Here is a 902,369-nt window from a genome sequence, read left to right on the forward strand (position 1 = left end):
AGGCGGTGTAGGCGATGCCGGCCAGCAGCAGGCCGAAGAACAACACGAGGGTGGCGCGCCCAGGCTTGTGGGCAAGCTGCGGGCGGGCGTCGCGCTGGGCCAGGTGCGGCTGGCTGGCCAGTGACGGGGTTGCCATGATGGCTCCGGTTGGCGTTGGGCAAGTTGCCGAAGGCCTTGAGCATAGAAACAATTCGTAACCCGACCGTGACCTCGATCAATGAATTATCTAGGCTCAAGACGGACGGTAAAAGCAGGAGAAACCCATGATCCGCTGCAAGCGTGTCTACGATGCGGTCACGGGCGACGATGGCCAGCGAGTGCTGGTCGACCGCCTGTGGCCGCGCAACCTGCGCAAGGAAGACCTGCACGGGCAGTGGTTGCGCGAAGTGGCACCCTCCAATGAATTGCGCAAGGCGTTTCACCAAGGGGCAGTCGACTTTGCCGGTTTTACCCAGCGCTACCAACGAGAGCTCGCCGCTCACCCCGAGTATTGGTATCCGCTGCTGGACCTCGCCGGGAAGGGCCCTCTGACCCTGCTTTATGCAGGCAAGGACACCGAGCACAACAATGCCCGAGTGCTGGCCGATTGGCTGGAAAGCGAACTGGACCGGCATGGGCCTGGCAGTTCACCCGTGTGCTATGCCCAATGAGCGATATGGTAATGCCCCTGCAACTGATTCCCGCCAACGACAATCACCGTACGTTCGCCCGCGACCTCACGCGGCGCGCCATGCTGCCGTATTACCGTGAATTTGACCTGCTCTGGATCGAGGACGCCTTCGACCAGGCTTGGGGTTGGCGCGAGCAGTGGCTGGTCAGGGAAGGCGACAGTCTGTTGGGTTTCTGCAGCCTCAGCCAGGACCGCCAGGCGCTGTTTATCCGCGAGTTGCACCTGTTGCCCGAGCACCGCGGGCGCGGTGTCGGCAGCTGGGTATTGGAAGAGCTGGCGCTGTGGGCCAGCCAGCGGCGCCTGCCGTTGCTGAGGCTGATGGTGTTTCGCAGCAACCCGGCGCGCCTGTTGTACCAGCGCCACGGTTTTGTCGAAATGGGTGAGGACGGGTGCTTTGTGCGCATGCAACGTACGATCGGCTAGTGGCGCAATGATGGCTTGTCTCCACCGAAGCGCAGCGGCATAGTGAACCCAGGCGCTCACGGTCGCCCGCAGACGGGGCGGCAGTGGATGAGCGTGATCAGGGATAAGGAGAAGCCCACAATGAACGGGATTGGTCCGCGGCTGCGGGAAGAGCGTGAGCGCCTGGGCATGACCCAGCGCGTGTTTGGCGATATCGGTGGGGTCGAGCCCAATGCCCAGGGCAAGTACGAAAGCGGCGAGCGTACGCCACGGGTCGATTACCTGGCAGCCCTCGCGGTCAGGGGGGTGGATGCACTGTACGTGCTTAGCGGCATCCGCACGCCGGCCCCGCTGGAGGGCCTGAGCACGGATGAGTCGGGGCTGCTGGGCGCCTTCCGGCAATTGCCCATCGACGACCAGGCGGCCATCTGGCACCTGCTGGGCCGCTTGAGCAGCGATAGAAAACCCAGGCAAACAGTGAGGCCTGTCACTGTTGAGCGTCAGGCGTTTCTTACAGAAGCAATGCGTTAGACCCGTTTGGAAAAATTTTGTTAAGGTGGCGGGATCCAATCGCCCTGTTGACGAGGTGTGTGCTTGATTAGGGTCTTAGTGGTCGACGATCACGATCTGGTACGAACCGGTATCACCCGCATGCTGGCCGACATCGATGGCCTGCAGGTGGTGGGTGAGGGGGACTCGGGCGAGTCCGCGCTCAAGCTGGCCCGTGAGCTGAAACCGGACGTGGTGCTGATGGACGTGAAAATGCCCGGCATCGGCGGCCTGGAGGCCACCCGCAAATTGCTGCGCAGCCACCCGGACATCAAAGTAGTGGCCGTGACCGTGTGCGAGGAAGACCCGTTCCCCACGCGCCTGTTGCAGGCCGGTGCGGCCGGTTACCTGACCAAAGGCGCAGGCCTTGACGAAATGGTCCAGGCCATCCGCCTGGCGTTTGCCGGCCAGCGCTACATCAGCCCGCAAATCGCCCAGCAGCTGGCGCTGAAACCGTTCCAGCCGCAGGGGTCACCGTTCGACACATTGTCGGAGCGGGAAATCCAGATTGCCCTGATGATTGTCGGCTGCCAAAAAGTGCAGATCATCTCTGACAAGTTGTGCCTCTCGCCCAAGACCGTCAATACTTACCGTTATCGGATCTTTGAAAAACTCTCGGTCACCAGCGACGTCGAACTGACCTTGCTGGCCGTTCGCCACGGTATGGTCGACGCAAGCCTGTAAAACCTCATGTCCCAAGCTTTTGATGCCAGCGCATTCCTGGCGACCTGCAGTGGTCGCCCGGGCGTTTACCGAATGTTCGACGCCGAAGCCCGGCTGCTTTACGTGGGCAAGGCCAAGAACCTCAAAAAACGCCTGGCCAGCTATTTTCGCAAAACCGGCCTGGCGCCCAAAACCGCCGCGCTGGTAGCCCGTATCGCCCAGGTGGAAACCACCATCACCGCCAACGAAACCGAGGCGTTGCTGCTGGAGCAGAACCTGATCAAGGAATGGCGGCCGCCGTACAACATCCTGCTGCGCGACGATAAATCCTACCCCTACGTGTTCCTGTCAGACGGCGAGTTCCCGCGGTTGGGCATTCACCGTGGGGCGAAGAAGGCCAAGGGCCGCTACTTTGGCCCATACCCCAGCGCCGGGGCCATCCGCGAAAGCCTCAGCCTGCTGCAAAAGGCCTTTTCGGTGCGCCAGTGCGAAGACAGCTACTACGCCAACCGCACCCGGCCGTGCCTGCAGTACCAGATCAAACGCTGCAAAGGGCCCTGCACCGACCTGGTCACCGCCGAGGAATACGCCGACGACGTGCGCCATTCGGTGATGTTCCTTGAAGGCCGTAGCCAGCAATTGGGCAACGAGCTGAATGCCGAGATGGAGAAGGCCGCCATGGCCCTCAATTTCGAAAAAGCCGCCGAGCTGCGCGACCAGATTGCCCTGTTGCGCCGCGTGCAGGACCAGCAGTACATCGAGGGCGGCAGCGGCGACGTCGATGTCATCGCCGCTTTCGTGAACCCGGGTGGTGCCTGCGTGCACCTGATCAGCGTCCGCGGCGGCAGGGTGCTGGGCAGCAAGAACTTCTTCCCGCAGGTGGGCATCGAGGAGGAGGTGGCCGAGGTCATGGCCGCATTCCTCTCCCAGTACTACCTGGGCAACGCAGAGCGCGAACTGCCCGGCGAGCTGATCGTCAACGTTGTTCACGAAGACTTCGACGCCATCACCGAAGCACTGCACACGCTGCGGGGCCGTGAACTGACCATCAGCCACCGGGTACGCGGCACGCGCGCCCGTTGGCAGCAGCTGGCAGTGACCAATGCCGAGCAGGCGCTGAATGCCCGCCTGGCAAACCGCCAGCACATGGCTGCACGCTTTGAGGCCTTGGCCGAAGTCCTAGGCCTGGACGAAGTGCCGCAGCGCCTGGAGTGCTACGACATCAGCCATTCCAGTGGCGAAGCCACCGTGGCCAGCTGCGTGGTATTCGGCCCCGAAGGCGCGCTCAAGTCCGACTATCGCCGCTTCAACATCGAAGGCGTCACGGCCGGCGATGACTACGCCGCCATGCACCAGGCCCTGACCCGCCGTTACGGGCGCATCAAGGACGGTGAGGGCAAGCTGCCTGACGTGTTGCTGGTGGACGGCGGCAAGGGGCAGCTGAACATGGCTCGCGATGTGATGCAGGAACTGGGCTTCACCGACCTGACCTTGCTCGGTGTAGCCAAGGGCGTAACCCGCAAGGCCGGTTTTGAAACCCTGTACCTGAACGACGTGCACCACGAGTTCACGCTGAAAGGTGATTCACCGGCCCTGCACCTGATCCAGCAGATCCGCGACGAAGCCCACCGTTTCGCCATTACCGGCCACCGCGCTCGCCGCGGCAAGGCCCGCCGGGTGTCCAGCCTGGAGGATGTAGCCGGGGTAGGGCCCAAGCGCCGGCGCGACCTGCTGAAACATTTCGGCGGCCTGCAGGAGCTCAACCGCGCCAGCGTCGATGAAATCGCCAAAGCCCCCGGCATCAGTAAAAAGCTTGCCGAGTCGATTTATGCCAGCCTGCATAGCGAGTAGAATGCCGGGCTCAACTTGCAGCCAGTCGTACCGATGAATATTCCAAACCTGCTCACCGTTCTACGCGTCCTGCTCATTCCGTGCTTCATTCTGCTGTTCTACATGCCCTATCACTGGAGCTACATGGCAGCCAGCAGCGTGTTTGCCGTTGCCGCCGCCACCGACTGGCTGGACGGCTACCTGGCGCGTCGCCTGCAGCAGAGCACGCCGTTCGGTGCGTTCCTGGACCCGGTGGCCGACAAGCTGATGGTGGCGGTGGCTTTGGTGCTGCTGGTGCAGACCCACGCCAACTTCTGGCTGACCCTGCCGGCGGCGGTCATCATTGGCCGCGAAATCGTGGTGTCGGCCCTGCGCGAGTGGATGGCCGAGCTGGGTGCGCGGGCGCACGTGGCGGTGTCCAACCTTGGCAAGTGGAAGACCGCGGCGCAGATGCTGGCGCTGGTAATCCTGCTGGCCAACCCGCCAGCGGTAACGTTCTGGGTCATTCTGGGCTACGGGCTGCTGCTGGTGGCGGCGGGGCTGACGCTGTGGTCGATGGTGCACTACCTGCTGGCCGCCTGGCCGCACCTGCGCGAAGGCTCCGAGCAGAAATAAACTTTTTTTGAATCAAGGGGTTGACGCTGTTTTAGAAATCGCTAGAATGGCACCCATCACGACGCGGGAATAGCTCAGTTGGTAGAGCACGACCTTGCCAAGGTCGGGGTCGCGAGTTCGAGTCTCGTTTCCCGCTCCAAATTCGATCCTCAGTGCGTCGCTGGGATCAAGAAAGAAGAGGCCATAGGGCCTCTTTTTTTATGCCTGCATTTTATTGATGTTCTCCTTTCTCAAGGCAAACACAAGCCCTGTAGCAGCAGCCTTGTGCTGCGAAGAGGTCATTGCAGCCGAAGATAATCTTCAGCCTTACCGGCCTCTTCGCAGCACAAGGCTGTTCCTACAGGTTGATGCGTTAGTCTGAGTGATGGTGCAAGACCGTTGCTCCGATAGCCCCGCGCAGGGTTGCCGGGCTATTTCAGAAAGTTCAGGTCCAGTGGGTAGTCCAGAATGATTCGGGTCTGGTCCAGGTCATTGGCGATTGCGCCGTAGTCGCCGCCCGTGCGCATCGACGCATGCAGCAGCCGCACGGAAAGGTTTTTCGCAGGCCCTGACTGCACCACGTATTTCACCCACAGGTCCCGTTCCCATTGCGACCCGTCGCGCACCGCCTCGAACCGTGTATAGGCACCCCCGGCATCGCGGCCATCGATATCGGTACCGCGTATGTAGCGCGCTGTGAAGCTCAGCCCAGGGACGCCAAAGACGGCAGCGTCCAGGTCGTAACGTGCGCTCCAGGCCCTTTCGTTGGGGCTGTTGAAGTCGCTGCCTTGTGAGGCCGCATCCAGTTCGATGTCGAAACTGTTCCAGACATAGTCGAAAGGCTGGTCGCCGTCGATGCGGGTATAAGCAACTTCGAACTTGTGCCCGCCCTGTGCGTAGCCCACCCGGGCACTCCAGGCATCGTTGCGTATGTCGCCAAGCAGCGAGGTGCCGGTGTCGCGCGTGCGGTAGTAATTGGCGCCGGTATTGAATACGCCACCCGCCTTCAAAGGCACCCGGTATTCGATCGATGCAAATTGCTGGTTCCAGATATTGTCAAGTTCCGACCCGAACAGCTTGATCTTCACATTGTCGAGGCCGGTGTAGATACCGCCGTAATAACTGACAAAGTCACTGTCGGCCTGGCGACCACCGTAAGCGGTACCCAGCTTGCCGCCGTGATTGGTTGCTGCCCGGTCGCTGCTGGAGGTAAAGCGCCCTGCATTGAGGGCCAGCCCGGCGAAGGTATGATCGGTGACGTTCCAGCCTCGGAGCGTTTGCGGCAGCAGGCGGATATCACCGTACTTGAGTACTGGCGAATCCGGGAACAGGTCGCCATAAGCCAGTTCGGTGCTTCCAACCCGCACCTTTACCGCGCCACCGGCCTTGGAGTACTCATGCTTGGGATCGCCCTGGTTGTCGCGCGCGACGATGCCGCCATTGCCGATACCGTCGCCAACCCGGCCCTTGCCACCGTCGAGCTTTATTGCGCCCATGTAATGCAAGTCGAGGCCGAACCCTACCAGCCCTTGGGTATAGCCGGAATTGAACTTGGCCAGCACACCTTGCGCCCATTCCTGGCGATAACTTTGCCGCTCGCCGGCCGGGTTGAGGTAGCTGCCGTTGCGGTTGTCGGCGTTCCAGTAGAAGTTTCGCAAGCCGACCGTGGTGGTACTGTCTTCAATAAAACCATGGTCCGATTCAGCCGCGCAGGCGATCGAGCCAAACAGGCAGGCACTCGCGCCTGCCATCCCCAAGGTGAAAGTTTTGAACGACATGAAGACTTCCTTATTGCCAGATTCAAGAACGGCAGCGTGAAGATTTATTGTTATTGCCCCTGCGTCTGCGGCGGGCAGCCGGGGGCCTGATCGCTAACTTGCGGGTGCGGCAAGTTGCGCTCTTTATTGTTGTATTGCTCGGTAGGCCGGGTTGCTCGAGGCAACCCGGAGCACATCGGGTTTTGCCTCAGGCAGTCATGCCGGTAAAGAAGCGCGCGGCATTTTCATCCAGGGTCGCAATGTCGTAGCCACCCTCCTGGACCACCACGCAAGGTAGGCCCAGCGCCTTGATCCGCTGCCCCAGCAGGCGGAACCCTTCATGGCTGACGTGTACCTTGGACTGCGGGTCGTTTTCGTAGATGTCAAAGCCCAGCGACAGCACCAGCACGTCCGGGGCGAAGGCGCGCAGCGCCGTTGCCGCCTTGTCCATGCAGGCAAAGAAATCCGCTTCGCTGGCGCCATGGGCCATGGGCAGGTTCAGGTTGAAGCCAGCCCCTGCGCCAGCCCCGGTCTCATCATCGAACCCGGCGACCACCGGGTAGAAGTTGGTCGGGTCGCCATGAATCGACACGTACAACACATCGTCCCGTTCGTAGAAGATTTCCTGGATGCCTTGGCCGTGGTGCATGTCGGTGTCGAGCACTGCGACTTTGCCGAACTTGCCACGCAGCACCTGGGCGGCGATTGCGGCGTTGTTAAGGAAGCAGAACCCACCTGCCGCTTCGGCGCGGGCATGGTGCCCTGGTGGCCGGCACAGGGCATAAGCGGCCTGGTCGCCTTCGATCACCGCATGTGCCGCGGCCACCGCGCTCTGCGCCGACCAGTAGGCGGCCTGCCAGGTGTGCTCGCCGATCGGGCAGCTGCCATCGGCCAGGTAGCGGGCCGTCTTGCCGAGGATACCGCGCAAGGGGTTGCCTTCACGGATGTAAATGTTCGACATCACCTCGTCGCCCCAGTCTTCCGGCACTTCGTGCCACTGCTGGTAGGCGCTGCCCAGGTAGTCCAGGTACGCCTGGCCATGCACGGCCGCCAGCGGGGCCAGGCCGTGGTCGGCGGGTTCGAAAAGCGGGTAGCCGAGCTTTTCGACTACTGCCAGTAGCGGGTCGATGCGGGCCGGCACTTCCTGCGGTTGGCGCATCTGGCCACGCGACAGGTAGGAGCGGGGGTGGTGCAGGCGTTGAGCAGGATGGAAAAACGTTTTCATGAATCACCTCTTGGTAACGCGTGCGGTCAATAACCCAGTTCGGGATCGACCAGATTGTTCAGTCCCAGCCCGGCACTCAGGCGCGACACGTTGTCGGCCACTTGCCGGGCGATGCACAGGTCGGACGCGGCCGAGGCCATGTGCGGTGTCACCCACACGCCGGGCGTGTGCCACAGCGGCGAATCGGCAGGCAACGGCTCCTGTTCGAACACATCGAGCAAGGCGCCGCGCAACTGCCCGCTGGCCAGCGCCTGGCGCAGGTCGTGCGGGTTGAGGTGCTGGCCACGACCACAGTTGATCAGCGCGCTGCCTTCTGCCATGTGCCGGAATACGGCATGGTTCAGTACGCCATGCGTGCTGGCGGTGAGGGGCAGCAGGTTGACCAGCACATCCAGCCCGGCGAGGAAGCCTTGCAGTGAAGCCGGGCCTGCGAAGGTGGCTACGCCATCGACCTGGCGCGGCGTGCGGGCCCAGCCGCGCACGTCATAACCCGCCGCCGCCAGCCGCTGCGCCACCGGTGCGCCAATCGCGCCCAGGCCCATCACGCCGACCCGGAAATCCCCCGCCTTGCGCTGCACCGGGCGCTGCCAGTGCTGGCTGGCATTGCCGGCGATCACCCGGTCGAAGCCCCGGTGAAAGTGCAGCACGCCCCAATGCACGTACTCGCTCATGCCCTGGGTGTGGTCAGGGTCGACAACCCGGCACACGGGCAGCGACGCATCGCGTGAGCTGTCCTGCGCCAGGTGATCGATGCCCGAGCCGATCGAGTGCACCAGGCGCAGGTTCGGCAAGCGGCCAAGGCTACCTTCGGGCGGGAACCAGCACACGGCCACTTCGGCGTGCCTTGCGCCGGCATCTTCCGGGCGCAACACGTTCAGCTGCGGGGCGTGCTCGGTGAACAGCGCGGCCAGCCAGTCAGTCAGCGCCGGGTTCTGGCAAAGCAATACGAGGCTGGCCATGTCAGCTGCACCACTCGCTGCGCTGCGCGTCGATCAGGCTGAGCGCGGCCTGCCAGGCCATGTCGATGATGCCGTCGATGCCATCGCGCCCGAACTGTGCGGCGGTGTGCCGGCACACTTCCTCGCTGGGGATGTTCAACGCCACGCCGGCAGACATCGCCTGGATTTGAGCCTGGCAAGCGCGCTCCAGGAAATAGATTTCGTGGAACGCTGCCGCCACGTTGCTACCTGCGGCGAGCAGCCCATGGTTGCGCAGGATCATCGCCTTGTGCGCGCCAAGGTCGGCCACCAGCCGTTCGCGCTCCTCCAGTGACAGCGCGATGCCTTCGTAGGTGTGATACGCCAGGTTGCCGTAGAACTTCAGCGCGTGCTGGGTCAGTGGCAGCAGGCCGTCACGTTGTGCTGCCACCGCCATGCCCGCTGCCGTGTGGGTGTGGATGATGCAGTGCAGGTCCGGGCGCGCCTCGTGGATCGCCGAGTGGATGACGAAGCCGGCCGCATTGACCTTGCCGCCGTTGAAATGGCTGTCGACCACGTTGCCGTCCAGGTCGATCAGCACCAGGTCGCTGGCGCGCATCTTCTCGAATGCCACGCCATAGCGGTTGATCAGGAAGTGCCGGTCAGGCCCGGGTACACGCAGGGTGATGTGCGTGTCGATCAGGTCGGTCATGCGGTAGTAGGCGATCAGGCGATACAGCGCAGCCAGCTCGCAGCGTGCTTGCCATTCGGTTTCTGACATGGCGTGAGGCTTGTTGCTCATCAGGCGATTCCTTGCGAAGTGGAGAGGGCGACCGGCCTGGCGCTGGCGTTGCGCAGGTGCGAGAGCCCCAGCACGCCGGCCAGCGACATCAAGGCCAGCACGCTGAAGAACAGCGCCAACGGTACCCATTGCCCGGCGAACTGGCCGGCAACGAACGTGCCCAGCATTGGCGTGAGGCCACCGGTCAGGCCGCTGCCCAACTGGTAGGCGATGGAAATGCCCGAGTAACGGACCCGGGCCGGGAACGCTTCGGCCATGTAGCCGGCAATTACCGCATACAGTGCCGACAGCATGACCACGGCCAGGGCGATGCCGGCCGTCATGTAGATCACATTGCCGGTTTGTACCAGCAGGAACATCGGGTACGGCACCACCATGCACAGTGCAGCGACCCAGGTCAGGAAACGCCCTTCGCCCAGGCGCTCGGCGAGCATGGCCGAACAGGGTTGTGAGAGAAACTGCAGGATGGTGACCACGAACAGGCAATCGAGAATGGTGGTCTTGGCGATGCCCTGATACTGGGTGACGTAGGTGATCATGAAGGTGTTGGTGAAGAAGAACCCGCCGGAGCCGATGGTTACGGCCAGGGCTGCGAAGACGATGTTCCGCCAGTGGTTGCGCAACACTTCGCGCACTGGGTTGTCGCTGGTCTGGTCGCTGTCCTTGACCTCGGCAAATTCTGGTGACTCCGGCACGCCGAACCGGATCAGCAAGCCGACGATCATCAGCAGCCCGCTCATCAGGAACGGAATACGCCAGCCCCAGCTCATCAGGTCTTCCGTCTCCATTGCAGTAATGAAGCGGAAGGCGATCAGCGCCAGCAGCAGGCCCGCCGGGCTGCCCCACTGGGCAAACGAAGCGAAGAACACCTTGCGGCCCTTGGGCGCATGCTCGCTGGCCATCAGCACCGCGCCGCCCCATTCACCACCGACCGAGATGCCTTGTAGCAGGCGCAGGAATATCAGGCCGATGGGGGCCCAGATACCGGCTTGTGCGTAGGTCGGCAGCAGGCCGATGCAGGTGGTGGCCACGCCCATCAGTACAATCGTGACCAGCAGCATTTTCTTGCGCCCCAGGCGATCGCCCAGGTGGCCGAACACCATGCCGGCGAACGGCCGTGCGATAAAGCCCACGGCAAAGCTGCCGAACGCGGCCATGGTGCTGAGCATCGGGTTTTCGCTGGGGAAGAACAGCTGCCCGAGCACCAGGGCTGCGGCGAAGGCGTAGATGTAGAAATCATAGAATTCGATGGTGGTGCCAATAAAGGCAGCCGCCGCGGCACGACGCGGGGTGGGGGTATTGCTCTTCATCTGAGGCTCCTGGGCGTCATTGTTATAGGCAGGAGAAGGAGAGCCCTGCACGGGCAGGGCAAAGGCACTCTGGCGGTGCGTTGCTAGATGTTGAGCCAAGTCCTATGCTAGGAAAAGCTTCTAATTTAAATACTCAAGTATAAGACCAACAAATAATGACGCCGACATCGACGCCCCCGGCAAGAGACCCGGAAGCCAAGCGTTTCCTTAACGACCGCCTTGACTGGAACCTGTTGCGGACGTTTCTGGTAATCGGCCAGGAGGGCAGCATCAGCCGGGCTGCGGCACGCCTGCACCTGAGCCAGCCGGCCGTCAGCCAGGCGTTGCGGCGTTTGGAGGAGCAACTGGACAGTGCCTTGGTGGTACGTCGTGGGCCACGCATCAACCTGTCACAGGCGGGGGAGGAGGTGATGCAGATCGCGGCCGAGCTGTACGGCACGGTCTCGCGCCTGGGGCCTGCGCTGGACAGCCCGGCCGAGACAGTGACGGGCAAGATCCGCCTGCTGAGCATCAGCCGCATCCAGTCCCGTGCCTACGACGACTTCCTGGCGCAGTTTCACAGTGACTACCCGCAGGTGGAACTGGAAATCGATGTGCTGCGCAGTTCGGATGTGGTCAGTGGCCTATTGCAGAAGACCGCATCATTCGGTTTGAGCCTGTGTCGCACACCCCAGCCAAGGCTGGAGCAACGGGTGCTGCTAGAACAGCGCTACGCGTTTTTCTGTGGCAAGCGCCATCGTTTTTTTGGTCGCAAGAACCTGACCGTCGCGGACCTTCAAGGCGAGAACTTTGTCAGCTTCACCAGTGACCAGATGGGCGGTAACCTGTCGCCGCTTACGGTGTTTCGCGATCAGCAGGGCTTTACCGGGCGCATTGTCGCGTCGTCTCCGAGCCTGGATGAAATTCTTCGGCTGGTGGGGGCTGGTTATGGCATCGGCTGCCTGCCGGAGCACATTGTTGCGGCGGATGTGCTGGCCAACGAGCTCTGGCGTCTGCCGCCATGGGACGGGGTGATCGATGTGAACGTGTACCTGCTCTGGAACCGCGAGCAGAAGTTGACTCAGGCCGAGTCGATATTCTTGGAGCGGTTCCAGCAGATGCTCATGACCACAGACCCGGTCGAGCGGTTTTAATTGGCATACAGAGGCGTGCGGTAGATCGTTATGGTCCCGATTACACCGCTCCTAGAAAAGGTTCGCAAGCTCAATGGCAAAGTAGATGAGTTTGTTGGAAGCATCGAAGCTCTGCCCCCCATGATTACGAGATGCAGCACTAATATGAAACATCCACTTCGCTACCTAGGATGATCAGGGGTCGCTAGCTGGATCACTGATCCTGCCACAACTAGGGATAGGGATTTGAACCCGCCGACGATCTCAATAGACCTCCCGAGGCCAGCAGAAACGGCTATTCTCACCCTAGCGGATGTCCTGTATATTCTTTACACGCTAGGACTTCCCTAAATTTGCCCTTAGAAATCTCGTATCTGGAGCATGCGCATGGATGACCAAGCCTCAACCACAGCCGACACCCTTGAGCTGTTGCATCTGAACCAAGTCGCCATCAGAGCAGCTCTGGAGGAGCTCTCGCTGTGGGTGAGCCATCGCGGCTCAGTCCACATACATGAGAACGTCATGGCTGCGCTAGCGACTCTTGATATCCATTCTGAGGCGATCTCAGCCGGGGTAGAGCGCCTGCGGGCGTGAGCGATCCAAAGTATAGAGGTGGTCTAGCACAACGAGCCCATCAGTCATTGGTTCAAATTCACTCGCTTCGGGGGGGCAAGGCTTTTGGCGGGGGTTCGCCCGGATATCTTTCTAAGCTAGGTTCCGACGATCCGCGATAGTTATCAGAGCCGCAGACTGGTGTGCAATATGATATACCCGATTTGCACGTCGCAGCACTTGAAACTGCACCCGGAAGTCCAAATCCTAGAGGGCTTAAAAGGTCACTTATGGACGTGCGTAGGTGGCAGAGCACGTCGAATAGTTATCTGTTTTGAAGTGCGTGGGTTGAACCTTAAAGCACGCATTGGTAATTTAGCCAATGTCCTAAGTGTGAACCGCTAAAATGCAATTATTACGTTGACGTTGGCACACTAGAGGCTCGCATTGGTTTGGCACTATCTGATCGATCCTCTGGTGCAACATTGGCTGTTGGTGAGGCCCGCTGAAAATCAGCTTGAGCAAACAGAAAGCCCGCATTTTTTGTTCGGTAACGAATAGACAGATGACAGCGCCTACTGTTGATTGCGTGACTGGATGCTCGAGAACTTCGAATGAGAGGCTTGACCCCAACATGCAACCAGCCCTGCAGTGCAGGGTTTAATCATACTGAGTGACGCGCCAAGTAGTGTATCTATGAGAAAGCCTCATCGGTAAGCCTCCCAAAGTTTTGCCTAATCCTCGGCAGAATTTAGCCGGATTCGGTTCAAAGATGTGATCGGGCTCGCGCGGCGGGCCATCGCCTGCACGGGCTTCGCTTCACAATTGAAGTGCGTAGCTCAGGCCCAGAAGCCAAGCAGCACCAACGCCGCCACGCCAAGCCCAACCGCAACCGAACAGCCGCCCAGCGACAGCGCTGCCCGGCCTTGCCGATACCAGCCGTCATGGCCAAGCTGCATAGCCGGTGCCAGCAGGCTGCGCCAGCGCAATTCTGTCTCGTGAAACGCCTGCAAGTTCGCTTGGTCCGCATCCAGCCAGCGACGAAAGTCGATCCGTTCGCAAGCCGTCACCTGTGGGCTTTGCAAGCGCACGTACCATTGCCCGGCAACACTCGCCAGCACATCCCGGCGCGAGCGACCGGCCTGCAGCGCCTGGTCCATGTTCCGCTCGATGCTCGCCAGGGGCAGGTCGAGGCGGGCGGCGATGGTGGCGAAATCCAACTGGTCGAGGCGGTTGAGCAGGAATACTTGCTGCACGCGGCGGGGCAGCCGCTTCAGGGCATGCAGCAGGGCGTGGTCGGCATCGTCTTCGGCAACAGGCGTTGGGTGTTCAAGCGGCAGTAGCAGACGGGTCATGGACAGCTCCTTGCTTGAAGGGGAGGGGTGGGGGCATCTTCCTTGATGCGAGACCAGCGTAGGCGAAACGAGATTGATTCTCAAGTGCTGATTCCGCAAAGTTTTGTAATGAGCGTTCACGCCCTGAAACACCTTTGCTATCATGCGCGCCATCACGATCTTCATTAGCCTGAAGAGCAAAAAAAAGACCCGGCAAAAAGCCGGGTCAAAAACCGTGATTAGCCTGATGAGGAGATAATCTGAGAGCGACCTAAGCTCCAGGTTATCCAGCAGATCTCGCGATCAGCTGAGTGCAATAATAATCGTTATCATTTGCCAGTCAAATGAATTTTCGCTAATTCGGTAAAAAAGTTTTACCGATGCGCTTCCTTGTCCCGGCAGTCGGGGCCTCTGCCGTTCGCGGCCATCACGTTCTCTCCCTCCTTTTTACTCAGAAATCCGGATCTGCGGCGCGCTTGTGCTCCAGCAGGGCGCGGGCCATGTCCATCATGTGCATCAACGCGTAGGTCAGCTCGCGCTGGCTGCCGTGCTGGTGGCTGGCGGTTTCCTGCGCTGTAGCGGCGGCGCAGCGCAGCAGGGCGATGGCGTGCTCCCGGGCCTGGTCGCCGGTGACGCTCTCGTGCAGGGCCCAGATCTTGTTGTCGAGGGTCGGGCGCTGCGGCTTGGGGTTGAGGTAGTAGTCGAGGGCGCGGCGGGCGGCTTCGCTGTCGAGATCTGTTTCGTCGTTTTTCGGTGGTTTCATCCTGATACCTGCTAGAGCCAGTAGGGGAAGGGGTCCGACCGATAATAATACCTAGGGTATTTTCGCGCCCTTTGATAAATAATACTGAATGTTTATTGAGCGGCTAAAGGCAGTCCGTATCGTGCCAGCGATGAATATGGATAAATGGATTGCCCTCGTCCGTGACCGGATGGAGGAGCTTGGGCTCACTCAAGAGCAGCTTGCCGAGCGCGTTGGCGTGTCTCAAGGCAGCGTAGGGCATTGGGTGAACAAGCGGCGTCAGCCGAAGATCGAGTCGATGAACCGTACGTTCGTCGAGATTGGCATGCCTCACTACAACGTCAGCCTGCAACTGCGCATCCAGGGGCAGGTTGGCGAGGAGCGTGGCGTTTATCAGATGGATGACGCCGATGACGATCTGGACCTGATGCAATACATCGTGTGTTTCCGCTACCCGGTGTTTGCCTGGAATGAGCTAGGTGTTGCAGAGCGTGAGGAGCCGGGGGTGTTCGAGCAGACGGACTACCTGGCCCAAGGCAAGGCGTTCTGGTTGCCGGTTGAAAATGACGCGATGAGCGCTGTCAGTGGTCGCAGTGTGCCACAAGGCATGCGGATGCTGGTCGACCCAGGTGTGGAGGCTGAGGCCGGGCGCTTGGTTATCGCTCGTCAGCCGGGCAAGCCGGCGATTTTCCGCGAGCTGGCCGAGGAAGGTGGGCAGCGTTATTTGAAGGCACTGAACGGCAACTACCCGGCGCTGTTGTGCGAAGAGGGCTGCGAGTTCCTGGGTGTGGTCGTGCGGGTGCATGGGGCCTTTTGAATGGGTTTGAGTCATTGATGTTGTTTGAAGGGGCACGTCTTGGTTGTTGTGTCGTCCTCAAGATCGAGCGCCGCCCGCGCGGCGCATCGCGAGCAAGCTCGCTCCTACATCTGTTTCGGGCCAGGTATTCCTGAGGCAGGCGCGCGCGGCCCCTTGGCGTCCACCTCAATATCACGTGGAACAAACAAGGCGGTCGCGCGTGTTTGCGCAGGCGTTACTGGCCCGAAACAAATGTAGGAGCGAGCTTGCTCGCGATGCGCCGCGCGGGCGGCGCTCGATCTTGAATCCCCTACAAATCTCTAGCCAACCGCCTCAACATCACTCAGCCAGTTCGACCAGCACCGTCCCTTCGCTGACCATATCCCCTTCCTGGCAGAACAACGCCTTCACCGTCCCTCCATGCGGCGCACGAATGCTGTGTTCCATCTTCATCGCCTCCAGCACCACCAGTGCCGTACCGGCTTCAACCACCTGCCCCGGCTCGACCAGAACCCGCACGATGCTACCGTTCATGGGCGCACCCAGGCCGCCTTGATGACCATGGCTGGCCTCGGCTTCGGCAATCGGGTCGAAGGCCTGAATGGCGTGCATCTCGCCATCCCAGTGCAGGTACAGGGTGCCATCGCGGCGGATTGCCAAATGCTGGCGGCGCACGCCTGCCTGATCGTGCACCAGTTGCTCACCCGCTAGCTGCCAGGTGGACGCAGCGCTGCGCTCCAAGGCAACCGCCTGGTCCTGCCCGGCGCTTGCCAGATGCAGGCTGCTGCGTGCCGGCAGGCCCAAGCGCAGGCCGTTGTGCGCACCCCACGGCGAACTGCGGTCGTCATTGCGCTGATGCTCGGGCTGCCCCTGCAGCCAAGCTTCGGCCGCTGCCTCCCAGAAGCCCGCCGGCAGCGCATGGGGCGCCGGCAGCAACACATCCTGGTGGCGGGGAATGAAGCCGGTGTCCAGCTCTGCCGCCACAAACGCCGGGTGGGCGAGAATGCGGCGCAGGAAAGCAATGTTGGTCTTCACCCCGCCAATGGCGAACTCGTCGAGCATGGCCAGCAAGCGCAGGCGCGCCTGTTCGCGGTTTTCACCCCAGGCAATCAGCTTGCCCAGCATCGGGTCGTAGAAGGGCGACACCACGTCGCCTTCGCTGACCCCGCTGTCCACCCGCCGGCCTTCGCCTGGCGCCGACTCACGGTACAGCGCAAGCGTGCCGGTCGCGGGCAGGAACTCGTTGGCCGGGTCTTCGGCATACAGCCGCACTTCGATGGCATGGCCAATTAGCGGCACCTGTTCCTGGGTGAGCGGTAGTTGCTCGCCGCAGGCCACGCGAATCTGCCAGGCCACCAGGTCCAGGCCGGTGATGGCCTCGGTGACCGGATGTTCCACTTGCAGGCGGGTGTTCATCTCCATGAAGAAGAACTCGCCACGGGCATCGAGCAGAAACTCCACGGTGCCGGCACCCACATAGCCGATAGCCTGCGCCGCACGCACCGCCGCTTCGCCCATGGCCCGGCGCAGTTCGGGCGACAGGCCGGGGGCAGGGGCTTCTTCGACCACTTTCTGGTGGCGGCGCTGAATCGAGCAGTCGCGTTCGTTGAGGTACAGGCAGTTGCCGTGCTGGTCGGCAAATACCTGGATTTCGACGTGACGCGGCTTGAGCACATACTTTTCCACCAGCATGCGCGCATCGCCGAACGACGACTGCGCCTCACGCTGGGCCGAGGCCAGGGCGTCAGCCAGCTGGCTTTCTTCCTCGACCACTTTCATGCCCTTGCCGCCGCCGCCGGCGCTGGCCTTGAGCAGCACCGGGTAGCCGATGCGTTCGGCGGCGGCACGGAAGGTGTCCAGGTCCTGGGCTTCGCCGTGATAGCCCGGCACCAGCGGCACGCCAGCGGCGTCCATCAGCGCCTTGGCCGCCGACTTGCTGCCCATGGCGTCGATGGCGGTGGCAGGTGGGCCAAGGAAGATCAGCCCGGCCTGTTCGATAGCGCGGGCGAAGCCAGCGTTCTCCGACAGAAAACCATAGCCCGGGTGAATCGCCTGGGCACCGCTGGCCTTGGCAGCGGCCAGCAGCTTGTCGACCAGCAGGTAGCTTTCGGCGGCCTTGGTGCCGCCCAGGTCGACGCGGATATCCGCTTCGCGGCTGTGCCGGGCGTCACGGTCGGTGGCGCTGTGCACGGCAACAGTGGTCAGGCCCATGGCCTTGGCGGTGCGCATTATCCGGCAGGCGATTTCGCCACGGTTGGCGACCAGCAGGGTGGTCAAAGCGGGGCGGCTCATGGGCGCGGTTCCTTCTTGTCATCGGTTTGCCAGGCGGGGCGGCGTTTTTCCAGGAAAGCGCGCAGGCCCTCCTGGCCTTCGGCGCTGACGCGGATGCGGGCGATGGTGTTCTCGCAGTAGCGGCGCAGGGCCGGGCTGAGTTCGCCGTCGTCCACTTCGCGCAGCAAGTCCTTGGTGGCGCGCAACGCTTGTGGGCTGTTCTGCAGCAGGTTGTTCACCCACGCTTCGACCTGGGCGCCCAGCTCACTGGCCGGGTACACCTCGGCCAGCAGGCCCAGCTCGCGGGCCCGTATGCCGCTGAAACGCTCGGCAGTGAGGGCATAGCGGCGCGCGGCGCGTTCACCAATCGCCTTGACCACGAACGGGCTGATGACTGCGGGCGCCAAGCCAATGCGGACTTCCGACAGGCACAACTGGGCGTCTTCGGCGCCGATGGCCATGTCACAGCAGCTGATCAGGCCCAGCGCGCCGCCAAAGGCTGCACCTTGGACCACGGCCAGGGTAGGCGCCTTGAGGCGGTGCAGGGCGTACATCAGCTCGCCCAGTTCGTGGGCATCATCCAGGTTGGTGTTGAAGTCCAGCTGCGCCGACTGCTGCATCCAGGCCAGGTCGGCGCCGGCGCTGAAGTGCCGGCCACGGCCGCGCAGCAGCACAAAGCGCAGGCCGGCGTCTTCGGCCAGGCGGTCGATGGCCACGATCAGCTCGCGGATCATCTGTGCGTTGAAGGCGTTGTTCTTGTCCTCGCGGCTCAGCCACAGGGTGGCGAAGCCGCGTGGGTCACGGATCACTTCAAGGGTGCTGAAATCGCTCATGGGTCACATCCGGAAAATGCCGAAGCGGCTCTGTTCGATCGGTGCGTTCAGCGCGGCAGACAACGCCAGGCCAAGTACATCGCGGGTTTGTGCCGGGTCGATGACACCGTCGTCCCACAGGCGGGCGCTGGAATAGTAGGGGTGGCCCTGGTGCTCGTACTGGTCGAGGATCGGTTGCTTGAGCCTGGCCTCGTCCTCGGCACTGAAGGGCTGGCCGCTGCGCTCGCTTTGCTCGCGCTTGACCTGCGCCAGCACGCCAGCGGCCTGTTCGGCACCCATCACGCCAATGCGCGCGTTGGGCCACATCCACAGGAAGCGTGGGTCGTAGGCGCGGCCGCACATGCCGTAGTTGCCGGCGCCAAAGCTGCCGCCAATGATCACCGTGAACTTCGGCACCTGGGCACAGGCCACGGCGGTGACCAGCTTGGCGCCGTGCTTGGCGATGCCGCCTTCTTCGTACTTCTTGCCCACCATGAAGCCGGTGATGTTTTGCAGGAACAGCAGCGGGATGCCACGCTGGCAGGCCAGCTCGATGAAGTGCGCGCCTTTTTGCGCGGCTTCGGCGAACAGGATGCCGTTGTTGGCCAGGATCGCCACCGGGTAGCCATGCAGGTGGGCGAAGCCGCACACCAGGGTGGTGCCGAACAGGGCTTTGAACTCATCGAACACCGAGCCATCGACCAGCCGCGCGATCACTTCACGCACGTCGAACGGTTGCTTGGCATCGGCTGGCACCACGCCATACAGCTCGTCGGCGGCATACAGCGGCGCCACCGGGGCCAGGCGCTGCAGCTTGCCCAGCTTGTGCCAGTTGAGGTTGGCCACGCTGCGCCGGGCGATGGCCAAGGCGTGCTCGTCGTTATCCGCGTAGTGGTCGGCCACGCCGCTGGTGCGGCAATGCACATCGGCGCCACCCAGGTCTTCGGCGCTCACCACTTCACCTGTAGCGGCCTTTACCAGCGGCGGCCCGGCGAGGAAGATGGTCGCCTGCTGGCGCACCATGATCGCTTCGTCGGCCATGGCCGGTACGTAGGCGCCGCCAGCTGTGCACGAGCCCATCACCACGGCGATCTGGGGGATGCCCTGGGCGCTCATGTTGGCCTGGTTGAAGAAGATCCGCCCGAAATGCTCGCGGTCGGGGAACACTTCGTCCTGGCGCGGTAGGTTGGCGCCGCCCGAATCCACCAGGTAGATGCACGGCAGGCGGTTCTGCTGGGCGATGGTTTGCGCACGCAGGTGCTTCTTCACCGTCAGCGGGTAGTACGAACCGCCTTTGACCGTGGCGTCGTTGGCCACGATCATGCATTCCACGCCTTCGACGCGGCCGATGCCGGCGATCACGCCAGCGGCGGGCACGTCTTCGCCGTATACCTCATGCGCAGCCAGCTGGCCGATTTCGAGGAATGGCGAGCCCGGGTCCAGCAGGCGGTCGATGCGTTCGCGCGGCAGCAGCTTGCCACGCGACGTGTGCCGTTCCTGGGCTTTGGGCCCGCCGCCCTGTGCCACCTGGGCGAGCAGGCCGCGCAGGGCCTGAACCTGTTCGAGCATGGCCGCGCTGTTGCCGGCGAACTCCGCCGAACGCGGGTTGATCTGGGTGTGCAAGGTAGCCATGTGCGCCCGTCCTTTATGTTCAGCGGGTTTCGTTGAACAGTTCGCGGCCAATCAGCATCCGGCGGATTTCGCTGGTGCCGGCACCGATTTCGTACAGCTTGGCATCGCGCAGTAGGCGGCCCGCCGGGAATTCGTTGATGTAGCCGTTGCCACCGAGAATCTGGATCGCCTCCAGGGCCATTTGCGTGGCGCGTTCGGCGGTGTAGAGGATTACCCCGGCAGCGTCCTTGCGGGTGGTCTCGCCACGGTCGCAGGCCTGGGCCACGGCGTACAGGTAGGCGCGGCTGGCGTTCAGTTGGGTGTACATGTCGGCAATCTTGCCCTGGATCAGCTGGAACTCGCCGATGCTTTGGCCGAACTGCTTGCGGTCGTGAATGTAGGGCACCACCAGGTCCATGCAGCTTTGCATGATGCCGGTTGGGCCACCGGACAACACCACACGCTCGTAATCCAGGCCGCTCATCAGCACGCGTACGCCGCCGTTGAGCTGGCCGAGTATGTTTTCTGCCGGCACTTCCACGTCATCGAAGAACAGCTCGCAGGTGTTGGACCCGCGCATGCCCAGCTTGTCGAACTTGTTGCTGCGGCTGAAACCTTTCCAGTCACGCTCGACGATGAACGCGGTAATGCCGTGCGCGCCCTTGTCCAGGTCGGTCTTGGCGTAGATCACGTAGGTGTTGGCGTCGGGGCCGTTGGTGATCCAGGTCTTGCTGCCGTTGAGCACGTAGTAATCGCCGCGCTTTTCGGCGCGCAGTTTCATCGATACCACGTCGGAGCCGGCGTTGGGCTCGCTCATGGCCAGCGCACCGATGTGCTCGCCGCTGATCAGCTTGGGCAGGTACTTGAGCTTCTGTTCATGGGTGCCGTTGCGGTTGATCTGGTTGACGCACAGGTTGGAATGGGCGCCGTAGGACAGTGCCACCGAGGCCGAGGCGCGGCTGATTTCTTCCATCGACACCACGTGGGCCAGGTAGCCAAGGCCGGCGCCGCCATACTCTTCCGATACCGTGATGCCCAGCAGGCCCATGTCGCCGAACTTGCGCCACATGTCGGCGGGGAACAGGTTGTCGTGGTCGATCTGCGCGGCCCGCGGGGCCAGTTCGGCGGCAACGAAGGTGCGCACCTGGTCGCGGAGCATGTCGATGGTTTCGCCCAGGGCGAAGTTCAGGGAGGGGTAATGCATGCTGGGGCACCTTCTTGTTCTTGAAATTGGGTTACATCGCAGCTTGGGGATCCACCCCGCTCCCACAGGGGTCGGCGTGGCGCCTCGAGTGGATGTTGTTCATCACCTTTACGTTAACGTAAACCTGCATGAGGTCACTGTCAATCCACTCATCACCTTTACGTAAACGTAAATCTGCGCCAGAGTATTCCCGCTTGCTTCAGTCGTGCCCAGAACAACCACAAGAAGGGACACCCATGAGTCAACCGAGCTATACCCGCGGTCGCCAGGACCAAGCCTTGCTGACCCAGACCATCGGCCAGGCCTTCGATGCCACGGTGGCCCGCTGTGCCGATGGCGAGGCGCTGGTGTCGCGCCACCAGGGCCTGCGCTACAGCTGGCGGCAGTTGGCCGAACAGGTCGAAGTGCATGCCCGCGCGCTGATGGCCCTGGGCGTGAACACCGGCGAGCGTGTCGGCATCTGGTCGCCCAACTGCGCCCAGTGGTGCATTTTGCAGCTGGCCAGTGCCAAGGTCGGCGCCATCCTGGTCAACATCAACCCGGCCTATCGCGTAGGGGAGCTGGAATACGTGTTGCGTCAGTCCGGCTGCCGCTGGCTGGTGTGTGCAGATGCCTTCAAGACGTCTGATTACCACGCCATGGTCCAGGAACTGGTGCCAGAATTGGCCTGCGCCACGCCAGGTGAACTGGTCAGTGAGCGCCTGCCGGACTTGCGCGGCGTGATCAGCCTGGCCGCCAACCCGCCTGCCGGCTTCCTGCGCTGGCATGCACTGGCCGAAAAGGCTGGGCAGACAACGCTAGAGGCGTTCACCGCCCGCCAGCAAGGCCTGCAATTCGACCAGCCGGTGAACATCCAGTACACCTCCGGCACCACCGGTGCGCCCAAAGGTGCCACGCTCAGTCACTACAACATCCTCAACAACGGTTTCATGGTGGGTGAAAGCCTTGGCCTGACAGCCAGCGACCGTATGGTGATCCCGGTGCCGCTGTACCATTGCTTCGGCATGGTCATGGCCAACCTCGGCTGCATCACCCACGGCAGCACCATGATCTACCCCAACGACGCCTTCGACGCCGAGCTAACCCTGCGCGCCGTGGCCGAGGAGCGTGCCAGCATCCTGTACGGCGTACCGACCATGTTCATCGCGATGCTCGATCACCCCTCGCGTGCGCAGATGGACCTGTCGACCCTGCGCAGCGGCATCATGGCCGGCGCCACCTGCCCGATCGAGGTGATGCGCCGGGTCATCGACCAGATGCACATGGCAGAAGTGCAGATCGCCTACGGCATGACCGAAACCAGCCCGGTGTCGCTGCAGACCGGCCCGGACGATGACCTGGAGCTACGCGTGACCACCGTCGGCCGCACCCAGCCGCAGTTGGAGAACAAACTTGTGGACCCCGATGGCTGCATCGTCGCCCGCGGCGAGATCGGCGAACTGTGCACCCGCGGCTACAGCGTCATGCTTGGCTACTGGGACAACCCCCAGGCCACGACGGATGCCATCGACCCGGCCGGCTGGATGCATTCGGGCGACCTGGCGGTGATGGACGAGCAGGGCTATGTGCGCATCGTTGGGCGCAACAAGGACATGATCATTCGCGGCGGCGAGAACATTTACCCACGTGAGCTGGAGGAGTTCTTCTACACCCACCCGGCGGTGGCCGATGCGCAGGTGATCGGCATCCCGTGTAGCCGCTATGGCGAAGAGATCGTAGCCTGGATAAAGCTGCATCCGGGGCATAGCGCCACGGTCGAGGAACTGCAGGGTTGGTGCAAGGCACGCATCGCCCACTTCAAGGTGCCGCGGCATATCCGTTTCGTTGACGAATACCCGATGACGGTGACCGGCAAGGTGCAGAAGTTCCGCATGCGGGAAATCAGTGTGGCGGAGATCTCGGCGGTATCTGCGGGTTGTTGAGGTGTTGGGTCAACCGGCCCTTTCGCGGGGAAACCCGCTCCTCCAGGGCCCGCGCCGACCTAGGATACGGCGCAGTACGTGTGGGAGCGGGCAAGCCCGCGAAAGGGCCGAAATGGTCAACGCTCATTCAGCGCCTTGTACAGTTCGCCCGCAACCTCGGCAACGCTCAGGTAGTCACGCCGCAAACGAACGCTGTAACGCGCTTCCAGCTGCATCAACGCAAATTCGCATTTGTCCCTGTCCAGATGCGCCAACAAGATACCTGGCCCCGAGTCGACCACACCTGCATCCTGAAGCATATCGACCACTTGTCGCTCGAATTCCTCACGCTGCCGGCGGGTTGCGGTATCCACGATGAAGGAGGCTCCTGGCTTGATATCGAGAGCCTCAATCTTCAACACAATCCATCGGCACCGCTACTGGCAAAAATATCAGGTAGCGTGGTCTACCCTTAAGCCTTCACCGGTGGCTCCTGGCTCGGCGGGTCGCCCACCGTTGGCGGCATGGTTGGCTTGATCGGCAGCTCCTCCGGGTCTTCTTCCGGTACGGGCGGCGGCAAGCTGGGGTCGTCGATGTTGGGATCGGGGGTTTCCGGTGGAATGGGAATGTTCATGGCCTGACCTCGCGTGGGTGGAATGAAGAGGTGCTGCAGGCTCTGACCGCTGGCAGCTGCCGTTCGCTCAATTATTTTGAACCCCCCGCCTGTACCCGGCTCTGAACCCTTACCGCCACCAGCCTGAGGGAGCAAGGTCGATGTCACGAAACGAGCCCTTTGAAAGCGTGCCCACGGCGAACGATCACCCGGACCAGGCCATCAGCCTGTCCCAGGCGCTGCTGGCGCCGCGTATCGTGATCGAAGACACCGAACCCGCGCTCGAAGCCGGCACCTTCGCCGCCAAAGCCATCAGCGGCCAGCCAGTGGCGGTCAGCAGCAAGGTCTACAGCGATGGCCACGACCGCCTGGCGGTGATGCTCAACTGGCGCCAGGCCAACAGCCGGCGCTGGCATTGCGTGCCGATGCAATCGGCGGGCAACGACCTGTGGTTGGCCGAGTTCACCCCCACCGAACTTGGCCCGCACCTGTTCAGCATCGAGGCCTGGGTCGACCCGTTCGCCACCTATAGCCATGACCTGGAGAAAAAGTACAACGCCGGTGTCGAGGTAAAACTGGAACTGGAAGAGGGCCGCTTGATGCTGGGCAAAGGCATCGAGCTGTGCAGCGGTGCCGTGCGCGATGAGCTCGAAGCGCTACAGCAGCGCTTGGCGGAGCTGGATACCGACGGGCAGGTGGCACTGTTGCTGGGCCTGGACGTTGCGCACCTGATGAGCGAAGCGGGGCACCGCAGTTACCTGGCCCGCAGCCGCGAGTTCCCCGTCGATGTCGACCGCCCGGCCGCGCAGTTCGCCAGTTGGTATGAGCTGTTCCCGCGCTCGATCACCGATGACCCGCAGCGCCACGGCACCTTCAATGACGTGCACCAGCGCCTGGCTATGATCCGTGACATGGGCTTCGATGTGCTGTACTTCCCGCCCATCCACCCCATCGGCACGCAGCACCGCAAAGGCCGCAACAACGCCCTCAAGGCCGAACCCGGCGACCCTGGCAGCCCGTACGCTATCGGCAGTGCCGAAGGCGGCCATGACGCCATCCATCCGCAGCTGGGCACGCGGGAAGACTTTCGTCGACTGGTTGCCGCCGCCGCTGAGCATGGCCTTGAAATCGCCCTGGATTTCGCTATCCAGTGCTCGCAGGACCACCCATGGCTCAAAGAGCATCCCGGCTGGTTCAGCTGGCGCCCGGACGGCACCATTCGCTATGCCGAGAACCCGCCGAAAAAGTACCAGGACATCGTCAACGTCGATTTCTACGCCCCGGACGCCGTCCCTTCGCTGTGGCTGGCGCTGCGCGACGTGGTGCTCGGCTGGGTAGAGGAGGGCGTGAAGACCTTCCGCGTCGACAACCCGCACACCAAGCCACTGCCGTTCTGGCAATGGATGATCGCCGATGTGCGCGCCCGCTACCCGGATGTGATCTTCCTTGCCGAGGCATTCACCAAGCCCGCGATGATGGCGCGCCTAGGTAAGGTCGGCTACGCGCAAAGCTATACCTACTTCACCTGGCGGAACACCAAGCAGGAACTGCGCGAATTCTACGAGCAGCTCAACCAGCCGCCGTGGAGCCAGTGCTACCGGCCGAACTTTTTCGTCAACACGCCGGATATCAACCCGTTCTTCCTGCACACCTCCGGTCGCGCCGGCTTCCTCATCCGCGCCGCGCTGGCCACCATGGGTTCGGGCCTGTGGGGCATGTACTCCGGCTTCGAGCTATGCGAAAGCGCGCCGCTGCCAGGCAAGGAGGAATACCTGGATTCGGAGAAATACCAGATCCGCCCGCGCGATTTCACCCAGCCGGGCAACATCATTGCCGAGATCGCCCAGCTCAACCGCATCCGCCGGCAGAACCGCGCCTTGCAAACCCACCTGGGCGTGGCGTTTTTCAACTGCTGGAACGACAACATCCTGTACTTCGCCAAGCGCACGCCAGAGCGTGACAACTACATCCTGGTGGCGATCAGCCTCGACCCGCACAACGCCCAGGAGGCGCATTTCGAGCTGCCACTGTGGGAGCTGGGGCTGGATGACAACGCCGAAACCCATGGTGAAGACCTGATGAACGGCCACCGCTGGTCGTGGTACGGCAAGACCCAATGGATGCGCATAGAGCCGTGGCACCAGCCGTTCGGCATCTGGCGCATCGAAACAGCCCGGTAGAGCCAGGCACATATCTCCTTGTGGTAGCGGGCATGCCCGCTCCCACAGGTATGGGGTCAAGTCAGTTGCTTGCAGAGCAACCTAGAAAATGAAAGGAGTCACCCATGGCCAAGCGTTCCCGCCCGGCAGCCTTCATCGACGACCCGCTGTGGTACAAGGACGCCGTCATCTACCAGTTGCACATCAAGTCGTTCTTCGATGCGAACAACGACGGCATCGGCGATTTCGCCGGCCTGATCAGCAAGCTGGACTACATTGCCGAACTGGGCGTCAACACCCTGTGGCTGCTGCCTTTCTACCCTTCGCCAAGGCGCGATGACGGCTACGACATTGCCGAATACAAGGCCGTGCACCCCGACTACGGCAGCCTGGCCGACGCCCGCCGCTTCATCGCCGAGGCACACAAGCGCGGCCTGCGGGTAATCACCGAGCTGGTCATCAACCACACCAGCGACCAGCATCCGTGGTTCCAGCGGGCGCGCCATGCCAAGCGCGGCAGCAAGGCGCGGGATTTTTACGTGTGGTCGGATGACGAACAGAAGTACGACGGCACGCGCATCATCTTCCTCGACACCGAAAAGTCCAACTGGACCTGGGACCCGGTCGCCGGCCAGTACTTCTGGCACCGCTTCTACTCGCACCAGCCAGACCTGAACTTCGACAACCCGCAGGTGCTCAATGCGGTGATCAAGGTGATGCGCTTCTGGCTTGACCTGGGCGTCGACGGCCTGCGCCTGGATGCCATCCCGTACCTGATCGAACGCGACGGCACCAACAACGAAAACCTGCCCGAGACCCACACGGTACTCAAGGCCATTCGCGCTGAAATCGACGCTAACTACCCCGACCGCATGCTGCTGGCCGAGGCCAACCAGTGGCCCGAAGACACCCGCCCGTACTTCGGCGAAGGCGAGGGCGACGAGTGCCACATGGCCTTCCACTTCCCGCTGATGCCGCGCATGTACATGGCCCTGGCCATGGAGGACCGCTTCCCGATCACCGACATCCTGCGCCAGACGCCGGAAATTCCGGCCAACTGCCAATGGGCAATCTTTCTGCGCAACCACGATGAGCTGACCCTGGAAATGGTCACCGACCGCGAGCGCGACTACCTGTGGAACTACTACGCCGAAGACCGCCGCGCCCGCATTAACCTGGGTATCCGGCGGCGCCTGGCACCGCTGCTGCAGCGTGACCGCCGGCGCATAGAGCTGCTGACCAGCCTGCTACTGTCGATGCCGGGCACACCAACCCTGTACTACGGTGACGAGCTGGGCATGGGCGACAACATCTACCTCGGTGACCGCGACGGGGTGCGTACGCCCATGCAGTGGTCGCCGGACCGCAACGGGGGTTTTTCCCGTGCCGACCCGCAGCGCCTGGTGCTGCCGCCGATCATGGACCCGCTATACGGCTACCAGACGGTCAACGTAGAAGCGCAGAGCCACGACCCGCATTCATTGCTGAACTGGACCCGGCGCATGCTGGCCGTACGCAAGCAGCAGAAGGCCTTTGGCCGCGGCACCCTGCGAACCCTTACGCCCAGCAACCGGCGCATCCTCGCGTATATCCGCGAGTACACCGATGCCGATGGCAACACCGAGGTCATCCTGTGCGTGGCCAACGTGTCCCGCGCCGCCCAGGCTGCCGAACTGGAATTGTCACAATACGCCGACAAAGTACCCGTGGAGATGCTCGGCGGCAGCGCCTTCCCGCCCATCGGGCAACTGCCGTTCCTGCTCACCCTGCCACCCTATGCCTTCTACTGGTTCCTGCTGGCCTCCCATGACCGCATGCCCAGCTGGCACATCCAGGCCACCGAGGGGTTACCCGAATTGACCACGCTAGTTTTGCGCAAGCGCATGGAAGAACTGCTGGAAGCACCCGCCCGCGACACCCTGCAAACCACCATCCTGCCCCAATACCTGCCCAAGCGGCGCTGGTTCGCCGGCAAGGAGGGGCCCATTGACGAGGTGCGCCTGCGCTACGGCGTGCGCTTCGCTACCGCTACCACGCCCGTGTTGCTCAGCGAAATCGAAGTGCTCAGCGGGGGGGCGGCCAACCACTACCAGCTGCCGTTTGGCCTGCTGCCCGAAGACCAGATCAACACAGCGCTGCCGCAGCAGCTGGCCTTGTCGCGGGTGCGCCGTGCCCATCAGATTGGCCTGATTACCGATGCCTTCGTGCTCGAACCGTTTATCCGCGCAGTGCTGCACGCCTGCCAGGATGGCCTGCGCCTGCCCTGCGGCAGCGGCGCGGGCGAACTGCGTTTCGAGTGCACCGACCTGCTGGCAGCCCTTGGGTTGAACGATGAAAGCGCAGTGCGCTACCTCAGCGCCGAGCAGTCCAACAGCTCGGTGGTGGTCGGCGACCGCGTGGTGCTCAAGCTGATCCGCCGGGTCAACCCGGGCATTCACCCGGAACTGGAAATGAGCGCCTACCTGACCGCTGCCGGCTTTGCCAATATCTCGCCATTGCTGGCTTGGGTCAGCCGGGTGGATGAGCAAAACGCCCCACACCTGCTGATGATCGCCCAAGGCTACCTGAGCAATCAGGGCGATGCCTGGGCCTGGACCCAGAACACCCTGGAACGGGCTATCCGCGACCAGATGGCCCCACCCAGCCGCGATGCCGAGGCACACACCGATGCCTTGGTGGAGCTCACCGGCTTTGCCGCCTTGCTCGGCCAGCGCCTGGGCGAGATGCACCTGCTGCTGGCTGCGCCGACCGACGATGAGGCCTTCCGGCCACGCCCCAGCGATGCTGACGACAGCCAGCGCTGGGGTACGCAGATCAGCGCCGAACTGACCCACGCCCTCGACCTGCTGGCCCAGCACCGTGACAGCCTCGACCACGACAGCCAGGCCCTGATCGACGACCTGCAGCAACAGCGCGATGGCCTGGCGCAGCACATCGCCAACTTGGCGGGCCAGGCCGAGGGCGGCCTGCTGATGCGGGTGCACGGCGACCTGCATCTGGGCCAAGTGCTGGTGGTGCAGGGGGATGCCTATCTGATCGATTTCGAGGGCGAACCGTCCCGTCCACTGCAAGAACGCCGGGCAAAGCACAGCCCGTACAAGGATGTCAGCGGCGTGTTGCGATCCTTCGACTATGCTGCTGCGATGATCCTGCGCAGCGCCTCTGCGGTCGACCTTTCCGGCCCGGCGCAGCAGGCTCGTCAGCGGGTTGCCCGGCAGTACCTGCATCAGTCGCGCCACGCCTTTGTCGAAGCCTATGGCCTGGCCACCGCCGCCATGCCCCATGCCTGGCAACAGGCCGAGGGCGAGCGCGCCGCACTGGAATTGTTCTGCCTGGAAAAAGCCGCCTACGAGATCACATATGAAGCCGAAAACCGTCCGAGCTGGCTGGCCGTGCCTTTGCATGGCCTGCATGGACTGATCAGTACTTGGGGAGAGTCATAAATGAATGCAACCACGCGTGAAAACGGCGGCCTTCGGCAACGGGACCTGGATGCCCTGGCCCGCGCCGAGCACGCCGATCCCTTCGCAGTGCTAGGCCCCCACGGCGATGGCCAAGGCGGGGTGTTTATCCGCGCCTTCCTGCCCAATGCGCTGAGTGCACGGGTGCTGGCGCGCCATGATGGGCGCGTCCTGGCCGAAATGGTGCAAAGCGCAGTACCGGGCTTGTTCACGGCGCACCTCGATGATGCACAAGCCTATCTGCTGCAAATTGGCTGGGTCGGTGGCGAGCAAGTCACCGAAGACCCTTACAGCTTTGGCCCGCAACTGGGCGACATGGACTTGCACCTGTTCGCCGAAGGCAACCACCGCGACCTGTCCGGGCGCTTCGGCGCCCAACCGATCCAGGTCGAGGGCGTCGACGGCGTGTGTTTCTCGGTGTGGGCGCCGAATGCCCGGCGGGTGTCGGTGGTGGGTGACTTCAATAACTGGGACGGCCGCCGCCACCCCATGCGCTTGCGCCACAGCGCCGGGGTGTGGGAGTTGTTCGTGCCGCGCCTGGGCGTAGGCGAAACCTACAAGTACGAGGTGCTGGGCAAGGACGGGATACTGCCACTGAAAGCAGACCCGCTGGCCCGCGCCACTGAATTGCCGCCGAGCACCGCATCCAAGGTGGCCGGTGAACTCAGCCACGCGTGGCAAGACCACGACTGGATGGCACAACGCGCGCAGCGCCATGCCTACAGCGCACCCCTGTCGATCTACGAGCTGCACCCAGGCTCCTGGCGCTGCGAGCTGGACGAGGCAGGCGAAGTCGGGCGCTACTACAACTGGCGTGAACTGGCCGAGCGGCTGGTGCCCTATGTGCAGGAACTGGGCTTTACCCATATCGAATTGCTGCCGATCATGGAGCACCCGTTCGGCGGCTCCTGGGGCTATCAGCCACTGTCGATGTTCGCGCCCACCTCACGCTATGGCAGTGCCGAGGACTTTGCCGCGTTCATCGATGCCTGCCACCAAGGCGGCATTGGCGTGCTGCTGGACTGGGTGCCGGCGCATTTCCCCACCGACGAACACGGCCTGGCGCGTTTCGACGGCACTGCCCTGTACGAATATGACAACCCCCTGGAGGGCTACCACCAGGACTGGAACACACTGATCTACAACCTCGGCCGCAACGAAGTGCGCGGCTTCATGATGGCCTCGGCGCTGCACTGGCTGAAGCACTTCCACATCGACGGCTTGCGGGTCGATGCGGTGGCCTCGATGCTGTACCGCGACTATTCGCGCAAGGCCGGCGAATGGGTGCCCAACCGCCACGGCGGGCGCGAGAACCTGGAGGCCATCGACTTCATCCGCCACCTCAACGGCGTGGCTGCCCACGAGGCCCCCGGTGCATTGATCATCGCGGAGGAGTCCACCGCCTGGCCCGGCGTCAGCCAGCCGACCCAGCAGGGCGGCCTGGGCTTTGCCTACAAGTGGAACATGGGCTGGATGCACGACACCCTGCATTACATCCAGAACGACCCGGTGCATCGCAACCACCACCATAACGAGATGAGCTTCGGGCTGATCTACGCCTATTCTGAACACTTCATCCTGCCCATCTCCCACGACGAGGTGGTGCACGGCAAGCACTCCTTGATCGACAAGATGCCCGGCGACCGCTGGCAGAAATTCGCCAACCTGCGCGCCTACCTCACTTTCATGTGGGCGCACCCAGGCAAGAAGTTGCTGTTCATGGGCTGCGAGTTCGGCCAGTGGCGTGAGTGGAACCATGACAGCGAGCTGGACTGGTACCTGCTGCAGTACCCCGAGCACCAAGGCGTGCAGCGCCTGGTGGGCGATCTCAACCGCCTGTACCGCGAAGAGCCGGCGCTGCACGAGCAGGATTGCCAGCCGCAGGGCTTCCAGTGGCTGATCGGTGACGACGCGCAAAACAGCGTGTACGCCTGGCTGCGCTGGAGCAGCAGCGGCGAGCCGGTGCTGGTGGTGGCCAACTTTACCCCGGTTCCACGCGAGGGCTACCGCATTGGTGTGCCGTTTGGCGAGCGCTGGCAGGAATTGCTGAACAGCGATGCCGAGCTGTATGCAGGGTCCAACGTAGGCAATTTGGGGGCAGTGGCCAGTGAGGCAGTGGCCAGCCATGGGCAGCCACTGTCGCTGGCGCTGAATTTGCCGCCGCTTGGGGTGCTGGTAATGAAACCGGCTTGATACGTTGCCTGTACCGGCCTCTTCGCAGCACAAGGCTGCTCCTACAGGTGGGCGCATTCCCTTGTAGGAGCAGCCTTGTGCTGCGAAGGGGCCGGGCCTGCCTACCACCGCATCCGCACACCAAGGCTGCCAATCAGCCCGTTCAGGTCATTGTCATCCACATCGCTGCTGTAATCGGCGCTGACAAACAAGGCCACCGAAGGCGTCACCCGCGCCACCAGCCCCAAGCCCAGTTCCACCGTAGTTGAGTAGCGCGAGCTGGAGATCTTGTCGACCTGGTCCAGCTTCACCTCGTCGGGATTGCTGAAGTCGTACCACACGTTGGTCCGCACATAGGGTTCGATGGGCATGCCACGCACGTCGTAGCGCCCGGACAATTTCGCACCGACCCGGCCGCTCCAGCTCGGCTGGCTGTCGAAGGCCTGCAGGGTTTCTTCCTGCACCTGGTTGCCGGGGAAGAACTGCTGGTTGATCAACTGTGCCTGGGGTTCGATCACCCAGTTGCCGCCCAGGCGGATCGGGTAGCCGCCTTCCACCGAGAACGTCATCGCATGGCCGCTTTCGTCAAGGCGCTGGCCGCTTTCACCCCGGCCCATTACATCGATGCGTGAGCCCATGGCCACCGCATCCAGGTGCCAGCCCTGTTCATGGGTCATGCTCCAGTACACGCCCAGGCTTTCCCCGCTCAGGTTCACCGCGTTGCGCTGCTTGTCGCCCAACAGCGGGCGCATGCCGTTGAAGCTGCTCTGCAGGTTGTTATGCCCCACGAAAACCCCTGCGCGGTGCACGTTGCCCGCTGCAGTTTCACGCACGAACAGGTCCGGGCCGATTGTCAATTGCTGGCTGGGGGCCTCCAGTTGGTCTGGGGGTTGCGTGCCACTGCGCGAGGTGGTCGGGAAAAACTGTGCCCACTGGCTGGCGATCAGGTCCGGTGCTGTCTGCCCGTGGCGCGCGCTCATGGTTTGCGAAAACGCACTCAGGGTGCCGATGCTCAAGCCACTGGCGCTGACCGGGTCGAGCGACATCTGCGGCATTGCAGGCTGTTGCAGAAAACCGGGCGAGGTGGGGTCACCCTGCAGTTCGTACGCGAAAGTTTCCACCGGGGTTGCCAGAAGCAGCGACGTGGAAACCGCATAGAAAATGCTGTCGAAGCGCAAGGGGTTCGAGGTGCTTTTCATGGCGGATCTCCTGTTGGTTTTTGTGGGGTACAGCCCGAGGACCTGGCCTGTTGTCACGAGCTGTACGGCAAAAACAGTGGGCGACCCAAACCAGCACGCCAGCCTTTGCAAGCGCGCACGAAGGCGCGAGCTAGAGGCCCGGCGCGAGATCTTTAATGCTTGGTAATGTTCAGCTAAGGAGAGGACGCCGCTTGCGTCAAGAAAGCGTGAAAGAACTGTTCAGGTTGTGTAATTTCTCTCAAGCACTTGATTTTCCGAGAAAATCTCTAGGGTATAGCGGGGTTCGCTATTTCCCGCTTCGTGGCTATGAAGAATGATTGCTAGAGCCTGACCTCCACCGCCAACGGCAAGTGGTCTGACAGGTGCGACCAAGGTTTGTGCCCCAGAATCCGCGGCCCATGGCTTTCGGCGTTGCGCAGGTAGATGCGGTCCAGGGGCAACAGCGGCAGGCGGGCAGGGTAGGTGCGGGCCAGGTGGCCATGGTGGCGCTCGAAAGCCTCATGCAGGTCGCGTCGCAGGCCAAGGGTGCGGTTGCCGTGGCTTTTCCAGTCGTTGAAATCCCCGGCGATGATCACCGGGGCATCGGCAGGCAGGGAGTCCAGCAATTTGCGCAGCAGCAGCAGCTGCTGTTGCCGGTGGCTCTCCAGCAACGACAGGTGCACGCAGACCGCATGAACCGGGCCTTGCCCCGGCACATCCAGAACGCAGTGCAACAGACCACGGCGCTCGGGGCCGGTGATTGACACGTCGAGGTTGCGGTGTTCGATGATCGGGTACTTGGACAGCAGCGCATTGCCGTGGTGGCCGTCGGGATAGACCGCGTTGCGGCCGTAGGCAAAGTCGCTCCACATACTGTCGGCGAGGAATTCGTACTGCGAGGTCTGCGGCCAGCCCGGGTAGCGCGCGGCGTGGCGGTCGTGGCTGCCAAGCACTTCCTGGAGGAAGACGATGTCGGCCTGAGTGCTGCGCACCGCCTCGCGCAGTTCCGGCAGGATGAAGCGCCGGTTGAAGGCGGTGAAGCCCTTATGGGTGTTCACCGTCAGTACCCGCAGCCGCTTCACGGCCGCGGCCTGGTTGACGCTGGCAAAACCTGTGCTGCCGGCTTCGGGGTTCACAATTCCTCCTCGATCACAGGTGCATGTGTGTTGCCTGTACCGGCCCTATCGCCGGCAAGCCAGCCATACACAGTCGGACAGGCGCGGCCACCCCAGGTTCACTCCTCCTCGTGCTGCAACACCATCAGCAGCATCGATCGCCCCTTTACCTCGAACGTGCTGTCGAACTGCAGGTGCTGCCCCTTGCGCAACTCTGGCCGGTCGGTATCGATCAGGCAGCTCCAGTAATCACCTTCAGGTACCGTCGGCAACTTGAATGGCACAACATCATGGTGGGCATTGACGATCAGCAGTACCGTGGCCTCGGAACCCGGCCGGGCGATGCCGCTGACCTGCGCGCGACCATCGATCAGCATGCCCAGGCAGCGCCCATGCGGGTCTTCCCACTGCGCCACGCTCATTTCGTTGCCATCCGGTGCCAGCCAGGTCACGTCCTTGACCCCGATTGCCTCATTGTAGTCACCCACCAGGAAGCGTGAGCGGCGCAGCACCGGGTAGGCCAGGCGCAGGCGGGTCAGGCGTTTGACGAAGGCCAGCAGCTCTTTGCCCTCCTGGTCCAGGTCCCAGTTCACCCAGCCGATTTCGCTGTCCTGGCAGTAGGCGTTGTTGTTGCCGTGCTGGGTGCGGCTGAACTCGTCGCCGGCGACGATCATCGGCGTGCCTTGGGCCAGCAGCAGGGTGGCAAAGTAGTTGCGCATCTGGCGCATGCGCAGCGCGTTGATGTCCGGGTCGTCCGTCGGCCCCTCGGCACCGCAGTTCCATGACAGATTGTTGTCGGTGCCGTCCTGGTTGTTCTCGTCGTTATCTTCGTTGTGCTTGTGGTTGTACGACACCAGGTCGCGCAGGGTGAAGCCATCGTGTGCGGTGATGAAGTTGACCGAGGAATAAGGCCGGCGCCCGCGGTTGTTGAACATGTCGCCCGAGGCGGTCAGGCGTGCGGCGAAGTCAGCCAGCTGGCCTTCGTCGCCTTTCCAGAAGGCGCGCGCAGTATCGCGGAAACGGTCGTTCCATTCGGCCCAGCCGGGGGCAAAGTTGCCTACCTGGTAGCCACCCGGCCCGCAGTCCCAAGGTTCGGCAATCAGCTTGACCTGGCTCAGCATGGGGTCTTGGCGGCAAGCGACGAGGAAGCCGTGGCGCTCGTTGTACCCTTCGTGGTAGCGGCCAAGAATGGTCGCCAGGTCGAAGCGAAAGCCGTCCACGTGCATTTCGCCGGCCCAGTACCGCAGCGAGTCGGTGACCAGCTGCAGCACGCAGGGGTGGCTCAGGTCCAAGGTGTTGCCGGTGCCGGAATCGTTGATGTAGAACCGCTTGTCGTCCGGCATCAAGCGGTAGTACGAGGCGTTGTCGATACCGCGCATCGACAGGGTCGGCCCACGTTCGTTGCCTTCGGCGGTGTGGTTGTAGACCACATCGAGGATCACCTCCAGCCCGGCGTCGTGAAGGTGGGCGACCATTTCCTTGAACTCGGCAATCTTGCCGCTGGCCAGGTAGCGCGGGTGCGGGGCGAAAAAGGCGATGCTGTTGTAGCCCCAGTAGTTGTTCAGGCCTTTGTCCAGCAGGTGCTGGTCGTTGACGAAGGCGTGAATCGGCAGCAGCTCGATGCTGGAGACGCCCAGCTCCTTGATGTGCTTGAGCAGCTCGTCGTTGGCCAGGCCGGCAAAGGTGCCGCGCAGTTTTTCCGGCACTGCCGGGTGGCGCATGCTGATGCCGCGGGTGTGCGCTTCATAAATGATCGTGCGTTCCCAGGGGACCGACACACGCTGGTCGCGGCCCCAGGTGAAGGCCGGGTCGATCACCTTGCATTTGGGCACGAAGGGCGCGCTGTCGCGCTCATCGAACGACAGGTCGCCGTCGGGGTGGCCGATGGTGTAGCCGAACAATGCCTCTGACCACTCCAGGCTGCCGACCAGCTGCTTGGCATACGGGTCGATCAGCAGTTTGTTGGGGTTGAAGCGGTGACCGTTTTCCGGCTCGTAGGGGCCGTACACCCGGTAGCCATAGACCAGGCCGGGGTGAGCGTCGGGCAGGTAGCCGTGGTAGATCTCGTCAGTGTATTCGGGCAGTTCGATGCGCTCGAGTTCCTGTTCGCCGGTGGAGTCGAACAGGCACAGCTCGACCTTGGTGGCGTTGGCCGAGAACAAGGCGAAGTTGACCCCAAGGCCATCCCAGGTGGCGCCGAGGGGGAAGGGCATGCCTTCGCGGATGCGCGATGGTGCGACCGAGCGGGTTTTCTTTGGGGTGCGGGGGCTCATGACGATCCTCAAATGGCCGTTATGGAAGGGGAATGTGGTGTCCTGCATTGGCCTCTTCGCGGGTTTACCCGCGAAGAGGCCGGGACAGGCTTACCCGGCAGTAGGCTTTTTCACCGCGCGGGGCTTTTTCGCCGCAGCGGGCTTGCCCCCCGGCAGGGCAGCCACCTTGGGCTCGGCAGGCGCCTTGGGCTCAGCGGCTGCCTTGGGCTTGGCCGGCGCCCGCTTGCGTGGCTCGGCCTTGGGGGCCAGGGCCTCGGCCTCGGCCAACTTGCGGGCCATATCCCAGTGGCGTTCTTCCTCCCCTACGGGCTTACCTTCAGATTCCCAGATCTGGTAGGCAAATTCGCGAATACGCTTTTCATCGACACTCATCATGACGCTCCTGATGCTCAAGATTGTTGTATCAACACGTTGACCGGAAACTCCGCCAGCACGGTGCTCAACATCAACTCCTTGGAAGAGCTGACCGCCGCGCAGGGGAAAAGTCCCGTCGAGTTGGCAGGTGACAAGGCAAACGGCAGTACCAGCCGGGTGTCGTCCCAGTTCTGTGCCGGGATCAACGGTGTAGGGTTGCCACCGAGCAGGGTACTGGCCAGGCGTGGCGCAACGATGACGGCCCGCTCGCCGTCTCCCAACCGGGCAAAGGCGATCACCTTGTCAGCGTGTTTGCCCAGCACGGTCAGCGGCAGATAGGCGCCACGGCGGAACAGTTCGGCGTGCGCCTGGCGGCAATCCAGCACCCGGGCGATCAGGGCCTGCTTGATGCGGCCGTCGCGCCAGTGCGCCAGCAGCTCGGCTGGCGGCGTGGCGTCGTCCAGGGTGCGACGCCTCAAAGCGTAGTCCACGGGGCGGCGGTTGTCGGGGTCGACCAGGCTGAAGTCCCAGTACTCGTTGCCCTGGTACAGGTCGGGCACACCGGGTGTGGTCATGCGCAGCAGGGCCTGCACCAAGCCATTGAGGGCGCCGGGGCAGGCGAGTAGTTGCGCGGCATCTGCCACGGATTTGCGCAGTTGCTGGTTCTCGCTGTCCAGCAGCAAGCCATCGATGTAGCGGGCACAGGCGCCTTCGTAGGCCTCGTTGGGCGCGCTCCAGCTGCTACGCAACTTGGCTTCGCGCAAGGCCTTCTGCTGCCACTGGCGGATACGCTCGGCGTACTGGCGCAGGGCGTTGTCGTCGTGCAGGTCGAGGCCCAGCGGCCAACTGCCAAGCAGGGTTTGCAGCAGCATCAGCTCGTCGCCGGGGCTGGGTGCCAGGCCATCGTCCAGCTGCGCGCGCAGCGGCGCTGCCAGTTCACGCCAGTGTTCCACCCGGCTGGCCAGCCATGGGCCGCGTTCGCTGAGCACGGCCAGCCGCGCGCGGGTGTCTTCCCCGCGCTTGTGGTCATGGGTGGCAGTGGCGAGCAGGTTGTCGGGGAAGTCGCGCAGACGCCGCTGGGCTTCGTTATGGAAGTGCATGGGTGGCGCGCTGAAGTGCTCGGCCTCGAAGCCCACGTCGTTGCGCGACAGCAGCCGGGCGCTGCGGTAGAAAGTGGTGTCTTCCACGGCTTTGGCGGCGCTGGGCGCGGTCAGTTGCTGGAAGCGCACGCAGGCGTGGCGCAGTTGCTTGCGGGCGCGGCCCGGTGGCAACTGCCGCCAGGCTTGCCCGCCCAGCCATTGTTCAAGATGGTCCAGTAACGGCCAATCGGCTTCTCCGAGGTCGTGCCGGGCGTTGGCCAGCGCCTGCTGGAAAAACCCTTCATCTTCAGCGGGGCGCCCGCAGGCGTTGAAGTAGGTGCGGTACACCGGGTAATGCGCCACCAGTGCCTGCAACGCCCGGCGGATCGCGCCCAGGGTCAGGTCGCGGGTCATCAGGTCGTTGCGCGCAACCTGCAGCAGTGCCTGGGCCACCGATTCGCAGTCACCGGCCAGGCTGGCATTGAGCACAAGGTGCCGCGCCAGGCGCACTTCTTCAGGGAAGCCCGGCCGTTCGGTGACGTTCGCCCACAGTTCGGTCAGCGGCGCTTCGCCGGCTGGGTCATGCTGCAGCAGCGAGACCTGGTTCATGAATTCGTAGCCGGTGGTGCCGTCGGTGAGCCAGTCGCGGTGCAGGTGTTCGCCGGCGCCGAGGATTTTTTCCACGTAGATCGGGAAGTGCTCCAGGGCCGCCTGCAAAGGCCGCTGCGCCAACAGGCCATCAACCCGACGGCGCAGCTTGCGGCAGTAGCCGCGCGGGTCGGCCAGGCCGTCGATGTGATCGATGCGCAGGCCGTCCACCAGGCCGCGCTCGATCAGCTCGAACAGCTTGGCGTGGGTGGCCTCGAACACCACGGCGCGCTCCACCCTCAGGCCACCCAGCTCGTTGATGTCGAAGAAGCGCCGCCAGTTGATGTCGTCGGCAGCGGTTCGCCAACTGGCCAGGCGGTAGGTCTGGCGCTCCAGCAGCAGGTGCAGGCGCTTGAGGCCATTTTCGGCGCGGCTGTCGAATGCCACCAGCGCCGATTCCAGGTCGGCACCTTCGCGCACCAGGCGTGCCAGTTCGGTGTGCAGCGGCAGGGCATCGACCAGCGGGGTGGTCGATTCGGCCAATGCCGTGAAGTGCTCGGCCAGAGTCTTGAGCGCCGGCTCCGGGCTGAGGGCGAGAATCCAGCCATAGTCGACCGGGCACACCGGGAAGCGGTGATCGTAATGGGCGATTTGCAGCGTGCCGTGCTGCTTGTCGAATTCAATCGGTATCTCGCCGTTCTTCAGCGCTACGCCATAGTCGCTGCCAAGGAACGGCAGCAGCAGTTGCCCGGCCAGCAGAGGGTCGCTGGAGTGCCACTGTATGTCGAAGAACTCCGCATACGGGCTACGCCGGCCCCAGGCCAGCAGGCTTTGCCACCAGGGGTTGTCGGCACCGCCCACGGCCATGTGGTTGGACACGGTGTCGAGGATCAGCCCCATGCCATGCTGGCGCAGCGCGGCGACCAGCCGCTCCAGTGCTGCCTCGCCGCCGAGTTCGGGGTTGACGCAGGTTGGGTCGACCACATCATAGCCGTGGCGCGAACCAGCCCGGGCCTTGAGGATGGGCGAGGCATACAGGTGGCTGATGCCCAATTGGGCGAAGTACGGCACCAGCGGTACGGCGTGATCGAGGGTGAAGTCACTGTGAAACTGCAGGCGCAGGGTCGCGGTCAGCGGCTTCATCGGTCACGCTCCCAAGCCTGTTCGCGGGCCTGGGCCAGCAGCTCCAGGCGCCGCGCGGCATCCTCGTCATCGAGCAGTTCTGTCACCGGCCGGGTGAAGCGCCGCCGCCAGTTGGGGTGCCCGCTGGTGGTGCCCGGCAGGTTGGGCTGCTCGTCGCAGCCCAGCAGGTCTTCGAGCGGTATCAGCACCAGGGGCGCACGGGTATGGCCAACGAAGCGGATGGCCGCATCGATTACTGCGTCGTTGTCCTTCAGTTCACCGTAGTTGGTCTCCAGGGTACGGCGCAGGCCGTCGTGTTCTATCTGGCGGCCTTGGCGCCAGTGCAGTTCGGTGGCAGCGTCGATCAGTTGCAAGCGGTGGCTCCAGTCGATGTCGCGGTTTTCCAGCCAGCCGGCCAGCGGTGCCAGATCGTGGGTGCCGGTGGTGGCCAGGGCGTTGTCCGGCCAGTCCAATATCGGTTTGAACCGGCCTGGCTGAGTTTGCTCGAACGGCAGCACGCGCATGCCCAGCACGGCCTTCTCGGCCAGTGTTTCGCGCAGGCCGTCGGGCACGGTGCCCAGGTCTTCACCGAGAATGATCGCCTGGTGGCGCACCGACTCCAGCGCCAGCAGGCGCAACAGGTCGTCCACCGGGTAATTGAGGTAAGCGCCTTCGCTGGGCTTGGCCCCCTGCGGGATCAGCCATAGCCGGCGCAGGCCCATCACATGGTCGATGCGCAAGCCACCGGCATGGGCCAGGTTGGCCCGCAGCATCTCGATGAAGGCGCGGTAGCCGTTGCGCTTGAGGCCTTCGGGCGAGAACGCACAGATGCCCCAGTCCTGCCCGGCGCGGTTGAGGATGTCGGGTGGCGCGCCTACTTTCAGGCCCGCCAGCAATTCGTCCTGGCGGCTCCAGGCCTGGCTGCCGGCACCGTCGGCACCCACCGCCAGGTCGGCGATCAGGCCCACTGCCATGCCGTTGCCGCGGGCTGCTTCCTGGGCACGTTGCAGGCCACGCTCGGTCAGCCATTGGCAGAAGGCATGGAACTCGACCTTGGCCGGGTAGGCATTGGCAAAGGCTTCAACTTCCGGGTGGTAGGGGTCGTGCCAGGCCTTGGGCCAGTTGCGCCAGTCGGCACCCAGGCCGTGCTCCACCGCCTGGGCTTGCAGCACCTCGAAGCGGCAGTGGTGCTCCAGCGCCTGGCCGCCAGCTTCGCGGAAGCTGTCAAAATCGCTGCGCAGCGGGTGGTCGCCCTGGCTGAAACCCTGGTACAGCGCTTCAAGCAGGCGCAGGCGGGCGCTGGCGGCGCGTGGCCAGTCGACCAGCGGGCGTTGCTCAAGTTCTTCCAGTTGTTGCTCCAGCCCGCAGGCTTCGATGGCCATGCGCACTTCCCGTTCGCCCAGCAGGGCGGCGGGGCTGGCGTACAGGGTGTTGAGCAACAGGCGGCTGGAGGGCGAGTAGGGGCTGTAGTGCTCCTGGTCAATGGCCGACAGTGTATGGATGGGGCTGATGGCCAAGGCATCGGCACCGCGCTCGGCAGCCGAGCGGGCCAGTTGCTCCAGCGCCAGGCAGTCGCCGTAGCCGCCGTCGCCGGGGCGGCGCAGGCTGTACAGCTGCACCGCCAGGCCCCAACAGCGTGGTGGTGGCTGTTGCACCGTGTCTTCGAGGCTGTGGCAGCGGGGCGGGGCCACGGCCACGGTGAAGTGGCGGCTGTCGATTTCCACCTGGTGGTAGCCGATTGGCAGCTCACCGGGCAGGCGTGCCTGGTCGTCAAGTTTCAGGGTGAGTGAGGCGTGGTCTTCCAGGGTGCAGTGGGCGACGCTGGCGGCGCTGAAGTAACGCGCCAGCGCCAAAGGCTTGCCCAGGTCTGCGGTCAGCAGGGGCGGCAGGTGTTCGCTGTCTTCGGCCGCTTCAACCGTGCGCAGGCTGATGGCGATGGCGTCGTCGTCAGCGGCAGCGTGGCCCAAGCCTTCGAGAATGGTGCGCAGCACCTGGTCACTGACGCGCTGGGGCCGGGCATTAGCGTCGATCCAGTCGCGGCTCAACCCGACGCGGTTTGCCAAGCGGTGCAGGGCGGTTTCGCTCATGGGCGCTCCTGGGCAGGGGGAAGCAGGCTGACCACGCAGCTGTACGCGGCCAGTTGACTATCAGGGTGTTGGGTATCGCTGGTGTCGAACAGCCGGGTGGCGGCAGCGGGCAGTTCGACCGCCTGCGCAGTTGGCGCCAGGTTCAGGTCGATGCGCAGGGTATTGCCATTGCCCAGCCGCCAGCGAGCGGTCAGCGCTTTGTCGCCGTGCACCTCGGCGCCCAGTGAACGGCTACCGGGCAGGTGCGGGATGACGTGGCGGCGGCGCAGGGCCAGCAGTTGCTGATACAGGCCGTGCCAGCCGGCGATCACCTCCTTGTTTTGCGGGCGTGAAGACTCGAAGGTCTGCTGGGCGTTGGGGTCAGGAATATGCTCACGCTGCTCGGGGTCGGCGAAAGCAGTGAAGTGGGCGAACTCACCACGGCGGCCTTCGCGCACCGCGTCGGCCAATTCGTCATGGAAGTCGGTAAAGAACAGGAACGGCCGGCAGCTGCCGTCGTCGTCGCCCATGAACAGCAGCGGAATCATGGGGGCCAATAGCAGCAGGCCGGTGGCCGCACGCAGGGCTGGCGGCGGGCACAGGCGGGTCAGGCGTTCGCCAAGCGCGCGGTTGCCGACCTGATCGTGGTTCTGCAAGAACAACACAAAGGCGCTGGGCTCCAGGTGCCCGCTGGGTTCACCGCGGGGCGTGCCGTGGCGATTTGCCTGGCCCTGGAACACGAAGCCTTCAGAAAGGCAGCGTGCAAGCTGGTCGATGGGGCGCTTTTGGTAGTCGGCGTAGTAGCCTTCGGTTTCGCCGGTCAGCAGTACATGCAGGGCATTGTGGCCGTCGTCGTTCCACTGGGCGTCAAAGCCCTGTTCCAGCAGGCCGGCCTGGTTGTGCTCATTCTCCAGCACCAGCCACACATGGCGGCCCGGCTCTACGGCGGCGCGTACCCGCTGGGCCAGCTCGATCAGGAAATCGGGCTGGTCGATGGCATGCACGGCATCCAGGCGCAGGCCGTCGCAGCGGTAGTCGCACAGCCACATCAGCGCGTTCTGGATGAAGTATTCGCGCACCTGCGGGCGGCGGAAATCGATGGCCGCGCCCCAGGGTGTCTGCCGGTCTTCGCGGAAGAACGGGCTGGCGTACTGGTGCAGGTAATTGCCGTCGGGGCCGAAGTGGTTGTACACCACATCCACCAGCACCATCAGCCCTTGGCCGTGGGCCTGGTCGACCAGTGCGCACAGCTGCTCGGGGCTGCCGTAGGTGTTTTGTGGCGCGTAGGGCAGCACGCCGTCGTAGCCCCAGTTGCGCTCGCCCGGGAACTGCCCCAGCGGCATCAGCTCGATGGCACTGATGCCCAGCTCGGCCAGGCGCGGCAGCTGCCTGGCAACCCCGGCGTAGCCATCAAGCAAACCGACATGCAGCTCCTGGATCACTGCTTCGTGCCAAGGGCGACCTTGCCAAGGGTGTTGCCACTGGTAACCGGCCACATCCACAACCTGGCTCGGGCCTTTTACGCCCTCAGGCTGGTAGCGGGAGGCCGGGTCGGCCACTTGCAGCTCACCGTCGATAAGGTAGTGGTACCGGTCACCGGCCTGGCACGGAGCCACTCCGGTGTACCAGCCATCGTCGTCGGGCAGCAGCTCGATGGCCGGCTGTTGCTCCAGTTCTACGCTCACGCTGCGCGCATCGGGTGCCCAGAGGGCGAAGCGCGCCGACGTGGCGTCCAGTAAGTGTGCGCCATGCCTGTGCATCTTCCAGCCCCCGCTCAGTAGTGGCTCAGTTGTGCCTGCTTGACCAGGTCCTCGTAGAGGCGGGCGTAGGGTTCCACCGCCTGGCACCAGTTGAATGGCTGGGTCATCGACAGGCAGCGCATGGCGTTCAGCAGGTCCTTCTTGCCGTATACATAGAAGGCACGGCTGAGTGCCTCGCGGTAGCTCTCCACCGTCGACTCGTTGAACAGGAAGCCCGTGACGCCGCACTCGATGGTGTCGGCCAGGCCGCCGGTGTTGCGCGCTACCGGCAGCGAGCCGAAGCGTTGCGCGTACATCTGGCTGAGGCCGCAGGGCTCGTAGCGCGACGGCATCAGCAAGAAGTCGCTGCCGGCGAACATGCGCCGGGCGTCGGTTTCGTTGAAACCGATGCGCACGCCGATGCGGCCGGGGTGGCGCAGCGCCAGCTCGCGCATGGCCTGTTCTTCTTCCGGCTCGCCACGGCCGATGATCGCAATCTGCCCGCCTTGTTCGACGATGTAGTCGGCCACACCCAAGGTCAGGTCCAGGCCCTTCTGGTACACCAACCGTGATACCACGGCGAACAGCGGTCCGTCAGAATCCTCCAGACCGAACAGAGCGCGTACCTCCTGAGTGTTGCGCGCCTTGCCTTCCCAGTCGTTGATGCTGAAGTTGTGCTGCAGATGCTTGTCGGTGGCCGAGTCCCAGCTTTCGTCGATACCGTTGGGGATACCGCCGAGCAGGCCTTGCTGGGCTTTGCTGGCGAGGAAGCCGTCCAGGCCGCAGCCGAATTCCGGGGTGGTGATTTCCCGGGCATAGGTGGCGCTGACGGTGGTGATGTGGCTGGAGTAAGCCAGGCCAGCCTTGAGGAACGACAGCTTGCCGTAGAACTCCATGCCTTCCTGCTGCATGGCGTGGTCGGGAATTGCCAGCTCCGGGCTGCAACCACGGCTGTACACCCCCTGGTACGCCAGGTTGTGAATGGTGAACAGGGTAGGCGTGTTCAACCCGCGCCAATGCATGTAGGCAGGCGCCAGGCCAGCGGGCCAGTCATGCGCGTGAACCACTTCCGGTTTCCAGTGGATCTTGCCTTCGCCTGCCGCGATTTCGGCAGCCGCCAGGCCCAGGCGGGCGAAGCGGATGTGGTTGTCGGGCCAGTCGCGGCCGTTGTTGGCACCATAGGGTGTGCCGTCGCGCTGGTACAGCTCGGGGCAGATCAATACATAGATGACCAGGCCGTCAGCCATGTCCATGCGCCCGATCTTGCAGGGCGGCAGGGCCGCGTGACCGCCCAGTTCACCGACGATATGGATCGGGTTGTCGCTTTCCATTACCTGGCGGTAGCCAGGGATCAGCACCCGTACATCGTGCAGGTGGGCCAGGGCACGGGGCAGGGCGGCGGACACGTCGCCCAGGCCTCCGGTCTTTACCAGGTCTGCGATTTCCGAGGTGACGAACAGAATCTTGCGCATGTTCGGGTTGTGCTGGCGCTGGGCGCCGGGTGCCTTGCCTGTCGTGGCGAAATCCGGGGTGAGCGGCTCGCGGTTGTCCGGTTTGAATGAATCTACGTGAGGCTCGACAGCGGCACTGATCATACTTCTCTCCGTCCCTATGCTTGGCCGGGTGCTGGCACCCGTGAAGATATTTCGTGTTGGTTCTCTCTAATTCGAAACTGCTTAGTGCGTTCCATGCCCCAGGGTCGTGCGCGCAGGCACAGCGCGATCGGCATTCCGGCCGAAGGCGATTGGACTGTTTGGGGTGTACGGGCTCAGGATCGGGATAGCCCGATGCGTCTGGCCTGTTATGTTGATGACCCGCCGGGTTTCCTGAAAGTTCGACTTTTTTTGGGTCACTCTTCCACTGAGCAATTGGCGGGCCGAAAACCGAGTGTAGGAGAGAAAGTGATAAAAAGGTGACCCACTGGTCACTATTGTTATGTGCGCAATAGACGCAAACGTTGGCGTTTGTGACCGGTTGTGAAATGGTTTGGGCGACGGTGGTGCGGGGTGGTTGAGGGGTGGGCCAAAATGTGGCTCGCCACCGGTAACGCACCTTGATGGTGCGCAACAAGTTGAATGGGTAGCTTTGAAAGCGGCGAGTGGGAGCCAGGCAGCCCCCACAAGAGGGAAAAAACTAGAGGCTTGTAGCCTTGTCGCCAGCGCGCTGTTGCGCCAGCAGCAGGTTCAACTGGGCGACCTGTTGGCGCAGCTGGTCACGTTCGTCTTTCAGTTTACGCAGCTCATCACGGCGCACGGAGACATAGAGGGTCTGGGTTGGGGTTGCAGGCATCAAGGTACCCATGAGCACACCTCGCGGTTTTGGCTGGTGACAAGTCAAAGCGTAGACGCTTCACGCGGGGCGCATTCTGAATTCTTTTGCAGTTGGTGGGAACTTTTTTGTTTATCGTGGTCTTGCCGTTCGTCGCTGAACCCTCGGGCGGCATGCTGGACTAATCTGAAACGCTGGACTGTGTTGTCATCCATTTCGTAAGGGAGCATCGGCTCATGCAATTGGGAATCGTCGGGCTGGGCCGCATGGGCGGCAATATCGCAAGGCGCCTGATGCGCGCCGGCCACCGCACCGTGGTGCACGACCGCAACCGCGAGGCCATTACCGGGCTGGAGGGCGAGGGCGCGCAAGGCGCGCACGACCTCGGTGCGTTGGTACAAAAGCTGAAAGCGCCGCGCGCAGTGTGGGTAATGCTGCCGGCCGGCGAGCCCACCGAGCAGACCATCGCGCAGCTGGCCGAGCTGCTGGAGCCGGGCGATGCGATCATCGACGGCGGCAATACCTTCTACAAGGACGACATGCGCCGCGCTGCCGAGCTGGCAAAACGCGGCCTGCATTACCTGGACGTCGGCACTTCTGGCGGCGTATGGGGCCTGGACCGTGGCTACTGCATGATGATCGGCGGCGAAAAGGACGTGTTCGAGCGCCTGGAGCCACTGTTCAAGGCGCTGGCCCCGGGCGTGGGTGACATCCCGCGCACGCATGGCCGCAGCGGCGAGCACCAGCGCGCCGAGCATGGCTATATCCACGCTGGCCCACCGGGCGCCGGGCACTACGTGAAAATGGTGCATAACGGTATCGAGTACGGCCTGATGCAGGCCTATGCCGAAGGCTTCGACCTCCTGCGCAGCAAAGGCGGCAACGAGCTGCCGCAAGACCAGCGCTTTGACCTGAACGTGGCCGAAATCGCCGAAGTGTGGCGGCGTGGCAGCGTGGTGACCTCATGGCTGCTCGACCTCACCGCCGATGCCTTGGTGGCCGACCCGCAGCTGTCGCAGTTCAGTGGCTCGGTATCCGACAGTGGCGAAGGCCGCTGGACCATCGATGCCGCCGTCGAGCAGGCGGTGCCGGTGCCGGTGCTGTCCAGCGCACTGTTTGCGCGCTTCCGCTCGCGCCAGCAGCAGGGCACTTATGGTGACAAGGTCCTTTCGGCCATGCGCCTGGGCTTCGGTGGCCACGTCGAGAAGAAAGGCGAATGACCAAACAGACCATTCCAGCCGCCCCCCCTTGTACCCTGTTCCTGTTTGGCGCCAATGGCGACCTGGTCAAGCGCCTGCTGATGCCGGCGCTGTACAACCTCAGCCGCGACGGTTTGCTGGACCGCAACCTGCGCATCGTTGGCGTGGACCACAACCCGGCCAGCGCCGAGGAATTTGCAGAGCGCCTGCATGCGTTCATGCTCGAGCGGGATAAAGGCGGCGAGGGCAGCGCCAAGTGCCTGGACGAAAAGCTCTGGGCACGCCTGGCCAAGCGCCTGGATTACCAGACGGGCGATTTCCTCGACCCGGCCACTTACCAGGCCCTGGCCAAGCGCATCGACAAAACCAGCCACGGCAATGCCATCTTCTACCTGGCCACCTCGCCGCGCTTCTTCCCCGAGGTGGCGCAGCGCCTGGGGCAGGCTGGCTTGCTCGACGAGTCTGGCGGCGGCTTCCGCCGCGTCGTGGTCGAGAAGCCATTCGGCACCGACCTGGCCAGCGCCGAGGCGCTCAACGCCTGCCTGTTGAAAGTGATGGGCGAACGGCAGATCTACCGCATCGACCATTACCTGGGCAAAGAGACGGTGCAGAACATTCTGGTCAGCCGCTTCTCCAACGGCCTGTTCGAATCGTTCTGGAACAACCACTACATCGACCACGTGCAGATCACCGCTGCGGAAACGGTCGGCGTCGAAACCCGTGGTGCGTTCTACGATAGCACCGGGGCCCTGCGCGACATGGTTCCCAACCACCTGTTCCAGTTGCTGGCAATGGTGGCCATGGAGCCACCGGCCGCGTTCGGCGCCGACGCGGTGCGCGGCGAAAAGGCCAAGGTGGTCGGCGCCATTCGCCCATGGTCGGCGAAAATGGCCCTGAAAAACTCGGTGCGCGGCCAGTACAGTGCCGGCAAGCAGGGGCGCAAGCAGCTGCCCGGCTACCGCCAGGAGGCCAACGTGGCGCCTGACAGCCAGACCGAAACCTACGTGGCGCTGAAGGTGATGATCGACAACTGGCGTTGGGCTGGCGTGCCGTTCTACTTGCGCACCGGCAAGCGCATGAGCGTGCGCGACACCGAAATTGCCATTTGCTTCAAGCCCGCGCCCTATGCGCAGTTCCGCGAGTCGGAGCTGGAGCGGCCCAAGCCCAACTACCTGAAAATCCAGATTCAGCCCAACGAAGGCATGTGGTTTGACCTGCAGGCCAAACGGCCCGGCCCGGAGCTGGTGATGGAGAACGTCGAGATGGGCTTTGCCTACAAGGACTTCTTCAAGATGACCCCGGCGACCGGCTACGAGACGCTGATCTACGACTGCCTGACCGGTGACCAGACCCTGTTCCAGCGGGCCGACAACATCGAGAACGGCTGGCGGGCGGTGCAGCCGTTTCTGGATGCGTGGGCGCAGGCCAGCGAGGTGCATGAGTACCCGGCTGGTGAAGACGGGCCGGAAGCCGGCAATGAATTGCTGACCCGCGACAAGCGCGAGTGGCACCGCTTGGGGTGAGACTTTTGTAAAGCCTGTGCCGGCCCTTTCGCGGCTAAAGGGCCGGCACAGGCAATCACATCAAGGAGACCTAATGCCTGCCCACATCGAAGACTACGCCTTGCTGGGCAATTGCCGTAGCGCCGCCCTGGTCAGCCGCGATGGCTCCATTGACTGGCTGTGCCTGCCCCGCTTCGACGCCCCCGCCGTGTTTGCGGCCCTGCTGGGCAATGAAGAAAACGGCCGCTGGCGCCTGGCCCCCTGCGACCCGGTCGAGCACACCAGCCGGCAATACCTGGAGGACACCCTGGTACTTGAAACCACTTGGGTCACCGCCTCTGGCCGGGCACGGGTGCTCGACCTGATGCCCCTGGGCGAGGTCAACTCGGTGGTGCGCATCGTCGAAGGCCTGGCTGGCGAAATCAACTTCGAGATGGACCTGGTCCTGCGTTTCGACTACGGGCGCAGCGTGCCTTGGGTAGAAAAGCTCGACCCCCTGACCCTGAGCGCTGTGGCCGGCCCCGACCGCCTGATCCTGTGCAGCACGGTCCCCTCGCACGCCCGTGACCACCACACCGTTGCACGTTTTCGCGTCTGTGCGGGGGAGCGCCATGTGTTCAGCATGCGCCACCAACCCTCGCACCTGCCTGTGCAGCCCGATTGCGATGTCGAGGCTGCGCTGCAGCAAACCCTCCAGCAATGGCAGGCCTTCGCTGCCCGGTGCCCGCAGGTAGGCCCCTATACCCCGCTGGTGCGCCGCTCGTTGCTCACCCTCAAGGCCATGACCTACGCCCCCACTGGCGGCATCGTCGCCGCCGTCACCACCTCGCTGCCCGAGCGTGTGGGCGGGGAGCGCAACTGGGACTACCGCTTCTGCTGGCTGCGCGACGCCACCATGACCTTGCTGGCGTTCATGAACCTCGGCTACTTCGACGAGGCCCAGGCCTGGCGCGAATGGCTGCTGCGCTCGGTAGCCGGCAACCCCGAGCAAATGCAGATCATGTATGGCCTGGCGGGCGAGCGCGACCTGCAGGAATACACCTTGCCGTGGCTGGCCGGTTACGAGCATTCGCAACCCGTGCGGGTAGGCAATGCCGCATCGCAGCAGATGCAGCTGGACATCTATGGCGAACTGGCCGATGCCATGTCCCAGGCGATCAAGGGCGGCCTGCCGCGCCACCCGCGCAGCGCCGCCATCTCCCGCCTGATCATGCCTTATCTCGAAGGCATCTGGCGCGAGCCGGACGAAGGCATCTGGGAAGTGCGCGGCGGCCGGCAGCAGTTCGTCCACTCCAAGGTGATGGCCTGGGTCGCCTTCGACCGTGCTGCGGGGTTGGCCGACACCACTGAAGAAGGCCGCGAGCGCGGGCAGCATTACCGCCAGGTGGCCGACGAGATTCACCGCGAAGTCTGCGAGCAAGGCCTGGACCCCAGCGGCCAGTTCTTCGTCCAGGCGTATGGCTCTACCGAAATGGACGCCAGCCTGTTGCAAGTTGCCCTGACCGGCTTCCTGCCGGTGGATGACCCCCGCTTTTTACGCACGCTGGAGCAGGTCGAACGGCGCCTGCTGAAGAACGGCCTGCTGATGCGGTACGACAGTGACAGTTGCAGCGATGGCCTGACGCCGGGGGAGGGCACCTTCCTGGTGTGTTCGTTCTGGCTGGCAGACGTTTATGTTTTGCTGGGCCGCCAGGCTGAAGCCGAAGCGCTGTACCAGCACCTGACCGGCCTGACCAACGACCTTGGCCTGCTGGCCGAACAATACGACCCGGCCGGCCAGCGCATGCTCGGCAACTTCCCCCAGGCGTTCAGCCATATCGGCATCATCAACACCGCACTCAATCTTCATCGCGCACAGTGCCCGGTGCGCGACCGGGCGAGGTGCGGGTAGCGGATGAACGTAGCAACTGCCTTGCTCAATATCTAGAATCGCGTGAGATCCCTGTGGGAGCGGGTTTACCCGCGAAGAATACAACGCGCAGCATGGCACCGGCTTCGCCGGTGTTCGCGGGTGAACCCGCTCCCACAAGGTGCGCGATAGGCTTGGTACTCCGTCAATTGTGACGCATTGCGTCACATATATTGTCTGTATGAGTGTGATGTGTAGGGTCACACTAGGTGCGTACACCTAGTTCGGAGAGCTGTTCATGACTTTGCACAATCCGCCACATCCTGGCGAAACCTTGCGCGAAGATGTTTTGCCAGCGCTTGGCCTGACGGTAAAAGCCTTCGCGTCGCACCTTGGGTTTTCCCGCGAAGCGCTTTCGCGGGTACTGCATGGCCGCGCGGCAATGTCTCCGGACCTGGCTGTACGCCTGGAGATGGCGGGTATCAGTACCGCCCGCCTATGGTTGGCCATTCAGGCTGATTACGATATCTGGCAGGCGCGCCACCGCCATCAGCCCGTGATTACCCGGTTGTTTCAGGCCGCCTGATATAAAAGTGTGAAACGAGCGGAGTAGACTAGGCCAAACCCCTTCGGCACGGAGCACACATGGGCATTCGCGGTACTGACCGGCAAATCGACAATATCGAGTTCAGTGACGGCCGGTTGACCGGTGGCTTGGCGGTGTGGGCGGCCCAAGCCTGATGGCCAATCACAAGATCGAAATTCGCCGACGCAATATCGAGAAAATCTTGCAGGCGGCGGAAAAGGTGTTTGCCGAGAAAGGCTACGGCGCCACCTCCATGGGGGACATCGCCGAGCAGGCCGAATTGCCACGCTCCAACTTGCATTATTACTTCAGCACCAAGGACGAGTTGTTCCGTGCGGTGCTGCAGGACCTGCTGGATGTGTGGAAGCAGGACGCACTGTGCTTCGAGAACTTCGACGACCCGCGCGTGGTGCTGACCAGCTACATCAGGGCCAAGATGGGCCACTCGCGCTCGCGGCCGCTGGGCTCGAAGATCTGGGCCGAAGAGATGCTGCACGGGGCGCCGGTGCTTGGGGTGAACCTGGATGACAGCCTGGTGCCCTGGGCGAAATTGAAGGAAGCCAAGATTCGCCGTTGGGTGGAGGAGGGGCGTATTCTGCCGGTGGAGCCGTCGGCGTTGTTGTACATGATCTGGGCGTCTACCCAGCACTATGCCGACTTTGGTTACCAGGTGCAGTTGCTCAATGGTGGTGAGGTGCTTTCGGACATGGCGTTCGAGAGTGCGGTGCAGACGGTGACCAGCGTGATCTTGCGGGGGATCGGGCTGGAGCCCTGACCCGAGGTTCCTGCCTGACGCGGTCCATTATAGGAGCGGCACAAGGCCGCTCCTATACCGATCGCGTTGCTGGTTCAGGCAGTGAGCTACCTCAACTGGCCTCGCGGTAGGGGTTACGCGGGTCCTGCGTCCAGTTCAGGTACGGCTTGCCGGTATCCTGCGCCTGCATCTCGATGCAGTTTTCTACCGGGCAGGTGATCTGGCACAGGTTGCAGCCCACGCATTCCTCTTCGATCACGCTGTAGGCATGTGTGCCATCTGCCTTCAGCGTGCTGGCAATGGCCTGGTGCGAGGTATCCTCACAGGCGATGTGGCAGCGCCCACAGCCAATGCACGCCTCCTGATCGATGTGCGCCACCGATTTATAGTTGATGTCCAGGTACTTCCAGTCGGTGGTGTGCCCCACCGCCTGCCCGCGGAACGCTTCGACAGTGTGATGCCCATGCTGGTCCATCCAGCGCGCCAGGCCGTCCTTCATGTCCTCGACAATACGGAACCCGTGCAGCATCGCCGCGGTGCACACCTGCACGGCGCCACTGCCCAGGGCGATGAACTCAGCCGCATCACGCCAGTTGCCGATGCCGCCAATGCCGCAGATCGGCAAGCCGTGCGTTTCCGGGTCGCGGGCAATTTCCGCCACCATGTTCAGGGCAATCGGCTTCACTGCCGAGCCGCAATAACCGCCATGGGTGCTCTGGTCACCGACGATGGGGTGGGCGACCATGCGGTCCAGGTCGACGCTGGTGATGGAGTTGATGGTGTTGATCAACGACACCGCATCGGCCCCGCCGCGGTGCGCAGCGCGAGCTGACTGGCGGATGTCGGTGATGTTCGGCGTGAGCTTGACGATCACCGGCAGCGAGCAGTACGTCTTGCACCAGCGGGTGACCAGCTCCACGTATTCCGGCACCTGGCCGACTGCCGCACCCATGCCACGTTCCGGCATGCCGTGCGGGCAGCCGAAGTTCAGCTCGATGCCATCGGCACCGGTGGCTTCCACCAGCGGCAGGATGAACTTCCACGAGTCCTCCACGCACGGCACCATCAGCGACACGATCAAGGCTCGGTCGGGCCAGTCTTTCTTCACCTGGGTGATTTCGCGCAGGTTGATTTCCAGCGAACGGTCGGTTATCAGCTCGATGTTGTTGATGCCCTGCACCAGGCGGTTGGCGCCGTAGTGCGCCGAATAGCGCGACGACACGTTGACCGCCGCCGGGTCCTCGCCCAGGGTTTTCCAGACCACGCCGCCCCAGCCGGCCTCGAAGGCGCGGACCACGTTGTAGGCCTTGTCGGTTGGCGGTGCGGACGCCAGCCAGAACGGGTTGGGTGCCTTGATGCCGGCAAATACGATAGACAAGTCGGCCATTTACGCTGCCTCCACGTTGAGCATGAGTTGGGCATGGATGGCTTCGGCGGCCAGCTTGCCGTGCTGCACGGCCTGGACGGTAAGGTCCTGGCCCAGGGCGGTGCAGTCGCCGCCGGCATACACGCCCGGCAGGCTGGTCTGCAGGGTTTCGTCAACGCGAATGCGCTCACCCTCGCGGGCCAGTTGTGCGGCCACCGGGTCGACGAGGCAGGCATCGTCGAAGCGCTGGCCGATGGCCTTGAAGATGGCATCGGCGGCCAGCTCGAAGGTTTCGCCGGTGTCGCGCAGGCGGCCGTCCGCCAGTTCGGTGCGGGCAAAGCGCATGCCGCGCACCTTGCCGGCGTCGTCCAGCAGCACGGCGTCGGGGCGGGCCCAGGTGTGCAGGCGCACCTGGTTGGCCTTGGCGATGTCCTGCTCGTGGCCGGTGGCGCCCATGTCGGCGTGGCCACGGCGGTACACCAGGTTGACGTCGCGGGCCCCCAGGCGGCTCATCTGCACGGCCATGTCGATGGCGGTATTGCCAGCACCGATCACCAGGCAGCGGTCGGCCAAGGGTAGCTGGCTCAGGTCATCGGCCTGGCGCAACTCGCGGATGTATTCGGTGGCGGCGAGCACGCCAGGGGCTTCTTCATCGGGCAGGCCCAGCTGGCGCACGGCGTTCAGACCGAGGCCGAGGAACACCGCGTCGTACTGATCGCGCAGTTCGCCCAGGCTGAGGTTGCCGCCCAGGCGCTGGCCATGGCGTACTTCGATGCCGCCAATGCCCAGCAGGAACTCCACTTCACGCTGGGCGTAGTCGTCGACCAGCTTGTAGCGGGCGATGCCGTACTCGTTAAGCCCGCCGGCCTTGTCGCAGGCCTCGAACACCACCACGTCATGCCCGTGCATGGCCAGCCGGTGCGCGCAGGACAGCCCGGCAGGGCCGGCGCCGACTACGGCGATGCGTTTGCCGGTAGCCGGTGAGCGCTTGAACGGGTGTTCGGTGAAGTGGGCGTTGTCAAGGGCGTAGCGCTGCAACTGGCCGATCAGTACCGGTGCACATTCCTGCGCGTTGTTGCGCACGCAGGCTTGCTGGCAGAGGATTTCGGTGGGGCAGACGCGGGCGCAGCTGCCTCCCAGGATGTTGGCCGAGAGGATGCGCTCGGCGGCGCCTTGCAGGTTTTCGTCGCTGATGCGGTGGATGAATGACGGGATGTCGATGTCACTGGGGCACGCGTTGACGCAGGGGGCGTCGTAGCAGTACAGGCAGCGCGCACTTTCGACGGCGGCCTGGCGGGCGGTGAGGGGTGGGGCCAGGTCGCTGAAGCGCTCGGCCAACTGGTCGGCACCGGCCCGGGGGCGCGGCAAGTGGTTCAGGGCGTCGATCACGGTTGTAGCCTCTCTCTTTATTATATTTGGCTTGAAACGGGGGCGCTGTGCGCCCAATCGCCGGCAAGCCGGCTCCCACAGGGAGCCCACAGGCCTCGAGAGCTGCGCGGTCGAGGTGGGAGCTGGCTTGCCGGCGATGGAGCAGCCCCAATGGCCTCAGCGCTGAACGGGCGTCGGGCGCTGCTGTTCGGCGCGTCGCCCCAGCACCTCGTACACCGACGGATACGCCGGCCGTTCCACATACCGCCCCGCACCGGCCTCGGCGCGCAGGTCGCCATTGGCCCAGAGCACCTTGCCTTGGCTGATGGTGTGGCTGGGGACACCGCGCACAGTGCGCCCTTCGAAGATGTTGAAGTCCACCCGCTGGTGGTGGGTCTGGGCCGAGATCGTGCGGGTGCCCTGCGGGTCCCACAGCACCAGGTCGGCGTCGGCACCCACGCGGATGGCGCCCTTGCGCGGGAACAGGTTGAAGATTTTCGCCGTGTTGGTGGAGGTCAACGCAACGAACTCATGCATCGACAGGCGCCCGCTGTTGACCCCGGCATCCCACAGTACCGCCATGCGGTCTTCGATGCCGGCGGTGCCGTTGGGGATGCGGCTGAAGTCGTCGCGGCCCATGGCTTTCTGCTCGGCGCAGAAGCAGCAGTGGTCGGTGGCCGTGGTGTGCAGGTTGCCCGACTGCAAGCCGCGCCACAGCGCCTCCTGGTGTTCGCGCGGGCGGAACGGCGGGCTCATCACGTAGCCGGCGGCAGTGGCCCAGTCCGGGTCACGGTAGACGCTGTCGTCCAGCAGCAGGTGCCCGGGCAGGACTTCGCCGTACACCGGCTGGCCCTTGGCGCGCGCATAGGTGATTTCATCCAGCGCTTCACGGCTGGAAATGTGCACCACATACAGCGGCGTACCAATCGTTTCGGCAATGCGGATGGCGCGGCTGGCCGCTTCACCTTCCACTTGCGAAGGGCGCGAAAGCGGGTGTGCCTCCGGCCCGGTCAGGCCCTGGGCCAGCAGTTTTTTCTGCAGGTGGTAAACCAGCTCGCCGTTCTCGGCATGCACGGTGGGCACCGCGCCCAGTTGCAGGCAGCGCTCGAAGCTGGCCACCAAGGTATCGTCGGCGGCCATGATCGCATTCTTGTAGGCCATGAAGTGCTTGAAGCTGTTCACCCCATGCCGGGTCACCAGTTCGCCCATCTCCTCAGCCACCTGCTCACTCCACCAGGTGATGGCCACATGGAAGCCGTAGTCGCTGGCGCTCTTTTGCGCCCAGCCGCGCCAGGTCTGGAAGGCCTCCAGCAGCGACTGCTGCGGGTTGGGGATGACGAAGTCGATGATCGACGTGGTGCCACCGGCCAGGCCCGCAGCGGTGCCACTGAAGAAATCCTCGCTGGCCACCGTGCCCATGAATGGCAACTGCATGTGGGTATGCGGGTCGATGCCGCCGGGCATCAGGTACTGGCCGCTGCCGTCGAGGATCTCGCAGTCGGTGGGCGGTTCGAGGTTTTGCCCGATGGCACGGATCAGGCCATCGGCACACAGGACATCGGCGGGGTAACTCTCTTCGTGGGTAACCACGGTGGCGCCACGGATCAACAGGGACATGCCGTTTTCCTCGCAGGCTGACCGGTCTGGGCCGGTTCTTGGAATTGTTTCGGGTGCAGGGCAGGCAGGGTGGTTAATCCTGTCAGTCCTGACAAGATTCGAGGCTAGATGCTGTTCTGGGAATCTTCAAGAAAATTTTCCTATAAATTTTATGGTTTTTAAATATCTGATATTTAAGGATTAATTTTTAAAGACCCGCTGACTTCGGGCCTTTCAGGGGTTGTTGACTGACTTGACAAGATGGAATTCTGGTCAAGATTTCTAAGCACAAATACGCGTGTGTACTCCGGCCATCGAATTAGCCCGATGAGCAAACAACTACAAGAAAATCTGGAGAAGGGCCCATGCAACAGAGCAGATCGGAAGTGGTCGAGCAGGATGGCCTGTTTGAGCTGTCCGAGGGCAGTGATGTCCTCGACAGCCCGCGCTACAACCACGACATCGCACCGACCAAGGTGCACCAGCGCACCTGGAACAAATGGCACATCACCGCCTTGTGGGTGGGCATGTCCATCTGCGTACCCACCTACACCCTGGGCGGCGTGCTCACCGCCTACTTCGGCCTCAGTGTCGGCGAAGCGCTGCTGGCGATCCTGCTGGCCAACGTGATCGTGCTGATCCCGCTTACCCTCAACGCTTTCCCCGGCACCAAGTACGGCATCCCGTTCCCGGTGCTGCTGCGCTCGTCGTTCGGCATCCTCGGCTCCAACGTACCGTGCCTGATCCGGGCCGTGGTTGCCTGTGGCTGGTTTGGTATCCAGACCATGTTCGGCGGGCTGGCCATTCACCTGTTCCTTGGCTCGGTGTTCGATGGCTGGAAGGCCTTGGCCGGCACGGGCGAGGTGATTGGTTTCATGATCTTCTGGTGCCTGAACCTTTGGGTGGTGCTGCGCGGCGCCGAGTCGATCAAGTGGCTGGAAACGCTGTCAGCACCGCTGCTGGTGGCGGTGGGCGTCGGCCTGCTGTTCTGGGCCTTGCCACACATGTCGATGACCGAACTGCTGGCGCAACCACCCAAGCGCCCGGAAGGGGCGAGTGTGGTCGGTTACTTCTGTGCAGGGCTTACGGCCATGGTCGGCTTCTGGGCCACCTTGTCGCTGAACATTCCCGACTTCAGCCGCTACGCCCGCAGCCAGAAGGACCAGATTCTCGGGCAGATCTTCGGCCTGCCGCTGACCATGTTCCTGTTCGCTTCGCTGGGGGTGGTGCTGACCGCCGCCTCGGCGTCACTGGTGGGTGAGACGGTGTCAGACCCGGTCAGCCTGATCGGCAGGATCCACAGCCCGTTCTGGGTGGCCCTGGCCATGGCGCTGATCGTGATTGCCACACTGTCGACCAACACGGCGGCGAACATCGTGTCGCCGACCAACGACTTCCAGAACATCGCCCCACGCCTGATCGGGCGCACCCGCGCGGTATGGCTGACCGGCTTTATCGGCCTCGTGCTGATGGGCCATGAGTTGCTGAAGAAGCTTGGCCTGATCGTCTCCGACCTGAGCCTGGAGAGCGTGTATTCCAACTGGCTGCTGGGCTATTCCAGCCTGCTCGGGCCGATTGCCGGGATCATGGTGGTGGACTACTTCCTGATCCGTCGGCAGCAGCTGGACCTGGCCGGGTTGTACCGCGACGACGTGTACCCGGCGTGGAACTGGCCCGGGTTTGCCGCCTTCGGCTTGCCGGTGGCGCTGACGGTCATGGCGATTGGCAACAGCAGTTTCAGCTGGTTCTACGACTACGGCTGGTTTACCGGCTCGCTGCTGGGCGGCGCGCTGTACTACGTCTTCGCCAGTTTGGTTGTGGGCGCGGGTTCACCCGCGAAGAGGCCCGCAGCGACAACAAAAAAAGCCTGAAGGAGAAACCCGTGACCCCAGTCAAAGAGATCCTCAAGACCACTGCTCGGCATGTCGACAGCAACCGCCTGTGGCAGTCGCTGATGGACCTGGCCCGCCTCGGTGCCACCGCCAAGGGCGGCGTCTGCCGCCTGGCCCTGACCGACCTCGACCGCCAGGCCCGCGACCTGTTCGTGCAGTGGTGCGAGGCCGCCGGTTGTACGGTCAGCATCGACGCTGTCGGCAACATCTTCGCCCGCCGCCCGGGGCGTAACCCCAAGCTGCCCCCGGTAATGACGGGCAGCCATATCGACACCCAGCCCACGGGCGGCAAGTTCGATGGCTGCTTCGGGGTGATGGCCGGGCTGGAGGTGATCCGTACCCTGAACGACCTGGGCGTGGAAACCGAAGCCCCGCTGGAAGTGGTGGTGTGGACCAACGAAGAAGGCTCGCGCTTTGCACCGTGCATGATGGGTTCAGGGGTGTTCGCCGGCAAGTTCACCCTGGAGGAAACCTTGGCCAAGCGTGATGCCCAGGGGGTCAGCGTCGGTGAAGCCTTGAACGCTATCGGCTATGCGGGCCCGCGCGCGGTGCTGGGTCACCCGGTCGGGGCCTATTTCGAGGCCCATATCGAACAGGGCCCGATCCTTGAGGACCAGGCCAAGACCATCGGCGTGGTGCTCGGAGCGCTGGGGCAGAAGTGGTTCGACCTGACCTTGCGCGGCGTTGAAGCCCACGCGGGGCCGACACCCATGCACCTGCGCAAGGACGCCTTGGTCGGCGCTGCCGCCGTGGTGGAGGCGGTCAACCGTACCGCCCTCGGCCACCAGCCCCATGCCTGTGGCACTGTGGGTTGCCTGCAGGCGTATCCAGGCTCGCGTAACGTGATCCCGGGTGAGGTGCGCATGACCCTGGACTTCCGCCACCTGGAGGGCGAGCAACTGAATGCGATGATCGCCGAGGTGCGCGGGGTGATCGAGGCAACCTGTGCCAAGCATGGCTTGAGCCACGAACTGGTGCCTACGGCCGACTTCCCGGCGTTGTACTTCGACAAAGGCTGTGTCGATGCCGTGCGCGCCTCGGCGCAGGCGCTGGGGTTGCCGCACATGGACATTGTCAGCGGCGCGGGGCATGACGCGATCTTCCTGGCCGAACTAGGGCCAGCGGGGATGATTTTCGTGCCCTGCGAAAACGGCATCAGCCACAACGAAATCGAGAACGCCACGCCCGATGACCTGGCGGCGGGCTGCGCAGTGTTGCTGCGGGCGATGCTGGAGGCGTCGGAAGCGATTGCCAGCGGGCGCTTGGCGGCCTAGCCAGAGATTGATGTTGCCTGCACTGGCCCTATCGCCGGCAAGCCAGCTCCCACAGGTACAGCGCCGCCCTCAGGCCCGGTGATACCCCTGTGGGAGCTGGCTTGCCGGCGATCAGGCCGTAACAGGCGATGAAAGGCTCGCCAGAAACACCGCGATCTGCCGCTCACCACGCAGATGCACAACCGGCACCTGCGGCCCGATTGCCTGGCGGTTCGCTTCGATACCTGGGCGATAGCCCCGGTCGAACGTCCACACAAACTTCAGGAAGGTCAGAAACGCCCGGTCCAGCCGCTCTGTGCACCCGGCCGGCAGGTCTGGCCGTGGCTTGTTCATCACACTGCGCAGGATGACCCGCTTCAGGCATGTCAGCCGTGGTGTATCCAGCCAGATGACCAGGTCGGCCCTTGGCAAGCGCAGGTCGAAGGTGCGGCGGCTGTAGTTGCCCTCGCATACCCACGCTTGCCCGCTAACCGCATCGCGTACCCGGCTGCGAAAGGTCTCGGCATCCGGTTCTACCCAACCGGCCTCCCAGAACAACGTGTCGAGGTGTACCACCGACGTCCCAAGGCGGGCGCCGATCTGGCGGGCCAGGGTTGATTTGCCACTGCCGGCGTTGCCCAGAATCACGATGCGTTGCATGGCCAAGTCCTTTTGGAAAACCGGCCATGCTAATTCATCCGGCTGGCTCAAGACAGCCATCACGGCCAATGCGATAGCGCTGCAGGTCCTGCGCCAGGATCAGTTGCCCGTGGTAGTGGGCGAGGGCTTCGTCACGCACGTTGTCGATATTCGGGCTGCGCCGCGGGTCGTTCTGGTAACGGGCGCTGAAGTGCGTCAGCACCAGGTTGCGCACGCCTGCGCTTTCGGCAAAGCGCGCCACCGCCGCCGCGGTACTGTGGCCGAAGGTGACCCCGGTGCGTTCGACCACGGCCTGGGTGAACGTGGCTTCGTGCACCAGCACATCCGCGCCTTGGGCAGCGTCGGCCAGCAGCTCGGGGGTATCGTTGTCGCCGCAGACGATCACCCGCCGCGGTGGCCGGGAAGGGCGCAGGTAGTCGTTGCCGTTCAGCAACTGCTCGCCATGCTGTACCGTCAAACCCTTGGCCAGCTCGCCCCACAGCGGGCCACGCGGTATGCCTTCGGCTTCCAGGCGGGGGATGTCCAGGCGCGGTTCGGGGTTGAGTTCGGTGAACACGAATCCGACGCTCGGCACGCGGTGTGACAGCTGAACGGTGGTCACCTGCAGGGTATCGTTGCGCCATTCGACCAACTCTTCCACGGCCAGCAGGCGCAGTTCGAACGGCAGGAAGGTGTCGCTGGCTACCAGGCCCTGGCGTACCCAGTCATGCAGCGCAGCCGGCAGGATCAGCTCCAGCGGTTGGGTACGCCCGCTCATGCCGGCACTGGCCAGCAGGCCGGGCAGGCCGAAGCAATGGTCGCCGTGCACGTGGGTGATGAAAATGGCGCGCAGGTCGCGGATCGACAGCGGGGTCCGCAGCAGCTGATGCTGCGTGCCTTCGCCGCAGTCGACCAGGTACCAGCCGCTGCCATTGGCCTCGATCACCGCCGTGGCGCTGACATTGCGTGCCTTGGTTGGCACCCCGGCGCAGGTGCCGAGGAACAACAGGTCCATGCTCAGGTTCCTTGTTTCAACCCAACAGCGCCAAGTCGTGCAGCAACGCCTGCAGCCCTTGTGGCACCAGCGGGCAAGTGCGCTCGAAATCGGCGCTGTCGCACCAGCGGGCGCGGAACGGGCTGCCGTTGGACTCGTGGCCGTCCAGCCAGGCGCGCTGGTACAGGCTGGCGTCGTCGCAGCGCGCATCGTACACCTGCACGACCTCATGCCCCGGTTTGCCGGCATAGGTGAACAGGCTTTCTAGGGTGCCGAGCAGGCGGACATCACTGATCGGCTGGCCCAACTCCTCCATGATTTCCCGCGCGATGGCATCGCGGCCCAGCTCTCCGAACTCGATACCGCCACCCAGTGGGCGGGACAGCGTCTGGCCGGTGACGGGATCATCGAACACGTTGACCAGAATCTTGCCCTGGTGATGGAACACGCACAGGGCAAGAAAACGGATGCGGGGTGCTGACGGCGGCTTGGTATTCAACGGTCTCGTTCCTTCGAGGCGAGAAAGGGCGCACACCATAGCCGGATTGCCGCCAGCCGTCGACCGCCTGCTAGTCTCCCTGCCGCCATATGAGCTTGCTGGTGTCATACCCTTGCTCCCGGGCGATGGTCAGCAGTTGCTCGCGCTGCTGGTCGGTGACCGCAGGCGTGCGTGAAAGCAGCCACAGGTACTCGCGGTTGGGGTGGCCGACCAACGCCACGCGGTAGTCCTTGTCGTGGTACAGCACCCAGTACTCGCCCTTGGTCAGGCCCGGTGCCAGGCGGCTGAACCAGTTGTCGAAGCGCACCCACAGCTTGTCGGTGCTGCCCGGCTGCTGGGCCTCGGCGATGCCCTTGGCTTCGTTCCACTGGCCGTCCTTTTCCTTGCAGCGGTTGGTCACGTCGATCCGGCCATCCGGGCGCAGACCATAGTGTGCCTCGGACTGCACGCAGTTGCGCTGGAAGAACATCGGCAGCCGGCCCAGTTCATACCAGGTGCCCTGGTAGCGTTGCAGGTCCACCTGCTGGGTGTGCGGTGGTGCCGGTTGATCGTTGCCGGCGCAGCCGAGCAGCGCCAGGGTCATGCAGGAAAGCAGCAGCGTAGTGCGCAGCGCCATGGTTGACCTCCTTGGAGCGGATAGGGGCTTCCAGTGTTTCGATGCCTGCGCGGGGCAAAAGTTGTACGGGATTACACCACGTCGAATGAACCGGTCTGCACCTGGCCTGCGCGCACGTAGCGGCTGATGATCACACCCTTGGGCGAGACTTGCGACTGCTGCAAGGTAAAGGCCGCTGCTGCTGCGTCATGACCGAACAGGCGTTTGCCGTGGCCGAGTAGCAGCGGGTGGGTCAGCAGTTGCAGTTCATCGACCAGGTCTGCCGCCAGCAGTTGCTGCACCAGTTCGGCGCTGCCCTGGGTCAGCAGGTTGGCGCCGTCCTGTTGCTTGAGCGAGCGTACCGCAGCGGCGATGTCCGTGCCGAGAGCGTGGCTGTTGTGCCAGTCGAGGGTGGCAGGGGTGTGGGTGGCCACATGCTTGGGCACGCTGTTGAACAGGTTGGCGATGGAGAAGTCTTCGGCGTTGTCTTTGATGTTTGGCCAATAGCCGGCAAAAATGTCGTAGGTGCGCCGGCCCAACAGCAGCTCAAATGGCTGGCTGAACAATGCCTGCATCGCCTGGCCAAACACTTCCTCGGCGTAGGGCACGATCCAGCCGCCGTAGGCAAAACCGCCGCTGGTGTCTTCCTTCGGGCCGCCGGGAGCTTGCATCACGCCGTCGAGGCTGATGAAGGCGGCTACGATGAGTTTGCGCATGGGGACTCTCCTGTTGGCAGCCCGGTGGCTGCTTTAATGGGTAGTCGAATGGCACCAGGCAGAATCGACACAGGTCTCGAAAGTGATGCAGTTCCTGTGTAGGAGCGGCCTTGTGCCGCGAACGGGCTGCGAAGCTGCCCCAGGATTTCAGCGCAAATGCACAAATTGCCGGGGCTGCTTCGCAGCCCGTTCGCGACACAAGGTTGCTCCTACAAGAGACTGAATTAGCCGATCACAAGGGGCCCGTGCAGGTTTACATCACAGCCAGTAGGTCACCGCCCACCAACCCAGCCCACCCATCACCACGGTATAGGGCAACGCCATCCACACCATCCGCCCGTACGACAGCCGGATCAGCGGCGCAATCGCCGAGGTCAGCAGGAACAGGAACGCTGCCTGCCCATTCGGCGTTGCCACGCTGGGCAGGTTGGTGCCGGTGTTGATTGCCACCGCCAGCGTTTCGAAATGCTCGCGGCTCATGCTGCCATTGAGAAACGCCTGCTTCACCTCGGTTATGTAGATGGTGGCGACGAACACGTTGTCGCTGATCGCCGACAGCAAACCGTTGGCCAGGTAGAGCATGCCCGGTTGCTGCTCGGCCGGCAGCGTCAGCACCCAGCTGATCAATGGGCTGAACAGCTGCTGCTGATGGATAACCGCGACCACGGCGAAGAACACCACCAGCAACGAGGTGAACGGCATGGCGTCCTGGAAGGCGCGGCCCAGCCGGTGTTCATCGGTGATACCGGTAAACGCCGTGATCAGCACGATCACCATCAGGCCAATCAGGCCCACTTCAGCCACATGCAGCCCCAGGCAGACGATCAATATCAGCGCTGCAAACCCTTGCACCCACAGCGCGATGCGCTGGGCCTGAGTGCGCGCGGCGTCGTCCTCGGCCGCGTAGGCGGCCAGCACCTGGCGCACCGGCTCGGGCATCAAGGTGCCGTAGCCGAACAGGCGCAGTTTTTCCAGCAGCACACAGGTCAGCAGGCCGGCACCCAGCACTGGCAGCGACACAGGTGCCACCTTGAAGAAGAAGTCGGCGAAGTGCCAACCCATCTCGTGGCCGATCAGCAGGTTCTGTGGCTCGCCCACCAAGGTGCACACGCCACCCAGGGCGGTACCCACTGCGCCGTGCATCAGTAGGCTACGCAGGAAGTCGCGGAACTGGTCGAGGTCTTCGCGGTGCAGGTGGGCGATCTGCTGGTCGCTGTCCACCGCGCTTTCCTCGCGCGGGTTGGCGCCGGACGCGACGCGGTGGTACACGGCGTAGAAGCCGACCGCAGCGCTGATGATCACCGCCGTCACGGTCAGCGCATCGAGAAACGCCGACAGAAACGCCGACAGCACACAGAACAGCAGCGCCAGAACTGCCTTCGAGCGTACCCCGAGCAAAATGCGCGAAAACAGGAACAGCAGCAGCTCCTTCATGAAATGGATACCGGCGACCATGAACATCAGCAGCAGGATCACCGGGAAGTTGTGTTGCAGTTCCTCATACAGCGCCTGTGGCGTGGTCATCTGTAACAGCAAGGCTTCGATCAGCAGCAGGCCGCCAGGCATCAGCGGGTAGCACTTCAGCGCCATGCCCAGGGTGAAGATGAATTCGAGCACCAGCGCCCAGCCTGCTGCAACCGGGCCAACGGTAACCAGCAGCAGCGGGTTGAGCACCAGGAACAGGCAGATGACCGCCTTGTACCAAAGCGGCGACTGGCCCAGAAAACCGTGGGCGAGGGCGCCGGACAGGGAGCGTGACATGAATATGTATCCTTATGATTCGGCGATGGCGCACGGTGCAGGATTGGCGCGTCTTAGGCAAGGCGTGCAGTCCCGTTTTTGGCACAAGTACGGCCATCGGGCTGGGTTAACATCCACGCCATGAATCCTTCACCCGCAGGAGTGCCGCCCGTGAACGAGTACAGTGCGTTCAAGGTTGAACTGACCGACAACATCGCCCACGTTCAGATCAACCGCCCGGAAAAGGTCAACGCGATGAACGCGGCCTTCTGGGAAGAAATCATCACTATCTTCCAGTGGATCGACGACACCGATACCGTGCGGGCGGTAGTGATCAGTGGTGCAGGCAAGCATTTTTCCGCAGGCATCGACCTCATGATGCTGGCCTCGCTGGCTGGGCAAATGGGCAAGGACGTGGGGCGCAATGCGCGCTTTCTGCGTAGCACCATCCAGCGCCTGCAGGCCTCGTTCACCGCCGTGGACAAATGCCGCAAACCCGTATTGGCGGCCGTGCAGGGCTACTGTATCGGCGGCGCCATCGACCTCATCTCGGCGTGCGACATGCGTTACTGCAGCAGCGACGCGCAGTTCTCGATCAAGGAAATCGACATGGGCATGGCCGCCGACGTCGGCACACTGCAACGTTTGCCACATATCATTGGCGACGGCATCATGCGTGAGCTGGCCTTCACCGGGCGCAACGTTGCGGCCGACGAGGCCCTGCGCATCGGCCTGGTCAACCGGATCTATGATGATCAGGCCGCACTGCTGGACGGTGTCTTTGCCATCGCCCGGGAGATTGCTGCAAAATCGCCGATCGCCGTGGCCGGCACCAAGGAAATGCTCAGCTACATGCGTGACCATCGCATCGACGATGGCCTGGATTACATCGCCACCTGGAACGCCGCGATGCTGCAGTCCGAAGACCTGCGCGTGGCCGTGGCGGCGCACATGAGCAAACAGAAACCGACGTTCGCCGACTGATCGGGCCGGGGGACGCGCAGTCAAGGAACCCCCGACATGTCAGCACGCTGGACTACTGCAGTACTCGACCCGCAGATCACCGGGGGCGTGGCCGTGGCCCGCAGCCCGGAAGGGTTTCTGGTGGACGACAACGGCGCGCTGTTCCCCCGCGACTGGCTCAAACGCCAGGACCTCGACGTGTTATGCGAGCATGGCATCGGCCATTTCGACGGCCAGCCGGTGTTCCTGCTGGAGCTGCGCAGCGCCACCGACGTGCCCGGTTGCCACTGGCGTGGCCTGCGGGCATTCATGCTCCAAGGCGACTTCGACACCTACAAAGTACTGGGTTATGCCGCGCAGATCGGCACCTGGGCCCGCGAGCACCGTTTCTGCGGCAGCTGCGGCCAGGCGATGACGCAAATTCGCTGGGAGCGGGCGATGTACTGCCAGCCATGCGACCTGCGCAGCTATCCGCGTATTTCGCCGAGCATGATCGTGCTGGTGACCCGTGGCGATGAAATCTTGCTGGCGCGCTCGCCGCGCTTCGTCACCGGGGTGTACAGCACCTTGGCGGGCTTTGCCGAGCCGGGTGAGTCGGCAGAAGACTGCCTGGTGCGCGAAGTGCGTGAAGAGGTGGCGGTGGACGTGCGGAACATCCAGTACGTCGGCAGCCAGTGCTGGCCATTCCCGCACTCGATGATGCTGGGCTTTCATGCCGAATACGCGGGGGGCGATATTGTCATGCAGCCGGACGAGATCGAGGACGCCCAGTGGTTCAGCGTCCACGACCTGCCACCGTTGCCGGCCGGGCGGTCGATTGCCCGGTACCTGATCGATCTTTATGTGGCCAGGCGCTTAGGCTTGCCCGAACCAGTGCTGCCACGCTAGGCGCACGGTCAAGGCGAGCACCACGGTGATGAACACCGGGCGGATGAATTTGCTGCCGCCACTGATCGCCGTGCGTGCGCCAAAAAAGGCACCAACCATGACCGACAGGCCCATGCACAGGCCGACGACGTAATCCACCTGCCCGGAAATGATGAACACCGTCAGCGCCGCGATGTTGCTGACGAAGTTCATGCTACGCGCCACGCCGCTGGCGCGGACCAGGTCGATGGGGTACAGCAGCAGGGTGCTGACCGTCCAGAACGCCCCGGTACCCGGGCCGGCCACGCCGTCGTAGAAGCCCAGGGTGAAGCCTTGCGGCACTTGCCACTTCTTCTTGATCGGCGCATCGGCATCCAGCGGCGCCTTGGGTGTGCCGCCGAACAGCAGGTAGATGCCACAGGCGAAGACGATCACCGGCAGCATCTTGTTCAACCACTCGGCTGGCATGTAGTGGGCGATGACCGCACCCAGCAACGCCCCGGTCAAGGTGGCGAACAACGCCGGGCGCCACTGCGCCGGGTGGAACAGCTTGCGCTTGTAGTAGGTGAAACCTGCGGTGGCCGAGCCAAAGGTGGAGCTGAGCTTGTTGGTGCCCAGTACCAGGTGCGGGGGCATGCCGGCGGTGAGCAGGGCCGGGGTGGTGAGCAGGCCCCCGCCACCGGCGATGGCATCGATGAAACCAGCGACGAAGGCGACCAGCGCCAGGATGAGCAGGGTTAGGGGTTCTACGGTGAGTTCGAAGGGCATGGGGGTCTTGGCAGGCAGGGAGGCAAGGTGCGGCAAAGGGCCGCGCTATAAGGGAGACATGGTAAGCCTGGGAGGGGTGTGTTGCCAGTGCCGGCCTCTTCGCGGGTAAACCCGCTCCCACAGGTTCAGCGTAGAACCTGAGGGCAGCGCTGTACCTGTGGGAGCGGGTTTACCCGCGAAAGGGCCGTTACAGGTGATTACATCAGCTACGGATAAACGCCAGCAAATCCGCATTGATCACATCGGCATGAGTAGTGGGCATGCCATGCGGGTAGCCTTTGTAGGTCTTCAACGTGCCATTGGGCAGCAGCTTGGCCGACAGCACCCCGGAGTTTTCATACGGCACGATCTGGTCATCGTCCCCATGCATCACCAGTACCGGCTGTTTTATGCCTTTGAGGTCTTCGGTGAAATCGGTCTGGGAAAACGCCACGATGCCATCGTAATGGGCCTTGGCACTGCCCATCATGCCTTGGCGCCACCAGTTGGCGATGATGCCTTCGCTGGCTTCGGCACCGGGTCGGTTGTAGCCGTAGAACGGTCCGGCTGGCACATCCCGGTAAAACTGCGCCCGGTTGCTGGCCACCTGGTTCTGGAAATCATCGAACACCGACTTGGGCAGGCCACCGGGGTTGCCGGGGGTTTGCACCATCAAGGGCGGTACGGCGGCGATCAGCACGGCTTTGGCCACGTTGTCCTCAGGGTACCGAGCCATGTAACGCACCACCTCGCCACCCCCGGTCGAGTGGCCGACATGTACGGCGCCCTGGGTGCTCAGGTGGGCAACCACGGCGGCTACGTCGTCGGCGTAGTGGTCCATGTCGTGGCCGTCCCATACCTGGCTGGAGCGGCCGTGACCTCGGCGGTCGTGGGCCACCACGCGATAGCCCTGGGCGAGGAAGAACAGCATCTGCGCGTCCCAGTCGTCGGCACTGAGCGGCCAGCCGTGGTGGAAGTGGATCACCGGTGCATCGCGCGGGCCCCAGTCCTTGTAGAAAATCTGTACGCCGTCCTGCGTCGTTACATGGCTCATGATCGTGTCTCCTGTATGCAGGAACCGAAGGGAGCTATTGAGAATAGGGCAGATTTCGGCGAAGCAAGCGCCGGCCGTCTTCAGAGCGTGTCGCGCATTCTGTACCAGGCCTTGGCGGCGGCTTCCAGCGGTGCTGCGAGCAGGTCCCCGCCGGGGAAGCGGCCGTTGTCGATGCCTTGGTACAGCGCCAACAGGTCTTCATCGCCGAGAATGGCATCGCTGACCGCACGCGCCGCCGCCAGGGTCGGCAGTACGCCATGGCCGGAGAAACCCTGCAGCCAGTAGCGCTGGCCCTCGCGGCCGACGTCCGGGGTGCGTTGTATGCTGCAATCAATATGGCCGCCCCAGGCATAGTCGATGGCTACCCCGGCCAGTTGCGGGAACACCCGCTCCAGGTACGGGCGGGTGGCGCTGGCGACGTTCTTGGGAATGCCGCCCAGGTAAGTGCAGCCGCCACCGAACAGCAGGCGGTGGTCCGGGGTGAGGCGAAAGTAGTCGGGTACGAACTGGTTGTCGATCACACAACTGTTGCGAGGTAGTAACGAATGGGCGAAGTCGGCATCCAGAGGCGCAGTGGCGACCTGGTAGGAACCGACTGGTAACAGGCGACGCGACAGGCTGCGGTCAAGGCGGTCGATGTAGGCGTTGCAGGCCAGCACCAATACCTGGCAGCGAACTTCGCCACGGTCGGTACGGGCGACATAGCCGTCGCGAGCCTGCTGGTAGCTGAGCACCTGGCTCTGTTCGTAGATTTGCCCGCCGGCAGCCTCGATGGTACTGGCCAGGCCTTGGGCCAGCTTCAGCGGGTTGAGGTGGGCGCCTTTGGCGTCATACAGCGCAGCCTGGTAGCGCGGGCTGTCGATCCATTGTGGCAGCTCGTCGCGGCCGATCAGGCGCAGGGCGTCGTAGCCCCATTTGTGTTCTGCATCGTGCAGGGCCTCTTCGAGCATTTTCACCCGGCGCGGCAATACCGCAGTCCACAGGCTGCCCTGCCGGTAGTCGATATCGAAGCCGTGGCGTTGTGGCAGTTCGCGCATCTCGTCGGCGGCCCAGCACATGCTGGCCCACAGGCGCCGGGTGCGTTCCACGCCCAAGGCCTTTTCCAGTGGCGGCATGTCGCAAGACCAGCCCAGCAGTGCCTGGCCACCGTTGCGCCCGGAAGCAGCCCAGGCCACACGGCTGGCCTCCAGCAGTGTTACGCGTTTGCCTGCCTGGGTCAGGCGCAGGGCGGTATGCAGGCCGCTGAAACCGGCGCCGATGATCAGCACGTCGGTGTCGTGGGTGCCTTGCAGGGTAGGGCGCAGCGGGATGTTGGCGGGGTAGGTCTGGGCGTAGTAGCTGGCGACGTGCTGGGCGGATTGTTTGAACATGCAGAAGCCTCGTGAAAATTATTGTGATTATTTTCATGAAAACTTAGCAGGGAAATTTCATGGTGCCAATGTGTCAGGCAGGGTTTGGTAGTTTACCTGTTATTGATGTGCTGCCTTAGCTGGCCCTATCGCCGGCAAGCCAGCTCCCACAAGTACCCAATGGGCATCAGCACCTGTTTAAGACTTAGGCTCTCAAGACCTGCACTGGCTTCAGTCCTTGTACAAGACTTGTGGGAGCTGGCTTGCCGGCGATAGGGCCTGTGATGCCAGTGCAGAAGCTTCAGGTTGTCGCTTTTTTTCGGGGCTGACGCGGCTTGCTTGTTGCCGATTTGCTTCCGGCTGCTTTGCTTTTCCCACCTCCACCGCGACGCTTCTTCTTCCAGGGCGGCGCTGCCCCGGCTGCCGGCCCGCTGATGGTCATGCGCATGCCGCTGCAACGCTCGACCAGCTTGCCCATCCACGCCGACTGTCGGGCCACGAATTCTTCCAGGCTCATCTCGCCGCTTTGCACCATGTCCAGCGCCTGCTCCCAGATCGCTGTGGTGCCGGGGTCGGCGATGGCGCGGGGGACGGCATCGATCAGGCTGAAGGCCGCAGGTGTGGCCGCCAGCGCTTTGCCGTTTTTTACGAGATAGCCGCGGTCGAGCAGGCCCTGGATAATGCTGGCGCGGGTGGCCTCGGTGCCGATGCCGGTGGTTTCCTTGAGTTTCTGCTTCAGCCGAGGGTCATCCACCAGCTTGGCCACGTTTTTCATCGCCTTGATCAGGTCGCCTTCAGTGAACGGCTTGGGCGGCTGGGTCCACAGATCTTTCAGTTGCAGGCCTTGCACGGTGCAGTCCTGGCCTTCGCTCAGCGCTGGCAGCACCTGGGCCGGTGGTGCTTCGCGGCCTTTGGCCGGGGTCAGCGCTTCGGGCAGGGCGCGGCGCCAGCCCGGCTCGACGATCTGCTTGCCCACCGCGCGCAGGGCATGGCCGGCGTAGTCGAAGTCGGCCTGGGTGCGGTCATATTCGTGGTTGGGCAGGAACTGCGCCAGGTAGCGGGCGCGGATCAGGGTGTACACCGCCTTGTGCTTGGCCGGCAGGCGCGACGGGTCGCTGGCGGCGGCAGTAGGGATGATGCCGTGGTGGGCGCTGACCTTGGCGTCGTTCCACGCCCGCGAGCGGCGCTGCGGCTCCAGGTGGGGCTGCAGCGGTGCGAGGCTGGCATCGGCCCGTTGCAGGGCGGCGAGAATGGCCGGTGCTTCGGCGTGCTGGCTCAGCGGCAGGTAGCCGCAGTCGCTGCGCGGGTAGGTGATGAGCTTGTGGGTTTCGTACAGGGCCTGGGCAATGTCGAGGGTTTCCTGGGCGCCGAGGCCGAACTTTTTCGAGCACAGCTCTTGCAGGGTGCCGAGGTCGAAAAGCAGGGGCGCGGCTTCACGCACGCGCTCGGTGGTCACCTTTACGGCCCGTGCCGTGCCAGCGTTACCGATGGCGGCGGCGGCCTGTTGCGCCAAACTCTGGTTCAGGCAGCGACCTTGGTCGTCGCAGGCGTCCTCGGGCGCACGCCACTGGGCGTTGAAAGCTTGGCCTGCATGTTCAAGCTGGACGTCGATGGCCCAGAACGGCACCGGCACAAAGTCGGCGATGCTGCGGTCGCGGTCGACCACCAGGCGCAAGGTGGGGGTTTGCACCCGGCCCACCGGCAGCACGCCCTGGTAGCCGGATTGGCGGCCAAGCAGGGTGAACAGCCGGCTCATGTTCATGCCGATGAGCCAGTCGGCGCGGGAGCGGCCCAGCGCCGAGTGATAAAGGTTGAACGTTTCGTGGCCGGGCAGCAGGCGTGCCAGGGCCTTGCGGATGGAGGTGTCGTCGAGCGCCGACAGCCAAAGGCGCTGCACCGGGCCGCGGTAGCGGCAATGCTCGACCAGCTCGCGGGCAATCATTTCGCCTTCGCGGTCGGCGTCGGTGGCAATCACCAGCTCCCGCGCTTCGCCCAGCAGGCGCTTTACCGCCTTGAACTGGCTGGCGGTCTTGGGCTTGACCAGCATCTTCCACTTGTCGGGGATGATCGGCAGGTCGGCCAGGTTCCAGCGCTTGTAGCGTTCGTCGTAGCTGTCGGGCGGGGCGGTTTCCAGCAGATGGCCGATGCACCAGGTTACGCAGACGTCAGTGCCTTGCCAGCAGCCGTCGCCCTTGCGGGTGGCGCCGAGCACTTTGGCGATGTCTTTTGCCTGTGAGGGTTTTTCGCAGAGGAACAGGCGCATGGCCGGGGACGCTTCATCGGGGGTGATGGGCACTAGGATGCGCAAGCGGGGGCGCGGAGGCAAGTTTTATCTGGATGGATGTACAGGTTTTTGTCAGGGGAAGTGTGTTGAGCCTGTACCGGCCCTTTCGCGGGTAAACCCGCTCCCACAGGGGCCGCACATTTTTCAGAATGTGTGGGGCGCCTGTGGGGAGGTGATGGATCAGACGCGCGAGTCGCGCACCATGTCCACGTGCGGGATGCCGGCTTCGAGGAATTCCTCGCTGACTATGCGAAAGCCGAGGCGCTCGTAGAACGGCGTGGCGTGCACCTGGGCGCTGAGCATCTGCTGCTTCAGGTCGCGGTTTTGCGCTTCGACGATCACTGCGTTCATCAGCGCGTCACCCACTTTCAGGCCGCGCCAGTCCTTGAGCACCGAGATGCGCCCGATGGTGCCGTCCGCCAGCAGGCGCGCGGTACCAATCGGGTAGTCACCCTCCATGGCCAGGAAGTGCAGGGCGTCCTGGTCTTCCGAATCAAACTCCAGCTCTGGCGGAATGTGCTGCTCGGCGACGAACACCGCTTCACGGATACGGCGGATGTCGGCGTTGTCTTTCTGCCAGTCGGCGAGGCGAACGCTGATCTTATTCATTGGCGAATCCCAGGCTCCCTTGTTTGACCAGCTGCTGTAGAAGCATAAGGCCATCTTCGTCCTGCAGCCAGTCTGCGAGGTTGTCGCTGTGCAGGGCGTCTGCCGCGCACACCAGCTTCAGCAGCTCGCGCAGTTTGCCTGGCAGCGGGCAGCTGCGGCCGCTGGCGAACAACAGCAGGTCGTCCTCGAACTCCGACCAGGCCATGCGTGCGCTTGGGTTGCGGATCAGGATGGCGCCTTGCTCGAGGGCGTCCACCAGCTCTTCCTCGCTCAGCTCTTCGCCAACGATCTGCTCAGGGTAGCGCGGCTCGGTCATGAACTGGCCGAACCAGGTCAGCAGCAGGTCCTTGTCGCCCATGTGCTTCTCGAGCAGGGCCTTGAGGCGGTCGAGGGCGTCGTGCTGGATCTGGTGGGGGTCGCTGACCGGCTGGGCGTCGGCGTCACTGTAGCGCTCTTCGTCCGGCAGGAACTGGCCGAGGAAGTCGGTGAAGTGGGTCAGCACTTCGGCGGCGCTTGGCGCGCGGAAGCCCACCGAGTAGGTCAGGCAGTCGTCCACGGCTACGCCGTAGTGAGCCAGGCGTGGTGGCAGGTAGAGCATGTCACCTGGCTCCAGGGTCCACTCTTCGCTCTGCTCGAATTCGGCAAGGATGCGCAGGTCGGCGTGCTCCAGCAGCGGGCTGTCGCTGTTGCACATCTGGCCGATCTTCCAGTTGCGCTCGCCGTGGCCTTGCAGCAGGAACACGTCGTAGTTGTCGAAGTGCGGCCCAACGCTGCCACCGGGGGCGGCGAAGCTGATCATTACATCGTCGATACGCCAGCTGGGCAGGAAGCGGAAGTTTTCCAGCAGTTCGGCCACCTCCGGGACGAACTGGTCCACCGCTTGTACCAGCAGGGTCCAGTCTTTTTCCGGCAGCTCGGCGAAGGTGTCTTCGTTGAACGGGCCGCGGCGCAGCTCCCACGGGTGGGCGCCGTGCTCCAGCACGATACGCGACTCGACTTCCTCTTCCAGGGCCAGTCCAGCCAGTTCGTCGGGGTCGATTGGGCTGATGAAGTCGGGGAAGGCCTGGCGCACCAGCAGGGGCTTCTTCTGCCAGTAGTCGCGCATGAATTCGCGGGCCGAGATGCCGCCGAGCAGCTGCAGTGGAGTATCAGGATTCATGTTCAACCTATTGAAAAAACGTAATTTTCGTACGGGAATAAAAACGCCCGGCCAGGCCGGGCGTTGTACGCGACGGTCAGCTTAGATGCGTTTGGCCTGGGCTGCCGCGTTACCGATGTAGGTAGCGGGGGTCAGCTGCTTGAGCTCGGCCTTGGCTTCGGCTGGCATGTCGAGGCCGTCGATGAAGGTGAGCAGCGCGTCCGGGGTGATGCCCTTGCCACGGGTCAGCTCTTTGAGCTTCTCGTAGGGGTTTTCGATGTTGAAGCGGCGCATTACGGTCTGGATCGGCTCGGCCAGTACTTCCCAGCAGGCGTCCAGGTCGGCTGCGATGCGGGCTTCGTTGACTTCCAGCTTGCCGATGCCTTTCAGGCTGGCTTCGTAGGCAATGACGCTGTGGGCAAAGCCCACGCCCAGGTTGCGCAGCACGGTGGAGTCGGTCAGGTCGCGCTGCCAGCGCGAGATCGGCAGCTTGCTGGCCAGGTGCTGGAACAGCGCATTGGCGATACCCAGGTTGCCTTCGGAGTTTTCGAAGTCGATCGGGTTGACCTTGTGCGGCATGGTCGACGAGCCGATTTCGCCGGCAACGGTCTTCTGCTTGAAGTAGCCCAGCGAAATGTAGCCCCACACATCACGGTCGAAGTCGATCAGGATGGTGTTGAAGCGGGCGATGGCGTCGAACAGCTCGGCGATGTAGTCGTGCGGCTCGATCTGGGTGGTGTACGGGTTGAACTGCAGGCCCAGCTCGTCTTCGATGAAGGCGCGGGCGTTCTCTTCCCAGTCGATCTGCGAGTAGGCCGACAGGTGGGCGTTGTAGTTGCCCACGGCGCCGTTGATCTTGCCCAGCAGCGGTACGGCAGCAACCTGGGCGATCTGGCGCTCCAGGCGGTACACGACGTTGGCCAGCTCTTTACCCAGGGTGGTCGGCGAAGCCGGCTGGCCGTGGGTGCGCGACAGCATCGGCACGTCGGCGTGGGCGTGGGCCAGGGCGCGGATGGCGTCGGCGATCTGGCGCATCAGCGGCAGCAGCACGTCGTCACGGCCGGCGCGCAGCATCAGGCCGTGGGACAGGTTGTTGATGTCCTCGCTGGTGCAGGCGAAGTGGATGAACTCGCTGACCTTGGCCAGCTCAGGCAGCTTGGCGGCCTGCTCCTTGAGGAGGTATTCGATCGCCTTGACGTCGTGGTTGGTGGTGCGCTCGATTTCCTTGACGCGCTCGGCGTGCTCAAGTTTGAAATCGGTGGCCAGGTTGTCCAGCAGGGCGTTGGCTTCGGCGGAGAACGCCGGCACTTCGCCGATCTGCGGGTGGGCGGCCAGGCGCTGCAGCCAGCGCACTTCGACCAGGGCGCGGAAACGGATCAGGCCGAATTCGCTGAAAATGGGGCGCAAGGCCTGGGTTTTGCCGGCATAACGGCCGTCTACAGGGGAAACCGCAGTGAGCGAAGAAAGCTGCATGGGGTGTTCTCGGACAGTCAGGCTTTTGGAAGGGCGCATATCATACATGAAAATTGCGCCCAGGTCGGGTGGCTGACCAAAGGTCGGCCCTATAAAACAGGTCGCGGTCCTTATGTAGGAGCAGCCTTGTGCTGCGAATGGGCTGCCCAGCAGCCCCAGGATTCTGGCCATGGCACAGATTGTCGGGGCTGCTGCGCAGCACATTCGCAGCACAAGGCTGCTCCTACAAGGGCACGGCGTCGCTTTTTCAGGAAGGCGAACGCATCATGTCGTACAGTTCGTTCAGCAGCTTGCGTCGGCTGAACACCAGTTGCCAGCGGTGACCGCCCAGCTGGCGCCACAAGCGTGCGGCGCGGATGCCGGCCAGCAGCAGGGCGCGGATTTTCGAGGCGTTGCTGGCCTGCTGCAGGAAGCGCATGTCGCCATGCACCTGAATGCGCTGACGCAAGGTACTCAGGGTGTCCTGGTACAAGGCGCCACTGGAAGCAATGACGTTTTCATGAACCAGGCCAAAATGGTCAGCCTGGGACTGGATTTGCGGCAGGCGGTTGCCGATGGTATCGAGCAGGTCGCCGCGCTTGTTCAGCTGGCGCTCCAGGCCCAGCATCGACAGGGCGTAGCGCAGTGGCTCGCGCTGCAGGCTGTTGGGGTCGCGCTCCAGGGCGCCGATCAGCGCGCGGTAGCCGTCGCGCAGGTTCAGGTCGTCACCGCCGAACACCTCGAGGGTGTCCTTGGGGTCACGCACCAGCAGGCTGCCGAGCATGCAGCCGATGTTGGCCTCACTGGCCTGGCCGGTGCGGGCGATGCGGTCCACCAACACGGCGGCCTGAAACACACCACCCAACGCAATCAGCTGCTCCTGCAGGTTGCTCATGTGCGCGGGCTCCACGGCTCGGCGGCTTCGATCACGCCGCCGCCCAGGCACACTTCACCGTCGTAGAACACCACCGACTGGCCTGGGGTAACGGCGCGCTGCGGCTCGTCGAACACCGCGCGGTAGCCGCTGGCCGTAAGTTCCAGGGTGCACTGCTGGTCGCTCTGGCGGTAGCGTACCTTGGCGGTGAGCTGACGCGGGCTGCTGAGGTCGATGGGGTTGACCCAGAAGATTTCCGAGGCGAGCAGGGCGCGGGAGAACAGCCAAGGGTGTTCGTTACCCTGGCCGACCACCAGCACATTGCGGGTCAGGTCCTTGTGCAGCACGTACCAGGGCTCGTCACCGGCATCCTTCAGGCCGCCGATGCCCAGGCCCTGGCGCTGGCCGATGGTGTGGTACATCAGGCCATGGTGGCGGCCGATCACTTCACCGTCGGTGGTTTCGATTTCGCCCGGCTGGGCTGGCAGGTACTGTTTGAGGAAGTCGCTGAAGCGGCGCTCGCCAATGAAGCAGATGCCGGTGGAATCCTTTTTCTTGGCGGTGGCCAGGCCGTGCTTTTCGGCGATGGCGCGCACTTCCGGTTTTTCCAGCTCGCCGACCGGGAACAGGGTGCGGGCGATTTCCTTGCCGCCGACCGCGTGCAGGAAGTAGCTCTGGTCCTTGTTCGGGTCCAGGCCCTTGAGCAGTTCGGTAAGCCCGTCGGTGTCGCGGCGGCGCACGTAGTGGCCGGTGGCAATCAGGTCGGCACCCAGCGACAGGGCGTAGTCGAGGAACGCCTTGAACTTGATTTCGCGGTTGCAGAGGATGTCCGGGTTGGGCGTGCGGCCGGCCTTGTATTCTTCAAGGAAGTGCTCGAACACGTTGTCCCAGTATTCGGCGGCGAAGTTGGCGGTGTGCAGCTTGATGCCGATGCGGTCGCACACGGCCTGGGCGTCGGCCAGGTCTTCACGGGCGGTGCAGTATTCGGTGCCGTCGTCTTCTTCCCAGTTCTTCATGAACAGCCCTTCCACCTGGTAGCCCTGCTCGATGAGCAGAAGGGCGGAGACGGAAGAGTCCACGCCGCCGGACATGCCGACGATGACGCGGGTCTTGGCGGGGTCTTTGAGTGCTGGGCTGGTCATGGGTACCGGTGTGTATCAAGGGAAAAACGTCGATTCTATCAAACCCGTGGCGACGCGTCAGTCGCGGAGCAGGGTAAGGCTGTGCAAGGGGCCATTGAGGTAGTCGTCGAGGCAACGTGGCACCAGCTCGCTGCGCCAGCGGGCCGGGTCGGCCAGCAGCTCGTCGCGGGTCAGCCACACGGCGCGGACGATGTCGCTGTCCAGTGCCAGGTCGGCGTGGTGGCGCACCGGGCGGGCGGCGAAGCAGATGCGCTGGTAGGTCACGCCGTTGCTGGGGGCGGTGTACAGGTAGATGCCGACCACGCCGGTGAGCTCGACTTCCCAGGCGGTTTCCTCCAGGGTTTCGCGCAGGGCGGCCTGGGGCAGGGTCTCAAAGGGTTCGAGGTGGCCGGCAGGCTGGTTGAAGACGTGCTGGTTGGCTTTGAATTCTTCGACGAAGAGGAACTTGCCTTCGTGCTCGACGATGGTGGCGACGGTGATGTGGGGTTGCCAGGTCATGAGCATTTCCTATGGTTGGCACGGGCCCTGTAGGAGCGGCCTTGTGCCGCGAAAGGGCTGCGAAGCGGCCCGAGGTAATCAGCTTCGCAGCAAAAAACGCCGGGGCCGCTTCGCGGCCCTTTCGCGGCACAAGGCCGCTCCTACAGGGGGCCGTGCAAGCTCTTTCAGAAAGCAAAAACCCCGGTGCGTGGCCGGGGTTTTTGCTGTTACTTCAAGCGAACCTTACAGGGCAGCAATGGCGCTGTTCAGGGTCTGGCTTGGGCGCATCACCTTGGCGGTCAGCTCGGCATCCGGGGCGTAGTAGCCACCGATGTCGGCTGGCTTGCCCTGAACGGCGTTGAGCTCGGCGACGATGGTCTCCTCGTTCTCGGCCAGGGTTTTTGCCAGCGGGGCGAAGCGTGCCTGCAGGGCAGCGTCGTCAGCCTGGGCAGCCAGGGCCTGGGCCCAGTACAGGGTCAGGTAGAAGTGGCTGCCGCGGTTGTCGATACCGCCAACTTTGCGCGAAGGCGACTTGTTGGTGTCGAGGAACTTGCCAGTGGCCTGGTCCAGGGTGTTGGCCAGCACTTTGGCACGCGGGTTGTCGTAGGTGTTGCCCAGGTGCTCCAGGGAAGCGGCCAGGGCCAGGAATTCACCCAGCGAGTCCCAACGCAGGAAGTTCTCTTCCACCAGCTGCTGCACGTGCTTGGGCGCCGAACCGCCGGCGCCGGTCTCGAACAGGCCACCGCCGTTCATCAGTGGCACGATCGACAGCATCTTGGCGCTGGTGCCCAGCTCCATGATCGGGAACAGGTCGGTCAGGTAGTCGCGCAGCACGTTGCCGGTCACCGAGATGGTGTCCTTGCCTTCGCGGATGCGGGCCAGGGAGAACTTGATGGCGTCGACCGGGGGCAGAACACGGATGTCCAGGCCGGTGGTGTCGTGATCCTTCAGGTACTGCTGCACCTTCTCGATCATCACGCCGTCGTGGGCGCGGGCCGGGTCCAGCCAGAACACCGCAGGGGTGTTGCTCAGGCGGGCACGGTTGACGGCCAGCTTGACCCAGTCCTGGATCGGCGCGTCTTTGGTCTGGCACATGCGGAAGATGTCACCGGCTTCGACGTTCTGCTCCAGCACAACGTTGCCCTTGCCATCGACCACGCGCACGACGCCGTCGGCCTTGATCTGGAAGGTCTTGTCGTGAGAGCCGTACTCTTCGGCTTTCTGCGCCATCAGGCCAACGTTCGGCACGCTGCCCATGGTGGTCGGGTCGAAGGCGCCGTGCTGCTTGCAGTCTTCGATGGTGGCCTGGTAGATACCGGCGTAGCAACGGTCCGGGATCACGGCCTTGGCGTCTTGCAGTTCACCGGCGGTGTTCCACATCTTGCCCGAGTCACGGATCATGGCCGGCATCGAGGCGTCGACGATAACGTCGCTCGGTACGTGCAGGTTGGTGATGCCTTTGTCGGAGTTGACCATGGCCAGGGCCGGGCGCTGGGCGTACAGGGCCTGGATGTCAGCTTCGATCTCGGCCTGCTTGTCGGCTGGCAGGTCCTTGATGCGGGCGTACAGGTCGCCGATACCGTTGTTGGCGTTGAAGCCTACTTCGGCCAGGGCTGCGGCGTGCTTGGCCAGCACGTCGTTGTAGAACTCTTCGACGATGACGCCGAACATGATCGGGTCGGAAACCTTCATCATGGTGGCTTTCAGGTGCACCGACAGCAGCACGCCGGCGGCCTTGGCATCGGCGATCTGCTCGGCGATGAAGGCTTTCAGGGCCTTGCGGCTCATGGTGGCGCAGTCGATGATTTCGGCGGCCTTGACGGCGGTCTTTTCTTTCAGGACGGTGGTGGTGCCGTCTTTGCCGACCAGCTCGATGCGCAGGCTGTCGTCAGCTTCGATCAGTGCGGCCTTCTCGCTGCCGTAGAAGTCGCCCTGGGTCATGTGGGCAACGTGCGACTTGGAGTCGGCGGCCCAGGCGCCCATCTTGTGCGGGTGCTTGCGGGCGTAGTTCTTGACCGACAGCGGCGCGCGGCGGTCGGAGTTGCCTTCGCGCAGCACCGGGTTCACGGCGGAGCCCTTGATGCGGTCGTAGCGGGCACGGGACTCTTTTTCGTCCGCGGTGGCCGGCTCGTCGGCGTAGTCAGGGATGTTGAAGCCCTTGCCTTGCAGTTCCTTGATCGCGGCCTTGAGCTGCGGTACCGAGGCGCTGATGTTCGGCAGCTTGATGATGTTGGCTTCAGGGGTGGTAGCCAGCTGGCCCAGTTCCGCCAGGTGATCGCCTACTTGCTTCTCTGCGCCCAGTTGCTCCGGGAAGGCGGCAAGGATACGGCCGGCCAGGGAGATGTCGCGAGTTTCGACGGCGATGTCAGCTGAAGCGGTGAAGGCTTCGACGATCGGCAGCAGCGAGTAGGTGGCGAGGGCGGGGGCTTCGTCGGTGAAGGTATAGATGATCTTGGAACGGGTGGGCATGCGGGTTAACTCTCTGTGTGCTGAGCGTGCTCGAGTCTCGTGGTGCGCAGGGTAGGCGCATCGCCCTGGCAGCGCCATGAGCGGAAAGTCGAGAGGCTGCGAGCGGTGATGGTGGATGCATCAGTCGAGCGTCAATGCTGAGCTGCGGTAACAACCCAGGCTTTTCGGCCATTCATGGCCAAGGGCGGTCCGCATTTTCCTGGGATTCGCCCCGATGACCCTACGGTCGCGGCGGAGTATACCAAACCATTCGGGCTAATCAGCAAGGCCAAGTGATATCGGCCCATTTATAAGACCAAAGACGTAGCTGCAATGTGGCGGGTTGTCGCATGCCTTGCAGGTCGGCAGATGTGGTTTAGGCTCAGTGGATCGCACGATGTCCAATCACACCCGACAGCGGAGTAGTGCAAGCATGGGATACCAGAAAATCAAGGTTCCGACCAACGGCACCAAGATCACCGTTAATGCAGACCATTCGCTCAACGTTCCTGACAACCCCATCATTCCTTATATCGAAGGCGACGGGATTGGCGTCGATGTCTCGCCGGTAATGATCAAAGTGGTGGATGCGGCCGTTCAGAAGGCTTACGGCGGCAAGCGCAAGATCGCCTGGATGGAGGTATATGCTGGCGAAAAAGCCACCCAGGTATACGACCAGGACACCTGGTTGCCGCAGGAAACCCTCGATGCCGTGCGGGACTACGTGGTGTCGATCAAGGGCCCGTTGACCACCCCGGTGGGGGGTGGCATCCGTTCGCTCAACGTAGCCCTGCGCCAGCAACTGGACCTGTATGTGTGCCTGCGCCCGGTGCTGTGGTTCCAGGGTGTGCCGAGCCCGGTGAAAAAGCCCGGCGATGTCGACATGGTGATCTTCCGCGAGAACTCCGAGGACATTTATGCCGGTATCGAGTGGAAGGCCGGTTCGCCTGAGGCGAACAAGGTGATCAAGTTCCTCAAGGAGGAAATGGGCGTCACCAAGATCCGCTTCGACCAGGACTGCGGCATCGGCGTCAAGCCGGTATCGCGCGAGGGCACCAAGCGCCTGGTGCGCAAGGCCCTGCAGTACGTGGTGGACAACGACCGCGAGTCGCTGACCCTGGTGCACAAGGGCAACATCATGAAGTTCACCGAGGGTGCCTTCAAGGACTGGGGTTACGAAGTGGCCCGTGACGAGTTTGGTGCCGAACTGCTCGATGGCGGCCCGTGGATGAAGTTCAAGAACCCGAAAAGCGGCCGTGAAGTCATCGTCAAGGACGCCATCGCTGACGCCATGCTGCAACAGATTTTGCTGCGCCCGGCCGAGTATGACGTGATCGCCACCCTCAACCTCAACGGCGACTACCTGTCCGATGCGCTGGCGGCGGAAGTGGGGGGTATCGGCATTGCGCCGGGCGCCAACCTGTCCGACACCGTGGCCATGTTCGAGGCTACCCACGGCACCGCGCCCAAGTATGCCGGGCAGGACAAGGTAAACCCGGGCTCGGTGATCCTCTCGGCAGAGATGATGCTGCGGCACATGGGCTGGACCGAGGCGGCCGACCTGATCATCAAGGGCACCAACGGCGCCATTGCGGCCAAGACCGTGACCTACGACTTCGAGCGCCTGATGGACGGCGCCACGCTGGTGAGCAGTTCAGGCTTTGGCGACGCCATGATCAAGCATATGTAAGGCAATATAAAACCGGCCGCTCCTGTAAAGAAGCGGCCGGTTGTTTCGTATACCGGCACAGCGCAGGCAGTCAGGCTTTGGCAGTTTCGCTCTGCGGCTCGCCCAGGGTTCTGTCGGGCTCTGCCGCGGCCACCGCAGCGTCCTTGATTTCGACGGCGTGCAAACCTTTGGGGCCCTGTACGATGTCGAATACTACGGATTGGCCTGCCTTGAGGGTTTTGTATCCGTCCATCCGGATGGCCGAATAATGGGCGAACAGGTCATCGGATTTACCTTCCTCATTGATGAATCCATAGCCCTTGGCATTGTTGAACCACTTGACTTTACCGCTTGCCATCCCTATGTCCCTCTGCAAAGGACTCCATCACTGGAGTATCATCCACTTCATCCGCATACGAACCTTGCGAAAAATCTGGTTGACTGCGCGGATCTTTATCGACCACGGTGGGTTCTTATTGGTTGTAACACCGTTTTGCCGATAGTCAAGGTCGCCCGGCGCCTGCGCCGGCCGTGGCCTATGCCGTCAACCCACAACCTTAACCTGACGCTCATGATGAAATTCTTTCCATGCATGCACCTAGTGAGATTCGACTAACATTCAATCAGGATCGCCCGCAAACGAATGAGGACGACGGCTCGGGTCTTGCAGTCCAGGAAGCCAAGCCGATCCTGCAGGCGCCACCGATGTACAAGGTGGTTTTGTTCAACGATGACTACACGCCAATGGATTTCGTCGTCGAAGTGCTCGAGACGTTCTTCAGTCTGAACCGCGAGCTGGCGACAAAGATCATGCTGACCGTCCATACAGAAGGGCGGGCAGTGTGCGGATTGTTTACCCGTGACATCGCCGAAACAAAGGCTATGCAGGTCAACCAATACGCCAGGGAAAGCCAGCATCCGCTACTCTGTGAAATCGAGAAGGACGGTTAATCGCCGACCACTTGGGTATGAGGTGAAGCTATGTTAAACCGCGAGCTCGAAGTCACCCTCAATCTGGCCTTCAAGGAGGCCCGTTCGAAACGTCATGAGTTCATGACCGTCGAACATCTGCTGCTGGCACTCCTTGACAATGAGGCTGCCGCGACCGTTCTGCGCGCCTGTGGCGCCAATCTCGACAAGCTCAAGCACGACCTGCAAGAGTTCATCGATTCCACCACGCCGTTGATTCCTGTCAACGATGAAGACCGTGAAACCCAGCCGACCCTGGGTTTCCAGCGCGTACTGCAGCGTGCCGTGTTCCACGTACAGAGCTCTGGCAAGCGCGAAGTGACCGGCGCCAACGTGCTGGTGGCGATCTTCAGCGAACAGGAAAGCCAGGCCGTGTTCCTGCTCAAGCAGCAGAGCGTAGCCCGCATCGACGTGGTCAACTACATCGCCCATGGCATCTCCAAGGTGCCGGGGCATGGCTCGCAGTCTGATAGCGACCAGGAAATGCAGGACGATGAGGGCGGTGAAACCTCCTCTTCGAGCAACCCGCTGGACGCCTATGCCAGCAACTTGAACGAGCTGGCCCGTGCCGGCCGTATCGACCCGCTGGTAGGCCGCGAGCAGGAAGTTGAGCGCGTGGCGCAAATCCTTGCCCGTCGGCGCAAGAACAACCCGCTGCTGGTGGGTGAGGCTGGCGTGGGCAAGACGGCCATCGCCGAAGGCCTGGCCAAGCGCATTGTCGATGGCCAGGTGCCCGACCTGCTGGCGCAGAGTGTCGTGTACTCCCTCGACCTTGGCGCGCTGCTGGCGGGTACCAAGTACCGCGGCGACTTCGAGAAGCGCTTCAAGGCGCTGCTCGGTGAGCTGCGCAAACGCCCGCAGGCGATCCTGTTCATCGACGAAATCCACACCATCATCGGTGCGGGTGCGGCGTCAGGCGGGGTGATGGATGCCTCCAACCTGCTCAAGCCGTTGCTGTCATCTGGTGAGATCCGTTGCATTGGCTCGACCACCTTCCAGGAGTTCCGCGGCATCTTCGAGAAGGATCGTGCCCTGGCACGGCGCTTCCAGAAGGTGGATGTCAGCGAGCCGTCGGTCGAAGACACCGTGGGCATTCTGCGCGGCCTGAAGGGGCGCTTCGAAAGCCACCACAATATCGAGTACAGCGACGAAGCCCTGCGCGCCGCCGCCGAACTGGCCTCGCGTTACATCAATGACCGGCACATGCCGGACAAGGCCATCGACGTGATCGACGAAGCCGGTGCCTACCAGCGCCTGCAACCGGAGGCCAACCGCGTCAAGCGTATCGATGTGCCGCAGGTCGAAGACATCGTCGCCAAGATCGCGCGAATTCCGCCGAAACATGTCAGCAGTTCCGACAAGGAGTTGCTGCGTAACCTCGAGCGTGACCTGAAACTGACCGTGTTCGGTCAGGATCAGGCCATCGATTCGCTGTCTACCGCCATCAAACTGTCCCGCGCTGGCCTCAAGTCGCCAGACAAGCCTGTCGGTTCGTTCCTGTTCGCTGGCCCTACCGGCGTCGGCAAGACGGAAGCGGCGCGGCAGCTGGCCAAGGCGCTGGGCGTGGAGCTGGTGCGTTTCGACATGTCCGAGTACATGGAGCGCCACACCGTGTCGCGCCTGATCGGTGCGCCTCCTGGTTACGTTGGCTTTGACCAGGGTGGTTTGCTGACCGAGGCGATCACCAAGCAACCGCACTGCGTATTGCTGCTCGATGAAATCGAGAAGGCCCACCCGGAAGTCTTCAACTTGCTGCTGCAGGTGATGGACCACGGGACCCTGACCGACAACAACGGGCGCAAGGCCGACTTCCGTAACGTGATCCTGATCATGACCACCAACGCTGGCGCGGAAACCGCGGCACGGGCCTCGATCGGCTTCACCCATCAGGACCATGCTTCCGATGCTATGGAAGTGATCCGCAAGAGCTTCACGCCAGAGTTCCGCAACCGCCTGGACACCATCATCCAGTTCGGCCGCCTGAGCCACGAAACGATCAAAAGCATCGTCGACAAGTTCCTTATCGAACTGCAGGCGCAGCTGGAAGACAAGCGTGTGCTGCTGGAAGTCAGCGATGAGGCGCGCGGCTGGCTGGCGGCGTCGGGCTACGACGTGCAGATGGGTGCGCGGCCGATGGCGCGGTTGATCCAGGACAAGATCAAGCGGCCGCTGGCCGAGGAGATCCTGTTTGGTGAACTGGCCGAGCATGGCGGTGTGGTGCACATCGACCTGCGCGATGACGAACTGGTGTTCGACTTCGAGACCACGGCTGAGGTGGCGTGATATTGGGGCCGCTTTGCGGCCCGTTCGCAGCACAAGGCCTTTGTAGGAGCAGCCTTGCGCTGCGAATGGGCTGCAAAGCAGCCCCTTGCAATCTGACAGGCACAAAAAAGCCCGGCACATGGCCGGGCTTTTTCATGGCTGGAGCTTAGCGCGCACGGTAAGTGATGCGGCCCTTGCTCAGGTCGTACGGCGTCAGCTCGACGCGGACCTTGTCGCCAGTGAGAATACGGATGTAGTTTTTGCGCATCTTTCCGGAGATGTGCGCGGTTACGACGTGCCCGTTTTCCAACTCCACGCGGAACATGGTGTTGGGCAGGGTGTCGACGACAGTACCTTCCATTTCGAAGCTGTCTTCTTTCGACATGCAGTTGAGCCCTCGGATCCAGTGTTAGCCCGACGCATATCCGCACCGGGCAAAAAAGTGGCGCCGATTATGCCGGAAATCTGCGTGTCAAGCCAATGCTTTCAGTTGAGGGTGACCCAGCGCTGGTTTATCAGCAACTCGATGGGCCGATACTGCGTCTTGTAGTTCATTTTCTTGCAGTTCTTGATCCAGTAGCCCAGGTAAACCGCCTCCAGGCCCTGGCGCACGGCCTCGGTGATCTGCCAGAGGATGGCGAAGCGGCCAAGGCTGCGTCGCTCCTCGTCCGGCTCGTAGAAGGTGTACACCGCCGACAGGCCATTGGGCAGCAGGTCGCACACTGCCACCGCCAGCAACCGGCCTTCCAGGCGGAACTCGTAGAACCAGCAGAACGGCAGGTCGCGCACCAGAAAGGTAGAAAACTGGTCGCGGCTGGGCGGGTACATGTCACCGTCGGCGTGGCGCGTTTCGATATAGCGCCGGTACAACTCGAAGTACTCCTCCTTGAGCGTCGGGCGCGCGGCGCTCACGGTGAGGTCGGCGTTGCGCTTGAGAATGCGCCGTTGCTGGCGGTTGGGAATGAAGCGCGCCGCCGGGATGCGCGCCGGCACACAGGCGTTGCAGTTCTGGCAGTGGGGGCGGTACAGGTGGTCGCCACTGCGCCGAAAGCCCATTTCCGACAGGTCCGCGTACACGTTCACGTCCATCGGCTGGCTGGGGTCGAGGAACAGTGTGGTCGCCTGCTCGTCAGGCAGGTAGCTGCAGGAGTGGGGCTGAGTGGCATAAAACTTCAACCGCGCCAACTCTGTCATGATCAACCCCTTCGGTGAGACTTTGTTTTAAGTGTAAGCCAGCTATGGCAACTCGCCTAGGCAACCCACGTTGCGCTGTTGGGCTGGTCGAGGTGGCGTGCCAGGTAGCCGGCGAACTCGGCGCGGCTGATGGCATGGGCGCCCAGGCTGTGCAGGTGGTTGGTGGGCATCTGGCAGTCGATCAGCACGAAGCCGGCTTCGCGCAGGTGGTTGACCAGGGTCACGAAGCCAACCTTGGAGGCGTTGTCGGCGCGGCTGAACATCGATTCGCCGAAGAACAGCTGGCCCATGGCCAGGCCGTACAGGCCGCCGACCAGCTCGCCGTCCTGGCGTACCTCCACCGAATGCGCGATGCCACGGCTGTGCAGTTCGCAGTAGGCGTTGCGCATGGTGTCGGTGATCCAGGTGCCGTCGGCGTAGTCGCGTGGTGCAGCGCAGGCAGCGATGACGGCGGCAAAGTCGGTGTCGAAGCTGACCTGGTAGCGGCCCTGGCGCATCAGCTTGGCCAGCGAGCGGGAAACATGCAGTTGGTCGGGCAGCAGCACCGTGCGCGGGTCGGGTGACCACCACAGGATCGGCTGGCCGTCCTGGTACCACGGGAAGCAGCCATGGCGGTAGGCCTGCACCAGGCGCTCGGGGCTCAGGTCGCCGCCAGCGGCAAGCAGCCCGTTGGGGTCGTGCAGGGCCTTTTCCAAGGGCGGGAAGGTCAGCGAGTCGCGGGTCAGCCAGGTGAGCATGGTCTATCGTGCGGTGGGGGAGGGGAGAGGGCAGCATGGCGCGGGTGAAAAGCAGGGTCAATCTCTTTGGCTGCCTCAACGCCAGCGTTGCAGTTTGTAGGAGCAGCCTTGCGCTGCGAAGAGGCCGGTGCTGCCACAGCAGATTCATGGCCTTACCGGCCTCTTCGCAGCACAAGGCTGCTCCTACAGAGAGGCAGTGCAGTTTCGGCAATTCTGGGCAATTTCCTGCACATTCATGAAACCGCAGGCACCATCCGCAACATTTGCGGTCACACCTGTGCAAAAACACAGCATAAGCCTTTGTCACAAAAGAAAATGCATGCTCAAATTGCAGCCATGTGAAAGTCACCCCCGGCAAACCCCCCATGCGGCGTGCCGCCATGGCGGCTGGCGGGCAGTAATGTTAAAAGTAGTGGTTCATTGGCCGCACAGCTGGCCGATCACTATTGGACGCGCACCACGCGCAGGAATAGACGCGTTTTGAAGAAATCCACCGCAACCCCAGCTCCTTTGCCTGTGCCCCTGTGGCGGCAGCAGCTGCATTACCGCCTCAAGGAAGGTGCGTTGATCGCGATCGGCGCCCTGTGCCTGTACCTGTGGATGGCGCTGCTGACCTACGACACCTCCGACCCGGGCTTCAGCCACACCAGCAACGTCGACCAGGTGCAGAACGCCGCCGGGCGGGCCGGTGCCTACTTCGCCGACATCCTGTTCATGGTGCTGGGTTACTTCGCCTACATCTTCCCGCTGTTGCTGGCGGTCAAGACCTGGCAGATCTTCCGTGAGCGCCATCAGCCGTGGGACTGGAGCGGCTGGCTGTTCTCCTGGCGATTGATCGGCCTGGTGTTCCTGGTGCTGTCCGGTGCAGCGCTGGCGCATATCCACTTCCATCCGCCGGCGAGCATGCCGTTTTCCGCGGGTGGCGCGCTGGGCGAGAGCCTTGGCGAGCTGGCGCGCAACCTGCTGAACGTGCAGGGCAGTACGCTGATGTTCATTGCCCTGTTCCTGTTCGGCCTGACCGTGTTCACCGATTTGTCGTGGTTCAAGGTGATGGACCTGACCGGCAAGATCACCCTCGACCTGTTCGAGTTGGTGCAGGGCGCCGCGAACCGCTGGTGGGAGGCGCGCAACGAGCGCAAACGCCTGGAGGCGCAGCTGCGTGAGGACGAGCCAGTCTTCAAGGCACCGCCGACGGCTGCCGACAAGCGGGAACCGGCCAAACCGGCGTTGCGCGAGCGCATCTTCAAGCGTGAAGAAACGCCCGCCCAGCCTGTTGTGCAACGCGAACCGACCCTTGCCCGTGAGCCCGTGGTGCCGCGCGAGCCGGTAGTGGCGCGTGAAGCCGTGGTGCCCCGCGAGCAGCCTGCGGGCCCGACCATCGTGCCACCGGCAGCGGCCAAGGCACCTGAGCCGAGCAAGCGCGTGATGAAAGAGAAGCAGGCGCCGCTGTTCGTCGACAGCGCCATCGAAGGCACCCTGCCGTCGATCTCGATTCTCGACCCGGCCGAGCAGAAAAAGATCGAGTACTCGCCAGAATCCCTGGCCAGTGTCGGCCAGTTGCTGGAAATCAAGCTCAAGGAATTCGGCGTTGAAGTGGCGGTGGACTCGATCCACCCAGGCCCAGTGATTACCCGTTATGAAATCCAGCCGGCCGCTGGCGTGAAGGTCAGCCGCATCGCCAACCTGGCCAAGGACCTGGCGCGTTCGCTGGCCGTGACCAGCGTGCGAGTGGTTGAGGTAATCCCTGGCAAGACCACCGTGGGTATCGAGATCCCCAACGAAAACCGGCAGATGGTGCGCTTCTCCGAAGTGCTGGCCACGCCGCAGTTCGAGGAGCAGAAATCGCCGGTCACCCTGGCCCTGGGCCACGACATCGGCGGCAAGCCGGTGATCACCGACCTGGCGAAGATGCCACACCTGCTGGTGGCCGGTACCACCGGCTCCGGTAAGTCGGTGGGTGTGAACGCGATGATCCTGTCGATCCTGTTCAAGTCTGGCCCGGAAGACGCGCGGTTGATCATGATCGACCCGAAAATGCTCGAACTGTCGATCTACGAAGGCATCCCGCATTTGCTGTGCCCGGTGGTTACCGACATGAAGGACGCTGCCAACGCCCTGCGCTGGAGCGTGGCCGAGATGGAGCGGCGCTACAAGCTGATGGCGGCCATGGGCGTGCGTAACCTTGGCGGCTTCAACCGCAAGATCAAGGATGCCGAGGAAGCCGGCGAGGTCATCCATGACCCGCTGTTCCGCCGCGAGAGCATGGACGACGTGCCGCCTGCGCTGAAAACCCTGCCGACCATCGTGGTGGTGGTCGACGAATTCGCCGACATGATGATGATCGTCGGCAAGAAGGTCGAAGAGCTGATTGCCCGTATCGCCCAGAAAGCGCGGGCGGCCGGTATCCACCTGATTCTTGCCACCCAGCGCCCGTCGGTGGACGTGATCACCGGCCTGATCAAGGCCAACATCCCGACCCGCATGGCGTTCCAGGTGTCGAGCAAGATCGACTCGCGCACCATCATCGACCAAGGTGGCGCCGAGCAGCTGCTGGGCCACGGTGACATGCTGTACATGCCGCCGGGTACCAGCCTGCCGATCCGCGTGCACGGTGCGTTCGTCTCCGACGACGAAGTGCACCGCGTGGTGGAAGCGTGGAAGCTGCGCGGCGCGCCGGACTACAACGACGACATCCTCAACGGCGTGGAAGAGGCCGGCAGCGGCTTTGAAGGCGGCGGCGGTGGTGGCGATGGCGATGATTCGGAAAGCGACGCCCTGTATGATGAGGCCGTGCAATTCGTGCTGGAAAGCCGCCGTGCGTCGATCTCGGCCGTGCAACGCAAGCTGAAGATCGGCTACAACCGCGCCGCCCGCATGATCGAAGCCATGGAAATGGCTGGCGTGGTCACCCCGATGAACAGCAACGGCTCGCGGGAAGTGATTGCCCCGGGCGGCCCGCGCGACTGATGAATACCTTGCCGGGCGCCAACGGTGGCGCCCGGCCTTTTCAATGCTCAATGAGGATTACCATGCGCGCGATTCGCATGCTGTTGGTTTCTGCCCTTGCTCTGGGCAGCGTTTCGGCTTTTGCCGGTGAGCAAGATGTACAACGCCTGACCCAGCTGCTTGAAAAGTCGCAGACCATCGAGGCCAATTTCTCTCAATTGACCTTGGGTGCCGACGGCGCCAGCCTGCAGGAAACCGCTGGCCAGATGACCGTCAAGCGCCCCGGCCTGTTCTACTGGCACACCAATGCGCCGCAGGAGCAGGTGGTGGTGTCTGATGGCAAGATGGTTACCCTGTGGGACCCGGACCTGGAACAGGCCACCGTCAAGAAGCTCGACGTGCGCCTGAACCAGACCCCGGCACTGCTATTGTCCGGTGACGTGTCGAAGATCAGCCAGAGTTTCGACATCGTCTCGAAAGAGCAGGGCGAAGTAATGGACTTCACCCTCAAGCCGAAGACCAAGGACACCCTGTTCGATTCGCTGCGCGTGTCGTTCCGCAAGGGCCTGATCAATGACATGCAGCTGATCGACAGCGTCGGCCAGCGCACCAATATCCTGTTCAATGGCGTCAAGGCCAACCAGGCGGTGCCGGACAGCAAGTTCAAGTTCGACATCCCCAAGGGCGCGGACGTGATCAAGGAGTAACCGGAGCTCGTCATGGACCTGTTTCGAAGCGAACCCGTTGCCCAGCCCCTGGCCGCCCGCCTGCGCCCGTCCAACCTGGACGAATACGTCGGCCAGGAGCACCTGCTGGCACGCGGCAAACCGCTGCGTGAGGCGCTGGAGCAGGGCGCGCTGCACTCGATGATCTTCTGGGGGCCGCCTGGGGTGGGCAAGACCACCCTGGCGCGGCTGCTGGCGCAGTTCTGCGATGCGCACTTCGAGACGGTGTCGGCGGTACTGGCCGGGGTCAAAGAGATTCGCCAGGCGGTCGAGGTAGCCAAGCAGCAGGCCGGCCAGTATGGCCGGCGCACCATCCTGTTCGTCGACGAAGTGCACCGCTTCAACAAGTCGCAGCAGGACGCCTTTTTACCCTATGTGGAAGACGGCACCCTGCTGTTCATCGGCGCCACCACCGAGAACCCGTCGTTCGAGCTGAACAACGCGCTGCTGTCGCGGGCGCGGGTGTATGTGCTCAAGAGCCTGGACGAGGCGGCCCTGCGCAAGCTGGTCAACCGTGCGCTGACGGAAGAGCGTGGCCTGGGCAAGCGCAACCTGCGGGTGGGCGACGACGCCTTCAAGATGCTGATGGCCGCCGCCGACGGTGATGGCCGGCGCATGCTCAATTTCCTTGAGAACGCCTCGGACCTGGCGGAAGACGGCAGCGAAATCGACGTCGAGATGCTGCAGAGCCTGCTGGGTGACAGCCGTCGCCGCTTCGACAAGGGCGGCGAGGCGTTCTACGACCAGATTTCCGCGCTGCACAAGTCGGTGCGCGGCTCCAACCCCGATGGCGCCCTGTACTGGTTTGCCCGCATGCTCGACGGCGGCTGCGACCCGCTGTATATCGCCCGCCGCGTGGTGCGCATGGCCAGCGAGGACATCGGCAACGCCGACCCGCGCGCGCTTGGCCTGTGCCTGGCGGCCTGGGACGTGCAGGAGCGCCTGGGCAGCCCCGAGGGCGAACTGGCGGTGGCCCAGGCCATTACCTACCTGGCCTGTGCGCCAAAGAGCAACGCGGTGTACATGGGCTTCAAGACCGCCCTGCGCGAAGCGGCCGAGCATGGCTCGCTGGAAGTGCCGTTGCACCTGCGCAACGCCCCGACCAAGCTGATGAAACAACTGGGCTATGGCGACGAGTACCGTTATGCCCACGATGAACCCGATGCCTACGCCGCTGGTGAAGATTACTTCCCCGATGAGCTGGAGCCACGCCCGTACTACCAGCCGGTGCCCCGTGGCCTGGAACTGAAGATTGGCGAGAAGCTGCGCCACTTGGCCGACCTCGATCGCAACAGCCCCCGCCAGCGGAGAAAACCGTGATTGCACTCATTGCCGCCGTCAGCGCGGGCGGTATCGCCGGCACCTTGTTGCGCTTCGCTACCGCCAACTGGGTAGCGGCCCACTGGCCACGTCACTTCTATGCCGGTACGCTGGCGGTCAACCTGGTTGGCTGCCTGCTGATCGGCCTGCTCTATGGCTTGTTCTTGCACAAGCCGCTGGCGCCGGTCGAGCTGCGCGCTGGCCTGATTGTCGGCTTCCTCGGAGGCCTTACAACGTTTTCCTCTTTCTCGCTCGATACCGTGCGCCTGATGGAAAGCGGGCAAGTGCCCCTTGCCTTGGGCTATACCAGTATCAGCGTGGTGGGCGGGCTGCTCGCGACCTGGGCCGGTCTGTCTTTGACCCGATTCTGAACCAACACCTACCTATAACGAGAGAACGATATGCTCGATTCCAAACTGTTACGCGGCCAACTTCAGGAAGTGGCGCAACGCCTGGCCTCCCGTGGCTTCAGCCTGGATGTCGCGCGCATCGAATCACTGGAAGAGCGCCGCAAGGCGGTGCAGACCCGTACCGAGCAGCTGCAGGCCGAGCGTAACGCCCGTTCCAAGTCCATCGGCCAGGCCAAGGCCAAGGGCGAAGACATCGCGCCGCTGATGGCCGACGTCGAGCGCATGGCTAACGAGCTGGCTGCCGGCAAGACCGAACTGGACGGCATTCAGGCCGAACTGGACGGTATTCTGCTGACCATCCCCAACCTGCCGGACGCCAGCGTACCGGTCGGAGCCAGCGAGGATGACAACGTCGAAGTGCGCCGTTGGGGTACGCCGACCGCCTTTGACTTCGTAATCAAGGACCACGTCGCCCTCGGCGAAGTCAGCGGTGGCCTGGACTTCGAGGCCGCAGCCAAGCTGTCTGGTGCCCGCTTTGCCGTGCTGCGTGGCCCGATCGCCCGCCTGCACCGCGCCCTGGCGCAGTTCATGATCAACCTGCACACCGGCGAGCACGGCTACGAGGAGCACTACACCCCGTACCTGGTGCAAGCGCCTGCCTTGCAGGGCACTGGCCAGCTGCCGAAGTTCGAGGAAGACCTGTTCAAGATCACCCGCGAAGGTGAAGCTGACTTCTACCTGATCCCGACTGCCGAAGTGTCGCTGACCAACCTGGTAGCGGGTGAAATCCTCGACGCCAAGCAGCTGCCGCTGAAACTGGTTGCCCACACCCCTTGCTTCCGCAGTGAAGCCGGTGCTTCTGGCCGTGACACCCGCGGCATGATCCGCCAGCACCAGTTCGACAAGGTCGAGATGGTGCAGGTGGTGGAACCGGCCAAGTCGATGGAAGCCCTGGAAGGCCTGACCGCCAACGCCGAGCGCGTGCTGCAGCTGCTGGAGCTGCCGTACCGCGTGCTGGCCCTGTGCACCGGAGACATGGGCTTTGGTGCGGTGAAAACCTACGACCTGGAAGTGTGGGTACCGAGCCAGGACAAGTACCGCGAAATCAGCTCGTGCTCCAACTGTGGCGACTTCCAGGCACGCCGCATGCAGGCCCGCTGGCGCAACCCGGAAACCGGCAAGCCAGAGCTGGTGCACACCCTCAACGGCTCCGGCCTGGCCGTGGGCCGTACCCTGGTTGCCGTGCTGGAAAACTACCAGCAGGCTGACGGCTCGATCCGTGTGCCAGACGTGCTGAAGCCGTACATGGGCGGCGTCGAGGTCATCCGCTAAATGGATTACCTGCCGCTGTTCCACAAGCTGCAGGGCGGCCGCGTGCTGGTCGTCGGTGGCGGTGAGATCGCCTTGCGCAAGGCGCGCCTGCTGGCGGATGCCGGTAGCGAGCTGCGCGTGGTGGCGCCGGAGGTCGACGGCCAGTTGGCTGCGTTGGCCCGGGAAGGTGGCGGTGAGGTGCTGGTGCGTGGCTATCAGGCAGCCGACCTGGTCGGTTGCCGGCTGGTGATCGCGGCTACCGACGACCCTGAGCTGAATGCCCAGGTGTCGGCGGATGCGCAGGCACTCAGCCTGCCCGTCAACGTGGTGGATGCCCCGGCCCTGTGCACGGTGATCTTCCCGGCGATTGTCGACCGTTCACCACTGGTGATTGCGGTATCCAGTGGCGGTGACGCCCCGGTGTTGGCGCGTTTGATCCGCGCCAAGCTGGAGGCCTGGATTCCGTCGGCCTATGGTGAGCTGGCCGGGCTGGCTGCGCGTTTCCGGCACAAGGTCAAAACCTTGTACCCGGACGTCAACCAGCGTCGCGGCTTCTGGGAAACCGTGTTCCAGGGGCCGATTGCCGAGCGCCAGCTGGCCGGGCAGGGCGCTGAGGCCGAACGCCTGTTGCAGGCGATGGTGGATGGCGCGCCGGTGCAGCAGGGTGGTGAGGTGTACCTGGTAGGTGCTGGCCCGGGCGACCCGGACTTGCTCACCTTCCGCGCCTTGCGCCTGATGCAGCAGGCCGATGTGGTGCTGTACGACCGCCTGGTGGCGCCTGCCATTATCGAGATGTGCCGGCGTGATGCCGAGCGCATCTACGTGGGCAAGCGCCGTGCTGACCATTCCGTGCCCCAGGACCAGATCAACCGCCTGCTGGTCGACCTGGCCAAGCAGGGCAAACGCGTGTTGCGCCTGAAGGGTGGCGACCCGTTCATCTTCGGCCGGGGTGGCGAAGAGATCGAAGAGCTGGCCGAGCATGGCATCCCGTTCCAGGTGGTGCCGGGCATTACTGCGGCCAGTGGCTGTTCCGCTTATGGCGGTATACCGCTGACTCACCGCGACTACGCCCAGTCGGTGCGTTTCGTCACCGGGCACCTGAAGGATGGCACCAGCAACCTGCCGTGGAATGACCTGGTGGCGCCGGCGCAGACGTTGGTGTTCTACATGGGGTTGGTCGGTTTGCCGACCATCTGTGCCGAGCTGATTCGCCATGGCCGGGCGGCAAGTACCCCGGCGGCGTTGGTGCAGCAGGGGACTACGCGTAACCAGCGGGTGTTCACCGGTACTTTGGCGGACTTGCCAGAGCTGGTGGCCCGGCATGAAGTGCATGCGCCGACCCTGGTGATTGTGGGGGAAGTGGTGCAGTTGCGTGACAAGCTGGCCTGGTTCGAAGGTTCGCAGAACAGCTGAAATTGTCGGGGCCGCTTTGCGGCCCATTCGCAGCACAAGGCTGCTCCTACAGGGATCGCGTGAAGCTCTGCGTGATTCCTGTAGGAGCAGCCTTGTGCTGCGAATGGGCTGCAAAGCAGCCCCGGCTATCTCAAGCCTGCCAGATCCCTTTCCCCACCAACATCTCCCGATCATGCGGCAAGCCAAAGTCCTGCAAAGGCCCCTTAGGCACGATCCCGGTCGGGTTGATGGTCTTGTGGCTCATGTAATAGTGCTTCTGGATATGCTCCATATCCACCGTCCCCGCCACCCCCGGCCACTGGTACAGCTCACGCAGCCAGTTCGACAGGTTGTGATAGTCACTGAGGCGGCGCAGGTTGCACTTGAAGTGCCCGTGGTACACCGCATCGAAGCGCACCAGCGTGGTAAACAGGCGTACATCGGCCTCGGTCAGGTACTCACCGGCCAGGTAGCGGTTACGGCTCAGCACGTCTTCCAGATGATCCAGCTCGTTGAACACATCGTCGAACGCTGCCTCGTAGGCGTCTTGCGTGGTGGCAAAGCCTGCGCGGTACACGCCATTGTTCACCGCCGGGTAAATGCGCTCGTTCAATGCCTCGATGGTCGGCCGCAGTGGCTCGGGGTACAGGTCCAGCGTATTGCCGGTCAGTTCGTTGAACGCGCTGTTGAAGATGCGGATGATCTCCGACGACTCGTTGTTGACGATACGTTTTTCTTTCTTGTCCCACAGCACAGGCACGGTCACGCGGCCGGTGTAATGCGGGTCATCCTGTGTATAGCGTTGGTGCAGGTACTGCAGGCCGTCGAGGTGGTCACCGCTGGAGCCTTGCTGCTGGTCGAAGGTCCAGCCATTGTCTTGCATCAGCCAGCTGACCACCGACACATCGATCAATGACTCAAGGCCTTTCAGGGCACGCAAGATCAGAGTGCGGTGGGCCCATGGGCAGGCCAGCGAGACGTACAGGTGGTAACGGCCAGCCTCCGGGGCGGGCAGCTGATTGCGGCGCTGGGCGTTTTCGCGTTTGAACGTGCCGTCCTTGCCGTTTTCATACCACTGGTCGTGCCAGCGGCCGTCGATCAAAAGGCCCATGGTGAGCTCCTGAAACAAAGTTGTTTGTCGTTGGAGCCCAGTCTAGGCCAAATCGTTCGAACAAATAGCGCAAAGATCGGGGTGCTATTATCGGCTAAATCGATCTATTCCGCGTATTCCAATAGCCTTGCGCTGTCGCGAATGCCTGCTCGCGGTCTTGCCCCAGGCCACGCAGGGCCAGGGCCATGGTCGCGATCAGGGCCTTTTCGCCATAACTGTCTTCCACTTCACCGCGCCAGAACGCGCGCAGGTGCTCGGCCTGCAGGCTGCCCGGTTTGACATGGCGGCGCTCGCTCAGCGCTGGCCACTCTTCGTCCCACGCTTCGCCTGCCGTGGTGCCGTAGAGGTGGCTGATGACATCGGGGTTGACCTCGATCTCGCCGCCATCGCCCTTGATCACCACAGCATGGTCGCCCAACAGGCGGCTGGCCTCACGGTGCACGGCCTGGTAGCCAGGGTGGAAGATGCTTTGCAGGCCACAGCGTGCGCCCAGCGGGTTAAGTACCCGGGCCAGCGAATGGATGGGCGAGCGCAGGCCCAAGGTGTTGCGCAGGTCGATCATGCGCTGCAACTGCGGTGCCCAGTCATGCAGCGGGAAGAACGCCAACTGGTGCTGGTCGAGGGCGTTGCCGACGGCGGCCCAGTCGCGGCACAGCGGGATCTGCAGCAGGTCGAGCAGTTGCTCGCTGTACATGCGCCCGGCAGTGTGTGCGCCGCCGCCGTGCATCAGGATGCGCACGCCATTGCCGGCCAGGCACTTGGCCGCCAGCAGGTACCAGGGCAGGTGGCGCTTCTTGCCGGCGTAGGTGGGCCAGTCCAGGTCCACCGCAATGCTCGGTGCCTGCAGGTGGGCGCGCAGGGCCTCGGTGAAGCCGGCCAGCTCTTCGGCGCTTTCTTCCTTGTGGCGCAGCAGCATGAGGAAGGCACCCAGCTGGGTGTCTTCGACCTTGCCTTCCAGCAGCAGGGTCATCGCCGCGCGGGCTTCTTCGCGGGTCAGGCCGCGCGCGCCGCGCTTGCCTTTGCCAAGAATGCGCACGAATTCAGCGAACGGGTGTTCGGCGGGGGTCTCCAGGGTGAGGGGACGAGCTTCATTCAAGAGGGGCTGGGTCATATGCAGTTGGTCGGCTTGGGCAGGCCCGCCAGCTTGGCGGCAAGTTTGGCGGGGGTGCCATTGAACAGGCGGTTCAGGTGCGGGCTGTTGCCCTTTTCCGGGCCCAGCTTCAGGGCCGTGTACTTGATCAGCGGGCGCGTGGCCGGGGACAGCTGGTATTCCTGGTAGAACTGGCGCAGCAGTTCGAGGATTTCCCAATGGTCCGCCGTCAATGGGATACCCTCGCGCTCGGCCAAAGCCTCGGCGGCGGCGCGGGACCAGTCTTGCAGGTCGACCAGAAAGCCGTCCTTGTCCAGGGCGATCGCTTGATCGCCAACGTTGAGCGTACTCATAGCCAGCTGTTGACCTTGTCGTAATGCAGCGACAGTTCGACAAACCCGGCGTAGTCCACGGCCTTGGCCAGGTCGTTGTCGACCGCGCGGGCTTGCACATCCTCGTCCAGGGCGAACAGGCGCTGGGCCAGGCCGGCAGCTTGCAGCTGGCGGTGCGGCTCGCTGCCGCTGCGCAGGGCATACACCGCATCGCCGCACAGCAGCAACGCGTCGTCTTTGCCGAGCAGGCGCAGGCAGCTGGCCAGGCGCTCGTCGCCAAACGGGGAGTGGGCAATTACATGCAGGGTTGTCATCAGAGCGTTACCACCTGGTCGAAACGGGCGATCAGCGCGGCAAGGGCCGGGTCATCCAGCACTTGCACCGGCAGCGCCAGGGTATCGGCTGCCACGCCGCGGCGGGTGAGGCTGTGGCTGCAGGCGAACAGCTCCTCGACACCGAACATCGGCAGCGCCTGCAGGTTGGCGGCCAGGTTCTTCTGTTGCACGGCGGTGGGTTGCTGGCCGGGAGCGAGCTGGAACACCCCGTCGTCCAGGAACAGCATGCCCAGCGGCAGGTCAAAGGCCCCGCCGGCCAGGGCAATGTCCAGTGCTTCGCGGGCTGATGGGCCGTTCCACGGCGCCTGACGGCTGATGATCAACAAGGATTTGGCCATTTCAGTCGCCTCCGAAGCAGACAAGGCGGTCGGCAACCTGCGCCGCTTCATGCAGCTGGCCAAGCCCCGACAGTTCCCAAGGTTTGGGCAGGTTCACCGCCGGGCGCTGGTAACGGTTGGCTTCGGCCTCGTCGAGCACGCCACGGCGCAGGGCGGCGGCGATGCAAACCACGGCGTCCAGCTGGTGAGTCTCGATAAAGGCACGCCATTGGCTGGCCACGTCCAGTTCGTCCTGGGGCGCGACCACGTTGGCCGAGGCACTGTGCACCCCGTCCTGATAAAAGAACAGCCGGGCAATCTCATGCCCGCCGGCCAGCACCGCCTCGGCGTAGCGCAAGGCGCGCCGCGAGGAGGGCGCATGGGCCGGGGAGAACACCGCGATAGCGAATTTCATGGATAACTCATGCAAAGGAATGCCGCCATGATAAAGCAAAAAAGCCCGCGCCCGCTTGTGCAAGCGGCGCGGGCTTTCTATGTATCCGTGTGCCCTACGCGACCCCTGTGGGAGCGGCCTTGTGTCGCGATGGGCTGCAAAGCAGCCCCATGGCCCTGTCAGAAGCACACAAGACTCAAGCCTGCTCCTTGCTCTCCGGCAAGAACCAGTTCAGCACCAGCGCACAGATCCCCCCGGTAGCCACACCCGACTCCAGCACATTGCGAATCGCCGCCGGCATATGCGCCAGGAACTCCGGCACCTGCGCAACGCCCAGGCCCAGCGCCAACGACACGGCAATGATCAGCAGCGCCCGGCGGTCCAGCCGGGTGCTGGCCAGAATATTGATCCCCGAAGCCGCAACCGCCCCGAACATCACCATGGCCGCGCCACCCAGCACCGGCTCCGGCACTGCCTGGATCACCCCGGCAACGCTAGGGAACAGCCCCAGCACCACCAGCATCACGGCAATCCACAGACCAATGTGACGGCTGGCAATGCCGGTCAGCTGAATTACCCCGTTGTTCTGGGCAAAGATCGAGCTGGGGAAGGTGTTGAACACACCGGCCAGCAGCGAGTTGGCACCGTTGACCAGCACGCCACCCTTGATCCGCTGCATCCATACCGGCCCTTCGACCGGCTGGCGCGACACCTTGCTGGTGGCGGTAACGTCACCGATGGCTTCCAGCGAAGTCACCAGGTAGATCACCAGCATCGGAATGAACAGCGCCCACGAGAAGCCCAGGCCGAAGTGCAGCGGGGTCGGCACCTGGAACAACGCGGCTTCGTGCATGCCGGTAAAGTCCAGGCGGCCCATGTAGCCGGCCAGTGCATAGCCAACCGCCAGTGCAATGACGATGGCGCAGCTGCGCATCCACACTACCGGCACGCGGTTGAGGATCACGATGATCGCCAGCACCACGCCCGACAGCAGCAGGTTCTCGCCATTGGCAAAGGTGCCATTGGCCATGGCGCCGAAGCCACCACCCATGCTGATCAGGCCGACCTTGATCAAGGTCAGGCCGATCATCAGCACCACGATACCGGTCACCAGCGGGGTGATCAGGCGTTTGACGAACGGCAGGATGCGCGACACGCCCATCTCTACGAACGAGCCCGCAATCACCACGCCGAAGATGGCCGCCATTACACCTTCTACCGGCGTGCCTTGCTTGACCATCAGCGCGCCGCCCGCAATCAGCGGGCCGACAAAGTTGAAGCTGGTGCCCTGCACGATCAGCAGCCCGGCGCCGAATGGGCCAAAGCGCTTGCACTGCACGAAGGTGGCGATACCCGAGATCACCAGCGACATGGAAACGATCAGGTTGGTATCACGCGCAGAAACGCCCAGCGCCTGGCAAATCAGCAGGCCAGGGGTAACGATCGGCACAATGATCGCCAGCAAGTGCTGCAGGGCAGCCAGCAGGCCGATCAGCAGCCGTGGCTTGTCCTCCAGGCCAAGCACCAGTTCATTGGCAGGCGCCGACGCGCCTGGGCTGTGTTCGTGTGAGCTCATTGCTGAAAGCCGCCCCGGAAGAAAAAAGGAGCGCATTCTACGGGGTGAAGAGGGATTGCGGTAGAGAAAAGCACGATGGCGGCATGATCGGCGAGCATTTGCTTGTTTATCTGACTTTTTGGTCAGCAATTGCGGTTGGCGGGGTTGTGAGGGTGGGCCAGGTATCCGCCTTGAGTTATAGGGAGGGGCAGAAATCGAGCGCCGCCCGCGCGGCGGTCGATTTATCAGGCACTGAACCTCTATCGACGTACACCCCGCACCCCAGTCCCCTTTCGAAAACCCACAAAAAAGCCCGCCGAAGCGGGCTTTCTCACACAGCAATCAATCAGTCATCGCGACCCATGATGCCAAACAGCTGCAGCAGGCTGACAAACAGGTTGTAGATCGACACATACAGGCTGATGGTCGCCATGATGTAGTTACGCTCGCCACCATGAATGATCGCGCTGGTCTGGAACAGGATGCAGACCGACGAGAACAGCACGAAGCCAGCGCTGATCGCCAGTTGCAGGCCGCTGATCTGGAAGAAGAAGCTGGCAACGACAGCACCCAGCAACACGAAGAAGCCCGCAGTGATGAAACCGCTGAGGAAGCTCATGTCCTTGCGGGTGATCAGCACATAAGCCGACAGGCCACCAAACACCAGCGCAGTCATGGCAAACGCCGAGCTGACCACTTCAGCGCCACCGGCCATGCCCAGGTAACGGTTGAGGATAGGGCCGAGAATGAAGCCCATGAAGCCGGTGAGGGCGAAGGTGGACACCAGGCCCCAAGCCGAATCACGCAGCTTGTTGGTCAGGAAGAACAGCCCGTAGAAGCCGATCAATACCACAAATATGTTCGGGTAGCCGACGCGCATCTGCTGGGCCACGAATGCCATGACACCGCTGAAGGCGAGGGTAAGCGCCAGCAGGCTGTACGTGTTGCGCAGGACCTTGCTGATCTCCTGCTGCTCGACCTGCTGGCCGTGGTGGACGGCGTAATCCTGTTCGCGCATGGCGACACTCCTTGGTAAAACCTGTGGTTTCAGACGTTCAGATGCTAGGAGTCTATCAGAGCTCCTGCAACCCGCGACACAGAGAGTTTGACAGCGTGTTTCATTACGGTATTATGGCGGCCGCAAAACGAGCTGGAAGCGTGGCCGAGTGGTTTAAGGCAACGGTCTTGAAAACCGTCGATGGGCAACTATCCTAGAGTTCGAATCTCTACGCTTCCGCCATATTTAAAGCCCTGATTATTCAGGGTTTTTTGCGTTTTTGGGGCCTGTAAAACGGGCTGTTGGAGCGGGTCAATTCAAAGGAGTGAGTGAATGTCCATTGTGCCTTTTGCACGTCTGGTTGCAGCGCTTGGCGTTGCCGTGAGCCTTACAGCCATTGCCGAAGACAGGGTGCCTGAACCCAACGAAGCGAATTGCTCGGGTGAAACCTATGAGCAAATCCTGGCGAGCCTCTCCAAGGAATGGGACCGCAATGAGTTCATCGCCAACTGCAAAAGCTTCCATGCTGCCAAAAAGATGACCAAGTGGAAGTTCGAAAAGAGCCCACCTGACAGCTTCTGAGCCCAGCTCAAGCCCCGGCAGAGATGCTGGGGCTTTTTTGCATCAGGTTGGGGCTGTAGGCGCTTTTCGAGCCAATGTCGGATGCCAGGCAAATCAGCGCATCATGCCCAGCTCGGCATCATCCATCAGCGCCTTGGCCAGCGCACTCAGATAGTGAGCAGCCCAGATCATCATCGGTTTCTCTTCCATCAACCCGATAATCGTCAGCTCCCGCACGTACCCCATCAACTCCGAAGATTGCTCCCGGGCGCTTTTGCAGGGAATTCCGGCTTCGATGCGAAACAGTGGGTGGGTCTGGTTTTCACCCTGGTAGAACGTGGTCTTGCCTACTGTGGTTTGTTCGTTCGATTCGTCTGTAGTCATGGGTCCATCTCCCTGATCGGCTCAGTGCTGCATTCGCAGCTCGTTCGGCACCTGTACCTGAACCAATGCGGACTCAAGTAACGAGCGCAGGGACTCAAGTTCATGGGTCGTCGCCATCATCAGCACCGCTGCAGGTGACTTGGGCTGCATCAGCATCGCTTGTTGCGAAATGGCTAGCGCGCAGACGGCATGTTCCGCGGCTTGGATGAGGGTGTCTTCGAGGGAGTGGAGCGTGTGGGGTGGGTCGGGGACCATCTTGAGCATTGTTCAATTCCCTATTGGTGCTGCCACCTCTCAGCCGTCAAGCAAAAGGGTGGCAGCTGTACGAGGGTTGACGGACCGGCGGAATTGAGAAGCTCCGGCGCACGCAAGCGTGCCCGCACGTACAGCCACCATAAATAGGTGCCATAACTCAAAACCATCGCGGCCCGTCAAAGCCGTGTCGCTGATGAGCAGCGACCGGCCCAGACTAGAGCCCCAATAGGGCACCCGCAACGGAAAATAGGCGGCAACAGTATCTTTGGGAAATGCCCTACAAGAAAGCGAAAAATTCTGATTTTTCGACACAGATAGACATCATCTTGGGTGGGGATAGCAAGGAATCGTGCGTTGTTCTATGGGAGCGCGGCCAAGGCTGTGATAATGGTGGCAATGACAAGGGCCATACCATGCTGATCATCTCCAATAACGTGCATCTGCCGGATGCCGAAATCGAACTGACCTATATCCGCGCGCAAGGCGCAGGTGGGCAGAATGTCAACAAGGTGTCCAGCGCCGTACACCTGCGCTTCGACATCCCGGCCTCGTCGTTGCCCGAGTTCTACAAGGAGAGGCTGCTGGCGCTGCGTGACAGTCGCATCACCGGCGACGGTGTGTTGATCATCAAGGCCCAACAATACCGCACCCAGGAGCAGAACCGTGCTGACGCACTGGCGCGTCTTGGCGAGTTGATCATCGCTGCCGGCAAGACCGAAAAGAAACGCCGCCCCACCAAGCCGACCCTCGGCTCGAAGACCCGCCGCCTCGAAGGCAAAGCCAGACGGAGCACTGTCAAGGCGGGCAGGGGGAAGGTGGATTTCTAGTGCTGGTGGTGGACGTTGCTGGTTTCTGCGTGTTGCCGGGCGTTCTGGCAAGGAATGCGGTCGTTGTGCTTCGGGCCGATCATCGTCAAGCTGAGTAAGCGCAGATTGCAGGCTCGCCGGGACGGCACGAGCCAGGCGCAGGCCCCATGGGTTTTGGACCACTGCACTCGCGGGGCTTCAAAAGCTATCTACCAGGAACTGAATAGTGCGCTACGACCTCACTAGCCTTGACCTTTTCATCACCGTTGCTCAAGAGCGCAACCTCACTCGGGCAGGGCGAATCAAGCATGTCGCGGTCTCGGCCATCAGCAAAAGGATCACTGAGCTTGAGGCGCAGATCGGCTCCCCTCTGTTGCTGCGTAATGCACGCGGCGTCGAGCTGACGCCAGCGGGGCAGTCCTTGCTGTTCTATGCCAGGCAACTCAAGCAAACCATGGCGCAGCTCGACACGGAATTGAGTGGTTACGCCAGCGGGGTCAAGGGGCATATCCGCATCCACGCCATCACTTCCGCGCTGTCCCAATTCTTGCCACAGGACGTTGACGGCTTTGCCCAGTTGTACCCACAGATCAAGTTTGATATCGAGGAACGAGTGGGTTCTGCGGTGATCCGAGCAGTGGCCGATGGGCGAGCTGATCTTGGGATCATTGCAGCACAAACAGCCTCAGAGGGGCTTGAGGCGCTGACCTACAGGCATGATGAGTTGACCTTGGTGGTCCCCAGTGGTCATGAGCTAGCCACGCGTAAGGTCATCAAATTCAAGGAGGTGCTGGAGCATGAATTCGTTGGCCCTCACCTTGAAAGCTCGATGCACACCTTGCTGACAGCGGAGGCCGCCAAGCTGGGTATGAGCCTCAAGTTACGTATTCGGATTAGCAGCTTCGACTGCATGTGCAGGATGGTGTCTGCCGGGCTGGGTATCGCTGTGCTGCCTCGTAGTGTCATCAACCAGTATCTGCGCAGCCACAAGCTCAAGGCTGTGACCCTGGATGAGCCATGGGCACACCGCACGCTGTTACTGGTGGTCAGAAAGTACGAAGCCGCATCCCCCACGCTCAAAACGTTCATCGATCACCTGAAGCTACCAGAGTAGAGCAGTCCGTCAGCGTTCTCGTTTGGAGAACGCTGTTGTGGTAATTGACCAATTTTCATCCCCGCAGACTGCTCTTAGTATCGGCTCAACCGCCTAAGGCATGGCTCCGTGCATGCCTGCTAGCACTATAAGAAGCCGAGCGAAATGAGCATGACCGAGACTGCCTGCGACCTCTTTACTCCCCTGACAATCAACGATGATTCGTTCACGATTGTCGATCTGGGCAAGATGCTTGATCACAGCCAGCTGGCAAAGCTGCCGTATTCCATTCGTATCCTGCTGGAGAACGTTGCACGCTGCTCTCCAGAAGCCTTGCCGTCAGTGTTGGCGAGAGCTACCGGGCAGGGCCCGGACTGCGAAGTACCTTTCCAGCCCAACCGCCTGATGTTCCATGACACCACCTGCCTGCCTGCTTTGGCCGACTTCGCCGGCATGCGGGATGTTGTCGCCGAGCTGGGTGGCGATCCACAGGCGATGAACCCGCTGATCCCCGCTGTACTGACTATCGACCACTCGGTAATCGTCGAGCGCTACGCCGAGGCGAACGCGGTCGAGCAGAACCTGGACATCGACTTCCGCCGCAACAGCGAGCGCTACCGCTTCATCAAATGGGCTCAGAAGAGCCTGGACAACTTTGGTGTGATCCCACCGGGTACCGGCATCATTCACCAGATGAACATGGAGGCGTTGGCCCAGGTCGTTTGGGAAAGTCGCGCAGCGAACGGGGAGCGCCTGCTCCACCCTGACGACATGGTCGCCACCGACAGCCACACGCCGATGATCAATGCCATTGGTGTGCTGGGCTGGGGCGTTGGTGGGCTGGAAGGGCAGGCCGCCATGGTGGGTGAACCGGTACCGATCAGCTTCCCGAAAGTGATTGGTATCCGCGTGACCAATGCCATGCGTCCAGGTGTAACAGCCACCGATTTGTCCCTGCATGTGGCAGAAATTCTGCGTAAGCGCTCGGTCGTGGGCAAGTTCGTGGAGTTCACTGGGCCAGGCCTCTCCACGCTTAGCTGGGCAGCACGTGGCACAGTCTCCAACATGGCGCCCGAGTACGGGGCGACGGTTGTGTTCTTCCCGTTCGACAACGAGACGTTGGCCTACCTGGAGCTCAGCGGTCGTTCGGCCAAGTTGCGCGAGCAAGTCATCGCCTACATGAGCGCCCAGCCGCTGTGGCGTCGTGACGAATTGGCCGAGCCGGAATTCGACGAGCTCATCGAGCTTGATCTGGCGCGCATCGAGCCGAGTGTTGCAGGCCCACACCAACCGCACCAACGTCAGCCACTTTCCAAGGCCGCAGCGTCGTTCCAGGATGAAGTGCTGGGCGGCGGCAAGCTGATCACAGCTCCGCAAGAGCAGAGCTTCTTCGAGCCTTCTTTTGGTGAGTCGATCACTCACGGCGCTGTGGTGATGTCGGCTATTACCAGCTGTACCAACACCGCAAACCCGGCGCAGATGATCCAGGCGGGTTTGCTCGCCCGTAAGGCCCGGAGCCTGGGCCTTCAGCGTAAGCCGTGGGTCAAGACGTCGCTCTCGCCTGGCTCGCAGGTGGTCGCAGACTACTTGGCTGAAGCCAACCTGCTGGAAGACTTTTCTGCATTGGGCTTCGATCTGGCGGGCTTCGGTTGCATGACCTGCATCGGCAACTCGGGGAAGCTCGAAGAGCACGTTGAGCATTTCGCCGATCAAGGCCTCAAAGGCGTGGTCGTGTTGTCCGGCAACCGAAATTTCGAAGGCCGGGTGAACCCTAAAGTACCGGCAGGCTATCTGGCATCCCCGGCGTTGTGCGTTGCCTACGCCATCGCCGGTACCATCGATATCGACCTGACTTCGCAGCCGCTTGCCACGGATGCTGGGGGCCAGCCGGTATTCTTGCAGGATCTGATGCCAAGCGATGCTGACATTGCCGATGAGGTCGCCAAGGTGGTCAAGCCGGAGTTCTTCCAGCATCGCCTGGCAACTGTCTGGGAGGGTACGCACCATTGGCAGGCGCTTTCTGCCGAGGGTAGTGTCCAGTTTCCCTGGAGGCCCGAGTCTACCTACCTGCGTCGTCCGCAATACCTGGCGGATATCCAGGCGCAGCCCAATGCGTCCCTGGCTATCAATGGTGCTCGGGCGCTGATGGTGCTTGGCGACAACGTCACCACCGACCACATCTCGCCAGCAGGCGCGATCCCTGCCAATAGCTTGGCGGGCCAATGGTTGCTCGAACGTGGTGAGGATCCACAGGACCTCAACCAGTATTCCACGCGTCGCAGTAACCATGAAGTGATGCTGCGTGGTGCCTTCACCAACAAATCAGTTAAGAACCGTCTCCTTGGCGATCAGCAGCCAGGGCTGGGCGCCTGGGCGTGGAATGCTGACCACAGCGAATGCTTACCGCTGTACGAGGCCGCCAAAAGCTATGCCCTGCACAAGACACCGATGGTGGTCTTTGCAGGTATCAACTACGGCGCTGGCTCCAGCCGTGACTGGGCCGCGAAGGCACAGGCCCTGCTTGGGGTGAAGGCGGTGGTTGCGCAAAGCATCGAGCGTATTCACCGCAGCAATCTGATCGGCATGGGCGTACTGCCTCTGGTCTTCAAACCTGGCCAAAGCGTTGACGACCTTCGTTTGGATGGCAGCGAGCAGTTCGATTTCCTGGGCCTTGATGAGCTGGCTGTAGGCGAGAACCTGATCAAGCTGATCGTTCATCGCGCCGATGGCCGTCGTGATGAAGCCGAGGTTATTGCGCGTGTGGATTCGCAGCAGGAAGTGCGCTACCTGGCCAACGGTGGTGTGCTCCCGTTCGTGATCCGCAAGGTTGTTGCCCGCACTCGGGCTTGATGTTTAAAGGCCCCATGCGGGGGCCTACTTGGCCAAAACAATAAGAAGGACTCGTCCATGGATCGCGAACAATCCAACGTTGTTGCGCCTGACCTCGCGTGCGTCACGCACGCAGGGTTATGCCGTCGCACGCTGATCAAGCACTTAGGTGCAGCCACCGGCCTCGGTATCCTGGGCTCATTGCTACCTGCAGGGTTGGTCAGCGCCGCGAGTGCCATGTCTTCAAACAATTCTGCAAGCGGGAGTAATACCCCAATGTTCGCTTATGTCGGATCGCGCACAACCCGGGAGCGCAATGCCCGTGGTGATGGCATCACGGTCTATCGGTTGAATCAAGACGCCGGCACGCTGGAGCAGGTGCAGTTGGTCGACGACTTGGTGAATCCCTCGTTTCTTGCCCTCAATCGCGCCGGTGATCGCCTCTACACTGTTCATGGCGACCGCAGTGAGGTCAGTGCCTTCAGCGTCGACAAGGCAAATGGGAAGCTGACATTCCTCAACCGCCAAAGCTGTGAAGGAAAGAATCCGGTGCATTTGGCGCTGGATCCGAGTGAGCGGTTCCTGGTGGTTTCCAACCATATTACCGGCACCTTGGCAGTGCTCAATGTGGAAGAAAATGGCGCCTTGGGCGGTATCAATCAATTGCTCAAGCTTGAAGGCCCCACTGGCCCTCATCGGGTTGAGCAGCCATTCGCCAAGCCGCATTTCAACCCGTTTGATGCAACAGGGAACTACGTTCTGGTACCGGATAAAGGCCTGGATCGAGTGTTCAGCTTCCGCTTTGACAACGGCAAGCTGCACCCTGCCGACCAGCCATTCGCTGTTGCCCGCGAGGGTTCTGGCCCGCGTCATATCGCAATGCACCCCAAAGCCGGTTTCGCCTATGTGATCAACGAGCTGGACTCAACCGTTACCAGCTACCGTTTCGACTCGCGCAGTGGTGCCCTGCAACCGTTCCAGGTATTGCCGTCGCTGCCGGCGAGCTATACCGGCAACAGCCGCGCGTCCGAGATCGAAGTGGACCGCAGCGGGCGTTTCCTCTATGCCTCCAATCGCGGTTACGACAGCATCGCTGTGTTCAAGATTGATCAAGGAAGTGGCCTGCTGAGCCCTGTCGACTTCGTGCCTAGCGAAGGGAAAACGCCGCGTTTCTTCAGCCTGACGCCAAATCAGCGTTTCCTGTTTGCACTCAATGAGGACAGCGACAGCATCGTGTCATTTGCCGTCGATCCGCAGACCGGTGGTTTGAGCAAGACAGATTTTTCGATTTCGACCGGCAGCCCGGTCTGCATGATCTTTTCCGCCTGATACCTGCTGCAACGATAACAATTAAAGGGCGAGCTACGGTTCGCCCTAGATGAGGTCTCTATGAACAACAACAAAACTGTCGATGAGCAGGCTGTCGTTCGCAAGGTTACCTTGCGGATCATCCCGTTCATGTTCTTGCTGTACATCGTCTCCTACCTGGACCGCGCCAATATTGGTTATGCCGCGCTGGAGATGAACAAGGAACTCGCCCTGACCAGCGAGGCGTTCGGTTTCATTTCCGGGATCTTCTTCATCGGCTATTTCCTGTTCGAAGTGCCGAGCAACGTGATGCTCAACAAATACGGTGCGCGGGTCTGGATAGCCCGAATCCTGGTGACCTGGGGCCTGATTGCTGCCGCTACCGCCTTCGCCCAGACCGCCAACCAGCTTTACGTGCTGCGCTTTTTCCTGGGCGTGGCCGAGGCGGGCTTCTTTCCGGGCGTGATCGTCTACCTGACCTACTGGTTCCGCTCGAAGGAGCTGGCCACGACCGTCGCGCTGTTCACGGCGGCAATCCCGGTCAGCTACATCATAGGCGCGCCGCTTTCGACCTGGATCATGGACAACATCAAGTGGCTGGACTGGAGCGGCTGGCGTTGGATGCTGTTCCTCGAAGGCGTCCCGGCCGTGTTCCTTGGCATAGCCTGCTTCTTGTTCCTGACTGACAAACCGGAGCAGGCCAAATGGCTTACCCAGCAGGAGAAAGACTGGCTGCTCGCCGAGCTCGAGCGTGATCGCCAGAGCCGCAAGAACGTCAAGCGACTGGGTGTGTTCAAGACAATGGTCAACAAGAAGGTGCTGTACCTGGCCTTCATCTATTTCGTGTACCAGTGCGGCAGCCTGGGTGTGGGTTACTGGATGCCGCAGATCATCAAAGGCTTCTCCAGCGAGCTTACGCACACGCAAATCGGTTTGATCGCAATGCTGCCCTATATCGTTGCGACGGTAGCGATGATTATTTGGTCGCGAAGCTCTGATAGACGAAACGAGCGCAAGATGCATTCTGCGATCCCCCTTGCAGTGGCGGCCTTGGGCCTGGTGGGGGCGGGCATGTTGTCCAGTCCTGTGGCCTCGATGGCGATGATCTGTGTGGCATTGTCGGGTCTCTACAGCTTCAAATCCCCGTTCTGGGCACTGCCCACCCTGTTCCTTGATCGTGCTACCGCAGCGGTATCCATCGCAGTAATCAACTCCATCGGCAACCTGGGTGGCTTCGTTGGCCCATCAATGATTGGCGTGGTTAAAGGCAACAGCCAGAGCGCCGCTACCGGCCTGCTGTTCCTCAGCGCACTGCTGCTCATCGCGTTCCTGATGACTGCACTGATGCGTGTGACCAACAAAGAGCCCGATCAGCCAGTAGCCGCTTCAGCCCACTGACCTGCTGACAGAGTCGCTCTTACAGGGCATTCCAATCTTTGTAAGGGCGGTTCCAGACCGCGTAGCAATCCCCGTAACGAATAATTTCTTCCTGGCCCGTTCCGGGTCGGGCAGCGTCATGCCAAAAAATGGAATCGCCAGATGCACAACAACAAAAACATCCTGCGCACCCTGATCACTCTGTCCCCGTGCCTGGTCGTCGGTACCGCCGGTGCAGAAGGTTTTGCCGAGGACAGCAAGGCAAGCCTGCAACTGCAGAACTACTACTTCAATCGCGATTTTCGCGAGGGTGCCGGCCAGTCCAAACGGGAAGAATGGGCCCAGGGATTCCTCTTCGATTTCCGCTCTGGTTACACCCCAGGCACTGTGGGCTTTGGCCTTGATGCGTTGGGGATGCTGGGTATCAAGCTGGATTCAAGCCCTGACCGATCCGGTTCCGGCCTGCTGCCGGTGCATGACGATGGGCGCGCTGCCGATGAATTCAGTCGTCTCGGCCTGACCGCCAAGGTGAAGGTTTCCGAAAGCGAGCTCAGGTACGGAACACTCATCCCCAAGCTGCCGACCGTGCAGGCCAATACCGGGCGGATACTGCCGCAGACCTTCGAAGGTGGCTTGATGACCAGTAACGAAATCGAGGGTTTCACGCTGACGGGTGCACGCTTCAATCGCGTGACTGATCGTGACTCGACCGACGCTCAGAAAATCACCCTGAACAACAAGAACCGCAGGTTTACCGGTGCTGTGGAAGGTGATGATTACTGGGTGGGCGGATTTGATTACGCGGTTAATAAAGGGCTGACACTTAGCTACCAGTACGCCGAACTGCAGGACGTGTACCGGCAAAACTTTTTGGGTATCAATCACACGTGGAGCATTGGCCCCGGTAAGCTCAGAAGCGATTTGCGCTACATGCTGAGCGACGACGCTGGCAACGCGAATGCTGGCGCCATCGACAGTGGTGCGCTCAGTGGGTTGTTCACTTATAGCCTGGGCGGCCATGCATTTGGCCTCGGGCTACAGAAAATGAACGGTGACACTTCGATGCCATTTCTCAATGGCACGGATCCGTACCTCACCAACTATATCCAGATCAACGATTTCGCCGAGCCTGGCGAACGCTCCTGGCAGCTGCGTTACGACTACAACTTTGCCGCCATCGGCATTCCTGGGCTGACGTTCATGAGTCGCTATGTCAAAGGCGATCACGCTGATGCAGCTACCCATGCCGGGGAAGGCCGTGAGTGGGAGCGCAATACTGATATTGCATACGTATTCCAGTCCGGTGCATTGAAAAATGTTGGTATCCGTTGGCGCAATGCGGCCTACCGCGCGAACCTTGCGCGTGGCGCGGATGAGAATCGCTTGATCGTTTCGTATACCTTGCCAATCTGGTAAACCCCTTTCAGGAGATCCCTATGACCACCATCACCCCCGCGGTACTCGATGACCTGGCTCCAGGTGGCGTCATGCACGCTGCGATCAACTTTGGTAACCCCGTGCTCGCTCAGCGTGGCCCGAATGGCGAGCCACAAGGCGTATCCGTTGCACTTGCCAAAGCCCTTGCGCAAGAACTGGGTGTGAAGCTGGAAATGCGCACTTTCGATGCCGCAGGCAAAGTCTTTGCCGCGTTGGACGAGGGGGTATGGAGCCTGGCGTTTCTGGCTATCGAGCCGGTGCGTGAGGCGCAGATCTCGTTCAGCGAACCCTACGTCATTATTGAAGGCACGTACCTCGTTGAGCGCGACTCCCCATTCCAGTCGGTGGCTGATCTGGACCAAGCCGGGCTGAAGCTGGCAGTGGGCAAGGGGGCTGCCTACGATCTGTTTCTGACCCGTACCCTGAAGAACGCCGAGCTTGAACGCGCGGACACGTCCGCAGGGGCGGTTGATCTGTTCCTTGAACAAAAACTCGATGCGGCTGCGGGCGTGCGCCAACCCTTGCAGAAGGTAGCTGATCTCGACCCGCTCTATCGCGTGCTGGAAGACGCCTTCACCTCAATCCGCCAGGCAATGGCGGTGCCACGTGGACGGGATGCGGGCGCGGCATACGTAAGGGCATTCGTTGAGCGAAAAAAAGCTGAAGGTTTCATTCATGCGGCTCTGGCTCAGAGCGGCCAGGCGGACGTGACCGTCGCACCTTGAATCGTGCCAGGAAAGCGATAGTCTCGGGCTGAAATGGGGTGATGCCTGGGGTAGCGGCTGTTGATCGGGGCCATAGGGGGCTGCTGTGCAGCCCATCGCAGGCAAGCCAGCTCCTACAGGTACTGCGCAGCTTTCGAGGCTGGCGCATCAACCTGTAGGAGCGGCCTTGTGCCGCGAAAGGGCCGCAAAGCGGCCCCCCGGATTTTGGCGTTACATCCACTGTTGCTGGGGCTGCTTCGCAGCCCTTTCGCGGCACAAGGCCGCTCCTACAAAGGACCGCGCGTGTTTCTGAGATTTTCTGGAAGGCGGGTGCTGTCACTCGGCAGGCATTTCTCCCGAGGCATGCACAGGACCTGTGGGAGCGGCCTTGTGCCGCGAAAGGGCCGCAAAGCGGCCCCCCGGATTTTGGCGTTACATCCACTGTTGCTGGGGCTGCTTCGCAGCCCTTTCGCGGCACAAGGCCGCTCCTGCAAAGGACCGCGCGTGTTTCTGAGATTTTCTGGAAGGCGGGTGCTGTCACTCGGCAGGCATTTCTCCCGAGGCATGCACAGCACCTGTAGGAGCGGCCTTGTGCCGCGAAAGGGCCGCAAAGCGGCCCCCCGGATTTTGGCGTTACATCCACTGTTGCTGGGGCTGCTTTGCAGCCCTTTCGCGGCACAAGGCCGCTCCTACAAAGGTCCGCGTAAGGCAACAGACTGTGTAAGCCGGAAGATCACTTGATCAGCGGCACACCGCTCAGCTTCTGCAACTCGTCAAAGTCGATATCTGCACAAATCTCGACCACTTTCAGCCCTTCAGGCGTCACTTCCAGTACGGCCAGGTCGGTGTAGATGCGGCTGACGCAAGCAATGCCGGTCAGCGGGTAGGTGCACTCGGGCACCAGCTTGCTTTCGCCGGTCTTGGTCAGGTGGTCCATCATCACGAACACTTGGCGAGCGCCGGTGGCGAGGTCCATCGCGCCGCCTACGGCCGGGATCGAACCTTCGGCACCGGTGTGCCAGTTGGCCAGGTCGCCCTTGACCGAGACCTGGAAGGCGCCCAATACGGCGATGTCCAAGTGGCCGCCACGCATCATCGAGAACGAGTCGGCGTGGTGGAAGAAGGCACCACCGGTCAGCAGGGTGACGTGCTGTTTCCCGGCGTTGATCAGGTCATCGTCTTCCTCCCCCGGCGCAGGGCTTGGGCCCATGCCCAGAAGGCCGTTCTCGCTGTGCAGGAATACTTCCTTGTCGCCCAGGTAGTTGGCTACCAGAGTAGGAGCGCCAATGCCCAGGTTTACGTACGCGCCTTCCTGGATGTCTGCGGCCACGCGCTGGGCCATCTCGGTGCGGGAGAGCTTTTTGGTGATGGTCATGGCAGGCCTCAGACAGCTTTGGCGATCGAAGAAGCGGCAGCGCCGGTGACGGCAACCACGCGCTGGACGAAGATACCCGGGGTGATGATGTGCTCCGGGTCCAGTTCACCGAGTTCGACAACCTGGTCGACCTGGGCGATGGCGGTCTTGGCAGCCATGGCCATGATCGGGCCGAAGTTGCGCGCGGCCTTGCGGTAGGTCAGGTTGCCCCAGCGGTCACCCTTGTGCGCCTTGATCAGCGCAAAGTCGGCGTGCAGCGGCATTTCCAGCACGTACATGCGGCCGTCGATTTCACGGGTTTCCTTGCCTTCGGCCAGCAGGGTGCCGTAGCCGGTCGGCGAGAAGAACGCACCAATGCCCGAACCCGCTGCGCGGATGCGCTCGGCCAGGTTGCCTTGCGGCACCACTTCCAGCTCGATCTTGCCGGCGCGGTACAGTTCGTCGAACACGTAGGAGTCGGACTGGCGCGGGAACGAGCACACCACCTTGCGCACGCTGCCCGCCATGAGCAGGGCGGCCAGGCCGATCTCGCCGTTGCCGGCGTTGTTGCTGATAATGGTCAGGTCGCGGGCACCGGTTGCGATCAGGCCATCGATCAGCTCGGACGGCATGCCGGCTGTGCCGAAGCCACCGACCATGATGGTCGAACCGTCGGTGATCCCTTCCACCGCGCTGGCGATGGACTCGTACGTTTTATTGATCAAGGTGAGCTCCTGGTTGTTCCTGGAGTATGGTTGTCGGGCTGGCCGGCGCGTTTAAGCGATGAGGCCTGTCAGCGCTTGAAATTGTTTGCTGACTTTCGCTATAGCGTGCCGCAAGATAGGGCAACAGTAGAGGGGGTTTAGCGGAATTTGTGCGATTATCGAACTGTTGTGCGATGTGCGAGCAGTTCTGGCGGCTATTTGTCACATTCCGGATAAGGGCCTGATTTCATCTGGTTTGCGCCTCGTTGGTGCATTCAGGGCCTGCCCATAACCTTTCTTGCACAAGTGCTGTGCATTCAATGACTTGAATTCCCCATTAATCACCGCTCCCGCCGTTGGCGTGCGACTTGCTATCAGATTGCCATCCGATGTCGCGTATGGTGAAGATAATGTCGCTTTCCAGTGGGTCCATGGAGTTGTCATCGAGTGAAAAGGGCTGGCTGCCCTGGCTGGGTAAAACCGGAAAGCTCAGGATGGGCTGGGCATGTCACCTTAATCGGGCGAATTACCCGCAGATCGAGCAAACTTTCGAAGCCATTGCTCAAACCCGCGTGCGTTTGTTGCATGATTGGGCGTGCGAGCACTGGGAGCACTTGGCGGAACTAGCGGAACAACTCGCCCAAGGGTTCGCTCAACCCGACAACACGCTGCTGCGGGACAAGCTGGCGCAGGCCGAAGACTTTTCCGAGTTGTTTGTCGTCGATGCTGCCGGCAGCATCATCACCTCCACCTGGCCACAACGTGGTACGCCACGTATCGAGTACACTGCAGCGCTGGCCCAAGGCCTGAAGGCGCCGTTTCTGCATGGCCCCTACAGCGACCCGCTGACCCTGCGCATTGGCCCGTCGTCTTCACGCTTCCACGATGAAGTAACGCTGATGTTCTACCAGCCGGTGAAGGCCGGTGGCAAAGTGCTCGGCTGCCTGTGCGGCCGGGTGCCCAACGATGTGCTGGGCGACCTGATCCAGCGCGAGGCCGGGCATATCTTCGCCGAGTCGGGCGACAACTACCTGTTCATGGCGCAGTCGCGTTTCGATCCGTCCATCCAGCCCGGCACTGCGCTGTCGCGCTCGCGCTTCGAGGACGGCACCTTTACCCACGGCGAAAACCTTAAAAGTGGTGTGCACACGCCCTGGACCACCGTGCAGGTCCAGCGCCATACCGAGCTGGAACTGCGCTTCACCGACCCCTCCACGCGCGAACTGCACCCGGGGGTAAGGGAAACCATCAGGCGTGGTGCCAACCTGTTCGTGACTTACCCGGGCTACTCGGACTACCGCCACGTGCCGGTGGTCGGCAAGGGCGTAACGTTCCAGTTACCGGGTTCGCCCGACCGCTGGGGCATGATGTGCGAGGCGGACCTGGAGGAGGTCTACCGACGCCGCTCGCTGAGCTATGGGTTGATGAAACCCTATGTGGCGACCATGGCCGGGTTGTTCGGCTGCAACTACCTGGTGCAGCACCATGCCGGCCTGCCGCAAGGGCTGAATGACGTGATTCTGGCCGTGAGCATGCTCGGCGCCACGCTGGTGTTCGGCGTGTTTGGGCCCAAGCGCCTGGCAGCCAGGTTGAATGGCATGAGCGGCGTGCTGCGCACCATCGCCGAGGGTGAAGGCAACCTGCGTCAGCGCCTGGACACCAGCACCCTGGGCAACGATGAGAGCGGCGACATGGCGCGCTGGATCAACAGCTTCATCGACCGCCTGGACGCGGTAGTGGGGCAGGTGGTGAAGGCCAGTCGCACGGTCGGCAGCACCAACCAGATGATGCTCGGGCGCAGCCAGGAGGCGAGTGTGAGCTCTGCCGATGTGGCGGACGCCGTGCACCACATGATGATCATCATGGAGGAGCAGCTTGGTGAACTGCAGCAGGCCTCGGTCAGCGCCGAGCAGATGAAGCAGGCGATGGACGAGGTGGTCAGCCGTGCCCGCGAGCAGTTTCTGGCGGTGCAGGCAGGCACCCAGTCGATTCGCGATGTGGTGGCGCGCTCGTCCTCCAGCGTGCAGCGGCTCGACAGCCGCATGGTCGAGATCGACAACATCACCGGGTTGATCAGCGCCATCACCAACCAGACCAACCTGCTGGCGCTCAATGCTGCCATCGAGGCGGCGCGTGCCGGCGAGCATGGCCGCGGCTTTGCGGTGGTGGCCGACGAGGTTCGCAGCCTGGCCGCGCGAACCGCGCGCGCCGCCGAAGACATTCGCCACATGGTCGAGAGCCTTCAGGGCGAAACCCGCCAGGCCGTCAGCTTCATGGAACAGGGCGTACAGGACGTCGACAACAGCCTGCGCCTTGCCGAAGATGCCTCGTCCGAGAACGTTCAGCTGCACCAGGCCGTGGAGGGCATGTTCGTGATCATCCAGCAGCTCAACCGGCGTAGCGTGGAATACGGCAAGACCATCGACCAGGTCAACCAATCCTCCAGCGAGATGCGCCAGACGGCGGTGGTGCTGCAGAGCAGCGCGCAGAAGGTGCGGGTGGATGCTGGCAAGTTGCAGAAGCTGGTGGGGCAGTTCGAGGTCAGTGGCGAGGAGAAGGGGGCAGCTGCAGCTTGAGCAAAGGACCGCATCTGCGAAAGGGTTCGTGCATGCATACAAGGTATGCCTTGCCCTCTGGCATTGCATCATGCACGCCAGCTTCAGGCATCATGTACCCAGCCCCATCCACTAAAGCTGAACCCGCAGATGCCTGACTCCATCAAACCCAACCGTGCCATCTATGACCTGGACATGCTCCGCACCGTGGTCATGGTGGCCGACTGCGGCAGTTTCACCACCGCTGCCGCGCGCCTGCACTCCACCCAGTCCACGGTCAGCCAGAAGGTGCGCCGGCTGGAGGAAATGGTCGGCCAGCAGTTGCTCGACCGCAGCAACCGCGAGGTGCACCCGACCGATGCCGGGGAAACCCTGCTGGGGTATGCGCGGCACTTGCTGGCGGTGAGCAGCCAGCTGACCGAGGCCATGTCGGGTGGGGTGACGGTGACCGTGCGCATCGGCCTGCCGGACGATTTTGTCGCGGGCAAGACGATGCAGGCGCTGGCGGCGTTCAACCGGCTTAACCCGACGGTGAAGCTGGAAATTACCGGTGGGCTTAGCCGGGACTTGATGAGCACCTATGACCGTGGCGAACTGGACCTGGTGCTGATCAAGCAGCGGCGCCATAGCCGGGAGGCCAATGCGTGCCAGCCGGAGCGCATCGAATGGATCGACAGCGCCCAATACCCGTGTTTCGCCCAGGACCCGATTCCCTTGGTGACCTTTCCGCCGCGGGGGTTGTACCGGGATGACATGATCGGTGCAGTCGAGGCAATGGGGCGCAGTTGGCGGATCGCTTTTACCAGTTCGAGCATGGCGGGGATTCAGGAAGCGGTGGCGAACGGGTTGGGGGTTAGCCTGTTGCCGTCGCGGGTGGTGACGGGTGGGCATCGAGTGCTCGGGGTGGAGCAGGGGTTCAAGCCCATCAAGGTGTTTGAGGCGGCGATTTTTCATCGGCCTACGGCGGACCCTATGGTCATGGCACTGGCGGAAATTCTGATCGGGATCTTGCGGGCTGAGGCGGAATGAGCCTTTCGCGGCGAGCAGATTACCGCTGTTGTGGAATCAGGGCAGGTGGACATTCACGCTCTGAGGGCGTCCTTCTCCGGCTTAAGCTCATTCTTTTTGAATTCCTGCCAATACGCACCTTCGAAGAAGGTCATTGAGACAATGTTCTTCTGCAGAAGGCTGATGGTGAACAGGCTTCCTATTTCTTCGGCCCGCCTAGCGTCGGTGCAGCGGTCCTCGGTGCCGTCATCAATGCCCGAGGCCGGGCCTTTCTTGACTGCGTCGTACACCCTGTCGTAGAAAGTGGTGAACTCCACCGTCAGCTGATCCTTGTCACGAAAGCCGCTGTAGATGGGGATGATCGAGAAACCTTCATCGCTGTTCGAGTCGTGATCCTGCAGGTTGCCGAAATTTTTCACCCAGCCGATGTACACCTTGCGATCCTCCATGCTGAACATGTACAGGCGCTTGTTGAACAACGAATCAAGCAGTAATGCCTGGTGGGTGCTGGTTGGCAGCATGGTTTCAAGGATGAAGGAGCGTGTGAGGTAGTCGTTTTTCAGGCCGTGGCGATACCGGGTGATTTTAAAGCGGACCTTTGCCGCCAGATAGGCGTAAAGCGGTGCTGTGAGAATGGCGACAAGCATCGTCGAAAACAGATGCTGTTCCGTAGAGGTGGTAAAGCCCCGATTCTCGAAAAGGGCGGCCAAGCCATAGAAACCGTCGGTGAACCACTCGATGAAAAACGCCAACGCCAGCCATGGCGATGCGAGGACGAGCCCCCTCATTGCGATATGCAGATACAGTGACTGCCCTTCATATTTCGCGATGAGGGTCTTGTCGTAGAAGTTGTATTTACAGTAGATGAAGCCGCAGATCAGGATGGGCAGAACGAGGAGAAAACCCATTGTCGATGCCTAGTGCGTCTTCGAAATCGCTTGCTTGGCTGCCTCGCAGGCGCGCGCAAAATCAGCGTCTTGCAGGATGGTCGATGCCGAAATCGAGACGGCGCCATGGTCGCTGACCTGCACTTGTTCAGCGACCGCATTGAGCCGCCTGGCGATTGCCAGGGACTCTTCCGACGGAGGGGAAACCCATTGCAGCAGGGTTTCCCAAATGTTTTTGTGGCTCATGCAGTCACTCCTCTTCCATGCCTTGCCTGAACACGTACTTCAAGCATAGCAACGCACTTACTGAAGGCTGCTATAGGCTGCTAATCCGTGTGCGGAGGCTAGCATACCGCAACCTTTGCACCTGGATGGGCAGATGAGCGAGCAGGGGTGTTTCGTTTCGTGTCGAGGAGTGCTTTGCGTTCCGCCCCCGCCGGGGCCGCGCAGGGCTTAAGGTTTGTGTTTGCCGGTGGTTTTACCGGCGCAGTTCGGTAGCAAACTGCACTGCCTTCAACTGCAACTGCGCAGGCCTGCCCCAGAACGCGCCATGGCGCACAATCACCCGTTCATGAATGGCCGCAGCCACCGCCGCAGCAGCATTGGGCGCCTTGAGCAGAACAAAGCTCGCCTCGTTACCAACCTTCAAACCATAGTCCTGCTTGCCTATCACCCCGGCACTGGCTTCGGTCGCCATTTCCAGCGCAACCCGCAGCTCCTCGTCGGTATTGAAGCCCGAGCGGTAGCTGACCAGCATCGCCCGCTGCAGCATGTCGCCATTGCCGTAGGGCCACCAGGCGTCCTGGATGTTGTCATTGCCGGTAAATACCCGCACACCGCCGTTACGCAGGCGCAGTACGGGTGGGAAAGCATGTTCGCCGGGGGCGTTGGTCATGATGGAGATGCCGGCGGCGGCCAGCACTTCGGCGGTGCGGTCGACGACAGCGTCGGATACGTCACCCAGGCCATAGGCGTGGCTGACCGCCACCAGGCCGTGCATGCCCAGTGCCTGGGTGCGCGCGGCGATGCGTTGGAGCTGAGCGATGCAGATGTCGCCGGGTTCGTGCAGGTGGATATCAACCTTCACGCCATGGCGCTCGGCGATACCGAACACGATGTCCAGCTGGGCGTCGGCGTCGCCATCCAGTGTGGTGGGGTCGATGCCGCCGACCACCTGCACGCCTTCGCGGATGGCCGCTTCCATCACTTCAGCCGTACCGGGGCAGGACACCACACCGGCCTGAGGGAAGGCCACCAGCTCGATGTCGAGCAGGTCTTTCCACTTGTCCCGGGCTTCGAGCATGGCGTGCAGGTTGGTCAGGCCGGTGGTGGCGTCCACGTCCACGTGGCAGCGCATCGCCAGGGTGCCGAACGAGGCGGCCTGGCGCATCAGCGCATCGGCGCGCTCGACGATGGGCGGGGCGCTGGCCAGTTCGCGTTTTTCCACGGCCAGGCGCTCGCGCAGGCTGGCCACGGGTTGGTGCGGTCGCCAGCGGTCGCCGACAAAGCTCTTGTCCAGGTGGATGTGGCCATCGACAAAGCCTGGCAGCACCAGCAGGCCTTCAAGGTCGATGGTTTCTCGCGCTGGGGTGCTGGCGCGTTGCGGGCCGATGTGGGTGATGCGGCCGTTGGTTACGGCAATGTGCAGGGGCAGGCCATCGGCGTCGATGGCGTTGATGAACTCACGGTCGTTCATGATCGGGCCTTTTTTACTGAGGCTTGGTTGATGTACCACGGTAGGGGGGATGCGGGTATGTCTCCAATTAATTATCAGGATCGGGTGCAGTGCATTTCTGGATGCCGGCAACGGGCGGCGGCCTGCATTAAAAAGCCCACTGAAGTCGATGCCGATAATTAACTTTCAAAGCCTTCGATCTCGGCCCACGATTGCCTACGAGACCCGCCCAGCCGCCCGCTACGGCGCCTTCCAGGGCAGGTCGCCACACACAATAAAAACAAATGCCGTGTCGGGGTCCCCATGACGCAAGATTCCAAGCTGCTGCGTGCCGCGCTGATTTTCATCGCCTGTACTTCCTTCATCGTCTGTGGCGTACAACCCATCTTCATGGGGTTGGTCACGGAGCAACTGAGCCTGTCACTCGATCAGCAGGGCTGGGTGGTGTCGGTCGAGATGATCGGCATGACCCTGGGCACCTTGCTTTGCCCGGTGCTGATGAAGCGCCATGGCGGGCGCAGCCTGTGCCTGATAGTGGGCGCACTGTGCGTGGCGTTGAGCATTGCGACCGCCTTTGCCACCACCAACACCCTGCTGCTGATCGTGCGCCTGGCGGCTGGCACCTGTGCGGGGCTGGTGTATGCGTATGCGGTGTCCACGCTGGGCCGCTTGCCCAACCAGGACCGCTCGTTCGGGTTGATGCTGTTGCTGCAAACGCCAGAGTACTCGCTGTTTTCGGCAGCGTTGCCGTTGCTGGCCGCGCAGAGTGGCACGGTAACCGCCTTGTGCGCGTTTGGCCTGTGGTACTTGCTGATCTGCGGCGCCAGCCTGGTGCTGCCGCGTCGCCCCGCGGCGTTGCTGGCCAGTGGCGAAGCCTCGCCTGCCCAGGGTGGTTCGGCGCGCACAGGGCGCACTGCGTTGGTGGGCATGCTGTTCATGCAGATTGCCATTTATTGCGTGTGGGGCTTCATCGATCAGTTGGCGCGAGACCAGGGCATCAGCGGCGTCGATATTGGCTGGGCGTTCGGCCTGTCGGCCCTGGGTGGTTTGCCGGGTGCGGGGCTGCCTAGCCTGTTGGGTGCGCGGGTCAATCGCCAATTGATGATCGCCGTGGGGCTGGTGGCGGTATTCATTTCTATCGCCATGCTCACCGGCCATACACGCACGCCGACGCAGCTGTTCGTCGCGTTGTTGCTGATCAACTTTGGCTGGGTGCTGTCGTTGTCGTACTACATGGCGCTGATCACCACCAACGACCCGACCGGCAAGCTCACGCCGCTGGTCAGCATCACGTTGATGGGGGCTGCAGCGGTGACGCCGGCACTGATCGCCATGCTGGTGGAGGGCTCCAACCAGCAGCTGATTTTCCTGTTGGGTACCGGGGCGTTGGTGATTGCCTTTGCGGTCACTTGCCTTGGGGCAGGTCGCAGGGGGATGCCCAGCAAGGCTGCTTACTGAGCATACCCCTGGTGGCAGCCAATACCGGCCCAGGCTTCAGCCCCGGGCAATCGGCTCCGGCAAGCCCTTTACGCCGGGGTTTAATGCGAACACGCCACCGGCCAGTGGCTGGTCGCTCAGGTCAATGCCTTGTGGGCGAATCGACGTCACGAACAGCGTATCCAGCTGCGGGCCGCCGAATGCGCACATGGTCGGTTTCTTTACCGGTAGCGGCAGGGCGCGGTCCAGTTTCCCTTCGGGGGTAAAGCGCAGTACCTGGCCGGCATCGATCGCGCAAATCCAGTAGCAACCCTCGGCATCTACCGCAGCCCCGTCCGGTCGGCCGGGGTGCTGGTTCATGTCGACGAATATTCGGCGGTTGTGCGGTGTGCCGCTGTCGATGTCGTAGTCGAAGGCCCAGATCAGCTGAACGCTGGGGTGCGAGTCGGAGACATACAATGTTTTGCCGTCCGGGCTGAACGCCATGCCGTTGGGCACGATCAGCTTGTCCAGTCGTGCTTGCATTGGCTTTACCGTTGCGTCCGCCGTCGCGTCATATCGGTAAAGCGCACCCACCGGCTCGGCGCCCATGTTTGTTTGCATCGTACCGGCCCAAAAGCGCCCCTGGCGGTCGCAACGCCCGTCATTGAAACGCATGCCGGGCCTCGCGTGTTCGACGCTGGCGCGCTTGTCGGCAATCAGGCGACCGTCAGCCTGGGGGGTGAGGTGGAAGACCCCGCTCTCCAAGGCCCCAAGCCAGTGGCCTTGCTGGCTACGGACGATGCAGCCGAGCATTTCGTCTGCGGCCCAGTGACGGGTCTGGCCATCTGGTTGCCAGCGGTGCAGGCGGCCTGCCGGTATATCTACCCAGTACAAGGCATTTTCCTGCGGGTGCCAGACCGGGCTTTCGCCTGTGGCATTGCGTGCATCGGTAATCAGTTCGGCTGTCATGGAAGAATTGCGCACTCCATCAGGGTTTAGTCGCCAAAAGGGCCGGCAGCGGTGAAGGCGCCACCTTGCAGGTGGGCCGTCGGGTCATCTGTAGCGGGCTTTGGCTGCTGCTCCAGGGCCGTGCGGAAGCGCTCGGCACTGTCCTTCGGATTGAAGTCCAGGTGTGCGGCGTGGCGGTTGCTCCACCAGAGGTCGCGGTTGGCTGAGACACCGTACACCACGGTATGGCCGACGTTTTCGGCAAGCAATGCGCGCTCTACCAGATGCGCCAGGTCGCCGTAGCTCAGCCAGGTGGACAGCATGCGTACATTGCGTGGTTCGGGGAATGAAGAGCCGATGCGCAGGCTGACGGTTTCGATGCCGTAGCGGTGGAAGTAGAACGTGGCCAGGTCTTCGCCGTAGGCCTTCGACAGCCCGTAGTAGCAGTCTGGTCGGCGCGGCGAATGCGCATCTACCTGTTCGCCTTGAGGGTAAAAGCCGGTGACATGGTTCGAGCTGGCGAACACCACGCGCTTGATGCCGTGCTTTCGGGCGGCCTCATAGATGTGGAAGGTACCGACGATGTTGGCTTGCAAAATCTCTTCGAAGGCACGCTCGGTGGAGATGCCGCCCAGGTGCACGATGGCGTCCACATCCTGGGCCAGGGCCAATACGCCGGCCTTGTCGGCCAGGTCGCAGTTGATGACTTGCTCATGCTCGCCCGCAGCCGCTGCCATGGGGCTGATGTCTGAGACGCGCACGATGTTGGCGTGTGCTTGCAGTGCTTCGCGAAGCACTTGCCCGAGCCCGCCGGCGGCGCCGGTGAGCAGCAGGCGGTTGAAGGGTTTGCGGTTGGTCGTGGTCATTGTCGGATACCTTTTGCTGAAACTGCATGAGGGTGCCGTGGTGCAACGACACCGGCATGGTCGGGCGGTTGCCCTTACAGGAAGTTGTACTGGATACCCAGGCGCCAACGGGCCTGGCGATCGTCCGTGTAGCTGTTGACCTTGATGTCACCCACTTCCATGAAGGGCGCCCACTGTTTGTTGAGCTTGTACTTGATGATCAGGTTCTGCTCGTAGTCGCGCTTCTTGTTGTCGTAGCGGATGTAGTCGGTGGTGAAGTGGATGTACTGGTATTCGAATGCCCACGGGCCGCTGGGGGTGTAGCCGAGCCAGCCTTCAAGGCGGGTGGTGTTCTGGTTGTCCTTGGCGCGGTCCGCCTTGCTGTGGTCGATCTGGTCGCGGTCGAGGCTGCGTGCGTCGTGGCGCACGCGGGTGGCGACGTACCAGGTGTCGCTGAGCTTGTAGTTGTACTTCAGGCCGAACTTGTAGGTGGTCGCGTCCTTGGAGCTGTCCATCTGGAAGGCGGGGGTCCAGGTCGACTTGGGGCTCATCTTGTAGTTGTAGTCCACGGTGAACTCATGGCCGTTGTTGACCATGTTGTCGTAGGCGACGTCTTCGCGGTCGCCGGCAGTCTTGTATTTGATTTCTGCGGCAAACCCCAGGCCGCTGTCCTTGCGGTAACTCAGCTTTATCCGGTCGGAGTGAATGCTGTCGTCTTCGGTGAACGTGTGCCGGTAGTTGATGCTGGCGGAGTCTGCGCAGGCGTAGAACGACAGGCCGAGCGTACTGGCGGCGATGAGGCGGCGAAGTGTGTTGTTCATGCGATCTCTTTTTTTGTTTTTGTTGAGGACGTGATGAGGCGTGTGAGCAAGGTGGGTGAGGTGGTGAGCGCTCCGTGATTTTTAAAATAAGTTATCGTACGACTGTGGGGCTGTCTACGAATTATTGAAATGTTGTCTGATCACATGGGTGGATGGCTCTAAATCGGTGTTTATGGCTTTGTGTATGCTTTGTGATGGGGGTCGCAGGGTGGGGTTTAGCAGGCTATTCACGACTATTTCGTCGGTTTGAAGAGGTGCTTTTCAAATGTTGTATGATGACGTAGGATTGCCCTCAGAGCGTGACTCACCCGCCACAAATCCAATAAGAAGGCTCAGACGTCCATGATCATTACTGCTGTAAACGTCCAGGTGTTTTCCTACCCCACGCGCCGCGCTGTAGACAGCGCCGGCCATGCCCATCCGGGCGATGTGACCCAGGCCAAGATGGCCTTGCTACGCATCAAGACTGAGTGCGGCAACGAAGGCTTCGCCTTCGGCGCTCCCGAGCTGATCCGTCCGTATGTGCTGGATGGCTTCGTGCGCAAGGTGCTGGTCGGCGCCAATGCCTTCGACCGTGAAAAGATCTGGCACGACCTCGCCCACTGGCAGCGCGGCAGCGCAAGCCAGCTCACCGACCGCGCCCTGGCACTGGTCGAACAGGCCCTCTGGGACTGGGCCGGGCGCAAGCTCAAGGTGCCGGTGCACAAGCTCATCGGTGGCTACCGCGACAAGGTTCCGGCTTACGGTTCGACCATGTGCGGTGACGAGCTGCCGGGTGGCCTGTCGACCCCTGAAGAGTACGGCCGCTTCGCCGAGACCCTGGTCAAACGTGGCTACAAGGCGATCAAGCTGCACACCTGGATGCCGCCGGTGTCGTTCGCCCCGAGCGTGAGCATGGACATCAAGGCCTGTGCCGCCGTACGTGAAGCGGTCGGCCCCGACATCGCGCTGATGATCGACGGCTATCACTGGTACAGCCGCACCGAAGCGCTGACCGTCGGCCGTGCCCTGGAGAAGCTGAATTTCGCCTGGTTCGAAGAGCCGATGATGGAAGACTCGGCCGAGTCCTACGCGTGGCTGGCCGCCCAGTTGGACATCCCCGTGCTGGGCCCGGAGAGCCTCGGTGGCAAACACCTGAGCCGCGCCAGTTGGGTCAAGAACGATGTCTGTGACATCCTGCGTGCCGGCGTTGCCGGGGTCGGCGGTATCGCCCCGTGCCTGAAGGTCGCGCACATGGCCGAAGCGTTTGGCATGGATTGCGAGATCCACGGCAACGGCGCGGCCAACCTGGCGGTGGTCGGCGCGATCAAGAACTGCACCTGGTACGAGCGCGGCCTGCTGCACCCGTTCCTCAACTATGACGAAGTACCGGCCTACCTCAAGCGCCTGGTCGACCCGATGGATGAAGACGGCTTCGTGCACCTCTCCGACCTGCCTGGACTGGGGGAGGAGATCGACTTCGACTACGTCGAGACCAACACGCTGCAGAGTTTCTGATTCGTGCATGGCGGCACGCCTCGGTGCGTGCCGCCCGAGAGTCCAATAACTATAAAAAGGCTATCTCACATGAGCGTTCTCCCCAAATTCTGGGCGGGGGTCCTGGCCGCATCGCTGGCGATGACGTCGGTTCCTGCCGCTTTCGCCAAGACCCCCGCCGACCAGTTGATCGTCGGCATGAGCATGATCAACCTCCTGTCGCTCGACCCGGCCGCCGCCACCGGCCTGGATGTCTCCGAGGTCAATGCCAACCTCTACGACATGCTGCTGGTGCAGGACGTCAAGCAGCCGGACCAGCTGGTACCGGCCCTGGCGCAAAGCTGGCAGGTCAGCGACGACCGCAAGACCCTGACCTTCACGCTGCGCCCCGGCGTGACCTTCCAGTCGGGCAACCCGCTGACCGCCGAAGACGTCGCCTGGTCGTTGCAGCGCGTGCTCAAGCTCAATCTGGCCCTGGCCTCGACATGGAAGGCTTACGGCTTCACCGCCGGCAACGCCGCCCAGTACCTGCGCGCCGCCGACGAGCACACCTTTGTCCTCGAGCTGCCGCGGCCAACCGACCCGATGTTGGTGCTCAACACCCTGGCGACCTCGCCCAGTGCCTTTATCCTCGACCGCAAAGTGGTTCAGCAACACCAGAAGGGCGACGACATGGGCGGCGCCTGGCTGACTACCCACGCCGCCGGAAGCGGCCCGTTCATCCTCAATGACTGGCGCGCCAACGATGTGATCCTGATGAGCCGCTACGACGGTTACTGGGGTGGCCCGGCCAAGCTCAAGCGCATCGTCATGCGCAACATGACCGAGTCGCAGTCGCTGCGCCTGATGGTCGAGCGCGGTGACCTGGACCTGGCCAAGGGCATGTCCGCACCCGACATCGAAGCCCTGGAGAAGTCCGACAAGGTGCGCACCCAGACCGTGCAGCGCGGGACCCTGTATTACGTTGCCCTGAGCGTCAAGAACAAGCCCTACGATGACGCCCGCGTGCGCCGCGCGGTGCGTTCGCTGATCGACTATCAAGGCATCAACCAGACCGTCATGCCGCACTACGGCCAGCTCAACCAGCGCCCATTGCCGCTCGGCCTGCCGGCACGGCTGGACGATCCGGGCTACACCCTGAACGTCGCCGAGGCGAAAAAACTGCTGACCGAAGCCGGTTACCCGAATGGCTTCAAAACCACCATCCGCGTGCTCACCGAGCCGCCATTCATCAACATCGCCTCCAGCCTGCAGGCGACCCTGGCCCAGGCCGGCATCCAGGCGACCATCGTCACCGGCACCGGCAACCAGATCTACGGCGCCATGCGCGAACGCAGCTTCGACATCCTGGTCGGCCGCGGCGGTGGCGGGGCCGAGCGTCATCCGCATTCGAGCCTGCGGACCCTGGTGTACAACCCGGACAACCGCGACGAAGCCAAGCTGAGCAACTTCCAGGGCTGGCGCACGTCGTTCTACAGCCCCGAGCTGAACGCGCTGATCGAGCAGGCCGAAGTCGAGCCTGACAAGACCAGGCAACTGGCCCAGTACCAGCAGATCCAGAAGACCCTGGACGCGCAGGTCGGGGCGATCCTGCCGGTGTCGCAGATGACCGACACCGTGGTGGTCTACCACGATGTTCAGGATTACCAGACCCACAGTGCGGCCACCACCCGCTACAAAGACGTCTACAAGTCGCGATGAGCGGGAGCGGGGCGTGCGCGCCCCGAACGCCTCGGTGTTGGCTGAACGCATTTTCAGGAGCCTGTTATGTTAGTTTCGACTGCCTCTGTGCTGGGCACGCGCGTGTCTGGCACTGCCCGACGGGCCAGCACGGTCCTGGTGACCCTGCTCGGTCTGTTGGCGCTGACCTTCTTCATTGGTCGGGTGATGCCGCTGGACCCGGTGCTGGCCGTGGTCGGGCCGGACGCCGACAGCTCCACCTACGACCAGGTGTACCGGGCGATGGGCCTGGACCAGCCGATCTGGGTGCAGTTCGGGCTGTACCTCAACGACCTGCTCCACGGTGATTTCGGCAACGCCCTGCTGACCGGCCACCCGGTGCTGGACGACATCAAGCGGGTGTTCCCGGCGACCATCGAGTTGGCCACCCTGGCAATCCTTTTCGGCATCGTCATCGGCTTGCCACTGGGCGTGGTCGCGGCCAGTAACCAGGGCCGCCTTGGCGACCATGTGGCACGGGTGATCACCCTGTTCGGTTACTCCACGCCAATCTTCTGGGTCGGCATGATGGGCCTGCTGGTGTTCTACGCCTGGCTCGGCTGGGCCGGCGGGGCAGGGCGCATCGACCTCGCCTACGACGGCATGGTGCCGGACATCACCGGCCTGTTGCTGATCGACACGGCCCTGGCCGGCGATTGGGAAGCCTTCACCAGCGCGCTGCGGCACATCGTCCTTCCGGGGCTGATCCTGGGCCTCAACTCGGTCGCCTACATCAGCCGCATGACCCGCAGCTTCATGCTCGAACAGCTGTCCCAGGAATACATCATCACCGCCCGGGTCAAGGGCCTGTCGCGCCGCCAGGTGGTCTGGGGCCATGCGTTTCGCAACATCCTCGTGCAACTGCTGACGGTGGTCGCTTTGGCCTACGGCTCGCTGCTCGAAGGCGCGGTACTGATCGAAACGGTGTTTGCCTGGCCCGGTTTCGGTCAGTACCTGACCAGCAGCCTGATGCTCGGTGACATGAACGCGGTGATGGGCTGTGTGCTGGTGATCGGGCTGATCTTCGTCGCCCTGAACCTGATCAGCGACGCCCTGTACAAGGTGTTCGACCCAAGGACCCGTTAAGCCCCGCGCGGCCAGCGCGAACACAGTGCATGACTATAAAAACAAGGACAGCCACATGAAAACTGTACTTCCGATCCTGCGCCTGAGCCTGCTGGGTGCGATGCTGGCACTGGGGCCGATGGCCGCCGTGCAGGCCAAGACCCCCGCCGACCAGTTGATCGTCGGCATGAGCATGGTCAACCTGTTTTCCATCGACCCGGCCAACGCCCCGGGCCTGGATGCCTCCGGGGTCAACGCCAACCTGTATGACACGCTGGTCAAGCGCGACCAGGGCAACCCGGAAAAACACCTGCCACAGTTGGCCGAACGCTGGGAGATCAGCGAAGACGGCAAGCAGGTCACCTTCCACCTGCGCAGGGACGTCAAGTTCCATTCCGGCAACCCGCTGACCGCCGAAGACGTGGCCTGGTCGCTGTACCGGGTGATGAAACTCAACTTCGGCCTGGCCACCACGTGGAAGGCCTACGGCTACAGCGTCGACAACATTCAGGGGCTGATCCGCGCCACTGACCCGCATACCCTGGTGGTCGAGCTGCCGCAGCCCGCCGACCCGCTGCTGCTGATCGACTCGCTGGCGACCTCGCCCAGCGCGGTCATCGTCGACCGCCAGGAAGCCTTGAAGCACGAGAAGGACGGTGACCTGGGCGCCGCCTGGCTGGTCACCAACGAGGCCGGCAGCGGCCCGTTCACCCTGACCAAGTGGAGCGCCAACGACGCCTTGGTGATGACCCGCTTCGACGGCTACTGGGCGGGGCCTGCAAAAATGAAGCGGGTGCTGGTGCGGCACATGACCGAGTCGCAATCACTGCGGCTGATGCTCGAGCGCGGTGACCTCGACCTGGTCTACGGCATGGCCGCGCCAGACATCAAGGCCATCGAGAGCTCGCCCAAGCTGCAGGTGCAACCGCTGCAGCGCGGCACCATGTACTACGTGGCGATGAGCATGAAGCAGCCCGAATTCGCCAACCAGAAAGTCCGCGAAGCGGTGCGCAACCTGATCGACTACAAAGGCATCGACGAGCAGGTCATGCCGCACTACGGCATGCTCAACCAGCAGCCGATGCAGCTTGGCCTCGACGCCCGCCTGCCGGACCCAGGCTACAAGATGGATGTCGCCAAGGCCAAGGCGTTGCTGGCCGAAGCCGGCTACCCGCAAGGCTTCACCACCACCATCCGGACCTTGTCCGAGCCGCCGTTCATCGACATCGCCGCGCGCATGCAGTCGACGCTCGCCGAAGGCGGAATCAAGGCCAGCATCGTCACCGGCACCGGCAACCAGGTGTATGGCGCGATGCGCGCGCGCAACTTCGAGATGATCGTCGCGCGCGGTGCCGAGCGCTACCCGCACCCGTATTTCAGCCTGCGCACCTTTGTCTACAACCCGGACAACAGCGATAGCGCGGGCCTGCCCAACTTCCAGGGCTGGCGCGCGTCTTTCTTCGATCAACAGCTCAATGCGCTGATCGACCAGGCGGGCGTCGAGCGTGACGCCGCCAAGCGCGTGAGCCTGTACCACCAGGCCCAGCAGCGCTACGACCAGCAGGTCGGGCCGATCATGATGCTCTCGCAGATGACCGACACCGCGGTGAGTGCGGTGGACGTCAAGGGCTTTACCGGCGATGACGCCGAGGCGACCCGTTACCTGGGCGTCTACAAGCAACGCTGAACCTGTCCGGGGGCGCCAGCGGGCGCGCCGGGCGGCCATGATTTCACACCGAGAACATGCCGATGATTGCCAACATGTCTTCTACTCAAGCAAGCGCCAAGCCGCAGGCCGACACCACGCCGGCTTCCAGCCTCGACGCCTTTTACAAAAGCAGCCTGCGGGTGCTGCGCCACCTGTTGCGCAACCCCATGACCCTGGCCGGGCTGCTGGTGGCCGTGCTGCTGATCGTGGTCGCCACCTTCGCCCCGTGGATCGCCACCCATGACCCGGTGGTGCAGAACCTCGCCAACGCCCTGCAGGCCCCCGGTGCCGCGCACTGGTTCGGCACCGACGAATATGGCCGCGACATCTTCAGCCGGTTGGTCTACGGCTCACGAATCACCCTCTACATCATTACCCTGGTGACGATTATCGTCGGACCGATCGGGCTGTTCATCGGCACTGTGTCGGGCTACTACGGTGGCATCGTCGACACGGTGTTCATGCGCATCACCGACATCTTCATCTCGTTCCCCAGCCTGGTCCTGGCACTGGCGTTCATCGCTGCCCTTGGCCCTGGCCTGGAGCATGCCGTGGTCGCTATCGCGCTGACCTCGTGGCCACCGATCGCACGGCTGGCAAGGGCTGAAACCCTGTCGCTCCGCAAGGCCGACTTCGTTGTCGCGGTCGAGCTGCAGGGCGCCTCGTCGACGCGCATCATCCTGCGTCATATCGTGCCGATGTGCCTGTCGTCGGTGATCATCCGCCTGACCATGAACATGGCCGGGATCATCCTCACCGCCGCGGCGCTGGGCTTTCTCGGCCTTGGCGCACAGGCGCCGCTGCCGGAGTGGGGCGCGATGATCTCCACCGGTCGACGCTACATGCTCGAATGTTGGTGGCTGGTGGCGGTACCGGGTGCGGCGATCATGCTGGTGAGCCTGGCGTTCAACCTGCTGGGCGATGGCCTGCGGGACATTCTCGACCCGCGTAGCGAGTAACTGGAGGCTTTATGTCGTCGCTCAAACTCAACGTCGAAGCGCTCAACGTACGCTTCGTCAACGGCAAGAAAGAAATGCACGCGGTGCGCGATGTGTCGTTCACCCTTGGCCGGGAAAAACTGGCCATCGTCGGCGAGTCCGGCTCGGGCAAGTCGACGGTCGGGCGCAGCTTGCTCAAGCTGCACCCCGGCAGCACGCAGATCACCGCCAAGGCCCTGCAGTTCGGCGATGTCGACCTGCTCAGCGCCAGCGAAAAGGCCATGCAGAAGATCCGTGGCCAGCGCATCTCGATGATCATGCAAGACCCCAAGTACTCGCTCAACCCGGTGGTCAAGGTTGGCGACCAGATCGCCGAGGCGTACCTGGCGCACCACAAGGCCAGCCGCAGCGAGGCACGCGAGCGGGTCATGCTGATGCTGGAAAAGGTCCATATCCGCGACCCGAAACGCGTCTACAACCTGTACCCGCATGAAGTCAGCGGCGGCATGGGCCAGCGCATCATGATCGCCATGATGGTCATCACCAGCCCGGAGGTGATCATCGCCGACGAGCCAACCTCGGCGCTCGACGTGTCGGTGCGTCAACAGGTGCTCAACGTGCTCGAAGAGCTGGTGGTCGAGCAGCAGATGGGGCTGATCTTCGTCAGCCACGACCTCAACCTGGTGCGCAACTACTGTGACCGGGTGTTGGTGATGTACGCCGGGCGGGTGGTCGAGTCGCTCGCCGCGTGCGACCTGCAGTATGCCGAACACCCGTATACCCGTGGCCTGCTGGCGGCCTTGCCGAGCATGGACAACCGCCGCCCGCGCTTGCCGGTGCTGCAACGCGACCCGCTCTGGCTCACCTGCTGAGGTAACTGACATGTCCATGATCCAAGCACAATCGCTGAACCTGAGCTTCGGCGTTGGCGCCACCCTCAACCAGGTGCTGCACGACGTCGACCTGACCGTCGAGGACGGCGAGTCGTTCGGCCTGGTGGGCGAGTCGGGCTCCGGCAAGACCACCGTGCTGCGCTGCCTGGCCGGCCAGTACCGGCACTGGAGCGGGGCGCTGAGCATTGCCGGCGGTGCGTTGCAGCACAAGCTGCCCAAGGAGCACTTTCGCAAGGTGCAGATGGTCTTCCAGGACCCCTACGGCTCGTTGCACCCGCGGCACACCATCGACACCGCCTTGCGCGAGCCGCTGACCATTCACGGCATGTCTGATCGCGACGACCGGATCAACGACATCCTGGTCAAGGTCGGCCTCAATGACAGCTTCCGCTACCGCTATCCGCACCAGTTGTCGGGCGGGCAGCGCCAGCGTGTGGCGATTGCCCGCGCGCTGATCCTCGAGCCGCGTGTGTTGCTGCTGGATGAGCCGACCTCGGCGCTGGATGTCTCGGTGCAGGCCGAGATCCTCAACCTGCTGGCGGACCTGCGCCAGCGCGAGAAGCTCACCTACCTGATGGTGACCCACGACCTGGGGGTGGTCAGCCACCTGTGCGACAAGGTCGCGGTGATGCAGCAAGGGCGGATCGTCGAGCAACTGGACTGCCGGGCACTGAGCCAGGACCAGGCCACCCACGATTACACCCGTATGCTGGTGCAAGCCAGCCGCGACTTCAGCGCCGATTGTGCCCCGGCCATGTCGGCCTGAACCCGGCAATTACAAGGAAGACAAAAACATGCCGAATGCCAACCTTGCATCCGCTTCGCGGGTGCGTGCTGCCGTGGCTGCCCTGGCCATGGGCAGCAGCTTGCCGCTGTGGGCCGTAGAGGCCCCTGCTACGGTCCAGGTGCCGACGCTGGCCTACGACGACCGGCAGATCATCCTGGTGTGGGAAAAGCCCGCCAGCCATGCCGAGATCGCCGACTACCACGTGTACGCCAATGGCAGATTGCTGGGTGCAAGCAACGCCAACAACGATCAGGTCTCACCGGCCAAGCCTTACATCGACCATTTCTACCAGCAGGACCCGCAGAACTTCCACCACCGCATCGCCATTCACAGCTTCACCGCCCAGGGGCTTGCGCCCGATACCGAGTACCGCTTCACCGTGCGTTCGGTCGATCGCAACGGCAAGGAGTCGGCCGACAGCCCCGTGGTTGTGCAGCGAACCACGGCCGTACCGGCACTGTTCAATGTGCAGCGCTACGGTGCCAAGGGCGATGGCAAAGCGCTCGACACGGCCGCCATCCAGCGTGCCATCGACGCTTGCAGCAAGGGCTGCAAGGTGCTGCTGCCTGCCGGCACGTACAAGAGCGGGGCGCTCTACCTCAAGAGCAACATGACCCTGGAAATCGCCGAGGGCGCTACCCTGCTGGGCTCCGAGCGTGCCGAGGACTACCCGCGCGAAGGCTATATCCAGTACCCGTATTCCACCACCGTGCGCCCGGCCTCGCTGATCAACGCGTTGCCGCGCGACCCGCAGGCGCATCAGGCCTTCGAGAACATCCGCATCGTTGGCAAGGGCACGATCGACGGCAATGGCTGGAAGCGCAACCCGGATGTGCTCGACGAGCGCGGGCAAGCCTTGCCCTTCTACCTGCCCAGCGACAACACCCGCTACATGCACGATGGCGTGCTGGCCAGGGCCCAGGTGGAGCGGGCGGTGGCCGAGGGCATGAACGTCAAGGACGCCTACGGCCAGATGCGCTCGTCGCTGATCACCCTGCGCAATGTGACAAACGTGTTCTATGGCGGCTTCACGGTGGTCAACCCGGCCTACCACGGCATCATGAATCTGGAGACCCAGAATGTGGTGCTGGCGAACACCACGCACCGTACCTACGACGCCAACAACGGCGACGGTGTCGAGTTTGCCAACAGCCGCGGCGCGCTGGTGTTCAACAACTTCTTCGACACCGGTGACGACTGCGTCAACTTCGCCGCTGGCACCGGTGCGGGTGCGGTCCAGCAAAAGCCGCAGGAAGATGCCTGGATCTTCAACAACTATTTCCGCAAAGGCCATGGAATGATCGTGGCGGGCAGCCATACCGGCGCGTGGATTCAAAACATCCTGGCCGAGGACAACGTCTCGGATGGCACCGATGCCGGGCTACGCATGAAAAGCACCAACTTCATGGGCGGTGGCGCACGCCACGTGACCTTCCGTGATTCAGCCATTCGCAATACCGCAAAACAGGCCTTCATCTTCACCCTGGATTACAACGACCCGAATGCCAAGCTCGACTACAAGCGCTCGACGGTGGCGGGGCAGTTCCGTGACATCACGGTCAGCGACGTGAGCGTGGAAAACGCCAGCACCGCTGCCATCGAGGTGAAGGGCGATAGCAGCCATGGCGCCTGGCATCAGGGGCTGGTGTTCGAGCGTGTACGTTTCAGCGGGCCGGCCCCGGTCAAGATCGATGGCCTGAAAGATTCGCGGTTCGTCGGGCTTCGCTTCACCCACACCGGGGGCGCCAACCCTTGGCAGGTACAGGGCAGCCAAGGGCTGGCCTTCACTGATGTGGAGCCTGCGCCTTAGCTTCAGGCCTCGCTGTAAAAAGCCTGTAGCCGTTGCGCCTCACGCAGGCGCGTACGGCTGTTGCTCAGGTGCAAGTACATGGCGGCGCGCGCCGCATCAACCTGACGGCTGGCGATGGCATCGTAGATCTGCTGATGTTCGGCGTTGATACCGGCCAGGTAGGTGCTGCGGTTGCTCTGGCCGGTGTAGGCAGAGTTCATGCGCGTGCGGGGGATCATCTTGGTGCCCAGATGCTTCATGATATCGATCAGGTACTGGTTGCCTGCGGCCTTGGCAATTTTCAGGTGGAACTGGAAATCGGCGTTTGTCGTGCTGCCGGATTTTTCCGGGCCCTGCATCAGGGCCTCCAGCGCTTGCTGCAGTTCTTCGAGAGCCTGTGGCGTGGCCCGTTCGGCGGCCATGCCGGCGGCTTGCACTTCAAGGCTCAGGCGGTATTCCAGCAGGTCGAGCACATCGGACAGCAGGCTGATGGTTGCCGGCCCCACGTTGAAGCTCTCCGGTGCCGGCATGTCCAGCACGAAGGTGCCCACACCGTGGCGAGTCTCGACCAGGCCCGCGGCCTGCATGCGTGATAAGGCCTCGCGTATCACCGAGCGGCTGACACCTTCGGTTGCGATTAGCGTGGCTTCGGTGGGCAGCTTGTCGCCACGCTTGAGTGTGCCTTCGCGCATGCGCTCGGCGAAGCGTTCGACCAGCGCTTCGGCCAGGCGGCGGGGCGGTTGAGAGGGGCTGGCGGTGTGGTCTGGCATTGCTGTGCTCGCGTCTGAACAGCGGCCAGTATAGTGCGTTTTGGCACCAGGCTGCGGGTATACTCCGGGGTCTTCCGCTTATCAAGGGTTCACACAATGGCATCCGCCACCCCGGAAAAACGCCTGAATCTCGCCCAGCAACTGGTGCATGACCTGTCGCAGCAGATTCGCTCGGGTGAATTGCCAGCGGGTAGCAAATTGCCCACCGAAGAAGCTGTGACCAAAGCGCGAGGCGTAAGCCGTACCGTGGTGCGTGAAGCCATTTCGCGGTTGCAGGCCGAGGGCCTGGTCGAAACCCGCCGTGGTATCGGCACCTTCGTTGTAGACGCCATCCCGGCAGGTGACTTCCAGAGCACCAGCCCTGGAATGGGCGATGCTTACAACGAGGTGGCGATCATCGAGTTGCGGCTTTGCCTTGAGGTTGAGGCGGCTGCCATTGCTGCCCAGCGTGCCACCCCAGAGCAACTGGCTGCCCTGCGGGCGGCGCTGGATGAGGCCGTTGATACGCAGTCAGCGCCCTGCATGCGAACCGACTTCGAGTTTCACCTGCAGATAGCCCAATGCACGGGCAACAGCTTTTTCATCGACACCATGACCCACCTTGGGCATACCTTGTTTGCGGTGGCGCGGCAGGCCATGCCGACGTACGATGCTCAGCAGCGGGCACTGGAGGCGCGGGAGCGCGAGCAAGTGCATGCCGCGATCACCCGCAAGGATGCCGGTGCTGCCCGTGCGGCCATGCGGCTGCACCTGGTCAATTGCCTGACACGCGCGCAGCGAAGCATTGCCCCAGGCGAACGGGGTGCCGAGCCGTAGGTGGCGGCACGCTGCAACGCCACAACGTATCTCAGCCCAGCCGAAAAGCCGCGCAAAGGCCCAACGTCTGTGGCAGTGTTGGGTATCTGGCCAGCCCCTCAGGGACCGACATGCAAACTCGCAAAACCGGTGTTCGCGCCCAACAGGCCGACCGCACCCGGGACAACATTCTCAAGGCTGCGGTGAAGGTCTTCAGCAAGGAAGGCTTCACCGGTGGGCGTATCGAGCAGATCTCCACGCTGGCCAAGTCCAACGACCGGATGATCTATTACTACTTCGGCAGCAAGGAAAAGCTGTTCATCAGCGTGCTGGAGCATATCTACGCCAGCTTCAACCAGGCCGAAGCCAAGCTGCGCATCGACCTCGGCGACCCGGAACAGGCCCTGCGTGAGCTGGTGGCGTTCATCTGGGATTACTACGTGCGCCACCCTGAATTCGTCACCATCCTCGCCACCGAAAACCTTCACCAGGGCCAGCACGCGCGCAAGTCGCAGAACCTCAAGGCGCTGTCCGGCGAAGCGGTGGGCGTGCTGCGGCCGATCATTGAAGCAGGCCAGGCCAAGGGCCTGTTCCGCGACGACATCGACATCACCCACGCCTACCTGATGATTGCCTCGCTCTGCTATTTCTATAATTCCAACCGGCATACCCTCAGCTCGTTTCTGGCCGTGGACCTGGCCGACAAGCAGGCCAAGGCCGACTGGCTGGTGTTTATCAGCGACCTTGCCCTGCGCGGCCTGCGCCGCTGACGCTCAGTGGCTGCCGGGGTTGGCGCGCACCTGCGCGGCCTTGGCCGCCAGCCCTTGCCAGGCCGGCTTGTCGGCAGCAAAACGCTGGCGCATGTAAGCTGCCAGGTCGGCGACCTGGCGGTCCGACAGGCTGTCCTTGAAGCCGGGCATGTAGCCCAGGTCACGGGTTGCGGGGGTGGCAATGCCGTGCAACACCACGCGCAATAGGTTGTCCGGCAGGGCGCTGTGGACGTTGCTGTTGACCGCCATCGACGGGCTGACGCCAAACAGCTTCGGCCCCAGACCATCGCTGTGGCAGGCCATGCATGCGCCTTTGAATACCCGCTCGCCGTTGCTCAGCGACACTTGCGTGTCCACCTGGGGCGCGGCCTTGGCGGCCACTGCCTGTGGCTCGCCGTCGAGTGAACCGAGGTAGTGGGCAATGGCACGCACGTCGCTCTTTGGCAGGGTGGCCAGTTCGCTGACCACCGGGCCCATGGGGCCCGCCGCCACTCCGTGCTTTTCGGAGAAGCCGGTGGTCAGGTAGCTGAAAAGCTCGTCTTCGCTCCACGGCGTGGATGATTTGCCCAGGGCATTCAGGGCAGGGGCTTCCCACCCATCGACCATGCCGCCGGCCAGGTAGCTGCTGCCGCCTTTTTCCGCGCCCAGCAGGTTGCGCGGCGAGTGGCAGGCTGTGCAGTGGCCCAGGCCGTCGACCAGGTAGGCGCCGCGGTTCCACTGGGCACTGCGCTGCGGGTCGGGCTGGTATTCGCCGCGTTGCAGAAACAGCGCATTCCAGCCGGCCATCAGTGGCCGCTGGTTGAACGGGAAGCGCATCTGGTTGGCGGGTGCTTGCTGGCGTACCGGAGTTTGCGACATCAGGTAGGCATACAGCGCCTGCATGTCGGCGTCGTTGATGTTGCGAAACGAGGTATAGGGAAACGCCGGGTACAGGTGCCGACCGTCGCGGCTGATGCCTTCGCGCATGGCCCGCTCGAAGGCGCCGAACGACCAGCGGCCGATGCCGGTTTCCGGGTCGGGCGTGATGTTGGTGCTGTACAGCGTGCCGAACGGTGTTTCCATCGCCAGCCCGCCTGCATTGACCTTGCCGCCGCTGACCGTATGGCACACGGCGCAGTCACCGGCCGCCGCCACCTGGCGCCCACGATCGAGCATCGCGGCGCTCCAGCTGCCGGCGCCTGGTGGGGTTACCGGGGCGATTTCGGCGCGCCAGGGCAGGGCTGTGGCGAGTACACCCAGTGCAGCGCCGAATACCCCGGCCAGCGAGCCGAACCACCACTTCGAACGCTTGGTGGTCGGCTGCGCTGGCGCGGGCGCGTCAGGGGCCTGACCTTCGCCATCGAGGGCGGCACGCACCCGTTCTGCCGTGATGGGCAGCTCGCGAAAACGAATGCCGGTCGCGTCGAAAATGGCATTGGCGATGGCCGCCGCGCTCGGTACCGAGGCCGACTCGCCACTGCCCATCGGTGCTTCGTGCTGACGCGGCAGCATCATCACGTCGATGGCCGGCAGTTCGGGGAAGGTCAGGATCGGGTAGCCGCCCCATTCCTTGCTGGCCACGGTCGACTCTTCGAAGCTGACCTGCTCCTTGAGCACCCGGCTGGTGGACTGGATGACGTTGCCGTGGATCTGGTGGCGCACGCCCTCGGGGTTGACCATCATCCCGGCATCGTGGCCGATCACCACGCGGGTGACGGCCACTTCACCGGTGCGCCGGTCCACCGCGACATCGGCCACCCATGCCGCCCACGCCGCGCCAAAACCGGGGAACTTGCTGTGGATGTAGCGTGCATAGGCAAAGCCCCTGCCGCGCAGCACATCGCCTTCGGCCTGCGCCTGCATGGGCCGGGTATGCGGCTGCCATTCGGCGCGGTCGGCGGTGGCCTTGACCAGGTCGATGGCGCGCGGGTCGGACAGGTGCCTGAGGCGGTATTCGACCGGGTCGACGCCAGCGGCAAAGGCCAGCTCATCGATGTACGACTCGTGGGCGAAGCTGTTGGGCATGGCCGACACGCCACGCATCCACGAGGCGCGTACCAGTGGCGTCATGTCGTTGATGGTGACGCGCATGTGTTCGTAGTCATAGGGCGGTATCGACGTGCGGTCGCCCATTTCGAACAGGGCCGGCACCGGTTCCACGGCACCGGTCAGCAGCAGGGCCAGGGTAGGTGCGCCATTGGACGGGTAGCTGGTCTGGAAGTCGTAGGCGGCCACGCTGCCATCGGCGTTCAGGCCGCCGTCGATTTCCATCAGCTGCGCGGTGCCCTTGGGCTCCCACACATGCTCCTGCTCGCGGGTCAGCTGCACCCGCACCGGGCGCTGTACCGCGCGCGACAGCAGCACCGCGTCGGCGCACACGTCATCGGCACAGTTGCGGCCGTAGCAACCGGCGGCCTCCATGCGGATGATCTCGATGCGCTCCTCTGTGCACTCCAGCAGCCAGGCCAGGTCGGCGCGCAGCAGATGCGGGTTCTGCGTGCCGGACCACACGCGGATTGGCCCATCGGTGAAGTCGGCCAGTGCGCACGACGGGCCGATCGATGCGTGCAGCTGGTACGGCCACAGGTAGCTGCGGCTCAGGCGCTGGGTGGCATTGGCAATGCCGCCGTCGACATCGCCCTGGTCCAGCACGGTGCGCTGTACCCGCGGGTTGTCGCGGATGGCCTGGGCGACATCGCTGAGGTCGGGCAGCTTGCCTGTGAATGGCTTCCAGCTGATTTTCAGCGCCTGGGCCGCGCGGATCGCTTGCTCTTCGCGCTCGGCCACTACGCCGACAAAGTCGCGGATGACGACCACGGCCACCACGCCGGGCAAATGGGCGATGGACGATTCATCCACCGCCAGCAGGCTGTTGCCGACGAAGTCGCCGCTGTCATGACCGGCGTAGGGCGGGCGGATCACCCGGCCGTGAAGCATGTCGGGCAGGCGCATGTCATGCACATAGGTCAACTCGCCGGTGGCCTTGCCGGGAATGTCTACCCGTGCAGCGCTGCGGCCGACCAGGCGGTAGTCGTCGATGGCCTTGAGCGGGGCATCTTCGGCAATGTGCAACTGGTGGTTTTCGCCCTGTACCAGTTCGGCAAAACGCAGCGTGCTGCCATCGCTGGCGATGACCACGCCGTCTTCGATGCGTAGCACTTCGGGCGTGCAGCCAAGGCGATGCGCGGCCTGCTGCAACAGGTGGCGCCGTGCGGTGGCGGCTGCCTTGCGCAGGGGCACGGCGGAAATCTGCAGGGTGGCGCTGGCGATGGTCGCGCCCTGGTTGGGTGCCCGCTCGGTGTCGCCCAGTACCATGTGCACCTGGTCCATGCGCAGGTCCAGCTCTTCGGCGACGATTTGCGCCAGCGAGGTGCGGATGCCGGTGCCCAGGTCGACGTGGCCGTTGAAGGCGTAGACCATGCCGTCGTCGCTGACAGCGATGAACAACGCCAGCTCGCGCGCCTTGACCACAGGCGTCACACCCTTGGCCACGGGGCCCGAGGGTGGGGTGATCTGGTCGACGATCAGCAACACGCCAGTCTTGGCCAGCAGTTGGTCGCGGCTGGGCACCTGTTGTGAGTGGTTCATGCTTTTCTCCGGGTCTCGGCGGCGCGGCGCACGGCGCGCAGGATTTCGACGTGAGTGCCGCAGCGGCACAGGTTGCCGGACAGTTCCTGGCGAATCTGTTCGTCGCTGGGGTCGGGGATGCGGTCGAGCAGGGCCTTGGTGGTCATGATCATGCCGTTCATGCAGTAGCCGCACTGGGCTGCCTGTTCGTCGATGAACGCCTGTTGCACCGGGTGTGGCGCAGCCTTGCTGCCCAGCCCTTCGAGGGTGGTGATATCGCGACCCGCTGCGCCGGCCAGGGGGATGACGCAGGAGCGTGCGGCCACGCCGTCGATGATCACCGTGCACGCCCCGCATTCGCCCAGGCCGCAGCCGTATTTGGGGCCGTTCAGGCACAGGTCGTTGCGCAGGATAAGCAGCAGCGGGGTGTCGGGCATGGCGCTGGCTTCGACAGGCTGGCCGTTGACCCGCAGGGAGATGGTTGTTTGCATTGTTGGCTCATCTCTGGAGGTTGCTTGCGCTACCAAAGGACTCACATGACGCGAGATTTTCAGTAAGTACTCACTACATGAAATGAGTGAGCAAGAAGCAGGCCAGAGATGGTTTACCGGGCGCGTCAGCTTGTCAGCCGGGGTTTTCGTCGCTGTCGATCATCTTGCGCAGGAGGTACAAAATGGCCACGCGTTCGCCGGCATTCAGGCTGCCCATGCTCAATTCGCTGATCTGCCGGGCGCAGGGGATCATTGCGTCGAGCAATGCCGCGCCGCTGTCGGTGAGTTCGACAATGACCTTGCGCCGGTCGCCCGGGTCTGGCGACAGCTGCACCAGCTCGCGCGTTTTCAGGCGCTCGACGATGCCGCGGATGGTTGCCTGGTCCACCGCGGTGGCCTTGATCAGTTCTGCCTGGGAGCTGGGACCGTGGTCGCGCAGGGCACACAGGGTAACGAACTGGATCGAGGTAAGCTGCGGGTCGCAGGCCTGCTGTTGGAAGATCGCCGTGTGCCGTTGGTAAGCCTTGCGCAGCAGGTGGCCGACTTGTTCGGTGACGTCATAGGGTGTGGTGTCGAGCGGGGCGCTGCTGGGGGTGATTTTCTTTGGCATGGGATGGCTTGGGCTGGGTGGAAAGGTGCTGGCCGGCCGCCATTAGCGGAGCGCCCGGCCAGTATAACCACTATCGCGCCCTTGATTCCTCTGGTGCGACCACGTCGCCGGCCAGCACCACGGCCTTGTCGTCCAGGTAGATATCGCAGTTGCGCAGCGGGATGTCCAGGTGGCAGGGGGTCTTGCGCTTGCCGCCGACCTCGGTGTTCGGGCCGGTGGAGAACAGGAAGTTGCCGTAGAACGCGCGGGCGTCCATGCACATGCCGTCGTTGCGGTCGTGCAAGCCCATGGCCGTCCACTGCGCGCGCGGCTGCAGGCCCCAGCCGATGTGTGAGATACCGTACACCTCGGGGTCGTTGAAGTACTTCATGTAGTCGCGCAGGTACTCGGCCTCGAAGCCGCCGTGGATGCCGGTGATAAAGCCTTTTTCAATCTCCAGGGTGATGCGCTCGCGGCAGTAGTTCTTGAACGGCAGGATGATGTCGCCCACGTCCAGCACCAGTGTGCCCTCGGCACTGTCCTCGTTGGGCCAGGTGAACAGGAAACCGCTGGGCCAGTGGTCCCAGCGCCCCGGTTCGTCGGCATAGCCGTACTCGGTCACGGCGGGGTACTGGCCGAGCGGGGCGTGGAAGTCGCTGCCGGCCTTGGACCGCACATGCATGCTGCACGCCTGTTTCAGCAAGGTTTCAGCGGCCAGCACCCGGCGTTTGTCCTCTTCGCTCGGCAGCATGCGCGCCAGCACTTCGGGTGGCTCCACCGCCAGCAGGATGCGCGTGCCGGTCTTGAGGATCTGCTCCTGCTCGGGCGAGTGCAGCAGCATCATGGTATCGACGACCAGGTCGGCCGCTTCCAGCGCCCGCTGCGCCGCCAGGTTGCCGGTCAGTGCGGTGTCGCCGCAGTAGGCAGTCATGTCGTTGCCCATGGCGGTCGGGTGGTTGAACGCGGGCAGCTCTACCGCATACACCTTCGCCTTCAGGCGCTGCGCGGCCTCCATCGCGGCGTTGACCGTGCGCGGGTCGGAGTAGTGGCTCTTGAGTACGGCCACGCTCTGCGTCTCGTCCACGCGGGACAGCCTCAGTACGTGCTCGAACATCTGGGTCAGTTGTGCATTGCTCACCGGCATCGGGGTTCTCCTGGGTGGCGTTGACAGGGGTGCACCATGGCAGTGCCTGGCGCTTCATCGCGGTGCAAAATAATAGTGTGTACACCCTACTTTGGCAGATGAAAGCGCATCCGGACGGCAAGCGCAAGTTATCTGTTAAACGTTACCTATTCACACATCCCGCCAATGTTTGCGGTAACAGATAGCCGATATTGGCTTTCGATCAGGTGTTTGAAAAATATTTTGCTGGGCCTCTATCCAAAGTTCATTTGCAGCGTATACGCTCTAAATCGTCAGGCGGTCGAACCGCTGGCCACATATCAGAACAAGAGGAGAGATACCCATGCGTGGTAGGCAGAAAATCGCAATCGTCGGTGCGGGTCTGGGTGGGGCGGCCGCCGCCACGTTGCTGCAGCAGGCCGGGTTCGATGTCGAGGTGTTCGAGCAGGCGCCGGAGTTCACCCGCCTGGGGGCGGGCATCCATATCGGCCCCAACGTGATGAAGATCTTCCGCCGCATGGGGCTGGAGCAGAAGCTGGAGCTGATGGGCTCGCATCCGGACTTCTGGTTCAGTCGCGATGGCAATAGCGGTGACTACCTGGCGCGCATCCCGTTGGGCGAGTTTGCCCGCCGCGAGTACGGCGCGGCCTACATCACCATTCACCGTGGCGACCTGCACGCCCTGCAGATCGAGGCGATCAAGCCGGGTACCGTGCACTTCGGCAAGCGCCTGCAAAAGATCGTCGACGAAGGCGACCAGGTGCGCCTGGACTTCGCCGACGGCACCCACACCCTGGCCGACATCGTCATCGGTGCCGACGGCATCCACTCCAGGATTCGTGAAGAACTGCTGGGCGCTGAAGCGCCGATGTACAGCGGTTGGGTCGCCCACCGTGCGCTGATCCGCGGGGTAAACCTGGCGCAGCATGCCGATGTGTTCGAGCCCTGCGTCAAGTGGTGGTCCGAAGACCGCCACATGATGGTCTACTACACCACCGGCAAGCGCGACGAGTACTACTTCGTCACCGGCGTACCCCACGCGGCCTGGGACTTCCAGGGGGCCTACGTTGACAGCAGCCAGGAGGAAATGCGCGCTGCCTTCGAGGGCTACCACCCCACCGTGCAGAAGCTGATCGACGCCACCGAGTCGATCACCAAATGGCCGCTGCGCAACCGCAACCCGCTGCCGCTGTGGAGCCGTGGCCGCCTGGTGCTGCTGGGTGATGCCTGCCACCCGATGAAGCCACACATGGCCCAGGGCGCGTGCATGGCCATCGAGGATGCGGCCATGCTGACCCGCTGTCTGCAGGAGACCGGGCTGTCCGACCACCGCACCGCGTTCGCCCTGTACGAGGCCAACCGCAAGGAGCGGGCGTCCCGGGTTCAGGCGGTATCGAACGCCAATACCTTCCTCTACAGCCAGGAGGACCCGGCCTGGGTCTACGGCTATGACCTGTACAGCCAGGCGCTGAAAAGCGGGGAGGCGGCATGAGCACCTTCGTCGCCGGCGGCAACGTCTGCGCCAATGGCATCCGCCAGCATTACCTGCGCTATGGCGGCAAGGGCCATGCGCTGATCCTGGTGCCAGGCATCACCAGCCCGGCGATCACTTGGGGCTTCGTCGCCGAGCGCCTTGGGTTGTACTTCGACACTTACGTGCTGGATGTGCGCGGCCGCGGCTTGTCTTCAAGCGGCCCCGAGCTGGACTACGGCACCGACGCCTGTGCTGCGGACATTCCGGCCTTTGCCGCAGCGCTGGGCCTGGATAGCTACCACCTGGTCGGGCACTCGATGGGTGCGCGCTTTGCCATTCGCGCGGCTGCCCAGGGAGCACCGGGGCTGCAACGGCTGGTGCTGGTCGACCCGCCGGTGTCCGGGCCAGGCCGCCGTGCCTACCCGAGCAAGCTGCCGTGGTATGTGGATTCGATCCGCCAGGCCACTGTGGGCATGAGCGGCGACGACATGCGCGCATTCTGCGCCAGCTGGAGCGACGAGCAGCTGGCGCTGCGGGCCGAATGGCTGCACACCTGCCACGAGCCGGCGGTCGTGCGGGCGTTTGATGATTTTCACAACGTGGATATCCACCAATACCTGCCCGCGGTGCGCCAGCCAGCATTGCTGATGGTGGCCGGGCGAGGTGGGGTAATCGAGCCCCGTGACATCGCTGAAATATGCGAACTCAAGCCGGATATCCAGGTCGCGCATGTCGACAACGCCGGCCACATGATCCCATGGGATGACCTGGACGGCTTCTTCGCCGCTTTTGGCGACTTCCTCGACCAACCCCTTGTCTGACGGAGCACGAGACATGACCAAGCTATACCGCATCGGCCAGATCGTGCCGAGCTCGAACACCACGATGGAAACCGAAATCCCGGCGATGCTCAACGCGCGCCAGGCGATCCGCCCCGAGCGCTTCACCTTCCATTCCAGCCGCATGCGCATGAAGCAGGTGAAGAAGGAAGAGCTGGCCGCCATGGACGCCGAGTCCGACCGCTGCGCAATGGAGCTGTCCGACGCCAAGGTGGATGTGCTGGGCTACGCCTGCCTGGTGGCGATCATGGCCATGGGCCTGGGCTATCACCGGCAATCGGAAAAGCGCTTGCAGCAGGCCACCGCCGACAACGACGCGCTGGCACCGGTAATCACCAGCGCCGGGGCGTTGGTCGAGGCCTTGCATGTGATGAAGGCCAAGCGCATTGCCATCGTCGCGCCATACATGAAGCCGTTGACCGAGCTGGTGGTGAACTACATCCGCGAGGAGGGCTTTGAGGTGCAGGACTGGCGCGCGCTGGAAATCCCCGACAACCTCGCCGTGGCCCGCCACGACCCGGCCAACCTGCCAGGCATCGTCGCCGGCATGGACCTTGAGGGTGTCGATGTGGTGGTGCTGTCGGCCTGCGTGCAGATGCAATCGCTGCCGGCAGTGGCCAAGGTCGAGGCGCAGACTGGCAAGCCGGTGGTCACTGCTGCTATCGCCACTACCTACGCCATGCTCAAGGCGCTGGACCTGGAGCCGGTCGTGCCGGGCGCCGGTGCCCTGCTGTCGGGCGCCTACTGAAATCGGGAGATGGACATGAGCGACGCACAAAGCGCCCGTGACAACTATCAGGGCGTATGGGGCCAGCGCATCGGCTTTGGCCGCAAACCAGCCCTGTTGATGATCGACTTCATGCAGGGCTACACCACCCCCGGTGCACCGCTGTACGCCCCGGGCGTGGTGGTGGCGGTCGAACAGGCCGCTGGCCTGCTGGCGCTGGCCCGCGACTGCGGTACCCTGGTGGTGCATACCAACATCCGCTACCAGCCGCCGCATTTTGCTGACGGCGGCGTGTGGGTGCGCAAGGCGCCGGTGATGAAGGACATGGTCGAAGGCAACCCGCTGGCGGCGTTCTGCGAGGCCGTTGCGCCACAGGCAGGGGAGGTGGTGCTGAGCAAGCAGTACGCCAGTGCCTTCTTCGCCACCAGCCTGGCCCCGCTGCTGCATGCTCAAGGCGTGGATACCGTGGTACTGGCTGGCTGCTCTACCAGCGGCTGCATCCGCGCCAGTGCGGTGGATGCCATGCAACACGGGTTTCGAACCATCGTGGTGCGCGAATGTGTCGGTGATCGCCACAACGACCCGCACGAAGCCAACCTGTTCGACATCGACAGCAAGTATGGCGATGTCGTCACCCGCCAGGAGGCGATGCAGCAACTCAGGCGCCTGGCCGGCTGAACGCCGGGTAGCCCTTACCAATAACAATCAAGGACCGGTGCGGGAAGCCCGTCCATGACCGCCTGCTGTCCGGGTGGTCGCCCCGCAGGAGCACTCGGGGTCTTCAGGCGCTGCCCAGGCACGCCGCGTATAGTGCGCGGGGTGCCCGGCGCGTCGAACACTGCTGGCCTTAAAACAACCACAAAGTCGCCCGCCAGGAGACAGGAAATGCCAATTGCGAATGCAACCACGGTCCACAGTGACATCGACCATGGCACTAAAGCGCTGTACAGCAAGATCACCTGGAGGCTCATCCCCTTCCTGTGCTTCTGCTACCTCGCAGCTTATCTGGACCGCATCAATGTCGGCTTCGCCAAGCTGCAGATGCTCGAAGACCTGCAGTTCAGCACAGCGGCCTATGGCCTGGGTGCCGGGCTGTTCTTTGTCGGCTACATCATTTTCGAAGTGCCGAGCAACCTGATCCTGCAGCGCGTTGGCGCCAAGCTATGGATCGCACGCATCATGATCACCTGGGGCCTGCTGTCGGCCTGCACCATGTTCGTTTCCACCACCACCCAGTTCTATGTCCTGCGTTTTCTGCTGGGGGCTGCCGAGGCCGGCTTCCTGCCGGGCGTGCTGTACTACCTGACCATGTGGTACCCCACCTATCGGCGCGGGCGCATCATTGCCTTGTTCATGATCGGGCTGCCCTTGTCGAGCGTGATCGGCGGGCCGATTTCTGGCTGGATCATGGGGCATTTCGACCAGGTGCATGGCCTGCACGGCTGGCAGTGGCTGTTTTTGCTGGAGGCGATCCCCAGTGTGTTGCTGGGCATCCTCACGTTCTGGGCATTGCCTAACCATTTCCAGCAGGCCAAGTGGCTGTCGGCTGACGACAAGGCGCAGCTGGCAGCGGACCTGGCGGCTGACGATGCCGAAGGCAAGGACAGCAAGCACAGCTTTCGCGACGGCTTTTTCAACCTGAAAGTGTGGATGCTGGGGGGCATCGACTTTTCGATTTTGCTCAGCGCCTACGCCATGGGCTTCTGGATGCCGACCTTCATCCGCGATGCTGGCGTCAGCGATACCTTCCACATCGGTCTGCTGACGGCCATTCCGAGCCTGGCCGCACTGGCCGGCATGTTGATGATCGGGGCCAGCTCCGACCGCCACCGTGAGCGCCGCTGGCACATCATCGTGCCGTTCATCATTGGTGCAATCGCCATGGCCAGCAGCACGTTGTTCAGCCAGAACCTGGTGATGACCGTGGCGCTGTTCGCCATTGCCTCGGCAGCGATCATCGGCGCGGTGCCGGTGTTCTTCAGCCTGCCGGCGACCTTCCTCAAAGGCACTGCGGCCGCCACCGGCTTTGCCCTGGCTTGCTCGGTGGCCAACATCGCAGGCCTGGTGAGCAACTCACTGATGGGCCTGGTCACCGACCTCACCGGTACCTCCCACGCCGCATTGTGGGTGTTTGCCGGCTGCCTGATCCTCAGCTGCTTCCTGGTCATCGCCTTGCCGGCGAAGCTGGTCAACCGCTAGCGGCCCAGCGCTTCAAGCAACGGCAGGGCAGGCGGGCCGGGTGCCCGCCTGCCGACCCTCACTCGATGCAACCCGCACGTTGGCGGCCATACACGGCCGCCGCGCCGGGTTGCTGTTGCCCGATTCCAGGAGTCGCTCCATGCAAGGTTTCACTGCACCGCGTTTTTCTTCGTCTGCGTGCCTGGCCGGCGGGTGTATCGCCGCCGCGTTGTGCCCCGAGGCCTCGGCAGAGGAGGCCGGTTTCATCGAAGGTGCCCGCGCCACGCTGCAGGCACGCAATTACTTCTTCAGCCGCGATTATGCCGATATCAAGGGCGCGAGCACCCAGTCGCGTACCCAGGAATGGGCGCAGGGTTTTATCCTGAACGCAAGCTCCGGCTACACCCAGGGCACGCTCGGCGTCGGCGTGGATGTGACGGGCCTGCTTGGTTTCAAGCTCGACAGCAGCCCGCAGCATGCCAGGTCCGGGTTGCTGCCCAGCCTGGACAGCGGCAAGTCGGCGGACGAATACAGCCGCCTGGGGGCGGCGATCAAATTCAAGGTCTCGCAAACCGAACTGAAGGTGGGCGAGTTGATGCCCAACCTGCCTGTGCTGTTGTTCAGCGATCTGCGCCTGCTGCCGCCTACCTACCAGGGCGCGATGCTGGAGTCGCGCGAGTTTGCCGGGTTGACCCTGAATGCCGGCCAGTTCCGCTCCACCAGCCTGCGCGACTCGTCCAACAGCCAGAAAATGTACGCGCTGGTCAACGACCCGATCAACCCTGCGCGGCTGGCGCGTTTCACCAGTGACCGCTTCAACTACGTTGGCGCCGATTATGCCTTCAACGGCAACCGTACCAGCGTCGGTGTATGGCAGGCGCAACTGGAGGATATCTACCAGCAGCGCTTCTACAGCTTCAAGCACGCCGAGCCGCTGGGGGACTGGACGCTGGGGGTCAATGCCGGCTACTTCGATGCCCGGGAGGACGGGCGCAAGATTGCCGGTGACTATGACAACCATGCGCTGTTCAGCCTGTTTTCGGCCAAGACCGGCGGGCATACCTTTTATGTGGGCTACCAGCAGATCGGCGGCGATGATGGCTTCATCCAGGTGGGTGCAAACACCAACCCGATGGGTAATACGCTGCCGACCTATGAGTTCTCGGCGCCAGGCGAACGCTCGTGGCAGGTGCGGCATGACTACAACTTTGTCGCCTTGGGGCTTCCGGGGCTGACGTCGACCCTGCGTTATGTGACAGGGCGCGACGTGGACACCGGGCTGGGCTTTGAAGGGCGGGACCGCGAGCGTGACCTGGACCTGGCCTACGTGGTGCAGAGCGGGCCGCTGGCCGGGTTTGGGGTGCGCGTGCGCAACGTGATGGCGCGCTCCAACTACCGCACCGACATCGATGAGAACCGCTTGATCCTCAGTTACACGGTCAAGCTGTTCTAAAGCCGATGGACTGTGCTGCGCGCTTTGTGTATGGGTGGCCTTGTGTCGCGGCAGGGCTGCGCAGCAGCCCCAGGGTTTCAGCGAAAATGCATAAATTGCCGGGGCTGCTACGCAGCCCTGTCGCGACACAAGGCCGCTCCTACAAGTCTGGTGCATGCCTTGCGGGAGCAGTAGCGGTCACTGCAGGGTCACGGGCTTGAGGTTATCCGGCAACTGCCTGATAGCCGCCTCAATTTGCGCGATCGGCCCGGCGAGGCGGTCCGCTTCCATGTCCTTGCCCTCACTTCTCAGGCGGTCGCACTCAAGGCGCAGGTCCAGCAATTTTTTCTGTAGCTTCAGGGCCGAAGTGTTGAACGGGTCCATGCTTTTCTCGTGCTGTAGGCTTCCGTGCCGTTGTAGGAAAAATGGACCGTAGCAGCTCGAATTAACTGGAGAAACTGATGTTTCATACAGGTTTGTACCCCTACCGCGATTCTTCCCACAGCGCACAGTAAAAAGTCCTACAAACTACGTTTCAATTCATGTGCTCTCAATCGAGCTCGACATCTCGTGTCAGCTGCGTTCAGTCGCCTTTTGAAGGGCAGGCCACCCTGCGTGGTTACAGCCGGAGCCTGTAACCCGTCTTGAAAGCTCATGTAGCAATAATGTATCTGCGGCGCATCTGATCCGCTTTTTTTCCACAAACCTGAATCTGTAACCGTATCAGCCCAGGCTCGACAATATGTCCATTCCCGCATCACAACTGTAGAGGTTCCAATGGGCAAGCTGGCGCTGTTCCTGGGTGGTTTTCTGCTACTGACCATTCTGATTGGTATTCTTGGCACCATTCCGCCAAGCTGACTTCAACTGCTTTTTTCCTGCGCGGCCCGTCTATTTCAAATGACGGGCCCAATGCCTGACCAATTGGCCAGTATTCCCCCTGCTTGCACTGCTGGACCAGCGGTAGCTGCAAGTCATTCTCAAGTGCAAAAGCCTCGTGTAGTCTCCCGCCGCCGCTCATTCGGGCCGGTCTTTTTGCCGTGGAGTCGATACATCAATGGAATACAAGAAAGGCACTTCAGCCATGCTGGAGTGGCGTAGCCGTTTTCTTGCCGAAGGCACACTTGATGAGCAGGGATATGACCAGGCATTGCGCGATGCCCTGGTGCTGGAACAGGCCGGAGTGATCACCACGGCGGAGTGGATCGAGCTGGTCAAGCTGGCAAACACGGCGTTGCTGGTTGTGCGATAAGTCGTTCTTTGCGTTGGGAAATCTGTCCACAAAAAACGTGGGTAGGTCTGTGGATAAAGTGCTGTAAGCCAGGCCCGAGGCGGGCTCTGTTAAATTGAGCAGAAATTGAACAGTCATTTCGGCGGGCTGTTTTAGCAGGCCAGGCCGGCACGGCGCAGTGCCGCTAGCAGGTCGCGTACCCGCGCCGGCAGTTCGCCAGCAGGGTACACGGCATGCATTTGCGGGTCCTGGCCGCTGCTGGAAGTCAGGCGGTATTGCGGGCATACCCGGCCTAGCCGCCCGGCCTTGACCTGCGCTTCGCCAACCCAGGCAGCCAGGCGGGCGATGCCTGCCCCGGCCAGGGCGCTGTGGTACACCGCGTCACCGGAGTCCAGGCGTAGCCTCGGCCTGGGCCGCAGGCTGGTAATCTGGTCGTCGCGGCAAAAATGCCAGGCCTTGAGAATGCGCGGGGCGGTGTGCAGGATCAGCGCATGCCCTTCGAGCTCTTCAGGGTGCTGTGGTGTGCCGGCCACCGCCAGGTAAGCCGGGCTGGCATACAGGTGGCGCTGGTAGGCCCACAGCGGGTAGCCGATCAGCTCGCTCGATTGCGGAAAGGCCCCACGTACCACGAAATCGAACTTGCCTTGCAGCGGGTCGAGGGTTTCGTCGCAGTACCTTACGTCCAGGGTGACTTTGGGGTGGCAGCGGGAGAACTCGGCGAGCACCTGTGGCAGCACATGCTCACCCAGCAGTTGCGGCACGGCAAAGCGTATCCAGCCCTCGGCGCTGCCACTGAGCGCGGCCAACTCGTCGGCCGCATCACGTTGCACATCCAGCAAGCGTTCGGCATGGGGCAGCAGGCGCTCACCGGCTTCGGTGAGGGTGACGGCGTTGGCGTTGCGGTTGAGCAGCTTGCTTCCGGCGTTGTCTTCAAGGGTTTGTACCGCACGGGTTACCGCGCTGGGTGAGCGCCCCAGCGCGCGGGCGGCGGCCACGAAGCTGCGCTTGTGTGCCACGCTGACGAACGCCTGGATTTCCCGCAACATGTCCAATGCCATTGCCTGCTCCTTGTTGCAGTTTTTGCAATATGGCATTTCAACACAAGCGCAGCACTTTGATTAGCCTTGCTGGGGTCTTCTCTGCCTGGAACCGCGTCATGATGGATGTTGCTGTGCTTTCTGTGTTCGCCTTTGCCGCTGGGCTGATCGACGCCGCAGTGGGGGGCGGCGGGCTGATCCAGATCCCGGCCTTGTTCAACGTGCTGCCCACCGCGCAACCAGCGGCGTTGCTCGGCACCAACAAGCTGGCGTCTGTGTGTGGTACGGCCTTCGCGGCGCGCTCGTTCATTCGCAAGGTGACGCTGGACTGGGGGCTGATCGTGCCGGCAGCGCTCAGCGCCTTTGTCATGTCGTTCGCAGGCGCGGCCACGGTATCACTGGTGCCGCCCAGTGTGATGCGCCCGGCAGTGCTGGGGATGATCGTGCTGATGGCCATCTACACCTTCTGCAAGAAAGACTTCGGCACGCTGCACAAACCCGCGAAGATCGGCCGCAAGGAGCAGTGCCTGGCGGTGCTGATCGGTGGTGCGATCGGTTTTTACGATGGCCTGTTCGGTCCGGGCACCGGCAGCTTCCTGATCTTCCTGTTCATCCGCTTCTTCGCATTGGACTTCCTGCACGCCTCGGCCTCGGCCAAGGTGGTGAACATTGCCACCAACCTGGCGGCGCTGGTGTTCTTCGTGCCCTCTGGCAACGTGCTGTATGCCATCGCGCTGCCCATGGCGGCGTGCAACGTGCTCGGGGCCCTTACCGGCACCTGGCTGGCAGTACGCAAGGGCGCAGGCTTTGTGCGCGGGCTGTTCCTGATACTGCTGTGCGTGCTGATCGCCAAGCTGTCGTGGGACTTGCTGGCCGGTTGAGTCACACCACCTGGCGCTGTGCTTCTGCCTGTTCGACGCGGTTGCGGCCATGGGCCTTGGCCCGGTACAGCGCCTGATCGGCGCTTGCCAGCAACGTGTCCAGGCTGGGGGCCGGGATATTGGCGTCGCAGCCGGCCAGGCCGATACTCACGGTAATCTGCAGGCGCTGGTCGGCCTGCACCACGTGCAGGTCCTGTACCGCGCGGCGCAGGCGTTCGGCGGTGAACTTGGCACGTTCTGGGGCAAGGCCCGGGAGGATGACGACAAACTCCTCGCCGCCCAGGCGCGCGAGCAGTTCATCGTTGTGCAACTGGTCTTGCAGGGTGCTGGCGAACTGGCGCAGCACCTGGTCACCGACCCCGTGGCCATGGGCATCGTTGATCGACTTGAAGTGGTCGATGTCCAGCATCATCAGGGTCAGTGGCAGCGCCTGGGCATGCTGCTGGCGGCTGTCCAGCAGCGCGTTGGCGCGGCGGGTGAAGGCACTGCGGGTGAGCACGCCGGTCAGGTGGTCGATGGTGGCCTGGTGCGCCAGGCGGGCCATCAGGCTGCGGTTGGCCTGGCTGACGCAGGCCACCACCAGCGGGCCGAGCACCAGCATGGCAATGCCCAGGCGCGCCGACATCAGCGTGGTCACCCCAGGCTCGCTTTGCGGCACGCTGAAGTGCATGAGGTTTTGCGCCACCGCCACAATCAAGGTGCTGCCGGCGGTGAGTGTGAGCAGCGAAACCATGAATGGCGAGTAGGTCCAGGCACACCACAGCAAGGCGGCAATCGGGAAGGCGATGGCACCGGGGCCGCCAAAGGCAATGCTGACCGCCAGCGAGACCAGCAGCACCAGCAGCGGCGCCAGGCGGATGGCCTGGGCACCTCCGCGCACCAGGGCCCGTACCGAGGGCGCGGTGAACAGCACCGGCAGCACCAGCACGCTGGTCGAGAACTGTTCGCTGAACCAGGCCAGCCAGGTGGCGCGTAAGGATTGCTCGAACCAGGGTGCAGCCATGACCGCTGCCATGCTGGCCGCCACCATGGCGGCGGCGGCACAGGCGGCGAACACGCTGAGTACGCCGTGCGGGGTGCGCATGCGCCGGTGCAGCCGTGGCAAGCGCGACAGCAGCTGCCAGAGGGTTACTACCACAGCAAGATTGCACAGGTTGAACCACAGGGCCGGCACCCAGGCACTGCCACACAACAGGTCGGCGCCGACCATGGCCAGCCACACCAGGCTGAAGCCGGTCAGGGTGGCCAGGCGAGGGTAGCGCAACAGTACGCCGGCCAACACAGCGTTCACTGGCCAGAACAGCGACAGCGATTCGATCGGGCGTGCCAGGATGCCGCCCAGGGTGAGGGCAAAGGTCAGGCAAAGCAGAACGACATAAGGCAACAAGCGCGATTGGGCTGGAAAAACCATGAACTCGACCGGCAAGCGGAAACGAAATCCAGGACAACGCCTTGAAGCACCTGGGGCAATACCCGTAGTGTGTTTCGTCAGGCCAGTTGATGTCAATCTGCCGCGATCGGTCGAGATAATGTCAAATTGCCTCTAATCCTTGTTGCTTTCCTTTACAACCCGAAGAACCACGGCACCATCACGACGGTGACCACCATCACCAGCACGGTGAACGGCACGCCGATTTTGACGAAGTCGGCGAAGCGGTATTGCCCCGGCCCCAGCACCAGTGTGTTGACCGGCGATGACACCGGCGTCATGAATGCCGCCGATGCGGCCAGGGCCACGGTCATGGCAAACGGGTAGGGTGACATGCCCAGTTGCGCGGCGGTACTGACAGCCACCGGCGCCATCAATACCGCAGTGGCCGTGTTGGAAATGAACAGGCCAATCACCGCCGTGACGGCGAACAGGCAGGCGAGAATGGCACTTGGGCCGGCGCCACCCAGCACGCTGACCAGCCCGCCCACCGCCAGGTCGATACCACCGGTTTTTTGCAGTGCCTGGGCGAACGGCAGCATGCCGACGATCAGCACCAGGCTTTGCCAATGAATGGCCCGATAGGCGCTGTTCATGTCGATGCAGCGGCCGGCGCCCATCAGCAGGCAACCGATCAAGGCCGCGATGACATTGGGCACGGTACCGCTCACCATCAGCCCGACCATCACCGCCAGGCTAAGCAACGCCTGTGGCGCGCGGGTGCGGGCTGGCGCGACCTGGTCGATCTCGGCGGGCAGGCTCAGTACCAGAAAGTCCTTGGGCTGGCTTTGCAACTGGCGCACGGCCTTCCACGGGCCGACCACCAGCAAGGTATCGCCAAGGCGCAGCTTTTCTTCCACCAGTTGCTCTTCGATAGCGGCCTGTTCGCGGCGCAGGCCGACCACGTTGAGGCCGAAGCGGGTGCGGAAGGCCAGTTCGAGAATGCTTTTGCCGATCAACTGCGAGCCCGGCGGCAGCGAGACCTCGGCCATGCCCAGTTCCTGGGACTGATCGATGAAGTAGGCTGCCTTGAAGTGCAGGGGCTCCAGTTGCATGGCCTGGCACAGGCTGCGCAGGTCGTCGCGGTTGGCGAACAGGTCAAGCAGCAGCACGTCGCCCTGGTGCAGTACGGTGTTGGAGTCGGCGCCGATCACCCGTGTGGTGAACTTGTGCTGGCGCTCGATGCCGATCACGTTGGCGCCGTGCCGGGTGCGCAACTCCAGCTCGCCGAGGGTATGGCCGATCAGCGGTGAATCAGGGCGTATGCGCAGGCGCCGTTCACGGCCGTTGAGCTTGTAGTCCAGCACCAGGTCCAGCAGTGTGCGGCGGGTTTCCACACGGCCGTCCTTGCGTACTTCGCCGTTCAGCCAGTGGCGGGTCAGCAGCATGTAGCCGATGCCCAGCACCAGCACCACCAGGCCGAACGGAGTAAAGCTGAAGAAGCTGAAGCCCGCTTCGCCATTGCGCACCAGCTCGCTGTGCACCACTACGTTGGGCGGTGTGGCCACCAGGCTTAGCATGCCGCTGATTAGCCCGGCAAACGCCAGAGGCATCATCAGGCGGCTGGGCGACAGCTGCAGGCGCGCGGCAATGCTTAGCACCACCGGGATGAAAATGGCCACCACGCCGGTGGAACTCATCATCGACCCCAGCCCGGCCACGGCCACCATCAGCAGCACCAGCAGGCGTGTCTCGCTATTGCCGGCCCGCTCACTCATCCATTCGCCAATACGGTAGGCAATACCGGTGCGCACCAGGCCTTCGCCGATCACGAACAGGGCGGCGATCAGTACCACGTTGGGGTCGCTGAAGCCGGCCAGGGCCTGCTCCACGGTAAGGATGCCGAGTAGCGGCAGGGCCAGAATCACCATCAGCGCGACCACGTCCATGCGTGGGCGATTGATGATGAACAGAACGACGACGATGGCCAGCAGGCCGAGGACCCAGAGCAGATCTTGGTTCATGGGGAGAGGGTGTTCCTTCACACGGGGCACGATAGACAGTAGCAGCCAATGTGCCAGCTTGTGATGAAGGGGGTGTTGATGTGCTGCAACAAATAGGGCCGCTATGCGGCCCTTGAGTCAGCTGATCAGTGACGGTGACGGCGGTGCTTCTTGCTGCCGCGGTTGTCGTCACCCAGGTGGTTGCCGAGGGCACCACCGGCCGCGCCGCCCAGGCCGGCACCGACGGTGGAGCCGGTCTTGCCGCCCACTGCGCCGCCCAGCAGCGAGCCGCCAGCCGAGCCCAGGCCACCGCCGATGGCGGCTTCGGTACGGTTGCCCTTGCGTGCACCTACCGCACTGCCGGCTGCGCCGCCCACGCCGGCACCGATGGCCGCGCCGGTCTTGCCGCCGAGTTGTTGACCGACAACGTTACCCAGGACACCACCCAGGCCACCGCCAATGGCGGCAGTACCGTCACCGGCGAAAGCGCCTTGGCACAGCAGCAGGCCGAGGGCAAGGGAAGGCAGAGTCAGACGCATGATACGAACCTCAAAGGAATCATCAGGTTAAGTTGCCGCGCAACGGGCGGCAGGTCAGGGGGGTAAAGACGCTTCAGCGGTAGTCGCGGTCACCGCGGTACTGACGATTGTCATCGTCATCGCGGTCATGCCGATGGTGGTGGCGATGGCCACGGTCGCGGTCACGCCAGCCATCGTCGTCGTCATGGTAGCGATGGCTGTGGCAGCCTGCGGTCAGCAAAAATGCAGCAATCAGCGAAAGGCTTGCAAGGCGGGTCATCACGATATAGGTCCTTGATCCGCAATGGTTTACGGGACACTTCCTGAGACTGGAAATGATCCATTTGGTTTCCCGGGCGGGCAAAAAAATGGCGCTGCAGTGATGAGCGGCGTGCTTGCAGGCTGTTGTTCTGTCCCATTCGGTCAGGGTCGCGCGGGCAATGTCCCTATAAACTGTGGGGCAAGCCGCAGCCAAGACGGCAATCTGCCACTCGGTGAATCACGATGATCGCCCATACCCCACGTTGTTCGCCGCCGTTGTACTGGTCGCAACCATTCTGGCGTTCTGCCTGTTGCTGGTCGGGCGCAGCAACCGCCGTGACAACCTGCTGCTCACCGGTTGCGGGCTGCTGATGCATGCGCTGGCTTATGTCTGCTACACCGTCTATGCCCAGGCCCCGCTGTGGGTCAGCTACGGCCTGGGCAACAGCTTGCTGTCGCTGGCTCTGGCGTTCTACACCGCCAGCCTGTTCCGGGTGCGTGAGCAGGTGGTGCCCTGGCGTGTCATCTTCGTCATCTCCGCCTGCATGCTGCTGGCGACGCTGGTATTGATGCTGCAGTGCTCGATGATTCTTTACTGGGCGTGGCGCCATGCCGAGCGGCCGGGCAGGGCCCACCTGCTGCTGCAGATCGGTGCGTTGATCAGCCTGGTCGGCCTGGGCATGCGTGTGCGCGCAACCCGGCGCGCTTTGCCGGTGACCAGATCGAACTGCGCTTCAGCGTCGGCTTGTGGTGTGGTGTGCCGGGCCCCAAAGACAGCACCGCCAACCTGCTGGCCCAAGCCGATGCGGCGCTGTACCAGGCCAAGGCCGCCGGGCGCAACACGGTGCACATGGCAGCGTTGATCCAGGCGGGATGAATCAGGATGCCGGCTGAATCGCCAGCACTACCCCGTTGGTGATCTGCACCAGCACGTAGTGGTCACCCATGCGTACCCAATGGCTTTCCTTCTCGGGTGCTGGCAAGCCTTTGGCTTTCCAGTCCTTGATGGCCTCCTCGTCGCGTTTGTACTGGTCCGGGGCCTTGTCGCCCACTTCAAGCGTGCGATTGTGGGTTTCCGGGGCGGTGATGCTTTCTTCGCTGGAGGGCGCGGCGCTAACGGCCAGGGGCAGGCAGGGCAGGGCGGCGAGTAGCAGATAGTGAAGCTTCATGTGGTGCTCCTGATGGCGGTATACCTTATCTGCGACAGCGGCATGCGCGTGACAATTCACTCGCGATACCCGCCAGTGCTAGAGTCGCATCTTTTTCAATACCCTGAGGATGGAACATGCGTGCGATTCTGCCGATGGCCGCAGCGCTGATACTGGTCGGTTGTGCTTCTGCGACCATGGAGACGGCCCGCGGCGGCAAGCCGGCTGCGCAGCTCGATTCGCACAAGGCGCCGGAGCTGGTGGCGCAGTGCATCCAGTACAGCTGGCAGGAAGAGAAGGTGTTCGGCGACGATGCCAGTGGCTACCTGGAACCCCGCAAGCAGGGCGGGTTCACGGTCTATACCCGTGAGGCGGAGGCGTTTGTGGATGTTTACCCCCAGGCGGGCGGGGCGCGGGTCGACTACTACGCGCAGAAGAATGACGGCGTGGCGCTGCAGCGCCGGGCAGCGGCGGCTACCTGCCTGTAAGGGCCAGTGCAGTCCAGTTGTTTGCTCGGTGGGTGTTTTTCGGCCTTTACAATTTTTAGCAAGGCAGTGGTGTCGTAGATGAGCAGGTGGCGGCTAGCATGAGCCGTCACCACTCAAGGAAGACGCCATGGACCGCTCACTGCAACTCAACCGCACCAGTTGGGACGAACGCGCCCCGCTGCACGCTGCCTCCAAGGAATACGAAGTCGATATTCTGGTCCAGCGCCCCGGGCACCTTTCCGAAACCGTGCGCTTCGACCTGCCTTTGCTTGGCGACATCACCGGGCTGAACACCGTCCACCTGCAGTGCCACATCGGCACCGACACCTTGTCGCTGGCACGCCTTGGCGCCAAGGTCTGCGGCCTGGACTATTCGGCGGCTTCGCTGGTGGAGGCGCGGGCACTGGCCGAGCGTTGCGCGATGCCCATCGCGTATGTCGAGTCCGACGTCTATGCCGCCGACAAGGTACTGCCGGCAGGCACGTTCGACCTGGTCTACACCGGTATTGGCGCGCTCTGCTGGTTGCCCCGCATCGAGCCGTGGGCGCGTGCGGTCGCGGCGCTGCTGAAGCCTGGCGGGCGGTTGTTCCTGCGCGATGGGCACCCGATGCTGATGGCCATCAACGAAGACCACCAGGACCGCCTGCAGCTCGAATACCCGTATTTCGAGCACGAAGCGCCGACGGTGTGGCACAACGACCAGACCTACGTCGAGACCGAACAGCGCCTTGCCCACACCGAAACCCACGAATGGAACCACGGCCTGGGTGAAGTCGTGACTGCCCTGCTGGCGCAGGGGCTGCAATTGACGGCACTGGTCGAGCACCAGAGCATCCCCTGGGAGGCGCTGCCGGGGCAGATGCTCAAGGGCAGCGATGGTGAGTACCGCTTGCGCGAGCAGCCTGCACGCTTGCCCCTGAGTTACACCTTGGTGGCGGTCAAAGCCTGATCAGGACAGGTAGCCGCCGTCGACGTTGAGTGCCGTGCCGGTGGTGTAGCTGGAGGCATCGCTGGCCAGGTACAACACCGCGCCGGCCATTTCCTTGGGGTCGGCCACGCGTTTGAGCGGGATCTGCTGCAGTGCGGCGTTCAGGATGGCGTCGTTCTTCACCAGTGCAGAGGCGAACTTGGTGTCGGTCAGGCCCGGCAGCAGGGCGTTGCAGCGAATGCCGAACTGGGCGCACTCTTTGGCGAAGACTTTGGTCATGTTGATGACTGCCGCCTTGGTCACCGAATAGATACCCTGGAAATGGCCGGGGGACACGCCGTTGATGGACGCCACGTTGATGATGCTGCCGCCGCCATGCTCGCGCATCAGCTTGCCGGCTTCCACCGACATGAAGAAGTAACCGCGAATATTCACGTCCACGGTCTTCTGGAACGCATTCAGGTCGGTGTCCAGCACGTTGCAGAACTGCGGGTTGGTGGCGGCGTTGTTGACCAGGATGTCCAGGCGCCCGAACTGTTCGCGGATGCCGGCGAACACCTGCCGGATCTGTTCCATCTCACCGATGTGGCAGGCCACCGCCGTCGCCTTGCCACCCGCCGCGATGATTGCCTCGGCCACCTGTTGGCAACCGTCTAGCTTGCGACTGGAAACGATTACATGGGCACCTTGCTGGGCCAGCAGGTGGGCGATGGCTTCGCCGATGCCGCGGCTGGCGCCGGAAACGAAGGCAATCTTGCCGTCGAGGTCGAACAGGTGGGTCTTGGACATGCTTTTTTCCTTGTTATCCGTCGTCGTGGCGTTGTTCAGAGGCTGGACTTCGCGATGACCTGCAAGCTCATCTGCTCCAGCAAGCGGTTCATATGGATGAACTGGGCGAAACGCTTGTCCTGGGTCTGGCCGTGGAAGTAGCGGTAGTAGATCTGCTGGACGATGCCGGCCAGGCGGAACAGGCCATAGCAATAGTAGTAATCGAAGTTGTCCAGCGGGATGCCCGCGCGCTCGGCGTAGTAATCCACGAACTGGCGGCGGGTGAGCATGCCTGGGGCGTTGCTCGGCTGACGGCGCATCAGTTGCACCGGCGCCGGGTCGTCGGCCTCGATCCAGTAGGCCAGGCTGTTGCCCAGGTCCATCAGCGGGTCGCCCAGGGTGGCCATTTCCCAGTCCAGCACACCGATGATGCGCATGGGGTTGTCGGCGTCGAGGATCACGTTGTCGAAGCGGTAATCGTTGTGCACGATGGCGGGTTTCGGATGGTCGGCGGGCATTTTATCGTGCAGCCAGGCGGTCACCTTTTCCCAGCGCGGGGCATCCGGGGTCAGGGCTTTTTCGTAGCGGCTGGTCCAGCCCTCGATCTGGCGCTGCACGTAGCCTTCCGGCTTGCCCAGGTCGGCCAGGCCGCAGGCGTTGTAGTCCACCTGGTGCAACTCGACCAGGCGGTCGATAAAGCTTTTGCACAGGGCCTCGGTGCGGCTGGCGTCCAGGTTCAGCTCGGCGGGGATGTCCGAGCGCAGGATGATGCCCTTGACCCGTTCCATGACATAGAACTCGCCGCCGATCAGGCTGCTGTCGGTGCAGTGCACATACGCCTTGGGGCAGAAGGGGAAACCACTGTTCAACTGATTGAGGATGCGGAACTCGCGGCCCATGTCGTGGGCCGACTTGGCCTTTTGCCCGAAGGGCGGGCGGCGCAGCACAAAGTCCCGGTCTGGGTAGCTGACCAGGTAGGTGAGGTTGGAGGCCCCTCCCGGGAACTGGCTGATGCGCGGCAGGCCGTCCAGGCCGGGGATGTTGGCCTTGAGGTAAGGGTCGATGACGGCCGCGTCGAGTTCTTCGCCGGGGCGTACCTGGGTGGACTGGTCGGTGAGCGTCATGCGTTTTCCTTATTCTCGATCGCAAGGACTATTGGCTAATCTAATGGCCTGGCGGCGCTGGAACAAGCGTGCCAAGTGCCATATAGGCGAGGGTGTTGCAGGTCGATCACTGCACCGAATGCAGGGCAAAAAAAAACCGAAGCCGCCACGGCTTCGGTTTTTCGATCATCCGGTGTACCCAGCCCTCAGGACGGGAACAGCTCGCTGAGTTTCATCGACAGCATCATGTCGCCTTCAACGCGCAGCTTGCCGCCCATGAAGGCCTGCATGCCGTCGGTTTCGCCACTGACGATGCCCTTCAGGGTTTCGCTGTCCATCACCAGGGTGCAGTTGGCGTCCGGGTTTTCGCCTTCCTGCAGGTCGCAGGTGCCGTCTTTGACGATCAGCGCGTATTGCTTGCCTTCGTCGGTGATGTTGAAGCCGAACACCAGGTCCAGGCCGGCGGCAGCGGATGGGTTGAACTTCTCTTGCATCTTTTTGACGGCATCAGCTACGGAGGTCATGGCGCATTCCTTATAGAGTTATTTACACGTCCCCGCAGGGACACAACAAACCGGGCTCATCGATAGGTGACAAGCTCCGGTACCCTCAACAGCTGCACATGGGCCTGGCTGTTGAAGGAGGCCAGTGCCACGTCGCGGCCGCGGAACTTCAGCTGGCTGAGCGACGTGTTGATGATCTGCCAGTTCAGCGCGAACGCCTGGCTGGGGGTAATACGGGTAACCAGGTGGAGCAGGGCGGCGATGGTGCCGCCCGATGTGAAGATGGCGACATTGTCGCCGCTGCCGGCGGCATCCAGCACGCGCTGCAGGCCACCTTGTACACGGTGGGTGAACGCCTGCCAGCTTTCCAGGCCATCGTCGGCATGTTGGCCCGCGTGCCAGCGCTGCACCATCAAGGCGAACAGGCGCTGGAACTCGCTGCGGTGCTGCGCAGCATTGCGCAGGATGTGCAGGGCATCGGGTTCTTCTGGCAGCAGCCCGGGCAACAGGGCGCGGATGACGCCATCGGCATCGAACTCATTGAACGCGGCGTCGGTCTCAACAGCCGGCACCGGGCAGCCGCTGGCATGCAAGGCCTCCAGGGCCAGGCGTGCGGTATCCTGCTGGCGGCGCAGGTTGCCTGCCACGCAGCGGTCCAGCCGAATACCCAGTTGGGCCAGGTGCTCACCCAGGGCCTGGCTCTGGCGCACGCCCACGGGCGAGAGGACGTCGTAGTCATCGGCACCGAAGGAGGCTTGGCCATGTCGGATCAGGTAGAGGTTGCCCACGAAAGGTTCCGGCCTGTTTGGAGGTTGCTGCGAGGTTAGGATGCAGCACACGGGCTGTCAACGAAAAAACATACAAGCGTTTGAAAAGGTTGTTTGAAAGGTGTTGCCAGCGTTTACACCGGCTGGCAGCGCCTCAGGTGCAGCGGTATGCTTGCAACAGTTAAGCGCCGCTTTGGCGCAGGTATTTAAGGAGTCAACGTGGAGTTTCTTGCCGAGTACGCAAGCTTTCTCGCCAAAACCGCCACCCTGGTCATCGCCATCCTCGTGGTGCTGTCGGCCATCGCCGGGTTGCGCAGCAAAGGGCGGCGCAAGCCGGGTGGGCAGCTGCAGGTCACCCGCCTGAACGAATTCTACAAGGACCTGCGCGAGCGCCTGGAGTCCGGCCTGCTCGACAAGGCCCAGCTCAAGGCCTTGCGCAAGCAGCAGGCCAAGGCGGAAAAACAGCAGAAGAAAGGCAAGGCCGAGGAAAAGGGCCGGGTCTTCGTGCTGGACTTCGATGGCGACATCAAAGCCTCTGCCACCGAAAGCCTGCGCAACGAAATCACCGCGCTGCTGACCCTCGCCACCCCGCGTGACGAAGTGGTGCTGCGCCTCGAAAGCGGTGGTGGGCTGGTGCACAGCTACGGCCTGGCTGCATCGCAACTGGCGCGCATTCGCCAGGCGGGCATCCCGCTGACCGTGTGCATCGACAAGGTGGCCGCCAGCGGTGGTTACATGATGGCCTGCATCGGCGAGAAAATCGTCAGTGCGCCGTTCGCCGTGCTGGGTTCGATCGGGGTGGTGGCGCAGTTGCCCAACATCAACCGCCTGTTGAAGAAGCACGACATCGACTTCGAAGTGCTGACCGCCGGTGAGTACAAGCGCACCCTGACCGTATTTGGCGAAAACACCGACAAAGGCCGGGAGAAGTTCCAGGAAGACCTGGACATCACCCACCAGCTGTTCAAGGATTTTGTCGCCCGCTATCGCCCGCAACTGCATATTGATGAAGTGGCCACAGGCGAAGTCTGGCTCGGCGTTGCCGCACTCAACCGCCAGTTGGTGGACGAACTGCAAACCAGCGACGAGTACCTCAGCGCCCGCGCGCGCAACGCCAACCTGTTTCACCTGCACTATGCCGAACGCAAGAGCCTTCAAGAGCGAATCGGCATGGCTGCCAGTGGCACGGTGGAGAACACTGTGGTGGGCTTATGGAGTAAACTCGGCCGCCTGCGCTAACACCTTGAACCCGTTGAAATTTTTTTTTGTTCAGGGGGTTGCAAGGTGAAAGGAATGAAGACATAATGGCGCCCATCGAAACGCAGCAAACTTTGAAAAAGGTTCAGCGTTTCAAGGAGATAGCGAAGCGCAAGCAGCTAGATCCGACCTTTGAGGCCGAGTAGCAAAGTGGTTATGCTCCGGATTGCAAATCCGTCTACGCCGGTTCGATTCCGACCTCGGCCTCCACCATTCGAAAGCCCCGCAGATTAACGTCTGCGGGGTTTTTCTTTGTGCGCAGAAAAAGCTGAAGTGTTCCGCAACTTTTGGCATGTGTTCCGCAACCCCCCTTATTTTGTGGGGCTCACGATCTCGCCAACGCGCCGGTAGACGCGCTTGGTGATCTCTTCCTTCGAGTGCCCCAATAGCCTGCTGGCGTGCCCTATGTCTTCGATTTCAGAGGCAGCCTTCGGTCTGATATCGCGGAACTGGAACTGCCGAACTGAGGCGGCCAGGTCAGCGTTGCCGAATGACGGCACTCGTATTGATGTTCGGGTGAGGTTTTGCCGACCTGGTGGGACGCAGATGTTCTTGGGGATTTATGCCCGGTGAGGGATGGCTTTATACGAAGAGGCATTCACCTCTCAGCCAGGCGAGTCGATGACGAGGATGCTTGCCAGGGGAGTGGCTCAAGCTCGTCGCATCGCTGCCGAGGGCGCTCCTGCCGCCGATCTTCTCGCCGCCTCGAAATAGAGGGAGAGGGGTTACAGCTGGGTGGAGTGCAGGTGTACTCCTGGCGCGTTACGGCTGACTTTTAAGGGGGGGCCGAAGTCCTCAAGGAACACGGTGATCGTGTCCAGCCGAGGTGCGCCGGTGATCACCAGCTTCGTTACCGTCGAGCGCTCAACCTTCAGCGGCTTGGTCGGTTTGTTTTCTGTGGGCATGGGGATACCTCGGAGCCTGGCAAAGCCGGGCTACGCTGAATGTTACATTGGTAGAGGAGGTCCGGAGATGACTACAAAGTTCGTCTGCCAGAACTGTGAGAAAGAAACGGAAGCAGAGCTGGATCACGATGAAGAATTGAACAGGCAGGCCTTCTACTGCCAGCACTGCGGGGCAAAGCATGTTTCGGTGATGGAGTCGCGTGCACCCGGCGGTCCGGTGGAGATGCAGTTCCGAGTTGTCGAAGACTAGGCTGCAACAGCCTGGGCAGTGGCTGATCGCCAAGGAGCCGCCCTCGCCGGAGAGGCGTTATCCTTGAATAGGGGAAGGCGCTGGCTGATGGCACGGCGCCACGTTTTGCGGAGGGTGGGGAGGTTTGATATAAAGCCCGGCCATTTCCAGGAAGGAACCTCATGAAACGCACCATCATTGGCTCAGCCATCATCGCCATTGCTGCCCTGTCCCTCAGCGGGTGCTGGGAGTCCGAGGAAGAGAAGAAGGCGCAGGCACAGCAGGAAGCCAGCGAGAATCTCTGGAACATCACTCCGCCTGATGAGAGCCAGGACAAGGGATTCAAACCGTGAAGTCATGCCTTACCTCAATCCTCGCTGCGGCACTCGTTATGAGCTTGGCTGGCTGCAAAGAAGACGCCGTCGACACGGCAGCCTACGAGCCGACCAGCGAACACTGTCAGCCCGACTACCTGAAAACGCTTTCAGACAACAAGGCTCGCGAAGACCTGGTCGAGAAGTGCATGACCGGTGGCTCGTACAAGAAGTCAGAGCCGAAGACCTGGTAACGTCCGGTCTTCGTCATTCAGCGCCGCCTCATCAGGCGGCGTTTTCGTATGTGGGGAAGGCGCTGGCGTGCAGCGCTGCTGTTGTTATGCTTGGCCGCTTACCAAAGAGGAAGAGTGGTAATGCAGTTGCGTGAAAGACTTCGGGCGTTCCAGCTATGGTTCAACCCGAAGCGCAGACGGTGGGCTGGCTTGACCCTGATCACGCTTGGGGTGGTTGGGATGTTTCTCAACCCGCAAAGCCGTTGGACCCTAGTGCTGGGAACTGGAATCTACTGGTTCTTCACGGCCCTGCCGCCCGCACTCGGCGGCAAGCGTTGAGGTGCTGGCGGGCAGCGCCGGAGTGTCAGGCGGCGATCGGAAGCTCTTTGCCCAGGGCCTACCTCTGTCGCGATGACGCGGCAGAGGTAGGCCCAGTCAGGGTTCGGCTCCATGGCGCCGGGTCTTCGAGGTACACACTGATCGGGTCGAGGCCGTGCACCTCGGTGATCAGCAGCTTGGTGACGGTCGATGTCTCGACGTTCATGGCTTTGTCCATGCATGCGCCGCCCTCCGTGGCCGGATGCGGCATGGTGGCAGTGTGAATGCCGAAAAATTGATTTGGTCTGTGGCTGTTAGAGGTGAACAAGACTGCGTCGTGTTAGATTGCGTGCATCAAACAAGGAGGTTTAGATGAGCCAGAGCAGAGACAGCAAGATCGATAACATTGAGTTCAATGTAGCGAGCATTGAGCGCAGCAAGGCTTTCTACGGTGAGGCCTTCGGCTGGAGCTTTGTGGACTATGGCCCCAGCTACACAGAATTTAGCGATGGGCGTCTTACTGGTGGTTTTACGACCGGGGAGCCCGTGCAGCCCGGAGGCCCGCTGGTGATCGTGTATTCAACTGATCTCGAAGAGTCGCAACGTAAACTTGTTTCGGCGGGCGCCCGTATCAGCCGAGAAATATTCTCTTTCCCTGGAGGGCGGAGATTCCACTTCACCGACCCAGATGGATACGAACTGGCTGTTTGGAGTACCGATATTCCAGAGGTTTAGATTTGCCCCCGATGGATCTATGCATGCGCCGCCCTCCGTGGCCGGATGCGGCATGGTGGCAATTTGGTTTGGTTTGGGATGGGGTATTAGGGGTGACCGGCATGGGGCCGGGCATCGTCAGAGCCATCATCGCCTCCATTGCGTACGAAGGTGGCGCCAGGCCCGATGTCGAGTAGGTCGCATACCCGGTTGATGATCTTTTGCCTTCGACAAACATCGCCAAAAAGCCCAGCCATAGAGCTGGGCTTGTTCGTTTTAGGGATTTACTTGAGGTGGGGCCAGACTGGTAGAATTTGCGCCCCTTGAACCTTGAGATGGATCTTATGCGACAGTTTTTGGCAAAGACTTTTGGGGGGCTAACCCCGAGCTACTACGCTCGGCAGTTATTCTTCGGCGCGCTGTTTGGGGCTTTTTTCATTTACATGAAATCACGCGCTCCACTAGGTATTGATTTCGCAACGGTAGCCATCTCGGTGGTGAGTACCTTGCTCTATCCCTATTCTCGATTTGTTTACGAGAGCGTGGTGGGCTTCATCATGGGCCGCAACATGTTCTTCGTGAATGCGCTGCTGATGCTGTTTATCAAAGTGATGACGATGTTCATGTGCTGGTTCCTGGCGATCTTCATCGCGCCACTGGGATTGCTGTACCTCTACTGGCATCACAGTAGACAGCCTACCAACTAAATCCTCCGAGCCCAGCCTAGCGCTGGGCTTTTTCGCTTATGCAGATGACGCTGAAAGTGCAGTATGAGAGGGGCAGGGCGGCCGGAGGCAACGCTGTTTAAAGGCCCGTCCCCTGCTGATCACAGGCACCCTAACACGGCTTCAGCGCCGGTCATCCGCACCCATTCATGAGCGCGGCCAAGTGCCGTGTTTTTTATTGCCCGAATAGGCCCTCAAGAGGGCCGGTGAGAGTGCCGACCCCTTGGGTGTGCGATCAAGCAGCCTGCAGCGCGGTAGGTATCACCTGAAGTCGAACTCCGAACTTGGCCAGAGCTTCTTCCAGGCTCTCGAGCTTCGAGGTGTGCTCGAAGTCGACCAAGCGCCCGGCTGCGGTAGGGGAGATGCCAAGCATCGAGGCTAGGTCAGCCCGGGTCTTGCCGGAGCGGACCAGCTCATTCCACAGTGCGATTTTTGCGACCGTTACGCCAGAAAGCCGAACGATGTGATCGCCGGCTTCGGTGGCAGGTGGAATTGCTCGCTTCTGGTCCACGTAGATTGACAGCGCCAGGACGAGCCCGTCCACCGCATTTGCCAGAAGCTCCTCCAGGCTATCGCCCACGCTGTGAGCCTCAGGGATGTCTGGGCAAGACGAGGCGATACCCATCTGCTCAAGTCGGCCTGAATCCTGACAGGTCCTGACGGATGACATTCACATGGCAGCACTACGAAGCGAGGTCAAAGCCTTCATTGTTCATGCTCTGGCCTGCTTCGATACACCCAGCCAAGTGGTGGAGGCCGTCAAGAAAGAATTTGGGGTAGATGTCAGTCGCCAGACGTGCGAGGGGCATGACCCAACCAAGTACGCCGGACGGGGCCGGTTCGATTCCGACCTCGACCTCCACCATTTGAAAGCCCCGCAGATGAAAATCTGCGGGGTTTTTCTTAGTGCGCTGAAAAACCTGATCGTGTCCGCATCAGCCCTCCACTGGGTAGGGCTGAATGGCTATCAATCTGCAGGTAGCATTCAGAGCTTGTATTGAATGGTGTAGGACGCATCGGTTCTCGGTTCTATCGTAATAGGAATACCGAAGAGCTTCCCTCGACAATCACTGACAACACAGCGATACACCGTTCCCTGCTGGAGCTGGGCCCATAAGCCTTCGTCATGTATCGCGATACCTAGTACACGGTTGTTCGGATCCTCTCTGACCTGAGCAACGAAGTGGTCCAGGTCGCACCCGAACTCGGCAGTGGTAAACTCTGGATCAAAGCCGATCAGCACACCGTGCCTTTTCAGATCGTCCCTGATACGCTCAATCACGTCGTCTGCTTCTTGTTTTAGCATGATCGTTATCTCGCGGTGCTTGTACTCATCAAAACTCTAGCTGACCCTGATGATTTTCGTTGTTCATCGGTGTAATCAACGACTCACCCTCATTCCTCACATTTCCTACCGCCTTGCCGACCGGATACCACCGGAATTCCGCAGCTGGCATGCAACCTTGCCCCACGATCGCCGCAGCCCGCTCCGGCGATGTAGTCGGGTCGATCCATTCCCGCGCGAGCTCAGGGGGCAACACCAAGGGCTTCCTGTCGTGGATGTCGATCAGTCCCTGATCCGCTGCTGCGGTGATGATCACAAATCCATCGCGCTCGTCAGGCTCGGTGTTCTGGTGCACTTCTGCAAGCGCAGCGAAATAGAGCGGGGCGCCGTTGGCGCTTGTGATGTAGTACGGCTGCTTGCGCTTCGGATCCGCTGGGTCTGGTATCCACTCGAACCAGCCGTTCGCCGGCGCCAGGGCTCTACCACCTGGCCACAGGTCTTTGAAGAATTTCCCTGTTAGCACCGTTTCAGCCCGGGCATTGATCGGGTCCGGCCGCTTCCCCTTCGCCCAAAACGGCGACCACCCCCACTTGACCCGATCTACGCTGAGTCCATCGTCGACCGGGCGGATAACTTCGACGCGTGTCGACGGTGCCACGTTGAAGCGGTTGATTGGCGCGTGGTCGTAGCCATTGATCACCACCAGGTCCAGCGACAGCTGGCGCAGGTAATGATCCATCGACTCATAGATCGAGTATCGTCCGCACATTTTCCCACCTCTCGCCCGACAGATTGTTCATCACTCAGAATTTACCGGGCACCCGATGCCAGATTGGTTGTATATAAATACAGTTGTCGTTGGGCCTTTCGCACTGTGGCGAGAGACGTCTTACTCATTCGCGGGTTGGTCGGGCGGGTTAAATTCAGACCGCTTGAACGTCGATGACTCAGTGCTTGTAGAGTAACGCTTCAACTACAACGCCGAACGGCGAGTATGCTGGGGAATTGAAGCCACCGGAAACAGCAAGGTGGCGGCTAGCCCGCCGCTTGCTCGATTATGCAAATGCACCTGCCCGCCCATCCGGTCAACGATGGTCGCCACGATGGAAAGCCCAAGGCCTGCACCATTGGGACTGTTACGGCTGTAGAAACGCTCGAATACGCGCGACAGGCTGGCCTCATCGATACCCGGCCCCTCGTCCTCGACGACCAGCTCGACGTGATTCTCCAGGCGCCTGAGTGACACCGTGATGCGGCCAGCGGGCGGTGAGTGCTCCACCGCGTTCGACACCAGGTTCTGCAGGGCGATGCCCAGGGCGCCGGCATCGATTGTCAGGTGATGGTCGCCTTCACCGATATCCAACGAGGGCTCCAGGCCGCGGTCCAGTATCCACGGGGTCAGGTCAGCCAAGGTCTCGGTGGCCACTTCGGCCAGGTCGATCTCAGTACTGGCTCGCTGCCCCAGCCTTGGCTCGACACGGGCCAGCGTCAGCAACTGATTGACAACCCGGGTAAGCCGGTCCACCCCACCCATCAGAAAGCCCAGCGCTTTGTGTCGCTCGGCCTCGTTGCTGGCCTCCAGCGCGTTCTGCGCGTGCAGGCGGAGAACGGCCAAGGGTGTGCGCATTTCGTGGGCGGCATCGGCAATGAACCGATGCTCACGCCGCAACAGGTCCTCGATCTGCGCCAACAAGCGGTTGATGGCGGCCTGCATGGGCTCCAGCTCCGAGGGCAGAGGCACCAACTGCAGCGGCTCTAGCGAATCGGCGTGACGCCCACGGATGATGTTGGCCATGTTCTGCAACGGCCGCAGTCCCCAGCCGATAGCAGCCCAAACCAGCAGTGCCAACACCAGGCTGCCGACCAGGAACGGGAACAGGGTGTGGCGAACGATGCGATCGATCAAGTCGTAGCGCACATCGTCACGCTCGCCCACCCAGATCACCCAGTGTCGTTCCGGCACCGGCAGCACGAAACCGCGCCATTGCTCGCCACCGCTGGAAAAGTCGTAGAAACCGGGGACCGTCGGTGGAGGGTCGATGGTCGGCGCACTGGGTGTGTGCACCAGCAGGCCAGCGCCGTCCTGCCAGACCTGGAATGCCAGCTTGCTCTCGTAGGGGTGGCCTACCCGATGGTGGCCCGCCTGGGCCAATGCCTCGTTGAATGCCTGGTACATCGCTTCACGCGAGCCACTTTGCACCGGCAGGCTCATGACGCCCTGCAGCAAGCGAGCGTTCTGAGCCAGGTGCGCGTCGTAAACCTCGTTAATTTCATGGCGGCTGTCGTGATAGTTATAGAGCGCCAGCAGGCCGGTCCCCAGCAGCAGCAACAGCATCACCCGCCACAGGGTGCGTTGGCGCAGCGAGCTCATGCCTTGGCCTCGACCAGATAGCCAATGCCGCGCACCGTACGGATCAGCCCGTTGAACAGTTTTTTGCGCAGGTGGTAGATGTTCACCTCCAGCGTGTTGCTCTCGGGTTCCTCATCCCAGCCATACAGCAGCTGGGTCAGGCGTTCGCGGGTGAAAACCTTGCCCGGCTGCGCCAGCAACTCGTGCAACAGCATGTATTCCTTGGGGGTCAGCACCACTTCAACGCCGTTGTAATGAACTTGCTGGGTAGCTGGGTCGAGGCTGACGCCGGCATGCTCGATCATGACCTTGGCGCGGCCGGCGCTGCGCCTGAGCAACGCGCGCAAGCGTGCCTTCAGCTCGTTGAGGTCGAACGGCTTGACCAGGTAATCGTCGGCGCCGGCATCGAGGCCGGTGATGCGATCATCGAGGGCATCCCGTGCGGTGAGGATCAGCACCGGGAGGCTGTCGCCGCCGGCGCGTACCCGCCGCAGGAGTTCAATGCCATCCATGCGGGGCAATCCAAGATCCAGGATCACCAGGTCGAAGATCTCGTGTTGCAAAGCATGCAAGCCACTGACACCGTCACGCAACCAGTCGAGGGTGTAGCCCTCCTGGCGCAAACCGTCGCAGATCCCCTCTCCCAGTGCGATATCGTCCTCAACCAGCAAAAGCCGCATGTTCAGTCCTGTTTGTCCTTGATCGCCTTGAGTAAAGCATCGATATCCGCGCGACGACCCTGATCAGCCAGCTCACGCCCCGGCCGCGGTGGGGCTTGCAAGGCTTTGTGTAGGGCTGCGGTAGCCTCCGGGTAGCGTTTTTGCCGATACAGATGATCAGCCCAGAAATAGTTGCTGTCGATACCGCCGGGGCTGATCTGCAGGGCTTTGCGCAGCATCTTGTCGGCCATCTCGGCATCACCGAAACCAATCGGCCAACCGGGCACTTGATCGTACAGCGTGCCCAGGCTGGTATAGGCCGAACCCTGCAGGGCGTTGGGGTCCAGTTTCATGGCCTGCTCCAGGCTAGCCTTCGCGGCCTTGACCTTGCCTAGCGCGCCAAGGCCACCGGTGGCCCCCGCCCAGCTGCTGTTGATGATGCCCTCCCAGATCAATGGCTCTGGGGTACCGGGATACTGGTGAACGAAGGCCGTCGCGTCACTCGCCAGCTTTTCGAAGGCGTCAGCACGTTTGTCCTTGGGTAACTGGTACTGGATCTGCGCCCAGCGCTGCTGTAGCTCACTCAGGTGCTGTGTGCCGGTCTGATCCAGTGCCCAGGTGAAGGGTGCGAATGCCAGCAAGCTGGCGATGAGCAGTCGCTTCATTTGATCGACTCCTTGGAGTGGCTGCCGATGTAGCGGCGAATGACAGGCAATTGTTTGCGCAGTGCGCGGTCGACTACACCCGGCAACATGCCGTTAATGCGCACGAAGAGCTTTTCCGGCCAGCCCAGGTAAAGCTCGCTGCGTTCAGACTCCACGGCCTGAAGCACTGCACGAGCGACATCCGCGGGGTCGTCCATGCCGACTTTCAACGCTTGATTGAGCGCTGTCGCAGCACTGCTATTCATCGCGGTGCGGGTCGCGCGGGGCGCTGCATAGAGCACATTCACCGTGGTGTCGGCCAACTCGCGCCGCAGCGCTTCCGAAAAGCCACGCAGGGCGAATTTGCTGGCGCAGTAGGTGGCATAGCCGGGGTAGCCGATCGAGCCATAGGTGGACCCGACATTAACCACCAGCGCCTTGGGCTGGGTGCGCAGCAACGGCAGGCAGCCACGTGTCAGTTGCATCGGCGCCTTCAGATTGATGTCCAGCAGTTCATCGAGCTCGTGCTCGCCCAGCTGATCGAGCAAGGCGAAGCGGTTCACCCCGGCAGCGTTGATCAGAACGTTGACATTGCCCATCTCGCGGGCTCGACCAACCACTTGCTCGCGCCCTGCCTGGCTGCGCAGGTCAGCTTCTTGCCAACGCAAACGGTCCGGATACCGATTCATCAGGCCAGCCAGCTTGCCCATGTGCCGGCTGACCGCCAGCACCTGGGCACCGGCAGCGCACAATTGCCCGGCAAGCTCCAGTCCAATACCCCCGCTGGCACCGGTGAGAACCACCACGGATTCAGGCAAGCGCATGACGCACCTCGTGCTGCGCGGCGCGCGGCAAGCCCTGGAACATCTCGGTGTACAAGCGGTAGACGACCTTTGCGGCGTGGATGACAGCCTGCTGGTCGCCCTCGTCATCGAGGCGGTCCATCAACTGCTTGTAGGTCACCATGTGGTCCTGGTCGAGCGCACCATGGGAGCTGAGGTAGCTGAACGCCTGGCCAGGCAAGCCCAACGTGCTCTGGATGGTGGCCGCCGCCTGCGTGGCCAGGGCGATGCTGGTGCCTTCCAGTACGTTGACCATGCCGAACAGCCCGACAGGGTTACCGCGTGCAATCAGGTCGTAGAGGTAGGCGACCATCAGCTCGATTGGTAGCGCTGGCCGACTATCACGCACGGCCTCCCAGTCGCCGCCGCAGGCGTTGATGTCGTTGAGGATCCACTGTTCGTGGCCGTACTCCTCATCGATGTATTCGCACACGGCACCGCGCAGCCATTCCAGGCGCGACGGCAAACGCGCGCCACAGGCCATCATCAGCGGCACCGTATGGCGGACATGGTGGTAGGCCTGGGTCAGGAAGGCGACGTAGCTGTCCAGGCTGACCTGGCCGGCCAACGCGTCCCGGATTACGGGCACTGCGAATAACGCCTGACGCTCCTCGGCAGTTTGTGTTTGCAAAGCATCGAAAAATGACATGGTGAACCTCACAACGCGATGTCGGATAACAGGGTTTGGTAACGCTGCAGGATCGCCTCGCGCCGTGGGCGGCCGTTGGCAGTCAGGGTTTCATCAATGGGGCTTAGCGGGGCCGGCAAACGGCGCCAGGCATGCACATGGGCGTAATCGGGCAGTTGCGCGTTGCAGTGCCGTACGGCCTGCTCGATAGCCTCGTCGCTGGCGGCGGGGTCCAGTGGCCAGAGCAGCGCCAGGTTGTGCGGCAAGGCTTCGCCATGCACGAATGCCTGTGCAATCACGCCGCCCTGAGTCAGCTCCGACTCAACCCACTCCGGGTTGACGTTACGACCGAAGCTGGTGATGAACTGGTGCTTACTGCGCCCGTCAAGGTACAGGTAGCCCTCTTCGTCGAGGTGACCGAGGTCGCCCGTCGCCCACCACTCACCGGTCACCGGCGCCTCTTCCAGGTAACCCAGCAAGGTCGAGCCAGCCACCAGCACCTCGCCGTCGTCAGCAATGCGCACCTGCACATGGGGCAAGGGCTTACCGACGCTGCCTGGGCGAACGGCCCCCGGGCGGTTCAGCGCAACCACCGATGCGCATTCGGACAAGCCATAGCCTTCGAATACTGGCAAGCCGACGGCATCGGCCCGAGCCAGCAGGTTGGGTGATACCCGGGCGCCGCCCACGGCCACGAATCGCAGTGGGCCAACACCCATGAGCCTGCGCTCGATAGCGGTGACCAGCCCCATCAGCAGTTGCGGCACGAGGATCAGACTTTGTGCACCGCTTAGGGCAATCGCAGCGAGCAAGCGCTTGAAATCCACCTGGCTTGCGCCGCCCATGCCCAACTGTTGCTGCGGGTAGAGCTGGACGCAGGCGCCCGCCATGAGCGAGGCATATACGCCGAGGTTCTCCAGCAATACACCCAGTGGCAGTACCGCCAGGTATTGCTGAGGCTCGGTTGGTCGGCTTGCAGCTTCCAGCTCCCGCGCTACCCGCAGCATGGCCTCGGCGCCCAGGCATACGCCCTTGGGGCTCCCGGTACTACCGGAGGTGTAGGTGATCTTTGCGGTGCCCGCCGGCAATTCAGGCGCGACGACGCCATCACGCGTCAGGAAGCCTTCTACCGGCTTTTGGGTAAACCCTTGCTCAAGGAGCTGGGCGGTCCACTGCGTCTCGCACAGCACGCTCGTGGCACCACTCTGCTGCAGGCAGTGCCGGAACTGAGCCGCGCTGAAGAACGGCGGTACGATCACACAAGTGCGCTCGGCGAAAAGAGCCGCCAAGTCCCAGAAAAGCAGTTCAGGCCCGTTATCCAGCACCATGACGAACGTGCCCGCTGGCCTGGTCAGCAAGCGGGCTACACGGAATTCGACCTCGTCAAGCAATTGCCGGTAGGTGAAACACTGGCCCAGGCCCTGAACAGCTACAGAATCGGGTTTTTGCTGGGCATGCTGGAGCAACAACGCCTGAAAGAGATGCAGTTCATGCGGCATGACCGGTCTCCTGGGCCCGCTTGGGAAACCCAAGGCGTTGGAACACCCCCGCCCGGGTCAGGGCATCGAAGCCATGGCCGATGTTGCCGGCGAACACATGTGGTCGTTGGTCGTAGTACGTTCCCCACTGATTAGACTGCCCCTGCAAGCGCTCAGGATCAGCCGCAGCCAAAACGGTAGGCATCAAGCCCAGCCGTTGAAAACTGTTGATCAGTGTCGCCGCGCCGGTGAATGCCACCCACTCCAGGCCACGCGAAGCCAACAGCCAAGTCACGGCAATGATCATGATTCGGGCGCTGCCAGCACTGAGTGAGGCCAGGTTGCCCACTTCGACCATGCCTGTACGGTCCAGGGCAACACCGGCGACCTGCGAAACAGCCACCTCCAAAGGGGCGTCCAGATACCGCTCGAGAAACAGAGGCCCGTCGCAGGCTGATCGCATGCCGGCCGCTGCGATCAGGCGTCCGTGGCTGTCATGCAATGCCAGCAGCTCTGGCAAGTAATGCTGCACATCCGCTTGGTGCACGGTGGCAAAGCACTGGTGGATGAAGTGCTCCAGATCCTCGCGTGAAGAGTCGCCTGCCAGATGAAGCGACAACCGCGCGTGGTGGTCGGCATGACTGCCTACAGGAAGCGGGAGCAGGCTGCTCCATTCAGATTCGCTCATAAAACTCCCCCGATTGGGTTCGACGGAGAGAATTATCAGCGGCGAATCTGAAGGGAATCTGAAGTCAAACAGCAGAAAGCGCCTGAGATCAGGATCAGTCGCAGAAGATCGAGCACTCGGCCACTGCACCAGCTGCGTGTTCAACTTGATGACGGTGAAAACCCGATGCTGGCACCAGCGCGCTGTGGCCAAATGGATCCGACAGTCTATGCCAGGCCGCGCACTGCGTCTTGAGCACTTATCTTGAACCTCATCTCTGAGGCGATGGTCATCAGCAGGAGGGCGATTAATATCGTCTCGGCGCCCTCATTAAATATTGAAACGTTCTCAAGCTATGGTGAACTCAAGCCAAATCCAACATTGATGGAGTCAGGAAATGGATTATTCCAGCATGGTTGAATCGTTGGACAAGATGCTCAAAGACGCGGCTACAGCACAATCCGGCTTACAGGCATCAGGTGCCGGCTGTCATCGATGGATTCGCTGCCATTCGTCCGCGACTTCGCCCATCGTTGAGGGTGCCCCGGTTTTGATCCATGCCATAAAGGCACGGTCGAACTTGAATGACGCGCCACATTCACTGAGCAGAAACTGACGAACCTTCTGCGTGTTGCGGTAATGCTTGTCCAGCGGTGTGGCTCTGGTGATCGGGCCGGCGTGCCAGTCGAAGCTCATGGTCTGTTCCTTGACTGTTGAGAAGGCAAAAAGCCCGTAGAGGATCATCTACGGGCGTTGTGGTCGTGCGAAATGATCAGCTTTGAGGCAATCAACCTTCGAACTGGATCACCATACGCCCTTTGATCTTGCCTTCCAGCATCTCGTCGAAGATCTGGTTGATATCCTCGATTGGCCGCAAAGTCACCTTGGGCACCACTTTGCCTTCAGCCGCAAACTGGAAGGCTTCCTGCAGATCCTGGCGTGTCCCGACCAGCGAGCCCACCACTTCGATGCCATCCAGCACCAGGCGGGGAATGTTCAGGTCCATGGATTCAGACGGAAGCCCGACCGCAACCAGGCGCCCGCCAGCGCGCAGGGCATCGACGGCCGAGTTGAACGCGCCTTTGGCGACGGCAGTCACCACGGCGGCGTGGGCGCCACCGGTCTTGGCCTGGATAACCTTTGCGGTGTCTTCGTTGAGCGGGTTGACCACCAAGTCTGCGCCCATTTCGCTGGCGAAGCGCAGTTGCTGCTCATTGACGTCGATGGCAATCACTTTGGCGTTGAAGACGTTCTTGGCATATTGCAGGGCCAGGTTGCCCAGCCCGCCGAGGCCGTAGATGGCAATCCATTGGCCTGGGCGGATGTTGGAAATTTTCACCGCCTTGTAGGTCGTGACGCCGGCGCAGGTGATGCTGCTGGCGGCAGCGGAATCGAGGCCGTCGGGTACTTTGACCGAGTAGTCGGCCTTGACGATGCAGGCTTCGGCCATGCCACCATCCACGGTGTACCCGGAGTTCTTCACCTCGCGGCACAGGGTTTCGTTGCCGCTGTTGCAATACTCGCAATGCCCGCAACCCTGGTAGAACCAGGCAACACTGGCACGGTCGCCCGGCTTGAGCGATGTAACGCCCGGCCCGACTTCCTGAACCACGCCGATGCCTTCGTGGCCCAGCACGACGCCGGTCTTGTCACCGAAATCGCCATTTTTCACGTGCAGGTCGGTGTGGCAGACACCGCAGCATTGCATCTTCAGCAGCGCTTCGCCGTGTTCGAGGGGGCGCAGGGTTTTTTCTACCACGTCCACGCGACGGCCTGGTGCAACAACAGCAGCTTTCATAAGAGCCTCCGTGTCTATCCGAGTGAGCTTGGGTTATCGCTGGGTTAGCATAGCCCTTGCCGGGTCGGGCAAAACTGCTTCAGGTCATGCATCAAGAACACGTCGCAAAAAGAAAAGCCCGCGGCAATGATGCGGCGGGCTGCAAGAACGTACGGAGCGGGGCCAGTGTGCCAATCCGGTTGTCAGTATTTCGTGAAGCTCAGGTCATGAGGCTGTCATGCTCCCAAAGCCATAAAAAAGCCCGCCATGAAAGGCGGGCAAAAGACGTTTGAAGGGAGAGACTGCAGGCTGCGCGTGGCCGGTTAACCCAGGATTAAGCAGCAACACATTGACCTCGGAACCTGATACGCCTATACAGGCCTGCCATCACCCCAGGAGCCAGCATGCACGACGACGACCTGCACGAACCCGAGCACGATCACCTGCTTGACCATGAATTTCTCTACGACGACATGGAGCCCGAGGCGGATGCCCAAGGCGCCGAGGATGAAGTGGAAGAAGACGAGGAAACGCTGGATGACCTCGATGACGAGGAGCGTGATCACCCAGCCTGGTTCGATGACTGCGAAGACGACTGACTCAGCGCCCGTCCACCGAAAAACGCCCTGGGCCGCTCACGGCCAGCAACAGCAGGCCGCCCATGATGCTCATGTTTTTCAGAAACTGGGTCATGTTGGCGCTGCGTTCGGGGTCGACCATGTTCCAGAACGGGTGGCCCAGCAGCGCCGTGCCCAGCACGAACAGCGCAAACAGAAACGCCAGCGGACGTGTGTAGAAGCCCAGGATCAGCAGGATGGCGACGACAAACTCCATGATTACGGCAATTGCAGCCGCCAGCATGGGGGCAGGGGCGCCCAACGACGTCATGTAGCCAACCGTGCCATCAAATCCGGTGAGCTTGGCCCAGCCAGACAAGACGAACAGGATCATCAGCAATACGCGGGCGATCAGGATAATGATGTCGCGTTGGCCATCGAACAGGGAGTAGCGCATGGTGGCGTTCCAGTGGACGGGGACAAGTTCCACTCTAGCAGCTGCGCAAGACATTGCTTGCAGGCAGCAAAAAGGCGCCGCACGGGCGCCTTTTCAACGAAGTTTGGTGCGAGTGGCGGGACTCGAACCCGCAAGGCTCACGCCGACAGATTTTAAGTCTGCTGTGTATACCAATTCCACCACACTCGCACGCTTGAAAGGGCCGCAACGACCAGCTCGCTTCTAAGCAGAAGGGCTTTGCAATCAAGCGCGCTTTATAACCCATTGTTATAGTTGAGTCAACTGCAGCACCTATGATCAACAGAATGAAGGGCCGAACCACTGGATAATTGACAGCTTGCTGTCATTACGCCACTGTCACCCCTTTATTGGATCCAAGAGTATGCGGCGATGGCTCAGTCCGACGCTAGCGAGCGTGTCGTGCGCCCACGGCTGTTGTGGCGGCTGCTGTTTGCGCTGGTGATCGTGTTGGGGGCGTTTCTTTACCTCAGCCTGATCAGCCTGGGTGGCTACCTCTTGATGCTCGGTTTCGATGCCGAGCACCCACAGCCGCAGCGGTGGATGGCTCTGGCTGGCGGCGGGGGGATCATGCTGGTTGGCCTGTGGCTGCTGAAAGTTGCCATGCCACGCCGTCTCAGCCCTGCGTTGGTCGAGCCTGAACGCTGACCATTGGTAGCCAGAGGGGGCCGTTGGCGGTTACCCTCGGCTAAGCTCACATCGTCCCTCCTGCTGTGCCAGTGGAGTTTTCATGGTTTCAGCTGACTGTCTCGATCACCCCGCCATACCTGCCGAGCGCTATGAACAGCTGGTGCAGTCGGTGGTGGATTACGCCATCTATATGCTCGACCCGACCGGCCATGTGGTGTCGTGGAATGCCGGCGCGCAACGGATCAAGGGCTACCGCGCCGATGAAGTGATCGGCCAGCATTTCTCGCTATTCTTCACCCCCCAGGATTGTGCCGACGGCCGCCCCGAGCGCTTGCTGCGCCAGGCGCTGGAGCAGGGTGTGGCGCAGGATGAGGGCTGGCGGGTGCGCAATGATGGTACACAGTTCTGGGCGCTGGCCGCGCTGGACGTGGTCCGCGATGACCAGGGCCAGATCATCGGCCTGGCCAAGGTCACGCGAGACATCACCGACCGTCGCGAGTCGGCGATGCAGCTCGATGCCGTGCGCGCCCAGCTGTTCCAGGCGCAGAAGCTGGAAGCCTTGGGCCAATTGACCGGGGGGCTGGCGCATGACTTCAACAACATGCTGACCATCATCATCAGCTCGGCGCGCCTGGCGCTGGCCAGTCAGGACCCGGCGCGTATCCAGCGCATGCTGCAGCACATTCTCGATGCGGGGCAGCGGGGCACCGAACTGACCCAGCAGCTGCTCAGCTTTGCCCGTCACCGCCGGCTCGATGTGGCGTGCGTCGCACCGCAAGACCTTGTCGCCGCCACCCGTGGCCTGTTGGAGCACGCACTGCCCAGCTCGATTGAACTGCAGGTGCAGTTGCAAGCGGGCTTGCCGTTGATCGAAGTGGATGCCGGGCAGTTGCAGATGGTGCTCCTGAACCTGCTGTTCAATGCCCGCGATGCCATCGCCGGGGAGGGCCGGATAGGCCTGACGGCGGAGGTGGTCGAGTTGGCGGGCGAGGTGGAAGGGCTGCAAGGCAGCTTCGTGCGCTTTGTGGTGGAAGACAGCGGCGAAGGGATTGCACCAGAAGTATTGCCGCGCATCTTCGAGCCATTCTTCACCACCAAGCCGTTTGGCAAGGGCACTGGCCTGGGCCTTAGCCAGGTGTATGGTTTTGCCAGGCAGAGCGGTGGCGCCATTTGTGTCACCAGTGAGCTCGGCCATGGAACTTCCATGCAGCTTTACTTGCCAACGTATCAGGACAAGACCAACAGCCCACTCGACAGGTAAGCATCATGGCGCAGGCACTCAGGCGGTTGGTGACAGGTATCGAAGGGCTCGATGCGCTGCTAAAGGGCGGCCTGGTAGCCGGCGCCTCCTACATCATTCAAGGCCCGCCGGGTGCCGGCAAGACCATCCTGGCCAATCAGTTGGCCTGCGGGCACGTGCGTACGGGCGGCCGGGTGCTGGTGGCCACCTTGCTGAGCGAATCGCATGAACGGCTGTTCCAGTACCTGTCCACCCTGGACTTTTTTGACCCGACGCTGGTCGGCGACCAGATCCAGTTCGTCAGTGCCTTCGACACCCTTGAGCAGGAAGGGCTGGATGCCGTGGTGCGGCTGCTGCGCCAGGAAATCGCTCGGCAGCAGGCCAGCCTGTTGATTGTCGATGGTGTGCTCAATGCCCGGGTGCGCGCCGAAACCGCGCTGGATACCAAGAAGTTTGTCTCCGAGCTGCAGGGCCATGCGGCCTTTGCCGGCTGCACCGTGCTGCTGCTCACCAGCGCACGGCTGGACGAGGGCAGCCCGGAGCACACCATGGTCGATGGGGTGATCGAGCTGGGTGAGCAACTGGTGGGCAGCCGCGCCGTGCGCCATATCCAGTTGCGCAAGACTCGCGGCAGTGGGGCGTTGTCGGGGCGCCACGAATGCCTTATCGATGAAAGCGGCATGCACGTCTACCCGCGCCTGGAGGCGTTGTTCAGCCACCCCAGCCAGATGGGCAGCGCTACCCCGGCGCGCATCGGCAGCGGTGTGCCATCCCTCGATGAGATGCTCGATGGTGGCTTGGCCATGGGTTCGGTGAGTCTGTTGATCGGGCCGTCGGGTATCGGCAAGACTTCACTGGGGCTGGCCTTTCTTGGCGCCAGCACCAAGCAGGCACCGGGGCTGCACTTCGGCTTTTACGAAACGCCCGACCGCCTGCGCAACAAGGCCGCATCGCTGGGTTACGACTTTGCAGCCATGGAGCAGGAAGGTAGCCTGCAGTTGTGCTGGCAACCGACTACCGACGGGTTGCTGGACCAGATCGGTGCGCGCCTGCTTGAGCGTGTCGAGGCCCATGGCAGCAAACGCGTGTTGATTGACAGCCTCGGGGCGTTCAGTCGCCTCGCTGTCGACCCGACGCGGCTCAATGCGTTTTTCCGTGCCATCGCTGGCGAGCTGCGTGCGCGTGATGTGAGCGTGATGCTGACCTGGGAAATGCGCGACATCTTCGGCGCGGAAATCAGTGCCCCGGCCCCGGACCTGTCGAGCATTGTCGACAACCTGATGCTGATGCGCTTCGTCGAGCTGGATTCGCAGCTGCGACGCATGGTGTCGATCCTCAAGGTGCGTGACAGTCACCATGACCCTGCCTTGCACGAGCTGTTGATCGGGCCGCAGGGCATTACCTTGCGCAGGGCATTCGAAGGTGCATGCGGTGTGCTCTCGGGTACGCCGATACCGCAGGGGAGCGGGTGACGGATGAGCCAATGAACACCATCCTGATCGTCGATGACGAATACCTGATTGCCGATATCCTCGGTTTTGCGCTGGAGGACGAAGGCTATCTGGTGGAAAAGGCGAGCAACGGCAGCAAGGCGCTGGAGGCGTTGAGGGAGAAACGCGTTGAGCTGGTGATTACCGACTACATGATGCCTCTGCTCAACGGTGAGGAACTGGTTCGTGCCATGCGCGAAGACCCGACGCTGTGCGAGTTGCCGGTCATTCTGATGAGCGGCGCGCAGGCCAGCCAAGGATGCCCGGCCCTGTTCGCCGCAATATTCGACAAGCCGTTCGACATGGACGAGATGATCGCCAAGGTGCGTCAGCTACTGGGCACCTGAGGCTGGCGGTCGAGCGCGTCCTTGCACGCTGGAGAGGGTAGGCTCAGTGTGAGTCGTCGTGCTTTTCCGGGGCTGGGCTACCGGCCTGGATGCGTTTGAAAATTTCTTCGCGATGGACCTGGACATCTTTCGGTGCATCGATCCCGATCCTCACCTGCATCCCTTTGACGCCTAGAATGGTGACTTTGATGTCATCGTTGATGACGATGCTTTCGCCAACCTTGCGGGTGAGTATCAGCATGTAGTTCTCCTTGGTGATGTAAAAAACCGCTGGGCCAGTTGCCGCGGCGGTGGGAGCGTATCCCTCTTCCTTCTCATTAAAGACGCTTTCGGCGGATAGTAATTCCCCGACAGACAAATTCTGTTGCGTATCTTCAGTTGCAGGTGCCGAAACAAACCGCCAGCGGTTTGTCGGCCAAGGTGCTCGATGGCAAGAATAGGGGGCTTGGTGGCCAATGGGAAATTTCTTCGTATCATCGCCTGAATAGACAGGCTTAATGGCCATCCTGTTCCTCAAGTGCCTGAAGAAATAGCAACAAGGCCACTTCTTCAGGGTCCAGGCCTTTGCGCATACGGCGCTTCGGCAAGTTGCCCAGTCGCCCCTGGGCATAGTGTTCAAGTACGGCCGGGTGAATGTAGCAGCGTCTGCAGACTGCGGGCGTGTTGCCCAGCCGTGTAGCCACCTGGCGGACGATGGCAGCGACCTGGCGCTTTGCCTCGGTCTCGGGCTCCCAGGCCAAGGGCCTGAGCAGGTTCAGGGCCAGGCTGCTGCCGGCCCAGGTGCGGTAGTCCTTGGCAGTGAAGTCGGCGCCGGTCAGCTCCTGCAGGAACTGGTTGACCTCGCTGGAGCCGATGCTGTGGCGCTGGCCGTTTTCATCCAGGTACTGGAACAGCGCTTGGCCAGGCAGTTCCATGCAGCGTTTGAGCAGGTTGGCCAAGCGCCGGTCGGTGAGGGTGACGTCGTGCTCGACACCCCGCTTGCCGCGGAACTGGAAACGGATGCTGCTGCCCTTGACCTGAACATGGCGGTTGCGCAGGGTGGTCAGCCCGTAGGACTGGTTGTCGCGCAGGTAGCGCTGGTTGCCTATGCGGATCAGGGTGTGGTCCAGCAAGCTCACGACCAATGCCATGACCTTTTCCCGGTCCAGGCCTGGCCGTGCCAGGTGGGTTTCCAGTTGCGCGCGCAGTTTTGGCAAGGCCTCAGCGAAGGCCAGCATGCGCCCGTACTTGTGCTGGTCGCGCAGTTCGCGCCACTGCGTGTGGTAGCGGTACTGCTTGCGGCCACGGGCATCGCGACCGGTTGCCTGCAAGTGGCCCTGCGGGTCGGTGCAGATCCACACATCTGTGTAGGCAGGCGGAATCACCAACGCGGCTATGCGCGCAAGGGTGGCGCTGTCGCGCACCCGCTGGCCATCGGCATCCAGGTAAATGAAGCGGTCGCGCCAGCGTCGCCGGGTCAGGCCCGGCTGGCTGTCGTCAACGTAGTGCAAGCTGCGCGGCAGGGGGCAGTCGAGCATGGCGGGCAGGCCTCGATCAGGTCATTGATCAATGGACAACACCCGCGCGCAGGATGCTCAGCCCAGTAACGCCACCGACTTTATCTGGGCGAACAGCAGTTGGCCCGGGTGCAGGCCGAGCTGGTCTGCCGAGAAGCGCGTGATGCGCGCGAGCAAGGCATTGCCGCCGGCATCCAGGCTGACCAGCACATGGGCTGGGTTGTCGGCCGGGCGGCTTTCGCGCACCTGTACCGGCAGGCGGTTGAGGATGCTCGATGTGCTGTCGGCCGCCAGCGCCAGGCTGACGTCACGGGCCTGCACCTTGACGCGCAAGGTGCTGCCCATCACGTGGGCCGGGTGGGCGATGCGCAGCACCGGCCCTGAGCCGCCGGGCAGGCGCAGGTCGAGCAGGTCGTAGTGCGGGTCGTGGCCGACCACCAGGCCTTCGAACACCACGCCAGCGTCCTCGCCCTGGGCCAGCGACAGGTCGAGTCGGGCCAGGGTTTCGCCAATCGGGCCGCTGGCGACCACCAGGCCTTGCTCCAGCAACACCAGGTGGTCGGCCAGCCGCGCCACTTCATCCTGGGCGTGGCTGACATACACCAGCGGAATGTCCAGTTCATCGTGCAGGCGCTCAAGGTAAGGCAGGATCTCACGCTTGCGCGGCCCGTCGAGGGCCGCCAGCGGCTCGTCCATCAACAGCAGGCGTGGGCTGCTGAGCAGGGCACGGGCAATGCCCACCCGCTGCGCCTCGCCGCCAGACAACGTCGCGGGGCGGCGTTCCAGCAAGTGGCCGATGCCCAGCAACTGGCAGGCCTGGTCCAGGCTCACCTTGCGTTCAGCCGCCGCCACCCGGCGCCAGCCGAATTCGAGGTTGCCGCGCACCGACAGGTGCGGGAACAGGCTGGCCTCCTGGAACACGTAGCCCACCGGCCGCAGGTGCGGGGCCTGGAAGTAGCCGCGGGCGGTGTCTTCCCAGACTTCGCCGTTAACCTCGATGTAGGCGCTGGCGGCCCGTTCCAGGCCGGCCAGGCAGCGAAGGCAGCTGGTCTTGCCGGAGCCCGAGTGGCCGAACAGCGCGCTGACGCCGCGCCCGGGCAGGAGCAGGTCAACGTCCAGGGTAAAGTCGTCGCGCGCCAGGTTCAGGCGCGCCACTATCGATGCGGTCATTTCAGCTCCAGCCAGCTTTGCCGCGGCGTCCGGCGTACAGCAGGAGCAGCACCAGGAAGGAAAACACCAGCATGGCACCGGCCAGCCAGTGGGCTTGCGAATACTCCATGGCCTCGACGTGATCGAAGATTTGCACCGAGACCACGCGGGTCTTGTCGGGGATGTTGCCACCGATCATCAGCACCACGCCAAATTCGCCAACGGTATGGGCGAAGCCGAGGATGCTGGCGGTGACGAAACCGGGGCGGGCCAGCGGCAGCACCACATGAACGAAGGTGTCCCATGGGCTGGCGCGCAAAGTGGCGGCGACTTCCAGCGGGCGCTGGCCGATCGCGCCAAATGCATTCTGCAGCGGCTGCACCACGAATGGCATGGAATACACCGTCGAACCGATCACCAGGCCCGTGAAGCTGAACACCACGCTGCCCAGGCCCAGCGCCTGGGTAGCCTGGCCGAGCCAGCCGTGCGGCCCGAGGGCGATCAGCAGGTAAAAGCCGATCACCGTGGGTGGCAATACCAGCGGCAGAGCCACCACCGCGCCTACCGGCCCGCGTAGCCATGAGCGCGTACGCGCCAGCCACCAGGCGATGGGGGTGCCGATAACCAGCAGGATCAGGGTGGTCAGGCTGGCCAGTTTGACGGTCAGCCAGATTGCACCCAGGTCACTGGCGTCCAGTGGCATCAGAGTTCATAGCCGTAGGACTTGATCACCGCAGCGGCTTTCGGGCCTTTGAGGTATTCGACCAGCGCCTTGGCGGCCGCATTGTCCTTGCCTTTGTTGAGGATCACCGCGTCCTGGCGGATTGGGTCGTGCAGGTTGGACGGCACGATCCAGGCGGAGCCGTTGGTTACCTGGCCGTCCTTGTAGATCTGCGACAGGGCGACGAAGCCCAGCTCGGCATTGCCGGTGGAGACGAACTGGAAGGTTTGGGTGATGTTCTGGCCTTCGACGATCTTGCCTGTGGTGGCTTCGGTGAGCTTCAGCTTGTCCAGCACCTGGGTGGCGGCCAGGCCGTAAGGTGCCGCTTTCGGGTTGGCGATGGACAGGTGTTTGTAATCGTTTTTCTTCAGTACGTCACCCTTGGCATCTACGTAGCCTTCCTTTGCCGACCACAGGGCCAGGGTGCCGATGGCGTAGGTGAAGCGCGACCCAGGGACGATTTCCTTTTCTTCTTCAAGCTTTTTTGGGGTGCTGTCGTCAGCGGCGAGGAACACTTCGAACGGTGCGCCGTTCTTGATCTGTGCGTAGAACTGCCCAGTGGCGCCGTAGGCTGCGACCAGTTTGTGGCCGGTGTCTTTTTCAAAGTCTTTTGCGATGGCCTGGATCGGGGCTGTGAAGTTGGCTGCGACCGCGACCTGAACCTCATCGGCCCAGGCAGTGTTGAAGGCGAACAGGGTGGCCAAGGCGGTGACGGCCAGGTGGGATAGGCGGATACGCATGAAGACAGCTCCTTGGGGTTATCGTTATGTGCTGAACTATATAGCGATAGGCCATTTGCCGGGAAGGGGCTGGGTGATGCATTTGCAGGCTCGGCCTCTTCGCAGCACAAGGCTGCTCCTACAGGCGCCTGTAGGAGCAGCCTTGTGCTGCGAAGAGGCCGAACCTGTATATGAAGATGCCTAACGATTAACCAAGGCCAGTGCCTTTTCGGCAATATCCCGGGTCAGCTCCCCCGCAGGCACGTGCCGCCCCAGCCGCAACGCCTGCCCTGACCACAGGTTACTGAAGTCACTGTTACCTTGCGGATCGGTGATCGCCCGCAATGGCATCAATGCTCCACCCGCCAGCGGGAAGCGCGGTGCCAGGTCGCTCATCGGCCCCAGCTCGCGCATGATGCGGTTGTTGATGCCGCGCGCCGGGCGGCCGGTAAACAGGTTGGTCAACGCCGTGTCGCTCGCGGGCGCGCTGTCCAGCGCCAGGCGATGCGCCGACGAAACCTTGGCCTCGGGGCAGAACAGGTAAGCCGTGCCGATCTGCACTGCCGAAGCGCCCAGTGCCAGCGCCGCCACCAGGCCACGGTGGTCGCCGATACCGCCTGCGGCAATCACCGGCACGCTGACCGCGTCCACCACCTGCGGCACAAGGGCGAAGGTGCCGATCTGGCTGGTAATGTCGTCGCTGAGGAACATGCCCCGATGGCCGCCGGCTTCATACCCCATGGCGATGATCGCGTCACAGCCATTGCGTTCCAGCCAAACCGCTTCTTCTACCGTAGTGGCGCTGGACAGTACCCTGGCACCACTGGCCTTCACCCGTTGCAGCAGGTCAGCCTTGGGCAGGCCGAAGTGGAAGCTCACCACCTCCGGGCGCAGTTGCTCGATCAGCTGGCAGCTTTGTTCGTCGAACGGCGCACGGTTGGACACTGGTGTGGGGGCCGTGAAATCAGCACCCGTTTCGTTGTAATAAGGCTTAAGGGCCTGCTTCCAGCGGGCATCGCGCTCGGCATCGGGCGCTGGCGGTTGGTGGCAGAAGAAGTTCAGGTTCAGCGGGCGGCCCGGGCAAGCGTTTCGAAAGGCTGCAATCTCGCCCCGTACTTGTTCGCCTGTGAGCATGGCGCAGGGCAGGGCGCCAAGCCCTCCGGCGTTGGCCACGGCGATGGCCATCGCCGACCCGCTGGCACCGGCCATGGGCGCCTGGAGGATAGGCAACTCGATGCCCAGCAGATCGAGGATACGACGGTCGGGCCAGTTGCTCATGCAGTTCTCCTTGGCGCGCAGCCTTACAGTGCCTTGCTCACCTGAATGTCGCTGATCTTGTCGGCGTCGTCGCCGTGGATCTTGCGCAGGGCATCGAGTGCCTGTTCCTGCGACGCGTCGGGCATGACGGCGAAATCCCAGCGGCGCTCGCCGTCGAGCTTGTATTTGATGACGTACTTGATGTTCTGGGTCATGGCAGTCTTATCTGAGTTTCGACGAAGAGCGACGGATGATCTTGATCTTGTGGCTCAAGGTGGGCTTGCGTGTTACCGAGATCGGGCGGGTGGTCACGGTGTCGATGGTGATGTTCCAGAAACCGGTGCTGGGTACCGTGATTTTGGCCGGGAAGTCAACGAACTGGCCGCCATGGTAGGTGTGACGGCCGCCGTTCTTGAAGCTGCGGAAGTTGGCGTCGTTCATCAGGCGGATGTTGCAGCGCTGGGAGCATTCGATAACGACGATGTCGTCCTCGTTGAGGTGCTCGCGCTGGTGTACGAATTTCATGTGATGCTCCGCAAGGTTTGGATCTGTAAAGGCAAAAGATACCACGATGTGCCGTTACACTGGCGCGCTCGATGGCCAGGCCCCGATAAATCTGCCAATGCAGGGAGCAAAACCGCCTGGCTGCGGTCGAACAGGATTCTTGAAGGCTGAGGTGCTCTAAATGAAGTGGATGGTGGCGGTGGTGTCTGTGGCGGCGCTGGGCGGTTGTGTCAGCGTTTCGGAGCTGGAGCAATCGCACGAAACGCTGGATGTGATTTCTGGCAAGACCCCGCGTGAATATGCCGACTGCATCAAGCAGAAGCTGGCCGATACGCGCGATCCGCTGGTGGAAGAGCCGCGTGGTGACGGCCTGCGCCTGATCGTGCCGCAGAAGATCAGCTCGGGGGTAGGGCCGGCGGCACTGGTGGACATCGACAAGCGAGGCAGCGGCAGCAGCATCAAGCTGCGTGAGCGGCTGAACAACTTCCCCCTGCGCCTGGGCGATGTGCGCACCGCGGCCACCCAATGCATCTCCGGGCATTGATCTGAGGCAACGGACCTTCCTGTCTTTGCTTATATGTTTTAAGCCTAAACATATAACAAAAGAAAGGGAGATTCGTGATGACACCGTTGAGACGCGTCGTGATCGGCAGCCTGCTGATCCTGGCCTGCCCCATGGCGCATGCCGCCGATGGCCAGAAAGTCTTCACCCAGGGTGGGGCAAACCCCGCTGCCATGGCTTGCCTCGGGTGCCATGGCCCCGACGGCAAGGGCATTGCCGCCGCCGGCTTTCCGCGCTTGGCCGGGCTACCGGCTGGTTACCTCAGCAAGCAACTGCATGACTGGCGCAATGGCAGCCGCAAGCAGCCGGTGATGGAACCGCTCGCCAAGGCCTTGAGCGAAGATGAAATCAAGGCGGTGAGTGCCTACCTGGCCAGCCTGCCGGCAGACCCCGCCGGCAACCTGTGGCGCCAGCAGATTGCCGATGACCCGACCACCCGCATGGCCCTGTACGGCGACTGGAACCGGCAGATACCGGGCTGCGTGCAATGCCATGGCCCTGGCGGCGGCGGGGTTGGCGAACACTTCCCGCCTTTGGCCGGCCAGCCTGCCAGTTACCTGGTGGCGCAGCTCAATGCCTGGCGCGACGGCAGCCGCAGTAATGACCCCAACCAGCTGATGGTCGGCGTGGCCAAGGCCATGACCGATGACGAGATCAAGGCTGTCGCCGAGTTCTTCGCCCGCTCCGCCAGCCAGGAGGTCACGCCATGAAACCCTTGATTCCAGCCTTTTTACTGGTGGCCATGAGCAGCGCCCAGGCCGCCCCGATCGCCATGGAAGACCAGTCGCAGCTGAAGGTACCCGGCGTGCAGGCCGCGCCGCAGTTTGTGCCGCCCGTTGAAAGCGAGTTGCCCGACAATGCCTTTGGCAAGATGGTGCGTGAGGGCCATGCCCTGTTCGTCGATACCCGCCGGCTGATGCCCGAGGCCGTAGGCAACGGCATGAATTGCAGTAACTGCCACCTCGACCAGGGGCGCCTGGCGCATTCCGCGCCGATGTGGGGCGCGTACCCGATGTACCCCGCGTACCGCAAGAAGAACGACAAGGTGAATACCTTCGCAGAGCGCATCCAGGGGTGCTTCCAGTTCAGCATGAACGGCAAGCCACCTGCCGCCGATAGCCCGCAGATGACGGCACTGGCGACCTATGCGTACTGGCTGTCGACCAAGGCGCCCACTGGCGTGGAGATTGCCGGGCGTGGTTACCCGGAGGTGCCGCAGCCCGAGGGCGGCTATGACTTCAAGCGGGGCCAGCAGGTGTACGGCGAGCAATGCGCGATTTGCCATGGCGACAACGGCCAAGGGCAGAAGGTGGCCGGTGATTACGTGATGCCGCCGCTGTGGGGCAAGGACTCCTACAACTGGGGCGCTGGCATGCACCGCATCAACACGGCAGCGTCGTTCATCAAGTACAACATGCCGCTGGGCAAGCCGGGCAGCCTCAGCGATCAGCAGGCCTGGGACGTTGCCGCGTGGGTCAACCGCCATGAACGGCCGCAGGACCCGCGACTGGTGGAGGGCTCCATCGAGAAGACGCGGGTGAAGTTCCATGCCAATGACGGCGTGAACCTGTATGGTCAGAAGGTAGATGGGGTGCTGATCGGGCAGGGCACCGGTAGCTGATGCAGCGCCTGTGCCGGCCTCTTCGCGGGTGACCCCGCTCCCACAGATCTGTGCAGAGCTCAAGCCTGATGCGGTGCCTGTGGTAGCGGGTTTGCCCGCGAAAGGGCCGGTACAGGCACCCTGATTTTGCTGTCATCCGCCCGTCATGTATGACGGTAATATTTACGATCCCCCGGAACTATCTACACTGGGTTATCTCTATGAAGGCATCGGTCGCTATCAGGGGCATTGTAAGGTAAGTGCCGCCTGATTAGACTGCGCCGAATTCCACAGGCCTAGCCTTTGTTAAGGACGTATATGATCAAAAAATGCTTGTTCCCGGCGGCCGGCTACGGCACTCGCTTCCTGCCCGCTACCAAAGCCATGCCCAAGGAAATGCTGCCGGTGGTCAACAAGCCACTGATCCAGTATGGCGTTGAAGAAGCATTGGACGCCGGTCTGAACGAAATCTCCATCGTGACCGGTCGCGGCAAGCGCGCCCTGGAAGACCACTTCGACATCAGCTACGAGCTGGAAAACCAGATCAAGGGCACCGACAAGGAAAAATACCTGGTGGGTATCCGTCGCCTGCTCGACGAGTGCTCGTTCTCCTACACCCGCCAGACCGAAATGAAAGGCCTGGGCCACGCGATTCTCACCGGCCGCCCGCTGATTGGCGACGAGCCGTTTGCAGTGGTGCTGGCGGACGACCTGTGCGTCAACCTTGACGGTGACGGTGTGCTGGCGCAGATGGTCAAGCTGTTCAAGCAATACCGCTGCTCGATCGTCGCGATCCAGGAAGTGGACCCGCAGGAAACCAACAAATATGGCGTCATCGCCGGCGAAGAGATCCGTGACGGTATATTCCGTGTGGACTCGATGGTCGAGAAGCCCAAGCCTGAAGATGCGCCGTCGAACCTGGCCATCATCGGCCGCTACATCCTGACCCCGGATATCTTCGAGAAGATCGAGCAGACCGAGCCGGGCAAGGGTGGCGAGATCCAGATCACCGACGCGCTGATGAAGCAAGCGGCCGAAGGTAACGTGATTGCCTACAAGTTCAAGGGCAAGCGTTTCGACTGCGGTGGTGCCGAAGGCTACATCGAGGCGACCAACTTCTGCTTCGAGAACTTCTACAAGGCTGGCAAGGCTTACTGATTGGCCCAGCTGGTACGAGAGCCACCCTTCGGGGTGGCTTTTTTGTTTGCGGCGGCCAACGGCGTTATGCTGGGCGCCTGCCTAGGAGAGTGAATACATGGCCTACGATTTTGATCTGTTCGTGATTGGTGCCGGGTCCGGCGGTGTGCGCGCAGCGCGCTTTGCCGCGGGCTTTGGCGCGAAAGTGGCGGTGGCCGAAAGCCGCTACCTGGGGGGGACCTGCGTCAACGTCGGCTGCGTGCCGAAAAAGCTGCTGGTGTACGGCGCGCATGTCGCGGACGAACTGGAACAAGCCGCAGGTTTCGGCTGGACCCTGGAAGAAGGGCACTTCGACTGGGGCACCCTGATTGCCAACAAGAACCGCGAAATCGAGCGCCTCAACGGCATCTACCGCAACCTGCTGGTCAACAGCGGCGTCACCCTGCTGCAAGGCCACGCACGCCTGACCGGCGCCAATGAAGTGGAGGTGGAAGGCCAGCGCTACACCGCCGAGCACATCCTCATCGCGACCGGTGGCTGGCCGCAGATCCCGGACATCCCGGGCAAGGAACTGGCGATCACGTCCAACGAAGCCTTCTACCTCAAGGACCTGCCACGTCGGGTGCTGGTAGTGGGTGGAGGTTACATCGCCGTCGAGTTCGCCGGTATCTTCCAGGGCCTGGGGGCCGACACCACGCTGCTGTACCGTGGCGACCTGTTCCTGCGCGGCTTCGATGGCTCGGTGCGCACACACCTGAAGGAAGAACTGGAAAAGCGCGGCCTCGACCTGCAGTTCAATGCCGATATCCAGCGTATCGACAAGCTTGAAGATGGCAGCCTCAAGGCCACCCTCAAGGACGGCCGCGAGCTGGTTGCAGACTGTGTGTTCTACGCCACAGGGCGGCGCCCGATGCTGGACAACCTGGGCCTGGAAAACACCGGCGTCGAGCTGGATGCGCGTGGTTACATTCGTGTCGACGAGCAGTACCAGACGACTGCGCCTTCGATCCTGGCCATTGGCGATGTGATCGGCCGTGTGCAGCTTACCCCGGTGGCCCTGGCCGAAGGCATGGCCGTGGCGCGGCGCCTGTTCAAGCCGGAGCAGTACCGCCCGGTGGACTACCAGAACATCCCGACGGCGGTGTTCAGCCAGCCGCCTATCGGTACTGTTGGCCTGACCGAGGAGCAGGCGCTGGAGGCCGGGCACAAGGTGCAGGTGTTCGAAAGCCGCTTCCGCGCCATGAAGCTGACCTTGACCGACATTCAGGAAAAGACCCTGATGAAATTGGTGGTGGATGCCGAGACTGACAAGGTGCTGGGTTGCCACATGGTTGGCCCTGACGCTGGCGAGATCATCCAGGGCCTGGGCATTGCCCTGAAAGCCGGTGCGACCAAGCAGCAATTCGACGAGACCATCGGCGTGCACCCGACGGCGGCCGAAGAGTTCGTGACCATGCGTACAGTCACTCGTTAATGCCACTGGCCTCATCGCCGGCAAGCCAGCGCCCACAGGTATTGCACAAGCCCATGGGCCTGCGCTGTACCTGCGGGAGCTAGCTTGCCGGCGATGGGGCCAATGAATGCAGCGCAATCCTGTGCTCAGCCCATTCCCTTCTATTAATTAACCCGGGTTATAGCCAAAACCAATCACAAGCATGAGCTTTGCCAATGAGCCTTCGGCGGGATGATTAGTTAGGATTCTATCCATCAACTGATTCCAACCCCATGAAGGAGCGTCTCTCATGCCAATCATCAACAGCCAAGTCAAACCGTTCAACGCCACCGCCTATCACAAGGGCGAGTTCGTCCAGGTCAGCGAAGCCGACCTGAAAGGCAAGTGGTCTGTCGTGTTCTTCTACCCGGCTGACTTCACCTTCGTCTGCCCGACCGAGCTGGGTGACCTTGCCGACAACTACGCCGAGTTCCAGAAACTGGGTGTGGAAATCTACGGCGTGTCCACCGACACCCACTTCACCCACAAAGCCTGGCACGACACCTCGGACACCATCGGCAAGATCCAGTACCAGCTGATCGGTGACCCGACCCACATCATTTCGCGCAACTTCGACGTGCTGATCGAAGAAGCCGGCCTGGCCGACCGCGGTACCTTCGTGATCAACCCGGAAGGCCAGATCAAGATCGTCGAACTGAACGACGGTGGTGTAGGCCGCGATGCTGCCGAACTGCTGCGTAAAGTGAAGGCTGCCCAGTACGTTGCCGCCCACCCAGGCGAAGTGTGCCCAGCCAAGTGGAAAGAAGGCGAAGCCACTCTGGCACCATCGCTGGACCTGGTAGGCAAGATCTAAGGTCATGCCCATAACGCGGGCGGTAAGCAGCCGCCAAAGCTGAGATACCTACCGCCCCGTCAAACGCCCGGGCGACATCGCCTGGGCGTTTTTGTATCCGAGTTTTGAAAAAAGGAATCGCCCGTATGTTGGACGCCACGCTTAAATCGCAACTGAAAACCTACCTGGAGCGGGTCACCCAGCCGATCGAGATCGTAGCCTCCCTCGACGACGGCGCGAAGTCCCGCGAATTGCACGACCTGCTGGTGGAAATTGCCGGTTTGTCGAACCTCATTACCTTCAGCGCGGAGGGTACCGATGCCCGTCGCCCGTCGTTCTCGCTGAACCGCCCGGGTAGCGATATCAGCCTGCGCTTCGCCGGCATACCCATGGGCCACGAATTCACTTCGCTGGTGCTGGCGCTGCTGCAAGTCGGCGGCCACCCGTCCAAGGCCAGTGTCGAAGTGATCGAGCAGATCCAGGCGCTGGAAGGCGAGTTCACCTTCGAAACCTACTTCTCGCTGTCGTGCCAGAACTGCCCGGACGTGGTCCAGGCGCTGAACCTGATGGCAGTGCTCAACCCTAATGTGCGCCATGTGGCCATCGACGGTGCGCTGTTCCAGGACGAAGTGGAATCGCGCAAGATCATGGCGGTGCCAAGCATCTACCTGAATGGCGAAGTGTTCGGCCAGGGCCGCATGGGCCTGGAAGAAATCCTCGGCAAGATCGACACCAGTGCCGGTGCTCGCCAGGCCGAAAAGATCAACGCCAAGGACGCTTTCGATGTACTGGTGGTTGGTGGTGGCCCGGCCGGCGCGGCAGCGGCCATCTACGCCGCACGTAAAGGCATCCGCACCGGTGTTGCTGCCGAGCGCTTCGGCGGCCAAGTGCTCGATACCCTGGCCATCGAAAACTTCATCTCCGTGCAGGAAACCGAAGGGCCGAAACTGGCCACGGCACTGGAAGAACACGTCAAGCAATACGACGTGGACATCATGAACCTGCAGCGCGGCGAAGCGCTGATTCCGGCCACCGATGGCGGCCTGCATGAAGTACGCCTGGCCGGCGGTGCCTCGCTCAAGGCCAAGACTGTGATTCTGGCCACCGGTGCCCGCTGGCGCGAAATGAACGTGCCGGGCGAGCAGGAATACCGCGGCCGTGGCGTGGCCTACTGCCCGCACTGTGACGGCCCGCTGTTCAAAGGCAAGCGCGTGGCGGTGATCGGCGGCGGCAACTCGGGCGTGGAAGCGGCCATCGACCTCGCCGGCATCGTCGCCCAGGTGACGCTGATCGAATTCGACAGCCAGCTGCGTGCCGATGCAGTGTTGCAACGCAAGCTGCACAGCCTGCCGAACGTGAAAGTGATCACCAGCGCGCTGACCACCGAAGTGCTGGGCAATGGTGAGAAAGTGACCGGCCTGCGCTACAAGGATCGCACTACGGATGAAACGCACGACGTGGCGCTGGAAGGCATCTTCGTGCAGATCGGCCTGCTGCCGAACACTGATTGGCTGAAGGGTACCGTCGAGCTGTCGCCGCGTGGCGAGATCATCGTCGATGCCAAGGGCCAGACCAGCATCCCGGGCGTGTTTGCCGCCGGTGACGTGACTACCGTGCCGTACAAGCAGATCGTGATTGCTGTGGGTGAAGGGGCCAAGGCTTCGCTGGCAGCCTTCGATCACCTGATCCGTACTTCGGCTCCGGCATAAGCCTGTACCGGCCTCTTCGCGGCTAAAGCCGCTCCCACGGGTACTGCGCAGTTTTGAACACTGTGTAGATCCCTGTAGGAGCGGCTTTAGCCGCGAAAGGGCCGGTCCAGGAAAAGAAGAACCCGAGGGTGTCTATGATTAGTGCAGATCCCCTCAGGAATCACACCCATGACCCTGATCAGCCGCGAACCCTGGTGGTTAGTCCCCCCAAAGCCCGGTCAGCAAGAGCAGGACCTGCACTGGGGCTACCTGGAAATCTACGCCGACGGCCGCACCGTGTTCGTCGACCAGCGCCCCAGTGACCGGGAGCTGGCCGAACGCAAGAGCTGCCGCAACTTCCCCGACCGCGAGCCGTAAAGGCTCAGCCTTCCAGCTCGGCCAGGCGCGCCTCCAGCGCCGCGATGCGAGCTTCAAGGGCTTCGATGCGGTCTTCCGAGACACTGCCGCCACTGCTGCGCGCGCCACCTTCCTGCTGGCGTGCAGCGAGGATTACTTCGATTTCAGCCGGGTCGCCCAGGGCGTGGGTGTAGCGGTCTTCGCGCTGGCCGGCCTGGCGTGGCAGGTGCAATGCCAGACCGCGCGAGATCAGGCGCTCCAGTTGGTGCTGGATCTGCTCGGTGTCGTCGAAGTCGTGCAGGCGGTTGCTGCGGGTAAGCAGTTCGTTGAGGGTTTGCGGGCCACGCAGGAACATCAGGCCCATCAGTATCAGCTGCGCTGGCACCAGCTCCAGTGCCTTGTCCACCCTTTGTTCCCAGCGGTCGGCACGGCTGCCCATCTGCAGGCGGGTCATGTCCTGCCCTTCAAGGGCGCGCAAGGCTTGGCCGACCTGGCCTTGGGTCAGGTTCATCACCGGCTCGCGGCTGGTCTTCTGGTTGCAGGCCAGGACCAGGGCATTGAGGGTGAGCGGGTAGCTTTCCGGGCTGGTGGCCTGCTTTTCGATCAGCGAACCGAGAATGCGGATCTCAACGCTGTTGAAGCGGCCTTCACCTGCGGTTTCGTGTTCTGACATGGCCCTGTCTCATTACTGGGGAAAGGCCACTAGCCTAGGTAATGCGCCTGGCTTAAGCAATCACTGGCATCATTGCTTGCCTGCAAGGGGCCGCACAGCGGCCCCTTGGCCTTCAAGCGCTACGCCGCTCTTCGGCTTGGCAAGCCGCCGCTGTGAACAGCACATCGGTCGACGAATTCAGCGCCGTCTCGGCCGAGTCCTGCAACACACCAATAATGAAGCCCACCGCCACCACCTGCATGGCAATTTCACTGGGGATGCCGAACAGGCTGCACGCCAGTGGAATCAGCAGCAGCGAGCCCCCGGCCACGCCCGAAGCACCGCAGGCGCACACCGCTGCCACCACGCTGAGCAGCACGGCCGTTGGCAGGTCCACCGGGATACCCAGGGTATGCACCGCAGCCAGGGTCAGCACGGTGATGGTGATGGCCGCGCCGGCCATGTTGATGGTTGCGCCCAGCGGGATCGACACCGAATAGGTGTCTTCATGCAGGCCAAGGCGCTCCGACAGTGCCAGGTTGACCGGGATGTTGGCCGCCGAGCTGCGGGTGAAGAACGCGGTAATGCCGCTTTCGCGCAGGCACAGCAGGGTCAATGGGTAGGGGTTGCGGCGGATTTTCCAGAACACGATCAGCGGGTTCATCACCAGCGCCACGAACAGCATGCAGCCGATCAGCACAGCCAGCAGGTGCAGGTAGCCGAGCAATGCGTCAAGGCCAGACTGGGCAAGCGTGGAGCTGACCAGGCCAAAAATGCCCAGCGGGGCGAAGCGGATGACCACGCGCACGATCAGGGTCACGCCGTTGGACAAGTCTTCGACCACGGTACGGGTGGTTTCGCCAGCATGGCGCAGGGCCACGCCCAGGCCGATTGCCCAGGTCAGCACGCCGATGAAGTTGGCGTTGAGCAGGGCATTGATCGGGTTGTCGACCGCGCTCAGCAGCAGGTTCTGCATCACCTCGGTGATGCCGCCCGGCGCGCTCAACGTTGCCTCGCCAGTGCTCAGCACCAGGCTGGACGGGAACAGCATGCTGGCAACTACAGCCACCACCGCTGCGGCGAAGGTGCCCAGCAGGTACAGCCAGAGGATCGGGCGGATGTGGGTTTCCTGGCCGTGGCGGTGGTTGGCGATAGACGCCATGACCAGGACGAACACCAGTACGGGCGCTACGGCTTTCAGGGCGCTGACGAACACCTTGCCGAGAAAGGCCATGTCGCGGGCGATGGCGGGCGCGAGCAGGGCAAGGGCGATGCCGGCGAGCAGGCCGATGACGATCTGCGTCACCAGGCTGGTGCGGTTGAGGAGGCGGAGAAGGGGGGTCATGTGCAGCGGTATCTCGGAATCTGGAAAGGGCGCGACTTTACCATAGAGTACTTGTGGGGCTGTTGCGGCCTGTTCGCGGGTAAACCTGCGAACAGGCCGTCGCAATCACCAATGAAACAACTCCCGACGCGCCCCCTCGGTAATCGCCACGATCCCCGGGTGCTTGACCTTGCGTTCCACCGAAATGGCATAGAACGACTCGTGCACGGCCTCGGTCTGGCCGATCAGCGTCACGCCATACTGGCGGCACACTTCTTCGGCGATCACGCTGGGGGCAACGAAAATGCCGCTGCCCGACTGGCCGAACGCCTGCATCAGGGCACTGTCATCGAACTCGCCGACGATGCGTGGCTGCACCTGTTGCTCACTTAGCCACCGTAGCAAGCGGCTGCGCACTACGGTTTCCTGGCCAGGCACCAGCAATGGCGCATCCTGCAGGCAGGCGGGGAAGGGGCCGTCAAGGCGCTGTGCCAACGCCGGGGTAGCGAAGAAGCTTAGCCCGCACTCGCCCAGCTTCTGGCTATAACCCTTGATGTCCAGGTTGCTGGGCATGGGGCTGTCGGAAATCACCAGGTCCAGGCGCTGGATGGCCAGGTCTGCCAGCAACCGCTCAAGTTTGTCTTCGCGGCAGTTGATGCGCAGCACTTCATCCAGCTCCATGGTCGGTGCCAGCAGGCGGTAGACGATGGATTTGGGCACCACGTCGGCCACCCCCACGCGGAACAGGATCTGCTCCTGCGGGCCTGCCCGCAGCATGGCTTCCAGCTCGCCGCCGATCTGGAACATCTGCTCTGCATACACCAGCGCCTGGCGGCCGGTCTCGGTCAGCTCCAGCTGCCGGCCGGCGCGCTGGAACAATTCAAGGCCGTAGGTTTGCTCGAACAGGCTTATTTGCCCGCTGATGGTCTGCGGTGTGAGGTTCAGCTGCTCGCTGGCACGGGTGATGCTGCCGGTCTTGGCCACGGCCCAGAAGTAATGCAACTGGCGATAATTGAGCACCGTTGGTTGTCCCGATTCGTAAAAACCGAAGTATACGCCATGAAAATACGAATTTTCCTGAACTATTCGCGTCTCTAGAATGCACCGCATCAGGCGCCATGCGCCGCCGGGATATTTCAAGCGAGGACACCATGCTGCAACTCAAATCCATCGGTACCCCATTGGTGCTGGCTTTGGCCCTGTTTACCCTGGCAGGCTGCGACCAGGCCGAGAAATCCGCCCAGCAGATGCTCGACCAGGCCGCGCAGTCGGCCAAGCAGGCCATCGACGACACCAACAAGGCCGCCCAGCAGGCGTTGAACGAGGCCATCGGCGGCGAAGGGCAAAAGCCTGAAGATGCCGACAAGAAAAAAGACACCCAGGAAATCTGACCCTAAACCGCCGCTGCAGGATTTGAACAATGGAATACTTGCTGGAACTCGCCGCTAGCCCCACCGCCTGGATTGCCCTGGCTACGCTGGTCGCCATGGAAGTCGTACTGGGCATCGACAACCTGATCTTCATCTCCATCCTGACCAACAAACTGCCCGTGGAGTACCGTTCCAAGGCACGACGTATCGGTATCAGCATGGCGTTGGTCATGCGCCTGGCCTTGCTCAGCACGGTGGCCTGGATCGTACAGCTGACCGACCCGGTGTTCGAAGTGTTCGGAAACGCCTTCTCCTGGAAGGATGTGATCCTGATTGCCGGTGGCCTGTTCCTGCTGTGGAAGGCGACCAAGGAAATCCACGAAAGCGTTGACCCGCACGGTGCGAAGGAAGAAGCCAAGGTCGGTTCGACCATTACCCTGGGCTTTGCTGCGGCAATCTTCCAGATCCTGCTGCTGGACATCGTCTTCTCGGTCGACAGCATCATCACTGCTGTGGGCATGACCGAGCACTTGCCGATCATGATCATTGCCGTGATCACGGCAGTCATCGTCATGATGGTGGCCGCCGACCCGCTGGCCAACTTCATCAATGACAACCCGACGGTGGTCATGCTGGCCTTGGGCTTCCTGATCATGATCGGCATGACGCTGATCGCCGAAGGTTTTGGCGCTCATGTACCGAAGGGGTATGTGTATGCGGCCATGGCGTTCTCGACCGCGATCGAGATGCTCAACATTTTTGCTCGCCGGGCGCGATTGAAGCGTGAGGCGGCTGAAGGTTGATGTAAAGAAGGTTGATGCAAAAGGCGGGGCGCATTGCGCCCCGTTCGCGTTTTCTGAAGTCTTAATGCACCCCGGCTGGCCGCCGTGCCCGGCGCACAGGTTGCGGCTTGGCAGGGGCCTGCGGTGGCAGGTGGTGGTGGGAATGGCGCCGCACGATGCGCAGTACGCCCCACAGCATGGCGGCTGCAACGCTTAGCCACATGCCTACCAGCATGAAAATTGCCATGGTCAGGCTCATCTGTGCCTCCATCTCTACGGCAAGCGCTCGATTGGCCAGCGCTGCCTTCCAGACACTGCTTTAGTCTAGCCCTTCGCCTGTGACGTTCCATCGAACAAAGGTCTATCTCTGAGTCCGATTCGCTCCAAGCCGCTGTCGGACTATACCCGCGCCGCTGTCGGACCTATGATCGGTGGCCAGAGCCGGGCGCTGCCTGCCTGGCGTTGGAACAAGCGAGTGTCCATGCAGCAACATTCCATCAAAGCTGCCCCACGGCGGCTGTTGGTCGCCTGTCTGATGGCGGCCACCTTGGCCGGCTGTGCCAGCGCACCGCCTGCCAACCTCAAAGGCCTGCCGCAGCGGGTCGAGATCAGCAGCGTGCCGTTCTACCGTGGCAACGCCAACCACAGCGGTGCCATGGCGCTGGCAGCGGTGCTGTCGCAACAGGGCGCACCCATCACTCCGGGCCTGCTGGACAAACCGTTGAACCTGCCACAGGGCGCCGAAGCGCTGGACACTGGCATCCCTCGCGTGGCGCGGGACTATGGCATGGTGGTGTACCCGTTGGACAAACAACTGGACGCACTGCTGGCCCAGGTGGCGGCGGGCAACCCGGTGTTGCTGCGTTACGAGGAGGGTTCGGCCTGGTGGGGTGAGCCACGTTATGCGGTGCTGATCGGCTATGACCGCTACAAGCAGCGTGTACTGCTGCGCTCGGGCATGCACCGGCGGCAGGTGATGGCGTTCGATGACTTTGCATCGGCGTGGGCGAAGCAGGGGAGTTGGGCGGTGCTGGTGCAGCCACCGCGGCAGTTGCCGGCCCAGGTGGACCGCCAGCGGTGGTTACAGGCTGCGGATGAACTGGCGCGGGCGGGGCAGGAAATTGCGGCGAAGCAGGCTATCAGCAGCCTGAACAAATAGCGGTGCCAGCTCCCACAGGTAGCGCACTGGGTTCGACGCCTGTGCGGTACCTGTGGGAGCTGGCTTGCCGGCGATAGGGCCAGGCCTGCTTACATCAGAAGCCCAGGCGATCGCGCAGGCTGTAGTACCAGGCGCCAATGGCGCTGAACGGCACACGCAGCATCTGGCCACCCGGGAACGGGTAGTGCGGCAGACCGGCGAAGGCGTCGAAACGCTCAGCCTGGCCGCGCAGGGCCTCGGCCAGCACTTTGCCCGCCAGGTGGGTATAGGTTACGCCGTGGCCCGAGCATCCCTGCGAGTAGTAGATGTTGTCGCCGATACGGCCAACCTGTGGCAGGCGCGACAGGGTCAGCAGGAAGTTGCCGGTCCAGGCGTAGTCGATCTTCACGTTCTTCAGCTGCGGGAAGGCCTTGAGCATCTTCGGACGAATGATCGCCTCGATGTTGGCCGGGTCACGCGCGCCGTACACCACGCCACCACCGAAGATCAGGCGCTTGTCGCTGGTCAGGCGGTAGTAGTCGAGCAGGTAGTTGCAGTCCTCGACGCAGTAATCCTGCGGCAGCAGGGTACGCGCCAGCTCTTCGCCCAGTGGTTCGGTGGTGATCACCTGGGTGCCGCATGGCATGGACTTGGCGGCCAGTTCCGGCACCAGGTTGCCCAGGTAGGCGTTGCCGGCGACGATGATGAACTTGGCGCGCACCTTGCCTTGTGGGGTGTGCACGACCGGGTTGGCACCGCGCTCGATGCGGATTGCCGGGGTTTGCTCATAGATGATGCCGCCCAGTGACTCGACCGCAGCAGCTTCACCCAGGGCCAGGTTCAGTGGGTGGATGTGGCCGCCGCTCATGTCCAGCATGCCGCCGATATAGCTGTCGCACGCGACCACTTCACGGATGCGCTTCTGGTCCATCAGCTCGAGCTGGTTGTGACCGAAGCGTTCCCACAGGCGCTTTTGCGATTCCAGGTGGCCCATCTGCTTGCTGGTGATGGCGGCGAACACGCCACCGTCTTTCAGGTCGCACTGGATGTTGTACTTGGCCACGCGCTCACGAATGATGCGCCCGCCTTCGAAGGCCATGTGGCCCAGCAGTTGCGCTTCCTTGGGGCCGACGGTGCGTTCGATGACGTCGATGTCGCGGCTGTAGCTGTTGACGATCTGGCCGCCGTTGCGGCCCGATGCGCCGAAGCCGACCTTGGCCGCTTCGACGATGCTCACCTTGAAGCCGTTCTCCAGCAGGAACAGGGCGCTGGAAAGGCCGGTGTAGCCGGCGCCGATGATGCACACATCGGTTTCCACCTCACCCTGCAGCGCCGGACGTGGCGGCACCGGGTTGGCCGAGGCGGCGTAGTAGGACTGGGGGTAGGGGGTGTTAGCCATGCTGCAGGAACCTCGTGTTTTATATTTTTAACGAATGTACCGATGCTATCAATAATAATAAACACCCGCTAGTCGTCTGGTGAAAATCCTTTACGGCGGACCTGCCAGCGCCTCTTTATATAAAGAGTTTAAGATTCAGTAGGTTAGCTCGAAAAAAAGTGTTGACAGGGTTTTTCTAATGCGTAGAATGCGCACCACACGACAGGCACATAGCTCAGTTGGTTAGAGCACCACCTTGACATGGTGGGGGTCGTTGGTTCGAGTCCAATTGTGCCTACCAAATCGAAGAAGGGGTGATCCGAAAGGGTCATCCCTTTTTTTCATTGTCCATTTCGCGGGCATCGAAACCGCGGTATGGGCAGGCAGCGCTCATATTCGAAAGTTTTTGATTTTTCTCAAAAAAAAGCTTTACAGGTACGCATTGCATCACTAATATGCGCACCACACGACAGGCACATAGCTCAGTTGGTTAGAGCACCACCTTGACATGGTGGGGGTCGTTGGTTCGAGTCCAATTGTGCCTACCAAATCCCAAAAAGGGCGATCAGAAATGATCGCCCTTTTTGCATTTTCCGCTAGAACGCCTTTGGCAGCCACAGCGCCAGTTGTGGAAAGGCAATCAGCAAGCTGATCAGCACCAGCAAAGCCAGGCAGAACGGCAGCGCGCCATACACCACGTCCATGAAGTTGCCGCGGCCACGGATGCTCTGCACCACGAAAAGGTTCATGCCGAACGGCGGGGTGATCTGGCCCATTTCGCACAGCACGATCAGCACCACCCCGAACCACAGTGGGTCAAAGCCCAGGGCGACGACGATCGGCACGATCAGCGGCGCCGTGGTGATCAGCATCGCCAGGGTGTCCATGAAGCAGCCGAGCACGATATAGAACACGATGATCGCCAGCAGCGTGGCCGTAGGTGACAGGTTCAGGTTGGTGACGAAGTTGACCAGGGTGGTGGTCAGCCCGATGGACGCCAGCACGAAGTTGAGGAAAAACGCCGACAAGGTGATGAAGATGATCATTCCGGTGGTGCGCAACGTGGCTTCGAAGGCCTGGCCCAGGCTTTGCCAGGTTAGAGCCCGGCGCCACAGGCCCAAGCCCAAGGCGCTGAGTACCCCCAGTGCCGCCGACTCGCTGGCAGTGGCAAAACCGCTGTAGATCGAGCCGATCACCAGGGCGAAGATGGCCAGTGGCGGCAGCAGGTCGGGGATGCAGGCCAGGCGTTCTGCCCAGCGTGTGTGTTCTTTGCGCCCACCCAATTGCGGGCGCACCAGGCAGGCCAGCACGATCAGTGCGACGAACAACAGGCTGAGGATGATGCTGGGGATGGTTGCAGCCAGATACAGCTTGGGCACCGACACGTTGGCGATCAGGGCGAACAGGATCATGTTGATCGATGGCGGAATCAGGATGCCCAGCGTGCCGCCAGCGGCGATTGAGCCCAGGAACAGCGGGGCGTTGTAGCCTTTACGTTCCTGCTCCGCAATGGCCAGGGTGGAAATGGTTGCTGCGGTTGCCACGCTGGAGCCACTGGTGGTGGCAAGCAGTGCGCTGGCGCCGATGTTGGAGTTCATCAGGCCGCCCGGCAGCCAGGACAGCCATTTCTCGACCGCCTGGTACATGCGCCCGGCCACCCCCGAACACACCAGCAGTTCACCCATCAGTATGTATAGAGGGATGGACACCAGCAGGAACTCGGCGCTGGTGTTCCAGGCGATTTCGCCCATGGCATTGCTCAATGGCAGGGTCGAGAACAACTGCGACAGCGACATCCCCAGCAGGCCGATACTGACGGCGGCGGCCACGCTCAGCGCCAGCAGGGCCAGCAGCAGGAACAAGGTGATGCTCAGCATGGCGTGTGCTCCTTGGCGGTTTTGGCCGCGGGGTGCAGCTCTTGTTCGATTTCCTGCTCCACCGTGTTGATACCGATCAGTGCACTGACCGCCCCCCAGCGCCCGCGCAATAAATGCCCCAGGCTCACCAGCGCCAGGCTGAGCAGGGTCAGGGCGAAGAACAGGTAGCCGGCAAACCAGATGGATTGCGGTATCCATTGCGGCACTTGCAACGGCGTGTTGGACACTGAGCGGTATTCGATGGAGTCCTGCAGCACATTCCAGGCGTGAAAGGCCAGGGTGCTGACCAGCACGGCCATGCAGGCCAGGGCGAACAGGTCGAGCGCCACCCGTGGCTTCAGGCCAAGGCGAGCGTAGAGGATGTCGACGCGGATGTGCGAGCGCTTGAGCAAGGTGACCGGAAACGCCCAGGCGCTGGTGACTGCCAGAACATAGCCGGCAATCTCATCGGCGCCGCCCATGGAGATGCCCAGGGTCTTGCGCAAGATCAGGTCGATGCCAATCAGCAGGGCGCAGCCGAGCAGGGCAAAGCCACCTACCCAGGTGCTGGCCTTGGCGATGGCGGTGATGGGCGCCAGGCCGGAATGGGCCGTATTCATCACTGTCTGCTCCGAGGTAAAGGGCTTATGGGGCCAGGCGCATGCCGATGGCACGGCCTGCGCTGGCATTCCATTGCTCGACACAACCGGGGCCGCAACGCTTGCCCCAGTTGTTGGCGATTTCCAGCGCCGCCTGGCGCACGCGCTGCTGTTCTTGCGGGTCGGGTGCCGACGCGCTCATCTGCGCCGGTTGGTGGATCTGGCAGTCGGGGCTGCCGACATTGCATGCCTTGGCGTAACGGTTTTCCCTGGCCGTCTCCTGCCACAGGGCATCTTCCAGCACCTTCGACTGCGCCTGCAGCAGTTGCTGCACCTCAGGCGGCAACTGTTGCCAGCGCTTGAGGCCGATGCCATAGAAGCCGACCGACCAGTCCACCGGCAGGTCGTACAGGTACCCGGCCACGTCGTACCATTTGGCGGCGTTGCCCGAGCCGATGCCGGTAATGGCGCAGTCGATGACGCCGGTCTGCATGGCGGTCACCACTTCGGCAAAAGGCAGGGTGACCGGGGCAGCGCCAATGGCCTTGACCAGTTCGGCCATGTTGCGCCCGCGCGTGCGGATTTTCCGGCCCTTGAGGTCGGCCAGCGATCGCACGGGCGCGCGGCAGAAAAACACCTGCGCAGTGTACGGCACGGTGGCCAGCAGCTTTATGCCATGGCGCTCGGCCATACGCTGTTCCAGCACCGGCTTGTAGGCGTCGGCAATGCGGCGGGCGGTGCCGATGTCGGCGGCCATGCCCGGCAGGTCGATGCCTTCGAAGGTGGCATCGTCACCGGCGACGAATGCGAACACGCCCATGCCGATGTCTACCGCGCCAAAGCGCATCAGGCGGATGATTTCCGGGCCCTTCAGGCCGCTCTCCGACAGCCCCAGCAGTTGGGCGGTGACCTTGCCGTGGGATGCGGTGGGCAAGGTGTTGGTCCAGAACGGCTGTTCGACGGCGCGGAACGTGTAGTTGTGGCTGCCGCCACCAATCACGTTGAAACGGATTTGCGGGTAGTCCTGCGCCTGTGCGGCCGGGCTGCCCATCAGCGCGCCAAGCGCCAGCGGTATGAGCCGGGAGATGAGCTTCACGGTAGTCCTCTTGTTGTTGTTCAGGAGCTACTTCGGGTACGGTCTGGCGCTATTGGCGAGGGCGGGTCGCCGCCTCGATGGTCGACCGCGACCCGACGATATCGGGAAACTTCTCGCCCTTGGCCAGCCGGGCGAGGGTGTGCTTTTCGTTGCGCTGGAAGTCGATTGCCCGTTGCGCCAGTTCTACCACCTTGCCTGGGCGCAGGAATACGATGCCGTTTTCGTCCGCCACCACGGCGTCGCCCGGGTGCACGATGACCCCGCCGCACTGGATGGCAGTGCAGAACTCGCCTTCGTGGCCGATCACCCGCGTGGTGATGGCACTGGCACCGCGTGACCATACCGGTACGCCGTGCTCGCGCAGTTCGCCAAGGTCGGTGACATAACCGTCGACAATGATCCCGGCTACCCCGGCCTGCTTGGCGGCGTAGGCCATGGCCCCACCCAGCGCGGCGGTGATGCGCTCGCCGCATCGGTCCACGACGAGGAAATCGCCGGGGCGTGCGCAGCCCATAGCGTAGTGCAGGATGCCACCGTCATTGCCGGGCATGCGTACGGTTACGGCGGTGCCCACCGCCCGTACATTCTGCAAGTGTGCCTTGATTTCCGGGTGGGGTATGCCGTGGGTAATGAAATGGCCGATAGTTGCCGGTTCGGCGTTGATCAGTATTTCAAGTTCGTGGGCGTTAACCGGGGTAGGTAGAGCTTCGATGATATACATAGGGAGTTGTTGTTATGCCGGATGCTTTTTCGAAGGGTTTCGGTCATCCTAACAAGCGCCCTGAACGGTCGATAATAAAAATCCGTAAGCAGTAGCCGGAGCAGTTTTTATCATGCGTATCACGCTGATGCAGATCGAGGCATTCTACTGGACCGCCCGCCTGGGCGGTGTGCACGCGGCCTCACGGCATCTTCACCTGACGCAACCTGCGGTGTCGGCGCGCATAAAGGAAATGGAGTCGTTGCTGAGCGTCAAGCTGTTCGACCGCAGCAAGCAGCGTATGAGCCTCACCGCCGACGGCCACACGGCGCTGCGCCATGCCGAACTGGTATTGAACAACAGCACGCAGCTGGAGCAGTTCGCTGCCCAGCAAAAGCAACACCGGCGCCTGCGCCTGGGTGCAGACGAGTGCTCGGCCATGGTCGGGCTGACTGCGGTAATAAGCGAAATCAAGGCGCACTTCCCGGAAATCACCCTGGAAATCACCATCGATGTGGGCGCCGCGCTCAACCGCAAACTGAACGATCACGAACTGGACATCGCCCTGCTGACCAACCCGGCCACACGCGAGGATGTGACCGATGTGTTCCTTGGCTGGATGACATTTCAGTGGGTGGCGGCGCGGCACCTGGAGATTGCCGACGGGCCGTTTCTGCCGCAGCAGGCGCGGCAGTATTCGATCGTTACCCACAGCGCGCCGTCGACATTGTATTCGGTGGTGGACCGTTGGTTGCAGGAAAGCGGCTCGGCGAGCCACGCTTTTCATTCCAGCAATTCGCTGGCGTTTATTGCCAAGATGGTATCGGCGGGGCATGCCATTGGCATATTGCCGGTGCCACTGATTCGCGACATGTTGGCGGTGGACATGTTGAAGACATTACCGTGCGACCCGGCGATCCCTGCGGCAAAGTTCTGCCTTTCCTACTTGACTGAACGGCCGGACATGCAACTGGGTGAACTGGTATCGATCATTCGGGCGACACTGGTAAAGCAGAACTTTCTGGTGGATTAGTCGCGCGCCCGCAGGCACCGTAGCAGCCCGAAAACTGCGCGGTGCCTGCAGGCGCCGGTTGTGTGGCGTGTCAGTCGGTCAGGTGAGTGCCTGTTTTACTGTAGCGATATGTTGCCCGGCCTGGTTGAGCCATGACAGATCGCTGCCCATCAGCAGCATGTCGCTGCCCATGTCCAGCAACCGCCTGGCGGTGACCCGGTCGGCCGGAAAGCACGGCACCATCACGTTGATCGAGCGGGCATGGCATTTCTCGATCAGCAACTGCAAGCGTTGCAGCACCTCGGGGTTGCCCAGGCGGTAGTCGACCGGCAACCCGCGTGAAAGTGAGTAGTCCGCCGGCCCGAAGTGCACCGCATCGATCCCTTCCACATCGAGAATCTCATCGATGTTGTCGAAAAACTCATAGCTTTCGGCCATGGGCACGATCACGCTGCGGTCGTTTTCTGCCTGGGTGTAGCGCGCCCAGTCGAAACCTGGCCCGGCGAACCCGGCCGAGCGCACCGAGCTGTCGCCACCGCGGCGTCCCAGCGGCGGGAACTTGCTGTAATGGATGATCTGGCGCATCTGCGCGGCGTTGTGCACTTGCGGCACGATCACCCCGGCAGCGCCCATTTCCAGGGCCTTGCGTATATCCCATTCCAGCGTGCCCCGTACCCGTACCAGGCTGGGGATTGCAGCGCTGCTGGCGGCCAGCAGCAGTTTTTCCATGTGGCGGTCCACGCCCAGCGCGGTGTGCTCGGCGTCTATGAAGACGAAATCCAGGCCCCAGTTGCCGGCCACCTCGATGGCCATGCAGGCGGTGCTGTAGATGTTTATGCCGAAGGTGGCACCGCGCGCCATGCGGGCCTTCAGCAAGGTGTGTGTGGTGCTTTGGTTCATGTTCGATACCGCCTTGGGTCAGATGCGATAGGTTTCGGGCAGCCGGTCGCGGAACGGGTGCACTTCGAATATGCCCGGGTCACGGATCAGCGACTTGTTGCGTGCCTTGGCCAGGTCGATCTCGGCGGTGTACACACCGTCTTCCAGGCCGGCGCGCACCAGGGTTTTGCCGGACGGTTCGATGATGTGGCTGGTGCCGATGAACTGCATGCCCTCGTCCATGTCGTTGCGGTTGGGAGCAACGAAGTACACCATGTTTTCAGCGGCGCGCACGGTGCTGAAAATGTCCGGCAGCATGCGCGCCTGTTCTGGCCAGGCAGCAGGCAGTACGACGATGTCGGCGCCTTCCAGGGCCAGGGTGCGTACCACTTCGGGGAAGCGGATTTCGTAGCAGATGGCCAGGCCGATGCGGCCGATGTCGGTATCGAACACAGGCGCTGCCCATTCGCTGGGGCGGTCGGTGAAGCGGTCGCCGATCATGAACGGCAGGTGGCGCTTGCGGTGCAGGCCGATGATGCCCTGCGCGCCGATCAGCGCAGCCGTGTTGTACACCGAGCTGGCGTGCCGCTCGTAGAAGCCGACCACGATCAGGATGCCGGTCTGCGCCGACACCTCCAGCAGTGGCGCCAGGGCGTCGAGGCTGATGGCGCCGCGCTCGAGGTCTTCACGGCTGTCGAACGCGCCGCCAGTGATCAGGCATTCGGCAAAGGCGATCAGCCGCGAGCCTTGTGCAGCGGTCTGGCGTGCCAGCGCGGCAACCTTGTCGACGGTCAGGGCCGGGTTACCGGCCACCGGGTGAATCTGGGCTACGGAGATTTTCATGCTGTTCCTTGATGGCAGTTGAAAGGCGCCGCAATGCGCGGCGCGAGGGCGTCACTGTGGCTGGTAACCCATGGCCTGGTAGACCTTGCTGACCAGTTCGGGATTGATCTGTGCGGCGTACTTGTCGACCACGGGGCGGATTTTGGCCTGGATGCGCGCCACCTCTTCGGGCGGCAGCTGGTTGACTTGCATGCCCGCGCCCTGCAGGTCGGCGATGGCCTTGCTGTCGGCCTCCCGGGAGATGCGCCGTTGTTCCAGACGCACTTCCTGGGCAACTTCGGTCAGCAGTTGCTGCTCGTCCTTGTTGAGGCTGTCCCAGAACGTCTTGCTGATCAGCACGATCTGCGGGTTGTAGTTGTGCCGGGTCAGGCTCAGGTACTTCTGCACCTCGTTGAAGCGCGAGGCGAGGATCAGCGCCGCCGGGTTTTCCTGGCCGTCCACGGTGCCGGTCTCCAGCGCCGTGTGCACCTCGGTGAAAGGAAGCGGCGTCGGGTTGGCACCGAGTGCCGCCCACACGTCGAGGAACAGCGGCGATTGCTGGGCGCGAATCTTCAGCCCGGCGATGTCTTCCAGCTTTTGCACCGGCCGCGCATTGTTGGTCAGGTTGCGCTCGCCCAGCTCCCAGAACGCCAGGCCAACCAGGTTTTTCGCCGGCAGCTGGTCGGTGAGCATCTTGCCCACCTCGCCGTCGAGCATGGCATCGACCTTGGCGGTGTCGGTGTACAGGAACGGGAAGTCGAGGATGCCAAAGTCGGTGACGTGGTTGAGCATCAGCCCGGCGTTCCAGGTCATCATTTCCACCACGCCACCCTGCAAGGACGACAGCACCTGCACGTCGCCGCCCAAAACACCGTTAGGGAAGGTGCGTACCTTGATCTTGCCTTCGCTGCGCGCCTGAACCTTCTTGGCGAACAGTTCCATGCCAATGGCCGGTGGCGTGCCCTTGGGGCTGGTAGCGGCGAACTTGATGACGCGGGCATTGTAGTCGGCGGCCATGCTCAAGCTGCTGGACAGCAACAGGGCGGTGATGAGGGCGAGTTTCTTCATGGACAGTACCTTTATTGTTATAGGGGAGATCAATGCCCGAACCACTGGGCGGGAACGGTGACCAGTTCGGGGAAGATGACCAGCAGGGACAGCACGATGATTTCCGCGATCAGGAACGGGAACGTGCCTTTGAGCAGTGCCTCGTAACGCATGCGACCGATGCCGCAGACCACGTTGAGCACCGTGCCCACCGGCGGGGTGATCAGGCCGATTGAGCAATTGATCATGAACAGCACGCCGAAGTAGATCGGGTCGATGTTCGCAGCGGTCACCACCGGTACCAGGATCGGCGCGAGCAGCAATACGGTGGGGGTGAGGTCCATGACCATGGAAATCACCAGGATCAGCAGCATCAGCACTACGATCAGCAGCCGCGGGTTGTCCATCACTGGCTGGATCAGGTCGATGATTTGCCCGGGGATATCGGCGATGGTGATCATCCAGGCCGGGATCGAAGCGGCAGCTACCAGGAACATCACGGCAGCGGTGGTCTTGCCGGCGCGCAACAGCAGTTCGTTGAGCGACTTGAGGCTGAGCTCGCGGTAGATCAGCGACGACACCAGCAGGGCATAGACACTGGCCACCGCACCGGCCTCGGTCGGGGTGACCACGCCAAAGCGCAGGCCGACGACGATGATCACCGGCAGCATCAGCGCCCAGAAGCTGTCAACCAGGGCCTTGAGGCGCTCCTTGCCGCTGGCCTTGGGGCTCAGCTCCACATCGTTGTTACGCCGCGACATCAGCCACCAGGCCACCACCAGTGCGGCGGCGATCATCAGGCCCGGGGCGATGCCGGCGAGGAACAGCTTGGTGATCGACAGCCCCGAAGCCACGCCCAGCACGACGAAACCGATGCTGGGTGGAATGATCGAACCCAGCACCGACACCGATGCGATCAGGCCCCCGGAGCGGTCACGGTTGTAGCCGGCGATGACCATCATCGGCAGCAACAGGGCGGTCAGCGAGGCGGCGTCGGCCAAGGCCGAACCGGACAGGCTCGACAGCAGCACGCCGGCAAAAATGGTGACGTAGCCAAGCCCGCCGCGCAGGTGGCCGACCAGGGTGATGGCCAGCTTGATGATGCGGTTGGACAAGCCGCCGCTGTTCATTACCTCGCCAGCGATGATGAAAAGCGGAATTGCCAGCAGCGGGAAGCTGCCCGCCGAGTTGATGATGTTCTGCGCGATGATCTGGCCATCGAACAGGCCCAGCAGCCACATCAACGCCACGCCGCAGAGGATCAGGGCATAGGCGATGGGGGCGCCGATCAGGATGGCGGCCATCAGGACGCCGACGAAAACAGACAGGGCCATTATTCGACTGCTCCGTCATTGAGCGAAGTTTCGGTCTGGGCGGGCGTCGGGAGGTTGCCCGTGAGGTTCCTGACCAGTTGGGTGCAGATCAGCAGTGCGCTGAGGATGCAGAAGACCAGGCCTGCGCCGTAGAACAGCGCCATGGAAATACCCGTGGAGGGAGCGCCGACATGCAGGTTGATCAGGGTCTGCTTCCAGCTGCCGTGGAGAAACAGCCAGGTCACATAGAGCATCAGCAGTTGCGTCAGTGCCAGCAGGCAGCGGGCCACGCCAGGCGAGACGCGGCGGGTGACGATGTCGACGCCGATGTGGCCGTGTTCGTGCAGCATCAGTTGCGCGCCAGCAAACACCAGCCAGACAAACGCCAGGCGGGAAATCTCTTCACTGAAGAACAACCCCGAGTTGAAGCCATAGCGCAGCACGACGTTGGTGAAAATCAGGCAGGTGATGCCGACCAGGCAACCTACCACCAGCGTCTTGAGGATGATGAAGTAAGCACCGACCAGGGTTTTCATGGCGCCTCCTGGGGCAGAACTGCCCAGGAAGCGCCAAAAGCGCCCGGTGCGATCATGCGGACGCAAGCATCCACCTGTATGTATGAGCGGGACATGGGTTCACCTTTATTATTATTCGACATACGTCGTCGTATGACTGCCCCGATTCTTGTACGAAATTCCCGGTTTGCGCTGCCTCAAGTTTTTTATCAGCGGGATAAGAAATGGCGATCAGCGCCGCCGTCGGTGGTGTCGTCCGATGACTTGGTTGCAAGGTGTAACGTATGGTCGCGGTCCTTGCGCGGGGCCGTCGTGCTAGAATCCGCCCCTTCGAATCTGGAGGTACACGCGTGCGCAAACTGGCTGTGGTAATGGCAGTGCTTGCCTTGGCGGGCTGTGAGAACGAGGTGGAAGGCGTGCACAAGCAGGTGGCCGAACACCTGCACAACCCCAAGACCGCCAAGTTCGGCAACGTGCGGATCGACACCCAGGGCACCATCTGCGGCCAGGTCCGCGGCAAGGACGATGCCGGGCAGTACGAAGCCTACCGCAGCTACGTGGCCATCAAGCGCGACGGCCAGTACGACATCATCGTCGACGACACCGGCAACAACCTGCGCATCCGCGAAGTGTGCGGCGGCGCCGACCTGCAACGCCGTGCCGATGCACTGGCTGGCCAGCCGGCCCCGGAGGGCTGGGATGTGGAAGTGATCCAGGGCGCCAACATGGGCGCGCTGAGCGACATGACCGCACGGCTGATCGAAAAGGGCATCCCCTCTTCGGTGGAATACCGCAACGGCAAGCCGGTGGTGCTGATGGGGCCGTTCCCTAGCCGTGAAGAAGCGCAAGCCCGCAAGGACGAAGTGATGGCCAAGCTGGGCACCGATTCGGTGGTTATCCAGCACGGCGCAGCCCGCTAGAACTGCAGCAGTGGGTGGGAGGCCGGAGCCTTCGCGGCACCTGTGGGAGCGGGCATGCCCGCTCCCACAACATTTGCCTTCATAAGGCCGCGCCAACCGGGTGTGTGTAGCTTTGTCAGGCGTGAGTTAGACATTGTTCACACAAGTTTGGCTATGCTTGGGTGGAAGATGCCGAACGGGGAGGGGCCTCATGTCTACACTGGAGCGGGCCATTGCCGTGGCCGCCAGAGCGCATGAAGGGCAATACGACAAGGGTGGAGTGGCGTACATTCTCCACCCGCTACGCGTGATGATGCGGGTGTCCACGCCCGAGCAACGGATTGTCGCAGTGCTTCACGATGTGATCGAGGACACCCCGCTGACGTTGTCCGACCTGGCGCGCGAGGGGTTTGCGCTGAAAATCCTTGCCGCCTTGCTGGCGCTCAGTCGCCGTGAGGGCGAGCCTTACCAGGACTTCGTGGTACGCCTGGGCGACGACCCGTTGGCCCGAACCGTCAAGCTTGCCGACCTGGCCGATAATAGTGACCTTTCCCGCATTCCTTGCCCTGGCCCCGCCGACCTGGCGCGGCTGGCCCGTTACCGGGAAGCCAGCGCCTATTTGCAAGCACTGGCCTGAGGCTCAACTACACGCCTTGAGGTTGACCGGGCCCACAAACTCGTTACCTCGTCCCATCACACAGGCTACCTGCTGGTTGCGTTGCCGCTCCCATGCCTGCGGCGGGTAGGTCTTGTTCCAGGCCTCGTACAACTGGCGGTCCTGCCTGGACAGGCGCAGGTTGTACTGCTTGCTCATATAGAAGTAGGTGCGGGCGATCATGCCGCGGATCGACGGGCGTGGCATCACCTTCTTGGCCTTGAAGTCGACCTGGGTCAGGCAACTGCCATACTGGCCGCGCTGTTCTGGCAGCCAGCCGAAACTGAAGTTGCTACGGTCGCCGTTGACCTCGCCGATGCTCGGCACCAGGTTGTGCAGGTCGGCTTCGGCGCGTTTGTACACCTCGTCATGCTGCGAGCACTGCTTGCGCCCGCCGCTTTGCCAACACTGGCGCTGATGGCCGATCTGCCAGGCCGGTACGATGTGTTCCCACTCGATGCGCGACGCGCGCTGGGCATTCTTGCGCGGGGCATAGCCGCAGGACGCCAGGTCGACCTTGTTGCCCTTGTATTTGCAGCCGCAATAGAATTCGGTCGATTGCGGCGCATAGAGCTTCCAGGCGACTTTCTTGGCCTCCTGAAAGGTGCGTGGGGCATCGGCTTGCACCAGTGGAGTGGTCAGTAACAGGCAGGCTACCGCGAAAAGCGAAACTCTCATGCGCGGTCAGTCTTCCTTCGGTACGGTCCAGAAAACCTGCACGCCGCCGTCGTCACGGTGGGCGAGGGTTACGTTGTCGTTCTCGGCGATTTCCTCAAGCAAGGTTTCCCAGTCATCCGGGCTTTCCTGCTCCAGGCGAAAGATCAGCGCCGCACGGCTGCGCTGGGCGGTGGGGCTGTTGATGATCTTCTGGATGCGTACACCCAACTGTTCATAGCTGCTCGGGGTGGCGGAGGCGGTGCTGGACACAGGAAATTCCTTGTTTTGCTGTATGCGTATACAGTATTTCAGCGTAAGTAAATTCGCAACTGCTTGCCAGGAAAAATCCTGCGTTCGCGCTGCCGCTGCTGGTCTGGTGTAATGCCGGCAATTTCTGGAAGCTGCGCATGTATCGATTTCTTTCTCGTTTTCCTTCATCTACAAGCCTGGTCCTGCTGTTTGCAGGTGGCATGAGCGCCAATGGCGGTGCCAAGGCCAGTTCACCCGATGTAGTCGTCATGGACCCGTTGGTGGTGACCGGCGTCTATGCGCCCACCAGCACATTCGACCTGCCGTTTTCGGTGGATACCGTTGACCTGTCCCACGGCCCGGATGGCCAGCTTGGCGTCAACCTGTCGGAAGTGCTCAGCAAAGTACCTGGGCTGGTGGTGCAGAACCGGCAGAACTACGCGCAAGACCTGCAGATTTCTTCACGGGGTTACGGTGCTCGCTCGGCCTTTGGCGTGCGCGGCATAAAGCTGCTGAGTGACGGCATACCGGCCAGTACGCCCGACGGGCAAGGGCAGGCCGCCACGCTGAACCTGGACGTGGCCGACCGGATCGAAGTGCTGCGCGGCCCGGCAGCGACGCTGTACGGCAGCAACGCCGGTGGCGTGATCCAGATGTTTACCCGCGACGGGCAGGGGCCTGCACGCGTGGGTGCCGAAACCACCTTTGGCAGCGACGGCTTCAACAAGAACCACCTGTCGGCAGAGGGCGGCAACGACACCGCAGGTTTCGTGCTGGATGCCTCGCGCCTGGATACCGATGGCTATCGCGACCACAGTGCCGCGCGCCGTGACCAGACCTTCGCCAAGGTCAATTTCAAGCCCGATGAAGACTCGCGCATGGCGCTGATCTACAGCAGCCTTGAGCAGAACAACACGCAGGACCCGCTGGGGCAGACCTGGGATGCCTACAAGCATGACCCACGTTCCACAGCGGCAGTGGCCGAAACCTACAACACCCGCAAAAGCATCGACCACCAGCAGCTAGGTATGAACTACGAGCGCTACTTTGGCGATGCCATGCTGCAGTTCAACCTGTATGCGGGGCGGCGCAGCGTGGTGCAGTATTTGTCCATCCCCAGAACGGTGGCCTCGAACAGTCAGCGTGGCGGCGGGGTTGTGGACTTTGATCGTGAATTCCACGGCGGCACCCTGCGCTGGATCCAGCCGGTTGCCGACGTACCGGGAAATCTCACCTTCACCGTCGGCGCCGATTACGACCAGAGCAAGGACGACCGCCGGGGCTACCAGAATTTCAGCGGCGACCAGTTGGGCGTTAAAGGTGAGTTGCGCCGTGACGAGAAAGACACCGCTACCAGCCTGGACCCGTACCTCCAGGCCCATTGGGAAATCGGCAACTGGACCAGCGAGCTGGGGCTGCGCTACAGCACCATGGAAATGCGTGTCGACGACCATTACCTGGCCAACGGTGACTCCAGCGGCTCGAAGAAGTACCAGCAGGCCACGCCATCACTGTCGGTGATGTACGCGTTCACGCCGGACCTGCGCGGTTACGTGAGCGTCGGCAAAGGCTTCGAAACCCCCACCCAGGCCGAGATGGCCTATGCGCCGGGCTTGGCCGAAAGCTTCAACTTCGGCCTCAAGCCCGCCACCAGCATGCAGTACGAAACGGGTGTGAAGTACCGGCTTGGCGAGCGCACGCGCCTGAATGCGGCGGTGTATGAGATTCATACCGATGACGAAATCGTCGTTGCCAGCGCTACGGATGGTCGAACCAGCTATCGCAATGCAGGGCGTACTGTACGACGTGGCTTTGAGGCGAGCCTGCAAAGTGACTTGAGCGAGCAGTGGCAGGCCACCCTGGTGTATACCCGCACCGATGCCCGCTATGCCGATGACATCAGCCAGACCATCGAGAGTGGCAACCGCCTGCCCGGTGTGCCGCTGAACAACCTGTATGGTGAGCTGGTCTGGAAGCCGGTGTCGTCCATCAGCATGGGGGTTGAAGGGCAGTACCGCAGCAAGGTGTATGTGGACGACAGCAACAACGCCAGGGCCGCACCGGCTTATGCGGTATTCAACTGGCGGACCCGGTTCGAGCAACATGTGGGGCCCTGGACGTTCCACCAGCTGCTGCGGCTGGACAACCTGTTTGACCGGCAGTATGTGGGGTCGGTGATTGTCGGTGACGGCAACGGGCGTTATTACGAGGCAGCGCCTGGGCGGTCGTGGTATGCGGGGGCGGGGTTGGAGTACCAGTTCAGGTAGCCGGCAACATCCTCACCAGGCAGGCAGCGCGGTGTATTGCACGGGCTTGCCCACTCCCACTTGTGTCAGGCAAAACGCTCGAAGGAGTACGGGGACGGGTCGATCAGCGGGGTGGCCTGGGCCACCAGGTCTGCCGCCAGCTGGCCAGCAGCAGGCGAGGTGCCGAAGCCATGCCCGGAAAAGCCGGTGGCCAGGGTCAGGCCCGGGATACTGGCCACCGGGCCGATGACCGGGTTGGAGTCGGGGGTGACGTCAATCGTGCCGGCCCAGGCGCTGGCGATACGGGCCTGTTCGAACACCGGCCAGGCCGCTTTCAGGTTGCGCATGGCCTCGTCGTTGAGTGCCGGGTTGGCGTGCGGGTCTTGTACCCGTACACGCTCGAAGGGGGTTACATCCGTGGCCTTCCAGCGCCGGGCCAGGGCCAGGTCCTTGAAGAAGTACTTGCCAAAACTGATCCGCAAAAAGTCCCGCTGGGCACGCAGCTGGGGCAGGTAACGCTTGCCCAGCAGCAGGTGATCGAGGGTGAGGAAGGCGTCCAGCGCGCCACGCTGGGTGATGATGTAGCCGCCGTCCTTGTGCTTGCGGAAGGAAAAGTCCGGTGCGCCCACGGCGATGTCGGTCGGCCCGTCCATTGGCTGTGTGCGCAGCACGGAACAGGTCAGCGGCAAGGTCGGCAGATTGATGCCCAGGTTGCCGAGGAACTTGCGCGACCACAGGCCACCGGCCAGCAACACCTGGTCGCAGCGGATTTCGCCTTGCTCTGTGACCACCCCGCTGACACGGCCGGCTGCGGTGACCAGCGTGCGCACCGCGCAGTTCTCCACTACCACTGCACCTTTGGCGATCGCCGCCCGGGCGATGGCGCTGGCGGCCAGGTTCGGTTCGGCGCGGGCGTCGGAGGGGGTGAAGATGCCACCTGCCCAATCCGCCCGACCACCCGGCACCATCCGGGCGATTTCACGGGTGCTAAGCAGGCGCGAATCCAGGCCCAGCGCCTCGACGCTTTTCAGCCAGCCTTCATGCATGCCCATCTGCGTGTCGTTACGGCCGATGAACATGATGCCGGCTTGGCGATAGCCAACGTCGCTGCCAACCCGTGCGGGCATCTCGGCCCACAGCCGATCAGCCGCCAGTGCCAGGGGAATGTCATGGGCGTGGCGGTTGGTCTTGCGCACCCAGCCCAGGTTGCGCGACGACTGCTCGCCAGCGATACGCCCCTTTTCCAGCACCACCACCGGTATGTTGCGTTCGGCGAGGCTCAGTGCGGCGGTGAGGCCGATAATGCCGCCACCGATGATCACCACGGTAGTGGCGTCGGGGTGGCGGGTGCTGGTTTGCACAGGGGCGATCGTGGGAGACATGGCTTTACTCTTTGTTGTGCGTGCAGGGGGAGTGTTCAGCGCCAGCCGGCGGCCTCACTGGCCAAGGCGGATCAGGGTCACTTGCGCTTGCCCCGCACCGCGGTAGGCGGTGACCTCCAGCTCGACCTTGTAAACGGTGGAGCCCAGCGGCGGGCAGGTGACCGTGGTGGCCGGGTCGATGCCGCGGAACTTCTCGCCGATCACGTCCATGACCCGTGGTACATCGGCAGGGTCCTGGATGAACACGCGTGAGTTGATGACATCGGCCAGGCTGGCATCGACTGCGGCCAGCGCGGTTTCGATGTTGGCGAACACCTGGTGGGTCTGTTCGATGACGTCCTCTGGAATGACTTGGGTCTGCGGGTTGCGCCCGGCGGTGTTGGAGACGTGAATCCAGTTGTCCACCGCCACCAGGCGGGAGTAGCTGGCCATGTCTTCGAACTTGGAGCCGGTTTTCAGTTTGATGATCTGTGTCATGGGCTTTGCCTTGTTATCCGGTTGCGGGGGATCAGCTGAGAACGGGGGTTTCCCAGAGGTTGAGCTTTACGCCGATGCCTTGCTCGAGCGCCTTGCGGTACACCACGGTGCCCCAGGCCACGTCTTCGACGGGCATGCCGCCCACCGACATCAGGATGATTTCGTCGTCATGCAGGCGGCCCGGTGCGTCGCCGCTGATGATCTTGCCGATGTCTTCCACCTGCTCGGGGGCCAGCGTGCCTTCGGCAATCATGTCCATGAAGCGCACACCTACCAGCGGCACGTGGTTGTGCGCAGGCTTGGGCAGCTCTTCGAACCAGGCCTCGTAGAGGCCGGTGTTGTCCACCACCTTGCGCACGTCGTCCTGCTCCATGCCGGCGTCGATACTGCACGGGGCTGGCATGGCCAGGAACGCGCCAGGCTTGACCCACTCGCGTCGCACCAGCGGGTACTGGCTGGGGTCGCCGACTTCGCCCGAGCTGCAGTAGCTGACCAGGTCGGAACCGCGTACCACTTCTTCCAGGGTTTCAACCACCTGGACATGAGTGATTTGCGGGAAGCTGGTTTTCACCCAGGCGACGAAGGCATCCAGGTTCTTCTGGCCACGGCCCTTGACCTTGAGGGTGTCGATCAGCGGGCAGACGGCCATGAACGCAGCGACCGTGGTCTTGCCCATCACCCCCGGGCCGGCCAGGCCGATGACCTTGGCGTCCTTGCGCGCCAAGTGGCGGGCGCCGACGCCCGGGATGGCGCCGGTGCGATAGGCCGACAGCAGGTTGGCCGACATGTGCGCCAGTGGCGCGCCGGTGTCGGCATCGTTGAGGGTGAACATCAGGATCGAGCGGGGCAGGCCTTTCTCACGGTTGGCGATGTTCGAGCCGTACCACTTGGCGCCTGCGGTCTGGAAGTTGCCGCCGAGGTACGCCGGCATCGCCATCATGCGCCGGTCGGCGGTGGGCTTGGGCATGTTGGGGAATGGCGAGTGCTCGGGGAAGGTAATCATCGCGCCGTGCGAGTCGCTGTTCGGGCCGGCCATGCGGTAGTCACCCTGGTACAGCAGGCCGAACATTTCTTCCATGGTGTCGACACAGGCCGGCATGTCGGTGACGCCGGCACGGATCATGTCCTGCTCGGACAGGTAGATGAAGTCAATTCTGGTATCGAGGGTCATGGCGGGTCTCGCAGGGCTGGCTGCCGTCGGATTTGTTGTTGGTTTCGAGGCAGCCAGTTTCGCTAACGACTGGTAGGTCGTCTTGTGTCTGCCTGCCAGCCGAGTTGACCGTCAGTGCCAGGGCTTCAATGGCCCGCGAGCGAGAAGCCGGCCGGGGTGTCGCGCAGGCTGAGGGCGGTCAGCAGGCACACCACCAGGGTGCACAGCGCCAGCAGCGCGGCCCATGCGGTCGGCCCGTGGTTGAGTACCACTGCGGCCAGTGGGGCTGCGCCGGCAGACGCCGACAGCTGGATGGCGCCCAGCAGCGCTGCGGTGGAGCCCAGTGCCTTTTCTTGCGAGGCCATCACCAGCGACATCAGCGTCGACTCGGCTATCCCCAGGCCGAACAGGGCTATCACCATGCCGCCGGCCACACCTGGCAGCCCCAGACCGGTCAGTGCACCGAGCAGGCTGATGCAGGCACCGCCGGCCATGCACAGCACGCCCACCCGAGTCAGGGTATTGAGGCCCAGTCGGCTGATCAGGTGGCTGGCCGTCATGGCGCCGAACAGGATCGACACCCCGGTGGCGCCAAACAGCAGGCCGAAGGCTTGGGTGCTCAGGCCGTAGTGGGCCTGGTACACCAGGGTGGCACCGCCGATGTAGGCGAACAGGAAGAAGAATACCGCAGCCACCGCCAGGGTCGGGCGCAGGAAGCGGCGGTCGGCGAGGATGGCCAGGTAGGTGCTGCAGGCGTGGCCCAGGCGCAGGGGTTCGCGTTTGCTGGGCGGCAGGGTTTCCGGCAGGTTCAGCAGGCTGTTGACCAGCACCGCCACGCCCATGCCGGCGAGTACCAGCATCACTGCACGCCAGCCGAAATGTGCGTCGATCACGCCGCCCAGTGCAGGTGCCAGGATCGGTGCGACGCCTTCGATGGTCATCAGCAGGGCGAACAGTTTGGTCGCGGCTACGCCCTGGCTCACATCACGCACCATGCTCATGATCACCACCAGGGTCAGCGCACTGCCCAGGCCCTGGAAAAAGCGCAGCATGATCAGGGCGTCGAGGCTGGGGGCTGCGGCTGCGCCCAGCGAGCACAGGATGAACAGCAGCAGGCCGGCCAGCAGCGGCTTGCGCCGGCCGTAGGCGTCGACGAAGGGGCCGAAGATCAGCTGGCCGGCGCCCATGGCCAGCAGGAAGAAGGTCAATGTCAGCTGTACGCGGGTGAAGCTTGCCTGATAGTGGCTGGCGATTTCCGGCAGGCTCGACAGGTACATGTCGACGGCCGATGGGCCGAGGGCGCCGATCAGGCCAAGGCCCAGGGCGAAGCTGAAGGGTATGGGAGGGGAGGGATTGGCGCGCATGGTTTTCTCTGGCTAATTTTCCTCCTACCGGCCGGTAGGTTGGTGAATGTTATGCGCCGAATCGGCCAAGGTCAAACCCTTCCGCAAGGCCACTGATTCCTGTGGGAGCGGGCATGCCCGCTCCCACATTGACCGCATCGCCTTCAAGTCATGCGCATGCAGCACAAGACAGAGGTTGGTTAGCGTCGTTGCTTCAGAACGGCACGGCTACCGTCAGCTGGCTATACACATTGGTGCCATTTCCCCCCACCTGGTTGCCGCCGTTGCTCTCGTCCTTGCGCGGCTGGTACAGGCCCACCAGCGGGCTGATGATCAGGTGCTCGTTGACTGCCCATTCCACATACAGGTCCAGCTCCCGGGCATCGAGGTTGAGGCTGTCGCGGGTGCGCACGGTGTCGAAATCGAAGTACAGCGCGCCGACCGTGAGGTTTTCCAGCGGCGTCGCCTTCACGCCCACATGGTGGATGCCCGTGTTGCTGTTGAAGGGGCCGGCGTAGTTGGCAGCGACTTCACCCTGGAACCAGGTGCCGTAACCGCTGGACAGGCCGCTGAACAGCGCGTCCCAGCCTGCCGAGTAGCGGGTGTAGCGGTAGGTAACCTGCGGTGCCCACGGCAGGTCGGCGAAGGTGTAGCCGGCCTGCAGGTACCAGGCTTGCTCGGGGCCGTCGGTCTTGTCCTGCCAGGCGTATTCGAAGGCGAAACTGGCATTGTCGATGCCGGCGTTGCCTTCGCCGCGCACGCTGTACACGTCCATGCCTTCGCGGGCTTTCTGGAAGTCGCTGGCCCATTGGTCGGTGACGTCGATGCCGTGAATCCAGGTCAGCCCCAGGGTGCCCAGGGCGTGGGTGTAGTCCAGCGTGCCGGCGGCCAGTTCGGTTTCGGCCTGGGCGCGGTTGTCGGATTTCAGCCACAGCAGGCTGCCATGCAGGCCATCGCTGCCCCCCAGGCGCAGCATTGCGGTGCGGTCGAAGGCGTGGCGGGCGGCCAGGTAGTAGGCCCCGCCGCGGTCCAGCGCACCGTCGGCGACGCCGTTGCCCAGGTTCGGGCCGTCGTCGTTGATCAAAAAACCACTGCCCAGGCGAATGGTCTGGCGGCCGGCGGAAACGTCCACCCCATCCTTGCCCAGCACCGGGAACAGGTCGGCCGAGCGCCAGCCGAGGAAGGCGTCTTCGATCTTGGTGGTGCGTTCGGAGCCATCGGTGTTGCCGGCCGCATCGCCATCGCCCCAGGTGGCCGAGCTCACCCAGTTCAGGCTGCCGTACAGCGTGCCGTTGCCGGCCAGGCCCTGGTCACCGCTGAGGCCATATTTGATAAAGCCTTCACGCCAGGTCGAACCCCCTGTGGTGCCGTCGTAGTTCTTGCGGCTGTTGAACATGCCCCATACCGCCAGCATGTCGGCGTTCAGGTGGCTGTCATCGTCGGCGTACAGCTCAACGGCCGGCGCGGCCTGGCTGGCCAGCAAGGTTGCCAGGGCCAGGGTGGACAGCGTTTGCGGTTTGACCATTACACATCCCTCGTTTGTTCTCGGCGACCTTCACAGGGGCCTTTGTTGTTCGGGGGCACCCTCGGTTCTGGCGAGGGGCCATCGCGGTTGGCGGCGATGGCCTATTAGGGCGTGTGCGGTGGGGCGGGGTCTTGTTCGTGGCTGCCAAGGCGCTTGCACGCCTTGGCCACAGGCGCGGTCAGTAGCGGATCATCACCGACTTGAGCTCGGTGAAGTCATCGATGAAGGCCGAGCCGAACTCGCGGCCAATGCCGGAAGCTTTGATGCCCCCAAACGGTACAGCCGGGTCGAGCAGGGTGTGCATGTTGACCCACAGGGTGCCGGCCTGGATTTGTGGGATCATGCGCATGGCCTTGCCCAGGTCGTTGGTCCACAGGCTGGCGCTGAGGCCGTAGGGCGAAGCGTTCATCAGGTGCAGCAGTTCGTCTTCGTCGTCATAAGGCAGGAAGGTCGCCACCGGGCCGAAGGTTTCCTGGGTGAGCAGGGTGTCGCTGGCCGACCGGGCGAGGATTACCGTGGGTTCGACGAAACAGCCGGGGCCGTCGCCCAAGGTGCCGCCGTGAATGATCTGGCTGCCTTCGGCGCGGGCGATGGCGAACAGTTCGGCCAGCTTCTGCTGGTGCGGCTTGTTGGCCACGGGGCCGAACTGGGTGGCCTCGTCCAGTGGCGAGCCAATTTTCAGTTGGCCCAGGCGCTGGGACAAGGCGTCCAGTAGCGGGTCGATGCGCGAGCGGTGCACGTAGAAGCGCTCGCCAGCGGCGCAGATCTGCCCCGAGTGCAGGAAGCCAGCCTCGATGATGCCATCGACCGCTTTGTCCACGGTCACGTCGGGCAGGAAGGCCACCGCGTTCTTGCCGCCCAGTTCCAGTGTCGCGCGGGTCAGCTTGGCGCCCATGGCAGCCTGGCCTACGGCGATGCCAGTGGGCACGGAACCGGTGAACGAGACCTTGTCGGTACCTGCGTGCTCGATCAGTGCCTTGCCCACCAGGCCACCACCGGTCAGCACGTTCAGTGCACCGGCCGGCAGGCCTGCTTCGGTGGCCAGTTCGGCAATGCGCAGCAGCGTCAGCGGTGTGAATTCGCTGGGTTTGAGGATAATGCTGCAGCCGGTTGTCAGGGCCGAGGCCAGCTTCCAGATGGCGATCATGGTGGCGAAGTTCCACGGCACGATGCCCACCACCACGCCAATCGGCTCGCGCAGGGTGAAGGCGCTGTAGCGCTCACCGGCGAACGAGGGCAGCGACGGGGTGATGGTCTGGCCGGTGATCTTGGTCGCCCAGCCGGCGTAGTAGCGCAGGAAGTGCGCGGCCTGCTCTACTTCGAAGGCACGGGAAATGCCGATGAGCTTGCCGGATTGCAAGGTTTCCAGCTGCGCCAGTGCTTCGCGGTTGGCTTCCAGCAGGTCGGCCAGCTTGAACAGCACTGCGGCGCGGGCGGCGGGGCTGGTGTGCGACCAGGCGGTAAAGCCTTGGCGCGAGGAGCTGACGGCATGGTCGACATCGGCCTGGTTGGCGTCGGCGATGTGGGCGATGGTCTGGCCGTTGGCCGGGTTGACCACGGCAATGTTCGACGACGACTGGCTGGCGAGGTGCTGGCCGTGGATGAACACGCCATGCTCGCGGGCCAGGAAGGCCGTGACGGCAGGTAGGAGGGTGATGTCGCTCATGCAGACTCCGGGGCAGGTGGCCAAAGTTTGCAGCTTAGTGAGCGGGGCAGAGCGGTGCTTGTGCCTGCGTGACAGGTGCATGACTGTGGCTGCCAAGCGATGAGTCAGCCTTGCGCGATCCTTTGTAGGAGCGGCGCCAGGCTCTGGAGCTGATTGCTGGCAGGCAGCAACAAGCCCGGCGGCAGCCATCGGCAAGACGCCATGCCGCCGGCAGCGCACAGTAATCACTCGTTCAACGCCACAAAAACAAGCCGGGGCATACGATGTCACTCAATAACAAGCTCACCGAGCACCTCAACCGCGGCACGGTCGGTTTCCCCACCGCACTGGCCAGCACCGTCGGGCTGATCATGGCCAGCCCGGTGATCCTCACCGCGACCATGGGCTTTGGCATCGGCGGCAGCGCCTTCGCCGTGGCCATGGTGATCGCCGCACTGATGATGCTGGCGCAGTCCACCACCTTTGCCGAGGCTGCGTCGATCCTGCCGACCACGGGCTCGGTATACGACTACATCAACTGTGGCATGGGCCGCTTCTTCGCCATTACCGGCACGCTATCGGCCTACCTGATCGTGCATGTGTTCGCCGGTACCGCCGAAACCATCCTGTCGGGGGTGATGGCGCTGGTGAACTTCGAGCACCTCAATACCCTGGCGGAATCCGCCGGCGGTTCGTGGCTGCTGGGGGTGTGCTTCGTGGTGGCGTTTGCGGTGCTCAATGCCTTTGGCGTCAGCGCCTTCAGCCGCGCGGAGGTGATCCTCACCTTCGGCATGTGGACCACCTTGATGGTGTTCGGCGTGCTCGGCCTGATCGCCGCTCCCGCAGTGGAACTGGACGGCCCGTTCGGCGTGTCGCTGGTGGGCACCGACCTGATGACCATCCTCTCGCTGGTCGGCATGGCCATGTTCATGTTCGTTGGCTGCGAGTTCGTCACGCCGCTTGCCCCCGAACTGCGTCGCTCGGCCTGGGTGCTGCCGCGGGCCATGGCGCTGGGCCTGTTTGGCGTGGCCAGCTGCATGTTCATCTACGGAGCGGCGATGAAGCGCCAGGTGGAAAACGTGGTGCTGGATGCCGCCAGTGGCGTGCACCTGCTGGACACGCCCATGGCCATCCCGCGCTTCGCCGAGCAGGTGATGGGTGATATCGGCCCAGTGTGGCTGGGTATCGGCTTTCTGTTCGCCGGCGCGGCCACCATCAACACGCTGATGGCCGGTGTGCCACGCATTCTTTACGGCATGGCGGTCGACGGCGCGTTGCCCAAGGTGTTCACCTACCTGCACCCGCGCTTCAAGACGCCGCTGCTGTGCATCCTGGTGGTGGCGTTGATCCCTTGCCTGCATGCGTGGTACCTGGGCGGCAACCCGGACAACATCCTGCACCTGGTGCTGGCCGCCGTGTGCGCCTGGAGCACCTCCTACCTGCTGGTGACCCTGTCGGTGGTGATTTTGCGCATACGCCGCCCAGACCTGCCGCGTGCCTACCGCTCGCCGCTGTTCCCGTTGCCGCAGATCTTCTCCAGCAGCGGTATCCTCATCGGCATGGCGTTCATCACACCGCCGGGCATGAACCCTGCCGATGTCTATGTGCCTTTCGCCATCATGCTTGGCGCCACTGCGGCCTATGCATTGTTCTGGACGCTGTGCGTGCAGAAGGTCAACCCGTTCAAGCCGGCGCGGGTCGAGGATGTGCTCGAGAAAGAGTTTGCTGCCGAGCCTGGCCACCCCGTGGAGCATGTGCTGCATGATCAGAAATTTGCGTGAACGCTTGCTGGCGCCTCGGGCGCCTTCCGGCTATCGCCCAGGTGCCACGCTGGCATGCCTGGCGCGCAACCTGGGGCAGCAGAACCTGGTGGCTGCCGGGGTGATCCAAGACCCGGCCCAGGGCTGGCAGGCCAAGGTGCACGAACGCGTCGAGGCCCACCTGCTGATGCACATCGTCACCTGTGAGTTCCAGCTGCAGTTGCCTGCTCCGCAAGGGGGCGAGGTCAGCCTGGAACTGCGCCATACCGGTGCGCTACGCCGTACCGGCCTGGCCTGTGTGTACCGCAAGGGCGACCGGGCGCGCTTTGCCCGACTGCGCGACCTGTTGCTGCAGCAGGCCGCACTGGTGGCGGCGCTGATGCCGCTGGATTTCAAGCGCCTGACCTTGGCCTGGCGCGACGGCCAATGGTTGCTGACGCTGGAGCACATGGGCGGTAGCGAAGTGGTCAACCGCATGCCGGCGTTTCGCCGCTACATCCCCATCAGCCCGCAACAGCGGGCGCACCTGATGGCCAGCCTGGCCCAGTTCAACACTTTGCTGCCCAACCTTTGACGCAAACTGGCATACGCCTTGCTGTATCTAGCGACGAATGATGACAGTTGTGCGCACATAGATAACATGTTAACAATGTGCGCATAACAACAAATCCTGCGTCGAGGGCAGCCATGCATACTCAACAATCCAACCGTCAGGGGCTGGAACGCTGGACCACGGCCATGCAACAGATCTGTGGCCGTTTCGAGACGGAACTTGCGTCCAATCACTCGCTGTTCATCGGCGAGGTTTCTACCTTTTCCCGTGCCGGCTTGCCGCTGGCCAACCTGCGCACCAATGCCGGCAACATCCGCCGGCTGGGCGAAAACCCGACCCTTGACGATGACCAGCATTGTTTCCTGGTCAGCCAGCGTGCTGGGCATTCCACCGTGTCCCAGGGGGGCATGCAGGTCAGCCTGGCGCCGGGTGAGCTGCTGCTGATGGATTCGGTCGGGCGCTGCGAAATCACCCCCAGTGGGTTGATCGAACATGTCTCGCTGGCCCTGTCGCGTGAGCAGGTACGCAAGTACGTGCAAGGTAGCGGCCCGATGTTTGGCAAGATCTCCTCAAGCAACGCCTGCGGGCGCATGCTGCATGTGCTGATGGACCAACTGTGCAAGGACGGCAATGTAAGCGGTGATGGTGCCCAGGGCGACGCGCTGCAGACCGCCTTCATTGCCCTGCTGGAGCCGGGCTTCGAGCGCCATGGCGAAGCGCTGGGCAACCTTGGGGCCTTGAGCGGTGCCAACCTGCGCGGCTACGTGCAGCAGGTGATCGACGAGTCGCTGTCACAGCCTGGGCTGACCCCGTCCAACCTGGCCGGGCGCCTGAACATTTCTGTGCGTCACCTGTACCGGCTGTTCGAGGAGGAGGGCGACAGTGTCTGCCGCTACATTCAGCGGGCGCGCCTGAAGCGCAGTGCGGATGACCTGGCCAACCCGTTCTTCAGGAGCGAGTCGATTACCTCGATCGCCTACAAGTGGGGGTTCACCGACTCGGCGCATTTCAGCCGCTCGTTCAAGAAACAGTTCGAACGCTCTCCGAAGGACTACCGGGCGCAGGCGATGGCGTGAGTAAGAGGGGCTCTGGTCTCAGCGACGGCCGTTGAAGTAGCCCGACAGCTGGTGCAGGGTCTTGCCGGCAGTGAGCAGCAGCGGGCGGAAATGGTCCTTGCCGAGGATGCGCGCATGCTTGACCGAACTGACCAGGTCATAGCGCTTCGATCCCTCCTGCATACCCTCGGCGAGTATCTTGCAAATGATGTGGCTGGGCGTGACGCCAAAGCCGGAGTAGCCCTGCACATAGAAAGCGTTGGGGCGGTTGTCGAGGGTGCCTATCTGCGGAAACAGGTTGGCACTGGTGGCCATCGGGCCGCCCCAGGCCAGGTCGATGCGCACGTCTTTCAGGTAGGGGAAAATCTTCAGCATCAGGGCGCGGTTCCACGCCTTCAGGTCCAGCGGGAAGTGCTCGACGAAGGGCGTGGCGGCACCAAACAGCAGGCGGTTCTCGCGGGTGACCCGGTAGTAGTCGATCACCGGGCGGATGTCGCTGTAGGCCCCGCGTATCGGGCTGATGCGCTCGATCAGCTCATCCGGCAATGGCTCGGTCATCATCTGGAAGGCATAGGTGTTGATGGTGCGTGCGTGCAGCTGCGGCTCCAGCTTGTTGAGGAAGCTGTCGCATGCCCACAGCAGCTTGCTGGCGCGTACCGAGCCGCGGCCGGTGCGTACCGTGATGCGCTCGCCGTAGGTCACCTCCAGCGCCGGGCTGTGTTCGAAGATGCGCGCACCGTGGCCAACCAGTGCCTGCGCTTCGCCCAGCAGCAGGTTCAGGGAATGCACATGGCCACCGCCCATGTGGAGCAGGGCGCTGCTGTAGGCATTGCTGCCGATGATCTGGCGCACTTCGCTGCCACCGAGAAAACGGATCTCGTCGCGTGTATTGATCGCCTTGAATGCCTTCTCCCATTTGCGCAGGGTCTGTTCCTGGCGGCGGTTGAAGCCCATGTAGCCATAGCCGTGGCAGAAGTCGGCGTCGATGGCGTAGCGGGCGATGCGGTCCTTGATGATGCCGGCGCCCAGTTCGCTGATTTCGAAAATATCCCTCACGCCCTGATCGCCGACGCTGCTGCGGATCTTCTCCAGGTCGTGGCCGATGCCCGCCATGATCTGCCCGCCGTTGCGCCCGCTGCCGCCGTAGCCCAGGTAACGGGCCTCGAGCACGACGATATTGGTCACGCCTTGTTCCGCCAGCTCCAGGGCGGTGTTAATGCCGGAGAAACCGCCACCGATCACCACGACATCGGCCTCGATGTCGCGCTCCAGGGTTGGGAAGCTCAGGTTGTACTTCTTGGTCGCCGAGTAGTAGGTGGGGCTCTCGAGGGTGATCATGACGCCGCCTGCTGACTGGAAATGGGTAGAAATCATTCTATTAATGTATTAATGATTGTGCACTGGCATACTCGCCGGTTTGCTATTTCCAGCCTCCTTGAGCCCGCATGACCACACCAAGACCCTCCCTGACCCTGACCTTGCTGCAGGCGCGCGAAGCCACCATGGCGTTCTTCCGCCCGGCGCTGAATGCCCATGACCTGACCGAGCAGCAATGGCGGGTAATCCGTATCCTGCGCCAGCAAGGCGAGCTGGAAAGCCATCAGTTGGCGGAGCTGGCCTGTATCCTCAAGCCCAGCATGAGCGGGGTGCTCAAGCGCCTGGAGCGTGACGGCATCGTGGCGCGGCGCAAGTCGCCGGAAGACCAGCGCCGGGTGTTCATCAGCCTGACGGAGGCTGGCCAACAAGCGTTTCTGGCGATGAGCGAGGAGATGACGCACAACTACGACAAGATCCTCGCCCAGTTTGGCGAGGACAAGCTGCAGCAGCTGATGCAGCTGCTGGATGAAATGAAGAAGATCAAACCCTGACGCGCCAGGCGTCAGCGGTTGAGTGACAGCGAGTCTTCCAGCACTTTTAGCAGTGCTGCCGCGCGCCGCTCATAGGCGTCGGGGCCTGCGTACATCAGCTCTACATACAGGCTGTCGATGATGCCCAGGTAGGCATCGGCATACAGCGCCAGGCGGCTGTGCTGCTCATGCGCCCAGCCGTGCCGAGCTTGCAGGGCCACGCTGAACCCTTCGCGTATGCCGTCCAGGTATTGTTCAAAGCCCGAAGTGACAATCGGCTTGATGCCCGCCGGGGGCAGGAACGCCGTGCGCAACACGAAGCGCAGTTCGGCCGATTCGCGATAACGTTCGGCCAGGTGCAGGGCCAGCCAGTGCCCCGCCGCCAGGCCGTCGCGGGCTTCCTGCGCAAAGCCGTGCTCGACAAAGGCCGTTTCCTGCACCAGCGCACGCTGGAACACCTCCACGAACAAGGCGTCCTTGTTGGCGAAGTGCGCATACAGCGATGCCTTGCGCATGCCCGCCAACTGGGCGATTTCGTTCAGCGAAGAGGCGTCATAACCGTACTCGGCGAAGTGGCCGACGGCGGCATCGCACACACGCACCGCAGAAGGGGAAAGGTCTTTCAACAGCAACACTCCGTCAGGGGCGCGGCGGGCCGCGCGCGTCTTGAGGGTGGGATTGTGGTGATCGAAAATGCACGGGTCAATGCTTGTCGCAAGGCAATTTCCGGGCGCCATGGAAAGTGCAATGTTCCCCTCGTAACGTGCATTTCGCCACCCAATCGCCGCTCACATACTGATCGCGTCTTCGAATCCAATAAGAAAGAGACCGCTCATGAAAAAGCCAAACCCCCTGCTGGAAGACCTGAAGTCCGTCCTGCCGACCATTGCCGCCAATGCCATGCGTGCAGAGCAGGACCGCAGTGTGCCGGCAGAGAATATCGCCTTGCTGAAAAGTATCGGCATGCACCGCGCTTTCTTGCCCAAACACTTCGGCGGCATGGAAATCACCCTGCCGGAGTTCGCCCAGTGCATCGCCTTGCTGGCGGGGGCCTGCGCCAGCACAGCATGGGCCATGAGCCTGCTGTGCACCCACAGCCACCAGATGGCAATGTTCTCGCCCAAGCTACAGCAGGAGGTGTGGGGTAGCGACCCGGATGCTACCGCCAGCAGCAGTATCGCGCCGTTCGGCCGCACCGAAGAGGTTGAGGGTGGCGTGTCGTTCAGCGGCGAAATGGGCTGGAGTTCCGGTTGCGACCACGCCGAATGGGCGATTCTCGGTTTCCGCCGCAAGAATGCCGAAGGCACTCAGGACTATTGCTTCGCCATCCTGCCACGCAGCGACTATGAAATCCGTGATGACTGGTATGCCGTGGGCATGCGCGGCAGCGGCAGCAAGACCCTGATCGTGCGTGATGCCTTCGTGCCCGAGCACCGCATCCAGAAGGCCAAGGACATGATGGAGGGCAAGTCGGCGGGCTTTGGTTTGTACCCCGACAGCAAGATTTTCTACGCCCCGTATCGCCCGTATTTTGCCAGCGGCTTCTCCACGGTCAGCCTGGGCGTTGCCGAGCGCATGCTGGAGGTGTTCCGCGAGAAAACCCGTAACCGGGTGCGTGCCTACACAGGTGCTGCCGTGGGCGCCGCCACCCCGGCGCTGATGCGCCTGGCCGAGTCGACCCATCAGGTGGCCGCTGCCCGGGCATTGCTGGAAAAGAGCTGGGACGAGATTGCCGAGCACAGCGCCCGCCACCAATACCCGTCGCGTGGCACGCTGGCGTTCTGGCGTACCAACCAGGGCTACGCCGTGAAGATGTGCATCCAGGCCGTCGACCGCCTGATGGAAGCGGCCGGTGGTGGCGCCTGGTTCGAGAGCAACGAACTGCAGCGGCTGTTCCGCGATTCGCACATGACCGGCGCCCATGCCTACACCGATTACGACGTGTGTGCGCAAATCCTCGGCCGCGAGCTGATGGGCCTGGAGCCTGACCCGGCGATGGTCTGAGCCGCCACCTGTTTTCACCCATCCCCTCCAAACACAACAACAAACAGGGCAGGCTGGCAGGCCTGCCCGGGAGTCTTGCATGTCCAACGAAACCTTCGATTCACGTGCCTTCCGCCGCGCCCTGGGCAACTTCGCCACCGGCGTGACCGTGGTGACTGCCGCCGGCCCCAGTGGGCGCAAGGTCGGCGTTACCGCCAACAGCTTCAACTCGGTGTCGCTGGACCCGGCGCTGATCCTGTGGAGCATCGACAAGCGCTCCACCAGCCATGAAGTGTTCGAAGAGGCCTCGCACTTTGCCGTGAACATTCTGGCTGCGGACCAGATCGAGCTGTCCAACAACTTTGCCCGCCCGAAGGAAGATCGCTTTGCCGGTATCGACTACGAGACCGGCACTGGCGGCGCGCCGTTGTTCGCCGATTGCGCGGCACGCTTTGAGTGTGAAAAGTACCAGCAGCTGGACGGTGGCGATCACTGGATCCTGGTGGGCAAGGTAGTGGCCTTTGATGACTTTGGCCGCTCGCCGCTGCTGTACCACCAGGGCGCCTATTCAATGGTGCTGCCGCATACCCGCATGACCCAAGGCGCAGAGGGGCAGGCACCGAGCAGCCACTTCCAGGGCCGCCTACAGCACAACCTGTACTACCTGATGACCCAGGCGCTGCGTGCCTACCAGGCTGACTACCAGCCACGCCAGCTGTGTACCGGCCTGCGCACCAGCGAGGCACGCATGCTGATGGTGCTGGAGAACGATGCGGGCCTGAGCCTGAACGAGCTGCAACGCGAAGTGGCGATGCCGGCTCGGGAGATCGAGGAAGCGGTTGCCAACCTCAAGCGCAAAGGGCTGATTGCCGATGACGAAGGGCGAGTGCGACTATCGGTGAAGGGCGTGGACGAGACCGAGGCGTTGTGGACCATTGCCCGGCAACAGCAGGACAAGGTGTTCGGGCAGTTCAGTGAACAGCAGCTGGAGACTTTCAAGACCGTGCTCAAGGCCCTTATCAACATCTGAACATTGCTTTGGATGGCACCGGCAAAGCCGATGCCATCCAACCAGAAGCCTCAGTAGACACCACCCCCGGTACTGGGGACTACCACTGTATCCTTGAACTTCCCCGCCAGCTCGCGCAGCCCGCGCATCAGCACCGTGGTATCCACACCCACCGCCACAAACGCCGCACCCAACTCGATGTAGCGCCGCGCCAGTTTCTCGTCCGCGCTGAGAATGCCGGCGGCTTTGCCCGCCTTGCCAATGCGCACGATCGCGTCTTCAATCGCCGCCTGCACCTCCGGGTGCCCGGGGTTGCCGCGATGCCCCATGGCCGCACTCAGGTCCGCAGGCCCGATGAACACGCCATCCACACCTTCCACCGCAACGATCTCGTCCAGGTTGGCCAGGCCTTCCTTGTTCTCGATCTGCACCAGCAGGCACATTTGCTCATCGGCGTGGTCCAGGTAACCGGGGAGGGTATTCCAGCGCGAAGCCCGCGCCAGCGCGCTGCCCACCCCGCGAATGCCCTTGGGCGGGTAATGCATGGCCTTGACCAGCTGACGCGCCTGTTCGGCAGTTTCCACCATCGGCACCAGCAAGGTTTGTGCGCCGATATCCAGCACCTGCTTGATCAGCGCGGTATCGCCGATCACCGGGCGGATCACCGCCTGGCTGGGGTAGGGTGCCACCGCCTGCAACTGGGCGAGCATGCCGCGCAGGTCGTTGGGCGCGTGCTCGCCGTCGATCAGCAGCCAGTCGAAACCGGCATTGGCCGCCAACTCGGCGCAGTAGGCATCGGCCAGGCCGAGCCACAGGCCGATTTGCGGTTCACCGCTGTGCAGGCGTTGCTTGAAGTGGTTGATGGGCATGTCCATGGGCAGGTCCTTAAACGAAGCGGCAGGCGATGGAGCCGAGCATGTCGTAGTCGACGTGGAAGGTGTCACCTGGGCGAGCGGCGACCGGGCGGGTGAACGAACCCCCAAGGATGATCTGGCCGGGCTGCAAGGTGACGTCGTACGGCGCCAGTTTGTTGGCCAGCCAGGCAACGCCTTTGGCCGGGTGGTTGAGTACGGCGGCGCTGACCCCGGATTCCTCGATCACGCCATTGCGGTAGAGCACCGCCGGCACCTTGCGCAGGTCGATTTCGGTGGGGCGCACGGCCCGCCCGCCCATCACCACGCCGGCATTGGCGGCGTTGTCGGAGATGGTGTCGAACACCTTGCGGGTGGCCTGGGTTTGCGGGTCCACCTGCTGGATGCGCGCGTCAATGATTTCCAGCGCCGGGATCACCCACTCGGTGGCGTCCAGCACATCAAACACGGTGATGTTCGGGCCCTTCAGCGGCTTGCCGAGGATGAACGCCAACTCCACTTCAACCCGCGGCACGATGAAGCGCTCGAAGGGGATGTCGCTGCCTTCGTCGAACAGCATGTCGTCGAGCAAGGCGCCGTAGTCGGGCTCGGTGATGTTCGACGACACCTGCATGGCGCGCGAGGTCAGGCCGATCTTGTGGCCCACCAGCTTGCGCCCGGCGGCGATCTTTTTTGCCACCCAGGCGCGCTGAATGGCGTAGGCGTCTTCGATGGTGATTGCCGGTTGCTCCAGCGAGAACTGGCGCACTTGCTCGCGGGAGCGTTCGGCCTGGTCGAGGCGGTCGGCGGCGTGCTGGATGAAAGCGTTGTCTAGCATGGGGGCGGTCTCTTGATTCAAGGGTTGACGATGGCAGCCTGGGTGCGCAGCACCAGCAGGCCGCCCAGGGCGATGAAGACGGCGAGTACGTACAGGGCCAGGCTGGCGCTATGGGTGGTGTCGCGCACCCAGCCGATGAAGTAGGGCGTGAAGAACGAGGCGATGCTGCCCAGCGAGCTGATCAGGGCAATGCCGGCGGCCTGGGTACGTGCGTTGAGGAACGCCGGCGGCAGTTGCCAGAACATCGGCAGCGCAGCGCTGGCGCCCATGCCGGCCAGCACCAGGCCGGCCATTACCGGCAGCGCCTGCTCGGGGGCAATGGCCGCAATGGCGATGCCGATGGCAGCCATCAGCAGCGGTACGCACAGGTGCCAGCGGCGTTCGCGTTGGCGGTCGCTGGAGCGCCCGCACGCCAGCATGAACACGCAGCCGGCCACGTACGGCACAGCGCTGAGCAGGCCGACACTGGCGTCGCTGGCCACACCGGCACTGTGAATCAGGCTGGGCATCCAGAACGCCAGGGTGTTCACCGCCAGCATCACCGCGCAATAAACCGCCACCAGCAGCCACAGCGCACGGCTGGCGAAAATGGCGCCGAACGAGGTTACGGACTTGCGCTGTTCTTCCTCACCGAATTGCGCGCGCAGCGTGGCTTTCTGCTGCTCATTCAGCCAGCTCACCCGCTCGAAGTGCTCCGGCAAAACGGCCAGTACCACCAGGCCCAGCAACACCACCGGCGCCCCTTCGAGCAGGAACATCCACTGCCAGCCACGCAGCCCGCCCGTGTCGTGCATGAAGGCCAGGATGGCCCCGGACACTGGCCCGCCGACCACTCCCGCCAACGGCACGGCAATGGCGAACAGCGCGGTGACCTGGGCGCGGCGCCCGGCCGGGTACCAGCGGTTGAGGTAAACCAGAATGCCCGGGAAGAACCCGGCCTCGGCCGCGCCCAGGGCAAAGCGCAACAGGTAGAACGCGCTGCTGCTTTCGATCAGCAGCATGCTGGTCGACAACAGCCCCCACACCACCATCAGGCAGGCGATCCAGCGGCGTGGGCCAACGCGGTCGAGCATCAGGTTGCTGGGGACGCCGAACAGCGCATAGGCAATGAAGAACAGCCCGGCACCCAGGCCATAGACCGTGTCGGACAAGTGCAGGTCCTGGCTCATCTGCATCTTGGCGAAGCCGATGTTGATGCGGTCCAGGTGGGCGAACAGGTAGCACACCAGCAGCAGCGGCATCAGCCGCCAGGTGACTGCCCGATGGGTACTGTCGGCCCGTTCAGCGTTTGCCTCGCGCGGCGAGGCTTGTTCGAGTGTGCTCATGTTTTTGTACTTGTTCTGTAATGAGTCGGGGAGGGCGTGGTTTGAGCCGGCGCGCTAGCGGTTGAACAGTGGGTGCAAGGTGCTGTGCTTGGCGTCGTAGACCTGGGCGGTGCTGTGGTCGATCTGCACGGTGATGCCGATCGGGCGCTGTTGCAGCAGTGGGTCCAGGCGCGCTTTCAACACTGCCAGCAAGCTGTCGCCCACTGTTTTGTGCACCTCGGCGCTACGGCCGCTAGCCATGCGCAGGTTGGCGTACAAGAAGCCGTATTCGCCTTTGCCATCGGCCACCGCGCAATGGGCGGCGGGGTAGGCCAGCACGCGGGTACCGCCAGTGGGGAACACGGCTTTGCCTTCGGCATCGCGCTGTTCGAGCATGGTGTCGGCCAGGGCGCGGCACAGGCCGGGGATGTCGGCGTCGGTTTCCAGGTCGGGGGTGTAAAGCAGAACCAGGTGTGGCATGGGGGCCTCCTCGGTGAGGGGCGGCTGGCCACCCGCCAGGGCGACCAGCCGCGAACGGGTGGGTTACAGGCGGCTGGTGGGCACCACGGCGGCCGGTTTGGCGGCCTGGGCAGCGGGGATGGCACCACCGTCCTGCGGGGTGACCGGGAAGATCGCGTTGATCTGGCCGGTGCCGGAAGAGCCGAAGTAGGGCGTGACCACTTCGGCCTTGCCGTCGTAATCGGACCAGCCCAGCGCACCCAGCAGCATTGCCGTGTCGTGCATGAAGCCTTCACCGTGGCCTTTGGCGGCGTACTCCGGCAGCATCCCGCAGAACGCTTCCCACTCGCCGTCCTGCCACATTTGCACCACACGGTGGTCGAGGGTTTCGAGGAACGGGCTCCACACCTTGGTGGCAAAGTCCGGCGCCTGGCCGTTCTGCGCGAAGCGGTGCGACAGCGAGCCGCTGGCCAGGAACGCCACGGTGCCGTCGTAGTGGTCTTCTACTGCCTTGCGCATGGCCCAGCCCAGGCGGGCACTGTCGGCCAGGTAGTGCGAGGTGCACAGTGCCGAGACCGAGACCACCTTGAAGTGCTGGTCCTGGTTCATGTAGCGCATGGGCACCAGGGTGCCGTATTCCGGGGCGAGGGTTGTGGCGTGGTGGGCCATGGTTTCGACGTTGAAGCGGTTGCACTCTTCGGCCAGCAGCTTGCCCAGCTCGGGGTTACCGGGGAATGCGTAGGGCATGTTGCTGATGAAGTGCGGCAGCTCGTTGCTGGTGTACACGCCCTCGAAATGCGGCCCGCACAGCACGTGGTAGTTGGCGTTGACCAGCCAGTGCGTGTCGAACACGACGATGGTGTCCACGCCCAGCTCACGGCAACGGCGGCTGATTTCGTGATGCCCGTCGATGGCCGCCTGGCGAAAGCCCTGGCGCGGGCCTGGCAGTTCGGACATGTACATGGACGGTACATGGGTAATCTTGGCAGTGAGAGCGAGTTTGCCCATGGGGGTCTCCGATAAGACGCTGTTGTTGTTTTGGGGCTGACCCGGTCCCTTGTAGGAGCGGCCTTGTGCCGCGATGGGGCGCACAGCGGCCCCGGCGATATCTGCGGCGAGGCTGAAATCCAGGGGCCGCTGCGCGCCCCATCGCGGCACAAGGCCGCTCCTACAGGGACGGTGTAAACCGCACAGAGGGTTAAATGCCCCAGCGAGGAATGTGGTGGTTACCCATGGAAATACACACGTTCTTGATCTCTGCAAAGACCTCGAAGCTGTACTGCCCACCTTCACGCCCGGTACCCGAACCTTTCACGCCGCCGAACGGCTGGCGCAGGTCGCGTACGTTCTGGCTGTTGATGAACACCATACCGGCCTCGATGCCGCGGGCCAGGCGATGGGCTTTGCCGATGTCCTGGGTCCAGATGTACGAGGCCAGGCCGTACTCGGTGTCGTTGGCCAGTTGCAGCGCCTCGGCTTCGTCCTTGAACGGGATCAGGCACACCACCGGGCCGAAGATTTCTTCCTGGGCAATGCGCATCTTGTTGTTCACGTCGGCGAACACGGTGGGCTGGATGAACTGCCCTTTGGCCAGGTGCGCAGGCAGGTTGGCCGGGCGCTCCAGGCCCCCGGCGACCAGGCGTGCACCTTCTTCGATGCCAATGCGGATGTACCCGGTGACCTTGTCATAGTGCTGCTGGGTGATCATCGAACCGACCTGGGTTTTCGGGTCGGTCGGGTCACCTACGATCAGGCGCTTGGCGCGCGCCGCAAACTCGGCGACAAACTGCGGGTACACGCTTTCCTGGATGAAGATGCGGCTGCCGGCGGTGCAGCGTTCGCCGTTCAGCGAGAAGATGGTGAACAGCGCGGCGTCCAGCGCACGTTCCAGGTCGGCGTCCTCGAAGATCAGCACCGGCGACTTGCCGCCCAGTTCCATCGAGTACTTTTTAAGGCCGGCCGTCTGCATGATCTTCTTGCCGGTGGCGGTACCGCCGGTGAAGGAAATGGCGCGCACATCGGGGTGGCGGACCAGTGCATCGCCGGCAGTAGCGCCGTAACCCTGGATCACGTTCAGCACGCCGTTGGGGATGCCAGCTTCAACCGCCAGGCGGCCCAGTTCGTTGGCGGTCAGCGGCGACAGTTCGCTCATCTTCAGCACGGCGGTGTTGCCCAGCGCCAGGCATGGCGCGGTCTTCCAGGTGGCGGTCATGAACGGCACGTTCCATGGGCTTACCAGGCCGCACACACCCACCGGCTGGTACAGGGTGTAGTTGAGCATCTGGTCGTCGACCGGGTAGGTGTGGCCATCCATGCGCGTGCACACTTCGGCGAAGAAGTCGAAGTTGTGCGAGGCACGCGGGATCAGCACGTTCTTGGTCTGGTGGATCGGCAGGCCGGTGTCGAGGGTTTCCAGCTCGGCCAGTTTCGGCACGTTCTGCTCGATCAGCTCACCCAGCTTGCGCATCAGCCGGGCACGTTCCTTGGCCGGGGTGTTGGCCCACTTGGGGAAGGCTTCCTTGGCCGCAGCCACCGCCTGGGCCACTTCCTCGGCGCCACCGCTGGCGACTTCACAGATGGCGTCGCCGGTGGCCGGGTTGTAGTTGATGAGGGTGTCTTTGCTCTCGACCTCACGGCCGTTGATCCAGTGCTTGATCATGCTGCTCATGCCTTGTTGTTCTTGAAGAAGTCAGCTTCGCTGACGATACGGTTGACCAGGCGACCGACGCCTTCCACTTCCACCACCACTTCATCGCCCGGCACCACATCGGCCAGGCCTTCTGGCGTACCGGTGGCGATCATGTCGCCCGGTTGCAGGGTCATGAAGCTGGAGAAATATTCGATGAGGTGCGGGATGTCGAAGATCATGTCCGCCGTGGTGCCTTCCTGCTTCAGCTCACCGTTGATCCAGGTGCGCAGCTTCAGGTTGCTGACGTCCGGCACATCGGCCGCATCGACGATCCATGGGCCGACCGGGGTGGTGGCGTCGCGGTTTTTCACCCGCAGGTTGGGGCGGTAGTAGTTTTCCAGGTAGTCGCGGATGGCGTAGTCGTTACACACGGTGTAGCCGGCAACGTAGGCCAGGGCGTCCTCGCGCTTGACGTTTTTCGCCGCTTTGCCGATCACCGCCACCAGCTCGCACTCGTAGTGCATGTATTCGACATTGTCCGGGCGCCAGGTGACCTGGTTGTGGCCGGTGTAGGTGCCCGGCGACTTGATGAAGGCCAGTGGTTCGGTGGGCGGCGCGAAGGCCAGCTCCTTGGCGTGGTCGGCGTAGTTCAGGCCCAGGGCGAACATGCTGCCGGTGGCGGGTGGCAGCCAGGTGACCTGGTCCTGATGGACCAGGCGGCCGTCGGCAAGGCGCAGGTGATCGTCTTCGACCGTGACATCGTGGGCCTGGCCGTCGAACTGGATACGGGCGTGTTTCACAGGTAATTCCTCACTCGGCGACGATGTGGTTGGTCAGCTTGCCCAGGCCGTCGATCTCGATGTCGACGCGGTCACCTGGCTGTACATCGACGCGGCCCTCGGGGGTTCCGGTGATCAGGATGTCGCCGGCGTGCAGGGTCATGAACTCGCTGATTTCGGCAATCAGCTGCGCCACCGTGCGTACGCAGTTGGCGGTGTTGTTGTGCTGGCGCAGTTCGCCGTTCACATACAGGCGCAGGCCCAGGGCATCGGGGTTGGCCACTTGGCTGGCGGGTACCAGTTCAGGGCCGACCGGGCAAAAACCATCACGGCACTTGGCCTTGACTGCCGGGCGGTAGTAGCTGTCTTCGGGCAGGCTCACTTCGTTGACGATGGTGTAGCCCGCCACATGCTCCAAGGCATCGGCCACGCTGACGCGGCTGGCGTCCTTGCCAATCACCACTCCCAGCGCCGGGCCGGGTTGCACGCGCTGCACGCCGGCCGGGAATACCACCTGGCCTTCATGCTGGTTGCGGGTGTTCGGGGTCTTGACGAACAACACCGGCTTGACCGGCAGTTGCTTGTACGGTGCTTCCACGAACGCCGCTTGGTGCTGCTGCAGCAAACCCTGGTAGTTCAGCGCGACGCCGAACAGGGTGCCGCTGGCAACGTCATGCAGGGCATGGCTCATGCTCTTCTCCTGGCAGTGCAGGGCGGTGGCCGTCCTGCGGATTTCGTTAATGTGTTAATGTTATAGTTAATATGTTAACGATGGTCAAGGGGTGGCCAGTGGCGCCTGCCGGCAAGGCAAGGCACCATGGGCCATCGTCAACAGGGTCAAGCGATTTGCGAGCAAGCAGCCATGAGCGACCGGCATCCGATACCGAACATCAATATTGGCCAGGTCTACGACCAGCGCTACAGCGACAGCGAGGTGCATTACGACCGGCTGGGCAACCTGGCGGGCTTTTTCGGGCGCAACATGCCGGTGCACCGGCATGACCGGTTTTTCCAGGTGCATTACGTGAAGTCGGGCACAGTCCGGGTGTATCTGGATGACCAGCAGTACATCGAGGCCGGGCCGATGTTCTTCCTCACGCCACCCACGGTGGCGCACGCGTTCGTCACCGAAGCTGACAGCGACGGGCATGTGCTGACGGTGCGCCAGCAACTGGTGTGGCAATTGATCGAAGCCGATGCCAGCCTGCTGCCGGCGGGCGTGCAGGTGCAGCCAGCCTGTGTGGCGCTGGGCAACCTGCCGGCTGAATACAAGGCCGAGGCGCAGCGCCTGCAAGGCTGGCTGGACGCGTTGAGTGACGAGTTTGCCACGCAGCAACCGGGTCGCGAGGCGGCGTTGCAGTCGCTGACCCGCCTGATCATGATCAGCCTGCTGCGGCTGTGCCCCAACTCGCTGGAATCGACCCCGGCGCGGCATGAAGACCTGAAGATCTTCCACCGTTTCAATGCCCTGATCGAAGCGCATTACCTTGAGCATTGGCCGCTGGCCCGCTACGCGCAGCAGATTGGCGTGACCGAGGCACGGCTGAACGATGTGTGCCGGCGCATCGCCGACTTGCCATCCAAGCGCCTGGTGCTGGAACGGCTGATGCAGGAGGCCAAGCGTTTGCTGTTGTTTTCCGGCAGCACGGCCAACGAAATCTGTTACCAGCTCGGCTTCAAGGACCCGGCCTATTTCAGCCGCTTCTTCAACCGCTACGCCAAGCTCACACCCGGGGAGTACCGCCAGCGGCAGGCAGAATTGCAGTGAAATGGCCATGGCGGCTCACCCGGGTGCTGTTGTTGTTTACAGCGGATGGTCGCAGCCCGCGCGCCGGGCTTGAATGGGTTTTCCGTGGAACAGATTGCACTTTCCATCGTGCATGCCCTTAAATTCGTGAATTGAGAAAAAGCCACAGGTTTGACCATGACCAAGACGCAACCTTCGCTCACGCTAAGCCTGTTGCAGGCCCGAGAAGCCGCGATGGCATTTTTCAGGCCGCTGTTGAACCAGCACGACCTGACCGAGCAGCAATGGCGGGTAATCCGCATCCTCAAGCAGCACGGCGAGCTGGAGAATTACCAGTTGGCGGAGCTGGCCTGCATCCTCAAGCCGAGCATGACCGGGGTACTGGGGCGCCTGGAGCGAGACGGGCTGGTGCGGCGGCAGAAGGCCGTGCAGGACCAGCGACGGGTGTTCGTCAGCCTGACCGAAGGCGGGGAGGCGTGCTTTGCCTCGATGAAGGAAGGCATGGAGGCCAACTACCAGAAGATTCAGGCGCAGTTTGGTGAGGAGAAGCTACAGCAGCTGATGGGGTTGTTGAATGACCTGAAGCGCATCGCGCCATAACGTTCTTCTGGTCTTGCAGGAGCGGCCTTGTGCCGCGAAAGGGCTGCGCAGCAGCCCCGGCGATTTCTGCGGCGAAGCTCAAATCCTGGGGCCGCTACGCAGCCCATTCGCGGCGCAAGGCCGCTCCTACAGGGGATGGCTGCGAGGTACTCAGTACTCCCAGAAAATTCGCTGCAGCTCTTTGCTGTCCTGGGTCTTGGTCATGGCGACCATCGCCAGAATCCGCGCCTTCTGCGGGTTCAGGTCGTGGGCCACGACCCAGTCGTTCTTGTCATCCGGCTGTTCGGCGTTGCGCAGCACGAAACCACCCTGGTTGACGTGCGACGAGCGGATGATCTGCACGCCGTTCTTGCGCAGTTCCTGCAACGCCGGCACCACCCGCGACGACACCGAACCGTTACCGGTACCGGCGTGGATCAGCGCCTTGGCACCGTTCTGCGCCAGTGCCTTGTAGGCGGTGTCGGTCACGTTGCCATAGCCATAGGCAATGTCCACCTGTGGCAGGCTGCTGATCTGCTTGATGTCGAACTCGGAATTGACCGTGTGGCGCTTGGCCGGCAGGCGGAACCAGTAGGATTTGCCTTCCACCACCATGCCCATCGGGCCCCAGGCGCTTTTGAAGGCTTCGGTCTTGATGTTGACCGACTTGCTCACGTCACGGCCCGACTGGATCTCGTCGTTCATGGTCACCAGTACGCCCTTGCCGCGCGACTGCTTGTCGCCGGCCACGGCCACGGCGTTGTACAGGTTGAGCATGCCGTCGGCAGACATGGCGGTGCCCGGGCGCATCGAGCCGACCACCACGATTGGCTTGTCGGTCTTTTCCACCAGGTTGAGGAAGTAGGCGGTTTCTTCGAGGGTGTCGGTGCCGTGGGTAATGACGATGCCGTCGACGTCCTTGCTCTCGGCCAGTTCGGCAACCCGCTTGCCGAGCTTGAGCAAGTCCTCGTTGGTGATGCTTTCAGAGGCGATCTGCATCACTTGCTCGCCGCGTACGTTGGCTATGTCGGCCAGTTCCGGCACGCCGGCAATCAGCTTGTCGATGCCCAGCTTGGCAGCCTGGTAGGTGGCGCTGTTGGCCGCGCTGGCACCGGCGCCGGCAATGGTACCGCCAGTGGCGAGGATGACCACGTTGGCCAGCTTCTGCTGGTTTTCGGCTTCTTTGGCAGAGGCGGTGGTTGGCAGGATCAGCAGCAGGGCGAGTGCGCTGGGGGCGAAGGTTTTAAGTGCGGCATTCATCGTTATTGTTCTCTCTCTTCCTAGTGAGATAGTTATTGAGTCGCGCAGGGCTACAGGCATGTTTCATACCAGCTTGCGTGGACGGCTTTTTGTGGGAGCGGCCTAGTGTCGCGAAAGGGGCGCGCAGCGGCCCCGGATTTCGGCGTTACAGCACGCATCGCCCGGGCCGCTTTGCGACCCTTCACGGCACAAGGCCGCTCCTACAAGGGGCAGTGTTCCATTCGCAATTCCGAACAAGCATAGGAAAAGGTGTTCGGTTTTCCGGAAAAATCTGCATAATCGGCCACAGCAGTGCTTGGCCTCCGACAGCCAAACGGATTTGACAAACAGCAGTCCTGTTTCCATAGTTAGTCAACGCAAACGTTTGCGATCCGATAAAAAACACAAGATTCGGAGTCATCGTCCATGAAACTGCCGTTCCCCGGTCGTCTGCTGGCCCTCGCTGTCGTTTCCTCCCTTTCCCTCGCCCTGCCATTGTCTGCCGCCCACGCAGAAGACAAGCCCAAGGTCGCCCTGGTGATGAAGTCACTGGCCAACGAATTCTTCCGCACCATGGAAGACGGCGCCAAGGACTACCAGAAAACCCACGCCAACGAATTCAACCTGGTCGCCAACGGCATCAAGAACGAGACCGACACTGGCGAACAGATTCGCATCGTCGAGCAGATGATCAATGCCGGCGCCAAGGCGCTGGTGATTGCCCCGGCTGATTCCAAGGCGCTGGTGTCGGTGGTGAAGAAGGCCATGGACCAGGGCGTGGTGGTGATCAACATCGACAACCGCCTGGACCCTGATCTGCTGAAGAGCAAAAACATCAGCGTGCCGTTCGTTGGCCCTGACAACCGCAAAGGCGCGCGCCTGGTCGGTGACTACCTGGCCAACGAGAAGCTCAAGGCCGGCGACCAGGTGGGCATCATCGAAGGGGTGCCGACCACCACCAACGCCCAGCAGCGCACCGCCGGCTTCAAGGACGCCATGGATGCCGCGCAGATGAAAATCGTCTCGGTACAAAGCGGCAATTGGGAAATCGACAAAGGCAACGCCGTCGCCGCCGCCATGCTCAACGAATACCCCGAGCTGAAAGCCTTGCTGGCCGGCAACGACAGCATGGCGCTGGGCGCCGTATCTGCCGTGCGCGCCGCCGGCAAGACCGGCCAGGTGCAAGTGGTGGGCTATGACAACATCAACGCCATCAAGCCGATGCTTGCCGATGGTCGCGTGCTTGCCACCCTCGATCAGGCCGCCAGCCAGCAGGCGGTGTACGGCATCCAGGCTGCGCTGAAAATGGTCAAGGGCGAGAAACCTGATGTGGATGCCGACAACGTCATCCAGACCCCGGTCGAACTCATCACCAAGAAGCCCTGACGCTGCCAGGAGAAACGGCCATGCCTGCATCGGCCAACGAAGTGGTGCTCGCCGCCAGCGGCCTGGGCAAGACCTACGCCCAGCCCGTGCTCGGCGAGGTCAGCCTGAACCTGCGGGCCGGCGAAGTGCTGGCCCTGACCGGCGAGAACGGCGCGGGCAAGAGTACGTTGTCCAAGCTCATCAGCGGCCTGGAGGTGCCCACCACCGGGCACATGACCTACCGCGGCCAAGCCTACGCGCCCGGCAGCCGCAGCGAGGCCGAGCGCCTTGGGGTGCGCATGGTGATGCAGGAGCTGAACCTGCTGCCGACGCTGACCGTGGCGGAAAACCTGTTTCTCGACAACCTGCCCAGCCGTTTCGGCTGGATCAGCCACAAGCGCCTGCGCCAGCTGGCCACCGCCGCCATGGCGCAGGTCGGGCTCGATGCCATCGACCCGGATACCCCGGTGGGCGAACTGGGCATTGGCCATCAGCAGATGGTCGAGATTGCCCGCAACCTGATCGGCGACTGCCATGTGCTGATCCTCGATGAGCCCACCGCGATGCTCACCGCGCGCGAGGTGGAGCTGCTGTTCACCCAGATCGAGCGCCTGCGCCAGCGTGGCGTGGCCATCGTCTACATTTCCCACCGCCTGGAAGAACTGCAGCGTGTTGCACAGCGCATCGTCGTGCTGCGCGACGGCAAGCTGGTGTGCGACGAGCCGATCCAGCGCTACAGCAGCGCCGAACTGGTCAACCTGATGGTCGGCCGCGAGCTGGGCGAACATATCGACCTGGGCCGCCGGCAGATCGGCGCGCCGTTGCTCAAGGTCGACAAGCTCAGCCGTGCTGACAAGGTGCGCGAGGTGTCGTTTGAGGTCAGGGCAGGGGAGATCTTCGGCATTTCCGGCCTGATTGGTGCCGGCCGTACCGAGCTGTTGCGGCTGATCTACGGCGCCGACCGTGCCGACAGTGGCAGCATCGCGCTCGGCCAACCCCTACAAACCGTCACCATCGACTCGCCCAAGGCGGCCGTAAAGGCGGGTATCGCGCTGATTACCGAAGACCGCAAAGGCGAGGGCCTGCTGCTGACGCAGTCGATCAGCGCCAACATCGCCTTGGGCAACCTGGGCGCGGTGTCACGCGCTGGCGTGCTTGACGGCCAGGCAGAGCAGGCCTTGGCCGAGCGCCAGATCCAGGCCATGCGCATTCGCAGTGCCGGCGCCCACCAGGTTGTGGGCGAGCTGTCTGGCGGCAACCAGCAGAAGGTGGTGATTGGCCGCTGGCTGGAGCGCGACTGCCAGGTGCTGCTGTTCGACGAGCCCACCCGAGGCATCGACGTGGGTGCCAAGTTCGACATCTATGGCCTGCTGGCCGAACTGGCGCGCCAGGGCAAGGCGCTGGTGGTGGTGTCCAGCGACCTGCGCGAGCTGATGCTGATCTGCGACCGCATCGCCGTGCTGTCGGCCGGTCGCCTGATCGACACCTTCGAGCGTGATCATTGGAGCCAGGACCAGCTGCTGGCCGCAGCCTTTGCCGGTTATCAGAAACGTGACGCACTGCTGCACGATGCAGCCCCCAGGATGGACGCATGAAAACCACCCCGCTCGATAGCCAACGCGCCGCCCCTGTGCGCCGCAGTGGCACCTACTTTGGCCTGGGCACCTACCTGGGCCTGGCTGGCGCCTTGCTGGCGATGATTGTGTTGTTCTCGTTCCTCAGCAGCCACTTCTGGTCCTACAACACCTTCAGTACCTTGGCCAACCAGATCCCCGACCTGATGGTGCTGGCGGTGGGCATGACCTTTGTCCTGATCATCGGCGGCATCGACCTGTCGGTGGGCTCGGTGCTGGCCCTGGCGGCTTCTGCCGTGAGTGTGGCCATCCTCGGCTGGGGCTGGGACGCGCTGCCGTCGGCGCTGCTGGGCATGGCCGTGGCCGCACTGGCCGGCAGCATTACCGGCGGCGTTACGGTGGCCTGGCGTATTCCGTCGTTCATCGTCTCGCTTGGCGTGCTGGAAATGGCCCGCGGCCTGGCCTACCAGTTCACCGACTCGCGCACCGCCTATATCGGCGATGCCTATGCGTGGTTTTCCAACCCGGTTGCCTTTGGTATTTCGCCAGCGTTCATCATTGCCTTGCTGGTGATCGTACTGGCCCATCTGGTGCTGACCCGCACGGTGTTCGGCCGCTACCTGATCGGCATTGGTACCAACGAAGAGGCCGTGCGCCTGGCAGGTATCGACCCGCGCCCGTACAAAGTGCTGGTATTTGCCCTGATGGGGCTGCTGGCAGGCTTGGCTGCGCTGTTCCAGATATCGCGCCTGGAGGCGGCCGACCCCAATGCCGGCTCCGGCCTGGAGCTGCAGGTGATCGCCGCCGTGGTGATCGGCGGTACCAGCCTGATGGGTGGGCGTGGCTCGGTCATCAGCACCTTCTTTGGCGTATTGATCATCTCCGTACTGGCCGCCGGGCTGGCTCAGATTGGCGCCAGCGAGCCGACCAAACGCATCATCACCGGGGCGGTGATCGTCATCGCCGTGGTGCTCGACACTTACCGCAGCCGGCGTGCAGCCCGGCGGAACTGACAATATGGCAACCATCAAAGACGTCGCGGCACTGGCGGGCATTTCCTACACGACCGTGTCCCATGTACTGAACAAGACCCGACCGGTGAGCGAACACGTGCGGCAGAAGGTTGAAGCCGCCATTATCGAGCTGGACTACGTGCCCAGCGCGGTGGCGCGCTCACTAAAGGCGCGCAGCACGGCCACCATCGGCCTGCTGGTGCCCAACAGCGTCAACCCGTACTTCGCCGAGCTGGCGCGGGGCATTGAAGACGCCTGTGAGCGCAACGGCTACTGTGTGATTTTGTGCAACTCCGATGACAACCCACAGAAGCAGCGCAGTTACCTGCGCGTGCTGCTGGAAAAGCGTATCGATGGCCTGGTGGTGGCCTCGGTGGGCCAGGACAGCGACCTGCTGCAAAGCCTGGCCTGCGTACGCACGCCGATGGTTATCGTCGACCGTGAACTGGAAGGCGTCGATGCCGACCTGGTGCGCATCGACCACGAGCAAGGCGCCTACCTGGCCACCCAGCATCTGCTGGAGCTTGGCCACCGCGATGTCGCCTATATTGGTGGCCCCGCCGAAACCGGGGTTACCCAGCTGCGCCTGAACGGCTTCCGCCGTGCCATGGCCGAGGTCGGCGTGCCGGTGCTGGGCAGCCGTGTGCTGCACTGCGACTTCACCAGCCCGGGTGGGCATGCCGCAGCAGCGCAGGTGCTGGAGGGCAAGCGGCCCACGGCGATTTTTGCCGGCAACGACATGATCGGTTTCGGCGTGCTGCGCGCTGCGGCCGAACGCAATATCAGCGTGCCCGGCGAGCTGTCGGTGATCGGCTTCGACGACATCGAGCTGAGCCGCTACGTGTATCCGCCGTTGACCACCGTGGGCCAGTCGATTCGCGAGCTGGGCGAGAGCGCCGCCTCACTGTTGCTGACACGTATAGGAACACCCCGACAAGGCGCGGCGGAGCAACGCATTGTTGCCCCGCGCATCGTGCTGCGTGAGTCCACCGGGCCGCGCCCGGACTTGTTCAACGATTACCGCTAACGCTAAGGAAACGTCATGAATGCCAAGGTTGTGGTGGTCGGCAGCCTCAATATGGACCTGGTGGCCCGCGCCCAGCGCCTGCCCCGGGCCGGCGAAACACTCCCCGGCGAAAGCTTTTTCACCGTACCGGGCGGCAAAGGCGCCAACCAGGCGGTGGCGGTGGCGCGGCTCGGCGGCAGCGTGGCAATGATCGGCAATGTGGGTGACGATGACTATGGCCGGCAACTGCATCGGGCCCTGTATGTCGAGGGCATCGATTGCCAGGGCGTCAGCACCTGCCCAGGGGTGTCCAGCGGTGTGGCACTGATTACCGTGGATGCTGCCAGCCAGAACTGCATCGTCATCATTCCTGGCGGCAACGGCCTGCTGACGCCGCAGTCGGTACAGCGCTTCGATGCCTTGTTACAGGCTGCCGAGGTGGTCATCTGCCAGCTGGAAGTGCCGGCCGACACCGTGGCCTGGACCCTGACGAGGGCGCGTGAACTGGGCAAACAGGTGATCCTGAACCCGGCGCCGGCCACCGGCCCCTTGCCGGCGGACTGGTTTGCGCGCATCGATTACCTCACGCCTAACGAAAGCGAGGCCGAAGCCCTGACCGGGGTGGCAGTCACCGACCAAGACAGTGCCCGGCGTGCTGGCGAGCGCTTGCTACAGCTGGGGGCGGGTAAAGTGATCATCACCCTGGGGGCCCAAGGGGCCTTGCTGATTACTGCGCAGGGCCATCAGCACTATCCGGCGCTTGTGGTGCAACCGCTGGACACCACCGCTGCTGGCGATACCTTCATTGGTGGCTTTGCTGCCGGCCTGGTGCGGGGGTTGGAGGAGGGCGAGGCCATTGCCTTTGGCCAGCGTGCCGCCGCCTTGTCGGTTACCCGTGCCGGTGCCCAGCCGTCCATTCCCTACTTGGCGGAGCTGACACCATGAAGAAAACCCCATTGCTGAACGTTGCCTTGTCGCGGGTCATTGCCGGCATGGGGCATGGCGATATCCTGGTGATCGGCGATGCCGGGCTGCCGGTGCCGCCGGGCGTGGAAATGATCGACCTTGCCATCACGCCCGGTCTGCCGGATTTCGCCAGCGTGTTGCGGGTAGTGCTGAGCGAGTTGCAGGTAGAACGCCATGTGCTGGCTGAAGAAATGCAGAAAGTAGTGCCGCCTGCGCTGGTCGAGATCGAGCGACTCAAGGGCAAGCTGGGCAAGCGCGAATGGCTGAGCCATGAAGATTTCAAGGTGCTGTCGCGCAGTGCTCGCGCGGTGGTGCGTACCGGTGAATGCCAGCCTTACAGCAACATCGCCCTCATCTCCGGCGTGACTTTCTGACAGCCACCGCGCTTTTTGTAGGAGCGGCCTTGCGTCGCGATGGGGCGCGAAGCGGCCCCAGATTTTCAGCTTCGCAGCAAAACTTTCCGGGGCCGCTTCGCGCCCCATCGCGGCACAAGGCCGCTCCTACAGGGGGCTGCGGTGTGTTTGTGTCCTGTGTTCTGGCAACAAGGAGTGCCCTATGCTCAAACCCCTGCTACAAGGAATCGCTTTCATGGCCACAGCCACCACCCTCCAGGCGGCCCCCATCGACTTGATCATAGACACCGACCCCGGCGCCGACGACGTGGTCGCGCTGTTCCTGGCCATGGCCTCGCCTGACGAGCTCAATATCCGTGCCATCACCACCGTGGCCGGCAACGTGCGCCTGGATAAAACCTCGCGCAACGCCCGCCTGGCCCGCGAATGGGCGGGGCGCGAAGACATCCCGGTGTACGCCGGCGCCGGCCGCCCACTGGTGCGCGCGCCGATCTACGCCGCCGACGTTCATGGCGAAGAAGGCCTTACCGGTGTGCAGGTGCACGAGCCGAAAGCGGCCCTGGCCCAGGGTAATGCCGTGCAATACCTGGTCGATACCCTCGGCGCAGCCAAACCGCACAGCATCACCGTCGCCATGCTCGGCCCGCAGACCAATCTGGCCCTGGCGTTGATCCAGCGCCCGGACATCGCCCAGGGCATCAAGGAGGTGGTGGTCATGGGCGGCGCCCACTTCAATGGCGGCAACATCACCCCGGCAGCGGAATTCAACCTCTACGCAGACCCGCACGCCGCCGAAGTGGTGCTGGCCAGCGGTGTACCACTCATCTACCTGCCGCTGGACGTCACCCACAAGCTGCTGACCAGCGACGCCCGCCTGAAACAATTGGCAGCCGTGAACAATCAGGCCAGCAAGCGCGTGGTCGATATGCTCAATGCCTACATCACCCACGACATGGACCTGTACGGCATGCCCGGCGGCCCGGTGCATGACGCCAGCGTCATTGCCTACCTGTTGAAGCCCGAGCTGTTCAGCGGCCGACGCATCCATATGAGCATCGACAGCCGCGAAGGCCCGACCTTCGGCCAGACCATTGCCGACTGGTACGGCGTACTCAAGCAGCCGGCGAATGTGCTGTGGGTGGAGGAGGGCGATGCCCAGGGGCTGTTCGACCTGCTCAGCGCACGTCTGGCGCGATTGGAATAGCCGCGTGCGGCGCGTAGCGCTCGAACACCTGGTCGATGAAGCTGCGTGCCGCCTCGGCGCCGTTGTCCCGTACCAACAGGTCGATGGCGATCAACAGCAATTCTTCCGGTGTGCCAGGGCTGTACGCGCTCTGGCCCTCGGCCCATTTGACCTTGATGTCGGCATCGATGCTGTGGGTACTCATGAAAAGCTCTCGCTGGGGCCCGGAACGAAGGGGGAACACCTGACCCTGGTGCTCGATGGAGGCGGGATGCGCTCCACTTCTTGCAGCAAATCATGGCTTTGCGCCAGTGACCGTGCGCGCTAAGCATATGGCAAACGCAGGGGGTTGTGCAAAATCCGGTCACGATTGCTTTTCGCCTCGGTGCTAGAGTTCAGGCAGACTTGACCGGTTTTGCAACGAATACTGAGCGGAGCTGTCGGAACAGACAGTTCCCGGACCCATTTAGGAGGCTTCATGTTCCGTACCCGTGCTTACCTGGCAACCCTGGCGGTGGCTGCTGTCCTGGCTGGTTGCAGCACAGGTGGCAACGCTGGTGGCGATGCGCCGGCCGCATCGGCTGGCAACGATGGCCGCTGCGAAGCCAGCGGCGCCGATTTTGCCATTGGCAAACCAGGCAGCGCCGAGCTGCTGGAGCAGGCGCGCAAGGCCAGTGGCTCGCAGACAGCACGCATCCTCAAACCGCACGATGTAGTAACCCTGGAATACCGCTCCGACCGCCTGAACCTGAACGTGGACGAGCAAGGCAAGGTAACCCGCGTCAACTGCGGTTGATGCAGCTCCAAAGGCCCATGCGGTCCCTGTAGGAGCGGCCTCGTGCCGCGAAAGGGCCGCAAAGAGCAGCGTATACCGCCTGGTAAGCGCCCATAAAAAAACCCGCCACAAGGGCGGGTTTTTTCACAGCTTCCGAATTACTCCGGACGAACCTGAGCAGCCTGCATGCCCTTCTGACCGCGCTCGGCGACGAAGGAAACTTGCTGACCTTCTTTCAGGCTCTTGAAGCCGTCGGATTCGATGGCCTTGAAGTGAACGAACAGGTCGTCGCCGCCGCCTTGTGGGGTGATGAAGCCGAAGCCTTTCTCATCATTGAACCATTTGACGGTGCCGGTTTGGCGATTGGACATGGGATGAATCTCCAGAAACTTGAAATTTTTCGAAGTGCCTAGACGCCTGAGCTGTCTGGCACAGATGACATCATAGTCTAATTCTGCGGAAGTAGCGCCTTTTACCTTCACCGGATGTTGATCCAGCGCAAAATAATGGTCAGCCACCACCACCTTTAAGGTTTCAGCGCTTCGGTGCGCAGGCCTGTTGCACCACGGTCTGGGCCTTCTGCATCAGCTTGGCGTCAACGCCATCCTTGCTGTCCAGGTCGGCAATCTCGGCGTCGGTGAAATTCTTTTTGATCGCTTGTGCGCCGCAGTCGCAGTGCTTTTTCGCGGTGGCAGCGTCAACGCCCTGGCTGCCGGCCACTTGCGTGCACTGGGCGGTGTAGGCGGCCTCCTTCCCGGCTGGGAAGTTGCCGGCGTTCGCAGCCACGGGCAGCAGCAGGGCGCCAGCGGCCGCCAGGGCCAGAAGAGACGGAACTCGCATAACCAGTTACTCCTTGGGTTAAGGTCTCATCAAGAGTAGGTTGCTTCCCAAAGTCTGAGCGGTATTTTTCCGCGTTAGTTCACCGCTGCGGTTCAATTTCCAAATATTTCTGCCTGGGGTACAACCCGCGTGCTAGCATGCTCGGCTTGTGGTCGCGCCTGTGCCGGCTGCAGCTATCTTTTTTCTTTCCAGTCACTCTGGTTCGTCCCTTGCAAGCCGAAAGGCTTCTGCCACTGTGAGGCAGGCTTCCTTATGAAGGAAGGCAGGCCGGATCTTGTACTGGCTCATCCCAACCCACGTGACCTTTGGTAGGGGTCACCACTAGGAGAGGAGGCGCCATGCCCACTATTACTCTTCCCGATGGCAGTCAACGTTCGTTTGATCACGCCGTATCCGTAGCCGACGTTGCCGCTTCCATCGGCGCCGGCCTGGCCAAGGCCACCGTCGCCGGCAAGGTCGACGGCAAACTGGTCGATGCTTGCGACCTGATCAGTCACGACGCCACCCTGCAGATCATCACCCCTAAAGATGAAGAGGGACTGGAGATCATCCGTCACTCGTGCGCCCACCTGGTCGGCCACGCCGTGAAGCAGCTGTACCCGACCGCCAAGATGGTGATCGGCCCGGTTATCGACGAAGGCTTCTATTACGACATCGCCTACGAGCGCCCCTTCACCCCTGAAGACATGGCCGCCATCGAAAAGCGCATGATGGAGCTGATCGAGAAAGACTACGACGTGGTCAAGAAAGTGACCCCGCGCGCCGAAGTCATCGACGTGTTCAAGGCCCGTGGCGAAGACTACAAGCTGCGCCTGGTCGAAGACATGCCGGATGAGCAGGCCATGGGCCTGTACTACCACGAAGAATACGTCGACATGTGCCGCGGCCCGCACGTGCCGAACACCCGCTTCCTCAAGGCATTCAAGCTGACCAAGCTGTCCGGTGCCTACTGGCGCGGTGATGCCAAGAACGAGCAGCTGCAGCGCGTGTACGGCACTGCCTGGGCCGACAAGAAGCAGCTGGCTGCCTACGTTCAGCGCATCGAAGAAGCCGAAAAGCGCGACCACCGCAAGATCGGCAAGCAGCTCGACCTGTTCCACCTGCAGGAAGAAGCCCCGGGCATGGTGTTCTGGCACGCCAACGGCTGGACCGTGTACCAGGTGCTCGAGCAGTACATGCGTCAGGTTCAACGCGCCAACGGCTACCTGGAAATCAAGACCCCGCAGGTTGTCGACCGCATTCTCTGGGAGCGTTCCGGCCACTGGTCCAACTACGCCGAGAACATGTTCACCACTTCGTCGGAAAGCCGTGACTACGCGGTAAAACCGATGAACTGCCCGTGCCACGTGCAGGTGTTCAACCAGGGCCTGAAAAGCTACCGCGACCTGCCGCTGCGCCTGGCCGAGTTCGGTGCCTGCCACCGTAACGAGCCGTCCGGCGCCCTGCACGGCATCATGCGTGTGCGTGGCTTCGTACAGGATGACGCGCACATCTTCTGCACCGAAGAACAGGTGAAGAAAGAAGCCGCCGACTTCATCAAGCTGACCCTGGATGTTTACAAGGACTTCGGCTTCAGCGACATCGCCATGAAGCTGTCCACTCGTCCGGCCAAGCGTGTTGGTTCCGAAGAGCTGTGGGACCGTGCCGAAAGCGCACTGGCCGACGCCCTGAACGAATCGGGCCTTGAGTGGGAATACCAGCCAGGCGAGGGCGCCTTCTACGGCCCGAAAATCGAGTTTACCCTGCGCGACTGCCTCGGCCGTAACTGGCAGTGTGGTACCCTGCAGTACGACCCGAACCTGCCAGAGCGTCTGGACGCCAGCTACATCGCCGAAGACAACAGCCGTGTTCGCCCGGTCATGCTGCACCGTGCCATCCTCGGTTCGTTCGAGCGCTTCATCGGCATGCTGATCGAGCACTACGCTGGCGTGTTCCCGGCGTGGCTGGCGCCGACCCAGGCGGTGATCATGAATATCACCGACAAACAGGCCGATTTCGCCCTCGAGGTTGAGAAATCTCTGAACGGTAGCGGTTTCCGTGCCAAGTCGGACTTGAGAAATGAGAAGATCGGCTTTAAAATCCGCGAGCATACTTTGCTCAAGGTCCCGTACCTTTTGGTTATAGGGGATCGCGAAGTCGAAACGCAGACCGTTGCAGTGCGTACTCGCGAAGGCGCAGACCTGGGCTCCATGCCCGTCGCCCAATTCGCTGAGCTTCTGACACAAGCGGTTTCCCGGCGTGGTCGCCAAGAATCGGAGTAATGACTATTAAGCGTGAAATGAGAAACGATAAGCGTGCTGTACCGAAGGCCCCGATCAACGAGAATATCTCGGCCCGCGAGGTTCGGTTAATTGGCGCAGACGGCGAGCAGGTTGGCATCGTCTCGATTGATGAAGCGCTGCGTATCGCTGATGAAGCGAAGCTGGATCTGGTAGAAATCTCTGCAGACGCGGTACCACCGGTCTGCAAGGTCATGGACTACGGCAAGCACCTCTTCGAGAAGAAGAAGCAGGCCAACGAAGCCAAGAAAAACCAGAAGCAGATCCAGATCAAAGAAATCAAGTTTCGTCCAGGGACGGAGGATGGGGATTACCAGGTAAAACTACGCAACCTGGTACGTTTCCTTACCGATGGGGACAAGGCCAAGATCTCTCTGAGATTCCGTGGTCGTGAGATGGCCCACCAGGAGCTGGGCATGGAGCTGTTGAAGCGGGTTGAAGCTGACCTGCTTGAATACGGCACCGTTGAGCAGCATCCGAAGATGGAAGGACGCCAGCTTATGATGGTCATCGCCCCCAAAAAGAAGAAGTAATCTCCCGGGCACGGCAGGCCTGATGATTATTGTGTAATTTTTTTCGAATGCGGAGTTCAACATGCCAAAAATGAAAACCAAGAGCGGTGCTGCGAAGCGCTTCCTGAAGACAGCTTCGGGCTTCAAGCACAAGCACGCTTTCAAGAGCCACATCCTGACCAAAATGTCGACCAAGCGTAAGCGTCAACTGCGCGGTGCCAGCTTGCTGCACCCGTCTGACGTGGCAAAAGTCGAGCGCATGCTGCGCGTTCGTTAATTCTGGTTAAGATAGAGGAAGTTACTCATGGCTCGTGTTAAGCGTGGCGTCATCGCTCGTAAGCGTCACAAGAAAATTCTGAAACTGGCTAAAGGTTACTACGGTGCACGCTCGCGCGTATTCCGCGTAGCCAAGCAAGCGGTCATCAAGGCAGGCCAATACGCCTACCGCGACCGTCGCCAGAAGAAGCGTCAGTTCCGCGCACTGTGGATCGCTCGTATCAACGCCGGTGCCCGCAACAACGGTCTGTCCTACAGCCGTCTGATTGCTGGCCTGAAAAAGGCTTCGATCGAAATCGACCGTAAGGTTCTGGCCGATCTGGCAGTGAACGAAAAAGCGGCGTTTGCTGCGATTGTCGAGAAAGCTAAAGCCGTTCTGGCTTAAGTACCCGCGACAATCACCCGGCGGCGCTAGCGCCGTCGGGCATTGAACGTCATCGATAGGGGAAGAGCCTTCAAAGCTCTTCCCCTATTTTCGTATCTGGAGTCTGTACATGGAAAACCTGGATGCGCTGGTCTCCCAAGCCCTAGAGGCCGTGGAGCGCGCTGAAGACATCAATGCCCTGGAACAGATCCGGGTTAATTATCTCGGCAAGAAGGGCGAGCTGACCCAGGTGATGAAGACCCTGGGCAACCTGCCAGCCGAAGAGCGGCCGAAAGTCGGCGCGCTGATCAACGATGCCAAAGAGCGCGTCACCGTTGTGCTCAATGCTCGCAAGGCCGCCTTTGAAGAAGCCGAGCTCAGCGCTCGCCTGGCTGCCGAATGCATTGATGTCACCCTGCCAGGCCGCGGCCAGGCCACCGGTGGCTTGCACCCGATCACCCGTACACTCGAGCGCATCGAGCAGTTCTTCACCCACATCGGCTACGGCATTGCCGAAGGCCCAGAGGTCGAAGACGACTACCACAACTTCGAAGCGCTCAACATCCCCGGCCACCACCCGGCCCGGGCGATGCACGACACCTTCTACTTCAATGCCAACATGCTGCTGCGTACCCACACCTCGCCGGTGCAGGTGCGGACCATGGAGTCCACCCAGCCGCCCATCCGCATTGTGTGCCCGGGCCGCGTATACCGCTGCGACTCGGATATCACCCACTCGCCGATGTTCCACCAGGTCGAAGGCCTGCTGATTGATCGCGATATCAACTTCGCCGACCTCAAGGGCACCATCGAAGAATTCCTGCGGGTGTTCTTCGAAAAAGAACTGGCGGTGCGTTTCCGCCCATCGTTCTTCCCCTTCACCGAGCCGTCCGCCGAAGTCGACATCCAGTGCGTGATGTGTTCCGGCAACGGCTGCCGCGTGTGCAAGCAAACCGGCTGGCTGGAAGTGATGGGCTGCGGCATGGTGCACCCGAGCGTGCTGCGCATGTCCGGCATCGACCCTGAAGAGTTCCAGGGCTTCGCCTTCGGCATGGGCGCCGAGCGCCTGGCCATGCTGCGCTATGGCGTCAACGATTTGCGTCTGTTCTTCGACAACGACCTGCGGTTCCTTGCCCAATTCCGCTAGGCCCAATCGACGCACATTCTAGGAGAACAGCATGAAATTCAGTGAACAGTGGCTGCGCGGTTGGGTAAACCCGCAAGTCTCCCGTGACGAACTGGTCGCCCGCCTGTCCATGGCCGGCCTCGAAGTCGACAGCGTTACCCCTGCTGCTGGCCAGTTCAGCGGCATTGTCGTAGGCGAAATCCTCGCCACCGAACAGCACCCGGACGCCGACAAGCTGCGCGTGTGCCAGGTGACCAACGGCCAGGAAACCTTCCAGGTCGTGTGCGGCGCGCCTAACGCCCGCCCAGGCATCAAGATCCCGTTCGCCATGATCGGTGCCGAGCTGTCTGGCGACTTCAAGATCAAAAAGGCCAAGCTGCGCGGCGTCGAGTCCTTCGGCATGCTGTGCTCGGCGGCCGAGCTGGAAATCAGCGAAGAGAACGACGGCCTGCTGGAACTGGCGGCTGATGCCCCGGTTGGCGAAAACATTCGCACCTACCTGAGCCTGGACGACGCCAGCATCGAAATCGGCCTCACGCCGAACCGTGGTGACTGCCTGTCCATCGCCGGCCTGGCCCGTGACGTCAGCGCCCTGTACGACACCCCGGTCACCCGCCCGGTGGTGCCTGCCGTAGCGCCTGCCCACGACGAAGTGCGCCCGGTCGAAGTCAGCGCCCCGGCGGCCTGCCCACGCTACCTGGGCCGCGTTATCCGTAACGTCGACCTCAGCAAGCCGACCCCACTGTGGATGGTCGAACGCCTGCGCCGCAGCGACGTGCGCAGCATCGACGCCGCCGTCGACATCACCAACTACGTGATGCTCGAACTCGGCCAGCCGATGCACGCCTTTGACCTGGCAGAAATCAACGGCGGCATCCGCGTACGCATGGCCGAAGAGGGCGAAAAGCTCGTCTTGCTCGACGGCCAGGAAGTTGCCCTGCGTGCCGACACCCTGGTCATCGCCGACCACACCCGCGCCCTGGCCATCGCCGGCGTCATGGGTGGCGAGCACAGCGGTGTGAACACCGAAAAAACCCGCGACCTGTTCCTGGAAAGCGCCTTCTTCGAGCCGATTTCCGTCGCCGGTAAAGCCCGCTCCTACGGCTTGCACACCGATGCCTCGCACCGCTACGAGCGCGGCGTCGACTCGCAGCTGGCCCGCGAAGCCATCGAGCGCGCCACCCAGCTGCTGCTGGACATCGTCGGCGGCGAAGCCGGCCCGGTGGTCGAAGCTGTCAGCGAACAGCACCTGCCGCAAGTGGCCCCGGTCACCCTGCGCGCTGAACGCATCACCCAGATGCTCGGCATGGAAATGGACCCAGCCCAGGTCGAGCAACTGCTCAACGCCCTGGAGCTGACCACCACCAAGAGTGGCGGCTCTGAAGGTGTAGCGCAGTGGACCGTCAACGTCCCAAGCCACCGCTTCGACATCAGCCTGGAAGTGGACCTGATCGAAGAGCTGGCCCGCCTGTACGGCTACAACAACCTGCCGGTTCGCTACCCGCAAGCCCGCCTGGCCCCACAGGGCAAGCCGGAAACCCGCGGTGACCTGCCAACCCTGCGCCGCCTGCTGGTTGCCCGCGGCTACCAGGAAGCCATCACCTACAGCTTCATCGACCCGAAACTGTTCGAACTGTTCAGCCCGGGCGTAGAGCCGCTGCTGCTGGCCAACCCCATCTCCAGCGACATGGCCGCCATGCGTGCGTCCCTGTGGCCGGGCCTGGTCAAGGCACTGCAGCACAACCTGAACCGCCAGCAAGACCGCGTGCGCCTGTTCGAAAGCGGCCTGCGCTTTGTCGGCCAACTGGGTGACCTGCAGCAACAGCCTATGATCGCCGGCGTCATCACCGGTAGCCGCCTGCCAGAAGGCTGGGCCAACGGCCGCGACGGCGTCGACTTCTTCGACGTAAAAGCCGACGTCGAAGCCCTGCTGGGCTACTCCGGCGCCCTGAGCGACTTCACCTTCAGCGCCGGCAAACACCCAGCCCTGCACCCAGGCCAGACTGCCGCCATCGAGCGTGACGGCAAACTGGTTGGCTACCTTGGCGCCATCCACCCAGAGCTGGCCAAAGCCCTGGGCCTGGACCGCCCGGTGTTCCTGTTCGAGCTGGTGCTGGGCGACGTGGTCGAAGGCCGCCTGCCGAAATTCAGCGAGCTGTCCAAGTTCCCGGAAACCCGTCGTGACCTGGCTTTGATTGCAGGACGTGATGTAGCTTCTAGCGCGGTGCTTGAATTAATTCGTGACAATGCAGGCGAATGGCTCACAGACCTCAGGCTGTTTGATGTCTACCAAGGTAAAGGCATTGATCCTGATAGAAAAAGCCTTGCCGTTGGCTTGACCTGGCAGCATCCATCGCGCACTCTTAACGACGATGAGGTGAACACTACCCTGCAAAACATCCTCACCTCGCTTGAACAAAGGTTGAACACCACGTTAAGGAAATAACGGCATGGGTGCTCTGACGAAAGCTGAGATGGCCGAAAGGCTGTACGAGGAGCTGGGGCTTAACAAGCGTGAGGCCAAGGAGCTGGTCGAGCTGTTTTTCGAAGAAATTCGGCACGCACTTGAAGAGAACGAGCAGGTGAAGCTGTCCGGTTTCGGCAACTTCGACCTTCGCGACAAACGCCAGCGGCCGGGCCGCAACCCCAAGACAGGGGAAGAGATCCCGATCACTGCACGGCGCGTCGTCACCTTTCGTCCAGGGCAGAAGTTGAAGGCCCGGGTTGAGGCCTATGCTGGAACCAAGCCATAACGACGAACTGCCCCCCATACCGGGCAAACGCTACTTCACCATTGGTGAAGTGAGTGAGCTTTGTGCGGTAAAGCCGCATGTGCTGCGGTATTGGGAGCAGGAGTTCGACCAGCTTAACCCTGTGAAGCGGCGGGGGAACCGGCGGTATTACCAGCGGCAGGATGTGCTGATGATCCGCCAGATTCGTGCGCTGCTTTATGACCAGGGGTTCACCATTGGCGGGGCTCGATTGAGGCTTTCCAGTGATGAGGCTAAGGATGAATCCAGCCAGTACAAGCAGCTGATTCGGCAGATGATTGTTGAGTTGGAGGATGTGCTGGTGGTTTTGAAGAAGTGAGCTGGGCTTTTTCTGATGAGTGGAAATTTTTTTGAGAAAAAGCTTCCATTTATCAGAGGGTTAGGGTACATTCTTCAACGTTCTCGGCAAGATTGAGAACATGCTTCAAGCCCAGTCGGGGCGTAGCGCAGCCCGGTAGCGCACTTGCATGGGGTGCAAGGGGTCGAGTGTTCGAATCACTCCGTCCCGACCATTATTGAAACGAAAAAGCCCAGTCGGACACGACTGGGCTTTTTTGTGTCCGTTCCTTCCTGAAGAAGTTTTCTATCTCCCTTCCGCTATGAGGCACGTCGCGCATGAGCCAGTGGCCTGTAGCCCGGTCTGGTGCTGCTCCTCTGTGGTCCGTTAACTTGATTTTCGAGGTGAGTGCGGGCTTGAGGGAGTTGCGGCATCCGCTGAGTGCCCCGACTAACCAAGAAAGATTTCTGAGATCTAGGGCATAACGAATTCCACAACTCTTAGCGGTTAAGTCAATCCTCACTACATGTGGGAAATTTCCTCTTTTTTGGTAGGCTTTTGCAACCACCCGAGAGGAAATGTAATGCCCTTCGTCATTGTTGAAAACGACACATCGCAATGGGAAGACCAGACAGGCGCTGTCTATCACTTCCCCAAACGCTACAAGGCCTGGCTTGCTCCTGGAACTGAAGTGATCTACTACAAAGGGCGTATTAAGGACCAAGCCTTTGCTTCCGCGCGACTCAGCGCTGCGCCGCATTATTTCGGCAAGGCACGCATCGGTAAGGTCTATGCGGACCCAAAGAGTGATAAGGGTGATCTTTTTGCGTTCGTCGAAAATTTCACGCCCTTTGAAGACGCTATCGCAGCAAAAATCGACGGGATGTACCTAGAGACTATTCCTGCTACTCGCGTTAAGAACTATTGGCGTGACGGGGTTCGGCCCATCTCCCAGGCCGATTACGATGCAATCTTAAGCCATGCGAAGCTCCTACCTTCGCAGGCTGAAGCGGTCGTGTCGAGCGCCGAAGATGATGCATACATCTTTGAATCGTTCAGTGAGGGCAGCCAGACAAATTACTTCGGAACCCGCTATGAGCGCAGGAAAGATCTGAGGATGAAGGCCATTGCCTTTCACGGGCTTGATTGCAAGGCATGTGGCTTTGATTTCGAACTGGCTTACGGTGAGTACGCGAAGGGCCTTATTCACGTTCACCACGTAGTACCGATTTCGAAATTGGGAGGGGAGCAGGTCGTGAACCCTGAGACAGATTTAGTGACGCTGTGCGCCAACTGTCATGCGGTAGTTCATCGCAAGCGAGACATGACTCTGAGCGTAGCTGAGTTGATAGGGCTGTTACGCGGGCGATGGGTCAGCGCGTCTCTGTAACGTCCTGAGCGTACGCTGGCTTGAATCGATAGGCACGCGACGGACTTGTACAAAACGCGAAAGGTTTTTTTCAGCCTATCGGTGCCTTTGCGTTTCCTCTTTGATGTCGTAAGCGATGGAGCAGGATCTGGTATGGCTAAAGCAGGCCGTATAGTCGGACTGCCTCCGAGACCGGGTTTGAATTTGGTCTCGAAGACATCCGTTGAGGCAAGAGCGGTTCAGCGCATCATACCCAGTTCGGCATCATCCATCAGCGCCTTGGCCAAAGCGCAGAGATAGTGGGAGGCCCAGATCAGCTGTGGCTTGTCTTCCATCAAGCCATCCAGCGTCATATCCCGAGCGTAGCCCATCAGCTCCGATGCCTGTTCCCGCGCACTCTGGCAAGGGATCCCGGCTTCGATGCGAAACAGCGGATGGGTCTGGTTTTCACCTTGATAGAAGGTGGTTTTGCCGACGGTGAATTTGGTTTCTTCTGTGGACATTGGTCAATCTCCCCGAAATCTCTAGTGCCTGTGCTGGCCTCTCGCCGGCAAGCCAGCTCCCACAAGTGCTGCATAGGCTTCACGATCTGCGACATGGCTCAGATCCATGTGGAGGCTCGGCTTGCAGGCGTTTGGGTGCCTGGGCGACACGTCAATTAGGCTTCAATGCGAAGTCCCAGGCTCAGTGAGCATCTGCACCTGAGCTATTGCGGATTCAAGCAAAGCTCGCAGCGTTTCTAGTTCATGCATTGAGGTCATCATCAGAATCGACGCTGGCGACTTGGGCTGCAGTAGCATGGCTTGATGCACGACCGTCTCCGCACATAGTGCGTAATCCGTGGCTTGGATCAAGGTGTCTTCCAGGGAAAGAACGTGGTGGGGTGGATCTGGGACTATTTTCAGCATAAACCCTCTCAGTGCCTTAAGGGCTGCCGCAAAACCGCTGTCAAACGGAAGGGTGGCAGCTGTTTGTGGGTTGACAGACCGGGGGCACTGAGAATCCCGGCGCACACGAAGGTGCCCCACGCGCAGCTGCCATAAACTGGCATTGCACATGCTCTCAGTGAACCACGGTCTGTCAAAACCGTGCCGCCAATGGGTAGCGACAGGTCGAGACTAGGGCTGACTATTTCCATGTGCAACGAAAAACAGGCGCGAGGAGTATCTTTGGGAAACGGCCTACAAGGAAGGGGTTATTTCTGATTTTTCGACCCGCTGCTGTTCCTCAAGACGTCGACAGGAAACATGCGGGCAAAAGAAAGCCCGCCGAGGCGGGCTAAGTACTATCACGTAGGGATAGCTTGATACTGCCTAAGCCACTGTGAAAATTGGGTGAAAGAAAAGTCCCCAGAACGTGATCAACCCGCGAGGTTAGCGCGGGGCTCGCGCGCTTTACAGCTGGGCTTTCTGCCGCTGGTAGCGCTGAAAACGGGTAACAGCGATCTGGACGGCAGCTGCCACGAGGCACAGCAGGCCGATTTTCCAGCTGCCCTCCAGGCCGTAATGCTCGGCGATTTTCCCAGTGAGGAGGACGCTAACGAAGATGGCGAAAGGCAGGATCAATTTGTTCATCGGGTCTTCCAGCAGGCTACAAATGGCTTGGGTGAGGATGGAGTTCACCCCGCGGAAATGACGCGATCTTAGCAAATCCGTTTGCGGCTTTGTGGTCACATCCACAGCGGCTGCTCGGTCTGCTGTCTGTAGCGCGATACTGGCAAAGGGGCAGCATGGACTTCCGCCATTCGGCCCTCGAAACTGATCCACTCTCATCTCGACCAGGGCAGGTCATGAATAACTTGAAACGGACCACCTTTCTCATGGTAATGCTGGCAGTAGCCTCGTTGACCGCCTGCGTCCCTTGGAAACGCGAACGCGCCGCGTACGCGGACCTCTGCGAATCCGAGTTCCAGTTCAAGGTGCCAGGGCCGCAGGGTGAGACCACGCTCTACCTGGAAACCTACCTCTACGACCACGCCGCTCTATGGGGCGAAAAGGCCTACGAGCAAGCCCTGTACGTGCAGTACCCGGGCGAGAAGTACTTGCGGCAGGAATTTTATGTGCAACTGGTCGCCTACAACAAAGACCGTCAGCGCCCGTCGACTGATTCCAGGCGTGGCGAGCCGCCGATACCGGTGCTGTACGACAGCCGCCAGGCTTACATCACCTTTGAAGACGGTTCGCGGCTGAATGCACGGTCCGGGGTGTACGTTGGCGTCAACGAGACGTACGACTTTCCGTTGGTGAATGAGAAGACCGCCCGGCCTTCGCCGTACGACATCAACAGCGATGAAGTGCACCGGATGATTCCCAGGATGACCAACAACACGCGCTATGGCTCGGCGTATGTGATTTTCCAGACGGACAAGTTTGATGCGTACTCCAAATGGACGATTCATCTGGGGACACTGGATGTGCAGGGCCGCAAGGTGCAGATTCCGCCGTTGAGGCTCTGTTATCACCCTGTGAAGAAATGGATCGGGATTGAGCCGCTGATGAGGCCTTAAGGGTATCTCCGAAGTGGGCCGGGGTGGGGCCGGGCCTGAGGTCGGACAGCTATGGCCAATGGGGCCGCTTTGCGGCCCATCGCAGGCAAGCCAGCTCCTACAGGTGCGGTGCATGGCTTGGCATTTGGGGCTTGAGGCTTGGGCAGCCGTGGTCAGTCAACCCATCGCCACAGTGGCTCGTCCAGCAAACCGACCCCTCGCAACTGCGTTTGCCCGTGGTGCTTCTCAAGCTCCAGCACATTGCACCCGTCGCACGCGGTCAATGCGTCGATCAGCGGCTTGCTGTGCGACACCACCCACACCTGGCTACGTTGCGAGGCGCGGATGATCAGGCGGGCCAGCGCAGGTAGCAGGTCGGCATGCAGGCTGGTTTCCGGTTCGTTCAGCACCATCAGTGACGGCGGGCGGGGTGTCAGCAGCGCTGCCATCAGCAACAGGTACCTCAAGGTGCCATCGGACAATTCAGCACCCCCTAACGGGCGCAGCAGCCCATGCTGGTGTAGCCGCACGCTGAACAGCCCGCCCGGCGGTGCATCAATCGCCAGGCGGCTGCCGGGAAACGCGTCGTCCAGCGCCGCTACCAGGTCTTCGACATCACCTATCTCGATAATGGTCTGCAACGCCGAAGCGAGGTTGCGGCCGTCGTGATGCAGCACCGGCGACCGGGTACCCAGCTGTGGCTGTCGACAAGGCGCATCGCGGTCGATGCGAAAGTGGTCGTAGAACCGCCAGCTGTTGATGAAGGCGCGCAGCTCACCAATCTCCGGCGCCTGGCGGGGTCGGCCGACGATGTTGAAGAAGCTCTCACCGCTGTCAGCATGCTGATCCAGCACTGCCCAGCCATTGCCCTCGCGGGCCCGCACCATGGCGTTCTTGCGCTCGACCAGCAAGGAAGCGGGCCGATAGGCACCAGCGCCCCAGATGGCTTCGCACTTTATCTCAGGGTCGAGCATGAACGCGGTCGGATACGGCAGGGGAATCGGCAGGCCGAGGGAGATGGCAAAACCGTAGTCCTCGGTAGCAAAGCCCAGGCGCAGGCGCCTGGCCTCGCTAGGGTGCTGGCCTTGGATGGGCACTTCGCCGCGCTTCATCCGTGCGCTGGTTGCCGGGCCGGCCCACCAGGTCGAATCCAGCCCGCCTTCACGGGCGAGGGCTTCGATCACGCCGCCCTGGGCGGTTTCGGCCAGCAGGCGCAGGGCCTTGTACAGGTTGGATTTGCCGCTGCCGTTGGCACCGGTCACCAGGTTGAGTTGGCCCAGCGGCAGTACCAAGTGGTTGATCGAGCGGTAGTTGCCGATGGCGAGGGTAGTGAGCATGCAGTGCTTTCCAGCGTGTACCAAGCGACCGATTGTGGCCGAAGCGGGGCTGCCTTGCCAGCTTCATCAGGTGTTCAGCCGCGTGCCTGCAAGGCCGCTGGCTAGCGTTAATGCACCTGGCCAGGCCACTTGCGCTGGGTAGCCAGCGCCAACAACTCACGCTGCCCAGAAATACCCAGTTTGCGGTACAGCCGCTTGATATACGTGGCCGCACTGGACAGCTGAATGCCCATGCTCGCGCTGATGACCTCTACCTCACAACCGGCCAGCATCAGTTGCAGCAGCTCCTGGTCACGCCGGGTCAGTTCCGGGTACAGGCTGACAACCCGTTCACTGAGCAGTGCCGGCATCTCATTGGCTTCGAGATAGGCGCGTTAATGCAGGCGCGAGACTTGTACGATCAGCGGGGCGGCTGTTTCGATGACATTTATTTCGTGGGGGGCAAAACGGCCGTGCTCCCGGCCCCGGTAGAAGTTTACCGATAGCCAGCGGTTGCCTTCGCAGTGCGTGAGCAGGGCAACGCGTTCGGAAATTTGCGGCAGCTCGTAGCAGATGCGACGGTAATCGCGGTGGGCGATGTCTTCGATGCCTTGGCGTTGCACCATGATGCGCTCGGCTGTGGGCAGGGCCTGGCGCGCAGTCATCGCTTGCTGGTTGCCGTCCATGCTGTAGAAGCGTTCGGCATAGTTGCTGGAGATTCTGGGTAGCTCGATCATTCGCGCGCGGTCGGCGAATGAAATGATCTGCGGGCTGCGGTTGGGGCTATAGGCGAAAATGGTGCACTGGGCCAACGGGACCTGGGCGCTGACCAGTTTCAGCATGTCGGCGGCCAACAGCTTGCCGCGGCTTTCGCTTGTGCGGGCGAGCAGGGTGGCGGTTTGCTCGATGGGTAGGCGAAAGTCGGTCGTGGAGGGGCGTAGTGGCCAGAATTCCATGCGGTACTCCCTGAGGGCAAGGCATGACTTATTGTTTTAGGCGGCCGCTGGGGCTGGGCTGTTGGGCAGGATAACCAATTTGCAGGCGCGACGCTTAGCCTGGGGGTCTGCAAGCAGTGGCTTTGCTTCAGCTTGTCGGGTCTTGCCCCAACACCTTGCTCAACGCCACGCGTGCATCTTCCAGCTGCACCAGCGATGCATGTCGCGCCCCGAGCGCGTCGCCGTTCTGAATAGCAGTGAGAATCGCCTTGTGCCGGGGCAGGGCCAGCTGGTCGAAGTTCGGCCGCTGGTTCGAATAGCGCACCGATTCACGCAGGGCCATCGACAGCATGTTGCACAGGTAGGCGAGCAGGTCGTTATGGGTGGCATCGGCGATGCGGGCGTGGAAGTCCAGGTCGGGTTGCAGGCGCTCTTCATGAGTGCGCGCGGCTTCCATGCGCTGGTAGGCTTCGCCGATCGATGCGACATCTTCGCTGGTGGCGTTGGTGGCGGCCAGCGCGGCGGCGGCGGGCTCGATGACCCAGCGTACGCTGGACAAGGTGTTGAAGAAGTCCTTTTGCGGGGTGGCCTGCATCAGCCAGTGCAGCACGTCGGGGTCGAGCATGTGCCAGTCATGGCGGGGCCTGACCAAGGTGCCTACCCGAGGGCGGGCCTGGACCAGGCCCTTGGCGGTAAGCGCGCGCATCGCTTCACGGAACACCGGCCGGCTGATCGCGTAGCTTTCGCACAGGCTGGCCTCGGAGGGCAGCTTTTGCCCGGGTGCGAGTTGGCCGGAAACGATTTGCAGGCCAAGGTCCTGGACCAGGGTGGCGTGCATGCTTTTGCGCGTGGTGGGCTGGCGGTAGTTCATGGGGGCGCGGGTGGTCCTTCGAGCGGGGCAGGCATCATAGCATTAGTGGGTGAGGGGAGGTCTGTGAGGCAGGTTTGAGCGGGTTGGGTTTGTTCGGGGCAGGGGGGCTGGGTGGCACGGGCTTCGCCCGTGTTCGCGGGTGAACCCGCTCCTACAGGTACCGTGCTTGTAGGAGCGGTGTTGCGAGCTGGTTAGTGCGAATGCTTGGGCACCGCTGCCCCCCGGCAGCCCACCAGAAAGTCGAAATCGCACCCTTCATCCGCCTGCATCACATGGTCCAGGTACAGCTTGGCGTAACCGCCAGTGATCAACTGTGGCGGGGCTTGCAGGTCGGCCAGGCGGCCGGCCAGTTCCTCGGCGCCAATGTCCAGGTGCAGCCGGCCTTCCTTGCAATCCAGCTCGATCCAGTCGCCTTCACGTACCGCTGCCAATGGCCCGCCCGCAGCGGCTTCGGGCGCCACGTGCAGCACCACGGTGCCGTAGGCGGTGCCGCTCATGCGGGCGTCGGAGATGCGCACCATGTCAGTCACACCCTGGGCCAGCAGCTTGGCAGGCAGGCCCATGTTGCCCACCTCGGCCATGCCTGGGTAGCCCTTGGGCCCGCAGTACTTCATCACCAGCACCGAATTGGCGTCCACCTCCAGCTCAGGGTCGTTGATGCGTGCCTTGTAATCTTCGAAGTTTTCGAACACCACAGCACGCCCGCGATGCTGCATCAGCGCAGGGGTTGCCGCTGAGGGTTTGAGCACCGCGCCCTTGGGCGCCAGGTTGCCGCGCAAGATACAGATGCCACCATCGGCCACCAGCGGTTTGTCGAGCGGGCGGATGACTTCTTCGTCATACAGCGGCGCGGCCTGGCAGTTGTCCCACAGGCTCTTGCCGTTGGCGGTCAGCGCGTTGGGGTTGGGCAGCAGGCCATGTTCACCCAGGCGGCGGATCACTGCGGGCAGGCCGCCGGCGTAATAGAACTCCTCCATCAGGAAGCGGCCCGAAGGCTGCAAGTCGACCAAGGTCGGTGTGCCGCGGCCGACGCGGGTCCAGTCTTCCAGTTGCAGGTCTACGCCAATGCGCCCGGCAATCGCCTTGAGGTGGATCACGGCGTTGGTCGAACCACCGATGGCGGCGTTGACGCGGATGGCATTCTCGAAGGCTTCGCGGGTAAGGACTTTCGACAGGCGCAGGTCTTCGCGCACCATGTCGACAATGCGCATGCCCGACAGGTGGGCGAGTACATAGCGGCGGGCATCCACAGCCGGGATGGCGGCGTTGTGTGGCAGCGAGGTGCCCAGCGCTTCGGCCATGCAGGCCATGGTCGAGGCGGTGCCCATGGTGTTGCAGGTGCCCGCCGAGCGCGACATGCCAGCCTCGGCCGAGAGGAACTCGTTGAGGTCGATCTGGCCGGCTTTATAGGCCTCGTGCATCTGCCAGACGATGGTGCCGGCGCCAATGTCCTTGCCTTTGTGCTTGCCGTTGAGCATCGGCCCGCCGGTAACCACGATCGCCGGTACGTCGCAGCTGGCGGCACCCATCAGCAGCGCCGGGGTGGTTTTGTCGCAGCCGGTCAGCAGCACCACGGCGTCCACCGGGTTGCCACGTATGGCTTCCTCCACGTCCATGCTCGCCAGGTTGCGGGTGAGCATGGCGGTGGGGCGCAGGTTGGACTCGCCGCTGGAAAACACCGGGAACTCCACCGGGAAGCCGCCAGCCTCCAGCACGCCTTTTTTCACATGCTCGGCAATTTTGCGGAAGTGGGCGTTGCACGGGGTCAGCTCCGACCAGGTGTTGCAGATGCCGATGATCGGCTTGCCTTGGAATTCGTGGTCTGGAATGCCTTGGTTCTTCATCCAGCTGCGGTACATGAAGCCGTTCTTGTCGGCGGTACCAAACCATTGGGCGGAGCGCAGGGGGCGTTTGTTATCTGACATGAGCGGGACACCTAATTAGTATTACTATTTGTCGTTATGTGGCTGACTCTACCGGCTAAAAAGGCATCTGTGAAGGGTTGTTGTTTTAAATGGTAATACTATATGATCGATTCGCCAGGTTAGCGGTCTGCCAAAAAGCCCCGGCCAGGTGCTGTGCCCATTACAAGAACAATTGGAGACATCGCCATGATCCAGGAGCAGCGGCTTGTCCGCCTGATCACACTGAAACTCATCCCTTTTCTGGTTCTGCTTTACCTGGTGGCCTATGTCGATCGTTCGGCGGTAGGCTTTGCCAAGCTGCACATGGGCGCCGACATCGGCCTGGGTGACGCGGCATATGGCCTTGGCGCCGGGCTGTTCTTCATCGGTTATTTCCTTTTCGAGGTGCCGAGCAACCTGTTGCTCGACCGCTTTGGCGCACGTCGCTGGTTTGCCCGCATTCTGCTGACCTGGGGCGCGATCACCGTCGGCATGGCGTTTGTCACGGGGCCAAATGGCTTCTATGTGATGCGCTTTTTGCTGGGGGCCGCCGAGGCGGGCTTCTTCCCCGGCGTGCTGTACTACATCACCCAGTGGTACCCGGTGCGCCATCGCGGCAAGATCCTTGGTTTCTTCATTCTTTCGCAGCCGTTGGCCATGCTGATCACCGGGCCGCTTTCCGGCGCGCTGCTGGGGCTGGAGGGCAGCTACGGCCTGCATGGTTGGCAGTGGCTGTTCATCTGTATCGGTACCCCGGCGGTGCTGCTGGCCTGGCCAACCCTGCGGCTGCTGCCGGACGGCCCAGCCAAGGTGCGCTGGCTCAGCGACGAGCAACGCAACTGGCTGCAAGAGCAGTTGGCCAACGACCTGCGCGAGTTTGGCCAGACCCGTCATGGCAACCCGCTGCATGCGCTGAAGGATGGCCGGGTGCTGTTGCTGGCGCTGTTCTACTTGCCGATGACCCTGAGCATCTACGGCCTGGGCCTGTGGCTGCCGACGCTGATCCATCAGTTTGGCGGCAGTGACCTGGTTACCGGTTTCGTCTCGGCCGTGCCCTACCTGTTCGGCATCATCGGCCTGTTGATCGTGCCGCGTAGCTCCGACCGCCTGAATGATCGCTATGGCCATCTGGGCCTGCTGTACGCACTGGGGGCCATCGGCCTGTTCTTCAGCGCCTGGCTGACGGTGCCGGTGCTGCAGTTGGCCGCGCTCTGCCTTGTGGCGTTTGCGCTGTTCTCCTGTACAGCCATCTTCTGGACGTTGCCGGGGCGGTTCTTCTCCGGTGCCAGCGCTGCTGCGGGCATCGCCTTGATCAACTCGATCGGCAACCTCGGCGGCTACCTGGGCCCGTTCGGCATCGGCGCGCTCAAGGAGCACACCGGGCAACTGTCGTCCGGCCTGTATTTCCTGGCGCTGGTGATGCTGTGCGGGGTGCTGCTCACCGGCGTTGTCTACAACCGCCTGGAGCGCCGCCAGCGCCTGGCTTCCACGCGGGCGGCGCAAGCCTCCCGCTAATCTTTGCAACCGACAAGCGAGCACAAGCATGCGACTGATCCAATTCGAAACCGCTGGCGGCGAGCGCCGCGTGGGCGTGGTGGAAGGCGAGTACGCCCTTGAAGTACGTGGCGCCAGCAGTACCCGTGAGCTGGCCCTGCAGGCCATTGCCGCTGGCCGTGACCTGGCCGGCGAGGTGCAGGCCGCCGGGCTGGGCGAGCGCCATGACTATCTGGCCTTGCTGAGCGAAGGCCGTGTATTGCCACCGCTGGACCACCCGGACCCGGCCCACTGCCTGGTGACCGGTACAGGGTTGACCCACCTGGGCAGTGCCGCCACCCGCGACAAGATGCACCAGCAGCAGGCTGAGGGTGCCGTGACCGACAGCATGCGCATGTTCCAGTGGGGCCTGGAGGGCGGTCGGCCGCCGGCGGGCGAGGAGGGTGCGCAACCGGAGTGGTTCTACAAAGGCGACGGCGGCATCGTCGTGCGCCCCGGCGCCGATTTGCCGCTACCGGCTTTCGCCGAAGATGCCGGCGAAGAGCCGGAACTGGTCGGGCTGTACCTGATCGGCACCGATGGCACGCCATACCGCCTGGGCTACGCCCTGGGCAACGAGTTCTCCGACCATGTGATGGAGCGGCGCAACTACCTGTACCTGGCGCATTCCAAGCTGCGCGCCTGCAGCTTCGGTCCGGAGCTGCGCCTGGGGGCATTGCCGGCGCACCTGGAAGGCACCAGCCGCATCCTGCGCGATGGGCAGGTGCTGTGGAGCAAGCCGTTTCTGTCGGGCGAGCAGAACATGTGCCACAGCTTCGAAAACCTTGAGTTTCATCACTTCAAGTACGACCAGTTCCTGCGTGCTGGCGATATCCATGTGCACTATTTCGGCACCGCCACGCTGTCGTTTGCTGACGGCGTTCAGGCTCGCCCGGGCGATACCTTCGAGGTCAGCCTCGACGCCTTTGGCCAGCCGTTGCGCAATGGCATTGCCGCAGCGCCTGGGCAGGTTCGCCCTGGGGTAGTGAAAAGCCTTTGAGCTTGATGCCAGCCAGTCAAGGCATCCTCTTTATCTGTTACAGGAGTCAATCATGTCTGGAAGCAACTTCATTGGCGGGCAGCGCAGCGCTGCTGGCAGTGTGCGCCTGCAAAGCGTCGATGCGCGCACCGGCGAAGCATTGCCTGTGGCCTTCATCCAGGCCACCCCTGAGGAGGTGGCCGCAGCCGCCCAGGCCGCCGAAGCGGCTTTTGCCGAATACAACGCCATGGCGCCAGAGCGCCGTGCGCAGTTTCTGGATGCCATTGCCGATCAGCTGGACGCGCTGGACGATAGCTTCGTCGCCACCGTGTGCCGCGAGACGGCGTTGCCGGCTGGGCGTATCCAGGGCGAGCGTAGCCGAACCAGCAACCAGATGCGCCTGTTCGCCAAGGTGCTGCGCCGTGGCGATTACCTGGGGGCGCGCATCGACCGCGCGCAGCCACAACGCCAGCCGCTGCCACGCCCCGACTTGCGCCAGTACCGTACCGGCCTGGGCCCGGTGGCCGTGTTCGGCGCCAGCAACTTCCCGCTCGCGTTCTCCACTGCCGGCGGTGACACCGCCGCAGCGCTGGCTGCCGGTTGCCCGGTGGTGGTCAAGGCACACAGCGGCCATATGGCCACGGCCGAGCAGGTGGCCGAGGCCATCGAGCGTGCGGCGGTAGCCACCGGCATGCCCGCTGGCGTGTTCAACATGATCTACGGTGCCGGTGTCGGTGAAGCGCTGGTACGCCACCCGGCCATCCAGGCTGTGGGCTTTACCGGTTCGCTCAAGGGCGGCCGTGCCCTGTGCGACCTGGCTGCGGCGCGCCCTCAGCCGATCCCGGTGTTTGCCGAGATGAGCAGCATCAACCCGGTGCTGGTATTGCCAGCGGCGTTGCAGGCCCGCGGCGAGCAAGTGGCCAAGGAACTGGCCGCTTCGGTGGTGCTGGGCTGCGGGCAGTTCTGCACCAACCCCGGGCTGGTCATTGGTATCGCCGGTGAGGCGTTCAGCGCCTTCGTCGCGGCACTGGCTGCGCAACTGGCGGACCAGCCCGCCCAGACCATGCTCAATGCGGGCACCTTAAGCAGCTATGCCCGCGGCGTGCAGCGCCTGCAGCAACACCCGGGCGTGCGCCATCTGGCCGGTACCGGGCAGGTAGGCGAGCAAGCCCAGGCACAGTTGTTCCAGGCCGATGTGAGCCTGCTGCTCAACGGCGACGAGCTGCTGCAGGAGGAGGTTTTCGGCCCAGCCACGGTGGTGGTCGAAGTGGCCGACCAGGCCGAATTGCACCGCGCCCTGCAAGCCCTGCATGGGCAACTGACCGCCACCCTGATTGCCGAGCCGGAAGACTTCCAGCGCTTTGCCACGCTGGTGCCCCTGCTGCAGCGCAAGGCCGGGCGCCTGTTGGTCAATGGCTACCCGACCGGCGTCGAGGTATGCGATGCGATGGTGCATGGTGGGCCGTACCCGGCCACCTCCGATGCCCGTGGTACCTCGGTCGGCACACTGGCCATCGACCGCTTCTTGCGCCCGGTGTGCTACCAGGACTACCCGGACGCGCTGCTGCCCGATGCCCTTAAAAACGCCAACCCGCTAGGCCTGCAACGCCTGGTCGATGGCCAACACAGCCGTGACGCGCTGAGCTGACCCGGCGCTGGCGCTGTATGCCCGCCGGATATGCCCCGGCGGGTTTCCGACCGACACCACAAAATAACAACAAGAGGTTGCAGCCATGCCGAGTCGTTCCCTGCCCGCCGACCAGGTCGCGTGGGACTCATTGGATAATCGCCTGTTTCGCAAGATCAGCTGGCGCATCGTGCCGTTGTTCATCGTGTGTTTTCTGTTCGCCTATCTGGACCGGGTCAATATCAGCTTCGCCAAACTGCAGATGCAAAGCGCGCTGGGTTTCAGTGACGCTGTCTACGGCCTGGGTGCGAGCCTGTTCTTCGTCGGCTACTTCCTGTTCGAGGTACCGAGCAATGTGCTGCTGCACCGCATCGGCGCGCGTATCTGGATTGCCCGCATCATGGTCAGCTGGGGCTTGACCTCGGCGGCAATGATGTTCGTCACCAGCGAAACCTGGTTCTACGTGCTGCGTTTTCTGATTGGTGTGATGGAAGCCGGCTTCGTGCCGGGGGTACTGTACTTCTTCACCCAGTGGTACCCCAGCGATCGCCGTGCGCGCATCAACGCCTATTTCAAAAGCTCGATCTGCCTGTGTGGCATCGTCGGCGGTCCGTTGGCCGGGTTTATCCTCAGTCACTTCGACGGGGTAAGCGGCCTGGCCGGATGGCAGTGGCTGTTCTTGCTCGAAGGCCTGCCTTCGGTGGTGCTCGGCCTGCTGGTACTTTGGCTGGTCAGTGACCGCATCGAAGATGCCCGCTGGCTCGACGGCGAAGAGAAGCGCTACCTGCGCGCGCGCCTGGACGCCGAGCCCAAGCCCAGTGGTGGCAGCTCGATCAGGGCGATTTTGCGCGAGCCGGCTTCGCTGGCGCTGTCGGCGATTTACCTGTGCCTGGTCATGGCGCTGACCGGTTTGCTTTTCTGGATGCCTCAGCTGATTCGTAACGCCGGGGTGGACGATGCCCTGGATATCGGCCTGCTGACGATGATCCCGTATCTGCTGGCAGTGGTGGGCAACCTGCTGATCGGCCGCAGCTCCGACCTGCGCGGCGAGCGCCGCTGGCATATGGCGAGTTGCGCAGCGATAACCACCGTGGGTTATGCCCTTTGTGCCGGTTTCAACGCCCAGCTTTGGGTGCTGATGCTGGGCATGAGCCTGGTCATGACCGGGATCATCGCCTGGATGCCGATCTTCTGGACCTTGCCGCCTAAATACTTGGCCGGGTTGGCCGCTGCGGCCGGCATTGCGCTGATCAATTCGATTGGCCAGCTCGGCGGCATCATTGCCCCCTACATGGTGGGCAAAGTCCGAGAACTCAGCGGCTCGGCGACCCCCGCACTATGGCTGTTGACGGCGGTCAGCCTGCTGGCGGTGGTGTTGATTGTCTGGGCCGTGCCACGCCGCTTGTATGCGGCTCAATCTGAATCGCGCACCCACTGAGGAGGTTGCATGCAACGTGTCGTTTCTTTCGGCCCTGTTTCCAGCGCCGAGGTGCTGGCCGACCTTGAAAAGCGGTACCACTTCCGGCGTTTCGACCAGCCGCTGGCTGACCGCGAAAGCTTCCTGGCGGCCTTGGCCACTGCCGACGGAATGATCGGCAGTACCTTGCCGCTGGATGCCGCGCTGCTCGACTACGCGCCTGCGCTGAAGGTGATTGCCAGCGTGTCTGCCGGCATCGACAACTACCCTTTGGGCTATCTGCGCGACCGCGGTATTTGCCTGACCAACACCCCCGACGCAGTGACCGAAACCACCGCCGATACCGGGTTCATGCTGTTGATGATGGCCGCGCGACGGGCTTGTGAGCTGGGCCAACTGGTGCGTGACGGCGGCTGGACGTGCGCTATCGATGCTTCGCGCTTCGGCCTGGATGTACACGGCAAGACCTTGGGCATCGTCGGCCTTGGCCGCATTGGTGCGGCCGTGGCCAGGCGCGCGCACTTCGGTTTTGGCATGCCGGTGCTGTACAGCGGCAATAGCGCCAAGCCCGTATATGAAGCGGAGTTCGCGGCACGGCGTGTGCCGCTGATGCAGTTGCTGGCCGAGGCGGACTTCGTCTGCGTCTGCGTGCCGCTGAGTGCAGACACCCACCACCTGTTCGGCCGCGAGCAGTTCGCCGCCATGCGTGCGGATGCGGTGTTCGTCAATATTGCCCGCGGCGCGGTGGTCGACGAGGCCGCGCTGGTACAGGCGCTGGCCGAAGGGCAGATCCGTGCGGCCGGGCTGGATGTATACGAGCGGGAGCCGCTGCCAGCGGGCTCGCCATTGCTGGCGTTGCCCCAGGTGGTGGCCTTGCCGCACATTGGCTCGGCCACTGTCGAGACACGTGCGTTGATGGCCCGTACCGCAGCGGCTGAACTGGCGGCAGTGCTTGAGGGCAGGGCACCACAGCATCCCGTGCTGTAGGCCCTGGCTTGCCTGCGCAGCTCTGCCGCAGCAGCTTAGAAGCGGACCGTGATACCCGCATTGACCGAATGGAACCGGGCGTCCGAACCAAACTGGCCCTGGTACGACAGGCCCACCTCAGTCTGGCGGTTCAGTTGCACTTTCGCCCCCACTTCGGTCATTGCCACGTTGCGCGTCTGGGCGATGCCCTGCACCGCGAAGTCCGGGCCACCGGCAAAGGCCTGGGTGCTGCTTGGGTCCAGGTCGCCGTAGGCGCGGCGCCAGCCCAGCGAACCGTAGAACTGGGTGTCGTGGTCAGCCACGCGGGTGCGGGTTGAAGCGCGCATGCCCACGGTCGAGAACCAGGTGTCCTGCTTTTCACTGGCCACGTCCAGGGCAGCCGCACCGCCTTTTTCGTGGAAGCTGTCGGCGTCGTACTTCACGTAGGCCACGCCCACGAACGGCTCCAGCGCCACCGCACCCAGGCCGATGCGGTAAGCCGCTTCGCCACTGGCCTGCAACGTGTTGGCGTCGCGCTCGCCCTTCAGGTGGTCGTTGAACCCGGCGAAGGCCACGTTGCGTTTGCTGTCCAGCTTGTGCCAAGTGTAGCCGACGTCTGCGCTCAGGCGCAGGGCATCGAGTTGGGCACCGGTGTACAGGCCCAGGTGGTAGTTGTCGCTGTGGCCCTTGGCATCGCGGTCGTCGGCATCGAACTTGGTGCGGCTGTAGCCACCGTAAACACCGGCGCGCCAGTCCGGGTTGATGCTGCCATCGGCGCCAATCAGTACACCGCCGGTTCTCTGGTGCAGGCCGCCAGCGCCGTTGTTGCCGTCCAGCTTGGACCAGTTGCCGAAGGTTTGTGCCCAGGCACCGCCCTGCGCTTCAGGGGTGGTTGGCATGAGGTTCGAAGCACCCAACGGCATGCGCACGCTCGTGCTGTCGAACAAGTCGCGCAGGCGGGTGCCCAGCACGCCGGAAACCACCTGGCTGTTGGCGATAAGCGCGGTGCCGGTGCTGGCGTGGTAGTCACCGGAGAGCTGGTCGATGGCATTGCGCGCGCTGTCGGCATCCAGCACCAGCAGGTTGTTGTACAGGCGCAGCGGGTCGCCGCTTTGCTGCAGCACGCTTAGTGCGCCTGCGGTGTGCCACTGGTTTTCGGTTTGCGCCACGGTCTGGAAGATGCCGGGGGTGCCAGGCCCGCCCGTTTCTGGCGGCTGCACCGGGGGTAGTACGGGAGGCTGTACGGGCGGCTGTACGGGCGGCTCGACCGGGGGCTGTACCGGTGGTTGTACAGGCGGCTCGACAGGCGGTTCCACCGGAGGCGTCACCGGTGGTTCTACGGGCGGCTCCACGGGTGGTTCAACCGGTGGTTCAACCGGTGGCTCAACAGGGGGAGTGGTCTTCTGCGCGATGGTCAGGTTCAGTTCGTTGGCTGTGCGCTGCAGGCTGACGTTGAGAAACGCCGAGTTGGTGAAGGCCTGGGCATAGGCCGTGCCGGCAGCCGCACCGTCCACTACACCGCCCTGGGCCGCCAACAGCGTATAGGTTTGCCCGGTCTGGTAGCTTTGCGCGTCGTTGAGCGTGGTGACATCGACCCGTGTGCCACGCAGGGTCGCGCTGCCGCTGACGTTTACGCGGTCGGCGCCGCCATTGCCGGCGATGTCTGCGGCGTAGCGCGAGCCGTCGGCCATGTCCAGGTCGCCCTTGATCGACAGGGTGCCCAACGCGCCTTCACCCGGCGAGAGGGTACCGCCCGAGGCCACATGGGTGGTGCCGACCTGGCCGTTACCGGCCAGCACGCCACCGGCCAGCACCTGGGCGCGGTTGCTGTAGTTGCCCGAGGCGTCGGTGTGGCCCACGGTGCCGTTGACCACCAGGGTGCCATTGCCGACGCTCAGCAGCGAGGTGCCGCGTGGGTTGGTCTGGTCGACATCGCCGGCCAGCACCAAACGCCCGCCGCGCACCACCGTGCTGCCGGACATCCCGGTCAGGTCGCCGCTCAGGGTGGTGTTGCCGCTGAAGGCGTAAACGCGGCCCGCACCGCTGATGCTGTTGCTCAGTTGCAGGTCGCTGTCGGTGTGGTTGAACGCTAGCGCTCCGCTACCGGCGCCGAAGCGGATTGCCGTTTGCGGGTCCAGGCGGCCGGCGGCCTGTGCGGCGCTGGCCGTGAGGGCGTCGATATCGGTGCGGCTATCGTCTCGTACAACCCCGCCCCCGATGCTGAGGGTGCCGCGTGCGGCCGAGTTGATGCTGGTCAGCACGCTGATGTCGATGCCTTCGGTACTGCTCAGCTCGGCGCCATTGCCCAATACCAGGTTGGTGCTCGAAGTGGTGGTGCCCAAGGTCAGTGCGCGGGTGGCCAGGCGCGTGCCTTCGCCGGACACGCTCACCACGGTGTTGCGGTTCAGGTTGGCCGAGCCCAGCTCCATCGAGTCACTGGTCAGCACCGCACCGTTGCTCAGGCTGAGGTCGTTGCGGTTGCGGAAGGTGCCGGTGTTGTCCCAGCGGGTGTTGGCGCCGGACAGGTCGCTGATCGAGTTGATGGCCACACGTTCGCTGGCAAGCTGCCCGCCATCGCGCAGGGTAATGCGCGAGTCGTAAAGGAATACGCCGCCAGAAGTCACGTTGACTGCGTCCACCTTCGCACCCTGGCCACTGACCACCAGGTTCGCCCGGGACAGCGCATTGCCGGCGTTGCCGTTGTCGCTGAGCTGCAGGTCGCGCACCGATACCTGGCCGCCGTCGAGCACGTTGAGCGTGCCCTGGCCGGCGCCGCCGACCACGATGGTGTTACCCAGCACGGCAGTGGTACGGGGCACCACCCAGCGCGTACCAGGGCCCTGGACCGTGACAGTCGCCATGGCCGTACTGGCTTCGTTGTTGGTGAGCGAGCCACCGATCCGCCCACCCTTGCTGGTGAGTTCGGCGCCGTTGTTGATGGTCAGGCTGGCGGGCACGCCGTTGCCGGGGCGCAGCGACACCGTGCCATCGTAGGCGCGGTCACTGCTGAAGGTGTCCTCGCCACTGTCGAGGATGTAGTCAGCTGCTTGAGCGCTCGGCAGCAGGGCGAGGCTGATCGCGAACGTCAGCGGGGATAGTCGGAAAAGGGGATTCATAGCGACTCCAGATACTCCATTAGATGCCACGCAAGTGGCTGCCAGCCCTGAGGGCAATGGCGTTCCATATGTGCAACGGATTAACGCTGGGAGTATCGGCAAGCCCTTGCCGCGCTGAGAATAGTACGCATGTGCTAGTGGCTTGCGGAACGTGACGCTGCGCACACAGTGGGCTGTATGGCGCACATGCGTTTCTTGCCGAATGTGTGATCTATGCCACTCAGTCTTCGTCAAGCATGCGACCCCTTACCGACGTCTGAAGGGGATTGAGCCAGGGCCTTTCATGCAAACGCTGTTGAACGAGATTCTTGAAGAAGTACGCCCCTTGATCGGCAAGGGCAAAGTGGCTGACTACATCCCAGCGCTGGCCGACGTACCGGCGCAGCAGTTGGGCATCGCGGTCTATAGCAACGATGGCAGCCATTACTGTGCAGGCGATGCAAGCGTGCCTTTTTCGGTGCAGAGTATTTCCAAGGTGTTCAGCCTGGTTCAGGCAATAGGCCACTCAGGTGAAGCCATTTGGGAGCGGCTTGGCCATGAGCCTTCAGGCCAGCCGTTCAATTCGCTGGTGCAGCTGGAGTTCGAGCGCGGGCGCCCGCGCAACCCGTTTATCAATGCGGGGGCGTTGGTGATCTGCGATATCAACCAGTCACGCTTCGCAGCACCCACGTTGTCGATGCGTGATTTTGTTCGACGTCTTTCGGGCAACCCTCACATTTCGATCGATGCCCGTGTCGCCGATTCGGAATATCAGTTCCGCGCGCGCAACGCTGCCATGGCTTACCTGATGCAGTCTTTTGGTAACTTCCATAACGAAGTCGAGCCGGTGCTGCGCAGTTACTTCAGTTACTGCGCGCTACAAATGAACTGCCTGGACCTGGCCCGGGCATTCTGCTTCCTGGCCAACGACGGGTTTTGCAAGCACAGCGAAGAGCAAATCCTCACCCGGCGCCAGGCCCAGCAGGTGAACTCGATCATGGCCACCAGCGGGCTGTATGACGAAGCCGGTAATTTCGCCTACCGAGTGGGGTTACCAGGCAAGAGTGGCGTGGGTGGCGGCATTGTGGCGATTGTGCCGGGGCAATTTACCGTATGCGTTTGGTCCCCCGAGTTGAATGCTGCGGGCAACTCCCTCGCGGGCATGGCAGCGCTGGAGTTGCTGAGTTCACGGATCGGGTGGTCGGTGTTTTGATCAGTGGGCGGGCTCGCCGGTAACGGAGCCTGCTATCTCCTGAGTCACCCAGCCCTTGAACGCCTCCGCTACCGGCGACGGGTGCATGGCGCCTGACTGGGCCAGCACCACTTTTTGTGGTGACACCTCTTCCAGTAATGGCCGGCACAGCAGCGGTGTACCGTCATAGCAGTGGTCGCCGGCTGGGCGGGTGCACGACAGGGCAACCCCGTAGCCATGCGCGACCAGGCCGCGTTGCATCTCGAAGGTCTGGGTGTATTGCTGGGTGCGCGGTTGCAGGTTGTGCGCCCAAAACAGTGAAAGGAAATACTCACGCGTTTGTGCGATGTCCTCAAGAATCAGGCATTCCTGGGCCAGTTCATGCAGCGGTATCGCTGCCAGGTGGGCCAGGCGATGGTCCGTAGCGATGAGCGCGTAGGGTTTCAACTCCGCCAGTACCTGGCGCGGCAGCGAGGGATCAAGGCCGATGTCGTAAGTAAGCGCAAGCTCTGCTTTACCGGCGCTCAGGTGGCGGTGCACGCCTGCCAGGTCCGTTTCGAACAGCGTTACCTCGACATCGGGGTACTGCTTGCGAAAGCTCGATAGCAGCCGGGGTGCGAAGTATGGGCCTAAGTCTTGAAAGCAGATTAGCGACAGGTTGCCGCGCAGCGAGCCTTGCGCTGTATCGGCGTTCTGATTCATGGCGATGGCCATGCCAATGATATCGCGGGCCTGTGCGAGCAATCGCGTGCCCGCTGACGTCAGCTCCAGCCCTCGGCTGACCTGGCGCCGGAATAGCCGCTCATTCAGCGCCTCTTCAAGTTGGGCAATAGCGACCGATACCGACGGCTGTGAAACGTGGCGGGCTCTCGCCGCAGCGCTGATGCTGCCGTGTTCGGCCACGGCGACGAAGTACTCTAACTGCCGGAACGAGAAACCTATCATTTTTTCCTATACTCCGGATTAGGAAATATATTCTTTTCCTATTGGTGCCGAAACGCAATACTCGCCGTGCACCATGCTTGTCCCGCTTAACTTCTGGCAGTGGTGCTGTTGCCCAATAAAAAGACCAAAGGGTGCTTTATGAAACAGTCCGCCGAATTTCAACTCAGCGAAGAAACCATCGAAGCTTTCCAGCGTGATGGTGCTGTCTGCGTACGTAATTTGTTCACGCCGGAGGAAGTTGCACTGCTCGAAACCGGCATCGAACAGAACCTGAAAACCCCCAGCGAGCGCGCCAAAGTGGCGAGCCGCCCCGACGACCCAGGTTGGTTCTTCGAAGACTTCTGCAACTGGGGCGATATCGCGGCCTATCGCCAGTTCATCTTCGAGAGCCGGGTGGGTAGCGTTGCCGCTCAACTCATGAACAGCGAAACAGCCCGGCTTTATCACGATCATCTGCTGGTCAAGGAGCCCAACACGCGCCAGCGCACGCCTTGGCACCAGGACCAGCCGTACTACAACATCGATGGGCGCCAGAACTGCAGCATGTGGATGCCTATCGACCCTGTCGCAAGGGAATCCACCCTGGAGTTTGTAGGGGGCTCGCACCTGGGGCCGTGGCTGATGCCGCGCAGCTTCCTCGACAGCCAGGCGCAATGGTTCCCGGAAGGCAGCCTGGCCGACTTGCCGGATATCGAGGCCGACCGCAGCGCCTGGCACATCCTCGGCTGGGAGCTTTCCCCAGGCGACGCGGTGTTCTTCCACATGCTGACCTTGCACGCTTCTGGAGGTGTCGGGGGCAACCGCCGGCGCCGTGCCTTCTCGGTGCGTTTCCTGGGCGACGACATCACTCACGCACCGCGCCAGTGGAAAACTTCACCGCAGTTTCCCGGGCTCGAAACACAATTGGCCAGCGGTGCCCAGATGAACCATGAGTTGTTCCCGGTGCTGTGGCCAAGAGCTTGATGATTGAATAAGTGCGTGCCTGATTAAAACGCACAGCATCTGCGTTGTGCGGACCTGATAATAAAATCAAGAAGGTATCTATGAGCGCTCAATCTTCACAACAGCTGAAGCGGGGTCTCTCTACCCGGCATATTCGCTTCATGGCATTAGGTTCTGCTATCGGTACGGGGCTGTTCTATGGCTCGGCATCGGCAATAAAACTGGCAGGGCCATCAGTGTTGCTCGCCTATTTGATAGGGGGGGCCGCCATTTACATGATGATGCGCGCCCTTGGCGAAATGGCAGTTCATAACCCGGTGTCAGGTTCGTTCGGCCACTATGCCAGCCAATACCTGGGCCGCTATTTTGGCTTTCTGACTGGTTGGAGCTACGCGTTCTCCATGTTGGTGGTGTGCCTGGCAGACGTGACGGCGTTTGGCGTCTACATGGGGCTGTGGTTCCCCGAAACACCCGCCTGGATCTGGGTGCTTGGAATAGTGTTCTTCATCGGGGCGCTGAACCTGTGTAGCGTGAAAGTGTTCGGCGAGATGGAGTTCTGGTTGTCGTTGCTGAAGGTGACCGCTATCGTTGCCATGATTGTGGCAGGCGGGGCCGTGCTGCTGTTGGGCATCCAGCTGAACGACGAGGCAGGCACTGTTGCCGGCATCTCGAACCTGTGGAGCCACGGCGGGTTCTTCCCTAATGGCATCGGTGGGATGATTGCTTCGTTCACCGTTGTGATGTTCGCTTTTGGCGGGGTCGAAATGATCGGCATTACCGCAGGCGAGGCAAAGGACCCGAAGCGCGTGCTGCCTAAGGCCATCAACTCGGTGCCTCTGCGCATTCTGCTGTTCTATATCCTTACCCTGTTCGTGCTCATGGCCATTTATCCCTGGACCAGCATTGGCAGCCACGGTAGCCCATTCGTTCAGATCTTCAGTGGCCTTGGCATCAGCTCAGCGGCAACCGTGTTGAACATCGTGGTAATTTCCGCTGCGGTATCAGCCATCAATAGCGACATATTCAGCGCCGGGCGAATGATGTACGGCATGGCTCAAAACGGCCAAGCCCCTGGCGGATTTGCATCATTGTCGCGTTTCGGTGTGCCGTGGATGACGGTTGCAGTGATGGGCGTCGCTCTGCTGTTGGGCGTGGTATTGAATTACCTGGTGCCAGAAGACTTGTTCCTGGTGCTTGCCGCGGTGGTCACTTTCTCCATTGTCTGGGTCTGGTTGATGATCCTGCTGTCGCAGGTGGCCATGCGGCGCGGCATGAGTAAGGAGGAAGTTGCTGCACTGGGCTATCGGGTGCCGCTGTGGCCGGTAGGGCCGGCTTGCGCGATTGCGTTCATGGTGTTCATCTTTGGCGTGCTCGGTTGGTTCCCGGCCAGCCGCACCGCCATGTATGTCGGGGTTGGCTGGTTGGTCCTTCTGTCTTTGGGCTACTGGCTGTGGGGTGTACGTACACCGCGACCAGTGTCAGCCAGCGCATGAGGCATTGAACTGTGCGCGTTCCGCATTGCGAGGGGACCGGCCCCTTCGCGGGTTCACCCGCGAACACCGGCAAAGCCGGTGCCATCCAGCGCGCTGTCTCGTCCTACTGATCTTGGCCGAATCGCCAGCACCGAGTGCGGTAGTTTTCAGCAGACCTCATCCGTTGCTGGCGCAGTGCGTGACTCAAGGTCGATTTCCGTCGGCCACTGTACTTTCGGCGCCAGGCAATGCATGTGGCTCAGGCCATCGTCATCGTTCCAGTCGCGGGGTGGGTGCACGAACTTGGGCAGGGCTTCCGGGCCTTGCTGCATGAAGAGCCGGGCAATGGCCCAGAAAGCCTTGCCCTCATGCAGGGTATGAGTGAAGAAGACGCGATCAATGACTTCGTCAGTCTCAGGATTACGGACTGACAGCATGACGTTTTCGATCAGGCCACCATGGCCAGGGGCGTAGATTCGGTAGACCTCGGCGGTGACGTCGTCCCAGTTGTAGGCGACGGGTTGGACACCCCAGCGTTTACGGCTGAAGATGAAGACGCGGTCGAACCTGTACTCGTAGATGTAGATTTTTCGACGCAGGCGATTGAAGCGAATAGGTTCGTCTCTGGGGATGACCAGATCCAGCCTGATGTAAGGGATAAGTGCCCACAGCATTACGGGCGGGCCGAGTATAAATAAAATATTCATTAACCAGTCGCGCCCCCAGCCGTAGATAAATAAATCCCAGTACAAAGAAAGTGCTAGGCCGGCGCAAAATAATAGTCCAGGAACACCGACTAGCGCTGAAAACCCTCGGAGGCTTACCGTTTTTCTCGGTAATTCAAGGTGCACGTCATCAAATTGATTGGGTGGAGGGTTTACATGCGCTGTCCAATAGTGGGTTTCTGGTTTTTCTCCCACTGAAGGCAGATCGTAGCTCCAGCCTATCGCGCGCTCACTCAACACCTTAGGTTTAACTGTCATTCATTTATCTCTCGAGAGCAAATTTCAATGTAGGCGTCCGGGAGCACCCATGCTGGGCGTACTCGAACACATCCTTGTCGACCTGCAGGTTGTCGGGCGTCATGGCAATGCCCAGCAATTCTGGGTTGTTGCGGGCTTGCGTGAGGTCGACCCCCTCGAAGCGGTGCGCGGGCGCCTGGCCCTTCTTGTAGGCATTCAGCACGCTCGCCGGCCAAGGGTCGCTAGAGAAAGCCAGCCAAGCGCTGCCATACCGGTCGGTGTCAATGTTCAGGAAGGCGGAAGGGATATCGTGGTTTTCATTCACGCATTTTTCGGGCAGCGACGCGGGTAGGCCGTCTGAAGGTTCGTAGGGATTGAAGCGGCGCAGGTGGCCCTGTTCGCTGACTTCGTAGGCATGCCAGACCTGCTGATCGAGCAGTACATACAGGTAACCCAGGCGCAAGGTGCGCAGGCCCATCCTGGCTGAAACGTGCAGGCTACCGGCGACGGTGGTGACGCAACCTGGGCGCGCATCCGGGACCAGGGCGCGGCGCAGCGGTAGTATCGGCAAACCTTGCCGCTCGCAGGCCATGCAGTGGTCAGAAGGGAGCCCGGCTTCGGCTGCCGCAATGGCGATACGTTGGCTGATTGTCAAAAACGACCTCGCGTTGAAAGGGACTGTGATGGTCCCTGAACACTAACGAGGAATCGCTTGCCGGAGGTTCCTGGGGCGTCCTAAAACCTTGTAGGAAACGTCTCTAAATGAGCCATTGGATAATCATAAAACTGTCCACTGACGGGCTCTCGGGTCGCAGGCATGTGGGAGCGGGCGCGCCCGCGAACACCGGCAGCGCCGGTGCCATCCACCGCGTTGAATTCTTCGCGGGTGAACCCGCTCCCACAGGTTTTGCGTAAGGCTCGGGTTTATCGAGGCGGCCAACCGCCGGCTACAGCTTTTGTGCATGCTTTGGAACTGATGCGGGCGAGGGCAGGGGCAGCATGAAGGTCAGCAACGCGCCTATCACCAACAGCACTGCGGCATAGAGAATCCCGGCCGTGAAACTTTGGGTCAGGTCTTTCAACCAGCCAACCACCAGCGGGTTCAGCGCCGAACCTGTGTTGCCGAATGCGTTGATCACCGCAATGCCAATCGCACGCGCCTTGAACGTCAGCGCCTGGTCCGGGGTAGTCCAGAATATCGACATGGCGGTGTACGACCCCGTGGCCGCCATGCAGATGCCGCACAGTTGCACCATCGGGTTACCGGCATAAGCGGCAAACATCCAGCCGGCAGCGGCCATTAGCATGGGCAACACCAGGTGCCATTTGCGTTCCTGGCTGCGGTCGGAATGCAGCCCCCATACCACCATGCCGATGATGGTGCACACCTGCGGAATCATCGCCAGAAAGCCAATGGTGCTGTTGCTGCTGTCGGCGGCACTGATGCTCTTGATGATCAGCGGCGTCCACACGGCGATCATGGCCAGCGTGTTGACCAGGCAGAAATACACCAGGCTGAACATCAGCACCGTGGGTGAGAGCATTTCGCGCAGCAGGCTGCCGGGGCCGTCCCCTGTTGTGCGGTTGGAAGGTGGGGTGTCTGCGGCCAGGGCATTCTGCAGATGTTGCTTGTCTTCGCGGCTCAGCCAGCGGGCCTGCTGCGGCGTGTCGTTCAGGTAGCAGAACACCATAAAGCCCATGATCACCGAAGGCATGCCCTCCAGCAGAAACAGCCACTGCCAACCGTGCAAGCCCCACACGCCATCCAGGCCCAGTATCAGCCCCGAAAGCGCCGACCCGAAGCCTGCGGTAAACGGCATCGCGATCATGAACAAAGCGTTGGCCCGTGCCCGATAGGCCGCCGGGAACCAGAACGTCAGGTACAGCAGCACACCGGGCAGAAAGCCTGCCTCCGTGATACCGACCAGAATCCGCAGCAGGTACAGGCTGCTGGCATCGGTCGCGAACAGCGTCGCGGTCGAGGCCAGCCCCCAGGCGATCATCAGGCTGCCGATCCATTTGCGTGCACCAACCTTGGCCAAGGCCATGTTGCTGGGGATACCACAGGCGATATAGGCGATGTAGAACAGCGTGGTGGCCATGCCGAACTGGGTACTGCTCAGGCCCAGGTCACCCATCATGGTCAGGCCGGCAAAGCCGATGTTGATCCGGTCGAGAAACGACAGCACAAAGCACAGGAACAGAAAGCCGAGCAGGCGCCTGGACACTTTGCGCATCACGGTTTGCTGGGGACTGCTGGCGGTTTTTATCGTTGTAATGGGGGCAGTGTTCTGATGCATGTGGGCGCCTGATTATTATTGGTTTCAGCGGCACCGGCTCCGGTGCATTGGCAAGGGCAGGTACTACAGGTCTTGAAGCGCGCACTGGGCAAGTTCGGTGAAGGCTTGGGCATCGCCAAGCGCATGGGCGCTGAGCAGCGCCAGCTTGGTCAGGAACAGCTCGGCCTTGGCCGGTGTGGCCTGGTCCAAAGCGTCTGCCAGTATGTCGTAAACCACTTCCAGGTCTGTTGCGGTCAGGGTGTTCATGGCGCTTCCTCTCAGTGCTTGCCCAAGGCAGTGTCGATGGCGGATTGCAGTTGTGCGGCCGATACCTGCAGCCAGCGGGCGCAGATGTGCTGGTCTGGGCGCACCAAGTAAGCGCCATTTCGGGGGATGCCATACTTGGCGGCGATGCGGCCGGTGGTGTCGTCGATCAGTTGGTCTGCCCCGGTGATGATGGTCTGGGCGTTTTGCGCAATCGCGATGATCTGCAAGGGCACGCCGCTGCTGCGAATGGCAGTCGCCTGCTCGATCACGTCACTTGGGATGCAGTCACTGTCGGTGAAATAAAGCAGGTAGAAGCAGGCACCCAAGTGGTCGAACAGGTAGTCGTCTTCGGCCAGCCTGATGTTCAGCAGCGGGGCGCCGTTGCGCGGGCCGGCAGTGAAATGCTCATTGTCGTCAGTTGCACAGTTGAGCACCGAGTCCGCGTAGTCGTGTGGCCGCGAGGTGCGCCAGTGGTACAACGGGCGGACGAATGCCTGGGTCAGCGACAGCGACAACACCGCATCGCGTACCAGGCGGTAACCCGCAGTGGGTGGCGCCATGAACCGGGTGCTCTTGCCGGCCTCGCCGATGATTTCCCGCGCCGCACTGACGCGTTCGGTGGAATAGGACTGCAGCAGCTTGGGGCCTGCCAAACCCTTGAGGGCGAGGGCCAGTTTCCAGACCAGGCCATGGCAGTCCTGGAACCCGGTATTGGCGCCACGCACGCCGAAAATCGGCAACAGGTGTGCCGCGTCCCCGGCAAATATCACGCGCTTGTGGATGTAATTCGGCAGGGTCAGCGCCCGGGTGGAATAGACCGAGCTCCAGTCCATTTCCCACTGTGGGTCTTCAACGCCAAGCATGTGTAGCTGGGCATTGATGCGTTCGCGCAGTGACTCCGGCTGCAGCGCCTGTTCCGGGGTTTCGTTTGCGGGCAGTTGGTAGTCGATTCGCCAGATATCACCTGGTTCGCGGTGCATCAATACCGTGTTGCCCGGGTTCCAGTCCGGGTCGAAATAGGCCAGGCGCTCGGTGGGCAGGCCCAGGTCGATCTTGATATCAGCAATCACGAAGCGCCCTTCGTACGCGGTACCCTCCAGTTTCAGCGCCAGCAGGGTGCGCAGTGTCGAGCGGGCACCGTCCGCCGCTACTACCCAGTCAGCGTCCAGCTCATAGCTACCGGCTGGGGTATCGATGCTCAGCCGGGCGAAGTCTTCATGCTGCGCCAGGCCGTTTACGCGGTTGCCCCAGCGCAGGTCTACCAACGGATCAGCCTCGGCGGCCTCGACCAGCAACTGCTCCAGGCAGGGTTGTTGCAGGTTGGTCATGGGCGCGTAGCGGTCGTCAGGGTCGTGTGGGCTTTCCATACGGAACACCAGCTGGTTGCGGTAAAACGAATTGCCACAGCTCCACGGCAAGCCAAGCTCGCAGACCCGCTCGGCGACACCTACCTGCTGCAGGATTTCCATCGAGCGACGGGTGAACACGATCGCCCGGCTGCCCTCGCTCACTTGCCGTTCCGCCGCCAGTACCACGCAGGCTATGCCATGACGGGCAAGGTCCAGGGCAGTGGTCAGGCCGATCGGGCCGGCGCCTACCACCACTACAGGTTTGCGTTCAACGCGGGCGGCCCCGACGCTGGCCGTATGGGCGGGGAAGACTTGATAGTTGAAATAGAGGGAACGACGCGGCTCGCTATGGGGCTGATGCATGTGGTGCACATCCTTATTTTTGTAGCTTTTCAGGTGTGCAAGTGACTGTACTCGAGGCGACAGCCAGCGATGTCCCCTTGAGGGGACAACTGCTATTTCCACGGCCTGCAGAGCGAAGCAGGCGCTGCGCACTGTCTATAATGTGGGCAACTCTTCGCGCGACGGATGCTCACATGGCCAGATCAACAGTCCTTACAGCTGTTCTCACCTCATTGGCCTTGGCCTTTGGCCCGGCGCTCGCTGACCCGGGTAACGGCAAAGGCCAGGGCCAAGGTCAGGGGCACGGCAAGGGCCAGGCTCAACACTCCCAAGGCCAGGGTAATGCGGGCGGCCACAAGCAGAGCGCTGGCGGCAAGGACTGGCACGGCGGCCCGTCCATCGACCGTGGTGATGTGCTGGGCATTCTCGGTGGGCACCGCAGTTACTGGAGCCCAGGCCCCGCATTGCCTCCAGGTATTCAGAAGAACCTGGCGCGCGGCAAGCCCTTGCCGCCCGGAATCGCCAAAAAACTGGATGGCCGCCTTTTGGGGCAGCTGCCGCACTATGACGGCTATGAGTGGATGCAGGCGGGCGCGGACCTGATTCTGGTCGCTGTGGCGACCGGGATCATCTATGAGGTGTTGAACGGGGCGTTCGACTAGGGCCGCAGGCTTTTGAACTGAAACAGGACGAACTCGCCCTGCACGAAGCGGCCCTTCACTTGATGGTGCTGCACTTGGGTGATGGTGCAAAGAGCCTGGTCATGCCGCCCGCTTGCAACCTGGCAAGCAAAAGCCGCGAGCCCGGCCTTTTGCACCACCGGTCGAACACAAGGCACTCTCGCCAGCGGATTTCTCTCTGAACAACAAGCGCACCATCGCTGCGCTGCAATCAGGAGAACACCCATGGCAATCGACCACAATGGCCCGGACTCGCCGTACCCGGGGCCTACGGAAAATACCACCGACGCAGGGGGCCACGGCTCGGGCCTAGATCAAGCCGAGTCCGAGCCCAAGCAAGGCGTCGGTGAAGCCTGGTCCGAAAAGCGCCCGGTAGACTGGGACCCACCTCCCGGCAATCCCGGCTCGGACCAGGACGGGCAGCTCGACCGGGACAACGGTACCGCAAGAACCAACGATGAGCAGGCGGGTGCAGGTGATGGAGAGGTTCCATTACCCGCAGATGATGAAGGCCCGATTGAAGAGGAAATGAAAGACGTGCAGGCCAATAACTCGGTATCCGCCGAGCATCCTCAACCGCGTTGATGGAATTTGCCCTACAGGGCCTGATGCCAACAACTACAAGGCGTCCAGGCCCTGCCATCATGGCTTGATCAGTTGCTTCTCCATGATGATCGTGCGTTCATCCCCGTGGTATTCATCACGCACTTTGCTGTACCCCAAGCGCTTGTAGAAACCCTGCGCCGTAATCGAAGAGGGCACTCGCAACCGTTGTGAGCCACGCATCAGCGCCTGGTTTTCGACTGCCAACATCAACTTCTCGCCGAGACCTGACCGCTGATATTCGGGGGCGACGAATACGCTTCTGACTACATCGTCTGCAAGGCTGGCAGTAGCCACGACCTCATCATGATCGGCTGCAACGAAGATCAGGCGTTTCTCCAGCAGGCCAGCAATGCCCGCTTCGCTGAACGATTGCTCGACCCTGGCAATGGTCGCGGTATCGTAGTCCGCTGCATTCGTTTGCCGCAGGGCAGCGATGATCACTCGGCTAATATCCGCAGCATCTTCTGGTCGCGCCCTGCGAATCTGATACTTCATGGGGTTACCTCAATTCATTGATCTGGCACGGCCACCGTGGGGGCGGGTTTACCCGCGAAGCATCCTGCGCGGAGTATGGCACCGGCTGCGCCGGTGTTCGCGGGCAAGCCCGCTCCCACAGGTATGGCGCCAGGCTCAGACGTTGCACCGCCCCTGTGGGAGCTGGCTTGCCTGCGATGGGCTGCGCAGCAGCCCCTCTGGCGCATCAACGCCGTCGTAATACGGTAGCCAGCCCAACGGTCAGCACTACGGCGCAAAGCATGGCCAGCCCGATGGTCAGGCCAACGCCCCACACTTCGAGCAGCGCCGCCAGCACAAGATAAAACGCGATCACCCCCACCGCTCCGATCGCATTGCCCCGCACCATCGCTACCATCCCGGCCCGCCCGCCTTGTACATGGGCGAACACCATCAGCGGCCAGGCAATCACCGGTATCGGGGCGAGCATCCCGCTGGTCGCCGGGCCCAACCAACTGGCCAGGCTGGTGATCATCATCAGCAGGCAAGTAGCAGACACCATGCGCAGGGGGATCTCCCAAAATCGCTGACGGGTGCGGCTCAAAGTGTCGGGCTTGGGCTCACGGCCGCTGGCGCGTATCAGCACGCCGATCAGCACCAGTGCCACGGCAATCGACAGGTACAGGTTGCCCCAGTGGGTAAACGCATAGGCGGCCACGCCATAGCACAGCAACGCCAGCAGCACGGCTACGGCGGTGCCGAGCCTGCGCGTGGCCAACAGGTAGAAGGTGTAGGTGGCCTGCACCGCCGCCAAGCCGCCCAGTGCGCCGGGTATCGCGCCCAAGGCGAAGGCATTGCCCTGTTCCAGGCACAGGAAGGTCATTACCAGTGCCGAGGTGATCGGCAGGCCGGACAGCAACCCACCCAGCAAACCGCCCCAGCGCCGCGAGGCGAGGGAGATGGCCCACATCAGCAGGGGGGTGACGATAAGTTTCAGGTAGAACAAGGTCATTGCGGGTGTATCCAGGCTAGATGACGGTGCGCCCGCCGTCGGCATTGGGTAGGGCGCGGATGATTCACCCGCGGCTGGCCTCCAGGGCCTGGGCCAGGTCGGCGATGATGTCGTCACTGTGCTCGATGCCGATCGACAGGCGCACCATGTCCCGCGGTACACCGGCCTTTTCCAGCTCCTCGTCGTTGAGCTGGCGGTGGGTGGTGGAGGCGGGGTGGCAAGCCAGTGACTTGGCATCGCCGATGTTCACCAGGCGCACCACCAGTTGCAACGCATCGATGAAACGCGCACCGGCAGCCTGGCCGCCCTTGATGCCGAACGACAGGATCGACGCCGGCTTGCCGCCGGTGTAGCGCTGGGCCAGTTCATGCTCGGGGTGGTCGGGCAGCCCGGCGTACTTCACCCAGGCCACCTGCTCGTGCGCTTGCAGGTAATGGGCGACCTTCAGCGCGTTCTCGGTGTGGCGCTCCATGCGCAGGGCCAGGGTTTCCAGGCCTTGCAGGATCAGGAAGGCGTTGAACGGCGACAGCGCAGCGCCAGTGTTGCGCAACGGCACCACGCGGCAGCGGCCAATGAAGGCGGCGGGGCCGAAGGCTTCGGTGTAGGTGACGCCGTGGTAGGACGGGTCGGGGGTGTTAAGCAGGGCGAAACGTTCCTTGTTGTCGGCCCAGGGGAACGTGCCGGAGTCGATGACGATGCCGCCGATGCTGGTACCGTGGCCGCCGATGTACTTGGTCAGCGAGTGCACGACGATGTCCGCGCCATGTTCGAACGGTCGGCACAGCACCGGGGTAGCCACGGTGTTGTCGACGATCAGCGGCACACCGTGGCGGTGGGCGGCTTCGGCCAGTGCGGCGATATCGACGATATTGCCGGCGGGGTTGCCGATGGATTCGCAGAACACCGCCTTGGTGCGTGCGTCGATCAAGGCTTCGAGCGCAGTGATGTCGTCATGGGCGGCGAAGCGGGTTTGAATGCCCATGCGCGGCAGGGTGTGGGCGAGCAGGTTGTAGGTGCCGCCGTACAGCTTGGCCACCGAGACAATGTTGTCACCAGCCTCGGCGACGGTCTGGATGGCGTAGGTGATGGCCGCCATGCCCGAGGCCACCGCCAGCGCGCCAACCCCGCCTTCGAGGGCTGCCATGCGCTTTTCGAGTACATCGTTGGTCGGGTTCATGATGCGCGAGTAGATGTTGCCGGCCACTTTCAGGTCGAACAGGTCGGCGCCGTGCTGGGTGTCGTCGAAGGCGAAGGAGGTGGTCTGGTAGATCGGTACGGCCACTGCCTTGGTGGTCGGGTCAGGGCTGAAGCCTGCGTGGATGGCGAGAGTTTCCAGCTTCATGCAGTCGGTCCTTGAGCGTGGGGTGGAAGCGTTCGAGCATGCGGCGGTGGAGGGGAGTGGGTCAAGGACGCTTTACGGAGGCAGTCTCTCGCCTCCGCTGCGCCGTGGTGCCTGCATCGACTGTAAAGATATGCAAAGTTTCCCCGGGCCATCATGCCGCAACTCTAGAATCCGCCGGCTGCCCAACCGGCTACTTGCAGGCAGCAGACCTAACCCTGTGGAGCGTTCCAATGAAGTCGAAAGATCTTTTCCGTGCAGCCCTGGTTGCAGTGCTGGTATCCACCATGTCAGGTTGCTGGATGTTCATGCCGCCAGGTGGTGGCGGTGGTCATGGTGGTGGCCACGGCGGTGGCGGTGGCTTTGGTGGCCATCAGAGTGGTGGCCCGCGCTGAAGTGACCTCGCGGTAAAGCACAATGCTTCGGCCGAGTGTAAAAAGGCACCCGGCACGAGAGCATTTTTTACTGCTTTTCGCTTCGTGACATCAGACCTTACGCGGTATCGGCAGATTGTGCCTGCATCGCCTTAATCGTTCGAGCCATATTGGACAGCGTTTTGTGGATGTGTTGTCGTGGGACGCTGAGTGCTATTGCCTCTTCTCTGTTCTCAAAATTGTAATTATCTAGCAAAAGTTTTTTTATTTCGGGTAGAGGCTTGAGACGCTTGAGGGAGAGATGAATCTCAAAGTTATCAGATGAGGAGATAACTATGAACTTTATGCGATGCCCTCGGTGTGAAATGGCGAGCTCGACACCGGGCTGGTATTCTGCGCCACTCACCGAGCTATATTCAAGCACTTGTAATGGCGCGAGCTTCTTCTGCAATGCTGGCACCTGGAGCTGAATGTGAAGGTCATAGCTATACAACTCAGCGTGCATGCCGCTCATGCGGCTTCGCCTCAGCAAATAGATTTCGCCGTTTTGCCAGCGCAAGGCGCGCTCATTGCAGTATGCGAATACTTCTGGCCTACACACCATGATCTGGCGCCATGACTCCATCTCTTCAGCATTGGCCATAACTTCATCCAGCTGGGGCTCTAGCGGGTTGCGAAGGTCAATCTGCTCCAGCAACTGATGCAGCAGGATGCGTGCCTCTTTTTCATTCTGCCCGGCTCCCCCGCGGAGCAGTCGCTTCCAACTGGCTTGATCAGAGGCTGAGTTGCTTAGGAACGAGTAATTTGAGCCGCTGTGCAATAGGTAGTCGCCCTGCGACAGCAGCGCACGCTCCCACCGGAAGTCAGGCAAGCTGTTCAGGCCACGGGCATTGAACATGGCTTCTGCCTTGCCCAAAAATTCAGAGAACGCTCCCTGAAGCGCTTTGTGTTCTTTTGTTGACCAGGCTGCTACTTCAGACTTCTCTGACTTGGCCAACGTACCGCTGAAGTCCAGCAGAAATTCGATCTGCCCTTTGAAATAACCATGCTTTTCCGCTCGCTCGATAAGCGGAGGCCACCCTGCATGAGCCCGCAAAAGTTTGGATTTGAGTTGCTCTTCACTAATCTGCTGATGATAAAAACCTGTAGTCGGTTTTTCAGTGCCAGCAAAGAAAGCGCCGATTTCGTCAGCATGGGGCAGAAGGCACTGCACTGCCAGCATACTGCGCTGCATGTCAGCAGGGCGCTCATAGCTGGTGTTGATCGACAGGTTGTAGATTATCCGCATCCATTCCCGCAATGCCTGCGGCTCAGGCGCTCCATCCACAGCGCGGAGGAATGCAACGTATGCGAATAGTTGCACCAGATCCGTATATGCCAGGGCTGATGGATCATTGACCAACCGTTGGAAAATTGCGGCTTCGTTGAAGTACGGGTTTTCCGGGAGTAGTGGTGTGAAGCGATTGCCGTCAGTGCTCCAAGTTTCAAGCAGTAAAATCAAGGTGTCGGAGAACGCCCGCTCCAGCCATTTTGCCTTGTGGTAATACGCGTATGTCGATTTCAACGGCTGGGTTCTGAAGGTGCTGATGTCCTCCAGATAGTCAGGTGATACGGGGTCACGACAAATGAACGCCACAGCATGGAAGAAATTCATGATCGCATCGTCGAACAGGTTGGTTTCCTTGTCGCGATACGCCCAGAAAAAATCAGCCCAACACGTGTCCATGCGACGAGCAAAGTAATCGGCGACTGAAAACGCTCGGCCGCTGATCTCGCGGCTCTCGTACTCATACTGCCCTTTGAGGTCATGCTCGTAACGGGCCTTGAATGTCTCGAAAGCGGTCAACGGCTTACCGCGAGCGTTCATTTTGATGTACAGGTCATCGGACAATCCGAAGTGCTCAAGGTCAAGCAACTGGAAAGTGATTACCGGTTGCTGTTCGTCCATCAACCGTTGGTAGCCACCTCGAACATCGCCGAAATGCTCGTGAATCGCTTTGAGCATGGCCAGGCACGACTGGATGGTCGGGTCCAGGCGCCAGTAACGGAAGTACCAGGCCTGGTTAGTTACCAGCTTGTCCAGCGAAGGATTGTCGATGGTTTCACATGCTGGCCAGAAATTCACTAGTTCATCGAAAAACTCGCTGCTGCTCGGGCGAACACTGTAGGTAAAGCGTGAGCGATTACCTTCGCAGAACACTTGACGGAACTCAGCTTCGCAGCCGTCGCGCCAAGCGAGGTACCAGTGCAGCAGAAACAGGGTAGTTAGCCGTTGCTGACCATCGAGCGGTAGAAACTTGGTCCGGCCTTCAAGATCAAGGCTGCCGTAGATGAAGTCCAGGTTCAGGGGAAGGGCGGGATTGCTCGGTTTCAGCGCAAAGGCCTGCTTGAGGGTAGCGAGGAACTCTTCGCGCACACCCTCAGCAGCCGCGCGACCCTGAGCATAATCACGCTGAATCATGGGTACCTGAATGCGCTGATGGCGGTTGACCAGTTGTTTCAGGGAAATTTGAGTGCCGGATTCGCTCATTGAATCATCTCCTGGGTTGCACTGAAGAAGCCCACCAGGGCCCGGTTGATTTCGGCCAGATAGGCGTCACGGTCTTCCTGGCTCCAGAACATCACGTTGTCAGCTTCCGGGCTGTAGCATTTGAGGAATACATTGCGGGTACACAGAGGGACGAAAATTCCCGACTGGTCCAGGGCCAGCAACGCTTTGCGCTTGACCGCAAAAACGGCGTTCTTGTAGCTGCGGTTGGTGCCTTTATCCAGTAAGGTCAGGTTGCCAATGCCGTGCTCGGTCGGCGCATCTTCCTTTTCCTCAAAGAAGGCCAGCAGTTTGTTGTAGAGCGCTTCAAAGGCTTCGTCCGACTCCTTTTTCTTCGACCTCCTGATGAAGGCTTCAATGCTGACCAAAAGTTGGCGTTCTTTGTCACCCGAATTTTTAGCTAACAAATAACCTGAGCACAGAGTAAGCCAATTCACTTGATCATGTGTTCGCACAGGACGGCTGGAAGCGACTGAGCGCACATGCTCAATGTCCCACTCACCGTTTTTGAAACTGTCAAACTGGAAGCGCATGTTGCAACGTGGGCTGCTCAGCAAGGTGGCCAGATTGAACAGCAATAAAAGGGAGCGAATTTCTCCCGAGTGAGGGCCATATTCCAGCTCCTTCAGACGTTCGCTTACGCACAGCTTCAGTTTATCGGGCGTTAGTGCATCAAGGTCCTCGTCACCGATTGCGTGAGCAAACACTTCTTTTCGCAAGCTGCGCTCGAACGTGCTTTTGGTCGTCTTCTGCGAGAGCTTGCAGATACGCGCAACGTCCATGCCCTGATGGATCAGAAAACCGACGATGTGATATAGGGTGCGGTCTTCAAACCACTCCTCAAGCATCATGAAGGTCTGCTTGATGCGCAGCCATTCTTCAGTCGTTACGTCAGCAGCTTTCAGCTTTCTGCTGTAGGCATGGAAGATACTGTGATCATCCTCGGCAGCATCCTGGGCCGGGCCCTCTATCTTGGTTACCAGTTCAAACAAAAAACCGATGCGGTTCTGGGGTCTGCTCTTTTGGTTACTGAGGAAGTACCAGAACTCATCTGCCTGCAGCGCTTTTTCCAATTGGTCCCATTCGTGGGCGATTTTCAACTGCTGGGCAGTCGCGTCGTGCTCACTCGCATCACCACGCTTGAGGAACAACGCGCGGATCAATTCGTCATCAGTCAGTGGAATCTTGCCTACGTTCAGGCGGGTGAACGCGTCCACCGCGTTGTCCTGGTCCGCCAGTTCGAACCAGATAACCCGGGTTTTGTTCAGCAGCGCAGACTTGATTTCGTCCACTTCATGACCACGGCTGCTGAACCAATTTTCAATAGCCTTGATGGCACTGCGGAGATAAAAGTAGTCAACATTCTCTTCGGCAGCAGTGTCGTCCGGGGCATCCAGAAACGCCAGCAGCTGGGGGCGGGTTTCGTAGTCGAGGGTGTACAACTTCTGCCTGTACTTCTCCGACAGCCGCTCATTAAAGTGGCGGAGAATCAGCAGCAGTGTCGTCAGCCGCTGTTGGCCGTCAACCACTTCGAGTGGTCCATGCTCGGTGGCCTTGATGACCAGCGGTTGCAGGCAGTAGAAGTCTTCAGGCTGTGGGTTGCGACGCTGGCTGAACTCCCGGATGTCATCCAGCAATTGCGTCACTTGCAGGGGTTTCCAGCGATAGCCGCGTTGATAGGCGGGGATCCAGAACTGTTTCGGATTGCCAGTTTCGTCGGTAAGCAGCTCATGAATAGGTTTGAGGCATAAATCGGAATGGTTCATTCGAGTCCTTTCAAGGGATAGCCCGAGGGAGTGCCAGTTGTCAGGGCAAAGAAGGGAAATCACAGCAGAAATATTTGCGCACCTAAGTAGCATCACTGATGTGATTGCGCTTCCAGTACCTTACAGACCTGAACATTCAGCTTCACAAATTCGTCCCAGCCATACTGGCGGGCATAGTGCAATTCGTATTGCCGATCCACCCGACAGATTTCGGGTCTGTCTTCGTAGATCGTGCAGCGTTTACTGGGTACATCATGATGCCGGCAGGTACCGTCCCCCCGGTCGAGGAAGCGCGTTTCCTCGGCCAGGTGAACGTTGCGGCAGCACAGGCCGCACTGATTACATGGGAAAGGCTGCATCATTTAAACCAGTGAGGCCAACCAGTCGCGAGTGCTCGCACTGTTGCCCATTTCGAAAGGCAGTTCGATGTTGCGTTTGGCCACCTCAGCTTTCAGCACCATGCCGCGTTGCAGCTCATCGTTGCATGCCATCAGGGTGAGCGAGAACGCTTCAAGTTCATAAGCATCCAGGTTGAACTCAAGCCTGCTGAGCTCGGTCAGGTAGCGGTCCAGCTCTGCGTTCACCGACTCGAAGTGCTTCACTAGGCCGGCATGCGGCATGATTGACTCGATGAAAGCCCAGAGCTTCTGGGCTACTGGGCTATGCAGTAGGAAGTAGTTGAGGCCTAGGGTGACCACGCCAGTGACCAAGGCACTTGCGAACGCCACGAGTTCACCGCCGAACGGGAAACTACACAGAGGCAGCAGTTGGGCATGTACCATGGTGCCCACCACGGTGGCTGCACCAAGGGACATCAAGCTGGTAACGGCCTTGCAGAGGTCGACGAAGCTCAATTGCTCCGGGTTGAAGATCATCAGTTTGATCGCCTTGACCAACTGGCCCCAGACTTCGCGGATAATTTTGACCGCCATGACCTTGGTCGTGGCGAACACATTGAACAGTGTGGTGGTTGCGCTGGCCATCACACCAGCGAAAACGCCGTCCTTGAAGCCAATGAGAAAGTCTGTGAAGCGTTTCTGTACGCGTGCCCAAACGCCTTTCAAGGTGTCGTTGACGCTGTCGATGAACGTTTCGAAGTCGAACTTGTGCTTGAGCTTTTCAAGCAGCACCGGCACCTGCCCGCGCAACTCGAACCAGACTTCGGCCAGCACCAGGCCAAGCATCTGGCGCGCACCCATTTTCAGGCCGGCCTCGAGCGACGCAGAGGCACTTTGCTTCAAGAATTTGCTGCTGGTGTAATAGGTGCGGTTGATCTGTTCGTTGTAGGGGGCACGGGCAGCTTCGTCCCGCTTGCGCATTTCATCGGGGTCGATGGCCTTCAACGTTTCGATCTTGTTTTCGTCTTTGCGAATCTGATCTTCAAGCACGCGTGCATTGTGCTGTTGTTCTGGCGTGTTGCGTGGCAGGGCGGCCAGGCGTGCCCGGTCTTTTGCCAGTTTGCTCTCGCTTCTGCCAATCAGGTTGGGCAGGTCCCGCAAGTAGTCGTTGATAGGCGTCTGGCCTTTCGACTTGTTGATGCTTTCGTGGGTTGTTTGCAGGTTGCTGCTTTGGTTTGCCAGCTCCACACCGTCCAACCCGGCCAGAACGCGGCCTGCATCGTCATGTATTTCCTTGGCACTGATGACGTGATCAAGGTTGCGCTTCTGTGCCGCTGTCAGTGTGGCGTTGCGGTAAGGGTCGTGAAGGTCGCCTGCGAGGTGAGTCGCTTTATCTCGGCGCCCGGTCGCGATGTAGTTTTCGTGCTGGTGGTACGGATCCGGGTTGTAGTCGCCGCGCTGTTCGAAGCTTTGTTTTTCCTGCTCCGTTGCCCATACACCATTGCGGGCATTATGAACGGTGTTCACGTCACCGCCGTGCTTGTCCTGGAACAACAAAAAGTCCAGGCCAAAACTGGTGGCCAGGCTGTTGACCACAGTTTTTTCGAGCTCTTCAGCCCAGGGATAGTCTCGCGCTGCGGCGTGCATATTCAGATCCATGAAAGTCGAAAAGGGGACTTGGGGAGGGCGAGCCCTCCCCGGAGGGTGTCAGGCTGCTTCGAATTTCTCGGCTTCAGCGCTGGCATTTACCATCACCTTATCGAGTTCGGTCTCGTTCAGGACCATCGAGCCGTCTTTGTCCAATTCCATGGTCGGAACGCCGTCTTTATCTTTGGCGACTTGGCCGTTGACTTTCTTGAGCTTGAAGATAGGCGTGGTGATCACGTTCACCAGGATGGCCGCCAGCGCATAGCCGTTCTGAATGGTGAGTACGATCGAGTCATTGTGTTTGGCCATTTCTGCTTTGACATCGACATTGCGGCCTTTAAGGTCCTGCAGGAAGTTATCGATGTCTTTCAAACTGTCGAAATACTGGTTGAACTGGGCATAGATGGACATCAGCGAACGACGGATCTTGCGTGAGTAGTGCTCGGTTTCACCCAGCATATCAGTGGCGCGAGTAAGCTTGCCGACAGCTGCGGTAACTTCCAGGTCGGCTTTGTGAGCGTTTTTCAGCGCTTCTTCGCCATGGCTGTTGTAAGCCCAGCCGGCAATCGCCAACACAGGGGCGGCCACCGCCGCGCCCAGAATTGCAGTGCCACCTGCCATGCCCAGGCCACCGGTAGCCAACGAGCCCCCACCAATGGCGGCCAGGGTTGCGTTGGTAGCAGCAACACCAGTCAGCGAGGAAATAGCGGTACCGGTCGACGCCGCACCCAAGGCCATTACACCACCATACACGGCAAAGCCAGCCGCAGCGCCTGCGGTGCCAGCGCCCGCAACGGTACCGAGCACGCCAACGGCAGTGAAGCTGTAATTATCGACTTTTTGCAGGTTGTGTTTGGGAATGTTGACTTCAAGTTTGTGCTGGCGGCCGGCGTTTATCTGGTCCAGCAGTTTGTCGGCCAGTACCTTGAATTCGGCAAAGCTTTGACCGATTTCCAGTTCCTTTTTCCCCAAGGCTTCGAGTGCAGAAGTGGTTTTGCTTTCCTGTTCGTCAAAGACGTCTTTCTTTGCCTCATAGCGTTCTTGGGCAACTTTGACGATTTCGTCGGCTTCCGAATGACGCTGGTATCCGTCGTAGCCTTTCTTGGCTCCGTAGGCTGCTGTAACCAGAGCGGCGGCACCGAGGATGAGAGGAAGCGGCATGGCAATGTCCTTTTTGTAGATATCGATATCTGTCTAGGTTTGCGCCCCGTTTCATCAAGCTGGGGCGCGGGAAGTTGGCATAACGTATTGCGAGGGAGGTCAAGCGGGGCTAGCCTGCAGGTAAAAAGATTGCATCGAGCGCAGGCGCTTGCGGATCTCGTCGACCCACACCTGTGGGGCATGCACACGAATGTTGTCGTTGAGCGCGAATATCCACCACAGTGTTTCCCGATCCAATGGCACTTTGGCGCGCAAGCGTTTCCAGTCCTCAGAGGGAATGTCGCTCAAGTCCTGCTGGAGGCTGAGCGGTGTCTCGTGCAGCAACGTTGCTATCTGTGGATGGACATCGGCAATCAGTTCGACATGGTGGTCGGCCTGGCGCAGGTGGAACACGCCGCTGGCGATGTAGTCGTCGACATCGAAGCTGCTGTGAAACTCTGCAGGCTCACTGAGCATTTCGATTTGCTGGATGCGATGCAGCGCAAACTGCCGTAGGTCGCTGTACTCACCGACCGTCGCAATCAGGTAACTGATGGCATGGCGCGAGACCAGCCCGGCCGGATGCAGGCGAAAGGGTTTGATCGAATTTTTGCTGCGGCTTCGGTAGCTCACCTGCAGTTGGCGACGTTCCAGCAGTGCGCTGGAGACGTGTGCCCAAACCTCTGGCAACACTGCGGCAGGCATCAAGGTTTTGCCGTTGGGCAGTGCACGGACGCGCCGGGACCAGTCGGCCAGGCCGTTGGCGCCTACACCCTGCAGGTAGTTCCGAGCGCGGCGGAACTGTGGACCCAATTGGTCCAGAACAGTTTGCGGCAACAGGGTATACAGGTGGTTCTCGGACAGGTACAGCGCCAGCGCGGTAGGTGCATCCATGTCTTGCAACTGCAAGGGAGCGTTACGAGTGAAGCTCCAGCGGAAAGGCATCTCGCTGTCGTCACACACCAGGGAAAACGGAATAGACAGCCGATTCAAGTCGCGTTGAATGGAGCGCAACGTGACCGAAAAGCCTCGATCACGAAGCTTCTCCAGCAGCGTTGGAGTAGCAATCCGCTGTGGCTCGGTCGGAATTAGACGGAGTAAGGCGAACAGTCTGAGCAGCGTGTCCTTCGCTTGTGACATGAAAACAACCTTGTTCTGGATCACCGGGGGGCCGGTACGACTTTTGGCTGTGCGAATCGTACCGGTGAATGGTGGCGATATGCTAGCCTTGATGGCGGTTTAATGGCGCTTTTTGGCGTCAATATCTATAGCCATTGGTCTTGCCCAGGCTCCGCAGGCTCACTGCCTCTGCTCATTTTTGCGCTTGAGCTCACCGTACTCGCGGTACCACTCGTATCCGTTCTTTACCACCACGGCAAAGCCGATGACTGCAAACAGGTCTTTCATGTTCATTCCTCTGGCTGGGTAGCAGTAGCTTTTGCCAAGAGGGCGACAACCTGTGTCGCAGGGGGCCATGACTTACTGGCTTACCATTCGATTCGCTCGCCATCCCACCCCCAAAAACTGCCACTCTCCGACGGCCCAAGCCGCCCCACCTGTTCGATCACACACCGTGCCGCAAAACCCGGTTCAAACAGCTTCCCCTCCGGCACATTCCCTTGAAATGGCCGCGACAGCTCGGTATCGGTAGTCCCCGGATGCAGCGCCAGCACCGTGGCGTTCGGGTTCAGGCGTTTCAGTTCGATGCTTGCCGTGTGCAGCAGCTGGTTCAGCGCTGCCTTGCTGGCGCGATAGCTGTACCAGCCGCCCAGTCGATTGTCGCTGATCGAGCCAACCCTCGCCGACAGGGCTGCAAAGGTGGCGGGCTGTTTGCGCAGCAGTGGCATCAGGTGCTTGAGCAACAGGATCGGTGCGAAGGCATTGGTGACGAAGCTGGCCTGCAGGCTGGTGAGGTCCAGTTGGGCCAGTGATTTCTCGGCTTTGGTACCCTCCTGGTGGAGGATGCCGAGTGTGCTGATAACCAGGTGAAGGTGCGGGCAGGCAAGGCCCACCTCGCTTGCAAGCGCAGCCAGCGCCTGCTCGTCGCGAGCATCGTAATCCAGCAGTACCACGCGTTCGCCATGTGCCTGGGCCAGCGCAAGCAGGCCGTCAGCAGTGCGGGCGTGTCGCGACACAGCCCAGACCCGGCTTACATCATCGCGGGCCAGCAACGCCGCACACAGTGCCAGGCCGATACCTCGGCTTGCACCACATATCAGCACGTGGGCATTGTCAGATAATCCGGGGATCAGGCTCATTGGGTGCCCCTCGTGTTTCGAATGAATCTAGCCCACCGGCATGGTCTTTTGTTGTAAATATGCGTTCTAGCTCGGGTTTTCGGCGCCGCTTTGCGGCCCATCGCGACACAAGACTGCTCCTGCAGGCGATCGCGATTCCTGTAGATCCTCCGTTGGCGGTCAAGCTTTTCTAAGGTAGTCAAAGCTGAAAAGCTTGGCCGTATCAAATGGTTCACCGGTGCGGATATCCCCCATGGCAATTTTGCCGGCAATGGCCCAATCGGTCAGGCTTGCCATGCCCTTGTAGGAGCAGCCTTGTGCTGCGAAGAGGCCGGCAAGGCAAAAGATCATCTTCGCCCGCTATGGCCACTTCGCAGCACAAGGCTGCTCCTACAGGTACTTTGCATGGCTTGAAACCAGTGCCTCCTTGGCCCGGTTCAGCGGCTGGATCAGGTAATTGAACATGGTCTGCTCACCGGTGCGGATATCCATCTTGCCAATTTTGCCGGCAATGGCTCATTTGCTCAGGCTTGCCATTTCCTTGTAGGAGCAGCCTTGTGCTGCGAAGAGGCCGGCAAGGCAAAAGATCATCTTCGCCAGCTATGGCCACTTCGCAGCACAAGGCTGCTCCTACAGGTACTTTGCATGGCTTGAAACCAGTGCCTCCTTGGCCCGGTTCAGCGGCTGGATCAGGTAATTGAACATGGTCTGCTCACCGGTGCGGATATCCATCTTGGCAATTTTGCCGGCAATGGCTCATTCGCTCAGGCTTGCCATTTCCTTGTAGGAGCAGCCTTGTGCTGCGAAGAGGCCGGCAAGGCAAAAGATCATCTTCGCCAGCTATGGCCTCTTCGCAGCACAAGGCTGCTCCTACAGGTACTTTGCATGGCTTGAAACCAGTGCCTCCTTGGCCCGGTTCAGCGGCTGGATCAGGTAATTGAACATGGTCTGCTCACCGGTGCGGATATCCATCTTGCCAATTTTGCCGGCAATGGCTCATTTGCTCAGGCTTGCCATTTCCTTGTAGGAGCAGCCTTGTGCTGCGAAGAGGCCGGCAAGGCAAAAGATCATCTTCGCCAGCTATGGCCTCTTCGCAGCACAAGGCTGCTCCTACAGGTACTTTGCATGGCTTGAAACCAGTGCCTCCTTGGCCCGGTTCAGCGGCTGGATCAGGTAATTGAACATGGTCTGCTCACCGGTGCGGATATCCATCTTGGCAATTTTGCCGGCAATGGCTCATTCGCTCAGGCTTGCCATTTCCTTGTAGGAGCAGCCTTGTGCTGCGAAGAGGCCGGCAAGGCTAACGATTATCTTCGCCAGCTATGGCCACTTCGCAGCACAAGGCTGCTCCTACAGGTACTTTGCATGGCTTGAAACCAGTGCCTCCTTGGCCCGGTTCAGCGGCTGGATCAGGTAATCGAGGATGGTCTGCTCACCGGTGCGGATATCCCCCATGGTAATTTTGCCGGCAATGGCTCAATCGGTCAGGCTTACCATTTCCTTGAGCGGCCTTGTGTCGCGATGGGCTGCGCAGCAGCCCCGGTCTGCAAACGGTGCATATCAGAAGTTGTAAGTCAGCCGGGTGAAGTAGTAACCCCCGGTAAAGCCATAAGGCGAATAGGCCCCATACCCCTTGGTCATGGTCTTGCTGCTGGGGTTCTGCCGTTCCGGGTATACATCAAACAGGTTCTGCGCCCCCACGGCCAGGTTGAGGTCTTTGGTCAGTTGGTACCCTACGTCGATATCGGTGATCCAGCGCGCCTTGTACTTGCGGTCCAGGCTGCGGTCGGTCGCCGAGTTCACTTCACGCCACGAACCATAGCGGGTCAGGGTGAGGTTGCTGGTCCAGCGCTCGTGTTGCCAGTTGGCGCCCAGAATCAACTTGGTGTGCGGCTGCACCTCAGTCAAAAAGTTGCGCGCCTGGCGGTCCATCAGGCTGTAGTCCGTGCCCTGGATGGTGACGTTCTCCTTGTAGCTGAGGATCTGCGTCTGGTTCCAGTTGAAGGCAGCTGTCCATTTCAGTTGCCCCCAGTTGCCCAGGTTCTGGTCGAAATTGCCGACCAGGTCCAGGCCCTTGGTGCGGGTGCTGGCGCCGTTGGTGAAATAGCGTCCGCCAGAGGTGGAGTCGATGCCGTTGTCCAGCAGCGCCTGCGTCACTTCGTCGCCCAGCAGGGTGCCGGTGAGCGTGATGCGGTCGCGCACATTGATCACATAGGCATCCGCAGTAAACGACAGCTGCGGGGCAGGCTGGTAGGTCAGGCCCAAGCTGTAGTTGGTCGAGCGCTCGGGCTTGAGTGCGGTGGCGCCCAATGCCTTGGCTGCCGCCGAGTCCACCGGCAGTACGCCGTAGTTGATCGACTGGTATACGCCATTGACCACGCCGTAGGTGGTCGAGCGGGCGCTGAACAGGCTGTTGGCCAGCGAGGGTGCACGAAAGCCGTTGCTGACCGTGGCGCGCACGGCCAGCTCGGGGGTGAAGTCGTAGCGGGTGGTCAGCTTGCCGCTGCGGGTGGCACCCACTCCACGGTTGTAGTGTTCATAGCGCAGCGCGCTGCCCAGGTACCACTGCGGCAGCGGGTTGAAGCCGACGTCGATGTAGCTGGCCACACTGTTGCGGCTGGTGCTGGTGGCTTCGTCCGGCGAGATGCCGTTGGTGACCTGTGCACCGGAGGCGGCGCAGTCGCCGGGCGCACGGCAGTAGCCGCCGTTGGCCCACGAGGCCCAGTCGCCATCGCGCACCTGATAGGTATCACGCCGGTGTTCCAGGCCCCAGGACAGGTCAAGCGGCTTGTCCAGGCCGATGTCGAAGCTGCGTTGCAGGTCCAGGTTGCTGGTCAGCTGTGTGGCAATCCAGGTGCCCGATTCGAAATGGTTGGGCGTGGCCTCGCCCAGCGAGGCGTTCTGGTTGTGCGTGGTGCCCTGCAGCGCCTCGTTGCGCCCGTAGGTGCTGGACAGGTCCCAGGCCCATTCCCCGGCATTGCCCTTGGCGCCGAAGGCGCCCTGCACATCATCTTCCTCGATGAACCAGGTGGGCGTGTAGCCACTGGGGTAGCCGTTGGGGCCGGTGGTGATGGTGTTGGTGATGGTCGGCAGGCGGAAGTTCTGGCCCTGCTCGGCCTTGCGGTGCGAATAGGTGGTGAAGGAATACAGGGTCAGATCGTCGCTTAGCGGCAGTTCGGCGTTGTAGCCCAGGGTCAGCAGGTTGATCTTCGGCGTGCCGTAGCCGCCGTAGGTCGACTTGCCGGCCTTGTCGAAGGCTTCTGCATAGCTGTAGCCGTTGGCGCTGGCCTTGTTGTCGTCGTTCTGGCTGCGTGCATCCAGGGCCAGCTGCACGATGCCGCTGTCACCGACCTCGAAGCCCTTGTTCAAGCCTTGCTGCACGGTCTGCTTCTTGCCGTCGTAACCTTGGCCGATGTTGGTCACCGAGGTGCCAGAAGCGTCGGCCTTGAGGATCACGTTGATCACCCCGGCGATGGCGTCGGAGCCGTACTGGGCAGCTGCGCCATCGCGCAGCACTTCGACGTGGTCGATAAGGCTGATGGGGATCAGGTCAAGGTCGGTGGGCGCTGCGCCCGCATGGATGCCGCTGATGTTAAGGGTGGCGCTGGTATGGCGGCGCTTGCCGTTCACCAGTACCAGCACCTGGGCCGCATTCAGCCCGCGCAGGCTGGGCGCACGGGCCATGCCGCTGGCGTCCCAGCCGGTTTTTTCCGGCAGGGTGAAGGATGGCACGGTGGCGCTGAGGGCTTCCATCAGGCCGGGCTTGCCGGTTTGCTGCAGTTGCTTGGCGCTGATCACATCGATCGGCACCGGGCTGGTGGTGACGGTGCGTTTTTCCGAGCCGCGGTTGCCGGTGACGATCACGGTGCCCAGCTGTGACGGGGCCGTGGCCTGGGCAGCGCTCTCGGCAAATGCGTCAGGCGCGGCCAGGCCGGTGGTACCAAGGGCCATGGTCAGCAGTGCGGGTTGCAGGCGCGGGCTGGGCAGTTTCAAGGCGTGAAGCATGTTCGCTCTCCATGAGCGCTGTCGAACAGCGGGTGCACAGGGGCCGCCCGCCGGGTGGCCCCGGCAGGCAAGCAATAGGGGAAATTGGCTAGCGGGGTATCAGGGCGCTTTTGCAGCGACCGCTTCGATCTCGACCAGGGCGCCCGGCAGGGGCAGGGCCACCACCTGCAAGGCGGTGCGGGTTGGCTTTTTCGGTTGCTCGGCAGTGGCGAAAAATTCGGTGTAGGCGGCTTGCAGCCCGGCAAAATCCAGCTTGCCCTCGGTGGCCGGGTCGCCTACCAGAAACACCCTCAGCTGTACTACGTCACCCAGGCCCAGACCCTGGCTTTGCAGCGCAGCCTGGATCTTTTTCAGCACTGAGCGGGTCTGGGTTTCGGTGTTGCCATAGGCGGCAATGGTCTGTGGTGGTGCCTTGGGGTCGGCAACGTCGGGCAAGGTGCCGCTGACGAAGGTCAGCGAGGTGCCGGCGGGTACGGTAACCAGTTGCGAAATGGGGAACTTCGAACCTGGCGGGTCGACACGCTTGATGGTGTCGGCCTGGACGGTAAGTGCAGACAGTGACATGAAGGCTCCAAGCAGCAGGGCAGTCTTGTTCATCAGAGGGGTTCCTTGTTCAGGCGGCGACGCCGCGTTGCTGTTGCAGGGCGTGCCGGGCGATCTGCCCGACCACATGGCGTGCCGAGTCCGCAGCGCTGTTCTGCCAGATGCCCACCCCGCCATGGGCCAGTGCATCGCTGGCCAGCCAGGTGCGGCCCTGGGGCTGGTTGAGGTGCGAGTAGCCGGGTTCGGCCAGCACGTCGTGGACAATCCATGGGCTTTCGCTGAACGGCACCTTGGACCAGTTCACCGCCACCCCGCGCTGCAACTTGCCGGCATGGCCCGGGTGCAGCGACTCCACGGCCTGGCGCGAGGACGCCAGTTGCTGCTCTGTCGAACGCGTGGCAAATGTGCGCGCCACTTCGCCGGTGTTGTAGGTGCCCACCAAGATGCCCTGGGCACTGTTCAGGTGGTCGCTGGGGTACCACAGCAGCCGCGCTTCGTGGTTGATGTAGGAGAGACCGCCGTAGATCTGGAACTCGCTTTCCCAGAAACGGGGCGCCTGCCATGCCACCTTGTTGGCCAGGTCTGGCTTGGCCTGGGCGATGGCCGCCTGGGTCGTCTTGCCAAAGTTGTGGTCAACCCGGGCCAGCAGTGGCAGGGGAATGGTGACGATGGCGTAGTCGGCCGTTTCTACCTGGGTCTTGCCGCTGCGCCGGTCGCGCCAGGTGACTTGGCTGGTCTTGTCGCCGGTGCGGATCGCCTGCACTTCGGCGTGTAGCTGCACCTTGTCCTGCACCTTGGCGTACAGGGCTTTGGCAATCTGGTCCATGCCGCCGACCGGCTGGAACATGGTGGCGGAAAACTCCGGGATCTCGTCGAACACCAGCGGCAGCATCAGGTTAGGGTTTATCAGTTGCCTGAGTGCCACGGGCTGGCGCTGGATCGGGGTCTGGTCGCCCGCCCCGGCAAAGCGGGTATAGCCGGCCCGGACCGAGCCCTTGTAATGGCGCTGCTCGTCGAGGTCGCCGTATACCTTTAGAAAGTCCAGCAGGGCCTTCTGGTCGCCGGTGTCCAGTTCCTTGTCCAGCGCTTTGCCGCTGATGCTGCGCGACAGCAGTTCGCTGAGGTGCCCACGGGTGTCATTCACCGCCTGGCGCAGCAGCAACGGTGGTTGCGCAAGGTCCGGTTGGGCGAGGGCGTTGCGGCTGCTGTTGACCAGCACTTCCAGCGGCACGCCCAGCTCGCGGCAGTAGCCGAGGATGGTCAGGTGATGGCTGGGCAGGCGTGCGGGCCCTGCATTGAAATAGTGGCCGTTGTCGAAACGCACCTGCTGGCGGCTGCCGTCATTGTGCAGTACCTCGTCGCCGTTGCGCAGCGTCCATGCGCGCCCGCCGATTCGCTCGCGGGCTTCCAGCACGCGCACCTCAAAACCGGCTTTGCCAAGTTCATAGGCTGCCACCAGGCCGCTGATGCCAGCCCCCACCACCAGCACGCGCTTGCCGTTGCCGGACGTGGTCGGCAGGCCCAGCGGCTGGAAGGTGCTGGCCGTGGCCGCAGTAGGCAACAGGCCCAGCGCGGACAGGCTGCCAAGCGCGGCGCCGTAGCTGCCAGCGGCCATCAGGTGGGCAATAAGGTCTCTACGGGTCAAGCCCATGGTGTGTTCTCCTTGCAAGTGGAAAGTGAGTCCGTTCAGCGTGGCGCTACAGCTCGTAGCGCACACTCAGCAACACGGTGCGTGGGTCGTTGACCGAGTAATAGGCGGTGCGGCTGGCGGCCGAGTAGGCAATGCTTTGCGGGTAGGCGCGGTCGAGCAGGTTCTTGACCGACAAGGTGGTGGTCCAGTGGCCGTCCGCGCTGGCATAACTGGTGCTGGCATTCCAGAAGCCCTGGGCAGGTACTTCGTAGATGTCGGCGTTCAGCGGGTTGGCGTAGGAGCGGGTCTGGTACTGGTAGTCGGTGTTGGCCACCAGCTCACCCGGCAGGGTGAGGGGTACTGTCCAGTTCAGGCCAAGGCTGGCGTTCCATTCCGGCGCAAAGATCATTTTCTTGCCGTCGGCGCTCACGCCCGGGCCACTGGCGTTCTGGAAGTCGTCGTACTGGCTTTTCAAGTAGCCCAAATTGGCGGTCAGGCGCAGGTCGCGTGCCAGTAGCACGGTGTTTTCCAGCTCCACGCCGTAGGTGTGGGCACTGCCAACGTTGGTACGCAGGTTGGCGCTGATGGCCGGGTCCCAGGCATTGGTCTGCAGGTCGTCGTAGTCGTTATAGAAGAAAGCGATGTTGCTGCGCAGGCGGCCATCGGCAAAGTCGCCCTTGAAGCCCACCTCATAGGTGGTGACGTTTTCCGGATCAAAGCCCTGCTCGGCAGCGGCGCGGGTTGGCGCGCGGTTGTCGAAGCCGCCGGCCTTGAAGCCCCGGGCCACATAGCCGTACTGCACCAGGTTGTCGCTCCAGGCGTACTCCAGGCCGATCTTGGGGCTGAGGGATGCCCAGGAATCGCTGGTTTCGGCAGCGAAGTTGGTGCCGGTGATTACCCGGTCGGTGGTGATGGCGTAGTTGGTGTAATCGAAATTCTTGTGCTCGTGGGTGAAGCGCAGGCCGGTGGTCAGCGACAGGCGAGGGGTGAGCTTGTAATTGCTCTGGCCGTACAACGCATAGCTTTCGGTATCGGTGGTGCTGTATTGGCCGCTGGCATTGACCCGGTTTTGCGCCACCGAAAAGGTCAGGCTGTCGCGCTCGGCGCGAAAGCGCTCCTTGTACAGGTACACACCGAGGGTGTAGCTGAACCTGTCGTATTCGCCGTTTAGCTGGAACTCCTGGGTGGCGTAGCGCTGCTTGTAGGTGATCAGGTTGTTCTGGATCGGCGACGCGGTGCCGCTGTTGGCCTGGCCAGAGTTGTCGTAGTCCACCGGCTGGTCGAACTCCGACCAGCCGGTGACCGACTTGAAATTCAGGTGGTCATCGATGCTGTAGATTGCCCGCAGCACCGCGCTGCCCTGGTCCAGTTTGTTCTTCGGGTCGAGGCTGCTGTAGGTCTTGAACTTGTCGAAATGGCCGTTGACAGGGTTGAAGGGCGTATAGCTGGTGGTATCGCCACGGTCAAAGGTGCCGGCCAGGGTCAGTTGCACGTCCCAGGGCGAATCCTGCGGGGCCAGACGCAGTTTGCCGCGATACGACTGGATGTCGATGTTGTTGACGTCCTTGTGGCGGGTGCGGTTGTACACGGTGCCGTCGCGGGTCAGGCGTATGGCCGAGAAGCTGCCGAACAGGGTGTTGTCTACCAATGGCCCACTGACCAGCAGGCGCCCGTTCTGTGCGTTGTAGTTGCCGGCACCCAGCTCGACGAAGGCGCGGGCCTGCTGGGTCGGGTCGCGGGTGATTACCCGTATCGCGCCGGCTGCACTGTTGCGCCCGTACAGGGTGCCTTGTGGGCCGCGTAGCACTTCAACGCGCTCCACGTCGTTGAAGTCCAGCATCGAAGAAATCGCCCGCGGGATGTACAGGTCGTCGGCGTATACCGCAACGGCCGCTTCCTGAATCGGGTCGGTCTCGCCAATACCGCGTATGCCGTAGGTTTGTGCGCTGTAGGAAATGGACTGGCGGTTCAGGGTGAGGTTGGGCACCCGACCGGACAGGTCCCGCACGTTGTTGATCTGCGCATCCTGCAGGGTGCGCTCGTCGAAGGCGCTGATCGCCAGCGGGGTTTTCTGCAGGTTCTCTTCACGGTGCTCCGCTGTGACGGTGACTGTTGGCAGCTTGTCGCCTGGCGTTTCGGCAGGCTCGGCGAAGGCCGTTGGCGTGAACAGGGCGAATGCAACGGCGGCGGTCAGGTGATGGCAAACAGGGTAGGGCAAAGGCTTCATGCTGCAGCTTCCAGATAACCAGCATCGAGTGGGATTTCGGATACCTGGATACCGCAGCCGGGTGTGATGACCTGAGGCGCAAGGAGGTATTAGGTTCCTTTGCCTCCGCCAGTCAGGGGTCGGTCTGGTGAGAACATATCTCTATGAAAAAACGTTTTGAAATACTTTTTGTGTCTAAGCTAATATTATTAATATGAATTACTTAAAATGTTTAAAATTCAATAAATGCATTTTATGGTTGGTGTAGAGGTGGTTTTTCAGGCTACGCCACCAGTAGCGAATATGTACGCGAACTGATACGTAAGGAACAGGACCGTATGCAGCTTCGCAACCTGTTGCTTGCGGGTGGCGCAACGGCGGCTGGCGCCCGTGCCGACGAGGGTTACTTCGAATCGCTGCGGGCCAAGGTTCGTAAGCCTCAAGGATGAAAAGCACACCTCTTTGGCCAACGCAGGGGGCTAGCTGTCCCCGGTTTGCACCCCTGCGCCTGAGCGTCACTCCAGGTAAATCTTGGTCAACAACCGCAACAACTGGTCCCGCTCCTCATCATCCAGCGCCGAGGTCGCCTCGCGGTCGCTGTCCTTGGCGATCTGCTTCAGTTCCTTGAGCAGCGCTTCTCCCGCCTTGCTCAAGAAGATTCCGTAAGACCGCTTGTCCGGCTTGCACCGCACGCGCACGGCCAGGGCCCTTTCTTCCAGCTTGTTCAACAGGGGCACTACCTGCGGTGGCTCGATCGCCAGCGACCGCGCCAGGTCTGCCTGCATCAGCCCAGGGTTCTGCTCGATCACCGCCAGTGCCGAGAACTGCGCCGGGCGCAGGTCGTGCGCCGAGAGCCTGCCAATAAGGTTCTGAAACAGTTTCAATTGGGCGCGGCGCAGGGCGTAACCGATCAAGTCTTCAAGCACCCCATCCGCAGCTGCAGCGGGCATGGAAGCGGTTTCGGTAGTGCGGGCAGACCTTGCCATTTGGGTACAGGCTCCTGGCTCATGGATAAGAAAGTTACCCAGTCTGCCTGCCTTGGCGCCATCCGGCTAGGGGAGTGACTGGGAAACAACCGGCACACAGGCTCCACAGGAAAGATAATTTTCATAATAGTTAATTGACATAACTAATTTGCTCGCTTAGCTTGGTGTTCACCACCTCGAACAACAAGAGTGCAGAACCATGAGCAAATACGAAGGCCGCTGGGCTACCGTGAAGGTCGAACTGGAGTCGGGCATTGCCTGGGTCACCCTTAACCGCCCGGAAAAGCGCAATGCCATGAGCCCCACGCTGAACCGGGAAATGGTCGACGTGCTGGAAACCCTGGAACAGGACGGCGAAGCCGGCGTGCTCGTGCTGACCGGCGCGGGTGAATCGTGGACGGCAGGCATGGACCTGAAGGAATACTTCCGTGAGGTGGACGCCGGCCCGGAAATCCTCCAGGAAAAAATCCGCCGCGATGCCTCGCAATGGCAATGGAGGCTGTTGCGCATGTACGCCAAGCCGACTATCGCCATGGTCAACGGCTGGTGCTTTGGCGGCGGCTTCAGCCCGCTGGTGGCCTGCGACCTGGCCATCTGTGCCGACGAGGCCACCTTTGGCCTGTCGGAAATCAACTGGGGCATCCCGCCGGGCAACCTGGTCAGCAAAGCCATGGCCGATACCGTTGGCCACCGCCAGTCGCTGTACTACATCATGACCGGCAAGACGTTCGGCGGGCCTAAAGCTGCCGAGATGGGGCTGGTTAACGAAAGCGTGCCGCTGGCGCAATTGCGCGACGTCACCCGCGAACTGGCGCTCAACCTGCTGGAAAAGAACCCGGTTGTGCTGCGTGCGGCCAAGAACGGTTTCAAGCGCTGCCGCGAACTGACCTGGGAGCAGAACGAAGACTATCTGTACGCCAAGCTCGACCAGTCGCGCCTGCTGGACACCGAAGGTGGGCGCGAGCAGGGCATGAAGCAATTTCTGGATGACAAGAGCATCAAGCCGGGCCTGCAGGCCTACAAGCGCTGAGTTCGAGCAGGCTGGGCCATCACCAGCCACAGCCTGCGGATATTCCCTATAAGTACAACAAGAGGAATAAGCATGTTGCAGGTGCCTTTGCTGATAGGCGGGCGGTCGTGCCCCGCCAGCGATGGACGTACCTTCGAACGCCGCAACCCGGTCACCGGTGAGGGGGTGTCGCAAGCTGCCGCCGCCACGCTGGCAGATGCCGATGCGGCGGTAGCTGCTGCCAGTGCAGCGTTCCCGGCCTGGGCCGCTTTGGCGCCGGGCGAGCGCCGCAGCCGTTTGCTGGTCGGCGCAGACCTGCTGCAGGCGCGGGCAAACGAATTTATCGCGGTGGCGGGTGAAACCGGGGCCATGGCCAACTGGTATGGCTTCAATGTGAAGCTGGCCGCCAACATGCTGCGCGAAGCCGCCTCGATGACTACGCAGATTACCGGCGAAGTGATCCCCTCGGATGTGCCCGGCAGTTTCGCCATGGCCCTGCGTGCGCCCTGTGGCGTGGTGCTGGGCATCGCGCCGTGGAACGCCCCGGTCATCCTCGCCACCCGCGCCATCGCCATGCCGCTGGCGTGCGGCAACACGGTGGTGCTCAAGGCCTCGGAGCTGAGCCCGGCCGTGCACCGCCTGATCGGCCAGGTGCTGCACGATGCAGGCCTTGGCGACGGTGTGGTCAACGTGATCAGCAATGCCCCGGAAGACGCACCGGCCATCGTCGAGCGGCTGATCGCCAACCCGGCCGTACGCCGTGTGAATTTCACCGGTTCTACCCACGTCGGGCGCATTGTCGGTGAGCTGGCCGCCCGGCACCTCAAACCCGCTTTGCTGGAGTTGGGTGGCAAAGCCCCGTTGATGGTACTGGACGACGCCGACCTTGACGCTACCGTCGAAGCCGCGGCGTTTGGTGCCTACTTCAACCAGGGGCAGATCTGCATGTCCACGGAGCGGCTGGTTGTGGACAGCCGCATCGCCGACGCCTTCGTCGACAAGCTGGCGGTGAAGGTGGCCGGGTTGCGCGCCGGCGATCCACAGGCCAGCACGTCAGTGCTCGGCTCGCTGGTCAGCGGCGCGGCCGGTGAGCGCATCAAAGCCTTGATCGATGATGCGGTGGCCAAGGGCGCACGCCTGGTGTGCGGTGGCCAGCTGGATGGCAGCATCCTGCAGCCGACCCTGCTCGACCACGTCGACAGCAGCATGCGCCTGTACCGCGAGGAGTCCTTCGGGCCGGTGGCGGTGGTGTTGCGCGCTGAGGGTGACGAGGCCTTGCTGAAACTGGCCAACGACTCCGAATTCGGCCTGTCGTCGGCCATCTTCAGTCGCGACACCAGCCGTGCGCTGGCCCTGGCCCAACGGGTGGAGTCGGGCATTTGCCATATCAATGGCCCGACCGTGCACGACGAGGCGCAGATGCCATTTGGCGGGGTCAAGTCGAGTGGCTACGGCAGCTTCGGCAGCCGCACGGCCGTCGACCAGTTCACCCAGTTGCGCTGGGTCACCCTGCAGCATGGCCCGCGGCATTATCCCATCTGAGCAACATGCGATTGGCCGCCACCGGCAGCGCCGGGCGGCGGCGGATGTAAAACAAGAACAAGGAGCAACCTGCGTGAATACCGAAGCCCGCTTACGGTCGTCCGACCCTGGCCAATGCCCGCCCTACCGGCAGGTGTCCATCGGGCACCCTCAGGTGCAGGTCAGTGAAGCCGACGGCATCCTGCGCATGCAGCCGGTCGAGCCCCTGGCGCCGCTGCCTGCGCGTTTGCTCGACCGGCTGCTGCACTGGGCACAGATGCGCCCCGATACAGTTTTTATTGCCGCGCGTGAGCCTGACGGCGCCTGGCGCGAGATCACCTATGCGCAAATGCTCAGCCAGGTGCGCACCATCGCAACCCACCTGCTGGGATTTGGCCTGAGCGCCGAGCGGCCGCTGGCGCTGTTTTCCGGCAATGACATCGAGCATCTGCAGATAGCACTGGGTGCCATGTATGCCGGCATCCCGTATTGCCCGGTATCGCCGGCCTATGCGCTGCTGTCGCAGGACTTTGCCAAGCTGCGGCATGTGTGCCAGGTGTTGACCCCCGGGCTGGTGTTCACCACCGATACTCAGCCGTTTTTGCGCGCCTTCGATGCCGTGCTTGATGCGTCGGTACCCGTGGTCAGCATGCGCGGCGAAGCGCCGGGGCGTGGGCACTTGAGCTTCGACAGCCTGCTGCAACCCTGCGACACCGCTGCTGGCGATGCAGCGTTTGCCGCCACCGGGCCCGACACCATCGCCAAGTTCCTCTTCACGTCGGGCTCCACCAAACTGCCCAAGGCGGTGATCACTACCCAGCGCATGCTCTGCGCCAACCAGCAGATGCTGCTGCAAACCTTCCCGGTGTTCGCTGAAGAGCCGCCGGTGCTGGTGGACTGGCTGCCCTGGAACCACACATTTGGCGGCAGCCACAACCTTGGCATCGTGCTGTACAACGGTGGCAGCTTCTATCTGGATGCCGGCAAACCCACCCCGCAAGGCTTCGGCGAAACCTTGCGCAACCTGAGCGAAATCTCGCCAACGGCCTACCTGACCGTGCCCAAGGGCTGGGAAGAACTGGCCAAGGCACTGGAACAGGACGCCCAGTTGCGTGAGGTGTTCTTCGCCCGCATCAAGCTGTTTTTCTTCGCCGCCGCGGGCCTGTCGCAAAGCGTGTGGGACCGCCTGGACCGCATCGCCGAGCAGCACTGTGGCGAGCGTATCCGCATGATGGCTGGCCTGGGCATGACCGAAGCGGCGCCGTCCTGCACCTTCACCACCGGGCCGTTGTCGATGGCCGGTTATGTGGGGCTGCCGGCGCCGGGATGCGAAGTGAAGCTGGTGCCCCAGGCCGGCAAGCTGGAGGCGCGTTTCCGTGGCCCGCACATCATGCCGGGGTACTGGCGTTCGCCGCAGCAAACCGCCGAGGCCTTTGACGAGGAGGGCTTCTACTGCTCGGGCGATGCGCTGAAGCTGGCCGACCTGCAGCAGCCCGAGCAGGGCCTGATGTTCGATGGCCGTATCGCCGAGGACTTCAAGCTGTCGTCCGGGGTATTCGTCAGTGTCGGCCCGCTGCGTAACCGAGCGGTGCTGGAAGGCTCGCCCTATGTGCAGGACATCGTGGTAACCGCGCCGGACCGCGAGTGCCTTGGGGTGCTGGTGTTCCCGCGTTTGCCCGAGTGCCGGGCACTTGCTGGCCTGGCGGCCGATGCCAGTGATGCCGAGGTGCTGGGCAGCGAAACGGTACGCAACTGGTTTGCCGCCTGGCTTGCGCGCCTGAACCGTGACGCCCAGGGCAACGCCAGCCGCATCGAGTGGCTGGCGCTGCTCGAAGAGCCGCCGTCGATCGACGCGGGCGAAATCACCGACAAGGGTTCGATCAACCAGCGTGCGGTGCTGCAGCGGCGGGCCGCGCAGGTAGACGCGCTGTACCGCGGTGAAGGCCTGACTCAACTGCACGCACAGGGCCGGTCATGAGCAGTGCCGGCCTGTGTACAGCGTTCGATGACGCAGCCATTGTGGACATGGTGCGCACCCCCTGGGTAGACCTGGGCGGCGCACTGTCCGCTGTGTCGCCCATCGACCTGGGGATCAAGGCCGGGCGTGCGGTGCTGGCGCGGGCAGGTATCGCCCCGCAGGCGGTGGACAGCGTGCTCGCCGGCAGCATGGCCCAGGCCAGTTTCGATGCCTACTTCCTGCCGCGCCATGTGGGCTTGTACTGCGGCGTGCCGCAGGCCGTCCCGGCGCTGGCGGTGCAACGTATCTGCGGCACCGGCCTTGAACTGTTGCGCCAGGCCGGCGAGCAGCTGCGCAGTGGCGCGCAGCAGGTGCTGTGCGTGGGCGCCGAGTCGATGTCGCGCAACCCGATTGCGGCCTACGAACACCGAAACGGCTTTCGGCTGGGTGCGCCGGTCGGCTTCAAGGACTTCCTCTGGGAAGCGCTGTACGACCCCGCTGCCGGCGTGGATATGATCGGTACTGCCGACAACCTGGCGCGTGAGTACGGCCTGCACCGTGAATGCGTGGATGCCTGGGCCTTGCGCAGCCACCAGCGCGCTTTGCGCGCCCAGCAGCAGGGCTGGTTCGATGAGGAAATTGTCGGTGTTACGGCTGAGACATTCGACGTTGAAGGGTGCTTGCCACGCGGGATCGAGCTGCCCCGTGGCGTAAGCGAAATCAGCCGGGACAGCCACCCACGGACGACTGATGCTGCAGCGTTGGCCCGGCTGCGTGCCGTGCACCGTGACGGCGTACAAACGGCGGGCAACAGTTGTGCAGTAGTCGATGGCGCTGCCGCAGCTGTGGTGGGGCGCTACTCAGCCTGTACCCGGCTGCCGTTGGCGCGCTTGCTGATGGCTACGGCCGTTGGCGTATCACCGCACACCATGGGCATTGGACCTGCCCCGGCCATCGCGTTGCTGCTGGAGCGCAGCGGCCTGCGCCTGGAGCAGATCGACCGTTTCGAAATCAACGAGGCCCAGGCTGCCCAGGTGCTGGCCGTGGCCCGGGCGCTGCGGCTCGATGTGGAAAAGCTCAACGTTCATGGTGGTGCCATCGCCCTGGGCCACCCCTTGGCCGCCACCGGCCTGCGGCTGGTGCACACCTTGGCTCGGCAACTGCGCCGGGACGGCCTGCGCTACGGGATCGCCGCCGCCTGCATCGGCGGTGGCCAAGGCATGGCGCTGCTGATCGAAAACCCACAATTCACGGCTTGAACGCGAGGTAGCCCATGCCCTGGAAGGCGCCATTGGCGGATATGCAATTCGTGCTGCAACACTGGCTGCGGGCCGAGCAGGCCTGGCAGGCAATGCCTCCCTATGCAGATATGGATCTCGACCTGGCCACTCAGGTGCTGGAAGAGGCCGCCCGCTTCAGTGAACAGGTGCTGGCCCCGCTGAATGCACCGGGCGATCGCCAAGGCTGCCGTCTGGACGACGGTAATGTACGCACGCCGGAGGGTTTTGCGGCGGCCTATCGTGCCTATGTCGAGGGTGGCTGGCCGGCGCTGGCCTGTGCCCCTGAACTCGGCGGGCAAGGGCTGCCGATGGTGCTGGACGCTGCCTTGCAGGAGATGCTGTTCGCCAGCAATCACGCCTGGGCCATGTACACCGGCATCGCCCATGGCGCCTACCTGTGCCTGAAAGCCCATGCGTCTGACGAACTGCAGGCGCGCTATCTGCCGGGCATCGTCAGCGGCGAGACCCTGCCGACCATGTGCCTGACCGAGCCTCAGGCCGGCAGTGACCTTGGCTTGCTGCGTTGTCGCGCCGAACCCATGGGCGACGGCCGCTACGCCGTTACCGGCAACAAGTTGTTCATTTCTGGCGGCGACCACGACCTGACACACGACATCGTGCATCTGGTGCTGGCGCGGCTAACGGACGCGCCGGCGGGCAGCCGTGGTTTGTCGCTGCTGCTGGTGCCCAAATGGCTGGACGATGGCCAGCGCAATGCCGTGCACTGCGATGGCCTTGAGCACAAGCTGGGCATTCGCGGCAGCGCCACCTGCGCGCTGCATTTCGAAGGGGCCAGCGGCTGGCTGGTGGGACAGGCGCACGGTGGCCTGGCCGCGATGTTCGTGATGATGAACTCGGCCAGGCTGCATGTCGGCCTGCAGGGGCTGGCGCATGCGCAGGCGGCTTGGCAGTACGCCAGGGAGTACGCGTTGGAGCGCCGGCAGATGAATGCACCGGGGCAGCCCAAGGGCGCTGCCGACCCCATTCACCTGCACCCTGCCATGCGCCGCATCTTGCTGGAGCTGCGTGTGCGCACCGAAGGCATGCGGGCCCTGGGCTACTGGGCAGCCCACTGGCTGGATATTGCCGATGCATCAGCTGACCTCGCACAACGGGCCAAGGCCTCGAAGCTGGCAGCGCTGTTGACGCCCATCATCAAGGCCGTGTTCACCGACCTCGGTTTCAACCTGGCCAGCAAGGCGCTGCAGGTGTTCGGCGGCTATGGCTACACCTGCGAGTTCGCCATCGAGCAAACGCTGCGCGACAGCCGCATTGCGATGATCTACGAAGGCACCAATGAAGTGCAGGCCAACGACTTGCTGCTGCGAAAGGTGCTGGGTGATGGGGGCGAAGGCTTTGCGCTGCTGCTGGTCGAGTTGCGGCAGGAAACTGGCGTCGGCGAGGAGGGTGATGCGCTGCGCAGGGTTTGCGACACGCTGGAAGGGGTGCTTGCCAAGGTGCAGCTCAGCGCAGCAGATGACCCCGAGTACCCGTACCGGGCTGCGGGCGACTTCCTGCAACTGTGCGGCACAGCCTTGCAGGCCTATGCCTGGGCCCGCACGTGCCGCTGCATTCAGGCGCTGCCTGTAGACGCGCCGCAGCGCCTGGAAAAGCAGGAAAGTGCCCGTTACTTCTTCGACTACCTGCTGCCCGATTTCGACCGGCAGGTGGCGGCCATTGAAGCGGCCGCATCACCTTTGCCGTTTATTCACGAACCGTTCTGAACCCCACGTGCGAGGTCGCCATGAACACCGGCTGCGGTTGCCGCGCCGAGGGCCGGTAGCGCATGCACCGGTCTGCCGAGCACAGGTGCGAACCGCCCTTGATCACGGCCACTTTCACCCCAGGTTCGGCGGGGTCGAAGCTTTGGTCCAGGGTGGGGCCTGGCGGGTCGAGGGCGGCGTCACGCTGTGGGTCGTGGCCAGGACGATAGCCCGTTCGGGTCAGTTCCCACACATTTCCCCCTGCATCGAACAGGCCAAAGCGGTTGGCCGGGAAGCAACCCACCGGTGCGGTGCCGATGAAACCGTCGGCTGCCGCGTTGTGATAAGGAAACTGGCCCTGCCAGGTATTGGCCATGATCCGGCCTTTGGGCAGTTCCGTTTTGCCCCAGCTGAAGTCGGCATCCTGCAAGCCACCGCGCATGGCGTATTCCAGCTGGGCCTCGGTGGGTAGCGTGCGCCCGGCCCAGTGTGCATACGCCTGGGCATCCTCAAGCGCCACCTGCACCACCGGGTGGTTTTCCAGCCCCGCCACGCTGCTGCCTGGGCCCTGAGGGTGCCGCCAACTGGCCCCCGGCACGAACTGCCAGCCCGGGTTGAGTACATCCGGCCCTTGCTGGAACACCATTGCGCCAGGCACGCGCAGGTGCTCGGGGAGGGTAGGGTCGTCCTTGAAGCGGATGCCCCGTTCGGCATGGGTGAGGTAACCGGTAGCGGCTACGAAACGTGCAAACTGGGCGTTGGTGACCGGATGCACATCGATCCGGAAGCCCGACACGCTTGCCGCCTGTGGCGGGCCTTCTTCGTCGTAGAAACGGTCCGAGCCAAAGCTGAACGTGCCGCCTGGCAGGCGCACCATGCCGTCACGCCAGGCGCCCTGGCGCGCTGCGGGCAGGCCACTGTAGCCGTTGCACAGCAGCACCGGCGCCGGGGCTTCTGGCCAGGCGCTGTAGCCCAAGGCGAGCAGGCCGGCGGCCACCAGTGCGCAGCCGGCTACTCGGGCAATCATGGCTTGCTGGCCACGGCCGGGGTGGCCGGTTTGGCAGGGCTCGCAGGGCGGCCATCAGCGTCGATAGCGATATTGCTGCGCTGCGCATACGCTTTCCAGTCGCGCAGCATGCTGGCGACCTGCTCGGGGTGATCGGCAGCGATGTCGTGGTGCTCACCGGGGTCTTTGCCCAGGTCGTACAGGTGCCAGGCTGGCTTGCCATCGGTGGCATCCCACAGCAGCTTCATCGGGCCTTTGCGCAACGAGGCGCTGCCGTTGATTTCCCAGCCCAGGGCTTCGTCCTCGGCGTGAATTCGCGTGTCCTGACCCTGCAGGTAGCCCAACGCCGACGTGCCTTGCGGCGGCACGATATCGCGTTCCCGGTACTTGATGCCGGGCATGGGGGCACCCGCCAGTTGCAGCAGGGTTGGCATGATGTCCCTGACACTGGCCAGTTCTTCGCTGCGCCCGGGCTTGATCGTTGCCGGGTAATAGACAAAGGCGGGCACGCGGATGCCGCCCTGGTAGGTAGTCATCTTGTAGCGGCGGCTGGGCAGGGCGCTGACTTGGGCCCAGGCCGCGCCGATCATCAGGAACGAGTCACGTTTGCCGTAGTTGTCCAGGTTGTTGTCGAAATGCTGCCTGATCCAGTTCGGGTCGACGCGGGTAGCGTTTTCCGGCCCGTTGTCGGACATGAACAGGATCAGCGTGTTATCCAGCTCGCCGGCCTTGCGCAGGTGATCTACCAGCCGGCCGACTTCGGCATCCAGTGCGGCGACCATGGCCGCGTACACCTCCATGGTGCGCGCTGACTGGCGTTGCTGCTCAACGGTCAGTGACGCCCAGCTCGGCACACCCTCCAGTTGCGCTTGCCGCGGGAAGTCCGCCGGCACCAGGCCGGCCTTGCGCTGGCGCTCCAGGCGTTCGTGGGCAATGGCCTCGTAGCCCTGATCGTAGCGGCCGCGGTACTGCGCAAGGTATTTTTCAGGCGCCTGCAAGGGCCAGTGTGGCGCGGTGTAGGCGGCGAAGGCGAAGAAGGGTTTCTGGCTGGCCTTGCCTTCGTCGATGGCGGAAATCAGGCGGTCTGTGAACCAGGTGCTGGAGTAGAAGTTGTCGGGCAGTTCGACGGGTTTGCCGTTGTGCTGGAACGTTGCGCTGTAGTTCGACTGCAAGTCCATGTTGGCTTGCTTGAAGTGCGCAGCGCCCCCTTCCAGCAGCACGTAGGCCTGGTCGAAGCCGCGGTTTTGCGGCTGCTGCGCGGGCTGCATGCCCAGGTGCCATTTGCCGGAGATGTAGGTGCGGTACCCGGCATCGTGCAGCAGTTCGGCCAGGGTGGCGACGTTGGCACCGAGCACGCCTTCGTAGCCCGCACGCACTTCGGCGCCGGCCGGCAGGCGCTTGCGTGCTTCGGCCATCATGCCCAGCCCGGCAATGTGCGGGTCATTGCCCGACATCAGCATTGCCCGGGTGGGGGAGCAACTGGGCGCGGCATGAAAGTCCAGCATCAGGCGGCCGTCGGCCAGCAGCTTGTCCAGGTGCGGGGTCTGGATCTCGCTGCCCAGGGCGGACAGGTCGGAAAAGCCGAGGTCATCGGCGACGATCAGCAGAATGTTTGGTTGCTTAACTGTTTGCGCAGCCATAACCTGGCTGGCGCCGAGCATGAGCAGGCCGAGGGCGGCAAGGGGTTTGAGGCAGTTCATGTAGATGCTCTTGTTGTTTTAATGAGGGTTTTTGCACGTAAGACGGCGGGTCAGAAGCCGCGCAGGACAAATACTAGCCACCAATGGCGCCTTGTCGCAGCCCTTGTGCGCATTTGTGTTCGATCAGCGAACGCAGAATGGCGCGTGCCTCTTGCGGGCGTCGATTGGCTATTGACGGCAATATGATTAACAAAAATAATCGTTAACAGAGTTATCCAATTTTATAAAAACAAGTAAAGGGAAATTCTGATGACGAGGCCGTTGAACCGGGCGTTGGTGCCCGTTGTGCTGCTTTCGCTGTGCCAGTACGTGCAAGCGGCCAGCCCGCTTGAAGACAGCCGGCCAGGCCGGCCCGGCGCTCCGCGCTGGGTCGAGGACTACCGTTTTCTGGATGACCCCGCCAAGGCCAGCGACCCGTTCGACGGGCTGCGCTACCATCGCTTGTCCGAGTCGGCCTGGCTGCAACTGGGGGCCGAGGCGCGTTACCGCGCCGATGCGCTGAACCAGCCCTTCTTCGGCTTGCGTGGCCTGAAAGACGATTCCTATCTGTTGCAACGGTTGCAAGCCCATGCCGACCTGCACCTGTTCGATGATGCCCTGCGTACCTTCGTGCAGGTAGAGAACACCCGGGCGTTCGGCAAAGACCTGTACTCACCCAATGACGAAGGCCGGAATGAAATCCGCCAGGCATTCATCGACTTCAACCACGACTTTGCCGCAGGGCGCTATACCACGCGGGTCGGGCGCCAGGAGATGGCCTTTGGTGACCAGGTGTTCGTCACCTACCGGGATGTCCCTAACCTGCGCCTGAGCTTCGATGGCGTGCGTGCCAGCCTCAACCTCAAGGACGGGCGCAAGCTCGATGCCTTCGCTGTCAGGCCGCTGAAAACAGGCGAAGACAGTTGGGACGACGGCAGCAACAATGCGGTGAAGTTCTACGGCCTGTACGGCACCTTGCCGCTGACGGCCGTGTGGAACATGGACCTGTTTGCGTTCGGCCTCGAAACCGACGACCGCAGCCTGGCTGGCGAGACGGGGGATGAGCAACGCTACACCTACGGCACCCGCCTGTTCGGCCGCTATCAGGCCTTGGACTGGAGCTGGAACCTGGCCGGGCAGGGTGGCCACCTGGGCGGCGCTTCGATCCGTGCCTGGGCGGTGTCGAGCGACAGCGGCTACACCTTCGACCACCCTTGGCAGCCACGCCTGGGCATGCGTGTCGACGCCGCCAGCGGTGACAGTGACCTGGGCGACGGCAAGGTCGGCACCTTCGACCCGCTGTTCCCGCGTAACGGCGTTTACGGTGAGGCCAGCCTGACCACCTTGAGCAACGTGATCGTGGTCGGGCCCACGTTCGGCTTCTCGCCCTGGCGCACGGTGCGCTTCGAACAAGGTGTGCTCGAGGTGTGGAAGCAGCGCGAAGAAGATGGCGTGTACATGCCTGGCATGAGCCTGCTGGCCAACACCCGTGGCACCGGTCGGCATGTGGGCACCATCTACCGTGCCAACACCCGATGGCTGGCGACACCCAACCTCACACTGGATCTCGACATGAAGTACTACGACGTCGGTGCTGCCATCAAGGAAGCCGGCGGCGAAGACTCGTCGTTCGTTTCCTTGCGTGCCACGTTCAGGCTTTGACTTCCCGACCCATAACAACAAAAGGGGCCACACATGAGTCATTCATCCTCATCTTCAAGCAAGCCGGTACTTACGATCGGCCTGTGTTTTCTGGTGGCGCTGCTGGAGGGGCTGGACCTTCAGGCCACCGGGGTAGCAGCGCCGCACATGGCCAAGGAATTCGCGCTGACCCCGGCCATGCTTGGCTGGGTGTTCAGTGCCGGGCTGCTGGGGCTGCTGCCCGGTGCGTTTATTGGGGGCTGGCTGGCCGACCGGCTGGGCCGCAAGGCCATCCTGATCGTGGCAGTACTGTTGTTCGGCGGCTTCTCCCTGGGTACCGCCCACGCTGATACGTACACCACGCTGCTGATCGCACGGCTGATGACCGGGTTGGGGTTGGGGGCCGCCTTGCCGATCCTGATTGCCCTGGCCAGCGAGGCCGCACCAGAGCGCCTGCGCAGCACGGCGGTGAGCCTGACTTACTGCGGCGTGCCCCTGGGCGGGGCGATCGCGTCGGTCATCGGCATGGCCGGGCTGGGCGAAGGCTGGCGGACGGTGTTCTACGTGGGTGGTATCGCCCCCATCGCGATTGCCTTCGTGCTGATGGTATGGCTGAAGGAGTCCCAGGCGTTCCGTGCCCAGCCCGCGGCCAGCGCAGCCGGCAACGGCATGCTGGGCCAATTGTTCGGGCCGGGCCAGGCAAGCCGCACCTTGTTGCTGTGGGTGGCGTGCTTCTTCACGCTTACTGTGCTGTACATGCTGCTCAACTGGTTGCCGTCTCTGTTGATTGGGCAAGGCTACAGCCGGCCACAGGCGGGCGCGGTACAGATTCTGTTCAACCTGGGCGGCGCTGCAGGTTCGTTCCTCACCGGGCGAATGATGGACCGGGGCTTCGCCGGGCGGGCCGTGTTCATCGCTTATGCCGGCATGCTTGTCTCGCTGGCGGGCTTGGGGTTGTCGAGCACTTTTGGCCTGATGTTGCTGGCCGGGTTTACTGCGGGCTATTGCGCCATTGGTGGGCAGTTGGTGCTGTATGCGCTTGCGCCGACGTTGTATGCGACCCAGGTGCGCGCGACCGGCGTGGGGGCTTCTGTGGCGGTAGGGCGCCTGGGCTCGATGGCCGGCCCGTTGGCCGCAGGGCAGATCCTGGCGGCGGGTGCGGGAGTAGGTGGCCTGCTGCTGGCGGCGTCCCCTGGCTTGGTGGTGGCGGCATTGGCGGCGCGTGCGTTGCTGGGGCAGCGTAGCCGCCCGACCACCAATGCCCCGGTCGAGGAAGTTGCTCGCTAGACAGGCTGGATGGCACCGGCAACGCCGGTGTCGTCCTGCTCCTGCACAGGCGTGTCGAGCGGGGAGAGCGTCGTTGAACGCCCCCTGTTCGCCACCCCGAACGGCACATGCACCATCGGCAAATCCCCCGCCGGCGACTGCAAGTGGCTGCGCTGGTCGTCGAAGAACACATGCGGCTTCAGAATCGACAACACCCTGGGCTTCTCCATGCCGCCGAGAAAGAAGCACTCGTCCGGCGATACGCCCCAGTCCTTCAACGTCGTCACCACCCGCTCATGTGAAGGCGCATTGCGCGCCGTGACAATTGCAATGCGCAAGATCCGCTTGTAGTCCGGGTTCTCGGCCAGCTTGCGGTCCTCCAGCATGCGTATCAGCGAAAGCTTGCGGTACAGGTCCGCCAGCGGCCCTGGCGAATGCGGAATGCCCTTGTGTACACGCTCGTGCTCCTGAAAGTCATCCAGGTTGTCGTTGCGCTTGTACACGCTCTCCGCCTCGTCGTCGGCAATCACGCCATCGAAGTCGAAGGCTACGCGCAATTCGGTGTCGATCTCGTCATCGTAGATGCGCGTCGGCAGCACCCGCCCGGCCGGGTAGTTGGCGTCGATGGCTTTCTGCACGTCTTCCTCATTGGCACTGAGGAACAGCGAGGCGTTGAATGCCGGGATGTACTCGTAGGGCGAGCGGCCCGACATGAACGCCGCGCGGGTGATGTCCAACTGATAATGGTTGATCGAACGAAACACCCGCAGGCCGGTTTCCGGGGAGTTGCGCGAGAGCAGCACCACCTCTACCGGCAGTTGCTCGGGGAAGGCCTGGTTGATACTCAGGAAGCGGCGAATGAACGGGAACGCCACGCCTTTGGGGAATGGCTCGTCCAGGTTCTGCTGCTGGTGATGGCGGTACGCCTCGACGCCTTGGGTCTTGTAGATGTCGTCCGAGACCGTGAGGTCGAACAGCGCACTCGAGGCAACGCCAATGACCAGTTTCTGTTCGATGGGGTAGGGCATTGAGCAACTCCTGAGCCTGTGCTGATGGCAAGTGTACGCCTGCGCGGTGACGAAAGCCCTCAGGCCTCCGGCACCAGTCCGAGCAGCACCTGAACCTGGCGCTGCAACTGGCTCACATGCTCGCGCTCTGCACGCAGCGCGGACTGCAGCTCGCGGTTTTCCTGTTTATGGATGCGAGCGGAGCGCTCCAGCTCGCGGTCCCCTTGCAGCAGGTCCCACATCTCGCCTTGGCGAGCGTGCTGCAGACACACCAGCAGCAGGGTGATACCGCAGACGCCCAGCAGAGAGATTTCGATAGCTTCCATGTGACGCTTCCTTGGGTAGTGGCAGTTTGCCGGTAAGCGAAACGATATGTCCATAAAGGCTACATGTCGATAATGGAGACTTGTACAGGTAAAGCAATGGTGCATATCCGGCGGGCTGCTTGCGGGCAGGGTAGGATGAGTGTTGAAGGCCATTTGATATCATGGCTGCCGGCGACGCTGCGCTAGACAAGCCCTTGGCTGCAATCGCGCTGTATCACAGCGGCGATGAACGATTCTGTCAGCATATGCCTGTTTACTTTACATATCTGTCAGGCTTGATGTGCAAACGGATGGATATGTATGATCAGGCGACACGTCATCTATCAAGGTGCTTGTTGCCACCCTACAGGAGCCGACATGAAACGCACGCAACGCATGGAGCAAACCCGCTGGGACCTGGCCTTGCGCTACCGGTTGATCGAGACGGTGGTCTGGTGGGAAGGTCGGCTGACCACCAATCACCTGATCCAGAGTTTCGGCATCAGCCGCCAGCAGGCGTCGAAGGACATCAACACCTACATCAATGACTACGCGTCGAAAAACCTGGTCTACGACAAGCAGATCAAAGGCTATGTCCCGACCCGACAGTTCAAGCCGCTGTTCATCGACGACAGCGCCAGCGCCTACCTCGACCTGCTCAATCAGAACAACGAACGCGCCCCACATATCGAAGGCCTGGCCTTGGCCTATGCCCACACCGAAGTGCTGAAGGTGCCCGACCGCTCGGTCAAACCCGAGGTCCTGCGGCCGTTGCTCAAGGCCTGCCGCGAAAAGCGCCGCCTGGACATCGACTACGTGTCGTTCAACACCCCCGAACTCGAGGGACGCATCATCGCCCCGCATACGCTGGTGTACACCGGCATGCGCTGGCATGTGCGGGCCTATTGCGAAAAGAACCGCATGTACCGCGACTTTGTACTCAGCCGTTTCCGTGGTGTGCCAGATGTGCACGAAGAGCAGACCGAGAATGGTATCGAACAGGACGTGGAATGGAACACTCCGGTCGATGTGATCTTCAAGCCGGACGAACGCCTGACACCCGCGCAGCGGGCCATCATCGAGGTGGACTACGGCATGACCGACGGGCAGTTGGTGGTGGGCAGCTCCCAGGCATTGGTCAAGTATGTGGTGAAGCGCTTCGGGGTGAACCCCAACATGCATGATGCAAGGCCCGAAGCGCAGCAGCTGGTGCTGGCGAACCGGGCCGAACTGAAGCCTTGGCTGAACCTTGATTGAAGCTTGGGCAACGGCACGTAACGGGGCCGCAGGGCAGGTGCCTGTACTGCACGCGGCCACGCATTGCAGACCTCCCCGTTACCTGATCAACCACTCAAATCTCTCGTTCATCAGTGGATCCAGTGATGCCAATTTGATAGCTTTCCGCCCCTTACAGCTGTATCCGGATAGGAATTGATGAACCAGCTATACGAACACGGCATTCTGACCCCGCTCGCAAAGCCGATTGTGGACAGGGTGATCGAGACCGCCCTTGGCAATCTGGACGCTACTTCCGATAACAAGGTACTGCGTGGCCTCAACGATGCGTTGGCGGGCGAAATAGAACGTTTGAACGCAGACGTCGCGACCCCGGATGGCGACCTGCAGGGTCCACTGAGAGTGTTGCGCGAACTCAGGCAACAGCTCGACGAACTGCTGGCGCTGGCCGATGGTCATGCCTTGTGCAGGCAAGAGGTGGAGCGTCTGGCAAGTGTGCAAGGCCAGCATGAAATCGAAATGGCCGCGCTGCAGGCCAGTGCCGAGGTGCAGAACCGCAAGCTGGTGGCAAGTACCTTGGCCCGCGTGCAAAAGGAAGGGGTAATCCGCAAGAGCCTTGAGCAGTACCAGGAGCAGCTGGCCGCCAGCAACCTGGCACGGGAAGCGCTGTCTACCACGGTGACGACGGCTTTGAAGAGGCTTGCGCTGGCGACCAGCACCCAGGCTCAGCGCGTGGATAGCGTCGAGACGCATTTGGCCAGCCTGGTGGAGCGCCAGCGTGAATGCGAGCTGCAATTGCAGCAGGTGTGCGGGACGGGCTGGGCGGTGTATCTGGAGCGCAATGCAGTGCCGCTGGTGGCGTTGGCGGTGGCTGTGTTTGCGCTGGGGCTGAACCTGTTCGGTTGAACGCAACTTAAAGGCAAACTTCAGGCCTGCACGGTGCCTTTGGCAGCCTGCGTGCCCGCGAAGAATCCAGCGCGGTGGATGGCATCGGCTTCGCCGGTGTTCGCGGGCATGCCCGCGCCCACAGTGATCGCGCGAACTCTGACATTTTGAACACGGCAGTGGCTCCCGCAGGGCTCAGCGTCGAGCTGCCAGGGCCTCAGGGTTGGCAACGTTCTTTGGCTTTCCTTCGAAAAACGCCAGCACATTGTCGAAGGCATCGCCAAAGTACAGCTCGTAGCCGTTCTTCTCCACGTACCCCAGGTGCGGCGTACTGAGTACGCGTGGGTGGCGCAGCAGCGGATGGGCCGGGTCGAGCAGCGGCTCCTCCTCGTACACATCCACCGCCGCGAAACCCGGCCGCCCAGCATCCAGTGCCTGTAGCAATGCCCCTGGGGCAATCAGTTCTGCGCGGCTGACGTTCACCAGCAAGGCGTCGGGCTTCATGTTGGACAGGTCGTCGAAGGTCACCCCGTGGCGTGTCTGGTCGGACAGGCGCAGGTTCAGGCTGACAATATCCGCTTCGGCAAAGAATGCCTCACGCGAGGCAGCAGCGCGATGGCCATCGGCTTGGGCTGCGGCGCGGCTGCTGTCGCTGCCCCACACCAGCACAGGCATGTCGAACGCCTGGGCATAACGCGCCAGACGCTGGCCGATCTTGCCGTAGCCCCAAATACCCAGCAGCTGGCCGGCCAGCGCCTGGCCCAGATTGACCTGCCATTGGCCTTGGCGCAAAGCATCGATGGCCGGCACCAGTTGCCGGCGGGCATTGAGGATCAGCGCCCAGGCAAGTTCTGCAGGCGCCACCGGCGAGCCGCGCCCCTCGGTCACCGCAATGCCGCGTGCGGTGCAGGCAGCCAGGTCCAGGTGGCTGGACACCTTGCCGGTCTGGCTGATCAGCTTGAGGTTGGGCAGGCGGTCGAGCAAGGCGGCGTCGATGCGGGTACGTTCGCGGGTGAGTACCAGTGCGTCGGCATCGGCAAAGCGTGCTGCAAGTTGCTCCAGCGTGGCCGGCTGGCGCTCATGAAGCACGCTGACAGCGTGCCCGCTCAGCTTGCCGAAGCAGTCGAGCGTGCGGATCACATCCTGGTAGTCGTCGGGAATGACAATGCGCATGGTGGTCTGGCCCTGGCGGTACAGTGAAGCGTCGAAGATAACCCAACTGCGCGCATCAACGTCAGATCAGGATGTAGTCGCTGCGCACCACCACCGGCTCATGCGCCCCTTCGACCAGGTGCACGAACTGCCCGCCCACTTGGTCGATTGCCAGGCAGTCGTCGACATCGAGCAAAGCGTCGGTGTGCGGCTTCAGCCAGTGTGCCTGCATGCGCTGCTTGCCGAGGGCCTTGGCTTCGGTCTTGTTGTGGGCGGCAACCAGAAGGTAGCGGTGCGCCTCGCCGAACACATCGCGTTCGTAACCGCCGAGGTTGATGAAGTACAGATGCAGTGCGCCGCGGGCGGGGGCGTCCGGGCGCAGTTCGATCCGTTGGCCGTCCACGCCGTGCACTTCCAGCCACGAATCGATGTGCAAGCCTTTCGCGCTACCGAACCAGGCCTGGCGCAGCTGCGGGTAAGCCTGTTCGAAGGTGTCGGCCTGGGCGAATACCACGTCGTGGACTTCGATCTTGGCGCCGGGGTGGCGGCCTCCGAGCATGACGACGTAAAGCATGGGCGGTCCTTTGCGTGGTATTGAGAGAAAGTGTGCATTGTACCCAACCACAGCCAGTTCGATGAAGTGATGCCTGAGCATTGTGGGAGCGGGCATGCCCGCGAAGCAGGCCGCGCGGTGGATGGCACGGGCTTCGCCCGTCTCGCCCGCGCTGCCGTTGGATTCTTAGAATGCCACCGTGGCGCTGTGATGCCTCGCCGGGGACGAGTCCACCGATTACAAGGGATTGCGCAGGCCGCCAGACAGGTGCTCTACCAGAAAATCCACAAACACCCGTACCCGCGCCGGCATCGCCTGGCCACCGACGAACACCGCATGGATCGGCTCGCGGTCGTCAGGGTTGTAGGCCTCCAGCAATGGCACCAGCCGCCCGCTGGCCAGGTCGTCGACCACCGTGAAGGTACCGATGCGTGCCACGCCGGCACCGATCCTGGCCAGTTGCGCCAAGGCTTCGCCGCTGCTGCATTCGATATTGCCCGTCACCTTCAACGAGAATACCTGCCCGTCGCGGCGAAACGGCCAGTCGGGCGCGGCACGGCGGAAGTTGAAGCGCAGGCAGTTATGCCGGGCCAGGTCTTCAGGCTCAAGCGGGGTGCCGCAGCGTTGCAGGTACTCGGGCGAGGCAACCACCACCTGGCCGGTTTCACCAATGGCGCGGGCGCTCAATGAACTGTCCGGCAGGTGCCCGAAACGCAATGCCACGTCGGCCTGGCCGCCGAGAATGTCGGCCACTTCGTCACTGAGGGTAAGGTCAACCAGCACTTGCGGGTAACGTGCGCTGAAGGCCGCCAGTAGCGGTACCACGGTCAGCCGGGCATGGCCCAGCGCAGCGCTTACCCGCAAGCGCCCGCGCGGCACGCCCTGGTCGGTGATGGCTTCTTCCACTTCGAGCATGTCGGCCAGCACCCGCCGTGCACCGCGCAGGTACGCCTCACCCTCGGGGGTGAGGGTGATCGCCCGGGTGGTGCGTAGCAGCAGGCGGGTGCCCAGGCGCTGTTCGGTGCGGGCGATGATGCGGCTGACCGCAGAAGGCGTCAGGTTCAGTGCCCGCGCGGCGGCCGACAGGCTGCCTTCTTGCGCCACCCTGGCAAATATCTCCATCTCGCCGGATCTTCCACTGAAGTCCATTTGTGCCTCGTGCGCAAAGGTGGTTGGCAAAAAAGCAGTCTAGTGCGCTTTTGAAATGGATCGTAGCATTTGCGGCATAGATAAGGAGCTTGCCATGCGTATCAATCCACCTCTCGTCGCACTTGCCATCGGTGCCTTTGGCATCGGTGTCACCGAGTTCGCCCCCATGGGCATGTTGCCCAGTATCGCCACTGAACTTGGCGTCTCCATCCCCGCTGCCGGGCTGCTGGTCAGTGCCTATGCCATTGGCGTGCTGATCGGCGCACCGCTGATGACCCTGGCCACGGTGAAGATCCCGCGGCGTTATTTGCTAATCGGGCTGATGGCCATTTTCACACTGGGTAACCTGATGTCGGCCCTGGCCAGCGATTACACCAGCCTGCTGGTGGCCCGTGTGGTCACCTCGCTCAACCACGGTGCCTTCTTTGGCATCGGCTCGATTGTCGCGGCCAGCGTGGTATCGCCCGAGAAGCGCGCCGGGGCGGTGGCGGCAATGTTCATGGGCTTGACCCTGGCCACGATTGGCGGCGTGCCGCTGGCGACCTGGTTTGGTGAAATGCTGGGTTGGCGCACGGCATTCTGGGGTATTGCCGGGCTTGGCCTGGTGGCGATGACCACGCTCTGGTACGCGCTGCCCAATGTGCCGTCGCCCAAAGGTGACGGGGCCATGGCCGAAATCCGGGTGCTGGGCCGCGGCCCAGTACTGGCGGCGTTGCTGCTGACGGTGGTGGGTTCCAGTGCGATGTTTACGGTGTTCACCTACATTGCGCCGATCCTGCAGAGCGAGGCGGCGGCGTCCACCACCTTCGTGACAGCCATGCTGGTGTTGTTCGGTGTGGGCCTGACCTTGGGCAACGTGTGGGGCGGCAAGGCGGCAGACCGCTCGATCGACCGCACGCTGATCTTGTCGTTGGCATTGTTGATTGGCGTGCTGCTGGTGTTCCCGCTGGTGCTGGACTGGCCGCTGCCGACGGCCTTGGCGATCCTGGTCTGGGGCGCGGCCAGCTTTGCACTGGTGCCGCCACTGCAGATGCGGGTGATGGAGGCAGCCAAGGATGCGCCCAACCTGGCATCGGCGGTGAACATTGGTGCATTCAACCTGGGCAATGCGATTGGCGCGGCGCTGGGTGGCGCAGTGATCAACGCAGGTTTGGGCTACCCGGCGATTTCCCTGGCGGGCGCGGCGATGGCGGCGCTGGGGTTGGTGATGGTGTTGCTGTTTGCCTGGCGTGGGCGGGTGGTGGCAGCGGCGGGGCAGGTTGTGGTGTAACAAGCCGAGATCGCCGGGGGCGCTGTGCGCCCCTATCGCGGCACAAGGCCGCTCCTACAGGGGAATGCGATCTGTTGTGGGAGCGGCCTTGTGTCGCGATAGGGCTGCAAAGCAGCCCCGGGATCTTGCAGGTGGAACCCCTCGACACACCTCAGAACTTGCCGCGCAAGGTCAGCATGTAGTTGCGCGGCGCGCCGTACCAGTTGCCGGTGTCGCTGGCATCCACGGTCTGGTAGTAGGTCTTGTCGAAGAGGTTGTTGCCATTCAGCGTGGCCGTCCAGTGTTCATCGATGCGGTACTCGACCAAGCCGTTCCACACCGCATAACCGGCCTGGCGGAACGCATACGGGTCTTGCTGGCTGAGCCCACCGTCGGGCAGGCGGCGCTGGATGAAGCCACTCTTGTAGCTGTCGCTCTGAATGGTGGCACCCAGGCCGACCTTCCAGCGCTCGAACTCGCCGGGCAGCTGGTAGGTGGTAAAGAACTTGAACAGGTGCTTGGGTGTTTGCGTGCTCATCGGCGTGCCGTTGTTGGCGGCATTGCCGGCAACACGTTGCCTGTTGATGTTGAAGGTGTAGCCGGCCATGGCTTGCCAGCCGGGGGCCAGCTCACCGGAAATCTCGCTGTCGATACCCTTGCTGATCACCTCCCCAGAGGCGCTGTAGAATCCTTGGCCAGTGCTCACCGCTTCGTTCAGACGCTTGGTGTAGTAAAGCGCGCTGGACAGGTTGAGGCGCCCATCGAGCAACTCGCCTTTGGTACCGAACTCGTAGGTTTCGCCCTCGATCGGGTCCAGTGGCTGGCTGCTCGGGGACTTGAAGGCGGTTTGCGGCTGGAAGATCTCGGCATAGCTGGTGTACAGCGACCACTGCCGGTTCAGGTCGAGCACCAGCGCGCCAAACGGGGTGATGACGCCGCGGTTGCTTTCCTTGACCCGGGTGTCGGCATTGTTGAAGACCGGGACCACGGTGCGGGTGTTGTCACGGTAGTCGGAGTAGCGTGCGCCCAAGGTCAGGTGCAGTGGCTCGGCAAGCTGCGCCTTGAAGGTGGCATATACACCGGATTTGCGCTGGTTCCAGTCGGGATTGTAGTAGTAGCTGGGGGGTGTGCGCGGCTTGGGCATGGCGCCGGCGTCACCTGTGGTGATGTCGAAGGGCACGTTGATGTCGCTTACTTGCGACAGGTCGCTGTCGTCGGAGTAGCTGCGCATCACTTCTTCATAGTCGGCGCCGACCAGCAGTTCGTGGGTCAGGCCAAAGGCTTCGAAGGTGCCGGACAGGTTGGCATCGAACAAGTCCTGCTGGTTGTTGTAACCGCGGATGAAACGCTTGAAAGTGGTCTGGTTGGTGTTCGGGTCGACGGCGGCGCTCACTTCGCCAATGTCCTGGGTCGAATCGAACTTGCTTTTGGTGTAGCTGGCCTTGAGCTTCCAATTGTCGTCCAGCGCGTGCTCGACCTTGGCGAAGTACTCGGTGCGCTTGTAGTTGTTCGCGGACCAGTCGGCGGCCAGCGAGCGGCTGCGCGAGGTGCCGATTTCGGTGCCGTCCTTGTAGCGCACCAGGCCCCGGTCCCAGTAACCGTCCATGTCTCGCCATTCATAGGTGCCGCCGATGCTCACCAGGGTGGCCGGGCTCAGGTCTGCCTCCAGGGTGCCGAAGATCACGTGCTTCTCGCTGTCGGCATTGTCGTAGAAGTATTTCTTGTCCTCGAACGACATCGCCACGCGGCCGCGAAGTGCACCGTCGAACCCCAGCGGGCCAGTCAGGTCGACTTCGGAGCGGTAGTTGTCCCAGCTGCCGGCCGACTGGCTGATGCTCAGCTGGTTGAACGGCAAGGCGCGCTTGCGCACCAGGTTGATGCTGCCGCCCGGGTCGCCAGTGCCGCCGAACAAACCATCGGAGCCACGTAAAACCTCGACGTGGTCGTACGCGGTCATGTCGGGCAGGGTGTCGAAGGCTTCGTTGCGCAGCATCGGTGCGCCGCCGTCGGTCTGGATACTGCGGATGACGAAGCCACGCGAGTAAATCTGGTTTTTCGTGTCGTTGCCGCCGACCACGGTGATGCCGGTGGTCTGGTCCAGCACCTGGGTCAGGCTGGTGAGGTGCTGGTCATCCATGCGCTGGTGGGTCATAACACTCACCGACTGCGGGGTTTCGCGCAGGCTGCGTGGTGTCTTGCCGCCTGTGCTGATGGCGCCTGTGGTGTAGGAACCGGTGTTCTCGGTCTGCTCGCCGAGGTTGGCAGTGCCGGTCACGTTGGTCGGGTCCAGTGCCACAGCACCCAATGGCAGCGGTTCGCTGGCCGGGATCAGGCGGTAGCCGCTGTCCTGCGGCATGGCTTGCAGGCCGCTGCCGACCAGTAACTGCTGCAGGGCTTGTTGGCTGCTGAAACTGCCGCGCAGCCCGGCGCTGTATTTGCCGGCCAGGTCACCCGGGGTAAAGGCAATGTTCAGGCCGGTGCTGCGGCTGAGGGCAATCAGGGCTGCATCCAGCGAACCGGCCGGGATGGCCAGGTCGTAGCGGGTGGCGGTGCTGGCGCTGTCGGTGGCATGGGCCAAGGGCAGCGTAGCCAGGCCAAGGCTGGTGCAGAACAGGGCTTGGCGGATGGCGAGGCGCAAGGGGGCGGGTCGGGTCACGTGGGGTTCTCGTTGGCAATTTGAGTGTTCTGCTGTGTATGCCGGGCGAGATTGCAAACCCCTTCACCCGGCGAGCACTTTTTTTGCCGGGTTGTTTCAGGCGCTCAGGCGCACCCAGTAACGCGTCATTGCCTGTACGCGCAAGCCGTGGGTCTGGGCGATGAAGGCCAGGGTGGCGTCGGTGTCGGTGAGGTTGAAATTACCGCTGATAGTACGTTTCGCAACCTGTGGGTCGCAGCCAAGGTAGCCGTTGCGATAACGGCCGAGCTCGTCAAGCAGTTCGGCCAGCGGCATCGCCCTCGCGGTCAGCAGGCCGTCGCGCCAGGCGGCGGCGTCTTCGGCGTTGCCGGGCAGGCGCAGCGCGTTGTCACGGGTTACCCGCCAGGTTTCTCCGGGTTGGGCAACGGCATCGGTACCCGAGCGTGGCTGTATGTTCACGGTGCCTTCGGCAACGCCCAGGCGGCAGGCGTCGGCGTACTGACGTATGTTGCAGCGGCTGCCGTGGGCGGTGAACGTGGCAAAGGTGGTGGTGACCTGCAATGGGCGCTGTTGCAGGCTGGCACTGTCGGCACCACTGACCAGGTACAGCTCGCCGCGCAGCAGTTCGATGCGCCGGTGCCGGGCATCGAAATACACACGTACGGCGCTGTCGGTATTTAGCTCCAACTGGCTACCATCAGCCAGGGTCCAGCGCTGATGTTCGCCGACACGGGTGCTGTAGTCGGCCATCAGCCGCTGCCAAGGCGCGGTTTCGCGGCTCCCCCAGGCGGTGGTGCCGACTGCCGCGAACAGCGCCAGCAGTTTCAGCACCTGGCGCCGTTGCAGGCGGGCTTCAGGCAGTTTTTCCAGCGCCTGGCGCGCCAGCCCGCTCGGCACACCGGCAAAGTGCCCGCTCAGGCTCTGCATGCGCGCCCAGGCCAGCCGGTGGGTTTCGTCATCCGCCAGCCAGGCCTGGAAGGCCGCCCGGGTAGCAGGGTCGGGCCGGTTGTAGGTGAGACGGATCGACCATTCGATGGCCTGGTCTACTGTTGCGCCGGGTAGCGCCGGCAGTGTGCTGGTGCTCATGGCGTGCTTTCGAAGACAAGCTGATAGCAATGGCGCAAGGCTTTGCTGAGGTCTCGTTCCACGGTGGACAGCGACACCCCCAGCTGTTCGGCAATGCGCGGGCAGGGCATGCCATCCAGTTGTGCCAGCAGGAAGATGGTGCGTGTGCGTGCGGGCAGCGCGTCAAGCAGCCGGTCGATGGCCACCAGTGCCTCGATGGCCAGGGCACTGGTCTCCGGTGATGGCACTTGGGCCTCGGGCAGCTGCGCCAGCGTCTCCAGCCAGGCCCGCTCGATGTCGCGATGGCGCCACAGGTCGATGACCAGCCCGCGGGCGATCGTGCGCAAATAGGCACGTGGCTCCAACAGCGCCTTTGCCTGGCGCCTTTGCAGTACCCGGACAAAGGTGTCGTGGGCAAGGTCGGCAGCATCCGCTGCACTGTTCAGCCGATGGCGCAGCCAGCCTTGCAGCCAGCCGTGGTGCTCGACGTAAAGATGCTCGATGGGGTGTCTGCTGCCGGGCATGCCACTCTTCCGTGTTCGCGCACTAATGGTAATGACTCGCATTATTACCCAATGCCCGGCAGTGAAACCAGTGTTGTACGTTACGGCGTACCGTTACGACCGTGCAGGTGATAGGCCGGGCGTTCGCTCAGGCGTTCGTAATAATCGCGCACCGCTGGCAGGTGCGGGTGCTCGAACGGCGTTTCGAACCAGCGGTTGACCGAGAGGCCGATAGGGATATCGGCCAGGGTGAACTGGCTGCCGGCTACGTAGGCACCGGTGCTGGCCAGTTGGCGGTCGAGGATATGCATGTAGCGCGACCATTCGGCGCAACCGGCGGCCAGTGCTTGCGGGTCCTGGTGGGAGGGGGAGTGCCTGACCAGTGACATGAATGCGTAGCTCCACGAGCGGTTCAGGTCCGAGGCCTGCCAGTCGATCCACTGGTCGATCCTGGCCCGCGCCTGGGCATCGTCGGGGTAGAACGCGGTGGCACCGTAGCGGTTGGCCAGGTAGCGGATGATGCTGTTGGACTCCCACAAGGTGAAGTCGCCATCCTGGATCACCGGGATCATGGCGTTGGGGTTCAATGCCAGGAACTCCGCGCTGTCAGTGGCCTTGAAGCCAGCGCCCCAGTCTTCGCGCTCGAATGCGACCTCGAATTCGGCGCAGGCCCACAGGACTTTTCGCACATTGATGGAAGAAGCTCTGCCCAGTATCCGTAGCATGGTGTTCGTCCTGGTGTGGGGGAGGTTGATCGTCCGACACTGGCAGGTGCCGGTCAAGGGGCTGATCGGTGGCAGAGCGCCCATTTCATGGGGTTCGTGTAGTCCATTTCTGAAAGTGGTTCTTTCCATCCTGCTGGTCATTGTGATGGGGGAGGTGGCGTCCTAGGCTGGGGATGCTCATAACCCCGAGGAATGGACATGGACAACGACACCCCGAAAAGCAGCAAGCTCAATGTCGTGCCTGCAGCGAGCCGGTTTGGCAACGCCGATGCCGAACTGGTGCAGATGAAACCGCAGCTGCCAATGAGGACCGCGCTGACGGAGGCCTCGGGCATCATGGGCTGCATCACTGAAATTACCCGCAAGGCCATCGACAGGCCAGCCGACCGCAAGGTGATGATGCAGGCCACGTTCTATCTGGCCGGCATGGCCAAGGCACTGATCGATGGCCAGCTGCAGCAGGTGCGTCAGGCGCGTGAAGGTGAGCGCGAACCCTAGTCAAGCTTGCCTGGGGGCCTTTAACTTGGCACCCTTGGGCGGTTTGAATCGTCTGTATCACCACAGAAGGAAGTTTGCATTGAGCTGGGACAAGGTGGGGAAACTCCTCGTAGCCGTGCTTTTAGGCCTGATGGTGCTTTTGACCGCCTACGTGTTGCTCAGGAGCAGCCCGCGCCTGGAGGCGTCACTGACCTATGCCTACCTCACCTATCCCACCCAGTTCAGCGAGCGCATAAGCAAAGCCAGCGAGCAACTCAAGTATGAGCAGTTGCAGGGGCGTATCAACAGTATCGGCCAGGGCGGTCTAAGCCACGATCAGGTCGAACGCCTGATTGAGATGGCCCAGGCACCCTATGCGCAGTTGTTCGCCAAGCCCTTCGAGGCCGGCCTGGTCGATCACCGTACCGGCTTGCTTATCGAACTGCGCAACAGTGGTGACGCGCCGGTACGGGAGGTAAAGATCCGTCTGCCAGCCAAGGGCCTGGTGCAGGTGCGTGATGCTGCCGGCAACGACACCCTGCTGGAGACCGCTACCGCGCAGGTGGACATCCCGGCCATCGAGCCGGGTGGCACGTGCAAGGTCTGGGTCTATTTCGATGCAGACTATTTGCAGATTCGCCAGGGCGGGGTCAGCATCAGCCACGCCGACGGAGTGGCCAATGTGCAGGTGTACCACGAGGTCATCGGTTTTCCAGCCACCGTGGCCCGCTACAGCCGCGAGTTGATGGTGTTGCTGGGCGTACTGGCGGTCAGCGTGCTGGGCCTGGGTTATGCCTGCCTGGCACGGCGTAGACCGCGGTAAACGCCTCACCTGCAGGAGCAGCCTTGTGCTGCGAAGAGGCCGGTACGAGCGACACTGATGCATCGCCTGAACCGGCCTCTTCGCAGCACAAGGCTGCTCCTACAAGGAGTTGTGCAGGCTGTCAGCGTCTGTGAGCCACATTGCGTCCCAGTGGGGATAAACGCCAATCCACGCATAGAGGCTGGAGCCGCTTTCGGTGTTGGCAGATCATTACCCCGTTTCACGGCGATACGCTTGTCTGTAGGAGCAGCCTTGTGCTGCGAAGAGGCTAGTACGAGCGACACTGATGCATCGCCTGAACCGGCTTCTTCGCAGCACAAGGCAGCTCCTACAAGGAGTTGTGCAGGCTGTCAGCGTCTGTGAGCCACACTGCGTCCCAGTGGGGATAATCGCCAATCCACGCATAGAGGCTGGAGCCGCTTTCGGTGTTGGCAGATCATTACCCCGTTTCACGGCGATACGCTTGTCTGTAGGAGCAGCCTTGTGCTGCGAAGAGGCCGGTACGAGCGACACTGATGCATCGCCTGAACCGGCCTCTTCGCAGCACAAGGCTGCTCCTACAAGGAGTTGTGCAGGCTGTCAGCGTCTGTGAGCCACACTGCGTCCCAGTGGGGATAATCGCCAATCTGTGTTGCCAGACCTGCCCGCAAAGGGTTGGCAACAATGTACCGGGCCACCTTGCGTGTATCGTCCTCCATGCGCAGCGCCCGGTCATGATAGCCACGCTGCCAGGCCTGGCCTGGGCAAATGCCCGCTTTGCACAATGCTGTGCCTGAGCGGGATTTGAACTGCCGCATCAGGCTGCTCAAAGTGATGGCATGCAACTCTATCAGCCAATGCAAGTGATCAGGCATCAACACCCAGGCAAGTGAGCGGCAGTCGCCGAGGAAGTCCGAGTGCCTCAACTCCCTGATGACCAGGCGTGCCGCTCGCAGATCGTGGAATAACGGCCTGCGCTGGTGGGTAACAGTGGTTAGCAAGTACAACCTGCCAGGTTCGGAAAAACGCCCCCGCCGCAAGAGATTTGCTTCGGCTCGATCCATGTTGTGCACCTCGCATCCATTCGTTGTGAGCACCAACCATAGAGGCAGGAGCCGCTTTCGGTGGTGGCAGATCATTACCCCGTTTTACAGCGTTACGCTTGTCTGTAGGAGCAGCCTTGTGCTGCGAAGAGGCCAGTACGAGCGACACTAATGCATCGCCTGAACCGGCCTCTTCGCAGCACAAGGCTGCTCCTACAGCGAAATGTGGCATGCGTGTTCTGCGATCAAGGGTCATTTGCTTAAAACTCAATGCCCCCCCGTTGACGACGCTCTATAGTGCTCGGCATTACAAGACCCATGTCGAGCCTGCCTGATGATCCCTTCCCTGGATTCCATTTTTTCTCGCCTGCGCCTGCGTCAGTTGCGCCTGCTGATCGAGCTGGATCGCTGTGGTTCGCTGCACAAGGCGGCCGAAGCCATGGCCATTTCCCAGCCCGGGGCCACCAAGGCGTTGCGCGAGGTGGAGGAAGTGCTGGGGGTACCATTGTTCCAGCGCCTGCCCAGCGGCCTGGTAGCCAACGACGTGGGCCGTTGCGTGGTGCGCTATGCGCGGCTGATCCACAGCGACCTGGGGCATTTGCGCGAAGAGGTGCTAGGCATCGTCCAAGGTCAGGGTGGGCGTCTGGCGGTGGGCAGCATCATGGGGGCCATGCCGACACTGGTCAGGGCCTTGGGGCGCTTGCGCCGCAAGCAGCCGCAGCTGGCGGTGGAAATTGCCGAGAATACCAGCGCCAACCTGCTCGCCCAGCTGGACGAGGGGCGCCTGGACCTGGCCATCTGCCGGCCGGGGCTGGGCCGCAACGCGGCGGACTATACCTTTGTCGAACTCGCCCAGGAGCCTTTGGTGGTGGTCGCGCACCCCCAGCATCCGCTTGCCGGGGCAGCGGCACTGGCGATCAGCGACTTGAGCCATTACCGCTGGGTGGTCTACCCGGCGAACATGCCCATGCGCCAGGCGCTGGAGCGCGAGTTGAGCGAGGCAGGGGTGGAGGTGCCCCGCTACCCGCTGGAAACCTTCTCCACCTTCGCGACGTTCATGCTGCTGGAGGATGACCCGACGCTGGTCGCGGTCATTCCCAGTGCCGTGGCGGCCTTTGCCGAGCAGCGCGGGTTGCTGGTGTCGCTGGCGGTGCAGCTACGGGCGTTGAGCGAGCCGTTCGGCATCGTGCACCGTGTGGCGGCGCCGCTATCGCCAGCTGCGCGGTTGCTGGTAGAGGAATTGACGGCCAATTGAAGTTTGACGGCGCTCGCCCTCCAGCCCATTGCTGGCGGGCTGGTGGGGATAAGCGATGGTTATTGGTGGATCAGCTCTTTTCATTATCGGCGCCCCTGCCTGTGCTCTAGATTACCCCCGGCACGGCCTGCCAGTACCCCTGTAACCCCATTTCATCAAGGAGCAACCCAATGGATCTAGGCATTACCGGCCGCTGGGCCATCGTCTGCGCGGCCAGCCAAGGCCTGGGCAAAGGCTGCGCCGAGGCGCTTGGCAAAGAAGGCGTGAACCTGGTCATCAATGCCCGCACCCAAGCCACCCTGGAGCAGACCGCCAGCGAGTTGCGGGCGGCATGCCCAGGCATCGAGGTGCGTACCGTGGCCGGCGATGTGGCCGATGCCCAGGTGCGTCAGGCGCTGTTGGGGGCCTGCCCACAGGTCGACATCCTGGTCAACAACGCCGGTGGCCCGCCACCGGGGGACTTCCGTGACTGGGGGCGTGACGACTGGCTGAAGGCGCTGGACGCCAACATGCTCACCCCCATCGAGCTGATCAAGGCGGTGGTCGACGGCATGGCCGAGCGCGGTTTTGGCCGGGTAGTGAATATCACTTCTGGCGCGGTGAAGGCGCCGATCGACATTCTCGGTTTGTCCAACGGCGCCCGCAGTGGCCTGACCGGTTTCATTGCCGGCCTGGCCCGGCAGCAGCGCCTGGCGGGCAGCAATGTGACACTGAACAACCTGCTGCCTGGGGCGTTCGACACGGCGCGTTTGCAAAAGACTTTGCAGGCGGCGGGTGGCGATGTGCAAGCGACTGCCCAGGCCAGGCGCAAGGCCATCCCGGCGGCGCGCTTTGGCGATGCCGGGGAGTTTGGCGCGTACTGTGCGTTCCTGTGCAGTACGCATGCCGGTTATATCACCGGGCAGAGCCTGCTGATCGATGGCGGGGCGTATCCGGGTACCTTCTAAAGGTGTGGGGGCGCAGTGCCCCCACAACCAAGGGGGCCAGGCAAACTGGCAATGATCCGGTGAATACCGCATACTTGTCGGCAAACGCCGAAACAGGAGTATGCCATGCTTGCCGAAGTGCTTCGCGACAACGGTTACCACGAGTACCGGGCGCGCCTGCAGGCGCTGCTGGAAATACCCGAACTTGCCAGTGACTTCGAAATCCACACCCGCATCACCCATGGTTTTGCTGCCACCTGGCTGGTGAAGCTGACTGAGCGCGGTGTATTCACGCCGGTGGAGCGGGACCAGATCATTCCCCTGCGCACCCTCAAAACCCGTATCGAGCGTGACCAGCCGCTGACCGTGGAAGAGAGTGATCGGCTGTTCCGCTCGGCCCACATCACCGCCATGGCCGAAGCCGTGTTCGGCGAAGCGGACAAGGCCAAGCGCTGGCTGTCCAAGCCCAAGGAACGCTTCTCGGGGCTGACGCCGATGCAGATGCTCACCACCCAGCAAGGCACCACTCAGGTCGAAGAGATGTTGCTGCAGATTGCCGAGGGCTTTGGCCTGTGATTCTGTGGCGTATCAGCGCTTATGCAGATTTGAGCGGCACAGGGGGCTTGCGTGTAAGCGGCCGCTGGCACCAGGCGGGCCGGCCGGTAGTGTATGCCGCCACCAGCCCTTCCGGGGCCATGCTCGAGGTGCTGGTGCACCTGGAGATCGACCCCGAGGATTTTCCTACCACCATGCGCCTGATCCGCATCGAATTGCCCGAAACGGTTTCACAGGCGCAGCTGCCGGCCTTGGAGCCCGGCTGGTCCGCTCAGCCTGAGTTGACCCGGGCGCTGGGCAATCGCTTTCTGGATGACTGCTCGGCATTGTTGCTGCCGGTGCCGAGCGCGATCATGCCCAGCACCATCAACTACCTGTTCAACCCACGGCACCCACAGGCGCATCGGGCGAAAATCCAGGTCGAGGATTTTACCCCGGACAGCCGCTTGTTCTAGCGTGTGTTCACCACAGTGCAGCCGACGCCGTCGTCAGCACTCGACCAAACACTGCCAGCGCCTGGTCCACTTGCGCCTCGGTGGTGAATCGGCCGATGCTCAAGCGCACACTGTTGCGTGCCTGACGTTCGTCCAGCCCCAGTGCCAGCAGTACATGCGAGGCGGCGTTGCTCGCCGAGTTACAGGCCGAGGTGGTCGACAAGGCCAGCTCGCTGGCCAGTGCCGCGCTGTTGAAACCCTTGCTGTCGATGCACAGGTTCAGGGTGTGGGGGATGCGTTGGCTGGGGCTGCCGTTGAGGGTCACGCCGGGTAAAGCCAGCAGGCCCTCGCGCAGGCGCGTGGCCAATTGCTCAAGGCGCTGGTGCTCGCTGTCACCTGGTTGGCCGGCCAGGGCAAAGGCGCTGCCCATGCCGGCGATCTGATGGGTTGCCAGGGTGCCGGAACGCAGGCCCTGCTCATGGCCGCCGCCGTGCATCTGCGCACGCATCAGCGTACGGGCGCGTGGCCCGACATACAGCGCACCGATCCCTTTTGGCCCGTAAACCTTGTGCGCCGAGAACGACATCAGGTCCACGGCCATCGCGTTCAGGTCGATGGCGAGCTTGCCTACGGCCTGTGCGGCATCCACGTGCAGCAGGGCACCGTGGGCACGCACCTGTTGGCCAATGGCGGCAAAATCGGTAACCGTGCCCAGCTCGTTGTTGACCGCCATCAACGATACCAGGCGGGTATCGGCGCGCAACGCTGCCTGCACGCTTGCAGGCGGGATCAGGCCGGCGGCATCCGGCGTCAGGCGGGTCACGGCCCAGCCTTGGCGCTCCAGTTCGGCCACCGTGTCGAGCACGGCTTTGTGCTCCAGTTGGCTAGTGATCAGGTGCCCAGGCTGGTCGAAGCCTTGGGCAATGCCTTTGAGTGCCAGGTTGTTGGATTCGGTAGCGCCCGACGTCCAGACCAAGTTGTCGGCTTGCGCGCCGACGCGCTCGGCCACTTGCTGGCGGGCTTGCTCCACGGCCTGTCGAGCCGCCTGGCCGTAGGCGTGGCCACTGGACGCCGGGTTGCCGAAGTTGGCCTCGCTGCCAAGGCAGGCAAGCATGGTTTCGATGACCCGATTGTCGACGGGGGTGGTGGCGGCGTAATCGAAATAAAGTGGGGCGCTGGGCATTGGGGCGGGTCCATGTCTGTCGCCGTGAAATCGGCGATAGTTGGGGTAAGCGTATCCGCCATGGCTGAGATATTTTTCGCTTCCCGCCGCTTTTTTCTCAATGGGTGTGAGAAAACTTTCTCTATTTCGAACCGTTGGTAGAATATCTTTCTTCGGGAGGGGCGAGGCTGATGGGCCGCCCCTCGTAGGCAGCTTCAGGCGGGCTGCAGGGCTTTCTCTTCCTCGGCTACCACGCGTTCGCACAATTCGGTGATCTGCTCGCGCATCCAGCGGTTGGCCGGGTCCTGATCAGTGCTTTCATGCCAGTACAGGTGCGTTTCCAGTGCGGGCACCTCCACTGGCAGTGGCTGGTAACGCAACTGATGGCGACGGGCGAAACGCTCGGGAACGGTCATCGCCATGTCGGTCTGCTGCAACACCTGCGAGGCCATCAGGTAGTGCTGCGAACGCAGGGCGACCTTGCGCTGAACACCCATCTTGCCCAGCGCCAGGTCGACGTAACCCAGGCCATTACGGCGGCTGGAAATATGGATATGGGTCATGCCCAGGTAGCTGTCGAGGGTCAGTTTGCTGTCAGCGAGTGGGTGGCCCTGGCGCAGGGCGCACACATAGCGGTCTTGCATCAGCTTGACGTGGCGCACCTGCGGGTCGGTGTTCAGGGGGGCGTCGATGGCGAAGTCCAGGCGGCCCGCGGCGAGTTCCTTGGTGGTCTCGCGGCGCTTGCACAGGAAGCTTTCGATCAGCACCGCCGGCGCCAGGCGGCGCAGGCGCTGGAACAGCGGCGGCAGGATGACCGCCTCGGTCAGGTCGGTCATGCTGATGCGGAAGGTTTTGTTGGCCTGTTGCGGGTTGAAGATGCGGCTTTCCTGCACCGACGTACGCAACAGTGCCAGGGCGTTGCGCACCGGGCCGATGATGTTCTGCGCCATCGGCGTGGGCACCATACCTTGTGCGGTGCGCACGAACAGCGGGTCGTTGAAGGTTTCGCGCAGCCGCGAAAGGGCGTTGGACACTGCAGGCTGGGTAATGCCGACAATCTGACCGGCGCGGGTCAGGTTGGCTTCGGTGTAGATCGCATCGAACACGATGAACAGGTTGAGGTCGACCTTGCTGAGGTTCATGGGCGCCGCTCTTTGTTGGAATTATTGGCCGATCATATATCGGTTATGAATGTTTATACACGCGGAAAATAGACTAGGTGGATGGGGCCGCGCTGCTCTAGGCTCTGCGCATGTACTCCGAACCGTGAAGGTAGCCCCGATGGATTTCGCCTATTCGCCCAAGGTCCAGGCACTGCGCGAGCGCGTTACTGCGTTCATGGACGCCTACGTGTACCCCGCCGAAGCCGTGTTCGAGCGCCAGGTTGCCAAGGGCGACCGCTGGCAGCCCACGGCAATCATGGAAGAACTCAAGGCCAAGGCCCGCGCCGAAGGGCTGTGGAACCTGTTCTTGCCCGAATCGGAATACGGCGCCGGCCTGAGCAACCTGGAATACGCCCCGCTGGCGGAAATCATGGGCCGTTCCTTGCTCGGACCAGAGCCGTTCAACTGCTCTGCGCCGGACACCGGCAACATGGAAGTGCTGGTGCGTTATGGCAGTGAAGCGCAGAAACGCCAGTGGCTGGAGCCTTTGTTGCGCGGTGAGATCCGCTCGGCGTTTGCCATGACCGAGCCCGACGTGGCCTCTTCGGACGCGACCAACATGGCCGCCACTGCCGTGCGTGACGGTGACGAATGGGTCATCAATGGCCGCAAGTGGTGGACCTCCGGCGCCTGCGACCCGCGTTGCAAGGTCATGATCTTCATGGGCCTGTCCGACCCTGAAGGCCCACGCCACCAGCAGCATTCGATGGTGCTGGTGCCCACCGATGCGCCGGGCGTGAAGATCGTCCGCCCGTTGCCGGTGTTCGGCTATGACGATGCCCCTCATGGCCACGCCGAGGTGCTTTTCGAGAACGTACGGGTGCCTTATGAAAATGTGCTGCTCGGCGAGGGGCGCGGCTTCGAGATTGCCCAAGGGCGCCTTGGCCCAGGCCGTATCCACCACTGCATGCGCTCGATCGGCATGGCCGAGCGTGCGCTGGAGCTGATGTGCAAGCGCTCGGTGGAGCGTACTGCTTTTGGTCGGCCCCTGGCACGGCTGGGTGGCAACGTCGACAAGATCGCCGACTCACGCATGGAAATCGACATGGCGCGGCTGTTGACGTTGAAGGCGGCGTACATGATGGACACCGTCGGCAACAAGGTGGCCCGCAGCGAAATCGCGCAGATCAAGGTGGTGGCGCCAAACGTGGCGTTGAAGGTGATCGACCGGGCGATCCAGATGCATGGCGGGGCAGGGGTGAGCGGCGATTTTCCGCTGGCCTACATGTACGCCATGCAGCGCACCCTGCGCCTGGCCGACGGGCCGGATGAAGTGCACCGGGCGGCGATTGGCAAATATGAAATTGGCAAGTATGTGCCGGTGGAGCTGTTGCGTAGCGGGCGATGAAGTCGTCAGCCTGAGCCGGCCTCTTCGCGGGTGAACCCGCTCCCACAGTGATCGCACAAACTCCCGCAATGTGTAGGAGGTATCCGAATTTCGGCTGAGGCCCCCTGAATTTCCCTTGCTGGTGATAGGTTTTCAACCCTAACCAGGTACAGGGAGTTTAGGGATGCGCGTCAATTTGGAGGGAAAGGGTCAGGCGGTAGATGGTGATGTCACTACAACGGGTGCTGTCTGTATTGCGACCGGGGCGGGCTACCTGGACGAAGGCCGAATGGTGCTCCGTGAAGGCGACCACACCACGCCATGCCCTCTTTGTGGGCAGGTGGGAATTGTCGCTGAAGGTGTGGATCACTTTATTTCCGATGGCCAGCGGGTGGCCATGGATGGTGCGTTGGTTGCCTGTGGCTGTGCGCCGGGGATCAACCGGGTGGTCGCACCGTTATATGAAGCACCGCCGTCCATGTATTCCATTGCGGGGGGTACCAATACCCACTTTAATCAGCCGTCAGCCACCGCCTACCCCGGGCGCTTCTCCCGACCCGTCGTAGGGGCACTGCCCGATTCGCTAGAGCCTGGCTTCTATGTAGTTCCTCGACGCATGTCGTTCCCCCAGGTGCTGCTGCAACTGGCCGAGCACGATGCCACTTTGCCGATCTCCCGGTTGCAGCGGCTCAACCCGACGTTTGAGCAAGGCTTCAAGGCTGGGGAAATCTTCGTTATCGGTGATCCTGACAACGCCAATGCCTGTACGCGCGAAGAGGGAGAACTGATGGCGGCTGCGCAGCATGCACGACGTGCTTTGGAGGTGCTCGACTACGCCGAAGCGGATTTCATGATGCACCACCAGGCCGAAATCGCCGGCTTGCTCAGCAACGCCAGTCTGTCCATGGGCGTCGGCAAGGACATGCTCGATCAAGGTTTGAAACAGGTCAGTCATACATTGACCAGTATCGAGCAGTTGCATCAGCGGGAGTTCATGCGCCACGGCCATTTGAACAGCCCGGGCTTTTTCGCTGAACGGCGGCGGCTTCTGCAGCAGCTGGATGGACAGTTGAAAACGGCATTTTTGAACAAGCAGTTGAACCTTGGGAGCTATGAGCGCTTGAGGAGGAGCTTGAATATTTCGACCAAGAGTCTAGTCCATCACTGGTCGAAAGCGGGCGGGCCGGGGCAGATTCCGGGGTATGCAACGCATCTGGATAAGGTGGCGCGGCTGAGCAAGTATCTTGAATATGGTGGGTATGCTGCAATTGGGCTGGGGGCTACGTCATCTTATCTGAAAGTGCAAGAGGTCTGTGTTGCAGGTGAAACTGATGACTGCCGGAAAGTCCGATTCACCGAAACGGGCAGTTTCGCTGGTGGCTTAGGAGGAGGGATGGTGGGAGGTTACATCGCAGGTGCTGCCGCTGCCGCGCTATGCGGTGTTTTCGCGGTGGGTACCGGCGGCCTTGGTGTTCCCGTATGCGGGATTGTCCTGGTTAGCGCCGGCTCTGCGGCAGGTTCTATGGGTATTGGCGCAGCTGGCGAGAAGGTCGGTGAAGTGATTTATGAGGTGATGGATGATTGACTTTGATAGCTGGTCGCCATACTTGCGAATAGCTTTCTTAGTTGCGCCCTTCATTATCGGCCTTGTCGGTATCGCTATGAATGTACAGATTGCGCTGTCGACGGATTTTGATATCGCTCTTTCAGCAATTAGCAGCAATCCCTACCTGGAACAGATGAAGCCCGTGTGGGGCGGCGGGAATCTGAGGTCTCGATGTCTACTGATGAGCACGGTAAGCGCGTTGGTTACATTTCCTTGGCTTCATTTGCGCTTGGGATGGTTGGACGAGGCGGAACTTGAAAGGTTTCCGCCCAAGTTGAGGCGAAAATTAGGGGCAGCTCTTTGGCTGATCCTGATCTCATCAGTCTGGGGGGTGGTGGGTTATTTCATTATAAAGAAATGATCTCCGCCCAGATTCGTAGCTTCAGACCCGCATCTGCGGGTCTTCCTTTTTATTGCTAAATTCACCACCGGCATTCGCAGGCTGTTTGGGTTGTATCTCCGCCTTCTCCCCCCGCGTCTTCACCAACGAAACCACCACCCCACCCAGCAACAACCCGAACGTCACCCCCAACGACAGCAGCGCCGGCACCTTGCCCACCATGCCGTGATAGAAAATCTTGCAACCAATAAAGATAAGCACCAGCGCCAACGCATACTTGAGGTAAACAAACCGGTGCATCAACGCCGACAGCGCGAAGTACAACGAACGCAGCCCAAGAATGGCAAAGATGTTCGAGGTGTAGACAATGAAGGGGTCCTGGGTAATGGCGAAGATTGCGGGCACGCTGTCGACGGCAAACACCAGGTCGGCCAACTCGATCAGCACCAGTGCCAGGAACAACGGGGTGGCATAGCGCAGCGCCTTGCTGTGGCCGGCCGGGGTCTGGTGTACGAAGAAGTGCGAACCGTGGATCTGGTCGGTGACCCGCATGTGCCGGCGAACGAACTTGAGGATCGGGTTGTTGGCCAGATCAGGGTGGCTGTCTTCCTTCGATAGCGCCATCTTCACCCCGGTAAACAGCAGGAAGGCACCGAAGATATACAGCACCCAGGCAAAGTTCTGCACCAGCGCGGCGCCCACGCCAATCATGATCGCCCGCAGGAACACCACCCCCAGGATGCCCCAGAACAGCACACGATGCTGGTAGCGTCGGGGGATGGCAAAGTAGCTGAAGATCATCGCCATGACGAACACGTTGTCCATCGACAGCGACTGCTCGACCAGGAAACCGGTGTAGAACTCCAGCGCCGACTGGGCGCCCAGCTGGTACCAGACCCCGGCGCCGAACAATACGCCAACGCTGAAGTAGCCCGTGTACAGCAGCAGGCTTTCGCGCATTTCGATTTCCCGGTCGTGGCGGTGCAGCACGCCCAGGTCGAGCACCAGCAAACCGATGACGATGGCCATGAACACCAGCCACAACCAGGCGTTGGTACCGAGTACAGGGGTGGTGAGGAATGCTTGCAGAGCTGTCATGAGCCCCTCCTTGAATGTCGACGTTGCATGGCAACAGTGATCCGACATGGCGGCTTGGCAGCCGTCAGAGGGGCCCGGTATCACATGAATTTGAGCCTAGACCCGATTGCAGGAGATACCGAATGGGGAGCTGTTACATTTCTTTGCCAGAGCCCCCTGCATCAATTCAATACACCCACACCTCGACCCGCCGATTGCGCAGTCGCCCTTGCTCCAGCTCATTGCCGGCCACCGGCAGTTCATCGCCCATACCCGTCACTTCCAGCAACTCCACGCCATCGCGCGCCAGCTCGCGGCGCACTGCCTGGGCCCGAAGGCGCGAGAGCAGGGCGGCGCGGCCAGGCGTTTCCTTGGGGTCGCCAAACCCTACCAGCACCGCTTTGCTCTGCAGCTTGCCAGCCTGGCGCAGGTACTCGGCCACCCGCTGCACGTCGCGCAGGGCCTTGTTGTCGAGGCTGGCGCTGCCTTCCTGGAAACGGAAGTTCACGCTCAGCCGTTGCGCCCGCTGGGCCAGGGTGCGGTAGCGCGGCGGCATGTCGGCCAGGGGCGCTACTGCCAGGGCCTTGATCTGCTGCGAAACAAAGCCCTGCTGGGCGACGATCGCCTGGCCGGCCGGGCTCTGGGCAAAGTCGGCCAGTGCCCTGGCCTGTGGCTTGGGGTTGGCCGGCAAGTAGAAGTACAGGCGCCGTGACAGCGGGTAATCTTCACTGGCTACCAGCGCGCGCTCCGGCAGCATGGCCGGTGCGTCACCTTCGGCTACCGCCAGCACCTTGGCCCCGTGCACCGCAGCCAGGCTGCTGAAGCCGATGGCCTTGCGGTCGGTGGCCACCTGCGCGGCCAGTTCGTCACTGGACTCGAAACGCCGGGCCTTGGCTGATAGCTCGTTGTGCTGGGGCTCTAGCACCAGCGCCTTGAACGTCTCGAAGGTGCCGGAGCGGTCGTCACGGGCGTACAGGTGGATGGCGCCGCCAGCAATGCCCAATTGCTCCCAGCGTTGGATCTGCCCGGAGAAAATCTGCGCCAGTTGCTGCGTGTTCAACCGAGGTAGCGGGTTGTCGGGGTGGACGATGACCGCGACACCGTCCAGCCCGATCACTTGCTCGGCGCTGGCAGCACGCAGGTCGCCAAGGGCCTGAAGCTGGCGCACCTCGCTGTCGTTGATCGGCCGCGAGGCAGCTGCCAGGTCGGCGTCGCCACGGCCGAGGGCGGCGAAGCCGGTGCTGGACCCGTGGGCGGCGATGTCGATGCGCACGGATTGGCCATGTGCATCGCGTGCGGTGATCACGGTCTCGTTGGCCCGCTTGCCGGGTTGCTGCTCGATGGCGGTGGCTTGCTGCGCGCGCAATTGCCCCTGCACCAGCGCTGGCAGCAAGGCCGCGCCGATGGTGTTGGAGCCTTGCGCACGCATGTGCATGGGCTCGGCCAAGGTCGCAAACGGGATCAGGGTGAGCAGCAATACAAGCAGGCGGGGCATGCCGGGTGGCCCTGTGGCATAGAGTTGGCCGGCAGATTACGACAGTGGCGTGATGATAATGTGACAGTCCGTAGGGGAGGGCTCTGCCCTCCATTCGCGACACAAGGCCGCTCCCACAGGCGACCGCGATTCCTTGTGGGAGCGGCCTTGCGTCGCGATAGGGCCGCAAAGCGGCCCCGGTTATCTCAATGCGCCCCGGCGGATTTGCTCAGGTCACTCTCGGCCCACTCGGTATAGATGCACGCATCCGCCACCGCCCAGCGCACTTTCACGCTGTCGCCCGGCTGCATCGGCATGCCCGCGGCCGACAGTGCCTTCACCGTCAGCTCGGTACCCCCTGCAGTCACCACATGGCAGGTCTGGCTTTCACCCAGGAACAGCACTTCGCCAACCTTGGCACTGACCTCGTTCCAGCCCGCCGGCAGCGGCTCGCGCGCAGCCTGTTCGGCGGTCAGGGCCAGGGCTTTTTCCGGGCGCACCATGATCAGTGCATCTTGCGAGGCGGCCAGGCCCGGGGTCAGGCGAATGGCCACTGGTTGGCCCTCGAAGCTGCCGGCGCCATTGCTGCTGGCCTTGATGCGCAGGAAGTTGGAGTTGCCCAGGAATGAGGCGACAAAGGCATTCGGTGGGTTCTGGTACAGGTCGTAACCGGTGCCCAGGCCGACGATCTTGCCGTGGCTGAAGATGGCGATGCGCTGCGACAGGCGCATGGCTTCCTCCTGGTCATGGGTGACGTAGACAATGGTGATACCCAGCCGGCGGTGCAGTTGGCGCAGTTCGTCCTGCAGGTCTTCGCGCAGTTTCTTGTCCAGCGCGCCGAGCGGCTCGTCCATCAGCAGGATGCGTGGTTCGTACACCAGTGCCCGGGCAATCGCCACGCGCTGCTGTTGCCCGCCAGACATCTGCGACGGCTTGCGGTGGGCGAACTGCTCCAGCTGTACCAACTTGAGCATGGCGTCGACCCGCTTGTTGGTCTCGCTGCCGCTCAGCTTGCGGATGGCCAGCGGGAAGGCGATGTTGTCGCGCACGTTCAGGTGTGGGAACAGCGAATAACGCTGGAACACCATGCCGATGTCACGCTTGTGCGGTGGTACATTCACCAGCGACTGGCCATCGACCAGGATTTCGCCGCTGCTGGGGGTTTCGAAGCCGGCCAGCATCGACAGGGTGGTGGATTTGCCCGAGCCGCTGGAACCGAGGAAGGTCAGGAACTCGCCGTCCTGGATTTCCAGGTCGAGGTTGTCCACGGCGGTGAAGTCGCCGTAGTGCTTGTTCAGGCCGCGCAGGCTGACCAGGGTCTTGCCTGGCGCGTTGTCTTTGATCACTGCACTCATTGTTGTTTTCTCCGCGCGCTCAGGCGTTTGTTTCGGTGCGCCGGCGCAAGGCGGCGGCAATGAACATGACAAGCAGCGACAGGCCGATCAGCAGGGTCGAGGCCACGGCGATGACCGGGCTCAGGTCCTGGCGCAGGGTGGTCCACATCTTCACCGGCAGGGTCTGCAGGTCGGGGCTGGCCATCATCACACTCAGCACCACCTCATCCCACGACACCAGGAAGGCGAACAGGCCGCCAGCGATCATCCCCGGGCGAATGGCCGGAAAGGTGACCTTGAAAATCGCCTGCAGGCGCGAGGCACCGCAGATCACCGCCGCATCCTCGATCGACTGGTCGAACAGCTTCAGCGAGTTGATGATCGAGATGATGGTGAAGGGCAGGGCGACGATCACGTGGCTGACCACGAAGGCGAACAGCGTGCCGGTGTAGCCGAGCTTGAGAAACAGTGCGTACACCGCCACGGCGATGATCACCAGCGGCACGATCATCGGCATGGTGAACAGCCCGTACAGCAGCTCGCGGCCGGGGAAGCGGCCACGCACCAGGGCGAATGCGCTGGGCAGGCCCAGCAGCACGGCGGCGACGGTGGTCAGCACGGCCACTTTCAGGCTGGCCAGTGCGGCGTCCATCCACTCCGGGTTGGAGAAGAACTGGCCGTACCACTTGAAGGTCCAGCCCGGGGGCGGAAACACCAGCCACTGGGACGAGCCGAACGACAGCAACACGATGAACACCACCGGCAGCAGCAGGAAGGCCGCAATGACCCCGGTGGTCAGGTACAGGCCCGTACGCAGCGGGCGGCCCATGGCATTGGGAGACAGGAGCATGGCGGTTTACCTCGCGTTGCCAACCGGGGATTCCGGCTGCAGCTTCAGGTACAGGTAGAAGAGCACCAGGGTGATCGCCACCAGCAGTGCGGCAGCGGCGCTGGCCAGGCCCCAGTTAAGGAACGACTGCACCTGCTGGATGATGAATTCGGGCAGCATCATGTTCTGCGCCCCGCCCAGCAGTGCCGGGGTGACGTAGTAACCGAGCGACATCACGAACACCATCAGCGCGCCGGAGAACAGCCCCGAACGGCACAGTGGCAGGAACACCTTCCAGAAGTTGGTCCACGGGCTGGCGCCGCAGATGGACCCGGCCTGCAGCACCATCGGGTCGATGGCGTGCATGGTGGCCTGCAGCGGCAGCACGATGAACGGGATCATGATGTAGCTCATGCCGATTACCACGCCGGTGAGGTTGTGCACCATTTCCAGCGGGGTATCGATGATACCCATGGCCATCAACGCCTTGTTGATCACACCCGAGCTTTGCAGCAACACCAGCCACGAGTAGGTGCGCGCCAGCAGGCTGGTCCACATCGACAGCAGCACGATGTTCAGCAGCCAGCGGCCCCAGCCCTTGGGCACCAGGGTGATCGCCCAGGCCAGCGGGAAGCCCAGCAGCACGCTGATCAGGGTGACCACACCGGCCACCGAGAAGGTGTTGAACAGCACCCGTGCGTAGGCCGAGTTGGCGAACAGCTGCTCGTAGTTGCCCAGCCCCGGCGTTGGCTCCAGCACCCCGCGCAGCAACAGGCCGACCAGTGGGGCGAAGAAGAACAGGCCAAGGAACAGCAGGGCCGGCAGCAGGTTGCGGCTGCCCTTCCAGCGCTGGCTCATGCTGGCGCGGCGAGGGGCCGTCCCGGGGGCGCCGGTGCCCGTAGGGGCACCTTGCGCGTTATGCAGGGCGTTGATGGCGACTTTCATTTGACCAACCACTCATTCCAGCGGGCCGCGATGGCCTGACCGTTCTTGGCCCAGTAGGCGAAGTCGAGGGTGACCTGGTCCTGGGCGTAGGCAGTTGGCAGGTTGGGCGCAAGGTCCTTGTCCAGCTTGGCCACGCTGTCGACGTTGACCGGGGCGTAGGCGGTCTTGTTGGCGAACTCGGCCTGGCCTTCGGCGCTGCTGGCGTTGGCCAGAAACTTCATGGCCGCGTCCTTGTTCTTTGCGCCTTTGGGGATGACCAGGAAGTCGGCCATGACCAGGTTCTGTTTCCAGCTCACACCTACCGGTGCACCGTCTTGCTGCAGGGCATAGACACGGCCGTTCCAGAACTGGCCGAGCGAGGCTTCACCCGAGGCCAGCAGCTGCTGCGACTGGGCGCCACCGCCCCACCAGACGATATCTTTCTTGATGGTGTCGAGTTTCTTGAAGGCGCGGTCCAGGTCCAGCGGGTACAGCTTGTCCGGCGCTACGCCGTCGGCCAGCAGGGCCAGTTCCAGCACGCCTGGGCTGGGCCATTTGTACAGGGCGCGTTTGCCCGGGTAGGTCTTGGTGTCGAACAGTGCAGTCCAGTCCACCGGCTTGTTGGCACCGAGCTTGCCTTCGTTGTAGCCCAGTACGAAGGAGAAGAAGAACGAGCCGACGCCATGGTCGGAGACGAAGCGCGGGTCGATCTTGTCGCGCTTGATCTGGGTGAAGTCGAGGGGTTCCAGCAGGCCTTCGCTGGCGGCGCGCAGGGCAAAGTCTGCTTCGACATCGACCACGTCCCATTGCACGTTGCCGCTTTCGACCATGGCCTTGAGCTTGCCGTAGTCGGTGGGGCCGTCCTGCACGACCTTGATGTCGGTGGCTTTGGTGAAGGGTACGGCCCACGCTTCTTTCTGGGCGTCCTGGGTGGTACCGCCCCAGCTGACGAAGTTCAGGCTGTCAGCGGCCTGGGCGGCCTGACATGCCAGGGTCAGCAGGCTGGCGGACAGCACTGCGGTTACACGTTTGCTCAACAGCATGGTTACGCCCTCGTTGCTTTTGTTATTCGAGGCGGGGCTTGTGGTGCGCCCGCCAACAGTGTTCGGGGAGCAGCTAAAACAAAGTGTCTTGGTGGCCGTTTGTGATTGTAGGTGCCGGCCTGCAGATTCAAGGTCTACGGGATATCATATTATGGTATTCCAAACTTTTGGCAAGGGGTATGAGGCGACCGGCCATCACCCCGGCCTTTGCCAACTGCCGCAACCCTTTGTAGGAGCGGCCTTGTGCCGCGAAAGGGCCGCACAGCGGCCCCAGGGTTTCAGCGTCGACACACAAATTGACGGGGCCGCTATGCGGCCCTTTCGCGGCACAAGGCCGCTCCTACAAGGGGACTGTGTCAGGTCGGGAGGCCTGGCTCGAACGGGATGCTCTGCACCACCTCCAGCTCATACCCTGCCAGGCCGGCGTACTTCAGTGGTGGCCCCAGGTGACGAAGCTTGCCCACACCCAGGTCCTGCAGGATCTGCGCCCCGGTGCCTACTTCGGAGTACACCTTCGACTGCCCACGCTGGTACGGCCTTACCGGCTGTGTCAGCTGTGGTATGCGCTCAAGCAAGGCTTGGGAGGATTCATGGTTGGCCAGGATCACCACCACGCCAGCGCCTTCCTCGGCCACCTTCTGTAGCGCCGCCCACAGTGTCCAGTTGGCGGGGCCTGCGTATTCGGCACCGACCAGATCGCGCAACGGGTCGATGACGTGCACCCGCACCAGGGTCGGTTGCTCGCGGCGGATGTCGCCCATGACCATGGCCATGTGCACGCCACCTTCAATGCGGTCCTCATAGGTGACCAGACGGAAGGTGCCGTGCACGGTCGGCAGCTCGCGCTCGCCGATGCGCTTGATGGTCTGCTCGGTGCTCAGGCGGTAGTGGATCAGGTCGGCGATGGTGCCGATCTTGATGCCATGCCGGGCGGCGAACACTTCCAGGTCGGGGCGCCGGGCCATGGTGCCGTCGTCATTCAGCACCTCAACGATTACCGACGCCGGGCTGAAGCCGGCCAGGCGCGCCAGGTCGCAACCTGCTTCGGTGTGGCCGGCGCGGGTCAGCACGCCGCCTTCGCGGGCGCGCAAGGGGAAGATGTGGCCGGGTTGCACCAGGTCTTCGGGGCGGGCGTTGGCAGCCATGGCCGCCGCCACGGTGCGCGCCCGGTCGGCGGCGGAAATGCCGGTGGTGACGCCGGTGGCCGCCTCGATCGACACGGTGAACGCCGTGCTGAACACGCTGCCGTTGGCCGGTACCATCTGCTCCAGGCCCAGGCGCTGGCAGTGTTCGTCGGTCAGGGTCAGGCAGATCAGGCCACGCGCTTCGCGGGCCATGAAGTTGATGGCCTGGGCGTCGCAACGCTCGGCGGCGATCAGCAGGTCGCCTTCGTTTTCCCGGTCCTCGTCATCCACCAGCAGGACCATCTTGCCTTGCCGGTAGTCCTCGAGAAGCTCCTCGATGGTGTTGAATGCCATGTTGCACGCTCACTGTGGTGGGGTGATTTTTATGGTATACCATCATACACAAATATCGCCGTAACAGGAGAGCAGCGCATGAAGGCCTACTGGATCGCCCATGTGGACGTGACCAACCCCGAGCAGTACCAGCAGTACACCCAACGCGCGCCGGCAGCCTTCGAGGCATTCGGCGGTCGCTTCCTGGCACGTGGCGGGCGCAGCGAGGCGATGGAAGGGCGGCCTACCCCACAGCGTAGCGTGGTGATCGAGTTCGATTCGTACGAGCAGGCGGTGGCGTGTTATCGGTCCGCGCTGTACCAGGAGGCGTGCAGCCATCGCCAAGATGTGGCTAAAGCCGAGGTGATCATTGTCGAAGGGTTTGAACCCTGATGTTGAGCTGATGGCCCTTTCGCGGGTTTACCCGCGAAGAGGCCGGACCTGCCTGACGGCATTCCAGCCTCTGCCGCATGGGTGGATAAGGTTATTGAAGGTGGACTTTGAGTTCACCGGCCGCCTGGCGCATCGCCGCCTTCACTGCCGGTACCTCGCTCAGCGGGTTGAGCAGGCCGTAGTCGTGGATCATGCCGTTGTAGCGCACCGATGTAACGGTTACCCCAGCAGCGTTCAACTTGCGGGCATACGCTTCGCCTTCATCACGCAACACATCGAACTCAGCCGTTTGCACCAGCGCTGGCGGCAAGCCCTTGAGCTGTTCACTGCTGGCCCGCAGCGGCGAGGCGTAGATCTGTTCCCGCGCCTTGGCATCGGTGGTGTAGCTGTCCCAGAACCACTTCATCATCCCGGTGGTCAGAAAGTGCCCTTCGGCAAACTGCTTGTACGATGCCGTCTCGAAGCTGGCATCGGTCACCGGCCACAGCAACAGCTGGAAGCGCAGGGCAGGGGTGCCGGCCTGTTTGGCTTTCAGCGCCACGACTGCCGCCATGTTGCCGCCGACGCTGTTGCCGGCCACCGCCAGGCGCTTGCCGTCCACGCCGATCTCCTTGCCATGCTCGGCCACCCAGCGGGTCGCAGCGTAGGCCTGGTTGATCGCCGTCGGGTAGTGCGCTTCCGGCGACGGGGTGTAGTCCACATAGACCGCCACCGCACCCGAGCCGACCACCAGGTCGCGAATCAGCCGCTGGTGGGTCGGGAAGTCGCCAAGCACCCAACCGCCGCCGTGGAAGAACATGAATACTGGCAGGTCACCCTTCACATTGGCCGGGCGTACCACTTGCAGCTTGATCGACTCGCCGCTGGCCTGGACGGTGCGTTCCTTTACTTCGATACCGGAGAGGTCGACCTTGACCGAAGCCTGGGCCCCCGTCAGCACTGCCCGGGCGTCTTTCGGGCTGAGTTGTTCCAGAGGCTTGCCGCCGCCTTGTTCCAGGGCTTCGAGAAACGCCTGGGTGTGCTGCTCGACACCTGGGCTACCAGCAGCGAAAGCGCTGGAAACGGACAGGGCCAGAAGGGAGGCGGTAAGGGTTTTGTGGACAATGTTCATGAGCGAATCCTTTTCCATGCAAGTGTTGGTAGTGGGCGTCTTGCCTGGCCTGTTGGGCCATCGCTGCGACTTGTGCGTAGGTTAGGCAGATGCACTGGCGGGAAAAAGCCGCTATAAAGCGTTTTACTGTCACCATGAGCGAGACAATGAACCCCTACGAAGACATGCGCATCTTTGCCCAGGTCCTGGAGGCCGGCAGTTTTACCGCCGCCGCCGACCGCCTGGGCATGTCCAAGCAATCGGTCAGCCGGCGCCTGATGCAGCTCGAAGAGCGCTTGGGCGTACGCCTGCTCAACCGTTCCACCCGGCGCCTGGACGCCACGCCGCTGGGCCAGCACTACTACCAGTCGGCGCTGCGCCTGCTGGGCGAGGTGCAGCAGGTGGAACACGACATCAGCGGCCAGGCCCAGGCCCTGCGCGGCACCTTGCGGTTGAGCGCACCGCTGTCGTTCGCCATGTCGCACCTGGGCTGCCTGTTGACCGAGTTTTTGCAATTGCACCCGCAAGTCGATGTCGAGGTGGACCTCAGTGATCGTGCCGTGGACCTGATCGGCGAAGGCTACGACCTGGCGCTGCGGATTGGCGCGCTGGAGGACTCCAGCCTGATCGCGCGGCGTATTGCCAGTGTCGAGCGGGTGTATTGCGCGAGCCCGGCGTACCTGCAGGCGCGGGGTGTACCGCTAACACCGGAGGATCTGGCCGGGCACGACTGCCTGCCCTATGGTCATTCTCGACAGGTGCAATGGCAGTTCCGCCAGGGCGGCAAGGCGCAGGCGATTCAGGTGACAGGGCGCATGCGTGCGAACAACGGCGAGTTGCTCAGGGATGCCGCTATCGCCGGGATGGGGGTGACCTACCTGCCGACCTTCATCGTTGGGCAGGCGTTGGCGGATGGGCGGCTGGTGAATGTGCTTGAAGAGTGGACGCCGCCTGCCTTGCAGTTATCAGCGGTGTATCCGCAGCACAGGCAGGTGGCGCGGCCGGTGCAGGGGTTTGTGAGCTTTTTGCGCGAGCGCTTGGTGCAGTTGTAGGCCAGCCTCGGCACCTTGCCGCGAAGCGCAACGCCAGCGGCAAGGCGAGCGCCCGGATCGGCGCCAGGATCAAGCCAGATGGCGGCCCAGCTTGAGGCGCCAGCGCGCCGGCAAAGCGCCCAGCAGGCGCAGCACCAGTATGAAGGTGGCGGGGAAGGCGATTTCCAGCGGCCGGCGTGGCAGGCGCGCGATGATATGAGTGGCGGCGCGTTCGGCGCTCCATAGCTGGGGCATGGGGAAGTCGTTGCGGCGGGTGAGGGGGGTGTCGACGAAGCCGGGACTGACCAGGGTGACATCGATACCTTCGCCCGCCAGGTCGATGCGCAGGGACTCGACCAGATACCGCAATGCCGCCTTCGACGCGCCATAGGCGCCGGCGCGCGGCAGCGCCAACCAGCTGACCGAACTGCCCATCACCACCAGGTGTGGCTGCTGGCCGCGGCGTAGTAACGGCAGGGCGGCGGCCAGGCAAAGGCTGGTGCCGGTCAGGTTGGTACGTATCACTCGCTCGACCAGCGCCGGGTCGAAGTGCCCCGGCTCCAGGTACTCGCAGGTGCCCGCATTGAGGATCACCTGGTCCAGTGCGCCCCAGGCGCGCTCGATCTCCCCGGCCATCTGCGCCACTTGCCCAGGCTGGTCGATATCGCCCACGGTCAGCAGTACTTGCCCCGGGAACTGCGCGGCCAGTGCCGTCAGCTTGTCTGCGTGGCGTGCACCCAACGCCACCTGATGGCCTTGCTCCAGCAAGTGCAATGCCAGCGCAGCACCAATGCCGCTGCTGGCACCGGTGAGCCAGCAACGGCTCATGCCAGCCTGCCTTTGAGCCAGCGAATGGCGCTGCCCATGACCGGCACATGCTCGTACAGCAGCGCGCCGGCGTCGAAGTAATCCTGGTGAAAGTGCACCCGCTCATGCCAGCGCAGGTGGCTGCACCCCTGCAGGCTGATCAGTTGCCCACGGGCCAGCTGCGGGTGGCGATATTGCAAGGTCCAGCGAATGTAGCCGTGGCCCGGTTCCAGCTCGTCGGTGCCTTCGAAGCGGTAATGGCACTCGGGCACCTTCGCGTACAACTGGGCGAAATAAGCCCGCAGTGCGGGTAGGCCGGTTACCTGGTGCAGAGGGTCGCGAAATGCTACGTCCTCGCTGTACAGGTCGTTCAGCAAGTCGAGGTTGTGTGTATCGAGCGTGGCAAAGCGTTCGGCGAAGGATTGCAGGTAGCTGGACATGCACAATACCTGTACAAATTAGGTTCTTTGTACAAGGTATAGTGCAGGTCGCTGTAGAAATCTATACAGAATAATTTTTCTGTATAGTTTTTTTCGTTCGACATGAGATTTTCAGCGCCTGAGAGATCGAGCGCCGCCCGCGCGGCGCTTCGCAGCACAAGGCTGCTCCTACATTTGTTTCGGGCCAGTAACGCCTGTGGCTGGCGCGCTCGACCGCCTTGTTCGAGCCCTGCGCCAAGGCGTTCGCGCGAAGATCTCACAGAAATAATTGGCCCGACATAGTTGTAGGAGCAGCCTTGTGCTGCGAAGCGCCGCCCGCGCGGCGCTCGATCTCCCAGGCGCTGAAAATCATGTGGTGAACTCACCCAGCCCGATCAAACCGCCATCGAACTCATCCATGGCATCCAGCATCGCTTCGCGCAAGTAAGCCAGCGATGCCCGATCGAACAGCAACTGCAACGCCGGCCGCTCGTCACTGCCCACATTCACCACAATCACATTGATCCGTGCCGCTGAAGTCTGCGCTACCGCCCCGACCGGAAACGCCTCGGCACGTAAATCCACCCCGCACAACTTGGCCATCACCGCACTGCCATGCACCCCTGACAGCTGCAACCAGGCATGGCTGTCCTGGCGCGGCAGCAGGTAGTTACGCTGTGCATCCTGCACCCACTCGGCTTCTGCGGCAGCCACCCGTGCGCCTTCGTCGGCCAGGCTGCCCAGCAACAGGTACTCGGTCTGCGACAACCGCGCTACCCAGCCGCCGTCGTCCTGACGCGCGGCCTGGTTCGGCTGCTGAGGTAAACGGTAGCCACGTTGCTGCAGGTAGGCAGCACTGTCGCCCCCGCGAAAGCCGACCCGTGCCACATCGGTCAGGTCAGTCAACGCACAGGTGTGCAACAACTCGGCCCGCGGGCTGCGAGGGATAAACGCTTCGGCTTGCAAACTGGTCATGGCTCAGAGCTCCTGGCGCAGGTTGTCGGGATCGTGGAACGGCAGTTGCACCACCTTGGCGTGCACCATCGCGCCGCCTTCCACGCGGATCGGGATGTGCATGCCGGGGGTGGCCTGGTGGGCGCCGGCATAGGCCAGGCCGATGATTTGCCCCAAGGTTTGCGAGTACTCGCAGGAAGTGACATTGCCGGTGATGTCCGGCCCGTCCAGTACCAGGTGCCCCTCAAGTGGCTGCGGGCTGCCCTGTGGCAGGGTGAAGCCGACCAGCTTGCGCTTGAGCGGCTGCGCTTCAAGGATTTCGATGGAACGCTTACCGACGAAGAACGGCTTCTTGCGGCCGATGGCCCACTGCATGTCGATCTCTGCCGGGGGGGTCATGCCGTCGGTGTCCTGGCTAATGATCACATGGCCTTTTTCCAGGCGCAGCAGGCGCTGGGTCTCGACACCGAACGGGCGAATACCCAGGTCCGTACCGGCTTGCATCAGGGCGTCCCACAAGCGTTCGGCATGGCGCGCCGGCACATGCACTTCATAGCCCAGTTCACCGACGAAACCGACCCGCAGGATGCGCGCCGAAATGCCGGCCACCTCGCCCTGACGTACGCCGAGGTAGGGGAAGGCTTCTGCCGACAGGTCCACGTCTTCGCACACCTTGGCCAGCACCTGGCGTGACAGTGGCCCGGCCAGGTTGACGGCGGCCAGGGCAGCGGTAACGTTGGTGATGTCCACGTCCAGGCGCCACTGCGCGTTCCACTTCAGCATCTGTTGGTAGATGCGGTCGACACCGCTGGTAGTGGCGGTGACATAGAAGTGTTGCTCGCCCAGGCGTGCGCAGACGCCGTCGTCTATCACCACGCCCTGTTCGTTGGTCATCAGCGCATAGCGGGTGCGGCCGACAGGCAGCTTGGCAAAGCCGAAGGTGTACACGCGCTCCAGCAGTTCTGCAGCGTCGGGGCCGCGTACGTCCAGGCCGCCCAGGGTAGAAACGTCGATCAGGCCGACTTTTTCGCGCACATGGCGGGCTTCTTCCTGCATGCAGCGCTCACGTTCCTCTGGCTTGCCGTAGTAGGCCGGACGTTGCCAGATACCGGCAGGCATCATTTTCGCCCCGGCTTGCAGGTGGCGACGGTGCATGGGTGTTTGCCGGTATGGGTCGAAGGCACGACCGGCGACATGCGCCAGCTTTTCGGCCTGGAACGGTGGGCGCGCGGTGGTCACCCCGGTCTCGCTGATGCTGCGGCCAGTGGCATGGGCGACCAGGCGTGCAGTGGGCAGCGCCGAGTGGCGCCCCTGGGACGGGCCCATGCCGACCGTGGAGAAGCGCTTGACCAGTTGTATGTCACGGTAGCCACTGCGGGTGGCGTTGACGATGTCGCGCACTTGCAGGTCTTCGTCGAAGTCGACGAAATCCTTGCCTTTGGGGTGCGGGAAAATCGGCCAGGGGAAATTGACCTTGGCTTCGGCGCTGAACACCGGCTGCGACGGCGCTTGCAGGCCCAGCGCTGCCAGTGCATCGGCGGCCCCGCGTGTGGCATCGGCCAGCACGTTGGCCAGCGCGTGACGGCCGTTCACCGAGCCTGCGATATCCAGCCCGGCCGGCAGGTGGCTGAGGGTGAACTCGTCACGGTTGACGTCATAGGCCAGCTTGCCACCGGCCTGGCACAGCAACTGATACACCGGCATGTAGCCCGCCGACATGCACAGCAAGTCGCAGGCCAGGCGCAGGCCATGCGCGCCGACCTTGCCCTGGCCGGTGATCGGGCGAATGTCCACCCCGCTGACATGGCGCATGCCTGTTTCGTGCAGCGCTTCGTACACCGTGCTGCCCAGGTGCACGGGGATATCGCGGCGCTTCAGTTCGGCAGCCAGTGCGGCATCGGCTGGCGCTGCGCGCATATCGACCACGGCAGCCACGGCCACGCCTTGCTCCTGCAGGTCGAGGGCGGCCAGGTAGCCATCATCGTGGCCGGTGAGGATCACCGCGCGCTGGCCCGGCTTGACCGCGTACAGCTTCATCAGCCGCTGGGCGGCGCTGGTCAGCATCACCCCCGGCAGGTCGTTGTTGCGGAACACCACCGGCTGGTCGAACGAACCGGCCGCCACCAGGCAACGGCTGGCGCGTACCTTGTACAAGCGCTTGTGCTGGATCACCGGCAGGTAATTATCGGTGAACCAGCCGTTGCAGGTGGCCTCCAGCAGCACCTGGATGTTCGGGTGGCCCTCGAGGGTGGCCAGCAGCTCCTGGCGCAGGCTGGCGGCGCGGGTGCCGGCGATGTCGAAGCGGGCGTAGGTAAGCGAGCCACCCAGCACAGGCTGTTGTTCGATCAGCAGCACCTTGGCCCCGGCATTGGCCGCGTCCAGCGCGGCGCGCAGGCCGGCGGGGCCGCCGCCGATGACCGCCACATCAACGAACAGGTAGGCTTTGTCGTAGTACTGCGGCTTGAAGCCAAGGTCGAGCACGCCCAGGCCGGCCTTCTTGCGAATCAGCGGCTCCCACACCTTCCACATGCCCTTGGGCTTGTAGAAGGAGCGGTAGTAGAAGCCCACCGGCATGAAGCGTGAGAACTTGCCCAGGTAGGCGTCGCGGTCATGCGTCAGGCTGCCGTTGAAGTTCTGCCCTTCGACCACCTGGCCCTCGCGGGCGGCTTCCAGGTCGGCCAGCACGTTAGGTTCTTCAGGCAATTGCACCAAGGTGTTGGCGTCCTGGCCGGCCATGCTCAGCGGGCCGCGTGGGCGATGGTATTTGAACGAGCGCGACAGCAGCCAGCGGCCATTACCCAGCAGGGCGCTGGCAATGGTGTCACCGGCAAAGCCTTGGCAGGCCTGGCCGTCGAACTCGAAGCGCAGGGGCCGCTCGCGGTCGATCAGCAGGCCCATGGGCACGGGGAGGCGGGTAGGGCTGTTCATCCGGCGATCTCCGGGGTGGCGGCGGGGGTGAAGTCGACGCGGCGGTCGAACAGTGCTTTCGGGTCGAAGGTGCGCAGCACCTGGTCGCTTCCCGTGTGGCGCTCGGCCAGGAACCAGTAGCTGGAAGCGTTGTGCAGCCACCACTCGGTCACCACCCCGGCCAGGTTGTCGCTGTTGAACACATAGTCGGCCCACTCGGCGTCGCTGCAGCTGGCGGGGTCGGGCATGTGCTTGAGCTCGCCGCCGTAGGTGAACTCGCTGATGTTGCGCGGGCCGTTCAAGGGGCAGGTCAGGATCTTCATCGTCGTTGCTCCTAGTGGCTGGCCGCAGTGGCGCCCATTTCGTTGACTTGCTGGAAGCGGCTGAAGCGCTCCAGGGCGAAGGGGGCGATCATTTTGGGTACCTTGCCGCCGCTGGCCACCAGCTCGGCCATGGTCTTGCCGCAGATGGGCGTGGCCTTGAAGCCCCAGGTTCCCCAGCCGGCGTCCAGGTAGTAGTTGTGCACTGGCGACAGGCCCATGATCGGGCTGTAATCCGGGGTCATGTCGGTCATCCCGGCCCACTGGCGCATCAGCTTGGCGTTGGCCATGAACGGGAACATCTCGATGGCGTGGGCCAGCAGGCTTTCCTTGAGGTCGAGGGTGGAGCGGGTGTTGTACAGCGGGTAAGGGTCGGAGCCGCCGCCAAAGACGATTTCCCCACGGCTGGTCTGTTGCACATAACAATGCAGCGCCGACGAGCTGACCAGCGGATCGAGAAATGGCTTGAACGGTTGGGTGACCATGGCCTGCAGCGGGTAGGTGTGGATCGGCGCACGGATGCCTGCCTTGGCCATCAGCAGCGAACTGGCGCCGGCCACGGCCTGGACCACGCAGCCGCACTGCACCGTGCCACGGTTGGTCTTCACCGCTTCGATGCGGCCATTGCGAATCAGCAGGTCCTGTACTTCGGTCAGCTGGTGGATTTCCACGCCGCGCTTGGCCGCCTGTTTGGCGTAGCCCCAGGCCACTGCGTCATGGCGTGCGGTGGCACCGTCGATGTGCCACAGGCCTGCCAGCACCGGCAGGTGGCCAGGGTCGAGGTTGAGGCTGGGCACCAGTTCGCGAATCTGTTGGCGGTCGATCATTTCGGTGCGCCCGCCAAAGTGTTTGTTGACCTCGGCACGCTGGCGGAAGGCGCGCACGGTGGCATCGGTGTGCGCCAGGGTGAGCTGGCCGCGCTCGGAATACATGATGTTGAAGTCGAACTCGTTCGACAGGTTCTGGAACATGCGCACCGATTCTGCGTAAAAGCGCACACCCTCGCTGGTGAGGTAGTTGGAGCGGATAACCGCGGTGTTGCGTGCGGTGTTTCCGCCTCCCAGGTAGGCCTTTTCCAGCACGGCGACGTTGGTCACGCCGTGGTACTTGGCCAGGTAGTAGGCGATGGCCAGGCCGTGGCCGCCGCCGCCAATGATCACCACGTCATAACGAGGCTTGAGTTCGCACGGTGGCGGCAGGTCGACCTCCACCGGGTAGTCGGCACTCAGGCCGTATTTCAGCAGGGCGAAAGGCATGCGGTGCGCTCCTGGTGGGCGGCCTGTTGCTGCAGGTCGAGGGCGAGCAGGGTATTTTTCATCAGGTAGGCGATGGTCATCGGGCCGACGCCACCGGGCACCGGAGTAATGCCGGCGACCTGGGGCAGGGCAGCGGCGAAGTCGACATCACCGACCAGGCGGCTGTGGCCGCCATCATCGACGCGGTTGATGCCGACGTCGATCACCACCGCGCCGGGCTTGAGCCAGTCGGCACCTATCAGCCGAGGTTTGCCCACTGCGGCCACCAGGATGTCGGCCTGGCGGCACAGCGCCGGCAGGTCGCGGCTGCGCGAGTGCACCACGGTCACCGTGCAGTCGGCCTGCAGCAGCAGGGCAGCCATGGGCTTGCCGACAATGTTCGAGCGGCCGACCACCACCGCATGCTTGCCGCGCAGCTCGCCACAGGCGTCGCGCAGCAGGCGCATGCAACCACTGGGGGTGCACGGGATGAGCACATCGCGGCCCTGGGCCAGGCCACCAACGTTCTCGCTGTGGAAGCCGTCCACGTCCTTGAGCGGGCTGATGGCTTGCAACACAAAGTGCTCGTCGATGTGCGCGGGCAACGGCAGTTGCACGAGGATGCCGTTTACCTCCGGGTCGCGGTTCAGGCGGTCGATCAAGGTCAGCAGGTGGGCCTGGGTGGTGTCGGCGGGCAGGCGATGTTCCAACGAGCGGATGCCCACCTCTTCGGCGCGCAGCACCTTGTTGCGTACGTACACCTGGCTGGCGGCATCGGCGCCCACCAGCACCACGGCCAGGCCTGGTTGCACGCCGCCCTGGCGCAGTTCCTGCACCTGCGCGCGCACTTCGGCCAGCACCCGCGCGGCGGTGGCCTTGCCGTCGATCAGCTTGACGCTGGGAGGGGCGCTCATTTGAAGATCACCGTGCGGTCGTGGTTAAGGAACACCCGGTGTTCCAGGTGGTATTTCACGGCGCGGGACAGGGCGATGGTCTCGGTGTCGCGGCCGATGGCCACCAGGTCGTCTGGCGCGTAGGCGTGGTCAACGCGCTGTACTTCCTGCTCGATGATCGGGCCCTCGTCCAGGTCGCTGGTCACATAGTGGGCGGTGGCGCCGATCAGCTTGACCCCGCGCTGGTAGGCCTGGTGGTAGGGCTTGGCCCCTTTGAAACCGGGCAGGAACGAGTGATGGATGTTGATCGCCCGGCCCGACAGCTGGCGGCACAGGTCATCGGAGAGGATTTGCATGTAGCGCGCCAGCACCACCAGTTCGGTGCCGGTGTCCTCGACGATGCGCAGCAGCGCGGCTTCCTGTTCGGCCTTGGTGTCTTTGCTCACCGGCAGGTAGACGAAGCGAATGCCCTGGCGCTCGGCCATCGGGCGCAGGTCCAGGTGGTTGGAAACCACGGCGGTGATGTGCATGTCCAGCTCGCCCTTGGCGTGGCGGTACAGCAGGTCGGACAGGCAGTGGTCAAACTTGCTCACCATCAGCAGCACACGCATGGGCCGGGCGCTGCTGTGCAGGCTCCATTGCATGTCGAAGCGTTGGGCCACGTCGGTAAAGCCGGCCTCCAGCTGCGGCGTGTCACCGCTGATACCGGTGTTGAAGCGGAACACGGCGCGCATGAAGAAGCGCCCATTGTCCTCGTCGTCGAACTGCGCCATCTCGCTGATGTAGCAACCGTGCTCGGCCAGGTAGGTGGTCACCGCGGCGACGATGCCAGACACGGCCGGGCAACTGACGCGCAGGATGAAGTGATCGGGAGCGGGGTGCATGTCGGATAGGCCTCGTGATGGAGTGGGGCAGGTCGGGCACAAGGGCAAAAGAAGCTTCGCGAGAGCGCGAAGTGGTGTTTCTTCGTAGGAATATAAATTTCCTTTAGGCGATTTATAGGCGAAATGAGGGGTGCCGGTCTAGCGGTTTGTGAAATTTTTTATCCTGACAGGAAAGTTTTTTTGAAGCCTTTGCCGGGCTATGCTTGCTCCATGACTACACCACCGCCTCTGCGCCAACCTTGCCCTCCTGGTGCCTGCGACTGCGGCCGCGAATACTTGGTCGATCACCCGCAGGCGGCCGGGCGCATCCTCCTGCTGACCCGACAGGAAGAAAAGCGCCTGCTTGAACGCCTGGAAAACCTCAAGGACCTCGAGGACCTGCAACGCCTGCAGCAACGCCTGTACGAAAACCTCGGCATCCGCGTGCACATTGCCCCCGGCTACAACGAAGTGCGGACCATGCGCGGTATCGTCATTGAACTGGATGACCAGCCGGGTCTGTGCCGCAAGACCCGGCAGTCGATCCCGGCAGCAATTCGGCGCGGGCTGGAGCGCAACCCGCAGGTGGCCTTCCGTCTGCTGGATACCCACGACCTGCTGCGTGATGCCTGAAGTGGTAGCCGCTCCTACAGGGGCTCGAGTCAGGCCTACACTAATTTTTTTGCCACTTGCTACGTCTACTTGAAAGCCCCCCTGCACCAGGCGTGCGGCGGCACTTACCATTCAAGGAGACAGGCAATGACTTCCGTTTTCGACCGCGACGATATTCAGTTCCAGGTAGTGGTCAACCACGAAGAGCAGTACTCGATCTGGCCGGACTACAAGGCCATCCCCAACGGCTGGCGGGCCGTGGGCAAGAGTGGTTTGAAAAAGGACTGCCTGGCCTACATCGACGAGGTGTGGACCGACATGCGCCCGCTGAGCCTGCGTCAGAAAATGGCCGAAGCCGCTATTCAGTGACTGCCCTGAACCTGCTGTGCCTGCCGTATTCCGGGGCCAGCGCCATGGTCTACAGCCGCTGGCGGCGCAAGCTGCCAGCCTGGCTGCAAGTACGCCCGGTGGAGCTGCCCGGCCGTGGTGCGCGCATGGCCGAGCCGCTGCACATCGACATGCAAGCCCTGGCCCGGCAACTGGCCAGCGAGCAGCGCCTGGCGGCCAGTGCCCCCTATGCGCTGCTCGGGCACAGCCTGGGCGCGCTGCTGGCCTTCGAGCTGGCCCATGAACTGCAGGCATTGGGCTGCCCGTCACCCTTGGCGCTGTTCGCCTGCGGCACGGCGGCGCCCACGCGTCGTGAGGACTACGACGGCAAGAGCTGGCGCGAGCCCAAGAGTGACGCCGAGCTGATCAGCGAGTTGCGCGAGCTTCAGGGTACGCCCGAGGAAGTGCTGGCCAATGCGGAGCTGATGAGCCTGACCTTGCCGACCCTGCGTGCGGACTTTTTGCTCTGCGGCACCTACGCCTACCGCCAGCGACCGGCGTTGCAGTGCCCGCTGCACGTGCTGGGCGGCGCGGATGACCGGGCCAGCGACGAGCAATTGCAGGCCTGGCGCCAGGAAACCCACGGCGAGTTCTCGCTGCGGATGTTCCCCGGCGGCCACTTCTTCATCCATGAGCAGGAGGACCATGTGCTCGGCGCGCTGACTGCTTCGCTGGAACCGCTTCGGCTTTCTGCCTGATTGACGTCACCGCTTGCCTGGGGGAGGCTAGGCCTTTTCCCAGGCAAGGGGCGGACAATGCTGATCGATCCACACAAGGCCACGCTGCTGGTCGTCGACATCCAGGAAAAACTCATCGGCGCCATGAGCGACCCCGAGGGCACCCGGGCACGGGCGCGCTGGTTGCTGGCTGCGACTGCCGAGCTGGAGTTGCCGACGGTGATTTCCGAGCAGTATCCCAAGGGGCTGGGGCATACCGTGGCGGATCTTCTGGCCGCAGCCCCGGCAGCCGAAGTGGTGGAAAAAAGCCATTTTTCCTGCGTGGCCGCCGAGTGCCTGCCGGGCAGCCTGATGGCGCGGGAGCAGGTGATCGTTTGTGGTATGGAAACCCATGTCTGCGTGCTGCAGACGGTGCTTGGCCTGCTGGCGTTGGGCAAGCAGGTGTTCGTGGTCGAGGATGCCTGCGACAGCCGCACGCCGGCCAGCAAGGCGGCGGGGCTGGCGCGCATGCGTGCTGCCGGGGCCCAGGTGGTGACCCGCGAGATGGTGCTGTTCGAATTGATGGGCAGTGCTAGCCACCCGCTGTTCCGCCACATCAGCAAAACCTATCTGGTCGGTGAACAGCCCTGAACGGCCGGTTACTGGCTGCCGGGTTGATGGCCCTGGCGCTGCTGCAAGGTTGTGCCGGGCGCCGTGAACAAGCACCGGAAGCAGACCCGGCCAAGGTCCGCGCCCAGCTGCTGCGGTTGCTGCCTGCGCAGGCCAGGGACCGCGAGGGCTGGGCCAGGGACATTCAAGTGGCATTCGAAGCCCAGCGCATTGCACCGAGTAAAAGCAACCTTTGCGCCGTGTTGGCGGTGACCGAGCAAGAGTCGACCTTCACTGCCGACCCGCAGGTGCCCAACCTGGGGCGTATCTCCCGTGAGGAAATCGACCGCCGTGCCGCACGCCTGCATATTCCCAGGCTGCTGGTCGACGGCGCTCTGAAAACACCTTCGGGCAACGGCCAGAGCTACCAGCAGCGTTTGCAGGCAGTGCGCAGCGAGAAGCAGCTGAGCGAGCTGTATGACGAGGTCATTGCCCGTGTGCCGCTGGGCAAGACTTTGCTGGGCGGGCTGAACCCGGTGCACACCGGCGGGCCGATGCAGGTCAGCATCGACTTCGCCGAAAAGCATGCGCAGGCTTACCCCTACAGCCATGACGGCACGATTCGCCAGGAAGTGTTCACCCGGCGCGGCGGTATGTATTTCGGTATTGCCCACCTGTTGGGCTACCCGGCCAGTTATGAACGCCAGTTGTACCGTTTTGCCGACTTCAACGCAGGCTGGTACGCCAGCCGCAACGCGGCGTTCCAGGCGGCATTGAGCAAGGCGACCGGCGTGCCGCTTGCCCTCGACGGCGACCTGATTGCACCGGGGGCGATCATGCCAGGCACCACCGAGCAGGCCGCGAGAAAGTTGGGGGTGAAGCTGGGGCTGCGTAACCCGCAGATTCGCAGCCAGCTGGAGGAGGGCGACAGCCTGGCGTTCGAAGACAGCAAACTGTACAGCGGAGTGTTTGCCCTGGCGGATGCCAAGGCCGGTAAACCGGTGCCACGGGCGGTATTGCCGGGGATCGAGCTGAAGAGCCCGAAGATCACCCGCAAGCTGACCACGGCATGGTTTGCCGGGCGGGTGGATGAGCGTTATCAGCGGTGCATGAAGCGTTAGTCATGTGTTGCCTGTGCCGGCCTCTTCGCGGGTAGACCCGCGAAGAGGCCAGAGCAGGCACCGTCAGCTTTCGCCCAATGCCCCAACCACCTGGTCGACACTGGCCTTCAACCCTGCAAACGCATCGTCAGGGTCACTTTCCACCACCACCAGTTTCGCCCCGGCTGCCTTGATCACTTCGGCCACCGCCGCGTCCGGCTGTCGGTGGTCCAGCACCAGCGCCACATCCTGCGCTTTCAGATTTTCCTCCAATGCCTTGAGCGCGACAGCATCCCACTCGGCCGGCAGCGGCTGCTCCACCACGTCCAGGTTCAACCCGCTGGCGAGGTAACCCAGCCGCTCGGACAGGCTCACCACGGTCAGGTTGTCGACCTTGGCCAGGCGTGTCTGGCTGCTGGCCGAAAGCTCCAGCAACTGGCGTTTGAGGCCCGCCAGGTTGCCCTGGATTTTCGCTTTGTCACTTGGGGCCAGGCGCTCCAGATCGTTGGCCACCACATCGGCCATACGCCCCAGGTTGGTCGGGTTGAGCCAGGGGTAGGCGCCATAGGCGTCATCACCCGAGACCGCAATCCCTGGCAGCGCACCGTCCACCGGCCGTGCGGCATCGATTTCGACGATGCGGATGTTGCTGCGCCGGGCCATCGGGTACAGCGGGTCGTCACGCCAGATCGAACGCACGCCGATCACTGCGTCGGCCTGTTGTGCTGCTTTTTCCAGGCTGGCCCCGCCGCGCCCGCTGAAGTACGACGGCTGGCGGCTGGCCGGCAGGTTGGCCGGCGCCGCACGTTTTAGCTGTACGGCAGTGCCGTCGAGCAGGGCGCTGGCCAGGCTGTGGGTGACGGGCAGGGTGGTCAGCACTTGTGTGGCAAAAGACAGTGACGGCAGGCCGGCCAGGGCCAGCGTCAGTGTCAGGCGTTTGAAGTTCATGCCGGGTTTCCTTGCAGGCGGGGGACGAGGGCGCGGGCCAGGGCGGCCAGGGCAAAGCACATGCCGGCGACCAGGATGATCGCGGCGCCTGACGGCACCGGCAGGTCGAAAACGATCGGCAGCAGGATGCCAAACAGGGTGCTGATGGTGGCAATCACCACCGACAGGAAGAAAAAGCCCTTGAGCGACTGGCTGACCAGGCGTGCGGCGGCAGCGGGGATGACCAGCAGCGCACCGACCAGGATGGCCCCGATCACCTTCACAGCGGCCACGGTCACCAAGGTCACCAGCACCACGAACAGGTAGTCCAGGGTTTTCACCGCCACCCCGCGCACGGCCGCCAGCTGTGGGTTGAAGCTGGCCAGCATGATGCGGTTGTACAGCGGCAGCGCCAAGGCCAACACCAGTACCGCGACGATGCCCAACACCACCAGGTCCTGGCCGCTGACGGTCAGCACCGAGCCGAACAGCACGTTTTCGAGGATGTGCACGTTGATCTTGCCAGCCAGCATCAGCAGCAGGCTGGCGCCCAGCGCCAGCGACACCGACAGGAACACGCCGATCAGCGTGTCCGGCGACAGCCCGGTGCGGTTGCGCAGGAAGTTGAGCAAGATGCCGAACAGCAGGCAGTAGCCGAACAGGCTGCCATAGGGGCCGGTGTAGGGCTCGCCCAGCAGGATGCCGATGGCCACGCCGGTCAGCGCGGCATGGCCCACTGCCTCGGAGAAGAAGGCAAAGCGCTTGACCACCACCAGGGTGCCCAGGCCGCCCAGCACCGGGCCGATCATCATGCCGGCCAGCAGGGCGTTGACCACGAAACCGTAGGCCAGTGCCTCGGGCAGGTAACCAGCGGTAGCCCATTCCTGGACCAGTTGGCGAAATGCTTCAAAACTCATGAGGCAAGGCTCTCGCTACGCGGGTGAACAGAGAACAGGCCGAGCAGGCGCTCCGGGGTCAGGGCCTGGACGGGTGGGGCGTCGAACAGCACCTTGCGGCTCAGGCCGGTTACCCGGTCAGCAAGGCGCAGCACGGCTTCCAAGTCGTGTTCGATCCACAGCACGGTGGTGCCAGCCTGGCGCCAGCCCTTGAGCAACTGCTCGAACACCTGGATACCGGCTTCATCGAGTGCCGACATGGGCTCGTCCAGCACCAGCAACTGCGGCTCGGGGATCAGGCCCTGGGCCAGCAGCACGCGCTGGCGCTCGCCCCCGGACAACGCACCCATGCGCCGCTTGCGCTTGTCGAGCATGCCGACCCGCGCCAGCGCCGCGTCGATGGCCGGTTGCACGCGCCGCGACAGGCCGAGAAAGGCCGGGCGGCGCTGGCACATGGCGGCCATGAAGTCGTCCACGGTCATTGGCAGGCCGCGGTCGAACTCCAATGCCTGCGGCACATAGCCGATCACTTCGCGTTCGCTTGGCCAATGCAGGGTGAGTTGGCCCTGATGCGGCATCTGCCCGAGCAGGGTCTTGATCAGCGAGCTCTTGCCGCCGCCGTTGGGGCCGACGATGGCGTGCACGCTGCCAGCGGCCACGCTGAAACCGACCTGTTCCAGGATGCGTGTGCGGCCCAGCGTCAGGTCGATGCCGGCGAACTCGATGCGCGGCCCGAAGCCCGTCACCAGGTTGGCGGCGGCGGTCATGCGCGGTTCTCCTGGATGGCGCGGACCACGGTGTCGAGGTTGCGCTTCATTTCCACTTCGTACTTGTCCTTGGTGTATTCGCCATAGGAGATGTGCGTGAGCGGGTACAGACGCACGCCAGATTCGCGCTGGATGGTCTCGACGTAGGCCGACGGGAAGTCCATTTCCGAGAAGATCACCCGCACGTCCAGGGCCTTGAGCTGGTCGATGGTCTTTTTCAGCTGGGCCGGGCTGGGCTCGATGCCATGGGCAGGCTCGACCACGGCCGTCACCTCCAGGCCGAAGTCGCGTACCAGGTAGTCGTAGGCGGCATGGATGGTGGCAACCCGGAAGGTGGCGCTGGGCGCCTCGGTGACCTTGGCCAGGGCTTCGGCACGCAGCCCGCGCAGGCGCTTGGCGTAGGCGCGGGCGTTTTGCGTGTACAGCTTGGCGTTGTCCGGGTCGAGCTTGCCCAGTTCGCGGGCGATGTTGTTGACCTGGGCGATGGTGGTGCTGATCGACAGGAAAGTGTGCGGGTTGACCACCTTGCCTGCGCCACGGGCGGCAATGCCGGTGGCCGCCAGCAACGGCACGTTCTGGTTGGCTTCAATGGTGTTGATGCCGGGCTTTTCGCTGGCGGCGATCATGCGGTCGGCGAAGTCGTCGTGGCCGACACCGTTGAGCACCACCACATCCAGGGTGCCGATGCGCTTGATGTCCTCGGCCCGTGGTTCGTAGGCGTGGGGGTTGAAGCCCGCTGGAATCAGCGGTACCACTTCGGCCTTGTCGCCGACGATGTTGGTCACGTAGCTGTAGTAGGGGTGCAGGGTGATGCCGATGCGCAGCGGCTTGCCGTTATCGGCCAGGGCCATTGCCGGCAGGGCAAGGGCCAGGAGCAGGGCGAGGGCGGAGCGGAACATGGGGAAGTCCTTGGGTTCAGTGACGGTGTTCGCGGGTAACCCCGGCGTCGTAGTGGCTGACCACCTGCTGCCAGCCAGCGGCGATCAGGGCCGCCTGGCCGAGGTCGTCCGGGGTCATGGCGGCGCTGTCGCGGCGCAGCCAGACATCGGCCTGGCCAGTGCTGTCGGCCGGCAGGATCAGCAGCAGGCTGCCGGCGACTTCCGGGGCCTGGCTGCGGCCCAGGTAAGCGCCGGGCTCCAGCCACGACCATTGGTGGCCGCCGCGGCTCTGGCTGCCGGCATCGACCACGAAGGGTGGCAGGCCTTCTTCGGCCAGGGCCTGCACGCTAGGCACGGCAGCGTTTTCTTCACGCAACAGCTGGATTTCGTCGAAGGCCACCCGCAGGTCGGTGTACAGGCCTTGTTCGGCGGCGGTGAGGTCACGCCGGGCGTCGATCTGGTGGCTGGCGATGGTCTGTTCGTCTTCGCGCTCGCCACGCAGCAGCACTACGCTGGCAGCGAGCACCACAATCAGCAGGCTGATCAAAAGCACGTACAGGGTTTCGTGCCCGGCGCCGGCCGGGCGAATCACTTGGGCGCGGCTCATGGCTGGGCGATATCGGCGTAGTCGACTTCAACCACGTGCCCGGGGCCTGCATCGAACAGCACGTAGAACTCGCCGTCCGGGCGCTTGAAGGTGAGCGTCGAGTCGTCGCCAAGCTTGCCGCCGACCAGCACTTGCTCGTCATAGCCGATCACATCCAGGGTCACCCCCGGGGCACCGCTGCCGTCCGAGAAACCGCCGGTGCACTTGACCTGGCCGCCGGCCGTTTCTTCGCATTCGCACATCGGGTTGTGCGCCAGGGCGGGGCCGGCGGCCAGCACCAGCAAGGGCAGGGCGAGGGATCGCATCAGCTGTTTCATTTCTTGCCTCCTTGTTTTTCGAGCCAGGCCACGGTGGCTGGCGATGCTTTGGCCAGGGGGACCGACGCCTGGTGCATGCTGCCGTCCCAGCCTTCCAGGGTGATCCAGATCTGTGCGTCGGGTTTGGTGCGGGGCGGGATGGGCAGGTTGGTGCCCATGCGATAAGGCGCACCGAAGAAGATCGTGCCGGCGGCACGCAGGCTGCGCGGTTTGCCTATGCGCAGGTAAACGGCCTTGACGTCATTGATGCAGGCTTTGCATAGCGCCGCGTTGAAGGATTTGAAATTGCCAGCCGGGCCGTCTTGGCGTGGTGCTTCGTCACGCAGTTCAGCCAGGTCCAGGGTATAGGGGCCTGCCTGGATACCGGTGATCATGTTGGCCCCCAGCCCGGCGTCGCCACGGAACAGCTTTGCGTCGTTGAAATACTTGGGCATGAAGCCCAGCGGCACCAGGATCAACAGGATGTTCAGGTGAAAACGCCACTTCAGCCACCATTGCTTCAGTGGGCGGGCGGGCACGGCCTGGGCGTGGCTCATGGTTGGGTCTCCAGGGAGGTCTGGGCGCGCGCAGCGCGGGGTGTGCGTTCGCTGCGCTTGAGGGCGGCGGCGGTGGCCTGCGCGGTGCGTTTGGTCCAGATCAGCAAGCCGCTGAACACCATCAGGGTGAGCACCAGGCCGAAGAAGAACCAGATCAGCTTGATCGGCAGGCCGCCGAAGTCGCCGGTGTGCAAGGGGCGCATGGACTCGGTGACGAACTCCAGCGTCGAGCGGTCGCTGAGCAGGAACTGGCTGTCGACGTTGCGCGTGTAAGGGTTGACGTGGGCGCTCTGGAACATCAGCGGATACCAACCGCGCCCGCCCATTGAAACATGGCTGTAAGCGGTGGACGGCAACGAAACGAAGCTGATTTCGAGGCCCGGGATGGCCAGGCCGGCGATGCGCGCTGCCTCATCAATGTCAATGCGCGGGGCAGGGCTGCCATCGGGTGTTTGTGGCACATCTTCGCGGGCGATCACTGGCACGATGGGCCGGCTGGAAATGGTGATGTGGTTGTCGAACAGGATTGCCTGGATCAGGAACCAGGTACCGGTAATGGAAATGACCGCAATGAACCAGATCGACCAGACGCCCGCCAGGCGATGCAGGTCGCCCCAGAAGATGCGCGAGCCATGCCCCGTGCGTACCGGTTTGAAGAAGCCCTTCCAGAACTTCTTGTACACCACCAGCCCGGTCACCAGCGATGCCAGCATGGGCAAGCCGAGAATCGACACCAGGTACCAGCCCCAGCTGAAACCGTTGGTGAAGGGCACCAGCCACCAGCCGTGCAGGGCGCGGGTGAAGCCTTCGAAGTTGAAGTCGGGGGATTTGCCCTGGATGGCGCCGGTGTACGGGTTGACGTACAGCGTCGGGCTGGTGCCGTCTGGCAATGTCACATCCGCCGTGAGGGCAAAGTGAGAGCCGTCGGGTTGTCTGAGCGACTCCACGACCATGTCCGGATCGGCTTTGTGCATGGCGTCCAGCACCTGCTGGAAGCTGAGGCGCTCGGCGTCGGCGTAGGGCTTGCTGGCACGCACATCGGAGTTGGCGAGCCAGACAATTTCCTGGCTGACCACGGCGAGCATGCCGGTAAAGCAGACGATCAGCACAAAGAACCAGATCGGCAGGGCGAGCCAGCTATGGACCAGGAACCACAGCCTGGATTTGGATTTTTTCGGTGATTTGGCCATCAGACGGTCTTCTGCATTGGGTGGTCGAGCGTGTGCCCAACCAAAGAGGGCTGTACTGATAAGGACGAATGAGAATTGAAAACCTGCCGTTTTAAATGCAAGCAAATGTTTCTAAGCGCAAAGCCGGCCTGCGCGCGAGGCGTCAGCCGGCCTTGAAAGGAGATGTTGCAGAGGGGTCAGGCGCGGGTCAGGGCCACGGCAGGTTGCGGTTTGCCGTGCAGCTGCGCCAGGTCCTGGTACAGCGCACGGCCAATTTCCGCAGCGCGGGCCGGCAGCACCGAGAGCAGCGTGTCGCTCAGGCCGTGGCTGTTCTCGCAGAAGCCCTGCAGGTACACCGAGGCCTGCAGGTCGGGGCTGGCCAGCACTCGGTAGTTGCGGTCGACGCTGAAGTCGTCCAGGTAACCGGCCAGCGGTGCCAGCAAGTCACGGTGCGAGCGGCGCTCGTAGCCGGTGGCGAGAATCACCGCGTCGTAGCGGTGGGTTTGCTGCTGGCCGGTGGCGAGGTCGCGCAGGGTCAGTTCCAGGCCTTCGCGGGTAGCCACAACGGCTTCGACCTGGCGGCGGCACAGCACGTTGTGACGGTGCTGGTGGGCGACCTTCTGCCGGTACAGGATGCCGTAGATACGTTCGATCAGGTTAAGGTCCACCACGGAGTAGTTGGTGTTGTGATATTCGCCCAGCAGTTTGCTGCGCTGGTCGGCCGGTTCGTTGTAGACCAGGTCGGTGTAGTCCGGCGAGAAGATCTCGTTGACGAACGGGCTGTCGTCTGCGGGTTTGAGCGCCGAGCCACGTAGAATCATGTCGACCTTGACCGACGGGTAGCTGTCGTTGAGGTCGATGAATGCCTCGGCGGCGCTTTGCCCCGACCCGATCACCGCGATGCGCATCGGTTTGCCGGCGGTGCACGGCAGCTTATTTAGGCTGCTCAGGTACTGGGAGTGATGGAATACCCGCGGGTCGTCCTTGAAGGCACCGAACTTTTCCGGGATTTTTGGCGTGCCGCCGCTGCCGACCACCACTGAGCGGGTGCGGCGGCTGTATTCGCGGCCCTGGGCGTCGCGCGAGACCAGGCGCAGGTGCTCGACCCGGCCAGCCTGCACCTCCGGTTCGATGCGCAGCACTTCCTGGCCATACACCGCCTGGGTGGCGAAGTGTTCGGCGGCCCAGCGCAGGTAGTCGTTGTACTCCAGGCGGCAGGGGTAGAAGGTGCCGAGGTTGATGAAGTCGGCCAGGCGCTGCTTCTGGTGCAGGTAGTTGACGAAGCTGTAGGGGCTGGTGGGGTTGCGCAACGACACCAGGTCCTTGAGGAACGAGATCTGCAGCTCGCTCTGGGTGGCCAGGGTTTCGCCGTGCCAGCGGTAGTCCTGCTGCTTGTCGATGAACAGTGCGTCGAGGGCATGGCCCTGGGACTCGGCGAGTTCTTCCAGGGCAATGGCCAAGGCCAGGTTGGAAGGGCCGAAGCCCACGCCGATCAGATCTTTGATGGTTTCCTGCTGTGAGGACTGGCTCATGGCTGCGATTCCCTGAATGGTCGAATATGGACGCCCGCCGGGGCTCCGGCTCCTGCGCAAGTACATGTGTTGGAACGAGCCAGTCGCGGGGGAATTTAAGCGGGCTAAAGAACTGCGAGGGGGGGCCGATAGGGTGGTTACGGCAAGGACCTATCTTTCGGCAGGGAATCGACATGAGCGGCATCACGGCAAGCAACCTGATGATCAATGGCATTTCAGCGCAGACGCTGAGCGCGAACGCAACGACCGAACGCGAACAGGCAAAACAGGCTGGCGAGGCACTGGGCCCCTTGAGCATCAGTAGCGATAGCATGAAGGTTTCTGCGGGTAGCCAGGCGCAACCTACGGACAGTGAAGATAGTGGTGAGTCCGAGGCCGTAACCGAGCTGCGTCAGCTGATCAAGGACCTGCAGAAGCAGCTTGTCGAGGAGCAGAAGCAGTTGGCCGCATTGCAGAACAGCAAGATGGATGACGCTGCCAAGGCGGCTGCGGTGGGCGCCAAGCAGGCGAGCATTGCCACCATCAATGGGCAGATCATGGCTGCCACGGCGCAGTTGCTGGAGCTGTTGCAGCAAGAGGGTGGCAGCAGCTCGGGCGGGATGGTCAGCGCCACGGCCTGACTGTCTTACGCAACAACCTGTAGGAGCGGCCTTGCGTCGCGATGGGCCGCAAGGCCGCTCCTACACACACAGCGCCAGATACAGGCGGTTATTCGGACGCCAAGCGCCCCTTGCTCTGCCGGTCGCTCTTGTACTGCATGGCCACTGCCGGTGCCGGCTTGGCGGCACCGGTCTCTAGCCACTGGCGCATGCGGCTGGCATCGGCGAAGTGCGTGTACTTGCCGAAGGCGTCGAGGATGACCATGGCCACCGGGCGGTTGTCCATGCGGGTCAACAGCACCAGGCAGTGCCCGGCTTCGTTGGTGAAGCCAGTCTTGGTCAGTTTGATGTCCCAGTTGCTTTTGTTTACCAGGTGGTCTGTGTTGCGGAAGCCCAGGGTGTAGTTGGGCTTGCGGAAGGCCACGGTCTTCTCGCGGGTGGTCGACAACTCGCTCAGCATCGGGTACTTGCGCGAAGCCATCAGCAATTTGGCCAGGTCGCGGGCGGTGGACACGTTCTGCGTCGACAGGCCGGTCGGCTCTACGTAGCGGGTATGTGCCATACCCAGGCTGCGGGCCTTGGCATTCATCGCCTTGATGAACGCCGGATAGCCGCCGGGGTAGGCGTTGGCCAGGCTGTTGGCGGCACGGTTTTCCGACGACATCAGGGTAATCAGCAGGGTTTCGCGGCGGTCGAGCTGGCTGCCCAGGCGCACGCGCGAATACACGCCTTTCATTTCCGGGTTGTTGGCAATGGTCATGGTGAGCATGTCATCCATGGGCAGCTTGGCATCCAGCACCACCATCGCTGTCATCAGCTTGGTTACCGAAGCGATCGGCACCACGCGGTCGGCGTGGCTCGAATACAGCTCCTGGTTGGTATTCAGGTCGATCAGCAGGGCGCTGCCTGAAGCCAGATGCAACTTGGACGGGTCACGTTGGACTTGGGCCGGGGGTTGTGCAGCAGCAGTCGACGGAAGGGTCGCGGTACCTGTGAGCAACAGCAGCAGGCTGAGGATGGACAGGGATGTTTTCACGTTGAGGCTCACTAAAAGTTGGTATGTCGTTGGCTGTGCAAGGGTTTTCCCCAAAAACCGATACATTCTGGAGTATGGCTGAATTGCTGTCGAATGCCTTATGACTAAAGGGCGTAAGGTGAACGAAATTTAATCCTTTACCAATTCTGTACCAATTACGTTCTTTTCCAGTTTCGCTCGTAGAACGCCGCGAACACCTGGTTGCACCGGGAAAAGTTATCGTGCATCCACTGGATCAAGGGCTCTGCCTCTTCGAGCGTGAAGGGGTCTACCTGCTTCTATTTCTTGCGCGGCAACTCAATCGATGCCGCCGGGTTCCTGTCCACCACTTCGTCATACACTGCAGCGCATGGCCACAACCACGGCAGGCCTCGCAGCGCGGTAGTGAATAGAGGGCAGTGGGGTAAAAAAATGGAGCTTTCGTTCGTGGCCAGTGGTCAAGCTAGTTGGATAGGCCTAATTCCAAATGAAGGGGTCTGCCAGTCCGGGTTACACCAACCACCAGCCGGCGATGAAGGAGGGCTTTATGCGAATGAGGGGCCACGTGTACTGGGCTTGGGCTGACCCGACACTGCACCACCAAAGTCATGAAGAAACACTGAGTGACGGCACTCGTATTGATGTTCGGGTGAGGCTTTGCCGACCTGGCGGGACGCAGATGTTCTTGGGGATTTATGCGCGGTCAGGGATGGCGTTATACGAAGAGGCATACACCTCTCAGCCAGGCGAGTCGATGACGAGGATGCTTGCTAGGGGAGTGGCTCAAGCTCGTCGCATCGCTGCCGAGGGCGCGTCAGGATGCGATGAGGTGGGCCGCTATGCCCTTGGCCAAGCGCCAAGGTTTCCAGATTGAAAGATGATCGAACAATCGGCTGTAGTTACCCGCCAGCCCTGCAACCGCGAGGTATACAAACCACTTTCGCAGCATTCTGGAGAACTTTCTTTTAATGAATCGCAACAATCGGCACACCTTGAAAAATGGCCCTGTCGCAAAAACGAAAAAGCCCAACCAAGTGTTGGGCTTCAGGTCACTCCTCAACACCAGCAGGAATGACAGGATCGGGCAAATTTACGGCACGGCGACATGACACTGCAAGCCCTTTCGAGCGCCTGTTTCCTGCCGCTTCACCGGGCGGACTGATCCGCTGCTGCCGCTAGCGTTAAGGCAGCGTGATACCGCACATCAATCTGTGCGCAAGATCGGGAACTGCGCCGCTGGATTGCGTGATTCGGCGTTCATCAATGCGCACGCAGTCGCGGCCTCGGACTTGTTGATAAAGCTGCGCTTGAGCCGCTGTTTCTCCTGATTGTCGTAGATATCGAAGCCGCCCGAAGTTGTGGCGGCATAGAACCGGTTGCCAATGCAGAAGGACTCGCCTTCCACTGGCACAGCAGGAACGATAACGAATCTTGGTTGCATGTTTCGCGCCTCCCCAGGCAGATAGCTAATTATTAGTCTGAGAGCGGGAAGGCAACAATATGACTCATCGAGACTAATCAATGGCGTGGCGTGTCACGCGTGTCAACCACGCGCTTTTGGTCAGCCGGCATCCCGATGCAATCTGTGACGGGCGGGGCATCGGGATGCCCCTCCCGGCTTTCAAGGCTCAGCGATGGATCAGCGAGAGCTCGCTGATGATGCAGACCGAGCCGTCAGTGGCCGGCGTTGCATCGGTATAGTCAACCTGGTTGTAGATGCCGCCGTGGAATTCGAACAGGCGCGACGCCCAGGTGCTGTCGAGCTGTAAATCACCAGAGGCGCCGGACACCCCGTTGCATTTGGCCGATACATTCACCACGCCTGCAGACGTGGTGTGGATGCTCACGTTGAACTGCGCCCCCAGAGGCACCCCTTTGAGCACAGTCGAGTTTACCGGGTCGGTCTGGTTGTAGGTCTGCCGAAACCCCAGGGTGATGTTGCCTTTGTTCCAGAACACCTTCAACGGCGGGCTGTCATCCCCACGCACGTGCATCTGGGCGATCACCACCTTCAGCGCCGAGTTGACCTTGGTCAGGGTCATGGTTTGGCGATTCCAGTGATCCTGGGCGCTGGACAATGTCCAGTCTTCGGTTTCTGTCCACTCGCAGCGGGTCCTGCGGGTGCTTTTGCTCGAAGCACCTTTGGTAGGGGCTGAAAGCTGGATTGAGCCATCGCTGAGTACCGTTACCACACTCGGCAACCGCGCGATCGCTTCGGCGCCGTTGAGTTCGAGTGCTACAGGATTGGTTGAGGAGACGGCCACCGGGGTGGCGATGGTGAGGTTGCTGATGTCTACGGTCATGGGAGCTCCTGACGAAAAAGTGGCTTGAATGACGAACCGATCGAGCAGCCTTGTATCTGGCTGTCGAATTGAACATTAGCCACAAGCTAAAAAATGGTCAATAGCCAGCAGCTAAATAATTTCGCTCTGAGACAAATTACCTGCTGGCGAAATTTTTCTGTGACAGGGCTTTACGCTGGATTTGGCGGTGAGATAAGCTTTCCTCGAGCACTGTACGAATATACAGCTATCAGGATGAGAATATGTCTAAGCACATGAAGGCAGCACCCCAGCAGCATCAGGAAATGACCGGAGTAGAGCGGCTTAGCCTGCGGGTGTCGTCGATGATCAACCACCCGCTCGCACAGACGCAGCGCTGGGTCGTTGTGCATCGCCTGGATACCGACGGTGATGCGGAGTGGGAGGAAGTGATGGGCCTGCTGTCCGACACGCCAGAGTTGGACCTGACGTTCAACGACGACGAAAGCGTCACCGTGCGCTGGGAGCGTAGCAGTGTGGAGGAGCGTGACGACTTTATCGTCGAGCAGTTCAGCAAGGAGGAGGTTGAAGCGGCAGCGCCTTTCTGAGCGTTATGCAAAGCCCGCCTGGGTGGCGGGCTTCGGCTTCATACCAGGTGCGCATTCCACACCAACAGCACCCTGGCCTGAATGTAGGTTTCTTCCCGGCGAATCATGCGGTCCTTGTGCCGCGAGTTGTCGGAAATCATCTCGAAGTGGTCATCGTCAGCGATCTGCAATCGCTTGATGTAGATGTGATCACCCCAAGAGAAGAAGTAGATGCCATCGCCGACAAACTCGCGGATGCTGACATCGACGATCAGCGGGTCGCGGTGCTTGATGGTCGGCTCCATCGACTGACCCCAGCCGGTGATCATCTTCAGGTGGTGGTGTTCAGTGAACGCCACACCCAGCTCGCGAAGATGGCTGGGGCTGACGCGAACATCCTTGAACATCTCAGGGTAGTCGTGGGGGATCTGGCCGCCGCCCATGGCGGCCCGCACATCGTAGTGGGCGATCCACACTTCGTCACCGACCAGGCCCGGGCGAACAAAGTCAGCCTTTACCAGCGTGGCATCCTGCGGTTCTTCTGCAGCGGCCAGCAACCTTTGCCGGGTTTCTTCAGGGATTCCCTTGCCGCTTCGGGCAAGCATCTGCTTGACCAGGTCGGCCGCCGAAAGCTTGCCTTCGCCCGCTTCGACCGACGGCTGCACGGGGTCGCCTGCCGACAGTGCGTCGAACCAACCCCGGGGCAGGTCTTCGATGCCCTCGATTCTGCGGGCCACATCATCGCCCAGGTTTTTCGCGGTCTTGTCGGAAAGAATCTGGCTCAGGTGTGCAGGCGCCATCCCCCAGCGTTCTGCGCAGGATCCCTTCTTCTGGCTGCCGATAAGCTTGACCAGGTTGTGCTTGCGAATGTCGTAGATGTCCATAGGGCGAAGCATGCCAGTGTTTAGCTTGCTGCTAAATGTGCGCATGGCTAAATTAGCTCTTGTTGAAATGTTAGCTGTAGGCTAAATTAAATCCATCAACAAGAAAAGCCACTGAGGCATTTTTGTCCAGGGCTCGTCGCATCATCATCGGTAATGAGGTTTACATGGATCCGACCGACCTCGGCCCGGGCACAGTCACTTGGCTGAGCGGCACGGGCACTGTGTTGCTAGGTGCATTTCTATGGCTGCGCAAGTGGCTGTCCCGGGATGCAGCCGAGCGTGCGATGGACAACGCAGATATTGCAGTTATCCGCCGCCTGACCGAGTTGCTGGATAGTGAGCGGGACGCCCGCCGAGAGGCAGAAGCCAAAGCTGATCAGTTCGCCAGGGAGCGCAACGATCTGGTGCTCACCGTAGGGCGGCTGCAAGGCAAAGTACTGGCGCTGACCAGCCAGCTGCGGCGTAGCTCACAACGCTGAGCCAACACTGAGGTGACAGGGCCGGCAAAAACCAAAAAAAAAGCCCGCCAAATTGGCGGGCCATAAGGGCGTAGGGAGCAACGCACAACAAATTCGGTCAGGCAACCAGGGTGCCTGGTTGCAGCTGTTCAGCCAGGGCTTGGGCCGAGGCAAGGGATGGCATTGGCCCGCTCACGGCTTCGCCGTTGCGCACCAGGTACCAGCATGCCAGCAGGCCCTGCTCACGCAGTGAAGTGGGGACGGCGCTGCCGACAACGGACATGATCTGGATAGTGGCCATGAGGACCTCCTGTGAAACATGGCTCTACCATACGCAGCGGCCTGGGCGGTTTGAAATCAACTTCCTCGATAGTGGTCATTAGTTCTATCAACCGTTACCAGCGCGGTGGGCCGTAATACACCGGGGGCGGGCCGTAGTAGGTGCGGTAGCCTGGGGGCGGTGGCGCCGGCGCGTAGTACGGCTGGTAATACACCGGCTGCGGCGGTGGTTGCACGTACACCGGCGGCGGCGCGTAATAGACCGGCTGGCGTTCGACGTACACCGTACGGTCACGCCCGCCATAAACCGTCGCGCCGACCACTGCGCCGACCACCGCCGCACCCAGGAGCGGGCCCGGCCCATACCAGCCACCGCCGCCATGGCCGCCGTGGGCAGCAGCGGGCCCGCTGATGGCCAAGGCGCCGACCAGCAGGGCGATTCCGGGAATGTGACGGTTCATAAAGCAACCTCGCAGAGAAACCCCACGTTCGGGGCCTTATTAATATGACTCCAGTCTCTGTCAGCTGAGCACAGGGGAACGGTAAAGGTTGTGTAAGGGACGACCAGTGGTTGGCTCTGTTACGCTGAACAAACGTTTCAGTTATGACAAAGGAGCAGGTTATGTCGACAACTCCCAGCAGGGATACCGTGCTGTGCATCTCCCTGGCCGGGCGCCCCGGCACCTTCGGCGTTCGTTTTCACAACCACCTGTACCAGCAGTTGGGCCTGGACTTCTACTACAAGGCCATGCGCACCGATGACCTGCCTGCGGCGGTGGCGGGGATCCGCGCGCTGGGTATCCGCGGTTGCGGCGTGTCGATGCCGTACAAGGAGGCCTGCATGGCACTGGTCGACGAAATCGACCCGTCGGCAGCGGCCATCGAGTCGGTCAATACCTTGGTCAATACCGATGGCCACCTGAAAGCCTACAACACCGATTACCTGGCCGTGCGCCAGTTGCTGGCGCAGCATCAGGTCGATCCGGGCACCGCCTTTGCCTTGCGTGGCAGTGGTGGGATGGCCAAGGCCGTGGCCAGTGCCCTGCGTGATGCCAGCTTTGCAGAAGGCATCATCGTTGCGCGCAACGAGCAGGCCGGTCGGCAACTGGCGGATGTGTGCGGCTATCGATGGGTGGCGGAGCTGGGCGACATCTGCCCGCCGATGCTGGTGAACGTGACGCCGATCGGTATGGCAGGCGGGCCGGAGGCAGAGGCGCTGGCGTTTGCCGAGCAGGCCATAGCGGCGGCGGAGCGGGTGTTCGATGTGGTGGCGATGCCGGCACAGACGCCGTTGATCCGCCGGGCCCAGGCCTTGGGCAAGCCGGTGATCACCGGGTTGGAGGTCATTGCGCTGCAGGCGCTGGAGCAGTTTGTGCTGTACACGGGTATCAGGCCGACGCGGGCGCAGGTGGATGCCGCAGTGGCTTACGCCCGGGATATCTAGTTACTCCTGTGCTGGCCCCTTCGCGGCTTTAGCCGCGAAAGGGCCAGTACAGACCATAGAAGGGTCAGAACACCCTGTGCCCGTCATCCAGCTGCTGGTCGACCAGGGCGCGGCCATGGGCCAGCGACACATGCTGCGCATTCTCAAGGCTGGAGAAAAACTTCATCGGCATCGACAGGCGCTTGCTGGTATGCCCGTCGGGCGCGGTGATCAGGCAGCCGGCGGCATAGGGCAGGGGGGAGTCGGGGTGGGGCATCACGCTGGCGGTGATGGTGTGCTCGCGGTATTCACAGTGAAGAGATTGCATCGTCCTTACCTCGCTGTGGCATGTGAAGCAGTTACCTTCATATACCACAGCAAGGGGCCGGGAGTTCCCGGCCCGACGAGCGAACGGCGACGAACGCTTAGCCCTTGAGCTCGGTCGGCTGGATCACTTCGACCCAGTAACCGTCCGGGTCCTTGACGAAGGCCAGGTGGTTCATGCGCCCGTCCTGCAGGCGTTTCTGGAAGGGTACTTCCAGTGCTTCGAAGCGCGCACAGGCGGCGCGCACATCCGGCACGGAGATGCAGATGTGGCCAAACCCGCGCGGGTCGGTGTTGCCGTTGTGGTAAGCAAACTCGGCATCGTTTTCGGTGCCGTGGTTGTGGGTCAGCTCCAGTACGCCAGGGATCGACTTCATCCACTGGTGGCGTGCGGCGTCATCGGCGGGAATCTGCGCCGGGTCAACCAGGGCCAGGAAGTACAGGCTGAAGGCGGCTTCCGGGAAATCGCGCTTGTCCACCAGGCGGAAGCCCAGCACGCGGGTGTAGAAGTCCAGCGACTTCTCGATGTCCTTGACCCGCAGCATGGTGTGGTTGAAGACGAATTGGGCGGTAGCGGCATCCGGTTGGGCGGTGACGCCAGGCAGGGTTTGCAGATCGTGCAGGCTCATGGGAACTCCTGAGACGGGGCCGGGCGCAGGGCACCGGCAAAACAGACAGGCTGGCCATGATACGGCAGTGCGCTGATTGCGCAAATGAAAGCGCCCTGCACAAGGCAGGGCGCTAGAATTAGAGGCCCGCATGTGCGGGCGCGTGGGGTCGCTAGTCCTTTAGCTGTCTCGATACTGAGCCAGCCCTTGTGAAAAAAGTGTGAAGCAAGTGTGGACGTTTCATCAGCGTACCCAGCTTTCTACCGTGGCGCCCCCGTACTGTTCTTTCCAGGCCTTGAGGCCCCGGTGGTTGCCACCTTTGGTCTCGATCCGCTCGCCGGTGTGCGGGTTCTGATAAACCTTTACCACGCGCGGGCGGCGCTGTTGCTTGGGCGCTGTGCTGGTACCCCTGCTTACCGCCTTGGGGTCGAGGATGGCGATGATATCGCGCAGGCTCTTGTCATAGCTTTTCATCAGGCCGACTAGTTTCTGCTCGAATTCGATTTCGCGTTTGAGGCCGGCATCCTTTTTCAAGGCTTCCAGTTGCGCCATCTGCTCCTGGAGCGCTTTTTCGGCAGCACGAAACTCTGCAAGTCTGGACACTGTAATCACTCCTGTACGTCGGTCGTGGCAGGGCGTGACGAACATTGAATACGCATAAAAACGCCAGCCACGCGGGTGGGTTCCGCTGTTCGCTGATATCGAGTGTAGTCATTCATGGGTACTTGGTAAACTGCTAACTTTTGTAAGTAAGGCGGGAACTTTCCTAGTTTTGCGTGCGGTATTTTCCGGGTTTTTTGCACCTGCCCTTCGGCACGTTTAGACCATGGTCCAATGGCCTGTGCCAGAGCCTTTGCGCGATCATTTCAGATGATGGCCGGCGATTGTTCGGCCTTGTCGCAGTGCCGTGGCCAGTTCGTGCCACAGTGTGTTAACTCGCCTTTGATTCTGGATGTTTCCTCGCATGTTTTCCCCTTTCCCCCTCGCCCCTGGGCGCCGTGTTGCCGGCCTGTTCCTGTTGTGTGCCGGCGTCAACGCCCAGGCCGCCGGTTTTCTTGAAGACAGCAGCGCCAAGATTGAAGCACGCAATGTCTATTTCAACCGGGATTTTCGTGACGGCCATAGCAGTTCCAGCCAAGGTGCGTCCAAGCGGGAAGAATGGGCGCAAGGTTTCATCCTTAATGTCCAGTCGGGTTATACCCAGGGCCCGGTAGGTTTTGGCGTGGATGCGCTGGGCATGTTCGGTTTCAAACTCGACTCCAGCCCGGCCGACAGTAACAGCGGCTTGCTGCCTTCTTCCGGGCATGATCCTCGGCACTCGGCTGACCAGTACGCGAAGATGGGGCTGGCGGCCAAGGTCAAAGTGTCCAATACCGTGTTCAAGTACGGCTCGATGATGCCCGATGTGCCCTTGCTCAAATACAACGATGGCCGCCTGCTGCCTACCATGTTCCATGGCGCCATGCTCACGTCTGAGGAAGTGCGCGACTTGAAGTTCACCCTGGCCCGCCTGGACAAATACACCGCACGGGATTCCACCGACCGCCAGGACATTCGCGTGCACTGCAAGAACAAGCGCTATGCCTGCGATATCGAAGCCGACCACTTCGACCTGGCTGGTGTCGATTACCGCTTCAACGAGCGAATCAGTGCCCAGTACCAGGTGGCCAAGCTGGAAAACATCTACCGCCAGCACTTCCTCGACCTGGTCGCCAGCCAGCCGTTGGCGGTGGGCAGCCTGTCGGCCGACCTGCGCCTGATCAAGAGTGATGACATTGGCAATGCCCGCGCGGGTGCAATCGACCATCGCGCCTTCAGCGGCATGCTCGGCTACAGCCTGGGCGGCCACAAGATCAGTGCCGGCTGGCAGCGGATGTATGGCGACAGCGCCATGCCCTACCTGGATGGCAGCAACCCGTACCTGGTCAACTATGCCCAGGTCAACGACTTCGCCGCCGCTCAGGAGCGTTCCTGGCAGGTGCGTTACGACTATGACTTCAAGGCGCTGGGCGTGCCCGGCCTGACCTTCTTCACCCGGTACATCAACGGCGACAATATAAAGGTGCCGGGCAGCAGCGCCGAAGGCAAGGAATGGGAGCGCGACACCGAGTTCAAGTACCAGGTGCAAAGTGGCACTTTCAAGGATGTCAGCGTGCGCCTGCGTAATTCCACCTACCGCAGCAACTATGAAAAGTGGGCGCGTGACATGGATGAAACACGTGTCATTGTCAGCTACAACTTCTCGATCTTCTAAGCGGGCATTTTGCCAAATACCAGTAGCCGCCTGACAATGGCTGCTGGTTCCCGCAAAGGGCAGGGCGATGAAAGACCTGTTGTTGATCGGAATTGGCGCGGGTGACCCGCGCCAGATCACGTATGAAGCCGTTGATGCGCTGCGTAGCGCTTGTGTGTTCTTCGTGCTCGACAAGGGCAGCGACAAGGATGAACTGGTACGCCTGCGCAAGGCCATTGTGCAACGTTACCGTCCCGAAGGTGGCTATCGCCTGGTGCAGGTGGCCGACCCCTCGCGCGATGGCCAGGCGGATGACTACCTTGGCGCGGTGCAGGACTGGCACCGGCAGCGTGCTGCGCTGTACGCCCAGCTGATCGAGCGAGAGATTGGCGATGGGGAAACCGGCGCTTTTCTGCTGTGGGGCGAGCCGACCCTGTACGACAGCACCCTGCGTATTCTCGATCTGGTCCGCGAACGCGGCGTGGCGCTGCGCCTGCAGATAATCCCTGGCATCAGCAGTGTGCAGGCGCTGGCGGCGCGGCACCAGGTGCCGCTCAACCGCATCGGCGAGCCTCTGACCGTGCTGCCAGGGCGGCGCCTGGCCGGGCAGGGGCCTATCGACAATGTGGTGGTAATGCTCGACGGGCAGTGCGCGTTTGCCCAGCTTGATGACCCGGAGCTGGTGATCTACTGGGGCGCGTACCTGGGGACCGAGGATGAAGTGCTGATTGCCGGGCCCTTGCAGGCGGTGAAGGCACGCATACTGGAAGTGCGGGAGCAGGAGAGGCGGCGCAAGGGGTGGATCATGGATACCTATCTATTGCGCAGGGAGCTGTGAGCTGTGTTGCCTGTACTGGCCGCTTCGCGGGTAAACCCGCGAAGGGGCCGGCCCAGGCCGCCCCAATCTCAAACCGGACCGAGAATGGCCATCACCTTGTCGCGCAACTGGTCGATGCTGAACGGCTTGCCGATCAGGTGCATGCCCTCGGGCACATTGATACTGTCGGCATAGCCACTGGCGAACAGCACGGGCAGCAACGGGCGCAACTCGCGTGCTTTAACCGCCAGTACCTCACCGCGCATGTCCGGCAAACCCACATCGGTCATCATCAGTGCCAGTGTCTGGTTCGGGTCTTCGAGCACGCGCAGCGCGGCTGCGGCGTCTTCGGCTTCGATGACCGAGTAGCCCAACTCGTCGAGCACTTCGACCATCAGCATACGGACGATGTCGTCATCTTCGACTACCAGAAGGTGCATGGCTTGGGTCCTGTGCAATGAATGTCTTTAATCTGTGCTCCGGTTGGCAGCAGAAGTTCCCGAGGATACCGATCCCTGCAATCAGATGGAACGATTGGCGCACTGCGCCTTCAAATACTGGCTAAATGCCCTGCCAGACCCGGTAAAGCTGGTTAGACTCGCTTATCAGGACGGCGCAGTGGCAGATAACAACAATCCGCCACTCTTTTCCAATGGACTTTTCTTGCTCGGGCGTTTTCACATGATTCAAGCAGCCTCGATGGACCAGCGAAGCTTCCGCAAACTGTTGAGCCGTAACATCGGCCTACCCTTGGGGGTTGGCTTGCTGGGTGCGGTGGCCTTCGTCGCGGTTATCAATTACCTGCTTTCGGCCATGCAGTGGGTCGAGCATACCGACCGGGTGATCGGCAATGCCAACGAGACGGTCAAACTGTCGATCGACATGGAAACCGGTATGCGCGGCTTCCTGATCACGGGTGACGAGCGTTTCCTTGACCCCTACGAGGTGGCCAAGCCACGTATTCTCGGTAGCCTGCAAAGCCTGCGCGCGATGGTCGAGGACAACCCGCAGCAGGTTGATCGCATCGACCGGCTGATTGCCTTGCAGCACGCCTGGAACGAGTTCGGCAACGAGATGATCACCCTGCGCCGCAGCCAGGGCGATTACCAGGCCTCAATCGGCAATGGCCGGGGCAAGCGCATCACCGATGAAATCCGCAAGGAATTCGATGGCCTGATCAGCACCGAACAACAGCTGCGCATGGCCCGGAACGAAACGGTCAGCTCGGTTACTGTGACGGCGATTTCGGCCTTCGTGCTGTTCATCGTCAGCCTCAGTGGTTTGCTGGCGTACCTCGGCCGTCGAGACCTGCTGGCCCTGTCGACCAGCTACGATGAAAACCTTCAGGCCCAGCAGCGCTCGGCGCAGCGTCTGGAGCACCAGGCCTGGTTGCGCAACGGCCAGACCCAGCTGGCTCAACAGGTGCTCGGTCAACTGACCTTGCCCATGCTCGGCGACAACATCCTGCGCTTCTTCGCTTCTTATCTGGGCAGCGTGGTGGGCGCCGTGTATGTGCGCGACGAGCATGGCCGCCTGGTGCGCGTGGCCTGTTATGGCATGGGCGCCGAAGAGCAGGCCCGCGAGCAGATCAGGCTGGACCACGACGGCCTGTTGGCCCAGGCGGTGCGCGAAGGCCGCCTTTTGCGCCTGGACGACCTGCCAGAAGACTTCTATCGCCTCAGTTCCGGCCTGGGCAGCGGCTTGCCGCGCAGTGCGCTGCTGATGCCGGCCACCGAAGACGGTCAGATCAACGGGGTGATTGAGCTGGGTTTCCTGCGCCCCCTGCAAGAACGCGATGAAGAGCTGCTGGAACGCGTCGGCGGCAACCTCGGTATGTCCATCGAAAGCGCCCGTTATCGTCAGCGCCTGCAGGAAGTGCTGGCCGAAACCCAGCAACTGAATGAAGAGCTGCAGGTGCAGCAGGAAGAACTCAAGACTGCCAACGAAGAGCTTGAAGAGCAGTCACGAGTGCTTAAGGAGTCCCAAGCCCACCTGGAGACCCAACAGGCCGAGCTGGAGCAGACCAACGAGCAGTTGTCGGAACGCACCGATGCGCTCGACCGCAAGAACGATGAACTGGGCCGGGCGCAGCTGGAATTGCAGGCCCGCGCCGACGATTTGCAGCGATCGAGCAAATACAAGTCCGAATTCCTCGCCAACATGTCCCACGAGCTGCGCACGCCGCTGAACAGCTCGTTGATCCTGGCCAAGCTGTTGGCAGAAAACGGCGAAGGCAACCTCAGCGAGGAGCAGGTCAAGTTCGCCGAATCCATCTACTCGGCCGGCAACGACCTGCTCAACCTGATCAACGACATTCTCGACATCGCCAAGGTCGAGGCCGGCAAACTCGAAGTACGCCCCGAAACTACCCAGGTCGAGCGCCTGGCAGAAGGCTTGCGCGGCATGTTCCAGCCGCTTGCCGGCCACAAAGGCCTGGCCTTCGAGGTCAAGGTCGAGCCGCAGGTGCCGGCCACCCTCTTCACGGACCGCCAGCGCCTGGAGCAGATCCTCAAGAACCTGTTGTCCAACGCCATCAAGTTCACCGAGCGTGGCCAGGTCAGCATGAACGTCAGCTTCCAGGCTGGCAGCGGTATCGTGTTCGCCGTGCGCGACAGCGGCATCGGTATTGCTGCCGATCAGCAGCAGGCGATCTTCGGCGCCTTCCATCAGGTCGATGGCACCAGTAACCGCCGCTACGGTGGCACCGGCCTGGGCCTGTCGATCTCCCGTGACCTGGCGCATTTGCTCGGTGGCCAGATCAATGTCGAAAGCACCCCTGGCCAAGGCAGTGTGTTCAGCCTGATTCTGCCGGAACGCTACGCCGCCGAGGCCGAAGACATCGAGCCGCAAAGCCTGCGCCCTGCCGTCGACGCGTTGCCGCCTGCACCGCAAGTGCCGGTGTCCTCTGCTGCCATGCGCCCGGCACCGACCTTTGCCGACGACCGCGAGCGGGCACCCTTCGATACCCGGTGCATTCTGGTGATCGAAGACGAGCCCAACTTTGCCCGCATCCTCTTTGACCTTGCGCACGAACTGGGCTACAGCTGCCTGGTGGCTCATGGTGCCGACGAAGGCTTCGAACTGGCGGCCCAGTACATACCGGATGCCATCCTGCTGGACATGCGCCTGCCCGACCACTCGGGCCTGACCGTGCTGCAGCGCCTCAAGGAGCAGGCCGGCACCCGCCATATCCCGGTGCACATCATTTCGGTGGAAGACCGCGTCGAGGCGGCCATGCACATGGGCGCGGTGGGGTATGCGGTGAAGCCCACCAGCCGCGAGGAGCTCAAGGAAGTCTTCGCTCGCCTGGAAGCCAAGCTTACGCAAAAGCTCAAGCATATCCTGCTGGTGGAGGACGACGACCTGCAGCGCGAAAGCATCGCCCGGCTGATTGGCGACGACGACATCGAGATCACTGCCGTGGCCATGGCTCAGGATGCCTTGGCGCTGTTGCGCGAGAACATCTACGACTGCATGATCATCGACCTCAAGCTGCCCGACATGCTCGGTAACGAGCTGCTCAAGCGCATGACCGCCGAGGATATCCGCTCCTTCCCGCCAGTAATCGTGTACACCGGGCGCAACCTGACCCGCGAAGAAGAAGCCGATCTGCTCAAGTACTCGCGGTCGATCATCATCAAGGGCGCGCGTTCGCCGGAGCGCCTGCTCGACGAAGTGACGCTGTTCCTGCACAAGGTAGAATCGCAGCTGTCCAACGAACGCCAGCGCATGCTCAAGACTGCGCGTAGCCGCGACAAGGTGTTCGAGGGGCGCAAGGTGCTGCTGGTGGACGACGACGTGCGTAATATCTTCGCCCTGACCAGTGCCCTGGAGCACAAGGGTGCCATCGTCGAGATTGGCCGTAACGGCCGCGAGGCCATCGAGCGCCTGGAGCAGCATGACGACATCGACCTGGTGCTGATGGACGTGATGATGCCGGAAATGGACGGCTTCGAGGCCACCCGGCTGATCCGCCAGCAACCGCGCTGGCGCAAACTGCCGATCATCGCCGTGACCGCCAAGGCCATGAAGGATGACCAGCAGCGTTGCCTGCAGGCCGGAGCCAATGATTACCTGGCCAAACCGATCGACCTGGACCGTTTGTTCTCGTTGATTCGTGTATGGCTGCCGCAACTGGAGCGAATTTGATTAGCGAACGTAACACCGACATTGAAATCCGCTTGCTGATCGAGGCCATCTACCTCAAGTACAGCTACGATTTTCGCAATTATTCCGGCGCCTCGATCAAGCGCCGGATCCTGCATGCGCTGCGCCAGTTCGACTGCCTGACGGTATCGGCGCTGCAGGAGCGCGTACTGCACGACCCCGGCATGTTCATGCAGTTGCTGCAGTACCTGACGATCCCGGTCAGCGAGATGTTCCGCGACCCTGACCACTTCCTTGCCGTGCGCAACGAAGTGGTGCCGCTGCTGCGTACCTGGCCCTCGATCAAGGTCTGGATCGCGGGCTGCAGCACAGGCGAGGAGGTGTATTCGATGGCCATCCTGTTGCGTGAGGAGGGCCTGCTCGAGCGCACCATCATCTACGCCACCGACATCAACCCGCATTCGCTGGACCGGGCCAAGCAGGGTATCTACTCGATGCAGAGCATGCGCGAGTACGAGGAAAACTACCGTCTGGCCGGCGGCCGTCGTGACTTTACCGAGTACTACACAGCGGCCTATGGCAACGCCATCATGGACAGCAGCCTGCGCGACAACGTGACCTTCGCCGACCACAGCCTGGCCACCGACAGCGTGTTCTCCGAGACCCAGCTGGTGTCGTGCCGCAATGTGCTGATCTACTTCAACAAGGAGCTGCAGGACCGCGCCCTCGGGCTATTCCATGAGTCGCTCTGCCACCGGGGTTTCCTGGTGCTGGGCAGCAAGGAGTCGGTGGACTTTTCGGCCTACAGCGACCGGTTCGAGCCGCTGGTCAAGCCCGAACGGATCTTCCGGAAATCATGAACGGCGTACGCGCAGTGGTGATCGGCGCCTCGGCTGGAGGCGTGGCGGCATTGTTTGAAGTGCTCGGCGCGCTGTCACCTGCGTTTGCCCTACCCGTGCTCTGCGTGCTGCACCTGCCGGACGACCGCCATAGCCAACTGGCCGAAGTGCTGCAGCGTCGGCTGCATCGGCCGGTGCACGAGGCACGTGACAAGGAACGCATCAGCAGCGGGCAGATCTATGTGGCGGGTCCGAGTTACCACCTGTCGGTGGAGCACGACCTGACGCTGTCGCTGAGCCAGGAAGAACCCGTTCATTTCTCGCGTCCAGCAATCGATTTTCTGTTCATCTCGGCGGCCGATGCCTATGGCGACGGCCTGCTTGGCGTGCTGCTCACCGGTGCCAACGAAGACGGCGCCAGGGGCCTTGCCTATATCAAGAACAATGGGGGCCGCACGATAGTCCAAGACCCTCGCGACGCACAGGTCGCCCTGATGCCGGAGGCCGCCCTGGCCCTGCACCAGCCCGACCATATCCTTACTCTGAGTGGTATCGGGCAGCTGCTCGCGACCCTGGAATACAGCGCATGCTAAGCCACACCACCGCCAAACTGCTGATTGTCGACGACCTGCCGGAAAACCTGCTGGCGCTCGATGCCCTGATCCAGGGCGACGACCGCGAGGTGCACCAGGCCCAGTCTGCCGAAGCGGCGTTGTCGTTGCTGCTCGAGCACGAGTTCGCGCTGGCCATCCTGGATGTGCAGATGCCGGGCATGAACGGTTTCGAACTTGCGGAGCTGATGCGCGGCACCGACAAGACCAAGAACATCCCGATCGTTTTCGTCAGCGCCGCAGGTCGCGAGATGAACTATGCCTTCAAGGGCTACGAGAGCGGCGCCGTGGACTTTCTGCACAAGCCGCTCGATACCCTGGCGGTAAAAAGCAAGGTCTCGGTGTTCGTCGACCTGTTCCGCCAGCGCAAGGTGCTGGGCCGGCAGCTGGAAGCCCTGGAGCATAGCCGCCAGGAGCAGGAGCTGTTGCTCAGCCAGCTGCAGGTGGCGCGATGTGAGCTGGAGCATGCAGTGCGCATGCGTGACGACTTCATGTCGATCGTCTCCCACGAAGTGCGTACGCCGCTCAATGGTCTGATCCTGGAAACCCAGTTGCGCAAGATGCACCTGGCACGGGGCAACCTGGATGCCTTCAGCGCCGACAAGCTGCAGGCCATGGTCGAGCGCGACGAGCGGCAGATCAACAGCCTGATCCGGTTGGTCGAAGACATGCTGGATGTTTCGCGCATCCGTACCGGTAAATTGTCGCTGCGTCCCAGGCTGTTCAACCTCGGCCAACTGGTGCGCGGGTTGGTGGAAAACTTCACCGCCCAGGCGATGGCCCTGGAAACACACATCGAACTGCAGCGCTGTGAAGCATTGAAGGGTGAGTGGGACGAATTCCGGATTGAACAAGTAGTGGCCAACCTGTTGTCCAATGCCATGCGTTACGGCGAACGCAAACCGGTGCAGGTGCGGGTGTTCGAGCAGGAGGGCATGGCCTGGGTGCAGGTGCAGGACCACGGCATCGGTATCAGCGCCGCCAACCAGCAGCGGATCTTCCAGCAATTCGAGCGGGTCGCTGCCCAGCAAGCCACCGGGGGCTTGGGTTTGGGGTTGTACATCTCCGAACAGATCGTGCAGGCGCACGGTGGCCGGATACGGGTTGAAAGCGAGGAAGGCAAGGGCGCCACATTCACCCTGCAATTGCCGCTGGCAACATTCAAAGAACAAAACGACCAGGCTCGGGCAACCTCTGCGTAAGCCTGGGGTCTGATGGCCAACTGTAAGAATTTCAAGGCGTTAACATGAGTGAAGATGCACAAGATGTGGTGTTGGTCGTCGAGGATGAACCGGCGATTCGCATGATTTTGCGTGATTACCTGGCAGGTGAGGGTTACCACGTGCTGGTGGCCGAAGATGGCGAGCAGGCGTTTGCCATCCTGGCCAGCAAACCGCACCTGGACCTGATGGTGACGGACTTCCGCTTGCCGGGTGGCATCTCCGGGGTGGAGATTGCCGAGCCCGCGGTGAAGCTGCGCCCGGACCTGAAGGTAATCTTCATCAGTGGCTACCCGGCAGAGATTCTCGAGTCAGGCAGCCCGATCACCCGCAAGGCACCGATCCTGGCCAAACCGTTTGACCTGGACACCTTGCACGAGCAGATCCAGAGACTTTTGCGTTAAAGCTGGTGGCCCTATCGCCGGCAAGCCAGCTTCCACAAGTACTGCACAGGCCTTGAGATCTGCAGCGTAACCGTGGGAGCTGGCTTGCCGGCGATAGGGCCAGTACAGGCTATCGCAGGGTCCGCTCTATACCACCTGCCAACATGCTCTCCATCAGCCCCAGCCCCTGTTCCTCGGGCAATGCCTTCAACATCCCCGGCAACTGGTTCAGCAGCGTCGCCACCACATGCGCTGTGGCCACCAATGCCTGCCCCTGCAACTTCGCCTGCGGCGCGATCAGCCTCAGCAACCCCGCCTCATAACGTTTGCGCAACAAGGCCAGGCGCGCCTGCTGGTCATCGCTCAGGCAGCACAAGTCGCGCTCCGCCAGCCGAAACTGCATCGGCCGCTCGGCATGCAATTGCCAGTGTGCTGCAATCAGGCAGCCCAGTGCCGAGGCCCCGCGTGCCATGGCCCGGCGGCCTTGGTCCAAAGTGGCCTGCAGTTCTTCGTATAACTCCTCGATCAAGTCGTACAACAGGTCCTGCTTGCTGGGAAAGTGGTGGTACAGCGAGCCTGCCGTCAGCCCCACATGGGCCGCCAGCTCGCGCATGCTGACCTGGCCAAAGCCCTTTTCGGCAAACAGCGCCATGGCCCGGTCACGTCGCTCCTCAAAGCTGGCACAGCGCATTGCGGCATTGACCGGGGGCATGGCGGCTTGTCCTCAGTAGGTGAAGAAACCGCGGCCGGTCTTGCGCCCCAGCCAACCGGCCGCGACCATTTCCTTGAGCAGCGGGGCAGGTCGGTACTTGCTGTCGCTGAAGCCTTCATGGAAGGCCTCCATGATCGCCAGCAGGGTGTCCAGGCCGATCAGGTCGGCCAGGGCCAGCGGGCCGATGGGCTGGTTGCAGCCCAGGCGCATGCCGGTGTCGATGTCCTCGGCGCTGGCCAGGCCTTCCTGGCGCACGAAGATCGCTTCGTTGATCATCGGCACCAGGATGCGATTGACCACGAAGCCTGGGCGGTTACCGGCGGTGATCGGCGTCTTGCCGACCTTTTCGGTGACCACCAGTGCCTGGGCATAGGTGCTGTCGCTGGTCTGCAGGCCGCGGATGATCTCGACCAGCGCCATCATCGGCACCGGGTTGAAGAAGTGCACGCCAATGAAACGCTCGGGGTGCTCGATGCTGGCGGCCAGCTGAGTGACCGACAGCGACGAGGTATTGGTAGCGATCAGGCAGTCGTTGGCGACGTTGGCGGCCACTTGCTGCAGGATGCGCTGCTTGAGCTGCAGGCTTTCGGTGGCGGCCTCGATCACCAGCTGCGCGCTGCTGAGCTGGGCGTAGTCGGTGCTGGTGCGGATGCGCGTTTTTGCCGCTGCCGCTTTGTCCGCATCCAGGGTGCCTTTGCTGACCTGGCGCTCGAGGTTCTTGCTCAAGGTGGCCACGCCGCGCTCCAGCGCCGCGTCGGAAACATCCACCAGCAGCACCTGGTAGCCAGCTACTGCACACACCTGGGCAATACCATTGCCCATGGTGCCGGCGCCGATCACGGCGATCTGTTCAATACTCATGTGTCAGGCTCCCTCAGACGCGCTCGAAGACCACGGCAATGCCTTGGCCGCCACCGATGCACATGGTGGCCAGGGCGTAGCGACCCTGGATGCGCTGCAGTTCATGGATGGCCTTGGTCGCGATGATCGCGCCAGTGGCACCCACCGGGTGGCCCAGGGAAATGCCCGAACCGTTGGGGTTGACCTTATCCGGGTCGAAGCCCAGCTCGCGGGCCACGGCGCAGGCCTGGGCGGCGAACGCTTCGTTGGACTCGATCACGTCCAGGTCCTGCAGTTTCAGGCCGGTCTTTTCCAGCACCTTGCGGGTGGCCGGGATCGGGCCCAGGCCCATCAGCTCGGGCTCGACACCGGCGTGGGCGTAGCCCACCAGGCGCGCCAGCGGCTTCAGGCCCAGGCGACGCACCGCGTCACCGCTGGCCAGCACCAGGCCGGCCGCGCCATCGTTGATGCCGCTGGCGTTGCCTGCAGTCACGGTGCCGTCCTTCTTGAACACGGTCTTCATGCTGGCCAGTTGCTCGGCGGTAACGTCGCCACGCACGTGCTCGTCCACGGCGAACTGTACGGTGCCTTTGCGGCTTTTCAGCTCCACCGGGACGATCTGGCTGTCGAAACGGCCTTCGGCAATGGCGCGGGCGGCGCGGCGCTGGCTGGTCAGGGCCAGTTCATCCTGCATTTCGCGGGTAATGCCGTGTTTGGCGGCGACGTTTTCTGCGGTGATGCCCATGTGGAAGTGTTCGAACGGGTCCTGCAGCACGCCGACCGTGTAGTCGATGCCTTGCAGGTCGCCCATGCGCGCGCCCCAGCGTGCCTGCGGCAGCAGGTACGGGCCACGGCTCATGGACTCGGCACCGGCGGCAACGGCCACATCGGCATCACCGAGCAGCAGGCACTGGGTGGCAGAGACGATGGCCTGCAGGCCCGAGCCGCACAGGCGGTTGACGTTGAAGGCAGGTGTTTCCTTGGGGATGCCGGCGTTCATCGCGGCAACCCGCGACAGGTAGGCATCGCGCGGTTCGGTCGGGATCACCGTGCCCATGACCATATGGCCGATCTGCTCGGCGGCCACGCCCGAGCGCTCGATGGCGGCGCGGGTGATGGTAGTGGCCAGGTCGGCCAGGGGCAGGTCCTTGAGCGAGCCTCCAAAACCACCGATGGCGGAACGCACGGCACTGACGACGTAGATTTCTGGGCTGCTCATAGAGGCTCCGTAAGCTTAGGCATGGCGGGACCGGGCCAGGCTCTGCGAGAATGGCCGGCGGTCCCGGAGTGGGATCGAGTCTAGGCAAAGGCTCTGTTGCAGCCTATGCCGGATCTGTTCAAACAACCTGGCACTTTTTGCCACTCAGCATAGACAGCGAAAACCACCATGCGCGATAGCGATTCGGTCGCCGTGTACTTTCTCAATGCCATGCTCCACGCCCTGCGCGACTGCCCAGCCGAGCGTGATGCGCAGCTGCGTGCCGTTGGCATCGACCCGCAATTGCTCGAACAGCCCCAGGCACGCGTACCGGCCAAGGCGTTCTCCGAGCTGTGGTTGGCACAGATTCAGCGCCTGGACGATGAGTTCTTCCGCCTCGACAGCCATGGCATGCCGCTGGGCAGTTTCGCCCTGATCTGCCGGGGGCTGATCCTTGAACCGAACCTGGAAAAGGCCTTGCGTCAGTGCCTGGGTGGCTTCGGCCTGTTCCTGCGCGACCTGCGCGGCAGCCTGACGGTGCGCGCTGGGCGCGCGCTGATCAGCGTGCAGTCGAACATTGCCGACCCACTGACCCGGGTGTATGCCGAGGAAACCTACCTGGTGCTGATGATCGGCATGCTGTGCTGGCTGGCCGGGCGGCGCATCGCCATCGACCGCACCGAGCTGGCCGTGTCGCGCCCGGCCCAGGAAGACGACCTGCTGCTGTGGGGGCCGGACTTGCGCCTGGGCAGCGGGCGTACCGAAGTGGAGTTCGACAGCGCCTACCTGCGTTTGCCAGTGGTGCAGGACCTGGCGACCCTGAAAACCTTTCTGCGCAGTGCGCCGCAGGGGTTGGTGATCCGCTTTCGCAACCAGAACGGGCTGGTGGCGGAGGTGTACCGGCATTTGCGCGCCCGGCACTATGGGCAGTGGCCGACCTTGGCGGCGCTGGCGCAGCTGCAGGGGATCAGTGCCAGCACGTTCCGCCGGCAGTTGGAGCGGGAAGGGCGGTCGTACCAGCAGATCAAGGATGAGGTGCGCCGGGCGATGGCCTTCGAGCGGTTGCGCGAGGGGGTGTTGAGCATTGCCGAGATAGCCGAGCAGGCCGGGTTCCAGGAGCCGAGTGCGTTTCACCGGGCGTTCAAGAAGTGGACCGGGCAGAGCCCCGGCAGCTATCGGGCGCGGTTGGCCGGGCGTTGATGTGTCACCTGCAACGGCCTCTTCGCGGGCACGCCCGCTCCCACAGGCCCCCACGGGATCTGAAACCTGCGCAGTCCCTGTGGGAGCGGGCGTGCCCGCGAAAAGGCCGGTGCAGGTAATGAGGCATGATCAGGCCGGCACCATGGCAAACCCGACTCCGAAGCGGTTCCAGGCATTGATGGTGGCAATCGCCAGGGTCAGGTTGGCCACTTCGGTCGGTTCGAAGTGCTCCTGCAAGGCTTCATATTCCCCCTGGGGTGCCCCACGCTCCGGCAGGCGGGTCAGGCTCTCGACCCAGGCCAGCGCCACACGTTCACGGGGGGTGAAGTAGGCGGTTTCGCGCCACACGCTCAAGGTCTGCAAGCGTGCTTCGGTCTCACCGGCCTTGCGGGCATCGTTGGCGTGCAGGTTGACGCAGTAGGCGCAGCCGTTGATCTGCGAGGCCCGCAGGCGCACCAGCTCCAGCAGGGAGCTCTCCAGGCCGCTCTTGGCCAGGGCCTGTTCCAGGCCGACCATGGCTTTGTAGGCTTCCGGGGCGTGCTTGGCCCATTCGATACGGTTGTGCATGGCTGTCTCCAAAAGGTGTGGGGTGGGAATGGCTCTACTGTAGCGCTGCCCTTTGGCCTCCCCGATAGCCAATTGCACACATAAGCCGGAGGCCAATCGTCCATTCAGGTGGCCACTGGCAAGCATCCAATCTCTTCATTTCTGCCAGGGTTGGCAAGCCGGGATAATGGCCCGGTCCTGCTACCAGAGAACCGATGCACAATGAGAGCTGCTTTGAACCTGTTGCTGGTGATTCTGCTGGCGCTGAACCTGCGGCCGATCCTGACCAGTATCGGCCCGTTACTCGAACCCATGCGCGCCAGCACCGGCTTGGGCTACCAACAGGCCGCCCTGCTGACGGCGTTGCCGGTGCTGTGCATGGGCCTGGTGCCGTTGCTGCAGCCGTGGCTGCGACGCTGGATCAGCGAGCATGGCGGCATGCTCGGTGGCCTGGCTGCAATTGCCCTGGCCTGCCTGTGGCGCCTGCAACTGGACAGCGCCTGGGCGTTGATTGCCAGTGCGGTGGTCGCCGGCCTGGGCGTGGCGGTGGTGCAGGGCATGATGCCGGGCCTGGTCAACCGCTGGTTTCCAAGCCGCCTGGCGGGGGCGATGGGGCTGTACTCGGCAGCGTTGATGAGTGGTGGCGGCATGGCTGCCGTGCTTGGCCCGCATATCAGCGGCCACTTCGGTCACTGGCAGGTCGGCCTGGGCCTGTGGGCGATCCCGGCACTGCTGGCGCTGCTGGCCTGGGCCGTGCTGCGGCCTCGGCAGGGGCCGCCAAAGCTGGCCGGGGCCGCTGGCGGGCACTGGTTCGGCACGCGCCGGGCCTGGTTGCTGGCCTTGTACTTCGGCCTGATCAATGGCGGCTACACCAGCATGGTGGCGTGGCTGCCGGCGTACCATATCGAGCACGGCGGCAGTGCTCAGGGCGGCGCAGACCTGGTTGGCCTGATGACGGTCTTCCAGGTAGCCGGTGCACTGGGCTTGCCGCTGTTGCTGCGGTGCTGGGCTGACCGCCGCCCAGGCCTGTGGTTGGCGCTGGCAATCCAGCTGTCCGGCTTCCTTGGCCTGCTGCTGGCACCTACGCAGGCTTCGGGGCTGTGGGTTGCGATGATCGGTTTTGGCCTGGGCGCCTGCTTCAGCCAAAGCCTGACGCTGACCCTGGAGCACCTGAAGACGCCCGCCGAGGCCGGCAGCCTGGCGGCGTTCGTGCAGGGCATCGGCTTCATCATCACCGGTATCGTGCCGTATATCACCGGCTGGCTGCGTGACATGAGTGGCGACTTCCAGGCGTCGTGGACGCTGCTCACCGTGACGGTACTGGCCATGCTGCTGGTGACCACCTGCTTCAACCCGCGTGGCTATGCCGCAGCCATCGCGCGCCCAGTCCCAACAGGCAAGCCCGTGCCAGTCAACTGAGGCGTTGCAGGGTATCGCGCACCCGGTCCAGTGCCGGGTCGATGTCCAGCAGTTCAATGGCGCCGAAGCCCAGCAACAGCCCCGGGCGTACCGGCGCTTCGCTGAAGAATGGCGCCAGTGAATACAGGCCGACCTCTACCTTGCGTGCGAGGTTGGCCAGCATCTCCACATCCACCCCGGGCGCGGCCAAGGCGCTGAGGTGAAACCCGGCGCTGGCGGGGATTGCGCTGAACCATGGTGCCAGGTCGCCACCCAGGCGCGCCAGGATGCGCTCGCGGCGGGTGCTGTAGACCTCGTGGCAGCGGCGGATGTGCTTGTTCAGGTGGCCTTCGCCCAAAAAGCGCGCCAACGCCCACTGCAGCAAAGTCGGGCTGTGCCAGTCACTGAGGTGCTTGGCCACGCAAGTGGCCTGCAGTACGGCTGGTGGCAGCACGGCATAACCCAGCCGCAACTCGGGTAGCAGGGTTTTGGAAAAGGTCCCCACGTAGGCCACCAGGCCATGCCGGTCGAGGCGCTGCAGGGCATCCGAGGCTGGCCCGTGGTAGCGGAACTCGCAGTCGTAGTCATCTTCGATGATCAGTGCGCCCAGCTCGGCAGCTCGCGCCAGCAAGGCATGCCGGCGCGGCTCGCTCATGGGCATGCCCAGCGGGAACTGGTGCGAGGGCGTTACGTAGATCAGCCGGGTGCCGTCGGCGATCTGCTCCACGCACAGGCCTTCATCATCTACCGGCACCGATTGCAGGTGTGCCCCGAGGGCCAGGAACAGTTGCCGTGCCGGCGGGTAGCCGGGGTCTTCCATGGCCACCTGGCAGCCTGGCTCGACCAGTACCCGGGCAATCAGGTCCAGCGCTTGCTGGGCGCCGTTGCACACCAGCAGGTCGGCCGCGCTGCAGTGCACGCCGCGGGCGTAGGCGATGTGGTGGGCAATGGCTTCGCGCAGCTCCGGCAGGCCCTGCGCCTGGAACTGCCGCTCGGGGTGACGCTGGCTGCGGCGCAGGGCGTAATTCAGGCAGCTGCGCCATTGGTCGAACGGGAACTGCGACTTGCTCGATGCCCCGCCGACAAAGTCATAGCGCGAGGGCGTTTGCAGCTGGCGTTGGGCGAGCACGGTGGCGCGCTGCTGCCAGCGTTCAAGGGATGCGGCACCGGCCAGGGGAACGCTGGCGGACTCATGGCTGCGCCGTGGTTGGCGCGGGGTGATGAACGTGCCACGGCCGACCACGCCGCTGAGCAGGTTGTCGTAGCTCAGCCGTGAGTAGGCCTCGGCCACGGTCTTGCGCGATACGCCCAGTTGTTCAGCCAGCAGGCGGGTGGGCGGCAGTTGGGTGCCAGCGGCCAGGTGGCCGCTGTCGATACCGGCGCGCAGTTGCTGGTAAAGCTGATCGGCCAGGCCTTTGCGGCCTTCCAGACGAATGTGCAGTTCCATGGGGTGGTCCGGAGCGGGGGAGTGCTCAGGATAGCGGATTGGACAGGGAAGGGCATGGGGCTGCAAAGCAGCCCCAAAATGCTCAGAACCGGGCGGTGCTCACGGTGATATAGCCCTTGTCCGCCACCGCGATGCGGATCACTGTCTCGTCCGCTGGCGCCTGGCGGTTGCGCTTGATACGCACGCCATCCACTGCGGCAGCTTTCAGGTGTTCGGTAATGGCCCGCCCGTTCGGGTCGAAGAACACCTCGCTGGCCAGCAACTCGATACGTTCGATCAGTTGCCGAGAGTGCTCATCGGTGGCGCAGAAGAACATCACCCCCGACAGGTGGGGGTCTTCGTCGGGGTTGCTGATGTCATGGGTCAGCATTTCGCGCAGGCTGCTGCGCAGTTCGGCAATGGAGCGGGCGTACAGGTGCATACGGAACCTCCTCTGGATCGCGACCTTGCGTTGTCCAACACCGATCTTGTTTTCTGTGTGTAGAGGCAGCAAGTAGGACGGTTCTGAGAGGGCTGTGGGAAATTTCTGAATGCGCCGAACTACCTCCCTTGACTGGCAGGTGGTAGAGGCCGGCGGCAAAATTCGCCGGCCTGCACCGATCAAGTGTAGGAGCGGCGCAGCCAGGGCTAGCGTTGTACCTCCTGCTTGAAGCGCAACCGCCAGCCATGCAACAACGGTTCGGTATACCCACTCGGCTGCTCACGCCCCTTGAACACCAGCTCCCGCGCAGCGCGGAAGGCATGCGATGCCTCGAAACCGGCCGCCATCGGCCGGTACGCCGGGTCTGCGGCATTCTGCTGGTCGACCACCCTGGCCATCCGCTGCAGGCTCGCTTCGACCTGTTCGTCATCCACCACCCCATGGTGCAGCCAGTTGGCAATGTGCTGCGCCGAAATGCGCAGGGTGGCGCGGTCCTCCATCAGGCCCACATCGTGAATGTCAGGCACCTTGGAGCAGCCGACCCCTTGCTCGACCCAGCGCACCACGTAACCGAGGATGCCTTGGCAGTTGTTGTCCAGCTCGGCCTGGATATCTGCGGCACTCCACGCCCGTTCGGGGCTGACCGGAATGCTCAGCAGATCATGCAGCAACGCCTGGCGCTGGGCGCCCAGGTCAACCTGTTCAAGCGCCTGTTGCACGGCGGCGACGTCTACCTGGTGGTAGTGCAGCGCATGCAGCGTGGCGGCAGTGGGCGACGGTACCCAGGCGGTGTTGGCACCGGCCTTTGGCTGGGCAACCTTTTGTTCGAGCATGGCCGCCATAAGGTCAGGCATGGCCCACATGCCCTTGCCGATCTGCGCCTTGCCGCGCAGGCCACAGGCCAGGCCGACTAGCACGTTGCTGCGTTCGTAGGCCTGGATCCAGGCGGTGCCTTTCATGTCGCCCTTGCGCAGCATGGCGCCGGCTTCCATGGCGCTGTGCATCTCGTCCCCGGTGCGGTCGAGGAAGCCGGTGTTGATGAACACCACCCGTGATGCGGCACTGGCGATGCAGGCCATGAGGTTGACGCTGGTGCGCCGCTCCTCGTCCATGATGCCCATCTTCAGGGTATGCGCAGGCAAGCCCAGCAGGGCCTCGACACGGCCGAACAGCTGGTCGGCGAAGGCCACTTCGGCCGGCCCGTGCATCTTCGGCTTGACGATGTACAGGCTGCCTTCGCGGGAGTTGCCGCGGCGCTTGAGATCGTGCAGGCCGATCAGGCTGGTGACCACGGCATCGAGGATGCCTTCGGGGATTTCCCGGCCATCGCGGTCATGGATGGCCGGGTTGGTCATCAGGTGGCCGACGTTGCGGATGAACAGCAGCGAGCGGCCCGGCAGCGTCAGGGGTTGGCCGTTTGCACCCTGGTACTGGCGGTCGGCGGCCAGGGTGCGGCTGAAGGTCTTGCCGCCTTTGCTGACCTGCTCGCTGAGGTCGCCCTTCATCAGGCCCAGCCAGTTGCGGTAGACGTTGACCTTGTCGTCGGCATCCACGGCAGCTACCGAGTCTTCGCAGTCGATGATGGTGGTCAGTGCGGCTTCCAGGGCGATGTCCTTGACCCCGGCCAGGTCCTGTTGGCCGATTGCACTGGTCGGGTCGATTCGGATTTCGAAATGCAGCCGGTGGTGCTGCAACAGGATCGCCGTGGGTGTGCTCGGCTCACCCTGGTGGCCATGAAGTTGTGCTGGATTCTGCAACCCGACCTGGCGGCCGTCGGCCAACGTCACGTGCAGCGTACCCTGGTTGATCGCATAGGCCTTGGCGTCGCTGTGTGATGCACCGTCGAGTGGGGCGCTAGCGTCGAGGAACTGCCGGCCATAGGCAATCACCTTGGCGCCGCGTACCGGGTTGTAGCCCTGGCCGCGTTCGGCGCCAGCGGTTTCGGCAATGGCATCGGTGCCGTACAGCGCATCGTAGAGGGAACCCCAGCGTGCGTTGGCGGCGTTGAGGGCGTAGCGAGCATTGCTGAGCGGCACGACCAGCTGCGGGCCGGCTTGCACGGCGATTTCGCGGTCGACGTTGGCGGTGTTGATCTGCACGTTTTCGGGGGCGTCGACGATGTAGCCGATGCCTTGCAGGAAGTGCTGGTAGGCGGCCATGTCGTGGATCGGGCCGGGATGCTGGCGGTGCCAGTTGTCCAACTCGGTTTGCAGGCGCTGGCGTTCGGCGAGCAGGGCGCGGTTTTGCGGGGCGAGGTCGTGGACCAGGGTGCTGAAACCTTGCCAGAAGGCGTTGGCTTCGATGCCGGTGCCGGGGAGGACTTCGTCTTCGATGAAGCGCTGGAGGGTGGGGGCGATCTGGAGTTCGTTTGGCATTGTGTGTTCGCTCGATGTTCGGTCTTCGGAAATTCAGTCGCCTGTGCGGGCTTCTTCGCGGGCTTGCCCGCTCCCACAGGTACTGTGCAGGGATTCAGACCTGTGCGATGCCGGTGGGAGCGGGCAAGCCCGCGAAGAGGCCGGTACAGAATTTACAGGGCAGCAGCCCCAGCCTTGGCCACCTGGGCGTCCTGTTCGGACTTGACCCCGGACACGCCAATGGCACCCACCACCTGGCCATCCACCCGCAATGGCACGCCACCTTCCAGGCTGGTCAGCAGCGGTGCGGTGACGAATGCGGTACGGCCACCGTTGACCATTTCCTCGTAATCCCGTGTTTCCTTGCGCCCCAGCGCGGAAGTCCGGGCTTTTTCCAGGGCAATGTAGGCACTGGCCGGCGCACAACCATCCATGCGCTCCAAGGCCAGGGGATGGCCACCGTCGTCGACCACGGCGATGGTCACGTTCCAGTGTTGGGCCAGGGCTTCCTGGCGGGCGGCGGTCAGCACACGGGCGACTTCGGCCTGGCCGATAACGAACTTGCTATGCATGAGGGGTCTCCGGGTTCAAGGCTGCTTCGACGATTTCGATCCAGTGCCGTACTGGCGTGCGCCCGGCCCCGTCGAGGTGGGCCTGGCAGCCGATGTTGGCGGTGGCGATGACTTGCGGTTTGCCGCTTTCCAGTGCGTTGAGGCGGTTGTCACGCAGTTGCAGCGATAGCGCTGGCTGGGTCAGCGAATAGGTGCCAGCCGAGCCGCAGCACAGGTGGCCGTCCGGCACCGGGGTCAGGGTAAAGCCCAGGCGCGTCAGCAGCGCCTCTACCGCGCCCCCCAGTTTCAGGGCGTGTTGCAGCGTACAGGGGCAATGGAAGGCCAGGCGTTGTTCGGCGCACAGTCCCAGTTGCTCGACCGGCTCATCGCGCAATACTTCTACCAGATCGCGGGACAGGGCGCTGACCCTTGCTGCTTTGGCTGCGTAGCGCGGGTCGTGCTCCAGCAGGTGGCCATAGTCGCGCACGAACGCGCCGCAGCCGCTGGCGGTTTGCACGATGGCCTCGGCGCCTGCTTCGATGGCCGGCCACCAAGCGTCGATATTGCGCCGTGCACGTTGCAGGCCTTGCTCCTGGGCATTGAGGTGGTAGTCCACCGCGCCACAGCAGCCGGCTTGGTGGATGGGTTCGATGCTGATGCCCAGGCGGTCCAGCAGGCGTGCGGCGGCGGCATTGGTATTGGGCGACAGTGCCGGCTGCACGCAGCCTTCCAGCATCAGCACCCGGCGTACATGGCGCGGTGCCGGGCGCTGGCCGGGTGGGGTCATCCGCGCCGGCAGCTTGCGCTTGAGCGTGGCCGGCAACAGCGGGCGCAGGGCTTGGCCGCCGCGGGTCAGGGCCTTGAACAGTGCCGGGCGCGGCACCACCGCGCGCAGGCCCTGGCGCAGCAGGCGCTGGCCAAGCGGGCGTGGTACCTGCTGTTCGACCACGGCGCGGCCGATGTCCAGCAGGTCGTGGTACTTGACCCCGGATGGGCAGGTGGTTTCGCAGTTGCGGCAGGTCAGGCAGCGGTCCAGGTGCAGTTGGGTGCTGGCGGTTACCGGCTCGCCTTCGAGCATTTGCTTGATCAGGTAGATACGCCCGCGCGGACCGTCCAGTTCATCGCCCAGCAGCTGGTAGGTGGGGCAGGTGGCGGTGCAGAAACCACAGTGCACGCAGGACCGCAGGATGCTTTCGGCTTCGTCGGCGCGGGCCAGCTGGCGGGATGTTTCGCTCAGGTTGGTTTGCATGGTCTGGCCTCACAGGTCCGGGTACAGGCGGCCAGGGTTGAATACCCCCTGGGGGTCGAGCTGCTGCTTGAGGGCGCGGTGGTAACGCATCAATGCGGCGGGCAGGGGCGGGCTGCTGGCTGCACCGGGGGCGTAGCAGGTGGCGTGGCCACCCACCTTGGCGACGTGGTCGCGAATTGCCTGCGCCGGTGCGCTGGATTTCAGCCAGCGCTGGGCCCCCCCCCAGTCGATCAGTTGCCGGCCGGGCAGGTGCAGCTCGCCGGTGGCGTTGGGCAGTGACAAGCGCCAGAGCGGCGCAGGGTCGTTGAAGAACGCCAGGCGCTGTTCGCGCAGGTCGCTCCAGAAACCGCTGTCGAGGGTATCGCCGCCCAGGCGCTGACGTGCCGACTGCACCGAGCCTTCACCGCCTTCCAGGCGCAGGTACAGCGCGTCGCCGTCATGGCAGGCGGCGCTGATCGGCAGTGGCTGCTGCCCCCACTCGGCCAGCGCTTCCAATGCCAGGTGGCAGCCCATCGGCAGGCGCAGGCTCAGGCATTCGCGCGGCCGAGGCAGCACTTTCAGGGACACCTCCGTCAACAACCCCAGGCAACCAAAGCTGCCCGCCATCAGCCGAGATACATCGTAACCGGCCACGTTCTTCATCACCTCGCCACCAAAGCGCAGCAGTTTGCCGTGACCGGTGATCACCCGCGTGCCGAGCACGTAGTCACGTACCGACCCGGCCCACGGCCGCCTGGGGCCGGCCAGGCCCGTCGCGACCATGCCGCCCAAAGTGGCCTCGGGGCCCAGGTGCGGGGGTTCGCAGGGCAGCATCTGGCCAGCCTCGTGCAGGGCTGCTTCTATGTCGCGCAGCGGTGTGCCTGCCCGGGCGGTGAGCACCAGTTCGGTCGGGTCGTAACTGACGATGCCACGGTGGCTGCGGGTGTCGAGTACTTCGCCGGCCACCGGGTTGCCGAGCATGGCCTTACTGTTGCTGCCCTGGATACGCAGTGGCGTGCCCTGGTTCAAGGCCTGGTTGACCTGCTCCAGCAGGGCCTGGCTGATGTCGCGGTTCATGCTCATCAGAAGCGCTCCAGGTCGGGGAACGGCAGTTGGCCGTGGTGCACGTGCATGGCGCCGAACTCGGCGCAGCGGTGCAAGGTGGGAATGTTCTTGCCGGGGTTGAGCAGGCCCTGGGGGTCGAAGGCGGCCTTGACCGCGTGGAACAAGGTGATTTCATCGCTGTTGAACTGCGCGCACATCTGGTTGATTTTTTCGCGGCCTACGCCGTGCTCGCCGGTAATGCTGCCGCCCACCGCCACGCACAGTTCGAGGATCTTGCCGCCGATGGCTTCGGCCCGCTCCAGCTCGCCGGGCAGGTTGGCATCGAACAGGATCAACGGGTGCATGTTACCGTCGCCGGCGTGGAACACGTTGGCCACGCGCAGGCCGTATTCGCTGGACAGGTCACTGATGCCCTTGAGCACCCGCGGCAGTTCGCGGCGTGGGATGGTGCCGTCCATGCAGTAGTAGTCCGGGGAGATGCGCCCCACCGCCGGGAAGGCGTTCTTGCGCCCGGCCCAAAAACGCACCCGCTCGGCCTCGTCGCAGGCCAGCCGTACCTCGCGGGCGCCGGCTTGGGTCAGCACGGCGGCCACCCGTTCGCAGTCGTCGTGCACATCGGCCTCCACGCCATCCAGTTCGCACAACAGGATGGCCGCCGCGTCCACGGGGTAGCCGGCGTGGATGAAGTCTTCGGCGGCGCGGATTGCCAGGTTGTCCATCATCTCCAGGCCGCCTGGAATGATGCCGGCAGCGATGATTTCGGCCACCGCCCGGCCAGCGTCTTCGACACTGTCGAAACTGGCCAGCAGCACCCGCGCCACCTGAGGTTTGGGCAGCAGTTTCACGGTAACTTCGGTGACGATGCCGAGCATGCCTTCAGAACCGGTGAACAGCGCCAGCAAGTCGAAGCCGGGGCTGTCCAGGGCATCGCTGCCCAAGGTCAGGTGTTCACCTTCGACCGTGAGAATGTCCACCTTGAGCAGGTTGTGCACGGTCAGGCCGTACTTCAGGCAGTGCACGCCACCTGCGTTCTCGGCGACGTTGCCACCGATGGAGCAGGCAATTTGCGAGGAGGGGTCTGGTGCGTAGTACATACCATGGGGTGCGGCAGCCTGGGAGATGGCCAGGTTACGTACGCCGGGCTGCACACGGGCGTAGCGGCCCTGCGGGTTGACCTCCAGGATGCGGTTGAAGCGCGCCATCACCAGCAGGATACCCTTGGCTAGCGGTAGGGCACCGCCCGACAGGCCGGTGCCGGCGCCACGGGCGACCACCGGTACGTGGCGCTGGTGGCACAGCTTGAGCAGCGTCTGCACCTGCTCCAGGCGCTCGGGCAGTACTACCAGCAGCGGTACCGTGCGATAGGCCGACAGGCCATCGCATTCGTAAGGTTTGAGGTCTTCTTCGCGGTGCAGGATATCGAGGTCCGGCAGGGCACTTCGCAGTGCCTGCAGCAGCTCTGCCTGGTCCACGGCGGGCAGCGCGCCATCGACGCGTTCGTCGTACAGGATATTCATCGGCTCACTCGGCAACGGTTTTTGTTGTTGTTGGCAAAGCGGTCACCGTTGCAGCCTGCGCGTGCCAGCAGCAGTGGTCGAGCATGGCAGGCACTGGTCCTACCAGTTTTTCTTCGGTCTACTGGTTATTGATGGGTTTACCCGGCTAGATTGGAGCACGTTGTCTAACTGGTCCTACCAGCAGGAGGGTGCGCAGTGGTTACTGATGGCAAGGCCAAGGTCGCCGACCAGGTGGCCGAGCGGGTGGAGCGACTGATCGTCGACGGCGTGCTGAAGGTGGGCCAGGCCCTGCCTTCGGAGCGGCGGTTGGTAGAGAAGCTGGGTTGTTCACGCTCGGCCCTGCGCGAAGGGCTACGCATTTTGCGTGGGCGCGGCATCATCGACACCGAGCAGGGGCGAGGCTCGTTCGTTGCCGACCTGACGGGGCAGGCGGGTACCACACCGTTGATGCACCTGTTCAGCTCGCAGCCACGCACGCTGTTCGACCTGCTGGAGGTGCGGGCGTTGCTGGAGGCCGAGTCGGCGCGGCTGGCGGCGTTACGCGCCACCGAGGTCGACCGCTTGCTGATTCGCCGGCGTTATGAAGAAATGCTGGCGGCCCACGAGGCGGCAGAGGCGCTGGACGCCCGTGAGCACGCCCGCCGTGACCATGCCTTCCACCGGGCTATCAGCGAGGCGTCGCACAACCCGGTGCTGGTACATACCCTGCAATCGCTCAGTGACCTGACCTTGAGCACGGTGTTTGCGTCGGTCAACAACCTGTATTGCCGCCCTGCGCAGAAACGCCAGATTGATCGGCAGCATGCGCGGCTGTATCACGCGGTGATGGAGCAACTGCCGGAGCAGGCCCAGCGGGCGGCGCGTGAGCATATCAACGGGATACGCGACAGTTTGCGGGAGATCGAACAGGAAGAGCAGCGTTTGGTGCGGGCAACCATGCGCATGGATGGTTGGGGGTGATGCTGCCTGTGCCAGCCCTTGCGCGGGCTTGCCCGCGAAAGGGCTGGCACAGGATTGCATCAATGATCGGCTATGCGGTCATCCTGGGAAAGAATAGCCCTGGCCAGCTCTTCATCATTGGCCTGCAGCCCAGGATGGTCCTTGCGCGCCTGTTCCAGCGCCGACTCTACATAGGCGCCACGGATTGCACCGCCGCTGGCGACGAAAGCCGAAAGCTCGTCACGCGCCGGGATGATCCGTTTGTCGTCCTTGAAGGTCGAATACAGCGAAGCGGAAACACCGGCCGAGGTGGCGACGTCGCCCGCATCGACGCGGGCCAGGGCAGCACCGGCAGGCAGCAGGAGCAGCAGCGCAGGGGCGAGGAGTAGGTGGCGCATGTCGAGTTCTCCAATAGCGTGAAGCACAGGGAAATAAACCACTCAGTGTTTAAGAGGGCCGGGGGGGCGGGTAGTTCCCTTTGCTGGCTGGAGATTGTCGGGGCCGCCGCGCGGCCCCCGAGGTAGGGTCAGGCCAACTGGTAGGTGGTCTTCACCCGGGTAAAGAACACGAAGGCGCCATCGACGTAGCGGTTTTTGGTGACAAGGGTCATGCAGTGCGAGTCCTTTTCTCAGAAACCTGGCGGGCGACGAAGTCGCTGATGTTGTCCACGGCGCTGTCCATCAGCTGCTGCATGGCGTCTTCGCTGCTCCAGGCGATGTGCGGGTTGAGCAGGAAGTCGTCGCGGTCGATCAGTTCGAACAACGGGTTGCTGGGGTGCAGCGGCTCCACTTCCACTACATCCAGCGCCACACCGCCCAGGCGCCGCTGTTGCAGCGCCTGAATCAGCGCCGCTTCGTTGACCACGCCGCCGCGGCCGGTGTTGACCACGATGGCATCGGGCTTCATCAATGCCAGCTGCCCGGCATCAATGAGGTTGTGGGTTTCTGGCGTGAGCGGGCAATTGATCGACAGCACGTCGCAGCTTTTCAGCAGCTCGGCCAGCGGCCGGCAATCGGCGCCCTGGCGCTTGCCGCTGCGGTCTTCGAACAGCACCTGCATGCCGAATGCCCGCGCCAGGTGTGCCAGGCGCAGGGCAATCGGGCCGCTGCCGATGATTGCCAACTGCTTGTCGCGCACATCGCGGATGCGGTGGTTGAAGTAGATGTTCTGGTACGGCTTGTCGCCGGCATGCACCTGGCGCATCAGGCGGGTGAACGCGGCCGGGCGGCGGAACAGCTCAAGGATCATCGCCAGGCTGTGCTCGGCCACGGTGTTGGCGGCATAGCCCGGTACGCTCGACACTTCGATGCCGTGGGCTTCGCAGTAGTCGACATCGACGATGTCGCGGCCGGTCAGGGCCAGCGAGATCATCTTCAGCCTGGGCAGCTGGCGCAGGTGCTCTTCGCGCAGGGGTACGCTGCAGGTCAGCGCCACCGTCGCGTCTTTCAGGTGCTCAAGCATCTGGTCGGGGTGGGTGTAGGCGTACTGCTGCCAGGTGTGATCGCAGTCGGGGCGCTTGAGGCGGGTGGAAGGCGCCAGGCCTTCGTCGTCAAGGAAGACGATATGTTCGCTCACGGTCTTGTCCTTATTTTTTCTGCGCGGGCACGTAACCGGCGGGCGCCATGCCCACAAGCTGGCGGGTGATGAAGCCGGCATCCTGGTCGTGGTCTTCCAGCGATTCCTTGCGCACCAGTGCATCGCGAACCAGATGCGCGCCAAAGAAGCGCAACGGCTCTGGCGGCAGCAGCTTCATCTTCTGGTTGACCAGGCCACAGTTGGTCCACTCGTCGTTGGCATGGGTGGCCAAGGACTTGATGATGCGGCTGGCAAACACGGTGGTGGCCACGCCGTTGCCGGAAAAACCGATGCCGTAGCTGACGGTCTGGTGATGGTCGAGGTAGCCGAAGTTGGGCAGGCCCTTCATGGCCCGGTCAATCGGCCCGGTCCAACTGCTGACCACCGGTACATCCTGCAACTGCGGGTACAGGCGGCGCAGTTCGGCAGCGACCTTGTCGGCGGCCGGCGAGGGTTTTTCATACAGGTCGCCGATGCGTCCGGCATAGGCGAACTGGCCCAGCGGCTTGCCGAACACCACGCGCCCGTCAGGGGTGTTGCGCCAGTAGTTGAGCACGGTGCGCGAGTCGGTCATGCATTCGCCGCCGCTGAAACCGATGGCGTCGAGCTTGGCCTTGACCGGCGCGGTGGCAACCATGTCGCTGGACATGATCGCGATCATCCGGCGCAGCTCGGGAAATTGCGCGCCCCAGGCGTTGAGCGCCAGCACCACGTGGTTGGCTTTTACATGGCCTTTGGCGGTGTGCACCACCGGGTGCTTGCCACGCTGCAGGTGAGTGAACGGCGATTTCTCGAAAATCTGCACGCCCAGTTTCAGTGCCACGCAGCGCAGGCCGCGGGCCAGCATGGCGGGCTGTACGGTCGCGGCGTTGGGGTCGAAGATGCCGCCCAGCACCAGTGGCGAGCCGACGCGGCCGCGAATGGTCTGGCGGTCCAGTTCCTGGAACGGGTTTACGTCGAGTTTCTGCAGGCCGTCGGTGAGCACGCGCCAGGAGTTCATCTGCCGCTGGTTGGTGGCCGTCCACAGCCAGCCGTCCTTGCGGTACTGGGCGTCGATGCCGTGCTCCTGGCAGAAGCTGCCGATCTCGTCGATGGCCGACTCCGCCGCCTCGCAGATGCGCCGCGCCTCGACATCCCCGCAGATGGTGCGCACCGACAGGTACTTGCCCCACCAGTTGGTGGCCACGCCACCGTTGCGCCCGCTGGCCCCCGAGCCGCAGCGGTCGCGCTCGACGATGACGATGGTTTTTTCCGGGTGCGCCTGTTTTAGGCGGATGGCCGACCACAAGCCAAGGAAGCCACCGCCGACGATGCACACGTCGGCTTGAATCGAGTCCTGCAGGGCAGGGGCCAGGTCGTTGTCCAGGTCCAGCGCCTGGGCATACCAGAATCCACGGTACATGAGGGGTGCCTCTGAGCATGTTTGTCTTGTGCCTACATGATGCTCAGCCGGGGCTGGGGGCTGATATTACAGCCATGACAATTGATAGAACGGCGCCGCCTTTTGTCACGGATTTCCTATTTGTGGGGATGCATATGATATGACGGACGCAGGGCGCGCTTTAGAATGGCACCATTACCGATGTAACGAGGCCAGCGTCCATGTTTGCCGAACAACAAGAACAACCGGTACAAGCCCACGCCATCACTGCGCAGGTCAAGCCCGAACTACGGGTAGGCTTCGTGCTGATGAACCACTTCACCCTGGTGCCGGTGGCGGGGTTGGTGGACTCGCTGCGCTTTGCTGCGGACAAGTCATTCCGCAGCCAGCAGGTGTTGTGCCAGTGGGACTGGATGACGCTGGACGACCAGCCGATCACCGCCAGTTGCGGCATGCCCATTTCGCCGACCAAGCCGCTCAACCTGTTTGCCCAGTACGACTATGTGGTGCTGGCCGGTGGCCTGCTGGACGAAACCCGCAACCCGCCGGCCTGGCTGCTGGATGCGCTGCGTGAGGTGCATGCGGCGAATATCCCGATAATCGCCTTGTGCTCGGGGTCGTTCGTGCTTGGCAAAGCCGGGCTGCTCGATGGCCGGCGCTGTGCGCTGCATTTCACCTTGCGTGACGAGTTCAAGGAGCGTTTTCCACTGGCCACGGCGGTGATCGACAAGAGCTACGTGGACGACCGCGGCATCATCACTTGCCCGGGCGGCACGGCCATTGACCTGGCGGCCAACCTGATCCGCCGGCATTGCGGCGCAGTGCGGGCGCAGAAGGGGCTGGAATACCTGCTGGTGGATGAGCGCGCCGAAGAGCAGGAGAAGACGGCCAGCGAATGCGTGTACCAGAACGACCGCGTGCAGCGGGCGATCAGCTTCATGCGCGCCAACCTGGATGCCTCGATGACGCTCAAGGCCGTGGCTGAAGCGGTGGGCACCCACCCCCGGCAGTTGCACCGTGAATTTGTGGCTAATACTCAGGAGCCGCCGGCCAACTACTGGCGCAAGTTGCGCCTGGACCATGCCCGGCGGTTGCTGGTGAACACCAGCCAGAACATCACCACCATTGCGTTGGCGTGCGGGTTTTCCGATGCGTCGCACTTCATCCTGTGGTTTCGCAAGCAGTATGGCGAGACGCCGTACAGCTTCCGCAAGCGCAGGCATGAAGTGGAGCGGTTTGACTGGCATGGCGACAAGGCGGGGTTGGACCCGGAGCTCTAACAAGTTATCGCGGTCAGCGGTAGGAGCGCGTGGGTATCAGAGCTGGCCGATGGCCTGCATCCCCATCCGGCTGGTCCGTTTGCCGGGGCTGATACGTTCGATCATCTATTTGTTCCTTAGAACAGCACGTAAGTCTTGCGCAGGGTTTCGCGAATGTCCCAGACACCCTCGCAGTTCTCCGGGAACAGCACTGCGTCGCCGGCGCGCAGCTCTACCGGCTCGCCACCGTCGGGGGTGAAGGTGCACCAGCCGCTGACAATGTGGCTGAACTCACGGTTTTTCAGGTGCCGGCGGAACACGCCCGGGCCGCTTTCCCATACGCCGATGCTGGCGCCGACGGCTTCGTCGGTCTGGTCCTGGGCGGTGGCTGCCTGGGCGACGGGTTCACCGATCGGCAGGCGGGCCGGGGCAGGGGCACCCAGCGACGCGAGAGGGGCATTGCGCACGACAGTCAGTACTTGGTTCACGAAAAGGCCCCTTCAGGCTTTACGAACAGCGGGTTTGGCAGCGGTAGAGGTGCGGGTGGGGTTACCAAGCGCCGCGGCTTGCTGCAGGTCGAGCTTGCTGGTCTCGGGGGCGAGCCACCAGGAAATCAGGGCGCCGAACAGCGAGATCAGGGCGGCAGCGAACATGGTGTTGGCAATGCCGTAGGAGGCCAGGGATATCGGCACCAGGTACGTGCCCACGGCCGCGCCGATGCGTGACAACGAAGTGGCCAGGCCCACCGCTGACGCACGGATTTCGGTGGGGAACAGCTCGTTGGGGTAGACGTATTCAAGCACCTGGGCGCCGCCGATCAGCACGGCATAGGCGCCGAACAGCACCAGTACGGTGGTTGGCGAGGCATCCGGGAACACCCCCAGCAGCACCAGCGACATACCCGACCAGAGGAAGCTGTGGATCAGCATGTTGCGCCGGCCCAGGCGGTTGATCAGTTTGGTGGCCACCAGGCAGCCCAGGGTGAACAGCAAGGTGATGGCGATGGAGCCAAAGGCCGCCCAGTCGCCTGTCAGTTGCAGTGCCTGCAGCACTTTGGGGGCGAACGAGTAGATGGCGAACAGTGGCACGATCGCGCAGGTCCAGAACAGGGTGACAAAGGCCATGCGCTTGCCGTAACCGGAGTGGAACAGCGACCACACCGACACCGGTTTGTCGCTGCTCTGCTCTGGCAGGTCAGCAATGGAGTAGTCCGGGCCGTAGACTTTCTTGATCACGGCGTCGGCTTCGGCGGTTCGGCCTTTGCTCAGCAGCCAGCGAGGCGATTCTGGTGTGCCACTGCGGGCAACCAGGAACAGCGCACCGGGTATCAGGGCGCTGGCCAATACATAGCGCCAACCGTCTTCACCGCCCACGCGCAGCAGCAGTTCGCCGACCATGTAGGCCACGGCGGCACCGGCAAACCACATCAGCACCATGGCCGCCAGCAACGGCCCACGTTGCTTGCGTGGCAGGAACTCGGCCAGCAACGACGTGGCGATCGGGTAGTCGGCACCGACCGCGATACCGATCAGCAACCGCCAGGCGAACAGGGCCCAGGCCGACTCGACCCAGAACTGCGCCACTGAAAAACCGACGATGGCGACCAGGTCGATCAGGTACAGGACCTTGCGCCCGTACTTGTCAGTGAACCAGCCACCGAGAAAACCACCCAGGAAGACACCAATCAATGCTGACGCGGCGATCAGCCCTTCCCACAGGGCCGACAGCTGCAAGGCATTGGTAATTTGCAGCATGGCGACGCCGATGATGCTAAGTACGTAGCCATCGAGAAAAGGCCCGCCAGCGGAATAGACCGTCAGTTTGCGGTGGAACCCGTTGAGCGGCGCATCTTCTACGGAGCGTCTGGAAACGGACATACGGCTTACCTCTTGTTGTTATGTGGTGCACTAACGTGGCGGCACTATGGCACCGGCTGGCGCGGGCGCCCTATAACGGCTCGGACGAGTCATGGGATGGGATGACCGGGTGTGCCGAGGACTGGCGGATACCACTGGCCTACCGGCACCAGGCGGAATTGAGGCATTTCGAGGAGGATACGGCACGCGTCTGTCGGCAGCTGTAGTGGGGGAGCTGAGTCATGGGCTGTTATTTTTGCCAGTAGATCTTGTAATTGATCGAGATCATCCTCCAGCTCAGAGGACTAGCGAAGTGAGGTGAGCCGTGAGCGATGTGACACCGTTACGAACCCAGGCATATGACCCTTATGGTTTTTCTCCATTGGGCTTGGAACAGGGGGCGCTCGGTTTTAACGGGTGGTCCAGGCAGTCCATTGCTGGGCTGTATTTGCTAGGTAATGGATACAGAGCATACAACCCGGCCCTCAGGCGCTTTCTATCACCAGACAGTTGGAGCCCATTTGGTCGAGCTGAAATCAATAGTTATGTTTACTGCAAGTGCGATCCTGTCAATTTTCAAGATGACTCTGGACATATGCCTGGCAGGGAGCGGGGGCGGCCGGTTGCTCGAAACAATCACAGGCGTCTCAATTCTAGAGGCTCATCTTCGTCGGACAGCACGTCAAGATCCAGGTCACTCATTAATCTAGGTCATTACTCGACACATCCTATAGTGAGACAAAGAGGGGGCAGTCCCGTGAATAATGCGGGCCAGTCCCCGTCACCTCATCGGCGCTCGTCTTCGTCTGCAGTGATAGATATGACCCCCCCGGAGGCTTTGCAGCGAGTTCCTGTGGATATTGGGAGCTTGAGTGATTTTACTGACGTTTTTTCCAGAGAGTCGCTCGACGGTGCTGGAGGTAATTTAAGTATGCAGCGTCCTGAAAGCGCCCATTTAAATAGTATGATTAACGCCGGTTTGGGATTGGATGAGGAGCTGTTTCTAAGGAATACTGATATTCGTACGACTGCAGGTATACAAGGGGGGGAAAGCTTGTCGAGTCAAACCCTTGAAAGCATAAATCGAGAGCGTATGGACCAAATCAAAAGAAAAACGGGCTCGCAATAATTAAAAATCTATCAAGGCGAGCCATGCAGTTATCGTTCACGACAGTAGGGGGCAGTTTATCCCTCTGCCTGCCCTGAGCGTGTCAACAACCCGTCCAGCACCACTTCGCATGCCGCACCCCAGGTAGCGCTTACCGGCTGATGCATCAGCACCGCCAAACCATCAGCGGTGAAAGTGCCCGGCGTGGCAATGGCCTGGCCCAAGGCCTTCAGCGTGTACGCCGGCTGCTGCCCGGCACTGGCCACGCAGTCTTGCAGGTTACCCAGCACCAGCGCACGTGCTTCGGCTGCGGGCAGGCCTTTGTCCATCAGCCACTGTTGCAGGTCGTGTAGCAGGAAGTAGAACCAGCCATTCATACACGCCGCCACGGTGGCCAGCTCGAATTCTGGCTCGCCGTGCAGCACCACCAGTTTGCCCAGTGGCCCCAGGTACTGCGTGGTGAGCGCATCGGGTGGGCAAACCACTACCGTGGACTGGTTGTACTGCGCCGCGTACGACAGCATCGCACGCACACAGAGGGCGCCAGGGAACGCAGTGGACAGCTGTGCAAGGTTGACCCCGGCGGCGAGCGAAACCAGGCGCTGGCCGGGGCGCAGGTGTAGCTCATCTGCCAGTTCGGCGAGCGAATGCGGGCGCACGCCAAGGATCAGCAGTTCTGCCTGGTCGACCACTGCCTGGTTGCTCGGCAACACCTGGCAACCATGCTCCTGGGCCAGCAGGGCTGCCCGTTGCGCATTGCGCGGTGACAGCAGGATGGGGCCCTCGAAACCGCTGCGACGCAGGCCGATGACCACTTTTTCGGTGAGTTCGCCCACCCCGAGAATGCCAAGGCTATGCATGGTGCCTCCTTGTCAGCTTTCCAGGCCGGCACGGCGCTGGCCCCAGTGCAGGTTGAGGTTGACGCCCGCGCTCAGCAGCGGCTCCGGCGGGTTGCGGTTGGGGCCTGCGGAGCCCAGCAGGAAGTCGATCAGCTCGTCGCGTTCGCCGCTCAGCCAGTCAGCCAGCAGGCTGCCGGTAGCGGTGCCACGGGTGATGCCAAGGCCGTTGCAGCACAGCGCCGCGTGCACGTTGGGTGCGAGGGTGCCGAAGTGCGACAGGTGGTTGCGCGACAGGCACATCGAGCCACCCCAGGTGTAATCGAACGCCATGCCCGACAGCATCGGGAAGCGCCGCTCGAACGAATCGCGGTGCTGGCGCCCGGCACGGGCGATGTGGCGTGGGTTGGCGCGGCCGTCGGCATTGAAGCTGAAGCTGTTGCGCACCAGCAGGCGCTGGTCCGGGGTGCGCCGCAGGGTGCTGCCGAACGGGTCTGCCGGGATGATGCCCCAGGTGTTCTTGCCGCCCAGGCGGGCTTGTTCGTCCTCGGTCAGCGGGCGGGTCATGCTGGCGTAAGTGAAGATCGGCAGCAGGCGGCCAGGCAGGAAGCCGAAGTACGAGGCGAAGGCATTGTTGGTCAGCAACAGCTGGTCGGCGACGATCTCACCATTGGCGTGCTTGAGGGTGATGCGCCGGCCCTGCTCGATGTGGGTGATGGTGGTGCGTTCATGCAGGGTCACGTTGCCCGGCAGGCTGTCGGCCAGGCCTTTGGCCAGGGCGGCGGGTTGCAGCAACTGGGTGCCCGGGGTGTACAGCGCCTTGCGGTAGAAGGTGGTGCCGAAGTGCTCGGGCAGGTCGCGGGCATCGATCATCTGGTAAGGCTGGCCGAGTTTTTCCAGGCCGCTGCGGTAGGCTTCGAGCACCGCCAGGCCTTTGTCTTCGACGGCCGCCTGGTACTTGCCGTCCGGGCGGATCTGGCAGTCGATGCCGTGCTGGTTGATCAATTCGCGCAAGATCGCCTGCGCGCGCAGGTTGAGTTTGAGGTTCATCCGCGCCGTGGGCAGGTCGCCGATGTAGTCGGCGGCGCCAATGTCGTGGGGCAGGTCGATGGCAAACCCGGAGTTGCGCCCCGAGGCGCCGAAGCCGACTTCCTGGGCGTCGACCAGGATCAATTCGTCGTCAGGGTGATGCAAGGCCAGTTGCCGCGCGGCGGCCAGGCCGGTGAAGCCCGCGCCAAGCACCACCCAGCGCGCCTCGCTCCGCCCCTGGTGCGCGGCGCGTGGCTGGCGCGGCGGGCTGAGGTGGAACCAGCCGCAACCGTTGTCGTCCGCAGGGGTAGAGGTGTTTCTGTACATGGTTTTTATCCCTGTTGTTTTCTCCACTATGGCATTGGCGGCTGGGCGGGGACTATGACGGGAGGGACGGGGAATGGGATGTTTTGGCTGAGGGCATTGACCGTTCCGGGCCGGGCGTGATCTGCTCGGGCTTCATGATCATTCAAAGGAAATTGAAGGTCCCACCATGCCCGACTACAAGCTGCATTGCTTCGCCGAATCCGGCAACGCCTACAAGGCTGCGCTGATGCTTGAACTCACGGGCCAGGACTGGCAGCCGGTGTTCGTCGACTTCTTTCATGGCCAGACCCGGGAGCAAACCTGGCGTGACGAGGTGAACGAGCAGGGCGAGGTGCCGGTGCTGGAGCACGCGGGCAAGACCTTCACCCAGTCTGCGCTGATCCTGGAATACCTTGCCGAACAGACCGGCCAGTTCGGCCCGCGTGACGATGACGAAAAGCGCGAGATCTGGCGCTGGATGCTGTTCGACAACCACAAGTTCACCAGCTATTACGCCGCGCTGCGCTTTCTGTTCTGCCTGAAAAATACCGGCGAAACGGACGTGACCCGGTTCCTGCGCGAGCGTGCCACGGCGGCTTACCGCATTGTCGACGCGCATTTGGCGAAGACGCCGTTCATGGTTGGCGGCCGGCTGACCATCGCCGACCTGTCGTTGGCGGGGTATGTATTCATGCCGGAGGACACCGGCATCCCGTTGGCGGAGTTCACCCATATCGAAGCGTGGAAGGCGCGGATCCAGGCGCTGCCAGGCTGGAAGCACCCGTATGAGCTGATGCCGCGCACGGCATCCTGACCCCTTCGCGGGCACGCCCGCTCCCACAGGGGCAGCGCAGGCTCAACCTTTACGAGGCCCTTTATGGGAGCAGCTGTCTTGCACCATCACTCAGGTTGCCGCATCGCCTTGTAGGAGCAGCCTTGTGCTGCGAAGAGGCCGGTAATGCTAAACATTATCTTTGCCTGCAATGGCCTCTTCGCAGCACAAGGCTGCTCCTACAGGGCTTGTGTTTGCCTAAATTACACATGCACTACCAGCCTCAGATCGACAACCGCACTACCCGGTTGTCCAGCACCTGCTGTTCCTGCCCGCGCCGTTTGTTGACTACCAGCTCGCCAATGGCAATCAGCCGCGTGCGCGTGATGTTGCGTGACAACCCCAGCAACTGCGCGGTATGCACCTGGTTGTAATGGCAGAACCGATAGGCCGAGCGCAGCAGGGCGTTTTCCACTTTCTCGTACAGGTCACCCGACTGCTCCTCGTACAACCGGCTGAACGCCCGTTGTAGCAGGTCCTCCACACCATTGCCTGCCGGCTCCTCTTCTTGCCGTTCGATGCGCAGGTTGGACAAACGCAGGTCTTGTGCTCGCACCGTGCCATCGCCGCAGGTCAGCAAACTGTGGTGAATCACGTTTTCCAATTCGCGAATATTGCCCGGCCAACTGTACTCCACCAACTTGGCCTGGGCCTCGGGGCTCAGCTCCACCGGGCCGTAGCCTAGCCGATCGCTGTAGCTGCGGATGAAGTGCCGGGCCAGCGGCAGGATGTCACCTGGGCGGTCGCGCAGCGGGTGCAACTGCAACGTCACCACGTTCAGGCGGTAATACAGGTCTTCACGGAAATGCCCGGCGTTGATGGCCTTTTCCAGCTGCACGTTGGTCGCGGCCAATACCCGAACGTTGATCGGGATGCTCTTGCGCGACCCGAGCCGCACCACCTCGCGCTCCTGCAGCACGCGCAGCAGCTTGACCTGGATCGGCAGCGGCAGGTCGCCGATCTCGTCGAGGAACAGCGTGCCGCCGTTGGCCTCCTCGAACCAGCCGGCCTTGGCCGACAGGGCGCCGGTGAAGGCGCCTTTTTCATGGCCGAACAGTTCGGCTTCCACCAGCGATTCAGAGAACGCGCCGCAGTTGACCGCAACGAACGGCCCGTTGCGCCGGCCGCTGAGGTTGTGGATGTGGCGTGCCACCAGCTCCTTGCCCGTGCCGGTTTCGCCAATGATCAGGACGCTGGCCTCGCTGGGGGCGACCTGTTGCAAGTGGGCGAGCAGCGCCTGCGACCTGGGGTCTTCGAAGACCTGTGCGGTCGCCCTGATCGAGGTAGCCAGTGTCGGTGACGGGGGGAGGGTCAGCAGTTGCATGGGCAGTCCTCAGGAGTAGAAGGATGGGGCAGGGCGTTTGCCGTTGAGGGCCCACTCGCCGAGTTCGTGGATGCGGTAGTCCACCGGGTCGTGCAGGGTTTGCGTGCGCAGGTTGCGCCAGTGCCGGTCGAAGCGCAGCGAGGCATGGGTGGCACGGGCACCGGTGACTTCGAACAGGCGGTTGCAGATGTCCAGGCCGTGGCGGCTGGCGGCGACCTTGGCGGTGCCGATGGCCAGCGCGAGGTCGCCGCGCTCCTCGGCGGTGAGCGCATTTTCCTTGGCCCAGGCGGCGTCCAGTTGGCGTGCGGCCCGTTCGATCAGCAGGCGCACGCTTTCCAGGCCGATCCAGAACTCGCCGTAATGGCGCAGCACGTAAGGGTCTTCGGCACTGCTGGCGGCGCTGGAGCGGAACCACGGCCGGCTTTCCTTCAGGGTGTACTGGCGGGCTTCGTCGAAGGCGCCCTCGGCAATGCCGAGGAACAGATTGGCGAAGTGCAGCTGGGCAATCAGCGGCCGCAGGGCAGCAAACGGCGTGCTCAGGGGGCCCGGGTCGAGCAGCAGTTCATTGTGCTCGACCCGCACCCGCTCGAACGTGGCGCTGCCACTGTCGGTCTGGCGCTGGCCGATGTTGTTCCAGTCGCGGTGCAGGCTGATGCCGGTGCGGCCGCTGGGAATGGCGGCGATCAACAGTTTGCCGCCGACACGTTCGTCCACCGCCGAGGCGATGAGCATCTCCGAGTCGCTGGCGCCGGAGCAGAAGCTTTTCTTGCCAGAAAACTCGCACCAGCCGTCGAAGTGCTTGACCACCGTGCGCGTGTCCAGCGGGTTCAGGGCATTACCCCAGAACCACTGTTTGCGGGCGGTCTGTTCAAACCACGGCTGCCACTGGTCCGGACGTGCGAACAGGCGCACGGTCGCCAGCATCAGGTGGTGAAAGCCGAATACATGGGCGATGGAGCTGTCGACCCGGGCGAACTCGCGCACCACCGCGAAGGTGTCGTGCCAGTTGGCGCCCTGGCCGCCGAAGGCCTGCGGGATTGCCAGCGACAGCAGGCCGCTGCCTCGCAGGGCATCGCGCTCGGCTTTTGGCGTGCCGCCGCGCTCGTCGCGCTCGACGGCGGTCTGGGCAAACTGCCCGGCCAGTTCGCGGGCGATGGCCAGGGCCGGGCGCAGGGGTGCATTTACAGGTGCATTCATGGCCGCTCCTCAGGCGCTTTTACGCAATGCGTGGTGGGCGCCGAACAGCGGCACGGCACGTTTGGCGGCCAAGCGGATACGGGCGGCGAGGGCATCGCTGGAAACCCGGTAGTCGGCCAGTTCCGCCTGGCTGGCGAACACGCCGATGGGCAGGGTCAGGGCCTGCAGGAAGCTGAACAGCGGGCGCAGCTGATGGTCGAGCACCAATGCATGGCGTTCGCTGCCACCGGTGGCGGCGAGCAGTACCGGGGTGTCGACCAGGGCGTCCTGGCCGATCAGGTCGAACAAGTGCTTGAAGTGGCCGGTGAAGCTGCCGCGGTACACGGGGGTGGTCACCACCAGCAGGTCGGCCTTTTCCACCAGGCGCAGTTGCTGTTCGACGGTTTCGGGCAGTTCGCTGCGCCACAGGGCACTGCCTAGCGGGCGGGCGATGTCGCCCAATTCGATCAGGTGCGGCTTGATGTGCAGGTGTTCGGCCAGTTCGGCGAGGATCGCCTCGGTCAAGGCCAGGGTGCGCGATGGGCGGGAAGTGCCGCCGGACAGGGCTACGACGTTCAGTGGGGTGCTCATGGGCAGGTCTCCGGTTCTGGTTGAGCGGGACTTTGCTTGAGCAATCGTCGTGCCTGGTTTTAATGTTCTTTGGGATCAACGGGTTAGCGCAATTCCGTGTCTGCGCTGGTGTTGCCGTGCGGGCGTTCTCTGTTGATCGGGTGTTGCGCTGCAGACAGTTGGCCGGGTGTTGGCTGCTGTACAGTTGGGAAGGTTATAAAGGATTACTCTTCTCAAAAAAAAGAATAAGAAGTCATATTCTTATGCGACTAATTTGTTTTTTTGCGCCTGTCTGGGCAACGGAGGGCGGATAGGAGCGGCCTTGCGCCGCGGCGGGGCGCGGAGCGGCCCCGGCAATCTCAAGTGTGCGGCACGCCCCGAGCAGGCACCCCGCCCGCATACTCCGGCTTCAGATGCCCTTGCTCATCCAGCAGGTAAGCATCCATTACCTCGCGCACCACCGGCCCCGCCACCCGGCCCCCAGCCTCACCGTTCTCGATCATCACCGCCACCACCACACTCGGGTGGTCGGCCGGTGCAAAGCCGACAAACAGGGCGTTGTCGCGGTGGCGCTCCAGGGTCTTGTTGCGGTTGTAACGCTCACCCTGCTTGATCGCCACCACCTGCGCGGTACCACTCTTGCCGGCGATCCGGTACTGCGCGCCTGCCGCAGCGGCGCGGGCAATACCGCGCGGGTCGTGCATGACCATCTGCATGCCCTGGCTGACCTGGTCCCAGGCATGCTTGTCGTGCAGCACGATGTTGGGCATCGGGTTGGGGTCTACCGGCGCATCGCCACCCACGGTCATGGCCAGGTGCGGGCGATGCCACACGCCCTTGCTCGCCAGCAGGCTGGTGGCCTGGGCCAGCTGCAGCGGGGTGACCTGCATGTAGCCCTGGCCGATACCCAGGATAAGGGTTTCGCCCGGGAACCATGCCTGCCGCCGGGTGGCGCGCTTCCACTGGGCCGACGGCATCAGCCCGGAGGCCTCTTCGAACATGTCCAGCGACACCTTCTGACCCAGGCCGAATTCGGCCATGTAGTCATGCAGGCGGTCGATGCCCAGCTTGTGCGCCAGGTCGTAGAAGTAGGTGTCGTTGGACCGCATGATGGCGGTGTACATGTCCACCCAGCCGTCGCCACTGCGGTTCCAGTTGCGGTACTTGTGGTCGTAGTTGGGCAGCTCGTAATAGCCCGGGTCGAACACCCGGCTGCCGGGGGTGATCACGCCGCTGTCGAGGCCGGCGATGGCCACTTCCGGCTTCACCGTCGAGCCCGGGGCATACAGGCCGCGCAGCACTCGGTTGAACAGCGGGCGGTCGATGGAATCGCGCAGTTCGGCGTACTGCTTGAAGCTGATGCCCTTGACGAACAGGTTGGGGTCGAAGCTGGGGTTGCTGACCATTGCCAGCACATCGCCGTTGGCCGGGTCCAGTACCACCACCGAGCCACGCCGGTCGCCCAGCGCCTTTTCTGCGGCCACCTGCAAGTGGGCGTCCAGGGTCAGGACAATGTCCTGGCCCGGGGTCGGGGCCTTGTGGTTGAGCACGCGCATCACCCGGCCCTGGGCGTTGGTCTCGACCTCCTCGTAGCCCACATGGCCGTGCAGTTGGCTTTCGTAGAAGTGCTCGATACCGGTCTTGCCGATTGACTGGGTGCCACGGTACTCGGTGCTGTCCAGGACCTTGGCTTCTTTCTCGTTGATGCGCCCCACGTAGCCTACCGAGTGGGCGAAATGCCCAGCCAGCGGGTATTCGCGGATGAACTGCGGTTCCACCTCCAGGCCCGGCAGGCGGAACTGGTTCACGGCCACCAGGGCGATCTGCTCTTCGCTCAGGCCCACCATCAGGGTCACCGGTTCGAACGGCTTGCGGCCACGGCGCAGGTCTTTGTCGAACTGCTTGCGGTCGTCTTCGGTCAGGCCTAGCACCTGGGTGAGGGTGTCGAGCACCTTGGCCGAGTCGCCACCGGCCCGCTCGCGGGTCATGGTCAGGTCGAAGCTGGGTTTGTTGTCGGCCAGCACCACGCCGTTGCGGTCGTAGATCAGCCCGCGTTCGGGGGCGATGGGCAGCACGTGCACACGGTTGTTTTCCGACACGGCGGTCTGCTGGTCGTGCTGCAGCACCTGCAAGACATACAGCCGCCCCACCAGCACGGCGACCAGGCTGAAGACCAGGATGGCGCAGGCCAGGAGCCGACGATTGACCAGGTGTTTTTCCTTTTCGTGGTCCTTGAGGGGGATGGGTTGTGGCATCAGTAGCTCTTTTCAGCAGGTATCGCGGTGGCTGTGCGGGCGCGCGATCGGGCCGGGGATGCTACGCAACCGCTACCGCGCCCTCAAGGCGAGCGGCGGCTGGCGCTGGGTGGATAACGGCTGTTCGCCCCGCAATCAGGGCGCTGGCGGGGAACATGAAGATTTGTTCATGGCAGCTCAGTCGTTAAGGGCCAGGTATGGATTTTTAGTGTTTTATGGATCCATAGATCTAGAGTGTTCGGTAAACGAACAAAAATTGGACTAGGTGTTAAATTATTAACTCACTGATAAACAAGCCGAAAAGGTAATGAATATCAATTTTCAGCCTTGGTTATAAGAGATTTTCTGGGAGCGATCGCATGCGGCCTGTTGTTTGTGGATCCATTATCTGGTTGATTAGCGCCTGACAACGGCCGGAGCCCTCCTGCCGTACGCAATAACAATTACAAAAAGGGTTCAGTCATGAATGGCTATCCAGCGGCCCGGAACTGTCAGGGTTCCCCCCGTCTTGCCTGCGCGTGCGCATCTGTCCTCCCGCCTGTGGCCAACCGGCAGGTGACTCCATGAATACCGATCTCAAGCAACGCCTGGACAACGACCCGATGGGCCGCTTCCAGTACTTGGCCATTGGTATTTGCATCGTCCTCAACATGATCGATGGCTTTGACGTACTGGTCATGGCCTTCACTGCGTCGTCGGTGTCCGCCGAGTGGAACCTGAACGGCGCACAGGTCGGGCTGCTGCTCAGCGCCGGCCTGTTCGGCATGGCGGCCGGTTCGTTGTTCCTCGCACCGTGGGCCGACCGCTTTGGCCGTCGCCCGCTGATCCTGCTGTGCCTGGCGCTTTCCGGCATCGGCATGCTGCTCTCGGCAATGAGCCAGAGCCCGTTGCAACTGGCGCTGCTGCGTGGCCTGACCGGGCTGGGCATCGGCGGCATCCTGGCCAGCAGCAACGTGATTGCCAGTGAGTACGCCAGCAAACGCTGGCGCGGCCTGGCGGTCAGTTTGCAGTCAACCGGTTATGCCCTGGGGGCGACGCTGGGTGGTTTGCTGGCGGTATGGCTGCTGGGGCATTGGGGCTGGCGCTCGGTGTTCCTGTTTGGCGGCATTGTCACCGTGCTGGTGATCCCGCTGGTGCTGTTGTGGCTGCCAGAGTCGCTGGACTTTCTGCTGGCGCGTCGCCCGGCCAATGCCTTGGCACGGGTCAACCGCCTGGCCGTGCGCCTTGGCCAGCCGGCGCTGGCACAACTGCCAACAGCCATGGCAAGGGAGCAGGGCGCTCCCCGCGGCTTCCGGCAACTGCTGACACCTGCCATGCGCCGTACCACACTGGTGATCTGGTTGCTGTTTTTCCTGGTCATGTTCGGCTTCTACTTCGTCATGAGCTGGACGCCGAAACTGCTGGTCGCCGCCGGCCTGTCGGCACAGCAGGGCATCACCGGCGGGGTGCTGTTGAGTGTTGGCGGCATCCTTGGCGCGGCGCTGATCGGTGGCCTGGCTTCGCGCTGGCCACTCACCCGCGTGCTGGCCCTGTTCATGCTGATCACGGCGGCGCTGCTGGTGCTGTTCGTGGTCAATGGCGCGTCGGTCAGTGCCGCCTTGGCGCTGGGGTTGCTGATCGGGCTGTTCTCCAATGGCTGCGTGGCCGGCCTGTATGCCCTGTCGCCGGTGGTTTATGACGCCTCGGTGCGCGCTACCGGCGTGGGCTGGGGCATCGGCATCGGCCGTATGGGCGCAATCCTGTCGCCGACCGTGGCCGGCATGTTGCTCGATGGCGGCTGGCAACCGCTGCACCTGTACGGGGTGTTTGCCAGCGTCTTCGTGCTTGCCGCCGGTTGCCTGCTGTTGCTGCGCCCCGCGGCCAGCACGGCGCGGCCAGTGCTGGCCGACGCCTAAGCCTGGCCATCGATGATCGCCTGGGCGACCGTGGCGTAGAACCATTGCAGGGCGGCGGAGTTGTCGCTGTTGGGGTGCCAGTTCAGCGACACGTTGAACTCGGCAACCTGGAACGGCAGCTCAAGCATTTTCAAACCCCCGTCCTGCATGAACAGCCGGCCGATCTGTGCCGGCAGCACGGCGAGCAGGTCGGTGCCCGGGATGATCTTCGGCAGCACCGAGAAGTGCGGCACCTGCAGGCTGATGCGCCGCTGCAACTGCATGCTGGTGAGCACGTCTTCGACACTGCCGTGGCCGGTGGTACGGGTAACGCTGATGTGGCGCTCGGCAATGAACTGCTCAAGGCTCAGTTCATTGCCGATGCGTGGGTGGTCGCAGCTGAGCAGGCATACATAACGTTCGCGCATCAGTACCTGGCTACGCGTGCCCGGCACCGGCGGGCGGCAGATGGCGGCGTCGATCTTGCCGCTGGCCAGCCAGTCGCCCACCTGGTCGACCTGCAGTGGCAGCACCTCGACTTCAGCCTGCGGGGCATCGCGGTTCAGGCGCGCCAGAATCAGCGGCAAAAAGCCCATTTCGCCAAGGTCGGAAAGGGCGATGCGAAACCTGCGTTCGGTGGTCGCGGGGTCGAACTGGCGGGTGCTCTGCACGGCACCTTCGATGCGCGTCAGTGCGTCACGCAGGGTGCCGTACAGCTGCTCGGCAACAAAGGTCGGCTGAATGCCGTCACGCGTGCGGCTGAACAGGGCGTCGTCAAACAGTTCGCGCAGGCGGGCCAGACCATAGCTGACCGAGGGCTGGGTGACGAACAGGCGCTCGGCGGCAAGGGTGACGCTGCGGGCCTCGTACAGGGTGACGAAGGTGCGGATCAGGTTCAGGTCGATGTGGCTCATGGGGCGCTGGCTTCACATAGATAGGTTTTATTTTTAGTAAAGATAGTATCAATTTGATCAATCTGGCCGTGGCTGCAAAAGTAACCCGAATTCCAAAAACAAGCTGCAAGGGGCTTTATGAAAACTGTTCACGGCGCCACTTACGACATTCTTCGCCAGCATGGCCTGACCACCATCTTCGGCAACCCCGGCTCCAACGAGCTGCCGTTTCTCAAGGGCTTCCCGGAGGATTTCCGCTACGTCCTCGGCCTGCACGAAGGCGCCGTGGTCGGCATGGCCGATGGCTACGCACTGGCCAGCGGCCAGCCCACTTTCGTCAACTTGCACGCTGCTGCTGGTACCGGCAATGGTATGGGCGCCCTGACCAATGCCTGGTACTCGCACAGCCCGCTGGTGATCACCGCCGGCCAGCAGGTGCGCTCGATGATCGGGGTGGAAGCGATGCTGGCCAATGTCGATGCCGCACAGCTGCCCAAACCACTGGTCAAGTGGAGCCACGAGCCCGCTACCGCGCAGGACGTGCCGCGCGCCCTGAGCCAGGCGATCCACACCGCCAGCCTGCCACCACGCGGGCCGGTGTACGTGTCGATCCCATATGACGACTGGGCGTGCGAAGCGCCAAGCGGTGTCGAGCACCTGGCACGGCGCCAGGTGAGCAGTGCCGGGCTGCCGTCGCCGGCGCAGCTGCAGCACCTGTGCGAACGCCTGGCAGCGGCGCGCAACCCGGTGCTGGTGCTGGGCCCGGATGTCGATGGCAGCGCTGCCAATGGCCTGGCTGTGCAGTTGGCCGAGAAGCTGCGCATGCCGGCCTGGGTCGGGCCTTCTGCGTCGCGCTGCCCGTTCCCTACACGGCATGCGTGCTTTCGCGGGGTATTGCCGGCAGCCATTGCCGGCATCAGCCACAATTTGGCCGGGCACGACCTGATCCTGGTGGTGGGAGCTCCGGTGTTCCGCTACCACCAGTTCGCCCCAGGCAACTACCTGCCGGCCGGTTGCGAGCTGCTGCACCTGACCTGTGACCCGGGCGAAGCGGCGCGCGCGCCCATGGGCGACGCCCTGGTCGGCGACATTGCGCTTACCCTCGAGGCCGTGCTGGACGGCGTGCCGCAGAGCGTGCGGGCGATGCCCACCGCTTTGCCTGCTGCTGAACCGGTGGCGGATGACGGTGGCCTGTTGCGCCCTGAAACCGTGTTCGACCTGCTCAACGCCCTGGCGCCCAAGGACGCCATCTACGTCAAGGAGTCCACCTCTACCGTGGGGGCGTTCTGGCGCCGCGTGGAAATGTGTGAGCCGGGCAGTTATTTCTTCCCCGCAGCCGGTGGCCTGGGTTTTGGCCTGCCAGCTGCCGTAGGCGTGCAGCTGGCATCGCCTGGCCGGCGGGTGATCGGCGTGATCGGCGACGGTTCGGCCAACTATGGCATCACCGCGTTGTGGACCGCCGCGCAATACAACATCCCGGTGGTGTTCATCATCCTCAAGAACGGCACCTACGGCGCATTGCGCTGGTTCGCCGATGTGCTGGACGTCAACGATGCGCCAGGGCTGGACGTACCTGGCCTGGACTTCTGCGCCATCGCCCGTGGCTATGGCGTGCAGGCGGTGCATGCGGCCACTGGCAGCGCCTTCGCCCAGGCCTTGCGTGAAGCGCTGGAGAGCGACCGGCCAGTGCTGATCGAAGTGCCGACCCAGACCATTGAGCCCTGAACCCGACACACACGCACACCACGCGACACCCACAAAAACAAGAACCGAGGTGGCTATGAAGACGACTTCCGTAAGTGAAGTGATCGATGCTGCACCCTTCAATCGCACGCACCTGCTGATACTGCTGTGGGGCTGTTTCATCATGCTGTTCGACGGCTATGACATGGTGATTTACGGCTCGGTGGTGCCACGCCTGATGCATGAATGGCAACTTAGCGCCATCGAAGCCGGCACGCTCGGCAGCTGTGCGCTGTTCGGCATGTTGTTCGGCGGTACTTTGCTGGCGCCACTGGCCGACCGTTTCGGCCGGCGCAAACTGATCATCCTCACCACACTGCTGGCCAGCCTGGCGGCGTTCATGACCGGGCATGCAGAAACCCCGCTGGAGCTCGGTGCCTGCCGCCTGGTGACTGGGCTGGCCCTGGGCGCGCTGGTGCCCAGCGCCGTCAACCTGATCAGCGAGTTCGCCCCGCAAGGGCGGCGCAGCACCATGATCACCGTGATGTCCAGCTTCTATTCGGTGGGCGCAGTGCTGTCGGCTTTGCTGGCGATCGCGGTGATCCCGCAGTGGGGGTGGCAAGCTGTGTTCTATGTGGCTGTGCTGCCGGTGCTGGCCGTACCGTTCATGCTGCGCTACCTGCCGGAGTCGGCTGCGTTTCTTGAACTCAAGGGGCGCCGTGCCGAGCTTGAGCGGTTGCTGGCGAAGGTCGACCCGGCGTTTCGCCCGGGCACCGAGCTACATTTGGCGGGCAGCGACCAACCGGTAGACAAGGCGCGCCTGGCGCAGTTGTTCGGCCCTGGTCAGGCCCTGGCCACCTTGTTGCTATGGGTGGCGTTCGCCATGTGCATGCTGATGAGCTACGGCCTCAATACCTGGTTGCCCAAGCTGATGGCGCAGGGCGGCTACCCCTTGGGCTCGAGCCTGGCGTTTCTGGTGACGCTGAACATTGGCGCCACGGTGGGTGCATTGTTTGGTGGCTGGCTCGCCGACCGCCTGGGGGTGCAGCGCACGCTGGTGCTGTTCTTCGTGCTGGCAGCGCTGTCGCTCGCGGCGCTGGGGCTCAACCCGGGCCCGCTGTTGCTGAACCTGCTGTTGCTGATCGCCGGCGCTACCACCATCGGCACGCTGGCGGTAATCCATGCCTATGCCTCTATCGCCTACCCGGCGCACATCCGCTCCACCGGGGTGGGCTGGGCTGCGGGTATCGGCCGCCTCGGCGCCATCGCCGGGCCCATGCTGGGTGGCAGCCTGCTGTCGATGCAACTGCCGATCCAGCAAAACTTCCTCGCCTTCGCCCTGCCTGGGGTGATCGGTGCGCTTGCCATCGCCTTCATCCAGGTGCGTGCGCCACAACAGGCCAGTGAGCCTGAAGCTGCCAACAAACCTACGTGCTGACCAAGGAGCCTTGCATGTCTGCCAATTGCCCTCGTTATCAAGACCTTCAACTGCTGCCGATTGCCGGCCAGTGGCGCGCCGGCAGTGCCGGTAAGCCCCTGAATGTGTACAACCCGTACAACGACGACTTGTTGCTTGAGGTCCAACAGGCCAGTCGTGCCGACCTGGATGCCGCCTATCAGGAGGCAGCCCGGGCACAGTCGAAATGGGCGGCACTGGGCCCCGCCGCACGCGCGGCGGTGCTGTACGAAGTGGTGGCGATATTTGATCGTCGGCGCGACGAGATCATCGACTGGATCATCCGCGAATCCGGCAGTACCCGGCTCAAGGCGCAGCTGGAATGGGGCGCGGCGCGGGCAATTGCGCTGGAGTCGGCATCGTTTCCGTCGCGGGTGCACGGGCGCATCGTCGAGTCCAACGTGCCGGGCAAGGAAAGCCGCGTGTACCGCAGTGCCCTGGGTGTGGTCGGGGTCATCAGCCCGTGGAACTTCCCGCTGCACCTGACCCAGCGCTCGATTGCCCCGGCGCTGGCGCTGGGCAATGCCGTGGTGGTCAAGCCTGCCAGCGACACCCCGGTGTGCGGCGGCCTGCTGCTGGCGCGCATCTTCGAAGAGGCAGGGCTGCCAGCCGGGGTGCTCAGTGTGGTGGTCGGCGCGGGCGGCGATATCGGTGATGCCTTTGTCGAGCACCCGGTGCCGGCGCTGATCACCTTCACTGGCTCCACCCCGGTGGGGCGTGGCATTGGCCGTATTGCGAGCGGTGGCGAACACCTCAAGCACGTTGCCCTGGAGCTGGGCGGCAATAGCCCGTTCGTGGTGCTGGACGATGCCGACCTTGAACAGGCGGTGAATGCTGCCGTGTTCGGCAAGTTCCTGCATCAGGGGCAGATCTGCATGGCGGTGAACCGGATCATCGTTGACGACAGCCTCTACGACGCTTTTGCGCAGCGCTTCGTCGAGCGTGTCAGGGCGCTGGCGGTAGGCGATCCGGACTCGTCAGCTACGGTGATCGGGCCGGTAATCAATGCCCGGCAACTGCAGGGCCTGCTGGACAAGATCAGCCTGGCACGCGGCGAAGGTGCCGAGCCGCTGTACGAGGGCGGGGTCGACGGCAACTTGCTGGCGCCGCATGTGTATGGCGAGGTCACCGTCGACATGGACCTTGCGCGTAACGAAATCTTCGGCCCCTTGGTGGGCTTGCTGCGCGCGCGTGACGAAGCGCATGCCCTGGAGCTGGCCAATGCCAGCGAATTCGGCCTTTCCAGCGCGGTATTCAGCCGCAACCTGGAGCGTGCCGTGCGCTTTGCCCGCCAGGTGCGTGCAGGCATGAGCCACATCAACGACATCCCGGTGAACGACGAGGCCAACGCGCCGTTCGGCGGTGAGAAGAACTCGGGGCTTGGCCGTTTCAACGGGGACTGGGCCATCGACGAGTTCACCCGCGATCACTGGGTAAGCGTGCAGCACGTGCCGCGCCAGTATCCGTTCTGATGCATTGAGCCACTGAGTAGCGCCCGGCCCGGGCCGGGCATTCATGCAGCCATTCGACCACGGGCTCTGGGCAGCCTGCGGGGGGGGCGGCTGCGCCCAAGTAACGCGGAGAACAATAATAATGATGCACACACACTGCACCCTGGCCCGTTCGGCCCTGGCGGTTTCGCTGGCGTTTGGCCTGGGTTTGCCGGCCTGGGCCGAGGAGGGGGGCTTCCTTGAAGATGCCAAGGCCGGGCTGACGCTGCGCAACTACTACTTCAACCGCGATTTCCGTGACCCGGGGGCGGCCAAGAGCAAAGTCGAAGAATGGGCCCAGGGCTTCATCCTCAAGTTCAGCTCTGGCTACACCCCCGGGCTAATTGGTGTTGGCCTGGACGGCATCGCCATGTTCGGCATGAAGCTGGACAGTGGCCGCGGTACCAGCGGTTCCGAACTGCTGCCGGTGCACGACGACGGACGTGCGGCCGACAACTATGGCCGTGCAGGGCTGGCGGCCAAGCTGCGTATTTCATCGACCGAGCTGAAGGTGGGTGAGCTGCTGCCGGATATCCCGCTGCTGCGTTACGACGATGGCCGCCTGCTGCCGCAAACCTTCCGTGGCGCCATGCTCGACTCGCGGGAAATCGAAGGCCTGAGCCTGCAAGCCGGCCAGTACCGCGAGGTCAGCCTGCGCAACTCGTCCGATATGCAGGACCTCTCTGCCTGGGCCGCGCCCGGGGTCACCTCGGACGGCTTCAACTACGCTGGCGCCGAGTACCGCTTCAACCAACAGCGCACCCTGATCGGCGCGTGGCATTCGCAGTTGGAGGACATCTACCAGCAAAGCTACTTCAACCTGCTGCACAGCCAGCGAGTGGGCGAGTGGACGCTGGGGGCCAACCTGGGTTACTTCATCGACCGTGATGACGGCCAGGCGCGCATCGGCGATATCCAGAGCCGCACGGGCTACGCCTTGCTGTCAGCTTCGCACAGTGGTCACACGTTGTACGTGGGGTTGCAGAAAGTGAGTGGCGACAGCCAGTGGATGTCGGTGTACGGCAGCAGCGGGCGCACCTTGGGCAACGACATGTTCAACGGCAACTTCAGCAACGCCGACGAGCGTTCGTGGCAAGTGCGCTACGACTATAACTTTGCCGCGCTGGGTGTGCCGGGGTTGCTGGCCATGGTGCGTTACGGCCATGGCGAGAATGCCACCACGGCGGCAGGCAGTAATGGCAAGGAGTGGGAGCGTGATACCGAGGTGAACTACACGGTCCAGAGCGGAGCGTTGAAGAACCTCAACATCCGCCTGAACAACGCCACCAACCGGCGCAGCTTCAACAGCGATTTCGACCAGACGCGCCTGATCGTCAGCTACCCGCTGACGCTCTAAGCCGCAATATGCCCGGTGAGCACGGTCCTTGTAGGAGCGGCCTTGTGTCGCGATGGGCTGCAAAGCAGCCCCCGGGTTTCAGCACAGATGCATCAAATGAGGGTCTGCTTCGCAGCCCATCGCGACACAAGGCCGCTCCTACAGGTACCGCGCAGACTTTTAGAATTTGAGCAAGTTACCAGGCCAGCAACAACCCCTCACCTTGCGCTAAGATGCGCGCTCATGTCCCTGGAAGTAGCCTGGATGAGCAAGCCCGGTCAAATGGTGCTGGTCGCGTTGCGCAAGATGATCGCCTCGGGCGAGCTGGCGGCCGGCGAGCGCTTGATGGAAGTCCCCACCGCCGAGCTGTTCGGCGTCTCACGCATGCCGGTGCGCATGGCGTTTCGTACCCTCGAGCAGGAAGGCCTGCTGGTGCGTTTTGGTGGCCGGGGTTTTCAGGTGCGCTCGGTCAGCGCCGATGACATCGCAGGTGCGGTCGAGGTGCGCGGCGTGCTGGAGGGGTTGGCCGCTCGCCAGGCCGCAGAGCGTGGCTTGTCAGCGCAAGCACGCGCGGCGCTGCAGCAGTGCCTGGTCGATGGCGACCAGCTGTTCGACAAGGGCTTTGTGACCGAAGACGACCTGCAGGCCTATCACGACCTGAACATGCGCTTTCACCAGGTGATCATCGAAGCCAGCCACAACCCGGCCATCGCCGATGCCCTGGCACGCAACGACCACCTGCCGTTCGCCTCGGTCACCGCACTGGCCGTGGACCGCCATGACCTGGCCCGCGAGTACCGGCGCTTCAACTTTGCCCATATGCAGCATCACGCGGTGTTCGACGCCCTGGCCAATCGTCAGGGTGCTCGCGCCGAAGCGATCATGCGCGAGCACGCCAATGCCACCTTGCGCTACGCCGAAACTTTTGGTGGGGCAACGGCGGACGCGAGCATGAAAGTCATCCTGCCCTCGTCGTAAACCGGTTCAGATATCCAGCACCAGCAGGGGCGACTTCGAGCGCGAGCAGCAGGGCGTGAACTGATCGTTCAGCGCCTGCTCCTCTTCGGTGAGGAACATGTCGCGATGGTCCGGCGTGCCTTGCAGCACGCGGGTCAGGCAGGTGCCGCAAATACCCTGCTCGCACGACATGGCGATCTCGATACCGTGCTGTTCCAGTACCTGCACCACGGTCTGGTCGGCTGGCACCTCGAACACTTGCCCCGTGCTGTTCACCTGCACCGAAAAACTACCGTCGTTGCTGGCATCCACGGGCGCCGCGGCAAAGTATTCGCGGTGCAGGTTGGCCTCCTGCCACCCCAGCCCCTTGGCGCTGGCCAGCACATGCTGCATGAAACCGCCGGGCCCACATACATACAGGTGCACATCGTCTTGCGGGTTGCCCAGCACCCGGGCGATATCCAGTGCGGTTTCCGGTTGCTCGTCAAAGTGCACGAACAGGCGGTCAGCGAACGGCGCGTTGTGAATGCGCTCGACAAAGGCCGCACGCTCGCTGGAGCGGGCACAGTAGTGCAGCTCGAAATCATGGCCGCCGTGGGACAACTGCTCGGCCATGCACAGGATCGGTGTAATGCCGATGCCACCGGCAAACAAAAGGCTGCGCCGCGCGCCCTCGGCCAGCGGGAACAGGTTGCGCGGCGTGCTGATGCGCAGCCGTGCACCGGCCTGCACCTGCTCATGCAGGCTGCGTGAGCCGCCCCGCGAGGCCGGATCGTTTAGCACGCCAATCAGGTAGCGGTGGCGCTCTTCGGGGTGATTGCACAGCGAATACTGGCGCACCAGCCCATCGGGCAAGTGCACGTCGATATGTGCGCCAGCGCTGAACGGCGGCAGCAGGCTGCCATCCGCCGCCGCCAGCTCGAAGCTGCAGATACCTTGCGCTTCATCGTTACGGGACACCACTACGGCATCGATCATGTAGGCTGTTCCTCAGGCAGGGGTGGCGCTGGTAGCGATCAGTTGCGGTTGCGGCGCACGCTCTTTGGCGATGATCCGCTCCAGCACCTTGCGCGACTGCACGCCGCCAGCATCGATGTTCAGCTTCAGCAGGTTGCGCTCGGGGTAGGCCAGCAGGTTCTGTTGCTGGCGTTCGAGCATCTCCAGGTCTTCGCTGAAAATCTTGCCCTGGCCCTCACGAATGTCGTCGGTCAGGGCCTGGTCGTGCGCGGCGAAGTTGCGCGCCATGCCCCAGAAGTACCAGATCGAGGTGTCGGTTTCCGGAGTGATGAAATCGACCACGATGCTCGACGCCTTGTGCTGGGCCTCGGCGTGGTAGCCACCCTTGCCGGCATGGGCTACGCCCACTTCGATCAGCACATGGCTCGGCGGAGTGAAGCGACAGATCTGCCAGCGATCCACCGGCACGTCGTCGGCCAGGCCGTTGCCACGCAGGGCCATGCGCCAGAAGGGCGGGGCCATGATGTTTTCCATGTGCCGGGAGGTAACCACCTCGTCGCCGGTGACGGTGGTGACTGGCGGCGCCTCGTCGATTTCCTTCTGGCCGATGCTGGAGGCATGCACGTAGGTTTCGTGGGTGAGGTCCATCAGGTTGTCGATCATCAGCCGGTAGTCACAACCAATGTGGAACAGCCCGCCGCCGTACGCCCACTCATCATTCACCGCCCATTCCAGATGCGGGATCAGCGCCGGGTCGGCCTGCGCCTGGTCGCCGGGCCAGACCCAGATGAAGCCATAGCGTTCGACGGCCGCAAAGGTCTTGTTGCAGGGAAAGCCACGCACTCGCTGGCCCGGCATCGAGACGGTCTTGCCGTCGCAACCCATGACCAGGCCGTGGTAGCCACACACCAGGTTGCCGTCCTCGACATAGCCCAACGACAACGGCGCGCCGCGGTGGGGGCAGAAGTCCTCGACGGCGGCCACTTTGTTTTCTTGGGCGCGGTAGAACACGATCTTCTCGCCGCAGATCTGCCGTCCAAGGGGCTTGGTGGTGATCTCGTCGGGGGTGCAGGCGACGTACCAGGTGTTTTTGGGGTACATGGGGAGGCTCTCCAGGGTTTTGTTTTTATTTAATGGATCCATTAGAGCTTTCGTGTGAGAGCTAGGTCAACACATTCTGCATAAAAATTGCGAGCCATGTGCGGTTATCGAACGATCAGTGGATCCATTGGCGTAAATTCGTCAGGTCGCTGTCGGTAGGAAATGGGGCGGTTTCAGCAGTGGACGTGTGCCTTGGTCAAAAGGCAACGGCTGCCCCCCCTCTGTAGGAGCAGGCTTGCCCGCGAACACGGGCGGCGCCTGTGTCATTTGGTTGCGAGTTATGTCGATGACACAAGTAACCTAAGCCTTATTAGATTTCTTGTAGGCTAAAGGATCTTCCTAGTGTCAGATGATTCCTACGTGATGACTCTCGTCACGCTTAGTTGCAATACACGCCATTGACAGCGCCATCAAGCGGCTTATTGAATGAAGTGGTCGCAAACATAATAGGTGTACGCGAAGTGAGGCCCGCTAAATACAACAAAGGGGTGTTGAAGTGGATGTGGTAATGGGCTTGGTGGCAGCCTTATGTTGGGGGGCTACAGATTATTTGGTGAGCGTAAATGGCAGGTCACTTGGTATCAGGCGTTCAGTGCTCTACAGCCAGGTATTGGGATTGGTGATTCTGAGTATTTTTGCTTTGCAATCAAGCAGCCTCAATTCGATTGTCGCAGTCAGTGTAGAATCCGTGATCTTCTGTCTTGTCGCGGCGGTGTTGACGCTACTCGGCGCTCTCTCCCTGGCCAAGGCGTTAACCGAGGGACGCACCGCAATTGTTGCGCCAGTGGTCACGTCCTACGGTATCGTCACAACAATCTTGGCTTGGGCAGGGGGCGAACGCTTGACTGCCTATCAGTTTATTGGGATCGCCATCTGCGCATTTGGTGTGATGGCTGTGGGCCTGGGGCACAGCAATCCCGCGTCTCGCTTAAACCGACGCGAGGGGCAGGCAATTGTTTTTGCGCTGCTGGCAGCTGGTTTTTACGGCTTCAGTTTCTGGGTTCAAGGTAAATATGCGCTGCCCGCTGTAGGCCCAGTCAACATGCTCTGGTTGAACTACTGCGTGGGCGCTCTGTTTCTGTTGCTTATGTATCGTAATTTTCGAGGGGGTACCAATTTGACCTTAAAAGATTACGGCGCCTTGAGCGGTGCCAGTCTTTTCAATCTGGGTGGTTTCGCAGCGTTTTCATTTGGGGTGCTTGAGGGTTCGATTGCCGTTGTAACGGTTATTAGTACGCTTTCTGGCGGGGTGGCGGCCATGCTCGGCTATGTGTTCTATAAAGAGCGTTTAACGGCAGGGCAGTTGTTGGGCGTGAGTTTCGTTCTGCTAGGCGCGGTAGTGCTGCATCTGCTGTAGGCGCTACGTCAACCCAAGATGAATCATGGAGGGAAGAAAACATAACTGCGACGGGGATGACTGTACACCCCTGCGGTTCGGACCTGCTATTACTAAGCAGACGCACACCATAAAGGCCCGTCGATGCTCGCCATCGAACAGCTCCACAAATCATTCCCCACCCCCCAAGGCCCGCTCCCTGTCCTGCAGGGCGTGGACCTGCGTCTGGCACGCGGTAGCAGCCTGGCACTGATGGGCGAATCGGGCAGTGGCAAGAGCACGTTGCTGCACCTGATTGCCGGCCTGGACCGTGCCGACAGCGGCCGTATCCTGATCGATGGCGTCCCGCTCGACGGCCGTTCGGAGGCGTCGCTGGCGCAGTGGCGACGGGAGGGGATTGGCCTGGTGTTCCAGCAATACAACCTGATCAGTAGCCTGGACGTGGCGGCGAACCTCGCCTTTCAGGCCAGGCTGGCTGGCAGGCATGACCCACAATGGGTGGGTTACCTGGCAGAGCAGTTGGGCTTGGCAGGTTTGCTGGCGCGCTACCCTGAGCAGTTGTCCGGTGGCCAGCAGCAACGGGTCGCCATCGGCCGCGCCCTGGCTGGGCGCCCGGCTTGGCTGCTGGCCGACGAACCCACCGGCAGCCTTGACGAAGCCAGCAGCGATGAGGTGCTGAGCCTGTTGCTGCAACTGGTCGCCGAGGCCGGCAGCGGTGTGCTGATGGTGACCCACAGCCCCCGGCTGGCGGCACGCTTGCAGGGGCGTTGCCAGCTGCAGGCCGGTCGCGTTCAGCCAGAGTCGGGGTGATGAGGCTTTTGTCGCTGGCCCTGTTGGCGTTGTTCAGCCATTGGCGGCGCCATCGTGTGCAGTTTTTCAGCATCTTCACCGGGCTGTGGCTGGCCACGGCGCTGTGGACGGGCGTGCAGGCGCTGAACAGCCAGGCACGCAGCGACTACGCCCGCGCCAGTGCCGTGCTGGCCGGGCCGCTGCAGGCGCAGCTGGTGCCGCGCAACGGTGAGCGCTTCGACCAAGGGCTTTACGTGCAATTGCGCAAGCAGGGTTGGCCAGTAACGCCCGTGCTGGAAGGGCGCTTGCGTTTGCCTGGGGGGCCCGCGCGCAGTGTGCGCTTGTTGGGCATCGAACCTTTGAGCCTGCCGCCGGCCAGCAGCATTGCCGGTGTGCAGCCGCAAGCATTCGATGTGCAAGCGTTCATCGGCACGCCCGGGCAAGCGTGGGCCGGGCCAGACACCTTGCGGCAACTGGGCGCAGAGCGTGGGGCAGCGGTGCGCGACAGCGAAGGGCAATTGCTACCCCCCATGATCCTGCAGCCTGCATTGGCGCCTGGGGTGATCGTGGTCGATATCGGCCATGCCCAGCGGTTGCTGCACGCGCCTGGGCAGTTGTCGCGGTTGCTGGTGGCCGGAAAGCCAGGGCCGCTGCCTGCTGATATTGCGGTTTACCTCGAACTGCAACCGCAACAGGACGACGGCGGGTTGCAGCGGCTGACTGAGAGCTTTCACCTCAACCTGACTGCTCTCGGCCTGCTGGCGTTCGTCGTAGGCCTGTTTATCGCCCATGCCGCAATCGGTCTGGCGCTAGAACAGCGGCGTGGGTTGATCCGCAATCTGCGCGCCTGTGGCGTCAGCTTGAACACCCTGCTGTGCGCCTTGATGCTGGAGCTGGGTCTGTTCGCCGTCCTGGGCGGGCTGGCCGGTGTGGCCAGCGGGTATGTGCTGGCCGCGTGGTTGTTGCCCGATGTGGCAGCCAGTTTGCGCGGCCTGTACGGCGCCCAGGTTGCCGGTACCCTGAGCCTGCCCGCGTGGTGGTGGCTGGTGGGGGGGCTTGTGAGTGTGCTGGGGGCATTGCTGGCAGGGCTGGGCAGTGTGTTACGTGCAGCCCGGTTGCCATTGCTGGCGTTGGCGCAGCCTCAGGCTTGGCGGCTGGCGCAGGGACCATGGTTGAGGCGCCAGGCTTGCATAGCGGGCGTCCTGTTGCTGCTGGCCTTGGGCTGTGGCGTGCTGGGTAACCGCCTGGCCAGCGCGTTTGCCATGCTGGCTGGGCTGTTGCTGGCGGCGGCGCTGTTGTTGCCGGCCTTGCTCGACCGGGCTCTGGCCTTGCTGACGCGGTATTGCCGGCGGCCTTTGGCGCAATGGTTCGTCGCCGATAGCCGCCAGCAACTGCCGGCACTGAGTTTGGCACTGATGGCACTGTTGCTGGCGCTGGCTGCCAGTGCCGGCGTGGGCAGCATGACCGAAGGCTTTCGCAAGACCTTTGTCGGCTGGCTGGACCTGCGCCTGTCTGCCGACCTGTACGTCAGCCCTCGGGATACAGGCCAAGGTCTGGAAATTGCGCAATGGCTAGGGCAGCAATCGGCAGCCAGTGTGGTGCTGCCCGGCTGGCGGGTAGAAACGCAGTTGCAGGGCTGGCCGGTGCAGCTTCAGGGCATCGTCGATCACCCGGGCTACCTCAAGCGTTGGCCGTTGCTGCAGGAGCAGCCTCACGCCTGGGAAGCGTTGGCCGGCGGGCATGCGGTGATGCTCAGCGAACAGCTGGCCAGGCGCCTGAAGGTGCAACTGGGCGACCGCCTGGCGCTGCCTTCAGAGGCGATGACAGTGGTGGGGATCTATGCCGATTACGGTAACCCCAAGGGGCACGTGCTGGTCAATGCCAGCTGGTTGCGCACGCACTGGCCGCAGGCCACGCTGACCGGTTTGAGCGTTGATCTGCCCGCTGAGCAATTGCCCGTCATCAAGGCTGCGTTGCAGCAGCGTTTCGCCCTGGACGACAGCCGCGTAGTGGAGCAGGCGCGCCTGAAACGCTGGTCTACCGAGGTGTTCAACCGCACCTTTGCCGCCACTGCCGCGCTCAACAGCCTCACGCTTGGCGTGGCCGGCGTGGCGCTGTTCATCAACTTGCTGACGTTGGGCCAAACGCGGCTGAGCCAACTGGCACCCCTGTGGGCGCTGGGTGTGCAGCGCAGGCAACTGGTGTGGTTGAGCCTGGGGCAGACACTGATGCTGAGCAGTTTCACGGTACTGCTGGCCATTCCGTTGGGGGTGTTGCTGGCCTGGTGCCTGGTGGCGGTGGTCAACGTGCAGGCGTTCGGCTGGCGCCTGCCGCTTTACGTATTCCCCGTGCAGCTGCTGCAACTGGCCGCCTTGGGGTTGTTCTCCAGCCTGTTGGCCAGCGCCTGGCCGCTGTGGCAACTGGCGCGCCGCCAGCCCCGCGAACTGTTGAGGCCGTTTACCGATGAAGCGTAACGCCTTGCTGTTGCTATGCGGCCTGCTATGCGCTTGTGACCCGCCAGCGCCACAAAGCTATGCCGGGCTGGGGCAGCAGGCAGACGGTTTCAGCCAGGTGGCCCGCGCGCATCGCCTGGAATTCCCGCGTGACCATGGCGCGCACGATGGCTTTCGCATCGAATGGTGGTACGTCACCGCCAACCTCAAGGACGTCCAGGGGCGTGACTGGGGCGCCCAGTGGACCCTGTTCCGCTCGGCCCTGCGCCCCGGCCCTGAAACCACCGACTGGAACAGCCCCAACCTGTGGATGGGGCACGCGGCCCTGACCGGGCCGGGTGGCCACCAGTCTGGCGAAACCCTGGCCCGCGGCGGTATCGGCCAGGCCGGCGTGCAGGCCCAGCCGTTCCGGGCGTGGATCAATGATTGGTCGTTGCAGGGCAGGGCGGGCATCGAAAGCCTGCAAATGGCTGCCGGTGGCGAAGGTTTTCGCTACGCCTTGCGTTTGCGCAGTGATCGCCCCCTGGTGCTGCACGGCGACCAGGGTTACAGCGAGAAATCCGGCAAGGGGCAGGCTTCTTACTATTACAGCCAGCCGTTTTACCGTGTGCACGGGGAGGTAGAGCGTGATGGCATGTGCATCGCGGTCACCGGCCAGGCCTGGCTGGACCGGGAATGGAGCAGCCAGCCGCTGGCGGCCGGGCAAACGGGGTGGGACTGGTTTTCCCTGCACCTGGACAGTGGTGCCAAGCTGATGTTGTTCCAGGTGCGTCAGGCTGAGGGCGATGCCTACCGCGCCGGCACGTGGGTTGGCCCGCAAGGTGAAGTGGTAGCGCTGCAAGGCGCGCAGGTTCAGTTGCAGGCCCTGGCCTGGGCCGAGCAGAAGCATGGCAAACAGGTACCGACGCGCTGGCGGGTGCAGGTGCCGGCGCATGGGGTGGATGTGCAGGTCGAGGCGGTGGAACCACGGGCCTGGATGGACACACGGTTCCCGTACTGGGAAGGGCCGGTGCGGTTGAGCGGGAGTGCCGGTGGGCGCGGGTATCTGGAGATGACCGGGTACTAGTGCAACACATTCCCGCGATCATGCACCCACAAGGGACGCGTCATCGTTTCAGTCTTTGATCAGACGCTGTAGCACGGCCCGTGCTTCTTCGGTGCGCAAGCACTCGATAAACAACTGGCTTTCCCGCGCCACCGTGGCCTCCAGCTCCGCCCGCTGGCTGTCCTTCATCAGCCGCTTGCTGATGCGCAGCGCCGCCTGCGGGTAAGTTTGCAGCTGCCGCGCCAGCTTGCGCGCTGCGGCCAGGCACTCTTCGCCATCTTCATGCAGCTCATTGGCCAACCCCCAGGCCACCGCCTGTTCGCCATCCAGCAACACGTTACCCAGCAGCAGGCCAGCGGCGCGGGCCTGGCCAAGCAAGCGTGGCAGCAACAGGCTGGAGCCAAACTCCGGGCACACTCCCAACGGTGCGAAAGGCATGCGCAGCTTGGTCGAGCGGCTGACCAGCACTTGGTCGCAATGCAACAGCAAGGTGGCGCCGATGCCGATTGCTGCGCCACTGACTGCCGCGATCAGCGGCTTGTCCAGCCCCATGACCACCCGCATCAGGCGGAACACCGGGCTGTCCAGGTCAGTGGGCGGGTTGTCGAGGAAGTCGCGCAGGTCGTTGCCAGCGGTGAAGCAGTGGGCGCCACCGGTGATGATAATGGCATCGACGCCAGGGTCTTCACCCGCTGCCAGCAGCAGGTCGCCCAGTTGCTGGTACATGGCGGTGTTCAAGGCGTTGAGCTTGTCGGGGCGGTTGAAGGCCAGGGTCAGCAGGCCTTGGTCCAGCTCGCGTGTGATCAGGTCGTTCATGGCAGCCGCTTTTGTTGTTGTGGGTACGTGTGCCAAGGGTTTATCACGCAGTCCGGCTTGTTGTACAGTCGTTCAGTCCAGCCCCTGAACCGAGAACCCTTGATGAGCCAGGAAGCCCGCTACCACCGCATGCTGCCGGAATTGCGCAAGGCCAACCTGGTCGAAGCGACCCTGGTGTGCCTCAAACGCCACGGATTCCAAGGGGCTTCGATCCGCAAGATTTCGGCCGAGGCCGGGGTCTCGGTCGGGCTGATCAGCCACCACTACGCCGGCAAGGACGAACTGGTTGCCGAAGCCTACCTGGCCGTCACCGGCCGGGTGATGGGGCTGCTGCGTGAAGCCATGGCGCAGGCTGCGCCCAATGCCCGCGAGCGGTTGTCGGCGTTTTTCCGCGCCTCGTTCTGTGCAGAGTTGCTCGACCCGCAGTTGCTCGACGCCTGGTTGGCGTTTTGGGGCGCGGTAAAGACGGCCGACGCGATCAACCAGGTGCATGACCATTCCTATGGCGAGTACCGCAAGGAGCTGAGCCGGTTGCTGGCCGAGTTGGCCACGCAGGAGGGCTGGCAGGGCTTCGATGCCGACCTCGCGGCCATCAGCCTCAGTGCCCTGCTCGATGGCCTGTGGCTGGAGTCGGGGCTCAACCCCGGCACCTTCACCCCCGAGCAGGGCGTGATTATCTGCGAGGCCTGGGTCGATGGCCTGCAGGCCGGTGGTCGGCGGCGCTTCAGCCTGCCCGAGGGCTGTTGATCGTCTGTTCAGTAACGAGTACGCTGCTGGCGCGAGTGTGTAGAACAACACCAATAAAAAAGAGACAACACGCAATGACGCCTCGGGTATTGATCGTCGATGACGATCCGCTTATTCGTGACTTGCTGCAGGCCTATCTGTCCCAGGAAGGCTATGACGTGCACTGCGCCGATACGGCGGAAAAGGCCGAAGCCTTGCTCGCCAGCCAGGATGTCGACCTGGTGCTGCTGGATATCCGCCTGCCTGGCAAGGACGGTCTCACCCTGACCCGCGAGCTGCGCGTGCGCTCGGAGGTGGGCATCATCCTCATCACCGGCCGCAACGATGACATCGACCGCATTGTCGGCCTGGAGTGCGGCGCCGACGATTATGTGATCAAACCGCTCAACCCCCGCGAGCTGGTATCACGCGCCAAAAACCTGATCCGCCGCGTGCGCCATGCCCGCGAAGTGCACCCGGCACCGGCCTGCGCGCAGTCGTTGAAGCAGTTTGCCGACTGGGCGCTGGACACCGACCGCCGTCGCCTGATCGACCCACGCGGCGGGCAAACCCTGCTGACCCACGGTGAGTTCCAGTTGCTCAGCGTGTTCCTGCGCAACAGCGGCCATACCCTGAGCCGCGACCAGCTGATGGACCAGATTCGCAACCGCGAGTGGGTGCCCAACGACCGCTCCATCGACGTGCTGGTCGGTCGCCTGCGGCGCAAGCTGCACGATGACCCGGCCGAGCCGCAACTGATCATCACCATTCACGGCACCGGCTACCTGTTCACTGCCAGCGTGGCCGCATGATCCACCGCGCCCGCCGTGCCTGGGCGATGGTGCTGGCGTTGCTTGCCGTGCCAGCCGGTGCTGCAGAAACGGTGCGCTACTGCGATTACCCGGTGTACCCGCCGATGTCCTGGAGCGACGGCCACCAGGTGCGTGGCCTGGCGCCAACCGTGGTGCGCGAACTGTTCGCCCGCATGGGCTACCAAGTGCAGAACGTGGTGCTGGGCAACTGGAAACGCTGCCTGATGGACGCTGCCGCCGGGAGGGTGGACGTGGTGCTGGCCTACAACAGCGACCAACGTGACCAGCGCATGCATTTTTCCACGGAGCCGGTAATGCGCGAGGAAGTGGCTGTGTTCTACAACCGCAAACGGCCAGTGCAGTTCCAGCAGTTGGAGGACCTGGCCGGTTACCGCGGCGGCCTGTTGTACGGCGAAAGCTACGGCGCCGAATTCGACCGCTTCGTCGCCCGGCATCAGAACATCGAGCGGGTGTCTTCCAGCCAGCAGAACTTCGGCAAGCTGATCCGCGGGCGCATCGACTACGTGATCCAGGAGCGGCGCACCGGTCAACTGTTCATCGAGCACCTGGCAGGCGCGCAGGACATCCGCGTATTGCCCCGCGCGCTGAGCGTGGACTACCTGCGCGTTGCCGTATCGCGGCAATCACCCCTGAGCCAGCACATGGACGAAATCGACGCTCAGTTGCGGCGCATGAACCAGGCTGGCGAGATCGCGCGCTGGCTGGAGCAGAGCGAGGTCACCTACCGCGACATGATCAACCTGCCGGCAGATGCCCGATGATTCGCCTGCACACCGATGGCCTGCTGCGCCGCCTGCTGCGGTTCATCCTGTTGTTCAGCCTGTGTTTCACGGTGCTGGCCAGTGGCGTGCAGCTGTATTTCGAATACCGCCGCGAGATGCGCGACATCGAGGCGCGCATGGCGTTGATCCGCGCCGGCTACCTCGCCAGCCTGGAGCGCAGCCTGTGGGACCTGGACGAGGCCCAGCTTGATACGCAATTGCGCGGTTTGGTGGATTTTTCCGACGTGGCCCGGGTGCGCCTGGTCAGCGACGATTTTCAACTGCTACGAGGGGAGGCCGAACCCAAAGGGCCGCTGCGCATCGAGCGCTTCCCCCTGGACTATCAGCCCCCCTCGGGGCCGGCCAGGCACCTGGGTGAGCTGGAAGTCAGTATCGACCTGGGAGCTGTGCACCGTCGGCTTTACGCCACCGGCCTTGCCAGCCTGCTGTGGATGGGGGTGTTCCTGTGCGGCCTGGCAGTGGCGCTGTCGGGGCTGTTCTATCGCCTGGTCACCCGCCATCTGCAAGTGATGGCCGAGTTCGCCCGGCGTATTGGCGCCGGCCAATGGCAGGAACCGTTGCGCCTGGGGCGCCGCCGTTCATCGCGCCCTGACGAAATCGACACGGTGGCCAATGCCCTGGACGATATGCGCCGCGCCATCCTCAGCGACATTGAACGCCGCGAGCGCGACCGCCTGGCGTTGCAAGACAAGCGCGACGAACTGCAGGCCATGGTCGAACGACGTACCGCCAGCCTGGCCCGGGCCAAGGATGAAGCCGAGGCCGCCAACCTGGCCAAGTCGCGCTTTCTGGCGACCATGAGCCACGAGCTGCGCACCCCGCTCAACGGTATCCTGGGCATGGCCGAGCTACTACGCGGTGGCCGGCTGGATGCGGCCGACCGTCAGCGCCTGGAAGCCTTGTCCAAGGCCGGCGAGGGGCTGTTGGCGATTCTCAACGAAGTGCTGTATTTCGCCCGGCTCGAAGAAGGTGAGAGCCGCGCCGAGCTGGTCGGCTTTTCGCTGCGCCAGTTGTGCCAGGAAGTGCTGGCGCTGCTCGAACCCATGGCTGCGGACAACGGCGACACACTGAATCTGGAGGTTGATGAGCAATTAGCCGGTTACCAGCACGGCGCCGAGCAGTACCTGCGTCAGGTGCTCAGCAACCTGCTGGCCAATGCCATCAAATTCACCGAGCACGGCCAGGTGCGGCTCAAGGTACAGGTGCTGGCCAGCGATGCGACCACGCAGCGCCTGCGGCTGTCTGTCAGTGACAATGGCATCGGCATCGAGCCGGCTGTACAGGCAAAAATCTTCGACCGCTTCGTCCAGGCCAGCGAAGCCGTGGCCCGCCGCTACGGCGGCACCGGTCTGGGCCTGGCGATCTGCAAGCACCTGGTGGAAAAGCTGGGGGGCTGCATTGGCCTGGACAGTGTGCAAGGGCAGGGCAGCTGCTTTTGGTTCGAACTCGACATCGCCCTTGGGCAGCCCGTTGCGGCCAATACCCCGGCCCACTCGGTCAGCGCCAGCCTGGATATCCTGGTGGTCGAGGACGTCGCGCTGAACCGTGAGGTGGCGGGCAGCCTGCTGGTGCGCGATGGCCACCGGGTGAGCTTTGCCGAGGATGCCGGGCAGGCCCTGCAGCTGTGCGCTCAGCGGCGCTTCGACCTGATCCTGCTCGACGTTCACCTGCCCGGCATGAGCGGGGTGGAGCTTTGCCGGCAGCTTCGCGCCACCCCCGGGCCAAACCACCACAGCCGGATAGTGGCGCTAACTGCTGGCGTGCAACCGGGGCAAGTGTCGGGTTACCTGGAAGCCGGCATGCAAGGTGTGCTGGCCAAGCCTCTGCGGCTGGCCAACCTGCGCCAGGCGCTGGCCGACGCGAAGCCGACTGAAGAGGCCGGTATTGACGCGAACATGGACTGGTCGCTGCTGGCCACCCACCGCTCGCTGCTGGGCGAGCAGAAGCTGCAAGGTCTGCTGAAGGTGTTGCACCAGTCACTGGAGCAGCACGCCACGGGGTTGGCAGAGGCGCTGCCGGCCCAGGACTTTACCGAAGTGCTGCACCTGGCCCATCGCCTGGCCGGCAGTTGCGACTCCCTGGGTTTTTCTGGCCTGGCTGCGCTGTTGCGACGCCTGGAAGACGCAGCCCGCCAGCATGACGGGCAGGGGCTGAACGCACTTGCCGAACCACTGGCAAACCAGCTCGGCCAGGCCCGTGCGACCCTGGAACAGTTGATCCAGAGCTGACGTACAAAAAACTTACGACTTTTTACATCTTCGATCCGTTCGTACAACGGCACCTTACATCCGTTTCCAATAATCCATGGCAACCGTGTTGCACGCGGTCCATGAGGCTTATTGGAGACAAGAATAATGACATGCCGTAGCGCTCAGCCCCTCCTTCGTACCGCCCCCCGCACCTGCCGCAATGGCGAGGTGCGCCATGACTGACAACCACGAAAAAATCCAGCTCACCCGCGCCCTGAAAAGCCGGCATATCTTCATGCTGTCGCTGGGCGGGGTGATCGGCACCGGCCTGTTCATGGGTTCGGGCGTGACCATCAACCAGGGCGGGCCGGTGGGCGCGATCCTGGCGTACCTGGTGGCCGGCTTGCTGATGTACCTGGTGATGGTCTGCCTGGGTGAACTGTCGGTGCAGATGCCGGTGTCCGGCTCGTTCCAGGCCCACGCCACGAAGTTCATCGGCCCGGCCACCGGCTTCATGATCGGCTGGGTGTACTGGATGAGCTGGGCCACTACCGTGGGCCTGGAGTTCACCGCTGCCGGCATGCTGATGACCCGATGGTTCCCCGAGGTGCCCATCTGGTACTGGTCGGCACTGTTCGTGGTTGTGCTGTTCGGCCTCAACGCCCTGGCCACCCGCGCTTTTGGCGAGGCCGAGTACTGGTTCTCGGGCATCAAGGTGGCGACCATCCTTGGTTTTATCATCATTGGCCTGCTGGTGATCTTCGGCGCCATTCCGCTGAGCAGCGGGGCACCGGCGCCAATGCTGGACAACCTGGTGGGCGAGTCGCTGTTCCCTCACGGTCTGTCGGCGGTGTTCGCGGTGATGATGACCGTGGTCTATGCCTTCCAGGGCTGCGAAATCATGGGCGTTGCGGCCGGCGAGACCGAGCACCCGGAAAAAAGCATCCCGCGGGCGGTGCGCAACGTGGTGTTCCGCGTGCTGATTTTCTATGTGCTGGCGATTGCCGTGCTGTCGGCCATTGTGCCGTTCGAGCAGGCCGGCCTGATGGAAAGCCCGTTCGTGCAGGTGTTCGACATGGTCGGCATCCCCTTTGCTGCCGACGTGATGAACTTCGTCATCCTCACCGCCATCCTGTCGGTGGGCAACTCCGGGCTGTATGCCTCTACGCGCATTCTCTGGGCGATGTCCAAGAGCGGCATGGCGCCGAAAAGCCTGGCACCGCTGAGCAAGCGCGGCGTGCCGTTGCGGGCGCTGAGCATCACCCTGTGCTTTGCCCTGGTGTCGCTGATGACCAGCTTCATTGCCGCCGACACCCTGTTCATGGTGCTGATGGCGGTGAGCGGCATGTCCGGCACCGTAACCTGGATCGTCATCGCCCTGGCGCAGTACCGCTTCCGCAAGGCCTACCTGCGTGAAGGTGGGCAACTGCAGGACCTGAAGTACAGGGCGCCGCTGTACCCACTGGTGCCGCTGCTGTGCATCACCCTGTGCAGCTCGCTGTTTGTGTTCCTGGCACTGGATGGAACCCAGCGGCCGTCGCTGTACTGGGGCTTTGGCTTTATTGCCCTGTGCTACGCGGCGTACTTCTTCGTCAATCGCCGCCGGCAGGGTGCCTTTGAGCCCAGCGCGCCTGGCGTTTGATGCCGTGGGTCGTTGGTTGTAAGTGTTCGTCGAAACATTTTTATTGTCTGTGAGATCGAGCGCCGCCCGCGCGGCGCTTCGCAGCACAAGGCTGCTCCTACATCTGTTTCGGGCCAGTCACGCCTGTGCCTGCGCACGCGATCGCCTTGTTTGCCTGACGCGATATCGCGGTGGAAGCAAAGGGGCCGCGCGCCTTCGTCTCAGGAATAACTGGCCCGAAACAGATGTAGGAGCAGCCTTGTGCTGCGAAGCGCCGCGCGGGCGGCGCTCGATCTCACAGGCAACGAAAATGCAATGCCAAAAGAAACCCGCGTAACAGCAAAAACCGAGTTGTGCGAAGTTGTAACAGCCCATCCCGCCTTGTTGAACACTCGTTTAGTATCTCCCTCATCAAGCCCTCCCAAAACCATCACAACAACACCGAGGCCCCCCATGACCACCCCGTCGTCGTCACTGTTGAGCAAAGTCGAAGCCGGCGTTGCCTGGATCACCCTCAACCGCCCCGAGCAACGCAACGCGCTGGACATCCCCACCCTCAAGCAACTGCACGCCTTGCTCGAAAGCCACAACAGCGACCCGGCCGTACGCGTGGTGGTGCTTACCGGCAGCGGCCGCAGCTTCTGCGCCGGCGCCGATCTGGTTGAATGGGCTGCTGCCGAAGCTGCGGGCACCCTGGAAAGCTACGGCTGGACCGAAACCGCCCACGCCCTGATGTTGCGCCTGCACAGCCTCGACAAGCCCACCATCGCCGCCATCAACGGCACCGCCGTGGGCGGTGGCATGGACCTCAGCCTGTGCTGCGACCTGCGTATCGCCGCCGCCTCTGCGCGTTTCAAGGCTGGCTACACCAGCATGGGCTACAGCCCCGATGCCGGCGCCAGCTGGCACTTGCCACGGCTGATCGGCAGCGAGCAGGCCAAGCGCCTGTTGTTCCTCGATGAACTGTGGGGCGCCGAGCGCGCCCTGTCGGCCGGGCTGGTCAGCGAAGTCTGCGCCGACGAGCAACTGCCCGCCGTGGCGGCCGAGCTGGCCGGGCGCCTGGCCAATGGCCCGACGTTCGCCTATGCGCAGACCAAGCAGCTGATCCGCGACGGCGCCCGGCGCACCCTGGCCGAGCAGCTGGAGGCCGAGCGCCACGCCGGCCTGCTGTGCGGCCGCAGCCAGGATGGCGCCGAGGCGCTGCAAGCCTCGGTTGAACGCCGCGCCCCCCGTTTCACCGGCCAGTAACCCGATACCGACCCTGACCAGGACCTTCGCAGATGAATTTCCAACTGACCCAAGAACAAGAAATGTTGGTGGAAGCGGTACGCAGCTTTGTTGCCAAAGAGTTGCTGCCCCATGAGGAAGCGGTGGACCGCGCCGATGCCGTGTCGCCAGAGCTGGCCGCGCACATCCGTGGCAAGGCCATCGCCGCCGGGTTCTATGCCTTCAACATGCCTGAGGAAGTCGGCGGCGGTGGCCTGGACTACCTGTCCCAGGCGCTGATCGAACGTGAGCTGTCCAAGGTGTCCTGGGCGCTGCATGTGTTTGTCGCACGCCCGTCGAAAATCCTCATGGCCTGCAAGGACGAGCAGGTTAAGGACTACCTGCTGCCTTGCGTGCAGGGCGAGAAAACCGACTGTTTCGCCCTCACCGAACCGGGTGCCGGTTCCGATGCCAACGCCATCAAGACCCGCGCCGTGCGCCAGGGCGATGACTTTGTCATCAACGGCAGCAAGCACTTCATCAGCCACGCCGGCCATGCCGATTTTGCCATTGTCTTCGCCGTCACCGACACCTACGAGCACAACGGCCGCAAGCGCAATGCGGTCACGGCCTTGCTGGTCGACCGCGGCACACCGGGCATGACCATCCGCCGCGGCCCCAAGTGCGTGAGCAACCGTGGCTACCACACCTACGAGCTGTTCTTCGACGACTGCCGGGTGCCGGCCAACAAGGTGCTGGGCGAAGTCGGCAAGGGCTGGGAAGTGGCTAACGCCTGGCTGACCGCCGGCCGGGTGATGGTCGCCGCCAACTGCGTGGGCCAGGCCCAGCGCGCCCTCGACCTGTCGCTGCAGTGGGCCGCCGACCGCAAGCAGTTCGGCCAGGCCATCGGCAGCTACCAGGGGGTGTCGTTCAAGCTCGCCGACATGGCCACGCAGATCCGCGCTGCGGAGATGCTCACCCTGCACACCGCCTGGAAGATGGACCAGGGCAACATGACCGACGGTGAGGCCGGTATGGCCAAGCTGTTTGCCAGCGAAGTGCTGGGCAAGGTCGCCGACGAAGCCGTGCAGATCTTCGGTGGCATGGGCCTGATGGATGAAGGGCCGGTTGAGCGCATCTGGCGCAACGCGCGTATCGAGCGCATCTGGGAGGGCACTTCGGAAATCCAGCGGCACATCATCGCCCGCGAACTGCTGCGCCCGCTGCTGCGCTGAGCGCCAGGAGAACACCCATGTCGCAATCGATTCGTGACAACCTCAAGCGCCTGCTGGCGCCCCGGCACCTGGCCTTCGTTGGCGGGCGCAGCATGGCGCGGGCGCTCAAGCGCTGCGCCGAAGGCGGCTTTGCCGGTGAGCTGTGGCTGGTCAACCCGCAGCATGAAAGCCTGGAAGGTATCCCTTGCGTGGCCCGCGTGGCCGACTTGCCTTACGCCCCGGACGCGGTGTTCATCGCCACCAACCGTGAGCTGACCTTGCAGTGCGTTGCCGAGCTGGCCGCGCGTGGCGCCGGGGGTGCCATCTGCTATGCCTCCGGCTTTGCCGAAAGCGGCGAAGAGGGCCGCCAGTTGCAGCAGCGCCTGCTGGCTGCGGCCGGCAACATGGCCCTGCTCGGGCCCAACTGCTATGGCCTGCTCGATTACCTGCACGGTGCCGCCCTGTGGCCGGTGGCCCATGGCGGCCAGCAGGTGGAGAAGGGCGTGGCGATCCTCACCCAGAGCGGCAACTTTGCCTACAACCTGTCCATGAGCGACCGCTCGCTGCCGGTGGCCTACATGGCCTCGGTCGGCAACCAGGCGCAATTGGGCGTGGCCGAGCTGATGGACGTGCTGCTCGACGACCCACGGGTAACGGCCATCGGGCTGCACCTGGAAGGCTTGAAGAACGTGCCGGGCTTTTCACGCGCAGCCTACAAGGCATTGCAGCAGGGTACACCGGTCATTGCCCTGAAGACTGGCGTGTCGCAGATCGGCGCTGAACTGGCGCTGAGCCACACCAGCTCGTTGTCCGGCTCCGATGCGTTGTACGACAGCCTGTTCCAGCGCCTGGGCGTGATCCGCGTCAGCGGCCCGGTGAGCTTTGTCGAAACGCTCAAGGCCGCAGCCTGCGGACGCTTGCCGGCAGATGGCGAGCTGATTGCGCTGGCCTGCTCAGGCGGCGATGCCGGCCTGATTGCCGACTATGCCGAACGCAACCGGTTGCAACTGCCGAAGCTCGCGCAAGGGCAGGTGGCGGCACTGGCCGAGGTGTTGCCGGGCTATGCCAACCTGGTCAACCCACTGGACTTCACCACTGCCATCTGGGGCGATGAAGCCGCCCTGCAACGCATGCTCGACAGCACCCTGAGCGGCGCCGCGGGCGCGGCGATGCTGGTGCTGGACTACCCGGCGGCGTTCACCGGCGAGCGCAAGGAATGCGACCTGCTGCTTGGACTGTACTGCGATGCCGTTGAACGCCACGGCAAGATCGGCTTCGTCACCTCGGCTTTCCCGGAACTGTTGCCTGCCAGTGCGCGTGAGCGCCTGCATGCGCGGGGCATCGCAGCCCTGCAGGGCGTGGAAGATGGCCTGGCGGCCTGGGGGCGCATCGTCGCTTACCAAAGGAACCGCCCCCGCTTGCTGGACCAGGGCGAGGCTGCGCGGGTACCGCTGTGCCCGCAGGCCCTCACGGGCGAAAGCCGACTGTTGGACGAATGGCAATCCAAGCAGGCCCTGCGCGCCTTCGGTCTGCCGGTGCCGGCAGGTGTGCTGAGTACGCCCGAGCGCGCTGTGGCAGACGCCGCCTGCGTGGGTTACCCGCTGGTACTGAAGGCGGTCAGCGCACAGCTGCCGCACAAGACCGAAGCCGGTGCGGTGGCGCTGAACCTGCGTGATGCCGCCGCCCTGGAAGCTGCACTGTTGCAGATGCGCCAGCGCATCGCTGCCTACGCCCCGCACGTCGCGTTCGACCAGGTACTGCTCGAACCCATGGCCGAGCCGCCGCTGGCCGAGCTGATAGTGGGGATCAAACGTGAACACGACTTTGCCCTGGCCTTGGTGATCGGTGCCGGTGGGGTGCTGGTCGAACTGCTCAAGGACAGTGTCAGCCTGTTGTTGCCCACCACCGACAGCGCCATCCGCGCCGCACTGCTGAACCTGCGCAGTGCCAGCCTGCTGCAAGGCTTCCGTGGCCGCCCGGCCGCCGACCTCGACGCCGTGGTCGCAGCTATCCGTGCGGTGGCCGACTACGCCTGCGAAAACGCCGGGCAGCTGTTGGAGCTGGATGTGAACCCATTGATGGTCGGTGCCCACGGCACCACCGCGGTCGACGCGCTGATCCGCCTCGGCCTGGCGCAAGGAGAACGACATGAATGACCTTACCCTGACGGCCGGCCAGGCGCTGGTGCGCCTGTTGGCCAACTACGGCGTGCAGACCGTGTTCGGCATCCCCGGGGTGCACACCCTGGAGCTGTACCGTGGCCTGCCAGGCAGCGGTATCCGCCATGTGCTGACCCGCCACGAGCAGGGCGCCGGCTTCATGGCTGACGGCTATGCGCGCGTGAGCGGCAAGCCGGGGGTGTGCTTCGTCATCACCGGCCCGGGGGTGACCAACGCCGCCACCGCCATCGGCCAGGCCTATGCTGACTCCATCCCGATGCTGGTGATTTCCAGCGTCAACCATACCGCCAGCCTGGGCAAAGGCTGGGGCTGCCTGCATGAAACCCAGGACCAGCGCGCCATGACTGCGCCGATCACCGCGTTTTCGGCCGTGGCGTTGCGCGGCGATGACCTGCCCGAGCTGATCGCCCGTGCCTGGGCCGTGTTCGACAGCGAGCGGCCGCGCCCGGTGCACATTTCGGTGCCCCTGGACGTGCTGGCTGCGCCTGTCAGTCGTGACTGGAGCCATGAGGTGGCACGCCGCCCCGAGCGTGGCCAGCCGTGCCGCGAAATGCTCGACCAGGCTGCCCTGAAGCTGGCAGCGGCCAAGCGGCCGATGATCATCGCGGGTGGTGGTGCGCTGCACGCGGCCGAGCAACTGGCGCAGTTGAGCACCCGGCTGGCGGCACCGGTATTCACCAGCGTGGCCGGCAAGGGCCTGCTGCCGCCGCAGGCGCCCCTGAATGCCGGTTCCAGCCTGTGCGTGGAACCCGGCTGGCAGCTGATCAGCCAGGCTGATGTGCTGCTGGCCGTGGGCACCGAAATGGCCGACACCGACTTCTGGCGCGAGCGCCTGCCGATCACTGGCGAGCTGCTGCGCGTGGACATCGACCCGCGCAAGTTCAACGACTTCTACCCCTGTGCCATTGCCTTGCAAGGTGATGCCCGGCAAACCCTGGCCGGCTTGCTCGAACGCCTGCCAGCACTCGACCGAGACCCGGCCCAGGCCAGCGAAGCGGTGAGCAACCTGCGCCAGGCCATTCGTAATGGGCATGCACCGTTGCAGGCCACCCATCAGGCGATTCTTGACCGCATTGCCGCCGTGCTGCCCGACGATGCGTTCATCAGCAGCGACATGACCCAACTGGCCTACACCGGCAACTACGCCTTCGCCAGCCGGGCACCACGTAGCTGGCTGCACCCCACCGGCTACGGCACCCTCGGCTACGGCCTGCCGGCTGGCATCGGTGGCATGTTCGCCAGCGACCACCGTCCCGGCCTGGTACTTGTGGGTGATGGCGGCTTCCTGTACACCGCCCAGGAACTGGCCACTGCCGTCGAGGAGCTGAACCGGCCGCTGGTGGTGTTGCTTTGGAACAATGACGCCCTCGGCCAGATCCGCGACGATATGCTCGGTCTGGATATCGAGCCGGTCGGCGTGCTGCCGCGCAACCCGGATTTCATCGGCCTGGCCCGCGCCTTCGGCTGCACCGTGCACCAGCCACGCGACCTGGATGCATTGCAAGCCGACCTGGCCAGCGGCTTCGCCACCCCCGGCGTGACGTTCATCGAACTCAAACACACCTGCGTCTGTTAAGGCGCGTACAACGAAAAGAACACGAGTAACCACCATGCCCTTTCGCCGTACCCTTCTGGCTGCATCCCTGGCACTTCTGATCACCGGACAGGCCCCCCTGTATGCGGCCCCCCCGTTGTCGATGGACAACGGCACCAACACCCTGACCGTGCAGAACAGCAACGCCTGGGTTGAGGTCAGTGCCAGCGCTCTGCAACACAATATCAGCACCCTGCAGGCCGAGCTGGCCGGCAAGTCCAAGCTATGCGCCGTGCTCAAGGCCGATGCCTATGGCCACGGTATCGGCCTGGTAATGCCATCGATCATCGCCCAGGGCGTGCCCTGCGTGGCGGTGGCCAGCAACGAGGAGGCCCGCGTGGTCCGCGCCAGTGGCTTCACCGGGCAACTGGTGCGGGTACGCCTGGCCAGCCTCAGCGAGCTGGAAGATGCCTTGCAGTACGACATGGAAGAGCTGGTGGGCAGCGCCGAATTTGCCCGCCAGGCCGATGCCATCGCCGCGCGCCATGGCAAGACCTTGCGCATTCACATGGCGCTCAACTCCAGCGGCATGAGCCGCAACGGGGTGGAGATGGCCACCTGGTCCGGCCGTGGCGAAGCGCTGCAGATCACCGATCAGAAGCACCTCAAACTGGTCGCGCTGATGACCCACTTCGCCGTGGAAGACAAGGACGATGTGCGCAAGGGCCTGGCGGCCTTCAACGAGCAGACCGACTGGTTGATCAAGCACGCGAAGCTCGACCGCAGCAAGCTTACCCTGCACGCCGCCAACTCGTTCGCTACGCTGGAGGTGCCGGAGGCGCGCCTGGACATGGTACGCACCGGTGGCGCGCTGTTCGGTGACACCGTACCGGCGCGCACCGAATACAAACGCGCCATGCAGTTCAAATCGCACGTGGCGGCGGTGCACAGTTACCCGGCTGGCAACACCGTCGGCTACGACCGCACCTTCACCCTGGCCCGTGATTCGCGCCTGGCCAACATCACCGTCGGCTATTCCGATGGCTATCGCCGGGTGTTCACCAACAAGGGCCATGTGCTGATCAACGGCCACCGCATACCGGTGGTGGGCAAGGTGTCGATGAACACGCTGATGGTCGATGTCACCGACTTCCCGGACGTGAAGGGTGGCAACGAAGTGGTGCTGTTCGGCAAGCAGGCCGGGGGCGAAATCACCCAGGCTGAGATGGAAGAAATCAACGGCGCGCTGCTGGCCGACCTGTACACCGTGTGGGGCAGTTCCAACCCGAAGATCCTCGTCGACTGAAACCGCCAAAGAAGGGAGATTGCCATGCGCTACGCCAAGCTTACCCAACGCATCGCCGGCGACGGGGCTGCGGCCTGGGACATCCACTACCGCGCCCTGGCGCTGCAGGCCGAGGGCAAGGACATCCTGCTGCTGTCGGTGGGGGACCCGGACTTCGACACCCCCGCGCCGATTGTCGAGGCGGCCATCGACAGCCTGCAGGCGGGTCACACCCATTACGCCGATGTACGCGGCAAGCTGGCCCTGCGCCAGGCCATCGCCAGGCGCCACCAGCAGCGTAGCGGCCAGGCCGTCGACGCCGATCAGGTGACGGTGCTGGCAGGGGCCCAGTGCGCGCTGTACTGCGTGGCCCAGTGCGTACTGGACCCAGGCGACGAGGTGCTTGTCGCCGAACCGATGTATGTGACCTATGAGGCGGTGTTCGGTGCCTGTGGTGCCAAGGTGGTGCCGGTGCCGGTCAGGCCGGAAAACGGCTTTCGGGTATGCCCGCAAGACGTGGCCGAGCGCATCACCCCGCGCACCCGCGCGCTGGCCTTGAACAGCCCGCACAACCCGTCGGGGGCAAGCCTGCCCCGTACTACCTGGGAAGCACTGGCCGAACTGTGCATCGCCCACGACCTGTGGCTGATCTCTGACGAGGTGTACAGCGAATTGCTGTACGAGGGCGAGCATGTCAGCCCTGCCAGCCTGCCGGGAATGGCCGAACGCACCGCCACCCTCAACAGCTTGTCGAAGTCGCATGCCATGACGGGCTGGCGGGTGGGCTGGGTGGTCGGTTCGGCCGAGTTGGCCGCCCACCTGGAAAACCTTGCCCTGTGCATGTTGTATGGCTCGCCCGACTTCATTCAGGACGCCGCCGTGGTGGCGCTGGAGCAGCCGTTGCCCGAGCTGGCCGCCATGCGCGAGGCCTACCGCCAGCGCCGTGACCTGGTGTGCGAACAGCTGGCCGGCTGCCCGGGCCTGAAGGCGCTGAAGCCCGATGGTGGCATGTTCGTGATGGTTGATATCCGTGAGACCGGCGTAAGTGCCCAGGCCTTTGCCGACCGCCTGCTGGACCGCCAGGGCGTGTCGGTGCTCGCCGGCGAAGCGTTCGGCCCCAGCGCTGCCGGGCATATCCGCCTGGGCCTGGTGCTGGGCGATGCGGCGCTGGTCGATGCCTGCCAGCGCATCGCCCGCTGTGCCGACGAGCTGAAACGGGAGTACGGCCATGCGTGAGTATGCGCGGCTGTACATCGATGGCGCCTGGCAGGTGCCGAGCGGGCAGGGCATGGCTGAGGTGTTCGACCCGGCCACCGAACAGGCCATTGGCCGGGTACCCTTGGGCGCCGAGGCCGATGTCGAGCGGGCGGTGATGGCGGCGCGGCGGGCCTTCGACGGCTGGTCGCGCACGCCGTCCAGCGTGCGCGCCGGGTACATCCGGGCATTGGTCGCACAGCTGAAAAACCGTGCGGCGAAAATGGCCGAGGTTATTACCGACGAGCTGGGCATGCCGGTGCAGTGGTGCCAGGCGGTGCAGGTCGAAGGCCCGATTGTGGGCCTTGCGCAGTACGCCGAACTGGCCGGGCTGATGGATGAGGTGCGCGAAGTCGGCAATTCGCTGGTGTACCGCGAGGCCGTTGGCGTGTGCGCATTCATCAACCCGTGGAACTACCCGCTGCACCAGATGATCGGCAAGCTGGCGCCGGCCCTGGCTGCCGGGTGCACGGTGGTGGTCAAACCCAGCCAGGAAACGCCGCTGCACGCGTTTGTGCTGGCCGAGATGATCGACGCCATCGGCCTGCCGGCAGGGGTGTTCAACCTGGTCAGCGGCCCAGGTGCCAAGGTCGGTGAAGCCCTCGCCCGGCACCCGCAGGTGGACATGGTGTCGTTCACCGGCTCGACCGGTGCCGGGGTGCGGGTGGCACAAGCGGCTGCGCCGACGGTGAAGCGGGTGTGCCTGGAACTGGGTGGCAAATCACCGTTGCTGATTACCGCCGATGCCGACCTGCACGCTGCGGTGCGCCACGGCGTGCAGGACGTGATGATCAACTCGGGGCAGACCTGCACGGCACTGACCCGCATGCTGCTGCCGGCCAGCCGCTACGCCGAGGCGCTGGAAATCGCCGAGGCCGAAACCCGCGCACTGGTCATGGGCGACCCGCGTGACCCGGCCAGTTTCCTCGGGCCGATGTGTTCGGCAGGCCAGCGGCGCACAGTGCTCGAGTACATTCGCCAGGGCCAGGAGGAGGGCGCGCGCTTGTTGTGCGGTGGTGATCACGGCGGCTTCGAGCGCGGGTTCTACGTGGCGCCCACGTTGTTCACCGACGTCGACAACCGCATGCGCATTGCCCAGGAAGAAATCTTCGGCCCGGTGCTGTGCCTGATCCCCTACGCCGACGAGGCTCAGGCGCTGGCGCTGGCCAATGACTCGCCGTTCGGCCTTTCCAGCGCGGTGTGGGCGGGCAGCCGCGAGCATGGCCTGGCGCTGGCGCGGCAGATACGGGCCGGGCAGTGCTTCATCAACGGGGGCGGGTTCAACTACCAGGCGCCATTCGGTGGCTACAAGCAGTCGGGCAACGGCCGCGAGTGGGGCGAAGAGGGCCTGGCGGAGTTCGTCGAGGTGAAAGCCGTACAGTGCTGAGCCACCGCTGCAAGACAACCTGTTTTGTGTAAGGAGAATGTTTGTGAATGTACTGATCGTCCACGCTCACCCCGAGCCGCAATCGTTCACCGCTGCCCTGCGGGACCAGGCCGTGGATACCTTCCGCGCCCAGGGCCACCAGGTGCAGGTCAGCGACCTGTACGCCATGGGCTGGAACCCGGTGGCCAGTGCCGATGACTTCACCCAGCGTGAGAACCCCGAGTACCTGGTGTATGCCCTGGAGCAGCGCCAGGGGGTCAAGCGCGGCGCCATTGCCGAGGATATCCAGCAGGAGCTGGACAAGTTGTTGTGGGCCGACTTGCTGGTGCTGAACTTCCCGATCTTCTGGTTCTCGGCCCCGGCCATGCTCAAGGGCTGGATCGACCGGGTGCTGGTGTCGGGGGTGTGCTATGGCGGCAAGCGTTTCTACGACCAGGGCGGGTTGGCGGGCAAGAAGGCGCTGGTGACCGTGACCTTGGGCGGGCGGGCGCACATGTTTGGCGAAGGGGCGATTCATGGCCCGCTGGAAGACATGCTGCGGCCGATACTGCGGGGTACGCTGGCCTATGTCGGTTTCGAGGTGCTACCGCCGTTTGTGGCCTGGCATGTGCCTTACATCAGCGCTGAGGCGCGGCAGGACTTTTTGCAGCAATACCGGCAGCGCCTGGAGCAGCTCTCGGACGACCAGCCATTGGTGTTCCCCCGCCTGGCCCAGTTCGATGAGGCGTTGTACCCGCTGGTGTGATCGCCTGTACTGGCCTCATGCCGGCAAGCCAGCTCCCACAGGGAAACCACAGTCCTGAGGCCTCGTGGTTTCCCTGTGGGAGCTGGCTTGCCGGCGATGAGGCCAGTTGCCTTGTTACAAGACTTACCTGCCCAAAAACGACCACCCACACATTCGGGGTATGTTGCCCCTCGGCAAATCCCTCGATAGTGAACCCATCGGCTCGTTCCGGAGCATTCACACGATGGAGTTGCCATGCGCAAGGTACTGAAGGTGATTGGTGGTCTGCTGCTGGCGTCTGGTGCCAGCCTGGCCCAGGCGGCAGAGGTGGACAACGCCAACACGCTACGGCTGTACAACTGGACCGACTACATCGGCGAAACCACCCTGGCCGATTTCGAGAAGGCCACCGGCATCAAGGTCATCTACGACACCTTCGACGGCTACGAAACGGTACAGACCAAGCTGCTGACCGGCCGCTCCGGCTACGACCTGGTCATGCTCAACGCCTCGCTGGTCCCCCCGCTGATCAGCGCCGGCGTGTTCCAGGCACTGGACAAGCAGCAACTGCCCAGCTGGCAAAACCTCGATCAGCAGGTGGTCAACAACCTGCAGGGATACGACCCTGGCCTGAAGTACTCGGCGCCCTATACCTGGGGCAGCTCGGGGGTCACCTACAACGTCGACAAGATCACCGCGCGCATGCCCGACGCACCGATCGGTTCGCTGGCCATGCTGTTCGACCCCAAGATCGTCTCGCGCTTCGCCGACTGTGGCGTCACCCTGATGGACGCGCCCACCGAGGTCATCCCGCTGGCCCTGCAGTACCTGGGCAAGGACCCGCGCAGCGCGTCGGCCGCCGACCTCAAGGCCGCCGAACAACTGCTGCTGGGCATCCGCCCCTACATTCGCAAGTTCGACTCGGTCAACTACCTCACCAGCCTGCCCAACGGCGATGTGTGCCTTGCGCTGACCTGGTCCGGTGACTACGCCACCGCCCAGGCCCGTGCGGTGGAAGCGAAGAAGGACATCAAACTGTCGTTCTTCATCCCCCAGGAAGGTTCGCTGATCTGGTTCGACAACCTGTACATCCCCAGGGATGCGCCGCACGCGGCCAACGCCCACCGCTTCATCGAGTTTCTGCTGCAGCCGCAGACCATGGCCAAGGTCACTGACTACATCCACTACGCCAACAGCAACGCCGCCGCCACCGCGCTGGTGCGTGACGATATCCGCCAGGACCCGGCCATCTACCCCGACGCACAAACCCGTGAGCGCCTGTTCGCGCAGAAAACCCAGAGCCCCAAGGACATGCGCGCCATCACCCGGGTCTGGAGCACGGTCAAGACCGGTTTCTGAACACTGCCCAAAAGTTCTCGCCAAGGAGCTGCCCATGGCCACCCCAAGCAAAGCATTCGCTAACGCCCACGACCCGCTGGTGGAGGCCGACAAGGCCCACTACATGCACGGCTACCATGTGTTCGACGAGCACCGCGAGCAAGGCGCGCTGAACATCGTCGCCGGCGAGGGCGCCTACATTCGTGACACCCACGGCAACCGCTTCCTCGATGCCGTCGGCGGCATGTGGTGCACCAATATCGGCCTGGGCCGCGAGGAAATGGCCCTGGCCATTGCCGATCAGGTGCGCCAGTTGGCGTATTCAAACCCGTTCTCCGACATGGCCAACGACGTGGCCATCGAACTGTGCCAGAAGCTCGCGCAGCTGGCACCGGGCGACCTGAACCACGTGTTCCTCACCACCGGCGGCTCGACTGCTGTCGACACCGCCTACCGGCTGATCCAGTACTACCAGAACTGCCGCGGCAAGCCACACAAGAAGCACATCATTGCCCGCTACAACGCCTACCACGGCTCCACCACCCTGACCATGTCCATCGGCAACAAGGCCGCCGACCGGGTGCCGGAGTTCGACTATCACCACGACCTGATCCACCACGTCTCCAACCCCAACCCGTACCGTGCCCCGCACGACATGGACGAGGCGGAATTCCTCGACTACCTGGTGGCCGAGTTCGAGGACAAGATCCTGTCGCTGGGGGCCGACAACGTGGCGGCGTTCTTCGCCGAGCCGATCATGGGCTCGGGCGGGGTGATCATTCCGCCCGAGGGCTACTTCCAGCGCATGTGGCAACTGTGCCAGACCTACGACATCCTGTTCGTCGCCGACGAAGTGGTGACCTCGTTCGGGCGCCTGGGCACCTTCTTCGCCAGCGAAGAACTGTTTGGCGTTACCCCCGACATCATCACCACCGCCAAGGGCCTGACCTCGGCCTACCTGCCGCTGGGCGCGTGTATCTTCTCCGAGCGGATCTGGGAAGTGGTTGCCGAGCCGGGCAAGGGCCGCTGCTTCACCCATGGCTTTACCTACAGTGGTCACCCGGTGTGCTGTACAGCGGCGCTGAAGAACATCGAGATCATCGAGCGCGAGCAACTGCTCGATCACGTCAAGGACGTGGGTGGCTACCTGGAGCAGCGCCTGCAGAGCCTGCGCGAGTTGCCGCTGGTGGGTGATGTGCGTTGCATGAAGCTGATGGCCTGCGTTGAGTTCGTGGCCGACAAGGCCAGCAAGTCGCTGTTCCCGGATGAGGTGAACATCGGTGAGCGCATCCACAGCAAGGCCCAGGCCCGCGGGTTGCTGGTGCGCCCGATCATGCACCTGAACGTGATGTCGCCACCGCTGATCGTCACCCATGCGCAGGTGGACGAGATCGTCGAGACCTTGCGCCAGTGCATCCTCGAAACCGCGCGCGAACTGACTGCGCTTGGCTTGTACCAAGGCCGATGAACCTGGCGCAAAGGGCTGTGCGGGGGCGTGCCTGGCAGGCTAGACTGCCGGGCATGACCCAGGCCACTCCCGACACCCCGCTTACCCTGACAATGGGCGCGCTGCAGCAATGGCATGCGGCGCTGCAGCGTGCGCTGGCCAATAGCGATACGCCCGAGGCGCTGGAGTATGTGGCTGCTGCCATCGGCCAGCTGGTGCAGGTTGAATCGATGATGATCAGCCTTGAGTGCCAAGGGCGGGCGCCGCAGCTGCTGTACCAGCAAGGCATCCCCGAGCTGCACCACGCCGCGGTGCTTGAGCGTTATTTCAGTGCCGGCTACCTGCTCGACCCATTCTGCCTGGCCGTGCAAAGCGGCTTGGCCGAAGGCTTTTACCACCTGCAGGAAATCGCCCCCGACAACTTCTTCGACAGCGACTACTACAAGGCCTATTACCTGGGCACCGGTTGCAGCGAAGACAGCTACTACATCGTCGACCTCAGCCCTGGCCGCAAGTTGTCGCTGAGCCTGTTCCAAGGTTACAGCGGCACGCCTCTGAGTGCCGGGCAGGTCGACCTGCTGCGGGCGCTGGAGCCCATGGTGCGGGAACTGTTGGGGCGTTATGCCCGGCATAACCTGGAGCCCGGCGCAGCATCGGCCGAACACGGCAGCCTGCAGGCGGCGTTCGACAGCTTTGGTTGCCAGGTGCTGACCGACCGTGAGCGGGAGGTGGCACACATGATCCTGCGCGGGCACTCGGTGAAGTCGACCGCGCTGGAGCTGGGCATCTCACCGGAGACGGTGCGCATGCACCGCAAGAACCTGTACCTGAAGCTGGAGATCAACTCGCAGTCCGAGTTGTTTGCACGGTTTATCGACTGGCTGCGCGGCGATCAATCGGGGCCGTGACGTTTCGCGTAAGCCTGCTCACGAAGCCGCCAGGCGGGCTTCCAGGGCGGCAATGTGCGCCTGGAGCCGTTCATGTTCCTGGCGCTCGGCGCTGATGTCTTCGAAAACGCTGATCAGGTGTTCCGGTTCGCCATTGCCACGGCGCTGCAGCGAGGTGCGGGCGCGTACCCAGATGTACTCGCCGTTCTTGTGGCGCACGCGTTTTTCCACTTCGTAGCGCTCGGTTTCACCGGCCAGCATGCGTTGCAGCAGTTGCAGGTTCTGCGTCAGGTCGTCGGCGTGGGTGATCTGCTGGAAGGTCATGCCGTAGAGTTCATCGGCGCTGTAGCCCAGCAACTCGCACAGGCTGTTGTTGACCCGCTGCCAGGTGCCGTCCGGGTCGATGTAGGCCAGGGCACCCCAGGCCAGCTCGAAGATCGCCCGGAAGCGTTCCTCGCTCTGGCTTAGCGCCTGTTGGGCCACCTGGCGTTCGGTGTTGTCCATGCTGATGCCAACCATCTTTACCGAGCGCCCGGCGCTGTCGCGCACCACTGTGGCGCGGGAAGAAATCCAGCGGACTTCACCGTCCGGGCGGGTGATGCGGAAGTCGCATTCACAGCCACTGCCGTCGGCCACCGCATCGGCGTACATCACCTGCATGCGCTGCACATCTTCGTCGGGCAGGTGCTTCCAGAAGTCTTCGTTGTGATGGACGGGCCAGCCATAGACCTGCTCGACGTTGGGCGAGTAGGTGACTTCGTCGCTGATCAGGTTCCATTCCCAGGTAACGATGCGTGCGCCTTCCTGGGCCAGCTTCATACGCGTTTCGCTTTCCATGATCTCGGCGGTCAGGCGCCGGCGCACGTCGGTCATCGGCAGCTCGACCACCTGCGGTTGCTGGATGTTCTGCAGTGCTTCGTCGCCATAGCGCAGCCAGATCCAGTTGACCTTGAGAAAGTCGGCCAGCTTGCGCAGGTTGTCGTAGTCGATCTCGCCGCCGCGGGTCCACTTGTGCACGGCGGTGCGCGAAATGCCCAAGGCCGTGCCCACGGCTTGCAGGGTCAGCTTGTGATGCTCGAGCAGTTCCTTGAGGCGGAAGGCGAAGCTGTTTTCCAACATCGGCAGGGTGTCCTGATCTGGGCCAAGAGCCTGCCAGTATACCCAAGCTGTCAACTTTTGGTTGACGAGGCTGCGGCTTTACGCGGTCAATGGGGGAGCGGCCTTGTGTCGCGAAAGGGGTGCGCAGCGCCCCCGACAATCTCTACCCCAACGCGAGATTGATGGGGGCGCTGCGCACCCCTTTCGCGACACAAGGCCGCTCCCACAGAAGCCGTGGTGACCTGGAAAACCTGTTAAAGGTCCAAGACCAGCCGCGCAGTGCGGGCGCGGGAAACGCACAGCATGATGCTCTGCTGCGCCGCTTTCTCTTCATCGCTCAGGTACTGGTCATAGTGCTCGGCTTCACCCTCAAGGATGGCCGTCTCGCACGTACCGCACACGCCTTCCCGGCACAGGCACTCGACCTTGGCAGCCTTGGACTTCTCGATGGCCTGCAGAATGGTCATGCCTTCTTCCACCTGCAGTTCCACGCCCGATTGCGCCAACACTACGGTAAAGGCACTGCCGGTGACCGGGGTGGCGGCAAACTGTTCCCAATGCACGCGCTGCTCGGCAATGCCGGCCTGGGCGGCGCAGGCGATGACCGCGTCGATCAGCGGTTTGGGGCCGCACACGTACAAGTGCGCTTGCTCGTCCAGCCCCGCGCACAGGGCGGCCAAATCAAGCTTGCGGTCGAGGCTGTCGATGTAGAACCGCGTGTTGGCGGCGTGCGGGCCTTTGGCCAGCTGGTCCTGGAACGCGCCGTGCTCTGGCGCGCGGAAGGCATAGTGCAGCTCGTAGTCGGCGCTACCGCCTTCCAGCTCATGCAGTTGCGCCAGGAACGGGGTAATGCCGATGCCGCCGGCAATCAGCACATGGCGGCCAGCCGAAGGGTCCAGGGCGAACAGGTTGTTGGGCGAGGAGATCGTCAGGCGGGTGCCGACTTCCACCTGCTGGTGCATGAACGCCGAGCCGCCCTTGGACTGTTCTTCCAGGCGCACGCCGATCTGGTAGCTGCGGGTGTCACGCGGGTCGCTCATCAACGAGTAGGCATTGCTGAACTGGCTGCCGTCGGCGCCTTGCATCTGCACGATGACGTGGCTGCCGCCGGTGAAGGCGGGCATCGCCGCGCCGTCTTCTCGGGCCAGGGTAAAGCGCTTGATCAGCGGCGTGGCGTGTTCCACGTCGGTTACGCGTACGCTGAACATTTCATAAGTGTTGGCCATGGTTCACCTCGACTGCCTGGGTGCGCGGCAGGCCCTGCCGCGCACCTTTACGTGCAAATAAACGTGGAGCGGTTGCCATCAATCGTCGAGGTGGGCCACGGCGATCAGGTTGTGGAAGTGGGCAATGCCGTGTTCACTCATGCCACTGCGCTCGCGGTCGGCCATGATCCGGCCCTGGCCACGGTAGCCGCGCGACTTCAGGCCCTTCTGCACGCTTTCGACCAGGCGCAGGTCTTCTGGGCGGAACACTTCGCGGTACCAGTCGATCAGCTTCTGCTGCTCTTCGGTGATTTCCTTGTTGAGGAAGTAGATGTCGTAGTGCTGCAGGGTGGTTTCGGCATCGACCGGGAACTCGTAGATCACGGTCATGAAGTTGGCCCCTGGCGGCACGTTGAACATGGTGCACGGCCAGGCCCAGAAGCCGGCGAACGACGGGTCTTTCACGTTTTCGTCGAACTTGAACGACTGCTCCGAAGGCTTGGCCAGGCCATATTGCAGGGTCCAGTTACCGTGCATGGTGTGGCTGTACTGGCCGACGTCGACCGAGTCGGAGAAGCCTGGGTGGGCCGGGGCGCAGTGGTAGCACTCCAGGTAGTTGTCGACGATCGACTTCCAGTTGGCCGGGGTGTCGCTGACGAAGCGCGCCGCCAGGTGCAGGTCGTCGATTACCGCGCAGGCTTCGCGCATGCGTGCTTGCATGCCTGGCAGCTGGTCTTCGACGGAGCCCGCATCCATGTCCATGTTGATGAAGATGAAGCCGGCGTATTCCTCGACGCGCAGCTGCACCAGGGTGGAGTTCTCTTTGTCGAAATTGACCACGTTGTCGCAGTTGCGGGCGTGGGCCAGTTCGCCGTCGAGCTTGAAGGTCCAGGCGTGGTACGGGCAGGTGATGACGTTCTTGGCCTTGCCGCTGCCGCTGAGCAGCTGGTGGCCACGGTGCGGGCAGACGTTGTAGAACGCACGCAGCACGCTGTCACGGCCGCGCACGACGATGATGCTTTCGCCAATCACGTCGCGGGTGATGTAGGCATTGTTGTCCGCCACTTCGCTGCGGTGGCCCACGCAAATCCAGCTGCGGGCGAAGATGGCTTCTTTCTCGTGTTCGAAGACCGCGGCCTTGGTGTAGAAATTGGCCGGGATGGTGAAGGCCTCGTCGGCGTTCGCACAGAAATCGGCGGGCAGGCGTTTGAAGTCGTTCATGACAGGTTTCTCACAAGCTCGGTTTATAGTTATTGGTTAACGCGTATCTGTTGGTTAACAGATCAGGCAAAAAATTTTGCAGCCATTTAAAGAGGCCGCGGTACGGCCCCTATGATTCAATCAATGCACGGCAGCAGCGCTGCGCGGGGCATGGTCGGCAGGTTGCTCACCGGCCATCCGTGCAGCCTCTTCTTCGATGACGTGGGCCGGTACCTGGCCGTAGTCGGCGATCATCCACTTGAAGAAGCCATATATCTTCACCAGCAGAATCACCATGAACGGGATTGCAGTGAGCACCACGGCGGTCTTCATGGTCGACAGCGAGGCCTTGGCGAACAGCATGGCCAGTGGCACCAGGGTCAGCACCACGCACCAGAACAGGCGGTGGGTGGGTGTCGGGTCGTCACCTTCACGCAGGTTGCGGGTGCTGGTGGCAGCCACCGCATAAGCCGCGGCGTCCATGTGCGAAGCACAGAAGATGGCCATGATGAACAGGTACACACCGAGGAACACCTGGCCCCACGGCAAGGCCAGCAGCAGGTGTGTCACGGCCGATTCGCCGCCTTGTTCGGCGAGCATTTTCGGCACATCCACGGCGCCGGTGATGAACTGGTGCATGCTGTAGCTTTCCAGCGCGCCGAAGAAGAACCAGCAACCGAAGCTGCCCCCCAGCAGCAGGGCCAGGACCACTTCCTTGATCTGCCGGCCGCGCGAAACGCGGGTGACGAACATGGCCACGCCCGGGGCGTACGACACCCACCACAGCCAGTAGAACACCGTCCAGTTGCGGGTAAAGGCACCGTCGCCCGCCGGGTCGGTGAACAGGCTCATGTGCACGTAGTTCTGGATCATCAGGCCAATCGAGTTGGCAGTGTTGTTGAGGGTGAACTGGGTCGGGCCCACCAACAGCACAACCGCGGCAAACACCAGCGCGCCGATGCACACCATCTTGCTCAGGCGCTGCAGGCCACCATCGATTCCGATGTAGGAGCTGAGCGAGAACATCACCGCCACGCCGCCGATCACCATCAATTGCACGGTGAACGTATCCGGGGTGCCGGTCAGGTCATGCAGGCCGCGGGTCAGGGTAGAGGCGGTGAGGGCCAGCGACACGGTCAGTGCGCCCATCATGGTCAGCAGGAAGATCAGGTCGACGGTACGGCCCACCGGCCCGGTGGCCTTGAAACCTGTCACCGCTTCGATAACCGAAGCCAGGTTCAGGCCGCTCTTCTTGCGTACATGGAAGTGGTAGGCCATGGCCAATGAGGCCAGGGCGTAGATCGACCAGGCGCTGATGCCCCAGTGGAAGAACGAGTAGCCCACGCTGTACTCGAGTGCCTTGGGGGTGGCCGCGGCGATGTTCAGGCCCGGGGTCTGGTAGTAATAGGCCCATTCCATCACGCCCCAGTAGAGGGTCGACGAACCCATGCCGGCACAGATGAACATGAACACCCAGGTGGCGGTGGCGTATTCAGGCTTGCCACTGCCCAGGCGGATGTTGCCGTACTTGCTGAAGGCCAGGTACAGCACGGCCAGGGTACTGCCAAACACCAGCACCTGCACGCTGGTACCGAAGGTGCGGGTGGACAGCTCGAACAACTGGTTGGCGGCGCTTTCAGCCTGGGCGGGGAAGGCTGCAAGGCCTATCACGGTGAGCAGTACGGCGATCAGGCTCACGGTAATCAGGAATACATCAATCTTTTTATTCTTGTGCGACATCATCGTCTCCTGGACGTTGGCGTACTTGTTATACCCGGCAGGCATCCGGGGTGTTGCGGTACCACTCCTTCCTTGGCTGTTAACTACAAGTTAACTAATATCTAATGGTTAACAGATTTTGCATACAATCCACGCCGCTCGCAAGAGGCAAAGGGCCGATTGTCAGACACTTCTGACAATCGGCCCCAGGTACATCAGGCTTCGATCAGCGCGGTGATGGCCTGGCCCACTTGCTGGGTAGACTGCTGGCCACCCATGTCGCGGGTTACGTCACCGGCGGCGATGACCTGCTCGATGGCTTTGAGGATGTCATCATGGGCAGCGCGGTAGCGTGGGTCGGTGCCTTCGTTGCCGAGGAAATCGAGCATGAGCGCACCGGACCAGATCATCGCGATCGGGTTGGCGATGTTCTTGCCGTAGATGTCCGGGGCCGAGCCGTGCACCGGCTCGAACAGCGACGGGAACTTGCGCTCGGGGTTCAGGTTGGCCGATGGCGCGATGCCGATGGTGCCGGCGCAGGCCGGGCCGAGGTCGGACAGGATGTCGCCGAACAGGTTCGAGGCCACGACCACATCGAAGCGGTCTGGTTGCAGTACGAAGCGGGCGCAGAGGATATCAATGTGCTGCTTGTCCCAGCTGATTTCCGGATAATTGGCTGCCATTGCGGCGGTGCGTTCGTCCCAGTACGGCATGCTCACGGCCATGCCGTTGGACTTGGTGGCCGAGGTGACGTGCTTGCGCTCGCGGGTCTGGGCCACTTCGAAGGCATACTTGAGAATGCGGTCGACGCCACGGCGGGTGAACACCGATTCCTGCAGCACGAACTCGTTCTCGGTGCCTTCGAACATGCGCCCGCCCAGCGACGAGTACTCGCCTTCGGTGTTTTCGCGGATGACCACGAAGTCGATGTCGCCGGGTTCACGACCAGCCAGCGGGCAGGGTACGCCGGGGAACAGGCGCACCGGGCGAATGTTCACGTACTGGTCGAAGTCGCGGCGGAACTTGAGCAGCGAACCCCACAGCGAGATGTGGTCCGGCACTTTGTCTGGCCAGCCAACGGCACCGAAGTACAGGGCGTCGAAACCTTTGAGCTGTTCGAACCAGTCGTCCGGCATCATCTTGCCGTGGGCCAGGTAGTAGTCGCAGCTGGCCCACTCGAAGAACTCGAAGCTGATGTCCAGGCCATGCTTGCGCGCAGCGGCCTCGACCACCCGAATGCCTTCAGGCAGTACTTCGTTGCCGATGCCGTCGCCTGGGATTGCCGCGATTCTGAAGGTCTTGCTCATGGGGTGCACTCGTTGTCTAGGGAACAGGTGCTGGTCATGCTATAAGGGCTTGGTCCGGAGATAATCTGGCCAATCATGGATTCTTGGAACACGATACGTGAATAATCTGCCCAGCCTCGACGACCTCAATATCTTCCTGCAAGTGGCCAAGCGCGCCAGCTTCGCGGCCGTGGCCGACGAGCTGGGCATGTCGGCGGCGTACATCAGCAAGCGCATTCGCATGCTTGAGCAAAACCTGGAAGTGCGCCTGTTGCACCGCACCACCCGGCGGGTGACGGTGAGCGAGGAGGGCGAGCGGGTGTATCAATGGGCATTGCAGATATTCGACGCCGTGCAGCGCATGGGCGATGACATCAGTGCCCAGCACCGCGAGCCGGCCGGGCAGTTGCGCATTGCCAGCAGCCTGGGGCTGGGCCGGCGCTTCGTGGCGCCGGCTCTGTCGGAGTTGGCCGAGCGCTACCCGCGGCTGGACATTCGCCTGGATGTGCACGACCGCCTGGTGGACCTGATTGCCGAAGGTGTCGACCTGGACATCCGCGTGGGCAACGCCATCGCCCCCAACCTGATCGCCAAGCCGCTGGCCCGAAACCGCCGTGTACTGTGCGCCGCCCCGGCGTACCTGGCGCGGCGCGGCACGCCCAAGGTGCTGGGCGACCTGGGCAGCCACGACTGCCTGGTGATCAAGGAGCGCGACCACCCGTTCGGCGTGTGGCAACTGATGGGTCCGCTGGGTGAAGAAAGCGTGCGGGTGACCGGCGGCCTGTCGACCAACCATGGCGAAGTGGCGCACCAGTGGTGCCTGGACGGGCGCGGGATACTGCTGCGTTCATGGTGGGACGTGCACGACAGCTTGCAGGACGGGCGCCTGGTGCAGGTGTTGGAGGCTTATCACCAGCCGGCGGACATCTGGGCGGTGTACACCTCGCCGCTGGCCAGTTCGGCCAAGGTGCGGGTGGCGGTGGACTTTTTCCGCCAGTACTTTGCCGAGCGCTACAGCTTGCCGGAGTAGGCTGCACCCAAATCATGCGCGGTCTGCTTTTGATTTTTTGTGGGATCAACTGTCTTGCACCATCAATCAGGCTAACGCATGACCCGGTAGGAGCAGCCTTGTGCTGCGAAGAGGCCGGTAAGGCTGAAGATTATCTTCGGTTGCAATGGCCTCTTCGCAGCACAAGGCTGCTCCTACAAAAATCAAAAGCGCAGCGCGGTGGGTTTCAGGGCACGGGTATTCGGGAAACCGCCTTCACTTCGCGCAACGCCAGGCTCGACTGGATCGAGGCAATGCCTGGCTGACGGCGCAACACCTCTTCCACGAATCGCCCATAACTCTCCAGGTCATTTGCCAACACCGTCAGCACATAGTCAGCCTCGCCGGTCACCTTGTGGCAGGACAGCACCTGCGGCAGCTTCAGGATCACCTGCTCGAACTCATCCGGTGCGTTGGCCGAATGGTTGCCAAAGCGCACCTGGGCAAACGCCATCACGTCGTAGCCCAGCTTCCTGCGGTCGAGGTTGGCCTGGTAATCCTTGATGATGCCCAGCTCCTCCAGCCGTTTGCGCCTGCGCCAGCAGGGCGTCACGGTCATCGACAAACGCTCGCCCAGCGCAGCGCTCGACAGGGTGCCGTCCTCCTGCAAAAGGCGCAGCAGCTCGCGGTCGGTGTCGTCCAGTTGTTCAATAGCAAAGGCTTTGCTCATAGGTGGCCAACCTTGTGAATGCTTTGCTCAAGCATCCAGTTTGATTGAGCATAAAGCAAAGCATTTTCACCGCTCTGTCGCGAAAATTGGTTATCCGGTAACCCCTTGAAAAAGGACATTCGTGTGCTGACAGTATTTAGCAACAACCACCGCTTGCACCATGGCTCGGAACTCAAGGACGGCGCCATTACGCCATCGTTCGAAAACCCCCAGCGTGCCGACACCGTGCTGGCCCGGGTGCACAGCACCGGCCTTGGCGATGTCATTGCCGAACAGGCCTTCGACCGTGGCTGCTACGTGGCGGCGCACAGCGAGCGCTATGTAAGCTTCCTGGAAAACGCCTGGTCGGAATGGGCCGATACCGGCAAAACCCACGATGCGCTGCCGCTGGTGTGGCCAGTGCGCGACCTGGCCATTGACCGTGAGCCCGGCTTCATCGACGGCAAGCTGGGCTTCTATGCCATGGACGCGGGGGCCCCGATCACCGCCGGCACCTGGGAGGCGGTGCGCAGCAGCGCCAACGTTGCCTTGACCGGCATGCAGCGCATCATCGACGGTGCCGACAGCGCCTTCGCCCTGTGCCGCCCACCGGGGCACCATGCAGCACGGGAATACATGGGCGGCTACTGCTACCTGAACAACGCCGCCATCGCAGCCGAGCGCTGCCTGAGCCAAGGCGCCAAACGCGTTGCCGTGCTGGATGTGGACTTCCACCACGGCAACGGCACACAGAACATCTTTTACGATCGCCCCGATGTGTTCTTCGCCTCCCTGCATGGCGACCCGCACGTGTCCTACCCGTACTTTTCCGGCTACGCCCATGAACAAGGCACAGGCGCTGGCGAGGGTTTCAACGCCAATTACCCGATGGGCAAGGGCACGCGCTGGGCCCAGTACCAGCCGGCTTTGCAGGATGCACTCAAGCGCATTGTCGCGCACAAGCCGCAGTTTCTGGTTGTGTCGCTGGGGGTCGACACCTTCGAGGATGACCCGATCAGCCACTTCAAGCTCACCAGCGAAGACTTCCTGCGCATGGGCGCCGAGATCGCCAGTGCGGGTATCCCGACCCTGTTCGTGATGGAAGGCGGCTACATGGTCGACGAAATCGGCATCAACGCCGTGAACACCCTGCAAGGGTTCGAAAGCGCGCGCTAACCCGCGTAACCAGCCGTGGCGAAGCCTGTAAAGGGCTTTGTTACGGCACCGCGACATGTGACAGGCCAACAATAACAAGAGATCGCCATGCAAGACATGCCCGCAAGCCTTGAGCAAAGCAAACCGGTAACGCCCGACCGTGAAGGGCACCTGCAACGCACACTGGAAAACCGCCACATTCAGCTGATTTCCATAGGCGGCGCCATCGGCACCGGCCTGTTCATGGGCTCCGGCAAGGTGATCGCGCTGTCCGGCACCTCGATTCTGCTGGTGTACGCCATCCTCGGGTTTTTCGTGTTCTTCGTCATGCGCGCCATGGGCGAGCTGCTGTTGTCCGACCTGCGCTTCAAGTCGTTCGCCGACATCGTTGCCCATTACCTGGGGCCGCGCGCCGGCTTTGTGCTGAGCTGGTCGTACTGGCTGAGCTGGAGCGTGGCGGTGGTCGGCGACGTGGTCGTGGTGGCCGGGTTCTTCCAGTACTGGTACCCCGATGCACCGGCCTGGCTACCCGCGTTCTTCACCCTGTTCGTGCTGCTGGGGCTGAACATGCTGGCGGTGCGGATTTTTGGCGAGGTGGAGTTCTGGTTCGGCATCATCAAGATCGTCGCCATCGTGCTGTTGATCATCACAGCGGCGGTGATGATCGCCACCTCCTATACCTCACCCAATGGCGTGGTTGCTTCGCTGTCGAACGTGGTCGCGCCGGGCGCCGTGCTCCCCCATGGCATCAGCGGGTTCTTTGCCGGCTTCCCGATTGCCGTGTTTTCCTTTGCCGGCACCGAACTGATCGGCACCACCGCCGCCGAGGCAAAGAACCCGCATCGCTCGCTGCCCAAGGCCATCAACACTATCCCCTTGCGCATTCTGCTGTTCTACATCCTGGCGCTGGTGTGCATCATCAGCGTGGTGTCGTGGGCCGAGGTGCCGGCCAACCGCAGCCCCTTCGTCGAGCTGTTCCTGCTGGCCGGCTTCCCCGCGGCGGCCGGCATGATCAACTTCGTGGTGCTGACCTCGGCAGCCTCTTCGGCCAACAGCGGTGTCTACTCGGGCTGCCGGATGCTGTTCGGGCTGGCCGAGCGGCGTAACGCGCCGGCCCTGTTCGCCAGGCTTTCGGCGTTGAGCGTGCCGGTGTACAGCCTGGTGTTTTCCGGCGTGTGCATGCTGATCGGGTTGAGCCTGCTGTTCATCATCCCGGAGGTGATGACGGTGTTCACGCTGATTTCCACCGTGTCGGCAATCCTGGTGATCTTTACCTGGTCGATGATCCTTGCGGCGTACCTTGCCTATCGCAAACGCAACCCGACTGCGCACGACGCCTCGGCGTTCAAGTTGCCGGGCGGGGTGCCGATGGCCATCACCACCCTGGGTTTCCTCGGCTTTGTGCTGGTGCTGCTGGCGCTGCAGCCGGATACCCGGTTGGCGCTGTGCGTGATGCCGTTGTGGTTCGTGTTCCTGCTGCTGGCCTACCGCCGCCGCGCTCAAGCACATTCCTGAGCACAACACATACCCTGTGGGAGCGGGCATGCCCGCGAAGCAGGCGACTCGGTGGATGGCACGGGCTCTGCCCGTGTTCGCGGGCGCGCCCGCTCCCACAGGGTGCAAGGTTTGTTCATGGTGCCTGTTGCTCGATCAACCCCAGGCACCGCTGCACGATCGGGCTCACGTCACCCTTGCGCCGGCTCAGTATGATTGGGCTGACGGCGCTGCTATCAAGCAAGCCGACATACTCGATATCGGTGCGGTGCTGCTGTTGTACCGATGCTGGCACCAGGGTTACCCCCACGCCGACGGCCACCAGGCCGATGGCCGTCTGCAGTTCGTTGGCCCACTGGCTGACGCGGATGCTCATGCCGTGCTGGGCGAACAGCGCAAGCACGTGGTCGGCATAACTGGGCCGGGGGTTGGCCGGGTAGAGGATGAACGCTTCGCCAGCCAGCTGGGCGAGGCTGAGCGGGCTGCCCGCCAGCGGGTGGCCCTTGGGCAGCACGGCCACCAGCGGGTCTTCACGCAGGACCTGTTGCGCAATGGCCGCGTCCTCGATACGAATGCGCCCGAAGGCGATGTCAATGCGCCCGCTCTTCAGCGCTTCCACCTGCTGCAGCGTGGTCATCTCGCTCAGGCCCAGTTCCAGCTCGCTGTCCTGGCGCAGCTCGCGGATCAGCTCTGGCAGCACGTTGTACAGGGTCGAGGGGGCAAAGCCGATGCCCAGCCACTGGCGCTGGCCTTGGCCAATGCGGCGGGTGTTGTCGCTGATGTTCTGCAGTTGCTGCAGTACGGTGCAGGTCTGCTCGTAGAAGAAGCGGCCGGCCTCGGTCAGCCGCAGAGGGCGTTCGCGCGCTACCAGCAAGGTGCCGAGCTCGTCCTCCAGCTGGCTGATCTGCCGGCTCAAGGGCGGTTGGGCAATGTGCAGCAGCTCGGCGGCGCGGGTGAAGTTCAGGGTCTCGGCCAAGACCTTGAAGTAACGCAGGTGGCGCAGCTCCATCAGACCTCCAGGGTATGGTGGGAGATTCATTTGATATTGGACGTTCATCAGGGTCTCGCGCAATCCTTGAACAATCAAGTAATGCACCATTCGGGCCTGCAACTGGCAGCCCGACCTGACGGGACCTGGCAACAATGACAAGCGCGCTGATTGAACGTATTGATGCAATTATCGTCGACCTGCCGACCATTCGCCCGCACAAGCTGGCAATGCACACCATGCAGCAGCAGACCCTGGTGGTATTGCGTGTGCGTTGCAGCGATGGCGTGGAAGGTATCGGTGAGGCCACCACCATCGGTGGCCTGGCCTATGGCTACGAAAGCCCCGAGGGCATCAAGGCCAACATCGACGCCCACCTGGCCCCGGCACTGATCGGCCTGGCGGCGGACAACATCAACGCCGCCATGCTCAAGCTTGACAAGCTGGCCAAGGGCAACACTTTTGCCAAGTCGGGTATCGAAAGCGCCTTGCTCGATGCCCAGGGCAAACGCCTGGGCCTGCCGGTCAGCGAACTGCTGGGCGGCCGCGTGCGCGACAGCCTGGAAGTGGCCTGGACCCTGGCCAGTGGCGACACGGCCCGTGATATCGCCGAAGCCCGGCACATGCTGGAAATTCGCCGCCACCGGGTGTTCAAGCTGAAGATTGGCGCCAACCCGGTGGAGCAGGACCTCAAACACGTGGTGACGATAAAACGCGAACTGGGCGACAGCGCCAGTGTGCGAGTGGACGTGAATCAGTACTGGGACGAATCCCAGGCCATCCGCGCTTGCCAGGTGCTTGGCGACAACGGCATCGACCTGATCGAGCAACCGATTTCGCGTATCAACCGCGGTGGCCAGGTGCGCCTGAACCAGCGCAGCCCTGCACCGATCATGGCCGATGAGTCCATCGAAAGCGTCGAGGATGCCTTCAGCCTGGCCGCCGACGGCGCCGCCAGCATCTTTGCCCTGAAAATCGCCAAGAACGGCGGCCCGCGTGCCGTGCTGCGCACCGCGCAAATCGCTGAGGCCGCCGGTATCGGCCTGTATGGCGGCACCATGCTCGAGGGCTCGATCGGCACCCTGGCCTCGGCCCACGCCTTCCTCACCCTGCGCCAACTGACCTGGGGCACCGAGCTGTTCGGCCCGCTGCTGCTGACCGAAGAAATCGTCAACGAGCCGCCGCAATATCGCGACTTCCAGCTGCACATTCCCCGTACCCCAGGCCTGGGCCTGACCCTGGACGAACAGCGCCTGGCGCGCTTCGCCCGTCGCTGATCAGCAAACAAGGAGATAATCATGCTGTTCCACGTGAAGATGACCGTGAAACTGCCGGTGGACATGGACCCGGCCAAGGCCACCCAGCTCAAGGCCGATGAAAAGGAACTGGCCCAGCGCCTGCAACGTGAAGGGACCTGGCGCCACCTGTGGCGCATTGCCGGGCACTACGCCAACTACAGCGTGTTCGATGTGCCCAGCGTCGAGTCGTTGCACGACACCCTGATGCAACTGCCGTTGTTCCCTTACATGGACATCGAGGTCGACGGCCTGTGCCGGCATCCCTCGTCGATCCACAGCGACGACCGCTGATACGCACCTGTCTACCTGACAAGAACAATATGAGGTACGCACGATGACCGTGAAAATTTCCCACACTGCCGACATTCAAGCCTTCTTCAACAAAGTGGCGGGCCTGGACCACGCCGAAGGCAACCCACGCTTCAAGCAGATCATCCTGCGTGTGCTGCAAGACACCGCGCGCCTGGTCGAAGACCTGGAAATCACCGAAGACGAGTTCTGGCACGCCATTGATTATCTCAACCGCCTGGGTGGCCGTAACGAAGCTGGCCTGCTGGCTGCAGGCCTGGGCATCGAGCACTTCCTCGACCTGCTGCAGGACGCCAAGGATGCCGAAGCCGGCCTGGGTGGCGGCACCCCGCGTACCATCGAAGGCCCGCTGTATGTCGCCGGGGCGCCGCTGGTACAAGGCGAAGCGCGCATGGACGACGGCACCGACCCAGGGGTGGTGATGTTCCTGAAAGGCCAGGTGTTCGACGCCGAAGGCAAGCCGCTGGCCGGCGCTACCGTCGACCTCTGGCACGCCAACACCCAAGGTACATATTCGTACTTCGACTCGACCCAGTCCGAGTACAACCTGCGCCGCCGCATCATCACCGATGCCGAGGGCCGCTACCGTGCGCGCTCCATCGTGCCATCGGGATATGGCTGCGACCCGCAGGGCCCGACCCAGGAATGCCTGGACCTGCTCGGGCGTCATGGCCAGCGCCCGGCGCATGTGCACTTCTTCATCTCGGCACCCGGGCACCGCCACCTGACCACGCAGATCAACTTCGAGGGTGACAAGTACCTGTGGGACGACTTTGCCTACGCCACCCGTGACGGGCTGATCGGCGAGCTGCGCTTTGTCGAGGATGCTGCGGCGGCGCGTGACCGCGGCGTTCAAGGCGAGCGTTTTGCCGAACTGGCGTTCGACTTCCACCTGCAGGGGGCCACGGCGTTGGAGGCCGAGGCACGCAGCCACCGGCCGCGTGCGTTGCAGGAAGGCTGAAACCGTTGGGGCTGCCGCGCAGCCCATTCGCGGCCTTGTGTCGCGAAAGGGGCGCGTAGCGCCCCCAAAGTGCTGACCATTTTTCGCTGTGTTTTTGCCTGGGCCTTTCCGTGCGGGGAGGGCCTGGGCTTTTTGCTGTTGGGCCCGGTGATCTAGAATCGACCTTTTGCCTGAGCCCCACCCTATGCTGCCCATCGCGCTGCTGCCAACCACCGCTGACCAGGCCCCGCTGATCCGCAACCTCTACCAGTTCTATTCCTACGAGTCCTCCGACTGGGAGCAGGAGGACGTCGAAGTGGACGGCCGCTTCTATATCCACGACGAGCACCTGCACCGCTACTGGCAGGACGACGGCTGGGGCGCCTACCTGGTGCTGGCGGACGGCTTCATCGCCGGCTTCGTACTGGTGGAACGCAGCGAATTGCCGGGCATCGACGCGCTGGAACTGGCTGACCTGTTCATCCTGAAAAAATACCGCCGCCAGGGCATCGGCCAAGCGGTGGCGTTGCAGTTGCTGTGCGGCGAGGGCGACTGGTTGCTGCGGTGCTACGCACAAGATGCCCCGGCCGTGGCGTTCTGCAAGGCCGTGCTGGCGAACCTGTCGCGCCCGGCGCAGGCCATTGCCCTGGCTGATGAACCGGACCTGCTCAGTTTCCTGGTGAGCGGCGCCCGCCATTGAGGGCTTGCCCGCCTTCGTTCGTCCTTGAAGAGGAATAGCGACATTTTTGTGAGCTACTTCACAAAATCGTCATGAGCGGCATAATGCCATCAACGCTTTCAGAAGCCCGGCCACTGCTTGCCGGGGTCCCTTTTCATGCGCTTCGAAGGTTCAGGTAAAGTTCATGTCGTTAGTCGCAAGCCCCGACATCATGTACCGGCTATTGATTCAGAGTGTGGTGGACTATGCCATCTACATGCTCACCCCCGAAGGTGTCGTCGCCAACTGGAACCCCGGCGCTCAGCGTGCCAAGGGGTACCACGCCGAGGAAATCGTCGGCCAGCATTACTCGCTGTTCTACACCGATGCCGAGCGCGCCGCCGGGTTGCCCGCGCATAACCTGGAGCAGGCGCGCAGCACCGGGCGCTTTGAAGAAATCGGTTCGCGCATGCGCAAGGATGGCTCGGCCTTCCACGCCCATGTGGTGATCGACGCGGTGTACGACGATGCCGGCCAACTGGTGGGTTTTGCCAAGGTTACCCGCGACATTTCCGAACGCCGCCGTCAGGAGCTGGAGCTGCTGCAGGCCAAGGAACTGGCCGAGCAGTACAGCCAGGAAATGGCCAAGCTTTCGCAGTTCCTGGATTCGGTCATTGCCAATATCCCCGCCAGCGTCATCGTCCAGGACCTGGAGAGCCAGCGTATCCTGCTGGCCAACCAGCAGGCCGAGCGCCTGTTCGGCGGGCCAGAGCGCAGCATGATCGGCCAACTGCCTGGCGAGTGCCTGAGCCCGGCGGCTGCCGACTACCTTGAGCAGCAGCTGGCCCGTGGCGCCCGTAGCACCAAAGGCCATGCTGCCGAGACCCGGGTCGACACCGCCCGTGGCCCGCGTACCCTGCGCAGCCGTACCTTGCTCAGCCAGAACCGCGAAGGCCAGGCTGATTACGTGCTGTTTGTTGCCGAGGATGCCACCGAGGAACTGGCCGCCCACGCGCAGATCCACCACATGGCGCACCATGACGCGCTCACGGGGCTGCCCAACCGCACGCTGTTCAACGAACGCCTGCGCCAGGCGCTGGTGCGTGGCAGCGAGAACGCCAAGCTGACCGCTGCGCTGTGCCTGGACCTGGATAACTTCAAGAACATCAACGATTCCCTGGGCCATGCCTTCGGCGACAAGCTGCTGCGTGAGTTGGGTAAGCGCCTGCGCCGTGAGCTGCGTGAACACGACACCCTGGCCCGCCTGGGCGGTGACGAGTTTGCCGTGGTGCTGACCGGGCTTGATGGCCGCGATGCCGCGTGCAACACCGCACAGCGCCTGATCAATGCCATTTGCCCGCCGTTCCAGATCGAAGGCCACCAGTTCACGGTGGGGGTGAGCATCGGCGTTGCCATTGCCCCCGATGACAATGACCAGGCCGAGCAGTTGCTCGGCTATGCCGACATGGCGCTGTACGAGGCCAAGCGCAACGGGCGAAACCGCTACGAGTGCTTCGAGGTCGAACTGGACGTTGCAGCCCGCCAGCGCCGCCTGGTGGAAACCGACCTGCGTACTGCGCTGCACCTGGGCCAGTTGCTACTGCACTACCAGCCGGTGGTCGACCAGCAGACCCACTGCATCACCGGCTACGAGGCTTTGCTGCGCTGGGAGCACCCGAGCCGTGGCATGGTGATGCCCATGGACTTCATCCCCATTGCCGAGGAAACCGGGTTGATTCATGAGCTGGGCACCCGGGCCTTGAACCTGGCCTGCCAGGAAGCGGCCAGCTGGGACAGCGAGCAGACGGTGTCGGTCAACCTGTCGCCGGTGCAGTTCAAGAATGCCAACCTGGTGCAGGTTGTGGCCTTGGCCCTGGCCGACTCGGGCCTACCGGCGCAGCGCCTGGAGCTGGAAATCACCGAGTCGGTGCTGCTGGGTAACAGCGAGGAAAACGTGCGCACCTTGCGCGCGCTGAAAGACCTGGGCGTGTCCATTTCGCTGGACGATTTCGGCACCGGGTATTCATCGCTCGGCTACCTGCGGTCGTTCCCGTTCGACCGGATCAAGATCGACAAGTCGTTCGTGCATGACATGTGCGAAAGCCGTGAGGCGATGTCGATCATCCGTGCCATTACCGACCTGTCCAACAGCCTGATGATCAAGACCACGGCCGAGGGGGTGGAGTCGGAAGAGCAGATGCGCCGGCTGGCGGCGGAAGGGTGCTCGCATTTCCAGGGCTACCTGTACGGGCGGCCGGCACCGGCGAGTGAGCGGTTGAAGCAGGTCATAACGCCTAGCTGACGGCTCACGCAGCCCATTGTGGGGGTAATTGTCTTGCTCAAATTTTAAGAGCTTGTGCAATCCTTGTGGGAGCGGGCATGCCCGCGAACACCGGCGCAGCCGGTGCCAGCCACCGAGTTGGCTTCTTCGCGGGCACGCCCGCTCCCACAAGGTCCGTGTCGCGCTTACGAATTTCAGCTATTCCAGTCTGGCGCAAACGCCGGGCTCACCACCCGCTGGTCTTTCGGTAATTGGGCAATCGCCGCGCGATCCTCGTCGTCCAGTTGCACGTTCAATGCTGCCAGGTTGGCCAGCTGGTTCTCGCGGCTACTGGCCTTTGGGATCGCCGCCACACCGTCCTGGTCCAGTAACCACTTCAGCGCCACCTGGCTGGGCAGCACGCCGTGCTTGCGGGCAATCGCCTGGATCACCGGCTGCGCCACCGCCTGGCCGCGGGCCAGCGGGGTGTAGGCGGTGAGCAACAGGTCATGATGGCGGGCGTAGTCGAGCAGCGGTTGCTGGCCGAGCAGTACGTGGTATTCCACCTGGATCGCCGACAACGGCGCACCCAGGGTTTCCACCACCTGGCGCAGCAGGCCCAGCGGGAAGTTGGCCACGCCAATGTGGCGCGCCTTGCCCTCGTCACGCAGCGCTACCAAGGTGTCGATGCTGCGTGCCAGGTCCCAATCCTTGCCGGGCCAGTGAATGTGGAACAGGTCGACCTGCTCGGTGCCCAGGGCGCGCAGGCTGTCTTCCAGCGACTGGCGCATGGCCTTGGGCTCCAGGCGGTCCCACCACACCTTGGTGGTGAGGTGGATCTGCTCGCGTGGCACGTCGCTGTCGCGCAGGGCCTGGCCAACGGCCGCTTCGTTTTCGTAGGCGGTGGCAGTGTCGATGTGCCGGTAACCCACGTCCAGCGCCCGGTGCACGGCCTGGGTACATTCGGTGCCGGTCATTGGCCAGGTGCCCAGGCCGATTGCTGGCAGGTCCAGACCGTTACGGGTGGTGAGCCTTTGCATGTAAATTCCTTGTAGGGTGTGCAGGGTTCGCACTCGATGGTGGGTGATCAGCGAGGCCCGGGCCATGCGTTCAAGGCACAAAGTGGTCGATCAGCGAACAGTAATTGCAGCCGGCGTGGACAAGCGGCAAATGAACTTCCTTATGCTGCGGCATCTCTTCTAGAATTCGAGCAGTCGCATCCGCCAGGCCACGCCTGTGCGGCCTTCCCTGGGCTTGCCTGCTGGCGCGCCGTCATCGAGAGAGCCATGAGTTCCAGTACACCGCTGTCCGGCGTCAACCAACCCCTGCGCGGCATCGCCTTGGTGGTGGTGGCGACGTTGCTGTTTGCCAGCCACGATGCTTTGTCCAAATTCCTCGGCGGCCTGTACCCGATCGTCATGGTGGTGTGGGCCCGGTACGTGGTGCATACGCTGCTGATGGCCGGCATCTTCCTGCCCAAGTCAGGCCTTAACGTGCTGCGTACGCGCCGCCCGGTGTTGCAGACGCTGCGGGCCTTGAGCCTGCTGAGCACCAGCCTGCTGTTTACCACTGGCCTGCAATACTTGCCGCTGGCCGAGGCCACTGCGGTCAACTTTCTTGCCCCGGTGCTGGTCACCGCGTTATCGGCACCCCTGTTGAAAGAACGGGTGACGGTGGGGCAGTGGGTGGCGGTGGTGATGGGCTTTATCGGCGTGCTGGTGGTGGTGCACCCGGGTGGGGCGATGTTTACCCCGGCCATTCTGTATCCTTTCGGTTCGGCGTTGGGCTTCTGCTTCTATCAGTTGCTGACGCGCATTCTGGCTGCGCATGACAGCCCGACCACCAGCAACTTCTATGCAGGGCTGTGCAACACCCTGGCAATGAGTGCACTGGTGCCGTTCTTCTGGGTGGTGCCGCGTTGGGACCATGCGCTGCTGATGCTGGCGCTAGGTGGCTTTGGCATGACTGCGCACCTGCTGCTGACCCAGGCCTTCCGCCATGCGGCACCGGCGTTGCTGGCACCGTTCAGCTACTGCCAGATCGTGTTTGCCGGGTTGCTTGGGCTTCTATTCTATAGCCAGGTGCCGGATAGCCTGAGCCTGGCGGGAATTTCGGTGATCTGCCTCAGTGGGCTGGGCGCGGCGTGGATGCAGCGCAAGAAGTGAGTGATTACCTACCGGGCCATGAACTGCAGGATGCGTTCGCGTAGCCAGCGCTCGGCCGGGTCGTTGTCCTGGGCGCCGCTCCAGACCATGGACAGCTCGGCCTCGGAGATGTCGAACGGCGCCGGGTCGGCGCGCAGGCTACCGTCGTCGGCCAGGGCGCAGGCGGCGTAGTCCGGCACGGTGGCAATCAGCTCGGTGTTGCGCAGCAGGGCGCGCAGGCTGCCGAACTGCGGCACCGCCAGCACCACCTTGCGGCAACGGCCGATGCGCGCCAGGTCCAGGTCGATGTTGCCGCTCATGTCGCCGGAGAACGACACCATCACATGCGGGCGCGCGCAGTATTCGTCGAGGGTCAGCAGGCCGGGGCGGTCGTCGGCGCGCAGCACGCGCACGCCGATGTCGCGCAGCTTGCGGCGTTTGGCCGTGGCTGGCAGGTCGGTGGTGTAGCTCACACCTACCGAGATTTCGCCGCTGGCCAGCAGGCCAGGCATCAGCAGGAAGTTGGCGCGCCGCACAACCACGCTGATATCCGGGGCTTCTTCGCGCAGGGCCTGCAGCAAGGCCGGGAACAGGCCGAACTCGGCATCGTCCGACAGGCCCAGGCGGAACACATTGCAGCTGCTGGCCGGGTCGAATTCGCGGGCGCGGCTGATGGCGGCGGAAATCACGTCCATCGCTGGCGCCAGTTCGGCAAAAATCTGCAGGGCCCTTGGCGTGGGTTCCATGGCCCGGCCACTGCGGATCAGCAACGGATCGTCGAACAGCTCGCGCAGGCGGGCGAGGGCGGCGCTGACGGTGGACTGGGTGATGAACAGCTTTTCACCGACGCGGGTCAGGTTGCGTTCGATCATCAAGGCTTCGAACAGCACCAGCAGGTTCATGTCAACGCGGCGCAGGTCGTTGCGGTTCATTGGGCTCAGGTTCCGGAATAGAGGGCTTGGCGGTGTATTGAAGCACGCCGCTGGCCTGCTTGCCTTGTATGAATGTGCTGGCCTCTTCGCGGGTTCACCTGCGAAGAGGCCAGCACAAGCAAACCTGACAGAGCCAGCCTATCAACCCCTAACAGCCACTCTATTAGAACTCTGCCCAAGCTCGTCTAGTCTTTCCCGTGGCCCCGTGTAGACCTGATGAGGGGTAGCACGAGCCCACACGCTCGGCTGAAAGAACACCTGGCATAGACCGGAAATCTGGATAACCGACCCAAAGGTACCCGCAGATGTCGAACGAATCGAAATGCCCGTTCCATCAAACCGCAGGTGGCGGCACCACCAACCGTGACTGGTGGCCTGACCAGCTCAACCTTCGCATTCTTCACCAGCATTCGTCGAAATCCAGCCCCGATCCGGACTTCGATTATGCCAAGGCGTTCAAGAGCCTCGACTTCCAGGCCCTGAAGCAAGACCTGACCGCCTTGATGACCGACTCGCAGGACTGGTGGCCCGCCGACTTCGGCCACTACGGTCCGCTGTTCATCCGCATGGCCTGGCATAGCGCGGGCACCTACCGCATCGGCGATGGTCGCGGTGGCGCGGGTTCTGGCCAGCAACGTTTCGCCCCTCTGAACAGCTGGCCGGACAACGTCAGCCTGGACAAGGCCCGGCGCCTGCTGTGGCCGATCAAGCAGAAATACGGCAACAAGATTTCCTGGGCCGACCTGATCGTGCTCACGGGTAACGTTGCCCTCGAATCCATGGGCTTCAAGACCTTTGGTTTCTCTGGCGGGCGCGCCGATGTGTGGGAGCCGGACGAAGATGTGTATTGGGGCTCGGAAAAGGTCTGGTTGGGCGGCGATACCCGCTACGGCAAGGAACAGGTCAAGGCCCAGCCGCCAGGCCAGGGGGACCTGGTGGCCGAGCCGGCCAAGCACGGCGAAGAACAGAATCGCGACCTGTCGGCCGAGCGGAACCTGGAAAACCCGCTGGCCGCCGTGCAGATGGGCCTGATCTACGTGAACCCGGAAGGCCCGGAAGGTAACCCCGACCCGGTGGCCTCGGGCAAGGACATCCGTGAAACCTTTGGCCGCATGGCCATGAACGATGAAGAAACGGTGGCGCTGATCGCCGGCGGCCACGCCTTTGGCAAGACCCATGGTGCCGGCCCTGCTGACAATGTCGGCCCCGAGCCGGAAGCTGCTGGCCTTGAGCTGCAGGGCCTGGGCTGGCCCAACAAGTTTGGTACCGGCAAAGGCGGGGATACCATCACCAGCGGCTTGGAAGTGACCTGGACTTCTACCCCGACCAAGTGGAGCAACGAGTACCTCAACAACCTGTTCAACTTTGAGTGGGAATTGACCAAGAGCCCGGCCGGTGCGCACCAGTGGCGGCCGAAAGAGGGCAAAGGCGCAGGCACCGTGCCGGATGCCCACGATCCGGGCAAGAAACACGCACCGTCGATGCTTACTTCCGACCTGGCGCTGCGTTTCGACCCGATCTACGAGCCGATCGCCCGTCGCTTCAAGGACAACCCTGACCAGCTGGCGGATGCCTTTGCCCGTGCCTGGTACAAGCTGATCCACCGCGACATGGGCCCGCTGGCCCGCTACCTGGGCCCGGAAATGCCCAACGAAGAGTTGCTGTGGCAAGACCCGTTGCCCAAGGCAGATCCAGCCACGATCAGCGAGCAAGACATCGCAGATCTCAAAACCAAGATCCTGGCTTCGGGCTTGAGCGTGGGCGAACTGGTCGCCACCGCCTGGGCGTCGGCGTCGACCTTCCGCGGCTCCGACAAGCGCGGTGGGGCCAATGGCGCCCGCGTGCGCCTGGCACCGCAGAAGGACTGGGCTGCAAACCAGGGGGTAGATAAGGTGCTGGCGGCGCTGGAAAAGATCCAGGGCGAGTTCAACAACGGCGGCAAGAGGGTTTCTCTGGCCGACCTGATCGTGCTGGCCGGTACCGCAGCCGTTGAAAAAGCCGCCAAGGACGCCGGTTACACGGGCAGCGTAGGGTTCCGCCCGGGCCGCGTCGATGCGTCTCAGGCGCAGACCGATGTCGAGTCGTTTGCCGTGCTAGAGCCGTTGGCCGATGGCTTCCGCAACTTCACCAAGGCCCGCTATAGCGTCAAGGCTGAGAAGCTGCTGCTGGACAAGGCCCAGTTGCTGACGCTGACGGCGCCGGAGCTGACCGTGCTGATTGGCGGCCTGCGCGTGCTGGGCGCCAACCATGGCGGCAGCAAGCAGGGCGTGTTCACCGACAAGCCCGGCACCCTGAGCAACGACTTCTTCCGCAACCTGCTGGACATGGGCGTGGAATGGAAGCCGACCTCGGCGGACAACGAGGCCTTCGAAGGCCGCGACCGCAAGACCGGGCAGGTGAAGTGGAATGGTAGCCGGGTTGACCTGGTGTTTGGTTCGCATGCCCAGCTGCGGGCGTTGAGCGAGGTGTATGGCAGCAGTGATGGGGGTGACAAGTTTGTGCGGGACTTTGTGGCCGCTTGGCAGAAGGTCATGGAGCTGGATCGTTTTGACCTGAAGTAACGGTGTTGCGGGGGGCTGCAGAGCAGCCCCCTTGGCCCTGGTGATTCCGCCAATTCCAGGTCGGATAGATACAAAAACGTCCTCGTCGGTTCTGTTGCAATGCTTCTCAGGCGGCCGGCCTGAACAGCGTGCTCACAACGACAAGGAACCCCGACCATGCAAATGCCCAAGACCCTGAAAATCCGCAATGGCGACAAGGTGCAGCCGACCTTTTCGGCGCAGGAATATGCAGCCCGCCACGCCCGGCTGCGGGCCTACATGGCCGAGCAGGACATCGAAGCGGCGATCTTCACGTCGTATCACAACGTCAACTACTACAGCGACTTCCTCTACTGCTCGTTCGGCCGCCCGTATGCGCTGGTGATCACCCAGGACAAGGTCGTCTCGATCAGCGCCAATATCGATGGCGGGCAGCCCTGGCGGCGCACGGTCGGCACTGACAACATCGTCTACACCGACTGGCAACGCGACAACTACTTCGTTGCCATCCAGCAGGCGCTGCCGCTGGCCTCGCGCATCGGCGTCGAACACGACCACCTCAACCTGCAGAACCACGCCAAGCTGGCCGCCTGCTACCCCAGAGCCGAGTTGTTGGACATTGGCGCGCCGTGCATGCGCATGCGCATGATCAAGTCGGCTGAGGAGCAGGCGCTGATCCGCCACGGTGCGCAGGTGGCCGACATTGGCGGTGCGGCGGTGGTGGAGGCGCTGCGCGAGCAGGTGCCGGAGTATGAAGTGGCGCTGCATGCCACCCAGGCGATGGTCCGTGAAATTGCCAGGCGCTTCCCCGATGCGGAGCTGATGGACACCTGGACCTGGTTCCAGTCCGGGCTCAACACCGATGGCGCGCACAACCCGGTGACCAGCCGTCGCGTCGGCAAGGGTGAAATCCTTAGCCTCAACTGTTTCCCGATGATCGCTGGCTACTACACCGCGCTGGAGCGCACACTGTTCCTCGACCATTGCCCGGATGAATACCTGCGCCTGTGGCAGGCCAACGTGGAGGTGCACGAGGCTGGGTTGAAACTGGTACGCCCGGGCATGCGCTGCAGCGACATCGCCCGTGAACTGAACGAAATCTTCCTGCGCCACGACCTGCTGCAGTACCGCACCTTTGGCTATGGCCACTCGTTCGGCACCTTGAGCCACTACTACGGCCGCGAAGCGGGGCTGGAGCTGCGCGAAGACATCGACACGGTGCTGGAGCCTGGCATGGTGGTGTCGATCGAACCGATGATCATGCTGCCCGAAGGGCGACCGGGGGCGGGCGGGTACCGCGAGCATGACATCCTGATCGTCAATGACAACGGCGCCGAGAACATCACCAGGTTCCCGTATGGGCCGGAGCACAACATCATTCGCAAATAAAGACCGCAGCAGGCCTCATCGCCGGCAAGCCAGCGCCCGCAGATACTGCACAGCATGCAATGCCTGTGAAGTCCCGTGTGGGAGCTGGCTTGCCGGCGATGAGGCCAACCCGGACAACAAAAATATCACTGTATGACCACCAGACCCTGCCTCCAATTAAAAGAACCAGAGGGTACCCGTCATGTCCAGCACCACACTTGACCCATCCGCCGTCGCCGGTCCCGCACACAATGCCGAACGCCAGGCCCTGCGCAAGGCCGCCCGGGCCAGTTTCATGGGCAACTTCGTCGAGTGGTTCGACTACGCCGCCTACGGCTACCTGGCCACCATCATCGCCGCCACCTTCTTCCCGCAGACCGACAAGACCAACGGCCTGCTGGCAACCTTCGCCGTGTTTGCCCTGTCGTTCCTGGTCCGCCCGCTAGGCGGTATCGTCTGGGGGCACTTTGGCGACCGCCATGGCCGGCGCAACGCACTGTCGTGGTCGATCCTGATCATGTCGGTATCGACCTTCTGCATCGGCCTGCTGCCTGGTTATGCGCAAATCGGTTTGTGGGCGCCGGCGCTGCTGTTGCTGATCCGCCTGGTGCAGGGTTTTTCTGCGTCGGGCGAGTACGCCGGTGCTGCGGCGTTCCTGGCCGAATACGCGCCGCCCGGCCGTCGTGGCCTGTACACCAGTATCGTGCCGGCCAGCACGGCAGCGGGGTTGCTGTTTGGTGCGGCGTTCGTGGCGGTACTGCACGAACTGCTCAGCAGCGAAGCCCTGCATGAATGGGGCTGGCGCCTGCCGTTCCTGCTGGCGGCGCCGTTCGGCCTGGTGGGGCGCTATATCCGCATGAGCCTGCAGGACACGCCCAAGTTCCTGGAGATGGAGCAGCGCCTGGAACACAAGGCCGGCATGGCCCCGACGCCGCTGCGCGAGCTGCTGGGCCAGCACCGCCGCAGCCTGGCCATCGGCATTGGCGTTACCTGCCTGAACGCGGTGGCGTTCTACCTGCTGCTCAGCTACATGCCGACCTACCTGTCCAGTGAAATGGGCATGAGCGAGCGGGATTCATTCATTGCTTCGACAGTATCGCTCGCCACTTATATTGGCTTGATCTTCCTGATGGGGCGGCTTTCCGACCGGTTTGGCCGCAAGACCATGCTGGTGGTGGCTTCGCTGTTGTTCCTGGGGCTGACCGTGCCGTTGTTCCGCCTGCTTGACGGGCAACCGCTGCTGGTCATCCTGGCGATCCAGATTTGCTTCGGGGCGATACTGGCAATGAACGACGGAACCTTGCCGTGCCTGCTGGCCGAGATTTTCCCGACCCGGGTGCGCTTCAGTGGGTTTGCCCTCAGCTTCAATGTGGCCAACGCGCTGTTTGGCGGGACCGCACCGTTCATTGCCACCTGGCTGATTCAGGTGACTGGCAGCAAGCTGGCGCCGGCGGGGTATTTGCTGGCGGCAGCACTGGTGGCACTGGTGGCGATGCTGATGTGCCGGGAAACGGCGCACTCGGCACTGGAAGATTGATAAGCCTGTACTGGCTTCTTCGCGGGTTTACCCGCGAAGAGGCCGGCAAAACTAGTGCAAGATCTGGATCAGTGTAAAGAGGCCTGCCGCCGCTCCCCCAGCGGCGACAAGCCAAAGAACCGGCTGTAACTCTTGGAAAAATGCGCCGGCGAGCTGAACCCGCAGGCCAGCGCCACCTCGCGCACCTGCACATCGCTGCGCAGCAGCAACTCCCGCGCCCGCGACAGCCGCAGCTCCAGGTAATACTGGCTGGGCGTGCGCTGCAGGTACTTGTGGAACAGCCGCTCCAGCTGGCGCACGGTCACCTCGTTGAGGCTGGCAAGCTCCTCGAGCCCCAGTGGTTCTTCCAGGTTGGCCTCCATGATCGCCACCACCTGGCTCAGCTTGGGTTGAGCGCTGCCAAGCAGGGTGCGCAGCGGTATCCGCTGGCGATCGCGCTCGCCCCGCACCCGGTCGCACAGCAACAGCTCTGCCGCCTTGGCCGCAATGTCCTGGCCCCCGGGTTCGCGGGCCACCAGTTGCAGCATCATGTCCATGGCTGCCACACCGCCCGAGCAGGTATAACGGTCGCGGTCCAGTTCGAACAGCTGGCTGGAAATGACAATGCCGGGGAAGTGCGCCTGCAATGTCGGCAGGTCTTCCCAGTGGATGGTGCAGCGGTAGCCTTTGAGCAGTTCGGCCTTGGCCAGCAGGTAGCTACCGGTGCAGATACCGCCCAATGGCAGGTGCTGGCGGGCCAGCTTGCGCAACCAGTCGATCAGCGGGCGGCTGCTACGGCCACGGTCGATCGGGTTGGCGCCGACCACCAGCAACGTGTCCAGCTCCGGGGCGTTGGCGATGCTGTAGTCGGGCAGTACCCGCATGCCGTTGCTGGCGACCACGGGTGCCTCGTCCGCAGCAATCAGCACGCTGCGAAACAGTGGCTTGCGCGCGGCCAGGTTGGCCATGCGCAGGGTTTCCACCGCCGACGCCAGACCGATGGTGGTGAAGTTGGGCAAAATCAGAAAGCCGAAGGTCTTTACGGAACAACTCTTTACAATAGACGGCGACAGGTTTGTAGAAGCGGGGTGGACCATTGCGCTGTTCCTGTGCAAGCTGAGGCAGAGTTCGTCAGGGGCAGAGAGAAATACAGCCTCGCGTGGTTCTTGTTGTTATAGGTCGTTGCCGGGTTGATCTTACACCCCGGGCGCAGCGGCCAGGAATGGCCCCGCCGGCTGGCAGGGCCGACAGTGATTGCACAGAGAAGGTGATCGTTCGTGAACCCCGAATCCATGCTGGCGGCATTGCCAGGCTACGCCATATCGCCCGAGTCGATCCAGGTGCTGCCCGATGCCAAGGCATACCGCGCCTGCCTGCTCGAGCGCATCCGCACCGCGACCCGGCGCATCGTCATCGTCGCACTGTACCTGCAGCAAGACGAGGCTGGCCAGGAAGTGCTGGATGCCTTGTACCAGGCCAAGGCCGAGCGGCCAGGGCTGGAAATCACCATCGTGGTCGACTGGTTCCGTGCCCGCCGTGGTCTGCTGGGGGGCGGGCGTCAGCCGGGTAACGCCGCCTGGTATCAGGCCCAGCGCCAGTTGCGCGGGCTGGATATCGTCATTCACGGGGTGCCGGTGCAGACCCGCGAGCTGTTCGGCGTGCTGCACTTGAAGGGCAGCATCATCGACGATTGCGTGATCTACACCGGCGCCAGCCTGAACAACGTCTACCTGCACCGCTTCGACCGCTATCGCCTGGACCGCTACCACCTGTTCCAGTCGCCGGGGCTTGCCGACGCCATGGTCGACCTGGTACAGCGCCTGTTGCACCACACCGCCACACCACGCCTCGACTTGCCTGCACAACCTGCCACCCGCAGCCTGCGCGGCGATATCCGGCGCTTGCGAGCGCGGTTGCGGCGCATGGCCTACGAGGCACCATCCAGCGTGGCAGGGCAGGGGTTGCGGGTGATTCCGCTGTTGGGCGTGGGCCGTGGCAACCCGTTGAACCGGGCAATGTGCGCCCTGTTGGCGGCGGCGCGCACGCAACTCATCATCAGTACGCCGTATTTCAACCCGCCGCGGGTGGTTATGCGCGAGCTTGACCATGCGCTGGAGCGGGGGGTGCACGTTGAGCTGATCGTCGGTGATCGCACGGCCAACGACTTCTACATCGCCCCGGGTGAGCCGTTCAGTGCCAGTGGCGCCTTGCCTTATCTGTACGAAGACAACCTGCGTGCCTTCGCCCGACGCCGCCATGCGGCGATTGCCAGCGGCCAGCTACAAGTGCGGATCTGGAACGATCCCGGGCATACCTTCCATGCCAAGGGCGTGTGGGTCGACCAACGCTATTCGCTGCTGACCGGGAACAACCTGAACCCGCGCGGGTTCAACCTGGACCTGGAAAACGGCCTGCTGATCGATGACCCGCAAGGGCAATGGCTGGCGCCAAGGGAAGCGGAGCTGAGCGAGCTGCGCCGGCATGCGCCGAAGATTGCCTCGGCAGAGGCGTTGGGGGTGAAGGCCGAACACCCCAAGGAAGTACGCAAGCTTCTGCGGCGGTTGCGTTTCAGCCGGTTGGAGCCGTTGATCAAGCGCGTGCTCTGAGGCATTGCACCAGTCGATGCTGTACGTTTTTTGGGGGGAGCGGCCTTGTGTCGCGAAAGGCCAGTGAGGGCGTGGTATCGCTGCCGTTTCGCACCGAGCGCCTGGTGATGCTGGTGCCTGCCGGTCATCCACTGGCCGGGCGCGGGGGGCGAGACCACTGCGATTTCTGTAGTGAACACGGTGCCTTGATGTCAAAATGATATTGCTGGCATGCCTCCATCTAGAGGGGCTGGGCTATCATTTGCAGTCAACCGTGCAAGGCCCCTCTGAAAAGTCATCACGAGCGCATACAATCGGGCCTTTTCCTCGTTAACCAGATAGGCCAATGCGTATATGGCGCTAGATCCACCCACGATGCTGACCATCTCGGTCGCCCTGGCAGCTGCGGCTGCCCTGTACCTGGCGATTGAGTGGCGCAGTGTCCGCGAAACATCACTGCTGTTCTGGAGTGCCGGGTTTGCCACTATTACTGTCGGTTGTATCCTGGCCTTGTTGCGCGGGGTCGGGTTGTTGTTCATCGGTATCTGGTTTGCCAACGGTTTGCTGGTGGTGGCGCACTGGTTTTTCCTGCTAGGCGTACTGCGTTTTACCCAGGACCGCTTGTCGCGGGCCTGGCTGATTATTGTGGTGGTCTGGTTCGCCTTGCTGCTGCTGCCCGTAGGGCCGCAGTGGTCGAAGGTGATGCTGATGGTCAACTCGTTGCTGGTCGCCTCGCTGACGCTCAAGGCCAGCTTCCTGCTGCGGCCGCATGGCAAGTCGCTGAGTGTCGGGGCAGTGCAGTTGCGCTATGTGTTGTTGATCCATGGGCTGTTCTATGTAGCGAAGGCGATCATTGCGATCACGCCGGGTACGTTGATTGACCTGGCCACCTTTGGCGGGCTGATCATTCAGGTTTCCCTGGTCGAGGGGGCGATGGCGATCATGCTGATTGCCTTGTCGATGACCGGCACTGTGCGCTATCGGCGCGAGGAGCGGATTGCCCGGCTGGCAGCCCGCGACCCGCTGACCGCGCTGTACAACCGGCGCGCGCTGGAGGTGCGGGCGGGGCAATTCTTCAAGGACGTGAGCCCGGCGCAGCCTGGGGCGTTGCTGCTGATCGACATTGACAACTTCAAGCTGGTCAACGACCTGCATGGGCACATTGCCGGGGACCGGTTGCTGATTGCCCTGAGCGAGATGATTCGCACGGCGCTGCCCGAGCGGGCGCTGGCCGCGCGATTGGGCGGTGATGAGTTCGTCATCTTGTTGAGCGGGGCGAGTAGCGAGCAGGTAGTGGAGCTGGGTGGGATGTTGCGCGAGCTATTCCAGCAGTATGCCGGCAAGACCGTTCCCACCCCGCACGCGGTTACCTTGAGCATCGGCGTGAACCTGTTCGACCAGCCACCGGCGAGCCTGGCGGCGTTGATCGAGCAGGGGGATGTGGCCTTGTACCAGTCCAAACGCAGTGGGCGCGATAGTATCCGGTTTGTTGAGCGGCCGATGGCTGACCTCAACCAATAGACTAATGGGGCTGCGCAGCAGCCCCAATAGCCTGGGATGACTGTTTAGGCAGCGGGTGTCAGGTCACTACCTGGTAGCACGGCACATACGCCGCGCCGCCCGGCAGCTTCATGCGGTGCTGGTCGACGAAGGCCTGCAGCAGCCGGCCCAGTGGATCCAGCACAGCGCTGTCGCCGCGGATCTGGTACGGCCCGTGCTCTTCGATCAGGCGGATGCCCTTGTCCTTCACGTTACCCGCTACAACGCCGGAAAACGCCCGGCGCAGGTTGGCAGCCAGTTCATGGGGTGGCAGCTCGCGGCGCAGGTCCAGCTCGGCCATGGCCTGGTGGGTCGGGTCGAACGGGCGCTGGAAGCTCTCTTCGATCTTCAGCAGCCAGTTGAAGTGGAAGGCGTCGTTGCGCTCACGGCGGAACTGCTTGACCTCCTTGAGCCCTTCGACCATGTGCCGGGCAACCTCGGCCGGATCATCAATGATGATTTCGTACAAGCGGTGCGCCGCCTCGCCCAGGGTGGCGCCGACGAAGGCATGCAACTGTTGCAGGTAAGGCTCGGCGCTGCGCGGGCCGGTGAGCACCACCGGGAACGGCACGTCGTGGTTGTCCGGGTGCATGAGGATGCCCAGCAGGTAGAGGAACTCCTCGGCCGTGCCGGCACCGCCCGGGAAGATGATGATGCCGTGACCGACACGCACGAAGGCTTCCAGGCGTTTCTCGATGTCCGGCAGGATCACCAGCTCGTTGACGATCGGGTTGGGCGCCTCGGCGGCGATGATGCCCGGCTCGGTCAGGCCCAGGTAGCGGCTGCCATGCATGCGCTGCTTGGCGTGGGCGATGGTGGCGCCTTTCATCGGCCCCTTCATCACGCCAGGGCCGCAGCCGGTGCACACGTCCAGTTTGCGCAGGCCAAGTTCGTGGCCGACCTTCTTGGTGTACTGGTATTCCTCGGTGCTGATCGAGTGGCCGCCCCAGCACACCACCATCTTCGGCTCCACACCCGGGCGCAGGGTGCGCGCGTTGCGCAGCAGGTGGAACACGTAATCGGTGATGCCCTGCGAGCTTTCCAGGTCGATACGCTGGCTGGCCAGCTCGCTCTCGGTGTAGACGATGTCGCGCAGGGCGCTGAACAGCATTTCACGGGTGCTGGCGATCATTTCGCCATCGACGAAGGCGTCGGCCGGGGCATTCAGAAGCTCCAGGCGCACGCCGCGGTCCTGTTGGTGGATTTTAACCTCGAAGTCCTTGTAGGCCTCGAGGATAGTCTTGGCATTGTCGACATGGGCGCCGGTGTTGAGGATGGCCAGGGCGCACTGGCGGAACAGGGTGTAAAGGCTACCGGTACCGACTTCACTCAGTTGCTGCACTTCACGTTGTGACAGCGTTTCCAGGCTGCCTTTGGGGCTGACGGATGCATTGATGACATTGCGTTGAGGCATCTAAGTCTTTCCTGTGCGGGTAAAACATCCTTCTTTGACAACACCATACCGAGAAATGTGGACGGCAACGAGGGGGCTGGTGAAAAACCTTGAGACCGGGTTGGCTTCTTCGCGGTCCCGATTTATCCCAACAGCTTCTGCACGCCGAGGGTAATTGCCAAGCCACCGCCTACCAGCCACAGGTTCAGAATCGCCCCGGTAGCCAGCGCCTTTGGCCCGGCCTGGCGAATCTGGCTGAAGCGGGTTTCCATACCCAGTGCAGTCATGGCCATGGTCAGGGCAAAAGTGTCGAGGCTGTTCACTGCCTGGGTAACGCTACCCGGCAGTACCTGCAGCGAATTCACCAGCACCAGGGCAAGGAAGCCGAAGGCGAACCAGGGCATCGCAATGCGCCCATTGCCCTGCGCCTGGCCGGCCTTGCGCGAGCGGCTGATCCACAGGCCTACCACCAGCAGTACCGGCACCAGCAGCATCACCCGGGTCATCTTGACGATGGTGGCGATATGGGTGGCTTCAGGGCTGACGTTACTGGCTGCGCCCACTACTTGGGCGACTTCGTGGATAGTGCCGCCCAGGAAAAGCCCGGCGCCCATGGTGTCCAGGTGCAGCCAGCCGGCGTTGATGGCCAGCGGGTAGAGGAACATCGACAAGGTGCCGAACAACACCACGCTGCCGACGGCCATGGCGCTCTTGTGCGGGGCACTGCGCAGTGCCGATTCGAAGGCCAGCACGGCAGCGGCGCCACAGATGGCGCTGCCAGCGGCGGTCAGCAGAGCGGTATCGCGGTCCAGCTTGAACAGCTTCATGCCACACCACAGGCCGATCAGCAGGGTGCTGGACACCACCAGCAACGACACGAGCAGCCCCGACCAGCCGACTTCGGCGATTTCCTGCAGGCTGACCCGCAGGCCAAAGAAGGCCACGGCAATGCGCAGCAGGCCGCGGGCCGAAAAGTTGATGCCGGCAGCCCAGCTGGCCGGTACACCATCGCGCAAGGCATTGCCGTACAGCGCGCCGGCGACGATGCCGACAATCAACGGGCTGATGCCCAGGTTGGCGATGGCAGGCAAGGCCGCCAGCTGAGTGACCGCAAGCGCAAAAAGCGCGACGAACAGGATGCCGTTGAGCCGCCCTCGGGTAGAGAGGGTAGGCGAATAAGCGGGGTGGGACGGAACCGTGGCCATGTGAGTCCTCCGGACAGGTGTTTCGACAAGGCCTACGTTAATCTGGTTATAAGCTTATAAAAAATCGTAATTTGGAATGGCAAATATCCGTTTATCTGATATTTTTTAATCATGACCCCAGAACAGCTGATAACGTTTGCCACTGTCGCCGAGCACGGCAACATCAGCCATGCGGCCCAGGCGCTGCACCTGTCGCAGCCGGCGGTGTCCGGCCAGCTCAAGCTGCTGCAGGAGGCTTTTGGCGAGCCGCTGTATCAGCGTGCCGGCCGTGGTGTGCGGTTGACGGCAGCCGGCGAGCAGTTGCTGGCCCATGCCGAGCGCCTGCGCGAAACCTTCCGCCAGGCCAAGGCACTGCGTGAGGCCATGCGTGGCCTGGAGCGCGGTACCTTGCGTATCGGTGCCAGTACCACACCTGCCAGCTACCTGCTGCCTTACCTGATCGCCGACTTCCATGCCCGCCACCCGGACGTGCTGGTGACTACATCGCACGGCAACACGGCAGAGATCGTCGCTGCGCTGGACAGTGTCGACATCGCCCTGATCGAAGGGCCGCCTGGGCAGGAGTTGCCCTTGGGTACGCAAGTGACGGCCTGGCGCGAGGACGAGATCGTTGCCATCGTGCCCAGTGGTCATCCGCTGGCAGGCAGTGACCAGCAGGTCTTGGCGTCGCTGGGTGCTTACCCGTTGGTGCTGCGCGAGAGCGGCTCGGGGGTGCGGCAGATTGTCGAGCGGGCGTTTGCCCGCGATGGTGTGGCGATGCGCGTAGCGCTGGAAATTGCCGGGGTGGAAGGGGTGAAGGAGGCGGTGCGTGCGGGGATGGGGGTTGGCTTTGTGTCGGCGATGTCCATCCGCCATGAGGATGGGGCGCTGCACAGGTTGCAGGTTGCGCCGCAGCCTTTGGTCAGGCGGTTTTCCATTCTGATGCCGCATGCCGCGACGCCATCGCGGGCGGCGGCGCGGTTTCTTGAGTTGTGTGTGGGTATGCAACAGGTCGGTTGACTGTGCTGGCCTTTTCGCGGCACAAGGCCGCTCCTACAGGGGTACGTAGCAATCAATGGCTTTGTACATGCAGGAGCGGCCTTTTGCCGCGAAGAAGCCGGTGCAGGCAACCTCAATTCAAATGAAAGACATGCTTCAGATAAGCAACAAAATTCTCGTCCCGGCATTGCGTCTTGCCCGGGCTGTCGGAAATCTTCGCCACTGGCGCCCCATTACAGCCGGTCATCTTGATCACCATGTTCATCGGCTCAACCCCCGGGATATCACACGTGAGCTTGGTACCAATGCCAAAGCTCACATTGATCCGTTCATGCAACGCCCGGTACAGCCCCAGCGCCTTGGAAAAATCCAGCCCGTCGGAAAAGATCAGGGTCTTGCTCCTCGGGTCGATCCCCAGCCGCTCATAGTGGGCAATGGCTTTTTCCGCCCACGCCAGTGGATCGCCCGAGTCGTGCCGCAAGCCATCGAATAGCTTGGCGAAGTACAGATCGAAATCGCCAATGAAGGCATCCATGGTGATGCAGTCGGTTAACGCAATACCCAACAGCCCGCGGTACTCTCTTACCCAGCATTCCAGCGCAGCGGCCTGGCTGTCGACCAGGCGTGGGCCGAGCTGTTGGTGGGCCATGAACCATTCGTGGGCCATGGTGCCGAGTGGCTTGAGCTCGAACTCGCGGGCCAGGTGCACATTGCTGGTGCCGACGAAGCGCCCGGGGAAATCGTGCTTGAGGATGTGCACCACCTCTTCCTGCACGCGGTAGGAGAAGCGCCGCCGGGTTCCGAAGTCCGCCAGCTGGAAGCCGGCCAGCTCATCGGTGCTGGCTTCGGCTTTGAGCCAGTCCAGCTTCTGGTAGAGGCGTTCGCCAACTTGCTCGATCACCACTTCGCGATAGCGGTAGCGGTTGCGTACTTCGCTGATGATCGCCAGCAGCGGGATCTCATAGAGGATCACGTGCAACCACGGCCCACGTACGCGGATTGCCAGTTGCCCGGTGCCATCCAGGCCCACCTGGACATAGCGCAGGTTGAAGCGAAACAGGCTGAGGAAGCGAATGAAGTCCGGTTTGAGGAAGGGGATTTTTTCCAGATAGGCCAGTTGGTCGTGGGTGACGGTAACCTCGGCCAGTTGCTCCACCTGATAGCGGATCTCGGCCAGGTAGGGGGAAAGGTCTTCGCCATTGCGGCACCGAAACTCCCATTCCACCTCGGCGTTGGGGTAGTTGTGCAGCACCGCCTGCATCATGGTGATCTTGTAGAAGTCGGTGTCCAGCAAGTTCTGGATGATGCGTGGGCCAAAAACACTGTCGCTCATGGGCGGTCTTCCTTGATCAGGGCAAGCTGGTGGTCAAGCGCGTCCTCGTCGCCGCAGAGGATCACGCCCTCGGCGGCCAACGCACCACACGCCTCGATGGCGCCGGCCTGGGTAAGCGCGCGGCAGGCCGGCAGGTACAGCAGCACTTGGAAGCCGGCCTGGCGCAATTGGCGGGCGGTGGTCTTGACGCAGTAGTCCAGGGCCAGGCCGCCGACGATCACCGCGCCCACCTGCTGCACCTTGAGGTATTCGATCACCCCGGTAGAGCGGCGCTCGGCAAGGTCGTGGTAGCAGGCGCCGTAGGGGTGCAGGTCAGGTTCGACGCCTTTCCACACGAAGTAGTCGTAGTCGATGGGGGCGGGCAGGCCGGGCAGCAGCGCGAAGCCCGGTGTGCCGGGGACGCAGTGGCTGACCCAGGTCAGGTCGGCGTTGGCCAGTTGCAGGGATTGCAGCATGTGCGCAGGGTCGGCGACCACCCAGGCGGCGTTGGCCGGGTGCGCGTCCTTGCTGCCCAGGCGCAGGTCGGCGCGCAAGGCCATCGCATTCAGGTCATCCGCAATTTCGTCGCCTTCGGGCACGGGCAGCTCCAGCGGGGCGTTGGCAGTGAAGCCGTTTTGCGCGTCGACATCGAAACTGGCGATCTTCATGGCGGTTCTCCTTGCTGGAATGGCTATATAATTCACCTGGTGTATTAAGTATGTCAAGTGGCAAACGATATGGGGTTGGTGGTTGCCTTACTTAGATGCTCTGGTGGATTATTGTGCTACTGAACAAGGAGCTGCACGGTGAGTACAGTCGAAGTCCTGGCCAGTGTCGACATTGTCGCCCTGCGCCTGGCCCCTGATGCCCAGCATCTGCAAGTGTTGTTGCACCGTCGTGAGCGCGAGCCGCATGCCGGGCAATGGGCCTTGCCCGGGGTCATCGTAAATGGGCGTACCCCCGACACCAGCCTGGAAGATGCCGCCAGCCGGGCCCTGCACGAGAAGGCCCGGGTGCAACCGTGCTACATGGAGCAGGTGGGTACCGAGGGCAATGCATTCCGCGATCCACGAGGGTGGTCGTTGAGCACCTGTTACCTGGCGTTGCTCGACCCCGCGCAGGCCGTCGAAGGCGAGCAACTGGCATTTTTTGATCTGGACAGTGTGCTGGGGCGCAAGGTGTTGTTGCCCTTTGACCACAACCTGCTGGTGGAGCGGGCCCGCGAACGGCTGGCGGCAAAGACGGTGTACAGCAGCCTGCCGCTTTACCTGTTGGCGCAGAAGTTTACTGTGCAGGATGCGCTCGGGGCGGTGCAGGCCTGCCTGGGCCAGGCGGTGAACGGTACTTCTGTGCGCAAGCGTCTGGAGCGTTTACGCGAGCTGGGTTGGGTAAGGGATACCGGCGAGAAGCACCAGCCAAAACTGGGCCGGCCGCAGCAGTTGTACCAGTACACGCCGCAAGGGGAGCGGGCATTCATGTTTGACCGCAGTTTGTTACCTGAAGGCGGATAACTGAAGGCCAGGCTGACCTGGCAGATCTACCAGTATCGACCCTGTCATCTACCGTGTACTGTCAAACACCTCTGCTAAAGGTGACGTAGAAATGAGCACGATAGATAACAAGGTCCCCAGTGTGCGCCTGTTCTACGCCAACACCAGACTGGTTTGTTTGATCGGCTTGGAAAACACGCGGTTAATGCGTGCTGATAGCAGGGCGCTAGCCCAGTTGCAAACATCGGCCACGCTGTTGCAAAGCGACGCAGCCAATACCGTATTGGCAGCCCACGCTATTAACCTTCACGATTGCGAGGCTTATTCACCCTATGGTTTTTCGCCTGTCCAGAAAAAACTGGCAATGGTTGGTTTCACTGGCGAATGGCGTGATACACAGACGGGGTGCTATCCGTTGGGTAACGGGTATCGACTGTTCAGCCCATCACTCAGGCGTTTGACAGGGCCTGACGTATTGAGCCCGTTTGACAGAGGAGGGCTGAATGCATACGCCTATTGCACAGGTGACCCCATCAATTACTCAGACCCTTCAGGTCAGTTGAGAGTCAGCCTTTCTGGAATGGCTAAAACTTTGGGTGCAATGAAGAAGACCGGTGCTACCGCTCTGCTGCGGGAAAATAATGCGCCTATGACGCTCAAACCTTTTATCCGACATTTAGCTCAAGAACCGTCTGATGTTAACGCTTTGCTGGCCTTACCCGCAGGAAATAATCATGTATTCACAAAACTGTCCAAGGTTGAAGGGATAATTCGCTTCCAACGGCCGGATGTTGATTTTGTTGCAAACTTTGTTCCGACCGTATCTGTGCACAAAGAAGGGCAGGTCTTCGCAGTGAACAGAGGGCAGCTTCCCAGAGGGGTCAAGGGATACGAATACACATGGCATGGTAGATATAACAATACCCCTCTCTTTGCTAGAAGGCGCCCTAGCTCCTCTAGCACTGATCCTTCGCTCAATGGCCCACCGCCTGAATACGTTCCACCGCCCTCTTATGAAGATGCGACAGCAAAAGGGTTTGGCATCAGGACAGCAAGTTGATCATCCCCGCCGCCAGAATGGTCGCCAGCACGATCAACGCAGCCCCCGCCGCCATGCGCAAGCTCGGCTGGTTACCAAACAACCACCACGCGCCGATGATTGCGTACACCGGCTCCAGCGCGATATACACCGCGCTCGATCATGGCAATGAACGCCGGGAAGTCATTCCAGCGCCTTTTCCGCTGTGTGGGATGCCGAGCGTGTTCGAGCAAGGCCCCGTCCTCAAACACTTGCCTTAGGCGATAGCTGTCGCTCAACCGCATTCAGTAACTGGTCAAGCGTCCAGGGTTTGGACAGGAACGTTGAACACTCAGGCAGGCGAACGCCGGGATCAAGTTGGCCGGCCGACATCACCATCACGGCGGTGGCCGGCCAGCGATGAATGATCAGGTGCGCAAGATCCACGCCATTGAGTTGGCCAGGCATCTGGATATCGGTCAATACGAGGTCCAGGTGGGCCATTGTTTCCAGCACCGTTATCGCCTCATCGACGCAGCCACAGCTGTGCACGTCGAGGTCGAGCGATTCCAGCGCCTCGCAGGCGAGGGTTCGGATCAACTCGTCATCCTCTACTACCAATACACTGCGAGCCATAATAAAAACCCCGATCCTGTAGCCATACGGCCAGCGGCCATGACCAGTGGTTTCACGCGGCTGACGGGTGGCGCTTGGGTTGTTGGCAAGCCGAGCGATCTATACTTGCCCATTACCGTCGCGCTTAGATGGTTTTCGTCATTGCCATCGATCCAGGATCGTTGGTAAATGAAGACCCGAAACTTTTTCGATCCCTGTCCGGCACGCCCGCAGGCTCCACGGTGTCAAAAGGCGCTCTCGAAAATAATCTTCCATATTGGCCAGCTGCGGATGAGAACCCATGCATCAACTGCCTCCCGATGAAATGATCAGGCTTGCACTACAAAAGTCACAGGCCCGTTTACACAAGCAGCATCAGTTGGTGGTGGAGTATGGCGTGTCGTCGCTCAGGTCGACGAATCTCGATACTTTGCTCACGCAGGCTTGTACCGTGGTAGCCAACGGCATGAACACGCGTTTTGCCAAGGTGTTGATGCCCTTGCCTGGGAGTGACGATTTTTTGCTGACCCATGGCGTCGGTTGGGATCCCTCGGATATCGGCCACGCCAAGGTCGGTGGGGATGTGGCCAGTCCGGCGGGTTATGCCATTTCCACCTACCGGCCGGTGCTTTCCAACCATCTGGGCCAGGAACAACGCTTCCGCACGCCGGACCTGTTGAAAAAATACGGTATCGAACGCGCCATCAATGTGCCTATCCGGGGGGCGCTCAGGCCCTTTGGTGTGCTTGAGGCGGATAGCACCGACGGTGACGACTTCATCGAAAGCGACCTGGTTTTCCTCGAGGGTATCTCCAACGTCATCTCCATGGCCGTGGAGCGCCTGGCAAATGCGGCGGATGACCAGTTACCGGATCGCTATTCCGAGAGCATGCTCAATGCCAGTCCGGACTGCGTAAAGATCCTCACCACGCACGGCGACATCGAATTCATGAATGAGGCCGGGATGTGCCTCATGCACATCGGCGAGCTGGCAGAGGTGCGCGGCAAGCCGTGGACCCAGCTGTGGCCTGATGACTCCAAGGCGGTGGTGCGTGATGCCATGGCCCGTTCCGTGGCCGGCGAGCCGGCAAGGTTTGAGGCCTACTGCCCTACGGCCACTGATGAGCCGAGATGGTGGGACGTCACTATCGCGCCCATTCTGAGTACCGAGGGCAAGGTGGACAGACTGATCGCGGTGTCGCGGGACATTACCGAGCGGCACCAGCATGAGGCTCAGCTGCTGTCGCTGATTGCCGTGCAGAACACCAAGCTGAGCGACAGCCATCTCTATCTCGAAGAGATTCACCATCGGGTCAAGAACAGCCTGCACCTGGTGAACACCCTGCTGCAGCTTCAAGCCAATCTGTCGGCGGATGAGGCGGTCAAGATCCAGCTGCAGACGGCAGCCAGCCGTGTGCTGACGATTGCCAGTGTGCATGAACGCCTCTATCGGACCGCAGAAACCCAGGGCGTCCTGGCATCAGAGTATCTTGGCGCCTTGTTGAGTGACCTGGGGTCGGCGCTGGCTGAGCGAAAGATCGTTCTCGATGCCGACGCTTTCATTCTCCCTCCACAGCGGATGGCGCCGTTGGGCCTGGTCATTTCCGAGCTGATCACCAATGCCCTCAAGTACGGCAAGGGCACCATAGACGTGAGCGTCCAGGATGCAGGCGACCATGCTTTCATTACGGTAAGGGACGAGGGGGAGGGCTTTCCTGAGTCTTATCCCGAACCAAGCGGAACAGGCCTGGGCATGCGGCTGGTGAAAAGCTATTCAGGGTATGGAGCCAATGCAATCACGCTGGACCGGCTCGCCCGGAACAGTACGATTTGTGTGAAGTTCAAGCTGTAGGAGTAGGCCGCTTCCCCAGAATGCGGTCTCGACAGACGCTGAGCACTTCATCGGCCAGTGGCGAATCGTCCGGGCAAGCACGCGATAAAACCAAGGCACCAAGGATATGGGCGAAGGTATTGATAATATCCTCACGGCTTTTTGCTGGTTGTATCAAGGCCTCCAGCAAGTCCTCGATTCCGGCCGCATAAGCGGTTTTGATGTCATCAGACTGGCGTGCGGCATCTCCACCAAGGGCCGCTAGCGTGCAACCCGTACCCTTCTCGTCCCGGTGTTTTCGTGAGAGGTAGTAGCTCACGAATTCAGTCAGTTCGAGGCCCTGCACCTGATCGATCGTCTTGGCAATGCCACACGCTGCCGACTCCTCTATCAGATCCGCCTTGGATTTGAAGTGCTTGTAGAAGCCTCCATGGGTAAAGCCGGCAGCTGCCATGAGATCGGAAACACCCACGCCATCGTAACCGCGCTCACGAAAAAGCTTAGAGGACGTCTCTACGATACGGGCCCGGTTCGCCTGGGCCTGGGCCTTTGTGACCTTCATTTCTCCGCGCTCTCTGCTATCAAGCCAAGCAATAGCCTACATTGATTACGTTCATCATCAAAGTCGTTGACCAAATGGATTACGATCATCATCATTAAGCCAGGTCTTCCACCGAGAGAGCAAAACGTCATGAGCTATACCCATCTCACCGTTCCGACCCGCACAGTACAAGTAGGCGGCGACACCTTCACTTACCGCCGCTGGGGTAATGCTGCGGGTGTGCCTCTGGTCTTCATCGCCCACTTCCGTGGCGGTCTCGATCACTGGGACCCGATAATCACCGATGGTCTGGCTGCGGGCCGTGAAGTGATCCTGCTGAACGGCAGGGGGGTGGCTTCGTCGTCGGGTATTCCGGCCACGACCATTGAGCAAATGGCGGATGACATCGCAGCAGCCATCAGTGCTCTGGGGCTGACCCAGGTCGACCTGCTTGGCTTCTCCATCGGTGGTCTGCAGGTTCAGGAAGTGGCGCTGCGTCACCCTGGGTTGGTGCGCAAGCTTCTGCTGATAGGCACCGGTCTGCGCGGTGGTGATCCAAGCATGGCGGAGGGTGTGAGAGAAGCCGCGTCAAACCCTGTGCCCACCATCGAAGACTTCCTGTTCCTCTTCTTCGGTCGCTCGGATGCTGCCAGACGCGCGGGCCTGGCGTTCTGGGAGCGACGCAATCAGCGTGCCGATCAGGACGCGCCAAGTTCCGTTGAGGTTGCCATGGCTCAGGGGGCTGCTTTTGCGGCCTATGTCCAGTCGGCACAGGGTGAGAACCGCTTCTCCTACCTCAACGCACTCAAGCAACCCACCTTGGTGGTCAATGGCGTCGATGACGTCATGATCCCTTCGATCAATTCGTGGAGCCTGGTGCAGAGCATTCCAAATGCCCAGCTGCTGATCTACCCCGACTCCGGTCACGCCGCTCACTTCCAGTTCCCTGAGCGCTTCCTGAAACACGCCCTTCAATTCCTGGAAGAGTAAGGCCAGGCCGGCCTGTGCTGTTGCACACGAGGGGCAACGTGAACGGGTGAGGCCATCATTGCCTGGAGTCGGATAAATGAGGCACGTCTACATTGTGGAATCTTGAAGGTATGAAAGCGTTTCTGATTGACCGCTACGGCAAAGAGGTCGAGGGTGACATCACTGAAGTGCCACAGCCCAAGGTGGGTGATTTCGATGTGCTGGTCGAGACGCACGCTGCAAGCGTGAATGTCCTTGATATCAAAATCAGGAAAGGCGAGTTCAAGTTGATTCTGCCTTTCCGGATGCCGCTGATCCTGGGTAACGATATTGCTGGTACGGTGAAGCGGGTGGGTGGGAAAGTCAGTCGGTTCCGGGTTGGGGACGAGGTCTACGCTCGTGTAGATCAGGCGCGCATGGGCGGTTTCGCGGAGTTCGTGGGCGTCAACGAAGCGGCAGTCGCCCTCAAGCCTGCCAACCTGAGTATGCAGGACGCGGCGTCGCTGCCATTGGTGGCTCTGACGGCCTGGCAGGCTTTAGTGGAAATCGCCAAGGTTCATCCAGGCCAGAAGGTACTGATCCATGCTGGTTCCGGTGGCGTCGGTAGCATCGCCATACAGGTTGCGAAGCATCTGGGAGCATTCGTCGCGACAACCACGAGTACCGTCAACGTGCCGTGGGTCAAGGCGCTGGGTGCGGACGTGGTGATCGATTACAAGACGCAGCCGTTCGAATCGCACCTGAGTGATTACGATGTGGTGCTCAGTGGCCTGGGGGCGGACGTTCTCGATAAATCGCTCAAGGTACTGAAGCCGGGTGGTCAGTTGATTTCCATCTCAGGCCCACCCACCCCTGAGTTCGCAGAGCAGCTTCGTCTCTCCTGGCTGTTCCAGCAGATCGTTCGTTTGATCAGCCGGGGGATCCGGAAAAAGTCGGAGCAGAAGGGGGTCAGTTACAGGTTTCTGTTCATGAGGGAGAGTGGTGCGCAACTTGCTGAGCTGGCGAAGCTGGTTGAAGCCGGGGTCATCAAGCCTGTAGTGGATCGTACCTTCCCGTTGAACGCGACACGCGATGCCTTGGCTTACGTCGCGCAAGGCAGAGCTAAAGGTAAGGTCGTAGTGACGATGAAGTGACCACCTGAGCACAAAGGGGAGCGAAAGCTTCCCTTTGTGTGGGGCGATTCAGCCCTGAGTCACTGCTGTCGGAAAGACGCTCCATAAGCAGACGATGGCAGGCGGTCCGAGCGGTCATCTCTGAGGCGAGACCGGAAGGTGCCGCTTTGCGCTTATGTGATCGAGCGTGCTGAAGCGCCGGGCATGCGTGAAGGGATGCTCGTAGGTCGAGGTAACGGTAGCGCCGAATGCCAGATTCCTGGTGATCGCAGCTAGCCTCGGAATGATCATCAACGGGTCGTTCGCAGGCGCTTCTACCGCCCACTTCACTGCTGCTTCAGCGCTCCCGCCGAAGACGTCGTAGAAGCCCAGGACATCTGCGAAGAAGAGCATGTCGAGGTTAGCCTGGTCGGCGATACGGGCTTGGTTTGACCAGAAATCAAAAGTGTTGGCGGCCAGGCGCTCATCAGCTGGATGAGTCCATAGGCTGGGTGCTCCACCGCAGCCAACGCTCGCTTGTTCGTATAGCGCAAACTATCCACAGTGCATTGATCAATGCGGGCAGCGGCTGGTATCGCAATGCACGGCCGGTGCCTTGCGCGCCGCTGCCGGAAGGGTGGCCAGCACGATAAGCCCAGCACCAGCGGCCATGCGCCGCCTCACTCGTCGCTGTAGTTCATGATCGACAGCAGCCGTATGGGCACCTGCACCAACTGCTCCGGGCCGTGCGGGGTTTCGCCGTCGAAGGTCAGGCTGTCGCCGGCGTGCATGTGATAGAGCTGGTTGCCATGGCGGTACACCAGTTCGCCCTCCAGCAAGTGGAGGAACTCGGTGCCGGGGTGGGCGAAGGTGGGGAACTCTTCGCTGGCGTCGTCCATGCTCACCATATAGGCCTCGAAGTTCTTCTTCGGCCCCCTGGCGTGATTGAGCAAGTGGTAGGTGTGGCCCTTCTCGGTGCCGCGGCGTACCACTTCCAGCCCTTCGCCGGCCTTCACCAGCAGGGCATTGCCATCGGGCTGGTCATATTGGCTGAACAGCTTGGCCATCGGCATGCCCAGCACGTCGCACAGGCGGCTGAGGGTGTCGAGGCTGGTGGATACCTGGGCGTTCTCGATCTTGCTCAGCATGCCCTGGCTGATGCCGGCAATGCGTGCCACATCGGCGAGCTTGAGGGACTGGGCCTGGCGCTGGCGCTTGATCTGCAGGCCAAGGTACTGCTCCAGGCGAAGGCGCGGTTCGGTTTCAGTCGACATCGAATGTCCTGCACGGTTTCAGTTCAAGAAAAAAGTTTTCGCACTGGGAAAGTGCGAAATGCAGCTGCGCTGGCCGCTTCTTTCCTCAGGTGAAAACAAGTTTCCCACAAATAGAACAGAAAAACCTGCCTGGGTTTTGTCTTGCCTGTGCCGGCCTCTTCGCGGGCAAGTCCGCTCCCATACGGCTTTGCGGCGAATCCTGTGGGAGCGGGCTTGCCCGCGCAGAGGCCCGAACAGACACCCAAGGTCGCACCTTGAACAAACTTGGCAAGCGCATTGCATTCCTGAGAGGAAAGTAAGTTTCCCTTGCGGAATTATTGCCCCTTGCCCAGGAGTGTTCAACCATGTTGCCAGCAGAAACCCAACGCACCCTCGACCAACACGGCATCAAGTACGTGCTGGCGCAGTTCGTCGACATCCATGGTTCGGCGAAGACCAAATCGGTGCCGGTATCGGGCCTGAAGATGGTAGCCGAGGAGGGCGCCGGCTTTGCCGGGTTCGCCATCTGCGGCATGGGCATGGAGCCGCACGGCCCGGACTTCATGGCCCGCGGCGACCTGTCCACGCTGGTTCCGGTGCCTTGGCAGCCGGGCTATGGCCGGGTGGTGTGCGTGGGCCATGTCAACGGCCAGCCTTGGCCCTACGACACCCGCTACGTGTTGCAGCAGCAGGTGCAGCGCCTGGCCGACAAGGGCTGGACCCTGAATACCGGCCTTGAGCCTGAGTTCAGCCTGTTCCGCCGCGACGAAGGCGGCAAGCTGCAACTGGTGGACGCCTCCGACAACCTCGACAAACCCTGCTACGACTACAAGGGCCTGTCGCGCTCGCGGCTGTTCCTCGAGCGCCTGACCGAGGCGCTGCAGCCGGTGGGCTTCGACATCTACCAGATCGACCACGAAGACGCCAACGGCCAGTTCGAGATCAACTACACCTACAGCGATGCCATGGAGTCGGCCGACCGTTTCACCTTTTTCCGCATGGCCGCCGGTGAGATCGCCAACGACCTGGGCATGATCTGCTCGTTCATGCCCAAGCCCGACCCCAAGCGCGCCGGCAACGGCATGCACTTTCACCTGTCGCTGGCCAGCAGCACCCACAAGAACCTGTTCCACGACCCGTCCGACAGCAGCGGCATGGGCCTGTCGAAGTTGGCCTACCACTTTGCCGCAGGGCTGATGGCACACGGTCCGGCGCTGTGTGCCTTTGCGGCGCCGACGGTCAATTCCTACAAGCGTCTGGTGGTGGGCCGGTCGTTGTCGGGCTCCACCTGGGCCCCGGCCTTCGTTGCCTGGGGGGCCAACAACCGTTCGGCGATGGTACGCATTCCTTATGGTCGCCTGGAGTTTCGCCTGCCGGACGCCGGCTGCAACCCGTACCTGGTCACCGCCGCGATCATTGCCGCCGGCCTGGATGGCATCGACCGCCAGCTGGACCCGGGCGAGATGTGCAATGAAAACCTCTACAACCTCAGCCTTGAAGAAATTGCCGCACGCGGCATCAAGACCCTGCCGCAATCGCTGAAGGAGGCCGCCGACGCGCTCGAAGCCGACCCGTTGTTCCGCGAGGTGCTGGGCGCCGAGATCGTCGACGAGTTCATCAAGCTCAAGCGCATGGAGTGGGTGGAGTACTGCCGCCACGTCTCCGACTGGGAAATCCAGCGTTACACCGAGTTCTTCTGACCGCCCCCAATCCCCTGGGCGGCCAATACGAGAGCGGTCGCCCACTGCCTAGTAAGGAGCATCACCATGTGTGGAATTGTAGGCCTGTACCTGAAAAAGCCCGAGCTGGAAGCCCAGCTTGGCAAGCTGTTCGAACCCATGCTCGAAGCCATGACCGACCGTGGCCCGGACAGCGCCGGCTTTGCCATCTACGGCGACGAAGTGGCCGATGGCTGGGTCAAACTGACCCTGCAAGCGGCCGATATAAATTACCCGTGGACCACCCTGATGGGCCAGCTGGAAGGGCACCTGGGCTGCTCGCTGGACTGGTTCCAGAACGCCAGCGCCGCAGTGCTCAAGGTGCATACCGATGAAGCTGCGGCCCGCGGCGCGCTGGCTGCGCTCGCGCCGGACGTGCGCATCATGAGCGCCGGGCAGAGCATCGAAATCCTCAAGGGCATGGGCTTGCCGGCGGAAATTTCCAGTCGCTTCGGCCTGGCCGGCATGAAGGGCAGCCACATCATCGGCCACACCCGCATGGCCACCGAAAGCGCCGTGACCATGGAAGGCAGCCACCCGTTTTCCACCGGCGCCGACCTGTGCCTGGTGCACAACGGCTCGCTGTCCAACCACTTTCGCCTGCGCCAGGAGCTCAAGCGCGAAGGCATCAGTTTCGAAACCGACAACGACACCGAAGTGGCCGCCGGCTACCTGACCTGGCGCCTGCAGCAGGGTGACAGCCTGGCCCAGGCCCTGGATGGCGCATTGGAAGACCTGGACGGCTTCTTCACCTTTGCCATCGGCACCCGCAACGGCTTTGCCGTGATCCGCGACCCGATTGCCTGCAAGCCGGCGGTGCTGGCCGAGACCGAAGACTACGTGGCCATGGCCTCGGAATACCAGGCACTGGCCGGCCTGCCAGGCATCGAGCACGCCAAGGTCTGGGAACCGGCCCCGGCCACGCTGTACGTCTGGGAGCGCGAAAGCGCCTGACCTGCCACCGAACCCTTGGAGAACCTTATGAAGACGATCGACCTGTCCAGCACTTCGGTGCGTGTGCTCAACCAGTCCTTGCACGACGAGGTGCAGGACCTTGAATGGCAAGTGACCCACCCTGGCGGCAAGCACAACCTGGCTGTGGGCATCAACGCTGCCGTGGCGGTGGATATCGAAGGCCATGCCGGCTACTACTGCGCCGGCATGAACCAGCAGGCCAGTGTCACCGTGCACGGCAACGTCGGTGTGGGTGTGGCCGAGAACATGATGTCCGGTTCGGTGCGGGTCAAAGGCAGTGCCTCCCAGGCCGCTGGTGCCACTGCCCATGGCGGGCTGCTGGTGATCGAGGGTGACGCCGGTGCCCGTTGCGGTATTTCCATGAAAGGCGTGGACATCGTGGTAGGCGGCAACATCGGGCACATGAGCTGCTTCATGGGCCAGGCCGGGCGCCTGGTGGTGTGTGGCGATGCCGGCGATGCGCTGGGCGACTCGCTGTATGAGGTGCGCATCTACGTCAAGGGCTCGGTGCAGTCACTGGGCTCGGACTGCATCGAAAAGGAAATGCGCGCCGAACACCTGCAAGAGCTGCAGGAACTGCTGAACAAGGCTGGCCTTGACCACAAGGCCGCCGATTTCAAACGTTACGGCTCGGCCCGCCAGCTGTACAACTTCAAAGTCGACAACGCCAGCGCGTACTGATCCAGGAGCATTCCCATGAGCGAGCAATTCCCACCGGTACTGCGTGAGTCGGCCACCTTCGATCGCCTGACCATCCAGGAAATCCAGCGTGCCGCCGAAACCGGCATCTACGACATTCGCGGTGGTGGCACCAAGCGCCGTGTGCCGCACTTCGACGACCTGCTGCTGCTGGGCGCCAGCGTGTCGCGTTACCCCCTGGAAGGCTACCGCGAGAAGTGCGGCACGGACGTGGTGCTTGGCAACCGGTTTGCGAAAAAGCCGATTCACCTGAAAATCCCGGTGACCATCGCCGGCATGAGCTTCGGTGCGCTGTCGGCCAATGCCAAGGAAGCGCTGGGCCGTGGTGCGACCATCGCCGGCACCAGCACCACCACCGGCGACGGCGGCATGACCCCGGAAGAGCGCGGCCAGTCGCAGCATCTGGTGTATCAATACCTGCCATCGCGCTACGGTATGAATCCCGATGACCTGCGCAAGGCCGACGCCATCGAGATCGTCCTCGGGCAGGGCGCCAAGCCGGGCGGTGGCGGCATGCTGCTGGGCATGAAAGTGACCGAGCGGGTGGCCGGCATGCGCACCTTGCCGATCGGCGTCGACCAGCGCAGCGCCTGCCGCCACCCGGACTGGACCGGCCCGGACGACCTGGCGATCAAGATTGCCGAGATCCGCGAGATCACCGACTGGGAAAAACCCATCTACGTGAAGATCGGCGCCAGCCGCCCGTACTACGACGTCAAGCTGGCGGTGAAGGCCGGTGCTGACGTGATCGTGCTCGATGGCATGCAGGGCGGTACAGCAGCGACTCAGGAAGTGTTCATCGAACACGTCGGCATCCCGATCTTGCCGGCGATACCGCAGGCGGTGCAGGCGCTGCAGGAAATGGGCATGCACCGCAAGGTGCAGTTGATTGTCTCTGGCGGTATCCGCAACGGTGCCGACGTGGCCAAGGCCATGGCCCTGGGGGCTGACGCGGTGGCCATTGGTACGGCGGCGCTGATCGCCCTGGGTGACAACCACCCCCGCCTGGACAGCGAGCTGAGGAAGATTGGCTCGGCCGCCGGCTTTTATGACGACTGGCAAAACGGCCGCGACCCGGCCGGCATCACCACCCAGGACCCGGAGCTGGCCAAGCGCCTGAACCCGGAGGAGGCGGGGCGACGGCTGGCGAACTATCTGCGTGTGCTGGTGCTGGAGGCGCAGACCATGGCCCGGGCGTGTGGCAAGTCGCACCTGCACAACCTTGACCCGGAGGACCTGGTGGCATTGACCGTGGAAGCGGCGGCGATGGCGCGGGTGCCGTTGGCGGGGACGGCCTGGGTGCCGGGGCAGGCGCAGTACTGATCCATCGGTTACTGGGGTCGCTTTGCGACCCTTTCGCGGCACAAGGCCGCTCCTACAGGGGATTGCAGTGCCTGAGCTTGCGCGCTCCCCTGTAGGAGCGACCTTGTGTCGCGAAAGGGCTGCAAAGCAGCCCCACGGGCCCCCACCATTTCCACAGGAGTGACTCGATGAAGCACCTCAGCCTCGCTGTAATGTTGTTAGCCCTGGCCACCCAGGCCACTGCCGCCGAAACCACCCTGGACACCGGCAACACCGCCTGGATGATCTGCGCCGCGATGTTTGTGTTGATGATGTGCATCCCTGGCCTGGCGCTGTTCTATGGCGGCATGGTGCGTGCCAAGAACTTCCTCTCCGTGTTCACCCAGCTGTTCGCCGTGGCCGGGGTTATCGGCATCCTCTGGGTATTGTTCGGTTACAGCCTGGTGGTCGATACCACCGGCATGGTCGAGGGCCAGCTCACCTTCAACAGTTTCATCGGCGGGCTGGACAAGGCACTGATGCTGGATATCGGCCATGACAGCCTGGTCGGCACCATCCCCGAAGGCGTGTTTGCGGTGTTCCAGCTGACGTTCGCCATCATCACCCCGGCGCTGATTGCCGGCGGCTTTGCCGAGCGCATGAAGTTCAGCGCTTCGTTGCTGTTCATGGCGGCGTGGTTCGTGCTGGTGTACGCACCAATCGCCCATATGGTGTGGGGCGGGCCGGGGGCGTTGATGGTCAACTGGGGCGTGCTGGATTTCGCCGGTGGTACTGCGGTGCATATCAACTCTGGCGTGGCTGCCTTGGCTGCTGCGTTGATGTTGGGCAAACGCAAGGGCTACCCGCAGGTGGCCATGCCGCCGCACAACCTCGGCTTTACCCTGGTGGGTGCGGGGTTGCTGTGGGTGGGCTGGTTCGGCTTCAACGTGGGTTCGGGGCTGGCGGCCAACGAGGGGGCCGGGGTGGTGATGCTGGCGACCATGGTGGCGGCTTGTGCGGGGATTGTCGGTTGGTTGCTGACCGAGAAGGTGATGCATGGCCGGCCGACTGCCTTGGGTGCAGCTTCGGGGGCATTGGCCGGGTTGGTGGGCATCACACCGGCTTGCGCGTTCGTCGGGCCCCTGGGTGCGCTGGTGATCGGTGTGCTGACGGGGGCCATCTGCTTCTTTGCCGTGACCCGGCTCAAGCAGGCGCTGGGGTATGACGACAGCCTCGATGTGTTCGGGCTGCATGGCGTTGGCGGGATGGTCGGGGCGGTGCTGACCGGGGTGTTCGCAGCGCCATCGCTGGGGGGCTATGTGGAGGGCGTATCGCCCATTGGGCAGGCACTGGTGCAGCTCAAGGGGGTGGCGTTCACCTTCGTGTACTGCTTCGTGGTGAGCTGGGCGATTCTCGGGGCGATCAAGCTGACTGTCGGGCTGCGGGCCAGCCGGGAGGAAGAAGAGCAGGGGCTGGACCTGGCGGAGCACAATGAGCGGGCTTACAACCTCTGATGGATTTGCCTCCTGCCTGGCATCGCCTTCAAGCCATGTACAGGAGTTGTAGGAGCAGCCTTGTGCTGCGAAGAGGCCATTTCTGCTGAAGAAGATCTTGTTCCTTACTGGCCTCTTCGCAGCACAAGGCTGCTCCTACAAGTACTGACGTAGCCTGGGTAGGGGGCGGGCTTGCCCGCGAAGAGGCCGTTACAGGTTGAATCAGTGCCCCATGGCCAACTTGGCACTCGTCTGCCGACGACGGTAGGCACTGTCACGGCTGGCCAGCCACCAGTACAGCGGCGAGGTAATTGCCAGCCCTACCAGCCACGACAGGTCAGCCCCGTTGATGTGCTCGGAAATCGGCCCGACATACAGCGGCGTGTTCATGAACGGGATCTGCACCACGATACCTACCGCATAGGCAATCAACGCCTGTGGGTTGTAACGCCCATAGATACCGCCATCGACCTGGAAGATCGACTGGATGTCGTAGTCACCTTTGTGGATGACATAAAAGTCGATCAGGTTGATCGCTGTCCACGGCACCAGCACCACCAGCAGCACCAGCACCATGTCGACGAAGTGGCCGATGAAGTCTGCCGAGGCGAACACCGCCACCACGCAGCAGGCCGACAGCACGATCAGCGACAGCACCGCACGGCTCTTGGCAGTAGGAATCCAGCGATAAGCGAAGGTTTGCACCAGGGTGATGATCGACAGCACCGCGCCATACAGATTGAGGGCGTTGTGGCTGATGACGCTGAGCAGGAACAGCACCAGCATGATCGGGCCCAGGGTGCCGGTGGCCAGCTTGACCGCATCCATGGTGTCCATGCCTGCCGGGATCGCCAGCACCGCCACGGCGCCGAAGATGAACGACAGGCTCGAGCCCAGGGCAGAGCCCAGGTAGGTGGTCCAGAACGTCGAGCTGACTTTCACATCCGCCGGCAGGTAGCGCGAGTAGTCCGACACGTAGGGCGCAAAGGCGATCTGCCACAGCGCCGCCAGCGACACGGTGGCCAGCCAGCCGGCCAGGTTGAAGCTGCCACGGGTCAGGAAGTCGTCGCTTTGCACGTGGGTGAAGATGTAGCCGAAGCCCACCACGATGCCGATGCCCAGCACCCAGGTGCCGATACGGTTGAGCACGTGGATGAAGCGGTAGCCGATGATACCGATGATGCCCGACCCCAGCGCACCGATGACGATGCCCACCGGTACCGGCACGGTGTCTACCACGCCATGCAGCGACTTGCCGGCGAGCACGATGTTGGAAGCGAAGAAGCCGATGTACATGACGCCGGCGATCACCACCACCAGCAGCGCACCGAGGGTGCCGAACTGGGCGCGGCTCTGGATCATCTGCGGGATGCCCATTTGCGGGCCCTGGGCCGAGTGCAGTGCCATCAGTACCCCGCCGACCAGGTGGCCGACCAGGATGGCGACGATGCCCCATATCAGGTTCAGGTGAAACAGCTGCACGCCCAGCGCGCCGGTGACGATGGGCAGCGGCGCGATATTGCCGCCGAACCACAGTGTGAACAGATCCCTTACCTTTCCATGGCGGTCTTGCGGGGGCACGTAGCCGATTGTGTGTTTTTCTATCAGGGGTGCCGAATTGGCTGCACTGGTCATGACTGACTCCAAGGCAAGGTAGGGCATCGGGAGCTGCCCGGGGGCGTGCCGGCGATGGGCGACGCGTTCTTGTTGGAGGGATGATGCGGGGCGCGGGGATAACGAGAAATTAGTAAATATGTACCCATAAACCTTAAAAAACCTAAGGCTGACAAAAGCTTAAGCGGGTGACGGTAGCAAGGACGGTGCCAGTTGGCGGCAGGGCCTGGGATAGAGGGGTTGAGCCCTGTGTCGGTAGAAAGCGGTGGGCTTTGATGGTGCGTGATGCGCGTTTTCAGGGCAGCTGAATCGTTGCCTGTATCGGCCCTTTCGCGAGCTTGCCCGATGCCACAGGTATGGCGCAGCGTTCAGTACCTGTGGTGAACCTGTGGCAGCGGGCGAGCCCGCGAAAGGGCCAGTACAGGCGATGGAGCTACATCGGCAGCAACCGGTCCTGAATCACTTCTTTCATTACCAGGGTCGAGCTCAGGCGCTTCACGTTGGGAATGCTGGTCAGTTTCTCGTCGTACAGCTTCTGAAACGCCGGTAGGTCCTTGGCCACCACATGCAGCAGGTAATCCGGATCGCCAAACAACCGCTGCGCTTCGACAATCTGCGGGATCTCCGAAAGTGCCGCTTCAAAATCCGCCACTGGCTGGCGGGTGACCTCGCGCAGAGTCACGAACACCAGCGCAGCAAAGTTCAGCCCCAAGGCGCTCGGCGCCAGGCGGGCGTGATAGCCGAGTATCGCCCCGGACTCCTCCAGTGCCTTCAAGCGCCGATGGCACGGCGACAGGCTGAGCCCCACACGCTCGGCCAGCTCGGTTACCGACAGCCGACCGTCTTTTTGCAGCTCGGCAAGTATTTTTCTGTCAGTTCTGTCCATTGAGAAGGATCTTCCGGTAATTGAACGATTGCAGGGAATATACGAAAGAAAATCCCCGAGCGGAATCCGTAATCTTTCGACATCCCAAGGCAGTAGATAAGGAAGATTCAAGTGGCTATCAGTGTGCTGACGGCATTTTGGGCCGTGTCGATGCTGTTCGTGATTACCCCCGGTGCAGACTGGGCTTACGCCATTTCGGCAGGCATGCGCGGGCGCTGGGTGATGCCCGCAGTGGCGGGAATGTTGTCGGGGCATTTCCTGGCGACACTGGTGGTGGCTGCGGGTGTAGGCAGCCTGTTGGCAGGCCACCCGCTGGCGCTCACCCTGCTGACCTTGGCAGGGTGCAGCTACCTGCTGTGGCTGGGCGGCAACCTGTTGCTGAGCCCGGCATTGCCCGAGGCCGGGCAGGGTGGTGAGGGGGAGTCGGGTTCGCGTTGGGCGTTGAAAGGGTTTTGCGTCAGCGGCTTGAACCCGAAAGTGTTCCTGCTGTTCCTGGCCTTGCTGCCGCAGTTCACCGACCCGCAGTCGAGCTGGCCGGTGCCTTTGCAGATCTTGCTGCTAGGCCTGGTGCACCTGTGCAGCTCGCTGGTGATCTACTCACTGGTCGGCTATGGCGCCAAAGCCGTGCTGAGCACCCGGCCGGGGGCGGCGAAGCTGGTCGGGCGGGTATCGGGGGTGGCGATGATTACCGTGGCCCTGGGTTTGATAGCCGGGCAGATCAACTGATTTCACCCGTGACAAATGGCTTCAGATACACTCGCCGCAAACCCACGCACAACCAGGATGTGCCCCATGCCTGAAACCACCCAACTGCTTACCTTCGCCCTGATCTGCCTCGGCATGGTGCTGACCCCGGGGCCGAACATGATCTACCTGATCTCCCGTTCGATCTGCCAGGGCCGCAAGGCCGGGTTGATTTCCCTGGGGGGTGTGGCTCTGGGCTTTGTCATCTACATGTTTTGCGCGGCCCTGGGCATCACGGCGCTGGTAATGGCAGTTCCCTTTGCCTACGACGCGCTGCGTATCGGTGGCGCGCTGTACTTGCTGTACCTGGCCTGGCAGGCGCTGCGGCCCGGTGGCCGTTCACCCTTCCAGGTCCGTGAACTGCCCGCCGATAGCCCGCGGCGGCTGTTCACAATGGGGTTTGCCACCAGCCTGCTCAACCCTAAGATCGCCGTCATGTACCTGTCGCTGATGCCGCAGTTCATCGAACCGGGCCATGGCAGCGTACTGGTGCAGTCGCTGGTGCTGGGTTCGACACAGATCGCCATCAGCGTCACGGTCAACGCGATGATTGCGGTCATGGCTGGGTCCATCGCCGTGTTTCTGGCTGGCAGGCCGCTGTGGCAACAGGTTCAGCGGTGGTTGATGGGCACCGTGCTGGCAGGGCTGGCGCTGCGCATGCTGGCAGAAGGGCGCCGTTGATCGTCCATTGCGCTGCAATGGTATCAGTGGCTGCTGGCCGAGGCGTCTTCGGCCGAGGCCGCAGGCGGATCCTCCTGTGGCAGGTAAAGGGTGAAGGTGGTGCCCTGGCCGGGGATGCTTGCTACCTGTACATCGCCCCCGGACTGCTTGGCAAAACCGAACACCTGCGACAACCCGAGCCCGGTACCCTCACCCGGGGCTTTTGTGGTGAAAAACGGGTCGAAGATGCGCTCCAGCAGTTCGGCGGCAATACCCACACCGCTGTCGCTCACCGAAATCGCCGCGAACCGGGCTGGCGGTGAAGGCTGGCCGCGCAGGGCAGGCAGACGCTGGTCAGCCTGCAGGCGCAGCTGCAAGGTGCCTTCGCCGGCCATGGCGTCGCGTCCGTTGAGCATCAGGTTGATCACCGCGGTTTCCAGCTGGCTGAGATCGGCGCGGATGTGGCACGGCGCCTGCGGTAGTTGCAGCTCGACCTGGATGCGCGCCCCGGTGGCGGTGTCGAGCATGTCGGCCATGGCTTCCAGCCGTGGCCCGGCCTCGAACACTTCAGGGCTGAGGGCCTGGCGGCGGGCGAAGGCCAGTAGCTGGCCGGTCAGTTTGGCACCACGGTGGACTGTGTCAGATATGGTCTTGATGTAGCGCTCGCGGCGTTTTTCATCAAGGTTGGGGCGCTGCAGAAAGTGCAACGACGAGCGAATGATCGTCAGCAGGTTGTTGAAGTCGTGCGCCACGCCACCGGTCAGCTGGCCGATGGCTTCCAGCTTCTGGGCCTGGCGCAACACTGCCTCGGTGTGCACCAGCTGGGTGGTGCGCTCGTCGACGCGGTGTTCGAGGGTGGCATTCAGCGCCTCCAGTGCAGCCATGGCCTCACGCACTTCGGCATGGGCCTGAACCCGCTGGATATGCGCCCAGCAACGCTCGGTCACTTCGCTGATCAGCGCCTGTTCGTAGGGTGTCCATGTGCGCGGTGCGTTGTCATGGATCGCCATCAGCGCGATGAGGCGGCCGCCTTTGATCAGCGGCATGCAGATGGTGGCGGTAATGCCGATGGCCTGGAAGGTGGCGGCTTCGTCGGCGGCCAGTTCACTGAGGTTGTCGTTGATCACCAGCGGCAGGCCGCTGCGCAGGCGGCTGAGTGCCAGACGGCCGAAGTCGTGCAGTTGGTACTGGCCCACCAGCCTCGGCGAGCCGGGGGCCACCGCGTCGCCACAGATGGTAAAACCGTCCTCGTCAGCGTCCATCACCGCATACGCGCAACTGGAAAGGCTCAGGTGCTCGACCATCATGCGCGTGGTGGTGTCCAGGATCTGGTCCGCGGCGGTGGCGTCGGCTATGGCACGGCCGAGTGCGTCGAGAAAGTTGAGGCGCTTGTTGGCGAGCACGCTGGTGGTGGTTTCGGTGACCGTGTCGATCATGCCCAGCACCTCGCCATCAAGGCCGCGAATCGGGCTGTAGCAGAAGGTGAAATAGGCCCGCTCCGGGCCGCCGTTGCGGTCGATGATCAGCGGAAAGTCTTCGATGTACACCGCTTCGCCAGCCAGGGCACGGTCAGCCATGCTGCCAATGTCGGCCCAGGCTTCCTGCCACACGTCGCGGAAGGGGATGCCAAGGGCCAGGGGCTTGCGCCCGAGAATCTGGGTGAAGGCATCGTTGTGCAGGGTGAGCAGGTCCGGGCCCCAGAGTACGGCCTGCGGGAAGCGCGAGGCCAGGCACAGGGCCATGGTGGTCTTCAGCGCATCGGGCCAATGTTCCAGTGGGCCCAGGGGGGTACTGGCCCAGTCGTGGTTGCGGATGCGTTCGGCCATCAGCCCGCCGCCGTCTAGCCATTTCGCCATGTGCTCTGTCGGTCCTTTATTTCAAGGTCTTTAGGGTGCACCGAGAATAGACGGTTGGCGAGTATTTTGTGGTGGTCTGTGCTAGCGAATGAAGTGCACCTTGCCGGTGTCATCATTGCCCATGTAAATGCCATACACCCCAGCCTGCCGCTCAAGGATGTAGCGCTCGAGAATCTGCCGGATTGCCGGGTAGTAGATCTCGTCCCACGGAATCTCGTCGGGTTCGAAGAACTTGTATGCCAGGGTCTCCGGCCCGTACTGCCCGGTTTCTTCGGTGACGCTGGCGCGGAAGATGATGTACACCTCGCTGATTTTCGGCACGCTGAAGATGGAGTAGGGCGAGACGATGTCGGCACGCACGCCGCTTTCTTCCCAGACTTCGCGCAGCGCCGCCTGCTCGGTGGTTTCGCCAGCCTCCATGAACCCGGCCGGCAAGGTCCAGGTGCCGGGGCGTGGCGGGATGGCGCGCTGGCACAACAGGTATTTGCCATCGCGCTCAATGATGCAGCCGGCGATGATCTTCGGGTTGATGTAGTGGATGTAGCCGCAGCCGGTACAGTGCAGGCGTTCGTGGGTGTCGCCTGTGGGAACGCCCCGGGCCAGTTCCGTGGTGCAGTGCGGGCAATAGCGCGGGGCGGTAGGCATGATCAGCGACCTATGCGGGGTTCCTTGAGGGCCAGGGGCTCGACGATGTCGCGCACCTTGGGGTTGTCATCCTGCTTCTGGCGCAGGTAGTCCAGGGCCACCTTGGCGGCAGCGCGGACGTGGTCGACCGAAGCCTGGTGGGCCACCAGCGGGTCGCCGCCCTTGATGGCTTCGACGATCTTTTCCATTTCGCGGTTGCTGGCGCCACGGCGGTTTTCCTGCGAGACCGAGGTGGCCCGCAGGTAGCTGATGCGTGCCTGCAACTGGCGCAGCTGCTGGGCCGCCACCTGGTTGCCGGAGCCTTCCAGCAGCACATCGTAGAAACCTTGTACCGAATCCAGCACCTGTTGCAGCTCGCCTTCTTCCAGCGCTTCGCGGTTGACCTCCAACGCACGTTCAAGGGCACGAATGTCCTTGGCCTTGGCGTTGAGAGTGAACAGCTGCACGATCAGGCCCTCGAGCACGCAACGCAGCTCGTAGATGTCGCGGGCGTCTTCCAGGGTGATGATGGCCACGCGCGGGCCCTTGGCGTCGGCAAACTCCACCAGGCCTTCAGACTCCAGATGACGCAGGGCTTCGCGTACCGAGGTGCGGCTGACGCCAAGGCGGTCACAGAGGTCGCGCTCGACCAGGCGGTCGCCCGGGAGCAGGTGGAAGTTCATGATCGCCGCGCGCAGCTTGTCTAGCACGATTTCACGCAGGGTAACGGGGTTGCGGTTGACCTTGAAGCTGTCGTCGAGTGGCTGGCGTTTCATCAGGTGCGCTCTTTAAGAGGCTGTTGCGCCAACATCGCGGAACGCCCCGAACCGAGGCTTTCCATGCAGTGGTTCGAACAGCCCGTTGTTATCGGGTTGACTCCGCATCGGCTTCGGCAAACGCTTCACGGGCCAGGCGGAAACTGTCCACCGCCGCGGGTACGCCGCAATAAATACCGACCTGGAGCAGAATTTCGCGAATCTGTTCACGGCTCAGGCCATTACGCAATGCACCGCGAATGTGCAGCTTGAGCTCGTGGGGCCTGTTGAGCGCGGAAATCATGGCCAAGTTTATCATGCTGCGCTCTTTGAGCGACAAGCCTTCGCGGCCCCAGACGTGGCCCCAGCAGTATTCGGTGACCAGCTCCTGCAACGGCTTGGTGAACTCGTCGGCGTTCTGGATCGAGCGGTTGACGTAATCCTCGCCCAGCACCTGGGTGCGGATGGCCAGGCCTTTGTCGTACTTCTCGTTACTCATGTGCCGTACTCCGGAAGAAAAAAGGGAACGGGGGCCGCAAAGCAGCCCCGGCGGTCTCAAGGTCAGCCCAAGGGCGGCAGGGCGCCCAGTTTGCCCTTGTGATAAACCATCGGCGTCACCGGCTCGGCCGGCAGCACCAGGTTCTTCACTGCGCCGACGATGATCGCGTGGTCACCGCCGTCATACTCGCGCCACAGTTCGCACTCGATGATCGCCGTCGCCTTGGCCAGCAGCGGGTTGCCCAGCTCGCTCAAGTGCCACTCGACGCCCTTGGCCTTGTCCTTGCCCTTGCCCGCAAAGGCATAGGCTTCGGCGGTCTGCTCGGCGGACAGCAGGTGAATCGCGAACTGCTTGCTGTCACGCAGGATCGGGTAGGTGTCGGAGGCGTAGTTGGGGCAGAACAGTACCAGCGCCGGGTCGATCGACAGCGCGCTGAAGGCGCTGGCGGTGATGCCGACAATGGCGCCGTCGGCGTCCAGGGTGGTGACTACCGTGACGCCGGACGGGAAAGAGCCCATCACGTCTTTGTAGATGCCGGGTTCGATCATCTCGTGTTCCTCCTAGCGCATCACGAACGGGTCGGGCATCGGCGCGGTGGACAGGTTGATCCACACGGTCTTCAGCTCGGTATAGGCCAGCACCGAATCGATGCCGCTCTCACGGCCGTAGCCGCTGTTCTTGAAACCACCAATTGGCGCCATGGCCGACACGGCGCGGTAGGTGTTGACCCAGATGATCCCCGAGCGCACGTCGCGGGCCAGGCGATGGGCACGGCCCAGGTCGCGGGTCCAGATGCCGGCTGCCAGGCCGAACTGCGAGTCATTGGCGATGGCCAGGGCTTCCTCTTCGGTCTTGAAGCGGATGACCGCAGCGACCGGGCCGAACACTTCTTCCTGCATGATGGTCATCGAGTTGCTGTCGCACTCAAACAGGGTCGGCTCGTAGAACCAGCCGTCACCGTCGACCTCGGCACGCTTGCCGCCCATGTGCAATTTGGCGCCTTCAGCCTTGGCCGCAGCCACCAGGCCTTCGACCACGGCCAGCTGCTGTGCGGTGGCCATGGGGCCCATTTCGCTGGCGTCGTCTTGCGGGTTGCCGATGCGGATGCGCTTGGCGCGGGTAACCAGGCGCTCTACGAATTCGTCGAAGATCTCGTCCTGCACCAGCAGGCGCGAACCGGCCACGCAGCTTTGCCCGGAGGCGGCATAGATGCCAGCCACGGCACCGTTGATGGCGCTGTCCAGGTCGGCGTCGGCGAAGATGATGTTCGGCGACTTGCCGCCCAGCTCCAGGGAGAGCTTGGCGAAGTTCTCGGCACTGCTGCGCACCACATGGCGGGCTGTAGCGGCGCCGCCGGTGAAGGCGATCTTGCGCACCAGCGGGTGGCGGGTGAGTGCTGCGCCGGTGGTTGGGCCGTAGCCGGTGACCACGTTGACCACGCCAGCCGGGAAGCCGGCTTCGAGGGCCAGCCGGGCCAGCTCGAGGATGGTCGCCGAGGCGTGCTCGGAAGGTTTGAGCACGATGGTATTGCCCGCAGCCAGGGCCGGGGCCAGCTTGATCGCGGTGAGGTACAGCGGGCTGTTCCACGGGATGATCCCGGCCACCACGCCGATGGGCTCGTGCACGGTGTAGGCGAACAGGTCGGGCTTGTCCAGCGGCAGGGTGCCGCCTTCAAGCTTGTCGGCCAGGCCTGCGGTGTAGTGGAAGAACTCTGGCAGATAGCCGACCTGGCCGCGGGTTTCGCGGATCAGCTTGCCGTTGTCACGGCTTTCCAGCTGGGCCAGGTGTTCCTTGTTCTCGGTAATCAGGTCACCCAGGCGACGCAGCAGCTTGCCACGCGCGGTGGCGGTGATGCTGCGCCATTCCTTGCTTTCGAAGGCACGCTGGGCGGCCTGCACGGCCAGCTCGACGTCGGTTTCGTCAGCGTCGGGAAGCTGTGCCCAAGCCTGGGCGGTGGCCGGGTTGAGGCTGTCGAAGGTCTTGCCGCTCTGGGCATCGCGCCATTGGCCGTCGATGCACATCTGGAAACGAACGAGGGTCATGCAACAATCCCCTTGGCGGATTCGGTGAGGGTGCGGGCTTGCGCGAGGAAGTCCAGCAGCATCTTGTTGACTTCACGGGGTGCTTCTACCGGCATCATATGCCGTTGCTCGGCGAGGACCACACTGTGCGCACCCGGGATGCTGGCGGCGAGCTGGCGGGTCATGGCCGGTGTGGAGCCCGAGTCGAGTTCGCCCGTGGCGATCAGCGTCGGCACCTGGATGCTGCCCAGGTCGCCGGCGCGGTACATGTCCTGGGTGGCAAACAGCGAATACGTGGTGTGGTAGCCCTGCGGGTCGTTGCTCGCCAGCACCTGGCGAATCGCCGCAACCTGCGCGGGGTTGGCAGCCTTGTATTCACGGCTGAACCAGCGGTCGAGGGCGGCATCGACGTTGGCGTCGGGCCCCAGTTCGGCAGCCTGGGCGGCACGGGCGATCACGCCGGCACTCTGCTCGGGTGTGCGGTTGAACACGCTGTTGAGCACGACCAGTGCAGCCAGGCGCTGCGGGTAGTTAAGGGCAAAGGCACGAGCAACCAGCCCGCCCATGGAGAAGCCGATCACGGTCGCTTGTTGAATTTGCAGGTGCTCGAGCAGTTCGGCGAGCTGGTCGGCGTAGCCTTCCAGCGGCGTGTCGGCAGCCGGCACGCGGCTTTGACCATGGCCGAGCATGTCGTAGGCGATGACGCGGTAGTCGTTGGCCAGGCCAACGATCTGACCGCCCCACATTTCCTTGTTCAGGCCCACGCCGTGGATCAGTACCACGGGTTGGCCCTGGCCTACGGACAGGTAGCTGGTGCCGGCAGGTGTACGTTCAGCGACAGGCTGAATCATGGAGGGCGCTCCTTGAAGGTCGGGCACGGCGGGAAAGCACGCCACGCCCCGGCCCGTCTTGGTTGTTGTTATTGAGCGTTGGCTTTTTCGGCAGCCAGTTCTTCCAGGTCGATGTAGCGGTTGCCGATGCGCGGGTGCAGGCGGCCACCGTCGGCAGCGCCCAGCACCACGACGATTTCATCGGCGCGCGGGGCGTCTTCGATCTGCATTTCCAGGGTGATGTAGTGCGAACGCAGGCCTTCGTCGTCCTTCTGCATCATCGGGATCTGGATCGAAGTGCCAGGGCCGCCGCGCTTGTTGGTGAAGCTCAGGTAGCTCTTGGCCTGGACCGCTTCGCGGTAGTGGTTGCCGAAGCGCAGGGTGTGGATCACGGCCGAGGCATGCTCGATCTCGCCGTCGGCGCCGACCACGGCAGCTTTACCGTAGGCTTCGATCTTGTCGGCACCGCCGATGGCAGCGGTGAGGCGCTCGACCATCAGTGCACCCAGCTCCGAGCAGTTGGCGCGGATTTCGGGCTTCAGATCTTCAACGAAACCGCGACCGGCCCATGGGTTCTTGATCACCACGGCCAGGCCGACCATGGTCACCGGCTTGTCGGTGGCCTTGCCGCCTTCGATGCGGGTCTCTTCGGAGTAGGTGACGATCTTGCGGATTTCGAAACTCATGGGTGGCTCCTGGTGAGGGTTATCAGCTCTTGTTGTCTGATGGTATACCATAATATTTGTTGTGCAAGAGGTGTCTGGAAATTTCTCTCGGTGGGGGGACGAAAGGTGGCCTGATGCCTTGATTTCTCTGCTGTCTGTACTGGCCTCTTCGCGGGCTTGCCCGCTCCCACAGGGACTGCACAGGTTTCAAAAAAAAGCCCGCTCACGCAGGCCGAAGGGGCCCACGGGAGCGGGCGCGTCCCGCAATGATTCAGGCAATGGGAATTCAGGCGAACGCCGGCACCACTTCCTTGATGAACAGCTCCAGCGACTTCTTCTTTTCGGCGTGGGGCAGGCTGTTGTCGCACCAGAAGCTGAACTCGTCGACGCCGAGCTCCTGGTAGTACTTGATGCGCGCGATGATTTCTTCCGGGGTGCCGATCATGGTGTTCTTGCGGATGTTCTCCAGCTGGAATGCCGGCACTTCGGCAAACTTCGATTCCGGGCTCGGCTCCAGAAAGCCGTTGACCGGTACGGTCTTGTTGCCGAACCAGGCATCGAACGTCCGGTAGAAGCGCGAAATGGCCTGGGCGCCGATTTTCCAGCCTTCAGGTTCCGCCGGGCTGTGCACGTGGGTATGGCGCAGCACCATCAGTTGTGGGCGCGGCACGTCCGGGTTGTTGTCCAGGGCGGCCTGGAACTTGTTTTTCAGGTCCAGCACTTCTTCGTCACCCTTCATCAGCGGGGTGACCATGACGTTGCAGCCGTTGGCCACGGCGAAGTTGTGCGAATCGGGGTCGCGGGCGGCGATCCACATCGGCGGCGTCGCGTTGAACGGTTTCGGCACGCTGGTGGAGGTGGGGAACTTGTAGACTTCGCCGTCATGGGCGTAGTCGCCTTCCCACAACTTGCGTACCACAGGCACCATCTCGCGCAGCGCCTTGCCGCCGTCGGTGGCCGGCATGCCATTGGCCATGCGGTCGAACTCGAACTGGTAGGCGCCACGGGCCAGGCCCACTTCCATGCGGCCATTGCTGATCACGTCGAGCAGGGCGCATTCGCCGGCGACGCGGATCGGGTTCCAGAACGGCGCGATGATGGTGCCGGCGCCCAGGCGGATCTTCTCGGTGCGCGCGGCCAGGTAGGCCAGCAGCGGCATCGGGCTTGGCGAAATGGTGTACTCCATGGCGTGGTGCTCGCCAATCCATACCGTGCTGAAACCGCCGTTTTCGGCCATCAGGGTCAGTTCGGTCAGGTCTTCGAACAACTGGCGGTGGCTGACCTGTTCATCCCAACGTTCCATGTGTACGAACAACGAAAATTTCATGGGGCTTTCCTCAACGCTTGAAAGGGGCTGGCGCCTGGCAGGGTGGGCACCAGTGGTCACGATTCAGAATAGGCTTCAGGCAAAGGCCGGCAGGCTGGCCATCTTGCCGCGGCAGTACACCATCGGCCGTGGCGCTTCTTCGGGCACGATCAGGTTATGCACCTTGCCGACCATGATGGCGTGGTCGCCACCTTCATATTCACGCCACAGTTCGCATTCGATAACGGCGGTGGCGCCGGCCAGGATCGGGTTGCCCAGTTGGCTCATGGACCACTCGATACCGCTGGCCTTGTCCTTGCCCTTCTTGGCAAACGCATAGGCTTCGGCTTGCTGTTCACCGGACAGCAGGTGAATGGCAAAGCGCTTCTGCTTGATGAGCACCGGGTAGGAGTCGGAGGTGTAGTTGGGGCAGAACAGCACCAGCGGCGGGTCCATCGACAGGGAGGAGAAGGCGCTGGCGGTCAGGCCGACAACCGAGCCGTCGTCGTCCAGGGTGGTGATGACGGTAACGCCGGACGGGAAGGAGCCCAGGACGTGCTTGTAGACGGTTGCGTCGATCATCGGGAGTACCTCTAAAAGGCTGCGGTGGTCCGCGGTTTTTATCGTTGATGTGTCTGATGGTATACCGTAATACCTATTTTGCAAGCGGAATTTTCAAGCAAGGGTATTGCGCGATGAACGGCTCTAAGCCACGTGGAACGTGGCTTAGAGCGGTGAGGCGGTTTGTCGCAGGGGTTTCCAAAGCAGATCAGTGGACGCTTTTTCGTGCGGATCAGTGTTGTCAAAAGCTTGGAATACCATAATATGGTCCGCAGCTGAGAGGCCGCCTAGATGCGGTTTCCTTACAAAGATAAAAACGACCTTTCGAGCTGAATCCTATGTCCCAACCGTCATCGCAACACCAGTTTGTCGAGAATCACACGGTCGATTACGTTCCGCCTGCCGAGCGCCACGGGAAGGCGCGCGACCTGTTCACCCTCTGGTTCAGTACCAACATTGCGCCACTGCCCATCGTTACCGGTGCCATGGTGGTCCAGGTGTTCCACCTGAACTTGTTGTGGGGGCTGATCGCCATCGTGCTGGGCCATCTGGTTGGGGGCGTGGTGATTGCCCTGGCCTCTGCGCAGGGACCGCAGCTGGGCATTCCGCAGATGGTGCAAAGCCGTGGCCAGTTTGGCCGTTACGGCGCGTTGCTGATCGTGTTCTTCACCGCGCTGATCTATGTCGGCTTCTTTATTTCCAATATCGTGCTGGCGGGCAAGACCATTCACGGCATTGCCCCGAGCATGCCGATGCCGGGTGCGATCGTGATCGGTGCCCTGAGCGCCACTGCCATTGGCGTGATCGGCTACCGCTTCATCCATGTCCTGAACCGCATCGGTACCTGGGTGATGGGGTCCGCGCTGCTGGCGGGCTTCATCATGATGTTCGCCCAGGAGCTGCCGGCCGACTTCTTCAGCCGTGGTGCATTCAACCTGTCGGGCTTTATCGCCACGGTGTCGCTGGGCACCATCTGGCAGATCAGCTTCTCGCCGTACACGTCCGACTATTCGCGTTACCTACCGCGTGAAGTGGGCATTGCCAAGCCGTTCTGGGCCACTTACTTCGGTGCAACCCTGGGCACCATCCTGTGCTTCAGCTTTGGTGCCGTGGCAGTACTGTGCGTGCCGGAAGGTACCGACGCCATGGACGCAGTCAAGCAGGCCACCGGCTGGCTGGGCCCGATCCTGATGGTGTTGTTCCTGCTCAACATCATCAGCCACAACGCCCTCAACCTTTACGGCGCCGTGCTGTCGATCGTGACCGCGATCCAGACTTTCATGGCCGAGTGGACGCCGAGCATCAGGGTACGAGTGATCCTGGCCTCGGTCATTCTGGTGGGCTGCGGGATGGTGGCACTGAATGCCTCGGCGGACTTCATCGGCCAGTTCATCGGCCTGATCCTGGCGCTGCTGCTTGTGCTGGTACCGTGGGCTTCGATCAACCTGATCGACTTCTACCTGATCAAGAAGGGCCAGTACGACATTGCGTCGATCTTCAGTGCCGACGGCGGTATCTATGGCCGTTTCAACCATCACGCCATCATTGCCTATGCCTGCGGCATCCTGGTGCAGCTGCCGTTTGCCAATACTTCGCTGTATGTGGGGCCGTATTCGAACATTGTCGAAGGGGCGGACTTGTCCTGGCTGTTCGGGCTGCTGGTGACGGTGCCGCTGTATTACTGCCTGGCGACTCGCGGCAAGGCTGCCGAGCAGGCGGGGCGGGTTGTGAGTGTCAACGACTGACAGATTGATGTTGCGGTAACAGTGGCCGCTTTGCTGCCCTTTCGCGACACGAGGCCGCTCCTACAGGGCGTACGCGGTTCTTTGTAGGAGCAGCCTTGTGCTGCGAATGGGCCGCAAGGCGGCCCCAGCTGTTTTGGATCAAACCTTGAACTGCGCCACCATGCCGTTCAAATCCACCGCCAACCGCGACAGGTCCTGTGCCGCCGCGCTCGTCTGGTTGGCCCCCGCCGACGTCTGCATCGCCAAGTCGCGAATGTTCACCAAATTGCGGTCGACTTCACGCGCCACCTGCGCCTGCTCCTCCGAAGCGCTGGCAATCACCAGGTTACGCTGGTTGATCGAAGCAATCGCCTCGGCAATCACTTCCAATGCCTGACCGGCGCCCTGGGCCACTTCCAGCGTGCCCGTCGCACGCCCCTGGCTGCTGTGCATCGCCGTCACGGCCCGCTCGGTACCGTTCTGGATACCGGCGATCATCTGCTCGATCTCTGCGGTCGATTGCTGGGTGCGGTGGGCGAGGGCGCGGACTTCGTCGGCGACCACGGCAAAGCCACGGCCCGCCTCGCCGGCGCGCGCGGCCTCGATGGCGGCGTTCAGTGCCAGCAGGTTGGTCTGCCCGGCAATTGCGCCGATCACATCCAGCACGCGGCTGATCTCATTGGCATTGCTGGCCAGCTGTTCGATTTCGGTCGAGGTACCTGTCACGTCGGCCACCAGGTGCTGGATGGAGGCCAGTGCCTGGTTGACCCGGTCACGGCCATCGCGGGTGGTCTGGTCGGCGCCTTTCGAGGCATCGGCGGTGCTGACCGCATTGTTGGCCACTTCCTCGACCGCAGCGGTCATCTGGTTGACGGCCGTGGCGGCCTGGTCGATTTCGGCACTCTGCTGGTGCAGCCCGCGGCTGGTGTCTTCGGTGACCGTGTGCAGTTCTTCCGAGGCCGAAGCCAGCTGGTCGGACGACGCAGCGATCTTGCGCAAGGTGTCACGCAGGCTTCCCTGCATGCGGCCCAGGGCGCGCAACAGCATGGCGGGCTCGTCGCGGCCGGTAACGCTGATTTCGCGTGTGAGGTCGCCGGTGGCTACGCGTTCGGCGACAGCCACGGCATCGGCCAGCGGCACCACGATGCTGCGGGTGAGCACGGTGGCAATGGCGGCCAGGGCAACCATGATCACCAGCAATGAGACGATGATGGCAGTGAACGCTTCGTCGGCCACATCGCTGCTGCGCTGCGAGGCCTCTTCGGCACCTTTGCTGTTATAGGCGATCAGCGCGGTCAGGGCCTTCATCATGGTGTCGGCGCGCTGCGTGAGCGGGCCGCTTATCTGCTGCTTGGCCTCGTCCATGCGGCCTGCGGCAATGTCCTGCAGCACGCGCACCTGCAGGTCCAGGTACTGTCGGTGCGCCTCATCGAAGGTGTTGAACAGGGCGCTGTCGTCGGCGGCGATGATGGTGTCGGCGTAGTCTTTCAAGCCGTCCTTGAGCTCGGCATTGATGCCATCGAGCATCTGCAGGTTGCGAGAACGTTCGGCGGGGTTGTCGTCCAGTGCGGCGCGCAGGGTGACGGCGCGGGCGCGCCCGAGGTTGCTGCTGATCTCACCCAGCGCTACCACGGCGGGCATCCAGGTGACTCGGATTTCGTCGGTGGCCTCGTCCATCTGGCGGGTTTCGTAAAGTGCGGTAAGGCCCATGACCAGGACCAGGATGCCCAACAGGGCGAATACGCCGGCAGCGCGAATGCCGATCTTCAAATTCCGTAACTGCATGGAATGCTCCTTGACGGTGGCTGCAGGCGTCAGGAGCTGGCCGCAAAGCCAGGACACCGAGGTGGCGCCAGGCTCTTGATGCACTGCGGGTTAGTAGATTTTTCTCACCCTCTTGCATGGTTTTTCTTTAAATGATGCCATATGGCCATCATTGTTGAACAGTCATTCAATGTAACGGGATAATTGACAAAACCGTCATTTTTTGACGGTTTTGTCAGGTTCTTCACATCAAGCGATTGCAATCATCGGGTCGGCAGCAGCCAGGGCCAAGGCGCGGTCGGCTGCCGGCGGGTAGATCCACACCGAGTTGATCTGACGCTTCAGTTCCTTGCCCTCCTGGCCTTGCAGTTTCAATGCTCGCTCCCAACCTTCGCTGTACGCCGCCCCCCACTCACCCAGGTCGAGGCAGGTGACGTACTTGGGTTGGCGGTACACCACTGGTGCCACCCCAAGCAGGTCGGCCATGGCGTTGTTGCCACTGTGGCGACCCATCGGGATGGCGTGCTGGCAGGTCATCAGGGCGTGGTTGCCAATGTCGTCGACAGCAGCCCAGGCGGTATCGCCGGTCGCATAGATGTGGTCCTGGCCAATGACCTTGAGGTGCCCGTCGACCTTGAGCCGGCCGAAGTTGTCCCGCTCGCCGGCAACCTGCGCGGTCAACGGGCTGGCCTTGACGCCGACGGTCCAGATCACGGTGTTGCTGGCGATGTATTCGCCGTTGTCCAGGGTTACGCCACCGGCATCGACAGCCACCACCGAGGTGCCGGTCAGCCATTGGACGCCGGCAACCCGCGAGGCGGCCACAATCGACGGCTTGATGCCTGCCCCCAATGCCGCGCCGATGCTGGCGCCACGGTCTACCAGCAGCACCCGCACATCGGCGTCTGCGAGGATGGCGCGCAGCCGGGCGGGCATTTCGGTGGCCGTTTCGATGCCGGTGAAACCACCGCCGCAGACCACCACGGTATTGCGGGCAGGTGAAGCGGGCAGGGCGGCCAGGCTTGTCAGATGCTGCTCGAGGCGTACGGCCGACGCCATCTTGTCGACGTCGAAGGTGTGCTCGGCCAGGCCCGGGACTGCCGGGCGTGCGACCTGACTGCCAGCGGCGAGGATGAGGCGATCGTAGCTGATCTGCTGGCGCTGGCCTTGGCTGTCGATGTAGCTCACGGTGCGCGCACCGGCATCGATGGCTTCGGCGTTACCGGTGATGAAGTGCACGCCCACCGCATTGAACAGCTCACCTACGGGGGCCTTCAACGTGTGTGCGTTGGCCTCGTAGAAGCGCGGGCGAATGTGCAGTTCCGCTTGCGGCGCTAGCACGCTGATGCTCAGGTCGTCGCGCTGGGCCTGGTCGAGTAGCCGGGCGGCGCTCAGGGCGCTCCACACACCGGCAAAGCCGGCACCGATGATCAGGATGTTGGATTTCATGCAGGTGCTCCGCAAAGGTCGGGGGATGAAAAGGTGGCTTCGACCACACGATTGGTGTGCCTCGAATAACTACGACTCTATTTGTCGTAGTTTGTCTCTGCAAGTTTTTTTTCGTCATTGCGATGAGGCGAGCACCGGAGGGGGGTCAGGAAAGGCCGTATTTCGTGCTGCCGTGTCTGCTGCGGCCAAGGCCGCAAACCTTGCTATCCCCACCCCCATCCGTTATAGATAAAAAAGAAACCATAAAGAAAAGAGGCCATTTCAGCCCCCATGCACGAGATCACACGTATCTTCTCCCCCTCAGGCCCCCATTTCGCGTCCAGCGCAGATGGATACGGGCCAGCCCCCATGACCCTCTCTCCGCTTTCGAGCCTGTACCACGTGTTGTCGATCCCTCCGGTCAAGCTCCTGCTGACCCAGATGCGCAAACGCCCCGTCCCTCCACCTGCACCGTAGCGCCTGAATTCTCTATCACCCCCGGTCTTTTGCCGTTTGGGGTTGGGGAGCCTTTGCATTTTTTCAGCGTTCAACTGTTCAGGAATCACTATGACTCTTCGTGTCGCTATCATCGGTGCCGGCCCGTCCGGCCTTGCGCAACTGCGTGCCTTCCAATCCGCCCATGCCCAAGGCGCACCCATGCCCGAAATCGTATGCTTCGAAAAGCAGGCCGACTGGGGCGGTATGTGGAACTACACCTGGCGCACCGGCCTCGACCAGCATGGCGAGCCGGTGCACGGCAGCATGTACCGCTACCTGTGGTCCAACGGCCCCAAGGAATGCCTGGAGTTCGCCGACTACAGCTTCGATGAGCACTTTGGCAGGCCGATTTCCTCGTACCCGCCGCGCGAGGTGCTGTGGGACTACATCCAAGGCCGCGTGAAGAAGGCCGGGGTGCGTGACTACATTCGCTTCAATACTGCGGTCAAGAACGTCAGCTTTGATGAAAACACCCGCGAGTTCACCGTCAGCGCCCACGACTACAGCGCGGGGCTTGGCATCGAGCAGGTGTTCGATTACGTGGTGGTGGCCAGCGGGCACTTCTCTACCCCGCACGTGCCGGAGTTTGAAGGGTTCGAGCGTTTCACCGGCCGTATCCTGCACGCCCACGACTTCCGCGAAGCGATGGAATTCAACGGCCAGGACCTGCTCATTGTCGGCAGCAGCTACTCGGCCGAAGACATCGGCTCGCAGTGCTACAAGTACGGCGCGCGCTCGATCACCACGGCTTACCGTACCCAACCGATGGGCTACAAATGGCCCAAGGGCTGGGAAGAGCGCCCGCAACTGATGCGCGTCGAAAACGACCTGGCGTTTTTCGCCGATGGCTCGAACAAGCGCGTAGATGCGATCATCCTGTGCACGGGCTACCAGCATCACTTCCCGTTCCTGCCCGATGAACTCACCCTCAAGACCAACAACCGCCTGTGGCCTGCCGGGCTGTACCAAGGCGTGGTGTGGGAGCAGAACCCGCAGTTGCTCTACCTGGGCATGCAGGACCTCTGGTACAGCTTCAACCTGTTCGATGCGCAAGCCTGGTTTGCTCGCGACTACATGCTGGGGCGCATCAAGCTGCCGACCAAGGCGTGCATGCAGGCCGACAGCGCGCGCTGGCGCGAGGATGAGGAGCAGCTGGCAACCACTGCTTCGATGTATGAATTCCAGGGCCGATACATCAAGCACCTGATCGAGCAGACGGATTACCCGCGCTTCGACATCGATGCGGTCAACCGCATCTTCCTGCAATGGAAGACCGACAAGAAGCACGACATCATGGGCTACCGCGACAAATCGTACCGCTCGGTGATCACCGGCACCCAAGCGGTACCACACCATACCCGCTGGATGCAGGCGATGGACGACTCGCTGCAGGAGTACCTGCGCGAAACGAATGGCAAGCAAGGCGAGGTGAAGGTGCTGCGCGGGTAGCTGCGTGCTTTGAAGCTTCTGAAAACACCGTCCCATTGGATCACCCCTGACTTTATTGCGCGTGAGGCAGAACACAATCGTCATTGATTGCAAGCAGCACACGATCTATTGTGGTTGTTATCCACTATGCAAAATTATAATTTGCTATGCGAATAGCTTCCGCTTGTTCATGTGAAAAATGCTCGTATTCAACGGTCGGAGAACAACAACAATGAGCAGCACGAATCTTCGGTTTGACGGTGAGGTAGCAATAGTTTCAGGGGCTGGTCGTGGGTTGGGGCGAGCTATCGCGTTGAACCTCGCTGCTCGGGGGGCCGCGGTAGTCGTCAATGACCTCGGTTGCGCTTTGACGGGCGATCAAGGCGGTGACCGAGGGCCCGCCGAGGCTGTAGTTGAGGAAATTCGGGCGGCGGGTGGTGTTGCAGTGCCCGTGGTTGCCGACATCGGCAGTGCCCAGGGCGTAGCAGAAGTGGTCAAAGCCGCGGTGCAACTCGGCGGGGTCCATATAGTGGTGCACAACGCAAGTCCTGTCATGCCCATGACTTCCCTTGAACAAGCAACCGAGGAGGGCTTCAGCACGAGCCTGCGCGTGAATGCCGTCGGCAGCTGGGAACTTGCGCGTCAGTGCTGGCCTGTTTTTCGTGAACAGGGCCACGCGCGAGTCGTGCTGATCAACTCCGCTGCAGGGTTGTGGGGAAGAAAGGGCATGCCCGCTTACTCGCTGGCCAAGTCATCAATGTCCGGGTTCGCCAAATACCTGGCCAGTGAGGGTGAAGAATATGATATTCGCGTCAACTGTGTTGCCCCAGTAGCGGCAACGCGCGCTTGGGAAGGGCAAAACGTGCCTGAGGGCCTGGCTGAAATGATGGCGGTTGACTACGTTGCCGAATCCGTTGCGCTTTTCGCCCACCGGTCATGCCCAGTCAATGGAGAGCTTTTCCACAGCGTGGGTCAGCATCTTTCCAGGGTGGTCGTAGGTCAGACTCGGGGCAGGGCGTTCGACTCCGCCGAAGCGCTGCTCGACGGTTTTGATGACGTAATGAATGTGACGGATATGGACCTGCCTCGAGAATCCAACGAAGCCGGGGCAGTGATAGCTGCTCGGCTGTTTGAGCGCGCCGCTGGTTGTCGATAACCACCCAGCATGAGAAGGCGCCGCTGAGCAGGCTGCGGGGGCGGCGAGGAATAGGTTCCGGCTGTGGTCCGCACTGGGCCCCAGCCCGGTCTTAGATCAGCTTGACCATCACGTTCTATCGTTTATATTATCGACCATCGTTCACAAAGACGCATGGAGATAATATGAATAAGCACCTCCGTAGCACTGAATACCTACTGTTCAGCGTTGAGAACCGAATTGCCCGCATCACCCTGAATCGTCCCGAAAAACGCAACGCTTTGCATCCCGCGATGCTCACTGAGCTGCGCGATGCCTTGCTCGAGGCCGATGACCGTAATGATGTCACCGTGGTCATTCTTGAAGGCGCGGGTAAAGACTTCTGCGCTGGCTATGACCTGGCAGGTGCCTATGCGGGTTTCGAAGGCGGTACGCCGCCGTGGGATCAAACGCGTTACCGCACCACGAACAAGACCATCGATGACGATTGCTGGAACCTTGAGCAGACACAGAAGCTGAACATGGTGCTGTTCGACATGCACAAGCCGGTCATCGCGAAGGTGCAAGGTAACTGCTTGGCAGGTGGTACCGATTTGGCACTCATGTGCGACTTCGTGATTTGTGCGGAAAACGCCAAGATCGGCTTCCCGGCAGCCCGTGCCAATGGCACGCCGCCTGTGCAAATGTGGGTGTACCACGTAGGTCCGCAGTGGGCGAAGCGTATGTTGATGACCGGCGACAACCTGTGGGGGCGTGAAGCTGCTCGCATTGGTCTGGTGCTCGATGCCGTACCGGTAGAGCAACTGGACAGCGCCGTCGATGAGCTGGCGCGGCGTATCAGTTTCGTCGACGCCGAACTGCTATCGGCGCACAAGCGTATCGTCAACACTGCACTTGAACTGCAGGGTGCTAGAACCTTGCAACGTTTCGCGGCGGAGATGGATGCCCGAGCCCACCTGACCCAAGGTCCACGCCGCACACAATTCAAGGCGGACATGGCAGACCTGGGCCTGAAAGACGCCCTGAAAAAGCGCGACGAGCCTTACGGCGATGGCATGGTCAAAGCACACTGGTTGAATGGTGAGAAAGGAGCAGAATGATGAGTGACAACTTCCTGATTGACGAGCCGATCGAAGGCGTCAAACGCATCACCATCAACCGACCTGATGCTACCAATGCCTTTCAGTTCGAGATGTATACCGAGCTTGCGGACCTTTTCAAGCAGATCAAATACGACCCTACAGTCCGGGTCGTGATCCTGACCGCAGCGGGTAACCGCCATTTCTGTACTGGCCATGATCTGAAAAACCCAGGTAAGGCTGACTGGGTACCGGAGGGCGTGGGTAAGCCGTTCTATTCACGCTATACGATCGATGTGATCGCTTCGCTGCCCGTGTTGATGCGCAACTTGCCGCAACCGATCATCTGTGGCGTCAACGGCACCGTGGCAGGCATGGCACTGGCATTCCCACTGGCGGCCGACATCACTCTGGCGGCTAGATCTGCCAAGTTTGTCAATGCCATTCACAACGCCGGGTCGGGTGCCGAGCTGGGTATCAGCTACCTGCTGCCCCGTGCGGTTGGCGCACAGCGTGCAGCGGAGATTCTGTTGACCGCGCGGCCAGTACTGGCCGAAGAAGCCGAACGTATTGGCATGGTGCTCAGGGCAGTACCCGATGAAGAACTTCAGGATGCCTGCCTGGAAATTGCCAAGAATATCGTGGTCAACGTGCCGATGGGCATTTGGGTGACCAAGCAATCGCTATGGCACAACATGAATGCGGGCAGCCTGGAGCAGGCCATCGAGTTCGAGGGTCGAGGGGTTTACGTAGCACAGTCCACCGAAGACAAAGTAGAGAAGCAAAAGGCGTTCTTCGAGAAGCGCGCGCCAAATTTCTCTTACAAGTAACCGCGCCCTGAGGCTGCGGTTTCCCTGGGTACTGCAAGCTGGCGGCGGTGATACGCCGTCAATGAGGAGATGGAACTGTGACTTACGAAACTATCCGCTACCAGGTCGAAAACGGTATCGCCACGGTGACGCTTAACCGTCCTGAGGTGTTTAACGCAATGAACTCGCTGATGATGAACGAGCTCATTGCGCTATTTGATGAGACTGACCGGGATGACGCGGTACGCGTCGTCGTGGTGACGGGGGAGGGCAAAGGTTTTTGCGGTGGCGCCGATCTTTCCAAAGGCGCTGACATCTTTGACAAGGACAAGAATGGCAGCGCTGACAAAGATACGCCGATTCGCCCCGACGGCTCGTTCGACTACAGCAAAGAGTCGGCGCGAGATGGCGGCGGCAGGCTTGCGCTGCGCATCTTTGACAGCCTCAAACCGGTGATCGGCGCCATCAACGGTGCTGGCGTGGGCATTGGGGCATCCATGCTGCTGCCAATGGACATCCGCATTGCAAGCGAGAAAGCGAGACTGGGCTTCGTCTATGCCCGTCGAGGTATCGTGTTCGAATGCTGCTCGTCCTGGTTCCTGCCGCGTATCGTAGGCATTACCAAGGCGCTTGAGTGGAGTTACAGCGGGCGTGTCATGCCGGCCGATGAACTCAAGGCGGGTGGCCTGGTGAGTGAAGTTGTAGCGCATGAACAGCTACTGCCGCGGGCCTACGAAATCGCCCGGGAGATTGCCGATAACACCGCCCCGGTCTCAATCGCACTGATGCGGCAGATGGCCTGGCGCAGCCTCGGCATGTCTCACCCCATGGAAGCCCACCGTATTGAAAGCCGGGGCATCTGCACCCGAGGCCGCAGCCCGGATGCCAAGGAAGGTGTGCAGTCGTTTATGGAGAAACGCCTGCCGGAGTTCGCCTGCACGGTGTCTGAAGACATGCCGGACTACTTCCCTTGGTGGGACGAGCCCGCTTACTCGTAATCCTTGAAAACCCAACAATAACGCTTGGTCCAGGCCAGCGTCCAAGGACTCAGATAATGAAAACTGCGATTACCGAACTGTTCGGCATCCAATACCCGTTACTTAACGCGGGGATGGGCAGGGTCGCGTTTCCGAATATGGTTGCGGCTGTCTCGAATGCTGGCGGCCTTGGGGTGTACGGTGCGGGCTCCAATCCCCCCGAAGTGACGCGCGCCGCCATTCGGGAAATTCGCACCTTGACTGATAAACCCTTTGGCGCCAACGCGCCACTTGCGCTGCCTAACGGTATGGCTAACGCGAAGGTGATGCTCGAGGAAGGTGTGCCCGTCATCAATTACTCGATGGGCAAGGGCGACTGGATCGTCAAGGCCGCGCATGCCTACGGTGGTAAGGTCATGGCATCGGTCAGTGATGTCAGACTGGCGCAGCGGGCAGAAGCGCACGGTTGCGATGCGGTGATTGCAGCAGGCTATGAGGCCGCCGGGCATGCGGGGGAAATCGGCAGCTTCGTGCTGATCCCTCGCTTGGCTGAACTTCTAAGCATTCCCATCATTGCCGCAGGTGGCGTAGCCAACGGTGCCGGTTTGGTGGGGGCCCTGGCGCTCGGCGCCTCGGGGGTATCAATGGGTACCCGGTTCTGGGTTACCCAGGAAGGCCCAATGCATGCCAACTTCAAGAACAAAGCCTTGGAGCTGGATGTGCAGGACACCATCTTCTCGGACCGATTCGATGGCATCCCCTGCCGCCAGATGAAAACGGCAGCTGCCGAGCGTATGGTCAATGCGAAGATGTTGAATATCTGGGAGATCTTCCTCAACTCATTCACCATCGCCAAAGAGCTCAACACGCCTTGGCTAAAGCTCGTCAAGCACACACTGTCGCTGGGCCCGCGCCAGATCGAGTCAATGATGCGCATGTCCAAGATGCTGCAGATGCATGGCTTGACCATGTCTACCGGCGACCTGGATAAAGGCATGACCGCTTCGGGCCAGTCGGTTGGCTTGGTTCACGACTTGCCCACCATCGCCGAATTGATCAAGACCATTATCGCCGAAGCCGAAGCGGTTCAGCGTCGGCTTGCGCTCCAGATCCCCGTCGATGGGGTAGCCCCGCAATCCGAAATACGCTTGGTTACCCCGCGGACATAGGCTCGACGGTTTACGAAAACGCCCCTGGAGCTTGGCTCCGGGGGCGTTTTATTTGCAGTGCAGGTTATTGGCTTTAACTCTGCTTGAGTTTTTGTTGCTCGATGAACTGGGTAGCGATTGCGTGGTGTTCAGGGCTGACGGTGGCGGCCAACTGGCGGCCAAGTGTGGCGTCGAGCACTTGTGCTGCGCTGTTATGCAGGTGCAGGTTCATCAGCTTTTTGGTCTCGCGCAGCGCTTGGGTCGGTTGCTTGAGCAGCTTTGCGGCCAATGCCCGTGCCTCCTCAAGCAATTTGTCAGGCGCTACCACGCGATTGGCCAGGCCGAATTCCACCGCCTGCTGTGGAGTGATCCGGTCACCCGTGAAAATCAGCTCCTTGGCGCGTAGCAGGCTGGTGTAAAGCGGCCACGATACTGAGATACCGTCACCCACCACCAGCCCGATATTGATGTGGGGCTCGGCCACAAATGCTGTTTCAGATATCAGCACAATGTCGCACAAGGTGGCCATCGTCGCCCCCCAGCCAACGGCCGGCCCATTGACGGCGGCGATGATCGGTATCGGCAGGTCGATGAAGCTGTGGATGGTACGGCGTGCGTTCTCCTGCACACTGCGGGCGAAGTCGGTGTCGTCCAGCGTCTTGACGAAGTGATTCATGTCGCCGCCTGCGCTGAACGCACGCCCTGCGCCAGTCAGAATGGCGACCCTGGCCTCAGGGTCCTCGGCCAGGGCACGAAAAAGCTTGGGGTAAGAGAACAGCATCTCGGTAGTAGACGCGTTCAGGTGGTCTGGCCGGTTAAGCGTAATGATGCGTAGGCCGCCCTCGGCGGTGACCTGGATGTCTTCGGGAAGGTCGTAGAGATTGGTCATGGTTGTACTCTTATTGTTGGTGAACCACGAGCGATGTCGGTCATGCGTCGATCTGGATCTCTGCAGCGTGGCGCTCAATCCAGGTGGCGAAGGGCGTCAGCACGATGCCGCGATCGCCCAGTGCTTGAGTGAGCGCCGGGATATCTGCGCGATAGCCCACTTCGTTCGTCCACTCCTGGGAACGCACCCACCCGGCGAACAACCCGGCCTCGACCGCCTGCCCAGGGCTCACGGACTGGGCTGACACAGGTTTGCCCAGCGCCTGTGACAGTGCGTCTGCCACCTCTTCCATGGTGAGTGCTTCAACCGCCAGGTCGATGTTTTTACCCGAAAAATGCTGCGGATCCTTGAAGGCGGCGTGAGCAAGCCTGCCGACGTCGTCAGCTGCGACAAGCTGCATACGTGTCGCGGGGCCCAGGGCCGTGATGATCTGACCTTGCTGTAAGTGCGGGAACATGTAGCGGGCTTTGGGCTGAGCGAAGTTGTCCATCATGAAAGCTGGCTTCAATACCGTCCAATGGTTGAAGCCGGCGCTGCGTACGGCCTCTTCTACGTCCCATTTGTCGGTCCAGTACTTTTGCCACCAGTAATCATTGCCCCAGCGTGGAAATGCGGTGTGCTTGCCCGCTTCGCAGACCGAAGTGTGAACGAAATGGGTCACTCCAGCGGCTTTGGCAGCTTCAATCAATGCAAATCCATGACGGCGCTCTGCATCTGTTCCGGCAGCATCGGGTATCTGGACCGAAAATACGCCCGATGCACCTGCGACGGCGCTCGCTAACGAGGCTGCATCCTCCATGTCACCCGCCACGGCTTCAGCGCCAGCGGCGACCAGGGCTACAGCCGCTGGCGAGTCAGGATTGCGCGTCAGAAAGCGCACGCGAAAATGCTCTGCGAGCAGCGCTCGGGCAGTGGCGCCGCCTTGTGCACCTGTGGCCCCGGTAACGAGGATCAGGGGTTTGATCGCTGACATTGATAACTCCTTAGGTGATGAACAAAAGGCTGCTTCAGTCGGCCGCGACTGCAAGTTGTCTGGCCAACTCGACCAGCTGACGGCCCTCGGCCATGAGTCTTTCTTCTGGCCACTCTGCAGCAAGGCCCGATGCGGAAAGCGCGTAGACAGTGCCACTGCGCAATGAGCGGATGGGTACTGCCACCGCATTGAGGTGCTCGTGGATCACGCCAATGCTGGTGATGAACCCATGCTGCGCATACTGCGTACACGCCTGGTCGAGCAGGGCGCGCACGCTGGGCATTGCATTAGGGTCATGATGCTCAAGGGCCTCAAGGACTTCGTTGCGCTCATTCGTGTCGTAAGCGGCGAAGCAAGCCCAGCCGGTCGGCGCGGTGGCGAAAGGGCGCCGGGCGCCCACGGGGTCGTTCATGTACACGAAGTCACCATGTGTGCGCTGTATGTACAGCATCGACAGGCCGTCGCGAACGGCCAGCGACATACCCACACGCAGGCTGTCGGTGAGCGCCTGCATATGCGGCAGGGCAATTTTCGGCAGCGACTGCCGCACTAGGGCTGCATAGCCCAAAGCCAGCGCAGGCAAACCGAGCGCCATGCGGTTGTTTTCGCCTGCGCAAACGATGAAGCCCTCTTTGCTGAGGGTATGGCAGAGCCGCCAAATCGTAGGCTGCGGGAGGCCAGTCATGCGCACGATTTCCTGGGGTGTCAGCTCGGGCTTTTCATGGCTGAAGCATCGCAATATCTGAAGCCCGCGGGCCAAGGCGGTGACGTATTGGCGATCTTTCTCGCCCTCGGGTGCTGGGTTTTTCGAAGTTTCTGAACTCATTAACTTGCGCTCGACTGAGATGATCGGAGTATAGTCAAAATTCACTAAGTGGATACAGAATTTGCACAGCGAATAAAAATAGAAGGGAACACAATGACCGTATCTTCCTTGTTTGACCTGCGCGGCAAAGTGGCAATCATCACCGGTTCCAGCCGCGGCTTGGGGCTGGCCAGTGCCAAAGGTATGGCAGAGCATGGCGCCCGGGTAGTGATCTCCGGCCGCAAAGCCGAAGCCTGTGAAACAGCTGCGGCCGAGATTCGGGCGGCGGGCGGTGAAGCGATCGCGGTGCCTTGTAACATCGGCAGCAAGGAAGAGTTACAGCATTTGGTCGACACTGCCATGGCCCAGTGGGGGCGCGTGGATATTGTCATGGCCAATGCCGCGATCCACCCTTGGATTGGCTCGGTGCTGGACTTGCCGGAGGCAACCTTCAACAAATTCATGCAAGTAAACGTGCAGAGCAGTATCTGGCTGGCGCAAATGACCATGCCAGGCATGCTGGAGCGCGGCTACGGGCGTTTCATCGTGGTGGCCTCCGTTGTCGGCCTTTTAGGCGACCCGGTGACCGGCACTTATGGCTTGACCAAGGCAGCGGATATGCAGCTGGTGCGCAACATGGCCAATGAGTTCGCCAGCAAAGGCGTCACTGCCAACTGCATTGCCCCAGGTACCTTCAAGACAGAGATGGCGCGGTCGCAGTGGGAAGACGATGCGATGGTGCAATGGTACCGCGGGCGCAATCCGTCCCAGCGCTTTGGCGAGGTAGAAGAACTGGCGGGCCTGGCCGTATTGCTGGCAGCCCCCTCGGGTGGCTACATCAATGGCCAGACGATTGCGGTCGACGGCGGCCATACGATTTCCTTCCGCTGAGCGAGGCTACCCATGAATTTTAAACCCAACGCAAGCAGCGAAGCTTTCCGAGAGGAGGTCCGCACCTTCTTGCGTGAGTACCTGCCTGCCGACATGGCGTGGCGTGGCCAGCAAGGCTACTTGCCGGGCGATGATGACTCGCTGAAGTGGACAAGAATCCTGCATGAGGCCCGCGGTTGGTCGGTGCCTTTCTGGCCGAAGGAGCACGGCGGCACCGACTGGACTGCAGAACAGCGGTACATCTTTGAAGAGGAATGCTACCTGGCCGGTGCGCCATCGCCCAACCAACAAGGCGTGACACTGGTTGGCCCGGTGATCTGCGAGTTTGGCAGTGACGAGCAGAAGCGCCGATTCCTGCCGGCAATACAAAAAGGTGAAGTGTATTGGGTGCAAGGGTTTTCAGAGCCTGAGGCGGGGTCGGACCTTGCTTCGTTGCGCACCACTGCAGTTCGCGACGGCGACCATTACATCGTCAATGGTCAGAAGATCTGGACCAGTAACGCAATTTGGGGGCAGTGGTGTTTCCTGCTCGTGCGCACCGACACTGAAGCCAAGCCGCAAAAAGGCATCTCCTTTTTGCTCGTAGACCTTGCCACGCCAGGGGTGACGGTGCGGCCGATCACCAGCCTGGACGGCTGCAACCACTTGGCCGAGGTGTTCTACGACAACGTTCGGGTGCCTGTAGAGAATCTGGTGGGCGAGGAAAACAAAGGGTGGGGCTACACCAAATTCCTGCTGTTCAACGAGCGCGCGTTTCTCGGTGCCGAAGCGCCGGCGCTCAAGCGATACCTGGCCAAGATTCGCCGCTATGCCTCGCAAGAGCGAGCCGGTACGCTGCCGCTGATTCAGGACCCCACGTTCGCCAACCGCTTGGCCGAATACGAGCTGGAAGTAATGGCGATTGATATGGCTGTCAAACGGGTGTTGCACCTGGGGGTTAGTGAGCAGACCGGAGGCATGGCGATCGGCTCGATGCTGAAGGTACGCGGGTCCGAGCTGCACCAGAAACTGACCGAGATGCTGGTAGAAGTGCTGGGTGACTATGGGGCTGTCTACTACCCAGATCCGAATGAGGACCGCGCGCTGCGCGATCAGCGATTCACGGGCCCAGCGTTCGCGCCGGGCATGGCGGCTGAACTGTTCTATCGCCGGGCTTGTTCCATCTATGGTGGGGCTGCCGAAATACAGCGCAACATCATCGCCAAGGCAATGTTCAATCTTTGAGGGGAGTGGCATGGATTTCAATCTGAGCGATGAGCAGCGCATGCTCCAGGAAAACGCCAGGCGCTTCATGGAGAAGGATTACGCTTTCAGCAGGCGCAAGGCCATTGCCACCAGCGGCGGTTTCGAACCGCAGGTCTGGCGGGAGTTTGCCGAAATGGGCTGGTTGGCCGCAGGCATCCCCGAAGCGTTTGGCGGTATAGGCTTCGGCCCCGTGGAAACGGCAATCCTTGCGGAAGAGATGGGGCGGGGTTTGCTGCTCGAACCGTACTTGCACGGGTGCCTTCTGCCCGCAGCGGTGCTGCAGCATTGCGCTGATGAGGCGCAGCAAGCCGAACTACTGCCCGTGATCGGGTCGGGCGAAGCGCTGATGGCAGTGGCTTGCAGCGAACCTGAATCCCGAGGGGACGTGGCGTGGGTAACAACGACAGCGCAGCGACGGGGTGACGGCTACGACCTGAATGGCCACAAGAGTGCGGTGGTTTGTGCCGCGCAAAGCGATCGGTTGATCGTGGTCGCTCGTACTGCCGGGGAGCCTGCGAGCCTTGATGGCCTGTCACTTTTTCTCCTGGACCGAGATACGCCTGGCATGTCAGTGGAAACGGTACGCCTTCTTGACGGCACACCGGCTGCGGATTTGATCCTCGACAATGCAGTAGTCCCTGCTGATGCCCTGCTGGGTAGGGAAGGCCACGCTTATGTCGGATTGCAACGGGCTATTGATGAGCTGATCGTGCACCAGTGTGCAGAAATCGTAGGTGGGATGGAGGATGTGCTTGCGCTATGCGCCGACTACCTCAAGACCCGAAAGCAGTTTGGGGTGCCGATTGGCAGCTTCCAGGCGCTTCAGCACCGTATGGCTGACATGGCTATCGAAACCATGCAGGCGCGCGCTAGCCTGCATCGGGGCCTGGCTATATTGGCTGGCGATGCCCCAGTGCACGAGCGCAGCGCCCAGATCTCGGGTTGCAAGGCACAGGTCATGCGCAGCGCAAAATTCGTCACCGCGCAGGGTATACAGCTGCATGGCGGCTACGGATTGACGGAGGAGTTCAGGGTTGGTCATCACTACCGCCGCCTTGTGCTGAGCAATGCGTGGTGGGGCGGGTTGGAGTATCACCTGGCGCGCTACGCGCGCTCAATGCAGGGTATGGGTGCTGCTGCATAGTAAGGGCGCAATCGGGGCCTGCCGGTATGCCGGCGGGCCCTTGGCAAGTGCACGAGCGAATCAGTGCTTCAGCTGGCCCGATGCCTCAGCGGCGGTTTCCAGTAGCAATGGCCGCAAATCATTGAGCTTATGCTGCATCCGTTCAGCAGGCGCTGCGATCACCAACGCTGCGGCGACGGTGCCATCCGTGTCAAAGACGGGGGCGGCAATACCGGCTGCGCCCTCGCTGAGCTCACTGATACTGATGGAGATGCCGCTCTCGCGGATTTCCTTGAGCTGTTTCTTGAGTGTGCTGCGATCCGTGACGGTTCTCCAGGTCATCGCCTTGAGCTTGGCAGTGCGCAGGTAACGCTCTTGCGTTTTTTCGTCTTGGTAAGCCAGGAGCAATCGGCCAGGTGCCGTGCAATGCAATGGCCGAGGTGCGCCCAATGGCGATACGTAACGCACAGGGTTCTGCGAATCGATGCCATCGATATGGGTGACCATCTGGGTCTCCATGTCAATGACCGACAGGTAGATGCTTTCGCCAGTCTTACTTGCGAGGTCGTGCAGGTACGGACGCATCATCTTGGAGAAATTCCGAGTGGCCAAGATATTGCCGGCCAGCCGATAGATGAACGGCCCAAGGTGATAGCGGCTGGTTGTGTGGTTAAGGTAACCCTCGGCGACCAGCGGCCGCAGCAACGTCAGCAAGCTGCTCTTGGGAGATTCCAGGGTGCTGCTGAGCTCTGCCAGGGACATCCCGTCCGGGGATTTAGCGAGGACCTCAAAAAGACCAAGAATCCGAGTGACCGATCGAGGGCCCAGCGAAGCTGGCGTTTCAGTGGCGTCCACTTCATCTTCCCTTTTTTTCATGAATTGACCCTTGTGGGTGAAATTGTTGATGCAGCGGGCACTCAGCGGCGCCTTGCAAGTCACGTGCAGTATATCAAATACCGTTCAGTTGTGACCCTCCATTTAGATTAGTGCCGATTTCGCCCTGCGCACCGCTATTTGTCTCGCTTTCAGCATACCGTGTGAGCGGCAAGCCATAACTCAAAGGTACTTAGTAACCTACCTAATGTTTGCGTATGCGAACAACGTTCATTATTATGATTTGCAGCTGAGCTGTTGCGAGCTATCAGCAATGCATGGCCCTGTGCGCTTTTGCAGCGCGCGTACAACGTTATGGAGCAAATCATATGGCGGTAATGGTCGAAGGTAAGGTCGTTCTGGTGACTGGCGCCGGCGGTGGTATCGGGCGTGATATTGCCCTGCTGATGGCGCAGCATGGGGCCAAGGTCGTGGTCAATGATGTCGGCGCTTCTGTGTCGGGCGAGGGCGCAGATGTGGGCCCGGCACAGCGGGTGGTGGACGAGATCATTGCTGCCGGTGGCGAGGCCATGGCCAATACGGACAGTGTCTCGGACCAGGCGGGCGCTGCGCGCATGGTTGAGCAGACGGTGCAACGATTCGGCAGGATCGATTGCGTGGTCAATAATGCGGGCATTCTACGTGACCGGTTCTTCCACAAAATGAGTGCTGAAGAGTTCGATGCGGTGCTCAAGGTTCATTTGTACGGGTCATTCTACGTCAGCCGCGCTGCGGCTAACTATTTCAAGGAGCAGGAGGCGGGCTGCTTCATTCACATGACCTCTACCTCAGGGCTCATCGGCAACCTCGGCCAGGCCAATTACAATGCTGCCAAGCTGGGCATCATGGCCTTGTCCAAATCCATTGCGCTGGACATGGAGCGTTTCAATGTGCGTTCGAACTGTGTCGCGCCCTTTGCCTTCAGTCGCATGATTGGTGCCATCCCCACCGACACCCCAGAGCAGCAGGCGCGGGTCGAGAAAATCAAGCAGATGACACCCGCCAAGATCGCACCTATCTGCGTCTACCTGGCCAGCGATCAAGCCCAGGCTGTCAATGCGCAGGTGTTTGCCGTGCGCAACAATGAAATCTTCCTGATGAGTCAGCCTCGGCCGATCCGCTCGGTCCAGCGGTCCGAGGGCTGGACGCCTGAATCCTTGGCCGAGCACGGCATGCCCGCCCTCAAGGGCTCGTTCGTACCGGTCGAGCGCTCGGGTGATGTGTTCTCCTGGGACCCTGTTTGAGCCCAGCGTCATGACACTGGCAAGGTCGCTTCGCCTATATTGATGATGCGCCCGGATAGGGGCAGCAAGATGAGGACACCAATGAATCTTTCAAGCTACGAGGCGCTCAAGCTAGAGCGCAATAACGGCATCCTGACGATCACCCTGAATCGGCCGGATACGCTCAATGCCATTGATGATGATATGGATAAAGAGCTGTCGAGGGTGTTCATCGAGGCGGGTCATGATGCCGATACCCGGGTAATCGTTCTGACGGGCGCCGGGCGTGCGTTCAGTGCCGGCGGTGATATCGAAGAAATGCAGAAGGTCATCGACGAGCCTCAGCGCTTTTTCGACAGTATGCGCCGGGGCAAGCAGATCGTTTTTTCAATGCTCGATTGCCAGAAGCCCATCATCGCCAAGATCAATGGCCATGCCATTGGCCTGGGCGCGACCCTGGCGTTGTACTGCGATATCAGCTACGCGGCGTTGCCGGCCAAGATTGGTGACCCACATGTCGCTGTTGGCTTCGTTGCGGGCGACGGTGGGGCAGCGATCTGGCCTCAATTGGTCGGGTTTGCCAAAGCAAAAGAGTACTTGCTCACCGGTGATGCGTTAACCGCCGAGCTTGCCGAAAAAATCGGCCTGATCAATTACGCAGTCGCCCCCGAGGCGCTGGATGATCGGGTTCAGGAAATGGCTACGCGGCTTGCCAACGGCGCAGCTTACGCCATCCAGTGGACCAAGGCGTCCATGAACATTGTGCTCAAGCAAGCGGTGACATCCGTCATCGACGCGTCGCTGGCCTATGAGGCATTGTCGAATTTGACTGAAGATCACCAGGAAGCGGTGAACGCATTCCGTGAAAAGCGCAAGCCAGTCTTCAAAGGGCGGTGAGCGCTGTCAGGCGAATGGGTTTCAAGACAACGGGCCGCATGCGGCCCTTTGCTCAGTGTGGGAACAGTGTAATTTCCTGTTCCCACGTTACAGCTAGTAGCGTTCGAAGATTGCAGCCAACCCTTGGCCGCCGCCGATGCACATGGTTTCCAGACCGTAGCGTCCTTGGCGTCGCTGCAGCTCATGCAGCAATGTGGTCAACATGCGCACGCCCGTAGCACCAATGGGGTGGCCCAGTGAGATGCCCGAGCCATTCACGTTCAGCCGTTCGGTGTCATGCCATTGCCACCCCTTCAGAACCGCCAGCACCTGGCAGGCGAACGCCTCATTCAACTCCACCAGGTCCATCTGCTCCAGGCTCAGGCCAGTCCTTGCCAGCAGCTTGTGCACGGCGGGCACCGGGCCTATGCCCATTTGCGAGGGCTCGCAACCCGCAGCTGCCCAGCCAACCAGAAAGCCCATGGGTTCCAGCCCCAATTCGGCGAGCTTGTCCTCGGCGACCACCAAGCAGGCCGCTGCCGCGTCGTTTTGCTGACTGGAGTTGCCTGCAGTCACGGTGCCGTCACGCACCAGTGTGCGCAATTTGCCCAGGCTTTCCAGGTTGGCATCGGCACGGATACCTTCATCGCGACTGAATAGAATGGGTTCGCCCTTGCGTTGCGGCACACTGACCGGGACGACTTCGGCTTCGAACCGGCCTTCGGCCCAGGCTTGTGCTGCTCGACGGTGGCTTTCAATCGCGTAGGCATCGCTGGCCTCACGGCTGATGCCATAGCTGCGGGCAAGATTTTCTGCCGTTTCGATCATCCCGGAGATGAAGCCGAAGCGCTCTTCCGGTTGAGAGCGTTCACGCCCACGCTCGAGGCGGTCATGCAGCTTGACCGTCCCAGCCCGTGAGCCCCAGCGCATATCGGTGCTGTAGTACTCGATATTGCTCATGCTCTCGACGCCACCCGCGACCACTACATCAGCGGCGCCGGTTTGTACCATCATGGCGGCACTCAAGACCGCCTGCAGGCCGCCACCGCAGCGCCGGTCCAACTGCATGCCCGGCACTTCCACCGGCAGGCCAGCCTGCAGGCCGATCCAGCGGCCCACGCAAGGGGTTTCGCTGTTGGCGTAGGACTGGGCGAAGACGATATCGTCGATACGCGCGGGGTCCAGGCCGCTTTTGTTCAAAACTGCGTTCACTACATGGGCGCCAAGTACCTCTACGGCAAGTGGCCGCAGGCTACCCCCGAAAGTACCGACGGGGGTTCGCAAGGGGGCGACAATTGCTGCACGTCTCATGGTGGGCTCCTGTTGCCAGCTAAAGGCTGGCGGCGTCTCGTTTCAGTTGTTCGCGATAATCGGGGTGGGCAATTTCAATCATGCAGCGGGCACGCTGGCTGAGGCTCAAGCCGCGCAGGTCGGCAACGCCGTACTCGGTTACGATCAACCCGGCGTCGCTGCGCGGGGTGCTGACTGGGCCACTGAGTTGGGAAACGATACGGCTGCGCGCCCCGGCAGTGGAGGGCAGGGCAATGATTGGCAGGCCGCCCCGGGACTGTCGTGCCCCGCGCAGGAAGTCGACAGCGCCACCGAGCGCGCCAATGTAGTTGCCACCCACGCTTTCAGCGTTGATTTGCCCGGTCAGGTCAACCTCGATTGCCGAGTTGATGGCCACAAATTGATGTTGAGCCGCGAGGGTTTGCGCGCAATGGGTATAGGCGGTAGAGCGCATGCGGATGGACGGGTTGCCATGAGCAAAGCGGTGCAACGCCTCACTGCCCATCAGTACGCCAGCCACCGTGACCCCTTTGTCCAGGCGCTTACGGGAATTGGTAATCACGCCGCGTTGCATGAGCTCGGCTACGCCATCGCCGATAGTTCCCGAATGCACGCCTAGCTCGCGATGACCATGCAGGGCCTGAAGTACGGCTTCCGGCATTGCACCAATCCCCAGTTGGAGGGTGGAGCCGTGCTGGATGCGCTCGGCAACGCGCTGGGCGATGTCGCGCTCTACCGGGCCGGGCGCTATGGCTCGGCTTTGCAGTGGAGGACGGTTGGTGTGCACGATCAGGTCAAGTTCGTTGGCGTGCAGGTAGCGCTCGCCATACGTCCAGGGGCATGCCTGATTCACTTCGGCAATGACCAGCCTGGCCTTCTCCAAGGCAGGTAGAAGGTATTCGTGGGCAAGCCCAAGGCTGTACCGCCCCAATGCGTCCGCGGGAGCCAGTTGCAGCATCAGCACATCCACCTTCAGAAGGCCTTGGCGGATCAGGTTGGGAAACTCGGAATAGTGGCTTGGCAGAATCTGAAGTGCGCCTGCCTTGGCCAGCGCCCTGTTCTCGCCGCTGCCGCAATAGGAGAGGAACTCAATGCAGTCGGCATGCTCGGGGCGACAGGTGTCGCTGTCGGTTATCCCGAGGAAAACGCGAAAATTGCCGATACGCTGACGCTGTTGCATCAATGCCCGGGTCAACGCCAGGGGCTCGGCATTGGCCTGCCCCCACATCACGGTATCTCCGCGCTTCACCAGGCCGCTGAGGTCGGGTGAGTGTTCGCAAGTCAGCAATTCAGTCATGGTCATTTGTCTTGTGAGGGCGGGTCAGTTGGCCGAGACGGGTCATGGCATGGCGCGCATCATCGATGATGTCGTCAAAGATGGCCTCAACAGGCTTGATGGCGTCGGCGAATACCACAGCAGGGCCGTAGTCGAGCATGCCCAGGCGGCTGTCGCCGCTTCTATAGGCCTCGGTTGCAAGGGCGCCAACCACGTGCGGCCGGTACTGCTCGAAGTCGCTGGCCCCAGTGGCATCGAGCGCGGCAACGGCCTTGGCGCTTTCGTTGAGGAGTACCCGGTGATGGTCCCGCAGGCCGGTCTTGACCACGATGCTCTCGGTGCCGTCGCCGCCTACCACCTGGGCTTTATAGGCTTCATGGATTGCCAGTTCCTTGGCCACCAGCATGCGTGAACCCATGAGGATGGCGTCGGCACCCATGGCCAGGGTGGCCGCCAGCTGGCGGCCAGTGCCTATGCCCCCGGCAATCACGATCGGTACGCTGAGTTCAGCCGTGGCCTGTGCAGCCTGGACCATGCTGCTGATGCCATGAATGCCGGGGTGACCGCCGCAGTCGTTACCAACCACGATGACCGCATCAACGCCTAGCCGTGCGGCACTGCGCGCGTAACGTACGGCGGGTACTTTGTGCAGCACCTTGATGCCCGCGTCGCGCAGTGCCGGTAGCACTGCTTCGGGGCTGGCGCCAGCGGTTTCCACGCACTTCACGCCTTCTTCGATAAGCACCTGTATCTGCCGCTCAAGGCGTTGGGCTCCGCCAGCCTGGCGAGAGATATACAAGTTGACGCCAAAACCTTGGCCGCCTGTGAGCTGCCGACAGCGTAGCAATTGATCGCGAAACACCGCTGGGTCAGGGAAGCCGGCCGCGACCAGAAACCCCATGCCGCCCGCGTTGACCACCGCAGCTACATACTCGGCGTCTGCAAGTGCCGGGCCCAGGCCGCCACACAGAATCGGGTGACGAATGCCGAGAAGTTCTGTGATGCGGGTCGTGAACAATGACTCTCGCATTGCTGTTACCTCTGAAATGAAGCGTCCGGCGAGGCTGCCGTGGGCGGATTGAGCGCAAGCGCTGGGTGTGCTTCACGGCTCATGTAGAGGGTGCAGCGGCCGCTGGCCAACAGCGTGCCTGCGCTGTCCAGCACGCGTGCATGCGCCGTACACAGGCGCCCACCCAGATGCACCACGCAACCTTCGACGCGCAGCGCACCGGGTGTGCCTGCGCGATGAAAATCGGTTTGCAGGCTGACGGTGCTGACCCCGCGACCACTGACGCACATCGCCGCGTATCCGCAAGCGACATCGATGAGGCTGGAGATGACGCCTCCGTGCACCCGCTGCAATGCCTCGGTGCCAAGCATCTCTGGACGGCTCGGCAGGTGCAGTTCGATACCGTTCTTGCTGACCCGGTGAACACGAAGTTGCAACCAGGAGCTGAATGCATTGGCGTCGATGACCCGTTGCAGCTGCGTAGATGTCAGGGGGTGCTCTATAGCGTTCATGTGCCGCTGTGCCCTCGGCGCGCGTTCGGAAAAAGCCTGTAATGCAGTGACGAATTCAGATGAATTTATACTGAACGCCGTTCACATATCAATACGATTATTCGCTTGATGGGCATTTTAAGGACGAGCGCCAGCTAGGTTCCTAACGGGTTGATCGCTGAAACAGCTAAAGCCACGCGGCTTTGAAATTTTCCCATGCCTCCTTGCGTGCCGGAATTATCTGGTCTATTTATGGAACTCCATTCATAAATATGAATTTGCGACTGCCGTACCCTTCCAATAAAAAAGCCAAAATGGGTTATCAATGATGATGAAGGCGATGTCACCGGGGCGCTTGCAGCCCCATTTGCTGGGCGTAGCGATCGCGTGCATGACGGTAGGCCAGGCCCAGGCGTTCGAAGTTGACTTGGGTGATTCCGATTTCCGTCTCCGTTGGGATAACACGGTGCGTTACAACTGGGCCATGCGCTTGCAGGACCAGAGCCATTTGATCGACCGCGCAGGGGGTGGCGCTTACGACCAGAGCAACGCCGCGTTCGACAAATACGACACCATCAGCAACCGTCTTGACTTGCTCAGTGAGATAGACCTGAACTACCAGGGGCGTTACGGTGCCCGTCTGAGTGCAGCGGCCTGGTACGACGAGGCGTACGACGGCAAGAACCCAGCGACAGTCCCCGGTGGCACGAGCTACGTTGACAATCGATTTACCCCTATCGTAAAGCGGTATTACGCAGGCCCTTCCGGCGAGTTTCTTGACGCCTACGTGTATGGCCGCTTTGAGCCCGCAGGGCTCCCGACGGACCTGCGCCTTGGCCAGCATGCGGTAATCTGGGGCGAGGGGTTATTCGGCAGCACTAACGCAGTTTCGTACTCGCAAGCGCCGGCGGACCAGCGCAAAGCGACCGCCAACCCAGGTGCATCGGCCAAAGAAACGGCCTTGCCGATAGACCAGATATCGTTCATGACCCAGGCCAGCGACCAGATTGTCGTGGCAGGCCAGTACCTGTTCGAGTGGGACCCGAATCGTATCCCGGAAGGCGGCACTTACTTTGCGGGGAGCGATGCGATACTCGAAGGCCCCAACGTTGGCCGGGGCAAGGCTATCGAGGGCGACAAGGGGGACTACGGCCTGTCGGTGCGTTATCGACCGGACTGGTTTGATGGCACGCTGGGCCTGTACTACCGCCGTTTCGATGAAAAGTCTGCGTGGGTCTCCCAGCGTGACTTCGCCACTGGTCTGGTGCACGCCGTCTACGCCAAGGATATCAAGCTCTATGGCCTGAGCGTCAGCAGCAACATCGGGGGTACGTCGGTCGGCGCTGAGTTGTCCTATCGCGAGAACATGCCGCTCAACTCCAGTGGTGCCGCTGCTGACCAGGCTCATCGCCTGGAGGGCGCGCGCGGCTCTACGTGGCATGCCTTGGTCAATGCCGTGCAGACCTATGGTGATAGCGCGCTCTTCGATTCGGCCAGCCTTTCCGGTGAACTGGCCTGGGCCAAGCTGGACAAGGTCACTGACAACCGCAGCGCCTACCGCGCCAAGGGTTACAACGCCGGCTGCGACAGCAACGCCAAGATGCTCGGTTGTTCCGATGATGAGTTTTACTCTGTCGCGGTGGCCTTTACCCCGACATGGGTCCAGGTGTTCCCCAGCATCGATCTCAAGCTGCCGATTTTTCTTTCTAGAAACCTCAGTGGCAACGCCCCTACCAATGGCGGTGGCAGCGAAGGGTTCACCACCGCCAAGGTGGGTATTTCTGCAGAAGCCTATTCACGTCATTTCGTAGACCTCGCCGTTACCTATTACGACCAGAAGAAAAGTGACTCGGACAACCTGATTCTTGGGGCGCCGTACCTGGACAAGGCGTGGGTGTCGTTGACCTACCAGACGACCTTCTGACCTGCCGATATTCACCACGAGGCAAATCCATGTTTAGAAAAATGTTTGTAGCTTGCGCACTGGCAGGCCTGAGCAGCAGTGCCCTGGCAGCAGTCAGTGCTGATGAGGCGGCCCAACTGGGCAAGACCCTGACCTTGTTCGGATCTCAAGCCCAAGCCAGTGCCGACGGGAAAATACCCGCCTACGATGGCGGCCTGCCGACCACCACCAATCCGCCAGGCTTTGTAAAAGACAGCGGCAAATGGGTGAATCCGTACGCTGCAGAGAAGCCGATATACGTCATCACGGCAAAAAACATGGCCGAATACGCGGACAAACTGTCGGAAGGCACCAAAGAAATGCTGCGGCGTCAGCCCAGCTATCGTCTGGACGTCTATCCCACACACCGCAGCGTCAGTTACCCACAATTCATTCTCGACAAGACCCGCAACAATGCGACCCAGGCCAATCTGACCAAAGGCGGGGATGCCCTTGAAGGCGCCATTGGCGGCATTCCTTTCCCGATCCCCAAAACCGGCCAGGAGGTCATGTGGAACCACATGGCCAGGTACAGCGGGCTCGCGGTCGAAGATCACATGCGCAACTTCTACGTCGACAGCAACGGCAAATTGATCAATTCGGGTGAAATCAAGCTATCGCGCAACTTTGCGTTTCATAACCCGGAGGCAACCGCTGAGTCGGTCAAGAAGAACGATTCGTTCATCTTTCAAAACGCCTACCACTTTACCGGGCCGGCCCGCAGCGTCGGTGATGCGACCATGTATTACGACACGATAGACATGGTCGACATGCCCCGGCGGGCCTACACCTACTCGGCCAGCACGCGCCGGGTGCGCTTGAGCCCGGACATCGCCTACGACACGCCAATTGCGTCACAAGGTGGTGTGACCACCTATGACGACGCAGAGCTGTACACCGGGCGTCTTGACCGTTTCGACTGGAAGCTGGTGGGTAAGCGTGAGCTGTACATCCCTTACAACACCTATGACCTCAGCTTCAATGTCGGCTCTGACAAGTCCCTCACGCCCAAGCACGTGAACCCCGACCATGTGCGCTGGGAGCTGCACCGGGTGTGGGTGGTGGAAGGTACCCTCAAACCCGGTGTACGGCATGTGTACAGCAAGCGGGTGTACTACTTCGACGAGGACTGGTCAGGCGCAGGGGTAACTGACGAATACGATGGGTCGGGCAAGCTCTACAAATCGATGCAGCAGGGGATGAGCCAGCTGTATGACAAGCAGGCGCCCATGTCGCGTACCTATTGGGCGTATGACTTTGCCACTGGGGCTTACTCTTTTTCCCAGCACTATGCCGACCTGAAGTTTGGCTGGCGGGTGATGGATAAGCTCCACCCGCGCTCGACTTTCACGCCAGAAGCCTTGCAGGCCCGCAGCGGCCGCTAATCATCGGCGATCGCCCCTGGCGCAGTGGCGCTCGGGGCCACCTACAAGGAGTGGCCGATGTCACTGATACAACGAAATCTGGTGCTCGTTGCCGGGCTGTTGTTGAGTGTCGCTTGCGCAGCGGCAGCCCAGTTCCGCGACCCGCTGGACATTCCAGCCCGCCCCAGCACGCTTGCCCAACACAGCATGCTCACCGCTATCGCCCAAACGCCCGGGGGGCGTTGGGTGGCAGTGGGCCGCCGTGGTCACGCGTTATATTCCGACGACGGCACTACCTGGCATCAGGCCGAGGTGCCGGTCTCTGTAGACCTTGTTGCCGTGCACTTCCCCACACCGGATCAGGGCTGGGCGGTTGGGCATGGAGGCGTCATCCTGCACTCAGCCGATGGCGGCAAGACTTGGCTCAAACAGTTGGATGGGCGTGCACTGGCAGACCTGTTGATCGCGTACTGGAAGCCGCTTGCCGCGAAGGCTGATGAAAGTGATGCCGGTCCGTCATTAGCACTGTTGGATGCCGAGCGCTTCAAGGTGGAAGGGCCAGGCCGGCCGTTTCTGGACGTGCGCTTTAAAGACGCCCTGAGCGGATACGCAGTCGGCGCCTACAACCTGCTGCTCGCAACCGAAAATGGTGGGCAAAGCTGGCAGGTGCTCTCTGACAAGACCGACAACCCAGGCGGATTGCACTTCAATGCGGTCCGGTTGGGTGAAGCAGGGCAAGTCTACCTGGCGGGGGAACAAGGGCTGCTGTTGCAAAAAAATCTCCAGACCGGGCGATTCGACTCTCTCTCGACACCCTACAGCGGCACCTGGTTCGGCATGCTCGAACAGGGTAGCCGCCTGCTGCTATTTGGCCTGCGCGGCAATGTGTATGTCAGCCATGACCAGGGCCAGCACTGGCGCAAGGCAAATACCGGTACTGACAACACGATTACCGCCGCGACCTCGTTGAAGGATATGCAGGTGGTGCTGGTGACTCAGGCCGGCGAAGTACTGATGAGTGAGGACAGCGCTGCGGAGCGCTTTCGGCCGATCGTCAACCCAAGAGCCATGCCGTTGTATGGCGTAGCCCCAGCGGGCAAAGCTGCCGTGATCGCTGTGGGTGCTGGTGGGGTAGTGAATCTCGAACTTGGACGTCAGTGAGGAATACCCGCATGACCATTTTCCAAGACAGCGGCGCCGGCGATCGGCCTGCAGTCAGTGAGGCTGCGCAGTTCGACCCGTATTCAGGCAGCTACCTGGAGCAACTGCTGTTCAATCACCGTTTGTTCATCATGCTGGCGTGCGCCTTCCTGACGGTGTGGTCTGCCTTCCAAACCAGCAAACTGCAGGTGAATGCTGGTTTCGAGGAGATCATTCCGCAGTCCCACCCCTATATCCGTAACTACCTTGAAAACAAGGCGGACCTGCGCGGGCTGGGTAACAACCTTCGCGTTGTGGTCGAAAACACCCAGGGTGACATTTATGACCCTGAGTACCTCGAGGCGCTGAAGCAGGTCAATGATGCACTGTTCCTCATGCCTGGGGTAAATCGCTCTTTCGTCAAGTCAATCTGGATGCCGGTGGTACGCTGGACCGAGGTGACCGAAGAGGGCTTTCGTGGCGGCCCGGTGATGCCGGACACCTATGACGGCTCCGCTCGGGCCATCAATGAGCTACGCACCAATGTCAGCCGTGCTGGGTTGCGGGCCAACCTGATAGCCAACGACCAACGCTCGGCAATGATCATTGCGCCGCTGCTGGAGCGTTATGCTGACACCGGCAAGCCGATCAACTACGGCACGCTACACGGCCAGCTCGAAGCGGTGCGAGCGTTGCAAGATTCCGCTCTGCCAGACAAACCCGGGAAGATTCGCATCCATATCGTTGGCTTCGGCAAGTTGGCGGGCGACCTGATCGCGGGCTTGTACCAGGTCATGATGTACTTCGCTGTCGCAGCGCTGGTCACAATCGTGATCCTTTACTGTTATACCCGGTGCGTGCGCAGCACCCTGTTGGTGGTTGCCTGCTCACTCGTGGCGGTTGTCTGGCAGCTGGGCATGGTGCGGGCTTTGGGCTATTCACTTGACCCTTATTCGGTGCTGGTGCCATTCCTGGTGTTTGCCATTGGCATTTCCCATGGCGCCCAAAAGATGAATGGCATCATGCAAGACATCGCCAGAGGAACGGACAAGTATGTCGCCGCACGCTTTACTTTCCGTCGTCTGTTTCTGGCCGGTTTGACGGCTCTGGTCGCTGACGCGGTTGGCTTTGGGGTGCTCATGATCATTGACATCCCTGTCATCAAATCGTTGGCGCTGACAGCAAGCATTGGCGTGGCAGTGCTGGTGTTCACCAACCTTATCTTGCTGCCAATCCTCCTGTCGTACCTGGGCGTGGGGGCTAACGCCGCGCAGCGCAGCCATGAGTCGAGTCAGAACCCGCCGGGAGCCTGGGACGTCCTTGTACGCTTCACCGAGCCCAAGTGGGCGCTCATGGCTATCGGCATTGCCATGGCGTTGGCGGCCGCGGGCTTTGTCATCAGCTTGCAACTGCAGATAGGTGACCTGGACGCAGGGGCTCCGGAGCTTCGGCCCGATGCACGTTATAACCAGGATTCGGCATTCATTACGGGCCACTACGGGCTTTCCAGTGACCAGTTTGCGGTCATGGTAAAGACGCCGCCCGGCGGCTGCGAAGCATGGCAGACACAGATGGAGGTTGACCGCCTGGAGTGGGCGCTGCAACAGGTGCCGGGTGTGCAAACCACGGTGTCGCTGGCGGGCGCTGTCAGCCGGCTGTCTTCGGCGCTTTTCGAAGCATCGCCGAAGTGGATCACCATCAGCCATAACCAGGCCTTGGTCAACACCTCCGTGCTGCGTGCGCAGGAGGCCAACCCGGACCTGGTCAACTCGGACTGTTCGCTGGTGCCCGTTATCGCTTACCTGGCTGACCACAAGGCGCAGACCCTTGCTCGGGTCCTGACTGCGGTGGAGGCCTTTGCCCGTGAGCATGATTCCGATCAGCTGAAATTCTTGCCGGCTGCAGGTTCCGCGGGCATTGACGCGGTGACCAATATCGTCGTGCGTGACGCCAACCGCACCATGCTGCTGTTTGTTTACCTGGCGGTTGCCGCTCTGTGCTTCATCACCTTCCGCAGTTGGAGAGCGGTTGTGGTGGCGCTGGTGCCACTGGTGGTGACGTCGATCCTGTGCGAGGCGCTGATGGTGGCACTGGGCATTGGGGTAAAGGTAGCGACGCTGCCGGTCATTGCCTTGGGCGTCGGTATCGGGGTCGACTACGCACTGTATCTGCTCAGTGTGCAATTGGCACAGCAGCGCAACGGGGTGCCACTTGCAGAAGCCTACAGGCGTGCCTTGCTGTTCACCGGCAAGGTAGTAGCACTGGTAGGCATCACCCTTGCTGCAGGTGTCATCACCTGGGCCTGGTCACCCATCAAGTTCCAGGCAGATATGGGCATCCTGCTGACCTTCATGTTCCTCTGGAACATGCTGGGTGCGCTGGTACTCATTCCTGCCTTGTCCTGCTTCCTGCTGCGGAGTACTGCACGATGAAATTGGAAACTCCTGATTTGGCAGCCAATCTGCAACCTTTCCCCCGGGTCACGACCGCGTGGTACATGACTGCGGTCTTGTTCCTGCTTTATTGGTTGTCGCTGCTGGATCGGCTGGTTATCTCGTTGCTGGTGGACCCAATCCGGCGAGACCTGGGCATCACCGACTTTGAACTGTCGCTGTTGCAAGGTTTTGCTTTCGGTCTGTTCTATGCGGTCTGCGGGCTGCCCCTGGGGTGGTTGGTCGACCGCTTCAGCCGCCGCTGGGTCATTTTTGGTGGGGTAACGATATGGACGCTTTCAACCACCTTCTGCGGCCTGGCGCATAACTACTGGCAACTGTTCCTGGCGCGTATTGGCGTGGGGGCGGGGGAGGCCGCGTTAAGCCCTGCTGCCTATTCGCTCATGGCTGACAGTTTTCCCGCGCACCGGCTGACAACTGCCCTGGCGGTATATTCACTGGGCTCGCTGTTTGGAACAGGCATGGCCTACCTGATGGGTGGCGTGATCGTCGGCTTGGTGGCAGAGCATGAGTCGGTACTGCTGCCTATCGTGGGTGAGGTTCGTTCCTGGCAGATGGTGTTCATTACCATTGGGTTGCCGGGCGTATTGCTGGGTTTACTGGTATTCACTTTCCGCGAGCCGGCCAGGCGCACAACGTTGCCAGTTCGGCCTTCCACCGCGCTCGCAACTGCCATGTTCGGGGAGGTGTTCGCCCATGTACGCCGGCACGCGCGGTTTTTCTTCTGTCACCATATCGGTTACACCCTCTGTGTAATGGCCGTTGCCGGGCTGGCGTTGTGGGCGCCTTCCTACTTGCATCGCGCGTTTGCCTGGAAGCCTGCTCAGATTGGTGTGTGGCTTGGGGTGGTAGGCACTCTGGGTGGGGTAATGGGTGCTGTGGGATGCGGACAGCTCATCGACCGACAGATCGCGCGCGGGCGTTTGGACGCACATATGCGCTTGTTCTGTTTCACATCGCTGGTGAGCGTGCCCATCGCAGTCGTCGGGGTGCTGTGGCACGATCCTTACGTGTTCCTGGCCGCGTTTTTTATCATCCAGATACTGGTGAGCCCGATCATGGGAATCTCAGCAGCGGCATTGCAAATTGCCACACCCGCTGAGTTGCGTGGGCGTTTGTCCTCTGTCTATCTGTTTGTGATGATTTTGCTAGGGATTGGGGCTGGGCCGTCGGTGGTCGCGGCTTTCACTGACTTCATCTTCAAAGACGATAGCAAGGTGGGGTACTCACTGGCATTGATCTTTGCCTTGGCGTTGCCTCTGGCCGCGCTGGCCTTGCACCTGGGCAGGCCGGCGATGCGTCTGGCGGTGAAGGAAAACATGGTGCGCTAGTGTGTACGGAAGTCGCCGAGCGGCATCAAAAAAAGAGGCGTCATACTGCACGCCTCTTGAAGGGGTCCATCGAAGGGGTATTGTTTAGCGATGCGCGATGATGCTCACGGCGCATCATCGCCAGGCAGGTTAACGAATTTGAAGATACCGCTGGCAGTCGCTACCAGCCTTTCCTCGTCGTCAACCAGATCACCCTCGCAAAACGCTAACGTCTTGCTGGCGTAGCGCAGCTTGCCACGGGCTGACAGTCGACCGCCGCTGCCGCCCCCAGGGCGCAGGAAGTTGGTTTTCATTTCCACCGTGACGCATGAACGTTTTTGGCCATCAGTGGTACGCGCTGCAGCCGCCATGGCCATGTCTAGCAAGGTCATCATCAGCCCGCCATGTGCCTGAGCGGCGCCGTTGAGGTGCTTTTGCTCAAGTTCGACAACCAGGCAAGGTGGCTCTGGCTCTGGTTCGACAAGGATATCCAGATGGTCCAGAAAGGGCACCTCGACGCGGTATTCAGCATACCGTACTGCCTTGGTGGGGAGCGAACGGTGCTTGGTCATGGGGCCTCCTATCGGTGCTTGAACTGCGCTGGGCGTTTTTCGACGAATGCAGCCAGCCCTTCGCTTTGGTCCTCTGTACCGAATGTCACGTAGGCCATGCGGCGCTCGTACAGCACACCTTCGCTGAGGCTGCTCTCAAAGGCCCGATTGACGCATTCTTTTGCCAGTGCCACCACCGGCTGCGAGAACCCAGCCATTTTTCCCGCCAATGCCAACGCTTCGGACTGAAGGTCAGCCAGTGGCACAATCCGGCTGACCAGTCCGCTACGCTCGGCTTCGTCGGCGAGCATCGGACGGCCGCTGAGGATCATCTCCATCGCCTTGTACTTGCCAATGGCGCGCGTCAAGCGTTGTGTTCCCCCTGCACCTGGGATGGTGGCCAGGGTGATTTCCGGCAACGCGAATCGGGCGTTATCCGCAGCGATGATGACATCGCACATCATCGCAAGCTCACAGCCGCCACCTAGCGCCAGGCCACTCACCGCAGCAATTACCGGTTTGCGGCAGCGCGCAGCACGCTCCCAGTTGGCGGTGATGAATTGGCGTTTGAACACGTCCATCATGTTCCATTCGCGCATCATCTTGATGTCTGCGCCTGCCGCAAACGCTTTTTCGCTGCCGATCAGTACGATGGCGCCAATGGCGTCGTCGGCCTCGAGGTCGTCGAGCGCGGCGGTCAGGTCATTCATCAGCTGATCGTTCAATGCGTTGTACGCTTCAGGCCGGTTCAGGCGTATCAGGCCGACCTTGTCCTGCTTATCCAGAATCAGGGTTTCGTAAGGCATCATTCCGCTCCTGTACAGACACGCATAAGGCGCCTGGGTTGTCTTACATGTTGGGGTAGTTGGGGCCGCCAGCGCCTTCAGGGGTGACCCAGGTGATGTTCTGAGCAGGGTCCTTGATGTCGCAGGTCTTGCAATGCACACAGTTTTGCGCGTTGATCTGGAAACGCTTGCCGCCATCGTCTTGTGTCACGACTTCATAAACGCCGGCGGGGCAGTAGCGCTGCGCCGGTTCGTCAAAACGGGGCAGGTTCCAGTTCAACGGTATGTCCGGGTCGGTAAGCCTCAGGTGGCAAGGCTGCTCTTCCTCGTGATTGGTATTGGACAGGAACACCGACGACAGCTTGTCGAAGCTGAGCTTTCCGTCGGGTTTTGGGTAGGCAATCCGGGTGCATTCGGCGGCGGGTTTCAGGCAGGCGTGATCTGGCTTGGTGTCGTGAAGGGTGAAGGGCAGCTTGCCGCTGAAGATGTTCTGATCGATGAAGTTGAACGCCCCGCCTACCAAGGCGCCGAACTTATGCAAGGCTGCGCCGAAATTACGGCTGCGGAATAACTCGTCGTACAGCCAGCTGGCTTTGAACCCCTCAACGTACCCGTCAAGCATATCGCCGCCTTCGCGGCCTGCGGCCAATGCGGCCGCTACTGCTTCGGCGGCGAGCATCCCGGATTTCATGGCGGTATGGCTACCCTTGATCTTGGCAAAGTTCAAGGTCCCCAGGTCGCATCCTATGAGCGCCCCGCCGGGGAAGATCATCCTGGGCAGCGAGTTCAGGCCACCTTTGCAGATAGCCCGAGCCCCGTAGGACACGCGTTTGCCGCCTTCCAGGTATTGCTTGACCACGGGGTGGTGCTTGTACCGTTGGAATTCGTCGAATGGCGACAGGTAGGTGTTGCTATAGGACAGGTCGATGATCAAACCCACCACCACCTGGTTATTCTCCAGGTGATAGAGGAACGAACCGCCAGGGTTGTCGTCATTGAGCGGCCAGCCAGCAGTGTGGACCACCAACCCAGGCTGGTGCAGGGACGGGTCGATATCCCAGATCTCCTTGATCCCGATACCGTAGTGCTGTGCATCAGCCTCACTATCCAGCTGATACTTACGGATAAGTTGTTTGCCTATATGGCCTCGGCAGCCCTCGGCAAACAAGGTGTACTTGGCCCTCAACTCCATCCCCGGGGTGTACAGGCCATCTTTGGGCTGGCCCTCCCGGTCAACGCCAAGATCCCCGGTGACAATGCCGCGTACGACACCATCGTCATCGATCAACGCCTGCTGGGCGGCAAAGCCAGGGTATATCTCAACGCCCAGGCGCTCTGCCTGTTGGCCGAGCCAGCGGCACAGGTTGGCAAGTGAAATGATGTAGTTGCCCTGGTTATGCATGGTCTTAGGCACAAACAACCCTGGGATCTGGGTGGCTGTCTCTGGGCCTTGCAACAGGTAGATGTCGTCTCGCGCCACCGGTGTATTCAGTGGCGCGCCGAGGGCTTGCCAGTTGGGGAACAATTCATTCAGTGCTCGAGGTTCGAACACTGCGCCAGAAAGAATATGCGCACCCACTTCAGAGCCTTTTTCAACTACGCACACGCTGATTTCCTGGCCTGCCTCGGCAGCAACCTGCTTTAGCCGACAGGCAGCGGACAGGCCGGATGGCCCGGCGCCGACGATCACCACGTCGAACTCCATATACTCACGATCGGACAACAGATTTCTCCTATGCCACGTCTTCGGTGGCGTCTGGTTTCACGGTTACGGCGTGGGAACGACGAGCAGGTAGTGAGACACGCTAGGGGTCGTCCCTGGCTGCAGGTAATGCGTCAATTGTTTTTCTTGTTCTTGATCGGCGAGCGTGCTCCTGCGGCGTTGCAGCAAGTGCTCGCCCCAGGAGGCTGTGACAAAGCGTTCGCTGAATCGCTGCGGATCAGCCAGGTCTCGAAAGAGCAGCCACTGCGTGGCCCCATCGCGTTTGCGAACGTGGCCCAATCGGGAAATCAGCTGACAGAAGTCCTGCTGATGCTCGATGGCCACGTGGTAGTCGACTTGCACCACCACTGGCCCGTCATTGACATCTGGGCTGATAGCTACCCGGTGGTCAGCCCAGTGCGAGGACAGTGTGACCTCTGCCTCTCGCCCCATTCGCAAAGGGTAATGGCGGGTAACGGCCATGCCGAGGACGATCAAGCCGGCTGCCAGGGTCAAGGTCCACGACACGCCCAGTTGGTTGGCTACAGCGCCCCAGAGCATGCCGCCAATTGCCATGGACCCTTGGAAGGTGAGCATGAAGATGGCCAGCGCTCGGGCCCGTACCCAACCAGGCAGGGTTGTCTGGAAAGCCGCGCTGGTCGTCGAATTGAAGTTGATCCAGGCTGCACCCGCGAGTACCAGGGTAGCGCTGATCAATATCAAGTAGGGGGCCCAGGCGGCGATCAGCATGGCAAGCAGAAAAACCAACGTGGATAACGTCGAAAGGCGGTGAAAGTTGCTGATGCGCGGCCTTAGCTGGTTCAGGACGATACCGCCCACTACGGCACCGGCACCGAGGCTGCCAACCAGCAGGCCATAGCCGCCCACGTTGTCTGTGCCGGCAACCAAGGGAAGCAGTGCCCACAGGCTGCTCGCACAGCTGACGAAGAAAAGCGTGCGCAGGATGTGACCGTGCAGCGGGTGGGCATGCCGAACATAGCGCAGCCCTGTGCGCATGGCGGCGAGCAGGGGCTCTTTGGACGCGGGCGGGGTAGTGCCCGGTCGATAGGCAAAGACGAAGATCCCCAGAACGCTCACCAGCAGCACGATGTTCAAGGCAAATACCCATTCCAGGCTGGAATTGGCAATGATGATCCCGGCCAGGGCAGGGCCGACAGCGCGCGCAGCATTGTAGGCGATGGCATTCAGGTTGATCGCCGCGCCAAGAACCGTACGAGGCACTGCGTCGGAGGTGGTCGCCTGCCAGGCAGGGATGCTGACGGCGCTCCCGCTACCGAGGCTGAACGCCAGCAGCAAAAGCCCCCAAGGTGTCAGCTGGCCGCTGGTCAGCAGCAAGTAGAGCAGCAAAGTGGCCGCCAACATCCAGGCGTGGGTCCAGATCAGGATACGTCGCTTGTCGAGCAGGTCGGCGTAGACCCCTGCCGGCAGGCCAAAGAGAAATGCAGGCAGGGTAATCGCGGTCTGCACCAGTGCCACCATCAACGGAGACGGGTCGAACTGAACCATCAGCCAGGCTGCGGCCACATTCTGCATCCACAAGCAGATGTTGGCCGTGAGGGTTGCGCACCATACGGCGCGGAACAGCGGGTAGCTCAGCGGTGGCAGATTGACTGCCGGTGAGGCTCCAGGAGTGCTCTGGCCGTCTGGCTGCATACAGGGTCCGTGGGGCCTAATGGCCCGGTTTGTTATTGTGAACGCTGTTTATGATTCTGAATGCGTTTGCGCGATACTGTCAACCTGGCTGTTTCTGTGAAGCCAGCAATGCACGCAGTACCGACACAAGCGCAAGCGGTTGATCCAACATCAGATGATGATGGCTGTTGGGAATACCGATAGCACCGCGACAATGACGCAGCCGGGCAGCGATCCTTCTTGCACGCCAATGTTCAACGACGATGCTCTCTTCGCCGTAGACGAAATCCACCGGGACATGGATGCTCTCCAGCAAAGCATCGCCATCGGTCTCGGCGAGGGTGAATGGCAGGGCAGGGTCGAGTCGCCAGTGCCAGCCCTGCGGGCTAGAGGCGATGGTGTGGAATGCGACATGCTCGAAGGTATCGGCAAGGGGCAATGGCTGTGCGGGGATCACTCGATAGCGTTCGCGGATCGTGCGGTAGTCGGGGTAATGCCGAGCGCTGCCGCTGCGCGCTGGGGGAAGAGGGAATGCTGACTTGGGCTCATCGAGGAAGCGAACCCGGCTGTCGATTATCACTGCCTGCTGAACCAGGTCTGGGCGATTGGCGCAGACGCGCAAGGTGCGCAGTCCGCCATAGCTATGGCCAACCACGGTGGCGGGACCTAATCCGTTCTCGAGAATGGCAATAAGGTCGTCGGTGAAAGCTTGTGCGCTGTAGCTGCTGCGTGGCCCGCTTTGGCCCATACCCGAGAAGTCCATTGCATAAACGCGGTACCGATCAATGAAGAAGGGGGCGATGAAATCCCACCAGTGGCTGTTTGCCCGATAGCCGTGGGCGAATAAGAGTACCGGCTTGCTGGAGTCGCCTGCGTTCCAGCTGCGGTAGTGCAGCCGGGTATCCGTGCATTGCACATAATGAGAGAGCGTGGGCGTATTCACGGCGCGCAACAACCAGGGCTGAGCCTCGATGTATCGAGGCGCCGGTAATTCCTCGGCAGCTTCCGGCGAACTGTCCAGGGCAGCAGCCAAGCTGGCGAGTTTGGCTTTCCAGATCTTGCCCGTGCTGCCTTGGGGCAGTTGCGCCAAGAAGACGATGCGGTTAGGGCGCTTATAGGGAGCAATCAGCTCGCGTAGCGCACAATCGATCTGTTGTGCATCAATTTCGTGGCCGGGGCGAACCTCGATGAAGGCAACGATTTCCTCATCACCATCGGCAAGCGCTCGCCCAACAACACCTGAGGCGACGATAGCCGGCAGGCTGTTGAGCGCGGCCTCGACCTCGGCGGGATAGACATTGAAACCTGAGCGAATGATCATTTCCTTTTGCCGGCCTACCACCGCCACGGCGCCATCCGGCAGCCGGCGGCCCAGATCGCCGGTTGCGACCCAGCCGCCTGGGCGCAAGGTGGCGGCGGTTGCGGCCGGGTTGCGGTAGTAGCCGAGCATCGTGGCGGGGGCACGCATCCAAAGTTCGCCGATGCCGCCCTCGGGCACGTCAAGGCCGTGGTTATCGACAAAGCGAAGCTCCACGCCTTCTTCAGCAAAGCCGACAGTGCCGGGCTCGCTTGTGCGATCGGCCCGGGTACGCGCTCCCGGTGCGCATTCCGTCATGCCGTAGCCGTTGACCAGCGGCAACCCGAACAATGCCTGTACACGCTGCTGCAGCGTGTGATCGAGTGGTGCGCCGCCACTGCTGATGTAGCGCAGACGATGCCCTGACACATCGAGCTTTTGCGTGGCGATGTAATCGAGCAAACGTACGTAAACCGTCGGTACGAATGACAAGTGCGAGATGTCACCTTGGGCAATGGCGTTGGCCAGCTGTGGCAGTTCGAGTCGCCCCATCAAGCGCAGGCTGGCACCGGCGACCATCACCGACATCAGGTTCGCCACGCCCATGATATGGGCGAGAGGTGCGACGCCGTTGTAACAGTCCGTCGGGCTGACCTGGCGCGAGCGGCTGAGAATGGAGCCTAGCGCCAATAGCCCCGCATGGCTGTGCATGACCGCCTTGGGCTGGCCGGTGGTGCCGGAGGTGAAGATGAGTAGACCCACCTGGGCATCCGGCATTTGCGGTTCGGCGCGAACTTGCGCATGGGTGGCGCCTACCGCGAGCGCCCCGGCCAACAAACCCTCGACTCGCGCCGCGCCTGCGCTTTGGGCATGTGCTGCGCAAGCCATGCTGTCCGCAGTGGCATACACGCACACGCGGGGTTCAACGAGTGCTTGCAATCCGGCCAGCTCTGCCTCTGGCAATCTTGCGTTGACCACCGCCGGCCACGCTTCCAGCGCTTGGCAGGCAAAAAGTGCGACCACAGCGCCGATATTGTTCTCCGCAACAATCAGGACCCGATCGCCGACAGTGACACCCCTCGCGCTTAGCAGCTTACTGACTTCATCGATGGCGCGGGCCAGCAAACCATAGTCAAGCGCCAGGCTGGCGTCACTCAGAGCAGGTGCATGGGGGGTGACGCGAGCCCAATGACGGACGACGTCGCAGGCCAGAGACAAGCCGGGAAGAGCCCCTGGAGCGATTTGTGACGAGCTTTCTTGAGGAGTCATGGCATTCACGTTGGCAAGGTTGGCAGGTAAAGTGTTGTTCAAATATAAGACCGATGTTCTACTATGTGAAGATATTTGATGCGTCGCAGCTTCGCACTGAGCTCAGCACCAAGGCGGATTTCAATCTGGGAGCAGGGCATGGCACGGCGATGCGTCAGCAGTGAAGCCCTCCATCAATCGTTATTCTGAAGAGGATTGCCCCCCATGAGTGAAGCTCAACGCGACCCGGATGGTCGTATAAAGCTGGAGCAGCGAGGCCCCTTGTTGCTTATCGGCATCGATCGTCCTGAAAAGCGTAACGGGTTCACGCCAAAGATGTTTGCCGAGCTGGCGGCTGCCTATACCCGTCTGGAAGAAGATCCTGAGCTGCGCGTTGGCGTGCTGTATGCCGAAGGCGACCACTTTACGGCTGGCTTGGACATGCCGAAGTGCGCGCCACTGCGCAAGGAAGGTAAACCCTACATACCACCTGCCGAAGTCGACCCTTTCGGCCTGCGTGAACCGATTCGTACCAAGCCCATGGTCATGGCACTGCAGGGCATCAGCTTCACTGTTGCCATCGAGTTGATGCTGGCTGCGGATATCGTCATCGCTGCGCAGAATTGCCGCTTTTCGCAAATCGAAGTCAAACGCGGGATCATGGCCGGTTGCGGCGCCACGTTCAGGTTTGTGGAGCGTGCAGGTTGGGGTAATGCCATGAAATTGCTGCTCACCGGAGACGAGTTCGATGCCGCCGAAGCGCTGCGACTCAATTTTGTTCAAGAAGTCGTACCGGTAGGCGAGGAGTTGCAGCGCGCCATCGAGCTGGCGGAGCGCATTGCCGAGCAGGCGCCGCTGGCGGTACAAGCGACTTTGCAGAACGCTCGTACGGCGGTAAACCATGGCTGGCAAGCGGCTTATGCCTCGATTGCCAATACCCAGCGCAGGCTGTTCAATACCGAAGATGCCAAAGAAGGCGTGCAATCCTTTATCGAAAAGCGGCCTGCCCGTTTTGTTGGGCGATAACAAAAAAAAGAGAGGAAACGACGATGAGTAAGGGCCCGCTTAGCAATGTTCGTGTGCTCGACATGAGCCGCATCCTCGCCGGCCCCTGGGCCGCGCAGATGCTTGCCGACCTTGGGGCTGAGGTGATCAAGATCGAACGGCCTGGCAAAGGTGACGATTCACGCCAGTTCGGCCCGCCTTTCCTGCAGGATGCGCAGGGGCAGAACACGCGAGAGTCTTCGTTCTACATCAGCACCAACCGCAACAAGAAATCCATCACGTGTGACATTGCAAAACCCGAAGGCCAGGCGCTGATCCGCCAGTTGGTGGGCAAGTGCGACGTTCTGCTGGAAAACTACAAGGTGGGAGACCTCAAGCGCTATGGCTTGGACTACGCCTCGTTGCGGGAAGTGAACCCGCAGCTGATCTATTGCTCGTTGACCGGATTCGGCCAGACCGGCCCTTACGCTCCGCGACCCGGTTACGATTCGATCTTCCAGGCCATGGGCGGGTTGATGAGCATCACCGGCTTACCCGATGAAACCCCCGGCGGCGGCCCCATGAAAACCGGGCCGAGTCTGGCAGACATCCTGGCTGGCCAATACGCGGCCTATGCCATTCAAGCGGCGCTGTATGCGCGCGACGTCAATGGTGCCCCGGGGCAGCATATCGACATTGCCCTGCTCGATGCCTTGATCGCATCGACCTCCCACTACGCCAGCCAATACCTGGTGTCGGGCGACGTTCCCGTAAGGCGGGGCACCGAGGGCAATGGCGGCATGCCTTCGCGTATGTTCCGCTGTGCCGATGGCGACATCATGATTGTTGCCGGCAACAACGAACAGTACGCCCGTTTTTGTGAGGTGCTCGGCCATCCGGAGCTGACGCTGGATGCGCGGTTCGCCGAGATCCCCCTGCGCGTGGTCAACCGTCGTGCCCTGGGCGAGGTGTTCGAACCATTGGTGGCCACGTGGACAGTGCTTGACTTACTGCGCGCCCTGGATGAAGCAGGCGTGCCGGCGGGCCCTATCAACAACCTGGAACAAGTCTTCGCCGACCCGCATGTGCAGGAACGTGGCATGTGCGTGGAAAGTCCGCACGCCTCTTCAGCGAATGGCAAGGTCAGGATGGTCGCCAACCCGGTCAAGTTCTCGGCTACCCCCATCGTTGACTACAAGGCACCGCCAACCCAGGGTGAGCACACCGACAGCATTCTGGGCGAATGGCTGGGCCTGGATGAGACCGAAATAAAAGCGCTGCGTGAGAAGCGTGTGATCTAGCGCAGAGTGGCGCCACCGCTGTTCCGTCGTTGCCTGTACCCCACCCGGCCCGCTTTGCGTAGCCGGGTTTTCTTTTGCTGGGAATCGGCATGAATGCAGGGCAAAAAAACGCCGCCGGCATAAAGCGGGCGGCAAAAGGGTACCAAGCCAAGGTGCGCCGATAACCCCGCAGTCACCCTGGCGATGCGCACCAGGGGCTGACAGCAGTCATCGTGCGAGCATTCGGATGATCACTTCACGTATTTGCGGAACTCAGGCTTGCGTTTCTCGCGGAAGGCATTACCGCCTTCCTTGGACTCTTCGGTGTCGTAGTACATGGCCAGTGCTTGCATGGCGAATGCGCCAATGCCACGAATGTTCTCGTTATCCATATTGAAGGAGCGCTTGGCCAACGCGATGGCGGTCGGGCTCATCTGCAGGATGTCGTCACACCATTTTCTGACTTCGGCATCCAGCTGGTCTGCCGGCACAACCGCATTGACCAGGCCCCAGTCCAGCGCTTGCTGCGCGGTGTAGCGTTTGCACAGGTACCAGATTTCGCGCGCACGCTTGTCACCGGCAAGGCGGGCGAGCAGGGCGGTGCCGAAGCCTGGGTCGACCGAGCCAACCTTCGGCCCCACCTGCCCAAGCTGCGCTGTATCGGCGGCAATCGCCAGGTCGCAGAGGGTCACCAGCACGTTACCGCCGCCAATGGCGTAACCGTTGACACGTGCGATGACCGGCTTGGGGATGTCACGGATAATGCTTTGCAGCTCCTCGATCGGCAGGCCTACCACCCCGCGCCCCTTGTGCCTACCGCCGGATTGATCGCTGCCGGTGCAAAAGGCCTTGTCACCCGCGCCGGTGAGCACCACTACGCCGATGTCCTTGTTGTAGCCGGCTTGGCTGAACGCCTGTATCAGTTCCTCACAGGTGTTGGCGGTGAAGGCGTTGTAGACCTGGGGACGGTTGATGGTGATGGTGGCGATGCCGTTGTCTTCGGTGTACAGGATATCTTGGAATTCCATGCTTCACTCCTTAAAAAATTCAGGCTCAGCCGACCATCGTCAAGCCGCCAGATACGCTGATCACCTGGCCGGTGATGAACGCAGCATCGTCACTGGCCAGGAACAGCACCGTCCCGGCGATGTCGTCTGGTTGCCCCATGCGACCAAACGGCACTGCCTTGACCAGCCCGGCCTTGATCCGCTCGCCCTTTTCGCCCTGGGCGAGGTTGTCCAGCAATGCTGTTGCGGTAGGCCCTGGGCACACGACGTTGACCGGTATCTGCTGGCGGGCCATTTCCCGCGCCATGGTTTTGCTGAAGGCAATCAGGCCGCCCTTGCAGAAGGAATACACGGCCTCCATCGAGGAGCCAACGCGGCCGGCGTCGGAAGAGATATTCACCACACGGCCATGCCCGCGCTCGCTCATCCGGCGCAATACTGCATGGTGCATGTTGAGCGGGCCGTACAGGTTGATGGCGACAACCTTGTCCCAAAACGGCTTTTCGGTCTGAAGGAAGAACGCACCTGTGTCCCAGCCAGCGTTGTTGACCAGCACGTCGATGGGGCCCAGTTCTTCTTCCACGCGCGCTACTGCCGCGTGGACTACTTCATGGTCGGTGATATCGACGCTGTAGTCGCGGGCGCGACCACCGGCTGCTTCTATTTCGCCAACCAAGGCGCTTGCAGCCTGGGTGTTCAGGTCGAACACGGCCACAACCGCGCCGGCTTCGCTGAAGCGTTTGCAAATGGCGCTACCAATGCCACCCGCGCCCCCGGTCACTACTACGACTTTATCTTTCAGTCCTTTCATCACGAGTACCTTTGAGTCTTTTATCAGGGACGCGGCTGAGCCGCGGTTTCAGGATTCATGCCCTCAGCGCTTGCGTGCAGGGCAGGTGCCGGCGCCGTCGCTGCAGCCGGTGCACGACCAGCGCAAAGGGCACTGATCTGCTCATGGCTGTAGCCCAGCTCGCCGAGGATTTCACTGCTGTGTTCGCCCAGATTCGGGGGCAAATAGCGCACGTTGCCAGGGGAGGCGGAGAACTCCACGGGGATCGAGGTCATGACCAGTTCCCCCTCGGTCGGATGCTGGACTTTCTTGAAGAATTCGGTCTCCTTCAGATACTCGTCATTCATCATGTCGTGCAGTTCGCGGACCTGACCATGGGGTACGTCGGCCTCATCGAACAAGGTTTCCCAGTGCCCGGAGGTCTGCGTGGCGATCACTTCCCCAAGGATGCTGTACAACTCATTGATATGGCGCATGCGCTCGGTCATGCGGCAGAAGCGAGGATCTTCCAGCAGCTCAGGCCGGCCGATTGCGGTCAACACACGTCGCCACTGCTCGTCATTGACCGCCAGCAGGCAGATGTAGCCGTCGCGCGTCGCGTATGGCCGGCGATTGGCCGAGAACATTCGGGTGTAGCCCAGGCCGTCGGACTTGCCCAGCGCGCCCTCCCAGAGGTGTTCGAACAAGTTGAACTGCAGCATGGTCTCCATCATCGGGACGCGCACTTCCTGTCCCTGGCCGGTGCGCTCGCGGTGCAGCAAGGCCATGCTGATGGAGGAGGCCAGTACGTAACCGCAGAATTTATCGACGATGACCGTTGGGAAATAGCGCGGGCGGCCGTCGCTATCGCGGTTGATCGCCGCCAGACCGCTCTCGCCCTGGATAACGTCATCGAACGCCGGCATGTTGGCGTACGGACCGTCGCTACGGTAGCCAGGCGCGAAGGCGTAGATGATCTTGGGGTTGCGGGCGCTCAGTTTTTCATAGCAGATGCCCAGCCGCTTGGCTGCGCTCGGCCGCATGCTATGCACGACGACATCGGCTGTTTCAACCAGTTTGAGCAAAGCCTCCATGCACGCCGGCTGCTTGAGGTCGAGCACCACGCTGCGTTTGTTGCGGTTCATGATGAGGTAGAACACCGACATACCGGGATTTCGACCCGGGCCGTTCTGTCGGTTTTGATCGCCGGTTGGCGGTTCCACCTTGATCACGTCCGCCCCCATGTCGCCCAGAATCTGAGTGGCGACGGGGCCAAGGACGTTGATCGTGAGGTCGATCACACGCAGCCCCGACAGCGGGCCGGTGGGTTGTGCCAATGCCCGTTGGGTCATGATCAGTCAGCCCTGTAGTCCTTGCCTTTAACGAGGCGCAGGGGGGTGTACTCCTGCACCAGCGTGCCATCTTGCTTGTAGATGCGGTTGCGGGTACGCACCAGGCCCAGCCCAGGCCGGCCCTTGCTTTCGCGGCACTCGATGACCTCACACTCGACATGAATGGTGTCACCGACGAATACCGGGCCCTTGATGTCCAGTTCCATATTGAGGAACGCAAAACCCACCCCTTGCATGGTCGCTTGGGTAAGCAAGCCTTCTGCAAACGTGAACACCAGGGCCCCAGGGGCAACGCGGCCCTTGATGGCGGACTGTTCCTTGAGGAATTCGACATTGGTGAAAAGCACTTCGAGCATGCCGGTCACGGAGACGAAGTTGACAACATCCGCCTCCGTGACGGTGCGGCCCACGGTTTTGAAGCGGCGCCCGACCGGGAGGTCTTCCCAGTGAATGCCAAGGCCCACGGTTTCGATCTGTTCCATTCTTGTTGTTCCCTAAGGTTGGTTATTTGGAACTGCAACTGATTGCGACTTAACGGGGTTTGGCGTCGTTGCGGGCAACACGTCCGAGCACGCTGTCGGCAATGATGTTTCGCTGAATCTGGTTGGTGCCCTCGATGATCTGCACCACCTTGGCGTCGCGGAAGTAGCGGTTGATCGGGTATTCATTGGAAATGCCTGCGGCCCCGAACAGCTGCACGGCGTCAGTGGCGACTTTCATCGCCACGTCCGAGGCGAACATCTTCGACATGGCCGCCATGGGTGCGAGTGTGCGGCCGGTAACGCCGGCATCGACCATGGACGCGGTGCGATAGACCAGCTGGCGGGCAGCTTCGGTCTGGGTGACCATGTCTGCGATCATCCAGCGTATGCCTTGGAAGTCGCTGACTTTCTGTTTGAAGGTGACGCGGTTCTGGATGTAGTCCACCGAATGATCGATGGCGCCCTGAGCCAACCCCACCGCCCTGGCGGCCACCAGTGGACGGCTGGTATTGAGCGCCTCCATGGCGATCTTGAAACCTTCGCCTCCCTCGGGGCCGAGGCGGTTGGCGACCGGCACGAAGGCGTCATCGAAGAACAGCGGGCAGGCTGCTACCCCCCTGGCTCCCATCTTGTCTTCTGGCGCACCAATCGTAAGGCCGGGCGTATCGCGATCAACGATGAACAGGTTGATGCCCAAGCCCGTGCCATCCTCGGCGACAGTCTTGGCAGCGACCAGGATGAAGTCGGCGATGTTGGAGTTGGTACACCAGATTTTCGAGCCGTTCAGCACATAGCCGCCTTCGGTACGGCGTGCAGAGGTCTTGATGCCGGAGACATCCGAGCCGCTTTGCGGTTCGGTGATCGACAGGGCACCGCGCAGGTCGCCGCTGGCAAGACCTGGCAATAAGCGTTGCTTCTGTTCCTCGGTTCCGCCAGCGAGGATTGCCCCGAACGGCGTCCATTGCACAACGAGCAGGTAGCCGGTGTTGTAGCAGACACGCCCCAGTTCCTCGACGGCTATGCAGGCCGACAGCAAGCTGTTGGTGCCACCGTATTCAGTCGGAAACGGCAGGGCGAACAGCCCCAACTCTTTGAGAAGCGCGAACATGTCATGGGGGTATTGCGCCGTGCGATCGATCTCGTCTGCGCGTGGCGCAACTTTTTCCCGAGCGACCCGACGAATCAAGTCCTGGATCTCACGCTGCTCATCGGTCAATTCGTAGTTCACGGTTCTGTTGGCTCCCATCGAGGACTGCTCACCCACTGCGTTCAATGTCGTTCGGGGTGGAGTGTTATTCTGAACGCTGTTCGTAAAAGTAAACGACGTATGTTGAGGGTGTCAAGGCGCACTGAGCGGGTAAACCGTCATCGCGGGTTCTGATTTTGTACTTGAGCCAAGCCAGGCGGGTGTTCAGGCGTGTCGCGGAGTTACTGGGCTGCAGACACAAGGGGTGGGAAAGCGCAGAAAATAATGGAAACGCCGTTTGGCATAGTGCATAAGAGGAGGGGAAACGGTATCGAGCAGCTTGACGGATCAAGATGTCAGCGTTTAGCATTCGGAACATCGTTCATAAAAACTAATTCTGCAGCTCAACGGAGGGCTTATGCAAAGCCTGTTGCCAGAATCGGATTACCAACAGTTCCTCACTGAGGGGCGTTTCATGCTGCAGCGCAGTCGCCAGAACGGTGGTTACTGCTTCTACCCCCGCGTAGCTCAACCCGGTACCGGCAATACCGACCTGGAGTGGGTACAGGCCAGTGGCCGCGGTGTGGTGTATTCCTCCACCGTGGTCCGTCAGCGCCCCCCGACCCCTAACTACAACGTCGCCTTGATCGACCTGGAGGAGGGCGTGCGCATGATGTCCCGGGTTGAGGGTGTGGCGCCCGAAGACGTGCAGATAGGCATGAGCGTGCGGGCAAAGATCGTTCAGCTCGACGATGGCGCGCCGTTGCTGGTGTTCGAGCCAGCCTGACCTGACGCACGGCAAAACCATTCGCAACCTGCAGCAATAACAACAAAGGCAGGAAACTATGAAACAAAGTCTTCGTGGACAAACAGCCATCGTGGCGGGAGCCACATACGGGATGGGCGAGGCGCCAGGGCTGTCGTCCATGGACCTGGCCGCTGCTGCCAGCGTACGTGCCCTGGCGCAGGTGGGGCTGACACCTGCTGATGTGGATGGGCTGTTCGTCAGTGTGCCTGACGACATGCTCTCTGGGCTTACCTTTTCTGAGTACCTGGGCATTCACCCCCGGTTCACCGACAACAACCGCACCGGTGGTTCGGCATTCCAGATCTATGCCCATACTGCCGCGATGGCCTTGGCCTCGGGGCAGATCGATGTCGCACTGATTGCCTACGGTAGCAACCAGAAAAGCGCCTCGGGCAAACTGGTGCAGTCTTCACGCCCGTCGCCCTGGGAAACCCCCTACCGGCCGATGAACCCTGTGTCTTCCTACGCGCTGGCGGCCGCACGGCACATGCATCAGTACGGCACCACCCGTGAACAGCTTGCCGAGGTTGCCGTTGCGGCGCGTAAGTGGGCGCAACTCAACCCCGATGCGTACATGCGCGATGAGCTGAGCATCAGCGACGTGCTGGGTGCGCGCATGGTTTCTGACCCCCTGACCGTACGCGATTGCTGCCTGGTGACCGACGGTGCTGCAGCGGTGGTCATGGTTCGGGCCGACCGTGCCCGTGATCTGGCCAAACGCCCTGCTTATGTACTGGGCGCCGGTTCTGCTACCACGCACCGTGAGATTGCGTCGATGGCAGACCTGACGGTTACCGCTGCGCGGGAATCTGGCCAGCGTGCCTATGAGATGGCCGGTGTCAGCCCCTCGGATATCGATGTGGTGATGCTCTATGACGCCTTCACCATCAACCCGATTCTGTTTCTCGAAGACCTTGGGTTCTGCCCGAAAGGCGAGGGCGGGCGCTTTGTATCGGGCGGCGCGATCGCACCCGGTGGCCGGCTCGCAGTGAATACCAACGGGGGCGGCCTGTCGTGTGTGCACCCAGGCATGTACGGCCTGTTCACCATGGTTGAAGCCACCCAGCAGCTGATGGGGCAATGCGGCGCGCGGCAAGTGGCCGACGCCAAGCTGGCGATCGCCCACGGCAATGGCGGTGTGCTGTCGAGCCAGGCAACGTTGATCCTGGGTACGGAGGAGACGCTGTGAGCGAGGTCCAGGCAAATACCGACGATATTGTTCAGGTCGAGTACGACGAAGGCGTCGCCATCGTTACCTTGAACTACCCCCAGCGGCGCAACGCCTTCTCGCTGAAAATGCGCGAAACACTGTATGAGCGCCTCTATGGCCTCATGTACCACGACGCCGAATGCCAGGCCATTGTGCTGACCGGCGCCAACGGGGTGTTCTGCGCGGGTGGCGACATCTCCGAAATGAAAGACCGCACGGTGATGGAGTACCGCGAACGCAACCTGCTGCCGCTGAACATCTTCCGCCTGCTGGTTGAAGGGCCTAAAGCGGTGATCGCTGCTGTCGAGGGGTTTGCCATGGGCGCAGGCGTTTCGCTCGCCGCAGCCAGTGACTACGTGGTCTCTGCGCCCGATACCCGCTATGCCTGCGCATTCGTCAAGGTTGGGCTGATGCCCGATACCGGGCTTTTCTGGTCGCTCGCTCAGCGCGTGGGCGCTGGGAAAGCGCGTGAACTGATGCTCACCGCCGATGAATTCAATGGCGAGCAAGCCTTGCATAGCGGCTTTGCCAACCAGCTCGCGCCCGCTGGCGAAACTCGCCAAGCCGCATTGGAGGTGGCTCGCCAGTATGCGCGGATGCCACCCCTGGCTGTCGCACACCTCAAGGCTGCGCTGGCCAACGGCATCGGCTCGCTGGATCAAGCGATCGAGACCGAAGTGAACCTGCAGCCAATCATGCGCCGCAGCCAGGACCATCAGGAGGCAGCAAAAGCCTTCATGGAAAAACGCCCTGCCGTGTTCGTTGGCAACTGAGGAGAGCACGATGTCCGAACATACCGACGAACGCATTCAGGTTACCCGCGATGGCGAAGTGGCCATCATCACCCTCAACAATGCTGAGCGCCGTAATGCGATGGGGCGCCAGATGCGCCTGGCGTTGCGCGACACCGTGCATCGGCTCATGGTCGCCGACCCTGAGTCCCGGGCTGTGGTGCTGACAGGCGCTGGCGGGCAATTCAGTGCCGGCGCTGACATTTCCGAGATGACCAAGCGCACCGTACTGCAGAGCCGAGAGATCCTTGCAGAGTCCTGCGAAGTGGTGCGCGACCTGCTCGGTGGCCCCAAGCCTGTTGTGGTGGCAGTGGAAGGCGTGGCATTCGGTGCCGGCCTGTCGCTGGCCGTGGCGAGCGATTACCTGGTAGCGGCATCGAACGCACGGTTCTGCGCCGCCTTCCTGCGTATAGGGCTGATTCCTGACACCGGCGTGTTGTGGACCCTTCAAAACAGGGTGGGGCCCGCCAAGGCGCGCGAGCTGCTGTCGTTGGCGCGAGAAATTGACGGTGTCGAAGCCGGGCGCATTGGCTTGGCCAATCAAGTGGTCGAGCCAGGCCAGGCGCTGAGCGTAGCCATCGAGTACGCCAAGTCTTTGGCCAAATTACCCCCGCTGGGCGTGGCCTTGACCAAGACCGCGTTGACGTTTTCAGCAGACGAGATGGACGCTGCGTTACGCGCCGAAATCGACTATCAGCCGTTGTTGCGTCAGTCGCGCGATCACCTGGAGGCGGCTAATGCCTTCCTCGAAAAGCGCGCCCCTGTATTTACCGGCCAATAAGGAACCTGTGATGACTCAACACAGCGAAATCGTCCAGGTCGAGCATCGGGGCGGGGTGGCAATTGTCACCATGAACTATCCGGAGCGTCGCAACGCCTTCTCACTGAAGATGCGTTTGGCACTGCTGGAGACGTTTCACAGGCTTCATCATCAGGACGACACTTGCCGCGCCATCGTGCTGACCGGTGCAGGTGAACACTTCTGTGCCGGAGGTGACCTTTCGGAGATGACCACCGCACCGTCTTCGTTGCTGGACATGCGTGAGCGCATCAGCATCGGGGTCCGGCTATTCCGTCTGATTTTCACCGGCGACAAGCCTGTGGTGGCAGCTGTTGAAGGCAACTGCATGGGGGCTGGACTGTCGCTCGCCGCGGCCTGCGACCTGACCGTCGGGAGTGAGTCGGCCAAGCTGGCTTGCTCTTTCGTCAAGGTGGGTTTGTTGCCCGACACGGGGCTGTTGTGGACCCTGCCGCAGAAAGTCGGTGCCGGCAAGGCCCGCCAGTTGATGCTCAGCGCCGAACCGTTCGACGGCGTCAAAGCTGGCGAACTGGGGCTGTTCAATCAGGTGGTGGCGCCGGGGCAGGCCCTGGAGGCAGCGGTGCAGCGTGCCCAGAAGCTGGCTCAACTGCCACCTGTGACATTGGCGTTGCTCAAAGCTTCGCTGGTGCGTGGTGGTGACAGCGTGGAGGCCGCCTGGCGCCGTGAGGTCGACCTCAACCCGCTGACGCGCCAGACCCAGGATCACCAGGAAGCCGTTGCGGCCTTCATGGAAAAACGTCAACCGACTTTCAGCGGGAATTGAAGCATGTACGCAAACGACCTTTTGGCTGGCAAGAAAATCCTCATCACCGGCGGCGGCACGGGGCTGGGCAAGAGTATTGGCAAGCGCTACCTGGAGCTGGGCGCTGAGCTGGTGATCGCCGGCCGCCGCAAGGAAGTGCTTGAAGCGACTGCCGAAGAGTTCCGCGCTGCACTGCCGGGGGCACGTGTCGCCACCGTGCAAGCTGATGTGCGTGACGCCGAATCGGTCGAAGCCATGATGGAAGAGGTATGGCGCAGTGGCCCGTTGGATGTGTTGCTGTGCAACGCCGCCGCCAACTTCATCGCGCGCACCGAAACCCTGTCGCCGCGAGCAGTGGATGCGGTATTGGACATCGTCCTGCACGGCAGCTTCTATTGTGCGATTGCAGCTGGCAAGCGCTGGATTGCTGAAGGGCGCCCGGGCAATGTGATCAGTACGGTGTCCACGCCAACCATGACGGGGTCGGCCTTCACCGCGCCCAGCGCAGCGGCCAAGGCTGGCGTGCTGGCCATGACCCGCAGCCTGGCCGTGGAGTGGGGGCCCAAGGGCATTCGTCTGAACTGCGTAGCACCGGGCCTGTTCCCCACCCCAGGTGCCTGGGAGCAGCTCTATCCGCCAGGTTCGCAGGTGGAGCCGCAGGAAAAGAGCGTGCCTTTGCGGCGCTTTGGCGACCACCGAGAGCTGGCTGACCTCTACAGCTACCTGGCTTGCGATGGTTCGTCCTACATCACGGGCGAAATGGTGGTGATTGATGGCGGGCGCTGGATGCAAGGGGTTGGCGGGCCCAGCTTCCGTGCCATGCAGGACTGGAATGAAGAGCAATGGCAAGCGATGCGCGGCCAGGGGCGCAGCTGACATGGCCGGGCCACTTTCCGGAATCAAGGTTGTCGAGCTTGCCGGCATCGGCCCAGGTCCGATGTGCGCCATGTTGTTGGCAGACCTGGGCGCAACGGTAATCCGCGTCGATCGTAAACAGCCGGCCAAGCTCGGTATCGAGCGTCCGCTGCAGTACAACACCCTGCTGCGCAACCGCTACGCGGTCGCCGTCGACCTCAAGGATCCGGCAGGGGTGGAGACAGTACTGCAATTGGTGGAACAAGCCGACGCACTGATCGAGGGTTTCCGCCCTGGGGTGACCGAACGCTTGGGCCTGGGCCCGGATGACTGCCTGGCGCGCAACCCACGCCTGGTGTACGGCCGGATGACCGGCTGGGGCCAGGACGGCCCGCTGGCCAAGTATGCTGGGCATGACCTCAATTATCTGGCCTTGACCGGTATCCTCGATGCCATTGGTCGTGAAGGGCAACCGCCGAGCATCCCGTTGAATCTGGTGGGGGACTACGCGGGAGGGTCGCTGTATCTCGCGCTCGGTCTGCTGGCTGGCATCCTGGAGGCGCGTGGCTCGGGTAAAGGGCAGGTGGTTGATGCAGCCATCGTCGATGGGGCTGCACACTTGGCGAGCACCTTCTTTGGCATGTTGGCTGCTGGCATGTGGAAAGAGGGGCGGGGCACCAACATTACTGACAGTGGGTCACCGTTCTACGACTGCTACCTGTGTTCCGATGACAAGTTCATCAGCGTTGGCCCGATCGAAAGCAAGTTCTATGACGAGTTGCTGCGGCTGATGGACCTGGACCCGCAGCTCTTGGGCGATCAGATGGATCGCGAGGCGTGGGCCAATGCCAAGAAGGTGCTCGCCGCACGTTTCCGTACCCGAAGCCGTGATGAATGGGTGGCGGTGCTCGAGGCCAGCGATGCTTGTGCCACCGGCGTGCTGACGTTCTCTGAAGCCGCAGGGCACCCGCACTTGCGCGCCAGGGGCACGTTCATCGTGGTCGACGGTGTGACTCAACCTGCGCCAGCGCCCCGTTTTTCCCGCAGTGTGCCAGTTACGCCTTTCGCACCGCAGCCCATCACGCCAGCCAATACCGACGCCGCGTTGTCCGCCTGGTTCACCCCGGAGCGGGTTGAGCAATTGCGTGCCACCGGCATCATCGACTGAGGAAACCCCTATGGATTTGCGATTTACACCGGAAGAACTGGCTTTTCGCGATGAGGTCAGGGCTTTTCTGAAAACGGCAGTGCCGGCGTCGATTCGGCGCAAGGTTGAATATGGCCAGCGACTCTCGAAAGCAGAAATGGTCAGCTGGGTGCGAATCCTCAACGCCAAGGGCTGGGCCTGTCCGGCTTGGGCGCCCGAGTGGGGCGGCCAGGCCTGGAGTGCCACCCAGCACTACATCTTCAAGGAAGAGCTGCACATGGCGCCCGCGCCGGAGCCGATCTCTTTCAACATGAACATGATCGGCCCGGTTTTGATTGCATTCGGGACGCAAGCGCAGAAGGAACATTTCCTGCCGCGTGTGGCGAACATGGACTACTGGTTCTGCCAAGGGTTTTCCGAGCCTGGTTCAGGATCGGACCTTGCCTCGTTGCGTACCAGCGCCGTACGTGAGGGTGATCATTACGTCCTCAATGGCCAGAAACTCTGGACCTCCACGGCCCATCATGCTGATTGGTGCTTCATGCTGGTGCGCACTGACGCTACGGCAAAGAAACAGCAGGGCATCAGTTTCCTGCTCCTGGACATGAAAACGCCTGGCATTTCAATTCGCCCGATTGTCACCCTCGATGGCCACCACGAAACCAACGAAATGTTCCTGGATAACGTTCGGGTTCCGGTGGCCAACCTGATTGGCGAGGAAAACCGCGGTTGGGATGTCGCCAAGTTCCTGCTCGGTAGCGAGCGCGGCGGCATCGCCCGGGTCGGCCTGTCGAAATTCCGCGTAAGACGGGCCAAGCAACTGGCTCGCAGCGTGGCCACGGGCGCAAGCGTTCTGGCGGACCAACCACGCTTTCGCGAACGGGTCGCGGCCTTGGAGGTTGAACTCAAGGCCTTGGAAATGACCCAGATGCGCGTTATCGCCGACAGCGAGAAGTACGGGCACACCCCAGACCCGCGCAGTTCGATCCTGAAAATGAAAGGCTCGCAACTGCAACAGGCGGCGACTGAACTGTTGATGGAGGTGGCAGGCTACAACGCGATTGAGTACGACCAGGCGTTCGTGGTGGGTGAGCGCGAGGTACAGCATGACGATGATTGGGCGCGCACCATCGCGCCAAATTACTACTGGGTGCGCCATGTCTCCATTGTCGGGGGCTCCAACGAAATCCAGCACAACATCCTGGCCAAAACTCTGCTCGGACTCTAAGCATGAATTTCGATTTCAATGAAGAACAGCGCATGCTCAAGGACGCGGTCGACCGCCTGGTCGGCGACCGTTATGGCTTCGAGCAACGCGGTCGCTATCTGGACACGAAGGAAGGCTGGAGCCGGGAGCTGTGGGCTCGCTACGCCGACCTGGGCTTGCTGGGTCTGCCGTTTACCGAGGCCGATGGTGGCTTTGACGGTGGTCCAGCTGAAACCATGATTGTCATGGAAGCGGTGGGCCGCGGACTGTTGCTTGAGCCTTACCTGGCCAGCGTGGTGCTCGCCGGTGGGTTGTTGGCCAGTGCTGGCGATGCGCAGCAGCGGGCCGAGATCCTCCCACCCCTGATCGCCGGTGAGCGTCTGTTGGCTTTTGCCCACAGCGAAGCCCAGGCACGTTACGACTTGGCAGATGTCGCTACGCGGGCGCGCCGCGAGGGTGACCATTGGGTGCTCGATGGCTGCAAACGCTTTGTGTTGCATGGCGACTGTGCAGACCAGTTGATTATCTCCGCCCGCACCAGCGGTGAACGCCGGGACGCCGATGGCGTCGCGCTCTTCATCGTTGATGCCAAAACCGCAGGTGTTAGCCGCCGGGGTTACCAGACCCAGGATCGCCTTCGCGCTGCGGACATTACGCTTGATGGCGTGCGCCTGCCGCTGGCGGCGCTGCTGGGATCATCACGGCAGGCCTTGCCGCTGATCGAACAGGCGGTGGATCGCGCCGTGGCCGCGTTGTGCGCCGAGGCGGTCGGGGCCATGCAGCAGGCTTTCGACATGACGGTCGAGTACCTCAAGGTTCGCAAGCAGTTTGGGGTGTTGATCGGCTCGTTCCAGGCGCTGCAGCACAGCGCCGTGGACATGTTGGTAATGATCGAGCAGGCGCGCAGCATGGCCTATTACGCCAGCATGATGGTGAACGATGGCGACGCCCTTGAGCGTCGCCGTGCCATCGCTGCGGCCAAAGTGCAGATCAACCGTTCGGCACGCTTCGTGGCGCAACAGGCTGTGCAGTTGCACGGTGGAATCGGCGTCACCGAGGAATGTCAGGTGGGTCATTACATGCGCCGCCTGTCCATGATCGAAATACTGTTCGGCGATGCCGACCACCATTTGGCGCAACTGGCTAGCGATGGCGGCCTGATCGCCGCAGACGCTTGAATCGACGAGAGAACGCTATGAAACATGACGCAAACGATCCGTACCGTGAACTGCGTGACTCCCTGCGAGGCCTGTGTGGCGAATTTCCTGATGAATACTGGCGTCAGATTGACCATGCGCGGGTCTACCCTGAAGCGTTCGTCGACGCACTGACCAAGGCGGGTTGGATGGCCGCTTTGATTCCCGAAGAATACGGTGGTTCGGGGCTAGGGCTGGCTGAAGCCTCGGTGATCATGGAGGAGATCAACCGCAATGGCGGCAACTCCGGGTTCTGCCATGGCCAGATGTACAACATGAATACCCTGTTGCGTAATGGTTCCGACGCACAGAAACGCAAGTATCTGCCCAAGATCGCCAGTGGCGAATTGCGCCTGCAGTCCATGGCCGTGACCGAGCCTACCACCGGCACCGATACCACCAAGCTACGTACCACAGCGGTCAAGAAGGGTGATCGTTACGTGGTCAACGGGCAAAAGGTATGGATTTCCCGCGTCCAGCACTCGGACATGATGATCCTGCTGGCGCGTACCACGCCGCTGGCCGATGTGAAGAAAAAGTCCGAAGGCCTGTCCTGCTTCCTGGTCGACCTGCACGACGCCATCGGCAAAGGCCTGGATGTCCGGCCTATTCCCAATATGGTCAACCACGAGACCAACGAGCTGTTCTTCGATAACCTCGAGATCCCGGAGGAGAACCTGATTGGCGAGGAAGGCCAAGGGTTCAAGTACATTCTCGACGGGCTCAACGCCGAGCGCACCCTTATCGCCGCCGAATGCATCGGTGACGGCTACTGGTTTGTCGACCGTGCGACCCGGTATGCCAATGACCGTGTGGTGTTCGACCGGCCAATCGGGAAAAACCAGGGCATCCAGTTCCCCATCGCTGAAGCCTACATGGATATTCGGGCTGCCGACCTGATGCGTTACCGCGCCTGCGAGCTGTTTGACGCACATCAGCCGTGCGGGGCCGAGGCCAACATGGCCAAGCACTTGGCGGCTACTTCATCCTGGAAAGCGGCCAACGCTTGCCTGCAAACCCATGGCGGCTTCGGCTTTGCCTGTGAATACGATGTAGAGCGCAAGTTCCGCGAGACTCGCCTTTATCAGGTGGCCCCGATCTCCACCAACCTGATCCTGTCCTATGTAGCCGAGCACATCCTCGGTTTGCCACGGTCGTTTTGAGGGAGCTGGCATGAGCTACGAGAGCATTCTCTATGAGGTCAAGGACCGCATCGCCACCATCACCATCAATCGGCCTGACCAGCTCAACAGCTGGAATGACCAGGTGGCGACCGAAGTGTATGACGCCATGCAGGCGGCGGGAGCGGACAAGGGTGTGCGCGTGATTGTCTTCACCGGAGCCGGCAAGGCATTTTGTGCGGGTGGTGACATCAACAGCTTCGGCGGTGACCCCAACGGCCTGATGACCAAGCTGCCGCGGCCCTTCGACATGCGCAAGCGAGCCGACTGGCAGACGCGGTGCTCTTACTACCCGGCCATCCCCAAACCGGTGATCGCCATGCTCAATGGCGCCACTGTTGGCATCGGCCTGATCCATGCGTTGTTCTGTGATATTCGTTTCGCTGCCGAAGACGCCACGATCACCACTGCGTTCGCCCGCCGTGGCCTTACCGCTGAGTACGGCATGGCCTGGATCCTGGAGCACCATGTTGGCCAGGCTCATGCGCTGGACCTGTTGCTGTCCGGCCGCAAGATCAAGGGCGTGGAAGCACAACGCATGGGCTTGGTAAACCTCGCGGTGCCGGCCGAGCAACTGGCTGAGCATACCTATGCCTACGCTCGCGACCTGGCTCAGAACTGCTCACCACGCTCGATGCGCGTGATGAAGCAGCAGTTGTGGGAGGTGCCGTTCCAGACCTGCCATGAGGCCGTCATGAGCGCTGGTCTGGACATGCCCATTGCCAATCAGGGGCCGGATTACAGGGAGGGTATCGCCAGCTTCATGGAAAAGCGCCCACCGCAGTTCCCTGACGACGAATGCTAAGCGTACAAGGCCCAGCGCACCCCCGGTGCGTAACGGCACAACTAACAACAAGAGGAATACGCAATGAGTGGAATGGTTGAAGGCAAAGTGGTTGTAGTCACCGGCGCAGGTAACGGCATCGGCCGCGCCATCGCGCTGGCCATGGCCGCCGAGGGTGCACGTGTCGTGGTCAATGACTTGGGTTCGTCCGTGCATGGCGAGGGCCAGGATGCAGGGCCGGCCCAGCGCGTGGTCGACGAAATCAAGGCCGCTGGCGGTGAGGCGGTTGCCAGCACCGACAGCGTGGCGGGTTGGGACTCGGCACACCGTATCGTGCAGACCGCCATGGACACCTTCGGCCGTATCGACACGGTGGTGAACAACGCCGGTATCCTGCGCGACCGCATGTTCCATAAAATGGACGAGCAGGAATGGCAAGCTGTGCTCAACGTGCACCTCAACGGCTCGTTCTTCATGGCACGCGCAGCAGCGCCGCACTTCCGCAGCCAAAGCTCGGGTTGCTATATCCACATGACGTCCAATACCGGTCTGGTCGGGAACATCGGGCAGGTCAACTACGCAGCGGCGAAGATGGGGATCGTCGGTATGTCCAAGGCCATTGCGCTGGACATGGCCAACTTCGGCGTGCGTTCCAATTGCATCTCACCAGCTGCCTGGAGCCGCATGATTGGCGCGGTGCCCACCGATACGCCAGAGAAAAAACTGCAAGCCGAGCGCATGGAACGCATGATGCATCCATCGCGCCAAGCGCCACTGGCTGTGTTCCTGGCATCCGACCAGGCCCAGGATGTTTCTGGGCAAATTTTCTACGTGCGCGCCAATGAAATCATGTTGGTCAGCCAGCCTCGCGTAACCCGTTCGGTGCACCGTGACAACGGCTGGACCCCGCGCGATGTCGCCGAACACGCCATTCCGGCCTTGCGCTCGAGCTTCCTGCCATTGCACCAGACCCATGACGTCTACAGCTGGGAACCGATCTGAGCCCTACGCGACCGATCCCCATCGGCGCCGCCGGTGGGGCGAGCCTGAGACCCGACTACGAGCTAACCCTATGCTGAACTATGAACGCGTCAAGCACTGGCCCATTGAAGAGGTCACGCGCACGTACACGGAGCGCGACACCATCCTTTATGCGCTGGGTCTGGGAGTTGGTGGCGACCCTATGGATCCTGTCCATCTGCGGTTCACCTTTGAGGAAGGACTTCAGGCGGTGCCAACCTTGGCGGCGGCGATTGCCTGGCCAAAGCCATGGATGACCAACCCCGAGACCGGTGTCAATTACCTGAAACTGGTACACGGCGAGCAAGACACCCGCTGGTTCATGCCGATGCCAGTGAGCGGCACGGTCATCAGCCGCACCCAGGTCAATCGCATCTGTGACAAAGGCGAAGGCAAGGGCGCGATCGTCGAGCTGCTGCGCGATATCATCGACGCGGCCAGCGGCGAGCGCATTGCCCAGACGCGCCAGGTGTCGTTCCTGCGTGGCGATGGCGGCTACTCCGCCCAAGGTGGCCGCAGCGATGAGCCGCCGCAAAGCCTGCCAGCCGTGCCTGACCGCGCTCCGGATTTCGAGTATGAATTGCTCTCGCCTGCGCAGGCTGCGCTGATCTACAGGCTGTCTGGCGATGCCAACCCGTTGCATGCCGTCCCTGAAGTCGCCGCACGTGCGGGTTTCAAGCAACCAATCCTGCATGGCCTGGCCACCTACGGCATGGCCGCGTTCGCTGCAATCAAACGCTGCGCTGAAGGCGACGCCAGGCGGCTGAAGCGCATTGCCGCCCGTTTTACCTCGCCTGTGTATCCTGGCGAAACGCTGCGCTTTCAGTTCTGGAATGGCGAGGGTAGCCAAGTCCATCTGCGCGCTCGTGTCGACAGCCGCGATACCGTTGTGCTGAACAACGGCGTGATCGAGCTCGCCTGAGGAGTATGAGTCGATGAACTTTCAGCAAAGCAGCGAAGAACTGGCGTTTCGCCTGGAAGTTCGTGCCTTCGTAGAGCGCGAGCTACCGGCTGATATCCGTGATCGGGTGTTGGACTTTCAGCACCTGGGACGCGAGGATTACGTGCGTTGGCAGCGTATCTTGCAGCAACGGGGCTGGGGCGCGCCGGGCTGGCCGGTAGCCTTTGGCGGTACGGGTTGGACGGCCGCACAACGTAATATTTTCGATGAGGAGTGCTTCACGGCAGGTGCCCCCCGGCAAATGCCGTTCGGGTTGTCGATGGTGGCGCCGGTGCTGCAGAAATTTGGCACCCCGGAACAGCAAGCCCGGTTCCTTCCGCGCATCCTCGACATGAGCGACTGGTGGTGCCAGGGCTACTCCGAACCTGGTGCTGGCTCTGATCTGTCAGCGCTGCGCTGCCGCGCCGAAGTCAGTGGCGATGGGTACCGGGTCAATGGCCAGAAGATCTGGACCTCGTTCGCCCAGTGGGCAAACTGGATTTTCTGCCTGGTGCGTACCCATCATGAAGGCCGACAGCAGGAGGGCATCTCTTTCCTGCTGATCGACATGGCAAGCCCTGGTATCCAGGTACGCCCGATCAAGACGCTCGATGGCGGGCACGACGTCAACGAAGTGTTCTTCGATGATGTCTGGGTGCCCCGTGACAACCTGGTTGGCGAAGAGCACAAAGGCTGGGGAATCGCTAAATACCTGCTCGGGCATGAGCGCACCAACATCGCCGGTCTAGGCAACTGCAAGCGCTTCATGCGCCGACTGCGGGAGATCGCTGCCAGTAGCCAGAAGAAGGGCCGCCCGCTGCTTGAAGATGTTCGGTTTCGGGACAAGGTGGCCGCTATCGAGATGGAACTGCACGCCCATGAATGGTCACTGCTGCGTTTGATCGACCAGGAGGGCAAGGGCCAGGGCAAAGGGATTGAGGCTTCGCTGCTGAAAATCCGTGGGTCCGAGATACAGCAGCGGCTGACCGAGCTGATCATGGAGTGCGCAGGCCCTTACGCGGTGCCGTTCGTACCCCAGGCGCTGGAGGGTGATACGCAGGTCGATACTGCCAATGGGCAACTGCTCAATGCGTTGGCATCGCACTACCTGGACTGGCGCAAGATCTCGATCTACGGCGGCTCCACGGAAGTGCAGAAGAACATTATTGGCAAATTGACCCTTGGCTTGTGACCGGCGCTAACGCCCTGGAGGTTTTGCAATGGACTTCTCCCTCGATGAAGAGCAACAGATGCTCGCCGACATGGTCGCTCGCTTTGTCGAGCGTCAGTATGAGTTTGAGACCCGCCGCACCCTGGCCCAAAGCCCGCGAGGCTGGTCCGAGGACAACTGGTCGTCCTTGGCTGAAACGGGTCTGCTGGCCCTTGGCCTGGATGAGCAATATGGCGGTCTTGGTGCCGGCGCCGAAGAAACCCTGGTGGTGATGGAGGCCTTCGGTCGCGGACTGGTACTGGAACCCTTTCTCGCCACCGCGCTGGTGGGGGGGCCGTTGCTCCAGCGGGTGGGCAGCGCGCAGCATAAAGAGCGGTTGCTGCCTTTGCTGGCGCGCGGCGAGTGCCGCGTCAGCCTCGCTGCACTTGAGCCACAAAGCCGCTTTGACCTGGCGGATGTGACGTGCCAAGCCAGTGAAACGGGCACTGGCTATCGTTTGAACGGACGCAAGAGCGTGGTTTCACACGGTGACTCTGCCCACTGGTTGATCGTTTCGGCCAGAACCCGCGGGGTGCAGGACGACCATGATGGTATCAGCCTGTTCCTGGTTGAAGCAGGGTCGCCTGGTGTCAACGTGCGCAGCTTTGCGGGGCTGGATGGTCAGCGCGTTGCTGAAATAGAACTGTCCGACGTCAGCGTGAGCCGGGAGGCGCTGTTGGGCGTTGAGCACAAGGGGTTGGCGGATCTTGAGTGGGCAGCAGACCGAGCTTGCTTTGCCTTGTGCGCAGAAGCGGTTGGATGCATGGACCGCTTGATTGAGTTGACAGTCGAGTACTTGCAGACGCGCAAGCAATTCGGCAAACCCATTGGCAGTTTCCAGGCGTTGCAGCATCGTGTGGCAGAGATGCTTGGTCTGAGTGAGCAGGCGCGGTCCATTACCCATTATGCCGCCGCCAACCTCGACAATGCCCGTGCCGATGAGCGTGCGCGGGCGGTATCAGCGGCCAAGACACTGGTGGGGCGCGCGGGTAGGGTTATCGGGCAGCAGGCCACCCAGTTGCATGGTGGCATGGGCATGACTGATGAACTGGCGGCCGGTTGGTACTTCAAGCGTCTGACCACGATCGATATGAGTTGGGGGGATAGCGATCACCACACCGAGCGATATGGTTCGCTGATGTAGCCGCGGCTGCGCCTTGTTCGTACGCACATATACACCGGGCCGCCTAGCGGCCCGGTTTGCGTTGGAGGTGAATTCGCAGGGTTTAGCGGAGCATCGCCAGACTCGCAGAGGGGGTGTTGCAGGTATAAGGCTGGGCATGACATGCCGCGATGCGTGCTCGCAGTTCCATCTGTCGAGCTTCGACGACAAAGTGGGCGACGATGACCAGTGCGAAAACCGACAGCGAAAGGCTCAAGGGTAAAGATAGCTTCATGTCGTTTATACCTGCTTCTGAGCAGTGTTATTGGAATGGGTAGCGCCTGTCCCTCGGTCAGGATGCGTGGTCCCTTGGAGGGCAGGTCAGGCGCTATCCGGATCTTGCCACAGCATCAAAGTAAACTGAACGCTGTTTGTAAATATAAATAGCATGTGTGCGCAGACCTGCCAGCAGCAGAAGACGAATGGTCGCGATGCGTGCTGTTCAACCGTATCAGAAGGTTTGACAACCCTCCGAACTTTGTTCAACATTATGAATAACGTTCGTATAGATGCGAGGTTGCGATGAAAGTTCTGGTAGCTGTGAAGCGTGTGGTCGACTACAACGTCAAGGTTCGCGTCAAAGCGGATAACTCGGGCGTCGACCTGGCCAACGTCAAGATGGCCCTGAACCCGTTTTGCGAAATTGCGGTAGAAGAAGCGGTTCGTCTGAAAGAAAAAGGGGTGGCCACTGAAGTCATCGTGGTCAGCGTGGGTTCAAATGTTGCCCAGGAACAATTGCGTACCGCGTTGGCCCTGGGTGCTGACCGGGCCATCCTGGTTGAAGCGGGCGACGACCTCGGCTCCCTGGCTATCGCCAAAGCGCTCAAGGCAGTGGTGGACAAGGAGCAGCCGCAGCTGGTGATCCTCGGCAAGCAAGCCATTGACAGCGACAACAACCAGACCGGTCAAATGCTGGCTGCGCTCAGCGGGTACCCTCAAGGCACCTTCGCTTCGAAGGTCGAGATCGCTGGCGACACACTCAACGTTACCCGCGAAATTGATGGCGGCCTGCAGACGGTGGCCCTGAAACTGCCAGCGATCGTTACCACCGACCTGCGCCTTAACGAGCCACGCTATGCCTCGCTGCCCAACATCATGAAGGCCAAGAAAAAACCACTGGAAACTGTAACGCCAGATGCACTGGGCGTGGCCCTGACGACAACCTTGCAGACTGTCAAGGTCGAGGCCCCTGCGGTACGCGGTGCGGGTATCAAGGTCAAGTCGGTGGCTGAACTGGTCGAGAAACTGAAAAACGAAGCGAAGGTAATCTGAATGACTATCCTGGTTATCGCTGAACATGAGAACGGCGCCGTAGCACCGGCCACCCTCAACACGGTTGCAGCTGCCGCCCAGATTGGTGGTGATGTGCACATACTGGTCGCAGGCCAGAACGTCGGTGGTGTCGCTGAAAGTGCTGCCACGATTGCTGACGTGGCGAAGGTCCTGGTTGCCGACCATCCTGCCTACGCCCACCGGCTGCCTGAAAATCTTGCGCCGCTTGTCGTCGAGCTGGCGCCAGCGTACAGCCATGTGCTCGCCCCGGCGACCACCAACGGCAAGAACGTGTTGCCCCGTGTCGCAGCGCTGCTGGACGTAGACCAGATCTCTGAAATCACCGCGGTCGTATCGGCCGACACCTTCCAGCGCCCGGTGTATGCGGGTAACGCCATCGCGACCGTGCAGTCGAGCGCCGCAGTGAAGGTGATCACCGTGCGCAGCACTGGGTTTGATGCAGTGGCCGGGCAGGGCGGTCGTGCCAGTGTTGAAATCGTCAATGCTGTGCATGATGCAGGCACTTCTACCTTCCTTGAAGAAACATTGGCCAAGTCCGATCGCCCCGAACTGACCGCAGCAAAAATCGTCGTTTCTGGCGGCCGCGGTATGGGCAACGGCGACAACTTCAAGCACCTCTACAGCCTCGCCGATACACTCGGCGCTGCGGTGGGTGCATCGCGTGCTGCAGTCGATGCGGGTTTTGTACCTAACGACATGCAGGTGGGCCAAACCGGCAAGATCGTCGCGCCGCAGCTGTACATCGCCGTAGGCATCTCAGGTGCCATTCAGCACCTGGCCGGCATGAAAGATTCCAAGGTGATTGTCGCGATCAACAAAGACGAAGAGGCGCCGATTTTCCAGGTGGCTGATTACGGCCTGGTCGCTGACCTGTTCGAGGCTGTACCGGAGTTGGCCGCAAGCCTAAAGTGATGAACCCGGGCGTCGCAGGATTTCAGTAAACTGTGTACGCCCCTTCAGGTGGGGCAGATCCCTGCACCTTGCACGGTTGCCAGGCTGCCCACCCAGGCCTCATCAGCAAAAGAGATAATAATGAAGACACTCGGTGAGTTGCTGGAACGCAACGCGCGCCTGTTTCCCCATCAAGAGGCGGTGGTCTACGACGATCGCCGCATCACCTATGTGCAATTGCTGGAACGTGCCCGCAGATTGTCATCTGCACTTTATGTGCGCGGCATGCGCCATCAAGACCGCGTCGCGGTCCTGGCGATGAATTGCAACGAGTATTTCGACGTATACGGCGCGTGCCAGCTGACCGGTTACATCTGCGCAACTGTCAATTTTCGGCTTGCTGCCCCTGAGATCGAATACATCCTGCAGGACAGCGCCCCCCGGGTATTGGTATTTGAAGACCAATACGCCGATGTGATCGACGGGCTGCGGCCGCAATTGAAGTCTGTTGAACACTATCTGTGCATAGGCGCTGCCTGCCCGCCCTGGGCGCAGCCTTATGAGGTGGTGATGGCCGAGGCGGATACCGCCGGCGCCCCGTTGCGCGCGACGGCTGAGGATATCGTCCATCTGGTCTACACCAGTGGCACCACGGGGCGCCCCAAAGGTGCGGCGCGTAGCCAGCGTGGCGACCTTGCATTGGCGCAGAATCAGGCCGAGGTCATGGATGTGCGCATCAACGGCCGTGTCTTGGTGATGATGCCCATGTTCCATGCTGGCGGTATTTCAATGATGCTGTCGGAGTTCTGGCATGCTGGCTGCGTCGTGCTGCACCGCAAGTTCGATGCCCGCGAGGTGCTACGAACCATAGAGCGCGAGCGTGTAGTCACCGTGCACATGGCACCGACCATCGTGCAACAGGTGCTGGACCTGCCGGACATCCGCGATTACGACTTGTCCAGCCTGGAAACCATCCTGTATGCCGCTGCCCCGATGCCTGTGGCTGTGCTGCGTCGCGGTGTCGAGCTGCTCGGGCCGATATTCGTCAACTCCTGGGGTATGACTGAAACCAGCGGTACCGTCTTGCCCCGTCATCTCCACAAGCTAGAAGGTAACGAGGATGACCTGCGACGGCTGGGCTCAATAGGCCAGGCCATGGCCTATTGCGACATCCGCATTGTCGATGACCACGAGCAGGATTGCCCCGACGGTACGCCTGGCGAGATCTGGATCCGCTCGCCTGCCAACCTGGCTTACTACTGGAACAACAACGCAGCCACGTTGGACGCGCTGCGCGATGGCTGGTTGCGCACAGGGGATATGGCCTGGCGCGACGAGCAAGGCTTTTTGTACTTGGTCGACCGCAAGAAAGACATGATCATTTCCGGCGGTGAGAATATCTATTGCCAGGAAGTCGAGCAGGCGCTGATGTTCCATCCGCAGGTTGGCGACGCTGCAGTCATCGGCGTTGCACATGAAAAATGGGGGGAGACCGTAAAGGCTATCGTGGTCCTCAAGGACGGTGCCGAGTTAACCGCCGATGAGCTCATCGAGTACTCCGGTACGCGCATTGCGCGTTACAAGCGGCCCACCAGCGTGGATTTCGTGGCCGAACTCCCGCGCTTGCCCAGTGGCAAGGTCAATAAAATTGCGCTGCGGCAGTTGTTTTCTGCATAACTAGCTGAGGCTGCGCTACCGTTGGAGCTCCCCCGGCGGTAGTCCCGGTCACCCGACGTGGGCACGGGCTGGGGCTGCGATCTGTCTACCCGTTGGGTAGTGCTCGAGCATGAAATCGACGAACGCGTGGATCTTGCTCGACGCCCTCCGGCCTTGCGGGTATAGCAGCTCCATGGTCGGCGCAGTCATGGCCCAGTCCGGGAGCACCTGGCAAAGCGCGCCACTGCGCAAGTGCTCCTCCAGATAAAACCCCATGCCTTGCATGATGCCCTGCCCATCGAGCGCCGCCTCGATCTGGATGCACCCTTGGGTGATGGACAGGCTGCACGGCAGGTCCAGTGTCTTGCGATGCCCATGCTGCTCGAAAGCCCATGGGTGCATGCGACCGGTCCTGGTGTTTCTGTAGCTGATGCAGGCATGTTCAAGCAGGTCTTCTGGAACTTGCGGCATCTTGCACGTCGCAAGGTACCGAGGCGAGGCGACCGTGAGCAGCGGGGTATGGCCAAGCTGACGGGCGATCATGCTCGAGTCGCCTAATGGGCCGAGGCGCAGGATCACATCGTGTTGGCTTTCGACCGTGTCGTAAAGCTGCTCGGAGTCTGAAAAGTCGAGTTGGATATCCGGGTAGCGGCTGCGAAACAGCGAAAGTAAAGGCACCACCAGGTACTGGCTGATGATGCTTGGCGCATCGACCCGTAGCCGCCCACGGGGCTGCACGTGCGAGCCGGCCAGCAAAGACTCGACGTCGGCGATCTCGTCATGCAGATGGCGGCAATGCGCATAGTAGATCGTACCTTCATCGGTGAGGTTGATGCGCCGTGTGGTACGGTTCAGCAGCCGCACCGCCAAGGTGCGCTCAAGGTTGCTCAGATGGGTGGAAACCATCGAGGGGGAAAGGCCCAATGCAGTTGCTGCACTGCTGAGGCTGCCGTGATCGACGACAGCCATGAAAACTTCCATGCAGCGCAGCTTGTCCAAATCCCTCTCCCGCCTAAGCAAACTGCATGGATTCTAACAGGACAATCCTTGAGTACGGCTAGTGGCCGAGCGTCTGTTCAATAATTGCGAATTCATCGGACAAGGATTCAGGCACGCTGTACTGACTGATATCGCTGATCTGCTGGAAGTGTTCGGCCAGCAGTTCTGCGCTCACCGGATTGTCTCGTGGGCCCGCCCAGCCTTTCGATAGCCCGATAAAGGCGCGGGCATAGCGACCCAGCGCTGCAGAGTAGATCGCCCGTGTGCTGGAGCAGGCCTCGCTCGCGAGGTAGACCACTAACGGGGTAACGAACTCGGGCAGGTAGGAAGTGCCCAGTTTCTCACCCAAAGCGGCATATTGCGCGGTGAACGCAGCGAGCTGCTTTGGGTCCATCGCGGCCTCCATACGACTTGTGGCGACCGGCAACAAGGCGTTGCACTGTATACCGTGTGCGCGACCTTCCAGCGCAAGTACATTCATGATACCCAGCAGCCCGGCTTTGGCGGCGGCATAAGCGGCCTGCTGAGGGTTACCGAACGCAGCGGCGGCAGAGGACGTGAAGACTACCCGGCCATAACCGTGCTTTTTCATGACTTTGTATGCGGGCTGGGTGACGTAGACAGCGCCTTTGAGGTGGACATCGATGATCGAGTCGAGGGTGTCGTCATCGATGTCCTCGAAGCAAGCGTTACGCAGGTGACCGGCATTATTGATAACGATATCGACCTTGCCGAAATGATCCAGTGCCATTTGCACGATGTTCTCGCCACCGGCCCGGCTGGCCACCGAGTCGTAACTGGCGACAGCCGTGCCACCCGCAGTGCGAATTTCCTCAACTACCCGATCGGCCATGCCTGGCGAGCTACCTTGGCCATCGAAACGTCCCCCCAGGTCATTAACGACCACTGCGGCGCCTCTGGCCGCCAGCGCCATTGCAAAAGTACGGCCTAGCCCCCCCCCGGCGCCGGTGACAATTGCGACCCGGTTGGTGAAGTCAATTGCAGTCATATGATCCTCACTTTTTATTGTTGTTTTCGGGCGCACGGCACCCGCGAGCTTGCGTAACTACTCAAAAACTGGAAGCGGGCAACCGGATTACCAGCCCGTCGAGTTCTGGGGTGACCATGATCTGGCAGCTCAGACGGCTGTGCTCTGTGACGTCCACCGCGCAGGTCAACATGTCGTGTTCGTATGGCTGGGCGGCAGGCATGTGCTGGGCCCACTCCCGGTCCACGTAGCCATGGCAGGTGGCACAGCTGCAACTGCCGCCACAGTCCCCCAGGATGCCAGGCACCTGGTTGTTGACAGCAGCTTGCATGACCGAGAGGCCAACAGGGGCGTCTATCCGCTGCTCGCTGCCGTCCGGCTGGATGAAGGTGATTGTGGGCATGGCTATCCTCGTAGCGGGTTCAGGCGCGGGTCAGCAAGTCTTTGACGGGAATGGCGTCGTCAGCCAGGCGCAGAGGGTCGACATGGATACGTTCGCTGATCAGCCGTTTGGCCACCATGAATTCCGGCGCGCGGTTCACCGTATCGACGGCCAGGACCTGACCGTCTTTCAGGTAGAAGGCGGCGAAAGAGTCTGTTTCAGGTGCCCCGCGCAACACCAGTTGGTCATAGCCTTGGGACAGGCCGACCATTTTCAGCTTCAGCTGGTACTGGTCCGACCAGAACCACGGAACAGACGCATAGGCCTTGGGCTTGCCGCAAAGAGATGCGGCCACGCACCGTGCTTGTTCCAGTGCGTTGGGCACCGACTCCAGGCGCAATCGCCTACCCAGGATTGGGTTGGGGTGGTTGGTGCAGTCGCCTGCTGCGTAGATGTTCGGGTCGCTGGTTTGACCGAACTCGTCCACGACAATGCCGTCGTCCACAGCCAGGCCTGCTTGCACTGCCAGCTCGACATTGGGCACAAGTCCGATGCCGACCACGACCAAGTCGGCTGGCACGCAGCTGCCGTCAGCGCACAGCACTGCCGTGACGACCCCACCGCAGGGCGTCAGCCGCACACCCTGCACTTGGCAGTTGGTACGAATATCCACACCCGCCTGGCGATGTCGCGACAAGTAAAAGGCCGAGAGTTCCGGCGCAGTGACACGCGCCAGCACGCGCGGTAGCGCCTCCAGCACCGTGACCTGCAGGCCGACCTCTACGGCCACGGCAGCAACCTCAAGGCCAACGTAACCGCCGCCGATGACAACCAGGCGCTTTCCCGCTTCGAACTGTTGGCGAATTCGTTCGACGTCTTGGAGCGTACGCAGGTAATGGAAGTTGTTGGCGTTTTGCGCCTGCTCTATCTGAGGTATCGGAAGGCGTCGAGGCCTGCCGCCTGTAGCCAGGATCAGACGGTCGTAGTGAATGGTCGTACCGCCTGCGAGCTCGATCGTGCAAGCGCTACGATCGATCGCACTGACTCGTGTGCCGCTGATGAACTCCACATCAGCCTGGTCGAAGGTCGTTTTGGGCTTTATCAGCAGGCTTTCAGTTGTGGCAGCCCCGCAAAGGTAGGCTTTGGACAGCGGCGGGCGATGATAGGGAAGGGTGGGCTCTTCGCCAATCAGAATGATGCGGCCTCGCCAGCCATTATCACGTAAATGAGTTGCCAACTCAGCGGCGGCATGCCCCGCACCGACGATGATGGCAGTGCCTGTAACAGCTTCAGTCATATCGACACCTTTGGTCAAAGCCCGCCAACAAAGGGCGGGGAAGTGAGCAAAGTATGCCTGTTAAATAGCAGAAGATTATTCAATTTTATTGAAAGATCCTGTCAGTCGTTCTGGATTTATTCCCTCTAGGCAGTTGCATAGAGTGGCCAAAACCGATCTTCAGGCAGCGGCTGTGAATGCTCAGTGCGTGACGTCGGGACAATAAACAAAGGCGGAGAAGCAACTGATGAGCGCAGTGAGCCCAATCGAGGAATTTGATGATCCATCCTTCGATCCCTTTCTGGAGGATGCCTTGGTGTTTGGCGAGCATTTGGATCCTTATCCGAAGCTCGCCGGGTTGAGGCGTGAAGCTTCAGTGCTTCAGGGGGAATACCGCGTGCTTATGGGACTTGCTCCGGATGTCACCAGCCCCGCGGGCGCGATGCATTTTTGTGTGCTGGGCTATGACGAAGTAGCGCAGGTGCTGGGAGACCCGCAGACCTTCACCAATCACGCCTACACCTACAACCTGGGCATCAGCTTCGGGCGCAGTATTTCCACCATGGACGCTCCTGAGCATCCGCGATTTCGCAGAATTTTCCAGAAGGCGTTTCTGCCTCAGACGGTCGCTGCCTGGGGTGACGAACTGGTCGACCCCGTGGTGCATGAGCTCATGGAGGCGTTCGTTGATCGGGGCGAGGCGGACTTGGTGCAGGCATTCACCCTGCATTATCCCTTCCGGATCATTTATCGGCAGCTGGCGCTGCCGCCGCAAGATGTCGCCACCTTTCATAAGATGGCGATTGCGCAGACTGTCGTTGCCGTCGATGTGGCTCACGGCACGGAGGCGTCACGTAAGCTCGGCATCTATTTCAAAAACCTGGTCGCCGACCGCCGGCGTAACCCCGGGAGTGATTTGGTCAGCGCTTTGGCCCACGCCGAGGTCGATGGTGAGCATCTGCCCGAGGATGTATTGATTTCCTTCCTGCGCCAGTTGGTCAACGCCGCGGGGGACACTACTTACCGTGCCACCAGCGTCTTGCTGAGCGCCTTGCTGCGTCATCCACAACAGCTAGAGGCAATCCGCCAGGACCGATCCTTGATCCCGCAGGCAATCGAGGAGGCCGTGCGCTGGGATGGTCCGGTATTGATGCAGTCCCGTTTTGCCAGCAAGACGGTCACGCTCGGGGGCGTAGAAATCCCTCAAGGTGCCTTCATCGATGTCATCGCCGGCTCCGCCAACCGCGATGAGCGCAAATTCCCCGATCCTGACCGCTTCGATATTTTCCGCAAGCCCCAACACCGTCACTTCGCGTTTGCCTTTGGCCCCCACGTCTGTATTGGCCAGCATCTGGCACGTGTCGAGATGACCCGCGCGCTCAATGCACTTCTGGACAAATTGCCCAACCTGCGGCTGGATCCGGACAAACCTGCCCCACAGATACGTGGCGCCATGATGCGGGTCCCGCACTCGATCCATGTGAAGTTCGGTTAAGCCTATGAACGACTACGACTACATCATCGTGGGTGCCGGCTCTGCGGGTTGCGTCCTGGCCGATCGACTGTCCGCCAGTGGGCTTCACCGGGTTCTGCTGATAGAAGCGGGGCCTGAGGATCGCAACCCCATGGTGCGGATGCCAAGAGGCTTTGGCAAGTTGCTCAACGACCCCACTCACGCCTGGCATCTGCCCGTGACGGTGGACCCCGCCAGTGGGCGCACCCAGGAGATATGGGCGCGCGGCAAGATGCTGGGTGGCTCAAGCGCCATAAATGGCATGGTGTATATGCGCGGGCACCCTGCGGACTATGACGAGTGGGCCGCTAATGGCGCCAGCGGATGGGGTTGGGAGACCATGGCCAAGGCGTTTCGCAGCATCGAGAAACACGCGTTGGGCGAGTCAGTACTTAGGGGCGGACAAGGCCCGCTGAAGGTCGGGCCTTATGCTCAGCGTTGCGAAGTTGGCGAGGCGGTGATACAGGCCTGTGAGAGCCTGGGCTTGCCCCGCAAGCTCGATATCAACGAACTGGACCACGAAGGTGTCGCCTACCTCACCTATACCCTGTCAGGGGGAGTGAGACAGAGCGCTGCGCATGCGTTTCTCAAGCCGGCCCGAAAACGGCTCAATCTGAAGGTCTTGACCGATACCCAAGTACAGCGCGTCCTCTTCGAAGGGCAGCGGGCTGTCGGCGTCAGTGCACGCAACGGGAATGCAGAACCCTTTGAATACCGCGCGCGCCGGGAGGTAATCCTGTGTGCTGGCGCTTTGCAATCGCCTCGCTTGCTGCAGTTGTCTGGCATCGGCAACAGCAGCTTGCTGGGACGATTGGGGATACCCGTGATTGCGCACAGCCCCAATGTCGGACAGAACATGCGCGAGCACTTGCTGTGTTATCTGCAAACGCGCCTGAGCACTTGGCGCGGCAGCCAGAATCGAGAATTTTCAGGCGTGCGGCTGCTCAAGAACGTCATCCAGTATGGCCTCTCGCGGCGCGGCGTCATGGCGCTCGGGTCCTTCCCGGTCGGCGGTTTTTTCAAGACTCACCCGGATCTGGATCGTCCCGACGCTCAGCTGATGATGGCCCCTTACTCGATGGACTTTTCCTCACCGACTTACCGCTTCGAACCCCATCCGGGCATGCAGCTGTTCACCTACCCATTGCGTCCGCGTAGCCAGGGCAGCGTTACTATCGAATCTGCTGACCCTGCCCAGTCTGCGCGGATCGTCACCAACTACCTGGCCGATGAGTACGACCGGCAGGTATCGATTGGGGCTTTTCGAGTCATGCGCAAGGTCATTGCCAGCGCGCCCCTCAAGCCTCTGGTAACGGCCGAGACCTACCCCGGCGCGCAGGTGCAGAGCGACGAGCAGATTCTTGAAGAATTCCGCCAACGGGGGCAGTCGGGTTACCACGCTTGTGGCACCTGCGCGATGGGGGCGGATAGCGCCTCGGTACTGGACCCCAGGTTACGTGTCAGGGGTGTGCAGGGGCTGCGGGTAATGGACCTGTCGGTTATCCCGTCAATGGTTTCCGGCAATACCAATGGCCCGATGATGGCCATGGCATGGCGCGCAGCGGAGCTCATCCTGGAGGATGCTCGCTGAGCCCGCCTCCAGTATTGATCCTTCACTGAATTTCACGGCACATGAGAGAGGTAAGCCATGCAGCAGAACTTGGATCCGCGCGCTCAGGCGTTGGTGCAGCATGCGCTGGACCACGCGACCACTGCCAGCGGTGAGGTCGGGTTGCAGGTAGCAGCGTATCTGGACGGCAAATTGATCATCGACGCCTGGAGTGGCATTGCCGACCCGCGCAGCCGGCGCCCGGTGGACGGCGACACGCTGTTCAACGTCTACTCCGTAACCAAGGCCGTAGCGGTGACGGCCCTGCATATCCTGGCAGAGCGGGGGCATATCGAATACGACGCGTTGGTAAGCCGGTATTGGCCCGAGTACGCGGCCCAAGGTAAAGGGGCCACTACTGTGCGGGATGTGCTCACCCACAGGGCGTGTATTCCTCAGATGCCAGCGGGGGTTACGCCTGAGTTGATGTGCGACTGGGCCTGGATGACCGATGCTATTGCGCACTTGAAGCCGCTGGCAGAGCCTGGCAGCAAGACCCTTTACCTGTCCATGACGTTTGGCTGGATCGTCGGCGAACTGGTGCGTCGGGTGGACCCGGGGCAACGCTCGCTCGGCCGGTTCGTGCGCGAGGAAATCGCCATACCTTTGGGTATCGATGATCTGTGGATCGGTATTCCTGACGCTGTCGAGCACCGCGTTGCGACGCAGGTCAACGCCATGGTTGCCAGCCCCATCCAAGACCTGCCACCGCTGTTTCTGGCTTCGATGCCAGAACAGGTCGCGCTGGTGCCCGAGGTGTTCGAGCGGGCGGATGTGCGCCGGGCCGAGGTGGCAGGGGTGGGCGGTATTTTCAACGCGCGTTCACAGGCGCGTTTCTGGGCCTTGCTCGCCAATGGTGGCGTGCTGGATGGCGTGCGCTTGCTGTCAGCGCAGCGGGTGGCTTCGTTCAGCACACCCCGGGCCAACAGCCAGGAACCGGACGCTGTGATGTTTGGATTCCCTATTCCTATCACGGAAGGCGGTTTCTGGTTCGGCGGCGATCATCCACCAGTCGGCTGCGTGCACAACCCAAGAGCGATTTGCCACCCGGGGCAAGGTAATTCGATCGGCTGGGCTGACCCTGACCTGAACCTGGCGGTCGCCATTTGCCACAACCGACTGTTCAACCCTACATCTGTCGCACAAGACCCGCTCTTCCCTGTGGCGCAGGCGATTCGCCAAGCCGCCGCGCTGCTGCGTTGAAGTGATTAACCAGCCAGACAATACAACTACAAAGCTGTAAGCATCCGTGGAGGCCCCGATGATCCAACCTACAACATGGACCGTACCTGACCATGTCCCCGAAGACCGTGTGGTCGATTTTGATTTCATGAACCCGCCCAATGCAGTCAACGATGTTCACCTGGCCTGGAAAAAACTCCACGAAGGGCCGGATATCGTTTGGTCGCCGTACAACGGGGGGCACTGGATTGCCACGCGGGCCGATGACATCGAGGCCATTCAGAAAGACCATCAGCGGTTTTCTCATGCCCAGGTCAATGTACCGCCGAGCCAGGACCTGCCCCTGGTGCCCCTTGAGCTCGATCCGCCCGAGCACACCGGCTACCGTGCGCTGATTGCACCGGCATTTTTGCCACAAGCCATCGCCGAACTGGAAGATGACATTCGCGCCCTGACGGTTGAGCTGATCGAAGGCTTCGCGGAGAAGGGCGGATGCGAGTTCGTGAGTGAGTTCGCCAAGATGCTGCCCATCGTGATCTTTCTGCGACTGGTCAACTTGCCCCAGGAGGATCGACTGGAACTACTGGAAATGACCGAGTTGGCCGTACGTGGCAGCGTCGATGAACGACATCGCTCCCAGCAGATGCTCGCGGGCTACATCGGTAAGTGGATCGAGGCCAGGCGCCGTGACCCTGGCGCCGACTTGATAAGTCGGATCGTCAACGCAAAGGTCAATGGAGAGCCGATTGCACCTGAGCGTATGTTTGGCCTGCTCACCGTGGTGATATTCGGTGGCCTGGACACAGTTGCAGCAATGATGAGCTTCATTTGCCGTTTTCTGGCAGAGCATCCCGCCGAGCGCAAGCGCCTGGTAGAGCAACCAGCGCTCATTCTCACCGCAGTCGATGAATTGATAAGGCGACACGGCGTTACCAATACTGCGCGAGTGGTTGTAGAGGATGTGCAGTTCAACGGCGTGACGCTCAAGCAAGGCGACCAGATCCAGGTGCCAAATGCACTGTTCGGCCTTGATGAGCGGCGATTCAACAATCCACTGATGGTGGACCTGGAGCGCAAGCCGGTTTTGCATGCTGCTTTCGGCAACGGCCCACACCGCTGCCCTGGCTCATTCCTGGCCCGCATGGAAATCAAGGTTTTCCTGCAGGAGTGGCTCAAGCGCATTCCTGACTTTGAAACTGTGCCTGCCGACCCACCTCGCTGCGCGTCGGGCATGGTCAACGGCCTGCTCTATCTGCCGCTGCGCTGGCAAGTGGCAGGAGGGAGGATGAAATGAAACAGTGGCAATGCATATTCTGTGGGCACAGCTATGACGAGGCTTTGGGTTGGCCTGATGACGGTATCGCCCCAGGCACCCGCTGGGAAGACGTGCCTGATGACTGGGTCTGCCCCGACTGCGGGGCCACCAAAAGCGATTACACCATGGTTGAGGTCTGATCGGAGGAGGGCACCGACACATCCCCTCCATTCCCCCTTTCGTATTGCACGGGGAGAAACCGGCAGTTGTTAATGCCAGGCCAATCCCCGCCCGCCTTGTTTGCAAAGGATGTTTCGCAGTGATCAGCGATTTCTGACGCGTTGACACCCAATCTCGCCGCGTTTATAGTCTTGAACATCGTTCACAATAATGCAGGGTCGGTAATGCCGGCTCGCCAACAAAAATACGAGCCCAGGCAGCATTTCACAGGCTGCTGATGAAGGAGGTTTGCAGATGTCTGCTCGAGAATCGGCACCGAAGACCGTACGGCCTGACTTTGTACCCCGCGAAGCTTATTTGTCCAAGGATTACGTCCAGCTTGAAAAGGAGCGGATGTGGCCGAAGATCTGGCAGGTGGCCTGCCGACTCGAAGAAATCCCCAATGTCGGTGATTACGTTACCTTCGACGTCATCGACGAGTCCATCATTGTCACCCGCCTGACAGGTGACAGGATCAAGGCCTACTACAACGTCTGCCAACACCGCGGCCGCCGCCTTACCACTGGCTGTGGCCATGCCACCAAGTTTCACTGCAACTACCACGGCTGGCAGTGGAACCTGGATGGCAGCGTGCTGCGTATTCTCGATGAGCAAGACTGGGCCGGTTGCCCGAACATGAGTCATGACGAACTGGCGCTCAAGGAAGTGCTGGTCGATACCTGGGGCGGATTCGTATTCATCAATATGGACCCCAATGCTGAGCCGTTGGCCAAGTACCTTGCGCCGGTGCCCGAGATCACCGATTGCTACGAATTCGAGAAGATGCGGTACCGCTGGTACAAGTCGGTGCGCCTGCCGTGCAACTGGAAAGTTGCACTGGAAGCCTTCAACGAGGGCTATCACGTCGCAGCGACGCACCCACAGATCCTCGATACTCAAGGTGACGACGTTACCCGCAGCTTCGCCTTCGGCAAGCACGGCATGTTCGACTATTCAACTGCAACCCGCCTGCCGGGTACTCCATCCCCGCGCACTGGCAAGCCGATCCCGGATGATATCCGCCCGGGGATGGTCAAGTTCTACCAGATCATGGAAGACCAGTTGAAGGCGATTTTCACCGATCGGGACAACGAGGCGACCAAACGGTTGATGACGGAAGTCGAGCCGACTCAGGACCAGATGCTGGTGCTGGGCAAAGCCATGCAGTTTCAGGTCGAAGCGGCCATCGCCGACGGCGCTGGCTGGCCGAATATTTCCATGGAACAAATGGCTCGCGCAGGTACCGATTGGCATGTCTTCCCCAACCTGGTGTTCCTCCACTATCCAGACGGGGCACTGTTCTACCGCGCCCGTCCTGATGGCGATAACCCCGACTCCTGCATCTACGATATCTGGTCGCTGAAGCGTTATGCGCCGGGCCAGGAGCCAAAGCTGGAGCGCGAGTTCTACCACGGTGTGGACGACTGGAAGAACGACACGGTAAAGAACTTCGGTCTGATCCTCAGTCAGGACTTCCAAAACATGGGGCAAGTGCAGGCGGGTATGAAGTCACGGGGCTTCAGCGGTTCGCGTACGAATCCGTTGCAGGAATCGTCAATTTCCAACTTCCACCGTGAACTGCAGGAATACCTGTTCGGCACGGAGTCCGCGCAATGAGCCAATGGGATGAGTCGTATGATCTGGTGATCATTGGCAGCGGTGGTGGCTCCATGTGCGCTGCACTCAAGGCCAAGGAACTGGGCAAACGTGCGTTGATCATCGAAAAACAGAGCAAGATCGGTGGTTCGACGGGCTACTCGGGCGGTGTCTGGTGGGTGCCGAACAATGCGGTGATGAAGCGTCATGGCGTGGATGATTCCTACGAGCGGGCCCGGCAGTATTTCGACAGCGTCGTCACCTACGAAGGCCCATCTACCAGTGTCCCGCGCCGTGAGGCGTTCTTGCGCACGGGCCCTGTGATTGTCGACTTTCTAGAGCGCAAGGGCATGGCGTTCGAATACGCCGACGGTTGGTCCGACTATTACGATGACCGCCCGGGCGGCGAGCCACGTGGCCGCTCCCTCGTGGCCAAACTGTTCGATGTGAAAGAGCTGGGGGAGTGGGAAGGGCGTCTGTCGCGCTACCGCGGTCCCGCCATGCCAGCCAATTCCAATGAATTCCCAACCCTGTTCCTGCTCAAGCGCACGTGGGCAGGCAAGCGTAAGGCCATGCAACTGGGCTTGCGCCTGCTCAAGCAAAAGGTTCGCGGCCAGCATGTGCTAGGTGGCGGTGCCGCCATTCAGGGGCGCATGCTACAGATCGCGCTACGCGAGCAACTGCCCATCTGGACCGAGTCTCCAGTCGAAGAACTGATTGTCGAAGACGGCCGGGTAGTGGGCGTAGCTGTGCGCCAGGGCACTCAGCTGCGGCGTATTCAGGCACATGATGGCGTGCTGATCAACACCGGTGGTTTTTCGCACAATGCCGAAATGCGCAAGCGCTACCAGCCGCAACCGGCATCGGCGGCGTGGACCAACGCAAACCCAGGCGACACCGGCGAAGTGATCCAAGCCGCCATGCGCCTGGGGGCAGCCACTGATTGCATGGACGAGGCATGGTGGGTGGTCACCTCGCTCGGTCCGGGCGAAACATTGCCGGAAGGCGCGCGCACGCCCACCGGTGAACCGTTGCCGTTCATGCATCACCTGGACTTGTCCTTGCCCTACTCGATCATGGTCGATCAGGACGGCGAGCGCTTCTGCAACGAAGCCGGGTCGTACATGGAAATCGGCCAGCGCATGTACCAGCGTCAGGCCGAAACAGGCAAGGCCGTGCCAAGTTGGGTGGTGATGGACAGCCGACAGCGCAAGTTCTACCCCTGGGGCACCGCCATGCCTGGCCAGGTCCCTCAGCAATGGCTGGACAGCGGCTACATGATCAAGGCCGATACGCTCGAGGCGTTGTCGAGCAAGTGCGGCATCGATACCGGCGGGCTGCTCAGAACCGTCAAGCGCTTCAACCAGTTTTGTGTCACGGGCAAGGACGAAGATTTTGCCCGCGGCGGCAAAGCGTTCGACCGTTGCCATGGAGACCCGACCATCAAGCCCAACCCCAACCTGGGTGCGATCGAGCAAGGCCCGTTTTATGCGGTGCGCATGTACCCAGGCGACGTCGGCACTGCTGGCGGCCTGGTGACCGATGAATATGCGCGGGTGCTGCGCGAGGACGGCCAGCCGATTGCCGGGCTCTACGCCACGGGCAATGCGACGGCAGGGGTAAGCGGGCGAGCGTATCCGGGGGCCGGTACCAGCATCGCGGCATCGTTCATCTTTGCCTACATCGCTGCTGCGCATTCGGCAGGGCAAGAAAAGATCTGGTGAGTACGTACTCAGCCTTGTGATTCGGTTCGAATGGAGAGCATTGAAATGACAGCCTCAATTCCAGAAGGCGAGATCCTGGTCGGCATCTACCGGCGCATGACGCGGATCAAACAGAATGACGACCGTTTTCGTGCGGTGTTGAAGTCCGGCAAGCTGGTCATGCCGTATTACTCGCCGCGCGGGCAGGAAGTGATTCCCTCGGCAGTCTCGGCATGCCTGAACGACGAAGATTACATCTGCACCATTTACCGCGGCGTGCATGACATGATCGCCAAAGGTATTCCGCTCAAGGACCTCTGGGCCGAGTTTGGAGGCCGTGCAACCGGCACCTGCAAGGGCAAAGGCGGCCCTATGCATGTCACCCACCCGGCCACGGGCGTGATGGTAACCACCGGTATCGTCGGCAGCTCGATGCCCATTGCCAACGGCCTGGCCCTCGCCGCGCAGATTCGCGGTGAGAAGCGCGTCAGTGTGGCTTATTTTGGTGACGGTGCGAGCAACATTGGCGCCTTCCACGAAGCGCTGAACATGGCGTCGGTGTGGAAGTTGCCAGTGATCTTCGTGTGCCAGAACAACGGTTACGCCGAGCACACCAAGTATGCCTACGGCACCTCCGTGGCAAATATTGCACAGCGCGCAGCGGCTTATTCGATGCCCGGCATCACGGTAGATGGCAACGACCCGGTGGCCACTTATCGCGCAGCCCGCGAAGCAGTCGATCGCGCGCGGGACGGCCAAGGGCCGTCTCTGATCGAAGCCAAGACGTTCCGGTTCCATGGTCATGTGTTCGGTGACGCCGACGGCTACATGGACAAGGGCGAAAAAGATGCCTGGATGGCAAAGGACCCGGTGCCTCTGCTGCGTAGCTGGCTCATCGCAACTGGCCTTGCCAGCGAAGACTACCTGGCCAGTATGGAAGCCGACATCGAGCGTGAAATCGACGAGGCCGTCGAGTTTACCTTGAACAGCCCCTACCCGGATCTCGCGGAACTCCAGCGCGACATCTACAAGGATGAGGTCACTGTATGAACCAGCCAGCCAAGATCAACAGCATTCAAGCGATCAACCAGGCAATAGATGATGCCATGGCGGCCGATGTCAACGTCATCGTGCTAGGTGAGGACGTGGGTGACAAGGAGGAGGGCGGTATCGTCGGCGTAACCCGCGGCCTGTCCAGCAAGTACGGCGATTCACGGGTTCGCTCCACACCGATCGCCGAACAGGCGATCATTGGTGCGGCTATCGGTGCGGCCATTGTCGGCATGCGCCCGGTGGCAGAAATCATGTTGATGAACTTCACCACCGTGGCCATGGACATGATCATCAACCATGCCGCGAAGCTGCGCTTCATGTCAGGCGGCCAAACCCACGTACCCATGGTCATCCGCACCATGACCGGTGCGGGTTTCGGTACCGGTGGGCAGCATGCCGATTACCTGGAGGCCTGGTTTGCCCATACCGCCGGTATCAAGGTGGTAGCCCCCTCCAGCCCTGCGGACGCGTATGGCTTGATGCTTTCGGCGATCGAGGACGACGACCCCGTACTGTTCATTGAAAACATGCCGACCTACTGGGCACCCGGCCCTGCGCCTGAACGTGGAAAGAAGATCCCGTTGGGCAAGGCCAATGTCCTGCGCGAAGGTACCGACGTCACGCTGATCAGCTATAGCCGCCGCGTTCTGGACTGCTGTGCGGTGGCAGAGAAGCTGGCGGCTGAGGGTGTCTCGGCCGAAGTGATCGACTTGCGCACTATTTCGCCGTTGGACACCGGCACCTTCCTCGCTTCGGTAGCCAAAACCGGCCGTGCGGTGATCGTCCATGAGGCGGTCAAGCCATTCGGGGTCGGGGCTGAAATCGCTGCGCTGATCTACGAATCGCTTTACGGGCAGCTCAAGGCCCCCGTTCAGCGCGTAGGGTCCAACTACGCGCCTGTGCCTTTCTCCAAGCCGCTTGAAGACGCACATGTTCCCAGCCTCGAGCAGATTGAAGCGGCTGTCCGCGCAACGCTCAAGTGAAATTCAACCCAAGGAAACAGCCATGAGCACCCAGATCCTGCTGCCCAAACTGGGCTTTTCAATGAATGAAGGTACGTTGTCCGAGTGGCTGGTTGCAGACGGCGCCACCGTCGAGGAGGGGCAGATCATCTATGCCCTGGAAAGCGACAAGTCGATCCAGGAGGTTGAGGCGCCTGCGAGTGGCACCTTGAAGATCATTGCTGAGGCCGGTGAAACCTACGAGGTTGGTACGGTGTTGGCCGAGATCGTCTGAAACGTCAGGTAGGGAGAAGCTAATGAGTGTCGAGAGCCCAGCGGCCAAACAGCCCAGTAACACCCAAGCCGCTCTAGCTGAACCGCTAAAGTTCGGGAGCGATCTGCCGGCTTGGCCACAGGTCGATTTTGGCGAATTTGGCGAGATCGAGACGCGGCCGCTCAGTCGTGTGCAAGCGTTGACGGGCAAGTACATGGCGCGCAACTGGGTGATGATTCCCCATGTCACGCACCATGACGATGCTGACATCACCGAGCTCGACGTCCGCCGCAAGGCCCTCAACGAGGCCGGGGCCACTACCAGGCTTACCCTGCTGCCCTACCTGATAAAGGCCGTTGTCGGCGCGCTGCAGAGCTTGCCACAGTTCAATGCATCACTGGACGGCAGTGGCAAGAACCTGGTGCTGAAGAAGTATTTCCACATCGGTGTGGCGGTTGATACCAAGTTTGGTCTGCTGGTACCCGTGCTCCGGGATTGCGACCGCAAGACCATTCATGAGCTGGCTGCCGAGCTACAGGCCATTTCTTCCAAGGCGCGGGACAAAGGCCTGGCCATGACCGAAATGACCGGCGGTTGCTTCACCATCAGCTCGTTGGGAAGCTTCGGCGGCACGGCGTTCACGCCGATAGTCAACGCGCCGGAGGTGGCCATTCTTGGCGTCACGCGAACACAGGACAAACCCCGTCGCGGTGCTGGCGACGCCATTGAATGGCGCCAAACGTTGCCGTTGTCATTGAGCTATGACCACCGGGTAATCAACGGGGCCGATGCCGCACGTTTTACTGCCAGGCTGGCCGAGTTGCTGGCAGACCCTGCCGCCCTGGAGGGCTGAGCGCACACTGTTTGTACCCTGCATAAACGTAATCCGTTCTACAACAGCCTGATAAGAATGACGGAATATCGATGAAGACTCTTGGTGAGATGACAGAGCGCAACGCTCGCTATTTTCCTGCTGGCAATGCTTTCACCAGCGCCTCGCGCCGGGTGAGCAATTTTGAATTAGCCGAGCGTGCGCGTCGGCTTTCATCCCATCTCTATCGAGCGGGCTTGCGCCGACAGGACCGCGTGGCGATTCTGTCGACCAACTGTGTTGAATATTTTGAAACCTACCGTGCCTGTGAGTGGGCGGGATATATCGCGGCAACGGTGAATTTCCGCCTTGCGGCGCGGGAAGTTCATTACATTCTGCAGGATGCCTCGCCCAAGGTGCTGGTGTTCGAAGCGCAGTACACGGCGCTGGTCGACCAGCTGCGTGGCGAACTGCCCTCGATCGAACACTTTATTTGCATTGGCGTAACCCCGCAGTGGGCTACACCGTTCGAGCAAGCTGTTGGCGACGGGGACGAGGCGGGGCCTCCCATCCGTTCGCAGCCCGAAGATTTCGCCTACCTGATGTACACAAGCGGCACCACCGGCACGCCGAAGGGGGTAGTCCGAACCCACCACGCCATGTGCAGAACGGCAGAAAGTTGTGCATTGGTCACAGGTTTCAGCGGTGCGACGAGGGTATTGCAGACCACCCCGGCCTTTCACATTGGTGGCATTGGCTTCGTCAACTCCGCAGCGTGGATGGGTGGTTCAACGGTGGTGCAAGCGGGCTTCGATCCCCTCGCGGCAATGCGTGCTATCGAGGATGAACGGGTTTCATTCACGTTCATGGTCGCCGCCATGCTGCAGTCATTCCTTGACCACCCGCAGATAGACCAGTTCTGCCTCAAGTCCCTTGATCATGTGGTCACGGCTGCAGCGCCTATTCCAGTCCCGCTGTTGAAACGTGCCATCGACAAACTCGGCCCGATTTTCTCAGTCCAGTACGGGATGACTGAAAGCAATGCCTGTGCGTTACCACGTCATGAGGTAGACCCGTATGGCAGCGCCGACCAGATCAGACGTCTGGAATCGGTGGGTATCCCTGGCCCCGGGTTCGACCTGCGCATCGTCGATGACGAAGGCCGGGACTGTGACCAGGGTGTGCCTGGTGAGGTGTTGCTGCGCTCCGATACCCAACTGACCTGCTACTGGAACAATTCGGTAGCCACCATGGAAGCCCTGCGCGACGGCTGGTACCACACCGGTGACATGGGCTACCAGGATGCCGATGGCTACCTTTTCCTGGTCGATCGCAAGAAAGACATGATCATTTCCGGCGGTGAAAACATCTACAGCCGGGAAGTTGAAGTCGCGCTTGAGTTGCACCCCCACGTCGTTGAGTCCGCAGTCATTGGGATCCCGGACAGCAAATGGGGGGAGGCGGTGAAAGCCTTCATCGTACCCACTGCGGGAGCACACCTCAGCGAGGCCGAACTGATCGGCCACTGCAAGTCGGTCCTTGCAGGATACAAGTGCCCCAAGGCCATCGAGTTCGTCAGCGAGCTACCGCGGATCGCCACCGGGAAGATCAACAAGGTGGCTCTGCGTCAACGCGCTCAAGCTAGCCATGGTTAGGTGAAGATCATGCTGCCGCCCAGACCTACCCTCCATCGACAATGAGAGACTGCAGTATGAATTTCGAATTCAGCCCCGAGGATGAGCGCTTCCGTCAGGAAGTCCGGCAGTTTTTTCAAGAAAGCGTAAGCCCCGAAGTAGCACACTTCGGCTACGTGGGTGCACACCCTCCGCCCCGCGATGTTCTGCGCCAATGGCAGAAAACCCTTCACGCAAGGGGCTGGGGCGCGCCGCACTGGCCAGAGGCCCATGGTGGTACCGATTGGTCACCCATTCGCAAGCACATTTTCCTTGAGGAGATGCTCAACGCCAATGGCCTGGACTACGGCTGGCAAGGCACCCACATGATGGCCCCCGTGGTGATTGCGTTCGGCAACGCGTGGCAGCAGCAAACCTTCCTGCCTCCTCTGCTGGCAGGCGAGGTGTTCTGGTGCCAAGGCTTCTCCGAACCGAACGCAGGCTCGGATTTGGCCAGCCTGAAAACCCGTGCCGAACTTGACGAAAGCGGGACGCACTACGTGGTCAATGGCCAGAAAATCTGGACCAGCGATGCGACGATTGCCGACTGGGGCTTCTTCCTGGTTCGTACTGATTCGACCGTCAAGCCGCAGCGGGGCATTTCGTTTCTGCTCATCGACATGAAAACACCTGGTATTACCGTGCGCCCGATCATTTCCATCGACGGTGGGCATGGTCTGACGGAGGTTTTTCTGGAAAACGTCCGGGTGCCGAAGGAGCAGTTGGTCGGTGAGCCAGGCATGGGGTGGACCTATGCGAAATACCTTCTCGAGAAGGAGCGGACTTCCAGCGCATTCATCTACTTCAACAAGCGGGAGCTGGAAAAGGCCAAGGCCATCGCTAGATCGGAAATGATTGACGGTATACCGCTGCTCGATACCCCGGCGTTCGCCCGCAAGGTGGCGGAAATCGAATGCGACATTCTGGCGCTCGAATGGTCGGTACTGCGCATTCTCGCCAAGGAAGAGCTGCGCGATAACCTCGATGCTGTTGTCTCGACATTGAAAGTACGAGGTTCAGAACTGCAGCAGCGCGTAACAGAGCTGCAGGTCGATGCCATGGGGCCTCGCGCTCTGCGCTTCTTCACGCACGACATGCTGGAACAGGACGCACCTGAGGCTGCAGATGAAGTCTGGCCGGGCCACATGCTGGGACGTACCAACATGTACTTCTTCCAGCGCGCCGCGACCATTTACGGCGGGGCACGTGAAGTACAGAAGAACATCATCGCCAAACTGGCTTTCGGACTCTGAGGGTTTTCACATGGATTTCAATCTTTCCGAAGAGCAGTTGATGCTGCGCGATGGTGTAGAGCGTTATATCCGCGAGGATTACGGTTTTGAGCAGCGGCGGCACCAGGCGACTGCTGGTGAAGGCTTCAGCCGTGAACATTGGCAAACTTTTGCAGAACTTGGCTGGCTTGCATTGACACTGCCAGAGGATGTTGGCGGGCTGGACTGCTCATTCGTCGAGGCTGCAGTAGTACTCGAATCGTTTGGCCGGGGCATGGTGCTGGAGCCTTTCATCAGCAGTGTGATGTTGTGCGCGCGCATCGTTGACCGCTCGGGTAGCGATTACCACCGCAAGGATTTGCTGCCAGCCCTGGTCGAGGGACGTATGTTGCTTGCGTTTGCAGACAGCGAGTCGGGGTCGCGCTTCACGTTGGGGTGCGTCGACGATACCGTAGCGCGTCGTGCCGGCGATGGTTATCAGCTTGATGGCTTGAAGACACTGGTCTTCGATGCGCCCTCTGCCGACAAGCTCCTGGTCACTGCACGCCTGGATGACTATCAGCACCCGGCCGTATTCATCGTTGACCGCAAGGCCCCCGGCGTTGAGGTCATCGAATATGCGCTGGTAGATGGTACGCGGGCCGCCGATGTTCGGTTCAACCGGGTTGAGCTGGCTGCGGCGGCCTTGCTCATCGAACCTTCGCGCAGCCAGCCGATCCTTGAGGAAGCCTACGACCGTTCGGCGTTGGCCGTGGTCGCGCAGAGCCTTGGCGTGATGCACGGGGTCATGGACATGACGGCCGAGTACATCAAGACCCGTAACCAGTTCGGCCAGCCTATCGGCAAGTTCCAGGCCTTGCAGCATCGTATGGCTGAAATGTTCGTAGAAGCGCAACACGCACGTTCCATCCTGTTCCGCGGCATGGCGTACCTCGACAAGCCCGCCAATGAACGCCGCCGAGCAGTCTCGGCGGCGAAGGCCGCGACTGGCAAGGCTGGGCGGTTTGTTTGCGCCCAAGGCGTGCAACTGCATGGTGGTATTGGCATGACCGAGGAGTATCCGGTTGGCCACTATTTCCGTTTCATGACGCTGCTGGAAAAGCGCTTCGGTGACACGGATTACCATTTGGCGCGCTTCGCCAAGGGGTACTGAACGGTCGTGTAGTCACCCACCCTTTCACTCGAATGAGGACGGGCTAGCCATGAGTAAGGCAGGACGGAACACGTCGCTACTGAGCGCCACCAAGGTTCTGCTGGCGATTCCCGGATGCCCGGGTTTACGCGGCTTGGCGCAAGCCATGCGTGATCAAGGAGCGGCCTGCAGGGTACTGGACGCCGACCAGGACTTCACTGACCTTGCGGCTGTCGAAGCCGCAGTCGCTCGGGCCAAGTTGGCATTGGGGGGCATCGACGCGGTTGTCTTGGCTGTGGGTAATGCGCAGAGCCGCGATGCCCAGCCTGTGGTGGCGCTATCGCCTGAACAGTGGAGTTCGGCGTTGTTGGCCCCGCTGCGAACCAGCCGTCATTGCTTGCAAGCAGTATGGCGGGCTTTGGCCCCTGGCTCGGCAAGTGTTGTGCTGATTGGCCCTAACCTTTCACTCACGGGGGCGGGCGGGTTTGCTGCCCTGTCTGCATTGAGCGAGGCGCAGCGCGCAATGATGAAGTCGGCAGCGCGTCAGTGGGGAGGGCAAGGTATCCGGCTCAATTGGCTTGGGCTCGATCCCACTGTATTCGCGGGGCAACTGGTGGGCGCGGCCCTGCCGCTGAGTCCGGAAATGGGCCCACCACCGCCTGCGCTCGGGTTCGTCCCGGGGATCGAGACGGGGGTCGTGCAAACAATCGCGATGCTGGTCGGCGCTCGTGCCGTGACCGGTGCATCGATCCCCGTGGACGGTGGCGTATGGATGGTCCCATGAAAAAGACAATGCCGAGCAACAGCCTCGCGGGGCAAACTGCCCTGGTCACCGGAGCGGGCGGCGGTATCGGGCGGGGTATCGCTCTGGAGCTGGCCGCTGCGGGTGCGCAGGTAGTCGTGGCAGCGCGGCGGGGTACTACCGGCGAGGAGACCGCGCAGCTGATACGCGCCGAAGGGGGGCAAGCGCTGGCGATTGAGGCAGACGTCACGTGCCTGCTGGACATGCAACGTGCGGTCAATGCCGCCTTGGAGCGTTTCGCTGGGCTCGATATTCTCGTCCACAATGCCACCCACGGCGCCTCCGGCCATCCTAAGCAACTGCAGGACTTTGCAGACGACGATTGGGACGCCCAGGTCGCTGTTGACCTTGTGGGGGCACATCATTGCGCGCTTACGGCCCATGAAGCGTTAAGCGCCAGCGGCGCCGGCCGCATGATTCTGCTGTGTTCGACATTCGGCCTCCACGGCGCCGCCCTGAACCCTGCCTACGCAGCGATCAAGGGGGGTATTCGTGGCTTGACCAAGGCCCTGGCACGCGAGTGGGGGCCGCAGGGCATCACAGTCAATGCTATCTCGCCTTCAGCGCTTACGGCGGCATCGGCAGCGTTCTTCGACAGCAACCCAACACTGCGCGATGCGTACATCGCCAACTTTCCCCTCGGTCGCATGGGCCATGAACGTGACGATATCGGCAGGGCGGTGGTTGGGCTGTGTGGCGAAGGCATGGGGTACATCACGGGCCAGATCATCCAGGTCGATGGCGGGCTTTATACCGCGGTTTGAAACGGAGAACGAAGATGAATCGACTGACAGGCAAAGTTGCCATCGTGACCGGTGCTGCATGGTCGGCATGAGTCAGGATCCATTGCTGCAGCGTCTGGAGCGGGTGGAAGCGCACCTAGCCATAGGCCAGTTACCTGCACGCTATGCCTTGGCCGTAGACTCCCGCGATCTTGACGGCCTGGTTGGCCTGTTCGTGGACGATGTCGATTGCGGCCGCTGGGGCAAGGGGCGTGAGGCGCTCGCCGCGTTCTACGGCTCCGAGCCGATTCTCAAGGCGTTCCATCGCTGCGTTCACCAGATCTGCGGGCAGACCATTGATTTTCAGGATGCGGACCATGCCACCGGCACCGTGTATTGCCGGGCGGAGCATGAGGACGGCGAGCACTGGGTGGTCATGGCCATCTGTTATTTCGACCACTACCAGCGCCGGGATGGGCAATGGTTTTTCGTTCGACGCGATGAGCGCCACTGGTACTCCACCGACTGGTTGCAACGCCCTGGCAATCCCCAGTGGCAGAACTGGCCGGGCAAATACACGACCGAGCGCCACCAACCGCGCCTGCCCTCGAGTTTTCCCACCTGGGAAGGTTTCTGGTCCGGCTCTGGCAGCAATGCGCCTCGCCGATGATCTGTCACGCTATTTGAGGTGTTACTCCATGGACTCGCTACTGGCTCCACTGTTCGACCCCCTGCGCATCGGCTCGCTTCAGCTGAAAAATCGCATCGTCATGTCGCCGATGACCCGTAACTTCAGCCCTGGGGGTGTACCTGGCGAGAGGGTAGCCGGATATTACCGGCGACGTGCTGAAGGTGAGACCGGGTTGATCATCACCGAGGCCGTCGGGATCGATCACCCCGCAGCTTTGGGTGAGGCCGGGATCGGCGAATCGGATTTGCCTCACTTGTACGGTGAAAGCGCGCTAGCCGCCTGGCGCCGAGTGGTACAACAGGTCCATGAGGTCGGTGGTGTGGTCTTCCCGCAACTCTGGCACCAGGGGGTCATGCGCCGTCAGGGCACAGGCCCACACCCAGAGGTCGCCTCCATGCGGCCATCGGGCATCTGGGGACCGCAGGGAGGGCTGACCTCATCCCCGGATAGCTATGTACAGAGCCAACTGGTGCCTACCGAGCCCATGACTGAACGGGATATCGCCGACGTCATCCAGGCCTACGCACGCAGTGCTGCCCACGCCCGTGACTGCGGTTTCGATGGTATCGCCATACATGGTGGTCATGGCTACCTGATCGATAACTTCTTCTGGTCGATCACCAACCAGCGGCGCGATAGCTGGGGTGGCAACCATCGCGAACGCAGCCGCTTTGCCGCTGAGGTGGTGCGTGCCATACGCAGCGCTGTGGGCCCGGAAATGCCGATCGTGTTTCGGTTCTCGCAGTGGAAGCAGCAGGATTTCAAGGCCAAGCTGGCCTACAACCCCTCAGAATTGGAACAGATGCTGACACCGATCGCCGAGGCGGGCGTTAGCGTCTTCGACGCCAGTGTGCGCTTCTTCGACCGCGCAGAATTCCCCGATCAAGGCGGTGAAGATGGCCTTTTGAACCTCGCCGGCTGGGCTAAGAAGCTGACCGGTTGCTTGTCCATGACAGTGGGTGGGGTTGGCCTGAACAACGGTATGTATGACAGCAACAAGAAAGGCGGGGCGCAGGCCAGTGACAACTTGCCTGCGTTGATGAAGCGATTTGATCGCGGTGAGTTCGACCTGGTGGGTGTTGGTCGCTCATTGCTGCAGGACCCACACTGGGCACGCAAGGCACGCCTGGGCCTTGATTTCGATGCGTTTTCCAATGAAGCGCTGTCGGCACTTAACTGACACATCCCGCTGCGATCACCTGACGTGCATCGCCTCATTCCAATAACAAGAGGGTGCAGCATGACTGCCCAAGACAACGATCAATGGCGTATAGCCATGCGTGAATGGCGCGAGCACTGGCGCTTAGGGCTGGCGGCATTGCTAGGCACGGGTGTGTGCCTTTCGGTGTGGCCTTCGGTGTCCAGCCTGTTCGTTGCGCCGCTGCAGGCAGCGTTTGGCTGGAGCAGGGGAGACATCGCACTGGCGCACAACGCCAGTCTCGCAGCCGCACTTATCGCTCCGGTGCTTGGCAGGCTGGTGGACCGTGTCGGTGTGCGTCCGGTGTTGCTTGCGGGGGTAATACTGACCGCCTGCGCCTATTTTTCACTGGCTTTGATGCACGGACCGCTACCGCTCTATTACTTGTTGTACGGGCTGCTCAGCGTATGCGGTGCAGCGACCACGGGTTTGACCTTCACCCGGGTGGTCACCGGCGCTTTCGAGCGCTCACGGGGACTGGCGCTGGCCATCACTCGATCAGGTCTGGCGTTATCGGGCGCTTTGTTACCACCGGCGGTGTTCGCCATTATCGCCACCTATGGTTGGCGCACCGGCTTCGTCGCCCTCGGTGGACTGATTTTGCTCACCGCTTTACCTACGGCCTGGTTATGGATAAGAGGCGCGAGCGTAGCTCCCACTTGCACCCCTGTGGGTAGCAAAGCTGAGGTTTCACTATGGGGGCTTTTGAAGAACCACAAAGTGATCCTGGTGTGCCTGGCCTCGGCATTGAACTATGCCCCTATCGTTGCCTTGCTCTCGCAGTTCCAGCCGTTACTGGTAGGGAAGGGGCTGGAGGCCGCTAGCGCCGCTGCACTGATCGGGGTGGTCGGCGTATCGGCGCTCATCGGCGCCTTTGTGACCGGGACGCTGGTCGACCGGATCTGGGCACCGCTGGTGGCTTGCCTATTCACCCTGGGCCCCGCGATAGGCTGCCTGTTGTTGCTACCGGAATCGCTCGAACCCTGGATGGCGGTTATCGCGTTGGTGTTGCTCGGCCTGGGCCAGGGAGCCGAGATCGACGTCGTGGCGTTCATGATCGCGCGATATTTTGGCATGCGCTCCTACGCCTCGATTTACGGCATCAGTGTTTTCTGCATCGCCGTGATGATCGCTGTGCAAGGCTCCCTGATTGGGCTTTCGTACGATTACTTCGGCAACTATAACGTGGCATTGATGGTGGCAGCCGGCTGTTTCGTGTTGGCGGCGCTCAGTTACCTCGGTATGGGGCGGTACCCGACGGGTGAACAGATATCCGCAGCCGCGATCGCTGCACGGGGCTCACCTGACGCGAGCGTGGTGCCCTCGAAATGACAGCCAAACCGGGCCGGCATCTTCTGCCGGCCTTCGCATTCGACCAGGAGCTTTGACAATGTCTGACAATGAAAACTGGAAAGCCGGTTACGACCTGATGGTCCGCATGATGGGCCCGGAATTTGCCAAAACAATGGAGGCCAACGTCAACTCAGGGCGTTTCGCCGCTGACGTCGGACGCATGGCCGTGGAACACGCATTCGGCGCCGTATGGTCACGCCCCGGGCTGGATCTGAAGACGCGTAGCGTTGTCGTGATCAGCACGTTGATCGCTCTGCGTCAGACCGAGGAGTTGCGCAATCATTTGCGCTTCGGCATCACCAACGGCCTGACAGCCGATGACATTCAAGAAGTGATCATTCAAACCGTCCCCTATGTTGGGTTTCCGGCGGTTTCCAGCGCGTTGGCCGTAGCGGTTGAGGTGCTGCGCGAGCGTGGCATGGACGGCGGGGCTCAAACCGCTGCTGAGACAGGACTGTTGTAACCCGCAATGAGAAGGGGCGGCCACGGCCATGATCGCCCCTTCAGTGTTCAGCGTCCTACACGCTGAAACGGCCTACGGCAACCTTTAGCTGTGAAACCAACATCGACAGTTGTCGGGACGCCTCCTCGGAGTGACCAGCACCGGCGGCTGTGCACTCCCCGGCACGGTTGATTTCCACGATAGTGCAATCCATCTCCATGGCAACCGCATGCTGCTGCTGGGCTGCAGCGGCGATTTGCAGGCTTTGTTCAAGGATGCGGCCAGCGCAGGCCAGGATGTTGCCAAAGGCGCTTTCCACCCGTTGCGACTGAGTCCTGCACAGGTTCGCCTTCTCATGGCTGGCGCTCATGGTGCTGACAGCGATGCTGACCCCTTGCCCAAGTGCTTCGATCATGTCCTCGATTTCGCGAGTGGACTGCTGGGTACGCTTGGCCAGGGTACGAACCTCGTCGGCCACCACGGCAAAGCCCCTGCCTTGCTCGCCGGCTCTTGCCGCTTCGATGGCGGCATTCAAGGCGAGCAAGTTGGTCTGTTGTGCGATGCCGTTGATGACATCGACGATGCGACCTATCTCATGGCTGTTTTGGGCAAGCTGGTTGATGGCCGTGACCGACCTTTCCATTTCCCCGCCAAGGTCTGCGATCGCGCCTACCTGCGTGCCCACCAGGGCCTGGCCGGTGATGGTCTGCTGATTGACCTGCCGGGCGCTGTCCACGGCCAGTGCTGCATTCCCCGCCACTGAATCTGCGGTCGACGACATCTGGCTCATGGCCGTTGCCAGCACGCCGATCTGGTCACGCTGATTCGAAATGGCCTGAAAGCCTTGAATAGAGTGCACTTCGACCTGCGCGGTGCTGTGTGCCACCTGTGCGGCGGTGGCGCTGACACCAACGATCAGCTCTCGTATGCGGGCAAGGGCGCGAGCAAGCGTGCGGCCGAGCTCACCCAGCTCGTCCCGGCTTGGCGGGACGTAGGCGGCCGTCATATCGCCATTGGCGACCTGCTCGAGCAGCTTACCCAACCCTCGCAGTGATGAACGAATGGATAGGTAGTAGCCCCCGAACAGGTAGGCGATCGTCAATAGCAGTAACACCTGCAGGGCTACGAAGGTCAGCAAATTGGCGACCTGGCGGTCGACCCGGCGTTGCAGGTTTTCGCCAATTCGATCGATCACTGCGCTGTTCAGCTGGTAGGTTTTAGCCATCTCCTCACTGACCTGGACGAAAAAAGTCTGCCACGTACCCTTGAGCTCATCGCCTACCAGCAATTCATTGGCCAGCAGGCGCTGCTGTTGAGCCAGCGTTTGCAAGCTTTGCGCGCCTGGTTGGTCCAGCGCTGGATCGTGCAGATCCGCAAGCGTCTGGCGGTACTCGTCTTCCAGGCCGCCCAGGGTCATAAGGTTTTGTTCCAGCCGTATGGCGTTGGCTGATCCGAGTTGCTGGTCGAGCATAACCAAGGCTCCGAGCCCACGGGTCGTGCCCAGCGCTGCGACGACCCGCGGCGTACTGCTGGTCACCAGGTCGACCAATTGCCGGTTCACACGGCTTCGATCTTGTGAGAGACCGGCTTCGGAAACAATTGCCTTGTTCAAGTTCAACGCATGTGCCAATTGCTTGCGGCGGATTTCCAGTTTGGTTGACCAGCGTGCCTCTTGATTGGCAGCGCGCAGGCCTGCGACGAGTGCGTCGCGCTTCTTGCCAAGAACACTTTCCTCGCCCCAGGGTATGCCGTCCAGACGTTGTAGGGCCTCAGCTTCAAGGGCCTCAACCTGCCTGATCGCCTCGGCGGCGCGGCCTGTAGTGCCATGTACCAGCAGCAACTCAGACAGATCGACGAGTGTTTGAAGATCACGACTGACATCCAATGCCGTGCGTAGTGTGCCCAGGCTATCCAGTTCAACACGGGTTGTAGTGATTTGCCCGTAGATATCGCGGGTCAGGTAATACTCGGCTGCCAGCAATGGCAGCAGCAGCAGTGCGCAGATCAAGCTGGACTTCAGGGTGAAGCTCAAACGGTTCATTAACACGATCGCTGGGGTCAGCAAGAATTGCATGTCGGCTTCCTTTCCCGTTTGGGTATCGGTTCTTGTTGTTGTAAGGGGCGGGCACATCCAACGTGCGGTCGCACGGGTGCAGGACCGGTTGCAGGTGAGTGCGGCCAGGGGTGTCGAGAGAGGTCTTGACTGGAGCAGCCTGCCCGGGCGGGCAGGCTGCTGTAACGCGGATACCTAAGCAGTTCTGGCCGTTGCGGCCTTTTTGTGACTTGGCTCGGCTGCCGCTTCTGAGCGAATTTCTGGCGCCTCCAGGCTGGCCGCCTGTGCTTGTTGACGCTGTTCACGGCTTTGCAGCAGGAAGTACGAAAGTGCCGGAATCAGAATCAGAGCGCCCAGCATGTTCCAGAGGAACATGAACGCCAGGAGAATGCCCATGTCCGCCTGGAACTTGATCGGTGACCATGCCCAGGTGATCACGCCCGCGGCCATGGTCATGCCGACCAACGCGACGACCCGCCCAGTGAACTGCAAGGAAGCGGTGTAAGCCTGGAACAAGGTGACACCACGGCGCTGCAACAGCAGCTGCACCGACAACAGGTACAGCGCATAGTCGACCCCAACGCCAACCCCCAGTGCGATCACCGGAAGGGTCGCTACCTTGACCCCAATACCAAGCCAGACCATGAGTGCTTCGCACAGTACCGTGGTGATCAACAAAGGAATCAATGCGACCAACACGGCACGCCAGCTGCGGAACGTGATAAGGCACAGCAGGATCACACCCACATAGAGCAGCCCATGCATTTTGTAGAACGACTCTTTCACCACAATGTTGGTCACCGCCTCGATTCCCGCACTCCCGGCAGCTGGCAGGAATTGCACTTCGGCGCTGTTGTGCTCTTTGGCAAATGCTTCGGCGCGTTCCAGCACGCGGCTGAGGGTACTTGCCTTGTGATCGCTCAGATACGCCATGACCGGGAACACCGAGCATTTAGGGTTGAGCACGTCCGGATTGTTGACCAGCACTTGCGAGGCCGCGTAGCCCAGCGACCGCGGCTCGCGGATGATGCTGTTCCATTTGAAGTAGCCTTCATAGGTGCCCGCGACGCCACGCTTGGTGAGCGTGGCAAAGGACTCAGTGGCTTGCACACCCGGGACATGGCTCAGTTCCCAGCCCAGCCGATCTGCTTCGAGCAAGTTGCTGAAATGGTCACAGACGTTAGGTTGGGTCTTCACCAGGATCGCAAACTGGTCGTTGGACAACCCGTAGTTCGCCGTGACGAACGCGACATCCCGGTTGTAACGCGATTCTGGCCACAGTTCGGGGGCGCCAGCACTCAGGTCGCCGATTTGCAGGTCGTGGCGAACGAACAATGCGGCGGTGCTAAGCAGGGCAGCGACGATGACCGCGCCCCATGCCCACTTACGTTGGGTAAAGGCTGCAAAGAAGGCCCAGATCCGGGTGGGTTGGCTGTGATCGCCGCTCTGCTCGCGCAACGAGCGCTCGGCAGCGTGCTGGCCCACACCCGTGTAGGAAAGAAGGATAGGGATCAGTATCAGCTTGGTGAAAATCAGTACCGAGACGCCGATGCTGGTGGTCAGCGCGAGATCCCTGATCACCGGGATATCGACAATCATCAGCACCGCGAAACCAACAACGTTGGCCAACAGAGCTGTGAGTCCCGCCATGAACAAACGTCGGAAGGTGTAGCGCGCCGCCACATACTTGTGAGTCCCACGCCCGATGTCCTGCATGATGCCGTTCATTTTCTGCGCACCGTGGGACAACCCGATGGCAAAAATGAGGAAGGGCACCAGTATCGTATAAGGATCCAGTTCGTAACCTGTCAGATGCATGAGCCCCAACAGCCAGACCACGCCCAATATTGAAACGGCGACCAGCATAAGGGTACTGCGCAGACAACGCGTGTAGCCATATACGAACACGGTGGCGATCAATGCAGAGATGCCGAAAAACATCAGGACTTTGTCCAAGCCCTGGATCAGATCACCCACCAGCTTCGAGAAGCCAACGATGTGAATTTTGATACCGTCACGTTCCTTGCTGCGCACGTTCTCTTCAAGGGCTTGAGACAACGCTTTGTAGTCAATGGGCAACCCAGTGTCGGCGTAGCGGTCCAGTACTGGCACGGTGATCATCGAAGACTTGTAATCATTCGCCACTATCCGTCCTGGAGCCCCAGAGCGATTCAGGTTCTCGCGTAACTCAGCGAGCTTTTCCGCAGAGCCATCGAAATGGTCGGGCATGACCGGGCCGCCGCGCATGCCATCTTCGGTTACCTGGTTCCAACGCAGGATCGGGGTCCATAGCGATTTCATCCAAGGCCGATCAAGGCCGGGCGTCAGGAACACCTCATCGTTGACCTCCCGCAAGGTCTGGAGATAGGCCGGGTCGAAGATATCGCCGTCGGTATTTTCGACCACGATACGCAGGCTGTTGCCCAAACCACTCAGTTCGTTGCGGTTGTCGATGAAGTTTTGAATGTAGGGGTGTGAGGTGGGGATCATCCGGTCGAAATTGGCGTTCACGACCAGGCGTGTTGCTTGCCAGCCCAGAATCAAAGATACCAATGCAATGATCAGTATGATCACCGCGCGGTAATTGAAAATAAGTCGCTCGACGCGGTTACCGGTCTTCTCATCGAAATCTCGACGATGCGTGATCACGGGATATTTGTCCGTGGCCTGGTCCATCTTTATAGCCATCGCGGTTTCTCCGATGGGGAAGCAGGTGCTCGCGCTGTCCAGAGGACGCACGACTCATTGTTGTTCAGGGTTGCGCGACGAGCCGTACCCCATCAGGGCCGATTGCCACGAGTCCGGAACTGGCAGGGGTCACCCCATAGACAGGCATGCGACCAGCCGATAATTTGCTGGCAATGCGACTGCCGTCTGCACTGCTGACCAACAAGGTTCCACCAGCGGTGGCCAGCACGAACCTGCCATCAGCCAGCTGGGTGCCCGCGTTGATCGCGTCACTGCTACCGGTATCCAATTTGATCCAGGAGTTCCCGTCGTCACGGCTGATGAATGCATTGCCGCGTAGGCCGAAGACCACCAGCAAGCCCTCTCGGCCTGTCAGGCCAAAGAACGAGCCAGGGTAAGGGCTCTCAAGCTTGACGAAACGCTGCTGGTCCCGATCCAGTCGCATGAGTAGCCCCAATTCACCAACGATGTAGACGTGGTCGCCTACCTTTTTGATGGCATGCAGCGAGTATTCATCGGGGTTCTCAGTACGGTCCATCCATGGCTGCCAGTGTTTGCCGCCATCGTTGGTGTGCAAAATCAGGTTGTACGCGCCTATAGCCCAACCGTTTTTCTCGTCATCGAAGTACACATCCATCAGTGGCCGTACGGGCCCGCTCTGCTGCAGTGTCTGTGCGTTCTCTTTGGCCCGATCCAGGGCTTCACTGCTGCCAGTCACCCTCGCGTAATATTGAGTCGAGAGCTCGCCGATCTGCCGCCCATCCAATTGGTGTGTCCAGCTTTTTCCGCCGTCTTCGCTGTGCAAGACGACGCCGTCATGGCCCACCGCCCAGCCCTGCGAAACGGTGGGAAAATAGACCGCAGTCAAGTCGCTGCTTAGAGGTACTTTGCTTTGGGTAAAGTGCTCGCCGGCATCCATTGAGCGCAGTACATGGCCCCGTGGGCCTACTGCTACCAACTGCTTGCCACCATTACCCGCGAGCCCGTAAAGCGCCGAGCGAACAGCTCTGTCCGACATCATCGCGGGCTGATCGAGCGGGTCGGTGAAGGCTAGGGCGGGGGCTATGCAGGCACACATTCCTCCGCTCAACGCCAGCACCTTGAGTAGTGCTTTCATTATTCTTCTCCCAGTCTTGTAGAACACCGGTGCAACGTGGAACACCGGTCATCGCTATGAAAGCGGAACGACAGCAGCAGGCGAGCCTGCTGCTGTCGTATCCATCAACGCTGCGATTGACGGGCCAGCGATTCAGGCGTGAAGAACTGGACAGGTTGCATCTTGGCTTGCGGGAAGATGCCGCCGCGAGCCCCGCCGGTGATGCTGGAGTGGTAGTAAACCCCAGTGGCGAAGTCGAACAACCAGGTGGACGACGTGTGCGGGATCTGTTTGTCATACATTTGATAAGCCGGCATGTAGACGCCCTTGGCCAATTTGCCTGAAGCATCCCACGCATCCGTCATGCCAGCGCCGAGGATGTCCTCATCGTAGTAGAGGGTACGCTTGGGCTGGACGTGCCGCATGCCTGGTTTCAGGGTCAACTCGACCACGTGTACCCGGTGCAGTTCCCAGCGGGTGGCCTCAGGGTTTGGGTGATTCGGCTGGAGAAGGTCATCGGGCGAGGTCGACGCCCAGTCGTAGTTGTTATAGGGAATGATCATCTCTTTCTTGCCCACATACTTGAAATCGTACCGGTCTTGCTTGCCCGAGAAGCCGTAGATTTCGTCGTAGAGCATGGCGCCGCCCGATGTGGAGACCGGGAAGTCATACTCGGCGTCCGGCGAGCGCCGCACCCGACGTTGGCCTGGGGAGTAAGCCCACGTTGGGTTTGGCGTCGCTACCGGGTTGAGGTAGAAGCGCTGCAAGTTGCCCTCACCCACGTTTCGAGAGGGGGCCGTGTAGATGTTCAGCTGGGTCAGATAGGTGCCGATAGACGCGAACTTGTCGACATCCAGCTCCTTGTTGTAGTACTGCGCGTCGCCCCGGTTGTTGATGCCCCCTGTCAGTACGCGGCTACCCTTGGAATCGACGTACCAACCCTCACCCTTGGTAATGTTGGATTCACCTTTATATTGCAGTTGAGCATTCCAGACGACCTCATGACCTGTTTTGGGGATGGGGAATGGAACACCACCAAAGCAGCCCTCGACGGCCAAGCCGTCCTCGATGGTCTTACAGCGGGTGGCATTGGCAATACTGTTCTGATTGATCCAGTCTGGGTAGTTCGCGGTCCGGTGCGTCGGGTAAACCGGCACTTTGTAGGTATCCGGGAAGCGCTTGATCAGCGCTTTGGTGCTTTCGGACAGCTTGTCGGCATACTGATCGACGTTTTTCGCGGTGATCACGTACAGCGGTTTTTCATTGGCGAATGGATTGACCCAATGCCCGCTATCAGGCTGAAAACCTGCTGGTCTGCTTGTAGTGGGGAGGCCGCCAGTGTAGGCAGGAATGGTGCCGTCCTTGTTGCCTGCGATCTCGGCCCCCCACGGGGTGAGCGACTTACCCAGCTCGGCGGCTTCCTGCGGCGAAACGGCTGCATGAGCGGCACTGGCTGAAAGGATGGCTAAAGCCAGCGTTGGGGTCGTTAATTTCATGCTGGAACTCCCGATCAGAATGCGGTCTGGTAAGTAAGGATCAGCGTGTCACGGTCATGCAGGAAGCCCAACCCGGAGTATGCGTTGGCGCCTCCAATATTGCCGGTACGGCCATGACGTGCGGTATAGGCAAGATCAAACTGGTGCTTCATGGAGCCAGCGAAATACTCCAGGCGCGGGCCCAACTTGACCAGATAGGAATCCTCCGGTGGGATACCTGCGTTCTGGGCAGCCGGGTTACCGTACAAGCCGTAGGTGGCGAAAATTGGGAAAGATACATCCAGGCTAGGCATTACCTGTTGCCAAACCGGTGTGAACGAAACACTTGCAGCCGCAGCATTGCGCGTCGAACAGCCACGCAGCAGCTCGTTATCTTCGCAGCGCCCTGCAACCGACCCACCCTCGCTGTCGCTGGCGTTGAAGAATGACTTGTTATCGGTCACTTTGACCAGATGCATGTAGTCAAACTGAGCAGCGACTGCGCCGCTGTCGAAGAATGCGTTTTTGTTGATGGTGAACACGCCGCTGAGCAAGGCATGCACGGTATCACCGCGAGCGCCGTCCAGGTTCGAAGGTTCCGGCTGGCCGATTGCGACAAAGGTCTGCCCGGTGGTGTTGAGTGGCATATTGGTCCGGTAGTTGACTTCGGCACCGATACTGACGGACTTATAAACGCCGTTCCAGGTCAGACCGTACAACTCGATATCCTTGGCGTACACAGCCCGGGCATAGGGCGCGGTAGGGGAGTTCACGATGACTTGGTTGGCCCAGCTGGCATACTTGTCGTCGAATTTCCGATACCACAGGCCGAAGCTGCTATCCATGCCCCAGCTCGGTGACCAGCGCAGGCCGACCGCGATATCACCATTGTCGCCTTCTTTCGCATCGCGACGCGCTACACCTGGCGCCAGGAAATCCGGCCCAAGCAAAGCACCATCGGACACGGCATAGTAAGTGCCGCCTTCCGATACCCGCGATGGCTCGAAATCGTAGGTGTACTGGAACATCAGAGAGAGTTCCGGAACCAGTTGCCAGGTGGTTGCAAACTGGCCAATGGGCAGTGACGTTTCCTTGGCCGAAGCGCCTGGGCTAAGGTCGCTCAGCAGCCCATCGTTTGGTGACATGGAGTAAGACACACTGCTGCCGTTGCCAAACAGGAACTCGCCTGGTAACCAGGCGAAGCTGCCCACCTTGGCATTGAGCTCGGTAGACCCGATATTGAAGTTGCCCCACACGAAGTAGTCACGAAACTCAGCCGATGGGCCAGCGTAGTAGCGATCGACAACACTCGAGTAGCGGTTGTTGCGGTAGTTGGCCACGCCTTCGAGGCCTGGGGCGCTTTCGCTCTTGTCCGGGAAATTGTGGTCGTACCAGGCCGCGCCGCTCACCCGCAGACCGTACTTGTCCTGCCAGTTGAGGTCGAATTCGCTGAACAGATCGAGGCGCGACAGAAACACATCCCCTTTGTCGGCCAGGCGATTGCCCTCGTCAAAGCTGGGGTTGTTTGCCAGATTATTATCGCGACCATCGACGCGCCAGCCCTGGTTGTAGCGCACCGTCGTGTCCAGGCTCATATTGAGGTCGGGGTTACCGCTATCGATGCGCAAGGCGAACGCTTCATCGCTGGCCCCCATGGCCAGGCAAAGCCCAGCAAGCATCATCGGCGCTGCGGTGAGGGGGCGAGTAACTAGCATTTTCCTTTTGTCCATCTGAAGTGCCCTCTGAATTGTTGTTTTTGTTTTCATTCGAAGCGCAGTGGCGTAGAGGAGCTGCGCTCGTAAATCTGTGCAATACCAGGAGCTCTGCTTTTAACCCATGAGGCAGCTGGCTCATGACAAGCGCTCTGACTCCCGGTCCCGCGGCTGCATCCTTGTCGGCACGCAAACGGCTTTTCTTGAATCATGTTCACATACACGCACACCATTTATATGAGCAACCCGGGAGCAGTGCAAGTCCTCCCGAGTGATTGTGTGTGCTAATTTCATACGGTCGTTTCAATTGGAGTGAGGCACCTCAACGGAGGCGCTCTGTGCGCTTGCCATGTTTCAAAGAAAGGTAATATGCTGAACGTCGTTCGTAATCATGAATAAGTGGGGGTTGCGTTATGCCACAGTCCAAGGTGCATAGAGAATGCCTGGGTCCGGTCGCACTCCTGACACTGGACGGGCCTCCAGTCAACGCGTTCAACCTGGGTATGCGCCGTGAGCTACACGATGCGCTGCAATGGACCGGCGCGGATCGGCAAGTGAAGGCGGTGGTCATCACCGGTAGCGGGCGAGGTTTTAGTGCAGGGGGCGATATTCGGGAATTTGGTACGGCTGAGGCCGGTGCGCTACCCGGGCTTTCGAGCCACATCCACATAGCCATCGAACGCTCGCGCAAGCCTGTAATCGCGGTTGTGCAAGGTTTTGCCTTGGGCGGCGGCCTTGAGACCGTACTGGCGAGCCATTACCGCGTTGCCGAAACAGATGCATGGATCGGGCTGCCAGAAGTCGCTCTGGGTACGCTGCCATTGTCGGCCACACAGCGCCTGCCGCGCCTTTTGGGGCTTGTCCCCGCTGTGCGGTTGATGATCCAGGGGCAGCGAGAAAAGGTATCTGCGTTTTATCAGACAGCATTGTTTGATCGCGTTGTCGATTCGGGGCAAGGGGTCTCAAACGCCTGTGCCTGGGCAGCCGAGATGGCGGCTTCGCCATTGTGCTACGCCGATCTGAAAAGAAGGCTGGTGCGTACCCTGCCCATCCCAGGGAATGACCTGCAGCAGGATCTGATAGAGGCGAGGCAGTTATTGCAAGGCAGGACTGATGCCGCCTCACACGCGTTACTGCAAGCCGTGCAGGCGGCCGTCGATAGCCCAGACTTTGATACGGGGCTCGCTTGCGCTCGGCGCTTGTACGACCAACTCATGTCCAGTGAAGCGCTGCTGCATGGCCGTGATCGATTTCTTGCCGGGGCGCCTGAAACAGGCGTCCTGGCAGACCACAAGGCCCAATAACAGAGGATTGGCTAGCGTGCCTATCGATGAAAAGCTACTTACTCAATGGATCGGTCGCCAGCAAACCCAGCGCGACCTGTTGACGTCGGTTCCTCTTGGCGCACTCGCAGCCGTACTGGATCATGAAGAGCACGCCTATGGTAGCGATGCTCAAGTGCCGCCGCTGTGGCATTGGCTCTATTTCCTGCCCTTGGCGCGGCAATCGAATGTTGGCGCCGACGGCCATCCACAGCGGGGTGGTTTCCTGCCCCCGGTTAGCCTGCCGAGGCGAATGTGGGCAGGGGGGCGGCTCAGTTTCAGTGGCCCGTTGCCGGTAGGCTCTGAGGTAGAGCGTATTACCACGATCACTGACGTAACGCACAAAGCTGGCCGCAGCGGAGAACTGGTGTTCGTCAAGCTGTTGCACGAGCTGTCAGTGGATGGCGAAGTTCGCGTGCGCGAAGAGCAAGATATCGTCTATCGCGATGCACCTGGCCCGGATGATCCGCCCCCAACGCCTCAGTCCGCACCGACAGGTGCACAGTGGATAAAAGAGATCGTGCCGGACCCGGTTCTGCTGTTCCGTTATTCGGCCTTGACCTTCAATGGCCACCGCATCCATTACGACCGCCCGTATGCCACTGAAGAAGAAGGCTACCCCGGGCTGGTAGTGCATGGCCCATTGATCGCCACGCTACTCATGAACCTGCTGCGCGAACAGTTACCGCTGGCACACGTCACCGCATTTTCCTTCCGCGCAATGCGCCCCGCGTTCGACCAGCGGCCGCTGCGCCTATGCGCTCGCGTTGAGGCTAACAGGGTGCATTTGTGGGCGGAAGATGAGCAGGGCTTCCTGTGCATGGACGCCCGAGCAGAACTCGACTGATGCAGCGGCGCAAACCGCTGTGCACCGACCTGATTTGGGTGCTGCTGTGGGCGCTGGTCATCGTCATGACGTTAATGGGCACGAGGTGAATATGCGTTCTTGTCTTTTCGTACCTGGAGACCGCCCAGAGCGGTTTGCCAAAGCCCTGGCGGCCGGTGCCGACAGGGTCATTCTTGACCTTGAGGATGCGGTGGCCCCAGGTAACAAAGGGGCTGCGCGGGAGCACATTGCAAGGGCGGTCGAGGAGGGCGCGCAGGTCATGGTCCGCATCAATAGCCAAGGCTCAGATGCGTTTGCCGAAGACCTGGAGTTGATCCGCCGCCTGCCCGTGAAGGCCGTCATGCTACCCAAGGCGGAATCTATCGAGCCTTTGCGCGCATTGGCCGCGGTTACCACCGCCCCCATCGTACCGCTGATTGAAAGCGCGCTGGGTGTTTGGCAGGTGATGGACGTTGCCAGGGGGGTGAACGTAGAACGGCTAGCGTTCGGCTCGATTGATTTTCAGGCTGACGTCGGGTGTGCGCACACAGACGAAGCCCTGCTGTATTCGCGCTCGCAGATCGTCCTTGCATCCCGTGTGGCTGGCCTGCAAGCGCCGATTGACGGCGTGTCAGTCATACTCGATGACAGCCAGGTGATTGCTGCCGAGGCCAAGCGCAGTCGAGCACTGGGCTTTGCTGGCAAGCTCTGTATCCACCCGCGCCAAGTGCCCATAGTGAACCTGGCATTTACGCCCTCGAGTGAGGAGCTGGCCTGGGCACGTCGCGTAGTGGAAGCCAGCAGCCGATCTGCGGGTGCGGCAGTTTCAGTCGATGGCGCCATGGTCGACCTGCCGGTGCTTGTCAGGGCACGCAGTCTGCTGGCAGTCGTGGGAGAGGGCTGAAAACGCTCGCTCAGTACTGTGATGCTGGCAGCCGCACGACCAGACCATCCAGAGCGGGGCTGACAATGACCTGGCAAGTGAGGCGGCTGTTCTCGGTGACTTCCGAGGCACAGCTGAGCATGTCGCGCTCATACCCCTGAGCTTCAGGGATTTGTGCAGCCCAGTCTGCTTTGTCGATATAACCATGGCAGGTTGCACAACTGCAGTTGCCCCCGCAATCGCCGAGAATTCCGGGTACCCGATTGTTCAAGGCAACTTGCATCAGGGACTGGCCGACCTCGGCTTCAACGTGCTGTTCGCTGCCATCGTGCTGAATAAAGGTGATCGTAGGCATTCTTGTTCTCTCGCCGCCTCTTGGCTGGGGCCGGTCAATCCATGGCACCGACACCGTTGTGAAATGTGTGTGACACAGATATGTTATTTGGAACGTCGTTAGAAATACTGAACGACGACGCAGGCCGCTGTCAAACCGGCGCGATCGCGGCCTGCCCTCATTACTACCCACTGTGCAGGAATTTTCAATGACGCAGAATAATGCTTTCCGTCTCGATGATCGTATTGCCGTAGTAACGGGAGGCGGTGCAGGCATCGGCCGCGGCATCGCCGAAACCTTTGCCCTCGCTGGCGCACGTGTGATCGTGGCAGATCTGGACGCAGCTGCAGCGCAACTGACCGCAGACGCTATCACCGAAGCGGGCGGGCAGGCGCATGCAGTGGCCGTCGACGTCTCAAATGAACATGAGGTGATCGCGCTCTTTGAGCAGGTGATCGGGCAACACGGCGGCCTGGACGTGCTGGTCAATAATGCGGCGATCTTTCCCAAAAAACCATTTCTGGAGGTCGATACGGCATTCTGGGATAGCCTGCAGGCCGTCAATCTGCGTGGGACATTCCTGTGCCTGCGCGAAGCGATCCGCCATATGAAGGCGGGAAAAGGCGGCTCGATCGTGAATATTTCTTCGGTCTCGTCCATGCAGGCTGTGGTGCATCACAATGGCACCTACAACGCCACAAAGGCCGGGGTAAATAGCCTGACGCGCACCACGGCGCTCGAATTCGGCCCCGATGGAATCCGGGTGAATGCCGTGCTCCCAGGCGGGATCCCCACGCCTGGGGCGCGCACAGCATCGGCGGCCATTGAACTCAAGGGGCCAATAATGGGGGAAGGGCGCATCCCACTGGGAGGGATGGGTGATGTGCAGGATATTGCCAATGCAGCCTTGTTCTTGGCCAGCCCTGCATCACGTTACATCACTGGCCAACTATTGGCCGTAGACGGTGGGTTCCTGGTTAGCTGAGGGCGCCTGAAGGCGCGCGTCGTTCTTGTGGAGTACTCGGTACTGACTCGGACTGGTACCGGCATGCTCCTTGAACACCTTGCGGAAGGTCTGCACATCGCTGTATCCGCAGAGGGTGGCGATCTGCGCGATCGAGCGACTGGTACGCAATAGCAAGCCCTGTGCTGATTTGATTCGCAGTTGTCGAACGTACTCTTGTGGCGTGCTGCCAAGATGCCGCTGAAAATGCCGCAACACTGTCTGTTGGCTGACTGCCATGGCCTTGGCCAGCTCAGAAATGCGTACGTCCTGGGCGAATCTTTCTTCCAACCACAACTGGGCGTTCGCGGTGAGGGCGTCGTCAGCGAGATGGTCTTCAGCCGACTGATGCAAACTGGTCACATCGCTCAACCAACGGGCCAGTTCTGGCGTTGTAACATGCTCGATCAGTCGGGTGATCAACTGCATGTCCGCCGCCAGCCCACTACCAGTGATCACCCGGCCATGCTCGACCACGGCGCTGCGATGCTCGACGCGAATATTGGGGTAACGACGTCGGAAAAGTGGCAGAAGAGTACGTCCTATTGTTGCCGTACCGCCGCTTAGGAGCCCTGCTTCAGCCAAAATGAACACTGCTGAGCCGCTCGCTGAAATCAGCGCGCCGCCGGCGTGCTGGCGGATCAACCATTCACACAGGGTAGTGTGTTTGGCAAGCCAATCAGGGAGAGACAGCTGCTCGTCCAGGATGACAGCGGGCAAGTGAATCAGATCGAATTGCAAGCCGGCGTCCAGTCCGCCGTCGGAGGGCAGGGTGCGGCCTCCGGCTAATTTTGCGGCGCGGCCATCGGTTGTGAGCAAATGCACCCGGGTCTGCATGGTAATGGGTTGGCGCGTGCGATAAAGCTCCACGACTTGTCGGCCGATGAGCTCGAACGCATCGAGAAATACGCCCAGGCTGGAAAGGTATGCGCCTGTGATGCCTACTACTGCAAAGCCCGACATGGAGTGGTCCTTGGATCAGGAGAGCTGCTGCCGGAGTATGCCGCAAGCACGGTGTGAGGCGCACCCTTGGACGACTGGCAAGGGCTGGACTCATACAAATCGCGCAGGGTTCAAAACCGGGCCTGCCAGGTGCTGGCCTCCGTCGCCGTGCAGTGTTTCACCATTGACGAAGCAGCAGGCATCAGAAGCCAGGAACAACGCGGCACCACCCACGTCCTCGACTGGATCACCAAGGCGCCCCAGCGGCAGTTGCCCGATCATGAGGTCTATCACCCTGGGGCGTAAAGCATGGCAGTGTCGCACTTCGGGGGAATCGGCCAACGGTAGCAGCAGATTGGTGGTTATCTGATATCGCCCCCAATCCAAAGCGGCGGTGCGGGTCAGCCCGACAAGGCTCCAGGCCGCAGCGTTGTAAGCCGCCAGGCCTTCATTGATACCCTCTCCATAGCGGTGCCCAACGTTGATGATGCGCCCAGCGCCCGCCAATTGCATCGCTGGCACCGCGCACTGCATCGCGCAGATTGCTGCCTGCACACGTGCAAATGCCTCGTCGAATGCGGCGCGAGGCTGGTCTTCCAGAGGAGCAATGGTGGGTATTGGCAAGACGTTATTGATCAGCACATCCACACCGCTCAGCGCAGCGATAGCCATTTTCAAGGTGGCGCCCATCTGGCCGTCAAAGGCGGCGGCATACGCCAGCGCAGAACCGCCCTTGGCGCTAATGACCTCGGCGACCTCAGTGGCTGCGCTGAGCATGGGGTCCAGCACAGCGATTGAAGCTCCCTCGCGCGCCAAGCGGATGGCGATGCCGCGGCCAATGCTGTCGGCGCCCAGTACCAACACCTTTTTATCTTGCAAAGCGTTCATGGCGCGACCTTCTGGGCGGGTGATTCCAGGGCATGCAACTGAGGTAGGCCGAGCAGATTCTGACCGCCATCGATGAAAAGCGATTGCCCCGTGATAAAACGGCTAGCCTCACTGGCAAGCCCTAGCACTGCCGAACCTATGTCCTCTAGCGCCCGACCGTGCCGACGCATGGGTGTCTGCCGCGCGACGGCTTCGAGCTTTTGCATATCGTCGCCATAAAACGCTTGGTATGCGGCGCTCCAGCCGGAGGGCAGCACCGCATTTACCGTGATATTGTGCTGTCCCCACTCATTGGCGAGCGTGCGGGTCAGTCCTCGGATGGCTTCTTTGGTTGCGTTATAGGCCAAGCCGTAACGGCTGCCGTAGGCGCCATTCACGGATGCGAAGTTAATGACTCGACCGGCACCTGCCTGAATTAACCACGGCAGCGCGGCTTGCGCAGTCCAGAGCGAGGCGTACAGCCCGGAGCGAAGCGCCACATCGAGCAACCCATCATTGTCATCTGAGCAGGCATGGGCCAAAGGCGGAACCACTTGGGCATTATTAACCAGAATGTCGAGGCGCCCGAAGTGCGTAGCGGCTTCGCGGACCAGCGCTTGGGCCTGGTGTTTATGGCTCAGATCGGCCTGCAGGAAAATCGCTTGCGCACCGAGCTCGCGTAACGCCTGCGCGACTTTGTCTCCGCGCTCCCGTGAGCGCCCGTTGACGATCACCATTGCACCTTCCTGCGCGAAACGCTGGGCGATGCCTTCGCCCAACCCTTGGGTAGAGCCGGTGACCAATGCTACCTTTCCGCTTAGTCGAGTCATGCTGTTTCTCCGTCGTTCCCCATGCGCTAATCCCACCATGCCTACCCGGTCAGATTCGCATCGCCATCGATCCATTGCGCCAGCCGATCAGCGAGCTGCATATCCGCCAGCTCGACGAAATATCCCAGCTGGCTGACTGTGTCGAGGTGGATGATGGCGGGGTGGCCTTGGGCGTTGAGGTTGTCGATGGTCTCGAAGCAGACCTGCGCTCCCCCTGGCCGCTGCTCCAGATTGGACGTCGCATAACCCAGATGGAAAATGCCTTCCCCCCGACTCTCCAGCCATTCGGATGCGCTGCTCTGGCCGCTACCAGGCTCTACCATTTCCAGATAAAGATCGCCCCAGCGCGCGAACGCATTGCGGTTGGCAATCCGCTGTTCGATACCCCGGTAACGCCCGGTGTAATCAGTATCGAGCCGGCGAAAACGCCCGAGGCCGAACAGGGTTCGATAATGTTCCATGCTGGCTTCCAGATCGCGTACGACAACCCCGATCTGGTAGAGCTTTCCGTCGAATTCCATTGTGTTGATCCTTCGTTCAAACGGTGGAAAAGCGGCTGACTTCACATCAACGACCAATGCCTGTGCAGAACAGCCGTGTGTATTGTTCGATGATATGGGCCACGTCCTGTCCGGCATTGCGCTGCAGCCTCATGGCTGCGCAATGACACAGGTCGATCAGCGCGCGGACAGCCAGTGGGCAATCGATCGAGGTGTCTAACAAGCCCTGAGCACCTGCCTGTTCGAGCATTTCCTGGAGCAGCGTCCGATACTGGCGAGACTGGGCACCCACTGCCTCTTGCTGTTCCGCACTCAGGTATCGGCGTTGCTCTGCAAGCACAATCATGCAGTCCCGATGGGCATCCAGGTCATGAAGGTAAGCGTGGATAACTGCGTAGACCCTATCGGACAGCGAGGCGCTTGGCGTTTTGCTGATCTCCCGCAGGCGCGCAGTGGCCGTTTCAACTGCGTAAAGGCACACCGCATCCAATGCGGCTTCCTTGGTGGGAAAGTAGTAATACAAGCTGGCCTGTTTGAGCTCAAGCCGGTCGGCAATATCTTGGGTGCGGCACCCATGAAAGCCCTTTTCAGCAAAAACCGAGGCGGCGGCCATGAGGATTTCCAACCGGCGCTGTGTGAATTTGCCGGTGGTGGGCTTGATCGGCATCTGCAGTGTCCGCGCTCAAATTAAAAATGTCCTGCCAAGGTAAGCGACCCCTCTCCAGAAATTCAATAGTGCTATAGAAAATAATCGCTGAATGCCCTGCATGCGGGTTGACACATAAGCCGATGCTTATTCTTAATGCTGTACGGAATCCAAGTCCAAGGATACATAAGTAATGGCTTATGATGAAACGTTACGAGCGCTTGCTGATCCCAGCCGGCGAGCCCTCTATGAAAGCCTGGTGCGGGTGCCTGCCCATACCGCCGCGCTGGCCGAGGAATCACGCCTGAGCCAGCCGGCTGTATCGCAGCACCTGAAGGTGCTGCTAGAGGCTGGGTTGGTGTCTCAGCAGCGTGACGGACGGCGCACGTTGTATGCGGCAAGGCCCGGAGCATTGGACGACTTGATGAGCTACCTCGGGGGGCTGGCAGCAGCACCTGCCAACGCCGAGCGCGGCCTACCGCACACGCTTGAAGCTGATGCAATCGCCTTGGCCGCGCTGCGTTGGGCGCGGGAGTGGCCGGGCCAGGATCCGAATGTCTACGCAGTGACCCAACGCTTGCTGTTGATGGGGCGCCATGTCGAACGGGCGCTGAAGGAAACCGCTGAGCGTCATGGCCTGCAAGGCAGTGAGCTGCTGCTGCTGGATGCGATCAATCTGACTCCTGGCCATAGCCTAACGCCTTCACAATTGCAGATGCGGCTGGGGCTGACCAAGGGCGCGGTCACCAAACTGATGAACAACCTTGAACGTCTTGGGCTGATTTGCCGGTCCGCTTCCCAGCAGGACCGTCGTATCAGTCATGTTGCGTTGACCCCCAAGGCTCAGGGCATGCTGAAGACCATTCTCGACCACCACGAATACGGCGCCGACCATGCCGCCGCCAAGCGCCTCCCTGCCAACGGTCTGACCCAGCTGGCGCACCTGCTGCAACACTTTCACGGGTTGATGGAGGGTGAGTTGGCGCGCCGCGCTGCGTCAGGGAATTCTGAATAGCGTTCAAAAAACTGTTGACGATAAATGTTTCCTGGTGAACTATTGGGTCAGGCGGTTGAGACCTGTCATCTAAAAGATGGGCGGTAGCAATGCCAAACGTACTCACCTACGGAGAATAATAATGAGATCAGCGGTGTTTCACGCAGCCGGAGAGCCCTTGGTGATCGAGACGCGTCCCGATCCCGCACCTGGCCCTGATGAAGTGGTGATGAAAGTTCACAGCTGCGGTATCTGCGGCACCGACCTTCATATGACCGAGGGGCATTCGCCCGGCTTTGACTACCCAGCCGGTACGGTCCCTGGGCATGAATATGCAGGCGAGGTGGTGGCGGTGGGGGCCGAGGTTCAGGGGCTACAGATCGGCGACAGGATCAGTGCCTTGCCATTCACCGGTTGCGGCCATTGCCTGGCCTGCCAGCGCGGCAGCCCAAGCCATTGCGTAGCGTTCCGCGGGCTTGGTAGTGGCTTTAGCGAATATGTCGCAGTCAGCGAGCGCACCTCGATCAAGCTTCCAGACTCATTAACCTACGACGACGGTGCCCTGCTGGAGCCTATGGCAGTGGGCCTGCATGGTGCAGCCATGGCGGGCATAACGCCTGGCGCCACGGTACTGGTCCTGGGGGCTGGGCCTATTGGCCTGGCAGCCGCATTTTTTGCGCGCAAATTGGGCGCTGGCCGAGTCGTGGTCGCCGCCAATTCCACCCGCCGTCAGGCGCTGGCCCTGCAAATGGGCGCTGATGCATTCATCGCCCAAGGCCAGGGGCAAACGCTTGCTGCCGCGGCCACCGAGGCCTTCGGTGCAGCGCCAGACATCGTGCTCGAGTGCGCGGGCCAACCAGGCTGCATCAGCCAAGCCATCCAAGCCGTGAGCCGCGCTGGAACCGTGGTGGTGCTGGGCTTCTGTACCACAGCAGACAGCTTTGTGCCAGCGACAGCGGTATGGAAAGAAATCACGTTGCGTTTTTCCAACACATACACCGTGGGTGATTTCCAGTATGTGGCACAGGTGCTTGCGCGTGGGGCGCTGGAGCCGCGGGCAATGATCACCCAGCACGTTTCGTTGGACGAGGTGCCGTCCGTATTCGAAGCGCTGCGCACGCCCAGCGGACAATGCAAAGTCATGATTCATCCCTGGGCGTGAATCGCCGGCGGACCTGCTCCCGCTCTTTCATCCATCTATCCAGATGCGTTTCACCGGAGGTGACTGAATGAATGCTTCCCTGCAACCGTGGGCGAGCTACGTCGACCTGCTCAAAGCCGCCAGCGAAGTCGAATTACAGCTTTGGGACCCGCTTGACGAGCACTTGCGTGCCGAACTGTATCGCCAATTCGCCATGACCCTGTCGCAAGGTTACTTTCTGTATTTCCAGGCGGACCCCGATTACCCCGACTGGGCACCTTTCGAGAACTCGGTGTTTCTTGCCCAGCCCAACCCCGACGCGGTCTATCACTTCAGCGCCGTCAGCGGCGAGGGGGTCTACCGCGTGTCAGGTAACAGAGGAAATGTGCCGGTGGCGGGCTTCGCGACAGGCAAGCACATGATCGGTATGGGCAACCCACCAGGTCCGGGCTTCAACAACTACGACCTTAACCAGCTGGACATCGCCGAGGACGGCAGTTTCGAGGTCATCTTCAGCAGCGAGCGGCCAGAAGGCTATCAGGGCGACTGGTTATACCTTCACCCAGAATCACGCTTCTTGCTGTTGCGCCAGTTTTCCTACGATTGGGGGAATGAGCGCGACGTCAAGGTGTGCATCGAGCGCCTGGGGGAGCAGCCGCTAAAACCACGTATGAGCGTGGCTACGATTGATCAGCAATTGCGGGATCTGTTTGGCGGTTACGTGAAGCGTCTGTCACAACTGTGCCAAGGGATCATCGCCAACAGCCGCAGTAACCGGCCGCCGCACGAGATGAAGCTGGTCACGTTTGCAGAGCTGGGTAATGGAGATGACTGGCCACAAGCCTATTACGAATGCACCTACGACTTACAGTCTGACGAGGCGCTGATTCTGGAAACCGAACTGCCGGAACGCTTGGTGTATTGGAACGTTCAGGTCGTCGATGCGTTGTGGAATCAGGTCGAACTCGTTCATCGCCAGAGCAGCCTCAACGGTCATCAAGCTCATGTGAATGGCGACGGGAAGTTCCGCGCAGTGCTGTCCGTGGAAGACCCAGGCGTTGCGAACTGGCTGGATACCGGCGGCAATCTCAAGGGCATGTTGATAGGACGGTGGTACCGTAGCAGCTCTCATCCCACGCCCATCCTGAAGAAAGTCAAACTCGCCGACCTGGATGAGCACCTGCCATTGGATACGTTGCGCGTCACCCCGGTGGAGCGCGGCGAGGCCCTGCGCGTGCGGCGCATCGGGGCGCAATTACGCCGGCGTTGGTAGGAGGCGGCCAGCATGGAACAACTCAATGGCAAGGTGGCGGTCGTGCTGGGTGCCTCCACTGATCCGGGCATGGGCAGCGCTATCGCCCGATTGTTCGCGGCGCATGGCGCCAAGGTTGTGGTCGCGGCCAGACGCATCGCACCACTTGAGCAACTGGCATGGGACATAGGCGGCAGTTGCCTGCCTTGCGACGTGACCTGTCAGGCTGACCTCGAGCGCCTGGCAGAGGTCACATTGCAACGCTACGGTCGGCTGGACATTGCCGTCAATGCTGCGGGCATCGGTTTGAGCAAGCCGTTTGCCGAAACCCGCGAGGAAGACCTGGACCAGGTTTATCGCACCGTTTTCAAAGGCTCGTTCCAGTTTTTGCAAAGCATGCTGAGAGCGATGTCCGACGGGGGGGCGGTGGTCATGCTGTCGTCGGCCATCGCCCGTATCGGCTTCCAGGACCAGGCGCTGTATGGCGCCTGCAAGGCCGCCGGCGAGCATGTGGTCCGGGCCGTCGCCGATGAGTACGGCGTGCGCGGTATCCGTATCAACAGCATCGCCCCCGGCCTGACCGAGAGCGGAATGACCCAAGGCTTCACCGAAGTGCCCGGCGTGCGCCAGGCCTTCGAGCGGGCGTACCCGCTGGGCCGCTTGGGCACCGTGGACGATGTCGCCCAAGCCGCATTGTTCCTGGTCAGCGAGGGGTGCTTCATGACTGGCCAGACCTTGCAGGTGAATGGCGGCCTGACGCTGCGCCGCAATCCTACCTTTGCCGAAATCCAGGCAGCCATCGCTTCTGCCAGGCCCGGGTAGCTGCAGCGACTGCAATGTGGCGTCCGCCACTTTCTATCACTAGCTAACGAGATAACCATCGTGACGATATCCGCCAACTTCAAGGGCGCGGAGGGGCAGTTGCACGCCGCCGCCAGCGCCGCAACGGGTTTGACCGACTTTGGTGACCCTGCTGAATATCTCCCGGGCTTGCAGCGGCTGCTGGCTGCTCTGGATGACAATGGCCCGGTCTTCAAGCCAGGCGGCCGCGAGTTTGCCTGGAATCTGCTGGTCGGGATTCTGGTTTCACGCTTGCTCAGCGAGGAGGGCTGGAAAACACATCCAGGATGCTTGCAGCATCGCGTAACGCGCCCGCTGATTGTGATCGGCATCCCACGCACGGGCACCACGGCACTGCACAAGTTGTTGTCGATGGACCCGCAATTCCAAGGGATGGAGCGCTGGCTCACCGCGTTCCCTATGCCGCGCCCGGAACGCCACACCTGGGCCGCGAACCCTTGGTACCAGGCTTGCGTGGCAGGCCTTGAACAGTTTTTTGCAGCGGCGCCACACATGCGTGCTGCCCACGACATGCAGGCCGATGACGTGGACGAGTGCCTGGAAGTGCTGAAGCAGAATTTTTGCAGCAACTTCTTCGGCTCCTCCCTCCGTGTACCCGATTACGACCGTTGGTGGCTGGAGCAGAGCGAGGCGAGCAGTTATCGACGCCTGCGCAAGGTCATTCAGTTGATCGGCGCCAACAGCCCGGAGAAGACCTGGCTGTTGAAGAACCCTGGGCACGTGGCCCAGGTCGGCAACCTGCTGGATGTGTTTCCCGATGCTTGTGTGATCCAGACCCATCGCGCCCCGGCCAGCGCCCTGCCTTCGCTGTGCAGTGTACTTCGTGAGGCTCGCAGCATTCTGGAGGAGGGTGTCGATACGCGGGCCATCGGGGAACGAGAAGCCAGCTACTGGGGCGCGGCAGTCGAGGACGCACACCGCGCAAGGGCCAGGGCGCCCGGCCAGTTCCTGGACATCCTGCAACAGGACATCCAGCGCCAGCCGATGGCCGTGATCCAGACCATCTACCAGCACTTTGGCCTGACCTTAAGCGATCAAGCGCGCGCGCGGATGCTTGAGCGGATAAGCGCCGCGCCGGAAGCCCGACACGGTGAGCACCGTTATAGCGCTGAAACCTATGGCCTGGACCCAGACCGGGTCAATCAACGGTTCGCCCCCTATATCCAGCGCCAGGCCCTGGCCTGAGCTACTTCCTGTACTACAAGAGGTATCCCAATGCCCGATCTGACAATAGACGATGCCGAACTGGCATCACGCCTGGCAACCGCTGCCGGCGAACATCTGCTCAGGCTGAAAGAGCATGGCCTGTTATCCAGTACCTACCTTGGCGTACATGGTGATCGCCTGGCGAATACCTTGCTGACTGACTTGCTGCGCAGGCATCGCCCTGATGACGGCCTGCTTTCAGAGGAAGAGGCGTCCGACGATGCTCGCCTCCACAAGCAAAGGGTGTGGATTGTCGACCCGCTCGATGGCACCCGCGAATATGCGGAAGGCCGACCGGATTGGGCGGTGCACATCGGTTTGGTCAAGGACGGCAAAGTCGACGCGGCTTGCGCTGTGAGCCTGCCAGCGCTGGGCAGCGTGTTCAGTGCAGCTGCCCCAATCGTTCTACCGCCAGCGCCAGCGGGGCGCATGAAAATCCTGGTCAGCCGCACCCGAGCGCCGCGGGTCGCCGAGCAGGTAGCACTGCGGCTGAATGCGCAATTGGTGCCCATGGGGTCGGCAGGCGCGAAGGCGATGGCGGTGGTGCGGGGTGAGGCCCACGCCTACCTGCACGCTGGTGGCCAATACGAGTGGGATTCTTGCGCCCCCGTGGGCGTAGCGCTGGCGGCGGGCCTGCATGCTTCGCGCATTGACGGTAGCCCCTGCAGCTACAACCAACGTGAAGTGTTCATGCCTGATCTTCTGATCTGCCGGCCAGAGGTTGCAGCCGCTCTCCTTTCGACCATTGCCGAGTGCCAGCGGCACGAGGAGCTCCAACATGACTGATTTGACCCATCTGCAACGCCTTGAGGCAGACAGCATCGATATCCTGCGCGAGGCGGTATCGGAGTCAGAAAACCCGGTAATGCTGTACTCGATCGGCAAGGACAGCGCAGTGATGCTGCATTTGGCACGCAAAGCGTTCTTTCCGTCGCGTCCGCCGTTTCCGTTGTTGCATGTAGACACGACCTGGAAATTCCAGGCGATGTATCAGATGCGCGAGGAGATGGCGAAAGCGTCGGGCATGCAGTTGCTGGTTCATCGCAACCCCGAGGCCGAAGCACAGAATATCAACCCGTTCACCCACGGCTCGGCGCTGCACACTGACATGTGGAAAACCGAAGGGCTGAAGCAGGCGCTGGCCCTGCACAAATTTGACCTGGCATTCGGCGGCGCACGCAGGGATGAGGAAAAGTCCCGTGCCAAGGAGCGGGTGTTCTCATTCCGATCAGCCCAGCAACGTTGGGACCCCAAGGCCCAGCGCCCGGAGTTGTGGCGGTTGTACAACGCGCGCAAACACCCAGGTGAGAGCATCCGCGTATTCCCGCTTTCCAATTGGACCGAGCTGGATATCTGGCAGTACATCTACCGCGAGAGTATTCCCATTGTGCCGCTCTATCTCGCCGCTGAGCGGCCGGTGGTGGAGCGCGACGGCACGCTGATCATGGTCGATGACGAGCGCATGCCGCTGCGAGATGGCGAACGCGTGCAAATGCGCAGTGTGCGGTTCCGCACACTGGGTTGCTACCCATTGACCGGGGCAGTGGAATCCCAGGCAGACACGCTGCCGGCCATCATCCAGGAAATGCTGCTGTCCACTACCACTGAACGCCAAGGGCGCGTGATCGATCACGACAGCGCAGGCTCCATGGAAAAGAAAAAAGTCGAGGGGTACTTCTAATGAACGCTAACACTGCACTCATCGAGCAAGACATTGAGCAGTACCTCAACCTCCATGAGCAAAAGACGCTCTTACGGTTCATCACGTGCGGGAGCGTCGATGATGGCAAGAGCACGCTGATCGGCCGTCTGCTGTATGAAGCGAAAGCCCTGCTGGAAGACCAGATGATCACCCTGGAGGCCGATTCGCGCAAATCTGGCACCCAGGGCGACCAACTGGACTTTGCCCTGCTGGTCGATGGGCTGAGCGCCGAGCGCGAGCAGGGCATTACCATCGATGTCGCCTATCGGTTCTTTTCCACCGACAAGCGCAAGTTCATCGTCGCCGATACCCCTGGGCATGAGCAGTACACCCGCAACATGGTGACGGGCGCTTCTACCGCCGATGTTGCGATCATCCTGGTCGATGCGCGCAAAGGCCTGCTGACCCAGACGTTTCGCCACAGCTACCTGGTGTCTCTGATCGGCATCAAGCATGTGGTGCTGGCGGTGAACAAGCTCGACATGGTCGATTACGCACAGGAAGTGTTCGAACGTATTGATCAGGCCTACCGCACGTTCGCTCAGCAACTGGAATTCAGTTGCATCCAGAGTATCCCGCTTTCAGCCCTCAAGGGCGACAACATGACCGAACCTAGCCCTAATACCCCTTGGTATGCAGGGCCTAGCCTGATGCAATATCTGGAGAGCGTCGATATTGGCAATGTCAGTAACGACGCCCCTCTGCGCATGCCGGTGCAATGGGTCAATCGGCCCAATCTCGATTTCCGGGGTTTTTCCGGACGCGTGCTAGGGGGCTCGCTCAGGCCAGGTGACAATGTGCGGGTGTTGCCATCGGGCAATTGCAGTACGGTCAAACGCATCGTCACCTTCGACGGAGATCTTGATCTCGCACAGCGGCATCAGTCCATTACTGTCACCTTGGCAGACGAAATCGATGTCAGCCGCGGCGACGTGCTGGTGGCAGCAGGCGACCCGGCGGAGGTTTCGGACCAGTTCCAGGTCACGCTAGTGTGGATGGACGCCAACGAGATGCTGCCCGGCCGCCCCTATCTGCTGAAGATGGGGGCAAGCACCGTCAGCGCAACGTTCTCGACGCCGAAGCACCTTGTCGACGTGAACACGTTGCAGCACCTGCCGGGCAAGACACTGCAACTGAACGATATTGCTGTCTGCAACATGGCGCTGGACCGACCTCAGCCGTTTGATTCGTATACCCAGAATCGCGACATGGGCAGCTTCATCGTCATCGACCGCATCACCAACCTCACAGTCGGGGCGGGGATGCTGCAGTTTGCCCTGCGCAGAGCGCAAAACGTGCACTGGCAAGCCGTGGAGGTGAACAAAGCTGCCCGTAGCCGGCTCGCTGGGCATAAGCCTGTCGTGCTCTGGTTGACAGGGCTTTCGGGTACGGGCAAATCCACCATTGCCAACCTGGTCGAGCAGCAGCTTCATGCGCTTGGCGTACGTACCTACCTGCTTGATGGTGACAATGTACGCCATGGGCTCAACAAAGACCTCGGCTTCACGGCCGCTGACAGGGTCGAGAATATCCGTCGTATCGCCGAGGTTTCCCATCTGATGGTTGATGCAGGGCTGGTGGTAATCAGTGCATTCATCTCACCGTTCAGGGCCGAGCGCGAACTGGCCCGCAGCCTGGTGGAGGAGGGTGAGTTTGTCGAAGTCTTCATTGATACCCCGCTGGCAGTCGTGGAACAGCGCGATCCCAAAGGTCTGTACAAGAAAGCGCGCCAAGGAACCTTGAAAAACTTCACCGGCATCGACTCCCCCTACGAAGTGCCGCTCTCGCCGGACGTGTACATCGACACGACACGCCAAAGCGCTTTGGACGCTGCGCAGCAGATCGTTGCATGCCTGCGTGAGCGCGGCGTGGTGGCCAGGTAGGTATTGGCCGGCTTGGGCAATTTCAAACGGAGGCTATTTCCATGGCTCGAATTGCGGGAAAGGTAGCGGTGGTAACAGGGGCAGGCGCGGGTATTGGTCGGGCAATGGCGCAACGGTTCGTGCAGGAGGGCGCGCGGGTGATAGCCGTGGACCTTGATACCGTCGAACCTCTGCCTTCGGGTACGGCTGATAACGCCACGGGCAGTTTCGAGTCTTGGCCCTGCGATGTCAGTGACCCAGCGGCGGTCGAGGCATTATTTACGCATGTTCATGCGCGCTATGGCCGGCTCGATGTGCTGGCCAATAACGCCGGTATCGGGCCCGCGCAGCGGGTGCCAACGCATGAAGTGACACTCAAGGATTGGGATCGCGTCATCGATGTGAACCAGCGCGGTGCGTTCTTGATGATGAAAAGCGCCTTGGTGTTGATGATGGCCTCAGGGGGAGGCTCGATCATCAATACCGCTTCTGTCGGTGCATTTTCAGCCACCTCCAACTCCATCGCCTATCTGGCATCAAAGGGTGCGTTGCTGATGATGACGCGGGCGGCGGCCTTGGAGTATCGAGCCCATCGCATTCGCGTTAACGCAATTTGTCCGGGCATGACGCGCACGTCGATTTTTGAGGGGCTTTCCGATGAAAGCATGGCCAGCCTGTTAGCCAGAACCAGCGCCCGCATGATCGAACCGCACGAGGTAGCAAGCCTGGCGCTGTTTCTGGCAAGCGACGAGGCTGCAGGAATAACCGGTGCCATGCAGGTGATCGATGATGGGCGCACAGCAGGAGCGTAATCAATGGATACAACTAAACGACGCTTGTCGAATTCACCCCCTAATTATGTTGAATGCGACCCTAATGCCGGCCGGAAATCCGGGTCAGCATGGGACATCATCAACCTCGTTGACTGAACCCAAGTCAGAAGGAAAGACGGTGTATGAACAATAACAACGCACAAACCGTACCGTTGAACCCGCCCAGGCAAATGGGCCAATTGAAAACTGCGAATCACCTGCTCGGCGACCGGAAAGCGCTCGATCAGGCATGGGAACGCGATGGTTATTGGTACTTCAAAGGGGTCCTGGACAAGGGTGTTATCGGCGAAATGCGTGCGCGCTGGATTGATTATCTGCAGCGCCATGGCCTGATCGATCCTGGCGTTACCGAAAATCGTTATAACGGCGCCAGCTTTGAAGGCAAGAGCGTGTCCCCAGCCGAGCTCGCGCGCGTCGGTGAGTTCAACCACAACGACATGCATCGTATGTTGACCGAAAACCCCAAGATCGTCGCGACCATGAAAGAACTGCTCGGCGACGATCCGTTCTGGCTGCCCATCGCAGAATACCGAGCCAATCCACCGGTAGAGGATCCAGGCCAGAACCGGTTCATCTACCCACATCAGGACGGCTTTTACAGTCGCGGCCTGGAAATGAAAATCTGCTGGGTACCCATCGATACTGTTGACGATGAAGTCGGTGGCTGCGCCTGGGTTGAGGGCGCGCACCGCGGCCCCATCTTGCATGACGTGACCAACCCTCCCTCATTCCCTATTCCGGCCAACCTTATTCCCATTGAAGGCTGGAAACGGGCTGATTTCGAGCCGGGCGACATTGTGATCTTCGATTTGAATCTCCCCCACAGTGGTTTGACCAATCTGTCGAAAGACCGCTTCCGGATGTCCATGGATATCCGCGTCACCGAAGCCTCGGGCAAGGTGCCATCGATTGGAAAGGTACTCGGCATCACGCCCGACCAGGTTACCCTGCGTGACCAGCGCACTCAGCAGGAAAAAAGCTTTGCGATCGTCCCGCAGACCTATGTGCGCGGGACCGACGGGAAGAAGCGCGAGGGTGATGACATCCCGAAAACATTCCAGATCGGCGAGACAGTGCTAGTCAACAGCGACGATGGACTGGTCGCGACACTGGTGCGGTCGATCCACTGACCCTCTACCTGGCAGGCTAGCTACCCCGCCGCACAGCTCTTTGTTGAAGGGCGCTGCGGCGGGGCGTTCGGCTGCCGGCTGAATACCTGCTTGTATCTGGAGCGCTGAATCATGCCTCAACCCAAAAACTACAACGCAACGATGGCTGGAAAGGTCGCAATCGTCACCGGCGCTGGCGCCGAAGGCGACGGCATTGGTATTGGTCGGGCAATTGCCGTCGTCCTCGCCGGTGAAGGGGCCAAAGTGTGCCTTGTGGACCTGGATGCCCAGCGAGCGCAAGACACGCTCAAGCAGATAGAGAGCATGGGCGCAGAAGCCTTCGTTATCAGCGCAAATGTCACCCTGCGTGATGACTGTGCCCGAATCGTCGAGGAAACCATGAGCCGTTATGGCCGCCTCGACGTGCTGGTGAACAATGTTGGTGTGGCTACGCCGGTCGCTCTGGAGGCGGACGATGAAGAAGCCTGGACGCGTGTGCTCAACATCAACTTGACCAGCGCGATGCTGATGAGCCGTTACTCGGTGCCTGCGATGACCCAGAACGGTGGGGGCTCGATCATCAACATTTCGTCGATAGCGGGCATACGCGCACACGGCAGTATTGCCTACGGCCCTTCGAAAGCCGCCATGGCAGCATTGGCACGCGAGCTGACGGTGTTGTATGGCCGTCAAGGCATTCGGGCCAATACCGTTGCGCCTGGCCATGTACTCACCCCCCTGGCGATGTCGCTTCTACCCGAACAGATGCGCGTCAAGCGGCGCAATGTCGGCCCACTCGGTATCGAGGGTGATGGGTGGGATGTTGCGTTGGCCGTGCGCTTCCTGGCCAGTGATGAGGCGCGCTTCATCACCGGCGTGCACCTCCCGGTAGACGGCGGGGTGACCGAAATCGGCCCACTGTCTGCCCATGCGTTGATCGAGGCTGGCGCCGCGCAATAGCGCTGACAGGGGGTAGAGGAGACTGTCGCGTAGGCCATCAACAGCCATTTACAAACGGCACTGCGAAAGGAATTCCAACGATGAAATTCATCGCTCCAAACGCTGCGGCGCACGCAGCGATTGCCGCGACACTGCCTGATGTCAATCTACTGATCGGTGAGCGGACCATCGCGCGAGGGAGTGGTGGGACTTTCAGCCACTGCAACGCCGCCACTGGCCAGTTTCAGATGGAGATCCCCCTGGCTGGCCGGGACGAAGTGGATATGGCAGTGGCTGCTGCCCGCGCCGCATACCCGGCGTGGCGCCTCACGAAGCCGGCGCATCGCCGGCTGATTCTCGATCGTTTCGCAGACCTGATCGACCAGAACATCGACCGGTTTTCACAGATGGCAGTGGTCGAAAACGGCATTCCAATCAGCACCATGGTCGAGGGCATTGCCCCTCGTGTCATCAACTGGGTGCGCTACTACGCCGGCTGGGCCGACAAGATAGAAGGCTTGGTGACCGGGAGCCCAGCGGGAGGAGGCCACTTCGAGTACACAGTGCCTGAGCCCTATGGTGTCGTGGGGCATATCATCACCTGGAATGCGCCTTTACTGTCGTTGGCAATGAAGGTCCCGCCTGCGCTTGCGGCCGGTAATTGCGTTGTCATCAAACCGGCTGAGTTCACCCCGTTCAGCGCCCAGCTTTTCGCGGAGCTGGCGTTTGAAGCAGGTGTGCCGCCTGGGGTCATCAACGTATTGCCAGGAGGAGTAGCGGCAGGCGCAGCACTCGTGAGTCATCCTGGCGTCGACAAAATCTCATTCACTGGGGGGCCTGGTGCGGCGCGCGCAATCATGCGGTCGGCCGCGGACACCCTGAAACCCTTGGTGTTCGAGTTAGGAGGCAAATCGGCGAATGTTGTGTTCCCCGATGTGGATGTCGCGGCTACTGCCGCTTACTGCGCTACGTTTGGGTTGTCCAACAGTGGCCAAGGCTGCGCTTTGCCTACCCGCCTGATCATCCATGAGGCGATCTACGAGCGCTTTATCGATGCGCTTCAAACCACCATTGACCATATACCTTACGGTGACCCGCTTGACCAAAGCGTGATCGTGGGGCCTTTGATCAATGCCACTGCCTGGGAGCGGGTACAGGACATGATCGACACCGCGCGTGCAAGCGGCGCCGGCCGGTTTTTCGATCATGCGGTGACTGCAGGTCCCCCGGGTAACTTCATCCCGCCGACGTTGATTGCGGATGCCGACCCGTATGCATCCATTGCTCAGAAGGAAGTGTTCGGCCCTGTGCTATGTGCCTTCAAATTTCGTGATGAGCAGGAAGCTGTAGCCTTGGCCAATGCGACTGAGTACGGCTTGGCCGCCTACATCCAGACCACCAACCTCAATACTGCCCAGCGTCTGGTTGATCGGTTGCATGCGGGGACTGTGTATGTCAACCGTGCAACTCCGGCCCTCCACCCAGGCTCACCTTTTGGCGGGCTGGGGAATTCCGGATTTGGTCGCGAAGGCGGCAAAGCTGGCCTGGATGAGTTCATCCGTACCAAAGGTGTGGGTGTCAGCATTTCAACAAGCTGAAGAGCGCGAGCATTGTTCACGCCATGGTTGCGTGCTATTTTGAATGGCGTTCAAATATAAGAACAATTCGTGATCCACCGCAACAGGAGAGAGGGCGTTATGAAGACCGCAGTTACCGAGCTGCTTGGCATCCGCTACCCGATCGTACAAGGGGGCATGATGTGGGTGGGGCGCGCTGAACTTGCCTCTGCTGTTTCCAATGCCGGCGGGCTTGGCATCTTGACCGCCCTTACTCAGCCGACACCTGACGCATTGCGCGCCGAGATCGACCGGTGCCGAGGCCTCACAGACCAGCCGTTTGGGGTCAATCTGACGGTACTCCCTTCAGCCAACCCACCACCCTACGCTGACTACCTGCAGGCCATTATCGAAAGCGGAGTGAAGATCGTCGAAACCGCAGGTAATTGTCCTAAAGAGTTTTTTGATCGTCTGAAAGCGGCTGGAATCAAAATCCTGCACAAATGCACATCGGTACGTCATGCCCTGAGCGCACAGCGCAATGGCGTCGATATCATCAGCATCGATAGCTTTGAATGCGCTGGGCATCCTGGTGAGGATGATGTGGGTGGCTTGGTCCTGATACCGGCCGCGGTCAAAGCCCTGACTATTCCCGTGATTGCATCTGGCGGCATTGCCGACGGCTACGGCCTGGCGGCTGCGCTTGTACTGGGCGCCCAGGGGGTCAACATGGGTACCCGGTTCATGCTTACCCAAGAGGCGCCGATCCATTCCAACATCAAGGAATCGGTTGTTCAGGGCAGCGAGCGTGACACGGTGGTTATTTTCCGCACGTTGAAAAACAGTGGCCGGGTCTTCCGTAACGAGATTTCCGAACAGGTGGTAGCGATCGAGCGTCGGCCGGGTGGCTGCACGTTCGAGGATGTCCGACCCTTGGTGATGGGCGCGCGTGGACGCGCGACACTGGAGTCGGGCAACGTCAACGATGGATTGGTCTGGGCGAGCCAGGCGATCGGTTTGATGAATGACATTCCCACCTGCAAAGACTTGCTCGAGCGCATGATCAGCGAATGCCGCAAGCAGCTGGCTCAAGCAACCCTCTTTGCTTCGGCGTGAGCGGGAACCCGTAGGCAGTGACCGTGCTGAGCGCATTCGAGCCAAGCGGTTCAGGGTCACTGCACTTCAGAACTGATCTCTTGGAATTGCCATGTTCAAGACCAGAATTACAGAACTCTTCGGTATTGATTACCCGTTGATTCAAGGTGGCATGCGCTTCGTTTCGCGCGCAGAGCTTGTAGCAGCGGTAGCGAACGCCGGCGGGCTTGGCTTTCTTTCCGCGCACAGCTTCCCTTCACCTGGTGCTTTGCGTGAGGAAATCGAGAAGGTTCGCAGCCTCACGGACAAACCATTCGGCGTCAACCTTACGATCTTGTCCAAACTCAGCGTCAAGCCTGAGGACAGCGCGAAAGTGATTCTGGACGCTGGGGTGACATGCGTGGAAACGGCGGGTGGCAATCCCGCGTACTTTATTGCCGCTTTCAAGGAAGCCGGCATCAAGGTACTTCATAAATGCACAGCCGTGCGTTTTGCCCTGAAAGCACAGCAGCTCGGTGCAGACGCAGTCAGCTTGACCGGCTTTGAAGCGGCTGGTCATCCGGGCGAGGACCAAGTGCCCAATATGGTGCTGATCCCCGCAGCGGTCGACCAACTCACGATCCCTGTGGTAGCCAATGGCGGATTCGCCGACGGCCGTGGTTTGGTGGCAGCATTGGCGTTGGGTGCAGAAGGGATTGCAATGGGAACACGGTTTTTGATGGCCCGCGAGTCACCTATGCCCGAAGCAGTCAAAGCCCGGTATCTGGCGGCGACGGAGCGTGATACCACGCTGATCTGCCGCAGCATCGGCGACTCCACTCGCGTGCTCAAAAATGCGCTGACCGATCAGATTCTGGAGCTGGAGCGGGCAGGGGCGGACCACGACCAACTGATGACCTTGGCGAGCAGCCAGCGCTGGGTGAGTGCGGTGGAGCGTGGCGACGCGGATGATGGCGCCTACGCTGCCGGGATGGGGGTAGGCCTGATTCGCGACATCCCGAGCTGCGACACGCTTGTGCAAACCATCATTGCTGATGCCCGTGCGATCATCAATGAGCGGCTGTTGCGCTACGCAGCGCGGTAGAAGTCTGGCCTTCCCGTAGCCTGCTGTCAGGTGTCGGGAAGGGTACCCAGCAAACTCTCCAATACATCGTCCAGGCCCTCGCGCTGCGTCGGTGAAAGCGCATTGAACCCGACGTAGCTCTGAGTGAACTGCTCATGGCTGATCGCCTCGAAGGTCCGGGCGCCCGCCGCTGTCAAGCGCACCTGTACCGAGCGACGATCCTCTTCGTCACTCGTACGCTCAATCAAGCCTGCCTGTTCAAGACGGTTCAGGCGCTTCGCGATCCCCGTCACGGATATCAGCGAATGCCGACCTAATTCGGTCGGCGTGCAGGTACGGTCATTCCCGAGCCTTTTCAAAGTGCCCAAGATCATCGCTTCGCCCACATTCAGCTGGTAAGCGGCCGCGGTGCGGGCGAGCAGGCGCTCCATACGGTGACCCGCCACATAAAACCGTCCAGCCAATGAGACGGTTTGAGCGTCGACCTCGTCGTTGAGGGCTGCCCAATCCAATGTCCGTGCCCCGCCTCGTTCCTGAATGACCAGCGGAGTACGCTTCGCGTCCGTTTCGCCTGGCGCAGGGGCAACGAGCGACAGCGCATAATTGCTCATTGCCTTGAGCACCCCCTGCGATTCATCCATCACCGCATAAATGCGCTGCTGGCCCCGTTTGGCTTGTTGCACCAATCCTGCGTCCTTGAGCACCTTGAGGTGCTGCGAGACCGCTGAACGTGACACTGGCACCTGCTGTGCCAATGCGCCCACATGGCTTGGAGCCTTCGCCAGGATCTCCAGCAATGCGCGCCTGGTGGGGTCAGCCAGCGCAATAAATACAGGCTGTAGATGCTCAGATTGGTTAGTAATCACTTACGCATAAGCCTCGGGGGTGTGGTTTGCACACACTAACAGCACGCTTCGATCCTGGCCAACTCTATTTGTTTTGCAGGTAAAACCCCCTAGAGCGCTGCATTTCGTGCAGTTGACGCCGAGAATAAACGGGTATATTAATTTCCACGGGAAAACAAAACGCCGTTCACATAAAAGAACAACACTGTGAGGTAAGCAATGACTCCCGTACGTAAGCAATTGTTGTCGCACATACTCGACCCCGACAGCGCGTTCGATCAGCCGGCGGCCAACGTGCATGACATGCAGATCCAGGCTGCCCAGGAGCTGTTCCGAGAGCGCATCGAGCAGATACCGCTCCTGCGCCACCGCGCCGAGGAAGCCGGGATCACCCACATCGACAGCCTCGAACAACTGGTGCCGCTCCTTTTCTCGCACACGGTTTACAAGTCCTACCCGCAGTCCTTCATCGATAACAATCGGTGGGACCGCATGCTGCAGTGGCTGCAAACGCTATCGGTTGCTGACGTCAGCAATGTAAACGTGGACGGCGTGCGCGATGTCGATGAATGGCTCGAGCGCCTGTATGAAGCCGGCCACCGCCCATTGGCCACCAGCGGCTCGAGTGGCAAATGCTCATTTCTCAATCACACCGCCGGCGACCAGGAAAACAAGGCGCTGCATTACAAGCATGCCACCGGCTGGCCATTTGCGAAGGCGGAGCCCAATCGTGCCTTGTTCTGGCTTGGCCCGATCAAGGGATACAACAGCGCTATCGAATCGGCGCAGATCGGCCGCGTTAATTGGGGTCGGCCGGGTGCAATGTTTGCTTTGACTGAAGAGCCGTTACTGATCAGTGAAGTGAGCCGTGCTGCTGCAATGCGCAAAGCCATCGCCGAGGGCACCGCGCTGCCTGAAGAAATCCAGGCTTTTGAAGCGTCAGCACGGGTGAAAGCGCAAGAGGGCGCTGCGGCCATGCGCCTGCTTGCCGAAAAAATCCTCGACCACCGCCATGAGCCGATCATGGTCAGTGGCCTTTGGGCCCAGCACATGATGATTATCCAGTGCGCACGGGAGCGCGGTATCGGCGACGGTGAGTTCCACCCTGGGGCCATTATTCAGGCGGGCGGCGGTATCAAAGGCGTCGCACTGCCTGAAGACTACAAAGAGCAAGTGGAACGCTTCTACGGCAACGTCATCCGCCCTGCGGCCTATGGCATGACTGAAATGGCCCAGCTGATGCCCCGCTGTGAAGCCGGGCGCTACCATCGCGCCCCGGGCTTGATCTGGTTGATTACCGATGAGCCGGGGGAGCGCTTGCTGACGCCAGCAGATGCCGACGAAAACGATAGGGTCGAAGGCCGCTTTGCATTCCTTGACCTGCTGTTCGAAGGACGCTGGGGGGGCGTGATCACCGGCGACAAAGTGACCGTCGACTTCTCTGACCATTGCCCTTGCGGGCGCCACGGCCCCACCTTGCTCGACAACATCACGCGTTTTAGCCAGATTGGCCAGGACGATCATATCGGGTGCGCGGGAACGCTCGATGCCTACATCCGCGGAGCGCTTGCAGAATGACCACTTCCTCAGTTGCACAACCCGCAGCCGAAGCGGTTGCTGTTTGCCACATCATCAAGGGCGATGTGGTACTAGGCGCCGAGTCGGAGCATGGGCCTGCCCACGCGCGGTTCGCTACCCCTCGAATTGACCTCGATCAGCTGGTTTGGAAGCGGGATAAGCCTGGCCCGGCCTTCGAGACGCCAGTCAGCGAGATCATTGATGTATTGGAGCAGACCGGCCAGTGGCTCAAGGCAGACCCTGAGGGGCTGGTAGCCCAAGCCTTGGAGAACTCCCTCAAAACGGGGCCGTTGCCGCGGCATATCATGGAGTTTTCCTATGAGAATATTTCAGCGCCGTTCAATCGGGCGGGCCTGGAATTTCAGATTCGCACTGAACTGGGCGGCTCCGATGTGCTCGACGGCTGGCGCGAGATCAAGGATTCCCCCAGTGGACGGCAGAGCCGCATTCGCGCATTTCCACCCAGGTTGATTCATATCGTTGCAGGAAACGCCCCGGGCGTTTCTGCATTGACGGTTGTACGGGGAGCCCTGACCAAGGGCGTCCACCTGCTCAAGTTGCCTTCCAACGACCTGTTCACAGCGCCAGCTATTTTGCGAGCCATGGCGAGCGTGGCACCTGGGCATCCGCTGACGCGCTCGTTCTCTGCAGTGTATTGGCGAGGAGGCGATGAGCAGGTCGAGCGTGCGCTGTTCAGGCCGCAGTTCTTCGACAAGGTGGTCGCTTGGGGCGGGGATAGCGCCATCCGCAGTGTCAGCAAGTACATAGGTCCTGGTTTTGAGCTTGTGTCGTTCGATCCCAAAACCTCGATCTCGATGATTGGTCGTGAGGTGTTCGACTCACCAGAGACACTGGCGGCTGTCGCCGACAAGGCAGCCTTCGATGTCACCCTCATGAACCAGCAGGCTTGCGCCTCCAGCCGCTTTCAGTTTGTCGAGGGCACGACCGAGCAAGTCGACCGCTATTGCGCGCTGTTGCAACAGCGCATGAATGTCGACCGACCTATGGCTTCGGCAATCGGACCGCGAGTACCGGCAGAGCTGCGTGACGAGATCGACGGTTTGCGAATGCTCGAGCCCGCCTACCGGGTGTGGGGTGGCTACGGTGGGGAAGGCGTGGTTATCCGTTCACAAGATCCCGTTGACTTCCACCCTGATGGCAAGATCGTCAATGTCGTGCAGGTCCAGGACCTGCAGGATGCGATACGCCATGTGAACATCGCCACCCAGACGGTGGGTGTCTATCCAGCGCAACGCAAAGCACTGCTGCGCGACCGGTTGGCAGGGGCGGGGGCGCAGCGGGTGGTGAATATCGGCGGCTCGGCCGGCATAGAGGCCGGCTTGCCTCATGACGGCTTCAATCCTCTGCAGCGCTTCGTTCGCTGGGTGAACGACGAGGGCTGAGCAGCTGCATGCGCAGCCATGACGCCGCTGCGCGGCGTCACTCCCTCACACACGGCTCAACTCAGTGAGGGTACATAGCAACAGGAAACCTGCCGACGATCTTAGCAACCCGCAGGTTTGAAGCTGCGCCAGGTGGCGCGAGGCCTAGAGCTGACTGTGTCGAGCGCCCAAATCAGCTCGCAGACGCAACTCGCCCTAAAGTTGGCAACGCGTTCTGCAGTCGTTTTGGCAAAGGCTCTCACCTATTAGTTACATGTAACGCAAAAAAAATGCTCAGCACCAAAAAAGTGGTTAACCCCTTAAAAACCCTTACACAACAACGATAATGCTCACTGTTAAGCGGCCTATTTGTCCTACAGAGGGCTTGGCGAATTCAGCGACAGCACAAAAGCCTTTGCGTCGAAAAATAGGTGCCTTTAACCTTGCTGTATGTTTTCACGGCCTGAAACCGAGGCCTCAAAAACAAAAAGGAAAATCCCTACTGCACCTCGAATGAAAACAAGAACAAAAATTCAGAGAGCAATTCAGATGAAAAAGAGAGATGCCTGGTTCTCCTACTCCCGCTCGACCGCCTGCAACGGGTCAGGTCCACCGACAGCAGAACAATCCGAGCCGACGAATTACCAAACTGCGTTCCTATCGGGAGTTCCCGCATGAAAATAATGACTCCAACACTGGCTATCGCCATTCTTTCAGCCAGTGCCGCTCATGCCGCCGTATCACCCCAGGAGGCCGCTGAGTTGGGTAACTCACTGACTCCCTGGGGTGCTGAAGTCGCAGGTAACAAGGACGGGACAATTCCCGCCTACACCGGAGGGCTTTCCACTTCAACGAAGCCGGCTGGATTCAAGCCGGATACCGGGCATTGGGCTAACCCGTTCGCCGATGAGAAGCCGATATACGTCATTACGGGAAAGAACGTCGACCAGTATGCGGACAAGCTTTCCGAAAGCACCAAGGCCCTGCTCAAGCGCTTTCCGGAAACCTACACGGTCCCGGTTTATCCCACCCACCGGTCCGCGAACTACCCGGACTGGGTGAACCAAAACAGCGTCGCGAATGCTACCCGCTGCAAGACAATCGAGAATGGCTTAGCAGTTGAAGGCTGCTTCGGCGGCGTACCGTTCCCAATTCCCAAGACGGGCAACGAGGTCGTCTGGAACGCCTTGTTGCACTTCAAGGGCGTCTCCAACATCACCAAGGGTGAAGGTTGGTACGTCGATGCCAGAGGCAATCGCGTGCTGACCGGGGGTATCAACAACCGTGCGGACTCTCAGTACTACAACAAGGCGCTGGACATAGAGAAGTTCGCGTCCATCGGCACCTACCTGACCCAGCTGAACATATACACTGCCCCCTCTCGTAACGTGGGCGAAGGCAATCTGCAGCGGTTCTATCTCAATCCAGTCGCAACACCAAACCCTACTTGGAATTACTCCCCAGGCCAACGGCGGGTACGGCGCTCACCGGACGCCGAGTACGACTTCCCGGTTTCCACCTCCGGCGGAGCCATGCTTTACGACGAAATCTACGGATTCTCGGGCAAGCAAGACCGTTACGATTTCAAGTACGTGGGCAAGAAAGAGATGATCATCCCGTACAACAACTACGATTGGTCGGCATCCACGCCTGATGACCTCCTGAAGCCTAATCACCCCAATCCGGAAGCCGTGCGCTGGGAGTTGCATCGTGTGCATGTGGTCGAGGCGACACTTAAGCCCGGCATGCGTCATGTTCAGCCCAAGCGCCGCTATTACTACGATGAGGACATTCGCTCTGCTGGTATGTCAGATGCTTGGGATGCGTCCGGCAAACTCGCCAAGGGCATCTACATGCCTTCCTACCAGATGTATGACAAGCAGATTCCGCATGCATCGTCGACCTGGTTGTTTGATTTCGCTACCGGTGTCTACTACCACAGCAGCATCAGCGGCGGCGCACGCAACGGGATATTTCCTCAGGCCAATATGCAACCTGTTCAATTCTTCACCCCAGAGTCACTGGCTCGTCAATCCCAGCGCTGATGAATACGCCAGCAGCAGGCTCAAGTGCTGCTGGCGTTCGGCAGCATGGGCCGCGAATCGACGACGCCAGACTCTGTGTGGCGAGGAACGACCGTTCAGAAGACGCTCATAAACTATATTTGAACAGCGTTCATATAAAGGAACGACAATGCCTTTCGCGCACTGCGAGTCGACTTAGGCCATGCTCAGGTGCCAATGGGGCGACCTACCCATAGGAAAAGAAATGCAGACCACCAACCCGCAATTACAATCAGCGCCGCTCAATCTCTCGGAGCACATCAAGGCACTGGTAACTGGCGATGCTCAGTTGCGCGAGGCCATGCCCCTTACGCCAGTCAACGAAGCCAAGCTCAACCCTGCCTTAGGATTGGCGCAAACGGTCGCACTGTGCATGGAGGGCTATTCAGACCGCCCTGCATTGGCTCAACGCTGTATCGAGCGTGTCACCGACCCGGTTAATGGGCGAGTCAGCCAGCGTCTGCTGCAAGACTTCACAACCCTCTCGTACGCTGAACTCTGGAGGCGTGCCAAGGCCTTGGCCAGTCTCTGGCAGCAGGATGAAGCCCGACAGCTGGGGGCTAATGATTTCCTCTGCATTATCGCGTTTGCCGGGAGCGAGTTCGTCACCGTTGACCTGGCGGCCATTCATAACGGCGTCGTGGTCGTCCCCTTACAGACCAATGCCCCTTTGAGTCAACTGACTGAGATCGTCAAGGAAGTACAGCCGCGCTGGTTCGCCACCAGCCTGGAATGCCTGCACAATACAGTGCAGCTGGTACTGCAGGGCCATCGCCCGTTAGGCGTGCTGCTATTGGACTACGATGAGCAGATAGATGACCACCGCGAAGCATTGGCCGCCGCCCAGGCCGAGCTATCGGCGGCCGGCCTGAAGGATCTGGTGCTGACACTGGAGGACGCCTGCGACATGGGCACGAAACTCCCCGTGCCACAGCTATTCGCAGAACAAGCAACAGGCAACCGCTTATCCACGCTGTACTACACCTCAGGAAGTACTGGCCTGCCCAAAGGCGCCATGTATCCGGAATCGATGCTGATGCCTAACTGGCGTCTGAATGCTCCTATTCCTCTCATTTATATGCACTACATGCCGATGAACCACTCATTTGGCCGAAGTGGCGTATTCAGCACACTAGGCAGTGGTGGTACCTGCTATTTCACTGCGAAGAGCGACCTTTCTGAGTTGTTCAATGACATCCAGCGTGTGCGGCCAACTGTCATGGCCATCGTGCCGCGGATCTGCGAGATGGTCTATCAACACTATCAGACTCAGCTGGAGCGCCGCAGTGCCGGGTGCAATGAGACCGAGACCCTGCGAGACCAACTGATGGGTGAAATTCGAAATGTCCTGCTCGGCGGACGCCTGCTCAGCGGCAGTTTCGGTTCCGCACCGCTAGCCCCCGAATTACGCCTCTTCATGGAAAACTGTCTGGGCTTTCGGATGGACGAGTTCTATGGGGCTACCGAAGTTTCCGGCGTTTCGCGTAATAACCGTTTACTGCGACCACCGATCATCGACTACAAACTCATCGACGTCCCGGAACTTGGCTATTTCACCACCGACAAGCCACATCCCCGTGGCGAGTTACTGATCAAGACTCACTCCATGATGCTGGGGTATTATCAGCGGCCTGAAGTGACCAACTCAGTCTTCGACGAAGACGGTTACTACAAAACTGGCGATATCATGGCAGAAACGGCGGTGGATGAGCTCGTGTACCTCGACCGCCGCAACAACGTCATCAAGCTGTCCCAGGGCGAGTTCGTCGCCATCGCGAGGTTGGAGGCAGTGTTCACCAACGGTCACCCACTGATTCGCCAGGTGTATCTCTATGGCACCAGCGAGCGCTCGTTCCTGCTAGGCGTTTTAGTGGCGAACGAGCAGACGGCTCGGGATATGGGCATCAACGACGAAGCTGCGCTCAAGGCTGCGCTGCGCGAAGCGGTCAAGAAGGTTGCTCGCGACGAGCAGCTCAACGCCTACGAGGTGCCGAGGGACTTCCTGTTAGAACATACACCGTTCAGCGTTGAAAACGGCCTGCTGACTGGCATTGGCAAATACCAGCGCCCCAAGTTCAAGGAGCGCTACGCCGCCCGTCTGGAGCAGCTCTATGATGACATTGCGACCCGTCAGGCTGACAAACTTCAAGCGCTGCGCCGTGAGGGCCGCAGTGCACCGATCTTTGAGACGATTGTGCGTGCTGTGCAGGCGACGCTGGGCATGGAAGTGCTCGACCCGCAAACCCAAGCGAGCTTTACAGAGCTAGGTGGTGACTCTTTGTCTGCGCTCTCCTGCTCTGTATTGCTGGAAGACATCTACGAAGTCGAAGTACCTGCCAGCGTGATCAACCATCCGACGGGCAACCTGCGGCAGGTGGCGCAGTACATAGAACGTGCCCTGGACGAGACGTTCCAACACCCGACCTTCGCTTCTGTTCACGGTCGCGGTGCCACCGAGATTCGCGCCAGCGACCTGGTTCTTGATAACTTCTTCGATGCCAGGACACTGAAAGAAGCGTCCCATGCAACGCCACCGTCCAGGGAGCCGCGTACGGTGCTGGTCACCGGCGCGAACGGCTATCTGGGGCATTTTCTCTGCCTGGAGTGGCTGGAGCGCATGGCGGCGGTTGGCGGCCAGGTCATTTGCATCGCCCGTGGGCGAGATGCCGACTCAGCGCGCCAACGCATTGCTGAAGCGTTTGAGAGCGGCGACGCGCAGCTCAAGCAGCACTTTGAGACCCTCGCCGACAAATACCTATACGTACTCCCTGGCGATCTGGGCGAGCCGGATTTGGGTCTGAGCGCCAGTGATTGGCAGTCGCTAGCAGAGACAGTGGACGTCATCGTCCATCCTGCTGCCTTTGTCAATCATGTGCTGCCGTATGCGCAACTATTCGGCCCCAACGTTGCGGGCACCGCCGAACTGATAAGGCTGGCATTGAGCAAGCGCGTGAAGCCGATTCACTATGTCTCCACCGTAGCGGCCGCAGCGATCCCCGGCGGTGTCATTGATGAGGAAGCCGACGTCCGCGAGGCCAGCCCAGTGCGCCCCCTCGAGACTGAGAGATATGCCGACGGCTACGCAAACAGCAAGTGGGCCGGCGAAGTACTGCTGCGCGACGCCCACGAGCGCTTTGGCTTACCGGTGGTGGTGTTCAGATCGGACATGATCCTGGCGCACAGCGTTTATCACGGGCAGCTCAATGCCTCCGACATGTTCACCCGTTGGTTGTCCAGTGTAGTTCGCACCGGCTTAGCGCCACGTTCGTTCTACGCGCAGGGTACAGATGAGCCTCATTACGACGGCCTGCCGGTGGACTTCACCGCCAAGGCTATCACTGTGCTGGGCGCCGAGGCAGGCGATGGCTACCAAACTTATCACGTGATCAATCCTCACGAAGACGGCATTTCGATGGACACGTTTGTCGACTGGGCAACAAGCGCTGGGTATCCGATTCAGCGTATTGATAATTACGATGACTGGTTCACGCGCTTCGAGACTGTGCTGCGTGGCCTGCCGGAGAAGCAGCGGCAACAGTCTTTCCTGCCGCTGTTACACCAGTTGCGCAAGCCGATGCCGCGCACGGCTGGCGCTTGGGTATCAGCGACGCAGTTCCAGCGAGACGTGCGCAAGTTCGGCGTCGGCCCGGGTGGAGATATTCCTCATCTTTCAGCTGCGTTCATTGGCAAATATCTGGCGGATCTCAACCACTTGGGGCTGGTATAGGCAACTTCGACAGGTGCCCTACAGTACGGGCGCAGAGCTAAAGACCATTGATTGAAAGCGGAGGCGGCGCGTTCCCGGAACGCGCCGACATCCATTGAATTATCGCGGCGCAGCTTCAAGCAAGCTTGGCGCGGCTCAGGAGAGTGCGGGGTCAATTCGGCATGTACCACTGAGTCAAGGCTGCGGCGCTTTGCACCAATAACGCTCCACCACGGCACGGTGATGGCCGTGGTAGAGGCGCTTGATTACAAGGACCCTGGGCAATCAGTCGTATAGGATGTTTTCGCTCACTTCGCGCCAGGTATCCAGCTGGTCGCTAGTAGCCTGCAGGATCGATTTGTAGGTACTGAAAGCGCTGGGATGAACCGGCAGATGCAAGGGCGGGTGTTCTGCGTCGACTGCGGCCAGAATCGCCAGTGCCGCCTTGGCAGGGTCACCGTCTTGACGACCATCCAGTTTCGCCAGCCCGCCGCGCACTGCACCGGCCGTACGCTGGTAATCGTCGATCACCCGCTCCGAGCGTACGATGGCGTCGCCAGAAGCCCATCGGGTGCGTAGGGCGCCTGGCTCGACATTGGTAACGCGAATCCCTAGCGGCCCTGCTTCGGCGGCGAGGGCGGCCCCGAGCCCTTCAAGGGCGAACTTGGAAGCGCTATAAATTGGCATGCCGGGAATTCCCATGAAACCGGCCATGGAGGTGATGTTAACTACATGCCCCCAGCGTTTTGACCGCATCGATGGCAGCACCGCTTGAGTTGCCGCCAGGGCGCCAAAAAAATTCGTCTCCATCTGCTCACGCGCTTCGCGCTCGCTGACTTCCTCCAGAGCACCGGCAAGACCGTAGCCGGCGTTGTTCACGAGAACGTCGACCCCTCCATGCTGCTGCGCTATCTCGGTGATGCGCTCCACCACCCGTGCATAATCGCGCAGGTCCAATTCCAGCGCATGGGCGCGCCCAGGAGCGAGGGCTTCGAATGCCTGCATTTGCCCAGGCTGTCGCAGCGTACCAATGACCACATCGCCACGCGCCAGTACGGCCTTGGCCAACGCCTCTCCAAGACCACTTGATACGCCAGTAATCAACCACTTTCGAATCGAAGACATGCTAAAGCTCCTTCTCTTTTATGGATATTGCGGGCTTGATTCTCTAACATACGCATTTGTGAACACCATTCACAATACCCATCTGAAAAATTCAGAGCGGCGGAGCTTGAGCCTTAGCAAAATCGCGAACAACCAGACGTATGAAATCAGCGTCATCACTCGCACCGGCTCAGGTCAACCAAGCTTTGATACCGCCGATATAGTGATCCATTAAGGCCAATGCCTGTTCTTTGTCGCGTGCGATAAGTGCCTCAGCGATTCGTGCATGCAGACGTTTAACCCGTTTAACCACCGCATTTCGGTCATGCAAAGAGCGAAAATGGAAAGTCGAATGCGCATCCGCTAATTGCAAGACCACGGAGGTGAACAGGCGCAAGGCCGCATCGCCACACAATTCACCGAGTAAGAAATGAAACTGCAAAAGCTCATCAGCGCCCGCCCGACCATCCAACGCCTCCTCAGCTGCAATTTGCTCCCTCAGGCGCAGCTCCCCTTCGTGATTCAAACGTGCAACCACTAGATTTACAGTGGCGGCCTCCAGGGTCTGCCGCGTAGCCAAAATTTCACCTGGGCCAATTTTCGCGTACTCCAAATAAACTTTGATAGCACGTGTGGTGGCCTGCAGGTCGGGCCTAGCTACCACCAGGCCGCCGCCTGCGCCTCGTTGGACCGTCGCTATGGAATCATGCTCAAGTAAACGTATTGCCTGTCGTAAAACAGCGCGACTGACCTTGTATTCTTGCATCAAGTCCGACTGTGACCCCAAGGGCAGTCCTACGGGCCATCCGAGTTGATAGATACGCTTCATGATTTCGCCAACAAGTGCTTCAGCCTGGCTCAACCCTTGCCTTAGCCCCTTAGGTGCTTGTTCCCCGTCCGCGCTCTGTGCTCGGGCATGCAGTGCCACAGCTGCCAGCCACTGACGCGATGAGAATTCGCTCTCAGGCTGCTCGCTTCGCTGCTTGCGTCGCTGAGCTGCGAGCTCCGCAAACATTTCGGTGTCTTGCGTGGGTATCAGCAAGGACACAGTGGTAAATCCTTCAGATTTCTTTCGCGCACGAAAGCTAGCAACACGCTCTGCAGTTGATTTTGGCAAGTGAATCATCCTCTCGTTACATGTAACGATAAATATTTTTAGTACGCATTCATGAGTCTGCCTACTCAAAAACCGTTATACATCAATGGCAAGGCCCCAAGTGTGCAAGCCATTGCATTGAAATTAACCTCGGCGCATTTAGCCACGGTTCAAAAGGCTTTGCGTCAAAAAATAGGTGCCTTTAATCTTGCCACAAGCCCCAGTGGCCCGGAATCGAGACCTCACAAACAAAAAGGAAAATCTATATGGTGAACCTAACTCGCCCTCGTCGCGGCGGATTTGGCTGGCAGCCTCTCGTGAGCGCCTTTGAGCCCACCCTTGAGGACATGATGTCCAATCGCGCCTATTTCGGTATGCCACCGGAAGCCCTTTATCTGTGGGGGACGTTCCGCGACGAGGACGGTGAAATTTATACCGCCATGCGCCGCATCCCTGCTGGCCTGCCTGGAGACGCAAAAGACTCGCGCCGACGTTTTTATCTGCTGACCACAGCAGGTCATGAAGATGGTATGCACATGCATCCTGCTGGCCGCGACTCTGTACCCAACGACAACTGCCGCCGGACGCTCGAGACCGATCATGTTCACTGGCGGAGTGATCCCGATATGGCTGGCAACCCATTTCACGTTACCTGGAGTCCAGAAGACTGCAGCTGGCAAGAAGAGGGGGTCATGGACATACGCGGGACGCTCGTCAAGCCGGGCATGCACTGGTACCTCCCCGGCGCCGACGCAGGCATGTACTACGTAGCCAATATTTTTGAAATGGAAGGGACCATCCTGGGTAAAAAAGTGCGCGGGATGATCGGATTTGATCCCATCTACATGTATGAGGGCGGCGAGATCTACAAGACCAAGGACGCCTTGGTGCAGGAAAAGCTCGAGTTGGTCTGGTACACGTGGGCCACCCGTTACAAAGACGGCAGTATTGATGCCGGTCACTTCACGCTGGGTAATGATCAGTTTGGATTCGCCATTCTCACCAACGAACGAGGTGAAGTTCGCTTCACCTACGATGTCACCGGTAAAGTGGATTTCGGCGCCAATGGTTATTGGCAAGAAGGCATCCGCTACAGCGCGTTTGGTGAAGAATGGGAATTCATTCCTGACCCCAAGGGCCGCTTGGTGGGGTTGGGCACACTGAAGAATCCGCAGGTAGATGGTCGCTGGCGTCGAGTCGGGGATACTCGCGAGCCGGATGTTTGGTTTGCCTGGGGAGAGGCAGCGCCAGAAAACGGCCATCAACCGGTCAACCGCTTCATTGATCTTGGCGAGCGAATTGGTGTCGACTTCAAGAAATACTAATGTCTTGGACCCGGGACCCACTCTCAGCTGATGTAGAAGGTCAAGGCGAAGAATTCGCCCTGACCTTTCAGGTGTTTCAGAGTCTGAATCGGAGTTTGCGCTCGGTGCCGGTAAGCGGACTGGTTTCGCCCCAAGCCCAGTAAGTCTCTGGTTCCCTGGTGTCGCCTACTCGGCGCCAGCGGCCTTCGTTCTGCGGGGTGGATGGCTGAGATTTCCCAAGAAAATCAGGCATGCGCCCTTTCGGATCAGGGATGAATTCCCATAGCGAGTCCGCGGCGCGCAGGTAAATGGCCTCTGGGAAGTTTCGATCGGGGCCAGACTTTACGATGGCTTCGACATCGGTGCAGGTGGTGACTACCTGTTGGTCCGTGGTTATCAGTGCGAAACCCCATCGGTCATGTCCGGCGCTAAAGTGGCCTCCTTCAAATGAGCCATCCTTATAGCGCGTTCCCCACGTGTACCAAGTGACGTGTGTATGGTCGCCGGCCATTGGATCGCCTTTGCCATACAACATCGCGTCTTCGCGCATGAACACCGTGTCGGCGCAGACGAAGCCTCGAACATCCCGACCTGCCAGCTTACCGCTGACCTGGAACATGGCAGAAGCGTAATAGATGCCGGAGTCAGTCTGCGGCAAATACCAATGCAGGCCCGGGCCACAGAGTATACCGTCAAGTTCCATTACACCCTGCTCGCGCCACTGCAGGGTGTCCGAGCCGTAGACGATCTCATAGGCGGCGCCATCAGCGTCGGCTGGGCTACGACGAAATGCGATACCGTTCTCAACGCCGCTGACGACATTCTTGCCTGAGGCGGCGCCTCGGAATAGCGGGGTATCGAAATGCAAGCATCCCTCAGCATTGCGCGTTGACTGGATGATCAGAGTGTCACGCCCTCCCTTGCTCGTATCGCAGAAGCGCCGGGTGAGGGAATACAGATGACCTTCGTTGTCTCGCAGCGTCCCATAGTGCAGCGCGCCTTCCCAACCAAGACCAAAATAACCCCGGGTTTCAATCAATCGTTCGGGCTCATATAAATGAGGCCCGACAAGTGCCTTGTACCCGAAGTTACCTCGTTGAGGCCATTGCAGAGTGGACATGTGCAGTATTCTCCCTTATGTGAAACCCTGCAGTGGTGTCGGGATCAGTGATTGACAGGTGCACCGCAGAGACTAATCGCAGGATTCACCAAGGCCGTTCGAAGCGAGCAAGCGGGCCGCGGCTCGGACCATAATGGTACGAGGCTGTATCTTTATCAAGGGTTACTTGTACATGAAGCAGACTAACGAGCCTATTTCTGGCCACGCAGCAACAGCATCAGAGGAGCTTCACAAGCCGCGCCGAGGCCGCCCCTCGCGAGCGGATGCTCCGCGCATGGAGCAGCATCTGCTCGATATTGCTTGTCGGCTTTTCGTCGCCAGCGGATACGATCTGACAACCATGGACGCCATTGCGATGGAGGCTCGCGTGTCCAAGCGGACGCTTTATCTACGCTACCCCAAGAAAGAGCTGCTGTTTGCGGCGGTGGTGGCCGACCATACCGCTCGTAGCTTCGCTGCGGTAGAGGCGGTGCTGGAGCGATTTGCAAGCGACCCTAGCTTGAGTTTGCGTGCACGGTTACAAATGTTGGGTCATGTCTTCGTAGAGCAGGCTGTTAATCCGGACACCTTATCCTTGGATCGGAGCATGGCGACGACCGCCCAGCGCTTCCCCGAACTGCTTGATTCGCTGCACAGGGCCGGATATGAGCGAGCTACCTCCATCGTTCAGACCTTGCTCTCAGAGGCGGGGGCCAAGGAGTCGGCAATTTCCGCACAGGCGTTTTATTCGTTGCTGGTGCTCGCCCCCATTCGAGAGCGGCTAAGGGACGGGAAGCAACAGGTTCCAGACGTTGACCGAGTGGTTGACTTCATCACCGCTGGGGCTCGAATTTCGACGACATGATGAAGTTGGCATTTGCACGGGTAGAGCGCGCCTTTGAAATGAAGGTAGAAGGCGCGACACCTTTTCCTGGGCGATTCAAAAGGCTGCTCAGGATTTACAGGGTTTCCTAACGTCCCTTCAGATTGATATTCGTCAGGACCACCAACGGCACACGCTCTAGCTCATGCTGGAAAATTCACTCACCGCTGTGTACGAATGGCAGGTAGCAAGCGCACTTTGGCTGCCAGTCACGCTGGCCGATTGTTCAGCAGGGCGCGTAATACCGCGACCAGCGTAAGCGGTTGATCGAGCATTAGATGGTGATGGCCCTGGGGAATACAGATCGCGCCCCGAGAATAACGCAGAAGCGAGGCGATTCTCTCGGCGCGCCAAGGCTCTACAACGCTGCTTCCTTCGCCGTACACGTAGTCCACCGGCACGTCGATGCGTCCGAGTAACGCACTGCCGTCGCACTCGACAAGGGTGTAGGGCAGCGCGGAATCGGCGCGCCAGCGCCAGCCTCCCTCAACCTCTTCAATGGAGTGAAAGGCAACGTGCTCGAACAGATCGTAGAGGGGGAGCGGTTGTTCCGGGAGCACGCGGTAGCGTTGGCGAATGGCCTCGTAGCTGGGGTGCAGCTGGGTGCTCCCGCTTCTTGGCGAAGGGGTCGAGATAGTCTGACCGCTGTCCACGTCCAGAAAGCGCACCCGGCTGTCGAGGATAATCGCATGCTGGATCAGATCCGGACGATCGGCGCATGCACGCAGTGTGCGCAGGCCGCCGTAACTGTGGGCAATAACTGTAGCCGGGCCAAGGTCGGTCTCCAGGATGACGGTCAGATCTTCAGTGAAGGCTTCTGGGGAGTACTGCGCTCGCGGGCCGCTTTCACCCATGCCCGAAAAGTCCATCGCGAAAACCCGGTAATGATCGATGAAATAGGGAGCGATGAAGTCCCACCAGTGGCTGTTAGCCCGATAACCGTGGGCGAAAAGCAGTACGGGCTTGTTGGCGTCGCTGGCGTTCCAGCTGCGATAGTGCAGGCGTACATCCGGGTGTTGGACAAAGTGGGATATGCTCGGGGCTGAGACAGCGCGCAAAAGCCACTCGGGTGGGGCAACGTATTGAGGTGCGCCTGGTTTTTGATGCATGTGCACGCTGTCTCCTGGGTCTGTTGCCGTGATGGCCACGATATCTTCTTCGCCGTTCAACCTCGGCGGGTTAACGTGACGCCGGCGCGAATCATTATGTCCTTCTGCCGCCCGAGCACGAGCAGTGCTCCGTCGCTGCCTCCGATCCGGATCGCCACTGACGGTCCAGCGTAGGCAGGCCGTTCAGCGGTTTAGACGAGATTGCGGTAGTAGCCCAGCATCGTCGCAAGAACCCCACATCCTCAGCTGCCCAATGGGCCTGTGGTTGCGGCCTTGGTTTCGTGATTTGTATGAGGGTCGACCCCGTCGCCATGCGGCATCATGAACACTGTTCGTTAATGTAAATACAGCGAGTTTGCGTGTCAACGCGCCAGGACGCTGATGACTGAGGGTGGCTGATGTGGTATTTGTGACCGGTTACGACCGGTCACGAACGCCGCTATGGGCCTACGCCGAATCCTGCTGGGGTCGAAGATAAATGCCGTACAGCATCAGATCTATGGCCTTTTGCAGGTAGGCTTTCATCATCGTCGCATCACCCTTGGCAATCGGGTTCGCCAGTAACTCCCGCCTGGGCTGAGTGACGAGAATGTCGAAGACGATCGAGGCGGCGATGTGAATCGACTCTTCCTCGATCTCACCTCTATCGGCAGCCGAGCTTAGTAGAGACTCGATCAACGACAGTCGCCCTTTCTGAATGGTACCGGATACGCGCTGGTAGACATCGGGTATCCGGTATTGCACCAAGGCTATGAGCCGTTCCAGGCCGATCACCTCAGGGCGCAGCGAAATCTGCATCATCTCGCCGCCTAGAAAAAGCAGCTGATCTCGAAGCGTTCCGTCGGGTATCGCAGTCGAGATCGGGGTGATCAACCGCTCGATACCATGCTCTATCGCGTCCACCAACAGCGTTTCACGGTCCTTGAAGCGTGTATAGAGCGTGCGTTTGGATACCTGTGCCTCCTGGGCAATCTCGCTAAGCGTCACGCCATCAAGCCCGTGCTGGCAGTAGGCGCGCAGTGCCACCTCCAGTAGATGATTGCGTAGCTGCGCGGCAACCTCGCGGCTGGGTCGCCCCCCTTTGCTGGAACGGCCTTCAAGCAGGGCAGGCGCCTGCTGTGCCTCTTCTGTAGCTGCTCGTTTCAATCCTGTATCCCTTCAAATTGCGCCAATGATCAGCAAGTCCTTCTAGAATAAACGGAACCCGTGAGTATACTTTACGATTATGAGCCTGTAGATTCTCAGTCTGCTACCTCTGCTTGTCGCCTATGACCGACGACACCCCGAAGCACGATAATCGAAAAGGACTGATCAATGAGCGATGATTACAATTCCAAGTACACGTCCATCAAGCATTCCCATGCGGCGATTACCCTTGACGATGAGGGAACCCATTTCGAATCACTGTCCAAACCCTCTACCGAGACCGACTTCTGGGAAGAGACGGCGTTAGGTGTGGTCGGCCAGGCTGGCGATTACGACGTGCTTCTGTGGGCCGCGGGTTATGCGCTGTCGGGCAATGGCGAAGGCATCTGGGGCAAAGGCCTGAGCGCCGAGCGGGAGATTCAGCTCATCGTAGTGCCCCGGGCTCAACGAGGCACGATGAGTGACAACAACTTCCTGCGCGTGGGCTGGACACCCACAGAGCGCTTATCGATGGACCAGCTGAAGGTGACCCGTACCGATGAGAAGGTCACGTGGGACTTCAAAGGGCTGCGCTTCGAGGCGGCCCCCCCGCACTGGGCACTGAAAGGGGAGGCCGGGGGGGCCCAGTTTGACCTTGCCTATGAGCAAAACGGCACGCCGCTCTGGAACTGGGGGCCGTTCAACAACGCCGCTCAAGCGGATCGTGCTGGCTACGATACCTTCGTGAGTGTCAATGGCTCGATCACGCTACCTGAACAGACGCTGGAGCTTACAAACGCTTATGGCGTGCGCGAGCACATTCTGACGGGTCAGATGAACGACCCGGTCAAGAACCTTCCGGCGCCCAATTGGATGTGGTGGCTTTACACCATCGATGGCGACGTGAAGGTTAATTTCTTCCAGGTCAATGACACGATGCAGCTCGGTTTTGTCAAATACGGCGAGCACGAACAGGTCAATATTTCATCGCAGGGCGATGCAGGGTCGATTCGCTTCGAAGTAACAGAGAAATGGGAAGACCCGCGGACTGGTATGAACCTGCCGGTCAAATGGAGGCTGGACATGGAGCGTGAGGGTTGCAAGGTTGCCGTTGATATCGCCGCTCATGGTCGAGCATACAGCCACTGGCCGACAGCGCATGGCACACGCATGTACTGCTACCTGTTGTCGACCATGAGCGGCACAGTCGAATTGCCGGACGGCCGAACGATTCAGTTGCACCAGCACCTGACGGTAAACTCCTTCTGCCGCACGGTCCTGACAGCCACTGAGACCATCGCAGGGGCTGCTGCCAAGAAGCCTGTCTGATCGAGAACACTCAAAAGGCGATTGGCTCGGTGAGTCGATCGCCTGTCGGGCTATTTATCGACTTACAGCGCGATCGCGTTTCGCCGCAGCCAATGCTTCGGCAAATTCGGGGTTGACCGCGGCGATACCGGCCGACAGCCTCGCGCCCGATTGATCGGAGCTCTTCGGCACTGCGTAACCCGATTCATCGAGAATACGCGGCAAGGCCTCGAGCAAGCTCTCCGGCGACATCGTCTCCAGAGTGAATGAGGCGCCCCAAGGTCGGCATAAGTGCTCGCGTTATGGATCAGCATGTCAATCCTGCCCCATTGCGCGATAACCGCATCCACCATCTGTTCAGCTTGGGCACGGTCACCGATATCGCAGCAGGCCGCCATGGTTTGGCCGCCGGTGGCGCGAATTTCTGCCACCACCGAATCGGCAGGGCCAGTATTACCACCGTGCTCGCCGCGCCCATCCACACCATAGTTATTAACCACGACCAAAGCCCCGCGTTCAGCGAGTGAAATGGCATGCTGTCGGCCTATGCCGCGCCGCGCCCGGTAATGAGCGCGACTTGCCCATCGAATCTCAACATCGTGTTGTTCCCCTGGGTGATCGCGGACGGAAATGGGTTTGCCGATCAGTCAGTCTACCGTCAGCACGATCTTGCCTCTTGCCCGGCCGGACTCGCTGCGTACATGCGCCTGACCTGCTTGGGCCAGGGGAAGGACCTGGTCAATGATGGGCGTGAGCACACCGTCGTCCAGAAGCGAGGCAAGCTTAGCGATGCGTTTGCCATTTGCCGCGACCTCGACCAGCGCCGTGCGTACCTTCAGCTGTTTTGCGAGCATGGCCTCGATCCCAGGCGGTTGCAGGGTCACGATCAAGCCATCGGTGCGCAGGACTTCCATCGATTTGACTTGGGTTTCGCCGCCCAAAGTGTCAAGCACAATGTCGATGTCTTTCACGGTGCTGGCGAAGTCAGCTATTCGGTAATCGATGACCTGGTCAGCACCCAGCGAACGTACCAGCTCGACGTTGTCTGTAGAGGTTGTTGCTATGACTTCAGTGCCGGCAAGTTTGGCCAGCTGAACCGCAAACACGCCTACGCCTCCCGAGGCTGCATGAATGAGCACTCGCTGCCCCCGTTTGAGCTCGGCGTGGTCGAACAAGGCGCTCCAGGCCGTCAGGGCGGCCAGCGGCACGCCGGCTGCCTGGGTGTGGCTCAACCGTCTTGGCTTCAAGGCAATTGCATCACTGCGCACGGCGATGTACTGGGCATAGCTTCCGCCCACCTGGACGTCCCGCATGCCGAATACTTCATCGCCTGGCTTGAAGCCCTGGACGCCTGGACCAACCCGCTCGACCGTTCCGGAGAAATCCGCTCCGGGTATGAAGGGCAGGGTGAGGTTTACGAAATCCTTGAACCAGCCGGCGCGGAACTTGTAGTCGGCTGGATTGACGCCTGCGGCCTGAATCCGCACCAGGACTTCGCCTGCGCAAAGATTCGGGGCCGGTACGTCATCCAGCACCAGCAGGTCAGGGCCACCGTAGTGGTGGAAGCGGATGGCTTTCATTCCATGTCCCCTCATTAGGCCCGGGGTCAACGATCGCCCGGTAGATAATTGTCATCCCGTCACGCTGCGTACGCGCCCAGTTGTGTTGGACAGCAGAAAGCAGAGGCGCAGGTGGCATGAGGATGCTATTGTTTTCGTGTTCCACTATACGCCCCTTGTTCTGATATTCGCACGATCAGATTCAGTGGTGAAGCGAATTCTCATCAACAAAAATAAGGAAGAGCCATGAACAGCGCAGCCATTGCACCCGAACTGCAGGAACTGATTGACCGGCAGAAAATCCATGACTGCATCGTTCGGTATTGCAGCGGTGTTGACCGGTTTGACCGAGACATGGTGAGGGGCGTGTACCATTCTGATGCCATGGATGACCACGGCGCCTTTGTCGGGCCAGTCGAGGCCTTCATTGATTGGGCTTTCGCTTACCACGCGAAATACCAACACACCCACAAACACTACGTCCTCAACCACCGTTGCGAGCTCGACGGTGATACAGCGCATACCGAGACCTATTGGCTGTTTTCGGGCAAGAACCAGATCGGGCCAGGGCTGACCCTGAGCGGCGGTCGGTACATCGACCGTTTTGAGAAGCGCGACGGCCGGTGGGCAATCGCTGCGCGTAAATGCGTCATTGAATGGAACGGCGCACTGGGCGAATTTCCCATGCCTCAGGAAGCACTTGATGCGTACGCTGCAACGGGCGTCGCTTCTCGGGATAAAAACGATCCGTCCTACGAGCGTCCGCTCTGTGTAACGCGCTCCAGCACAGTATTGCCATTCTGAAGGCCCATGTCGTCCAACAATAGGGGTTTACGATGTGTTTGAAGCGCAACTGGTTGATCACAGGTATTTCAAGTGGGCTGGGCGAAGCACTGGCTAAGTCTGTATTGCCGTTGCACAGTGTCAGCGAAAATATCTTATACGACTGATCGGTTGTCAGAGGCTGGTTGAGAATAATTTGAAACCAGCCTTGGGGAGCAACGCATGATGCCTTGCTGCCGATCCTGCTCAGCAAACGCCTTATTACCCAGCGTCGTAGTGTGAGGTTTTGTGATTTCAGCGCGAGTTTTTATCCATTGCGCAATGCCTTGTGCGGCTCTAGCCTTCTGTCCATCCAATATCGCTTTGGCGAACATAACAAGAGAGGGTTTCGATGAGCCACACAGGCAAGAAAATCGCCGTAGTAACAGGCGGTGCGATGGGTATCGGTGCTGAGGCTGCCGTATCACTGGCAAAAGACGGGCATCACATCGTTATTTGCGACATCAACGTTGATGCGGCGGAGCGATTCTCTCGACAGCTCCGAGAGCAGGGCTACACGGCAGACGCTTGCCAGGTGGATGTAGCCTCGCTGGATTCTGTAACGAATGCATTTTCCTGGATCGATAGCGAGTTCGGTAGGTGCGATGTACTGGTGAATTCCGCAGGTATCGCCAAGACCATGCCGTTCCTGGAGTTTGATCTCGACGTTTTCAACAAGACCCTGCACATCAACGTCACTGGCACGTTCATGTGCTGCCAGCGTGCTGCTCAAATCATGCGAAAAAATGGCTTTGGCAGGATTATCAACATCGCGTCGGTCGCTGGCTTGCGTGCAGTGGGCAAGGGCCGTACCGCCTACGGTACTTCTAAAGGTGCAGTCATTGCACTGACCCGGCAAATGGCCGTGGAGCTTAGCGAGTATGGCATCACTGCCAATGCCATTGCACCGGGCCCGGTCGATACGCCCATGACCAAAGAACTGCACAGCGACAGCTTCCGCCAGGCGTATAGCAATGCTATCCCCGCCAAGCGATACGGAACGACTCAAGAGATTGCCGGCGCGGTCAGCTATCTCGCATCTGACGTCGCCGCTTACGTAAATGGTATTGTTCTGCCTGTCGACGGCGGATTCCTGGCCTGGGGCGCAGGCGACCTGTAATTGGCAAGATCACAAGCGCCCATACGGGCGCTTGTTTAGCTTTGAGCCATCTCTTTTTTCAACCACGTTTCCAAATCTGCAGTATCGGGACGCAGCCTTGCATTGGGTGAAACCCACAGCACCAATTTTGCTGCGCCTTGCGCAAAGCCAAATGGAGCCACCAAGGCACCACTCTCAAGCTCTGCTTCCACCAACATGCGTGGTACACAGGCGAATCCCAAGCCAAGCTTTGCTGCCTGGATCAATAAATAGAAATGCTCGAAATACTCCATTTCAAGCAGCTCTCCAGCCTCTCTATCAATGGAGGCGTACCAGGCTTTCCATGCGTGCGGTCGGGTTTTCGTGGTCAGTAAGCGCTCTTTACTCAAGTCGCTGACCTCCAGGACACCGGATGCTGCCAGATACCCAGGCGAACAGATGGCGCCTATCCATTCATTGGTCAATGGTATCGGTTCTATGCCTGGAGGTGGTTCGATGCTGTCGAGCCGTATCGCAACGCTCACGCCTTCATGCGCGAAATCAATAGGGCCGTGACCTGTCTTCAAGCCCAGTTCCATGGTGGGAAAACTGCTATGCAGCCTGGCCAGTCGAGGCAGCAGCCAATGCATCATGATCGAGGCGGAGCAGGACAGCTCAAGCGGGCGGGGGCGAACCTCATCGATACTTTCTTGTATCAAGGCAAAAGCCCTGGCCAGGCCCGAGGCGAGGCGTGATCCCTCTGGGGTCAGTTTGGTGCCGTGCGCATTTCGAGTGAGCAAAATGACACCTAACGCGTCTTCCAGACTTCGAACATGACGGCTAATAGCGCCATGAGTCACGCATAAGGCATCCGCTGCATCACTGAACGATCCTTTGCGCGCGATCATTTCAAAGGCTCGTAGAGCGTTGAGCGAAGGCCTGACTGGCGACGTCATTTATGCACCTCTGTAGGACCGGAGTCTTGAACTCGACAACAATTCTAATGTGAGTTTTTCTCACGCTCGACGGAAATCATATCGGTTGGATTGATGCAGGGTCAATGTATATTGATTTGAAACTGCCATGCGACATTCCGGGCAGATTCAAAATAACAAATAGATTTGAGGCACCCATCATGGTCGATCTTAAGGCCGGGCGAGAGGAGTTTACTGCCCGATTTTTTGTAGAGAGCAGCTACCCGATTGAACGGGTCAGCGAGGTAATCGCAGGGGAGCAATCCAGCGGTACCTTCCTCTCTCTTCCTGGCGAATCGGCGGAGCTTAAAGAACGCTCTCGTGCGCGTGTAGTCGCTATCGAGCCGCTGCCCTCCGTTTCAAGTGCTTCTCTGCACAGTGATTACCTGGCCCGCCACAACCCCTCTGAGACGTATCACCGAGGTGAGGTCACTATCGCGTTCCCCACGGCTAATATTGGAACGAACATCCCTGCGTTGCTGACCACAATTGCAGGCAATCTCTTTGAGATTGGCGAGGTCAGCGGGCTGAGGGTGCTAGATCTGGAGCTTCCCGAGCGGTTCGCATCTGGCTTCATCGGCCCGCAATTCGGAATCGAAGGCACCAGGGCGTTAGCCGGTGTTCATGACCGTCCGATCATAGGCACCATCGTCAAGCCGAGTATCGGCCTTACTCCAGAGCAGACTGCCTCTGTGGTCGATGAGCTCTGCGCCGGAGGTATCGATTTCATCAAGGATGATGAGCTGCTCATTGATCCTGCCTACGCGTCGTTTGATGCCCGGCTAAGTGCGGTGATGCCTGTCCTCCACAAGCATGCAGATCGCCTCGGACGCATGCCCATGTATGCAATCAACATCTCAGGCAGCATCGACGAGATGATGCGTCGCCAAGATGCAGTGCTTGAGGCGGGTGGTACCTGCGTGATGCTTTGCCTGAATTGGGTTGGGCACTCGGCGGTTGAGCACATCCGAAAGCATGCCCAGTTGCCAATTCATGGCCATCGCAATGGCTGGGGGGCTCTGACCCGCTGCCCCCAACTAGGGTTCTCATTCGAGGTGTATCAGAAGATCTGGCGGTTGGCCGGGATCGACCATCTGCATGTTAACGGTATTCAGGGCAAATTCTATGAGGCGGACGATTCGGTAATCGCTTCTGCGAAGAGCTGCCTTGCCCCATTTGCCGGCATGCGTCCCCTGATGCCTGTGTTCTCCTCCGGTCAATGGGCGGCCCAGGCGCCTGAGCTTTTCAACAGGCTTCAATCCGTTGACCTGATGCACCTCGCTGGCGGCGGCATCATCGGTCATCCAATGGGTATCGAAGCAGGCGTTCAAAGCATGCGTGAAGGTTGGGAGGCGGCTGTACAGCACGTGCCTCTGGAGCGTTATGCCGAGGGTAGGGCAGCCCTGTCAGCTGCCCTGCAGAAGTTTGGAGGCCAATAAGTCATGAGCTCCCAGCACGTTCCCACACTCCCGTTGGTCTTTTACGGCGATGACTTCACTGGTTCGACGGACGCTCTAGAGGTTTTGACGGCGGCTGGACTCAAGTGTGCCCTGTTCCTCGCGCCTCCAACCCCGGAGCTCCTGGCAGAACTGGGTGGATTTGACGCCATCGGTATCGCCGGTGACAGCCGTGCTTTGTCCAATGCTGAAATGGACGCGGTGCTGCCCGAGATTTTCGAAAGCATCAAACGTCTGTCGCCAGCGCTGATTCACTACAAGGTGTGCTCGACTTTTGACAGCGCCGACGCCGTGGGCAGCATCGGCCACGTAATTGAGTTGGCATCCCGCATTTATGATGTAAAAGGCGTTCCGATCATCGCGGGCAACCCTGCACTGGGCCGCTACTGCGTTTTCGGCAATCTCTATGCCTTGTCCAAGACGGATCACAAGGTTCACAGGATTGACCGGCACCCTATCATGCGTGCCCACCCGATCACCCCGATGCATGAAGCGGACTTGAGTATCCATATCGGCAAGCAAAAAAACTTGTCGATTGGCAAGCTTGATATTCGCCAACTCGAAAGTAGTGCAACGCTCGGCCGCTTGGTCGACGAGATGTCACGGCAGCACGATGCAGTGTTGTTTGATGGCACTCATGAGTCACATATGACCACCGCTGGCCAAGTGTTGACCGAGCGCTCGTCGGCGGCGGCTCCGCTTTTCATCGTCGGTTCATCCGGAGTGGAGTATGGCCTCACACAATACTGGCGTACCGCTGGGGTGTTTCCGGCACGAGCGTCGCTGGCCGTCCCTCTGGAACCGGCCGACCAGGTGCTGGTGATCTCAGGCAGTGCTTCGCCGTTGAGTCAGTCCCAGATCGAAACGGCGATCGATTTCGGCTTTGTTGAGCTTAAAGTCGATGCTGCCGCATTGATTACGGAGTCCCGAAAAAGCGCCGCGATACGAGATGTGGTCATGGCCGCAGTATCGCACCTCGAAGAGGGGCGGTCGGTGCTGATTCACACTGCCAAAGGCCCGGGTGACGCTCGGATTGAACAGATGATCGAGGCCATGCTGCAAAAAGGTTTGCCTCGGGATGAAGCGAGGGTTCAGGGAGGTAAGCAGCTAGCCATGGAAGTAGGCCACGTTGCGCTTGAAATCCTTAAAGCATTCCCATTGAAAAGATTGGTGGTTTCGGGTGGTGACACATCGAGCCAAGTAACCAAAGTACTCGCACCCGATGCTTTGGTTATCAAATCTGATATTTCTCCTGGCGCGCCTTTGTGTCAAATGCACGCGCGCGAGCCGTACCTGAAAGACGTTGAGATTGCACTCAAAGGTGGCCAGATGGGAGACCAGGATTATTTCGTCAAAGCACTCAGGGGTGTTGAATAAGCTCTGAGGATTTTTAGCAAGACAGACTTGCCTATCTACAATAACAAAAGGTGAAACCATGCATACCTCAATATCGAGCCCTGTCGAAAGTGACCTCGATCACATGGATGATGGCGAGAAAAAAACCATGAAGAATGTTGTTGCCGGAAGCCTGTTCGGAACAGCATTGGAAACCTACGATCTCTACCTGTATGGCACTGCCGCTGCCCTTATTTTTGGACCTTTGTTTTTTCCTGGGAGCGACGAAACCGTTTCCCGGCTAGCCTCTCTTGCATCCTTCGCCATTTCATTCGTCGCCCGGCCTTTAGGGTCGCTTGTACTCGGGCATTTTGGGGACAGGATTGGCCGCAAGAAACTGCTGTATCTCACCCTCATCATCATGGGTTTGAGCACGGTAGGTATTGGTCTTTTGCCCACCTACGCCAGCATTGGCATTTGGGCGCCTATCATGCTTTGCGTGCTCCGCTTCATCCAAGGCTTTGCGTTTGCGGGCGAGTACAGTGGCGCTGTGCTGATGCTCTTAGAGCATGCGCCAAGAAGAAGGAGGGGCTTCTATGCGGCGATCAATAACATTGGCCCAGTCTTTGGCTTCATTGCATCCGCTGGCATGCTTCTGGTTGTCAGTGCCTTGCTTTCCAAAGAGGATTTCACCGCGTGGGGGTGGCGCATTCCTTTCATCGCCAGCCTTGCGCTGTTGGTAGTGGGGGTGTTTGTCCGCTCCAAAGTGCCCGAGTCTCCTGTGTTCGAGAAGACGGCTGAGAAGAGGGCAGCCACGCCTGGCAAGTCGCAATCGCCCGCGCTGCGCTTGTTCACTCGCTATCCTAAGCAACTGCTGTTAGTGGCCGGCGCTAATATCTGCCACTTCTCGACGTTCTACCTGTTCACTGTATTTGCACTGAGCTATGGCCAGCGAGAACTAGGCCTGTCAAATGCTTTCGTGCTGTCAGTGGCCATGGTTGCAATCTGTACGCATTTGGTGGTCGTACCTTTTGCAGGTTCGCTGGCAGATCGTATTGGCCGCCGTACCACGATGCTCATTGGTTTTGTGGTGACCGCCCTCGCAGCGTTTCCTTTCTGGCACCTTTTTTCAACTGGCGAGTTCTGGCCAATGGTCGCTGGATCATGCATGTTCATGACGGGATATGGTTTGGTATATGGCGCGGTGCCGTCGTTTACCGGCGAAGCCTTCGGCCCGAGCGCTCGCTTCACCGGTTTCGCAATGTCTACCAACGTCGGTGGGATCATAGGCGGTGGTACTGCTCCAATCGTAGGGGCATTCCTCCTGAGCCATTACGGTACGCCGTATGCGATCTCGACGCTCACGATAGCCCTCGCGGTGTTTTCTGGACTCTGTGTATACCTGTCTGCTGAGACAAAAGACGTGGACATCATCGACGAGTGAATGAGGCAGTTTCGTGCTTCCTTGGGGGCGCACGCAGCCTCACCCGTCAACCTCATGCGCAATGGCTGGATGCTCAGCCAGCCATAAACTTTCGAACTTAGTCAGTGCGATGAGGGCATCCTCGTGCCTGAAAGGTATCGGTATGACCATCCGTAGAACAAAGATCGTTGCAACGCTAGGCCCAGCCAGTAATTCGCCGGAAGTAATTGAAGCGCTGATCTTGGCCGGATTAGATGTAGCGCGTTTGAATTTTTCCCATGGTACGCCAGATGAACACATCGCCCGAGCTCGCTTGATCCGTGAGATTGCTGCCAGACACGGTAGGCATGTGGCTTTGTTGGGTGATTTGCAGGGCCCTAAAATTCGGATTGCAAAATTCACTGACAAGCGGATCGAGCTGAAGGTTGGCGATACTTTCTCGTTCTCCACGAGCCATCCCCTTGCATCGGGCAATGAGCGAGTCGTAGGCATCGATTACCCAGATCTGGTGAAAGATTGTGGCGTGGGCGACCAGCTCCTGCTGGATGATGGGCGGGTGGTTATGCGTGTTGAGTCGACTGCGCCCGATGCCTTGAATTGTATCGTCACCGTGGGCGGGCCGCTGTCCGATCACAAGGGTATCAACCGCAAGGGGGGAGGGCTCACTGCGCCTGCCCTTACCGAAAAAGACAAAGCGGATATCAAGCTGGCTGCGCAAATGGAGCTTGACTACTTGGCCGTTTCATTCCCGCGGGACGCCAAGGACATGGAGTACGCTCGCAAGCTGCGTGATGAGTCAGGGGGGACAGCCTGGCTCGTGTCAAAAATCGAACGAGCTGAGGCCGTTGCCGATGATCAGACCCTTGATAAGCTGATCGCAGCTAGCGATGCGGTAATGGTCGCTCGGGGAGATCTGGGTGTGGAGATTGGAGATGCGGAGCTTATCGCTATCCAAAAGAAGATCATTCTGCACGCCCGGCGCAACAACAAAGCGGTAATCGTGGCGACCCAGATGATGGAGTCGATGATCTCCAGTCCGATGCCTACCCGCGCAGAAGTGTCTGACGTGGCCAATGCGGTGCTCGACAATACTGATGCCGTCATGCTGTCCGCTGAAAGCGCTGCAGGGGCCTACCCTGTTGAGGCAGTACTTGCCATGGCTCGTATTTGCAGGGGGGCTGAAAAGCATCCAACCACTGTAAAGTCCAGCCATCGATTGCATACCTCCTTTCGGCGTTGTGACGAAAGTATTGCGCTGGCCGCGCTCTACACCGCGAACCACTTTCCAGGTGTCAAGGCAATCATTTCTCTCACCGAGAGTGGCTTCACACCGTTGATAATGTCTCGGCTGCGTTCTCATGTGCCGATCTATGCGCTTTCGCCTCATCGTGCAACCCAGGCTCGCGCCTCCCTGTTCCGTGGCGTTTATCCAATAGCGTTTGATCCTGCTTCGCTGCCCTCTGAAACAGTCAGCGAAGCCGCCATTGGCGAATTGCTGAAACGTGACCTGGTACAGCCTGGTGATTGGATTATTCTCACGAAGGGGGACCGTTATGATGTCACGGGTGGCACCAATGGCCTGAAAATTCTTCAACTGTAACGCTCAGGCGCCAGAGGCGGGTTATGCCGCTTTCCTTACCGCGTCGGCACAGGGGTGCTGCCATTCAAGGCTGGAATCTGTGAAAACACTTCAGCCATAAAATCCATGAACACGATAGCCCGCGTGGGGAGCAGTCTGTTGGCGACATAAACCATCTGCACGGGGACAGGGGGGGCCACATGGTTGGTGAGAATGAACTGTAATCGCCCGCTGTTCAGCCCTCCCTCGAACAGCCACGCAGGTCCATGCGCCACACCCAGGCCTGCCGTGGCCGCCGCGCTCACAGCGTCCGGCGAGTTGACCCTGAGTCTGCCGGTAACCGGAATGTCCACGTCCCTGAATCGCCAGGTCGCCCCGGACGACAGTAAGGTGTAGATGATGCAATCGTGGTCGAGTAGATCATCCGGGGTCTGCGGAACTCCGCGTTTGGCCAAATAATCCTTACTGGCGACGAAGACCCGGTCGTACCCTCCAAGAGGCCGGGCGCGCAAACTGCTGTCTTCCAGCTTTCCTATGCGAATGGCGAGTTCGGTGCCTTCATTGACTAGGTCTACGTATCGATCGTTGAGTTGGAGATCCAGGATCAATTGAGGGTAGCGCTCCAAAAAGGCCGGCACGTGCGGCAGGACAAACGCATGTGCGAGCGCTGTCGGACAGGCTACGCGCAAAAGCCCCGATGGGTCGACTTTGTTCCTGAAGGACGATTCGGATTCATCCACCGCATCCAGGATGCGCCGGATGTCGGCATAGTAGCGTTCACCCTCCGGCGTCAGGGAGAGCTTGCGCGTAGATCGGTGGAGCAAGCGCGTTTGCAAATGATCCTCCAGTGCCGCTACATAGCGGCTGACATTGGGCTGCCCCAGCCCCAGATCGCGCCCTGCCGCCGAAAAGCTGCCGGTTTCTACAGCACGCGCGAAGCATGTCATCAACAGAAATCGGTCCACTTCGTTCCCTCTATTCATGCTTGATTTGCATGAATTATATGCGAATAGGCTGTCTTATCTACTGTTAGGCATGAGCGCATATTTCTCCATGTCGACCGCGGTGGTCGTCATTCACCGGAGAATTCAAATGTCGCGCTTGCAAGGTAAACGTACTCTCATCACTGGCGGGACCAGCGGCATCGGGCTGGAAACGGCAAAGCAGTTCCTGGCGCAGGGGGCTCGCGTTATCGTAACGGGTGTGAACCCCGATTCGATTGCCAAGGCCCAAGCCGAATTGGGCCCGGAGGTGCCGGTGCTGCGGGCCGACTCGGCCAGCGTTGAAGCACAAAGGGAGCTGGCACAAGTCATCAAGCAACACTACGGCCAACTCGACGTTGCCTTCCTCAATGCCGGCGTATCCGTCTGGGTGCCCATTGAGGAATGGACCGAAGACATGTTCGACCGCTCTTTCGACATCAACGTCAAAGGGCCGTACTTCCTGATGCAGGCGCTGTTGCCGGTCTTCGCAAATCCTGCTTCCGTCGTGTTGACCACTTCCGTAAGCGCGCATGCAGGCGCCGATCGCTCGTCCGTATATGCCGCAACGAAAGCCGCATTGCTGAACATGTCGAAGACGCTCTCGACCGAATTGCTGGGCCGTGGAGTCCGTGTAAACGCAGTGAGCCCTGGCCCCGTCGAGACCCCTCTTTACGATAAGCTCGGTATTCCTGAGGCTTATCGCGAGCAGCTTAACAAAGCGATCGCGGCAACCATTCCGCTTGGGCGCTTCGGTAGCGCCGACGAAGTGGCCAAAGCAGTGCTGTATCTGGCATCCGACGAGTCGCGCTGGACGGTCGGCTCTGAAATCGTCCTTGACGGTGGTCGCCTGCTGAATGGCTAAGCACCCAGCTTAAAAATTGCGTGAATGCCACTTCAGCTGAGCTGAGTCAGTTTGGTACTCAAAGCCCACATCTCGGCCAGTCAAGCGGGGAAGTGTTTTGCCGTACTGGCGCTCCCCGCGTATCATTTGCGACATGGTGGGTCGGAGATTGATATGTCGCTTTACAGTGCAGGCGTCGAATACGGCATCCATTGCCTGCTGTTTCTGGTAGGCGAGGGCGGTGAGAGCCGTGATTCCAGCGTGCGCGACCTGGCCGAGTTGCAGGGCGTGCCGCAGGAATACCTGGCCAAGGTTTTCACCAAGCTGGCGCGTGCCGGCTTGGTGGCCGCCACCGAAGGCGTGCGCGGTGGCTTCCGCCTGGCGCGACCGGCGGCTGAAATCACCGTGCTGGATATCGTCAACGCCATCGACGGGCCGAAGAAGATTTTCGATTGCCGCGAGATTCGCGAACGCTGCACGTTGTTCGAAGGCTCGCCGCCCGCTTGGGCGACTGAGGGCACCTGTGCGATTCATGCAGTGATGCTAGGGGCGCAGAAGCGCATGGAAGAGGCCTTGGCGCAGCAGACCATCCTCGATCTTGCGAGACGGTTCGGGCGCAAGGCCCCGGCCGAGTTCGGTCAACAGGTGAATAGCTGGATGGGGGAGCGGCGCGAGGGTAAAGGTGGCGGGGATATACCGGTCAACCAGGTCTGATCGTCTTGCCTGTACAGGAGTAACACGTTCAGCGCCCCTCATGCTGGCGCCGATACGCCCCCGGCTGCACCCCCATCGCCTTGGCAAACGCCCGGGTAAACGCTGCCACCGACTGATACCCCACTTGCGCGCCCACCTGCTCCACGGTATTGCCCGCCCGCAGCAACTGGCTGGCATGGCGCATGCGCAACGCCAGCAGCACCTGCCCCGGCGATTGCCCAGCCAGTTCATTGAAACGCTTGAAAAACGCCGACCGCGACAAGCCGGTGCAGGCGGCCATGCTCTCCAGCGTCCAGGCTTGACCCGGTTGCTCGATCAACTGTTCCAGCAGCCCGGCAAACGCTGGCTGGCGGGCGAGGGTGACCAGCCCGCCCAGTGACTGCCCGGCTATGACCTGCTGGCGCAGCACGTACAAGAACAACAGGTGCGTCAGGCGCTCCAGCAACGCCTGCGACGGGCCGGCGGTGCGCCGGCATTCTTCCAGAATCAGCTCGAACAGCGCCCGCGCCGCACTGCCGGCGGGGTCTTCGGCGCGCAGCAGGATCCAGTCGGCCAGGCCTTCGACAATCAGTGAAGACAGGCCGGACTGGAAATGGAAGAAGCCACAAACCAGCCCGACGCCGTCGCTGGCCTCGTTCTCCAGTGCCTGCATGGCCTGGCGCGGTTGGGCACAGGCGTCGACCGGGTCCTGGACGCTGGACAAGCGATAGGCAAGGTCGCGCAACAGGAATACTGCATCTCCCTTCTTTAGGCGCACCGGTTGCGGCTGGCCGTCGATGTGCAGCCAGCAATGCCCTTGGACCACCAGGTGGAAGCTGGCGCGGCCCATGCCCTGGGTGCTGGCGTGCCAGCCACCGCAGTAGCGGCCGACATGAAACAGGCTGGCATCGAGCTCCAGGCCCTCTAATAACCAATCGACAAGGTGGCTGGACGAAATCATCTAATACAAAGACTCAGGAACAAGGAAAGGTGACTGATGAATATGGAGGGTAATTCTTATAACCAACAGACTGTAGTGACACCCATCAAAAGGAGACCACTCCATGTCCTCGCGCATTACTTTACACACGCTGCAGAGTGCTCCGGAAGCGGCCCGGCCGTTTCTCGAGAATGCCCAGAAGAATTCCGGCTTCATCCCCAACCTGCTGGGCGTGCTGGCCAACGCCCCGGCGGCGCTGGAAACCTACGTGACCGTTTCGGCACTCAATGGCAAGTCCGAGCTGAGCCTGGCCGAGCGTGAAGTGGTGCAGCTGATTGCCGCCACCCGGCATGGCTGCGACTTCTGTGTAGCCGGCCACACCGCCGTGGCGCTGAACAAGGCCAAGCTGCCGCAGGAAGTAGTCGATGCCTTGCGTGCCCGCGGCGAACTGCCCGATGCCCGTTACGAAACCCTGGCCGCCTTCGCCCGTGAAGTGATCGACACTCGCGGTAACGTCAGCGAAGCCACCTACATGGCGTTCCGTGAAGCTGGCTTCAGTGAAGGCAACGCGCTGGAAGTGATTCTGGGGGTAAGTCTCGCAACCCTCTGCAACTTTGCTAATGTTTTCGCCCAGACGCCGCTCAACGAAGAGCTTGGCAAGTACCGCTGGCAGCCTTCTGCATAGCCCACGTGTGAGAGCGGCCCTGACGCGGTCGTTGTAGGAGCGGCCTTGTGCCGCGAATGGGCCGCCAGGCGGCCCCGGCGTTCCAAAAGGAGCAAGACCATGCAAGATTGTGCATTTCGACACTGGCTGGATGCCAATGCCGAGGCCATTGACCGGGGCCTGTGCGAACCGCAGCAGGTACTGGCGCAGATCGCCGAATCGCAGCTGTTGCGCATTGGTGTCGACCCGGCCCTGGGCGGCACGGGCGGGCAGGTGACTGATGCGGTCGAGGCGATTGCCGCCATCGCCAGCCGCTCGTTGGCCGCAGCCTTCGTCTGCTGGGGCCAGCGTGCCTTTATCGAATATCTGTTGCACAGCCCCAACCAGCCCCTGCGCGAGCGCCTGCTGCCGCGCTTGCTGACGGGCGAACTGGCCGGGGCCACCGGGCTGTCCAACGCCATGAAGTTCCTTTCCGGCATCGAAGCGTTGCAGGTGCGTGGCCGGCCCGCAGCCGATGGCTGGCACTTGGAAGGGCGCCTGCACTGGGTGACCAACCTGCGCAAAAGCGGCTTCGTGGTGGCGGCGGCCATCGAAGATGAAGCCGGCGACGCGCCGTTCGTACTGGCCATTCCGTCCGACGCCCAGGGCCTGGAGCGCTCCGACGACCTGCAACTGATGGGCCTGCAGTCGAGCAACACGGCGGCACTGGCCTTCCACCAGGTGCCGTTGGCCCGTGACTGGCTGCTGCACGCGAATGCGCGCGAGTTCCTGCCCCGGGTACGTCCGGCATTCCTGGCGCTGCAATGCGGCATGGCCATCGGCCTGGCGCGACGGGCGCTGCAAGAAGTTCAGGCGCACCTGCACGGCCGGGCCTCGTTCCTCGATGAAGCCCGTCAGGTGCTCAGCGAGCGGCTGGAAAACACCGTCAGCGAGCTCAAGCAGGGCCTGCTCGATGACCGTTTTCAGCAACAGCCGGCGGCCCTGTTCAAGCTGCGCATCACCTTGGCTGAATGTGCCGCCGATGCAGTACAGCTTGAGTTGCAGGCCAGCGGCGGCAAGGCCTACCTCAGCGAGTATGGCGAAGGCTTTGCCCGCCGCTGGCGCGAGTCGGCCTTTGTGCCGATCGTCACCCCCAGCCTGGTGCAATTGCGCGCCGAACTGCAACGCCAGGCGGGCGCGGCATGAGTGACGTGTTGCTCGAAGCCCGCGACATTAGCCTGGGCTACCCGCGGGAGGGTGGCTGGCAGCAGGTGCTGGCGCAGTTCGACCTGCAGCTGGCACCGGGCGAAGTGGTGAGCATTCTTGGCCCCAGTGGCGTCGGCAAATCCAGCCTGCTGCGGGTGCTGGCCGGTCTGCAACAGCCCGGCGGCGGCAGCGTGAGCCTGCACGGCCAGCCGTTGCAAGGGCCGCACCCGCGCCTGGCGGTGGCCTTTCAGGACCCGAGCCTGCTGCCTTGGCTGAGCCTGGAGAAGAACGTCGCTTTTGGTCTGGACTTCGCCCGCCAGCCGAAACTGGCCGCTGCCGAGCGGCGCGCGCGCATCGACCACGCGATTGCCGCCGTGGGCCTGGCCCACGCCCGTGGCCAGTACCCGGCGCAATTGTCCGGTGGCATGGCCCAGCGCACCGCACTGGCCCGCTGCCTGGCCCGCCAGCCCGAGGTGCTGCTGCTGGACGAGCCGTTCGGCGCGCTGGATGAAGTGACCCGCGCCGACATGCAGCAACTGCTGCTGCAACTGATCGCCACCCACAACACCGCGGCAGTACTGATTACCCACGATATTGACGAAGCCCTGCTGCTGTCCGACCGGGTCCTGCTACTGGGCAACCATCCAGCGCACATCCTCGGCCAATGGCACATCGACCTGCCGCAACCGCGCGACCACCGGGTCGAAGAACTGGGCGCCTTGCGCATCGAAATCCTCAAAACCCTTCGGCGGGCAAGCCGCACAGTCGAACCTACCTCAACCCCGTTGCCCTCGGAGGCTGTCCATGTGCTTGGATGACTGCTGTTCCTCTTCATCGCGTCGTGATTTTCTCAAGCTTGGTGCCATGCTCACGGCCGCTGGTGCGCTGCCATTGCTCTCGAGCCTGCAAGCCCGTGCCGCTTCCGAGCCGGACGCGCCAGTGCGTATCGGCTACCTGCCAATCACCGACGCCACGCCATTGCTGGTGGCGCATAACAACGGGCTGTTCGAGGCCGAAGGCATCAAGGCCGAGCGCCCGGTGTTGCTGCGCAGTTGGGCGCAGGTGATCGAGGCGTTCATCTCCGGGCAGGTGAACGTCATCCACCTGCTATCGCCGATGACCGTATGGGCGCGCTACGGCAGCAAGGTGCCAGCCAAGGTCGTGGCCTGGAACCATGTGGGCGGCTCAGGCCTGACCGTGGCGCCCGATATAAGCGACATGAAACAGCTCGGGGGCAAGACCGTGGCCATCCCGTTCTGGTATTCGATCCATAACGTGGTGTTGCAGCAGATGCTCAACGACAATGGCCTGACGCCTGTGTCGAAGCCTGCCAATGCGCAGTTGGCCGCCAACGAAGTCAACCTGCTGGTGCTGCCGCCATCCGACATGCCGCCAGCCTTGGCCAGCAAGCGCATTGCCGGCTACATCGTCGCCGAGCCGTTCAACGCCCTGGCCGAGAACCTCAAGGTTGGCCGCGTGCAGCGCTTTACCGGCGATGTGTGGCGCAACCACGCGTGCTGCGTGGTGTTCATGCATGAGCATGACTTGAACAACCGCCCCGAATGGTCGCAGAAGGTGGTCAACGCCATCGTCAAGGCCCAGCACTGGACCCGTGACCACCGTGCCGAAGCCGCTGCGTTGCTGTCGAAGGCCGGCCCCAACAAGTACACCCCGCACGAGCCCGCGGTGCTGGCCAAGGTGCTGGCGCCGGCCGCCGAGGACCGTGCCGGCTACGTTGCCAGTGGCGCCATTCGCCATCAGCAGTGGGACGAAAAGCGCATCGACTTCCAGCCATACCCGTTCCCCAGTTACACCGAAGAACTGGTCAAGCGCCTGAAAACCACCTTGATCGAGGGCGACAACGCCTTCCTTGCCGGGCTGGACCCGGTGCAGACCGCCCGCGACCTGGTCGACGATCGCTTCGTGCGTCATGCCATCGCTGCGGTTGGTGGCCCGTCGGTGTTCGGTATTGCCGACAACTTCGAGCGTAGCGAGGAGTTCGCCGTCTGATGCGCACGCATGTCGTACACGCCAGCCTTGGGCTGGCCGGGTTGTTGGCGCTGTTGCTGTTGTGGTGGGCCGGTGTTGCCGTGTTCGGCCAGGCCGACGGCCTGTCGGCGCGCTTTTCACCGGCGGCAACCTTGGCCAGCCTGGTCGAGCTGTTGGGGCAGGGCGAGGTTTACGGGCACATCTGGGTCAGCCTCAAGCGCATCCTGGTCGGGTTGCTGCTGGCGCTGCTGATCGGCGTGCCGCTGGGCTTGCTGGTGGGCAGCTACCGGCACCTGGAGGCGGCAACCACCCCGGCGTTCCAGTTTTTGCGCATGATCTCGCCGTTGTCGTGGATGCCGGTGGTGGTGATGTTGATGGGCGTGGGTGACCAGCCGATCTACTTCCTGCTGGCGTTTGCCGCGCTATGGCCGATCTTGCTGAACACCGCGGCGGGCGTCAGGCAGCTGGACCCACGCTTGCTGCAACTGAGCCGCAGCTTGAGCGCCACGCGCTGGGAAACCTTGTGCAAGGTGATCGTGCCGGGGGTGATCGGCCATGTGCTGACCGGCGTGCGTCTGGCCATCGGCATTCTGTGGATCGTGCTGGTGCCGTGCGAAATGCTCGGGGTGAGTGCGGGGTTGGGGTATTTCATCCTCGATACCCGCGACCGGCTGGCGTATTCCGAACTGATGGCGATGGTGCTGCTGATTGGCGTGCTGGGGTTCGTGCTCGATGCCCTGGCGCGTGCGCTGCATCGGCGATGGGTGCATGGCTGAAAGGCCAATGCGGCTGCTTCGCGGGCTCGCCCGCTCCCACAGGTACATCACCTAACGGTATTCCTGTGGGAGCGGGCAAGCCCGCGAACAGGCCATCGGATCAATGCACGGTCTTGCGCTGCCGTACACACTCCAGCGCTTGGGCGGCCAGCTCATCCAGCCGCTCATCGCGCATCTGCTCTGCTTCGATCATCGCATCCTCACCCTGCTGGTTAAGCAGGTAGGTGTGAATCTGCATCACTTCAGCGGTTTGATAAATCGGCGCAATGTCCAGGCGCCCGATCAGCGCACCACTGGCCTGGCCGGTACTGCTCATCAGCACCTGCGGCCCATTGGCGGCCACCACCTGCATGCCCATCGCCTCAAACCACGGCACCTGGCTGGCAAAGGCGTTCAGCTCCACGCAGGCATGGCGAGCCTGCAGGTCGCCCAGCAGGGCGCGGGCGATGCCTTGGCGGCGATGGCTGGCGCGCACGGCAAGAAAGGCCAGTGAACACGCCTGCTCATCGTCGTCGGCCGGCAGCGACAGGGCAAAGCCCAGCAACTGGTCCGGCGCCTCGGCATCCAGTGCAAGGGTCAGCGCCACGGCAAGGCCGCGGGTGCCATCCAGCGCTTGCAGGTACTGGTGCACCTCCATGCCGACGCCGTACTGGTACAGCGGGTACAGCGGGTTGTCGGCGGTAATGGCGACACTGCTCAGTTCGCCGACATGGTGGATCACCAGCTCGCGGATCTGGTTCTGGAAAGATTCGGGCGGCACGCTGTCGAGGCGGCTCAGGATGAACATCTGGGGGCGGGCTCCGGCGGGTGGGAATACAGCCCGGGCCAGGTTGGCGCGGGCTGTACAGTTTAACCGGTTTTGCCGTATCAGCCTTGTTGCTGTAGCGCACCAAGCATCAGGTCGAGGTTTTGCACCGCCGCGCCGGAGGCACCTTTACCCAGATTATCGAACACTGCGGTCAGCAAGACCTGGCCATGCTCGGGGTTGGCATACAGCGCCAGGCGCAGGTCGTTGCTGTCGTTCAATGCCTCGGGGTCAAGGTTTGCAGCTGCGCCTTGCTGATGCAGCGGCATCACCTGCACATGGCGGGCGCCCTGGTAATGCTGCTGCAGGCAGGCCTGTAGCTGTTCGGCGCTGACCTGGCCCGGTAACAGGCGCAATTGCAGTGGGATACTCAGCACGATGCCCTGGCGGTAGGCACCGTAGCCAGGCATGAACACCGGCCGTGCCGACAGCCCGGCGTGTTGCTGGATTTCGGGTACGTGCTTGTGCGCCAGCTCCAGCCCATAAAGTTGCAAGACCGGGGCCTTACCGGCACCGGGTTGTTCGTGGCGCTCGACCGCCGCGCGACCACCGCCGGAGTAGCCGGAGATGGCATGGATGCCCAGCGGGTAGTCGGCTGGCAGTAACCCGGCCTTGACCAGCGGGCGTAGCAGGGCGATGGCGCCAGTGGGGTAGCAGCCCGGGTTGCTGACGCGCTTGCTTTGGGCGATGCGCTCGGCTTGCTGCTCGTCGAGTTCCGGCAGGCCGTAGACCCAGCCCGGGGTTGTGCGGTGCGCCGAACTGGCGTCGATCACCCGCACCTGCGGGTTGTGGATCGCTGCCACCGCCTCACGAGCGGCGTCGTCGGGCAGGCACAGCAGGGCGATGTCGGCGCTGTTGATGGCCTCGCGGCGGCGCTGCGGGTCTTTGCGCTCGGCCTCGGGCAGGGTGAGCAGGCGCAGGTCGCTGCGGCCTTGCAGGCGGGCGTGGATCTGCAGGCCGGTGGTGCCTTGGTCGCCGTCGATGAAGACAACAGGGGTATGCATGGTCAGGGTCCGGTCGGGTTGGGATGGCCCATGCTCGCCTGTGGCTGGACTAAAGGAAATTTGAATATCATGATGCTGATGTTCATTTATTCTGAATATAGGCCAATAAAGACCATGCGCGAAATCAGCCTTGACCGCCTCCGCACCCTGGTGGTCATCGCCGACCTGGGCTCTTTTGCCGAGGCCGCCCGCCAGCTCAACCTGGCACCGCCCACCATCAGCCTGCATGTGGCCGAACTGGAGGCACGTATCGGCGCCCCGTTGCTCAGCCGCACCCGCGGCCAGGTGCGCCCCACGGCCATTGGCGAAACGCTGCTGGCCCGTGCCCGGCGCCTGCTGGCCGACGCCGACCTGGCGCTGGACGAAGTACGCCGACAAGTCGAGGGGCTGACCGGCCGGGTACGCCTGGGCGCATCCACCGGTGCTATCGCCCACTTGCTGCCGCAGGCGCTGGAGCACCTGCGTGCGGACCATCCGGGGATCGACGTGCAGGTACAAGTGCTGACTTCCCAGGCATCGCTGGGGCGATTGCGTGAAGGGACGCTGGATATCGGCCTGGTGGCCTTGCCGCAGGTGGCCGGCAAAGGGCTGACCGTTACCCCCTGGCGGCGGGACCCGATCCTGGCCTACGTACCGGCCGACTGGCAGCCGCCGGCGAGAGTGACACCGGCCTGGCTGGCGCAGCGGGCGTTGATTCTCAACGACAGCAGTACCCAGCTGTCACGGGTTACCGGCGAGTGGTTCGCGGCAGCAGGGTTATACCCCGAGCCGCGAATCGAGCTGAATTACAACGATGCGATCAAGAGCCTGGTCGGGGCCGGGTACGGCGCGACGTTGCTGCCCGAGGAAGGCGAGGCCGCCGAACTGGATCGGCGCATTGCGCGCCGGCCGCTGCGCCCAGGGTTGTGGCGGCAGTTGGGTATCGCCTGCCGGGAAGGCCAGGTGGAACGGGCAACGGGGTATGTGTTGCAAGCCTTGGAGCGCTTGCGACAGTAGGGCGCAGGCGTCGTACATGCCGCTGCGAGTGCGGGTTTTCATCGATTTCCTGTTCGCCGAGACCGGTTTACCGCTGGGCTGAAGCCCTGCGATTCAAGTTTCGGCCAACTATGCTGTTTGCTGCGTCGAGCAAGATACACCTCGACGAACCCTATGGTTTTCCAGGAGAACGCTCCATGAAATCCACGAAATGCATACCCTTGTTGGTGATTGCGTCCGTCCTCAGCTTTGCCGTACACGCAGACCCTGCGAGCAACTGTGAGGCCAAGATCAAGGAACTTGAAGATTTCCACAAGGCCAGCGGCCAGGCGATGCATGGCGGCATGGCCCATGACTTCAAAGTCCACCTGCAAAATGCCAAGGATGCTCAGAGCAAGGGTGATTTTACCCAGTGCCAGTCCTCGGCGGACCAAGCCAAGACGATCTATAACAAGGCGCGTAGCAAGTAAGCCTCGGTCGGCCCCTTCGCGGCGTTACCCGCGAAGGGGCCGGTGCAGGATGGCCCGCTGTCAGAACCAGCGATCGTTCTTCTTCCGCCCACGGGTCAACGCCGGCAAGATCAGCCCGGCCAGCAAGCCCGCACCGGCAATGCTGCCGCCATACACCATGTAGCGCATCATCACCTGCTTGTTCTCGTCACCCAGGCGCGCCTGGGTATCGCGCAGCTCCGACTGGCTCTGGTCGAACTGTTCATTCAGCGCCTTGTTGCGCGCTTCCAGTTCGTCGATGAGCTTTTTCCGTGAGTCGAGGGTTTCCTGCATGCCCTGTACCCGGCTCTTCCAGCTGTCGTCGATGGTCTTCAACTGCCCGGTCAGCTCCACGACCTGGGCGTCGAGTTGCGGCAGGCGCTCGTTCTGGCCCGGCACCGCTTGCAAGTCGTTGCTGAGTATCCATACCACATCGCCATTCTGCCCACGCACCTGGCTGTAATTGCCCTGGGTGCCGAGCAGGGTCAACTGTTGCCCCGACTTCAGGGTACCGACGATGCGGTGGCCGTCGGTGGGGCCGCTGCGCACATAGGTACTCAGGCTGTCGCTGACCCAGCGTGCATCGCTGGCGGGCTCTTCGGCGTGCACCGGCGCGGCAAGGGCCACCAAGGCGGCAATCAGGCCACCGCGCAGGGCAGGGAGGACGGAAGCGGTTGGGCGGGAATCGGGCATGTTGGGTCTTCGCTGAAACAGGACAAAAGTAGGCCCGATGACTGGGCCGATGAACCGGTCGCTGAGTTGACCGTCAGCCAAAGACCCTTTTTTTGTAAGCAGGTTCACTACCTGATATCGGAAATGTCTGCAGGATATTGCAGAACTCGTTCCAGAGCGCTTCGCCGCCGATGCTCTTGTGAATTCAACCGGACAGCCTTTTCATGCGCAAGGGCGGGGCTAGACTCAAAGGTCCATACCCTTCATGGAGCAAGGCCATGACTGCCAAAAACACCGTCTGCCTCTGGTACGACAACGATGCCGAAGAAGCCGCCAACTTCTACGCCAGCGTCTTCCCGGACAGCAAGGTGGTCGCACTGCACCCGGCGCCAGCTGACTACCCATCGGGTAAGGAGGGCGATGTGATTACCGTCGAATTCACTGTCATGGGCATACCCTGTGTGGGGCTCAATGGCGGCTCGACGTTCAAGCACTGTGAAGCGTTTTCGTTCCAGGTCAGTACCGAAGACCAGGCCGAAACCGACCGCTTGTGGGATGCGATCATCGCGAATGGCGGCGAGGCCAGCGTCTGTGGCTGGTGCAAGGACAAGTGGGGGATCTCCTGGCAGATCACCCCCCGTATCCTGATCGAGGCCATCGGCCACAGCGACCGCGCGGCGGCCAAGCGGGCGTTTGAGGCCATGATGCAGATGGGCAAGATCGATGTCGCCAGGATATCAGCGGCATTGAAGGGGTGAACCGTAGGCGTTTCATGGACTGTGGTTATCGATTTGCCCTGGAAAATCGCTTATCGAGGGGGCGCTGTTCCATCACTCAAGTGGCGCCCCCGAACCAGGCGCTTTACCCGCCCGCTCCTGCAAGGGACCGGGCCGGGTTGGCGTGTCAGGTTTCGGACACTTCGCCCGCTGCTACCGCCTCCTTCACCGCAGCCTTCTTCTCCTGCACCACGATGTAGAACTCCTCACCATGCTTCACCGCCCCATACAACACGGCCTTCTCGATCAGCTCGTTGCCGCGCAGGTGACGCAGCATCATCGGGTCCTTACGCAGGTCGCGGTACAGCGCCAGGCACAGCAGCACCATCACCACCACAAAGGGCAGGGCCACGACGATGGTCAGGTTCTGCAGCCCGTTCAGCGCCTGGCCCGGGTCTCGCGGGTCGCCGATCGCCAGCATGATCGCCGCCACCGTCCCGGTCAGCGCGCCCCAGAAAATCACCGTGCGCCGCGATGGCGCGGTGGTGCCGTGTTCCGACAGCGTGCCCATCACCAGTGACGCCGCATCGGCACCGGAAACGAAGAAGATGCCCACCAGGATCATCACCAGCACCGAGGAAACCGACGCCAGCGGGTAGCTGTCCAGCAGCTGGTACAGCGCGTGGTTGCTGTTGACCGCACCGTTGGCCAGCTGGAAGGCGCCTTCGCGCAAGGCATCGATGGATGCACCGCCGAAAATGGTGAACCACACCAGGCTGACCAGGCTCGGCACCAGCAGCACCCCGGTGACAAACTGGCGAATGGTGCGGCCGCGGCTGATACGGGCGATGAACATACCCACGAACGGTGTCCAGGAAATCCACCAGGCCCAGTAGAACACGGTCCAGCCGGCCAGCCAGCTGTTCATCTGATCGCCGCCGCTGGCGTTGGTGCGGGCCATCATTTCCGGCAGCATCTTGATGTAGATACCGATCGAGGTCGGCAGCAGGTTGAGCATGAGCAGGGTAGGGCCGACCATGAACACGAACGCCGCCAGCACCAGTGCCAGCACCATGTTGGTGTTGGACAGCCACTGGATGCCCTTGCCGATGCCCGACACCGCCGAGGTGACGAAGGCAATGGTCAGCAGGGTGATGATGGCGATGTAAAACAACTTGCCGGGGCTTTCGACCCAGCCGTTGTATTCCAGCCCGCCGGCAATCTGCAGCGCACCCAGGCCCAGCGAGGCCGCCGAGCCGAACAGCGTGGCAAAGATTGCCATCATGTCGATCAGGCGGCCGAGCGGGCCGTTGGCGTGCTTGCCGATCAACGGCCGGAATGCGGCGGATATCAGCTGCGAGCGGCCACGGCGGTAGGTGCCGTAGGCAATCACCAGGCCGACGATGGCGTACATCGCCCAGGGGTGCAGGGTCCAGTGGAACAGGGTGGTGGCCATTGCCACCTGCATCGCTTCGCTCGTCTGCGCGGTGGCCGAGCCGGGTGGCGGCGTCACATAGTGGGACAGCGGCTCGGCAACGCCGAAAAACATCAGGCCGATGCCCATGCCGGCGCTGAACATCATTGCCACCCAGGACACCGTGCGGAATTCTGGCTGTTCGCCATCACGACCTAGTGGCACCCGGCCATAACGGCTGGCGGCCAGCCACAGCACGAACACCACGAAAAGCGTCGAGGTGAGCACGAAGAACCAGCCAAAGTTGAGGATGACCCAGGATTGCGCGCTGGAGGCGCTGCTGGCGAGGCTGGCCTGGTTGAGAAAGCCCCAGAGGACGAACGCGATGGCCAGCAGGCTGGTGAAACCAAAGACAATCCAGTCGAGTTTGCCCTCGAAATGCCGGTCCTGGCGGGCTTCTGCGGTTTTCGAGGGGTCTGTCACGCCAAGGTCGAGTGTTTCGATGATGTGTTCCTTTGCCATGAATGATGAGGCCCCTTTGTGGTTTACCTGAACGCGCAGGCTTCTTGTTGTATGGGCGACCGAGTTCGATGACGGCCTCGGCGGGGAGATTGCCGGCCGATTATCCTGTGCCTGAAACGGCTGTACCTGTCCCGTAAACGTCCTGGGGCGTCCATTGCGCGACCTGCCAAATACTTTTAGTTCTGGGGGCGGTGGCCCTTTCTGCCTCGCGTTCTGGTACCCTGTGGGCATTACCCTGGCCTGCACATCCGGGCACCGTAGAAGCGTTGCTGCTTGTGGGCCAGGCCGCACCAGGAAACGGAGATTCGTCAATGGCCACTGACCGTGTGAGCCTGATTCATTTCGATAAATTGAGCATGAGCCCTGCCGCCGCCGATCGGTTCCAGAACGCCCTCGATGCGCTGGCAGCGCTCAAGCTGCAGGACCGTTACGTGTACCTCATCGCTCCTTATCTGGGTGATATCGCTGACGCCTCTGACGCTGAGCAACTGGACACCGCCCTGGGCCAGTGCATTCGTGTGGTCGATGAACTGCTGGCTGCCAGGTCGGTCAGCAGCGCCAAGGCTGAAGAAGTACGCCAGGTGTTCCACAGCGCGGCCGAACGTGCACGGGCAGACATGGCCGGCTGAGTGGTGGCATGGCCAAAGACATCGATAACCCCTGCGTCTCGTTATGCCAGCTCAACAGCGAGCTATGCGTGAGCTGTGGCCGCACCCGTGACGAAATTCGCAAATGGCGGGGCATGAAACGCCCGGAAAAGATGGCCACCGTGCAGCGTGCGGCGACACGGATGAAAGCTATCGCCAAGAAGGCAGCCAAGCGGCAGAATGCTGACTGAACCTGCGTGCCCTGCGCACGGCCTACCTTGATCTGCTTGACGAGCCTGAAATGGATTCTCACTCGCTGTTTGCGTTTACCCTGGTCGCCGCCATCGCGATCGCCAGCCCCGGTCCTGCCACCCTGATGGCCATCAACAACAGCCTTGCGCACGGCCAACGCAGTGCCATCTGGTCGTCGCTGGGCAATGGCTCGGGCCTGTTCTGCCTGTCGGCTGCGGCCATGCTTGGGCTGGGCGCGTTGCTGGCCAGTTCCGAAGTACTGTTCAACGCCGTGAAGATCCTGGGGGCAGGCTATCTGTTCTACCTCGGTGCGCGGCAGTTGCTGAAAAAGAGCCCGATGCTGGAGCAGGGCGCTGCCGAGGGTGCTGTCAAGGTACGGCCCACACCGCTCAAGTTGTACAAATCGGCTTTCCTCACAGCGGTGACCAACCCCAAGGCAACCATGTTCTTCACTGCGCTGTTCCCGCAGTTCATCGACCAAGGGGCGGCCCTGCTGCCGCAATTCCTGACCCTGACCGGGATCTTCGTGGGCTTGTCGCTTGCTTCGCTGAGCTTGTATGCCGCACTGGCTGCGCGGGCCAAGGGTGTACTGACCCGGCCGTCGATGTCACGCTGGGTCAGCCGGGTGGTGGGTACCACCTTTATCGGCTTTGGCGCGGCGATTCTGGCAATGCGTCGGCAGGGCGCCTGAGGCCCATGGGCCGCAACGCGGCCCCGTTCTCAAGCCTTGGTACGCATCTGCAGCAAACACCCCGAATCGGGTGCACTGCCCAGCACCTCCAGCTTTAGCGCCTGCCGGGCACTGGTAATGAACAGCGTGGTGCCATCTTCCCCGCCAAAACACAGGTCGGTCGGGCAGGGCACCGGCAGGCCGATCATGCGCTCCAGGTTGCCGTCTGCATCGAAGCGGGCCAGGCTCCAGCCGTCCAGCTGGGTGGTCCACACGCCGCCGGTGGCATCCAGCGCCAAGCCGCCCAGTCGGCCACCGCCCCGCGGCAGCGAGGCCAGCCTGCGCATGCTGCTGCTGCCAGGCTGCAGCAGCAAGATGTCGCCAGACTCCGGTGCCAAGGCATACACCGCGCTGCCCTTGGCGTCCCAGCGAAAGGCACTGACCTGCTCTGGTAACGCCCAGCCATGGCGTAGTTCGCCTTCGGCGCTCAGCTCGCCGATCAGGCAGCCACTGGCCGTTTTCCCACACGCCCACAGCGCGCCGGAAGGGTGTGTGGCCAGTGCCAGCAGGCGACTGCCGAGCAAATCCTGCCGGGGGTGTTCGTGGCCGTCCCAGTCGATCAGCGACCAACCGCCAGCCTGGGCTACCAGCAAACCGTCGGGGTGCAGTTCCATACCGCGTACGGGCAGGTCGAGGCGGGTCAACAGTCGGCTGCTGTGGCCATCCCAGCAATGGATGGCCGGTGCCAGGGTGTCTGCCCAGTACAACAGCCGCTGACCGGCATGCCAGCGCGGGAACGCCCCGTGGAATGCCCAGGGCCCAGGTAGCACGCCGATCTCGCCCCCAGCTTGTGGCGCGTTGTCCGGGCGTAGCTGTTCTCCCACCCGGCGTGCCGCCTCGGCCAGCTCCGGGCCGAGCAAGGTCAGGCGCTCCAGAGTCAGGCGGTACGCTGGCCCAGCGACGCTCAGGGCTCCCCGTACCTGCCCTTGCTTGTCGATGATCGGCGCGGCGACGCAGCGAATGCCCAGGCGGATTTCTTCATCGTCCAGCGCGTAGCCGCGGGCCTGGGTGATCTGCAATTCGGCCAGCAGCCTGCGGCGGTCGGTGATGGTCAGTGGCGTCAGCGGCGCCAGCACCAGGCCTTTGAGGATTTCGTCGCGTGCCGAGGGCGTCAGAGCCGAGAGAATTGCCTTGCCTTGCCCCGTGCAGTACACCGGCTTGCCCTGGCCCAGGCTGGCTGCCGAGCGTTGGGTGTGGGCGCCCTCACAGCGCTCCAGCGACAACACCTGGTTACCGTCGAGCACTGCCAGGTATGAGGTTTCGCCGGTCAGGTCGCGCAAGGCGCGCAGTTCTTCGCTGGCCGCCGCCACCAGGTCGGGCTCCAGGTAGGCATTGCGCACCATTTCCAGGTAGTTGAAGCCCAGCCGATAGACCTTGCGGGTCGGGTCGCGGCGGATCATGCCCCGCTCCACCAGCGTGGCGATGATGCGGTACAGCGTGGTACGTGGTAGCGGCACCTGTTCGGCCAGTTCGGCCTGGCTGATGCCGCTCGCGCTTGCGCCAATGGCCTGGAGCACGTCCAGGGCTTTTTCAAGTGCTGCAGTGCCTTCACCCGTTTTCATTGTTTTCCCACCCTTTGGAACATGGCCGCGTAAGCGTACAGAATGCCCCTTTCTCGTGGGAAATTCCGCCATAGAATCAGCCTCAGCAGGGCTTGCAATGAAAATGAGTCCCACATCGTGGGAATTCACCCTTGCAGCCCATCGGATGAAACCGCGAGGAGAACCTACAACAATGTCCGTCATCCACAACTACGCCGATGCTCACGAGAGCGTCTCCGGCAAGCAGGTCGAAGTCAGCGACGAAGTGCTGGCCAAGCTCGCCACCTGCAGCAGCGGCTCGCTGACCACCCAGTTGTTCAAACGCGGCTTCCGCCAACCGGCGCTGGTCGGCCTGCGTGCCATGACCCGTGACGTCAAACCGTTCGCCGGCCGTGCCTTCACCATGCGTTTCATCCCGGCCCGTGAAGACATCGACACGTATTCGACCATGACCACCAAGCCCAACGACGACAACCTGCAATGGGTGGGCGTGGAGCAGATCAAACCCGGCGATGTGTTGGTCATCGACAGCCGCAACGACCCGGCAGCCGCCTCGGCTGGCAACATCCTGGTAACCCGCCTGCTGGCCCGTGGTGCCAAGGCCATCGTTACGGATGGTGCCCTGCGTGACGGCAGTGAAATCGCCAGCATGAGCCTACCGGCGTATGCCCGTGAAATCACTGCCACCACGCGTATTTCCTACCACCACGTGGCCGATTTGCAGGTGCCGATTGGGTGCGCGGGCGTGGCTGTGTACCCGGGTGACATCATCGTCGGCGACGCAGATGGCCTGACCGTGGTGCCGGCGAACGTGGCTGAAGAACTGGTCGAGGTGTGCAGCGTGCAGGACGACATCGAAAACTACCTGGCCATGCGCATCGCCTCGGGTGAAGCGCTGTGGGGCGTGTACCCGCCGAGCCCGGCGTCGGTGTCCGACTATCACGCCTGGGTCGCGGCCGGGCGCCCGGCGATCCCTTCGATTATCGACAAACAGGAGGCCTGAGCCATGGCAGAGCACAAGCATGCGCAATTGATTCGTCGCTATTTCGAAGCCTGCAACGAAGGCGACTACGACAAGCTGGTGTCCTGCTTCACCCCGGACGCCGTGCATTACTTTCCGTCAGGGCTACCGGAAATTCCATGGCGCACGGCCGACACCATCGCCAGCAAGTGGGTGTGGTGCGTGGAGAACCTGGGGTCGCAGTGGACCATCGAGAAGATTCTGGTCAGCCACGACAGCAACGAAGCAGTGATCGAGTGGACCCACTGGAAAAGCAAGCTGGGCACCGCGCTGCGCGGGGATGAGTGGTACGTGTTCGATGAGCAGAGCGGGTTGATCAAGGAGATCCGTGCCTATTACGCATCACCTGCTGATAAAGACGTGGCGATCAACGAACTGGTCGATTTCGACTATGTCGGCCGCGGGTATCACCTCGAGCCGAAGGCGCGATAAGGCCACGGGCCTCTTCGCGGGCACGCCCGCGAATGGCCGCACCGCAATGTTGAAGGAGTTTTCAATGACCAACCCGCAAAACCCCGGCTTTGCAGCCATCGACGCCGTTGTCGCCAAGTCCGCCGCCGCCGCCGACTTCTGGGCCGACTCCAGCGCCACCCAGCGCGCCACTTTGTTGCGCGGCCTGGCCACCGCCCTGGAACAGCAACAAGCCGAACTGGTCGCCATCGCCGACCGCGAAAGCGGCCTGGGCGAAGCACGCCTGAATGGCGAAGTGGCGCGCACCGCCTTCCAGCTACGCGGCTTCGCCAGCGAAGTGGAAGCCGGAGTGCCGTATCGCCAGGTCGATGACCAGGCCATTGCCGGCGCTCCGCCCGCCGGCCGCCCCCGCCTGACCCGGGTGCAGCGCGCACTGGGCCCGGTGGCGATGTTCTCGGCCAGCAACTTCCCCTTCGCCTTCTCGGTGCTGGGCGGTGATACTGCCTCGGCCTTGGCTGCTGGTTGCCCGGTGGTGGTCAAGCCGCATTCGGGTCACCCCGAGCTGTCCCGCGCCGTATTCGCCCTGGCCGCTGGCGTGGTCCGCGCCCAGGGCCTGCCGGAAGGCCTGCTGACCCTGGCCGAAGCGCCTGACCGCGCCACCGGCACCTATCTGGTGCAGCACCCGATGATTGCAGCGGTGGCTTTCACCGGCTCCTACCAGGGCGGTAAAGCCCTGTGGCAGGCGGCCAATGCGCGCGCTCGCCCTGTGCCGTTCTTTGGCGAGCTGGGTTCGATCAACCCGCTAGTGGCCTTGCCTGCCGCGCTGGAAAAAGACAGCGAAAACCTGGCCAGGACCCTGGCGGCGTCGATCACCCTCGGTTGCGGGCAGTTTTGCACCAGCCCAGGCGTGATCGTGCTGCTCGATTCGCCGCACAGCCAGCGCTTCGTCGCCCAACTGGCCGAAGCCATTGCGCCGATCGCCACGCATCGTATGCTCACCCCGGGCATGCAGCAGGGGTTCGAAGCCGCTGCCGCCACGGTGGCCGCCAACGCCACGCCGGTGTTCACCGCGCATGCCGATGGCGCCGGCCCGGCACCGCGCCTGTTCGCCACCGACGCCGCTGCGTTCATCGCCAATACGCACCTGCGTGAAGAGATGTTCGGCCCGGCGGCGCTGATTGTCACTGCGCAGTCGGTAGCCCAGGTCGCCGAAGTGCTCGACGCCGTGGGTGGCACCCTGACTACCACGCTGTGGGGCCTGGACGCCGAAAGCGAAGACAACCGCCAACTGCTGCGTGCTGCCCAGCGTGTGTCCGGACGCGTGCTGTTCACGGGTGTGCCGACTGGTGTTGCCGTGTGCCACGCCCAGCAGCACGGTGGCCCGTGGCCGTCGTCCACCGCCCCGCAGACCACCTCGGTTGGCTATGCCGCCATCGAGCGATTCCTGCGCCCGGTGGCCCTGCAGGACGCGCCGGCCTGGGTGCTGGGCTGAGGAGGGCAGGGCGATGATGCGACATATCGTGCTGTTCCGCCGCCTGCCTGGCGTCGAGGCGCAGCCTGAACGGGAAGCGACATTGGTGGCGCAGATGCGTGACCTTGCGCAGCAAATCGACTTCATCCGCGACTGGAGGGTCGCCGCCAACGAGCTGGAGCGGCCGATCTGCTGGGACTACATCCTCGAGTCCAGCTTTGACGATGCCGATGCGGTAAAGCGTTACCTGCCACACCCGGCGCACCAGGCCCTGGTCGCCGACCTCAAGCAGTACTTCGAGTGGGTGGCGGTGGATTACAGCGTCTAGACCCCTGATCAGCACTTGGCCCACTGGTTGGGGCCAGGCGCTATAACAAAAAAGATCTGGCATCACCGGTGCCGGGCGGAGTCGTACATGAACAAGAAAAAGAATTATCGCTGGACGATCCTGACCATGTTGTTTCTGGCCATGATCATCAACTATGTCGATCGCGCTGCCTTGTCGATCGCCATGCCCTTCATTACCCAGGAGTACCACCTCACGCCGGCCGAGAAGGGCATGATCTTCAGCAGCTTCTTCTTCGGCTATGCGCTGTTCTGCTTTGTGGGTGGCTACCTGGCCGACCGCTTCGGACCCAAGCGCGTGCTGACCTGGTCGATGGGCTTTTGGTCGGTGCTGTGCGGTTCCACCGCACTGGCGTTCAATTTCTGGTCGTTGCTGATCGTGCGTGCACTGTTTGGCGTGGGCGAAGGGCCGGTGTCCACCACCGCCAACAAGACCGTAAACAGCTGGTTCCCGATCAAGGAGCGCGCCCGCGCCATCGGCATCAACCAGGCCGGCGGCCCGCTGGGTGGCGCCCTGGCCGGCCCGATCGTAGGCTTTCTCGCCCTCTGGCTGGGTTGGCGCGTGGCCTTCGTGGTGATCGCCGTGATCGGCGTGCTGTGGGCCGTCGTCTGGTGGCGCATGGCAGCGTCAACGCCCAAGGAGCACCCGCTGGTGTCAGCCGAAGAGCTGGCGCTGATCAACGAGGGCCGCGAGGTACCGGTCACTGCGGTGGCGGACGCGCCACGCACGCCGGTGCTGCAGATTATCCTGCAGCGTTCGGTGCTGGTCACCGGTGTGTCGCTGTTCTGCTACAACTACATCCTCTATTTCTTCATGACCTGGTTCCCCAGCTACCTGATTGACGCCAAGGGTATCGACCTGAAGGCCATGAGCATCGTCACTGCGCTGCCGTGGCTGGTGGGGACGGTGGGGTTCATCTGTGGTGGCCTGCTGATCGACTGGGTGTTCAAGCGCACCGGCAAGCAGTTGTTCTCGCGCAAGGTGGTGCTGGTGACCTGCCTGCTGATCGCCGCCGTGTGCATCGGGCTGACCGGCCAGGTGCAGAGCGTGACCAGCACCGTGGCGGTGATGACCGTGGCCATCGGCTTCCTGATGCTGACCGCACCGGCCTACTGGTCGCTGATCCAGGATGCCGTACCGGATCATCAGGTGGGAACCGCAGGTGGCTTCATGCATGGGCTTGCCAACCTCAGCGGCATCGTCGCGCCCACCGTGACCGGCTTCATCATCCAGTCCACCGGCACTTACGCCAGCGGCTTCGGACTGGCGGCGGCCCTGGGTATCCTGGGAGCGCTCATCGTTGCCTTGTTCGTCGGCCAGAAGCCGGCCAAGCAGGCCGCCGTGGCCGCCACCGCCTAAGCTGCGCGCACGCCTGGCGGCGGAATGCCGCCAGGCCCTTTGCACCACCTTTGTTTTTCGGGAATTCGCCATGCCTACGCTACTTGTCACCGGCGCCGCCGGTATCGTTGGAACCGCTCTGCGCCCTTACTTGCGCGAACGCTTCAACCTGCGCCTGCTGGACCGTCGCCCCGTCACCGACCTGGCTGCCGGGGAAACCGTGCTGGTCGGTGACCTGGCCGACCCGGCCTTTGTCCGCCAGGCAGCGCAAGGGGTCGATGCGGTGCTGCACCTGGCCTGTGCCCACGGCACTGATATCCAGTTCCAGAGCACCGTGGAGCCCAACTACCACGCCACCCTGTACCTGCTGGAAGCTGCCCAGCGCGCCGGCGCCAAGCGTTTTGTGTTCGCCAGCAGCCACCATGTGCTTGGCCAGTACCACAGCGAGGCAGCGACCCACTTCGATGACAGCCCGGTAGCGCCGGACAGCTACTACGCCCTGAGCAAAGTGTTTGGCGAGGCGGCTTGCGCGACCTTCTCGCAGCGCAGCGAGCTGGCCACCTTCATCGTGCGCATTGGTAATGCCGATGCCAAGGTGGCCGATGCCCGCCGCCTGCGCTTGTGGACCAGCGCCCGCGACCTGGCCCAGTTGGTGCTGATCGGCCTGGAGCACCCGCAGGTGCGTCACGACATCGTCTACGGTGTGTCGGAATGCCCAGACGCCTTCTTCCACAACCGCCGCGCGCGCGAACTGGGTTACCGGCCGCAGGACAATGCGGCCGATAACCTGGCAGATAATTTCCTCGCCTATGAGGCCATGGCAGCGGTTGGTTCCGGTCGCGATCATGTGGGCGGCGCCTACGCCGGCGTTCCTTTGGCCAGTGTGCTGGAGCAAGCATGAAAATCGTCCGTATCGATACGCAGATCGTCGAAATTCCCTTTCACGATGGCGGCAAAGGCCAAGGCATCACCCCGACCACCTGGCACACCCTGGAAAACGTGCTGATTCGCCTGGAGGACGAGCACGGCAACGTCGGGTGGGGTGAAGCTTTCGGCTATTTCGTCGCTGATGCCACCAAGGCCCTGATCGACCGCCTGATTACACCTTTGCTGGCGGGGCGGCAGGTGGATGATATCGCCGCGTTCAACCGCGAGCTGCAGCTGCGCCTGCACCTGTTCGGCCGCTATGGGGTGACGATGTTCGCCATCTCCGGGGTCGATATTGCCCTGTGGGATCTGGCGGCACGCCGCGAAGGCGTGCCGTTGCACAAACTGCTCGGCCAGGCCCGGCGCGAGCAGGTGGCAGCTTATGCCAGTCTGGTGCGTTACGCCGACGACGAGGTTGCCCCGGTAATCTGTGAAAAGGCCCTCGCGATGGGCTTTCGCGATATCAAACTGCATGAAGTGACGGTGCCGGAAGTTGCCGCCTGCCGCCGGGCTATTGGCTTCGATGTGCCGTTGGCCACCGATGTGAACTGCAGCTGGAGCGTGGCCGATACGCGCGAATGGCTGCCGCGGTTGTCCGAGCTGCAGTTGGCCTGGCTGGAAGAGCCGATCTTCCCGCCCGAGGACTTCGCTACCCTGGCCAACCTGCGCGGGCATGGCGTGCCTTTATCGGCGGGCGAGAACTGGTGCACGGCGGTGCAGTTCGAGCAAGCCCTGCTGGCCGGTGCGGTGGACTCGATCCAGCCCAGCGTGACCAAGGTCGGCGGTATTTCAGAGTGCTTGCGCATTGCTGCACTGGCCGAGCGGCATGACGCGGTCGTGCTGCCGCATTGTCCGTACTTTGGCCCCGGGCTGGTCGCCACCTTGCACCTGGCTGCGGTGCAGCCACGGGTGCCGCAAGTGGAATACCTGTTCGTCGAACCGGCCGGCTGGCTGTACCCGGTGGAACAGTTGCGTCAGGGCAATCAGCTGCAAATCCCGCAGGGGCCGGGCCTGGGCCTGGACATTGACCTTGCCGTGGCCGAGCGCTTCCGCCGCTAAGCCTACTTCATCACCCGTTGAGCTTCCCACCGCTGCGCTCCGGCGCAGCGGCAGGGCCATGCCGTGCCCGGAAAAGGGCACAGGAGGTTCCATGCAACCCTTGCTGCTGAGCAATGCCACCTGGTCACTTGGCCTGCTTCCGACCTGGGGCGGGCGTATCGCCCACCTGCGTGCGGACGGGCTCGACCTGTTGCTGCCGATTGCTGTCGGGTCGTTCGACCCGCTGGACTGGCCCCGGGCCGGTGCTTATCCGCTGATGCCGTACTCCAACCGTATCCGCAATGCCCGCCTGCATTTCGGGGGCCGCGATTACGCTTTGCCAGCGCACCCCGCCGCGCAGCCGCACACCTTGCACGGCGTGGCTCATGCCGTGCCGTGGCAGGTAGTGGAGGAGGGGGGGCAATGGCTGACCCTCGCCTGCGACTACCAGGGCGAACACTGGCCCTGGGCATTCCGGGCTGAGCAACGTTTCGTGCTTGACGGCAAGCGGCTGCGCATCGAGCTGGCGCTGGTCAATCGGGGGGAGACACCGATGCCCGCAGGGCTGGGGCTGCACCCTTACTTCAAGCGTCACCCCGGCATGACGGTCCGTTACCACGCAGGCCGCGAATGGCAAATCGACGACCAGTATCTGGCCACCGGCGATTTCCGGGAGATGACCCAAGCGCTGTTGATCGATGCCGACGGCGCCCAGGGGCTGGCGCACTACCAGTCATGCTGGGATGGTCAGTTGCAGCTCGACTACACCAGCGGCAGCCTGTGCCTGCAGGCTAGCGGGCCGCTGAGCCATTTTGTTGCCTTCGCCCCTGTCGGCAGCCCCTACCTGTGCCTGGAGCCGGTTTCGCACCTGGCCGATGCGTTCAATCAGCCGCGGGACAGTTGGGAGCAGACCGGTACCCATGAGCTGGCCCCCGGCCAACGCCTGCAGGCATCCCTCGATTTCACCTGGCAAGGACGCTGAGTTACTGCCCGACCGCTGTACCCGACACAAACCATAAAGAGAACAACAACAATGAAACACTCCTCGACTGGAGCGGGCTTCGCTCGCGCTGCAAAACCGTTGTCGCTGCTGCTGGGCCTGGTGCCTCTCTGTGCCCAGGCAGCCTTTCTGGACGACAGCAAGGCCAACCTGACCTTTCGCAACTTCTACTACAACCACGATCTGCGCGACTCGACCAAGCCGGCCCAGTCCAAGCTGGAGGAGTGGGCTCAGGGCTTCATTCTCAAGGGTGATTCCGGCTACACCGACACCACGGTCGGGGTGGGCGTGGATGTGTACGCGGGGCTTGGCTTGAAGCTCGATTCATCGCCTTCACGCAGCGGCACTGCTTTGCTGCCCGGTGCCTATGACCGTGCGGGCGGGCCGCGCAATGCCGACCCCCGCTCGGTCGATGAGTACTCCGAAGCCACAGCAGCGTTCAAGCTCAAGTACTCGAAGAGCGAGCTGAAAGTGGGCGGGCTGTTCCCCAAAATCCCGCTGGTCAGCTCAGGCGACGCCCGTTTGCTGCCCCAGTTTTTCGAAGGGGCCATGCTCGATATCCGTGAGCTGGACAACATCGACATTGGCCTGGGCCAGATGCGCAAGGTCAACCAGCGCGAGTTTGCCGGTGCCCGTGATATCCAGGTGGGCAACTACTACAGCGTGTTCAGCGACCGCTTCGACTACCTGGGCGGCACCTGGCGCGCCACCCCGCAGACCTCGCTGGGGTTGTGGAGCGGCCGTTTACAGGACGTCTACCAGCAGACGCTGTACACCGCTACCCAAGGCTTCAAGGCAGGTGACTGGAACCTGTCTGGCACCCTCAACTACCTCGACACTGGCGAGTCTGGTAGCGAGAAGGCCGGCACTCTGGACAGCCGCATGACCTCGGCCATGCTCAGTGCCAACCTGCGGGCGCAGACGTTGCGCCTCGGTTACCAGTACAACGCTGGCGACAGTGCCCTGCCGTTCATCCATGACACCGACCTGCCGGGGGTTGCTAATGCCGTGCAGGTGCTGCGGTTCGACCGTGCGCAGGAGCGCTCCTGGCAGCTGCGTTACGATGTGGATTTTGCAGCGTTGGGCGTGCCGGGGCTGACGGCGTTCGCCCGTTATGTGCGCGGGGACAACTTCAAGGTGGCGGGGGAGGATGGCAGTGAGTGGGAGCGCAATCTTGATGTCACGTACGTGATCCAGAGCGGGCCGCTGAAGAACCTGGCGTTGCGCTGGCGCAACGTTGAACTGCGCGGGGATGCGACCGGGCGGCGCGACGAGAACCGCGTGATCATTGCCTACACCTTGCCGCTGTTTTGAGTCTTTGGCCTGGGGCTGCTTTGCAGCCCTGTGGGAGCGGTCGTACAGCGACCAGGTCCGCGGAGAATCATCCCCCCCTTCACACATCCCCAGGAGGACACCAATGCTCCAGCCCTTGGACCCTGCCATGCAGGCCTATATCGACAACAGCAAACGCTTCACCCCGGCCGACAGCAGCCTGGGCGCCCGGCGTTCAGCATTCCTCCAAGCTTGCCGCCATTGCACCCCGCCACCGCCTGAAGGCTGGCGCATCGAGGACATCGACTTGCAGGGCCTGCGCGTTCGCTGCTATCAACCCGCTGGTCGGGCGCCCGAAGGTGGCTGGGCAACGCTGCTGTACATCCACGGCGGCGGCTGGGACCTGGGCAATCTCGACACCCACGACTGGTTTGCCTACACCTTGGCGCAACGGGTTCGGTTGGCCATCGTCGCAGTCGAATACCGCCTCGCCCCCGAATATGCCTACCCCGCACCCCTGGAGGATTGCTTGAAGGCGTGGGCGGCACTGCGAACCGGCAAAGTCCACGCCAACCTTAGCCAGACCACGCTCATGGTCGCTGGCGACAGCGCTGGCGGCACCTTGGCAGCGGGGCTGTGCAGGGCACTGCTCAATGCTGGCCAAGCGCAGCCCTTGGGCCAGTTGCTGGCCTACCCGGTGCTCACGGCCAGCCAGCACCTGCCGTCGATGCAGGAGCATGCGCAAGCACCCCTGTTGACGGTGGCGGGGCTGATGCAGTCGCTGCAAGGTTTTGTTCCCAACCAGGCCGAGCGTACCGACCCCTGTGCCATGCCACTGGAGGCTGATGACTTTGCCGGGTTAGCGCCGGCGCTGGTGGTGGTCGCACGGGTCGATCCACTGTGTGACCACGGCATCGACTATTACCAGGCGCTTTCGGCACATGGGGTGCCTGCCGAGCTGTGGGTGGGCGAGGGGATGGTGCATTCCAGCCTGCGGGCGTTCGGCGTGGCCGAGGTCGAGCAGGCCTGGGTGCGCATGGCCGCGCAACTGCAGCGCTGGGCGCAAGGCTGATACATTCAGGTACTTTCGCGCACCACCAGGCGGAATCCGACATCCTCCACGCATTGGCCGCGCCCCAGGCTGCCATCCATGCGTTGCAACAGCAGCTCGGCAGTACGCAGGCCGATGCGCTCGCCGTCAATGCTCACCGTGCTCAGGCGCGGGTGGGTGTGGGCGGCGAACTCCAGGTCGCCGAAGCCCATCACGGCGATATTCGTCGGGATTTGCAACCCCTGGGCCTGGGCTTCGGCCATGGCGCCCTGCGCCAACAGGTCAATGCTGCAGATCACCGCGTCCATTTTCACATTGGCGGCCAGCAGGCGGGCCATGGCCTGGCGACCGTGGCCCATGTTCACCGGAGCCGACTGCAACTCGCAGGCAACAATCTCGACACCCGCTTGTTGCAAGCAGGCCACACACGCCTGGCGGCGTCGGTTGGCACGGTCGTCATCGCTCCACACCAGGCCGACCCGACGATGGCCGCGCTCGATGATGTGTTCTGCCATGGCACGGCCAACGGCCTCATGGGAAAACCCCACCACCGTGTCGATCGGCCGCTCGGTCAGTTCCCAGGTCTCAACCACGGGTATGCCCCGGATCAGCAGTTTTTCCCGCGCGGCATCGCTTTGCAGGTGGCGGGTGAGGACGATGCCATCTGGGCGGCGGGCGAGGATCGTGTCGATCAGTTCGGATTCATGGCTTTCGTTGAGGTCCGACTGGCTCAGCAGCAGTTGGTAACGCGCCGCTGCCAGGCGCTTGCCCAGTTCGGTGATGGTGTCGACGAAAGCGCGATTGGCCAGGTTAGGCACCACCACGATGACCAGCCGGCTACGCTGCGAGACCAGCGCACCCGCGAGCATGTTGGGCACGTAGCCGGTCTTGCGGATGGCGTTGCGCACTTTTTTCTGGGTTTTTTCCGACACCAGTTCCGGCCGGTTGATCACCCGGGAAACAGTGATCGGCGACACCTTGGCCATTTTCGCCACGTCATCAAGAGTGGCAGGGGTGGCGATAAGGGGCTTGGGATCAGCGACGGTAGCGGGCGTTTCCAGCATCGAGGGCCTCTGCGCAGGAGCTTTGAGCGTGTTGCCAATTCTACCGGAATGGTCGCGCTTTTTTGCACTTCCTGCGTATTCCCAAAGCATGGGAATTCACCTTCATTTGCGATTTGCAAAGCCCGCTAGCTCAGGCCTAGGATGAATGACAGCGCTATCATTTGATAGCGCTGTCATTGGTCTGAGGCAGCCCGGCAAAGGGCTGCCAGCTGACAGAATTCAAAGCAGGCGCCGGTGCAAGGCTCTGTACGACGCCAATAAAAACAATGAGGCAACCGCGATGCACAACCATGACACATACGCCGCTGGGCCTGCTCCTGGCGCCGTGGCCGCGTCCAGCACGGCCACCCGTTATCGCTATCTGATCCTGGCTTTGATCACCATGGTCCTCGCGCTTAGCAGCGGGGATCGCGCTGCGCTGTCGGTGGCCGGTTCAGATATGAGCAAGGAGCTTGGCATCAGCTCGGTGGAAATGGGCTACCTGTTTTCCATCTTCAGTTGGGCCTACGTGATCTGCCTGATCCCGTCGGGTTGGCTGGCTGACCGTTTCGGTTCCAAGAAAACCATGGCGCTGGCCATTTGCGTCTGGTCGGTGTTCACGGTGTGCATGGGTCTGGTCCATTTCGTCGGGATGATCGTGCCGCTGTTGCTGGCCCTGCGTTTTCTCTTGGGCATGGCCGAGGCCCCCGTAGGACCGGCATCTACACGAGTAATCGCGTCCTGGTTCCCGTCGACGGAGCGGGGTATGGCCGGGGCGATCTTCAACAGCGCGCAATACATCTCGCTGGCGTTCTTCACTCCCTTCATGGGTTGGCTTTGCTACGCCTTCGGCTGGGAGTACGTGTTCATCGTCATGGGCACCGTCGGTTTCGGCGTTGCCGCGATCTGGTGGAAAAATTATTACCTGCCAGTCAGCCACCCAAAAATGAACGGCGAAGAGCTGGATTACCTGCGCAAAGGCGAAGCACTGGTCGACCTCGAAGCCCAGGCCGCGCTGCCCAAGGAAAAGCGCCGCAGTTCGCTGGCCGAAGTGGGCTTGCTGTTTAAGAGCCGCATGCTGTTGGGCATGTTCATCAGCCAGTACTGCGTCAGCGCGGTCACCTGGTTCTATGTCACCTGGTTCCCCATCTATCTGGTCAAGGAGCGTGGATTCGACATCCTTCAGGCCGGCCTGGTGGCTTCGATCCCGGCCATGTGCGGGCTGATCGGTGCAGTGTCGTCGGGCTTCTTCTCCGACTACCTGTTGCGCCGCACCAAGTCCCTGAGCATCGCCCGTAAGACCCCGATCATCACAGGCGTGCTGCTGAGCTCGACCATGATGCTGTGCAACTACGTCGACGCCCAGTGGTTAGTGATTGCGGTGATGAGCCTGGCGTTCTTCGGCAAGGGCTTCGGCAACCTCGGCTTCAGCGTGGTAGCCGACACCGCCCCGCGGGAAATGATCGGCATGACCGGCGGGGTGTTCAACGCCCTGGGTAACACTGCCGGCATCGTAACCCCCGTGGTCATTGGCTACTTGCTGCACTCAAGCGGCTCGTTCAGCAGCGCACTGATTTACGTCGGCGCACACGGCCTGCTTGCTGCGTTTCCTACCTGGTCATCGTCGGTCGCATACAGCGCCTGCATCTGTCCGACCTGACCGGCAAATCTTCCATTGCCCAGCGATAACAAGGACTACAACATGATCGAAAGTAACGTCGACATCGACCCGAAAATCGCCACCCTGCAACCCGGGCCAGCGACCACCGACAGCATTGCCTGGATCAAGCTGTCCTACACGGTGCTGCCACTGGGGGCGCCGATCAGCGATGCCAAGGTGCTGACCGGGCGGCAGAAGCCGCTGACCGAGATTGCCTTCATCTTCGCCGAGATCCGCACCCGCGAGGGCCATGAAGGCATCGGTTTCGGCTACTCCAAGCGCGCCGGTGGCCCTGGTATGTACGCCCATGCCCAGGAAATCGCCCCGACGCTGCTCGGGGAGGATCCCAACGATATCGCCAAACTCTACAACAAGCTGCTCTGGGCCGGCGCGTCGATGGGCCGCAGCGGTCTCACCACCCAGGCCATCGCGCCGTTCGACATCGCCCTGTGGGACTTGAAAGCCAAGCGTGCTGGCCTGCCACTGGCCAAGCTGCTCGGTGCTCACCGCGATTCGGTGCAGTGCTACAACACCTCCGGCGGCTACCTGTCGACGCCGCTCGAGAAGGTCCTGGATAACGTCGAGACCTCCCGCGGCAACGGCATCGGCGGCATCAAGATCAAGGTTGGCCAGCCAGACACCAGCATCGATTTCAAACGTGTGCAGGCGGTACGCGAGCAGCTGGGCGAAGGCTTCCCGCTGATGGTCGACGCCAACCAACAATGGGACCGGGTGACCGCCCAGCGCTTCTGCCGCAAACTTGAACAGTTCGACCTGACCTGGATCGAAGAGCCGCTGGACAGCGCCGACGTGGAAGGCCACGCCGCCCTGGCCGCGTCGCTGGACACCGCCATTGCCACCGGCGAGATGCTCACCAGCTTCAACGAGCACGCCCAGCTGATCACCGCCAACGCCTGCGATTTCGTCCAGCCCGATGCGCCGCGGGTCGGCGGTATCACGCCCTTCCTGCAGATCATGAGCCTGGCCAGTTTCAAGGGCCTGAAGCTGGCGCCGCACTTCGCCATGGAGATCCACCTTCACCTGGCCGCGGCCTACCCGGAAGAGCCATGGCTGGAGCACTTTGAATGGCTTGAGCCGATGTTCAATGAGCGCCTGGAGCTGCGTGAAGGGCGCATGTGGGTACCCAATCGTCCAGGACTGGGTTTCTCGCTCAGTGAACAGGCCCTGGCCTGGACCCAGAACAGCGTCGAGTTCGGCAAACGCCCCTGAGCAAGCCTCGGCGGTGGCGCTTCTGTCGCCATCGCCGTGTATGACATACCCATAGGAAAACACCATGAGTCACCGTGAAGTGAGCCCCGTCATTCGCCTCGATGCCGCTGACAACGTGGTTGTCGCGCGCGTCGAAATCCCCGCCGGCACCGCCATCCCCGGTGAAGGCGTGACTACTCTGCAGCCGGTGCCGCTGGGGCACAAGGTCGCTGCCCGGCTGATCGCCAAGGGCGAGCCGGTACTCAAGTACAACACAGTGATCGGCTATGCCAGCGAAGACCTGCCGCCAGGCACCTGGATGCACAGCCACAACATCGCCTTTGGTGAAACCGACCGCGACTATCGCTACGGCCTGGACTATGTGCCTACCGACATGCTCCCGCTAGAGCAGCGTGCCACGTTCCAGGGCATCGTCCGCGACGACGGTCGAGTGGCCACCCGTAACTACCTGGGTGTCTTCGTGGTTGGTAACTGCGGTGCGACCGTGGCGCGCAAGATCGCCAACCACTTCGACGAGCGCCGCCTGGCCGGCTTCCCGCACATCGACGGGGTGGTGCCCTACGTGCACGAAATCGGCTGCGGCATGGAAATGACCGGCGAGCCGATGAACCTGCTGCGCCGCACTATCGGTGGCTACATCAAGCACCCTAACACCGTAGGTGCGGTGGTTATCGCCCTGGGCTGCGAGCGCAACAACATCCACGGCTTCTTCGAGCAGGAAGGGCTGGTGGAAGGCGACATGCTGAAGAAGCTGGTGATCCAGGACGTCGGCGGGGTGAAGAGCGCCACCGACCAGGGTATTGCGCTGATCGAAGGCATGCTGCCCCAGGCCGATCAGGCTCGGCGCCAACCGGTGTCCGCCGAGCACTTGATGATCGGTATGCAGTGCGGCGGTTCTGATGGTTTCTCCGGCCTCTCGGCCAACCCGGCGCTGGGCGCGGCGGTGGACATCCTGGTGCGCCATGGTGGCACCGCGATCCTTTCGGAAACTTCGGAAATCTTCGGCGTCGAGCACACCCTGACCGCCCGCGCCGCCACCCCGGTTGTGGGCCGCAAGCTGATCGAGCGCATCGAATGGTGGCTGGAGTACAACCGCGGCCGCGATACCCAGATCAATGGCCGCGTCAGCCCCGGCAACAACGCCGGCGGCCTGGCCAACGTGCTGGAAAAATCCCTGGGTGGCGCGAAGAAGGGCGGTAATGCGCCGCTGATGGATGTGTACGAGTACGCCCACCCGGTGAGAACCCACGGCCTGGTGTTCATGGACACCCCCGGCTACGACCCGGTCTCGGCCACCGGCCAGATCGCCGGCGGCGCCAACCTGATCGCCTTCACCACTGGCCGTGGCTCCTGCTTCGGCTCAGTGCCGGCGCCGACTTTCAAGCTGGCCAGCAACTCGCCCATGTACCAGCGCATGAGCGACGACATGGACATCAACTGCGGGCAGATCATCGACGGCGACAAGACCATTGCCGAAATGGGCCAGGAGATCTTCGAGCGTTTGCTGGCGCATGCTTCGGGAGAGGCGACCAAGAGCGAGCTCAATGGCCTGGGTGAGGATGAGTTCTGCCCATGGCAGATAGGCGTGCTTGCCTGATCGGTTTACCTGTACTGGCCTGTTCGCGGGCTTGTCCGCGAACAGGTCCTCTACTGCCGCTGTTCTGACAGTTGTTGCGGTTTTCAAGGTCATGTGCGAGGAGTAATCGCCCATCGTTGGCGGTATGGCCGGCAAAGGTTTTTGCCGGCCTGTTTTTTCCGGCCGATGAAAGGACAACCTGCCAGCCGCGCATGGTCCAGACTGTCTACAGCACGCGCAGATGAATGCTGCGGTCGAGCACAAGATGTGGCAGCCTTTGGCCGCCACGCCGGGTCGCCGGATGTTACATGTGCCGAGGGTTGTAGATGATCGAGCGTTGCCTGCGCAAAGCCTTGCTGCTGTTGCCTTGCCTGTTGCTGCCCTTGGCAGGCGCAGCCGACGAGCCATGCCGACGGCTGACGGCTACCGGTAACCCTGAATACCCCCCTTACCTGTGGCGCGACCCGCAAAACCCTCAGCAACTGATCGGTGCCAACGCCGATCTGCTCAAGTACCTGGGCAAGCAACTGGGGCTGGACATCGAGTTTGTTTACGTTGGGCCGTGGTCGCGTGCGCAGGAAGAAGTGCGCACCGGGCGGATTGACTTGATGGCCGGGTATTTTATGACCGAGGCCCGCCGGCAACAGATGGACTTCATCGCCCCACCATTCCTGAGTACTCCCAGCGTGGTCTGGGTGCGCCGGGACAATGCCTTCGCCTACCAGCAATGGGCCGACCTCAGGGGCCGCAAGGGCGGCACCCTGGTCAGCAACAGCCATGGCCAGCAGTTTGATGAATACGCCGAGGCCAACCTCACCCTCGAAGCGGTGCCCGGCGCCCGGCAGGCGTTCGAGAAGCTGATGCACAAGCGCAGTGACTACGTGGTCTACGAGCAGTACCCCGGGATGGCGCTGGCGCGTACGTTGGGGATCACCGATACCGTGCAGGTGTTGCAGCCGCCGGTGTCCAGCGAAGGGTTGTACCTGGCGATGTCACATGAATCGCCCTGCAACAAGCCGCAGCTGCGTGAGGCGCTGGCGCGGGAGATGGCGAAAATCGTTGGCGGGGCGTTGCCTGAGCGACTGCTGCAGCAGAACCTGGAGCGCTTGCAGTAACAGCCCTGGTACGCCCCTACAGGGGCCGTGCCAGTTGTTGCGCTTCCTTCGCCTGGGACACGTTGACCGCACGGGGCAGGGTGACGTCGTTTTTTGCGGCAAGGATTTCGGCCATGACACTGACGGCGATTTCGGCTGGGGTCTTGCTACCAATGTAGATGCCAATCGGGCCGTGCAGGCGCTGCAGCGAAGCTTCGCTTTCACCGAAGTGCTCCATCAGCCGTTCGCGGCGCAGCTGGCTGTTGCGCCGCGAGCCGATGGCGCCAATGTAGAACGCAGGGCTGTGCAAGGCTTCGAGCAGGGCCAGGTCGTCCAGCTTGGGGTCATGGCTGACGGCGACGATGGCGCTGCGAACATCTGCGGCAAAGGCGCGGACGACGTCGTCCGGCATGCCGGGCAGCAGGTTGACCCCGGCGATGGTCCAGCCTGCCGTGTACTCCGGGCGCGGGTCGCACAGCGAAACGTTGAAGCCGTTGAACAGGGCCATGGTGGCGAGGTATTCGGCCAGGGCACCGGCACCTATCAGTAGCAGGCGGTAGCCCGGGCCAAGGGTATTGAGCATGCGCTGGCCATCGAAGCTGAACAGTTCAGGCGTGTCGGTCGCGGTGAGGCGGGCTTCACCGTTGCTCAGGTTCAGCTCACGGCGCACCAGGTTTCCGCGGTCGAGGCAGGCCAGCAGCGGGTCCAGGTGCGCCAGTGAGGGGGCGGATTCCAGCACCAGTTCCAGGGTGCCGCCGCAGGGCAGGCCAAAGCGGTGGGCCTCGTCGGCGCTGACGCCATAGCGCACCACCTGGGGCTGGCCGGTGGGCATGCCGGGGCCGCCGTAGGCACTGGTGTAACGGTGGATGAGATCGTCTTCGATGCAGCCGCCAGAGACACTGCCGACCACGCGGCCGTCGCTGCGCAAGGCCATCATCGAGCCGACCGGGCGAGGGGAGGAGCCCCAGGTGCGGGCGACTGTAGCCAGCAGGGCGCGATGGCCGCCGGCGAGCCAGTCTCGGGTGGTGCGCAAAACCAACAGATCAATGCTTTCCATGGGGTTCCATTCAACCTGATGTTCAAGGGTGGCTGTGCTGGCCTCTTCGCGGGTAAACCCGCTCCCACAGGTACTGTACAAATTTCCTGAGCGGCGTGTTTCCTGTGGGAGCGGGCGTGCCCGCGAAGAGGCCGGTGCATGAACCACGGCAAATCAGCGCATATGCAAGATGATCGGGCTGCTGCTGGCCGGGTCAGTATGACCACGCAGCTTGCCTACCGCCTGCGCATCCACCGCCCCCCCCTGGTTGCCCCAGGCCGTACGCACGAAGGTCAGCACCTCGGCAATGTCCTGGTCACTCAACTGCGCGCGGAAAGCCGGCATGCGATAGGCATCCGGCACACCGGCAGCCACCACCCGCTGCGAACCATTGAGGGTGATATTGATCGCCGAGGCGTTTTCCCTGGCCAGTGCCGAGGTGGCGCCAGCCAATGGCGGCATCCATTCGGCCTGGCCTTTGCCGTCCAGACCGTGGCAAGACGCGCAGTGGGTCACATAGGTGTGCGCCCCCGGGCTGTCGAGCCGTGCCGCTGCCGATTCGGCCTGGTACTGCCATGGCGCGCCGTCACGCTGTGGGTCGCCGGGCAGTGATTTCAGGTAGTGGGCAATGGCGGCCAGGTCATCGTCATGCATGAACTGCGTGGAGTTGTTGAACGCCTCGGTCATCGAGCCGAATACCACGGCATGCCGGTTGCGCCCGGTTTTCAGGAACTGCACGATTTCTGCCTCGCTCCAGCGCCCCAGCCCGGTGTTGTGGTCGGCGCGCAGGCTCGGTGCGTACCAGCCGTCGAGCAGGGCGCCGGCCAGGTACGGTTTGCCGCCTTCATCCAGGGCTTTTTCGTTGAAAGCCAGGCCGCGTGGGGTGTGGCAGCTTCCGCAGTGGCCGGGGCCCTGGACGATGTAGGCACCCCGGTTCCACACTGCATCCTGCCCGGGCTTGTCGGCGTAGGGCGTAGTGGCGGCGAACAGGCCATTCCACACGGCAATGGGCCAGCGCAGGTTCAGCGGCCAGGGGATGTCGCTGGCCAGGTTAGCCTGCCGGGCGGGTTGCACGCCGTGCATGAAGAACGCATACAACGCCCTTACATCATCATCGCTGAGCTTGGCGTAGGACGGGTAGGGCATGGCCGGGTACAGCCGCCGGCCACCGGGCGCGACACCCTGGCGTACGGCGCGGTCGAAATCGGCCAGGCTGTAACTGCCGATACCGCTGTCGCGATCAGGGGTGATGTTGGTGGCGTGGATGGCCCCCAGCGGGGTGGCCATTTCCAGCCCACCCGCGAAGGGTTTGCCTTCTGGCAGGCTGTGGCAGGCCACGCAGTCGCTGAGGCGGGCCACGTACTCGCCGCGGCTGATCAGTGCCGGGTCAGCGGCAGTGGCCTGCGCGTCGGCAAACGGCGAGGCCGGCTCGCGGGTGACATACCAGGCCAGCAGGCCTGCCGCGACCAGGCACGGCAGCGCCAGCCAACCAGCGGTCCTTGCGAAACGATGGGTCATGGGGCGTCCCTTGTGCAGTCAGCTGAAGGTATGGCGGCTCAGTGGCAAGCTGCGTACGCGCTGACCGGTAAGCTGCGCGACCGCGTTGGCCACTGCCGGGGCCACGGCGGGTAGCGGTGGCTCACCGATACCGCCCATCTTCGCCCCACTTTCGACAATGCGCACATGCACCCGCGCCATGCGCGAGGGGGGCAGGATCGGGTACAGGTCGTAGTTGCGCGCACGCGGCATACCCTCCACGTATACGGCTTCTTCCACCAGCGTCTGCGACAGGCCAAGGGCAACCGCGCCGTTGACCTGGTGTTCGATGATCGCCGGGTTGACGATGCTGCCCGGGTCGATGGCTTGCCAGATGTCGTGCACCTTGACCTGGCCGTTCTCGATCGATACCTCGGCGATGACTGCCGCCTCCGAGCCGAACGGTGAGGCCATGGCCACGCCGCGTGCCCGTTTGCTGCCATCCTCGGCGGTGAACGGCCCGCGTTTCCAGCCACCGGACAGCTCGGCGACCGCGTTCAGCAGGTTGGTCAGGCGCGGGTTGTCGCGCAGCAGGTGCATACGCAGTTCGAACGGGTCCTTGCCGCCTTTGTCAGCCAGTTCATCAAGGAATGATTCATAGAAGAAGTCGTTCAACGAGTTGCCCACCGAGCGCCAGTAGCCGAGCATGGCCGGGCCTTTGACGTAGATCTGGGCGATGCGCTTGTTGGCGATGGCGTAGGACTTGCCTGACAGTCCCTCCAGTGCAGTCGGGTCGATCTTTTCCCCTTGTTTGCCAGCAAGGGCCTCGGTCGGGCCTTCGGTGGCGCTTACTGCTTCGAGGGCCACCGGCATGCCGTCGGCATCCAGCCCGGCGCGGAACTTCACCACTGCAACCGGGCGCAGCACATCGCGCAGAAATTCCTCTTCGCGGCTCCAGATAAGCTTCACCGGCCGGCCAACCGCTTTGGCCAGGGCGATGGCCTGTGGGTAGGGGTTGGCCGAGTCGTACAGGAAGTGCCGGCCAAAGAAGCCGCCCAGCAGCGGCGAGTGCAGGTTGATTTGTGCAGGCTCCAGGCCTGTGCGCTTGGCAATGTCATCACGGAACATGTCCGGGGCCTGGTTGGGCAGCCAGACGTCCAGGCTGCCGTCGGGGTTGAAGCGGGCGAGGGCGGACGGTGGCTCGAGCTGGGCATGGTTGAGGTACTGGTTGTGATAGCTGGCCTCGACCTTGGTTTTGGCATTGCTCAGGGCGGCGGCGATATCGCCTTGGTTTTCTTCATCACGGGCCGGGCCCTCGACCGTGGCGAGGTGTTCACGCCAGGCATCGCTGGAAAAGTCGGCGGGCATTGGCCGCACCTTGCTGTCGGCAGCCGGCTCCTTCCAGTCCACCTGAATCGCCTCCACCGCACGCTTTGCGTGCCACCAACGCTCAGCAACCACGGCCACGGCGCCCGGCAGTGGGTGCACTGAATGCACGCCTTTCATGGCCTTGACCTGGTCTTCGTTGCGCAGGCTACCCACGGTCATGCCCAGGCGTGGTGCGTGCTGCACGGCGGCGTGGAGCATGCCGTCGACCTTTATGTCGATGCAGTACTGCGCCTTGCCGGTGGACTTGTCGTAGGCATCCAGGCGGCGCACAGGCTTGCCGATCCAGCGGAACTGGCTGGGGTCACGCAGTTGGACGCTGGCCGGGTCGGGTACCGGCAGGTCCATGGCGCGCCCGGCAAGTTCACCGTAGGGTATCGAACGCCCTGTCGTGGTATGTACTACGTTCCCTGGTGTGGTCGAGAGTTCCTCGACCGGCACGCCCAGTTGTTGGGCGCCCGCCTGCAGCAGCATGGCCCGGGCAAGGGCACCCAGGCGGCGCATGGTCGGGTAGCTCATGCGCACCGACATGCTGCCACCGGTGATGCGCATGCCGTTTTCCATCACCACGTAGGCGTCGCCCGGTGGTGCGCTATCGACCACGAAATTGACGGGGTCGACATCCAGCTCTTCACCCACAATTTGCGCCATGGCGGTGAACGGGCCTTGCCCGCCTTCCATGAAGGGGCTGAGCAGGCGGACCTTGCCATCTGGGCGAATCTCCAGAAAAGCGGGCACCTGGGTACCGCGTTCCGCGGCGGCTGCAGCCGCTGCCTGCACGCGGCCCGCCCCCATTGGCAGGCCGAAACCCAGCACCAGGGCACCGACAGCCGTGCCGGCAAGAAAGCGCCGGCGCGACAGGTTGACTGTCTCGCCCGGTTGCAGCCTGAGCAGTTCGGCAGGGGTATCTATGGGCGTGTTCATCAGGCCTGCTCCCCTTGTGCCAGCTCATGCACGGCAGCGTGAATGGCGTTGTAGGTGCCGCAGCGGCACAGGTTGACCATGGCCGCGTCGATCTGCGCGTCGCTGGGCTGGGGGGTGTGCTTTAACAACGCCGTGGCGGCCATTACCTGGCCGGACTGACAGTAGCCGCACTGGGCCACCTGGTGCTCGACCCAGGCCGCGACCACCCGTTTGCCGACGGCATCGGTTTCGATGGCCTCGATGGTCGTGACCTCACGCCCGACCACACCGGCCACCGGGGTGACGCAGGCGCGCACCACGTTGCCGTCAACCAGCACCGAACAGGCGCCGCACTGGGCCAGGCCGCAGCCATATTTGGTGCCAGTCAGCCCCAGGTCATCGCGGATCACCCACAGCAAGGGCGTGTCGGCGTCCGCCTCGACCTGGTAGGTCTGCTGGTTAATGCGTAGTTCCATGGTTCACCTGCCAGTCATCGGTTGCTGTCGCTGTGTTTTTCTGTGCGAGGAATACGTTGTTCCCCAGAGCAGAAACGCTAGCACAGCGGGATGACCGCTGGTCTGGTGGCGGGGGCAGGTTCAGAGGATCAGGCAAGCAATCCGGGGGAATGCGCAAGCGACGAGGTAAACAGGACTTCCTGGGTGAAAACCCGGATAATGCCGGCCAATTTCGTTTTGCACGCTTAAATCACGGTAATCCCGCATGGAAATCAAGGTCAATTTTCTCGACAATCTCCGTCTCGAAGCCAAGTTCGACGACTTCACGGTGATCGCCGACCAACCGATCCGCTACAAAGGCGATGGTTCGGCCCCAGGCCCGTTCGACTATTTCCTGGCGTCTTCGGCCTTGTGCGCGGCTTACTTCGTCAAGCTGTACTGCCAGGCCCGCGACATCCCCACCGAAAACATTCGCCTGTCGCAGAACAACATTGTCGACCCGGAAAACCGCTACAACCAGATCTTCAAGATCCAGGTCGAGCTGCCCGAGGACATTTCAGACAAGGACCGCCAGGGCATCCTGCGCTCCATCGACCGCTGCACGGTCAAGAAGGTCGTGCAGACCGGCCCTGAATTCGTGATCGAAGTGGTCGAAAACCTCGATGCCGACGCCCAGGGCCTGTTGATGCCGGTGGCGGACAGCAGCACCTACATCCCTGGCAAGGACCTGCCGCTGGAGCAGACCATCGCCAACATGTCGGGCATCCTCGCCGGGCTGGGGATGAAGATCGAGATCGCTTCGTGGCGCAACATCGTGCCCAATGTGTGGTCGCTGCACGTGCGCGACGCGCAGTCGCCGATGTGCTTCACCAACGGCAAGGGCGCTACCAAGGAAGCGGCGCTGGCCTCGGCGCTGGGCGAATTCATCGAGCGCCTGAACTGCAACTTCTTCTACAACGACCAGTTCTGGGGCGAAGACCTGGCCAACGCGCCGTTCGTGCACTACCCGAACGAGCAGTGGTTCAAGCCTGGCCCGCGTGACGCGCTGCCGGCCGAGATCCTCGACGAGCATTGCCTGGAAATCTACAACCCGGACGGTGAGCTGCGCGGTTCGCACCTTTACGACACCAACTCTGGCAACACCGCCCGGGGCATCTGCTCGCTGCCGTTCGTGCGCCAGTCCGACGGGCAGGTGGTGTACTTCCCGTCCAACCTGATCGAAAACCTGTTCCTCAGCAACGGCATGAGCGCCGGCAATACCCTGGCCGAGGCACAGGTGCAATGCCTGTCGGAAATCTTCGAGCGCGCCGTGAAGCGCGAAATCCTCGAAGGCGAGCTGTGCCTGCCGGACGTGCCGCAGGAGGTGTTGGCCAAGTACCCGGCCATTGTCGCCGGCATACAGGGCCTGGAAGAGCAGGGCTTCCCGGTGCTGGTCAAGGATGCCTCGCTGGGTGGCGAGTTCCCGGTCATGTGCGTGACCTTGATGAACCCGCGCACCGGTGGCGTGTTCGCCTCGTTCGGTGCCCACCCGAGCCTTGAAGTGGCGCTGGAGCGCAGCCTCACCGAGCTGCTGCAGGGCCGCAGCTTCGAAGGCCTGAACGACCTGCCGCAGCCGACCTTCGAAAGCCATGCGCTGACCGAGCCGAACAACTTCGTCGAGCACTTCATCGACTCCAGCGGCGTGGTGTCGTGGCGCTTCTTCGGCGCCAAGGCCGACTTCGAGTTCGTCGAGTGGGACTTCTCCGGCCATGGCGAGGACTCCAATGTTCAGGAGGCCGCAACCCTGTTCGGCATTCTCGAAGACCTGGGCAAGGAAGTGTACATGGCGGTGTACGACAACCTTGGCGCCACTGCCTGCCGCATCCTGGTGCCGGGCTACTCGGAAATCTACCCGGTCGAGGACCTGATCTGGGACAACACCAACCGCGCACTGTCGTTCCGCGCCGACATCCTCAACCTGCACAGCCTCGAAAGCCGCCCCCTCAAGTTGCTGCTCAAGCGCCTGGACAACTGTGATGTGGATGACTACACCACCATCACCACGCTGATTGGTGTGGAGTTCGACGAGAACACCGTGTGGGGCCAGCTGACCATTCTCGAGCTGAAACTGCTGATTTGCCTGGCGGTGCAGCGTTTTGAGGAGGCCAAGGAGCTGGTCGAGGCATTCCTGCAGTTCAACGACAACACCGTCGAGCGTGGCCTGTTCTACCAGGCGCTGAACGTGGTGCTGGAAGTGCAGCTGGATGACGAACTGGAGATGGAGGATTACGAAGCCAACTTCCGCCGCATGTTCGGCAATGCGCGCATGGACGCAGTATTGGGTTCGCTGGACGGCAGCGTGCGTTTCCATGGCCTGACCCCGACCAGCATGAAGCTCGAAGGCCTTGATCGCCATCTGCGCCTGATCGAGAGCTACAAGAAGCTGCACGCAGCCCGGGCCAAATTCGCCTGATAGCTGCTGTCCCACTCGTTGTTTGCGCTGGCTGTACCGCCCTCATCGCCGGCAAGCCAGCTCCTACAGGTACTGCACCCTGTGGGAGCTGGCTTGCCGGCGATTGGGCCAGCAGCCCTCATATAGCACTTTGATCCTGGCGCTATCCCCAAAGCGTCTTTCCGCTTCGCCTGACAGGCGAGTAAATTATTCTCCCCCAATAGATGGCGCGTTAACCGCCAGAAGGACCTCGGCCGCGCGCACGACAAGAAGGCGCAGACCATGAGTACCCCTTTGGACACCAATGCCCTTAAAGCCCGCCAGCAGGCCGCGTGGGCCAGCGGTGACTACGCGGTAATCGGCACCACCCTGCAACTGGTTGGCGAACGCCTGGCCGAGGCCTGCGACTTGCGCTGGGACGAGCAGGTGCTGGACGTTGCTGCCGGCAACGGCAACGCCACCTTGGCCGCTGCCCGGCGCGGCTGTCGCGTCACCTCCACCGACTATGTGCCCGAATTGCTCAAGCGCGGCGAAGAGCGGGCGCGGGCCGAGCACTTGAATGTGCTGTTCCAGGCGGCCGATGCCGAAGCGTTGCCGTTTGCCGACGGAACCTTCGATGCCGTGCTTTCCACCTTCGGCGTGATGTTCGCCCCTGATCAGGCGCAGGCCGCACGCGAGCTGGCCCGGGTGTGCCGGCCCGGTGGCCGCATCGGCCTGGCCAACTGGACCCCGCAAGGCTTTGTCGGGCAGATGTTCAAAATTCTAGGCCTGCATGTGCCTCCACCCCCCGGTGCCTTGCCGCCTTCGCGCTGGGGCGATGAGGAGCAGTTGCGCGTAATGTTTGAAGGGGCGCTTGGCGAACTGAAAGTCAGTCGTCAGCAGTTCAACTTCCGCTATCGCTCGGCGGCGCATTTCATCGAGGTGTTCCGCACCTGGTATGGGCCGGTACACAAGGCGTTTGCTTCATTGGAGCCAGAGGCGGCCAGTGCGCTGGAGCGGGATCTGACCCAGTTGCTGGATGAAAGCAACGTGGGTGGGTCTTCCTCGTTGGTGGTGCCCAGTGAATACCTTGAGGTGGTGATTAGCCGAGGCTGAATTCACGGGTGGGTGTCAGTTCTTGCACTTGGCCATCACTACTTGGCAAGTTCGGGGTGTGCCTCCAGAGCGGCCGGCATAGCGCATGCAATTGTTCATTGATTTCTGACGGGCAATGCTCAGGGTATTGCCCCAGGCCAGGCCGCCTTCGCCAGTCGTGGGTACAGCTTTGGCGAAGCAGTTGGAGCCTACTGCAGGCGTGGCGTAGCGCGCCTTGCTGCCTTTGCTGGAGCAACCAGCGGTGAGCGCCAGGCTGAGGGCGAGCAGGGTGGTCAGGGCCCAGGATGCGTTTGGTCTGCTCACGTGTTCCCCTTCTGCGCTTGGCAGCAAATGCCTTGCAGGATATTTCATTGTAGCGAAGCGGTGAACTATCGCGTCGTGAAGGGGCTCCTTTGCTTAGCGCACCCTGCGCTCACCTGATGGCGCAAGCCTATCAGCCCCCTGGGTCACTGAATGAAAAGGAGGCACTGTGACCGCCACTGACCAAACCCTCTACCGCTGTACCCCCAGCCCGCTGCACGCCCTGTTGCTGGCAGGCAGTGTCCCGTTGTTCCTTGGCGCACTGCTGAGCGACATCGCCTACTTCAACAGCTACCAGATCCAGTGGAGCAACTTCGCCGCCTGGCTGATCGCCGGCGGCCTGGTGTTCTGCGGGTTAGCCCTGTTGTTTGCACTGGCCAACCTGATCCGCGCCGAACGCAAGGGCGGGCGCGCCACACTGTACTTCGTGCTGCTGCTGGTGACCTGGGTGCTCGGCTTGATCAATGCGTTCGAGCACGCCAAGGACGCCTGGGCGGTGATGCCGTCGGGGCTGGTGTTGTCGGTGATCGTGACCGTGCTCTCGGTGGTGGCTGCCTGGACCGGCTTGAGCAACCTGCGTTCGGGAGGTGCAGCATGAAGCCTTTGCATGCATTGAGCTTATTGAGCATGGCGGTGTTGCTGAGTGCCTGTGGGGGGGACGGCGAGCCTACCCAGGCCCATGGGCCGGACCCGAAGCTGCCCGATCCGCAGCGCGGGCTGCTGCCGAGCATGAAGATTGCGCAGCCGGTTGCGTGGGGCGAGCAGAAACCGGCCGTGCCGGAAGGTTTCAGCGTCACGGCCATTGCCACTGACCTGAAGATTCCGCGGCAGAGCCTGGTGCTTCCCAATGGCGATATTCTGGTGGCCGAGGGCAGAGGTGGCAGCGCGGCCAAGCTCAAGCCCAAGGATGTGATCGCCAGCCAGATCAAGGCCAAGGGCAATACGCAGGTCAAGGGGGGTAACCGCCTGACCCTGTTGCGCGATGCCGACGGCGATGGCACCTACGAGGTGCAGACCGTGTTCGCGGAAAACCTCAACGCACCCTATGGCCTGGCCTTTGCCAACGGCAAGCTGTATGTGGCCAACCAGGATGCGCTGGTGCGCTTTGACTACAAGGAAGGCCAGACCCAGGCCGACGGCCCGCCCTCCAAGGTCACCGACCTGCCGGCCGAGATCAACCACCACTGGACCAAGGCGCTGACGATCAGCCCGGATGGTCGCTACCTGTACGTGGGAATCGGCTCGAACAGCAACATCACCGAGCGCGGCCTGGAGGTAGAGATCGATCGGGCCATGGTCTGGCAGGTCGATGCCGAAACCGGCGCGCACCGGCCTTATGCCACCGGCTTGCGCAACCCGACGGCATTGACCATTCAGCCGCAGACCGGGCAGTTGTGGACGGTGGTTAACGAGCGCGATGAACTGGGCCCCGACTTGGTCCCGGACTACCTCACTTCGGTGCGCGAAGGTGGCTTCTATGGTTGGCCTTACAGCTACTGGGGGCAGAATGTAGATGATCGGGTGCGGCCGCAAAACCCGGACAAGGTGGCTGCGGCGATCAAGCCGGACTACAGCCTGGGCTCGCATGTGGCTGCACTGGGCGTCGACTTCTCGATCCCTGCCATGGGCAAGGAGTTTGCCGACGGAGTGTTCGTGGGCGAGCACGGCAGCTGGAACCGGCCCGATCCGGTTGGCTACAAAGTGATATTCGTGCCGTTCAGCAATGGCAGGCCGGCAGGTGAGCCAATCGACTTTGCCACGGGCTTTCGCGGTGAGGATGGCAAGACCCGTGGGCGACCGGTGGGGGTGACCGTGGACCCGCGCGGGGCGTTGATCATTGCCGATGACCTGGCCAATACGGTGTGGCGGGTGACGCGAAACCGTTGAGTATTGGTCTGGCCCAAGTCCACGCTCCCATGGGAGTGGTTCATCCGCGAAATGCCGGCGAGGTGATGGCACCGGCAGGGTGGCGGGCAACGTCTATGCTTGTTGGCGCGTGAACAATTCGCGCCCTTTTTTAGTTGATCACATGGAAGCAGGTCTATGAATCCGATTCGCTCTCTCGCTTGTGCTGTTGCCTTGGCCACGCTGGCATCCGCTGCCAGCTTTACGGCGTACGCTGCCGATATTCCGATTGCCAGTGAGGCACTGGAAAGCCATGTCACCACGCAGGTTACAGCTATCGACCAGGCCAACCGCCAGGTCACGGTGAAAGGCCCTGATAACAAAGCGGATGTGACGTTCCAGCTCACGGATCAGGCCAAGGCTCTGCCTAACCTCAAGGTCGGGGACAAGGTCGATATCTTCGTTACCCGCGCCGTGGCCTATGTGCTCAATACCGATGTGGGTGGGGCGCCGAAGGCCACCGAGGAGTCCGGCACCATTCGCGCCACAGCGCAGAACCCCAACCCAGGCGGCGAGGCATTCCGCCAGGTCCGGGTCACCTCGCAGATCAAGAAGATCGACCTCAAGAAGCATGAAGTGAGCCTGCTGCCACCCGAGGGCAAGTTGCAGGTGGTCAAGGTCGAAAACCCGGACTTGCAGGCACGCATGAAGAATCTCAAGGTCGGCCAGACGGTCGATGCGATCTTTACCGAAGTGCTGCGCGTCGAAACCTCCCGCTGAGCATTTCCTGAGACAGGCTACGGGTTGCCCGTACATGATCCGTCGTGATGCCTTGCATGACGGCGGATGCTGTAGGCGACCCGAGCACGCAAAAATCCTCATCGCGAGCTAACCGCAACCGCTGCGAACATGCGCCTGACGAATAATCTACGTGCATACGTTCAATTTCCATCAATGGAGAGAATTTTCGATCATTGCCTGAACTTTTCAGTAATGAGGGCTGCCATGTTCAGTAAAACGCTGTGCCTTCTGGTGCTTCCCTTTGCTTTGGCGTTGCTTGCTGGGGCGGTGCTGCCGTTCCAGGCTGCGGGTAATGCCGCCGTTGGCCGTGCCCTGGGGCATTGGTTGTGGGGGGCATTCACTTCGTTGACGGTGAGTTCGCTGGTGGTAATCGCCGCACTGCTGATTCTCAAGGTGCCGGCACCGGACCTGGGCAAAGCCCTGCAGGGGCCTTGGTGGCTGTGGGTTGGCGGTGTGCTGGGGGCAATGTATGTGGCGGGTGCTGCGGCGCTAACGCCCAAGCTGGGCGCGGCGGGGTTCCTGGTGTTGGTGGTGGCGGGGCAGATCATCACAGCGGTGCTTGCCGACCACTTCGGGGTGATGGGGTTGGGAGGCAAGCCGCTGAGCCTTGCCAGGGTGGCAGGCGTAGTGCTGATCCTGTGCGGCGTACTGTTGGTGCAAGGCACCTGGTCGACGGCGCCAGCGACCAGTGCAATCACTGCGGTGAAGCAGCCAGAGGGCTGATCAGCGCCCCGGCTGACTGCAGGCCCACACGGTTTCGCGCAGCCAGCGGTGCCCGGGGTCGCTGTCCTTGCGGCTGTGCCAGGCCTGCTGGTAGTCGAACGAGGGGATGGCCAGGGGCGGCGTGAACTGGCGCAGTGTCTTGTGCTGGCGCAAGGAGCCCACTGCGCGGCTGGCTACTGTCAGGATCAGGTCGGTGCCAGCAAGTACCTCTACTGCCGCGCTCCAGTGTGGCAAGGCCAAGGCAATACGGCGGCGCAGCCCTTGGGCGGCCAGCGCACGCTCGATCTCGTCGAAGGCATCCGGGCGCATGGCCATCAACACATGCGGGCGTGTCAGCCAGTCTTCCAAAGTAAGGCCACCGCTGGGGGGCAACACCTGGCGATCGGCAACGCTGATGAAATGGTCGGCAAACAGGGGCTGGGCGGTGATGTCCTGAGGCAACTCGGGGAACAGGCCCAGTGCCAGGTCCAGTTCCCCATCGAGCAGTTGCGCCAGCATGGTTTCGCGACTGGCCTGGCTGATGGCCAGGTCCACCCCGGGTGCTACCTGGCGCAGGTGGCGCAGCAGGGGCGGCAGGATGATGCGCGAGGAGTAGTCGGACAGCGACAGCCGGAAACGGCGCTGGGCTTTGGCTGGCTCGAACTGTGGGGTGGCCAGCAGGCCGTTGAGATTGCTCAAGGCATCCTGTAGCGGTTTTACCAGCGACTGGGCACGGGCGGTGAGGGCCATGCCGCCGCCTTGGCGTACCAACAAGGGGTCGTCGAAGTGCTTGCGCAGTTGCGCCAACGCGTGGCTAACGGCGGGTTGGCTGCGGTGCAGACGCAGGGCGGCCCGGGTCACGTGCTTTTCGCTGAGCAGGGCATGCAGGGCGAGTAGCAGGTTGAGATCGATCTTGCGCAGTTCATCCATGGGGTGAATAGCCTTGGTTAATTCCGGCGGTGTTTATTAGCTTAACAAGCCTTGCGCAGTCGTTGTGGGAGCGGCCTTGTGTCGCGATGGGCCGCAAAGCGGCCCCGACGATATCTGCTACGGAGGTTAAAAGCTGAGGGCCGCTTCGCGCCCTATCGCGACGCAAGGCCGCTCCCACAAGGCTCGCGTTGACCGTTGGGGTTATACTCCCCGTCCGTTTTACTGTTATCCGAGTACTCCGATGGGTCTTTCTGCAACTGCCACACCCGAACCGCGTCGCCTGGGCGCCCCTTTGATCGCCATGGTTTTACTGCTGGCTGGCGCCTGGTTCCTCAATCTGAATGCCGGCTTCAAGCAGGTATTGCTGCTGCTGATCGGTGCAGCGCTCGGCCTGACTTTGTATCATGCCGCCTTTGGCTTCACCTCGGCGTGGCGGGTGTTCATCAACGAGCGACGAGGCGCGGGCTTGCGTGCCCAGATGGTCATGCTGGCCCTGGCGGTGCTGCTGTTCTTCCCGGCATTGTCAGCTGGCAGCCTGTTCGGCTACCCGGTCACTGGCCTGGTGGCCCCGGCGGGTGTCTCGGTCGTGTTCGGTGCGTTCATTTTCGGCATTGGCATGCAGCTGGGCGGCGGGTGCGCTTCGGGCACGCTGTTCACCGTTGGCGGTGGCAATGCGCGCATGCTGGTGACCCTGCTGTTCTTCATCATCGGCTCTGTAACCGCCACCCATCATGCTGACTGGTGGTTTGCCTTGCCGTCGTTCCCGGCAACCTCGATCGTGCAAGCCTGGGGTGTGGGGCCGGCGCTGCTGGTGAGCCTGGCAGTGTTCGGGCTGATCGCCTGGGCTACCGTGGTGCTGGAAAAGCGCCGACACGGCGCGCTGGAAGCGCCAGTTGCCAGCGAACACCAGGGCATGCGTCGCTTCCTGCGGGGCCCTTGGCCGTTGCTGTGGGGCGCTATCGCCCTGGCGCTTCTCAACTACGCGACCCTGGCGCTGGCGGGGCGGCCGTGGGGCATTACTTCCGCCTTCGCCTTGTGGGGTGCCAAAACCCTCAACGGCCTGGGCGTGGATGTCGGCAGCTGGGTATTCTGGCAGGCGCCGGCCAACGCCAAGGCGTTGGCCTCGCCGCTGTGGCAGGACATCACCACGGTGATGGACCTGGGCATCGTGCTGGGGGCGCTGCTGGCGGCGGGCCTGGCCGGGCGCTTTGCGCCCAGCCTGAAAATCCCGCTGCCGTCGCTGGTTGCCGCAGTCATCGGCGGCCTGCTGTTGGGCTACGGTTCGCGCCTGGCCTATGGCTGCAATATCGGCGCGTACTTCAGTGGCATTGCCTCGGGCAGCGTGCACGGCTGGCTGTGGCTGGTGGCGGCTTATTCGGGCAACCTGATCGGCGTACGCCTTCGCCCGTTGTTTTTCGCCGGTGAGCGGCGCCCTGCGGTGCTGACAGGCTGCTGAGGCACCGAGTGAATTGCTGCAAGAGGTGCAGAAATCATCTGCACCTCGCCTGATTGTTCAACTTTTCCCACCTGATTAGCCTGACCCGAACACCATTCAACAGGATTCGATCATGGCTACCCGTATCACGCTCAATGACACCGGCAGCGCCGATGTGATGCAACCTGAACACATACAGGCACAACCCCCAGGGCCCGGCCAGGTCTGGCTGGAGCAGACAGCCATGGGTGTGAACCCCCTCGACCTGTTGCAGCGCAAAGGCGGTGCGCCGCTGGCTTTGCCCTCTGGCCTGGGGCTGGAAGGCGCAGGCAGGGTCACTGCCGTCGGTGATGGGGTGCACAACGTGCAGGTGGGGGACCGCGTGGCTTATGCCATGGGGCCGGTCGGTGCCTATGCCAGCGGCCGGTTGTTCCCGGCCGAACGGCTGGTCAAGCTGCCGCCGCAGCTGGAGGACGAGGCCGCCGCAGCGGTGCTGTTCAAAGGCATCACGGCGCAGTACTTGCTGAAAACCACCTACGCTGTGGGCCCGGGTACCCAGGTGCTGTTGTACGGCGCCGCCGGTGCCTTGGGCCAGCTGATGGCGCCTTGGGCGCGGCATCTCGGGGCGACGGTGATTGGCGTGGTATCACGCCCGCAAAGTGTGGCCAGGGCCCAGGCGGCCGGTTGCCACCATGTGCTGGTGTTCGACGCGGCAACGCTGGCCAGCGATGTGCGCAAGCTGACCCAGGGGCAGGGCGTGGATGTGGCCTATGACTGTGTCGGCAAGGTGTCGCTGGACGCTTCGCTGGACAGCCTGCGGGTGCGCGGCCTGCTGGTGTCGTTCGGGGGCACTTCCGGTGCGCCGGCGGCGATCGAGGTGGCCACGCTCAATGCCAAGGGCTCGCTGTACCTGACCCGGCCGTCACTGGCGGCACATACCCGCACGGTAGAGGAGTACCAGCAGCGCGCCGCCGATGTGCTGGCAGCCGTCGCCGAGGGTATCATCCAGCCTCGGGTCTGGCGTCGCTACCCGCTGGCCGAAGTGGCCAGGGCCCACAGGGACCTGGAGCAAGGGCTGTCGGAGGGCGCGCTGGTCCTTACCGCCTGATGCCCGAACCCTGCCACCGAGCCTAGCCATGGATGCCTACGACAGTCGCCGCGCCGATGAACTTGCCACCTTGCTGGCCCTGCACGAGCAGGGCTCGTTTGCTGCTGCCGGGCGGCAGCTGGAGCGCCACCCCACGGTGCTGTCGAAGCGCCTGAGTGCGCTGGAGGCGCGGTTGGGCATTCGCCTGGTGGAGCGCAGCACGCGGCAGCTGCGTTTTACCGATGAGGGCGAGCGGCTGGTGGCCAAAGTGCGCGAGGCCAACCGTCTGATTGCCGAGGCGGAGCAGGAAGCTGCCGAGGGGGCGGCAACGGTACGCGGGCGCTTGCGCCTGGCATTGCCGGCGGCCATGGGGCGGCGCTGGTTGAGCGGGATGCTGGCCGACTTCGCGCTGGCCTATCCGCAGGTGACAGTGGAGGCCGAGTATGCCGACCGTTTCGTCGACCTGATCGGCGAGGGCTTCGATGCCGCCATCCGCATTGGTGAGCTGGTGGACAATCGCCTGGTGGCCAGGAAATTGTGCGATCACTTGCGCATACTCTGCGCATCGCCCGATTACCTTGCTCGGCATGGCACGCCTGCACAACCGGAACAGTTGTCTGAGCATAATTGTCTATGTTTCAGTGGCTTACGTTCATTTCCTGAATGGCGCCTGATGAGCGGTGAGCGGCAGGTGACCGTGAAGGTCGTCGGCAGCCTGCGCAGCAACGACAATGAAGCGTTGCTGGAGGCGGCGAGGCGTGGCGTGGGCATTCTTGCCGGGGGGGACTGGCTGATGGGTGAGGACCTGGCCAGCGGCCGCCTGGTACGGGTGCTGCCGCAGTGGCAGCTGGACGTGGCAGCGGGCATTTACCTGGTACGCCCGACCGCGCGGCTGAACACTGCGGCCCTGGGCGCCTTCAAGGCCCGGCTGGAAGACCGCTTCAAGGCGGGGGCACCGTGGCGGTCTTGATACTCTTCTGCAGATTAAACGAATAACCGTCTGATAAATAATAGATTATCGTTTGGCTACCGCATGCTGAACACACTGCTCATAGTAAGTTTGCTTGATCGCTGCAGGCTTCAACCGCGAGCGGCTGTTGTAAGTCTGCTCAGTAATGCCGAAGGCGGTCATGCGCATCCAGGGTTTGGGGAATTTGCGTACCTGCAGCTTCTTGCGGGTGGCATACAGGGTCACCCCGGAAAGCTTGGCCTGCTGGGCCTCGGCCGCTATCTGTGCACCCCAGCCGCAGGTGTGGCGATCATTCTGGCTCAGCGCCCGGGCCTGGGCGCCGAAAGCCAGCGTGGCCAGCAAGCAACCGGCCATCGTTGCTAGAAATACTCGCATGTTGCTGTCCTAAGCATCTGAAGAAGAACGGAGTTTGCCTTCGCTTTTCGATGCCGGGGGCCAGCAATTTGCCGTCAGATCACGGCCACGCGCAGCGGGCTGGCGGCTGGCTTGCGCACGCTCGCCCAGGCCAGGCTGGCAACCCAGATGACCGACACACCATAGTTCAGGCGTTGATACAGGCCGAATAGCTGGCCGTTTTGCGCTGCCTGGCCCATCAGCGCGACGGTAATGATCGCCAGTACCACACAGGCCAGGGAAAACAGCGCAAAGGCCCGCGAGCCGGCAATGCGATTGCCTAGCCACGCCCACAGGGCACTGGCCAGGGTCAGCGAGAGGAACATCAGCAGGCCGGACAGGTTATGCAGTTGCTGTGAGGTGGAAGGCTGCGCCGGTGTGCAACCCTGGTCACAGGGGAACCAGCCGGTGCCCAGGCTACCGACACCATGCAGTAAGACCAGGGCTGCACTCAGCATTGCCAGTTTCGACCCACGCCAGCGCCGCACCAGGCCCCAGGCAAACAGCGCGAACAGCGCGGCCAGTGGGAAGTTGTTTACCCGTGGCGACCAGCTGTGGGTTGGCGCACCTACGGCGCCGAGCTGGCTCATGGCCTGTTGCAGGTGGTCATAGCCGGGGTAAGCCTGGGCGGTGAGCCAAACACCTGCCAGCAACCAGAGGGGTATCAGCAGGCCGCTGGCGAGCAATAGGCGGTCGAGGGGTTTCATGCGGCATTTTCCTTCCATGGATGAGTGAGCGCAAAGGCGCACAGTACAGGCTTGCGTGGCCTCTGGGCCAGCACTTGGGCCGGCTTTTTCATAGGTGTGGCTTGCGAGGGAGAGCAAGAAATACCGCACCGGGTGTATGTGATCGTACAACTGCTTGCGCTATGATGAGCGCTGTCTTTCTAGGTGAAATACAGGGCAATGACAGAGCAACAGGTACAGGCAAGGACCCGGCGCAAGCCGCGTAGTCTGGCCCAGGAACTGGTCACAGTGCTGACCGAACGCATTCGCAGTGGTCAGCTCAAGCGTGGCGACAAGCTGCCGACCGAATCGCAGATCATGGTCGAAGAGGGCGTCAGCCGCACCGTGGTGCGTGAGGCGATCTCGCGGCTGCAGGCCGCCGGGCAGGTCGAGACCCGCCATGGCATCGGCACGTTCGTGCTGGACGCGCCAGCGTCGGGGGGCTTTCGCATCGACCCGGCGACTGTGGTCACCCTGCGTGAAGTGCTGGCGGTGCTGGAGTTGCGTATTGCCCTTGAAATCGAATCGGCAGGCTTGGCGGCGCAGCGGCGCAGCGATGAAGAGCTGGCGGGCATGCGTGCGGCGCTGGACGAACTTAACGAAGGGGCGGCCCATGCCAATGATGCGGTGTCAGCGGACTTCCAGTTCCACCTGCGCATTGCCCAGGCCAGCGGCAACCACTACTTCGCCGACATCATCAACCACTTGGGCACCAGCATCATCCCGCGTACCCGGGTGAATTCGGCGCGGCTGGCCCGTGATGACCAGGCGCATTACATGAGCCGGTTGATGCATGAGCACGAGGCGATTTATGAAGCAATCGCCCGGCGTGACAGCGAAGGGGCAAAGATGGCCATGCGCATGCACCTGAGCAACAGCCGGGAGCGCTTGCGTCAGGTACATGAAGAGGCTGAGGCGCAAGGGGTCTGAGGCATTTGTGACCTATACCGGCCTCTTCGCGGGCACGCCCGCTCCCACAGAATCACCACAATGCCTGAAAATTGTGCAAACCCTGTGGGAGCGGGTTTACCCGCGAAGAGGCCGGCACAGCCAAAAGAAAAGCCCCGCCATGTGCGGGGCTTTCTTGTTTCAGGCGCTCGATCAGATCGCCTGGTCACTCCATTGCCCGTTCACCAGGCGGCGCAGCGCCAATGGGTTCGCGTTGCGCAGGGCTTCAGGCAGCAGGGCCTGCGGGTAGTTCTGGTAGCACACCGGGCGCAGGAAGCGGTCGATGGCCAAGGTGCCCACCGAGGTACCGCGGGCGTCCGAGGTCGCAGGGTAAGGCCCGCCGTGGACCATGGCATCACACACTTCAACACCGGTCGGGTAGCCATTGATCAGGATGCGTCCGACTTTCTCCTCCAGCAATGGCACCAGCCAGGCGTAGGCCTCGAAATCTTCTGCTTCGCCGATCAGGGTAGCGGTCAGCTGACCACGCAGGCCGAGCAGGGCTGCGCGCAGCTGTTCGTCGTCCTGTACTTCCACGGCCACAGTAGTCGGGCCGAACACTTCTTCCTGCAGCAGCGGGTCAGACTCGACCAGCAGGCGGGCATCGGCCTTGAACAGTTGGGCGCGGGCCTGGCTGCCTTCCTGCGCCTGGCCGGCCAGGTGCTCGATACCGGCATGGGCATGCAGGTGCTCCAGCCCACCCACGTAGCTGCGCAGGCCACCGGCGTTGAGCATGGTTTGCCCGGCCTGCTGGTCCAGGTGCTGGCCAAGGTCGGCCAGTAGCTGGCTGTACTGCGGCGATTGCAGGCCGATCACCAACCCCGGGTTGGTGCAGAACTGGCCGGCACCCATGCACACGGAGCCTGCCAGTTCGCGGGCAATGGCCTCGCCACGTTTGGCCAAGGCGGTTGGCAGGATGATGACCGGGTTGATGCTGGACATCTCGGCGAACACTGGAATCGGCTGCGGGCGCTCGGCGGCCATGCGGCACAGGGCGTCGCCGCCCTTGAGCGAGCCGGTGAAGCCGACGGCCTGGATGGCCGGGTGCTTGACCAGCCACTCGCCCACACCACCACCGAACACCATGTTGAACACGCCCTTGGGCATGCCGGTGCGCTCGGCGGCACGTACGATGGCGCATCCCACCAGGTCGGCGGTGGCCATGTGGCCGCTGTGCGCCTTGAATACTACCGGGCAACCGGCGGCCAGTGCCGCAGCGGTGTCGCCACCGGCGGTAGAGAAGGCCAGCGGGAAGTTGCTGGCGCCGAACACGGCGACCGGGCCGACGCCAATGCGCATCTGGCGCAGGTCCACGCGCGGCAGCGGCTGGCGCTCGGGCAAGGCCAGATCGATACGGGCACCGAGGAAGTCACCACGGCGCAGTACTTGGGCGAACAGGCGCATCTGGCCACTGGTGCGGCCACGCTCGCCTTGAATGCGGGCTGCGGGCAAGGCGGTCTCGCGGCAGACGATGGCGACGAAGGCGTCGTCCAGCTCGTCCAGTTCGGCGGCGATGGCGTCGAGGAATTCGGCGCGGCGTGCCGGGGCCAGTTGGCGGAACTCAGCGAAGGCGGCAGCGGCGGCCTTGGCGGCCTGGTCTACTTCAGCTTCGCTGGCTTGAGCGAAGCTGTAGGGCAGGGCTTCGCCAGTGCTGGCGTCCAGGCTCTGCAGGCGCTGTGGGCCAGCGGCGCTGCGCTGGCCGGCGATGAAGTTGTGGCCGAGGATTTCAGGCATGGGGTGCTCCTGTTGGCTGAAAGACAATCTGGGGGTGTCGCATGACCTGTGGGTTCTATGAACCAGCAAGCCCTGGGGCATCAGGTAATCGGTGCCGGGTTGAACAGGGTGATGTCGTTGTGCAGCCGGTGCTGTTCGGCCCAGGGCTGCTTGCGGCCGCTGGCCACGTCCAGGTAGTAATGGAACAGTTCCCAGCCCAGTTCTTCGATGCTCGAACGGCCTGTGGCGATGCGCCCGGCGTCGATGTCGATCAGGTCGGGCCAACGCTGGGCCAGTTCGCTGCGCGTGCACACCTTGACCACTGGCGCCATGGCCAGCCCGTAGGGCGTGCCGCGGCCAGTGGTGAACACATGCAGGTTCATGCCGGCGGCCAATTGCAGGGTGCCGCAGACAAAGTCGCTGGCCGGGGTGGCGCAGAAGATCAGGCCCTTGCGCGTTACCCGCTCGCCTGGGCCGAGCACGCCCTGGATAGCGCCGCTACCGGACTTGACGATCGACCCCAGCGACTTCTCGACGATATTGGACAGGCCGCCTTTCTTGTTGCCCGGGGTAGTGTTGGCGCTGCGGTCGGCAGCGCCTTGCTGCAGGTAGCGGTCGTACCAGTCCATTTCGCGTATCAAGGCGCCGGCAACGTCCTGGTTTTCGGCCCGTGAGGTCAGCATGTAGATGGCGTCGCGCACCTCGGTCACTTCCGAGAACAGCACGGTAGCGCCGGCGCGTACCAGCAAGTCGGCGGCGTAGCCCAGCGCCGGGTTGGCGGTGATGCCCGAGAACGCATCGCTGCCACCGCATTGCATGCCAAGGATCAATTCGCTGGCCGGTACGGTTTCGCGACGGCGCTGGTCGAGCTTCTTCAGGCGGGTCTCGGCCAGTTCCATGATCTGTTCGATCATTTCCACAAAGCCCAGGCTGGCGTCCTGCAGGCGGTACAGCCACGGCTCGCTCAGGTCTACCGAAGGGTCGTTGTCGTGCATCACCTGGCCGGCTTGCAGCTTTTCACAGCCGAGGCTGATGACCAGCGCCTCGCCACCCAGGTTGGGGTTGCGCGCCAGGTTGCGCACGGTGCGGATCGGAATGTAGGCATCGCGGGCGTTGATGGCCACGCCGCAGCCATAACTGTGGGTGATGGCCACCACGTCATCGACGTTGGGATACTTGGGCAGCAGTTCGCTGCGAATGCGCTTGACCGCATGCTCCAGCACGCCGGTCACACACTGCACGGTGGTGGTGATACCAAGGATGTTGCGGGTGCCGACGGTGCCGTCGGCGTTGCGGTAGCCTTCGAACGTGAAGCCTTCGAGCGGCGGCAGCGGTTGTGGGACAGCGTCGCAGCGCGGCAGGCTGTCCAGTTCGGGTGCGGCCGGCATGGCCAGCTGGCTTTCCTGCACCCAGCTGCCTTGGCGCAGGTCTTCCAGCGCGTAGCCGATGATTTGCCCGTAGCGGCGCACGGGCTCGCCCTTGGCGATGGCCACGGCGGCGACCTTGTGGCTTTGTGGCACGCCTTCGACCAGGGTCAGGCCGTCGGCAAAGCGGGCGCCTTCGCCCAGGCCGCCGTCGTTGACTACCACCACGACGTTATCGTCGTCGTGCAGGCGGACGTAGCGGGGCGAGTCGGAATGTTCGATCAACTGCATGTTTGGGCCCTACTTGTCAGGTTCTCAGGCTTTTTTGTACATCCGCCCGCACCGGTTGCCACGGTGCGGGCGTGTTCACTCAGTGACGCGAGCTGGCCAGTTCGCCGTTGGCGGCAGGCTCAGCCTGTGGCTTTGGGTCATCATCGCGCAGCTCGATCCGCTTGATCGGGCCCACGATCACCAGGTAGCTGAACACCGCTACCAGGGCGTTGGCGCCCACGTACACCAGTGCCCACTTGAACGAGCCGGTGGCGCTGATGATGTAGCCGATCACGATAGGCGTGGTGATCGAGGCGATGTTGCCGAAGGTGTTGAACAGGCCACCGGACAGCCCGGCGATCTGCTTCGGCGAGGTGTCTGCCACCACCGCCCAGCCCAGCGCGCCAATGCCTTTGCCGAAGAATGCCAGGGTCATGAAGCCGACTACCATCCACTCGGCATCGACATAGTTGCAGAACACCATGGTGGTCGACAGCAGCAGGCCGCACACGATCGGCAGTTTGCGCGAGAACGTCAGCGAGTTGCCCCGGCGCAGCAGCCAGTCGGAGATCACGCCACCCAGCACGCCACCAATGAAACCGCAGACCGCCGGAAGCGAAGCGATGAAGCCGGCCTTGAGGATGGTCATGCCACGTTCCTGCACCAGGTACACAGGGAACCATGTGAGGAAGAAGTAGGTGATGGCGTTGATGCAGTACTGGCCCAGGTACACGCCCAGCAGCATGCGGCTGGTCAGCAGTTGCTTGATGTAGCCCCATTTTGGGCCGGTGTTGCCGCGCTTCTGGTCCATGTCCACCAGGCCGCCGTTCTGCTCGATGTGTTCGAGCTCGCTTGGGCTGATGCGTGGGTGTTGGCGCGGGTTGTAAATGGTTTTCAGCCACACCATCGAGAAGATGATGCCCAGTACACCCATGACCACGAACACGTGCTCCCAGCCGAAGCTGAACACGATCCAGCCCATGATCGGGGCGAACAGCGCAGTGGCGAAGTACTGCGCCGAGTTGAAGATGGCCGAGGCAGTGCCGCGCTCCTGAGTCGGGAACCAGGCGGCGACGATACGCGCGTTGCCCGGGAACGACGGGGCTTCAGCGAAGCCGACCAGAAAGCGCAGGGTAAAGAGGGTGACCACGGCCCAGGCAACCGGCAGGCCACCGACAAAACCCTGCAACAGGGTGAACAGCGACCAGGTGAAGATGCTGAAGGCGTAGACGTTCTTGGAACCGAAGCGATCGAGCAGCCAGCCACCAGGAATCTGGCCAGCCACGTAAGCCCATCCAAAGGCGGAGAAGATATAACCGAGGGTAACGGCGTCAATGCCGAGGTCTTTCTGCAGGCTGGAGCCTGCGATAGCAATGGTAGCGCGGTCGGCATAGTTGATCGTGGTCACCAGGAACAGCATGAACAGGATCAGGTAGCGCACATGCGTCTTCTTAGTCGCTTGCATGCTGGCAATACTCCCACTAGTTATTTTTGTGCGGGCTCACGAATTGTAACCGGAGCGGGGCTGGCCCACTCCGGGCGCGGCATGTGGCAGGCCGCGGGCGACGCTTACTGCGGGCCCATCTTGTCCATCAGCGCGGCGAGCATCTCGTACTCTTCTGCGGTGAGGTCGGTCAGCGGGGTACGCACCGGGCCTGCGTCGTAACCGGCGATCTTGGCGCCCGCCTTGACGATGCTTACGGCGTAGCCGGCCTTGCGATTGCGGATGTCCAGGTACGGCAGGAAGAAATCGTCGATCAGCTTGGCCACGGCGGCGTGATCGTCGCGGGCGATGGCGTGGTAGAAGTCCATGGCGGTCTTCGGCACGAAGTTGAACACGGCGGAGGAGTACACCGGCACGCCCAGGGCCTTGTAGGCGGCAGCATACACTTCGGCGGTCGGCAGGCCACCCAGGTAGCTGAAACGATCGCCCAGGCGGCGACGGATCGACACCATCAGCTCGATATCACCCAGCCCATCCTTGTAGCCGATCAGGTTCGGGCAGCGCTCGGCCAGTTTTTCCAGCAGGTCGGCATTCAGGCGGCAGACGTTGCGGTTGTACACCACCACGCCAATCTTCACCGATTTGCAGACTGCTTCGACGTGGGCGGCGACGCCGTCCTGGCTGGCTTCGGTCAGGTAATGCGGCAGCAGCAGCAGGCCCTTGGCACCCAGGCGCTCGGCTTCCTGTGCGTATTCGATGGCCTGGCGGGTGGAGCCACCCACGCCAGCGAGGATAGGTACCGAGGTAGCGCAGGTGTCGACGGCAGTCTTGATCACCTGGCTGTATTCGCTGGCGGCCAGGGAGAAGAACTCACCGGTGCCACCGGCGGCGAACAGGGCGCTGGCGCCATACGGGGCCAACCATTCCAGGCGTTTGATGTAGCCAGCCTGGTGGAAATCGCCCTGGGCATTGAAGTCGGTGACCGGGAATGACAGCAGGCCGTGAGAGAGGATGGATTTAAGTTCTTGTGGATTCATTGTTGTAGGCATCCTGTGGCGCTTGGGTGAAGGGTGTTGTTTTGCGTTGGAGGTAAGTTATCGTACAACTTGTGCGATGACTAGTCCTTTTTGCGAGATTTTTTGCAGTGGGCAGGGAGGAGGATCTGTTTCCTGTGCTGGCCTCTTCGCGGGTGAACCCGCTCCCACAGGCACGGCGCAGCGGTCCAGAGAGCTATGCAGATCAGTGTGGGAGCGGGTTTACCCGCGAAGAGGCCGGTGCAGGCGAACCATAACGGAAGGAAAAGACACCGATGTCAGACTATCTGCAATCAGTCATCGTATCTCTTGATAGGGGAGGAAAAAACGATCGCGGAGACAGGCACTAGGCCGCCGCCCGATTCCACGGGAAGTGTTCTGGGACCAGCAGAGGGTGACCGGGGAAACGGGGGCGGCCTTGCGCCGCCCCGCGATCAAAGCAGAGGAAACTGAAGGTCAGGCAGCGTGCTGGCGCTTGATTTGCGCCTTGCGTACCTGGGCACGGCAAGCATCGCCGAAGGCCTGGAACATCTTGATCGAATCTGGGTTCTTCGCAGCTTGCCACTCCGGGTGCCACTGCACAGCGAACAGGAAGGGCGAAATGCTCGGGGCGTGAATGGCCTCGACCAGGCCGTCTTCGGCCAGGGCGATGGCTTCGATGCCGGCGCCAAGCGTGCGCAGGCCTTGGCCATGCAGCGAGTTGACGCGAATTTCGTCGGTACCCAGGGTGTCACGCAGCCAGCTGCCTGGCTTGATCTTCACACCATGTACCTGGGCGTACTGCACTTCAACCGGGTCTTCCGGGTTTTCCCGGTGGTCGTTGAAACCAGGCTCGGCGTATACCTTCTGGTAGATGTCGCCACCCAGGGCCACGTTGATTTCCTGCATGCCACGGCAGATGCCGAAAATCGGCAGGCCACGCTTGATCGCCGCTTTCACCAGAGGGATGTCGAACAGGTCGCGGTTCTGGTCCTGGCCTTTGCCTGGGGTTTCATTCTCTTGGCCGTACAGGGCCGGGTCGATGTTGCTGCCGGCGCCGGTCAGGTACACGCCGTCGGCCATGTCCAGATAGGTGTCGAGGTCTTCAGTGCCGCAGCAGGTGGGCACCAGAACCGGGACGCAATCAGAGAACTCGACCAGCGGGGTGATGTATTTGTGGGTCATGACCTGATAGTCATGGCCTTTGCGCTCTTGGCTGCCCATGGTCATCAGGACGACGGGTTTGCGCAGGGAAGGTTGCTTGTTGCCAATGTTGCTGTTGGACATATGTCACCTTGGGACAGGTTCAGCCTGTCGTTGTTGTGCAGGTGCACGGCGCAGGGCCCTGAGTGCAGCCTGAAGCTCCGAGCACTGCCGGCTCGTCAGAGGCGACGATTCCGGTCGGGGCATGTAGATAGCTTGCCAGAGCCGTTCGATATGTCAAACGACGGAAGAGGGCTTTAACGCGGGGAATGCACCGGTTTTTGGGGGCTGAAACCGATGCGGGCCTGTGGCGGCGTGGGTTTGGCGGGGGTGTTGGTCAATAATATTTAACGACGCAGTTGGGTCTTTGCAGCGGTGCAATGAAGGGGGGCTGGAGTTTGTGCTACTGGCGCTATCGCCGGCAAGCCAGCTCCCACAGGTACTGCATCCGCCGTTAAAAGCTGCAGATATCCTGTGGGAGCTGGCTTGCCGGCGATAGGGGCAGCACAGGCATCAAACATTTTGCTCAGTGCAGTATCTGCGCCAGGAACGCCTTGGCGCGCTCGGTACGCGGCTGGTTGAAGAACACCTGCGGCGGGCTGTCTTCGATGATCTGCCCACCCTCCAGGAACAGCACCCGCTCGGCCACTTGCCGGGCAAAGCCCATTTCATGGGTGACGCAGAGCATGGTCATGCCCGTGCCGGCCAGTTGCACCAGCACATCCAGCACCTCGGCGACCATTTCCGGGTCCAGCGCAGAGGTAGGCTCGTCAAACAGCATTATGCGCGGCTTCATGCACAGTGCCCGGGCAATCGCCACGCGCTGCTGCTGGCCGCCTGACAGCTGGCTGGGGTACTTGTGCGCCTGGCTTTCGATACCCACCTTGCTCAGGTACATGCGCGCCCGTTCTTCGGCGTCCTTGCGCGACAGCCCGCGCACGCTGGTGGGTGCCAGCAGGCAGTTGTCGAGCACGCTCATGTGCGGGAACAGGTTGAAATGCTGGAACACCATGCCGATGTCGCTGCGCACCTGCGCCGCTTCACGGGTGGTGGCTGCCAGGTCGATGCCGTCCACCTGGATGTTGCCCTGTTGGGCCACTTCCAGGCGGTTGATGCAGCGGATCAGGGTCGACTTGCCCGAGCCGGACGGCCCGCACAGCACGATGCGTTCGCCTTCGCGTACCTGCAGGTTGATGTTGTGCAGCACGTGGAACGCGCCGTAGTGCTTGTTCAGGCCTTCGATGCGGATCAGCACCGGGCGTGGGTCGGGCTCGGGGGCAAGGCTTGCAAGGCTCAGTGGTGCGGTCATGTTGTTGTTCTCCCGCGTGGGTTCAGTCGAAACGGGTCGCGCTGTAGGGCGCGGGGTCGGTGAAAGGGTGCTCGCCGGTGATCAGCTCTGCCACCAGCCGGCCGCTGACCGGCCCCAGGGTAAGGCCGTGGTGGGCGTGGCCAAAGTTGAACCACAGCCCCGGGTGGCGGGCTGCCGGGCCGATGACCGGGCGCATGTCGGGCAGGCATGGGCGGCGGCCCAGCCAAGGGGTGTCGTCCAGGCGCTCACCCAAGGCCGGGAACAGCTTGCGCGCCAGCGCCTCGCAGCGGCCTAGCTGGATCTGGTTGCCAGGCGCGCTGCTGGCGTCAAACTCGATGCCGGTGGTCAGGCGCACGCCGCGCGCCATCGGCGCCAGCACGTAGCCGCCCTGGGTGTCGCAGATCGAATGCTCAAGCGCCGCGCCGTCACGGGTGCTGTAGTGCATGTGATAGCCGCGCTTGATCGCCAGCGGAATCTGGTAGCCCAGGCCGCTGAACAGGTCGGCCGACTGCGGGCCGAGGCAGGCCACCACCTCGTCGGCGGTAATCGGGCCACGGCGGCTCTCTACCCGCCATTGGCCGTTGGCCTGGCGCAAGCTGCGTGCATCGCCATGCAGGAACAGCCCACCGCGTTGCAGGAACAGCGCCGCATAGCCGCGGGTGAGGGCGCCGGGGTTGTTCACGGTCTTGGGGTCGAGCCAGTGGATGCCGCCCACCACGGTGGCGTCCAGCTGATGCTCGCGAGCCTGCAACTGCCCGCATTCCAGGATTTCAAATTGCAGGCCATAGCGGCCCAGGCCCTTGGCGTCGGCCTTGGCCTGCTCGAACAGGGCAGGGTCACGGAACACTTCGATCCAGCCTTTGGCCTGCACCAGCGCTTCAAGGCCGGCGGCTTTGATCAAGGCGTCGTGTTCTTCGACGCAGCGCTGCACTAGCGGCAGCATGTCGGCGGCGGCCCCGGCCAGGCGCCCCGGGGCTGATTGGCGCCAGTAGCGCCATAGCCACGGCGCAGCCTTGGGCAGGTGCGCCAGGCTGTAGCGCACGTCGGGCTGGCGATTCAGGCCGTAGCGCAACAATGCGCCGAACTGCCGGGGGAAGGCGTAGGGGATGACGCTGGAGCGCTCGATCAGCCCGGCGTTGCCGTGGCTGGTGCCGCTGCCGGGTTCATCACGGTCGATCAGGACGACCTGGCGCCCGCGGGCCTGCAAGTGCAGGGCGGTGCTGACGCCGACGATGCCGGCGCCGAGGACAAGGGTCTGGCAATGCATGGAACGTATCCTTCGGTCAGTTCAGGTGGCGGCCCAGGCGGCCTTCCAGGTGTTTCAGCAGGCGCCGCACCAGTTCGACGATTACCAGGTAGAGCACGGCGGCCCACAGGTAGATCTGGAAGTCGAAACTGCGCGAGAAGGCCAGTTTGGTTACGCCCATCAGGTCGTAGATGGTCACCAGCGAGGCAATTGCGCTGGCCTTGATCATCAGGATCAGTTCGTTGCCCAGCGGGCCGATGGCCACCAGCAACGACTGCGGCAGAATCACCTTGAAAAAGGTGGTCGAGCGCTTAAGGTTCAAAGCCCGCGCCGCTTCATGCTGCCCCGGCGCAACGGCCATCAGGCTGCCGCGGAAGATCTCTGCCTGGTAGGCAGCGGTGTTCAGGGTGAAGGCCAGCAAGGTGCAGAACCACGCTTCGCGGAAAAACCACCACAGGCCGACGTCCTGCCAGAAGCCCTTGAGCGAACCCAGGCCGTAATACAGCAGGAACAGCTGGGCCAGCAGGGGCGAGCCGCGGAAGAAGTACACGTAGCCGGCGGCCATGCGTTGCAGCAGCAGGCTGCGCGACATGCGCGCCAGGGCTAGCAACAGGCCGAGTACGGCGCCCAGGGTGAAGGAAATGGCCACCAGTTTGGCGGTTACCAGCAGGCCGTCGACGAAGCGCGGGCCGTAGCGTTCCAGCAGGTCGGGGTCCACCACCAGTGCCAGCAGTTGTTCAAAGCTCATGCCCGTGCTCCTAGCAGGTGGCGGTTACTGCGCCGTTCGATGAAGGCGAACACGCGCCCGGAAAGCGCTGCGAACAGCAGGTAACCCAGGCAGGCGACGCCATAGAAGAACATCGGCTCCTTGGTCACGCTGACGGCCAGATTGGTCTGGCGCATCAGGTCGACCAGCGAAATGGTCGACACCAGCGAAGTGTCCTTGAGCAGCGACAGCCAGTTGTTCGACAGGCCGGGCAGGGCGATGCGGGTCAGTTGTGGCAGCAGCACCTTGAAGAAGGCGGTGCGCTTGCTCAGGCCCAGCGCCGAGCAGGCCTCCAGCTGGCCCTTGGGCAGGGTCTTGAAGGCGGCCAGCCAGATCTCGCTTGAGAACGCGGCGAACACCAGGCTGAAGGCGATCATCGCGGCGAGGAAGGTGTTGATCAGGAATTCACCCTGATAGCCCATGGCCGCGAGGATTTTCTGCGCGGCGATCTGGCAGCCGTAATAGATGATCAGCAGTGTCAGCAGTTCGGGCAGGCCGCGGAACACCGTAGAGAAGGTGGTGGCCCAGGCCCGTGGCAGGCGCTTGCGCGAGCGCGCTGCCAGCGCTACCAGCAGGCCCAGCGGCAGACCGATGGGCAGGCAGGCCAGTGCCAGTGAAACAGTCACCAGGGCGCCGGCCAGCAGCGCCTGGCCCCAGCCTCCGCTGGCGAAGGACAGCAAGGACAATTGATCGAGCATGACGAACACCTTGTGTTGACCTTACCGGCCCTATCGCCGGCAAGCCAGCCCCCACAAGGGACTGCACATTTGTCAGGCCTTGTGCGGTTCTGTGGGGGCTGGCTTGCCGGCGATAGGGCCGGATCAGGCGAGACGGGCTCTAAGGTCAGTTGTAGATATCGAAAGCGAAGTACTTGCTGGCGATTTTCTGATAGGTACCGTTGGCCACGATCTGTTGCAGCGCGGTGTTCAGGCGCTGGCGCAGGGCTTCGTCGTCCTTGCGCACGGCGATGGCGGCATCGGCCTTGGTGTCGGCCACGTCGCCGAGGATCTTGCAGCAATCCCCGCCGTTCTTGGTCATCCACTCGTGCAGCGGGAATTTATCGGCAATTACCCCGTCCAGGCGCCCGGCGGCCAGGTCGGCGTTGGCTTCATCCATGGTCGGGTACAGCTTCACGTCGGCCCCGGCCTTGCCATACACGTCTTCGGCGTAGATAGCCTGGGTGGACGACGACTGGGCACCGACGGTGTAGCCGACGAAGTCGGTCTGGGCGCTGTCGATCTTGCTGTCCTTGGCGACTGCGACGGTCAGCGGGGTGCGGTAGTAGTGGTCGGTGAAGGCGATTTTCTTGCGCCGCTCTTCGGTATTGATCATCGACGCGACGACGGCGTCGTACTTGCGCGCCATCAGGGCGGGGATGATGCCTTCCCAGTCCTGGGCCACCAGCGTGCACTCGACTTTCATCTGTTCGCACAGGGCATGGGTGATGTCGATATCGAAGCCGTGCAGCTTGTTATCGGCGTCTACATAGTTGAAGGGCGGGTAGGCACCCTCGGTGGCGAAGCGCAGGGTTTCGGCACTGGCGGCACCCGTCAGCAGCAGGGCACACGCACCCACCAAGGCCATGGTCTTGTTCATCTCGCACCTCATTGCACTCTTGCTATTGTTGTTTGCCCGTCGGCCACGAGGTGTAGCCGACGAATTCGTTATGTAGAGCGGCAGTCGCTTCCAAGCGTTTTTCAACATCAGGCCCGAGTTTCTTGCAGACCTCGTTGACCATCAGGTGTACCCACGACAGCATCGTCGAGGTGGATTCCCAGAACAGATTGAACTCGGTGGGGATGCGGAATACCTCGTCGGCGTTGGCATCGGCCCAGTCACAGAAGGTGTCGGTCACCAAGGTGACCGCAATGCCCGCCTCGCGTGCCTTCTGGCACAGCAGCAGGGCGTGGCGGGAATAACGGCGCGCCTCGAACACCACCAAGGCGCTGTCTTCGGCACGCCCCAGCAGCACCTCGCCGAAGTGCCCGGCGCTGATGTCCACCAGTTGCACGCCATCGCGCAGGTACTGCAGCAGGTGGCTCATGCACATGGCGATGCCGCGCTCGGTCTGGAAACCGGCGATGAACACCCGCGGCTTGCTCGCCAGGCGTTGCGCTACGCTGTGCCAGGTGGGGCTTTGGCGGTACTCGTGCACACGCATCAAGGCGGCGATTTCCAGCTCCAGGCTGCCGGCGTTGTCACTGGCGTCCTGGTTCTGGCGGTAATCCTGCAATCGGTCGCCCACCAGCCACGGGCCATCGCCCAGGTCGTTCTGCAGGTCTTGCTTAAGCGCCTTGAGGTGGGCATAACCGAGTGAGCGGCAGAAGCGCCCGACGCTGGATTCGCTGACGCCCAGCTTGGCGGCAATGCTGGCCGATGTCTGGAACGGCAGTTCGTGCAGGTTGGCGAGCATGTAGGTGGCGATCTTGCGGCCCGAGGCAGCGGCCCCTTCGAGGCTGTTTTCCAGGCGTTGCTTGATCGGTTGGCTCATGCTGCGGCTCCAAGGGTAAGGCTTGGGAAGAAAATGAATGTTTTCTGTCATCAAGTCAATATTTGACAGATTGCTGTCACATGCCGGAAAGTTTTTGTCGTTGCAACGCTGTAGCCATTCCAATACCAACAAGGAGCTTCAGATGTCCGCACCTTCCACCAGCACCGTCGTGCGTATGCCTTTTACCGAGCTGCAGGGTTTGTTGCAGGCCATTTTTCAGCGCCATGACTGCAGCGAGAGCGTGGCCCGGGTGCTGGCTTACAACTGCGCCAGCGCCCAGCGCGATGGTGCTCACAGCCACGGCGTATTCCGTATGCCTGGCTACGTCTCGACGTTGGCCAGCGGTTGGGTCGATGGCCAGGCCACGCCGAAGGTCAGCGACGTAGCGGCCGGTTATGTACGTGTCGATGCAGCGGGCGGCTTTGCCCAGCCGGCGTTGGCAGCGGCCCGTGAGCTGTTGGTAGCCAAAGCGCGCAACGCGGGTATTGCCGTGCTGGCGATCCATAACTCGCACCACTTCGCCGCGCTGTGGCCGGATGTTGAACCGTTCGCGGAAGAGGGCCTGGTGGCCCTGAGCGTGGTCAACAGCATGACCTGCGTGGTGCCGCATGGCGCGCGCAAGCCCCTGTTTGGTACCAACCCCATCGCTTTTGCGGCGCCATGTGCCGAACACGATCCGATCGTCTTCGACATGGCCACCAGCGCCATGGCCCACGGTGACGTGCAGATTGCCGCGCGTGCCGGCCAGCAACTGCCGGAAGGCATGGGCGTGGACGCCAACGGCGAACCGACCACCGACCCCTTGGCCATTCTCGAAGGCGGCGCCTTGCTGCCGTTTGGCGGGCACAAGGGTTCGGCGTTATCGATGATGGTCGAGTTGCTGGCGGCGGCGCTGACCGGGGGTAATTTCTCCTGGGAATTCGACTGGTCGCGCCACCCGGGGGCGAAGACACCCTGGACCGGGCAGCTGATTATCGTCATCGACCCCGGCAAGGCAGAAGGCGAGCAATTTGCCCAGCGCAGTCGCGCACTGGTGGAGCAGATGCAGGCGGTGGGCCTGACGCGCATGCCGGGTGAGCGGCGCTATCGTGAGCGCGAGGTGGCCGAGGAGGAGGGGGTGGCGCTAACCGAGCAGGAGTTGCAGGGCCTGAAAGAGCTGCTTGCCTGACCCGGCCAATCGCCGGCAAGCAGCTCCCACAGGTACATCACCAAGCTCAAGGCCTGTGGTGTACCTGTGGGAGCTGGCTTGCCGGCGATGAAGGCATCACTGTCAGCACAAATCTTCAGCCATGCAATGTTGCATAGACAACCTTGCACAATAGTGGATGTTCCTGAGCCCACACTCCGGGTATGCTCAGGTCTGCCTTTTCGAACTGTCCTGATCCAAGGAGCTGCACGCTGTGTTCAAACATGTCGATGCCTATGCCGGCGACCCGATCCTCTCGCTGATGGAAACCTTCAAGGCCGACCCGCGCGCCGACAAGGTCAACCTGAGTATCGGCCTGTATTACGATGAGGCCGGCGTGGTGCCGCAACTGGCGGCTGTGGATGCGGTGGAAAAACGCATTGCCGGCCAGGACCACGAAGCGTCCCTTTACCTGCCGATGGAAGGCCTGGCCAGCTACCGCCAGGCGATTCAGGCGCTGCTGTTCGGTGCCGATCACCCGGCGGTGACCGGCGGTCGCGTGGCCACTGTGCAGACCGTGGGTGGCTCCGGCGCCCTGAAAGTCGGTGCCGACTTCCTCAAGCGCTACTTCCCGCAGGCCGAAGTCTGGGTCAGCAACCCGACCTGGGACAACCACCGCGCCATCTTCGAAGGCGCCGGCTTCAAGGTGCACACGTACCCGTATTTTGACCAGGCCACCCGTGGCGTGGACTTCGACGGCATGCTGGCCACCCTGCAGACGCTGCCGGCCAACAGCGTGGTACTGCTGCACCCGTGCTGCCATAACCCCACCGGTGCCGACCTTACGCAAAACCAGTGGCAACAAGTGGTCGAAGTGGTCAAGGCACGCCAGCTGATCCCGTTCCTCGACATCGCCTACCAAGGCTTCGCCGAAGGCCTGGTGGAAGACGCCTACGCCATCCGCGAAATGGCCCGCGCCGGTGTGCCGTGCCTGGTCAGCAACTCGTTCTCGAAGATCTTCTCGCTGTACGGCGAGCGGGTAGGGGGCCTGTCGGTGGTCTGCGACGATGACGCCACTGCCCAGAGCGTGCTCGGCCAGCTCAAGGCGACCGTGCGCCGCAACTACTCCAGCCCGCCCAATTTTGGCGCCCAGCTGGTTGCAGGCGTGCTCAGCGATGCAGTCCTCAATGCCCAGTGGGCCGAGGAAGTCGAAGTGATGCGCAAGCGTATCCTCGACATGCGTCAGGCGCTGGTCGATGCCCTGGCTGTGTTGCTGCCAGGCCAGGACTTCCAGTTCTTCCTGCGCCAGCGTGGCATGTTCAGCTACACCGGCTTCAGCGTCGAGCAAGTGCGCCGCCTGCGCGACGAGTTTGGCGTGTACCTGATCGACAGTGGCCGCGTGTGCATGTCCGGCTTGCGCCCGGCCAACCTGCAACAGGTTGCCGAAGCGTTCGCTGCTGTTCAGAAGTAATTTCTCAAGGGGCCCTGCGCGGCCCTTCCTGTGGGAGCGGCCTTGCCGGGGCGCTCCCACAATCATCGCCTTAGCCTGCCGGTCTGGCGTGCTTGTAAAGACAAGTGCAACCGCCCCTCGGAAAAGGGCTTCGCAAGTGCAACCTTTCCGTGCACAATCGCGCCCCTCTTTTCCGGTTGAGTTGGGCGAACGCACTGTTTCGCCATTCTCAGCCTGTTGCAGTCTTGCGAGTGGAGCTTCACCCGGAATGAATGAGCAGGCCCCAAGCGTTGAACAACGCTTTGCAGAATCGACCCCCGCCACCCTCGGCAGCTGGGCGCGTCACGACACCACCTGGATGCTGGGCCTGTTCGGCACAGCCATTGGCGCCGGAACCTTGTTCCTGCCAATAAACGCCGGCCTTGGCGGTTTCTGGCCGCTGCTGATCCTGGCTGTACTGGCCTTCCCAATGACCTACTTCGCTCACCGCGGGTTGACCCGCTTCGTGCTCTCCGGGCGCAATGGTGGCGACATCACCGAAGTGGTCAAAGAGCACTTCGGCAGCAACGCCGGTGCCGCGATCACCGTGCTGTACTTCTTCGCGATCTTCCCCATCCTGCTTATCTATAGCGTGGCGCTGACCAACACCGTGTCCAGCTTCATGGAGCACCAGCTGCACATGGCGCCGCCACCGCGGGCCATCCTGTCGTTTGTGCTGATCCTCGGCCTGCTGGCCATCGTGCGCTGCGGCGAGCAGGCCACGGTCAAGGTCATGAGCCTGCTGGTGTACCCGTTCATCGTCGCCCTGGCGCTGCTGGGCCTGTACCTGGTGCCACACTGGACTGGTGGCATCCTCGACAGCGCCACACACGTGCCGCCGGCCTCGGCCTTCCTGCATACCCTGTGGCTGGCTATTCCGGTGATGGTGTTCTCGTTCAACCACTCGCCGATCATTTCGGCCTTCGCCGTCGACCAGAAGCGCCGCTACGGCGAGCATGCCGACGAGCGTAGCGGCCAGATCCTGCGCCGTGCCCACCTGCTGATGGTGGTGATGGTGCTGTTCTTCGTGTTCAGCTGCGTGCTCACCCTGAGCAGCGCCCAACTGGCCGAAGCCAAGGCACAGAACCTGTCGATCCTGTCGTACCTGGCCAACCACTTCAGCAACCCGACCATCGCGTTCGCTGCGCCGCTGATCGCCTTCGTGGCCATCGCCAAGTCGTTCCTGGGCCATTACATCGGTGCCAGTGAAGGCCTGAAGGGTATTATCGCCAAGACCGGTGCACGCCCGGGTGCCAAAACCCTGGACCGCGTGGTAGCCGCGTTGATGCTGGTAGTGTGCTGGATCGTTGCCACCCTCAACCCGAGCATCCTCGGCATGATCGAATCGCTCGGCGGCCCGATCCTTGCGGTGCTGTTGTTCCTGATGCCGATGTACGCCATCCACCGTGTTCCGTCGATGCGCAAGTACAGCGGTGCAGCCTCCAACGTGTTCGTTGTAGTGGTCGGCCTGGTTGCGTTGACCTCGGTGGTGTACGGCCTGCTGGGCTGATTCGCTGCCTGAAATAAAGAATGCCCGGGTCGCTTGTCGCAACCTGGGCATTTTTTTGTCCACAAAAATTGTCCGGCAATAGAACAATTTCACCTGCCCCCATAGGCACCCGGCCGCCTTCATGCTTAACTCAGTGTCCTTTTCAAACCCAGCATAAGGATTTCGTCATGGCTCAAGTGACTCTCAAAGGCGGCCCGGTTCAGGTCAACGGCGAACTGCCGAAAATCGGCGCCCAGGCTCCGGCATTCTCCCTGGTCGGTGAAGGCCTGGCTGACAAGTCGCTGAAGGACTACGCCGGCAAGCGCAAGGTGCTGAACATCTTCCCAAGCGTTGACACCCCAACCTGCGCCACCTCCGTGCGCAAGTTCAACGCCCAGGCCAACGATGTGGCCAACACCGTGGTGCTGTGCATCTCCGCCGACCTGCCGTTTGCCCAAGCACGCTTCTGCGGTGCCGAAGGCCTGGAAAACGTGAAGAACCTGTCGACCCTGCGTGGCCGCGAGTTCCTCGAAAACTACGGCGTCGCCATCGCCGACGGCCCGCTGGCCGGCCTGGCTGCCCGCGCCGTGGTGGTGCTGGATGAAAACGACAAAGTGCTGCACAGTGAACTGGTTGGCGAAATTGCTGACGAGCCGAACTACGATGCAGCGCTGGCAGTACTGAAGTAAGGGTTGCGGGGCAGGGCGGCTGAGTCCTGTGGTGGCCTCTTCGCGGGTGAACCCGCGAAAGGGCCAGCCCAGGCAACCGAAACCTTTCAGCCCGCCACTACTCCAAGCAACACCCTGTAACGGCCCGGAACGCTTTCCGGGCCGTTTTCATTTAAAGTTCAGCGTCTTGGCAACGTCAGCCAAAGGTAAACCTCTGGTAAAGGCCCTTTGCTAAAACGATGCCATTGCTTATCGTTCACCCTCCCCAAGCCGCCATTCCGAACAAGGTTCGTTCAACCCATGCAAGTGTCCAATTCCCGTTCCCCCCGTCGCTGGCTCGTCGGCCTGCTGATCCTGCTGCTGGTGGCTGCCCTGGCCTGGTGGCTGTGGCCTGCAGCAACGCCTGCGCATAAAGAAGCCGGCGGCGGCGGGCGCGGTGGCAAGGGCATGGGCATGATGGGCGGCCGCCCAGGGTTCGGCGGCTCCAGCGAAGCGGTGCCGGTACGCGTCGAACCGGTACGCGTGGGCGACTTCCCCCTGTATTACAAAGCCCTGGGCACAGTCACTGCCACCAACACGGTCAATGTGCGCAGCCGCGTGGCTGGCGAGCTGGTGAAGATCCACTTCAAGGAAGGCCAGCAGGTCAAAGCCGGCGACTTGCTCGCCGAAATCGACCCGCGCTCGTACCGCATCGCCCTGCAGCAGGCCGAAGGTACGCTGGCGCAAAACCAGGCGCAGCTGAAGAACGCCCAGGTGGATGTAGCCCGCTATAAAGGCCTGTACGCCGAAGACAGTATCGCCAAGCAAACCCTCGACACCGCCGAAGCGCAGGTGGCGCAGTTCCAGGGGCTGGTCAAGACCAACCAGGCACAGGTCAACGACGCCCGGCTGAACCTCGACTTCACCCAGATCCGTGCGCCGATCAACGGTCGCGTGGGCCTGCGCCAGCTCGACCTGGGCAACCTCGTTGCGGCCAACGACACCACGGCACTGGTGGTGATTACCCAGACCGAGCCGATCAACGTCGCCTTCACCCTGCCGGAAACCGAGCTGAGCACCGTGCTGGAACGCTACCGCAGCGGCGCCATCCTGCCGGTCGAGGCCTGGGACCGCAGTGACAGCAAGCTGCAGTCCACTGGCGTGCTGGGCAGCATCGACAACCAGATCGACATTACGACCGGTACGCTCAAGTTCAAGGGCCGCTTCGAGAACAAGGACCTCGCCCTGTTCCCCAACCAGTTCGTCAACGTGCGCCTGCTAGCCGATACCCTCAAGCAGGTGGTCATGGCCCCGGCAGCGGCCATCCAGTTTGGTAACGACGGTACCTTTGCCTATGTGGTAAACGCTGAAAACACGGTGAACGTGCGCAAGCTCAAGGTCGGCGCCAGCGATGGCGAGAACAGCGTCATCCTCGAAGGCCTGAAGGCGGGTGACCGCCTGGTGCTGGAAGGCACCGACCGCCTGCGCGAAGGCACCAAGGTGGAAGTGGTCGAAGACAGCTCGCAAGTACCGACCACCCCAGGCCAGCACCTGCAAGGCCAGGAAGCCAAAGGTTCGGCGCACACAGGTGAAGCGCAGCCTGGCAACGCAGCAGGCAAGGCGGGCGCATGAACCTCTCGCGTCTGTTCATCCTGCGGCCGGTCGCCACCACGCTGAGCATGCTGGCCATCGTCCTGGCCGGTCTGATCGCCTACAAGCTGCTGCCGGTTTCCGCTTTACCGCAGGTGGATTACCCGACCATCCGCGTCATGACGCTGTACCCCGGTGCCAGCCCGGAGGTCATGACCAGCGCTGTCACCGCCCCCCTGGAGCGCCAGTTCGGCCAGATGCCCGGCCTGGAACAAATGGCTTCGACCAGTTCCGGTGGTGCCTCGGTGCTGACCCTCCGTTTCAACCTCGACATGAACATGGACGTTGCCGAGCAACAGGTGCAGGCTGCGATCAACGCTGCCAGCAACCTGCTGCCCAGCGACCTGCCAGCGCCGCCGGTTTACAACAAGGTCAACCCGGCCGACACCCCGGTGCTGACCCTGGCCATTTCCAGCAAGACCATGCCGCTGCCCAAGCTCAACGACCTGGTCGATACGCGTGTGGCGCAAAAGCTCGCGCAGATCAGCGGCGTAGGCATGGTCAGCATTGCCGGCGGCCAGCGCCAGGCGGTACGCATCAAGGTCAACGTCGACGCCCTGGCGGCCAACGGCCTGAACCTGGATGACGTGCGCACGATGATCGGCGCCTCGAACGTGAACCAGCCCAAGGGCAATTTCGATGGCCCCACCCGGGTGTCGATGCTCGATGCCAATGACCAGCTGCGTTCCCCCGAGGAATACGCCAACCTGATCCTGGCCTACACCAACGGTGCACCGCTGCGTCTGAAAGATGTGGCCGAAATCGTCGATGGCGCAGAAAACGAGCGCCTGGCCGCCTGGGCCAACGAAAACCACGCGGTGCTGCTGAACATCCAGCGCCAGCCTGGCGCCAACGTCATCGAAGTGGTCGACCGCATCAAGGAGCTGTTGCCGTCGATCACCGACAACCTGCCGGCCGGCCTCGATGTATCGGTGCTGACCGACCGCACCCAGACCATTCGCGCCGCAGTCAAGGACGTACAGCATGAACTGCTGATCGCCATCGTCCTGGTGGTAATGGTTACCTTCGTCTTCCTGCGCCGTTTCAGCGCCACCCTCATTCCGTCGATTGCCGTGCCACTGTCACTGATCGGCACCTTCGGCGTGATGTACCTGGCCGGTTTCTCGGTGAACAACCTGACGTTGATGGCCCTGACCATTGCCACCGGCTTTGTGGTCGACGACGCCATTGTCATGCTGGAGAACATCTCCCGGCACATCGAAGAGGGCGAGACGCCCATGCAGGCGGCGCTCAAGGGCGCCCGGCAGATCGGCTTCACCCTGATTTCGCTAACCTTCTCGCTGATCGCGGTATTGATCCCGTTGCTGTTCATGGCTGACGTGGTCGGCCGCCTGTTCCGCGAGTTCGCCATCACCCTTGCAGTGGCCATCCTGATCTCCCTGGTGGTGTCGCTGACCCTGACGCCGATGATGTGCGCCCGCTTGCTCAAACGCGAGCCCAAGGAAGAAGAACAAGGCCGCTTCTACCGCGCCAGCGGCGCCTGGATCGACTGGCTGATCAAACACTACGGCAACGCCCTGCAGTGGGTACTCAAGCACCAGCCGCTGACCCTGTTGGTGGCCGTGGCCAGCCTGGTGCTGACCGTGTTCCTGTACATGGTGGTGCCCAAGGGCTTCTTCCCGGTGCAGGACACCGGGGTGATCCAGGGCATTTCCGAAGCACCGCAGTCCACGTCGTTCGCCGCCATGAGCGAGCGTCAGCAGGCCCTGAGCAAGGTGATCCTGCAGGACCCTGCCGTGCAAAGCCTGTCGTCCTACATCGGCGTCGATGGCGACAACGCCACGCTCAACAGCGGCCGCCTGTTGATCAACCTCAAGCCTCACGGCGAGCGCGATGTCACAGCCAGCGAAGTCATCAGCCGCCTGCAGCCACAACTGGACCGGCAGGTGGGTATCCGCCTGTTCATGCAGCCGGTGCAGGACTTGAGCATCGAGGACCGGGTCAGTCGTACCCAGTACCAGTTCAGCCTGTCGTCGCCGGACGCCGACCTGCTGGCGCAGTGGAGCGGCAAGCTGGTGCAGGCGTTGCAGCAACGCGCAGAACTGGCCGACGTGGCCAGCGACCTCCAGGACAAGGGTTTGCAGGTGTACCTGGTGATCGACCGTGACATGGCCAGCCGCTTGGGCATCAGCGTGTCGCAGATCACCAACGCCCTGTACGACGCCTTCGGCCAGCGGCAGATCTCGACCATCTACACCCAGGCCAGCCAGTACCGCGTGGTGCTGCAGTCGAAGGACGCTTCAGTGATCGGCCCGCAGGCGCTGGAGTCGATCCACGTCAAGGCTACCGATGGCGGCCAGGTGCGGCTGTCGGCGCTGGCGCGCATCGAGCAGCGCCAGGCCCAGCTGGCCATTTCCCACATCGGCCAGTTCCCGGCGGTGACCCTGTCGTTCAACCTGGCCCATGGCGCGTCGTTGGGCGAAGCTGTGCAGGTGATCGAGCAGGTGCAGCAGGACATCGGCATGCCGCTGGGGGTACAAACCCGCTTCCAGGGCGCCGCGCAGGCCTTCCAGGCGTCGCTGTCCAGCACCTTGCTGCTGATTCTGGCGGCGGTGGTGACCATGTACATCGTGCTGGGCGTGCTGTACGAAAGCTACATCCACCCGGTGACCATCCTCTCGACCCTGCCCTCGGCGGCGGTGGGTGCCTTGCTGGCCTTGCTCATCAGCGGCAACGACCTTGGCATGATTGCCATCATCGGCATCATCTTGCTGATCGGCATCGTCAAGAAGAACGCGATCATGATGATCGACTTTGCCCTTGAGGCCGAGCGCCACCAGGGCATGAGCCCGCGTGATGCGATTTACCAGGCGGCGCTGCTGCGCTTTCGGCCGATCCTGATGACCACCCTGGCCGCGCTGTTCGGTGCGGTGCCGCTGATGCTCGCGACCGGTTCCGGCGCCGAGCTGCGCCAGCCGCTGGGCCTGGTGATGGTCGGCGGGTTGCTGGTCAGCCAGGTGCTGACGCTGTTCACCACGCCGGTCATCTACCTGTACTTCGACCGCTTGGCCCGCCGCTGGCGCCCGGCCACTGACGTGAAGCAGGCCGAGGCATGAACCTGTCCGGTCCTTTCATCCGTCGCCCTGTTGCGACCATGCTGCTGAGCCTGGCGATCATGCTACTGGGCGGGGTCAGCTTCGGCCTGTTGCCTGTGTCACCGCTGCCGCAGATGGACTTCCCCGTAATCGTGGTGTCGGCCAACTTGTCCGGCGCCAGCCCGGAGGTCATGGCCTCCACCGTGGCCACGCCACTGGAGCGCAAGCTGGGCAGCATCGCCGGCGTGACCACATTGACCAGCAGCTCCAACCAAGGCTCCACGCGGGTCATCATCGGCTTCGAGATGGGCCGCGACATCGACGGCGCGGCGCGCGAGGTGCAGGCAGCGATCAACGCCACCCGTAACCTGCTGCCCAGCGGCATGCGCAGCATGCCCACCTACAAGAAGATCAACCCGTCGCAAGCACCGATCATGGTGCTGTCGCTGACGTCGGACGTGCTGCAGAAAGGCCAGCTGTACGACCTGGCCGACACTATCCTGTCGCAGAGCCTGGCCCAGGTATCGGGGGTAGGTGAGGTGCAGATCGGCGGCAGTTCGCTGCCGGCGGTGCGCATTGCCGTCGAGCCGCAATTGCTCAACCAGTACGGCGTGTCGCTGGACGATGTGCGTACGGCCGTGTCCAACGCCAACCAGCGCCGGCCAATGGGTTTTGTCGAGGATGCCGAGCGTAACTGGCAGGTGAGGGCCAACGACCAGCTGGAAAGCGCCAAGGATTACGAGCCGGTGGTGATCCGGCAGCAGAACGGCACCATCCTGCGCCTGTCCGACGTGGCCACCATTACCGATGGCGTGGAAAACCGCTACAACAGCGGTTTCTTCAATGACCAGAGCGCGGTGCTGCTGGTGGTCAACCGCCAGACCGGTGCCAACATCATCGAAACGGTCGACCAGATCAAGGCGCAGTTGCCAGCCCTGCAGTCGTTGCTGCCGGCCAATGTGCAACTGAACGTGGCAATGGACCGCTCGCCGGTGATCAAGGCCACCCTGAAGGAGGCCGAACACACCCTGTTGATCGCTGTGGTGCTGGTGATCCTGGTGGTGTACCTGTTCCTCGGCAGCCTGCGCGCCTCACTCATCCCCAGCCTGGCAGTGCCAGTGTCTCTGGTGGGGACTTTCGCGGTCATGTACCTGTGCGGCTTCTCGCTCAACAACCTGTCGCTGATGGCCTTGATCCTTGCCACTGGCCTGGTGGTGGACGACGCCATCGTGGTGCTGGAGAACATCTCGCGGCACATCGAGGACGGCCAGCCGCCGATGAAGGCGGCCTTCCTGGGGGCCAAGGAAGTGGGCTTCACCCTGCTGTCGATGAACGTGTCGCTGGTGGCTGTATTCGTCTCCATCCTGTTCATGGGCGGCATCGTGCGTAACCTGTTCCAGGAGTTCTCGATCACACTGGCGGCGGCGATCATCGTGTCGCTGGTGGTATCGCTGACCCTCACGCCGATGCTGTGCGCGCGCTGGCTCAAACCACACCAGGCCGAGCAGGCCCGCGTGCAGCGCTGGAGCGACAAGGTGCACCAGCGCATGGTCAACGCCTATGACCGCAGCCTGGGCTGGGTCTTGCGCCACAAGGGCCTGACCCTGCTCAGCCTGCTGGCGACCATTGCTATCAACATCGCCCTGTATGTGGTGGTGCCCAAGACGCTGATGCCGCAGCAGGACACTGGCCAGCTGATGGGCTTTATCCGCGGTGATGACGGCCTGTCGTTCAGCGTGATGCAGCCGAAAATGGAGATCTACCGGCGCGCCTTGCTGGCCGACCCGGCAGTGCAGAGCGTTGCCGGTTTCATCGGTGGCAACAGCGGCACCAACAATGCCGTGGTGCTGGTGCGCCTGAAGCCGATCAGCGAGCGCAAGATCGATGCGCAGAAGGTGATCGAGCGCCTGCGCAAGGAAATGCCCAAAGTGCCCGGAGGTCGGCTGTTCCTGATGGCCGACCAGGACCTGCAACTGGGTGGCGGAGGGCGTGACCAGAGCTCGTCGCAGTACCTGTATACCCTGCAGAGCGGCGACCTGGCGGCATTGCGCCAGTGGTTCCCCAAGGTGGTTGCGGCGCTGCGTGCACTGCCGGAGCTGACCGCCATCGACGCCCGTGACGGCTCCGGTACCCAGCAGGTGACGCTGGTGGTCGACCGTGACCAGGCCAAGCGCCTGGGCATCGACATGGACATGGTCACCTCGGTGTTGAACAACGCCTACAGCCAGCGTCAGATCTCCACCATCTACGACAGCCTCAACCAGTACCAGGTGGTGCTTGAGATCAACCCCAAATACGCCTGGGACCCGAGCACGCTGGAGCAGGTGCAAGTGATTACCACCGACGGCGCTCGCGTACCGCTGTCGACCATCGCCCGCTACGAGAACAGCCTGGCCAACGACCGGGTAAGCCACGAAGGCCAGTTCGCCTCCGAAGACATCGCCTTCGACGTCGCCGAAGGCTACAGCCCCGACCAGGCCATGGCAGCGGTGGAGCGGGCGGTGGCTAAGCTGGGCTTGCCCGAAGAGGTGATTGCCAAGCTCGGCGGTACTGCCGATGCCTTTGCCAAGACCCAGCAGGGCCAGCCGTTCATGATCCTTGGCGCACTGCTGCTGGTGTATCTGGTGCTGGGCATTCTTTATGAAAGCTACATCCACCCGCTGACCATTCTCTCGACACTGCCTTCGGCAGGCGTTGGTGCCTTGCTGACGCTGTACGTCACCGGTGGCGAATTCAGCTTGATCTCGCTGTTGGGGTTGTTCCTGCTGATCGGTGTGGTGAAGAAGAACGCCATTTTGATGATCGACCTGGCCTTGCAGCTGGAGCGCCATCAGGGCATGTCGCCGGAAGAGTCGATCCGCCGGGCCTGCCTGCTGCGCCTGCGACCGATCCTGATGACCACCCTGGCCGCCATCCTTGGCGCCTTGCCGCTGCTGCTGAGCCATGCCGAGGGCGCGGAAATGCGCCAGCCGCTGGGCCTGACCATCATCGGTGGCCTGGTGTTCAGCCAGGTCCTCACCCTTTACACGACGCCGGTTGTCTACCTGTACCTGGACCGCCTGCGCCACCGTTTCAACCGTTGGCGCGGCGTGCGCACCGACGCCGCCCTGGAAACCCCGCTATGACTTTTGCCCAGACCCCACTTCACCGTGCGCTGCAAGCGCTGACCCGTGGGCGTGGCTCGCGCCTGCTCGGCGCCGGGTTGTGCGTGGCCTTGCTCAGTGCCTGTACCCTGAGCCCGGACTACCACCGCCCCGAGCTGAACAGCCCGGCGGCGCAGTTCAAACACGCCGAAGGCTGGAGCCAGGCCACGCCATCCGATGCCATCGCCCGCGGCGCCTGGTGGGAAATCTACGGCGATACCGGGCTCAATGCGTTGGTCGAGGAGCTTAACCGCAGCAACCAGACCGTGGCGCAATCAGAAGCGCAGTACCGCCAGGCCCAGGCGCTGGTGCGCAGCAGCCGTGCGGCGCTGTTCCCCAGCCTGGACCTGAGTGCTAGCAAGAACCGCTCGGCGCAGGGTACCGGCAGCTCCAGTTCCAGCTTGTCCAACAACAGCAGCGGCATCCGCAATACCTACAACGCCCAACTCGGTGTCAGCTGGGAAATCGACCTGTGGGGCAAGTTGCGCGAAACCATGAATGCCAACGAGGCCAGTGCCGAAGCCAGCCTCGCCGACCTCGCTTCGATCCGCTTGAGCCAGCAATCGGAGCTGGTGCAGAACTACCTGCAATTGCGGGTCATCGATGAGCAGAAGCGTTTGCTGGAAGCCACCGTGGCGGCCTATGAGCGCTCGTTGCGGATGACCGAAAACCAGTACCGCGCTGGTGTCTCTGGCCCGGATGCCGTGGCCCAGGCGCGTACCCAGCTGAAGAGCACCCAGGCTGATTTGATCGACCTGATCTGGCAGCGTGCGCAGTTCGAGAACGCCATCGCCGTGCTGCTGGGCAAGACCCCGGCCGATTTCGCCCTGGCTGACAGCAAGGCCATTCCGGCATTGCCGCAAATTCCGGTTTCGCTGCCGTCGCAGCTGCTGGAGCGTCGGCCGGACATCGCTGCTGCCGAACGCAACGTGATGGCGGCCAATGCCAATATCGGTGTGTCGCGGGCAGCGTACTTCCCCGATCTCAGCCTGAGCATGAGTGGTGGTTATTCCAGCAGCAGCTTCAGCAACTGGATCGAACTGCCCAACCGCTACTGGTCGGTAGGCCCGCAGCTGGCGCTGACCCTGTTCGACGCCGGCAAGCGCAGCGCCGAGGTAGACCGTACGGTGGCGGTCTATGACCAGACCGTGGCGCAGTACCGCCAGACCGTGCTGGATGGCTTCAAGGAAGTGGAAAACCTGTTGGTGCAGTTGAAGGTGTATGGCGATGAAGCGGTGGTGCGCCAGGAGGCGCTGGACGCTGCACGCGAGTCGCTGCGCCTGACCGAGAACCAGTACCGCGCGGGGCTGATTGGCTATCTGGATGTCGTCAACGTACAGACCACGGCGCTGAGCAACGAGCGCAGCGTATTGAACCTGCTGCAAGGCCGCCTGGTGGCCAGTGTGCAATTGGTGGCGGCATTGGGTGGCGGCTGGGATGCAGAGCAGGCGTTTGCCGAGCAGGACTGAAGTGAACGCACGCTTTTGTGGGAGCGGCGCAGATCTGCTTAGGGCTCGCATTGGATCCATTCCCATTCGCAAAAACCCCGTGCGTTTCGCCTAAGCTTGAGTACAATCGTCAGCTTTTGCCGGGCCCCATGTCCCGTCGCTGGAATTCCCAATGCTGACCGGTAGCTACTCCTCTTCGCTGGTGTTGATTTCGCTGTGCGTGGCGATTCTGGCGTCCTACACCGCCCTTGACCTGACCGGCCGTATTGCCACGGCCAAGGGGCGGGCGTCGTACTTGTGGATGGGAGGCGGCGCGCTGGCCATGGGCATCGGCGTGTGGTCGATGCACTTCATCGGCATGCTCGCGTTCAGCCTGCCCATCGACCTGGGCTATGACCTGGCCCTTACCGCGTTCTCGCTGCTGATCGCCGTCCTGTCCTCGGGTTTTGCCCTGTGGCTGGTGAGCCAGCCGAGCTTGCCGTGCCTGCAACTGGGTTTTGGCGCGCTGATCATGGGCGCCGGCATTGCCTGCATGCACTACACCGGCATGGCTGCGCTGCGCATGTTGCCGGGCATCGACTACGACCCGGCGCTGTTCGGGGCCTCGCTGCTGATCGCCGTGGGCGCCTCGGCAGCGGCGTTGTGGATCGCCTTCCGTCTGCGCCGGCACACCCCCTATGTGCGGCAGATCCGTGGCCTGGCGGCGGTGGTGATGGGCATCGCCATCGTTGGCATGCACTACACCGGCATGGCGGCGGCGAATTTCCCCGAGGGCAGCTTCTGCGGTGCTCTGGGTGGCGGGCTGCAGGGCGACGGCCTGGTCTATCTGGTGCTGATCACCACCCTGGCGGTGCTGGCGGTGGCCTTGCTGACCTCGGTGCTGGACGCCCGCCTGGAGGCGCGCACTGCCGAGCTGGCCCGTTCGCTGACACTGGCCAACCAGGAACTGACCCAGCTGGCCCTGCACGACACCCTCACCGACCTGCCCAACCGTACCCTGCTGGCCGACCGCATCGAGCAGGCCATCGCCAAGGTGGCGGAGCAGGGTGGCTGTTTTGCCCTGATGTTCATCGACCTGGACGGCTTCAAGCCAGTCAACGATGCCTTTGGCCATCATATCGGTGACCTGCTGCTCAAGGCAGTGGCGTCCCGCCTGCGCGGCCACCTGCACAGCCAGGACACCCTCGCGCGTATCGGCGGCGACGAATTCGTGCTGCTGGTAGAGCTGCAGGAGCCTGACGATGCCATGGACGTGGCGGTCAAGCAGGTGAACCTGGTGTCACGGCCATTCCGCGTGGCCGAGCATGACCTGCAACTGTCGGCGAGCCTGGGCATCGTCCTGTACCCCGGCAACGGCCACGACCAGCACGAGTTGCTGCGCAATGCCGATGCCGCCATGTACCACGCCAAGAGCGCGGGCAAGAATGGCTACAGCTTCTTTGATGTGTCGATGAACAGCAACGCACGCCAGCAACTGCAACTGCTGCAGGACCTGCGCCAAGCGCTGGAGCAAGGCCAGTTCCGTTTGCATTACCAGCCCAAGTTTGACGCCCAGGCCTGCCTGCCGATCGGTGCCGAGGCTTTGTTGCGTTGGGAGCACCCGCAGCACGGTCTGTTGCTGCCCGACCGCTTCATCGGCCTGGCAGAAAAGACCGGCCTGATCATCCCGATTGGTGAGTGGGTACTTGACGAAGCCTGCCGGCAGATGCGGCATTGGCTGGATCAGGGGCACGCGGGCTGGCGCATGGCGGTGAACCTGTCGGCCATCCAGTTCTGCCATGCAGGGCTGGTCGAGAGTGTGGCCCGCGCCCTGCAGGAGAACGGGCTGCCGGCCAATTGCCTGACCCTGGAAATTACCGAAACCACCGCCATGCACGACGCCGATGCCAGCCTGACGGTGCTGCAACGCCTGTCCACCATGGGTGTGGACCTGTCCATCGATGATTTTGGCACCGGTTACTCCAGCCTGATGTACCTCAAGCGCCTGCCGGCCAACGAGCTGAAGATCGACCGTGGCTTCGTGCGAGACCTGGAGCAGGACAGTGACGATGCAGCGATTGTCTCGGCAATCGTCGCATTGGGCCAGGCACTGGGCCTGCGCATTGTTGCCGAAGGGGTGGAGACCGACAAACAGCAGGACTTTCTGACCCGACTGGGCTGTGATTCGCTGCAAGGATACCTGCTGGGGCAGCCGGTACCAGCCGAGCAGTTCATGGGCAAGTTGCAGGCCTTGCGCCAGGACAAGAGCGTTGCAGGCTAAACAGCGCGGCGCAAGGAGAGGGCGGGTATGAACGCGTCCATTTCCGCTTCGACGGCTTCGATGATGCGCTCCACATCGGCTGCGGCCATGATGGCTGAACACGGGATGCCGGCGATGGCCATGAGGGTTTCGCCGGTGGCGCGGTCGAACAGCCGCGCGACCATGCTGCGCGGCGCATCCATGTTGGCTTCGAAGCCCAATGGATGAAAGTGCCAGCGCATCACCTGGCAGGCGTTTGGGAACGTCATCTTGTTCATGCCAGCCTCCTTGTCCGTGCCTGGACGTGGTGAACAGCCAGCCACGCCTATGTGGCTGCCGGGAATGTAAACATAGCAGTTGCTACGGGTGATTCTCGGCTGCAAACATGACAAATGTAGCAATCCATGACTTGGGTCACACCCGGGCGATCATGCCCATAAGCCCGCTGCGTTCAGGCAAACGTTTACTTCACGCGATAGCGCCGGTTATCCGCTTCAATCAGGCAGCCCTCGCGGGTTACCGACGAAACACTTTTCGGACGAGCGGCAGGGTCACCCCAGCAGCCCGGCCGCGATGTTGATGGTGAACCCCAAAATCGCCGTGTTGAACACGAAACCCACCAGCGAATGTGCCAGCACCACCCGCCGCAGTTGCCGGCCGGCAACGCCTACGTCGGAGGTTTGCACGGCCACGCTGATGGTGAACGAGAAGTAGTGAAAGTCCCAATAGTCCGGGTTGCGCTCGCCGTCGGCGAAACGCAACGGTGGTTCATGGTTGTGCCCGGTATAGAACAGGCGGGCGTAATGCAGGCTGAAGATGCAGCCGATCAGCAGCCAGGAGCCGGCCACGGTCAGGCCGGTGTAGAGGTAGTGCAGCGCCAGTGCAGTGCCCTGCAGGCCTTTGCTGGACACCAGTTGCAGGGTGACCGCAGCGAGGCTGGCGATGGCCGCGATGCACACGGTGAACAAGACCATGCCTGCGTTTTCGTCTTCGACGCGGGCAACCTTGCGGACCCTTTCCGGGCTGGCGTCCCAGGTGAGGTACAGCACCAGCAGCAGGTACAGCCATACGCCAAGGTTCCAGCCAGCGAGGATGTGCTGCACGGTATCATCGGCGGGGATCAGCCAGGCGCCGACAAGGCCGACTGCGGCGGCGAAACTCAGGCGGGGGTGGGTTCGGGTCAGGCGGTGGAAAGCCATGGGGCCTCATTTACTGGGGGGTTGGCTACTACTCTAGACGGTTGCAGCCGGAGTACTGGTTTACACGGTCTTTGTGGGAGCGTTGCCTGCGGTTTTCTTTGATGTCGCCCATCGCACGGCATTGCAACTCTCAGTACACTGCATGCTCAAACACCAACATCCGTTGAACTCGAGGTTTTTGCATGACGCTCAGTCCTTTGGCAGGCAAGCCGGCTCCGGCCAGCGTGCTGGTCGATATTCCCCGACTGCTCACCGCCTACTACACCGGCCGCCCCGACGCTGCCGTGGCGGCCCAGCGGGTGGCCTTCGGCACCTCGGGGCACCGGGGCACTTCGCTTGAATTGAGTTTCAACGAATACCACGTGCTGGCCATTACCCAGGCCATCTGCCTGTACCGCCAGGAAAAGGGCATCGATGGCCCGCTGTTCATCGGCGCCGACACCCACGCGCTGTCGGCACCGGCCACTGCCAGCGCCCTGGAAGTGCTGGCGGCCAATGGCGTGCAGGTAATGCTGTCCAAGGACGACGAATACACGCCCACGCCGGCCGTGTCCCACGCCATCCTCTGCCATAACCGTGGCCGCCAGCAGGGCCTGGCCGACGGCATCGTCATCACCCCGTCGCACAACCCGCCGCAAAGCGGTGGCTTCAAGTACAACCCGCCCAATGGCGGCCCTGCCGACAGCGACGTGACCAAGTGGGTCGAGGCCAAGGCCAACGAGTTGCTGGCAGCGAACCTGGCGGGCGTCAAGCGCATGGACCATGCCCAGGCGCTGCAGGCGCCGACCACCCAGCGCCACGACTACGTGAGCAGCTATGTGGCGGACCTGGAAAACGTCATCGACTTCGACATCATCCGCAGCGCCAAACTGCGCCTGGGCGTCGACCCGTTGGGCGGGGCAGGGGTGCGCTACTGGTCGGCCATTGCCGAGCACTACAAGCTGGACCTGGAAGTGGTGAACACCGAGGTGGACCCGACCTTCCGCTTCATGACTGTCGACTGGGACGGCCAGATCCGCATGGACCCTTCCTCGCCATACGCCATGCAAGGCCTGATCGGCCTGCGCGAGCGCTTCGACGTGGCCTTTGCCTGCGACCCGGACCACGACCGCCACGGCATCGTCACCTCTGACGGCCTGCTGCAGCCGAACAACTACCTGGCCGTCGCCATCGACTACCTGTTCCGTCACCGCCCGCAATGGCGCACCGACGCCGCGGTGGGCAAGACCGTGGTGTCCAGCGGCCTGATCGACCGCGTCACCCAGCGCCTGGGCCGTGAGCTGTACGAAGTCCCGGTGGGTTTCAAGTACTTTGCCCAGGGGTTGTTCGACGGCTCGCTCGGCTTTGGCGGCGAAGAGAGTGCCGGCGCGTCGTTCCTGCGCCGTGATGGTTCGGTCTGGGCGACCGACAAGGACGGGCTGATCCCGGCCTTGCTGGCCGCCGAGATGACCGCCCGCACCGGGCGCAACCCGAGCCAGGCCTACGCTGACCTGACCGAGGCGCTGGGCAAGCCGTTCGCCACCCGCGTCGAGGCCAAGGCCGATGCACGGCAGAAGGCGTTGCTGAGCAAGCTGGCGCCGGAACAGGTGAAATCGACCGAACTGGCCGGTGAGCCAATCGTGCAGATCCTCAGCCACGCACCAGGCAATGGCCAGGCGATTGGCGGGCTGAAGGTGATGACTGCCAACGGCTGGTTCGCCGCGCGGCCGTCGGGCACCGAGGACATCTACAAGATCTACGCCGAAAGCTTCATAGACGAGGCGCACTTGCAGCGCCTGGTACAGGAAGCGCAGGTGCTGGTGGATGCGGCGATTGCCTGACCGGTAACAAACCGCTTGGTGCTGCGGCGTAACGTAAATTAGAATTAATCCTATTTACGCCGCCGCAGGGCCATCCCCATGATCGACGTCGCGCCGCCACCGGAGCCTAGCCTGCCTGCCCTGTACCGGGAGCATCGCAGCTGGCTTGAAACCTGGTTACGCCGGCGCCTGGGCAATGCCTGGGATGCTGCTGACCTTAGCCAGGAAACTTTTCTGCGGGTGCTGGCCAGTGCCCAGCCATTGGCAGACATTCGTGAGCCACGCGCCTACCTGCTGACGGTGGGCAAGCGGTTGCTGAGCAACTTCCACCAGCGGCGCAGCCTGGAACAGGCCTACCTTGATGCCTTGGCGCATCTGCCCGAGCAGCACGTACCCTCGCCAGAGCAGCGCTGGCTTTTACTGGAAACCCTGCAAGCCCTGGACGAGCTGCTCGATGGCCTCAAGGCACCGGTGCGCAAGGCCTTTCTCTGGAGCCAGCTTGAAGGCCTGGGCTACGCCGAGATCGGCAAGCGGCTGGGCGTTTGCGAGCGTTCCGTCAAACGCTACATGGCGCAGGCTTACGAACATTGCCTGCTGGCCGAGTTGCAATGACCACACACTCCCCCGAAATCCGCGAAGCGGTGCGTGCTGCCGCCCGCTGGCTGGCGTTGCTGGATTCTGGCGATGCCAGTGAGACCGACTTGTTGCGCCTGGCGCAGTGGCGGGCGAGCAGCAGCCTGCATGAAGACGCCTGGCAGAAGGCATCATTGCTGCGCGAGCGATTTTCCGGGTTGCCCGGGGCGTTGGCCATGGCCACCCTCGACCGCCCGGACGCCGGCCGCCGCGCGCTGCTCAAGCAAGCCCTGGGTGTAGCGGCGCTGCTACCGGCCGCCTGGCTGGCAAGCCGGGAGCTGCCGCTGGAGGCCTGGACGGCCGATATGCGCACAGGGGTAGGGGAGCGCCGGCAGGTGCTGCTGAGCGATGGCACCTTTGTACAGCTGAACACTGACAGTGCGGTGGATATCGACTTGCGTGCGCGCCGGCTGACACTGTTGCGCGGCGAAGTGGCGCTCAGGGTACCCGATAGCCTGCGCCTGGCGGTGCAGGTGCCTTACGGGCAGGTTGCACTCAGCGCTGGCGACTTCAATGCAGGTGAAGTGTGCTTGCGCCTGGTCGATGAGGCCTGCCGGGTTTCAGTGGTCAAGGGGCTGGCCAGCCTGCAGCCACTGCGTGGCGCGGCCCGGGTGCTGCAGGCCGGGCAGCAGGCCAGTTTGCAGGTGGCTGGCGTCGGCCCGGTTAGGGCACTGGACGAATGGCTGCTTGGCTGGCGCGAAGGCGTGCTGCGCCTGGATGACCGCCCCTTGGGCGAGCTGTTGCATGAACTGCGACGGTACCGTCCCGGCGTGCTGCGCTGGTCCCCGGAACTGGAACAGCTCAGGGTCACCGGCACTTTCCGCCTTGACGATACTGATCGGGTGCTGGCCTTGCTTGCCGCCAGCCTGCCGTTGCAGGTGCAGGCACGCACGCGTTACTGGGTGAGCCTGGCTGCGCGAGAAAATCATGCATGAGGCTGTCCCCTTTTTTCCACTCGCCGGTCATTACCGGTAGAAGAAACTAAAGGGGAGCCTTGTTCAATGCCTGCAGTAATGTCTTGCCGCTTGCGCCCACTGGTGCGCGCAGTGCGGCCGTTGTTCGCCATGAGCCTGTTGTTGTCTGCACCCGCCTGGGCCGATGAGGCGGCGCGGCGTGCCTATCAGGTGCCGGCCGCCAGCCTGGGCGCCGCACTCACCCGGTTTGCCGACCAGGCCGGCGTCAGCCTTTCGCTGGACCCGGCACTGGTCCGGGGCCGGCAGAGTAGCGGCCTGTCTGGTAGCTACAGTGTCGAAGAAGGCTTCCTGCAGCTGCTACGTGGCAGCGGCCTGCAGTTGCTGCCGGTGGGCCATGGTGCGTTCACCCTGGCGCCGCAGCCCCAGGCGGATGGGGCGCTGGAAATCGCCCCGACCAGCATTGTCGGCGGCCTGGCGGCGGGCGGCGAAGCTCAGCCTTATGCCGGTGGCCAGGTGGCGCGCCAGGGCGCCCAAGGGCTGCTTGGCTCTCGCGACTTCATGGAAACCCCGTTCAGCATCACCAGCTACACCAGCGAGTTGGTGAAGAACCAGCAAGCGCGAACCTTGGGCGAGCTTATCGCCACCGACCCCTCGGTGCGCGCCACCAACCCGGCGGGTGGGCGTTTCGAGCAGTTCACCATTCGCGGCTTCAGCCTGTTCAACAGTGACGTGGCGTACAACGGCCTTTACGGCATCCTGCCGACCTACTCGATCGACATGGAAATGGCCGACCGGGTCGACATCATCAAGGGCCCCAGCCAGTTGATCAACGGCATTTCGCCGCGAGGCAGCGTGGGCGGCGGTATCAACGTGCAGCCCAAGCGGGCTGGCGACAAGCCGCTCACCGAGTTCACCGGCAGCTACGCGTCGGCTGGCCAGGCAGGCGGCGCGGTGGACGTAGGCCGGCGCTTTGGCGAAGGCCAGCAGTTCGGCGTGCGCTTCAACGGTGTGAAGCAGGCGGGCGATACCGAATGGGACCACCAGCGCGTCGAGCGCGAAATGGCGGTGCTGGGCCTGGATTTTCGTGGCGAGCGCCTGCGGTTGTCGGCAGACCTCGGCCATACCGAGCGTGACACCGATGCGCCGCAAGAGCGTGTGCTGGTTGGGGCCAACGCCAAAGTGCCGGACGCCAACGATGTACGCCACAACTATGCCCAGGCCTGGAGCAAGGCGCGCACCAACGATACCTTTGGCGCACTGCATGCCGAGTACGACGTCAGCGAGTCGCTGCAGGCCTATGGCGCGGTCGGCGCGCGCAAAAGCAACCATGATTTCCTGCGGCACAACGTGTCCATCACCAACGATGCCGGTGATTTCACCGTGCAGCCGCGCGACTTTACCCGCGATGAAACGGTGCGCACCGCCATGGCGGGTGTGCGCAACTGGTTCCACACCGGGCCAGTCAGCCACGAGCTGAACCTGGCCGCTACCTACTTCTACATGGACTTCACCAACGGCGGCGCGCGCTATGCTTCGGCGTCCAGTAACCTCTACAACCCGGTAGCGACACCGACGCCTGGTTCGCCCACCCGCATTGACCCAGAGGTCTACACGGAAAACCGCTTCTCTGGCGTGGCTTTGGCCGACACCCTCGGGTTTTTCGATGACCGTCTGTTGCTGACCCTGGGGGCACGCTGGCAGCGGGTGCAAGTGGATGACTGGAGCGACGGCGTCAAAGGCGACACCGCCTACGACGAAGAAAAAGTCTCGCCCTCTGGCGGCGTGTTGTTCAAGTTTACCGACCAGCTGTCGTTGTACGCCAACTACATGGAAGGCCTGAGCCAGGGCAAGATCGCACCGTCGACCTCGGTCAACGAAGACCAGATCTTCCCGCCGTTCACCAGCCGCCAAGTCGAGGTGGGGGCCAAGTACGACCTGGGCCAGGTCGCCTTTACCGCCAGTGCCTTCCGCATCCGCCAGCCGGCCTACGAGACCAACGCCACTTCGCGGGTGTTCGGCCCCAATGGCAAACGCGACAACCGTGGTATCGAGCTGAGCGTGTTCGGTGAGCCCGTACAAGGGGTGCGGGTGCTGGGTGGGGTGATGTATATCGACAGCGAGCTGACCGATACCGTGGGTGGCGCCGTTGATGGCAACCGCGCGCCGGCCACGCCCGAGTACAACGTCAACCTCGGCGCCGAATGGGACGTGCCGGGGGTGAGTGGCCTGACACTGACGGCGCGGGGCATTCACTCCAGCTCGCAATACCTGGACCAGAACAACAGCAAGCAGATCGATGGCTGGGAGCGTTACGACCTGGGGGCGCGCTATGCCTTCAACGTGGACGCTACCGAGGTTACCTTGCGGGCCAGTGTCGAGAACGTGCTGGATGATCGCTACTGGAGCTCGGCCGGTGCCTCGGATGACAGTGAGCCGGGGCTGACCCTTTCCACGCCGCGTACCTACCTCCTATCGGCAACCGTAGGTTTCTAGCTCAAGCAGCCGGGGCCGCTTTGCGGCCCATCGCCGGCAAGCCTACATCGCCCGCCCAAGCTTTTGCGCCTGGCCCTGCAACACACGCATCAGGTGCATCGCCGCATGCGATGGCGGCTCGAAGCGCGAATAGACAAAGCTGATGTCGAAGTGAATTTCGTCCGTCAGCGGCACCACCGCCAGGCCGCTGTCCTGCGCCACGAATTCGTCGATCACGCTGATGCCCATGCCTTGCTTGACCAGCGCCACAGCCTCGTTGGCATTGGTGAACGACAACAGTGACGGCAATTGCGCGCCGTGGCGCTCGATGTGCTCGGCAAGCAGCTTGCCAAACGGCATGTCGGGCCTGAACAGCAGCAGCGGATGGCCTTCCAGTTGTTGCAAGGTCAGCGAGGTATGCCCGGCCAACGCGTGCTCGGGTGGCATCACCACCACCATGCGCCCGCGCATGAAGGCCTGCGAATGCAGGTGATCGTGTACCACGGGCAGGGCGGCAATCGACAGGTCGACCTTCTTCGACAGGATCTGGTTGGGCATCTCGCCCATCAGCGAGGTTTGCCACTCGATGTTCAGCGAAGGCGCCTCACGCTTGAGCTGGGCCAGGGCAATCGGGATCACCACCGTCGACAGCGAGGCGCTGCACGAGATGCGCAGCTTGCGGTGGCCGCCCGCGCCCAGTGACAGGGCGCATTCGTTGACCTCCAGCGCTGCCTGGTACACCCGCTCGACTTCGCGGAACAGCACCTGCGCCTCGGCCGTGGGCACCAGGCGGTTGTTGATGCGCTCGAACAGGCGGTAGCTCAAACGCCCCTCGATGTACTGGATCAGCTTGCTGACGGCCGGCTGCGACACGTACAGCAGCTTGGCCGCCGCGCTGATCGAGCCGGTCAGCATCACCGCACGGAACACTTCCATGTGCCGCAGCTTGAACACCATGGGGCTTGCGTCTGCGCCTTCGTTGCCAAGCAGCATATCTATTACCTTCGGTTATGGTCTTTGCCATCTGGGTATGAGCGCCAAACCTGGCCACGCAGTATCGTTAACCCAGCCAAATTGCCCTTGCGGCGCACAATAACAAGATCTGAAGGCAAGCGCAGTGGCGCTGCCGGGAGTGCTGCGTGAACATCTTTGACGAACCGAAGATCGATTGCCATAACCATTTGTTTGACCCCGCCCGTTTCCCTTACCACCCCGACGCACCCTATGCCCCCTCCGGCCAGGAAGTCGCCACCCAGGAACAGTTCACCCGCGTGATGGACACCTATGGCGTGCAACATGCCTTGCTGGTGGGCCCCAACAGCGGCTACCACACCGACAACCGCTGCCTGCTGCATGCCTTGGCCACCGGGCAAGGGCGGTTCAAGGGCGTGGCGGTGGTCGAGGTGGATATCCAGCTCGATGCGCTGGCTGCGCTGCAGGCGCAAGGGGTGGTCGGTGTCGCCTTCAATCCCGCGCTGTACGGGGTAGCCAGCCTCAAGGACGTTGACGGCCTGTTGGGCAAGCTTGTCGAGCTCGACCTGTTCGCCCAGGTGCAGGTGTGCGAAGACCAACTGCTTGAACTGCGTAGCCTGCTTCAGGGCTCGCGTGCACGCTTGCTGATCGACCATTGCGGCCGGCCGGACGTGGCGGCTGGCGTGCAGCAGCCGGGCTTCCAGGCGCTACTGCAACTGGCTGACAGTGGCCGCGCCAGCGTCAAGCTGTCTGGCATGCAGAAGTTCGCGGCGGCCGATGCGTTGCTGGAGCAAAGCCGTGCCTACGTGCACGCCTTGCTCGAAGCCTTCGGCGCGGATGCCTGCGTGTGGGGCTCGGATTGGCCGTTCATTCGCCAGCGCTCGCGGGTGGACTACGGCCCGTTGCTGAAACTGGCCGAGCGTCTGATGCCGGATGCCCGGCAGCGCCAGGCAGTGATGTGGGACACCCCACGACGTCTGTTCGGGTTCGCCTAGAACCCCGTTTTGCCATTCCAATAACAAGAGAGCAACCGTCATGAACACTGAACAGAACGCCAGCCTCGGGGTGTTTGACACCCCGGCACGCGCGCAGCAACGCACCCGCACCCGCTTCATGATCCTGGCGCTGATATCGGGCGGCACCATGATCAACTACCTCGACCGCAGCGTGATGGGCATTGCCGCGCCCAGCATCAGTGCCGACCTGGGCCTGAACGCGGCGATGATGGGGGTGATTTTTTCTGCCTTCTCGTGGACCTACGCTGCCGCGCAGATCCCCGGTGGCATCCTCATCGACCGGTTGGGCACCAAGCTCACCTACTGGCTGGCACTGACGTTGTGGTCGCTGTTCACCGGCCTGCAAGGGCTGGCGCAGGGCTTTCTGTCGTTGCTGGGCATGCGCTTTCTGGTGGGCATGACCGAAGCACCGTGTTTCCCTACCAACAGCCGGGTAGTGGCTACCTGGTTCCCGCAGAGTGAGCGGGCCAGGGCGACCGGTATCTACACCTTTGCCGAATACACCGGGCTGGCGTTCCTGACGCCGCTGTTGTTCTGGGTGCTGCATGCCTATGGCTGGCGCTTTCTGCTGCTGGCCGTGGGCCTGATGGGCATCCTCTATGGCCTGGTGTGGTGGCGCAAGTATCACGAGCCGCACGAGTCGACCACCGCCAACCAGGCCGAACTCGACTACATCGCCGCCGGTGGCGGGGTGGTCGATGGCGGGCAGAAAGCCACCCAGTTCCGTTGGTCGCAGATCCCGGCGCTGCTCAAGCACCGCAACATGCTGGGCATCTGCCTGGGGCAGTTCGCCTGCAACTCTACCAACGTGTTCTTCCTCACATGGTTCCCCACCTACCTGGTGACCGAGCGGCATATGCCCTGGCTCAAGGTCGGCTGGGTGGCGGTGCTGCCGTTCATTGCCGCTTCGCTGGGCACACTGGTCGGCGGCTGGCTGTCTGACGCCTTGCTGCGCCGTGGCTATTCGCTGAACGTGGCGCGCAAGCTGCCGGTAATTGCCGGGCTGCTTACTGCTTCGGTGATCGTGCTGGCCAACTACGTCGAGTCCGACGCGCTGGTCATCACCATCCTGTGCATCGCCTATTTCGCCCAGGGCATGTCGGCGCTGGCCTGGATGATCGTGTCCGATATCGCCCCCAAAGGTTTGCTGGGCCTCAGTGGTGGCCTGTTCAACCTGTTTGCCAACGCGGCGGGCATCGTTACCCCCCTTACCATCGGTATCATCGTTTCGATGACTGGCTCGTTCGTCTGGGCCCTGGCGTTCGTGTCGTCGATCACCGTGCTGGGGGCGCTGTGCTACCTGTTCATGGTCAGCGACCTGCGCCGCTTGCCGGAAATTCCTTCTGTCGAAAATGGAGCTAAACAATGAGCCAGTACCTGCAAGGCCAGACCGCAATCGTGACCGGTGGCATGCGTGGCATCGGCCTGGCAATCGCCCAGCGCCTGCATACGGCCGGCGCCCAAGTGGTGATCTGGGACCTCGCTGTCGACGGCTGGGACAGCGTGGAAAACGGCTTTGAACCGGTGCTGCGCCAGGCGGTCGATGTGTCGTCGCTGGCCTCGGTCGAGGCGGCTTTTGCCGAGACGCTGGCGCGCTTGGGCCAAATACAGATACTGGTCAACAATGCCGGCATCAACGGCCCGGTGGTGGCGTCGTGGGATTACCCGCCAGAGGCCTGGGACAAAGTCATCGCCATCGACCTGAACGGTGTGTTCTATTGCTGCCGCACCGCCATCCCGCACATGCGTGAACGTGGCTACGGGCGCATCGTCAATATCGCCTCCATGGCCGGCAAGGATGGCGTGCAGTACATCTCGGCGTATTCGGCCGCCAAGGCCGGGGTCATCGCCTTCACCAAGGCGGCGGCCAAGGAGCTGGCGCAGGACGGTGTGCTGCTCAACTGCGTGGCACCGGCCATGGTCGAGACGCCGCTGATGGCCGAGATGACAGCGGAACACATTGCCGCGAGCAAGGCCAAGATCCCCATGGGGCGCTTCCTCAAGGCCGAGGAGATCGCCAATATGGTCAGCTGGATTGCCGGGCCCGAGTGCAGCTTTACCACCGGCTTTGTCTTCGACCTCAGTGGTGGGAGGGCGACCTATTGACTGGCCTGGGCGTGGCGCACCTGACGGCGCTGCAACTGGCGCCGGCGAGGCTGGTACGCGAGGCCCGCCGCGCCGGGTTCAGTGCGGTGGGGCTGCGCCTGCACCCGGTGATGGCGGGTGCACTGGCCTACCCGGTTGCGGCCGGTAGCCAGGCAATGCGAGAGCTGCGGGCGGTGCTGGATGGGGAAGGCGTGCGGGTGACGGACATCGAGTTCGTCTCGCTGACGGCGCAAACCCGGGTGGCTGATTACCAGGCGCTGTTGGCTGCAGGTGCAGAGCTGGGCGCGTTGAGCCTGACAGTGTCCGGCGACGATGAGGATGTTGCGCGGCTGACCGACAATTTTGCAGCGCTGTGTGAAATGGCGCGTGGCCATGGCCTGCGTGTGGACCTGGAGTTCATGCGCTGGCGGCCGGTGGGCACTTTGCAACAGGCTTGCGCGGTGGTGACGGGGGCGGGGCAGGCCAACAGTGGCGTGCTGGTCGATGCCTTGCACCTGTTCCGCTCCGGTGGCCAGGTGGCCGACATCGGCGCAGTCGACCCGCATTTGCTGCGTGCGGTACAACTGTGTGATGCACCGATGCTGGCGCCTGCAGAAGCGCTGATTATCCCGGAAGCGCGCGAGGGCCGCTTGCTGCCGGGCGAAGGGCAGCTGCCGCTGGCAGCGTTGCTGGCGGCGTTGCCGGAGGACGTGGACATCAGTGTGGAGGTGCCGTGCGCCGGCTTGCCCGCCGAGCAGCGGCTGCAAGCGGCGGCACAGGTAACCCACGCCTGGCTACACGGCAGGCGACCTGTGTCACCCGCTGTGCAGGTTGCCGGTCACGCCTGATCCGGGACCACGGCGATCACGTCGATCTCCATCAGCCACTCGGCCTGAGCCAATCCGGCGACCACCAGCCCGGTGGAGATCGGGAACACGCCCTTCAGCCACTTGCCCACTTCCTTGTACACCGGCTCGCGGAAGCGTGGGTCGGTGATATAGGTGGTGGTCTTGACGATGTGCGACAGGTCGGAGCCCGCTTCTTCAAGCAGTTGCTTGACGTTCTTCATCGCCTGTTCGGTCTGCGCCTGGGGGTTACCCAGGCCCACCAGCTTGCCTTCGAAGTCGGTGCCGACCTGGCCGCGCACATAGATGGTATTACCGGCCCGCACGGCCTGGCACAGGTCGTTGTCCAGGGTCTGGTTGGGGTAGGTTTCCTTGGTGTTGAACATGCGGATGCGAGTATGGGTAGGCATCAGTGGGCTCCGAGGGTGCTGACGTTGCTGATCGTGTTGGTTTGCTGTTCATCCGCCTCGCGCTGTTCGCGGTCGCGGTAGGCCAGGTAGGTGCGTTGCGTGGCGATGTGGCCGGCGACGTGCTTGGCGTCGTGCCACACCCCCCAGATGAACGACGAACCACGGCGCGACAACCACGGCAGGCCCAGGAAGTACACGCCAGGCTCGCGGGCTACGCCGCGCTGGTGCTGGGGCTTGCCGTTGGCGTCGAAGGTGTCCACCTGCAGCCAGCTGAAGTCCACGCCGTAACCGGTGGCCCAGATGATGCTGGTGACGCCGGTCTTGGCCAGGTCCAGCTCGCGCAGCGGGTTGCTCATGCAGGCCGGGTCTGGCAGGCGTGTGCGGGCCTCGGGTTCTTCCGGCAAGTCCAGGCCGTTGCTTTCGATGTAGGCGTCGGCGGCATCCAGCAGGGCCAGGTAGTTTTCATCGCCGCGGTTGATGTTCTCCACCAGGTTGTCCTGGAAACGCGCCACGCCGTTCTCGAACGACTGGGTAAGGCCGACCAGGGTCATGCCTTGATGGGCGAGGGCACGGAAGTCCACGGTGTGGCCGCCACGGGCGCCGCTGACGGCGATGGTGACGTGCTCGCGACCGGGCTTGGCGATTTCTGCATCCCACTCACCCAGCACACCCAGCCACCAGCAGAAATCGCGGTTGCGGTAGGCCCGTGGCGGGCGGTCGTGGGCACCGACCGACAGGTACACCTGGCGGCCTGCGCGCATCAGTTCTTCGGCAATCTGCACGCCGGAGGAGCCTGCGCCCACCACCAGCACTGCGCCCTCAGGCAACTGCCCGGGGTTGAAGTAGGCGGCGGAGTGGATCTGGTGCAGGTTGCTGTCTTTCGGTGCGATGGCCGGGATCACCGGCTTCTGGAACGGGCCGGTGGCAGCGACCACACGGTTGGCGCGGATCACCCCTTCATTGGTTTCGATGGTGAAGCCAGGGCGGTCGCTGTTGCGCACCACGCGCTTCACTTCGATGCCGGTGCGTACTGGCAGGTTGTACTTGCGTACGTACTGCTCGAAGTAGTCGGCCACTTGGTCCTTGCCCGCGAAGGCGTCGGCGTCGAGGTTGAATTCCAGGCCTGGGAAGCGGTCGTGCCAGACCGGGCCGTTGGCCACCAGCGAGTCCCAGCGGCCGGTGCGCCAGGCCTCGGCGATGCGGTTGCGCTCCAGCACCAGGTGCGGCACGCCAAGCTTGTTCAGGTGTTCGCTCATGGCCACGCCGGCCTGGCCGGCGCCGACGACGAGCGTGTCGATTTCGAGGTTGTTCAGTGTCATGTCCGAGCCCTTGTTCAGGCGGTTTTTGTAAGGTCGGTTTGGAGGACCGCCGTTGCCTGGAGCCAGACTAGGGATGCTGCACGAATGGCGAAAATAGTATTTAGCTGGTGCTTGCCGATAAAACGGCGAAGGCCTTGGATTTTGTGGTGTGTAGTGTGTGTTGGCCCAGTGCATGTCTTGGTTAATGTGGTGGTGCAGAGATCGAGCGCCGCCCGCGCGGCGCTTCGCAGCACAAGGCTGCTCCTACATTTGTTTCAGGCCAATGATGCCTGCACCAACGCGCGCGACCGCCTTGTTTACTCGACACGACATTGAGGTGAACACCAAAGGGCCGCGCGCCTCGACCTCAGGATTAATTGGCCCGAAACAAATGTAGGAGCAGCCTTGTGCTGCGAAGCGCCGCGCGGGCGGCGCTCGATCTCTGCCGGAACATATTTTTTTCCTGCCTAACCCCTCGGAAAATGTTGGTTTCGTGGGCTAGAAGGTTGCGCCCAGAATGCTCTGCATCGCACAGGACAACAGGAGCATTACCATGACCTTCTCCATCATTGGCCGCTGCCAGGAAACCGGCCAGGTCGGCATCGCCATCAGTTCGTCGAGCATCGCCGTGGGCGCCCGTTGCCCTTGGGTACGTGCGGGTGTTGGCGCTGTTTCCACCCAGAACATCACCTTGCCGGCACTGGGCCCGCAGATTCTCGATGCCCTGGAGCAGGGCCAGTTGCCGCCTGCGGCTGCGCTGGACCGCGTACTGAGCGCCAATGGCTGGAGCGAGTACCGCCAGGTCACAGTGATCGACAGCCAAGGCCAGGTGGCACTGTTCACCGGTCGCGAGGCATTGGGCACGCACAATGCCGTGGCCGGCGAGCAATGCGCGGCGGCGGGTAACCTGTTGTCCTCGACCCGGGTGATCGAAGCGATGGTCCTGGCCTTTGAAGAGGCCAGTGGGCACCTGGCCGACCGCTTGCTGGCTGCCATGCATGCGGCGATGGCCGCAGGTGGCGAGGCCGGGCCGGTGCACTCGGCAGCGTTGAAGATCGCTGGCGAGCTAACCTGGCCATTGGTGGACCTGCGCGTAGACTGGGCCGATACCGACCCGATCGGTGTGCTTGATGGCCTGTGGCAGGCGTACCGCCCGCAGATGCAGGATTACGTTACCCGCGCGCTGAACCCGACGGCCGCGCCCAGCTACGGGGTGCCGGGCGATGAGTGATTTTGCCAGCCGCGCGCTGCTGGCCCGGCTGGTCGGCTTTGCCACGGTCAGCCGGGACTCCAACCTTGAGCTGATCAGCTTTATCCGTGATTACCTGGCCGAGCAGGGGGTGGAAAGCGAACTGTTCCACAACCCGGAGCGCACCAAAGCCAACCTGTTCGCCACCATCGGCCCCCAGGGCGTTGGCGGCGTGGTGCTGTCGGGGCACACCGATGTGGTGCCGGTGGACGGCCAGGCCTGGACCGTCGAGCCGTTTGCCCTGAGCGAACGTAACGGGCGCCTGTATGGCCGCGGCACGGCTGACATGAAAGGCTTCATCGCCTCGGTGCTGGCAGCCGTGCCCGCGTTCCTTGCCCAGCCGTTGCACACGCCGGTGCACCTGGCATTCTCCTATGACGAGGAAGTGGGTTGCCTGGGTGTCCGCTCGATGCTGGCCGCGCTCGAACAGCGCCCGCACAAGCCACGCCTGTGCCTGATTGGCGAACCTACCGGGCTCAAGCCGGTGCTGGGGCACAAGGGCAAACTGGCGATGCGCTGCCAGGTGCAGGGTGCGGCCTGCCATTCGGCGTATGCGCCGTACGGGGTGAATGCCATCGAGTATGCGGCGAAGCTGATCGGCAAGTTGGGTGACATCGGTGACGCGCTGGCATTGCCGGCGCATCACGACGCGCGCTTCGACCCACCGTTCTCCACGGTGCAGACCGGGGTGATCAAAGGGGGTAGGGCGCTGAATATCGTGCCGGCAGAGTGTGAGTTCGATTTCGAAGTGCGCGCGCTGCCAGGGTTCGAAGCGCAGGCAGTGGCCGACCAGTTGCAGACCTATGCAGAGGCCGAGCTGCTGCCCCGCATGCGCAAGGTCGATGCCGCCAGTGACATTCGCCTGCAACCGTTGAGTGCGTACCCTGGGCTTGCGACATCGGCAGACAGCGAGGCGGCGCGGCTGGTGGCGCTGCTCAGTGGCACGGATGAATTCGGTACGGTGGCGTTTGGCACCGAAGGCGGGTTGTTCGACCAGGCCGGGATCCCGACCGTGGTATGCGGGCCTGGCAGCATGGACCAGGGGCACAAGCCGGATGAATTCGTCAGTGTCGAGCAGTTACGGGGGTGTGATGCCATGCTGCTGAGGTTGGTGGATTACCTGCGGCAGGCTCACGTCTGACAGGGTAAAGAACGTATGCAGGAGCGACCTTGTGTCGCTCCTGCAGGGATCGGTGTCTGCTTCAGGTTAGAAGCTGGCCTTGACCTGCAGGCCAACCACCAACGCGTTGTCGATCTTCTTCCCCGAGAACGCCCCCGGCTCGATGATGTACTGCACATCCGGGCGCAGGTTCAACCATGGCGTCGCCTGGTAGCCATAGCTCAGTTCGATCAACTGCTCGGCGCTGTCGATGTCGGGGAACTGCTGGCCAGCGTTGAAGGCAGCGTCTTCCAGCACATCACGGCTACGCGGGTTGGGCACGGCACGGCCGTAACCCAGCGCCACCGTATCTTTCGGGCGGCCTTCGAACGGCTTGTACAGCACCACGCCGGCGCCATACCACTTGGTGAACGGCGAGGCGGCCTTGCTGGATGCCGAGTACTGGCCGAAGGCATGCAGGCTGCGGCCTGGCGAGCTTTGGTCGTTCCATACGGCCTGGTCGATAAGCAGGTAGTGGCCGCCACGGCCGGATACTTCGTCATCGCTGCCGATGCGTTTCACGTCGGAGCTGTCGTAGTAATAGCCCAGCTTGTACTCGCCGGGCAGTTCACCCTGCAGCTTGTACACCAGCTCCACTGGTACCACGGTGCCGGTGGTGTGCTTGGGGCCCAGGTGCCAGGCGCGGCTGGAGTTGCCATTGCTTTCGGGGTCGACGTTGAACGCCGCCACGCGCAATTGCCAGGCGGGCGACAGGTCGTACTTCACCCGCACGCCCAGGTGAGCGTTGGGGTAGTTGGTCCAGCCGCTGCCACCGGACATGTTCAGCGGGTGGCCGCAGAAGCCGGCGTTCATGAAGTTGCACAGGATGCCGCTGTCCAGGCCGCCCAGGTCGTTACCCATGGCCATGTAGCCCAGCTTGACGTTGAGCGCCGGGGTGAACAGGGTGCGCTCGTAGCTCAGCTCGGTCAGGCGGGTGTACAGGCCACCGAAGTTTTCCTGGATCGGCAGGCGGTTGCCCACCAGGTCTTCCGAGGCACTGTTACCACGGCGGTCGTTGATGGTCAGCTGGACCTTGCCGCCGTTGTCCAGGCCATACAGTTTCGACAGGTCGAACTGCACGCCCAGCTTCAGGTTCTGCGAATAGCGCGCCGAGCGGTGCAGGCCGCCGTGGGCGTTGTAGGCGGTTTCGCCGCTGTAGTCGCCGGTGAACTTCACGCCGTCGTCTTCAAGCTGGTGGCGCAGGCCGCCCCAGTCGCCGGTCAGGGTACTGCGGGTCATCAGGTCGCCGTCGGCCAGGGCGGTGGTGCTGGCCAAGGCCAGCAGCAGGGTAGGGGTAATGCGAATTGCGGATGGCATTGCTGTGTCTCGGGTTGTTATTCAGGGCCATTCACGGATGAACCCGCGCCCGCATGGCCAGTGCTGACCTTGTGGGAGCGGGTTCACCCGCGAGGGGGGCGACGCGCTCTTACGGCAAGGCGTAAGAAATCACGTAGTCGCCGCGGTCAGTCGACTGGCGGGCGCCGCCAGCAGTGATGACCACGTACTGCTTGCCGGTCTTCGGCGAAACATAGGTCATCGGGCCGCCCTGGCTGCCCACTGGCAGGCGAGCCTTCCAGATTTCGTTACCGTTGCTGCTGTCGTAGGCGCGCAGGTAGAAGTCCTGGGTGCCGGCGATGAACACCAGGCCGCCTTGGGTCGACAGGGTGCCGCCCAGGGTTGGCAGGCCGATCTTGATCGGCAGGTGCATGCGGATACCGAGCGGCCCGGTGTCTTCAACGGTGCCCACCGGTACTTGCCAGGCCACCTGGCGGGTCTTCATGTCGATGGCGGTGAGGGTGCCGAACGGTGGTGCCTGGCACGGGATGCCGGCTACCGACAGGAAGCGGTTCTTGTTCACCGCATACGGGGTGCCCTTGAGCGGTACTGCGCCCATGCCGGTGTTCAGCGCTTCGCCACCGGAAGATGCACCACCTTTGTTCTGCGACGGAATCATCTGGATCCACAGGCCCAGGCGCATGTCGTTGACGAAGATGAAGCCATGAACCGGGTCGGTGGAAATGCTGCCCCAGTTCATGCCGCCCAGCGAACCCGGGAAGCTCAGCGACAGGTCGGTGCCCGGCGCGGTGTACAGGCCGTCGTAGCGCATTTTCTTGAAGTCGATGCGGCACAGCAGCTGGTCATACGGGGTGGCGCCCCACATGTCCGACTCGGTCAGGGTTTGCGCGCCGATTTGCGGCATGCCCACCGATTTCGGCTGGGTTGGAGAGTACGGCTCGTTCGGGATGTTGCTTGGCTTGACCGGTACTTCGTCGACCTGGGTCAGCGGCTTGCCGGTGGCGCGGTCGAGCACGTAAATCTGCCCGGCCTTGGTGCCGATCACCACCGCAGGAACCGACTGGCCGTCGTCCTTGGTAAAGTCGATCAGGCTCGGCTGCATCGGCAGGTCGAAGTCCCACAGGTCGTTGTGCACGGTCTGGAACACCCACTTCTGGTTGCCGGTGGTGGCGTCCAGGGCCAGCACCGAAGCGCCGTAGGTGTGGTCCAGCTTGCTGCGCTCTACACCGTAGATGTCGGTGGACGACGAACCCATCGGCAGGAACACGGTGTTCATTGCCGGGTCGTAGGACATCGGTGCCCAGCTGTTCGGGGTGCTGCGCACGTAGGTGCTGTCGCCCTGCGGTGCCTGGCGGTCTTCCGGGTTGCCCGGGTCGAAGGCCCAGCGCATTTCACCGGTGATCACGTCGAAACCACGGATCACGCCGCCTGGCATGTCGGTCTGGACGTTGTCGGCAACACGGCCGCCGACCACCACGGTGGTACCGGCCATCAGCGGTGCGGAGGAGAGCTGGTAATAGGAGTCCGGCACATTGCCCAGGCCGGTCATCAGGTTGACCTGGCCGTTGTTGCCGAAGCCCTGGCAGAACTCGCCATTGTCGGCGTCGACGGCAATCAGGCGGCCATCGATGGTGTTGGTCAGCAGACGACGCTGGCAGTTGGCACCGGCCGGCACGCTACCGCCGGCGACCGGCGAGCTGTTCGGCTGGGTCGGCTGGGCGATGGCTGCAGTGGCGTCGAAATAGGCCATGCCACGGCAACGCTGCCAGACCTTGGACTGGGCGTTGATTTCGTTTTTCCACAGCTCTTTGCCGGTATCGGCATCGAGGGCGATCAGGTTGTTGTGCGGGGTGCAGATGAACACCTTGTTGCCGATCTGCAACGGGGTCAGCTGGTCCTCGGCACCATTGCCGTCGCTGATGGCCACGTCACCGGTGTGATAGGTCCAGGCTACTTTCAGCTTGTTGACGTTGTCGCGGTTGATCTGGTCCAGCGCGGCGAAGCGGCTGCCACCTTCGGTGTTGCCGTAGTGGGCCCAGTCCTTCTGCTCTTTGCCAGCCTCGACCGGGGTCATGCCCGGGCCTTTGCCGGTAGGGGCGACGCTTGGGTGGGCGACGAACATGTTGCCGGCGGCGATCACCAGTGCAACGGCCATCACCCCGGCAACACCGTAGGCACCACGGCCGGCACTGGCACCGTTGGCACGGGCCAGCAGCGGGTAGACCAGCGCCACGACCATGCCGATCGCAGCAAACATGAACAGGCGCGAGAACAGTGGCCAGAACACCAGGCCGGTGTCGATCAGCGCCCAGATCGCGGTACCGACCAGGAACGCTGCGTACAGCCAGGCACCGGCCTTCTTGCGGCGGGCGATGAGGACACCGGCGATGGCCATGGCCAGGCCGCCGATCAGGAAGTACAAGGAACCGCCCAGGCCGGCCAGCTTGATGCCGCCAGCAGCCAGGAGGAGGCCGAGCAGGGCGATGATCACGCCCAGGCCGATCAGGATGATGTTTGTGGCGCCAGAAGCGCGCGGTGTTTCGTTCATGCCAGGGATCTCAGCAGGTGGAATGCGCGCAGTCTAAGCCCTTAGCTTGCTAATTAACAAGTTGGTACATAATTTTATGAGGCTGATTGTCGCAGGGCTGATCGTGCGATGGTGTGGCTAAAAGTGTAGATCAGGCGCTGAAAAATGCATTAAACGGGGTGTTCATGCGCGTTATGTAATATGCATTCATACTTTGGTCGAGTACAAAAGTGGCCAGGTATCACGCTGGCCACGGGGTGGAGCTGGTGTAGAACACTGCCAGCCAGATGGTGGCTGTGCCGGGGGCGGTCCACTCCACGCGGTGGCGGGAGTGGGGCGGGATGTCCAGGCAATCGCCCGGCGCCAGCAAGCGGGTGTGGTGCTCGTGCTCGAAACGCAGGCCAGCAGCACCGCTGAGCAGCACGATCCACTCGCCTTCGGCCTGGTCGTACCAGAAACCGGGCGGGCTGGCCTGGCCGCTGGAGACAATACGTTCCACACGCACGCCAGGGCGGCTGAGCAGCTCGTCGACACGTTCGGCACTGGTGGGGTCGCAGGGAGGCAGGGCAGTCAGCAGGTTATTCGATGTCATGGAAAGCCTCGCTTTGAAGGTGTGTTGCCACTATGGACGCAAATACCCTGCAGCGCGCTTCTTGACCCGCCCGGCTGTTTGTAAGACCTTTCCGAGATTTGGATGACGGGCAGCAAATGGACAAACTCCAGGCGATGAAGATGTTCGTGGCCACTGTCGATGCCCAAGGCTTTTCTGCCGCTGCGCGCAGGCTTGGGCTGGCGACTTCGTCGGTAACGCGCCTGGTTGATGCGCTGGAAACGGCGCTGGGCACCACGTTGCTCAACCGCTCGACTCGTCAGGTCAGCCTGACCGAAGCCGGCGCCCGTTACTATGAGCGTGCGCGGGGCATTTTCGAGGCGCTGGATGAGGCCGATGCCAGTGTTGCCGACCGTGGCGAGGAGCCTGTCGGCGTGTTGCGCCTGTGCCTGCCGGTGGAGTTCGGCAGGCGGGTCATCGCCCCGCATCTGGGGCCGTTTCTGGCACGGCACCCGGCGCTGGAGCTGGACATCGACCTCAGCGACCGCCTGGATGACCTGCTGGACGGGCGCTATGACCTGTCGATTCGCCTGGGCGACCCGTCGGCCAATGACGAATTGGTGTGTCGCCAGCTCGGCCGCTTCGAACGTTGGCTGGTGGCCAGCCCGGCTTACCTGGCCGGGCGAGATACGCTGCAGCACCCCCGGCAGTTGCTGGAGCACGCCTGCCTGCGTTTTCGCTACGGGCAGAAAGCGCGCCCCTGGCGCCTGGAGCTTGGCCAGGAAAGCCTGGAGTTGAACGTAAGCGGGCCGCTGCGCAGTGCCAATGCCGACATGTTGCGCGAAGCCGCACTGGCGGGCAGTGGCATCGCGCTGCTCGCCGACTGGCTGGTGCGCGAGGATGTGCTGGCCGGGCGCCTGCTGCGGGTGTTCCCAGGTTGGCGGGCCAGCCCTGGCACGGCCAATGACAGCATCAACGCCCTGTACCTGCCCAACCACCGTGGTTCGCGGCGGGTGAATGCGTTTATCGATTTTTGCGAAGGTTTGTTAGGCCGGCACGGCTAGCGTTGCGCTGTGCGCAAAGGCGCGTTGCGCCAGGGTTGGATTCCCGGCATTGACGCGCCTGGTTAAGGTAGCCGGCATATTCCATCCCTTGTCGAGGAACCTCGCATGAATCCCTCCCTTGCCGCCGCGCAACCTGCAGCAACCGGCCTGAGCCGGGCACTGGTCGTGCTGCTGGCGTTCTGCTGCGGCGCGATCGTGGCCAACATCTACTACGCCCAGCCCATCGTCGGTTTGATCGCCCCGGACCTTGGGTTGTCCACCGAGCATGCCAGCCTGATCGTTTCACTCACCCAGCTGGGTTATGCCCTGGGCCTGCTGTTGCTGGTGCCGCTGGCTGACCTGCTGGAGAACCGCCGCTTGATGGTCGCCACCGCAGTGCTGGCGTGTGTCAGCCTGCTGCTGGCAGGGACCAGCAGCAGCGGTCAGGGCCAGTTGTTCCTGGGCTATGCGCTATTGATCGGGTTCAGTTCGGTGGCGGTGCAGATGCTCATTCCGCTCGCGGCGCACCTGGCGCCGGAGCAGCAGCGTGGCCGGGTGGTGGGTAACATCATGGGCGGGTTGCTGCTGGGGATCCTGCTGGCGCGGCCGTTGTCCAGCCTGGTGGCCGACCACTTCGGCTGGCGCGCGGTGTTCATTGGCGCTGCCGGGGTGATGCTGGCGATCATCCTGCTACTGACGCTGACCCTGCCGCAGCGGCGGCCTGAACACAAGGCCAGCTATGCCGGGTTGATGCTGTCGTTGCTCACACTGTTGCGCCGCTATCCGCTGCTGCGCCAGCGCTCGTTGTACCAGGCACTGATGTTCGCAGCGTTCAGCCTTTACTGGACGGCGGTGCCCATGGCGCTGGCGGGTGAGCACGGCCTGTCGCAAAGCCAGATTGCCGTGTTCGCCCTGGTGGGCGCGGTGGGCGCCGTTGCCGCGCCCTTGGCTGGCCGCCTGGCAGATGCCGGGCACGCACGGGCCGGCTCGCTGCTGGCGCTACTGCTGGCCCCGGCGGCCTTGTTGCTGGGCTTGACGGCGCCGGGCTACAGCGTGATCGGCCTGGGCCTGACCGGCGTGCTGCTGGACTTTGCAGTGCAGATGAACATGGTCATTGGCCAGCGCGAAGTGTATGCACTGGACCCGGCCAGCCGCGGGCGGCTGAACGCGGTGTACATGACCAGCATCTTCCTGGGTGGGGCACTGGGGTCGGCAGTGGCCAGTACGCTGTTCAGCCAGTTCGGCTGGCAAGGTGTGGCGCTGGTGGGGGCAGGGCTGCCTGGCCTGGCATTGATCGCTTTTATGGCCAAAGCTTCCCGATCCTGACCGGTATGCGCTCCTTGTATGTTGTGCCTAGCCTGATGAGAGAGGTTATTCTCGTCAGGCTATAGAAGCACTTCCGGGGAGGCCGATCGCTCCTGAAGGCAGGGTTTGCCCCTGACCTACAAGGAAATGGCAAGCCTGAGCGATTGAGCCATTGCCGCAAAATTGCCATGGGTGATATCCGCACCGGTGAGCAGACCATCCTCGATCACCTGATCTAGTCGCTGAACCGCGCCAAGGAGGCACTGGTTTCAAGCCATGCAAAGTACGTGTAGGAGCAGCCTTGTGCTGCGAAGAGGCCATAGCTGGCGAAGATGATCTTTTGCCTTGCCGGCCTCTTCGCAGCACAAGGCTGCTCCTACAAGGGCATGGCACGCCTGAGCGATTGGGCCATTGCCGGCAAAATTGCCATGGGTGATATCCGCACCGGTGAACCATTTGATACGGCCAAGCTTTTCAGCTCTGAGTACCTTAGAAAAGCTTGACCGCCAACAGAGTATCTACAAAGACCGTGCATATCTGTCCAGGTGCTATCGGCCAAGCGGCAGCGCCACGCCAATCAAGGCAAACAGGCTGCCGCAGCAGCGATTGAAACCTTTGCCACCCTTGGCCAGCCACGGCCGGATGCGAAACGCCAGGCGGGCCAGCACATACTCGACCAGAAACTCCACACTGGCAAAGGTCGCCGCCATCACCACGAACTGCAGCATCAGCCCGCGTTGCGGGTCGATGAATTGCGGCAGGAAGGCACCATAGAACAGCAGCACTTTGGGGTTGGCGATGGCCGACAACAAGCCTTGGCGGAACAAACCCGCATTGCCGAGCCGTGCACTGCGCTCGGTCAATTCCAGATGCAGGCCCGGGCTGCGCCACAGCTGGATACCCAGCCAGACCAGGTAAGCGCCGCCCACCCACTTGAGCACGCTCAATACCGAAGCCGAGGTTTGCAGCAACGCGCTGAGGCCAAACATGGCCAGGGCGATAAGCGCGCTGAAACCAAACACGCCGCCAACAATGGTGAACAACGTACGGCGGGCGCCATACAGGGCGCCATGGGTCAGGGCCAGCAGGCTGTTGGGGCCTGGTGTCAGCGACAGGCCGATGCTGGCGAGCAGGTAGATGAGCCAGGTGTCGAGTGCCATGGTGCAACGCCTTGTTGATTTGAAGGGTGCCAGTCTAGGGCGCAGTGCCCAGTCAGCAAGGGTATGATCTGGACATTGAATAGTCGTTTCTGGACGCAATGCCATGTTGCCTGATATCCGCCTGCTGATCTTGCCGTTACCGGATTTCGCCCTGCTGCCATTCGGCGGCTTTCTCGACAAATTGCGTTTCAGCGCCGACGACGAAGACTACAGCCAGCAGCGCTATTGCAGCTGGATTGTGGCCGGGCTCACGCTCGACCCGGTACCGTCGAGCAGCGGTGCAGTGGTGCAGGTCGAGGCGGTGGCCGGCCAGCTGGAACTGGCCAGTTTCGACTACCTGGTGGTGTTCGGCGGCCGCAATGCAATGGCTACAGCTGCGTTGGCGCCGCGCTACCAAACCTTGCTCAGGCAGGCCGGCAAAGCCGGGGTCAAGCTGGTGGGGGTCGACAATGGCGCCTTCCTGTTGGCCGCGTGCGGGTTGTTACGGGGGCACAAGGTGGTCGTGCACTGGCGTCACGAAGCCGAGTTTCGCGCCGCGTTCCCACAGTTGCAGGTGCTGCGCGATCAACTCTATTGCATCGACGCAAACCGTATCACCTGTGCTGGCGGCACGGCGGCCATCGACCTGGCGGTGGCGCTGTTGTCACAAGCCTGTGGGCGGAGCCGGGCGCTCAAAGGGCTCGCCGACATGCTGGTGGACGAAACCCGCGACAGCCGCCATGCCTTGCGTTCGCTGGAACTGGGCGCCGGCCAGGGGCGCCAGGTGCAGCGGGCACAGGCCCTGATGCGTCACCACCTGGGCACCCCGCTGGCGGTCGAGCAACTGGCCGCTGAACTGGGCATCAGCCGGCGCCAGCTGGACCGGCAGTTCCACGCCAGCCACGGCATGAGCGCCAAGGCCTGGTGGCTGGAAATGCGCTTGCAGCAGGCGCGCTGGCGCTTGCTCAACTCAAGCCACAGCCTGGCGCAGATTGCCGATGAGGTGGGGCTGGGCGATGCCAGCTACCTGGGTAAATGTGTGCGGCGGCGGTTTGGTTGTTCAGCCCTTGAGTTGCGGGCAGGCAACCCCCAACCTGAAGCCGCTGCAAAGTTACTGCGGCGTCCCGAATAACCCCGTCCAGTAAATCCCTGCGTCACTCTTCGGGTCCACGGCATAGGCGGCACCCAGCTCACGGAAATCCGGGTTCATCAACGTGGCGCAATGCCCCGGGCTCTCCAGCCAGCCATCAACCACCTTGTGTGCGGTGTCACGCCCGGCGGCGATGTTTTCACCGACTTGCTGGTACAGGTAGCCAGCCAGCTCCGCCCGGTCGCCGGGGGTGCGGCCATCCTTGTCGATGTGGTCGAAGAAGTTCTGGTTGGCCATGGCCCGCGTGTGGTTGGCGGCGGCCCCGGCCAGTACCGTGCTCCAGCTCAGTGCGGGGGCTGCGGCGTACGGCTGGCCGCCGCATTGGCGCGGCACCTTGCGGGCAGCGTTGATCTCTTGCAGTACCTTCTGCCCCTCGGCCTGCCAGTCGCCCAGGCGGCCGCTGAGCAGCGGCCGGGCCAGCACGATGCGCCAGTCGCGGCCCTCCTGGCTGACGCCGATATCGACGAACTGCGGGTCTAGCACCACTTGGCAGAAGCTTTCTTCGATGGCATGCATGGCCGCGCGCGCATCGCGTGGCCCCGACAGGCTGATGGCCTGCACGTTGACCATAGGGTAGGCAGCGCGGGTCATGGCCTGCTGCAAGTCACGGGTGCCCTCTGGCGACAGTGCCAGGCGGGTGTCGCTGTTGAGCGGCGGCAGCTCCAGCGACGCTTCGCCACCGCAGGGCTGGGCCTTGCTGCGGTAGACATTGATCGAATCGATCAGTTGCGCCTCTTCGCTGGTGACAGCCAGTGCCCCGGTCGAGACGACCAGGCCCAGCGACAAGGCGGCAACGGATGACAGGACGCGCATGTGGATCTCCCTATGACTGGCAGCGTCGTGGTATGCGCTGCTCATCCTACACAAGCCGGGGGCTTTTGGCCCTAGCGGGTGCAAAGCAATGAAAACGCCGGCAATCGTTGCTGGCGGCAAAAGAGGGAGTAGACCACTGGTCGCTGGAAAAGTGCGATGAGTTGCTAATCATTCGTATCGAGCCAGGGCTTTCAGCCGTTTTGGCATCAACGGGCCAACGCCGGGTTCGGCTTGTAGAACAGGAAGTGCGTGGTCTGCGCAGTCTTGCGGTAGGCCTTGGCCCAGTCGGGGTGGACCGTACGGTCGTGGAAGTACAGCGCACCGCCGGTGGGGTCTTTCAATTGCTGGTTGAGCGCCTTGCGTGCGATCTCCTTGGCCACATCGTAGCGTTGCGCTTCCTCGACCTGGTCCGGGCGCCCGTCGCACCACCAGGAAAACTGGCAGGCCTTGGTCTCGACGCCCTGCTTGACCACGCCGCAGATGGTGTCGGGGAAACCATCATGCTCCAGGCGGTTGAGCACCACGCTGGCCACCGCCGCCATGTCTTCGGCATCGGCACCCTTGGCTTCCCAGTAGAGGGTGCGGGCCAGGCAGGTGATGCTGTCGTCCAGTGGCGCCTGGCCGGCCGGGTCGACTGCCTGCGTTTCGCTTGAGGTCAGTTTTTCTGTTTTTTTTGGCGGCGGGGCATCGTTGACCACCTTTTTTTCCAGTACTTCGGCCTTGTCTTCGGCCACTGCGGCCTTGGCCGTGTCGGCTGCGTGCAAGGGGCCTGCGAGCAGGGCCGAGGTCAAGCCGATCACTATCCAGACAGGGCGCATGGCGAGGCATCCGAGTGGGGGCTGATTGCCAGTCTAGCCAAGCGTAAGCATTAGTACCAAAGGCAGGGTGGCGGCGGCCGCGACGGTCTGCAGGGCAATGATGGTGGCCATCAGCGGGGCGTTGCCACCCATTTGCCTGGCCATTACATAGGAGGACGAAGCAGTGGGCAGGGCCTGGAACAGCACCGCCACCACGGCTGCCTGGCCACTCAGGCCCAGCACGCGGCACAGGCCCCATGTGGTCAGGGGCATGACCAGGAACTTGAACGCCGACGCCGCCATCAGTGGGCGCACCTGCTGGCCCAGGCTGGCCCCACCCAGCGCTGCGCCCACACATAGCAGGCCCATTGGCAGGGCGGCCTGGCCCAGCGCCTTGACCGTGGGTTCGATGCCCGGCGGTAAGCCCAGCCCCGTTACCCGCAGCAGCAGGCCGCCGGCACAGCCGACGATCAACGGGTTGGCGAAGATTGCCCGCAGCACCGTGGCCGGTGAGCTGTGGCGGGCGGTGAAACGCGCGAACACCAGCACGCAGAGCAGGTTGACCAAGGGCACGATGGCGGCATTGGCCACTGCTGCAAGGGCAATCCCGGCGCTGCCGTAGAGGCCGGCGGCCAGGGTAGCGCCGATGTAGTTGTTGAAGCGGATACCGCCCTGGAAGACCGAGGTGAAGTCCGCGCCGTCGTGGTTGATTGCGCCCTGGTACAGCACCAGCAGCACGGCGCCGGCCAGGGTGGAGAGCATCAGCACGCCGACCATGCCCATCACCGGTACGCCATCGAGGTTGGCCGTGGCCAGGCCGTGCAAGAACAGCGAAGGTAGCAGTACGTAGTAGCTCAGGCGCTCGGCGCCGGGCCAGAAACTCTCGGCCAGAAAGCCGCGCAGGCGCAGGAAAGTACCCAGGGTAATCAGCAGGATGATCGGTAGCAGGGTGGTCAGCAGCAAGTGAAGCATGGTCGACGTTCCGTGGTCGGGTACGCGCAAAGACTACTGCTGAGGACTGATCTGTAAAAACGTTGTTTTCTGCACTGACTGTTGAGAAAAAATGCATGGTTTAGGCATTAGGCGGTCTCTGTGGGAGCGGGCGCGCCCGCTCCCACAGAGATCCCGCCAGGACAGTCAGTAATTGCAACTACGCCTCAAGCGCAGTCTTCAACACCGCGCTCAAATGCCGCCGTTGGCTTTTCTCATGCTCCAGCAACACCACACGGCGGGTCAGTTGCGGTTCGCCAAACGGCAGGCAGGTGGCCGGCGGCAGGCGTTTCAGGTCGTCGTCTGCCATGGGGATGATCGCCACACCCAGGCCCATGACGGCCATGCTTGCCAACGCTTCCTGGCTGTCCAGTTCCATCTGTTCGCTCACTTGCAAATGCTGGCGGCGCAGTTCCTGCTCGATCTGCCGCCCGGCCCAGGCACGCTTGTCGAAGCGCAGGAACGGTTGACTGGCGAGCAGCTCCGGTACGCTGTACCCGGCCAGTTCGGGGCTGGCGATGGCCCAGAAGCGGTCCTCGAACAGCGGTGTGAAATCCAGGCTTTGTGGGTATGGGCTGACCGGCTCAGTGGTGATTGCCGCGTCCAGCTCACCGTCCTCCACGCGGCGTGCCAGCTCCGCCGACATGCCCGAGGCCACGCTGATGTGCAACTGTGGGTGGTTGGCCTTGATCCATACCAGCGCCTTGGGCAAGCGCCGCGCCAGCACGGTATGGATCGCCCCCAGGCGCAGGCGGCCGCGCAGGCTCGGGCCGCTGGCCACAGCGTCGGCCAGTTCGTCGTAGGCAGCCAGGATGCTCTCCGCGCGGGCCACCGCCAACTGGCCTGCTTCGGTCAGCACCACCTGCCTGCGGCTGCGGTCGAACAGGGGTGCCTGCAACTCGTCTTCAAGGGTCTTGATGTGCAGGCTCACCGCCGAAGGGGTGAGGCTGAGCAGATCGGCGGCGCGGGCAAAGGTGCCGTGGCGGGCGATGGTTACCAGGGTACGCAAGGCTTTGAGAGACATGCGGGCAGGTCCAGGGTTGAACGGTCAGTGCTGCATTGTCAGGCCCGGTCCTTTCGCAGCACAAGGCTGCTCAGCGCACATTACGCCCATACGCCTGGCTGATCCGGTCGATCACCATGGCCAGGGCGACGATCGCCAGCCCGGCCTCCACACCCTGGCCGACATTCAAGGTCTGGATCCCCGCCAGCACATCCTCACCCAACCCGCGGGCACCGATCATCGATGCCACCACCACCATCGACAAGGCCATCATTACCGACTGGTTGAGCCCGGCCATGATGCTTGGCAGCGCCAGCGGCAGGGCAATGCGCCGCAGCCGCTGCCAGCGGGTTGCCCCCAGGCCGTGTGCGGCCTGCAGCAACGAAGGGTCGATCTGGCTCAGGCCCAGTTCGGTCAACCGCACCAGTGGCGGCAGGGCGTAGATCAGCGTGGCGAACACGGCGGGGACCTTGCCCAGGCCGAACAGCATCAGCACCGGGATCAGGTAAACGAAGGCCGGCAGCGTCTGCATCACATCCAGTACCGGTAACAGCAGCCGCCTCGCCAGTGGCCGGGAAGCCAGTAGTATGCCCAGCGGCACGCCCACCAGCACGCACAGGCCGGTACTCACCAGCACCAAGGCCAAGGTTTGCAGCAGCTTGTCCCACAGCCCGAGCATCCCGATCAAGGCCAGCAGCGCTACCAGCACCGCGCTGCGCAGCAGGCTGCGGCTGGCGTGCCAGGCAAGCAGGCCAACCAGTAGCAACAACAACCACCAGGGCAGCAGGCGCAGCAGGTTCTCCAGGCCGACCAGTAGTTGCAGCAGCTGGTCAGAGACCGCGCGCAAGTGATCGCCGTAATTCAGCACCAGCCAGTCGACCAGCCTGTTTACGCTGTCAGCGAAAGAAAACTGCAGGGCTTGGGGAAAGCCGTTGCTCACAGGCTGCCCTCGACCTTGGTGGCAACCTCGGCAGGCAGCCAGGCTTTCCACACCTCTGGGTTGTCACGCAGGAAGGTGAGGGCGGCCTCGCGCGGTGGCGTGCGCTTTTCGCTCATGACGGCCAGCGCCTTGTTGAGCCGATCGATCGGCAGGTCGACCTGCTCGAACACCGCGACGAGGTCCGGGTAGCCATCACGGAAGGCCTTCGATACACCAATCGACAGCTTCGCGGGCAGTGAGCGGCTACCCTTCGGGCTGGGGTTTCCGGCATCGGTCAGCGTGGCCCACGCCTCGGCATCGAACGCTGGCTCTTGCAGGCGGATGAGTTTGTATCGCCCCATCAACGGTGTCGGGTTCCAGTAATAGAACAGCACCGGCTGGCCACGGCGGATGGCCGAGCCGATTTCCGCATCCATCGCTGCACCGGAGCCACTGCGGAAGTTGGTGTACAGCTCATCCAGGCCATACGCCTTGAGTTTCTGGCTGTTGACCGTTTCCGATGTCCAGCCGCTGGGGCTGTTCAGAAAACGGCCCTTGTCGGGTGACTCGGGGTCGCGAAATACCTGCGGGTAGCGCTTGAGGTCGTCGACGCTGCGCAGTTCGGGCGCCAAAGGCTTCAACTTGCGAGCAGCGTCGCCTTCGATCACGTACGCGGGTACCCACCAGCCTTCTTCTGCATGCTTGACCGTGTCGCCCAGTGCGAATACCTGGCCTGCCTGCTCGGCCTTGACCCAGGCAGGGCTGCGTCCGGCCCACTCTTCGGCGATCACCTGGAGGTCGTTGCGGGCCAGGGCCACTTCCATACTGACGGTGCTGCCGGGGAGGGTATCGGTGGTGTAGCCATACCCGCGCTCCACGATCAGCCGCAGGATTTCGGTGGTGAGGGCACCGCTTTCCCAGCCGATGGCACCGAAATGGATCGGTGGGCGTTGCTCTGCCGATACAGCGTTGTGGGTGTTGGCCAGGCCTACGGCTAGCATCAGGCCGGCCAGCAGCGTTGAAAACTTGTTCATCCAGACCTCGTCGTTTGCCGCGCCTTGGGGGTGGGGGCAAGTGTAGACGACGAGGTGTTGGCGGGGCTCAGGGCCGCGCGGGGCGGCCCCGGTTGCCTCAGACGCGGAACTGGTCCATCAGCGCCTGCTGCTGGTTGGCCAGGCTGTTCAGGGACTGGCTGACTCGCGCCGACTCGTTGGCCTGCCCCGACAGCGATTCGGTGACATCGCGGATGGTTGCCACGTTGCTGTTGATCTCTTCGGCCACCGCGCTTTGCTCTTCGGCGGCCGAGGCGATCTGCAGGTTCATGTCGGTGATCACCGTCACCGCCTGGCCGATACGCTGCAACGCAGTCACGGCCTGGCCAACCTGTTCGACACCGCCCTGGGCCTGACGGTGGCTGTTGTCCATGGCACCGACCACTTCGCGGGTGCCGTCCTGCAAGGCCTCGATCACCTGGCGGGTTTCTTCTACCGACTCCTGGGTGCGTCGGGCCAGGTTGCGCACTTCATCGGCAACCACGGCAAAGCCACGGCCGGCTTCACCCGCGCGGGCTGCCTCGATGGCGGCGTTCAGCGCCAACAGGTTGGTCTGTTCGGCAATCGAGCGGATCACTTCCAGCACCGAACCGATCTTTTCGCTGTTCTGCGCCAGGCCTTCGACTTCGGCCATGGCGTTGCTCATGTCGGCGGCCAGGGCATCGATGCTTTGGGTGGTGCGGTCGATGACTGCCAGGCCTTCGCGGGTGGCCTGGTCGGCATCACGGGCGGCCTGGGCGGCCTGCGAAGCACTGCGCGCCACGTCCTGGGCCGTAGCGCTCATTTCGTGCGAGGCCGTGGCCACCTGGTCGACCTGGCGGTATTGCTGCTCCATGCCGGCGCTGGTTTGCGTGGCAATTGCCGAGGACTGGTCGGCGGTGCCTCGTGCAGCCTGCACCGAGCGTTTGACCTCGGCGATGGTCGGCTGCAACTTGTCGAGGAAGCGGTTGAACCAGCCGGCCAGCTCGCCCAGCTCGTCCTGCTTCTGGTAGGTCAGGCGGCGGGTCAGGTCGCCTTCGCCGCTGGCAATGTCCTTGAGCATGGCGGCCACGCCGAGGATCGGCCGGGTAACGCCGCGGGCCATCAGCCACACCATCAGCAGGCCGGCAATGGCTGCCGCCAGGCCCAGGCCCAGCTCCAGCAGGGTACCACTGGTGTTCAGCGCGTCCAGTTCCTGCTTTAGTGTTTCGGCAGGCCCGGTCAGGGCATTTTCCGGCACATCCAGCAGCACGCCCCAGGGTTGCGCGTCGGGGATCGGCCGGAACGCGGCCAGCACCTTCAGACGCTGCTGGTCGTGCAGGATGGTCATCTTGCCATCGGCCAGCTTGCGTACCAGTTCGGCGCCCTTGGCCGAGTCCACCTGGTCGAAGCGCTGGGCCAGCTTGCTGGCATCGGCGCTGTAGCCGGCCAGCAGGCCGACCGGGCTGAGGATACCGACCGTGGTGCGGCCCTCGTACAGGCTGCGGCTGGCCTCTTGGCTCAGGGCCTGCAGGCTGTTGAGGTTAATATCGATGGACAGGGTGGCAATAATCTTGCCGTTGACCGCCAGCGGGAAGACGATGCTGGTCATCAGCACCTGCTGGCCATCGATGTCATAGAAGTAGGGCTCTACCACGCACACCTTGCCGGTCGTACGCGGGCACACCCACCAGGTGTTGGCCGGCTGGCCGCTGGGGCCGATCTCGGTGTTGGCCATGTCGTGTTCAGGCAGCGCCATGGCGGTCAGCTGGCCGGCGCGCGGCTGCGACCAGTACAGGGCAAAGCGCCCGGTTTCGTTGCTGCCCAACTCTGCCTTGCCGGCGAACAGGCTGTCCTTGGCGTCCAGCGCGTTGGGCTCGAACACCAGCGACAGGCCGAGCAGGTCGGGGTTGGCCTGCAGGGCGGTGCGCACCTGGCGGGTCATGTCTTCACGCAGGTCAAACGCGTCGAGGTAGCGCTTTTCTGCCTGTTCGCGCAGGAATAGCACCTGGCGGGCGAAGCCGGCGCCGTACTGGTAAGCATCCATGAACTGGCGACGGATGTTCAGCGCTTGCACTTCACCCTGCGACTCGATGCGTGATTGCGCCGCCTCGGTCAGCATCTGCATGCTGCTGGCCTTGACCAGGTCCGAGCTATGGTCCATCCGGTACAACGACAGGCCGACGAGCAAGGTGACGATGCCAGCCAGGCAAAGGCCGGCGAGCAGGGTGATCTTCCACTGGATGGAAAGTTGGCGCAAAGGCATGGGGGCGGATCCCTTTTTTTGGGCACTAAGGGTTATGGCTTTGGGGCTGGGTTGGGCGGGGAGCCCAACAGCTTATCGGCCCAGTCAATTTTTTCTTTATTCAAACATTCAATTTAAATCCGGCCTTCTGTGAAATCCGCCGCAACATGGCGCTTTTGACATCTGCCGCGCACTGCTTCAGAGTGCGCGCTTTTTTCTGTCGTAATGAGGTAAGCCAACCATGAATGCAGTGATCGCCGCGGTCGGCATCATGCTGATACTCAGCCTGTCCCGCGTGCACGTGGTCATCGCCCTGATCATTGGTGCCCTGGTCGGTGGGCTGGTAGGCGGCCTGGGCATCGAAGGCACGCTCAAGGCGTTCAACGGTGGCCTGGGCGGTGGCGCCACGGTTGCCTTGTCCTATGCGCTGCTGGGCGCTTTTGCGGTGGCCATCGCCAAGTCCGGCCTGGCCCATGCCTTGGCTGACCGTGCACTGGCCATGATCGATCGCCAGGGCCACGCCAATGGCGGCAAGGTCAAATGGCTGATGATCGGCCTGATGCTGGTGGTGGCGGTGTCGTCGCAGAACATCCTGCCCATCCACATTGCCTTCATTCCGCTTCTGGTCCCGCCGTTGCTGTATGTATTGACCCGCCTGCGCATCGACCGCCGGCTGATCGCCTGCGTGATCACCTTCGGCCTGATCACCCCGTACATGTTCCTGCCGGTGGGCTTCGGCAACATTTTCCTCAACGAAATCCTGCTGGCCAACGTTGCCCGTGCCGGTGTCGAAGTGAGCGGTGTCAACGTCACCCACGCCATGGCCATACCGGCTGCGGGCATGTTGGTCGGCTTGCTGCTGGCAGTGTTCATCAGCTACCGCAAGAAGCGTGACTACGACCTGGCGCGCATCGAGCAGGTGGAGCAGGTGAGCGTGCAGTACAACCCGCTGACGCTGCTGGTGGCGGGGCTGGCAATTGCCGCAGCGTTCATCGTCCAGTTGTTGCTGGACTCGATGATCATCGGTGCCATGGTCGGTTTCCTGATTTTCTCGCTGTCAGGCATCGTCAAGTGGAAGGACACCGACGGCCTGTTCACCGAGGGCATGAAGATGATGGCGATGATCGGCTTCATCATGATTGCCGCCTCGGGCTTTGCCGACGTGATGAAGGCGACCGGTGAGGTGAAGAGCCTGGTGGAAACCTCGGCCCAGTGGATCGAGCACAGCAAGGGCATCGGTGCCTTGCTGATGCTGCTGGTGGGTTTGCTGGTGACCATGGGCATCGGCTCGTCGTTCTCCACCGTGCCGATCCTGGCCGCGATCTTTGTGCCACTGTGCGTGCAGCTGGGCTTCGACCCGCTGGCCACCGTTTGCATCGTCGGTACTGCCGGTGCCTTGGGTGACGCAGGCTCGCCGGCCTCGGACTCAACCCTGGGGCCGACCTCGGGCCTGAACGTGGATGGCCAGCACCACCATATCTGGGACACCGTGGTACCGACCTTCATCCACTACAACCTGCCATTGCTGGCGTTTGGGTGGGTGGCGGCGATGACGCTGTAAGGGGCGAGGGGGTCAGCCCTTTTCGGGCGGCGGCGAGATGCGGTTGAGCACGGTGCTGCCGTCCTTGCTGCGGGTGAGGTAGATCGGCAGCACCTTGGGCAGGTTGTTGACCAGGCGCGCGACCTCACGGGTGTTGTAGATACCACTGATGCGAATGCGGCCGGTGCTGGCATCTGCCAGTTGCAGCGGCGCATCGAGGTAGCGGTTGATCACCGGCAGCGCCTGCTCCAGGCTCAGGTTGTCGAGCACCAGCTTGCCGCTGCGCCAGGCCAGGCTGTTGCCGTAGTCATCGCTCTGTTCAAGCTGCGGCTCGAAGTCGCCCTTGTGATAACTGGCCTGCATCCCAGGGCCCAGACGGTAGCCACCGGTGGTGCCGTCGCTGGACACCAGCACCGAGCCTTCCACCAGCGTAACCTTGACCTGGTCCTGGTATTTCCACACGTTGAATTGGGTGCCAGTGACTCGGGTCTGGCCACGGCCTGCATGCACGATGAACGGGTGGCTGCTGTCGTGCTGCACCTTGAAGAACGCCTCGCCGCGCTTGAGCGTGACCTGGCGCTGGTCCTTGTAGTTGAGGTAGGTCAGCTCTGTGTGGAGGTTGAGCTGTACCGTGCTGCCGTCGCTCAACTCCACGGTCTGCATGCGGTCGCCGGCTTCGAAATGCTGGTAGTGGTTGGGCAGCCAGCCTTGTTCCCAGCCCAGCCAGCCGGCCAGCGGCAGCACGGCCAGGGCGATGGCGGCGGCATATGCCAGCGGGCGCCAGTTGCGAGGGCGGGCAGATTGACGGGTGGCCGGGTTGAAGTCGACGACGGTGGCGTTGCGTGGCAACAGGTCGGCGGTTTGCCAGATCTCCAGCATTGCCTGGTATTCCTCGGCATGCCGCGGGTCCGCCGCCAGCCAGCGGGCAAACGCCTCGCGCTCGGACGCCGTGCAATCATCGGCGTGCAGGCGCATGCACCAGTGCGCGGCGGCGTCGGTGATGGCATCGTCAGGGCTGGTGTTGAGGCGGTCGTGATTCATTGCGGCTCCGGATTTTGCGTATTCTACCCTTGCTGGAGGGCTCCCGAGAACCGATGTAATGGCGAATGACTATCAGTTGTGGCTGTTTTTCGTCAGATTTGCACGGTTTTTCAGCGTTTGAGAACCCTTCGCGGGCGGCAAGGGAGGCTGAAATCCCTGGCGCTGCCTTGCAGCCCATCGTGACACAAGGCCGCTCCACAGGTAATCGCGTACCTCTTGTGGGGCAGCTGTCTTGTACGAAATCACAAAGCTTGCGCGATCACTGTGGGAGCGGGCTTGCCCCGCGAACACGGGCGAAGCCCGTGCCATGCACCGCGTGGTCTGCTTCGCGGGCATGCCCGCTCCCACCGGTAATGCGCAGGCTTCAGAACTGCGCCGCCTCCAGCCCATAAAGGCTGCCGCTGCCTGCCCTGATACTGGCTTCCAGCCCCAGACCACGCGGCAGCATACGCTGGAAGAAGAACGCCGCACATGCAAGCTTGGCCCCATGAAACGCGTCATCTTCCTCACGCTTGGCCAAGGCCACCGCCGCCATCCGCGCCCACATGTAGGCATACGCCGTCAGCCCGAACAGCTGCAGGTACTCCACCGCCACCGCACTGACCAGGTTGGCATCCTCGCCTGCCCGTGCCCGCAGCCAGGCGCTGGTAGCCTCCAGCCGCGCCAGGCTCGCCTGCAAGGCCTCGCGGTGCAGCGGTGCATCCACACTGAAAGCACGTACTTCGGCGGCGAAGCTGGCCAGTGCCTGGCCACCGTCCCCCAGTACCTTGCGCCCCAGCAGGTCGAGCGCCTGGATACCGTTGGTACCTTCATAGATTTGCGCAATGCGCACATCGCGCACCCGCTGCTCCTGCCCCCATTCGCGGATGTAACCATGGCCACCGTATACCTGCTGGCCGAGCACGCAGCTTTCCAGGCCGTTGTCGGTGAAGAAGGCCTTGGCCACTGGGGTCAATAGTGCCACCAGGCGCTGGGCGTGCTCACGTTCACCGGCGTCTTCGGCGTAACGCGTCAGGTCCAGTTGCTGGCCGACATAGGCGGCAAACGCCCGGCCACCTTCGGTGAGGGTGCGCATGGTCAGCAGCATGCGCCGTACATCACCGTGGTGGATGATCGGGTCGGCAGCCTTGTCCTGCGCCTGTGGGCCAGTGGCGGCGCGGCTCTGCAGGCGCTCGTTGGCGTACCGGGCGGCGCTCTGGTAGGACGCCTCGGCACAACCGATGCCCTGGATGCCGATGGACAGGCGCTCGTAGTTCATCATGGTGAACATGGCCGCCAGGCCCTTGTTCGGCTCGCCCACCAGGTAACCCTCGGCATCGTCGAAGTTCATCACGCAGGTGGCCGAAGCCTTGATGCCCATCTTGTGCTCGATCGAGCCGCAGTGGGCGGCATTGCGCGCGCCCAGTCTGCCATCGGCCTCGACCCGGTATTTGGGCACAAGGAACAGCGAGATGCCTTTGGCGCCGGCGGGCGCATCCGGCAGCTTGGCCAGCACCAGGTGGATGATGTTCTCGGTCAGGTCCTGCTCGCCGCCGGTGATGAAAATCTTGCTGCCGCTGATGCGATAGCTGCCGTCGGCCTGGGGTTCGGCGCGGCTGCGGATCAGCCCCAGGTCGGTGCCGGCGTGTGGCTCGGTCAGGCACATGGTGCCGGCCCAGCGGCCTTCGTACAGAGGCGGCAAGTAAGTTGCCTTGAGCGTTTCGCTGGCGTGGGCATCGATTGCCAGGCAACTGCCGGCGCTCAACGCCGAATACAGGCTGAAGCTGCAGTCGGCGGCGTAGAGCATTTCTTCGAACAACACCCCTAGCATTTTCGGCATGCCCATGCCGCCGAATGCCGGGTTGCCGCCCAAGCCGACCCAGCCGCCTTCGCGGTAGGTCTGCCAGGCTTCGCGAAAACCGTCTGGCGTGGTGACCTGGCCGGCGTCGAAGCGCACACCTTGCTCGTCGCCGTTACGGCTGAGCGGGGCGATCAGCTGGCTAGTGATTTTGGCTGCTTCTTCCAGGATCGCGTCGGCGGTGTCGGCATCGATGCGCTCGGCCAGGGCGGGCAGGCGGGCCCACAGGGCCGGGGCGTTGAACACGTCATGCAGGACGAAGCGCATGTCGCGCAGGGGGGCGGAGTAAGTGGTCATCAGGGGCTCTTGAAGTGAAGAGGATATCTGTGAAGGTTGCGCCGTACCCGTGTAGGAGCAGCCTTGTGCTGCGAAGGGCCGGCAGGGCTGAAGGTAGTCTTCGCCGGTGAGGGCCTCTTCGCAGCATAAGGCTGCTCCTACAGAGAAACGTCGAGGCCGTTACGGCTTCAGAGGGCCTTGGCCCGGTCGCGCAGGACGTACTTCTGGATCTTGCCGGTGGAGGTCTTGGGCAACTCGCCAAACACCACCGTCTTCGGCACCTTGAACCCGGCCAGGTGCTGGCGGCACCAGCCGGTGATGTCGGCTTCGCGGGTGTCCTCCCGGCCTGGCTTCAGGGCAACGAACGCGCACGGGGTTTCTCCCCACTTTTCATCCGGGCGCGCCACCACGGCGGCTTCAAGGACTGCCGGGTGTTTATACAGGGCGTCCTCGACTTCAATGGTGGAGATGTTCTCGCCACCGGAAATGATGATGTCCTTGAGGCGGTCCTTGATCTCGACATAGCCGTCGGCATGCCACACGGCCAGGTCACCGGTGTGGAACCAGCCGCCACGGAACGCTTCGGCGGTGGCTTCGGGGTTTTTCAGGTAGCCCTTCATCACGGTGTTGCCGCGCATGAAGATCTCGCCCAGCGTGTTGCCATCGCGTGCCACCGGCTCGAGTGTCTGCGGGTCGGCCACCATCAACCCGTCCAGGGTCGGGTAGCGCACGCCCTGACGTGACTTGATTCGCGCACGCTCTTCCAGCGACAGTTCGTTCCACTCGTCATGCCAGGCACACACGGTCACCGGGCCATAGACTTCGGTCAGGCCGTAGGTGTGGGTGACGTGGATGCCCATCTCTTCCACGGCGCCAATGACCTTGGCCGGTGGCGCGGCGCCGGCGACCATGGCCTGTACCGGGTGCTCGATGGCGGCTTTGGCTGCCTCGGGCATGTTGACCAGGGCGTTGAGCACAATCGGGGCGCCGCACAGGTGGGTGACCCGGTGTTCGCGGATCAGGTTCAGGATCTTCTGCGGGTCGACCCGGCGCAGGAACACGTGCGTGCCGGCCAGGGCGGTGATGGTCCAGGGGTAGCACCAGCCGTTGCAGTGGAACATGGGCAAGGTCCACAGGTACACCGGGCGGTGGCCCATGGCCCAGGTCATCTGGTTGCCCAGGGCGTTAAGGTAGGCGCCGCGGTGGTGGTAGACCACGCCCTTGGGGTTGCCGGTGGTGCCGGAGGTGTAGTTGAGCGAAATGGCCTGCCACTCGTCATCCGGCCATTCCCAGGCAAATTCCGGGTCGCCTTCGGCGAGCAGGGCTTCATAGTCCAGCGCGCTGACCGCACGGCCTTCGCCGTACTCCGGGTCATCCACATCCACCACCAGGGGCGGGTGTTCGAGCAACGCCAGGGCGGCCTCGATCACCGCATGGAACTCGCGGTCGGTAATCAGCACCTTGGCTTCACCATGCTGCAGCATGAAGGCGATGGCCTCGGCGTCCAGGCGCACGTTAAGGGTGTTGAGCACGGCGCCGGTCATGGGCACACCGAAGTGCGCTTCGAGCATCGCCGGGGTGTTGGGCAGCATCACCGCCACCGTGTCGCCACGCCCTATGCCACGGCCCGCAAGGGCGCTGGCCAGGCGCCTGCAGCGTTGGTAGGTTTCTTGCCAGTTGCGGCGGATGGCACCGTGGATCACCGCCGGGTAGTTGCCGTACACGGCGGCGGTGCGTTCGATGAAACTTAGCGGGGTGAGGGCGACATGGTTGACGGCAGCGGGCATCAGGCCCTGGGCATAGATCGACATGCGGTAATCCTGTAAGGGAGGCAGGCGCAGCTTGTACGCTTGGCCCCCGATGGCTGATTGTTAGCTCTGTTCAGGGTGCAGGGACGCGGACGGTGGGCCGCTCCCTCTGTCGCAGTTTTACGCGAGTCGCTATGGTAGTAGGAATATCGACTATAGCAATATAGTAAAACTACTATAACAACGAGCCGCCTACCGTGGACCAGACTGCTTACCCCTTGCTTGCCAAAGACCCACAACCCAGCCTTTTGCTGGCAGCCGACGCCAAGCCACTGGCACTCAACGCGGCCCTGCAAGCGTGGATTGACGAAGGCCCGGCGCTGACCAGCTGGCTGCCGGCCAACTGCGCCTCGCTGGTGCGTGCGTGCCTGCGCCAGCATCGGGCGATTGCCGACGTCGAGGTGCAAGTGGGGGAGCGCACCGTGCTGTGGTCTTTCATTCCGGATGACCAGGGCCAACAGGTGCTCGGGCGCTGTCGTGACGCCAGCGAAGAGCGCCGTGGTGCACGCGAGGCCAGCCGCGCCCGGCGCCTGTACCGGCTGATCATTGAAAACACCACCGACCTGATCTCCCGGCACAGCCCGGATGGCCGTTTCCTGGATGCCTCGCCGGCAGCGTTCCGCCTGCTCGGCCTGTGGCCCGAGCAATTGCGTGGCATAGCCGTGCATACTTTGCTGCACCCGCGTGAGCGCCGCCAGGTGCTGCGCCAGGCGGCCGCTGCCCTGGACCAGGATGGCTATCACACCATGACCTGCCGGGTGCGCCAGGCCTGTGGCGGCTATCGCTGGTTTGAAATTGCCAGCCGGGCCATCCGCGAGACCTACACCGGCTCGGTGGTGGAGGTGGTCAGCGTGTCCCGCGACATCACCTTGCGCATCGAAGCCCAGGAAAGCCTGGCGCACAGTGCACGGTTGGCCACCCTCGGCGAGCTGGCTTCAGGCATTGCCCACGAGATCAACCAGCCGCTGGCGGCGGTGGTCAACTACGCCAACGCCAGTCAGCGTTACCTGCAGGGCCTGGAGGGTGATCCCCAGGCCCGCGAGCGGGTAGGGCAGGGCCTGCTGCGTATCCGCGAGCAGGCCACCCACGCCGCTGAAGTGATCCGCCGCCTGCGCGCCTTCCTGCGCAAAGGGCCACGGCGCCTGCAGGCGCTGGACGTGGCCGAAGTGGCCGGCGAAGCCATGCGGCTGTGCGCCTGGGAGGCCGCGCGCGACCAGGTGCTGGTCGAGCTGCGCGTCAGTGCGCAGCTGCCTTCGGTGTATGCCGACCGGGTATTGCTGGAACAGGTGCTGCTTAACCTGCTGCGCAATGCCATCGATGCCAACCGTGAGCTGCACGGCGACCAGCCGTCACGTATCCTGCTCGGCGCCGCGCGGGACGGCGATGGTGTGCTGGTCGAGGTGGCCGACCAGGGCCCGGGTGTAGCGCCCGAGCGCCTGGATGAAATCTTCACACCGTTCACCACCAGCAAGGCCGATGGCCTGGGCCTGGGTTTAAGCATGAGCCGCAGCCTGATCGAAGGCTTTGGCGGCAGCCTGTGGGCGCGCGCGGGTGATAACGGCGGTTTGGTACTGTGCTGCCGGCTGGCAGTCAGCAGGGCGTAAAGGGGGCGGTGGTGCAAGCAAAAGTTTATGTGGTTGATGACGACCAGGGTATGCGCGACTCGACAGTCTGGCTGTTACAGTCGGTGGGCCTGCAAGCCTTGCCGTTCGCCAGCGGGCAAGCGTTTCTCGATGCATGCGTCGACGATGGGCCCGCCTGTGTGCTGCTGGATGTGCGTATGCCGGGGCTGGGCGGGTTGGCCGTGCAGCAGGCGATGCGCGAGCGCGGCTTGGCGCTGCCGGTGATCTTCGTCAGCGGCCATGCCGATGTGCCGATCGTGGTGCGGGCATTCAAGGCTGGCGCCTGTGATTTCATCGAAAAGCCTTACAACGACCAGTTGCTGCTCGACAGCGTGCAGGCGGCGCTGGAGCACGCCGGGCGGGCGCGGCAGGGCGACCAGGCGCTGGCCTTGGTGCAAGTGCGTATCGACGGCCTGACGCCGCGTGAGCGCGACGTTTTCGTGCCGTTGGCCCAAGGGTTGAGCAACCGCGAGATTGCTGAGCAACTGGGCATCAGTGTGAAGACCGTCGACCTTTACCGCGGCCGGGTGATGAAGCGGCTGCAGGCGGGCAGCCTGGCAGAGCTGGTGGGCATGGCGATTGCCTGCGGGGCGGTTGAGGCGCTGGGCCTGCGGGCGCAATAACCGCCCTGACGCAGGCCCTTGTAGGAGCGGCCTTGTGCCGCGATGGGCCGCAAGGCGGCCCCAAAAATTGCTGCCCTGGCACAAAACTGGGGCCGCTTCGCGCCCCATCGCGGCACAAGGCCACTCCTACAAAGGGCCGCATTTCAGGCATAAAGCATGAAATTTTCCATAGCTAGCTAATCAAAGCTTTGACATTCACTGCCTAGGCAGTAATATTTTCACACAATTGCCCGAGCAGCCTCCGATGGCCCACTTCTCCCCCGAAAACTTCCAGACCTGCGCCATCGGCATGCTCCTTGGCCGTGCGGCGATCCTGAAGGACCGCATTCTCGACTGGCACCTCGAATCAGAGGGCGTCACCGCCGCGCAGTTCAAGGTGCTGATCATCGTCACCCAGTACCAGGTGGATACCCCGGCCGAGCTGTGCCGCTACCTGGGCCTGGACAGCGGTTCGATGACCCGCATGCTGGACCGGCTAGAGCAGAAGGAGCTGATTGTGCGCAACCGCTGCGCCGACGACCGCCGCCTCGTGCGCCTGGCGCTCACCGCCGATGGCCAGCGCCTGGCCGACCGCCTCCCGGAAATTGGCGCTGCCGCCATGAACGAGTTGTGCGGCGTGCTGGCGCCTGATGAGCTCAAGGCCCTGGAAGGCCTGCTGGCCAAGGTCCTGCTCGGTGCTGGCGACCCGTTGACGATCCGCCGCTTTGGCGACCGTTGAACCCTGTCACGAATTATCCAAGGTATTGTCATGGCTACCTCCGCAGATACCCCGACTCCCTCCGCCGCGCCCGAGCCGTCGCGCAAGCGCAAGGCCTGGCTGCTTGGCCTGCTGCTGTTGCTGGTACTTGCCGGTGCATGCACCTGGGCCTGGTACAGCCTGGTGGGGCGCTGGCACGAAAGCACCGACGATGCCTACGTCAACGGCAACGTGGTGGAGATCACCCCGCTAGTGACCGGCACCGTCACCAGCATCGGTGCCGATGACGGCGACCTGGTCCATGCCGGCCAGGTGTTGCTGCAATTCGACCCGGCCGACAGCGAGGTGGCCTTGCAGTCTGCCGAAGCCAAGCTGGCACGCAGCGTGCGTCAGGTGCGCGGGCTGTACAGCAATGTCGACTCGCTCAAGGCCCAGCTGGAAACCCGCCAGGCCGAACTGCGCAAAGCCCAGCAGGACTTCAACCGGCGCAAGGTGCTGGCCGATAGCGGGGCGATTGCTGCAGAAGAGCTGTCCCACGCCCGCGATGACCTGAGTGTCGCCCAGGCCGCTGTCAACAGCGCACGTCAGCAGCTCAGTACCAGCAGCGCGCTGGTCGACGACACCGTGGTTTCCTCGCACCCCGAGGTCATGGCCGCCGCCGCCGACCTGCGCCAGGCTTACCTCGACCACGCTCGCACCACCCTGGTGGCGCCGGTTACCGGTTACGTTGCCAAACGTACTGTGCAACTGGGCCAGCGCCTGCAGCCAGGCACCGCGACCATGGCGGTGATCCCGTTGGACCAGGTGTGGATCGACGCCAACTTCAAGGAAACCCAGCTGCGTGAGATGCGCATCGGCCAGCCGGTGCAGATCAGCGCCGACCTCTACGGCAGCGAGGTCAAGTACAGCGGCACGGTCGACAGCCTTGGTGCTGGTACCGGCAGTGCCTTCGCCCTGTTGCCGGCACAGAATGCCACCGGCAACTGGATCAAGATCGTCCAGCGCGTCCCCGTGCGTATTCACCTGAGCCCCGATCAGCTCAAGGACCACCCACTGCGTATTGGCCTGTCCAGCGTAGTAGAAGTCGACCTGCATGACCAGAGCGGCCCGGCCCTGGCCCAGCAGCCCCCACAGCAGGCCAGCTACACCACCCAGGTGTATGACCGTCAGTTGGTCGAGGCCGACAACCTGATCGCCCGGTTGATCCACGACAACAGCGCAACCGGCAAGACGGCCCAGCGATGAGCGACAACGCCGCTGCCCAGTTCACGCCGCCGAGCCTGCTGCTGACCACCATCGGGCTGTCGCTGGCGACGTTCATGCAGGTGCTCGACACCACCATCGCCAACGTGGCATTGCCGACCATTTCCGGCAACCTGGGGGTGAGTTACGAGCAGGGCACCTGGGTCATTACCTCGTTCGCGGTGAGCAATGCCATCGCCTTGCCGTTGACTGGCTGGCTCAGCCGGCGGTTTGGCGAAGTGAAACTGTTCATCTGGGCCACGTTGTTGTTCGTGCTGGCGTCGTTCCTGTGCGGTATCGCCCAGTCGATGCCCGAACTGGTAGGTTTCCGCATATTGCAGGGCGTGGTCGCCGGGCCGTTGTACCCGATGACCCAGACCTTGCTGATTGCCGTCTATCCCCCGGCCAAGCGGGGGATGGCCCTGGCGCTGCTGGCGATGGTCACGGTGGTGGCGCCCATTGCCGGGCCGATCCTGGGGGGCTGGATCACCGACAGTTACAGTTGGCCGTGGATCTTCTTCATCAACGTGCCCATTGGCCTGTTTGCCGCCGCTGTGGTGCGCCAGCAGATGCGTACCCGGCCTGTGGTCACCAGCCGCCAGCCGATGGACTACATCGGCTTGCTGACGCTGATTGTCGGTGTCGGGGCGTTGCAGGTCGTGCTCGACAAAGGCAACGACCTGGACTGGTTCGAGTCGTCGTTCATCATTATCGGTAGCCTGATTTCGGTGGTGTTCCTGGCGGTGTTCGTGATCTGGGAACTGACCGACCGCCACCCGGTGGTCAACCTGCGCCTGTTCGTGCACCGCAACTTCCGCGTCGGCACCATCGTGCTGGTCGGCGGTTATGCGGGGTTCTTCGGTATCAACCTCATCCTGCCGCAATGGTTGCAGACGCAGATGGGCTACACCGCCACCTGGGCGGGCTTGGCGGTGGCGCCGATCGGCTTGCTGCCGGTGATCATGTCGCCGTTCGTGGGCAAGTACGCGCACCGCTTCGATCTGCGTGTGCTGGCGGGGCTGGCGTTCCTGGCGATCGGCACCAGTTGCTACATGCGTGCCGGGTTCACCAGCGAGGTGGACTTCCAGCATGTGGCCTTGGTGCAGCTGTTCATGGGCATTGGCGTGGCGTTGTTCTTCATGCCGACCTTGAGCATCCTGCTGTCCGACCTGCCGCCGCACCAGATTGCCGACGGTTCGGGGCTTGCGACCTTCCTGCGTACCTTGGGCGGGAGTTTTGCGGCGTCGTTGACGACGTGGATCTGGATTCGCCGGGCGGACCAGCATCATGCTTATCTCAGCGAAAACATCAGCCAGTTCGACCCGGCGACGCGGCATACGCTTGAGCAGTTGGGCGGGGCCAGCCCGCAGAGTTATGCGCAGCTGGAGCAGATACTCAACGGGCAGGCTTACATGATGTCGACAGTGGACTACTTCACCCTGATGACCTGGGTGTTTGCCGGGTTGATCCTGCTGGTGTGGTTCGCCAAGCCACCGTTCACTGCCAAGGCCGGGCCGGCATCGGCGGGGCATTGAGCTAAATCACACGGTCACGGTTGTGTGAGCTGACCTCGGTCATTCCCATCTGTAGCCTTTTCGCCTATTGTCGATCCTCCCTTTCCCAAGCGATTGGCATAATCATGGAGAACGTCATCGTCATCACCGGCGGCAGCCGCGGTATCGGTGCCGCCACGGCGCTGTTGGCGGCCCGCGAGGGCTACCGCATCTGCATCAACTACCACGCCGACGACCAGGCCGCCGAAACCCTCCTCGGCCAGGTCCGCGCCCTGGGCGCCGAGGCTATCGCCGTGCGCGCCGACGTCAGCGTCGAGGATGAGATCATCCACCTGTTTCGGCGCGTCGACGAAGAGCTCGGCCCGGTCACCGCACTGGTCAACAACGCCGGCACCATCGGCCAGCAGAGCCGTGTCGAGGAAATGTCCGAGTTCCGCCTGCTGAAGATCATGAAAACCAATGTCGTCGGCCCCATGCTCTGCGCCAGGCACGCCTTGTTGCGCATGGCGCATCGGCATGGTGGGCACGGCGGGGCCATTGTCAACGTGTCATCGATGGCTGCGCGCCTGGGCTCGCCCAACGAATATGTCGACTATGCCGCCTCCAAGGGCGCGCTCGACACCTTCACCATCGGCCTGGCAAAAGAAGTGGCAGGCGAGGGCGTGCGGGTCAATGGCGTACGCCCGGGCTACATCCACACAGGGTTCCATGCCTTGTCCGGCGACCCCGACCGGGTCAGCAAGCTTGAGCCCGGTTTGCCCATGGGGCGCGGCGGGCGCCCCGAGGAAGTGGCCGAAGCCATTCTCTGGCTGCTCTCGGACAAAGCGTCCTATTCCACCGGCAGTTTCATTGACCTGAGCGGCGGGCGCTGAGCGCGCCCGTCAATCCCCCAGCAGCTCACGTACCCGCTCGGCGAGTGTGTCCAGTTCAAACGGCTTGGTCAGCACCGAGCTACCCTGCAACAGCTGGCCGTCGCTGAGCGCCGCGCTCTCATCGTAACCGGTGATGAACAGCACCTTGAGGTCTGGGTAGCGCACACGGCAGCGCTCGGCCACCTGGCGGCCATTTAGGCCACCCGGCAGCCCGATATCGCTCAGCAGCAGGTCTGGCCGCTCGCCGCTTTGCAGGTGGGCGAGGGCGGTCGGGCCATTCTCGAAGGCGTCCACCCGATAGCCCAGCTCTTCCAGCACTTCGCCCACCACCAGGCGCAAGGCGGTCTGGTCTTCGATCAACAGAATGCGCTTCGCAGCCGTGCTGCTTCTTTGCAAAGGCGTGCGCTGCGGTTTACCGGCAGGGGCCTTGGGTTGCTCGTCGTGGCGGGGCAGCAGCAGCTCGATGCGGGTGCCTTCGCCAAGCACCGACAGCACGCGTAATTGCCCACCCGACTGACGCACGAAGCCGTAGGTCATGGACAGACCCAGCCCGGTTCCCTGGCCCATCGGTTTGGTGGTGAAGAAAGGGTCGACTGCGCGCTCGGCCACTTCAGCCGACATGCCCTTGCCGTTGTCGACGATACTCAGCCGCACATACTCGCCGCCTGGCAGCCCCCCTGCCAGGGCCTGCTCGTCGTCAAGCACCAGGTTATCGCCAATGATCTCGATCACACCATCCGCAGGCATGGCATCGCGGGCGTTGATGCAGATGTTGAGCAGGGCGCTTTCCAGTTGAGGCGGGTCGATGAAGGTCGGCCACAGCTGGCTGGCGAAACGGCTGCTCAGGCTAATGGCAGGGCCGATGGTGCGCCGCAGAAGGTCCTCCATGCCGGCAACCAACGTGGCCACTTGTGTGGAGCAGGGTTGCAGAGTCTGCTGGCGAGAGAACGCCAGCAGCCGGTGCACCAGCGAAGAGGCCCGCTGCGCCGAGCCGCTGGACAGCTCCAGCAAGGGTTCCAGGGCGTCGAAGCGAGACTGGTCCAGGCGTTGCCGCATCAGTTCCTGGGCGCCAAGGATGACGCCCAGCAGATTATTGAAGTCGTGGGCAATGCCGCCACTGAGCTGGCCTACGGCCTCCATCTTCTGTGCCTGACGCAGCGCTTCTTCGGCCTTGGTCAGGCGTTCCTGCTCTTGCACCCGTTCACTGATGTCATAAGCAAACAGAAACGCGCCTTGTATCTCGCCTTTTGAGTCGCGCAAGGCGTTGAAGCGCAATTCGTAATGGCGCAGCATGGGAGGCTTGCCGAAGGTGCCAGTTTCGATGAACTGCTCGCCAGCCAGGGCGCGCTGCCACATTGGCAGAATAGGTGTCTGGCCAGCGCCTCCGTCTTCAAACAGCCCGGGCAGGTAGTCGCCGATTTCCGGTGTCCTTCCGTACAGCAGGTGGAAGTCATGCTTGGCCTGGCGGTTCACAGCCAGCCAGCGCAGGCCCTTGTCCACCACATGCACATTGACCACGCTGTGATCGACCAATTCGGCAAACAAGCGTCGCTCCGCCAGTGCGGCATTTACCCGTTGTTCCAGTTCTTCGTTGAGGCGCTGCAGGGCCTGCTCTGCACGCCGGCGTTCGGTGACATCCTTGAACAGCACGGCTACCTGGCGTTTCTCTGCAGGCTCTACGCGAAACGTGGTCACCGACAGCACATGGCCGGTGGCGACCAGCTCCTGCTCGAAGTGCAGCGGTTCCCCTGTGCGAAGCACAGCGCCATAGCGGGCCACCCAGTCATCGGCCTCATCAGGCACCATTTCGCGCAGTTTCTGCCCGGCCACGTCGGGGATGCCGGCGTGCTTGGCATAGGCCGCATTGGCTAGCACATGCACATAGTCACTCAGCGGGCCATGTGGGCCGTCAAAGAACTCGATGATGCAAAAGCCTTCGTCCATGGTGTCGAACAACGACCGGTAAAAGTCCTGATCTTGGTCTTGATAGCTGGCGAGCTGTGCTTCCAGCAGCGCATTGCGCCGTTGCAGGGCTTCGACTTGTTGACGCAGTGTGAGCGGGTCGCGGAATGGCATGCCGACGTCCGACGAAAAAGGATGCGCAGACTTTAACGTGTTCACCCGCAGGCGGATAGGCGGTCAACGTTGCGGCGGGGCAATCCCCAGCAGGCGGTCAATTCGCTGGCCAAGGCTCTGCAGGTTGAACGGTTTGCACAGCACCTCGGTGCGCCTGTCCGGGCGGCCACTGATCGGGATGTCGGCAGTGTCATAGCCGGTAAGCAGCAGAACGGGCGCTTTGGCCACAAGCGTTTGAAACGCTTCTGCCAGCTGATATCCGTCGATTCCACCGGGCAGGCCGACATTCGTGATCAGCAAGTCCGGAGGTACGCCCGCATGCATAGCCTCAAGCGCCGGGCGGCCACGGTCGAAAGCCTGTACTTCATGGCCCAGTTCAGTCAGTACTTCGACAAGCACAAGGCGCATGGCTGGCTGGTCTTCCACCAGCATGATTCGCTGCACGCGGGGGGCAGAAAGCTCGACGCCGGTGGTGAGTGGCACAGGCTGGCTGCAGGCAGCGATGCTTTCCTCGAGAGGGAAGTACAGGTGAACGCAGGTGCCTTGCCCGGGCACGCTTTCGATCTGCAACTGCCCGCCGGACTGGCGGACAAAGCCATAGACCATGGACAACCCCAAGCCGGTACCTTGACCGAGTGGCTTGGTGGTGAAGAAAGGGTCCAGGGCGCGCTGGCGCACCGTGCTGGACATACCCATGCCGGTATCGGCAACGCGAATGTGCAAGTACCGCCCCGCAGGCAGGCCCAAGTGACCGGCCTCAGCTACGGCGAGGTCGCTGTTTGCACAAGCGATGCTGAGCGTACCGCCCAGGGGCATGGCATCGCGGGCATTGATGCACAGGTTCAGCAGAGCATTTTCCAGCTGCTGCGGGTCGACGTGAATTGACCATTGCCCGGCCAGTGTTCGGTCGTGAAAGTCAATGTGCTGGCCTATAGAGCTGACGATCAGGTCTTGCATGCCCGCTACCAGGCATTGCACGTCAACCGGTTGCGGCAACAGCGTCTGCTGGCGCGAGAAGGCCAGCAGGCGCTTTACCAGCGCAGCGGCGCGCAAGGCAGTACTGCGGCAGAGTTCGAGCATGCGGGCGGTGTCGGCATGGCGTTGTTGGTCCAGGCGCTGTTCGGCCATTTCCACTGCGCCGAGCAGGCTGCCCAGCAGGTTGTTGAAGTCGTGGGCGATGCCGCCGGTCAACTGACCGACCGCTTCCATTTTCTGCGACTGGCGCAGAGCCTCCTCGGCCTGGTGCAGGCGTTGCTGTTCGGCGATGCGCTCGGTGATGTCATAGGCAAACATGTATCCGCCCTGGATCCGCTGCTGCGCATCGCGCAACGGGTGGTAGCGGATTTCGTAATGGCGCGGCGCATCAGGCGGACCGAAGGTGACGGTATCGACGAACGCTTCGCCGGCCAGCACACGCGGCCAAACCGGGGCCAACCGGTTCATGATATCGGGCTGATTGGTCAGGAACTGCGGGACGTAATCGCCGATCTGCGGCAAGAAGCCGCGGTGGCGCTGGAAGGTTTCGCGAGCCGTTCGGTTGATGGCCACCAGACGCATCTTGCGGTCGGCGGCAAACACGTTGGCGAGGCTGTTGTCGAGCAGTTCACCGAGCAGCTTGTTGTGTGCATGGGCGCTGTCTTCGCGTTCTGCCAGGCATGCTTCCAGTTCTGCGACGCGCGCCTGCAGTTGGGTGATCGATGGACGCGAATCTGGCTGCATGACCCAAGCCCCATGAGCGGATCGGGCAACTATAGTCGCCCTTCAGGCTTGTAGCGATCAGAACGAGCGAATGATTCGCCCGAGCGTCTCCATGGCCCGTTCGGCACCGTCATGCCAGGGGCTGCCGTAGTTGAGGCGGATGCAGTTGCCGAAGCGGCGGGTGGGCGAAAAGATCGGCCCCGGGGCGATGCTGATGCCCTGGGCCAGGGCCATGTGGAACAGCTTGAGGGCATCCATCTGCTCGGGCAGTTCCAACCACAGGAAGTAGCCACCCGAGGGCTGGCTGACCCGTGTCTGCGCCGGGAAGTGGCGGGCGATGGCGGCCAGCATGTTGGCCTGCTGGCCTTCAAGGGCGTAGCGTAGTTTGCGCAGGTGGCGGTCATAGCCACCGTGTTGCAGGTAGTCGGCTATCGCTGCCTGGGCCGGCATCGAGGCACACAGCGAAGTCATCAGTTTCAGCCGCTCGATCTTCTGCGCAAAGCGCCCGGCCGCCACCCAGCCGATGCGGTAACCGGGTGCCAGGCTTTTGGCGAACGAGCCGCAGTGCATGACCAGGCCTTGGGTGTCGAAGGCCTTGGCCGGTTTGGGCGCCTGCTGCGAGTAGTACAGCTCGGCGTACACGTCGTCTTCGATCAACGGCACCTGGTGACGCGCCAGCAGTTCCACCAGCGCCTGCTTCTTGGCCTCCGGCATGCTGGCGCCTACCGGGTTCTGGAAATTGGTCATGCACCACACGGCCTTTACCGGGTGCTTTTCCAGCGTCTGTGCCAGTACCCCCAGGTCCATACCTTCGCGCGGGTGCACGGGGATTTCCACAGCCTTGAGCTTGAGCCGCTCCAGCACTTGCAGGCAGGCATAGAAGGCGGGGGCCTCGATGGCCACCAGGTCGCCCGGTTGGGTAACTGCCTGCAGGCACAGGTTCAAGGCTTCCAGTGCACCGTTGGTGATCAGCAGCTCTTCCATCGGCAGCATCAGCCCACCGACCATGTAGCGCAGGGCAATCTGCCGGCGCAGCTGCGGGTTGCCGGGCGACAGGTCGGTCACCACCATGCGCGGGTCCATGCTGCGGCTGGCGCTGGCCAGCGAGCGCGACAGGCGCTGCAGCGGAAACAGTTCGGGGCTGGGGAAGGCTGAGCCGAACGGTATGGTGTTGGGGTCCTTGATCGAGTCGAGGATCGAGAACACCAGGCCGCTGACGTCCACGTCCGTCGACTCACTGACCGGCTGCAATGCCTGCGGCTCGCTGAACTGGCGCGGGGCGTGGGCGTTGACGAAATAGCCCGAGCGTGGTCGGGCACGGATCAGCCCGCGCCGCTCCAGCAGGTAGTAGGCCTGGAACACGGTGGACGGGCTGACCCCGTGGGTCTGGCTGGCGTAGCGTACCGAAGGCACGCGTTGGCCGGGGCCCAGGACCCCGGAGCGGATCAGTTCGGCAATGTCGTCGGCGAAGCGTTCGTAGCGTTTCATTCTGGCCTTCTGTCGAAGCCTGGCAGGCAAGGTGGAGTCAGTGTAAGGGATCAGCGGTTCATCGGTGCGACGAAGCGGCTTTGGGCCACGCTGCGAATCGCTGGGTCGTCGCGCTCGCTGATTTCGAAGCTCAGCGTTTGCGAGCTGCTGGCCGGGCGCTCGGCCAGCATCGCGACCGATACCGGCAGTTCGCTCATTTCGCCGGCCGGGATCACCAATGCGGTGGTGCCCTGCAAGGTGAAACCGTCAGCGTCCAGCAGGCGCAGCGCATAGTGCTGGGTGCGCTCGGTCTTGTTGATGACCTTGAGCAGGTAGATGTTCTCGATCTGGCCCTGGGCGTTTTCCCGGAACAGGCCGCGGTCCTTGATCACATCCAGCGAAACCATCGGGCGCATCTGCAAGGCCACCACCAGTGCTGCGATCATCACCCCGAGCGCAGCGACGTAGCCCAGCAGGCGCGGGCGCAGCCAGTGGGTGGTGCCGCCCTGCAAACTGTGTTCGGACTTGTAACCGATCAACCCGCGGGCGTAACCCATCTTGTCCATCACCCCGTCGCAGGCGTCGATGCACGCCGCGCATCCGATACAGGCCATTTGCAAACCATCGCGGATATCGATGCCGGTAGGGCACACTTGCACGCATAGCGTGCAGTCGATGCAGTCGCCCAGGCCTTGCGCGCCAACGTCACTGCCTTTCTTGCGCGGGCCACGGGCTTCACCACGGCGCGGGTCATAGGCAACCGCCAGGGTGTCCTTGTCGAACATCACAGCCTGGAAGCGCGCATACGGGCACATGTGCAGGCACACCGCTTCGCGCAGCAGGCCTGCGTTTATGTAGGTGGCAGCGGTGAAGAACAGTACCCAGAACAGCGCCACGCCGCCCAGTTGCAACGTGAACAGTTCTGCGGCCAGTGGGCGGATTGGCGTGAAGTAGCCGACAAAGGTCAGCCCGGTGACTACACCGATGGCCAGCCACAGGCTGTGTTTCAGGGTGCGGCGCGCCAGTTTGTTCAGGCTCCAGGGCGCGGCGGCAAGCTTGATGCGCTGGTTGCGGTCACCTTCTATGACCTTTTCGCACCACATGAATAGCCAGGTCCAGGTGCTTTGTGGGCAGCTGTAGCCGCACCACACGCGGCCGGCGTACACGGTGATGGCGAACAGGCCGAAGGCGCAAATGATCAGCAGCGCCGACAGCAGGATGAAATCCTGTGGCCAGAAGGTGGCGCCAAAGATGTGGAATTTGCTTTCACCCAAGTCCCACAGCACGGCTTGGCGGCCGTTCCAGTTGAGCCAGGCGGTGCCAAAAAACAGCACGAACAGGGCCCCGGCAAAACCGATGCGCAGGCTACGGTACAGCCCGGTAAAGCTGCGGGTGTGAATGCCGCTGTCGATGCGTCGCGGTTGTTGGCTGGCTGGGGCTGCGGCGATCTCTGTAAAAGGGATTCTGTTATTCATGGTTCGGTGCTCATCAGGCCTCGATCAGGCATGAGCACTATGGCCCTGAGGCTGTTATCAGCACAGGCTCAGATTTTGCGATAAAAACCGTATCAGATTACCCGGTTGGCCCCGCCAGGCCTTAGATCACCGAGCCTGGCACACTGGCCTTCAGGTGCCTGCGGCTATCCACCGCACCCACCACGGTCAGTGCATCGGCCTCGGCTTCGGTGATGGGCACGCGTTGGCCTGCGAGCAAGGCCACCGACATGTGCAGTTGTTCGTCGGTGATGATTTCGACATCGGGGCCATCACCCTCGATGCGCAGGTCTTCGCCGATCAAGGTGCAGCGCTGGGTGGCTTCGTCGATTTCAATGGGCATGGTGTGGTGCTCCTGCTGGTGGTTACAGGGTGGACCACAGTGAGGGGCTGGTTGCTGCATCAACAGGCTGAGCGGCACTTTGCCCTGTGTACAGCGGTCAACCCTTGCATAGGCCGGCGCTGGCCAAACAAAGCTCAGCAGGGGGCAACTGTAATGGACGTCATCTGGCAAGCAATCCAGGCTGAATTCGCCGATGTTACCGATGAGCGCGAAGTCACGCGCATTCTCGTGCGCCTGCTGATGGCAGCCATACTTGGCGCTGTGTTGGGCTTTGAACGTGAACACAAAGGCAAGTCTGCCGGGGTGCGCACCCACATGCTGGTCTCGCTGGGTGCAGCCCTGTTTGTGTTGGCGCCTAGCACGGCCGGGGCTGACGAACAGGCGCTAAGCAGGGTAATCCAGGGTATCGTTGCCGGTATCGGCTTTCTGGGTGCGGGTACCATCCTCAAAGGTAACGGCAAGGACCCCAGCCATGTGAAAGGCCTGACGACCGCTGCAGGGCTATGGATGACTGCTGCTATCGGCACGGCTGCCGGGATGGGCCGCGAAGCCACGGCGCTGATCAGCACGGTACTGGCCCTGCTGGTGCTGGGGACGATGCCGTTGCTGGTAGAGAAGGTCGAAGGTCAGAGTGAGGAAAAGCAGGAAGAGGAGGAGGGCAGGAAGCACTAAGGGGAGCCGAAGCTCCCCCCAAAGCGTTGCTGCTTGCTCTTTTCTTATTATTGAGACCGGCTTTTTGTTGTTTTTGTCAGCCTGCCTTGGTGTTGCGAGCGACCCCCATGCGGGGTCAAGAGCAAACGTATTTTTTTGAGCGCTGACCTGCTTTCATCATTGATCCGAACCTGGCTGTAGCTACCTTGAGGTAGTTTTATTGTTCTGTGCCAGACCGCGGGGCGTACCCCTGAAAAGCGTGTCGACTCCAAAAAGATCTGCTTGCTACGCCTCTGCCGTGTTGTTCTTGTTATGTCAGAGCCGTTACCTGTTGTTTTTATTGGGTGTCACATTTTTTTTGTTCTTGTACGAAAGATATAGCAGGGTGCGTGCCAACTTTTTAAAATCCTTTAAAAACAGGCGCTTAACGATTTTGGTCCCAGCCAGCCAGCCTGAGATTCTGTCGATTTGTTTCCCTGTTACCCGATTTTTTGCTGTGAAACGTGGGGCCGGTAACACTTCACCCACACGTATGTGACACCCGTATGACTTACTGCGCGTTGCGCGCCCGCGCTACCCGCGACCCATTGCCGCGGCCGAGCACATCGCTGATGCGTTGGCCGGCGGCAATCAGCCGGTCCAGGTCGATACCGGTAGCAATGCCCAGCCCCTGGAGCAGGTACACCACATCTTCCGTGGCGATGTTGCCGGTAGCGCCTTTGGCATAAGGGCAGCCACCCAGCCCGGCCACCGAGCTGTCGAACACATTGATACCTTCGAGGAGGCTGGCATAGACGTTGGCCAATGCCTGGCCATAGGTATCATGGAAGTGCCCGGCCAGTTGCTCGCGCGGTACCAGGGCCGAAACCACCTCGAAGAGGCGCCGGGTATCGCCGGCGGTACCTGTACCAATGGTGTCGCCCAGCGAGACCTCGTAACAGCCCATGTCATGCAGGGCGCGGGCCACCGGGGCCACCTGTTCGGCGCTGACCTTGCCTTCATAGGGGCAGCCGAGTACGCACGACACATAGCCGCGCACGCGTACGCCATGGCTGCGCGCGGCATTCATGATCGGTTCGAAGCGCTTGAGGCTGTCGCTGATCGAGCAGTTGATGTTGCGCTGCGAGAACGCTTCAGAGGCAGCTGCGAACACCGCCACTTCCTTCACCCCTGCAGCCAGCGCGTCCTCGAAGCCGCGCAGGTTTGGCGCCAGCGCCGCATACGTCACACCGGGGCGCTGCTGGATACCGGCGAACACCTCGGCGGAACCGGCCATCTGTGGCACCCACTTGGGCGAGACGAAACTGCCCACCTCGATATAGGCCAGGCCCGCTGCGGTGAGGTCGTCTACCAGGCGCACTTTGTCGGCAACGCTGATGGGCTGGGCTTCGTTCTGCAAACCGTCGCGGGGGCCTACTTCGACCAGACGGACTTCTTTGGGCAAGGGCATGGCGGGTTTCCTGTGGCGTTCAGCGGTTGTCTTTGTTGTTCAGGGTGGCGGCCAGGGCTTGTTCACAGCGCTCCTGGGCGGTGTCCAGTTCCAGCTGCATCTGGTGGATGTCGAGCATCTGCTGTTCCAGCTGGGCGCGCCGTTCGGCGATTTTCGCCAGCATGCTGTTGAGCTGTTTGAGGTTGCCGCTGGTGGGGTCGTACAGCTCGATAAGCTCGCGGCACTCGGCCAGCGAAAAGCCGATGCGCTTGCCGCGCAGGATGAGCTTCAGGCTGACCTTGTCGCGCGCCGTGTAGATACGTTCCAGGCCTCGGCGTTCGGGGCTCAGCAGGCCCTGCTCCTCATAGAAACGGATGGCACGGGTGGTGATGTCCAGCTCGCGGGACAGGTCGGAGATGCTGTAGGTCTGGGTGCTCATGCTGGGGCTCGGCGTGGGGTATGCGGTTATCCTGACTGCAGGTTGACGTATACGTCAAGCAGGGGCTGAAGATGCGTGTTGCCGGTGCAGGTAACCACATTTCATTCCGGCTGCACCGCCCGACGATAGCCATTGGGCGTCTGCCCACTCAAGCGCTTGAACCACCGGGCAAAGTACGTCGGGTCGGTGAACCCCAGGCTGTCCGACAGCTGCCCGATACTCATCCGCGTGTAAATCAGGTTGCGCCGCGCCTCCAGCAACAAACGCTGGTGCAGCACCTGCAGCGCAGTCTGCCCACTCAGCGCCCGGCACAACTGGTTCAGTTGCAGGCTCGGAATATTCAGCCGCGCGGCGAAGTCCTCCATCGACAGGTGCTCGCGGTAATGCGCTTCGACCAGTCGCAGGTACTGCCCCAACAACTGGCGGTCACGCTCATCCCGATTTCGCGGCGCTTGCCCCAGCTGCTGGCGGCGGGTGATCCACACCATCAGCGCGGTCACCAGCGCTTCGAGCATGGCCGCCCGCGCGGGGGCATTGCCCTGGTATTCCTGCTGCAAGGTGCTGATCAGGCTGCGCAGGTGCACGCGGTCCTGGCCCAGCGGGTAACACGCCGGTTTCGCAAGCACCGTCAGGGGCGCGCCCAGGCGCTGTTCCAGGTTCGCCACCAGTGCGGTGCCAAAGGTCAGCACATACCCCTGGATATCGGCACTGAAGCGAAAGCCATGCACGGTCATCGGCGGCACCACCTGGATCGCCGCCTCGCCGAGGGCACTGCGCACGCCTTCGACCTCAACCTGGGCCTGGCCGCGCTGTACGTAAAGGAGCTGGAACAGTTCGGCATGCTGATGCGGCTTGATTTCCCAGTGGTGCAAACGGCTACGCGCCGGGATGGACTCGCAGTGCAGCAGGTCGGTGCCGGGCCAGGCCGTGTTTTCACCATACAGCTTGAACAACGGGACGCCGGGGAGGGTGGATTTCATGCGGGCAAGCCTGTCCGTTAATCGAACGATTTTTGTAAAAGTGCAGGTTATTCATGGAATAGCACACTTAATGGGCATTTTTTGCCAGTAAAAATGCAGGGGCAAACCCTAACAGCAGATGCCGCCCCACTGCCAGTCCAGGGCCGGCATCGTCCGAACAGAGACAACAACAATGAAAACTCAGGTTGCAATTATTGGCGCAGGCCCGTCTGGCCTGCTGCTGGGCCAACTGCTGCACAAGGCCGGTATCGATAACGTCATCGTAGAGCGCCAGACGCCCGAGTATGTACTTGGCCGCATCCGCGCCGGTGTGCTGGAGCAAGGCACGGTCGATCTGCTGCGCGAAGCAGGTGTAGCCGAGCGCATGGATCGTGAAGGCCTGGTGCACGAAGGTGTCGAGCTGCTGGTTGGCGGGCGCCGTCAACGCCTGGATCTCAAAGCCCTGACAGGTGGCAAGACGGTGATGGTGTACGGCCAGACCGAAGTCACCCGTGACCTGATGCAGGCCCGTGAAGCCACAGGTGCACCGATCATCTATTCCGCCGGCAATGTCCAGCCGCATGAGCTTAAGGGCGAGAAGCCGTATCTGACCTTCGAAAAAGATGGCCGCGTGCACCGGGTGGACTGCGACTATATCGCTGGCTGTGACGGCTTCCATGGCGTTTCGCGACAGAGCATCCCCGAGGGCGTGCTGAAGCAGTACGAGCGGGTTTATCCATTTGGCTGGCTGGGCCTGCTGTCGGACACACCGCCGGTCAATCACGAGCTGATCTATGCCCACCACGAACGAGGCTTCGCGTTGTGCAGCCAACGTTCGCAGACACGCAGCCGCTACTACCTGCAGGTACCTTTGCAGGACCGCGTCGAGGCGTGGTCTGACGAGCGTTTCTGGGACGAACTCAAAGCCCGCTTGCCCGCTGAAGTAGCGGCCGATCTGGTGACTGGCCCAGCCCTGGAAAAAAGCATTGCGCCGCTGCGCAGCCTGGTGGTCGAACCCATGCAGTATGGCCACCTGTTCCTGGTGGGTGACGCTGCGCACATCGTCCCACCCACCGGTGCCAAAGGCCTGAACCTGGCAGCCTCGGACGTCAACTATCTCTACCGCATTCTGGTCAAGGTGTACCGCGAAGGTCGTACCGACCTGCTTCAGCAATATTCGCCGCTGGCCCTGCGCCGGGTATGGAAAGGCGAGCGTTTCAGCTGGTTCATGACCCAGCTGCTGCATGACTTCGGCAGCCACAAGGATGCCTGGGACCAGAAGATGCAGGAGGCTGACCGCGAGTACTTCCTGAACTCCCCGGCGGGCTTGCTGAACATTGCCGAGAACTATGTGGGGCTGCCGTACGAAGAAGTGGGCTGAGGTTCTGTGCTGCCTGGCCTGGCCCCATCGCCGGCAAGCCAGGTCCCACAGGTACTGCACATGACTTGAATACGATGCGGCCAATGTGTGGCTTGCCGGCGATCACGGGCGAAGCCCGTGTCATGCAAACCTTGCCTACTGGGCCAGCAACGCCTCCATCTCCCGATACCCTCGCTGGCGCGCATGCTCCAGCGCGGTGACCCCATCCTTGTCGGCAATCTGCCGGTCCGCCCCCGCCGTCAGCAGCCGGCGCACAATCTCCACATGCCGCGGTCCGCCATCCCCCAGGATCACTGCCTCCATAAGCGCGGTCCAGTGCAGGCGGTTCAGGTGGTTCACGTCCACCCCGGCATCGATCAGCATCTGCACGGTCTCGACATGCCCACGCTCGGCCGCCGGTATCAACGCAGTCCCCCCGTAGCGGTTGGTGCTCCTGAGGTTGGCACCGTGGCTCAGGGTCAGCCGCAGGATATCGTTCAGGCCTCGGGCGCCGGCATACAGATAAGGGCTGTCATCGATATCGTCTTTGGCGTTCACGTCGGCACCGGCCTGGATCAGTGCTTGCGCCGCCGCCACCTGGTTGCCGTGGGTGGCCACCAGCAGGGCAGTGCGCCCTTGCTCATCACGGCTTTCCAGCCGGGCCCCTTCTGCCAGCAACTGTTGCAGGGTGCGCACGTCGTCCTGGCGGGCGGCGTTGTGCAGGCGGTTGTCCATGGTGGTGTTCTCGGCGTGGGCGGCAAGGCTGGTGATCAGGGCGAACAGCATGGTTGTGAGTGATCTACACATGGGGTGGCTCCTGATTGACCTGCCTGCATCCTAGAAAAAACGCACAAAGTCTTGAAGTTAAGTTTGCGCATGACCGACAGTGGTCTGCTGAATAGACAAAGCAGGAAGCAAAACGATGAAGTTCTCCACACCGCTGATGAGCGCGCTGTGCCTGGCGATCGCGAGTGGGTGGGCCTGTGCCGAGCAAGTGTTGCCCGCGCCACCCGAACTGGCCTCCGGTTACCGCTCTGGCCTGCAGCCGGTGCACGCCAGCCGGCATATGGCCGCCGCTGCCAACCCGCTGGCCACCGAAGCGGGGCGGGCGATGCTGCGTGACGGTGGCAGCGCCATCGACGCGGCCATCGCCATGCAAATGGTGCTGACCTTGGTAGAGCCGCAATCCAGCGGCATCGGTGGTGGGGCTTTTATCCTCTACTGGGACGGCAAACGTGTTCAGGCTTTCGACGGCCGCGAGGCAGCCCCGGCGCAGGTAACGGAACAACTGTTCTTGCAAGCCAATGGTTCACCGATGCCGTTCAGGTCGGCGCAGATCGGTGGGCGCTCAGTGGGTGTGCCGGGGGTACTGCGCGCGCTGAAACTGGCTCACGAGCAGCACGGCAAGCTGCCTTGGCAGCAACTCTTTGCCCCGGCCATCGCGTTGGCACGTAACGGTTTCCCCGTTTCCGAACGCCTCCACACCCTGGTGGCGGGCGACCCGTATATCGCGCGGTCACCGGCCATGGCGCGCTACTTCCTGGATAAAAACGGCAAGCCGCTGCCGGTGGGCACGAGGTTGCGCAACCCCGAACTTGCGCAAACGTTCGAGCAGATTGCCGCGCACGGGCCCCAGGCGTTCTACACCGGTGAAATCGCCGGGGCCATCGTGGCCAAGGTGCGCAGCCATACCAATGCCGGTTACCTGTCGTTGCAGGACCTTGAGCAGTACACCGCCAAAGAGCGCGAGCCGGTGTGCGGCACCTACAAAGCCTGGCGTATCTGCGGCATGCCGCCGCCCTCGTCGGGTGGGGTGACGGTATTGCAGACGCTGGGCATGCTTGAAGCCGTGCAGCGCGCCACGCCACAACGCGACCTGGCGGCGCTGCGGCCGCTGGCGAGCGCATCCCTGGCAGGCCTGGAGGCACCGCCGCTGGCCGTGCACCTGATCGCCGAGGCCGAGCGCCTGGCCTACGCCGACCGCGCTCAGTACCTGGCCGACAGTGATTACGTGCCGGTCCCGGTCAAGGCCCTGACCGACCCCGCCTACCTGGCCCGCCGAGCAGCGCAGATCGGCGAGCACAGCATGAAGCGCGCTCGCCCTGGCCAGCCGCAAGGCGCCGACCTGGCCCTGGCACCCGATCGCTCGCCTTTGCGCATTTCCACTTCGCACCTCAGCGCAGTGGATGACAATGGTCAGGCACTGGCCATGACCACCTCGGTGGAGGCCGCGTTCGGTTCGCACCTGATGGTCAAGGGCTTCCTGCTCAACAACCATCTGACGGACTTCTCGTTCATCCCCCGGGAGCATGGCAAGCCTGTGGCCAATCGGGTGCAGCCGGGCAAGCGGCCACTGTCAGCGATGGCGCCGACGCTGGTGTTTTCGCGAGCCTCTGGCGAGTTTGTGGCCAGCCTTGGTTCGCCAGGGGGCTCGCAGATCATTGGCTACGTGAACAAGGCGCTGATCGGCTTGCTGGATTGGCAGCTCGACCCGCAGCAGGCGGCCGGCCTGCCCAACTTCGGCAGCCGCAATGCCGGCACCGAAGTGGAAGCCGGGCTGGCCAGCCCGTCGCTGATCCGCCAATTGGCAGCCTGGGGCCATGAGGTCACGCCGATGACCATGACCAGTGGCATGCAGATCATCCAGCGCAGCGGCGATGGCTGGTCCGGTGGCGCCGACCCTCGGCGTGAAGGTGTGGCCCTTGGCGACTAGCCGTGATAGAACGCAGTCTTGCCATTCAGTAGTTGAATACCAAGATGTCCATCAGCGTGAAATCGAATAGAGCCCTGTTCGACCTCGACCTGCTACGCGCCATTGTGGTGGTGGCCGATTGCGGTAGCTTCACCACGGCGGCGGCGCGCCTGCACTCGACCCAGTCGACCATCAGCCAGAAGGTACGCCGCCTGGAAGACATGGTCGGCCATCGCCTGTTGGTGCGGGGTAACCGCGATGTGCTACCGACCGACGCCGGGCAGACCTTGCTCGGCTACGCGCGGCACATGCTGGCGCTGAACGACCAGATGCTCGAAGCCCTGGCCGGGGCGATGGTTGGCACCACCGTACGCCTGGGCGTGCCCGAGGACTTCGTTGGCGGGCGCACCACCAATGCGCTGTCGGCGTTCAGCCGGCTGCACCCGCAAGTGAAACTGGAAGTGACCAGCGGCCTGTGCCGCGACCTCAGCCAGGCCTACGACAACGGTGAACTCGACCTGGTGCTGCTCAAGCAGCGGCGCAACACCCGGGAGGGCGTGGCTTGCTGGCCCGAGCGCCTGCAATGGATCGACAGTGCGCGCACCCCCGCCTTTGAGCTGGACCCGATCCCGCTGGTTACCTTCCCGCCGCGCGGCTTGTACCGCGAGGACATGATCAACGCTATCGAAAGCATGGGCCGGCGCTGGCGCATCAGTTTCACCAGTTCCAGCCTCAGCGGTATCCAGGCGGCAGTTGCCGATGGCATGGGCATCAGCCTGCTGCCACCAAGGGCGGCCACGGGTGAGCACCAGGTGCTGGGGGCCGGGCAGGGGCTACCGGAGGTCGACAGCTATGAAATCGTCATCGTCCACCGGCCGACGGCGGATGTGATGGTCAAGGCGTTGGCCGAGGTCATGACGCAACTGCTGGCGGGCGGCGGGATCTGACACGGCCTTACGAACTGACGCGGTCTTTGTGGGGGCGCCCCGGCAGGGCCGCTCCCACAGGAGATCGAGTCGGCCGAGGGTGGATGGTCAGGCGCAAGCCGCCGCCAGGCGTGGCGACAGGTGAATGCCGGCAATCATGCAGCGCACCGAGCCGCCGGCCATCTCAATGGTCGGCACGTCCAGTGGCACCAGCCGCGCCGAACGCTCGATGCGCCGGCGTTGCTCGCTGGTCAGGCTGTCGAAGGCCTTGCGTGACAGCGCCAGAATACGCCCGTCACGCCCGGACAGTTCGATGGCATTGCCGGCAAACTGGCTGATCTGCTGGTTGCTCAGGTCAATCACATCGCGGCCCGATTCGATCAGGCGCATGCGCACTTCCTCGGCCCGCGCCTTGTTGGTGAACGTGCCAAAACCCACCAGTGCAAACTCGGTCGCCACGCACATCAGTACGTTGGTGTGGTAGATCGGCGTGCCTTGCTCGTCGGCAGTGTCGAATACCATCGGCTCGAAGTTGAAGTGCGTGCTGAAGCGCTCCAGGGCAATCGGGTCGGCACGGTTGGAGCGCGCGGTGTAAGCCACCCGCGACAGGTGGTCGAATACCATGGCGCCGGTCCCTTCGAGGAACAGCTCGTCCTGCTCCAGCCCTGAATAATCGATTACATCCTGCACGCGGTACTCATGCTTGAGCATCTCGATCACATCGGCGCGCCGCTCGCGGCGGCGGTTGCGCGAGTACATCGAGTAGATCGCGATATGTCCTCCGGGGTGGGTCGAGAACCAGTTGTTGGGGAACACCGAGTCTGGGGTGTTGTGCTCGCCAAAATCGTCGAACAGGTGTACGCGCACGCCTTCGGCCTCGAGGCGGCCGACGGCCTGGGTGACTTCATCACGGGCAACCTCTGCGAGCGCCTGTGCGGCGAGGCTGGGGTTGCTGCGCTGAAATGAGTTGTCGGCTGCGGTTTCCGGGTTGGGGGTGAATGCATGTGGCCTGACCATGACCACTGCTGCAGGTGCTTGAATCGAACGCGCTGGGAATGCCATCTGGAAGTACCGGGTAGGAAGCGGGGTTAGGCAACGCGTCGGATGCGGCTTTTGGCAGCGCGGCCGCGGGTGTGGCTAAACAGGTCTTTCGGGTCGTCTTCCACCCATGGCACCAGGTCGATCTTCGTGCCCATGCCGCGCTTTTCGGCCTGCTGTAGTACGTAACGTAGTACGGTGTAGTCCTCCAGGGCGAAGCCTACCGAGTCGAATACGGTGACCTGGCTGTCAGACTGACGCCCTTCGGTTTCGCCGCGCAGCACACGCCACAGGTCAACCACCGGGAAGTCAGCGGGCAGCTGCTGGATGTCACCTTCTATACGGGTTTGCGGCTCGTACTCGACGAACACCCGGGCGTTGCGCAGCACATCGGCGTGCAGTTCGGTCTTGCCCGGGCAGTCACCCCCCACGGCATTCAGGTGCATGCCGGGTTCGAGCATGTCTGGGGTGATGATGGTGGCGTAGGCCTTGTCGGCAGTGACCGTGGTGATGATGTCCACGCCTTTCACCGCTTCGGCCACCGAGCCGGCCCGGCGAATGGTGAGGCCGCTGTATTCCTTGAGGTTGGCAATCAGCTTGGCGGTGGCCAGCGGGTCGGTGTCGTAGGCGACGATTTCTTCGATGCCCAGGTGCTTGTGGAAGGCCAGCGCCTGGAATTCGCTTTGCGCGCCGTTGCCGATCAGCGCCATCTTGCGCGAGTTCGGTCGGGCCAGTGCCTGGGCTGCCATCAGCGAGGTAGCCGCAGTGCGCAGGGCGGTGGCAATGGTCAGTTCGGACAGCAACACCGGGTAGCCGGTTTCGACATCGGCCAATACGCCGAAGGCCATCACGGTATGCAGGTCACGCGCGGTGTTGGCCGGGTGGCCGTTGACGTATTTGAAGGCGTAGCGGCTGTTGTCGGCGACCGGCATCAGTTCGATCACACCCACTTCCGAATGGCTGGCAACCCGTGCGGATTTATCAAACTCCTGCCAGCGTTTGAAGTCTTCACGAATGGCTGCAGCCAGTTCACCTATGAACGGCGCTACGCCAATGTCGTGCACCAAGTCCGACATGGTTGGAACATCAATGAAATACGTCATGCTCTTGCACCTTGTTATTGTGCGCTGCCCTGTGGATATTGCAGGGTGAGCGCTTAGGATTATCGAAGTGTCGCCGGCTCGAACATTTTGATGAAAGGTTGCGTCAACAGGAAGAATGCAGGTTGCCAGTTTCGCCAACTTTCTAGACAATCTGCCACCCCAAAGTAGCAATCTGATTATTTGGCAGGCATATGGACACTATCGATCGGGAACTGATTGCGCTGTTGCGGGACAATGCACGTACCCCCGTGCTGACCTTGGCAAAAAAACTCAAGGTGGCCAGGGCAACGGTGCAAAACCGCATCACCCGCCTCGAAGAGCAGGGCGTGATCATCGGCTACACGGTACGCTTGCGCTCCGATGCGCTGGACCAGGGCGTGCGGGCGATCACCAGCATCGGCATCAGCGGCCACCACGCCGCAGAGGTCAAGCACGCGCTGCGTGGGCACCCCAACGTGGTGGCCATTCACACCACCAATGGCCGCTGGGACCTGATGGCAGAGCTGCGCGCCGACACCCTTGAAGCGTTCGACAGGGCGCTGAACACCATTCGCTCCATCCCGCACATCGAGAATACCGAGACCAGCATCCTGCTCTCCACCTACAAGATGTGACCGCTGGGTCAGGCCTTTTGACAGGCGCATTGCGCAAACTGCCACCCAGGCTTTCCACAGTGCAAAAAATCCCTTTGGCTGTGCGCATTCTGTAGCGTTCCGCTTGGCCCGGGCCACTGGCAGAATGAAACTGTTTTCGTGCAACGGTACAAGGCGCACCACCCAAGGTGCGTTTCAAACAATAAAAAAGCCCGCTGCGAAGTTGCGTCGGGCGTAAGTGTGCGTTTTCGTTATTACCTGCGCTTTTATCATTTTCAATGACAGGGAGCTTGCACCTTAGTGCCAATTAAATGGTGCGGCGCGGGGCGCTGAAGTTTTACCAAAAAAGAATAAGAGGTCGACTATGCATCAAACGTGCAATGCGCAAAGCGCTGCTCCGCAAGAGGGCCGAGCGCTCAAGCGACGGCTGGAAAACCGACACATACAGCTTATTTCGATCAGTGGCGCAATTGGTACCGGTTTGTTCATGGGCTCGGGCAAGATCATTGCGCTGTCTGGCACTTCAATCATCCTCGTCTACGCCATCATCGGTTTTTTTGTGTTCTGCATCATGCGCGCCATGGGCGAGATGCTGCTGGCCAACCTGCAGATGGAATCGTTCGCCGACCTGGTGCACAACTACCTGGGGCCACGGGCCGGTTACATTCTCAGCTGGTCGTACTGGCTCAGCTGGGTGGTGGCGGCGGTGGGCGACGTGGTGGTGGTCGCAGGGTTCGTGCAGTACTGGTACCCCGATGTGCCTACCTGGCTACCGGCTTTCGCCACCATGTTCCTGTTGCTGGGCCTGAACATGCTGGCGGTGAAGGCCTTTGGTGAGGTGGAGTTCTGGTTCGGCCTGATCAAGATCGTCGCCATCGTGCTGCTGGTGGTAACCGGCCTGGTGATGGTCGCCACTTCCTATACCTCGCCGGGCGGGGTGACGGCGTCGTTCAGCCACCTGGTGGCGCCTGGCGTGGTCATGCCGCATGGCATCCTTGGCTTCCTCGCCGGGTTCCAGATCGCTATCTTCTCCTTCGTCGGCACCGAGCTTATCGGCACCGCAGCGGCGGAGGCCAAAGACCCCGAGAAGACCCTGCCGAAGGCAATCAATACCATCCCCGTGCGTATCCTGCTTTTCTACATCTGTTCGCTGGTGTGCATCATCAGTGTGGTGTCTTGGGCCAATGTGCCGGCCAACCGCAGCCCGTTCGTTGAATTGTTCCTGCTTGGCGGGTTGCCCGCTGCTGCTGGCATCATCAACTTCGTGGTGCTGACCTCTGCGGCCTCGTCGGCCAACAGTGGCGTCTACTCGGGCTCGCGCATGCTCTACGGCCTGTCGCACCAACAACAGGCGCCGACGGCGTTCGGGCGCCTGTCCGGCTCGGGGACGCCGGTGCGGGCGCTGGTGTTTTCCGGGGTGTGCATGGCGATTGCGTTGACGTTGCTGTTCGTGATCCCGGAAGTGATGACCGTGTTCACCCTGGTGTCGACCATTTCCGCGGTGATGATCATCGTTACCTGGTCGCTGATCCTGCTGTCCTATTTCGCTTACCGCCGACAGAATCCGCAGGCGCATGAGCAGTCCAGGTTCAAGCTGCCCGGCGGCAAGGTCACCGCCGCGCTGGCGCAGCTGTTCCTGATTTTCGTGCTGTGCCTGCTGGCGCTGGAACCGGACACCCGCACGGCGTTGTACGTGATGCCGTTGTGGTATGCGGGCCTGTTGCTGGCCTATCGACGCAGGACCAAGGCTTCTGCGCAACCGCAGACAGCGACTGCTACATAGGACCATGGGGCTGCTGCGCAGCCCATCGTTGGCAAGCCAGCTCCCACTTGGACTGCGCGAGTCGCAAGATTTGCGCTGTACCTGTGGGCGCTGGCTTGCCGGCGAGACACCTCAAGGCTGGCGTTCAGCAACCGCCCGCAACGTCCGCAACGTTACCACCGGTGCATCCACCACGAACCGGTTGGCCAGCCAGCCGGGCACATCGCCGGCAGGGTCGGCCTGCAACTGGTAGGTCACCTCCGTCTCGCGCTCGCCCAGTGGTTTCATCCGCCACTCACCGCTCAGATGCTGAACCCGGATCAGCCCGTCAACCTTGGGGATCCTGTCGGGCTCGGCGCTCAGGCGCCGCAGCAAGGTGCCGTCGTCCAGGCGTTCGCTGGTTACTTTCAGCACAATGTCCCGCGGCATCGTCGGCCACGGCAGGTTGGTGGTCAGGTACACCCAGGTATTGGCGCCATCCACCTCCAGCAGGCGCATCTGGTCGCAGGCGTACAGCCATTTGCAGGCTACGCGCAGGTTCTCTTGCAGGTCGGTGAGGGTGCGTACGCTCGCTTTCATGGTGCTCACACCACGAAATTGCTGGTAGGACGAGTCATCCGCGCCGCGCAGGTACACGCGTATGCCTTCGCGGTCATAAGCCAGGTTCCAGTCATCGGCAGCCAGGGCCGGGGCGCACAGCAGCAGGGCGGCGAGCAGCAGGCAGCGGTTCATGGCTGGTACCGCGCGGGGGATGGATGTTTAAGTATGCGCGGCAAACAGAAAGCCCGCCAGGTTGGCGGGCTTGCGGGCATCAGCCTGAGCTTAGCGCTTAGGGTTCAGCGTCAGGTGCACGTGACGGTTCACGTCTTTGTACAGCAGGTAGCTGAAGTTGCCTGGGCCGCCGGCGTAGCAGGCTTGCGGGCAGAAGGCGCGCAGCCACATGAAGTCGCCGGCTTCCACTTCGACCCAGTCCTGGTTCAGGCGGTACACCGCCTTGCCTTCCAGCACGTACAGGCCGTGTTCCATCACGTGGGTTTCAGCGAACGGGATCACGCCGCCCGGCTGGAAGGTGACGATGTTCACGTGCATGTCGTGGCGCATGTCGGCCATGTCGACGAAGCGGGTGGTTTTCCAGCGGCCTTCGGTGCCCGGCATCTCGATGACGGTGGCGTTGTCGCGGTGGGTGACGAACGACTCCGGTACGTCCAGGCCTTCAACTTTCTGGTAGTGCTTGCGCAGCCAGTGGAAGGTGACGTTGGACTTGCTGTTGTTGCGCAGGCTCCACTCGGCGCCCGGGGCCAGGAAGGCGTAGCCGCCTGGTACCAGGGTGTGGTGCTTGCCTTCAACGGTGATGTCCAGCTCGCCTTCGACGATGAACACCACGGCTTCGGCGTTAGGATCCAGCTCAGGGCGCTCGCTGCCGCCTTCCGGGGCCAGCTCGACGATGTACTGGGAGAAGGTTTCGGCAAAACCGGTCAGCGGGCGGGCGATGACCCACATGCGCATCTTGTCCCAGAACGGCAGGTGGCTGGTGACGATGTCACGCATCACGCCCTTGGGGATGACGGCATAGGCTTCGGTGAACATGGCACGGTCAGTCAGCAGCTCGGTTTGAGCTGGGTGCCCACCGTGGGGGGCGAAGTACGAATGGTTCGACATGGACAATCTCGACTTGTTGTTCTCTCCCCGTGCAGTGAACCGCACCGGCCGGTGCGGCGCAGGGGATGTGGCAACAGAATAGGGTCGAGCGCGCGCTATCCACAAATTAAATGTTGGAATACCCGGTATTTGATCGCTGAATGTCTACCTGGCGTCCGGCGTGCTGTTCCGGCAGCCGATCGCCTTGGCCGAACAGTTTGTGACGCAGGGTGCCTTCGGCGTAGTCTGACGGGTAGCGGCCGCGGCGTTGCAGCTCGGGCACCAGCAACTCGACCACGTTGGCCAGGTCGTCCGGCTGCACGGCGTAGGTCAGGTTGAAACCGTCGATGCCGGTCTTGTCCAGCCAGCTTTCCAGCTGGTCGGCGACCTCGCTGGCAGCGCCTACCAGTACCGGGCCGCGACCACCCAGGCCAACGAACTCGGCGGCCTCGCGTACAGTCCAGCGGCGGTTCGGGTCGGCGGCGGTGAACGCGGCCAGGGCGGCGCGGCCGGCGTCGTTTTCGACGTATTCGATCGGCGCATCGGGGTCGAGGCCGCCAAAATCGATGCCGGTCCAGCCCGACAGCAGCGCCAGGGCAGCATCCAGGTCAATATAGCGACGGTACTCGGCGAAGCGGGCCTCGGCCTCTTCCTTTGTAGGGGCGACGATCAACAACGCCTGGGCATAGATCAGCACTTCATCACGACCTCGCCCGGCGGCTTCGCTGGCCTGGCGAATGCCGTCGGCGTAACGGCGCAACACGGTGGGGGTCGGGCCGCTGATGAACACGCATTCGGCGTGGCGCGCGGCAAACTGCTGGCCGCGTGCTGAGGCGCCGGCCTGGAAAAGCACCGGCGTGCGCTGCGGTGACGGCTGGCACAGGTGCATGCCTGGTACCTGGAAGTGCTCGCCCACATGGTTGATAGGGTGCACCCGGGTTGGCTCGATGTAGCGCCCGCTGTCGCGCTCCAGCAGCACCGCGTCGTCGTCCCAGCTCTTCTCCCACAGCTTGTACAGCACCTGCAGGTATTCCTCGGCCAGGTCGTAGCGCTGGTCGTGGCCCAGCTGACGCGCCAGGCCAAGGTTGCGGGCGGCGCTGTCGAGGTAGCCGGTGACGATGTTCCAGCCGACCCGGCCATTGCTCAGGTGGTCGAGTGTGGACATGCGCCGGGCGAAGGGGTAGGGGTGCTCGTAGGTGAGCGAAAAGGTGACGCCAAACCCCAAGTGCTCAGTGACGCCGGCCATGGCTGGCACCAGCAGCAGCGGGTCGTTCACCGGTACCTGCACGCCACCGCGCAAGGCAGCATCAGGACCACCCTGGTAGACGTCGTAGATGCCCAGCACATCGGCAATGAACAGGGCGTCAAACAGGCCGCGTTCCAGCAGGCGGGCCAGGTCGGTCCAGTAGCTCAGGCGGTTGAAGGCCACACTGGTATTGCGTGGGTGGCGCCACAGGCCGGGGGACTGATGGCTGGCGGCGTTCATGCTGAATGCGTTGAAGCGAATCGGGCGGGGCATGTCAGTGCGCTCCGGTCAAGGCAACACGGAAGCCGGGTAGACCGCGTCGGCCACCTGCAACTTGTGTGGAATCAGGCCCAGGCCCTGGAAGGTGTCAGCCAGTTTTTGTTGTTCGGCGACGATCTGCGGGGTGATGGCCACGGCGTTGTAGTTACGGCGCTCGCTGGCCACCTCAAGCACGTTGGCGTTGATGCCCAGCTGCGGGGCGAGCAGTGCGGCGACCTCTGCAGGCTTGGCGTTGGCCCACTGGCTGACTTTGCCCAGTTCGGTAAAGAAGGTTTTCAACAGCGCACGGTGCTGGTCGGCATAGCTGGCGGTGGACAGGTAGAAGGTGCGGTTGTTGGACAGGCCGCTGCCGTCACGCAGGTTTTTCAGGCCTGGCTGGCTTTCTGCCGCAGCGAGGAACGGGTCCCACAGGGTCACGGCCTGCACGCTACCCGACTGCAAGGCGGCCACGGCATCGGCGGCATTGTTCACGTAGGCGGGGGTGATGTCCTGGTAACTCAGGCCGGCCTGTTCTAGCGCGACGGCCAGCAGGTACTGGGCATTCCAGCCGCGGCCGGTGGCTACGCGTTTGCCTTTCAGGTCCTGCACCCCGGCCACATGGTCCTGCTCGCGTACCACCAGGCCGATGCCGCGTGGATAAGGCTGCTCGGCGGCCAGGTACACCACCGGTTTGCCGGCCGCCTGGGCGAACACCGAAGGTGCGTCGGCGGCGTGGCCGAGGTCGATGGCGCCGGTGCTCAGGGCTTCGAGCAACTGCGGGCCGGCGGCAAATTCGTGCCAGCTGACCTTCACGCCTTGCGGGGCCAGGGCCTTTTCCAGCGCGCCGCTGCCTTTGAGGATGTTGATGCTGTTGAACTTCTGGTAACCGATGCGCAGGGTCTTGGCGTCGTTGGCCAATGCTTCGGACCAGGGCAGCAGGGCACTGGCGACACTGGCCAGCAGGCCGCCGATCAGCAGGCGACGAAGCGGGGAGAAGGTACGGATTGACATGGGTTTGCTCCTTGAAACCGGGTGGGAAGCGATGCGCCCAGACTAAGGAGGTGGCGTTTGGCTTTCAATTTTTATATTCCGTTTCGTTAGATTGTTTTGTTATTTTTATATCCTTTTGTTTTTTAACGCTTTGCCTTCTTCGACATTTTTTTCACATTCGCTTGCTAGCATCCCCGGCATTCCAAGGAGCCCTACATGCCGCAATTCCTGCGCAAGCGCAGCACCCGCATCGCCCTTACCGCCACTACCGGCGTGCTCACCGCCACCTTGGGTTTCTTTGCATGGCAGAGCTTCTACCCGGTCCAGGCCGCCTCCGGCTGGGATGTCGAGGTGCTGCATCGTGATGTGGCCAAGGCCGCATCGCTTTTGCCGCAAGCGGATGGCAGCCTGCTGGTCAGCCGCGAGCTGGATGATGGCCGCGGCAGCATCCTCAAGATCACCGCGACCGGCGACCGTGTCGTGGTGGTCGACAATCTTTCCAAGCCCGATGGCATGGTCGCGGCACAAGGCGGATGGGTGTTCAGCCAGGAAGGCGGTCAGGCGCCTGTGAGCCTGGCCCGCGATGGCCAGGTTACCCACCTGTTCGACGGTGAAAGCGTGCAGGGCCTGTGGAATGACGGCAACCACCTGTATGCCATCGAAGACCGCAAGGGCAATGGCCGCCTGATGCGTTATGACTGGGCCAGCGGCCAGCTTGATGTGCTGCGTTCCGGCCTGACCGAAACCGAAGGCCTCGCCCGCTGCAACGACGGCCGCTTGCTCTACACCGAAAAAGCCAATGGCAAGGTTCGCGCCCTGTCTGATGATGGCAAGGACCCGGTGGTGGTCGACGGGCTGCGCAACCCCACCTTCCTGTTCTGTGACCAGCGTGGCCTGTGGGTCAGCGAAGACAACACTCACCGCGCACGTTTGTTGCTGATCGGTGCCGACGGGGTCCAGCACACCATGCTGACCTTCCTCAAGGCGCCGCAGTCGATCGTGGCGGACGGCAAGGGCGGCTACCTGTTGGCCGAAGGCGGGCGTAACCGCGTGCTGCACCTGACGCCGCCACCAGCGCACGACACCGCCCAGCGTTAGCTGGGCAGGCGCCGCTTGCGCGCTGGCAGCAGGCCCAGCACCAGCATGCAGCCGAGCAGAATCACCAGGCCACCCGCCGCCTGTAACAGGCTGAGGGCTTCATTGAGAAACAAGGCGCCCACCAGTACCGCCACCAGCGTGACCACGAATTCCACGCTGATGGCACGGGTGGCGCCGATCCGTGCCACCAGGCCGAAGTACAACACGTAGGTGGTGGCGCTCATCACTGCGCCGCTGATCAGCAGGTAAAGCCAGTCGCCTGCTTGTGGCAAGCTGGGCACCGGTACCACCAGCAATAGCGGCAGGGTCAGCAGCCCGCCAGCCAGGAACGCGCCGCAGGTGACCGTCCACGGGTCCTGGCCGCGCAGATGCAGGCTGGCGTAGTTGCTGCCGTAGGCGGCACTGATGGCGCCAAGCAGCGAGGCGATGCAGCCGTGGATGAAGTCGTCATCGACCGCGCGGGCCGGAAAACCGACCAACATGGCGATGCCGGCAATGCCCAGCAGCAGCCCGGCCAGGCCTTGCGGGGTTATTTTCTCCAGCCCCCAGACCCGCCCGATCAGCATCGAGAACAGCGGAATGGTGGCGACAAAAATCGCCGCCATCGCCGTACCGATGCGTGGGGTGGCGTACGACATGCCGATCAGTTGCCCGGCCACCGTGGTCGCGCCTACCACCAGCAAGGGCAACAGCAGCGGGCGCAGGCGCAGTGGGCGGCCCAGCAGGGCTGCGAGGGCCGCCAGGGTGCCGCTGGCAATCAGTGCCCGCAGGCTGACCGCGCCCACCCAGCCAAAGGCATGCACCACTTTGAGCAACACCAGGAACGAAAAGCCCCAGGCGATGGCCAGGAACATATAGGCGGCGAGGTCGCGCGGTTGCATGAGGCAGGATCCATCCAGGGCAGGGGCAGGCAGGCTAGCGGGTTGCACGGCGCGATATCAAGGCCGGCCACCCGCAATGCATTATGGCTACCCGACCAACAGCGTGCTTCCCTGCATGGCTGCGCTCGCGGATAATCCCCCGTATTCCAATAAATCGCCTGTGAGTGGGTATGAGTGATTCCGTAGTGAGCCTTGGCCAGCCTGAAACTGAAGGGGGGCGCAAAACGCGCAAGAACAACCCCGAGAAAACACGCGAGGACATCCTCCAGGCAGCCATCAACGAGTTCGTCCAGCAAGGGCTGGCCGGCGCGCGCGTCGACGCCATCGCCGAGCGCACCGCTACCTCCAAACGCATGATCTACTACTACTTCGGCAGCAAGGAGCAGCTGTACTGCGAATGCCTGGTGAAGTTGTACGGCGATATCCGCAAAACCGAGCAAAGCCTGGACCTGGAGTCGTTACCGGCTGAGCAGGCGATCCGCCGGCTGGTCGAGTTCACCTTCGATCACCATGACCGCAACGTCGATTTCGTGCGGATCATCTGCACCGAAAACATCCATTATGGCGAGTACGTCAAGCAGTCGCCGGCGATTCGCGAAATGAGCAGCCTGGTGCTCGAAGCCCTGGGCAACACCCTGCGCCGTGGCGTGCAGGAAGGCGTGTTTCGCGCCGGCATCGAGGTGATCGACCTGCACATGCTGATGAGCTCGTTCTGCTTCTACCGGGTGTCGAACCGCCACACCTTTGGCGAGATCTTCCAGATCGACCTGTCTGATGACCAGGTCAAACTGCGCCACAAAGCCATGATCAGTGACGCCGTCTTGCGCTATATCTGCGCCTGAACGCCGCTTACTCGCCCAGCCGTTGCTCGCGTGACGGCGGGTAGCCGAAGTACGCCGCATAGCACTTGCTGAAGTGCGACACAGAAACAAACCCGCAGGCCACTGCCACTTCCATCACTGACAAGTCCGAATACTGCAGCAGCCGGCGGCTTTTGGTGATGCGCAGCTCCATGTAGTAGCGCCGTGGCGAGGTGCCCAGCTGAGCCTGGAACAGGCGGTCGATCTGCCGGCGCGAGCGCCCGCTGTAGGCGGCCAGCTGGTCGAGGCTGAGGGTTTCCTCCAGGTTGTTCTCCATCAGCTCGACGATGGTGCGCAGGTGCAGGCTCATGGACTTCTTCGCCCCTGGGCCAACCTGGCGGTAGCGGGCGCCGGAGAACGACAGGATTTCCTCCACGCCTTCGGCCAGCCCGTCGCCATACAGCCGGCGTACCAGGCCCAGCATCAGCTCCATGGCACCATTGGGGCTGGCGGCGCTGAGGCGGTCGCGGTCGAGGGTGAAGCTGGCAGGGGTGATGCGGGTTTGCGGGCTGCGCTCGGACAGGCTGGCGCGCTGCTCGGGGTGGATACTGCAGCCATAGTCGTCCAGCACCCCGGCGCGGCCAAGGAACCAGGCACCGTTCCACAGGCCGCCCAGGGCCATGCCGTGGGCGGCGCAGTCGTCCAGCAGGCGGTCGAGTTCAGGGTACTTCAGCGGGGTGCGCAAGCCGCCGCAGATCACCAGCAGGTCCAGATCTTTCAGCGCCCCGGCGGACAGCTCGGTGGCCACCAGTTCCAAACCCAGGTCGCTGGTCACCCGGTCGCCATCCATCGACAGCGGGGTGAACTGGAAACTGTCGGCGCGCAGCAGGTTGGCCGTGACCAGCACGTCCATGGCCACGGTGAAGCTGGCCATCGAGAAATGTTCGAGCAGGACGAAATCAACCCGATAGGGGGCCTGGGCATTGGCGCTGGTGGATTTCAGCCGCAGCATGTTGCTGGTGCTGGTCTTCTTGCTGAACTGACGTGGCGTGGGCACTCTGGACTCCGCTTCCTGGCTGGCTCGCAGAGTGTGGCGGGTGGCCGGAGGAAAGACAATGTTCCGGGTGGGTGTGTCGTATTTCAGGTCGTGTTCAGGCAACCTGTCTGGCTTGGCCTATTGCCGCCATGTTGCCCCCTGTCACTGAGGACGCCCTTGATGAAGTACGCCATTGCCCTGTTGTTCAGCCTGCTGCCGCTGCTGGCCAATGCCCTGGAACCGGGCGAGAAGCTGGCCCCGTGGACGCTGCTCGACCAGCACGACCAGGCCTACAGCCTCGATACCCGCACGCACATCCTGCTGGTAGCCCGCGACATGGACGGTGCCAAGCTGGTCAAAGCGGCGCTGGGCGAGCAGCCCCGGGGCTACCTGGAAGCGCGTGATGCGGTGTTCGTTCCCGACATCCAGCGCATGCCGGCACTGATCAGCAAGCTATTCGCCATTCCGGCCATGCGCGATTACAACTACCGGGTGCTGCTCGACCGGGAAGGGCGCGTGGCCAGCCGTTATTCCGGGCAGGATGGCCAGGTGCAGTGGTTGCAACTGCGGGAGGGTGTACTGGTGAGCCAGCATTCTTTTGCCGATGCCGCGGCGTTGAAGGCGGCGCTGGAGAACGCGCCGCAGCATTGAGGGCGGTCGCGCTCCTACAACGGTTCGCAATGCCATACTGGTAGCCAAATCAATCTGAACCCTCAACGCTGTCGGTAACCCAATGCATTACATGCCAAACGGGAGAGCGCTCATGGAAATAGGAACGATCTGGATCATCATCGCAGCCTTGGTCATCCTGCTGGAAATCTGGGCCATCTGGCACATCATCGGCAGTGACCGGCGCGCCGAGCGCAAGATGCTGTGGATTGTGTTTGTCGTCTACGCACCATTCCCGGGGCTGTTGTTCTGGGCCTGGCGCGGGCCGCGGGCGGTGAAGGGCAGGGCGGTCCTGCAGGAGAAATGAGGGCTTCCGGCATCTGGCGTGGGGGCGCCTGATGCCGTCTATGTTCACTTGGGCAGGATCTGGAAGCGAATGGCTGGGCCCAGCCCATCAACCATCATGCAGCCGTAGAATTTCACGGTCGACAATACCCGCAGCTGTTTGAGCGCTTCGTGGATGTAATCGTGCAGCAGTTTTTCAGCTTCGCGCTTGCGGTCTGCGAGGGTGGTGCTTTTAAGCGTGATCATGCCGAGCAGGGTGGTTTCGATCTGCTCGACGGTGTCCAGGCCGAGCTTCTCGCGCAGGTGCAGGCGTGCCTGCGCGGCATCGGCTTCATCGTGGGCAGGGTTGTGCGGCTTGATGGTATAGGCCAGCTGAAAATCATAATTGCTCATGCGCTTTTCCTTGTGACGTACAGGCCTCCATGCCGGGTCTTGCAATCTACTGCCTGACGGCCGCGGCGCAAACATACGCGTGGTTCAAGCATGGCAATGGATTGTGCGAAATGTCCTACCCCGCGCTTGACCTCGAGTTAACTTAAGGTCCGATACTGCGCCACTCTTCCAACCGAGTGAGGGCTTGTCGTGACCCAATCAACCGCATTTCAGTTGAGCAACCCTGAAGGCCTGTACGATCCCAGTGGCAATGCCTATTCCCATGTCGCCGAAGTGCGCGCTGACAGCCGCTTGCTGTTCATCGCCGGCCAGGGCGGGGAAGACAGCAACGGCCAGTTGCCCCCGCTGTTCGCCGAACAGGCCCGCCAGGCGCTGGCCAACCTTGAACTGGCCCTGGCGTCCAAAGGCGCCAGCCTGGCCCAGGTGTTCAAGCTGACACTGCTGATTGTCGAGCACTCCGAAACGCGCCTGCGCCAATGGGTGGCTGAGGCCGACAGGGCCTGGGGCCCGCACATGAAACCGGCCTGCACGCTGATCCCGGTACCCCGGCTGGCGCTGGATGGCATGCTGGTGGAAATCGAAGCGGTGGCAGCGCTTTAGCGCTGAGTGATGCGGCGGTGGCCCCTTGGAAACACTTTGTTGTATATCGGTACACGCATGGCCGCTATAACAACAATATTCCCTCAGAGGTGACCACACCATGAGCACCGGCACCACCACACTGACCGACCGCAAGGCCAAGGCCTGGTTCTGGCCGGCGCTCTTCAGCCTCATGGCCTTCGCCGCCAACTCGGTGTTCTGCCGGCTGGCGCTGAAGGACGGGGCCATCGACCCGGCTTTGTTTACCGTGGTGCGCCTGGCCAGTGGGGCGTTGTTTCTGCTGCTGTTGATCCGCCTGCGTAAACCTGCGCTTGGCATTGGCGGCAGTTGGCGCGGTGGCTTGGCCCTGTTCCTCTACGCATTCCTTTTTTCTGCGGCATACCAGCAGCTGGGTGCAGGTGCGGGGGCATTGCTGCTGTTCGGCGCAGTGCAGATCACCATGTTCGGCTTTGCCTGGTACAAAGGTGAGCGCATCACCGCCCGCATGCTGCTGGGCATGTTGATTGCTTTTGCCGGCCTGTTGGTGCTGTTGTTGCCCGGTGCAGCGGCGCCACCCTTGGCCAGTGCCTTGCTGATGGCCCTGTCTGGTATGGCCTGGGGCGTGTACACGTTGCTGGGCAGGGGCTCGCCCAGGCCGCTGGCCGATACCGCAGGCAATTTTGCCCGCAGCCTGCCTTGCCTGGCCCTGCTGCTACCGGTGCTGTTGCTGGGCACCGGCCCGCACCTCACGCTGCTGGGTTTGTTGTATGCCTTGGGCTCCGGCGTACTGGCCTCAGGTGCGGGCTACGCCGTGTGGTACGGCGTGGTCAGGCAGGTGAGTGCGCAGCAAGCAGCGACCATGCAGCTTAGTGTGCCTGTGATTGCCGCACTGGGCGGTGTTGTCCTGATTGGCGAACCGCTGTCGTTGCGCTTGCTGATCGCGTGTGTGGTGGTGCTGGGCGGTATAGCCCTGGCGCTGGCACCACGGCGTTAGAAGAAACTGCGCTGCGCCTTGAGCGTGACCACACTGTCGCAATAGGTGTTGATGCCCGAATAGGCATCGCAACCGCCGCCACTGAGATTGGAGTTGCTGTAGATCAGGTTAAGGTCGATGCCCAGCCAGGGCCGCGACAGTTCCAGCGACCAGTCGGAAAAGGCATTTACCTGGCTGCCGTCGCCAATGGTGAACGGCGTGCCCAGGCGATGATGGGCCAGCTTGACGGTGAGGTCGACATCGAACAGGGGCAGTTCGCCGAAGTCGGCGAACAGGGTGCCGGTGCGGTTATCCGGGTTGTCGCGCAGCGCGCCACCGAAGCGATTGCCCAACAGCGAGATGCCACCGTACAGGGCATAGCTGTCGGGGCCTGCAATAGTCGGCTGGCTGTAATGGATCAACCCCACTTCATAGCCCAGGCTGTTGTCGAATTGGTGCTTGTAGCCCAGGTAGCTGTCCAGGCGCAGGGTCGAGTTGGGGGTGACGCCCATGCTCGGGGCGTACTGGCCCAGGTACCACCCACTGGGGTGGCTGAAGTCGAGACCACCGTGGAATGCGCCGACGGCACTGGGTGAGATAAGGCCTTGGGCCATGCTGCGCGAGGGTGTGGTGCCGAGTGTGAAGTCGAAGTCGCCCAGTTCGCGTTTTATCTGCTGGGCCATCAACACTGGGCTGAACAGCAGTGCAGCACTCAGCAACAGAAAGGGCCTGGTCATGGTCTCCGTCCTGGAAGGCTTGCGGTTGAGCGGTAGAGGATACCTGCGCAGGTGGAAGGAGGGAACCTTTGCCTGGCCCGCTCAGCCTTTGGTCGAAGGGTCTGCGTCGGCGGCTTCGGTCACCACGGGCAGGTTGCCGGCACGTTGTATCACCCGGCGTTGCTGCTCGTAGTCGTCCAGCGACAGGCCGCGGCGCTGCAACGCTTCCAGTTGCAGTTGGCGGGTTTCTTCAGCGCTGTAGGTGCGCAGTTCAGGGTGATTGGCACAGCCAGCCAGTACGGCAATGCTGGTAGCGGCCAGGGCAGTGAGGAAAAGGCGGGCCTTGGTGTTCATCGAGCAGCTCCGGAATGCAGGGGATTCGCCAGGTTCGAATCGATGGAGCTAGCTTATTTAGCGGGGGCGATCAGTAGAAATTGCCTTGTTCGATAGTCACTATTGACGCAAGCATCAGTGCTAAAAGTTTGCACGCTCGCCGCTGGTCAAAAGCACCGCCATTGCTACCCTTAACCCACGCGATCTGACCTGTTGGGGATAAGCGATGCGCATGCCATTGTTTGCTTTGCTGTCGGCGCTGATGTGCCTGAACGCCGCGCCCGGCCCTGCGCTGGCGCAAGACGTACCAGCCCCCGACCCAGCTCCGCAAACCGGCACGGTCGCGGCCAAGACCCCGGTGTTCACTCAAGAGCAGCTGGACCAGATGCTGGCGCCGGTTGCGTTGTACCCCGATCCGCTGCTGGCGCAGGTATTGATGGCCGCCACTTACCCGGGGCAGGTGAGCGAAGCTGTGACCTGGTCCAAGGCCAACCCCAAGGCGTCGGGCGATGACGCCGTCAAACAGGTCGCGAAGCAGCCGTGGGACCCGAGCGTACAAGCGCTGGTCGCCTTCCCGCAGCTGCTGGCGACTTTGGGCCAGGACCCGGCGTGGGTGCAGCGCCTGGGTGATGCGTTCCTGGCGCAGCCCGACGATGTCATGGGCGCGGTACAGCGCTTGCGTCACCAGGCACAGGCGGCCGGCAACCTGCAAAGCAACCAGTACCAGAACGTGACGGTGCAGGCTGCCCCGGCAACACAGGCTTCCAGCAGCGCCCCATCCACCATCATCATTCAGCCTGCCGAGCCGCAAGTGGTGTACGTGCCCAGTTACAACCCCACCACCACCTATGGTACCTGGGCCTACCCGGCCTCGCCGCCCGTGTACTACCCGCCGCCGCCGATGTATTACGCCGGTTCCGCGCTGGTGGCCGGCCTGGCCTTCGGTACCGGCGTGGCGGTCGTCGCCTCGTTGTGGGGCGACTGCGACTGGGGCAACAATGACATCGACATAGACGTCAACCGTTACAACAACATCAACGCCAACAACCGCATCACCAACAACCAGAACAAATGGCAGCACAATGCCGCCAACCGCGAAGGGGTGCCTTACCGCGATGCGCGCAGCCGCCAGCAGTATGGCCGCCAACTGGACGGCGCCACCCAGCGCACCGCCTTCCGTGGCGACGACGCCCAGCGGGCGCAGGCCCGGGACAAGGCCCGGGCCTCGATGGACCGCGCCGGCATGGAACGGCCGGCCGCCGACAACCGCCAGGCACGCCAGCAAATGCGCGAGGCGCAGGCCGGCAATTCGATCGGCAACCGCATGCAACCCCGTGGCGACAATGCCAGAGCAACTGACCGTCGCCAGGAACCACGCAATGCCCAAGGCCGGCAGGTGGCACAGAACCGGCCGGCCAACAGCGCCGGCCGGGCGCGTAACAATGCCTTCGACGGTGTGGGTTCGCCGTCGCGCACCAGCCTGCAGGCCAACCGCGGTCGTACCAGCCAGTCGTTTGCCCAGCGGCCCAATGCATCACGCGCCGCCGGCCACCAGATCTCCCGGCCCAGTGCGCCAATGCGTCGCGGCGCAGGAGGCCGTCGATGAAACGTTCAGCCTTTGCAGCAGTGCTGCTTGCGGCAGGCTTGGCATGGGCTTGCGTGTCGGCTGCCCAGGAAGCCTTCCCGACACCGGAGCAGGCCGTGGAGTCCTTCGTCGCGGCCCTGGGCGTGCAGAAGGCTGATGAAGCCCGCCTGGCCCAGTTGCTGGGTGATGACTGGCGCACCTACATTCCGCGTGGCGGTGTGCAACGCAGCGACGTGGACACGTTTCTGCAGCAGTATCACGCGCAGCACAGTATCGACAGGGCAGGCGAGGGCAAGGCCATCCTGGCGGTGGGCAACGCTCACTGGACCTTGCCCATACCCTTGACCAAAAGCAGCCAGGGCTGGCGCTTCGACCTCAAGGCCGGCAGCGCCGAAATCCGCGCCCGGCGCATCGGCCGCAACGAGCTCGGCGTTCTGCAGTCGCTGCTGGCCTATCACGATGCGCAAATGGACTACGCCACCCAGGACCACAACGGCAACGGTGCCCTGGAGTACGCGCAGAAAATCTTCAGTGAGCCTGGCAAGCATGACGGCTTGTACTGGGACGACGATGGCGACGGCCAAGTCAGCCCGCTGGGGCCGCTGTTCGGCCAGGATGTGGTTGGCGATGACTGGTATGGCTACCACTTCCGCATCCTTGACGGACAAGGCCCATCCGCCCCCGGTGGCGCCTACAGCTACCTGATCGGCAACCAGATGAGCCGTGGCTTCGCCATGGTCGCCTGGCCGGCCAGGTACGACGACACCGGGGTGATGAGCTTTATGATCAGCCATGACGGCCAGGTGTTCGAAAAAGACCTCGGGCCGCACGGCGACAGGCTGGCCAAGGAGATGAAGCGCTTCGACCCGGATGACAGCTGGAAGGTGGTGGATGTGGCAGCGGGGGATTGAGCCCGCAAATCACTGCAATCGCGCAGCCCTGACTTCTCGCGCCGTGCACCCGTAGTGCTGGCGAAACGCCCGGGTGAATTGCGCCTGGTCGGTAAAACCCCAACGGAATGCCAACTCGCCGATGGCCAGGTGGCAATGCGGGTCGCGCAGTTGGCGGTGCACGGCTTCCAGCCGCTGTTGGCGCACCCACTCGCCAAGGGTGTAGGGTGTGATCGCGAACAGCTTGTGCAGGTAGCGCAGCGACAGCCCGCAGACGCTGGCGATGGTTTGTGGCGACAGTTCGGGGTCGCCCAGATGTTGCTGCACATACTGCTCGACCCGTGTCAGGTGCAGGGTGCTGAGGTTATTGCCTTCACTGCCCAGTACTCGCTCATCCTGCTGCAGGGCCAGCAGCAGCGTGGCCGAAGCCTGTTCCAGCAGTAAATGCCGGGCAGCGGCCGGGCTGGCGTCGAAATGGCGGGCACACAGGTCCAGTTGCTCTACAAAGATGCGCCCCAGGCCCTGGCTGGCATCGAAGCAATGCCGGGTATAGCGCTTGTGCCCGAGCAGGTTGGCCTTGAGTGCCCGCTCGGGCAGCTTGAGCACCCACAGGTCGTTCTGCGTGCCGTAATGGAAGCGGTAAGGCGCATCGCCGCGCTCGACGATGAACCCGCCCGGGCTGCAACTGAGCGGGTGGCCTTCCTGTTCGAAGTGCACTTCGCTGCTGCGCGGCACGGTCACCAGGTAGAACGCCTCATGGTCCTGGCCAACGTGCGCCTTGCTGCGCGAGTAGCCCAGCGGGCTGGAGCGCAGGCGGGAAAGGCTGAGTGGCGTGCTGGGCGTGCTCCAGCGCTGCAGGTGGCCATCGAATGGCTGCTCGCTGGCAAACTCCAGGCTCAACGGGAAATAGGTTTCACTGATGGCTTCGGCCCAGCGCGCCTGGCGTTCCGGCTGTGCCCAGCCGTGGGTCGAGATTTCTGTGGGCATGGTGGGTCCTTTTTCAAAGAGGGCAGCATTGAAAAAAGGAACTGCAGGCAAGCTACTCAAGCAGCTCTTGTTATTGTGCAAACCGCCCGGCAGCGCAAGGCTGCCGGGCGGCTTCAGGCCCATGATCGGCGCACGCCGACCGTTTGATCAAGCCCCGCGTGTCACCCGGTAGGTGGCCGAAGGCTCCAGGCGCGCCTGCCAGCCGGGGGGCAGGACGATGTTGGTGGTGTCTTCCTCGATGACGCAGGGGCCATGCACGGTCTGCCCCGGCAGCAGGCGGTTGCCGTTGAACACCGGCGTGGGCTGCCATTCGCCCTCGGCACTGAACAGCATCGGGCGGACACCTTCCGGGGCAGGCGCGGGTGGTTGGGCCGGTCCCTGCAGCTCGGGCTGTGGCGGACGCGGCAGGTGACCAATTACCGAACACTCCAGGTTCACCAGCTCCACCGGGCTGTCGGGCTCGCTGTACGAGTACAGGGTCTGGTGGCGGCTGTGGAAGCGGCTGATCAGTGCGGCCAGGCCCGCTTCATCCAGTGCATGCTGCTGCAGCTCCACGCTGCACTCATGGATCTGCCCCAGATAGCGCATTTCCAGGGTGTAGTGGCAGCTGCTGGCCTGGTCGCCAAAACCGTCTTCACGCAAGTTTGCCAGGCCTTGTTGACGCAGCTCGGCAAGGGCCTGGTTGAGCTGCGCCAGGTTCACGTGCCCGGCGTCCAGCCGCATCGACAGGCTGGTGAGCTGGTCGTAGCGCACGTCGGACAGGATCTGGCCGAACGCGCACAGGCCTGAGGCCACCTTGGGGATCAACACGGTCTGCATGCCGATTTCTTCGGCCAGGCGCACCACGTGCATGCCCGCTGCGCCACCAGCGCCGATCAGGGCGAAGTCGCGCGGGTCGTGGCCGCGTTCGATGGACACGCGGCGAATGCCGTTGACCATGTTCAGGTTGACCAGGGTGGTGATGCCGAATGCTGCGCGTTCCACGCTGATACCTAACGGTTCGGCGATCTTGCTGCGGATAGCGTCCAGTGCGGCCTGGCGGTTCAGGCGGATGCTGCCGCCCAGTAGTGCGCCGTCGGGCAGGTAGCCCAGCGCCAGGTTGGCGTCGGTTACCGTGGGTTCGCTACCCCCTTTGCCATAGCACACCGGCCCAGGCATGGCACCAGCGCTGCGCAGGCCGACCTGGAGCATGCCGAGCTCGTCCAGGTGGGCAATGGAGCCGCCGCCGGCGCCCAGGGTCTCCACCTGGATCATCGGCACGCCGATGCGCTGGCGCAGGAAGTCGACGTCCTTGCTGAAGTTGGTACGGCCGGCGTTGGTCAGGGTGATGTCGAACGAGGTGCCGCCCATGTCCACGGTGATGACGTTATCGATACCGAACGGCCTCGCCACCGCCAGGCCCGCCTGTGGCGCCGAGGCGGGGCCGGAGTTGATTGCATTGACGGCGCGCTCGCGCATCAGGTGCCCGGGCGCCAGGCCACCGTTGGACTGGAAATATCGCACTGGCTGCTGCGCGCCAAGCTCCTGGAACAGGCTGTCGATGCGCGCCACATAGCGCGCCATCACGGGGCTGAGGTAAGCGTTGACCACGGTGGTGGAGGTGCGGGTGTACTCGCGAATCTGTGGGAACACCTCGCAGCCGGTGCAGACGAACACCCCGGGCAGGGCGGCCCGTACCAGCTCGGCGGCCCGCTGCTCGTGGCTGGGGTTGCGCACCGACCACAGGAAGGAAATGGCCACGGCCTGCACGCCTTCGGCACGGAAGTAGTCGATGGCGTCATGAATGGCGCGCTCGTCCAGCGGGCTGTGCTCACGTCCATCTCCGAGGATGCGGCCACCTACCGGGCGGCGCAGATGGCGTGGGGCAAGCATGTGTGCCGGCGGATAATGAGCGTCGTAGCGGTGGCCTTCCTCCTTGTGACCCAGGCGGATTTCCAGGCTGTCCTCGTGCCCGTCGGTGCACAGCAGGCCCACCTTGACCCCGGTGCGCTCGATCAGCGCGTTGAGGGCCACCGTGGTGCCGTTGATGCACAGGTCGCAGTTGGCGATCAGCTCGGCCGGGCTGCGCCCGGTGGCGTCGGCGATCTGCGCCAGGCCGGCGCGAATGGCCAAGGTGCCATCCTGCGGCGTGGACGGGGCCTTGAACAGCTGCACGCCGCCGTCGCGGTCGGCCAGGATGAAATCGGTGAAGGTGCCGCCGGCATCGATGCCCAGGCGATATTGATTACGCATGATGGTTCTCCGGGCAGCGCGGGGCGCGGGCAAGGCGGGTTGCGGTTTCGTCGAGGCGGCCATCGTCATCGAGGACCACGCCGTACTCCAGGGCTGCCCCTTGTGGCGAGACCAGGCCGTTGCGCACATCCTCCAGTACGGCGGTGACCGGGCGGCGCAGCGGGTCGCCGTAGCCACCGCCCCCCGGGTTGATGTTGATGATGCGTTCACCGGGTTGCAGGGTGAGCATCGGGTTTTGCGTGTAGTGGTCTTCGCTACCGTCGACGTGGCGGTGGATCAGCCGGCCCAGCTTGGGTTCGAGCAGGGCATTGCGTGCCCCGGCGGCACCGGCGGTGGGCAGCTGGCGGCCCTCGCCGAAGCCGACCACAGTCATGGCGTGGTCAAGCGGTTCGATCTCCAGGCGGGTGCCCGAACCACCGCGCAATTCACCGGCGCCACCACTGTCGGCCATCAGGCTGTAACGGTGGATCAGCACCGGATAGGCGTGTTCGAGCAGTTCGATGTCGCCGCTCATCAGCGCCCCGAAGCAGCACAGCGGGCCGCAGGCGTGCCAGCCATCCATCACCTGGTTGGCACCGGCACCGGAAATGATCGAGGCCAGCACCATCGTCACGTACTCGCTGTTGCCGTTGCGCGGGTCGTGGCCGGCGATGTTGATGCCGCTGGTGTGCCCCCAGGAGGCCGTTACCCGCTGTGGTGAGGCTTGCTCCAGCGCGGTGCGCACGGCATCGGCCAGTGTTTCCATCGGCGTGGTGGTGCAGTTGACATGGGGCGCCGGTTCTTCGGCGTTGCACAGGGTTCCCCTGGGCCCGACATCGACCGTGACGCAGCGGTACAGGCCTTCGTTGTAGGGCGGTGCCACCTGGGCGAACATCATCAGCCCCAGGTATACGCCCGATACCGAGTTGCCCTCGTAGGAGTTGATGAAGTACGGCACTTGCGGCGGGCTGTCGATACGCACGTGGGCCTGGTCACCACGTATCTGCACATGGGCGGTGATGGCCAGTTCGCCAAGGCCGTGGCCGGCATCTTCAAGAACGGCGGTGCCGCTGTAGTCACCGTCCGGCACATCGCGCAACAGCGTGCGCATGTGCCGGTCGGCCATGTTCTTCAGCTCGGCAATGCAGGCACGCACTTGGGCCACGCCGTACTTGTCCAGCAGCTCCAGCAAGTGCCGCTCGCCGACCTTGCAGGCGCCGTACTGGGCATTGAGGTCGCCTTCCTGATAGGGGCGGGCGCGCATGTTGGTGAGCATGAAGTTGATCACGTCTTCGCGGCGCTTGCCCTTTTCCCACAGCTTGACCGGTGGAATGCGCAGCCCTTCGGCGTAGATTTCCTTGGCGTCGGGGTTGTAGCCGGCGGGTACAGGGCCGCCGATGTCGGTCAGGTGGCCTTTGCACACGGTCCAGAACACCAGTTCCCCCTGGTAATACACCGGCTTGTACATGCAGCAGTCAAGAATATGGCTGCCCTTGTAGGCGGGGTCGTTGTGGTAGATCACGTCGCCTTCGGCGATGTCTTCGCCGAAGAACCCGGCCACGCATTTCATGGCCGGGATCAGCGAGCCCAGGTGGATGGGGATGTCCTGGCCTTGCAGGATCATCTCCGGCAGGTGGTCGAACAGCGAGTTGGAGTAATCGTGGGCCAGGTTGAACACACTGGAGCGCCCGGTCTTTTCCAGGGTCAGGGTCATTTCGCGCTGCGCTGTCTCCAGCGCACCCCGGACAACCGCAAGGGTGATCGGATCTACTGTCTGCATAGGTCACCAACGTTTGTTCTTGTGCTTTAGGTGCGTGCCGCGGCGGGGCGGCGCGTGGTAACAGGCTACGGGGCAGGGCGGGGGGAAGGCTTGTCGCTGGGTGTACTGGTTGTTGTGTTCTGGCGCACTACGGGGTCGCTCCCACAAGAGAACGCGCCCCCCTGCAGGAGCGGCCCTGTGCCGCGATGGACTACGCGGCAGCGCCAGATTCTGGCAGGTTAAGACCTACTGCCCCAGCATCTGCCGCACCAGCCATTGCCCCGCCGGCCCAAGCGCCCGCCGGCTTGACCACGCCACATCCATATCCACCCGGCGCGGGTAACCCGCTATCTGCAACTCCACTAGCTCGTTGCCAAACCGCGCCACCAGCGCCCTGGGCAGTTCGGCCCAGCCAAACCCGCGCACGGCAAATTCCAGCAGGGTGAGGTAATCCGGTGCCGACCAGGCCTGGCCGCGGCCGCGGTGCAGGCTGGGGGCATAGGTCTTGATGTACAGCTGCCGCGCGTTTTCAAGGTGTTGCGTTTGCACCGTTTTCAGGCCCGCCAACGGGTGCCCGCTGGCCACATACACACCGAACTCCGCCTGCTCGGGCAAGCGCGCCACGGCAACGTCGGCGGGGTAGCTAGGCTGAGTGGCCAAAATGCCGACGTGGGCCAGGCCCTGCTGGATCATATCGATCACATCAGCGTCTTCCGCCGGGCCGCAGCGCAATTCGGTGTGCGGGTACTGCTGGGCGAAGCGGGCCATCACGGCACCCTGGAAGGTGACGCTGTAGCTGTCCGACATCACCACCGAGACCAGCGCCTCGACGTTTTGCGCCAGCCTGACCGCCAGGGCATCGAGCTGGGCGCTGGCGTCCAGGATCGCTTCGACATGGCTTAGCACCTGTCGGCCCGCTTCGTTCAGCGTGGGGTGGCGGCCACCGCGATCAAACAGCGGGCAGCCGATATCGGCTTCGAAATTGGCGATGGCGATGCTGATCGTGGACTGGCTTTTGCGCAATTTGCGTGCCGCCGCAGAAAACGAACCCAGCGATGCGGCTTCGACAAAGGCGACCAGAGCTTCGGGTGAGTAGCGCATGGTATTGATAAAACCGATGGTAGCTATGTCGCGAGTATCAGTTCTATCAAAGAAAATAGGAAGCACGACTCACGCAATGGATGGAATTTGCAATGAAAACGGTCTCTTTCACCGAACGCCTGGTACACGCCGTAGGCTATGAAGTATTCGCGGTGCTGCTGTGCGCACCGCTGTTGTCCGGGGTGATGGGCAAATCGCTGGCGACGGCGGGGGCATTGGCAATAACCCTATCGGTGATCGCCATGTTGTGGAACATGGTCTACAACGCGCTGGTCGATCGCTGGGTGCAGACTGAACGCATCCACTGGAAGGCCGGTGCGCGCTTTGTGCACGGTCTGGGCTTCGAGGCCGGGCTGGTGGTGTGGTGCCTGCCGGTGGCGGCGTGGATGCTGGATATTTCGCTGCTGCAGGCGTTCATGGTGGAGCTGGGTTTCTTCGTGATCATCCTGCCCTACACCGTGCTATACAACTGGGCGTTCGACAAAGCCCGGCATCTGCTGATGCAGCGTCGCGTGGCATGAGTAGCCGGCCCCAATTGCGAATGCTCACGCGTTCCCTGTGGGAGCGGGCAAGCCCGCGAAGCAGGCGACACGGTGGATGGCACCTGCTGCGCCGGTGTCCGCGGGCACGCCCGCTCCCACAGGGTCATCAACTCTGTCAAAAAAACGGGGCATGCCATCGCTGGCATGCCCCCGTTTTCATACAGCTGATGCGCCTCAGGCGACCTTGACGATCCAGCCTGCCGGTGCTTCAACATCACCGCTCTGGATGCCGGTCAGCTCGTTGTAGAGCTTCTGGGTAACCGGGCCAACCTTTTCCAGGTCGTGGAACACGTGCAGCTTGCCGTTGTACTCGATACCGCCGATCGGGGTGATCACTGCAGCAGTACCGCAAGCGCCGGCTTCGATGAAGCGGTCCAGCTTGCTGATTTCGACATCGCCTTCGATCACGGTCAGGCCCAGGCGCGATTGCGCCAGTTCCATCAGCGACAGACGGGTGATGCCTGGCAGCACCGAGGCCGATTTCGGGGTAACGAACTCGTTTTTGGCGGTGATGCCGAAGAAGTTGGCCGAACCGACTTCCTCGATCTTGGTATGGGTCAGCGGATCGAGGTAGATGGCGTCGGCGAAGTTGGCCTTCTTGGCTTCAGCGCCTGGCTGCAGGCTGGCGGCGTAGTTGCCACCGACCTTGGCTGCGCCGGTGCCTTGTGGGGCGGCGCGGTCGAAGCTGGAGATCTGGAAGTTGTGCGGCTTCATGCCGCCCTTGAAGTACGAGCCAACCGGAATGGCGAAGACCGAGAAGATGAACTCAGGGGCGGTGCGCACGCCAATGTTGTCACCGGTGCCGATCACGAACGGGCGCAGGTACAGGGCGCCTTTGCCGTGCGGTGGCACGAACTTTTCGTTGGCCTTGACCACTTGCTTGCACGCTTCGATGAACACATCGGTCGGCACGTGCGGCATCAGCAGGCGGGCGCAGCTGCGCTGCATGCGGGCGGCGTTCTGGTCGGGGCGGAACAGGTTGATCGAGCCGTCCTTGCAACGGTAGGCCTTGAGGCCTTCGAAGCATTGCTGGCCGTAGTGCAGGGCCGTGGAGCCTTCACTGATGTGCAGCACGTTGTCGTCGGTCAGGGTGCCCTTGTCCCACTCGCCATTGCGCCATACGGACAGGTAGCGTTTGTCGGTTTTGATGTAGTCGAAACCCAGCTTGTCCCAGTTAATGCTTTCGTTGCTCATGACACCCTCATTGTCTTGCAAGTGCCCGATCGCTCGGGCTGCTGTTATATGCGCACCACGCCACCATAATACATCCGTCGCGGATCGGGAACGGCCAGTCACGAATTGATAGCCTGCGATGCATTATTCTCGGTCCGCGGTCGTTGTAGGAGCAGCCTTGTGCTGCGAAGAGGCCGGTCCATTGGATGCAATTGTGTCGCCAGTACCGGCCCTTTCGCAGCACAAGGCTGCTCCTACAAGTGCAGGTAGCCATGCAGGGCCAGGTTTTCCAGCAAAACCGCATCATGGGACCCCACTATCAGCGCCCCGCGAAACTGCCCGAGCATGCGCTCCAGGGCTGCCAGTGACGGCAGGTCAAGGTGGTTGCCGGGCTCATCCAGCAGCAACAGGTCGAGTGGCCGCTCGCGGTACAGCACGGCGGCCAGCGCTGCCTTCATCCGCTCGCCGCCGCTGAGCAGGCTGCTGGGCAGCTCGATACGGGCCGCATCCAGGCCCAGTTGTGCCAGGCGGCTGCGCAATTCGCCCTGGGCCAGCACCGGGTTGGCTTGGCGCAGGTGTTCAAGCACGCTGCTGTGGCCTGCCAGGGTGCTGCAGTGCTGGTCGAGCAGGGCTGTTTCGCCACTGCGGCGCAAAGTGTCGGGAGATGCCGGTAATTCCCCGTTCAGCAGCCTTAGTAGCGTGGACTTGCCACTGCCATTGGCGCCGACCAGACCCAGCCGCTGGCCCAGGCACAAGCGCAGGTCAAGCGGTTTTCGGGTGCCATGGGGCAAGCGAAGTGCCTGCAGGGCCAACACTTCGCGGCCTGCATGACGCTGGGGCGTGGGGGCATGCAAAGTAATTGCAGTGGCTTGCTCGACCTCACGGGCGGCGTCATGCACTTTGCCCAGCAGTGCCTGCCGGGCATCGCGATGATCACGCCGCTGCTTGCCGGCCGTGGCCTGGCTACGTTCCTGCTGGCGGTCGACCAGGATCTTGGCCTGGTTGGCATGCCTGGCTTGACGCCCGGCCCGGGCCTGATGGCGTTCCAGGTCTTCGCGCTGGCGCTGCAATTCACGGGCCTGGCGTTGTTGCTCCTGCTTCAGCCGGGCAAGTTGCTGCTGGGCTTGCGCCACCTGGCTGGCTTTTTGTGCTGCATAGAAGCTGTAGTTGCCGCCATAGGCCTGCAACCCCAGGCTGGACAGTTCGACAATGCGCGCCATGTGCGCCAGCAGGCTGCGGTCGTGACTGATTACCAGCAAACCTCGGTCCCAGCCCTCGATCATGCTCAGCAGCTGGGCACGGGCGTCGCTGTCCAGGTGGTTACTCGGTTCGTCGAGGATCAGGTAGTCGGCACCGCTGAGCCATGCGCCTGCCAGCGCCACGCGCATGGCCTGGCCGCCGCTCAGGCTGCGTGCGGGCTGGCGCCAGTCAAGGTGACCCAGGCCGTTGCGCTGCAGGTGCATCTGCAATTGCTCGCGGATATCCCAGCGCTCGCCAACGGTGTCGAAATCCTGGGGGTTGATGCTGCCTTGCTCGATGCGCTCGAGCGCCGCAACCACCGCCCCCACCTGCGCCAGCTCGGCAAGTGTGGCGCTGCGCTCGATTACCTGCTGGTTCAGCAGATGGACAGGCCCACGGCGCCTGCACAGGCCGCTGCTCGGTGCACGCTGGCCGGCAAGAACCTGCCCTAGCAGGCTCTTGCCCACGCCATTGCGCCCGACCAGGCCGGTACGCTGTTGGTCGAAGGTTTCGTTGAGGTCGGTAAACAGTAGCCGGCCATCAGGCAAGGCCAAGGAGACGCTGTCCAGCGTCAGGATCGACGTGTTCGTCATGCACAACTCCACAAATGCCGCGACATCTCCGGAGCAAACCGGAGGCTGAAGACTGGCCGTCGAATGGACGGCGGCATTAATGGCGCATTGGACGAATACCTCGTATTGGGGGAGTGCGTAGCCTAACGGCCCGTTGGGGGCGGGTAAAGTACCGCCCGCCGTGTGCGAGGGGTGGGATGTGGGGTTTAAGGTGTTCGTCGCAGCAGTTTCAGTGCCTGTGAGATCGAGCGCCGCGCGGGCGGCGCTCGATCTCACAGGCGCAGCCAGTCTTACGTCTTGCGCTTCACAGGTTGGCCTCGTCATCGATCTGCTGGCAGAAGCGCAGGCGGTTGCCGAACGGGTCGCACACCTGCATCTGCAGGCCCCAGTCCAGGCGCTCTGTTTCGGGCCGGGCGTAACCGTACTGTTTGCCTTGCAGTTCATGCTCCAGCGCCCGCAGGTCGTCGAGGCGGGCAAACACTGTAGAGCCGGGGCAGGCATCGCCATGGTGCTCGGTAAGGTGCAGGATCAGGCCATCGCGGTGAATCTGCATGTACAACGGCAGGTCCGGGCTGAAGCGGTGCTCCCAGTCCAGGCTGAAACCGAGGAAATCCATGTAGAACTCCCTGGCCTTGTCGACCGAGAAGATGCGCAGTACCGGGATGGCGGGGGCGAGGGGCATGGGGCGTCCTTGACAGTGGGCAAAGTCGCCACTGTACCGCAGTGCTGCCAAGAGTTGTCGGCAAGCCCCGCAGCAATGGTTGACCACCCGCCAGCCACTGCGTAGCCTTGCCACTTCGAGGTTCTTCGGCCAGGCCGAAGCTAAGACGGGAACGCGGTAAAAGCCGCGGCTGCCCCCGCAACTGTAAGCACCGACAACGGATCGACACAGCCACTGCGCCAACGCGCGGGAAGGCGTCATCCCGCCAGCCCGCGGTTCAACTGAACGGGGGGATGGAACGGTGCAAGCCAGGAGACCTGCCTCGCAACGTTTTCGACTTTCAACCGGGCGGGGTGATCCGGTGGCGAACAAGCCCGGCCGGCCTGGCCCGCGGCTGTCGTCCTGCATGCCCGCGCCACTCTGCCAAGGGCAATGCGACATGAAAACACTGGCCAAGCTCCCCGTTACCATCGTTACCGGCTTCCTCGGCTCGGGCAAGACCACCTTGCTGCGCCACATGCTCGACAACGCCCAGGGCCGCCGCATTGCGGTCATCGTCAACGAATTCGGCGAACTGGGCATCGACGGCGAAATCCTCAAGCAGTGCAGCATCGGTTGCACCGAAGAAGAAGCCAGCGGCCGCGTCTATGAACTGGCCAACGGCTGCCTGTGCTGCACCGTGCAGGAAGAGTTCTTCCCGGTCATGCGCGAGCTGGTGGCTCGCCGCGGCGACCTGGACCACATCCTGATCGAAACCAGCGGCCTGGCCCTGCCCAAGCCGCTGGTGCAAGCCTTCCAGTGGCCGGAAATCCGCAACGCCTGCACTGTCGACGCAGTCATCACCGTGGTCGACAGCCCGGCCGTGGCCGCCGGCACTTTCGCCGCCTACCCGGACCAGGTCGATGCCCAGCGCAAGCTCGACCCTAATTTGGACCACGAATCGCCACTGCATGAGCTGTTCGCCGATCAGCTGGCCAGCGCCGACCTGGTGGTACTGAACAAGGCCGACCTGATAGACGCCGAAGGCCTGGCCAAGGTCCGCGCCGAGGTGGCCGAAGAACTGCCGCCGGCGGTCAAGGTGGTCGAGGCCAGCAGCGGCAAGCTGCCACTGGAGGTGCTGCTGGGCGTGGGCGCCGAGTCCGAGGCACACATCGATGGCCGCCGCACCCACCACGATTCGCACCACGACGGCGATGATCATGACGACCATGATCACGACGCTTTCGATTCCATTTCCATCGACCTGCCAGAGGCTGACGAAAGCCTGCTGCTCGACGCCCTCACCCAGCTGGTGGTGGAGTTCGGCATCCTGCGCGCCAAAGGCTTCGCGGCCATCCCGGGCAAGCCGATGCGCCTGCTGGTACAAGGCGTGGGTACCCGTTTCGACAAGCACTTCGACCGCGCCTGGCGTGCCGACGAGCCGCGCATCACCCGCCTGGTGCTGATCGGCCAGGAACTGGACGCTGCCCAGCTGGAAGCGCGCCTGCGCCAGGCCTTGGGCGCCTGACCCGTGCACCTGCTGCGGACCCAGCCCGGCGGCTTCGTGCCGGACGACAGTATTGCCGATCTCGGCCAGACACCCGCCGAGCTGGTGATTCTCTGCAGCGGCGATTCGCACCTGGCGTTGCTCGCCGATACCGCCGAGCAATTGCCTGAAGGCTTCCCCAGCCTGCGCCTGGCCAACCCTATGCAGGTGCAGAACCACGCTTCGGTCGACCTGTATGTCGACCAGGTGCTGCGCCATGCCAAGGTCATCCTGGTGTCGCTGCACGGCGGCGTCGGCTACTGGCGCTATGGTGTCGAGCAACTGGTCGAGCTGGCCGCCCGTGGCGTGCAGCTGATACTGGTGCCGGGTGATGACCGCCCGGACCCGGAGCTGACCCGCCTGGGCACCGTCACGGGCGACCAGGCCGAGCGCCTCTGGCACTACTTGCGCCAGGGCGGCAAGGCCAATGCCATCAACCTGTACAACTGCCTGGCCAACCAGTGGCTGGGCCGCGATTATGCCTGGGACGAGCCGCAACCCTTGCCGCGCACCGCTGTGTATCACCCGGCCAAGGGCAGTGTGGCACTGGAAGAATGGTACCCGCACTGGCACCCGGATTACCCGGTGGCGCCGCTGCTGTTCTACCGCTCCCACTTGCAGGCGGCCAACACCGCGTTCATCGACGTGTTCTGCCAGCGGCTGCAAGCCGCTGGTTTGAACCCGTTGCCGATTGCCGTGGCCAGCCTCAAGGAAAGCGCCTGCCTGGAGCAGGTTGAAGCCTGGCTGGACGAAGTCGGTGCCGAAGTGCTGGTCAATACCACCGGTTTTGCCCTGTCCAGCCCCGAACGGCCCAACCTGCGCCCGTTCCGCCGTGATATTCCGGTGCTGCAGGCCATCTGCGCGCAGGACAACCAGCCCGGCTGGGAAGCCAGCGAACAGGGGCTGGGTGCGCGCGACCTGGCCATGCACATCGCCTTGCCCGAACTGGACGGGCGCATCATTACCCGCCCGGTCAGTTTCAAGGACATGGCCTGGCGCAGCGAGCGCAGCCAGTCCGACGTGGTGTGCTACCGCGCCCACCCCGAGCGCATGGACTTCGTCGCCGAGCTGGCCCGCCGCTGGGTCGAGCTGGCGCGCCTGCCCAATGCCCAGAAACGCGTGGCCCTGGTAATGGCCAACTACCCGACCCGCGATGGCCGCATTGGCAACGGCGTCGGCCTGGACACGCCCGCTGCCGCACTGAACATTCTCAAGGCGCTGCAGGCCGAAGGCTATCCGCTGGCCGATTTGCCGGGCAGCGGCACGCAACTGATTCACCAGCTGCTCGGCGGCGTGACCAACGACCTTGACCACCTCGACCAGCGCCCTTGCGCCCAGAGCCTGAGCCTGGCCGACTACCAGGCCGCCTTCGAGCGCTTGCCCGAGGCCAATCGCCAGGCAGTGCTGGAGCGCTGGGGGCCGCCCGAGCAGGACCCGATGTACCGCAGCGGCCGGCTGATGGTGGCCGGCTTGCGCTTTGGCCTGACCTTCGTCGGCATCCAGCCCGCCCGGGGCTACCAGGTAGACCCCAGCGCGGTGTATCACGACCCCGACCTGGTGCCGCCGCACGGCTACCTGGCGTTTCACTTCTGGCTGCGCCACGCGTTCGCCGCCGACGCGGTGATCCATGTCGGCAAGCACGGCAACCTCGAATGGCTGCCCGGCAAGGGCGTCGGCTTGTCGGCGCAGTGCTGGCCGGACGCGCTGCTTGGCCCGCTGCCGAACATCTACCCGTTCATTGTCAACGACCCGGGCGAGGGCGCCCAGGCCAAGCGCCGTACCCAAGCCGTGATCATCGACCACTTGATGCCGCCGCTGACCCGCGCCGAAACCTACGGCCCGTTGCGCCACCTGGAGCAACTGGCCGACGAGTTCTACGAAGCGCAGCTACTCGACCCGCGGCGTGCACGCGAGTTGCAGCGCGACATCCTCGAGCTGGTCAAGGTCAACCACATCGACCGTGAGCTGCAACTGGAAGGGCAGCTGGACGATGCCTCCGTCTGGCTGCCGCGCCTGGACACCTATCTGTGCGACCTGAAGGAATCGCAGATTCGCGATGGCCTGCACGTGTTTGGCCAATCGCCAGAAGGGCGGCTGCGCCTGGACACGCTGCTGGCGCTGTTGCGGGTCGAGCGTGGCGACGGTCGTGGTGGTAATGCCAGCCTGCTGCGGGCCTTGGCCAAGGCCTTGGTGCCAGGCTTTGACCCGCTCGATTGTGAGCTTGGGCTCCCCTGGCAGGGCGAACGCCCTGAGCAGCTTCTGGCCATGAGCAGTGAACCCTGGCGCACCTGTGGCGATACCCGCGAGCGCCTGGAGCTTTTGGCGCAGCAGGTGATCGAGCAAGCGCTGGGCGGCACCCTGCAGTTGCCTGAACCGAGCGAATGGCAGCCGGTGCACGACGTGGTGCAGGCCTTGCGCGAAGCGGTGGCGCCCAGCCTGGATGCCTGCGGCGCTGCTGAAATGAGTGGCCTGCTGGCGGCGCTGGCCGGGCGATTCGTGCCTGCCGGCCCCAGCGGCGCGCCCAGCCGTGGGCGCCTCGACGTGCTGCCCACCGGCCGCAACTTCTATACCGTGGACGTGCGCAACCTGCCTACCACCACGGCCTGGCGCCTGGGTTTCGCCTCGGCCAGCCTGATCCTCGAGCGCCACCTGCAGGACCACGGCGATCACCTGCGCCAGCTCGGCCTGTCGGTGTGGGGCACGGCTACCATGCGTACTGGCGGCGACGACATCGCCCAGGCCATGGCGCTGATGGGCGTGCGGCCGGTGTGGGCGACCGGCAGCCAGCGCGTTGACGATTTTGAAATACTGCCGCTGGGCCTGCTCGACCGCCCGCGGGTGGATGTGACCTTGCGCGTTTCGGGCTTTTTCCGCGATGCCTTCGGCAACCTTATCCGCCTGTTCGATGCGGCCGTGCAGGCGGTGGCCGCGCTGGACGAACCCGATGATCTCAACCCGTTGGCCGCCCGTGTACGCAGCGAGCGTGCCACGCTGCAAGCGCAAGGGGTAGACGCCGAGCAGGCCGCGCGCCAGGCAGGCTGGCGGGTGTTCGGCGCCAAGCCCGGCGCGTATGGCGCCGGGGTGCAGAACGCTATCGACGGGCGCCTGTGGCACAGCCGCGACGATCTGGCCGAGGTCTACCTCAACCATGGTGGCTACGCCTACGGCGGCAGCGACGACGGCACCCCGGCCCGCGCCCAGTTCGCCCAACGCCTGGCCACGGTGCAGGCGGTGCTGCAGAACCAGGACAACCACGAGCATGACCTGCTCGATTCGAACGATTACTACCAGTTCCAGGGTGGCATGCTGGCGGCGTCAGAAACCTTGTCCGGGGCGCCGGTGGCCAGCTACCACGGCGACCACAGCCAGGCAGACCGACCCCGCATCCGTACCCTCAAGGAAGAGCTGAACCGGGTGATCCGCGCCCGCGCGCTCAACCCCAAGTGGATAGACGGGGTCAAGCGCCACGGCTACAAGGGCGCCTTCGAGATGGCGGCGACGGTCGACAACCTGTTCGCCTTTGATGCCACCACGCACCTGATCGACGACCATCATTACCAAGGGCTGGCCGATGCCTACGTGCTCGACCCGGCTACCCGCGATTTCATGCGCGAGCACAACCCCGAGGCCCTGCGCGACCTTACCGAGCGCCTGCTGGAGGCCCAGCAGCGCGGGCTGTGGCAGGCGCCGGGCGACTACCGCGAAGCCCTTGAGGAACAACTGCTCGACGGCGAGGAACAGGCTTGAAATGAGTGAACCCGTGCAATTTCCGCTGGCCGCTGTGGTCGGTGCCGACGACCTTAAGCTGGCACTGTGCCTGACCGCCATCGACCCGAAAATCGGCGGCGTGCTGATCGAAGGGCCGCGTGGCATGGCCAAGAGCACCCTGGCCCGTGGGCTGGCCGACCTGCTTGGCGAAGGCCCGTTTGTCACCTTGCCACTGGGCGCCAGTGAAGAACGGCTGGTCGGCACCCTCGACCTGGATGCCGCGCTGGGGCAGGGCAAGGCGCAGTTTTCCCCGGGCGTGCTGGCCCAGGCCGACGGTGGCGTGCTGTATGTCGATGAGGTCAACCTGCTGCCCGACACGCTGGTCGACCTGTTGCTCGATGTGGCTGCCAGTGGCACCAACCGCATCGAGCGCGACGGCATCTCGCACCGGCACAGCGCCCGTTTCGTGCTGATTGGCACCATGAACCCGGAAGAGGGCGAACTGCGCCCGCAGTTGCTCGACCGTTTTGGCCTGAACGTGGCCCTTGAGGGCCTGCCTGAGCCTGAGGCCCGTCAGCAGATCATCCGCCGGCGCCTGGCCTTCGACAGTGACCCGCAGGCTTTCTGCACGCAATGGGCTGCGGCCCAGGCGCAGTTGCGCGAGCGCTGCCAGGCGGCGCGCCATGCCCTGGCCGGTATTGCCCTGGATGACCAGGCGCTGGCCTGGATTACCGAGCGTTGCTACGCCGCCGGCGTCGACGGGTTGCGCGCCGACCTGGTGTGGTTGCGTGCGGCACGCGCCCACTGCGCCTGGCGCGGCGGTGCGGCCATCGAAGAAGTGGATGTCGAAGCGGTGGCCGAGTTCGCCTTGCGCCATCGCCGCCGCGTTGCGCCCCAGGCCAACCCGCCGTCGGCGCCGCAGCCGCCTGAGCAGCAGCCCGGCCAGCAAAGCGCTGGCAACGCGGGTGAACAGGGCGGGCAGGGCGACTGGGGGGCATTGCCGGCGCAACCCGTGGCCAGCGGCGCACGCCGCGAGGTACCTAACTGGGCAAAAAAGCCCTGAGCATCCCCCAGTCACCTGCAAAAGGGGCGGATGCCAAAGCGGGCGCAGGCAAGCAGAACGGCGCCAGCCGTGGCCGCGCGTGCAGTGCAGCAAGCGGCCGGGTGGCCTGGCTGCCGACCTTGCTCAAAGGGCGGCCACGGCTACGCCAGGACCTGTGCTGGCAACAACGCCAGGGCAAACCGGCAGAGTTGTGGCTGGTGATCGTCGACGCTTCGGCCTCCACCCGCCGCCATCAGGCGTTGGCACACACCAAAGGGCTGCTGGCGGCACTGTTCGACCAGGCCTACCGCCAGCGCGCCCGCCTGGCCTTGCTGACCGCCAGCGGGCGCACACCGCAGTGGCAGCGCCACGGCCTGAAGGCTTCGGCGGCCTTGCAGCCCTGGCTGCAGGCCCTGGGCGCCGGTGGTGGTACACCGCTGATCGCCGCACTGGAACAGGCCCGGCATTGGCTACAGGCGCGCCAGCGCGCCCATCCGGATGAAGCGGTACGTTGCCTGGTGTTTACCGATGGTCGCCTTCAGCACTGGAACGCCTTACAACCCATGCCCTGTACAACGTTGGTGGTGGATATGGAGTTGGCGGCGGTGCGTATTGGGCGCGCGCAACGCCTGGCCGAACAACTGCAGGCCGATTACCAGCACTTGCAGCAGTTCAAAGCGGTGGACTGAACAGCCTGGATGCGACATTGTGTCGCAATAGTGTAAGTTGCCAGAACAGCAACTTTGCATTTGAACAAGTGCGTGGCATTGCACGCACTTGGTTTGCAAGGGGATGTTACTTTGGCATCGACCACGGTTGCAGGTCGTAACCTTTTTCGCACAGTTCGGCGCGCACTTCTTCGATCAGGCTGGCCCACTGGGCAGGGTCGGAGTAGATGCTCGAAGACACTCGCTTGCTGCCGATGCGGGTGTTGGTCCGGTCGATCACTGCCAGGCTCAGCTCACCAGTACCGTTGGGTGCATCCCAGGCTACGCACTGGAAAGGTTCGAAGGCGTGGTCGGCAATCAGCAGTGCTTCGTTGACACGGAGCGGGGCGTTCATGGTTCGGTCTCTCTATGGTCCCAAACATCGAAGTGATTCCGCGTTGCTTTAAAGTCGCCTCAATGGTCGCGAAGTGCAGCGCGGGGTTATGTGTACTGATGCTCGTTGTCCGTGGGCAAGTCACACATTAGGTGTAAAATTTTTTGTCAGGCTTGAATCCGTTCTTCCCTGCGCCGCCATGTGATGTCGATAAAGTGCGAAAATTCCCGTGGCACTTTGTAAAAAAATGCGTCAGCAGACAGACGGTAGTGGGCACCGTCAACTTCGTTGCTACTGTTAAACGGGCGCCACAACTTGCTGTTTTACTTCATAAAACCAAAAACTGGCGCCAAGGAACGGTCATGCTGCAGCCTGCCGCCCAACGTCGTTTGCTCATCGTCGACCCCTGCGACGACTGCCACCAATTGTTGCCTGGCCTGAGTAGCGCAGGCTGGGATGTGTACAGTTGCATGCTCGGTGCCGCGCTCGATCACCCTTGTGATGTGGGTTTGTTGCGCTTGCAGGCTTCGCACCTGAGGCACCCGGACGCGGTCAAGGACATGATCAAGCGCAGTAACACCGAATGGATCGCGGTGTTAAGCGCCGAACAGTTGCGCATGCCGGCCGTCGGCGATTTTGTCTGCGAATGGTTCTTCGACTTCCACACCCTGCCATTCGATGTCTCCCGCGTGCAGGTCACCCTTGGCCGGGCGTTCGGCATGGCGCGCCTGCGTGGCAAAGGGGCCGCCAAGGTGGACGACGCGACCCACGAACTGCTTGGCGAAAGCCGGCCGATCCGCGAGTTGCGCAAGTTGCTGGGCAAGTTGGCACCCACCGAGTCGCCCGTGCTGATCCGTGGTGAAAGCGGCACGGGCAAGGAACTGGTGGCCCGCACCCTGCACCGGCAGTCGCAACGCAGTGAGCAGCCGTTCGTCGCCATCAACTGCGGGGCAATCCCCGAGCACCTGATCCAGTCCGAACTGTTCGGCCATGAGAAGGGCGCTTTCACCGGTGCCCATCAGCGCAAGACCGGGCGCATTGAAGCCGCCCACGGTGGCACGTTGTTTCTGGATGAAATTGGTGACTTGCCGCTGGAATTGCAGGCCAATCTGCTGCGTTTTCTACAAGAAAAGCACATTGAGCGGGTGGGCGGCAGCCAGCCGATTCCGGTGGATGCGCGGGTTTTGGCCGCCACCCACGTGGACCTGGAAAGAGCCATCGAACAGGGGCGTTTTCGCGAAGACCTGTATTACCGCTTGAACGTATTGCAGGTGGTGACCGCGCCCCTGCGGGACCGACATGGTGACTTGTCGATGCTGGCCAGCCATTTTGCCCATTTCTACAGCCTGGAAACCGGGCGCCGGCCGCGTTCATTCAGCGACCATGCCCTGGCGGCCATGGGCCGGCATGACTGGCCGGGCAATGTACGCGAGCTCGCCAACCGGGTGCGCCGCGGCCTGGTACTCGCCGAAGGCCGGCAGATCGAGGCGCAGGACCTGGGCCTGCAGACGTTGGACCAAGGGCAGCAGCCGCTGGGCACGCTAGAGGAATACAAGCAGCGGGCCGAGCGCCAGGCCTTGTGCGATGTGCTTAACCGGCATAGCGATAACATGAGCGTAGCGGCGAAGGTGCTGGGGATCTCCCGGCCCACCTTCTACCGCTTGCTGCACAAGCATCAGATACGCTGACTGAACTGTTCGAGGGTCAGTGTGGCGCGCGCACGATGGTTTTCAGCAGGTCTTCCGGGCTGATGTGCCCCACCACCTGGGCCACCGCACTGCCTGGGGTTGGCAGGTCGATGATGTGGCTTTTCATCTTGCCGACCACATGCATTTCGCACGGTTTGCAGTCGAACTTCAGGGTCAGCACTTCATCACCCTGAATCAGCTGCATCGGTGCCACCTTGGTGCGCACGCCGGTCACGCCCTTGGCCTGCTTGGGGCACAGGTTGAAGGAGAAGCGCAGGCAGTGCTTGGTGATCATCACCGGCACCTCACCGTGTTCTTCATGGGCCTCGTAGGCCGCGTCGATCAGCTGCACGCCATGGCGATGGTAGAAATCGCGGGCCTTCTGGTTGTACACGTTGGCCAGGAAGGAAAGGTGCGACTCGGGGTACACCGGTGGCGGCGTGGTCTCGGCCTTGCGCCCGCCACGCGGGTGCGCCTTGATACGCGCCTCGGTCAGCGCCTCGATGGCTTCCCGGCGCAGGGCCTTGAGCTGCGAGTTGGGGATGAAGTACGCCTGCGGCGCGTCCAGCTCGATGCTGCTGGCGTGGTACATCGTGGTACCCAGCTGGCCGAGCAGGTCATGCAACTGGTCCAGGGCCTGCTGCGGCTTGTTGGCCTCGCCGAACGGGCCGTCCAGGGCCACCTGCACGCTGACGCCTTCCTCACTGCTGAGGGTAAGCATCAAGCGCTGCTCGCGCAGTACAGCATGCCATTCCACACCAACACGGCGCTCGGAAGAGGTGCGTTGCAGGGCCTGCTGCCAGTTGTGGTCGAGGTTGCGCGACAGCGGGTGGTTGGGCCGCAGCTTGTGCAGGCCTTCGGGCATTTCGTTGGGCTCGACGCGGTAGCGGTAGCGCTTCTGGCCGTCTTCCTCGAACTCGCCACGTGGTTCGGCGATGTTGGCGCGGAAACCCACCACTTCACGTTTGACCAGCACATTCAGGCCGTCGCCGTTGGTCAGTGGCACTTCGGTCACCACTTGCATGTCACGCTTGCCGACCTTTTCCACCACACCCACCGGCAGGCCTGTGAAGGTTGGCGAGTCGAAGGCACCGATGTCGACCTTGCGGTCGGTCACGAAATAGTCGGTGCTGCCGCGGTGGAAGGTCTTGTCCGGGTCGGGCAAGAAGAAGTGTTCAGTCCGGCCGCTGGACGCACGGGCATATGCCGGGCGGCCTTCGAGGATGGCGTCGAGCTCTTTGCGGTAGTGGGCGGTGATGTTCTTCACATAGCCCATGTCCTTGTAGCGGCCCTCGATCTTGAACGAGCGCACGCCAGCATCCACCAGGTCGGCCAGGTTGGCGGTCTGGTTGTTGTCCTTCATCGACAGCAGGTGCTTCTCGAACGCAACCACGCGACCCTGGTCATCCTTCAGGGTGTAGGGCAGGCGGCAGGCTTGGGAACAGTCGCCACGGTTGGCGCTTCGGCCAGTCTGCGCGTGGGAGATGTTGCACTGGCCGGAGAAGGCCACGCAAAGCGCACCGTGGATGAAGAACTCGATGGCAGCGTCGGTTTCGGCGGCGATGGCGCGGATTTGCTGCAGGTTCAGCTCACGGGCCAGTACCAGCTGGGAGAAACCGGCCTGGTCGAGGAACTTGGCCCGTTCCAGGGTGCGGATGTCGGTCTGGGTGCTGGCGTGCAGTTCGATCGGCGGGATGTCCAGCTCCATCACCCCCAGGTCTTGCACGATCAGCGCGTCGACGCCGGCATCGTACAGCTGATGGATCAGCATGCGCGCGGGTTCCAGCTCGTTGTCGTGCAGGATGGTGTTGATGGTGGTGAACACGCGCGCATGGTAGCGGCGGGCGAACTCGACCAGTTCGGCGATCTCGCCCACTTCGTTGCAGGCGTTATGGCGTGCGCCAAAGCTTGGGCCGCCGATGTAGATGGCGTCAGCGCCGTGCAGGATCGCTTCGCGAGCGATGGCCACGTCACGGGCAGGGCTGAGCAGTTCCAGGTGATTCTTTGGAAGGGACATGTCGTTATATTTTCGGGCTGCCACGGTTTAGGCGGGCATTGTAGCGGCGAAACGGGCTGGCGGCATCATCGGGGTGCCAGGAGGTGTATTGCTTTTACCGGCCCTATCGCCGGCAAGCCAGCTCCCACAGCAATTGCATAGGGCTTGAGGCCGATGCGGTCGAGGTGGGAGCTGGCTTGCCGGCGATAGGGCCCTTGCAGGTAGCTCAGCGTTTGGCGGCCATTGCGGTCACTTCTACGCGCATGCCTTCAAATGCCAACGAAGCCACACCCACGGCCGCACGCACCGGCCATGGCTTGCTGAAGAAACGCTGGTACACCTCGTTGAACGCGGCGCGGTCGGCCATGTCGGTCAGGTAGATGGTCAGGTGCAGCACACGGTCCATGCCGCTGCCGGCCTTTTCCAGCGCTACTTTCAGCGCCTGCAGGGTGCATTCGCTTTGCTCGACGATGCCGCCCAGCTCCAGGCTGCCATCGGCGTGGGTCGGAATCTGGGTGGTGACCAGCACGCCGTTGAACTGGGCGACGTCGGACGAAATCGACTCGGCGTCCGGGTCCGGGGTGTAGATGATGTCTGCATGTGCCATGGTGTGTTTTGCCTTGCGACGGAAGGAAAGCGGCAAGCCTACGCGAGCAGGCGGGTCGGGTCGAGGGCGCCCAGGTGTTTGAAATGCGCGGCGTTCGCCGTCAGAATCGCGCCCCATTGCAAAGCCAGGGGCACATTTTGAACGAACAGACTTTGTCCAGGCGCCTGGAGCGCGTGGCTGCACATGTGCCGCAGGGCGCCCGCTTGGCCGACATCGGCTCGGATCATGGTTATCTGCCGGTAGCGTTGATGCTGCGGGGGGTGATCGAGGCCGGGGTGGCGGGCGAGGTGGCGCAGACGCCGTTTGCCTCGGCGCAGCGCAATGTGCGCAGAAACGGCCTGCAAGACCGGTTAACCGTGCGCCTGGCCGATGGCCTGGCGGCGGTCGAACCGCAAGACCGCATCTCGGTGGTCAGCATCTGCGGTATGGGTGGCGACACCATGTGCGAGATCCTCGAGGCCGGCAAGCAGCGCCTTGGCGGCGTCACGCGGCTGGTACTGCAGCCCAATGGCGGTGAGCGCGAGCTCCGCCAGTGGCTGGCGGGCAATGGTTACCGGATCGTCAGCGAAGAGCTGCTGCGGGAAAACCGCTTCGACTACGAAATCATCGTCGCCGAGCCGGGCAGGGTGGTGTATAGCGCTGAACAGCTGTACTTCGGCCCGGTGTTGATGCAGGAGAAAAGCGAGGCATTTCTGGTCAAGTGGCGGCGCATGCTGCGGCAGAAGCAGCAGACCCTGGCCAATTTCCAACGGGCCCGCGATGCGGTGCCTCAGGCGAAAATCGACGATTTCAATCAGCAGGTGGGCTGGATCACCCAGGTACTCGCCTGACTCACTGCTGCGAGCAGTTGCCCATTTCGCGGTAGTCTATTTCGCGTTTCTGGCCCTGGTGGTCGACGTACACCATGTGCGCAGTGCCAACCTGGCAGTCGGCAGCGTTGCTGGCCGGGGTGATGGAGATCACTTTGGCCACATCCAGCGGCATGCCGTACTCATAATTGCTGCTGGTTGGCTGCGTACTGCCCGCATCGGCAAAGGCACCGAACGAGGCGAGGGTGGCGGCCACAGCAAGGACAGCGATCGAACGTTTCATGACAGGCTCCATTTCTTGAATGTATGACTAATGATGTATTCATTGGTCATCCACAATAAATGGGCCAGTCCGTGATAGATTCCTGCCTGTAACGCAAGAATAAGACTGAACAAGGAGCACACCCTCATGGACATGCTGCATGCCATGCGTACCTTCGCCCGTGTGGTGGAGTGTGGCAGCTTCGCTGCGGCCGCCAATGCCTTGGATATTTCCGCGGCACAGGTTTCGCGTATTGTTGCCGAGCTGGAGAACCAGCTGCAGACCCGCCTGCTGCACCGCACCACCCGGCGCCTGCGCATGAGCGAGGCGGGTGAGCGGTTTCTGGAGCGTGCGCGGCAGATCATGCTGCTGACCGAAGAAGCGGTGGGTGAAGCCCGCGGTGCGCACCTCACGCCTCGCGGCCATCTGCGCTTGCATTGCCCGCACGGCCTGGGCCTGTTGCTGATGCCGCTGGTGGCCGGCTACAACGCGCTGTGCCCGGAGGTGGTGATCGAGTTGACGCTGTCCCAGCGCAATCCTGACCCGCTGGCCGAAGGGCATGACGTGGTGATCACCGTGGACGGTGCGCTGCCGGACTCCCAGCTGATTGCCGTCCCGCTTGGCAATATCTTCAGTATCCCGTGCGCGGCGCCCAGCTATCTGGAGCGGCATGGCGTGCCTGAGCGACCCGAGGACCTGCATGCGCACCGCTGCCTGCGCATGGCGTATCCCATGTATGAAGGAGACTGGGTATTCCCCCAGGGGGTGGACCAGTGCGTGATCGCACCCAGTGACAACTTCTCCACCAACGTTGCCGACGCCATGCTGGTGGCCAGTGAGTTGGGCATGGGCATCGGCCTGCTACCGTTCTATACGGCCAGCCAGTCGATCGAGCAAGGGCGTTTGTGCAGGCTGCTGGCGCCGTACCGTTTGCGCGAGAGTGCGCTGTATGCGATGTACCCGTCACGGCATTATCTGGACGCCAAGGTGCGGACGTGGATCGATTACCTCAAGGAGCAGTTGCCAGCGGTGTTCGAGGGGCATGCGCAGGTGGTGGATGATTCGCGGTACTGGCGCTGAATCGCAGATCGGCTTCCTTGTGGGAGCGGCCTTGTGTCGCGATTGGGCCGCACCCACAGACGGGGACCGCCGTACTACAGCGGGTAGTGCTTCAGCTCGCGTGCAATCAGCATGCGCTGGATCTCGCTCGACCCCTCATAGATCTGCGTAATCCGCGCATCCCGGTAATAGCGCTCCACCGGGTAATCCTCCAAATAGCCATACCCGCCATGCACCTGGATCGCCATCGAGCACACCCGCTCGGCCATTTCCGAAGCGAATAATTTGGCCTGCGACGCCTCCGACAGGCACGGCTTGCCAGCGCTGCGCAGGCGGGCGGCATGCAGGATCAGCAAACGTGCGGCGTTTACCTGTACCTGCATGTCGGCCAGCAGGTTGGCGATGCTCTGGTGCTCGTTGATCGGCTTGCCGAATTGCACCCTGTCGCGCGAGTAGACCAGCGCCGCCTCGAACGCTGCGCGGGCAATGCCCAACGCCTGGGCGGCGATGCCGATACGCCCGCCTTCAAGGTTGGACAGGGCGATGGCCAAGCCCTTGCCACGCTCGCCAAGGAGGTTGGCAGCGGGGATGCGGCAGTTGTCGAAGGTGACCGCGCAGGTGTCGGAGGCGCGGATGCCCATCTTGTGCTCGCTGCGGTCGACCTTGAAACCCGGGTTGTCGGTGGGCACCAGAAACGCCGAGAGGCCCTTCTTGCCCAGCTCTGGGTCGGTCACCGCGAAGACGATGGCCAGGCCGGCGCGGCGGGCGTTGCTGACGAACTGCTTGGCGCCATTGATTACCCACTCGCCGTTGACCAGCTCGGCGCGGGTGCGCAGGTTGTGCGCCTCGGAGCCGGCCTGCGGCTCGGTCAGGCAGAAGCAGCCGATGACATCGCCGCTGGCCAGGCGCGGTAGCCATTGCTGTTGTTGCTCGGCAGTACCGTAGGCCAGCAGCGGCCCGCAGCCTACCGAGTTGTGAATGCTCATCATCGCCCCGGTGGCGCCGCAGCCTGCGGCGATTTCTTCCACGGCCAGGGCGTAGGCGACGTAGTCGGTATAGCTGCCGCCGAAGTCCTCCGGCACCACCATGCCCAGCAGGCCCAGTTCGCCCATCTTGCGCACCACGCCGTCATCGATCCAGCCGGCCTTTTCCCAGGCCTGGGCGTGCGGGGCGATCTCGCCACGGGCAAAGTCCCGGGCCATGTCGCGGATCATGATCTGCTCTTCGCTCAGTTCCAGGTCTTGCATCTGTGTACTCCCGGGCTCACAGGCCTTCAAAGAATTGGTCAACCCGCTGCGGTTGCAGCGCGGCCAGGGTCGGCGGGTTCCAGCGAGGCTGTTTGTCCTTGTCGATGATCAGGGCGCGCACGCCTTCGATGATGTCGCCGTGCCGGAACCACTGGCGGTCCAGGTGCAGCTCCATGGCAAAGCAGTCTTCCAGCCCAAGGTGGCGACCGCGGCGCAACATCTCCAGGGTAACCGCCATGGCCAACGGTGAGCGGCTTTCCAGCTGGTCGGCGGCGGCCACGGCCCAGGCATGGCTGTCACCGATACTGACCGCACGCAATTGCTCGACGATGGCTTGCAGGTTGGGCAGGGCGAAGAAGTGGTCGATGACCGGGCGCAGCTTTTCCAGTGGGGCATCTTCCAGCGCCTGGGTACCGAGCGTGGCCAGCAGGTTCTGCAGGTCCTTCAGCGGGTTGTCGCCAAAGTTCAGTTGGTTCAGGCCCTGGTCAAGGGCGGTGAGCTGGTCACTGGCCAGGTACCAGTCGGCCAGGCCGCAGTACAGGGCGTCGGCCGCCTGAATCTGGGTGCCGCTGACGCCCAGGTAGATGCCCAGTTCGCCGGGGATACGTGACAGGAAGTAGCTACCGCCCACATCGGGGAAGTAGCCGATACCGACTTCGGGCATGCCCAGCCGGCTGCGCTCGGTGACCACGCGCAGATCACAGCCCTGGGCCAGGCCCATTCCGCCGCCGAGTGTGAAGCCGTCCATCAGTACCAGCACGGGCTTGCGATAGCGGTGGATGAGCAGGTCGAGGGCGTATTCCTCGACGAAGAAGGTTTCATGCAGCGTGTCGCCAGCTTTGAAACTGTCGTGCAGCGACCGGATATCGCCCCCGGCACAAAAGCCCTTGGGGCCTTCGCCGCGCAGCACCACAGCGCGCACTTGCGGGTCTTCGGCCCACTGGTCGAGGTGCTGGCGCAGGCTACGGACCATGTCCAGGGTCAGGGCATTGAGGCCGGCGGGGCGGTTCAGGGTCAGGTGGCCTACCTGGTTGCGGACCTCGGCCAGTACATGCTCGGTTGCCGAGGCTTGAGCGTGCGCAGTCATTGCGTTCTCCCTGCTTTGTTATTGATTTTCCAAGTGAAGTCTGGAGTTCGCTGGAGGATCGCAGGATCCTGTCATGCGAATTTGCCTTGCACAATCGACAATTATGCAGGGGCATCGTGCATTTTTGCTTTAGGCCACCGATCCGGCTAGGCAATTCATTAACCTGACAGTAACAAATGCGCCGGCAGCTTGATTGATCCGCCAGGCAACGCAGCCCTAAGGTGACCTCCACGACAGCGAACCTGTGGAGCCACCATGACAATAACTCAGAATCCACCGCCGCAATGGTCGCGGCGGCGCGCCGAAAAGCAGCGCCGCCTTGATCGGGTACGTCACCTCGCCGACGGCGTGGTGCTGCCCACCGAGCGTATCGTCGAAGCCCTCGAACTGCTGCTGGCCCCGGGCGACCGGGTGGTGCTGGAGGGCAACAACCAAAAGCAGGCCGACTTCCTTTCACGCTCGCTGGCCAAGGTCGACCCCGGGCGCCTGCATGACTTGCACATGATCATGCCCAGCGTCAGCCGCGCCGAGCACCTGGACCTGTTCGAGCGTGGCATCGCGCGCAAGCTCGACTTCTCCTTCGCCGGCCCGCAGAGCCTGCGCATCAGCCAGTTGCTGGAAGATGGCCTGCTCGAAGTCGGTGCCATCCACACCTATATCGAGCTGTACTCGCGGCTGCTGGTCGACCTGATCCCCAACGTCACTCTGGTGGCCGGCTTCATGGCCGACCGTGACGGCAACCTGTACACCGGCCCCAGCACCGAAGACACCCCGGCACTGGTGGAGCCGGCCGCGTTCAGCGACGGTATCGTCATCGCCCAGGTCAACCAGCTGGTGGACCGCGTGGACGACCTGCCACGGGTCGACATCCCGGCGTCCTGGGTCGATTTCGTGGTGGTCGCCGACCAGCCCTTCTATATAGAACCGCTGTTCACCCGGGACCCGCGCCACATCAAGCCGGTGCATGTGCTGATGGCGATGATGGCCATTCGCGGCATCTACGAAAAACACCAAGTGCAGTCGCTGAACCATGGCATCGGCTTCAATACCGCCGCCATCGAGCTGATCTTGCCCACCTACGGCGAGTCTCTGGGCCTGAAGGGCAAGATTTGCCGCAACTGGACGCTCAACCCGCACCCGACCTTGATCCCGGCCATCGAGACTGGCTGGGTGCAGAGCGTGCATTGCTTCGGCACCGAGCTGGGCATGGAGGACTACATCGCCCAGCGCCCGGACGTGTTCTTCACCGGCCGCGATGGCTCGCTGCGTTCCAACCGCATGATGTGCCAACTGGCGGGGCAATACGCCGTCGACCTGTTCATCGGCGCCACCTTGCAAGTAGATGGCCATGGCCATTCCTCGACCGTGACCCGCGGCCGCCTGGCCGGCTTTGGCGGTGCACCGAACATGGGCCACGACCCGCGTGGCCGGCGCCACGCTACCCCGGCCTGGCTCGACATGACCGTGCCGGAAACCCTGCTGGAGCGCGGGCGCAAGCTGGTGGTGCAAATGGTCGAGACCTACCAGGAAGGCGGCAAGCCCACTTTCGTGGAAACCCTCGATGCCGTGGAAGTGGCCAGGAAGGCCGGGATTCCGCTGGCGCCGGTAATGATTTACGGCGATGACGTCACCCACCTGCTGACCGAGGAGGGCATTGCCTACCTGTACAAGGCCCGCAGCCTGGAAGAACGCCAGCAGATGATTGCCGCCGTGGCCGGGGTTACCGCCATCGGCCTGCGCCACGACCCGAAAGACACCCTGCGTATGCGCCAGCAAGGGCTGATCGCGCTGCCTGAGGACCTCGGCATCCGCCGCACCGACGCCAGCCGCGAGCTGCTGGCCGCGCGCAGCATTGCCGACCTGGTCGAGTGGTCCGGCGGCCTCTACAACCCGCCTGCACGGTTCAGGAGCTGGTGATGAAAGCACTCTTTCTCGAACTCCCCCAGGTTCCTGTGGGAGCGGGTTCACCCGCGAAGAGGCCAGCCCAGGCAACCGAAATTCCCCTGGCCGACCACCTCGCCGACCTGGCCGTTGAAGCCCTGATCGACGAAGCCGACCTGTCCCCCAAACCCGGCCTGGTCGACCGCCGCAGCAACGGCGCCCACCACGACATGACCCTGGCCCTGATGCACGCCTCGGCCCTGGCCCTGTGGCCATGCCTGCGCAACATGGCCGAAGCCGCCCGGTCCATCGGTCAGGTTGGCCAGCCCCTGCGCGCCACACTGGGCCAGCTCGGCCGCGAAGGCGAGGCCGCGATGCTTGCCGCCACCCACGGGGTCAATACTCACCGCGGCGCCATCTGGGCACTGGGCCTGCTGGTCGCGTCCACGGCCCTCGATACCCAGGCGGACGCCTGCACCCTGGCCGCCCGCGCCGGGCGTATAGCCCTGTTCGACGACCCGGCCATGCCGCACGAGCACAGCCACGGCTTGCAGGTCCGCCACCGCTACGGCACCGGCGGCGCCCGCGAACAGGCACAGCAAGGCTTCCCCGCCGTCATCGGCCACGGCCTGCCACAACTGCAGCGCAGCCGCGCCGCCGGTGCCAGCGAGCAGCACGCCCGGCTCGACGCGTTACTGGCGATCATGAGCGTGCTCAGCGATACCTGCGTGCTCTGGCGCAGCGGCCCGGCCGGGCTGGCTGCCGTCCAGCAAGGTGCCCACGCCGTACTTGCCGAAGGCGGCAGCGCCACACTGGCGGGGCGCCGCCAACTGCGCCAGCTGGACCGGCAACTGCTGCAACTGAACGCCTCACCGGGCGGCGCCGCCGACTTGCTGGCCGCCTGCCTGTTCCTCGACAAAGCCGGGAGCCTGTGACATGGAAACCCTGAATTTTGAATTCCCCGCCGCCGAACCGGGCCGCGGCCGCACCCTGGTGGGCTGCGTCAGCTCCGGCGACCTCGAGGTGCTGATCGAGCCCGGCACTGCCGGCAGCCTGCACATCCAGGTAGTGACTTCGGTCAACGGCAGCGGCGCCCGTTGGGCGCAACTGTTGCAGCGCCTGTTCGAGGGCCGTGCGTGGCCGGCCGTGAACATCGACATCCATGATTTCGGCGCCACCCCAGGCGTGGTGCGCCTGCGCCTGGAGCAAGGCTTCGAGGAGATTGCCCATGACTGACACCGAACGCTTGCTGCGCAGCCGCAGTTTTGTCGAACTGGGCGCCCGCCAGCGCGCCCGCGCCGTGCTTGACCCGGGCAGCTTCCGTGAACTGCTGGGCCCGTTCGACCGGCTGATGTCGCCGTGGTTGCCCCGCCAGGGCATCGTGCCGCAGGCCGATGATGGTGTGGTTATCGCCAAGGGCCGGCTGAACGGGCGCCATGCCGTGGTCGCCGCCATCGAAGGCGGCTTTCAGGGGGGCAGCATGGGCGAGGTGGGTGGGGCCAAAATCGCGGGTGCCCTGGAACTGGCCATTGAAGATAACCGCAATGGCATCCCCACTTGCGCCGTGTTGCTGCTGGAAACCGGTGGTGTGCGCCTGCAGGAAGCCAACCTCGGCCTGGCGGCGATTGCCGAAATCCAGGCGGCCATTGTCGAACTGCGGGCCTTGCAGCCGGTGATTGGGCTGATCGCAGGTTCGGTGGGCTGCTTTGGCGGCATGTCCATTGCCGCGGGCCTGTGCAGCCACCTGCTGGTTACCCGCGAAGCGCGCCTGGGCCTGAACGGCCCGCAGGTGATCGAACAGGAGGCCGGCATCGGCGAATACGACGCCAAGGACCGCCCCTTCATCTGGAGCCTGACCGGTGGCGAACAACGCCACGCCAGCGGGTTGGTGGACGGCTACGTGGCCGATGACATCGATGCGCTGCGCGAACGCTTGCTGCAACTGCTGGACGCACCCTCCAAAGACCGCGCCAGCCAGCACGCCTGGTTCCTCGACCGCCTGGCCCGGCTGGGCGATGACTGCCCGCAACTGGATGCCGCCGCCGTGCGCGCCCTTTACCAAGGAGAAGCCCAATGAACCGTGCCTTGAACTGGCTGCCGGGCCTGGCCGGCGGGCAAGCTTTGCCAGGTTACCCCGCATCGTTGCGGGTGATCGACGGCGAACTGGACAACCGCCTGGCGCGCTTCATCGCCGTGGTGCCGGATGCCCACAATCCATTCCCCCGTGCCCGCTCGGGTGAAGTCGGCCTGCTTGAAGGCTGGGGCCTGGCCAAGGCGGTGAGCGAGGCGGTGGCGGCTGACCGCAACGGCCGGAAGCGTGCCATTGTCGCGGTGATCGATGTGCCCAGCCAGGCCTATGGCCGCCGCGAGGAAGCGTTGGGCATTCACCAGGCATTGGCCGGTGCCGTGCAGGCCTACGCCGAGGCGCGGTTGGCCGGGCACCCGGTGATCGGTCTGCTGGTTGGCAAGGCCATGTCCGGCGCCTTCCTGGCCCACGGCTACCAGGCCCAGCGGCTGATCGCCCTGGACGACACCGGGGTCATGGTGCACGCCATGGGCAAGGCGGCTGCGGCGCGGATTACCCTGCGCAGCGTCGAGCAACTGGAGGCGTTGGCCGCCGAAGTGCCGCCCATGGCCTACGACCTGGCCAGCTACGCCTCGCTGGGCCTGCTGTGGCGCCGGCTGACAGTGGATAACGCCGAGGCACCGAGCGCCGCCGACATTGCCCAGGTGCGTGCCTGCCTGGCAGAAGCGGTGCGCGATATTGGTAGCTCGACCGACCTGTCGTCGCGGCTGGCGGGTGAAAACCGCAGCGCTTCGCGCCAGGTACGCGAACAGCTGCGCCGCCAGTGGCAGGGCGCTTGAGATGAACGCGCCAAGGCCGCACGACCTGCTGTGGGGGATGCCCGTGGCGGGCTTGCCCGCAGACGCGCCGCAGTGGGCCCAGGACGTGCTGGCAAGCGGCCGGCCAGTGGTGGTGCGCCGTGCCTCCTGTAAGGATGGCTGGGTGACGGTTGGGGTGCGTGGCCAGGGCCGGGCGCAGCGCTTGGGTGCGCTGATGCGCCTGGTCGATATCCAGCGTCAGCAAGGCCCCGAAGCGTTGCGTGTGCACCTGCAAAGCCCATGGCCTGCGTTGCAGGCACTGGCTTCGGTCGCCCCGGTATTGCAGGCCAGCGGCCTGGCCTGGGGGCCGACGGGCGGGGTGGGGTACCAGATTGCGACCGGCATTGAAGTGGTACATGCCGACAGTGACCTGGACCTGCTGCTGCGCACACCGCAACCGCTTGCCCGCGCCCAGGCGCGAGAGCTGCTGGATATCCTCGACTGCGCGCCGTGCCGTATCGATGTGCAGCTGGAAACCCCGGCAGGTGCCATTGCCTTACGCGAATGGGCCGGTTTTGCTCACCGTGTGCTGCTCAAGTCGCCCCATGGCCCGCGCCTGGTCAGCGACCCTTGGGCAATGATGGAGCGAGCCGCATGAGCAGCCTGTTCGCCTTTCCCGGCCAGGGCGCCCAGCAGGTGGGCATGCTACAGCGCTTGCCTGAGGGCGCCGGGCAGCTGCTGGAGGAGGCCAGCGATACCCTCGGCCAAGCCGCGCTGGCGCTGGACAGCCGGCAAGCGCTGCAGTCTACCCGCGCTGTTCAGCTGTGCCTGCTGCTGAGCGGTGTGGCCTGGGCGCGCTGGCTGATGCAGCGCAGCCCAGCGCCGGATTATGTGGCGGGGTTGTCGATTGGCGCCTATCCCGCGGCGGTTACGGCGGGCGCCCTGGGGTTTGCCGATGCCGTGCGCCTGGTCGCCCTGCGTGGCGAGCTGATGCAGTGCGCCTACCCGCAAGGCTACGGCATGACCGCACTCAGCGGCCTGGACCTGGCAAGTGTCGAGCGTTTGCTGAGCGAGGCGGGGGGCGAGGTGTTCGTCGCCAACCTCAACAGCGAAAACCAGATCGTCATCGCCGGTAGCGATACGGCGATGGCTGCGGTCGCCGCCAGGGCTCGCCGCCAGGGCCAGGGCGTGGCCCGACGCCTGGCAGTTAGCGTGCCCTCGCATTGCCCGTTGCTGGATGGCCCGGCAGCAGAACTGGCCAGTGCCTTCGCCACGGTTGAGTTACACCGCCCACGCATTACCTACCTCAGCGCCAGCAGCGCGCGCCCGGTGTTCGACCCGCAGCGTCTGCGCGACGACCTGGCGGGCAACATGGCCAGGGTGGTCGACTGGCGTGCCACGTTGCGCAACGCCTTTGAGCGTGGCGTGCGCCTGCATCTGGAAATACCGCCCGGCAGCGTGCTCAGCGGGCTGGCCCGGGCAGTGTTCGAACAGGGCAGGGTAGTGGCCGTGGAAGGCACCCGTTGCGACACCCTGGATGCGATGCTGCGCCAGGAGGTGGCTGACCGGCGATGATGGCTGGCTAACGCAATAATGTGTGTTTACGAAGAACAACAACAAGCAACTTCGACACAACCTGAGGACAACAACAATGATCATCTATGGTGTGGCTCTGCTGGCGGTTTGCACGCTTGCCGGCGTTATCGTCGGCGACTTCCTGGGCGTGCTGCTGGGCGTCAAATCCAATGTAGGCGGGGTCGGCATCGCCATGATCCTGCTGATCTGCGCACGGCTGTACATGCACCGCAACGGTGGCATGAGCAAGGAGTGCGAGTTTGGCGTGGGCTTCTGGGGCGCCATGTATATCCCGGTAGTGGTGGCCATGGCCGCCCAGCAGAACGTGGTCACCGCCCTGCACGGCGGGCCGGTGGCGCTGCTGGCGGCAGTGGGCGCGGTACTGGTGTGCGGCGCTACCATCGCCCTGATCAGCCGCAGCCACCGTGGCGAGCCTTTGCCTGCCCTTGAACCTAGCCCAGAAGCCCGCGCGCAGGTTGCCCCTGCAGGAGGTCGTTGAACATGTGGCCGATCATTGAAAATGCCCTGGAACACAACGGCCTGATCACCGCCTTTGCAGTGGTGGGCGCAATCATGTGGTTGTCGGTTGTACTGTCGAAGTACCTCACCTTCGGCCGGGTACACGGCTCGGCCATTGCCATCGTTATCGGCCTGGTGCTGGCCTGGGTAGGCGGCACCGTGACGGGCGGGCAGAAAGGCCTGGCCGACATGGCGCTGTTCTCCGGTATCGGCCTGATGGGCGGGGCCATGCTGCGAGACTTCGCCATTGTTGCCACGGCCTTCGAGGTGCAGGCCACCGAAGCGCGCAAAGCCGGGATGATTGGCTTGGTGGCGCTGTTGCTGGGTACGGTGCTGCCATTCATTGTGGGTGCGGCAGTGGCCTATGCCTTCGGCTACCGCGATGCGGTGAGCATGACCACCATCGGCGCGGGGGCGGTGACCTATATCGTCGGGCCGGTGACCGGAGCGGCGCTGGGCGCAAGTTCGGACGTGATGGCCCTGTCGATCGCCACCGGCCTGATCAAGGCGATCCTGGTGATGGTGTTCACCCCGGTGTCGGCGCGCCTGCTGGCGCTGGACAACCCGCGTTCGGCGATGGTCTTCGGCGGGTTGGCAGGGACGGTGTCAGGGGTGACGGCCGGGCTGGCGGCGACGGATCGGCGGCTGGTGCCGTATGGGGCGCTGACAGCTACTTTTCACACTGGCCTGGGCTGCTTGATGGGGCCCTCGATTCTGTATTTCTGTGTGCGGGGGTTGGTTGGGTGATGGCCACCGGGTGTTTGGCGCAGCATTTTTAGCGCCTGGGAGATCGAGCGCCGCCCGCGCGGCGCTTCGCAGCACAAGGCTGCTCCTACATTTGTTTCGGGCCAGTAATGCCTGTAGCAGAGCGCGCGACCGCCTTGTTGATCCGGCGCGATATTAAGGTGGACGCCAAGGGACCGCCCGCTAATGGCACAGGAATAATTGGCCCGAAACAAATGTAGGAGCAGCCTTGTGCTGCGAAGCGCCGCGCGGGCGGCGCTCGGTCTGACAGACGCAACAAATGTTAAGGCGGGCACCTGCAAGCCGCCCCCCAAATCGGGGAAAACCGCCGGGTGATCCTCCCCAATCCGATTCGGTTACCTACGCAACCATTTGAAAGTATTACGTATCTTCTCCTGGCATACACCTTGCTCCATCCCTCCGCAGAGTTCCCGTGTCCCGGAGGTGCAGCATGTCTACGCCACGCAAAGGCCCCCTTCTGTCATCACTCGTTCTTGCCTTGTTAGGTTGGGAATCGACCAGCGAGGCGGCCGTGCAGTGCCAGCGCACCTTGGTCGCCAATGTGGTGGCACTGGACCAGCCACTGATGTTCAACCGCCTTGGCGCGCAAAACGCCAATGGCATGATGTTCGCGCTTCGTGAAGATGTGGTGGACGACAAGCAAGTCCCCCTCAGCAAAGGCGGGGCCGCGGTACCGGGCAAGGTCACCCTGCGCCCGGACAAGCGCCCACGGCCGATTGTGCTGCGGGTAGCCGCCGGTGACTGCCTCACGGTCAACCTGACCAACCTGCTGGCCTACCAGGCCAACCCCAACAAGCACGGCATCGAGGCCGCAGAGCCCGAGGGTGAGGAGGAGGGGCCGGAGGTTGAAAACCAGGGCGGTGAAGGCGATGTCGCCGATGAACAGGTCGCCGAGCGTATGGTCGGCTTCCAGGTCAATGGCATGCAGGCGGTCAACAGCATCGCCGATATCTCCGCCTATACAGGGCGCAATGGCAACTTCTTCGCCAGCCCCGGCAGTACCCGCAGCTATACCTTGTATGCCGAGCGCGAAGGGGCATTCGCCGCCACCAGCAAAGCCGCCACGTTCGGCGGCGAAGGCACGGCGGGCAATGTTGCCAATGGCCTGTTCGGGCAGGTGGTGGTGGTACCCAAATTGGGCCGCACCTACCGCAACACCCTCACCGAAGAAGAAATGCGCCTGGCCACTACCGGCCGTACTGCCACCGGCCAGCCCGTGATCGACTACGAAGCCCGCTACCCCCAGGCAGAACCGTGGATCACCGAGGGCAAGGCCGGCAAACCGATCATCGCCATGGTCAATGGCAACGAGATCATCAACAGCGAAACCGATGCCATCGTCATGGGCCCCAACGCCGATGGCAGCTTCCCCAAGTCGACCTACCCGCTGGAAAGCATCGGCAAGCGCAACCCGGCGCTGCCCAACCGGTTGGAGGCGTTCCGTGATTTCGCCTCGCAGTTCGCCGACGAGGTCGCCGGCACCCAGGCCTTTCCCGGCTACTGGGCAGACCCGGTGATGGGGCACGTGCTGGAACCGGCGCGAGACTCGTTCATGATCAACTACGGCTCTGGCGGCATGGGCGCCGAAGTGGTGGCCAACCGCCTGGGGGTAGGCCCGATGCACGACTGCCTGTCGTGCGCTTACGAAGAGTTCTTCCTCAGCGCTCACACCGTCGGAGACATCGGCACCCTGGTGGATGTGCCGGCCAATGTGGGCCTGGAGCACATCCGCCCGGGTGAGGTCCCACCGGCCAGTGCTGTCGGGGTCAAGGCCAGCATGGCCCTGTACCCTTCGGAACCTGCCAACGTGCACCACAGCTATATCGGTGACTTCACCAAGTTCCGCAACACCCACAACGGCCACGAGCAGCATATATTTCACCTGCACGGCCACCAGTGGCTGTTCAACCCCAATGACGACAACTCCGACTATATCGATGCCCAGGGCATCGGCGCCGGCGTTGGCTACACCTACGAAATCGCCAACGGTGGGTCGGGTAACCGCAACCGGGTGGCCGGTGATGCTATCTACCATTGCCACTTCTACCCGCACTTTGCCCAGGGCATGTGGGCCATGTGGCGGGTACATGACGTGTTCGAAGAAGGCACCCGTCTTGAGGTGAGCGGGCAGGGCGAGAACGGCTTCCACAGCACACCGTTCGCCCTGCGCAGCGGCAAGCCTGCCGCTGGCGCCCGGGCATTGCCCGATGGCGAAATCGTTGCGGGTACGCCGATTCCGGCCATCGTGCCGCTGCCTGGCAAAGCCATGGCGCCGATGCCTGGCAAGGTCGTGGTGGTACCCAAACTGTCTGAGGAACTGGTCGCCGCCAGCGACGATGATGACGAAGCCGAGGACGAAGGCGATGACGACCACGCCAACCCGGCGCCGGTGCGCAAAGCCGTCGGCTCGCTGGCACTTATCGACCGCACCGATGCCAACCGCAACGCTGATGGCACCCTGAAAAACCCAGGCTACCCGTTCTGGATCGGCGGCATGGAAAGCAGCGTTGGCAACCGCCCGCCAACCCCGCCGCTGGACATGCTCGACCCAGCCCTGGCGCGCCAGTTGAAAGACAGCGGCAAAGCCCTGTGGGCCAACCTGGATGCAAACCAGGTCGATGGCTGGGACGGCGGCCTTGGCCGCCATGCACTCGACGGTGTTTCCGCAGGTGGCGAGGCGCAAACGACCACCACCAAGCTGGACTTCACCAAGGTCGTGCACAAGGCCAAACCTATCTACCTGCCAGAAGAAGGCACCGATGTCGAACAGGCGGCCATGCAGTTCCACGCCATGGCCGAGCACCCAAGCTATGCCCTGATCCCCGGCAGCCAGCCGGTGGCCAAGGCGTTCCGCACCAATGGTGCCTTGCCGACTGCTGGCGCGCCGTTCTACGAGCCGTGCATGGATGACCGCGGCAAGCGCCTCACTCAGTCCTCCGGTGTGGGCGAGTTTTTCAGCGGCGAGAGCCTGACCGGCGTCAACTTCCGTGGCTCTTCCGCCTTTACCGCCGACCGTCCACGCATCTACAAGGGTGCCAACATCCAGTTCGACGCGGTGTACAACAAGGTCGGCTACCACTTCCCGCAGGCTCGCATCATCGCCTTGTGGGAAGATGCCTGGCCAGTGATTAACAAGCAGCGCCCGCCAGAGCCACTGGTGATGCGCATGAACACCTTCGACTGCACCATGTACCAGCACACCAACCTGATCCCGAACATCTACGAGATGGACGACTACCAGGTGCGCACCCCGACCGACGTGATCGGTCAGCACATCCACTTGCCGAAGTGGGACCTGACCGCTGCCGACGGTTCGGCCAACGGCTGGAACTACGAAGACGGCATTCTATCGCCCGGCAGCGTGGTCGAGCGGGTGCAAGCCATTCGTGCCTACAACGGCTGCACCGAGGGCGATAGCCGCGATGGCACCGCTGCCTGCCCGAAAGCCAGGCAGCACCCGTACTTTGGCCGCTTCGGCCGGGCCGACTGGCTGGGCGCACGTACGGCCATGCAGCGCTGGTTCGCTGACCCGCTGGTGAACGTGCATAACGTCGACCGTGGCCTGGGCACCATATTCACCCACGACCACCTTGGCCCGTCGACCCACCAGCAACTGGGCCTGTATGCCACCGTGCTGGCCGAACCGGCCGGCTCCACCTGGTACCATGCCGAAACCGGCGAGCAGCTGTACAACCCGGCCACGCGCCAGGATGGCGGCCCGACCTCGTGGCAGGCGGTAATCCAGACTGGCGACCACGATGGCGATGGCAAGAACGACAGCTACCGTGAGTTCTTCCTGGAATACAGTGACTTCCAGCATGCCTATGAAGCTGGGGTGTATGTAGGTGCAGGGCCGGACGGCATCCCCAATGCCCAGTCGTACCCGGCCACCGCAGACAGCTTCCGCTACGCCATCAACCCGCCAGTGCGCGGCAAGGCGTCGAACCTGCTGGAAGCCATTGTCGAGGAGCGCGGCGGTATCAACCCGGGCTGCCCAAGCCGTCCGTGCCCGCAGGCGATCTCGGTGGATGACCCGGGCATGTTCGTGGTCAACTATCGCAACGAGCCGCTGGCCCTGCGCGTGTACGACCCGAACAAGGTCGGCCCGGACGGCAAGCGTGGCATGCAGGCCGACGGCCTGGCCGGCGACCTCAGCTATGCCATGCAAACTCGAACCGACCGCGCCATTCCGGCAATGAACCTGTCACCCTCGGCGATAACCTCGGCAGTTGGCCCTACCGGCGGCACCACGCTGTTTCCGCCACACATCAACAAGGCTGGAGCCGAGCCGGGCGACCCTTTCACCCCGCTGCTGCGCACCTACTCCGGTGACAATGTACGCCTGCGCATGCACGCCGGTGGCCATGAAGAGGAGCACAACGTCACCCTGCATGGCGTGAAGTGGCTGCAAAACGGCACAGGCTTCGGTAGCAGTTCCAACTCGGGCTGGAAATCGTCGCAGATGATCGGCATCTCCGAGCAGATGGGCTTCATGGCACCGGTGTCGATGATCTCCAGTTCCGCCGCCACCAATGGCGACTACCTGTACTCGCTGGACGCCGCGCTGGAAGGCTACTGGAACGGTATCTGGGGCATCATGCGCAATTACACCGCGCAGCGTGCCGACCTGTTCCCGCTGCCCAACAACCCGCAACCGGTGGCCATGCGCAACACCGTGAACTTTGACGGCATCTGCCCGAAAACCACGGCCAACCCCAACGGCATTGGCACCCGCACCACGGTCAAGCGAAACTACGAAATCGTCGCAGCGCTGGCCAATGACATCCTCGAGAACCGTAATGGGGTCAGTATCAATGACCCGGCGGGCATCGGTCAGCATGTCGGCGGCACGCTGAAGGCCAACGGTGGCACACTGGTGTTCAACAGCCGTAAAACCGCGATCCCGCTGGTAAGTGGGGTAGACCCCGAAGATGGGGAACCCTTCACCATCGGGGGGCATAGTGCGCCGCTGCATGACCCGACCGCGATCCTGTACGTGCGCAAGGCCGACCTGGACGCCACCACCGGCAAGCTCAAGGCGGGTGTGCCGGTTGAGCCTCTGGTGCTGCGGGCCAACGCCGGCGACTGCATCAGCGTTACCCTCGAGAACCGCCTGCCACTGGTGATGCCAGACCTGCCGAGCACTGCAGTGATGCATAACGTGGTCAAGCGTGACCGCTTCGACAGCGAGGGTTCCACCGCCTTTGCCAATAACCTGATGCGGCCGTCCAGCCACGTGGGCCTGCATGCGCAGTTGCTGGCCTACGACATCACCAAGTCCGACGGCGCCAACGTTGGCCTGAACCCGGTGCAGACCGTACCTCCACGTGCCGGCACCAGTGGTGCTTACCCGACCAAGGTGTACCAGTACTACGCCGGCCACCTGGAGCGGGAAGGCAAACCTGTGTCGCAGCTAGGTCGCACGGTGGACAACATCAACTCCACTGCCATCGAGTTCGGCGGCCTCAACCTGACCCCGTCAGACTTCATCAAGCAGCCGCAGAAAGGCCTGGTGGGCGCCATGAGCATCCTGCCGCAAACTGCCACCTGGACCGAGGACGCCGCGTCCCGTACCCAGGCCACGGTGAAGGTCAGCGGGCAGCCGGACTACCGGGACTTCGTCACGGTGTGGCAGCGCGCCCTGAACATGCGCTGGGCCGATGGTCGTCCGGTGGAAGGCATCAACACCGAAGGCAACGGTGCTGCCGGTGACCCGCAAGACAACGGCAACATGGCGGTCAACTACAAGACCGAGCCGTTGTGGCTGCGCTTCGGCATGGCGCCTGACTCACCGTTCGGCCGTGCAAATGGCCTGGGCTTTGGTGATGTACCAAACGCCCACATGGCCTACGCCAACGCCCTGGTCGGCGGCGACCCGCAAACCCCGGTGCTGTACGCCAAGCCTGGGCAACCGGTGCGCAACCATATCGTGATGCCCAGTGGTGGCAGCCGCGGCATGGTCTACCAGCTGGACGGGCACCTGTGGCCATTGCACAACTACCAGGCCGAGAAGAGTGACGTGGACGGCTACCCGATGAGCCTGCCTGGCATCGGTTCGGTGCGCTTCGGCTACAACCCGATGGCCATGTACATCGGTGCCCAGGAGAGCGTACTGCCTGCGGCGCACTTTAGCTTCATGCTGCCGAGTGCCGGTGGTGCCAACGCGGTGGCAGGTGACTACCTGTTCCGCGACTACGCCGCCTACGGCAACCTCTCGGGGCTGTGGGGGATTCTGCGGGTGACCAACGAAGCGCCGCCGGCAACGGCCCCGGCGCAGTGACGGAAGGGGAGCGCGAGCATGAACAAAAAGACTCGCCCTGCTTGCTTGGGGGTATTGCTGGGGGTAGCGCTGATCGGCCTGGGCGTGGCGTATGAAAAGCTCTGGTGCGATCCCCGCGAGCTGTTGCAGGAACCTGCCGACCCGCAGGCCCTGCACCGGCTCAGCCGGGACGGCGTGACCGTGGAGTTCGAGGCCCGGCCGCTGGCCGGGGGCGAGTTGAAGGAAGGCGCCTTCGCCAATATCCGCTTCAAGGTCAGCGACCAGACCAGTGGCCAGCCGCTGTCGGGCATGGCCCCGGGGGCGTGGATCGACCCGGCGCAGTCGGCGCCGATAGGCGACCGCAACCAAAGCTGCAAGGCGCGGGTTGCGCTGTTTCTCAAGAGCAGCATCGGCGCCCGGCCGCTGCTCGACCTGAACAGCTACTTCCTGTTGATGCTGAACAACGACGCCAGCCTGACGGTGATCGACCCGACCGTTTCGGTGGGCGGCGTGACCAGCACCATGGCCCGCATCGACCTGCCCGGGCGGCCCATGGACTGGGTGGCCACCAGCGACGACAAGCAGGTGTTCGTGTCGATCCCCGAGCGCGGCAAGGTGGCGGTGATCGATACCGAAACCTTCACCCGCGTGGCCGACCTGGACGCCGGTGACCAGCCGCTGCGCGTGGCCTTGCAACCCGACCAGCACCGGTTGTGGGTGGGCAACAACAGCAGTGACCCGGCCAAGGGTGGGGTGACGGTGATCGACGTGCCAGGGCGTACCACCCTGAAAAGCTTCAACACCGGCACCGGGCACCACGAAATTGCCTTCAGCGCCGACTCGCGGTTTGCCTACGTCAGCAACCGCGACAGCGGCACCCTGAGCGTCATTGATATCCCGCAAATGCGCCTTGCCAAAACCATCAAGGTTGGCCCGCACCCGCTGTCGGTCAGCTACTCGGCGCTGTCCCAGGCCGTTTACGTGGTCGATGGCGAGGAAGGCAGCGTGCGGGTGTTCGATGCCCACAGCCACGAGCTGCGCCATATGGTCAAGGCCGAGCAGGGCCTGGGGCCGATGCGCTTCAGCAGCGATGGGCGCTACGGCGTGGTGCTCAACACCCTTGAGAACCAGGCACTGGTGATCGATGCCAGTACCGACAAGCTGATCCACCACATCCCGGTAGCGGCCGAACCCTACCAGCTGACCTTTACCAAGGGCTATGCCTATGTGCGTGGTCTGGCCTCGCCGAAAGTGACCATGATCAACCTGTCCAGCCTGGGCGAAGGACGCCCGCCGATCGTGCAGGGCTTCGAGGCTGGCCCGGCAGCGCCGCGCCAGGCCGGTGACCTGCCGCTGGCCCAGGGGTTGTCGGTGTCGCGTGATGACAATTCGGTGTTTGTGGTCAACCCGGTGGACAACACCACCTACTTCTACGCCGAGGGCATGAACGCGCCGATGTCCGGCTACAACAACCGTGGCCACCAGGCCCGCGCCGCCATCGTCGTCGACCGCAGCCTGCGCGAGGTGGCGCCCGGGGTGTACGGCTCGACGGTGAAACTGCCCGCTGCCGGCAAGTTCGACGTGGCCTTCCTGCTCAACCAGCCGCAGATCATCCACTGCTTCAGCGCCGATGTCGCCGAAGCGCCCAATGCCGGCAAGCGCAAGGCCGCGCATGCCGAGTTCATCGGCCTGGACCAACCAATGCCGCAGCACAGCGCCATTACCGCACGGGTGCGTATCGTTGGTGACGACGGCCAGCCACGGCTGGGCCTGAACGACCTGAGCCTGCGCTACTTCCTGGCGCCGTCGTCGATGCCGCGCAACCTGCAGTTGCAGGAAGTGGGTGAGGGCGTCTATCAGGCAGCCCTGACACTGCCCGAAGCCGGCGCCTGGTACCTGCATGTGCAGTCGCCATCGCTGGGACGCAAGTTTGCCGAAGAAAACTACACCAGCCTGCGCATCCTGCCGGCCACAGCAACCAACGCTTCCCAGACTGAAATGAGGAGTGTGCGATGAACGCCAAGCATTCTTTCCAACTGCTGGCACTGAGCCTGGCACTGGCCAGCAACCTCGCCCTGGCCCACGCCGGCCACGATCACAAGGGCGCCGAACAGCCACCGGCGGCGCGCCAGGAAAAGACCAGTGTACGTTTTGCCGACGTTTCTCTGCTGAACCAGGACGGCATGCCGGTGCGCCTGGAGAAGGACCTGGTCGGTGACCACCTGGCGGTCATGGGCTTCATCTACACCAGCTGCACCACGGTGTGCCCGGTGGTGTCGTCGATCATGGGCAAGGTCCAGCAACAGCTGGGTGGCCGGGTAGGCGAAGAAATCCACATGGTGTCGATCAGCGTCGACCCGCAGCGTGACGACGCCAAGCGCCTGCAAGACTACGCCAAGGCCTTCCAGAAGGGGCCAGGCTGGAGCTGGCTGACCGGCACCCCGTACGCTGTCACCGAAACCCTCAAGGGCCTGGGCAGCTTCAGCGCCGACCTCAGCCAGCACCCGCCGCTGATCCTGGTGGGTGACGGGCGCAGCGGGCACTGGACCCGCTACTACGGCTTCACCGACCCCACCGTACTGATTGAAGAAATCAACCGTCTCAGCGCCCGCCGGGTGCATGCCAAAAGTACGGCCATTGCCGACCACCATGAGGTGCAACCATGAGCTCTGTTACCTCCCGCCGCGGCGGCATGCGCGCTTTCGACTGGCTGGTGCTGGGCGGCTGCCTGTGGATTCTCGCTTCTGTGGCGTTCGCCCACGAAGGCCACCTGGAGCAGGCCCCCGAGCCACAGCCCGCCCCCCAGGCGATGACCAGTGGCGGCGGCACCCGCGATGCCCAGACCTGGTTCACGGATACCGTGCTGAAAGACCAGAACGGCCGCGAGCTGCGGTTCTACAGCGATGTGCTCAAGGACAAGGTGGTGATGCTGAACGTGATCTTCACCCACTGCACCGACGCTTGCCCGCTGATCACCCGCAAGCTGCGCGAAGTGCGCGAGGCCATGGGCCAGCAACTGGCCAGCCAGGTGACCTTTGTGTCGATCAGCAGCGACCCGCTCAACGATACCCCGCAAGCACTCAAGGCGTTTGCCGCGAAGCAGGGGGTTGATGGGCCGAACTGGCTGTTCCTGACCGGTGACAAGGCCAATGTCGACCTGGTGCTTGGCCGTATTGGCCAGTTCCTGCCCAGCCCCGAGCAGCACTCCACGCAGCTGATTGCCGGCGATGTGGCGGGCAAACGCTGGAGCAAGATCCGCCCGGATGCACCACCGGCGGCCATAGCCCAGCGCATGCAACTGCTGACCCAGCCCTTGGCAGGCCGGTGATTGCCATGGTGCGATCACCGTGGAGTCAACGACTGAGAGGGCAGCCTTTGTGGGAGCGGCCTTGCGTCGCGAAAGGGCTGCGCGGCAGCCCCGGCAATGGCAGCCTCAACCCAGAAAGCGGGGAGCGCTGCGCGCTCCTTTCGCGACGCAAGGCCGCTCCCACAGGTATTCGCACTGGGCTTTCGATCTGCTTGGCATGCTTGCTGGGCATGGCACCATTTGCCTCAGCCCTGGACCTGACCGAACACGAACAAGCCGGCAAACGCCTCTACCGCGAGGGCGTCTCCAGCAGCGATGCACAATTGCAGGCCCGGGTCGGTGCCAGCGACATCAGTGTGCCCGCCAGCGTGCTGCCCTGCGCCAGCTGCCACGGCAACGACGGCCGTGGCCGGGCCGAAGGCGGCGTGCGCCCACCCAACCTGGACTGGCAACGCCTGGCACAAGGCCAGGGCGCACGCGAAGCCAATGGCCGCAGCTACCCGGCGTATACCGAGCGCAGCCTGGCCCGGGCCATCCAGCATGGCGTAGACCCGGCGGGCAATCGGCTGGACCCGGCCATGCCACGCTTCGAACTGACCATGGCCGACCAGCGCAACCTTACCGCCTACCTGAAACGCCTGGCCGAGGAACGCGACCCCGGTATAGAGGAGGGCGTACTGCGCCTGGGCACCTTGCTGCCGGCGTCCGGCCCGCTGGCCGAAGCCGGGCAGGTGGTACGTGCGGTACTGGAAGACGGGGTAGCGCAACTCAACCAGCAAGGCGGCATTCATGGGCGGCACCTGGAGCTGGTTGTGCTGGACCCTGGGTTCGACCCGGCCAGCGCCGAGCGGGCCTTGCAGCAGTTGCTGGAGCAGGAGCGTGTGTTCGCGCTGATTTCGCCTTTGGCACCGATGCTCGACCCGCGCCTGACAACCTTGCTGGCACCACAGAATGTACCCCTGATTGGCAGTACCCCGCGCAGCGGCGGCAGCGCGCAGATCTTCGACCCGCTGCCCGGCTTACCTGCGCAATTGCTGAGCCTGGCGGGCCACGCCCGTGCAGGTTTGGGCCTGGCACCGGGCGACTTGCGCGTGGTGTACGCCGGCAGCGACCAGGCAGAGGCGGCCAAGCAGGTACGTGAGCGCCTGTTGCAGGAAGGCTGGGCGCCGCCCGCCATCGAGGCCTTCTACGGCCAGGCCGTGGGCGGGCAGGGCATCGTCTTCCTTGGCCGCGCCCAGGCATTTGTCGAGCTGGCGACGGCGTTGCAGGCCGCAGGCCGCCAGCCCTACCTGTTCGCTGCGTCCGGCCAGGTGGCCGGCGCCGTGGCGCGTTTGCCCGAGCAATGGTCGCAACGGGTGTTTCTGGCCTACCCCTATGTCCCCGAAGACTGGACCGAGCAGGGCATGGCCACCCTCGCCGGGCTGCAGCAGCGCCAGGGCCTGGACCCACGCCAGGCGTCGTTGCAGGTCAATACCTTGTGCGCCCTGCGCCTGCTGAGCGAAGCGCTGAAACAGATTGGCCGTGATGCCAGCCGTGAACAACTGATCGGCGCACTGGAAGGCTTGCACGATGTGTCTACCGGCCTGACCCCGGCGCTGGGCTTTGGCCCCGGTCGCCGTCAGGGCATGGCCGGTGCCCATGTAGTGGCGGTGGCCCTGCCCGGGCCGCGTTTCACCGCAGTTACCCCTTACCGGCCGGTGCCGGACAGCCTTTGAGTGGAGGTTGCCATGCGTATTGTGTTGCTGTGCCTGTTGCTGGTAATGGCCAAGGCGAGCTGGGCCGATGTACCTGCTGCACGGGTCAATGGCGTGGAGATTGGGTTGACGCGCCTGGAGCGCTATTTCAGCGAATACCTGGCCGCCCAGGGCCGCGCGGTGACCAGCATCCGCAACCCGGGGCTTTATAAGCGCCTGCGCGATCAGGCGCTGGATGAGCTGATCGACAAGGAGCTGCTGTGGCAGGAGGCGCGGCGACAAGGCATCGCCATCAGCGACGCGCAGGTGTCGGCGCATATCGGCGAGGTAGAAGCTGCGTTCGGCAGCCCGGCAATTTTCGAACGGCGTCTGGCAGAGGCGGGCTTTGACAGGGCACAGTACACTGAGTACACCCGGCAAGATATGGCGGCCCAGCAGGTGTATGCCCAGCTCAGCGCAGTCGACGCGCCGAGCCCGGCCGAAGTGCAAGCATTCTATGATGCCAACCGAGAAACACTGCAAGGAGCGCAGAACCAAAGTGTTAACCCTTCGGTCATACACGAACAGGGCCTGGTCTTGGCCAGGGCCGCGCTCATCGGTGAGCGCGAGGCGCAAGCGCGCAAGTCCGTGCGCCAACGTTTGCGCAATTCCGCTAAAGTGGAGATCGCTCACTGAAGCCCCTGGTGGCGTTCCCCCCAATGCTGGGGAATTAGGGTTTGGCAATGTGCCATCAGTTTCCCCGGTTGTGGGGAAGCGGGCGGGTGTGCCTGCCCGCCGTGTGTTGGGTGCTGGCTGGCACCTTTTGCAAATCAATGACTTACAGCGGTGCAACATGACTATTCACGCCTGGCACGAAGCCTGCTCAAGCCTGTACAAGGGCGCACTTCGCAGACCGGGAAACCGGGCAGTTCTTGGGAGTCGACCTTGGTGAACAGAGTATTGGTAGTCGATGACGAACAGACCCTTGCGCAGAACCTGCAAGCGTACTTGCAGGCGCAAGGCCTGGAAGTTCATGTTGCCCACGACGGTGCTAGTGGTATCGAACAGGCTGAGCGCCTGGCGCCACAAGTGATCGTGCTGGATTACCGCTTGCCCGACATGGAAGGTTTTCAGGTTCTGGAGGCTGTACGCAAGAACAGGCAGTGCCACTTCATGCTGATCACCGCCCACCCCACCGTCGAGGTGCGTGAGCGGGCCGCGGAGCTGGGTGTGAGCCATGTCCTGTTCAAGCCGTTCCCATTGGTGGAACTGGCCCGTGCAATCTTCGACCTGATGGGCATCGAGCGCCGGCGCAGGGCCACGGACAACCCGGCTGAAGGGTTCGTCGAACGACGCCAGAACAGGAACGAATCGTTCCCCCTGCAGTTGTACGATGGAAGCTGGGTGTTGGCTGACCGCCGCCGCAATGGCGCCAAGCCACCAGGGCCCGACGACGATCAACTGCTCACAGGGGAATAGCGGCGCCCGCACCCCTGGCTGAGCCAGCCTGCGACGCGCCCCCTGAGCGGAGTCGCAGGCCATGCCAGCAGCATTCGATGCACCAGTCTCAGCCTACCCCCGCGACCTGCTGGCCCAGGCCCGTCTGCAAGCCAGCGACGAGCGCCTGCTCAACTGCCTCGAACGCCTTGCTTGCGACAACCCCGACACCTTCACCCGTCGCCTTGGCCTGACCCTGCATTACCCGGTGCTGGACAGCCACACCCTGCTGGCGAGCAGCCCACGCTTTGACAAGGTCAGCCTAGCTGCGTGCCTGAAGCGCGAATTCGTGCTGATCGAGCAGGGCGGCCAGCTGTTGGGCGTGTTCGCCGACCCCTTCGACCCCGCTCGCCTGGCCTGGATCGATGATGTACTGCAAGGCGCGCCGCTGTACCTGGCCCACGCCGCCGAACTGGCCACCTTCCTTGCCCGCCACGAAGAAAGCTTCCACGCCGTCGATGCCCTTGACCATGACGCCGAGGCCAGCAGCGAAGGCGACCCGCTGCAACGCCTTTCGCTGGCCAGCATCAGCGAAGACCAGAGCCGCGTGGTCAAGCTGGTCAACTCCACCCTGTACGACGCCCTCAAGCTGCACGCCAGCGACATCCACCTGGGCATGACCGGCCAGGGCCTGACCATCAAGTACCGCATCGACGGTGTGCTCAACGGCGCCGGCAAGGCCAGTGGCAGTGCCTTCGCCGACCAGGTGATCTCGCGCATCAAGGTCATGGCCGAACTGGACATTGGCGAAAAACGCGTGCCCCAGGACGGCCGCTTCAAGGTTGCCGTGGGCGACCGGCAAATCGATTTCCGGGTATCGATCATGCCCAGCATCTTTGGCGAAGACGCCGTGCTGCGGGTGCTCGACAAGCAGGACTTGTCCGACCGGGTCAGCGGCGTGCAACTGCAGGCCCTGGGTTTTGCCGACGAAACCCTGCGCGCGCTGCGCCGGCTGGCTGCCGAACCCTACGGCATGATCCTGGTCACCGGCCCCACCGGCAGCGGCAAGACCACCACCCTGTACGCCATGATCAGCGAGATCAACCACGGCGTGGACAAGATCATCACCATCGAAGACCCGGTCGAGTACCAACTGCCCGGCGTGTTGCAGATCCCGGTCAACGAGAAGAAAGGCCTGACCTTCGCCCGCGGCCTGCGCTCCATCTTGCGCCACGACCCGGACAAGATCCTGGTGGGTGAGATCCGCGACCCGGACACCGCGCAAATTGCCGTGCAGTCGGCGCTCACCGGCCACCTGGTGTTCACCACCATCCACGCCAACAACGTATTCGACGTGATCGGCCGCTTCAGCCAGATGCAGGTCGACCCCTACAGCTTTGTTTCCGCGCTGAACGCGGTGCTGGCCCAGCGCCTGATCCGCCTGGCCTGCACCCATTGCTCCAGCCCCTGCGAGGTGGATGACGACACCCTGTATGGCTCGGGCCTGACCCGTGAGGGCGTGGCCGGCTGGAAGTTCGTCCGCGTGCAGGGCTGCGGCCAGTGCCGGGGCAGCGGCTTTCGCGGCCGCAGCGCCATCGCCGAACTGCTGCACCTGGACGACGACCTGCGGCAGATGATTGTCGAGCGCCGCCCCCTCTCGCAAATCAAGACACTCGCCTGCCAGCGCGGCCTGCGCCTGTTGCGGGCTTCGGCCCTGGACCTGGTTCGCGATGGCCGCACCACCCTTGAGGAGATCAACCGTGTCACATTCATCTGATCGTTTCTGTGCCGTGGTCGGCGCCGAGGGTGTCGGCTTGGGTTGCTGGCACAAACACCAACACCAGTGGCTGGGCAGCCGCGAGTTCAGTTGCGACGCCGCCCAGCCTGCCTGGGACGCCGCGGTCGACGCGCTGGCCGGGCTGTTGGCCGAGCATGCTGTACGTGGCGCCCAGTTGCGGGTGCTGTTGTCGGCCCGCTACAGCCGCTTCTGCCTGGTGCCCTGGAGTGATGCCATCGGCCACCCGCGCGAGCTGGACGCCTATGCCCGGGCCTGCTTCGAAAACCTCTACGGGCAGCCGTTGGACGACTGGCGTATCGTGCTGTCGCCTGAGCCTGCCGGTGCCGCCCGCATCGCCACGGCGCTGCCCGAAGCCCTGCTGCAACGGTTGCAGGGGCTGGGCCGGGAAACCCGCCTGAGCCTGCGCTCGGTGCAGCCGTACCTGATGGCTGCCTATAACCGCTGCTCGCCGCAGCTGGAGCAGGGCGACTTCCTGTTCGTGCTGGCCGAGCCGCGCCGCAGCGTGCTGCTGCTGGCCGCTGGCGGCGCCTGGCAGCAAGTGCTGACGCAAGGCTGCGCCGACAGCGACCAGGCCCTGCAAGCGTTGATCGAGCGCACCTGCGAGCTGTATGGCGAGCACCTGCCACGGGTGTACCTGCATGCCCCGGGCCGGGGCGACGTGCCGCAACTGGCGGCGGTGCAGCTGTGCCAGCCGGCCAGCGAAGCCGACCCGCTGTGCGCCATGTGGCGGGCGGTGGCTTGACATGCGCCGCCTTGAACTGGAATTCCAACCCCGGCGCAGCGGCCCACTGGCCTGGTCGCTGCTGGCCCTGGGCTGCGCCATGGTCGCCGGCCTGGTGCTGCTGCAACAGCATTTGCAGACCGAGCAGGTAGACCTTGAGGCCAGCGTGCACAGCCTGGAGCTGCAACTGGGCCGCCGCCCGGCCACCGTGGCCCCGCAAAGTACTGCTGCCAGCCGTGAGCAGGCCGAGCGACTGGCCCAGATGCGCAGCGTGTCGCAACAACTGCAACGCCCCTGGCAGCAGCTGTTCGCCATGCTCGAAGCCATGCCGCAGGACGATGTGGCGCTGCTCGGCCTGACCCCGGACGCGCGCAAAGGCCAGGTCCGTATCGCCGCGGAGGCACGCAACCTGGAAGCGATGCTGCAGTACCACCAGCGCCTGGAAGCCAGCGATGAGCTCAGCGATGTATCGCTGCTCAACCATGAGGTGTTGGCCGCGCAGCCCGAGCACCCGGTGCGCTTCACTCTCACCGCCACCTGGGAGACTGGCCATGCGCGCCCTTGAATCGCTGAACAGCCTCATCCTCCAGGAACGCCTGCGCCGCGTCGGCCCGGTTGGCCTGGCCGCCGTCGCCGTGGGCGTGCTGGCGCTGGGCGTGGTGTGCGCCGGGGTGCTGCCGCAGTGGCAGAGCGTGCGTGAACTGCGCGCCACCGAAGCGGACGCCAGCGTTCAGGTCGGGCGGGTCAAGCGTGGCGAGGTGAAGATCGCCGTCAAGCCCGAGCAGCAGGCCCTCGACAGCCTGCGCCAGCAACTGCCGGGGCAGCCCCAGGCCAGCGAGCTGATCGAGCGCCTCTACCACCTGGCCAGTGCCGAGCACATCAGCCTGGCGCGCGGTGAGTACGCCTTGGGCGTCGATCCCAAGACCCAGCTGGCTCGCTACCAGATCGTGCTGCCGGTGCGCGGCAGCTACCCGCAGATTCGCGCCTTTATCAAAGGCCTGCTCAAGCAGCTGCCGACCTTGGTGCTGGAAGACCTCGAGCTGCAACGCAAACGCATCGGCGACAGCGAGCTGAATGCCCGCCTGCGCATGACCCTTTACCTGTCGAGGTCATGATGAACACACAACGTGCAGTCATCTGGGCCAGCTTCCTCGGCGTGAGCGCAGTCCTCGCCTGGGCACCAGGGCACTGGTTTGACCAGGAAGATAGCGTTGCGGCCTTCGCGGGCTCGCCCGCTCCCACAGGTTCTGCGGCACTCACAAATCCGATGGGAGCGGGCGAGTCGGGGCGCCGAACCGCCGCGAAAGGGCCGGAACAGGCCTCCCGTGATCTGTTCCCAACCCAGCAATGGACCAAACCCCAAGCCCTGGCCACCGTCACCGAACAACCCGTGGCTGTCGCGCCCATCGTGGCCACAGCGCCGACCGCCCCGGAGCTGCCGTTCCAGTTCATCGGCCGCATGGGCAACGACAACGACCTGCAGATCTTCCTGCAGAGCGGCGAAAAACTCTACGTCGTGCGCCAGGGCGACGTCATCGAAGACACGTATCGCCTCGATCGGGTATCGGCCAGCGAGCTGAGCCTGGTCTACCTGCCTTTGCACCAGTCGCAGACCTTGTCTGTCGGGAGCGCACCATGAAGTCGTCAAAGCTGTGCAAGCCTGCTCCGTTCCTGCTGTTGGCGTTGTGCGTGGCCATTGCCGGCTGCGGCTCCAGCGCGGTACGCAAGGACAGCGACCAGCTGATGAAGGAGGGCCAGTACGAAGCCGGTATCGCCCGGCTGGAAGAAGCCCTGCGCGACGACCCGCGTGATACCGAGCTGAACATCGCCCTGGCCCACAGCCGTCAGGCCGCAGTCGAGGCGCTGATCACCCAGGCCGATGCCGACCGCATCCGCCATGACTTTGCCAACGCCCGCATGGGGTATGGCCGGGTGCTGACCCTGGAGCCCAACAACCGCCGCGCCCAGGAAGGTACGCGCCAGCTGGAGCTGATCCGTACCCTCGACGAGCGCGTGGCCCTGGGCCAGGCAGCGTTGCGCCAGGGCGACCTGTTCGGCGCCGAGCGTTACATGCGCGAAGTGCTGCGCCTGGACCCGCAAAACCAGAAGGGCATGGCCCTGCGCAGCGACATCGAGAATGTCCAGGCGCGCACCGCGCAACCCTTCCCGCAGCTGCGCAGCAAGCTGGACCGGCCGGTCACCCTGGAGTTTCGTGATGCCAACCTGAAGACCATTTTCGAAGTGCTGTCCCAGGTCGCCGGTATCAATTTCATCTTCGACAAAGACCTTCGCCCGGACATGAAGGCCACCATCTTCGTGCGTGAAGTGCGCATCGAAGACGCCGTGGCGCTGCTGCTGGAGCAGAACCAGCTGCGCCAGAAGATCGTCAACGACAACACCCTGATGGTGTACCCCGACTCGCCGCAGAAGACCAAGGACTACCAGGAACTGGTCATGCGCACCTTCTACCTGACCAGCATCGACGCCAACACCGCGCTGAACATGGTCAAGACCATGCTCAAGACCCGCGACGTGTTCGTCGACGAGCGCCTCAACACCCTGACCATGCGCGACACCCCCGATGCCGTGCGCATGGCCGAAAAGCTGCTGCAGTCGCAGGACCAGTCCAACCCCGAAGTGGTGCTGGAAGTGGAGGTGATGGAAGTGGCCACCTCGCGCATCCTCGACCTTGGCCTGCAATGGCCCAACACGTTCGGCGTGCTGACCTCCGACGGCAAGCCGGTCAGCGTGCTCGACCAGCTGAGGGGCATCGACTCCAGCCGCATCAGCATCGGGCCGGCACCGCAGGCCAAGATCAATGCCTCGGACAAAGACATCAACACCTTGGCCAGCCCGGTAATCCGCGTCAGCAACCGCGAGCAGGCACGTATTCACATCGGCCAGCGAGTGCCGATCATCAGCGCCACTTCGGTGCCGTCCACCCAGGGCCCGGTAATCACTGAAAGCGTCACCTACCTGGACGTGGGTCTCAAGCTTGAAGTGCAACCCACCGTGCACCTGAACAACGAAGTGGCGATCAAGGTGGCCCTGGAAGTCAGTAACGCCACCCCGCTGGAGGCTACCCGCCAGGGCACCATCCCGGTCCAGGTCGACACCCGCAATGCCCAGACCACCCTGCGCCTGCACGATGGCGAAACCCAGGTACTGGCCGGCCTGGTGCGCAACGACCACAACGCCAGCGGCAACAAGATCCCGGGGCTGGGTGACATCCCCGGCCTGGGCCGGCTGTTCGGCAGCAACAAGGACGACATGAGCAAGTCCGAGCTGGTGCTGGCGATTACCCCGCGCATCGTGCGCAACCTGCCGTACCAGAGCCCGTCGGACATGGAGTTCTCCACCGGCACCGAGTCGGCCATGCAGGTACGTCAGATGGCCCCGCTACCGCCAATGGACGTGCCCGGCAACGCGCCGGCTACCGATGCACCGGTCGTGGACAGCCAGATGGCAGTGGCCCCGGCCAACGGGAGCCCACGGCCATGAAAGCCCGGCGCCGCATGCAGGGCTTCAGCCTGATCGAAGTGGTGCTGACCCTGGCACTGCTCGGGCTGCTGGCCAGCATGGCCGCGCCACTGACCGAAACCGTGGTGCGCCGCGGCAAGGAACAGCAACTGCGCGAGGCGCTGTACCAGATTCGAGATGCCATCGACGCCTACAAGCGGGCCTTCGACGCTGGCTACATCGAGAAGCGCCTGGACGCCAGCGGCTATCCGCCGAACCTGCAGGTGCTGGTGGACGGTGTGCGCGATGTGCGCAGCGCCAAGGGTGCCAAGTTCTACTTCCTGCGGCGCATCCCGCATGACCCGCTGCTGGCGGCCAAGGATGAAGACCAAGGCGGCTGGGGCCTGCGCGCCTATGACAGCAGCCCCGACAACCCGCGCGAAGGCGAAGATGTGTTCGACGTGTATTCCAGGGCCCGTGGCAAAGGCCTCAACAGCATCCCCTACGGGCAATGGTGACAGCCATGAAACGCAGCAAAGGCTTCACCCTGATCGAACTGCTGGTGGTCATGGCGATCATCGCCACGCTGATGACCATCGCCATGCCGCGCTACTTCAACAGCCTGGAAAGCTCCCGTGAAGCCACGCTGCGCCAAAGCCTGGCGGTGCTGCGCGAGTCGCTGGACCACTACTACGGCGACACCGGTCACTACCCGGACTCGCTGGAGCAGTTGGTTGAGCAACGTTACCTGCGCAACACCCCGGTCGACCCGATCACCGAGCGCAGCGATGCCTGGCAGCTGGTGCCACCGCCCGAGGGCGTGGCCGGCGGCGTGGCCGATATCAAAAGCGGTGCCACAGGGAGGGCGCGTGATGGCAGCCTCTTCGCTGAGTGGTAAGGCCGAGCGTGGCTTCACTTACCTGGGCGTGCTGCTGCTGATTGCGGTCAGCAGTGTGGCCCTGGCCGCCACTGGCACGATCTGGGCCAGCGCCGCCCAGCGTGATCGCGAGCGCCAGTTGCTGTGGGTGGGCAGCCAGTACGCCCAAGCCTTGCGCAGCTATTACCGTGCCTCGCCGGGCCTGGCCCAATACCCGCAGGCGCTGGCCGACCTGCTGCAGGACAACCGCTTCCCGCAGGCCCAGCGGCACATTCGTCGGCTGTACCCCGACCCCATCACCAACAGCGACGAGTGGGGCCTGCTGCGTGCAATCGACGGCCGCATCACCGGCGTGTACAGCCGCTCGGACGCTACTCCGTTCAAGCGCAGTGGCTTCAGCGCCGAATGGAGCGGTTTCGAAGGGCTGGAACACTACAGCGACTGGCAGTTCGTCGCCGAGCAGGCCTTCAGCGAAAGCGCCGGCGGCGTGCAGACCCACAGCGGCCCGGGAGACACGCCATGAATACCTTGGCTGCGCTGTGCCTGGGCCTGCTGCTGGCGTTGGCCACTTCGGCCAAGGCCGGGGACGAAGACGAGATGCAGGGCTTCATCGTCGACAACACCATTTCGCACATCGGCCACGACTTTTACTACTACTTCGCCGACCGCCTGCGCGCCACCAGCCGCCTGGACTTCAACCTGGTGGTACGCGAACGCCCGGATGCCCGCTGGGGCAGCCTGGTCACCGTGGAGTTCGAGCGTGAGGTGATGTACCGCCGCTTCCTGCCACCAAACACCACCGAGCTCAAAGACGAGGCCGTGGCAGCCGCCGACCTGGTCAAGCAGCAAATCATTCAACGCAAGCTGCAACGCCTGCTACAGGACACCACCGACTTGGAGAGGGACGAGCTATGAACCACCGCATTCCACGTTGCATCGCCGCCTGCCTGCTAGCCAGCGCTTGCGCTGCCCAGGCCACCGAGCTGGTGTACACCCCGGTCAACCCGGCCTTTGGCGGCAACCCGTTGAACGGCACCTGGCTGCTGAACAACGCCCAGGCGCAAAACGATTACGACGACCCGGACCTCAAGGACCGTGCCTCGGCCTTTACCGGCACCACGGCCCTGGAGCGCTTCAGCAACCAGCTGGAGTCGCGGATGTTGTCGCAGTTGCTGGACAACATCAGCAACGGCAGCACCGGCAGCATGGCGACCGATGCGTTTCTCATCGACGTCATCGACGATTCCGGGGCCTTGAGCATCAAGGTCACCGATCGTGCCACAGGAGAAATTTCGATCATTGAGGTCAGCGGCCTGAACCCCTGAGAGGGAAAGGCTTTTATGTTGGGGAGAGAACACCATGAAACGTCTGCTGAGCACGCTGCTGATCCTCACCGCCCTGGGCCTGCAAAGTGGTTGCAGCCTGCGCGAACCCATGTCGGCCGAACAGGACTCGGAAACCCCGACCCTGACCCCGCGGGCCTCGACCTACTACGACCTGATCAACATGCCACGGCCCAAGGGTCGGCTGATGGCCGTGGTGTACGGCTTCCGCGACCAGACCGGGCAGTACAAGCCCACCCCGGCCAGCTCGTTCTCCACCAGCGTCACTCAGGGCGCGGCCAGCATGCTGATGGACGCCCTCAGTGCCAGCGGCTGGTTCGTGGTGCTGGAGCGTGAAGGCCTGCAGAACCTGCTGACCGAGCGCAAGATCATCCGTGCTTCGCAGAAAAAGCCGGATGTAGCCGAAAACATCATGGGCGAACTGCCACCGCTGCAGGCCGCCAACCTGATGCTGGAGGGCGGCATCATCGCTTATGACACCAACGTGCGCAGTGGCGGCGAGGGGGCCCGCTACCTGGGGATAGACATCTCCCGCGAGTACCGGGTGGATCAGGTGACCGTGAACCTGCGTGCGGTGGATGTGCGCACCGGGCAGGTGCTGGCCAATGTGATGACCAGCAAGACTATCTATTCGGTCGGCCGCAGTGCCGGGGTGTTCAAGTTCATCGAGTTCAAGAAGCTGCTGGAAGCCGAGGTGGGCTACACCACCAATGAACCGGCACAGCTGTGCGTGCTGTCGGCGATTGAGTCGGCGGTGGGGCACTTGCTGGCGCAGGGGATTGAACGGCGGCTGTGGCAGGTGGCGGGGGATGCGGGGGAGGGCAAGGCTACGGTGGACAAGTACCTGAGCCAGAATCAGCAGCCGTGATTGGTCTGGAGGGCCTCTAAGCGGGTAAGCCCGCTCCCACAAGCGCTGGCCTCAGGCTTGACGCGGTCCCTCGTAGGAGCGGGTTTACCCGCGAAGAGGCCGGTGCAGGCGACGCAATCATTCATTCGCGGTCTACGCAACCTGCGTACATTGTTGTTTGCCGTTCGTGCGGGCGGAAGGTGGCGACGGGTTAGCATGAATTTACTGGAATGAAAACTGATGCTTCTGCCAGTAGCGCACTTCAAATTTCATATGCGACTGTTACGCTAAAGATGGCTTTCGGTACAGGCTAATGGCGGGCGACAATCTAGATGGTATGAATGCACGTGAATGCCAATCTCGGCAGCCTTTCTCTGGTACACCTCGATTAGCCCCTGAGAGCCAGGAGGTGACGTATTCACCCTATGGCTACTGTGATCGTGAGGTGGGCGTGTCACGCGTATTGGGCTTCAATGGTGAGGGGCAAGAGCAGGTGACTGAAGGTTACTTGCTGGGGAATGGTTATCGGAATTTTTATCCGACTTTAATGCGCTTCAGTTCTCCTGACAATCTAAGTCCGTTCGGAAGAGGTGGGATAAATGCATATTGTTACTGTGCAGGAGATCCAGTGAATCGGCAAGATCCGAGCGGGCATCAAATGTGGCCTATATTTCCAAGGAATTTCAGAAAAGCGAGGTATTTCAGAATTGTTACGGGGTTTTTATACAAGGCCGGCCGGTCAAGGGTAAGGCGGGCGTCGATGCCGGCACTTCTTGACAGGCCTTCGGATGATGAAATTGTAAAAGAGTGGGACATGGTTGGTTTGCACGCGAGTGCGTCTGAAAATCTGAAAAGTCTGCAGGCTAACCTTGATCCAATATTTCAAGGCACTCCTGGTCGTGAGTTTTTGGGTCCGGGCTTCTACGCAGCACCAGAAATTGAAGTGCCCACCAAGATTGCTGGCAGCATTCAACGGTATGACAATAAAGAAACTATGATTTTCTCGGTATACACAAAAAGCATGGCACGTCTTAAGCTGGGTAGAGATTATGATTTTTCTCAGTTCCTTGACATGCCCACTCAACGTAACCAAATGGAGATAGTCTTCCGGACGAAGGCATATTATTTGATAGCCGTCCGACAAGTGAGGTCAGGTCGGATAGTGCTTCCTCGGTCTAAAGAAGCGCCATTTTAAAAATTGCATATCCCTCATTGCTGGGGGCGCTACGCATCCCATTCTTGGTTGCCTCTAAATGCATGCGTCTGCTGGCCAGCGATTTGTGGCGGCTCCAGTGAATCAAGGAGCGATATCCCTGATTGACCTCCAGGGCCTCTTCGCGGGCTCGCCCGCTCCCACAGGTACACCGCAGTCCTCAGGCTTGCTGCGAACCCTGTGGGAGCGGGCAAGCCCGCGAAGCAGGCGACGCGGTGGATCGCACCGGCAACGCCGGTGATCGCCGGCAAGCCAGCTCCCACAGGGATTGCGCCAGCGTCAAGTAACCTGGCCAGCTACACCCCAATCCATCCACTACCAGATGACGGCCAGCCTTTTCTACCGCACACTGCGGAAAATTCCCAAGCCCGTACCCCGCCACATTGCGGGGCACAGCCGGAGTAGAAAATGGCGCGACAACTAATAACAAACGCCCACGACCCGCTGCACGAATCCCGCCAGGCCCGCCTGAAGCTGGCCAGCGAAGGCGAATTACCGCTGGGCATGCTGCGCGACGAGATCGACGCTTCCTGGCGGCGTAGCCTTGGCCATGGTCTGGACTGCCTGCAGGGCGAACAGGTCGGCCTGGGCCTGGAGCAGGGCCATCACCTGCGCATGCTGCTGGAGCGCAACCGCCTGTTGGTCGACGCCGTCACCCCGGAGCTGGACTACCTGGTAGCACGCCAGGGCAAGGCCGGTATTGTCATCCTCGGCGACGCCCAGGCCAACGTGCTGGCCATCGAAGGGCAGAAGCATGTGTTGCAGCGCGAGGGCCTGCGCGACCTGCACCCGGGCAGTTGCTGGAGCGAGTCGCTGCGCGGCACCAATGCCATCGGCACCGCCGTAGTGGAAGGCCGGCCTACGCTGATCAACTGCGGCGAACATTACCTTGACCGCCTCAGCCCGTTCTCCTGCACTTCCGTGCCCCTGCGCGACCCGCGTGGGGAGGTGATCGGCGTGCTCGACATCACTCGCGAAGGGGTGATGGCGCAGCCGCAGGACAGCCTGTCGACCCTGATGCTGGCCGCCGGCATCATCGAGAGCCGTATGTTTGGCCTGTGCCACCCGGAGCAACTGGTGCTGGCCTTCCACAGCCGCCCGCAATACCTCAACAGTGCCTGGCATGGCCTGCTGGCCTTGAGCCTGGACGGTGAGGTGCTGGCGGTCAACGACAGTGCCTGCCAGCTATTGCAGGTGCCGCGCCATGAACTGATCGGCCGGCACAGCAGCGACCTGTTGGGCGAACGCTCGCCAGCCTTCATTGCGCGCCTGTGGCAGGGTGGGGTAAGCAGCGTGCAAACGGCCAAAGGAGAGTTCTACTTCCGCGCCTTGCAACTGCCACGCCATGGCCGGGTCAACGGCAGCACACCGGTCAGCAAACCGACGCTGGGCAAGCAGTCGCCCGCACTCGACGCCCTGGCCGGCGGTGACCCACGGCTGGCGCGTAATCTACGCATGGCCCGTCAGGGGCTGGGCAATGGCCTGCCGGTGCTTTTGCTGGGCGAAACCGGTACGGGCAAGGAGGTCGTTGCGCGTGCTTTGCATCAGGTCAGCCCACGTGCCGACAAACCCTTTGTGGCAGTCAACTGCGCGGCCATCCCCGAAGGGCTGATCGAATCCGAGTTGTTCGGCTACCGCGAGGGCGCGTTCACAGGGTCGCGCCGGGGCGGCATGGTCGGGCGGTTGATGCAGGCCCATGGTGGCACGCTGTTCCTCGACGAAATCGGCGACATGCCGCTGGCCCTGCAAGCGCGCCTGTTGCGGGTATTGCAGGAGCGGCGAGTGGCGCCGC

The 902,369-nt window shown here is 62.4% G+C and carries 830 protein-coding genes, 7 tRNA genes, 10 pseudogenes and 1 riboswitch (2 of these 848 only partly in view); of the genes and pseudogenes, 443 read left to right on the top strand and 404 right to left on the bottom strand.

The window, feature by feature from the left end:
- Positions 1 to 136 carry the beginning of an inorganic phosphate transporter gene (locus SB756_RS01500; RefSeq protein WP_341796290.1) on the bottom strand. 1,481 nt of this gene lie to the left of the window's left edge, so 136 of the gene's 1,617 nt are visible here — the first part of the coding sequence; it begins with the start codon at positions 134 to 136; its stop codon lies off the left edge, out of view.
- Between the two features lie 127 nt (positions 137 to 263).
- Between SB756_RS01500 and SB756_RS01505 the strand changes: the two genes are divergently transcribed.
- The 7 genes from SB756_RS01505 (at position 264) to SB756_RS01535 (ending at position 4,868) form a co-directional block, all read left to right on the top strand.
- Positions 264 to 650, top strand: a complete 387-nt coding sequence (locus SB756_RS01505) for a DUF488 domain-containing protein (RefSeq protein WP_341796289.1) — start codon at positions 264 to 266, stop codon at positions 648 to 650.
- Between the two features lie 11 nt (positions 651 to 661).
- Entirely contained in the window at positions 662 to 1,093 is a 432-nt protein-coding gene (locus SB756_RS01510; RefSeq protein WP_341796288.1) for a GNAT family N-acetyltransferase, read from the top strand.
- Between the two features lie 120 nt (positions 1,094 to 1,213).
- The gene (locus SB756_RS01515; protein WP_049276675.1) at positions 1,214 to 1,603 is read left to right on the top strand and encodes a helix-turn-helix domain-containing protein; all 390 of its coding nucleotides are present in this window, start codon (positions 1,214 to 1,216) and stop codon (positions 1,601 to 1,603) included.
- A gap of 63 nt (positions 1,604 to 1,666) precedes the next feature.
- Positions 1,667 to 2,305, top strand: a complete 639-nt coding sequence (uvrY, locus tag SB756_RS01520) for a UvrY/SirA/GacA family response regulator transcription factor (protein WP_023047491.1) — start codon at positions 1,667 to 1,669, stop codon at positions 2,303 to 2,305.
- A 6-nt stretch (positions 2,306 to 2,311) separates the two neighbouring features.
- A complete protein-coding gene (gene uvrC / locus SB756_RS01525) occupies positions 2,312 to 4,135 on the top strand; it encodes an excinuclease ABC subunit UvrC (protein WP_041167660.1) in 1,824 nt (607 codons plus the stop codon).
- A 33-nt stretch (positions 4,136 to 4,168) separates the two neighbouring features.
- Positions 4,169 to 4,729 (top strand): CDP-diacylglycerol--glycerol-3-phosphate 3-phosphatidyltransferase, encoded by a 561-nt coding sequence (gene pgsA / locus SB756_RS01530; RefSeq protein ID WP_016498771.1) that lies wholly within the window; start codon positions 4,169 to 4,171, stop codon positions 4,727 to 4,729.
- A gap of 63 nt (positions 4,730 to 4,792) precedes the next feature.
- Positions 4,793 to 4,868: transfer RNA gene (locus tag SB756_RS01535), tRNA-Gly, on the top strand.
- 271 nt (positions 4,869 to 5,139) lie between these two features.
- Here the strand turns inward: SB756_RS01535 and SB756_RS01540 are convergent.
- The 5 genes from SB756_RS01540 to SB756_RS01560 form a co-directional block, all read right to left on the bottom strand.
- Positions 5,140 to 6,486 carry an OprD family porin gene (locus SB756_RS01540; protein ID WP_341796287.1) on the bottom strand — a complete coding sequence of 449 codons (1,347 nt, stop codon included), beginning with the start codon at positions 6,484 to 6,486 and terminating at the stop codon, positions 5,140 to 5,142.
- Between the two features lie 187 nt (positions 6,487 to 6,673).
- Complete coding sequence (locus tag SB756_RS01545) at positions 6,674 to 7,690, bottom strand: histone deacetylase family protein (protein WP_341796286.1); 1,017 nt, start codon at positions 7,688 to 7,690, stop codon at positions 6,674 to 6,676.
- 26 nt (positions 7,691 to 7,716) lie between these two features.
- Positions 7,717 to 8,649 (bottom strand): 2-hydroxyacid dehydrogenase, encoded by a 933-nt coding sequence (locus SB756_RS01550; RefSeq protein WP_341796285.1) that lies wholly within the window; start codon positions 8,647 to 8,649, stop codon positions 7,717 to 7,719.
- A gap of 1 nt (position 8,650) precedes the next feature.
- Positions 8,651 to 9,409 (bottom strand): class II aldolase/adducin family protein, encoded by a 759-nt coding sequence (locus SB756_RS01555; RefSeq protein ID WP_174370010.1) that lies wholly within the window; start codon positions 9,407 to 9,409, stop codon positions 8,651 to 8,653.
- Complete coding sequence (locus SB756_RS01560; RefSeq protein ID WP_341796284.1) at positions 9,409 to 10,719, bottom strand: MFS transporter; 1,311 nt, start codon at positions 10,717 to 10,719, stop codon at positions 9,409 to 9,411. The genes SB756_RS01555 and SB756_RS01560 overlap by 1 nt, the downstream gene beginning before the upstream one ends.
- A gap of 155 nt (positions 10,720 to 10,874) precedes the next feature.
- Here SB756_RS01560 and SB756_RS01565 point away from each other — a divergent pair, with 155 nt between their 5' ends.
- Together SB756_RS01565 and SB756_RS01570 are read left to right on the top strand one after the other, a co-directional pair.
- Positions 10,875 to 11,852, top strand: a complete 978-nt coding sequence (locus tag SB756_RS01565) for a LysR family transcriptional regulator (protein ID WP_341796283.1) — start codon at positions 10,875 to 10,877, stop codon at positions 11,850 to 11,852.
- Positions 11,853 to 12,218: 366 nt separating this feature from the next.
- Entirely contained in the window at positions 12,219 to 12,425 is a 207-nt protein-coding gene (locus SB756_RS01570; protein WP_241799429.1) for a hypothetical protein, read from the top strand.
- 797 nt (positions 12,426 to 13,222) lie between these two features.
- Here SB756_RS01570 and SB756_RS01575 read toward each other — a convergent pair.
- Complete coding sequence (locus SB756_RS01575; protein ID WP_341796282.1) at positions 13,223 to 13,738, bottom strand: DUF4880 domain-containing protein; 516 nt, start codon at positions 13,736 to 13,738, stop codon at positions 13,223 to 13,225.
- Between the two features lie 430 nt (positions 13,739 to 14,168).
- Complete coding sequence (locus tag SB756_RS01580; protein WP_341796281.1) at positions 14,169 to 14,480, bottom strand: DUF6124 family protein; 312 nt, start codon at positions 14,478 to 14,480, stop codon at positions 14,169 to 14,171.
- Between the two features lie 88 nt (positions 14,481 to 14,568).
- Between SB756_RS01580 and SB756_RS01585 the strand changes: the two genes are divergently transcribed.
- Positions 14,569 to 15,276 carry a LexA family transcriptional regulator gene (locus tag SB756_RS01585; RefSeq protein ID WP_341796280.1) on the top strand — a complete coding sequence of 236 codons (708 nt, stop codon included), beginning with the start codon at positions 14,569 to 14,571 and terminating at the stop codon, positions 15,274 to 15,276.
- A gap of 318 nt (positions 15,277 to 15,594) precedes the next feature.
- Here the strand turns inward: SB756_RS01585 and SB756_RS01590 are convergent, their stop codons facing one another.
- The 4 genes from SB756_RS01590 to SB756_RS01605 are packed head-to-tail and all read right to left on the bottom strand — an operon-like array spanning position 15,595 to position 21,153.
- Positions 15,595 to 17,547 carry an acetyl/propionyl/methylcrotonyl-CoA carboxylase subunit alpha gene (locus SB756_RS01590; protein ID WP_341796279.1) on the bottom strand — a complete coding sequence of 651 codons (1,953 nt, stop codon included), beginning with the start codon at positions 17,545 to 17,547 and terminating at the stop codon, positions 15,595 to 15,597.
- Positions 17,544 to 18,359, bottom strand: a complete 816-nt coding sequence (locus SB756_RS01595) for a gamma-carboxygeranoyl-CoA hydratase (RefSeq protein ID WP_341796278.1) — start codon at positions 18,357 to 18,359, stop codon at positions 17,544 to 17,546. Before SB756_RS01595 ends, SB756_RS01590 begins: the two co-directional genes overlap by 4 nt.
- A gap of 3 nt (positions 18,360 to 18,362) precedes the next feature.
- Positions 18,363 to 19,970, bottom strand: coding sequence for a carboxyl transferase domain-containing protein (locus tag SB756_RS01600; RefSeq protein ID WP_016498805.1), 1,608 nt, complete (start codon positions 19,968 to 19,970; stop codon positions 18,363 to 18,365).
- A gap of 19 nt (positions 19,971 to 19,989) precedes the next feature.
- Positions 19,990 to 21,153, bottom strand: a complete 1,164-nt coding sequence (locus SB756_RS01605) for an isovaleryl-CoA dehydrogenase (protein WP_341796277.1) — start codon at positions 21,151 to 21,153, stop codon at positions 19,990 to 19,992.
- Between the two features lie 236 nt (positions 21,154 to 21,389).
- On the opposite strand from SB756_RS01605, the gene SB756_RS01610 reads away from it, so the two are divergent.
- Complete coding sequence (locus SB756_RS01610) at positions 21,390 to 23,075, top strand: AMP-binding protein (protein ID WP_410910028.1); 1,686 nt, start codon at positions 21,390 to 21,392, stop codon at positions 23,073 to 23,075.
- Between the two features lie 116 nt (positions 23,076 to 23,191).
- Here SB756_RS01610 and SB756_RS01615 read toward each other — a convergent pair whose 3' ends face one another.
- Together SB756_RS01615 and SB756_RS01620 are read right to left on the bottom strand one after the other, a co-directional pair.
- Positions 23,192 to 23,428: a hypothetical protein gene (locus SB756_RS01615; protein ID WP_410910029.1), complete on the bottom strand. Its 237-nt coding sequence runs from the start codon at positions 23,426 to 23,428 to the stop codon at positions 23,192 to 23,194.
- A 98-nt stretch (positions 23,429 to 23,526) separates the two neighbouring features.
- Positions 23,527 to 23,688 (bottom strand): hypothetical protein, encoded by a 162-nt coding sequence (locus SB756_RS01620; protein WP_410910030.1) that lies wholly within the window; start codon positions 23,686 to 23,688, stop codon positions 23,527 to 23,529.
- A gap of 140 nt (positions 23,689 to 23,828) precedes the next feature.
- Here SB756_RS01620 and SB756_RS01625 point away from each other — a divergent pair, with 140 nt between their 5' ends.
- The 3 genes from SB756_RS01625 (at position 23,829) to glgB (ending at position 31,480) form a co-directional block, all read left to right on the top strand.
- Entirely contained in the window at positions 23,829 to 25,847 is a 2,019-nt protein-coding gene (locus tag SB756_RS01625; protein ID WP_410910031.1) for an alpha-1,4-glucan--maltose-1-phosphate maltosyltransferase, read from the top strand.
- 104 nt (positions 25,848 to 25,951) lie between these two features.
- Positions 25,952 to 29,269: a maltose alpha-D-glucosyltransferase gene (gene treS / locus SB756_RS01630; RefSeq protein WP_410910032.1), complete on the top strand. Its 3,318-nt coding sequence runs from the start codon at positions 25,952 to 25,954 to the stop codon at positions 29,267 to 29,269.
- Positions 29,270 to 31,480, top strand: a complete 2,211-nt coding sequence (gene glgB, locus SB756_RS01635; protein WP_410910033.1) for a 1,4-alpha-glucan branching protein GlgB — start codon at positions 29,270 to 29,272, stop codon at positions 31,478 to 31,480.
- 101 nt (positions 31,481 to 31,581) lie between these two features.
- Here glgB and SB756_RS01640 read toward each other — a convergent pair whose 3' ends face one another.
- The 9 genes from SB756_RS01640 to SB756_RS01680 form a co-directional block, all read right to left on the bottom strand.
- Positions 31,582 to 32,658 (bottom strand): autotransporter domain-containing protein, encoded by a 1,077-nt coding sequence (locus tag SB756_RS01640; RefSeq protein WP_410910034.1) that lies wholly within the window; start codon positions 32,656 to 32,658, stop codon positions 31,582 to 31,584.
- 320 nt (positions 32,659 to 32,978) lie between these two features.
- Positions 32,979 to 33,773 (bottom strand): endonuclease/exonuclease/phosphatase family protein, encoded by a 795-nt coding sequence (locus SB756_RS01645; RefSeq protein WP_410910035.1) that lies wholly within the window; start codon positions 33,771 to 33,773, stop codon positions 32,979 to 32,981.
- A 98-nt stretch (positions 33,774 to 33,871) separates the two neighbouring features.
- The gene (gene glgX / locus SB756_RS01650) at positions 33,872 to 36,025 is read right to left on the bottom strand and encodes a glycogen debranching protein GlgX (protein ID WP_341796269.1); all 2,154 of its coding nucleotides are present in this window, start codon (positions 36,023 to 36,025) and stop codon (positions 33,872 to 33,874) included.
- A 90-nt stretch (positions 36,026 to 36,115) separates the two neighbouring features.
- A complete protein-coding gene (locus SB756_RS01655; protein ID WP_084967438.1) occupies positions 36,116 to 36,400 on the bottom strand; it encodes a DUF2934 domain-containing protein in 285 nt (94 codons plus the stop codon).
- Between the two features lie 14 nt (positions 36,401 to 36,414).
- The gene (locus SB756_RS01660) at positions 36,415 to 39,189 is read right to left on the bottom strand and encodes a malto-oligosyltrehalose synthase (RefSeq protein ID WP_410910036.1); all 2,775 of its coding nucleotides are present in this window, start codon (positions 39,187 to 39,189) and stop codon (positions 36,415 to 36,417) included.
- Positions 39,186 to 41,255, bottom strand: coding sequence for a 4-alpha-glucanotransferase (gene malQ, locus SB756_RS01665; RefSeq protein ID WP_410910037.1), 2,070 nt, complete (start codon positions 41,253 to 41,255; stop codon positions 39,186 to 39,188). Before malQ ends, SB756_RS01660 begins: the two co-directional genes overlap by 4 nt.
- Positions 41,252 to 42,994, bottom strand: coding sequence for a malto-oligosyltrehalose trehalohydrolase (treZ, locus tag SB756_RS01670; RefSeq protein WP_410910038.1), 1,743 nt, complete (start codon positions 42,992 to 42,994; stop codon positions 41,252 to 41,254). Before treZ ends, malQ begins: the two co-directional genes overlap by 4 nt.
- A 14-nt stretch (positions 42,995 to 43,008) precedes the next feature.
- Positions 43,009 to 44,568, bottom strand: coding sequence for a glycogen synthase GlgA (gene glgA / locus SB756_RS01675; protein WP_410910039.1), 1,560 nt, complete (start codon positions 44,566 to 44,568; stop codon positions 43,009 to 43,011).
- Positions 44,569 to 45,106: 538 nt separating this feature from the next.
- On the bottom strand, positions 45,107 to 45,274 hold the full coding sequence (locus tag SB756_RS01680) for a DUF6026 family protein (protein ID WP_238341775.1): 168 nt from the start codon (positions 45,272 to 45,274) through the stop codon (positions 45,107 to 45,109).
- Positions 45,275 to 45,477: 203 nt separating this feature from the next.
- Between SB756_RS01680 and gnd the strand changes: the two genes are divergently transcribed.
- The 5 genes from gnd (at position 45,478) to SB756_RS01705 (ending at position 51,152) form a co-directional block, all read left to right on the top strand.
- The gene (gnd, locus tag SB756_RS01685; RefSeq protein WP_341796262.1) at positions 45,478 to 46,461 is read left to right on the top strand and encodes a phosphogluconate dehydrogenase (NAD(+)-dependent, decarboxylating); all 984 of its coding nucleotides are present in this window, start codon (positions 45,478 to 45,480) and stop codon (positions 46,459 to 46,461) included.
- Positions 46,458 to 47,963: a glucose-6-phosphate dehydrogenase gene (gene zwf / locus SB756_RS01690; protein WP_410910040.1), complete on the top strand. Its 1,506-nt coding sequence runs from the start codon at positions 46,458 to 46,460 to the stop codon at positions 47,961 to 47,963. The genes gnd and zwf overlap by 4 nt, the downstream gene beginning before the upstream one ends.
- A gap of 73 nt (positions 47,964 to 48,036) precedes the next feature.
- Positions 48,037 to 49,833 (top strand): glycoside hydrolase family 15 protein, encoded by a 1,797-nt coding sequence (locus SB756_RS01695; RefSeq protein WP_410910041.1) that lies wholly within the window; start codon positions 48,037 to 48,039, stop codon positions 49,831 to 49,833.
- Between the two features lie 256 nt (positions 49,834 to 50,089).
- Positions 50,090 to 50,377 carry a HigA family addiction module antitoxin gene (locus SB756_RS01700; protein WP_063422603.1) on the top strand — a complete coding sequence of 96 codons (288 nt, stop codon included), beginning with the start codon at positions 50,090 to 50,092 and terminating at the stop codon, positions 50,375 to 50,377.
- A gap of 154 nt (positions 50,378 to 50,531) precedes the next feature.
- Positions 50,532 to 51,152 (top strand): TetR/AcrR family transcriptional regulator, encoded by a 621-nt coding sequence (locus tag SB756_RS01705; RefSeq protein WP_341796259.1) that lies wholly within the window; start codon positions 50,532 to 50,534, stop codon positions 51,150 to 51,152.
- A gap of 91 nt (positions 51,153 to 51,243) precedes the next feature.
- Here SB756_RS01705 and preA read toward each other — a convergent pair whose 3' ends face one another.
- From preA to hydA, 3 genes are all read right to left on the bottom strand, one after another.
- Positions 51,244 to 52,518, bottom strand: a complete 1,275-nt coding sequence (gene preA, locus SB756_RS01710; RefSeq protein WP_410910042.1) for an NAD-dependent dihydropyrimidine dehydrogenase subunit PreA — start codon at positions 52,516 to 52,518, stop codon at positions 51,244 to 51,246.
- A complete protein-coding gene (locus SB756_RS01715; protein ID WP_341796258.1) occupies positions 52,519 to 53,886 on the bottom strand; it encodes an NAD(P)-dependent oxidoreductase in 1,368 nt (455 codons plus the stop codon).
- A 156-nt stretch (positions 53,887 to 54,042) separates the two neighbouring features.
- On the bottom strand, positions 54,043 to 55,482 hold the full coding sequence (gene hydA, locus SB756_RS01720) for a dihydropyrimidinase (protein ID WP_410910043.1): 1,440 nt from the start codon (positions 55,480 to 55,482) through the stop codon (positions 54,043 to 54,045).
- 344 nt (positions 55,483 to 55,826) lie between these two features.
- Between hydA and SB756_RS01725 the strand changes: the two genes are divergently transcribed.
- Both SB756_RS01725 and SB756_RS01730 read left to right on the top strand, forming a co-directional pair.
- Positions 55,827 to 57,332 (top strand): NCS1 family nucleobase:cation symporter-1, encoded by a 1,506-nt coding sequence (locus SB756_RS01725; RefSeq protein ID WP_341796256.1) that lies wholly within the window; start codon positions 55,827 to 55,829, stop codon positions 57,330 to 57,332.
- An 11-nt stretch (positions 57,333 to 57,343) separates the two neighbouring features.
- Entirely contained in the window at positions 57,344 to 58,627 is a 1,284-nt protein-coding gene (locus tag SB756_RS01730; protein WP_197898881.1) for a Zn-dependent hydrolase, read from the top strand.
- A 111-nt stretch (positions 58,628 to 58,738) separates the two neighbouring features.
- Here the strand turns inward: SB756_RS01730 and SB756_RS01735 are convergent, their stop codons facing one another.
- The 6 genes from SB756_RS01735 to nhaB all read right to left on the bottom strand — a co-directional run bounded on the left by SB756_RS01735 (position 58,739) and on the right by nhaB (position 63,810).
- Complete coding sequence (locus tag SB756_RS01735; protein WP_341796254.1) at positions 58,739 to 59,266, bottom strand: AAA family ATPase; 528 nt, start codon at positions 59,264 to 59,266, stop codon at positions 58,739 to 58,741.
- A 34-nt stretch (positions 59,267 to 59,300) separates the two neighbouring features.
- Positions 59,301 to 60,260 (bottom strand): ribonuclease Z, encoded by a 960-nt coding sequence (locus SB756_RS01740; protein ID WP_341796253.1) that lies wholly within the window; start codon positions 60,258 to 60,260, stop codon positions 59,301 to 59,303.
- 16 nt (positions 60,261 to 60,276) lie between these two features.
- Positions 60,277 to 60,777 (bottom strand): NUDIX hydrolase, encoded by a 501-nt coding sequence (locus SB756_RS01745; RefSeq protein ID WP_410910044.1) that lies wholly within the window; start codon positions 60,775 to 60,777, stop codon positions 60,277 to 60,279.
- A gap of 31 nt (positions 60,778 to 60,808) precedes the next feature.
- Positions 60,809 to 61,354 carry a lipocalin family protein gene (locus tag SB756_RS01750; protein ID WP_016498835.1) on the bottom strand — a complete coding sequence of 182 codons (546 nt, stop codon included), beginning with the start codon at positions 61,352 to 61,354 and terminating at the stop codon, positions 60,809 to 60,811.
- A gap of 71 nt (positions 61,355 to 61,425) precedes the next feature.
- On the bottom strand, positions 61,426 to 62,049 hold the full coding sequence (locus SB756_RS01755) for a dihydrofolate reductase family protein (RefSeq protein WP_341796252.1): 624 nt from the start codon (positions 62,047 to 62,049) through the stop codon (positions 61,426 to 61,428).
- A gap of 258 nt (positions 62,050 to 62,307) precedes the next feature.
- The gene (gene nhaB / locus SB756_RS01760) at positions 62,308 to 63,810 is read right to left on the bottom strand and encodes a sodium/proton antiporter NhaB (RefSeq protein ID WP_016498837.1); all 1,503 of its coding nucleotides are present in this window, start codon (positions 63,808 to 63,810) and stop codon (positions 62,308 to 62,310) included.
- A gap of 150 nt (positions 63,811 to 63,960) precedes the next feature.
- Between nhaB and SB756_RS01765 the strand changes: the two genes are divergently transcribed.
- Both SB756_RS01765 and nudC read left to right on the top strand, forming a co-directional pair.
- The gene (locus tag SB756_RS01765; protein ID WP_341796251.1) at positions 63,961 to 64,773 is read left to right on the top strand and encodes a crotonase/enoyl-CoA hydratase family protein; all 813 of its coding nucleotides are present in this window, start codon (positions 63,961 to 63,963) and stop codon (positions 64,771 to 64,773) included.
- Positions 64,774 to 64,809: 36 nt separating this feature from the next.
- Positions 64,810 to 65,640, top strand: a complete 831-nt coding sequence (gene nudC / locus SB756_RS01770) for an NAD(+) diphosphatase (RefSeq protein WP_410910045.1) — start codon at positions 64,810 to 64,812, stop codon at positions 65,638 to 65,640.
- On the opposite strand, the gene SB756_RS01775 is transcribed toward nudC, so the two are convergent.
- The 11 genes from SB756_RS01775 to SB756_RS01825 form a co-directional block, all read right to left on the bottom strand.
- On the bottom strand, positions 65,608 to 66,387 hold the full coding sequence (locus SB756_RS01775) for a TSUP family transporter (protein ID WP_016498840.1): 780 nt from the start codon (positions 66,385 to 66,387) through the stop codon (positions 65,608 to 65,610). The two genes, nudC and SB756_RS01775, sit on opposite strands and share 33 nt — an antisense overlap.
- A gap of 202 nt (positions 66,388 to 66,589) precedes the next feature.
- Positions 66,590 to 67,420: an alpha/beta fold hydrolase gene (locus tag SB756_RS01780; protein ID WP_410910046.1), complete on the bottom strand. Its 831-nt coding sequence runs from the start codon at positions 67,418 to 67,420 to the stop codon at positions 66,590 to 66,592.
- Between the two features lie 80 nt (positions 67,421 to 67,500).
- A complete protein-coding gene (locus tag SB756_RS01785; RefSeq protein ID WP_410910047.1) occupies positions 67,501 to 68,790 on the bottom strand; it encodes an NAD(P)/FAD-dependent oxidoreductase in 1,290 nt (429 codons plus the stop codon).
- Between the two features lie 280 nt (positions 68,791 to 69,070).
- Positions 69,071 to 71,032 carry a DNA topoisomerase III gene (locus tag SB756_RS01790; protein ID WP_410910409.1) on the bottom strand — a complete coding sequence of 654 codons (1,962 nt, stop codon included), beginning with the start codon at positions 71,030 to 71,032 and terminating at the stop codon, positions 69,071 to 69,073.
- A gap of 201 nt (positions 71,033 to 71,233) precedes the next feature.
- Positions 71,234 to 71,662 (bottom strand): GNAT family N-acetyltransferase, encoded by a 429-nt coding sequence (locus SB756_RS01795; RefSeq protein ID WP_016498845.1) that lies wholly within the window; start codon positions 71,660 to 71,662, stop codon positions 71,234 to 71,236.
- On the bottom strand, positions 71,655 to 72,821 hold the full coding sequence (locus tag SB756_RS01800) for a JmjC domain-containing protein (RefSeq protein ID WP_410910048.1): 1,167 nt from the start codon (positions 72,819 to 72,821) through the stop codon (positions 71,655 to 71,657). Before SB756_RS01800 ends, SB756_RS01795 begins: the two co-directional genes overlap by 8 nt.
- An 81-nt stretch (positions 72,822 to 72,902) precedes the next feature.
- Positions 72,903 to 74,273 carry an adenylosuccinate lyase gene (gene purB / locus SB756_RS01805; RefSeq protein ID WP_410910049.1) on the bottom strand — a complete coding sequence of 457 codons (1,371 nt, stop codon included), beginning with the start codon at positions 74,271 to 74,273 and terminating at the stop codon, positions 72,903 to 72,905.
- 247 nt (positions 74,274 to 74,520) lie between these two features.
- On the bottom strand, positions 74,521 to 75,147 hold the full coding sequence (hflD, locus tag SB756_RS01810; protein WP_063422621.1) for a high frequency lysogenization protein HflD: 627 nt from the start codon (positions 75,145 to 75,147) through the stop codon (positions 74,521 to 74,523).
- On the bottom strand, positions 75,144 to 76,268 hold the full coding sequence (gene mnmA / locus SB756_RS01815; protein WP_341796246.1) for a tRNA 2-thiouridine(34) synthase MnmA: 1,125 nt from the start codon (positions 76,266 to 76,268) through the stop codon (positions 75,144 to 75,146). The genes hflD and mnmA overlap by 4 nt, the downstream gene beginning before the upstream one ends.
- Positions 76,269 to 76,325: 57 nt before the next feature.
- Entirely contained in the window at positions 76,326 to 76,766 is a 441-nt protein-coding gene (locus SB756_RS01820) for an NUDIX hydrolase (protein ID WP_016498850.1), read from the bottom strand.
- Between the two features lie 222 nt (positions 76,767 to 76,988).
- The gene (locus SB756_RS01825; RefSeq protein ID WP_410910050.1) at positions 76,989 to 79,214 is read right to left on the bottom strand and encodes an NADP-dependent isocitrate dehydrogenase; all 2,226 of its coding nucleotides are present in this window, start codon (positions 79,212 to 79,214) and stop codon (positions 76,989 to 76,991) included.
- Positions 79,215 to 79,626: 412 nt separating this feature from the next.
- On the opposite strand from SB756_RS01825, the gene icd reads away from it, so the two are divergent.
- Positions 79,627 to 80,883, top strand: a complete 1,257-nt coding sequence (gene icd / locus SB756_RS01830; protein ID WP_410910051.1) for an NADP-dependent isocitrate dehydrogenase — start codon at positions 79,627 to 79,629, stop codon at positions 80,881 to 80,883.
- A 70-nt stretch (positions 80,884 to 80,953) separates the two neighbouring features.
- On the opposite strand, the gene cspD is transcribed toward icd, so the two are convergent.
- Positions 80,954 to 81,220: a cold shock domain-containing protein CspD gene (gene cspD / locus SB756_RS01835; protein ID WP_016498853.1), complete on the bottom strand. Its 267-nt coding sequence runs from the start codon at positions 81,218 to 81,220 to the stop codon at positions 80,954 to 80,956.
- A 230-nt stretch (positions 81,221 to 81,450) separates the two neighbouring features.
- Between cspD and clpS the strand changes: the two genes are divergently transcribed.
- Positions 81,451 to 81,813 carry an ATP-dependent Clp protease adapter ClpS gene (clpS, locus tag SB756_RS01840; RefSeq protein ID WP_016488124.1) on the top strand — a complete coding sequence of 121 codons (363 nt, stop codon included), beginning with the start codon at positions 81,451 to 81,453 and terminating at the stop codon, positions 81,811 to 81,813.
- A gap of 30 nt (positions 81,814 to 81,843) precedes the next feature.
- Positions 81,844 to 84,114 carry an ATP-dependent Clp protease ATP-binding subunit ClpA gene (clpA, locus tag SB756_RS01845; protein ID WP_049275337.1) on the top strand — a complete coding sequence of 757 codons (2,271 nt, stop codon included), beginning with the start codon at positions 81,844 to 81,846 and terminating at the stop codon, positions 84,112 to 84,114.
- A gap of 145 nt (positions 84,115 to 84,259) precedes the next feature.
- Here the strand turns inward: clpA and infA are convergent, their stop codons facing one another.
- From infA to aat, 3 genes are all read right to left on the bottom strand, one after another.
- Positions 84,260 to 84,478 (bottom strand): translation initiation factor IF-1, encoded by a 219-nt coding sequence (infA, locus tag SB756_RS01850; protein WP_002553999.1) that lies wholly within the window; start codon positions 84,476 to 84,478, stop codon positions 84,260 to 84,262.
- Between the two features lie 101 nt (positions 84,479 to 84,579).
- Positions 84,580 to 85,287, bottom strand: a complete 708-nt coding sequence (locus SB756_RS01855; protein WP_410910052.1) for an arginyltransferase — start codon at positions 85,285 to 85,287, stop codon at positions 84,580 to 84,582.
- 56 nt (positions 85,288 to 85,343) lie between these two features.
- Positions 85,344 to 86,024 carry a leucyl/phenylalanyl-tRNA--protein transferase gene (gene aat, locus SB756_RS01860; protein ID WP_410910053.1) on the bottom strand — a complete coding sequence of 227 codons (681 nt, stop codon included), beginning with the start codon at positions 86,022 to 86,024 and terminating at the stop codon, positions 85,344 to 85,346.
- A 432-nt stretch (positions 86,025 to 86,456) separates the two neighbouring features.
- Between aat and SB756_RS01865 the strand changes: the two genes are divergently transcribed.
- From SB756_RS01865 to cysG, 6 genes are all read left to right on the top strand, one after another.
- Positions 86,457 to 88,991: a DNA translocase FtsK gene (locus tag SB756_RS01865; protein WP_410910410.1), complete on the top strand. Its 2,535-nt coding sequence runs from the start codon at positions 86,457 to 86,459 to the stop codon at positions 88,989 to 88,991.
- 62 nt (positions 88,992 to 89,053) lie between these two features.
- Positions 89,054 to 89,677 carry an outer membrane lipoprotein chaperone LolA gene (gene lolA / locus SB756_RS01870; protein ID WP_341796240.1) on the top strand — a complete coding sequence of 208 codons (624 nt, stop codon included), beginning with the start codon at positions 89,054 to 89,056 and terminating at the stop codon, positions 89,675 to 89,677.
- A 12-nt stretch (positions 89,678 to 89,689) separates the two neighbouring features.
- Entirely contained in the window at positions 89,690 to 91,015 is a 1,326-nt protein-coding gene (locus SB756_RS01875) for a replication-associated recombination protein A (protein ID WP_341796239.1), read from the top strand.
- A complete protein-coding gene (gene crcB / locus SB756_RS01880) occupies positions 91,012 to 91,386 on the top strand; it encodes a fluoride efflux transporter CrcB (protein WP_016711494.1) in 375 nt (124 codons plus the stop codon). The genes SB756_RS01875 and crcB overlap by 4 nt, the downstream gene beginning before the upstream one ends.
- Positions 91,387 to 91,416: 30 nt before the next feature.
- Complete coding sequence (gene serS, locus SB756_RS01885; protein WP_102689951.1) at positions 91,417 to 92,697, top strand: serine--tRNA ligase; 1,281 nt, start codon at positions 91,417 to 91,419, stop codon at positions 92,695 to 92,697.
- Complete coding sequence (cysG, locus tag SB756_RS01890) at positions 92,698 to 94,089, top strand: siroheme synthase CysG (RefSeq protein WP_341796238.1); 1,392 nt, start codon at positions 92,698 to 92,700, stop codon at positions 94,087 to 94,089. It begins immediately after the preceding gene.
- 130 nt (positions 94,090 to 94,219) lie between these two features.
- On the opposite strand, the gene SB756_RS01895 is transcribed toward cysG, so the two are convergent.
- The 8 genes from SB756_RS01895 to SB756_RS01930 all read right to left on the bottom strand — a co-directional run bounded on the left by SB756_RS01895 (position 94,220) and on the right by SB756_RS01930 (position 100,220).
- Positions 94,220 to 95,179: a glutathione S-transferase family protein gene (locus SB756_RS01895; RefSeq protein ID WP_410910054.1), complete on the bottom strand. Its 960-nt coding sequence runs from the start codon at positions 95,177 to 95,179 to the stop codon at positions 94,220 to 94,222.
- 94 nt (positions 95,180 to 95,273) lie between these two features.
- Positions 95,274 to 96,275 carry a glycosyl transferase family protein gene (locus SB756_RS01900; RefSeq protein WP_410910411.1) on the bottom strand — a complete coding sequence of 334 codons (1,002 nt, stop codon included), beginning with the start codon at positions 96,273 to 96,275 and terminating at the stop codon, positions 95,274 to 95,276.
- Between the two features lie 11 nt (positions 96,276 to 96,286).
- Positions 96,287 to 96,622 carry a TusE/DsrC/DsvC family sulfur relay protein gene (locus SB756_RS01905; protein ID WP_016488112.1) on the bottom strand — a complete coding sequence of 112 codons (336 nt, stop codon included), beginning with the start codon at positions 96,620 to 96,622 and terminating at the stop codon, positions 96,287 to 96,289.
- Positions 96,619 to 96,915, bottom strand: coding sequence for a sulfurtransferase complex subunit TusB (gene tusB, locus SB756_RS01910; RefSeq protein ID WP_410910055.1), 297 nt, complete (start codon positions 96,913 to 96,915; stop codon positions 96,619 to 96,621). Before tusB ends, SB756_RS01905 begins: the two co-directional genes overlap by 4 nt.
- A complete protein-coding gene (gene tusC / locus SB756_RS01915) occupies positions 96,915 to 97,274 on the bottom strand; it encodes a sulfurtransferase complex subunit TusC (RefSeq protein ID WP_410910056.1) in 360 nt (119 codons plus the stop codon). Before tusC ends, tusB begins: the two co-directional genes overlap by 1 nt.
- A 1-nt stretch (position 97,275) precedes the next feature.
- Positions 97,276 to 97,668: a sulfurtransferase complex subunit TusD gene (tusD, locus tag SB756_RS01920; protein ID WP_016498868.1), complete on the bottom strand. Its 393-nt coding sequence runs from the start codon at positions 97,666 to 97,668 to the stop codon at positions 97,276 to 97,278.
- Positions 97,669 to 97,843: 175 nt separating this feature from the next.
- Positions 97,844 to 99,223: a nucleobase:cation symporter-2 family protein gene (locus SB756_RS01925; protein ID WP_410910057.1), complete on the bottom strand. Its 1,380-nt coding sequence runs from the start codon at positions 99,221 to 99,223 to the stop codon at positions 97,844 to 97,846.
- Between the two features lie 325 nt (positions 99,224 to 99,548).
- Positions 99,549 to 100,220: a Bax inhibitor-1/YccA family protein gene (locus tag SB756_RS01930; RefSeq protein ID WP_019471940.1), complete on the bottom strand. Its 672-nt coding sequence runs from the start codon at positions 100,218 to 100,220 to the stop codon at positions 99,549 to 99,551.
- A gap of 134 nt (positions 100,221 to 100,354) precedes the next feature.
- On the opposite strand from SB756_RS01930, the gene SB756_RS01935 reads away from it, so the two are divergent.
- Both SB756_RS01935 and trbK (SB756_RS01940) read left to right on the top strand, forming a co-directional pair.
- A tRNA-Ser gene (locus SB756_RS01935) sits at positions 100,355 to 100,442 on the top strand.
- A 90-nt stretch (positions 100,443 to 100,532) separates the two neighbouring features.
- Positions 100,533 to 100,781 carry an entry exclusion lipoprotein TrbK gene (gene trbK / locus SB756_RS01940; protein ID WP_016498870.1) on the top strand — a complete coding sequence of 83 codons (249 nt, stop codon included), beginning with the start codon at positions 100,533 to 100,535 and terminating at the stop codon, positions 100,779 to 100,781.
- Positions 100,782 to 100,874: 93 nt separating this feature from the next.
- Here trbK (SB756_RS01940) and SB756_RS01945 read toward each other — a convergent pair whose 3' ends face one another.
- Together SB756_RS01945 and SB756_RS01950 are read right to left on the bottom strand one after the other, a co-directional pair.
- On the bottom strand, positions 100,875 to 101,144 hold the full coding sequence (locus SB756_RS01945) for a DUF3077 domain-containing protein (protein WP_019471965.1): 270 nt from the start codon (positions 101,142 to 101,144) through the stop codon (positions 100,875 to 100,877).
- Between the two features lie 21 nt (positions 101,145 to 101,165).
- Positions 101,166 to 101,408, bottom strand: coding sequence for a hypothetical protein (locus tag SB756_RS01950; protein ID WP_410910058.1), 243 nt, complete (start codon positions 101,406 to 101,408; stop codon positions 101,166 to 101,168).
- A 404-nt stretch (positions 101,409 to 101,812) separates the two neighbouring features.
- Here SB756_RS01950 and arfB point away from each other — a divergent pair, with 404 nt between their 5' ends.
- The 7 genes from arfB (at position 101,813) to SB756_RS01985 (ending at position 110,974) form a co-directional block, all read left to right on the top strand.
- Positions 101,813 to 102,226 carry an alternative ribosome rescue aminoacyl-tRNA hydrolase ArfB gene (arfB, locus tag SB756_RS01955; protein WP_197898275.1) on the top strand — a complete coding sequence of 138 codons (414 nt, stop codon included), beginning with the start codon at positions 101,813 to 101,815 and terminating at the stop codon, positions 102,224 to 102,226.
- Positions 102,227 to 102,431: 205 nt separating this feature from the next.
- Positions 102,432 to 103,319 carry a LysR substrate-binding domain-containing protein gene (locus tag SB756_RS01960; protein WP_132841721.1) on the top strand — a complete coding sequence of 296 codons (888 nt, stop codon included), beginning with the start codon at positions 102,432 to 102,434 and terminating at the stop codon, positions 103,317 to 103,319.
- 150 nt (positions 103,320 to 103,469) lie between these two features.
- Complete coding sequence (gene acnA / locus SB756_RS01965) at positions 103,470 to 106,148, top strand: aconitate hydratase AcnA (RefSeq protein ID WP_410910059.1); 2,679 nt, start codon at positions 103,470 to 103,472, stop codon at positions 106,146 to 106,148.
- Between the two features lie 255 nt (positions 106,149 to 106,403).
- Positions 106,404 to 107,456, top strand: coding sequence for a lactonase family protein (locus tag SB756_RS01970; protein ID WP_410910412.1), 1,053 nt, complete (start codon positions 106,404 to 106,406; stop codon positions 107,454 to 107,456).
- Between the two features lie 60 nt (positions 107,457 to 107,516).
- Positions 107,517 to 108,833 (top strand): MFS transporter, encoded by a 1,317-nt coding sequence (locus SB756_RS01975; RefSeq protein WP_410910060.1) that lies wholly within the window; start codon positions 107,517 to 107,519, stop codon positions 108,831 to 108,833.
- A 141-nt stretch (positions 108,834 to 108,974) separates the two neighbouring features.
- A complete protein-coding gene (locus tag SB756_RS01980) occupies positions 108,975 to 110,228 on the top strand; it encodes an OprD family porin (RefSeq protein WP_410910061.1) in 1,254 nt (417 codons plus the stop codon).
- Between the two features lie 20 nt (positions 110,229 to 110,248).
- Positions 110,249 to 110,974: a transporter substrate-binding domain-containing protein gene (locus SB756_RS01985; RefSeq protein ID WP_410910062.1), complete on the top strand. Its 726-nt coding sequence runs from the start codon at positions 110,249 to 110,251 to the stop codon at positions 110,972 to 110,974.
- A gap of 712 nt (positions 110,975 to 111,686) precedes the next feature.
- On the opposite strand, the gene SB756_RS01990 is transcribed toward SB756_RS01985, so the two are convergent.
- Positions 111,687 to 112,328, bottom strand: coding sequence for a 3-oxoacid CoA-transferase subunit B (locus tag SB756_RS01990; protein WP_003251131.1), 642 nt, complete (start codon positions 112,326 to 112,328; stop codon positions 111,687 to 111,689).
- Positions 112,329 to 112,336: 8 nt separating this feature from the next.
- Positions 112,337 to 113,032 (bottom strand): 3-oxoacid CoA-transferase subunit A, encoded by a 696-nt coding sequence (locus tag SB756_RS01995; RefSeq protein ID WP_010954768.1) that lies wholly within the window; start codon positions 113,030 to 113,032, stop codon positions 112,337 to 112,339.
- A gap of 1,904 nt (positions 113,033 to 114,936) precedes the next feature.
- Here SB756_RS01995 and SB756_RS02000 point away from each other — a divergent pair.
- Both SB756_RS02000 and SB756_RS02005 read left to right on the top strand, forming a co-directional pair.
- Positions 114,937 to 115,587, top strand: a complete 651-nt coding sequence (locus SB756_RS02000; protein ID WP_410910413.1) for a methyl-accepting chemotaxis protein — start codon at positions 114,937 to 114,939, stop codon at positions 115,585 to 115,587.
- A gap of 129 nt (positions 115,588 to 115,716) precedes the next feature.
- Positions 115,717 to 116,595: a LysR substrate-binding domain-containing protein gene (locus SB756_RS02005; protein ID WP_410910063.1), complete on the top strand. Its 879-nt coding sequence runs from the start codon at positions 115,717 to 115,719 to the stop codon at positions 116,593 to 116,595.
- A 53-nt stretch (positions 116,596 to 116,648) separates the two neighbouring features.
- Here SB756_RS02005 and SB756_RS02010 read toward each other — a convergent pair whose 3' ends face one another.
- The 3 genes from SB756_RS02010 to SB756_RS02020 all read right to left on the bottom strand — a co-directional run bounded on the left by SB756_RS02010 (position 116,649) and on the right by SB756_RS02020 (position 119,157).
- Positions 116,649 to 117,482, bottom strand: a complete 834-nt coding sequence (locus SB756_RS02010; RefSeq protein WP_410910064.1) for a hypothetical protein — start codon at positions 117,480 to 117,482, stop codon at positions 116,649 to 116,651.
- 9 nt (positions 117,483 to 117,491) lie between these two features.
- The gene (locus SB756_RS02015) at positions 117,492 to 117,707 is read right to left on the bottom strand and encodes a hypothetical protein (protein ID WP_063422686.1); all 216 of its coding nucleotides are present in this window, start codon (positions 117,705 to 117,707) and stop codon (positions 117,492 to 117,494) included.
- A 232-nt stretch (positions 117,708 to 117,939) separates the two neighbouring features.
- Positions 117,940 to 119,157: an amidohydrolase family protein gene (locus SB756_RS02020; RefSeq protein WP_410910065.1), complete on the bottom strand. Its 1,218-nt coding sequence runs from the start codon at positions 119,155 to 119,157 to the stop codon at positions 117,940 to 117,942.
- Between the two features lie 282 nt (positions 119,158 to 119,439).
- On the opposite strand from SB756_RS02020, the gene SB756_RS02025 reads away from it, so the two are divergent.
- Positions 119,440 to 120,594 (top strand): MFS transporter, encoded by a 1,155-nt coding sequence (locus tag SB756_RS02025; RefSeq protein ID WP_341796227.1) that lies wholly within the window; start codon positions 119,440 to 119,442, stop codon positions 120,592 to 120,594.
- 36 nt (positions 120,595 to 120,630) lie between these two features.
- On the opposite strand, the gene SB756_RS02030 is transcribed toward SB756_RS02025, so the two are convergent.
- From SB756_RS02030 to SB756_RS02040, 3 genes are all read right to left on the bottom strand, one after another.
- Positions 120,631 to 121,524: an SMP-30/gluconolactonase/LRE family protein gene (locus tag SB756_RS02030; RefSeq protein WP_410910066.1), complete on the bottom strand. Its 894-nt coding sequence runs from the start codon at positions 121,522 to 121,524 to the stop codon at positions 120,631 to 120,633.
- 26 nt (positions 121,525 to 121,550) lie between these two features.
- Complete coding sequence (locus tag SB756_RS02035; RefSeq protein ID WP_341796225.1) at positions 121,551 to 122,369, bottom strand: NAD-dependent epimerase/dehydratase family protein; 819 nt, start codon at positions 122,367 to 122,369, stop codon at positions 121,551 to 121,553.
- 74 nt (positions 122,370 to 122,443) lie between these two features.
- A complete protein-coding gene (locus tag SB756_RS02040) occupies positions 122,444 to 123,169 on the bottom strand; it encodes an oligogalacturonate-specific porin KdgM family protein (protein ID WP_063422691.1) in 726 nt (241 codons plus the stop codon).
- Between the two features lie 342 nt (positions 123,170 to 123,511).
- On the opposite strand from SB756_RS02040, the gene SB756_RS02045 reads away from it, so the two are divergent.
- The 8 genes from SB756_RS02045 (at position 123,512) to SB756_RS02080 (ending at position 133,565) form a co-directional block, all read left to right on the top strand.
- Complete coding sequence (locus tag SB756_RS02045) at positions 123,512 to 124,666, top strand: mandelate racemase family protein (RefSeq protein ID WP_016487993.1); 1,155 nt, start codon at positions 123,512 to 123,514, stop codon at positions 124,664 to 124,666.
- A 69-nt stretch (positions 124,667 to 124,735) separates the two neighbouring features.
- Positions 124,736 to 126,346 carry an ABC transporter substrate-binding protein gene (locus tag SB756_RS02050; RefSeq protein WP_019472022.1) on the top strand — a complete coding sequence of 537 codons (1,611 nt, stop codon included), beginning with the start codon at positions 124,736 to 124,738 and terminating at the stop codon, positions 126,344 to 126,346.
- A gap of 66 nt (positions 126,347 to 126,412) precedes the next feature.
- On the top strand, positions 126,413 to 127,450 hold the full coding sequence (locus SB756_RS02055; protein ID WP_023047279.1) for an ABC transporter permease: 1,038 nt from the start codon (positions 126,413 to 126,415) through the stop codon (positions 127,448 to 127,450).
- A 55-nt stretch (positions 127,451 to 127,505) separates the two neighbouring features.
- The gene (locus tag SB756_RS02060; protein ID WP_341796222.1) at positions 127,506 to 129,116 is read left to right on the top strand and encodes an ABC transporter substrate-binding protein; all 1,611 of its coding nucleotides are present in this window, start codon (positions 127,506 to 127,508) and stop codon (positions 129,114 to 129,116) included.
- Positions 129,117 to 129,178: 62 nt separating this feature from the next.
- The gene (locus tag SB756_RS02065) at positions 129,179 to 130,096 is read left to right on the top strand and encodes an ABC transporter permease (protein WP_410910067.1); all 918 of its coding nucleotides are present in this window, start codon (positions 129,179 to 129,181) and stop codon (positions 130,094 to 130,096) included.
- Positions 130,097 to 130,107: 11 nt separating this feature from the next.
- Complete coding sequence (locus tag SB756_RS02070) at positions 130,108 to 130,947, top strand: ABC transporter ATP-binding protein (protein WP_341796220.1); 840 nt, start codon at positions 130,108 to 130,110, stop codon at positions 130,945 to 130,947.
- Positions 130,948 to 130,957: 10 nt separating this feature from the next.
- A complete protein-coding gene (locus SB756_RS02075) occupies positions 130,958 to 131,734 on the top strand; it encodes an ABC transporter ATP-binding protein (protein WP_341796219.1) in 777 nt (258 codons plus the stop codon).
- Positions 131,735 to 131,762: 28 nt separating this feature from the next.
- A complete protein-coding gene (locus SB756_RS02080) occupies positions 131,763 to 133,565 on the top strand; it encodes a glycosyl hydrolase family 28 protein (protein WP_410910068.1) in 1,803 nt (600 codons plus the stop codon).
- A gap of 2 nt (positions 133,566 to 133,567) precedes the next feature.
- On the opposite strand, the gene SB756_RS02085 is transcribed toward SB756_RS02080, so the two are convergent.
- A complete protein-coding gene (locus SB756_RS02085) occupies positions 133,568 to 134,314 on the bottom strand; it encodes a FadR/GntR family transcriptional regulator (protein ID WP_341796217.1) in 747 nt (248 codons plus the stop codon).
- Positions 134,315 to 134,410: 96 nt separating this feature from the next.
- Here SB756_RS02085 and SB756_RS02090 point away from each other — a divergent pair, with 96 nt between their 5' ends.
- Both SB756_RS02090 and SB756_RS02095 read left to right on the top strand, forming a co-directional pair.
- Positions 134,411 to 135,130, top strand: coding sequence for a FadR/GntR family transcriptional regulator (locus tag SB756_RS02090; protein WP_410910069.1), 720 nt, complete (start codon positions 134,411 to 134,413; stop codon positions 135,128 to 135,130).
- Between the two features lie 110 nt (positions 135,131 to 135,240).
- On the top strand, positions 135,241 to 135,879 hold the full coding sequence (locus SB756_RS02095) for a TetR family transcriptional regulator (protein ID WP_016487984.1): 639 nt from the start codon (positions 135,241 to 135,243) through the stop codon (positions 135,877 to 135,879).
- Between the two features lie 3 nt (positions 135,880 to 135,882).
- Here SB756_RS02095 and SB756_RS02100 read toward each other — a convergent pair whose 3' ends face one another.
- From SB756_RS02100 to SB756_RS02115, 4 genes are all read right to left on the bottom strand, one after another.
- Positions 135,883 to 139,446 carry a molybdopterin cofactor-binding domain-containing protein gene (locus SB756_RS02100; RefSeq protein ID WP_410910070.1) on the bottom strand — a complete coding sequence of 1,188 codons (3,564 nt, stop codon included), beginning with the start codon at positions 139,444 to 139,446 and terminating at the stop codon, positions 135,883 to 135,885.
- Positions 139,443 to 139,916, bottom strand: coding sequence for a (2Fe-2S)-binding protein (locus SB756_RS02105; protein ID WP_410910071.1), 474 nt, complete (start codon positions 139,914 to 139,916; stop codon positions 139,443 to 139,445). The genes SB756_RS02100 and SB756_RS02105 overlap by 4 nt, the downstream gene beginning before the upstream one ends.
- A gap of 133 nt (positions 139,917 to 140,049) precedes the next feature.
- A complete protein-coding gene (locus SB756_RS02110; RefSeq protein ID WP_410910072.1) occupies positions 140,050 to 140,526 on the bottom strand; it encodes a MarR family winged helix-turn-helix transcriptional regulator in 477 nt (158 codons plus the stop codon).
- A gap of 70 nt (positions 140,527 to 140,596) precedes the next feature.
- Positions 140,597 to 141,649: a 2,5-dihydroxypyridine 5,6-dioxygenase gene (locus tag SB756_RS02115; protein ID WP_410910073.1), complete on the bottom strand. Its 1,053-nt coding sequence runs from the start codon at positions 141,647 to 141,649 to the stop codon at positions 140,597 to 140,599.
- Positions 141,650 to 141,971: 322 nt separating this feature from the next.
- On the opposite strand from SB756_RS02115, the gene nicC reads away from it, so the two are divergent.
- The 6 genes from nicC to SB756_RS02145 all read left to right on the top strand — a co-directional run bounded on the left by nicC (position 141,972) and on the right by SB756_RS02145 (position 148,299).
- Positions 141,972 to 143,120, top strand: coding sequence for a 6-hydroxynicotinate 3-monooxygenase (gene nicC, locus SB756_RS02120; RefSeq protein ID WP_341796212.1), 1,149 nt, complete (start codon positions 141,972 to 141,974; stop codon positions 143,118 to 143,120).
- Positions 143,117 to 143,923, top strand: a complete 807-nt coding sequence (nicD, locus tag SB756_RS02125) for an N-formylmaleamate deformylase (RefSeq protein WP_410910074.1) — start codon at positions 143,117 to 143,119, stop codon at positions 143,921 to 143,923. The genes nicC and nicD overlap by 4 nt, the downstream gene beginning before the upstream one ends.
- Before the next feature lie 13 nt (positions 143,924 to 143,936).
- Positions 143,937 to 144,689 (top strand): Asp/Glu racemase, encoded by a 753-nt coding sequence (locus SB756_RS02130; protein WP_341796210.1) that lies wholly within the window; start codon positions 143,937 to 143,939, stop codon positions 144,687 to 144,689.
- Between the two features lie 15 nt (positions 144,690 to 144,704).
- Positions 144,705 to 145,346, top strand: a complete 642-nt coding sequence (locus tag SB756_RS02135) for an N-carbamoylsarcosine amidohydrolase (protein ID WP_410910075.1) — start codon at positions 144,705 to 144,707, stop codon at positions 145,344 to 145,346.
- 207 nt (positions 145,347 to 145,553) lie between these two features.
- Positions 145,554 to 146,867: an MFS transporter gene (locus tag SB756_RS02140; protein ID WP_016498888.1), complete on the top strand. Its 1,314-nt coding sequence runs from the start codon at positions 145,554 to 145,556 to the stop codon at positions 146,865 to 146,867.
- A gap of 139 nt (positions 146,868 to 147,006) precedes the next feature.
- Positions 147,007 to 148,299, top strand: a complete 1,293-nt coding sequence (locus SB756_RS02145; protein ID WP_410910076.1) for an OprD family porin — start codon at positions 147,007 to 147,009, stop codon at positions 148,297 to 148,299.
- A gap of 177 nt (positions 148,300 to 148,476) precedes the next feature.
- On the opposite strand, the gene SB756_RS02150 is transcribed toward SB756_RS02145, so the two are convergent.
- Complete coding sequence (locus tag SB756_RS02150) at positions 148,477 to 148,662, bottom strand: hypothetical protein (protein WP_341796207.1); 186 nt, start codon at positions 148,660 to 148,662, stop codon at positions 148,477 to 148,479.
- Between the two features lie 673 nt (positions 148,663 to 149,335).
- Between SB756_RS02150 and SB756_RS02155 the strand changes: the two genes are divergently transcribed.
- A complete protein-coding gene (locus SB756_RS02155; RefSeq protein WP_341796206.1) occupies positions 149,336 to 149,530 on the top strand; it encodes a hypothetical protein in 195 nt (64 codons plus the stop codon).
- 131 nt (positions 149,531 to 149,661) lie between these two features.
- On the opposite strand, the gene SB756_RS02160 is transcribed toward SB756_RS02155, so the two are convergent.
- Entirely contained in the window at positions 149,662 to 150,567 is a 906-nt protein-coding gene (locus SB756_RS02160) for a LysR substrate-binding domain-containing protein (RefSeq protein WP_410910077.1), read from the bottom strand.
- Between the two features lie 98 nt (positions 150,568 to 150,665).
- Between SB756_RS02160 and SB756_RS02165 the strand changes: the two genes are divergently transcribed.
- On the top strand, positions 150,666 to 151,427 hold the full coding sequence (locus tag SB756_RS02165) for a sulfite exporter TauE/SafE family protein (RefSeq protein ID WP_410910078.1): 762 nt from the start codon (positions 150,666 to 150,668) through the stop codon (positions 151,425 to 151,427).
- Between the two features lies 1 nt (position 151,428).
- Here the strand turns inward: SB756_RS02165 and SB756_RS02170 are convergent, their stop codons facing one another.
- The 4 genes from SB756_RS02170 to SB756_RS02185 all read right to left on the bottom strand — a co-directional run bounded on the left by SB756_RS02170 (position 151,429) and on the right by SB756_RS02185 (position 155,597).
- The gene (locus SB756_RS02170; RefSeq protein WP_341796204.1) at positions 151,429 to 152,853 is read right to left on the bottom strand and encodes a diguanylate cyclase; all 1,425 of its coding nucleotides are present in this window, start codon (positions 152,851 to 152,853) and stop codon (positions 151,429 to 151,431) included.
- Positions 152,854 to 152,990: 137 nt separating this feature from the next.
- Positions 152,991 to 154,820 (bottom strand): SLC13 family permease, encoded by a 1,830-nt coding sequence (locus tag SB756_RS02175; protein ID WP_341796203.1) that lies wholly within the window; start codon positions 154,818 to 154,820, stop codon positions 152,991 to 152,993.
- A 125-nt stretch (positions 154,821 to 154,945) separates the two neighbouring features.
- Positions 154,946 to 155,338 (bottom strand): glycine zipper domain-containing protein, encoded by a 393-nt coding sequence (locus tag SB756_RS02180; RefSeq protein WP_016498896.1) that lies wholly within the window; start codon positions 155,336 to 155,338, stop codon positions 154,946 to 154,948.
- Positions 155,339 to 155,411: 73 nt separating this feature from the next.
- Positions 155,412 to 155,597 (bottom strand): hypothetical protein, encoded by a 186-nt coding sequence (locus tag SB756_RS02185; RefSeq protein ID WP_063422710.1) that lies wholly within the window; start codon positions 155,595 to 155,597, stop codon positions 155,412 to 155,414.
- Positions 155,598 to 155,811: 214 nt separating this feature from the next.
- On the opposite strand from SB756_RS02185, the pseudogene SB756_RS02190 reads away from it, so the two are divergent.
- Positions 155,812 to 156,455 (top strand): annotated as a pseudogene (locus SB756_RS02190) (diguanylate cyclase domain-containing protein).
- Between the two features lies 1 nt (position 156,456).
- Here the strand turns inward: SB756_RS02190 and SB756_RS02195 are convergent.
- Positions 156,457 to 156,747, bottom strand: a complete 291-nt coding sequence (locus SB756_RS02195; protein ID WP_016498899.1) for an RcnB family protein — start codon at positions 156,745 to 156,747, stop codon at positions 156,457 to 156,459.
- 116 nt (positions 156,748 to 156,863) lie between these two features.
- Here SB756_RS02195 and SB756_RS02200 point away from each other — a divergent pair, with 116 nt between their 5' ends.
- Positions 156,864 to 157,214 (top strand): hypothetical protein, encoded by a 351-nt coding sequence (locus tag SB756_RS02200; RefSeq protein WP_341796201.1) that lies wholly within the window; start codon positions 156,864 to 156,866, stop codon positions 157,212 to 157,214.
- A 127-nt stretch (positions 157,215 to 157,341) separates the two neighbouring features.
- Positions 157,342 to 158,163 (top strand): class I SAM-dependent methyltransferase, encoded by an 822-nt coding sequence (locus tag SB756_RS02205; protein WP_410910079.1) that lies wholly within the window; start codon positions 157,342 to 157,344, stop codon positions 158,161 to 158,163.
- On the opposite strand, the gene SB756_RS02210 is transcribed toward SB756_RS02205, so the two are convergent.
- From SB756_RS02210 to SB756_RS02225, 4 genes are all read right to left on the bottom strand, one after another.
- A complete protein-coding gene (locus tag SB756_RS02210; protein ID WP_016498902.1) occupies positions 158,164 to 158,931 on the bottom strand; it encodes an SDR family oxidoreductase in 768 nt (255 codons plus the stop codon).
- A 35-nt stretch (positions 158,932 to 158,966) separates the two neighbouring features.
- Positions 158,967 to 160,034 carry a phosphotransferase family protein gene (locus tag SB756_RS02215; protein WP_410910080.1) on the bottom strand — a complete coding sequence of 356 codons (1,068 nt, stop codon included), beginning with the start codon at positions 160,032 to 160,034 and terminating at the stop codon, positions 158,967 to 158,969.
- Positions 160,035 to 160,219: 185 nt separating this feature from the next.
- On the bottom strand, positions 160,220 to 160,537 hold the full coding sequence (locus SB756_RS02220) for an SCP2 sterol-binding domain-containing protein (RefSeq protein WP_016487959.1): 318 nt from the start codon (positions 160,535 to 160,537) through the stop codon (positions 160,220 to 160,222).
- A gap of 56 nt (positions 160,538 to 160,593) precedes the next feature.
- Positions 160,594 to 161,304: a histidine phosphatase family protein gene (locus SB756_RS02225; RefSeq protein ID WP_341796198.1), complete on the bottom strand. Its 711-nt coding sequence runs from the start codon at positions 161,302 to 161,304 to the stop codon at positions 160,594 to 160,596.
- 198 nt (positions 161,305 to 161,502) lie between these two features.
- On the opposite strand from SB756_RS02225, the gene sohB reads away from it, so the two are divergent.
- Both sohB and SB756_RS02235 read left to right on the top strand, forming a co-directional pair.
- The gene (gene sohB, locus SB756_RS02230; RefSeq protein WP_258653214.1) at positions 161,503 to 162,522 is read left to right on the top strand and encodes a protease SohB; all 1,020 of its coding nucleotides are present in this window, start codon (positions 161,503 to 161,505) and stop codon (positions 162,520 to 162,522) included.
- A 154-nt stretch (positions 162,523 to 162,676) separates the two neighbouring features.
- A tRNA-Cys gene (locus SB756_RS02235) sits at positions 162,677 to 162,750 on the top strand.
- Positions 162,751 to 162,851: 101 nt separating this feature from the next.
- On the opposite strand, the pseudogene SB756_RS02240 reads toward SB756_RS02235, so the two are convergent.
- Positions 162,852 to 163,028, bottom strand: a pseudogene (locus tag SB756_RS02240) (integrase); the annotation flags it as partial.
- Position 163,029: 1 nt separating this feature from the next.
- On the opposite strand from SB756_RS02240, the pseudogene SB756_RS02245 reads away from it, so the two are divergent.
- Positions 163,030 to 163,254 (top strand): annotated as a pseudogene (locus tag SB756_RS02245) (hypothetical protein); the annotation flags it as partial.
- Between the two features lie 11 nt (positions 163,255 to 163,265).
- Here the strand turns inward: SB756_RS02245 and SB756_RS02250 are convergent.
- A complete protein-coding gene (locus SB756_RS02250; protein WP_410910421.1) occupies positions 163,266 to 163,445 on the bottom strand; it encodes a hypothetical protein in 180 nt (59 codons plus the stop codon).
- 67 nt (positions 163,446 to 163,512) lie between these two features.
- Here SB756_RS02250 and SB756_RS02255 point away from each other — a divergent pair, with 67 nt between their 5' ends.
- The 4 genes from SB756_RS02255 to SB756_RS02270 all read left to right on the top strand — a co-directional run bounded on the left by SB756_RS02255 (position 163,513) and on the right by SB756_RS02270 (position 164,560).
- Entirely contained in the window at positions 163,513 to 163,695 is a 183-nt protein-coding gene (locus SB756_RS02255) for a hypothetical protein (protein WP_063422729.1), read from the top strand.
- A 161-nt stretch (positions 163,696 to 163,856) separates the two neighbouring features.
- Positions 163,857 to 164,027, top strand: a complete 171-nt coding sequence (locus tag SB756_RS02260) for a hypothetical protein (protein WP_019471592.1) — start codon at positions 163,857 to 163,859, stop codon at positions 164,025 to 164,027.
- The gene (gene trbK / locus SB756_RS02265; protein ID WP_341796142.1) at positions 164,024 to 164,242 is read left to right on the top strand and encodes an entry exclusion lipoprotein TrbK; all 219 of its coding nucleotides are present in this window, start codon (positions 164,024 to 164,026) and stop codon (positions 164,240 to 164,242) included. Before SB756_RS02260 ends, trbK (SB756_RS02265) begins: the two co-directional genes overlap by 4 nt.
- A 120-nt stretch (positions 164,243 to 164,362) precedes the next feature.
- Complete coding sequence (locus tag SB756_RS02270) at positions 164,363 to 164,560, top strand: hypothetical protein (RefSeq protein ID WP_410910081.1); 198 nt, start codon at positions 164,363 to 164,365, stop codon at positions 164,558 to 164,560.
- A gap of 58 nt (positions 164,561 to 164,618) precedes the next feature.
- Here the strand turns inward: SB756_RS02270 and SB756_RS02275 are convergent, their stop codons facing one another.
- Positions 164,619 to 164,765: a hypothetical protein gene (locus SB756_RS02275; RefSeq protein WP_410910082.1), complete on the bottom strand. Its 147-nt coding sequence runs from the start codon at positions 164,763 to 164,765 to the stop codon at positions 164,619 to 164,621.
- A gap of 146 nt (positions 164,766 to 164,911) precedes the next feature.
- On the opposite strand from SB756_RS02275, the gene SB756_RS02280 reads away from it, so the two are divergent.
- On the top strand, positions 164,912 to 165,274 hold the full coding sequence (locus SB756_RS02280) for a VOC family protein (RefSeq protein WP_341796140.1): 363 nt from the start codon (positions 164,912 to 164,914) through the stop codon (positions 165,272 to 165,274).
- Between the two features lie 323 nt (positions 165,275 to 165,597).
- Entirely contained in the window at positions 165,598 to 165,960 is a 363-nt protein-coding gene (locus tag SB756_RS02285; protein WP_410910083.1) for a hypothetical protein, read from the top strand.
- Between the two features lie 253 nt (positions 165,961 to 166,213).
- Here the strand turns inward: SB756_RS02285 and SB756_RS02290 are convergent, their stop codons facing one another.
- A complete protein-coding gene (locus tag SB756_RS02290; protein WP_341796138.1) occupies positions 166,214 to 166,558 on the bottom strand; it encodes a type II toxin-antitoxin system HicB family antitoxin in 345 nt (114 codons plus the stop codon).
- Positions 166,559 to 166,652: 94 nt separating this feature from the next.
- On the opposite strand from SB756_RS02290, the pseudogene SB756_RS02295 reads away from it, so the two are divergent.
- Positions 166,653 to 166,811, top strand: a pseudogene (locus SB756_RS02295) (DUF2280 domain-containing protein); the annotation flags it as partial.
- Positions 166,812 to 166,963: 152 nt separating this feature from the next.
- Here SB756_RS02295 and SB756_RS02300 read toward each other — a convergent pair.
- The 11 genes from SB756_RS02300 to adhP all read right to left on the bottom strand — a co-directional run bounded on the left by SB756_RS02300 (position 166,964) and on the right by adhP (position 176,329).
- Positions 166,964 to 167,284, bottom strand: a complete 321-nt coding sequence (locus SB756_RS02300) for a hypothetical protein (protein ID WP_341796137.1) — start codon at positions 167,282 to 167,284, stop codon at positions 166,964 to 166,966.
- 28 nt (positions 167,285 to 167,312) lie between these two features.
- Positions 167,313 to 168,032, bottom strand: coding sequence for an SOS response-associated peptidase (locus SB756_RS02305; protein WP_410910084.1), 720 nt, complete (start codon positions 168,030 to 168,032; stop codon positions 167,313 to 167,315).
- Positions 168,033 to 168,236: 204 nt separating this feature from the next.
- A complete protein-coding gene (locus tag SB756_RS02310) occupies positions 168,237 to 169,634 on the bottom strand; it encodes an ATP-binding protein (protein ID WP_410910085.1) in 1,398 nt (465 codons plus the stop codon).
- Entirely contained in the window at positions 169,631 to 170,293 is a 663-nt protein-coding gene (locus SB756_RS02315) for a response regulator (protein WP_410910086.1), read from the bottom strand. Before SB756_RS02315 ends, SB756_RS02310 begins: the two co-directional genes overlap by 4 nt.
- A gap of 2 nt (positions 170,294 to 170,295) precedes the next feature.
- Positions 170,296 to 170,937, bottom strand: coding sequence for a TRAP transporter TatT component family protein (locus SB756_RS02320; protein WP_410910087.1), 642 nt, complete (start codon positions 170,935 to 170,937; stop codon positions 170,296 to 170,298).
- Complete coding sequence (locus SB756_RS02325; protein ID WP_063425551.1) at positions 170,934 to 171,740, bottom strand: SDR family oxidoreductase; 807 nt, start codon at positions 171,738 to 171,740, stop codon at positions 170,934 to 170,936. Before SB756_RS02325 ends, SB756_RS02320 begins: the two co-directional genes overlap by 4 nt.
- Positions 171,727 to 172,407: a TenA family transcriptional regulator gene (locus SB756_RS02330; protein ID WP_341796132.1), complete on the bottom strand. Its 681-nt coding sequence runs from the start codon at positions 172,405 to 172,407 to the stop codon at positions 171,727 to 171,729. Before SB756_RS02330 ends, SB756_RS02325 begins: the two co-directional genes overlap by 14 nt.
- Positions 172,408 to 172,415: 8 nt before the next feature.
- Positions 172,416 to 173,885 carry an AMP-binding protein gene (locus SB756_RS02335; RefSeq protein ID WP_410910088.1) on the bottom strand — a complete coding sequence of 490 codons (1,470 nt, stop codon included), beginning with the start codon at positions 173,883 to 173,885 and terminating at the stop codon, positions 172,416 to 172,418.
- Positions 173,875 to 174,552, bottom strand: coding sequence for a thermostable hemolysin (locus SB756_RS02340; RefSeq protein WP_410910089.1), 678 nt, complete (start codon positions 174,550 to 174,552; stop codon positions 173,875 to 173,877). The genes SB756_RS02335 and SB756_RS02340 overlap by 11 nt, the downstream gene beginning before the upstream one ends.
- Positions 174,553 to 175,020: 468 nt before the next feature.
- The gene (locus SB756_RS02345; protein WP_059395924.1) at positions 175,021 to 175,227 is read right to left on the bottom strand and encodes a DUF6434 domain-containing protein; all 207 of its coding nucleotides are present in this window, start codon (positions 175,225 to 175,227) and stop codon (positions 175,021 to 175,023) included.
- Positions 175,228 to 175,318: 91 nt separating this feature from the next.
- Complete coding sequence (adhP, locus tag SB756_RS02350; RefSeq protein ID WP_084966332.1) at positions 175,319 to 176,329, bottom strand: alcohol dehydrogenase AdhP; 1,011 nt, start codon at positions 176,327 to 176,329, stop codon at positions 175,319 to 175,321.
- 383 nt (positions 176,330 to 176,712) lie between these two features.
- Between adhP and SB756_RS02355 the strand changes: the two genes are divergently transcribed.
- Complete coding sequence (locus SB756_RS02355) at positions 176,713 to 176,907, top strand: hypothetical protein (protein ID WP_341796130.1); 195 nt, start codon at positions 176,713 to 176,715, stop codon at positions 176,905 to 176,907.
- Position 176,908: 1 nt separating this feature from the next.
- Here the strand turns inward: SB756_RS02355 and SB756_RS02360 are convergent, their stop codons facing one another.
- Together SB756_RS02360 and SB756_RS02365 are read right to left on the bottom strand one after the other, a co-directional pair.
- Entirely contained in the window at positions 176,909 to 177,322 is a 414-nt protein-coding gene (locus SB756_RS02360; RefSeq protein ID WP_016498950.1) for a DoxX family protein, read from the bottom strand.
- Between the two features lie 104 nt (positions 177,323 to 177,426).
- Positions 177,427 to 177,511 (bottom strand) — tRNA-Leu (locus SB756_RS02365).
- 201 nt (positions 177,512 to 177,712) lie between these two features.
- On the opposite strand from SB756_RS02365, the gene SB756_RS02370 reads away from it, so the two are divergent.
- The 4 genes from SB756_RS02370 (at position 177,713) to SB756_RS02385 (ending at position 181,047) form a co-directional block, all read left to right on the top strand.
- On the top strand, positions 177,713 to 177,988 hold the full coding sequence (locus SB756_RS02370; RefSeq protein WP_410910090.1) for a hypothetical protein: 276 nt from the start codon (positions 177,713 to 177,715) through the stop codon (positions 177,986 to 177,988).
- Between the two features lie 82 nt (positions 177,989 to 178,070).
- Entirely contained in the window at positions 178,071 to 179,231 is a 1,161-nt protein-coding gene (locus SB756_RS02375; RefSeq protein ID WP_410910091.1) for a two-component system sensor histidine kinase NtrB, read from the top strand.
- Positions 179,232 to 179,236: 5 nt separating this feature from the next.
- Positions 179,237 to 180,682, top strand: coding sequence for an ATPase domain-containing protein (locus SB756_RS02380; RefSeq protein WP_410910092.1), 1,446 nt, complete (start codon positions 179,237 to 179,239; stop codon positions 180,680 to 180,682).
- 11 nt (positions 180,683 to 180,693) lie between these two features.
- On the top strand, positions 180,694 to 181,047 hold the full coding sequence (locus SB756_RS02385) for a response regulator (protein ID WP_016498954.1): 354 nt from the start codon (positions 180,694 to 180,696) through the stop codon (positions 181,045 to 181,047).
- A 43-nt stretch (positions 181,048 to 181,090) separates the two neighbouring features.
- Here the strand turns inward: SB756_RS02385 and csrA are convergent, their stop codons facing one another.
- The 8 genes from csrA to SB756_RS02425 form a co-directional block, all read right to left on the bottom strand.
- Positions 181,091 to 181,288, bottom strand: a complete 198-nt coding sequence (gene csrA, locus SB756_RS02390) for a carbon storage regulator CsrA (protein ID WP_004375914.1) — start codon at positions 181,286 to 181,288, stop codon at positions 181,091 to 181,093.
- 253 nt (positions 181,289 to 181,541) lie between these two features.
- Positions 181,542 to 182,564, bottom strand: a complete 1,023-nt coding sequence (locus SB756_RS02395) for a DNA topoisomerase IB (protein WP_341796127.1) — start codon at positions 182,562 to 182,564, stop codon at positions 181,542 to 181,544.
- 57 nt (positions 182,565 to 182,621) lie between these two features.
- On the bottom strand, positions 182,622 to 183,713 hold the full coding sequence (gene modC / locus SB756_RS02400; protein ID WP_410910093.1) for a molybdenum ABC transporter ATP-binding protein: 1,092 nt from the start codon (positions 183,711 to 183,713) through the stop codon (positions 182,622 to 182,624).
- Position 183,714: 1 nt separating this feature from the next.
- Positions 183,715 to 184,395 carry a molybdate ABC transporter permease subunit gene (gene modB / locus SB756_RS02405; protein WP_016487935.1) on the bottom strand — a complete coding sequence of 227 codons (681 nt, stop codon included), beginning with the start codon at positions 184,393 to 184,395 and terminating at the stop codon, positions 183,715 to 183,717.
- Positions 184,395 to 185,153: a molybdate ABC transporter substrate-binding protein gene (modA, locus tag SB756_RS02410; protein WP_410910094.1), complete on the bottom strand. Its 759-nt coding sequence runs from the start codon at positions 185,151 to 185,153 to the stop codon at positions 184,395 to 184,397. The genes modB and modA overlap by 1 nt, the downstream gene beginning before the upstream one ends.
- A 180-nt stretch (positions 185,154 to 185,333) precedes the next feature.
- Positions 185,334 to 186,410 (bottom strand): NAD(P)H-dependent flavin oxidoreductase, encoded by a 1,077-nt coding sequence (locus SB756_RS02415; protein WP_410910095.1) that lies wholly within the window; start codon positions 186,408 to 186,410, stop codon positions 185,334 to 185,336.
- A gap of 23 nt (positions 186,411 to 186,433) precedes the next feature.
- Positions 186,434 to 186,604, bottom strand: a complete 171-nt coding sequence (locus SB756_RS02420) for a hypothetical protein (RefSeq protein WP_095115567.1) — start codon at positions 186,602 to 186,604, stop codon at positions 186,434 to 186,436.
- Between the two features lie 7 nt (positions 186,605 to 186,611).
- Positions 186,612 to 186,914, bottom strand: a complete 303-nt coding sequence (locus SB756_RS02425) for a DUF1883 domain-containing protein (protein WP_016487931.1) — start codon at positions 186,912 to 186,914, stop codon at positions 186,612 to 186,614.
- 160 nt (positions 186,915 to 187,074) lie between these two features.
- On the opposite strand from SB756_RS02425, the gene SB756_RS02430 reads away from it, so the two are divergent.
- From SB756_RS02430 to SB756_RS02465, 8 genes are all read left to right on the top strand, one after another.
- Positions 187,075 to 187,437 (top strand): hypothetical protein, encoded by a 363-nt coding sequence (locus SB756_RS02430; protein WP_016498960.1) that lies wholly within the window; start codon positions 187,075 to 187,077, stop codon positions 187,435 to 187,437.
- A gap of 77 nt (positions 187,438 to 187,514) precedes the next feature.
- Entirely contained in the window at positions 187,515 to 188,165 is a 651-nt protein-coding gene (locus SB756_RS02435) for a c-type cytochrome (protein WP_410910096.1), read from the top strand.
- Entirely contained in the window at positions 188,162 to 189,076 is a 915-nt protein-coding gene (locus SB756_RS02440) for a c-type cytochrome (protein WP_410910097.1), read from the top strand. The genes SB756_RS02435 and SB756_RS02440 overlap by 4 nt, the downstream gene beginning before the upstream one ends.
- 297 nt (positions 189,077 to 189,373) lie before the next feature.
- Entirely contained in the window at positions 189,374 to 190,213 is an 840-nt protein-coding gene (gene galU / locus SB756_RS02445) for a UTP--glucose-1-phosphate uridylyltransferase GalU (RefSeq protein WP_016487927.1), read from the top strand.
- A 97-nt stretch (positions 190,214 to 190,310) separates the two neighbouring features.
- Positions 190,311 to 191,666 (top strand): glutathione-disulfide reductase, encoded by a 1,356-nt coding sequence (gene gorA, locus SB756_RS02450; protein ID WP_016498963.1) that lies wholly within the window; start codon positions 190,311 to 190,313, stop codon positions 191,664 to 191,666.
- 268 nt (positions 191,667 to 191,934) lie between these two features.
- Positions 191,935 to 192,498, top strand: coding sequence for an alkyl hydroperoxide reductase subunit C (ahpC, locus tag SB756_RS02455; protein WP_410910098.1), 564 nt, complete (start codon positions 191,935 to 191,937; stop codon positions 192,496 to 192,498).
- Between the two features lie 125 nt (positions 192,499 to 192,623).
- Positions 192,624 to 194,186, top strand: a complete 1,563-nt coding sequence (gene ahpF, locus SB756_RS02460) for an alkyl hydroperoxide reductase subunit F (RefSeq protein WP_410910099.1) — start codon at positions 192,624 to 192,626, stop codon at positions 194,184 to 194,186.
- A gap of 168 nt (positions 194,187 to 194,354) precedes the next feature.
- Positions 194,355 to 194,543: a hypothetical protein gene (locus SB756_RS02465; protein ID WP_016498965.1), complete on the top strand. Its 189-nt coding sequence runs from the start codon at positions 194,355 to 194,357 to the stop codon at positions 194,541 to 194,543.
- A 4-nt stretch (positions 194,544 to 194,547) separates the two neighbouring features.
- Here the strand turns inward: SB756_RS02465 and SB756_RS02470 are convergent, their stop codons facing one another.
- From SB756_RS02470 to nhaR, 3 genes are all read right to left on the bottom strand, one after another.
- A complete protein-coding gene (locus tag SB756_RS02470) occupies positions 194,548 to 195,195 on the bottom strand; it encodes a YceH family protein (protein WP_197899266.1) in 648 nt (215 codons plus the stop codon).
- A gap of 112 nt (positions 195,196 to 195,307) precedes the next feature.
- Positions 195,308 to 196,519: a serine/threonine transporter SstT gene (sstT, locus tag SB756_RS02475; protein WP_410910100.1), complete on the bottom strand. Its 1,212-nt coding sequence runs from the start codon at positions 196,517 to 196,519 to the stop codon at positions 195,308 to 195,310.
- A gap of 105 nt (positions 196,520 to 196,624) precedes the next feature.
- Positions 196,625 to 197,518 (bottom strand): transcriptional activator NhaR, encoded by an 894-nt coding sequence (gene nhaR, locus SB756_RS02480; RefSeq protein ID WP_138736085.1) that lies wholly within the window; start codon positions 197,516 to 197,518, stop codon positions 196,625 to 196,627.
- Positions 197,519 to 197,649: 131 nt separating this feature from the next.
- On the opposite strand from nhaR, the gene SB756_RS02485 reads away from it, so the two are divergent.
- Both SB756_RS02485 and SB756_RS02490 read left to right on the top strand, forming a co-directional pair.
- Complete coding sequence (locus SB756_RS02485; RefSeq protein ID WP_019473606.1) at positions 197,650 to 197,889, top strand: hypothetical protein; 240 nt, start codon at positions 197,650 to 197,652, stop codon at positions 197,887 to 197,889.
- 29 nt (positions 197,890 to 197,918) lie between these two features.
- Positions 197,919 to 198,671 carry a TerC family protein gene (locus SB756_RS02490; RefSeq protein ID WP_410910101.1) on the top strand — a complete coding sequence of 251 codons (753 nt, stop codon included), beginning with the start codon at positions 197,919 to 197,921 and terminating at the stop codon, positions 198,669 to 198,671.
- Positions 198,672 to 198,732: 61 nt separating this feature from the next.
- Here SB756_RS02490 and SB756_RS02495 read toward each other — a convergent pair whose 3' ends face one another.
- Positions 198,733 to 198,909 carry a hypothetical protein gene (locus SB756_RS02495; protein ID WP_016498971.1) on the bottom strand — a complete coding sequence of 59 codons (177 nt, stop codon included), beginning with the start codon at positions 198,907 to 198,909 and terminating at the stop codon, positions 198,733 to 198,735.
- Between the two features lie 165 nt (positions 198,910 to 199,074).
- On the opposite strand from SB756_RS02495, the gene SB756_RS02500 reads away from it, so the two are divergent.
- Complete coding sequence (locus tag SB756_RS02500) at positions 199,075 to 199,809, top strand: peptidase C39 family protein (RefSeq protein WP_341796119.1); 735 nt, start codon at positions 199,075 to 199,077, stop codon at positions 199,807 to 199,809.
- 94 nt (positions 199,810 to 199,903) lie between these two features.
- Here SB756_RS02500 and SB756_RS02505 read toward each other — a convergent pair whose 3' ends face one another.
- Positions 199,904 to 201,187 carry an NAD(P)/FAD-dependent oxidoreductase gene (locus tag SB756_RS02505; protein ID WP_341796118.1) on the bottom strand — a complete coding sequence of 428 codons (1,284 nt, stop codon included), beginning with the start codon at positions 201,185 to 201,187 and terminating at the stop codon, positions 199,904 to 199,906.
- Positions 201,188 to 201,390: 203 nt separating this feature from the next.
- On the opposite strand from SB756_RS02505, the gene SB756_RS02510 reads away from it, so the two are divergent.
- Together SB756_RS02510 and SB756_RS02515 are read left to right on the top strand one after the other, a co-directional pair.
- A tRNA-Val gene (locus tag SB756_RS02510) sits at positions 201,391 to 201,467 on the top strand.
- Positions 201,468 to 201,637: 170 nt separating this feature from the next.
- Positions 201,638 to 201,714 (top strand) — tRNA-Val (locus tag SB756_RS02515).
- A gap of 48 nt (positions 201,715 to 201,762) precedes the next feature.
- On the opposite strand, the gene SB756_RS02520 is transcribed toward SB756_RS02515, so the two are convergent.
- From SB756_RS02520 to SB756_RS02535, 4 genes are read right to left on the bottom strand one after another with little or no spacing between them, the layout of a single operon-like run.
- Complete coding sequence (locus SB756_RS02520; protein WP_341796117.1) at positions 201,763 to 203,043, bottom strand: TRAP transporter large permease; 1,281 nt, start codon at positions 203,041 to 203,043, stop codon at positions 201,763 to 201,765.
- A complete protein-coding gene (locus SB756_RS02525; RefSeq protein WP_410910102.1) occupies positions 203,037 to 203,642 on the bottom strand; it encodes a TRAP transporter small permease subunit in 606 nt (201 codons plus the stop codon). Before SB756_RS02525 ends, SB756_RS02520 begins: the two co-directional genes overlap by 7 nt.
- Before the next feature lie 25 nt (positions 203,643 to 203,667).
- Positions 203,668 to 204,717, bottom strand: coding sequence for a TRAP transporter substrate-binding protein (locus tag SB756_RS02530; protein WP_410910103.1), 1,050 nt, complete (start codon positions 204,715 to 204,717; stop codon positions 203,668 to 203,670).
- 49 nt (positions 204,718 to 204,766) lie between these two features.
- Positions 204,767 to 205,438, bottom strand: coding sequence for an RraA family protein (locus tag SB756_RS02535; protein ID WP_341796114.1), 672 nt, complete (start codon positions 205,436 to 205,438; stop codon positions 204,767 to 204,769).
- Between the two features lie 112 nt (positions 205,439 to 205,550).
- Here SB756_RS02535 and SB756_RS02540 point away from each other — a divergent pair, with 112 nt between their 5' ends.
- Complete coding sequence (locus tag SB756_RS02540; protein ID WP_016487907.1) at positions 205,551 to 206,450, top strand: LysR family transcriptional regulator; 900 nt, start codon at positions 205,551 to 205,553, stop codon at positions 206,448 to 206,450.
- 78 nt (positions 206,451 to 206,528) lie between these two features.
- On the opposite strand, the gene SB756_RS02545 is transcribed toward SB756_RS02540, so the two are convergent.
- From SB756_RS02545 to SB756_RS02565, 5 genes are read right to left on the bottom strand one after another with little or no spacing between them, the layout of a single operon-like run.
- Positions 206,529 to 207,329 carry an HpcH/HpaI aldolase family protein gene (locus SB756_RS02545; RefSeq protein ID WP_341796113.1) on the bottom strand — a complete coding sequence of 267 codons (801 nt, stop codon included), beginning with the start codon at positions 207,327 to 207,329 and terminating at the stop codon, positions 206,529 to 206,531.
- 18 nt (positions 207,330 to 207,347) lie between these two features.
- The gene (locus tag SB756_RS02550; RefSeq protein WP_341796112.1) at positions 207,348 to 208,151 is read right to left on the bottom strand and encodes a carbon-nitrogen hydrolase family protein; all 804 of its coding nucleotides are present in this window, start codon (positions 208,149 to 208,151) and stop codon (positions 207,348 to 207,350) included.
- 51 nt (positions 208,152 to 208,202) lie between these two features.
- Positions 208,203 to 209,198 (bottom strand): TRAP transporter substrate-binding protein, encoded by a 996-nt coding sequence (locus SB756_RS02555; protein WP_341796111.1) that lies wholly within the window; start codon positions 209,196 to 209,198, stop codon positions 208,203 to 208,205.
- Positions 209,199 to 209,227: 29 nt separating this feature from the next.
- Positions 209,228 to 210,511: a TRAP transporter large permease subunit gene (locus SB756_RS02560; protein WP_410910104.1), complete on the bottom strand. Its 1,284-nt coding sequence runs from the start codon at positions 210,509 to 210,511 to the stop codon at positions 209,228 to 209,230.
- A complete protein-coding gene (locus SB756_RS02565) occupies positions 210,511 to 211,026 on the bottom strand; it encodes a TRAP transporter small permease (protein WP_410910105.1) in 516 nt (171 codons plus the stop codon). The genes SB756_RS02560 and SB756_RS02565 overlap by 1 nt, the downstream gene beginning before the upstream one ends.
- Before the next feature lie 329 nt (positions 211,027 to 211,355).
- On the opposite strand from SB756_RS02565, the gene SB756_RS02570 reads away from it, so the two are divergent.
- Positions 211,356 to 211,925 carry an SPOR domain-containing protein gene (locus tag SB756_RS02570; RefSeq protein WP_063426967.1) on the top strand — a complete coding sequence of 190 codons (570 nt, stop codon included), beginning with the start codon at positions 211,356 to 211,358 and terminating at the stop codon, positions 211,923 to 211,925.
- 190 nt (positions 211,926 to 212,115) lie between these two features.
- On the top strand, positions 212,116 to 212,541 hold the full coding sequence (locus tag SB756_RS02575; RefSeq protein WP_341796108.1) for a GTP pyrophosphokinase: 426 nt from the start codon (positions 212,116 to 212,118) through the stop codon (positions 212,539 to 212,541).
- A 3-nt stretch (positions 212,542 to 212,544) separates the two neighbouring features.
- Here SB756_RS02575 and SB756_RS02580 read toward each other — a convergent pair whose 3' ends face one another.
- Positions 212,545 to 213,237, bottom strand: coding sequence for an endonuclease (locus SB756_RS02580; protein ID WP_410910106.1), 693 nt, complete (start codon positions 213,235 to 213,237; stop codon positions 212,545 to 212,547).
- 6 nt (positions 213,238 to 213,243) lie between these two features.
- Complete coding sequence (locus tag SB756_RS02585) at positions 213,244 to 213,486, bottom strand: DUF1654 domain-containing protein (protein ID WP_016498977.1); 243 nt, start codon at positions 213,484 to 213,486, stop codon at positions 213,244 to 213,246.
- A 200-nt stretch (positions 213,487 to 213,686) separates the two neighbouring features.
- On the opposite strand from SB756_RS02585, the gene SB756_RS02590 reads away from it, so the two are divergent.
- Complete coding sequence (locus SB756_RS02590) at positions 213,687 to 215,732, top strand: TonB-dependent receptor family protein (RefSeq protein ID WP_410910414.1); 2,046 nt, start codon at positions 213,687 to 213,689, stop codon at positions 215,730 to 215,732.
- A gap of 65 nt (positions 215,733 to 215,797) precedes the next feature.
- Here the strand turns inward: SB756_RS02590 and SB756_RS02595 are convergent, their stop codons facing one another.
- From SB756_RS02595 to SB756_RS02620, 6 genes are all read right to left on the bottom strand, one after another.
- The gene (locus tag SB756_RS02595; RefSeq protein ID WP_410910107.1) at positions 215,798 to 217,093 is read right to left on the bottom strand and encodes an NAD(P)/FAD-dependent oxidoreductase; all 1,296 of its coding nucleotides are present in this window, start codon (positions 217,091 to 217,093) and stop codon (positions 215,798 to 215,800) included.
- A gap of 54 nt (positions 217,094 to 217,147) precedes the next feature.
- A complete protein-coding gene (locus SB756_RS02600; RefSeq protein ID WP_016498980.1) occupies positions 217,148 to 217,570 on the bottom strand; it encodes a RidA family protein in 423 nt (140 codons plus the stop codon).
- Between the two features lie 31 nt (positions 217,571 to 217,601).
- Positions 217,602 to 218,741 (bottom strand): tyramine oxidase subunit B, encoded by a 1,140-nt coding sequence (locus SB756_RS02605; protein ID WP_341796104.1) that lies wholly within the window; start codon positions 218,739 to 218,741, stop codon positions 217,602 to 217,604.
- Between the two features lie 125 nt (positions 218,742 to 218,866).
- Positions 218,867 to 220,084 carry a multidrug effflux MFS transporter gene (locus SB756_RS02610; protein WP_410910108.1) on the bottom strand — a complete coding sequence of 406 codons (1,218 nt, stop codon included), beginning with the start codon at positions 220,082 to 220,084 and terminating at the stop codon, positions 218,867 to 218,869.
- Between the two features lie 193 nt (positions 220,085 to 220,277).
- Complete coding sequence (locus SB756_RS02615) at positions 220,278 to 221,588, bottom strand: hypothetical protein (protein WP_410910109.1); 1,311 nt, start codon at positions 221,586 to 221,588, stop codon at positions 220,278 to 220,280.
- 178 nt (positions 221,589 to 221,766) lie between these two features.
- The gene (locus SB756_RS02620; protein ID WP_410910110.1) at positions 221,767 to 223,254 is read right to left on the bottom strand and encodes an aldehyde dehydrogenase family protein; all 1,488 of its coding nucleotides are present in this window, start codon (positions 223,252 to 223,254) and stop codon (positions 221,767 to 221,769) included.
- 263 nt (positions 223,255 to 223,517) lie between these two features.
- On the opposite strand from SB756_RS02620, the gene SB756_RS02625 reads away from it, so the two are divergent.
- The 3 genes from SB756_RS02625 (at position 223,518) to feaR (ending at position 226,622) form a co-directional block, all read left to right on the top strand.
- Complete coding sequence (locus tag SB756_RS02625; RefSeq protein ID WP_410910111.1) at positions 223,518 to 225,014, top strand: APC family permease; 1,497 nt, start codon at positions 223,518 to 223,520, stop codon at positions 225,012 to 225,014.
- Positions 224,995 to 225,567 (top strand): DUF3156 family protein, encoded by a 573-nt coding sequence (locus SB756_RS02630; RefSeq protein WP_410910112.1) that lies wholly within the window; start codon positions 224,995 to 224,997, stop codon positions 225,565 to 225,567. Before SB756_RS02625 ends, SB756_RS02630 begins: the two co-directional genes overlap by 20 nt.
- 113 nt (positions 225,568 to 225,680) lie before the next feature.
- The gene (feaR, locus tag SB756_RS02635) at positions 225,681 to 226,622 is read left to right on the top strand and encodes a transcriptional regulator FeaR (protein ID WP_410910113.1); all 942 of its coding nucleotides are present in this window, start codon (positions 225,681 to 225,683) and stop codon (positions 226,620 to 226,622) included.
- Positions 226,623 to 226,640: 18 nt separating this feature from the next.
- Here the strand turns inward: feaR and SB756_RS02640 are convergent, their stop codons facing one another.
- Positions 226,641 to 227,939 (bottom strand): NAD(P)/FAD-dependent oxidoreductase, encoded by a 1,299-nt coding sequence (locus SB756_RS02640; protein ID WP_410910114.1) that lies wholly within the window; start codon positions 227,937 to 227,939, stop codon positions 226,641 to 226,643.
- Between the two features lie 107 nt (positions 227,940 to 228,046).
- Between SB756_RS02640 and hpaR (SB756_RS02645) the strand changes: the two genes are divergently transcribed.
- On the top strand, positions 228,047 to 228,469 hold the full coding sequence (hpaR, locus tag SB756_RS02645) for a homoprotocatechuate degradation operon regulator HpaR (RefSeq protein ID WP_341796096.1): 423 nt from the start codon (positions 228,047 to 228,049) through the stop codon (positions 228,467 to 228,469).
- An 11-nt stretch (positions 228,470 to 228,480) separates the two neighbouring features.
- Here the strand turns inward: hpaR (SB756_RS02645) and SB756_RS02650 are convergent, their stop codons facing one another.
- Entirely contained in the window at positions 228,481 to 229,080 is a 600-nt protein-coding gene (locus SB756_RS02650) for a TetR/AcrR family transcriptional regulator (RefSeq protein ID WP_410910115.1), read from the bottom strand.
- Between the two features lie 202 nt (positions 229,081 to 229,282).
- On the opposite strand from SB756_RS02650, the gene SB756_RS02655 reads away from it, so the two are divergent.
- The gene (locus tag SB756_RS02655; protein ID WP_341796095.1) at positions 229,283 to 230,452 is read left to right on the top strand and encodes a p-hydroxyphenylacetate 3-hydroxylase oxygenase component; all 1,170 of its coding nucleotides are present in this window, start codon (positions 229,283 to 229,285) and stop codon (positions 230,450 to 230,452) included.
- Between the two features lie 79 nt (positions 230,453 to 230,531).
- On the top strand, positions 230,532 to 231,461 hold the full coding sequence (locus SB756_RS02660; RefSeq protein WP_341796094.1) for a p-hydroxyphenylacetate 3-hydroxylase reductase component: 930 nt from the start codon (positions 230,532 to 230,534) through the stop codon (positions 231,459 to 231,461).
- A gap of 50 nt (positions 231,462 to 231,511) precedes the next feature.
- On the opposite strand, the gene hpaI is transcribed toward SB756_RS02660, so the two are convergent.
- The 8 genes from hpaI to SB756_RS02700 form a co-directional block, all read right to left on the bottom strand.
- The gene (gene hpaI, locus SB756_RS02665; protein ID WP_341796093.1) at positions 231,512 to 232,315 is read right to left on the bottom strand and encodes a 4-hydroxy-2-oxoheptanedioate aldolase; all 804 of its coding nucleotides are present in this window, start codon (positions 232,313 to 232,315) and stop codon (positions 231,512 to 231,514) included.
- A gap of 10 nt (positions 232,316 to 232,325) precedes the next feature.
- Positions 232,326 to 233,129, bottom strand: a complete 804-nt coding sequence (gene hpaH / locus SB756_RS02670) for a 2-oxo-hept-4-ene-1,7-dioate hydratase (RefSeq protein ID WP_049274708.1) — start codon at positions 233,127 to 233,129, stop codon at positions 232,326 to 232,328.
- 17 nt (positions 233,130 to 233,146) lie between these two features.
- Entirely contained in the window at positions 233,147 to 234,454 is a 1,308-nt protein-coding gene (locus tag SB756_RS02675) for an MFS transporter (protein WP_341796092.1), read from the bottom strand.
- 54 nt (positions 234,455 to 234,508) lie between these two features.
- The gene (locus tag SB756_RS02680) at positions 234,509 to 234,913 is read right to left on the bottom strand and encodes a 5-carboxymethyl-2-hydroxymuconate isomerase (protein WP_341796091.1); all 405 of its coding nucleotides are present in this window, start codon (positions 234,911 to 234,913) and stop codon (positions 234,509 to 234,511) included.
- Between the two features lie 63 nt (positions 234,914 to 234,976).
- On the bottom strand, positions 234,977 to 235,900 hold the full coding sequence (gene hpaD / locus SB756_RS02685) for a 3,4-dihydroxyphenylacetate 2,3-dioxygenase (RefSeq protein ID WP_410910116.1): 924 nt from the start codon (positions 235,898 to 235,900) through the stop codon (positions 234,977 to 234,979).
- A 190-nt stretch (positions 235,901 to 236,090) separates the two neighbouring features.
- Positions 236,091 to 237,551 (bottom strand): 5-carboxymethyl-2-hydroxymuconate semialdehyde dehydrogenase, encoded by a 1,461-nt coding sequence (gene hpaE, locus SB756_RS02690; protein WP_341798905.1) that lies wholly within the window; start codon positions 237,549 to 237,551, stop codon positions 236,091 to 236,093.
- A gap of 5 nt (positions 237,552 to 237,556) precedes the next feature.
- Positions 237,557 to 238,321: a fumarylacetoacetate hydrolase family protein gene (locus tag SB756_RS02695; protein WP_341796090.1), complete on the bottom strand. Its 765-nt coding sequence runs from the start codon at positions 238,319 to 238,321 to the stop codon at positions 237,557 to 237,559.
- A gap of 10 nt (positions 238,322 to 238,331) precedes the next feature.
- Entirely contained in the window at positions 238,332 to 238,991 is a 660-nt protein-coding gene (locus SB756_RS02700; protein ID WP_084967395.1) for a fumarylacetoacetate hydrolase family protein, read from the bottom strand.
- Between the two features lie 171 nt (positions 238,992 to 239,162).
- On the opposite strand from SB756_RS02700, the gene hpaA reads away from it, so the two are divergent.
- Positions 239,163 to 240,068 carry a 4-hydroxyphenylacetate catabolism regulatory protein HpaA gene (hpaA, locus tag SB756_RS02705; RefSeq protein WP_197899401.1) on the top strand — a complete coding sequence of 302 codons (906 nt, stop codon included), beginning with the start codon at positions 239,163 to 239,165 and terminating at the stop codon, positions 240,066 to 240,068.
- Between the two features lie 156 nt (positions 240,069 to 240,224).
- Positions 240,225 to 240,647 (top strand): homoprotocatechuate degradation operon regulator HpaR, encoded by a 423-nt coding sequence (gene hpaR / locus SB756_RS02710; RefSeq protein ID WP_341796089.1) that lies wholly within the window; start codon positions 240,225 to 240,227, stop codon positions 240,645 to 240,647.
- A 150-nt stretch (positions 240,648 to 240,797) separates the two neighbouring features.
- Here the strand turns inward: hpaR (SB756_RS02710) and SB756_RS02715 are convergent, their stop codons facing one another.
- Positions 240,798 to 241,886 (bottom strand): asparaginase, encoded by a 1,089-nt coding sequence (locus SB756_RS02715; protein WP_016499003.1) that lies wholly within the window; start codon positions 241,884 to 241,886, stop codon positions 240,798 to 240,800.
- A gap of 405 nt (positions 241,887 to 242,291) precedes the next feature.
- Here SB756_RS02715 and SB756_RS02720 point away from each other — a divergent pair, with 405 nt between their 5' ends.
- The 7 genes from SB756_RS02720 (at position 242,292) to SB756_RS02750 (ending at position 249,346) form a co-directional block, all read left to right on the top strand.
- On the top strand, positions 242,292 to 243,251 hold the full coding sequence (locus tag SB756_RS02720) for a sugar ABC transporter substrate-binding protein (RefSeq protein WP_341796088.1): 960 nt from the start codon (positions 242,292 to 242,294) through the stop codon (positions 243,249 to 243,251).
- Between the two features lie 20 nt (positions 243,252 to 243,271).
- Positions 243,272 to 244,825, top strand: coding sequence for a sugar ABC transporter ATP-binding protein (locus SB756_RS02725; RefSeq protein WP_410910117.1), 1,554 nt, complete (start codon positions 243,272 to 243,274; stop codon positions 244,823 to 244,825).
- Positions 244,822 to 245,817 carry an ABC transporter permease gene (locus SB756_RS02730; RefSeq protein WP_341796086.1) on the top strand — a complete coding sequence of 332 codons (996 nt, stop codon included), beginning with the start codon at positions 244,822 to 244,824 and terminating at the stop codon, positions 245,815 to 245,817. The genes SB756_RS02725 and SB756_RS02730 overlap by 4 nt, the downstream gene beginning before the upstream one ends.
- A gap of 4 nt (positions 245,818 to 245,821) precedes the next feature.
- Positions 245,822 to 246,844: a LacI family DNA-binding transcriptional regulator gene (locus SB756_RS02735; RefSeq protein ID WP_043199738.1), complete on the top strand. Its 1,023-nt coding sequence runs from the start codon at positions 245,822 to 245,824 to the stop codon at positions 246,842 to 246,844.
- A gap of 15 nt (positions 246,845 to 246,859) precedes the next feature.
- Positions 246,860 to 247,768, top strand: a complete 909-nt coding sequence (gene rbsK / locus SB756_RS02740; RefSeq protein WP_410910118.1) for a ribokinase — start codon at positions 246,860 to 246,862, stop codon at positions 247,766 to 247,768.
- On the top strand, positions 247,765 to 248,163 hold the full coding sequence (gene rbsD, locus SB756_RS02745) for a D-ribose pyranase (RefSeq protein ID WP_043199736.1): 399 nt from the start codon (positions 247,765 to 247,767) through the stop codon (positions 248,161 to 248,163). The genes rbsK and rbsD overlap by 4 nt, the downstream gene beginning before the upstream one ends.
- 181 nt (positions 248,164 to 248,344) lie before the next feature.
- Entirely contained in the window at positions 248,345 to 249,346 is a 1,002-nt protein-coding gene (locus SB756_RS02750; RefSeq protein ID WP_410910119.1) for a nucleoside hydrolase, read from the top strand.
- On the opposite strand, the gene SB756_RS02755 is transcribed toward SB756_RS02750, so the two are convergent.
- Entirely contained in the window at positions 249,318 to 249,530 is a 213-nt protein-coding gene (locus SB756_RS02755) for a hypothetical protein (RefSeq protein ID WP_016499011.1), read from the bottom strand. The genes SB756_RS02750 and SB756_RS02755 overlap by 29 nt on opposite strands.
- A 273-nt stretch (positions 249,531 to 249,803) precedes the next feature.
- On the opposite strand from SB756_RS02755, the gene SB756_RS02760 reads away from it, so the two are divergent.
- The gene (locus SB756_RS02760) at positions 249,804 to 250,121 is read left to right on the top strand and encodes an I78 family peptidase inhibitor (protein WP_043199732.1); all 318 of its coding nucleotides are present in this window, start codon (positions 249,804 to 249,806) and stop codon (positions 250,119 to 250,121) included.
- 137 nt (positions 250,122 to 250,258) lie between these two features.
- On the opposite strand, the gene SB756_RS02765 is transcribed toward SB756_RS02760, so the two are convergent.
- Together SB756_RS02765 and SB756_RS02770 are read right to left on the bottom strand one after the other, a co-directional pair.
- Positions 250,259 to 250,471 (bottom strand): cold-shock protein, encoded by a 213-nt coding sequence (locus SB756_RS02765; protein ID WP_016499013.1) that lies wholly within the window; start codon positions 250,469 to 250,471, stop codon positions 250,259 to 250,261.
- A 163-nt stretch (positions 250,472 to 250,634) separates the two neighbouring features.
- Positions 250,635 to 250,940: a hypothetical protein gene (locus tag SB756_RS02770; protein ID WP_016499014.1), complete on the bottom strand. Its 306-nt coding sequence runs from the start codon at positions 250,938 to 250,940 to the stop codon at positions 250,635 to 250,637.
- A 338-nt stretch (positions 250,941 to 251,278) separates the two neighbouring features.
- Between SB756_RS02770 and thrS the strand changes: the two genes are divergently transcribed.
- From thrS to SB756_RS02820, 10 genes are all read left to right on the top strand, one after another.
- A complete protein-coding gene (thrS, locus tag SB756_RS02775; protein ID WP_016499015.1) occupies positions 251,279 to 253,201 on the top strand; it encodes a threonine--tRNA ligase in 1,923 nt (640 codons plus the stop codon).
- Complete coding sequence (gene infC / locus SB756_RS02780; RefSeq protein ID WP_016499016.1) at positions 253,201 to 253,752, top strand: translation initiation factor IF-3; 552 nt, start codon at positions 253,201 to 253,203, stop codon at positions 253,750 to 253,752. The genes thrS and infC overlap by 1 nt, the downstream gene beginning before the upstream one ends.
- Positions 253,753 to 253,813: 61 nt before the next feature.
- Positions 253,814 to 254,008 (top strand): 50S ribosomal protein L35, encoded by a 195-nt coding sequence (gene rpmI, locus SB756_RS02785; protein ID WP_003250667.1) that lies wholly within the window; start codon positions 253,814 to 253,816, stop codon positions 254,006 to 254,008.
- A 27-nt stretch (positions 254,009 to 254,035) separates the two neighbouring features.
- Positions 254,036 to 254,392, top strand: a complete 357-nt coding sequence (gene rplT, locus SB756_RS02790; protein ID WP_009394046.1) for a 50S ribosomal protein L20 — start codon at positions 254,036 to 254,038, stop codon at positions 254,390 to 254,392.
- Between the two features lie 109 nt (positions 254,393 to 254,501).
- Positions 254,502 to 255,518, top strand: a complete 1,017-nt coding sequence (pheS, locus tag SB756_RS02795; protein ID WP_016487883.1) for a phenylalanine--tRNA ligase subunit alpha — start codon at positions 254,502 to 254,504, stop codon at positions 255,516 to 255,518.
- A gap of 31 nt (positions 255,519 to 255,549) precedes the next feature.
- Positions 255,550 to 257,943: a phenylalanine--tRNA ligase subunit beta gene (gene pheT, locus SB756_RS02800; RefSeq protein WP_341796081.1), complete on the top strand. Its 2,394-nt coding sequence runs from the start codon at positions 255,550 to 255,552 to the stop codon at positions 257,941 to 257,943.
- 4 nt (positions 257,944 to 257,947) lie between these two features.
- A complete protein-coding gene (gene ihfA / locus SB756_RS02805) occupies positions 257,948 to 258,250 on the top strand; it encodes an integration host factor subunit alpha (RefSeq protein ID WP_003250679.1) in 303 nt (100 codons plus the stop codon).
- Positions 258,231 to 258,587 (top strand): MerR family transcriptional regulator, encoded by a 357-nt coding sequence (locus SB756_RS02810; RefSeq protein WP_003250681.1) that lies wholly within the window; start codon positions 258,231 to 258,233, stop codon positions 258,585 to 258,587. The genes ihfA and SB756_RS02810 overlap by 20 nt, the downstream gene beginning before the upstream one ends.
- Positions 258,588 to 258,703: 116 nt before the next feature.
- Positions 258,704 to 258,780, top strand: a tRNA-Pro gene (locus SB756_RS02815).
- Between the two features lie 348 nt (positions 258,781 to 259,128).
- Positions 259,129 to 259,935 (top strand): HNH endonuclease, encoded by an 807-nt coding sequence (locus tag SB756_RS02820; RefSeq protein WP_410910120.1) that lies wholly within the window; start codon positions 259,129 to 259,131, stop codon positions 259,933 to 259,935.
- 218 nt (positions 259,936 to 260,153) lie between these two features.
- On the opposite strand, the gene SB756_RS02825 is transcribed toward SB756_RS02820, so the two are convergent.
- From SB756_RS02825 to SB756_RS02835, 3 genes are all read right to left on the bottom strand, one after another.
- On the bottom strand, positions 260,154 to 260,417 hold the full coding sequence (locus SB756_RS02825; protein WP_003250694.1) for a DUF3077 domain-containing protein: 264 nt from the start codon (positions 260,415 to 260,417) through the stop codon (positions 260,154 to 260,156).
- A 162-nt stretch (positions 260,418 to 260,579) separates the two neighbouring features.
- Positions 260,580 to 260,822 carry a hypothetical protein gene (locus SB756_RS02830; protein WP_410910121.1) on the bottom strand — a complete coding sequence of 81 codons (243 nt, stop codon included), beginning with the start codon at positions 260,820 to 260,822 and terminating at the stop codon, positions 260,580 to 260,582.
- A 486-nt stretch (positions 260,823 to 261,308) separates the two neighbouring features.
- The gene (locus tag SB756_RS02835) at positions 261,309 to 261,488 is read right to left on the bottom strand and encodes a hypothetical protein (RefSeq protein WP_019471428.1); all 180 of its coding nucleotides are present in this window, start codon (positions 261,486 to 261,488) and stop codon (positions 261,309 to 261,311) included.
- A gap of 215 nt (positions 261,489 to 261,703) precedes the next feature.
- Here SB756_RS02835 and SB756_RS02840 point away from each other — a divergent pair, with 215 nt between their 5' ends.
- Positions 261,704 to 262,420: a hypothetical protein gene (locus SB756_RS02840; RefSeq protein WP_410910122.1), complete on the top strand. Its 717-nt coding sequence runs from the start codon at positions 261,704 to 261,706 to the stop codon at positions 262,418 to 262,420.
- A 152-nt stretch (positions 262,421 to 262,572) separates the two neighbouring features.
- On the opposite strand, the gene SB756_RS02845 is transcribed toward SB756_RS02840, so the two are convergent.
- The 5 genes from SB756_RS02845 to SB756_RS02865 all read right to left on the bottom strand — a co-directional run bounded on the left by SB756_RS02845 (position 262,573) and on the right by SB756_RS02865 (position 267,446).
- Positions 262,573 to 263,736: an AAA family ATPase gene (locus SB756_RS02845; RefSeq protein ID WP_229608786.1), complete on the bottom strand. Its 1,164-nt coding sequence runs from the start codon at positions 263,734 to 263,736 to the stop codon at positions 262,573 to 262,575.
- Positions 263,737 to 263,843: 107 nt separating this feature from the next.
- Positions 263,844 to 264,086, bottom strand: a complete 243-nt coding sequence (locus SB756_RS02850) for a LuxR C-terminal-related transcriptional regulator (RefSeq protein WP_410910123.1) — start codon at positions 264,084 to 264,086, stop codon at positions 263,844 to 263,846.
- Between the two features lie 24 nt (positions 264,087 to 264,110).
- The gene (locus SB756_RS02855) at positions 264,111 to 264,671 is read right to left on the bottom strand and encodes a hypothetical protein (RefSeq protein ID WP_410910124.1); all 561 of its coding nucleotides are present in this window, start codon (positions 264,669 to 264,671) and stop codon (positions 264,111 to 264,113) included.
- Positions 264,672 to 264,798: 127 nt separating this feature from the next.
- The gene (locus tag SB756_RS02860; RefSeq protein ID WP_061203959.1) at positions 264,799 to 265,521 is read right to left on the bottom strand and encodes a FadR/GntR family transcriptional regulator; all 723 of its coding nucleotides are present in this window, start codon (positions 265,519 to 265,521) and stop codon (positions 264,799 to 264,801) included.
- A gap of 191 nt (positions 265,522 to 265,712) precedes the next feature.
- The gene (locus SB756_RS02865; RefSeq protein ID WP_341796063.1) at positions 265,713 to 267,446 is read right to left on the bottom strand and encodes an IlvD/Edd family dehydratase; all 1,734 of its coding nucleotides are present in this window, start codon (positions 267,444 to 267,446) and stop codon (positions 265,713 to 265,715) included.
- A 186-nt stretch (positions 267,447 to 267,632) separates the two neighbouring features.
- Between SB756_RS02865 and SB756_RS02870 the strand changes: the two genes are divergently transcribed.
- The 5 genes from SB756_RS02870 (at position 267,633) to SB756_RS02890 (ending at position 273,968) form a co-directional block, all read left to right on the top strand.
- Complete coding sequence (locus SB756_RS02870) at positions 267,633 to 268,940, top strand: MFS transporter (protein ID WP_061203957.1); 1,308 nt, start codon at positions 267,633 to 267,635, stop codon at positions 268,938 to 268,940.
- A gap of 28 nt (positions 268,941 to 268,968) precedes the next feature.
- Positions 268,969 to 269,958 (top strand): AraD1 family protein, encoded by a 990-nt coding sequence (gene araD1, locus SB756_RS02875; protein ID WP_341796062.1) that lies wholly within the window; start codon positions 268,969 to 268,971, stop codon positions 269,956 to 269,958.
- A 52-nt stretch (positions 269,959 to 270,010) separates the two neighbouring features.
- On the top strand, positions 270,011 to 271,585 hold the full coding sequence (locus SB756_RS02880; RefSeq protein WP_410910125.1) for an aldehyde dehydrogenase (NADP(+)): 1,575 nt from the start codon (positions 270,011 to 270,013) through the stop codon (positions 271,583 to 271,585).
- Positions 271,586 to 271,670: 85 nt separating this feature from the next.
- Complete coding sequence (locus SB756_RS02885) at positions 271,671 to 273,002, top strand: MFS transporter (protein ID WP_341796060.1); 1,332 nt, start codon at positions 271,671 to 271,673, stop codon at positions 273,000 to 273,002.
- A 9-nt stretch (positions 273,003 to 273,011) separates the two neighbouring features.
- Positions 273,012 to 273,968: a 2-hydroxyacid dehydrogenase gene (locus SB756_RS02890; protein ID WP_341796059.1), complete on the top strand. Its 957-nt coding sequence runs from the start codon at positions 273,012 to 273,014 to the stop codon at positions 273,966 to 273,968.
- Positions 273,969 to 274,003: 35 nt separating this feature from the next.
- On the opposite strand, the gene SB756_RS02895 is transcribed toward SB756_RS02890, so the two are convergent.
- Complete coding sequence (locus SB756_RS02895) at positions 274,004 to 277,063, bottom strand: autotransporter domain-containing protein (RefSeq protein ID WP_410910126.1); 3,060 nt, start codon at positions 277,061 to 277,063, stop codon at positions 274,004 to 274,006.
- Between the two features lie 283 nt (positions 277,064 to 277,346).
- Here SB756_RS02895 and glsB point away from each other — a divergent pair, with 283 nt between their 5' ends.
- Positions 277,347 to 278,255, top strand: a complete 909-nt coding sequence (glsB, locus tag SB756_RS02900; protein WP_016499031.1) for a glutaminase B — start codon at positions 277,347 to 277,349, stop codon at positions 278,253 to 278,255.
- On the opposite strand, the gene SB756_RS02905 is transcribed toward glsB, so the two are convergent.
- Positions 278,256 to 279,179 (bottom strand): LysR substrate-binding domain-containing protein, encoded by a 924-nt coding sequence (locus tag SB756_RS02905; RefSeq protein ID WP_410910127.1) that lies wholly within the window; start codon positions 279,177 to 279,179, stop codon positions 278,256 to 278,258. It lies immediately after the preceding gene.
- A gap of 138 nt (positions 279,180 to 279,317) precedes the next feature.
- On the opposite strand from SB756_RS02905, the gene SB756_RS02910 reads away from it, so the two are divergent.
- Both SB756_RS02910 and SB756_RS02915 read left to right on the top strand, forming a co-directional pair.
- Positions 279,318 to 280,142: a phytanoyl-CoA dioxygenase family protein gene (locus tag SB756_RS02910; protein ID WP_174370184.1), complete on the top strand. Its 825-nt coding sequence runs from the start codon at positions 279,318 to 279,320 to the stop codon at positions 280,140 to 280,142.
- 80 nt (positions 280,143 to 280,222) lie between these two features.
- Positions 280,223 to 281,614 (top strand): amino acid permease, encoded by a 1,392-nt coding sequence (locus tag SB756_RS02915; protein WP_410910128.1) that lies wholly within the window; start codon positions 280,223 to 280,225, stop codon positions 281,612 to 281,614.
- A 146-nt stretch (positions 281,615 to 281,760) separates the two neighbouring features.
- Here the strand turns inward: SB756_RS02915 and SB756_RS02920 are convergent, their stop codons facing one another.
- From SB756_RS02920 to SB756_RS02940, 5 genes and pseudogenes are all read right to left on the bottom strand, one after another.
- A complete protein-coding gene (locus SB756_RS02920; RefSeq protein WP_410910129.1) occupies positions 281,761 to 282,576 on the bottom strand; it encodes a DUF6708 domain-containing protein in 816 nt (271 codons plus the stop codon).
- A gap of 40 nt (positions 282,577 to 282,616) precedes the next feature.
- A pseudogene (locus SB756_RS02925) lies at positions 282,617 to 283,210 on the bottom strand (T6SS effector BTH_I2691 family protein); the annotation flags it as partial.
- Between the two features lie 292 nt (positions 283,211 to 283,502).
- Entirely contained in the window at positions 283,503 to 284,792 is a 1,290-nt protein-coding gene (locus SB756_RS02930; RefSeq protein WP_410910130.1) for an MFS transporter, read from the bottom strand.
- A 126-nt stretch (positions 284,793 to 284,918) separates the two neighbouring features.
- A complete protein-coding gene (locus SB756_RS02935; RefSeq protein WP_341796054.1) occupies positions 284,919 to 285,101 on the bottom strand; it encodes a DUF2783 domain-containing protein in 183 nt (60 codons plus the stop codon).
- An 11-nt stretch (positions 285,102 to 285,112) separates the two neighbouring features.
- A complete protein-coding gene (locus SB756_RS02940; protein ID WP_410910131.1) occupies positions 285,113 to 286,813 on the bottom strand; it encodes an FAD-dependent monooxygenase in 1,701 nt (566 codons plus the stop codon).
- Between the two features lie 173 nt (positions 286,814 to 286,986).
- On the opposite strand from SB756_RS02940, the gene SB756_RS02945 reads away from it, so the two are divergent.
- Both SB756_RS02945 and SB756_RS02950 read left to right on the top strand, forming a co-directional pair.
- Positions 286,987 to 287,454, top strand: a complete 468-nt coding sequence (locus tag SB756_RS02945) for an anti-virulence regulator CigR family protein (protein WP_341796052.1) — start codon at positions 286,987 to 286,989, stop codon at positions 287,452 to 287,454.
- 243 nt (positions 287,455 to 287,697) lie between these two features.
- Positions 287,698 to 288,057 (top strand): hypothetical protein, encoded by a 360-nt coding sequence (locus tag SB756_RS02950; protein WP_341796051.1) that lies wholly within the window; start codon positions 287,698 to 287,700, stop codon positions 288,055 to 288,057.
- Between the two features lie 57 nt (positions 288,058 to 288,114).
- On the opposite strand, the gene SB756_RS02955 is transcribed toward SB756_RS02950, so the two are convergent.
- From SB756_RS02955 to SB756_RS02965, 3 genes are all read right to left on the bottom strand, one after another.
- A complete protein-coding gene (locus SB756_RS02955) occupies positions 288,115 to 288,573 on the bottom strand; it encodes a GNAT family N-acetyltransferase (RefSeq protein WP_341796050.1) in 459 nt (152 codons plus the stop codon).
- 205 nt (positions 288,574 to 288,778) lie between these two features.
- Positions 288,779 to 289,543: a hypothetical protein gene (locus tag SB756_RS02960; protein ID WP_410910132.1), complete on the bottom strand. Its 765-nt coding sequence runs from the start codon at positions 289,541 to 289,543 to the stop codon at positions 288,779 to 288,781.
- A 64-nt stretch (positions 289,544 to 289,607) separates the two neighbouring features.
- On the bottom strand, positions 289,608 to 290,885 hold the full coding sequence (locus SB756_RS02965) for a bifunctional O-acetylhomoserine aminocarboxypropyltransferase/cysteine synthase (RefSeq protein WP_016499044.1): 1,278 nt from the start codon (positions 290,883 to 290,885) through the stop codon (positions 289,608 to 289,610).
- 230 nt (positions 290,886 to 291,115) lie between these two features.
- Here SB756_RS02965 and SB756_RS02970 point away from each other — a divergent pair, with 230 nt between their 5' ends.
- Positions 291,116 to 291,277 (top strand): hypothetical protein, encoded by a 162-nt coding sequence (locus SB756_RS02970; RefSeq protein WP_410910133.1) that lies wholly within the window; start codon positions 291,116 to 291,118, stop codon positions 291,275 to 291,277.
- 97 nt (positions 291,278 to 291,374) lie between these two features.
- Here SB756_RS02970 and SB756_RS02975 read toward each other — a convergent pair whose 3' ends face one another.
- The 12 genes from SB756_RS02975 to SB756_RS03030 all read right to left on the bottom strand — a co-directional run bounded on the left by SB756_RS02975 (position 291,375) and on the right by SB756_RS03030 (position 309,337).
- Positions 291,375 to 293,786, bottom strand: a complete 2,412-nt coding sequence (locus SB756_RS02975; RefSeq protein ID WP_410910134.1) for a DUF262 domain-containing protein — start codon at positions 293,784 to 293,786, stop codon at positions 291,375 to 291,377.
- A complete protein-coding gene (locus SB756_RS02980) occupies positions 293,783 to 295,570 on the bottom strand; it encodes a DUF262 domain-containing protein (protein WP_410910135.1) in 1,788 nt (595 codons plus the stop codon). The genes SB756_RS02975 and SB756_RS02980 overlap by 4 nt, the downstream gene beginning before the upstream one ends.
- A 92-nt stretch (positions 295,571 to 295,662) precedes the next feature.
- Entirely contained in the window at positions 295,663 to 295,932 is a 270-nt protein-coding gene (locus SB756_RS02985; protein ID WP_410910136.1) for a YkgJ family cysteine cluster protein, read from the bottom strand.
- Positions 295,933 to 297,555 carry a hypothetical protein gene (locus SB756_RS02990; protein ID WP_410910137.1) on the bottom strand — a complete coding sequence of 541 codons (1,623 nt, stop codon included), beginning with the start codon at positions 297,553 to 297,555 and terminating at the stop codon, positions 295,933 to 295,935.
- A gap of 60 nt (positions 297,556 to 297,615) precedes the next feature.
- Positions 297,616 to 298,716 (bottom strand): hypothetical protein, encoded by a 1,101-nt coding sequence (locus tag SB756_RS02995; protein ID WP_410910138.1) that lies wholly within the window; start codon positions 298,714 to 298,716, stop codon positions 297,616 to 297,618.
- Between the two features lie 99 nt (positions 298,717 to 298,815).
- Positions 298,816 to 299,835 carry a helix-turn-helix transcriptional regulator gene (locus SB756_RS03000; RefSeq protein ID WP_410910415.1) on the bottom strand — a complete coding sequence of 340 codons (1,020 nt, stop codon included), beginning with the start codon at positions 299,833 to 299,835 and terminating at the stop codon, positions 298,816 to 298,818.
- A 347-nt stretch (positions 299,836 to 300,182) separates the two neighbouring features.
- The gene (locus tag SB756_RS03005; RefSeq protein ID WP_410910139.1) at positions 300,183 to 300,953 is read right to left on the bottom strand and encodes an SDR family NAD(P)-dependent oxidoreductase; all 771 of its coding nucleotides are present in this window, start codon (positions 300,951 to 300,953) and stop codon (positions 300,183 to 300,185) included.
- Between the two features lie 159 nt (positions 300,954 to 301,112).
- The gene (locus SB756_RS03010; RefSeq protein ID WP_410910140.1) at positions 301,113 to 301,283 is read right to left on the bottom strand and encodes a hypothetical protein; all 171 of its coding nucleotides are present in this window, start codon (positions 301,281 to 301,283) and stop codon (positions 301,113 to 301,115) included.
- A gap of 1,209 nt (positions 301,284 to 302,492) precedes the next feature.
- The gene (locus tag SB756_RS03015; RefSeq protein ID WP_410910141.1) at positions 302,493 to 304,937 is read right to left on the bottom strand and encodes a TonB-dependent receptor plug domain-containing protein; all 2,445 of its coding nucleotides are present in this window, start codon (positions 304,935 to 304,937) and stop codon (positions 302,493 to 302,495) included.
- Between the two features lie 99 nt (positions 304,938 to 305,036).
- Positions 305,037 to 305,534, bottom strand: coding sequence for a RidA family protein (locus SB756_RS03020; RefSeq protein ID WP_410910142.1), 498 nt, complete (start codon positions 305,532 to 305,534; stop codon positions 305,037 to 305,039).
- 16 nt (positions 305,535 to 305,550) lie between these two features.
- On the bottom strand, positions 305,551 to 307,131 hold the full coding sequence (locus SB756_RS03025) for a flavin monoamine oxidase family protein (protein ID WP_410910143.1): 1,581 nt from the start codon (positions 307,129 to 307,131) through the stop codon (positions 305,551 to 305,553).
- Between the two features lie 46 nt (positions 307,132 to 307,177).
- Entirely contained in the window at positions 307,178 to 309,337 is a 2,160-nt protein-coding gene (locus SB756_RS03030) for a TonB-dependent receptor (protein WP_410910144.1), read from the bottom strand.
- A 221-nt stretch (positions 309,338 to 309,558) separates the two neighbouring features.
- Here SB756_RS03030 and SB756_RS03035 point away from each other — a divergent pair, with 221 nt between their 5' ends.
- Positions 309,559 to 309,765 carry a type II toxin-antitoxin system ParD family antitoxin gene (locus SB756_RS03035; RefSeq protein ID WP_410910416.1) on the top strand — a complete coding sequence of 69 codons (207 nt, stop codon included), beginning with the start codon at positions 309,559 to 309,561 and terminating at the stop codon, positions 309,763 to 309,765.
- A gap of 66 nt (positions 309,766 to 309,831) precedes the next feature.
- Here the strand turns inward: SB756_RS03035 and SB756_RS03040 are convergent, their stop codons facing one another.
- Positions 309,832 to 310,302, bottom strand: coding sequence for a MarR family winged helix-turn-helix transcriptional regulator (locus tag SB756_RS03040; protein ID WP_019473961.1), 471 nt, complete (start codon positions 310,300 to 310,302; stop codon positions 309,832 to 309,834).
- 199 nt (positions 310,303 to 310,501) lie between these two features.
- Between SB756_RS03040 and SB756_RS03045 the strand changes: the two genes are divergently transcribed.
- The 5 genes from SB756_RS03045 to SB756_RS03065 all read left to right on the top strand — a co-directional run bounded on the left by SB756_RS03045 (position 310,502) and on the right by SB756_RS03065 (position 317,793).
- Positions 310,502 to 311,332 carry a p-hydroxycinnamoyl CoA hydratase/lyase gene (locus tag SB756_RS03045; RefSeq protein ID WP_043199667.1) on the top strand — a complete coding sequence of 277 codons (831 nt, stop codon included), beginning with the start codon at positions 310,502 to 310,504 and terminating at the stop codon, positions 311,330 to 311,332.
- A 72-nt stretch (positions 311,333 to 311,404) separates the two neighbouring features.
- Positions 311,405 to 312,853: an aldehyde dehydrogenase gene (locus SB756_RS03050; RefSeq protein ID WP_410910145.1), complete on the top strand. Its 1,449-nt coding sequence runs from the start codon at positions 311,405 to 311,407 to the stop codon at positions 312,851 to 312,853.
- Between the two features lie 73 nt (positions 312,854 to 312,926).
- Entirely contained in the window at positions 312,927 to 314,810 is a 1,884-nt protein-coding gene (locus SB756_RS03055; RefSeq protein WP_341796038.1) for a feruloyl-CoA synthase, read from the top strand.
- Complete coding sequence (locus SB756_RS03060; RefSeq protein ID WP_341796037.1) at positions 314,807 to 316,048, top strand: thiolase family protein; 1,242 nt, start codon at positions 314,807 to 314,809, stop codon at positions 316,046 to 316,048. The genes SB756_RS03055 and SB756_RS03060 overlap by 4 nt, the downstream gene beginning before the upstream one ends.
- Before the next feature lie 14 nt (positions 316,049 to 316,062).
- The gene (locus tag SB756_RS03065; protein WP_410910146.1) at positions 316,063 to 317,793 is read left to right on the top strand and encodes an acyl-CoA dehydrogenase; all 1,731 of its coding nucleotides are present in this window, start codon (positions 316,063 to 316,065) and stop codon (positions 317,791 to 317,793) included.
- Here SB756_RS03065 and SB756_RS03070 read toward each other — a convergent pair.
- Both SB756_RS03070 and SB756_RS03075 read right to left on the bottom strand, forming a co-directional pair.
- Positions 317,774 to 318,799, bottom strand: a complete 1,026-nt coding sequence (locus SB756_RS03070) for a formylglycine-generating enzyme family protein (protein ID WP_410910147.1) — start codon at positions 318,797 to 318,799, stop codon at positions 317,774 to 317,776. The two genes, SB756_RS03065 and SB756_RS03070, sit on opposite strands and share 20 nt — an antisense overlap.
- Positions 318,796 to 320,478 (bottom strand): arylsulfatase, encoded by a 1,683-nt coding sequence (locus SB756_RS03075; RefSeq protein WP_341796034.1) that lies wholly within the window; start codon positions 320,476 to 320,478, stop codon positions 318,796 to 318,798. The genes SB756_RS03070 and SB756_RS03075 overlap by 4 nt, the downstream gene beginning before the upstream one ends.
- Positions 320,479 to 320,727: 249 nt before the next feature.
- On the opposite strand from SB756_RS03075, the gene SB756_RS03080 reads away from it, so the two are divergent.
- Together SB756_RS03080 and mhpT are read left to right on the top strand one after the other, a co-directional pair.
- On the top strand, positions 320,728 to 322,119 hold the full coding sequence (locus SB756_RS03080) for an alginate export family protein (RefSeq protein WP_156859853.1): 1,392 nt from the start codon (positions 320,728 to 320,730) through the stop codon (positions 322,117 to 322,119).
- A 33-nt stretch (positions 322,120 to 322,152) separates the two neighbouring features.
- Entirely contained in the window at positions 322,153 to 323,385 is a 1,233-nt protein-coding gene (gene mhpT / locus SB756_RS03085) for a 3-(3-hydroxy-phenyl)propionate transporter MhpT (RefSeq protein ID WP_341796033.1), read from the top strand.
- On the opposite strand, the gene SB756_RS03090 is transcribed toward mhpT, so the two are convergent.
- A complete protein-coding gene (locus SB756_RS03090) occupies positions 323,382 to 324,392 on the bottom strand; it encodes a 5'-nucleotidase (RefSeq protein ID WP_341796032.1) in 1,011 nt (336 codons plus the stop codon). The genes mhpT and SB756_RS03090 overlap by 4 nt on opposite strands.
- A 59-nt stretch (positions 324,393 to 324,451) precedes the next feature.
- Entirely contained in the window at positions 324,452 to 324,697 is a 246-nt protein-coding gene (locus SB756_RS03095) for a hypothetical protein (protein WP_016499054.1), read from the bottom strand.
- Between the two features lie 357 nt (positions 324,698 to 325,054).
- Between SB756_RS03095 and SB756_RS03100 the strand changes: the two genes are divergently transcribed.
- Both SB756_RS03100 and SB756_RS03105 read left to right on the top strand, forming a co-directional pair.
- A complete protein-coding gene (locus SB756_RS03100; RefSeq protein WP_341796031.1) occupies positions 325,055 to 325,933 on the top strand; it encodes a helix-turn-helix transcriptional regulator in 879 nt (292 codons plus the stop codon).
- Positions 325,934 to 326,431: 498 nt separating this feature from the next.
- A complete protein-coding gene (locus SB756_RS03105) occupies positions 326,432 to 326,818 on the top strand; it encodes a hypothetical protein (RefSeq protein ID WP_341798902.1) in 387 nt (128 codons plus the stop codon).
- A gap of 174 nt (positions 326,819 to 326,992) precedes the next feature.
- Here SB756_RS03105 and SB756_RS03110 read toward each other — a convergent pair whose 3' ends face one another.
- The 3 genes from SB756_RS03110 to SB756_RS03120 all read right to left on the bottom strand — a co-directional run bounded on the left by SB756_RS03110 (position 326,993) and on the right by SB756_RS03120 (position 329,651).
- Entirely contained in the window at positions 326,993 to 327,970 is a 978-nt protein-coding gene (locus tag SB756_RS03110) for a D-2-hydroxyacid dehydrogenase family protein (RefSeq protein WP_410910148.1), read from the bottom strand.
- A gap of 61 nt (positions 327,971 to 328,031) precedes the next feature.
- Entirely contained in the window at positions 328,032 to 328,523 is a 492-nt protein-coding gene (locus tag SB756_RS03115; protein ID WP_063426858.1) for a DUF1543 domain-containing protein, read from the bottom strand.
- Between the two features lie 216 nt (positions 328,524 to 328,739).
- A complete protein-coding gene (locus tag SB756_RS03120) occupies positions 328,740 to 329,651 on the bottom strand; it encodes a LysR family transcriptional regulator (RefSeq protein ID WP_049276468.1) in 912 nt (303 codons plus the stop codon).
- Positions 329,652 to 329,745: 94 nt separating this feature from the next.
- Here SB756_RS03120 and SB756_RS03125 point away from each other — a divergent pair, with 94 nt between their 5' ends.
- Complete coding sequence (locus SB756_RS03125; protein WP_410910149.1) at positions 329,746 to 330,921, top strand: MFS transporter; 1,176 nt, start codon at positions 329,746 to 329,748, stop codon at positions 330,919 to 330,921.
- Between the two features lie 151 nt (positions 330,922 to 331,072).
- Here SB756_RS03125 and SB756_RS03130 read toward each other — a convergent pair whose 3' ends face one another.
- The 4 genes from SB756_RS03130 to SB756_RS03145 form a co-directional block, all read right to left on the bottom strand.
- Positions 331,073 to 333,556 (bottom strand): TonB-dependent siderophore receptor, encoded by a 2,484-nt coding sequence (locus SB756_RS03130; protein ID WP_410910150.1) that lies wholly within the window; start codon positions 333,554 to 333,556, stop codon positions 331,073 to 331,075.
- 96 nt (positions 333,557 to 333,652) lie between these two features.
- Positions 333,653 to 334,621, bottom strand: coding sequence for a FecR family protein (locus SB756_RS03135; protein ID WP_341796026.1), 969 nt, complete (start codon positions 334,619 to 334,621; stop codon positions 333,653 to 333,655).
- Positions 334,618 to 335,124 carry a sigma-70 family RNA polymerase sigma factor gene (locus tag SB756_RS03140; protein ID WP_341796025.1) on the bottom strand — a complete coding sequence of 169 codons (507 nt, stop codon included), beginning with the start codon at positions 335,122 to 335,124 and terminating at the stop codon, positions 334,618 to 334,620. The genes SB756_RS03135 and SB756_RS03140 overlap by 4 nt, the downstream gene beginning before the upstream one ends.
- Positions 335,125 to 335,204: 80 nt before the next feature.
- Complete coding sequence (locus SB756_RS03145) at positions 335,205 to 335,828, bottom strand: glutathione S-transferase family protein (RefSeq protein ID WP_341796024.1); 624 nt, start codon at positions 335,826 to 335,828, stop codon at positions 335,205 to 335,207.
- Positions 335,829 to 336,026: 198 nt separating this feature from the next.
- Here SB756_RS03145 and SB756_RS03150 point away from each other — a divergent pair, with 198 nt between their 5' ends.
- Positions 336,027 to 336,326: a DUF3077 domain-containing protein gene (locus SB756_RS03150; protein WP_410910151.1), complete on the top strand. Its 300-nt coding sequence runs from the start codon at positions 336,027 to 336,029 to the stop codon at positions 336,324 to 336,326.
- A 79-nt stretch (positions 336,327 to 336,405) separates the two neighbouring features.
- On the top strand, positions 336,406 to 337,128 hold the full coding sequence (locus SB756_RS03155; protein WP_341796022.1) for a hypothetical protein: 723 nt from the start codon (positions 336,406 to 336,408) through the stop codon (positions 337,126 to 337,128).
- A 557-nt stretch (positions 337,129 to 337,685) separates the two neighbouring features.
- On the opposite strand, the gene SB756_RS03160 is transcribed toward SB756_RS03155, so the two are convergent.
- Positions 337,686 to 338,171 (bottom strand): REP-associated tyrosine transposase, encoded by a 486-nt coding sequence (locus SB756_RS03160; protein ID WP_341796021.1) that lies wholly within the window; start codon positions 338,169 to 338,171, stop codon positions 337,686 to 337,688.
- Between the two features lie 313 nt (positions 338,172 to 338,484).
- Here SB756_RS03160 and SB756_RS03165 point away from each other — a divergent pair, with 313 nt between their 5' ends.
- From SB756_RS03165 to SB756_RS03180, 4 genes are all read left to right on the top strand, one after another.
- Entirely contained in the window at positions 338,485 to 339,405 is a 921-nt protein-coding gene (locus SB756_RS03165; RefSeq protein WP_410910152.1) for a LysR family transcriptional regulator, read from the top strand.
- 170 nt (positions 339,406 to 339,575) lie between these two features.
- A complete protein-coding gene (locus SB756_RS03170) occupies positions 339,576 to 340,352 on the top strand; it encodes an SDR family oxidoreductase (RefSeq protein ID WP_410910153.1) in 777 nt (258 codons plus the stop codon).
- Between the two features lie 105 nt (positions 340,353 to 340,457).
- Positions 340,458 to 340,907, top strand: a complete 450-nt coding sequence (locus SB756_RS03175) for an antitoxin Xre/MbcA/ParS toxin-binding domain-containing protein (RefSeq protein WP_016487684.1) — start codon at positions 340,458 to 340,460, stop codon at positions 340,905 to 340,907.
- Positions 340,904 to 341,341, top strand: a complete 438-nt coding sequence (locus tag SB756_RS03180; RefSeq protein WP_410910154.1) for an RES family NAD+ phosphorylase — start codon at positions 340,904 to 340,906, stop codon at positions 341,339 to 341,341. The genes SB756_RS03175 and SB756_RS03180 overlap by 4 nt, the downstream gene beginning before the upstream one ends.
- A 7-nt stretch (positions 341,342 to 341,348) precedes the next feature.
- Here the strand turns inward: SB756_RS03180 and SB756_RS03185 are convergent, their stop codons facing one another.
- Together SB756_RS03185 and SB756_RS03190 are read right to left on the bottom strand one after the other, a co-directional pair.
- The gene (locus SB756_RS03185; protein WP_410910155.1) at positions 341,349 to 342,503 is read right to left on the bottom strand and encodes a cysteine desulfurase family protein; all 1,155 of its coding nucleotides are present in this window, start codon (positions 342,501 to 342,503) and stop codon (positions 341,349 to 341,351) included.
- Positions 342,504 to 342,697: 194 nt separating this feature from the next.
- Positions 342,698 to 343,624, bottom strand: coding sequence for a LysR family transcriptional regulator (locus tag SB756_RS03190; RefSeq protein ID WP_049274693.1), 927 nt, complete (start codon positions 343,622 to 343,624; stop codon positions 342,698 to 342,700).
- A 139-nt stretch (positions 343,625 to 343,763) separates the two neighbouring features.
- On the opposite strand from SB756_RS03190, the gene SB756_RS03195 reads away from it, so the two are divergent.
- The 3 genes from SB756_RS03195 (at position 343,764) to SB756_RS03205 (ending at position 346,939) form a co-directional block, all read left to right on the top strand.
- The gene (locus SB756_RS03195; protein WP_410910156.1) at positions 343,764 to 344,993 is read left to right on the top strand and encodes an acyl-CoA dehydrogenase; all 1,230 of its coding nucleotides are present in this window, start codon (positions 343,764 to 343,766) and stop codon (positions 344,991 to 344,993) included.
- A gap of 163 nt (positions 344,994 to 345,156) precedes the next feature.
- Entirely contained in the window at positions 345,157 to 346,557 is a 1,401-nt protein-coding gene (locus SB756_RS03200) for a PAAR domain-containing protein (protein ID WP_410910157.1), read from the top strand.
- Positions 346,550 to 346,939 (top strand): hypothetical protein, encoded by a 390-nt coding sequence (locus tag SB756_RS03205; protein ID WP_410910158.1) that lies wholly within the window; start codon positions 346,550 to 346,552, stop codon positions 346,937 to 346,939. The genes SB756_RS03200 and SB756_RS03205 overlap by 8 nt, the downstream gene beginning before the upstream one ends.
- A gap of 21 nt (positions 346,940 to 346,960) precedes the next feature.
- On the opposite strand, the gene SB756_RS03210 is transcribed toward SB756_RS03205, so the two are convergent.
- From SB756_RS03210 to ribBA, 7 genes are all read right to left on the bottom strand, one after another.
- Positions 346,961 to 348,016 (bottom strand): TerC family protein, encoded by a 1,056-nt coding sequence (locus SB756_RS03210; RefSeq protein WP_410910159.1) that lies wholly within the window; start codon positions 348,014 to 348,016, stop codon positions 346,961 to 346,963.
- 166 nt (positions 348,017 to 348,182) lie between these two features.
- Complete coding sequence (locus tag SB756_RS03215; RefSeq protein WP_341798337.1) at positions 348,183 to 349,490, bottom strand: phosphate ABC transporter substrate-binding/OmpA family protein; 1,308 nt, start codon at positions 349,488 to 349,490, stop codon at positions 348,183 to 348,185.
- 185 nt (positions 349,491 to 349,675) lie between these two features.
- On the bottom strand, positions 349,676 to 350,824 hold the full coding sequence (locus SB756_RS03220; RefSeq protein WP_410910160.1) for an ABC transporter ATP-binding protein: 1,149 nt from the start codon (positions 350,822 to 350,824) through the stop codon (positions 349,676 to 349,678).
- Between the two features lie 19 nt (positions 350,825 to 350,843).
- Entirely contained in the window at positions 350,844 to 351,653 is an 810-nt protein-coding gene (locus SB756_RS03225; RefSeq protein ID WP_016499074.1) for an ABC transporter permease, read from the bottom strand.
- Between the two features lie 6 nt (positions 351,654 to 351,659).
- Positions 351,660 to 352,577, bottom strand: a complete 918-nt coding sequence (locus SB756_RS03230; protein ID WP_341798339.1) for an ABC transporter permease — start codon at positions 352,575 to 352,577, stop codon at positions 351,660 to 351,662.
- Positions 352,574 to 353,599, bottom strand: a complete 1,026-nt coding sequence (locus SB756_RS03235) for an ABC transporter substrate-binding protein (protein ID WP_028613232.1) — start codon at positions 353,597 to 353,599, stop codon at positions 352,574 to 352,576. The genes SB756_RS03230 and SB756_RS03235 overlap by 4 nt, the downstream gene beginning before the upstream one ends.
- Positions 353,600 to 353,955: 356 nt before the next feature.
- On the bottom strand, positions 353,956 to 355,077 hold the full coding sequence (gene ribBA / locus SB756_RS03240; protein WP_016499077.1) for a bifunctional 3,4-dihydroxy-2-butanone-4-phosphate synthase/GTP cyclohydrolase II: 1,122 nt from the start codon (positions 355,075 to 355,077) through the stop codon (positions 353,956 to 353,958).
- Positions 355,078 to 355,155: 78 nt separating this feature from the next.
- On the opposite strand from ribBA, the gene SB756_RS03245 reads away from it, so the two are divergent.
- Positions 355,156 to 355,449, top strand: a complete 294-nt coding sequence (locus SB756_RS03245) for a DUF1330 domain-containing protein (RefSeq protein ID WP_341798341.1) — start codon at positions 355,156 to 355,158, stop codon at positions 355,447 to 355,449.
- A 91-nt stretch (positions 355,450 to 355,540) separates the two neighbouring features.
- Here the strand turns inward: SB756_RS03245 and SB756_RS03250 are convergent, their stop codons facing one another.
- On the bottom strand, positions 355,541 to 356,560 hold the full coding sequence (locus tag SB756_RS03250) for an alpha/beta hydrolase (RefSeq protein WP_341798342.1): 1,020 nt from the start codon (positions 356,558 to 356,560) through the stop codon (positions 355,541 to 355,543).
- Positions 356,561 to 356,706: 146 nt separating this feature from the next.
- On the opposite strand from SB756_RS03250, the gene SB756_RS03255 reads away from it, so the two are divergent.
- Complete coding sequence (locus tag SB756_RS03255) at positions 356,707 to 357,591, top strand: LysR family transcriptional regulator (protein ID WP_341798343.1); 885 nt, start codon at positions 356,707 to 356,709, stop codon at positions 357,589 to 357,591.
- A 69-nt stretch (positions 357,592 to 357,660) separates the two neighbouring features.
- Here SB756_RS03255 and SB756_RS03260 read toward each other — a convergent pair whose 3' ends face one another.
- The 8 genes from SB756_RS03260 to purU all read right to left on the bottom strand — a co-directional run bounded on the left by SB756_RS03260 (position 357,661) and on the right by purU (position 365,989).
- Positions 357,661 to 358,398 (bottom strand): SDR family NAD(P)-dependent oxidoreductase, encoded by a 738-nt coding sequence (locus SB756_RS03260; RefSeq protein ID WP_410910161.1) that lies wholly within the window; start codon positions 358,396 to 358,398, stop codon positions 357,661 to 357,663.
- The gene (locus tag SB756_RS03265; RefSeq protein WP_341798345.1) at positions 358,395 to 358,817 is read right to left on the bottom strand and encodes a nuclear transport factor 2 family protein; all 423 of its coding nucleotides are present in this window, start codon (positions 358,815 to 358,817) and stop codon (positions 358,395 to 358,397) included. The genes SB756_RS03260 and SB756_RS03265 overlap by 4 nt, the downstream gene beginning before the upstream one ends.
- A 348-nt stretch (positions 358,818 to 359,165) precedes the next feature.
- Entirely contained in the window at positions 359,166 to 359,771 is a 606-nt protein-coding gene (locus SB756_RS03270) for a sarcosine oxidase subunit gamma (protein ID WP_341798346.1), read from the bottom strand.
- A 3-nt stretch (positions 359,772 to 359,774) separates the two neighbouring features.
- Entirely contained in the window at positions 359,775 to 362,678 is a 2,904-nt protein-coding gene (locus SB756_RS03275; protein ID WP_410910162.1) for a 2Fe-2S iron-sulfur cluster-binding protein, read from the bottom strand.
- Positions 362,675 to 362,980 carry a sarcosine oxidase subunit delta gene (locus tag SB756_RS03280; protein ID WP_410910163.1) on the bottom strand — a complete coding sequence of 102 codons (306 nt, stop codon included), beginning with the start codon at positions 362,978 to 362,980 and terminating at the stop codon, positions 362,675 to 362,677. The genes SB756_RS03275 and SB756_RS03280 overlap by 4 nt, the downstream gene beginning before the upstream one ends.
- Positions 362,981 to 362,991: 11 nt before the next feature.
- Positions 362,992 to 364,233, bottom strand: coding sequence for an FAD-dependent oxidoreductase (locus tag SB756_RS03285; protein ID WP_410910164.1), 1,242 nt, complete (start codon positions 364,231 to 364,233; stop codon positions 362,992 to 362,994).
- Positions 364,215 to 365,126, bottom strand: coding sequence for a bifunctional methylenetetrahydrofolate dehydrogenase/methenyltetrahydrofolate cyclohydrolase FolD (folD, locus tag SB756_RS03290; RefSeq protein ID WP_410910165.1), 912 nt, complete (start codon positions 365,124 to 365,126; stop codon positions 364,215 to 364,217). Before folD ends, SB756_RS03285 begins: the two co-directional genes overlap by 19 nt.
- Positions 365,123 to 365,989 carry a formyltetrahydrofolate deformylase gene (gene purU, locus SB756_RS03295; RefSeq protein WP_016499088.1) on the bottom strand — a complete coding sequence of 289 codons (867 nt, stop codon included), beginning with the start codon at positions 365,987 to 365,989 and terminating at the stop codon, positions 365,123 to 365,125. The genes folD and purU overlap by 4 nt, the downstream gene beginning before the upstream one ends.
- Before the next feature lie 210 nt (positions 365,990 to 366,199).
- Here purU and SB756_RS03300 point away from each other — a divergent pair, with 210 nt between their 5' ends.
- The 5 genes from SB756_RS03300 (at position 366,200) to SB756_RS03320 (ending at position 369,353) form a co-directional block, all read left to right on the top strand.
- Positions 366,200 to 366,601, top strand: a complete 402-nt coding sequence (locus SB756_RS03300) for a hypothetical protein (protein WP_410910166.1) — start codon at positions 366,200 to 366,202, stop codon at positions 366,599 to 366,601.
- A 126-nt stretch (positions 366,602 to 366,727) separates the two neighbouring features.
- Positions 366,728 to 366,949, top strand: coding sequence for an MbtH family protein (locus SB756_RS03305; RefSeq protein WP_410910167.1), 222 nt, complete (start codon positions 366,728 to 366,730; stop codon positions 366,947 to 366,949).
- A complete protein-coding gene (locus SB756_RS03310) occupies positions 366,946 to 367,665 on the top strand; it encodes a thioesterase II family protein (RefSeq protein ID WP_410910168.1) in 720 nt (239 codons plus the stop codon). The genes SB756_RS03305 and SB756_RS03310 overlap by 4 nt, the downstream gene beginning before the upstream one ends.
- Before the next feature lie 57 nt (positions 367,666 to 367,722).
- Positions 367,723 to 368,274 carry a hydrolase gene (locus SB756_RS03315; protein WP_410910169.1) on the top strand — a complete coding sequence of 184 codons (552 nt, stop codon included), beginning with the start codon at positions 367,723 to 367,725 and terminating at the stop codon, positions 368,272 to 368,274.
- Between the two features lie 26 nt (positions 368,275 to 368,300).
- Positions 368,301 to 369,353, top strand: a complete 1,053-nt coding sequence (locus SB756_RS03320) for a DUF1615 domain-containing protein (protein ID WP_410910170.1) — start codon at positions 368,301 to 368,303, stop codon at positions 369,351 to 369,353.
- A gap of 63 nt (positions 369,354 to 369,416) precedes the next feature.
- Here SB756_RS03320 and SB756_RS03325 read toward each other — a convergent pair whose 3' ends face one another.
- The 9 genes from SB756_RS03325 to SB756_RS03365 form a co-directional block, all read right to left on the bottom strand.
- The gene (locus SB756_RS03325; protein ID WP_410910171.1) at positions 369,417 to 370,280 is read right to left on the bottom strand and encodes a metal ABC transporter substrate-binding protein; all 864 of its coding nucleotides are present in this window, start codon (positions 370,278 to 370,280) and stop codon (positions 369,417 to 369,419) included.
- On the bottom strand, positions 370,277 to 371,176 hold the full coding sequence (locus SB756_RS03330; RefSeq protein WP_016499095.1) for a metal ABC transporter permease: 900 nt from the start codon (positions 371,174 to 371,176) through the stop codon (positions 370,277 to 370,279). The genes SB756_RS03325 and SB756_RS03330 overlap by 4 nt, the downstream gene beginning before the upstream one ends.
- The gene (locus SB756_RS03335; RefSeq protein WP_338744402.1) at positions 371,173 to 371,922 is read right to left on the bottom strand and encodes a metal ABC transporter ATP-binding protein; all 750 of its coding nucleotides are present in this window, start codon (positions 371,920 to 371,922) and stop codon (positions 371,173 to 371,175) included. The genes SB756_RS03330 and SB756_RS03335 overlap by 4 nt, the downstream gene beginning before the upstream one ends.
- Positions 371,919 to 372,821, bottom strand: coding sequence for a metal ABC transporter substrate-binding protein (locus SB756_RS03340; RefSeq protein WP_341798353.1), 903 nt, complete (start codon positions 372,819 to 372,821; stop codon positions 371,919 to 371,921). The genes SB756_RS03335 and SB756_RS03340 overlap by 4 nt, the downstream gene beginning before the upstream one ends.
- Positions 372,822 to 372,837: 16 nt before the next feature.
- Positions 372,838 to 373,407 carry a DUF6162 family protein gene (locus tag SB756_RS03345; RefSeq protein ID WP_016499098.1) on the bottom strand — a complete coding sequence of 190 codons (570 nt, stop codon included), beginning with the start codon at positions 373,405 to 373,407 and terminating at the stop codon, positions 372,838 to 372,840.
- A complete protein-coding gene (locus SB756_RS03350) occupies positions 373,404 to 373,724 on the bottom strand; it encodes a hypothetical protein (RefSeq protein ID WP_341798354.1) in 321 nt (106 codons plus the stop codon). Before SB756_RS03350 ends, SB756_RS03345 begins: the two co-directional genes overlap by 4 nt.
- Positions 373,721 to 374,260, bottom strand: coding sequence for a thiamine pyrophosphate-binding protein (locus SB756_RS03355; RefSeq protein WP_341798355.1), 540 nt, complete (start codon positions 374,258 to 374,260; stop codon positions 373,721 to 373,723). Before SB756_RS03355 ends, SB756_RS03350 begins: the two co-directional genes overlap by 4 nt.
- Positions 374,257 to 375,450, bottom strand: a complete 1,194-nt coding sequence (locus SB756_RS03360) for a PepSY-associated TM helix domain-containing protein (protein WP_341798356.1) — start codon at positions 375,448 to 375,450, stop codon at positions 374,257 to 374,259. The genes SB756_RS03355 and SB756_RS03360 overlap by 4 nt, the downstream gene beginning before the upstream one ends.
- Positions 375,451 to 375,626: 176 nt before the next feature.
- Complete coding sequence (locus SB756_RS03365; RefSeq protein WP_341798357.1) at positions 375,627 to 376,961, bottom strand: lysine N(6)-hydroxylase/L-ornithine N(5)-oxygenase family protein; 1,335 nt, start codon at positions 376,959 to 376,961, stop codon at positions 375,627 to 375,629.
- Positions 376,962 to 377,134: 173 nt separating this feature from the next.
- Here SB756_RS03365 and SB756_RS03370 point away from each other — a divergent pair, with 173 nt between their 5' ends.
- The gene (locus SB756_RS03370; protein ID WP_016499103.1) at positions 377,135 to 377,581 is read left to right on the top strand and encodes a hypothetical protein; all 447 of its coding nucleotides are present in this window, start codon (positions 377,135 to 377,137) and stop codon (positions 377,579 to 377,581) included.
- 88 nt (positions 377,582 to 377,669) lie between these two features.
- On the opposite strand, the gene pbpG is transcribed toward SB756_RS03370, so the two are convergent.
- On the bottom strand, positions 377,670 to 378,596 hold the full coding sequence (gene pbpG, locus SB756_RS03375; protein ID WP_341798358.1) for a D-alanyl-D-alanine endopeptidase: 927 nt from the start codon (positions 378,594 to 378,596) through the stop codon (positions 377,670 to 377,672).
- A gap of 526 nt (positions 378,597 to 379,122) precedes the next feature.
- On the opposite strand from pbpG, the gene SB756_RS03380 reads away from it, so the two are divergent.
- Both SB756_RS03380 and SB756_RS03385 read left to right on the top strand, forming a co-directional pair.
- Complete coding sequence (locus tag SB756_RS03380) at positions 379,123 to 379,449, top strand: hypothetical protein (RefSeq protein ID WP_341798871.1); 327 nt, start codon at positions 379,123 to 379,125, stop codon at positions 379,447 to 379,449.
- 3 nt (positions 379,450 to 379,452) lie between these two features.
- On the top strand, positions 379,453 to 379,650 hold the full coding sequence (locus tag SB756_RS03385) for a hypothetical protein (RefSeq protein ID WP_341798359.1): 198 nt from the start codon (positions 379,453 to 379,455) through the stop codon (positions 379,648 to 379,650).
- Between the two features lie 129 nt (positions 379,651 to 379,779).
- Here the strand turns inward: SB756_RS03385 and SB756_RS03390 are convergent, their stop codons facing one another.
- Positions 379,780 to 380,016 (bottom strand): Arm DNA-binding domain-containing protein, encoded by a 237-nt coding sequence (locus SB756_RS03390; protein WP_341798360.1) that lies wholly within the window; start codon positions 380,014 to 380,016, stop codon positions 379,780 to 379,782.
- A 187-nt stretch (positions 380,017 to 380,203) separates the two neighbouring features.
- Complete coding sequence (locus tag SB756_RS03395) at positions 380,204 to 380,878, bottom strand: polysaccharide lyase family 7 protein (RefSeq protein ID WP_341798361.1); 675 nt, start codon at positions 380,876 to 380,878, stop codon at positions 380,204 to 380,206.
- A gap of 242 nt (positions 380,879 to 381,120) precedes the next feature.
- Between SB756_RS03395 and SB756_RS03400 the strand changes: the two genes are divergently transcribed.
- Entirely contained in the window at positions 381,121 to 381,444 is a 324-nt protein-coding gene (locus SB756_RS03400; protein ID WP_049276605.1) for a DUF1654 domain-containing protein, read from the top strand.
- Positions 381,445 to 381,482: 38 nt separating this feature from the next.
- Here SB756_RS03400 and SB756_RS03405 read toward each other — a convergent pair whose 3' ends face one another.
- On the bottom strand, positions 381,483 to 382,307 hold the full coding sequence (locus tag SB756_RS03405) for a helix-turn-helix transcriptional regulator (protein WP_341798872.1): 825 nt from the start codon (positions 382,305 to 382,307) through the stop codon (positions 381,483 to 381,485).
- A gap of 164 nt (positions 382,308 to 382,471) precedes the next feature.
- Here SB756_RS03405 and SB756_RS03410 point away from each other — a divergent pair, with 164 nt between their 5' ends.
- Positions 382,472 to 382,786, top strand: a complete 315-nt coding sequence (locus tag SB756_RS03410; protein WP_341798362.1) for a chemotaxis protein — start codon at positions 382,472 to 382,474, stop codon at positions 382,784 to 382,786.
- Positions 382,787 to 382,883: 97 nt separating this feature from the next.
- Here SB756_RS03410 and SB756_RS03415 read toward each other — a convergent pair whose 3' ends face one another.
- Entirely contained in the window at positions 382,884 to 383,066 is a 183-nt protein-coding gene (locus SB756_RS03415; RefSeq protein ID WP_016499110.1) for a hypothetical protein, read from the bottom strand.
- 94 nt (positions 383,067 to 383,160) lie between these two features.
- The gene (locus tag SB756_RS03420; protein ID WP_341798363.1) at positions 383,161 to 383,505 is read right to left on the bottom strand and encodes a hypothetical protein; all 345 of its coding nucleotides are present in this window, start codon (positions 383,503 to 383,505) and stop codon (positions 383,161 to 383,163) included.
- 161 nt (positions 383,506 to 383,666) lie between these two features.
- Between SB756_RS03420 and SB756_RS03425 the strand changes: the two genes are divergently transcribed.
- On the top strand, positions 383,667 to 384,488 hold the full coding sequence (locus SB756_RS03425) for a shikimate 5-dehydrogenase (RefSeq protein WP_410910172.1): 822 nt from the start codon (positions 383,667 to 383,669) through the stop codon (positions 384,486 to 384,488).
- A 64-nt stretch (positions 384,489 to 384,552) separates the two neighbouring features.
- Here SB756_RS03425 and SB756_RS03430 read toward each other — a convergent pair whose 3' ends face one another.
- From SB756_RS03430 to SB756_RS03440, 3 genes are all read right to left on the bottom strand, one after another.
- Positions 384,553 to 384,795 carry a hypothetical protein gene (locus SB756_RS03430; protein WP_341798365.1) on the bottom strand — a complete coding sequence of 81 codons (243 nt, stop codon included), beginning with the start codon at positions 384,793 to 384,795 and terminating at the stop codon, positions 384,553 to 384,555.
- A 97-nt stretch (positions 384,796 to 384,892) separates the two neighbouring features.
- On the bottom strand, positions 384,893 to 385,420 hold the full coding sequence (gene gloA / locus SB756_RS03435; protein WP_043196134.1) for a lactoylglutathione lyase: 528 nt from the start codon (positions 385,418 to 385,420) through the stop codon (positions 384,893 to 384,895).
- 222 nt (positions 385,421 to 385,642) lie between these two features.
- On the bottom strand, positions 385,643 to 386,002 hold the full coding sequence (locus tag SB756_RS03440) for a histone-like nucleoid-structuring protein, MvaT/MvaU family (protein WP_338744391.1): 360 nt from the start codon (positions 386,000 to 386,002) through the stop codon (positions 385,643 to 385,645).
- A gap of 361 nt (positions 386,003 to 386,363) precedes the next feature.
- Between SB756_RS03440 and SB756_RS03445 the strand changes: the two genes are divergently transcribed.
- Complete coding sequence (locus SB756_RS03445) at positions 386,364 to 387,653, top strand: OprD family porin (protein WP_410910173.1); 1,290 nt, start codon at positions 386,364 to 386,366, stop codon at positions 387,651 to 387,653.
- Between the two features lie 67 nt (positions 387,654 to 387,720).
- Positions 387,721 to 388,470 carry a precorrin-6A synthase (deacetylating) gene (gene cobF / locus SB756_RS03450; RefSeq protein ID WP_341798367.1) on the top strand — a complete coding sequence of 250 codons (750 nt, stop codon included), beginning with the start codon at positions 387,721 to 387,723 and terminating at the stop codon, positions 388,468 to 388,470.
- 68 nt (positions 388,471 to 388,538) lie between these two features.
- On the opposite strand, the gene SB756_RS03455 is transcribed toward cobF, so the two are convergent.
- Positions 388,539 to 388,889 (bottom strand): response regulator, encoded by a 351-nt coding sequence (locus SB756_RS03455; RefSeq protein ID WP_341798368.1) that lies wholly within the window; start codon positions 388,887 to 388,889, stop codon positions 388,539 to 388,541.
- Between the two features lie 241 nt (positions 388,890 to 389,130).
- Between SB756_RS03455 and SB756_RS03460 the strand changes: the two genes are divergently transcribed.
- The 5 genes from SB756_RS03460 to SB756_RS03480 are packed head-to-tail and all read left to right on the top strand — an operon-like array spanning position 389,131 to position 395,630.
- Entirely contained in the window at positions 389,131 to 392,598 is a 3,468-nt protein-coding gene (locus SB756_RS03460; RefSeq protein WP_410910174.1) for a response regulator, read from the top strand.
- Positions 392,595 to 393,416 carry a CheR family methyltransferase gene (locus SB756_RS03465; protein WP_341798370.1) on the top strand — a complete coding sequence of 274 codons (822 nt, stop codon included), beginning with the start codon at positions 392,595 to 392,597 and terminating at the stop codon, positions 393,414 to 393,416. The genes SB756_RS03460 and SB756_RS03465 overlap by 4 nt, the downstream gene beginning before the upstream one ends.
- On the top strand, positions 393,413 to 393,988 hold the full coding sequence (locus SB756_RS03470; protein WP_341798371.1) for a chemotaxis protein CheB: 576 nt from the start codon (positions 393,413 to 393,415) through the stop codon (positions 393,986 to 393,988). The genes SB756_RS03465 and SB756_RS03470 overlap by 4 nt, the downstream gene beginning before the upstream one ends.
- A complete protein-coding gene (locus tag SB756_RS03475; protein WP_410910175.1) occupies positions 393,982 to 395,208 on the top strand; it encodes an ATP-binding protein in 1,227 nt (408 codons plus the stop codon). Before SB756_RS03470 ends, SB756_RS03475 begins: the two co-directional genes overlap by 7 nt.
- A gap of 44 nt (positions 395,209 to 395,252) precedes the next feature.
- Positions 395,253 to 395,630 (top strand): response regulator, encoded by a 378-nt coding sequence (locus tag SB756_RS03480; RefSeq protein ID WP_016487624.1) that lies wholly within the window; start codon positions 395,253 to 395,255, stop codon positions 395,628 to 395,630.
- 109 nt (positions 395,631 to 395,739) lie between these two features.
- On the opposite strand, the gene SB756_RS03485 is transcribed toward SB756_RS03480, so the two are convergent.
- Genes SB756_RS03485 through SB756_RS03495 form a run of 3 tightly spaced genes read right to left on the bottom strand, consistent with a single transcriptional unit; the run spans position 395,740 to position 398,380 of the window.
- Positions 395,740 to 396,321, bottom strand: a complete 582-nt coding sequence (locus SB756_RS03485) for a TetR/AcrR family transcriptional regulator (protein WP_016499123.1) — start codon at positions 396,319 to 396,321, stop codon at positions 395,740 to 395,742.
- Between the two features lie 12 nt (positions 396,322 to 396,333).
- Entirely contained in the window at positions 396,334 to 397,182 is an 849-nt protein-coding gene (locus SB756_RS03490; RefSeq protein ID WP_049275465.1) for a 3-hydroxybutyryl-CoA dehydrogenase, read from the bottom strand.
- Positions 397,183 to 397,195: 13 nt separating this feature from the next.
- The gene (locus SB756_RS03495) at positions 397,196 to 398,380 is read right to left on the bottom strand and encodes an acetyl-CoA C-acyltransferase family protein (protein WP_341798373.1); all 1,185 of its coding nucleotides are present in this window, start codon (positions 398,378 to 398,380) and stop codon (positions 397,196 to 397,198) included.
- Between the two features lie 168 nt (positions 398,381 to 398,548).
- On the opposite strand from SB756_RS03495, the gene SB756_RS03500 reads away from it, so the two are divergent.
- Complete coding sequence (locus tag SB756_RS03500) at positions 398,549 to 399,559, top strand: AraC family transcriptional regulator ligand-binding domain-containing protein (RefSeq protein WP_410910176.1); 1,011 nt, start codon at positions 398,549 to 398,551, stop codon at positions 399,557 to 399,559.
- A gap of 129 nt (positions 399,560 to 399,688) precedes the next feature.
- On the opposite strand, the gene SB756_RS03505 is transcribed toward SB756_RS03500, so the two are convergent.
- A complete protein-coding gene (locus tag SB756_RS03505) occupies positions 399,689 to 400,126 on the bottom strand; it encodes a carboxymuconolactone decarboxylase family protein (protein WP_016499127.1) in 438 nt (145 codons plus the stop codon).
- 201 nt (positions 400,127 to 400,327) lie between these two features.
- On the opposite strand from SB756_RS03505, the gene SB756_RS03510 reads away from it, so the two are divergent.
- Positions 400,328 to 401,524, top strand: a complete 1,197-nt coding sequence (locus tag SB756_RS03510; RefSeq protein WP_341798375.1) for a cyanate transporter — start codon at positions 400,328 to 400,330, stop codon at positions 401,522 to 401,524.
- Here the strand turns inward: SB756_RS03510 and SB756_RS03515 are convergent.
- The 7 genes from SB756_RS03515 to glcD form a co-directional block, all read right to left on the bottom strand.
- Positions 401,517 to 402,950 (bottom strand): PLP-dependent aminotransferase family protein, encoded by a 1,434-nt coding sequence (locus SB756_RS03515; protein WP_410910177.1) that lies wholly within the window; start codon positions 402,948 to 402,950, stop codon positions 401,517 to 401,519. The genes SB756_RS03510 and SB756_RS03515 overlap by 8 nt on opposite strands.
- Positions 402,951 to 403,032: 82 nt before the next feature.
- Positions 403,033 to 403,371 carry a hypothetical protein gene (locus SB756_RS03520; protein ID WP_016499130.1) on the bottom strand — a complete coding sequence of 113 codons (339 nt, stop codon included), beginning with the start codon at positions 403,369 to 403,371 and terminating at the stop codon, positions 403,033 to 403,035.
- A gap of 206 nt (positions 403,372 to 403,577) precedes the next feature.
- Positions 403,578 to 405,746 carry a malate synthase G gene (locus tag SB756_RS03525; protein ID WP_410910178.1) on the bottom strand — a complete coding sequence of 723 codons (2,169 nt, stop codon included), beginning with the start codon at positions 405,744 to 405,746 and terminating at the stop codon, positions 403,578 to 403,580.
- Positions 405,747 to 405,898: 152 nt separating this feature from the next.
- Entirely contained in the window at positions 405,899 to 406,297 is a 399-nt protein-coding gene (locus SB756_RS03530) for a heme-binding protein (protein WP_410910179.1), read from the bottom strand.
- On the bottom strand, positions 406,290 to 407,525 hold the full coding sequence (gene glcF, locus SB756_RS03535) for a glycolate oxidase subunit GlcF (protein ID WP_341798379.1): 1,236 nt from the start codon (positions 407,523 to 407,525) through the stop codon (positions 406,290 to 406,292). Before glcF ends, SB756_RS03530 begins: the two co-directional genes overlap by 8 nt.
- A 9-nt stretch (positions 407,526 to 407,534) precedes the next feature.
- Positions 407,535 to 408,587, bottom strand: coding sequence for a glycolate oxidase subunit GlcE (glcE, locus tag SB756_RS03540; protein ID WP_410910180.1), 1,053 nt, complete (start codon positions 408,585 to 408,587; stop codon positions 407,535 to 407,537).
- Complete coding sequence (glcD, locus tag SB756_RS03545) at positions 408,587 to 410,086, bottom strand: glycolate oxidase subunit GlcD (RefSeq protein ID WP_410910181.1); 1,500 nt, start codon at positions 410,084 to 410,086, stop codon at positions 408,587 to 408,589. Before glcD ends, glcE begins: the two co-directional genes overlap by 1 nt.
- A 195-nt stretch (positions 410,087 to 410,281) precedes the next feature.
- Here glcD and glcC point away from each other — a divergent pair, with 195 nt between their 5' ends.
- Positions 410,282 to 411,046: a transcriptional regulator GlcC gene (gene glcC, locus SB756_RS03550; RefSeq protein ID WP_341798381.1), complete on the top strand. Its 765-nt coding sequence runs from the start codon at positions 410,282 to 410,284 to the stop codon at positions 411,044 to 411,046.
- 59 nt (positions 411,047 to 411,105) lie between these two features.
- Here the strand turns inward: glcC and SB756_RS03555 are convergent, their stop codons facing one another.
- The 3 genes from SB756_RS03555 to SB756_RS03565 all read right to left on the bottom strand — a co-directional run bounded on the left by SB756_RS03555 (position 411,106) and on the right by SB756_RS03565 (position 414,002).
- Positions 411,106 to 411,423, bottom strand: coding sequence for a DUF2388 domain-containing protein (locus SB756_RS03555; protein WP_016487609.1), 318 nt, complete (start codon positions 411,421 to 411,423; stop codon positions 411,106 to 411,108).
- 208 nt (positions 411,424 to 411,631) lie between these two features.
- Positions 411,632 to 412,600 carry an NAD(P)-dependent oxidoreductase gene (locus tag SB756_RS03560; protein ID WP_341798382.1) on the bottom strand — a complete coding sequence of 323 codons (969 nt, stop codon included), beginning with the start codon at positions 412,598 to 412,600 and terminating at the stop codon, positions 411,632 to 411,634.
- 10 nt (positions 412,601 to 412,610) lie between these two features.
- Positions 412,611 to 414,002, bottom strand: coding sequence for an NAD(P)/FAD-dependent oxidoreductase (locus SB756_RS03565; RefSeq protein ID WP_341798383.1), 1,392 nt, complete (start codon positions 414,000 to 414,002; stop codon positions 412,611 to 412,613).
- Positions 414,003 to 414,202: 200 nt separating this feature from the next.
- Here SB756_RS03565 and SB756_RS03570 point away from each other — a divergent pair, with 200 nt between their 5' ends.
- On the top strand, positions 414,203 to 415,261 hold the full coding sequence (locus SB756_RS03570; RefSeq protein ID WP_341798384.1) for a GlxA family transcriptional regulator: 1,059 nt from the start codon (positions 414,203 to 414,205) through the stop codon (positions 415,259 to 415,261).
- Between the two features lie 116 nt (positions 415,262 to 415,377).
- Here SB756_RS03570 and SB756_RS03575 read toward each other — a convergent pair whose 3' ends face one another.
- Positions 415,378 to 415,728 (bottom strand): cupin domain-containing protein, encoded by a 351-nt coding sequence (locus SB756_RS03575; protein ID WP_341798385.1) that lies wholly within the window; start codon positions 415,726 to 415,728, stop codon positions 415,378 to 415,380.
- Between the two features lie 12 nt (positions 415,729 to 415,740).
- Positions 415,741 to 417,117, bottom strand: coding sequence for an MFS transporter (locus SB756_RS03580; RefSeq protein ID WP_410910182.1), 1,377 nt, complete (start codon positions 417,115 to 417,117; stop codon positions 415,741 to 415,743).
- Between the two features lie 313 nt (positions 417,118 to 417,430).
- Here SB756_RS03580 and SB756_RS03585 point away from each other — a divergent pair.
- A pseudogene (locus SB756_RS03585) lies at positions 417,431 to 417,679 on the top strand (RHS repeat-associated core domain-containing protein); the annotation flags it as partial.
- Between the two features lie 285 nt (positions 417,680 to 417,964).
- The gene (locus SB756_RS03590; protein ID WP_152906017.1) at positions 417,965 to 418,225 is read left to right on the top strand and encodes a hypothetical protein; all 261 of its coding nucleotides are present in this window, start codon (positions 417,965 to 417,967) and stop codon (positions 418,223 to 418,225) included.
- 56 nt (positions 418,226 to 418,281) lie between these two features.
- Here the strand turns inward: SB756_RS03590 and SB756_RS03595 are convergent, their stop codons facing one another.
- Together SB756_RS03595 and SB756_RS03600 are read right to left on the bottom strand one after the other, a co-directional pair.
- Positions 418,282 to 419,064, bottom strand: coding sequence for an NAD(P)-binding domain-containing protein (locus SB756_RS03595; protein WP_063426637.1), 783 nt, complete (start codon positions 419,062 to 419,064; stop codon positions 418,282 to 418,284).
- Between the two features lie 12 nt (positions 419,065 to 419,076).
- Positions 419,077 to 420,396, bottom strand: a complete 1,320-nt coding sequence (locus tag SB756_RS03600; RefSeq protein ID WP_410910183.1) for an NAD(P)/FAD-dependent oxidoreductase — start codon at positions 420,394 to 420,396, stop codon at positions 419,077 to 419,079.
- 166 nt (positions 420,397 to 420,562) lie between these two features.
- On the opposite strand from SB756_RS03600, the gene SB756_RS03605 reads away from it, so the two are divergent.
- Positions 420,563 to 421,189, top strand: a complete 627-nt coding sequence (locus tag SB756_RS03605) for a glutathione S-transferase family protein (protein ID WP_410910184.1) — start codon at positions 420,563 to 420,565, stop codon at positions 421,187 to 421,189.
- 241 nt (positions 421,190 to 421,430) lie between these two features.
- Here the strand turns inward: SB756_RS03605 and sfnR are convergent, their stop codons facing one another.
- The 4 genes from sfnR to mrdA all read right to left on the bottom strand — a co-directional run bounded on the left by sfnR (position 421,431) and on the right by mrdA (position 426,532).
- On the bottom strand, positions 421,431 to 422,531 hold the full coding sequence (gene sfnR / locus SB756_RS03610; RefSeq protein WP_410910185.1) for a sigma54-dependent transcriptional activator SfnR: 1,101 nt from the start codon (positions 422,529 to 422,531) through the stop codon (positions 421,431 to 421,433).
- Between the two features lie 9 nt (positions 422,532 to 422,540).
- Complete coding sequence (locus SB756_RS03615) at positions 422,541 to 423,728, bottom strand: acyl-CoA dehydrogenase family protein (RefSeq protein ID WP_410910186.1); 1,188 nt, start codon at positions 423,726 to 423,728, stop codon at positions 422,541 to 422,543.
- A gap of 9 nt (positions 423,729 to 423,737) precedes the next feature.
- Positions 423,738 to 424,298, bottom strand: a complete 561-nt coding sequence (gene msuE, locus SB756_RS03620; protein WP_410910187.1) for an FMN reductase — start codon at positions 424,296 to 424,298, stop codon at positions 423,738 to 423,740.
- 338 nt (positions 424,299 to 424,636) lie between these two features.
- Positions 424,637 to 426,532 (bottom strand): penicillin-binding protein 2, encoded by a 1,896-nt coding sequence (gene mrdA / locus SB756_RS03625; RefSeq protein ID WP_341798391.1) that lies wholly within the window; start codon positions 426,530 to 426,532, stop codon positions 424,637 to 424,639.
- A gap of 563 nt (positions 426,533 to 427,095) precedes the next feature.
- Here mrdA and SB756_RS03630 point away from each other — a divergent pair.
- On the top strand, positions 427,096 to 428,427 hold the full coding sequence (locus tag SB756_RS03630) for an MFS transporter (RefSeq protein ID WP_341798392.1): 1,332 nt from the start codon (positions 427,096 to 427,098) through the stop codon (positions 428,425 to 428,427).
- Here SB756_RS03630 and SB756_RS03635 read toward each other — a convergent pair.
- Positions 428,424 to 429,320 (bottom strand): LysR family transcriptional regulator, encoded by an 897-nt coding sequence (locus SB756_RS03635; RefSeq protein WP_016499165.1) that lies wholly within the window; start codon positions 429,318 to 429,320, stop codon positions 428,424 to 428,426. The genes SB756_RS03630 and SB756_RS03635 overlap by 4 nt on opposite strands.
- A 117-nt stretch (positions 429,321 to 429,437) precedes the next feature.
- Between SB756_RS03635 and mdlC the strand changes: the two genes are divergently transcribed.
- From mdlC to SB756_RS03660, 5 genes are all read left to right on the top strand, one after another.
- Complete coding sequence (gene mdlC / locus SB756_RS03640; RefSeq protein ID WP_410910188.1) at positions 429,438 to 431,024, top strand: benzoylformate decarboxylase; 1,587 nt, start codon at positions 429,438 to 429,440, stop codon at positions 431,022 to 431,024.
- A 55-nt stretch (positions 431,025 to 431,079) separates the two neighbouring features.
- Entirely contained in the window at positions 431,080 to 432,420 is a 1,341-nt protein-coding gene (locus tag SB756_RS03645; RefSeq protein WP_410910189.1) for an MFS transporter, read from the top strand.
- A gap of 14 nt (positions 432,421 to 432,434) precedes the next feature.
- A complete protein-coding gene (locus tag SB756_RS03650) occupies positions 432,435 to 433,910 on the top strand; it encodes an aldehyde dehydrogenase family protein (RefSeq protein WP_410910190.1) in 1,476 nt (491 codons plus the stop codon).
- A 121-nt stretch (positions 433,911 to 434,031) separates the two neighbouring features.
- Positions 434,032 to 435,285, top strand: coding sequence for an OprD family porin (locus SB756_RS03655; protein WP_410910191.1), 1,254 nt, complete (start codon positions 434,032 to 434,034; stop codon positions 435,283 to 435,285).
- A 243-nt stretch (positions 435,286 to 435,528) separates the two neighbouring features.
- Positions 435,529 to 436,242 (top strand): GntR family transcriptional regulator, encoded by a 714-nt coding sequence (locus SB756_RS03660; protein WP_341798873.1) that lies wholly within the window; start codon positions 435,529 to 435,531, stop codon positions 436,240 to 436,242.
- 6 nt (positions 436,243 to 436,248) lie between these two features.
- Here SB756_RS03660 and SB756_RS03665 read toward each other — a convergent pair whose 3' ends face one another.
- Both SB756_RS03665 and SB756_RS03670 read right to left on the bottom strand, forming a co-directional pair.
- Complete coding sequence (locus SB756_RS03665) at positions 436,249 to 437,199, bottom strand: PDR/VanB family oxidoreductase (RefSeq protein ID WP_341798398.1); 951 nt, start codon at positions 437,197 to 437,199, stop codon at positions 436,249 to 436,251.
- Between the two features lie 12 nt (positions 437,200 to 437,211).
- Positions 437,212 to 438,279, bottom strand: coding sequence for an aromatic ring-hydroxylating dioxygenase subunit alpha (locus SB756_RS03670; RefSeq protein ID WP_341798399.1), 1,068 nt, complete (start codon positions 438,277 to 438,279; stop codon positions 437,212 to 437,214).
- Between the two features lie 496 nt (positions 438,280 to 438,775).
- Here SB756_RS03670 and SB756_RS03675 point away from each other — a divergent pair, with 496 nt between their 5' ends.
- The 4 genes from SB756_RS03675 to SB756_RS03690 all read left to right on the top strand — a co-directional run bounded on the left by SB756_RS03675 (position 438,776) and on the right by SB756_RS03690 (position 443,923).
- Complete coding sequence (locus SB756_RS03675; RefSeq protein ID WP_410910192.1) at positions 438,776 to 439,636, top strand: DMT family transporter; 861 nt, start codon at positions 438,776 to 438,778, stop codon at positions 439,634 to 439,636.
- Positions 439,637 to 439,759: 123 nt separating this feature from the next.
- Positions 439,760 to 440,425: an ABC transporter ATP-binding protein gene (locus SB756_RS03680; RefSeq protein WP_341798400.1), complete on the top strand. Its 666-nt coding sequence runs from the start codon at positions 439,760 to 439,762 to the stop codon at positions 440,423 to 440,425.
- Entirely contained in the window at positions 440,425 to 442,878 is a 2,454-nt protein-coding gene (locus SB756_RS03685) for an FtsX-like permease family protein (RefSeq protein ID WP_410910193.1), read from the top strand. Before SB756_RS03680 ends, SB756_RS03685 begins: the two co-directional genes overlap by 1 nt.
- Positions 442,868 to 443,923, top strand: a complete 1,056-nt coding sequence (locus SB756_RS03690) for a lipocalin-like domain-containing protein (RefSeq protein WP_410910194.1) — start codon at positions 442,868 to 442,870, stop codon at positions 443,921 to 443,923. The genes SB756_RS03685 and SB756_RS03690 overlap by 11 nt, the downstream gene beginning before the upstream one ends.
- 48 nt (positions 443,924 to 443,971) lie before the next feature.
- On the opposite strand, the gene SB756_RS03695 is transcribed toward SB756_RS03690, so the two are convergent.
- The gene (locus SB756_RS03695) at positions 443,972 to 444,718 is read right to left on the bottom strand and encodes an enoyl-CoA hydratase (protein ID WP_410910195.1); all 747 of its coding nucleotides are present in this window, start codon (positions 444,716 to 444,718) and stop codon (positions 443,972 to 443,974) included.
- A 102-nt stretch (positions 444,719 to 444,820) separates the two neighbouring features.
- Between SB756_RS03695 and SB756_RS03700 the strand changes: the two genes are divergently transcribed.
- The 16 genes from SB756_RS03700 to SB756_RS03775 all read left to right on the top strand — a co-directional run bounded on the left by SB756_RS03700 (position 444,821) and on the right by SB756_RS03775 (position 465,346).
- Positions 444,821 to 445,465 (top strand): TetR family transcriptional regulator C-terminal domain-containing protein, encoded by a 645-nt coding sequence (locus SB756_RS03700; protein WP_016499178.1) that lies wholly within the window; start codon positions 444,821 to 444,823, stop codon positions 445,463 to 445,465.
- A 74-nt stretch (positions 445,466 to 445,539) separates the two neighbouring features.
- Positions 445,540 to 446,256 (top strand): response regulator, encoded by a 717-nt coding sequence (locus tag SB756_RS03705; protein ID WP_341798404.1) that lies wholly within the window; start codon positions 445,540 to 445,542, stop codon positions 446,254 to 446,256.
- Positions 446,253 to 447,038, top strand: coding sequence for a substrate-binding periplasmic protein (locus SB756_RS03710; RefSeq protein ID WP_410910196.1), 786 nt, complete (start codon positions 446,253 to 446,255; stop codon positions 447,036 to 447,038). Before SB756_RS03705 ends, SB756_RS03710 begins: the two co-directional genes overlap by 4 nt.
- The gene (locus SB756_RS03715) at positions 447,035 to 449,287 is read left to right on the top strand and encodes an ATP-binding protein (RefSeq protein ID WP_410910197.1); all 2,253 of its coding nucleotides are present in this window, start codon (positions 447,035 to 447,037) and stop codon (positions 449,285 to 449,287) included. The genes SB756_RS03710 and SB756_RS03715 overlap by 4 nt, the downstream gene beginning before the upstream one ends.
- Before the next feature lie 196 nt (positions 449,288 to 449,483).
- Positions 449,484 to 450,890 (top strand): amino acid permease, encoded by a 1,407-nt coding sequence (locus SB756_RS03720; RefSeq protein WP_341798407.1) that lies wholly within the window; start codon positions 449,484 to 449,486, stop codon positions 450,888 to 450,890.
- 432 nt (positions 450,891 to 451,322) lie between these two features.
- Positions 451,323 to 452,117: an enoyl-CoA hydratase/isomerase family protein gene (locus tag SB756_RS03725; protein ID WP_410910198.1), complete on the top strand. Its 795-nt coding sequence runs from the start codon at positions 451,323 to 451,325 to the stop codon at positions 452,115 to 452,117.
- A 32-nt stretch (positions 452,118 to 452,149) separates the two neighbouring features.
- The gene (locus tag SB756_RS03730; RefSeq protein ID WP_410910199.1) at positions 452,150 to 453,310 is read left to right on the top strand and encodes an acyl-CoA dehydrogenase family protein; all 1,161 of its coding nucleotides are present in this window, start codon (positions 452,150 to 452,152) and stop codon (positions 453,308 to 453,310) included.
- A 17-nt stretch (positions 453,311 to 453,327) separates the two neighbouring features.
- The gene (locus SB756_RS03735; protein ID WP_410910200.1) at positions 453,328 to 455,445 is read left to right on the top strand and encodes an acetate--CoA ligase family protein; all 2,118 of its coding nucleotides are present in this window, start codon (positions 453,328 to 453,330) and stop codon (positions 455,443 to 455,445) included.
- Complete coding sequence (locus SB756_RS03740) at positions 455,438 to 457,045, top strand: 5-guanidino-2-oxopentanoate decarboxylase (RefSeq protein ID WP_410910201.1); 1,608 nt, start codon at positions 455,438 to 455,440, stop codon at positions 457,043 to 457,045. The genes SB756_RS03735 and SB756_RS03740 overlap by 8 nt, the downstream gene beginning before the upstream one ends.
- Before the next feature lie 34 nt (positions 457,046 to 457,079).
- Positions 457,080 to 458,309 (top strand): alanine racemase, encoded by a 1,230-nt coding sequence (gene alr / locus SB756_RS03745; RefSeq protein ID WP_410910202.1) that lies wholly within the window; start codon positions 457,080 to 457,082, stop codon positions 458,307 to 458,309.
- Positions 458,310 to 458,333: 24 nt separating this feature from the next.
- Positions 458,334 to 459,524: a pyridoxal phosphate-dependent aminotransferase gene (locus tag SB756_RS03750; protein WP_341798413.1), complete on the top strand. Its 1,191-nt coding sequence runs from the start codon at positions 458,334 to 458,336 to the stop codon at positions 459,522 to 459,524.
- Positions 459,517 to 460,929 carry an aldehyde dehydrogenase family protein gene (locus SB756_RS03755; protein ID WP_341798414.1) on the top strand — a complete coding sequence of 471 codons (1,413 nt, stop codon included), beginning with the start codon at positions 459,517 to 459,519 and terminating at the stop codon, positions 460,927 to 460,929. The genes SB756_RS03750 and SB756_RS03755 overlap by 8 nt, the downstream gene beginning before the upstream one ends.
- 43 nt (positions 460,930 to 460,972) lie before the next feature.
- Positions 460,973 to 461,674 carry an NAD(P)H-dependent oxidoreductase gene (locus SB756_RS03760; protein WP_341798415.1) on the top strand — a complete coding sequence of 234 codons (702 nt, stop codon included), beginning with the start codon at positions 460,973 to 460,975 and terminating at the stop codon, positions 461,672 to 461,674.
- A gap of 234 nt (positions 461,675 to 461,908) precedes the next feature.
- A complete protein-coding gene (locus tag SB756_RS03765) occupies positions 461,909 to 463,012 on the top strand; it encodes a polyamine ABC transporter substrate-binding protein (RefSeq protein ID WP_341798416.1) in 1,104 nt (367 codons plus the stop codon).
- Positions 463,013 to 463,046: 34 nt separating this feature from the next.
- Positions 463,047 to 464,459: an aminotransferase gene (locus tag SB756_RS03770; RefSeq protein WP_410910203.1), complete on the top strand. Its 1,413-nt coding sequence runs from the start codon at positions 463,047 to 463,049 to the stop codon at positions 464,457 to 464,459.
- Between the two features lie 53 nt (positions 464,460 to 464,512).
- Entirely contained in the window at positions 464,513 to 465,346 is an 834-nt protein-coding gene (locus SB756_RS03775) for a response regulator transcription factor (RefSeq protein WP_341798418.1), read from the top strand.
- Positions 465,347 to 465,364: 18 nt separating this feature from the next.
- On the opposite strand, the gene SB756_RS03780 is transcribed toward SB756_RS03775, so the two are convergent.
- From SB756_RS03780 to SB756_RS03800, 5 genes are all read right to left on the bottom strand, one after another.
- Positions 465,365 to 466,444, bottom strand: a complete 1,080-nt coding sequence (locus tag SB756_RS03780) for a PAS domain S-box protein (protein ID WP_410910204.1) — start codon at positions 466,442 to 466,444, stop codon at positions 465,365 to 465,367.
- Between the two features lie 233 nt (positions 466,445 to 466,677).
- Positions 466,678 to 467,649 carry a PDR/VanB family oxidoreductase gene (locus SB756_RS03785; protein WP_410910205.1) on the bottom strand — a complete coding sequence of 324 codons (972 nt, stop codon included), beginning with the start codon at positions 467,647 to 467,649 and terminating at the stop codon, positions 466,678 to 466,680.
- A gap of 78 nt (positions 467,650 to 467,727) precedes the next feature.
- On the bottom strand, positions 467,728 to 468,849 hold the full coding sequence (locus SB756_RS03790) for an aromatic ring-hydroxylating oxygenase subunit alpha (RefSeq protein ID WP_410910206.1): 1,122 nt from the start codon (positions 468,847 to 468,849) through the stop codon (positions 467,728 to 467,730).
- Between the two features lie 120 nt (positions 468,850 to 468,969).
- On the bottom strand, positions 468,970 to 470,568 hold the full coding sequence (locus SB756_RS03795; protein WP_049274213.1) for a BCCT family transporter: 1,599 nt from the start codon (positions 470,566 to 470,568) through the stop codon (positions 468,970 to 468,972).
- A 194-nt stretch (positions 470,569 to 470,762) separates the two neighbouring features.
- The gene (locus SB756_RS03800; RefSeq protein ID WP_016499198.1) at positions 470,763 to 471,854 is read right to left on the bottom strand and encodes a tartrate dehydrogenase; all 1,092 of its coding nucleotides are present in this window, start codon (positions 471,852 to 471,854) and stop codon (positions 470,763 to 470,765) included.
- A 97-nt stretch (positions 471,855 to 471,951) separates the two neighbouring features.
- Between SB756_RS03800 and SB756_RS03805 the strand changes: the two genes are divergently transcribed.
- Positions 471,952 to 472,863 (top strand): LysR substrate-binding domain-containing protein, encoded by a 912-nt coding sequence (locus SB756_RS03805; RefSeq protein ID WP_410910207.1) that lies wholly within the window; start codon positions 471,952 to 471,954, stop codon positions 472,861 to 472,863.
- Between the two features lie 205 nt (positions 472,864 to 473,068).
- On the opposite strand, the gene SB756_RS03810 is transcribed toward SB756_RS03805, so the two are convergent.
- Entirely contained in the window at positions 473,069 to 473,551 is a 483-nt protein-coding gene (locus SB756_RS03810; RefSeq protein ID WP_016499200.1) for an Lrp/AsnC family transcriptional regulator, read from the bottom strand.
- Between the two features lie 123 nt (positions 473,552 to 473,674).
- Between SB756_RS03810 and SB756_RS03815 the strand changes: the two genes are divergently transcribed.
- The gene (locus tag SB756_RS03815; RefSeq protein ID WP_410910208.1) at positions 473,675 to 474,706 is read left to right on the top strand and encodes a histone deacetylase family protein; all 1,032 of its coding nucleotides are present in this window, start codon (positions 473,675 to 473,677) and stop codon (positions 474,704 to 474,706) included.
- 87 nt (positions 474,707 to 474,793) lie between these two features.
- The gene (locus tag SB756_RS03820) at positions 474,794 to 476,200 is read left to right on the top strand and encodes an amino acid permease (protein WP_410910209.1); all 1,407 of its coding nucleotides are present in this window, start codon (positions 474,794 to 474,796) and stop codon (positions 476,198 to 476,200) included.
- Between the two features lie 115 nt (positions 476,201 to 476,315).
- Here the strand turns inward: SB756_RS03820 and SB756_RS03825 are convergent, their stop codons facing one another.
- Entirely contained in the window at positions 476,316 to 477,188 is an 873-nt protein-coding gene (locus tag SB756_RS03825) for a LysR family transcriptional regulator (protein WP_410910210.1), read from the bottom strand.
- A 134-nt stretch (positions 477,189 to 477,322) separates the two neighbouring features.
- On the opposite strand from SB756_RS03825, the gene SB756_RS03830 reads away from it, so the two are divergent.
- The 5 genes from SB756_RS03830 to SB756_RS03850 all read left to right on the top strand — a co-directional run bounded on the left by SB756_RS03830 (position 477,323) and on the right by SB756_RS03850 (position 482,674).
- Positions 477,323 to 478,444 (top strand): muconate cycloisomerase family protein, encoded by a 1,122-nt coding sequence (locus SB756_RS03830; RefSeq protein WP_016499204.1) that lies wholly within the window; start codon positions 477,323 to 477,325, stop codon positions 478,442 to 478,444.
- Positions 478,445 to 478,465: 21 nt separating this feature from the next.
- Positions 478,466 to 478,756 (top strand): muconolactone Delta-isomerase, encoded by a 291-nt coding sequence (catC, locus tag SB756_RS03835; protein WP_234228043.1) that lies wholly within the window; start codon positions 478,466 to 478,468, stop codon positions 478,754 to 478,756.
- 43 nt (positions 478,757 to 478,799) lie between these two features.
- A complete protein-coding gene (catA, locus tag SB756_RS03840; protein ID WP_341798423.1) occupies positions 478,800 to 479,735 on the top strand; it encodes a catechol 1,2-dioxygenase in 936 nt (311 codons plus the stop codon).
- Positions 479,736 to 479,919: 184 nt separating this feature from the next.
- Complete coding sequence (locus SB756_RS03845) at positions 479,920 to 480,414, top strand: GNAT family N-acetyltransferase (RefSeq protein WP_410910211.1); 495 nt, start codon at positions 479,920 to 479,922, stop codon at positions 480,412 to 480,414.
- Positions 480,415 to 480,577: 163 nt separating this feature from the next.
- Complete coding sequence (locus tag SB756_RS03850) at positions 480,578 to 482,674, top strand: putative bifunctional diguanylate cyclase/phosphodiesterase (RefSeq protein ID WP_341798425.1); 2,097 nt, start codon at positions 480,578 to 480,580, stop codon at positions 482,672 to 482,674.
- Positions 482,675 to 482,847: 173 nt separating this feature from the next.
- Here SB756_RS03850 and SB756_RS03855 read toward each other — a convergent pair whose 3' ends face one another.
- On the bottom strand, positions 482,848 to 483,672 hold the full coding sequence (locus SB756_RS03855; protein WP_410910212.1) for an aldo/keto reductase: 825 nt from the start codon (positions 483,670 to 483,672) through the stop codon (positions 482,848 to 482,850).
- A 246-nt stretch (positions 483,673 to 483,918) separates the two neighbouring features.
- Here SB756_RS03855 and SB756_RS03860 point away from each other — a divergent pair, with 246 nt between their 5' ends.
- Complete coding sequence (locus SB756_RS03860; RefSeq protein ID WP_341798427.1) at positions 483,919 to 484,797, top strand: DMT family transporter; 879 nt, start codon at positions 483,919 to 483,921, stop codon at positions 484,795 to 484,797.
- Positions 484,798 to 484,805: 8 nt separating this feature from the next.
- Here the strand turns inward: SB756_RS03860 and SB756_RS03865 are convergent, their stop codons facing one another.
- The gene (locus SB756_RS03865) at positions 484,806 to 485,708 is read right to left on the bottom strand and encodes a LysR substrate-binding domain-containing protein (RefSeq protein WP_410910213.1); all 903 of its coding nucleotides are present in this window, start codon (positions 485,706 to 485,708) and stop codon (positions 484,806 to 484,808) included.
- Positions 485,709 to 486,013: 305 nt separating this feature from the next.
- Here SB756_RS03865 and katG point away from each other — a divergent pair, with 305 nt between their 5' ends.
- The 3 genes from katG to SB756_RS03880 all read left to right on the top strand — a co-directional run bounded on the left by katG (position 486,014) and on the right by SB756_RS03880 (position 491,153).
- Positions 486,014 to 488,269, top strand: a complete 2,256-nt coding sequence (katG, locus tag SB756_RS03870; protein ID WP_410910214.1) for a catalase/peroxidase HPI — start codon at positions 486,014 to 486,016, stop codon at positions 488,267 to 488,269.
- A 156-nt stretch (positions 488,270 to 488,425) separates the two neighbouring features.
- Complete coding sequence (locus SB756_RS03875; RefSeq protein WP_341798430.1) at positions 488,426 to 489,637, top strand: M24 family metallopeptidase; 1,212 nt, start codon at positions 488,426 to 488,428, stop codon at positions 489,635 to 489,637.
- 181 nt (positions 489,638 to 489,818) lie between these two features.
- Entirely contained in the window at positions 489,819 to 491,153 is a 1,335-nt protein-coding gene (locus tag SB756_RS03880; RefSeq protein ID WP_341798431.1) for an MFS transporter, read from the top strand.
- Positions 491,154 to 491,221: 68 nt separating this feature from the next.
- On the opposite strand, the gene SB756_RS03885 is transcribed toward SB756_RS03880, so the two are convergent.
- Complete coding sequence (locus SB756_RS03885) at positions 491,222 to 492,229, bottom strand: GlxA family transcriptional regulator (protein ID WP_341798432.1); 1,008 nt, start codon at positions 492,227 to 492,229, stop codon at positions 491,222 to 491,224.
- A gap of 180 nt (positions 492,230 to 492,409) precedes the next feature.
- Between SB756_RS03885 and pssA the strand changes: the two genes are divergently transcribed.
- Together pssA and SB756_RS03895 are read left to right on the top strand one after the other, a co-directional pair.
- Positions 492,410 to 493,738, top strand: a complete 1,329-nt coding sequence (pssA, locus tag SB756_RS03890; protein WP_341798433.1) for a CDP-diacylglycerol--serine O-phosphatidyltransferase — start codon at positions 492,410 to 492,412, stop codon at positions 493,736 to 493,738.
- Positions 493,739 to 494,092: 354 nt separating this feature from the next.
- A complete protein-coding gene (locus SB756_RS03895; protein ID WP_341798434.1) occupies positions 494,093 to 495,238 on the top strand; it encodes a GGDEF domain-containing protein in 1,146 nt (381 codons plus the stop codon).
- 58 nt (positions 495,239 to 495,296) lie between these two features.
- Here the strand turns inward: SB756_RS03895 and ppnN are convergent, their stop codons facing one another.
- Together ppnN and SB756_RS03905 are read right to left on the bottom strand one after the other, a co-directional pair.
- A complete protein-coding gene (gene ppnN / locus SB756_RS03900) occupies positions 495,297 to 496,670 on the bottom strand; it encodes a nucleotide 5'-monophosphate nucleosidase PpnN (RefSeq protein WP_086975190.1) in 1,374 nt (457 codons plus the stop codon).
- A 122-nt stretch (positions 496,671 to 496,792) separates the two neighbouring features.
- Positions 496,793 to 497,854, bottom strand: coding sequence for a YeiH family protein (locus tag SB756_RS03905; protein ID WP_341798435.1), 1,062 nt, complete (start codon positions 497,852 to 497,854; stop codon positions 496,793 to 496,795).
- Positions 497,855 to 497,965: 111 nt separating this feature from the next.
- Between SB756_RS03905 and SB756_RS03910 the strand changes: the two genes are divergently transcribed.
- The gene (locus tag SB756_RS03910) at positions 497,966 to 498,853 is read left to right on the top strand and encodes a LysR family transcriptional regulator (protein ID WP_341798436.1); all 888 of its coding nucleotides are present in this window, start codon (positions 497,966 to 497,968) and stop codon (positions 498,851 to 498,853) included.
- A gap of 112 nt (positions 498,854 to 498,965) precedes the next feature.
- Here the strand turns inward: SB756_RS03910 and pncB are convergent, their stop codons facing one another.
- Both pncB and SB756_RS03920 read right to left on the bottom strand, forming a co-directional pair.
- Entirely contained in the window at positions 498,966 to 500,165 is a 1,200-nt protein-coding gene (pncB, locus tag SB756_RS03915; RefSeq protein ID WP_341798437.1) for a nicotinate phosphoribosyltransferase, read from the bottom strand.
- The gene (locus tag SB756_RS03920) at positions 500,162 to 500,812 is read right to left on the bottom strand and encodes an isochorismatase family protein (protein WP_341798438.1); all 651 of its coding nucleotides are present in this window, start codon (positions 500,810 to 500,812) and stop codon (positions 500,162 to 500,164) included. The genes pncB and SB756_RS03920 overlap by 4 nt, the downstream gene beginning before the upstream one ends.
- A 138-nt stretch (positions 500,813 to 500,950) precedes the next feature.
- Between SB756_RS03920 and SB756_RS03925 the strand changes: the two genes are divergently transcribed.
- On the top strand, positions 500,951 to 501,655 hold the full coding sequence (locus tag SB756_RS03925) for an NUDIX hydrolase (protein ID WP_341798439.1): 705 nt from the start codon (positions 500,951 to 500,953) through the stop codon (positions 501,653 to 501,655).
- A gap of 91 nt (positions 501,656 to 501,746) precedes the next feature.
- A complete protein-coding gene (locus SB756_RS03930) occupies positions 501,747 to 502,694 on the top strand; it encodes an RHS repeat-associated core domain-containing protein (RefSeq protein ID WP_410910215.1) in 948 nt (315 codons plus the stop codon).
- Here SB756_RS03930 and SB756_RS03935 read toward each other — a convergent pair.
- Together SB756_RS03935 and SB756_RS03940 are read right to left on the bottom strand one after the other, a co-directional pair.
- Positions 502,678 to 502,824: a hypothetical protein gene (locus tag SB756_RS03935; protein WP_410910422.1), complete on the bottom strand. Its 147-nt coding sequence runs from the start codon at positions 502,822 to 502,824 to the stop codon at positions 502,678 to 502,680. The two genes, SB756_RS03930 and SB756_RS03935, sit on opposite strands and share 17 nt — an antisense overlap.
- A gap of 92 nt (positions 502,825 to 502,916) precedes the next feature.
- Positions 502,917 to 503,288, bottom strand: a complete 372-nt coding sequence (locus SB756_RS03940) for a response regulator (RefSeq protein WP_341798441.1) — start codon at positions 503,286 to 503,288, stop codon at positions 502,917 to 502,919.
- Between the two features lie 280 nt (positions 503,289 to 503,568).
- Here SB756_RS03940 and SB756_RS03945 point away from each other — a divergent pair, with 280 nt between their 5' ends.
- On the top strand, positions 503,569 to 505,119 hold the full coding sequence (locus tag SB756_RS03945) for a PAS domain-containing protein (protein WP_341798442.1): 1,551 nt from the start codon (positions 503,569 to 503,571) through the stop codon (positions 505,117 to 505,119).
- On the opposite strand, the gene SB756_RS03950 is transcribed toward SB756_RS03945, so the two are convergent.
- Entirely contained in the window at positions 505,109 to 505,660 is a 552-nt protein-coding gene (locus SB756_RS03950) for a TetR/AcrR family transcriptional regulator (protein WP_410910216.1), read from the bottom strand. The genes SB756_RS03945 and SB756_RS03950 overlap by 11 nt on opposite strands.
- A gap of 129 nt (positions 505,661 to 505,789) precedes the next feature.
- Here SB756_RS03950 and SB756_RS03955 point away from each other — a divergent pair, with 129 nt between their 5' ends.
- Together SB756_RS03955 and SB756_RS03960 are read left to right on the top strand one after the other, a co-directional pair.
- Positions 505,790 to 506,629, top strand: a complete 840-nt coding sequence (locus tag SB756_RS03955; protein WP_341798444.1) for an alpha/beta fold hydrolase — start codon at positions 505,790 to 505,792, stop codon at positions 506,627 to 506,629.
- Positions 506,630 to 506,739: 110 nt separating this feature from the next.
- Positions 506,740 to 507,741: an NADP-dependent oxidoreductase gene (locus tag SB756_RS03960; protein WP_410910217.1), complete on the top strand. Its 1,002-nt coding sequence runs from the start codon at positions 506,740 to 506,742 to the stop codon at positions 507,739 to 507,741.
- 141 nt (positions 507,742 to 507,882) lie between these two features.
- Here SB756_RS03960 and SB756_RS03965 read toward each other — a convergent pair.
- Positions 507,883 to 508,254 (bottom strand): annotated as a pseudogene (locus SB756_RS03965) (LLM class flavin-dependent oxidoreductase); the annotation flags it as partial.
- Positions 508,255 to 508,379: 125 nt separating this feature from the next.
- Complete coding sequence (locus SB756_RS03970) at positions 508,380 to 508,973, bottom strand: helix-turn-helix domain-containing protein (protein ID WP_341798446.1); 594 nt, start codon at positions 508,971 to 508,973, stop codon at positions 508,380 to 508,382.
- A gap of 344 nt (positions 508,974 to 509,317) precedes the next feature.
- On the opposite strand from SB756_RS03970, the gene glnT reads away from it, so the two are divergent.
- The 5 genes from glnT (at position 509,318) to SB756_RS03995 (ending at position 515,139) form a co-directional block, all read left to right on the top strand.
- On the top strand, positions 509,318 to 510,652 hold the full coding sequence (glnT, locus tag SB756_RS03975; RefSeq protein ID WP_341798447.1) for a type III glutamate--ammonia ligase: 1,335 nt from the start codon (positions 509,318 to 509,320) through the stop codon (positions 510,650 to 510,652).
- 66 nt (positions 510,653 to 510,718) lie between these two features.
- Positions 510,719 to 511,624, top strand: a complete 906-nt coding sequence (locus tag SB756_RS03980) for a class II glutamine amidotransferase (protein WP_341798448.1) — start codon at positions 510,719 to 510,721, stop codon at positions 511,622 to 511,624.
- A 27-nt stretch (positions 511,625 to 511,651) separates the two neighbouring features.
- Positions 511,652 to 512,326 carry a protein glxC gene (locus tag SB756_RS03985; RefSeq protein ID WP_341798449.1) on the top strand — a complete coding sequence of 225 codons (675 nt, stop codon included), beginning with the start codon at positions 511,652 to 511,654 and terminating at the stop codon, positions 512,324 to 512,326.
- 15 nt (positions 512,327 to 512,341) lie between these two features.
- Positions 512,342 to 513,667 (top strand): FMN-binding glutamate synthase family protein, encoded by a 1,326-nt coding sequence (locus SB756_RS03990; protein WP_016499251.1) that lies wholly within the window; start codon positions 512,342 to 512,344, stop codon positions 513,665 to 513,667.
- Between the two features lie 167 nt (positions 513,668 to 513,834).
- Positions 513,835 to 515,139, top strand: a complete 1,305-nt coding sequence (locus SB756_RS03995) for an ammonium transporter (RefSeq protein WP_410910218.1) — start codon at positions 513,835 to 513,837, stop codon at positions 515,137 to 515,139.
- Between the two features lie 201 nt (positions 515,140 to 515,340).
- Here the strand turns inward: SB756_RS03995 and SB756_RS04000 are convergent, their stop codons facing one another.
- Both SB756_RS04000 and SB756_RS04005 read right to left on the bottom strand, forming a co-directional pair.
- Positions 515,341 to 516,753, bottom strand: a complete 1,413-nt coding sequence (locus tag SB756_RS04000) for a purine-cytosine permease family protein (RefSeq protein ID WP_016499253.1) — start codon at positions 516,751 to 516,753, stop codon at positions 515,341 to 515,343.
- 412 nt (positions 516,754 to 517,165) lie between these two features.
- A complete protein-coding gene (locus SB756_RS04005; protein ID WP_016499254.1) occupies positions 517,166 to 517,618 on the bottom strand; it encodes an Lrp/AsnC family transcriptional regulator in 453 nt (150 codons plus the stop codon).
- 111 nt (positions 517,619 to 517,729) lie between these two features.
- On the opposite strand from SB756_RS04005, the gene SB756_RS04010 reads away from it, so the two are divergent.
- A complete protein-coding gene (locus SB756_RS04010) occupies positions 517,730 to 518,344 on the top strand; it encodes a LysE family translocator (protein ID WP_016499255.1) in 615 nt (204 codons plus the stop codon).
- 66 nt (positions 518,345 to 518,410) lie between these two features.
- Positions 518,411 to 519,043, top strand: coding sequence for a LysE family translocator (locus SB756_RS04015; protein ID WP_341798452.1), 633 nt, complete (start codon positions 518,411 to 518,413; stop codon positions 519,041 to 519,043).
- Positions 519,044 to 519,066: 23 nt separating this feature from the next.
- On the opposite strand, the gene SB756_RS04020 is transcribed toward SB756_RS04015, so the two are convergent.
- The 10 genes from SB756_RS04020 to SB756_RS04065 form a co-directional block, all read right to left on the bottom strand.
- A complete protein-coding gene (locus SB756_RS04020) occupies positions 519,067 to 520,878 on the bottom strand; it encodes an ATP-binding protein (protein ID WP_410910219.1) in 1,812 nt (603 codons plus the stop codon).
- An 81-nt stretch (positions 520,879 to 520,959) separates the two neighbouring features.
- Complete coding sequence (locus tag SB756_RS04025) at positions 520,960 to 521,523, bottom strand: NUDIX hydrolase (protein WP_049275823.1); 564 nt, start codon at positions 521,521 to 521,523, stop codon at positions 520,960 to 520,962.
- 2 nt (positions 521,524 to 521,525) lie between these two features.
- Positions 521,526 to 522,278 (bottom strand): GntR family transcriptional regulator, encoded by a 753-nt coding sequence (locus SB756_RS04030; protein WP_016499259.1) that lies wholly within the window; start codon positions 522,276 to 522,278, stop codon positions 521,526 to 521,528.
- Positions 522,279 to 522,366: 88 nt separating this feature from the next.
- A complete protein-coding gene (locus SB756_RS04035; protein ID WP_023047056.1) occupies positions 522,367 to 522,756 on the bottom strand; it encodes a carboxymuconolactone decarboxylase family protein in 390 nt (129 codons plus the stop codon).
- A gap of 62 nt (positions 522,757 to 522,818) precedes the next feature.
- Entirely contained in the window at positions 522,819 to 523,304 is a 486-nt protein-coding gene (locus tag SB756_RS04040; protein WP_016487520.1) for a flavin reductase family protein, read from the bottom strand.
- A gap of 12 nt (positions 523,305 to 523,316) precedes the next feature.
- Positions 523,317 to 524,798: an aldehyde dehydrogenase gene (locus tag SB756_RS04045; RefSeq protein WP_410910220.1), complete on the bottom strand. Its 1,482-nt coding sequence runs from the start codon at positions 524,796 to 524,798 to the stop codon at positions 523,317 to 523,319.
- The gene (locus tag SB756_RS04050; protein WP_016499262.1) at positions 524,795 to 525,628 is read right to left on the bottom strand and encodes an alpha/beta fold hydrolase; all 834 of its coding nucleotides are present in this window, start codon (positions 525,626 to 525,628) and stop codon (positions 524,795 to 524,797) included. The genes SB756_RS04045 and SB756_RS04050 overlap by 4 nt, the downstream gene beginning before the upstream one ends.
- A 68-nt stretch (positions 525,629 to 525,696) precedes the next feature.
- A complete protein-coding gene (locus SB756_RS04055) occupies positions 525,697 to 526,293 on the bottom strand; it encodes an amino acid synthesis family protein (RefSeq protein WP_003256068.1) in 597 nt (198 codons plus the stop codon).
- Positions 526,294 to 526,558: 265 nt separating this feature from the next.
- On the bottom strand, positions 526,559 to 527,599 hold the full coding sequence (locus SB756_RS04060) for an LLM class flavin-dependent oxidoreductase (protein ID WP_410910221.1): 1,041 nt from the start codon (positions 527,597 to 527,599) through the stop codon (positions 526,559 to 526,561).
- Between the two features lie 75 nt (positions 527,600 to 527,674).
- Complete coding sequence (locus tag SB756_RS04065; protein ID WP_341798456.1) at positions 527,675 to 528,160, bottom strand: flavin reductase family protein; 486 nt, start codon at positions 528,158 to 528,160, stop codon at positions 527,675 to 527,677.
- A gap of 317 nt (positions 528,161 to 528,477) precedes the next feature.
- Between SB756_RS04065 and SB756_RS04070 the strand changes: the two genes are divergently transcribed.
- The gene (locus SB756_RS04070; RefSeq protein ID WP_410910222.1) at positions 528,478 to 529,884 is read left to right on the top strand and encodes a purine-cytosine permease family protein; all 1,407 of its coding nucleotides are present in this window, start codon (positions 528,478 to 528,480) and stop codon (positions 529,882 to 529,884) included.
- A 138-nt stretch (positions 529,885 to 530,022) separates the two neighbouring features.
- Here the strand turns inward: SB756_RS04070 and SB756_RS04075 are convergent, their stop codons facing one another.
- Complete coding sequence (locus SB756_RS04075; protein ID WP_410910223.1) at positions 530,023 to 531,648, bottom strand: methyl-accepting chemotaxis protein; 1,626 nt, start codon at positions 531,646 to 531,648, stop codon at positions 530,023 to 530,025.
- A 228-nt stretch (positions 531,649 to 531,876) separates the two neighbouring features.
- Positions 531,877 to 533,076, bottom strand: coding sequence for an NAD(P)/FAD-dependent oxidoreductase (locus SB756_RS04080; protein ID WP_341798459.1), 1,200 nt, complete (start codon positions 533,074 to 533,076; stop codon positions 531,877 to 531,879).
- Between the two features lie 546 nt (positions 533,077 to 533,622).
- Here SB756_RS04080 and SB756_RS04085 point away from each other — a divergent pair.
- The 6 genes from SB756_RS04085 (at position 533,623) to SB756_RS04110 (ending at position 540,150) form a co-directional block, all read left to right on the top strand.
- Positions 533,623 to 535,002: an NAD(P)/FAD-dependent oxidoreductase gene (locus tag SB756_RS04085; protein ID WP_341798460.1), complete on the top strand. Its 1,380-nt coding sequence runs from the start codon at positions 533,623 to 533,625 to the stop codon at positions 535,000 to 535,002.
- Between the two features lie 211 nt (positions 535,003 to 535,213).
- A complete protein-coding gene (locus SB756_RS04090; protein ID WP_341798461.1) occupies positions 535,214 to 536,137 on the top strand; it encodes an SDR family NAD(P)-dependent oxidoreductase in 924 nt (307 codons plus the stop codon).
- Positions 536,138 to 536,301: 164 nt separating this feature from the next.
- On the top strand, positions 536,302 to 537,216 hold the full coding sequence (locus tag SB756_RS04095) for a crotonase/enoyl-CoA hydratase family protein (protein WP_341798462.1): 915 nt from the start codon (positions 536,302 to 536,304) through the stop codon (positions 537,214 to 537,216).
- Positions 537,216 to 538,025: an enoyl-CoA hydratase-related protein gene (locus SB756_RS04100; protein ID WP_341798463.1), complete on the top strand. Its 810-nt coding sequence runs from the start codon at positions 537,216 to 537,218 to the stop codon at positions 538,023 to 538,025. Before SB756_RS04095 ends, SB756_RS04100 begins: the two co-directional genes overlap by 1 nt.
- A 77-nt stretch (positions 538,026 to 538,102) precedes the next feature.
- Positions 538,103 to 539,002 carry a crotonase/enoyl-CoA hydratase family protein gene (locus tag SB756_RS04105; protein ID WP_410910224.1) on the top strand — a complete coding sequence of 300 codons (900 nt, stop codon included), beginning with the start codon at positions 538,103 to 538,105 and terminating at the stop codon, positions 539,000 to 539,002.
- 56 nt (positions 539,003 to 539,058) lie between these two features.
- Positions 539,059 to 540,150, top strand: a complete 1,092-nt coding sequence (locus SB756_RS04110; protein WP_341798465.1) for an NAD(P)H-dependent flavin oxidoreductase — start codon at positions 539,059 to 539,061, stop codon at positions 540,148 to 540,150.
- Between the two features lie 73 nt (positions 540,151 to 540,223).
- On the opposite strand, the gene SB756_RS04115 is transcribed toward SB756_RS04110, so the two are convergent.
- The 3 genes from SB756_RS04115 to SB756_RS04125 are packed head-to-tail and all read right to left on the bottom strand — an operon-like array spanning position 540,224 to position 542,862.
- Positions 540,224 to 541,018, bottom strand: coding sequence for an enoyl-CoA hydratase/isomerase family protein (locus SB756_RS04115; protein ID WP_341798466.1), 795 nt, complete (start codon positions 541,016 to 541,018; stop codon positions 540,224 to 540,226).
- A 40-nt stretch (positions 541,019 to 541,058) separates the two neighbouring features.
- Positions 541,059 to 541,991: an NmrA/HSCARG family protein gene (locus SB756_RS04120; protein ID WP_341798467.1), complete on the bottom strand. Its 933-nt coding sequence runs from the start codon at positions 541,989 to 541,991 to the stop codon at positions 541,059 to 541,061.
- 34 nt (positions 541,992 to 542,025) lie between these two features.
- The gene (locus SB756_RS04125) at positions 542,026 to 542,862 is read right to left on the bottom strand and encodes an IclR family transcriptional regulator (protein WP_341798468.1); all 837 of its coding nucleotides are present in this window, start codon (positions 542,860 to 542,862) and stop codon (positions 542,026 to 542,028) included.
- 48 nt (positions 542,863 to 542,910) lie between these two features.
- Between SB756_RS04125 and SB756_RS04130 the strand changes: the two genes are divergently transcribed.
- The 3 genes from SB756_RS04130 to SB756_RS04140 are packed head-to-tail and all read left to right on the top strand — an operon-like array spanning position 542,911 to position 546,076.
- Complete coding sequence (locus SB756_RS04130) at positions 542,911 to 543,687, top strand: SDR family NAD(P)-dependent oxidoreductase (RefSeq protein WP_410910225.1); 777 nt, start codon at positions 542,911 to 542,913, stop codon at positions 543,685 to 543,687.
- A gap of 12 nt (positions 543,688 to 543,699) precedes the next feature.
- Complete coding sequence (locus SB756_RS04135; protein WP_410910226.1) at positions 543,700 to 544,911, top strand: acyl-CoA dehydrogenase family protein; 1,212 nt, start codon at positions 543,700 to 543,702, stop codon at positions 544,909 to 544,911.
- Positions 544,912 to 544,921: 10 nt separating this feature from the next.
- Positions 544,922 to 546,076, top strand: a complete 1,155-nt coding sequence (locus tag SB756_RS04140; protein ID WP_341798471.1) for an acyl-CoA dehydrogenase family protein — start codon at positions 544,922 to 544,924, stop codon at positions 546,074 to 546,076.
- A gap of 60 nt (positions 546,077 to 546,136) precedes the next feature.
- Here the strand turns inward: SB756_RS04140 and SB756_RS04145 are convergent, their stop codons facing one another.
- A complete protein-coding gene (locus SB756_RS04145) occupies positions 546,137 to 546,931 on the bottom strand; it encodes an IclR family transcriptional regulator (protein ID WP_341798472.1) in 795 nt (264 codons plus the stop codon).
- A gap of 326 nt (positions 546,932 to 547,257) precedes the next feature.
- On the opposite strand from SB756_RS04145, the gene SB756_RS04150 reads away from it, so the two are divergent.
- Positions 547,258 to 548,172, top strand: a complete 915-nt coding sequence (locus SB756_RS04150) for an SDR family oxidoreductase (RefSeq protein ID WP_400733350.1) — start codon at positions 547,258 to 547,260, stop codon at positions 548,170 to 548,172.
- 81 nt (positions 548,173 to 548,253) lie between these two features.
- Positions 548,254 to 549,048 carry an enoyl-CoA hydratase/isomerase family protein gene (locus SB756_RS04155; protein ID WP_341798474.1) on the top strand — a complete coding sequence of 265 codons (795 nt, stop codon included), beginning with the start codon at positions 548,254 to 548,256 and terminating at the stop codon, positions 549,046 to 549,048.
- 93 nt (positions 549,049 to 549,141) lie between these two features.
- On the opposite strand, the gene SB756_RS04160 is transcribed toward SB756_RS04155, so the two are convergent.
- From SB756_RS04160 to SB756_RS04175, 4 genes are read right to left on the bottom strand one after another with little or no spacing between them, the layout of a single operon-like run.
- Entirely contained in the window at positions 549,142 to 550,338 is a 1,197-nt protein-coding gene (locus tag SB756_RS04160; RefSeq protein ID WP_410910227.1) for an acetyl-CoA C-acetyltransferase, read from the bottom strand.
- 19 nt (positions 550,339 to 550,357) lie between these two features.
- On the bottom strand, positions 550,358 to 551,614 hold the full coding sequence (locus SB756_RS04165; protein WP_410910228.1) for an acetyl-CoA hydrolase/transferase family protein: 1,257 nt from the start codon (positions 551,612 to 551,614) through the stop codon (positions 550,358 to 550,360).
- Positions 551,607 to 552,623, bottom strand: a complete 1,017-nt coding sequence (locus SB756_RS04170; protein WP_341798477.1) for an NAD(P)H-dependent flavin oxidoreductase — start codon at positions 552,621 to 552,623, stop codon at positions 551,607 to 551,609. The genes SB756_RS04165 and SB756_RS04170 overlap by 8 nt, the downstream gene beginning before the upstream one ends.
- A gap of 5 nt (positions 552,624 to 552,628) precedes the next feature.
- Positions 552,629 to 553,114 (bottom strand): PaaI family thioesterase, encoded by a 486-nt coding sequence (locus SB756_RS04175; protein WP_341798478.1) that lies wholly within the window; start codon positions 553,112 to 553,114, stop codon positions 552,629 to 552,631.
- A 304-nt stretch (positions 553,115 to 553,418) separates the two neighbouring features.
- Between SB756_RS04175 and SB756_RS04180 the strand changes: the two genes are divergently transcribed.
- The 5 genes from SB756_RS04180 to SB756_RS04200 are packed head-to-tail and all read left to right on the top strand — an operon-like array spanning position 553,419 to position 561,323.
- Entirely contained in the window at positions 553,419 to 555,017 is a 1,599-nt protein-coding gene (locus tag SB756_RS04180; RefSeq protein WP_410910229.1) for a DUF1302 domain-containing protein, read from the top strand.
- Between the two features lie 29 nt (positions 555,018 to 555,046).
- Positions 555,047 to 556,420, top strand: a complete 1,374-nt coding sequence (locus tag SB756_RS04185) for a DUF1329 domain-containing protein (protein WP_410910230.1) — start codon at positions 555,047 to 555,049, stop codon at positions 556,418 to 556,420.
- 57 nt (positions 556,421 to 556,477) lie between these two features.
- Positions 556,478 to 557,560 carry a WD40/YVTN/BNR-like repeat-containing protein gene (locus SB756_RS04190; RefSeq protein ID WP_341798480.1) on the top strand — a complete coding sequence of 361 codons (1,083 nt, stop codon included), beginning with the start codon at positions 556,478 to 556,480 and terminating at the stop codon, positions 557,558 to 557,560.
- Positions 557,561 to 557,571: 11 nt separating this feature from the next.
- Positions 557,572 to 559,971: an efflux RND transporter permease subunit gene (locus SB756_RS04195; RefSeq protein WP_410910231.1), complete on the top strand. Its 2,400-nt coding sequence runs from the start codon at positions 557,572 to 557,574 to the stop codon at positions 559,969 to 559,971.
- Positions 559,968 to 561,323, top strand: a complete 1,356-nt coding sequence (locus SB756_RS04200; RefSeq protein WP_410910232.1) for an MFS transporter — start codon at positions 559,968 to 559,970, stop codon at positions 561,321 to 561,323. The genes SB756_RS04195 and SB756_RS04200 overlap by 4 nt, the downstream gene beginning before the upstream one ends.
- A 104-nt stretch (positions 561,324 to 561,427) precedes the next feature.
- Here SB756_RS04200 and SB756_RS04205 read toward each other — a convergent pair whose 3' ends face one another.
- From SB756_RS04205 to SB756_RS04225, 5 genes are all read right to left on the bottom strand, one after another.
- Positions 561,428 to 561,874 (bottom strand): PaaI family thioesterase, encoded by a 447-nt coding sequence (locus SB756_RS04205; RefSeq protein WP_410910233.1) that lies wholly within the window; start codon positions 561,872 to 561,874, stop codon positions 561,428 to 561,430.
- Positions 561,875 to 561,882: 8 nt separating this feature from the next.
- On the bottom strand, positions 561,883 to 562,659 hold the full coding sequence (locus tag SB756_RS04210) for an enoyl-CoA hydratase (RefSeq protein WP_341798484.1): 777 nt from the start codon (positions 562,657 to 562,659) through the stop codon (positions 561,883 to 561,885).
- 43 nt (positions 562,660 to 562,702) lie between these two features.
- Positions 562,703 to 564,343, bottom strand: coding sequence for an electron transfer flavoprotein-ubiquinone oxidoreductase (locus SB756_RS04215; protein WP_410910417.1), 1,641 nt, complete (start codon positions 564,341 to 564,343; stop codon positions 562,703 to 562,705).
- A 63-nt stretch (positions 564,344 to 564,406) separates the two neighbouring features.
- Positions 564,407 to 566,014: an MFS transporter gene (locus SB756_RS04220; RefSeq protein ID WP_410910234.1), complete on the bottom strand. Its 1,608-nt coding sequence runs from the start codon at positions 566,012 to 566,014 to the stop codon at positions 564,407 to 564,409.
- Between the two features lie 79 nt (positions 566,015 to 566,093).
- On the bottom strand, positions 566,094 to 568,601 hold the full coding sequence (locus tag SB756_RS04225; RefSeq protein ID WP_410910235.1) for an alpha/beta fold hydrolase: 2,508 nt from the start codon (positions 568,599 to 568,601) through the stop codon (positions 566,094 to 566,096).
- A 162-nt stretch (positions 568,602 to 568,763) separates the two neighbouring features.
- On the opposite strand from SB756_RS04225, the gene SB756_RS04230 reads away from it, so the two are divergent.
- Together SB756_RS04230 and SB756_RS04235 are read left to right on the top strand one after the other, a co-directional pair.
- Positions 568,764 to 569,564, top strand: a complete 801-nt coding sequence (locus tag SB756_RS04230) for a crotonase/enoyl-CoA hydratase family protein (protein WP_341798487.1) — start codon at positions 568,764 to 568,766, stop codon at positions 569,562 to 569,564.
- A gap of 23 nt (positions 569,565 to 569,587) precedes the next feature.
- On the top strand, positions 569,588 to 570,823 hold the full coding sequence (locus SB756_RS04235; RefSeq protein WP_341798488.1) for a CaiB/BaiF CoA transferase family protein: 1,236 nt from the start codon (positions 569,588 to 569,590) through the stop codon (positions 570,821 to 570,823).
- 230 nt (positions 570,824 to 571,053) lie between these two features.
- Here SB756_RS04235 and SB756_RS04240 read toward each other — a convergent pair whose 3' ends face one another.
- Genes SB756_RS04240 through SB756_RS04260 form a run of 5 tightly spaced genes read right to left on the bottom strand, consistent with a single transcriptional unit; the run spans position 571,054 to position 575,658 of the window.
- Complete coding sequence (locus SB756_RS04240; RefSeq protein WP_341798489.1) at positions 571,054 to 571,830, bottom strand: enoyl-CoA hydratase-related protein; 777 nt, start codon at positions 571,828 to 571,830, stop codon at positions 571,054 to 571,056.
- Positions 571,831 to 571,855: 25 nt separating this feature from the next.
- The gene (locus SB756_RS04245; protein ID WP_410910236.1) at positions 571,856 to 572,620 is read right to left on the bottom strand and encodes a glucose 1-dehydrogenase; all 765 of its coding nucleotides are present in this window, start codon (positions 572,618 to 572,620) and stop codon (positions 571,856 to 571,858) included.
- Between the two features lie 23 nt (positions 572,621 to 572,643).
- A complete protein-coding gene (locus SB756_RS04250; RefSeq protein ID WP_410910237.1) occupies positions 572,644 to 573,930 on the bottom strand; it encodes a CaiB/BaiF CoA transferase family protein in 1,287 nt (428 codons plus the stop codon).
- 2 nt (positions 573,931 to 573,932) lie between these two features.
- A complete protein-coding gene (locus SB756_RS04255) occupies positions 573,933 to 574,412 on the bottom strand; it encodes a MaoC family dehydratase (RefSeq protein WP_341798492.1) in 480 nt (159 codons plus the stop codon).
- A 49-nt stretch (positions 574,413 to 574,461) separates the two neighbouring features.
- Positions 574,462 to 575,658, bottom strand: coding sequence for an acyl-CoA dehydrogenase family protein (locus tag SB756_RS04260; protein ID WP_410910238.1), 1,197 nt, complete (start codon positions 575,656 to 575,658; stop codon positions 574,462 to 574,464).
- A 358-nt stretch (positions 575,659 to 576,016) separates the two neighbouring features.
- On the opposite strand from SB756_RS04260, the gene SB756_RS04265 reads away from it, so the two are divergent.
- The 18 genes from SB756_RS04265 (at position 576,017) to SB756_RS04350 (ending at position 594,532) form a co-directional block, all read left to right on the top strand.
- The gene (locus SB756_RS04265) at positions 576,017 to 576,385 is read left to right on the top strand and encodes a Zn-ribbon domain-containing OB-fold protein (protein WP_341798494.1); all 369 of its coding nucleotides are present in this window, start codon (positions 576,017 to 576,019) and stop codon (positions 576,383 to 576,385) included.
- Between the two features lie 58 nt (positions 576,386 to 576,443).
- A complete protein-coding gene (locus SB756_RS04270) occupies positions 576,444 to 577,595 on the top strand; it encodes a thiolase (RefSeq protein ID WP_341798495.1) in 1,152 nt (383 codons plus the stop codon).
- On the top strand, positions 577,592 to 578,389 hold the full coding sequence (locus tag SB756_RS04275) for an enoyl-CoA hydratase/isomerase family protein (RefSeq protein ID WP_410910239.1): 798 nt from the start codon (positions 577,592 to 577,594) through the stop codon (positions 578,387 to 578,389). Before SB756_RS04270 ends, SB756_RS04275 begins: the two co-directional genes overlap by 4 nt.
- 10 nt (positions 578,390 to 578,399) lie before the next feature.
- Positions 578,400 to 579,188, top strand: a complete 789-nt coding sequence (locus SB756_RS04280) for an enoyl-CoA hydratase/isomerase family protein (protein ID WP_341798497.1) — start codon at positions 578,400 to 578,402, stop codon at positions 579,186 to 579,188.
- A gap of 10 nt (positions 579,189 to 579,198) precedes the next feature.
- Complete coding sequence (locus SB756_RS04285; protein ID WP_341798498.1) at positions 579,199 to 579,990, top strand: enoyl-CoA hydratase/isomerase family protein; 792 nt, start codon at positions 579,199 to 579,201, stop codon at positions 579,988 to 579,990.
- A gap of 3 nt (positions 579,991 to 579,993) precedes the next feature.
- Positions 579,994 to 580,845 carry an SDR family oxidoreductase gene (locus tag SB756_RS04290; protein WP_341798499.1) on the top strand — a complete coding sequence of 284 codons (852 nt, stop codon included), beginning with the start codon at positions 579,994 to 579,996 and terminating at the stop codon, positions 580,843 to 580,845.
- Between the two features lies 1 nt (position 580,846).
- Positions 580,847 to 581,992: a CaiB/BaiF CoA transferase family protein gene (locus SB756_RS04295; RefSeq protein WP_341798500.1), complete on the top strand. Its 1,146-nt coding sequence runs from the start codon at positions 580,847 to 580,849 to the stop codon at positions 581,990 to 581,992.
- A gap of 10 nt (positions 581,993 to 582,002) precedes the next feature.
- The gene (locus tag SB756_RS04300) at positions 582,003 to 583,199 is read left to right on the top strand and encodes an acyl-CoA dehydrogenase family protein (RefSeq protein WP_341798501.1); all 1,197 of its coding nucleotides are present in this window, start codon (positions 582,003 to 582,005) and stop codon (positions 583,197 to 583,199) included.
- Between the two features lie 2 nt (positions 583,200 to 583,201).
- Positions 583,202 to 584,356 carry an acyl-CoA dehydrogenase family protein gene (locus SB756_RS04305; RefSeq protein WP_410910240.1) on the top strand — a complete coding sequence of 385 codons (1,155 nt, stop codon included), beginning with the start codon at positions 583,202 to 583,204 and terminating at the stop codon, positions 584,354 to 584,356.
- A 17-nt stretch (positions 584,357 to 584,373) separates the two neighbouring features.
- A complete protein-coding gene (locus SB756_RS04310) occupies positions 584,374 to 585,537 on the top strand; it encodes an acyl-CoA dehydrogenase family protein (protein ID WP_341798503.1) in 1,164 nt (387 codons plus the stop codon).
- A gap of 10 nt (positions 585,538 to 585,547) precedes the next feature.
- Positions 585,548 to 586,360 (top strand): enoyl-CoA hydratase, encoded by an 813-nt coding sequence (locus SB756_RS04315; protein WP_341798504.1) that lies wholly within the window; start codon positions 585,548 to 585,550, stop codon positions 586,358 to 586,360.
- Positions 586,361 to 586,423: 63 nt separating this feature from the next.
- Positions 586,424 to 587,341, top strand: a complete 918-nt coding sequence (locus SB756_RS04320) for an SDR family NAD(P)-dependent oxidoreductase (protein ID WP_341798505.1) — start codon at positions 586,424 to 586,426, stop codon at positions 587,339 to 587,341.
- A gap of 70 nt (positions 587,342 to 587,411) precedes the next feature.
- Entirely contained in the window at positions 587,412 to 588,281 is an 870-nt protein-coding gene (locus tag SB756_RS04325) for a MaoC/PaaZ C-terminal domain-containing protein (RefSeq protein WP_410910241.1), read from the top strand.
- A 13-nt stretch (positions 588,282 to 588,294) separates the two neighbouring features.
- Entirely contained in the window at positions 588,295 to 589,491 is a 1,197-nt protein-coding gene (locus SB756_RS04330; protein ID WP_410910242.1) for an acyl-CoA dehydrogenase family protein, read from the top strand.
- 28 nt (positions 589,492 to 589,519) lie between these two features.
- Positions 589,520 to 590,653, top strand: coding sequence for an acyl-CoA dehydrogenase (locus tag SB756_RS04335; RefSeq protein WP_341798508.1), 1,134 nt, complete (start codon positions 589,520 to 589,522; stop codon positions 590,651 to 590,653).
- 540 nt (positions 590,654 to 591,193) lie between these two features.
- Entirely contained in the window at positions 591,194 to 591,943 is a 750-nt protein-coding gene (locus tag SB756_RS04340; protein ID WP_341798509.1) for an electron transfer flavoprotein subunit beta/FixA family protein, read from the top strand.
- On the top strand, positions 591,944 to 592,876 hold the full coding sequence (locus SB756_RS04345; protein WP_410910243.1) for an electron transfer flavoprotein subunit alpha/FixB family protein: 933 nt from the start codon (positions 591,944 to 591,946) through the stop codon (positions 592,874 to 592,876).
- A 120-nt stretch (positions 592,877 to 592,996) separates the two neighbouring features.
- Positions 592,997 to 594,532 carry an acyl-CoA synthetase gene (locus SB756_RS04350; protein ID WP_410910244.1) on the top strand — a complete coding sequence of 512 codons (1,536 nt, stop codon included), beginning with the start codon at positions 592,997 to 592,999 and terminating at the stop codon, positions 594,530 to 594,532.
- 48 nt (positions 594,533 to 594,580) lie between these two features.
- Here the strand turns inward: SB756_RS04350 and SB756_RS04355 are convergent, their stop codons facing one another.
- From SB756_RS04355 to SB756_RS04370, 4 genes are all read right to left on the bottom strand, one after another.
- Positions 594,581 to 595,492 (bottom strand): LysR family transcriptional regulator, encoded by a 912-nt coding sequence (locus SB756_RS04355; protein WP_341798876.1) that lies wholly within the window; start codon positions 595,490 to 595,492, stop codon positions 594,581 to 594,583.
- Between the two features lie 76 nt (positions 595,493 to 595,568).
- Positions 595,569 to 596,519 (bottom strand): SDR family NAD(P)-dependent oxidoreductase, encoded by a 951-nt coding sequence (locus tag SB756_RS04360; protein WP_341798512.1) that lies wholly within the window; start codon positions 596,517 to 596,519, stop codon positions 595,569 to 595,571.
- Between the two features lie 61 nt (positions 596,520 to 596,580).
- A complete protein-coding gene (locus tag SB756_RS04365) occupies positions 596,581 to 596,901 on the bottom strand; it encodes a 2Fe-2S iron-sulfur cluster-binding protein (RefSeq protein WP_341798513.1) in 321 nt (106 codons plus the stop codon).
- Between the two features lie 19 nt (positions 596,902 to 596,920).
- Positions 596,921 to 598,177, bottom strand: a complete 1,257-nt coding sequence (locus SB756_RS04370) for an NAD(P)/FAD-dependent oxidoreductase (protein WP_341798514.1) — start codon at positions 598,175 to 598,177, stop codon at positions 596,921 to 596,923.
- 226 nt (positions 598,178 to 598,403) lie between these two features.
- Here SB756_RS04370 and SB756_RS04375 point away from each other — a divergent pair, with 226 nt between their 5' ends.
- From SB756_RS04375 to SB756_RS04470, 20 genes are all read left to right on the top strand, one after another.
- Positions 598,404 to 599,651 carry a cytochrome P450 gene (locus SB756_RS04375; protein WP_410910245.1) on the top strand — a complete coding sequence of 416 codons (1,248 nt, stop codon included), beginning with the start codon at positions 598,404 to 598,406 and terminating at the stop codon, positions 599,649 to 599,651.
- Between the two features lie 4 nt (positions 599,652 to 599,655).
- Entirely contained in the window at positions 599,656 to 601,260 is a 1,605-nt protein-coding gene (locus SB756_RS04380) for a GMC family oxidoreductase (RefSeq protein ID WP_410910246.1), read from the top strand.
- Between the two features lie 57 nt (positions 601,261 to 601,317).
- On the top strand, positions 601,318 to 602,481 hold the full coding sequence (locus tag SB756_RS04385; RefSeq protein WP_341798517.1) for a serine hydrolase domain-containing protein: 1,164 nt from the start codon (positions 601,318 to 601,320) through the stop codon (positions 602,479 to 602,481).
- Between the two features lie 58 nt (positions 602,482 to 602,539).
- On the top strand, positions 602,540 to 603,754 hold the full coding sequence (locus tag SB756_RS04390; protein WP_410910247.1) for a cytochrome P450: 1,215 nt from the start codon (positions 602,540 to 602,542) through the stop codon (positions 603,752 to 603,754).
- The gene (locus tag SB756_RS04395) at positions 603,751 to 603,915 is read left to right on the top strand and encodes a rubredoxin (protein ID WP_341798519.1); all 165 of its coding nucleotides are present in this window, start codon (positions 603,751 to 603,753) and stop codon (positions 603,913 to 603,915) included. The genes SB756_RS04390 and SB756_RS04395 overlap by 4 nt, the downstream gene beginning before the upstream one ends.
- 274 nt (positions 603,916 to 604,189) lie before the next feature.
- Complete coding sequence (locus SB756_RS04400) at positions 604,190 to 605,551, top strand: aromatic ring-hydroxylating oxygenase subunit alpha (RefSeq protein ID WP_341798520.1); 1,362 nt, start codon at positions 604,190 to 604,192, stop codon at positions 605,549 to 605,551.
- Entirely contained in the window at positions 605,548 to 607,254 is a 1,707-nt protein-coding gene (locus SB756_RS04405) for an FAD-dependent oxidoreductase (RefSeq protein WP_341798521.1), read from the top strand. Before SB756_RS04400 ends, SB756_RS04405 begins: the two co-directional genes overlap by 4 nt.
- 45 nt (positions 607,255 to 607,299) lie before the next feature.
- Positions 607,300 to 608,283, top strand: a complete 984-nt coding sequence (locus tag SB756_RS04410; RefSeq protein WP_341798522.1) for a thiamine pyrophosphate-dependent dehydrogenase E1 component subunit alpha — start codon at positions 607,300 to 607,302, stop codon at positions 608,281 to 608,283.
- Positions 608,280 to 609,269, top strand: coding sequence for an alpha-ketoacid dehydrogenase subunit beta (locus SB756_RS04415; protein WP_341798523.1), 990 nt, complete (start codon positions 608,280 to 608,282; stop codon positions 609,267 to 609,269). The genes SB756_RS04410 and SB756_RS04415 overlap by 4 nt, the downstream gene beginning before the upstream one ends.
- A 22-nt stretch (positions 609,270 to 609,291) precedes the next feature.
- Positions 609,292 to 609,522 (top strand): lipoyl domain-containing protein, encoded by a 231-nt coding sequence (locus tag SB756_RS04420; RefSeq protein WP_341798524.1) that lies wholly within the window; start codon positions 609,292 to 609,294, stop codon positions 609,520 to 609,522.
- Between the two features lie 22 nt (positions 609,523 to 609,544).
- Positions 609,545 to 610,354: a 2-oxo acid dehydrogenase subunit E2 gene (locus tag SB756_RS04425; protein ID WP_341798525.1), complete on the top strand. Its 810-nt coding sequence runs from the start codon at positions 609,545 to 609,547 to the stop codon at positions 610,352 to 610,354.
- 71 nt (positions 610,355 to 610,425) lie between these two features.
- A complete protein-coding gene (locus SB756_RS04430; RefSeq protein WP_410910248.1) occupies positions 610,426 to 611,967 on the top strand; it encodes a class I adenylate-forming enzyme family protein in 1,542 nt (513 codons plus the stop codon).
- A gap of 56 nt (positions 611,968 to 612,023) precedes the next feature.
- Positions 612,024 to 613,238, top strand: a complete 1,215-nt coding sequence (locus tag SB756_RS04435; RefSeq protein WP_410910249.1) for an acyl-CoA dehydrogenase family protein — start codon at positions 612,024 to 612,026, stop codon at positions 613,236 to 613,238.
- A gap of 10 nt (positions 613,239 to 613,248) precedes the next feature.
- Positions 613,249 to 614,370: an acyl-CoA dehydrogenase family protein gene (locus SB756_RS04440; protein ID WP_410910250.1), complete on the top strand. Its 1,122-nt coding sequence runs from the start codon at positions 613,249 to 613,251 to the stop codon at positions 614,368 to 614,370.
- A gap of 145 nt (positions 614,371 to 614,515) precedes the next feature.
- Positions 614,516 to 615,133: an SDR family oxidoreductase gene (locus SB756_RS04445; protein WP_410910251.1), complete on the top strand. Its 618-nt coding sequence runs from the start codon at positions 614,516 to 614,518 to the stop codon at positions 615,131 to 615,133.
- Positions 615,130 to 615,915 (top strand): SDR family NAD(P)-dependent oxidoreductase, encoded by a 786-nt coding sequence (locus tag SB756_RS04450; RefSeq protein WP_410910252.1) that lies wholly within the window; start codon positions 615,130 to 615,132, stop codon positions 615,913 to 615,915. Before SB756_RS04445 ends, SB756_RS04450 begins: the two co-directional genes overlap by 4 nt.
- Before the next feature lie 67 nt (positions 615,916 to 615,982).
- Positions 615,983 to 616,543, top strand: coding sequence for a nuclear transport factor 2 family protein (locus SB756_RS04455; protein WP_410910253.1), 561 nt, complete (start codon positions 615,983 to 615,985; stop codon positions 616,541 to 616,543).
- A gap of 28 nt (positions 616,544 to 616,571) precedes the next feature.
- Positions 616,572 to 617,744, top strand: coding sequence for an NADH:flavin oxidoreductase (locus SB756_RS04460; protein ID WP_341798532.1), 1,173 nt, complete (start codon positions 616,572 to 616,574; stop codon positions 617,742 to 617,744).
- Between the two features lie 60 nt (positions 617,745 to 617,804).
- Positions 617,805 to 619,094: an MFS transporter gene (locus SB756_RS04465; RefSeq protein ID WP_410910254.1), complete on the top strand. Its 1,290-nt coding sequence runs from the start codon at positions 617,805 to 617,807 to the stop codon at positions 619,092 to 619,094.
- A 58-nt stretch (positions 619,095 to 619,152) separates the two neighbouring features.
- A complete protein-coding gene (locus SB756_RS04470) occupies positions 619,153 to 619,578 on the top strand; it encodes a carboxymuconolactone decarboxylase family protein (protein WP_341798534.1) in 426 nt (141 codons plus the stop codon).
- 55 nt (positions 619,579 to 619,633) lie between these two features.
- On the opposite strand, the gene SB756_RS04475 is transcribed toward SB756_RS04470, so the two are convergent.
- From SB756_RS04475 to SB756_RS04500, 6 genes and pseudogenes are all read right to left on the bottom strand, one after another.
- Positions 619,634 to 620,347 carry a methyl-accepting chemotaxis protein gene (locus SB756_RS04475; RefSeq protein ID WP_410910418.1) on the bottom strand — a complete coding sequence of 238 codons (714 nt, stop codon included), beginning with the start codon at positions 620,345 to 620,347 and terminating at the stop codon, positions 619,634 to 619,636.
- A 141-nt stretch (positions 620,348 to 620,488) separates the two neighbouring features.
- Positions 620,489 to 621,688, bottom strand: a pseudogene (locus SB756_RS04480) (hypothetical protein); the annotation flags it as partial.
- 117 nt (positions 621,689 to 621,805) lie between these two features.
- A complete protein-coding gene (locus tag SB756_RS04485; protein WP_410910255.1) occupies positions 621,806 to 624,286 on the bottom strand; it encodes an efflux RND transporter permease subunit in 2,481 nt (826 codons plus the stop codon).
- A 76-nt stretch (positions 624,287 to 624,362) separates the two neighbouring features.
- Positions 624,363 to 625,415: a YCF48-related protein gene (locus SB756_RS04490; RefSeq protein WP_410910256.1), complete on the bottom strand. Its 1,053-nt coding sequence runs from the start codon at positions 625,413 to 625,415 to the stop codon at positions 624,363 to 624,365.
- A gap of 104 nt (positions 625,416 to 625,519) precedes the next feature.
- Entirely contained in the window at positions 625,520 to 626,890 is a 1,371-nt protein-coding gene (locus SB756_RS04495; protein ID WP_410910257.1) for a DUF1329 domain-containing protein, read from the bottom strand.
- A gap of 14 nt (positions 626,891 to 626,904) precedes the next feature.
- Entirely contained in the window at positions 626,905 to 628,635 is a 1,731-nt protein-coding gene (locus tag SB756_RS04500; RefSeq protein WP_410910258.1) for a DUF1302 domain-containing protein, read from the bottom strand.
- Between the two features lie 359 nt (positions 628,636 to 628,994).
- On the opposite strand from SB756_RS04500, the gene SB756_RS04505 reads away from it, so the two are divergent.
- From SB756_RS04505 to SB756_RS04515, 3 genes are all read left to right on the top strand, one after another.
- On the top strand, positions 628,995 to 629,885 hold the full coding sequence (locus SB756_RS04505; RefSeq protein ID WP_410910259.1) for an enoyl-CoA hydratase/isomerase family protein: 891 nt from the start codon (positions 628,995 to 628,997) through the stop codon (positions 629,883 to 629,885).
- 16 nt (positions 629,886 to 629,901) lie between these two features.
- Positions 629,902 to 630,750, top strand: a complete 849-nt coding sequence (locus tag SB756_RS04510; RefSeq protein WP_341798541.1) for a MaoC family dehydratase N-terminal domain-containing protein — start codon at positions 629,902 to 629,904, stop codon at positions 630,748 to 630,750.
- Between the two features lie 91 nt (positions 630,751 to 630,841).
- On the top strand, positions 630,842 to 631,633 hold the full coding sequence (locus SB756_RS04515) for an HpcH/HpaI aldolase/citrate lyase family protein (protein WP_410910260.1): 792 nt from the start codon (positions 630,842 to 630,844) through the stop codon (positions 631,631 to 631,633).
- Between the two features lie 10 nt (positions 631,634 to 631,643).
- Here SB756_RS04515 and SB756_RS04520 read toward each other — a convergent pair whose 3' ends face one another.
- Positions 631,644 to 631,967, bottom strand: coding sequence for a 2Fe-2S iron-sulfur cluster-binding protein (locus SB756_RS04520; protein ID WP_410910261.1), 324 nt, complete (start codon positions 631,965 to 631,967; stop codon positions 631,644 to 631,646).
- Positions 631,968 to 632,154: 187 nt separating this feature from the next.
- Here SB756_RS04520 and SB756_RS04525 point away from each other — a divergent pair, with 187 nt between their 5' ends.
- Entirely contained in the window at positions 632,155 to 632,931 is a 777-nt protein-coding gene (locus SB756_RS04525; protein ID WP_341798544.1) for an SDR family NAD(P)-dependent oxidoreductase, read from the top strand.
- Here the strand turns inward: SB756_RS04525 and SB756_RS04530 are convergent.
- The 5 genes from SB756_RS04530 to SB756_RS04550 form a co-directional block, all read right to left on the bottom strand.
- Positions 632,896 to 633,912: a GlxA family transcriptional regulator gene (locus tag SB756_RS04530; RefSeq protein ID WP_341798545.1), complete on the bottom strand. Its 1,017-nt coding sequence runs from the start codon at positions 633,910 to 633,912 to the stop codon at positions 632,896 to 632,898. The two genes, SB756_RS04525 and SB756_RS04530, sit on opposite strands and share 36 nt — an antisense overlap.
- Positions 633,913 to 634,002: 90 nt before the next feature.
- On the bottom strand, positions 634,003 to 634,779 hold the full coding sequence (locus SB756_RS04535; RefSeq protein WP_410910262.1) for an SDR family NAD(P)-dependent oxidoreductase: 777 nt from the start codon (positions 634,777 to 634,779) through the stop codon (positions 634,003 to 634,005).
- A complete protein-coding gene (locus SB756_RS04540; protein ID WP_341798547.1) occupies positions 634,776 to 635,588 on the bottom strand; it encodes an SDR family NAD(P)-dependent oxidoreductase in 813 nt (270 codons plus the stop codon). The genes SB756_RS04535 and SB756_RS04540 overlap by 4 nt, the downstream gene beginning before the upstream one ends.
- A gap of 41 nt (positions 635,589 to 635,629) precedes the next feature.
- A complete protein-coding gene (locus SB756_RS04545) occupies positions 635,630 to 636,109 on the bottom strand; it encodes a VOC family protein (RefSeq protein WP_410910263.1) in 480 nt (159 codons plus the stop codon).
- A gap of 46 nt (positions 636,110 to 636,155) precedes the next feature.
- Entirely contained in the window at positions 636,156 to 636,755 is a 600-nt protein-coding gene (locus tag SB756_RS04550; protein WP_410910264.1) for a TetR/AcrR family transcriptional regulator, read from the bottom strand.
- Positions 636,756 to 636,927: 172 nt separating this feature from the next.
- Here SB756_RS04550 and SB756_RS04555 point away from each other — a divergent pair, with 172 nt between their 5' ends.
- The 14 genes from SB756_RS04555 (at position 636,928) to SB756_RS04620 (ending at position 652,368) form a co-directional block, all read left to right on the top strand.
- Positions 636,928 to 637,749, top strand: a complete 822-nt coding sequence (locus SB756_RS04555) for a metalloregulator ArsR/SmtB family transcription factor (RefSeq protein WP_410910265.1) — start codon at positions 636,928 to 636,930, stop codon at positions 637,747 to 637,749.
- Between the two features lie 160 nt (positions 637,750 to 637,909).
- Positions 637,910 to 638,890: a zinc-dependent alcohol dehydrogenase gene (locus SB756_RS04560; RefSeq protein ID WP_410910266.1), complete on the top strand. Its 981-nt coding sequence runs from the start codon at positions 637,910 to 637,912 to the stop codon at positions 638,888 to 638,890.
- Positions 638,891 to 638,957: 67 nt separating this feature from the next.
- Positions 638,958 to 640,142 carry a DUF1214 domain-containing protein gene (locus SB756_RS04565; RefSeq protein ID WP_410910267.1) on the top strand — a complete coding sequence of 395 codons (1,185 nt, stop codon included), beginning with the start codon at positions 638,958 to 638,960 and terminating at the stop codon, positions 640,140 to 640,142.
- Positions 640,143 to 640,154: 12 nt separating this feature from the next.
- Entirely contained in the window at positions 640,155 to 640,943 is a 789-nt protein-coding gene (locus SB756_RS04570; RefSeq protein WP_341798553.1) for an SDR family NAD(P)-dependent oxidoreductase, read from the top strand.
- A 60-nt stretch (positions 640,944 to 641,003) separates the two neighbouring features.
- Positions 641,004 to 642,167: a sulfotransferase family protein gene (locus SB756_RS04575; RefSeq protein ID WP_410910268.1), complete on the top strand. Its 1,164-nt coding sequence runs from the start codon at positions 641,004 to 641,006 to the stop codon at positions 642,165 to 642,167.
- Positions 642,168 to 642,197: 30 nt separating this feature from the next.
- Complete coding sequence (locus SB756_RS04580) at positions 642,198 to 642,974, top strand: 3'(2'),5'-bisphosphate nucleotidase CysQ (RefSeq protein WP_410910269.1); 777 nt, start codon at positions 642,198 to 642,200, stop codon at positions 642,972 to 642,974.
- Entirely contained in the window at positions 642,967 to 643,869 is a 903-nt protein-coding gene (gene cysD / locus SB756_RS04585) for a sulfate adenylyltransferase subunit CysD (RefSeq protein WP_341798556.1), read from the top strand. The genes SB756_RS04580 and cysD overlap by 8 nt, the downstream gene beginning before the upstream one ends.
- Positions 643,869 to 645,773: a sulfate adenylyltransferase subunit CysN gene (cysN, locus tag SB756_RS04590; protein ID WP_410910270.1), complete on the top strand. Its 1,905-nt coding sequence runs from the start codon at positions 643,869 to 643,871 to the stop codon at positions 645,771 to 645,773. Before cysD ends, cysN begins: the two co-directional genes overlap by 1 nt.
- A 41-nt stretch (positions 645,774 to 645,814) precedes the next feature.
- Positions 645,815 to 646,564 (top strand): SDR family NAD(P)-dependent oxidoreductase, encoded by a 750-nt coding sequence (locus SB756_RS04595; RefSeq protein ID WP_410910271.1) that lies wholly within the window; start codon positions 645,815 to 645,817, stop codon positions 646,562 to 646,564.
- Positions 646,565 to 646,707: 143 nt separating this feature from the next.
- On the top strand, positions 646,708 to 647,715 hold the full coding sequence (locus SB756_RS04600; RefSeq protein WP_341798559.1) for a phytanoyl-CoA dioxygenase family protein: 1,008 nt from the start codon (positions 646,708 to 646,710) through the stop codon (positions 647,713 to 647,715).
- A gap of 111 nt (positions 647,716 to 647,826) precedes the next feature.
- The gene (locus tag SB756_RS04605) at positions 647,827 to 648,654 is read left to right on the top strand and encodes an SDR family NAD(P)-dependent oxidoreductase (RefSeq protein WP_410910272.1); all 828 of its coding nucleotides are present in this window, start codon (positions 647,827 to 647,829) and stop codon (positions 648,652 to 648,654) included.
- Between the two features lie 80 nt (positions 648,655 to 648,734).
- Positions 648,735 to 650,231 (top strand): aldehyde dehydrogenase family protein, encoded by a 1,497-nt coding sequence (locus tag SB756_RS04610; RefSeq protein ID WP_410910273.1) that lies wholly within the window; start codon positions 648,735 to 648,737, stop codon positions 650,229 to 650,231.
- A 99-nt stretch (positions 650,232 to 650,330) separates the two neighbouring features.
- Positions 650,331 to 651,305 (top strand): NAD(P)H-dependent flavin oxidoreductase, encoded by a 975-nt coding sequence (locus SB756_RS04615; protein WP_341798562.1) that lies wholly within the window; start codon positions 650,331 to 650,333, stop codon positions 651,303 to 651,305.
- An 85-nt stretch (positions 651,306 to 651,390) separates the two neighbouring features.
- Entirely contained in the window at positions 651,391 to 652,368 is a 978-nt protein-coding gene (locus SB756_RS04620; RefSeq protein WP_341798877.1) for an NAD(P)H-dependent flavin oxidoreductase, read from the top strand.
- Between the two features lie 26 nt (positions 652,369 to 652,394).
- On the opposite strand, the gene SB756_RS04625 is transcribed toward SB756_RS04620, so the two are convergent.
- Entirely contained in the window at positions 652,395 to 653,213 is an 819-nt protein-coding gene (locus SB756_RS04625; protein WP_410910274.1) for a metalloregulator ArsR/SmtB family transcription factor, read from the bottom strand.
- 198 nt (positions 653,214 to 653,411) lie between these two features.
- Between SB756_RS04625 and SB756_RS04630 the strand changes: the two genes are divergently transcribed.
- The 4 genes from SB756_RS04630 (at position 653,412) to car (ending at position 661,942) form a co-directional block, all read left to right on the top strand.
- The gene (locus SB756_RS04630; protein ID WP_410910275.1) at positions 653,412 to 654,770 is read left to right on the top strand and encodes a hypothetical protein; all 1,359 of its coding nucleotides are present in this window, start codon (positions 653,412 to 653,414) and stop codon (positions 654,768 to 654,770) included.
- Positions 654,767 to 656,173: an acyl-CoA reductase gene (locus SB756_RS04635; protein WP_410910276.1), complete on the top strand. Its 1,407-nt coding sequence runs from the start codon at positions 654,767 to 654,769 to the stop codon at positions 656,171 to 656,173. Before SB756_RS04630 ends, SB756_RS04635 begins: the two co-directional genes overlap by 4 nt.
- Before the next feature lie 653 nt (positions 656,174 to 656,826).
- Positions 656,827 to 658,197 (top strand): DUF1329 domain-containing protein, encoded by a 1,371-nt coding sequence (locus SB756_RS04640; protein ID WP_341798566.1) that lies wholly within the window; start codon positions 656,827 to 656,829, stop codon positions 658,195 to 658,197.
- A 223-nt stretch (positions 658,198 to 658,420) separates the two neighbouring features.
- Positions 658,421 to 661,942 carry a carboxylic acid reductase gene (gene car / locus SB756_RS04645; protein ID WP_410910277.1) on the top strand — a complete coding sequence of 1,174 codons (3,522 nt, stop codon included), beginning with the start codon at positions 658,421 to 658,423 and terminating at the stop codon, positions 661,940 to 661,942.
- Between the two features lie 264 nt (positions 661,943 to 662,206).
- Here car and SB756_RS04650 read toward each other — a convergent pair whose 3' ends face one another.
- Both SB756_RS04650 and SB756_RS04655 read right to left on the bottom strand, forming a co-directional pair.
- On the bottom strand, positions 662,207 to 663,046 hold the full coding sequence (locus SB756_RS04650; RefSeq protein WP_341798568.1) for an oxidoreductase: 840 nt from the start codon (positions 663,044 to 663,046) through the stop codon (positions 662,207 to 662,209).
- 169 nt (positions 663,047 to 663,215) lie between these two features.
- On the bottom strand, positions 663,216 to 664,142 hold the full coding sequence (locus tag SB756_RS04655) for a FadR/GntR family transcriptional regulator (RefSeq protein ID WP_410910278.1): 927 nt from the start codon (positions 664,140 to 664,142) through the stop codon (positions 663,216 to 663,218).
- Between the two features lie 245 nt (positions 664,143 to 664,387).
- Here SB756_RS04655 and SB756_RS04660 point away from each other — a divergent pair, with 245 nt between their 5' ends.
- A complete protein-coding gene (locus SB756_RS04660; protein WP_341798570.1) occupies positions 664,388 to 665,446 on the top strand; it encodes a hypothetical protein in 1,059 nt (352 codons plus the stop codon).
- A gap of 76 nt (positions 665,447 to 665,522) precedes the next feature.
- Here SB756_RS04660 and SB756_RS04665 read toward each other — a convergent pair whose 3' ends face one another.
- Positions 665,523 to 666,545, bottom strand: a complete 1,023-nt coding sequence (locus SB756_RS04665; RefSeq protein WP_410910279.1) for a hypothetical protein — start codon at positions 666,543 to 666,545, stop codon at positions 665,523 to 665,525.
- Positions 666,546 to 666,819: 274 nt separating this feature from the next.
- Here SB756_RS04665 and SB756_RS04670 point away from each other — a divergent pair, with 274 nt between their 5' ends.
- On the top strand, positions 666,820 to 667,389 hold the full coding sequence (locus SB756_RS04670) for a TetR/AcrR family transcriptional regulator (protein ID WP_341798572.1): 570 nt from the start codon (positions 666,820 to 666,822) through the stop codon (positions 667,387 to 667,389).
- Between the two features lie 227 nt (positions 667,390 to 667,616).
- Here the strand turns inward: SB756_RS04670 and SB756_RS04675 are convergent, their stop codons facing one another.
- The gene (locus tag SB756_RS04675; protein WP_410910419.1) at positions 667,617 to 668,516 is read right to left on the bottom strand and encodes an alpha/beta fold hydrolase; all 900 of its coding nucleotides are present in this window, start codon (positions 668,514 to 668,516) and stop codon (positions 667,617 to 667,619) included.
- A 447-nt stretch (positions 668,517 to 668,963) separates the two neighbouring features.
- Positions 668,964 to 669,662: a TetR/AcrR family transcriptional regulator gene (locus SB756_RS04680; RefSeq protein WP_410910280.1), complete on the bottom strand. Its 699-nt coding sequence runs from the start codon at positions 669,660 to 669,662 to the stop codon at positions 668,964 to 668,966.
- A 168-nt stretch (positions 669,663 to 669,830) separates the two neighbouring features.
- Between SB756_RS04680 and SB756_RS04685 the strand changes: the two genes are divergently transcribed.
- Positions 669,831 to 670,970 (top strand): hypothetical protein, encoded by a 1,140-nt coding sequence (locus tag SB756_RS04685; protein ID WP_341798574.1) that lies wholly within the window; start codon positions 669,831 to 669,833, stop codon positions 670,968 to 670,970.
- Positions 670,971 to 671,032: 62 nt separating this feature from the next.
- Here the strand turns inward: SB756_RS04685 and SB756_RS04690 are convergent, their stop codons facing one another.
- Positions 671,033 to 671,449 carry an SDR family NAD(P)-dependent oxidoreductase gene (locus SB756_RS04690; RefSeq protein ID WP_410910281.1) on the bottom strand — a complete coding sequence of 139 codons (417 nt, stop codon included), beginning with the start codon at positions 671,447 to 671,449 and terminating at the stop codon, positions 671,033 to 671,035.
- A 147-nt stretch (positions 671,450 to 671,596) separates the two neighbouring features.
- Positions 671,597 to 672,529 (bottom strand): NADP-dependent oxidoreductase, encoded by a 933-nt coding sequence (locus tag SB756_RS04695; RefSeq protein ID WP_341798576.1) that lies wholly within the window; start codon positions 672,527 to 672,529, stop codon positions 671,597 to 671,599.
- A gap of 225 nt (positions 672,530 to 672,754) precedes the next feature.
- On the opposite strand from SB756_RS04695, the gene SB756_RS04700 reads away from it, so the two are divergent.
- Positions 672,755 to 673,312, top strand: a complete 558-nt coding sequence (locus tag SB756_RS04700; protein ID WP_341798577.1) for a nuclear transport factor 2 family protein — start codon at positions 672,755 to 672,757, stop codon at positions 673,310 to 673,312.
- Between the two features lie 370 nt (positions 673,313 to 673,682).
- Positions 673,683 to 674,450 carry an SDR family NAD(P)-dependent oxidoreductase gene (locus SB756_RS04705; RefSeq protein WP_341798578.1) on the top strand — a complete coding sequence of 256 codons (768 nt, stop codon included), beginning with the start codon at positions 673,683 to 673,685 and terminating at the stop codon, positions 674,448 to 674,450.
- A gap of 35 nt (positions 674,451 to 674,485) precedes the next feature.
- Here the strand turns inward: SB756_RS04705 and SB756_RS04710 are convergent, their stop codons facing one another.
- Positions 674,486 to 675,364: a LysR substrate-binding domain-containing protein gene (locus tag SB756_RS04710; RefSeq protein WP_341798579.1), complete on the bottom strand. Its 879-nt coding sequence runs from the start codon at positions 675,362 to 675,364 to the stop codon at positions 674,486 to 674,488.
- A gap of 179 nt (positions 675,365 to 675,543) precedes the next feature.
- Here SB756_RS04710 and SB756_RS04715 point away from each other — a divergent pair, with 179 nt between their 5' ends.
- The 4 genes from SB756_RS04715 to pyk all read left to right on the top strand — a co-directional run bounded on the left by SB756_RS04715 (position 675,544) and on the right by pyk (position 681,197).
- Positions 675,544 to 676,821 carry a ribulose-bisphosphate carboxylase large subunit family protein gene (locus tag SB756_RS04715; protein WP_341798580.1) on the top strand — a complete coding sequence of 426 codons (1,278 nt, stop codon included), beginning with the start codon at positions 675,544 to 675,546 and terminating at the stop codon, positions 676,819 to 676,821.
- 3 nt (positions 676,822 to 676,824) lie between these two features.
- Positions 676,825 to 678,216, top strand: coding sequence for a four-carbon acid sugar kinase family protein (locus SB756_RS04720; RefSeq protein WP_410910282.1), 1,392 nt, complete (start codon positions 676,825 to 676,827; stop codon positions 678,214 to 678,216).
- Between the two features lie 58 nt (positions 678,217 to 678,274).
- Positions 678,275 to 679,618: an MFS transporter gene (locus SB756_RS04725; protein ID WP_410910283.1), complete on the top strand. Its 1,344-nt coding sequence runs from the start codon at positions 678,275 to 678,277 to the stop codon at positions 679,616 to 679,618.
- A 142-nt stretch (positions 679,619 to 679,760) separates the two neighbouring features.
- Positions 679,761 to 681,197: a pyruvate kinase gene (gene pyk / locus SB756_RS04730; protein ID WP_341798583.1), complete on the top strand. Its 1,437-nt coding sequence runs from the start codon at positions 679,761 to 679,763 to the stop codon at positions 681,195 to 681,197.
- Between the two features lie 35 nt (positions 681,198 to 681,232).
- On the opposite strand, the gene SB756_RS04735 is transcribed toward pyk, so the two are convergent.
- On the bottom strand, positions 681,233 to 682,141 hold the full coding sequence (locus SB756_RS04735) for a LysR family transcriptional regulator (protein ID WP_341798584.1): 909 nt from the start codon (positions 682,139 to 682,141) through the stop codon (positions 681,233 to 681,235).
- Positions 682,142 to 682,268: 127 nt separating this feature from the next.
- On the opposite strand from SB756_RS04735, the gene SB756_RS04740 reads away from it, so the two are divergent.
- Complete coding sequence (locus SB756_RS04740; RefSeq protein WP_410910284.1) at positions 682,269 to 683,021, top strand: SDR family oxidoreductase; 753 nt, start codon at positions 682,269 to 682,271, stop codon at positions 683,019 to 683,021.
- 153 nt (positions 683,022 to 683,174) lie between these two features.
- The gene (locus SB756_RS04745) at positions 683,175 to 683,714 is read left to right on the top strand and encodes an RrF2 family transcriptional regulator (RefSeq protein WP_341798586.1); all 540 of its coding nucleotides are present in this window, start codon (positions 683,175 to 683,177) and stop codon (positions 683,712 to 683,714) included.
- Positions 683,715 to 683,742: 28 nt separating this feature from the next.
- On the opposite strand, the gene SB756_RS04750 is transcribed toward SB756_RS04745, so the two are convergent.
- The gene (locus SB756_RS04750) at positions 683,743 to 684,654 is read right to left on the bottom strand and encodes an AraC family transcriptional regulator (RefSeq protein ID WP_341798587.1); all 912 of its coding nucleotides are present in this window, start codon (positions 684,652 to 684,654) and stop codon (positions 683,743 to 683,745) included.
- Positions 684,655 to 684,757: 103 nt separating this feature from the next.
- Between SB756_RS04750 and SB756_RS04755 the strand changes: the two genes are divergently transcribed.
- From SB756_RS04755 to SB756_RS04775, 5 genes are all read left to right on the top strand, one after another.
- Positions 684,758 to 685,318, top strand: coding sequence for a carboxymuconolactone decarboxylase family protein (locus SB756_RS04755; protein WP_341798588.1), 561 nt, complete (start codon positions 684,758 to 684,760; stop codon positions 685,316 to 685,318).
- Positions 685,319 to 685,417: 99 nt separating this feature from the next.
- Positions 685,418 to 686,482, top strand: a complete 1,065-nt coding sequence (locus SB756_RS04760) for an acyl-CoA dehydrogenase family protein (protein ID WP_410910285.1) — start codon at positions 685,418 to 685,420, stop codon at positions 686,480 to 686,482.
- The gene (locus SB756_RS04765; RefSeq protein ID WP_341798590.1) at positions 686,479 to 687,300 is read left to right on the top strand and encodes an ABC transporter ATP-binding protein; all 822 of its coding nucleotides are present in this window, start codon (positions 686,479 to 686,481) and stop codon (positions 687,298 to 687,300) included. Before SB756_RS04760 ends, SB756_RS04765 begins: the two co-directional genes overlap by 4 nt.
- Complete coding sequence (locus SB756_RS04770; protein WP_341798591.1) at positions 687,287 to 688,492, top strand: ABC transporter substrate-binding protein; 1,206 nt, start codon at positions 687,287 to 687,289, stop codon at positions 688,490 to 688,492. Before SB756_RS04765 ends, SB756_RS04770 begins: the two co-directional genes overlap by 14 nt.
- Positions 688,492 to 689,247: an ABC transporter permease gene (locus SB756_RS04775; protein ID WP_410910286.1), complete on the top strand. Its 756-nt coding sequence runs from the start codon at positions 688,492 to 688,494 to the stop codon at positions 689,245 to 689,247. The genes SB756_RS04770 and SB756_RS04775 overlap by 1 nt, the downstream gene beginning before the upstream one ends.
- A gap of 100 nt (positions 689,248 to 689,347) precedes the next feature.
- Here the strand turns inward: SB756_RS04775 and SB756_RS04780 are convergent, their stop codons facing one another.
- Together SB756_RS04780 and argC are read right to left on the bottom strand one after the other, a co-directional pair.
- Positions 689,348 to 690,034, bottom strand: coding sequence for a GNAT family N-acetyltransferase (locus SB756_RS04780; RefSeq protein ID WP_258652205.1), 687 nt, complete (start codon positions 690,032 to 690,034; stop codon positions 689,348 to 689,350).
- An 80-nt stretch (positions 690,035 to 690,114) separates the two neighbouring features.
- On the bottom strand, positions 690,115 to 691,056 hold the full coding sequence (gene argC / locus SB756_RS04785; RefSeq protein WP_410910287.1) for an N-acetyl-gamma-glutamyl-phosphate reductase: 942 nt from the start codon (positions 691,054 to 691,056) through the stop codon (positions 690,115 to 690,117).
- A 114-nt stretch (positions 691,057 to 691,170) separates the two neighbouring features.
- Between argC and SB756_RS04790 the strand changes: the two genes are divergently transcribed.
- Together SB756_RS04790 and SB756_RS04795 are read left to right on the top strand one after the other, a co-directional pair.
- A complete protein-coding gene (locus SB756_RS04790; RefSeq protein ID WP_341798594.1) occupies positions 691,171 to 692,052 on the top strand; it encodes a LysR family transcriptional regulator in 882 nt (293 codons plus the stop codon).
- A 176-nt stretch (positions 692,053 to 692,228) separates the two neighbouring features.
- Positions 692,229 to 692,501 (top strand): hypothetical protein, encoded by a 273-nt coding sequence (locus tag SB756_RS04795; protein WP_016499280.1) that lies wholly within the window; start codon positions 692,229 to 692,231, stop codon positions 692,499 to 692,501.
- A 60-nt stretch (positions 692,502 to 692,561) separates the two neighbouring features.
- Here SB756_RS04795 and SB756_RS04800 read toward each other — a convergent pair whose 3' ends face one another.
- Complete coding sequence (locus SB756_RS04800; protein WP_341798596.1) at positions 692,562 to 693,212, bottom strand: TIGR04211 family SH3 domain-containing protein; 651 nt, start codon at positions 693,210 to 693,212, stop codon at positions 692,562 to 692,564.
- 257 nt (positions 693,213 to 693,469) lie between these two features.
- Here SB756_RS04800 and SB756_RS04805 point away from each other — a divergent pair, with 257 nt between their 5' ends.
- On the top strand, positions 693,470 to 693,949 hold the full coding sequence (locus SB756_RS04805; RefSeq protein WP_410910288.1) for a VOC family protein: 480 nt from the start codon (positions 693,470 to 693,472) through the stop codon (positions 693,947 to 693,949).
- 145 nt (positions 693,950 to 694,094) lie between these two features.
- On the opposite strand, the gene SB756_RS04810 is transcribed toward SB756_RS04805, so the two are convergent.
- Positions 694,095 to 695,843, bottom strand: coding sequence for a BCCT family transporter (locus tag SB756_RS04810; protein ID WP_341798598.1), 1,749 nt, complete (start codon positions 695,841 to 695,843; stop codon positions 694,095 to 694,097).
- A gap of 311 nt (positions 695,844 to 696,154) precedes the next feature.
- Between SB756_RS04810 and SB756_RS04815 the strand changes: the two genes are divergently transcribed.
- Genes SB756_RS04815 through SB756_RS04825 form a run of 3 tightly spaced genes read left to right on the top strand, consistent with a single transcriptional unit; the run spans position 696,155 to position 697,373 of the window.
- A complete protein-coding gene (locus SB756_RS04815) occupies positions 696,155 to 696,472 on the top strand; it encodes a hypothetical protein (RefSeq protein WP_341798599.1) in 318 nt (105 codons plus the stop codon).
- 8 nt (positions 696,473 to 696,480) lie between these two features.
- On the top strand, positions 696,481 to 696,681 hold the full coding sequence (locus SB756_RS04820; protein WP_012271937.1) for a DUF1289 domain-containing protein: 201 nt from the start codon (positions 696,481 to 696,483) through the stop codon (positions 696,679 to 696,681).
- Between the two features lie 50 nt (positions 696,682 to 696,731).
- Positions 696,732 to 697,373, top strand: coding sequence for a LysE family translocator (locus tag SB756_RS04825; protein WP_410910289.1), 642 nt, complete (start codon positions 696,732 to 696,734; stop codon positions 697,371 to 697,373).
- Between the two features lie 29 nt (positions 697,374 to 697,402).
- On the opposite strand, the gene SB756_RS04830 is transcribed toward SB756_RS04825, so the two are convergent.
- A complete protein-coding gene (locus SB756_RS04830) occupies positions 697,403 to 698,974 on the bottom strand; it encodes an IclR family transcriptional regulator C-terminal domain-containing protein (protein WP_410910290.1) in 1,572 nt (523 codons plus the stop codon).
- Between the two features lie 172 nt (positions 698,975 to 699,146).
- On the opposite strand from SB756_RS04830, the gene SB756_RS04835 reads away from it, so the two are divergent.
- The 10 genes from SB756_RS04835 to SB756_RS04880 all read left to right on the top strand — a co-directional run bounded on the left by SB756_RS04835 (position 699,147) and on the right by SB756_RS04880 (position 708,849).
- On the top strand, positions 699,147 to 699,956 hold the full coding sequence (locus SB756_RS04835; RefSeq protein ID WP_410910291.1) for a ribonuclease activity regulator RraA: 810 nt from the start codon (positions 699,147 to 699,149) through the stop codon (positions 699,954 to 699,956).
- Positions 699,957 to 699,959: 3 nt separating this feature from the next.
- Positions 699,960 to 700,406, top strand: a complete 447-nt coding sequence (locus tag SB756_RS04840) for a nuclear transport factor 2 family protein (RefSeq protein WP_341798602.1) — start codon at positions 699,960 to 699,962, stop codon at positions 700,404 to 700,406.
- 64 nt (positions 700,407 to 700,470) lie between these two features.
- On the top strand, positions 700,471 to 701,877 hold the full coding sequence (locus SB756_RS04845; RefSeq protein WP_410910292.1) for an aldehyde dehydrogenase (NADP(+)): 1,407 nt from the start codon (positions 700,471 to 700,473) through the stop codon (positions 701,875 to 701,877).
- Between the two features lie 13 nt (positions 701,878 to 701,890).
- The gene (locus SB756_RS04850; protein WP_410910293.1) at positions 701,891 to 702,184 is read left to right on the top strand and encodes a Dabb family protein; all 294 of its coding nucleotides are present in this window, start codon (positions 701,891 to 701,893) and stop codon (positions 702,182 to 702,184) included.
- Between the two features lie 87 nt (positions 702,185 to 702,271).
- Positions 702,272 to 703,561 (top strand): MFS transporter, encoded by a 1,290-nt coding sequence (locus SB756_RS04855; RefSeq protein ID WP_341798605.1) that lies wholly within the window; start codon positions 702,272 to 702,274, stop codon positions 703,559 to 703,561.
- 70 nt (positions 703,562 to 703,631) lie between these two features.
- Positions 703,632 to 704,441 (top strand): NAD-dependent epimerase/dehydratase family protein, encoded by an 810-nt coding sequence (locus SB756_RS04860; protein ID WP_410910294.1) that lies wholly within the window; start codon positions 703,632 to 703,634, stop codon positions 704,439 to 704,441.
- Positions 704,438 to 705,526 (top strand): mandelate racemase/muconate lactonizing enzyme family protein, encoded by a 1,089-nt coding sequence (locus tag SB756_RS04865; protein ID WP_341798607.1) that lies wholly within the window; start codon positions 704,438 to 704,440, stop codon positions 705,524 to 705,526. The genes SB756_RS04860 and SB756_RS04865 overlap by 4 nt, the downstream gene beginning before the upstream one ends.
- 91 nt (positions 705,527 to 705,617) lie before the next feature.
- A complete protein-coding gene (locus SB756_RS04870; protein ID WP_410910295.1) occupies positions 705,618 to 706,487 on the top strand; it encodes an aldose 1-epimerase in 870 nt (289 codons plus the stop codon).
- Positions 706,488 to 706,538: 51 nt separating this feature from the next.
- Positions 706,539 to 707,819 (top strand): OprD family porin, encoded by a 1,281-nt coding sequence (locus SB756_RS04875; RefSeq protein ID WP_410910296.1) that lies wholly within the window; start codon positions 706,539 to 706,541, stop codon positions 707,817 to 707,819.
- Between the two features lie 103 nt (positions 707,820 to 707,922).
- A complete protein-coding gene (locus SB756_RS04880) occupies positions 707,923 to 708,849 on the top strand; it encodes an alpha/beta hydrolase (RefSeq protein WP_410910297.1) in 927 nt (308 codons plus the stop codon).
- A 5-nt stretch (positions 708,850 to 708,854) separates the two neighbouring features.
- Here SB756_RS04880 and SB756_RS04885 read toward each other — a convergent pair whose 3' ends face one another.
- Positions 708,855 to 709,892: a LacI family DNA-binding transcriptional regulator gene (locus SB756_RS04885; RefSeq protein WP_341798611.1), complete on the bottom strand. Its 1,038-nt coding sequence runs from the start codon at positions 709,890 to 709,892 to the stop codon at positions 708,855 to 708,857.
- Between the two features lie 280 nt (positions 709,893 to 710,172).
- On the opposite strand from SB756_RS04885, the gene SB756_RS04890 reads away from it, so the two are divergent.
- From SB756_RS04890 to SB756_RS04905, 4 genes are all read left to right on the top strand, one after another.
- On the top strand, positions 710,173 to 711,531 hold the full coding sequence (locus SB756_RS04890; RefSeq protein ID WP_410910298.1) for an MFS transporter: 1,359 nt from the start codon (positions 710,173 to 710,175) through the stop codon (positions 711,529 to 711,531).
- Between the two features lie 42 nt (positions 711,532 to 711,573).
- Complete coding sequence (locus SB756_RS04895) at positions 711,574 to 712,761, top strand: L-talarate/galactarate dehydratase (protein WP_410910299.1); 1,188 nt, start codon at positions 711,574 to 711,576, stop codon at positions 712,759 to 712,761.
- A gap of 64 nt (positions 712,762 to 712,825) precedes the next feature.
- Positions 712,826 to 714,358, top strand: coding sequence for a UxaA family hydrolase (locus tag SB756_RS04900; RefSeq protein WP_341798614.1), 1,533 nt, complete (start codon positions 712,826 to 712,828; stop codon positions 714,356 to 714,358).
- Positions 714,359 to 714,663: 305 nt separating this feature from the next.
- Entirely contained in the window at positions 714,664 to 715,452 is a 789-nt protein-coding gene (locus SB756_RS04905; protein ID WP_410910300.1) for a substrate-binding periplasmic protein, read from the top strand.
- 16 nt (positions 715,453 to 715,468) lie between these two features.
- On the opposite strand, the gene SB756_RS04910 is transcribed toward SB756_RS04905, so the two are convergent.
- The 4 genes from SB756_RS04910 to SB756_RS04925 all read right to left on the bottom strand — a co-directional run bounded on the left by SB756_RS04910 (position 715,469) and on the right by SB756_RS04925 (position 720,708).
- Complete coding sequence (locus tag SB756_RS04910; RefSeq protein WP_410910301.1) at positions 715,469 to 716,488, bottom strand: XdhC family protein; 1,020 nt, start codon at positions 716,486 to 716,488, stop codon at positions 715,469 to 715,471.
- Positions 716,489 to 716,641: 153 nt separating this feature from the next.
- Positions 716,642 to 717,985, bottom strand: coding sequence for a c-type cytochrome (locus SB756_RS04915; RefSeq protein WP_341798617.1), 1,344 nt, complete (start codon positions 717,983 to 717,985; stop codon positions 716,642 to 716,644).
- An 18-nt stretch (positions 717,986 to 718,003) separates the two neighbouring features.
- Positions 718,004 to 720,253, bottom strand: a complete 2,250-nt coding sequence (locus tag SB756_RS04920) for a molybdopterin cofactor-binding domain-containing protein (protein WP_410910302.1) — start codon at positions 720,251 to 720,253, stop codon at positions 718,004 to 718,006.
- Complete coding sequence (locus SB756_RS04925; RefSeq protein WP_341798619.1) at positions 720,253 to 720,708, bottom strand: (2Fe-2S)-binding protein; 456 nt, start codon at positions 720,706 to 720,708, stop codon at positions 720,253 to 720,255. The genes SB756_RS04920 and SB756_RS04925 overlap by 1 nt, the downstream gene beginning before the upstream one ends.
- Before the next feature lie 244 nt (positions 720,709 to 720,952).
- On the opposite strand from SB756_RS04925, the gene SB756_RS04930 reads away from it, so the two are divergent.
- Both SB756_RS04930 and SB756_RS04935 read left to right on the top strand, forming a co-directional pair.
- A complete protein-coding gene (locus SB756_RS04930) occupies positions 720,953 to 723,139 on the top strand; it encodes an OsmC domain/YcaO domain-containing protein (protein WP_410910303.1) in 2,187 nt (728 codons plus the stop codon).
- A gap of 261 nt (positions 723,140 to 723,400) precedes the next feature.
- Complete coding sequence (locus tag SB756_RS04935) at positions 723,401 to 724,213, top strand: class I SAM-dependent methyltransferase (protein ID WP_410910304.1); 813 nt, start codon at positions 723,401 to 723,403, stop codon at positions 724,211 to 724,213.
- Positions 724,214 to 724,228: 15 nt separating this feature from the next.
- Here the strand turns inward: SB756_RS04935 and SB756_RS04940 are convergent, their stop codons facing one another.
- Positions 724,229 to 724,516 carry a hypothetical protein gene (locus tag SB756_RS04940; protein WP_341798622.1) on the bottom strand — a complete coding sequence of 96 codons (288 nt, stop codon included), beginning with the start codon at positions 724,514 to 724,516 and terminating at the stop codon, positions 724,229 to 724,231.
- A 166-nt stretch (positions 724,517 to 724,682) separates the two neighbouring features.
- On the opposite strand from SB756_RS04940, the gene SB756_RS04945 reads away from it, so the two are divergent.
- The 4 genes from SB756_RS04945 to SB756_RS04960 all read left to right on the top strand — a co-directional run bounded on the left by SB756_RS04945 (position 724,683) and on the right by SB756_RS04960 (position 727,882).
- Positions 724,683 to 725,111, top strand: a complete 429-nt coding sequence (locus SB756_RS04945) for a DUF2231 domain-containing protein (protein WP_016499295.1) — start codon at positions 724,683 to 724,685, stop codon at positions 725,109 to 725,111.
- Positions 725,108 to 726,400 carry a PQQ-dependent sugar dehydrogenase gene (locus SB756_RS04950; RefSeq protein ID WP_341798623.1) on the top strand — a complete coding sequence of 431 codons (1,293 nt, stop codon included), beginning with the start codon at positions 725,108 to 725,110 and terminating at the stop codon, positions 726,398 to 726,400. The genes SB756_RS04945 and SB756_RS04950 overlap by 4 nt, the downstream gene beginning before the upstream one ends.
- A 156-nt stretch (positions 726,401 to 726,556) precedes the next feature.
- Entirely contained in the window at positions 726,557 to 727,138 is a 582-nt protein-coding gene (locus tag SB756_RS04955; protein WP_410910305.1) for a hypothetical protein, read from the top strand.
- Between the two features lie 225 nt (positions 727,139 to 727,363).
- Positions 727,364 to 727,882: a DMT family transporter gene (locus SB756_RS04960; protein ID WP_410910306.1), complete on the top strand. Its 519-nt coding sequence runs from the start codon at positions 727,364 to 727,366 to the stop codon at positions 727,880 to 727,882.
- Here SB756_RS04960 and SB756_RS04965 read toward each other — a convergent pair whose 3' ends face one another.
- A complete protein-coding gene (locus SB756_RS04965) occupies positions 727,883 to 728,791 on the bottom strand; it encodes a LysR family transcriptional regulator (RefSeq protein WP_410910307.1) in 909 nt (302 codons plus the stop codon).
- A gap of 241 nt (positions 728,792 to 729,032) precedes the next feature.
- On the opposite strand from SB756_RS04965, the gene SB756_RS04970 reads away from it, so the two are divergent.
- From SB756_RS04970 to SB756_RS04980, 3 genes are all read left to right on the top strand, one after another.
- A complete protein-coding gene (locus SB756_RS04970; RefSeq protein WP_410910308.1) occupies positions 729,033 to 730,247 on the top strand; it encodes a YeeE/YedE family protein in 1,215 nt (404 codons plus the stop codon).
- A gap of 112 nt (positions 730,248 to 730,359) precedes the next feature.
- Positions 730,360 to 731,334 carry a quinone oxidoreductase family protein gene (locus SB756_RS04975; RefSeq protein ID WP_410910309.1) on the top strand — a complete coding sequence of 325 codons (975 nt, stop codon included), beginning with the start codon at positions 730,360 to 730,362 and terminating at the stop codon, positions 731,332 to 731,334.
- 28 nt (positions 731,335 to 731,362) lie between these two features.
- Complete coding sequence (locus tag SB756_RS04980; RefSeq protein WP_341798629.1) at positions 731,363 to 732,283, top strand: LysR family transcriptional regulator; 921 nt, start codon at positions 731,363 to 731,365, stop codon at positions 732,281 to 732,283.
- Positions 732,284 to 732,328: 45 nt separating this feature from the next.
- Here SB756_RS04980 and SB756_RS04985 read toward each other — a convergent pair whose 3' ends face one another.
- Entirely contained in the window at positions 732,329 to 732,658 is a 330-nt protein-coding gene (locus tag SB756_RS04985; RefSeq protein WP_016499303.1) for a hypothetical protein, read from the bottom strand.
- 74 nt (positions 732,659 to 732,732) lie between these two features.
- Entirely contained in the window at positions 732,733 to 733,383 is a 651-nt protein-coding gene (locus SB756_RS04990; protein ID WP_341798630.1) for a DUF998 domain-containing protein, read from the bottom strand.
- Between the two features lie 198 nt (positions 733,384 to 733,581).
- Between SB756_RS04990 and SB756_RS04995 the strand changes: the two genes are divergently transcribed.
- Positions 733,582 to 734,331, top strand: a complete 750-nt coding sequence (locus SB756_RS04995) for a FadR/GntR family transcriptional regulator (RefSeq protein WP_016499305.1) — start codon at positions 733,582 to 733,584, stop codon at positions 734,329 to 734,331.
- 171 nt (positions 734,332 to 734,502) lie between these two features.
- Here SB756_RS04995 and SB756_RS05000 read toward each other — a convergent pair whose 3' ends face one another.
- The 11 genes from SB756_RS05000 to SB756_RS05050 form a co-directional block, all read right to left on the bottom strand.
- Positions 734,503 to 736,083, bottom strand: a complete 1,581-nt coding sequence (locus SB756_RS05000) for an aldehyde dehydrogenase (NADP(+)) (protein ID WP_341798631.1) — start codon at positions 736,081 to 736,083, stop codon at positions 734,503 to 734,505.
- A gap of 80 nt (positions 736,084 to 736,163) precedes the next feature.
- Positions 736,164 to 737,717 carry a galactarate dehydratase gene (gene garD, locus SB756_RS05005; protein WP_341798632.1) on the bottom strand — a complete coding sequence of 518 codons (1,554 nt, stop codon included), beginning with the start codon at positions 737,715 to 737,717 and terminating at the stop codon, positions 736,164 to 736,166.
- Between the two features lie 79 nt (positions 737,718 to 737,796).
- Positions 737,797 to 739,161 carry an MFS transporter gene (locus SB756_RS05010; RefSeq protein WP_028613097.1) on the bottom strand — a complete coding sequence of 455 codons (1,365 nt, stop codon included), beginning with the start codon at positions 739,159 to 739,161 and terminating at the stop codon, positions 737,797 to 737,799.
- A gap of 104 nt (positions 739,162 to 739,265) precedes the next feature.
- On the bottom strand, positions 739,266 to 740,177 hold the full coding sequence (kdgD, locus tag SB756_RS05015; RefSeq protein WP_028613096.1) for a 5-dehydro-4-deoxyglucarate dehydratase: 912 nt from the start codon (positions 740,175 to 740,177) through the stop codon (positions 739,266 to 739,268).
- A gap of 453 nt (positions 740,178 to 740,630) precedes the next feature.
- A complete protein-coding gene (locus SB756_RS05020; protein ID WP_016487465.1) occupies positions 740,631 to 741,440 on the bottom strand; it encodes a gamma-glutamyl-gamma-aminobutyrate hydrolase family protein in 810 nt (269 codons plus the stop codon).
- A 442-nt stretch (positions 741,441 to 741,882) separates the two neighbouring features.
- Positions 741,883 to 742,665: an amino acid ABC transporter ATP-binding protein gene (locus tag SB756_RS05025; protein ID WP_086974531.1), complete on the bottom strand. Its 783-nt coding sequence runs from the start codon at positions 742,663 to 742,665 to the stop codon at positions 741,883 to 741,885.
- A gap of 22 nt (positions 742,666 to 742,687) precedes the next feature.
- Positions 742,688 to 743,932, bottom strand: a complete 1,245-nt coding sequence (locus SB756_RS05030) for an FAD-binding oxidoreductase (RefSeq protein WP_341798633.1) — start codon at positions 743,930 to 743,932, stop codon at positions 742,688 to 742,690.
- Between the two features lie 16 nt (positions 743,933 to 743,948).
- Positions 743,949 to 744,659 (bottom strand): ABC transporter permease, encoded by a 711-nt coding sequence (locus SB756_RS05035; protein ID WP_341798634.1) that lies wholly within the window; start codon positions 744,657 to 744,659, stop codon positions 743,949 to 743,951.
- Positions 744,656 to 745,375, bottom strand: coding sequence for an ABC transporter permease (locus SB756_RS05040; protein ID WP_049275942.1), 720 nt, complete (start codon positions 745,373 to 745,375; stop codon positions 744,656 to 744,658). The genes SB756_RS05035 and SB756_RS05040 overlap by 4 nt, the downstream gene beginning before the upstream one ends.
- A 145-nt stretch (positions 745,376 to 745,520) precedes the next feature.
- Entirely contained in the window at positions 745,521 to 746,273 is a 753-nt protein-coding gene (locus SB756_RS05045) for a transporter substrate-binding domain-containing protein (RefSeq protein ID WP_016499314.1), read from the bottom strand.
- Positions 746,274 to 746,295: 22 nt separating this feature from the next.
- The gene (locus SB756_RS05050; protein ID WP_016499315.1) at positions 746,296 to 747,168 is read right to left on the bottom strand and encodes a MurR/RpiR family transcriptional regulator; all 873 of its coding nucleotides are present in this window, start codon (positions 747,166 to 747,168) and stop codon (positions 746,296 to 746,298) included.
- Positions 747,169 to 747,310: 142 nt separating this feature from the next.
- Here SB756_RS05050 and SB756_RS05055 point away from each other — a divergent pair, with 142 nt between their 5' ends.
- The 9 genes from SB756_RS05055 (at position 747,311) to SB756_RS05095 (ending at position 763,476) form a co-directional block, all read left to right on the top strand.
- Positions 747,311 to 748,336, top strand: coding sequence for an Ldh family oxidoreductase (locus SB756_RS05055; RefSeq protein ID WP_341798635.1), 1,026 nt, complete (start codon positions 747,311 to 747,313; stop codon positions 748,334 to 748,336).
- A gap of 232 nt (positions 748,337 to 748,568) precedes the next feature.
- On the top strand, positions 748,569 to 749,765 hold the full coding sequence (locus tag SB756_RS05060; RefSeq protein ID WP_341798636.1) for an amino acid aminotransferase: 1,197 nt from the start codon (positions 748,569 to 748,571) through the stop codon (positions 749,763 to 749,765).
- A 247-nt stretch (positions 749,766 to 750,012) separates the two neighbouring features.
- Positions 750,013 to 751,293: a serine/threonine transporter gene (locus SB756_RS05065; RefSeq protein WP_410910310.1), complete on the top strand. Its 1,281-nt coding sequence runs from the start codon at positions 750,013 to 750,015 to the stop codon at positions 751,291 to 751,293.
- 167 nt (positions 751,294 to 751,460) lie between these two features.
- Positions 751,461 to 751,961, top strand: a complete 501-nt coding sequence (gene tpx / locus SB756_RS05070) for a thiol peroxidase (protein ID WP_016499320.1) — start codon at positions 751,461 to 751,463, stop codon at positions 751,959 to 751,961.
- A gap of 279 nt (positions 751,962 to 752,240) precedes the next feature.
- Positions 752,241 to 753,551 (top strand): MdtA/MuxA family multidrug efflux RND transporter periplasmic adaptor subunit, encoded by a 1,311-nt coding sequence (locus SB756_RS05075; RefSeq protein WP_341798637.1) that lies wholly within the window; start codon positions 752,241 to 752,243, stop codon positions 753,549 to 753,551.
- Positions 753,548 to 756,646: an MdtB/MuxB family multidrug efflux RND transporter permease subunit gene (locus SB756_RS05080; RefSeq protein WP_410910311.1), complete on the top strand. Its 3,099-nt coding sequence runs from the start codon at positions 753,548 to 753,550 to the stop codon at positions 756,644 to 756,646. The genes SB756_RS05075 and SB756_RS05080 overlap by 4 nt, the downstream gene beginning before the upstream one ends.
- Positions 756,643 to 759,750, top strand: coding sequence for an efflux RND transporter permease subunit (locus SB756_RS05085; protein ID WP_410910312.1), 3,108 nt, complete (start codon positions 756,643 to 756,645; stop codon positions 759,748 to 759,750). The genes SB756_RS05080 and SB756_RS05085 overlap by 4 nt, the downstream gene beginning before the upstream one ends.
- Positions 759,747 to 761,237, top strand: a complete 1,491-nt coding sequence (locus SB756_RS05090; RefSeq protein ID WP_016499324.1) for an efflux transporter outer membrane subunit — start codon at positions 759,747 to 759,749, stop codon at positions 761,235 to 761,237. Before SB756_RS05085 ends, SB756_RS05090 begins: the two co-directional genes overlap by 4 nt.
- Positions 761,238 to 761,388: 151 nt before the next feature.
- Entirely contained in the window at positions 761,389 to 763,476 is a 2,088-nt protein-coding gene (locus tag SB756_RS05095) for a putative bifunctional diguanylate cyclase/phosphodiesterase (RefSeq protein WP_341798641.1), read from the top strand.
- Here the strand turns inward: SB756_RS05095 and SB756_RS05100 are convergent.
- The gene (locus SB756_RS05100) at positions 763,473 to 763,733 is read right to left on the bottom strand and encodes a DUF1652 domain-containing protein (RefSeq protein ID WP_132843521.1); all 261 of its coding nucleotides are present in this window, start codon (positions 763,731 to 763,733) and stop codon (positions 763,473 to 763,475) included. The genes SB756_RS05095 and SB756_RS05100 overlap by 4 nt on opposite strands.
- 273 nt (positions 763,734 to 764,006) lie before the next feature.
- Positions 764,007 to 764,654 (bottom strand): DUF1345 domain-containing protein, encoded by a 648-nt coding sequence (locus tag SB756_RS05105; RefSeq protein ID WP_341798642.1) that lies wholly within the window; start codon positions 764,652 to 764,654, stop codon positions 764,007 to 764,009.
- A 182-nt stretch (positions 764,655 to 764,836) separates the two neighbouring features.
- Between SB756_RS05105 and pgm the strand changes: the two genes are divergently transcribed.
- The 4 genes from pgm to SB756_RS05125 all read left to right on the top strand — a co-directional run bounded on the left by pgm (position 764,837) and on the right by SB756_RS05125 (position 770,493).
- Positions 764,837 to 766,474, top strand: a complete 1,638-nt coding sequence (gene pgm, locus SB756_RS05110) for a phosphoglucomutase (alpha-D-glucose-1,6-bisphosphate-dependent) (RefSeq protein ID WP_341798643.1) — start codon at positions 764,837 to 764,839, stop codon at positions 766,472 to 766,474.
- Positions 766,475 to 766,552: 78 nt separating this feature from the next.
- Positions 766,553 to 767,065 (top strand): sigma-70 family RNA polymerase sigma factor, encoded by a 513-nt coding sequence (locus SB756_RS05115; RefSeq protein ID WP_341798644.1) that lies wholly within the window; start codon positions 766,553 to 766,555, stop codon positions 767,063 to 767,065.
- Positions 767,062 to 768,021: a FecR domain-containing protein gene (locus SB756_RS05120; RefSeq protein WP_410910313.1), complete on the top strand. Its 960-nt coding sequence runs from the start codon at positions 767,062 to 767,064 to the stop codon at positions 768,019 to 768,021. Before SB756_RS05115 ends, SB756_RS05120 begins: the two co-directional genes overlap by 4 nt.
- 66 nt (positions 768,022 to 768,087) lie before the next feature.
- Positions 768,088 to 770,493, top strand: coding sequence for a TonB-dependent siderophore receptor (locus tag SB756_RS05125; RefSeq protein WP_410910314.1), 2,406 nt, complete (start codon positions 768,088 to 768,090; stop codon positions 770,491 to 770,493).
- A gap of 42 nt (positions 770,494 to 770,535) precedes the next feature.
- Here SB756_RS05125 and SB756_RS05130 read toward each other — a convergent pair whose 3' ends face one another.
- Entirely contained in the window at positions 770,536 to 771,465 is a 930-nt protein-coding gene (locus tag SB756_RS05130) for a LysR family transcriptional regulator (RefSeq protein ID WP_341798647.1), read from the bottom strand.
- Between the two features lie 146 nt (positions 771,466 to 771,611).
- Between SB756_RS05130 and SB756_RS05135 the strand changes: the two genes are divergently transcribed.
- The 4 genes from SB756_RS05135 to SB756_RS05150 are packed head-to-tail and all read left to right on the top strand — an operon-like array spanning position 771,612 to position 775,393.
- Positions 771,612 to 772,439 (top strand): amidohydrolase family protein, encoded by an 828-nt coding sequence (locus tag SB756_RS05135; RefSeq protein WP_410910315.1) that lies wholly within the window; start codon positions 771,612 to 771,614, stop codon positions 772,437 to 772,439.
- Between the two features lie 40 nt (positions 772,440 to 772,479).
- Positions 772,480 to 773,829, top strand: coding sequence for an MFS transporter (locus tag SB756_RS05140; RefSeq protein WP_049275925.1), 1,350 nt, complete (start codon positions 772,480 to 772,482; stop codon positions 773,827 to 773,829).
- Positions 773,826 to 774,566, top strand: coding sequence for an SDR family NAD(P)-dependent oxidoreductase (locus SB756_RS05145; protein ID WP_341798649.1), 741 nt, complete (start codon positions 773,826 to 773,828; stop codon positions 774,564 to 774,566). Before SB756_RS05140 ends, SB756_RS05145 begins: the two co-directional genes overlap by 4 nt.
- Positions 774,563 to 775,393: a sugar phosphate isomerase/epimerase family protein gene (locus SB756_RS05150; protein WP_410910316.1), complete on the top strand. Its 831-nt coding sequence runs from the start codon at positions 774,563 to 774,565 to the stop codon at positions 775,391 to 775,393. Before SB756_RS05145 ends, SB756_RS05150 begins: the two co-directional genes overlap by 4 nt.
- On the opposite strand, the gene SB756_RS05155 is transcribed toward SB756_RS05150, so the two are convergent.
- Both SB756_RS05155 and SB756_RS05160 read right to left on the bottom strand, forming a co-directional pair.
- Complete coding sequence (locus SB756_RS05155) at positions 775,384 to 775,800, bottom strand: RidA family protein (RefSeq protein WP_341798651.1); 417 nt, start codon at positions 775,798 to 775,800, stop codon at positions 775,384 to 775,386. The two genes, SB756_RS05150 and SB756_RS05155, sit on opposite strands and share 10 nt — an antisense overlap.
- Positions 775,800 to 777,119 (bottom strand): flavin-containing monooxygenase, encoded by a 1,320-nt coding sequence (locus SB756_RS05160; RefSeq protein WP_410910317.1) that lies wholly within the window; start codon positions 777,117 to 777,119, stop codon positions 775,800 to 775,802. Before SB756_RS05160 ends, SB756_RS05155 begins: the two co-directional genes overlap by 1 nt.
- 532 nt (positions 777,120 to 777,651) lie before the next feature.
- On the opposite strand from SB756_RS05160, the gene SB756_RS05165 reads away from it, so the two are divergent.
- Positions 777,652 to 778,329: a DUF1028 domain-containing protein gene (locus SB756_RS05165; protein ID WP_341798653.1), complete on the top strand. Its 678-nt coding sequence runs from the start codon at positions 777,652 to 777,654 to the stop codon at positions 778,327 to 778,329.
- Positions 778,322 to 779,488 carry an acetylornithine deacetylase gene (gene argE, locus SB756_RS05170; RefSeq protein ID WP_410910318.1) on the top strand — a complete coding sequence of 389 codons (1,167 nt, stop codon included), beginning with the start codon at positions 778,322 to 778,324 and terminating at the stop codon, positions 779,486 to 779,488. The genes SB756_RS05165 and argE overlap by 8 nt, the downstream gene beginning before the upstream one ends.
- Before the next feature lie 66 nt (positions 779,489 to 779,554).
- Here the strand turns inward: argE and SB756_RS05175 are convergent, their stop codons facing one another.
- The 3 genes from SB756_RS05175 to SB756_RS05185 form a co-directional block, all read right to left on the bottom strand.
- Positions 779,555 to 780,823 (bottom strand): carbohydrate porin, encoded by a 1,269-nt coding sequence (locus SB756_RS05175; RefSeq protein WP_016499341.1) that lies wholly within the window; start codon positions 780,821 to 780,823, stop codon positions 779,555 to 779,557.
- Positions 780,824 to 780,932: 109 nt separating this feature from the next.
- The gene (locus SB756_RS05180) at positions 780,933 to 783,350 is read right to left on the bottom strand and encodes a glucose/quinate/shikimate family membrane-bound PQQ-dependent dehydrogenase (protein ID WP_341798655.1); all 2,418 of its coding nucleotides are present in this window, start codon (positions 783,348 to 783,350) and stop codon (positions 780,933 to 780,935) included.
- 220 nt (positions 783,351 to 783,570) lie between these two features.
- Positions 783,571 to 783,921 carry a cupin gene (locus SB756_RS05185; RefSeq protein WP_410910319.1) on the bottom strand — a complete coding sequence of 117 codons (351 nt, stop codon included), beginning with the start codon at positions 783,919 to 783,921 and terminating at the stop codon, positions 783,571 to 783,573.
- Positions 783,922 to 784,037: 116 nt separating this feature from the next.
- On the opposite strand from SB756_RS05185, the gene SB756_RS05190 reads away from it, so the two are divergent.
- The 3 genes from SB756_RS05190 to SB756_RS05200 all read left to right on the top strand — a co-directional run bounded on the left by SB756_RS05190 (position 784,038) and on the right by SB756_RS05200 (position 786,730).
- A complete protein-coding gene (locus SB756_RS05190; RefSeq protein ID WP_410910320.1) occupies positions 784,038 to 784,943 on the top strand; it encodes a LysR family transcriptional regulator in 906 nt (301 codons plus the stop codon).
- Between the two features lie 105 nt (positions 784,944 to 785,048).
- On the top strand, positions 785,049 to 786,248 hold the full coding sequence (locus SB756_RS05195) for an MFS transporter (protein WP_410910321.1): 1,200 nt from the start codon (positions 785,049 to 785,051) through the stop codon (positions 786,246 to 786,248).
- A 311-nt stretch (positions 786,249 to 786,559) separates the two neighbouring features.
- The gene (locus tag SB756_RS05200; protein ID WP_341798658.1) at positions 786,560 to 786,730 is read left to right on the top strand and encodes a hypothetical protein; all 171 of its coding nucleotides are present in this window, start codon (positions 786,560 to 786,562) and stop codon (positions 786,728 to 786,730) included.
- 45 nt (positions 786,731 to 786,775) lie between these two features.
- On the opposite strand, the gene SB756_RS05205 is transcribed toward SB756_RS05200, so the two are convergent.
- Positions 786,776 to 787,387, bottom strand: coding sequence for a LysE family translocator (locus tag SB756_RS05205; protein ID WP_410910322.1), 612 nt, complete (start codon positions 787,385 to 787,387; stop codon positions 786,776 to 786,778).
- Between the two features lie 103 nt (positions 787,388 to 787,490).
- Between SB756_RS05205 and SB756_RS05210 the strand changes: the two genes are divergently transcribed.
- Positions 787,491 to 788,498: a GlxA family transcriptional regulator gene (locus tag SB756_RS05210; protein WP_410910323.1), complete on the top strand. Its 1,008-nt coding sequence runs from the start codon at positions 787,491 to 787,493 to the stop codon at positions 788,496 to 788,498.
- Here SB756_RS05210 and SB756_RS05215 read toward each other — a convergent pair.
- The 8 genes and pseudogenes from SB756_RS05215 to SB756_RS05250 all read right to left on the bottom strand — a co-directional run.
- On the bottom strand, positions 788,478 to 789,329 hold the full coding sequence (locus SB756_RS05215; RefSeq protein ID WP_410910324.1) for a CAP domain-containing protein: 852 nt from the start codon (positions 789,327 to 789,329) through the stop codon (positions 788,478 to 788,480). The genes SB756_RS05210 and SB756_RS05215 overlap by 21 nt on opposite strands.
- A gap of 206 nt (positions 789,330 to 789,535) precedes the next feature.
- Positions 789,536 to 790,147 carry a cell wall hydrolase gene (locus SB756_RS05220; protein WP_410910325.1) on the bottom strand — a complete coding sequence of 204 codons (612 nt, stop codon included), beginning with the start codon at positions 790,145 to 790,147 and terminating at the stop codon, positions 789,536 to 789,538.
- A 33-nt stretch (positions 790,148 to 790,180) separates the two neighbouring features.
- Positions 790,181 to 791,098: an AEC family transporter gene (locus SB756_RS05225; protein ID WP_341798662.1), complete on the bottom strand. Its 918-nt coding sequence runs from the start codon at positions 791,096 to 791,098 to the stop codon at positions 790,181 to 790,183.
- 178 nt (positions 791,099 to 791,276) lie between these two features.
- Positions 791,277 to 792,140, bottom strand: a complete 864-nt coding sequence (locus tag SB756_RS05230) for a LysR family transcriptional regulator (protein ID WP_410910326.1) — start codon at positions 792,138 to 792,140, stop codon at positions 791,277 to 791,279.
- A gap of 70 nt (positions 792,141 to 792,210) precedes the next feature.
- Positions 792,211 to 793,059, bottom strand: a complete 849-nt coding sequence (locus SB756_RS05235; protein WP_341798664.1) for an ABC transporter permease — start codon at positions 793,057 to 793,059, stop codon at positions 792,211 to 792,213.
- Positions 793,056 to 794,072 carry an ABC transporter substrate-binding protein gene (locus tag SB756_RS05240; RefSeq protein ID WP_410910327.1) on the bottom strand — a complete coding sequence of 339 codons (1,017 nt, stop codon included), beginning with the start codon at positions 794,070 to 794,072 and terminating at the stop codon, positions 793,056 to 793,058. The genes SB756_RS05235 and SB756_RS05240 overlap by 4 nt, the downstream gene beginning before the upstream one ends.
- Before the next feature lie 97 nt (positions 794,073 to 794,169).
- The gene (locus SB756_RS05245; protein ID WP_370453613.1) at positions 794,170 to 794,925 is read right to left on the bottom strand and encodes a methyl-accepting chemotaxis protein; all 756 of its coding nucleotides are present in this window, start codon (positions 794,923 to 794,925) and stop codon (positions 794,170 to 794,172) included.
- A 102-nt stretch (positions 794,926 to 795,027) separates the two neighbouring features.
- A pseudogene (locus SB756_RS05250) lies at positions 795,028 to 796,314 on the bottom strand (HAMP domain-containing protein); the annotation flags it as partial.
- Positions 796,315 to 796,534: 220 nt separating this feature from the next.
- Here SB756_RS05250 and SB756_RS05255 point away from each other — a divergent pair.
- On the top strand, positions 796,535 to 797,854 hold the full coding sequence (locus SB756_RS05255) for a Na+/H+ antiporter family protein (RefSeq protein WP_341798667.1): 1,320 nt from the start codon (positions 796,535 to 796,537) through the stop codon (positions 797,852 to 797,854).
- A gap of 12 nt (positions 797,855 to 797,866) precedes the next feature.
- Here SB756_RS05255 and SB756_RS05260 read toward each other — a convergent pair whose 3' ends face one another.
- From SB756_RS05260 to SB756_RS05270, 3 genes are all read right to left on the bottom strand, one after another.
- On the bottom strand, positions 797,867 to 798,874 hold the full coding sequence (locus SB756_RS05260; protein WP_410910328.1) for a FecR family protein: 1,008 nt from the start codon (positions 798,872 to 798,874) through the stop codon (positions 797,867 to 797,869).
- Positions 798,875 to 799,238: 364 nt separating this feature from the next.
- On the bottom strand, positions 799,239 to 801,008 hold the full coding sequence (locus SB756_RS05265; RefSeq protein WP_410910329.1) for an acyl-CoA dehydrogenase C-terminal domain-containing protein: 1,770 nt from the start codon (positions 801,006 to 801,008) through the stop codon (positions 799,239 to 799,241).
- 167 nt (positions 801,009 to 801,175) lie between these two features.
- Complete coding sequence (locus SB756_RS05270; protein WP_410910330.1) at positions 801,176 to 802,798, bottom strand: acyl-CoA synthetase; 1,623 nt, start codon at positions 802,796 to 802,798, stop codon at positions 801,176 to 801,178.
- A gap of 194 nt (positions 802,799 to 802,992) precedes the next feature.
- Here SB756_RS05270 and SB756_RS05275 point away from each other — a divergent pair, with 194 nt between their 5' ends.
- The 6 genes from SB756_RS05275 to SB756_RS05300 all read left to right on the top strand — a co-directional run bounded on the left by SB756_RS05275 (position 802,993) and on the right by SB756_RS05300 (position 809,365).
- Entirely contained in the window at positions 802,993 to 804,399 is a 1,407-nt protein-coding gene (locus SB756_RS05275; protein ID WP_341798671.1) for a sensor histidine kinase, read from the top strand.
- Positions 804,400 to 804,407: 8 nt separating this feature from the next.
- Positions 804,408 to 805,040 (top strand): response regulator transcription factor, encoded by a 633-nt coding sequence (locus tag SB756_RS05280; protein WP_041168009.1) that lies wholly within the window; start codon positions 804,408 to 804,410, stop codon positions 805,038 to 805,040.
- Between the two features lie 244 nt (positions 805,041 to 805,284).
- Complete coding sequence (locus SB756_RS05285) at positions 805,285 to 805,758, top strand: MarR family winged helix-turn-helix transcriptional regulator (RefSeq protein WP_016499362.1); 474 nt, start codon at positions 805,285 to 805,287, stop codon at positions 805,756 to 805,758.
- Positions 805,759 to 805,788: 30 nt separating this feature from the next.
- Positions 805,789 to 806,982 carry an HlyD family efflux transporter periplasmic adaptor subunit gene (locus tag SB756_RS05290; protein ID WP_410910331.1) on the top strand — a complete coding sequence of 398 codons (1,194 nt, stop codon included), beginning with the start codon at positions 805,789 to 805,791 and terminating at the stop codon, positions 806,980 to 806,982.
- Complete coding sequence (locus tag SB756_RS05295) at positions 806,979 to 808,514, top strand: DHA2 family efflux MFS transporter permease subunit (RefSeq protein WP_341798673.1); 1,536 nt, start codon at positions 806,979 to 806,981, stop codon at positions 808,512 to 808,514. The genes SB756_RS05290 and SB756_RS05295 overlap by 4 nt, the downstream gene beginning before the upstream one ends.
- A gap of 104 nt (positions 808,515 to 808,618) precedes the next feature.
- Positions 808,619 to 809,365, top strand: a complete 747-nt coding sequence (locus SB756_RS05300) for an SDR family oxidoreductase (protein WP_341798674.1) — start codon at positions 808,619 to 808,621, stop codon at positions 809,363 to 809,365.
- A 9-nt stretch (positions 809,366 to 809,374) separates the two neighbouring features.
- On the opposite strand, the gene SB756_RS05305 is transcribed toward SB756_RS05300, so the two are convergent.
- From SB756_RS05305 to SB756_RS05325, 5 genes are all read right to left on the bottom strand, one after another.
- Entirely contained in the window at positions 809,375 to 811,441 is a 2,067-nt protein-coding gene (locus SB756_RS05305; RefSeq protein WP_410910332.1) for a PAS domain-containing protein, read from the bottom strand.
- 63 nt (positions 811,442 to 811,504) lie between these two features.
- A complete protein-coding gene (locus SB756_RS05310) occupies positions 811,505 to 813,160 on the bottom strand; it encodes a PAS domain-containing sensor histidine kinase (RefSeq protein WP_341798676.1) in 1,656 nt (551 codons plus the stop codon).
- Between the two features lie 57 nt (positions 813,161 to 813,217).
- A complete protein-coding gene (mapR, locus tag SB756_RS05315; protein WP_016499368.1) occupies positions 813,218 to 814,627 on the bottom strand; it encodes a GntR family transcriptional regulator MpaR in 1,410 nt (469 codons plus the stop codon).
- Positions 814,628 to 814,677: 50 nt separating this feature from the next.
- Positions 814,678 to 816,081: a cytochrome c oxidase accessory protein CcoG gene (ccoG, locus tag SB756_RS05320; RefSeq protein ID WP_156858827.1), complete on the bottom strand. Its 1,404-nt coding sequence runs from the start codon at positions 816,079 to 816,081 to the stop codon at positions 814,678 to 814,680.
- Positions 816,082 to 816,202: 121 nt separating this feature from the next.
- Positions 816,203 to 816,442 carry a DUF3203 family protein gene (locus SB756_RS05325; RefSeq protein ID WP_341798677.1) on the bottom strand — a complete coding sequence of 80 codons (240 nt, stop codon included), beginning with the start codon at positions 816,440 to 816,442 and terminating at the stop codon, positions 816,203 to 816,205.
- Positions 816,443 to 816,595: 153 nt separating this feature from the next.
- Between SB756_RS05325 and SB756_RS05330 the strand changes: the two genes are divergently transcribed.
- Positions 816,596 to 817,114 (top strand): MgtC/SapB family protein, encoded by a 519-nt coding sequence (locus tag SB756_RS05330; protein WP_341798678.1) that lies wholly within the window; start codon positions 816,596 to 816,598, stop codon positions 817,112 to 817,114.
- A gap of 529 nt (positions 817,115 to 817,643) precedes the next feature.
- Here the strand turns inward: SB756_RS05330 and SB756_RS05335 are convergent.
- From SB756_RS05335 to SB756_RS05345, 3 genes are all read right to left on the bottom strand, one after another.
- On the bottom strand, positions 817,644 to 818,543 hold the full coding sequence (locus SB756_RS05335) for a hydroxymethylglutaryl-CoA lyase (protein WP_341798679.1): 900 nt from the start codon (positions 818,541 to 818,543) through the stop codon (positions 817,644 to 817,646).
- 19 nt (positions 818,544 to 818,562) lie between these two features.
- Positions 818,563 to 818,961, bottom strand: coding sequence for a MerR family transcriptional regulator (locus SB756_RS05340; protein WP_016487404.1), 399 nt, complete (start codon positions 818,959 to 818,961; stop codon positions 818,563 to 818,565).
- A gap of 101 nt (positions 818,962 to 819,062) precedes the next feature.
- Entirely contained in the window at positions 819,063 to 819,941 is an 879-nt protein-coding gene (locus SB756_RS05345) for a helix-turn-helix domain-containing protein (protein WP_341798680.1), read from the bottom strand.
- A gap of 172 nt (positions 819,942 to 820,113) precedes the next feature.
- Between SB756_RS05345 and pobA the strand changes: the two genes are divergently transcribed.
- Positions 820,114 to 821,301: a 4-hydroxybenzoate 3-monooxygenase gene (gene pobA / locus SB756_RS05350; protein ID WP_341798681.1), complete on the top strand. Its 1,188-nt coding sequence runs from the start codon at positions 820,114 to 820,116 to the stop codon at positions 821,299 to 821,301.
- 135 nt (positions 821,302 to 821,436) lie between these two features.
- Here the strand turns inward: pobA and SB756_RS05355 are convergent, their stop codons facing one another.
- Positions 821,437 to 822,087: an ankyrin repeat domain-containing protein gene (locus SB756_RS05355; protein ID WP_410910333.1), complete on the bottom strand. Its 651-nt coding sequence runs from the start codon at positions 822,085 to 822,087 to the stop codon at positions 821,437 to 821,439.
- Between the two features lie 115 nt (positions 822,088 to 822,202).
- Between SB756_RS05355 and ggt the strand changes: the two genes are divergently transcribed.
- A complete protein-coding gene (ggt, locus tag SB756_RS05360; RefSeq protein WP_410910334.1) occupies positions 822,203 to 823,993 on the top strand; it encodes a gamma-glutamyltransferase in 1,791 nt (596 codons plus the stop codon).
- A 44-nt stretch (positions 823,994 to 824,037) separates the two neighbouring features.
- Complete coding sequence (locus tag SB756_RS05365; protein ID WP_410910335.1) at positions 824,038 to 824,919, top strand: LysR substrate-binding domain-containing protein; 882 nt, start codon at positions 824,038 to 824,040, stop codon at positions 824,917 to 824,919.
- Positions 824,920 to 825,006: 87 nt separating this feature from the next.
- Here SB756_RS05365 and ctlX read toward each other — a convergent pair whose 3' ends face one another.
- Positions 825,007 to 825,915: a citrulline utilization hydrolase CtlX gene (gene ctlX / locus SB756_RS05370; protein ID WP_341798685.1), complete on the bottom strand. Its 909-nt coding sequence runs from the start codon at positions 825,913 to 825,915 to the stop codon at positions 825,007 to 825,009.
- A gap of 71 nt (positions 825,916 to 825,986) precedes the next feature.
- Positions 825,987 to 827,039, bottom strand: a complete 1,053-nt coding sequence (locus tag SB756_RS05375; protein WP_049276789.1) for an ornithine cyclodeaminase — start codon at positions 827,037 to 827,039, stop codon at positions 825,987 to 825,989.
- 191 nt (positions 827,040 to 827,230) lie between these two features.
- Here SB756_RS05375 and SB756_RS05380 point away from each other — a divergent pair, with 191 nt between their 5' ends.
- Complete coding sequence (locus SB756_RS05380) at positions 827,231 to 827,653, top strand: Lrp/AsnC family transcriptional regulator (protein WP_016499380.1); 423 nt, start codon at positions 827,231 to 827,233, stop codon at positions 827,651 to 827,653.
- 343 nt (positions 827,654 to 827,996) lie between these two features.
- On the top strand, positions 827,997 to 829,415 hold the full coding sequence (locus tag SB756_RS05385; RefSeq protein WP_341798686.1) for an amino acid permease: 1,419 nt from the start codon (positions 827,997 to 827,999) through the stop codon (positions 829,413 to 829,415).
- A 111-nt stretch (positions 829,416 to 829,526) separates the two neighbouring features.
- Here SB756_RS05385 and SB756_RS05390 read toward each other — a convergent pair whose 3' ends face one another.
- From SB756_RS05390 to SB756_RS05405, 4 genes are all read right to left on the bottom strand, one after another.
- A complete protein-coding gene (locus tag SB756_RS05390; RefSeq protein WP_410910336.1) occupies positions 829,527 to 830,126 on the bottom strand; it encodes an START domain-containing protein in 600 nt (199 codons plus the stop codon).
- 90 nt (positions 830,127 to 830,216) lie between these two features.
- On the bottom strand, positions 830,217 to 831,053 hold the full coding sequence (locus SB756_RS05395) for a bifunctional allantoicase/(S)-ureidoglycine aminohydrolase (protein ID WP_016499386.1): 837 nt from the start codon (positions 831,051 to 831,053) through the stop codon (positions 830,217 to 830,219).
- 106 nt (positions 831,054 to 831,159) lie between these two features.
- Complete coding sequence (locus SB756_RS05400; RefSeq protein ID WP_410910337.1) at positions 831,160 to 832,551, bottom strand: LLM class flavin-dependent oxidoreductase; 1,392 nt, start codon at positions 832,549 to 832,551, stop codon at positions 831,160 to 831,162.
- 15 nt (positions 832,552 to 832,566) lie between these two features.
- Positions 832,567 to 833,547 carry an aliphatic sulfonate ABC transporter substrate-binding protein gene (locus SB756_RS05405; protein WP_341798688.1) on the bottom strand — a complete coding sequence of 327 codons (981 nt, stop codon included), beginning with the start codon at positions 833,545 to 833,547 and terminating at the stop codon, positions 832,567 to 832,569.
- 195 nt (positions 833,548 to 833,742) lie between these two features.
- Between SB756_RS05405 and SB756_RS05410 the strand changes: the two genes are divergently transcribed.
- Positions 833,743 to 834,624 (top strand): hypothetical protein, encoded by an 882-nt coding sequence (locus SB756_RS05410; RefSeq protein ID WP_341798689.1) that lies wholly within the window; start codon positions 833,743 to 833,745, stop codon positions 834,622 to 834,624.
- Here the strand turns inward: SB756_RS05410 and SB756_RS05415 are convergent.
- Positions 834,621 to 835,505: a DMT family transporter gene (locus SB756_RS05415; protein ID WP_341798690.1), complete on the bottom strand. Its 885-nt coding sequence runs from the start codon at positions 835,503 to 835,505 to the stop codon at positions 834,621 to 834,623. The genes SB756_RS05410 and SB756_RS05415 overlap by 4 nt on opposite strands.
- Positions 835,506 to 835,675: 170 nt before the next feature.
- On the opposite strand from SB756_RS05415, the gene SB756_RS05420 reads away from it, so the two are divergent.
- On the top strand, positions 835,676 to 836,347 hold the full coding sequence (locus SB756_RS05420) for a TetR/AcrR family transcriptional regulator (protein ID WP_410910338.1): 672 nt from the start codon (positions 835,676 to 835,678) through the stop codon (positions 836,345 to 836,347).
- A gap of 7 nt (positions 836,348 to 836,354) precedes the next feature.
- Here the strand turns inward: SB756_RS05420 and SB756_RS05425 are convergent, their stop codons facing one another.
- Positions 836,355 to 837,362 (bottom strand): GlxA family transcriptional regulator, encoded by a 1,008-nt coding sequence (locus SB756_RS05425; RefSeq protein WP_341798691.1) that lies wholly within the window; start codon positions 837,360 to 837,362, stop codon positions 836,355 to 836,357.
- A 159-nt stretch (positions 837,363 to 837,521) separates the two neighbouring features.
- Between SB756_RS05425 and SB756_RS05430 the strand changes: the two genes are divergently transcribed.
- Positions 837,522 to 837,992 (top strand): FAD/FMN-containing dehydrogenase, encoded by a 471-nt coding sequence (locus SB756_RS05430; protein ID WP_410910339.1) that lies wholly within the window; start codon positions 837,522 to 837,524, stop codon positions 837,990 to 837,992.
- 112 nt (positions 837,993 to 838,104) lie between these two features.
- Entirely contained in the window at positions 838,105 to 838,317 is a 213-nt protein-coding gene (locus SB756_RS05435) for a PLDc N-terminal domain-containing protein (RefSeq protein ID WP_016499394.1), read from the top strand.
- Between the two features lie 44 nt (positions 838,318 to 838,361).
- Here SB756_RS05435 and SB756_RS05440 read toward each other — a convergent pair whose 3' ends face one another.
- Positions 838,362 to 838,688: a hypothetical protein gene (locus tag SB756_RS05440; protein WP_341798693.1), complete on the bottom strand. Its 327-nt coding sequence runs from the start codon at positions 838,686 to 838,688 to the stop codon at positions 838,362 to 838,364.
- A gap of 189 nt (positions 838,689 to 838,877) precedes the next feature.
- Between SB756_RS05440 and SB756_RS05445 the strand changes: the two genes are divergently transcribed.
- Positions 838,878 to 839,288: a RidA family protein gene (locus SB756_RS05445; protein WP_341798694.1), complete on the top strand. Its 411-nt coding sequence runs from the start codon at positions 838,878 to 838,880 to the stop codon at positions 839,286 to 839,288.
- A gap of 100 nt (positions 839,289 to 839,388) precedes the next feature.
- Entirely contained in the window at positions 839,389 to 840,261 is an 873-nt protein-coding gene (locus SB756_RS05450; RefSeq protein ID WP_410910340.1) for a DMT family transporter, read from the top strand.
- On the opposite strand, the gene SB756_RS05455 is transcribed toward SB756_RS05450, so the two are convergent.
- Positions 840,258 to 840,977: a TorF family putative porin gene (locus SB756_RS05455; RefSeq protein ID WP_341798696.1), complete on the bottom strand. Its 720-nt coding sequence runs from the start codon at positions 840,975 to 840,977 to the stop codon at positions 840,258 to 840,260. The two genes, SB756_RS05450 and SB756_RS05455, sit on opposite strands and share 4 nt — an antisense overlap.
- Positions 840,978 to 841,058: 81 nt before the next feature.
- On the bottom strand, positions 841,059 to 841,310 hold the full coding sequence (locus SB756_RS05460) for a hypothetical protein (protein WP_410910341.1): 252 nt from the start codon (positions 841,308 to 841,310) through the stop codon (positions 841,059 to 841,061).
- Positions 841,311 to 841,515: 205 nt separating this feature from the next.
- Here SB756_RS05460 and SB756_RS05465 point away from each other — a divergent pair, with 205 nt between their 5' ends.
- The gene (locus tag SB756_RS05465; protein ID WP_410910342.1) at positions 841,516 to 842,895 is read left to right on the top strand and encodes a DUF3300 domain-containing protein; all 1,380 of its coding nucleotides are present in this window, start codon (positions 841,516 to 841,518) and stop codon (positions 842,893 to 842,895) included.
- Positions 842,892 to 843,785 carry a DUF2950 domain-containing protein gene (locus SB756_RS05470; RefSeq protein ID WP_410910343.1) on the top strand — a complete coding sequence of 298 codons (894 nt, stop codon included), beginning with the start codon at positions 842,892 to 842,894 and terminating at the stop codon, positions 843,783 to 843,785. The genes SB756_RS05465 and SB756_RS05470 overlap by 4 nt, the downstream gene beginning before the upstream one ends.
- A gap of 9 nt (positions 843,786 to 843,794) precedes the next feature.
- Here the strand turns inward: SB756_RS05470 and SB756_RS05475 are convergent, their stop codons facing one another.
- The 4 genes from SB756_RS05475 to SB756_RS05490 form a co-directional block, all read right to left on the bottom strand.
- Complete coding sequence (locus SB756_RS05475; protein ID WP_410910344.1) at positions 843,795 to 844,751, bottom strand: helix-turn-helix domain-containing protein; 957 nt, start codon at positions 844,749 to 844,751, stop codon at positions 843,795 to 843,797.
- 147 nt (positions 844,752 to 844,898) lie between these two features.
- On the bottom strand, positions 844,899 to 846,983 hold the full coding sequence (locus tag SB756_RS05480; protein WP_410910345.1) for a hydantoinase/oxoprolinase family protein: 2,085 nt from the start codon (positions 846,981 to 846,983) through the stop codon (positions 844,899 to 844,901).
- Positions 846,976 to 848,742, bottom strand: coding sequence for a hydantoinase B/oxoprolinase family protein (locus SB756_RS05485; RefSeq protein WP_410910346.1), 1,767 nt, complete (start codon positions 848,740 to 848,742; stop codon positions 846,976 to 846,978). The genes SB756_RS05480 and SB756_RS05485 overlap by 8 nt, the downstream gene beginning before the upstream one ends.
- Before the next feature lie 225 nt (positions 848,743 to 848,967).
- Positions 848,968 to 849,822 carry a LysR family transcriptional regulator gene (locus SB756_RS05490; protein ID WP_341798703.1) on the bottom strand — a complete coding sequence of 285 codons (855 nt, stop codon included), beginning with the start codon at positions 849,820 to 849,822 and terminating at the stop codon, positions 848,968 to 848,970.
- 92 nt (positions 849,823 to 849,914) lie between these two features.
- On the opposite strand from SB756_RS05490, the gene SB756_RS05495 reads away from it, so the two are divergent.
- Complete coding sequence (locus tag SB756_RS05495; RefSeq protein ID WP_410910347.1) at positions 849,915 to 850,343, top strand: multidrug/biocide efflux PACE transporter; 429 nt, start codon at positions 849,915 to 849,917, stop codon at positions 850,341 to 850,343.
- A 195-nt stretch (positions 850,344 to 850,538) separates the two neighbouring features.
- Here the strand turns inward: SB756_RS05495 and SB756_RS05500 are convergent, their stop codons facing one another.
- The 3 genes from SB756_RS05500 to SB756_RS05510 form a co-directional block, all read right to left on the bottom strand.
- A complete protein-coding gene (locus SB756_RS05500) occupies positions 850,539 to 851,558 on the bottom strand; it encodes a branched-chain amino acid aminotransferase (protein ID WP_338744168.1) in 1,020 nt (339 codons plus the stop codon).
- A 233-nt stretch (positions 851,559 to 851,791) separates the two neighbouring features.
- Positions 851,792 to 853,369, bottom strand: a complete 1,578-nt coding sequence (locus SB756_RS05505) for an ATP-binding cassette domain-containing protein (RefSeq protein WP_410910348.1) — start codon at positions 853,367 to 853,369, stop codon at positions 851,792 to 851,794.
- 283 nt (positions 853,370 to 853,652) lie between these two features.
- Entirely contained in the window at positions 853,653 to 854,030 is a 378-nt protein-coding gene (locus SB756_RS05510; RefSeq protein WP_341798708.1) for a glyoxalase superfamily protein, read from the bottom strand.
- A gap of 101 nt (positions 854,031 to 854,131) precedes the next feature.
- A riboswitch (cobalamin riboswitch) is annotated at positions 854,132 to 854,349 on the top strand.
- 99 nt (positions 854,350 to 854,448) lie between these two features.
- Between SB756_RS05510 and cobW the strand changes: the two genes are divergently transcribed.
- From cobW to SB756_RS05530, 4 genes are all read left to right on the top strand, one after another.
- Positions 854,449 to 855,516: a cobalamin biosynthesis protein CobW gene (cobW, locus tag SB756_RS05515; RefSeq protein ID WP_016487376.1), complete on the top strand. Its 1,068-nt coding sequence runs from the start codon at positions 854,449 to 854,451 to the stop codon at positions 855,514 to 855,516.
- A 3-nt stretch (positions 855,517 to 855,519) separates the two neighbouring features.
- Positions 855,520 to 859,281: a cobaltochelatase subunit CobN gene (gene cobN / locus SB756_RS05520; RefSeq protein ID WP_410910349.1), complete on the top strand. Its 3,762-nt coding sequence runs from the start codon at positions 855,520 to 855,522 to the stop codon at positions 859,279 to 859,281.
- A gap of 1 nt (position 859,282) precedes the next feature.
- Complete coding sequence (locus SB756_RS05525; protein ID WP_410910350.1) at positions 859,283 to 860,305, top strand: ATP-binding protein; 1,023 nt, start codon at positions 859,283 to 859,285, stop codon at positions 860,303 to 860,305.
- Positions 860,306 to 860,406: 101 nt separating this feature from the next.
- Entirely contained in the window at positions 860,407 to 860,973 is a 567-nt protein-coding gene (locus SB756_RS05530; protein ID WP_341798879.1) for a vWA domain-containing protein, read from the top strand.
- 106 nt (positions 860,974 to 861,079) lie between these two features.
- On the opposite strand, the gene SB756_RS05535 is transcribed toward SB756_RS05530, so the two are convergent.
- Positions 861,080 to 861,346, bottom strand: coding sequence for a hypothetical protein (locus SB756_RS05535; RefSeq protein ID WP_258651723.1), 267 nt, complete (start codon positions 861,344 to 861,346; stop codon positions 861,080 to 861,082).
- Between the two features lie 341 nt (positions 861,347 to 861,687).
- Here SB756_RS05535 and SB756_RS05540 point away from each other — a divergent pair, with 341 nt between their 5' ends.
- Complete coding sequence (locus SB756_RS05540; protein WP_410910351.1) at positions 861,688 to 863,013, top strand: sigma 54-interacting transcriptional regulator; 1,326 nt, start codon at positions 861,688 to 861,690, stop codon at positions 863,011 to 863,013.
- 16 nt (positions 863,014 to 863,029) lie between these two features.
- On the opposite strand, the gene SB756_RS05545 is transcribed toward SB756_RS05540, so the two are convergent.
- Positions 863,030 to 865,030, bottom strand: a complete 2,001-nt coding sequence (locus SB756_RS05545; RefSeq protein ID WP_410910352.1) for a peptidase U32 family protein — start codon at positions 865,028 to 865,030, stop codon at positions 863,030 to 863,032.
- A 205-nt stretch (positions 865,031 to 865,235) separates the two neighbouring features.
- Complete coding sequence (locus SB756_RS05550; protein WP_410910353.1) at positions 865,236 to 865,616, bottom strand: RidA family protein; 381 nt, start codon at positions 865,614 to 865,616, stop codon at positions 865,236 to 865,238.
- A gap of 137 nt (positions 865,617 to 865,753) precedes the next feature.
- On the opposite strand from SB756_RS05550, the gene SB756_RS05555 reads away from it, so the two are divergent.
- On the top strand, positions 865,754 to 866,446 hold the full coding sequence (locus SB756_RS05555; protein ID WP_410910354.1) for a tRNA (adenine(22)-N(1))-methyltransferase: 693 nt from the start codon (positions 865,754 to 865,756) through the stop codon (positions 866,444 to 866,446).
- A 1-nt stretch (position 866,447) separates the two neighbouring features.
- On the opposite strand, the gene SB756_RS05560 is transcribed toward SB756_RS05555, so the two are convergent.
- On the bottom strand, positions 866,448 to 866,708 hold the full coding sequence (locus SB756_RS05560) for a DUF2790 domain-containing protein (protein WP_016499435.1): 261 nt from the start codon (positions 866,706 to 866,708) through the stop codon (positions 866,448 to 866,450).
- Positions 866,709 to 866,834: 126 nt separating this feature from the next.
- On the opposite strand from SB756_RS05560, the gene SB756_RS05565 reads away from it, so the two are divergent.
- Entirely contained in the window at positions 866,835 to 867,767 is a 933-nt protein-coding gene (locus tag SB756_RS05565; protein ID WP_016499436.1) for a LysR family transcriptional regulator, read from the top strand.
- 74 nt (positions 867,768 to 867,841) lie between these two features.
- On the opposite strand, the gene SB756_RS05570 is transcribed toward SB756_RS05565, so the two are convergent.
- Complete coding sequence (locus tag SB756_RS05570) at positions 867,842 to 868,993, bottom strand: acyl-CoA dehydrogenase family protein (protein WP_341798714.1); 1,152 nt, start codon at positions 868,991 to 868,993, stop codon at positions 867,842 to 867,844.
- A 16-nt stretch (positions 868,994 to 869,009) separates the two neighbouring features.
- On the bottom strand, positions 869,010 to 870,080 hold the full coding sequence (locus tag SB756_RS05575; RefSeq protein WP_410910355.1) for an enoyl-CoA hydratase/isomerase family protein: 1,071 nt from the start codon (positions 870,078 to 870,080) through the stop codon (positions 869,010 to 869,012).
- A gap of 255 nt (positions 870,081 to 870,335) precedes the next feature.
- Here SB756_RS05575 and mdcA point away from each other — a divergent pair, with 255 nt between their 5' ends.
- The 31 genes and pseudogenes from mdcA to SB756_RS05730 all read left to right on the top strand — a co-directional run.
- The gene (gene mdcA / locus SB756_RS05580; protein WP_410910356.1) at positions 870,336 to 871,997 is read left to right on the top strand and encodes a malonate decarboxylase subunit alpha; all 1,662 of its coding nucleotides are present in this window, start codon (positions 870,336 to 870,338) and stop codon (positions 871,995 to 871,997) included.
- Positions 871,997 to 872,896: a triphosphoribosyl-dephospho-CoA synthase gene (locus SB756_RS05585; RefSeq protein WP_410910357.1), complete on the top strand. Its 900-nt coding sequence runs from the start codon at positions 871,997 to 871,999 to the stop codon at positions 872,894 to 872,896. The genes mdcA and SB756_RS05585 overlap by 1 nt, the downstream gene beginning before the upstream one ends.
- Before the next feature lies 1 nt (position 872,897).
- The gene (locus tag SB756_RS05590; protein WP_410910358.1) at positions 872,898 to 873,197 is read left to right on the top strand and encodes a malonate decarboxylase subunit delta; all 300 of its coding nucleotides are present in this window, start codon (positions 872,898 to 872,900) and stop codon (positions 873,195 to 873,197) included.
- Positions 873,190 to 874,038 (top strand): biotin-independent malonate decarboxylase subunit beta, encoded by an 849-nt coding sequence (locus SB756_RS05595; protein ID WP_049275015.1) that lies wholly within the window; start codon positions 873,190 to 873,192, stop codon positions 874,036 to 874,038. Before SB756_RS05590 ends, SB756_RS05595 begins: the two co-directional genes overlap by 8 nt.
- Positions 874,035 to 874,826: a biotin-independent malonate decarboxylase subunit gamma gene (gene mdcE / locus SB756_RS05600; RefSeq protein ID WP_410910359.1), complete on the top strand. Its 792-nt coding sequence runs from the start codon at positions 874,035 to 874,037 to the stop codon at positions 874,824 to 874,826. Before SB756_RS05595 ends, mdcE begins: the two co-directional genes overlap by 4 nt.
- Before the next feature lies 1 nt (position 874,827).
- Entirely contained in the window at positions 874,828 to 875,442 is a 615-nt protein-coding gene (locus SB756_RS05605; RefSeq protein ID WP_410910360.1) for a malonate decarboxylase holo-ACP synthase, read from the top strand.
- The gene (gene mdcH, locus SB756_RS05610) at positions 875,439 to 876,359 is read left to right on the top strand and encodes a malonate decarboxylase subunit epsilon (RefSeq protein WP_410910361.1); all 921 of its coding nucleotides are present in this window, start codon (positions 875,439 to 875,441) and stop codon (positions 876,357 to 876,359) included. The genes SB756_RS05605 and mdcH overlap by 4 nt, the downstream gene beginning before the upstream one ends.
- A gap of 76 nt (positions 876,360 to 876,435) precedes the next feature.
- Positions 876,436 to 876,858 (top strand): malonate transporter subunit MadL, encoded by a 423-nt coding sequence (gene madL, locus SB756_RS05615; protein ID WP_410910362.1) that lies wholly within the window; start codon positions 876,436 to 876,438, stop codon positions 876,856 to 876,858.
- 2 nt (positions 876,859 to 876,860) lie between these two features.
- Complete coding sequence (gene madM, locus SB756_RS05620) at positions 876,861 to 877,625, top strand: malonate transporter subunit MadM (RefSeq protein ID WP_341798723.1); 765 nt, start codon at positions 876,861 to 876,863, stop codon at positions 877,623 to 877,625.
- A 448-nt stretch (positions 877,626 to 878,073) separates the two neighbouring features.
- The gene (gene mnxG / locus SB756_RS05625; RefSeq protein WP_410910363.1) at positions 878,074 to 883,923 is read left to right on the top strand and encodes a manganese-oxidizing multicopper oxidase MnxG; all 5,850 of its coding nucleotides are present in this window, start codon (positions 878,074 to 878,076) and stop codon (positions 883,921 to 883,923) included.
- Positions 883,924 to 883,941: 18 nt separating this feature from the next.
- The gene (locus tag SB756_RS05630) at positions 883,942 to 885,918 is read left to right on the top strand and encodes a cytochrome D1 domain-containing protein (protein ID WP_341798725.1); all 1,977 of its coding nucleotides are present in this window, start codon (positions 883,942 to 883,944) and stop codon (positions 885,916 to 885,918) included.
- A complete protein-coding gene (locus SB756_RS05635; RefSeq protein ID WP_410910364.1) occupies positions 885,915 to 886,568 on the top strand; it encodes an SCO family protein in 654 nt (217 codons plus the stop codon). The genes SB756_RS05630 and SB756_RS05635 overlap by 4 nt, the downstream gene beginning before the upstream one ends.
- On the top strand, positions 886,565 to 887,230 hold the full coding sequence (locus SB756_RS05640) for an SCO family protein (protein WP_016499451.1): 666 nt from the start codon (positions 886,565 to 886,567) through the stop codon (positions 887,228 to 887,230). Before SB756_RS05635 ends, SB756_RS05640 begins: the two co-directional genes overlap by 4 nt.
- Positions 887,231 to 887,439: 209 nt before the next feature.
- A complete protein-coding gene (locus SB756_RS05645) occupies positions 887,440 to 888,924 on the top strand; it encodes an ABC transporter substrate-binding protein (RefSeq protein ID WP_410910365.1) in 1,485 nt (494 codons plus the stop codon).
- A gap of 12 nt (positions 888,925 to 888,936) precedes the next feature.
- Positions 888,937 to 889,578 (top strand): SurA N-terminal domain-containing protein, encoded by a 642-nt coding sequence (locus SB756_RS05650; RefSeq protein ID WP_410910366.1) that lies wholly within the window; start codon positions 888,937 to 888,939, stop codon positions 889,576 to 889,578.
- Positions 889,579 to 889,827: 249 nt separating this feature from the next.
- Positions 889,828 to 890,361, top strand: coding sequence for a response regulator (locus SB756_RS05655; protein ID WP_049273640.1), 534 nt, complete (start codon positions 889,828 to 889,830; stop codon positions 890,359 to 890,361).
- A gap of 61 nt (positions 890,362 to 890,422) precedes the next feature.
- Positions 890,423 to 892,096: a GspE/PulE family protein gene (locus SB756_RS05660; RefSeq protein ID WP_063423791.1), complete on the top strand. Its 1,674-nt coding sequence runs from the start codon at positions 890,423 to 890,425 to the stop codon at positions 892,094 to 892,096.
- Positions 892,080 to 892,859, top strand: coding sequence for a hypothetical protein (locus tag SB756_RS05665; protein ID WP_016499456.1), 780 nt, complete (start codon positions 892,080 to 892,082; stop codon positions 892,857 to 892,859). The genes SB756_RS05660 and SB756_RS05665 overlap by 17 nt, the downstream gene beginning before the upstream one ends.
- 1 nt (position 892,860) lies before the next feature.
- Entirely contained in the window at positions 892,861 to 893,403 is a 543-nt protein-coding gene (locus SB756_RS05670) for a pilus assembly protein (RefSeq protein ID WP_341798730.1), read from the top strand.
- Positions 893,390 to 893,953: a type 4a pilus biogenesis protein PilO gene (gene pilO, locus SB756_RS05675; RefSeq protein WP_258651673.1), complete on the top strand. Its 564-nt coding sequence runs from the start codon at positions 893,390 to 893,392 to the stop codon at positions 893,951 to 893,953. The genes SB756_RS05670 and pilO overlap by 14 nt, the downstream gene beginning before the upstream one ends.
- Positions 893,953 to 894,477, top strand: coding sequence for a hypothetical protein (locus tag SB756_RS05680; protein ID WP_341798731.1), 525 nt, complete (start codon positions 893,953 to 893,955; stop codon positions 894,475 to 894,477). The genes pilO and SB756_RS05680 overlap by 1 nt, the downstream gene beginning before the upstream one ends.
- On the top strand, positions 894,474 to 896,339 hold the full coding sequence (locus tag SB756_RS05685) for a secretin N-terminal domain-containing protein (RefSeq protein ID WP_156858793.1): 1,866 nt from the start codon (positions 894,474 to 894,476) through the stop codon (positions 896,337 to 896,339). Before SB756_RS05680 ends, SB756_RS05685 begins: the two co-directional genes overlap by 4 nt.
- The gene (locus tag SB756_RS05690) at positions 896,336 to 896,815 is read left to right on the top strand and encodes a type II secretion system protein (RefSeq protein WP_341798732.1); all 480 of its coding nucleotides are present in this window, start codon (positions 896,336 to 896,338) and stop codon (positions 896,813 to 896,815) included. The genes SB756_RS05685 and SB756_RS05690 overlap by 4 nt, the downstream gene beginning before the upstream one ends.
- 5 nt (positions 896,816 to 896,820) lie before the next feature.
- A complete protein-coding gene (locus tag SB756_RS05695; RefSeq protein WP_012272103.1) occupies positions 896,821 to 897,195 on the top strand; it encodes a type II secretion system protein in 375 nt (124 codons plus the stop codon).
- Positions 897,170 to 897,697, top strand: coding sequence for a type II secretion system protein (locus SB756_RS05700; RefSeq protein WP_410910367.1), 528 nt, complete (start codon positions 897,170 to 897,172; stop codon positions 897,695 to 897,697). The genes SB756_RS05695 and SB756_RS05700 overlap by 26 nt, the downstream gene beginning before the upstream one ends.
- Positions 897,694 to 898,089: a curli production assembly/transport protein CsgE gene (csgE, locus tag SB756_RS05705; RefSeq protein ID WP_016499463.1), complete on the top strand. Its 396-nt coding sequence runs from the start codon at positions 897,694 to 897,696 to the stop codon at positions 898,087 to 898,089. The genes SB756_RS05700 and csgE overlap by 4 nt, the downstream gene beginning before the upstream one ends.
- Positions 898,086 to 898,499, top strand: a complete 414-nt coding sequence (locus SB756_RS05710) for a curli assembly protein CsgF (protein WP_016487339.1) — start codon at positions 898,086 to 898,088, stop codon at positions 898,497 to 898,499. Before csgE ends, SB756_RS05710 begins: the two co-directional genes overlap by 4 nt.
- 34 nt (positions 898,500 to 898,533) lie before the next feature.
- The gene (locus tag SB756_RS05715; RefSeq protein WP_132840552.1) at positions 898,534 to 899,385 is read left to right on the top strand and encodes a CsgG/HfaB family protein; all 852 of its coding nucleotides are present in this window, start codon (positions 898,534 to 898,536) and stop codon (positions 899,383 to 899,385) included.
- A gap of 316 nt (positions 899,386 to 899,701) precedes the next feature.
- Positions 899,702 to 900,007 (top strand): annotated as a pseudogene (locus tag SB756_RS05720) (RHS repeat-associated core domain-containing protein); the annotation flags it as partial.
- Between the two features lie 117 nt (positions 900,008 to 900,124).
- Entirely contained in the window at positions 900,125 to 900,559 is a 435-nt protein-coding gene (locus tag SB756_RS05725) for a hypothetical protein (protein WP_341798946.1), read from the top strand.
- Positions 900,560 to 900,985: 426 nt separating this feature from the next.
- Positions 900,986 to 902,369: the 5' portion of a sigma-54-dependent Fis family transcriptional regulator gene (locus tag SB756_RS05730; RefSeq protein ID WP_410910368.1), read on the top strand. 527 nt of this gene lie beyond the right edge of the window; the window shows 1,384 of its 1,911 coding nt (coding positions 1–1,384); its start codon is at positions 900,986 to 900,988; the stop codon falls past the right edge of the window.

Origin of the sequence: Pseudomonas sp. SIMBA_068 (assembly GCF_046534705.1) — a bacterium.
Classification (GTDB): domain Bacteria; phylum Pseudomonadota; class Gammaproteobacteria; order Pseudomonadales; family Pseudomonadaceae; genus Aquipseudomonas; species Aquipseudomonas putida.

Excerpts from the sequence above, each read along its gene's own strand:
- SB756_RS01580 (WP_341796281.1), bottom strand. The coding sequence starts at position 14,480 with ATGAAACCACCGAAAAACGACGAAACAGATCTCGACAGCGAAGCCGCC.
- SB756_RS02075 (WP_341796219.1), top strand. The coding sequence starts at position 130,958 with ATGTCCATGATCCAAGCACAATCGCTGAACCTGAGCTTCGGCGTTGGC.
- SB756_RS02370 (WP_410910090.1), top strand. The coding sequence starts at position 177,713 with ATGGCTCAGTCCGACGCTAGCGAGCGTGTCGTGCGCCCACGGCTGTTG.
- SB756_RS04205 (WP_410910233.1), bottom strand. The coding sequence starts at position 561,874 with ATGACCAAGCACCGTTCGCTCCCCACCAAGGCAGTACGGTATGCTGAA.
- SB756_RS03720 (WP_341798407.1), top strand. The coding sequence starts at position 449,484 with ATGACTGACAACCACGAAAAAATCCAGCTCACCCGCGCCCTGAAAAGC.
- SB756_RS03800 (WP_016499198.1), bottom strand. The coding sequence starts at position 471,854 with ATGAGCAAGACCTTCAGAATCGCGGCAATCCCAGGCGACGGCATCGGC.
- SB756_RS05450 (WP_410910340.1), top strand. The coding sequence starts at position 839,389 with ATGAGCACCGGCACCACCACACTGACCGACCGCAAGGCCAAGGCCTGG.
- argC (WP_410910287.1), bottom strand. The coding sequence starts at position 691,056 with ATGCATACCCCTGTTGTCTTCATCGACGGCGACCAAGGCACCACCGGC.
- thrS (WP_016499015.1), top strand. The coding sequence starts at position 251,279 with ATGCCCACTATTACTCTTCCCGATGGCAGTCAACGTTCGTTTGATCAC.
- rpmI (WP_003250667.1), top strand. The coding sequence starts at position 253,814 with ATGCCAAAAATGAAAACCAAGAGCGGTGCTGCGAAGCGCTTCCTGAAG.
- SB756_RS03700 (WP_016499178.1), top strand. The coding sequence starts at position 444,821 with ATGAGCCAGGAAGCCCGCTACCACCGCATGCTGCCGGAATTGCGCAAG.
- SB756_RS05470 (WP_410910343.1), top strand. The coding sequence starts at position 842,892 with ATGAAACGTTCAGCCTTTGCAGCAGTGCTGCTTGCGGCAGGCTTGGCA.
- SB756_RS05165 (WP_341798653.1), top strand. The coding sequence starts at position 777,652 with ATGACCTTCTCCATCATTGGCCGCTGCCAGGAAACCGGCCAGGTCGGC.
- SB756_RS04420 (WP_341798524.1), top strand. The coding sequence starts at position 609,292 with ATGAGCACCCAGATCCTGCTGCCCAAACTGGGCTTTTCAATGAATGAA.
- catA (WP_341798423.1), top strand. The coding sequence starts at position 478,800 with ATGACCGTGAAAATTTCCCACACTGCCGACATTCAAGCCTTCTTCAAC.
- SB756_RS03530 (WP_410910179.1), bottom strand. The coding sequence starts at position 406,297 with ATGCATAGCAAGTTCGTTATCGGCCAGGCCGAAGTCGCCCGTGTGCTG.
- SB756_RS04385 (WP_341798517.1), top strand. The coding sequence starts at position 601,318 with ATGCAGCAGAACTTGGATCCGCGCGCTCAGGCGTTGGTGCAGCATGCG.
- SB756_RS05390 (WP_410910336.1), bottom strand. The coding sequence starts at position 830,126 with ATGAACCGCTGCCTGCTGCTCGCCGCCCTGCTGCTGTGCGCCCCGGCC.
- ahpC (WP_410910098.1), top strand. The coding sequence starts at position 191,935 with ATGCCAATCATCAACAGCCAAGTCAAACCGTTCAACGCCACCGCCTAT.
- SB756_RS02950 (WP_341796051.1), top strand. The coding sequence starts at position 287,698 with ATGGCAATCGACCACAATGGCCCGGACTCGCCGTACCCGGGGCCTACG.
- SB756_RS05465 (WP_410910342.1), top strand. The coding sequence starts at position 841,516 with ATGCGCATGCCATTGTTTGCTTTGCTGTCGGCGCTGATGTGCCTGAAC.
- SB756_RS05255 (WP_341798667.1), top strand. The coding sequence starts at position 796,535 with ATGAATGCAGTGATCGCCGCGGTCGGCATCATGCTGATACTCAGCCTG.
- uvrC (WP_041167660.1), top strand. The coding sequence starts at position 2,312 with ATGTCCCAAGCTTTTGATGCCAGCGCATTCCTGGCGACCTGCAGTGGT.
- SB756_RS04190 (WP_341798480.1), top strand. The coding sequence starts at position 556,478 with ATGTCACTGATACAACGAAATCTGGTGCTCGTTGCCGGGCTGTTGTTG.
- SB756_RS01505 (WP_341796289.1), top strand. The coding sequence starts at position 264 with ATGATCCGCTGCAAGCGTGTCTACGATGCGGTCACGGGCGACGATGGC.
- glnT (WP_341798447.1), top strand. The coding sequence starts at position 509,318 with ATGTTGCCAGCAGAAACCCAACGCACCCTCGACCAACACGGCATCAAG.
- SB756_RS04905 (WP_410910300.1), top strand. The coding sequence starts at position 714,664 with ATGATCGAGCGTTGCCTGCGCAAAGCCTTGCTGCTGTTGCCTTGCCTG.
- SB756_RS03145 (WP_341796024.1), bottom strand. The coding sequence starts at position 335,828 with ATGCTACGGATACTGGGCAGAGCTTCTTCCATCAATGTGCGAAAAGTC.
- SB756_RS04465 (WP_410910254.1), top strand. The coding sequence starts at position 617,805 with ATGACTGCCCAAGACAACGATCAATGGCGTATAGCCATGCGTGAATGG.
- SB756_RS05030 (WP_341798633.1), bottom strand. The coding sequence starts at position 743,932 with ATGCATTGCCAGACCCTTGTCCTCGGCGCCGGCATCGTCGGCGTCAGC.
- SB756_RS03150 (WP_410910151.1), top strand. The coding sequence starts at position 336,027 with ATGGACAACGACACCCCGAAAAGCAGCAAGCTCAATGTCGTGCCTGCA.
- SB756_RS02895 (WP_410910126.1), bottom strand. The coding sequence starts at position 277,063 with ATGAATCCCCTTTTCCGACTATCCCCGCTGACGTTCGCGATCAGCCTC.
- SB756_RS01610 (WP_410910028.1), top strand. The coding sequence starts at position 21,390 with ATGAGTCAACCGAGCTATACCCGCGGTCGCCAGGACCAAGCCTTGCTG.
- SB756_RS03005 (WP_410910139.1), bottom strand. The coding sequence starts at position 300,953 with ATGAGCCTGATCCCCGGATTATCTGACAATGCCCACGTGCTGATATGT.
- SB756_RS03410 (WP_341798362.1), top strand. The coding sequence starts at position 382,472 with ATGGATCCGACCGACCTCGGCCCGGGCACAGTCACTTGGCTGAGCGGC.
- SB756_RS01875 (WP_341796239.1), top strand. The coding sequence starts at position 89,690 with ATGGACCTGTTTCGAAGCGAACCCGTTGCCCAGCCCCTGGCCGCCCGC.
- SB756_RS03235 (WP_028613232.1), bottom strand. The coding sequence starts at position 353,599 with ATGCTGTTGAGCAAACGTGTAACCGCAGTGCTGTCCGCCAGCCTGCTG.
- SB756_RS04810 (WP_341798598.1), bottom strand. The coding sequence starts at position 695,843 with ATGGCAAAGGAACACATCATCGAAACACTCGACCTTGGCGTGACAGAC.
- SB756_RS01785 (WP_410910047.1), bottom strand. The coding sequence starts at position 68,790 with ATGTTCAAACAATCCGCCCAGCACGTCGCCAGCTACTACGCCCAGACC.
- SB756_RS02110 (WP_410910072.1), bottom strand. The coding sequence starts at position 140,526 with ATGCCAAAGAAAATCACCCCCAGCAGCGCCCCGCTCGACACCACACCC.
- cysD (WP_341798556.1), top strand. The coding sequence starts at position 642,967 with ATGACTGATTTGACCCATCTGCAACGCCTTGAGGCAGACAGCATCGAT.
- SB756_RS02030 (WP_410910066.1), bottom strand. The coding sequence starts at position 121,524 with ATGACAGCCGAACTGATTACCGATGCACGCAATGCCACAGGCGAAAGC.
- SB756_RS04740 (WP_410910284.1), top strand. The coding sequence starts at position 682,269 with ATGTCGCGCTTGCAAGGTAAACGTACTCTCATCACTGGCGGGACCAGC.
- SB756_RS02625 (WP_410910111.1), top strand. The coding sequence starts at position 223,518 with ATGTCACTCAATAACAAGCTCACCGAGCACCTCAACCGCGGCACGGTC.
- pgsA (WP_016498771.1), top strand. The coding sequence starts at position 4,169 with ATGAATATTCCAAACCTGCTCACCGTTCTACGCGTCCTGCTCATTCCG.
- SB756_RS01605 (WP_341796277.1), bottom strand. The coding sequence starts at position 21,153 with ATGCATTACCCCTCCCTGAACTTCGCCCTGGGCGAAACCATCGACATG.
- SB756_RS05345 (WP_341798680.1), bottom strand. The coding sequence starts at position 819,941 with ATGAAATCCACCCTCCCCGGCGTCCCGTTGTTCAAGCTGTATGGTGAA.
- SB756_RS02260 (WP_019471592.1), top strand. The coding sequence starts at position 163,857 with ATGAAACGCACCATCATTGGCTCAGCCATCATCGCCATTGCTGCCCTG.
- hpaE (WP_341798905.1), bottom strand. The coding sequence starts at position 237,551 with ATGATCAAGCACTGGATCAACGGCCGTGAGGTCGAGAGCAAAGACACC.
- SB756_RS05420 (WP_410910338.1), top strand. The coding sequence starts at position 835,676 with ATGAGTGATTCCGTAGTGAGCCTTGGCCAGCCTGAAACTGAAGGGGGG.
- arfB (WP_197898275.1), top strand. The coding sequence starts at position 101,813 with ATGCTGATCATCTCCAATAACGTGCATCTGCCGGATGCCGAAATCGAA.
- mnxG (WP_410910363.1), top strand. The coding sequence starts at position 878,074 with ATGTCTACGCCACGCAAAGGCCCCCTTCTGTCATCACTCGTTCTTGCC.
- SB756_RS03280 (WP_410910163.1), bottom strand. The coding sequence starts at position 362,980 with ATGAAGATCCTGACCTGCCCCTTGAACGGCCCGCGCAACATCAGCGAG.
- SB756_RS03785 (WP_410910205.1), bottom strand. The coding sequence starts at position 467,649 with ATGGCCAACACTTATGAAATGTTCAGCGTACGCGTAACCGACGTGGAA.
- SB756_RS05405 (WP_341798688.1), bottom strand. The coding sequence starts at position 833,547 with ATGTCAATCCGTACCTTCTCCCCGCTTCGTCGCCTGCTGATCGGCGGC.
- SB756_RS03200 (WP_410910157.1), top strand. The coding sequence starts at position 345,157 with ATGCGCGTCAATTTGGAGGGAAAGGGTCAGGCGGTAGATGGTGATGTC.
- mapR (WP_016499368.1), bottom strand. The coding sequence starts at position 814,627 with ATGAAACGCTACGAACGCTTCGCCGACGACATTGCCGAACTGATCCGC.
- SB756_RS05140 (WP_049275925.1), top strand. The coding sequence starts at position 772,480 with ATGAACACTGAACAGAACGCCAGCCTCGGGGTGTTTGACACCCCGGCA.
- SB756_RS04270 (WP_341798495.1), top strand. The coding sequence starts at position 576,444 with ATGAAACAAAGTCTTCGTGGACAAACAGCCATCGTGGCGGGAGCCACA.
- SB756_RS02855 (WP_410910124.1), bottom strand. The coding sequence starts at position 264,671 with ATGGAATTCTGGCCACTACGCCCCTCCACGACCGACTTTCGCCTACCC.
- SB756_RS03960 (WP_410910217.1), top strand. The coding sequence starts at position 506,740 with ATGAAAGCGTTTCTGATTGACCGCTACGGCAAAGAGGTCGAGGGTGAC.
- SB756_RS03340 (WP_341798353.1), bottom strand. The coding sequence starts at position 372,821 with ATGTTCCGCTCCGCCCTCGCCCTGCTCCTGGCCCTTGCCCTGCCGGCA.
- SB756_RS05155 (WP_341798651.1), bottom strand. The coding sequence starts at position 775,800 with ATGCCTACCCATACTCGCATCCGCATGTTCAACACCAAGGAAACCTAC.
- gnd (WP_341796262.1), top strand. The coding sequence starts at position 45,478 with ATGCAATTGGGAATCGTCGGGCTGGGCCGCATGGGCGGCAATATCGCA.
- SB756_RS03445 (WP_410910173.1), top strand. The coding sequence starts at position 386,364 with ATGTTTTCCCCTTTCCCCCTCGCCCCTGGGCGCCGTGTTGCCGGCCTG.
- SB756_RS03475 (WP_410910175.1), top strand. The coding sequence starts at position 393,982 with ATGCTAAGCCACACCACCGCCAAACTGCTGATTGTCGACGACCTGCCG.
- SB756_RS04080 (WP_341798459.1), bottom strand. The coding sequence starts at position 533,076 with ATGAAATCCAACATCCTGATCATCGGTGCCGGCTTTGCCGGTGTGTGG.
- gorA (WP_016498963.1), top strand. The coding sequence starts at position 190,311 with ATGGCCTACGATTTTGATCTGTTCGTGATTGGTGCCGGGTCCGGCGGT.
- SB756_RS02195 (WP_016498899.1), bottom strand. The coding sequence starts at position 156,747 with ATGAAGCTTCACTATCTGCTACTCGCCGCCCTGCCCTGCCTGCCCCTG.
- SB756_RS05085 (WP_410910312.1), top strand. The coding sequence starts at position 756,643 with ATGAACCTGTCCGGTCCTTTCATCCGTCGCCCTGTTGCGACCATGCTG.
- SB756_RS03350 (WP_341798354.1), bottom strand. The coding sequence starts at position 373,724 with ATGAAACAGCTGATGCGATCCCTCGCCCTGCCCTTGCTGGTGCTGGCC.
- SB756_RS03725 (WP_410910198.1), top strand. The coding sequence starts at position 451,323 with ATGACCACCCCGTCGTCGTCACTGTTGAGCAAAGTCGAAGCCGGCGTT.
- SB756_RS01790 (WP_410910409.1), bottom strand. The coding sequence starts at position 71,032 with ATGCGCCTGTTCCTCTGCGAAAAACCCTCACAGGCAAAAGACATCGCC.
- csrA (WP_004375914.1), bottom strand. The coding sequence starts at position 181,288 with ATGCTGATACTCACCCGCAAGGTTGGCGAAAGCATCGTCATCAACGAT.
- SB756_RS04050 (WP_016499262.1), bottom strand. The coding sequence starts at position 525,628 with ATGATTCAGCCTGTCGCTGAACGTACACCTGCCGGCACCAGCTACCTG.
- pheT (WP_341796081.1), top strand. The coding sequence starts at position 255,550 with ATGAAATTCAGTGAACAGTGGCTGCGCGGTTGGGTAAACCCGCAAGTC.
- SB756_RS02270 (WP_410910081.1), top strand. The coding sequence starts at position 164,363 with ATGCAGTTGCGTGAAAGACTTCGGGCGTTCCAGCTATGGTTCAACCCG.
- SB756_RS02050 (WP_019472022.1), top strand. The coding sequence starts at position 124,736 with ATGAGCGTTCTCCCCAAATTCTGGGCGGGGGTCCTGGCCGCATCGCTG.
- SB756_RS04160 (WP_410910227.1), bottom strand. The coding sequence starts at position 550,338 with ATGAGACGTGCAGCAATTGTCGCCCCCTTGCGAACCCCCGTCGGTACT.
- pgm (WP_341798643.1), top strand. The coding sequence starts at position 764,837 with ATGACGCTCAGTCCTTTGGCAGGCAAGCCGGCTCCGGCCAGCGTGCTG.
- SB756_RS03025 (WP_410910143.1), bottom strand. The coding sequence starts at position 307,131 with ATGGGCTTGACCCGTAGAGACCTTATTGCCCACCTGATGGCCGCTGGC.
- SB756_RS03680 (WP_341798400.1), top strand. The coding sequence starts at position 439,760 with ATGCTCGCCATCGAACAGCTCCACAAATCATTCCCCACCCCCCAAGGC.
- SB756_RS04840 (WP_341798602.1), top strand. The coding sequence starts at position 699,960 with ATGGCAGAGCACAAGCATGCGCAATTGATTCGTCGCTATTTCGAAGCC.
- hpaI (WP_341796093.1), bottom strand. The coding sequence starts at position 232,315 with ATGGACATGCCCATCAACCACTTCAAGCAACGCCTGCACAGCGGTGAA.
- SB756_RS01990 (WP_003251131.1), bottom strand. The coding sequence starts at position 112,328 with ATGACCATCACCAAAAAGCTCTCCCGCACCGAGATGGCCCAGCGCGTG.
- SB756_RS04505 (WP_410910259.1), top strand. The coding sequence starts at position 628,995 with ATGCCACAGTCCAAGGTGCATAGAGAATGCCTGGGTCCGGTCGCACTC.
- SB756_RS04980 (WP_341798629.1), top strand. The coding sequence starts at position 731,363 with ATGGATGCCTACGACAGTCGCCGCGCCGATGAACTTGCCACCTTGCTG.
- SB756_RS04090 (WP_341798461.1), top strand. The coding sequence starts at position 535,214 with ATGAGCAGCACGAATCTTCGGTTTGACGGTGAGGTAGCAATAGTTTCA.
- SB756_RS05510 (WP_341798708.1), bottom strand. The coding sequence starts at position 854,030 with ATGCCCCTCGCCCCCGCCATCCCGGTACTGCGCATCTTCTCGGTCGAC.
- SB756_RS02430 (WP_016498960.1), top strand. The coding sequence starts at position 187,075 with ATGAAGTGGATGGTGGCGGTGGTGTCTGTGGCGGCGCTGGGCGGTTGT.
- SB756_RS02680 (WP_341796091.1), bottom strand. The coding sequence starts at position 234,913 with ATGCCACACCTGGTTCTGCTTTACACCCCCGACCTGGAAACCGACGCC.
- SB756_RS02065 (WP_410910067.1), top strand. The coding sequence starts at position 129,179 with ATGATTGCCAACATGTCTTCTACTCAAGCAAGCGCCAAGCCGCAGGCC.
- SB756_RS02825 (WP_003250694.1), bottom strand. The coding sequence starts at position 260,417 with ATGTCCACAGAAGAAACCAAATTCACCGTCGGCAAAACCACCTTCTAT.
- SB756_RS04235 (WP_341798488.1), top strand. The coding sequence starts at position 569,588 with ATGAGTAAGGGCCCGCTTAGCAATGTTCGTGTGCTCGACATGAGCCGC.
- SB756_RS05595 (WP_049275015.1), top strand. The coding sequence starts at position 873,190 with ATGACTGACACCGAACGCTTGCTGCGCAGCCGCAGTTTTGTCGAACTG.
- SB756_RS02700 (WP_084967395.1), bottom strand. The coding sequence starts at position 238,991 with ATGAGCCATGCCCTGCATGACGTTGCCAGCGGCACCCTGTTCGGCGTC.
- tusB (WP_410910055.1), bottom strand. The coding sequence starts at position 96,915 with ATGACAACCCTGCATGTAATTGCCCACTCCCCGTTTGGCGACGAGCGC.
- pncB (WP_341798437.1), bottom strand. The coding sequence starts at position 500,165 with ATGAGCGACAGTGTTTTTGGCCCACGCATCATCCAGAACTTGCTGGAC.
- SB756_RS02770 (WP_016499014.1), bottom strand. The coding sequence starts at position 250,940 with ATGCGAGTTCCGTCTCTTCTGGCCCTGGCGGCCGCTGGCGCCCTGCTG.
- SB756_RS05630 (WP_341798725.1), top strand. The coding sequence starts at position 883,942 with ATGAACAAAAAGACTCGCCCTGCTTGCTTGGGGGTATTGCTGGGGGTA.
- SB756_RS03570 (WP_341798384.1), top strand. The coding sequence starts at position 414,203 with ATGTTTGCCGAACAACAAGAACAACCGGTACAAGCCCACGCCATCACT.
- pyk (WP_341798583.1), top strand. The coding sequence starts at position 679,761 with ATGACCATCCGTAGAACAAAGATCGTTGCAACGCTAGGCCCAGCCAGT.
- SB756_RS03345 (WP_016499098.1), bottom strand. The coding sequence starts at position 373,407 with ATGAGCCGCGCCCAAGTGATTCGCCCGGCCGGCGCCGGGCACGAAACC.
- katG (WP_410910214.1), top strand. The coding sequence starts at position 486,014 with ATGTCGAACGAATCGAAATGCCCGTTCCATCAAACCGCAGGTGGCGGC.
- SB756_RS04630 (WP_410910275.1), top strand. The coding sequence starts at position 653,412 with ATGACTCCCGTACGTAAGCAATTGTTGTCGCACATACTCGACCCCGAC.
- SB756_RS04600 (WP_341798559.1), top strand. The coding sequence starts at position 646,708 with ATGAACAATAACAACGCACAAACCGTACCGTTGAACCCGCCCAGGCAA.
- SB756_RS02915 (WP_410910128.1), top strand. The coding sequence starts at position 280,223 with ATGAGCGCTCAATCTTCACAACAGCTGAAGCGGGGTCTCTCTACCCGG.
- SB756_RS03020 (WP_410910142.1), bottom strand. The coding sequence starts at position 305,534 with ATGAACAAGACTGCCCTGCTGCTTGGAGCCTTCATGTCACTGTCTGCA.
- SB756_RS03920 (WP_341798438.1), bottom strand. The coding sequence starts at position 500,812 with ATGAAGATCGCCAGTTTCGATGTCGACGCGCAAAACGGCTTCACTGCC.
- SB756_RS02285 (WP_410910083.1), top strand. The coding sequence starts at position 165,598 with ATGCGACAGTTTTTGGCAAAGACTTTTGGGGGGCTAACCCCGAGCTAC.
- SB756_RS04150 (WP_400733350.1), top strand. The coding sequence starts at position 547,258 with ATGGCGGTAATGGTCGAAGGTAAGGTCGTTCTGGTGACTGGCGCCGGC.
- SB756_RS01515 (WP_049276675.1), top strand. The coding sequence starts at position 1,214 with ATGAACGGGATTGGTCCGCGGCTGCGGGAAGAGCGTGAGCGCCTGGGC.
- alr (WP_410910202.1), top strand. The coding sequence starts at position 457,080 with ATGCCCTTTCGCCGTACCCTTCTGGCTGCATCCCTGGCACTTCTGATC.
- SB756_RS02165 (WP_410910078.1), top strand. The coding sequence starts at position 150,666 with ATGATGGATGTTGCTGTGCTTTCTGTGTTCGCCTTTGCCGCTGGGCTG.
- SB756_RS03360 (WP_341798356.1), bottom strand. The coding sequence starts at position 375,450 with ATGGCCAAATCACCGAAAAAATCCAAATCCAGGCTGTGGTTCCTGGTC.
- SB756_RS02725 (WP_410910117.1), top strand. The coding sequence starts at position 243,272 with ATGCCTGCATCGGCCAACGAAGTGGTGCTCGCCGCCAGCGGCCTGGGC.
- hpaH (WP_049274708.1), bottom strand. The coding sequence starts at position 233,129 with ATGCTAGACAACGCTTTCATCCAGCACGCCGCCGACCGCCTCGACCAG.
- SB756_RS04450 (WP_410910252.1), top strand. The coding sequence starts at position 615,130 with ATGAAAAAGACAATGCCGAGCAACAGCCTCGCGGGGCAAACTGCCCTG.
- cobF (WP_341798367.1), top strand. The coding sequence starts at position 387,721 with ATGAAAGACCTGTTGTTGATCGGAATTGGCGCGGGTGACCCGCGCCAG.
- SB756_RS04320 (WP_341798505.1), top strand. The coding sequence starts at position 586,424 with ATGAGTGGAATGGTTGAAGGCAAAGTGGTTGTAGTCACCGGCGCAGGT.
- SB756_RS03165 (WP_410910152.1), top strand. The coding sequence starts at position 338,485 with ATGATCCCTTCCCTGGATTCCATTTTTTCTCGCCTGCGCCTGCGTCAG.
- SB756_RS03210 (WP_410910159.1), bottom strand. The coding sequence starts at position 348,016 with ATGACAGCTCTGCAAGCATTCCTCACCACCCCTGTACTCGGTACCAAC.
- SB756_RS04245 (WP_410910236.1), bottom strand. The coding sequence starts at position 572,620 with ATGAAAGGACTGAAAGATAAAGTCGTAGTAGTGACCGGGGGCGCGGGT.
- SB756_RS03140 (WP_341796025.1), bottom strand. The coding sequence starts at position 335,124 with ATGCCCGGCAGCAGACACCCCATCGAGCATCTTTACGTCGAGCACCAC.
- SB756_RS03505 (WP_016499127.1), bottom strand. The coding sequence starts at position 400,126 with ATGCACAACCGTATCGAATGGGCCAAGCACGCCCCGGAAGCCTACAAA.
- SB756_RS02620 (WP_410910110.1), bottom strand. The coding sequence starts at position 223,254 with ATGAGCGACATCACCCTCCTACCTGCCGTCACGGCCTTCCTGGCCCGC.
- SB756_RS05260 (WP_410910328.1), bottom strand. The coding sequence starts at position 798,874 with ATGAATCACGACCGCCTCAACACCAGCCCTGACGATGCCATCACCGAC.
- SB756_RS04760 (WP_410910285.1), top strand. The coding sequence starts at position 685,418 with ATGCAAGATTGTGCATTTCGACACTGGCTGGATGCCAATGCCGAGGCC.
- SB756_RS05645 (WP_410910365.1), top strand. The coding sequence starts at position 887,440 with ATGGCACCATTTGCCTCAGCCCTGGACCTGACCGAACACGAACAAGCC.
- SB756_RS05040 (WP_049275942.1), bottom strand. The coding sequence starts at position 745,375 with ATGCTCGATCAATTGTCCTTGCTGTCCTTCGCCAGCGGAGGCTGGGGC.
- SB756_RS02315 (WP_410910086.1), bottom strand. The coding sequence starts at position 170,293 with ATGCGGCTTTTGCTGGTTGAGGACGATATCGCACTGGGAGAGGGGATC.
- SB756_RS02765 (WP_016499013.1), bottom strand. The coding sequence starts at position 250,471 with ATGTCCAATCGCCAAACCGGCACCGTCAAATGGTTCAATGATGAGAAA.
- SB756_RS03685 (WP_410910193.1), top strand. The coding sequence starts at position 440,425 with ATGAGGCTTTTGTCGCTGGCCCTGTTGGCGTTGTTCAGCCATTGGCGG.
- SB756_RS01970 (WP_410910412.1), top strand. The coding sequence starts at position 106,404 with ATGTTCGCTTATGTCGGATCGCGCACAACCCGGGAGCGCAATGCCCGT.
- SB756_RS02155 (WP_341796206.1), top strand. The coding sequence starts at position 149,336 with ATGGAATACAAGAAAGGCACTTCAGCCATGCTGGAGTGGCGTAGCCGT.
- SB756_RS03110 (WP_410910148.1), bottom strand. The coding sequence starts at position 327,970 with ATGCGCATTGTCATTCCCGACGACTACCAGGATGTGATCCGCACGCTC.
- SB756_RS03660 (WP_341798873.1), top strand. The coding sequence starts at position 435,529 with ATGAGCAAGCCCGGTCAAATGGTGCTGGTCGCGTTGCGCAAGATGATC.
- SB756_RS04390 (WP_410910247.1), top strand. The coding sequence starts at position 602,540 with ATGATCCAACCTACAACATGGACCGTACCTGACCATGTCCCCGAAGAC.
- SB756_RS05125 (WP_410910314.1), top strand. The coding sequence starts at position 768,088 with ATGCCTGCAGTAATGTCTTGCCGCTTGCGCCCACTGGTGCGCGCAGTG.
- SB756_RS05395 (WP_016499386.1), bottom strand. The coding sequence starts at position 831,053 with ATGTCGAACCATTCGTACTTCGCCCCCCACGGTGGGCACCCAGCTCAA.
- SB756_RS05605 (WP_410910360.1), top strand. The coding sequence starts at position 874,828 with ATGAACGCGCCAAGGCCGCACGACCTGCTGTGGGGGATGCCCGTGGCG.
- galU (WP_016487927.1), top strand. The coding sequence starts at position 189,374 with ATGATCAAAAAATGCTTGTTCCCGGCGGCCGGCTACGGCACTCGCTTC.
- SB756_RS03690 (WP_410910194.1), top strand. The coding sequence starts at position 442,868 with ATGAAGCGTAACGCCTTGCTGTTGCTATGCGGCCTGCTATGCGCTTGT.
- SB756_RS03275 (WP_410910162.1), bottom strand. The coding sequence starts at position 362,678 with ATGAACAGCCCTACCCGCCTCCCCGTGCCCATGGGCCTGCTGATCGAC.
- SB756_RS02500 (WP_341796119.1), top strand. The coding sequence starts at position 199,075 with ATGATCGGTGGCCAGAGCCGGGCGCTGCCTGCCTGGCGTTGGAACAAG.
- SB756_RS02615 (WP_410910109.1), bottom strand. The coding sequence starts at position 221,588 with ATGGTCAAACCGCAAACGCTGTCCACCCTGGCCCTGGCAACCTTGCTG.
- SB756_RS02920 (WP_410910129.1), bottom strand. The coding sequence starts at position 282,576 with ATGACAGTTAAACCTAAGGTGTTGAGTGAGCGCGCGATAGGCTGGAGC.
- mdcA (WP_410910356.1), top strand. The coding sequence starts at position 870,336 with ATGACAATAACTCAGAATCCACCGCCGCAATGGTCGCGGCGGCGCGCC.
- SB756_RS04380 (WP_410910246.1), top strand. The coding sequence starts at position 599,656 with ATGAACGACTACGACTACATCATCGTGGGTGCCGGCTCTGCGGGTTGC.
- SB756_RS01560 (WP_341796284.1), bottom strand. The coding sequence starts at position 10,719 with ATGAAGAGCAATACCCCCACCCCGCGTCGTGCCGCGGCGGCTGCCTTT.
- SB756_RS04200 (WP_410910232.1), top strand. The coding sequence starts at position 559,968 with ATGAAATTGGAAACTCCTGATTTGGCAGCCAATCTGCAACCTTTCCCC.
- SB756_RS05325 (WP_341798677.1), bottom strand. The coding sequence starts at position 816,442 with ATGCCCATTGAAATCGACGAAGCCACCCAGCGCTGCACCTTGATCGGC.
- SB756_RS02015 (WP_063422686.1), bottom strand. The coding sequence starts at position 117,707 with ATGAGCCACAAAAACATTTGGGAAACCCTGCTGCAATGGGTTTCCCCT.
- SB756_RS02160 (WP_410910077.1), bottom strand. The coding sequence starts at position 150,567 with ATGGCATTGGACATGTTGCGGGAAATCCAGGCGTTCGTCAGCGTGGCA.
- cobW (WP_016487376.1), top strand. The coding sequence starts at position 854,449 with ATGAAAACACTGGCCAAGCTCCCCGTTACCATCGTTACCGGCTTCCTC.
- SB756_RS05335 (WP_341798679.1), bottom strand. The coding sequence starts at position 818,543 with ATGCCCTTGCCCAAAGAAGTCCGTCTGGTCGAAGTAGGCCCCCGCGAC.
- SB756_RS05380 (WP_016499380.1), top strand. The coding sequence starts at position 827,231 with ATGGACACTATCGATCGGGAACTGATTGCGCTGTTGCGGGACAATGCA.
- cysN (WP_410910270.1), top strand. The coding sequence starts at position 643,869 with ATGAACGCTAACACTGCACTCATCGAGCAAGACATTGAGCAGTACCTC.
- SB756_RS03630 (WP_341798392.1), top strand. The coding sequence starts at position 427,096 with ATGAATACCGATCTCAAGCAACGCCTGGACAACGACCCGATGGGCCGC.
- SB756_RS04135 (WP_410910226.1), top strand. The coding sequence starts at position 543,700 with ATGAATTTTAAACCCAACGCAAGCAGCGAAGCTTTCCGAGAGGAGGTC.
- SB756_RS01820 (WP_016498850.1), bottom strand. The coding sequence starts at position 76,766 with ATGACCTGGCAACCCCACATCACCGTCGCCACCATCGTCGAGCACGAA.
- SB756_RS03390 (WP_341798360.1), bottom strand. The coding sequence starts at position 380,016 with ATGCAACCAAGATTCGTTATCGTTCCTGCTGTGCCAGTGGAAGGCGAG.
- SB756_RS04635 (WP_410910276.1), top strand. The coding sequence starts at position 654,767 with ATGACCACTTCCTCAGTTGCACAACCCGCAGCCGAAGCGGTTGCTGTT.
- SB756_RS04295 (WP_341798500.1), top strand. The coding sequence starts at position 580,847 with ATGGCCGGGCCACTTTCCGGAATCAAGGTTGTCGAGCTTGCCGGCATC.
- SB756_RS05055 (WP_341798635.1), top strand. The coding sequence starts at position 747,311 with ATGTCCGCACCTTCCACCAGCACCGTCGTGCGTATGCCTTTTACCGAG.
- SB756_RS05485 (WP_410910346.1), bottom strand. The coding sequence starts at position 848,742 with ATGCAGACAGTAGATCCGATCACCCTTGCGGTTGTCCGGGGTGCGCTG.
- SB756_RS05590 (WP_410910358.1), top strand. The coding sequence starts at position 872,898 with ATGGAAACCCTGAATTTTGAATTCCCCGCCGCCGAACCGGGCCGCGGC.
- SB756_RS02425 (WP_016487931.1), bottom strand. The coding sequence starts at position 186,914 with ATGAAATTCGTACACCAGCGCGAGCACCTCAACGAGGACGACATCGTC.
- SB756_RS03040 (WP_019473961.1), bottom strand. The coding sequence starts at position 310,302 with ATGGCAAGGTCTGCCCGCACTACCGAAACCGCTTCCATGCCCGCTGCA.
- glcE (WP_410910180.1), bottom strand. The coding sequence starts at position 408,587 with ATGAGCATGAACCGCGACATCAGCCAGGCCCTGCTGGAGCAGGTCAAC.
- SB756_RS02845 (WP_229608786.1), bottom strand. The coding sequence starts at position 263,736 with ATGCTCACTACCCTCGCCATCGGCAACTACCGCTCGATCAACCACTTG.
- SB756_RS01510 (WP_341796288.1), top strand. The coding sequence starts at position 662 with ATGCCCCTGCAACTGATTCCCGCCAACGACAATCACCGTACGTTCGCC.
- SB756_RS03325 (WP_410910171.1), bottom strand. The coding sequence starts at position 370,280 with ATGAACTTCAAACGCCTGACACTGACGCTGGCCCTGGCCGGCCTGCCG.
- ribBA (WP_016499077.1), bottom strand. The coding sequence starts at position 355,077 with ATGGCATTCAACACCATCGAGGAGCTTCTCGAGGACTACCGGCAAGGC.
- SB756_RS02060 (WP_341796222.1), top strand. The coding sequence starts at position 127,506 with ATGAAAACTGTACTTCCGATCCTGCGCCTGAGCCTGCTGGGTGCGATG.
- SB756_RS04830 (WP_410910290.1), bottom strand. The coding sequence starts at position 698,974 with ATGAAAACGGGTGAAGGCACTGCAGCACTTGAAAAAGCCCTGGACGTG.
- SB756_RS03955 (WP_341798444.1), top strand. The coding sequence starts at position 505,790 with ATGAGCTATACCCATCTCACCGTTCCGACCCGCACAGTACAAGTAGGC.
- hpaA (WP_197899401.1), top strand. The coding sequence starts at position 239,163 with ATGAGCGACCGGCATCCGATACCGAACATCAATATTGGCCAGGTCTAC.
- SB756_RS04030 (WP_016499259.1), bottom strand. The coding sequence starts at position 522,278 with ATGAAACGCCAGCCACTCGACGACAGCTTCAAGGTCAACCGCAACCCC.
- SB756_RS01625 (WP_410910031.1), top strand. The coding sequence starts at position 23,829 with ATGTCACGAAACGAGCCCTTTGAAAGCGTGCCCACGGCGAACGATCAC.
- pheS (WP_016487883.1), top strand. The coding sequence starts at position 254,502 with ATGGAAAACCTGGATGCGCTGGTCTCCCAAGCCCTAGAGGCCGTGGAG.
- SB756_RS01555 (WP_174370010.1), bottom strand. The coding sequence starts at position 9,409 with ATGAGCAACAAGCCTCACGCCATGTCAGAAACCGAATGGCAAGCACGC.
- SB756_RS03415 (WP_016499110.1), bottom strand. The coding sequence starts at position 383,066 with ATGGCCACTATCCAGATCATGTCCGTTGTCGGCAGCGCCGTCCCCACT.
- SB756_RS05035 (WP_341798634.1), bottom strand. The coding sequence starts at position 744,659 with ATGAGCTTTGAACAACTGCTGGCACTGGTGGTGGACCCCGACCTGCTG.
- SB756_RS05245 (WP_370453613.1), bottom strand. The coding sequence starts at position 794,925 with ATGGAGCAGCAATACCGCCAGGTCGACCAGGTGGCCACGGCCTCGCAC.
- ihfA (WP_003250679.1), top strand. The coding sequence starts at position 257,948 with ATGGGTGCTCTGACGAAAGCTGAGATGGCCGAAAGGCTGTACGAGGAG.
- SB756_RS05490 (WP_341798703.1), bottom strand. The coding sequence starts at position 849,822 with ATGCGCTACTCACCCGAAGCTCTGGTCGCCTTTGTCGAAGCCGCATCG.
- SB756_RS05265 (WP_410910329.1), bottom strand. The coding sequence starts at position 801,008 with ATGACCACTTACTCCGCCCCCCTGCGCGACATGCGCTTCGTCCTGCAT.
- SB756_RS05130 (WP_341798647.1), bottom strand. The coding sequence starts at position 771,465 with ATGCTGCTTGGCAACGAAGGCGCAGACGCAAGCCCCATGGTGTTCAAG.
- SB756_RS03510 (WP_341798375.1), top strand. The coding sequence starts at position 400,328 with ATGAGAGCTGCTTTGAACCTGTTGCTGGTGATTCTGCTGGCGCTGAAC.
- glcF (WP_341798379.1), bottom strand. The coding sequence starts at position 407,525 with ATGCAAACCAACCTGAGCGAAACATCCCGCCAGCTGGCCCGCGCCGAC.
- SB756_RS03750 (WP_341798413.1), top strand. The coding sequence starts at position 458,334 with ATGCGCTACGCCAAGCTTACCCAACGCATCGCCGGCGACGGGGCTGCG.
- SB756_RS03770 (WP_410910203.1), top strand. The coding sequence starts at position 463,047 with ATGGCCACCCCAAGCAAAGCATTCGCTAACGCCCACGACCCGCTGGTG.
- SB756_RS02760 (WP_043199732.1), top strand. The coding sequence starts at position 249,804 with ATGTTCCGTACCCGTGCTTACCTGGCAACCCTGGCGGTGGCTGCTGTC.
- SB756_RS05180 (WP_341798655.1), bottom strand. The coding sequence starts at position 783,350 with ATGAACGAAACACCGCGCGCTTCTGGCGCCACAAACATCATCCTGATC.
- SB756_RS02345 (WP_059395924.1), bottom strand. The coding sequence starts at position 175,227 with ATGAGCTTCGACTGGCACGCCGGCCCGATCACCAGAGCCACACCGCTG.
- SB756_RS03010 (WP_410910140.1), bottom strand. The coding sequence starts at position 301,283 with ATGATCTTTTGCCTTGCCGGCCTCTTCGCAGCACAAGGCTGCTCCTAC.
- SB756_RS05065 (WP_410910310.1), top strand. The coding sequence starts at position 750,013 with ATGAATGAGCAGGCCCCAAGCGTTGAACAACGCTTTGCAGAATCGACC.
- SB756_RS04995 (WP_016499305.1), top strand. The coding sequence starts at position 733,582 with ATGACAGAGCAACAGGTACAGGCAAGGACCCGGCGCAAGCCGCGTAGT.
- SB756_RS02385 (WP_016498954.1), top strand. The coding sequence starts at position 180,694 with ATGAACACCATCCTGATCGTCGATGACGAATACCTGATTGCCGATATC.
- SB756_RS02220 (WP_016487959.1), bottom strand. The coding sequence starts at position 160,537 with ATGACCTCCGTAGCTGATGCCGTCAAAAAGATGCAAGAGAAGTTCAAC.
- SB756_RS02930 (WP_410910130.1), bottom strand. The coding sequence starts at position 284,792 with ATGCGCAAAGTGTCCAGGCGCCTGCTCGGCTTTCTGTTCCTGTGCTTT.
- clpA (WP_049275337.1), top strand. The coding sequence starts at position 81,844 with ATGTTAAACCGCGAGCTCGAAGTCACCCTCAATCTGGCCTTCAAGGAG.
- SB756_RS03615 (WP_410910186.1), bottom strand. The coding sequence starts at position 423,728 with ATGAATGCACCTGTAAATGCACCCCTGCGCCCGGCCCTGGCCATCGCC.
- SB756_RS05215 (WP_410910324.1), bottom strand. The coding sequence starts at position 789,329 with ATGCGCGTCCTGTCATCCGTTGCCGCCTTGTCGCTGGGCCTGGTCGTC.
- SB756_RS05690 (WP_341798732.1), top strand. The coding sequence starts at position 896,336 with ATGAAAGCCCGGCGCCGCATGCAGGGCTTCAGCCTGATCGAAGTGGTG.
- purB (WP_410910049.1), bottom strand. The coding sequence starts at position 74,273 with ATGCAGCTTTCTTCGCTCACTGCGGTTTCCCCTGTAGACGGCCGTTAT.
- SB756_RS01745 (WP_410910044.1), bottom strand. The coding sequence starts at position 60,777 with ATGGTGTGCGCCCTTTCTCGCCTCGAAGGAACGAGACCGTTGAATACC.
- SB756_RS02080 (WP_410910068.1), top strand. The coding sequence starts at position 131,763 with ATGCCGAATGCCAACCTTGCATCCGCTTCGCGGGTGCGTGCTGCCGTG.
- SB756_RS03735 (WP_410910200.1), top strand. The coding sequence starts at position 453,328 with ATGTCGCAATCGATTCGTGACAACCTCAAGCGCCTGCTGGCGCCCCGG.
- nicC (WP_341796212.1), top strand. The coding sequence starts at position 141,972 with ATGCGTGGTAGGCAGAAAATCGCAATCGTCGGTGCGGGTCTGGGTGGG.
- SB756_RS03730 (WP_410910199.1), top strand. The coding sequence starts at position 452,150 with ATGAATTTCCAACTGACCCAAGAACAAGAAATGTTGGTGGAAGCGGTA.
- SB756_RS05190 (WP_410910320.1), top strand. The coding sequence starts at position 784,038 with ATGGACAAACTCCAGGCGATGAAGATGTTCGTGGCCACTGTCGATGCC.
- SB756_RS02085 (WP_341796217.1), bottom strand. The coding sequence starts at position 134,314 with ATGCCAGACCACACCGCCAGCCCCTCTCAACCGCCCCGCCGCCTGGCC.
- SB756_RS01700 (WP_063422603.1), top strand. The coding sequence starts at position 50,090 with ATGACTTTGCACAATCCGCCACATCCTGGCGAAACCTTGCGCGAAGAT.
- SB756_RS04020 (WP_410910219.1), bottom strand. The coding sequence starts at position 520,878 with ATGGCGAAATGGCTAGACGGCGGCGGGCTGATGGCCGAACGCATCCGC.
- SB756_RS04920 (WP_410910302.1), bottom strand. The coding sequence starts at position 720,253 with ATGAACACGCCCATAGATACCCCTGCCGAACTGCTCAGGCTGCAACCG.
- icd (WP_410910051.1), top strand. The coding sequence starts at position 79,627 with ATGGGATACCAGAAAATCAAGGTTCCGACCAACGGCACCAAGATCACC.
- SB756_RS03175 (WP_016487684.1), top strand. The coding sequence starts at position 340,458 with ATGCTTGCCGAAGTGCTTCGCGACAACGGTTACCACGAGTACCGGGCG.
- SB756_RS02045 (WP_016487993.1), top strand. The coding sequence starts at position 123,512 with ATGATCATTACTGCTGTAAACGTCCAGGTGTTTTCCTACCCCACGCGC.
- gloA (WP_043196134.1), bottom strand. The coding sequence starts at position 385,420 with ATGAGCCTGCACGATCTGCAAACCCTGCCTGGCGTCACCGCCCAACCG.
- SB756_RS04615 (WP_341798562.1), top strand. The coding sequence starts at position 650,331 with ATGAAGACCGCAGTTACCGAGCTGCTTGGCATCCGCTACCCGATCGTA.
- SB756_RS04260 (WP_410910238.1), bottom strand. The coding sequence starts at position 575,658 with ATGGGAGCCAACAGAACCGTGAACTACGAATTGACCGATGAGCAGCGT.
- SB756_RS03090 (WP_341796032.1), bottom strand. The coding sequence starts at position 324,392 with ATGCCCTACCCCATCGAACAGAAACTGGTCATTGGCGTTGCCTCGAGT.
- SB756_RS02415 (WP_410910095.1), bottom strand. The coding sequence starts at position 186,410 with ATGAGCAACTGGCCCGACCGTCGTATCCTCGATCTGCTGGGCATCGAG.
- SB756_RS02330 (WP_341796132.1), bottom strand. The coding sequence starts at position 172,407 with ATGTCATTTTTCGATGCTTTGCAAACACAAACTGCCGAGGAGCGTCAG.
- SB756_RS03405 (WP_341798872.1), bottom strand. The coding sequence starts at position 382,307 with ATGGACATCTACGACATTCGCAAGCACAACCTGGTCAAGCTTATCGGC.
- modB (WP_016487935.1), bottom strand. The coding sequence starts at position 184,395 with ATGCCACTGGACGCCAGTGACCTGGGTGCAATCTGGCTGACCGTCAAA.
- SB756_RS03370 (WP_016499103.1), top strand. The coding sequence starts at position 377,135 with ATGAGCGGCATCACGGCAAGCAACCTGATGATCAATGGCATTTCAGCG.
- SB756_RS05330 (WP_341798678.1), top strand. The coding sequence starts at position 816,596 with ATGGACGTCATCTGGCAAGCAATCCAGGCTGAATTCGCCGATGTTACC.
- SB756_RS02135 (WP_410910075.1), top strand. The coding sequence starts at position 144,705 with ATGAGCGACGCACAAAGCGCCCGTGACAACTATCAGGGCGTATGGGGC.
- SB756_RS03270 (WP_341798346.1), bottom strand. The coding sequence starts at position 359,771 with ATGACCAGTTTGCAAGCCGAAGCGTTTATCCCTCGCAGCCCGCGGGCC.
- SB756_RS04610 (WP_410910273.1), top strand. The coding sequence starts at position 648,735 with ATGAAATTCATCGCTCCAAACGCTGCGGCGCACGCAGCGATTGCCGCG.
- SB756_RS04850 (WP_410910293.1), top strand. The coding sequence starts at position 701,891 with ATGATGCGACATATCGTGCTGTTCCGCCGCCTGCCTGGCGTCGAGGCG.
- SB756_RS04045 (WP_410910220.1), bottom strand. The coding sequence starts at position 524,798 with ATGACCCTCGTTCGTTTCCAGATGTGCATCGACGGCCAATGGCGCGAT.
- SB756_RS04775 (WP_410910286.1), top strand. The coding sequence starts at position 688,492 with ATGCGCACGCATGTCGTACACGCCAGCCTTGGGCTGGCCGGGTTGTTG.
- SB756_RS02955 (WP_341796050.1), bottom strand. The coding sequence starts at position 288,573 with ATGAAGTATCAGATTCGCAGGGCGCGACCAGAAGATGCTGCGGATATT.
- glsB (WP_016499031.1), top strand. The coding sequence starts at position 277,347 with ATGCAAACGCTGTTGAACGAGATTCTTGAAGAAGTACGCCCCTTGATC.
- SB756_RS03605 (WP_410910184.1), top strand. The coding sequence starts at position 420,563 with ATGCCCGACTACAAGCTGCATTGCTTCGCCGAATCCGGCAACGCCTAC.
- SB756_RS03825 (WP_410910210.1), bottom strand. The coding sequence starts at position 477,188 with ATGGAGCTGCGCCACCTGCGTTACTTCAAGGTCTTGGCCGAGACCCTG.
- car (WP_410910277.1), top strand. The coding sequence starts at position 658,421 with ATGCAGACCACCAACCCGCAATTACAATCAGCGCCGCTCAATCTCTCG.
- glcD (WP_410910181.1), bottom strand. The coding sequence starts at position 410,086 with ATGAATATCCTGTACGACGAACGCGTCGATGGCGCGCTGCCCGCCGTG.
- SB756_RS03065 (WP_410910146.1), top strand. The coding sequence starts at position 316,063 with ATGCCCTGGAAGGCGCCATTGGCGGATATGCAATTCGTGCTGCAACAC.
- SB756_RS02010 (WP_410910064.1), bottom strand. The coding sequence starts at position 117,482 with ATGGGTTTTCTCCTCGTTCTGCCCATCCTGATCTGCGGCTTCATCTAC.
- trbK (WP_016498870.1), top strand. The coding sequence starts at position 100,533 with ATGTCCATTGTGCCTTTTGCACGTCTGGTTGCAGCGCTTGGCGTTGCC.
- SB756_RS04515 (WP_410910260.1), top strand. The coding sequence starts at position 630,842 with ATGCGTTCTTGTCTTTTCGTACCTGGAGACCGCCCAGAGCGGTTTGCC.
- SB756_RS04765 (WP_341798590.1), top strand. The coding sequence starts at position 686,479 with ATGAGTGACGTGTTGCTCGAAGCCCGCGACATTAGCCTGGGCTACCCG.
- SB756_RS03755 (WP_341798414.1), top strand. The coding sequence starts at position 459,517 with ATGCGTGAGTATGCGCGGCTGTACATCGATGGCGCCTGGCAGGTGCCG.
- acnA (WP_410910059.1), top strand. The coding sequence starts at position 103,470 with ATGACCGAGACTGCCTGCGACCTCTTTACTCCCCTGACAATCAACGAT.
- SB756_RS04695 (WP_341798576.1), bottom strand. The coding sequence starts at position 672,529 with ATGAAAGCCATCCGCTTCCACCACTACGGTGGCCCTGACCTGCTGGTG.
- SB756_RS01705 (WP_341796259.1), top strand. The coding sequence starts at position 50,532 with ATGGCCAATCACAAGATCGAAATTCGCCGACGCAATATCGAGAAAATC.
- SB756_RS05295 (WP_341798673.1), top strand. The coding sequence starts at position 806,979 with ATGAGCGACAACGCCGCTGCCCAGTTCACGCCGCCGAGCCTGCTGCTG.
- SB756_RS02715 (WP_016499003.1), bottom strand. The coding sequence starts at position 241,886 with ATGAATGCCGCACTTAAAACCTTCGCCCCCAGCGCACTCGCCCTGCTG.
- SB756_RS02660 (WP_341796094.1), top strand. The coding sequence starts at position 230,532 with ATGTCCAACGAAACCTTCGATTCACGTGCCTTCCGCCGCGCCCTGGGC.
- SB756_RS02200 (WP_341796201.1), top strand. The coding sequence starts at position 156,864 with ATGCGTGCGATTCTGCCGATGGCCGCAGCGCTGATACTGGTCGGTTGT.
- SB756_RS05660 (WP_063423791.1), top strand. The coding sequence starts at position 890,423 with ATGCCAGCAGCATTCGATGCACCAGTCTCAGCCTACCCCCGCGACCTG.
- SB756_RS01795 (WP_016498845.1), bottom strand. The coding sequence starts at position 71,662 with ATGAATAAGATCAGCGTTCGCCTCGCCGACTGGCAGAAAGACAACGCC.
- SB756_RS02605 (WP_341796104.1), bottom strand. The coding sequence starts at position 218,741 with ATGACCCTCGATACCAGAATTGACTTCATCTACCTGTCCGAGCAGGAC.
- cspD (WP_016498853.1), bottom strand. The coding sequence starts at position 81,220 with ATGGCAAGCGGTAAAGTCAAGTGGTTCAACAATGCCAAGGGCTATGGA.
- SB756_RS01750 (WP_016498835.1), bottom strand. The coding sequence starts at position 61,354 with ATGGCGCTGCGCACTACGCTGCTGCTTTCCTGCATGACCCTGGCGCTG.
- SB756_RS04165 (WP_410910228.1), bottom strand. The coding sequence starts at position 551,614 with ATGACTGAATTGCTGACTTGCGAACACTCACCCGACCTCAGCGGCCTG.
- SB756_RS02035 (WP_341796225.1), bottom strand. The coding sequence starts at position 122,369 with ATGACCACGACCAACCGCAAACCCTTCAACCGCCTGCTGCTCACCGGC.
- SB756_RS03455 (WP_341798368.1), bottom strand. The coding sequence starts at position 388,889 with ATGCACCTTCTGGTAGTCGAAGATGACGACATCGTCCGTATGCTGATG.
- SB756_RS03430 (WP_341798365.1), bottom strand. The coding sequence starts at position 384,795 with ATGCAATCTCTTCACTGTGAATACCGCGAGCACACCATCACCGCCAGC.
- SB756_RS03950 (WP_410910216.1), bottom strand. The coding sequence starts at position 505,660 with ATGAAGGTCACAAAGGCCCAGGCCCAGGCGAACCGGGCCCGTATCGTA.
- SB756_RS01570 (WP_241799429.1), top strand. The coding sequence starts at position 12,219 with ATGGATGACCAAGCCTCAACCACAGCCGACACCCTTGAGCTGTTGCAT.
- SB756_RS01930 (WP_019471940.1), bottom strand. The coding sequence starts at position 100,220 with ATGCGCGAACAGGATTACGCCGTCCACCACGGCCAGCAGGTCGAGCAG.
- hpaD (WP_410910116.1), bottom strand. The coding sequence starts at position 235,900 with ATGGGCAAACTCGCTCTCACTGCCAAGATTACCCATGTACCGTCCATG.
- SB756_RS05240 (WP_410910327.1), bottom strand. The coding sequence starts at position 794,072 with ATGAACAAGTTTTCAACGCTGCTGGCCGGCCTGATGCTAGCCGTAGGC.
- SB756_RS04185 (WP_410910230.1), top strand. The coding sequence starts at position 555,047 with ATGTTTAGAAAAATGTTTGTAGCTTGCGCACTGGCAGGCCTGAGCAGC.
- SB756_RS02525 (WP_410910102.1), bottom strand. The coding sequence starts at position 203,642 with ATGAATACGGCCCATTCCGGCCTGGCGCCCATCACCGCCATCGCCAAG.
- SB756_RS03885 (WP_341798432.1), bottom strand. The coding sequence starts at position 492,229 with ATGGTCCACCCCGCTTCTACAAACCTGTCGCCGTCTATTGTAAAGAGT.
- SB756_RS02485 (WP_019473606.1), top strand. The coding sequence starts at position 197,650 with ATGCTGCAACTCAAATCCATCGGTACCCCATTGGTGCTGGCTTTGGCC.
- SB756_RS02175 (WP_341796203.1), bottom strand. The coding sequence starts at position 154,820 with ATGAACCAAGATCTGCTCTGGGTCCTCGGCCTGCTGGCCATCGTCGTC.
- SB756_RS05115 (WP_341798644.1), top strand. The coding sequence starts at position 766,553 with ATGATCGACGTCGCGCCGCCACCGGAGCCTAGCCTGCCTGCCCTGTAC.
- SB756_RS02905 (WP_410910127.1), bottom strand. The coding sequence starts at position 279,179 with ATGATAGGTTTCTCGTTCCGGCAGTTAGAGTACTTCGTCGCCGTGGCC.
- SB756_RS02610 (WP_410910108.1), bottom strand. The coding sequence starts at position 220,084 with ATGCGCGCCAATCCCTCCCCTCCCATACCCTTCAGCTTCGCCCTGGGC.
- SB756_RS03525 (WP_410910178.1), bottom strand. The coding sequence starts at position 405,746 with ATGCCAAACGAACTCCAGATCGCCCCCACCCTCCAGCGCTTCATCGAA.
- SB756_RS04075 (WP_410910223.1), bottom strand. The coding sequence starts at position 531,648 with ATGCAGTTACGGAATTTGAAGATCGGCATTCGCGCTGCCGGCGTATTC.
- SB756_RS04395 (WP_341798519.1), top strand. The coding sequence starts at position 603,751 with ATGAAACAGTGGCAATGCATATTCTGTGGGCACAGCTATGACGAGGCT.
- SB756_RS05725 (WP_341798946.1), top strand. The coding sequence starts at position 900,125 with ATGCCGGCACTTCTTGACAGGCCTTCGGATGATGAAATTGTAAAAGAG.
- SB756_RS03050 (WP_410910145.1), top strand. The coding sequence starts at position 311,405 with ATGTTGCAGGTGCCTTTGCTGATAGGCGGGCGGTCGTGCCCCGCCAGC.
- SB756_RS02640 (WP_410910114.1), bottom strand. The coding sequence starts at position 227,939 with ATGATCACCCTCGAGAGCCCCACCTACTACTCGGCGACCAAGAAGTAC.
- SB756_RS02975 (WP_410910134.1), bottom strand. The coding sequence starts at position 293,786 with ATGAGCGAATCCGGCACTCAAATTTCCCTGAAACAACTGGTCAACCGC.
- SB756_RS04130 (WP_410910225.1), top strand. The coding sequence starts at position 542,911 with ATGACCGTATCTTCCTTGTTTGACCTGCGCGGCAAAGTGGCAATCATC.
- SB756_RS05505 (WP_410910348.1), bottom strand. The coding sequence starts at position 853,369 with ATGACGAACACGTCGATCCTGACGCTGGACAGCGTCTCCTTGGCCTTG.
- SB756_RS04375 (WP_410910245.1), top strand. The coding sequence starts at position 598,404 with ATGAGCGCAGTGAGCCCAATCGAGGAATTTGATGATCCATCCTTCGAT.
- kdgD (WP_028613096.1), bottom strand. The coding sequence starts at position 740,177 with ATGAATCCACAAGAACTTAAATCCATCCTCTCTCACGGCCTGCTGTCA.
- SB756_RS01825 (WP_410910050.1), bottom strand. The coding sequence starts at position 79,214 with ATGCCCACCCGTTCCAAGATCATCTATACCTTCACCGACGAAGCCCCC.
- SB756_RS02720 (WP_341796088.1), top strand. The coding sequence starts at position 242,292 with ATGAAACTGCCGTTCCCCGGTCGTCTGCTGGCCCTCGCTGTCGTTTCC.
- SB756_RS02565 (WP_410910105.1), bottom strand. The coding sequence starts at position 211,026 with ATGAAAACCCTGGTCGGTGCTTACTTCATCATCCTCAAGACGCTGGTG.
- SB756_RS04860 (WP_410910294.1), top strand. The coding sequence starts at position 703,632 with ATGCCTACGCTACTTGTCACCGGCGCCGCCGGTATCGTTGGAACCGCT.
- tpx (WP_016499320.1), top strand. The coding sequence starts at position 751,461 with ATGGCTCAAGTGACTCTCAAAGGCGGCCCGGTTCAGGTCAACGGCGAA.
- SB756_RS02440 (WP_410910097.1), top strand. The coding sequence starts at position 188,162 with ATGAAACCCTTGATTCCAGCCTTTTTACTGGTGGCCATGAGCAGCGCC.
- SB756_RS02250 (WP_410910421.1), bottom strand. The coding sequence starts at position 163,445 with ATGCCCACAGAAAACAAACCGACCAAGCCGCTGAAGGTTGAGCGCTCG.
- SB756_RS04290 (WP_341798499.1), top strand. The coding sequence starts at position 579,994 with ATGTACGCAAACGACCTTTTGGCTGGCAAGAAAATCCTCATCACCGGC.
- SB756_RS03945 (WP_341798442.1), top strand. The coding sequence starts at position 503,569 with ATGCATCAACTGCCTCCCGATGAAATGATCAGGCTTGCACTACAAAAG.
- SB756_RS02545 (WP_341796113.1), bottom strand. The coding sequence starts at position 207,329 with ATGAACCAAAGCACCACACACACCTTGCTGAAGGCCCGCATGGCGCGC.
- SB756_RS03845 (WP_410910211.1), top strand. The coding sequence starts at position 479,920 with ATGCTGCCCATCGCGCTGCTGCCAACCACCGCTGACCAGGCCCCGCTG.
- SB756_RS03565 (WP_341798383.1), bottom strand. The coding sequence starts at position 414,002 with ATGTACCGTGGATTCTGGTATGCCCAGGCGCTGGACCTGGACAACGAC.
- SB756_RS02630 (WP_410910112.1), top strand. The coding sequence starts at position 224,995 with ATGATCAGAAATTTGCGTGAACGCTTGCTGGCGCCTCGGGCGCCTTCC.
- SB756_RS03000 (WP_410910415.1), bottom strand. The coding sequence starts at position 299,835 with ATGTCACAAGCGAAGGACACGCTGCTCAGACTGTTCGCCTTACTCCGT.
- treZ (WP_410910038.1), bottom strand. The coding sequence starts at position 42,994 with ATGCACAGGCATGGCGCACACTTACTGGACGCCACGTCGGCGCGCTTC.
- SB756_RS01775 (WP_016498840.1), bottom strand. The coding sequence starts at position 66,387 with ATGCCCTTCGAACTCACCGTAGAACCCCTAACCCTGCTCATCCTGGCG.
- SB756_RS02730 (WP_341796086.1), top strand. The coding sequence starts at position 244,822 with ATGAAAACCACCCCGCTCGATAGCCAACGCGCCGCCCCTGTGCGCCGC.
- SB756_RS04935 (WP_410910304.1), top strand. The coding sequence starts at position 723,401 with ATGAGTACCCCTTTGGACACCAATGCCCTTAAAGCCCGCCAGCAGGCC.
- SB756_RS01550 (WP_341796285.1), bottom strand. The coding sequence starts at position 8,649 with ATGGCCAGCCTCGTATTGCTTTGCCAGAACCCGGCGCTGACTGACTGG.
- SB756_RS03215 (WP_341798337.1), bottom strand. The coding sequence starts at position 349,490 with ATGCCCCGCCTGCTTGTATTGCTGCTCACCCTGATCCCGTTTGCGACC.
- SB756_RS04285 (WP_341798498.1), top strand. The coding sequence starts at position 579,199 with ATGACTCAACACAGCGAAATCGTCCAGGTCGAGCATCGGGGCGGGGTG.
- SB756_RS04195 (WP_410910231.1), top strand. The coding sequence starts at position 557,572 with ATGACCATTTTCCAAGACAGCGGCGCCGGCGATCGGCCTGCAGTCAGT.
- SB756_RS03865 (WP_410910213.1), bottom strand. The coding sequence starts at position 485,708 with ATGAACCGCAACGACCTGCGCCGCGTTGACATGAACCTGCTGGTGCTG.
- SB756_RS02835 (WP_019471428.1), bottom strand. The coding sequence starts at position 261,488 with ATGAACAAATTGATCCTGCCTTTCGCCATCTTCGTTAGCGTCCTCCTC.
- SB756_RS01590 (WP_341796279.1), bottom strand. The coding sequence starts at position 17,547 with ATGAGCCGCCCCGCTTTGACCACCCTGCTGGTCGCCAACCGTGGCGAA.
- SB756_RS04440 (WP_410910250.1), top strand. The coding sequence starts at position 613,249 with ATGGATTTCAATCTTTCCGAAGAGCAGTTGATGCTGCGCGATGGTGTA.
- SB756_RS04845 (WP_410910292.1), top strand. The coding sequence starts at position 700,471 with ATGACCAACCCGCAAAACCCCGGCTTTGCAGCCATCGACGCCGTTGTC.
- SB756_RS04220 (WP_410910234.1), bottom strand. The coding sequence starts at position 566,014 with ATGCAGCCAGACGGCCAGAGCACTCCTGGAGCCTCACCGGCAGTCAAT.
- SB756_RS04825 (WP_410910289.1), top strand. The coding sequence starts at position 696,732 with ATGGATTCTCACTCGCTGTTTGCGTTTACCCTGGTCGCCGCCATCGCG.
- SB756_RS04140 (WP_341798471.1), top strand. The coding sequence starts at position 544,922 with ATGGATTTCAATCTGAGCGATGAGCAGCGCATGCTCCAGGAAAACGCC.
- SB756_RS04790 (WP_341798594.1), top strand. The coding sequence starts at position 691,171 with ATGCGCGAAATCAGCCTTGACCGCCTCCGCACCCTGGTGGTCATCGCC.
- SB756_RS05270 (WP_410910330.1), bottom strand. The coding sequence starts at position 802,798 with ATGTCGATCTATGCCCAGGGCCTGATGCCCGCTGCCGTCAACCATGTC.
- SB756_RS02275 (WP_410910082.1), bottom strand. The coding sequence starts at position 164,765 with ATGAACGTCGAGACATCGACCGTCACCAAGCTGCTGATCACCGAGGTG.
- SB756_RS01735 (WP_341796254.1), bottom strand. The coding sequence starts at position 59,266 with ATGCAACGCATCGTGATTCTGGGCAACGCCGGCAGTGGCAAATCAACC.
- SB756_RS01655 (WP_084967438.1), bottom strand. The coding sequence starts at position 36,400 with ATGATGAGTGTCGATGAAAAGCGTATTCGCGAATTTGCCTACCAGATC.
- SB756_RS03990 (WP_016499251.1), top strand. The coding sequence starts at position 512,342 with ATGAGCGAGCAATTCCCACCGGTACTGCGTGAGTCGGCCACCTTCGAT.
- SB756_RS04255 (WP_341798492.1), bottom strand. The coding sequence starts at position 574,412 with ATGGAACAGATCGAAACCGTGGGCCTTGGCATTCACTGGGAAGACCTC.
- SB756_RS04710 (WP_341798579.1), bottom strand. The coding sequence starts at position 675,364 with ATGACGTCGCCAGTCAGGCCTTCGCTCAACGCTCTACGAGCCTTTGAA.
- SB756_RS02070 (WP_341796220.1), top strand. The coding sequence starts at position 130,108 with ATGTCGTCGCTCAAACTCAACGTCGAAGCGCTCAACGTACGCTTCGTC.
- SB756_RS02520 (WP_341796117.1), bottom strand. The coding sequence starts at position 203,043 with ATGCTGAGCATCACCTTGTTCCTGCTGCTGGCCCTGCTGGCGCTGAGC.
- SB756_RS04725 (WP_410910283.1), top strand. The coding sequence starts at position 678,275 with ATGCATACCTCAATATCGAGCCCTGTCGAAAGTGACCTCGATCACATG.
- SB756_RS04155 (WP_341798474.1), top strand. The coding sequence starts at position 548,254 with ATGAATCTTTCAAGCTACGAGGCGCTCAAGCTAGAGCGCAATAACGGC.
- madL (WP_410910362.1), top strand. The coding sequence starts at position 876,436 with ATGATCATCTATGGTGTGGCTCTGCTGGCGGTTTGCACGCTTGCCGGC.
- SB756_RS03335 (WP_338744402.1), bottom strand. The coding sequence starts at position 371,922 with ATGACCGCCGCCGCCAACCTGGTGACGGGCTTCGGGCCGCGCATCGAG.
- ppnN (WP_086975190.1), bottom strand. The coding sequence starts at position 496,670 with ATGCCTCAACGCAATGTCATCAATGCATCCGTCAGCCCCAAAGGCAGC.
- SB756_RS04915 (WP_341798617.1), bottom strand. The coding sequence starts at position 717,985 with ATGACCCATCGTTTCGCAAGGACCGCTGGTTGGCTGGCGCTGCCGTGC.
- SB756_RS02850 (WP_410910123.1), bottom strand. The coding sequence starts at position 264,086 with ATGCCGGCACTGCTCAGTGAACGGGTTGTCAGCCTGTACCCGGAACTG.
- hydA (WP_410910043.1), bottom strand. The coding sequence starts at position 55,482 with ATGTCCCTGTTGATCCGTGGCGCCACCGTGGTTACCCACGAAGAGAGT.
- SB756_RS03940 (WP_341798441.1), bottom strand. The coding sequence starts at position 503,288 with ATGGCTCGCAGTGTATTGGTAGTAGAGGATGACGAGTTGATCCGAACC.
- SB756_RS02325 (WP_063425551.1), bottom strand. The coding sequence starts at position 171,740 with ATGCGCTTGCCTGAATCCGTGGTGGTTCTCACCGGTGCCAGCGGGGGT.
- SB756_RS03495 (WP_341798373.1), bottom strand. The coding sequence starts at position 398,380 with ATGAGCAGCCCAGAAATCTACGTCGTCAGTGCCGTGCGTTCCGCCATC.
- SB756_RS02335 (WP_410910088.1), bottom strand. The coding sequence starts at position 173,885 with ATGCCGCATGAACTGCATCTCTTTCAGGCGTTGTTGCTCCAGCATGCC.
- SB756_RS04100 (WP_341798463.1), top strand. The coding sequence starts at position 537,216 with ATGAGTGACAACTTCCTGATTGACGAGCCGATCGAAGGCGTCAAACGC.
- SB756_RS03995 (WP_410910218.1), top strand. The coding sequence starts at position 513,835 with ATGAAGCACCTCAGCCTCGCTGTAATGTTGTTAGCCCTGGCCACCCAG.
- SB756_RS01565 (WP_341796283.1), top strand. The coding sequence starts at position 10,875 with ATGACGCCGACATCGACGCCCCCGGCAAGAGACCCGGAAGCCAAGCGT.
- SB756_RS04210 (WP_341798484.1), bottom strand. The coding sequence starts at position 562,659 with ATGCCTTACGAAACCCTGATTCTGGATAAGCAGGACAAGGTCGGCCTG.
- SB756_RS03170 (WP_410910153.1), top strand. The coding sequence starts at position 339,576 with ATGGATCTAGGCATTACCGGCCGCTGGGCCATCGTCTGCGCGGCCAGC.
- SB756_RS02830 (WP_410910121.1), bottom strand. The coding sequence starts at position 260,822 with ATGCTGAAAATAGTCCCAGATCCACCCCACCACGTTCTTTCCCTGGAA.
- SB756_RS04675 (WP_410910419.1), bottom strand. The coding sequence starts at position 668,516 with ATGCATCAAAAACCAGGCGCACCTCAATACGTTGCCCCACCCGAGTGG.
- SB756_RS03100 (WP_341796031.1), top strand. The coding sequence starts at position 325,055 with ATGAAACGCACGCAACGCATGGAGCAAACCCGCTGGGACCTGGCCTTG.
- SB756_RS04970 (WP_410910308.1), top strand. The coding sequence starts at position 729,033 with ATGGGTCTTTCTGCAACTGCCACACCCGAACCGCGTCGCCTGGGCGCC.
- SB756_RS05650 (WP_410910366.1), top strand. The coding sequence starts at position 888,937 with ATGCGTATTGTGTTGCTGTGCCTGTTGCTGGTAATGGCCAAGGCGAGC.
- SB756_RS04930 (WP_410910303.1), top strand. The coding sequence starts at position 720,953 with ATGGAAATCAAGGTCAATTTTCTCGACAATCTCCGTCTCGAAGCCAAG.
- SB756_RS03655 (WP_410910191.1), top strand. The coding sequence starts at position 434,032 with ATGATGCACACACACTGCACCCTGGCCCGTTCGGCCCTGGCGGTTTCG.
- SB756_RS02465 (WP_016498965.1), top strand. The coding sequence starts at position 194,355 with ATGACCCTGATCAGCCGCGAACCCTGGTGGTTAGTCCCCCCAAAGCCC.
- SB756_RS04485 (WP_410910255.1), bottom strand. The coding sequence starts at position 624,286 with ATGGACCAGGCCACGGACAAATATCCCGTGATCACGCATCGTCGAGAT.
- SB756_RS05700 (WP_410910367.1), top strand. The coding sequence starts at position 897,170 with ATGGCAGCCTCTTCGCTGAGTGGTAAGGCCGAGCGTGGCTTCACTTAC.
- SB756_RS04300 (WP_341798501.1), top strand. The coding sequence starts at position 582,003 with ATGGATTTGCGATTTACACCGGAAGAACTGGCTTTTCGCGATGAGGTC.
- SB756_RS04780 (WP_258652205.1), bottom strand. The coding sequence starts at position 690,034 with ATGTTCATCCTGAGCCGCCTCGACAGCGTGCCGCCCGAATCTTTCCAG.
- SB756_RS05685 (WP_156858793.1), top strand. The coding sequence starts at position 894,474 with ATGAAGTCGTCAAAGCTGTGCAAGCCTGCTCCGTTCCTGCTGTTGGCG.
- SB756_RS05120 (WP_410910313.1), top strand. The coding sequence starts at position 767,062 with ATGACCACACACTCCCCCGAAATCCGCGAAGCGGTGCGTGCTGCCGCC.
- SB756_RS01800 (WP_410910048.1), bottom strand. The coding sequence starts at position 72,821 with ATGAATCCTGATACTCCACTGCAGCTGCTCGGCGGCATCTCGGCCCGC.
- SB756_RS02180 (WP_016498896.1), bottom strand. The coding sequence starts at position 155,338 with ATGCGTCTGACTCTGCCTTCCCTTGCCCTCGGCCTGCTGCTGTGCCAA.
- SB756_RS01725 (WP_341796256.1), top strand. The coding sequence starts at position 55,827 with ATGCAACAGAGCAGATCGGAAGTGGTCGAGCAGGATGGCCTGTTTGAG.
- SB756_RS04335 (WP_341798508.1), top strand. The coding sequence starts at position 589,520 with ATGGACTTCTCCCTCGATGAAGAGCAACAGATGCTCGCCGACATGGTC.
- SB756_RS03115 (WP_063426858.1), bottom strand. The coding sequence starts at position 328,523 with ATGCTTTACGTCGTCATGCTCGGAGGCCGCCACCCCGGCGCCAAGATC.
- SB756_RS02735 (WP_043199738.1), top strand. The coding sequence starts at position 245,822 with ATGGCAACCATCAAAGACGTCGCGGCACTGGCGGGCATTTCCTACACG.
- SB756_RS03255 (WP_341798343.1), top strand. The coding sequence starts at position 356,707 with ATGAACCCCTACGAAGACATGCGCATCTTTGCCCAGGTCCTGGAGGCC.
- SB756_RS05455 (WP_341798696.1), bottom strand. The coding sequence starts at position 840,977 with ATGACCAGGCCCTTTCTGTTGCTGAGTGCTGCACTGCTGTTCAGCCCA.
- SB756_RS02600 (WP_016498980.1), bottom strand. The coding sequence starts at position 217,570 with ATGACACAGATCATCAAACTGAAAACCGGCTCCAAGTTCGAAGACATG.
- SB756_RS04065 (WP_341798456.1), bottom strand. The coding sequence starts at position 528,160 with ATGATCGACGCAACCGTCTACAAGCACGTCCTGGGCTCCTTCCCGTCC.
- SB756_RS05090 (WP_016499324.1), top strand. The coding sequence starts at position 759,747 with ATGACTTTTGCCCAGACCCCACTTCACCGTGCGCTGCAAGCGCTGACC.
- SB756_RS03355 (WP_341798355.1), bottom strand. The coding sequence starts at position 374,260 with ATGAGCCACGCCCAGGCCGTGCCCGCCCGCCCACTGAAGCAATGGTGG.
- SB756_RS04410 (WP_341798522.1), top strand. The coding sequence starts at position 607,300 with ATGACAGCCTCAATTCCAGAAGGCGAGATCCTGGTCGGCATCTACCGG.
- SB756_RS02340 (WP_410910089.1), bottom strand. The coding sequence starts at position 174,552 with ATGAGCGAATCTGAATGGAGCAGCCTGCTCCCGCTTCCTGTAGGCAGT.
- SB756_RS02280 (WP_341796140.1), top strand. The coding sequence starts at position 164,912 with ATGAGCCAGAGCAGAGACAGCAAGATCGATAACATTGAGTTCAATGTA.
- SB756_RS05075 (WP_341798637.1), top strand. The coding sequence starts at position 752,241 with ATGCAAGTGTCCAATTCCCGTTCCCCCCGTCGCTGGCTCGTCGGCCTG.
- SB756_RS02495 (WP_016498971.1), bottom strand. The coding sequence starts at position 198,909 with ATGAGCCTGACCATGGCAATTTTCATGCTGGTAGGCATGTGGCTAAGC.
- clpS (WP_016488124.1), top strand. The coding sequence starts at position 81,451 with ATGCATGCACCTAGTGAGATTCGACTAACATTCAATCAGGATCGCCCG.
- mdcH (WP_410910361.1), top strand. The coding sequence starts at position 875,439 with ATGAGCAGCCTGTTCGCCTTTCCCGGCCAGGGCGCCCAGCAGGTGGGC.
- SB756_RS03795 (WP_049274213.1), bottom strand. The coding sequence starts at position 470,568 with ATGTCGCACAAGAATAAAAAGATTGATGTATTCCTGATTACCGTGAGC.
- SB756_RS01640 (WP_410910034.1), bottom strand. The coding sequence starts at position 32,658 with ATGAAAAGCACCTCGAACCCCTTGCGCTTCGACAGCATTTTCTATGCG.
- SB756_RS01680 (WP_238341775.1), bottom strand. The coding sequence starts at position 45,274 with ATGGGTACCTTGATGCCTGCAACCCCAACCCAGACCCTCTATGTCTCC.
- SB756_RS02860 (WP_061203959.1), bottom strand. The coding sequence starts at position 265,521 with ATGAACTACCGCCAGCCCACCACGCGCAAAAGCATGCACGCCACCCTG.
- SB756_RS04265 (WP_341798494.1), top strand. The coding sequence starts at position 576,017 with ATGCAAAGCCTGTTGCCAGAATCGGATTACCAACAGTTCCTCACTGAG.
- malQ (WP_410910037.1), bottom strand. The coding sequence starts at position 41,255 with ATGAGCGAAACCGCCCTGCACCGCTTGGCAAACCGCGTCGGGTTGAGC.
- SB756_RS03015 (WP_410910141.1), bottom strand. The coding sequence starts at position 304,937 with ATGCTTCACGCCTTGAAACTGCCCAGCCCGCGCCTGCAACCCGCACTG.
- SB756_RS04745 (WP_341798586.1), top strand. The coding sequence starts at position 683,175 with ATGTCGCTTTACAGTGCAGGCGTCGAATACGGCATCCATTGCCTGCTG.
- rplT (WP_009394046.1), top strand. The coding sequence starts at position 254,036 with ATGGCTCGTGTTAAGCGTGGCGTCATCGCTCGTAAGCGTCACAAGAAA.
- SB756_RS02985 (WP_410910136.1), bottom strand. The coding sequence starts at position 295,932 with ATGATGCAGCCTTTCCCATGTAATCAGTGCGGCCTGTGCTGCCGCAAC.
- SB756_RS02755 (WP_016499011.1), bottom strand. The coding sequence starts at position 249,530 with ATGAGTACCCACAGCATCGATGCCGACATCAAGGTCAAATGGGCCGAG.
- SB756_RS03895 (WP_341798434.1), top strand. The coding sequence starts at position 494,093 with ATGCTGACCATCTCGGTCGCCCTGGCAGCTGCGGCTGCCCTGTACCTG.
- SB756_RS01855 (WP_410910052.1), bottom strand. The coding sequence starts at position 85,287 with ATGACAGAGTTGGCGCGGTTGAAGTTTTATGCCACTCAGCCCCACTCC.
- SB756_RS03095 (WP_016499054.1), bottom strand. The coding sequence starts at position 324,697 with ATGGAAGCTATCGAAATCTCTCTGCTGGGCGTCTGCGGTATCACCCTG.
- SB756_RS05715 (WP_132840552.1), top strand. The coding sequence starts at position 898,534 with ATGAAACGTCTGCTGAGCACGCTGCTGATCCTCACCGCCCTGGGCCTG.
- SB756_RS05205 (WP_410910322.1), bottom strand. The coding sequence starts at position 787,387 with ATGGCACTCGACACCTGGCTCATCTACCTGCTCGCCAGCATCGGCCTG.
- SB756_RS04400 (WP_341798520.1), top strand. The coding sequence starts at position 604,190 with ATGTCTGCTCGAGAATCGGCACCGAAGACCGTACGGCCTGACTTTGTA.
- infA (WP_002553999.1), bottom strand. The coding sequence starts at position 84,478 with ATGTCGAAAGAAGACAGCTTCGAAATGGAAGGTACTGTCGTCGACACC.
- mdlC (WP_410910188.1), top strand. The coding sequence starts at position 429,438 with ATGAAAACTGTTCACGGCGCCACTTACGACATTCTTCGCCAGCATGGC.
- SB756_RS05670 (WP_341798730.1), top strand. The coding sequence starts at position 892,861 with ATGCGCCGCCTTGAACTGGAATTCCAACCCCGGCGCAGCGGCCCACTG.
- SB756_RS03220 (WP_410910160.1), bottom strand. The coding sequence starts at position 350,824 with ATGAGTGCAGTGATCAAAGACAACGCGCCAGGCAAGACCCTGGTCAGC.
- SB756_RS03185 (WP_410910155.1), bottom strand. The coding sequence starts at position 342,503 with ATGCCCAGCGCCCCACTTTATTTCGATTACGCCGCCACCACCCCCGTC.
- tusD (WP_016498868.1), bottom strand. The coding sequence starts at position 97,668 with ATGAAATTCGCTATCGCGGTGTTCTCCCCGGCCCATGCGCCCTCCTCG.
- SB756_RS03400 (WP_049276605.1), top strand. The coding sequence starts at position 381,121 with ATGTCTAAGCACATGAAGGCAGCACCCCAGCAGCATCAGGAAATGACC.
- SB756_RS03480 (WP_016487624.1), top strand. The coding sequence starts at position 395,253 with ATGAGTGAAGATGCACAAGATGTGGTGTTGGTCGTCGAGGATGAACCG.
- SB756_RS03860 (WP_341798427.1), top strand. The coding sequence starts at position 483,919 with ATGAGTTCCAGTACACCGCTGTCCGGCGTCAACCAACCCCTGCGCGGC.
- garD (WP_341798632.1), bottom strand. The coding sequence starts at position 737,717 with ATGCAGTTGATCGAACATTCCGACTCGCCCCGCTACGTCCGCCTGCAC.
- SB756_RS01575 (WP_341796282.1), bottom strand. The coding sequence starts at position 13,738 with ATGACCCGTCTGCTACTGCCGCTTGAACACCCAACGCCTGTTGCCGAA.
- SB756_RS05570 (WP_341798714.1), bottom strand. The coding sequence starts at position 868,993 with ATGCAAGACCTGGAACTGAGCGAAGAGCAGATCATGATCCGCGACATG.
- SB756_RS05200 (WP_341798658.1), top strand. The coding sequence starts at position 786,560 with ATGATCTTTTGCCTTGCCGGCCTCTTCGCAGCACAAGGCTGCTCCTAC.
- SB756_RS01660 (WP_410910036.1), bottom strand. The coding sequence starts at position 39,189 with ATGAAGCCGCTGACCGCGACCCTGCGCCTGCAGTTTCACAGTGACTTC.
- SB756_RS04555 (WP_410910265.1), top strand. The coding sequence starts at position 636,928 with ATGGCTTATGATGAAACGTTACGAGCGCTTGCTGATCCCAGCCGGCGA.
- SB756_RS04470 (WP_341798534.1), top strand. The coding sequence starts at position 619,153 with ATGTCTGACAATGAAAACTGGAAAGCCGGTTACGACCTGATGGTCCGC.
- SB756_RS04085 (WP_341798460.1), top strand. The coding sequence starts at position 533,623 with ATGACTCTTCGTGTCGCTATCATCGGTGCCGGCCCGTCCGGCCTTGCG.
- SB756_RS04180 (WP_410910229.1), top strand. The coding sequence starts at position 553,419 with ATGATGATGAAGGCGATGTCACCGGGGCGCTTGCAGCCCCATTTGCTG.
- SB756_RS03810 (WP_016499200.1), bottom strand. The coding sequence starts at position 473,551 with ATGAGCAAAGCCTTTGCTATTGAACAACTGGACGACACCGACCGCGAG.
- SB756_RS03120 (WP_049276468.1), bottom strand. The coding sequence starts at position 329,651 with ATGGACTTCAGTGGAAGATCCGGCGAGATGGAGATATTTGCCAGGGTG.
- SB756_RS02535 (WP_341796114.1), bottom strand. The coding sequence starts at position 205,438 with ATGTATATCATCGAAGCTCTACCTACCCCGGTTAACGCCCACGAACTT.
- SB756_RS03670 (WP_341798399.1), bottom strand. The coding sequence starts at position 438,279 with ATGTACCCCAAAAACACCTGGTACGTCGCCTGCACCCCCGACGAGATC.
- SB756_RS04230 (WP_341798487.1), top strand. The coding sequence starts at position 568,764 with ATGAGTGAAGCTCAACGCGACCCGGATGGTCGTATAAAGCTGGAGCAG.
- SB756_RS03060 (WP_341796037.1), top strand. The coding sequence starts at position 314,807 with ATGAGCAGTGCCGGCCTGTGTACAGCGTTCGATGACGCAGCCATTGTG.
- SB756_RS04640 (WP_341798566.1), top strand. The coding sequence starts at position 656,827 with ATGAAAATAATGACTCCAACACTGGCTATCGCCATTCTTTCAGCCAGT.
- SB756_RS03645 (WP_410910189.1), top strand. The coding sequence starts at position 431,080 with ATGAAGACGACTTCCGTAAGTGAAGTGATCGATGCTGCACCCTTCAAT.
- SB756_RS04855 (WP_341798605.1), top strand. The coding sequence starts at position 702,272 with ATGAACAAGAAAAAGAATTATCGCTGGACGATCCTGACCATGTTGTTT.
- SB756_RS04490 (WP_410910256.1), bottom strand. The coding sequence starts at position 625,415 with ATGAAAGCACTACTCAAGGTGCTGGCGTTGAGCGGAGGAATGTGTGCC.
- SB756_RS03705 (WP_341798404.1), top strand. The coding sequence starts at position 445,540 with ATGACGCCTCGGGTATTGATCGTCGATGACGATCCGCTTATTCGTGAC.
- SB756_RS04720 (WP_410910282.1), top strand. The coding sequence starts at position 676,825 with ATGAGCTCCCAGCACGTTCCCACACTCCCGTTGGTCTTTTACGGCGAT.
- SB756_RS03260 (WP_410910161.1), bottom strand. The coding sequence starts at position 358,398 with ATGAGCCGTTGCTGGCTCACCGGTGCCAGCAGCGGCATTGGTGCTGCG.
- rbsD (WP_043199736.1), top strand. The coding sequence starts at position 247,765 with ATGAAGAAAACCCCATTGCTGAACGTTGCCTTGTCGCGGGTCATTGCC.
- SB756_RS05230 (WP_410910326.1), bottom strand. The coding sequence starts at position 792,140 with ATGTCTCTCAAAGCCTTGCGTACCCTGGTAACCATCGCCCGCCACGGC.
- SB756_RS04580 (WP_410910269.1), top strand. The coding sequence starts at position 642,198 with ATGCCCGATCTGACAATAGACGATGCCGAACTGGCATCACGCCTGGCA.
- SB756_RS04755 (WP_341798588.1), top strand. The coding sequence starts at position 684,758 with ATGTCCTCGCGCATTACTTTACACACGCTGCAGAGTGCTCCGGAAGCG.
- sfnR (WP_410910185.1), bottom strand. The coding sequence starts at position 422,531 with ATGCAACTGCTGACCCTCCCCCCGTCACCGACACTGGCTACCTCGATC.
- SB756_RS05635 (WP_410910364.1), top strand. The coding sequence starts at position 885,915 with ATGAACGCCAAGCATTCTTTCCAACTGCTGGCACTGAGCCTGGCACTG.
- SB756_RS04240 (WP_341798489.1), bottom strand. The coding sequence starts at position 571,830 with ATGGAATTCCAAGATATCCTGTACACCGAAGACAACGGCATCGCCACC.
- SB756_RS04060 (WP_410910221.1), bottom strand. The coding sequence starts at position 527,599 with ATGAAATTTTCGTTGTTCGTACACATGGAACGTTGGGATGAACAGGTC.
- SB756_RS05415 (WP_341798690.1), bottom strand. The coding sequence starts at position 835,505 with ATGCAACCGCGCGACCTCGCCGCCTATATGTTCCTGGCCATCGCCTGG.
- catC (WP_234228043.1), top strand. The coding sequence starts at position 478,466 with ATGCTGTTCCACGTGAAGATGACCGTGAAACTGCCGGTGGACATGGAC.
- SB756_RS02100 (WP_410910070.1), bottom strand. The coding sequence starts at position 139,446 with ATGAACCACTCACAACAGGTGCCCAGCCGCGACCAACTGCTGGCCAAG.
- mdcE (WP_410910359.1), top strand. The coding sequence starts at position 874,035 with ATGAACCGTGCCTTGAACTGGCTGCCGGGCCTGGCCGGCGGGCAAGCT.
- SB756_RS03765 (WP_341798416.1), top strand. The coding sequence starts at position 461,909 with ATGCGCAAGGTACTGAAGGTGATTGGTGGTCTGCTGCTGGCGTCTGGT.
- SB756_RS02470 (WP_197899266.1), bottom strand. The coding sequence starts at position 195,195 with ATGTCAGAACACGAAACCGCAGGTGAAGGCCGCTTCAACAGCGTTGAG.
- SB756_RS02750 (WP_410910119.1), top strand. The coding sequence starts at position 248,345 with ATGCTCAAACCCCTGCTACAAGGAATCGCTTTCATGGCCACAGCCACC.
- SB756_RS04215 (WP_410910417.1), bottom strand. The coding sequence starts at position 564,343 with ATGGAGTTCGACGTGGTGATCGTCGGCGCCGGGCCATCCGGCCTGTCC.
- SB756_RS03850 (WP_341798425.1), top strand. The coding sequence starts at position 480,578 with ATGTCGTTAGTCGCAAGCCCCGACATCATGTACCGGCTATTGATTCAG.
- SB756_RS02130 (WP_341796210.1), top strand. The coding sequence starts at position 143,937 with ATGACCAAGCTATACCGCATCGGCCAGATCGTGCCGAGCTCGAACACC.
- SB756_RS04950 (WP_341798623.1), top strand. The coding sequence starts at position 725,108 with ATGAAGCCTTTGCATGCATTGAGCTTATTGAGCATGGCGGTGTTGCTG.
- SB756_RS05365 (WP_410910335.1), top strand. The coding sequence starts at position 824,038 with ATGTCCATCAGCGTGAAATCGAATAGAGCCCTGTTCGACCTCGACCTG.
- SB756_RS03580 (WP_410910182.1), bottom strand. The coding sequence starts at position 417,117 with ATGTCCGTTTCCAGACGCTCCGTAGAAGATGCGCCGCTCAACGGGTTC.
- SB756_RS04250 (WP_410910237.1), bottom strand. The coding sequence starts at position 573,930 with ATGACCCAACGGGCATTGGCACAACCCACCGGCCCGCTGTCGGGGCTG.
- SB756_RS04070 (WP_410910222.1), top strand. The coding sequence starts at position 528,478 with ATGTCCCAACCGTCATCGCAACACCAGTTTGTCGAGAATCACACGGTC.
- SB756_RS02420 (WP_095115567.1), bottom strand. The coding sequence starts at position 186,604 with ATGACCCAGAACATCAAGTACGTCATCAAATACAAGCTCGACGGCGAG.
- SB756_RS04340 (WP_341798509.1), top strand. The coding sequence starts at position 591,194 with ATGAAAGTTCTGGTAGCTGTGAAGCGTGTGGTCGACTACAACGTCAAG.
- SB756_RS03650 (WP_410910190.1), top strand. The coding sequence starts at position 432,435 with ATGTCTGCCAATTGCCCTCGTTATCAAGACCTTCAACTGCTGCCGATT.
- SB756_RS04650 (WP_341798568.1), bottom strand. The coding sequence starts at position 663,046 with ATGTCTTCGATTCGAAAGTGGTTGATTACTGGCGTATCAAGTGGTCTT.
- SB756_RS02840 (WP_410910122.1), top strand. The coding sequence starts at position 261,704 with ATGAATAACTTGAAACGGACCACCTTTCTCATGGTAATGCTGGCAGTA.
- SB756_RS03790 (WP_410910206.1), bottom strand. The coding sequence starts at position 468,849 with ATGAACGACTTCAAACGCCTGCCCGCCGATTTCTGTGCGAACGCCGAC.
- SB756_RS05000 (WP_341798631.1), bottom strand. The coding sequence starts at position 736,083 with ATGCCTGAAATCCTCGGCCACAACTTCATCGCCGGCCAGCGCAGCGCC.
- SB756_RS02580 (WP_410910106.1), bottom strand. The coding sequence starts at position 213,237 with ATGAGAGTTTCGCTTTTCGCGGTAGCCTGCCTGTTACTGACCACTCCA.
- serS (WP_102689951.1), top strand. The coding sequence starts at position 91,417 with ATGCTCGATTCCAAACTGTTACGCGGCCAACTTCAGGAAGTGGCGCAA.
- glgA (WP_410910039.1), bottom strand. The coding sequence starts at position 44,568 with ATGATCAGTGCCGCTGTCGAGCCTCACGTAGATTCATTCAAACCGGAC.
- SB756_RS04330 (WP_410910242.1), top strand. The coding sequence starts at position 588,295 with ATGAACTTTCAGCAAAGCAGCGAAGAACTGGCGTTTCGCCTGGAAGTT.
- SB756_RS02945 (WP_341796052.1), top strand. The coding sequence starts at position 286,987 with ATGGCCAGATCAACAGTCCTTACAGCTGTTCTCACCTCATTGGCCTTG.
- SB756_RS04475 (WP_410910418.1), bottom strand. The coding sequence starts at position 620,347 with ATGAGCCAGATGTCGTCGACCGCAGATTCAGTGGCGGGGAATGCAGCA.
- SB756_RS05525 (WP_410910350.1), top strand. The coding sequence starts at position 859,283 with ATGAGTGAACCCGTGCAATTTCCGCTGGCCGCTGTGGTCGGTGCCGAC.
- SB756_RS05550 (WP_410910353.1), bottom strand. The coding sequence starts at position 865,616 with ATGGCACATGCAGACATCATCTACACCCCGGACCCGGACGCCGAGTCG.
- SB756_RS02380 (WP_410910092.1), top strand. The coding sequence starts at position 179,237 with ATGGCGCAGGCACTCAGGCGGTTGGTGACAGGTATCGAAGGGCTCGAT.
- SB756_RS04280 (WP_341798497.1), top strand. The coding sequence starts at position 578,400 with ATGTCCGAACATACCGACGAACGCATTCAGGTTACCCGCGATGGCGAA.
- SB756_RS02540 (WP_016487907.1), top strand. The coding sequence starts at position 205,551 with ATGCGTATCACGCTGATGCAGATCGAGGCATTCTACTGGACCGCCCGC.
- SB756_RS03420 (WP_341798363.1), bottom strand. The coding sequence starts at position 383,505 with ATGAACCGTCACATTCCCGGAATCGCCCTGCTGGTCGGCGCCTTGGCC.
- SB756_RS04345 (WP_410910243.1), top strand. The coding sequence starts at position 591,944 with ATGACTATCCTGGTTATCGCTGAACATGAGAACGGCGCCGTAGCACCG.
- SB756_RS01985 (WP_410910062.1), top strand. The coding sequence starts at position 110,249 with ATGACCACCATCACCCCCGCGGTACTCGATGACCTGGCTCCAGGTGGC.
- hpaR (WP_341796096.1), top strand. The coding sequence starts at position 228,047 with ATGACCACACCAAGACCCTCCCTGACCCTGACCTTGCTGCAGGCGCGC.
- SB756_RS05480 (WP_410910345.1), bottom strand. The coding sequence starts at position 846,983 with ATGCGTAATCAATATCGCCTGGGCATCGATGCCGGCGGCACCTTCACC.
- SB756_RS03250 (WP_341798342.1), bottom strand. The coding sequence starts at position 356,560 with ATGAACATTGTCCACAAAACCCTTACCGCCTCCCTTCTGGCCCTGTCC.
- SB756_RS04705 (WP_341798578.1), top strand. The coding sequence starts at position 673,683 with ATGAGCCACACAGGCAAGAAAATCGCCGTAGTAACAGGCGGTGCGATG.
- SB756_RS03160 (WP_341796021.1), bottom strand. The coding sequence starts at position 338,171 with ATGGATCGAGCCGAAGCAAATCTCTTGCGGCGGGGGCGTTTTTCCGAA.
- SB756_RS04495 (WP_410910257.1), bottom strand. The coding sequence starts at position 626,890 with ATGAAATTAACGACCCCAACGCTGGCTTTAGCCATCCTTTCAGCCAGT.
- SB756_RS01895 (WP_410910054.1), bottom strand. The coding sequence starts at position 95,179 with ATGGGCCTTTTGATCGACGGCCGCTGGCACGACCAGTGGTATGAAAAC.
- SB756_RS04445 (WP_410910251.1), top strand. The coding sequence starts at position 614,516 with ATGCGTGATCAAGGAGCGGCCTGCAGGGTACTGGACGCCGACCAGGAC.
- SB756_RS02090 (WP_410910069.1), top strand. The coding sequence starts at position 134,411 with ATGGCATCCGCCACCCCGGAAAAACGCCTGAATCTCGCCCAGCAACTG.
- SB756_RS04315 (WP_341798504.1), top strand. The coding sequence starts at position 585,548 with ATGAGCTACGAGAGCATTCTCTATGAGGTCAAGGACCGCATCGCCACC.
- SB756_RS04865 (WP_341798607.1), top strand. The coding sequence starts at position 704,438 with ATGAAAATCGTCCGTATCGATACGCAGATCGTCGAAATTCCCTTTCAC.
- SB756_RS03075 (WP_341796034.1), bottom strand. The coding sequence starts at position 320,478 with ATGAACTGCCTCAAACCCCTTGCCGCCCTCGGCCTGCTCATGCTCGGC.
- SB756_RS02095 (WP_016487984.1), top strand. The coding sequence starts at position 135,241 with ATGCAAACTCGCAAAACCGGTGTTCGCGCCCAACAGGCCGACCGCACC.
- lolA (WP_341796240.1), top strand. The coding sequence starts at position 89,054 with ATGCGCGCGATTCGCATGCTGTTGGTTTCTGCCCTTGCTCTGGGCAGC.
- SB756_RS02555 (WP_341796111.1), bottom strand. The coding sequence starts at position 209,198 with ATGAAGAAACTCGCCCTCATCACCGCCCTGTTGCTGTCCAGCAGCTTG.
- SB756_RS03665 (WP_341798398.1), bottom strand. The coding sequence starts at position 437,199 with ATGATCGATGCCGTAGTGGTGTCCCGTAACGATGAAGCGCAAGGTATC.
- SB756_RS03320 (WP_410910170.1), top strand. The coding sequence starts at position 368,301 with ATGGCCCTGGCGCTGCTGCAAGGTTGTGCCGGGCGCCGTGAACAAGCA.
- SB756_RS04990 (WP_341798630.1), bottom strand. The coding sequence starts at position 733,383 with ATGAAACCCCTCGACCGCCTATTGCTCGCCAGCGGCCTGCTGATACCC.
- csgE (WP_016499463.1), top strand. The coding sequence starts at position 897,694 with ATGAATACCTTGGCTGCGCTGTGCCTGGGCCTGCTGCTGGCGTTGGCC.
- SB756_RS01740 (WP_341796253.1), bottom strand. The coding sequence starts at position 60,260 with ATGGACCTGTTGTTCCTCGGCACCTGCGCCGGGGTGCCAACCAAGGCA.
- SB756_RS05385 (WP_341798686.1), top strand. The coding sequence starts at position 827,997 with ATGCATCAAACGTGCAATGCGCAAAGCGCTGCTCCGCAAGAGGGCCGA.
- SB756_RS02150 (WP_341796207.1), bottom strand. The coding sequence starts at position 148,662 with ATGGACCCGTTCAACACTTCGGCCCTGAAGCTACAGAAAAAATTGCTG.
- SB756_RS04005 (WP_016499254.1), bottom strand. The coding sequence starts at position 517,618 with ATGGACAGAACTGACAGAAAAATACTTGCCGAGCTGCAAAAAGACGGT.
- SB756_RS05535 (WP_258651723.1), bottom strand. The coding sequence starts at position 861,346 with ATGAACGCCCCGCTCCGTGTCAACGAAGCACTGCTGATTGCCGACCAC.
- SB756_RS02575 (WP_341796108.1), top strand. The coding sequence starts at position 212,116 with ATGTCTACACTGGAGCGGGCCATTGCCGTGGCCGCCAGAGCGCATGAA.
- SB756_RS02910 (WP_174370184.1), top strand. The coding sequence starts at position 279,318 with ATGAAACAGTCCGCCGAATTTCAACTCAGCGAAGAAACCATCGAAGCT.
- SB756_RS05495 (WP_410910347.1), top strand. The coding sequence starts at position 849,915 with ATGAAAACGGTCTCTTTCACCGAACGCCTGGTACACGCCGTAGGCTAT.
- SB756_RS04430 (WP_410910248.1), top strand. The coding sequence starts at position 610,426 with ATGAAGACTCTTGGTGAGATGACAGAGCGCAACGCTCGCTATTTTCCT.
- SB756_RS03225 (WP_016499074.1), bottom strand. The coding sequence starts at position 351,653 with ATGCTCCTGTCTCCCAATGCCATGGGCCGCCCGCTGCGTACGGGCCTG.
- SB756_RS03045 (WP_043199667.1), top strand. The coding sequence starts at position 310,502 with ATGAGCAAATACGAAGGCCGCTGGGCTACCGTGAAGGTCGAACTGGAG.
- SB756_RS02960 (WP_410910132.1), bottom strand. The coding sequence starts at position 289,543 with ATGACCTTGTTCTACCTGAAACTTATCGTCACCCCCCTGCTGATGTGG.
- SB756_RS03205 (WP_410910158.1), top strand. The coding sequence starts at position 346,550 with ATGATTGACTTTGATAGCTGGTCGCCATACTTGCGAATAGCTTTCTTA.
- SB756_RS02105 (WP_410910071.1), bottom strand. The coding sequence starts at position 139,916 with ATGCAAACAACCATCTCCCTGCGGGTCAACGGCCAGCCTGTCGAAGCC.
- SB756_RS02505 (WP_341796118.1), bottom strand. The coding sequence starts at position 201,187 with ATGGCTAACACCCCCTACCCCCAGTCCTACTACGCCGCCTCGGCCAAC.
- SB756_RS02995 (WP_410910138.1), bottom strand. The coding sequence starts at position 298,716 with ATGCCGCTTCCTCTCATCCTCGGTGCCGCCGCTCTGGTTACAGCAGCC.
- SB756_RS02310 (WP_410910085.1), bottom strand. The coding sequence starts at position 169,634 with ATGAGCTCGCTGCGCCAACGCACCCTGTGGCGGGTGATGCTGTTGCTG.
- SB756_RS03485 (WP_016499123.1), bottom strand. The coding sequence starts at position 396,321 with ATGCCCCCGGTCAATGCCGCAATGCGCTGTGCCAGCTTTGAGGAGCGA.
- SB756_RS05220 (WP_410910325.1), bottom strand. The coding sequence starts at position 790,147 with ATGCGCCCTGTCTGGATAGTGATCGGCTTGACCTCGGCCCTGCTCGCA.
- SB756_RS04685 (WP_341798574.1), top strand. The coding sequence starts at position 669,831 with ATGAGCGATGATTACAATTCCAAGTACACGTCCATCAAGCATTCCCAT.
- SB756_RS05410 (WP_341798689.1), top strand. The coding sequence starts at position 833,743 with ATGCCGCAATTCCTGCGCAAGCGCAGCACCCGCATCGCCCTTACCGCC.
- SB756_RS04965 (WP_410910307.1), bottom strand. The coding sequence starts at position 728,791 with ATGGATGAACTGCGCAAGATCGATCTCAACCTGCTACTCGCCCTGCAT.
- SB756_RS02355 (WP_341796130.1), top strand. The coding sequence starts at position 176,713 with ATGCACGACGACGACCTGCACGAACCCGAGCACGATCACCTGCTTGAC.
- SB756_RS05375 (WP_049276789.1), bottom strand. The coding sequence starts at position 827,039 with ATGACGTATTTCATTGATGTTCCAACCATGTCGGACTTGGTGCACGAC.
- infC (WP_016499016.1), top strand. The coding sequence starts at position 253,201 with ATGACTATTAAGCGTGAAATGAGAAACGATAAGCGTGCTGTACCGAAG.
- SB756_RS03190 (WP_049274693.1), bottom strand. The coding sequence starts at position 343,624 with ATGAACCTCAGCAAGGTCGACCTCAACCTGTTCATCGTGTTCGATGCG.
- SB756_RS04815 (WP_341798599.1), top strand. The coding sequence starts at position 696,155 with ATGGCCACTGACCGTGTGAGCCTGATTCATTTCGATAAATTGAGCATG.
- glgX (WP_341796269.1), bottom strand. The coding sequence starts at position 36,025 with ATGAGCCCCCGCACCCCAAAGAAAACCCGCTCGGTCGCACCATCGCGC.
- ctlX (WP_341798685.1), bottom strand. The coding sequence starts at position 825,915 with ATGGTCAGGCCACATGCATTCACCCCCAACCCGGAAACCGCAGCCGAC.
- SB756_RS04520 (WP_410910261.1), bottom strand. The coding sequence starts at position 631,967 with ATGCCTACGATCACCTTTATTCAGCACGATGGCAGCGAACAGCACGTT.
- hpaR (WP_341796089.1), top strand. The coding sequence starts at position 240,225 with ATGACCAAGACGCAACCTTCGCTCACGCTAAGCCTGTTGCAGGCCCGA.
- SB756_RS03385 (WP_341798359.1), top strand. The coding sequence starts at position 379,453 with ATGATCGAACAATCGGCTGTAGTTACCCGCCAGCCCTGCAACCGCGAG.
- aat (WP_410910053.1), bottom strand. The coding sequence starts at position 86,024 with ATGCTCACCTGGCTGACCCGCGACTCGCTGACCTTCCCGCCCTTGGAA.
- SB756_RS02885 (WP_341796060.1), top strand. The coding sequence starts at position 271,671 with ATGCCGAGTCGTTCCCTGCCCGCCGACCAGGTCGCGTGGGACTCATTG.
- SB756_RS04550 (WP_410910264.1), bottom strand. The coding sequence starts at position 636,755 with ATGCCGATCAAGCCCACCACCGGCAAATTCACACAGCGCCGGTTGGAA.
- SB756_RS05680 (WP_341798731.1), top strand. The coding sequence starts at position 893,953 with ATGAACACACAACGTGCAGTCATCTGGGCCAGCTTCCTCGGCGTGAGC.
- SB756_RS04310 (WP_341798503.1), top strand. The coding sequence starts at position 584,374 with ATGAAACATGACGCAAACGATCCGTACCGTGAACTGCGTGACTCCCTG.
- SB756_RS04605 (WP_410910272.1), top strand. The coding sequence starts at position 647,827 with ATGCCTCAACCCAAAAACTACAACGCAACGATGGCTGGAAAGGTCGCA.
- mrdA (WP_341798391.1), bottom strand. The coding sequence starts at position 426,532 with ATGCCACAACCCATCCCCCTCAAGGACCACGAAAAGGAAAAACACCTG.
- SB756_RS04540 (WP_341798547.1), bottom strand. The coding sequence starts at position 635,588 with ATGACTCGACTAAGCGGAAAGGTAGCATTGGTCACCGGCTCTACCCAA.
- SB756_RS03515 (WP_410910177.1), bottom strand. The coding sequence starts at position 402,950 with ATGGAACTGCACATTCGTCTGGAAGGCCGCAAAGGCCTGGCCGATCAG.
- SB756_RS03930 (WP_410910215.1), top strand. The coding sequence starts at position 501,747 with ATGAGCACGATAGATAACAAGGTCCCCAGTGTGCGCCTGTTCTACGCC.
- SB756_RS05430 (WP_410910339.1), top strand. The coding sequence starts at position 837,522 with ATGAAGTACGCCATTGCCCTGTTGTTCAGCCTGCTGCCGCTGCTGGCC.
- SB756_RS05400 (WP_410910337.1), bottom strand. The coding sequence starts at position 832,551 with ATGCCCCGCCCGATTCGCTTCAACGCATTCAGCATGAACGCCGCCAGC.
- SB756_RS02395 (WP_341796127.1), bottom strand. The coding sequence starts at position 182,564 with ATGCTCGACTGCCCCCTGCCGCGCAGCTTGCACTACGTTGACGACAGC.
- SB756_RS04835 (WP_410910291.1), top strand. The coding sequence starts at position 699,147 with ATGTCCGTCATCCACAACTACGCCGATGCTCACGAGAGCGTCTCCGGC.
- SB756_RS05565 (WP_016499436.1), top strand. The coding sequence starts at position 866,835 with ATGGACATGCTGCATGCCATGCGTACCTTCGCCCGTGTGGTGGAGTGT.
- SB756_RS02025 (WP_341796227.1), top strand. The coding sequence starts at position 119,440 with ATGACGCAAGATTCCAAGCTGCTGCGTGCCGCGCTGATTTTCATCGCC.
- SB756_RS04925 (WP_341798619.1), bottom strand. The coding sequence starts at position 720,708 with ATGGAACTACGCATTAACCAGCAGACCTACCAGGTCGAGGCGGACGCC.
- SB756_RS04460 (WP_341798532.1), top strand. The coding sequence starts at position 616,572 with ATGGACTCGCTACTGGCTCCACTGTTCGACCCCCTGCGCATCGGCTCG.
- modC (WP_410910093.1), bottom strand. The coding sequence starts at position 183,713 with ATGACCGCATCGATAGTGGCGCGCCTGAACCTGGCGCGCGACGACTTT.
- SB756_RS04110 (WP_341798465.1), top strand. The coding sequence starts at position 539,059 with ATGAAAACTGCGATTACCGAACTGTTCGGCATCCAATACCCGTTACTT.
- SB756_RS03855 (WP_410910212.1), bottom strand. The coding sequence starts at position 483,672 with ATGCAAAGGCTCACCACCCGTAACGGTCTGGACCTGCCAGCAATCGGC.
- SB756_RS03695 (WP_410910195.1), bottom strand. The coding sequence starts at position 444,718 with ATGAACGACCTGATCACACGCGAGCTGGACCAAGGCCTGCTGACCCTG.
- SB756_RS04360 (WP_341798512.1), bottom strand. The coding sequence starts at position 596,519 with ATGACTGCAATTGACTTCACCAACCGGGTCGCAATTGTCACCGGCGCC.
- SB756_RS04750 (WP_341798587.1), bottom strand. The coding sequence starts at position 684,654 with ATGATTTCGTCCAGCCACCTTGTCGATTGGTTATTAGAGGGCCTGGAG.
- SB756_RS05225 (WP_341798662.1), bottom strand. The coding sequence starts at position 791,098 with ATGCTTCACTTGCTGCTGACCACCCTGCTACCGATCATCCTGCTGATT.
- SB756_RS04595 (WP_410910271.1), top strand. The coding sequence starts at position 645,815 with ATGGCTCGAATTGCGGGAAAGGTAGCGGTGGTAACAGGGGCAGGCGCG.
- nicD (WP_410910074.1), top strand. The coding sequence starts at position 143,117 with ATGAGCACCTTCGTCGCCGGCGGCAACGTCTGCGCCAATGGCATCCGC.
- SB756_RS02965 (WP_016499044.1), bottom strand. The coding sequence starts at position 290,885 with ATGAAGCTGGAAACTCTCGCCATCCACGCAGGCTTCAGCCCTGACCCG.
- SB756_RS01620 (WP_410910030.1), bottom strand. The coding sequence starts at position 23,688 with ATGAACATTCCCATTCCACCGGAAACCCCCGATCCCAACATCGACGAC.
- SB756_RS01780 (WP_410910046.1), bottom strand. The coding sequence starts at position 67,420 with ATGAGCCATGTAACGACGCAGGACGGCGTACAGATTTTCTACAAGGAC.
- ahpF (WP_410910099.1), top strand. The coding sequence starts at position 192,624 with ATGTTGGACGCCACGCTTAAATCGCAACTGAAAACCTACCTGGAGCGG.
- rbsK (WP_410910118.1), top strand. The coding sequence starts at position 246,860 with ATGAATGCCAAGGTTGTGGTGGTCGGCAGCCTCAATATGGACCTGGTG.
- SB756_RS02300 (WP_341796137.1), bottom strand. The coding sequence starts at position 167,284 with ATGCTAAAACAAGAAGCAGACGACGTGATTGAGCGTATCAGGGACGAT.
- purU (WP_016499088.1), bottom strand. The coding sequence starts at position 365,989 with ATGCACCCCGCTCCCGATCACTTCATCCTGCGCGTCAGTTGCCCGGCC.
- SB756_RS04530 (WP_341798545.1), bottom strand. The coding sequence starts at position 633,912 with ATGTCGGGCTTTGCAGTAGTAGGCATCACAGGCGCATACCTTTCCAGC.
- SB756_RS03380 (WP_341798871.1), top strand. The coding sequence starts at position 379,123 with ATGCGAATGAGGGGCCACGTGTACTGGGCTTGGGCTGACCCGACACTG.
- SB756_RS04525 (WP_341798544.1), top strand. The coding sequence starts at position 632,155 with ATGACGCAGAATAATGCTTTCCGTCTCGATGATCGTATTGCCGTAGTA.
- SB756_RS05020 (WP_016487465.1), bottom strand. The coding sequence starts at position 741,440 with ATGTCCAACAGCAACATTGGCAACAAGCAACCTTCCCTGCGCAAACCC.
- SB756_RS03305 (WP_410910167.1), top strand. The coding sequence starts at position 366,728 with ATGACTTCCGTTTTCGACCGCGACGATATTCAGTTCCAGGTAGTGGTC.
- SB756_RS02550 (WP_341796112.1), bottom strand. The coding sequence starts at position 208,151 with ATGAAAATCTCCGTAGCCCAGATTCACCCGGTGGCCGGTAACCCGGCC.
- SB756_RS03555 (WP_016487609.1), bottom strand. The coding sequence starts at position 411,423 with ATGCGCCACCTACTCCTCGCCCCTGCGCTGCTGCTCCTGCTGCCTGCC.
- SB756_RS04820 (WP_012271937.1), top strand. The coding sequence starts at position 696,481 with ATGGCCAAAGACATCGATAACCCCTGCGTCTCGTTATGCCAGCTCAAC.
- SB756_RS04870 (WP_410910295.1), top strand. The coding sequence starts at position 705,618 with ATGCAACCCTTGCTGCTGAGCAATGCCACCTGGTCACTTGGCCTGCTT.
- SB756_RS02490 (WP_410910101.1), top strand. The coding sequence starts at position 197,919 with ATGGAATACTTGCTGGAACTCGCCGCTAGCCCCACCGCCTGGATTGCC.
- SB756_RS05640 (WP_016499451.1), top strand. The coding sequence starts at position 886,565 with ATGAGCTCTGTTACCTCCCGCCGCGGCGGCATGCGCGCTTTCGACTGG.
- SB756_RS05355 (WP_410910333.1), bottom strand. The coding sequence starts at position 822,087 with ATGTGTAGATCACTCACAACCATGCTGTTCGCCCTGATCACCAGCCTT.
- SB756_RS03195 (WP_410910156.1), top strand. The coding sequence starts at position 343,764 with ATGGATTTCGCCTATTCGCCCAAGGTCCAGGCACTGCGCGAGCGCGTT.
- SB756_RS03595 (WP_063426637.1), bottom strand. The coding sequence starts at position 419,064 with ATGCATAGCCTTGGCATTCTCGGGGTGGGCGAACTCACCGAAAAAGTG.
- SB756_RS04545 (WP_410910263.1), bottom strand. The coding sequence starts at position 636,109 with ATGGAATTCGACGGAAAGCTCTACCAGATCGGGGTTGTCGTACGCGAT.
- SB756_RS02865 (WP_341796063.1), bottom strand. The coding sequence starts at position 267,446 with ATGTCAGATAACAAACGCCCCCTGCGCTCCGCCCAATGGTTTGGTACC.
- SB756_RS02000 (WP_410910413.1), top strand. The coding sequence starts at position 114,937 with ATGGACGAGGTGGTCAGCCGTGCCCGCGAGCAGTTTCTGGCGGTGCAG.
- SB756_RS04570 (WP_341798553.1), top strand. The coding sequence starts at position 640,155 with ATGGAACAACTCAATGGCAAGGTGGCGGTCGTGCTGGGTGCCTCCACT.
- SB756_RS05475 (WP_410910344.1), bottom strand. The coding sequence starts at position 844,751 with ATGCCCACAGAAATCTCGACCCACGGCTGGGCACAGCCGGAACGCCAG.
- SB756_RS03245 (WP_341798341.1), top strand. The coding sequence starts at position 355,156 with ATGAAGGCCTACTGGATCGCCCATGTGGACGTGACCAACCCCGAGCAG.
- SB756_RS05540 (WP_410910351.1), top strand. The coding sequence starts at position 861,688 with ATGCTGCAGCCTGCCGCCCAACGTCGTTTGCTCATCGTCGACCCCTGC.
- SB756_RS05145 (WP_341798649.1), top strand. The coding sequence starts at position 773,826 with ATGAGCCAGTACCTGCAAGGCCAGACCGCAATCGTGACCGGTGGCATG.
- SB756_RS02320 (WP_410910087.1), bottom strand. The coding sequence starts at position 170,937 with ATGAAGCGACTGCTCATCGCCAGCTTGCTGGCATTCGCACCCTTCACC.
- SB756_RS02305 (WP_410910084.1), bottom strand. The coding sequence starts at position 168,032 with ATGTGCGGACGATACTCGATCTATGAGTCGATGGATCATTACCTGCGC.
- SB756_RS04035 (WP_023047056.1), bottom strand. The coding sequence starts at position 522,756 with ATGAGTAACGAGAAGTACGACAAAGGCCTGGCCATCCGCACCCAGGTG.
- SB756_RS04885 (WP_341798611.1), bottom strand. The coding sequence starts at position 709,892 with ATGCTGGAAACGCCCGCTACCGTCGCTGATCCCAAGCCCCTTATCGCC.
- SB756_RS05545 (WP_410910352.1), bottom strand. The coding sequence starts at position 865,030 with ATGTCCCTTCCAAAGAATCACCTGGAACTGCTCAGCCCTGCCCGTGAC.
- SB756_RS05025 (WP_086974531.1), bottom strand. The coding sequence starts at position 742,665 with ATGACCGCACCACTGAGCCTTGCAAGCCTTGCCCCCGAGCCCGACCCA.
- SB756_RS05560 (WP_016499435.1), bottom strand. The coding sequence starts at position 866,708 with ATGAAACGTTCGATCGCTGTCCTTGCTGTGGCCGCCACCCTCGCCTCG.
- SB756_RS03500 (WP_410910176.1), top strand. The coding sequence starts at position 398,549 with ATGCGCGATAGCGATTCGGTCGCCGTGTACTTTCTCAATGCCATGCTC.
- SB756_RS04985 (WP_016499303.1), bottom strand. The coding sequence starts at position 732,658 with ATGCGAGTATTTCTAGCAACGATGGCCGGTTGCTTGCTGGCCACGCTG.
- SB756_RS02040 (WP_063422691.1), bottom strand. The coding sequence starts at position 123,169 with ATGAACAACACACTTCGCCGCCTCATCGCCGCCAGTACGCTCGGCCTG.
- SB756_RS05010 (WP_028613097.1), bottom strand. The coding sequence starts at position 739,161 with ATGCAAGCGACTAAGAAGACGCATGTGCGCTACCTGATCCTGTTCATG.
- SB756_RS04145 (WP_341798472.1), bottom strand. The coding sequence starts at position 546,931 with ATGAAAAAAAGGGAAGATGAAGTGGACGCCACTGAAACGCCAGCTTCG.
- argE (WP_410910318.1), top strand. The coding sequence starts at position 778,322 with ATGAGTGATTTTGCCAGCCGCGCGCTGCTGGCCCGGCTGGTCGGCTTT.
- SB756_RS04770 (WP_341798591.1), top strand. The coding sequence starts at position 687,287 with ATGTGCTTGGATGACTGCTGTTCCTCTTCATCGCGTCGTGATTTTCTC.
- SB756_RS05105 (WP_341798642.1), bottom strand. The coding sequence starts at position 764,654 with ATGGCTTTCCACCGCCTGACCCGAACCCACCCCCGCCTGAGTTTCGCC.
- SB756_RS05435 (WP_016499394.1), top strand. The coding sequence starts at position 838,105 with ATGGAAATAGGAACGATCTGGATCATCATCGCAGCCTTGGTCATCCTG.
- SB756_RS04095 (WP_341798462.1), top strand. The coding sequence starts at position 536,302 with ATGAATAAGCACCTCCGTAGCACTGAATACCTACTGTTCAGCGTTGAG.
- SB756_RS02360 (WP_016498950.1), bottom strand. The coding sequence starts at position 177,322 with ATGCGCTACTCCCTGTTCGATGGCCAACGCGACATCATTATCCTGATC.
- SB756_RS04365 (WP_341798513.1), bottom strand. The coding sequence starts at position 596,901 with ATGCCCACAATCACCTTCATCCAGCCGGACGGCAGCGAGCAGCGGATA.
- SB756_RS01540 (WP_341796287.1), bottom strand. The coding sequence starts at position 6,486 with ATGTCGTTCAAAACTTTCACCTTGGGGATGGCAGGCGCGAGTGCCTGC.
- SB756_RS03070 (WP_410910147.1), bottom strand. The coding sequence starts at position 318,799 with ATGATTGCCCGAGTAGCCGGCTGCGCACTGGTGGCCGCCGGCCTGCTC.
- SB756_RS04120 (WP_341798467.1), bottom strand. The coding sequence starts at position 541,991 with ATGTCAGCGATCAAACCCCTGATCCTCGTTACCGGGGCCACAGGTGCA.
- SB756_RS02205 (WP_410910079.1), top strand. The coding sequence starts at position 157,342 with ATGGACCGCTCACTGCAACTCAACCGCACCAGTTGGGACGAACGCGCC.
- SB756_RS03330 (WP_016499095.1), bottom strand. The coding sequence starts at position 371,176 with ATGAGTTTTGAAGCATTTCGCCAACTGGTCCAGGAATGGGCTACCGCT.
- SB756_RS04565 (WP_410910267.1), top strand. The coding sequence starts at position 638,958 with ATGAATGCTTCCCTGCAACCGTGGGCGAGCTACGTCGACCTGCTCAAA.
- SB756_RS04910 (WP_410910301.1), bottom strand. The coding sequence starts at position 716,488 with ATGGAAAGCATTGATCTGTTGGTTTTGCGCACCACCCGAGACTGGCTC.
- SB756_RS02810 (WP_003250681.1), top strand. The coding sequence starts at position 258,231 with ATGCTGGAACCAAGCCATAACGACGAACTGCCCCCCATACCGGGCAAA.
- SB756_RS04025 (WP_049275823.1), bottom strand. The coding sequence starts at position 521,523 with ATGCCTACCGCCCCGCGCTATTGCCCGCACTGCACCACGGAACTGGCC.
- SB756_RS02560 (WP_410910104.1), bottom strand. The coding sequence starts at position 210,511 with ATGGCCCTGTCTGTTTTCGTCGGCGTCCTGATGGCCGCCATCCTGATC.
- SB756_RS05195 (WP_410910321.1), top strand. The coding sequence starts at position 785,049 with ATGAATCCCTCCCTTGCCGCCGCGCAACCTGCAGCAACCGGCCTGAGC.
- SB756_RS05695 (WP_012272103.1), top strand. The coding sequence starts at position 896,821 with ATGAAACGCAGCAAAGGCTTCACCCTGATCGAACTGCTGGTGGTCATG.
- SB756_RS04955 (WP_410910305.1), top strand. The coding sequence starts at position 726,557 with ATGAATCCGATTCGCTCTCTCGCTTGTGCTGTTGCCTTGGCCACGCTG.
- SB756_RS05710 (WP_016487339.1), top strand. The coding sequence starts at position 898,086 with ATGAACCACCGCATTCCACGTTGCATCGCCGCCTGCCTGCTAGCCAGC.
- SB756_RS03780 (WP_410910204.1), bottom strand. The coding sequence starts at position 466,444 with ATGTTGGAAAACAGCTTCGCCTTCCGCCTCAAGGAACTGCTCGAGCAT.
- SB756_RS03365 (WP_341798357.1), bottom strand. The coding sequence starts at position 376,961 with ATGAGCCAGTCCTCACAGCAGGAAACCATCAAAGATCTGATCGGCGTG.
- SB756_RS03265 (WP_341798345.1), bottom strand. The coding sequence starts at position 358,817 with ATGTCCAGCTACCTGCAATCCTTCGCCGAACGCTTTGCCACGCTCGAT.
- SB756_RS04670 (WP_341798572.1), top strand. The coding sequence starts at position 666,820 with ATGGAGCAGCATCTGCTCGATATTGCTTGTCGGCTTTTCGTCGCCAGC.
- SB756_RS02990 (WP_410910137.1), bottom strand. The coding sequence starts at position 297,555 with ATGCACGCCGCAGCGCGAGACTATCCCTGGGCTGAAGAGCTCGAAAAA.
- SB756_RS04015 (WP_341798452.1), top strand. The coding sequence starts at position 518,411 with ATGCCTGAAACCACCCAACTGCTTACCTTCGCCCTGATCTGCCTCGGC.
- SB756_RS03635 (WP_016499165.1), bottom strand. The coding sequence starts at position 429,320 with ATGAGCCACATCGACCTGAACCTGATCCGCACCTTCGTCACCCTGTAC.
- sstT (WP_410910100.1), bottom strand. The coding sequence starts at position 196,519 with ATGACCCCCCTTCTCCGCCTCCTCAACCGCACCAGCCTGGTGACGCAG.
- SB756_RS05050 (WP_016499315.1), bottom strand. The coding sequence starts at position 747,168 with ATGAGCCAACCGATCAAGCAACGCCTGGAAAACAGCCTCGAAGGGGCC.
- nudC (WP_410910045.1), top strand. The coding sequence starts at position 64,810 with ATGTCAGCACGCTGGACTACTGCAGTACTCGACCCGCAGATCACCGGG.
- SB756_RS03300 (WP_410910166.1), top strand. The coding sequence starts at position 366,200 with ATGACTACACCACCGCCTCTGCGCCAACCTTGCCCTCCTGGTGCCTGC.
- SB756_RS01975 (WP_410910060.1), top strand. The coding sequence starts at position 107,517 with ATGAACAACAACAAAACTGTCGATGAGCAGGCTGTCGTTCGCAAGGTT.
- feaR (WP_410910113.1), top strand. The coding sequence starts at position 225,681 with ATGCATACTCAACAATCCAACCGTCAGGGGCTGGAACGCTGGACCACG.
- SB756_RS02970 (WP_410910133.1), top strand. The coding sequence starts at position 291,116 with ATGAAGTCGAAAGATCTTTTCCGTGCAGCCCTGGTTGCAGTGCTGGTA.
- SB756_RS03985 (WP_341798449.1), top strand. The coding sequence starts at position 511,652 with ATGAAGACGATCGACCTGTCCAGCACTTCGGTGCGTGTGCTCAACCAG.
- hflD (WP_063422621.1), bottom strand. The coding sequence starts at position 75,147 with ATGAGCAACCTGCAGGAGCAGCTGATTGCGTTGGGTGGTGTGTTTCAG.
- msuE (WP_410910187.1), bottom strand. The coding sequence starts at position 424,298 with ATGAGCACCCCACTGAACGTCGTAGCCCTGTCCGGCGGCACTTCCCGC.
- SB756_RS03425 (WP_410910172.1), top strand. The coding sequence starts at position 383,667 with ATGTCGACAACTCCCAGCAGGGATACCGTGCTGTGCATCTCCCTGGCC.
- SB756_RS01755 (WP_341796252.1), bottom strand. The coding sequence starts at position 62,049 with ATGCGCAAACTCATCGTAGCCGCCTTCATCAGCCTCGACGGCGTGATG.
- SB756_RS05100 (WP_132843521.1), bottom strand. The coding sequence starts at position 763,733 with ATGAACAAGATGACGTTCCCAAACGCCTGCCAGGTGATGCGCTGGCAC.
- ccoG (WP_156858827.1), bottom strand. The coding sequence starts at position 816,081 with ATGAATAACAGAATCCCTTTTACAGAGATCGCCGCAGCCCCAGCCAGC.
- SB756_RS05080 (WP_410910311.1), top strand. The coding sequence starts at position 753,548 with ATGAACCTCTCGCGTCTGTTCATCCTGCGGCCGGTCGCCACCACGCTG.
- SB756_RS04000 (WP_016499253.1), bottom strand. The coding sequence starts at position 516,753 with ATGACCAGTGCAGCCAATTCGGCACCCCTGATAGAAAAACACACAATC.
- SB756_RS03520 (WP_016499130.1), bottom strand. The coding sequence starts at position 403,371 with ATGCACCTGTACGCCCGCTCCATTGCCGAACTGCGCAGCAGCCTGCGC.
- SB756_RS05305 (WP_410910332.1), bottom strand. The coding sequence starts at position 811,441 with ATGCCATTCCGCGACCCGCTCACACTGCGTCAACAAGTCGAAGCCCTG.
- cysG (WP_341796238.1), top strand. The coding sequence starts at position 92,698 with ATGGATTACCTGCCGCTGTTCCACAAGCTGCAGGGCGGCCGCGTGCTG.
- SB756_RS02005 (WP_410910063.1), top strand. The coding sequence starts at position 115,717 with ATGCCTGACTCCATCAAACCCAACCGTGCCATCTATGACCTGGACATG.
- SB756_RS04900 (WP_341798614.1), top strand. The coding sequence starts at position 712,826 with ATGAGTCACCGTGAAGTGAGCCCCGTCATTCGCCTCGATGCCGCTGAC.
- SB756_RS04040 (WP_016487520.1), bottom strand. The coding sequence starts at position 523,304 with ATGATCGAACCCGGCATCTACAAAGACGTGATGGGCTCTTTCCCGTCC.
- araD1 (WP_341796062.1), top strand. The coding sequence starts at position 268,969 with ATGCGACTGATCCAATTCGAAACCGCTGGCGGCGAGCGCCGCGTGGGC.
- SB756_RS03315 (WP_410910169.1), top strand. The coding sequence starts at position 367,723 with ATGCTGATCGATCCACACAAGGCCACGCTGCTGGTCGTCGACATCCAG.
- SB756_RS03460 (WP_410910174.1), top strand. The coding sequence starts at position 389,131 with ATGATTCAAGCAGCCTCGATGGACCAGCGAAGCTTCCGCAAACTGTTG.
- SB756_RS03820 (WP_410910209.1), top strand. The coding sequence starts at position 474,794 with ATGCAAGACATGCCCGCAAGCCTTGAGCAAAGCAAACCGGTAACGCCC.
- SB756_RS04370 (WP_341798514.1), bottom strand. The coding sequence starts at position 598,177 with ATGACTGAAGCTGTTACAGGCACTGCCATCATCGTCGGTGCGGGGCAT.
- SB756_RS03395 (WP_341798361.1), bottom strand. The coding sequence starts at position 380,878 with ATGACCGTAGACATCAGCAACCTCACCATCGCCACCCCGGTGGCCGTC.
- SB756_RS04355 (WP_341798876.1), bottom strand. The coding sequence starts at position 595,492 with ATGGAAGTTTTCATGGCTGTCGTCGATCACGGCAGCCTCAGCAGTGCA.
- SB756_RS02880 (WP_410910125.1), top strand. The coding sequence starts at position 270,011 with ATGTCTGGAAGCAACTTCATTGGCGGGCAGCGCAGCGCTGCTGGCAGT.
- SB756_RS01950 (WP_410910058.1), bottom strand. The coding sequence starts at position 101,408 with ATGCTCAAGATGGTCCCCGACCCACCCCACACGCTCCACTCCCTCGAA.
- SB756_RS04805 (WP_410910288.1), top strand. The coding sequence starts at position 693,470 with ATGACTGCCAAAAACACCGTCTGCCTCTGGTACGACAACGATGCCGAA.
- SB756_RS01600 (WP_016498805.1), bottom strand. The coding sequence starts at position 19,970 with ATGGCTACCTTGCACACCCAGATCAACCCGCGTTCGGCGGAGTTCGCC.
- SB756_RS04975 (WP_410910309.1), top strand. The coding sequence starts at position 730,360 with ATGGCTACCCGTATCACGCTCAATGACACCGGCAGCGCCGATGTGATG.
- SB756_RS04175 (WP_341798478.1), bottom strand. The coding sequence starts at position 553,114 with ATGAACGCTATAGAGCACCCCCTGACATCTACGCAGCTGCAACGGGTC.
- SB756_RS02215 (WP_410910080.1), bottom strand. The coding sequence starts at position 160,034 with ATGACGCTCACCGACCAGTCCACCCAGGTACGCCCCGGCGAAGAACTC.
- SB756_RS05095 (WP_341798641.1), top strand. The coding sequence starts at position 761,389 with ATGCTGACCGGTAGCTACTCCTCTTCGCTGGTGTTGATTTCGCTGTGC.
- SB756_RS05045 (WP_016499314.1), bottom strand. The coding sequence starts at position 746,273 with ATGAACAAGACCATGGCCTTGGTGGGTGCGTGTGCCCTGCTGCTGACG.
- mnmA (WP_341796246.1), bottom strand. The coding sequence starts at position 76,268 with ATGACCAGCCCAGCACTCAAAGACCCCGCCAAGACCCGCGTCATCGTC.
- SB756_RS02595 (WP_410910107.1), bottom strand. The coding sequence starts at position 217,093 with ATGTCTCCCACGATCGCCCCTGTGCAAACCAGCACCCGCCACCCCGAC.
- SB756_RS03775 (WP_341798418.1), top strand. The coding sequence starts at position 464,513 with ATGACCCAGGCCACTCCCGACACCCCGCTTACCCTGACAATGGGCGCG.
- SB756_RS02255 (WP_063422729.1), top strand. The coding sequence starts at position 163,513 with ATGACTACAAAGTTCGTCTGCCAGAACTGTGAGAAAGAAACGGAAGCA.
- SB756_RS03490 (WP_049275465.1), bottom strand. The coding sequence starts at position 397,182 with ATGAGTATTGAACAGATCGCCGTGATCGGCGCCGGCACCATGGGCAAT.
- SB756_RS04455 (WP_410910253.1), top strand. The coding sequence starts at position 615,983 with ATGAGTCAGGATCCATTGCTGCAGCGTCTGGAGCGGGTGGAAGCGCAC.
- SB756_RS03875 (WP_341798430.1), top strand. The coding sequence starts at position 488,426 with ATGCAAATGCCCAAGACCCTGAAAATCCGCAATGGCGACAAGGTGCAG.
- folD (WP_410910165.1), bottom strand. The coding sequence starts at position 365,126 with ATGAGCGCCCCTCCCAGCGTCAAGCTGATCGACGGCAAGGCCACCGCC.
- SB756_RS04875 (WP_410910296.1), top strand. The coding sequence starts at position 706,539 with ATGAAACACTCCTCGACTGGAGCGGGCTTCGCTCGCGCTGCAAAACCG.
- SB756_RS02145 (WP_410910076.1), top strand. The coding sequence starts at position 147,007 with ATGCAAGGTTTCACTGCACCGCGTTTTTCTTCGTCTGCGTGCCTGGCC.
- SB756_RS05585 (WP_410910357.1), top strand. The coding sequence starts at position 871,997 with ATGAAAGCACTCTTTCTCGAACTCCCCCAGGTTCCTGTGGGAGCGGGT.
- SB756_RS04415 (WP_341798523.1), top strand. The coding sequence starts at position 608,280 with ATGAACCAGCCAGCCAAGATCAACAGCATTCAAGCGATCAACCAGGCA.
- SB756_RS02940 (WP_410910131.1), bottom strand. The coding sequence starts at position 286,813 with ATGCATCAGCCCCATAGCGAGCCGCGTCGTTCCCTCTATTTCAACTAT.
- SB756_RS02675 (WP_341796092.1), bottom strand. The coding sequence starts at position 234,454 with ATGAGCACACTCGAACAAGCCTCGCCGCGCGAGGCAAACGCTGAACGG.
- SB756_RS02375 (WP_410910091.1), top strand. The coding sequence starts at position 178,071 with ATGGTTTCAGCTGACTGTCTCGATCACCCCGCCATACCTGCCGAGCGC.
- SB756_RS03080 (WP_156859853.1), top strand. The coding sequence starts at position 320,728 with ATGACGAGGCCGTTGAACCGGGCGTTGGTGCCCGTTGTGCTGCTTTCG.
- SB756_RS05210 (WP_410910323.1), top strand. The coding sequence starts at position 787,491 with ATGTTGCCTGATATCCGCCTGCTGATCTTGCCGTTACCGGATTTCGCC.
- pobA (WP_341798681.1), top strand. The coding sequence starts at position 820,114 with ATGAAAACTCAGGTTGCAATTATTGGCGCAGGCCCGTCTGGCCTGCTG.
- SB756_RS02115 (WP_410910073.1), bottom strand. The coding sequence starts at position 141,649 with ATGCCGGTGAGCAATGCACAACTGACCCAGATGTTCGAGCACGTACTG.
- SB756_RS05575 (WP_410910355.1), bottom strand. The coding sequence starts at position 870,080 with ATGACTGCGCACGCTCAAGCCTCGGCAACCGAGCATGTACTGGCCGAG.
- SB756_RS03285 (WP_410910164.1), bottom strand. The coding sequence starts at position 364,233 with ATGCCTTTCGCCCTGCTGAAATACGGCCTGAGTGCCGACTACCCGGTG.
- SB756_RS02870 (WP_061203957.1), top strand. The coding sequence starts at position 267,633 with ATGATCCAGGAGCAGCGGCTTGTCCGCCTGATCACACTGAAACTCATC.
- SB756_RS05500 (WP_338744168.1), bottom strand. The coding sequence starts at position 851,558 with ATGAGCAACGAAAGCATTAACTGGGACAAGCTGGGTTTCGACTACATC.
- SB756_RS05300 (WP_341798674.1), top strand. The coding sequence starts at position 808,619 with ATGGAGAACGTCATCGTCATCACCGGCGGCAGCCGCGGTATCGGTGCC.
- SB756_RS05160 (WP_410910317.1), bottom strand. The coding sequence starts at position 777,119 with ATGACACTGAACAACCTCGAAATCGACACGCTCGTCGTCGGCGCCGGC.
- treS (WP_410910032.1), top strand. The coding sequence starts at position 25,952 with ATGGCCAAGCGTTCCCGCCCGGCAGCCTTCATCGACGACCCGCTGTGG.
- SB756_RS03230 (WP_341798339.1), bottom strand. The coding sequence starts at position 352,577 with ATGAAAGTCGCCATCAACGCCCTGCATAACGCGCAAGGTGCCCCTACG.
- SB756_RS04435 (WP_410910249.1), top strand. The coding sequence starts at position 612,024 with ATGAATTTCGAATTCAGCCCCGAGGATGAGCGCTTCCGTCAGGAAGTC.
- glgB (WP_410910033.1), top strand. The coding sequence starts at position 29,270 with ATGAATGCAACCACGCGTGAAAACGGCGGCCTTCGGCAACGGGACCTG.
- SB756_RS05460 (WP_410910341.1), bottom strand. The coding sequence starts at position 841,310 with ATGAACACCAAGGCCCGCCTTTTCCTCACTGCCCTGGCCGCTACCAGC.
- SB756_RS03740 (WP_410910201.1), top strand. The coding sequence starts at position 455,438 with ATGAATGACCTTACCCTGACGGCCGGCCAGGCGCTGGTGCGCCTGTTG.
- SB756_RS03125 (WP_410910149.1), top strand. The coding sequence starts at position 329,746 with ATGCGTATCAATCCACCTCTCGTCGCACTTGCCATCGGTGCCTTTGGC.
- SB756_RS01695 (WP_410910041.1), top strand. The coding sequence starts at position 48,037 with ATGCCTGCCCACATCGAAGACTACGCCTTGCTGGGCAATTGCCGTAGC.
- SB756_RS03715 (WP_410910197.1), top strand. The coding sequence starts at position 447,035 with ATGATTCGCCTGCACACCGATGGCCTGCTGCGCCGCCTGCTGCGGTTC.
- madM (WP_341798723.1), top strand. The coding sequence starts at position 876,861 with ATGTGGCCGATCATTGAAAATGCCCTGGAACACAACGGCCTGATCACC.
- SB756_RS03030 (WP_410910144.1), bottom strand. The coding sequence starts at position 309,337 with ATGAAGCCTTTGCCCTACCCTGTTTGCCATCACCTGACCGCCGCCGTT.
- SB756_RS04800 (WP_341798596.1), bottom strand. The coding sequence starts at position 693,212 with ATGCCCGATTCCCGCCCAACCGCTTCCGTCCTCCCTGCCCTGCGCGGT.
- nhaB (WP_016498837.1), bottom strand. The coding sequence starts at position 63,810 with ATGTCACGCTCCCTGTCCGGCGCCCTCGCCCACGGTTTTCTGGGCCAG.
- modA (WP_410910094.1), bottom strand. The coding sequence starts at position 185,153 with ATGCGTATCCGCCTATCCCACCTGGCCGTCACCGCCTTGGCCACCCTG.
- SB756_RS02140 (WP_016498888.1), top strand. The coding sequence starts at position 145,554 with ATGCCAATTGCGAATGCAACCACGGTCCACAGTGACATCGACCATGGC.
- SB756_RS03830 (WP_016499204.1), top strand. The coding sequence starts at position 477,323 with ATGACAAGCGCGCTGATTGAACGTATTGATGCAATTATCGTCGACCTG.
- SB756_RS03135 (WP_341796026.1), bottom strand. The coding sequence starts at position 334,621 with ATGAGCACCAGCACACTGCCGGCGCTACCCGGCGCAACAGTAGACCAG.
- SB756_RS04700 (WP_341798577.1), top strand. The coding sequence starts at position 672,755 with ATGAACAGCGCAGCCATTGCACCCGAACTGCAGGAACTGATTGACCGG.
- adhP (WP_084966332.1), bottom strand. The coding sequence starts at position 176,329 with ATGAAAGCTGCTGTTGTTGCACCAGGCCGTCGCGTGGACGTGGTAGAA.
- SB756_RS04325 (WP_410910241.1), top strand. The coding sequence starts at position 587,412 with ATGCTGAACTATGAACGCGTCAAGCACTGGCCCATTGAAGAGGTCACG.
- SB756_RS05440 (WP_341798693.1), bottom strand. The coding sequence starts at position 838,688 with ATGAGCAATTATGATTTTCAGCTGGCCTATACCATCAAGCCGCACAAC.
- SB756_RS02210 (WP_016498902.1), bottom strand. The coding sequence starts at position 158,931 with ATGTCCAAGACCCACCTGTTCGACCTCGACGGCAAGATTGCCTTCGTT.
- SB756_RS02185 (WP_063422710.1), bottom strand. The coding sequence starts at position 155,597 with ATGACCCGCCTTGCAAGCCTTTCGCTGATTGCTGCATTTTTGCTGACC.
- SB756_RS01585 (WP_341796280.1), top strand. The coding sequence starts at position 14,569 with ATGTTTATTGAGCGGCTAAAGGCAGTCCGTATCGTGCCAGCGATGAAT.
- SB756_RS05310 (WP_341798676.1), bottom strand. The coding sequence starts at position 813,160 with ATGCAGCCAGATTCGCGTCCATCGATCACCCAACTGCAGGCGCGCGTC.
- SB756_RS03905 (WP_341798435.1), bottom strand. The coding sequence starts at position 497,854 with ATGGCCACGGTTCCGTCCCACCCCGCTTATTCGCCTACCCTCTCTACC.
- SB756_RS02590 (WP_410910414.1), top strand. The coding sequence starts at position 213,687 with ATGAGCGCCAATGGCGGTGCCAAGGCCAGTTCACCCGATGTAGTCGTC.
- mhpT (WP_341796033.1), top strand. The coding sequence starts at position 322,153 with ATGAGTCATTCATCCTCATCTTCAAGCAAGCCGGTACTTACGATCGGC.
- SB756_RS01905 (WP_016488112.1), bottom strand. The coding sequence starts at position 96,622 with ATGAGTACGCTCAACGTTGGCGATCAAGCGATCGCCCTGGACAAGGAC.
- SB756_RS02935 (WP_341796054.1), bottom strand. The coding sequence starts at position 285,101 with ATGAACACCCTGACCGCAACAGACCTGGAAGTGGTTTACGACATACTG.
- SB756_RS04500 (WP_410910258.1), bottom strand. The coding sequence starts at position 628,635 with ATGAAAACAAAAACAACAATTCAGAGGGCACTTCAGATGGACAAAAGG.
- SB756_RS01595 (WP_341796278.1), bottom strand. The coding sequence starts at position 18,359 with ATGAGCGATTTCAGCACCCTTGAAGTGATCCGTGACCCACGCGGCTTC.
- SB756_RS03470 (WP_341798371.1), top strand. The coding sequence starts at position 393,413 with ATGAACGGCGTACGCGCAGTGGTGATCGGCGCCTCGGCTGGAGGCGTG.
- SB756_RS04895 (WP_410910299.1), top strand. The coding sequence starts at position 711,574 with ATGATCGAAAGTAACGTCGACATCGACCCGAAAATCGCCACCCTGCAA.
- SB756_RS01980 (WP_410910061.1), top strand. The coding sequence starts at position 108,975 with ATGCACAACAACAAAAACATCCTGCGCACCCTGATCACTCTGTCCCCG.
- SB756_RS04890 (WP_410910298.1), top strand. The coding sequence starts at position 710,173 with ATGCACAACCATGACACATACGCCGCTGGGCCTGCTCCTGGCGCCGTG.
- SB756_RS03600 (WP_410910183.1), bottom strand. The coding sequence starts at position 420,396 with ATGTACAGAAACACCTCTACCCCTGCGGACGACAACGGTTGCGGCTGG.
- SB756_RS02055 (WP_023047279.1), top strand. The coding sequence starts at position 126,413 with ATGTTAGTTTCGACTGCCTCTGTGCTGGGCACGCGCGTGTCTGGCACT.
- tusC (WP_410910056.1), bottom strand. The coding sequence starts at position 97,274 with ATGGCCAAATCCTTGTTGATCATCAGCCGTCAGGCGCCGTGGAACGGC.
- SB756_RS05175 (WP_016499341.1), bottom strand. The coding sequence starts at position 780,823 with ATGCCATCCGCAATTCGCATTACCCCTACCCTGCTGCTGGCCTTGGCC.
- SB756_RS05285 (WP_016499362.1), top strand. The coding sequence starts at position 805,285 with ATGGCCCACTTCTCCCCCGAAAACTTCCAGACCTGCGCCATCGGCATG.
- SB756_RS04170 (WP_341798477.1), bottom strand. The coding sequence starts at position 552,623 with ATGCGAGAGTCATTGTTCACGACCCGCATCACAGAACTTCTCGGCATT.
- SB756_RS04660 (WP_341798570.1), top strand. The coding sequence starts at position 664,388 with ATGGTGAACCTAACTCGCCCTCGTCGCGGCGGATTTGGCTGGCAGCCT.
- SB756_RS02655 (WP_341796095.1), top strand. The coding sequence starts at position 229,283 with ATGAAAAAGCCAAACCCCCTGCTGGAAGACCTGAAGTCCGTCCTGCCG.
- SB756_RS02020 (WP_410910065.1), bottom strand. The coding sequence starts at position 119,157 with ATGAACGACCGTGAGTTCATCAACGCCATCGACGCCGATGGCCTGCCC.
- SB756_RS02980 (WP_410910135.1), bottom strand. The coding sequence starts at position 295,570 with ATGAACCATTCCGATTTATGCCTCAAACCTATTCATGAGCTGCTTACC.
- SB756_RS04425 (WP_341798525.1), top strand. The coding sequence starts at position 609,545 with ATGAGTGTCGAGAGCCCAGCGGCCAAACAGCCCAGTAACACCCAAGCC.
- SB756_RS03980 (WP_341798448.1), top strand. The coding sequence starts at position 510,719 with ATGTGTGGAATTGTAGGCCTGTACCTGAAAAAGCCCGAGCTGGAAGCC.
- SB756_RS03105 (WP_341798902.1), top strand. The coding sequence starts at position 326,432 with ATGGCCGCGCTGCAGGCCAGTGCCGAGGTGCAGAACCGCAAGCTGGTG.
- SB756_RS04305 (WP_410910240.1), top strand. The coding sequence starts at position 583,202 with ATGAATTTCGATTTCAATGAAGAACAGCGCATGCTCAAGGACGCGGTC.
- SB756_RS03710 (WP_410910196.1), top strand. The coding sequence starts at position 446,253 with ATGATCCACCGCGCCCGCCGTGCCTGGGCGATGGTGCTGGCGTTGCTT.
- SB756_RS04795 (WP_016499280.1), top strand. The coding sequence starts at position 692,229 with ATGAAATCCACGAAATGCATACCCTTGTTGGTGATTGCGTCCGTCCTC.
- SB756_RS02435 (WP_410910096.1), top strand. The coding sequence starts at position 187,515 with ATGACACCGTTGAGACGCGTCGTGATCGGCAGCCTGCTGATCCTGGCC.
- SB756_RS01945 (WP_019471965.1), bottom strand. The coding sequence starts at position 101,144 with ATGACTACAGACGAATCGAACGAACAAACCACAGTAGGCAAGACCACG.
- SB756_RS03880 (WP_341798431.1), top strand. The coding sequence starts at position 489,819 with ATGTCCAGCACCACACTTGACCCATCCGCCGTCGCCGGTCCCGCACAC.
- SB756_RS05290 (WP_410910331.1), top strand. The coding sequence starts at position 805,789 with ATGGCTACCTCCGCAGATACCCCGACTCCCTCCGCCGCGCCCGAGCCG.
- SB756_RS01925 (WP_410910057.1), bottom strand. The coding sequence starts at position 99,223 with ATGAGCTCACACGAACACAGCCCAGGCGCGTCGGCGCCTGCCAATGAA.
- zwf (WP_410910040.1), top strand. The coding sequence starts at position 46,458 with ATGACCAAACAGACCATTCCAGCCGCCCCCCCTTGTACCCTGTTCCTG.
- SB756_RS05340 (WP_016487404.1), bottom strand. The coding sequence starts at position 818,961 with ATGAGCACCCAGACCTACAGCATCTCCGACCTGTCCCGCGAGCTGGAC.
- SB756_RS05185 (WP_410910319.1), bottom strand. The coding sequence starts at position 783,921 with ATGACATCGAATAACCTGCTGACTGCCCTGCCTCCCTGCGACCCCACC.
- SB756_RS04535 (WP_410910262.1), bottom strand. The coding sequence starts at position 634,779 with ATGAACGCTTTGCAAGATAAAAAGGTGTTGGTACTGGGCGCCGACAGC.
- pilO (WP_258651673.1), top strand. The coding sequence starts at position 893,390 with ATGCGCGCCCTTGAATCGCTGAACAGCCTCATCCTCCAGGAACGCCTG.
- SB756_RS04115 (WP_341798466.1), bottom strand. The coding sequence starts at position 541,018 with ATGACCAATCTCTACGACCTTCCCGAAGACATCCAGGTCACCGCCGAG.
- SB756_RS04405 (WP_341798521.1), top strand. The coding sequence starts at position 605,548 with ATGAGCCAATGGGATGAGTCGTATGATCTGGTGATCATTGGCAGCGGT.
- SB756_RS04960 (WP_410910306.1), top strand. The coding sequence starts at position 727,364 with ATGTTCAGTAAAACGCTGTGCCTTCTGGTGCTTCCCTTTGCTTTGGCG.
- SB756_RS01545 (WP_341796286.1), bottom strand. The coding sequence starts at position 7,690 with ATGAAAACGTTTTTCCATCCTGCTCAACGCCTGCACCACCCCCGCTCC.
- SB756_RS04350 (WP_410910244.1), top strand. The coding sequence starts at position 592,997 with ATGAAGACACTCGGTGAGTTGCTGGAACGCAACGCGCGCCTGTTTCCC.
- SB756_RS04055 (WP_003256068.1), bottom strand. The coding sequence starts at position 526,293 with ATGAGTTTCGAAATCCGCAAGATCGTCACCTACTCCGAAGAGACCCGC.
- ggt (WP_410910334.1), top strand. The coding sequence starts at position 822,203 with ATGAAGTTCTCCACACCGCTGATGAGCGCGCTGTGCCTGGCGATCGCG.
- SB756_RS04665 (WP_410910279.1), bottom strand. The coding sequence starts at position 666,545 with ATGTCCACTCTGCAATGGCCTCAACGAGGTAACTTCGGGTACAAGGCA.
- SB756_RS02820 (WP_410910120.1), top strand. The coding sequence starts at position 259,129 with ATGCCCTTCGTCATTGTTGAAAACGACACATCGCAATGGGAAGACCAG.
- preA (WP_410910042.1), bottom strand. The coding sequence starts at position 52,518 with ATGGCCGACTTGTCTATCGTATTTGCCGGCATCAAGGCACCCAACCCG.
- SB756_RS04880 (WP_410910297.1), top strand. The coding sequence starts at position 707,923 with ATGCTCCAGCCCTTGGACCCTGCCATGCAGGCCTATATCGACAACAGC.
- SB756_RS03910 (WP_341798436.1), top strand. The coding sequence starts at position 497,966 with ATGACCCCAGAACAGCTGATAACGTTTGCCACTGTCGCCGAGCACGGC.
- SB756_RS04715 (WP_341798580.1), top strand. The coding sequence starts at position 675,544 with ATGGTCGATCTTAAGGCCGGGCGAGAGGAGTTTACTGCCCGATTTTTT.
- SB756_RS02890 (WP_341796059.1), top strand. The coding sequence starts at position 273,012 with ATGCAACGTGTCGTTTCTTTCGGCCCTGTTTCCAGCGCCGAGGTGCTG.
- SB756_RS03970 (WP_341798446.1), bottom strand. The coding sequence starts at position 508,973 with ATGTCGACTGAAACCGAACCGCGCCTTCGCCTGGAGCAGTACCTTGGC.